The 904719-nt window shown below is 60.1% G+C and carries 886 protein-coding genes, 8 tRNA genes, 6 pseudogenes and 2 riboswitches (2 of these 902 running past the window's edge); of the genes and pseudogenes, 569 read left to right on the top strand and 331 right to left on the bottom strand.

Features of this window, described 5'->3' with window-relative positions; translation table 11 throughout:
* The 3 genes and pseudogenes from LVY71_RS19125 to LVY71_RS19115 form a co-directional block, all read right to left on the bottom strand.
* Positions 1-272 carry the beginning of a site-specific DNA-methyltransferase gene (locus tag LVY71_RS19125; protein ID WP_235101419.1) on the bottom strand. The gene continues 1057 nt to the left of window position 1, outside the view, so 272 of the gene's 1329 nt are visible here — the first part of the coding sequence; the start codon lies at positions 270-272; its stop codon lies beyond the left edge, outside the window.
* 106 nt (positions 273-378) lie between these two features.
* Entirely contained in the window at positions 379-1158 is a 780-nt protein-coding gene (locus LVY71_RS19120; RefSeq protein ID WP_235101418.1) for a hypothetical protein, read from the bottom strand.
* Between the two features lie 76 nt (positions 1159-1234).
* A pseudogene (locus tag LVY71_RS19115) lies at positions 1235-2629 on the bottom strand (ISNCY family transposase).
* A 305-nt stretch (positions 2630-2934) separates the two neighbouring features.
* On the opposite strand from LVY71_RS19115, the gene fdxA (LVY71_RS19110) reads away from it, so the two are divergent.
* From fdxA (LVY71_RS19110) to LVY71_RS19075, 8 genes are all read left to right on the top strand, one after another.
* On the top strand, positions 2935-3273 hold the full coding sequence (fdxA, locus tag LVY71_RS19110) for a ferredoxin FdxA (RefSeq protein ID WP_235101417.1): 339 nt from the start codon (positions 2935-2937) through the stop codon (positions 3271-3273).
* An 11-nt stretch (positions 3274-3284) separates the two neighbouring features.
* A complete protein-coding gene (locus LVY71_RS19105; protein WP_235101416.1) occupies positions 3285-4061 on the top strand; it encodes a ferredoxin--NADP reductase in 777 nt (258 codons plus the stop codon).
* A gap of 170 nt (positions 4062-4231) precedes the next feature.
* On the top strand, positions 4232-5548 hold the full coding sequence (locus LVY71_RS19100) for a (Fe-S)-binding protein (protein WP_235101415.1): 1317 nt from the start codon (positions 4232-4234) through the stop codon (positions 5546-5548).
* 83 nt (positions 5549-5631) lie between these two features.
* Entirely contained in the window at positions 5632-6879 is a 1248-nt protein-coding gene (locus LVY71_RS19095) for a branched-chain amino acid ABC transporter substrate-binding protein (protein WP_235101414.1), read from the top strand.
* 41 nt (positions 6880-6920) lie between these two features.
* Entirely contained in the window at positions 6921-7868 is a 948-nt protein-coding gene (locus LVY71_RS19090) for a branched-chain amino acid ABC transporter permease (RefSeq protein WP_235101413.1), read from the top strand.
* 56 nt (positions 7869-7924) lie between these two features.
* Entirely contained in the window at positions 7925-9154 is a 1230-nt protein-coding gene (locus LVY71_RS19085; RefSeq protein WP_235101412.1) for a branched-chain amino acid ABC transporter permease, read from the top strand.
* Entirely contained in the window at positions 9151-9900 is a 750-nt protein-coding gene (locus LVY71_RS19080; protein WP_235101411.1) for an ABC transporter ATP-binding protein, read from the top strand. The genes LVY71_RS19085 and LVY71_RS19080 overlap by 4 nt, the downstream gene beginning before the upstream one ends.
* A complete protein-coding gene (locus LVY71_RS19075) occupies positions 9900-10595 on the top strand; it encodes an ABC transporter ATP-binding protein (protein WP_235101553.1) in 696 nt (231 codons plus the stop codon). Before LVY71_RS19080 ends, LVY71_RS19075 begins: the two co-directional genes overlap by 1 nt.
* 14 nt (positions 10596-10609) lie before the next feature.
* Here LVY71_RS19075 and LVY71_RS19070 read toward each other — a convergent pair whose 3' ends face one another.
* A complete protein-coding gene (locus tag LVY71_RS19070; protein ID WP_235101410.1) occupies positions 10610-11533 on the bottom strand; it encodes a LysR family transcriptional regulator in 924 nt (307 codons plus the stop codon).
* Between the two features lie 28 nt (positions 11534-11561).
* Positions 11562-12539 carry an NADPH:quinone oxidoreductase family protein gene (locus LVY71_RS19065; protein ID WP_235101409.1) on the bottom strand — a complete coding sequence of 326 codons (978 nt, stop codon included), beginning with the start codon at positions 12537-12539 and terminating at the stop codon, positions 11562-11564.
* A gap of 97 nt (positions 12540-12636) precedes the next feature.
* On the opposite strand from LVY71_RS19065, the gene LVY71_RS19060 reads away from it, so the two are divergent.
* From LVY71_RS19060 to fahA, 6 genes are all read left to right on the top strand, one after another.
* Entirely contained in the window at positions 12637-13437 is an 801-nt protein-coding gene (locus LVY71_RS19060; protein ID WP_235101408.1) for an IclR family transcriptional regulator, read from the top strand.
* Positions 13438-13534: 97 nt separating this feature from the next.
* Complete coding sequence (locus LVY71_RS19055; protein ID WP_235101407.1) at positions 13535-13930, top strand: RidA family protein; 396 nt, start codon at positions 13535-13537, stop codon at positions 13928-13930.
* A gap of 6 nt (positions 13931-13936) precedes the next feature.
* Positions 13937-14956 carry a 3-hydroxyacyl-CoA dehydrogenase family protein gene (locus tag LVY71_RS19050; protein WP_235101406.1) on the top strand — a complete coding sequence of 340 codons (1020 nt, stop codon included), beginning with the start codon at positions 13937-13939 and terminating at the stop codon, positions 14954-14956.
* Positions 14957-14964: 8 nt separating this feature from the next.
* Positions 14965-16848 carry a CoA-binding protein gene (locus tag LVY71_RS19045; protein ID WP_235101405.1) on the top strand — a complete coding sequence of 628 codons (1884 nt, stop codon included), beginning with the start codon at positions 14965-14967 and terminating at the stop codon, positions 16846-16848.
* A 42-nt stretch (positions 16849-16890) separates the two neighbouring features.
* On the top strand, positions 16891-17280 hold the full coding sequence (locus tag LVY71_RS19040; protein ID WP_235101404.1) for a RidA family protein: 390 nt from the start codon (positions 16891-16893) through the stop codon (positions 17278-17280).
* A 34-nt stretch (positions 17281-17314) separates the two neighbouring features.
* Positions 17315-18604, top strand: a complete 1290-nt coding sequence (gene fahA, locus LVY71_RS19035; protein ID WP_235101403.1) for a fumarylacetoacetase — start codon at positions 17315-17317, stop codon at positions 18602-18604.
* A gap of 135 nt (positions 18605-18739) precedes the next feature.
* Here fahA and LVY71_RS19030 read toward each other — a convergent pair whose 3' ends face one another.
* The 3 genes from LVY71_RS19030 to LVY71_RS22980 all read right to left on the bottom strand — a co-directional run bounded on the left by LVY71_RS19030 (position 18740) and on the right by LVY71_RS22980 (position 19565).
* Positions 18740-18964, bottom strand: a complete 225-nt coding sequence (locus tag LVY71_RS19030) for a hypothetical protein (RefSeq protein ID WP_235101402.1) — start codon at positions 18962-18964, stop codon at positions 18740-18742.
* A 107-nt stretch (positions 18965-19071) separates the two neighbouring features.
* Complete coding sequence (locus LVY71_RS19025) at positions 19072-19182, bottom strand: pirin-like C-terminal cupin domain-containing protein (protein ID WP_349629912.1); 111 nt, start codon at positions 19180-19182, stop codon at positions 19072-19074.
* Entirely contained in the window at positions 19143-19565 is a 423-nt protein-coding gene (locus LVY71_RS22980; RefSeq protein ID WP_502797595.1) for a DUF2924 domain-containing protein, read from the bottom strand. Before LVY71_RS22980 ends, LVY71_RS19025 begins: the two co-directional genes overlap by 40 nt.
* 52 nt (positions 19566-19617) lie before the next feature.
* Here LVY71_RS22980 and LVY71_RS19015 point away from each other — a divergent pair, with 52 nt between their 5' ends.
* Positions 19618-19893 carry a DUF2249 domain-containing protein gene (locus LVY71_RS19015; protein ID WP_235101401.1) on the top strand — a complete coding sequence of 92 codons (276 nt, stop codon included), beginning with the start codon at positions 19618-19620 and terminating at the stop codon, positions 19891-19893.
* Positions 19894-19973: 80 nt separating this feature from the next.
* Complete coding sequence (gene fdxA / locus LVY71_RS19010) at positions 19974-20357, top strand: ferredoxin FdxA (RefSeq protein ID WP_235101400.1); 384 nt, start codon at positions 19974-19976, stop codon at positions 20355-20357.
* Between the two features lie 145 nt (positions 20358-20502).
* Here the strand turns inward: fdxA (LVY71_RS19010) and LVY71_RS19005 are convergent, their stop codons facing one another.
* A complete protein-coding gene (locus LVY71_RS19005) occupies positions 20503-21393 on the bottom strand; it encodes a hypothetical protein (protein WP_235101399.1) in 891 nt (296 codons plus the stop codon).
* Between the two features lie 118 nt (positions 21394-21511).
* On the opposite strand from LVY71_RS19005, the gene LVY71_RS19000 reads away from it, so the two are divergent.
* The 19 genes from LVY71_RS19000 (at position 21512) to LVY71_RS18910 (ending at position 43018) form a co-directional block, all read left to right on the top strand.
* Complete coding sequence (locus LVY71_RS19000; RefSeq protein WP_502797594.1) at positions 21512-23815, top strand: 4Fe-4S binding protein; 2304 nt, start codon at positions 21512-21514, stop codon at positions 23813-23815.
* A 17-nt stretch (positions 23816-23832) separates the two neighbouring features.
* A complete protein-coding gene (gene nosZ / locus LVY71_RS18995) occupies positions 23833-25788 on the top strand; it encodes a TAT-dependent nitrous-oxide reductase (RefSeq protein WP_235101398.1) in 1956 nt (651 codons plus the stop codon).
* 13 nt (positions 25789-25801) lie between these two features.
* Positions 25802-27163 carry a nitrous oxide reductase family maturation protein NosD gene (locus LVY71_RS18990; RefSeq protein WP_235101397.1) on the top strand — a complete coding sequence of 454 codons (1362 nt, stop codon included), beginning with the start codon at positions 25802-25804 and terminating at the stop codon, positions 27161-27163.
* Positions 27160-28059, top strand: a complete 900-nt coding sequence (locus LVY71_RS18985; RefSeq protein WP_235101396.1) for an ABC transporter ATP-binding protein — start codon at positions 27160-27162, stop codon at positions 28057-28059. Before LVY71_RS18990 ends, LVY71_RS18985 begins: the two co-directional genes overlap by 4 nt.
* Positions 28056-28883 carry a DUF2705 family protein gene (locus LVY71_RS18980; RefSeq protein ID WP_235101395.1) on the top strand — a complete coding sequence of 276 codons (828 nt, stop codon included), beginning with the start codon at positions 28056-28058 and terminating at the stop codon, positions 28881-28883. Before LVY71_RS18985 ends, LVY71_RS18980 begins: the two co-directional genes overlap by 4 nt.
* The gene (locus tag LVY71_RS18975) at positions 28880-29428 is read left to right on the top strand and encodes a nitrous oxide reductase accessory protein NosL (protein WP_235101394.1); all 549 of its coding nucleotides are present in this window, start codon (positions 28880-28882) and stop codon (positions 29426-29428) included. Before LVY71_RS18980 ends, LVY71_RS18975 begins: the two co-directional genes overlap by 4 nt.
* 13 nt (positions 29429-29441) lie before the next feature.
* The gene (locus LVY71_RS18970; protein WP_235101393.1) at positions 29442-30440 is read left to right on the top strand and encodes an FAD:protein FMN transferase; all 999 of its coding nucleotides are present in this window, start codon (positions 29442-29444) and stop codon (positions 30438-30440) included.
* Between the two features lie 93 nt (positions 30441-30533).
* The gene (locus LVY71_RS18965) at positions 30534-30917 is read left to right on the top strand and encodes a c-type cytochrome (RefSeq protein WP_235101392.1); all 384 of its coding nucleotides are present in this window, start codon (positions 30534-30536) and stop codon (positions 30915-30917) included.
* 391 nt (positions 30918-31308) lie between these two features.
* On the top strand, positions 31309-31620 hold the full coding sequence (locus tag LVY71_RS18960; protein WP_349629907.1) for an aromatic-ring hydroxylase C-terminal domain-containing protein: 312 nt from the start codon (positions 31309-31311) through the stop codon (positions 31618-31620).
* Positions 31621-32108: 488 nt separating this feature from the next.
* A complete protein-coding gene (locus tag LVY71_RS18955; RefSeq protein ID WP_235101390.1) occupies positions 32109-32768 on the top strand; it encodes a TetR/AcrR family transcriptional regulator in 660 nt (219 codons plus the stop codon).
* A 76-nt stretch (positions 32769-32844) separates the two neighbouring features.
* The gene (locus LVY71_RS18950) at positions 32845-34059 is read left to right on the top strand and encodes an ABC transporter substrate-binding protein (protein ID WP_235101389.1); all 1215 of its coding nucleotides are present in this window, start codon (positions 32845-32847) and stop codon (positions 34057-34059) included.
* Positions 34060-34208: 149 nt separating this feature from the next.
* On the top strand, positions 34209-35225 hold the full coding sequence (locus tag LVY71_RS18945; RefSeq protein ID WP_235101388.1) for an NADP-dependent oxidoreductase: 1017 nt from the start codon (positions 34209-34211) through the stop codon (positions 35223-35225).
* 501 nt (positions 35226-35726) lie between these two features.
* On the top strand, positions 35727-36527 hold the full coding sequence (locus tag LVY71_RS18940) for an enoyl-CoA hydratase-related protein (protein WP_235101387.1): 801 nt from the start codon (positions 35727-35729) through the stop codon (positions 36525-36527).
* Between the two features lie 15 nt (positions 36528-36542).
* Positions 36543-37433 carry an MBL fold metallo-hydrolase gene (locus LVY71_RS18935; protein ID WP_235101386.1) on the top strand — a complete coding sequence of 297 codons (891 nt, stop codon included), beginning with the start codon at positions 36543-36545 and terminating at the stop codon, positions 37431-37433.
* A gap of 14 nt (positions 37434-37447) precedes the next feature.
* Positions 37448-38953: a class I adenylate-forming enzyme family protein gene (locus tag LVY71_RS18930; RefSeq protein ID WP_235101385.1), complete on the top strand. Its 1506-nt coding sequence runs from the start codon at positions 37448-37450 to the stop codon at positions 38951-38953.
* Entirely contained in the window at positions 38947-40083 is a 1137-nt protein-coding gene (locus LVY71_RS18925; protein ID WP_235101384.1) for an acyl-CoA dehydrogenase family protein, read from the top strand. Before LVY71_RS18930 ends, LVY71_RS18925 begins: the two co-directional genes overlap by 7 nt.
* 10 nt (positions 40084-40093) lie before the next feature.
* The gene (locus tag LVY71_RS18920; RefSeq protein ID WP_349629906.1) at positions 40094-40885 is read left to right on the top strand and encodes an SDR family NAD(P)-dependent oxidoreductase; all 792 of its coding nucleotides are present in this window, start codon (positions 40094-40096) and stop codon (positions 40883-40885) included.
* 90 nt (positions 40886-40975) lie between these two features.
* Positions 40976-42082, top strand: a complete 1107-nt coding sequence (locus tag LVY71_RS18915; protein ID WP_283842557.1) for a CaiB/BaiF CoA transferase family protein — start codon at positions 40976-40978, stop codon at positions 42080-42082.
* 165 nt (positions 42083-42247) lie between these two features.
* Positions 42248-43018, top strand: a complete 771-nt coding sequence (locus LVY71_RS18910; RefSeq protein ID WP_235101381.1) for a crotonase/enoyl-CoA hydratase family protein — start codon at positions 42248-42250, stop codon at positions 43016-43018.
* A 33-nt stretch (positions 43019-43051) separates the two neighbouring features.
* Here the strand turns inward: LVY71_RS18910 and LVY71_RS18905 are convergent, their stop codons facing one another.
* Positions 43052-43327, bottom strand: coding sequence for a hypothetical protein (locus tag LVY71_RS18905; RefSeq protein WP_235101380.1), 276 nt, complete (start codon positions 43325-43327; stop codon positions 43052-43054).
* An 11-nt stretch (positions 43328-43338) separates the two neighbouring features.
* On the opposite strand from LVY71_RS18905, the gene LVY71_RS18900 reads away from it, so the two are divergent.
* The 8 genes from LVY71_RS18900 to LVY71_RS18865 all read left to right on the top strand — a co-directional run bounded on the left by LVY71_RS18900 (position 43339) and on the right by LVY71_RS18865 (position 49500).
* The gene (locus LVY71_RS18900) at positions 43339-43785 is read left to right on the top strand and encodes an FAS1-like dehydratase domain-containing protein (RefSeq protein ID WP_235101379.1); all 447 of its coding nucleotides are present in this window, start codon (positions 43339-43341) and stop codon (positions 43783-43785) included.
* Positions 43733-44218, top strand: coding sequence for a MaoC family dehydratase (locus LVY71_RS18895; RefSeq protein ID WP_349629904.1), 486 nt, complete (start codon positions 43733-43735; stop codon positions 44216-44218). The genes LVY71_RS18900 and LVY71_RS18895 overlap by 53 nt, the downstream gene beginning before the upstream one ends.
* 106 nt (positions 44219-44324) lie before the next feature.
* On the top strand, positions 44325-45080 hold the full coding sequence (locus tag LVY71_RS18890; protein WP_235101377.1) for an ABC transporter ATP-binding protein: 756 nt from the start codon (positions 44325-44327) through the stop codon (positions 45078-45080).
* On the top strand, positions 45073-45819 hold the full coding sequence (locus LVY71_RS18885; protein ID WP_502797593.1) for an ABC transporter ATP-binding protein: 747 nt from the start codon (positions 45073-45075) through the stop codon (positions 45817-45819). The genes LVY71_RS18890 and LVY71_RS18885 overlap by 8 nt, the downstream gene beginning before the upstream one ends.
* Before the next feature lie 66 nt (positions 45820-45885).
* Positions 45886-46749 (top strand): branched-chain amino acid ABC transporter permease, encoded by an 864-nt coding sequence (locus tag LVY71_RS18880; RefSeq protein ID WP_235101376.1) that lies wholly within the window; start codon positions 45886-45888, stop codon positions 46747-46749.
* A 1-nt stretch (position 46750) separates the two neighbouring features.
* Complete coding sequence (locus LVY71_RS18875; protein ID WP_235101375.1) at positions 46751-47716, top strand: branched-chain amino acid ABC transporter permease; 966 nt, start codon at positions 46751-46753, stop codon at positions 47714-47716.
* Positions 47717-47744: 28 nt separating this feature from the next.
* Positions 47745-48173 (top strand): nuclear transport factor 2 family protein, encoded by a 429-nt coding sequence (locus LVY71_RS18870; RefSeq protein WP_235101374.1) that lies wholly within the window; start codon positions 47745-47747, stop codon positions 48171-48173.
* Positions 48174-48483: 310 nt separating this feature from the next.
* Positions 48484-49500 (top strand): NAD(P)H-dependent flavin oxidoreductase, encoded by a 1017-nt coding sequence (locus tag LVY71_RS18865; RefSeq protein WP_235101373.1) that lies wholly within the window; start codon positions 48484-48486, stop codon positions 49498-49500.
* Between the two features lie 532 nt (positions 49501-50032).
* Here LVY71_RS18865 and LVY71_RS18860 read toward each other — a convergent pair.
* Both LVY71_RS18860 and LVY71_RS18855 read right to left on the bottom strand, forming a co-directional pair.
* On the bottom strand, positions 50033-50227 hold the full coding sequence (locus LVY71_RS18860; RefSeq protein ID WP_235101562.1) for a hypothetical protein: 195 nt from the start codon (positions 50225-50227) through the stop codon (positions 50033-50035).
* Positions 50228-50343: 116 nt separating this feature from the next.
* Positions 50344-50925: a TetR/AcrR family transcriptional regulator gene (locus tag LVY71_RS18855; protein WP_235101372.1), complete on the bottom strand. Its 582-nt coding sequence runs from the start codon at positions 50923-50925 to the stop codon at positions 50344-50346.
* A 220-nt stretch (positions 50926-51145) separates the two neighbouring features.
* On the opposite strand from LVY71_RS18855, the gene LVY71_RS18850 reads away from it, so the two are divergent.
* The 6 genes from LVY71_RS18850 (at position 51146) to LVY71_RS18825 (ending at position 57885) form a co-directional block, all read left to right on the top strand.
* Positions 51146-53029 carry an AMP-binding protein gene (locus tag LVY71_RS18850; protein ID WP_502797592.1) on the top strand — a complete coding sequence of 628 codons (1884 nt, stop codon included), beginning with the start codon at positions 51146-51148 and terminating at the stop codon, positions 53027-53029.
* A 35-nt stretch (positions 53030-53064) separates the two neighbouring features.
* Positions 53065-53856, top strand: coding sequence for a crotonase/enoyl-CoA hydratase family protein (locus LVY71_RS18845; RefSeq protein ID WP_235101370.1), 792 nt, complete (start codon positions 53065-53067; stop codon positions 53854-53856).
* 5 nt (positions 53857-53861) lie between these two features.
* Positions 53862-55667, top strand: coding sequence for an acyl-CoA dehydrogenase C-terminal domain-containing protein (locus LVY71_RS18840; RefSeq protein ID WP_235101369.1), 1806 nt, complete (start codon positions 53862-53864; stop codon positions 55665-55667).
* A 29-nt stretch (positions 55668-55696) separates the two neighbouring features.
* Complete coding sequence (locus LVY71_RS18835; RefSeq protein WP_235101368.1) at positions 55697-56476, top strand: SDR family oxidoreductase; 780 nt, start codon at positions 55697-55699, stop codon at positions 56474-56476.
* Positions 56477-56772: 296 nt separating this feature from the next.
* Positions 56773-57573 carry an SDR family NAD(P)-dependent oxidoreductase gene (locus LVY71_RS18830; protein ID WP_235101367.1) on the top strand — a complete coding sequence of 267 codons (801 nt, stop codon included), beginning with the start codon at positions 56773-56775 and terminating at the stop codon, positions 57571-57573.
* 12 nt (positions 57574-57585) lie between these two features.
* On the top strand, positions 57586-57885 hold the full coding sequence (locus tag LVY71_RS18825) for a putative quinol monooxygenase (RefSeq protein WP_235101366.1): 300 nt from the start codon (positions 57586-57588) through the stop codon (positions 57883-57885).
* A 292-nt stretch (positions 57886-58177) separates the two neighbouring features.
* Here the strand turns inward: LVY71_RS18825 and LVY71_RS18820 are convergent, their stop codons facing one another.
* Positions 58178-59185, bottom strand: coding sequence for an AraC family transcriptional regulator (locus tag LVY71_RS18820; protein WP_235101365.1), 1008 nt, complete (start codon positions 59183-59185; stop codon positions 58178-58180).
* An 87-nt stretch (positions 59186-59272) separates the two neighbouring features.
* Here LVY71_RS18820 and LVY71_RS18815 point away from each other — a divergent pair, with 87 nt between their 5' ends.
* From LVY71_RS18815 to LVY71_RS18755, 13 genes are all read left to right on the top strand, one after another.
* A complete protein-coding gene (locus LVY71_RS18815; RefSeq protein ID WP_235101364.1) occupies positions 59273-60067 on the top strand; it encodes an enoyl-CoA hydratase/isomerase family protein in 795 nt (264 codons plus the stop codon).
* Positions 60068-60070: 3 nt separating this feature from the next.
* Positions 60071-61354, top strand: coding sequence for a CaiB/BaiF CoA transferase family protein (locus tag LVY71_RS18810; protein ID WP_235101363.1), 1284 nt, complete (start codon positions 60071-60073; stop codon positions 61352-61354).
* Positions 61355-61699: 345 nt separating this feature from the next.
* Complete coding sequence (locus LVY71_RS18805) at positions 61700-63730, top strand: acetoacetate--CoA ligase (RefSeq protein WP_235101362.1); 2031 nt, start codon at positions 61700-61702, stop codon at positions 63728-63730.
* Positions 63731-63943: 213 nt separating this feature from the next.
* Positions 63944-64900 (top strand): AraC family transcriptional regulator, encoded by a 957-nt coding sequence (locus tag LVY71_RS18800; protein WP_235101361.1) that lies wholly within the window; start codon positions 63944-63946, stop codon positions 64898-64900.
* 196 nt (positions 64901-65096) lie between these two features.
* On the top strand, positions 65097-66308 hold the full coding sequence (locus LVY71_RS18795) for an ABC transporter substrate-binding protein (RefSeq protein ID WP_235101360.1): 1212 nt from the start codon (positions 65097-65099) through the stop codon (positions 66306-66308).
* Positions 66309-66364: 56 nt separating this feature from the next.
* Complete coding sequence (locus LVY71_RS18790) at positions 66365-67243, top strand: branched-chain amino acid ABC transporter permease (protein ID WP_235101359.1); 879 nt, start codon at positions 66365-66367, stop codon at positions 67241-67243.
* Entirely contained in the window at positions 67240-68244 is a 1005-nt protein-coding gene (locus LVY71_RS18785; protein ID WP_235101358.1) for a branched-chain amino acid ABC transporter permease, read from the top strand. Before LVY71_RS18790 ends, LVY71_RS18785 begins: the two co-directional genes overlap by 4 nt.
* Positions 68241-68987 carry an ABC transporter ATP-binding protein gene (locus LVY71_RS18780; RefSeq protein ID WP_235101357.1) on the top strand — a complete coding sequence of 249 codons (747 nt, stop codon included), beginning with the start codon at positions 68241-68243 and terminating at the stop codon, positions 68985-68987. Before LVY71_RS18785 ends, LVY71_RS18780 begins: the two co-directional genes overlap by 4 nt.
* The gene (locus LVY71_RS18775; protein ID WP_235101356.1) at positions 68980-69681 is read left to right on the top strand and encodes an ABC transporter ATP-binding protein; all 702 of its coding nucleotides are present in this window, start codon (positions 68980-68982) and stop codon (positions 69679-69681) included. The genes LVY71_RS18780 and LVY71_RS18775 overlap by 8 nt, the downstream gene beginning before the upstream one ends.
* Before the next feature lie 52 nt (positions 69682-69733).
* Positions 69734-70933, top strand: coding sequence for a CaiB/BaiF CoA transferase family protein (locus LVY71_RS18770; RefSeq protein WP_235101355.1), 1200 nt, complete (start codon positions 69734-69736; stop codon positions 70931-70933).
* A gap of 35 nt (positions 70934-70968) precedes the next feature.
* Positions 70969-71712: an SDR family NAD(P)-dependent oxidoreductase gene (locus tag LVY71_RS18765; RefSeq protein ID WP_235101354.1), complete on the top strand. Its 744-nt coding sequence runs from the start codon at positions 70969-70971 to the stop codon at positions 71710-71712.
* Between the two features lies 1 nt (position 71713).
* Positions 71714-72361 carry a glutathione S-transferase family protein gene (locus LVY71_RS18760; protein ID WP_235101353.1) on the top strand — a complete coding sequence of 216 codons (648 nt, stop codon included), beginning with the start codon at positions 71714-71716 and terminating at the stop codon, positions 72359-72361.
* A gap of 72 nt (positions 72362-72433) precedes the next feature.
* A complete protein-coding gene (locus LVY71_RS18755) occupies positions 72434-72694 on the top strand; it encodes a hypothetical protein (protein WP_349629903.1) in 261 nt (86 codons plus the stop codon).
* On the opposite strand, the gene LVY71_RS18750 is transcribed toward LVY71_RS18755, so the two are convergent.
* The 12 genes from LVY71_RS18750 to LVY71_RS18695 all read right to left on the bottom strand — a co-directional run bounded on the left by LVY71_RS18750 (position 72684) and on the right by LVY71_RS18695 (position 82811).
* Positions 72684-72995 (bottom strand): YkvA family protein, encoded by a 312-nt coding sequence (locus LVY71_RS18750; protein WP_502797591.1) that lies wholly within the window; start codon positions 72993-72995, stop codon positions 72684-72686. The two genes, LVY71_RS18755 and LVY71_RS18750, sit on opposite strands and share 11 nt — an antisense overlap.
* Before the next feature lie 405 nt (positions 72996-73400).
* Entirely contained in the window at positions 73401-74570 is a 1170-nt protein-coding gene (locus LVY71_RS18745) for a glycosyltransferase family protein (RefSeq protein WP_235101351.1), read from the bottom strand.
* Between the two features lie 20 nt (positions 74571-74590).
* Entirely contained in the window at positions 74591-75343 is a 753-nt protein-coding gene (locus LVY71_RS18740; RefSeq protein WP_235101350.1) for an ABC transporter ATP-binding protein, read from the bottom strand.
* Positions 75340-76137 (bottom strand): ABC transporter permease, encoded by a 798-nt coding sequence (locus LVY71_RS18735; protein WP_235101349.1) that lies wholly within the window; start codon positions 76135-76137, stop codon positions 75340-75342. The genes LVY71_RS18740 and LVY71_RS18735 overlap by 4 nt, the downstream gene beginning before the upstream one ends.
* Entirely contained in the window at positions 76134-76637 is a 504-nt protein-coding gene (locus tag LVY71_RS18730; protein WP_235101348.1) for a GNAT family N-acetyltransferase, read from the bottom strand. Before LVY71_RS18730 ends, LVY71_RS18735 begins: the two co-directional genes overlap by 4 nt.
* Positions 76634-77761, bottom strand: coding sequence for a DegT/DnrJ/EryC1/StrS family aminotransferase (locus LVY71_RS18725; protein ID WP_235101347.1), 1128 nt, complete (start codon positions 77759-77761; stop codon positions 76634-76636). Before LVY71_RS18725 ends, LVY71_RS18730 begins: the two co-directional genes overlap by 4 nt.
* Positions 77762-77775: 14 nt before the next feature.
* Positions 77776-78339: a dTDP-4-dehydrorhamnose 3,5-epimerase gene (gene rfbC, locus LVY71_RS18720; protein ID WP_235101346.1), complete on the bottom strand. Its 564-nt coding sequence runs from the start codon at positions 78337-78339 to the stop codon at positions 77776-77778.
* Positions 78339-79220 carry a glucose-1-phosphate thymidylyltransferase RfbA gene (rfbA, locus tag LVY71_RS18715; RefSeq protein ID WP_235101345.1) on the bottom strand — a complete coding sequence of 294 codons (882 nt, stop codon included), beginning with the start codon at positions 79218-79220 and terminating at the stop codon, positions 78339-78341. The genes rfbC and rfbA overlap by 1 nt, the downstream gene beginning before the upstream one ends.
* Positions 79217-80134 carry a dTDP-4-dehydrorhamnose reductase gene (gene rfbD / locus LVY71_RS18710; RefSeq protein WP_235101344.1) on the bottom strand — a complete coding sequence of 306 codons (918 nt, stop codon included), beginning with the start codon at positions 80132-80134 and terminating at the stop codon, positions 79217-79219. The genes rfbA and rfbD overlap by 4 nt, the downstream gene beginning before the upstream one ends.
* Positions 80131-81228 carry a dTDP-glucose 4,6-dehydratase gene (gene rfbB, locus LVY71_RS18705; protein WP_235101343.1) on the bottom strand — a complete coding sequence of 366 codons (1098 nt, stop codon included), beginning with the start codon at positions 81226-81228 and terminating at the stop codon, positions 80131-80133. The genes rfbD and rfbB overlap by 4 nt, the downstream gene beginning before the upstream one ends.
* Before the next feature lie 177 nt (positions 81229-81405).
* Positions 81406-82620: a glycosyltransferase family 2 protein gene (locus LVY71_RS18700; RefSeq protein ID WP_235101342.1), complete on the bottom strand. Its 1215-nt coding sequence runs from the start codon at positions 82618-82620 to the stop codon at positions 81406-81408.
* A 5-nt stretch (positions 82621-82625) separates the two neighbouring features.
* Positions 82626-82811 (bottom strand): hypothetical protein, encoded by a 186-nt coding sequence (locus tag LVY71_RS18695; RefSeq protein ID WP_235101341.1) that lies wholly within the window; start codon positions 82809-82811, stop codon positions 82626-82628.
* Positions 82812-82974: 163 nt separating this feature from the next.
* Between LVY71_RS18695 and LVY71_RS18690 the strand changes: the two genes are divergently transcribed.
* From LVY71_RS18690 to LVY71_RS18670, 5 genes are all read left to right on the top strand, one after another.
* The gene (locus tag LVY71_RS18690; protein ID WP_235101340.1) at positions 82975-85551 is read left to right on the top strand and encodes a glycosyltransferase family 2 protein; all 2577 of its coding nucleotides are present in this window, start codon (positions 82975-82977) and stop codon (positions 85549-85551) included.
* A gap of 758 nt (positions 85552-86309) precedes the next feature.
* Positions 86310-86570, top strand: coding sequence for a hypothetical protein (locus LVY71_RS18685; protein WP_235101339.1), 261 nt, complete (start codon positions 86310-86312; stop codon positions 86568-86570).
* A 672-nt stretch (positions 86571-87242) separates the two neighbouring features.
* Positions 87243-87917, top strand: a complete 675-nt coding sequence (locus tag LVY71_RS18680; protein ID WP_235101338.1) for a LuxR C-terminal-related transcriptional regulator — start codon at positions 87243-87245, stop codon at positions 87915-87917.
* A gap of 223 nt (positions 87918-88140) precedes the next feature.
* Positions 88141-89583 (top strand): glutamate-1-semialdehyde 2,1-aminomutase, encoded by a 1443-nt coding sequence (locus tag LVY71_RS18675; protein WP_235101337.1) that lies wholly within the window; start codon positions 88141-88143, stop codon positions 89581-89583.
* Positions 89584-89847: 264 nt separating this feature from the next.
* Entirely contained in the window at positions 89848-90096 is a 249-nt protein-coding gene (locus LVY71_RS18670; protein ID WP_235101336.1) for a hypothetical protein, read from the top strand.
* A 5-nt stretch (positions 90097-90101) separates the two neighbouring features.
* On the opposite strand, the gene LVY71_RS18665 is transcribed toward LVY71_RS18670, so the two are convergent.
* Together LVY71_RS18665 and LVY71_RS18660 are read right to left on the bottom strand one after the other, a co-directional pair.
* Entirely contained in the window at positions 90102-90539 is a 438-nt protein-coding gene (locus LVY71_RS18665; protein WP_235101335.1) for a hypothetical protein, read from the bottom strand.
* 182 nt (positions 90540-90721) lie between these two features.
* Positions 90722-92446 carry an Ig-like domain-containing protein gene (locus LVY71_RS18660; RefSeq protein ID WP_235101334.1) on the bottom strand — a complete coding sequence of 575 codons (1725 nt, stop codon included), beginning with the start codon at positions 92444-92446 and terminating at the stop codon, positions 90722-90724.
* 1511 nt (positions 92447-93957) lie between these two features.
* Here LVY71_RS18660 and LVY71_RS18655 point away from each other — a divergent pair.
* The 3 genes from LVY71_RS18655 (at position 93958) to LVY71_RS18645 (ending at position 96999) form a co-directional block, all read left to right on the top strand.
* Positions 93958-94917 carry a class I SAM-dependent methyltransferase gene (locus LVY71_RS18655; RefSeq protein WP_235101333.1) on the top strand — a complete coding sequence of 320 codons (960 nt, stop codon included), beginning with the start codon at positions 93958-93960 and terminating at the stop codon, positions 94915-94917.
* A 262-nt stretch (positions 94918-95179) separates the two neighbouring features.
* The gene (locus LVY71_RS18650; protein ID WP_235101332.1) at positions 95180-95836 is read left to right on the top strand and encodes a class I SAM-dependent methyltransferase; all 657 of its coding nucleotides are present in this window, start codon (positions 95180-95182) and stop codon (positions 95834-95836) included.
* 119 nt (positions 95837-95955) lie between these two features.
* A complete protein-coding gene (locus LVY71_RS18645; protein WP_235101331.1) occupies positions 95956-96999 on the top strand; it encodes a glycosyltransferase family 2 protein in 1044 nt (347 codons plus the stop codon).
* Positions 97000-97193: 194 nt separating this feature from the next.
* Here LVY71_RS18645 and LVY71_RS18640 read toward each other — a convergent pair whose 3' ends face one another.
* Both LVY71_RS18640 and LVY71_RS18635 read right to left on the bottom strand, forming a co-directional pair.
* On the bottom strand, positions 97194-98447 hold the full coding sequence (locus LVY71_RS18640; protein ID WP_235101330.1) for an O-antigen ligase family protein: 1254 nt from the start codon (positions 98445-98447) through the stop codon (positions 97194-97196).
* A 63-nt stretch (positions 98448-98510) separates the two neighbouring features.
* On the bottom strand, positions 98511-99977 hold the full coding sequence (locus LVY71_RS18635) for a GumC domain-containing protein (protein ID WP_235101329.1): 1467 nt from the start codon (positions 99975-99977) through the stop codon (positions 98511-98513).
* Positions 99978-100278: 301 nt separating this feature from the next.
* Here LVY71_RS18635 and rfbF point away from each other — a divergent pair, with 301 nt between their 5' ends.
* The 4 genes from rfbF to LVY71_RS18615 all read left to right on the top strand — a co-directional run bounded on the left by rfbF (position 100279) and on the right by LVY71_RS18615 (position 104423).
* The gene (rfbF, locus tag LVY71_RS18630) at positions 100279-101127 is read left to right on the top strand and encodes a glucose-1-phosphate cytidylyltransferase (RefSeq protein ID WP_235101328.1); all 849 of its coding nucleotides are present in this window, start codon (positions 100279-100281) and stop codon (positions 101125-101127) included.
* Positions 101128-101137: 10 nt separating this feature from the next.
* Positions 101138-102196, top strand: coding sequence for an NAD-dependent epimerase/dehydratase family protein (locus LVY71_RS18625; RefSeq protein WP_235101327.1), 1059 nt, complete (start codon positions 101138-101140; stop codon positions 102194-102196).
* A gap of 153 nt (positions 102197-102349) precedes the next feature.
* Positions 102350-103327 carry a UDP-glucose 4-epimerase GalE gene (gene galE, locus LVY71_RS18620; RefSeq protein ID WP_235101326.1) on the top strand — a complete coding sequence of 326 codons (978 nt, stop codon included), beginning with the start codon at positions 102350-102352 and terminating at the stop codon, positions 103325-103327.
* Positions 103328-103670: 343 nt separating this feature from the next.
* The gene (locus tag LVY71_RS18615; protein WP_235101325.1) at positions 103671-104423 is read left to right on the top strand and encodes a LuxR C-terminal-related transcriptional regulator; all 753 of its coding nucleotides are present in this window, start codon (positions 103671-103673) and stop codon (positions 104421-104423) included.
* Here the strand turns inward: LVY71_RS18615 and LVY71_RS18610 are convergent.
* Positions 104415-105686: a lipopolysaccharide biosynthesis protein gene (locus tag LVY71_RS18610; RefSeq protein ID WP_235101324.1), complete on the bottom strand. Its 1272-nt coding sequence runs from the start codon at positions 105684-105686 to the stop codon at positions 104415-104417. The genes LVY71_RS18615 and LVY71_RS18610 overlap by 9 nt on opposite strands.
* A 542-nt stretch (positions 105687-106228) precedes the next feature.
* On the opposite strand from LVY71_RS18610, the gene LVY71_RS18605 reads away from it, so the two are divergent.
* From LVY71_RS18605 to LVY71_RS18585, 5 genes are all read left to right on the top strand, one after another.
* On the top strand, positions 106229-106882 hold the full coding sequence (locus LVY71_RS18605; RefSeq protein ID WP_235101323.1) for a Crp/Fnr family transcriptional regulator: 654 nt from the start codon (positions 106229-106231) through the stop codon (positions 106880-106882).
* 39 nt (positions 106883-106921) lie between these two features.
* Positions 106922-108391 carry an undecaprenyl-phosphate glucose phosphotransferase gene (locus LVY71_RS18600; protein ID WP_235101322.1) on the top strand — a complete coding sequence of 490 codons (1470 nt, stop codon included), beginning with the start codon at positions 106922-106924 and terminating at the stop codon, positions 108389-108391.
* A gap of 1168 nt (positions 108392-109559) precedes the next feature.
* Entirely contained in the window at positions 109560-110135 is a 576-nt protein-coding gene (locus LVY71_RS18595; RefSeq protein ID WP_235101321.1) for a dTDP-4-dehydrorhamnose 3,5-epimerase family protein, read from the top strand.
* A 206-nt stretch (positions 110136-110341) separates the two neighbouring features.
* Positions 110342-111637, top strand: a complete 1296-nt coding sequence (locus tag LVY71_RS18590) for a class I SAM-dependent methyltransferase (RefSeq protein WP_235101320.1) — start codon at positions 110342-110344, stop codon at positions 111635-111637.
* Positions 111638-111771: 134 nt separating this feature from the next.
* The gene (locus LVY71_RS18585; protein WP_502797605.1) at positions 111772-113037 is read left to right on the top strand and encodes a DUF4910 domain-containing protein; all 1266 of its coding nucleotides are present in this window, start codon (positions 111772-111774) and stop codon (positions 113035-113037) included.
* 129 nt (positions 113038-113166) lie between these two features.
* Here the strand turns inward: LVY71_RS18585 and LVY71_RS18580 are convergent, their stop codons facing one another.
* From LVY71_RS18580 to LVY71_RS18560, 4 genes are all read right to left on the bottom strand, one after another.
* Positions 113167-115188 (bottom strand): HlyD family type I secretion periplasmic adaptor subunit, encoded by a 2022-nt coding sequence (locus tag LVY71_RS18580; protein ID WP_349629902.1) that lies wholly within the window; start codon positions 115186-115188, stop codon positions 113167-113169.
* Between the two features lie 56 nt (positions 115189-115244).
* Positions 115245-117374, bottom strand: a complete 2130-nt coding sequence (locus LVY71_RS18570; protein ID WP_283842543.1) for a type I secretion system permease/ATPase — start codon at positions 117372-117374, stop codon at positions 115245-115247.
* Between the two features lie 437 nt (positions 117375-117811).
* Entirely contained in the window at positions 117812-118945 is a 1134-nt protein-coding gene (locus tag LVY71_RS18565; protein WP_235101317.1) for a radical SAM protein, read from the bottom strand.
* A 1-nt stretch (position 118946) separates the two neighbouring features.
* Positions 118947-120326, bottom strand: coding sequence for a glycosyltransferase family 4 protein (locus LVY71_RS18560; RefSeq protein ID WP_235101316.1), 1380 nt, complete (start codon positions 120324-120326; stop codon positions 118947-118949).
* Positions 120327-120652: 326 nt separating this feature from the next.
* Here LVY71_RS18560 and LVY71_RS18555 point away from each other — a divergent pair, with 326 nt between their 5' ends.
* Complete coding sequence (locus LVY71_RS18555; RefSeq protein WP_235101315.1) at positions 120653-121891, top strand: glycosyltransferase family 4 protein; 1239 nt, start codon at positions 120653-120655, stop codon at positions 121889-121891.
* Positions 121892-123279: 1388 nt separating this feature from the next.
* Here the strand turns inward: LVY71_RS18555 and arsJ are convergent.
* From arsJ to LVY71_RS18540, 3 genes are read right to left on the bottom strand one after another with little or no spacing between them, the layout of a single operon-like run.
* Positions 123280-124515 (bottom strand): organoarsenical effux MFS transporter ArsJ, encoded by a 1236-nt coding sequence (arsJ, locus tag LVY71_RS18550; protein WP_235101314.1) that lies wholly within the window; start codon positions 124513-124515, stop codon positions 123280-123282.
* A complete protein-coding gene (locus tag LVY71_RS18545; RefSeq protein WP_235101313.1) occupies positions 124512-125555 on the bottom strand; it encodes an ArsJ-associated glyceraldehyde-3-phosphate dehydrogenase in 1044 nt (347 codons plus the stop codon). Before LVY71_RS18545 ends, arsJ begins: the two co-directional genes overlap by 4 nt.
* A gap of 11 nt (positions 125556-125566) precedes the next feature.
* Positions 125567-126442, bottom strand: a complete 876-nt coding sequence (locus LVY71_RS18540; RefSeq protein ID WP_235101312.1) for a metalloregulator ArsR/SmtB family transcription factor — start codon at positions 126440-126442, stop codon at positions 125567-125569.
* A 162-nt stretch (positions 126443-126604) separates the two neighbouring features.
* Between LVY71_RS18540 and pstS (LVY71_RS18535) the strand changes: the two genes are divergently transcribed.
* From pstS (LVY71_RS18535) to phoB, 7 genes are all read left to right on the top strand, one after another.
* Positions 126605-127621, top strand: coding sequence for a phosphate ABC transporter substrate-binding protein PstS (pstS, locus tag LVY71_RS18535; protein ID WP_235101311.1), 1017 nt, complete (start codon positions 126605-126607; stop codon positions 127619-127621).
* A gap of 478 nt (positions 127622-128099) precedes the next feature.
* Positions 128100-129110, top strand: a complete 1011-nt coding sequence (gene pstS, locus LVY71_RS18530) for a phosphate ABC transporter substrate-binding protein PstS (RefSeq protein WP_235101310.1) — start codon at positions 128100-128102, stop codon at positions 129108-129110.
* 127 nt (positions 129111-129237) lie between these two features.
* Positions 129238-130227, top strand: coding sequence for a phosphate ABC transporter permease subunit PstC (gene pstC, locus LVY71_RS18525; RefSeq protein WP_235101549.1), 990 nt, complete (start codon positions 129238-129240; stop codon positions 130225-130227).
* Positions 130228-130230: 3 nt separating this feature from the next.
* A complete protein-coding gene (pstA, locus tag LVY71_RS18520; RefSeq protein WP_235101309.1) occupies positions 130231-131076 on the top strand; it encodes a phosphate ABC transporter permease PstA in 846 nt (281 codons plus the stop codon).
* Positions 131073-131903 carry a phosphate ABC transporter ATP-binding protein PstB gene (pstB, locus tag LVY71_RS18515; protein WP_235101308.1) on the top strand — a complete coding sequence of 277 codons (831 nt, stop codon included), beginning with the start codon at positions 131073-131075 and terminating at the stop codon, positions 131901-131903. The genes pstA and pstB overlap by 4 nt, the downstream gene beginning before the upstream one ends.
* Positions 131904-131929: 26 nt before the next feature.
* Entirely contained in the window at positions 131930-132646 is a 717-nt protein-coding gene (gene phoU / locus LVY71_RS18510) for a phosphate signaling complex protein PhoU (RefSeq protein WP_235101307.1), read from the top strand.
* A 29-nt stretch (positions 132647-132675) separates the two neighbouring features.
* Positions 132676-133377 (top strand): phosphate regulon transcriptional regulator PhoB, encoded by a 702-nt coding sequence (gene phoB / locus LVY71_RS18505; RefSeq protein ID WP_235101306.1) that lies wholly within the window; start codon positions 132676-132678, stop codon positions 133375-133377.
* 546 nt (positions 133378-133923) lie between these two features.
* On the opposite strand, the gene arsC is transcribed toward phoB, so the two are convergent.
* Genes arsC through LVY71_RS18490 form a run of 3 tightly spaced genes read right to left on the bottom strand, consistent with a single transcriptional unit; the run spans position 133924 to position 135733 of the window.
* Positions 133924-134328 carry an arsenate reductase (glutaredoxin) gene (gene arsC, locus LVY71_RS18500; RefSeq protein WP_235101305.1) on the bottom strand — a complete coding sequence of 135 codons (405 nt, stop codon included), beginning with the start codon at positions 134326-134328 and terminating at the stop codon, positions 133924-133926.
* Complete coding sequence (gene arsB / locus LVY71_RS18495; protein WP_235101304.1) at positions 134325-135386, bottom strand: ACR3 family arsenite efflux transporter; 1062 nt, start codon at positions 135384-135386, stop codon at positions 134325-134327. Before arsB ends, arsC begins: the two co-directional genes overlap by 4 nt.
* Complete coding sequence (locus tag LVY71_RS18490; RefSeq protein WP_235101303.1) at positions 135383-135733, bottom strand: ArsR/SmtB family transcription factor; 351 nt, start codon at positions 135731-135733, stop codon at positions 135383-135385. Before LVY71_RS18490 ends, arsB begins: the two co-directional genes overlap by 4 nt.
* Before the next feature lie 113 nt (positions 135734-135846).
* Here LVY71_RS18490 and LVY71_RS18485 point away from each other — a divergent pair, with 113 nt between their 5' ends.
* Genes LVY71_RS18485 through LVY71_RS18470 form a run of 4 tightly spaced genes read left to right on the top strand, consistent with a single transcriptional unit; the run spans position 135847 to position 139999 of the window.
* Complete coding sequence (locus LVY71_RS18485; RefSeq protein WP_235101302.1) at positions 135847-136164, top strand: ArsR/SmtB family transcription factor; 318 nt, start codon at positions 135847-135849, stop codon at positions 136162-136164.
* 43 nt (positions 136165-136207) lie between these two features.
* On the top strand, positions 136208-137602 hold the full coding sequence (locus LVY71_RS18480) for an NAD(P)-binding domain-containing protein (protein ID WP_502797590.1): 1395 nt from the start codon (positions 136208-136210) through the stop codon (positions 137600-137602).
* A gap of 49 nt (positions 137603-137651) precedes the next feature.
* Positions 137652-138821 (top strand): MFS transporter, encoded by a 1170-nt coding sequence (locus tag LVY71_RS18475; protein ID WP_235101548.1) that lies wholly within the window; start codon positions 137652-137654, stop codon positions 138819-138821.
* Positions 138818-139999, top strand: coding sequence for an MFS transporter (locus tag LVY71_RS18470; RefSeq protein WP_235101300.1), 1182 nt, complete (start codon positions 138818-138820; stop codon positions 139997-139999). The genes LVY71_RS18475 and LVY71_RS18470 overlap by 4 nt, the downstream gene beginning before the upstream one ends.
* A gap of 370 nt (positions 140000-140369) precedes the next feature.
* Here the strand turns inward: LVY71_RS18470 and LVY71_RS18460 are convergent, their stop codons facing one another.
* On the bottom strand, positions 140370-141188 hold the full coding sequence (locus LVY71_RS18460; RefSeq protein WP_235101298.1) for an alpha/beta fold hydrolase: 819 nt from the start codon (positions 141186-141188) through the stop codon (positions 140370-140372).
* A gap of 104 nt (positions 141189-141292) precedes the next feature.
* Entirely contained in the window at positions 141293-142252 is a 960-nt protein-coding gene (locus LVY71_RS18455) for a GlxA family transcriptional regulator (protein ID WP_235101547.1), read from the bottom strand.
* A gap of 339 nt (positions 142253-142591) precedes the next feature.
* On the opposite strand from LVY71_RS18455, the pseudogene LVY71_RS22975 reads away from it, so the two are divergent.
* The 7 genes and pseudogenes from LVY71_RS22975 to LVY71_RS18420 form a co-directional block, all read left to right on the top strand.
* Positions 142592-142735, top strand: a pseudogene (locus LVY71_RS22975) (hypothetical protein); the annotation flags it as partial.
* Positions 142736-142806: 71 nt separating this feature from the next.
* Entirely contained in the window at positions 142807-143046 is a 240-nt protein-coding gene (locus LVY71_RS18445) for an alpha/beta fold hydrolase (protein WP_235101297.1), read from the top strand.
* Between the two features lie 140 nt (positions 143047-143186).
* Positions 143187-144182: a fumarylacetoacetate hydrolase family protein gene (locus LVY71_RS18440; protein WP_235101296.1), complete on the top strand. Its 996-nt coding sequence runs from the start codon at positions 143187-143189 to the stop codon at positions 144180-144182.
* Positions 144183-144196: 14 nt separating this feature from the next.
* Positions 144197-144991 carry an enoyl-CoA hydratase/isomerase family protein gene (locus tag LVY71_RS18435; protein ID WP_235101295.1) on the top strand — a complete coding sequence of 265 codons (795 nt, stop codon included), beginning with the start codon at positions 144197-144199 and terminating at the stop codon, positions 144989-144991.
* Between the two features lies 1 nt (position 144992).
* A complete protein-coding gene (locus tag LVY71_RS18430) occupies positions 144993-146252 on the top strand; it encodes a CaiB/BaiF CoA transferase family protein (protein ID WP_235101294.1) in 1260 nt (419 codons plus the stop codon).
* A gap of 89 nt (positions 146253-146341) precedes the next feature.
* Entirely contained in the window at positions 146342-147568 is a 1227-nt protein-coding gene (locus LVY71_RS18425; RefSeq protein ID WP_235101293.1) for an ABC transporter substrate-binding protein, read from the top strand.
* A gap of 126 nt (positions 147569-147694) precedes the next feature.
* On the top strand, positions 147695-148264 hold the full coding sequence (locus tag LVY71_RS18420) for a winged helix-turn-helix transcriptional regulator (RefSeq protein WP_235101292.1): 570 nt from the start codon (positions 147695-147697) through the stop codon (positions 148262-148264).
* Positions 148265-148324: 60 nt separating this feature from the next.
* Here LVY71_RS18420 and LVY71_RS18415 read toward each other — a convergent pair whose 3' ends face one another.
* From LVY71_RS18415 to LVY71_RS18400, 4 genes are read right to left on the bottom strand one after another with little or no spacing between them, the layout of a single operon-like run.
* Positions 148325-149182: an FAD binding domain-containing protein gene (locus LVY71_RS18415; RefSeq protein WP_235101291.1), complete on the bottom strand. Its 858-nt coding sequence runs from the start codon at positions 149180-149182 to the stop codon at positions 148325-148327.
* Positions 149179-151551: a xanthine dehydrogenase family protein molybdopterin-binding subunit gene (locus LVY71_RS18410; RefSeq protein ID WP_235101290.1), complete on the bottom strand. Its 2373-nt coding sequence runs from the start codon at positions 151549-151551 to the stop codon at positions 149179-149181. Before LVY71_RS18410 ends, LVY71_RS18415 begins: the two co-directional genes overlap by 4 nt.
* On the bottom strand, positions 151544-152041 hold the full coding sequence (locus LVY71_RS18405) for a (2Fe-2S)-binding protein (protein ID WP_235101289.1): 498 nt from the start codon (positions 152039-152041) through the stop codon (positions 151544-151546). Before LVY71_RS18405 ends, LVY71_RS18410 begins: the two co-directional genes overlap by 8 nt.
* Positions 152042-152098: 57 nt before the next feature.
* Positions 152099-152818, bottom strand: a complete 720-nt coding sequence (locus LVY71_RS18400) for a hypothetical protein (protein ID WP_235101288.1) — start codon at positions 152816-152818, stop codon at positions 152099-152101.
* 109 nt (positions 152819-152927) lie between these two features.
* On the opposite strand from LVY71_RS18400, the gene LVY71_RS18395 reads away from it, so the two are divergent.
* Complete coding sequence (locus tag LVY71_RS18395; protein WP_235101287.1) at positions 152928-153419, top strand: winged helix-turn-helix transcriptional regulator; 492 nt, start codon at positions 152928-152930, stop codon at positions 153417-153419.
* 146 nt (positions 153420-153565) lie between these two features.
* Here LVY71_RS18395 and LVY71_RS18390 read toward each other — a convergent pair whose 3' ends face one another.
* Positions 153566-154042 carry a hypothetical protein gene (locus LVY71_RS18390; RefSeq protein ID WP_235101286.1) on the bottom strand — a complete coding sequence of 159 codons (477 nt, stop codon included), beginning with the start codon at positions 154040-154042 and terminating at the stop codon, positions 153566-153568.
* Between the two features lie 190 nt (positions 154043-154232).
* Between LVY71_RS18390 and LVY71_RS23080 the strand changes: the two are divergent.
* Together LVY71_RS23080 and LVY71_RS18385 are read left to right on the top strand one after the other, a co-directional pair.
* Positions 154233-154358, top strand: a pseudogene (locus LVY71_RS23080) (double zinc ribbon domain-containing protein); the annotation flags it as partial.
* A gap of 54 nt (positions 154359-154412) precedes the next feature.
* The gene (locus tag LVY71_RS18385) at positions 154413-157592 is read left to right on the top strand and encodes an ATP-binding protein (protein WP_235101285.1); all 3180 of its coding nucleotides are present in this window, start codon (positions 154413-154415) and stop codon (positions 157590-157592) included.
* A 48-nt stretch (positions 157593-157640) separates the two neighbouring features.
* Here the strand turns inward: LVY71_RS18385 and LVY71_RS18380 are convergent, their stop codons facing one another.
* Together LVY71_RS18380 and LVY71_RS18375 are read right to left on the bottom strand one after the other, a co-directional pair.
* On the bottom strand, positions 157641-158945 hold the full coding sequence (locus LVY71_RS18380; RefSeq protein ID WP_235101284.1) for a cytochrome P450: 1305 nt from the start codon (positions 158943-158945) through the stop codon (positions 157641-157643).
* Between the two features lie 114 nt (positions 158946-159059).
* A complete protein-coding gene (locus tag LVY71_RS18375) occupies positions 159060-159980 on the bottom strand; it encodes a LysR family transcriptional regulator (protein WP_235101283.1) in 921 nt (306 codons plus the stop codon).
* A gap of 164 nt (positions 159981-160144) precedes the next feature.
* Between LVY71_RS18375 and LVY71_RS18370 the strand changes: the two genes are divergently transcribed.
* From LVY71_RS18370 to LVY71_RS18360, 3 genes are all read left to right on the top strand, one after another.
* Positions 160145-160762, top strand: coding sequence for a UbiX family flavin prenyltransferase (locus LVY71_RS18370; RefSeq protein WP_235101282.1), 618 nt, complete (start codon positions 160145-160147; stop codon positions 160760-160762).
* Positions 160763-160800: 38 nt separating this feature from the next.
* Entirely contained in the window at positions 160801-162216 is a 1416-nt protein-coding gene (locus tag LVY71_RS18365) for a UbiD family decarboxylase (RefSeq protein WP_235101281.1), read from the top strand.
* A gap of 89 nt (positions 162217-162305) precedes the next feature.
* A complete protein-coding gene (locus LVY71_RS18360; RefSeq protein WP_235101280.1) occupies positions 162306-163757 on the top strand; it encodes an aldehyde dehydrogenase family protein in 1452 nt (483 codons plus the stop codon).
* Between the two features lie 152 nt (positions 163758-163909).
* Here the strand turns inward: LVY71_RS18360 and LVY71_RS18355 are convergent, their stop codons facing one another.
* Positions 163910-164854, bottom strand: coding sequence for a LysR family transcriptional regulator (locus tag LVY71_RS18355; RefSeq protein WP_235101279.1), 945 nt, complete (start codon positions 164852-164854; stop codon positions 163910-163912).
* Positions 164855-165081: 227 nt separating this feature from the next.
* Between LVY71_RS18355 and LVY71_RS18350 the strand changes: the two genes are divergently transcribed.
* The 13 genes from LVY71_RS18350 (at position 165082) to LVY71_RS18290 (ending at position 178656) form a co-directional block, all read left to right on the top strand.
* A complete protein-coding gene (locus LVY71_RS18350; RefSeq protein ID WP_235101278.1) occupies positions 165082-166068 on the top strand; it encodes an ABC transporter substrate-binding protein in 987 nt (328 codons plus the stop codon).
* Positions 166069-166084: 16 nt separating this feature from the next.
* Positions 166085-166939, top strand: a complete 855-nt coding sequence (locus LVY71_RS18345; RefSeq protein ID WP_235101277.1) for an ABC transporter permease — start codon at positions 166085-166087, stop codon at positions 166937-166939.
* Positions 166936-167694, top strand: coding sequence for an ABC transporter ATP-binding protein (locus tag LVY71_RS18340; protein WP_235101276.1), 759 nt, complete (start codon positions 166936-166938; stop codon positions 167692-167694). Before LVY71_RS18345 ends, LVY71_RS18340 begins: the two co-directional genes overlap by 4 nt.
* Positions 167695-167741: 47 nt before the next feature.
* On the top strand, positions 167742-168536 hold the full coding sequence (locus LVY71_RS18335) for an enoyl-CoA hydratase/isomerase family protein (protein ID WP_235101275.1): 795 nt from the start codon (positions 167742-167744) through the stop codon (positions 168534-168536).
* Positions 168537-168538: 2 nt separating this feature from the next.
* The gene (locus LVY71_RS18330; protein WP_235101274.1) at positions 168539-169708 is read left to right on the top strand and encodes a thiolase family protein; all 1170 of its coding nucleotides are present in this window, start codon (positions 168539-168541) and stop codon (positions 169706-169708) included.
* A 2-nt stretch (positions 169709-169710) separates the two neighbouring features.
* The gene (locus LVY71_RS18325; protein ID WP_235101273.1) at positions 169711-170127 is read left to right on the top strand and encodes a Zn-ribbon domain-containing OB-fold protein; all 417 of its coding nucleotides are present in this window, start codon (positions 169711-169713) and stop codon (positions 170125-170127) included.
* An 11-nt stretch (positions 170128-170138) separates the two neighbouring features.
* Complete coding sequence (locus tag LVY71_RS18320; protein ID WP_235101272.1) at positions 170139-171734, top strand: class I adenylate-forming enzyme family protein; 1596 nt, start codon at positions 170139-170141, stop codon at positions 171732-171734.
* A 388-nt stretch (positions 171735-172122) separates the two neighbouring features.
* Positions 172123-173232: a methionine ABC transporter ATP-binding protein gene (locus LVY71_RS18315; RefSeq protein WP_235101271.1), complete on the top strand. Its 1110-nt coding sequence runs from the start codon at positions 172123-172125 to the stop codon at positions 173230-173232.
* Positions 173222-173887 carry a methionine ABC transporter permease gene (locus LVY71_RS18310; protein WP_235101270.1) on the top strand — a complete coding sequence of 222 codons (666 nt, stop codon included), beginning with the start codon at positions 173222-173224 and terminating at the stop codon, positions 173885-173887. The genes LVY71_RS18315 and LVY71_RS18310 overlap by 11 nt, the downstream gene beginning before the upstream one ends.
* 24 nt (positions 173888-173911) lie before the next feature.
* Complete coding sequence (locus LVY71_RS18305; protein ID WP_235101269.1) at positions 173912-174688, top strand: MetQ/NlpA family ABC transporter substrate-binding protein; 777 nt, start codon at positions 173912-173914, stop codon at positions 174686-174688.
* A 298-nt stretch (positions 174689-174986) separates the two neighbouring features.
* Positions 174987-176315: an FAD-dependent oxidoreductase gene (locus tag LVY71_RS18300; protein WP_235101268.1), complete on the top strand. Its 1329-nt coding sequence runs from the start codon at positions 174987-174989 to the stop codon at positions 176313-176315.
* 11 nt (positions 176316-176326) lie between these two features.
* Positions 176327-177070: an enoyl-CoA hydratase/isomerase family protein gene (locus LVY71_RS18295; protein ID WP_235101267.1), complete on the top strand. Its 744-nt coding sequence runs from the start codon at positions 176327-176329 to the stop codon at positions 177068-177070.
* On the top strand, positions 177067-178656 hold the full coding sequence (locus LVY71_RS18290; protein ID WP_235101266.1) for an acyl CoA:acetate/3-ketoacid CoA transferase: 1590 nt from the start codon (positions 177067-177069) through the stop codon (positions 178654-178656). Before LVY71_RS18295 ends, LVY71_RS18290 begins: the two co-directional genes overlap by 4 nt.
* Before the next feature lie 30 nt (positions 178657-178686).
* Here the strand turns inward: LVY71_RS18290 and LVY71_RS18285 are convergent, their stop codons facing one another.
* Positions 178687-179367, bottom strand: a complete 681-nt coding sequence (locus LVY71_RS18285; RefSeq protein ID WP_235101265.1) for a GntR family transcriptional regulator — start codon at positions 179365-179367, stop codon at positions 178687-178689.
* A 229-nt stretch (positions 179368-179596) separates the two neighbouring features.
* Here LVY71_RS18285 and LVY71_RS18280 point away from each other — a divergent pair, with 229 nt between their 5' ends.
* The 8 genes from LVY71_RS18280 (at position 179597) to LVY71_RS18245 (ending at position 187026) form a co-directional block, all read left to right on the top strand.
* Complete coding sequence (locus LVY71_RS18280; protein ID WP_235101264.1) at positions 179597-180772, top strand: ABC transporter substrate-binding protein; 1176 nt, start codon at positions 179597-179599, stop codon at positions 180770-180772.
* 108 nt (positions 180773-180880) lie between these two features.
* Positions 180881-181741 (top strand): branched-chain amino acid ABC transporter permease, encoded by an 861-nt coding sequence (locus LVY71_RS18275; RefSeq protein ID WP_235101263.1) that lies wholly within the window; start codon positions 180881-180883, stop codon positions 181739-181741.
* Complete coding sequence (locus LVY71_RS18270; protein ID WP_235101262.1) at positions 181738-182676, top strand: branched-chain amino acid ABC transporter permease; 939 nt, start codon at positions 181738-181740, stop codon at positions 182674-182676. Before LVY71_RS18275 ends, LVY71_RS18270 begins: the two co-directional genes overlap by 4 nt.
* The gene (locus LVY71_RS18265; protein WP_235101261.1) at positions 182666-183439 is read left to right on the top strand and encodes an ABC transporter ATP-binding protein; all 774 of its coding nucleotides are present in this window, start codon (positions 182666-182668) and stop codon (positions 183437-183439) included. Before LVY71_RS18270 ends, LVY71_RS18265 begins: the two co-directional genes overlap by 11 nt.
* A complete protein-coding gene (locus LVY71_RS18260; RefSeq protein ID WP_235101260.1) occupies positions 183432-184136 on the top strand; it encodes an ABC transporter ATP-binding protein in 705 nt (234 codons plus the stop codon). The genes LVY71_RS18265 and LVY71_RS18260 overlap by 8 nt, the downstream gene beginning before the upstream one ends.
* Position 184137: 1 nt before the next feature.
* Positions 184138-184893 carry an enoyl-CoA hydratase/isomerase family protein gene (locus LVY71_RS18255; RefSeq protein ID WP_235101259.1) on the top strand — a complete coding sequence of 252 codons (756 nt, stop codon included), beginning with the start codon at positions 184138-184140 and terminating at the stop codon, positions 184891-184893.
* A gap of 39 nt (positions 184894-184932) precedes the next feature.
* Positions 184933-186075: an acyl-CoA dehydrogenase family protein gene (locus tag LVY71_RS18250; protein ID WP_235101258.1), complete on the top strand. Its 1143-nt coding sequence runs from the start codon at positions 184933-184935 to the stop codon at positions 186073-186075.
* Positions 186076-186372: 297 nt separating this feature from the next.
* Positions 186373-187026, top strand: a complete 654-nt coding sequence (locus LVY71_RS18245; RefSeq protein WP_235101257.1) for a GntR family transcriptional regulator — start codon at positions 186373-186375, stop codon at positions 187024-187026.
* A 10-nt stretch (positions 187027-187036) separates the two neighbouring features.
* On the opposite strand, the gene LVY71_RS18240 is transcribed toward LVY71_RS18245, so the two are convergent.
* The 6 genes from LVY71_RS18240 to LVY71_RS18215 form a co-directional block, all read right to left on the bottom strand.
* Complete coding sequence (locus LVY71_RS18240; protein ID WP_235101256.1) at positions 187037-188146, bottom strand: Zn-dependent alcohol dehydrogenase; 1110 nt, start codon at positions 188144-188146, stop codon at positions 187037-187039.
* A gap of 40 nt (positions 188147-188186) precedes the next feature.
* Entirely contained in the window at positions 188187-188480 is a 294-nt protein-coding gene (locus LVY71_RS18235; protein WP_235101255.1) for a DUF6166 domain-containing protein, read from the bottom strand.
* A gap of 14 nt (positions 188481-188494) precedes the next feature.
* Positions 188495-188692, bottom strand: coding sequence for a hypothetical protein (locus LVY71_RS18230; protein ID WP_235101254.1), 198 nt, complete (start codon positions 188690-188692; stop codon positions 188495-188497).
* A 25-nt stretch (positions 188693-188717) separates the two neighbouring features.
* Positions 188718-189116, bottom strand: a complete 399-nt coding sequence (locus tag LVY71_RS18225) for a hypothetical protein (protein ID WP_235101253.1) — start codon at positions 189114-189116, stop codon at positions 188718-188720.
* A gap of 27 nt (positions 189117-189143) precedes the next feature.
* Entirely contained in the window at positions 189144-189935 is a 792-nt protein-coding gene (locus tag LVY71_RS18220) for a sterol desaturase family protein (RefSeq protein WP_235101252.1), read from the bottom strand.
* A 216-nt stretch (positions 189936-190151) separates the two neighbouring features.
* A complete protein-coding gene (locus tag LVY71_RS18215) occupies positions 190152-190778 on the bottom strand; it encodes a TetR/AcrR family transcriptional regulator (RefSeq protein ID WP_235101546.1) in 627 nt (208 codons plus the stop codon).
* Positions 190779-190978: 200 nt separating this feature from the next.
* Between LVY71_RS18215 and LVY71_RS18210 the strand changes: the two genes are divergently transcribed.
* The 9 genes from LVY71_RS18210 to LVY71_RS18170 are packed head-to-tail and all read left to right on the top strand — an operon-like array spanning position 190979 to position 199841.
* Complete coding sequence (locus LVY71_RS18210) at positions 190979-191839, top strand: FAD binding domain-containing protein (RefSeq protein WP_235101251.1); 861 nt, start codon at positions 190979-190981, stop codon at positions 191837-191839.
* A complete protein-coding gene (locus LVY71_RS18205) occupies positions 191836-192348 on the top strand; it encodes a (2Fe-2S)-binding protein (protein WP_235101250.1) in 513 nt (170 codons plus the stop codon). Before LVY71_RS18210 ends, LVY71_RS18205 begins: the two co-directional genes overlap by 4 nt.
* The gene (locus LVY71_RS18200) at positions 192345-194720 is read left to right on the top strand and encodes a xanthine dehydrogenase family protein molybdopterin-binding subunit (RefSeq protein WP_235101249.1); all 2376 of its coding nucleotides are present in this window, start codon (positions 192345-192347) and stop codon (positions 194718-194720) included. The genes LVY71_RS18205 and LVY71_RS18200 overlap by 4 nt, the downstream gene beginning before the upstream one ends.
* Before the next feature lie 40 nt (positions 194721-194760).
* On the top strand, positions 194761-196011 hold the full coding sequence (locus LVY71_RS18195; protein ID WP_235101248.1) for an ABC transporter substrate-binding protein: 1251 nt from the start codon (positions 194761-194763) through the stop codon (positions 196009-196011).
* Between the two features lie 19 nt (positions 196012-196030).
* On the top strand, positions 196031-196897 hold the full coding sequence (locus LVY71_RS18190; protein WP_235101247.1) for a branched-chain amino acid ABC transporter permease: 867 nt from the start codon (positions 196031-196033) through the stop codon (positions 196895-196897).
* 11 nt (positions 196898-196908) lie between these two features.
* Positions 196909-197901 carry a branched-chain amino acid ABC transporter permease gene (locus LVY71_RS18185; RefSeq protein WP_235101246.1) on the top strand — a complete coding sequence of 331 codons (993 nt, stop codon included), beginning with the start codon at positions 196909-196911 and terminating at the stop codon, positions 197899-197901.
* Positions 197898-198653, top strand: coding sequence for an ABC transporter ATP-binding protein (locus LVY71_RS18180; RefSeq protein ID WP_235101245.1), 756 nt, complete (start codon positions 197898-197900; stop codon positions 198651-198653). Before LVY71_RS18185 ends, LVY71_RS18180 begins: the two co-directional genes overlap by 4 nt.
* Positions 198646-199350 (top strand): ABC transporter ATP-binding protein, encoded by a 705-nt coding sequence (locus tag LVY71_RS18175; RefSeq protein ID WP_235101545.1) that lies wholly within the window; start codon positions 198646-198648, stop codon positions 199348-199350. The genes LVY71_RS18180 and LVY71_RS18175 overlap by 8 nt, the downstream gene beginning before the upstream one ends.
* Before the next feature lie 29 nt (positions 199351-199379).
* Complete coding sequence (locus LVY71_RS18170) at positions 199380-199841, top strand: SRPBCC family protein (protein ID WP_235101244.1); 462 nt, start codon at positions 199380-199382, stop codon at positions 199839-199841.
* A 29-nt stretch (positions 199842-199870) separates the two neighbouring features.
* Here LVY71_RS18170 and LVY71_RS18165 read toward each other — a convergent pair whose 3' ends face one another.
* Entirely contained in the window at positions 199871-200758 is an 888-nt protein-coding gene (locus LVY71_RS18165) for a LysR family transcriptional regulator (protein ID WP_235101243.1), read from the bottom strand.
* A gap of 101 nt (positions 200759-200859) precedes the next feature.
* Here LVY71_RS18165 and LVY71_RS18160 point away from each other — a divergent pair, with 101 nt between their 5' ends.
* The 20 genes from LVY71_RS18160 (at position 200860) to LVY71_RS18065 (ending at position 225195) form a co-directional block, all read left to right on the top strand.
* Positions 200860-202353 carry a CoA-acylating methylmalonate-semialdehyde dehydrogenase gene (locus LVY71_RS18160; RefSeq protein WP_235101242.1) on the top strand — a complete coding sequence of 498 codons (1494 nt, stop codon included), beginning with the start codon at positions 200860-200862 and terminating at the stop codon, positions 202351-202353.
* 220 nt (positions 202354-202573) lie between these two features.
* Positions 202574-203485, top strand: coding sequence for an ABC transporter substrate-binding protein (locus LVY71_RS18155; RefSeq protein WP_235101241.1), 912 nt, complete (start codon positions 202574-202576; stop codon positions 203483-203485).
* Positions 203486-203504: 19 nt separating this feature from the next.
* On the top strand, positions 203505-205109 hold the full coding sequence (locus tag LVY71_RS18150; protein ID WP_235101240.1) for an amino acid ABC transporter permease/ATP-binding protein: 1605 nt from the start codon (positions 203505-203507) through the stop codon (positions 205107-205109).
* Between the two features lie 82 nt (positions 205110-205191).
* On the top strand, positions 205192-206433 hold the full coding sequence (locus LVY71_RS18145) for an acetamidase/formamidase family protein (RefSeq protein ID WP_235101239.1): 1242 nt from the start codon (positions 205192-205194) through the stop codon (positions 206431-206433).
* A 131-nt stretch (positions 206434-206564) separates the two neighbouring features.
* Complete coding sequence (locus LVY71_RS18140) at positions 206565-208919, top strand: acetamidase/formamidase family protein (protein ID WP_235101238.1); 2355 nt, start codon at positions 206565-206567, stop codon at positions 208917-208919.
* Positions 208920-208922: 3 nt separating this feature from the next.
* Entirely contained in the window at positions 208923-209318 is a 396-nt protein-coding gene (locus tag LVY71_RS18135) for a RidA family protein (protein WP_235101237.1), read from the top strand.
* A 112-nt stretch (positions 209319-209430) separates the two neighbouring features.
* Complete coding sequence (locus LVY71_RS18130) at positions 209431-210432, top strand: LacI family DNA-binding transcriptional regulator (protein WP_235101236.1); 1002 nt, start codon at positions 209431-209433, stop codon at positions 210430-210432.
* A gap of 142 nt (positions 210433-210574) precedes the next feature.
* The gene (locus tag LVY71_RS18125) at positions 210575-212056 is read left to right on the top strand and encodes an FAD-binding oxidoreductase (RefSeq protein WP_235101235.1); all 1482 of its coding nucleotides are present in this window, start codon (positions 210575-210577) and stop codon (positions 212054-212056) included.
* Between the two features lie 41 nt (positions 212057-212097).
* Positions 212098-213624 carry a xylulokinase gene (gene xylB / locus LVY71_RS18120; protein ID WP_235101234.1) on the top strand — a complete coding sequence of 509 codons (1527 nt, stop codon included), beginning with the start codon at positions 212098-212100 and terminating at the stop codon, positions 213622-213624.
* A gap of 3 nt (positions 213625-213627) precedes the next feature.
* Entirely contained in the window at positions 213628-214680 is a 1053-nt protein-coding gene (locus tag LVY71_RS18115) for an ABC transporter ATP-binding protein (protein WP_235101233.1), read from the top strand.
* Positions 214681-214737: 57 nt separating this feature from the next.
* Complete coding sequence (locus LVY71_RS18110; protein ID WP_235101232.1) at positions 214738-216060, top strand: ABC transporter substrate-binding protein; 1323 nt, start codon at positions 214738-214740, stop codon at positions 216058-216060.
* A gap of 57 nt (positions 216061-216117) precedes the next feature.
* On the top strand, positions 216118-216984 hold the full coding sequence (locus LVY71_RS18105) for a carbohydrate ABC transporter permease (protein WP_235101231.1): 867 nt from the start codon (positions 216118-216120) through the stop codon (positions 216982-216984).
* Positions 216984-217817, top strand: a complete 834-nt coding sequence (locus LVY71_RS18100) for a carbohydrate ABC transporter permease (protein ID WP_235101230.1) — start codon at positions 216984-216986, stop codon at positions 217815-217817. The genes LVY71_RS18105 and LVY71_RS18100 overlap by 1 nt, the downstream gene beginning before the upstream one ends.
* A gap of 2 nt (positions 217818-217819) precedes the next feature.
* On the top strand, positions 217820-218596 hold the full coding sequence (locus LVY71_RS18095) for an SDR family NAD(P)-dependent oxidoreductase (protein WP_235101229.1): 777 nt from the start codon (positions 217820-217822) through the stop codon (positions 218594-218596).
* Entirely contained in the window at positions 218593-219678 is a 1086-nt protein-coding gene (locus LVY71_RS18090) for a glycerol dehydrogenase (RefSeq protein WP_235101228.1), read from the top strand. Before LVY71_RS18095 ends, LVY71_RS18090 begins: the two co-directional genes overlap by 4 nt.
* 310 nt (positions 219679-219988) lie before the next feature.
* Entirely contained in the window at positions 219989-221086 is a 1098-nt protein-coding gene (locus LVY71_RS18085; protein WP_235101227.1) for an ABC transporter substrate-binding protein, read from the top strand.
* A complete protein-coding gene (locus LVY71_RS18080) occupies positions 221064-222104 on the top strand; it encodes an ABC transporter permease (protein WP_235101226.1) in 1041 nt (346 codons plus the stop codon). The genes LVY71_RS18085 and LVY71_RS18080 overlap by 23 nt, the downstream gene beginning before the upstream one ends.
* On the top strand, positions 222098-222892 hold the full coding sequence (locus LVY71_RS18075) for an ABC transporter ATP-binding protein (RefSeq protein WP_235101544.1): 795 nt from the start codon (positions 222098-222100) through the stop codon (positions 222890-222892). The genes LVY71_RS18080 and LVY71_RS18075 overlap by 7 nt, the downstream gene beginning before the upstream one ends.
* Positions 222893-222916: 24 nt before the next feature.
* Positions 222917-224059 (top strand): acyl-CoA dehydrogenase family protein, encoded by a 1143-nt coding sequence (locus tag LVY71_RS18070; protein WP_235101225.1) that lies wholly within the window; start codon positions 222917-222919, stop codon positions 224057-224059.
* A gap of 35 nt (positions 224060-224094) precedes the next feature.
* Positions 224095-225195, top strand: coding sequence for an LLM class flavin-dependent oxidoreductase (locus tag LVY71_RS18065; RefSeq protein WP_235101224.1), 1101 nt, complete (start codon positions 224095-224097; stop codon positions 225193-225195).
* A gap of 37 nt (positions 225196-225232) precedes the next feature.
* On the opposite strand, the gene LVY71_RS18060 is transcribed toward LVY71_RS18065, so the two are convergent.
* The 3 genes from LVY71_RS18060 to LVY71_RS18050 form a co-directional block, all read right to left on the bottom strand.
* Positions 225233-225808 carry a UbiX family flavin prenyltransferase gene (locus tag LVY71_RS18060; protein WP_235101223.1) on the bottom strand — a complete coding sequence of 192 codons (576 nt, stop codon included), beginning with the start codon at positions 225806-225808 and terminating at the stop codon, positions 225233-225235.
* Positions 225805-227334 carry a UbiD family decarboxylase gene (locus tag LVY71_RS18055; RefSeq protein WP_235101222.1) on the bottom strand — a complete coding sequence of 510 codons (1530 nt, stop codon included), beginning with the start codon at positions 227332-227334 and terminating at the stop codon, positions 225805-225807. Before LVY71_RS18055 ends, LVY71_RS18060 begins: the two co-directional genes overlap by 4 nt.
* 156 nt (positions 227335-227490) lie before the next feature.
* On the bottom strand, positions 227491-227769 hold the full coding sequence (locus LVY71_RS18050; RefSeq protein WP_502797589.1) for a helix-turn-helix domain-containing protein: 279 nt from the start codon (positions 227767-227769) through the stop codon (positions 227491-227493).
* A 209-nt stretch (positions 227770-227978) separates the two neighbouring features.
* Between LVY71_RS18050 and ubiT the strand changes: the two genes are divergently transcribed.
* Genes ubiT through LVY71_RS18030 form a run of 4 tightly spaced genes read left to right on the top strand, consistent with a single transcriptional unit; the run spans position 227979 to position 230938 of the window.
* The gene (ubiT, locus tag LVY71_RS18045; protein WP_235101221.1) at positions 227979-228533 is read left to right on the top strand and encodes a ubiquinone anaerobic biosynthesis accessory factor UbiT; all 555 of its coding nucleotides are present in this window, start codon (positions 227979-227981) and stop codon (positions 228531-228533) included.
* On the top strand, positions 228524-229501 hold the full coding sequence (ubiU, locus tag LVY71_RS18040; RefSeq protein WP_235101220.1) for a ubiquinone anaerobic biosynthesis protein UbiU: 978 nt from the start codon (positions 228524-228526) through the stop codon (positions 229499-229501). The genes ubiT and ubiU overlap by 10 nt, the downstream gene beginning before the upstream one ends.
* A 49-nt stretch (positions 229502-229550) precedes the next feature.
* The gene (ubiV, locus tag LVY71_RS18035; protein WP_235101543.1) at positions 229551-230495 is read left to right on the top strand and encodes a ubiquinone anaerobic biosynthesis protein UbiV; all 945 of its coding nucleotides are present in this window, start codon (positions 229551-229553) and stop codon (positions 230493-230495) included.
* Complete coding sequence (locus LVY71_RS18030) at positions 230492-230938, top strand: hypothetical protein (RefSeq protein WP_235101219.1); 447 nt, start codon at positions 230492-230494, stop codon at positions 230936-230938. Before ubiV ends, LVY71_RS18030 begins: the two co-directional genes overlap by 4 nt.
* 9 nt (positions 230939-230947) lie before the next feature.
* Here LVY71_RS18030 and hemN read toward each other — a convergent pair whose 3' ends face one another.
* The 8 genes from hemN to LVY71_RS17990 all read right to left on the bottom strand — a co-directional run bounded on the left by hemN (position 230948) and on the right by LVY71_RS17990 (position 241104).
* A complete protein-coding gene (hemN, locus tag LVY71_RS18025) occupies positions 230948-232300 on the bottom strand; it encodes an oxygen-independent coproporphyrinogen III oxidase (protein WP_235101542.1) in 1353 nt (450 codons plus the stop codon).
* Between the two features lie 60 nt (positions 232301-232360).
* Entirely contained in the window at positions 232361-233680 is a 1320-nt protein-coding gene (locus LVY71_RS18020; RefSeq protein ID WP_235101218.1) for a molybdopterin molybdotransferase MoeA, read from the bottom strand.
* A 151-nt stretch (positions 233681-233831) separates the two neighbouring features.
* Positions 233832-235049, bottom strand: coding sequence for an NnrS family protein (locus LVY71_RS18015; protein WP_235101217.1), 1218 nt, complete (start codon positions 235047-235049; stop codon positions 233832-233834).
* Positions 235046-235789: an ABC transporter ATP-binding protein gene (locus tag LVY71_RS18010; protein WP_235101216.1), complete on the bottom strand. Its 744-nt coding sequence runs from the start codon at positions 235787-235789 to the stop codon at positions 235046-235048. Before LVY71_RS18010 ends, LVY71_RS18015 begins: the two co-directional genes overlap by 4 nt.
* Positions 235786-236604, bottom strand: a complete 819-nt coding sequence (locus LVY71_RS22905) for an ABC transporter permease (protein WP_235101215.1) — start codon at positions 236602-236604, stop codon at positions 235786-235788. Before LVY71_RS22905 ends, LVY71_RS18010 begins: the two co-directional genes overlap by 4 nt.
* Positions 236605-236614: 10 nt before the next feature.
* Positions 236615-237586: an ABC transporter substrate-binding protein gene (locus LVY71_RS18000; protein ID WP_235101214.1), complete on the bottom strand. Its 972-nt coding sequence runs from the start codon at positions 237584-237586 to the stop codon at positions 236615-236617.
* A 159-nt stretch (positions 237587-237745) separates the two neighbouring features.
* The gene (locus LVY71_RS17995; RefSeq protein WP_235101541.1) at positions 237746-239917 is read right to left on the bottom strand and encodes a TonB-dependent receptor family protein; all 2172 of its coding nucleotides are present in this window, start codon (positions 239915-239917) and stop codon (positions 237746-237748) included.
* Positions 239918-240399: 482 nt separating this feature from the next.
* A complete protein-coding gene (locus LVY71_RS17990) occupies positions 240400-241104 on the bottom strand; it encodes a cyclic nucleotide-binding domain-containing protein (protein ID WP_283842541.1) in 705 nt (234 codons plus the stop codon).
* Between the two features lie 202 nt (positions 241105-241306).
* Between LVY71_RS17990 and LVY71_RS17985 the strand changes: the two genes are divergently transcribed.
* Genes LVY71_RS17985 through LVY71_RS17945 form a run of 9 tightly spaced genes read left to right on the top strand, consistent with a single transcriptional unit; the run spans position 241307 to position 253058 of the window.
* Positions 241307-244051 (top strand): nitrate/nitrite transporter, encoded by a 2745-nt coding sequence (locus LVY71_RS17985; RefSeq protein WP_235101212.1) that lies wholly within the window; start codon positions 241307-241309, stop codon positions 244049-244051.
* 11 nt (positions 244052-244062) lie between these two features.
* Positions 244063-247809, top strand: coding sequence for a nitrate reductase subunit alpha (locus LVY71_RS17980; RefSeq protein ID WP_235101211.1), 3747 nt, complete (start codon positions 244063-244065; stop codon positions 247807-247809).
* A complete protein-coding gene (narH, locus tag LVY71_RS17975) occupies positions 247806-249326 on the top strand; it encodes a nitrate reductase subunit beta (protein WP_235101210.1) in 1521 nt (506 codons plus the stop codon). The genes LVY71_RS17980 and narH overlap by 4 nt, the downstream gene beginning before the upstream one ends.
* Positions 249326-250033 carry a nitrate reductase molybdenum cofactor assembly chaperone gene (gene narJ / locus LVY71_RS17970; protein ID WP_235101209.1) on the top strand — a complete coding sequence of 236 codons (708 nt, stop codon included), beginning with the start codon at positions 249326-249328 and terminating at the stop codon, positions 250031-250033. The genes narH and narJ overlap by 1 nt, the downstream gene beginning before the upstream one ends.
* Before the next feature lie 11 nt (positions 250034-250044).
* Positions 250045-250770: a respiratory nitrate reductase subunit gamma gene (gene narI, locus LVY71_RS17965; RefSeq protein ID WP_235101208.1), complete on the top strand. Its 726-nt coding sequence runs from the start codon at positions 250045-250047 to the stop codon at positions 250768-250770.
* Between the two features lie 4 nt (positions 250771-250774).
* Positions 250775-251599 (top strand): peptidylprolyl isomerase, encoded by an 825-nt coding sequence (locus LVY71_RS17960; protein WP_235101207.1) that lies wholly within the window; start codon positions 250775-250777, stop codon positions 251597-251599.
* Positions 251600-251612: 13 nt separating this feature from the next.
* Positions 251613-251969 carry a hypothetical protein gene (locus tag LVY71_RS17955; RefSeq protein ID WP_235101206.1) on the top strand — a complete coding sequence of 119 codons (357 nt, stop codon included), beginning with the start codon at positions 251613-251615 and terminating at the stop codon, positions 251967-251969.
* Positions 251966-252538, top strand: coding sequence for a molybdopterin adenylyltransferase (gene mog, locus LVY71_RS17950; protein WP_235101205.1), 573 nt, complete (start codon positions 251966-251968; stop codon positions 252536-252538). The genes LVY71_RS17955 and mog overlap by 4 nt, the downstream gene beginning before the upstream one ends.
* The gene (locus LVY71_RS17945; protein ID WP_235101204.1) at positions 252507-253058 is read left to right on the top strand and encodes a DUF2478 domain-containing protein; all 552 of its coding nucleotides are present in this window, start codon (positions 252507-252509) and stop codon (positions 253056-253058) included. Before mog ends, LVY71_RS17945 begins: the two co-directional genes overlap by 32 nt.
* A gap of 57 nt (positions 253059-253115) precedes the next feature.
* On the opposite strand, the gene LVY71_RS17940 is transcribed toward LVY71_RS17945, so the two are convergent.
* Complete coding sequence (locus LVY71_RS17940; RefSeq protein WP_235101203.1) at positions 253116-253538, bottom strand: DUF6455 family protein; 423 nt, start codon at positions 253536-253538, stop codon at positions 253116-253118.
* Positions 253539-253763: 225 nt separating this feature from the next.
* Here LVY71_RS17940 and LVY71_RS17935 point away from each other — a divergent pair, with 225 nt between their 5' ends.
* From LVY71_RS17935 to LVY71_RS17920, 4 genes are all read left to right on the top strand, one after another.
* The gene (locus LVY71_RS17935; RefSeq protein ID WP_349629901.1) at positions 253764-254486 is read left to right on the top strand and encodes a Crp/Fnr family transcriptional regulator; all 723 of its coding nucleotides are present in this window, start codon (positions 253764-253766) and stop codon (positions 254484-254486) included.
* Between the two features lie 359 nt (positions 254487-254845).
* On the top strand, positions 254846-255274 hold the full coding sequence (locus tag LVY71_RS17930) for an Rrf2 family transcriptional regulator (protein WP_235101201.1): 429 nt from the start codon (positions 254846-254848) through the stop codon (positions 255272-255274).
* A gap of 141 nt (positions 255275-255415) precedes the next feature.
* The gene (locus LVY71_RS17925; RefSeq protein ID WP_235101200.1) at positions 255416-255661 is read left to right on the top strand and encodes a DUF2249 domain-containing protein; all 246 of its coding nucleotides are present in this window, start codon (positions 255416-255418) and stop codon (positions 255659-255661) included.
* An 84-nt stretch (positions 255662-255745) separates the two neighbouring features.
* On the top strand, positions 255746-256936 hold the full coding sequence (locus LVY71_RS17920; RefSeq protein WP_235101199.1) for an NnrS family protein: 1191 nt from the start codon (positions 255746-255748) through the stop codon (positions 256934-256936).
* Between the two features lie 52 nt (positions 256937-256988).
* Here LVY71_RS17920 and LVY71_RS17915 read toward each other — a convergent pair whose 3' ends face one another.
* The 12 genes from LVY71_RS17915 to LVY71_RS17860 all read right to left on the bottom strand — a co-directional run bounded on the left by LVY71_RS17915 (position 256989) and on the right by LVY71_RS17860 (position 270187).
* Positions 256989-258182, bottom strand: a complete 1194-nt coding sequence (locus LVY71_RS17915; RefSeq protein WP_235101198.1) for an acetate/propionate family kinase — start codon at positions 258180-258182, stop codon at positions 256989-256991.
* Positions 258179-259582: a bifunctional enoyl-CoA hydratase/phosphate acetyltransferase gene (locus tag LVY71_RS17910; protein WP_235101197.1), complete on the bottom strand. Its 1404-nt coding sequence runs from the start codon at positions 259580-259582 to the stop codon at positions 258179-258181. The genes LVY71_RS17915 and LVY71_RS17910 overlap by 4 nt, the downstream gene beginning before the upstream one ends.
* A gap of 5 nt (positions 259583-259587) precedes the next feature.
* Complete coding sequence (locus tag LVY71_RS17905) at positions 259588-261456, bottom strand: PHA/PHB synthase family protein (RefSeq protein ID WP_283842540.1); 1869 nt, start codon at positions 261454-261456, stop codon at positions 259588-259590.
* Positions 261453-261644 (bottom strand): hypothetical protein, encoded by a 192-nt coding sequence (locus LVY71_RS17900; RefSeq protein ID WP_235101196.1) that lies wholly within the window; start codon positions 261642-261644, stop codon positions 261453-261455. The genes LVY71_RS17905 and LVY71_RS17900 overlap by 4 nt, the downstream gene beginning before the upstream one ends.
* An 82-nt stretch (positions 261645-261726) precedes the next feature.
* On the bottom strand, positions 261727-264297 hold the full coding sequence (locus LVY71_RS17895; protein ID WP_235101195.1) for a cation-translocating P-type ATPase: 2571 nt from the start codon (positions 264295-264297) through the stop codon (positions 261727-261729).
* A 49-nt stretch (positions 264298-264346) separates the two neighbouring features.
* Entirely contained in the window at positions 264347-265192 is an 846-nt protein-coding gene (locus tag LVY71_RS17890) for a universal stress protein (protein ID WP_235101194.1), read from the bottom strand.
* 91 nt (positions 265193-265283) lie between these two features.
* Positions 265284-265988: a helix-turn-helix domain-containing protein gene (locus LVY71_RS17885; RefSeq protein ID WP_235101193.1), complete on the bottom strand. Its 705-nt coding sequence runs from the start codon at positions 265986-265988 to the stop codon at positions 265284-265286.
* Positions 265989-266106: 118 nt separating this feature from the next.
* Positions 266107-266499, bottom strand: coding sequence for a response regulator transcription factor (locus LVY71_RS17880; RefSeq protein WP_235101192.1), 393 nt, complete (start codon positions 266497-266499; stop codon positions 266107-266109).
* A 76-nt stretch (positions 266500-266575) separates the two neighbouring features.
* Positions 266576-267193, bottom strand: a complete 618-nt coding sequence (gene fixJ, locus LVY71_RS17875) for a response regulator FixJ (protein ID WP_235101191.1) — start codon at positions 267191-267193, stop codon at positions 266576-266578.
* On the bottom strand, positions 267183-268718 hold the full coding sequence (gene fixL, locus LVY71_RS17870) for a sensor protein FixL (protein WP_235101190.1): 1536 nt from the start codon (positions 268716-268718) through the stop codon (positions 267183-267185). The genes fixJ and fixL overlap by 11 nt, the downstream gene beginning before the upstream one ends.
* Before the next feature lie 238 nt (positions 268719-268956).
* The gene (locus LVY71_RS17865; protein ID WP_235101189.1) at positions 268957-269319 is read right to left on the bottom strand and encodes a phasin family protein; all 363 of its coding nucleotides are present in this window, start codon (positions 269317-269319) and stop codon (positions 268957-268959) included.
* Between the two features lie 139 nt (positions 269320-269458).
* Complete coding sequence (locus LVY71_RS17860; protein WP_235101188.1) at positions 269459-270187, bottom strand: CBS domain-containing protein; 729 nt, start codon at positions 270185-270187, stop codon at positions 269459-269461.
* Between the two features lie 217 nt (positions 270188-270404).
* Between LVY71_RS17860 and LVY71_RS17855 the strand changes: the two genes are divergently transcribed.
* Positions 270405-271232 carry a universal stress protein gene (locus tag LVY71_RS17855; protein ID WP_235101187.1) on the top strand — a complete coding sequence of 276 codons (828 nt, stop codon included), beginning with the start codon at positions 270405-270407 and terminating at the stop codon, positions 271230-271232.
* Between the two features lie 96 nt (positions 271233-271328).
* Here the strand turns inward: LVY71_RS17855 and LVY71_RS17850 are convergent, their stop codons facing one another.
* On the bottom strand, positions 271329-272189 hold the full coding sequence (locus LVY71_RS17850; RefSeq protein WP_235101539.1) for a CHAD domain-containing protein: 861 nt from the start codon (positions 272187-272189) through the stop codon (positions 271329-271331).
* Positions 272190-272287: 98 nt separating this feature from the next.
* Positions 272288-273859, bottom strand: coding sequence for a bifunctional aminoglycoside phosphotransferase/ATP-binding protein (locus LVY71_RS17845; protein WP_235101186.1), 1572 nt, complete (start codon positions 273857-273859; stop codon positions 272288-272290).
* A 196-nt stretch (positions 273860-274055) separates the two neighbouring features.
* Here LVY71_RS17845 and LVY71_RS17840 point away from each other — a divergent pair, with 196 nt between their 5' ends.
* On the top strand, positions 274056-274481 hold the full coding sequence (locus tag LVY71_RS17840) for a CBS domain-containing protein (protein ID WP_235101185.1): 426 nt from the start codon (positions 274056-274058) through the stop codon (positions 274479-274481).
* A gap of 121 nt (positions 274482-274602) precedes the next feature.
* Here the strand turns inward: LVY71_RS17840 and LVY71_RS17835 are convergent, their stop codons facing one another.
* The 8 genes from LVY71_RS17835 to LVY71_RS17800 form a co-directional block, all read right to left on the bottom strand.
* Positions 274603-275010, bottom strand: a complete 408-nt coding sequence (locus LVY71_RS17835; RefSeq protein WP_235101184.1) for a hypothetical protein — start codon at positions 275008-275010, stop codon at positions 274603-274605.
* Positions 275011-275054: 44 nt separating this feature from the next.
* Positions 275055-275531: a phage holin family protein gene (locus LVY71_RS17830; RefSeq protein WP_235101183.1), complete on the bottom strand. Its 477-nt coding sequence runs from the start codon at positions 275529-275531 to the stop codon at positions 275055-275057.
* Complete coding sequence (locus tag LVY71_RS17825; RefSeq protein ID WP_235101182.1) at positions 275528-275806, bottom strand: hypothetical protein; 279 nt, start codon at positions 275804-275806, stop codon at positions 275528-275530. Before LVY71_RS17825 ends, LVY71_RS17830 begins: the two co-directional genes overlap by 4 nt.
* Positions 275807-275909: 103 nt before the next feature.
* On the bottom strand, positions 275910-276491 hold the full coding sequence (locus tag LVY71_RS17820; RefSeq protein WP_235101181.1) for an NAD(P)H-dependent oxidoreductase: 582 nt from the start codon (positions 276489-276491) through the stop codon (positions 275910-275912).
* Positions 276492-276539: 48 nt separating this feature from the next.
* The gene (locus LVY71_RS17815; RefSeq protein WP_235101180.1) at positions 276540-276854 is read right to left on the bottom strand and encodes a c-type cytochrome; all 315 of its coding nucleotides are present in this window, start codon (positions 276852-276854) and stop codon (positions 276540-276542) included.
* 166 nt (positions 276855-277020) lie between these two features.
* Positions 277021-277473 (bottom strand): hypothetical protein, encoded by a 453-nt coding sequence (locus LVY71_RS17810; RefSeq protein WP_235101179.1) that lies wholly within the window; start codon positions 277471-277473, stop codon positions 277021-277023.
* A gap of 228 nt (positions 277474-277701) precedes the next feature.
* A complete protein-coding gene (locus LVY71_RS17805; RefSeq protein ID WP_235101178.1) occupies positions 277702-279105 on the bottom strand; it encodes a bifunctional serine/threonine-protein kinase/universal stress protein in 1404 nt (467 codons plus the stop codon).
* A gap of 3 nt (positions 279106-279108) precedes the next feature.
* A complete protein-coding gene (locus tag LVY71_RS17800; protein WP_235101177.1) occupies positions 279109-279849 on the bottom strand; it encodes a metallophosphoesterase family protein in 741 nt (246 codons plus the stop codon).
* Positions 279850-280013: 164 nt separating this feature from the next.
* On the opposite strand from LVY71_RS17800, the gene LVY71_RS17795 reads away from it, so the two are divergent.
* The 10 genes from LVY71_RS17795 (at position 280014) to LVY71_RS17750 (ending at position 289928) form a co-directional block, all read left to right on the top strand.
* Positions 280014-280445, top strand: coding sequence for a DUF6455 family protein (locus LVY71_RS17795; RefSeq protein ID WP_235101176.1), 432 nt, complete (start codon positions 280014-280016; stop codon positions 280443-280445).
* 184 nt (positions 280446-280629) lie between these two features.
* Positions 280630-282282 carry a cytochrome-c oxidase, cbb3-type subunit I gene (gene ccoN / locus LVY71_RS17790; RefSeq protein WP_502797588.1) on the top strand — a complete coding sequence of 551 codons (1653 nt, stop codon included), beginning with the start codon at positions 280630-280632 and terminating at the stop codon, positions 282280-282282.
* 18 nt (positions 282283-282300) lie between these two features.
* Positions 282301-283035, top strand: coding sequence for a cytochrome-c oxidase, cbb3-type subunit II (ccoO, locus tag LVY71_RS17785; protein ID WP_235101175.1), 735 nt, complete (start codon positions 282301-282303; stop codon positions 283033-283035).
* A 12-nt stretch (positions 283036-283047) separates the two neighbouring features.
* On the top strand, positions 283048-283212 hold the full coding sequence (locus LVY71_RS17780) for a cbb3-type cytochrome c oxidase subunit 3 (protein ID WP_235101174.1): 165 nt from the start codon (positions 283048-283050) through the stop codon (positions 283210-283212).
* 6 nt (positions 283213-283218) lie between these two features.
* Positions 283219-284091: a cytochrome-c oxidase, cbb3-type subunit III gene (gene ccoP, locus LVY71_RS17775; RefSeq protein ID WP_235101173.1), complete on the top strand. Its 873-nt coding sequence runs from the start codon at positions 283219-283221 to the stop codon at positions 284089-284091.
* A gap of 122 nt (positions 284092-284213) precedes the next feature.
* A complete protein-coding gene (gene ccoG / locus LVY71_RS17770) occupies positions 284214-285668 on the top strand; it encodes a cytochrome c oxidase accessory protein CcoG (RefSeq protein ID WP_235101172.1) in 1455 nt (484 codons plus the stop codon).
* 19 nt (positions 285669-285687) lie between these two features.
* Positions 285688-286188: a FixH family protein gene (locus tag LVY71_RS17765; protein WP_235101171.1), complete on the top strand. Its 501-nt coding sequence runs from the start codon at positions 285688-285690 to the stop codon at positions 286186-286188.
* A gap of 41 nt (positions 286189-286229) precedes the next feature.
* Complete coding sequence (gene ccoS, locus LVY71_RS17760; protein ID WP_235101170.1) at positions 286230-286379, top strand: cbb3-type cytochrome oxidase assembly protein CcoS; 150 nt, start codon at positions 286230-286232, stop codon at positions 286377-286379.
* Between the two features lie 173 nt (positions 286380-286552).
* Complete coding sequence (locus LVY71_RS17755) at positions 286553-288760, top strand: EAL domain-containing protein (RefSeq protein WP_235101169.1); 2208 nt, start codon at positions 286553-286555, stop codon at positions 288758-288760.
* 61 nt (positions 288761-288821) lie between these two features.
* Entirely contained in the window at positions 288822-289928 is a 1107-nt protein-coding gene (locus LVY71_RS17750; RefSeq protein WP_235101168.1) for a DUF2336 domain-containing protein, read from the top strand.
* Here LVY71_RS17750 and LVY71_RS17745 read toward each other — a convergent pair.
* On the bottom strand, positions 289925-290575 hold the full coding sequence (locus LVY71_RS17745) for a Crp/Fnr family transcriptional regulator (RefSeq protein ID WP_235101167.1): 651 nt from the start codon (positions 290573-290575) through the stop codon (positions 289925-289927). The two genes, LVY71_RS17750 and LVY71_RS17745, sit on opposite strands and share 4 nt — an antisense overlap.
* A 417-nt stretch (positions 290576-290992) precedes the next feature.
* Here LVY71_RS17745 and LVY71_RS17740 point away from each other — a divergent pair, with 417 nt between their 5' ends.
* The 3 genes from LVY71_RS17740 to LVY71_RS17730 all read left to right on the top strand — a co-directional run bounded on the left by LVY71_RS17740 (position 290993) and on the right by LVY71_RS17730 (position 296993).
* A complete protein-coding gene (locus LVY71_RS17740) occupies positions 290993-292369 on the top strand; it encodes a globin-coupled sensor protein (protein ID WP_235101166.1) in 1377 nt (458 codons plus the stop codon).
* Positions 292370-292629: 260 nt separating this feature from the next.
* Positions 292630-293817 (top strand): efflux RND transporter periplasmic adaptor subunit, encoded by a 1188-nt coding sequence (locus LVY71_RS17735; RefSeq protein WP_235101165.1) that lies wholly within the window; start codon positions 292630-292632, stop codon positions 293815-293817.
* Complete coding sequence (locus LVY71_RS17730; RefSeq protein ID WP_235101164.1) at positions 293814-296993, top strand: efflux RND transporter permease subunit; 3180 nt, start codon at positions 293814-293816, stop codon at positions 296991-296993. Before LVY71_RS17735 ends, LVY71_RS17730 begins: the two co-directional genes overlap by 4 nt.
* 12 nt (positions 296994-297005) lie before the next feature.
* On the opposite strand, the gene LVY71_RS17725 is transcribed toward LVY71_RS17730, so the two are convergent.
* The 5 genes from LVY71_RS17725 to LVY71_RS17705 form a co-directional block, all read right to left on the bottom strand.
* Complete coding sequence (locus LVY71_RS17725) at positions 297006-297986, bottom strand: ABC transporter ATP-binding protein (protein ID WP_235101163.1); 981 nt, start codon at positions 297984-297986, stop codon at positions 297006-297008.
* Entirely contained in the window at positions 297983-299062 is a 1080-nt protein-coding gene (locus LVY71_RS17720; protein ID WP_235101162.1) for an ABC transporter ATP-binding protein, read from the bottom strand. Before LVY71_RS17720 ends, LVY71_RS17725 begins: the two co-directional genes overlap by 4 nt.
* Before the next feature lie 4 nt (positions 299063-299066).
* Positions 299067-299954, bottom strand: a complete 888-nt coding sequence (locus LVY71_RS17715) for an ABC transporter permease (protein WP_235101161.1) — start codon at positions 299952-299954, stop codon at positions 299067-299069.
* A gap of 3 nt (positions 299955-299957) precedes the next feature.
* Entirely contained in the window at positions 299958-300911 is a 954-nt protein-coding gene (locus LVY71_RS17710; protein WP_235101160.1) for an ABC transporter permease, read from the bottom strand.
* A gap of 116 nt (positions 300912-301027) precedes the next feature.
* Positions 301028-302635, bottom strand: a complete 1608-nt coding sequence (locus tag LVY71_RS17705; protein WP_502797604.1) for an ABC transporter substrate-binding protein — start codon at positions 302633-302635, stop codon at positions 301028-301030.
* A 566-nt stretch (positions 302636-303201) separates the two neighbouring features.
* On the opposite strand from LVY71_RS17705, the gene LVY71_RS17700 reads away from it, so the two are divergent.
* Entirely contained in the window at positions 303202-304800 is a 1599-nt protein-coding gene (locus tag LVY71_RS17700) for an ABC transporter substrate-binding protein (protein WP_235101158.1), read from the top strand.
* 151 nt (positions 304801-304951) lie between these two features.
* Here LVY71_RS17700 and LVY71_RS17695 read toward each other — a convergent pair whose 3' ends face one another.
* The 3 genes from LVY71_RS17695 to LVY71_RS17685 form a co-directional block, all read right to left on the bottom strand.
* Positions 304952-305422, bottom strand: a complete 471-nt coding sequence (locus LVY71_RS17695; RefSeq protein WP_235101157.1) for a MarR family winged helix-turn-helix transcriptional regulator — start codon at positions 305420-305422, stop codon at positions 304952-304954.
* A gap of 110 nt (positions 305423-305532) precedes the next feature.
* Positions 305533-306561 carry a winged helix-turn-helix transcriptional regulator gene (locus LVY71_RS17690; RefSeq protein WP_235101156.1) on the bottom strand — a complete coding sequence of 343 codons (1029 nt, stop codon included), beginning with the start codon at positions 306559-306561 and terminating at the stop codon, positions 305533-305535.
* Between the two features lie 29 nt (positions 306562-306590).
* Positions 306591-307433 (bottom strand): SRPBCC family protein, encoded by an 843-nt coding sequence (locus LVY71_RS17685; protein WP_235101155.1) that lies wholly within the window; start codon positions 307431-307433, stop codon positions 306591-306593.
* A gap of 164 nt (positions 307434-307597) precedes the next feature.
* Between LVY71_RS17685 and LVY71_RS17680 the strand changes: the two genes are divergently transcribed.
* The 4 genes from LVY71_RS17680 to LVY71_RS17665 all read left to right on the top strand — a co-directional run bounded on the left by LVY71_RS17680 (position 307598) and on the right by LVY71_RS17665 (position 312551).
* Positions 307598-308476: an FAD binding domain-containing protein gene (locus LVY71_RS17680; protein ID WP_235101154.1), complete on the top strand. Its 879-nt coding sequence runs from the start codon at positions 307598-307600 to the stop codon at positions 308474-308476.
* Positions 308473-308955 (top strand): (2Fe-2S)-binding protein, encoded by a 483-nt coding sequence (locus tag LVY71_RS17675; protein ID WP_235101153.1) that lies wholly within the window; start codon positions 308473-308475, stop codon positions 308953-308955. Before LVY71_RS17680 ends, LVY71_RS17675 begins: the two co-directional genes overlap by 4 nt.
* 31 nt (positions 308956-308986) lie before the next feature.
* Positions 308987-311377: a xanthine dehydrogenase family protein molybdopterin-binding subunit gene (locus LVY71_RS17670; RefSeq protein ID WP_235101152.1), complete on the top strand. Its 2391-nt coding sequence runs from the start codon at positions 308987-308989 to the stop codon at positions 311375-311377.
* Positions 311378-311585: 208 nt separating this feature from the next.
* A complete protein-coding gene (locus LVY71_RS17665) occupies positions 311586-312551 on the top strand; it encodes a winged helix-turn-helix transcriptional regulator (protein ID WP_235101151.1) in 966 nt (321 codons plus the stop codon).
* Positions 312552-312570: 19 nt separating this feature from the next.
* On the opposite strand, the gene LVY71_RS17660 is transcribed toward LVY71_RS17665, so the two are convergent.
* Positions 312571-313782, bottom strand: coding sequence for an ABC transporter substrate-binding protein (locus LVY71_RS17660; protein WP_235101150.1), 1212 nt, complete (start codon positions 313780-313782; stop codon positions 312571-312573).
* Between the two features lie 148 nt (positions 313783-313930).
* On the opposite strand from LVY71_RS17660, the gene LVY71_RS17655 reads away from it, so the two are divergent.
* The 11 genes from LVY71_RS17655 to gabD all read left to right on the top strand — a co-directional run bounded on the left by LVY71_RS17655 (position 313931) and on the right by gabD (position 324519).
* Positions 313931-314731, top strand: a complete 801-nt coding sequence (locus LVY71_RS17655; RefSeq protein ID WP_235101149.1) for an ABC transporter ATP-binding protein — start codon at positions 313931-313933, stop codon at positions 314729-314731.
* Complete coding sequence (locus LVY71_RS17650) at positions 314728-315450, top strand: ABC transporter ATP-binding protein (protein ID WP_235101148.1); 723 nt, start codon at positions 314728-314730, stop codon at positions 315448-315450. The genes LVY71_RS17655 and LVY71_RS17650 overlap by 4 nt, the downstream gene beginning before the upstream one ends.
* Positions 315451-315458: 8 nt before the next feature.
* A complete protein-coding gene (locus LVY71_RS17645) occupies positions 315459-316337 on the top strand; it encodes a branched-chain amino acid ABC transporter permease (protein ID WP_235101147.1) in 879 nt (292 codons plus the stop codon).
* A gap of 5 nt (positions 316338-316342) precedes the next feature.
* A complete protein-coding gene (locus LVY71_RS17640) occupies positions 316343-317350 on the top strand; it encodes a branched-chain amino acid ABC transporter permease (RefSeq protein ID WP_235101537.1) in 1008 nt (335 codons plus the stop codon).
* Positions 317351-317459: 109 nt separating this feature from the next.
* Positions 317460-318611 carry an iron-containing alcohol dehydrogenase gene (locus LVY71_RS17635; protein ID WP_235101146.1) on the top strand — a complete coding sequence of 384 codons (1152 nt, stop codon included), beginning with the start codon at positions 317460-317462 and terminating at the stop codon, positions 318609-318611.
* A complete protein-coding gene (locus LVY71_RS17630; RefSeq protein ID WP_235101145.1) occupies positions 318608-319054 on the top strand; it encodes an acyl-CoA thioesterase in 447 nt (148 codons plus the stop codon). The genes LVY71_RS17635 and LVY71_RS17630 overlap by 4 nt, the downstream gene beginning before the upstream one ends.
* 47 nt (positions 319055-319101) lie before the next feature.
* On the top strand, positions 319102-319875 hold the full coding sequence (locus LVY71_RS17625) for an enoyl-CoA hydratase-related protein (RefSeq protein ID WP_235101144.1): 774 nt from the start codon (positions 319102-319104) through the stop codon (positions 319873-319875).
* Positions 319876-319884: 9 nt separating this feature from the next.
* Positions 319885-320646, top strand: a complete 762-nt coding sequence (locus tag LVY71_RS17620) for an N-acyl homoserine lactonase family protein (RefSeq protein ID WP_235101143.1) — start codon at positions 319885-319887, stop codon at positions 320644-320646.
* Positions 320647-320701: 55 nt separating this feature from the next.
* Positions 320702-321454 carry an SDR family NAD(P)-dependent oxidoreductase gene (locus LVY71_RS17615; protein ID WP_235101142.1) on the top strand — a complete coding sequence of 251 codons (753 nt, stop codon included), beginning with the start codon at positions 320702-320704 and terminating at the stop codon, positions 321452-321454.
* 25 nt (positions 321455-321479) lie between these two features.
* Positions 321480-323045 carry a class I adenylate-forming enzyme family protein gene (locus tag LVY71_RS17610; protein WP_235101141.1) on the top strand — a complete coding sequence of 522 codons (1566 nt, stop codon included), beginning with the start codon at positions 321480-321482 and terminating at the stop codon, positions 323043-323045.
* A gap of 1 nt (position 323046) precedes the next feature.
* Positions 323047-324519: an NADP-dependent succinate-semialdehyde dehydrogenase gene (gene gabD, locus LVY71_RS17605; RefSeq protein WP_235101140.1), complete on the top strand. Its 1473-nt coding sequence runs from the start codon at positions 323047-323049 to the stop codon at positions 324517-324519.
* Positions 324520-324580: 61 nt separating this feature from the next.
* Here gabD and LVY71_RS17600 read toward each other — a convergent pair whose 3' ends face one another.
* The 11 genes from LVY71_RS17600 to LVY71_RS17550 all read right to left on the bottom strand — a co-directional run bounded on the left by LVY71_RS17600 (position 324581) and on the right by LVY71_RS17550 (position 333387).
* Positions 324581-325636, bottom strand: a complete 1056-nt coding sequence (locus LVY71_RS17600; protein ID WP_235101139.1) for an ABC transporter substrate-binding protein — start codon at positions 325634-325636, stop codon at positions 324581-324583.
* A 2-nt stretch (positions 325637-325638) separates the two neighbouring features.
* On the bottom strand, positions 325639-325971 hold the full coding sequence (locus LVY71_RS17595; RefSeq protein ID WP_235101138.1) for a hypothetical protein: 333 nt from the start codon (positions 325969-325971) through the stop codon (positions 325639-325641).
* Positions 325968-326726 carry an ABC transporter ATP-binding protein gene (locus tag LVY71_RS17590; RefSeq protein ID WP_235101137.1) on the bottom strand — a complete coding sequence of 253 codons (759 nt, stop codon included), beginning with the start codon at positions 326724-326726 and terminating at the stop codon, positions 325968-325970. The genes LVY71_RS17595 and LVY71_RS17590 overlap by 4 nt, the downstream gene beginning before the upstream one ends.
* Positions 326723-327529: an ABC transporter permease gene (locus tag LVY71_RS17585; RefSeq protein WP_235101136.1), complete on the bottom strand. Its 807-nt coding sequence runs from the start codon at positions 327527-327529 to the stop codon at positions 326723-326725. Before LVY71_RS17585 ends, LVY71_RS17590 begins: the two co-directional genes overlap by 4 nt.
* Positions 327526-328272, bottom strand: coding sequence for an ABC transporter permease (locus LVY71_RS17580; protein WP_235101135.1), 747 nt, complete (start codon positions 328270-328272; stop codon positions 327526-327528). Before LVY71_RS17580 ends, LVY71_RS17585 begins: the two co-directional genes overlap by 4 nt.
* A gap of 198 nt (positions 328273-328470) precedes the next feature.
* Positions 328471-329244, bottom strand: a complete 774-nt coding sequence (locus LVY71_RS17575) for an SDR family NAD(P)-dependent oxidoreductase (protein ID WP_235101536.1) — start codon at positions 329242-329244, stop codon at positions 328471-328473.
* A 2-nt stretch (positions 329245-329246) separates the two neighbouring features.
* Positions 329247-329744, bottom strand: coding sequence for a 2,4'-dihydroxyacetophenone dioxygenase family protein (locus LVY71_RS17570; RefSeq protein WP_235101134.1), 498 nt, complete (start codon positions 329742-329744; stop codon positions 329247-329249).
* Entirely contained in the window at positions 329734-330528 is a 795-nt protein-coding gene (locus LVY71_RS17565; protein ID WP_235101133.1) for a FadR/GntR family transcriptional regulator, read from the bottom strand. The genes LVY71_RS17570 and LVY71_RS17565 overlap by 11 nt, the downstream gene beginning before the upstream one ends.
* A 264-nt stretch (positions 330529-330792) precedes the next feature.
* Positions 330793-331497 (bottom strand): DUF1045 domain-containing protein, encoded by a 705-nt coding sequence (locus LVY71_RS17560; protein ID WP_235101132.1) that lies wholly within the window; start codon positions 331495-331497, stop codon positions 330793-330795.
* 23 nt (positions 331498-331520) lie between these two features.
* Entirely contained in the window at positions 331521-332711 is a 1191-nt protein-coding gene (locus LVY71_RS17555; RefSeq protein ID WP_235101535.1) for an alpha-D-ribose 1-methylphosphonate 5-triphosphate diphosphatase, read from the bottom strand.
* Positions 332712-332754: 43 nt separating this feature from the next.
* Entirely contained in the window at positions 332755-333387 is a 633-nt protein-coding gene (locus LVY71_RS17550; protein WP_235101131.1) for an LbetaH domain-containing protein, read from the bottom strand.
* Positions 333388-333618: 231 nt separating this feature from the next.
* On the opposite strand from LVY71_RS17550, the gene phnC reads away from it, so the two are divergent.
* The 4 genes from phnC (at position 333619) to phnE (LVY71_RS17530) (ending at position 337211) form a co-directional block, all read left to right on the top strand.
* Positions 333619-334431 carry a phosphonate ABC transporter ATP-binding protein gene (phnC, locus tag LVY71_RS17545; protein WP_235101130.1) on the top strand — a complete coding sequence of 271 codons (813 nt, stop codon included), beginning with the start codon at positions 333619-333621 and terminating at the stop codon, positions 334429-334431.
* A 43-nt stretch (positions 334432-334474) separates the two neighbouring features.
* Complete coding sequence (gene phnD / locus LVY71_RS17540; RefSeq protein ID WP_235101129.1) at positions 334475-335413, top strand: phosphonate ABC transporter substrate-binding protein; 939 nt, start codon at positions 334475-334477, stop codon at positions 335411-335413.
* A gap of 65 nt (positions 335414-335478) precedes the next feature.
* Positions 335479-336363, top strand: a complete 885-nt coding sequence (gene phnE, locus LVY71_RS17535; protein ID WP_235101128.1) for a phosphonate ABC transporter, permease protein PhnE — start codon at positions 335479-335481, stop codon at positions 336361-336363.
* Positions 336360-337211: a phosphonate ABC transporter, permease protein PhnE gene (phnE, locus tag LVY71_RS17530; RefSeq protein ID WP_235101127.1), complete on the top strand. Its 852-nt coding sequence runs from the start codon at positions 336360-336362 to the stop codon at positions 337209-337211. The genes phnE (LVY71_RS17535) and phnE (LVY71_RS17530) overlap by 4 nt, the downstream gene beginning before the upstream one ends.
* Positions 337212-337217: 6 nt before the next feature.
* Here the strand turns inward: phnE (LVY71_RS17530) and phnF are convergent, their stop codons facing one another.
* Complete coding sequence (phnF, locus tag LVY71_RS17525; RefSeq protein ID WP_235101126.1) at positions 337218-337949, bottom strand: phosphonate metabolism transcriptional regulator PhnF; 732 nt, start codon at positions 337947-337949, stop codon at positions 337218-337220.
* 130 nt (positions 337950-338079) lie between these two features.
* Between phnF and phnG the strand changes: the two genes are divergently transcribed.
* Genes phnG through phnN form a run of 8 tightly spaced genes read left to right on the top strand, consistent with a single transcriptional unit; the run spans position 338080 to position 344390 of the window.
* On the top strand, positions 338080-338541 hold the full coding sequence (gene phnG / locus LVY71_RS17520; protein WP_235101125.1) for a phosphonate C-P lyase system protein PhnG: 462 nt from the start codon (positions 338080-338082) through the stop codon (positions 338539-338541).
* Positions 338542-338543: 2 nt separating this feature from the next.
* The gene (phnH, locus tag LVY71_RS17515; RefSeq protein ID WP_235101124.1) at positions 338544-339158 is read left to right on the top strand and encodes a phosphonate C-P lyase system protein PhnH; all 615 of its coding nucleotides are present in this window, start codon (positions 338544-338546) and stop codon (positions 339156-339158) included.
* A gap of 3 nt (positions 339159-339161) precedes the next feature.
* Positions 339162-340268 (top strand): carbon-phosphorus lyase complex subunit, encoded by a 1107-nt coding sequence (locus LVY71_RS17510; RefSeq protein WP_235101123.1) that lies wholly within the window; start codon positions 339162-339164, stop codon positions 340266-340268.
* A complete protein-coding gene (locus tag LVY71_RS17505; protein WP_235101122.1) occupies positions 340265-341140 on the top strand; it encodes an alpha-D-ribose 1-methylphosphonate 5-phosphate C-P-lyase PhnJ in 876 nt (291 codons plus the stop codon). Before LVY71_RS17510 ends, LVY71_RS17505 begins: the two co-directional genes overlap by 4 nt.
* Positions 341140-341922, top strand: a complete 783-nt coding sequence (phnK, locus tag LVY71_RS17500) for a phosphonate C-P lyase system protein PhnK (RefSeq protein WP_235101121.1) — start codon at positions 341140-341142, stop codon at positions 341920-341922. The genes LVY71_RS17505 and phnK overlap by 1 nt, the downstream gene beginning before the upstream one ends.
* Positions 341923-341929: 7 nt before the next feature.
* Positions 341930-342628 (top strand): phosphonate C-P lyase system protein PhnL, encoded by a 699-nt coding sequence (phnL, locus tag LVY71_RS17495; RefSeq protein ID WP_235101120.1) that lies wholly within the window; start codon positions 341930-341932, stop codon positions 342626-342628.
* Positions 342629-342639: 11 nt separating this feature from the next.
* Positions 342640-343797: an alpha-D-ribose 1-methylphosphonate 5-triphosphate diphosphatase gene (locus tag LVY71_RS17490; RefSeq protein WP_235101119.1), complete on the top strand. Its 1158-nt coding sequence runs from the start codon at positions 342640-342642 to the stop codon at positions 343795-343797.
* Complete coding sequence (gene phnN, locus LVY71_RS17485; protein WP_235101118.1) at positions 343794-344390, top strand: phosphonate metabolism protein/1,5-bisphosphokinase (PRPP-forming) PhnN; 597 nt, start codon at positions 343794-343796, stop codon at positions 344388-344390. The genes LVY71_RS17490 and phnN overlap by 4 nt, the downstream gene beginning before the upstream one ends.
* A 6-nt stretch (positions 344391-344396) precedes the next feature.
* Here the strand turns inward: phnN and LVY71_RS17480 are convergent, their stop codons facing one another.
* The gene (locus LVY71_RS17480; RefSeq protein ID WP_235101117.1) at positions 344397-344669 is read right to left on the bottom strand and encodes a DUF1488 family protein; all 273 of its coding nucleotides are present in this window, start codon (positions 344667-344669) and stop codon (positions 344397-344399) included.
* A 260-nt stretch (positions 344670-344929) separates the two neighbouring features.
* Here LVY71_RS17480 and LVY71_RS17475 point away from each other — a divergent pair, with 260 nt between their 5' ends.
* A complete protein-coding gene (locus LVY71_RS17475) occupies positions 344930-345160 on the top strand; it encodes a hypothetical protein (protein ID WP_235101116.1) in 231 nt (76 codons plus the stop codon).
* 1 nt (position 345161) lies between these two features.
* On the opposite strand, the gene LVY71_RS17470 is transcribed toward LVY71_RS17475, so the two are convergent.
* Both LVY71_RS17470 and LVY71_RS17465 read right to left on the bottom strand, forming a co-directional pair.
* Positions 345162-345938, bottom strand: a complete 777-nt coding sequence (locus LVY71_RS17470; protein ID WP_235101115.1) for an SDR family oxidoreductase — start codon at positions 345936-345938, stop codon at positions 345162-345164.
* A 21-nt stretch (positions 345939-345959) separates the two neighbouring features.
* Complete coding sequence (locus LVY71_RS17465; RefSeq protein WP_235101114.1) at positions 345960-346661, bottom strand: GntR family transcriptional regulator; 702 nt, start codon at positions 346659-346661, stop codon at positions 345960-345962.
* Positions 346662-346838: 177 nt separating this feature from the next.
* On the opposite strand from LVY71_RS17465, the gene LVY71_RS17460 reads away from it, so the two are divergent.
* The 6 genes from LVY71_RS17460 to lipP1 all read left to right on the top strand — a co-directional run bounded on the left by LVY71_RS17460 (position 346839) and on the right by lipP1 (position 354475).
* Complete coding sequence (locus tag LVY71_RS17460; RefSeq protein ID WP_235101113.1) at positions 346839-348095, top strand: ABC transporter substrate-binding protein; 1257 nt, start codon at positions 346839-346841, stop codon at positions 348093-348095.
* 101 nt (positions 348096-348196) lie between these two features.
* Complete coding sequence (locus tag LVY71_RS17455; RefSeq protein WP_235101112.1) at positions 348197-349075, top strand: branched-chain amino acid ABC transporter permease; 879 nt, start codon at positions 348197-348199, stop codon at positions 349073-349075.
* 11 nt (positions 349076-349086) lie between these two features.
* A complete protein-coding gene (locus LVY71_RS17450) occupies positions 349087-351606 on the top strand; it encodes a branched-chain amino acid ABC transporter ATP-binding protein/permease (RefSeq protein WP_235101111.1) in 2520 nt (839 codons plus the stop codon).
* A gap of 18 nt (positions 351607-351624) precedes the next feature.
* Entirely contained in the window at positions 351625-352569 is a 945-nt protein-coding gene (locus LVY71_RS17445) for a 3-hydroxyacyl-CoA dehydrogenase (RefSeq protein WP_235101110.1), read from the top strand.
* Between the two features lie 30 nt (positions 352570-352599).
* Complete coding sequence (gene kce / locus LVY71_RS17440) at positions 352600-353523, top strand: 3,5-dioxohexanoate:acetyl-CoA acetone transferase (RefSeq protein WP_235101109.1); 924 nt, start codon at positions 352600-352602, stop codon at positions 353521-353523.
* A gap of 10 nt (positions 353524-353533) precedes the next feature.
* On the top strand, positions 353534-354475 hold the full coding sequence (gene lipP1, locus LVY71_RS17435; protein ID WP_235101108.1) for a LipP1 family hormone-sensitive lipase: 942 nt from the start codon (positions 353534-353536) through the stop codon (positions 354473-354475).
* Between the two features lie 3 nt (positions 354476-354478).
* Here lipP1 and LVY71_RS17430 read toward each other — a convergent pair whose 3' ends face one another.
* A complete protein-coding gene (locus LVY71_RS17430; RefSeq protein WP_235101107.1) occupies positions 354479-354940 on the bottom strand; it encodes an Lrp/AsnC family transcriptional regulator in 462 nt (153 codons plus the stop codon).
* 136 nt (positions 354941-355076) lie between these two features.
* Here LVY71_RS17430 and LVY71_RS17425 point away from each other — a divergent pair, with 136 nt between their 5' ends.
* From LVY71_RS17425 to LVY71_RS17380, 10 genes are all read left to right on the top strand, one after another.
* Positions 355077-357449, top strand: coding sequence for a thiamine pyrophosphate-binding protein (locus LVY71_RS17425; protein WP_235101534.1), 2373 nt, complete (start codon positions 355077-355079; stop codon positions 357447-357449).
* A gap of 97 nt (positions 357450-357546) precedes the next feature.
* The gene (gene glpD, locus LVY71_RS17420; protein ID WP_235101106.1) at positions 357547-359091 is read left to right on the top strand and encodes a glycerol-3-phosphate dehydrogenase; all 1545 of its coding nucleotides are present in this window, start codon (positions 357547-357549) and stop codon (positions 359089-359091) included.
* Between the two features lie 271 nt (positions 359092-359362).
* Positions 359363-360238 carry a branched-chain amino acid ABC transporter permease gene (locus LVY71_RS17415; protein WP_235101105.1) on the top strand — a complete coding sequence of 292 codons (876 nt, stop codon included), beginning with the start codon at positions 359363-359365 and terminating at the stop codon, positions 360236-360238.
* 7 nt (positions 360239-360245) lie between these two features.
* Positions 360246-361397: a branched-chain amino acid ABC transporter permease gene (locus LVY71_RS17410; protein WP_235101104.1), complete on the top strand. Its 1152-nt coding sequence runs from the start codon at positions 360246-360248 to the stop codon at positions 361395-361397.
* Positions 361394-362152 (top strand): ABC transporter ATP-binding protein, encoded by a 759-nt coding sequence (locus LVY71_RS17405; protein ID WP_235101103.1) that lies wholly within the window; start codon positions 361394-361396, stop codon positions 362150-362152. The genes LVY71_RS17410 and LVY71_RS17405 overlap by 4 nt, the downstream gene beginning before the upstream one ends.
* Before the next feature lie 10 nt (positions 362153-362162).
* Positions 362163-362942 (top strand): ABC transporter ATP-binding protein, encoded by a 780-nt coding sequence (locus LVY71_RS17400; RefSeq protein ID WP_235101102.1) that lies wholly within the window; start codon positions 362163-362165, stop codon positions 362940-362942.
* Between the two features lie 93 nt (positions 362943-363035).
* Complete coding sequence (locus LVY71_RS17395) at positions 363036-364874, top strand: AMP-dependent synthetase/ligase (RefSeq protein ID WP_235101101.1); 1839 nt, start codon at positions 363036-363038, stop codon at positions 364872-364874.
* A 118-nt stretch (positions 364875-364992) separates the two neighbouring features.
* Positions 364993-366192, top strand: a complete 1200-nt coding sequence (locus tag LVY71_RS17390) for an ABC transporter substrate-binding protein (protein WP_235101100.1) — start codon at positions 364993-364995, stop codon at positions 366190-366192.
* A 95-nt stretch (positions 366193-366287) separates the two neighbouring features.
* On the top strand, positions 366288-367283 hold the full coding sequence (locus LVY71_RS17385) for a phosphotransferase family protein (RefSeq protein ID WP_235101099.1): 996 nt from the start codon (positions 366288-366290) through the stop codon (positions 367281-367283).
* Between the two features lies 1 nt (position 367284).
* A complete protein-coding gene (locus tag LVY71_RS17380) occupies positions 367285-367656 on the top strand; it encodes a DUF6285 domain-containing protein (protein ID WP_235101098.1) in 372 nt (123 codons plus the stop codon).
* Positions 367657-367662: 6 nt separating this feature from the next.
* Here LVY71_RS17380 and LVY71_RS17375 read toward each other — a convergent pair whose 3' ends face one another.
* Positions 367663-368442 carry an enoyl-CoA hydratase-related protein gene (locus LVY71_RS17375; RefSeq protein WP_235101097.1) on the bottom strand — a complete coding sequence of 260 codons (780 nt, stop codon included), beginning with the start codon at positions 368440-368442 and terminating at the stop codon, positions 367663-367665.
* Positions 368443-368635: 193 nt separating this feature from the next.
* On the opposite strand from LVY71_RS17375, the gene LVY71_RS17370 reads away from it, so the two are divergent.
* Entirely contained in the window at positions 368636-369451 is an 816-nt protein-coding gene (locus LVY71_RS17370; RefSeq protein ID WP_235101096.1) for a helix-turn-helix domain-containing protein, read from the top strand.
* On the opposite strand, the gene LVY71_RS17365 is transcribed toward LVY71_RS17370, so the two are convergent.
* The 3 genes from LVY71_RS17365 to LVY71_RS17355 are packed head-to-tail and all read right to left on the bottom strand — an operon-like array spanning position 369448 to position 372514.
* Positions 369448-370110: a glutathione S-transferase family protein gene (locus LVY71_RS17365; protein ID WP_235101095.1), complete on the bottom strand. Its 663-nt coding sequence runs from the start codon at positions 370108-370110 to the stop codon at positions 369448-369450. The genes LVY71_RS17370 and LVY71_RS17365 overlap by 4 nt on opposite strands.
* Before the next feature lie 58 nt (positions 370111-370168).
* On the bottom strand, positions 370169-371320 hold the full coding sequence (locus tag LVY71_RS17360; RefSeq protein WP_235101094.1) for an acyl-CoA dehydrogenase family protein: 1152 nt from the start codon (positions 371318-371320) through the stop codon (positions 370169-370171).
* Between the two features lie 27 nt (positions 371321-371347).
* On the bottom strand, positions 371348-372514 hold the full coding sequence (locus LVY71_RS17355; protein ID WP_235101093.1) for an acyl-CoA dehydrogenase family protein: 1167 nt from the start codon (positions 372512-372514) through the stop codon (positions 371348-371350).
* Between the two features lie 162 nt (positions 372515-372676).
* On the opposite strand from LVY71_RS17355, the gene LVY71_RS17350 reads away from it, so the two are divergent.
* From LVY71_RS17350 to LVY71_RS17325, 6 genes are read left to right on the top strand one after another with little or no spacing between them, the layout of a single operon-like run.
* On the top strand, positions 372677-373540 hold the full coding sequence (locus LVY71_RS17350; protein WP_235101092.1) for a beta-keto acid cleavage family enzyme: 864 nt from the start codon (positions 372677-372679) through the stop codon (positions 373538-373540).
* A 49-nt stretch (positions 373541-373589) separates the two neighbouring features.
* Positions 373590-375194 carry an AMP-binding protein gene (locus LVY71_RS17345; protein WP_235101091.1) on the top strand — a complete coding sequence of 535 codons (1605 nt, stop codon included), beginning with the start codon at positions 373590-373592 and terminating at the stop codon, positions 375192-375194.
* Positions 375195-375209: 15 nt separating this feature from the next.
* Positions 375210-376826, top strand: a complete 1617-nt coding sequence (locus LVY71_RS17340) for an acyl-CoA carboxylase subunit beta (protein ID WP_235101090.1) — start codon at positions 375210-375212, stop codon at positions 376824-376826.
* A gap of 5 nt (positions 376827-376831) precedes the next feature.
* Complete coding sequence (locus tag LVY71_RS17335) at positions 376832-378802, top strand: acetyl/propionyl/methylcrotonyl-CoA carboxylase subunit alpha (protein ID WP_502797603.1); 1971 nt, start codon at positions 376832-376834, stop codon at positions 378800-378802.
* An 11-nt stretch (positions 378803-378813) separates the two neighbouring features.
* Positions 378814-379590 carry an enoyl-CoA hydratase/isomerase family protein gene (locus tag LVY71_RS17330; protein WP_235101089.1) on the top strand — a complete coding sequence of 259 codons (777 nt, stop codon included), beginning with the start codon at positions 378814-378816 and terminating at the stop codon, positions 379588-379590.
* A gap of 4 nt (positions 379591-379594) precedes the next feature.
* The gene (locus LVY71_RS17325) at positions 379595-380473 is read left to right on the top strand and encodes a beta-keto acid cleavage family enzyme (protein ID WP_235101088.1); all 879 of its coding nucleotides are present in this window, start codon (positions 379595-379597) and stop codon (positions 380471-380473) included.
* Positions 380474-380623: 150 nt separating this feature from the next.
* On the opposite strand, the gene LVY71_RS17320 is transcribed toward LVY71_RS17325, so the two are convergent.
* The 5 genes from LVY71_RS17320 to LVY71_RS17300 all read right to left on the bottom strand — a co-directional run bounded on the left by LVY71_RS17320 (position 380624) and on the right by LVY71_RS17300 (position 386923).
* On the bottom strand, positions 380624-381415 hold the full coding sequence (locus tag LVY71_RS17320; RefSeq protein ID WP_235101087.1) for an enoyl-CoA hydratase: 792 nt from the start codon (positions 381413-381415) through the stop codon (positions 380624-380626).
* A 77-nt stretch (positions 381416-381492) separates the two neighbouring features.
* The gene (locus LVY71_RS17315) at positions 381493-382677 is read right to left on the bottom strand and encodes a CaiB/BaiF CoA transferase family protein (RefSeq protein WP_235101086.1); all 1185 of its coding nucleotides are present in this window, start codon (positions 382675-382677) and stop codon (positions 381493-381495) included.
* 17 nt (positions 382678-382694) lie between these two features.
* Entirely contained in the window at positions 382695-383126 is a 432-nt protein-coding gene (locus tag LVY71_RS17310; protein WP_235101085.1) for a GlcG/HbpS family heme-binding protein, read from the bottom strand.
* Between the two features lie 24 nt (positions 383127-383150).
* Positions 383151-386135 (bottom strand): FAD-binding and (Fe-S)-binding domain-containing protein, encoded by a 2985-nt coding sequence (locus tag LVY71_RS17305; RefSeq protein ID WP_235101084.1) that lies wholly within the window; start codon positions 386133-386135, stop codon positions 383151-383153.
* A gap of 44 nt (positions 386136-386179) precedes the next feature.
* On the bottom strand, positions 386180-386923 hold the full coding sequence (locus LVY71_RS17300) for a GntR family transcriptional regulator (RefSeq protein ID WP_235101083.1): 744 nt from the start codon (positions 386921-386923) through the stop codon (positions 386180-386182).
* 204 nt (positions 386924-387127) lie between these two features.
* On the opposite strand from LVY71_RS17300, the gene LVY71_RS17295 reads away from it, so the two are divergent.
* The 4 genes from LVY71_RS17295 (at position 387128) to LVY71_RS17280 (ending at position 391596) form a co-directional block, all read left to right on the top strand.
* The gene (locus tag LVY71_RS17295; RefSeq protein ID WP_235101082.1) at positions 387128-388336 is read left to right on the top strand and encodes a pyridoxal-phosphate-dependent aminotransferase family protein; all 1209 of its coding nucleotides are present in this window, start codon (positions 387128-387130) and stop codon (positions 388334-388336) included.
* A 114-nt stretch (positions 388337-388450) separates the two neighbouring features.
* Positions 388451-389434, top strand: a complete 984-nt coding sequence (locus tag LVY71_RS17290; protein ID WP_235101081.1) for a Bug family tripartite tricarboxylate transporter substrate binding protein — start codon at positions 388451-388453, stop codon at positions 389432-389434.
* Positions 389435-389520: 86 nt separating this feature from the next.
* The gene (locus LVY71_RS17285; RefSeq protein ID WP_235101080.1) at positions 389521-390063 is read left to right on the top strand and encodes a tripartite tricarboxylate transporter TctB family protein; all 543 of its coding nucleotides are present in this window, start codon (positions 389521-389523) and stop codon (positions 390061-390063) included.
* A 21-nt stretch (positions 390064-390084) separates the two neighbouring features.
* Positions 390085-391596, top strand: coding sequence for a tripartite tricarboxylate transporter permease (locus LVY71_RS17280; RefSeq protein WP_235101079.1), 1512 nt, complete (start codon positions 390085-390087; stop codon positions 391594-391596).
* Positions 391597-391737: 141 nt separating this feature from the next.
* Here LVY71_RS17280 and LVY71_RS17275 read toward each other — a convergent pair whose 3' ends face one another.
* Complete coding sequence (locus tag LVY71_RS17275) at positions 391738-392100, bottom strand: hypothetical protein (protein ID WP_235101078.1); 363 nt, start codon at positions 392098-392100, stop codon at positions 391738-391740.
* A 156-nt stretch (positions 392101-392256) separates the two neighbouring features.
* On the opposite strand from LVY71_RS17275, the gene LVY71_RS17270 reads away from it, so the two are divergent.
* Positions 392257-393660 (top strand): amidase family protein, encoded by a 1404-nt coding sequence (locus tag LVY71_RS17270; protein WP_235101077.1) that lies wholly within the window; start codon positions 392257-392259, stop codon positions 393658-393660.
* Here LVY71_RS17270 and LVY71_RS17265 read toward each other — a convergent pair.
* Positions 393573-393854: a hypothetical protein gene (locus tag LVY71_RS17265; protein ID WP_235101076.1), complete on the bottom strand. Its 282-nt coding sequence runs from the start codon at positions 393852-393854 to the stop codon at positions 393573-393575. The genes LVY71_RS17270 and LVY71_RS17265 overlap by 88 nt on opposite strands.
* A 295-nt stretch (positions 393855-394149) precedes the next feature.
* Between LVY71_RS17265 and LVY71_RS17260 the strand changes: the two genes are divergently transcribed.
* Positions 394150-395436 (top strand): MFS transporter, encoded by a 1287-nt coding sequence (locus LVY71_RS17260; RefSeq protein ID WP_235101075.1) that lies wholly within the window; start codon positions 394150-394152, stop codon positions 395434-395436.
* Between the two features lie 116 nt (positions 395437-395552).
* Positions 395553-397016: a hypothetical protein gene (locus tag LVY71_RS17255; protein ID WP_235101532.1), complete on the top strand. Its 1464-nt coding sequence runs from the start codon at positions 395553-395555 to the stop codon at positions 397014-397016.
* 51 nt (positions 397017-397067) lie between these two features.
* Here LVY71_RS17255 and LVY71_RS17250 read toward each other — a convergent pair whose 3' ends face one another.
* From LVY71_RS17250 to LVY71_RS17215, 8 genes are all read right to left on the bottom strand, one after another.
* Positions 397068-398273, bottom strand: a complete 1206-nt coding sequence (locus LVY71_RS17250) for a CaiB/BaiF CoA transferase family protein (RefSeq protein WP_235101074.1) — start codon at positions 398271-398273, stop codon at positions 397068-397070.
* A gap of 55 nt (positions 398274-398328) precedes the next feature.
* Entirely contained in the window at positions 398329-399561 is a 1233-nt protein-coding gene (locus LVY71_RS17245; protein ID WP_235101073.1) for a phenylacetate--CoA ligase family protein, read from the bottom strand.
* 199 nt (positions 399562-399760) lie between these two features.
* Complete coding sequence (locus LVY71_RS17240) at positions 399761-400600, bottom strand: ABC transporter ATP-binding protein (RefSeq protein ID WP_235101072.1); 840 nt, start codon at positions 400598-400600, stop codon at positions 399761-399763.
* Between the two features lie 159 nt (positions 400601-400759).
* Positions 400760-402040 carry an ABC transporter substrate-binding protein gene (locus LVY71_RS17235; RefSeq protein ID WP_235101071.1) on the bottom strand — a complete coding sequence of 427 codons (1281 nt, stop codon included), beginning with the start codon at positions 402038-402040 and terminating at the stop codon, positions 400760-400762.
* A gap of 57 nt (positions 402041-402097) precedes the next feature.
* Positions 402098-403171 (bottom strand): branched-chain amino acid ABC transporter permease, encoded by a 1074-nt coding sequence (locus LVY71_RS17230; protein ID WP_235101070.1) that lies wholly within the window; start codon positions 403169-403171, stop codon positions 402098-402100.
* Between the two features lie 2 nt (positions 403172-403173).
* Complete coding sequence (locus LVY71_RS17225) at positions 403174-404067, bottom strand: branched-chain amino acid ABC transporter permease (protein ID WP_235101069.1); 894 nt, start codon at positions 404065-404067, stop codon at positions 403174-403176.
* Positions 404068-404173: 106 nt separating this feature from the next.
* Positions 404174-406102 (bottom strand): long-chain fatty acid--CoA ligase, encoded by a 1929-nt coding sequence (locus LVY71_RS17220; RefSeq protein WP_235101068.1) that lies wholly within the window; start codon positions 406100-406102, stop codon positions 404174-404176.
* Positions 406099-406920: an ABC transporter ATP-binding protein gene (locus tag LVY71_RS17215; RefSeq protein ID WP_235101067.1), complete on the bottom strand. Its 822-nt coding sequence runs from the start codon at positions 406918-406920 to the stop codon at positions 406099-406101. Before LVY71_RS17215 ends, LVY71_RS17220 begins: the two co-directional genes overlap by 4 nt.
* A 271-nt stretch (positions 406921-407191) precedes the next feature.
* Here LVY71_RS17215 and LVY71_RS17210 point away from each other — a divergent pair, with 271 nt between their 5' ends.
* Entirely contained in the window at positions 407192-407866 is a 675-nt protein-coding gene (locus LVY71_RS17210) for a Crp/Fnr family transcriptional regulator (RefSeq protein ID WP_235101066.1), read from the top strand.
* 34 nt (positions 407867-407900) lie between these two features.
* On the opposite strand, the gene LVY71_RS17205 is transcribed toward LVY71_RS17210, so the two are convergent.
* Positions 407901-408740, bottom strand: coding sequence for a helix-turn-helix transcriptional regulator (locus LVY71_RS17205; RefSeq protein WP_235101065.1), 840 nt, complete (start codon positions 408738-408740; stop codon positions 407901-407903).
* Between the two features lie 98 nt (positions 408741-408838).
* Here LVY71_RS17205 and LVY71_RS17200 point away from each other — a divergent pair, with 98 nt between their 5' ends.
* Complete coding sequence (locus tag LVY71_RS17200) at positions 408839-409723, top strand: SDR family oxidoreductase (RefSeq protein ID WP_235101064.1); 885 nt, start codon at positions 408839-408841, stop codon at positions 409721-409723.
* 188 nt (positions 409724-409911) lie between these two features.
* Here LVY71_RS17200 and LVY71_RS17195 read toward each other — a convergent pair whose 3' ends face one another.
* From LVY71_RS17195 to LVY71_RS17175, 5 genes are all read right to left on the bottom strand, one after another.
* Positions 409912-410607, bottom strand: coding sequence for an ABC transporter ATP-binding protein (locus tag LVY71_RS17195; RefSeq protein WP_235101063.1), 696 nt, complete (start codon positions 410605-410607; stop codon positions 409912-409914).
* Positions 410607-411371 (bottom strand): ABC transporter ATP-binding protein, encoded by a 765-nt coding sequence (locus LVY71_RS17190; RefSeq protein ID WP_235101062.1) that lies wholly within the window; start codon positions 411369-411371, stop codon positions 410607-410609. The genes LVY71_RS17195 and LVY71_RS17190 overlap by 1 nt, the downstream gene beginning before the upstream one ends.
* Complete coding sequence (locus LVY71_RS17185; protein ID WP_235101061.1) at positions 411368-412669, bottom strand: branched-chain amino acid ABC transporter permease; 1302 nt, start codon at positions 412667-412669, stop codon at positions 411368-411370. The genes LVY71_RS17190 and LVY71_RS17185 overlap by 4 nt, the downstream gene beginning before the upstream one ends.
* Complete coding sequence (locus tag LVY71_RS17180; RefSeq protein WP_235101060.1) at positions 412666-413613, bottom strand: branched-chain amino acid ABC transporter permease; 948 nt, start codon at positions 413611-413613, stop codon at positions 412666-412668. Before LVY71_RS17180 ends, LVY71_RS17185 begins: the two co-directional genes overlap by 4 nt.
* Positions 413614-413793: 180 nt before the next feature.
* Positions 413794-415026: a branched-chain amino acid ABC transporter substrate-binding protein gene (locus LVY71_RS17175; protein WP_235101059.1), complete on the bottom strand. Its 1233-nt coding sequence runs from the start codon at positions 415024-415026 to the stop codon at positions 413794-413796.
* Between the two features lie 353 nt (positions 415027-415379).
* Here LVY71_RS17175 and fcl point away from each other — a divergent pair, with 353 nt between their 5' ends.
* The 4 genes from fcl to LVY71_RS17155 all read left to right on the top strand — a co-directional run bounded on the left by fcl (position 415380) and on the right by LVY71_RS17155 (position 417732).
* Positions 415380-416321: a GDP-L-fucose synthase gene (fcl, locus tag LVY71_RS17170; protein WP_283842538.1), complete on the top strand. Its 942-nt coding sequence runs from the start codon at positions 415380-415382 to the stop codon at positions 416319-416321.
* Between the two features lie 97 nt (positions 416322-416418).
* Positions 416419-416775 (top strand): PRC-barrel domain-containing protein, encoded by a 357-nt coding sequence (locus LVY71_RS17165; RefSeq protein ID WP_235101058.1) that lies wholly within the window; start codon positions 416419-416421, stop codon positions 416773-416775.
* Positions 416776-416836: 61 nt separating this feature from the next.
* Positions 416837-417256, top strand: a complete 420-nt coding sequence (locus LVY71_RS17160; protein WP_235101057.1) for a DUF1810 domain-containing protein — start codon at positions 416837-416839, stop codon at positions 417254-417256.
* A gap of 14 nt (positions 417257-417270) precedes the next feature.
* A complete protein-coding gene (locus LVY71_RS17155; RefSeq protein ID WP_235101056.1) occupies positions 417271-417732 on the top strand; it encodes a secondary thiamine-phosphate synthase enzyme YjbQ in 462 nt (153 codons plus the stop codon).
* 129 nt (positions 417733-417861) lie between these two features.
* Here the strand turns inward: LVY71_RS17155 and LVY71_RS17150 are convergent, their stop codons facing one another.
* Entirely contained in the window at positions 417862-420327 is a 2466-nt protein-coding gene (locus tag LVY71_RS17150) for a CaiB/BaiF CoA-transferase family protein (protein ID WP_235101055.1), read from the bottom strand.
* A gap of 209 nt (positions 420328-420536) precedes the next feature.
* On the bottom strand, positions 420537-421382 hold the full coding sequence (locus LVY71_RS17145; RefSeq protein ID WP_235101054.1) for a uroporphyrinogen-III synthase: 846 nt from the start codon (positions 421380-421382) through the stop codon (positions 420537-420539).
* A 169-nt stretch (positions 421383-421551) separates the two neighbouring features.
* On the opposite strand from LVY71_RS17145, the gene purU reads away from it, so the two are divergent.
* The 3 genes from purU to LVY71_RS17130 all read left to right on the top strand — a co-directional run bounded on the left by purU (position 421552) and on the right by LVY71_RS17130 (position 424091).
* Positions 421552-422415, top strand: coding sequence for a formyltetrahydrofolate deformylase (gene purU, locus LVY71_RS17140; RefSeq protein ID WP_235101053.1), 864 nt, complete (start codon positions 421552-421554; stop codon positions 422413-422415).
* 19 nt (positions 422416-422434) lie between these two features.
* On the top strand, positions 422435-423550 hold the full coding sequence (locus tag LVY71_RS17135; protein WP_235101530.1) for a cobalamin-independent methionine synthase II family protein: 1116 nt from the start codon (positions 422435-422437) through the stop codon (positions 423548-423550).
* Between the two features lie 97 nt (positions 423551-423647).
* Complete coding sequence (locus tag LVY71_RS17130; protein ID WP_235101052.1) at positions 423648-424091, top strand: GFA family protein; 444 nt, start codon at positions 423648-423650, stop codon at positions 424089-424091.
* A 56-nt stretch (positions 424092-424147) separates the two neighbouring features.
* Here LVY71_RS17130 and LVY71_RS17125 read toward each other — a convergent pair whose 3' ends face one another.
* The 5 genes from LVY71_RS17125 to LVY71_RS17105 all read right to left on the bottom strand — a co-directional run bounded on the left by LVY71_RS17125 (position 424148) and on the right by LVY71_RS17105 (position 428311).
* A complete protein-coding gene (locus tag LVY71_RS17125; protein WP_235101051.1) occupies positions 424148-425380 on the bottom strand; it encodes an HlyD family secretion protein in 1233 nt (410 codons plus the stop codon).
* Positions 425373-425834 (bottom strand): hypothetical protein, encoded by a 462-nt coding sequence (locus tag LVY71_RS17120; RefSeq protein WP_235101050.1) that lies wholly within the window; start codon positions 425832-425834, stop codon positions 425373-425375. The genes LVY71_RS17125 and LVY71_RS17120 overlap by 8 nt, the downstream gene beginning before the upstream one ends.
* 310 nt (positions 425835-426144) lie before the next feature.
* Positions 426145-427047 carry a sigma-70 family RNA polymerase sigma factor gene (locus LVY71_RS17115; protein ID WP_235101049.1) on the bottom strand — a complete coding sequence of 301 codons (903 nt, stop codon included), beginning with the start codon at positions 427045-427047 and terminating at the stop codon, positions 426145-426147.
* Positions 427034-427510: a carboxymuconolactone decarboxylase family protein gene (locus LVY71_RS17110; RefSeq protein WP_235101048.1), complete on the bottom strand. Its 477-nt coding sequence runs from the start codon at positions 427508-427510 to the stop codon at positions 427034-427036. Before LVY71_RS17110 ends, LVY71_RS17115 begins: the two co-directional genes overlap by 14 nt.
* A 42-nt stretch (positions 427511-427552) precedes the next feature.
* Positions 427553-428311 carry an SDR family oxidoreductase gene (locus LVY71_RS17105; RefSeq protein ID WP_235101047.1) on the bottom strand — a complete coding sequence of 253 codons (759 nt, stop codon included), beginning with the start codon at positions 428309-428311 and terminating at the stop codon, positions 427553-427555.
* Positions 428312-428531: 220 nt separating this feature from the next.
* Here LVY71_RS17105 and LVY71_RS17100 point away from each other — a divergent pair, with 220 nt between their 5' ends.
* The gene (locus LVY71_RS17100) at positions 428532-430496 is read left to right on the top strand and encodes an AI-2E family transporter (protein ID WP_235101046.1); all 1965 of its coding nucleotides are present in this window, start codon (positions 428532-428534) and stop codon (positions 430494-430496) included.
* A 31-nt stretch (positions 430497-430527) separates the two neighbouring features.
* On the opposite strand, the gene LVY71_RS17095 is transcribed toward LVY71_RS17100, so the two are convergent.
* Positions 430528-430935: an META domain-containing protein gene (locus LVY71_RS17095; RefSeq protein WP_235101045.1), complete on the bottom strand. Its 408-nt coding sequence runs from the start codon at positions 430933-430935 to the stop codon at positions 430528-430530.
* Between the two features lie 201 nt (positions 430936-431136).
* Between LVY71_RS17095 and LVY71_RS17090 the strand changes: the two genes are divergently transcribed.
* From LVY71_RS17090 to ahcY, 3 genes are all read left to right on the top strand, one after another.
* The gene (locus tag LVY71_RS17090; protein ID WP_235101044.1) at positions 431137-432480 is read left to right on the top strand and encodes a hypothetical protein; all 1344 of its coding nucleotides are present in this window, start codon (positions 431137-431139) and stop codon (positions 432478-432480) included.
* Positions 432481-432618: 138 nt separating this feature from the next.
* Positions 432619-433815, top strand: a complete 1197-nt coding sequence (metK, locus tag LVY71_RS17085; RefSeq protein ID WP_235101043.1) for a methionine adenosyltransferase — start codon at positions 432619-432621, stop codon at positions 433813-433815.
* Between the two features lie 157 nt (positions 433816-433972).
* Positions 433973-435409, top strand: a complete 1437-nt coding sequence (gene ahcY / locus LVY71_RS17080) for an adenosylhomocysteinase (RefSeq protein WP_235101042.1) — start codon at positions 433973-433975, stop codon at positions 435407-435409.
* A 144-nt stretch (positions 435410-435553) separates the two neighbouring features.
* Here the strand turns inward: ahcY and LVY71_RS17075 are convergent, their stop codons facing one another.
* Complete coding sequence (locus LVY71_RS17075) at positions 435554-435706, bottom strand: hypothetical protein (protein ID WP_235101041.1); 153 nt, start codon at positions 435704-435706, stop codon at positions 435554-435556.
* A gap of 144 nt (positions 435707-435850) precedes the next feature.
* Between LVY71_RS17075 and rocF the strand changes: the two genes are divergently transcribed.
* The 9 genes from rocF (at position 435851) to LVY71_RS17030 (ending at position 445009) form a co-directional block, all read left to right on the top strand.
* On the top strand, positions 435851-436816 hold the full coding sequence (rocF, locus tag LVY71_RS17070; protein ID WP_235101040.1) for an arginase: 966 nt from the start codon (positions 435851-435853) through the stop codon (positions 436814-436816).
* 612 nt (positions 436817-437428) lie between these two features.
* Positions 437429-437644: a hypothetical protein gene (locus LVY71_RS17065; protein ID WP_235101039.1), complete on the top strand. Its 216-nt coding sequence runs from the start codon at positions 437429-437431 to the stop codon at positions 437642-437644.
* Positions 437644-438465, top strand: a complete 822-nt coding sequence (locus LVY71_RS17060; protein WP_235101038.1) for a TIR domain-containing protein — start codon at positions 437644-437646, stop codon at positions 438463-438465. Before LVY71_RS17065 ends, LVY71_RS17060 begins: the two co-directional genes overlap by 1 nt.
* Before the next feature lie 1218 nt (positions 438466-439683).
* Positions 439684-439893, top strand: a complete 210-nt coding sequence (locus tag LVY71_RS17055; protein WP_235101037.1) for a cold-shock protein — start codon at positions 439684-439686, stop codon at positions 439891-439893.
* A gap of 282 nt (positions 439894-440175) precedes the next feature.
* Positions 440176-440352: a hypothetical protein gene (locus tag LVY71_RS17050; protein WP_235101036.1), complete on the top strand. Its 177-nt coding sequence runs from the start codon at positions 440176-440178 to the stop codon at positions 440350-440352.
* Between the two features lie 77 nt (positions 440353-440429).
* Complete coding sequence (locus LVY71_RS17045; protein WP_249788537.1) at positions 440430-441968, top strand: flavin-containing monooxygenase; 1539 nt, start codon at positions 440430-440432, stop codon at positions 441966-441968.
* Between the two features lie 31 nt (positions 441969-441999).
* Entirely contained in the window at positions 442000-442425 is a 426-nt protein-coding gene (locus tag LVY71_RS17040; RefSeq protein ID WP_235101035.1) for a cupin domain-containing protein, read from the top strand.
* 132 nt (positions 442426-442557) lie between these two features.
* Complete coding sequence (locus tag LVY71_RS17035; RefSeq protein ID WP_235101034.1) at positions 442558-443853, top strand: amidase; 1296 nt, start codon at positions 442558-442560, stop codon at positions 443851-443853.
* 4 nt (positions 443854-443857) lie between these two features.
* Positions 443858-445009 carry an acyltransferase family protein gene (locus LVY71_RS17030; protein WP_235101033.1) on the top strand — a complete coding sequence of 384 codons (1152 nt, stop codon included), beginning with the start codon at positions 443858-443860 and terminating at the stop codon, positions 445007-445009.
* Here LVY71_RS17030 and LVY71_RS17025 read toward each other — a convergent pair.
* From LVY71_RS17025 to galE (LVY71_RS17015), 3 genes are all read right to left on the bottom strand, one after another.
* Positions 445006-445701 (bottom strand): fumarylacetoacetate hydrolase family protein, encoded by a 696-nt coding sequence (locus LVY71_RS17025; protein WP_235101032.1) that lies wholly within the window; start codon positions 445699-445701, stop codon positions 445006-445008. The two genes, LVY71_RS17030 and LVY71_RS17025, sit on opposite strands and share 4 nt — an antisense overlap.
* Before the next feature lie 51 nt (positions 445702-445752).
* Positions 445753-447555, bottom strand: a complete 1803-nt coding sequence (locus LVY71_RS17020; RefSeq protein ID WP_235101031.1) for an ABC transporter ATP-binding protein — start codon at positions 447553-447555, stop codon at positions 445753-445755.
* A gap of 120 nt (positions 447556-447675) precedes the next feature.
* Positions 447676-448689, bottom strand: coding sequence for a UDP-glucose 4-epimerase GalE (gene galE, locus LVY71_RS17015; RefSeq protein WP_235101030.1), 1014 nt, complete (start codon positions 448687-448689; stop codon positions 447676-447678).
* A 209-nt stretch (positions 448690-448898) separates the two neighbouring features.
* Between galE (LVY71_RS17015) and waaC the strand changes: the two genes are divergently transcribed.
* A complete protein-coding gene (waaC, locus tag LVY71_RS17010; protein ID WP_235101029.1) occupies positions 448899-449849 on the top strand; it encodes a lipopolysaccharide heptosyltransferase I in 951 nt (316 codons plus the stop codon).
* 7 nt (positions 449850-449856) lie between these two features.
* Here waaC and LVY71_RS17005 read toward each other — a convergent pair whose 3' ends face one another.
* The 3 genes from LVY71_RS17005 to waaF form a co-directional block, all read right to left on the bottom strand.
* Entirely contained in the window at positions 449857-450384 is a 528-nt protein-coding gene (locus tag LVY71_RS17005) for an HAD family hydrolase (protein WP_235101028.1), read from the bottom strand.
* Positions 450381-450974, bottom strand: coding sequence for a D-sedoheptulose 7-phosphate isomerase (locus LVY71_RS17000; protein ID WP_235101027.1), 594 nt, complete (start codon positions 450972-450974; stop codon positions 450381-450383). The genes LVY71_RS17005 and LVY71_RS17000 overlap by 4 nt, the downstream gene beginning before the upstream one ends.
* Before the next feature lie 79 nt (positions 450975-451053).
* Positions 451054-452121: a lipopolysaccharide heptosyltransferase II gene (gene waaF, locus LVY71_RS16995; protein WP_235101026.1), complete on the bottom strand. Its 1068-nt coding sequence runs from the start codon at positions 452119-452121 to the stop codon at positions 451054-451056.
* A gap of 364 nt (positions 452122-452485) precedes the next feature.
* On the opposite strand from waaF, the gene rfaD reads away from it, so the two are divergent.
* From rfaD to LVY71_RS16975, 4 genes are all read left to right on the top strand, one after another.
* Positions 452486-453466: an ADP-glyceromanno-heptose 6-epimerase gene (gene rfaD, locus LVY71_RS16990; RefSeq protein ID WP_235101025.1), complete on the top strand. Its 981-nt coding sequence runs from the start codon at positions 452486-452488 to the stop codon at positions 453464-453466.
* Positions 453467-453656: 190 nt separating this feature from the next.
* Positions 453657-455129 (top strand): D-glycero-beta-D-manno-heptose-7-phosphate kinase, encoded by a 1473-nt coding sequence (rfaE1, locus tag LVY71_RS16985; RefSeq protein WP_235101024.1) that lies wholly within the window; start codon positions 453657-453659, stop codon positions 455127-455129.
* Positions 455126-456442, top strand: coding sequence for an O-antigen ligase family protein (locus LVY71_RS16980; RefSeq protein ID WP_235101023.1), 1317 nt, complete (start codon positions 455126-455128; stop codon positions 456440-456442). The genes rfaE1 and LVY71_RS16980 overlap by 4 nt, the downstream gene beginning before the upstream one ends.
* Positions 456443-456444: 2 nt before the next feature.
* Positions 456445-458370 carry an SDR family NAD(P)-dependent oxidoreductase gene (locus tag LVY71_RS16975; protein ID WP_235101022.1) on the top strand — a complete coding sequence of 642 codons (1926 nt, stop codon included), beginning with the start codon at positions 456445-456447 and terminating at the stop codon, positions 458368-458370.
* A gap of 1 nt (position 458371) precedes the next feature.
* Here LVY71_RS16975 and LVY71_RS16970 read toward each other — a convergent pair whose 3' ends face one another.
* Positions 458372-459385, bottom strand: coding sequence for an MraY family glycosyltransferase (locus LVY71_RS16970; RefSeq protein WP_235101021.1), 1014 nt, complete (start codon positions 459383-459385; stop codon positions 458372-458374).
* 18 nt (positions 459386-459403) lie between these two features.
* Positions 459404-460333: a class I SAM-dependent methyltransferase gene (locus LVY71_RS16965; RefSeq protein ID WP_235101020.1), complete on the bottom strand. Its 930-nt coding sequence runs from the start codon at positions 460331-460333 to the stop codon at positions 459404-459406.
* A 196-nt stretch (positions 460334-460529) separates the two neighbouring features.
* Between LVY71_RS16965 and LVY71_RS16960 the strand changes: the two genes are divergently transcribed.
* Positions 460530-460871, top strand: a complete 342-nt coding sequence (locus LVY71_RS16960) for a hypothetical protein (protein ID WP_235101019.1) — start codon at positions 460530-460532, stop codon at positions 460869-460871.
* Positions 460872-460908: 37 nt separating this feature from the next.
* Here the strand turns inward: LVY71_RS16960 and LVY71_RS16955 are convergent, their stop codons facing one another.
* The gene (locus LVY71_RS16955) at positions 460909-462036 is read right to left on the bottom strand and encodes a glycosyltransferase family 4 protein (protein WP_235101018.1); all 1128 of its coding nucleotides are present in this window, start codon (positions 462034-462036) and stop codon (positions 460909-460911) included.
* Between the two features lie 350 nt (positions 462037-462386).
* On the bottom strand, positions 462387-463298 hold the full coding sequence (locus tag LVY71_RS16950; RefSeq protein WP_235101017.1) for an NAD-dependent epimerase/dehydratase family protein: 912 nt from the start codon (positions 463296-463298) through the stop codon (positions 462387-462389).
* A 141-nt stretch (positions 463299-463439) separates the two neighbouring features.
* Between LVY71_RS16950 and LVY71_RS16945 the strand changes: the two genes are divergently transcribed.
* On the top strand, positions 463440-463784 hold the full coding sequence (locus tag LVY71_RS16945; protein ID WP_235101016.1) for a helix-turn-helix domain-containing protein: 345 nt from the start codon (positions 463440-463442) through the stop codon (positions 463782-463784).
* Between the two features lie 106 nt (positions 463785-463890).
* On the opposite strand, the gene LVY71_RS16940 is transcribed toward LVY71_RS16945, so the two are convergent.
* Together LVY71_RS16940 and LVY71_RS16935 are read right to left on the bottom strand one after the other, a co-directional pair.
* Entirely contained in the window at positions 463891-465162 is a 1272-nt protein-coding gene (locus tag LVY71_RS16940) for an ERF family protein (protein WP_235101015.1), read from the bottom strand.
* The gene (locus LVY71_RS16935) at positions 465149-465901 is read right to left on the bottom strand and encodes a YqaJ viral recombinase family protein (protein ID WP_502797602.1); all 753 of its coding nucleotides are present in this window, start codon (positions 465899-465901) and stop codon (positions 465149-465151) included. The genes LVY71_RS16940 and LVY71_RS16935 overlap by 14 nt, the downstream gene beginning before the upstream one ends.
* A gap of 140 nt (positions 465902-466041) precedes the next feature.
* On the opposite strand from LVY71_RS16935, the gene LVY71_RS16930 reads away from it, so the two are divergent.
* From LVY71_RS16930 to LVY71_RS16905, 6 genes are all read left to right on the top strand, one after another.
* The gene (locus LVY71_RS16930; RefSeq protein WP_235101013.1) at positions 466042-466299 is read left to right on the top strand and encodes a helix-turn-helix domain-containing protein; all 258 of its coding nucleotides are present in this window, start codon (positions 466042-466044) and stop codon (positions 466297-466299) included.
* Positions 466300-466540: 241 nt separating this feature from the next.
* Complete coding sequence (locus LVY71_RS16925; protein WP_235101012.1) at positions 466541-466795, top strand: acyltransferase family protein; 255 nt, start codon at positions 466541-466543, stop codon at positions 466793-466795.
* A 240-nt stretch (positions 466796-467035) separates the two neighbouring features.
* Entirely contained in the window at positions 467036-467695 is a 660-nt protein-coding gene (locus LVY71_RS16920; RefSeq protein ID WP_235101011.1) for a winged helix-turn-helix transcriptional regulator, read from the top strand.
* On the top strand, positions 467692-468210 hold the full coding sequence (gene nusG / locus LVY71_RS16915) for a transcription termination/antitermination protein NusG (RefSeq protein ID WP_235101010.1): 519 nt from the start codon (positions 467692-467694) through the stop codon (positions 468208-468210). Before LVY71_RS16920 ends, nusG (LVY71_RS16915) begins: the two co-directional genes overlap by 4 nt.
* A gap of 58 nt (positions 468211-468268) precedes the next feature.
* Positions 468269-470038: an ABC transporter ATP-binding protein gene (locus tag LVY71_RS16910; protein ID WP_235101009.1), complete on the top strand. Its 1770-nt coding sequence runs from the start codon at positions 468269-468271 to the stop codon at positions 470036-470038.
* Between the two features lie 168 nt (positions 470039-470206).
* The gene (locus tag LVY71_RS16905) at positions 470207-471514 is read left to right on the top strand and encodes an FAD-dependent oxidoreductase (protein ID WP_235101008.1); all 1308 of its coding nucleotides are present in this window, start codon (positions 470207-470209) and stop codon (positions 471512-471514) included.
* 24 nt (positions 471515-471538) lie between these two features.
* Here the strand turns inward: LVY71_RS16905 and LVY71_RS16900 are convergent, their stop codons facing one another.
* Positions 471539-472792, bottom strand: a complete 1254-nt coding sequence (locus tag LVY71_RS16900) for a GNAT family N-acetyltransferase (RefSeq protein WP_235101007.1) — start codon at positions 472790-472792, stop codon at positions 471539-471541.
* 217 nt (positions 472793-473009) lie between these two features.
* Here LVY71_RS16900 and LVY71_RS16895 point away from each other — a divergent pair, with 217 nt between their 5' ends.
* Both LVY71_RS16895 and pseI read left to right on the top strand, forming a co-directional pair.
* The gene (locus LVY71_RS16895) at positions 473010-474413 is read left to right on the top strand and encodes a glutamate-1-semialdehyde 2,1-aminomutase (protein ID WP_235101006.1); all 1404 of its coding nucleotides are present in this window, start codon (positions 473010-473012) and stop codon (positions 474411-474413) included.
* A gap of 47 nt (positions 474414-474460) precedes the next feature.
* The gene (gene pseI, locus LVY71_RS16890; protein ID WP_349629898.1) at positions 474461-475510 is read left to right on the top strand and encodes a pseudaminic acid synthase; all 1050 of its coding nucleotides are present in this window, start codon (positions 474461-474463) and stop codon (positions 475508-475510) included.
* On the opposite strand, the gene LVY71_RS16885 is transcribed toward pseI, so the two are convergent.
* Positions 475495-476391, bottom strand: coding sequence for a glycosyltransferase (locus LVY71_RS16885; RefSeq protein WP_235101004.1), 897 nt, complete (start codon positions 476389-476391; stop codon positions 475495-475497). The genes pseI and LVY71_RS16885 overlap by 16 nt on opposite strands.
* A gap of 29 nt (positions 476392-476420) precedes the next feature.
* Between LVY71_RS16885 and LVY71_RS16880 the strand changes: the two genes are divergently transcribed.
* From LVY71_RS16880 to LVY71_RS16790, 19 genes are all read left to right on the top strand, one after another.
* Positions 476421-477110: a class I SAM-dependent methyltransferase gene (locus LVY71_RS16880; RefSeq protein ID WP_235101003.1), complete on the top strand. Its 690-nt coding sequence runs from the start codon at positions 476421-476423 to the stop codon at positions 477108-477110.
* Positions 477111-477127: 17 nt separating this feature from the next.
* A complete protein-coding gene (locus LVY71_RS16875) occupies positions 477128-478327 on the top strand; it encodes an ATP-grasp domain-containing protein (RefSeq protein ID WP_235101002.1) in 1200 nt (399 codons plus the stop codon).
* Positions 478324-479283 carry a hypothetical protein gene (locus tag LVY71_RS16870; protein WP_235101001.1) on the top strand — a complete coding sequence of 320 codons (960 nt, stop codon included), beginning with the start codon at positions 478324-478326 and terminating at the stop codon, positions 479281-479283. The genes LVY71_RS16875 and LVY71_RS16870 overlap by 4 nt, the downstream gene beginning before the upstream one ends.
* Position 479284: 1 nt before the next feature.
* Positions 479285-480388, top strand: coding sequence for a DegT/DnrJ/EryC1/StrS family aminotransferase (locus tag LVY71_RS16865; protein WP_235101000.1), 1104 nt, complete (start codon positions 479285-479287; stop codon positions 480386-480388).
* A 5-nt stretch (positions 480389-480393) separates the two neighbouring features.
* Positions 480394-481458 carry a hydroxymethylglutaryl-CoA lyase-like TIM-barrel protein gene (locus LVY71_RS16860; protein WP_235101528.1) on the top strand — a complete coding sequence of 355 codons (1065 nt, stop codon included), beginning with the start codon at positions 480394-480396 and terminating at the stop codon, positions 481456-481458.
* A gap of 95 nt (positions 481459-481553) precedes the next feature.
* A complete protein-coding gene (pseB, locus tag LVY71_RS16855) occupies positions 481554-482600 on the top strand; it encodes a UDP-N-acetylglucosamine 4,6-dehydratase (inverting) (protein ID WP_235100999.1) in 1047 nt (348 codons plus the stop codon).
* A gap of 23 nt (positions 482601-482623) precedes the next feature.
* Positions 482624-483829: a UDP-4-amino-4,6-dideoxy-N-acetyl-beta-L-altrosamine transaminase gene (gene pseC / locus LVY71_RS16850; RefSeq protein ID WP_235100998.1), complete on the top strand. Its 1206-nt coding sequence runs from the start codon at positions 482624-482626 to the stop codon at positions 483827-483829.
* A gap of 28 nt (positions 483830-483857) precedes the next feature.
* Positions 483858-484562: a class I SAM-dependent methyltransferase gene (locus tag LVY71_RS16845; protein ID WP_235100997.1), complete on the top strand. Its 705-nt coding sequence runs from the start codon at positions 483858-483860 to the stop codon at positions 484560-484562.
* Positions 484559-485503 (top strand): aldo/keto reductase, encoded by a 945-nt coding sequence (locus LVY71_RS16840; protein ID WP_235100996.1) that lies wholly within the window; start codon positions 484559-484561, stop codon positions 485501-485503. Before LVY71_RS16845 ends, LVY71_RS16840 begins: the two co-directional genes overlap by 4 nt.
* Entirely contained in the window at positions 485503-486189 is a 687-nt protein-coding gene (pseF, locus tag LVY71_RS16835; RefSeq protein ID WP_235100995.1) for a pseudaminic acid cytidylyltransferase, read from the top strand. The genes LVY71_RS16840 and pseF overlap by 1 nt, the downstream gene beginning before the upstream one ends.
* A 6-nt stretch (positions 486190-486195) precedes the next feature.
* Positions 486196-487386, top strand: coding sequence for a polysaccharide pyruvyl transferase family protein (locus LVY71_RS16830; RefSeq protein WP_235100994.1), 1191 nt, complete (start codon positions 486196-486198; stop codon positions 487384-487386).
* A gap of 27 nt (positions 487387-487413) precedes the next feature.
* On the top strand, positions 487414-488901 hold the full coding sequence (locus LVY71_RS16825; RefSeq protein WP_235100993.1) for a hypothetical protein: 1488 nt from the start codon (positions 487414-487416) through the stop codon (positions 488899-488901).
* Positions 488898-490037 carry a non-hydrolyzing UDP-N-acetylglucosamine 2-epimerase gene (gene wecB / locus LVY71_RS16820; RefSeq protein ID WP_235100992.1) on the top strand — a complete coding sequence of 380 codons (1140 nt, stop codon included), beginning with the start codon at positions 488898-488900 and terminating at the stop codon, positions 490035-490037. Before LVY71_RS16825 ends, wecB begins: the two co-directional genes overlap by 4 nt.
* Positions 490034-491269, top strand: coding sequence for a glycosyltransferase family protein (locus LVY71_RS16815; protein WP_235100991.1), 1236 nt, complete (start codon positions 490034-490036; stop codon positions 491267-491269). The genes wecB and LVY71_RS16815 overlap by 4 nt, the downstream gene beginning before the upstream one ends.
* A 38-nt stretch (positions 491270-491307) precedes the next feature.
* Positions 491308-492168, top strand: a complete 861-nt coding sequence (locus LVY71_RS16810) for a class I SAM-dependent methyltransferase (RefSeq protein WP_235100990.1) — start codon at positions 491308-491310, stop codon at positions 492166-492168.
* A 40-nt stretch (positions 492169-492208) separates the two neighbouring features.
* A complete protein-coding gene (gene asnB, locus LVY71_RS16805; RefSeq protein ID WP_235100989.1) occupies positions 492209-494143 on the top strand; it encodes an asparagine synthase (glutamine-hydrolyzing) in 1935 nt (644 codons plus the stop codon).
* A gap of 46 nt (positions 494144-494189) precedes the next feature.
* Entirely contained in the window at positions 494190-495356 is a 1167-nt protein-coding gene (locus LVY71_RS16800) for a glycosyltransferase (protein ID WP_235100988.1), read from the top strand.
* Positions 495357-495449: 93 nt separating this feature from the next.
* Complete coding sequence (locus tag LVY71_RS16795; RefSeq protein ID WP_235100987.1) at positions 495450-496901, top strand: glycosyltransferase; 1452 nt, start codon at positions 495450-495452, stop codon at positions 496899-496901.
* A gap of 45 nt (positions 496902-496946) precedes the next feature.
* Positions 496947-497675 (top strand): class I SAM-dependent methyltransferase, encoded by a 729-nt coding sequence (locus LVY71_RS16790; RefSeq protein ID WP_235100986.1) that lies wholly within the window; start codon positions 496947-496949, stop codon positions 497673-497675.
* Here LVY71_RS16790 and LVY71_RS16785 read toward each other — a convergent pair.
* Both LVY71_RS16785 and LVY71_RS16780 read right to left on the bottom strand, forming a co-directional pair.
* Positions 497672-499111: an ArnT family glycosyltransferase gene (locus LVY71_RS16785; protein WP_235100985.1), complete on the bottom strand. Its 1440-nt coding sequence runs from the start codon at positions 499109-499111 to the stop codon at positions 497672-497674. The two genes, LVY71_RS16790 and LVY71_RS16785, sit on opposite strands and share 4 nt — an antisense overlap.
* Positions 499089-500048 (bottom strand): lysylphosphatidylglycerol synthase transmembrane domain-containing protein, encoded by a 960-nt coding sequence (locus LVY71_RS16780; RefSeq protein WP_235100984.1) that lies wholly within the window; start codon positions 500046-500048, stop codon positions 499089-499091. Before LVY71_RS16780 ends, LVY71_RS16785 begins: the two co-directional genes overlap by 23 nt.
* A gap of 217 nt (positions 500049-500265) precedes the next feature.
* Between LVY71_RS16780 and LVY71_RS16775 the strand changes: the two genes are divergently transcribed.
* From LVY71_RS16775 to LVY71_RS16730, 10 genes are all read left to right on the top strand, one after another.
* A complete protein-coding gene (locus tag LVY71_RS16775) occupies positions 500266-501549 on the top strand; it encodes a nucleotide sugar dehydrogenase (protein WP_235100983.1) in 1284 nt (427 codons plus the stop codon).
* Between the two features lie 19 nt (positions 501550-501568).
* Positions 501569-502585 (top strand): NAD-dependent epimerase, encoded by a 1017-nt coding sequence (locus tag LVY71_RS16770; RefSeq protein ID WP_235100982.1) that lies wholly within the window; start codon positions 501569-501571, stop codon positions 502583-502585.
* A gap of 24 nt (positions 502586-502609) precedes the next feature.
* Positions 502610-504022, top strand: coding sequence for a mannose-1-phosphate guanylyltransferase/mannose-6-phosphate isomerase (locus LVY71_RS16765; protein WP_235100981.1), 1413 nt, complete (start codon positions 502610-502612; stop codon positions 504020-504022).
* Between the two features lie 184 nt (positions 504023-504206).
* A complete protein-coding gene (locus LVY71_RS16760; RefSeq protein ID WP_235100980.1) occupies positions 504207-504827 on the top strand; it encodes a hypothetical protein in 621 nt (206 codons plus the stop codon).
* A gap of 160 nt (positions 504828-504987) precedes the next feature.
* Positions 504988-505269: a hypothetical protein gene (locus LVY71_RS16755; protein ID WP_235100979.1), complete on the top strand. Its 282-nt coding sequence runs from the start codon at positions 504988-504990 to the stop codon at positions 505267-505269.
* Positions 505270-505563: 294 nt separating this feature from the next.
* Positions 505564-506577 (top strand): Gfo/Idh/MocA family protein, encoded by a 1014-nt coding sequence (locus tag LVY71_RS16750; protein ID WP_235100978.1) that lies wholly within the window; start codon positions 505564-505566, stop codon positions 506575-506577.
* A 37-nt stretch (positions 506578-506614) separates the two neighbouring features.
* Positions 506615-507760, top strand: coding sequence for a DegT/DnrJ/EryC1/StrS family aminotransferase (locus tag LVY71_RS16745; RefSeq protein WP_235100977.1), 1146 nt, complete (start codon positions 506615-506617; stop codon positions 507758-507760).
* 46 nt (positions 507761-507806) lie between these two features.
* On the top strand, positions 507807-509336 hold the full coding sequence (murJ, locus tag LVY71_RS16740; RefSeq protein ID WP_235100976.1) for a murein biosynthesis integral membrane protein MurJ: 1530 nt from the start codon (positions 507807-507809) through the stop codon (positions 509334-509336).
* A 96-nt stretch (positions 509337-509432) separates the two neighbouring features.
* The gene (locus LVY71_RS16735) at positions 509433-511739 is read left to right on the top strand and encodes a xanthine dehydrogenase family protein molybdopterin-binding subunit (protein ID WP_235100975.1); all 2307 of its coding nucleotides are present in this window, start codon (positions 509433-509435) and stop codon (positions 511737-511739) included.
* 106 nt (positions 511740-511845) lie between these two features.
* On the top strand, positions 511846-512295 hold the full coding sequence (locus tag LVY71_RS16730) for a cytochrome c (protein WP_235100974.1): 450 nt from the start codon (positions 511846-511848) through the stop codon (positions 512293-512295).
* Between the two features lie 125 nt (positions 512296-512420).
* Here the strand turns inward: LVY71_RS16730 and LVY71_RS16725 are convergent, their stop codons facing one another.
* Entirely contained in the window at positions 512421-512849 is a 429-nt protein-coding gene (locus tag LVY71_RS16725; RefSeq protein ID WP_235100973.1) for a CHRD domain-containing protein, read from the bottom strand.
* Between the two features lie 90 nt (positions 512850-512939).
* Here LVY71_RS16725 and LVY71_RS16720 point away from each other — a divergent pair, with 90 nt between their 5' ends.
* Positions 512940-513854, top strand: coding sequence for a c-type cytochrome (locus tag LVY71_RS16720; RefSeq protein ID WP_235100972.1), 915 nt, complete (start codon positions 512940-512942; stop codon positions 513852-513854).
* A gap of 190 nt (positions 513855-514044) precedes the next feature.
* Positions 514045-515022 carry a DMT family transporter gene (locus LVY71_RS16715; RefSeq protein ID WP_235100971.1) on the top strand — a complete coding sequence of 326 codons (978 nt, stop codon included), beginning with the start codon at positions 514045-514047 and terminating at the stop codon, positions 515020-515022.
* Between the two features lie 169 nt (positions 515023-515191).
* Here LVY71_RS16715 and LVY71_RS16710 read toward each other — a convergent pair whose 3' ends face one another.
* The gene (locus LVY71_RS16710) at positions 515192-515434 is read right to left on the bottom strand and encodes an Lrp/AsnC ligand binding domain-containing protein (RefSeq protein WP_235100970.1); all 243 of its coding nucleotides are present in this window, start codon (positions 515432-515434) and stop codon (positions 515192-515194) included.
* Positions 515435-515588: 154 nt separating this feature from the next.
* On the opposite strand from LVY71_RS16710, the gene thiD reads away from it, so the two are divergent.
* From thiD to LVY71_RS16685, 5 genes are all read left to right on the top strand, one after another.
* Complete coding sequence (thiD, locus tag LVY71_RS16705) at positions 515589-516404, top strand: bifunctional hydroxymethylpyrimidine kinase/phosphomethylpyrimidine kinase (RefSeq protein WP_235100969.1); 816 nt, start codon at positions 515589-515591, stop codon at positions 516402-516404.
* A 259-nt stretch (positions 516405-516663) separates the two neighbouring features.
* On the top strand, positions 516664-517323 hold the full coding sequence (locus LVY71_RS16700; RefSeq protein ID WP_235100968.1) for a class I SAM-dependent methyltransferase: 660 nt from the start codon (positions 516664-516666) through the stop codon (positions 517321-517323).
* A gap of 42 nt (positions 517324-517365) precedes the next feature.
* Positions 517366-518178, top strand: a complete 813-nt coding sequence (locus tag LVY71_RS16695) for a UDP-2,3-diacylglucosamine diphosphatase (protein ID WP_235100967.1) — start codon at positions 517366-517368, stop codon at positions 518176-518178.
* Entirely contained in the window at positions 518178-519251 is a 1074-nt protein-coding gene (locus LVY71_RS16690) for a glycosyltransferase family 4 protein (RefSeq protein WP_235100966.1), read from the top strand. Before LVY71_RS16695 ends, LVY71_RS16690 begins: the two co-directional genes overlap by 1 nt.
* A gap of 61 nt (positions 519252-519312) precedes the next feature.
* Positions 519313-520293, top strand: coding sequence for a threonine/serine dehydratase family protein (locus tag LVY71_RS16685; RefSeq protein ID WP_235100965.1), 981 nt, complete (start codon positions 519313-519315; stop codon positions 520291-520293).
* Between the two features lie 117 nt (positions 520294-520410).
* Here the strand turns inward: LVY71_RS16685 and LVY71_RS16680 are convergent, their stop codons facing one another.
* A complete protein-coding gene (locus LVY71_RS16680) occupies positions 520411-521442 on the bottom strand; it encodes a hypothetical protein (protein ID WP_235100964.1) in 1032 nt (343 codons plus the stop codon).
* A 116-nt stretch (positions 521443-521558) separates the two neighbouring features.
* Between LVY71_RS16680 and LVY71_RS16675 the strand changes: the two genes are divergently transcribed.
* Entirely contained in the window at positions 521559-522746 is a 1188-nt protein-coding gene (locus LVY71_RS16675; protein WP_249788534.1) for an MFS transporter, read from the top strand.
* Positions 522747-522755: 9 nt separating this feature from the next.
* Here the strand turns inward: LVY71_RS16675 and dgcA are convergent, their stop codons facing one another.
* Positions 522756-523745, bottom strand: coding sequence for an N-acetyl-D-Glu racemase DgcA (gene dgcA / locus LVY71_RS16670; RefSeq protein WP_235100962.1), 990 nt, complete (start codon positions 523743-523745; stop codon positions 522756-522758).
* Positions 523746-523893: 148 nt separating this feature from the next.
* Here dgcA and LVY71_RS16665 point away from each other — a divergent pair, with 148 nt between their 5' ends.
* From LVY71_RS16665 to LVY71_RS16655, 3 genes are read left to right on the top strand one after another with little or no spacing between them, the layout of a single operon-like run.
* Positions 523894-525027 (top strand): ABC transporter permease, encoded by a 1134-nt coding sequence (locus tag LVY71_RS16665; protein WP_235100961.1) that lies wholly within the window; start codon positions 523894-523896, stop codon positions 525025-525027.
* A gap of 7 nt (positions 525028-525034) precedes the next feature.
* Positions 525035-525805, top strand: a complete 771-nt coding sequence (locus LVY71_RS16660) for an ABC transporter ATP-binding protein (protein WP_235100960.1) — start codon at positions 525035-525037, stop codon at positions 525803-525805.
* A 30-nt stretch (positions 525806-525835) separates the two neighbouring features.
* Complete coding sequence (locus LVY71_RS16655; protein ID WP_235100959.1) at positions 525836-526648, top strand: MlaD family protein; 813 nt, start codon at positions 525836-525838, stop codon at positions 526646-526648.
* A gap of 953 nt (positions 526649-527601) precedes the next feature.
* Here LVY71_RS16655 and LVY71_RS16650 read toward each other — a convergent pair.
* On the bottom strand, positions 527602-532506 hold the full coding sequence (locus LVY71_RS16650) for an apolipoprotein A-IV repeat region-like domain-containing protein (protein WP_235100958.1): 4905 nt from the start codon (positions 532504-532506) through the stop codon (positions 527602-527604).
* A gap of 401 nt (positions 532507-532907) precedes the next feature.
* Between LVY71_RS16650 and LVY71_RS16645 the strand changes: the two genes are divergently transcribed.
* Both LVY71_RS16645 and LVY71_RS16640 read left to right on the top strand, forming a co-directional pair.
* Positions 532908-533285 carry an Hpt domain-containing protein gene (locus tag LVY71_RS16645; RefSeq protein WP_235100957.1) on the top strand — a complete coding sequence of 126 codons (378 nt, stop codon included), beginning with the start codon at positions 532908-532910 and terminating at the stop codon, positions 533283-533285.
* A gap of 105 nt (positions 533286-533390) precedes the next feature.
* Positions 533391-533711, top strand: coding sequence for a 2Fe-2S iron-sulfur cluster-binding protein (locus tag LVY71_RS16640; RefSeq protein WP_235100956.1), 321 nt, complete (start codon positions 533391-533393; stop codon positions 533709-533711).
* Positions 533712-533995: 284 nt separating this feature from the next.
* Here the strand turns inward: LVY71_RS16640 and LVY71_RS16635 are convergent, their stop codons facing one another.
* Together LVY71_RS16635 and LVY71_RS16630 are read right to left on the bottom strand one after the other, a co-directional pair.
* Positions 533996-534961, bottom strand: a complete 966-nt coding sequence (locus LVY71_RS16635; RefSeq protein WP_235100955.1) for an AraC family transcriptional regulator — start codon at positions 534959-534961, stop codon at positions 533996-533998.
* An 83-nt stretch (positions 534962-535044) separates the two neighbouring features.
* The gene (locus LVY71_RS16630; protein WP_235100954.1) at positions 535045-535488 is read right to left on the bottom strand and encodes an acyl-CoA thioesterase; all 444 of its coding nucleotides are present in this window, start codon (positions 535486-535488) and stop codon (positions 535045-535047) included.
* 189 nt (positions 535489-535677) lie between these two features.
* Here LVY71_RS16630 and LVY71_RS16625 point away from each other — a divergent pair, with 189 nt between their 5' ends.
* Together LVY71_RS16625 and LVY71_RS16620 are read left to right on the top strand one after the other, a co-directional pair.
* Positions 535678-536706: an NAD(P)/FAD-dependent oxidoreductase gene (locus LVY71_RS16625; RefSeq protein ID WP_235100953.1), complete on the top strand. Its 1029-nt coding sequence runs from the start codon at positions 535678-535680 to the stop codon at positions 536704-536706.
* 83 nt (positions 536707-536789) lie between these two features.
* Positions 536790-537416 carry a class I SAM-dependent methyltransferase gene (locus tag LVY71_RS16620; RefSeq protein ID WP_235100952.1) on the top strand — a complete coding sequence of 209 codons (627 nt, stop codon included), beginning with the start codon at positions 536790-536792 and terminating at the stop codon, positions 537414-537416.
* Here LVY71_RS16620 and LVY71_RS16615 read toward each other — a convergent pair whose 3' ends face one another.
* From LVY71_RS16615 to LVY71_RS16605, 3 genes are all read right to left on the bottom strand, one after another.
* A complete protein-coding gene (locus LVY71_RS16615) occupies positions 537417-539426 on the bottom strand; it encodes an SGNH/GDSL hydrolase family protein (protein WP_235100951.1) in 2010 nt (669 codons plus the stop codon).
* 97 nt (positions 539427-539523) lie between these two features.
* Positions 539524-540585, bottom strand: coding sequence for a lysylphosphatidylglycerol synthase transmembrane domain-containing protein (locus LVY71_RS16610; RefSeq protein ID WP_235100950.1), 1062 nt, complete (start codon positions 540583-540585; stop codon positions 539524-539526).
* Between the two features lie 438 nt (positions 540586-541023).
* Positions 541024-541458 (bottom strand): hypothetical protein, encoded by a 435-nt coding sequence (locus LVY71_RS16605; RefSeq protein ID WP_235100949.1) that lies wholly within the window; start codon positions 541456-541458, stop codon positions 541024-541026.
* A 105-nt stretch (positions 541459-541563) separates the two neighbouring features.
* On the opposite strand from LVY71_RS16605, the gene LVY71_RS16600 reads away from it, so the two are divergent.
* The gene (locus LVY71_RS16600; RefSeq protein ID WP_235100948.1) at positions 541564-542187 is read left to right on the top strand and encodes a hypothetical protein; all 624 of its coding nucleotides are present in this window, start codon (positions 541564-541566) and stop codon (positions 542185-542187) included.
* A gap of 196 nt (positions 542188-542383) precedes the next feature.
* On the opposite strand, the gene LVY71_RS16595 is transcribed toward LVY71_RS16600, so the two are convergent.
* Together LVY71_RS16595 and LVY71_RS16590 are read right to left on the bottom strand one after the other, a co-directional pair.
* A complete protein-coding gene (locus LVY71_RS16595; RefSeq protein WP_235100947.1) occupies positions 542384-542809 on the bottom strand; it encodes a universal stress protein in 426 nt (141 codons plus the stop codon).
* A gap of 157 nt (positions 542810-542966) precedes the next feature.
* Positions 542967-543500: a SixA phosphatase family protein gene (locus tag LVY71_RS16590; protein WP_235100946.1), complete on the bottom strand. Its 534-nt coding sequence runs from the start codon at positions 543498-543500 to the stop codon at positions 542967-542969.
* 312 nt (positions 543501-543812) lie between these two features.
* Between LVY71_RS16590 and LVY71_RS16585 the strand changes: the two genes are divergently transcribed.
* From LVY71_RS16585 to LVY71_RS16565, 5 genes are all read left to right on the top strand, one after another.
* Positions 543813-545216, top strand: coding sequence for an NAD(P)/FAD-dependent oxidoreductase (locus LVY71_RS16585; RefSeq protein ID WP_235100945.1), 1404 nt, complete (start codon positions 543813-543815; stop codon positions 545214-545216).
* A gap of 170 nt (positions 545217-545386) precedes the next feature.
* Positions 545387-545905, top strand: a complete 519-nt coding sequence (msrB, locus tag LVY71_RS16580; protein ID WP_235101527.1) for a peptide-methionine (R)-S-oxide reductase MsrB — start codon at positions 545387-545389, stop codon at positions 545903-545905.
* 181 nt (positions 545906-546086) lie between these two features.
* A complete protein-coding gene (locus LVY71_RS16575) occupies positions 546087-547907 on the top strand; it encodes a flagellar hook-basal body complex protein (protein ID WP_235100944.1) in 1821 nt (606 codons plus the stop codon).
* Between the two features lie 40 nt (positions 547908-547947).
* On the top strand, positions 547948-549843 hold the full coding sequence (gene flgK / locus LVY71_RS16570) for a flagellar hook-associated protein FlgK (RefSeq protein ID WP_235100943.1): 1896 nt from the start codon (positions 547948-547950) through the stop codon (positions 549841-549843).
* Positions 549844-549850: 7 nt separating this feature from the next.
* Positions 549851-551371, top strand: a complete 1521-nt coding sequence (locus tag LVY71_RS16565; RefSeq protein ID WP_235100942.1) for a flagellar biosynthesis protein FlgL — start codon at positions 549851-549853, stop codon at positions 551369-551371.
* A 78-nt stretch (positions 551372-551449) separates the two neighbouring features.
* On the opposite strand, the gene flbT (LVY71_RS16560) is transcribed toward LVY71_RS16565, so the two are convergent.
* Positions 551450-551884, bottom strand: coding sequence for a flagellar biosynthesis repressor FlbT (gene flbT / locus LVY71_RS16560; protein WP_235101526.1), 435 nt, complete (start codon positions 551882-551884; stop codon positions 551450-551452).
* 296 nt (positions 551885-552180) lie between these two features.
* Here flbT (LVY71_RS16560) and LVY71_RS16555 point away from each other — a divergent pair, with 296 nt between their 5' ends.
* The 5 genes from LVY71_RS16555 (at position 552181) to LVY71_RS16535 (ending at position 558589) form a co-directional block, all read left to right on the top strand.
* The gene (locus LVY71_RS16555) at positions 552181-554595 is read left to right on the top strand and encodes a flagellin N-terminal helical domain-containing protein (RefSeq protein WP_235100941.1); all 2415 of its coding nucleotides are present in this window, start codon (positions 552181-552183) and stop codon (positions 554593-554595) included.
* 258 nt (positions 554596-554853) lie between these two features.
* Positions 554854-557295 carry a flagellin N-terminal helical domain-containing protein gene (locus LVY71_RS16550; protein WP_235100940.1) on the top strand — a complete coding sequence of 814 codons (2442 nt, stop codon included), beginning with the start codon at positions 554854-554856 and terminating at the stop codon, positions 557293-557295.
* A 158-nt stretch (positions 557296-557453) separates the two neighbouring features.
* A complete protein-coding gene (gene flbT / locus LVY71_RS16545) occupies positions 557454-557834 on the top strand; it encodes a flagellar biosynthesis repressor FlbT (RefSeq protein ID WP_235100939.1) in 381 nt (126 codons plus the stop codon).
* Between the two features lie 3 nt (positions 557835-557837).
* Positions 557838-558203 (top strand): flagellar biosynthesis regulator FlaF, encoded by a 366-nt coding sequence (flaF, locus tag LVY71_RS16540; RefSeq protein ID WP_235100938.1) that lies wholly within the window; start codon positions 557838-557840, stop codon positions 558201-558203.
* Between the two features lie 20 nt (positions 558204-558223).
* The gene (locus tag LVY71_RS16535; protein WP_235100937.1) at positions 558224-558589 is read left to right on the top strand and encodes a hypothetical protein; all 366 of its coding nucleotides are present in this window, start codon (positions 558224-558226) and stop codon (positions 558587-558589) included.
* Between the two features lie 32 nt (positions 558590-558621).
* Here the strand turns inward: LVY71_RS16535 and LVY71_RS16530 are convergent, their stop codons facing one another.
* The 4 genes from LVY71_RS16530 to LVY71_RS16515 form a co-directional block, all read right to left on the bottom strand.
* Positions 558622-558984, bottom strand: a complete 363-nt coding sequence (locus LVY71_RS16530; protein WP_235101525.1) for a hypothetical protein — start codon at positions 558982-558984, stop codon at positions 558622-558624.
* A gap of 201 nt (positions 558985-559185) precedes the next feature.
* Positions 559186-559677, bottom strand: coding sequence for a hypothetical protein (locus LVY71_RS16525; RefSeq protein WP_235100936.1), 492 nt, complete (start codon positions 559675-559677; stop codon positions 559186-559188).
* Positions 559678-559698: 21 nt separating this feature from the next.
* Positions 559699-560040 (bottom strand): flagellar assembly peptidoglycan hydrolase FlgJ, encoded by a 342-nt coding sequence (gene flgJ / locus LVY71_RS16520; RefSeq protein WP_235100935.1) that lies wholly within the window; start codon positions 560038-560040, stop codon positions 559699-559701.
* Positions 560040-561161, bottom strand: a complete 1122-nt coding sequence (locus LVY71_RS16515) for a flagellar basal body P-ring protein FlgI (protein WP_235100934.1) — start codon at positions 561159-561161, stop codon at positions 560040-560042. The genes flgJ and LVY71_RS16515 overlap by 1 nt, the downstream gene beginning before the upstream one ends.
* Positions 561162-561468: 307 nt before the next feature.
* Between LVY71_RS16515 and LVY71_RS16510 the strand changes: the two genes are divergently transcribed.
* The 3 genes from LVY71_RS16510 (at position 561469) to LVY71_RS16500 (ending at position 562867) form a co-directional block, all read left to right on the top strand.
* Positions 561469-561876, top strand: a complete 408-nt coding sequence (locus tag LVY71_RS16510) for a flagellar assembly protein FliX (protein ID WP_235100933.1) — start codon at positions 561469-561471, stop codon at positions 561874-561876.
* 278 nt (positions 561877-562154) lie between these two features.
* The gene (gene dksA / locus LVY71_RS16505) at positions 562155-562520 is read left to right on the top strand and encodes an RNA polymerase-binding protein DksA (RefSeq protein WP_006021432.1); all 366 of its coding nucleotides are present in this window, start codon (positions 562155-562157) and stop codon (positions 562518-562520) included.
* A 143-nt stretch (positions 562521-562663) separates the two neighbouring features.
* Complete coding sequence (locus LVY71_RS16500; protein ID WP_235100932.1) at positions 562664-562867, top strand: DUF3551 domain-containing protein; 204 nt, start codon at positions 562664-562666, stop codon at positions 562865-562867.
* A gap of 71 nt (positions 562868-562938) precedes the next feature.
* On the opposite strand, the gene LVY71_RS16495 is transcribed toward LVY71_RS16500, so the two are convergent.
* The 6 genes from LVY71_RS16495 to flgF form a co-directional block, all read right to left on the bottom strand.
* The gene (locus LVY71_RS16495) at positions 562939-563166 is read right to left on the bottom strand and encodes a hypothetical protein (RefSeq protein WP_235100931.1); all 228 of its coding nucleotides are present in this window, start codon (positions 563164-563166) and stop codon (positions 562939-562941) included.
* A 136-nt stretch (positions 563167-563302) separates the two neighbouring features.
* Complete coding sequence (locus LVY71_RS16490; protein WP_235100930.1) at positions 563303-564451, bottom strand: GGDEF domain-containing protein; 1149 nt, start codon at positions 564449-564451, stop codon at positions 563303-563305.
* Between the two features lie 273 nt (positions 564452-564724).
* The gene (gene flgH / locus LVY71_RS16485; protein ID WP_235100929.1) at positions 564725-565483 is read right to left on the bottom strand and encodes a flagellar basal body L-ring protein FlgH; all 759 of its coding nucleotides are present in this window, start codon (positions 565481-565483) and stop codon (positions 564725-564727) included.
* 5 nt (positions 565484-565488) lie between these two features.
* Complete coding sequence (flgA, locus tag LVY71_RS16480; RefSeq protein WP_235100928.1) at positions 565489-566520, bottom strand: flagellar basal body P-ring formation chaperone FlgA; 1032 nt, start codon at positions 566518-566520, stop codon at positions 565489-565491.
* Between the two features lie 11 nt (positions 566521-566531).
* Positions 566532-567320, bottom strand: a complete 789-nt coding sequence (gene flgG, locus LVY71_RS16475) for a flagellar basal-body rod protein FlgG (protein ID WP_235100927.1) — start codon at positions 567318-567320, stop codon at positions 566532-566534.
* Between the two features lie 12 nt (positions 567321-567332).
* On the bottom strand, positions 567333-568100 hold the full coding sequence (gene flgF, locus LVY71_RS16470) for a flagellar basal-body rod protein FlgF (RefSeq protein WP_235100926.1): 768 nt from the start codon (positions 568098-568100) through the stop codon (positions 567333-567335).
* A 366-nt stretch (positions 568101-568466) separates the two neighbouring features.
* Here flgF and fliL point away from each other — a divergent pair, with 366 nt between their 5' ends.
* The 5 genes from fliL to LVY71_RS16445 all read left to right on the top strand — a co-directional run bounded on the left by fliL (position 568467) and on the right by LVY71_RS16445 (position 575242).
* On the top strand, positions 568467-568955 hold the full coding sequence (gene fliL / locus LVY71_RS16465; RefSeq protein ID WP_235100925.1) for a flagellar basal body-associated protein FliL: 489 nt from the start codon (positions 568467-568469) through the stop codon (positions 568953-568955).
* A gap of 18 nt (positions 568956-568973) precedes the next feature.
* On the top strand, positions 568974-570179 hold the full coding sequence (gene fliM / locus LVY71_RS16460) for a flagellar motor switch protein FliM (RefSeq protein WP_235100924.1): 1206 nt from the start codon (positions 568974-568976) through the stop codon (positions 570177-570179).
* Complete coding sequence (locus LVY71_RS16455; RefSeq protein WP_235100923.1) at positions 570176-570664, top strand: DUF6468 domain-containing protein; 489 nt, start codon at positions 570176-570178, stop codon at positions 570662-570664. Before fliM ends, LVY71_RS16455 begins: the two co-directional genes overlap by 4 nt.
* On the top strand, positions 570661-571422 hold the full coding sequence (locus LVY71_RS16450; RefSeq protein ID WP_235100922.1) for a MotE family protein: 762 nt from the start codon (positions 570661-570663) through the stop codon (positions 571420-571422). Before LVY71_RS16455 ends, LVY71_RS16450 begins: the two co-directional genes overlap by 4 nt.
* Before the next feature lie 214 nt (positions 571423-571636).
* Positions 571637-575242, top strand: coding sequence for a tetratricopeptide repeat protein (locus LVY71_RS16445; protein ID WP_235100921.1), 3606 nt, complete (start codon positions 571637-571639; stop codon positions 575240-575242).
* Positions 575243-575247: 5 nt separating this feature from the next.
* On the opposite strand, the gene fliP is transcribed toward LVY71_RS16445, so the two are convergent.
* Positions 575248-576006 (bottom strand): flagellar type III secretion system pore protein FliP, encoded by a 759-nt coding sequence (gene fliP, locus LVY71_RS16440; RefSeq protein WP_235100920.1) that lies wholly within the window; start codon positions 576004-576006, stop codon positions 575248-575250.
* Positions 576003-576965 (bottom strand): flagellar biosynthetic protein FliO, encoded by a 963-nt coding sequence (locus tag LVY71_RS16435; protein WP_235100919.1) that lies wholly within the window; start codon positions 576963-576965, stop codon positions 576003-576005. The genes fliP and LVY71_RS16435 overlap by 4 nt, the downstream gene beginning before the upstream one ends.
* A 327-nt stretch (positions 576966-577292) precedes the next feature.
* On the opposite strand from LVY71_RS16435, the gene flgB reads away from it, so the two are divergent.
* From flgB to LVY71_RS16370, 13 genes are all read left to right on the top strand, one after another.
* Positions 577293-577703 carry a flagellar basal body rod protein FlgB gene (flgB, locus tag LVY71_RS16430; protein ID WP_235100918.1) on the top strand — a complete coding sequence of 137 codons (411 nt, stop codon included), beginning with the start codon at positions 577293-577295 and terminating at the stop codon, positions 577701-577703.
* A 30-nt stretch (positions 577704-577733) separates the two neighbouring features.
* Positions 577734-578156 (top strand): flagellar basal body rod protein FlgC, encoded by a 423-nt coding sequence (gene flgC, locus LVY71_RS16425; RefSeq protein WP_235100917.1) that lies wholly within the window; start codon positions 577734-577736, stop codon positions 578154-578156.
* A 16-nt stretch (positions 578157-578172) separates the two neighbouring features.
* A complete protein-coding gene (gene fliE / locus LVY71_RS16420) occupies positions 578173-578493 on the top strand; it encodes a flagellar hook-basal body complex protein FliE (protein ID WP_235100916.1) in 321 nt (106 codons plus the stop codon).
* 41 nt (positions 578494-578534) lie between these two features.
* Positions 578535-578798: a flagellar biosynthesis protein FliQ gene (gene fliQ / locus LVY71_RS16415; protein ID WP_235100915.1), complete on the top strand. Its 264-nt coding sequence runs from the start codon at positions 578535-578537 to the stop codon at positions 578796-578798.
* Positions 578799-578857: 59 nt separating this feature from the next.
* On the top strand, positions 578858-579628 hold the full coding sequence (gene fliR / locus LVY71_RS16410) for a flagellar biosynthetic protein FliR (RefSeq protein WP_235100914.1): 771 nt from the start codon (positions 578858-578860) through the stop codon (positions 579626-579628).
* A gap of 9 nt (positions 579629-579637) precedes the next feature.
* Complete coding sequence (gene flhB / locus LVY71_RS16405; protein ID WP_235100913.1) at positions 579638-580711, top strand: flagellar biosynthesis protein FlhB; 1074 nt, start codon at positions 579638-579640, stop codon at positions 580709-580711.
* Between the two features lie 114 nt (positions 580712-580825).
* Positions 580826-583387 carry a cell cycle histidine kinase CckA gene (gene cckA / locus LVY71_RS16400; RefSeq protein WP_235100912.1) on the top strand — a complete coding sequence of 854 codons (2562 nt, stop codon included), beginning with the start codon at positions 580826-580828 and terminating at the stop codon, positions 583385-583387.
* A 178-nt stretch (positions 583388-583565) separates the two neighbouring features.
* Positions 583566-584546 carry a Tim44 domain-containing protein gene (locus tag LVY71_RS16395; protein ID WP_235100911.1) on the top strand — a complete coding sequence of 327 codons (981 nt, stop codon included), beginning with the start codon at positions 583566-583568 and terminating at the stop codon, positions 584544-584546.
* Between the two features lie 163 nt (positions 584547-584709).
* Positions 584710-585369, top strand: coding sequence for a lectin (locus LVY71_RS16390; protein WP_235100910.1), 660 nt, complete (start codon positions 584710-584712; stop codon positions 585367-585369).
* A 67-nt stretch (positions 585370-585436) separates the two neighbouring features.
* Entirely contained in the window at positions 585437-586144 is a 708-nt protein-coding gene (locus LVY71_RS16385) for a glutathione S-transferase (protein ID WP_235100909.1), read from the top strand.
* A 119-nt stretch (positions 586145-586263) separates the two neighbouring features.
* Positions 586264-586560 (top strand): hypothetical protein, encoded by a 297-nt coding sequence (locus LVY71_RS16380; RefSeq protein WP_235100908.1) that lies wholly within the window; start codon positions 586264-586266, stop codon positions 586558-586560.
* Positions 586561-586641: 81 nt separating this feature from the next.
* The gene (locus LVY71_RS16375) at positions 586642-587052 is read left to right on the top strand and encodes a (R)-mandelonitrile lyase (protein WP_235100907.1); all 411 of its coding nucleotides are present in this window, start codon (positions 586642-586644) and stop codon (positions 587050-587052) included.
* A gap of 124 nt (positions 587053-587176) precedes the next feature.
* Positions 587177-587524, top strand: coding sequence for a hypothetical protein (locus LVY71_RS16370; RefSeq protein WP_235100906.1), 348 nt, complete (start codon positions 587177-587179; stop codon positions 587522-587524).
* A gap of 137 nt (positions 587525-587661) precedes the next feature.
* On the opposite strand, the gene LVY71_RS16365 is transcribed toward LVY71_RS16370, so the two are convergent.
* The 5 genes from LVY71_RS16365 to LVY71_RS16345 form a co-directional block, all read right to left on the bottom strand.
* Positions 587662-587838, bottom strand: coding sequence for a hypothetical protein (locus LVY71_RS16365; RefSeq protein WP_235100905.1), 177 nt, complete (start codon positions 587836-587838; stop codon positions 587662-587664).
* Between the two features lie 734 nt (positions 587839-588572).
* Positions 588573-588881: a HigA family addiction module antitoxin gene (locus tag LVY71_RS16360; RefSeq protein WP_235100904.1), complete on the bottom strand. Its 309-nt coding sequence runs from the start codon at positions 588879-588881 to the stop codon at positions 588573-588575.
* 14 nt (positions 588882-588895) lie between these two features.
* Positions 588896-589573: a pYEATS domain-containing protein gene (locus LVY71_RS16355; protein ID WP_235100903.1), complete on the bottom strand. Its 678-nt coding sequence runs from the start codon at positions 589571-589573 to the stop codon at positions 588896-588898.
* A 23-nt stretch (positions 589574-589596) separates the two neighbouring features.
* Positions 589597-590079 carry a hypothetical protein gene (locus LVY71_RS16350; protein ID WP_235100902.1) on the bottom strand — a complete coding sequence of 161 codons (483 nt, stop codon included), beginning with the start codon at positions 590077-590079 and terminating at the stop codon, positions 589597-589599.
* A gap of 110 nt (positions 590080-590189) precedes the next feature.
* Positions 590190-590720: a hypothetical protein gene (locus LVY71_RS16345; protein ID WP_235100901.1), complete on the bottom strand. Its 531-nt coding sequence runs from the start codon at positions 590718-590720 to the stop codon at positions 590190-590192.
* A gap of 210 nt (positions 590721-590930) precedes the next feature.
* On the opposite strand from LVY71_RS16345, the gene LVY71_RS16340 reads away from it, so the two are divergent.
* Entirely contained in the window at positions 590931-592583 is a 1653-nt protein-coding gene (locus LVY71_RS16340) for a fumarate hydratase (RefSeq protein WP_235100900.1), read from the top strand.
* 197 nt (positions 592584-592780) lie between these two features.
* On the opposite strand, the gene LVY71_RS16335 is transcribed toward LVY71_RS16340, so the two are convergent.
* Positions 592781-593605, bottom strand: coding sequence for a MetQ/NlpA family ABC transporter substrate-binding protein (locus LVY71_RS16335; RefSeq protein ID WP_235100899.1), 825 nt, complete (start codon positions 593603-593605; stop codon positions 592781-592783).
* Between the two features lie 254 nt (positions 593606-593859).
* The gene (locus LVY71_RS16330) at positions 593860-594441 is read right to left on the bottom strand and encodes a TetR/AcrR family transcriptional regulator (RefSeq protein ID WP_235100898.1); all 582 of its coding nucleotides are present in this window, start codon (positions 594439-594441) and stop codon (positions 593860-593862) included.
* 90 nt (positions 594442-594531) lie between these two features.
* Here LVY71_RS16330 and LVY71_RS16325 point away from each other — a divergent pair, with 90 nt between their 5' ends.
* Entirely contained in the window at positions 594532-595869 is a 1338-nt protein-coding gene (locus LVY71_RS16325) for a carotenoid oxygenase family protein (protein WP_235100897.1), read from the top strand.
* Positions 595870-596058: 189 nt separating this feature from the next.
* Here the strand turns inward: LVY71_RS16325 and LVY71_RS16320 are convergent, their stop codons facing one another.
* Positions 596059-596355: a hypothetical protein gene (locus LVY71_RS16320; RefSeq protein ID WP_235100896.1), complete on the bottom strand. Its 297-nt coding sequence runs from the start codon at positions 596353-596355 to the stop codon at positions 596059-596061.
* Between the two features lie 188 nt (positions 596356-596543).
* On the opposite strand from LVY71_RS16320, the gene LVY71_RS16315 reads away from it, so the two are divergent.
* Together LVY71_RS16315 and LVY71_RS16310 are read left to right on the top strand one after the other, a co-directional pair.
* On the top strand, positions 596544-597146 hold the full coding sequence (locus LVY71_RS16315; protein ID WP_235100895.1) for a cysteine hydrolase family protein: 603 nt from the start codon (positions 596544-596546) through the stop codon (positions 597144-597146).
* 111 nt (positions 597147-597257) lie between these two features.
* Positions 597258-597563 (top strand): PilZ domain-containing protein, encoded by a 306-nt coding sequence (locus tag LVY71_RS16310; RefSeq protein ID WP_235100894.1) that lies wholly within the window; start codon positions 597258-597260, stop codon positions 597561-597563.
* Positions 597564-597717: 154 nt separating this feature from the next.
* Here LVY71_RS16310 and LVY71_RS16305 read toward each other — a convergent pair whose 3' ends face one another.
* Genes LVY71_RS16305 through LVY71_RS16295 form a run of 3 tightly spaced genes read right to left on the bottom strand, consistent with a single transcriptional unit; the run spans position 597718 to position 599273 of the window.
* Positions 597718-598272, bottom strand: coding sequence for an inner membrane-spanning protein YciB (locus tag LVY71_RS16305; RefSeq protein WP_235100893.1), 555 nt, complete (start codon positions 598270-598272; stop codon positions 597718-597720).
* A 10-nt stretch (positions 598273-598282) separates the two neighbouring features.
* On the bottom strand, positions 598283-598660 hold the full coding sequence (locus LVY71_RS16300) for a hypothetical protein (protein ID WP_235100892.1): 378 nt from the start codon (positions 598658-598660) through the stop codon (positions 598283-598285).
* Positions 598661-598703: 43 nt separating this feature from the next.
* Positions 598704-599273, bottom strand: coding sequence for a hypothetical protein (locus LVY71_RS16295; RefSeq protein ID WP_235100891.1), 570 nt, complete (start codon positions 599271-599273; stop codon positions 598704-598706).
* 112 nt (positions 599274-599385) lie between these two features.
* Between LVY71_RS16295 and LVY71_RS16290 the strand changes: the two genes are divergently transcribed.
* On the top strand, positions 599386-600135 hold the full coding sequence (locus tag LVY71_RS16290) for a TetR/AcrR family transcriptional regulator (RefSeq protein WP_235100890.1): 750 nt from the start codon (positions 599386-599388) through the stop codon (positions 600133-600135).
* Positions 600136-600141: 6 nt separating this feature from the next.
* Here LVY71_RS16290 and LVY71_RS16285 read toward each other — a convergent pair whose 3' ends face one another.
* Positions 600142-600771 (bottom strand): hypothetical protein, encoded by a 630-nt coding sequence (locus tag LVY71_RS16285; protein WP_235100889.1) that lies wholly within the window; start codon positions 600769-600771, stop codon positions 600142-600144.
* Between the two features lie 171 nt (positions 600772-600942).
* Between LVY71_RS16285 and LVY71_RS16280 the strand changes: the two genes are divergently transcribed.
* On the top strand, positions 600943-601656 hold the full coding sequence (locus tag LVY71_RS16280) for an SET domain-containing protein (RefSeq protein ID WP_235100888.1): 714 nt from the start codon (positions 600943-600945) through the stop codon (positions 601654-601656).
* A 174-nt stretch (positions 601657-601830) separates the two neighbouring features.
* Here LVY71_RS16280 and LVY71_RS16275 read toward each other — a convergent pair whose 3' ends face one another.
* Positions 601831-602007, bottom strand: coding sequence for a hypothetical protein (locus tag LVY71_RS16275; protein ID WP_235100887.1), 177 nt, complete (start codon positions 602005-602007; stop codon positions 601831-601833).
* A 145-nt stretch (positions 602008-602152) separates the two neighbouring features.
* Positions 602153-602554, bottom strand: a complete 402-nt coding sequence (locus tag LVY71_RS16270; RefSeq protein ID WP_235100886.1) for a hypothetical protein — start codon at positions 602552-602554, stop codon at positions 602153-602155.
* Between the two features lie 127 nt (positions 602555-602681).
* Between LVY71_RS16270 and LVY71_RS16265 the strand changes: the two genes are divergently transcribed.
* Entirely contained in the window at positions 602682-603533 is an 852-nt protein-coding gene (locus tag LVY71_RS16265; RefSeq protein WP_235100885.1) for a helix-turn-helix domain-containing protein, read from the top strand.
* A 61-nt stretch (positions 603534-603594) separates the two neighbouring features.
* Positions 603595-604251 (top strand): DsbA family oxidoreductase, encoded by a 657-nt coding sequence (locus LVY71_RS16260; RefSeq protein ID WP_235100884.1) that lies wholly within the window; start codon positions 603595-603597, stop codon positions 604249-604251.
* Positions 604252-604396: 145 nt separating this feature from the next.
* On the opposite strand, the gene LVY71_RS16255 is transcribed toward LVY71_RS16260, so the two are convergent.
* Entirely contained in the window at positions 604397-605656 is a 1260-nt protein-coding gene (locus tag LVY71_RS16255; RefSeq protein WP_235100883.1) for an MFS transporter, read from the bottom strand.
* A gap of 286 nt (positions 605657-605942) precedes the next feature.
* Here LVY71_RS16255 and LVY71_RS16250 point away from each other — a divergent pair, with 286 nt between their 5' ends.
* Positions 605943-606740 carry an AraC family transcriptional regulator gene (locus LVY71_RS16250; protein ID WP_235100882.1) on the top strand — a complete coding sequence of 266 codons (798 nt, stop codon included), beginning with the start codon at positions 605943-605945 and terminating at the stop codon, positions 606738-606740.
* A gap of 12 nt (positions 606741-606752) precedes the next feature.
* Here LVY71_RS16250 and LVY71_RS16245 read toward each other — a convergent pair whose 3' ends face one another.
* Positions 606753-607697 (bottom strand): JmjC domain-containing protein, encoded by a 945-nt coding sequence (locus tag LVY71_RS16245; RefSeq protein WP_235100881.1) that lies wholly within the window; start codon positions 607695-607697, stop codon positions 606753-606755.
* Positions 607694-608926, bottom strand: a complete 1233-nt coding sequence (locus tag LVY71_RS16240) for a GNAT family N-acetyltransferase (RefSeq protein ID WP_235100880.1) — start codon at positions 608924-608926, stop codon at positions 607694-607696. Before LVY71_RS16240 ends, LVY71_RS16245 begins: the two co-directional genes overlap by 4 nt.
* 371 nt (positions 608927-609297) lie before the next feature.
* On the opposite strand from LVY71_RS16240, the gene LVY71_RS16235 reads away from it, so the two are divergent.
* From LVY71_RS16235 to LVY71_RS16225, 3 genes are all read left to right on the top strand, one after another.
* On the top strand, positions 609298-609627 hold the full coding sequence (locus tag LVY71_RS16235) for a PilZ domain-containing protein (protein WP_235100879.1): 330 nt from the start codon (positions 609298-609300) through the stop codon (positions 609625-609627).
* 40 nt (positions 609628-609667) lie between these two features.
* Positions 609668-609916, top strand: a complete 249-nt coding sequence (locus tag LVY71_RS16230; RefSeq protein WP_235100878.1) for a PilZ domain-containing protein — start codon at positions 609668-609670, stop codon at positions 609914-609916.
* A gap of 205 nt (positions 609917-610121) precedes the next feature.
* Complete coding sequence (locus tag LVY71_RS16225) at positions 610122-610430, top strand: hypothetical protein (protein WP_235100877.1); 309 nt, start codon at positions 610122-610124, stop codon at positions 610428-610430.
* A gap of 123 nt (positions 610431-610553) precedes the next feature.
* Here the strand turns inward: LVY71_RS16225 and LVY71_RS16220 are convergent, their stop codons facing one another.
* Together LVY71_RS16220 and LVY71_RS16215 are read right to left on the bottom strand one after the other, a co-directional pair.
* Positions 610554-610706 (bottom strand): hypothetical protein, encoded by a 153-nt coding sequence (locus LVY71_RS16220; protein ID WP_235100876.1) that lies wholly within the window; start codon positions 610704-610706, stop codon positions 610554-610556.
* A gap of 149 nt (positions 610707-610855) precedes the next feature.
* Positions 610856-610999, bottom strand: coding sequence for a hypothetical protein (locus LVY71_RS16215; protein ID WP_235100875.1), 144 nt, complete (start codon positions 610997-610999; stop codon positions 610856-610858).
* 161 nt (positions 611000-611160) lie between these two features.
* Here LVY71_RS16215 and LVY71_RS16210 point away from each other — a divergent pair, with 161 nt between their 5' ends.
* From LVY71_RS16210 to LVY71_RS16200, 3 genes are all read left to right on the top strand, one after another.
* A complete protein-coding gene (locus tag LVY71_RS16210) occupies positions 611161-611370 on the top strand; it encodes a DUF2798 domain-containing protein (RefSeq protein ID WP_235100874.1) in 210 nt (69 codons plus the stop codon).
* A gap of 55 nt (positions 611371-611425) precedes the next feature.
* Entirely contained in the window at positions 611426-611779 is a 354-nt protein-coding gene (locus LVY71_RS16205) for a DUF3147 family protein (RefSeq protein WP_235100873.1), read from the top strand.
* A 372-nt stretch (positions 611780-612151) separates the two neighbouring features.
* Positions 612152-612898, top strand: a complete 747-nt coding sequence (locus LVY71_RS16200) for a hypothetical protein (protein ID WP_235100872.1) — start codon at positions 612152-612154, stop codon at positions 612896-612898.
* A 75-nt stretch (positions 612899-612973) separates the two neighbouring features.
* On the opposite strand, the gene LVY71_RS16195 is transcribed toward LVY71_RS16200, so the two are convergent.
* Entirely contained in the window at positions 612974-613189 is a 216-nt protein-coding gene (locus LVY71_RS16195; RefSeq protein ID WP_235100871.1) for a hypothetical protein, read from the bottom strand.
* Positions 613190-613396: 207 nt separating this feature from the next.
* Between LVY71_RS16195 and recA the strand changes: the two genes are divergently transcribed.
* Positions 613397-614485 (top strand): recombinase RecA, encoded by a 1089-nt coding sequence (gene recA, locus LVY71_RS16190; RefSeq protein WP_235100870.1) that lies wholly within the window; start codon positions 613397-613399, stop codon positions 614483-614485.
* Between the two features lie 419 nt (positions 614486-614904).
* On the opposite strand, the gene gcvP is transcribed toward recA, so the two are convergent.
* Genes gcvP through gcvT form a run of 3 tightly spaced genes read right to left on the bottom strand, consistent with a single transcriptional unit; the run spans position 614905 to position 619332 of the window.
* Positions 614905-617772 (bottom strand): aminomethyl-transferring glycine dehydrogenase, encoded by a 2868-nt coding sequence (gene gcvP / locus LVY71_RS16185; RefSeq protein WP_235100869.1) that lies wholly within the window; start codon positions 617770-617772, stop codon positions 614905-614907.
* A 10-nt stretch (positions 617773-617782) separates the two neighbouring features.
* Positions 617783-618148 (bottom strand): glycine cleavage system protein GcvH, encoded by a 366-nt coding sequence (gene gcvH, locus LVY71_RS16180; protein WP_235100868.1) that lies wholly within the window; start codon positions 618146-618148, stop codon positions 617783-617785.
* Between the two features lie 20 nt (positions 618149-618168).
* The gene (gcvT, locus tag LVY71_RS16175) at positions 618169-619332 is read right to left on the bottom strand and encodes a glycine cleavage system aminomethyltransferase GcvT (protein WP_235100867.1); all 1164 of its coding nucleotides are present in this window, start codon (positions 619330-619332) and stop codon (positions 618169-618171) included.
* A 135-nt stretch (positions 619333-619467) separates the two neighbouring features.
* Positions 619468-619574: riboswitch (glycine riboswitch) on the bottom strand.
* Positions 619575-619871: 297 nt separating this feature from the next.
* On the opposite strand from gcvT, the gene alaS reads away from it, so the two are divergent.
* Positions 619872-622535 (top strand): alanine--tRNA ligase, encoded by a 2664-nt coding sequence (gene alaS / locus LVY71_RS16170; RefSeq protein WP_235100866.1) that lies wholly within the window; start codon positions 619872-619874, stop codon positions 622533-622535.
* Positions 622536-622541: 6 nt separating this feature from the next.
* On the opposite strand, the gene LVY71_RS16165 is transcribed toward alaS, so the two are convergent.
* Entirely contained in the window at positions 622542-623045 is a 504-nt protein-coding gene (locus LVY71_RS16165; RefSeq protein WP_235100865.1) for a DUF3455 domain-containing protein, read from the bottom strand.
* Between the two features lie 162 nt (positions 623046-623207).
* On the opposite strand from LVY71_RS16165, the gene ybaL reads away from it, so the two are divergent.
* Positions 623208-624887, top strand: a complete 1680-nt coding sequence (gene ybaL, locus LVY71_RS16160) for a YbaL family putative K(+) efflux transporter (protein WP_235100864.1) — start codon at positions 623208-623210, stop codon at positions 624885-624887.
* 50 nt (positions 624888-624937) lie between these two features.
* Here the strand turns inward: ybaL and LVY71_RS16155 are convergent, their stop codons facing one another.
* The 3 genes from LVY71_RS16155 to LVY71_RS16145 all read right to left on the bottom strand — a co-directional run bounded on the left by LVY71_RS16155 (position 624938) and on the right by LVY71_RS16145 (position 629446).
* Complete coding sequence (locus LVY71_RS16155) at positions 624938-626152, bottom strand: NADP-dependent isocitrate dehydrogenase (RefSeq protein WP_235100863.1); 1215 nt, start codon at positions 626150-626152, stop codon at positions 624938-624940.
* A gap of 584 nt (positions 626153-626736) precedes the next feature.
* On the bottom strand, positions 626737-628320 hold the full coding sequence (locus LVY71_RS16150) for an MFS transporter (protein ID WP_235100862.1): 1584 nt from the start codon (positions 628318-628320) through the stop codon (positions 626737-626739).
* Positions 628307-629446 carry an HlyD family secretion protein gene (locus LVY71_RS16145; RefSeq protein ID WP_235100861.1) on the bottom strand — a complete coding sequence of 380 codons (1140 nt, stop codon included), beginning with the start codon at positions 629444-629446 and terminating at the stop codon, positions 628307-628309. Before LVY71_RS16145 ends, LVY71_RS16150 begins: the two co-directional genes overlap by 14 nt.
* A 208-nt stretch (positions 629447-629654) precedes the next feature.
* On the opposite strand from LVY71_RS16145, the gene LVY71_RS16140 reads away from it, so the two are divergent.
* From LVY71_RS16140 to LVY71_RS16130, 3 genes are all read left to right on the top strand, one after another.
* On the top strand, positions 629655-630851 hold the full coding sequence (locus LVY71_RS16140) for a TrmJ/YjtD family RNA methyltransferase (RefSeq protein WP_235100860.1): 1197 nt from the start codon (positions 629655-629657) through the stop codon (positions 630849-630851).
* A 118-nt stretch (positions 630852-630969) separates the two neighbouring features.
* Positions 630970-632463 (top strand): hypothetical protein, encoded by a 1494-nt coding sequence (locus LVY71_RS16135; protein ID WP_235100859.1) that lies wholly within the window; start codon positions 630970-630972, stop codon positions 632461-632463.
* Between the two features lie 211 nt (positions 632464-632674).
* A complete protein-coding gene (locus LVY71_RS16130) occupies positions 632675-633166 on the top strand; it encodes a GlcG/HbpS family heme-binding protein (protein ID WP_235100858.1) in 492 nt (163 codons plus the stop codon).
* A gap of 67 nt (positions 633167-633233) precedes the next feature.
* Here the strand turns inward: LVY71_RS16130 and LVY71_RS16125 are convergent, their stop codons facing one another.
* Positions 633234-633548 (bottom strand): DUF1476 domain-containing protein, encoded by a 315-nt coding sequence (locus LVY71_RS16125; protein WP_235100857.1) that lies wholly within the window; start codon positions 633546-633548, stop codon positions 633234-633236.
* A 293-nt stretch (positions 633549-633841) separates the two neighbouring features.
* Between LVY71_RS16125 and purC the strand changes: the two genes are divergently transcribed.
* The 3 genes from purC to purQ are packed head-to-tail and all read left to right on the top strand — an operon-like array spanning position 633842 to position 635584.
* A complete protein-coding gene (gene purC, locus LVY71_RS16120; protein ID WP_235100856.1) occupies positions 633842-634609 on the top strand; it encodes a phosphoribosylaminoimidazolesuccinocarboxamide synthase in 768 nt (255 codons plus the stop codon).
* Between the two features lie 5 nt (positions 634610-634614).
* Positions 634615-634857, top strand: coding sequence for a phosphoribosylformylglycinamidine synthase subunit PurS (gene purS, locus LVY71_RS16115; protein WP_235100855.1), 243 nt, complete (start codon positions 634615-634617; stop codon positions 634855-634857).
* 25 nt (positions 634858-634882) lie between these two features.
* Positions 634883-635584 (top strand): phosphoribosylformylglycinamidine synthase subunit PurQ, encoded by a 702-nt coding sequence (gene purQ, locus LVY71_RS16110; protein ID WP_235100854.1) that lies wholly within the window; start codon positions 634883-634885, stop codon positions 635582-635584.
* A 39-nt stretch (positions 635585-635623) separates the two neighbouring features.
* Here purQ and LVY71_RS23075 read toward each other — a convergent pair whose 3' ends face one another.
* The 3 genes and pseudogenes from LVY71_RS23075 to LVY71_RS16100 form a co-directional block, all read right to left on the bottom strand.
* Positions 635624-636259 carry a methyl-accepting chemotaxis protein gene (locus LVY71_RS23075; RefSeq protein WP_502797601.1) on the bottom strand — a complete coding sequence of 212 codons (636 nt, stop codon included), beginning with the start codon at positions 636257-636259 and terminating at the stop codon, positions 635624-635626.
* Between the two features lie 231 nt (positions 636260-636490).
* Positions 636491-636973, bottom strand: a pseudogene (locus LVY71_RS23070) (protoglobin domain-containing protein); the annotation flags it as partial.
* A gap of 217 nt (positions 636974-637190) precedes the next feature.
* Positions 637191-637652 (bottom strand): PaaI family thioesterase, encoded by a 462-nt coding sequence (locus LVY71_RS16100; RefSeq protein WP_235100852.1) that lies wholly within the window; start codon positions 637650-637652, stop codon positions 637191-637193.
* A 235-nt stretch (positions 637653-637887) separates the two neighbouring features.
* On the opposite strand from LVY71_RS16100, the gene purL reads away from it, so the two are divergent.
* Positions 637888-640101, top strand: coding sequence for a phosphoribosylformylglycinamidine synthase subunit PurL (purL, locus tag LVY71_RS16095; RefSeq protein WP_235100851.1), 2214 nt, complete (start codon positions 637888-637890; stop codon positions 640099-640101).
* 57 nt (positions 640102-640158) lie between these two features.
* Here the strand turns inward: purL and LVY71_RS16090 are convergent, their stop codons facing one another.
* Positions 640159-640476 carry a hypothetical protein gene (locus LVY71_RS16090; protein ID WP_235100850.1) on the bottom strand — a complete coding sequence of 106 codons (318 nt, stop codon included), beginning with the start codon at positions 640474-640476 and terminating at the stop codon, positions 640159-640161.
* A gap of 126 nt (positions 640477-640602) precedes the next feature.
* Positions 640603-640959, bottom strand: coding sequence for a DUF427 domain-containing protein (locus LVY71_RS16085; protein ID WP_235101524.1), 357 nt, complete (start codon positions 640957-640959; stop codon positions 640603-640605).
* Positions 640960-641104: 145 nt separating this feature from the next.
* Here LVY71_RS16085 and LVY71_RS16080 point away from each other — a divergent pair, with 145 nt between their 5' ends.
* The 3 genes and pseudogenes from LVY71_RS16080 to LVY71_RS23060 all read left to right on the top strand — a co-directional run bounded on the left by LVY71_RS16080 (position 641105) and on the right by LVY71_RS23060 (position 642536).
* Positions 641105-641341, top strand: coding sequence for a BolA family protein (locus LVY71_RS16080; RefSeq protein ID WP_235100849.1), 237 nt, complete (start codon positions 641105-641107; stop codon positions 641339-641341).
* Positions 641342-641362: 21 nt separating this feature from the next.
* Positions 641363-641851: pseudogene (locus LVY71_RS23065) on the top strand (low temperature requirement protein A); the annotation flags it as partial.
* Positions 641852-641963: 112 nt separating this feature from the next.
* On the top strand, positions 641964-642536 hold the full coding sequence (locus tag LVY71_RS23060) for a low temperature requirement protein A (protein WP_502797587.1): 573 nt from the start codon (positions 641964-641966) through the stop codon (positions 642534-642536).
* Between the two features lies 1 nt (position 642537).
* Here LVY71_RS23060 and egtD read toward each other — a convergent pair whose 3' ends face one another.
* Positions 642538-643506: an L-histidine N(alpha)-methyltransferase gene (gene egtD / locus LVY71_RS16070; protein ID WP_235100848.1), complete on the bottom strand. Its 969-nt coding sequence runs from the start codon at positions 643504-643506 to the stop codon at positions 642538-642540.
* Positions 643507-643528: 22 nt separating this feature from the next.
* Positions 643529-644800, bottom strand: a complete 1272-nt coding sequence (gene egtB, locus LVY71_RS16065; protein WP_235100847.1) for an ergothioneine biosynthesis protein EgtB — start codon at positions 644798-644800, stop codon at positions 643529-643531.
* 308 nt (positions 644801-645108) lie between these two features.
* On the opposite strand from egtB, the gene grxD reads away from it, so the two are divergent.
* The 3 genes from grxD to LVY71_RS16050 all read left to right on the top strand — a co-directional run bounded on the left by grxD (position 645109) and on the right by LVY71_RS16050 (position 648296).
* Positions 645109-645444 carry a Grx4 family monothiol glutaredoxin gene (grxD, locus tag LVY71_RS16060; protein WP_235101523.1) on the top strand — a complete coding sequence of 112 codons (336 nt, stop codon included), beginning with the start codon at positions 645109-645111 and terminating at the stop codon, positions 645442-645444.
* A 151-nt stretch (positions 645445-645595) separates the two neighbouring features.
* Complete coding sequence (locus tag LVY71_RS16055; RefSeq protein WP_235100846.1) at positions 645596-646879, top strand: serine hydrolase domain-containing protein; 1284 nt, start codon at positions 645596-645598, stop codon at positions 646877-646879.
* Between the two features lie 124 nt (positions 646880-647003).
* A complete protein-coding gene (locus tag LVY71_RS16050) occupies positions 647004-648296 on the top strand; it encodes a serine hydrolase domain-containing protein (protein WP_235100845.1) in 1293 nt (430 codons plus the stop codon).
* A 76-nt stretch (positions 648297-648372) separates the two neighbouring features.
* Here the strand turns inward: LVY71_RS16050 and rpsD are convergent, their stop codons facing one another.
* The 6 genes from rpsD to rpe form a co-directional block, all read right to left on the bottom strand.
* A complete protein-coding gene (gene rpsD, locus LVY71_RS16045) occupies positions 648373-648990 on the bottom strand; it encodes a 30S ribosomal protein S4 (protein ID WP_235100844.1) in 618 nt (205 codons plus the stop codon).
* 193 nt (positions 648991-649183) lie between these two features.
* Positions 649184-649585 carry a cupin domain-containing protein gene (locus tag LVY71_RS16040; protein WP_235100843.1) on the bottom strand — a complete coding sequence of 134 codons (402 nt, stop codon included), beginning with the start codon at positions 649583-649585 and terminating at the stop codon, positions 649184-649186.
* An 84-nt stretch (positions 649586-649669) separates the two neighbouring features.
* Positions 649670-650461, bottom strand: a complete 792-nt coding sequence (gene murI, locus LVY71_RS16035; RefSeq protein ID WP_235100842.1) for a glutamate racemase — start codon at positions 650459-650461, stop codon at positions 649670-649672.
* A 51-nt stretch (positions 650462-650512) separates the two neighbouring features.
* The gene (locus LVY71_RS16030) at positions 650513-651052 is read right to left on the bottom strand and encodes an MOSC domain-containing protein (protein WP_235100841.1); all 540 of its coding nucleotides are present in this window, start codon (positions 651050-651052) and stop codon (positions 650513-650515) included.
* Positions 651053-651056: 4 nt separating this feature from the next.
* Complete coding sequence (purB, locus tag LVY71_RS16025; protein WP_235100840.1) at positions 651057-652364, bottom strand: adenylosuccinate lyase; 1308 nt, start codon at positions 652362-652364, stop codon at positions 651057-651059.
* Between the two features lie 102 nt (positions 652365-652466).
* Positions 652467-653168, bottom strand: a complete 702-nt coding sequence (gene rpe / locus LVY71_RS16020) for a ribulose-phosphate 3-epimerase (protein WP_235100839.1) — start codon at positions 653166-653168, stop codon at positions 652467-652469.
* Between the two features lie 282 nt (positions 653169-653450).
* Here rpe and LVY71_RS16015 point away from each other — a divergent pair, with 282 nt between their 5' ends.
* Entirely contained in the window at positions 653451-654197 is a 747-nt protein-coding gene (locus LVY71_RS16015; RefSeq protein WP_235100838.1) for an EF-hand domain-containing protein, read from the top strand.
* Positions 654198-654238: 41 nt separating this feature from the next.
* Here the strand turns inward: LVY71_RS16015 and LVY71_RS16010 are convergent, their stop codons facing one another.
* Positions 654239-655240, bottom strand: a complete 1002-nt coding sequence (locus LVY71_RS16010; protein WP_235100837.1) for a P1 family peptidase — start codon at positions 655238-655240, stop codon at positions 654239-654241.
* Between the two features lie 90 nt (positions 655241-655330).
* On the opposite strand from LVY71_RS16010, the gene LVY71_RS16005 reads away from it, so the two are divergent.
* Complete coding sequence (locus LVY71_RS16005; RefSeq protein WP_235100836.1) at positions 655331-656065, top strand: cytochrome c biogenesis CcdA family protein; 735 nt, start codon at positions 655331-655333, stop codon at positions 656063-656065.
* Positions 656066-656193: 128 nt separating this feature from the next.
* Here LVY71_RS16005 and LVY71_RS16000 read toward each other — a convergent pair whose 3' ends face one another.
* The 6 genes from LVY71_RS16000 to LVY71_RS15975 form a co-directional block, all read right to left on the bottom strand.
* Positions 656194-657309, bottom strand: a complete 1116-nt coding sequence (locus LVY71_RS16000) for a branched-chain amino acid ABC transporter substrate-binding protein (protein ID WP_235100835.1) — start codon at positions 657307-657309, stop codon at positions 656194-656196.
* A gap of 115 nt (positions 657310-657424) precedes the next feature.
* Positions 657425-657784, bottom strand: a complete 360-nt coding sequence (locus LVY71_RS15995) for a DUF6867 family protein (RefSeq protein ID WP_235100834.1) — start codon at positions 657782-657784, stop codon at positions 657425-657427.
* Positions 657784-658518, bottom strand: coding sequence for an ABC transporter ATP-binding protein (locus LVY71_RS15990; protein ID WP_235100833.1), 735 nt, complete (start codon positions 658516-658518; stop codon positions 657784-657786). The genes LVY71_RS15995 and LVY71_RS15990 overlap by 1 nt, the downstream gene beginning before the upstream one ends.
* Entirely contained in the window at positions 658515-659354 is an 840-nt protein-coding gene (locus tag LVY71_RS15985; protein WP_235100832.1) for an ABC transporter ATP-binding protein, read from the bottom strand. The genes LVY71_RS15990 and LVY71_RS15985 overlap by 4 nt, the downstream gene beginning before the upstream one ends.
* On the bottom strand, positions 659351-660685 hold the full coding sequence (livM, locus tag LVY71_RS15980; protein WP_349629896.1) for a high-affinity branched-chain amino acid ABC transporter permease LivM: 1335 nt from the start codon (positions 660683-660685) through the stop codon (positions 659351-659353). Before livM ends, LVY71_RS15985 begins: the two co-directional genes overlap by 4 nt.
* 8 nt (positions 660686-660693) lie before the next feature.
* The gene (locus LVY71_RS15975; RefSeq protein WP_235100831.1) at positions 660694-661608 is read right to left on the bottom strand and encodes an ABC transporter permease subunit; all 915 of its coding nucleotides are present in this window, start codon (positions 661606-661608) and stop codon (positions 660694-660696) included.
* A gap of 160 nt (positions 661609-661768) precedes the next feature.
* On the opposite strand from LVY71_RS15975, the gene LVY71_RS15970 reads away from it, so the two are divergent.
* Both LVY71_RS15970 and LVY71_RS15965 read left to right on the top strand, forming a co-directional pair.
* Entirely contained in the window at positions 661769-662014 is a 246-nt protein-coding gene (locus LVY71_RS15970; protein WP_235101561.1) for a hypothetical protein, read from the top strand.
* Between the two features lie 235 nt (positions 662015-662249).
* Entirely contained in the window at positions 662250-662780 is a 531-nt protein-coding gene (locus LVY71_RS15965; protein ID WP_235100830.1) for a hypothetical protein, read from the top strand.
* Here the strand turns inward: LVY71_RS15965 and LVY71_RS15960 are convergent.
* The 3 genes from LVY71_RS15960 to LVY71_RS15950 all read right to left on the bottom strand — a co-directional run bounded on the left by LVY71_RS15960 (position 662753) and on the right by LVY71_RS15950 (position 665428).
* On the bottom strand, positions 662753-663145 hold the full coding sequence (locus tag LVY71_RS15960; RefSeq protein WP_235100829.1) for a carboxymuconolactone decarboxylase family protein: 393 nt from the start codon (positions 663143-663145) through the stop codon (positions 662753-662755). The genes LVY71_RS15965 and LVY71_RS15960 overlap by 28 nt on opposite strands.
* Positions 663146-663154: 9 nt before the next feature.
* On the bottom strand, positions 663155-663937 hold the full coding sequence (gene pcaD / locus LVY71_RS15955; RefSeq protein WP_235100828.1) for a 3-oxoadipate enol-lactonase: 783 nt from the start codon (positions 663935-663937) through the stop codon (positions 663155-663157).
* A 135-nt stretch (positions 663938-664072) separates the two neighbouring features.
* A complete protein-coding gene (locus LVY71_RS15950) occupies positions 664073-665428 on the bottom strand; it encodes a 3-carboxy-cis,cis-muconate cycloisomerase (RefSeq protein ID WP_235100827.1) in 1356 nt (451 codons plus the stop codon).
* 169 nt (positions 665429-665597) lie between these two features.
* Here LVY71_RS15950 and LVY71_RS15945 point away from each other — a divergent pair, with 169 nt between their 5' ends.
* The 14 genes from LVY71_RS15945 (at position 665598) to LVY71_RS15880 (ending at position 676787) form a co-directional block, all read left to right on the top strand.
* Entirely contained in the window at positions 665598-666047 is a 450-nt protein-coding gene (locus LVY71_RS15945; protein ID WP_235100826.1) for an SRPBCC family protein, read from the top strand.
* Between the two features lie 196 nt (positions 666048-666243).
* Positions 666244-666729 (top strand): (2Fe-2S)-binding protein, encoded by a 486-nt coding sequence (locus LVY71_RS15940; RefSeq protein ID WP_235100825.1) that lies wholly within the window; start codon positions 666244-666246, stop codon positions 666727-666729.
* Between the two features lie 24 nt (positions 666730-666753).
* Positions 666754-667560 (top strand): FAD binding domain-containing protein, encoded by an 807-nt coding sequence (locus tag LVY71_RS15935; RefSeq protein ID WP_235100824.1) that lies wholly within the window; start codon positions 666754-666756, stop codon positions 667558-667560.
* Positions 667561-667579: 19 nt separating this feature from the next.
* A complete protein-coding gene (locus LVY71_RS15930; RefSeq protein WP_235100823.1) occupies positions 667580-668488 on the top strand; it encodes an AAA family ATPase in 909 nt (302 codons plus the stop codon).
* A 34-nt stretch (positions 668489-668522) separates the two neighbouring features.
* Positions 668523-669719 carry a vWA domain-containing protein gene (locus LVY71_RS15925; RefSeq protein ID WP_235101521.1) on the top strand — a complete coding sequence of 399 codons (1197 nt, stop codon included), beginning with the start codon at positions 668523-668525 and terminating at the stop codon, positions 669717-669719.
* 10 nt (positions 669720-669729) lie between these two features.
* A complete protein-coding gene (locus LVY71_RS15920) occupies positions 669730-670059 on the top strand; it encodes an XdhC family protein (protein WP_235100822.1) in 330 nt (109 codons plus the stop codon).
* Complete coding sequence (locus LVY71_RS15915) at positions 670056-670766, top strand: XdhC family protein (RefSeq protein ID WP_235100821.1); 711 nt, start codon at positions 670056-670058, stop codon at positions 670764-670766. Before LVY71_RS15920 ends, LVY71_RS15915 begins: the two co-directional genes overlap by 4 nt.
* A complete protein-coding gene (locus LVY71_RS15910; protein WP_235100820.1) occupies positions 670763-672394 on the top strand; it encodes an NTP transferase domain-containing protein in 1632 nt (543 codons plus the stop codon). The genes LVY71_RS15915 and LVY71_RS15910 overlap by 4 nt, the downstream gene beginning before the upstream one ends.
* Positions 672395-672523: 129 nt before the next feature.
* A complete protein-coding gene (locus LVY71_RS15905; RefSeq protein ID WP_235101520.1) occupies positions 672524-672877 on the top strand; it encodes a DUF4189 domain-containing protein in 354 nt (117 codons plus the stop codon).
* A 128-nt stretch (positions 672878-673005) separates the two neighbouring features.
* Positions 673006-673716, top strand: coding sequence for a TetR/AcrR family transcriptional regulator (locus LVY71_RS15900; protein WP_235100819.1), 711 nt, complete (start codon positions 673006-673008; stop codon positions 673714-673716).
* A complete protein-coding gene (locus LVY71_RS15895) occupies positions 673713-674486 on the top strand; it encodes an HlyD family secretion protein (protein WP_235100818.1) in 774 nt (257 codons plus the stop codon). The genes LVY71_RS15900 and LVY71_RS15895 overlap by 4 nt, the downstream gene beginning before the upstream one ends.
* On the top strand, positions 674483-675424 hold the full coding sequence (locus LVY71_RS15890) for an ABC transporter ATP-binding protein (RefSeq protein WP_235100817.1): 942 nt from the start codon (positions 674483-674485) through the stop codon (positions 675422-675424). Before LVY71_RS15895 ends, LVY71_RS15890 begins: the two co-directional genes overlap by 4 nt.
* Positions 675425-675480: 56 nt before the next feature.
* The gene (locus LVY71_RS15885) at positions 675481-676569 is read left to right on the top strand and encodes an ABC transporter permease (RefSeq protein ID WP_235101519.1); all 1089 of its coding nucleotides are present in this window, start codon (positions 675481-675483) and stop codon (positions 676567-676569) included.
* A 65-nt stretch (positions 676570-676634) separates the two neighbouring features.
* Positions 676635-676787, top strand: coding sequence for a hypothetical protein (locus tag LVY71_RS15880; protein ID WP_235100816.1), 153 nt, complete (start codon positions 676635-676637; stop codon positions 676785-676787).
* A 118-nt stretch (positions 676788-676905) separates the two neighbouring features.
* Here LVY71_RS15880 and bcsS read toward each other — a convergent pair whose 3' ends face one another.
* The 3 genes from bcsS to LVY71_RS15865 form a co-directional block, all read right to left on the bottom strand.
* Positions 676906-677676 carry a cellulose biosynthesis protein BcsS gene (bcsS, locus tag LVY71_RS15875; RefSeq protein WP_235100815.1) on the bottom strand — a complete coding sequence of 257 codons (771 nt, stop codon included), beginning with the start codon at positions 677674-677676 and terminating at the stop codon, positions 676906-676908.
* 136 nt (positions 677677-677812) lie between these two features.
* Positions 677813-678274 carry a DUF488 domain-containing protein gene (locus tag LVY71_RS15870; protein ID WP_235100814.1) on the bottom strand — a complete coding sequence of 154 codons (462 nt, stop codon included), beginning with the start codon at positions 678272-678274 and terminating at the stop codon, positions 677813-677815.
* A 40-nt stretch (positions 678275-678314) separates the two neighbouring features.
* Positions 678315-679118 (bottom strand): DUF72 domain-containing protein, encoded by an 804-nt coding sequence (locus LVY71_RS15865; RefSeq protein WP_235100813.1) that lies wholly within the window; start codon positions 679116-679118, stop codon positions 678315-678317.
* A 287-nt stretch (positions 679119-679405) separates the two neighbouring features.
* On the opposite strand from LVY71_RS15865, the gene LVY71_RS15860 reads away from it, so the two are divergent.
* The 4 genes from LVY71_RS15860 (at position 679406) to LVY71_RS15845 (ending at position 682897) form a co-directional block, all read left to right on the top strand.
* Positions 679406-680518, top strand: coding sequence for a glycosyltransferase (locus LVY71_RS15860; RefSeq protein ID WP_235100812.1), 1113 nt, complete (start codon positions 679406-679408; stop codon positions 680516-680518).
* Positions 680515-682020 (top strand): glycosyltransferase family 39 protein, encoded by a 1506-nt coding sequence (locus LVY71_RS15855; protein ID WP_235100811.1) that lies wholly within the window; start codon positions 680515-680517, stop codon positions 682018-682020. The genes LVY71_RS15860 and LVY71_RS15855 overlap by 4 nt, the downstream gene beginning before the upstream one ends.
* A 120-nt stretch (positions 682021-682140) precedes the next feature.
* A complete protein-coding gene (locus LVY71_RS15850; protein ID WP_502797586.1) occupies positions 682141-682470 on the top strand; it encodes a hypothetical protein in 330 nt (109 codons plus the stop codon).
* Between the two features lie 172 nt (positions 682471-682642).
* Positions 682643-682897 (top strand): hypothetical protein, encoded by a 255-nt coding sequence (locus tag LVY71_RS15845; protein WP_235100810.1) that lies wholly within the window; start codon positions 682643-682645, stop codon positions 682895-682897.
* A 60-nt stretch (positions 682898-682957) separates the two neighbouring features.
* Here LVY71_RS15845 and LVY71_RS15840 read toward each other — a convergent pair whose 3' ends face one another.
* On the bottom strand, positions 682958-683710 hold the full coding sequence (locus tag LVY71_RS15840) for an SDR family NAD(P)-dependent oxidoreductase (RefSeq protein WP_235100809.1): 753 nt from the start codon (positions 683708-683710) through the stop codon (positions 682958-682960).
* 94 nt (positions 683711-683804) lie between these two features.
* On the opposite strand from LVY71_RS15840, the gene LVY71_RS15835 reads away from it, so the two are divergent.
* From LVY71_RS15835 to LVY71_RS15810, 6 genes are all read left to right on the top strand, one after another.
* Positions 683805-684119, top strand: coding sequence for an ArsR/SmtB family transcription factor (locus tag LVY71_RS15835; RefSeq protein WP_235100808.1), 315 nt, complete (start codon positions 683805-683807; stop codon positions 684117-684119).
* 155 nt (positions 684120-684274) lie between these two features.
* On the top strand, positions 684275-684544 hold the full coding sequence (locus tag LVY71_RS15830; protein WP_235100807.1) for a hypothetical protein: 270 nt from the start codon (positions 684275-684277) through the stop codon (positions 684542-684544).
* Positions 684537-684833 (top strand): hypothetical protein, encoded by a 297-nt coding sequence (locus LVY71_RS15825; protein ID WP_235100806.1) that lies wholly within the window; start codon positions 684537-684539, stop codon positions 684831-684833. The genes LVY71_RS15830 and LVY71_RS15825 overlap by 8 nt, the downstream gene beginning before the upstream one ends.
* 88 nt (positions 684834-684921) lie before the next feature.
* Positions 684922-685125 carry a hypothetical protein gene (locus LVY71_RS15820; RefSeq protein ID WP_235100805.1) on the top strand — a complete coding sequence of 68 codons (204 nt, stop codon included), beginning with the start codon at positions 684922-684924 and terminating at the stop codon, positions 685123-685125.
* A gap of 27 nt (positions 685126-685152) precedes the next feature.
* On the top strand, positions 685153-685881 hold the full coding sequence (locus LVY71_RS15815) for a sensor histidine kinase (protein WP_235100804.1): 729 nt from the start codon (positions 685153-685155) through the stop codon (positions 685879-685881).
* 70 nt (positions 685882-685951) lie between these two features.
* Positions 685952-686758: a transglutaminase-like domain-containing protein gene (locus tag LVY71_RS15810; protein WP_235101517.1), complete on the top strand. Its 807-nt coding sequence runs from the start codon at positions 685952-685954 to the stop codon at positions 686756-686758.
* Between the two features lie 855 nt (positions 686759-687613).
* Here the strand turns inward: LVY71_RS15810 and LVY71_RS15805 are convergent.
* Positions 687614-688342: a hypothetical protein gene (locus LVY71_RS15805; RefSeq protein WP_235100803.1), complete on the bottom strand. Its 729-nt coding sequence runs from the start codon at positions 688340-688342 to the stop codon at positions 687614-687616.
* 20 nt (positions 688343-688362) lie between these two features.
* Between LVY71_RS15805 and LVY71_RS15800 the strand changes: the two genes are divergently transcribed.
* Positions 688363-688590, top strand: coding sequence for a hypothetical protein (locus LVY71_RS15800; RefSeq protein ID WP_235100802.1), 228 nt, complete (start codon positions 688363-688365; stop codon positions 688588-688590).
* 30 nt (positions 688591-688620) lie between these two features.
* Here LVY71_RS15800 and LVY71_RS15795 read toward each other — a convergent pair whose 3' ends face one another.
* From LVY71_RS15795 to LVY71_RS15775, 5 genes are all read right to left on the bottom strand, one after another.
* Positions 688621-688959: a hypothetical protein gene (locus LVY71_RS15795; RefSeq protein WP_235100801.1), complete on the bottom strand. Its 339-nt coding sequence runs from the start codon at positions 688957-688959 to the stop codon at positions 688621-688623.
* A 358-nt stretch (positions 688960-689317) separates the two neighbouring features.
* Positions 689318-689578: a ParE family toxin-like protein gene (locus LVY71_RS15790; protein ID WP_235100800.1), complete on the bottom strand. Its 261-nt coding sequence runs from the start codon at positions 689576-689578 to the stop codon at positions 689318-689320.
* On the bottom strand, positions 689575-689775 hold the full coding sequence (locus tag LVY71_RS15785; protein ID WP_235100799.1) for a hypothetical protein: 201 nt from the start codon (positions 689773-689775) through the stop codon (positions 689575-689577). The genes LVY71_RS15790 and LVY71_RS15785 overlap by 4 nt, the downstream gene beginning before the upstream one ends.
* A gap of 200 nt (positions 689776-689975) precedes the next feature.
* Complete coding sequence (gene map, locus LVY71_RS15780) at positions 689976-690734, bottom strand: type I methionyl aminopeptidase (protein ID WP_235100798.1); 759 nt, start codon at positions 690732-690734, stop codon at positions 689976-689978.
* Complete coding sequence (locus tag LVY71_RS15775; RefSeq protein WP_235100797.1) at positions 690731-690943, bottom strand: ParD-like family protein; 213 nt, start codon at positions 690941-690943, stop codon at positions 690731-690733. The genes map and LVY71_RS15775 overlap by 4 nt, the downstream gene beginning before the upstream one ends.
* 401 nt (positions 690944-691344) lie before the next feature.
* Between LVY71_RS15775 and LVY71_RS15770 the strand changes: the two genes are divergently transcribed.
* On the top strand, positions 691345-692349 hold the full coding sequence (locus LVY71_RS15770) for a c-type cytochrome (protein WP_235100796.1): 1005 nt from the start codon (positions 691345-691347) through the stop codon (positions 692347-692349).
* Between the two features lie 230 nt (positions 692350-692579).
* Here LVY71_RS15770 and LVY71_RS22900 read toward each other — a convergent pair whose 3' ends face one another.
* A complete protein-coding gene (locus tag LVY71_RS22900) occupies positions 692580-692711 on the bottom strand; it encodes a hypothetical protein (protein WP_283842537.1) in 132 nt (43 codons plus the stop codon).
* A 68-nt stretch (positions 692712-692779) separates the two neighbouring features.
* On the opposite strand from LVY71_RS22900, the gene LVY71_RS15765 reads away from it, so the two are divergent.
* The 3 genes from LVY71_RS15765 to LVY71_RS15755 are packed head-to-tail and all read left to right on the top strand — an operon-like array spanning position 692780 to position 694039.
* A complete protein-coding gene (locus tag LVY71_RS15765; RefSeq protein ID WP_235100795.1) occupies positions 692780-693403 on the top strand; it encodes a hypothetical protein in 624 nt (207 codons plus the stop codon).
* Positions 693400-693861 carry a hypothetical protein gene (locus LVY71_RS15760; protein ID WP_235100794.1) on the top strand — a complete coding sequence of 154 codons (462 nt, stop codon included), beginning with the start codon at positions 693400-693402 and terminating at the stop codon, positions 693859-693861. The genes LVY71_RS15765 and LVY71_RS15760 overlap by 4 nt, the downstream gene beginning before the upstream one ends.
* A gap of 19 nt (positions 693862-693880) precedes the next feature.
* Positions 693881-694039: a hypothetical protein gene (locus LVY71_RS15755; protein ID WP_235100793.1), complete on the top strand. Its 159-nt coding sequence runs from the start codon at positions 693881-693883 to the stop codon at positions 694037-694039.
* A gap of 22 nt (positions 694040-694061) precedes the next feature.
* On the opposite strand, the gene groL is transcribed toward LVY71_RS15755, so the two are convergent.
* The 3 genes from groL to LVY71_RS15740 all read right to left on the bottom strand — a co-directional run bounded on the left by groL (position 694062) and on the right by LVY71_RS15740 (position 696758).
* Positions 694062-695705 carry a chaperonin GroEL gene (gene groL / locus LVY71_RS15750; RefSeq protein ID WP_235100792.1) on the bottom strand — a complete coding sequence of 548 codons (1644 nt, stop codon included), beginning with the start codon at positions 695703-695705 and terminating at the stop codon, positions 694062-694064.
* A gap of 56 nt (positions 695706-695761) precedes the next feature.
* Complete coding sequence (locus LVY71_RS15745) at positions 695762-696076, bottom strand: co-chaperone GroES (protein WP_235100791.1); 315 nt, start codon at positions 696074-696076, stop codon at positions 695762-695764.
* A gap of 172 nt (positions 696077-696248) precedes the next feature.
* Entirely contained in the window at positions 696249-696758 is a 510-nt protein-coding gene (locus LVY71_RS15740) for a DUF1353 domain-containing protein (protein WP_235100790.1), read from the bottom strand.
* A 401-nt stretch (positions 696759-697159) separates the two neighbouring features.
* On the opposite strand from LVY71_RS15740, the gene LVY71_RS15735 reads away from it, so the two are divergent.
* Together LVY71_RS15735 and LVY71_RS15730 are read left to right on the top strand one after the other, a co-directional pair.
* Complete coding sequence (locus LVY71_RS15735) at positions 697160-697474, top strand: usg protein (RefSeq protein ID WP_235100789.1); 315 nt, start codon at positions 697160-697162, stop codon at positions 697472-697474.
* A gap of 86 nt (positions 697475-697560) precedes the next feature.
* On the top strand, positions 697561-699498 hold the full coding sequence (locus tag LVY71_RS15730; RefSeq protein ID WP_235100788.1) for an acyltransferase family protein: 1938 nt from the start codon (positions 697561-697563) through the stop codon (positions 699496-699498).
* Positions 699499-699504: 6 nt separating this feature from the next.
* On the opposite strand, the gene LVY71_RS15725 is transcribed toward LVY71_RS15730, so the two are convergent.
* From LVY71_RS15725 to LVY71_RS15705, 5 genes are all read right to left on the bottom strand, one after another.
* On the bottom strand, positions 699505-700248 hold the full coding sequence (locus LVY71_RS15725; RefSeq protein WP_235100787.1) for an SDR family oxidoreductase: 744 nt from the start codon (positions 700246-700248) through the stop codon (positions 699505-699507).
* Between the two features lie 70 nt (positions 700249-700318).
* Positions 700319-701065 carry a proteasome-type protease gene (locus tag LVY71_RS15720; protein ID WP_235100786.1) on the bottom strand — a complete coding sequence of 249 codons (747 nt, stop codon included), beginning with the start codon at positions 701063-701065 and terminating at the stop codon, positions 700319-700321.
* 242 nt (positions 701066-701307) lie between these two features.
* On the bottom strand, positions 701308-702126 hold the full coding sequence (locus LVY71_RS15715; protein ID WP_235100785.1) for a transglutaminase family protein: 819 nt from the start codon (positions 702124-702126) through the stop codon (positions 701308-701310).
* A gap of 169 nt (positions 702127-702295) precedes the next feature.
* Complete coding sequence (locus LVY71_RS15710; protein ID WP_235100784.1) at positions 702296-703240, bottom strand: alpha-E domain-containing protein; 945 nt, start codon at positions 703238-703240, stop codon at positions 702296-702298.
* A gap of 174 nt (positions 703241-703414) precedes the next feature.
* Entirely contained in the window at positions 703415-704830 is a 1416-nt protein-coding gene (locus LVY71_RS15705; protein ID WP_235100783.1) for a circularly permuted type 2 ATP-grasp protein, read from the bottom strand.
* A 224-nt stretch (positions 704831-705054) separates the two neighbouring features.
* Here LVY71_RS15705 and LVY71_RS15700 point away from each other — a divergent pair, with 224 nt between their 5' ends.
* Both LVY71_RS15700 and gpt read left to right on the top strand, forming a co-directional pair.
* Positions 705055-705789, top strand: a complete 735-nt coding sequence (locus LVY71_RS15700) for a competence/damage-inducible protein A (RefSeq protein ID WP_235100782.1) — start codon at positions 705055-705057, stop codon at positions 705787-705789.
* A 27-nt stretch (positions 705790-705816) separates the two neighbouring features.
* Complete coding sequence (gene gpt, locus LVY71_RS15695; RefSeq protein WP_235100781.1) at positions 705817-706323, top strand: xanthine phosphoribosyltransferase; 507 nt, start codon at positions 705817-705819, stop codon at positions 706321-706323.
* Positions 706324-706475: 152 nt separating this feature from the next.
* On the opposite strand, the gene LVY71_RS15690 is transcribed toward gpt, so the two are convergent.
* The gene (locus tag LVY71_RS15690) at positions 706476-707498 is read right to left on the bottom strand and encodes a methionine synthase (RefSeq protein ID WP_235100780.1); all 1023 of its coding nucleotides are present in this window, start codon (positions 707496-707498) and stop codon (positions 706476-706478) included.
* 156 nt (positions 707499-707654) lie between these two features.
* Between LVY71_RS15690 and LVY71_RS15685 the strand changes: the two genes are divergently transcribed.
* From LVY71_RS15685 to LVY71_RS15670, 4 genes are all read left to right on the top strand, one after another.
* Complete coding sequence (locus tag LVY71_RS15685; protein WP_235100779.1) at positions 707655-708350, top strand: glutathione binding-like protein; 696 nt, start codon at positions 707655-707657, stop codon at positions 708348-708350.
* A gap of 127 nt (positions 708351-708477) precedes the next feature.
* Complete coding sequence (locus LVY71_RS15680) at positions 708478-709095, top strand: 2-hydroxychromene-2-carboxylate isomerase (protein ID WP_235100778.1); 618 nt, start codon at positions 708478-708480, stop codon at positions 709093-709095.
* A 162-nt stretch (positions 709096-709257) separates the two neighbouring features.
* Complete coding sequence (locus tag LVY71_RS15675) at positions 709258-710232, top strand: NADPH:quinone oxidoreductase family protein (RefSeq protein WP_235100777.1); 975 nt, start codon at positions 709258-709260, stop codon at positions 710230-710232.
* A gap of 121 nt (positions 710233-710353) precedes the next feature.
* The gene (locus LVY71_RS15670) at positions 710354-712375 is read left to right on the top strand and encodes a methyl-accepting chemotaxis protein (protein ID WP_235100776.1); all 2022 of its coding nucleotides are present in this window, start codon (positions 710354-710356) and stop codon (positions 712373-712375) included.
* A gap of 6 nt (positions 712376-712381) precedes the next feature.
* On the opposite strand, the gene LVY71_RS15665 is transcribed toward LVY71_RS15670, so the two are convergent.
* Complete coding sequence (locus tag LVY71_RS15665) at positions 712382-713278, bottom strand: crotonase/enoyl-CoA hydratase family protein (RefSeq protein WP_235100775.1); 897 nt, start codon at positions 713276-713278, stop codon at positions 712382-712384.
* 156 nt (positions 713279-713434) lie between these two features.
* On the opposite strand from LVY71_RS15665, the gene LVY71_RS15660 reads away from it, so the two are divergent.
* Positions 713435-713932 (top strand): cyclic nucleotide-binding domain-containing protein, encoded by a 498-nt coding sequence (locus LVY71_RS15660; RefSeq protein ID WP_235100774.1) that lies wholly within the window; start codon positions 713435-713437, stop codon positions 713930-713932.
* On the opposite strand, the gene LVY71_RS15655 is transcribed toward LVY71_RS15660, so the two are convergent.
* Positions 713859-714698 (bottom strand): metallophosphoesterase family protein, encoded by an 840-nt coding sequence (locus tag LVY71_RS15655; RefSeq protein ID WP_235100773.1) that lies wholly within the window; start codon positions 714696-714698, stop codon positions 713859-713861. The two genes, LVY71_RS15660 and LVY71_RS15655, sit on opposite strands and share 74 nt — an antisense overlap.
* Before the next feature lie 309 nt (positions 714699-715007).
* On the opposite strand from LVY71_RS15655, the gene LVY71_RS15650 reads away from it, so the two are divergent.
* Positions 715008-715094: transfer RNA gene (locus LVY71_RS15650), tRNA-Leu, on the top strand.
* A 132-nt stretch (positions 715095-715226) separates the two neighbouring features.
* Here LVY71_RS15650 and LVY71_RS15645 read toward each other — a convergent pair.
* Positions 715227-717332: a lysylphosphatidylglycerol synthase domain-containing protein gene (locus LVY71_RS15645; RefSeq protein WP_235100772.1), complete on the bottom strand. Its 2106-nt coding sequence runs from the start codon at positions 717330-717332 to the stop codon at positions 715227-715229.
* A gap of 324 nt (positions 717333-717656) precedes the next feature.
* Here LVY71_RS15645 and LVY71_RS15640 point away from each other — a divergent pair, with 324 nt between their 5' ends.
* A complete protein-coding gene (locus LVY71_RS15640; RefSeq protein ID WP_235100771.1) occupies positions 717657-717863 on the top strand; it encodes a hypothetical protein in 207 nt (68 codons plus the stop codon).
* A 78-nt stretch (positions 717864-717941) separates the two neighbouring features.
* The gene (locus tag LVY71_RS15635; RefSeq protein ID WP_235100770.1) at positions 717942-718361 is read left to right on the top strand and encodes a hypothetical protein; all 420 of its coding nucleotides are present in this window, start codon (positions 717942-717944) and stop codon (positions 718359-718361) included.
* 126 nt (positions 718362-718487) lie between these two features.
* Here the strand turns inward: LVY71_RS15635 and LVY71_RS15630 are convergent, their stop codons facing one another.
* The gene (locus tag LVY71_RS15630) at positions 718488-719678 is read right to left on the bottom strand and encodes an FAD-dependent monooxygenase (RefSeq protein WP_235100769.1); all 1191 of its coding nucleotides are present in this window, start codon (positions 719676-719678) and stop codon (positions 718488-718490) included.
* A gap of 7 nt (positions 719679-719685) precedes the next feature.
* Positions 719686-719931 carry a zinc-finger domain-containing protein gene (locus LVY71_RS15625; RefSeq protein ID WP_235100768.1) on the bottom strand — a complete coding sequence of 82 codons (246 nt, stop codon included), beginning with the start codon at positions 719929-719931 and terminating at the stop codon, positions 719686-719688.
* 294 nt (positions 719932-720225) lie between these two features.
* Here LVY71_RS15625 and LVY71_RS15620 point away from each other — a divergent pair, with 294 nt between their 5' ends.
* The 4 genes from LVY71_RS15620 to LVY71_RS15605 all read left to right on the top strand — a co-directional run bounded on the left by LVY71_RS15620 (position 720226) and on the right by LVY71_RS15605 (position 723481).
* Positions 720226-721359 carry a hypothetical protein gene (locus tag LVY71_RS15620; protein ID WP_235100767.1) on the top strand — a complete coding sequence of 378 codons (1134 nt, stop codon included), beginning with the start codon at positions 720226-720228 and terminating at the stop codon, positions 721357-721359.
* 95 nt (positions 721360-721454) lie between these two features.
* A complete protein-coding gene (locus LVY71_RS15615; protein ID WP_235100766.1) occupies positions 721455-722207 on the top strand; it encodes an alpha/beta fold hydrolase in 753 nt (250 codons plus the stop codon).
* Positions 722208-722341: 134 nt separating this feature from the next.
* Positions 722342-723166: a serine O-acetyltransferase gene (gene cysE / locus LVY71_RS15610; RefSeq protein WP_235100765.1), complete on the top strand. Its 825-nt coding sequence runs from the start codon at positions 722342-722344 to the stop codon at positions 723164-723166.
* Positions 723167-723262: 96 nt separating this feature from the next.
* Positions 723263-723481 carry a DUF3126 family protein gene (locus LVY71_RS15605; RefSeq protein WP_006021247.1) on the top strand — a complete coding sequence of 73 codons (219 nt, stop codon included), beginning with the start codon at positions 723263-723265 and terminating at the stop codon, positions 723479-723481.
* 91 nt (positions 723482-723572) lie between these two features.
* Here the strand turns inward: LVY71_RS15605 and LVY71_RS15600 are convergent, their stop codons facing one another.
* A complete protein-coding gene (locus LVY71_RS15600) occupies positions 723573-724283 on the bottom strand; it encodes a hypothetical protein (RefSeq protein WP_235100764.1) in 711 nt (236 codons plus the stop codon).
* A gap of 276 nt (positions 724284-724559) precedes the next feature.
* Here LVY71_RS15600 and LVY71_RS15595 point away from each other — a divergent pair, with 276 nt between their 5' ends.
* Together LVY71_RS15595 and LVY71_RS15590 are read left to right on the top strand one after the other, a co-directional pair.
* Positions 724560-724889 carry a DUF6949 family protein gene (locus tag LVY71_RS15595; RefSeq protein WP_235101516.1) on the top strand — a complete coding sequence of 110 codons (330 nt, stop codon included), beginning with the start codon at positions 724560-724562 and terminating at the stop codon, positions 724887-724889.
* Between the two features lie 107 nt (positions 724890-724996).
* Positions 724997-725527: a gamma carbonic anhydrase family protein gene (locus LVY71_RS15590; protein WP_235100763.1), complete on the top strand. Its 531-nt coding sequence runs from the start codon at positions 724997-724999 to the stop codon at positions 725525-725527.
* Positions 725528-725544: 17 nt separating this feature from the next.
* On the opposite strand, the gene LVY71_RS15585 is transcribed toward LVY71_RS15590, so the two are convergent.
* Positions 725545-725886: a hypothetical protein gene (locus LVY71_RS15585; protein WP_235100762.1), complete on the bottom strand. Its 342-nt coding sequence runs from the start codon at positions 725884-725886 to the stop codon at positions 725545-725547.
* A gap of 189 nt (positions 725887-726075) precedes the next feature.
* Between LVY71_RS15585 and LVY71_RS15580 the strand changes: the two genes are divergently transcribed.
* Complete coding sequence (locus LVY71_RS15580; protein ID WP_235100761.1) at positions 726076-726468, top strand: DoxX family protein; 393 nt, start codon at positions 726076-726078, stop codon at positions 726466-726468.
* A gap of 203 nt (positions 726469-726671) precedes the next feature.
* On the opposite strand, the gene LVY71_RS15575 is transcribed toward LVY71_RS15580, so the two are convergent.
* From LVY71_RS15575 to LVY71_RS15565, 3 genes are all read right to left on the bottom strand, one after another.
* Positions 726672-727292, bottom strand: a complete 621-nt coding sequence (locus tag LVY71_RS15575; RefSeq protein ID WP_235100760.1) for a transglutaminase-like cysteine peptidase — start codon at positions 727290-727292, stop codon at positions 726672-726674.
* Between the two features lie 329 nt (positions 727293-727621).
* Entirely contained in the window at positions 727622-728236 is a 615-nt protein-coding gene (locus tag LVY71_RS15570; protein ID WP_235100759.1) for a PilZ domain-containing protein, read from the bottom strand.
* 71 nt (positions 728237-728307) lie between these two features.
* On the bottom strand, positions 728308-728874 hold the full coding sequence (locus LVY71_RS15565) for a PAS domain-containing protein (RefSeq protein WP_235100758.1): 567 nt from the start codon (positions 728872-728874) through the stop codon (positions 728308-728310).
* Between the two features lie 499 nt (positions 728875-729373).
* Here LVY71_RS15565 and LVY71_RS15560 point away from each other — a divergent pair, with 499 nt between their 5' ends.
* The gene (locus LVY71_RS15560; protein WP_235100757.1) at positions 729374-730153 is read left to right on the top strand and encodes a rhomboid family intramembrane serine protease; all 780 of its coding nucleotides are present in this window, start codon (positions 729374-729376) and stop codon (positions 730151-730153) included.
* Between the two features lie 186 nt (positions 730154-730339).
* Positions 730340-730768 carry a CBS domain-containing protein gene (locus tag LVY71_RS15555; RefSeq protein ID WP_235100756.1) on the top strand — a complete coding sequence of 143 codons (429 nt, stop codon included), beginning with the start codon at positions 730340-730342 and terminating at the stop codon, positions 730766-730768.
* Positions 730769-730901: 133 nt separating this feature from the next.
* On the opposite strand, the gene LVY71_RS15550 is transcribed toward LVY71_RS15555, so the two are convergent.
* Positions 730902-731942 carry a patatin-like phospholipase family protein gene (locus LVY71_RS15550; RefSeq protein WP_235100755.1) on the bottom strand — a complete coding sequence of 347 codons (1041 nt, stop codon included), beginning with the start codon at positions 731940-731942 and terminating at the stop codon, positions 730902-730904.
* 329 nt (positions 731943-732271) lie between these two features.
* Between LVY71_RS15550 and LVY71_RS15545 the strand changes: the two genes are divergently transcribed.
* Together LVY71_RS15545 and LVY71_RS15540 are read left to right on the top strand one after the other, a co-directional pair.
* The gene (locus tag LVY71_RS15545) at positions 732272-733279 is read left to right on the top strand and encodes an RgsD C-terminal domain-containing protein (protein WP_235100754.1); all 1008 of its coding nucleotides are present in this window, start codon (positions 732272-732274) and stop codon (positions 733277-733279) included.
* Positions 733280-733471: 192 nt separating this feature from the next.
* Complete coding sequence (locus LVY71_RS15540; RefSeq protein ID WP_235100753.1) at positions 733472-735943, top strand: putative bifunctional diguanylate cyclase/phosphodiesterase; 2472 nt, start codon at positions 733472-733474, stop codon at positions 735941-735943.
* Here the strand turns inward: LVY71_RS15540 and LVY71_RS15535 are convergent, their stop codons facing one another.
* On the bottom strand, positions 735944-736507 hold the full coding sequence (locus LVY71_RS15535) for a nitroreductase family protein (RefSeq protein ID WP_235100752.1): 564 nt from the start codon (positions 736505-736507) through the stop codon (positions 735944-735946). It abuts the gene before it with no gap.
* 118 nt (positions 736508-736625) lie between these two features.
* Positions 736626-738662, bottom strand: a complete 2037-nt coding sequence (gene thrS, locus LVY71_RS15530) for a threonine--tRNA ligase (RefSeq protein WP_235100751.1) — start codon at positions 738660-738662, stop codon at positions 736626-736628.
* A gap of 192 nt (positions 738663-738854) precedes the next feature.
* On the opposite strand from thrS, the gene LVY71_RS15525 reads away from it, so the two are divergent.
* A complete protein-coding gene (locus LVY71_RS15525) occupies positions 738855-739964 on the top strand; it encodes an MFS transporter (protein ID WP_235101515.1) in 1110 nt (369 codons plus the stop codon).
* Here the strand turns inward: LVY71_RS15525 and yidD are convergent.
* Positions 739961-740302, bottom strand: coding sequence for a membrane protein insertion efficiency factor YidD (yidD, locus tag LVY71_RS15520; protein ID WP_235100750.1), 342 nt, complete (start codon positions 740300-740302; stop codon positions 739961-739963). The genes LVY71_RS15525 and yidD overlap by 4 nt on opposite strands.
* Before the next feature lie 270 nt (positions 740303-740572).
* On the opposite strand from yidD, the gene LVY71_RS15515 reads away from it, so the two are divergent.
* Positions 740573-741484, top strand: coding sequence for a COG3904 family protein (locus tag LVY71_RS15515; protein WP_235100749.1), 912 nt, complete (start codon positions 740573-740575; stop codon positions 741482-741484).
* A gap of 6 nt (positions 741485-741490) precedes the next feature.
* Here LVY71_RS15515 and LVY71_RS15510 read toward each other — a convergent pair whose 3' ends face one another.
* A complete protein-coding gene (locus LVY71_RS15510) occupies positions 741491-741946 on the bottom strand; it encodes an iron-sulfur cluster assembly scaffold protein (protein ID WP_235100748.1) in 456 nt (151 codons plus the stop codon).
* A 252-nt stretch (positions 741947-742198) separates the two neighbouring features.
* Between LVY71_RS15510 and folE the strand changes: the two genes are divergently transcribed.
* The 5 genes from folE (at position 742199) to LVY71_RS15485 (ending at position 747021) form a co-directional block, all read left to right on the top strand.
* On the top strand, positions 742199-742867 hold the full coding sequence (folE, locus tag LVY71_RS15505; protein ID WP_235100747.1) for a GTP cyclohydrolase I FolE: 669 nt from the start codon (positions 742199-742201) through the stop codon (positions 742865-742867).
* Positions 742868-742901: 34 nt separating this feature from the next.
* Entirely contained in the window at positions 742902-743342 is a 441-nt protein-coding gene (gene hisI, locus LVY71_RS15500; RefSeq protein WP_235100746.1) for a phosphoribosyl-AMP cyclohydrolase, read from the top strand.
* Positions 743343-743615: 273 nt separating this feature from the next.
* The gene (locus LVY71_RS15495; RefSeq protein WP_235100745.1) at positions 743616-744602 is read left to right on the top strand and encodes a lysozyme family protein; all 987 of its coding nucleotides are present in this window, start codon (positions 743616-743618) and stop codon (positions 744600-744602) included.
* A 93-nt stretch (positions 744603-744695) separates the two neighbouring features.
* Positions 744696-745421, top strand: a complete 726-nt coding sequence (locus LVY71_RS15490) for a sulfite exporter TauE/SafE family protein (RefSeq protein WP_235100744.1) — start codon at positions 744696-744698, stop codon at positions 745419-745421.
* 244 nt (positions 745422-745665) lie between these two features.
* The gene (locus LVY71_RS15485) at positions 745666-747021 is read left to right on the top strand and encodes a DUF2336 domain-containing protein (RefSeq protein WP_235100743.1); all 1356 of its coding nucleotides are present in this window, start codon (positions 745666-745668) and stop codon (positions 747019-747021) included.
* A gap of 218 nt (positions 747022-747239) precedes the next feature.
* Here LVY71_RS15485 and LVY71_RS15480 read toward each other — a convergent pair whose 3' ends face one another.
* From LVY71_RS15480 to LVY71_RS15465, 4 genes are all read right to left on the bottom strand, one after another.
* Positions 747240-747818, bottom strand: a complete 579-nt coding sequence (locus tag LVY71_RS15480) for an Hpt domain-containing protein (protein WP_235100742.1) — start codon at positions 747816-747818, stop codon at positions 747240-747242.
* A gap of 7 nt (positions 747819-747825) precedes the next feature.
* Complete coding sequence (locus LVY71_RS15475) at positions 747826-748371, bottom strand: response regulator (RefSeq protein WP_235100741.1); 546 nt, start codon at positions 748369-748371, stop codon at positions 747826-747828.
* A gap of 101 nt (positions 748372-748472) precedes the next feature.
* Positions 748473-749252 carry an NAD kinase gene (locus LVY71_RS15470; RefSeq protein ID WP_235100740.1) on the bottom strand — a complete coding sequence of 260 codons (780 nt, stop codon included), beginning with the start codon at positions 749250-749252 and terminating at the stop codon, positions 748473-748475.
* 218 nt (positions 749253-749470) lie between these two features.
* Entirely contained in the window at positions 749471-750034 is a 564-nt protein-coding gene (locus tag LVY71_RS15465) for a tetratricopeptide repeat protein (protein WP_235100739.1), read from the bottom strand.
* A 256-nt stretch (positions 750035-750290) separates the two neighbouring features.
* On the opposite strand from LVY71_RS15465, the gene LVY71_RS15460 reads away from it, so the two are divergent.
* Complete coding sequence (locus LVY71_RS15460) at positions 750291-750542, top strand: His-rich protein BRANT (RefSeq protein WP_235100738.1); 252 nt, start codon at positions 750291-750293, stop codon at positions 750540-750542.
* A gap of 148 nt (positions 750543-750690) precedes the next feature.
* Here the strand turns inward: LVY71_RS15460 and LVY71_RS15455 are convergent, their stop codons facing one another.
* A complete protein-coding gene (locus LVY71_RS15455; protein ID WP_235100737.1) occupies positions 750691-752781 on the bottom strand; it encodes a TonB-dependent receptor in 2091 nt (696 codons plus the stop codon).
* Between the two features lie 191 nt (positions 752782-752972).
* Positions 752973-753187, bottom strand: a riboswitch (cobalamin riboswitch).
* Between the two features lie 94 nt (positions 753188-753281).
* Between LVY71_RS15455 and LVY71_RS15450 the strand changes: the two genes are divergently transcribed.
* Positions 753282-753698, top strand: coding sequence for a hypothetical protein (locus LVY71_RS15450; protein WP_502797585.1), 417 nt, complete (start codon positions 753282-753284; stop codon positions 753696-753698).
* Positions 753699-753737: 39 nt separating this feature from the next.
* Positions 753738-754214: a TspO/MBR family protein gene (locus LVY71_RS15445; RefSeq protein ID WP_235100735.1), complete on the top strand. Its 477-nt coding sequence runs from the start codon at positions 753738-753740 to the stop codon at positions 754212-754214.
* A gap of 9 nt (positions 754215-754223) precedes the next feature.
* Here the strand turns inward: LVY71_RS15445 and LVY71_RS15440 are convergent, their stop codons facing one another.
* From LVY71_RS15440 to LVY71_RS15425, 5 genes are all read right to left on the bottom strand, one after another.
* A complete protein-coding gene (locus tag LVY71_RS15440; protein ID WP_235100734.1) occupies positions 754224-755438 on the bottom strand; it encodes a serine hydrolase domain-containing protein in 1215 nt (404 codons plus the stop codon).
* A gap of 414 nt (positions 755439-755852) precedes the next feature.
* The gene (locus LVY71_RS15435) at positions 755853-756401 is read right to left on the bottom strand and encodes a PRC-barrel domain-containing protein (RefSeq protein ID WP_235100733.1); all 549 of its coding nucleotides are present in this window, start codon (positions 756399-756401) and stop codon (positions 755853-755855) included.
* A gap of 85 nt (positions 756402-756486) precedes the next feature.
* Positions 756487-756696, bottom strand: a complete 210-nt coding sequence (locus LVY71_RS15430) for a hypothetical protein (RefSeq protein ID WP_235100732.1) — start codon at positions 756694-756696, stop codon at positions 756487-756489.
* Positions 756697-756852: 156 nt separating this feature from the next.
* Entirely contained in the window at positions 756853-756987 is a 135-nt protein-coding gene (locus LVY71_RS22895) for a hypothetical protein (RefSeq protein WP_283842536.1), read from the bottom strand.
* Between the two features lie 498 nt (positions 756988-757485).
* Positions 757486-757560: transfer RNA gene (locus LVY71_RS15425), tRNA-Thr, on the bottom strand.
* 224 nt (positions 757561-757784) lie between these two features.
* On the opposite strand from LVY71_RS15425, the gene LVY71_RS15420 reads away from it, so the two are divergent.
* Positions 757785-758255: a hypothetical protein gene (locus LVY71_RS15420; protein ID WP_235100731.1), complete on the top strand. Its 471-nt coding sequence runs from the start codon at positions 757785-757787 to the stop codon at positions 758253-758255.
* Between the two features lie 40 nt (positions 758256-758295).
* Positions 758296-758823 (top strand): hypothetical protein, encoded by a 528-nt coding sequence (locus tag LVY71_RS15415; RefSeq protein ID WP_235100730.1) that lies wholly within the window; start codon positions 758296-758298, stop codon positions 758821-758823.
* A 67-nt stretch (positions 758824-758890) separates the two neighbouring features.
* On the opposite strand, the gene rlmB is transcribed toward LVY71_RS15415, so the two are convergent.
* The gene (rlmB, locus tag LVY71_RS15410; RefSeq protein WP_235100729.1) at positions 758891-759787 is read right to left on the bottom strand and encodes a 23S rRNA (guanosine(2251)-2'-O)-methyltransferase RlmB; all 897 of its coding nucleotides are present in this window, start codon (positions 759785-759787) and stop codon (positions 758891-758893) included.
* A 219-nt stretch (positions 759788-760006) separates the two neighbouring features.
* Between rlmB and LVY71_RS15405 the strand changes: the two genes are divergently transcribed.
* From LVY71_RS15405 to LVY71_RS15395, 3 genes are all read left to right on the top strand, one after another.
* Positions 760007-760092: transfer RNA gene (locus LVY71_RS15405), tRNA-Tyr, on the top strand.
* 129 nt (positions 760093-760221) lie between these two features.
* A complete protein-coding gene (locus LVY71_RS15400; protein WP_235100728.1) occupies positions 760222-760563 on the top strand; it encodes a hypothetical protein in 342 nt (113 codons plus the stop codon).
* Entirely contained in the window at positions 760560-760781 is a 222-nt protein-coding gene (locus tag LVY71_RS15395; protein WP_235100727.1) for a hypothetical protein, read from the top strand. The genes LVY71_RS15400 and LVY71_RS15395 overlap by 4 nt, the downstream gene beginning before the upstream one ends.
* 61 nt (positions 760782-760842) lie before the next feature.
* On the opposite strand, the gene LVY71_RS15390 is transcribed toward LVY71_RS15395, so the two are convergent.
* Entirely contained in the window at positions 760843-761109 is a 267-nt protein-coding gene (locus tag LVY71_RS15390; protein WP_235100726.1) for a DUF3551 domain-containing protein, read from the bottom strand.
* Positions 761110-761236: 127 nt separating this feature from the next.
* Between LVY71_RS15390 and LVY71_RS15385 the strand changes: the two genes are divergently transcribed.
* Positions 761237-761310 (top strand) — tRNA-Gly (locus LVY71_RS15385).
* 227 nt (positions 761311-761537) lie between these two features.
* Positions 761538-761759, top strand: a complete 222-nt coding sequence (locus LVY71_RS15380) for a DUF4364 family protein (protein WP_235100725.1) — start codon at positions 761538-761540, stop codon at positions 761757-761759.
* A gap of 40 nt (positions 761760-761799) precedes the next feature.
* Here LVY71_RS15380 and LVY71_RS15375 read toward each other — a convergent pair whose 3' ends face one another.
* Positions 761800-763611, bottom strand: coding sequence for a carbamoyltransferase family protein (locus LVY71_RS15375; protein ID WP_235100724.1), 1812 nt, complete (start codon positions 763609-763611; stop codon positions 761800-761802).
* Between the two features lie 384 nt (positions 763612-763995).
* Between LVY71_RS15375 and LVY71_RS15370 the strand changes: the two genes are divergently transcribed.
* The gene (locus LVY71_RS15370; RefSeq protein ID WP_235100723.1) at positions 763996-764277 is read left to right on the top strand and encodes a hypothetical protein; all 282 of its coding nucleotides are present in this window, start codon (positions 763996-763998) and stop codon (positions 764275-764277) included.
* Between the two features lie 126 nt (positions 764278-764403).
* Here the strand turns inward: LVY71_RS15370 and LVY71_RS15365 are convergent, their stop codons facing one another.
* Positions 764404-765078 (bottom strand): TetR/AcrR family transcriptional regulator, encoded by a 675-nt coding sequence (locus LVY71_RS15365; RefSeq protein WP_235100722.1) that lies wholly within the window; start codon positions 765076-765078, stop codon positions 764404-764406.
* A 270-nt stretch (positions 765079-765348) separates the two neighbouring features.
* Here LVY71_RS15365 and LVY71_RS15360 point away from each other — a divergent pair, with 270 nt between their 5' ends.
* The 5 genes from LVY71_RS15360 to LVY71_RS15340 all read left to right on the top strand — a co-directional run bounded on the left by LVY71_RS15360 (position 765349) and on the right by LVY71_RS15340 (position 770125).
* Positions 765349-766575 carry an acyl-CoA dehydrogenase family protein gene (locus LVY71_RS15360; RefSeq protein WP_235100721.1) on the top strand — a complete coding sequence of 409 codons (1227 nt, stop codon included), beginning with the start codon at positions 765349-765351 and terminating at the stop codon, positions 766573-766575.
* Between the two features lie 26 nt (positions 766576-766601).
* Positions 766602-767663 carry a phosphotransferase family protein gene (locus tag LVY71_RS15355; RefSeq protein ID WP_235100720.1) on the top strand — a complete coding sequence of 354 codons (1062 nt, stop codon included), beginning with the start codon at positions 766602-766604 and terminating at the stop codon, positions 767661-767663.
* A 70-nt stretch (positions 767664-767733) separates the two neighbouring features.
* Positions 767734-768519, top strand: a complete 786-nt coding sequence (locus tag LVY71_RS15350) for an SDR family NAD(P)-dependent oxidoreductase (protein ID WP_235100719.1) — start codon at positions 767734-767736, stop codon at positions 768517-768519.
* A 4-nt stretch (positions 768520-768523) separates the two neighbouring features.
* A complete protein-coding gene (locus tag LVY71_RS15345; protein ID WP_235100718.1) occupies positions 768524-769261 on the top strand; it encodes a histidine phosphatase family protein in 738 nt (245 codons plus the stop codon).
* Between the two features lie 96 nt (positions 769262-769357).
* Positions 769358-770125: an SDR family NAD(P)-dependent oxidoreductase gene (locus tag LVY71_RS15340; RefSeq protein WP_235100717.1), complete on the top strand. Its 768-nt coding sequence runs from the start codon at positions 769358-769360 to the stop codon at positions 770123-770125.
* Between the two features lie 141 nt (positions 770126-770266).
* Here the strand turns inward: LVY71_RS15340 and LVY71_RS15335 are convergent, their stop codons facing one another.
* From LVY71_RS15335 to LVY71_RS15325, 3 genes are all read right to left on the bottom strand, one after another.
* Entirely contained in the window at positions 770267-771484 is a 1218-nt protein-coding gene (locus LVY71_RS15335; protein WP_235100716.1) for a serine hydrolase domain-containing protein, read from the bottom strand.
* Between the two features lie 210 nt (positions 771485-771694).
* Positions 771695-773656, bottom strand: coding sequence for a methyl-accepting chemotaxis protein (locus tag LVY71_RS15330; protein WP_235100715.1), 1962 nt, complete (start codon positions 773654-773656; stop codon positions 771695-771697).
* Positions 773657-773795: 139 nt separating this feature from the next.
* Positions 773796-775466 carry a sensor histidine kinase gene (locus LVY71_RS15325; RefSeq protein WP_235100714.1) on the bottom strand — a complete coding sequence of 557 codons (1671 nt, stop codon included), beginning with the start codon at positions 775464-775466 and terminating at the stop codon, positions 773796-773798.
* Between the two features lie 233 nt (positions 775467-775699).
* Between LVY71_RS15325 and LVY71_RS15320 the strand changes: the two genes are divergently transcribed.
* The 5 genes from LVY71_RS15320 (at position 775700) to rplA (ending at position 778051) form a co-directional block, all read left to right on the top strand.
* Positions 775700-775775, top strand: a tRNA-Trp gene (locus tag LVY71_RS15320).
* A 273-nt stretch (positions 775776-776048) separates the two neighbouring features.
* On the top strand, positions 776049-776243 hold the full coding sequence (gene secE / locus LVY71_RS15315; protein ID WP_235100713.1) for a preprotein translocase subunit SecE: 195 nt from the start codon (positions 776049-776051) through the stop codon (positions 776241-776243).
* Positions 776244-776259: 16 nt separating this feature from the next.
* Positions 776260-776790 carry a transcription termination/antitermination protein NusG gene (gene nusG, locus LVY71_RS15310; RefSeq protein ID WP_235100712.1) on the top strand — a complete coding sequence of 177 codons (531 nt, stop codon included), beginning with the start codon at positions 776260-776262 and terminating at the stop codon, positions 776788-776790.
* A gap of 134 nt (positions 776791-776924) precedes the next feature.
* The gene (gene rplK, locus LVY71_RS15305) at positions 776925-777353 is read left to right on the top strand and encodes a 50S ribosomal protein L11 (protein WP_235100711.1); all 429 of its coding nucleotides are present in this window, start codon (positions 776925-776927) and stop codon (positions 777351-777353) included.
* 5 nt (positions 777354-777358) lie between these two features.
* Positions 777359-778051, top strand: a complete 693-nt coding sequence (rplA, locus tag LVY71_RS15300; RefSeq protein ID WP_235100710.1) for a 50S ribosomal protein L1 — start codon at positions 777359-777361, stop codon at positions 778049-778051.
* 68 nt (positions 778052-778119) lie between these two features.
* Here the strand turns inward: rplA and LVY71_RS15295 are convergent, their stop codons facing one another.
* Together LVY71_RS15295 and LVY71_RS15290 are read right to left on the bottom strand one after the other, a co-directional pair.
* A complete protein-coding gene (locus LVY71_RS15295) occupies positions 778120-779385 on the bottom strand; it encodes a YeeE/YedE family protein (protein ID WP_235100709.1) in 1266 nt (421 codons plus the stop codon).
* The gene (locus tag LVY71_RS15290; protein ID WP_235100708.1) at positions 779382-780305 is read right to left on the bottom strand and encodes a sulfurtransferase; all 924 of its coding nucleotides are present in this window, start codon (positions 780303-780305) and stop codon (positions 779382-779384) included. The genes LVY71_RS15295 and LVY71_RS15290 overlap by 4 nt, the downstream gene beginning before the upstream one ends.
* Positions 780306-780593: 288 nt before the next feature.
* Here LVY71_RS15290 and LVY71_RS15285 point away from each other — a divergent pair, with 288 nt between their 5' ends.
* From LVY71_RS15285 to LVY71_RS15230, 12 genes are all read left to right on the top strand, one after another.
* Entirely contained in the window at positions 780594-781541 is a 948-nt protein-coding gene (locus LVY71_RS15285) for a 2-hydroxyacid dehydrogenase (RefSeq protein ID WP_235100707.1), read from the top strand.
* A gap of 196 nt (positions 781542-781737) precedes the next feature.
* A complete protein-coding gene (locus tag LVY71_RS15280) occupies positions 781738-782202 on the top strand; it encodes a (2Fe-2S)-binding protein (RefSeq protein ID WP_235100706.1) in 465 nt (154 codons plus the stop codon).
* A 3-nt stretch (positions 782203-782205) separates the two neighbouring features.
* Positions 782206-784395, top strand: a complete 2190-nt coding sequence (locus LVY71_RS15275) for a xanthine dehydrogenase family protein molybdopterin-binding subunit (protein ID WP_235100705.1) — start codon at positions 782206-782208, stop codon at positions 784393-784395.
* Positions 784392-785063: an Isoquinoline 1-oxidoreductase subunit gene (locus LVY71_RS15270; protein ID WP_235100704.1), complete on the top strand. Its 672-nt coding sequence runs from the start codon at positions 784392-784394 to the stop codon at positions 785061-785063. Before LVY71_RS15275 ends, LVY71_RS15270 begins: the two co-directional genes overlap by 4 nt.
* A gap of 616 nt (positions 785064-785679) precedes the next feature.
* Positions 785680-786198, top strand: coding sequence for a 50S ribosomal protein L10 (gene rplJ / locus LVY71_RS15265; RefSeq protein ID WP_235100703.1), 519 nt, complete (start codon positions 785680-785682; stop codon positions 786196-786198).
* 51 nt (positions 786199-786249) lie between these two features.
* A complete protein-coding gene (gene rplL, locus LVY71_RS15260; RefSeq protein ID WP_235100702.1) occupies positions 786250-786630 on the top strand; it encodes a 50S ribosomal protein L7/L12 in 381 nt (126 codons plus the stop codon).
* A 536-nt stretch (positions 786631-787166) separates the two neighbouring features.
* Positions 787167-791297 (top strand): DNA-directed RNA polymerase subunit beta, encoded by a 4131-nt coding sequence (rpoB, locus tag LVY71_RS15255; RefSeq protein ID WP_235100701.1) that lies wholly within the window; start codon positions 787167-787169, stop codon positions 791295-791297.
* A 125-nt stretch (positions 791298-791422) separates the two neighbouring features.
* Complete coding sequence (gene rpoC / locus LVY71_RS15250; RefSeq protein WP_235100700.1) at positions 791423-795628, top strand: DNA-directed RNA polymerase subunit beta'; 4206 nt, start codon at positions 791423-791425, stop codon at positions 795626-795628.
* 453 nt (positions 795629-796081) lie between these two features.
* On the top strand, positions 796082-797197 hold the full coding sequence (locus LVY71_RS15245; RefSeq protein WP_235100699.1) for a helix-turn-helix transcriptional regulator: 1116 nt from the start codon (positions 796082-796084) through the stop codon (positions 797195-797197).
* Positions 797198-797364: 167 nt separating this feature from the next.
* Positions 797365-799419: an FAD-dependent oxidoreductase gene (locus LVY71_RS15240; RefSeq protein ID WP_235100698.1), complete on the top strand. Its 2055-nt coding sequence runs from the start codon at positions 797365-797367 to the stop codon at positions 799417-799419.
* Between the two features lie 44 nt (positions 799420-799463).
* Entirely contained in the window at positions 799464-801431 is a 1968-nt protein-coding gene (locus LVY71_RS15235; protein ID WP_235100697.1) for an ABC transporter ATP-binding protein, read from the top strand.
* Positions 801432-801454: 23 nt separating this feature from the next.
* Complete coding sequence (locus LVY71_RS15230) at positions 801455-801904, top strand: GFA family protein (RefSeq protein ID WP_235100696.1); 450 nt, start codon at positions 801455-801457, stop codon at positions 801902-801904.
* An 11-nt stretch (positions 801905-801915) separates the two neighbouring features.
* Here LVY71_RS15230 and LVY71_RS15225 read toward each other — a convergent pair whose 3' ends face one another.
* From LVY71_RS15225 to LVY71_RS15215, 3 genes are all read right to left on the bottom strand, one after another.
* Positions 801916-803178 carry a carboxylate--amine ligase gene (locus LVY71_RS15225; RefSeq protein ID WP_235100695.1) on the bottom strand — a complete coding sequence of 421 codons (1263 nt, stop codon included), beginning with the start codon at positions 803176-803178 and terminating at the stop codon, positions 801916-801918.
* Positions 803175-804182, bottom strand: a complete 1008-nt coding sequence (locus LVY71_RS15220) for an FkbM family methyltransferase (protein ID WP_235100694.1) — start codon at positions 804180-804182, stop codon at positions 803175-803177. Before LVY71_RS15220 ends, LVY71_RS15225 begins: the two co-directional genes overlap by 4 nt.
* 78 nt (positions 804183-804260) lie before the next feature.
* Positions 804261-804632, bottom strand: coding sequence for a hypothetical protein (locus LVY71_RS15215; protein WP_235100693.1), 372 nt, complete (start codon positions 804630-804632; stop codon positions 804261-804263).
* Positions 804633-804989: 357 nt separating this feature from the next.
* Between LVY71_RS15215 and rpsL the strand changes: the two genes are divergently transcribed.
* The 34 genes from rpsL to LVY71_RS15045 all read left to right on the top strand — a co-directional run bounded on the left by rpsL (position 804990) and on the right by LVY71_RS15045 (position 827705).
* Positions 804990-805361: a 30S ribosomal protein S12 gene (gene rpsL, locus LVY71_RS15210; RefSeq protein ID WP_002712306.1), complete on the top strand. Its 372-nt coding sequence runs from the start codon at positions 804990-804992 to the stop codon at positions 805359-805361.
* A 15-nt stretch (positions 805362-805376) separates the two neighbouring features.
* The gene (rpsG, locus tag LVY71_RS15205) at positions 805377-805847 is read left to right on the top strand and encodes a 30S ribosomal protein S7 (RefSeq protein ID WP_235100692.1); all 471 of its coding nucleotides are present in this window, start codon (positions 805377-805379) and stop codon (positions 805845-805847) included.
* Positions 805848-805880: 33 nt separating this feature from the next.
* The gene (gene fusA / locus LVY71_RS15200) at positions 805881-807953 is read left to right on the top strand and encodes an elongation factor G (RefSeq protein ID WP_235100691.1); all 2073 of its coding nucleotides are present in this window, start codon (positions 805881-805883) and stop codon (positions 807951-807953) included.
* A gap of 37 nt (positions 807954-807990) precedes the next feature.
* Entirely contained in the window at positions 807991-809181 is a 1191-nt protein-coding gene (gene tuf, locus LVY71_RS15195) for an elongation factor Tu (RefSeq protein WP_235100690.1), read from the top strand.
* Between the two features lie 81 nt (positions 809182-809262).
* Positions 809263-809571: a 30S ribosomal protein S10 gene (gene rpsJ, locus LVY71_RS15190; RefSeq protein ID WP_002712302.1), complete on the top strand. Its 309-nt coding sequence runs from the start codon at positions 809263-809265 to the stop codon at positions 809569-809571.
* Positions 809572-809669: 98 nt separating this feature from the next.
* Positions 809670-810392 carry a 50S ribosomal protein L3 gene (gene rplC, locus LVY71_RS15185; protein WP_235100689.1) on the top strand — a complete coding sequence of 241 codons (723 nt, stop codon included), beginning with the start codon at positions 809670-809672 and terminating at the stop codon, positions 810390-810392.
* Positions 810392-811012 carry a 50S ribosomal protein L4 gene (rplD, locus tag LVY71_RS15180; protein ID WP_235100688.1) on the top strand — a complete coding sequence of 207 codons (621 nt, stop codon included), beginning with the start codon at positions 810392-810394 and terminating at the stop codon, positions 811010-811012. Before rplC ends, rplD begins: the two co-directional genes overlap by 1 nt.
* On the top strand, positions 811009-811308 hold the full coding sequence (locus LVY71_RS15175; RefSeq protein ID WP_235100687.1) for a 50S ribosomal protein L23: 300 nt from the start codon (positions 811009-811011) through the stop codon (positions 811306-811308). Before rplD ends, LVY71_RS15175 begins: the two co-directional genes overlap by 4 nt.
* 11 nt (positions 811309-811319) lie before the next feature.
* On the top strand, positions 811320-812153 hold the full coding sequence (rplB, locus tag LVY71_RS15170) for a 50S ribosomal protein L2 (RefSeq protein ID WP_235100686.1): 834 nt from the start codon (positions 811320-811322) through the stop codon (positions 812151-812153).
* Between the two features lie 12 nt (positions 812154-812165).
* Positions 812166-812441 (top strand): 30S ribosomal protein S19, encoded by a 276-nt coding sequence (rpsS, locus tag LVY71_RS15165; protein WP_002712297.1) that lies wholly within the window; start codon positions 812166-812168, stop codon positions 812439-812441.
* An 18-nt stretch (positions 812442-812459) separates the two neighbouring features.
* A complete protein-coding gene (rplV, locus tag LVY71_RS15160) occupies positions 812460-812846 on the top strand; it encodes a 50S ribosomal protein L22 (RefSeq protein ID WP_046826831.1) in 387 nt (128 codons plus the stop codon).
* Positions 812847-812863: 17 nt separating this feature from the next.
* The gene (gene rpsC, locus LVY71_RS15155) at positions 812864-813562 is read left to right on the top strand and encodes a 30S ribosomal protein S3 (protein WP_235100685.1); all 699 of its coding nucleotides are present in this window, start codon (positions 812864-812866) and stop codon (positions 813560-813562) included.
* Positions 813563-813595: 33 nt separating this feature from the next.
* A complete protein-coding gene (rplP, locus tag LVY71_RS15150; RefSeq protein WP_235100684.1) occupies positions 813596-814009 on the top strand; it encodes a 50S ribosomal protein L16 in 414 nt (137 codons plus the stop codon).
* 10 nt (positions 814010-814019) lie between these two features.
* Positions 814020-814235 carry a 50S ribosomal protein L29 gene (rpmC, locus tag LVY71_RS15145; RefSeq protein WP_235100683.1) on the top strand — a complete coding sequence of 72 codons (216 nt, stop codon included), beginning with the start codon at positions 814020-814022 and terminating at the stop codon, positions 814233-814235.
* 10 nt (positions 814236-814245) lie between these two features.
* Positions 814246-814491: a 30S ribosomal protein S17 gene (gene rpsQ, locus LVY71_RS15140; RefSeq protein ID WP_235100682.1), complete on the top strand. Its 246-nt coding sequence runs from the start codon at positions 814246-814248 to the stop codon at positions 814489-814491.
* 39 nt (positions 814492-814530) lie between these two features.
* Positions 814531-814899: a 50S ribosomal protein L14 gene (rplN, locus tag LVY71_RS15135; RefSeq protein WP_006611848.1), complete on the top strand. Its 369-nt coding sequence runs from the start codon at positions 814531-814533 to the stop codon at positions 814897-814899.
* Positions 814899-815213: a 50S ribosomal protein L24 gene (gene rplX / locus LVY71_RS15130; RefSeq protein ID WP_235100681.1), complete on the top strand. Its 315-nt coding sequence runs from the start codon at positions 814899-814901 to the stop codon at positions 815211-815213. The genes rplN and rplX overlap by 1 nt, the downstream gene beginning before the upstream one ends.
* A complete protein-coding gene (gene rplE, locus LVY71_RS15125; protein ID WP_235100680.1) occupies positions 815206-815763 on the top strand; it encodes a 50S ribosomal protein L5 in 558 nt (185 codons plus the stop codon). Before rplX ends, rplE begins: the two co-directional genes overlap by 8 nt.
* A gap of 47 nt (positions 815764-815810) precedes the next feature.
* Positions 815811-816116, top strand: coding sequence for a 30S ribosomal protein S14 (gene rpsN / locus LVY71_RS15120; protein ID WP_235100679.1), 306 nt, complete (start codon positions 815811-815813; stop codon positions 816114-816116).
* A gap of 11 nt (positions 816117-816127) precedes the next feature.
* Entirely contained in the window at positions 816128-816526 is a 399-nt protein-coding gene (gene rpsH, locus LVY71_RS15115) for a 30S ribosomal protein S8 (protein WP_235100678.1), read from the top strand.
* 14 nt (positions 816527-816540) lie between these two features.
* Positions 816541-817074 carry a 50S ribosomal protein L6 gene (gene rplF, locus LVY71_RS15110; RefSeq protein ID WP_235100677.1) on the top strand — a complete coding sequence of 178 codons (534 nt, stop codon included), beginning with the start codon at positions 816541-816543 and terminating at the stop codon, positions 817072-817074.
* Between the two features lie 11 nt (positions 817075-817085).
* On the top strand, positions 817086-817448 hold the full coding sequence (gene rplR / locus LVY71_RS15105; RefSeq protein WP_235100676.1) for a 50S ribosomal protein L18: 363 nt from the start codon (positions 817086-817088) through the stop codon (positions 817446-817448).
* Between the two features lie 50 nt (positions 817449-817498).
* A complete protein-coding gene (rpsE, locus tag LVY71_RS15100) occupies positions 817499-818068 on the top strand; it encodes a 30S ribosomal protein S5 (protein ID WP_235100675.1) in 570 nt (189 codons plus the stop codon).
* A 27-nt stretch (positions 818069-818095) separates the two neighbouring features.
* Positions 818096-818293, top strand: coding sequence for a 50S ribosomal protein L30 (gene rpmD / locus LVY71_RS15095; protein WP_235100674.1), 198 nt, complete (start codon positions 818096-818098; stop codon positions 818291-818293).
* Between the two features lie 115 nt (positions 818294-818408).
* Positions 818409-818927, top strand: a complete 519-nt coding sequence (rplO, locus tag LVY71_RS15090) for a 50S ribosomal protein L15 (protein ID WP_235100673.1) — start codon at positions 818409-818411, stop codon at positions 818925-818927.
* A gap of 129 nt (positions 818928-819056) precedes the next feature.
* Positions 819057-820388, top strand: a complete 1332-nt coding sequence (secY, locus tag LVY71_RS15085) for a preprotein translocase subunit SecY (protein ID WP_235100672.1) — start codon at positions 819057-819059, stop codon at positions 820386-820388.
* Positions 820385-821299, top strand: coding sequence for an adenylate kinase (locus LVY71_RS15080; protein ID WP_235100671.1), 915 nt, complete (start codon positions 820385-820387; stop codon positions 821297-821299). Before secY ends, LVY71_RS15080 begins: the two co-directional genes overlap by 4 nt.
* 160 nt (positions 821300-821459) lie before the next feature.
* A complete protein-coding gene (rpsM, locus tag LVY71_RS15075) occupies positions 821460-821828 on the top strand; it encodes a 30S ribosomal protein S13 (RefSeq protein WP_235100670.1) in 369 nt (122 codons plus the stop codon).
* 108 nt (positions 821829-821936) lie between these two features.
* The gene (gene rpsK / locus LVY71_RS15070) at positions 821937-822326 is read left to right on the top strand and encodes a 30S ribosomal protein S11 (RefSeq protein WP_006021048.1); all 390 of its coding nucleotides are present in this window, start codon (positions 821937-821939) and stop codon (positions 822324-822326) included.
* 116 nt (positions 822327-822442) lie between these two features.
* The gene (locus tag LVY71_RS15065; protein ID WP_235100669.1) at positions 822443-823474 is read left to right on the top strand and encodes a DNA-directed RNA polymerase subunit alpha; all 1032 of its coding nucleotides are present in this window, start codon (positions 822443-822445) and stop codon (positions 823472-823474) included.
* Between the two features lie 203 nt (positions 823475-823677).
* The gene (rplQ, locus tag LVY71_RS15060; RefSeq protein ID WP_235100668.1) at positions 823678-824094 is read left to right on the top strand and encodes a 50S ribosomal protein L17; all 417 of its coding nucleotides are present in this window, start codon (positions 823678-823680) and stop codon (positions 824092-824094) included.
* Positions 824095-824309: 215 nt separating this feature from the next.
* Positions 824310-825392 carry a methyl-accepting chemotaxis protein gene (locus LVY71_RS15055; protein WP_235100667.1) on the top strand — a complete coding sequence of 361 codons (1083 nt, stop codon included), beginning with the start codon at positions 824310-824312 and terminating at the stop codon, positions 825390-825392.
* An 80-nt stretch (positions 825393-825472) separates the two neighbouring features.
* Positions 825473-826267, top strand: coding sequence for an SDR family NAD(P)-dependent oxidoreductase (locus LVY71_RS15050; RefSeq protein ID WP_235100666.1), 795 nt, complete (start codon positions 825473-825475; stop codon positions 826265-826267).
* A gap of 334 nt (positions 826268-826601) precedes the next feature.
* On the top strand, positions 826602-827705 hold the full coding sequence (locus tag LVY71_RS15045) for an alpha/beta hydrolase family protein (RefSeq protein WP_235100665.1): 1104 nt from the start codon (positions 826602-826604) through the stop codon (positions 827703-827705).
* A gap of 3 nt (positions 827706-827708) precedes the next feature.
* Here LVY71_RS15045 and LVY71_RS15040 read toward each other — a convergent pair whose 3' ends face one another.
* On the bottom strand, positions 827709-828251 hold the full coding sequence (locus LVY71_RS15040; RefSeq protein ID WP_235100664.1) for a MarR family transcriptional regulator: 543 nt from the start codon (positions 828249-828251) through the stop codon (positions 827709-827711).
* Between the two features lie 323 nt (positions 828252-828574).
* On the opposite strand from LVY71_RS15040, the gene LVY71_RS15035 reads away from it, so the two are divergent.
* Entirely contained in the window at positions 828575-830038 is a 1464-nt protein-coding gene (locus tag LVY71_RS15035) for a porin (protein WP_235100663.1), read from the top strand.
* Between the two features lie 309 nt (positions 830039-830347).
* On the opposite strand, the gene LVY71_RS15030 is transcribed toward LVY71_RS15035, so the two are convergent.
* Positions 830348-831361, bottom strand: a complete 1014-nt coding sequence (locus LVY71_RS15030) for a zinc-binding alcohol dehydrogenase family protein (RefSeq protein ID WP_235100662.1) — start codon at positions 831359-831361, stop codon at positions 830348-830350.
* Positions 831362-831483: 122 nt separating this feature from the next.
* Here LVY71_RS15030 and LVY71_RS15025 point away from each other — a divergent pair, with 122 nt between their 5' ends.
* The 8 genes from LVY71_RS15025 (at position 831484) to LVY71_RS14990 (ending at position 839373) form a co-directional block, all read left to right on the top strand.
* Complete coding sequence (locus tag LVY71_RS15025) at positions 831484-831906, top strand: winged helix-turn-helix transcriptional regulator (RefSeq protein WP_235100661.1); 423 nt, start codon at positions 831484-831486, stop codon at positions 831904-831906.
* 63 nt (positions 831907-831969) lie between these two features.
* Complete coding sequence (locus LVY71_RS15020) at positions 831970-833364, top strand: DegQ family serine endoprotease (RefSeq protein ID WP_235100660.1); 1395 nt, start codon at positions 831970-831972, stop codon at positions 833362-833364.
* Positions 833361-834692 carry a replication-associated recombination protein A gene (locus LVY71_RS15015; RefSeq protein ID WP_235100659.1) on the top strand — a complete coding sequence of 444 codons (1332 nt, stop codon included), beginning with the start codon at positions 833361-833363 and terminating at the stop codon, positions 834690-834692. The genes LVY71_RS15020 and LVY71_RS15015 overlap by 4 nt, the downstream gene beginning before the upstream one ends.
* Entirely contained in the window at positions 834689-835945 is a 1257-nt protein-coding gene (locus tag LVY71_RS15010) for an RluA family pseudouridine synthase (protein ID WP_235100658.1), read from the top strand. The genes LVY71_RS15015 and LVY71_RS15010 overlap by 4 nt, the downstream gene beginning before the upstream one ends.
* A gap of 31 nt (positions 835946-835976) precedes the next feature.
* Positions 835977-836351 carry a hypothetical protein gene (locus LVY71_RS15005; protein ID WP_235100657.1) on the top strand — a complete coding sequence of 125 codons (375 nt, stop codon included), beginning with the start codon at positions 835977-835979 and terminating at the stop codon, positions 836349-836351.
* 73 nt (positions 836352-836424) lie between these two features.
* On the top strand, positions 836425-837198 hold the full coding sequence (locus LVY71_RS15000; protein ID WP_235101514.1) for an ATP12 family chaperone protein: 774 nt from the start codon (positions 836425-836427) through the stop codon (positions 837196-837198).
* A 313-nt stretch (positions 837199-837511) separates the two neighbouring features.
* Positions 837512-839110: a flagellar hook-length control protein FliK gene (gene fliK, locus LVY71_RS14995; protein ID WP_235100656.1), complete on the top strand. Its 1599-nt coding sequence runs from the start codon at positions 837512-837514 to the stop codon at positions 839108-839110.
* On the top strand, positions 839107-839373 hold the full coding sequence (locus LVY71_RS14990) for an EscU/YscU/HrcU family type III secretion system export apparatus switch protein (RefSeq protein ID WP_235100655.1): 267 nt from the start codon (positions 839107-839109) through the stop codon (positions 839371-839373). Before fliK ends, LVY71_RS14990 begins: the two co-directional genes overlap by 4 nt.
* Here LVY71_RS14990 and LVY71_RS14985 read toward each other — a convergent pair.
* Positions 839370-839741 (bottom strand): nuclear transport factor 2 family protein, encoded by a 372-nt coding sequence (locus LVY71_RS14985; RefSeq protein ID WP_235100654.1) that lies wholly within the window; start codon positions 839739-839741, stop codon positions 839370-839372. The two genes, LVY71_RS14990 and LVY71_RS14985, sit on opposite strands and share 4 nt — an antisense overlap.
* Positions 839742-839863: 122 nt before the next feature.
* Here LVY71_RS14985 and LVY71_RS14980 point away from each other — a divergent pair, with 122 nt between their 5' ends.
* On the top strand, positions 839864-840697 hold the full coding sequence (locus LVY71_RS14980) for a penicillin-binding transpeptidase domain-containing protein (protein WP_235100653.1): 834 nt from the start codon (positions 839864-839866) through the stop codon (positions 840695-840697).
* 120 nt (positions 840698-840817) lie between these two features.
* Positions 840818-841189, top strand: coding sequence for a nuclear transport factor 2 family protein (locus LVY71_RS14975; protein WP_235100652.1), 372 nt, complete (start codon positions 840818-840820; stop codon positions 841187-841189).
* A gap of 108 nt (positions 841190-841297) precedes the next feature.
* Here the strand turns inward: LVY71_RS14975 and LVY71_RS14970 are convergent, their stop codons facing one another.
* Entirely contained in the window at positions 841298-841711 is a 414-nt protein-coding gene (locus tag LVY71_RS14970; protein WP_235100651.1) for a DUF4260 domain-containing protein, read from the bottom strand.
* A 168-nt stretch (positions 841712-841879) separates the two neighbouring features.
* Here LVY71_RS14970 and LVY71_RS14965 point away from each other — a divergent pair, with 168 nt between their 5' ends.
* From LVY71_RS14965 to LVY71_RS14955, 3 genes are read left to right on the top strand one after another with little or no spacing between them, the layout of a single operon-like run.
* The gene (locus tag LVY71_RS14965) at positions 841880-843412 is read left to right on the top strand and encodes an acyl-CoA carboxylase subunit beta (RefSeq protein WP_235100650.1); all 1533 of its coding nucleotides are present in this window, start codon (positions 841880-841882) and stop codon (positions 843410-843412) included.
* A gap of 18 nt (positions 843413-843430) precedes the next feature.
* Positions 843431-844243, top strand: a complete 813-nt coding sequence (locus LVY71_RS14960; RefSeq protein ID WP_235100649.1) for a hypothetical protein — start codon at positions 843431-843433, stop codon at positions 844241-844243.
* An 8-nt stretch (positions 844244-844251) separates the two neighbouring features.
* Positions 844252-844563 (top strand): hypothetical protein, encoded by a 312-nt coding sequence (locus tag LVY71_RS14955; RefSeq protein ID WP_235100648.1) that lies wholly within the window; start codon positions 844252-844254, stop codon positions 844561-844563.
* Positions 844564-844700: 137 nt separating this feature from the next.
* Here the strand turns inward: LVY71_RS14955 and LVY71_RS14950 are convergent, their stop codons facing one another.
* Complete coding sequence (locus tag LVY71_RS14950; RefSeq protein WP_235100647.1) at positions 844701-845108, bottom strand: hypothetical protein; 408 nt, start codon at positions 845106-845108, stop codon at positions 844701-844703.
* A gap of 200 nt (positions 845109-845308) precedes the next feature.
* On the opposite strand from LVY71_RS14950, the gene LVY71_RS14945 reads away from it, so the two are divergent.
* A complete protein-coding gene (locus tag LVY71_RS14945) occupies positions 845309-845944 on the top strand; it encodes a trimeric intracellular cation channel family protein (RefSeq protein ID WP_235101513.1) in 636 nt (211 codons plus the stop codon).
* Between the two features lie 761 nt (positions 845945-846705).
* On the opposite strand, the gene LVY71_RS14940 is transcribed toward LVY71_RS14945, so the two are convergent.
* Positions 846706-846957, bottom strand: a complete 252-nt coding sequence (locus tag LVY71_RS14940) for a GCG_CRPN prefix-to-repeats domain-containing protein (protein ID WP_235100646.1) — start codon at positions 846955-846957, stop codon at positions 846706-846708.
* Between the two features lie 346 nt (positions 846958-847303).
* Between LVY71_RS14940 and LVY71_RS14935 the strand changes: the two genes are divergently transcribed.
* Entirely contained in the window at positions 847304-847570 is a 267-nt protein-coding gene (locus LVY71_RS14935; RefSeq protein WP_235100645.1) for a twin-arginine translocation (Tat), read from the top strand.
* Between the two features lie 70 nt (positions 847571-847640).
* Here the strand turns inward: LVY71_RS14935 and LVY71_RS14930 are convergent, their stop codons facing one another.
* The 3 genes from LVY71_RS14930 to LVY71_RS14920 all read right to left on the bottom strand — a co-directional run bounded on the left by LVY71_RS14930 (position 847641) and on the right by LVY71_RS14920 (position 849961).
* Positions 847641-847904, bottom strand: coding sequence for a GCG_CRPN prefix-to-repeats domain-containing protein (locus tag LVY71_RS14930; RefSeq protein ID WP_235100644.1), 264 nt, complete (start codon positions 847902-847904; stop codon positions 847641-847643).
* Between the two features lie 34 nt (positions 847905-847938).
* The gene (locus LVY71_RS14925; RefSeq protein ID WP_283842535.1) at positions 847939-848973 is read right to left on the bottom strand and encodes an alpha/beta fold hydrolase; all 1035 of its coding nucleotides are present in this window, start codon (positions 848971-848973) and stop codon (positions 847939-847941) included.
* Between the two features lie 121 nt (positions 848974-849094).
* Complete coding sequence (locus LVY71_RS14920; RefSeq protein WP_235100643.1) at positions 849095-849961, bottom strand: hypothetical protein; 867 nt, start codon at positions 849959-849961, stop codon at positions 849095-849097.
* A gap of 289 nt (positions 849962-850250) precedes the next feature.
* Here LVY71_RS14920 and LVY71_RS14915 point away from each other — a divergent pair, with 289 nt between their 5' ends.
* The gene (locus LVY71_RS14915; RefSeq protein WP_235100642.1) at positions 850251-851072 is read left to right on the top strand and encodes an isocitrate lyase/PEP mutase family protein; all 822 of its coding nucleotides are present in this window, start codon (positions 850251-850253) and stop codon (positions 851070-851072) included.
* A gap of 55 nt (positions 851073-851127) precedes the next feature.
* Here the strand turns inward: LVY71_RS14915 and LVY71_RS14910 are convergent, their stop codons facing one another.
* Both LVY71_RS14910 and LVY71_RS14905 read right to left on the bottom strand, forming a co-directional pair.
* Positions 851128-851547: a hypothetical protein gene (locus tag LVY71_RS14910; protein WP_235100641.1), complete on the bottom strand. Its 420-nt coding sequence runs from the start codon at positions 851545-851547 to the stop codon at positions 851128-851130.
* A gap of 113 nt (positions 851548-851660) precedes the next feature.
* On the bottom strand, positions 851661-851888 hold the full coding sequence (locus LVY71_RS14905) for a hypothetical protein (RefSeq protein WP_235100640.1): 228 nt from the start codon (positions 851886-851888) through the stop codon (positions 851661-851663).
* Positions 851889-852272: 384 nt separating this feature from the next.
* On the opposite strand from LVY71_RS14905, the gene LVY71_RS14900 reads away from it, so the two are divergent.
* The 8 genes from LVY71_RS14900 (at position 852273) to LVY71_RS14865 (ending at position 862025) form a co-directional block, all read left to right on the top strand.
* Positions 852273-855764: an indolepyruvate ferredoxin oxidoreductase family protein gene (locus tag LVY71_RS14900; protein WP_235100639.1), complete on the top strand. Its 3492-nt coding sequence runs from the start codon at positions 852273-852275 to the stop codon at positions 855762-855764.
* A gap of 169 nt (positions 855765-855933) precedes the next feature.
* A complete protein-coding gene (locus LVY71_RS14895) occupies positions 855934-857085 on the top strand; it encodes a thiolase family protein (protein ID WP_235100638.1) in 1152 nt (383 codons plus the stop codon).
* A complete protein-coding gene (locus LVY71_RS14890) occupies positions 857085-857480 on the top strand; it encodes a Zn-ribbon domain-containing OB-fold protein (RefSeq protein WP_235100637.1) in 396 nt (131 codons plus the stop codon). Before LVY71_RS14895 ends, LVY71_RS14890 begins: the two co-directional genes overlap by 1 nt.
* A gap of 139 nt (positions 857481-857619) precedes the next feature.
* Positions 857620-858480, top strand: coding sequence for a MaoC family dehydratase (locus tag LVY71_RS14885; protein ID WP_235100636.1), 861 nt, complete (start codon positions 857620-857622; stop codon positions 858478-858480).
* A gap of 105 nt (positions 858481-858585) precedes the next feature.
* Positions 858586-859518, top strand: coding sequence for a dihydrodipicolinate synthase family protein (locus tag LVY71_RS14880; RefSeq protein WP_235100635.1), 933 nt, complete (start codon positions 858586-858588; stop codon positions 859516-859518).
* Entirely contained in the window at positions 859515-860324 is an 810-nt protein-coding gene (locus LVY71_RS14875; RefSeq protein WP_235100634.1) for an NUDIX hydrolase, read from the top strand. The genes LVY71_RS14880 and LVY71_RS14875 overlap by 4 nt, the downstream gene beginning before the upstream one ends.
* A 101-nt stretch (positions 860325-860425) precedes the next feature.
* Positions 860426-861166: a DUF3750 domain-containing protein gene (locus LVY71_RS14870; protein ID WP_235100633.1), complete on the top strand. Its 741-nt coding sequence runs from the start codon at positions 860426-860428 to the stop codon at positions 861164-861166.
* A 46-nt stretch (positions 861167-861212) separates the two neighbouring features.
* Complete coding sequence (locus tag LVY71_RS14865; protein ID WP_235100632.1) at positions 861213-862025, top strand: cobalamin-binding protein; 813 nt, start codon at positions 861213-861215, stop codon at positions 862023-862025.
* Positions 862026-862060: 35 nt separating this feature from the next.
* Here LVY71_RS14865 and katG read toward each other — a convergent pair whose 3' ends face one another.
* Positions 862061-864277: a catalase/peroxidase HPI gene (katG, locus tag LVY71_RS14860; protein ID WP_235100631.1), complete on the bottom strand. Its 2217-nt coding sequence runs from the start codon at positions 864275-864277 to the stop codon at positions 862061-862063.
* 274 nt (positions 864278-864551) lie between these two features.
* On the opposite strand from katG, the gene LVY71_RS14855 reads away from it, so the two are divergent.
* Complete coding sequence (locus LVY71_RS14855) at positions 864552-865451, top strand: hydrogen peroxide-inducible genes activator (RefSeq protein ID WP_235100630.1); 900 nt, start codon at positions 864552-864554, stop codon at positions 865449-865451.
* Positions 865452-865556: 105 nt separating this feature from the next.
* Positions 865557-865633 (top strand) — tRNA-Arg (locus LVY71_RS14850).
* Between the two features lie 32 nt (positions 865634-865665).
* Here the strand turns inward: LVY71_RS14850 and LVY71_RS14845 are convergent.
* A complete protein-coding gene (locus LVY71_RS14845; protein ID WP_235100629.1) occupies positions 865666-867390 on the bottom strand; it encodes a cache domain-containing protein in 1725 nt (574 codons plus the stop codon).
* A gap of 33 nt (positions 867391-867423) precedes the next feature.
* The gene (locus tag LVY71_RS14840) at positions 867424-868398 is read right to left on the bottom strand and encodes an ABC transporter substrate-binding protein (RefSeq protein WP_235101511.1); all 975 of its coding nucleotides are present in this window, start codon (positions 868396-868398) and stop codon (positions 867424-867426) included.
* Between the two features lie 308 nt (positions 868399-868706).
* Between LVY71_RS14840 and LVY71_RS14835 the strand changes: the two genes are divergently transcribed.
* The 4 genes and pseudogenes from LVY71_RS14835 to LVY71_RS14820 all read left to right on the top strand — a co-directional run bounded on the left by LVY71_RS14835 (position 868707) and on the right by LVY71_RS14820 (position 872214).
* Positions 868707-870884: a PQQ-dependent dehydrogenase, methanol/ethanol family gene (locus LVY71_RS14835; RefSeq protein ID WP_235100628.1), complete on the top strand. Its 2178-nt coding sequence runs from the start codon at positions 868707-868709 to the stop codon at positions 870882-870884.
* Between the two features lie 392 nt (positions 870885-871276).
* Positions 871277-871353: transfer RNA gene (locus LVY71_RS14830), tRNA-Arg, on the top strand.
* A 9-nt stretch (positions 871354-871362) separates the two neighbouring features.
* A pseudogene (locus LVY71_RS23055) lies at positions 871363-871512 on the top strand (hypothetical protein); the annotation flags it as partial.
* A gap of 177 nt (positions 871513-871689) precedes the next feature.
* Complete coding sequence (locus tag LVY71_RS14820) at positions 871690-872214, top strand: tetratricopeptide repeat protein (protein WP_235100626.1); 525 nt, start codon at positions 871690-871692, stop codon at positions 872212-872214.
* A 6-nt stretch (positions 872215-872220) separates the two neighbouring features.
* Here LVY71_RS14820 and LVY71_RS14815 read toward each other — a convergent pair whose 3' ends face one another.
* On the bottom strand, positions 872221-872934 hold the full coding sequence (locus tag LVY71_RS14815) for a hypothetical protein (RefSeq protein ID WP_235100625.1): 714 nt from the start codon (positions 872932-872934) through the stop codon (positions 872221-872223).
* 268 nt (positions 872935-873202) lie between these two features.
* Here LVY71_RS14815 and LVY71_RS14810 point away from each other — a divergent pair, with 268 nt between their 5' ends.
* Entirely contained in the window at positions 873203-873646 is a 444-nt protein-coding gene (locus tag LVY71_RS14810) for a hypothetical protein (RefSeq protein WP_235100624.1), read from the top strand.
* A 913-nt stretch (positions 873647-874559) separates the two neighbouring features.
* Here the strand turns inward: LVY71_RS14810 and LVY71_RS14805 are convergent.
* The 3 genes from LVY71_RS14805 to LVY71_RS14795 form a co-directional block, all read right to left on the bottom strand.
* Positions 874560-874838, bottom strand: a complete 279-nt coding sequence (locus LVY71_RS14805) for a hypothetical protein (RefSeq protein WP_235100623.1) — start codon at positions 874836-874838, stop codon at positions 874560-874562.
* Between the two features lie 138 nt (positions 874839-874976).
* Positions 874977-875819, bottom strand: a complete 843-nt coding sequence (locus tag LVY71_RS14800; protein ID WP_235100622.1) for a toxin-activating lysine-acyltransferase — start codon at positions 875817-875819, stop codon at positions 874977-874979.
* Between the two features lie 333 nt (positions 875820-876152).
* Positions 876153-877280, bottom strand: a complete 1128-nt coding sequence (locus LVY71_RS14795) for an S-(hydroxymethyl)glutathione dehydrogenase/class III alcohol dehydrogenase (RefSeq protein ID WP_235100621.1) — start codon at positions 877278-877280, stop codon at positions 876153-876155.
* Positions 877281-877390: 110 nt separating this feature from the next.
* Between LVY71_RS14795 and LVY71_RS14790 the strand changes: the two genes are divergently transcribed.
* Complete coding sequence (locus LVY71_RS14790; RefSeq protein WP_235100620.1) at positions 877391-878296, top strand: DMT family transporter; 906 nt, start codon at positions 877391-877393, stop codon at positions 878294-878296.
* On the opposite strand, the gene LVY71_RS14785 is transcribed toward LVY71_RS14790, so the two are convergent.
* Positions 878293-879759, bottom strand: coding sequence for a cryptochrome/photolyase family protein (locus LVY71_RS14785; RefSeq protein ID WP_235100619.1), 1467 nt, complete (start codon positions 879757-879759; stop codon positions 878293-878295). The two genes, LVY71_RS14790 and LVY71_RS14785, sit on opposite strands and share 4 nt — an antisense overlap.
* A gap of 96 nt (positions 879760-879855) precedes the next feature.
* Between LVY71_RS14785 and LVY71_RS14780 the strand changes: the two genes are divergently transcribed.
* Positions 879856-880257 (top strand): DUF2177 family protein, encoded by a 402-nt coding sequence (locus LVY71_RS14780; protein WP_235100618.1) that lies wholly within the window; start codon positions 879856-879858, stop codon positions 880255-880257.
* A 77-nt stretch (positions 880258-880334) separates the two neighbouring features.
* Here LVY71_RS14780 and LVY71_RS14775 read toward each other — a convergent pair whose 3' ends face one another.
* A complete protein-coding gene (locus LVY71_RS14775; RefSeq protein WP_235100617.1) occupies positions 880335-880994 on the bottom strand; it encodes a peroxiredoxin in 660 nt (219 codons plus the stop codon).
* 394 nt (positions 880995-881388) lie between these two features.
* Between LVY71_RS14775 and LVY71_RS14770 the strand changes: the two genes are divergently transcribed.
* Positions 881389-881985 (top strand): hypothetical protein, encoded by a 597-nt coding sequence (locus tag LVY71_RS14770; RefSeq protein WP_235100616.1) that lies wholly within the window; start codon positions 881389-881391, stop codon positions 881983-881985.
* Between the two features lie 18 nt (positions 881986-882003).
* Here the strand turns inward: LVY71_RS14770 and LVY71_RS14765 are convergent, their stop codons facing one another.
* A complete protein-coding gene (locus LVY71_RS14765) occupies positions 882004-883878 on the bottom strand; it encodes an alkaline phosphatase family protein (protein WP_235100615.1) in 1875 nt (624 codons plus the stop codon).
* Positions 883879-884043: 165 nt separating this feature from the next.
* Between LVY71_RS14765 and LVY71_RS14760 the strand changes: the two genes are divergently transcribed.
* The 3 genes from LVY71_RS14760 to LVY71_RS14750 are packed head-to-tail and all read left to right on the top strand — an operon-like array spanning position 884044 to position 887251.
* On the top strand, positions 884044-886059 hold the full coding sequence (locus tag LVY71_RS14760; RefSeq protein WP_235100614.1) for an acetyl-CoA carboxylase biotin carboxylase subunit: 2016 nt from the start codon (positions 884044-884046) through the stop codon (positions 886057-886059).
* A gap of 7 nt (positions 886060-886066) precedes the next feature.
* Positions 886067-886930 (top strand): isocitrate lyase/PEP mutase family protein, encoded by an 864-nt coding sequence (locus LVY71_RS14755; RefSeq protein WP_235100613.1) that lies wholly within the window; start codon positions 886067-886069, stop codon positions 886928-886930.
* Between the two features lie 21 nt (positions 886931-886951).
* Positions 886952-887251 (top strand): acylphosphatase, encoded by a 300-nt coding sequence (locus tag LVY71_RS14750; RefSeq protein ID WP_235100612.1) that lies wholly within the window; start codon positions 886952-886954, stop codon positions 887249-887251.
* An 8-nt stretch (positions 887252-887259) separates the two neighbouring features.
* Here the strand turns inward: LVY71_RS14750 and lipB are convergent, their stop codons facing one another.
* Positions 887260-887997 carry a lipoyl(octanoyl) transferase LipB gene (gene lipB / locus LVY71_RS14745; protein WP_235100611.1) on the bottom strand — a complete coding sequence of 246 codons (738 nt, stop codon included), beginning with the start codon at positions 887995-887997 and terminating at the stop codon, positions 887260-887262.
* Between the two features lie 59 nt (positions 887998-888056).
* Between lipB and LVY71_RS14740 the strand changes: the two genes are divergently transcribed.
* Positions 888057-888299, top strand: a complete 243-nt coding sequence (locus tag LVY71_RS14740) for a FliM/FliN family flagellar motor switch protein (protein WP_235100610.1) — start codon at positions 888057-888059, stop codon at positions 888297-888299.
* 111 nt (positions 888300-888410) lie between these two features.
* A tRNA-Leu gene (locus LVY71_RS14735) sits at positions 888411-888495 on the top strand.
* A gap of 114 nt (positions 888496-888609) precedes the next feature.
* On the opposite strand, the gene fabI is transcribed toward LVY71_RS14735, so the two are convergent.
* From fabI to LVY71_RS14710, 5 genes are all read right to left on the bottom strand, one after another.
* Complete coding sequence (fabI, locus tag LVY71_RS14730) at positions 888610-889383, bottom strand: enoyl-ACP reductase FabI (RefSeq protein WP_235100609.1); 774 nt, start codon at positions 889381-889383, stop codon at positions 888610-888612.
* Between the two features lie 84 nt (positions 889384-889467).
* Entirely contained in the window at positions 889468-891093 is a 1626-nt protein-coding gene (locus LVY71_RS14725; RefSeq protein ID WP_235100608.1) for a PEP/pyruvate-binding domain-containing protein, read from the bottom strand.
* Between the two features lie 20 nt (positions 891094-891113).
* Entirely contained in the window at positions 891114-893042 is a 1929-nt protein-coding gene (locus tag LVY71_RS14720; RefSeq protein ID WP_235100607.1) for a hypothetical protein, read from the bottom strand.
* Between the two features lie 141 nt (positions 893043-893183).
* Entirely contained in the window at positions 893184-894365 is a 1182-nt protein-coding gene (locus LVY71_RS14715) for a polysaccharide deacetylase family protein (RefSeq protein ID WP_502797584.1), read from the bottom strand.
* A gap of 76 nt (positions 894366-894441) precedes the next feature.
* The gene (locus LVY71_RS14710; RefSeq protein ID WP_235100606.1) at positions 894442-895224 is read right to left on the bottom strand and encodes a polysaccharide deacetylase family protein; all 783 of its coding nucleotides are present in this window, start codon (positions 895222-895224) and stop codon (positions 894442-894444) included.
* Positions 895225-895349: 125 nt separating this feature from the next.
* On the opposite strand from LVY71_RS14710, the gene mgtE reads away from it, so the two are divergent.
* From mgtE to LVY71_RS14685, 5 genes are all read left to right on the top strand, one after another.
* Positions 895350-896780, top strand: coding sequence for a magnesium transporter (gene mgtE / locus LVY71_RS14705; RefSeq protein WP_235100605.1), 1431 nt, complete (start codon positions 895350-895352; stop codon positions 896778-896780).
* Between the two features lie 206 nt (positions 896781-896986).
* Entirely contained in the window at positions 896987-897571 is a 585-nt protein-coding gene (locus tag LVY71_RS14700; RefSeq protein WP_235100604.1) for a hypothetical protein, read from the top strand.
* Positions 897572-897673: 102 nt separating this feature from the next.
* On the top strand, positions 897674-897988 hold the full coding sequence (locus LVY71_RS14695; RefSeq protein WP_235100603.1) for a helix-turn-helix domain-containing protein: 315 nt from the start codon (positions 897674-897676) through the stop codon (positions 897986-897988).
* A 109-nt stretch (positions 897989-898097) separates the two neighbouring features.
* The gene (locus tag LVY71_RS14690) at positions 898098-898916 is read left to right on the top strand and encodes an aldo/keto reductase (protein WP_235100602.1); all 819 of its coding nucleotides are present in this window, start codon (positions 898098-898100) and stop codon (positions 898914-898916) included.
* Positions 898917-899108: 192 nt separating this feature from the next.
* Positions 899109-899915, top strand: a complete 807-nt coding sequence (locus LVY71_RS14685; RefSeq protein ID WP_235100601.1) for a YdcF family protein — start codon at positions 899109-899111, stop codon at positions 899913-899915.
* 53 nt (positions 899916-899968) lie between these two features.
* On the opposite strand, the gene LVY71_RS14680 is transcribed toward LVY71_RS14685, so the two are convergent.
* Both LVY71_RS14680 and LVY71_RS14675 read right to left on the bottom strand, forming a co-directional pair.
* Positions 899969-900244 (bottom strand): DUF3253 domain-containing protein, encoded by a 276-nt coding sequence (locus LVY71_RS14680; protein WP_502797583.1) that lies wholly within the window; start codon positions 900242-900244, stop codon positions 899969-899971.
* Between the two features lie 46 nt (positions 900245-900290).
* Positions 900291-900971, bottom strand: a complete 681-nt coding sequence (locus LVY71_RS14675) for a DUF599 domain-containing protein (RefSeq protein WP_235100599.1) — start codon at positions 900969-900971, stop codon at positions 900291-900293.
* 140 nt (positions 900972-901111) lie between these two features.
* Between LVY71_RS14675 and LVY71_RS14670 the strand changes: the two genes are divergently transcribed.
* From LVY71_RS14670 to LVY71_RS14650, 5 genes are all read left to right on the top strand, one after another.
* A complete protein-coding gene (locus LVY71_RS14670) occupies positions 901112-901768 on the top strand; it encodes a glutathione S-transferase family protein (protein ID WP_235100598.1) in 657 nt (218 codons plus the stop codon).
* 105 nt (positions 901769-901873) lie between these two features.
* The gene (locus LVY71_RS14665; RefSeq protein WP_235100597.1) at positions 901874-902239 is read left to right on the top strand and encodes a YidB family protein; all 366 of its coding nucleotides are present in this window, start codon (positions 901874-901876) and stop codon (positions 902237-902239) included.
* A 283-nt stretch (positions 902240-902522) separates the two neighbouring features.
* Positions 902523-902714 (top strand): hypothetical protein, encoded by a 192-nt coding sequence (locus tag LVY71_RS14660; RefSeq protein ID WP_002712198.1) that lies wholly within the window; start codon positions 902523-902525, stop codon positions 902712-902714.
* Positions 902715-902786: 72 nt separating this feature from the next.
* Entirely contained in the window at positions 902787-903764 is a 978-nt protein-coding gene (locus tag LVY71_RS14655) for a hypothetical protein (RefSeq protein ID WP_235100596.1), read from the top strand.
* Positions 903765-903819: 55 nt separating this feature from the next.
* Complete coding sequence (locus LVY71_RS14650; RefSeq protein ID WP_235100595.1) at positions 903820-904257, top strand: DUF1489 family protein; 438 nt, start codon at positions 903820-903822, stop codon at positions 904255-904257.
* 1 nt (position 904258) lies between these two features.
* Here LVY71_RS14650 and panC read toward each other — a convergent pair whose 3' ends face one another.
* A protein-coding gene (panC, locus tag LVY71_RS14645; protein ID WP_235100594.1) for a pantoate--beta-alanine ligase crosses the window boundary here: on the bottom strand, positions 904259-904719 show its 3' portion. The gene runs 391 nt beyond the window's last position; only the last 461 of its 852 coding nucleotides appear in the window; the start codon falls outside the window, past its right edge; its stop codon occupies positions 904259-904261.

Below are 904719 nucleotides of genomic sequence, written 5' to 3'. Positions count from 1 at the left end.
TCTGCCAGCGCAAGGGCGCGCTTTTGGGATTCGGTCAGCCCGGTGCAATAGATGACAGGGACTGCTTTGAGTTTGAGCTCCAAAGCGGCTGCCATTCGTCCATGGCCGGCGATTACATTCCCATTGTCATCCGCCAATATGGGCTGGGTCCAGCCGAAGGTGCGAATACTATCGGCGATCTGTAAGATTTGTTTTTTTGAGTGGGTACGCGCATTGCGGGTACTTCGCCTAAGCGATGAGAGTAATGCGGTTTCAACCGTAGGCGTTCGCATCGGAGCTCCATCCCAAATTGAATGAAGCTATAAATATTCACATCTCCGGGGCGTCGTCACCAGCCCGGATCCAACTGGAAATGTGGCTAAAAAAGGGACCGTAAATTTACGATTTTGGTCTGCGTTTTGGCTTCCAGAAGCCTACCGAAGCTAGCGTGTTGGAAATTTTCTGTTCGGAGGGAGATTTTTCTAAGGGAAAAAGTTGTTCAAATTTCCCTTTGATATTCAGGAGCAGGAGGACCGGCTTTTCAACCTGAGCCAACTTACTGAAGTCGATGAATTTAAAGCCGTCAATGAATTCACCGAACTCAATCAACTCGTCCCCCACGACCATTCTTCGCTTCGCATCTTCCTCAGGTAATCCTTGACGGAAAGACCGATAGACAGCGCTTTCAATCTTCGCGACCGAAATGGCGGCATGGATGATTTTTTCATCCATTGGGGTAAATTTATATGGAAGGCGACCTCGTACGACTTCCACCGCGCGTAACGTGGTGCCATCTTGGAGCGTGACAACCGCATCATGCGACACCCAACCACCGTCTAATAGCTCAATAGGATACTCGCGGCGCTGGCCGGTTAAGTCTTCAATCGCACGAAACGTATTGCCTGATTGCAGGGGAATGAAAGTGCTTTCGTTGGACGGTGATGGCTTATAATCGAGCACGACGAGGTGAAGATGCTTGCCCGCGTTCAGATTCATCCGCCCAACATGCATCACGATGTTTGCGCCCTGTGAAAGAACGTGCTTTTTCTCGACAGTATGAATCGCCTCGGCGATGGTGGTCGGTATCCGTAGCGGATCTTTTGGAGGCATGGAGGATACTTTCGAATGATCGATGCAGCCGAAGTATAGGATATTCGAAGTGCTTTTGGCTGCCTTCAATTCTGAGCGAGCGCCTGTTGCAGCCGAGTTGAGATGTCACGATCTGCGCAAAGTAGAAATGTCACAAGGCAGCCGGTCAGGGGACGAAAGACGGCGCCGCGCAGACCATCATATCGGAGCGGCGTCGCCGTTTGCGGGAAGGTTTCGAGACTGATTTTGAGGCTTTGATCCGCTCGGCCCGAACCTTCATAAACCCAGCCTTCTGATCCGAGCGGCGTGGCTCTTCAGGGAGGCGGCTGTACCAGGGCTGATTATCCTGCTGTTCCTTGATCCAGGCCAACACCTCGCCAAGCCGCTTGTTCTCCACGATCGCGGCGTGGCTGACCCGCTGAAGCTTGTCGAAGGCCACGTAAGGCAACGATCTGCCTTTCCAGCGAACCTCCAGTCGCCCATCGGGATAGTCGTAGATCTCGACCGTCTTGCCGCGCAGACGAGTCGCCAGGCCCTCGGCCTTGAGCGTTAGCTTCATCTGGTTGTAGTTCAAGACAAGCTGATGCGAGACCGTTCGCTACTCCCGCCAACAGAGAATCTGATCGAGATCTTGGCGGGGATCGATCACGCGATGCAGATCCTTGTCGCGGGCGGGCGGCTTACCAAATCGGCCGTTATAGTGAGCGATAAAGCCGGGCAGGAAGGCATTAGCCTCGTCTAACGTGCTGATGCCGGCGAGCCGCAACTCCTTCACCAGGCGATCCTGCAGTGTCGAATGTGCGCGCTCGACTCGGCCCTTTGCCTGGCTGGTATTGGCGCAGAGAATCTCGATGTTGAGCTCCGATAAGGCCTGTCCGAACTGAGCCATTCCATTGCCGCTAACCGCGTCCTCGTTCGACACCCGGAAGATCGAATGCTTGTCGGAGTAGAAAGCAACCGGCTTGCCGTGGCGACCGAGATAAGCCTTCACCGCCGCGAAGTACGCAAATGTGCTCTCCGAGGCGACAAAACGCAGCTCCATCAGTCGGCTTGTTGCATCATCGACGAATACCAGCAGCGTACAGGGAGCCCCGCGATCCTCAAGCCAGCGATGCTCGGAGCCGTCGATCTGAACCAACTCGCCAACATGCTCGCGGCGATACCGAGGCTGCTGGATGCGCTTGCGCTCGGCCCGCGATACCCAGATTCCGGCCCGCCGCATCCAGTTGCGCACCGTCTCCCGTGAGATCTTGAGATCATGACGCTCCGCCAGCTTCTCGGCCGCCAATGTCGGTCCGAAGTCGTGGTTGAATTGGCGGACCAGAGCGATCGCGTGATCCCGCACCTCGTCGGACAACCGGTTGTTCGAGGGGCGGCCACGGCGCTGGTTGGCGATCGCTGAAGCACCGCCTTCGCGATATCTGCTCAACAGCCGATACGTCTGCCGCGGCGTAATGTTCATCAAGCCAGCCGCAGCGAGCACGGTCAGTCTATCGCTATCCAGCCGTGCCAGAACATCAAGACGGTTCAGCTCGCGCTTGCTCATCAACACTATGCCCATCGTAATGACAGCCTCCAAAGTCCCCAACGGGACCAGAAACTGACATTTGAACTTTGCTCAGTGCTGACATTTTAGCTTTGCTGCTACATCACCACAGCCAGTCGCAGAACTCATGGTCTCGGCAATCGGCCTCCGTGGGATTCACCCAAGCGAGACCTTGAATAGCCTTACATTTAATCGGTTGCTTGCAAGGAAGCCGTTCGCTCCGCGTAACAATCGGGGGCGAAGCGTAATTGTTATGCCGAAACACGCCCCCTACTGTGCGCGGAAATTGTCCTTAGCGTGCTGTTTTGGAGATTCGCCACGTGCCTCACGTTGTTACGGACGGCTGCATAAGATGCATGTACACCGACTGTGTCGAAGTCTGTCCAGTCGACTGCTTCCATATCGGCGAGCACATGCTGGTTATCAGCCAGGATGATTGTATCGACTGCGGCGTCTGTGTTCCCGAATGTCCCGAACAAGCTATCAAGGCCGACTCCCAACGGGACGCTGGCGCGTGGATCGATTTCAACGCCAAGTATGCGAGGCTTTGGCCCACGATTGAGGAGAGGCAAGAACCGCCAGCCGATGCGGCCGAGTGGGCGGGGAAGGACAAGAAATTTGTGCGGTTCTTCGGCACGAACAATCCGGCCGATGCGTAAGGTGCAATAGAATGGCAAAATATAATGAAGAAATGATCACTTCCGTTACGCACTGGAGTGATCGGCTGTTTAGCTTTCGAACGACGCGCAGCAAGACCTTGCGTTTCGAGAGCGGTCACTTCGTCATGATCGGGCTGCGGTTGGAGAACAGGCCTCTCTTGCGCGCATACAGCATCGCCAGCAGCAAGTACGAAGACCATCTGGAGTTCCTGAGCATAAAGATTCCCGGTGGACCTTTCACCGAACGTCTTCAGAACGTAAAGGTGGGAGATCAGATCCTGGTGAGTGACAAGCCGGTCGGAACTCTGCTCGTTGACGATCTTCTTCCAGGAAAGAACGCGTATCTGTTCGCAACCGGAACTGGACTGGCTCCTTTTCTCAGCATCATCCAGGATCCGCAAACCTATGAACGTTTCGAGAAAGTCGTGCTGGTTCATTCGGTGAGAGAACGTAACGAGTTAGCTTTCTCCGAGCGCATCTCCGGCGATCTGCCGAAATGCGAGCTGATGGGAGAATTCATTCGCAATCAGCTTATCTATGTCCCCACCGTGACAAGGGAGCCATTTCATACCACAGGGAGAATAACGACCCTGATCGAAGATGGCACTCTGGCGCAGATTACCAAGTTACCGCAGCTGCAAGCTGAAACAGATCGCGTGATGCTGTGCGGAAGTCCCGAAATGCTCCGCGATATACAGGGATTACTGGACCAAAGCGGCTTCCAATCCTCCGAAGGAACGGGCGCTGCGGGGCACTATGTATTCGAGCGCGCGTTCGCTGAACGATAGGGATCGTTCCGGGAAAGGAAACGATCCTCGGCTGAGCGAAATAAAACGATTCTAGAAAACCCATCCATTGACCATCACTATCGAACCGAACCTGGGCTGACGCGGCACTGTCGGGAATCACCGACTGATCACGCAACGGATGTGGCAACGAGCCGAGGCTGGAGAAACGCATGAATCAGGCTCTGTCTTCCGACCTTACGCTCGAAGAATACACCCAAAAGACTTGGGACGAGATTCTCGACGCGTGCACGCGTTGCGGTAAATGCGTCGAGGCTTGCCCAGTGGTGCCTTTCGCTCCGGGCCTTTCTATTGCGGATCCTTCCGGCGTGGTCAAAGGTTTGTTGGACTACATGTCCAGTTCAACCCCGCTGCCCCAAGCATCAGCCACATGGCTGAACCAGTGCAATGGTTGTGGGGATTGCATCCCGGCCTGTCCGGAAGGCATCAATCCGCGCCGCATGGTTATGCTTGCGTGCTCAAAAGTCTCGCAGACGGATAATCCCACGCCGCACGCCTTCCGGAAAATGGCTCGCGCCATCCGGATCATGGTGTCCATGCAATTGATTCCGGATGACGTTGCGCGTCTCCTGAGGCCGCCACAGGCGCGGGAAGCCGATGTCATTTTCTACACAGGATGCAATCCGATCAGAACACCGCACGTGTTGTTCAACGTGATGACGGTTCTGGATGAACTGAATATCGACTATGAGGTCATGGGAGGGCCATCCTCGTGCTGTGGCATCGTGCACAGCAAATGGGAGGGCGAAGTCTCGAAGGGCGGTCGCGTCACCGATCAAACGCTGACCAAGTTTGGAGGTTTCTCTCCCGACAAGGTGCTGAGCTGGTGCCCATCGTGCCAATTGCATCTCGGTGAAACGATCAAAGGATACAGGCAGGTCAAATTCGATCTGGATCACATCACGAAATTCCTGATCGAGCAGGAAGAGGAGTTGAAGAAGCGCTTTGTCACGCCGATCAACAAGCGTGTCGTCGTCCATACGCATGCCGGCATGGAGTACATCGGAAACAATGTTATCCGGCTCCTGAGATGCATCCCTGGACTCACGATTGTCGAGGTTGCCCAGGAGCCTGGGTATACATGCGGTGCTTCAGGTTCGAATCGATCTCCGGAGTTGAAAGCTCATGTGCGCGCGGAGACCATCAAACTAAGCCAACGTGACGATGTCGATGCGCTGGTGTCGCTGTTCCATCCCTGCCATCTGCAACTCGCAACTGATGGAAAGAAGCATGGTTTCGATGTCATCAATTTCACCGAGCTTCTGGTGCAGGCGATGGGCGCTGAACCCTGCCGTGACACAGTCGAGCCTTTCCGCTTGATCGATGACTGGGCCCAGATCGCACGGGAGGCTGCGCCCATGCTGAAGGCGAATGGAATCGATATTGATCTGGATGAGCTTGCAGCAGTCCTTCCGGAAGTCTTCACGTCGGCTGAATTCAGAGGTGGTCTGTGTAGCTTCGCTCGCTGACCTGATCATGGCATGCGATTTGCTAAGATGATCGCAGCTGAAATGAAAGCTCGCAAATCGAGCAACTGTGAGGGGATCATTATATGTCTATTAAGTTCGTCTTTGCGCTTTGCGCTCTGCTTGTCGGCGGAGGTCGGGTATGTGCGCAAGAAGCTGTTCGGCTCGCTTATGTCGATGCTCTCTCGGGCGGTGGCGCCAGTGTCGGAGTTGCGCGTCTTAAGGCATTCCAGTTCATTGCGGAGCAGATGAATGCGAAAGGCGGCATTCAGGGCCGAAAGCTTGAGATTGTGCCGTTCGACAACAAGACAAACGCACAGGAGTCAGTTCTTCAGACACAAAAGGCAATCGATTCGGGCATTCGCTTCATCACGCAGGGCAACGGCTCGGCATTCGGCGTTGCGATCTCCGAGTTCATTGCAAAATACAACGATCGAAATCCCGGTAAAGAAGTCCTGTACTTCAACTACTCCGCCATCGATCCGGTTCTCGTCAATGAGAAGTGCAATTTCTGGCACTTCGCGTGGGATGCAAATTCCGACGTCAAGATGGAAGCGATCGGGAATTACATAAAGAAGAACGCCGCTATCAAGAAGGTCTACCTGATCAATCAGGATTATTCCTATGGAAAGTCAGTGAGGGCCGCGGCGCGCGAGATCATTCAGTCGAAGCGTTCTGATATCGAGATTGTCGGCGACGAACTGCATCCATTCTTCAAGGTCACGGATTTCTCTCCATATATCGCGAAGATTCAGGCTTCCGGCGCTGACAGTGTCATCACAGGAAACTGGGGCCAGGATTTGGCTCTCTTGCTGAAGGCTGCGGGCACGCTCGGCCTCAACGTGGATTGGTACACGTATTACGGCGTGGCGACGGCCGGCATTCCAATTACGCTTAAGCAGGTGAATCTCGATCACAAAGTGTTTGGCGTCGTTGAAGGACTCGCCAATGTGGACCACGCATCGTCTCGTGCGTTTGAAGCCGCGTGGCGTGAGAAATATGGAAAGGATTTTGTCTTGTATGCGCCGCGCCAGGCCAACGAGATCATAATGTTTGCGAAGGCGGTGGAGGAGGCCAAGTCATTCGAGCCAAAGGACGTTGCGTTCGCTCTCGAAGACATGAAGTTCGACGTGTTCAACGGCGGACAGGGCTTCATGAGAAAGGACGATCATCAGTTCTTCCAGCCGATCTATGTGGCCTCCACGGGTGCGCTGTCCAAAGACGAGCCATTCGACGAGGAGAACACGGGTTGGGGGAATCGCGTACGGGCGGTGATTCCGGCCGATCAAACGCTCACCAAGACGACCTGTCAGATGAAGCGACCTGCGCGCTGAAGTAATCACGGCGTCACTGTTGATTGGGGAACTATAGAGTAATGACCGAGCTGCTAATTATTTCGACCCTCAACGGTCTCTTGTACGGAATGCTTCTCTTCCTGATTGCGAGCGGTCTGACGGTCGTTTACAGCATGCTCGGCGTGCTCAACTTCGCGCATGCGGGCTTCTACATGCTCGGCGCTTTTGTCGCCTATCAGATTAGCCGCTGGACGGATTTCTGGATCGCGCTTTTTGTCGCTCCGATCGTGGTCGGTGCTTTCGGTGCCGCCGTCGAGCATTTCGGGCTTCGAAGAGTTCATAGGAACGGCCATTTGGCCGAACTTCTGTTTACGTTTGGACTGGCCTTTGTCATCGAAGAAGTCGTGCAGATGATCTGGGGCAAGGATCCCGTCGACTATCGCGGGCCATCGGCTTTGGATTTTCCGGCCTTCTATGTGAATTCGCTGACTTACCCCGCTTACAAGGTGTTCATGTTTGCAATCGCAATCGCAATTTTCGTTGCGCTGCTGCTCGTGATAAAGAAGACGCGGATCGGATTGATCGTTCAGGCGTCCCTGACGCATCCCTTGATGGTCAGCCAGCTCGGGCATAACGTCGATCGAATCTTCATGGTCGTTTTTGGCGTGGGTACGGGACTTGCTGCATTGGCCGGCGTCATCGCAGGACCGATTCTCCAGACTCAATCAACAATGGCCGGCTCACTCATTGCTATGCTGTTCGTGATCGTCGTGGTCGGTGGATTGGGATCTCTGCCCGGTGCATTCATCGCGTCGCTGGGGATTGGCCTCATCCAGACGTTTGCCGTATCGGTCAATAGCTCATTAGCGTCTGCTTTCGGTCCGCTCGCAAGATCTCATGGCGGATCGATATTGGCCGATGTGTGGAACGTCTCTGTCGCGCAGGTCGCGCCCATTATTCCCTACGCGCTGCTCATACTGGTCCTGATGTTCAGACCCATGGGCCTGATGGGAAGGCGTGACGTATGACGGACATACTCCTAAGCGGGCGCACGAATTCAATAGCGGTTGCGACACGTCGGTGGATGATCTGGCTGATCGCCGCGGCGGTGGTAGCCGGCTTGCCGCTGGTATTCTCGTCGGCCGGTGCGATCAGTACACTGAATCTCGTTTGCATAAGCATCGTCTTTGCCCTCTCGTATAATATGCTGCTTGGGCAAACGGGAATGCTGTCATTCGGCCACGCCGTCTACTACGGCTTGGGCGCGTTCTTCGCGATTCATGCGATGAATGCCATTCCTCGACTTGGCTTGCCGGTTCCTCTCATAGTGGTGCCGATAGTGGGCGGGGTCGCAGGCCTCGTCTTCGCTGCCGCCATCGGATGGGTAGCTACAAAGCGCAGCGGGACGGTGTTCTCCATGATTTCGCTCGGCGTCAGTGAGCTGGCGGTATCGGCGGCCCTGATTCTCGTCAGCTTCTTCGGCGGCGACGATGGCGTCAGCACGGATAGAACAAAATTGCCGCCGTTCTTTGGTGCCACCTTTTCCACTCAACTTGAGGTGTATTACCTTGTCGCGGCGTGGTCGCTTCTCGCCGTACTGATGATGTTTGCTATTACGCGAACTCCATTCGGGCGCATGTGCAATGCCGTACGGGACAATGCAGAACGCACTCAGTTCGTCGGATACGATCCCCATGTCATCAGGTACATGGCGTTCTGCTTTGCTGGCCTCTTTGCAGGGATTGCGGGAGCGCTCGCGTCACTCAGCTTTGAAAGTGCTAACTTCACCGACCTGGGCTGGACGAAGTCGGCATCGGTAATCTTCTCATCGTTCATCGGTGGAACAGGAACGTTTTTCGGTCCCGTCATCGGTGCGATTGTCGTGACCTACCTATCTCTCTCCCTCAGCGATTACACGTCAGTCTGGCAGCTGTATTTCGGCCTTCTGTTCATCTCGGTGGTTGTTTATGCGCCGGGCGGAATTGGAGGGATCATCCTTTATCATTTGCGGCTCTCAAGGGCCGGTGCGTTGGCCGGCATGATGCGAGCATACCTGTGGGTGCTGATTCCAGTCGCGAGTGTTTTGGCTGGAGCGATACTGGCGCTTGAGTTTGTAGTCCATCGTTTGCTGGGTGAGACCGCTTCGATCTCAGTCCTCGGATTGAAGCTCGCAATTTCGAGCCCTTCAATTCCCGTGGTTTCGATCATATTGATCGGAATCGGTGCTGTTATCTTAAAGAAAATCTGGAAATTCTTGGAGGAGGCGCGGTCAACGGCCGAACATCTTGCTCAAGAGCGCGGAGTTCTACTATGACCGATGCAATCACGTTGCAATCCGTCTGTAAGAGCTTCGGAGCAGCGAGAATTCTGGACGATCTCAGTCTGTCGGTTGCCCAGGGCGAGCGGCATGCCTTGATCGGACCGAACGGTGCGGGGAAGTCGACAACATTCAACATCATCAGCGGGCATATTCGGCCGACGTCGGGAGAAGTGAAAATCTTCGGGCAATCCGTTGTTGGGTGGCGACCCTATGCCATCAACAGAAATGGCCTGTCCCGAAGTTTTCAGGTCACGAACGTTTTTCCAAATCTAAGTGTTTGGGAGAACGTTCGGTGCGCTCTCTTGTGGCCGCTTGGCTATCGATATGCCTTCTGGAAGAACATCGACGGTCTTTCCGATGTTCATGATCGTGCGTGGCAGATACTGGAAAGTCTCAACCTCACGGCACGGCGGGATGTCTCGGCGGGGCTGCTGACTTACGCGGAACAACGCGCGCTTGAGATCGGAATCACCATTGCCGGCGGTGCGGATGTCATATTGCTGGATGAGCCGACGGCCGGAATGAGCCATGCAGAAACGGCTCAGATCGTGCACCTCATTCGCCGTCTGACCGAGAATAAAACGCTGCTTATTGTCGAGCACGACATGAGCGTCGTTTTCGGCCTCGCTGACAGAATATCGGTGCTTGTGTATGGTAAAGTCATCGCGAGTGGGACCCCGAACGAGATCCGGAACGACCCTCGCGTGAAGGAAGCCTATCTCGGAGAGGAGGCGGCATGATTCTCAAAGTCGATGGGCTGCATGCCTATTATGGAAAGAGCCACATTCTCCAGGGAGTTGATTTGACGATTGGCTCAGGCGAAGTTGTCAGTCTGCTTGGCCGGAATGGCGTAGGGCGATCGACCTTTGTAAAGTCTGTTATTGGACAAGTCGCGCCGAAGGGATCCATCAGGTTTAAAGGCAACGAAATCGCCGGTCTTCCTAGCTATCGGATTGCGAACCTTGGTCTCGGATATGTGCCGGAGAACCGGGATATTTTCCCAACATTAACGGTTCGGGAGAACCTCGTTCTCGGTCAGAAATCCGGGAAGAAATCCGTGCGCTGGAATCTGGAAGAGATGCTCGGCATGTTCCCAAATTTGCAGCAACGCGCGGATACGGCTGCCGGGGTCTTATCCGGCGGCGAGAAGCAAATGCTGACCATGTGCCGGACCCTGCTCGGCGATCCTGACCTGATCATGATTGATGAACCGACCGAGGGACTCGCTCCCCTTATAGTTCAGCAGATCGGAGAACTCATCGCCGACGTCGCGCGCCGTGGTGTGTCTATCTTGCTGGTCGAGCAAAAGCTGTCGATCGCGATGAAAATATCCCACCGGCTTTATGTAATGGGCCACGGGAAGATCGTTTTCGAAGGCACTCCGGATGATCTTCGGCGGGATAAAAGCATCTCTCGGGAGTGGCTCGAGGTATAGGCCGAAATTCCCGGTCAAATCGGCAGTTGCGTTCGACGAATATAGCCGCGGACAACGGCACAAAGTGCCAGCAGGTTCGGATCTCGCTCACGAGATGCCAGGAAAGACACGCCCATCGTCTGGAAAACCTGCTGGCTCTTCACAAGAGGAATGAAGTCGACGAGATGTTCGTACATCTTGCAAATTCGCCCTGGAGCCAGCGCGCAGGCGACACCGCTGGCGATAAGATTCATTAGGGTGAAAATGTCGACGACTTCCATCGCATAGGTTGGACGGAACTGCGGAAACTTTTCCGTCAGATTTGCGACGGTGAACAGGCCGTCCTTGAGAGTTACAACCCGCTCACCCGAGCATTCGCTAAGATCGATCTCCGGGAGGTTCGAGTATCTGGAATTCTGTGGAGCCGCAAAATAGACCCTGTCGTCGAAGATGGGAATCGAGAGGAGGTCCGGAGCGTCAGTGACTTCGCAGAACACCGCATCCAGTCCTCCATCCCTGAGCTTGGGCAGCAGGTCCAGTTTCGAGCGGCCTAGAACGAGTTCGCACTGAAGGTTCGGTTTTCTCGATGCAACCGACTTGATGATCTCCGGCATCATGTGGCTCGTCAGCGAGTAGAGCGAGCCAATTCGCAGTTTGTTGGATGCGTAGCCGGCGGCCTCCCGGGCGGCATCAATGCCGCTTTCCATTCGATCGAGAACTTCCGTCGCCACACGCGCAAACACGAATGCCGCCTCGGTCGGAACCAGTTCACGCCCTTTATGAATGAAAAGGTTGCACCGAACTCCTTCCTGAAGCGAGTGAATTGCCCGGTGAACGCTTACCGGACTAATTCCAAGCTGCCCCGATGCCGCCGAGAAGTTTCCGGCTTTCATGTAAGCCAGGAAGATTTCCAGCTTGCGGAAGGAGATTTCTTCACCAATGCGAATGCGTTCTTGCATTTGTGAACTGGCCTACTGATTGATGCGACTAGCGCGGGACTAACACAACTTTACCCATGACACGGCGCTCCATGACGTCGCGCAGCGCGAGATGAGCCTCCTCCAGAGAGTATACCTTGGTGATCGATGGCTTGATCTTTCCCGTGGTGTACATCTCCATGAGATGGCGCATATGCTCCTTCACAACAGATGGTCCTCGCCTGAGGAATGATCCAAGAAACACGCCGACCACGGATGCGCTTTTCAACAAAGGCAAGTTGAGGGGCAGCTTAGGCACTTCGCCCGACGCAAATCCGACGATGAGATGGCGGCCCCCCCAGGCAATCGTGCGAAAGGCCGTCTCTGAATAACTGCCTCCGATCGGATCATAAATGACATCAGGCCCCACGCCGTCGGTCAGCACTTTGAGGCGGTCGCGGAGGTCCTCGGTGCTGTAGTTGATGGTGGCATCTGCGCCATGCTGGCGACAGAACTCCAGTTTATCTTCGCTCGATGCCGCGGCGATGACCCGCGCGCCCATTGCTTTCCCGATCTCGATTGCGGCAATTCCGACGCCTCCTGCCGCGCCCAACACGAGAAGCGTTTCGCCGGCAACGAGATGCGCCCTGTCTTTTAGCCCATGAAGGCTTGTCCCGTGCGCGAGAACGAACGCGGAGGCGGCTGTAAAATCCATCTCATCGGGAATCGGGACCAGTCGCTCCGCCTTGATCATGGCTTGCTCTGCGAACCCGCCCCAGGTCGAACTGCCGATCACTCGGTCACCGATCTTCCAGTCGCGGACATTTGGCCCAATGGCGCGAATAACCCCAGCCACTTCGCCGCCCGGGGAAAACGGGAGGTCCGGCTGAAACTGGTATTTGCGCTGGATGATCAGGGCGTCCGGAAAATTGACGCCGGCGGCATGGACTTCAACAACGACCTCGCCGTCGCCCGGTTGCAGATCTGCAACGGCTTGAACTGTCAGGGTTTCGGGAAGTCCCCAGTCGGTACACAGAACAGCTTTCATAATCACCTTGCGGAATGAACCGTTAGAATGCCTACAGCATTGGGTTGTGACAGGACACAGAATAGCTTATTCCGCATAGCGGGACAAGGAGATTTGAATGAGCAGGATCGGCAGGCCGGCCAAGAGGAACCGAGCAGCTTATGAGGAGGACCGGCGTTTCGTCTCGGCGCTGGCGCGGGGACTCGACGTCCTCCGATGCTTCTCGGCGAGCCGGGAATGGTTACCGAACAAGGAAATCGCGCGACTGACGGGATTACCCAAAACCACGATCTCGCGACTGACATTCACGCTGACCGCGCTGGGTTACCTTCGATATTCGTCCGAGCGGGAGCTCTACGCTCTTGATCTGCCTGTGCTTGGTCTCGGCCACCGCGCGCTGGCTCATTTTGAGGTGGGCCGCATTGCGAGGCCTTTCATGCAGGAACTGGCTGATAGCGCCATGGCCGCGGTTTCGCTGGGCGTGCGCCATGGCGACGTCGTTATCTACGTTGCTCACTGCAGATCATCGGCTCCGCTCACTGTAGGGCTTGACATCGGCGCAAGGCTTCCGCTGGCAAAGTCGATTATCGGGCGGGCAATTCTGTGCGGAATGACGGAAGAAGCACGCCAGGCGGCTCTCGCGGCTTCGGACGCCGAACGCAAGCATGATCTCGGTCAGATCAAAATCGCTCGTGCGGAGTTCTCCCAGCACGGTTTCGTCATGTCCGATGAGAAGGACGATGTTGGCGTTGTAGCCGTGCCTTTGCAGATCGACGGCAGCCGGGATCTGCTCGGCCTGAATTGCGGTGGTCCGGCCGCTTCCCTCACGCGCGATCGCTTGCTTCGGGAAATTGGCCCTCAACTGGGCGATACGGCAGAGAGGATAAAAGCTGCCGTTCGCTCGCGGCTGGACATTTGATTGCGAGGGCATGAAGGCTGCGATTGCGGGATTCGATTTACAGCGAAGGCGACCTGAGCTATAATATATTCCGCTATGCGGTACAAAGGAGCCTTCCATGAATACGCCGATTAATCCGCCCGGAATGTCGAGCCCGAAAGGTTTTGCCCACGTCGTCAAATCGACGCACCGCACGGCGGTCTATGTATCGGGCCAAGTCTCCTACGATGCGGACGGTAAGGTGGTCGGCGTCGGAGATCTCGCGGCTCAGACCCGGCAGGTCTACGAGAACATTCAGAAGGCTCTGACTGCGGCGGGCGCGTCGATGTCAGACGTAGTCAAGACCGTGCTCTTTGTGCGCGATCTGTCGCCCGAGAAAGCTGTCATCATTCGCGAGGTCCGGCAGAAGTTTTTCGGTCCCGGTGAAACGCCGGCGAGCACGATGGTCGGAGTGGGTTCATTGGCGCGGCCCGAGCTTCTTCTTGAAGTCGAAGCCATCGCGATGCGGGACTAAGCGATCGTGGTCAGCCATGACAGTTCAGAGGGACGGGTCAACCTGACCCTTGCGGGGCGAGCGTTCGCGCCCAGTAAATCCCGAATCGTCCTCATCGGCGGCGGCGTGATGGGTCCCGGGATCGCTCTTAGTTTTGCAGATGCGGGATTTGAAGTCGACCTTTGCGACACAAGCCCTTCCGCGCTTGAAGCGGGAATGCAGGCCCTGCGCGATGCGCAGCAATTGAAGATCGATCTGGGTTTGAGTCCGGAAGGCTCGCTGGAGGCTGTCTGCAGCCGCGTTTCGGCACACACGTTTGTTGATCAGATTCTTGCAGATACGGCGCTCGTGATCGAAGCCGTATCCGAGAACAGGGCCGTCAAGGCGGCGGTCTTTGAGAAGATCGGTGCTTTTGCTCCGCGCGATGCCGTGATCTGGAGCAACACATCCACATTGAACGTTTTCGAGTTGGCGGGGCCATCCGTCATCGAGCGATTGTTGGTGGCTCACTGGTTTGCGCCGCCTCACATTATGCCTCTTGTGGAAGTTGTCGCTTCCGAGCAGACAAGAATCGGCTTGCAGGACGAAGCCATCGCGATTCTGTCCGCGCTGGGAAAAGTCCCTGTTGCGCTGAACAAGTTCATTCCCGGATTTATCATCAATCGACTGTTGCGCGCGCTCGGCCGCGAAGCGTTTCATATGATCGAAACCGGCGTGATCACGCCAGCGGCGTTGGACATTGCAGTACGGACAAGTCTTGCGCCGCGCATGCAGTTGCTCGGCGTCATGCAGCGTTACGATTACACCGGATTGAATTTGAGCCTCCGAAATCTGCGCGACCCGGATATCCTCGATGCGCCTGTCGATCGCGAACCAGCCTCCATCACAAAACTCGTTGCCGAGGGCCACCATGGCGTAACGACCGGCCGCGGCTTCTACGATTACGGCGAGCGATCCAATTTGCAGTTGCTGAGAGAGCGCGACGCCCGGCTTTGGCGCATCGTTCAATCTCTCGGGGACCTGGTCGCAAATCCTGAACCCATCTGAGGTATCCAATGAATATCATGCAGCGAGAACAGGATTCAGCCGAGCGTCTCAGGCCGCTGATTGATCCCTCATCCATCGCGATATACGGAGCGTCCGCCAATCTGATGCGATTGGGTGGCGTTCCGATTGCGCTGCTCAAGATGCATGGATTCGCCGGCCCGATACTTCCCATTAATCCCAAATACAGCGAAATTGACGGCCTTAAATGCTTCCCGAGCATTGAGAGTCTTCCGCATCCGGTCGATTTGATCGTCGTCGCTGTCGGCGCGGAGGAGGTGGTTCCGGTCCTTCGTGAGGCTGCTCGCAAGGGCATTCGCGCTGCGGTTATCTACGCGGCCGGCTTTGCAGAGGCGGGTGATGATGAAGGCATCAGCCTGCAGAACGAGCTTGTAGGATGTGCGAATGAACTTGGCCTGGTTGTCGCCGGCCCGAACTGCATGGGTTTTGGTAATCTCGACAATCACTCATACAGCACATTCACGGCCATATTCCGAAATACCGAGCCGCCAAAGGCGCCGCGTACTGTCGGGCTGGTGACGCAAAGCGGCAGCATGTGCTCAGCCATTTACGCAGCGGGCCGCGAGCTCGATGTAAAATTTAACGTCGTGATCAATACGGGAAACGAAGCCTGCGTCGAATTCTCGGAATACCTTCAATACCTCTCAGATCGCCCGGAGACGCGCGCGATCGTCGGCTATGTCGAAGGCATTCGGGACGGCCGGCGATTCCGCAAGGTGGCGGAAGCAATGCAGGCCCGGGGCCAGTTGCTCGCTCTCCTCAAAGTCGGAGACACGCCGAGCGGCGCTTCCGCAGCTAAAGCTCATACAGGCGCTGTCGCTGGCGACCCCGCAATATATCAGGCCGGCTTCGAGCGCCTGGGCGTCATTCAAGGCCGAGACATCCTGCATCTCGGCGATATTGCCTATCTCGCCCAATTCCTTCGGCGCAGATCCATTGGCCCAAGCGCGGCGGTGATGACGATCTCCGGCGCTGTTGGCGCAGTCTTGTCGGACCTCTTCGTGAGGTGCGGAGTGAGAATGGCTGCGCTCAGCGGCGAGGCGCAGAAAACGCTCCAGACGGGAATTCCCCGTTACGGATCGGTGCAAAATCCAATCGATTTCACGGGCAGCATCGTGAACTCGGGAGCCTTTGTCGGCGAGGCCGTGCGAGCCGCCCTCCAGTCTCCTGATGTCGGATTCGCGACGTTCTATGCACCGGGTTTCATGATCGATCGATTTTGCGAGAGCCTCAAACAGGCTGCTAGCGAAACAACAAAGCTGGTTTCGATCGTTGCGACCGGCGAAGTCGCCAGAAGGCTGGAACTGGAAGAGGCGGGCATTCCCGTTTTCATGGATCTGACGCGGGCGGCGCAGGCTCTTTCGAGTGTGGCGACATGGACCGAATCAAAGAAGCGACTGGAGCTGGCTGAATCAGAACTACGCCTGCATCGCGATCAGGCGCTTGCGTTAGATCGGTTGCAGCTGGTTCAGGAGGGGAGTGAGTTCACCGGCGAACGCGCGGTTCATCTGCTGGAAAAGCTGGGCGTGCTCGATGGTAATGCCCGCCTTGGACAGACGGGTGGAAAGCCCTTCGCGGTCGTCCTTCACAATGATCCAGTCTTTGGACTCGTGGCAACGGTTCAATTCCGATCGGGCTGGGGCACTGAAACCGCGCACGTTGTGTTGCCGGCAACAAAGGCGATGGCGGAATGTTCGCTGGCCAGCGCAGCGACAGATGCTTCAAAGGCCGATTGCGAATTGGTCGCATCAGTGGTCGAGGCGCTGTCAGCGTGCTTCGTTCCGCTTGAGCGGCATGTTGGCATGGTCCAGCTCGATTGTACCGTCATCGACTCGATGTGGGTCGTGCATGACGCAGTTCTGAAGTTCGTCTGATTGTTATCGAAAGCGCGATGTGAAATCTGGGGAGTCCAATAAATGTCAAAAGAACCTTTGGTCCTGAATAAGGGTTATGAAAAGAAAGTCCCATTTTCGCTGGGCGTCGTTGCGTCGGGGCGCATGCTTTATACGGCAGGCATAACATCCAGAAACGCGGACGGCGATGTTGTCGGTGAAGGCGACATTCGCGCGCAGGTGGCGCAGTGCTTCGCCAATTTGGCCGATGTGCTGGCCGCCGCCGGCGCTACGTTCAGTCAGATCATTAAGTATACAATTTTTGTGACCGATATCGATGTCTTCAACAATGAGACGCGCGACGTCCGGTTTCCTTTCTTTGTGGATCGTCCTGCAGCGACTCTTGTCGAAGTCAGAAGGTTGATCGACCCGAGAATGATGGTTGAAGTCGAAGCGGTTGCTTGTCTGGACTGACTGCCTGTTTGTTGCAATGAAATCTGAGGCAGGTATGTTGTCTGAATTCCATCCAAACGATCCTGCGCTGCGATCGTTTATAGAAGCAGGGTCTACGTCTCATTTTCCAATTCAGAATCTTCCGTATGGCGTGTTCTCAACGCCTCGCAAGTCCACGCCACGCGTGGGAGTTGCGATCGGGGACCAGATACTCGACTTATCGGTGATCGAAAAAGCTGGTTTGTTCGAATTTGAATGCTTTGATTCGACGCTCGCGAAATCGTCTCTCAATGCCTTCATGGCGCTGGGACCATCCACCTGGTCCCGCACCCGGCGTCGAATCTCCAAGCTGCTTCAGCATGACAATCCCGAGTTGCGTGATAACGAGCAACTGCGGGTGGAGGCTTTTGACAGGATCGAATCAGCTACTTTGCACCTGCCGATAGTCGTGGCGGGATATACGGACTTTTATTCATCGAAAGAACACGCCACCAATGTCGGCGTGATGTTTCGTGGCGCGTCAAATGCACTTCAGGCGAACTGGCTGCATATTCCGATCGGATATAACGGTCGTGGATCCACCGTGGTTGTGAGCGGCACTCCGATTCACAGACCCAAGGGACAACTGAAGTCGGCTTCGGAAGATGCGCCTCGATTTGGTCCTACCACACGGCTCGACTTCGAACTCGAGTTGGCGGCGATTGTGGGCCAAGGTTCAGAAATGGGAAGCATGTTGACGGAGCAGCGGGCTGAAGAAATGATCTTCGGGTTCGCCCTTCTCAATGACTGGAGCGCCCGCGATATTCAGCAGTGGGAGTACGTTCCTCTCGGTCCGTTTCAGGGCAAGGCATTCGGGACTTCGCTCAGCCCCTGGATTGTCACGCGTGAGGCTCTTGAACCGTTTCGGGTGCCCGGACCGGGGCAGGCACCGGCTCCATTGCCTTATCTTCAACAGACGGGGCAGAACAATTACGACATTCAGCTTGTTGTCGATCTTGTCCCAGCAGAGCTACAAACCGCGCGCCGGATCGCGCAGACAAATTTTAGCTACATGTATTGGTCGCCTGTGCAGCAACTAATGCACCACGCCTCCAGCGGTTGCTCGATGCAGATTGGGGACGTTCTTGGTTCAGGTACCATCAGCGGACCGGAACGCTCTCAGTGCGGAAGCATGCTTGAGCTCTCCTGGAATGGAGCGGAGCCTTTGGGCCTTGGCAACGGAATGACGCGTTCATTTCTGGAAGACGGCGACCGCGTTTGCCTCTCCGGCTGGTGCCAGGGAGATGGATACCGAATTGGTTTTGGCGAGGTCGAAGGTACGATCCTTCCACCACGTGATGTCTAAACGTCGGCAAGTTATCGATTTATGAAAGCTCGAAATATCACTCCATGCGTTCGGATGCCCGATTAATACTGCCAAGTCGTTGTAACTGGCACGATTTTGGCGGACTTTGGCGATCAAGATTCTGAAATCAGGTTTTCAATAATTCATGGGTAATAGGCTTTTGGAGAATCGATCGCGCGAACTAGGGAGACGAGTAGGTGGATTTTGCTCCATTGTATGATTGCGCAAGGTTGTCATCGGCATGTCGGCTGCAGTTTGAAACAAGCCACTCTGATAATCGATCAGGAGCATTGCTGCGTCATCGGGATCGATGACAGGGCGCTGGCCATTGAAGTTGGCGATACTCGCAAATGCGGTCATGGTTCACTCCTCCTCTTCGGGTTTAATTGGCCAAGGTGCCCTGCGAATGTTCACGTTCCGACGTGAACACAGTCGGAAGACGAAAGTGACCGGCTTCCGAAATATGCTCAGGCGGGAATCTGTCCGAACTTCCCGCTCTGAAAATCGACCATGGCTTGTTTGATTTCGCCGACAGTGTTCATGACGAACGGGCCGTGCATGACAACCGGCTCCTCAATGGGTTTGCCACTGACGAGTAGAACCGAGGCATCGCTTTCTGCGTCGAGCGTGAACGCGCGGCAATCAGCGAGGCGATCTCGGACAGACCGGCATAGGTCTTGCCGTCATAGGCAAATCCGTCAGGGCGAAACACGACGCTGTAGGTCTTGCCCTTCCATGTCCGGACCAGCTCCGAACCGGGCTTGATCCGGCGCGGAAGCTCCAGCCGCCCGTTGGGCTTGGCGGCCATAGCTTTCGCGAGCTGATCGAGCAGGCGCTTGATCGACCCGGATAGCCCGCCATAGGCTTTTTCCTGAATCCACTGGGCAATACTCCGGCGCAGCAACGGTAGTTGGCATCTTGCCGAACTTCGGGACGAGCATGCGAGTGATTCTAGAATCATTCGATGTTGCAGCCGCGAATAAACCTGATAAGATGCATTCTTAATACATCTAATGGTAACGGTACGTCACAGGCTCCTGTTTTTGCACGTCGTCGATGTGAGGGACATTGCTCCCCAACACCGTCATTCGATCATCTTCCAGCTATTCGATCATCTGGAAGTGGGAGATAGCATTCAACTAGTAGCCGACCACGATCCGCGGCCGCTGCGCTATCAGTTAGAGGTAGGTTTCGACAGCCAGTGCAAGTGGACCTATTTGGAACAGGGACCGGATGTCTTACGGGTTCTGCTCAAGCGGGAAGCGGGTTCGGACGAATCTGTCGGTTAACAGCTTTATGATCGACGGCTGTCGTTCGGCGCGCCTTGAGCACATGGGCAACGCCGGAGGAAGGCGGTCGGGAGCTTCAAATGACGCATGTCGTTCTCGAGAACTGCATTAAATGCAAGTACATGGATTGCGTCGAAGTATGTCCGGTGGACTGCTTTTACGAAGGCAAGAACATGCTTGTGATTCATCCAGACGAATGCATCGATTGTGGAGTGTGTGTGCCTGAGTGTCCTGCGGAGGCTATTGTCCCGGATTCCGATCCTGGGGCTGAATCCCAATGGTTGAATCTTAACCGCAGGTTCGCATCCTCTTGGCCGAACATTACGCAGAAGAAGCGTCCACCGGACGATGCGGATACATGGAACGGAGTTCCCCAAAAGCTGGCAAACCATTTCAGCGATCAGCCCGGCAGGGACATCGGCGAGACGGGTCTGGATCGCGAATCCGAGGAAAAGGCGAAATGACCGGCCGCGGTGACACCACACGTCCTAAGAACCCCGGCGTTATAAGAGGTAACTTGGCCGATGCAGCGAGCGCCTCGTGATATCGCCCGGCGCTTCGGATGCGTACGGGGAAACCACCACGGCTTCTAAGGGTTGCCGGGATGGATCAGGCAGAGCTTTGGTCGGCGGAGGCGATGTCGCGCAGGCCGGCCAGACGCATGATGGAACGTGCCGCAAGTTTTTGGGCCAGTTCCATACTATCTTGGTCGGGGGCATTGTCCGCGTCATCAAGATAAATGTTCGAGAGCTGTTCCGCGCGCTGGAGGGCCCGACGCCTGATCGGCTCAATTTCGATAGTATCAGTTCGATTCCCGCTGCTGTCGGCGAGACCAATTTGCGGGGGGGGAAACGGATTGAGCGCCAGAAGACGCGCGCGCTGTGCGGATGGCAATTTCTCCGACCACGTAATGATGTCCTTGTAGAGCAGGCTTTCGAGGAGCGCTGCGGAAACAGGCTCCCATTCACTTTTGCTCGAATGGGCGGCGCTCATGTTGACCTCTCGCCAAGCCAGCCGACGTTCCCGCCGCAACAGATTACCATCTCGCAATGCCTCCTGCGCCAGTTCTTCTGCCTTCTTTCGGACCTCTGGATCATCTGCAAGAGCGATCACATACGTCCAGAACACAAAGGCTCGCTGGCGATGCCTGACCGCGAGCGTCCACGCGGTATAGGTCGTCGACAGGCCCGAATTTCGGAGATCCGCCAATTCGTCCGCAGGAACCAGATCAATTGGAATCCAGCGAAGATCGGACGCGCTCGGCGGTCCGCCGCAGGCCCCCGTACATGCCGCAATCAAGCTTCGTTCGCGATCGCGCTCGCGGGTCGTCAGCACCTCAAACACGCAGCGCACCGGCCAAAAATTTTCGTCGTTTCTTGCCGCGAGCTCCCCATAGCGCTGGTAGGCCCGCTCCGCCATTTCGGATGCGATCGCGTAGAGTTCCCGAAGATTTTGAACCGGAGCCGGGGGCCCCGCGGCCAGGAGCTGATCTTTGCGCATGTCGGGCCTCGCAGAAAGGTTGACCTATTCTATCGGAAAGTAGAACATTCACCACATAGCTGGACAACGATGTTCGCGCAGACCCGACCAACGCCCCTGCGATCGGGAGTGTCCACCTTTGAAACATGTAATCGTTGTTAAGCTCCAGAAGATTGTGGCCGTATGTGTTGCGGCTTTGATCCTTGTTGCCGCGATTTTTTGTGCTGCGGAAGCACGAGCTGCAGGCCGGCTCACTGAATACCTGAGCAAGGCGGAGCCGTCGGAACTCATTTCGGGCGCCAATCGCTTCGGGCCGCCGCAGGGCGATCCCGCAATCGTGGCGGCTTACAAAGACGATCAAATTGTCGGTTTCGTCTACCTGAATTCTGATTTTGCCAACGCAACGGGTTATTCCGGCAAGCCGATCCAGCTTCTGGTCGGCATTACGCCGAGGGGTATGATCACCGGTCTCAAGCTCGTCGAGCACAAGGAGCCCATCGTTCTTTTGGGCATCCCGGAAAAGCGTGTCATGGAGGCCGTCAATAAGCTGATCGGTGCCGACATGGGAAGTGTGGCGCAGGGAAATGCGCGCGCGCCGCAAGTCGATATCGTCAGCGGCGCGACTGTTACTGTGCTCGTGATGGGTGACAGTATCGTTCGCTCAGCAACGAAACTGATCAAAGGCGGACGGCTTGGCGCTCAGAGCAGCGCCGTTGCTCCGGTGGTGCCGCTGGCGGCGAAGACGGTGGATACCGGCAAGAACGAGATTCGCGATTGGCAGAGCCTCGTCGGCGACGGTTCAGTGCGTCGATTGATTCTTTCCGTCGGCGAGGTGAACACGGCATTTGAAAAGTCCGGCAATGCGGGGGCCGCAGCACGTCCAGAAGAGGGCGATCCTGATGACACCTTCATCGACCTCTACGTCGCCAATGTTGCGGTTCCTACCATCGGCCGCAGCTTGCTCGGCGATGATGGATTTAACCGTCTCGCTGGCCGGCTCAAGCCAGGTCAACAAGCCTTGGTCGTCGCGGGATCGGGCAGGTATTCGTTCAAGGGGAATGCTTACGTTCGCGGCGGCATATTCGACCGCATCGAATTGATTCAAGATACCAACAGCATCCGTTTCCGCGACCGCGATCATACCAGACTGGGGGACCTTGCCGCCGAAGGTGCTCCCGACTTTCCGGAGGTTGCTCTGTTCACGGTACCGCCAGAATTCGCATTCGATCCGACCGAGCCATGGGTGCTGCAGCTGTTGGTTCAGCGGGTCGTCGGCACCCGGGACAAGGCGTGGCTCACCTTCGATCTCGGGTACACGCTGCCGGAGAGTTACATGAAGCGCGAGCCGGCCGCGCCCGTCCGGCAGCCGGCTACACCGGCGGCGTCGGCGCCACCTGCCGCCGCATCGGCTGGCGCGGCAACTTTTCCTGTGGGTGAAGACGAGCCGCTGTGGATGAAAATCTGGCGGGATAACATCGTCAAGATCAGCACGACCATTGTCGCGCTGGGCGCGCTAACACTGATTTTCTTCTTTCAGAATGCCTTGGTACGACGTCCAAAGATTTATGCGTGGGTCCGTCGCGGCTACCTGCTTTTCATTCTGGTTTGGCTCGGTTGGTACGCGAATGCACAGCTCTCGGTGGTCAACGTTTTGACGTTTGCCAATTCTCTGCTGACTGGCTTCAGCTGGGAATACTTCCTGTCGGCTCCGCTGATCTTTCTGCTTTGGGCTTCGATCGCCGCGGGACTGCTGTTCTGGGGGCGCGGGCCATTCTGTGGCTGGCTTTGCCCGTTTGGCGCACTGCAGGAACTGCTTAACAACGTCGCCCAGGCAGTGAAGATTCCGCAATACCGATTGCCGTGGGGCCTTCACGAGCGGCTGTGGCCAATCAAGTATATCATTTTTCTCGGCCTGTTCGGTATGTCCCTGTACTCGACCGCTTTCGCAGAGCAACTCGCTGAAGTGGAGCCCTTCAAGACCACGATCGTCCTGAAGTTCGCACGCGAATGGCCCTACGTCGTCTACGCCCTGACCACGCTTTCCGCCGGCTTGTTCGTCGAGCGATTCTTCTGCCGCTACATGTGCCCGCTTGGTGCTGCACTGGCGATTCCGGGGCGCGTCCGGATGTTCGAGTGGCTGCGCCGGTGGCCCGAATGTGGTTCGCCCTGCCAGCGCTGCGCCAATGAATGTCCGGTGCAGGCAATTCATCCGGAGGGTCACATCAACGTCAACGAGTGTATCTACTGCATGCATTGCCAGGAGCTCTATTTCGACGATCACCGTTGCCCGCATATGATTCAGGTGCGGCTGAAACGCGAGAAGCGCGAAGCGCTGTCTTCGCCCGCGATGCGCAGCGGCGGCAAGGGCCCCAACACAATCATCACCGCCGGCAGCAAGCCGATCAACTTGCCGGCCGACGCCATCACTCCACCTGCCACTTGAAAGCCTAGGAGGCTATTATGAGCGATAACGAGAACGGAACCCACGTCAGCCGACGCACTCTACTTGGAACAACCGCGGCGGCTGCCGGCGTGGGTCTCGCCGGCGGTGTTGCCCTTGGCACTGACGGCAAGGGGTTCGTCACGGTTGCGGACGCGCAAACTAAGACGGCGGCACCGAAGGCTCCCGCCGCGCGACCCGCAGTGCTTCAGAAGGCAGAAGTGGCTCCCGGCGAGCTTGATGAATATTACACGTTCTTCTCCAGCGGCCAGTCCGGTGAAATGCGCATCGTCGGTCTCCCATCGATGCGCGAGTTGATGCGCGTTCCCGTGTTCAACCGTTGCAGCGCCACTGGCTGGGGGCAGACGAACGAAAGCTTGAAGGTGCTGACTGAAGGGCTGCTGCCCGAGACTCGCGAATTCCTCAAGAACCGTGGCGGCACGTACCTGAATGGCGACCTGCATCATCCTCATATTTCGTTTACCGACGGCACTTATGACGGCCGCTATGCCTTCATGAACGATAAGGCCAATACCCGTGTCGCTCGTGTTCGTCTCGATGTCATGAAATGCGACAAGATCATTCAGTTACCGAATCAGCATACGGTTCACGGCCTGCGCGTGCAGAAATATCCGCGGACCGGATACGTATTCGCCAACGGCGAAGATGGCGTCCCGCTGCCTAACGACGGCAAAATCCTGGACGATCCGAAGCAATATCGTTCGATCCTCAGCGCAATCGACGGCGATACCATGAAGGTGGCGTGGCAGATTATCGTCAGCGGCAATCTCGATAACGTCGATGCCGACTACCAGGGCAAGTATGCCTTCGCCACGTGCTACAATTCGGAAGAGGGCGTTACGCTTGCCGAGATGACTGCGAGTGAGCAGGACTGGGTCACCATCTTCAATATCAAGCGCATCGAAGAAGCCGTGAAGAAGGGTGACTTCAAGGAAATGAACGGCGTGCCCGTGATCGATGGCCGAAAGGGCTCACCCTATACGCGCTATGTCCCGGTCTCAAACAGTCCGCACGGCATGAACACTGCGCCGGACGGTATTCATATTGTTGCCGCTGGCAAACTCTCGCCGACTGTCACTGTAATGGATGTTCGGTTGTTTGATCAGTTGTTCGATGACAAGATCAAGCCGCGCGACGTCGTAGTCGCGGAGCCTGAACTCGGTCTTGGACCATTGCACACCGCGTATGACGGGAAAGGCAATGCCTATACGACCCTGTTCCTGGACAGCCAGGTCTGCAAATGGAACATCGATCTCGCCAAGCGTGCCTTCAAAGGCGAAAAGGTTGACCCGATCCTGCAGAAGCTCGACGTGCATTATCAGCCCGGCCACAATCACACCTCAATGGGACAGACCAAAGAGGCGGATGGAAAATGGCTGATCTCGCTCAACAAGTTCTCAAAGGACCGCTTCCTCAATGTCGGGCCGCTGAAGCCTGAGAACGATCAGTTGATCGATATCTCGGGAGACCAGATGAAGCTGGTGCATGACGGTCCGAGCTTTGCTGAACCGCATGATGCCACCATTGTTCACCGTTCCAAGATCAATCCGATCTCGATTTGGGATCGCGCCGATCCGTTCTTTGCCGATGCGGTCAAGCAGGCCAAGGCTGACAAGATCGACCTTGAGGCCGACTCCAAGGTCATACGGGACGGTAACAAGGTTCGCGTCTACATGACCTCCACCGCGCCGGCGTTTGGTCTGGAGCAGTTCCAGGTGAAGCAGGGTGATGAGGTCACCGTCTACGTCACCAACATTGACGCTGTGGAAGATCTGACGCACGGATTCTGTATCGTGAACTACGGCATCAACATGGAGGTTGCGCCGATGGCGACGGCTTCGGTGTCGTTCACGGCGGATAAAGCGGGCGTGTATTGGTACTATTGTTCATGGTTTTGTCACGCCATGCACATGGAAATGAAGGGCCGCATGTTTGTCGAGCCCAAGTCGGTTTGAGTAGGAACCACAAGTGCATCGTTCCCTTCGCATCCTTCCGGCGGCGATATTCGCCGCCGGCATCTATGATTCCGCCGGGGCGGCGACGCTCAAGGTTGCACCGGAGCAGGCGTTGCAGACGGTGCTGGACGGGGCGCAGGATGAAGATGTCATCGAACTTGCTCCTGGCCATTACAAGGGTGGGATCAGGATTGACCGGCGCGTCGTGTTGAAGGGACGGCCCGGCGCGGTGCTGGATGGCGGCGGCACGGGTAGCGTCGTCGCTATAACGGCGCCCGACGTCACTATTCGCGGCGTGACAATCCGGGGGTCGGGACACGATATGCAGGCCATGGATTCCGGTGTGTTCCTGCAAAAGACCGCCGAACGGGCGCTGATCGAAAACAACCGCTTCGAAGGCAACCTGTTCGGCATTTATGTTCATGGCGCAGCGGGATCTCGCGTCTTGCACAATGTCGTCGAAGGCGTGCGCGGCGGACGGCTCAATGAGGCCGGCAACGGCGTGTCGCTATGGAACGCGCCCGATGTTACCATCGCCGATAATATCTTTCGCTACGGACGTGACGGCATCTTCACTATCGCCAGCCGCAAGGATCGCTTTATCAACAACCGCTTCGAACAGGTGCGGTTCGCAGTGCACTACATGTACACCAACGATAGTGAAGTGAGCGGTAACGTTTCCGTCGGAAATCATGTCGGCTACGCCATCATGTATTCGAACCGGCTGATCATTCGCAACAATATCAGTGATCGCGACCGTGACTACGGCATGCTGTTCAACTACGCCAATTACGCTGAGATCGATGGCAACTGGGTAGCTGGCGGCTCGCGCGACCATATCGCAAGCAGTCGGGACCCAGGCTCGGACGAAGAGCGGGATATGGTTCCAGAGATAAAGCCTACACCGGGCCTTCGCTTCGGACCGGAAAAATGCGTCTTTATCTACAACACCAACCACAACAAGTTTCGCAACAACTGGTTTGAGCGCTGTGGCATCGGGGTCCATTTCACCGCGGGATCGGAAGGCAACGAGATCGCCGGCAACGCCTTCGTTGGCAACCGCAATCAGGTGAAATATGTAGGCACGCGCGACCTCGACTGGTCGAAGGGTGGCCGTGGCAATTACTGGAGCGACAATCCAGCCTTCGATCTCAACGGCGATGGTATTGCGGATACTGCTTATCGTCCCAATGATCTGGTCGACCGCGTATTGTGGACTGCACCATCGGCGAAGGTGTTGATCAATAGCCCAGCGGTGCAGGTGCTGCGCTGGGCCCAGGCGCAATTTCCGGCGCTTTATCCTGGAGGGGTGGTCGATACCCGTCCATTGATCGCGCCACCGCCGAAACCATCGATCAGCCGGAGCCTGCGATGAGCAGTATCGTCTCCGTCGATGGCGTGGAGAAGAGCTACGGTGCCGTCAAGGCGCTGCGCAACGTCTCGTTCGATCTTGGTCCGGGACAATTGAGCGCGCTGGTCGGCCACAATGGTGCCGGCAAGACGACGCTGATCAAACTGATGCTAGGCCTCATTCACGCCGACTGCGGCGCGATCCACGTTTTGGGTGAGGATCCGGCGGCTGGCGAATTCTCCGCGCGCCGGCAACTCGGTTACTTGCCGGAGAATGTTGCATTCAACGCGGCGCTGACCGGACGCGAAACGCTGGCATTCTATGCGCGGCTGAAGCGGATCCGGCAGGCCTCGGCGTGGCCGGTGCTCGACCGCGTCGGTTTGATGGATGCGGCTGACCGCAGGGTCGGAACCTACTCCAAGGGCATGCGGCAGCGTCTGGGTCTGGCCCAGGCTTTGCTCGGCCGGCCGCGTGTACTGCTGCTGGATGAACCGACGACAGGGCTCGATCCCGCGCTGCGCCAGACCTTCTATGAAATCCTCGGCGAATTGCGGGACGACGGCGCCACTGTTTTGATCTCCTCGCACGCGCTCACTGAGCTTGAGGATCGCGCCGAGCACGTGCTGATCATGAACCGCGGGCTTTTGGTTGCGCGGGGTACCCTGGCTGAACTGCGTTCGATCTCGCGCCTCCCGATCCGGGTCTCGCTCGATCTTGCACCTGGCGCCAGCGGCCCACCGTGGATGAACGGCGCGAGTATCGCAACACCGCGAGGTCGCGTCATGCTGGTATCCGATGAGATCAGCAAGATGGAGTTGCTGCGCGTCGCGGCCAGCGACCCCAGTGTCACCAATATCGAGATCGCATCGCCGACCCTCGATGATCTCTACGCTCATTTTCTTCGGGAGAATGCCGCGTGAGGAATATTGTCATTATCGCCAGCAAGGAGATCAAGGAGGGAATGCGCAATCGCTGGGTTCTTGCCACAACATTGCTGCTGGCGGCCCTGTCGCTGTCCCTGACATTTCTCGGCAGTGCGCCGACCGGCAATGTCGGCGCCGGCGCGCTCGACGTAGTGGTCGTTAGCTTGTCCAGTCTCACGATCTTTCTGCTGCCGCTGATTGCGCTTCTGATCTCGCATGACGCGGTGGTCGGCGAAATGGAACGCGGCACAATGATTTTGCTGCTTAGCTATCCGGTCGGCCGCTATCAGGTTCTGCTCGGAAAGTTCTGCGGCCATGTCCTGATTCTCGCGTTCGCTACTGTGATCGGCTATGGCGCGGCGGCGGTCGCTCTCACGATCACCGGCGCATCGGTACTGGCGGCAAGCTGGTATGCTTTCGCCTTTATGCTCGGGACCTCGATTTTGCTTGGTGCGGTCTTTGTCGCGATCGGATATCTGATCAGCAGCCTGGTTCGCGACCGCGGTACGGCTGCGGGTGCTTCGGTCGGCATCTGGTTGTTGATGGTGCTGGTGTTTGACATGGGGCTGCTCGGCATTTTGGTGGTCGATCAGGGGCGCTTCATTTCAGCTTCCGTCCTCGAAGCTCTGCTCTTTCTCAATCCGACCGATCTTTACCGGCTGACCAATTTGACCGGCTTCAATGTCAGCCAGTTTTCGGGGATGGCCGGACTGGCTGGGTCGACTGGGGCCGGAATTGGCGCGCTATTGCTGGGCCTGCTGATCTGGATTGCCGCACCGCTCGGGCTTGCGACGGCATTCTTTGCACGGAGGGAGTTATGATCCTGCGGATGCTATTCGCCTTCGCCGCCACCATTTTGCTGGCCGGATGCAATCAGGATCCAGCCAGTTCGGTCGCGCCGCCGCCGGTCGCACTCAACAGCGATGCGATGGGAGTGTTCTGTGGCATGAATCTGCTCGAGCACCCCGGCCCGAAAGGCCAGATTATTACGGCGAGCCGGATCGACCCGTTCTGGTTTACCTCGGTGAGGGACACCGTGGCTTTTACCCTGATGCCCGACCAGCCACGCGACATCCGTGCGATCTATGTTTCAGATATGGGGCAAGCGAAGAGTTGGGAAAATCCGGGTGAGACCAACTGGATCGACGCGCGCAAGGCGCTGTTTGTGATCGAGAGTCGAATCCAGGGCGGGATGGGAGCGGCCGAAGCTGTTCCGTTCGGAAGTCGCGAGGCTGCTGACGCGTTTGTCGCGGCCAACGGCGGCCGGGTGGTGACGTTCACCCAAATTCCTGCGACCTATGTGCTCGGCAGCGACGTCCCCCATGACCAGAGCAAGCATGATCGTCCGGACGTGCGGCTCAACTGACGAGGATTAGCCGATGCTCGAGCAAGGTCTTACCCGCAGGCGCCTCATCGTCATTGCCGCTACGGCAGCCGGATCTTCGCTGCTGACCGGTGAGCAAGCCGTCGCGTCCGGCGATGCGGTGCAGTGGCGCGGATCGGCCCTTGGTGCGCAAGTGTCGATCGAGATCTATCATTCTGATCGGGCGGAGGCCGGCCGACTGGTCGAGCGCTGTGTTCTCGATGTGCGACGGCTCGAGCAGCAGTTCAGTCTGTACCGGGCAGATTCGGCGATCTCGACGCTCAATCGAACTGGGTTTCTTGTTTCTCCCGCTCCCGACATGGTAGCGCTGCTGCAAGCCGCGCTGCATTTTTCCGATCTCACCGGCGGCGCATTCGACCCAACGGTGCAGCCGCTGTGGCGGCTCTATGCTGATCATTTCTCTGCGGAGATGCCCGATAGCGAAGGGCCTGCTCCGCACAGGATCACTGAAGCGCTGGCGAAAGTTGGCCACAAGGGTGTATTCGTGAACGAGGATCGTGTTGCGCTGGTCAGGCGCGGTGCCGCCATTACGCTGAACGGTATCGCGCAGGGTTTCGCCACAGACCGCGTTGTCGAACGGTTGCGCAGCGCGGGATTGTCGACAACCCTCGTCAATATGGGAGAAATTCGGGCGATCGGGGCGCGACCCGATGGCGCCCCATGGCGTGTTGGTCTCGCCGATTGCGACCGGGCCGGCGCAATCACCGAAACCATCGACCTTGTGGATCGTGCTGTCGCGACGTCGGCGGGCGCCGGCTTTCAGTTCGATTCAAAAGGCCGCTTTACACATCTGTTTGACCCTGCGACCGGACGAAGCCCGTCGCGCTATGCGAGCCTAAGCGTTATTGCGCCGACGGCCACCGAAGCGGACGCACTTTCGACTGCGTTTAGCCTGATGCCGGTGTCGCGCATTCAGGATATCGTAGCCATTCGACCTGATGTGCAGGCCCGTATCATTGACGCAAGCGGAACTTTGTTGGTTTTCGGTGCTTGAGACATTCCATCGACGTATCCGAAAGCGCATCAATGGCGGGCTAAACGGCCGAAGAATCCCGACCCCACGGGGCCACTACAACAGGAGCACAAAATGCGAGAATTGGTTTTCGTTGCAATATTGGCTGTCGCGGGTGCGGGTCAGGCCAGTGCTCAGGACGCAGCTGCGGGCGAGAAGGTGTTTGCGGTGTGTAAGGCCTGCCACCAGATCGGCGAGAGCGCGAAGAACGGCGTTGGACCTATGCTCAACGGCATCATCGGCCGTAAGGCGGGCAGCGTTGCGGGCTATTCTTATTCGGCAGCCAACAAAGATTCCGGGATCACTTGGGACGAGGCGACCTTCCGCGAATACATCAAGGACCCCAAGGCGAAAGTTCCGGGCACCAAGATGATCTATGCCGGACTCAAGGACGAGCAAAAGACCATCGACCTCGTCGCGTTTCTCAAGCAATTCGATGCCGATGGGAAGAGAAAGTAAATGCTTGGCACGAAACAAGCTCGCTAGTCTTGGATGATCGTCGTGTCGGCAGCCAGTCGGACTGAATGCCGAAGTTCACGGTGTTTAGCCTAAACAACTCAGCATTAGGCGAAAAGCAATGTCTTCGTTAAGTAGCGAGCGTCCCGGGCTGGCACAGGCAACCGTAAGTGTGATTCCTGATCACGGTTACTGTAGTCCCTGTTCAGAACCCAGTTTTCCCTGTTTCTAGGTAATTTTTTCCTGTAACTATTTTAGGGAAATTCTCATACAAGCGCTGCGCGGCAGCGGTTTCTTGCGTCGATGACCTGACGGATATTTTGGACCAGCGCGATAGAGACTACTGCATAGCAATGGCTCGGCGCGCGATGCCCGGTTTCACGCCGGCAAACGGGTGCCCGATGCGAGGTTGACCGACGCCGCTGAACAACCTCGTCGGCTGTACGATGTGCTTACCGGCCCGCACTGGACCTTGCTTATGTCGGCGCACGACTACCGCCCGGTCGTGGCTGCACGTGAGGGGTTGCGAGTGGTCACCGGCGGCGAACGGGCGGAACTGCGGGATCCGTCGAACGAAGTCGGCCTGGCCGAGGGCGGCTTCCTGCTCATTCGGCCGGACGGATATGTGGGTGCCACCTTCGACTCGACCGGCCGCCATCCTGTCAGCGACTACCTGGCGAGGGTGCTTCCCTCTGCCAACGCCTGAGCGGCAATACCGATGGCGAACGCGCAATCTTGGGCTGCGGCCAGGTTGCCTGTCGCAGTAGCGTTTAGTGTCGACTGGCGGACGTGATCTCACCAAAGGGGTGCCAGAGCACATTCGATCAGACTCCGACGCGAAGATGACGGCCGAGATCTACGCAAATGTCTCGCGAAGCTGGGGTGAGAAGGGGGTCTACATTGCGCCCGGCACTCGATTGGAACACGCTAATGCGAGCCTTTAACGGTAAACCGCGCGGCGCCTGAACGTTAAATCTTTCACAGCCTGACGGAGACCACTGTCGCTGTCGAAATGGCGCGCGCACTTCAATCCGACTTGATCGCACTCATCTATGAGCTGCCGGCCGTCTGCAACGCAGACGGGGTCGCAATGCTCCTTGTGGATCGGAGCGCAGCAATGCAGTAGTCTCTGTCCTGCTGGCTGAAATATACGTCAGGTCAGATTGGCTTAATGCCTAAGAAAGAGAAGTAGATATGTCCCGCTCTCCGGCACCGACGCCTACACCTTTAAAGCGACTTACCAAGCCTATGACTCGAGCCGAGAAGAGCATCGATACTCGCAGAAAGCTTATTTCTGCGACGGCCGAATTAGTTGGTAGAATCGGCTATGCAGAAGCGAATATCGCGCGGATCGCGGAGGCGGCGAACGTAGCTCAAGGCACGATCTACAATTACTTCAGCAATAGGCAGGATATTTTCGACATTTTGCTCCCCTCTTACGCAGCTGAGCTACTCGACTTCATGCGTGCAGAAGTGGACCCGCACAGCGCAGGCGTGGATCGGGATGTGGAACGCCTACGCGTATTTCTGGAGTTTGTTCGCGAAAAACCCTGGTTTGTTCGTTTGGTCGTCGAGTCACAGGCCCTCGCGCCGGTTGCCTACAAAAATTATGCTAAGCTTATGACGGACGGATACGTTCGCGCGCTCAAGCGTAGCGTGGCGAGGCGTGAAATCGTTGGTTATGAACCGGGCGAAATCAAAGCGATTGCGACTGCGCTTCTTGCAGTGAGAACGTATTACGCAGAGGAATATGTTGTTCAAGCGGATCGAACGAAGCCCGTTCCCAAGAAGGTTTTTGATGCCTATCGAAAACTGGTGAAACGAGCCTTGTTTAGTCCCGTAAATGAGAAATGAGGCAATCCTCATTTTTGTTGACGTGGGCTGAAGGTTGAGGCAGTCTGCTCCCAATATAAAAATGGGAGGGGATGTCATGCGATCGCTGTTTCTCGGGGTAATTTGCTTTTTCTATCTGGCATCTTCTGCCATTGCCCAAATATCAGACGATGTCGTGCGGATTGGAGTGATCAACGATCAAAGCGGGCAATTTGCGTATGGCACCGGGCAAGCTTCAGTCTTGGCTGCAAAAATGGCAGTTGACGATTTTGGAGGGTTGGTTCTCGGAAAGCCGATCGAGGTGTTGTCGGCGGATCACCAGCATAAGCCTGATATCGGCTCTTCCATTGCGCGCAGATGGGCCGATACCGAGAAAGTCGATGCATTCGCAGATGGCGCAAGCTCAAGCGTGGCGCTCGCGGTTCAGCAGGTTGCGCGCGAAAAGAACAAAACGTTTCTAATCGCGAGCGCGGCCACATCTGAGCTCACAGGCAAATCGTGCAACGAAACGTCGACGCAATGGACATACGATACATACGCGTTGTCGAATGTCCTTGCTCGAGCAATTGTTCGCGGCGGTGGGAAAGAGTGGTTCTTCGTCACGGCCGACTTTGCGTTCGGTCATGCCATGCAACGTGACGCAACGAAATTCATAACAGATGCTGGAGGGACGGTGCTGGGTAGCGTTAAAACGCCTCTCAACTCGCCTGACTTCTCATCATTTCTTCTGCAAGCTGCGGCGAAGCCCTTTACCGTTCTTGCACTCGCCACCGCGGGTGGTGACACAATCAACCTCATCAAGCAGGTGAAAGAATTTAGAATCTTGAAGCCGGGCCAGAGCTTGGCGAGCATGCTGTTCTATATAAACGACATTGATAGCCTTGGATTAGATGTAGCCCAGGGCCTTCGACTCGCCACCTCTTTCTACTGGGACTTGAACGACGAAACGCGGGCCTGGACAAAGCGCTACATGGCTTATTCAGGCGGAAAGCTTCCCAATATGATGCAGGCTGGTCTTTACACGGCAGTTACGCACTATCTGAAGGCTATCCAGGCAGCGGGCACTGATGAGGCGAAGGCGGTAGCCCGCAAGATGCGCGAGATGCGCGTAAATGATTTTTACAATAAGAACGTAGAGATCCGTGCGGATGGCAGTGTTTTGCACAAAATGCTTTTGATGCAAGTCAAGGCTCCCTCCGAGTCGAAGTACCCCAACGATTTCTACAAGTTAATCGGCGAGTTGCCGGGATCTGAAGCTTACCGAGCAATGTCCGATGGAGGGTGTGCTCTAGTTAATCAGGGCGCAAAATAGGCGCGATCCAAAGCTCGACCATCGTCCGACGACTGAAAGTTTGGAGCGCTCGTGCTTGTAAAGCGCCACGATACTCAGGGAGCAAAGCGGCAACCTTGCCGCGATGCACTCGAAGATGATGCGCAGCCGTCTTTCAAAGGAATGATTCTATGCCCACAGCCGTCAATCGGCAGATAATGCTGGTCGAGAAGCCGGCAGGCAAGCTAACTCCGCAGAATTTTAGGATGGCAGAAGCTGCAATCCCTAAACCCAAGGTGGGGGAGGTGCTCGTCCGCGTTCTTTACATTTCGCTCGATGCGGCTAATCGGGCATGGATGCAGGGCGTTACCTATCGCGAAGCTGTCGACCAAAACGCCGTGATGGCCGGCGGCACGATTGCAGAAGTTGTAGAATCGAAGGTGCCGGGCTTCTTTGCCGGCGATCTGGTGTTGGGTGATGCCGGTTGGCAGGATTTTGCCGTCGTGAGCGCGGAGGGCCTCGTTAAACTGCCGCGCACGGAAGCCATAACGCATTATTTGAGCGTCTATGGCATTGCGGGCCTTACCGCTTATTTCGGCTTGCTTTACGTCGGAAAACCGAAGTCCGGAGATACAGTTGTAGTCTCGGCTGCTGCTGGCTCTGTTGGCGCCTTTGCAGGCCAGATTGCAAAATTGAAGGATTGCCGTGTCATCGGGATCGCCGGCAGCAGGGAGAAATGCAAGTGGCTACTTTCGGAATTGGGTTTTGACTCTGCAATCAATTACAAAGAGGAGCCTCTATTCAAGTCCCTGAAGGTCGCCGCTCCAAATGGCATCAACGTCTATTTTGACAACGTCGGCGGAGATATTTTCGAAGCCTGCCTGCCACAAATGAGCAAATATGGCCGCATAGTCTGCTGCGGAGCCGTCTCCGCTTATGATGGCGTGCCTCCAACGACTGGCCCCCGCGGTGTGCCGGGATTGATCGTGATCAAGCGTCTCACGGTGCAGGGCTTTATATTTACTGACTTCATCGCCGAACGTGAGGCAGCGCTGGCGGAGCTGCGCTCGTGGGTAAACGCCGGCAAGCTTCAAGTGCGCGAAGAAATAATTGATGGTCTCGAAAACACGCCAGATGCGCTGATCGGACTGCTAGCGGGAGAGAATCGCGGCAAGCGTCTGATAAGGGTATCGGCGCCCAAAGCTTGACCAAGAGCCACGAAGCCACGTTTCAAGGCTCGACAACAATAGTGCTTTGCAGAGTGATTATCAAAGCAATGCAAAGAGGAGCCGTCCGTGGCTGAGGGTTATTTGTCGCGTGTGCAAAATCTCATACCGCACAGCACGCCACGTCTGCTTCAAAGGGCCTGGTCGCGGATTGATCACTAAACCGCGCAAGTTGCTTGGAACATAGGCGGAAGAAATTGTCGAGTAGACAGCCGACGTAAAGGCATTGGCCTGAAAACTGGCTTTGCAGTGAAGGCGTGAGGCATCACGAATGCTGGATCGGAGTGACCTTCATCGGGAGCTCAGCTCAGTGGAGTTGTTCGTATTCGCCCATCCGCCCGTCGCGAAGTCACGATCCGTAAAAATGAGGAATGAGGCAATCCTCATTTTTGTCTTGTGCATCCTTGGCCAAAGGAGTAATTCTGCAGGAATGGCGGCGCTCTCGCGCTCCAGCGATCAAGTTTAAGCAACGAAAATATAAACATGATGAACTCGAACGACGGATTGATCCGGGTGCGGTACGACGGGCAGGTCGCTCGCCTCGTGATTGATCGCCCTGCGAAACGAAACGCGATGTCTCTTTCTATGTGGCTTTCCGTCCCGGCGATCTTGCGCGAAATACGTGCGCAGCGATCAGTTCAACTGCTTATCGTTGAAGGGCAGGGTGACGACGCCTTTTCTGCGGGAGCAGATATCGAAGAACTTCAGTCCGCTTCAGAATGTAAGCAGGCTGCTGAGAACTATGTGGATGCGATCCGAGCCGCTGAGGCGGCACTTGGTGACTTCGATCTTCCGACACTGGCCTGTATTCGCGGGTTTTGCATGGGCGGCGGCCTCGAACTCGCGATGGCTTGTGACCTCCGTGTAGCGACAAGCGACAGTCGCTTTGCGGCGCCACCTGCCCGGCTCGGGATCACGTACAGCACTAGCTCAACGCGACGGTTAGCGTCGCTGGTGGGTGAAAGTCGTGCCAAGGAGTTACTGTTTAGCGCTCGAGTGATTGATGCGTTTGAAGCGTGTCAGGTCGGACTAATCAATCAAGCATATATGACTGCAAACTTTGAAGAACATTGCGCGGCTTACGTCGGACGGATGCTACGCAACTCGCAGCGATCGATTCGCAATGCCAAGCTGATATTCGATTCAATCCGCCATGGCGCTCAATTCGATTCGTCCGAGGTGCGAGAGCTTCGCGTCCGCGGTTTCAGCGAGGTCGATTTCAGGGAGGGCGTTGACGCCTTTCGTGCCAATCGACCGGCAAACTTCACATGGGGCCGAGGGTAATCGGAGAAACAACTTATGTCAGATACATCTAGGATGCTTGGAGATATTCGCATCGACCGAGTACTGGAAAGCGAGGAGCCAGAGTTTCCGCTTTTCACGTTCTTTCCAGACGCAACGGTTGATGCTTTAGCGCCGCACAGAAGCTGGATGGAACCGCGTTTTCTTGAGCCCGGCACGGACAAGATCATAGCGGCTGTCCAGAGTTACGTTGTGAGAACTAAGCACCATACGATTCTGATCGACACTTGCGTAGGCAATCACAAGCCGCGGCGCTTTTGGCCTGCCTGGAACATGCGCGAGAGTGAACGCTACCTGAAAGGGCTTGCAGATATCGGAGTTTCCGTCGAGCAGATCGATTTTGTGATGTGCACTCATTTGCACACAGATCACGTTGGCTGGAATACGCGGCTGATGAACGGACAATGGGTGCCGACTTTTCCAAATGCCCGCTATATCTTTGCCAAAGACGAGTTTGCCTTCTGGGAGGAGCTGAATAAAAAGGGAGCGAAATATAGCGATGGTTGTATCAACGACAGTGTTTTACCTGTCGTAGATGCTGGACAGGCAGATCTTGTCTCGAGCGACTTCTCATTAGACGACAATTTATGGATCGAACCGACCCCCGGCCATACTCCTGGTCACATCAGCATCCGTCTGTCTTCCTGCGGATGTGATGGCATCCTCACGGGCGACGTCATGCACAGCCCCATTCAATGCACATTTCCCCATTGGGGTGCCGCCGGCGACGGGGATAAGGACCTAGCGCGACAAACTCGAAAGAAGTTCCTTGATCGCTATGCCGAAACCGACACCCGAATTTTAACTGCGCATTTTCCCTCGCCTTCTGCGGGTTTCATCCGGCGGGCGGGAGAGACATTCAAGTTTGTGTTCGAAGGCGAGACCTGAGGGGTTTATCGATCATGAGCCTGACAGACCTATTGACCAAAACAGCGAGGCGGGAAGCTGACAAGCCGTGCGTCATCTTCCGCGGTCAGCAATATAGCTACTCAACGATTGATCTGTACGCGCGCCGCATCGCTGCATCATTGATCAAGCGCGGTGTCAGGCCCGGCGACAGGGTCGTACTTCTGGCATCCAATCAAGCGGAATGGATAGCGGCATTGTTTGGGGTCGTGGGAAGCGGAGCGGTGCTGGTTCCGATCAACACAGCGCTGACGGCCTCAGAAATTTCCTTCATCATCGCAGACAGCGAAGCAGCAGTCATTATCGTCGATAAGGCGCATCTGGATAGAGTTGCCGGGGCGGGTCTTAAGTCTGTGCTTCTGCTTAGGGAGTTCGGAGATTCAAATCTCGAAAGCCCGCTCGCTGACTGGATCGCCCGCGCTGACAGCGATGCCTCGACGATCTTCTATACGTCAGGAACCACGGGCCGTCCCAAGGGAGCAATCCTCAGTCATGCTGCCAATGTAGCAACCGTTGTTCGGGTTCGAGACGTCTTCCAATTTAAGGAGGACGACAGGATCCTTATCGCGGGATCATTGTCGTTCATTTACAACTCAGTCATCAACGCATGCAGCGCCATTTCGGTTGGCGCAACAATCGTTCTGCAAGAAAGGTTTCATCCTGGAGAAGCTCTCGACGCTATCGCAAAGGAGAGAATAACCATTCTAATGAGCGTGCCCACGGCCTACGTAATGATGACCGAGTGGGCAAGCCAGCACGCACTCGACGTGTCGTCCATTCGAATAGCTGTCGCGTCCGGATCGAGTCTCGCACCCACGGTCGTAGCCAGAGCGCGGGAGCGGCTTGGCCTCGAGTTATTTGAAGCTTGGGGAATGACTGAAGGAACGCCGATCACGGGATACGACGCTCGCGAGTTCAAGCGCGGCGTTCCAGAGTCGGCTGGCAAGGCATTGCCAGGCTGTTCTGTTCGAGTAGTAGGAGATGACGGCCTGGATGCGGCCCCCGACGAAGTTGGGGAATTGGTGTTCAGAAGCCAAAGCAACATGACCGGCTATTTCAGGCGCGAGAAAGAGACTGCTGAAACGATCCGCGATGGATGGATCTATAGCGGAGATCTCGCTCGCCGGGATGTGAATGGCTTCATCTTCATCGTTGGCCGCAAGAAAGACATGATCATTCGCGGCGGCGCAAACATTTACCCGGCGGAACTGGAAGAAGTTATTTTGGGGTTTTCCGGAGTCGTGGAATGCGCAGTCATCGGCATCCCCGACGAACGTTATGGCGAAACGGTGAAAGCCGTGATCGTTCTCAATCCTGATCATCAGCTTACTGAAGGTGAGGTTATTGCCTTCTGCGAAGCAAAGCTCGCGAAGTACAAAGTGCCGTCGGTGGTTGAATTTCGAGAGGCGCTTCCAAAGGGACCTACCGGAAAGATTCTGAAGCGGCTCCTCGTCGAAAGCCCTGCACAGGTGCGGGGGAAAGGATACCAAGCATCATGCTGACAGCAGATCAAATCGCCATTCGCGATATGACCAGAAAGTTCGTGCGCTCCGAAATTCTCCCCAACATCATGCAGTGGGAAGAACAGGGAATGGTGCCAGAACATATCTGGCAAAAAATTGGAAATCTCGGACTTCACGGTGTCTGCGTGCCAACGATGTGGGGCGGTTCGGATAGTGGCGTAATCAGCTGGGCCATTATGGTGGAAGAGCTATCGTATGGTGATTGTGCAATCGGCAACCAGATTGGCGGGATATCGTATCCGTTCGCGTCAAAGCTTCTGGAGTTCGGAACCGATCACCAGAAAGAGAAATACCTGCGGCCAGTCGTAGACGGAGCTCATTACATCGCCCTTCTGTTGAGTGAATCTCATGCAGGATCGGATCTCTCCAAGGTTCGGACGACTGCCACCCGAAAAGATGGCCGTTGGGTCGTTAATGGGGAGAAAGCATTCATCTCAGGAGGGAGCACGGCGGGAGTCGCGATCCTTCTTGCCTCGACCGATCAGAGTGCTGGAAAAAATGGACTGACGGCGTTTCTCATCAAACCAAACACACCCGGCTACAACGTTGTTCGGAAGGAGAAAAAGCTTGGCCATCGCATTATGGACATTTGTCAGATCGCTCTCGAAAACTTTGAGGTGGCTGACGATGCAGTGCTGGGATCGGTTGGAAGTGGCTACAAAACCATTCTTGAGGGTCTTGAGACCAACCGTATTGGAGTTGCAGCGCAAGCAGTTGGTGTAGCTCAAGCGGCGTATGATGCAGCCGCGGCCTATGCCCTTGAACGCCACAGTTTTGGAAAACCCATCGCTGATCATCAAGCTGTCGGATTTCGACTTGCTGATATGGCAACACGAATTGAAGCCGCTCGCCAGCTTTACCTGCGTGCTGCTCGGCTGAAGGAGGAGGGTCAGCAGCGCGTAGTGGAGGCCTCGATGGCAAAACTGTTCGCATCCGAGATGGCGGAATGGGTTTGCAGCAGTGCAGTCCAGATCTTCGGAGGAGCTGGCTGCATTCAAGGTTCAATTGTTGAAAAATTGTATCGGGATCAGCGCGTACTGCAGATTTACGAAGGAACAAGCGAGGTCTTGAAGATGATTATTCAGCGGCACGTGACGCGAGCTGCTTAGAGATATCCAAATGCTTCAACGTGGAGAGCCATACATGCGAGGTCTAGCAGGTCGTACCGCAATCATAACCGGTGGCGGTAGCGGTATAGGCGAGGCCATCTGTCGCCGGCTGGCGGAAGCGGGCGTTAATGTCGCCATTTTTGACCGGAACCGAAACGGCGCAGACCGAGTAGCGGAAAGTCTTTCGGAGTTTGGCGTGAGTACCCACGTGGAGCATCTCGATATATCAGACTTGGCCGCGGTTACGCTCGCTGTTGAAAGAACAGAGAGGGTGCTTGGTCCCGTCGATGTGCTGGTTAACAATGCCGGCTGGGACAAGATGACCAGCTTCCTCGCGACGGATGAAGAGCTTCGAGACAAAGTCATCGCGACCAACCTTAAGGGACCAATCAACCTGATTCATGTCGTCGCAACGAATATGGAGCGGCGAAAATTCGGACGAATCGTCTCGATATCATCGGATGCAGGACGCGTCGGTTCATCTGGCCAAGGTGTTTACTCTGCCTGTAAGGCTGGTGTGATTGCCCTGTCCAAGACTCTGGCTCGCGAGCTTGCGCGATCAGGGATTCTTTTGAATGTTGTATGCCCTGGACCGACAAAGACGCCGATGATGAGTGAAGGGATCGCGGAGGAAGGTGAAGCTCGCGCCATACTAGATCGTATGGCTCGCGCCATTCCTTTGCGACGCATGGGCGAGCCGCAGGACATGGCGGGGATCGTTGCGTTTCTTGCGAGCGATGAGGCGAGCTACATCACCGGACAAGTAATTAGTGTTTCTGGCGGCCTCACGATGCACGGTTGATGCGCGCTCGTGAAAGCGTTAGCGCGGCTTACTTCGCATGATTTAAAGTAGAATTGTCGGGAATCCGAAATAGTGTCTGTACAGTCTCAGCTGACGCCATCAGCACCATGTTCTGCGAACGGTCCTCTCAAAGGACTACGCATTGTAGAATTCGAGGCCATCGGTCCGGTGCCGTTCGCGGGGATGCTGCTTTCCGATATGGGGGCTGACATCATTCGAGTGGATAGACCAGGTACCGTTGTCGGTGAAACGGACTTTCTCAGCCGGGGCCGTCTTCGCGTTGAGGCAGATCTCAAGGATCCAGTGAGTGCCGGTGCGGTGGTCGGTCTCTGCGACCTGGCGGACGTGGTGATTGAGGGGTTCCGCCCTGGCGTAATGGAGCGTCTGGGATTTGGCCCCGATATTCTTTGTGATCGTAATCCCAGGTTGGTTTACGGACGTATGACCGGATGGGGGCAGCACGGACCGCTGGCCGCGGCGGCAGGCCACGACATCAATTACATTGCGTTGTCGGGTGCACTTGCTGCGATCGGCGAGTCCAATGGGAGGCCCGTCGCCCCGTTGAACCTCGTTGGCGACTATGGTGGCGGTGCAATGTATCTCGTTATGGGTGTTCTCGCCGCACTGCTTGAGGTCCGTAACTCAGGCAAGGGCCAGGTGGTAGACGCAGCAATGTGCGACGGTGCAACCTCTCTGATGTCGCTTTTCTATTCGCTGCACGCACAGGGCAAGTGGTTGGCGGAACGGGAGGCAAACATCATAGATGGAGCAGCGCCGTTCTACGGTGCATATGAGTGTGCGGACGGAAAGTATGTGGCCGTGGGAGCACTGGAGTCGAAGTTTTATGCTATCCTTTTGAAGGGCCTCCAGTTATCCGGGATCGACGTTGACTCACAGAATGATAAGTCGAACTGGCCCGCACTCAAAATCAAGTTTGCGAAAGTCTTCAAAACAAAATCTCAAGAGGAATGGGTCAAAGTATTTCAAGGGCTCGATGCTTGCGTTGCGCCCATACTAAGTATGCAGGACGCGCCATCCCATCCTCATTTCTCCGCTCGAGAAACATTCGTGAGCGTCGAAGGCGTTGTCCAGCCAGGTCCGGCACCACGTTTCTCGCGAACCGCATCACAGATACAGTTCAATGCATCGACGGTGTGCAACAAGCTTTGCGATATAACCGAAAGGTGGTCTCGGTGAGATGGGCGCCGCGGACAACGTCCATTTCCGAGACGTCGTCCAGGAGCGTGCCGCCGATCGCCGCTGTTGTCACTGGCGGCGCGTCAGGTCTTTGCGCAGCGACGGCATTCGCATGGCGCCTCGCTGAATTGTCTCGACAATAAAATAAAACGGGAGTGGAAACGGATGTCTGAACCCAGTGCGCCTGTTCTGACGGAAGTTCGCGGGACTGTTTTGATTGTTACCCTGAACCGGCCAGAAGCGAAGAACGCGGCTAACCTTGCGCTTGCGCAAGGCGTGGCGGCGGCCATGGATCGCCTCGATTCCGACGATGCGTTGACGGTTGGCATTATCACAGGTGCCGGTGGCACCTTCTGCTCGGGCATGGACCTGAAGGGCTTTCTCAAGGGCGAGCGGCCGACGATCCAGGGACGCGGATTCGCAGGCCTGACCGAAGCGCCGCCGAAGAAGCCGCTGATCGCAGCGGTGGATGGCTTTGCGCTTGCAGGCGGTATGGAAATCGCGCTGGCTTGCGACATGATTGTCGCCAACCGCAATGCCAAGTTCGGAATTCCCGAAGCAAAGCGCGGACTGGCTGCAGCGGGCGGCGGATTGATGCGGATGCCGCGTCAGATGCCGTTCCGGGCCGCGATGGAATTCGCCTTGACCGGTGAGTTCTTCGGCGCGGACCGCGCCTATCAGCTCGGCATCATCAACCGCGTGACCGATGGCCCTGCCATCGAGGCTGCGCTTGAGCTTGCCGCGGCTGTCGGCTCCAACGGCCCGCTCGCCGTGAAAGCATCGAAGCAGGTGATCGTCGAGTCCCGGCTCTGGCCGGACGATCAGATGTGGAAGAAGCAGCAGGAGATCGTCGGCCGTGTCTTCACATCCGAGGATGCGCGCGAAGGTGCGGCGGCTTTTGCCGAAAAGCGCGCCCCGAACTGGAAGGGCAAGTAAGCGTCGGCTGTTTTGGCAGAGCGCCGGTTTTAACTAATCCAGAACCGGGCTCGCCGCCGCAGGCCGGTATCCAAGCCGCTTGAGAACGCTATTGGGTGAACGATGCTCAGCTTTACCGAAGATCAGGTCATTTTCCGCGAGGCCTGCCGAAAATTCAACACCAGCGAGGCCGCGCCTCCATTCTCCCGCGCGGGCGTGAGTCATGTTCGACGCCTTGCATCGACTTACAGTCCGGTCATTCAAAGCCCTCGTATTTGCCGCAGTATCGGCCGCAGCAACAACCTGAATGAAGGCGAGCGTGTCAATCATGAGGATGAGTCTTGGTCGATCAGTCGGACGTAGGTCGTAGTTTCGCGCCAGTAATAGCGTATGCTGAGCCTCGTCGGCTTCGCTATTTCCTGGATGCGCTGAACGAGCAAAATCGAATCTATCGCGAGGAGAGGGCGGCGCACGACAGGTGCTGCTCGGCTATTCCTATACCACCCACTTACTTGTTTTGCCTCCAGATGTTGGACAATGAGTCTCCATACGAGTTCCTTGCCGAACTTCAGATCGAACCTGCCCGCGTGTTGCACGGTGAACAAAGCTTTAGCTATCACGAGCCTGTTGTCGTCGGCGATACACTAACGATTGTCTCGACTGTTGCAGATGTCGCTGTAAAAGCTGCAGGCGCGCTGACCCGTGTTGTGATCGAGAGCAATTTTAGAAACCAACATGACGTGCACGTCGCAGACACGCTTTGTACAATTATGGTGCGGAATGGATAGCTCTGTGAATCCATCAAATGGTGCTGCGTCGATAGGACGGCGTGTCGTGTATAAGAGTTTCCCTCCAATAACCCGGCACCGACTCGCATTGTATTGTGGTGCATCCGGCGATTTCAATCCAATCCATGTCGACATCGACTTCGCAAAGTCAGCTGGCTTTCCCGATGTATTTGCTCATGGGATGCTAGTCATGGCGTACGCCGGCCAGGCTTTGACGGACGTGGTTCCGCCGCACCGTATCCGTCATTTTTCAAGTCGATTTACAGCGGTCGCTGAGGTGGGCTCTCGGCTGACTTGCGAAGGGCATGTGATCGAGTTGTTCGACCAATCTGGTGAAAGCTTAATGAAGCTTGCACTGCGGATGAAAGACCAGCGAGAGGAGATCAAATTGCTCGGGGAGGCGGTTATTTTGATCGATCGTCCCAGTCAATGAGATCCTGCCGACAGAGTCAGACGGCCAATCAATACTGCTTTTCTTGCGGCGCCAGCATTTGGAAGGCTTAATTCGAATGAACTTTCAGCATGTCAGAAGCACTCGCTTGTCTGATGAGTTTATTCTTGAAACCCACGGATTGACGAAAGAATTCGCGGGTTTTGTGGCCGTGAGTGACGTCAATCTGCGGGTGCGGCGGGGGACTATTCACGCTCTGATCGGTCCGAACGGGGCCGGCAAGACCACATGTTTCAACCTGCTGACCAAGTTCCTCAAGCCGACCCGCGGCCAGATTCTGTATAAGGGACTGGATATCACCGCGATGGCGCCGGCCGATGTGGCGCGGCTTGGCCTCGTGCGCTCGTTTCAGATTTCAGCTGTGTTTCCGCATCTCACCGCGCTGGAGAACGTGCGCGTTGCGCTGCAGCGGCAGCACGGCAACTCGTTCGAGTTCTGGCGGTCAAAATCCGTACTGGATCGCTTCAATGACCGTGCGCGGGAATTGCTTGATGACGTCGGACTGAGCGAGTTCGCTTCGACCCCTGCGGTGGAAATGCCTTACGGCCGAAAGCGTGCGCTGGAGATCGCAACAACCTTGGCGCTCGATCCCGAGATGATGCTGCTCGATGAGCCGATGGCCGGGATGGGCCACGAGGACATCGACAAGGTGGCGGCGCTGATCAAGCGCATTTCGCAGAAATACACGATCCTTATGGTCGAGCATAACCTGAACGTGGTCGCCAACCTGTCGGATACCATCACGGTGCTGACCCGCGGCAAGGTGCTGGCGGAAGGCGACTACGCCACGCTCACCAAAGACCCGCGGGTCAAGGAAGCCTATCTTGGAGCCGGCCATGAATAGCCAGGTTATGAACAGTCAGGCCGTGAGTAACGCTGCCGGCTCGCCGGTTCTCACCGTCAAGAACCTCGAGGCGTGGTACGGCGAGTCCCACATCCTGCACGGCATGAACTTCGAGGTTCGTCCCGGCGAGGTGGTCACGCTGCTCGGCCGCAACGGCGCCGGCAAGACCTCGACGCTCAAGTCGGTGATGGGAATTATCGGCAAGCGCACAGGCTCGGTGTCGTTTGAGGGCAATGAGATCATCCGGCTGCCGGCGGAGAAGATCGCGCGGCTCGGCGTGGCGTTCTGCCCGGAAGAACGCGGCATCTTCGCCAGCCTCGATGTGAAGGAGAATTTCCTGCTGCCGCCGGTGATCCGCAGCGGCGGCATGACGCTGGAGCAGATCTTCGAGCTGTTTCCGAACCTGAAGGAGCGTCTCGGCAGCCAGGGCACCAAGCTGTCCGGCGGCGAGCAGCAGATGCTGGCGATCGCGCGCATCCTGCGCACCGGCGCGCGGTTCCTGATGCTGGACGAGCCGACCGAGGGCCTTGCCCCGGTCATCATCCAGCAGATCGGCAAGATGATCGCACGGCTGAAGGCGGAGGGCTTCACCATCCTCTTGGTGGAGCAGAACTTCCGTTTCGCCTCGACCGTCGCCGACCACTTCTACATCGTCGAGCACGGCAAGATCATCGACACATTCGCAAACTCGGAACTCCAGACCAACATGGAGAAATTGCACACTTATCTTGGAGTCTAGGTCACAACGATGAACATCAGCGCGCATAATGTCGCACTATTGAATCACCTTTTTGGATAGTACCATATGCAATCCCTGTACGCCCAGCTTCTGGTCGGATTGATCAACGGCTCGTTCTACGCGCTGCTCAGCCTTGGGTTGGCCGTGATCTTCGGCATGCTCAACATCATCAACTTCGCGCACGGCGCGCTCTACATGATGGGCGCGTTCGTCGCGTACTTCCTGCTGAACCTTGCGGGCATCAACTACTGGTGGGCGCTGATCCTGGCGCCGTTGGTTGTGGGCGGCTTCGGCATCATTCTCGAGCGCACGATGCTGCAATGGCTGACCGGCCTCGATCATCTGTATGGTTTGCTGCTGACGTTCGGCATGGCGCTGATCATTCAGGGCGTGTTCCAGAACTATTTCGGATCGTCCGGGTTGCCTTATGCCATTCCCGACCTTCTCAAGGGCGGCGTCAATCTCGGCTTCATGTACCTGCCGATCTATCGCGGCTGGGTCGTGATCTTCTCGCTGATCGTCTGCATCGCGACCTGGTACATGATCGAGCGGACGCGGCTCGGCGCATATCTGCGCGCCGCGACGGAGAATCCGACGCTGGTGCGCGCCTTCGGCATCAACGTGCCGCGCATGATCACGCTGACTTACGGCCTCGGCGTCGGCCTTGCGGCGCTGGCCGGTGTGCTGTCCGCGCCGATCAACCAGGTGCGCCCGCTGATGGGCGCGGATCTCATCATCGTCGTGTTCGCGGTCGTCGTGATCGGCGGCATGGGATCGATCATGGGCTCGATCATCACCGGCTTCACGCTCGGCGTGATCGAAGGTCTGACCAAGTATTCCTATCCCGAGGCATCCAACACCGTGGTCTTCGTGCTGATGGTGCTGGTGCTGCTTGTGAAGCCAACGGGACTGACGGGACGGGCGAACTGACATGGCAACAAACACCGACAACGCCGTTCCCGCAACGGGCCGCACCGCCGACGAGATGATCGCCTTCGTCATCATGACGGGGTTGCTGGCTGTTGTGCCGCTGACCGGGATTTATCCTTACTTCGTGATGCAGGCGCTGTGCTTTGCTCTGTTCGCCTGCGCCTTCAATCTTCTGATCGGTTACAGCGGCCTGCTGTCGTTCGGTCATGCCATGTTCCTCGGCACCGCGGGCTATGTGACCGCCCATGCGCTGAAGGTCTGGGGCGTGTCGCCCGAGATCGGCATCATTCTGGGTGTCGCCGCCTCATGCGCGCTGAGCGTCATTACCGGGCTGATCGCCATCCGCCGGCAGGGCATCTACTTCGCGATGATCACGCTGGCGTTGTCGCAGTTGCTGTTCTTCATCTACCTGCAGACACCCTTCACCCACGGGGAAGACGGCATCCAGGGCATTCCGCAGGGCATGATGTTCGGCTTCCTCGGCCTGTCGAAGGCGACGACGCTCTATTACGTGGTTCTGGTGATCTTCCTGCTCGGCTTCCTGCTGATCTATCGTGCGATCAACTCGCCATTCGGCGAAGTCCTGAAATCGATCCGCGAGAACGAGCAGCGTGCGATCTCGCTCGGCTACAAGACTGACCAGTACAAGTTCCTGGCTTATGTCCTGTCCGGCAGCCTGGCGGGTCTTGCCGGTGCGGTGAAGGTGTTCGTGGCGCAGAACGCATCGCTGACCGACGTGCACTGGACCATGTCCGGCGAAGTCGTGCTGATGACGCTGGTCGGCGGGCTCGGCACCGTGTTCGGGCCCGTGGTCGGGGCCTTTGTGATCATTGCCATGCAGCAGTATCTGGCCGGGTTCGGGCAGTGGGTCACCGTGATCCAGGGCGCGATCTTCGTGATCTGCGTGCTGACCTTCCGCCGCGGCGTGATCGGCGAAATCGCTCATTTCTTCAAGCGATCGCTCTGAATTGTGAAAATAACTAGGAAAGCAACACATGGTTGAGAAGAGACTCAGTAGCTTCATTGAATCGTCGCTAGCAGTTTGGCATCATTTCATGAGTACAAATGTGGCTGATGATCTGCTCCCGTTACTTGCAGAGGAGATTGTATTTCGATCTCCGGTAGCACATGAACCCTATCCTGGACGGGACGCCGCAATTCTTGTTCTGACGACTGCGAACTCTGTATTTCAGGATTTCCGTTATCACCGCGAGTGCGTAAGCGCTGATGGTCTCAACGTCGTTCTTGAATTTGAAGCGAAAGTGAATGGACGGGAGTTGAAGGGGATCGACTTTATCCGGTTCGATGCGGTGGGTAAAATTACCGAGTTCGAGGTCATGGTAAGGCCACTCAGTGGTTTAAAGGAGCTTGCATCCGCGATGAATGAACGACTCGCGTCTAAGAAGAAGCTGCTGTCTGGTTAGGCTTTGGAGTGAGGAGCTTACGTATACGCCAACGCTCAGACAGTGAGCGACCTCGCCCATAAGCGCATTGAGCTTTAATAGCCGATGAGAAAGCAACTAACCGACGATCAACTAGACGCATTCCCTGTCCGACAATGGTGTAATGGCCAACGGGCTTCCAATATTTGATGTGGAATTTCTGGATAGCTTTTTGACTACGAGGTTGTTGCGTCTCCATGACTGACGTCCGGATTCCTTTGCGTCTTATTCATCCGCAAGCGGCTAAACAAGGTTTGGCCGGTCACCCTGAACGCCGAAAGAAAGTTACCTCATGTCTCTTCCCGAGTTTCTGAAGAATTCACTTGAATTGCCGATCGTCGGCTCGCCGCTTTTTATTGTTTCAGGACCTGAACTCGTGATCGCGCAGTGCCAGGCGGGAATAGTCGGTTCATTTCCCGCTTTGAATGCTCGTCCGGCTCATATGTTGGGTGAATGGCTCACCCGCATTGAGGGTGAACTTGGCGAGTATCGTGCTCAAAATCCGGACAAGAAAGTGGCGCCGTATGCCGTCAACCAGATCTGTCACGCTTCGAATGACCGGCTATTTGCGGACATGGAAACGTGTGTGAAGCACAAGGTGCCGATTATCATCACATCGCTGCGTCCACCGGCTGAGATCGTCAAGGCCGCGCATTCCTATGGGGGCGTCGTGTTCCATGACGTCATCAATGTTAAGCACGCACGTAAGGCCGCTGAGCAAGGCGTCGACGGCTTGATCTTGGTTTGCGCTGGTGCTGGAGGCCATGCCGGTACGTTGTCGCCGTTCGCGCTGGTGCGTGAGGTCCGGCAGTGGTTCAAGGGCACAATTCTCCTGTCAGGTTCGATTTCGGACGGTTGGAGTGTAGCGTCAGCGTTGGCGCTTGGAGCCGATCTCGCCTACATGGGTACGCGCTTTATAGCTACCGCAGAGGCCGGCGCCGCCGATTCCTATAAAGCAGCCTTAGTTGCCGATCACGCGGCTGACGACATCGTTTATACAAATCTGTTTACTGGCATTCATGGTAACTATCTCCGTCCTTCGATCAAGGCCGCCGGGTTGGATCCCGACAATCTTCCTGTGGCAGACAAGTCGGTGATGAACTTTGGCTCTGGGGGGAACATGGGAGCGAAGGCTTGGCGCGATATCTGGGGGGCCGGGCAGGGGATTGGCCAAATCACGGACGCACCTTCGGTGGAAGAATTGGTCAAGCGCCTCAAGGCAGAATTTACCGATGCCTCGGAAAATTTCCTGTCGTCGGCAACCTTCGCCGCTCGCGGTGGAAGCCTTAAAGCCGGGACGCTAGCGTGATATTGACCGAAGATCACGAGGCGCCGCGAACAATCGCCCGGTGCCGCTCGTGCCCGGCGTATCGGTCAACGAAGTGCTCTAAGAATGACGGGACGCCTTCGTGACGACACGGGGTTTCGCGAGCGACGTCTTCGGAAACACCGCTTGACCAAGCTTCATCCGGAAGGGCAGAAAGGGCTCCGTTAATCGGGGCCTTTTCTTTTATTCCAATCAGCATAAGGCGTTTTTGGCACGATAGGGTCGGAACGCAGTGTCCGCCATCTCTGCTCCCGCATCTGAAAATCGAAAGGGAGACCAGATCGCGTCCGCGAAATCCTATACAAGGGTGTGAGAATTCAACTCTTGCCTGTGAACTACCAAACCATTCCCTGATATCGCAGATAAATTCGCTGATCCCACAGTTATTTCGCTGTTATGAAATTTACGGAATTCGGTCAGAAGTGCCCAGTTCATAGGACTTTTCTGAATTGTGCTCTCGAAATAAGCCCGATTTCGCGCAATTTCCCTGTAAAATTCCCTGTTAGCAGGGAATTCACGCGGAGACGGGTGCGAGCAGCACTGTGTCGCCAGCCAGCCAGTCCAGCTTTTGGAGAATATTATTTTTTTGGTGCAGAAAGGCCCGCAAACAGTGTGCTTTTCGAACTAGCAGGGTCTCCAGAGACACGACGTCCACTCCGGTATTGTCTTGAGCGAAACTCGTCACCTCAATTTCGCGGTAGATCGGCACCTTCAGCTCGTTGATCCAGCCGCGAGGATCCGCTCGATATGATTCTGCCGTAATCCGAGACTGTAGGGATGGCGAGGAAAGGCCAACCTGTCAGCTAGGAGCGGTGGCGCGCTCGCTCAACTGCTCTGTTCCTGCTGCCCCAGTTGCAGCATCGCTTTTCGCGCGGCTTGCAGGATTTCATCCGAGTGATTTGCGTCTGTCATCACACGAGACAGAGTGACGGCGCCAACCATCATGCACATCAAGGAAATGGCCAGCTCTCGAGAGCCATTCTCGCCCACGACGTTTTGTATGTTGTCAAAATATCTCGCGAGGTGTTTGCTCATAATCTCGCGGTTCTGATCGTTCGACCGTGCAACGTCACCGGCCAGCGCGGATACAGCACACCCGGAGTTCGGATTGTCACGGTGGATCTTACTCAAATAGCTGTTCGCCAGAGATTTGAGTGTCCGCTTGCCTTTGGCTGAGCCGGATTTAACAGCCGATGCTTCCCCGTCTACCAGCGCCTTGTCGAGGGCGGCTGCAACCAAGTCGTCTCGCGAAGCAAAGTGTCCGTAGAAGCCGCCGTGTGTGAGATCCACGGCCTTCATCAGGTCGCCAATGCTTACCCCCTCGAGGCCGCACTCCCGCAATTGCGCGGCCGCCACCTCTAAGATTCGCTCTCTATTCCGAGCCTTATCCGCCTTCGAATGCCCCACGGCAAAAATCCTCTAAACTTAACACTTGACGTTCTGCATGATAGTCATCATGCTGAAACTGCATGATGGTCGTCATGCACATTGTTGAGGGGCACAGTACGCGTGGTTCCCAGCAATTTCCATTGAATTTTCAGACGAATACCGGGCATGCCGAGTGAAGCCTCGCTCGTCCGAACGCGACCGCATGAGCCGGAAAACGGCCGTTATCGGGGGGAAGTCGTTGAACTCACAGGCCGGGCATGTACCGACGCGCGCGCCCTTTCGACCGGTGTCCTGGATGGCACGGGATATCGAGATCCGGCATGCGGACGGCGGCGTTGTTTATCTGAAGTCGCGCGTGCCGCTGGATGAGTATGAGCGCCATCTGCCGCAGTATCTTCAAAAGTGGTCAGTCGAGCGTGCTGATCAGGTTTGGCTCGCTCAACGCGATGTGCCGGATCGCTGGCAGACTCTGACTTACGGCGCCGGTAAGGCTGCCGTAGACGCGGTGACCGAAGCCCTGCTTGCGATGCCTCATGCCGCACGGGGGCCTCTTGTGATTCTCAGCGGAAACTCGATCGAGCACGCCGTTATTTCCATGGCCGCGATGCAAGCGAGAATTCCCGTTGCGCCCATTTCGACCGCGTATTCTCTGCAGAGCACAAGCCTGAGCAAGCTCAAATACATCTTTGAGCTACTCAAGCCCGGTGCGGTGTTCGTGCAGGACACCGATCAATACGACAGAGCGCTGTCGGCGATTGATCTCGGAGACGTAGACGTCATTTGCTCAAAAGGGGCATCCAGTCGCGCGGCATATAGAGCATATAGATTTGATGATCTGCTCAAGACCGTAGCCACGGATCGGGTCGCAGGATCCATAGCGCAGATCGATCCAGACGCCCCTGCAAAACTGTTGTTCACATCCGGCTCTACGGGCGTGCCAAAGGCGGTGAACATCACACACCGAATGATGTGCGCCAACGCCACAATGCTGATGCAGGCCAGGGATATCGATGCTCCGCCGGAGCAGGCAACGTACCTCGACTGGCTGCCGTGGAATCACGTGATGGGCGGGAACGCGGTTTTCAACCTCGTCCTTTCGAGAGGTGCCAGCCTCTATATCGATGATGGCAAGCCCGTACCTGGTCAGTTTGAGAAGACGCTCCGCAATCTGCGTGAAGTATCGCCGATTACCTACTCCAATGCTCCGGCAGGGTATATCGCGCTTGCCACCGCGCTCGAACAGGATGAACCGCTACGGAATAGCTTTTTCAAGAACCTGCATACGCTTGCTTACGGTGGCGCACGCCTTCCCGATGATATCTTCGATCGATTTCAGAAGCTGGCGGTGCAGACGGTCGGTCAGCGGATCGCTTTTGTTTCAACTTATGGTGCCACAGAGGTGGCCCCCGCCGCGACCACGACGCACTGGTTTACCGAACGCGTTGGATTGATTGGTCTCCCATGCGCTGGAACCGAGCTGAAGCTACTACCGCTCGGCAACGAAAAGTTTGAGATCAGAATCCGGAGCGTTTCCGTCACCCCGGGGTACTTCAATCAACCTGAGCTGACCGCTGCCGCGTTCGATGAAGAGGGTTTCTACAAGATCGGGGATATGGTCGAATTTCTCGATCCGGAGGACGTCGATCAGGGGCTCCTGTTTGCCGGCCGCGTGGTCGAAGATTTCAAATTGCTCTCCGGTACATTCGTTCAGGTCGGAACGTTGAGGGTGGATGCCCTTGTAAGTGCCAGCCCCTTCATTCAGGACGCGATTCTGACGGGCCAGGATCGGGACTACGTCGGGCTTCTAGCGTGGCTGAACACCGAAGCATGTCGCGCGTTTGTTGGCGACGCCTCGGCGTCCGTTCCTGTACTGATCTCGAATCCTGTCATCCGCGAAGCGCTTACCGCAGGTCTCAAGGCGCACAATATCGCGGCCGGGTATGCGGGGAGTCGAACGATCCGCCGGGTGGTGCTGCTTGAGGAGCCGCCATCGGTCGATGCTAACGAGATAACCGACAAGGGCTACATCAATCAGCGCGTCGGTCTCGATCGCCGGGCAGCGGACGTGGAGCGGCTGTACGCCGACGCGCCTGATCCCGGCGTCATCCTTGTCCCTCACTGATTTCCTTTCACATCTGCAGACTCCAGGAGCTTGAAATGGCAGACACTCAAGAAAAAATCGGTTGCGTGTATCACGAGACGCACGGTCATGTGCTCAAGATTGTGATCGACAATGCGGCGAAGAAGAATGCATTCAGCCCGGAGATGATGCTCCAGCTGTCAGACGCTATGACGCTTCTCGACAAGGACGAGAATCTTTGGGTCGGGTTGCTTTGTGCGAATGGCGATGACTTCACCGCGGGCCTGGACATGCCGAAGTTCTTCGGGCCCAAGGCGACCGCCAAGCCCATTCCGGAAGGCAACATCGATCCTTTCGGTCTTAAGAATCGTTGCCGCAAGCCCATCGTTACAGCGGTTCAAGGGATCGTTTTCACGATCGGTATCGAGATTTCGCTGGCGGGTGACATTGTCATCGCCGCTGACACCGCTCGCTTCTGTCAGATGGAGGCCAAGCGCGGCATCGCCCCGCTGGGAGGCGCACACTTCCGCTATATCACGCGTATGGGCTGGGGTGATGCAATGTACCACCTGCTTCTGTGCGATGAGTTCAAAGCAGATCGCGCGCTGAAGATTGGCCTCGTGCAAGAAGTTGTCCCCGCTGGTAAGCAAATCGATCGGGCGATGGAGATCGCGCAGCTGATCGCGAAGAACGCGCCGATCGGAATTCAGATCACGAAGGAAGCGGGACTGAAGTTCATCGAGAGCGGCGAGAAGGCCGCCGTGGATATCATCCCGAAAATCCGTGATCGCGTTTTTAATAGTGACGACATGAAGGAAGGCATTCAGTCGTTCGTTGAGCGCCGCCAGGCCGTGTTCAAGGGGCGGTAATCAGCATGCCGATCTACAAGGCGCCCGTCGAAGACTATCTGTTTGTTCTGCACGATCTGCTGGGAGTGCAAGACATGGATGACTTGCCCGGTTTCTCGGATTTGACCAGCGATCTGACCCGTCCCGTCCTTGAGGGCATTGGCCAGTTCTGTGAGGATATCTGGCAACCTCTCAACCAGAGCGGCGACGAGGAGGGGTGCCGTTTAGAAAACGGCACGGTACGAACGCCGGCCGGATTTGCGGACGCCTACAAGAAATACTGCGAGGCGGGATGGAACAAGCTCTCTTCACCGGAGAAGTTCGGCGGAGCGGGGCTTCCCGGAGTGATTGGGATGGCAGCGGGGGAGATCGCTGTCGGTTCAAACGCGGCACTTGCGCTCTATTCAGGTCTGACGAATGCGGCGTTGTCCACGCTGGAGGTCACCGGTGCGCCGTGGATGTTGCAGCATATCCTTCCGAAGATGGTTGATGGCGCCTGGACGGGCACGATGTGCCTTACCGAGCCGCATTGCGGAACCGATCTTCGCTTGATGAAGACGAAGGCGATCGAGCAACCTGACGGCACCTACAGGATCACCGGCACGAAGATTTTCATTTCCGGCGGTGATCACGATCTGTCCGAGAATATCATCCATCTCGTGCTTGCGAAGTTGCCGAACGCTGAAGGCAAGTTCGTTGATGATCTCTCGACGGTGAATTTCTTTCTTGTATCGAAGCAGAACATTGACCCCGATACGGGCCGGCTCTCCCACCGGAACGGCGTCACCGTGGGGGCGGTCGAAAAGAAGATGGGAATCAAGGGAAACGCGACCTGCGTACTTAATTTTGAAGATGCCGTGGCCTACCGCCTCGGCGGGCAGTCCGAGAACAAGTCTAGTTCTGCTGCCGGCATGAGCGGCATGTTTCTGATGATGAACCGGGCGCGGCTTGGGACAGGCATTTCGGCACTAGCTGTATCGGAGGCCGCATATCAGAATTCGGCGCATTACGCGCGGGAGCGGATTGCCGGAAAGCCCGGCAAAGGCTCCACGGAACCTCATGCGATCGTTTCATACCCGGATGTTCGGCGACTTCTCGTCAAGCAGCGCGCGTTCAACGAGGGTGCGCGGGCGTTCGGAGCTTGGGTTTCTCTACTCATCGAGAAGCAGCGCCATGCGGTCGAGGCCGATGAGCGGAAGCGATCCGGAGAATTGGCCCAGCTGCTGACGCCTGTCATCAAGGCATACTTTAGCGATCGTGCCTTCGATGGCGCGAATGCCACCGTCCAGATTTATGGTGGTCACGGCTATGTTCGAGACAATGGCGTCGAACAGTTTGTACGCGATGCCCGCATCTATCAGATCTATGAAGGTGCTAACGGTGTTCAGGCGCATGACCTGGTTGCACGCAAGTTGGCCGGTGATGATCGCGCGGTTCTGGCTTTTATCGACGAGATCGACCAAGCGATAGAGAAGTGCAACACCGCTTATCTTCGGGATTTGTCTGAGGCCTTGAGTGAAGCGGCCAAGGACCTCAAATCGGCAGCGGATTGGGTCAAGGCGACCAGTGGCTCGGCCCAGGATGTTGCAGCCGCGTCCTACGACATCCTCAACATTTTTGGCACCGTCGCCATTGGCATGATCTGGGCGAAGATGGCCCATGTGGCTCAGGATCTTTTGACGGCCGGACCCGCGGACAAAGAATTCCTAGAGCGCAAGCTTGTGCTCGCCCGTTACTGGATGCAGCGCGAACTTCCGATGACGCGAACGTTTCTCAATCGAGCGACGCTTGGCTCCCGAGGTCTAATGGACCTTGCAACAGCAGCGTTTTGAACACTCTTCGAATTCGAAAGGAAACAACGATGAACTCGACCATGAAGGCATTTGATCTGACTGGAAAGACAGCGCTGGTCACTGGCGCATCGCGCGGTCTAGGCATGCAGATCGCTGAGGCGCTGGCCGATCAAGGAGCGCGTCTGGTGATTTCGTCCCGCAAGGCTGAGGATCTGGAGACGGCCGCGAATCACCTGGTGGATCGTGGTGCGAAAGTAGAATGGATCGCCGCTGACAACTCAAAAGACCAAGACATAACAAGGCTCGCAGACGAAGCGATCGCGAAGCTCGGTAAAGTTGACATCCTTGTGAATAATGCGGGTGCCTCGTGGGGTGCGCCGGCCGAAGATCATCCTGTCGATGCGTGGGACAAGGTGATGAATCTCAACATCCGGTCCCTGTTTCTGCTTTCCCAATTGATCGCAAAAAAATCGATGATCCCGAATAAGTATGGACGGGTCATCAATCTTGCATCGATCGCCGGTTTGCGGGGCAATCGCGGCCCGACCGGAACAATCGCTTACAATACCAGTAAGGGAGCTGTCGTGAATTTCACCCGTGGACTCGCGGGCGAGTGGGGCAAATACGGAATCACGGTCAATGCGCTCGCTCCAGGCTTCTTTCCGTCGAAAATGACCCATGGGACCATTAAGGCGCTCGGCATCGAGAAGCTAACCGAAGGAGTGCCCTTGCGCCGTATTGGTGACGATGAAGATCTGAAGGGCGCAGCCCTGCTTTTTGCGAGCGACGCCGGGAAGCACATCACCGGACAAATCCTTGCGGTGGACGGCGGCCTAACAGCCGTTTGATCCACTGCGGAGTAATCGGGGTGCCGGATGAAAAGTGGGGAGAAGCGGTTCAAGCGATCGTCGTGTGACGCGGCGGTAGCGCCGTGGATGCCAGTACCATCATCGCACACGCGCGGGAACGATTGGCTGGGTACAAACTCCCAAAGTCCGTCGAGTTTATTGACGTGTTTCCGCGCAATCCGACCGGGAAATTGCAGAAGCGCGAGTTGCGCGAGAAGTATTGGCGCGGCCACGAGCGGCGCGTCAATTGGTGAAAACCAGCCGACGAAAACAATGATCTTGCAGGAAAGTTTCATATGAGCGACATCCGACATGCCGCCGTGATAACCGGTGCATCTTCCGGTATCGGCTTGGCTTATGCCCAGCAGTTATCTCAGCGAGGGTACGATCTCATTCTCGTCGCGAGACGGAAGGATCGTCTTGAGCAGTTGGCATTTACCCTCGAAGAACACTCCCGGAGCGCCGTGACGACAATAGTTGCGGATCTTGCGAATGAAGCCGACTTGCGTCGTGTTCAGGGCGTGTTTTCGGAGCGCAAGGACATCTCGGTCCTCGTGAACAATGCTGGCGTAGGTGCTCTCGGACCAACCTCCAAAGTTGATGTCTACAGCCTTGAAAACCTCGTTAAGGTCAACGTGCTCGCGCTAACGACGCTCTCGAAGGCAGCACTTTCAGCATTCAAAGCGCGCGGTCACGGCCTCTTAGTCAATATTGCCTCAGTCATAGCATTCGGACCATCGGCAACAGCCGCAGCCTACGGCGGTTCAAAAGCATACGTTCTGAATTTCTCGCGGTCGGTTGAGCAGGAATATACGGAAGGCGGAATTACCGTTCAAACCATTCTTCCTGGGCCTGTCAAAAGCGAGTTCTTTTCCGCGTCAGGTGTCGCGCCGCCAGGCTTTCCGGAGGAGCATTTCATGTCTGCGGATACGCTGGTTGAAACCGCGCTGCGGGCCTTCGATATGAAAGAGAGGGTGACCTTCCCGACGCTTGCGGACACGGCCTCGTGGGCGGAATTCGAGGGGGCACGAAAAAAATTCTACAAATCGGTTCTGATGACCGGAAAACCCGCAGCGCGCTATGCGCTCGCCAAGTGAGGATATCGAACGATGGTTTATGTGATCGCAACTCTGACGGTGAAACCGGAAATGCGAGCGGAGCTTATTGCCGCTGCGCGTGACGCAATCGCGGCCACGCGACAGGAGGAGGGCTCTATCGCATACGACCTCCACGAAAGTATGAGCGATCCGAACAAGCTTGTTTTCCTGGAAGAGTGGGACTCTGCGGAACGGATGCCTGTGCATGCGAGATCGGAGCATATGCGTGCGTTCGGACGCGTGGCTGTTAAATGCTTCTCGGCCCCTGTGAAAGTTGAGATCATCACGCCGGAGAAGGTCGAGAAACGCTAGTCGATTGAGTCGATTGTCCTCAACGACGCCTGCGGCGCTTATTAACTCGAATGCTTTGAAGATCGCTTCTTCCTGCTGAAAAGTATCCGGCACCTTGATGGTCGCGCATATGCCTGATGGAATTTTCGAGGTTGTAGAAGGGCAATTTGTTTTACTGCAGCTGCTGCCGCGGTTTTTTCTGATTTGCCTAGATCGAGCGTCACCGTTGCCAATCGGGCCTAAGGTCAGGCTGAAGAAGATACCTGTTAGCTTTGTGTCTTCGCGCTGGTTTCGGTTTGCTGAGGGATGCAGATCATTCACAAGCGACCTTTCGCCACGCACTCGGCGTTGCCCCGCGCCAGCTCGTGAACGCCTTTCGAAAATTGGCTTCGTCCCCAAAGCCGCACCTTTCCGCAATTTCGGACACCGTCAGCTGCGTGTTCTCCAGATATTCGCAAGCTAACGAAGCGCGGGTTTGGTTCAGCAGCTCCTGGAATGTGATGCCCTCATCAGTCAATCGCCGAAACAAGGTGCGGCGCGATAGACCCAATGCGGCTGCGGCCTCGTCAGCGGTGCAGCGGCGGCCGCTGTTGCCTATGATGTAGCTACGCAGCTCGCGGAGCAGCGGGCTTTCCCCATCGTCGCCTGCGATCAGCTTTTCGCAAAAGTCACGGCAGATGTCGGCGGTCAGCGAACTGGCGTTTGGGCAAGGCCGCGCGAACACGGCTGCATTGAAATGCCATTCCATTGTCTCGGACTCGAATTCGAGCGGGCACTGGAACAGCTCGGCATACGCGCGCCAGTGGACGGGCCGGGGATAGGCAAAGCGCATCAGGGTGGAGGGGAAGCGATCCCCGAGAATTTCGCCTTTCAGAGTGACCATAGAGGCGCGCCAGAACTCGCTGACGAAGGGCAGCAGGTCGCCCAGCGAATTCGGATTCCAGCTTTGCACCAACCCTTGCTCGCCCTCCTGGCGGAAAGTAATGCGCAACACAGCACCTGCGAGCTGGACGTGCTTGTGTCCAAAAGCAAAGGCGTCGCCAAATGTCGGGCTGGTGGCGAGCGCGAAGCCGTAGACCCCGAAATGATGCACCCTCTGGCGCTTACCCGCCCTAATCGCTAGCAGCGGATCTTGTCCGAGTTCACGCGCGGCCCTGAGCACGGCCAGTAGCTGCGTCCGGGTGAGCGTGCCGCCGAGCGATCGCAGGCCTGCAGCACGACGCAGTCTTTCGGCGTCGATTCCCAACGCTTCCAGCTCTTCAATCAGCGCTCGAAGACCATGGCCGACAGAGAAATCGCGCGGGGCGGGCGGTGGCACCATATCACCCGAATGATGGCACGATAACACCTGTAACATCAAGCGTGGTGGGCGCAGGGATGCCTGTCCTCAGTTCAAAGGGTTCAATTCATGTCTTCGATTCCCAAATCTGATTCATCCTGCGTCAAGGTTACCTACGAGGGGCCGGTTGCTGTCCTTTCGATGGAATTCGCACCGCACAACCTGATTGGCTTTGACCTAATGGGTGGTATCCAGGCAGGGCTTGCCGCTGCCAAAGAAGCTGGTTCGCGCGCTGTCTTGCTTAAGAGCGGCCTCAGGCACTTTTCCGCTGGGGCGGACACTTCTTTATTCCAACAGTCGCAAGGTCCGGAGGGGCGGGTCGGAGCTTCCTCACTTGCCTTCCTCCGGGAGCTGGAAAATTTCCCGCTGCCGATGGTCGCTGCGGTGCAGGGCGTCTGCGTCGGCGGTGGGCTTGAAATGGCGTTGGCCTGCGATTTCATCATCGCCGCGCGTTCGGCCAAGATCGGCTCGGTTGAAGCCACGCTCGGTTTGAACCCGCTGATGGGTGCGATCCAGCGTCAAGTCCAGCGCGCAGGGATCGTTAGGGCCAAGGAAATGTCGATGTTGGGTCGGCGCTACGATGCTGAGACGATGGAGAAGTGGAACATTATCAACCTCGTGGTCGATGACGAGAAGCTTGGCGAGGCGGCGATGGTGATCGCGCTCGAACTTGCCAATGGTCCGACGCTCGCGCACACCAGCACCAAACAGATCGCCAATCTTGCCGCCGCTCGGGGCGTCGAGGCCGCCGACGAGGCAATGGGGGAACTGCAGCGGCCGTTGTGGACTTCCGAGGACCTCAAGATAGGGCTCGAAAGCCTGATGAAGCAGGGCCCCGGTCTTGCCGTCTTCAAGGGGCGCTAAACTATGACCGCTCCTCTCGAAGGCGTGAAGGTCGTCGATTTCGCGCGCGTGTTAGCCGGGCCCCTGTGCGGCCGTACGCTGCAGGACCTCGGCGCGCACGTCACCAAGATCGAGCCGCCGCGTGGGGACGTTTCGCGCTTGGCCGCGCCGATCAATCCCAACGGCGTCACCGGTTATTACGCCCAGCAGAACGCGGGCAAGCGCGCTCTGTCGATCGATCTGAACAAGGCCGAGGCCAAGGAGATCGCCTGGAAGCTGGTGGAAGAGGCCGACATACTGGTCGAGAACTTCCGTCCCGGCACACTCGCCGCCTTCGGATTTGATTATGAGAGCGTTGCCAAGCGTAACCCGCGGCTGATCTATGTCTCAATCTCGGGTTATGGCCAAGGCGGTCCCTGGCGGGGGCGAATGGCCTATGCGCCGACCGTCCAGGCCGAGTCCGGATTCACCCACCACACGCTTCGCCATTTCGGCGACTTGCTGAGCGCGCCGAAGACGGATGCTCTGAGCCATGCCGACGCCTATGTCGGCCTGCAGGGGGTGATTGCTGTTCTCGCCGCGCTTCACCAGCGTGATCGCACCGGCGTCGGCCAACACATCGACGTCGCCATGGCGGCGACGATGTTGGCAGTCAATGAACACGCCCATGTAGACCTCAACGGCCTCGACCCGGGCGATGACCCGGCGATCTTGGGTGCGACCGACGGCTCGTTCTTCACGGGCCCGAACGGCGAGCAGTTCTTCTGCGCCATCAGTCCCGTCAGTGCGATGACCTACAGTTGGTACATCGCGGCGATGCGGCGACCCGACCTTCTGGAGGATCCTCGTTTCGTCACTTCGGCCCAACGCCTGGCCAACCGCGCGCAGTTCGAGGGGATCATCCAGAAGTGGATCTGGACCTTCCCAGACATGGCGACGCTCGACGCCCACCTCGACCAGGCCAAGTTGGCGATCGGCGAGGTCCACACGGTCGAGGAGCTCGCAGCCAGCGAATGGGCTGACTACTGGGGCGCGACGCTGAATGTTCCCGACCGGCAAGGCGGCGAATTCCGCCTGCCCGGTCGCCCGTGGAAGTTCTCAGGCGCCGAATTGCCGACTCCGGGTGCGCCGAGTGAACAGGGCGAGCAAAACGAGGAGATTTGCCGCGAGCTTGGCTATGGCGATGCCGACATCGCCCGAATGCGCGAAAGCGGCGCGCTCGTCGGCAATTTCGTCTCGCAAATGATCGCCATGGTGGGAGCGCAAATGACCGAGCGCGCTGCGCGCCATGCGCGGGGCGGCGAATGATCCGTGCGCTTAATGCCGTGGCCACTCAGACCATATTTGCGGACGCTATATCGCCCTGTGCGTAGCTTGGCATTAACCTAGGAAATCCGGGACTGAACGAAGAACGTTCATCTTCGTCAGAATAAACCATTGTGTCGAGCGCGAGCCGCTCGACACAATGGCCGCGTAGCCCGAATAGCCGCAGCCGACGCGTTGACGTAAGTCTTAATCATCCATGCGAACAGCAGTTGCCTCTGGTTATCCGATGGTGTCGTCGCTTTCGGTTTGGCATGTTACGGCCAACCGCCACTGGGCGACCAATGGCACTCCGCCGACATCGACACCGAGAGTTGAAGAAGTCTTGACATGACGACCTTGCCCGAACCGCAGATCACCCGCTACACGCGTTGGCTCCAGCGAGAGCGCGGGCTGCACTTCGATCCGAGAACCACCGAAGGCTATGAAGCGCTTTGGCGATGGTCGGTGAACGAGCTCGATGCCTTCTGGTCGTCGGTGTGGCACTACTTCGACATTCAGTCGCCGACGCCGTACAGCACTGTCTTGGTGGAAGACAAGATGCCCGGCGCTCGGTGGTTTCCCGGGGCGCAGCTCAACTACGTGCAGCGGGTGTTTAGCCACGCCGACGCGGCGCATGCCGCAGGTCACCCCGCGATCGTGTTTCAGAATGAGCGTATGCACGAACGCGGCGAGATGCAGGAGCTAAGCTGGCCCGAGCTGCGCCGGCAGGTCGCATCGCTCGCAGCGCATCTGGAGACGCTCGGCGTCGAAGCCGGCGACCGGGTTGTCGCCTTCCTGCCGAACACGCCGCAAACGGCAGTGGCCTTTCTCGCGGTGGCGAGTCTCGGCGCGGTGTGGTCGGTGTGTTCTCCCGACATGGGGCCAATCGCGGTGCTTGACCGTTTCCGCCAAATCGCCCCCAAGGTCGTGATCGCTTGCGATGGCTATGTGTACGGCGGCACATCACACGACCGGCTGCCGGTGCTAGAAGGCTTATTGGCCGAACTGCCAAGCGTGCAGCATGTGGTGCTGTGGCGCTATCTGGATGTGAACGCGAAGCACGGCCGTTTGGCCTCGGCGTCCCGGCAGGCGCACGACTTCGACACCCTGACTGCCGATGACGCGTCACTCATGCCCAAGTGGGTCGCCTTCGACCACCCGCTGTGGGTCGTCTATTCCAGCGGCACGACCGGCTTGCCGAAGCCCATCGTGCATGGCCATGGCGGTGTAGTGCTCGAGGCGATCAAGATGCTTGGCCTGCACAACAACCTGGGTCCCACGGTCGAGACCGGCGACCGCTACCATTGGTACAGTGCTACAGGTTGGATCATGTGGAACTCGCAAGTGGCAGGCCTGCTGCTCGGCACGACGATTTGCATCTACGATGGCAGTCCGGCGGGAAAGAGCGGAAATGCCGACTGGTCCACGCTGTGGCGTTTCGTCGACGAAGCCAAGGCGACCTTCTTCGGCGCCGGCAGTGCCTTCTTCGCCAACTGCCTCAAAGCCGAGGTGAAACCAAAGGAAATACTGAAGCTCACGCACCTGCGTGCCCTCGGTGCCACGGGCTCCCCGCTTGCTACAGAGTGCTACCGCTGGGCGTACGACCACGTGCCCAAGGTTGAGGGGAAAGACATCTGGCTGTCGGTGATATCGGGCGGCACCGATTTCGCCGGTGCTTTCATCGCTGGCTTGCCGACGCTGCCGGTGGTGGAAGGCGAGATGCAGTGCCGCTGCCTTGGTGCGGCAATCGAAGCATGGAATGAAAAGGGCGAACCACTGACTAACGAAGTCGGCGAACTCGTTTGCACTAAGCCCATGCCATCGATGCCGCTCTATTTCTGGAACGACCCGGAGAATCAGCGTTACCACGACAGCTATTTCGACATGTACCCAGGCGTTTGGCGTCACGGCGACTGGGTTCGCATCACCCCGAGCGGCGGCGCGATCATCTACGGCCGGAGTGACGCCACGATCAACCGCTACGGTATCCGCATGGGCACCTCCGAGCTCTACCGCGCCGTTGAAGCGCAACCCGAAGTGCTCGACAGTCTCGTGGTCGATCTCGAATATTTGGGCCGCGAAAGCTACATGCCACTCTTCTTAGTGTTGCGAGAGGGCCTGAACCTTGATCCGCCACTCGAAAAGCGCCTTCGCGAGGCCATCAAGACGGCGCTGTCAGCCCGCCATGTGCCCAACGATATCTTTCAGGTGAGTGCCATCCCCCGCACGCTTTCCGGTAAGAAGATGGAGTTGCCGGTGAAGAAACTACTGATGGGAACGCCGCCCGAGCAGGTGTTCAAGCTCGACGCCATGGCGAATCCGGATTGTGTACCTTGGTTCGCGGAGTTCGCGAAGCGGAGGGAGTCTTCCAAAACGTGAAGCCGACAAGTCTAGATAGGCGCCCACATGTTTGCGAGTTTGCAGAGTTTGCGCGCTCGACCTAGGTACCGATAACACAAGCATCGAGTACGGCATTGTCGGTCTTAGCTGTCAGCGTAGCATCGGCCAAGATTAACTCGATATCGGCGGCTGATGTGGATGCTATCGAATCGGGCTCCAGTTTGCATTCGCGCAGGTCTCCTTCGCAAATGAATGCCGCGGCGCAGCAACAAACCGCCTCGCTTCTTCCCTTTATTTAGTGCATTCTGTCTTGGAACTCGCGTTGGAACGAGGTTTGGGATGGGAAGCGTCGGCGAGAACTATGTTCGGCTGGTCGGAGGCGATCTTGTGTCGTCTGTCATTACCGATACGCCAAGCATGCGGATCGAAGTTCTTCGCCGAGAAACGGTTGGGCGAATGCATTGGCATTTTCGACAGCCGGAGCTGTCGCTGTTCTGGTTCGGCAAGGGAGCCGAACGCCTGAGAGCGACAATTGATGGGCGTCCGGTTGAGCGCCGGTTTCCGGGCAAGTCGAAGCTCGCGATATTTCCCGCGGCTATCGAAATCGAAGGCGAGTGGAACGTCGGGCCTACCCTCGACTACACGGTCGTATTCCTGAATCCGTCTTTCGTAGGCGAACGCCTCCAGCATGCGATCACCAATCCGACAGTCGCTTTTGAGCACGACGGATTGACCCGCGGCCTCGCGGAACTTTGCCGGGAGGCAGCCTCGCCGGATAATGTTTTCAACCTCATGGCGGAGGGGTGGTCGATTCAGGCACTGGCGCACATTTCTCGGGTAAGCGAAAGAAGCCAGCAGCCATCCAATGAGTTGCGTGGCGGTTTACCGGGTCGGAGTCTCCGACGCCTTGAGGAATATGTGCGGGAGAACCTCACCCAGCCGATCTGTCTTGGGGAACTTTCGGAGATCGCCGGTCTGAGCAAGCGGCATTTCCTGCGTGCGTTTCAGGAAAGCGTCGGCGCAACGCCGTACAAATACGTTCTTTCGCTTCGGATCGATGAGGCGAAGCGGCGGCTGTCAGAAACGGAGGACAGCATCGTCGATGTGGCCCTTGCGACCGGCTTCAGTCACGCCCAGCATTTCTCGACAAGTTTCAAGAAGGCGACCGGCGTGACTCCATCCTCGTTCCGCCAGCGCTGCCTGTCATAAACCGCCCTCTCTGATGAGCGCCGCCGTCTTGTCCCGGACTAAATGGCGTTTTTCCGCAAGCCTTGGCGCTATCCTGCAAGTCAGGACCAGCCTCCCGATCTAACACTATCCCATAAAAATCCACGCATCTGTGGCCGCATGGCCGTGGCTCAAGCGGGAATTAGGGGCGAAGCAGCCCGGCATTAGGGAGAGCGGGATGACAATTTCTTTCAAGGGATACACGCGCATAGGCTTTGCAGCAGCGATAGGCCTCGCGACATCGGCCAGCATGCCGGCGCATGCACAGGAAAAGTCACCGATCAAGATCGGCCTCATGCTGCCCTACAAAGGGGTCTATGCGCCTCTTGCAGTCAATATTGATCAGGGCTTCCAGATAGCGCTTGAGGAATACGGCAACAAAGCATCCGGACGACCCATCGAGATCATTCGCGCCGACGACGAACTGACGCCCAGCGTGGGCGTGCAGAAGTTCAACAAGTTCGTTCAATCCGACCAGGTCGATCTGGTTGCAGGTGTCGTCGGCTCCAATGTCGGCATCGCGATTTCGGAACTTGCTGACAAGAACAAAATGCCGATGGTTTTTGTCAACGCATTCGCCGATGAGATTACTGGAAAATTCTGCAGCCCCTATATCGCTCGCACGTCGTTTAGCGCCAACGGCTTCGAATACGCCTCCGGCAAGTATTGGGCTTCCAAGGGCGTGAAGACCGCCGTCACCATGGGCCCTGACTATTCGGCTGGCCGCGCATTCATCGGCGGGTTCAAACGTGGTTTTGAGGACAACGGCGGCAAAGTGATCGAGGAAATCTGGACGCCATTCCAGAAGACCAAGGACTACAGCGCTGCTTTGACTCAGGCTGGAAACTCCGGCGCGCAGATTATCTACGCCTTCTACGCGGGTGCGGAAGCAATCCAGGTTGTCAAGCAGCACGCCGATTTCGGATTGCGATCTAAGATCCCCCTGATCGGTGATCACTGGGTCTACGACGAAGCATTATGGCCAGCTTTGGGAGATCTGGCTTTGAATGCCCAGCATGTTGCCACGCATTATCCGGGCATTCCCACCGAAGCGAACCAGAAGTTCGTGAAGGCTTACAACGCGAAGTACAAGCAGGATCCGGATGTCAGCGCCGAGCTTGGCTATGACAACGGCAAGGCGATCATGCTGACTCTTGAGAAACTTGGCGGTCAGATGCCCGAAGATCGCACCAAGTTCATCTCCACGATGCGGGACCTAACGTTCGATGCCCCGCGCGGAAAGATCAAATTCAATGCGCAAAACAGCGCCTTGCTCGAGAAGGTCTACGTGATCGAAATCGTCAAGGGCCCCGATGGGAAAATGCAGCGCAAATCGCTGGATCAGTTTCCGGGTGCCGGCGATCTGCCGGGTTGCACGAAATCATTCTGATCCGGGGCGAGCTTCGCGTCCAGCGAAGCGCGCGCTTTCTCGAATTTGTGTGAAATATGCAGCTCTTTCTGATTCAGCTTCTTAATGGCGTGCAATTGAGCATGCTGGTGTTCCTGCTCGCGGTCGGTCTTACGCTGATCTTCGGGCTGATGAACATTCTCAATCTGGCTCATGGTGCGTTTTTCACGATGGGCGCCTATTTCGGGCTGGTCGTCGCCAACAAGACGGGCTCGTTCTGGCTCGCGCTGCTGATAGGTCCGCTGTTGCCGTTTGTGGCCGGCTTTCTTCTGCAGTTCTTTGTCCTGCAGCCGCTGGCTCAGCGCGGCCGCTCAACGCATCTCGATCTTGCACTGCTCACGTTCGGCCTGCTGTTCGCGACGGCGGGTGCAGTTGAGTATATTTATGGCTCGGCATTTCACAGTATCGCCATGCCTGATTTCCTGAAGGGCCGCGTTGCCTTGCTGGGCATCGAGTACCCACTTTATCGTCTATTCATTATTGCTGTTGGCATTGCCGTTGCCGTCGCGCTCGTCCTGGTGATCGACCGTACGCTGGTTGGCGCCACGCTGCGGGCCGGAGTCGATAACCGGGAGATGGTCACGGCGCTCGGCATCAACATTAATGTTCTGTTTGCGTTGGTCTTCGGGTTCGGCTCCGCGCTCGCCGGCTTTGCGGGAGTCATCTCGGCCCCCGTCATGAGTATCTATTCCAACATGGGCATCGGAATTGTCGTCACCACCTTTGTGGTCGTGGTGGTGGGTGGACTCGGCAATCTCAAAGGATCGTTCTACGCATCGCTCATCGTCGGGATGACCGACACCTTCACACAGGCATTTCTGCCGGAAGCGGAGCTTTTTGCGATCTACGCGCTTTTGATTGCAGTGATGATCTTTCGTCCACACGGCCTTTTTGGCGCAGTAGGGAGGGTTGCATGAGCGCGGATGCCATCCTCACAAAAGGCAAGAGAATCGGTGCGCCGAAGCGTCTACCGCTTCCAACTTCGCGTCGCGTGTACGCCACCTTGTTCGTCATTCTTGCGGCAGTCCTGTGCGCTCTGCCGTCGTTCGTATCCGGCTATGTCATGACACTGGCGGTTGAAGTTATGATCGCGGGCGTATTTGCGTCCGGCATCAATCTTCTGACCGGCTACACGGGTCTTGTATCGCTCGGGCAGGCGATGTTTCTCGGGTTCGGCGGATATGGTATCGCGATCGGAACGGCGTTACTCGGATGGCCGCTATGGGTGTCTGCCCCGGTCACACTTGTGGTGGTTGCGATGATCGCTGCGGCGATCGGTGCAGTTTGCACCCGGACCCGCGGCGTCGAGTTTCTTCTGATCACGCTGGCATTTTCGCAGATGTTCTACGGGACGGCGATCAAGTTGCGCTGGACCAACGGTTCGGACGGCATGACGGGAATTCCGCGCCCAGATCTGTCATGGCTGGAAGTGAGCGCGGACAGCCCCACCATCTTCTACTATTACATTCTGGGCATTTCGGTTCTGGCGCTGCTGATGCTGTGGCGGATTGTAACGTCGCCTTTTGGAAGCATCCTCGTCGGCATTCGTGAAAACGAACGCCGCATGATGTCGATGGGTTATGCGGTGGCGAACTACAAGGTCGGGTCGTTCGCGCTGGCCGCCGTGATTTGTGCAGTCGCAGGCATCTTGCAATCGCAGTACACTTATTTCGTCAATCCGGATGCGATGAGCTGGCAGATGAGCGGCGAGGGCGTGCTGATGGTTATCATCGGCGGAGCCAACGTCATCCTCGGTCCCTTTGTGGGCGCCGCAGTCTTCGTCGTCGTCAAGCAGGCGCTAAGCATGATCACCGAAGAGTACAATTTATTCTTCGGTATCTTCTTCATGCTTGTGGTTGCCTTTTTCCGTGGCGGCGTTCTCGGCGCCGTCAGCACACTGATTGGAAAGCGGAAATGAGTTCGCTCGAAATCAGGAATTTGCGTAAGGCCTTTGGCGGGCTTCAGGTCATCTGTGATCTCGATCTCAAGGTGCCGTCGGGCCAGCGCCACGCGGTGATCGGGCCGAATGGCGCGGGCAAGACCACGCTATTCAACATCATCACGGGATGGCAGCCGCCGACCAGCGGCGAAATTCTCATTCATGGCGTTCCGGTGCAGCAGGGACGGCCGGACCTTGTCACACGAGGCGGTCTGTCGCGCTCGTTCCAGAAGAACATGCTGCTTGAAAGCGTCACCGTTCTTGAGAACCTCCGCGTTGCGTGTCAGGCGTTCGATAGGTCTCGGCACTCCATATTCCGCTCGTGCCGGTCATTTTCTGACATCATTCGCAAGGCCCACCTCGCGGCCGAACAAATGCATCTGGACACCGTGCTTCATCGGAACGTCAACGAACTGTCCTATGGACAGAAGCGCCAGCTCGAAGTGGCGATCGCGCTATGTGCGGAGCCGAAAATCCTGCTGATGGACGAACCGGCGGCCGGAACGTCGCCCGACGAGCGCGCCAGTCTCATCAAGCTGATCAATGGGCTGTCGTCCGAGTTGACCATCGTTCTCGTCGAACACGACATGGATGTCGTATTTGCGATCTGCGATGTCATCACGGTGCTGAGTTACGGCAAGGTGCTCGCGACAGGAACGAAGGACGAGATCCAGTCCAATCCTCAGGTGATAGAGGCGTATCTGGGGCAGCATCATGCTTAAGGTTGAGCATCTTCATACCTATTATGGCGAAAGCCATATCCTGCAAGGCATCGATCTCTCCGTGGCGACAGCGCAGTGCGTGGCGGTGCTCGGCCGGAATGGTGCGGGGAAGACGACGACGCTGCGCTCAATATTGGGCTTGACCCCCGCGCGTCGCGGCCGCGTAGAGTTCAATGGCGACGATATCACACGGCTGCCGACGCATCGGATCGTGAAGTCGGGTATCGCTTTCGTACCGGAGGATCGTGGCATTTTCCCGACAGTCACCGTCGAGGAGCATCTGGCTATTGCCTATGGTGCGTCGAAACACCGGCCTCGGCGCAAGCCCGTGGACTATGTGTTCGAAATATTTCCTCGCCTTGCCGAACGGCGCAGGAGTCTCGGCGGACAACTGTCGGGCGGTGAACAGCAGATGCTGGCGATTGGGCGGGCGCTGGTGGCCGGTCCGGACCTGATGATTCTCGATGAACCCAGCGAAGGTCTGGCGCCGGTGATTATCGAAAAGCTCGAAGCGGTGCTCAAGGATATCAAGGCATCCGGGACGCCCATTCTTCTGGTCGAGCAGAATTATCATCTCGCGACCCAGCTGGCTGACCATGTCTATGTGCTCAGTCAGGGGCAGGTTCAATTCTCCGGCGACACGCAATCGCTGATCGCAAATGACGATGTCAGGCGAACTTATTTGAGCGTCTGATACGCGGCGATGCGGAATCCTAAAATGAAATGTCAACTTGGGAAGTAGAGCAATGCCCGGTCCCCTTCATGGCGTGCGCGTTCTGGATCTGACGGCGGTGGTGTCGGGTCCCTATGCGACGATGTTTCTGGCCGATCAGGGCGCGGATGTGCTGAAGATCGAGCCGACCAGCGGCGATGGCACGCGGCGGAGCCGGACGCTGATCGACGCGGCCGGTGAGTTCTCGGCGCTGTTCGTGTCGTGCAATCGCGGCAAGCGCTCGCTGTCGATCGACATCAAGAGCGATGCGGGCCGCGAGGTGTTGGCCAAGCTGGCGTCGCAGGCAGACGTGCTGGTGCAGAATTTCCGCCCCGGCACCATGGAGCGCCTGGGACTCGGCCAGGAAGAGCTGCGCAAGAAATATCCGCGGCTGATCTATGTCTCGATCTCGGGCGTCGGCGACAGCGGTCCTTACGTCAAGAAGCGGGTCTACGATCCGATCATTCAGGCTCTGTCGGGCTTTGCCGACATCCAGTCACAGCCGGTGACCAACCGCCCGCAGATGATCCGGACCATCGTCTGCGACAAGACAACCTCGGTCTTCACGGCGCAGGCGGTCTCGTCGGCGCTGTATGCCCGCGAGAAAACAGGCAAGGGCGACCACATCCAGGTGGCGATGCTGGACACCATGATCTCGTATCTGTGGCCGGAAGGCATGATGCAATACACCGTTGTCGGCTCCGAAGCGGCCGCGGGAGACCCGAACGACCGGCCTGACCTCGTGTTTCAGACACTGGACGGCTATATCACCGCCGGCACCATTTCGGATTCCGAATGGCAGGGTTTCTGCAAGGCCTCGGGCGATCCGGAGCTTGCGAAAGACGAGCGTTTCGCGACGCCGAGCGCGCGTTTCGTCAACGCCACCGCGCGCATCAACAAGATGCAGGAATACATCAGTCAGCGCACCACCGCCGAATGGCTGGAGCGTCTGGATGCCGCCGATGTGCCGTGTTCTCCGATCCTGCGCCGCAGCGAGATTATCGGCAACGACCAGGTGGTGGCGCGCGGCCTGATCGAGGAATTCGACCAGCCGACGGTGGGGCGGGTGCGGCAGCCGAAGCCTGCCGCGATCTTCGAGGTCAACAAGGCCGCCATCGGCGGCCCGGCGCCGCGGGTCGGTGAGCATTCGCGCACCGTGCTGCGCGATCTCGGCTACAGCGACAGCGCCATCGATGCGATGATTGCTGATAAATCGGTGCGGGTTGCAGGTTGAATGAGACGAACGGTTTCAGTTTCCGGAGAAAAAAAGTGACGGATAAAGTGAAGGTCGCGCTTCTTGTGGGCGCAGGCGATGCGATCGGCGCAGCCGTTGCGCAGAGATTTGCAAAAGGCGGTTACGCTGTCTGCGTTGCCCGGCGTGATGCCGGCAAGTCGCAGGGACTTGTCGATTCGATGAAAGCGGAGGGATACGACGTCCGTGCGTACGGTGTCGATGCGCGCAAGGAGGAGGAGGTTCGGAAATTGTTTGCGGATGTCGAGAAGGAGGTCGGCCCGATCGAGGTTTGTCTCTTCAACGCCGGATCGAACGTAAACAAGCCGCTACTGGAGACGACCGAAAAACTGTTTTTCAAGGCTTGGGAACTTGCGTGTTACGCGGGCTTTCTTGTGGGCCGCGAGGCGGCGAAGCACATGTTGACGCGTGGACGCGGGACGATGCTTTTCACCGGCGCAACCGCCAGCGTTCGGGGCGGAAAGGGCTTTGCGGCATTTTCGGCGGCGAAGTTCGGCTTGCGCGCCGTCGCTCAGGCGATGGCCCGTGAACTTGGACCGAAGAACATTCATGTCGTCCACCTCCTCATCGACGCAGGCGTCGACAGCGAAGCCATTCATCAGCGCATGAAGGCTGCAACTGGAATCAGCGCCACCGAGATTCCACCCGACAGCCTGACCAAGACGGCGTCCATCGCCGAAGCGTACTGGTTTGCTCACCAGCAATCCAGGGACGGCTGGACTCATGAACTCGATCTGCGCCCTTCAGTGGAGGCATGGTAAAATGGCGGACGAACTCATTCTCTGGGGCGCAGGCACATCACGCACGATTCGTGCGCACTGGGCGCTTCATGAACTCGATCTTTCGTACACGTCGCGGCCCATTCTGCCGCGATCAGGGGAGACCAAGACCGCCGAGTATACTGCCCTGAATCCGCGCCAGAAGATTCCGCTTTTGCAGGATGGTGACCTGACTATTGGGGAAAGCGCAGCTATCGTCGCTTATCTCGCCAACAAACACCAAAGATCCGATTGTGCTCTTGTTCCGGACTGTCCAAAGCTTTACGCGAAGTGGCTGGAATGGTGCTTCTTCATCGTGACCGAGTTGGATTCAACCAGTCTCTATGTCATGAGGCGGCATGGCACCAACAAGGGGCTGGCGCATATCTATGGCGAAGCTCCGCAGGTGGTGACAAAGGCGGGCGAGTATTTTCGCGAGCAACTCCGCCACGTTGATGTTGCCCTGTCCGACGGCCGCAAATATCTCATGGGAAGTCAGTTCACCACGGCCGACATATTGCTGGCGACCTGTCTGACATGGGCGATTGACTACGGCGTGGGCATCTGCGACAGCGCCGCTCCATATCTTGAGCGTGTCACGTCGCGTGCGGGATATCGGGCTGGTGAAACAGCAAATTTTGCAGAGATCTAAGGAATGAGCGAGATGCCCGGCCCTTCAAGATCGGGGGCGATGCGCTGTTCGTCAGTAGCCAGTATTTCGTCAGTGACCGATTCCAACCAGGCTCCGAAACTCGATTCTTATGCAGTGTTCAATGCGCACGCGTCATGTCGGATCGACAAGTCGGTGCAGGTATTCGCCCGCGTCGACAATATCTTCGACCGTCGGTATTCGACCTATGGCACTTTCTTCGAGACTGACGCAGTGCCCAATTTCGCCAACGGCGGTGCGGAGTTCGCGGACGCCCGTTCGGTTAGCCCCGCCGGGCCTCGCGCTTTCTATGTCGGCCTCAAGGTCAGGTTCTGATCGGCACGGACCGATCGCGCATCTTCGTCCAGTAGCCATAGCCCAGCCATCCCGCGAGGAACGCGCTCGCCAGCCACAGGATGATGATCGCGGTCATGCCGGCCCGGCTGGTCGGGCGCGCCGCAGCCTCGCGCGCCTTGATGCGATACTCGGTCATTATTTCAGAGGGGACCAGCGCAACCACCAGCCAGATACCCAGAGGCACGATGATCAGGTCGTCGAGATAGCCGAGCACCGGCACAAAGTCCGGAATAAGATCGATCGGCGACAGTGCATAAGCTGCAACCGCAATGCCCAGCATTTTCACAAACCATGGCACCCGCGGATCGCGCGCAGCAAGATAGACGGCATGTACGTCCGTTTTGATGGTACGTGCCCAGAGTGCAATCCGCGAGAGCATGTGCCGAAAAATAGCACAGGTCGGACAGTGGCGTACAAAACGATCCCGGATCGATAGATGAACATCCCTGTTAGATAAAAGTTGGCTGCGGTGCCGCATTTTCCGCGTTACAACGACGGTTCAAGGCTCGGAATCGGATGATTTTCCTGTAAAATCCCCTGTTGGCAGGGAAATTGCGCAGAGACGGGTGCGATCATTACTGCATAGCCAGCCAGTCCGGATTTTGGATTCACGAAGGTCGTGGCAGACGAAAGCGTTCAGGCAAGCCGCAGCGATTAGCTAAGGTCGCGATTTGCTTTGTCCAAGCTATTTGCCGGCAAGCATTATTTTCTTGAAGGTGCGGCGCACGACCAGCGGTGCCCCGCCTTCGTGATAGACAATAGACAAATTGAGTCTTGCTCGGTCGACGCGCCGCCGGAGTTTTCTTGCCCACGAAATTTTCTTGTCGAACGATTGGGTCGACCGCGGAAGTTGTGCGGCAAGGTCCTTAAAAAAAGTGGCCCAAATCGTCGATACTTGCGAGATATCGTAACGCGCCCTTACGTCCTCAAACGCAGCCTGTGCCAATGCTGCCTGTTCTGCAGGGTGAGAAAGTAGATCAGTAATGGCCTGTTGCCATAGCGACGGTGTATTTTCCACCAGTCGACCGGTCTGCGAATCTTTTACCACATCGCTGTACGGAGGTATGTTGGAATAAATGCCGGCGCATCGGCATGCTCCATATTCGCGATACTTGTTGTCGGTCTTTCCGCGGTTCGCCTCGTGATCGATGAGCGGTGCGAGGCCGATCGCCCAGTTGCGCGCTGCCTGAAAGCGAATGTAGCTATTGTAATCCGGAGTGTGGGGAAAAAACAGGACTCTTTCGCTGGGCGCAATGCGATTCGGAAGGACTCCTGCGAATTCGAAAACGGCTTGCGGAAATCTTTCCAGGATCGGCCCAACGATTGGGGAGATGAGTTCGAGGTCGTCAACCCGCGACGGGCTCCCGGAAAATCCAATCCGGATGCGTTCGTCGGACAGCGGCACTACATCTTCGATCAGAGAAAAATCGAAGAATGTCGGAAGGATAGAAATCTGCTTGTTGAATTGCGAAAGAAATCCCGCGAGTTCGCCGGAGTTCGTGAGAACTGCCGTCGCATTCGAGACAGTAAACTCAAGCGATCGCCTGACGATGGGGTGTCGGTAATATTCAGCGAGTGTCGAGTCACCGACGATCCGCCAGAAATTATCATCGATATAAAAAAGATACGGGTAGTTGGCATCGACAAGAGTCTGCGCCCAGGAGTAGGCGCGCGGATCGCCGCATCGGATAAACAAGGGGAGGGCGTTTGGGGTAAAGTCGGAACTTTCCAGCCTGTCCAGAAACTGGACTTTATAGCTGATGCCGTGCGGCGCGCAGGCTCTTAATACCTGCTCAATCAGATGTGTCGTAGCGATCTCGGCTTCGATGATGACGAGGAGGTTGATGTTCGTCATTTGGTCAGCAGTCGAGTCCGTTACGAAGTGGGCTGATTGGTTCGGGTGTAGCAATCGAGAACGTCGTCGGTATTTCCATCCATGCGAATGGAACCCGCTTCCAGCCAGATTGATCTCTTGCAGAACGAACGCAAAAGGTCCGGCGAATGACTGGCAAATACGAGAATCTTGCCTTGTTCCATAAATTCAAACATTCGCCGCTTGGCCTTGTCGGCAAACTTGATGTCGCCAGCGCCCATGACTTCGTCAATCAGGAGTATTTCCGGATTGACGCTGGTAGAAACAGCAAAAGCGAGACGAACGAACATGCCGGTCGAATAGGTCCGTACCGGATAGTCCAGAAATTCGCCCAGTTCGGTGAATTCCGCTATTTCGGGGAGCTTCTGCTCGATCTCGGCGGGCGACATGCCGAGAAGCAGTCCACGAATGCGAATGTTGTCGCGGCCGGACTGGTTCATCTCGAACCCGGTCGCAAACTCGAACATGGGACAGACGTGTCCTTGAATCCTGGCAACGCCCGATGTGGGAGGATAAATTTTTGCCATGACCTTGAGCAGAGTACTCTTGCCCGCGCCGTTGAGCCCGATCAAGCCGACGCGCTCCCCATGACCAATGTGGAGATTGAGGTTTCGAAGCGCATCGACGGCATATTGGCTGTCTTTCAGCTTTGGACCGGTAAAGCGGCTGACAAGCCAATCCTTGATGCCGCCGCCGTCGCGTTGGCCTTCAAACCGGATGCCGACATTGTCGAGGTGAATACCAAGATTGGTCATAGCAGGAAAACCAGCCGGTTATCGAGTTTGCGCGCGACGACAATGGCGATGGCCCAGGCCACTGCAATGTAGAGAAGGGCAAAGGCATAGTTCTCCAGCGGAGGGAAGCTGCCCGTCAAGATGGGATGGCGCACGATGTCGATCAGATAGTAAAGCGGATTGTATCTGTAGACGAAGTCGAGATGCTTTTCCTGCAGCATCTTGATTGGAAACATGATCGGCGTAACGAAAAACATCACCTGAAGGAGCCCGGCGAGGGCATAGGGCCAATCGCGAAAGCGCGTTCCCAGGTACGCGGAGATGACGATATGGGCGAGGGCTGCCGCCAGCAGCAATACCAGGCCGGGAATCGCAATGAACCAGCCGAGCAGGTCAAATCGCCGGAAGACGATCTGCATCGGAATGATGGCGCAGAAGCCAACCAGCAGAATGATGCTGTAGGTCACGAGCGCGCGGAGCAGATAGATCTGCTTTGGATAGGAAAATTGCTTGATGTAGCCTTCGGCTCCTACAAATGCGCTGCCAGCCTCGGTGAACGATGAGAGCAGAAAACCCCAGATGACGAATCCCGTGATCAGAAAAGGCAGAAACTCGCTCATCGGTTGGCCGAACATCACGCCGTAAACGAAGCCGGCGGCGCCGACAAATATCCCGAGATTAAGCAGGATCCAGAGCGGTCCGATAAACGAGCGCCGAAAGCGTGTCTTGATGTCCTGAATGCCTAGAAAGGTCCAGACCCGCCAAAGCCTGCAAGATGTCAGGCTGTCGGCGAGCAATTGTTGCCCAGGAGTCATTGCCGGTGATTCCATCTAAAGCCCATGCGCATCAAACCTTCCGAGCGGCTTTCTTCGGTGAAGCCGCACTGTTTGTAGATTTTGATGGCTTTGTCATTCCGTTCCATGACTTCGAGAAAAAGATATGGCAGACCTAGTATTCTTGTGCCGAACCGAACGAGTTCTGCGCAACTCCGGGTGATGTAGCCGCGTCCCGTCTTGTCCGGAGCTACAAGAAAGCGGCCTATTTCCGCCGATCCGCAGGTGCGGTCAATATCGTAAATGCCGCATTGCCCGACGGGAGTTCCGCCTGCCTCGATCAGAAAGAAAAAGTCGTCGTCCTTGGCAAGGTAGCGCTCGTACCAACGCTTGTGGCTGTCGAGTGACAATTTTCCGGAGGTCTTGAACCACACGCGGGCTTCGTCCCGGTTGCGCCAGTCGAGGATCGTTGTCAGGTCACGCTCTTCGATCAGCCGCAAGGTAACAGTGCCATCCCCGAATGGTGCGACTGGCGGCTTCATTGCGCGTATTTAACAACCAGTTCGGATATCCGGTCCACGTCGGATTTTGTCATGCGAAGATGCATTGGCAGCGAAATAATTTCTTTGCTGGCTCCTGCCGCGTTAGGGCAGGTACCCTGTGCGAAGGCATACATCCGATAATCAGTATTGTCGCGATAATGCACACCCGGGAAGATGTCGTGCTCGTTAAGTGCGATCATCAGGGCATCGCGATTCTGCACGCGAATCTGAAGAAGATGTTGAGCAGATTCGCAGCCCTGCGCCGTCTGCACAACCGCGACATTGTTTCTGTCCTTGAGATTCTGGCCATACCATGTCGCGAGCTGGCGACGGTAAGCGTTGTCGATGTCCAGATACTTTAGCTGGACGAGCGCGATGGCCGCCATGATTGAATTGCCGTGATACTTGTATCCGACTTCCTCAACATCATACATCCACTTATAGGCACTTTGGGAGGCGGTGCGCGCATACGTGTCCTTGTTGATGCCAAGCCATGTCAGCTTGCGAACGCGCTCGTCGTCGTCCGCTTCTTTGAAGCAGATCATTCCGGAGTCTGCAGTTGGCAGATTCTTGACGGCCTGAAAACTGAAGACGGTGACATCGGCGTCGTTGCCGATATGTTTTCCGCCAACACGCGTTCCCGACATGTGTGCCGCGTCGAGGACAAGCTTGATGTTGCGGGCGCGGCAAATTTCCAGGATTTTCTCATACTGTCCAGAATTTCCGCCAATACCCACGAATATGAGGGCCTTCGTTCTTGGGGTAATGCGTTTGATCACGCTGTCTGGGTCAAGGCAGAGATAGTCGTCGACATCCGCAAACACCGGCTTTAGCCCGGCGTACAAAATGGCATGATTGGTTGAGACGAATGTCAGCGGAGTCGTGATGACTTCGTCGTCGTCGTTCCATCCGAATTTTGATTTGAAGAGTTCAAAGGCAAGATGAAGGCCAACTGTATTTGAGTTCAGGAAATGAGCGTGCGGAAGTTGCGTATATTCCTTCCACGCCGTTTCAATTTCGACGGTTTTGAAGCCGAGGCCAGTCCAGCCCTTTTCAAGGCACTCGCGGATTTCTGCGAGGCATTCTTCAACGCGAAAATTGGGCACGAACAATTGGATTGCCATGACTGTCTCGTAAACTAGAGGGGCTCCAGCGCATGAAGCGGGGCACCCTGTCTGTCCTTGTCGGACAGGACAGGGGGAATGGATGATTTTGATTGTGGGGAAAGTGACGGCCATTCGATCGCGACATCCGGATCGTCATACCGGAGGCATCGTTCGTGTTCAGCATACCAATAGTCGGTCACTTTGTATTGAAAGTCGGCGGTATCGGATAGAACCAGAAATCCATGGGCGAAGCCCTCAGGCACCCATAACGCTTTTCCGTTGTTCGCTGACAGATATTCGCCGACCCATTTTCCGAAGGTTGGAGAGTTTCGCCTTATATCAACTGCGACGTCAAAAACCTCGCCTGACGTCACACGAACAAATTTCCCCTGCGGATGGACGACCTGATAGTGCATGCCGCGTACAACGCCCTTCGTCGAACGAGAGAAATTATCCTGTACGAAAGTGACAGCTTTTCCGACGGCTTCGGTGAAAGCGCGCGCATTAAAGCTTTCGAAGAAAAAACCACGGGAATCCGTGAAGACCTTCGCCTCGAACACGATCACTTCCGGGATAGCAAGCGCAGCAGCAATCATCAGAAGATTCCGTGGGTCAGCAAACCGTGCAGATATTTTCCGTAACCGTTGTTTTTCATCGCAGCAGCAAGTTCCTCAAGGTTGGCGTCGCTGATCCATCCATGTCGCCATGCAATCTCTTCCGGGCAAGACACCTTCAATCCCTGTCGTTTCTCGAGCGTCGCGATAAATTGGCTCGCTTCAAGAAGCGTTTCGTGCGTGCCGGTGTCCAGCCATGCGTGGCCGCGCCCAAGTATCTGGACTGACAGCTGCTTCCTGTCGAGGTAAAGTTGGTTGAGATCTGTAATCTCCAATTCCCCGCGGTGCGACGGCTTGAGCGTCTTCGCAAGGGAAACGACCTCGGAGTCGTAGAAATACAGGCCAGTTACAGCATAGTTGGATTTTGGCTGCGTGGGCTTCTCCTCGAGCCGCAAAGCCCTTCCTGATGAATCAAACTCAACGACGCCATAACGCTCCGGATCATGGACGTGATACGCGAACACTGTCGCGCCGCTGCTGCGTTGCGAGGCGCTAGCCAGAAGATGCGAGAAATCATGGCCATAGAAAACGTTGTCGCCTAGCACCAGCGCGCTTGATGCCTGCCGGATGAAATTTTCTCCAATCAGGAAGGCCTGAGCAAGGCCGTCCGGTGACGGCTGCACAGCATACTCGATATTTAGCCCCCATTGTTTTCCGGTGCCCAGCAACTGTTCGAAGCGGGGAACGTCCTGGGGAGTGGAGATAATGAGAATCTCGCGGATGTCCGCCAACATAAGGGTTGAAAGCGGATAATAAATCATCGGCTTGTCGAAGATCGGCAAGAGCTGCTTCGAGATTGACAATGTTGCCGGATGAAGGCGGCTCCCGGAGCCGCCAGCCAAAACGATGCCTTTCCGTTTCATAGCAGTCTCGATCTCGCTACTTCTTCAATGAAGCGTCTGGCATGTAGTTTCCAGTCCGGTAAATAGACGCGAAACCGATCGCGTAGCAGTGAAGTGTCCAGCCTTGAATTCTTTGGACGAATAGCGGCCGCAGCGTAACTTGCGCCTGTTACCGGAAATACGTGATTTGGATTTGCCTTGATCGGCAAACCACGATTGTGGGCTAGCCCCAGAAGAAACTGCGCGAAATCATACCAGCTTGTCTCGCCTGAAGCCGTCAGATGATAAGTTCCGGACAGTTCCTCCGGTTTGTGAAGGCTGTTCAACTGACCGAGCATGGCGGCGGTGATATCCGCAACGAGGTGGGCGCTTGTGGGCGCCCCGAAACTATCGGCCACGACCTCGATCTGATCCCGTTCGATCGCGCGTCGCAAGATTGCCCACGGAAAATTGGATCCGTGCACGGAGTAAAGCCAGCCGCTGCGAACGATGAGATATTTACAACCAACATCACGGATCGCGACTTCGCCGGCCGCTTTACTATGACCGTAAACGTTCAGTGGGCGAGGCCGATCCTCTTCAGTATAGGGACCGGCTTTCTCACCGTCGAAAACATAGTCTGTAGAGTAGTGTACGAGCCATGAGCCGAGGCGGGATGCTTCCTCCGCCAGGATGCGCACGGCCGTTTCATTGATCTGGTATGCTTTCGCTTGTTCGGTTTCAGCTTTGTCGACCGCGGTATAGGCGGCCGTATTGACGATAAACGCCGGCTGATGAAGCCGGATCTGAGAACGAAGTTCGTCTGCATTTTCAAGATTTACAGACTGTCTGTCACAGGCCATCAGTGGGCCAATGGTGCTAAGCGAACGCCGGAGCTCCCAGCCAAGCTGGCTGTCTTTACCGAGAAGCAGGATCTTGGGGGAGGACGATGTCATCGTGCGGAGTAATTCTGGCCCAGCCAATCGCGATAGCTTCCGGCAACGACGTTGTCGGTCCATGCGGAGTTGTCCAGATACCAGCGCACGGTCTTGCGAAGTCCGGATTCAAATGACTCGCGGGGATGCCAGCCGAGCGTCTGGCGTATCTTTGCAGCGTTAATGGCATAGCGCCGATCATGGCCGGGCCGATCAGGCACGAACGTAACCTGTCGTCTGTATGAGCCTTTCCCGGACGGACGCTCCTCGTCAAGGGCATCACAGATCGCGTGTACGACATCCAGATTGCTTTTCTCGCTGTCGCCGCCGATCGCGTAAGTATGGCCAACTTGTCCGTCGCGGAGAACAGCACGAATGGCGGAGCAATGGTCGCTCACATACAGCCAATCGCGAACTTGCAGGCCGTCGCCATAAACCGGAAGGGGCTTGCCGGACAATGCATGGTGGATCATTAGCGGGATGAGCTTTTCGGGAAATTGGTAAGGGCCGTAGTTGTTCGAACAGTTGGTTATGACAACCGGCAGGCCGTAAGTGTGATGCCACGCACGCACGAGATGATCGGATGCGGCTTTGGACGCGGAATAGGGACTGTTGGGCGAATAGGGGCTGCCCTCGTCAAACGGGTTCGCGTCGGACGTCAGTGATCCATACACTTCGTCGGTTGAAACATGAAGGAACCGGAACGTTTCTTTCTCTCGAGGTGCGAGTATAGTCCAGTACTCACGCACTGTTTCGAGAAGCCGAAAGGTTCCGACAATGTTTGTCGTGATGAAATCCTCCGGGCCGAGTATCGACCGATCAACGTGAGACTCGGCTGCGAAGTTGACGATCGCGCGTGGCCTGACTTTGGACAGAAGCGGTCGCACCAACTCCACGTCACCTATATCGCCGTGAACAAACGAGTGCCGTTTGTCCCCTTGTAGCCCGGCGAGATTGTGCAGATTTCCGGCATAAGTCAGCTTGTCGAGCGTAACAACCGGGACATCCTGGCTTGCGCACCAATCGAGAACGAAATTCGCGCCAATAAACCCGGCGCCGCCGGTCACAAGGATGGGAGAATATCCATCTGTTCTGAGAGCAGTAACGACAGTCATCCCAATGGGTTCCGGGTAATTTTAGCCTAGCGTGTGAGCAACCGTGGTCGGCTCCAGCGCGGTTATTAGGTTGACGGCAAATAAAATGCCACTACAGATTGTATTTGACGACTCTCATAAGAGCAACAATTGCGTAAACAAGGAGAGCAGGCGTCATTCCACACTTCTACGCTTTGCTCAGTTGTCGGACAACGGCCTATACGCACTGCGTGTGCTTAGGAAATTTGCTACAATTTCCAGAAGCGGACCTTCGCCTGAAACGATTTCTGCGTCACCGTGATCGTTGACGCGAATGAACGCCATGGTGTCATCCGGTTGATATTTGACATCGGATGTTCTTGCGATGGAAAACTCGCCGAGCGTCTGCCCCCAGGCCATTGCAATGGTGTAGATGCGGCTGCGGCTGCATGCTTCATCGGCAACGAAAGTGACGTGAGCGCTGTCCCGCAGGGCGCTTGCGACCCTGATAATGCTGAGCCATGTGCGATTGCGGCCAATCAGGCCGGAGCCTTGCAGGAGCAGGTTGCGTGTCCCGTCGGATCGGCTGTGTTCCGCGACCCAGTCGACCCTATCGAAATGCGGCGGCGTTGCGGTGCCAAATACGCGCTCCTGGATGAACTTCCCCCATCTGTCGACAAACTTGCGATGGTTGCGGTGAATAATGGCTGCCCGGCGCGGGTTGCTCCAGATCGCTGTCGACGTTGCGCTTTCTTTGTGGATAACCGTGGTACCCGCGCAGCAGTAGGTGAACAGACCCATAGCGCGAAGGCGCAACATTAAATCAACATCTTCGAAATATCCGGGGTCGAACAATGGATCAAATCCGCCTGCAGCCAAAAATGTATCACGGCGCAGCAAAAGGCATGCTGCGGAGCAGTAATCGACGATGTGTAAGCCCGGCTCAGATAGAACGCTCGCGGGTGACCGCGCGAGACCGTGACGGATCGTCCAGCCATCCGGACGAACATAACCGCCGACCTCCTGCAGTTGACCATTTGGATATCGCAATTCGGCTCCCACAGCTCCAGCGCGATGGGCAGTCTCAAGCGCATGAAGGAGCGGGCCGATATAGCCAGGCGTCACCACGACATCGTTGTTCAGAAACAGAATAGCATCGCCGCGCGCAGCCTCGGCGCCGATGTTATTTGCTTCTCCAAAGAAAAGGTTCTGATTAAGTTCAATCAGCCGTGCGTCATGAAGGTGACAGGCATCACGAACCGTCGACTTTTCATCAGGCCTGCTTCCATTGTCGACGACGATGATCTCGTATTCCACGTTCGATGTATGGGCCCGGATGCTCGCAAGGCACTCCTGCGTCATCCTTCCGAGATTCCAGTTCAACACGATGATCGAAAGGGTGAGAGAATGCTCTCTATAAGAGATATCGGCCATAATTGTTATGCATCGCTTTCGCCGCGTGACTTGCGCCATCGCCATTTATCAGCAAGTTTCCTGTATCGATGCACAATTCGCCATCCCGGGGACGCCATCGCATCTTGCAGAAGCGCGGTGACCAGATTCATTCTTGCCTCCAGTTCCGCATTGCGGTTCTTGAGTGCGGCGAGCTCGTCGATTTTCTCCATCCAAATCACTGCCTTTCTGGGATACCAACCTGTTCGGGAGCGGTGAACAATATAGTTCCGCGTCTATACCAGAAACAATGCTTTTGGGCTTTTCCGAAGTGCGTGCGCCAGCCGGCAGTATTGTTGGGACAGAGACAACTGCATCTGCGAAGTGTAGGACAATATGAAGGTCAGAGACTTAGTTCAGAATACAGTTTGGATTCCAGGGTCGGAATATGCGGAGGAGCAGAAGCCGGCAATTTCGGTACTACTGCCGACGTTCCGGCGCGGTGCTAGCGGCTTATTTCGGAAGGCCGTTGAATCGGTTCTTAATCAGACGCTGCGGGACATTGAACTGATCATTGTCGACGACGCGAGCACGGACGGCACCGCCGATCAGATTGCGGAATTCATGCAGCGGGATGGGCGCATCAGTTGCTTGCGGCATCCCCTCAACATCGGCTTGCCCGCTATTTCCGAATTTGAAGCCTTCATGAAGGCACGCGCCGATTACATCGCGTTCGCATTCGATGACGATTTCTTCTATCCGGACGCGCTGGAAAAATTGCTTGAGCACAGCCTCGATAATCCGGGCAGGGTCTGTTTCGGAAGCGTTATGCAGCGGGAAGGGCGCGGAGGCGTTACGCAAAAGGTTCGCCTTGGCGTGCCACTAACTTCGAATAACCTGCGGAGTTGGAATTCAATTCCGAATTGTGCGGTGCTTCTGCATCGCGATGTCATTGAACGGGTCGGGCTTTATGATCCTCACATCTTGATGACTAGGGTATGTGATTGGGATCTCTGGCGCAGAATTGGAGAACACTATCTACTGCATCATGTAGAGGTAGATGTAGGAGAGGTAACCGGTCCTGAGACCGATGATTCGCTGGGAAGGACGCATTTTCTCTCGTTTGACGCGAGCGAGGAGTGGATGCGAGGTAGTTTACGAAATCTGAAGCCTCAAGAGTATCTCGACCTTGATGTTTTTGCGGTCACGCCCGAGCTCTCATCGCGAACACGCATGATGATCTTAGAGCTTAGAGTCAAGTATGAGCAGAGAGGGGAGACTAATCTAAGAGATTTGATAAGTGGTGACGATAATAAAGTCATTTTCGTACTGACACCTAATCACGACGCATCAACAACGCTTTGCTTTGACTACTTGCCGCCAATATTGCGAAGCAAGATTCGTATTATACGTTCGTCAGGTGCCTTTCCACTGGCAGAAATTGCCAACGCTTCTTGCATTATTGTCGTACGATATCTTGCTGCAAACGATGCTTGGGCCGCTGCGGCAAAGCGCTTGAAAATACCGATCTATTATTTTCTCGATGACAATCTTCCCGAATTGGTATCGAAGGAAGGCGTAACATTTGCCGGTTCGGAGATATTCGAAGCGAATCAACTGCGCGTCCGGCTTCGGGATTTCACTGGCATATTGGTAAGTTCGCCGATGCTTGTAGAGTACTTCGAAGCAAATCTCCTTCACCCGAATGTGCAGCTTTTTCCGGTAAGTTATGCTGCGGCGCCTCCAGAGATTCTGGCCTCCCCCAAGAAAGTGGCAAATGAGTTAGTTGTAGCTTCAATGGGCGGACGACACCGTCAGAAGGGCTTGCAAAATTGCGTGCTGCCTGCGCTGAGACAGATCGCAACCAAGAGCCGGCCGATTCATGTCATCATTGGCGGCTGTTGGGCCGAGGACTTTGATAATTTCAGAGCTGCGGATGAGGTCAACGAGAACATTCAAACGACACTTCTCCCTCTTGAAGTCGATTGGACACGTGCTGTATTTCAGATCGCGTCCTTCCGTCCGGATATTCTTGTGCATGCGCCCAGCAAGACGCTCAATAACAAGTACAAAACTTTGAATGTAGCGCTATGTGCCTATGTTCTCGATGCTGTTTTGGTTGCGCCTAATGATCCGCCCTATGATCTCGTGGAGTTTGATGGGGCGGCCGTTCGCGTCGAACCTGCAAATGAACCGCGGGCGTGGCTGAATGCACTGCAAGGCCTTCTTTCTGCCCGTGGAACATGGGAAGGCTACAAGGAGACGAATGCGGCGTTTTGCCGGACGCAATTTTCGGGCGAACAAAACCTCGTTGTAATGAACGAGATTCTTCGAAGGGCGCCGGCAATTACCCCAACTGTCGTGGAGAGCAGACTCAAGGAACTATGTTTCTCTGTTTCTGCCGGGAGCAATGTTGCGAGCTCGGAGTCGCTTCGTGCGAGCTTGCTGCAGCTTTCGCAGATGCGCACCAGATCGCGGCGCAATCAGCGCTATCGGCCGCACCGGCCGCGAGAAGATATCTGGCCGCGGGTTTCGCCGGCGTTCGAGGACATCCGGCAGCATATTATCAAGAACAAGATACGCTCGAATTCGAGTTATCTGGAACTGTCCGACTCGATTCACGATATGGCGTATGCGGAGTATCCGGTTCATCTCAAGCAAGGGCAACTTAAGAGCCTGACTTGTGCATTGTCGTCAGAAGGAATTCACGACGGGATGATCGGCGTTGAATTGATTGCACCAGATGGCACGATGGTGCTTCAATCATCGATGGACCTCGCGCCATTGAATTTGCATCTTCCCGTGACATTCGATCTGCAGAAAACAATCGTTCCGCGGGATGGGACATGGCATATCCGATTTTTCGCCCGTTCGACATGGCCGGTCTACGTTCTTGAGTTTGCGGAATATGCGCGCTTCGGCTGGATCAGGCGTGTGATCGCTCCGTTCATAAAGATCGAGTACAATCGTTAGACTGAGGCAAAGGTGCGTTCCACGATATAGCCGCGTCCTCCGGATTCTTGCCTAAATGGGTACTCGTTGCCCGAGTGGGCTATCCGCACCGGCCCACATTGTCCAATTTACCGTTCAGCGAAGCTATGTCCTGTCCTTCAATTGTGCGAAGCCCGACCATGACGGCTAGCCAGCGGAATCGAGGCGGCAATCACCAAGCCGTCCAACTGGATGAGGAAAACCATCGTAGGTTGGTCTGAGGCCGGCGCTAGTTTCGACGCGCGCTTGAACGTAGCGATTTCCTCTTGTCGTGCGGGCCGAGCAGTGAGTGTTGCGTTCTCAGTGCAAATTGGGACGCCGCCAGCAGTGAGCGCACTCAGATCCAGCCTCAGATTTTGATCAAGTGAGATTCCAGAGGCTTCTGAGATATCCGCGGCTTCGAATGTGAGTATAGATCTGTCGTCAACGTCGAGCGTAAAGATCTCAGCTGACCTGGTCACGTTCATTCACCTCAAAAAATATTCCAAAAGAAGTGCTAATAGAGGGCGTTGGCACTGGTGCGGAACTCACCTATTCGCTTTTGCGTCATTCGAAATTTGCGTGTCTTTGTGGGGCTGCTGATGTCTTCCAATATTGACGGCTGTCAATAAACGGCCGACGCGAGCATGTAATTTCGTCGCTGGTTACCTTCGAATGACTGTGAGCTTCGCTATCGACATTGAGCAACGAACATTCTGGGAGAGTGTTCGTTGACGCGGAAGCACGAAGGGAGAAATGCCTTGCGTTCTGATGCGTATGTCCTGGACAAGATGCGTCGTCGCGTCCTTGCCGGCCTCACGCCCGAAGAGACTTATGAGTTCGAATTATTGGATGCTCAGATTCCGTTTAATGGAAAACCCGTTTGCCATTCGGCCGGGTTGTCTCTTCCTCCAAAAGAGCATCGTTGGTTGGAGCTTTTCAAGAAAATGGAAGCGCACACTGCTTCATTGCCGTCTCACGCACCGGAATATGACCAGTTGAAGTGCAGAGGAGCTCAATGAGGAAGGCTGAGATCAAGCCGGATCCGTAGTGATGATGTTTTCCATGCTCACCAGAACGAGCCGGGAGCAAGACGATGTTGAAGCCCCTTGTTGTAGGGACAGCTTTGCTGTGTGCTCACACAATCGATGCCGAGGCCCGCTCACGCCATAGAGCGTGGTGCGGCATCTACCTGGCAAAATACTTTGGCATCTCGAATCCTCGTCTCGCGGTCGCGCGTGCGTGGGCAAGCATCGGCTCGAACGCCGGTGGGCCGACTATTGGAGCCGTTGTGGTTTGGTCTCATCACGTAGGTGTCATTACGGGCAGGACAGCGGAAGGCGAATGGATCGTCCATAGCGGAAATGATGGTGGAGCGGTTCGGACACGGCCGCGTTCAGTGGCGCGAGCAATTGCATTTAGAAAACTCTGAGATCTCGACAAAAGAAAATACATCAAGGGTGCGTCAACGAACAGGAGCATGCGACGAACGCAAGCAATGCAACAGAAGTCGATCAGAATCTAGGGCCGGTTCGGGATGTTCGTCTCAACACGCTCGGAATAAGCGCTCCGTCAAGGGCGGGGCGAATCCGCAGTCGATCGATGGAACCAAGAGAGTGTCAATAGAATTGCAAATGCCAGGGAGGGCCAGCATTCGGATGATATGTGACGATTACAACATATAGGATTGCAGCGTGTCCATTATTCTGGTTGTCGATGACCACAGCGTCTATCGGGCGGGTCTTCGAGGATTGATAAAGGCCCGGTTCCCATATTCTCGAGTGGCTGAAGCTCCGAAACTCTCAAGTGTTGATTCAAACAGTCATTTTGATTTGATCCTGATTGACTCCGCAAGTCTGAGCTATGAGACCCTCGACCTGCTGGCTGAATTTCACGAGGGGAGGCCGGCGACGCGCGTCGCAGTTATGGTCACCTCAAAGATTCGAACGGACGTGCTGCATTATCTTTCGGCGGGATTTCATGGTGTGGTGCACAAGCTTCAGCCGGAGGAGGAATTGTTTGCTGCGATAAGCGATCTACTTTCCGGACGAATATACGTACCAGGTTGGCTGGCGGATACATCCGATGAGGATCGTCATCGTCCGTCGCCAGCGAGTATCCAACAAGAAACTCTAAAACTCACGCCCCGACAGAACGAAGTTTTGAACTTGCTTGCGCGAGGGATGTCGAACAAGGAAGTCGCGCGAGAGCTGAATATCGCGGAAGGCACAAGTAAAATTCATACGGCTGCACTTCTGCGCGCGCTTGGCGCTAGAAACCGCACAGAAGCCGCATTTATGGCAGCGAAACTGGCTACAGCGCGTGGATCTAAAGCCAAGCCAACTATCAAGAACAAGCCTAGGACCTAGAACATTTGCGTTGAATGAAGGTGAGAAATCTAAGGACGCGCATTTCAGAAGTAATGCGACTCAAGACTTCCGCTTGAAGCGCCTTTCGAGTTCAGTCGTAACATCGGGCGATGCGTCATAGCGGTGGCGGACTTGAGATATCTCAACTTTACCGAGATGCCCCCTACCATAATGGAACTGCATTATTTCTCGGCCTGTTTTTTTAGGTATTGGGACGTAGTTCATGAAACTGGAACAGTTTGACCAATCCGCCATACTCGTCAGCGACGAGAGGCGAGATAGATTTGCTGCGTCCGACGCGTTGCGCCTTCGTGCACATTCGGTGATACCGGGGGGGGCGCATACCTATGCCAAGGGCGACGATCAATACCCGGTCTTGGCACCTGGGTTCATTGCAAGAGGGCTGGGCTGCCACGTTTGGGATGTTGATGGCAACAGGTTCATTGAGTACGGGATGGGGTTGCGCGCCGTCGGGCTTGGACACGCATTTCCGAAAGTAGTTTCCGCTGTCCTCAGGGAGATTTGCCGCGGAAATAATTTCACGCGGCCTTCGCCACTGGAGGTCGACTGCGCTGAGAGCCTGCTCGAGATTGTGCCCGGTGCGGAAATGGCGAAGTTCACGAAAGACGGTTCAACCGCCACCACTGCCGCTGTTCGACTCGCCCGAGCGTACACCGGCCGCAGCCTGGTTGCGCTGTGCGCAGACCACCCTTTCTATTCTTATGACGATTGGGCGATCTCTACGACGCCGATGAACGCCGGCATTCCGCAGGATATCAGCGATCTGACGCTGACTTTTCGGTACAATGATCTCCCTGGGGTGGCGGCGATGTTTTCCGCTCACCCGGGGCGTATTGCAGCTTTAATCCTGGAGGCCGCCAAGGATGCCGAGCCTGCGGACGGATTTCTAGCGGGTCTGCGGGAATTGTGCCATCGTAACGGCGCGCTTCTGATTATCGATGAGATGATTACTGGATTTCGCTGGCCGCAGCACTCGGCCCAACGCCATTACGGCGTTGAGGCCGACCTCTCAACGTTTGGCAAAGCGTTAGGCAACGGCTTCGCGATATCTGCACTGGTGGGCAAGCGCGAGATCATGCGGCTCGGCGGCTTCGATCACAATCGCGATCGTGTATTTCTGTTGTCGACGACTCATGGTGCCGAGACTTCCGCGCTCGCCGCCTCGCTGGCGGTGATGAAGATTTATCGCAGCGAGCCTGTTGTCGAGACGCTGGAGCGGCAAGGTCGGAGACTGCAGGCTGGCATTGAAGATGCGGCGGCTCGCCATAACGTAGCTGAACATTTCCAACTCTTGGGCCGATCTTCCAATCTTGTCTACGCTTGCCGTGACCGCAATGGTGCGTTGTCGCAAAGTTTTCGTACGCTGTTTTTGCAGGAGATCATTCGCCGCGGCGTGCTTGCTCCCTCGCTGGTCGTCAGCTATTCGCATTCGGACGACGACATCGATCGGACGGTGGAAGCCATCGATGGCGCCCTCGGCGTTTATCGTCGGGCGCTCGAGGACGGACCTGAAACTCATTTGGTGGGGCGGCCGGTACAGCCGGTGTTTCGTCGGCGCGCAACGCCGGCTCCGCGGGTGACCCGACCGCGAAAGCAGTCCCGTTCGTCGCCGATCGATCGCGCCCTTCCTGTTGTGTCTCCATGATGGATTCCCCGCGCCAGTGAAAAGGGCTGGCTACTTTGTATCAGGAGGGGCAGAGGCTATCCGGTGTCGCTTTCGCTTCTATCGTGATGCGCGGCCAAATTTACATACCTGCTGCCAGCTGCTGGTCGTCGCGGATGGATATCAATCTCGAGAGTTCCACAGATGCCAACCCCATGGAGGACTGTTTGTCGGTTTGCAGCCTGGGTGTTATTGGCAGCCTTAGCCATAGTGACGATTGGGCCTATCTCGCAACGGCCTCTGACATTGTTACCTGCCAATCTAGAGCGCTTCATTGCGTGGGGTTGCGTGGGGGGCATTTTTGCGGCGGCATATATTGATCGCTTGCTTGTGCTGCCCTTCCTGCTCATCGGCGCGGCGGGTTTGTTCGAACTGGGTCAAATTGAGATTCTTCAGCGCCACGCTCGTTTGGCTGATTTCCTGGTAAAGGCTGCCGGAGGACTGGTGGGCATTGGCTCTATTCGAGCCATTCAGTTCCTTTACTTAGCGAAATAGCGAATTCATCGCTCTTGCGGTTCTTTGACAAAGGCATCGAGTGGCGCTGTCATCTGTCGAATCCGTGCTGCCACGGCTTTCGCCGCGATCTCGCCTTCGGTTATTTCGTAGGAATGTTCGGCAAACAGTGTAGTGGCCTGAACTTGGCCAAGATCGAAAAAGGACTTCACTGCGCTCCAGCCCTGGAGGTCACGAAATGCTGGATTAAGCGTATTGGTCTCTTTGTCCACTTCGTACGACAAACCATCTTCCGCGAAGATGCCTGAGTCGCACGCAAGACCCACAGCGCACGCCGCTGTGTTGCACGGGCGCTGACCCAGCCAAAGAAATCCAGCCCGTCGGTTCTCGGCTTTACCCCAGTTTTGAAGATTAAAGCGGGGGGCATCGTTGCCACGGTACCCCTCCAACAGTACCGCCAGTCGCTCCAGACGTTCACGGTTCATATTGTCTTCCGTGTTTCTTTGAGAATTGGAAACATGATCGAAACGATAATTCTCTCACGTAGATGGCCGCCCGAAATGCATGCAGGCGAGAGAGAGCCTTCCCTGAGATCACATTGATGCCCACTCCCGTCAGCTAACGCGCGCTGAGGGAGCGATGCTTCAATGCTGAGCTTCCAACTCGGCTAATGTGGTTTAGCCAATGTCTGCGCCAAGTTTGCACTCAAGTCGGCCTGACGTAGTGCCCCGGCAAGGCCGGCACCTGAATCAGCAAAACTTGTGGCTGCGTATTGGTTTACTAAATCCATCGACGTTTGGATAACGGCGCTTTGCTGGAGCGCTGGCTGAGCCGCGCGGGCTGTTCCCACAGCGACCAGGCTGACATTGTCGTAGAGTGCGCCCAGCCCGTCAGCCCCCTGGTCAGAGGCCTCCCGGAAGGTGAGGCGGTCCTCTCCGCCGGTGCCGGTAACGGAGAAGCTAAAGGCCTTCCAGTCGCTGCCGGCGGTGCCGGGCACGACGGACGCGACCACCTGGTCGTTCCACAGCACCTCCATTGTGGTCGTCGAGCCGGTGAAACCGGGGCGCGAGCGCGCATCGAAGGTGAGCTCGTAGCTCTGTCCGGCAACAGTTTTCACGGACTGATAGAAGCCGTCACGAGCACCGAGAAAATCGAGCTCGCCAAAGTTTGAACCATCCGTCGCCTTTACGTTGTTGAGGTTGTTCCACAGTTCGATCGTCCCGCCGGTCAACGCAGTCCAGCCGGGAATGGAACTGAAGCCTGCCCAACGGCCCGATGCGACAGGGGACGCCTCGAACGACCCGTTCACCAGCAGGTTCGCACCTGTCACTGGCGGTGACGTTACTGGGGGCGACGTCACCGGCGGCACAGATGCCGCATCCACTCTCAGGCTTAACGCAGATGATGCCGAACTGGTGTTACCAGCGGCATCCGTCGCCCTCGCAGTAAAGTTGTGCGTACCAGTAGGCAATTGGGCCGTCGCAACACTCCAGGCACCGCTCGTTGTCGCCTTGGCCGTGCCGATCTGAGTTGTCCCGTCGAACAATTTGACGGTGCTGCCTGCCTCCGCCGTGCCGGACAATGTCAGGACGCTCGCAGTCGTGATCCTGTCTCCGACGGTGCCCGTATCTGGTGTGAACGCGACAATCTTGGGCGCCGCAGGCGCAGTTGTGTCAGGCGTGCCAGTAACCGGGGGAGTCTGTACTGATCCAAGCAGCGGCGGAGGATTTGCCTGGAATTGCGCTGTGGTTGAAGAATAGAAGCCCAGCGTGGACCATTGGGTCGAGAGCTCTTTCCAATTGTTGGTGCCGACTCCCGGATTATTGCTGAAATCGCTTACAAAAGGGGCGCTCGCATTGCGCCACCAGTCGGCTCCCAGCTGGGCAATCAGGTGCAGATTCGGGTCGGTCACCCGCATGTCCATTTGGACATACACGGCGTCGACAGATCCGGCTGCGAAAGTTCCCCGTGCGGTTGGCCAGATATGGTCCATATACCCGGCCGGAGGCGCACCGATGGCCGTGCTGCCGCCTGAGCCAGTGCTTATCCTCATGTCCCGGGTGGGGCCGGAGAAGTCAGTAACGAACTGCCCCCCGGTGATTCCGCCTGTTGCCTGATTTTGAACCAGGACCCATTCGCCGGTAGCTTTGAGGTGAACATAGGTTCTTGAATTCGCAATTTCGATCGATGCCGATGTATTCGTATACGCCGGAGTTCCGGCTTCCTGATAAATATGCGCCCAACCGGTCACGGCGGTGAAATTGGACGGAGGCGTGGGGTCGTCCACGTTCCGGCCGCTGTAAAAGCCCCAACCCGCCGGTACGCCAACGGGAACTCCGTCGCTGCCGCCAACCGTGTTTTGGGCGATGATGTTCGAGATAGAAATTGCCATTCACTTGTTCCCCTAATGGTTCCGCCCATCCCCAAACCTAACCTTTGCTCACAAGCGCAATCCGCATTGTGAGTCGGTCAGATCAAAATCGAGGGGAACGCTGGCAACAGACTTTGTCGTGAATGTGTTTCGTTTTGGGGCAACCGTTGAAAGGAGGGTAGAACGCTTCAGGACTGCGTTGTGAGCTTCGCCGAAACACTTGAAACCAAACCACTTTGCAACCAGACGCGGCAAAACGTCCCTCCGTCGATAATGTCAGGGGCGGATGGAACTGACATCCAATATCAATTTCTTGCAGGAGGAACTCCAAACTCGTGGGAAGACGCGCCGGAGGCTTGGTCGATCGCGGAGGCCCGCTATCGTGCGTGGCCAGTCTCGCCTGGCAGAGAAGGAACAATAAGCGGGTGGTCGGCCCTGCGATTTGGAAGAGAGCATGGAGAAGCAGTCGCGCGAGGTCTGACATCGCGAGGTGTTGGCGCTGTTTCCGCGAGCGGGGGCGGCGGATTCATCAGAAGCCTGTGTGTACTCCAAGAATAAAAGCGGAGAGTGGACCAATCCGTCGAAAGTTCGACCCAGTTACTCATCCCGGCCCCCGGATTGTTGGCGAAATTCCGCAGAAATGTGGAGCTTGCGTCACGCCACCAATCGGCTCCAACGTTCGCGACGAACTTCATGCTTGCGTCGTTTATTTTCATATCCATTTCGACATACACACCATCGACGCTTCCGGCGGGATAGGTGCCCCGATCTATTATCCAGAAGTGGTTATTGTATCCCACGGGTGGAAAGCCGATGGCCACGCTGCCGTCCGGCTGCGTGCTTAACTTCATCGGAGGAGCGGGCTTCGGTTTGAAGTCCGAGACAAAGTGGTCCCCAGCGATCCCGTGTGCCGACTGGTCCTGTATTAATATCCATTCACAGGTGCCGCTGAGGTGCACGTAGGTTTTTGCATTTGCGACCACGATACCTCCATCCGGATTCGTATACTCAGGCGCTCCCGCTTTTGGATAAACTTGCCCCCATCCTGTGACGGCGGTGAAATCCGAAGGTGGCGAGCTGGCGCCCGGAGGCTTGTGCGAGCCGCGATACCACGCGTAATTCCTCGGCACTCCGAAAGGATATCCCTGGCTTTGGCCGGGAGTGTTCTGATCTATCGCATCCAAAATTGGCGAGATCGTCTTCTTATCAGGCAATACTTCTGCGGGACTAGCCAGAACGAAACTTTCCGACGCCATACAGAACGCCACGGCTAGCCCCGTCAGGTGAAACGCTCTGGCAGGTCCGTTTGTACGGAGACTCAGTTCGCAATATCGCATGAGTGCGAGCGACAATATGAGAACTAGGAACTCGTAAGGATCGAACAGCATGGCGAGATCCCCAAGAGTCCAAAGTATAGGCCGCGCTTATCACCAAGTTGACGATCCTCAATAAGCCCGTAGTGGCCTCGATTACGATCCAGTCGCCAGCTGCGTGCTGCGGACCGCAGTCTGCGGCGTTGTGGAGTATCGGCCATGAATGGAAAGTCGGGAGGGCCCACTACGTTTGAGGAGTGGCGCCAGCACCATTATGAAATTGAAAAGAAATATGCTCGTCAGATACTGGAAACGCCAAAGGGATCGGATCAACGCCGACAGGTGTTCCAGCAAGCTTACAGCGATGTGATTGGTAACATAATCGAGAACTACAACCCCGGCGGGGGCGAAACTAATTACACCGATACGGTGGTCGGTATCGTGAAGTCGCTATTATCACCGTCACGCAAGCATACTGCGACGATCTTCGATCTGGGCTGCGGGAGCGGCAACTTGCTGATGGCGCTGGCGAAGGACGGATACAATGTTTACGGCATCGACGTGTCTCAAGCGTCGATCGCACAGGCGAAGCAGGATCTCAGCCGCTTCGCGATATCAGACCACGTTGAGCACGGCGATTTTCTTGACTACGATCCCCCGGCAAAGTTCGACGTCATCGTCATGGACAATGTGATTGAACACCTGGTGCCGGACGAAACGCCCGACATACTTGCCAAGTGTTATGAGATGCTCGCTCAAGATGGTTATCTGGTGGTTCTGACACCGCATTCGTTCTCCGGACCGCATGATGTCAGCAGGTATTTTTTGCCCTTCGGCTCGAAGGCGGAAGGATTTCATCTGAAAGAGTTTTCTTTCACCGACATGAACGAGTTCCTCTTGGATGCAGGTTTTCAGGAGGTCTGGGGCTTTCCATTCCATCCCAGGCTGCTGGGTAAATATCACCTCACGCCCAAACCGTCTGAATGGGCTGCTCGCAAGAGCATGATGTTGGAAAAGGTCGCGCAACTCGGGCCATTTCCAAAACTCCTCAGGCTTGGTCGGATGTCTGCGCGTATGGTCACGGCTCTCGCGTTCCCCACGGTTGCGGTAGGTGTAAAGCGACTGGGAGAAACGTCGAGCAAAGATGCGGGTCGGCCGTTGCATACAAAGCCGCAATAGCTCCGGGGGCATTCTAAGGGGTCTATTCGAGCCCAATTTAGCAATCGTCCAAGTTGATGATCGTCAAATTTCCCAGCGGCCGGCAGCATTACTCTGCGGCGTCTGGACTCTAAGTGTGTCCGCGGCAGCTGCGACGCGACGTAGGAATGAAGATTGAATAAGGCTCGGTTTCTGAATCTCCATTACAAGACCGGGCCTAGCACGTGTGACGCGGTCGACGGGTCGCCTGCGAGACGTCTTGCATGTATCCGGGGAATGAAAGATGTCAGGTTTATTCACAGTCATATCGCCGTTTATGAAAGCGTTCCGGATATCGCGCGCCCGGCGGATCAAACGATTCTTTCCGGATATCGACAATCGTTCGGTAGCAGACGTCGGGGGTTCGCTTCATTTTTGGGGATTCGTAAAATCGGAAATCAAGCCAAAGCGAATTATGATCTATAATATAGCGCTGGATCGTCAATTTAATCCTGACAACCTGGGGCGAGACTCTGACGACATCCAGGCAACGGTCTACGATGGAAAACACATTCCGGTAAATGACAAGCAGATTGATATACTGATCTGCAATTCAGTTATCGAGCACGTTCCACCACCCGAACGCATCGGACTTGCGCGCGAGATTACCCGAGTAGCGCGAAATTACATTATCCAAACTCCCGCAAAATCGTTTCCGGTTGAGCTTCATTTTTTAATGCCGTTCCTGCATTGGTTGCCGAGGCCCATGGGCCGAGTTGTTGCGAAGTTTTCACCATTCGGACTGGTGGAGCGCAATGCAGCGCTGACGAGACAATTGTTCGATGAAACAAATCTGCTAACCGCCAAGGAGTTTCGACGTCTCTTTCCGGAAGGGCAGTTCGTCATTGAGCGGTTTCTCTTCTTGCCCAAGTCCTATCTGATCATCAAAGCTGCTACATGAGCGCGCCGGTTGTTCAATCAGGATGCAGTCGTCTTGAGCGCGTTGTTAGAGAACTCTCGGCGTAGGATCGCAGATTGATGGCGCCCACGGCAACATCAGTGTCAGGACAGGAGTGGGCGATGTCATCCTCATCGGAATCGGCGGGCCGTCCCCTCATTACCGTTGCAATTCCAACGTTCAACAGAGCCGCATTGCTCAGAAGTTGCGTTCAGTCGGCCTTGTTGCAGACTTATGAGAACATCGAAATACTCGTTTCGGACAACGCATCGGAGGACGATACGGCGGAGGTCTTGCAGGAATTCACCGATAAAAGGCTGCGGGTAATAAGACAGGAAGCAAACATCGGTCTTCTTCCCAATTGGAATATATGCTTGGCGGCTGCCAGGGGCGAATACGTCGTTTTGGTTTGCGACGACGATAGAATACATCCGCGATTAATCGAACGGTGCGTTGATGTCATCGGAAAGCAAACGCAAGTTCCTATCGTTGTCGCATTGAATAACTTCCATATGTCCTCGTCGGGCCACACCAGGCCAGCCCGCGCCAGTAAACGCATTGGCTCGGGACTCCGGGACGGTATGGATGTGCTTATGGAATTCTTGACCGATGAGATTACTGTCGCAAACTGCAGTGTTATGATGCGAACGGAGATCTTGCGTTCGCGCGGGGGATTTCCGCTCGATTATCCTCATACAGCGGACGTCGCAGCTTGGGCGCCCCTTCTCTTTGGAGGTAAAGTCGGTTTCGTCAATGAAGCTTGGTCAACCGTCAATTTTCATGCCGATTCGGAAACGGGCAGATTGAGTGCAGTGCAGATTCTGTCGGACGGCTGGAGGGTTGCGAATCTTATTTCGGAGTTGGCAGAGGAACGCGTCAAGGTTGTATCTGAACGCCGGGAAATTGAGTTGCAAGCGAGGCGCTGTTTTTCTCGGCGAGCCTTGTTGTTTTTGGCGTATTACCGCAGCAGCGGCGCCGGTTTGTCCGAGATTTTAGCGCTGGTATGGCGCTTTCGAAACGACCTCGTTACCGTGAACAAGTTGTCGGTCCTGAAATTTGCAGCGGTCATCCTCTGCCCAAGGCCGATAGCAGAGCGACTTCGGTACCTCAAACAGTCATTCGCGCAAGCTTGGCGACATCGTCAAACGGCCGTCAAACCTGGATGAGATCGCTCCAGGCGAAGCGCAGGCGTCTTCGTCTGAGTTCTCGTGCGCGATCAGCTCGGCTAACATCAGCAGCCTGCGAGGAGAGGTTATGCTGGTACGGCGACGTTGATCCATGCGCATCGGAAGGACCCTTCTGTCGGGTCTCTTGCGAACGAGGCCTGCGCTCCAGGCGTCGGCGGCCGGTAATCGGAAAACTAGGCTTCGTGGGCAAGTTCCGTCGCATCGCCGTTGGACGCGATGTTTCCTGACGCCAATGAAAATCGCCCAGCGTATGTGAAATAAAGCGTCATTGAAGCGAAATGGTCGATCAGATTTTCGGAAAGGAAATAGATCAGTAACACCATGAAAAGTACCCTGGTCAGACCTGCCTTCAGATTGAGCAGTACATGCAGCAGGAAGCAAACGAACACAGCCAGGTTGATCAGTCCGTATTCGACGAGCAAGCGGAGATAGTCGTTGTGCGGACCCAACTTTAAAACGGTTAGATCCGGCGTTTGCGCGATACCGTATCCAAAAAGAATCGTCCCGAAGCCCTTGCTCGAATAGACCTCCCATATATTCGTCCAGTGAATCACGCGGAAAAATCCGGATAAATCTGTCGTTCCCGTGAGTTCAACGAGGCGTCGAAATGACATCCTTGAAACGGTCTCGGGGCCGAGCTGGACCAGGAGGTTCATGCTATCGAATGTCGCAAAAGCCCGATCGAACGCACCGAGCCAAACAGCGGTGACGGCGACGATAATGAAGATCGCCAGCGCGATCACCGATTCCTTTCTGATCGGAATCCCGATCCACAAGCCTATGGCAACCACAGTTGCCACGGCCGCTCCCACCTTGTTCATCAACGCTACATTGACGAATTGCAGAAGAATCGCGCGCCCCCCAAACCGCTCTGCCAAAGCAAATACAAGAGCGGAGAAATACAAGGTGGCTACGTTGGCGTTGGCAAAATAGGAAAATGTATTGCCAATGTTGTCCTGGATAAATTCAGGAATGCGACTATCTCCGAATGCCAAATAGAAGAAAATCGGCAAGGCCGCCAGAAAACAAACATACCGAATTTCAATTTGGCGAAATTTCTCCGCACTGACGTGGCCGGCCGCATAAAATACATAGATGGACAGGTATTTAATTCCGACGATTATCGACGCGTTCGACGCATTAAAGAGAATGCTCAGAATCGTAAATGCGCATGCGGCAGCAATATAGAAGATGTTTGCCGCGCTGTTGTGCTGCGATCGGAATAAAATATATGCGGCATAGGCGATCAGCCCGATGCATACAGCATTGCTGAGAGTATTGAATATTGCGGAATTCAATAAATGATAGAAAAACGTGAGGACATTTATCAGGGCGACCGAGGCAAGAATCGTCACAAAATACTGCGAGGATGCCGATTTGTGGGCGCCTTTGGAAAATCCCAGATCGCTGTCGGTCAGATAAGCCATCAAGGGGTCCTCTGAGGCGCTTGCCGTCGGCTCTGTCCCGGGACGCCACAGGTTGGATGATTATTATTCCGCAGCCTGAATATCCCTAACCTGAATCTCCCTAAGGTGACTGCGCACAGACCGTTTAACGGCTTCGTCGATGGCGTTTCCGAGATCGTCCTCGGTTTCGTCACGCCTGCGAATTCGGGTCAGCTCAAGCATCACTGCAATTCCCGACCCCAGCGCCAAGCCAGCGACCAACGCCAAAATGAAGATATGTGCTGCTCGCGGAAATACGGGAACGGTCGATTGCTCCGCCAGCTGGACCACCCGAACGCTCGATAGTTGCGTCTTCTTGGCAATATCCTGGTTGATTTGCTCCTCGATCACGCGGCTTCCGTAGTGGTCTGCAGCGATTGAAGCTCTTGTGAGGACGCGCTTTAGCCGGTCATACTCTGCTTCCTTTGATGAGAGAGATGCCAGCTCTGCATTGACCTTCTCAAGCTCGGCAGTAAGGTGCTTCTCGAGTCTGAGTGAACCGTTCAGATCGGTGTTAACCTTCAACAGATTAGCCATTGCATCCTGATAGACCTTCACGAGAAGCAACGGCGGCGCTTCCTCATTCTGCACCACTCCGACAGCGTTCTCAGTGTCCTTATGATCGCGTCCGCGAAGATTGTTCACGACGCCGGTAACTGTTCTGGATTGGTATACGGGTCGCAGTATCATGAGTTGATCCAGAATTGCCTGCTTCTGGCCCTTCCGGTCTTCTATCGACCCACGCGTTGAGGCAATCAGGTTCCCAAGGTCATCTGCTCGCTTGAGAAGCAACGTGCGCTGATCCGCGACCGAATAGATCGAGGCTGATATCGAGAAATCCCTAAGATCGGTGCCTGCCTTCTCAGCTTCCTGCTCCAATCGCTTCGTCTGCTGCTGAAAGAAAATTTCGGCGCCAGGAACTTGAATGAGGTCGGCCTGCGTGGCCACCAAAGCGTTCGCCAGCTGGTTCAGGAAATCCGACGCGATGGCCGGATCGCGATAGCGGAAGGATATCCGCAGAAGGTCAGTGCGCCCTTCCGCCTTGGCGGAGATAAGGCTGCGCAGGACAGCAATTTCCGACTGCTGTGTATCCAGGGGTTCCGCACTGTTCTTGGTTTCGCCGAACTGAAAGTATTCTGCAACACGGAAGTGTTCGGCCCATTGACGAATTGCCGGAGTCAAGCCTCCTTCATTTTTCTTAAAGAGACGATCGAAGCCTACCTGCGAAGCTGCCAGTCGAATGACCTGATCAGTAGTCGCAATCCGCGCCAGAGATTCGATGCGGCTCGTAAGATCCGGGCCTTCACCAAAGGGACCACCTGTCGTACGATCCTTAATTCCCTGTCCGACACGCAGCAACGTGTAGGATTCGTAGCGTTCACCGACGGCGCTATAGTAGAGAAATGCTGCGGCTGATGTGAGAATGAGGGCCGCATAAATCACCCGCTGCCGCCGCCACAGGACCGGCAGCATATCAGCAAGCATTTGAACGTAGTTGTTGCTGTGTGGCACGGCCAAGGCTCCGCATTCACAGTTGACCATTGGGCACGGAGAACTGCTTGTCGCGTGCGAGCTCCGACGCGTGCGCCATTACCGAGGAGAACACTGCGCCTCTTGCGCGCCGCCGATTTGACGATTGTCAAGTCTCGCGATCCGCATGCGAACGAGCGCGGAAGCGACACCCCGCGTGAAGTTAAAAAGGAGTTGACAGTTATCAACTTGCCTCCGCCGGCTGCGCCTACGTTTCCTAGGAGCTTTGCCGCGAGCCGGTTGGCGTAATAGCAGAATTGAAAAACAGGCAGGAGAGAAACTGATGAAAGTAGTCATTCTTGCCGGCGGCTATGGTACGCGGCTTAGCGAGCATACTTCTGTGGTCCCGAAGCCGTTGGTTGAGATCGGCGGGCGGCCGATCCTCTGGCATATTATGCGGCTCTATTCGCATCACGGCCTCAACGAGTTCGTGATCTGCTGCGGCTACAAGGGCTCGATCATCAAAGACTATTTTCTTGATTACATGGCCCACCAAGGCGATTTCACGGTCGACCTCCAACGCAACCGGATTGAGACTCATCGAAACGGAAGCGAGCCTTGGAAGGTCACGCTGGTTGATACCGGCGAAAAAACGATGACCGGTGGCCGACTCAAGCGGGTTAGGGAGTATCTTGGGAATTCGACGTTCTGCCTTACCTACGGTGATGGCGTGAGCGATGTTAACATTCGCGAGCTGATCAGTTTTCATCATCAGCAGGGCGCGCTGGCAACCGTCACGGCCGTTCAGCTGCCCGGTCGCTTCGGCGCAATAAACCTGTCTTCCGATCGCCCGCGGGCTGCCCGCTTCCGCGAAAAAGACGCGCGCGACGGGCAGGTGATCAACGGCGGGTTCTTTGTTGTTGAGCCGGAAGCGCTCGATCTCATCGATGACGACAGCACGAGCTGGGAAAACGAGCCGCTTGCACGTTTAAGCGAGCAGGATCAGCTCGCGGTCTATCGGCATCAAGGATACTGGCAGAACATGGATACGCTGCGGGACAAAGCGGTCTTGCAGGAACAGTGGGATACCGGAAAACCACCCTGGTGCGTTTGGAATCGCGAACCTGCGGCATCACTGAAGGAAAGTTCCAAGTCTCCCCAACGTGTCGCGACCGGTCAGGCCCAGATCTGAAGGAAAGCCAATGCGCATTCTGTACACAGGGGCGGACGGCTATATCGGCGCGGTGCTGGGTCCCAAGTTACTGGATGGCGGTCATCAAGCGACTGGTATTGACACCGGGCTGTATCGGCGAGGTTGGCTGTTTGACGACGGCCGTACGCGGCCAATGGTCATTTCCAAGGACGTTCGCCATTTATCGCAATCTGACCTGACGGGACTGGACGCGGTAGTTCATCTGGCTGAGCTTTCAAACGATCCTCTTGGCGAGAACGATCCCGAAATCACGATGGAGATCAATCATCGTGGGTCGGTCGAGTTCGCGAGAAAATGTAAAGCCGCAGGCGTCGCGCGATTTGTGTACGCGTCGTCCTGCAGCATTTATGGAGCGGCGGGTGCTGAACTTAAATCCGAAACATCAATGGTCGATCCGCAGACCGCCTATGCGCGCTGCAAAGTTTTGGTCGAACGCGACCTGACTGCAATGGTCGACTCACGTTTTACCCCGGTGTTCCTCCGGAATGCGACCGCGTTCGGCGCGTCGCCTCGGCAGCGCTTTGACCTCGTCCTCAACAATCTGGCGGGCTTTGCTTTTACGACAGGTAAGGTCCGCGTGATGAGTGACGGGACGCCGTGTCGTCCGTTGGTCCACGTGGACGACATTTGCCAGGCAATCCTGGGTGCGCTTGAAGCGCCGAGAGAGGCCGTATGCGGCGAAGCTTTCAATGTAGGCACTGAAGCACAAAACTATACTGTTCGAGAGATTGCGGAAATCGTCTCTAAGACGTTTCCGGGCTGCGAGGTGACATATGGTCCAAGCGGGCCGGACAATCGGAGTTACCGGGTATCATTCGAAAAAATTAGAGACCGCATTCCAAGCTTCAAATGCCAGTGGAGCGCGGAGAGGGGTGCGATGCAGTTGAGGACAGTGTTTCAACGGATTCAACTCGACGAAACGATGTTCAACTCTCCGCCGTTCACGCGGCTGTCCGAACTGCGCCACCTACGACATACGGAGCAACTCGACCCACGGCTGTTGTGGACTCCGATCGAGGAGATGATTCCAGCTGCGGCGAATTTTTGAGACTTGAAGCTCGAATGCGCGCCAATGGGAACGCACGTCCAGCGCGACGGAAAGTCGTTGTGTTCCCAGCACAGTGAGTGTCCGAGGTTTGTTCAGCCAAATGAATGATGGCTGCGATGCCGGTCTTACTTAACAAGCAATGGAATGCAGCGAATGCCCGTCCTGGTCACTGGTGGAGCCGGCTATATTGGCAGCCAAACAGTCCTGGAGTTGATTGACGCGGGTGAGACGGTCATTGTCTTGGACAACCTTTCAACGGGGTTCAAAGCCGCTGTTTCTCCTGCTGCCAAACTGGTGGTTGGTGATGTGGGAAATTCGACCCTGCTGGCCAGCGTGATAGCCGAACACAAGATCGATGCGATTATTCATTTCGCCGGTTCAGTGGTAGTTCCGGAATCGGTCGCAAACCCGCTGAATTACTATCACAACAATACCTGCCAAACGCGTATTCTAATAGAATCTGCGGTTGAGAGAGGTGTTCCGCATTTCATTTTCTCGTCAACGGCCGCGGTCTACGGAGCTGGCGGCCATGAGCCGGTCAAAGAGAACAGTCCTCTTCGACCTCAGTCGCCTTATGGCCGTTCCAAGCTGATGTCAGAGTGGATGTTGGAGGATATTTCGAAAGCGCATGGCCTCAGACATACGGTCCTGAGATACTTCAATGTTGCAGGCGCAGACCCGCGAGGGAGAACTGGGCAGGCCACCAAAGGTGCTACGCATCTGATAAAAGTTGCGAGCGAAGCGGCTTTGGGCAAGCGCAAGTTCGTGGAGGTTTTCGGTACTGATTATCCTACGGCTGACGGAACATGCATTCGAGACTACATTCATGTGAAAGATCTCGCTGTTGCGCATAAGCTCGCACTAGCTCGTCTCCGGGGAGGCGGAGAAAATTTAACCGCGAATTGCGGTTATAGCCGCGGATACTCGGTGTTTGAGGTTTTGCGCGCCGTTGAGCGGATCAATGGGACAAAACTGGACATCAGGCTTTCGAACCGGCGGCCCGGAGATACCACATCAATCGTTGCAGACTCAAATCTGGCGCGGGGCAAATTTGGATGGATGCCAAAGTTTGACAATCTTGAGGTCATCGTCAGTAGTGCGCTCAATTGGGAGCGAGCCCGGCCTTATTGACTCAGAGGATTGTCCAAGAGCCGAATAGTCGGCGACAACTATGACATGCGGCCGCATTGGGGACATAAGTTCCTCGACTTCTTCGCCCTTTTTCAGGGTCTGAGACGGAATAACGTCAGACTCGGGCTGCTGTCAGAGTTTTGACAAAGTTTATCATTGGAGTATCATTCTAATATTGCCGTAAGGAACCTCCGGCGCGCTTTATGCGTCCGGCGGAGGTGGGAGTTGTTGACCAAGACGCGGCCGGATGCGGCGCTCAGTATTTTTCAGCGTCGCCGGAAAAAAATAGCTTATGCACTAAGGGGGCATCAAGTAGGTACTTTGTACTTAAGGGATTGTAACCGTGTCTGTGATCTTAGTGATCGACGCGCACAGTGTTTACCGGAGCGGTATCCGGGAATTGATCGAGGCGAGAATTCAGCGTGCTCGCGTCGTCGAATCTGCGGAGTTCGATTCGTTCGCGGCAAGCCATTGCTTTGATCTGATCCTGATAGACTCTGACTCTCTCAGCTATGGGTTGCTTTGTCTGTTGAAGGAAGCGCACGAATTGAATCCGATGACGCGCTTCGCCGTCATGTCGACGTCAAATACTCGCGCTGACGTATTGAACTCCCTTTCCGCCGGATTTCACGGCTTCGTGTATAAGCTGCAGTCGGACGAGGAACTGCTCACGGCGATTACAGACCTCCTTTCCGGACGAATATATGTTCCGCGGTGGATTGCCGATGGCGTTGACGACAGGGCGGAGATACCACCTTCAATTAACACTGAAGTAGAAGCTCTGAAGCTCACGCCTCGGCAAAAAGAGGTTCTGCCCATGATCGCCCGAGGTATGTCTAATAAAGAAATTGCGTCTCACTTGAGTATTGCCGAAGGGACAACCAAGATTCACACTGCTGCTCTGTTGCGCGCCCTCGGTGCCCGTAACCGTACGGAAGCAGCGTTCATGGCTGCAAGATTGGTTGGATCGAGTATTCGTCCGGATGTTAGGTTCAAGAATGAGAGATTTAGAATTGCGGGTTTAGGCAAACCTGCAAAGGCGCGGACCGGGTTTTTCCAGGCAGCGCTGCGGCACAGCGCAGATAATTTAAAGTGAGTGACTGGATTGCGGCTCAGCCGATGGATGGCTGAATAGAAGCTTGTGGCGCCAAAGCGTCATCGCTGAAAACGTAAAGAGAATTGCGGCGCCGGCGCCGTACAGTCCTGCAAATGGCAGCAATACTATTTGGGCGAGAGCGAGCACTATCACCGCTGCTAGGTTAGTGACCGTCGTCATGTAATCGCGACGCGCAGTAAAGAGAGCCATTGCCCCGAAGTCGGCAACGTTGCGCATTGCCATTCCAGCAATGATCAGCCAGAACGCAAAAAGGTGATCCGTTACTGACGCCTGTTTTAAGAAAGGGAGCGCTATGTAGAAAGCGCATCCGACAGCTGCACTGAACAGTGCAGTGGCCGATATCGTCGTTTTCATAAAAGTCGAGATGAGTCGCCTGTGAGCTGATGCTCCGCCATCATGATAGGCTTTAATGAGGCGCGGGCGCTGAATCTGCAAGACCGCAATGCTGACGAACGTACTGACGGCGCTTGCAGCAGACCAGTAAAGAAAATAAACGCCGGCAAGCTGCAAACCCAAAAACAAAGTAACTAGATAGCGGTCAATATACAAGCTCCCGACAAAACTGAGATCGCTGACGTAGATGACGAAAGCCTTTCTGATCGTTCTCCTGATCCATGCTGGACTGAAAGGGAGCAAAAAAGCGTTTTTCCATGGCCAGGATCGGCTCTCCCATGCGAACAATAAGAACGCCGATAGACTGCCTCCGAGCCAAAATGCGAATAGGAAAGTATTGGATCTCAAGCTGGGTTCCCAAATGGCGATCGGGACGTAGATCAGAATCCAGGCTGCTCCCCGAAGAAAAGCGTTTACATTTGCCTGCAGAGGTCGTTCGAGGTTCGACATGAGCTGAAAAACGTCGTTTCCCAAATGCTCAAACAGCATGATCGCAACGACCAAAGGCCATAGTTCAGAGGCGCCAAGTGTGATTGTGATCAGAATGGCGAACGCGAGGACCAGGGCATATACTGAAGCGGTAAAACACCAATAGTGCCGTAGGTCGATAGTTACCCGGCGCAAGGACAATGTGACCGCGTCGCGCATGATGAGATGAACCATCCCCATGCCGATCACTACAGGCCCGAGGCTAACGGTCGCGGCGGCTAGACCATAAAGTCCGAGTGATGCCAGATCGATATAATGTCCGATGAAAATTGCGAGCCCGAACTTACAGGCGATAATGCTCGCCCGCATCGCGATGACGGGGATTGAACTAAATAATATTTTGTCGATCAATGTCGGCATAAGATCTTTTTAAGAAGCCGGATAGTTTCGGTTCAAGGTGAAAAAATTCGTTGATTGATAACTCCGTGGCAATTGTTGTGGCGTGCTGCAGATCAACAGCTCGGAAAGTTGATAGCGACATACTTCTGAGCCGCTGCGCGGTGGCATCTATTGAGCGCTGTGGCGTCTCGTGCATTGGCAGTGGCAATGGTGCGCATCGTTTTGGATCCGCAACATAAGCTCAGAAGTCTGTTAGCAATCTACCTCTGCATCTCGAAGAGTCACGTAGAACTCGATAAAGTGTGAATGCAATCGAAGGCTTTGTGCAAGTGAAGATGCGTGTTTCCGTTTGCAAATCGCATCTGCTGTGTCGCGGTAGCGATGTGTTGGAGGTTTGTCACGCAAGTCCTCCGAAGCTCCAATCGCATAGATTCCCGTACCTTTCGGCCTAGGCCGATCAGACTAGAGGGAACCGCGGCATACCTAACACCTTTAGCTGAATTTTCTTAAATCTATCTCCATGCAACCCTCGTGATGTTGGCGTATCAGTGAGGGTTGGGCAGATGGGTATTCCACAGATTGGCACGGGGGGTGCTGCGCCACTGCCCTGGCTATCTCGCCAAGAGCGCGCTGAACAACGTCGCCAATCCACAGTATCGCTTGTTCCACGGGGGCGCGCCCTTTTTTGGGAGGGTGAGCATCAAGCTCAGAAAATAGAAATTGTAGAAGGCGTGATCCGGGCTGTTCGATTACTCGAGAATGGTAACCGGCAGATTTTGGCTTTCTATTGGCCCGGTGACGTCGTCATGCCAACTCAATCGTCATGTCAGCGAATTACGGCTGAAGCCGTAACCAATTGTAGGGTGCAGCGTACAGCTGCTTCCGGTATCTGCCAGCAGAATGAGCCCTGCGGCGCTCACCAGATGCTTGCAGAGACGTTGTCTCTGGTTGTCACCATGAGCCAGAAGAGCAGTGTGGCCCGAATTGCGGGATTTCTATTGCGCATTCGGCATCACTTGCCCGAGGACCCAAAACGTCCACTCGCGTTCACGCTTCTGCTTCCGCGGGCAGATATTGCGGATCATTTGGGTACGTCGCTCGAAACTGTCTGCCGCACTCTCGCCGAGTTTAAATTGAAAGGGCTCATTGATTTGCCCAACCGCAAGACAATTCGTTTTATCAACTTACCGGGACTTCTGCGAGTAGCAGGCGATTAGCTCGAACAGCCTTCCATTCCCGCGGTTAAGAGGTCTCAAATGTCTCTAGCGCGTGATACCAACATAGTGGCCGATCTGGCCCGCTCAAATACTACTCGCGACCAGCCGCCCGTTCCCATTTCTCTTAATGTTATGTCGCCGCTGGTTGCGATGTTTGACCTGATCTGGATCGTACTTTTGGGCGTCGCAGCGGGACTCCTGTACGATGCCATGATCCTGGGCGGGACGGGCACGGCACAAAATTATCTTGGTTCAGCGATCGCTGTCGCCACATTGTACTCCGCCTTCGGCCATGCAGCTAAGCTCTATCGTGCGCCAAATCTGGTGCGACTTAAATGGCAGGTTGGACGCTCCACGCTAATCTGGCTGGTAGTATTTGTATTTCTCGCAACCTTTGCATTTTTGCTAAAGATTGGAGCAGATTTTTCTCGTGGTGAGATGCTGTTGTTCTTTACCAGTGGAATCTTTGCTACCGCAGCGATGCGGATTGCCATGGCGCGCGTCTGTACCGTTGTCATTTCGTCCGGCGTTCTGAAGCCAAACCGGGTCATCGTGGTCGGGCTAGCGGACGAACTTGCCGCCAATGAGACGTTGTCCACCTTGGAAAGATACGGGTATGCCGTAGCGCAGGTCTTTTCGCTGCCACTGGATCAGAGTTGCACCTTCGATGAGGAAGCATTGAGGATTCGCTTGCGCGAAGTTGTCTGCTATGTGCGGGAAAAGAGCATCGATGAAATAATCATAGCCGTCCCGTGGCGGTTAACAGATCTCCTCGGTGGTGTCGAAAACGAACTTCGGGTACTTCCGATTCCAGTCAAGCTTGTACCGGACACGACAACAGGCCGTATACTTGATCGTCCGTTATTTGAACTAGGGCCGACCAAAGCTGTAGAACTCCAGCGCGCTCCGCTAAGTGCCGCACAACGTAGTGTGAAGCAAGGCATGGATCGGATATTAGCCGCAATGTCGTTGGTTGCTCTGATGCCGTTCTTCGCCGTGATCTCTGCCGCGATACGACTGGAGTCGCCGGGACCTGCACTTTTTCTCCAAACGCGAGTCGGCTTCAATGGGCGGCCGTTCAGGATTTTCAAGTTCAGAACAATGTCTACACTGGACGACGGCCCGATCATTGTTCAGGCTACGAAGAACGACAGACGTGTAACGCACCTTGGCCGGCTACTGCGGAAACTCAGCATCGATGAGGTCCCGCAATTGCTCAATGTTCTGCGGGGCGACATGTCATTGGTAGGCCCGCGTCCACACGCTCTCGCGCACGATAATGAGTATGATCGACTGATTGCGACCTACGCTATTCGACATAAAATGAAGCCGGGCATAACCGGATTGGCGCAAGTCAGGGGATTTCGTGGTGAAACTCCGGAAATAGGAATGATGAAATCACGCGTTGAGAGTGACCTTTGGTACATTGAGTACTGGTCACTGTGGCTTGATATCCGGATCATGCTGGTGACCGTCGTTCGTATTTTGAAGCCAGGCAACGCATATTGAGGCGGCGGAAGCGACAGATTAGTGCTGTGGCAAGGCCGGGCAGATAGCCGTGCCGCCAACGCGCAGCAACCTGTTCCTTATGTCTTTTATATTACCCAAGGAAGCTGATGCCGGCGGCAGAAAAGCAGAGAACTTTTGGCGGCCCCAAAAGGTTTGATTGCCCAATCTCCCCGGCTTGACACCAACGCCCAAGTATCCTGAATGCCGTAGCTTACCCCCGAAGTGTCGGGGGGGCAGGCACCCCACAATGCAAAGAAATGTTAACTTAGTCATGTTGGCATTGTCCACGGGCTTGCCAGTATGCCGCGCGTGCATGCCGACTGACGTTATTTTTGTCGTGGAAATGGTCAACTTTTGATGCCGTCTCGGGATTAGTCACATGTTCTGGTTGCAGCACCTTTTTGCGATATGGGTTCTAGCTCATATGCTTTGGGCTGCGGTTCTGCTGGAAAAGGAGTGGCGAAGAATCCGTCACGTCGTGGCCTCTTCGAATCGAGAAGGATTAGAAGGTGTGCCAGGTGCATTGGCTGGCGTCGAAGCTCCGCAAGTCAGGGTCCGACGCTCATAACCGTGGCTAACTAGACCAAGCTTACCAGGGGCACTAAATAATCCGCGGAGCAAGCCCTGCCCTGATTTTACGACCGAAGCAGAGTTCGACCAGCAGATCAAACTGTCTCCGCAATTGGCGCGATCGGGGGCCCGGATTCCCTTCCATTTCAAGTATCGTTATTGAGAATTCTCAGATTGGTACAATCTGCGCCAATTATGCTGCGTGCTCGCCTCTGGTTGGGAGCGCGCGAATGTCTCATGCAGATGAACTGGAAACCACGTACCGGCGCCCTGGCGATACCGCGGTTGCAAAGGACATCGGTAGGAGAAGCTTGGATTGGGCCATTCTTGTGGTCACATTCGCCTTTGGCTGTACCCTAGCTTGGATTGTCCTTTTGTTGTGGGCAGTCGCGCACGTGTTTCACTTGTTTATCTCCTGACCGCGGTGCCGTATTCGCAATAGAACGCCGATATTCAAGTGTTCCAACTTGACGAATCTCAACTTGGTTACAGAGCCTTCGTTTAGGGATCGGCTGGGCACATTAAGCGGGCTCAGGCGGCAGTAATGCACCCGCGACGCGATTGCTAGATCGAGGCTCTCGTAAACTCCGGGCTCTCAATGATCTTCTCAGAATCCAAGTTAGCGGGCGCATACACCGTTGACATTGACCGTCGAAATGATGACCGAGGCTACTTTGCCCGCATGTTCTGCGCTGATGAATTTTCTGCGCGAGGATTGAGGTCAATAGTCGCGCAGGCAAGCGTCAGCTTCAATGCAAAACGTGGTACGTTGCGAGGATTTCATTTCCAATATCCTCCTGCGGCTGAAACGAAATATGTGCGCTGCACGAAGGGCGCAGTCTTCGACGTCATCGTGGATCTGCGCCCTGAATCGTCTACCTATCTGGAGCACGTCGCTGTAGTGCTGTCGGCCGAAAGCGGTCGCGGTCTATATATTCCGAAATGTTTCGCGCACGGTTTCATCACGCTCGAGGATGACACCGAACTAACGTACCTCATCAGCGAATCTCATGCGCCGGATGCTGAGGGTGGCTTTCGATATGACGATCCGATGCTTGGGGTGGATTGGCCGCTGCCTGTGCGTGTTATTTCACGGCGCGATAAGGCATGGAGTTTGATTTCCGAGATCGAGGACGATCTCAAACTGCGCATGAATCTCAGAAGCGTTGCATAGAGCGAGATGATCGTCGCGTTTAAAGCTGATCGCGATGAGCTAAATGGTGTGACTATAGTCCACTGCCCCCGCGCATTCGCAGGATCTTTAGTCACGTTGTGCAGATGAGGCCAACTTGACGGTCGTCAAGTGGTTGGGTTCGTTGAAACGTAAGTTCGATTGGTTGGATCGATGAACCGGAGTTGACGCACATCAGGAGCCACGTGATGTTGAATGGCGAATTTCAGGTCAGATCGCTCAATTCCGCGGCGACGGTCGCCGAGCACGGCCAACATAGCGGTTGTCGGTTTTGTGGCTCGCCGCTCAGTCAGATTTTTCTTGATCTGGGTTTGTCGCCTCTGGCCAATACCTACCCGAAGGCCGAAGATCTCCAGCGAGGTGAGCCGCAGTTTCCGCTGCGGGTTTATGTTTGCGGGGTGTGCTTTCTGGTCCAACTCGAAGAATGGGAGAGTCCGGAGAATATTTTTGGAGATTATGCCTACTTCTCTTCCTACAGCGAGTCCTGGCTTCGTCACGCAAAGACATATGCCGCCGCGATGGTCGATCGCTTCGGAGTTAACACGGAGAGCAAGGTCGTCGAAATCGCAAGCAATGATGGCTATCTGCTGCAGTATTTTGTTGATCGTGGGGTTCCGGTTCTCGGAATAGAGCCTGCGCGAAACGTCGCCGAGGTCGCTCGCAGCAGAGGAATTCCCACACGGGTGGATTTCTTCGGTGAGGCAACCGCTAGGACTCTGCGGAGAGAGGGGTTGCGTGCCGATCTCCTGATTGGGAACAACGTTCTCGCTCATGTGCCAGACCTGAACGATTTCGTGAAAGGGTTAAAGATACTGCTGGCCGATCAAGGCATTGTTACAATGGAATTTCCCCACTTGATGCGGCTGTGCGCGGAATGTCAGATCGATACGATCTATCACGAGCACTTTTCGTATTTTTCATTCATAGCGGCGGAGAAGGTGTTTAACGCGCATGGACTGACATTGTTCGACGTCGAGGAGTTGCCGACACACGGAGGATCGCTTCGCATTTTTGCGCAGCACAGGGTTGGAGGTATCCACCCAACGTCAAAGCGTGTCGAGGATCTTCGGAAGCGGGAGATAGATGCTGGATACGCAGGCCTCGGCGGATACCTTGATTTTGAGCAGCGCGCCGTACGGACGAAAGAGAAGCTCGTTGAATTTCTGGTGAATGCCAAACAGGCAGGAAAGCGCGTTGTCGGATATGGTGCTCCCGCCAAGGGAAATACGTTGTTGAACTACTGCGGCATTACTCCTGATCTTATTGAATATACGGTTGATCGCAGTCCGCACAAACAAGGGCGATTTTTACCGGGGACTCATATTCCGATCTATGAGCCGGAGCGGATCAACGTGACCAAACCGGATTACATCCTTATTCTACCATGGAATCTCCAGCACGAGATTATCGGCCAGCTATCGTTCACCCGGAGCTGGGGCGCGCAGTTCGTGGTGCCGATCCCTGAACCGCAGATTGTTCAATGACGGGCTTACGGCGAATCTGGGTGGATTGACGGCGAGGTAGAGCGATGCATGGCGCGGTCCAAAGCCTGAAGTTTGGCGACCTCGACGAGCTTCCGGATCCCATAGATCTGTCCGCTGATGATGACGGCCGGTCGATGTACCGCTTTGTTTCAGAACTTTACCCGATCTGCCGAAGTATCACTGGCGAGGGGGTTCGAAGAACTCTCAATCAAATAATGGAGCATATCCCGCTTACCATCTGCGAGGTGCCCTCTGGCTTACAGGTTTTCGATTGGACTGTTCCGCTTGAATGGAACATTCGAGATGCATACGTCAAAGACAGTGCCGGCGAACGCGTTATCGACTTTCGCACCTCCAATCTGCATGTTCTTGGTTATAGTATCCCCGTTCATAGACGTATCGGTCTTTCTGAACTCAGGGAGCATCTGTTCTCGGATCCTCAGCAGCCGGACTGGATTCCATATCGGACATCTTACTACAAACAGGCGTGGGGTTTTTGCCTGTCGCATCGGCAATTGCTTGAGTTGCCGGATGACGAGTATGAGGTGTGCATCGATTCTTCCCTCGAAGCCGGGCATTTGACTTTTGGCGAACTCCTCGTGCGTGGCCGATCCTCGGATGAGGTACTCATATCTTGTCATGTGTGCCACCCGTCCCTTTGCAATGACAATCTGTCTGGCATTGCCGTAGCTTGTGCGCTGGCAAAGCGCCTCGGCAGTATGGATCTGCGATACTCGTATCGCTTCTTGTTTATTCCCGGCACCATCGGTTCGATTACCTGGGCCGCAATTCGTCGGCCTCACTTGAGCAAGATTAAGCACGGGTTCGTATTGACCTGCGTGGGGGATCGCGGCTCGCCAACTTACAAAGCAAGCAGACGCGGCGATGCTGAAATCGATCGTGCATGGACGTATGTTTTAAAGCAGAGTGGGAGCGCTTTCGATATCTTGCCGTTTTCACCCTTCGGGTATGACGAGCGGCAATACTGTTCTCCAGGGCTCAATCTTCCGGTTGGATGCTTCATGCGTACTCCCCACGGGCAATTTCCGGAATATCATACGTCCGCTGACGACCTGAGCTTCGTTTCCGCGCCATCGTTAAGCGACTCGGCCGCGAAGGCGTTCACGACGATCGATGTCATTGAGAAAAATCACAAATATCTCAACCTCAAGCCTCTCTGCGAACCCAAGCTGGGCGACTATGGTCTGTACAGCACAATCGGAGGGCACTCGGCGGGCGACTTGCAAATGGCTATTCTTTGGCTCTTGAACATGTCGGACGGCACCAATTCGCTGCTTGACATTGCGGCGCGCTGCAATCTGCCCTGGGGGATAATGAAGGAAGCTGTGCGGGCTTTGAGCGAGGCTGGTTTGCTGAAGCAGGTCGAGGAGCCCGACTAGGCTCGCACAGAGGCGTTGGCTCTCAGTGCGGCATTGTATGGCAGCGGCTTAATTGGCCCCTGCCACACCCAATGCGGTGGGCAACGATATCCTCTTAGACGGCTTGACCGCACTGGTGTCTGATCACGCTCATCTCTCACGCATACTCTCCTGCTTGTAGCGAAGGAGCGGGGACAAAAGGTAGCTGATGATACTGCGCGAGCCGTTTTTAATTTCGACGGTTACGGCCATGCCGGGGGAAAGATTGACGCGCTTATTCTCGATATCCATTTGACTGCGATCGAGCGAGATGCGCGCAGCATAGACCAGCTCCTGGCCTTTCGGCTCACTGCTGGTTGTTTCCGCGCCTGGGGCTGCCTCGTTCCCTCTATCCTGGGGCTTGTTGCGGGTAATAGCGTCTTGCGAGATGCTGATAACCTTGCCTTGCAGGAGGCCATACCGGGTGAAATTGAATGTATCGATCTTGATCGCCGCATCCTGGCCGGGTTCAACGAACCCGATGTCTCGGTTCGAGACCATGGCCTCAATCTCAAGCCGGCTTTCGGTTGGAACGATGAGCATGAGCATCTGCGCTGGCGTCACGACGCCGCCGATGGTGTGCACGGCGAGTTGCTGGACCATGCCGTCAATCGGAGCTGTCAGTTTTTGCAGGCTGGTGCGTTGTTCGGCTTTGATGACGTCCTGTGTAAGTCCTGCCGCCTTCTCTTCGGCCTTGGCCAAGCCTTCGAACAAGCCGCGCTCGTACTCGGCCACAGCCTTCGCCCGCGTCTCCATCAGGACAGCGATAGCGGCATCGGCTTCGCTGGACCGGCTCTGCTGGACAAGGATCTCCTGCTGTTGTGCGACATAGTCCTGGAACTCGGTCAGATATGTAATTTTGGATCCTAGTTCCTTTTGAAAAAGCTGTTGTCGGATTTCGACGCGCTGCTGCAGCGGCACAAGGGTGGCCCTCAGCTTTTCGGTCGAGGCTGCGAACGTGGCGCGTTCAGCTTCCTTTTGCTTCACCTGCTGATCTATTGCGGCGAGCTTAGCATTCTGCTCCGCGGTCTGGGTGATCAGAAACCGTCGGTGCATTTCGATTTGGGAGGGAGTTGCGTCCGCAGGAGGTATGAACGCCGCCAGAGGGTCGTCTTTGCTGGTCAACGCCGCCTTCGTCCGGGCGATGTCGAGTTGAGCGGCCAACAGGTCGCCCTTCAAATGCCCGAGCTCGGCCACGGTTATTGTTGTATCAAGTTCGATCAGCGCGTCGCCGTTTTTTACAACTTGTCCATCGTGAACCTTGATCGAGCGTACGACGCCGGTCTCGAATGGCTGGATAGTCTTGGTACGCCCGCTCGGGATGAGCTTTCCGGGGGCTATGGCGACCACGTCGACCGTTCCGAAACATGCCCATACCAATGCTACAGTGAAGACGGCAATAATGCTGAACGCGGTCGCGCGCCCAAGCGGCGAGGGTGGCGTCTCAACGATCTCGAGTGCGGCCGGCAGAAAAGCGAGTTCGTCGAAGCGCCGTCGTTCCTCGTCCGGCTTGATACGAGCGACTGCCCGCCCGAGTTTGCGGGCATGATCGGCAAAAACGATAATCCTGGTACCGCCTCCATTTGTACCTGAGGGCGTTTCCATTTGAACGGTCGTCTTGGTAATCTTTGGAAGACCTTCGCTTAGGCGACGGGAGATGTGGTTCGCGTGCGTGATCGAGGCTTTCCAGAACTGCCGCAACCGCGCGATCGCGGTCTTGCTGAACCGTTCGAACTGAAGAGCAAGACCACTGCGTCTTTTCATTGAAACAAGTCGGCCATCCCACACAGCGTCGAATTCGACTCGCGTCATCAGCGTAGGCCGCTGAGCCCATGGCTCAAGAACGATAGCCGTATCGCCAGTTACCTTGCCGAGCAGCAAGAAGCTTCCGTTACGAAGGGCGGCGATTGCCGGTAAGGGAGCGCTTGCTAGCCGATTCCAGGAGGATTTCGAGCAACGGGCGGCCAGACCTTTTCTCTTGGCATAGCTAACCATTTCCTCGACGCTTATAGCAGAATAGCCGACCTCTCGACTGAGCTGTTCAGCTTCGACGTCCATGCCGAGGAGACGAAGCAATATTTCCAGGACAAAAAATCCAGGATCATCGCGCTGGGCCTTAGCATTTGTTCCCATTGCTCTTAGCCTTCATGCATCGGGTGCGAACGTAGTCGTGGTCGGCTTTGTGGCTGTTACGAATACTGCTCGTGCAGCCCTGCCTGGAGGCGATACAGCTTTGCGTATCGCCCGCCGGCCCTGATCAGTTCCTGATGAGAGCCGTCCTCGATCAGACGGCCGCGTTCGATGGTGATGACGCGATCTGCAAGTCGCAGGGCAGAGAGCCGATGCGCGATGATAAGTACCGTTCGTCCTTGAGACATCTGCACCATATTTTTTTGCACGATGCTTTCACTTTCGTAGTCGAGCGCACTCGTCGCTTCATCGAAAATGAGTATCCGGGGATCGGAGATAAGCGCGCGAGCAATAGCGATGCGCTGACGCTGCCCGCCCGATAGGCTGCTGCCCCGTTCGCCGACAACGGTGTCATACCCTTCCGGGAGTTGGAGGATGAAATCGTGAGCTCCAGCCAATGTTGCGGCCGCGATGACATTTTCTGCCGGCACCGCTGGATCAACCAGCGCGATGTTGTCTCGGATCGAGCAATTGAACAGCATGCTGTCCTGAAGAACGACACCGATCTGACGGCGTAACTGAGCCGGATCGACCTGCGCGACATCGACGCCATCGATCAGCACGCGCCCGATTTCCGGGAGATAGAGGCGCTGCACCAGTTTAGCGAGAGTACTCTTGCCCGATCCGGAAGTGCCGACGATTCCGATCACTTGGCCGGCCGGCACGTCTAGGTTGATGTCGTGCAGGACTTTCTGGCCGTCGATCCGATAGCGGAAACTGACGTTTTCGAAGCTGATGTGGCCGCGGATCGCAGCGAGTCCCATTTTGCCGGGATTGTAGATAGGTTCAGGCGCTGTGTTGAGGATATCCCCGAGGCGGTTAACCGAGAGGCGCGCCTGATGAAAATCCTGCCAAACTTGCGCTAGTCGCAGCACGGGAGCACTGACCCGGCCCGCCAGCAGATTGAAAGCGATAAGCTCGCCGACCGACAGGTCGCCGCTGATGACGAGCTTTGCCCCGAAATACAGGATTGCCGCGCTGACCAGTTTACTTACGAACTGAACGATTTGGCTTGCAACATTACCCAAACTGGTCACCCGAAAGCTCGCAGTGACATAACCGGCCAGTTGTTCCTCCCACCGCCGCTGCATCTGCGGCTCAATTGCCATCGCTTTGAGCGTTTCGATCCCGGTTACGCTTTCGACCAGAAAAGCCTGGTTCTCTGCGCCGCGTTTGAACTTCTCGTCCAAACGCTTTTGGAATAGCGGCGTCGCGGCGGCGGATATCCCCACGTAGAATGGAAATGACGCGAGCACGATCCAGGTCAGAAGCGGTGAATAAAAGAACAACACAGCGATAAACACGCTCGTAAAGAACAGGTCGATGACAAGGGTAAGTCCGGAACTGGTCAGAAAATTGCGGATATTTTCGAGTTCGCGTACTCGAGCGACTGAATCGCCAACACGTCTCGCCTGGAAATATCCAATTGGCAGTGCCAGCAGGTGCCGAAACAGCCGCGCACCGAGTTCGACATCAATACGATTGGTCGTATGGGAAAACAGATAGGTACGAAGGATGCCAAGGATTGTTTCGAACAAGGCAATCGCGATCAAGCCGACTGCAAGCACCTCCAAGGTACTCAAGCTGCGATGCACAAGCACCTTGTCAACAACCACCTGGAAAAACAGCGGTGAGACCAGGGCGAACAGCTGAAGAAAGAATGACGCAATAAGAACTTCACTCAGAAGTCGTCGATATTTATGGACCGCACCAAGAAACCAGGTAATGTCAAACTGGCGAGACAAGTCAGCGAGTCCAGCCCGCTTCGTCATCAGCAGGACCCGACCGTCCCACACGGCTTCCAGTTCGGCCCGCGCCATCACCACGGGTGCCGGGCGCCCAGGTTCAAGCACGATGACCTTGTCCTCGCCCGCCTTGCCAAGCAGCAGAAAGCCTCCGTCCCGCAGCGCGGCTAGCGCAGGCATTGGCGTAGTGGCCAGCCGAGACCAGTTGGTCGCGGAGACTCTGGCTTTCAAGCCAAATGCCTTCGCGCACCGGAGCATCTCGGGTAAGCCGATCATGGCGCTGCCAAACTGATGACGAATCTGTTCGGGATTGACGCCCAGTCCCTGGAACCGAAGCATCATCACCAGTGCGACTAAGCCTGGGTCAGATTCAGATGGTGACAAGTTCGTACGCGGTGCTCATGCACTGCCTCTTCCCCGATTAAATTTAAATGCTTGCCGCCAAAATCCAGCCCTGTTGGAATTCGCCAAAGGGGAGCATCACATGGACGCCGAACGACGATGGACTCTGCCGATTTCTGAGCGCGTGACTGAATGAGTGCACGCCGATGCTCGTCAGTCAGACTTGCACGGTGATGCTCAAGTCTGAAGAGGACTCACCATTTCGTTCGAACAAGGCCAGACTTTGGCAAGTTTCGTCCTGCCAGACCAATATTAGTATGGAACCAATGCTCCGGCTGCATATGCTCTTCGGCGTTTGCAATCCCGAATTCGTGGAGAACACTGATAACTGGGCACGGATCAATTACTTCGGCGTTTGACAACCGCGGCGGCACAACGCGACATCCAAAAACTCGACTGTTGCCGCTAAGCGGCCAGCTTTAGTTATTCACGAAGGTCTTTAACGGATAATGCTCGTCCGGTGTTTGGCGCCCCTTGATCAGCCGCCCTTTAGCATTCTGATTCAGGAAGGACTCGCGTCTCACAACAGGCGAGGGCCTCACGTCCGAATAATTGATGTAACTGTCGAAGCAGATCTTCTTGCCAGCCGATACCTTCAGCTTGTTCTTCAGGACCCACAAAAGCGGTCCGACCTTGGGCATCTGGGGTACTACGTTCGAGCGCATCGCAGTGCGAGCGGTCGTAACCATCCAGCAATTCTGGTCACAGGCTGCGACCTTGTGGCGAGTCTGTTGCGATGCCTCACTATTAATAATCTCATCCCACGATTGTCGAGCGAGATTGCCCATGGGCAGGTCGGACCGTACGTTGCAAGCCCAGACGTCTGACCACGGATCGATAAAGGCGAAGTCCTTCCCGGCGCTGCATGGGATCAGACGGTCGTGGCCAAGTATCTTTTCGATAAGACCCAGGTTCAGGTAGGCGCGGAACCAGTTCTTCGGTTTGGAACTCCGCAGCATCGCTTCGATAAGTCCCTCCACCTTCCGGGCAACGACCTTCCGTTCGTAGAAGTAGTTGTCGTTCTTGTAAAATTGCCAAGCGTTGTGAAGCGCGGATGTTGCAAGCTCGTAGCCTTCTTTTCGCGCAAATTCGTAAACACCGACAAGCTGGTCGACATTCTCATCCTGGATAACCATTGCGAAGCCGAGGTCAGTACCACCGGCCTCCCTTAGCATGCGGAGCCCGGCGACTTTGGTGGCATAGCCGCCTTTCTCGCCCCGGATTGCGTCGTTTGTTACCTGGTCGCCCTCCAGCGAGAAACGCACTTTTATATTAGGATACTTCTTGATAATCGGAATCAACCGTTCTGGATGGAGTCCGTTGGACGATATCTCCATGACCCGGGCTTTTGGATGGAGGAGATCGGCGATTTCGCCGAGGTCCTTGCGAAGGGTTGGTTCACCGCCGGACACGTTGAGATTATCAAAGCCGGCCGGCAGCTTCGACAGGGTCTCAAGGGAAACTTCTTCCTTCGGTTCGGTCGGGTTTTTCCAGATGTAGCACATTTGGCATTTCGAATTGCATCTGAAAGTCGAGATGACTGTGAGATCCATTTTACGATCCAACCTTGTTGATTGATTTGCTACTTGAGGTCAGACGTTGATAAAGTGAAAGAAGCGCTGCTCCATGTTTTTCGAGCGAATATTCCGTTTCTGCAATTCTTCGAGCACGTTGGCCAAATTTTTTTCGCAGATCGTAATCGCCTAACAGGGTCCTGACGCAATTCGACAGCTGTTGCGCGTTGTTTGGTTCGAAAAGAAAACCGGTTTCGCCATCCCTAACCAGTTCTGGTACTCCGCCCATACGTGACGCTACGATAGGCTTCGCATGCGCCATCGCTTCGAGTATCGAGAGCGGGCAGTTCTCGCGCGCCTTGGAAGGCATCACGACGACAGACGCGCCTCTCAGTCTGGTCTCGAGAGCCTTTCCCGTCAGGTAGCCCGTGAATTCTGCTAATGGAAAACGTGACTGCAGATCCTCCAGCAGCGGACCCGATCCGGCGATGACCAGCCGCCATGCGGCGTTGTCTGCCGCATGCGCCCGCAGCAGGGTCTCAACCCCTTTTTCGGGTGAAAGACGACCGAGATAGAGAACAAAGCCTTCGTCGTGATCTGACACCTCGATCCGGGAGGCGTCGATGCCGTTCGGGATGTGTATTACCTTATCCTTGCCGAGGCGACGGACGACGGCGTCGCGCATGAATCGGCTAGGGGCGATGAACATGTTTACCCGCTCATAGCTGCGAGCCGCGGCGTGATAACGCGCTTCAGCCCAAAGCAGCGCGCTTCGGCCGATCGAACCATCGGCGCAACGTTGCGTGAGCAACGCCTCGTACCGGCCTTCGGAACACTTTGTGCACAATTCACCGTTCCAAAGCTGGCTGTAAACCGGACAGATCGGCTTGAAGTCGTGAAGCGTCAGAACTACTGGAATTTTTTGTCGGGAGGCTGCGTTGATAATCGACGGGGTCAGCTGGTGGTAGATGTTATGGCAATGCAGTAGGTCCGGTTTTTCATCCTGGATGAGATGCGTAACGCGATTTACGGCTTCACGCGAATGAATGAACGATAGGGCCGATCTGACCTGTCCACTTCGCGACGCTGATCGGTAGTCCTTTTGCGAGACGAAATAGGATTCGTATTTCGATGGGAAATTCCGAGGATCGCGCATGGAAAACTCGACGACATCGAGTTCATATTTTCTCATCAGCTCCATCTCGTCGAACATGACAACCTCAGAGCCGCCATTCAAAAAGAAGAATTTATTCGCAAACAGAATTTTCAGGGCCGCGCGTTGCTGTGAGCGGACTTGTTTTGTCGTATCCCGCTCAGTTGGGTCTAGCTTCCCCACGCCCCACGTCGGCATCGGCCTGACATAACGGCTGCGCAATTCAGCCAATACGTCGATTCCACGATCAATCGACGGCTCGCTCATCGTTCCGATCCAATCGTCGACCCGAGGTTATTTTCGATTTCGGATAGGCGACGGACAGAGTAGTCGGCTGCCTTGCTACGTAGCACCCGCATCGTCTCCCTCTGAGTTCTCACGAAGATAAACGCCGATATCCGGAAGCGTATCGTGGCTTGACCTGACGATATTGACGGTCGTCAAGTTGGCTTTTGAGCCGTCGTGCGAGAAATTGCGCACTTGCTGCGCTGGATGACGATTGACAAGCAACAAGAGGTATCCGCGCTCACCATCTCGATCAGATTTCCCGCCTGCCACCCTTATCGGCAGATAGTTTTTGCGGAGTACGCGCAATGGGCAAAGGCGAAATCTATATTTTCGGGTTTCGAGGGTTTCCCGATGTCCAAGGTGGCGTTGAAACGCACGTCGAAAACCTCGCTCCGCAACTCGTCCGTCGAGGCTACCGTGTGACTGCTTGTGTGCGCTCGCCGTATGTCGATAACAAAGCCTCTATGGAATGGAAGGGAGTTCGGCTGCTTCGGCTCTGGACCGCGCGTAGTATCTATTTCGAGGCGCTCCTACACTCGCTGATCTGTGCTGTGGTCGCAGGAATTCGCAGGCCGCAAGTCGTGCACATCCAGGGCATTGGTCCCGCTCTCGTCACGCCCATCCTTCGAATCTTCGGGTTGCGGATCATCGTCACCCACCATGGCGAAGACTACAATCGCGAGAAGTGGGGTTGGGCAGCTCGCACCGTGTTGCGCCTCGGCGAAGCACTAGGGATGCGCTTCTCGCACAAGCGGATTGCCATCAGCCAAAGCATTCAAAAATTGGTCGCGGACAGATATGGCAAGTCCTGTGATGTCATTCCCAACGGGGTCGTGTTTTCAGATCCGCCAACTCGAACAGACAAAGTGGTCGAACTTGGTTTGGAACCGGGACGCTATGTTTTGACTGTAGGGCGACTAGTTCCCGAGAAGCGACAGATGGATCTTTTGCGCGCCTTCGCTGACGCGCGACTAAGCGGCTGGAAACTCGCAATAGTTGGCCGGATCGATCACAAGAACAAGTACGCCGACCTTCTGGCGTCGGAAGCGGCCCTTGCAGACAACGTCGTGATGGCTGGCTTTCAGAGCGGCGAGTCTTTACGTCAACTCTACGCTCACGCTGGGTTGTTTGTTTTGCCGTCTTCGCACGAGGGACTGCCCATCGTGCTCTTGGAGGCGCTCAGCTATGGGTTGCCCGTGCTGGTCAGCGATATTCCGTCAAATTTGGAAGTCATCGGTGATGCAGCGCGCGTTTTTAGAATGGGCAATATTGCGGATTTGAGCGGAAAGATCCGTGTCTTGACTGCTATGAAATTGGGCGCGGCGGAGCGCGAGGCGCTCAGGCGAGATTGTGCCCGTCGCTATGATTGGACCGAGATCGCCCAAAGAACCTCGGCGGCATACGACGAACTGGCCGATTCCAGGATCTTCTCACTCCCGCGCCGGGCCTTGATGCCATGGCAAGACAGGCAATCGAGTACGATAGGGGATGAGCTTCGGCGCTCACTTCGTCCTGCTCCCCAGCGCCCGCACCGACTGCCGTAAACATGCCACGCGCGGCCTTTCCCGGCACAGAGAAGGAAAACGTCTGGAATCATCCGCATTTGCAGGCGTCGGCCGCCATGCCCGCCTTGAATAGTAAGGCGGCTTGAATATCGAGAATTGGTTCAGCCGGAATACCTGGAGAACCGGGTTAAGAAAGTATCTTTGATGAATTGGAAATGAGAAATATTCTCGTCAAGGCGCGCAAGGCGCTCACGCGCATTCCGTATTTGTGCGTCAAACAAGTTGAGATGTTGCGTATCTAGATCCTCGCGCGTCAGATAGTCGTCTGTTCCATTGCCTTGTGCAACCGCGGCTCGCGCGAGTGTGTCGTCAAGGCGAAGACGAAGACCATCTCTTTCTTTCTCAGCTGCTGTCAACGCTGCATTGATCGCTATTGCGATCGACCTGATGCTCGCCGCGTCCGTCCGAAGATCGCGCTCGGCCGATCGAGCTCTAAACCCAAGCCCCGTTTTCGACATTGTGAATGGAACACGCACTCCGGACCTCGCGGTGTTTTCGGTAATCGTTGGGTAGGGTGCAGTCCTATTTCCTGTTTTTGTTTTTTGTTTGTAAAAATCTGGGGCAAAACGTCAAAGCTCACGGATTTCAACCACTTTGTATGACGATACGCCTCACTGAGTGAACAAAGTTGACGGTTCTCAAAACTGCGATGTCGCGTGGCAACCTGTGATGAACCGCGCGGTTGGAACCAGCTCAACGATGTGCTGGAACCTGGGAATGCTGGTGCTGAAGTTGCGATCGACCCGAACGCGCGCGCAAATCGGTTATGTGCGCGAGCAACAATTCAATAGAAAGCCTGATGTCCGACCTCATTCAGGACCGATGCGACGGCGATTTGCCGCTCCGGAGTTATTGGCAATAGTCAAATTTGAAGTGACGCGCGCTCCTATGACGCTGCAACCCGTTTCCCGGAGCAGGCCATGGGCTGGGCGGCACATACAAATTCATGGACACTCGAGACGGGCACTTCGATCTGGCTGGTCGCGGATACCCGCTCTTCGTGTCCACCAAACGGTGTCGACTTGCCAATACTTCTGGTGGATGGGGCGATTATCAACGGCCGGATACTTAGCTCATCGCCCTCAGAAATTGTCATTGAGCTATTTGGCTACTGCAGGCGGATGACTCCCGCCGTCCTTCGCTCACATGGTATGACGAATGAATTTCCCGGTACGGAATGGATATTGCGAGAGCTTGTGAAGAGATAGGTGAGGGCTCGCCAGTTTGTCCGAAACAGCGCGGCGATGTGTAAACTGCCGGCGTAGATATTTATTCCTCGTAAAGACGGTCGGGAACTGCGCTCGCTGATTGCTGTCAACCGCTCCAGCGGGCATGATCTGGCATGCTTTCGTTGCGCCCGATAAGTCCTAGGTTGCCGGTCTTGCGTTGATCGGGAGTGTGGAGGTGGGCAAGGCGAAGGTTAGTAGCCAGCACAGCACCAGCATGATAGCCGAGCCGATAAGGCATCCCGTCATTCCAGCGATCTGGTAGAGTAAACCAGATAATGTGATGCCGAGCAGTCGGCCCGCAGCGTTGGCTGCATAATAGAAGCCGACATCCTCGGCAGATTTCTCGGATCCTGCATATGCGAGGATGAGGTACGAATGCAGCGAGGAATTCACGGCGAAGGGAAGGCCGAACAGAGCCAACCCCGCGACCACCATGAGATCGGGCCGTCCAACGTTGACCGTGTGCATGATGACCGCCAGCAAAATCGGAATGGCTGCAAGGACGAGTGCCCACATCCGCGCCGCTGGAACCTCCCGGCTTAATCCATCCGCGCTTCGCCTAACCAACGAGGGCGCAATCGCCTGGATGCCGCCGTAGGCTATCGTCCATGCAGCGAGAAAGCCGCCGACCTCAAGAAAGCGCCAGCCGTTTGCATACAGGAAGACGGGCAAACCGACGACAAACCAGACATCGCGTGCGCCAAACATGAAAATGCGTGCCCCTGCCAAGAGGTTGACGCCCCTCGTTTTGCCGAAAAGCTCTTTTATCGTCTTGGACGATTTGGCTTTGCCAAGCTGGCGCGGCAGGAGGAACAAGCCTGCCAGAAAGATGACGCCGAGCAGGGCGGCCATCGCCCAAAGAGCGGGTCTGAAGCCGAGGACGTCGAGGAGCAGTCCGCCCACGAAGAAGCCGACACCCTTCATTGCATTCTTCGATCCCGTGAACCAAGCAACCCACCGGAAAAGTTGGCCGCTTCCTTCGGATGAAGTTGCTTTGATCGCAGATTTAGAGGCGGTCTTGGTCAGATCCTTAGCGACACCGGCCACCCCCTGCGCTGCGACGACCCACGCAACGGAAAATGCGGCGCTCCACTGCGGATCGAGGAACGACAGCATGATCAATCCGGCGATCTGCAGAACTTGCCCGGCCGCAAGCATGCGGGGAATTCCGTACTTGGAAGCAAAATAGCCACCGGCAAGGTTTGCCGCGATGCCAGCCGCTTCGTAAAGCAGGAACAGAAAAGCCAACGTGAAGGGCGTGTATCCGAGGCGAAAGAAGTGAAACAGAACCAGCATACGCAACGCGCCGTCAACAAGAGTGAACCCCCAATACGACGCGGTTACGATGAGATAGTTTCTTGCGGTCGCTGTCATGTGCCAGCCCTCGCGACGATATTCGCCAAATCTACCATGCGGCAGACATACCCAATCTCGTTGTCGTACCAAGCATAGACCTTGAGGAGCGTTTCGTCGGTCACCATGGTACTAAGCGCGTCTACGATGGAACTGCGCGGGTCGTTATTGTAGTCAGCCGAAACAAGCGCGCGGCTCTCCACGCCGAGAATGCCTGCCAGGACGCTTTGGGACGCTGATCTAAATAGAGCGTTGACTTCCTCAACAGTCGTCGAACGTTTCAATTCAAATACACAATCCGTCAGACTGGCGTTGAGAACCGGCACTCGCACGGCGTGGCCATTCAATTTGCCCTTAAGCTCGGGATAGATCAGCGATATGGCGGTGGCGCTTCCGGTCGTTGTAGGCTGCATTGACGCCATTGCAGATCGCGCTCGCCGCAAGTCCTTATGGGGCGCATCGACTACGACGTTCGTATTCGTGGGGTTGTGGATGGTGGTAATTTGTCCATGCCGAATGCCGATCGCTTCTTGGATAACCTTTACGACCGGTGCCAGGCAATTGGTTGTGCAGGACGCAGCAGTGAGCAAACGATGTTTTGCAGGATCATAGAGTTGGTCATTCACGCCCACCACAATATTGAGCGCCGCCTCATCCTTAACGGGCGCTGCCACGATGACTCTTTTCACACCCCGATCAAAGTAGGCTTTGAGCTGGTCTGGCTTTAAAAACTTGCCGGTGCACTCCAGCACGACATCGCAGCCGAGATCGCCCCAAGCCACTTCACCCGGACTTCCAAGCTCACTGAATCCGATTCGCGTTCGACCAACAGTGATCGATTTTTCATTTTCAACTTCGATGGGGATGTTCCACCGCCCATGGATGCTATCGAATTCGAGCAGATGAGCGGTTGCCTCAATTCCACCTTTGACTTCATTGATGTGAACGATGTCGAGCCGGTTTTGCGATCGAGGATCGCTGTCCGGACGGTGAATTCCGCCAAATGCCGCGCGCAGCACCAGCCGCCCCATGCGGCCCATGCCGTTGATACCAACTTTCATATGAACTCCTATTAGGGTGATACGCGCGTGGTGTCGCCGATTTCGTCCAACCTTGCCTTTAGCGCCATGCGGTCGAGCGCGGCGAACGGCAGGCTGACGAAGATTTCGATGCGGCGCCGGATCATTGCGTAGAGTTCGTTCAACAGCGTGGTTCGTTCCGACTTGGATCCGGTGAACTGCGCGGGGTCCGGGAGAGGCCAGGCACCGGTGACGAACTTTTTTCCGAGATCGGGACAGAACTGGCCTTGCGGCGTGTCGCAAAGTGCAATGACAAAATCCATCCGAGGCGCTTCCGATCCAGAGAACTCATCCCACGATTTGCATCGCAGATGGGTGATGTCGTGGCCCAAGTGGCTCAATCGATCGAGTACCTCCTGCATCGGGGCTTTCGCCGGATCTGATCCCGCGGAATAGACGTTGAAACGTCCCCTGCCGATCTTGGTCAGAAGCGCCTCGGCCATGATCGACCGTGCGGAGTTGTGCGTGCAGAGGAACAGCACGTTGAAGGCGGGCGCTATGACGTCTGGCTGGGTCTCGTTCTTCTCGATCGAGGTCACGCTCGCATCTGGAAGAATGCCGCATAGTTCCGGCTTCCCGTTGCAGCAATCACGCGCCAGAAAATCGATTAGTCCGCGAAAGCCGTTGACGTCGGCCCGGTAGTTCACCGTCCGCCCATCTTTCTCTGCGGCAATCAGGCCGGCGCGCGTGAGAATCGCAAGATGGTTCGACATTGTATTGTGAGGGACCTCACATCGCCGGGCGATCTCTCCCGCAGCGACGCCTTCAGGATGAGCCGCAAGCAAAAGCCGCAGCGCCTGGAGCCTGGTTGGCTGCGCGAGTGATCCAAAACCTTCGATTGCGGTTTCAATGACGCTTGCCTGATCCATCGTCAGCCCTCGCGATATCCTTCTTTTATGTCGATACTAATCGACAAGTTAAGTGACCCACTGATGACGGGCCAAGGTTTTTGTGTCGGTTTTGCTGTCATTTCCCCATCACATGTAGTCTGTATGTCGAGACTGATAGACATATAGCAAAAGGGGAGCCAAATGCACAAGCTTTGTCAGGCACTCGTTCTGGCCACTGCAATCAGTTTTCCAGTGGCCGCTGCAGGCGCAGCCGAAACTGCCGGGGCGGGATCGACGTTCGTTTTTCCGATTCTTTCGAAGTGGGCAGCTGACTACCAAACGAAGACAGGCGACAAGATCAACTACCAGTCGATCGGATCTGGCGCCGGCTTGCAGCAGATACGCTCATCTATCGTGGACTTCTGTGCTTCCGACATGCCACTGAAGCCGGATGAATTGGCAAAGGACGGGTTAAGGCAGTTTCCTCTGGTGATTGGGGGCGTTGTTCCAGTCGTAAATATCGAGGGCGTCCGTGCAGGCGACCTGCATTTTACGGGAACTGTTTTGGCCGACATATTCCTCGGTAAGATCAAATCGTGGGATGATCCAGCGATCCGCTCGCTGAACCCAACCATCAATCTTCCTGCAGCGGCTATCTCCGTCGTTCACCGCTCCGACGGATCGGGGACGACTTTTAATTGGGCCAACTATCTTGCCAAGATGAGCCCCGAATGGAAGCAGAAGGTTGGTGAAGGAACGACGGTTGAATGGCCGGTAGGTGCAGGCGGCAAAGGCAACGATGGGGTCGCGGCTTTTGTCGCGCTGGCTAAAAATTCGATTGGCTACGTTGAATACACCTACGCCGTGCAAAACAAGCTAGCATACGGACTTGTGCAGAACAGAGCCGGCCGGTTCGTTCAGCCAAGCGCCGAGACGTTTCAGGCCGCCGCGGCTGGGGCTGACTGGGGCGCATCAAAGGACTTCTTTTTGATCATGACCGACGCGCCTGGTGAGAACGCGTTTCCAATCACCGCCACGGCATTCGTCATCATGCATAAACAACCAAAGAACATGTCGCGCTCGAAGGTCGCTATGGATTTCTTCAAATGGGCGCTGGAAAGCGGACAAGCACAGGCAGAATCGCTGCACTATGTGCCGCTGCCTAAATCCCTCGTGCGGCAGGTCGAAAATCATCTGAAGTCAGAATTTGGACAGTGACTGACAATGAGCCGCCGCCGAGCCCATGTTCGGCGGCGAGCTAGTTCTCTATGCAATCGCATTGTCTAGCTTAAAGTGCGAACGCCGCTGCGAAAGGGCGGAATCTCACGATATCACCGTAGTCTGCATCGCCCACATTCGGCCAGGTCGATTGTGGCCAACGCGGTCGTGGCGATCACAAGCATTGTAAGTTCTCAGTCCATATCATCTCGGTATGTGATTACGGGCGACTGAATCGAACCCTTCCAAGACCATAACCTTGCATATTTTTCTTCGTATTCTGCGTACTAACTTTTGCGAGACTCTGGGGCTGTGGAATTTCCTTTTATAATTCAAGTATTTGACTAAGAAGCATGACGCGCCGCGATGTCATACGACTGTCATGCAGCTTACATAAAAAGTGCAGGCTCAGTCTCCTAAAGAGGCGGCCTTGAGGCGATCCCACGATGGTGCCTCGCTCACAATATGGAGAGACCCAGTGAATTTCATCAAAACAATCGTCGCTGCCGGCCTTGTTGCCGCGTCGACGTCGGCCTTTGCCGCTGACATCACCGGAGCGGGCGCGACGTTCCCGTTCCCCGTCTATTCGAAATGGGCCGATGCCTACAAGAAGGAGACCGGCAACGGCCTGAACTATCAGTCGATCGGTTCCGGCGCTGGCATCAAGCAGATCCAGGCCAAGACCGTGACTTTCGGCGCGACCGACGCGCCGCTTAAGGCCGAACAGCTCGAGAAGGACGGTCTCATTCAGTGGCCGATGGTGATGGGCGCGATCGTGCCCGTCGTGAACCTCGAAGGCATCAAGCCGGGCGAACTGGTGCTGTCCGGCGAACTGCTCGGTGACATCTATCTGGGCAAGGTCACCAAGTGGAACGACCCCGCGATCGTTAAGCTGAACCCGAAACTCGCGCTGCCGTCGGACGCCATCACTGTGGTGCGCCGTTCGGACGGTTCGGGAACGACCTTCAACTTCACCGACTACCTGTCGAAGGCCAGCACCGAGTGGAAGGCCAAGGTTGGTCAAGGAACCGCTGTTGAGTGGCCCACCGGCGTCGGCGCCAAGGGTAACGAAGGTGTCGCCGGCAACGTCGGCCAGACCAAGAACTCGATCGGTTATGTCGAGTACGCCTACGCCAAGCAGAATAAGCTGACGTACGCCGCGATGATCAACAAGGCCGGCAAGACCGTCCAGCCGACTGTTGCCGCGTTCCAGGCTGCTGCGTCCAATGCCGATTGGGCCAAGGCGCCCGGCTATTATGTGATCCTGACCGACCAGCCGGGCGAAGCTTCGTGGCCAATCACTGCTGCGACCTTCATCCTGATGCACAAGGTTCCAGTCGACAAGGCTGCGTCTGCGGAAGCGATCAAGTTCTTCAAGTGGTCGTTCGAAAAGGGCGACAAGATGGCTGAAGAACTCGACTACATCCCGATGCCTGAGCCCGTGGTCAAGCTGATCGAAAAGACATGGTCGGCTGACATCAAGAGCTAAGCAAGTTTTCCGGAGGAGAGGCCTGCCTCTCCTCCGTCTTTCTCGGTGACAAAGTTCGGTGCCCGCATGATGTGCGCAGCATCCAGACTCAACTAGAATAATTCGACAGGGGACTAGCGTGGCAGAGATGGCCGTTCAGAGCACCTCAATGGAAGCAGCCGGGCCTTACGATCGTGCAAAAGCTCTGAGCGCATTCAAGTTCGGCGACAAGGCTTTCTATTGGACCACCCGAGCCTGCGCACTTGCCGTTCTTCTCATTCTCGGTGGCATCATTCTCTCCCTGATTGCGGGTGCATGGCCTGCGATGAAGGAGTACGGTTTCGCGTTTCTCTGGACGCAGCGCTGGGCGCCATCGGCTGATCCTCCGGTGCTCGGTGCGCTCGGTCCGATCTACGGCACGCTGGTGACGTCGATCATCGCGATGATCATCGCCATCCCGGTCGGGATCGGCATCGCAATTTTCCTGACCGAGCTTTGTCCGCAATGGCTGCGCCGCCCCATCGGGATGGCGGTCGAATTGCTAGCCGGCGTTCCTTCGATCATCTACGGCATGTGGGGTTTTTTCGTGCTGGGCCCGTTCCTGGCGAATACGTTCCAGCCTTTCATGATCCGGCTGTTTGATGGCGTTCCCGTCCTCGGCTCCATCTTCGCCGGCCCGCCGTCCTATCTCAGCCTGTTCAACGCAGCGCTGATTCTTGCGATCATGGTGCTGCCCTTCATCACCTCGATTTCAGTCGACGTGTTCAAGACGGTGCCGCCGGTGTTGAAGGAAGCGGCCTACGGCGTCGGCTGCACCACATGGGAAGTCGTCCGCAACGTCGTGATCCCCTATACAAAGGTTGGCGTGATCGGCGGCATCATGCTTGCGCTCGGCCGTGCGCTCGGCGAGACGATGGCCGTCACGTTCATCATCGGCAATTCGTTCCGGATATCCTCATCGGTCTTTGCCCCGGGCACGACGATTTCAGCCGCCATCGCCAGCGAGTTCGCCGAGAGCGACGGCCTCCATCAGTCGGGTCTCATTCTGCTCGGCTTGTTGCTGTTTGTTCTCACATTCTTCGTGCTGGCTGCTGCGCGGCTCATGCTGATGCGTCTTGAGAAGAAGGCGGGAAACTAAATTATGAACCCGATTTATACTTCCCGCCGCCGCTGGGACATCGTGATCCGCTTCCTGTGCCTCGGCGCGGCCGTGTTTGGCGTCACTTGGCTGGCGCTGATCCTGTTCACGCTGTTCTACAACGGCCTTGCGGGCCTGAATCTTCAGGTCTTCACGCAAAATACGCCGCCGCCCGGCTCAACCGAAGGTGGATTGCTCAACGCCATCGTTGGTTCGATCATCATGACGGTGCTCGGTGTCGGCATCGGCGCGCCGATCGGACTGTTTGCCGGCACCTATCTTGCTGAATACGGCAAGCACGACCGGCTGACCTCAGTGATCCGCTTTATCAACGATATTCTGCTGAGCGCGCCGTCGATCATCATTGGCCTGTTCGTCTACGGCGCAATCGTGGTGCCGATGGGCGGCTTCTCGGCATTGGCTGGCACGCTGGCCTTGGCTGTCATCGTCATCCCGGTCGTGGTGCGTACCACCGAGGATATGCTCGGACTGGTTCCCAATCCACTGCGGGAAGCTGCGTCAGCTCTTGGTTTGCCCCGCTCACTCGTCATCAAGCGCATCGCCTATCGTGCTGCGCGTGCCGGCCTTATCACCGGCGTGCTGCTGGCGACGGCACGTGTCGCCGGCGAGACGGCGCCCCTGTTGTTCACCGCGCTCAGCAACCAGTTCTTCAGCCTCGATCTTACCAAGACGATGGCTAACCTGCCGGTGACGATCAACAACTTCGTCCAGAGTCCCTACGAGTACTGGAAACAACTTGCCTGGACCGGGGCTTTGCTGATCACCTTGACCGTACTTGCCCTTAACATTGGCGCACGCATTCTCGGCGCCGAGAGGACGATGAAATGAACGAGCAGCTTTCTGTTAGCGTAGACACATCTCGTGGCGCGCCCGTACCGGGTGCAGCCATTCATCAGGACGCACGAGCCAAGGTGACCGCGCGCGACCTCAATTTTTACTACGGCGAAAACCATGCGCTGAAGAACATCAACCTGGTTCTCGGCGAGAACCGTGTGACCGCGTTCATCGGCCCGTCGGGCTGTGGCAAGTCGACCCTGCTGCGGATTTTCAACCGCATGTACGACCTCTACCCGGGGCAGCGCGCCGTAGGCCAGCTCATGTTGGACAACACCAACATCCTCGATCCGAAGCTGGATCTCAATCTGTTGCGGGCGCGTATTGGTATGGTGTTCCAGAAGCCGACGCCGTTCCCGATGACCATCTATGAAAACATCGCATTCGGCATTCGGCTTTATGAGAAGATCTCGAAGTCGGAAATGGACGGCCGCGTCGAGGCTGCGCTGAAGGGCGGCGCACTCTGGAACGAGGTCAAGGACAAGCTGAATGCCAGTGGCCTCAGCCTGTCGGGCGGCCAGCAGCAGCGCCTTTGCATCGCGCGCACGGTCGCCGTTCGGCCGGAAGTCATCCTGTTCGACGAGCCTTGCTCAGCGCTTGATCCGATCTCGACGGCCAAGGTCGAGGAATTGATCCAGGAGCTGAAGGAAGATTACACGATCGCCATCGTGACGCATAATATGCAGCAGGCGGCCCGTGTATCGGACAAGACCGCGTTCATGTACCTTGGCGAGCTAGTCGAGTTCGACGATACCAACAAAATATTCACGTCGCCGACCGATCGGCGCACGCAGGATTACATCACCGGCCGCTTCGGCTGACGCGCATTTTGCGGGAGAGACATATCATGGGTTCAGATCATACCGCCAAGGCGTTCGACGAAGACCTTCAGGAACTCAACCGGCTTGTCGCCGAAATGGGGGGCTTGGCCGAACGGCAGATCGTCGATTCTGTCGATGCGCTGATCCGGCGCGACGTGACGCTGGGCAATCGTGTCGTGACCTCCGATCTCGACATCGACAGGCTGCAGCACCTGATTGAAGAGCGCGCCGTGCTGACCATCGCGCGCAGGCAGCCGATGGCTGTGGACCTGCGCGAGATAGTCGGCGCCATGCGTGTCGCCATCGACCTTGAGCGGATCGGTGATCTCGCCAAGAATATCGCGAAGCGTGTCGCCGCGCTCGACAGCGATTTCCATCCGCTGAAGCTGATCCGTGGCCTGGAGCATATGACCGATCTCGTGCAGTCGCAGGTGAAGTCGGTGCTGGATGCCTATGCCGCTCACGATCTTCCTGCCGCGATGACGGTGTGGAAGGGTGATGAGGAAGTGGACGCGATCTGCACCTCGCTGTTCCGCGAATTGCTGACCTATATGATGGAAGACCCGCGCAATATCGGTTTCTGTATTCACCTGATGTTCTGTGCAAAGAACATCGAACGGATCGGCGACCACGCGACCAACATCGCCGAGACGGTTTTCTACATGATTGAAGGCCAGCAGATGCTCGATCAGCGCCCCAAGGGCGACATGACGACTTTTGCAACGGCCGCGTCAGGCAACTAACTGAAGGATAATGAATTGAAGGATCGGACATGAGCGCCCGTATTCTTGTGGTCGAGGACGAAGAAGCGTTGACGACGCTGCTTCGCTATAATCTGGATGCCGAAGGTTACGATGTCGAAACCGTCGCCCGCGGCGATGATGCCGACACCCGGCTCAAGGAACACATCCCCGACCTCATTGTGTTGGACTGGATGCTCCCGGGTCTGTCCGGAATTGAGCTTTGCCGCCGCTTGCGCGCACGGCAGGAGACCAAGCAAATTCCGATCATCATGCTGACCGCGCGCGGCGAGGAAAGCGAACGGGTGAGGGGGCTTGCCACCGGCGCGGACGACTACATCGTTAAGCCGTTCTCCGTGCCCGAGCTCTTGGCCCGCGTGAAAGGCCTTTTGCGGCGCGCCAGTCCCGAGCGTCTCGCCACGGTTCTTGCCTTCGGCGACATCGAGTTGGACCGGGACCGGCGACGTGTCGCCCGCTCGGGCCGCCCGATCGATCTTGGGCCTACGGAATATCGTCTGCTCGAGTTCTTCCTTGAGCATCCGGGTCGTGTGTTCAGCCGCGAACAGCTCCTGGACGGTGTATGGGGCCGCGACATCTATATCGATGAGCGAACGGTAGACGTGCACATCGGCCGGCTTAGGAAGCTCCTTAATCTCGGCCGTGAGACGGATCCAATCCGCACTGTTCGCGGCGCCGGCTACGCTCTCGATGACCGCTTCGCGAAGGCCGAATAACACCCCCTCTTTTCTAATATTGAAAGATTGGCAAACTTTGTAGAGAAGTTTCCCGATCTGTAGTGCCGCAGAGTTTTTGCGGGATCGTCACGAAGGGGCGGCCCCCTGCAACTATCATTGCGACAGTTCTGCTATTTGCCGTGTTCATGCAGTGCGGCGGAGAACCACTGTCAAGAAATGCCCTTAAGGAATTTACTCGGAGGCGGATTCACCGGTGGGTATGAATGCCGCAAACGATGAGAATATACCGCTACGGTGAGCTATAGCGGACCGGAAAGGGAATCGGTGCATTCGATGAATGTGGAGGTAGGAGACTACTAGATCCAAATGGCCAAAGAAATCCCGATACCGAAGTCGGGTGCCGGATAGTTTCAGAAGCGGTTGCTGGGTCGGACGTCGAAACGTTTAAGTAGCTTCGATAAGTCTTGAACGGAGCCACGCCGATAGTGATCAAGCGAATACTGCCCTGACGATCAATATGAGCGTGCTATGCTGCAGGATCAAACCGGCAAGGCATTTGGACGGATGTTAGATAAGTCAATAAACTTAGGCTGTATTGATAATCTCGCCATCTTCCTTGACGAACTTTCCGATATGCGGGTTCGGCAGAATATCGAGGATGGCTTCGGATGGACGGCAGAGCTTGACGCCTTTCGGTGTAACCACGATCGGCCGATTGATAAGGATAGGCTGTGTCAGCATTATATCGACCAGTTCGTCGTCAGTCCATTTCGCATCGTCGAGCCCAAGATCAGCATAGGGTGTGCCTCTCTGGCGAAGCAGTGCGCGCACAGACATTCCCATCGCTGCAATCAGCTCCAGCAATCTGGTTCGGGTTGGCGGAGTTTTTAGGTACTCAATGATCTCTGGCTCGACACCGCTCTGGCGGATCATGGCGAGCGCGTTGCGGGACGTCCCGCAGTCGGGGTTGTGATAGATCGTTATGCTCACGACCGTCCCTCTACCTTTGAGGCTGCTGCAGGTGACGACGAGCCGGCGTCATACCATTCGCGCGTTGCTTTCACGATTTTGACGACAGATAGCATCACCGGGACTTCCACAAGAACGCCGACAACGGTCGCAAGCGCTGCGCCGGAATTGAGGCCGAATAGGCTAATGGCAGCGGCAACCGCCAACTCGAAGAAATTGCTGGCTCCGATAAGGGCGGCCGGCGCGGCCACACACCACGCGACTCCGAAACGCCGACTGAGCCAATACGCGAGGCCTGCATTCAGGTAGACCTGAATCAGAATTGGTACGGCCAGGATAAGGATGACCAAGGGTTGAGCCAGGATTTGCTCGCCCTGAAATGCGAATAGCAACACCAGGGTCGCGAGTAACGCAACCAGAGACACCGGTTGCAACCGGTGCATGACCAGGTTGAAAGCTGGAGTTCCTTCGACCAAAAGCCAGCGGCGCCATAGCTGAGCGATGACGACTGGAACAACGATGTAGAGCAGAACCGAAAGGAGCAAGGTGGCCCAAGGTACCGAGATCGAGGCAACGCCGAGCAACAAGCCAACGAGCGGTGCAAACAAGAAAATCATCAGCACGTCGTTGAGGGCGACCTGACTCAATGTGAAATGCGGTTCACCTTCACACAGGTTCGACCAGACGAACACCATCGCCGTGCATGGCGCAGCAGCCAAAAGAATGAGGCCGGCGATATAGGACGAGATCTGTCCAGCGGGGAGCATGGGGGCGAATACATGCCCGATAAAAAATGTCCCTAGCAGAGCCATCGAAAACGGCTTCACTGCCCAGTTGATGAACAATGTCACGCCGACGCCGCGCCAATGTTCTTTGACTTGCCCGAGCGCGCCAAAATCGATCTTCAGCAGCATCGGGATGATCATCAGCCAGATCAATAACGCCACCGGCAGGTTGACCCTTGCCACTTCCGCGCCAGCAATTGTCGCAAACACCCCAGGCATGACATGCCCCAGTGCAATGCCCGCCACGATGCACAGCGCGACCCAAACGGATAGATAACGCTCGAAAATGCTCATCGTTTTCCTTTTGGCGAGCAACGGGGTTGGAGGCTGGCAATCAGCGATTCACACAAATCAGCGCGCCCCCCGCAGCAGTCCCGAATCATGAACAAGGTGAGTTCCTGAAGCGCCGAGATCTTTGCGCGATAAAGGATGGTGCGGCTCTCGCGTTCGCCTTCGATCAGACCTGCTCGCGCCAAAATGGCCAAGTGAGCCGACATTGTGTTTTGTGGAACACCAACCCGGCGAGCCAATTCCCCCGCTGGAACGCCTTCTGGCTCGTGCTTCACAAGCAGCCGAAATGTGTCTAGTCGCGTTACTTGGGCGAGCGCAGCCAATGCGTCGATAGCCTCAGTTTTTTTCATATATCCAGATTAATGGATTTGTTTGCTGCTGTCAATCCACGCTCCTGCGATCGATTGTTCGAAAATTCTAGAAATATGGTTGACCTGTGCTCATCGTAGTGGGATGTTGCGGCATGAAGATCGATGACGCAGCAGCTCGCCTTGAGGCGCTCGGAAGTCCCACCCGGTTGAAGATATATCGCACTTTGGTTCGTGCCGGACGTGCGGGGATGCCCGTTGGCCGTCTCGGCGAGAAGCTCAAGGTCGCCAGTTCGACGATGTCCTATCATCTCAAGGCGCTCATGGCGGTGGGTTTGGTTTTTCAGAAGCGGGATGGGGTGACGCTCATCTGTCACGCGGAATACGACACGATGCGCGGGCTGGTCGATTTCCTGGCGGCGGAATGTTGCGTGGATGAAGCGGAGTGCTCGGACGCAAAATCAATTGCGTGAATTTTACGGCCATATAATTCTAAGATTCTGGAAATATGGGATAATGAAGATGATGAAGAAAGTAGCTATCATAGGAGCAGGTCCCGTTGGCCTTGCCGCAGCTGCTCATGTCATGGAGCGCGGCATGGAGCCAATCGTGCTTGAGGCCGGACCAACGGCCGGACATGCTGTCAGGCAGTGGAAACACGTCCAGTTGTTCTCGCCCTGGGAATACAATGTGGACAAGGCGGCCGCGAGATTGCTCTTTGCAACGGGCTGGAATTCTCCGGATCCTCATGTCTATCCGACCGGCGCCGACTTGATCGAGCGATATGTGAATCCCCTTGCCACGAAGACACGGCTTAAGGATCACATCCTGACCACCAGCGAGGTCACCGGCATAAGCCGCCAAGGCTTCGACCGACTAAAAACTAAGGGTCGTGAACAGGCGCAATTCGAAATCCTATATCGAAATACCCACTTTCCGGAGGGTTTGGGGGAAAAGGTTGTGCGCGCGGACGTGGTCATTGACGCTTCCGGCACCTGGTCAACTCCGAACCCGGCGGGTGCCAACGGATTGTGTGCAATCGGAGAGAAGGAATCAGCCAGCAAGATCGCCTATGCGATGCCCGATGTGCTAGGAGCAGACCGGGCTCGGTATGCTGGAAAGACTGTGGCTGTTCTGGGGGCGGGTCACTCTGCAATCGGGACGCTGACCGATCTGGCCGAGTTGAAGACCCAAGTGCCAGGAACCGAAGTCATTTGGCTGCTGCGCGGTGACAATCCTGCAAAAGCTTTCGGCGGAGGTGCGAGCGATAAGCTCGCCGCTCGTGGGGAGCTTGGATATTCCTTCGCGGCGTTGGTCGCAGCGGGTAGAATTAAAGTGGAACCCGCTTTTGGGACTACTCACGTCACTATCGAGGACGAACGGTTAAGAATCGCGGCGGGCTCAGCTTGTTGCGGTCGCCATGTCATTGCCGACGAACTCATCGTTGCTACGGGATTTCGGCCTAATTTCGACTTCCTGCGTGAGCTTCGCATCCAGCTCGATCCTGCAATCGAATGCCCGATAGCGCTGGCCCCCTTGATTGACCCCAACGAGCATAGCTGCGGAACGGTCCGACCGCATGGTGCCCGTGAGCTCGCGCAGGATGAACCTGGGTTTTATTTCGCGGGCATGAAAAGCTATGGCCGGGCGCCGACTTTCCTCATGATGACGGGATACGAACAGGTCCGCTCGATCGCGGCGGACATCGCGGGCGACAAGGAAGCAGCCGAGCGCGTTGAGCTCGAGCTTCCAGAAACGGGCGTCTGCACATGCGGCGGCGTGGAGGGCGACTCAGCGTCAGCGGGATGTTGCGGCGATCCAGCTCCCGTCGGCGAGAACCCCTGCTGCGTGGAGGACGTTATGGCAAAGGAGAGGGGTAAGGCCGGATGCGGTTGTGGAGATAAGGCTTAGGCGTCGAGTGAAAACCTTAAGACTGGAAGGTCGATCCGTCATCGCGGGGATGTGTGTGGGCCAACTCGGCAGCTTGCTCCCCCATGTCGTCGTCCCGTCTATACTTGCGGCGTTTCTTATTCCCGAGTGGCATCTTAGTGGTGCAGAGGCTGGCCTGTTGGCCGGCTCTGGCGCTGCGGGCTACATGCTGACCGTGCCACTATTGGCTGCACTGACCGATAGAATTGATGCGCGCAAGATTCTAATTGCGGGTTCGGCACTAAACGCGCTCGGCACCTTGTTATTCGGGGTGTTTGCTTCTGGTCTTTGGTCCGGCGTATTCTTCAATGCGATTGTCGGGATTGGCTTTGCAGGCGCCTATATGCCGGGTCTCAAAGCACTAACCGACCGTTTGGAGCCGGGCGACTCATCCCGAGCCGTCACATTGTACACCTCCAGCTTTTCACTAGGCGTCGGCTTATCCTTTCTGGTTTCCCAACTTGTTGCGGAAAGTTGGGGGTGGCGATCTGCTTTTCTTGTGACGGCTGTCGGTCCAGTCTTGATGCTTCTGGTTTGTATCCTGTTGCCGCCGGTCGAACCAAAGCCCACGAAAGGACGGTTGTTTGATTTTGCACCCGTGTTCCAGAATAAAACTTCTATGGGGTTCATTCTCGGCTATGGCGCGCATTGTTTTGAGCTCTACGGGATTAGAACCTGGCTGGTAGCTTTTTGGACGTTCGTTGTGTCGCGGCATGGAGAAGCGTCTATCCTCGCGCCAATTATCGTCAGTGTTGTTTTCTCCCTGCTCGCGATGCCCGCAAGTATTGTTGGCAATGAACTGGCGTTGAAGTTCGGGCGACATCGCGCGATTACCGTCGTTATGCTTAGTTCTGCTGTCGTCGCACTTCTGATCGGGTTCTTTGCCGATAATTCTCCACGGCTTTTGCTGGCCTTGTTGCTGCTTTATGCTCTAACAGTTCCGGCCGATTCCGGTGCTCTAACTTCTGGCATGACGATGTCTGCTGATCCGCGTTATCGCGGTGCAACGATGGCAATGCATTCGACCGTGGGCTTCAGTCTGTCCGCTCTTGGTGCTTGGGGAATTGGGGTCGCTTTGGATCTTGCTGGAGGCCCCTCGAATCCGAGCGCGTGGATGGCAGCGTTCTCGGTCTTGGCTCTGGGTATCATGTTGGGGCCATTGGCACTGTACTGGTCGAGAGCAAAGGCTCCACAGGTATGAGTCAGCGGCAGCTGCCGATTATCGTTGCGCTGGGCACAACGCAAACACTCGCTTGGGCGTCGAGCTATTATCTGCCGGCGATCCTTGCGGATGCGATCGCGCGCGATCTCGGCATTTCAAGCAACTGGTTCTTCGCTGCGTTTTCGGCGTCGCTGGTAATTTCGGGGCTGCTCGGACCTCGCGTGGGGCGTCGAATCGACCGCGTCGGTGGACGGCAGGTGCTCTCGGCCTCGAACGTCATCCTTGCCTGCGGTCTCGCGCTATTGGGGGCGTCGACCACGATATGGATGCTAAGCGCGGCCTGGCTCCTGCTAGGTATAGGCATGGGATTAGGCTTATACGATGCTGCTTTCGGCACTCTTGGACGAATCTACGGCGACAAGGCCCGACAAGCAATCACCGGGATTACATTGATCGCAGGCTTTGCGAGCACTGTGGGCTGGCCGCTGAGCTCTCTCGGATTGGAAACGATCGGGTGGCGAGCTACCTGCTATGCTTGGGCTAGCGCGCACATTCTGATCGGTCTTCCGCTCAATTACTTTTTCCTACCGCAGACCGACCGCACGCAACCGGTCGAAGGGCCCGTCTTCAAACCGTACATTCCGATCGACCGTACGATGCTTCTGTTGTCATTCGCCTTCGCTGCAGCCTGGACCGTGACGTCGGCGATGGCGGCTCATCTGCCGCGCATCGTCGAGACATTCGGTGCCACGCCGGCACAAGCTGTGTTTGCTGGCATGATGATAGGGCCAGCGCAGGTGGTCGCTCGCGTTCTGGAGGCAAGCACTCTGAGCAGGTTCCATCCGTTGTTCTCGATGCGACTCGCCTGCATCACGCATCCGATCGGAGCTCTCGTCATTGGGGTTTTGGGAGGGGGGGCTTCAGCGGGTTTCGCGCTGTTACACGGTGCCGGTAATGGCATTCTTACAATTGCGCGGGGCACTTTGCCATTGGCGATCTTTGGTCCCAATAATTATGCTTATCGGCTCGGTATCATCGGAGCTCCATCACGCATCGCTCAAGCGCTGGCACCCGTCGGATTTGGGTTACTGATTGAACCGATGGGCAGGGGGGTGGTTGTGGTTTCATCACTTCTGAGTCTGGCTGCTCTCGTGGCGCTATTTTTTTTAGCACGGACAGATCGCCTCGCTCCTCAAGCCACTTCGGAGTCGGAGTAGCGGATTTCCGCGCAAGGAATGTGGAGACATCGACCGGGTTTGAGCGGAGCATTCAAGCGGAAGCGCTCGGGCAGATCGGAATTGGGGATATACGGGCGGCCAGATGAAATCGTGTCGGCCATTCTGTTCCGAACAGCTTCGGATGCAGTTTCGCGTGTGTAGCTTCCGTTGAGAATGAGCGGCACCTTGTAAATCGGGCGAAGGATTGGCCGCAAAGTAGCTGTCGTTCCTGACCGGACCCGCGGGCGCATTCAAGTCGAGCAGCCTTTTATACAGCGGAACGGCGGTATGCTCAGGCTGCGTTGACCTGGAGCATCACGGGGCGAGGCACACTGCGGTGGCTGCCCACAAGCTCCGTCATGACCCGTGTCTATGCGAGGAAACGGTCGATCTCGGCGACAAAGTCATCGATCACCTGAAACAGGAAGGCGTGACCCGCATCGGGATAAAGGACGAGCTTGGCGTTGGGCGCCTGCTGTGACAGCACGTAGGATCGATAAGCGGGCAGCATCACGTCATGTGCGCCATTGGCAACGAGGATCGGCAGTTTGAGCTCCTTGGCGCGGCCCAGCACGCCCTGCCAAGTTGAGATTGCTTTGATCTGGCCCATGAATCCGGCAGCGGACACTCCCGGTCCTTTGTTCGGCTGGGATTCAATGCGTTTCAGCGAGGCGCGGCCCTCGGCTACGGCGGTCTCCGTTTCCGGATAGAAAAGAAAGAGAAAATCTCTCTCGTCATTGTCTGTCGCCTTGGTCATGACCTGCAGCACGCGCGGATCCTGCTGCGGACCGTCCGCAATCGGGCCCGGGCTCGAGCCTGCGACGATCAGGCAGCGCACCAGGTTAGGGAAGTCGAGTGCGAACTGCTGGCCGATGATGCCGCCCAGTGACCAGCCCAGGATATCCACCTGGTTGAAGCCGAGCTTTTGGACGACCTCGGCCGCGACGGCTGCGATCCCCCCGACGCTGTCGGGCACCGTTCCTTCCGACCGGCCGATGCCGGCGCTATCGAAGCGGATGACACGATGCTTCGCAGACAGCGCATGAATAAATGTGGGATCCCAATCATCCATCGTGCCGCGGAAGCGCTGGAAGAGAACAAGCGGTGCCCCGCCTTCGGGACCGTCGGCGCGCCAAGCCAGCCGGCCATAGGATGTTTCAAGCGAGTTGATCCGAGATTCCGCTGTCATTTTGTCTCTCCTCCAGTGGCCCCAGGGCCCATTCGGCGGAGACACTAGTTGCAATGCCTGCCGTCACGAATGACGGATACGCGTGAATCCCGGACATGATGGTATTAGGCGTATTGCGGGTCGCTCCCCTTGGCCGGCTGATTGATGCTGCGCCGGAGGCTCTGAGGAGCCTGGCCGATGGATCGTATGAAAGCCCTGCGCATCCGGTCACGATCATGAAAACCTGTGTCGCGGGCGACAATGTCCATGGAGTGTCGGCCTTCTTGCAGCAGCGCCTTGGCGGCCTCGATCCGCAACTGTTCGACGGCTTTTGCCGGTGACTGACCTGTCTCTGCCCGGAAGAGCCTGCTGAATTGGCGCGGACTGATATGGGCGCGTTCCGCCAGCTCTTCGACGGTCAAAGCGTTGCGCAGATTCTCCTTCGCATAGACGAGCGCCTTGCGGACGCGATCCGAGCGCGGTTCAAGGTCGAGTAGCGCGGAGAACTGAGATTGGCCCCCATGCCTGCGATGGTAAACGACCAGTCGACGCGCGATGGAACGTGCGATCTTTGAGCCGTGATCCGCCTCGACCAGCGCCAACGTCAGATCGATCCCCGCGCTCATCCCTGCCGAGGTCCAGATGTTGCCGTCGGAGATGAAGATGCGATCTTCGTCGACCCGCGTGAGCGGAAACTGCTCTTGCAGGGCTTTCGCATAATACCAGTGAGTTGTCGCGCTGCGGCCATCGAGAAGCCCGGCCTGCGCCAGCGCGAAGGCTCCCGTGCAAATACCTGCCACGCGACGATTCTCTCGCCCTGCTTTCGCAAGATAGCTCCGCACCGCAGGAGAGAAGGATTGAGGGGCAAGACCTCCAATGACGATAACCGTGTGTGGGAATTCGGCAAGCGGCTGTGCTTCTATCGCCACTCCGAGTGAAGATTGAATCGAGCCGCCTTTCTCGGACTTGACGGCAAAGCGATAGGCTTGTCCTCCAAGCTCAAGGTTCGCAAATTCGAAAGCCGTCAAGGCGGCTAAACCCATCATTTGAAATCCATCCTGGATGATCAATCCCACTTGGCGCATGACGAGAACCTTCTGCGGTTTGAGGAAGCGCTCATTGCCTATGATGGCTTTGCTGCATCGCTGCTTGTTGCCGGCCGATGTCTGGCTTTGTCTGCAGTTCGTTCGAATGGCGCCACGCATGGCGTTGCCCGCAGCCAGTTCGCGGCTCGCGAATTTAAGCATGAGCGCGAAGTGTTTCTTCGCTCGTTTCAAACAAGAACAAGGTGTGCATGTATTGCAGCCATGCGCGGTCACGAGCCGGTCTGTCGTGGCGCGATGCGCAATAGTGCCTTAATGTTACTACAATAATTGTAGTTACTCAATTGGAAAGGAGATGGCCGACCTCTCAGTTCAGCACAAATTTTCTTATGCAAACGATCTTCGGATCCACTATGTCGAGGCTGGCTCCGGTCCGCTGGTGCTCTTTGCCGTGGATGGCCCGAATCCTGGTATTCTTGGCGTCATCAGATCCCGGCAATAGCAGCGGCGGGATTTCGCGTTATCGCGCCTGATTTACGAGGTTATGGCGATACCGAAGCGCGCCTGCTTCAATCGAAGACTATGACATTCTCCACTTGGCGAGCGATCTCGTCGGACTGGTGCAGGCTGTCGGCGAGGAGAGGGCTATCCTTGTGGGACATGACTGGGGCTCTCTGGTGGTCGGTCCGACCGGAGTCCTGCGTCCCGACGTCTTTCATGCGGTCGCCTTGCTGAGCGTTCCGTTTATTCTGCGACGGCCTGTCCGGCCAGCAATAAGATTCTATGAGATCACGCGCGAGAAGCATTTCTATCAGGCGTACTTCCGGGTTCCTTAAGTTCTTGATCTCCGACGATAAAGAACGCCGCAGCGGCGCGCATGGCAGCCATTTTTTGCTCGCACCAGAATCTAACTTGCAAAATGCAAGTTAATAGATCACGCTCAACGAAACGATAAAAACGTACCGGGGAGCGACGGGTGAAATTAGCCACAATCCGATCAAGCGGGCATGAGCGTGTTGCGCTTGTGCACGACAATGATAGCAGAGGTTTCCTTATCGGCTCGGCTGCCGAACGATCCGGCGAAGCCGATGATACTTTTCGTTCGATGCTTGCGCTGATCGATGGCGGCGACCGCGCGCTCGACCGGGCGCGGCGACTGTTCGACAAGTACGGCAAAGACCCTGAACTGTCGGTGATTCTCTCAACAGTCGATATTCTCGCGCCCGTGCCGGAGCCCCGGCAAATGCGCGACGGTATGTCGTTCCCGATCCATATCGTACAGTCGCCGCGCGGATCGCTCAAATTGAAGGCGCGTATGAGCGGCGACACCAAGGAACTGGAGCGGCTCAACGCTGAACCGTTGCCGGAGCTTCCTGATATCTACCGTCAGCAGCCGATCTACTACATTACCAACCGCTTCAGCGTGCAGGGCACCAACACCACAGTGAAGTGGCCGCGCTACAGCAAGGTGATGGATTATGAGCTTGAATTTGGCGTCATCACCAAAGGCAAGGGTGCCAACATCTCGGCTGCGAAGGCACACGATCATATCTTCGGCTTCACCATCTTCAACGACTTCTCCGCTCGCGATGCGCAGCGCGTCGAGATGGAAGGCCGTCTCGGCCCCGCAAAGGGCAAGAGCTTCGACGGCGGTAACGTTCTTGGTCCCTGGATCGTGACCCCAGACGAGATCGGCGATCCCTACAAGCTCAACATGGAAGTCCGCGTCAACGGTCAGGTAAGATCCAAAGGCGTCAGCGACGGCATGCTGTTCTCGTTCGAGGAGATCATCGCCCACGTCACGCAGGACGAGACGTTGATGCCGGGTGAGTTTATCGGGTCGGGAACGGTCGGAAACGGCTGCGGTCTCGAACTCGGCTGGTTTCTCGAACACGGCGACGCCATCGAGCTTGAAGTCGAAAAAATCGGTGTTCTGAAAAACAAGGTCGAGCGCCAGGATATTGGCGCATAAACAGGAGAAACGTCGTGTCTGAGGAACTGGTCACGCGCGAGCAGCGCGGCAATATTTCAATTTTGACGATGGTCTACCGGCCCTACAATCTGCTGGGCCCCAAGCTCATCAACGCTATTGTGGAGAAGGTCGAAGAAGCGCAGAAGAGCGGCAGTCGCGCTATCGTCATCCGCAGCGGGCTGCGGCATTTCTCGGCTGGCGCGGATCTCGATATCTTCGACAAGCGCGTTACGGAGGGAAGCGGCGGCCAGACGAACGAAAATCGCCGCCTGACAGGCGTTGAGTTCCTCCGCTTCATGGAATTGCTGCCGATCCCGCTGATCGCCAGCGTTCACGGCGTCTGCCTTGGCGGCGGACTCGAACTGGCGTTGTCATGCGACTATATCATCGCGGCGTCATCGGCAAAAATCGGTTCGGTGGAAGCCACGCTCGGCTTACATCCGCTGCTCGGCGGCATCCAGCGCCAGGTTCAGCGCATCGGCGCGCAGCGCGCCAAGGAAATGTCCATGCTGGCGCGGCGCTACGATGCTCCGACGCTGGAAAAGTGGGGTCTGATCAATCTCACGGTGCCTGAGGAATCGCTGGAGACAGCGACGCTGTCGGTGGCGGAAGAGTTCGCACAGGGGCCGACGCTGGCTCACGCGGCCACCAAGCAACTCGTGCACGTCGCGGTGAACGAAGGCGTGGATGCCGCCGACGAGGCCATGGCCGTCATTCAGGCACCCATCTGGGCATCCGAGGATCTCAAGATCGGTCTTGCATCGTTCCGCAAGAACGGTCCGGGCCTCGCCAAGTTTGCGGGGCGCTGACATGAGCGGTCCTCTCAGCGGAATCCGCGTCGTCGATTTTTCCCGTGTGCTCGCGGGTCCCTTGTGCGCACGGACATTGCAGGATCTCGGCGCTGAAGTCATCAAGGTCGAGCCGCCAAGCCCCGACGTTTCGCGCTTTGCGTTTCCCTCGACGGATGGCATGTCGGGCTACTACGCGCAACAAAATGCCGGCAAGCGCAACGTCAGCATCAATCTCAATCTGCCAGGTGCTTATGAACTGGCGCTGAAATTGTGCGACACCGCCGACATCGTAGTGGAGAATTTTCGCGCGGGAACGCTCGGTTTCTTCGGCCTCGACTACGAGACATTGTCCAAACGCAATCCGCGTCTGATCTACGCGTCGATCACCGGCTACGGTCAGAGCGGTCCATGGCGCAGCCGCATGGCCTATGCGCCGACGGTGCAGGCCGAAGCGGGTTTCACCCACAACAGTGTGCGCCATTACGGCGAGGCGCTGGTGGAGCCGCGCACCGACAGTCTTTCGCATGCCGACGTCTATACAGGTCTGCAGGCGGTGATCGCGATTCTTGCCGCGCTCAACAGCCGGCAGAAAACCGGTCAGGGCCAGTATATCGACGTCGCCATGGCGGCGACTCTGCTTGCCATAAACGAGCGTGCTCATCTGGACATGTCCGACGACGATATCGGGGCGGAGCCTGCAGTTCTCGGCGCGACCGATTGCTCCTTCTTTACCGGCCCCAACGGTGAACATTTTACCGTTGCGACCAGTATCGTCGGCAGTCGCACCTTCCCGTCATGGCTGCGCGCCATGCGGCGAGTCGATCTGATGGATGACCCAAGGTTCGCGTCGGCGGCGGCGCGGCGGCTTAATTTCGGCGCGCTGCATCAGATCATCCAGTCCTGGATGTTGACGTTTCCGGACATGGCGACGCTTGATGCCCAGTTCGATGAAGCCAAAATAGCGATGGGTGAAATCCGCTCCACCAAGGACCTCATCAAGTCGGAGTGGAGCGAATACTGGGGGGCAGTCCAGCATGTGTCGGATCGGAATGGTGGCGAATACAGTCTGCCCGGACGTCCTTGGCATTTCTCGGGAGAGGAGCTGACGCCGATTGGTATTCCAGCATTCCAGGGCGAACACAACAATGCTGTGTTCAGCGAACTTGGTATCAGTGAAGAAGAATTGAACCGGTTGACGGAGGCGGGGGTGCTGGTCGCGCATCCACGCGCGTCGCAACCGTCGGTTAAAGGACCCGCGGAATCAGGTCAGGCGGCCTGATCGCTCTAAGACAGTTTAAATCCATGTAACCGGCTGCGCATAAGCGCAGCCGGAACGAATAATAGTGCGAAAAATCCGGAGGAAAGCAGATGCGCAAGGTGTTGAGTATTAGCTCCATTGTAACTGCCGCCCTGATCGCAATGAGTGCTAGCGGGGCTGTTCTGGCGGGCGAAAAGAAATACGATGTCGGTGCCACCGACACCGAAATCAAGATCGGCAATACTATGCCTTACAGCGGGCCGGGCTCCGCTTGGGGGTTGCTTGGAAAAGCAGAGGCGGCCTATTTCGAGAAGGTGAATGCGGAAGGCGGCGTCAACGGCCGCAAGATCAAATTCATCAGCTACGACGACGCCTACAGCCCGCCCAAGACGGTAGAGCAGGTCCGCAGGCTTGTAGAGAACGATGAAGTCTTGTTGCTGTTCAGCACCTTCGGTGTTCCGACCAATACCGCGATCCATAAATACGTAAACGCCAGGAAGGTGCCGCACCTGTTTGTCGGCGGTGGCGGCTCCAAATGGAACGATCCGAAAAACTTCCCATGGACCACGGCGTTTCAGCCATCGTTTCTGACCGAGGGCCGGATTTACGGCCAGTACATCGCGGCCAATCATCCCGATGGCAAGATCGCGGTGCTCTATCAGAATGACGACTACGGCAAGGATATCCTAAATGGCTTTAAGCAGGGGCTTGGCACGAAAGCCAAGGCGATTGTCGCGGAAGCAAGCTATGAAGTCTCCGTACCCACTGTGGATTCCCAGGTCGTTCAACTAAAAGCCAGCGGCGCAGATATCTTCATGAACTTCGCCGGTCCGAAATTCGCGGCTCAGGCCATCCGTAAGATTGCGGAACTAGGCTGGAAGCCAGTCCATATTCTCAACATTCCATCTGCCTCGATCGGCAGCGTCATCAAGCCGGCGGGCTTCGATATTTCACAGGGCGTGATAAGCGGCGGCTTTCTTAAGGATGCAACCGATCCAGCCTTGGCGAACGATCCCGCCGTAAAGGCTTATCTTGCTTTCATAGAGAAGTACTATCCTGGGGCGGACGTAACCGCGACGGCCAACACGCAAGGCTATGTCATGGCGCAAACCATGGTGCAGGTCTTGAAGCTGGCTGGCGATGACTTGACCCGTGAGAATATCATGCGCCAAGCCACTAACCTGAAGGGTCTCGAACTCGATATGCTTTTGCCAGGTATCAGAATCAACACGGCCCCGGATGATTTGGCGCCAATTAAATCGATGCAGCTTCGCCGTCTGGTGGGAGAGCGCTGGGAAACGTTTGGAGGTGTTATTGAGGCCGCACCAATGCCTTAAAACCGTGGGCAAACTCCGACGGAACGAGACCAGGAATTCGACCAGGAGGCGAGGTAACGCTGGACAGACATGCGTGGTGCCCCAATATAAGGTCGAGAATCTGGATTCGACGGTTTAGGGATTGCGATGCCTGACGTGAAGCGAAGCCGAATTGCCAACAAAGAGTGTTCGGTGGCTCGGGCCATAGAAATCGTGGGGGATCGCTGGTCGATCCTTCTGCTCCGGGAGGCGTATTACGGCGTCAAGCGGTTCGATGAGTTCGAGTACTACGTCGGAATTGCTCCGAACATTCTGAGTTCGCGTCTCAAGAAACTGGTGGATGCCGGGATCATGGTGCGCATTCCTCTGGCCGAGCACGCAGGGCGATACGAGTACGTGTTGACGGACAAGGGCAAAGATTTCTTCCCGACCTATCTGGCGCTCAAAAAGTGGGGTGACGACTGGCTGGCTGAACCGGCCGGACCGCAGGTCGTTTTCAACGATCGTTCCAGCGGCGAGGAAATCAAGTATCCCAAGCTAGTAACGGCTCGCGGCAAGCCGCTTCAGGTTGAAGATATTGAAATCGTTCCGGGAGCCGGCGCCGTTCCCTTCAACCGCAAGAGATTTGCGGCTGGTGCGAATATGCTCGCGGGATCCTCCGCCCCCGAAAAGAAGGGTGCTAAGGTTCGCAAGTCGGCTCCCCGCAAGACCAGGTAGCGGTTCGGGGGGACGTCGGACCCCTCCTGGACGTGCTGCCACCATGCGTGTCTGCCGAGATCATGGCTTTCCCGACAGCGAGGTCAGCGCGCGCGCGACTTCCGTCTTGGCGAGATGCTTACGATAGTCCGCTGATGCATAGTGATCCGAAAGGCAACCGGCGTGCTCACTCGCCAGTATTGCCGCTCTTTCAATCGTGTCGATCGAAAGAGTTTTCCCGCTTAGAAAGTCGACCGCTGCATCAGGCGTAAATGCCTTTGCCGAGGCTCCCGTGATGCCAAGCGTGGCTTCGGATACCACGCCGCCGTTGAGGTGTACGCCAGCTGCGACGCCTACGACGGCATAGCCACTCGCCGGATGGCGGATCTTGCGATAACGAAAATTCATGCCCGGCTTTGGTCGTGCAATATGGATTGCGGTCAGAACCTCGTCCGCCTGAAGCGCAGTGGTGAAAATATCGACGAAGAAATCCTTCGCCGCTACGCGTCTGCGGCCATTCGGGCCAGCGAGTTCCAGTTCGGCTTTCAGCGCGATGATCACGGCGGGCCAGTCGGCCGATGGGTCGGCGTTGGCCAGCGACCCGCCTATGGTGCCGCGGTTTCGCACCTGCGGATCAGCAATCATATTGGCAGTCTGGTGAAAGATCGGCAGCGCCTCGCGCAGCTTTTCGGAGGCAAGAAGTTCGGCGTGCCGCGTTAGCGCGCCGATCCTGATGTGATCGCCAATGTCTATACCCTGCAGCTCACCGATGCTGCCGAGATCCACCAGGAGGGCAGGCGAAGCCAGCCGAAGCTTCAGCGTCGGGATCAATGTGTGGCCGCCGGCCAGCAGTTTGGTATTGTCAGGATCGTCCTGCAGCAGCCCGATCGCCTGGGAAAGAGAAGTTGCGCGAATGTAGTCGAATGAGGCCGGGATCATTGGCTTGCTCCGCTGCGTGCGTTCTGAACCGCCGACCATATCCGCGGCGGGGTCATCGGCATGTCGAGATGGGAGATTCCAAATGGCGACAACGCGTCGAGCACGGCGTGCACCATACACGGCGGCGCCGCGATCGATCCGCTCTCGCCGACACCTTTCACCCCGATCGGATTGGTTGGGGACGGGGTCTCCTGGAATAATGATTGTATGTTCGGGACGTGTTCCGCGCGCGGGACCGCGTAGTCCAGCAGCGAGCCGGTCATCAGTTGGCCGGTATCCGGATCGTAGCTCACCTCTTCATAGAGAGCTTGAGCGATTCCCTGCACCACACCCCCGTGAATTTGTCCGGCGGCGAGAAGGGGATTTATGATCGTTCCAACATCATCCACTGCGACGTAGTCGAGAATATCGACGATCCCGGTTTCGGGATCGACCTCGACGTAAGCCATGTGAATTCCGGATGGTGAACCCATTCCAGTCGGATCGTAGAACACCGTCTCGTCAAGGCCAGGCTCGAGTCCGTCTGGAAGTTTTGAGCCGACATAGGCCATGCGGGCTACGTCGCGGAAACTCAAGGGCGAGACGTCAGTCCCCGGGATGCTAAACTTGCCGGCACGGTATGACACGTCTTTTTCATCGACTTCCAGCATGCTCGCTGCAATCTTCTTTGCCTTTGCAACGATCCGCTGGGAAGAAACATGGACGCTCGACCCGCCGACCGCCATCGAGCGGGAGTTGAATGTCCCGTGCCCCGCTTGTACCTGCCGGGTGTCACCTTGCACGATGTCAATGTTCTCGATCGGGATTTGAAGAATATCGGCCGCGATTTGTGCAAGCGATGTGTTGTGACCATGTCCCTGGCTCATCGAGCCGGAATAAATTGTGGCCCGGCCGCTTGAGTCGATGCTGACGCGTGCGCTTTCCCAGCCTCCGCGGTTAAAGCCGATCAGCGACAGCCGGCGCGAAGGCGCCATGCCGCACATGTGGGTATAGGCCGCCACGCCAATGCCGCGGTAGCGGCCTTTTGCGCGGAGTGCATCTCTCTCGCGGCTGCGGGCCTCGTATTTGAACGCCTCCATCGCTTTCGCAAGGCAGCCCTCGTAGTCGCCACTATCATAAATCACTGCGGGCCCATTATAGGGCCTGTAAGGGAAATCGGCGCTCTGGATGAAGTTTCTGCGGCGCACGTCCACCTGATCGAGGTTGAGGTGGCGCGCCACGGCGTCTATGGCGCGTTCAGCAATGTATCCGCCTTCGGGCCGACCGTAACCGCGATACGCATCGACAGGAACGGTATTTGTCACAACCACGCGAGAGAACGCTTCGTAGTTCTCAATCTTGTAAGCGCCGGTGCCAAAGTTGACGGTGTTCACCGTGGGACCACCGGTCGCCATGTTCGATAGGTAGGCGCCGACATTGCCGAGGGTTTCCACTTTCAGGCCGAGGATCTTTCCGTCATTGCGGATTGCGATCTCGAGGTTCTCAATGTGCGCGCGACCGTGGTTCGTGGATTGGTGGCTCTCGGACCGCGACTCCCACCATTTTACCGGCACGTCGAGTTGCCGCGCGAGATAGGGGCAGAGCAGTTCTTCCGGGTAAAGGTGCATCTTCGCACCGAATCCGCCGCCAATATCTGGTGCGACGATCCGCAATTTATGCTCGGAAATTCCGACCGCATCGGCAATCCAGCGGCGGTGCATGTGAGGCACCTGGCTCTGTATGTTGAGAGTGAGAGTGCCATCGGCATTCGGTTCGGCGAGGATCGAGCGCGTTTCCAGGCAGGTTGGAATCAGGCGATTGTTGACAATACGTAGATTGATGATCTGGTCGGCCTCGCTTGCCGCTTTCTTGTAGTTCCCGCCGCCGATCTTGTAGAGCGTAGTGACGTTATTGGGGACGTTGTCATGAAGTTGCGGTGCGTCAGGCTTGATCGCGGCCTCCTCGTCGACGACCGCTGGAAGAACTTCATAGTTCACGTCGATTAGCCCGATGGCGTCGTGAGCCGTGGCCTGTGTCTCGGCTACCACTAGAGCGACGCATTCTCCGACAAAACGAACGCGGTCGACCGCGACCACGGGCCGATCTGGCACCTTGGTTCCCGGGATAATCCAGTTTGGAACGATGGAGCTGATCTTGCCCGCAAGGTCGGTGCCGGAAAGAGCCACACGAACGCCCGGCGCGGCCTGCGCTGCGGATAGATCGATATGTTTGATGACGGCGTGCGCGTGAGGCGATCGCAGCACCGCCATGTGCAACATGCCCGGTGCTTTCATGTCATCGGTGTAACGTCCCTTACCAGTGATGAACTTGAAGTCCTCCCTCCGGCGCAACGGCTGACCGACGTATTTGATAGCTGCTGGTTCAGTCATGGTCGGATGCTCCGGTGGCGAGTGACTCAACTGCGCGGATGATGTTGTGGTAGCCGGTGCAACGGCAGATATTGCCGGCGAGGTTGTGGCGTATCTCGCTCTCCGTCGGATTCGGATCCTTCGCGAGCAGCTGGCGAACGCTCATGATCATTCCCGGCGTGCAGAAACCGCATTGCAATGCGTGATGTTCATGAAATGCCGCCTGAATTGGATGCAGGTCACCGGCGGCGGATGCCAGCCCCTCGATCGTCGTGATCGATGAACCGTCGGCCATCACCGCAAGAACGGTGCAAGATTTGACGGCCTGTCCATCAATATCAACAGTGCAGGCGCCACATTGGGAGGTGTCGCAGCCCACATGGGTTCCGGTGAGGTTGAGGTCGTCTCGCAGCAGGTGAACCAAGAGTTTTCGGGACTCGACGGTGATAGCGTGCCGGGTCCCATTGACGTCGAGCGTCACCAGATGACGCTTCTCATCGGTATTGATCATTCTTTCCTCCACTGTGCTGTACGACCTTCGCGGCCGCTTATTGCGTCAGGTGGCTCTTCAAGACAGGCGGATGTCGGCGATGTCGATGGCTACACCGACGGCATCCCGTACTGCTGTTCCGTCCGCACCCCTTCGAAAGGCACGTCGCTTCGTGGCTATTTTTACTCCTCCGAAGTCTTTGTAGTCGGACATGAAGTGCGCAGTCGGAACGCCCCCAACGACTTCCGCGCTATAGTCCATCCTGCTGAGGAGGCCGCTTGGATCGATATGAAAAATCTGCTCGGGACAATGGGTGGCGATGGAGCGAGGAAATGTGACCTTAAGCCTGCGATGCCGCACGCCGTCCTCTTCGCAGGGCTCGATTTCCTCGGTTGCCACTCCAGGAAGCGCAAAAATGAAAGGTGAGCAAAGGTAGTTCCACATTGCGTAACCGCTAAAGTACGCGAGATTCAAAGCATCCCATTTTGTCTCGGGACGATGGTTTTCGAATGCGGATCGGGGATTGTTGCGCTCTTCAAGTACCTGACCGTCGAGCGTCTCGATAAGCGTCTTGTCTGGCCGGCAGACACTACGTTTGTTTGGAGCCGTAAATGGCTGATACCGCGTCAGCTGACTTTTGGTGTCGACCGTAACGTGGACATCTTTTAAGGCGTCCGGCCAGCCTTTTCGTGTCCACAACTGACCGGTAATGGACATGTCGCCATCGACGGCTTTCAATTCGTTCCAGCGTTTGGTGCCCCCATGCGATTCGATGGCCAAAGCGAGAAGTTCACTCATGTGTTTTCCGATCCTCATCATTCGTATGGAGGCGCCACGCTTCATTGACGTGGCACGGCTGGACAATTAGTAACTCTAATGATAAGAGTTATAAGGAGGCAAGTGTTTTATGCGATCGAAAAGTTTTGACGGAATGGCCTGTTCGATAGCCGGGGCGCTGGAGGCCATTGGCGATCGATGGGCCGTGCTGATCTTGCGCGATCTGTCCTTCGGTCTGAGCAAGTATGAGGACTTGCGCCGATCGACCGGCGTGACAAACGCGACACTGTCTGATCGGCTCAAACATCTCGAGGAAAATGGACTCATCGAGCGGCGGCTGTATCAGGACAACCCGGAGCGTTATGAGTACATCCTGACCCGGAAGGGATGGGATACAATCATCGTGACGCAAGCGCTGGCGCAAATTGGCGACAAGTGGGCAGTGTCGGGAGATGCGGGGCCGCCGCTGAAGTTCGTAAATCGGAAGAACGGTCGGGCGGTCAAGCTTGCGCTCGTCGAACGCGAGACGGGAAATCCTGTCAGGACTTCCGATATCTTGCCGGAGGAAGGCCCCGGTGCTGATGATCTGGTGCGGTGGCGCTTAACGCACTTAAAGATCTGAGCAATAGGCTTTGTTGGTCAGGTCACCGCGGTCTGCGGCGACACCCGCGGGGCCGTTGTCCGCATTCCTTCCTGGTTGGAGAAGGAGTACTCCCCGGTACACATCGATGCCCGTTAGGGAGCGCTCAATCGAATGCCGTCGGGTGGTTATTCTTCGTATGTAGCAGCGTCCTCTTGGGGATCTTTTCCCAGCCGCCTGGTGAACAAGGATGAACCCAAAGGCGCGGGGTACCCAAAGACTTCGACTAGGTAAGATTGCTCCGAGGCATTGAATGTCGTTCTGATCCCCGTCGGCGGCGCATCTGTGGCCTTGCCATTCCAGATGAACGTGATCGGAATTGGAACAGGATATCCATTTTCATCCTTGTGAAGCAGCGCGGCACCAATGACTCTCACAAGTTCGACCTGAACATCCGCCGGATAGTATCCGTCGATTTCCTTTTCCCAGAGACGCCTTTCCTTCTCATCAAGGCCGCAATACCATGCTGTCAAATCGCCAAAATGATATCCGCCGGACTCGACGAATTTCTCGTATACTCTTTTTGTACGAGGCAGATATCTTTTTGAAAAAATCTCGTTGATGTCTGCCTTGCCTGGGATCTGTTTGCGAAAAACCAAACCCATCGAAAGCCTCCATTGAGTGAGGACATCTTCAACAGCTACCGACGCTAAGCTCAAAACGGTTTTTCGGCAAGATTGCGTGCACGGTCGCCCGGATTGGGCTACAATCCCAACCTGTGGCTGAGGGCTTGATTTCGACCAAGTAAATTTCCGCTGAAAGAGTTTAGCTACTTTTTCAGGGGCCGGAGGTTCTATGGTCTGCGCGAATTGCGGCGCCAGGAATTCCCCTCAATCCCAGTTCTGCGGGAACTGCGGCGCGTCGCTGGTTGAAGCATGTATGACCTGCGGATCGCCGCTCCCACGGTCTCAAAAGTTCTGTGACCAATGCGGTACGGATCGCGGCAGCGCTCCTCTTTACGCGAAGCAAGCCGGCATGGAGAACATTGCCGCGCCCATCAATCTTCCACGGCATCTGGCGAAACGGTTGCTTGAATCCCGGGCTGCGATCGAAGGCGAGCGAAAGCAGATAACGGTTTTGTTCGCCGACATGAAAGGATCAACCAGCCTCATTCAGGATCTCGATCCCGAACAGGTCGAGCAACGTCTTCGCCCGACGCTGCAACTCATGATCGATGCTGTCCATCGCTATGAGGGCACCATCAACCGCATCGAGGGTGACGGTATCATGGCGTTATTCGGCGCGCCCTTGGCTTATGAGGATAGCGCGGTCAGAGCAGCCTATGCGGCTTTGGATATGCAGAATGCAATGCGAGGCGCATCCGACGCCCAGCCCGCCATTCGCGTCGGCTTGCACGCGGGAGAGGTCCTTGTCCGCGCTGTCAATACGGATCTTTCGGTGGATTACGACGCGATCGGCGCAACGGTTCATCTTGCCGCCCGGATGGAGCAAATGGCTGCGCCTGGAAGCATCTACTGCACGGCGAACGTGGCGCGCCTGGCCGAGGGCCTGATAACGGTCAATTCGCTCGGGCCCCGTGCTGTGAAAGGATTTCGTGAACCGCTCGAGCTTTTTGAGATCGTCGGCCACACGTCCGCGCGGACGCGCTGGGAGGTGACGGCCGCGCGTGGCTTAACCAAGTTCGTCAGTCGCGATGCCGAATTGGGAATTCTTCGAGATGCGATGCACGAGGCCGTCGCAGGACGCGGTAGGCTGATTTGTGTGGTCGGCGAGCCCGGGGCCGGAAAGTCCCGGCTGGTGCATGAAATCCTGCATTCACCGGATGCCGCCGCCTGGACTGTCCTTAAAACAGCGACCGCTTCCTACACGAGGAATACGCCTTATCTCGCATTTTCTAATTTGATCCGAACATGGTTTGAAATTCCGGAACAGGCAACGTCAGATGACGTCAAGCGGCGGATTCAAGCGAAGATCTCCTCATTCGGGGAAGATTTGATATCCGCGATTCCGGCTATCCATTCGCTCCTCGATCTACCGGTGGAAGACGCAGAGTGGCTAGCGCTCGAGCCAATGGCACGGCGGCAAAAAATTCTGGCAGCCGGGAAAAGCCTGATCCTGCGCGGGGCTAGATCGCGCCCACTGCTGCTGTGGTTCGAGGATATGCAATGGACCGATGCCGAAACCCGCACCCTGCTAGAAAGCATCGCGGATGAGATCGAAAGTCATCGGCTATTGATCATTCTGACGTGTCGTCCTGAATACGAACACAAATGGGCCGGCAAGAATTATTATAGCGCGATTCAGGTCGAGGCGCTCAATGGACCCGCGGCGGAGCGCCTCGTACGCACGATGCTTGGAAACGATAACACCAACGAGCAGTTGTGCGATCTGATCGTTCGACGAACAGACGGAATCCCGCTCTTTATCGAGGAAACGATTAGGTCTCTGGTGGAGCGCGGTGTGTTGCGGGGGCGCATGGGATCTTACGATCTTGTTCGGGAGCTCAACGACATCAAGATTCCGGAAAGTGTCCAAGCCGTATTGGCCAGCCGCATCGATCTTTTGGCTCCCGCACAGCGGGATTTGCTGCAGACAGCATCCGCGATCGGTCCCGACGTTCATGCCGCGTTGCTGGAAGAAGTCGCGGAAATCCCGCGCATCGACTTGCAGGCACTGCTTGCCGATCTGCAGGCCGCCGATTTTCTGTATCAGGTTCCCAACACGGCTTCCTTTCAGTTCAGGTTCAAGCACGCCCTTACCCATGAAGTCGCCTATAGCGGTCTGCTGTCGAAGACGCGTCAAGAGCTGCATGGACGGATTCTGAGGGCCATTGAATCCCAATACAGCGGCAACCTCGCGGAAATGGTTGAAAGCTTGAGTCACCATGCCCTGAACGGCGGATTGTGGAAAGAAGCGCTGGTCTATTCGCGCCAGGCCGGAGACAAGGCAGTCGAGTTGTCGGCTTATCGGGAAGCGCACATCTTCTTTGAACAGGCGATTCAGGCTCTTGCCCATTTGCCACAGGATAAGACCCATATTCAGATCGGGATCGATATCCGCTTGGGGCTCAGGGCAATCCTCGGCGCAACCACCGAATATCCAACCCTTGAGAGGTGCTTGCGCGAAGCCGAAGCCATGGCCCATTCGATCGAGGACCGGCCTCGTTTGGCCGCCATCAACGTCGCGCAGACATTCGTTCATAACTGGCAAGGTGATCTCGATGCTGGCGTTGAATGCGGCGAGCGCGGCCTTCGTATTGCAAGAGAGATCAAGAACAACCTTCTGGAACTATCAGCGAGTTCTTTTCTCGGACAGGCCTACATGTGGCGTGGCGATTTCCGGCAGTCCTTGGCGCTGCTTCGAGAAAATCAATCGTGGACCAGCGGGCCGCTGCGACAGGAGCGGATCGGAACCACCGGAACGAGTTCAGTTTTATGGTTGGGAATGCTCGCCGCCTCTCACGCTTACTTAGGCAATTTTCGTCAGGCGTCCGCGGCGGCTCAGCAAGCCTGTGCAATCGCGGACGAGGTACGCCGCCCCTACGACATGGCGCTTGCCTACTGGTACGCCGGTTTCGTCCTCTCTCATCAAGGAGATGCGGCAGGCGCGCTTACATCGCTGGAGCACGGATATCAAATCTGCCGCTCGGCCCAGATCAGCTTTCTGGTTCCTGTTCTATCAACGAGTTTAGGGCACACTTACAGCCTGATCGGTCGCGCCAGTGACGGTGTCGAATTGCTCGCCAGAGCCGTTGGGTTTTCCCAATCCGCAAAATTTCCCTACGGCGTGGCGTGGTCGACCGTGTATCTCGGCTTCGCCAAATTGCTGGCGGGCCGCGCCGATGGCGTCACTGCGGAGGCCGAGGGCGCGTTAGATCTCGCGACGCGCCATCACTATCGCGCCGTCGAAGCCTCGGCCCGCCGGTTGATGGCTGAGGCCTGTCACCGCTCCAAACAGCTGGACGCGGCTGAAACCTCCTATCTTGAAGCTCTCAAAATTGCTTCGGAACTCGGCTTGCGCCCCGAGATGGCTCATTGCCAAAGAGGTCTTGCACAGACCTATTTCCAAATGGGACACTCCACCGAAGGGGATCAACTTCTCTATATAGCAGACGCACTCTACGCCAATCTTGAAATGCCGATTTCACCTGCGAGTTTAAGCTCCAGCGCTCAGGGTGTTGTCGCTCGCGGCTGAAGGGCACCAATTGAATGGTTTCGGCCGCGTTCTGTTGAGCCACGGCGACTACGCGGCAACAATGTTGTATCGCACCGGAACATACGTCGGACCGCCAACAAACACGGACGCGCAGCGTCGTGGCTCGCCGTTCAACTCGATGCGGTCGATCCGGGCAAACATCTCTTCGAAGAAAATGCGCATCTCAAGCCGAGCAAGATGCCGGCCAAGACAAATGTGGGCACCGTGCCCGAACGCGATGGCCGCTTCGGAAGAACGATCCACGCAAAAGCAGTCCGGATTATCGAAGACGGCTTCGTCCCGGCTTCCGGACAAATAGCACAGCATCAGCCAGTCGCCGGCGGCAATGCGTTGGCCATTCAATTCGGTGTCTCTCGCCGCGGTACGCATAAAATGTTGGACCGGTGTCGTCCAGCGTATCGCTTCCTCAGCAAGATTGGGGATCAGATCACGATCCGCGGCAACTTTTCTGAATTCATTCGGGTGCTGACAGAGCGCCCACACTCCGCCTGCGATGGAGGAGGACGTCGTGTGGTGTCCGGCTGTGGCGAGGATCAGCAAATAGCTGATCGCCTCAAAGGAGCGAATGGAGGTCCCGTCGATTTTAGCGTGCGCGATTGCCGTAATGACGTCGTCACGCGGCGCCTTGAGACGGGCCTCGATCAACGGCTTGAAATAGGTTCTAAACTCGGAAAGCACATGAAACAAATGCTTCGCATGCCGCGCCGGGTCTTTGGCTGACGCCTTGTCCGCAATGTCGATCTCGTCCTGACCTTGAAAGAACTTCTCGGTGAGGGCGAGAACCTCCGGCGCGTCGTCCTGCGGAATTCCAAGAATACTCAGCATCACCCGGAGCGGAAACGGTCGTACAACATCGTGGACAAATTCGCATTCGCTTCCCAGTGCGCTCATGCGATCCAGACAATGACGGGCAACACCGCGTATACGATCCTCCAGTGTCGACACGCTTTGCCGGGTAAACCAGGACTGGGTTATCGCGCGATAGGCTGGATGTTCCGGCGCATCCATGTGAACCGGCGTACGAATAAGATGCGGACTGCCGCGCATGAGCGCCCGGACCTTTTCATCAGTGGCGCGAGGCACGAGCGCAGTCGCACGGTCGCCATTGTGGAAAATCTCGTGCTGACGGCTCACGGCGACGATATCAGCACAGCGGGTCACCGCCCAAAATGGATCGAAATCCTCAAGCTCGACCCGGCCGACGGGGTTGCTTTCGCGCAGCCCACGGAAGGCGGACAGCAGCTGCTTTTGGCGCGCATAGGCTTGCGGAGAGGCAATCAGATTGCCGATCTCTTCGGGGATTCGCGACGTTCTGGTCGAAACGCTGCGCATGACCGACAGTTTGTTCGTAAGCCTTGCCCGACGCAAGATCGTTTGTCGCAGAAACTGCAAGTTGAATGGCCGCTGGATGAGGCGGCTCTTATCACGATCCCGTCGTGAGAACGCTTAACGGTTCACCAGGCGGGACGCGGAGGTCGCGGCTGTATGAAGGTCTTCCGCAATGATGTCCATGACCGCCGTCATGGCTGCGGACACTACTCTCCTTGGATGCGTAACCCATGCGATTGTTCTGACGATCCCGGGCTTGCGCAGACGATGGGCTTCGATCTTCCCGGCTGCTAGGTCGGGATAAAGCGCGATCCCGGGCAGGACCGTAACAAGATCGGTGGTAGCGATGACATCGCAAATGGCCGAAAGGGTGTCGATCTCCAGCCGCGGTTTCAGCGCAAAATCGGCCTCGGCAGCGGCGGCGTCGAGGATGCGCCTCAAGCCGTGACGGCGCGATGGCATGACGATGCTGAGGTCTTTCAGACGCCGATAGGGCACAACATTGGGCAATTCAACCTTGTTGCGGGGACCGCGCGCGAGCATCATCTCCTCGTCGAGGATATGTCGCGCCGTTAGTGTCGATTTTCCCGGTGGCAGGTTGACGATAGCAATGTCGAGTTGGCCGGTTGCGACCCAGTCGACCAGCATCTCCGTGTAGCCTTCGCACACGAGGAGCTGAATTTCCGGATAGCGCACCGCGATCTTTGCCGATGAAGTTGCAAGCGTGCTTTGCGCCGCCGATGTGATCATGCCGATGCTGACCCGGCCCGAAATCGTGCCATCCAATCGGGCCATCTCGTCCCGCGCGTGATCGACATTCTGCATGATCGAGTTTGCGAGCCCGGCCAGCGTTTCGCCAGCTGGCGTCAGCGAGACGCCGTGTGCGGAGCGGTAAAAAAGCTGTTTGCCAACCGACTTCTCAAGTTTGGCGATCTGCATGCTTAAGGCGGGCTGCACGATGTTGAGCAGGCGGGCAGCGCGCGTCACGTTGCCCTCCTGCGCAAGACAAAGAAAATACTGGAGTTGCTTGAAATCCATCGGGTTATCCCAAAAGCTGCTCTTCATATTATCAATATAAATGATTGAAAAAATCAAAATCTATTATTTGTGCTGATCAAAGGCCTTGCGTAGCCTGTGGCAAAGGTCCCGCTGTTTCGGCAGATGGGTCGTGCGCAACCGATAGCCTGAAGGGCAGGAAACGAATGATCGAGCCTCCGCAGCGGCGCATTGTCGTGGGAATTTCGGGCGCATCGGGGGTGATTTATGGCGTCCGATTGCTGCAGTTGCTGCGTAATGCCGGCGTCGAAACCCATCTCGTGATGTCGAAGACGGCCGAAGTGACCTTCGCCTATGAAACATCGCTCAAGATCACGGACGTCAAGGAGATGGCCCACACGGTCCATGCCGTGGACGACTTGGCGGCGTCGATCTCGAGCGGTTCGTTTCGCACTGCAGGCATGGTCATTGCTCCGTGTTCCATGCGCTCGATGTCCGAGATCGCGTCGGGCGTCACCACCACCCTGTTGACGCGCGCCGCGGACGTCACTCTGAAGGAGCGCCGGCGGCTGGTGCTGATGGTGCGGGAAACACCCCTTCACACCGGGCATTTGCGGACCATGACTGCGCTGTCGGAAATGGGCGCGATCGTCGCGCCGCCGGTCCCTGCGTTCTACTCCAAGCCCAACAGCCTTGAAGAGATGGTGGATCACACGGTTGGCCGTGTGCTGGACCTGTTCGACATCGACGTCGGCGTGGTGGAGCGGTGGGGTGAGGGCCTCGGCCTGAAGCGCCGTCCTGCGGCGCGCGGCAACGCATCCTGATTTCAACGACAAGACCAATCATTCCGAAGGATATGACCATGGAAGCCAGGAATCTCCAGGCACCCACCAGCCCCAGCGCCGCGCCCGATTTGCGAAGCTGGTTGAGGCAGCTCGCTGCAACGGATCGTCTTGCGGTGACGCGCAGCGGATTGTCGCTGATTGACGAAGTCGCCGCAGTCTCCAAGCGGCTCGAAAATGACAGCGCCGTGCTGTTTCCGTCACCGGATCAGCACACCATTCCGGTGGTAGCGAATATCTTTGCGAACCGCAGCTGGGTGGCGGACTCGCTTGGTATCGTCACCGACGATCTGTTGACGCATTTCCAAAAAGCCGTCCGTGCTCCAATTCCCTGGGTGGAGGTCAAGGACGCTGCTGCGCAGGAGGTGGTTCACCGCGAAGTGGATCTGTTGAGGCAGTTACCTATACCGAAGCACAACGAACACGACAGCGGGCCCTACATTACGGCTGCACTGTTGATCGCGCGAAATCCAAAAACCGGAATTCAAAACGTCTCGATCCATCGCTGCCAGGTCAGCGGTCCCGACCGGATCGGTGTTCTTTTGCTGCCGCGCCATACGCTGCATTACTACAAGATGGCGGAGCAGGCCGGCGAAGGATTGGAGATCGCGCTTGTGATCGGCGTTCATCCGGCTTGCATTCTTGCGTCGCAAGCGATTGCTGCGGTTGACGAAGACGAAATGGAGATTGCCGGCGCGCTGCTGGGGCATCCCATCGAAATGGTGAAATGCCAAACCAATCGGGTTCGGGTGCCGGCTCATGCCGAGATCGTAATCGAAGGACGCATTCTCCCGAAAGTGCGAGAGCCTGAGGGACCATTCGGGGAGTTCCCGCAATATTATGGTCCCCGCGCCAATCGTGAGGTCATTCAGGTCGATGCGATCACCCATCGCAAGAACGCGATCTTTCACACCATCGTTGGTGGCGGTGCGGAGCATCTGGTGCTTGGTGAAATTCCGCGCGAAGCAACCCTGCTTGAACATCTGCAGCGCAGCTTCTCCAGCGTACGCGACGTGCGGCTCACATGGGGCGGCATATGCCGCTATCATCTCGTCGTAAAGATCGACAAAGCCAATAATGGCGAGCCGAAAAATATCATCATGGGCGCTTTTGGCGGCCACTATGATCTGAAGCAGGTCGTCGTCGTGGACATGGATGTCGATATCGACAAGCCGAACGAGATCGAATGGGCCATTGCGACGCGCTTTCAGGCGGACAGAGATCTTTTGGTTGTTTCGGGAGCGCAGGGTTCGAAGCTCGACCCCAGCAGCAATGCCGGCATCAGCGCCAAGATGGGTCTCGACGCAACGAAGCCGATCGAATCGGAGCCGATGACTTTCAAGCGCATTCACGTCAAAGGCGAAGAGGACGTCGACCTGTCCCGCGTGTTGCTTGACGATCCGCAAGCTGCATTTGCGGGCCTTATTCACGGTTAGCCTCCCGGCAGCCGATATCGCCATGAGCGCCTCGTCACTTTCAACGGGGCAATTCACCGTCGAGTTTCATACTTCTAGGATAACGTCAGATGTCGCTTCATGCCCAGAATCTGATCGATGGCCGTTGGCAGCCGGCCCTCTCGGGCCAATCTGCAAACAGTATTGATCCTTCCAATCAACGTGTCATCGGCGTTTATAGCGCAAGCGGCGTCGCCGACGCGCAGGCTGCCGTGGCGGCTGCCCGAACAGCATTCGAACGTCCTGAGTGGGCACAGAATCCACGGCTGCGCCAAACCGTGCTGCTCCGCTGGGCTGATCTGATGGAGCGCCGTGCGGACGAACTGGCTCGACTGTTGACGATGGAGAACGGCAAGCCGCTCCCGCAATCGCGCGGCGAGATTGCGGGTTCTGTCTCTGAGATACGTTATTACGCAGGCCTTGCACGTTACATTCCAGGCCATGTCTTCGAGGTGGAGCCCGGCGCATTTTCCACTTTGCTCAAGGAGCCGGCGGGAGTGGCCGGTCTCATCATCCCCTGGAATTCGCCTGCCGTTCTCCTGATACGTTCATTGACGCCTGCATTGGCAGCGGGATGCACCGTGGTCATCAAGCCGGCGCCGCAGACAGCTTTGATCACGGCCGAGATCATCAAATCTCTCCATGAAGTGGATGGACTGCCGAAAGGCGTCGTCAATCTGGTGAGTGAACAAGGGCACGATGTTGCGGCGTATCTGGTCGCGTCTTCCGATGTGGATGTTATCAGCTTTACCGGTTCGAACGCGACCGGCCAGCGCATCATGGCTGCGGCTGCGCCAACAATGAAGAAACTATCACTGGAACTGGGCGGCAAATCGTCTTGCCTTGTGTTTGAAGATGCGAATGTTGCCGAGATCGCGCCGAAGCTGGCGGCAGCAGCGACGATCATCTCTGGGCAACAATGTACCGCTGCGCGGCGCATACTGGTGCACGCCTCACGATATGACGAGATGAAATCCGCTCTCAAGGCGGCACTGGCGGGCCTTAAAGTTGCGCCGGGCGGGGTCGCGGGAGCCGATATCGGGCCTCTGATTGATGCGCAAGCGTTCGATGCTGTATCCAGCCGAATCGAGGAATCGATGGAAGCCGCGGATGAAGTGGTGTTGCGCGGGGAGCGGCCCGGCGGCGATCTCGCCGATGGCTTCTTTATGGGGCCTACGCTCTTAGCGCATCGCGATACGTCCGCATTCTTCATCCAGGAGGAAATATTCGGCCCTCTCGTGGTGATCGAAAAATTCGAGGACGAAAAGGAGGCGGTCGCGCGCGCCAACCACAGCGAATATGGGCTATCCGCAAGCGTCTGGACCAACGATGGCGCCCGCGCCATGCGGATTGCGCGCGCGCTGCGCAACGGAACGGTTTGGATCAACGATCACAACAAACTGTTTGCGGAAGCGGAGACGGGCGGCTACCGCCGCAGCGGGCTGGGCAGATTGCACGGATACGATGCGCTGATCGATTTCATCGAGATCAAGCACGTCTTTCAGAACTGCGGAACGGTGTAGAGGTGGATACCGCTGCAGCACAGAAGTCGCACGCGATCCGGAGCGCGCAGCCCGCGGATATACTGATGATCGTGATTATGGAAAGAGTTTGATTCACTTCTGACAACATAAGGGGACTGATGGTCCTCAGACAGACACGATATTTGCGCCAATCATGCACCGGATCGACGGATCACAGCCGCTGCGCGTGTCGAGGCTTCGCCTTCGATTTTCAGTTTTTGTTCCATGAAATCGAGAAAGGTGCGCAGGCGCCGCGATTCTTTTCGCTTGCCCGGGAAAGTGGCAGAGACCTCGAGGGCAGGGCTTTCCCAGTCAGTCAACACGCGGGCCAGCCGTTTTGTCCTCACATCGTTCTGGCACATGATGTTCGGCAGGATGCCGAGGCCGACTCCGCCGATCACGAGTTCGCGCGCGATGCCGATATGATTGACGGTCACGCGTCCGGCGACGCTGATGACTTTGGCGCCGAGCTCGCTGCGGAAATTCCAGACGCCTTCGGCGCGCTGGTGTTCGGTCACGATGCAGTCGAACCTGCCAAAGTCATCAATGTTAAGGGGCGTTCCCATACGGTCGAGAAACTGGGGACTGGCGTAGACGCCACGGGTGATACTGGCCAGACGTCGTGTGCCGCCTTGAGTCTTGGGCAGGGGACCGAGTTGCACGGCGACGTCATAAGGTTCCACGGTAACGTCAACCCATCGGCTGTTGGCGTCGATCACCAGATGGATGTCGGGATAGCTGACGGCGAAAGCGGCGATGGCGCGGCTGAGCCAACCGATGCCGAAGTCCACTGGCATGCTCACGCGCAGTGTGCCGCGCAGTTCGGTTTGCATGCGCGCGGTTCCGAGTCCCGCCTCGTCGATCTCGGCCGCAATGCGTTCGCAATGTTCGAACAGCGCCTGACCGATATCTGTCGTGGCGAGCTTGCGGCTTCCCTTCCTGAACAGCACTGCGCCGGTTTGGTCCTCGAGAAACTGGATCTTGCGGCTGATGGTCGATTTCGGAATGCCGAGTTTCTTCGCCGCCGCGCTGATGCTCCCGGCATTGGTGACTTCGAAGAAGAGGAGCAGGGCGTTCAGATCGAGTTTCCGGGTCATCGCAGCGCGTCTCTCCTGCCTCAGCCGATCAGGCTCCTGTACGGCCTTACCGTGCCCAAACGTCTCATATTTGGAACGAACAGGGAGAGAAAATGCGCCACCGTCCCGGCTTTGGCAAGGTTAGAGTAATCGCAACAAAGGAGAGGATCTGCGCTCGCCGTGAGCGGGCGATGGAGTCTCCAAAAAATGCGCGCAATCAGACGCGCGTAAACGGGGGAGGAAACGCGATGACAGGGTTCACACGACGAGGTTTTGTTGCCGCATCGGGAGCCGCATCCCTGATGGCTGCGCCAGGCATCCGGGCGGCGCTTGCCGCGACTGCCACTCCAGTGAGATGGGCCGCGCTGCAGCCCGGGTTCACGGTGCTGCCCGTTCAATACATTCTCGCGAACAAGCTCGGACAGAAGAATAGCCTGAGCTTGCCGGACCCTGCGCCCTATACAGCGGTCTCGACCTACTACAACGATTTCGTTGCCGGTAACTACGACGTTTGCATTGGAAGCTGGGACACGTTTGCTGCGCGTCATCAGGCCGGAGTCCCGATCAAGTATCTTTGCACCATTACCGATGCGAACATGATTGCGCTGCTCGCGCCGAAGAGCGGCGTGAGCGATGTGGCACAGCTCAAGGGAAAAACGATCGCTGCCCTTCAATCTACCGGCACCTATCGCATGGTGCGCGCACTCATCAAGGAAGCGAACGGCCTCGACATTGAGAAGGATGCGACGATTCAGAACGTCGACAATCCTGCTGCCTCCGTAACCCTGGTGATGGCGGACCGAGCCGATGCCGCCTTGTCGTGGGAGCCAAACATCACAACAGGGCTGGTCAAGAAGCCGGATCTACGCGTGATCTTCAAGGCGGGTGACGCCTATCACAAGATCGGCGAGGGCGATCTGCCGTACTTCGGCGTCGGCGTGCGGCAAGAACTGATTGAAAAGAACCCCGGTATCGTCGCCAGAATCAGCAAGGTCTTCGAGGAATGCCTGAGCGGGATCAATGCCGACACGGCAAAAGCCGTTGACCTGTTCGGTGAAAAGACGGGCGTTCCGAATGACATTCTGAAGGAAGCTATGGGATCGAAGCGACTGACATTCCGCTTCCGTCCGATGACGGATCCCGCAGCGCGGACGTCGGTCATCAAAGCCAGCGAGTTTCTTGCGCGCAACGGGCTGCTCACGAAACCCGTCGACGACAAATTCTTCGCTGTTTGAACGGATGCAACACAAGATGTCAGCGAGTGCCAAGGCAGAGAACGCGCCGGGACGGGTGCAACTCGAGCGGCCTATCGTCAAGCCGCTATCGATGATGGCCCGGCCCAGCAAGAATCCGGAAAGCAGACGTGATCTGTTCGCGACCTGCGTCGTGGTTGTCGCACTGTTGATCGCGATGGAAGTAACCAGCCGTTACGTGCCGGATTACATCATGCCGTCGCCCGTCGCGGTCTGGAATGCGGCGCGGGAGCTTTTCTTCACTGATCCCTACCACGTCGCAGTCACGTTGGTTCGGCTGGCGATAGCAGTGGCGATCGCCATGGCCGTGGGCGTGACGCTCGGCCTTGCCATGGGGATGCTGCCTGCCATCAGGCCGTATCTCAAGGCGATCGTAGTGATCGATACCGGCATTCCCGCGCTGTCGTGGATGCTGGTCGCCGTGTTCTGGTTCAAGAATCCGGAGACGCGGATATTCTTCATCCTGCTGGTGATCCTGTTGCCGTTCTATGCCTTGAACATCTACGAAGGCATGCGAGCGCTGCCGAAGGACTTCGTCGACATGATCGAGAGCTTTCGGCCATCGCGCTGGCAGGTGCTGCGCTATCTCATCCTGCCGCATATCGTGCCTTACATCTTCCTGACCACGAAATCCGTGATCGGCTACGCGATCCGCATGGTGATTTTCGCAGAGCTCGTTGCATCGGCTGTCGGTATCGGCGCGCGGATGAATCTCGCGCAGTCGACTTTTCGGATCGATCAGGTGCTGGCATGGACCTTCTTTCTGGTGATCCTCAATCTGGTGCTTCAGGCCGCGGTCAACGGCGTCGAAAAGCTCACGTTGCGGTGGCGTGCGGAGGCAACGGTCCGATGACGAATGATCTGATCGAAGTCACGAACGTCTCCAAAACGTTCGGTTCCTATCTCGCGGTTGATAACCTGTCGCTAAACGTTCAACGCGGCGAAATCGTCGTGTTGCTCGGCCAGACCGGCGCCGGCAAAAGCACCGTGCTTAACCTGATCATGGGCACCACGTCGCCGAACCAGGGTTCGGTTCGTGTGGCGGGTGTCGATCCCTACAACTCGTTCAAGGAGCTGAAGGGCCGGTTGTCCGTCAGCTTCCAGACTGATCGCCTGCTTCCTTGGCGCACGGCTGTCGAAAACGCCGAGCTTGGGCTTCTCATTCTGGGCAAGCCGAAGAGCGAGGCGCGTACGCGTGCACAGGAGTGGCTCCGGCGCGTGCGTCTCGATGGGGCGGACGACAAGTATGTCCACGAGTTGTCCGGCGGAATGCGCCAGCGCGTCTCGCTCGCTCGCGCGCTCGCGATCGATCCGGAGATCGTGTTCCTCGATGAGTCATTCAGTCAGCTCGACCACGTCACATCAGGAACGCTGCGCCGGGATTTCTACCAGATCGCGCGCGAGTTCAAGAAAACCTGTCTGCTGATTACCCATCGCATCGACGATGCGCTGGAAATGGCCGACCGAGCCATCGTCCTCAGTCAACCGGCGAGGATCGCCCTGGAAGTCAGGATCGATGATGAGGCTCGCGCCGACCCCAACAGGATCGCCGAACTCCACCGGCAGATAGCGGCGGCCATGGGCGACAGCGCCGACACCGAGCACTGAAAACTCAAAACACCCAACATCAAGAGCAAGACCGGAGACCGAGTTCCATGGACTATCAAGACGTCATTCTAAAACGTGAGAAGGGGTGGATCGAAATCACGATCAACCGCCCTGAGAAACTGAACTCGCTGCGCGAGCAGACCGCCGAGGAAATTCTTGGGATTCTGAACGAGGTCGAGCATGACCGCGATGTCCGCGCCGTCATTCTTCTCGGAAGCGATAAGGCCTTCTGCACCGGTATCGACACCAGCGAATTCCAGATCAAGGAAAACGGCTATTTCGATTTCTATCGGTTTCGCAAGCGGAACCGAAAGGTGAATCGCCTGTTCCGGGAAATCGGCTCGTTCACTAAGCCGCTGATCGCTGCGATCGAAGGGTTTGCCCTGGGCGGTGGTCTCGAACTCGCGCTTGTGGGCGATATCATCGTCGCGGGCGCGAATGCGAAGTTCGGTCTTCCAGAAATCAAGCTCGGCATGATGCCCGGCGGAGGCGGAACGCAGACACTGCCGCGTCTGATCGGCAAGCCGCTTGCCAAGGAACTGATGTGGACCGGACGGCGCATTACGGCCGCGGAAGCTGAACGCTACCGGATCGTCAATCATGTCACCGAGCAGGGCAAGGCGCTCGACAAGGCCCGGGAGATTGCCCAGAGCATCAGCGAGAATGCGCCGATCTCAGTAATGATGACGAAATCCGTCATCGACCGCGGTATCGATATGTCGTTGCCGGACGGGTTCGAAGCTGAGGGCGACGCCTCCTTCCTGCTTTATTTCACAAAGGACCGCGACGAAGGCCTCAAGGCTTTTCGCGAAAAACGGTCACCGGCATTCCGCGGAGAATAATCATGACAAAAAAACGCGACATTGTGATCGCCGGCTATTCGGAAACGGCGATCAACTTCAAGTCTGGCCGCAGCGCCTATGATCTGGGCGGCGAAGCTTTGGCGAAACTGCTGGAAGCCACGGGCATCGAGAAGGACGTTATTGACGGCTTGGCAGTGACCTGTCCGCTCAGTGAGGCGCCCAACCCCTTCTTCGCGGTGTATATGACCGAAGCCCTCGGGCTTACGCCGAACTGGCTGAATTACGGTGGCACCGGAGGCTGTTCGGCGACCGGCGGTGTTGCCCGTGCGGCCTCGGCAATCCGCGACGGATTGTGCGAAGTCGTGGTCGTGCTCTCGGCGGATGCTCCAAGCACCTCGTGGCGTGCCAATTACGGCGCGTATCGCTCGGAATTTCAGGACCCGCCGGGCGTGCAGGGACCGCCCGCGACGTTCGGCCTGCTGATGAGCCGCTATCAGCATCAATATGGCATTAAGCCGGAAGCGCTCGGCAAGATCGCCATTACGCAGCGCGAACATGCTCTCCACAACGATAACGCCTATAGCAAGTTCAAAACGCCGATCACGATGGACGATTACAACAAGTCCCGCGTCATCGCCGATCCGCTACGTTTGCTCGATTGCGTGATGTTCTGCGATGGTGCGAACGCGTTCCTCGTGATGAGCGAGGCGAAGGCCAAGAGCCTTGGCATCAAGAAGATGGTTTATCCGACGGCCTATGCCGAGATCACCAACGTCAACGGCAATCAGTCCTGTCCGGACATCACCGAGACCGGGTTCTCGAAGATTGCGCCGAAAGTTTATAAGCAGTCCGGATTGACCGCGAAAGACATTCGCATGTTTCAGCCGTATGACGACTTCACCATCGCCGTGATGATGAAGTTCGAGGACTTTGGCTTCTGCAAGCGCGGGCATGGCAGCGACTACACGCTCGACACCGATCTTTCGATCAAGGGCACGCTGCCGCTCAACACTGGCGGCGGACAGATCTCCGCCGGTCAACCGGGCCTCGCAAGCGGCGGGCTCAACCTCGCCGAAGCCGTGCGGCAGATGTTCGGCGAAGGCGGTGGCCGTCAGGTGAGTAATCCGAAGAACGCGCTGATTACGGGCATCGGCGTCATCCCCTATGCGCGGAACTGGGGTACCAGCGCCGCAATGATTCTGGAGGCCTGACAATGGCAGAAGAAAAGGCGGGACGTCCGGTCCCAAAACCGTCGGTCTATGTCGATACCCAAGCGTTCTGGGACGGTGCGAAGCGAGGCAAGCTGGTTTTGCAGTACTGCAAGGACACCGGAAAGTTTCAACACTATCCGCGTCCGGTCAGCATCTACACCGGCAGCCGCAACCTTGAATGGCGCGAAGTCTCGGGCAAGGGTACGATCTACGCCTGCACCGTGATCCGTGTTCCCGGGCCGGGTCTCGACGGCCGGCTTCCGCTGTCCGTTGCGACGGTCGAACTCGACGAGGGCGTGCGAATTCTCGGCAACGTGCTCGGCACCGATCCGGACAAGGTGGCGATCGGGCAGCGCGTTGAGGTGACCTGGGATCATCTCGCCGATGACGTGAACTATCCCGCGTTCAAACTGGCTTAGGATCAAGCGATATGAGGATGGAAACCGTCCTGCGCGCGCAGGCCGTCCGTTATCCCGACAAGACCGCGCTCGTCTGTGAGGACGAGCGCATCGCCTACCGCGATCTTGAGCGGCGGATTGCCCGCGTCGCTAGCGGACTGAAGGAGCAGGGGCTCGGCGCGGGCGACCGCATCGTGCTCTTCCTCAACAACGGCGTAGAGATTGTTGAACTGTTTTATGCGGCGTTCGCGCTTGGCGTCATCGTCGTTCCCGTGACAACGCGTCTGACATCGCACGAACTTGAGCACATCTGCTCCGACAGTCAGCCATCGGCAATCGCGTTTGAAGGTCCGGGCGATCCCATCAAAAATGTTCTTGAAGCGAATCCCGACGCTATACGGATTTCAGTCGGAAAGGTTGCAGAAGGCGCCATTGCCTATGACAGTCTGCGGAAGTGCAGTATTGTGCCGCTGCCGCCGCTGTCCGTGAACTCTGACGATGCCGTCATCATGTACACGTCGGGAACGACCGGAAAGCCGAAAGGCGCGATTATCACCCACGCCAATATCATCACCCAGCATTGTTTCATCAATGCGGTGGAATGGGGCATCTCGCGTGACGATCACTACCTCGTCACGACGCCACTGGCACATCGAACAGGCTTTGCGCGGCTCTCGAACTCCATGACGCTCGGGGGCACCCTCGTGGTGATGAAGAAATTTGATCCGCGTCAGACTGTTGAGACGATCGCACGCGAGAAGATCACGGTGGTCGGCATGGTGCCGACGGTGTGCCGCATGATGTTGCCGGAGATCGAGGCAGATCCATCGAAGTGCGCATCGCTGCGGCGAATCGTCGTGACCGGAGAGGCCTTTCCGGTCGAACTCAAGCGTAAATTCCTCGCACTTCTGCCGGATGTGCGGCTGGTGTCGTTCTTTGCTATGACCGAAGTCGGTGGCGTGACGTCCCTGTCTCATGAGGAGCAGTTCGATCATGCCGCTTCCATCGGCCGGCCGACGCCGGGTGTGGAAGTGCGGATCGTGGACGATGCCGGCAACACCGTGAAAACAGGCGAGGCCGGCGAGCTTCTGGTTCGTGTCGGCGAGCCCGGCCGCTACTCGGTAATGCGCGGCTACTACAACCGGCCGGAAGAGACCGCCCAAGCTATCGTCGATGGCTGGATACGCACCGGCGACGTGGCAAAGGCGGACGACGATGGCTATCTCTATATCGTGGACCGCAAGAAGGACATGGTCCTCAGCGGCGGCTTCAATATCTACACCAAGGAAGTCGAGCAGGCCCTGATCGTGAATCCAGATGTAGCCGATGCTGCGGTGGTCGGAGTACCGGATGCGATCTACGGTGAGGCCGTTGCCGCTTTCATCGAACCCGCGCCTGGGCGCAAACCCACGCCGGAATCGATTGTTGATCAGGTGCGCGGTCTCGTGGCGGGTTACAAAAAGCCGAAGTACGTCTTTATCATGGACGAGCTTCCGCGCAATTCTCTCGGAAAAGTTCTTAAGCGAGATCTCCGTGAAAAAGCGAATAGCCTTGTCGAGGCTGGAGGGGCTGTCGATATAGACAGCAAGGAGCCCAAGTCTGCTTCTTTCTCTATTCGGCGCGCTTGAGCCAGTCGGGTGGATATGACGATCCTCCCTGATCTTCGTCACTAACTCAAAAGTTCACTAATTCATTGAAAGTGATTCGCCGCTATTCCACCGCGTCGGACGAGGGCGACATTCTGCGTCGAGAATTCAATAACGACTTGGCTGGACGTCGGGATGTCACGGTCTGTTGTCTCTACGCGCCAGACCTTTTTGCGAGGCTGCGATGCAATATTGGGTAGAACAGAGCGACTGCGCGGCCTCGCCAATTCGAAAAAATCTTTCAGTGTTCGCGCGTACGTAACCGACGTATTGCTTTGTCGCATAGGTGCATTGCAGCGCATCAATTTTCTGATAGTCAAAGGAGGCCGCCTTTGCGCGGCTTTGTCACATCACGGAACCGACTCATCAGATGAACGCGCCCTGGCCACAGCGAAGTGGAACGCCATTGCATGCGGGTCTTTCGCTACCATCGTCGTCGGGGATTGTCCTCGAGGATATTCGAAAGGTCTATCCGGCGCGAAAGGGCTCCGGCGAGGTCGTCGCGCTCGACGGCATCAATCTGCAAGTGCCGGAAGGGGCCATCCTCGGCGTCATCGGCCGCAGCGGCGCCGGCAAGTCTTCGCTGATCCGTCTTATCAACGGTCTCGAACGCCCGACGCTAGGCTCCGTTCGCGTCAGCGGCACTGAGATCACGGCGCTCGATGAGCCCGCGCTGCGACAGGAGCGGCGCTCCATAGGGATGATCTTCCAGCATTTCAATCTGCTGTCATCCCGGACGGCCTTTCAGAACATTGCGCTGCCTCTCGAAATTGCCGATGTCGCGAAAAGCGAAATCGTCAAAAGGGTCGAGCCCCTACTCGACATGGTGGGGCTGGTCGACAAGCGCGACCGCTATCCCGCTGAATTGTCCGGTGGCCAGAAGCAGCGAGTCGGTATTGCCCGCGCGCTCGCGACCAATCCTAGCGTCCTGCTGTCTGACGAGGCGACGTCCGCGCTCGATCCGGAGACGACCGATCAAATTCTCGCGCTATTGAAGCGGATCAACAGCGAACTTCGCCTCACCATCCTTTTCATCACCCACGAAATGGCGGTGGTGAAAGCCCTTGCCGATCGCGTCGCCGTGCTGGAACACGGCAGGATTGTCGAGGAGGGAACGACACTCGATATTTTTGCGTCGCCGCAGCACGAGGTCACGAAGCGTTTCGTTGGTTCAGTGACCGGCAGTCGGACGCCGGAATGGCTGCTGGCCCGGCTCAAGGCGGTACAGCAGCTGGGCGATCAGGCGGTGTTTCAGGTGTCATTCAAGGGCGTCGATGCGAGCGGGCCGCTGGTGTCGCATATCTCGCGGACATTCGATGTCGATGTGAACATCCTCTATGGACAGGTCGAGTCCATCGCGGGCCATCCGTTCGGCACGCTCATCGTTTCCGTGCCGTCGTCGCCTGATCTCGTGGGCAAGATCATTGAACATCTCAAATCCGGCGGTAATGCCGTGGAGCACCTTGGCTATGTCTCCTGAACTTCTGCAAATGATCGTCTGGTCGACCCTCGATACGCTGACGATGGTAGCGCTGGCTGGCCTGTTCGGAACGCTGATCGGCCTCCCGCTTGGGATTTTCCTTGCGACCAGCCGGGCCAACGAGCTGTTTCCGGCCCCGGCCGTCAATCGCATCGTGGGACTCATCGTTAATGCGACGCGCTCGACGCCGTTCATCATCCTGGTTGTCGCCATTGTGCCGCTGACCCGCCTGATCGCCGGAACGTCGATCGGTACCGCCGCGGCCACTGTGCCGCTGACGATTGCGGCGACGCCGTTCATCGCCCGCGTCATCGAGGCGGCGATCCGCGAGGTCGATCAGGGATTGATCGAGGCCGCGCGTGCTTTCGGGGCTAGCCCGTTGCAGATCGTGCGCAAAGTTCTGCTGCCGGAGGCGATGCCGGGGGTCACGCTCGCATTGACACTTACCGCGGTCAGCCTGATCGGCTATTCGGCCATGGTCGGCGCGGTCGGCGGCGGGGGTCTCGGCGATCTCGGAATTCGCTACGGCTACCAGCGCTTCATGCCCGAGGTGATGCTGACCGTCGTGCTGGTGTTGATTGCGCTGGTCCAGAGCGTCCAGACCATCGGTGACACCATTGCCCGGCGTCTCGACAAACGTTCGCGGCATTCCTGAATCATCAATAAGGAGTTGTTTTCCATGCGTACGCTGACAGCGTCCATCATTGCTCTTGCCACATTGATCGGTGCCGCCCGGGCAGAAACGATCAGGGTCGGCGTCACAGCCGGGCCGCACGCCGAGGTGCTTGACGTCGTGCGCAAGGTTGCTGCTGAACGCGGCCTCGACATCAAGGTGATCGAGTTCACGGATTATGTGGTGCCGAACCAGGCTTTGGCGCAGAAGGATCTGGAGGCTAATTCGTTCCAGCACGAACCCTATCTCAAGAACCAGATATCGAAGACCAACTGGAAGATCGTCAAGGTTGCGAACACCATCGCGTCGCCGCAGGGCGTCTATTCGATCAAGTACAAGAAACTGGCGGATCTGCCCGAGGGTGCGCGCGTGGCGATCGCCAACGATCCGTCCAATGGTGCGCGGGGGTTGCTGATCCTTTCTGAGCAAGGGCTGATCAAGCTGAAGCCGGGCGTCGGCGTGACGGCAACGATCGCCGACATCGCGGAAAATCCGAAGAAGCTGAAATTCGTCGAACTCGACGCCGCGCAACTTCCACGCTCCTTGCAGGATGTCGATCTGGTTTCGATCAACAACAACTATGCCGTTCAGGCGGGTCTCAATCCGGCGAAGGATGCCATCGCGCGCGAAAGCCTCGAAGGGCCGTGGATCAACATTCTCGCGGTGCGCGAGGAGGACAAGGACAAGTCGTGGGTCAAGGACCTGATCGCCGCTTACCGCTCAGAGCCGGTCAAGAAGTTCCTCGATACCCGCTTCAAGGGCACTTACATCGCAACGTGGTGAACATGACCGTGTTCCCGGTCTGCTGAAGTCCCGGGTTGCTACGTATTACCAAGGAAAAGGCCGGCAGATGATGCCGGCCTTTCGATTCCGGGCCGCCGCGTGGCTTTACTATGCCGCCAGGATAGTGCCGTTGAATCTCTCTCAGAGAACTCCCGGACCGTGGGGGAACGACAGATTTCGTCAAACCGCGCTGGCCTCTCACGCCGTTGCACTGCCGCATTCTGAGGCGGTTGCAAGGCTGCTCGTTTTGCATTATGAGATACCAATAGTGCATCACTAAGATATCAGAGGTCGAGCCTTGGATTTTCGCGACGCCAGCCGGGTTGATACAGATGTTGTGGTTGTCGGAGGCGGCGCGGCCGGTGTGGCGGCCGCGATTTCAGCCGCACGGCAGGGGCTGAAGGTTACCCTGATCGAGCGATATGGGTTCTGCGGCGGCGGTGCGGTTGCCGGCCTGTCCGGAACCGTTTGCGGTCTCTATGAGGCGACGGAAAATCTCACCGCAGGCCCGAAGCAGGTGGTTTTCGGCTTTGCGGATGAATTCTGTCGTCGTCTCGAGTCGATGGGAGGTCTCGCGGATCCCGTTCTCTACGGGAAGACGTGGGCGAGGGTGCACGATCCTCATGTCTGGCGAGAAGCCGCGGACGCCATGCTCCGGGAGGCGGGCGTGGACATCGTGTTTCACGCGGTTGCAACTGGCGTTCATATGGATGGTGATCGCATCGCGGGCCTGAAGGTCTGGACCAAGCAGGGGCCGCTCGATGCGCGCGCCAAGATTGTGATCGACGCCAGCGGCGACGCGGATGTGGTGGCCATGGCGGGTCTGCCCAATTTCGTCGGCGACCAGGGTCGGGTGCAGAATCCTACGATGATCTTCCGCATGCTCGGTGTCGATATCGATCGCTTCATCGCGGAGTACGGTGCGGACACCATCATGCCGGAGAAAATCTCGGCGATGATCCGGGCCAAGCATAACGCCGGCGACTATGTGCTGCCCCGCGCGAAAATCTGGCTATTCGCGACCACGCGGCCGAACGAGTTGCTCTGCAACTGCACGCGCGTGATCGGTCCCGATGGACGTGAGTTGAACACGCTATTCGCTCGCGATTTCACCGATGCCGAAATCGAGGGGCGGCTTCAGGCGCGGGAGTATGCGCGGTTCTTTCACGACAATCTTGTGGGCTGCGAGAACGCCTTTCTCAACGACACCGGCGTTCAAGTGGGGGTCCGCCAAACGCGTCAGGTTTCCGGCGTCAAGCGTCTTATGAATTCCGACGTGGTGCAAGGAACGAAGTTCGCCGACGGCATTGCGGTTTCGCCATGGCCGATCGAGCTTCATTCGGGCGAGAAGCCGAAAGTCGAATGGTTGCTTAACGACTATTACGAAGTTCCTTACGGCTGTTTCGTTCCGGAGCGGGGCGAAGGATTGCTGGTGGCGGGCCGCTGCTTGTCAGCTGAGCATGAAGCGGTCGCGTCGGCGCGCGTGACGGCGCAATGCTTTGCTTATGGGCACGCCATCGGTCACGCCGCGGTCATGGCGGTCCGGAACGATCTATCACCCCGTGAAATCCGCGGACAGGATGTCCGCGCAGCTGTGAATGCTGACGGCGCACGTATAGGCCAATAGGATACCTTGAGATGATAAAGTCCCAGTTACAGGGAGCGGTTGCGGTCGTGACCATCGACCGGCCGCAGCGCCGCAACGCGTTGGGTTCGGATCTGATGGCGCAACTGGGCGCGGCGCTGGCTGAAGCCGAGCACAACAAGGATGTGCGATCGATCGTGTTAACGGGTGCGCCCCCGGCATTCTGTGCGGGCAGCGACCTGAAGGAACTGGCGGGTCTGTCGATCGCCGAAATGTGTCACCACGAAGCGGTGACGGCAGCTTTTGCGCGTGCGATCGGGTACCGAGCCAAGCCGGTGATCGCTGCGGTGGAAGGCTACGCCCTCGGTGGCGGATTTATTCTTGCAGCGTCGTGCGACATTGTCGTGAGCGCATCCAACGCGCGCTGGCATTTACCGGAAGCGCCGAACGGCTGGTTGCCACCGTGGGGGCTGACGGCGCTGATCGCGCGGGTCGGGCCGGTGCGGGCGCGGCGGCTGACATGGGGCGCGAAACCCATCGATGCGGTCGAGGCGGAGCGCATTGGCCTCGTCGATGATCTGGCGGAGCCTGGCGCAGCGTTGTCCCATGCAATGGATGTTGCGAACCACCTCACGACAGTTCCGCCGGAAGCTATTGCATCCACCAAGCGATTCTTTGAACCCTTCATCATGGCTGACGCGGAGCGCCTAGATGAAGTGGCATCGCGCGAATTCGCGCTGAACTGCGAGTCGCCAAGTTCCAAGAAAACCTTCGAGCGTTTCACGGTGAAGTCATGAGCAAGATTGTTGATGCTGCCGCGGCGGTGGCATCCATTCCGGATGGTTCGTCGGTCGGTTGTGTCGGTGTGATCGGATGGGTGACACCCGATACGTTGCTCAAGGCACTGGGCGATCGCTTCCGCGAGGAAGCGGCGCCGCGGAATCTGACGTTCTATTTTCCGGTAGGCACCGGTGATGCCCAAGGGATCAAGGGCATGGATCACGTCGCCCAAGAAGGGCTGATGAAGCGCATCGTCGGCGGTTCCTACATCAATCCGGTCGATCCCGTGACCGGCAAGCGGCCCGAGCTGATGCGTCTGATCCGCGAAAACAAGATCGAAGCTTATTCGTGGCCAATCGGAGCCACCATGCACTGGCTGCGCGAGGTGGCCCGCCGAAGTCCGGGTTATATGACCCGCGTTGGCCTCGACACGTACATCGATCCAAAGCACGGCGGCGGTCGCTTCACCGAGCGCGCAAGGGACGATCTCGTCAAGCGCATCGAGTTCGACGGCAGTCCCTATCTGTTTTATCCGGCCTGGAAGCTTGACACCGTCTTTATCTGCGCATCGTCTTCGGATGAATATGGTAATCTCTCATTCGAGAATGACGCGCTTGTCTCTTCGAATATTGCGCTGGCGCTGGCCGCAAAAGGAAGCGGAGGGCGCGTGATTGCGCAGGTCCGCCGTCAGGTTGCGCACGCCGAGAGGCCCGCCTCCGATGTCCGGATTCCCGGCATGTACGTGGATGCGGTGGTCGTCGACCCGAACATGATGATGACTACGGATGTAAAGTTCGACGCCGCCTTTTTCGGTGGTTCGCGCAAGCCGCTGTCACAGCTTCCGCCTATCCCGATGTCAGCGGACAAGGTCGTCGCGATGCGCGCGGCTCAGGAAGTTCGCAAGCGCGAACTTTCGATCTTCGGTTTTGGCGCGGCTGCGGACGTTCCCCTCGTCATGGCCGAACAGGGGAAGTTCGCCAACGGGGGACTGCAAGACTACTGGTTCACGACCGAGCACGGTTCATACGGCGGTATCGTCATGTCCGGCTGGCAGTTTTCGGCGAATCTCAATCCGGATGCCATCCTCGATGGCGTCTATCAATTCGACGCGATCGACGGCGGTCTTTGTCAGTTCGCAGCGCTGGCCTTCGCTCAGTTCGATGAGAAGGGCACGGTCAATGTCTCGAAGTTCGGTGTGGCGAATCCCGGAGCAGGGGGGTTCATCGATATTGCCGAGAACGCGAGGCGGCTCGTGTTCACAGGAACTTTTACGACGGGCGGGCTCGAAGTCGATTTCGACGGCGGCAAGCTGCGCATCGTGAAGGAAGGCAAGGTGCGCAAGTTCGTCCCCAGCGTCGAGCACATTACATACTCGGTCGCATCAGGCGTCGCGCGCGGTCAGAGCGCGCAGGTCATCACCGAGCGCGCTGTGTTCGATGTCACGCCAAAGGGGTTGATTCTTACCGAGGTTGCGCCCGGTATCGACGTGCGTCGCGACGTGCTCGAGCAGATGGAATTTGCGCCGCTGAAGATGGCCGATCAGCTCAAGGAGATGGACGCGGCATTCTTCGCGTCATCCTTGCACGATCGGAAGGCGGGTTGAGGCCTGTTTCTGTAATTTTGGCGTCGGCATCTACAACGCGCCGACGCTGAGATTGAATATTCGACGGGTATAGCTTTCGATCTGATCCATGAGCGCGTTGGCTTTCTCGACGGCCAGTTTTTCATCCTGCTGAACGACGGCCCGTGCGCGCTCGGCGTGAAGCGAGCCCATCGCGCCGAGATTCTGGAGATCTCTCTCATAGCGGTAGTAGAACCGCCGGGACATGGCATGGAGCGGAGAAATCGATTTGGCCGCGAAGGGATTTCCCGACGCCGTCGCGATCAGGTGGTTCGCGTTGAAGACCTCGCGCAGATACTTTTGCAGATTGCCCTTGGCGCCGGCGTTGTCGATCTCCCGCGCAGCCACGGTCAGCAATTCTTTCTCGGATGCGGAAATGCGGAGCGCGGCACGCCTTGAAATGAAGGCTTCGAGTTCGCGCCGGAATTCGATCACGAGCAACTGCTCATGAACGTTGATTTCCGTGATCATCAAACCATGCCGCGGCAAGATACTGACGAGGTAATCCCCCTGGAGACGTTTCACCGCCTCGCGGACCGGCGTTCGTCCAATGCCGATCTGATCGGCCAGACCCTCTTCGGACCAGTGGCTGCCTGGAGGGAGCTGCAACGTGACAATCATTTCCTCCAGCCGGCGGTGGGCCATGTCGGCCTGGGACTCGGTCGGGGGCGCAATTCCGGTTTTCCTAGCCATGTGATGATGAAAACCTCAAAACAGATCTGCCGGGCACGACTCGCTTCGCGATACTACGTTACCGGGTTCAAATAGCGCAGGCGCACAAACAAGGACAGTGCGCTGCACACAATCACCAATGATCTTCACAAGCAGCCGTCCTCGTGCGGAAAGCGTTGACCGTCAGTTTGTAATATATTACTAGTACGTCACTTGAATAATACAACACCGTTCGGGGAGGAACAGTGGAATGTTCGAAATAAAGAAAACTTGCGTCGCCGCCATTGCAATGGCGGCCGTGTCGTTCAGCCCAATGGCTGTCGCCCAGGAAACGGTAAAGCTGGGGCAGATCGAGGCCCTGACCGGCGCGACTGCGACATACGGATGGATGTCCGCGCAGGGCACCAAGGTCGCTGTTGAAGAGATCAACGCCAAGGGCGGCTTCAAGGTCGGCGACAAGACCTACAAGATTCAGTTGCTGCAGATGGATACGCGCGGCGAGCCGCGCGAGGCGACCGTGCAATTCCGCAAGATGATGGAAGAGAACGTTCAGTTCGTCTTCGGACCGTTCCTGACCAACGTGTTCAATGCGATCGAGCCGATTGCCAACCAGAACAACGGCAAGTTCTTGCTGTTTGCCGGCGCAACGTCCGCGCACCACGCATTGGGCAAGCCGGATCACGACTATCTGCTGCGCACCTGGAATTGGGATGCTGGGCAGTCGGGCTTCGGCAAGCTGATGGTCGACTACCTGAAAAAGCTGAATACCAAAAAGGTGGCGATGCTTTTCCAGAACGATGCCTTCGGCAAGACTGCCGTCGACATCTATACCGGCTTGTTCAAGGATGCCGGCATTGAGCTGCAGGTCGAACTCTTCGAGCCGGGCACCAAGGACTTCAGCGCAGCGCTCGCCAAGCTCGCGTCTGGCAAGCCGGACATTCTCTTTCCGGGCTACTCGGATGCGGTGCTGTACGACATCGTGCGCCAGTCCACGGAATCGGGCTTCGGCAACCGCTTCTTCCTGGTGCGTGGCTCGATCGGCCCGGCGCTCAAGAACAAGGACACGATTGCCGACTACATCGCCTACGTTCCGAAGTACTTCGAGGAAGCCGAGAAGACCGAGCCGAAGACCAAGGCTTTCGTCGAGAGCTACAAGAAGATTCACAAGCGTGACTTCCCGTACGATCAGGCACCGCTTTGCTCGTCCTCCTGCTATGACCACGTCTACATGCTTGTCGAAGCCATGCAGAAAGCGGGTACGGTCAGCGACGTCGCCAAGATCCGCAAGGTGCTGTCGGAAATGACCTACGACGGCTTGTGGAAGATCAAGTACGACCAGACCGGCGAAGCAGTCTTCGGATTTGACGTCGTGCATGTCCGCAAGGGTGGCACGATCGAGGTCGTCAAGTTCGACCCGACCAAATAGCGAGAGGAGAGGCGGCGCCCTCGCCTATCCAGGGCGCCGCTTCCCGATCGTTCAACTGCACATGTTGGTGTTTTTCGCGGAGCCAATCCGCAACGGGTACTCTTATCCATGACACAGCTCATTCTCGGTCAGCTGCTCAACGGCATTATTGTCGGTTCGCTCTACGGCATCATTGCGCTTGGTGTGACGCTGACGTTCGGGCTCACCGGCATCGTGAATTTTGCGCTCGGAGCGTTTATGATGCTCGGCGCCTACAGCACGTGGTATCTCTACGATGTGAATCACCTTCCTTATCCGGTGGCGGTGATCGGCGCCGTTCTCATTGTCAGCATCATCGGCTATCTGTCCGACCTGATGCTGTTCCGCTTCACGCGCGGCAATCTCGTGAACGGTCTTCTGGTTTCGATCGGGCTAATCTCGGTATTCGAGGCGCTTATCCTTGCGGCGTTTACGACGACGCCGAAAGATCTGACCTATGTTCTGCCGGGCGCGTTTCAGGTTGCGGGCATGTTCCTGCCGAAAATCAAGGTCGTCGTCTGCCTTGTCTTCCTCGCGATCATCTTCGGCACTTATCTGGCGCTGACGCGGACATGGCTCGGCCGCGCCGCGTTTGCCTATGCGCAGAATCCGGAAGCCGCGGCGCTGATGGGAATTCGCACTGAGCGCCTCCAAACCATCGTCGTTGTCTACTCCACCGCGCTCGCCGGGCTCGGAGGCGGACTTTATGCAAGCATGTACTCGCTCGAGCCGACCATCGGCGCAGCCTACATTTTGAAGGCGGTTGAGGCCGCGATCCTTGCCGGTGTCGGCAGCGTGATCGGCGCGCTCGGCGGCGGCATTATTCTGGGCGTGAGTGAAAACATCGGGTCGGTGTTCTTTCCGTCTGCCTTCCGCGATGCGTATGGGCTCGTTTTCCTCATCGCCATCCTTCTTGTTCGCCCGAGCGGGCTGTTCGGAGATAAGTCATGAGATTTGCTATCCTAGGCGGTCTGCTCGTTGCGCTGGTGGCGCCATGGTTCGTCAAAAGCGATTCCACGCTGGCGATCGCCATTTATGGCTTCATGGCGGCGTCGCTTGCCGTCAGCTTCAATCTGATCTTCGGCTTCACTGGCCAGTTGTCGATGTTCCATGCCGCTTCGTTTGGCGTATCGGCCTACGTGGTGACGATCCTTGTTACGAGCTTCGGCTGGAATTTCTGGCTTGCCATTCCCTGCGCTCTCGCACTGGTAATGGCACTGTCCATTCTCGTCGGCACGATCTGCTTCCGCTTCAAGCTGAAAGAGTTCTACTTCGCCGTCGTCACCATGGCGTTTTCGGAAGTGCTGCGGCTGATCACGCTCAACTGGAACAGTGTCACCAACGGCTCGCTCGGCATTACGGTGGTCGAGAAGCCGTCGCTGTGGACACCATGGGGTTCGCTCACATTCTCGAGCGGGTTTTCCTGGTACTACGTGACGCTGGCTCTGCTGGTTGTCATCTACATTATCTGCCAGCGCGTGCTCGGCTCGTGGATCGGCCAATGCCTTGCCGCCATCCGCCTGAACGACCAATTGGGTGAAACGCTCGGTATCGATGTCTTCAAGTACAAGCTGCTCAGCTTTGCCATCGGCAGTGCGCTCGCCGGTCTCGTCGGCGCGTTCTACGGCTTCTACGCCGGGTTCGTCGAGCCGCACTACCTGTCGATCACGCTCGGCCTCGATATCGTGGCGATGGTCCTGCTTGGCGGCATCAACTCGCTGATCGGCCCTGTGATCGGCGCGCTTTTGCTGACCGCGCTGCCTCACATGATCGAGCTTAGCGCCGAACTTCGCATCGCGCTTTACGGCGCCATCCTCATCTTCGTGATCCTGGTCATGCCGAAGGGCATCATGGGTCTTTTGTCGAGCAGAAAAAATGCTGCTTAATATCAAGAACCTCACAAAGCGCTTTGGCGGCCTGACCGCCGTTTCCAATGTCACGTTAGGTATCGAACGCGGCGAGATCATCGGCATCTTCGGACCGAACGGTTCGGGCAAGACGACGACGCTCAGTCTCATTGCCGGCATCCTGAAGCCGACAAGCGGCGAGATCATCTGGAAGGGTGAGAACATCAATGCGCTTACGCCGTTCCAGGTCGCACAGCAGGGATTGGTCAAGACCTTCCAGAACCCGCAGCTCTTTCCGGAACTGACCGTCGCGGAGCACATGCGCATCGCATGTCATCTTCACGTCAAGCGCGCGCTTGGCGCGGGACGCCTGCGAACGCTGTTTGGTAAGGGTGCGACGGCAGATCTTGAAAAGACACTAAGCAAAAAGATCGATCAGATGCTCGAGTTGTGCCGACTCTATAAACATCGCAACGACGAGGCAGGCTCGCTGTCCTACGGCGGCGAGAAGATGCTCGGCGTGGCTATGGGGATGGTTTGCGATCCGGAGCTGCTGCTGCTGGACGAGCCGGCTTCGGGGCTCGGCCACGACGAGATCACCAATCTCGACGCCGTGCTTCGCGATCTGAAAACCCATGGCGTGACGCTCTGCATCATCGATCACAAGGTGGGCTTTCTCGGACGTCTGGCCGACCGATCTATCGCCCTGCATCACGGGGCCGTTATCGCTTCCGGAACGACCGCCGACGTTCTCGCCAACGACGCCGTCGTGACCGCCTATCTGGGCAAGAAACATGCTTGATCTGAAAAATCTTAACGTCAGCTACGGCAAGCAAAAGGTTCTGCGTGATGTGAGCCTCTCGCTTCAGGAGCGGGAAGTCGTCGCTCTCATCGGTTCGAACGCAGCCGGAAAATCCACGACGCTGAGGACGATTGCGGGTCTCAAAAAGGCCGACTCCGGAACGATCGGCTTTGACAGTAAGGACATTTCAGCGCTGCCCACCGTGGAGCGCGTCCAATCGGGGCTGGTTCTGGTGCCGGAAGGACGCCAGATCTTTCCGCGTCTCACCGTCCACGAGAACCTGCTGATGGGCGCCTATCACCGTGCCGACCGCAACGATCTCGGTGGTGATCTCGAACGCATCTTCACAATGTTTCCTCGACTCCGGGAACGTCGCATTCAGCGCGCGGGCTCAATGTCGGGCGGTGAGCAGCAGATGCTGGCCATCGGCCGCGGCCTGATGTCACGCCCCAAGGTTATGCTGCTCGACGAGCCGACGCTCGGCCTTGCGCCGATCATCATTGAGGAGCTTGGAGCGATCGTCAGGAATCTCGCGCGGGAGGGTCTGGCGATTCTTCTGGCCGAGCAGAACGCCATGATGGCGCTGGGTTGCGCCGACCGCGCCTATATCCTGCAATCGGGCAGCATCGTCATGAATGGCGACGCCAGGCAGCTCTCGGAGACTCCCGAGGTCAAGCAAATGTATCTCGGCACATGATATGAGTATTGAAGAGAAAGTCGTTGGTATCGAGATGCGTGGTGGGGTGGCGATGGTGACGCTGCTGCGTTCCGCTCGCCGCAATGCCATGGACCAGGCGCTGGTCGATGGCGTGAAGGACGCGCTTCTTAAACTTGACCGCGACAAGGATGTTGGTGCGATCGTCTTGGTTGGCGCGGCGCCGGGGTTCTCCGCTGGCAGCGATCTCAAGTTCATCGGTAATCTTGATCTTGAGGCCATGGGCCGCTTCGAGCAGGAGTGCGGCGATCTCGGGCGGTTGATGGGTTTCCTCGAAACGCCCATCGTCGCTGCCGTCGAGATGTTCGCAGTTGGAGGCGGTTTCACCCTGGCAACGAGTTGCGACATCGTGGTCGCAGGACGCGGATCGCAGTGGAGCTTGCCCGAGGTGCCGCATGGCTGGCTGACCCCTTGGGGCATCAAGTCGCTGGTGTCACGTGTCGGCTTGGTCAAGGCGCGGCAACTTTGTTTTTGCCTCGAGGTGCTCGACGGCGAAGCCGCGCGCGCGATCGGCGTGGTTGATTATTGTTGCGACGATGGCAAGGCACTTGAGACGGCTCTGAGCATCGCCCAGAAAATCGCGAACCTGCCGCGGCCCGCAGTGCGTGCGACCAAGCGCTTCTTTTCCAATTACATGATGGAAGATGCCGAGGCGATGGACTTCGAGGCGAACCGCCTCTTTCTCGACAATTGCCGCGAGACAGCCGCGCAGCAAACTCTCGCCAAGTACCGGCGCTGACGCACGACCAAAGACAGTATAACGAGCAGGACAGGCACGATGCTACTCGATCTGAACGAAGACGAAACCATGCTGCGCAACGGTTTGCAGCAGTTTGCGGAAGGTTCGTTGCGCCCCAAGATCAAGGCGTTTGCCGATGAACACAAATTCCCGATCGAGCTGATGAAGGAATTTCTCGCGCTCGGTTTCATGGGCACGGCTTACGACCCCAATTTCGGTGGGGGCGGCCTTGGTACCCGTGGCGCTGCAATCGTTGCCGAGCAGCTCGCTCGGATCGAACCGGGTTTTGCTGCGATCTATCTTTGCAACAGCGCGCCAATGACGACCATTGCCCGTTACGGTTCGGATAAGATCAAGAAGGAGTGGCTTGAGCCGCTGTGCCGGGGCGACATGGTCGCATCGTTCGGCGTCACGGAGCCGAGCGGCGGCTCCGACGTCGCCAGCGTCAAGATGCGCGCAGTGGAGGACGGCGATTCGTTCGTGCTCTCCGGCTCGAAGGTGTTCTCAACCAACGCCGGCACGCCGCTGCACGGCGTCACCACCTTCGTCGCGGTAACAGACCCAGATCTCGGCCCACGTGGCCTTTCGACCTTCGTGGTGCCAGTCGGTACACCCGGCTTCACGGTCGGCAAACCCGGTCGCAAGATCGGCTGGCGCATCGCGGATTCCGTTGAACTGTTCCTCGATGAATGCCGCATTCCCAAGGCCAATATCATTGGCAATCGCGGCGACGGCCTGAAGCAGATTCTCACCACGCTGAGCATCGGACGTATTCTTGTTGCCGCGACTGCGCTGGGTCTTGCCCGCAAGGCAGTCGATCTCGCGAAGTCCTATGGCAACAATCGCAAGGTCGGCGGCGTTCCGGTGTTCAACCATCAGGGCCTGACATTTCCGCTTGCGGATGCGCTGACAAATATTCATGCCGCTGAACTCATGATCCGAAACGCGTCATGTCTCGCAGACGCGGACCGGCCGTTCCGCCTCGAAACCTCAATGACAAAACTGTTTGCCACTGAGATGGCCGGCGAGGCCGCCGACATCGCCCTTCAAGTCCATGGCGGATACGGCGCGTTCGAGGAATACGATGTATCGAGCCTGCCGGGCGAGGCGCGGGTGCTCCGGATTCTGGAAGGAACCAGCGAGATCCAGCGTCTGGTGATTGCCCGCGAATTGTCCGCCTAGGTCACCTGCGCAGCGGTGATCCTGATTGCCTGCCGCGGCCGCGCTGACTTACTCGGAGCCCCGCTGCGCGGCGCTTGGGCGCAGCGTGTTCAACGATTCTTGTGCGGGGAAGCGAAAAAGCGTTGAGCCCGAGCGCTTTAGACGCATAATGCGCGTGTTCGCATCCGGCTTTATGACATTCTGCCCTGGCTGCCGATCGATAAACGGAGCATTCAACCGTTGGCAACAGCGAAGGTGCCTAAACGTGCGGGCCGCAGGCAGACAGGCCGCGCAACCGGTTCTCGGCCCCGGCGCGAGATGTCTGTGTCCGAGCTGCCTTCCGAACTGTCGATGACGGACCGGGCCTACGCTGAACTCGAAGAGATGATCGTCACGCTGCGGCTTGAGCCGGGCACAGTGCTCTCGGAGGCAGTGTTGGCTAAACTCTTGAAGATCGGGCGCACGCCGATCCGGGAGGCGCTTCAGCGGCTGTCGCGCGATGGCCTTGTGAATATCCTGCCCCGGCGCGGCATTCTGGTATCCGAGATCAATCTGCACAGTCAGTTGCGGCTGCTTGAAGTGCGGCGGGAACTTGAGCGCCTGATGGCTCGCGCTGCGGCGGAGCGTGCCAACGACGCCGAGCGCAAAAAATTCGCCGTTATCGCCGAGAGCATGAGACGCGCGTCGCTTGAATCCGATGCGATGGCGTTCATGCGGCTCGATCAGGAGTTCAACGCGCTGATTTCCGCGACGGCGCGCAACGAGTTCGCCAGCCGTTCCATGGGCCTGATGCACGGTCTGTCGCGCAGATTCTGGTATCAGCACTATCGAGAGACTGCCGATCTGCCGCTCGCCGCGCGGCTGCATGCGGAAGTCGCCGAAGCCATCGCGGAGCGCGATCCAGATCGCGCGGGTGCTGCTTCCGACCGGCTGGTCGGCTATATCGAAAGTTTCGCGCGATCCACGCTTTGACGGGACGCTGCTAGAAATCGATCACGGTGCGGATGGTTTTCCCGGCGCGAAGAAGATCGAATCCTTCGTTGATCGATTCGAGCTTCATGCGGTGGGTGATCAACTCGTCGAGCTTCAGTCGTCCCTCCAGATAGGCCTTGGCGAGGAGTGGAAAGTCGCGCCGTGGCCGTGCGCCGCCATAGCTTGAGCGCCGCAGGCGTTTTTCGCCCATCAGCGAGCCCCAGCGGAAGCTCACATCCTTGGTCACGTCGATTTTGCCGAGCCAGATTACCTGGCCGCCGAGGCGCACGGCCTCGGTGGTTTGCCGGAAGGCGGTCGGATGGCCGGCGGATTCGAGCACGACATCCACGCCGCGACCGCCGGTCGCCGCGCGCGCTGCTTCCAGCGGGTCTTCCTTGGTGGCGTTGACGCATTTATCCGCTCCGACACGGGCGGCGATCTGCAGTTTAGCGTCATCAAGATCGACCGCGATGATGGTCCCCGCGCCGGCGAGCCTTGCACCCTGAACGGCGGCCAGTCCTACAGCGCCGCAACCGAACACCATCACTGTGTCGCCCTGGCGGATGTCCGCGACATTCAGCGCGCCGCCGACGCCGGTCATGACGCCGCATCCGATCAGGCAGGAGCGGTCGAACGGTATCTCCTTCGGCACCACAACCGCCTGCTGGGCTGGGATCACGCAGTATTCGGCGAAGGTGCCAAGATACATCAGATGGGCGAGAGGCGTTCCCGAAGCGAGGGCCGCTTTCGACATGCCGTCGAAATGCATCCCTCGCGGGCCGGCCTCGATATAGGTGTCGCACAGGATCGGCTGGTCGCGGTCGCACTGGAAACAGTGACCGCAATGTGGATTCCACGACAGCACCACATGATCGCCGACCTTGAGATGGGTCACGTTGCGGCCGATTTCCTCGATTACGCCGGAGGCTTCATGGCCGAGTACCATCGGCAACGGATTGCGAAGGGAGCCGTCGATGACCTCGAGGTCAGTATGGCAAAGACTGGTGGCGCGAATCCGCACCCTGACGTCATCCGGCTCGACGGCTGCGGCAGAAATCTTCTCGATTGCCAGCGGCGTGCCGACCTTGTGCAGCACGGCGGCGCGGAAATCTGAACTCATCAATCTGTTCCGGTGAGCGGGGCGAGAAGGGTTCGCGGCTTCAAGCGAGAGCCTTGATCGACTCGTCGATGTCCTCGGAGGTGAGCTCCCAGACATTGTCGAAGTTCGCCACGATGTTCTTCATGAACTGTTCGTGCAGGGCCTTGGCCCTGTTGGCATCGTGCAGGTGATCGTACAGCAGGGCGAAGGCGAGCTGCGCAGGCTCCGGACCCTCGTAGCTCCATTCGAAGCCGCGATCGGTGAGTGCAAACTGGTCGTAATAGGGCGACAGTGGTTTGCCGTTAGCGAACACTGCGATGCCGTCAATCGTTCTGTCGCCGATGTAGTGAGTCATGTTCTTGCCCCTCGTTACGACCGGATGCGCCGGTCGTCATCACCCTTCTTCATCACCTCAGGAAACACCCACATGGCGATGGTGGCGAACACGCCAAGGAACGCGACGGCGTAGCTCGGGCCGATTTTACCCGCTTGCGCCATGTAAAAGTAAGCCACCGCAGCTGCTAAAAGACAGCCCACGGACAGAAGGAACTTGATGCGATGCGGCATGTACCCGTCTCCGGAATGGCGATTATCAGGTGATGGATTTCAGAAAGGACGTGATGGGATTTGACGTGAACGCGCCGAGAGCGGTCAACGCCGCAGCGAGAACAAGTCCCGTGACGACCAGCCCTGTCGAACTGTTTCGCCACCGTTCCGGGATCGCCTGAAACGGCTCAGGCATAAATAGAAACAGCAAGCCTGCGACGACAACGATGCTGCTCCAGCGCAACTCGGCGACCGCATAGGCAAATGCGCCGATCAGCAGGACAACCCAAAGCACGGTGCTCACGATCACCAGCGGAACGGGAATCCTCGCGGCCCGGGACTCCAGCGGATACATGCCGGCGAGTTGAAGAAAGCCGAGACAGCACACGCTCCAGAGAGCCGTGAACCAGACAAGTTGTATGATATTCGGTTCAAGCTGATTCATTGCTCATCTCGGTTTGTCACGCTCGAATCAGGCTTTGGTTTGCTGAAGTGTGGTGGTGGCCACTCGCGGTGTCCGTGCGGTCTTGCGCATGTTTGTTTTCACATAGCGGGTGCTGTAGCCGTTGAAGATGTGACCCAGTAGACCGCGATCGAGATCTGAGGTGCCGAATACATAATCCATGACCGGGAAGGTCAGATTCATGTTGCGCTCCATCATGATCGACTGGTTGTGATGCGCGGTGTGGTGCCGGCGGATCGTGTTGACGAACGGCATGTTGCGCACGAACCAGTTCTCTTCGACATGGCAGCAGAAGTGCATGAACTCATAGATCAGGTACATCGATGTGGTGGTCGTAATCAGCAGCCAGCCGACATTTGGCGAAATGGCGTAGCCTGCCACGATTCCTGCAGGAATCGACATGAAGGTGAAAACGACGAGCGCATAAGGCGGGAAGAACGTCACGCGCCAGTCGTGATGATCGGCGAAACGCATCTCTTCTTCGGTGAAGAACTGGTGATGCATCAGGGTGTGGCGGCTGTAGACAGCGCGCAGCACCGGAATATTGGATGGCCGATGCATCACATAGCGGTGCACGGCCCACTCGAAGAAGTTTGCGATCAGGAAGACGGCGGGAATGGTCAGCAATTCCCAGGCGCGCACGTCGCGCATGTTGGCGATGTACACGTAAAGCGCTGTGAACCCGATCGTGTAAATCAGCAGGATATGAAGCCAGCCGTTGTACCAGCCGGCGACACGCTCCCGATAGGTCGCCCGATATTTCCGCTGTCGGTCCGTCATGACGGTCTGAACGAGTTCCATCGCCGCTCTCTCCGAATTTATCCCAACTGACATATCAGTAACATATCAATACGGAGGTGCCAACTGCAGAACTGCATTTTTCTACGGGATTTTTCCGTACTGATGGCTGTTCAGGAACCGGGGGAAGGATCGCGGATACGACGACCCGTGCGCGACGGCCGCCGCCGGCGGGTTTCCTGTGCGGAGAGGTTCACTTCAAAGCGTGCTGAACGAGGGTTACGGCTTCTGTGGTGGCACAAGCTCTGGCATCAAGCCCTTTGCGCCATCGAGAAATGTCCGAACAGCATCGACGACGATGGTGTCCAATTGCTTCGGCGTCGGGGTGTCATACACGAAGCGGCGGATCGCCATATAAAAGATGCGCCCGTGTAATCCCCAGAACATTTCCACTTCACGTTCCGAGAGCGGTGCTACGTCGCGCGCGGGCAGTTTGAGTTCGTGGCGTAGTTCGCTGCAGGCCGGCTCGATGATTTCCTTCCGGACGATCTCAAGGTAGCGCTTGGTGATGTCGAAGGATTTCATGCCCGAGAAGACGAAGATCCTCACCCAGTTGTACTCGAAGACCTGCTCGACATACTCGAGATAGAAGCGAACCAGCCGCATCTGCAAGGGAATACTTCGATCCCGGATCAGGTCGCTCCATGATGGCGACCAGCGGCTGAGATAAATCTCTTCATAGACGCGCTCGATCAGCGCCTCCTTGCTCGGGAAGTGCCGGTAGATTGCGGAATGGGTGATGCCCATTCGCTTGGCAAGCTCGCGCGTTTGTCCGCCGAAACCGTGCTCCGCAAAAAAGCGGACCGCCTGGTCGACAATGAAGCGTTCGCGATCCGCCGCCCGCATGTTGCGGCGCGGTGTTTTCTTGGCTGGTTTAATTGCTTTTTTTGCCATCTGGGTTCGGTGCGTTGCGGGATACCGAGATACCTTATTCGCAAAAAGTGACCAAATGGTCTTTTGTGATTGACGGAGCTTCCGCGGCGTGATCTAGATTTAAGACCAGATGGTCACAATTCTGGACGCATAAAACGAACCGGGGGGCGTTTTTGAAGGCCCGAGCATTTCGCTATGTGCGGCCCGTCACGGTCGCAGAGGCGCTTGAGACATTCGCAAATTTTGGCGAGGACGCGAGCTATATCGCGGGCGGTCAGAGTCTTGTGCCTGCGCTCGCGTTGCGATTGCAGGCTCCCGAAGTCCTGATCGACATTGCACATGTTGAATCGCTGCGCGGCATCGAACTGCAAGGTGAGTGGTTGCGGATCGGAGCGCTGACACGGCATTGCGAGGTCATGACCGATCCTCTCATCGCCAAACATGCTCCGCTGTTTCGGGAAGCTGCGCCTCACGTCGCGCATCCTGCCATTCGCAACAAGGGCACTCTCGGGGGGAGTATCTCCCATGCGGACCCGGCCTCGGAATTTCCCGCAATGGCGCTGGCGATGTGTGCCGAACTGGAAATCACAAGCCGCGAAGGAACGCGCCGCGTTCCCGCCGATGATTTTTTCCTCGATCTGTTTCAGACCGCGATCAAGCCTGGCGAACTGCTCGTTGCGATCCATGTGCCGGTGGTCCGCCCCTCGCATCGCTGGGCCTTCGATGAACTGGCGCGCCGCCGTGGCGACTTCGCGTTGGTCGGCCTCGGAATTCTCGCCGAGTTCACGGATGGCGTGATTGCGCAGGTGCGCATCGTATTCTTTGGCGTCGGCAATACGCCCGTGCGTTCCCGGCGGGCCGAGGAAGCCCTCACTGGCCGTAGCCTGAACCAAGAGGCTATCGTTGCGGCGCAGGCTGTTGTCGGCGACGATCTTGAACCGCCGGAGGATGAACAGGTGCCACCGGAGATGCGGCTGCATCTTGCCCGCGTTCTGCTCGGCCGGCTGCTTGGCCGGATCATGGAGCCGGAATGACCGAGACCGTCGCCATCAAGCTGACTGTAAACGGCATCGCTGTCTCGAGCAGTGTCGCGCCGCGCGACACACTCGCCGATTTCCTGCGTCAGACGCTTGAACTGACCGGTACGCACACCGGATGCGAGATGGGTGTCTGTGGCGCGTGTCTCGTTTTGCTGGATGATCGCGTAGTGCACTCCTGCCTGACGTTTGCGGTGCAGGCAGACGGCTCGACGATCGAGACCATCGAAGGGCTCAGCGAACGCGCCGTCATTGCCGACATCCAGGATGCGTTTCATCAGCGCAATGCTTTGCAGTGCGGATTCTGCACCCCCGGGGTACTGATGACCGCTCACAGTTTATTGTCCCAGCCGGGCGTGCCTTCGCGTGAGGATATTCGCGATGCGCTGTCGGGCAACTATTGCCGTTGCACCGGCTACGAGGCGATCGTTGATGCAATCGAGCGCGTTGCACAAAGTCGCGCCGGTGCGCCAACCGCGCAAGAACACGGGGAGGTCAGGGCATGAACGGGCCGCTGACCTCGCTCGATCGTCCGAATTCCTATATCGGCCGCTCGGTTCCGCGCCCCAATGCAAAACGGCTTCTTGCCGGACGCGGACGTTACGTATCGGACATCGTGCTCCCGCGCATGGTGCATGCCGCATTCGTGCGCAGTCCACATGCCCATGCGCGTATCGTATCCATCGATGCGGAAGCCGCACGCAAGATGCCAGGCGTCCGGCTGGTGGCGAAAGGGGAGGACCTTGCGCGTCTCTGCGCGCCGTGGGTCGGCACGCTTGATCATTTCAAGGGCATGAAATCGCCGCCCCAACTGCCGCTGCCGATCGAGAAGGTGGTTTGGTCGGGACAGGCTGTGGTTGCTGTCGTCGCGGACACGCGCGCAATGGCCGAAGATGCGGCCGAGGCAGTCTATGTCGAATTTGAGGAGCTTCCGGCGGTCGTCGATATAGATGAAGCGCGAGAGCCCGGCTCGCCGGTGATTTCGCCCGAACTCGGCGACAACGTCTGTTATCGCGGAAAAATCGACACCGGCGGCGTGGACGAGATTTTTGCAGACGCTGCGCATGTTGTGGAAGGCGAATTCCACTTTGGCCGTCATACTGCGGTAACGATGGAGCCGCGTGCGATTGTCGCCGATTACGATCCGAACGAACCGCGGCTGACGGTGCATCACGCAACGCAGACACCTTACCAGTTCCAGGACATCTACGCCCGGCACTACAGCATCCCCGAAGCCTGCGTGCGTGTGATCGCGCCCGACATTGGTGGGTCGTTCGGCATGAAGCTGCACATGTATCATGAGGAGATGGCGGTGGTGGGCCTGAGCATGATGCTGGGCCGCCCTGTTAAATACGTGGCAGATCGGATCGAGTCGTTCGTGTCCGATATTCACGCGCGCGACCATCGGGTCCGAGCGCGCATGGCGACCGATGCCGACGGCACCATCCTCGCCATGGATGTGGAAGACGTAACCGGTATCGGTGCGTTTTCTGCGTATCCGCGCACCAGCGTCGTTGAGGGCAATCAGGTTTACCGGCTGATGGGCGCGCCCTACGGCTTCCAGAATTACCGGGCCGACCTGCAAGTCGTATTTCAGAACAAGGTGCAGATGAGCCAATACAGGGCCGTCGGGCATCCGATTGCCTGCACCGTCACCGAGCGGCTGGTGGATATGGTCGCGGCGAAGACCAGTCTCGATGTCTTCGATGTCCGCACACGCAACCTGATCCCGGACGATGCCTACCCGTGCGCATCGCCGACCGGCTACAGGTTCGAAGCGCTGTCCCATCATGCCTGTCTCGCCAGACTGCGGGCGATGATGAACTATGATCGCCTTCGCGCCGAACAATCGGAATTCAGAAAGCGCGGTATTCATCGTGGCATCGGCATCGCCGCGTTCGTTGAAATCACGAACCCGGGACCGGCGTTCTATGGTGTCGGCGGCGCGCGCATTTCCGCGCAGGATGGCGCGATTATCAAGATTACGCCGTCCGGCGATATCCATTGCCTCATCTCGGTCACCGAACTGGGGCAGGGCACCGAAACCATTATTGGCCAGATCGTCGCCGATCGTCTGGGCGTCCATCGCGCGCGGGTGAAGGTCATCACCGGCGACACGGAAGTGACGCCGCATGGTGGCGCGACCTGGGCCTGCCGCGGAGCGGGCATCGGCGGCGAGACCGCGCTTCAGGCAGCGAACAAACTCAAGAGCAATGTACTTTCGGTCGCAAGCGCTATTTTGCAGGAGCAACCGGACAGGCTCGATATTCAGAACGGCTGGATCGTCGACGCGGCCACGGCACAACAGCGCATCGAGCTCGCCGAAATTGCTAGGATTGCCTATTTCCGGTCTGATACATTGCCCCCCGGCACGCAGGCGCAGCTCTCGGTCGTTCATCATTACGCCCCGCAGGGTTATCCCTTCGCATTCACGAACGGGTTGCAGGGTTGTCACGTCGAGCTAGATGTTGAGACCGGCTTCGCCAAAATCCTGAAACACTGGGTTGTCGAGGATTGCGGCCGTGTCATCAATCCGATGCTGGTAGACGAGCAGATACGCGGCGGAGTGGTGCAGGGGCTTGGCGCCGCGTTCTTTGAGGAGTGCATCTATAGCGAGAGCGGACAGCTCACCAACGGTTCACTCGCAGACTATCTCGTACCCATGGCGGTCGAAATGCCGGACATCGAGATTGCCCACGTCGAGACGCTCACGATGGATACACAGCTAGGCGCCAAGGGAGTCGGAGAGGCCGGCACTGCGGCGGCCTCGGCTGCTGCGCTTAATGCGATCAATGATGCGATGGCGCCGTTCGGGGCTTCCATCGCTCAGGTGCCGATGACGCCGGGCAGAATCCTGAAGGCATTGGGAAGGTTCTAACGAAGCCAACAATCGATAAACTAATATGGAGGAGGAAACTATGACGGACGTAATCCGAAATATTGCTCAACGAAAAATTTCCCGCCGTAGCGCGCTGACGGCCCTCGGCGCAGGCGCAAGCTATCTGGCCATGCCGTGGGTCGCGCGTGCGGCAGATGACACCATTCGCATCGGCTTTCCGACGCCGCTGACCGGCCCCTTTGCCGCGGAAGCCAAGGATCAGGTCAAGAGCGCCGAACTCGCCGTCAAGCAGTTCAACGACAAGAGCGGCATCGGCGGCCGCAAGGTCGAACTGCTGGTGCGGGATGATAAGCTGAACGGCGGCGAAGCCGCGACGCGCACGCTGGAGCTGATTGAGAAGGACAAGGTACATGCGATCGTCGGATCGCTTTCGAGCGCTGTGCAGCTTGCAGTTAACGAGGTGACTCGGGCGCGCGGCGTCCTTTATGTGTCGATCAGCCAGTCCGACACCATCAACGAGGTCAAGGACTTCAGCAAGTACACTTTCCACGAGGCCCTCAACCCGACGATGACAGCCGGCGCTGTGGCGCGTCATACCTTCAAGAAGGGCTCGAAGGTCGCCTATCTTTCGGCCGACTATGCCTACGGGCACGAGATGCTGCGCGGCTTCAAACGGGCACAGGCTGCTATCGGTGCGGAAAGCGTGGGCGAGATACTGCATCCGTTCGGCGCGGCCGATTACTCGACCTTCATGCCGCGCCTGCGGTCCATGCGTCCCGACATCCTGTGCATCAGCAATTTCGGCCGCGATCAGGCCAATTCGATCAAGCAGGCGGTCGATTTCGGCATGAAGCAGCAAATGAAGATTGTGGTTCCGGTGCTGCTGCACAATCAACGGCTCGCTGTCGGTCCTGAGGTTTTCGAAGGCGTTGTCGGCGGCGCTAACTACTATTGGGGCCTCGAAAGCCAGATTCCGTCCGCAAAGGCCTTCAATGATGCCTATCGCGCCGCCAACGGTGGTGCGATTCCGACCGACTATGGCGCCTACGGCTACACCGGCGTCTACTCATTGCTGCTCGCGATGCAGGCGGCCGGCGGCACTGACACCGACAAGGTCATCTCCGCGCTGGAGGGTCTCAAGTACGACGTCGCGAAGGGTCCGCAGCGCTACCGCAAGTGCGACCATCAGTCGGTGCAGTCGGTGCTGGTTCTCGAATCCAAGAAGAAAGCCGAGATGAAGAACGAGATGGATCTGTTCCAGGTCGTCGCGAATGAAGCGGCTTCCGAAGACGTTCTGCGGAGTTGCACCGAACTCGGCTTCCCCGCCTAACAGGAAAGCCAAGCCTCCAATGGATGCAGAACTCATATTGATGCAGCTCTTCTCCGGAGTTGCCCTTGGCGCGATCCTTGTCATCGCCGCGCTCGGCCTGTCGATTATTTTCGGCATGCTGGGTGTGGTGAACTTCGCACACGGCGCGCTATTCATGGTGGGCGCTTATGCTGGACTATGGGTGGCGTCCCTCACGGGCAGCTTCTGGTGGGGGCTGCTGGTCGCGCCGATCATGATTGGCATGTTCGGCATGATCATCGAGTTCGTTCTGGTGCGTCCCTTGTATGGCCGCTCGATCGACGATCCGCTCTTGCTCACCTTCGGATTGAGCTACGTGCTGGTGGAGGCCGTGCGCATGATCTTCGGCAGCGACGGGATTCCGTTCCCGACGCCGCCGCAACTCACGGGCGTTGTCGATCTCGGCGTCGGATTCTTCCCGATCTACCGTCTGTTCGTGATCGGGGTCATCATCGCCGTGCTGCTGCTGCTGTGGCTTGGTCTTGAAAAGACGAAGTTCGGTCTGATCGTGCGGGCTGGTGCGCGTGACCCGACCATCATGCGGGTGCTCGGTGTCGATATCGGCAAGGTCTGGTTGCTGGTATTCGGTCTTGGCGTGGGACTAGCGGCGCTTGGCGGCGTGCTTGCCGGGCCGATGCGTAGCGTCAATCCGGAAATGGGATCACTGGTACTTGCAGAAGCGTTTGTCGTCACCGTGATCGGTGGTCTCGGTTCACTGCTTGGATCAATCATCGCCGGGCTGCTGGTCGGGATTGCAATCAGCATGACCGCGCTGTTTGCGCCGGAAATGGCGACCATCGTGATGTTTGCGCTGATGGCGGTCGTCCTCCTGATCCGGCCGCAAGGCCTGTTCGGCAAACTCGCGTAACGGAGCGGAACATGACATCTCCCGCCCTTGCCGCACCTGCCTTGTCCACCGAGCGCAAGCCGTCCGGGCTTACCACGACGGTGACGACGTATCGGGTGCCGCTATCGATCGCGGCGCTCTGCCTGCTGCCATGGGTGCTGCCGTCTCAGGCTCTGGCCGTAAACGTTCTCGTCTACGGCGTCCTCGCAGTCGGCTACAACTTGCTGTTTGGCTACACCGGCATGCTGTCGTTTGGGCACGCGGCCTTCTTCGGTGCCGGCGCTTACATCGCTGGCATCGCAATCGGGAAATTCGGCATCCCTTGGTATATTGCGGTACCGCTCGGTGTTCTCGGCGGCGGCCTGCTGGCATTCATCATTGGCGCGTTGTCGACGCGGACGCGCGGCATCTACTTCTCGATGGTGACGCTCGCTCTGGCGCAACTCGTTTATTATGTCGCGCTGCAGGCGTCATCGTGGACGGGAGGCGAGAACGGCCTCCGCGGGTTGACTGTGAACAGGATCAATCTGTTCGGCTGGAGCATCAATTTCCTCGATCCGGTCAACAAGTACTACATACTGATGATCTTCGCGGCGCTCGCGTTGTGGGTCGTATCACGCATTCTGAATTCATCGTTCGGAGCTGCGATCGAAGCCATTCGGGAGAATGAGCGGCGCGCGCGTACCTGCGGGTTCAATGTCGAGCGCACCAAGCTGCTGTCGTTCACGCTTTCGGGCCTGATCTGCGCGCTGGCCGGAACGATGTCGGCGCTTCATCTTGCCTTCGTGCCGCTGGATGTGCTGCATTATCACACCTCCGGCATGATCGTGATGATGACCCTGCTCGGCGGCGCACGGAGTTTCTTCGGTCCGTTCATCGGGGCATTGGTTTTCCTTTTGATGGAGGACGTGTTCTCGCTATGGACATCGCATTGGCAGATCATCGTCGGCTCCATCTTCATTCTTTTCGTTCTGTTCCTGCCCAAGGGAATTTGGGGCACCTTTCTGTCGAAGGTCATGCGATGAGCGCGCCGCTTCTTGCCGTTGAAAATATCGGACGAAGGTTCGGCGGATTTGTTGCGCTGGAGGGAGTGACTGCCGCTTTCCAGCCGGGCAAGGTGACGTCGATCATCGGGCCGAATGGCGCAGGCAAAAGCACATTCTTTAATGTGCTTTCCGGTGTGCTGACGCCGTCAAGCGGATCGATCAGTTTTAAGGGCAAGGATCTGAAGGGCACCCGGCAGCACGAGTTCGTGCATCTCGGCATTGCGCGATCCTATCAGATTACAAACATCTTCCCGGATCTCAGCGTGCATGAGAACGTGCGCGTCGCGGCGCAGGCGAGTCAGTCGCGTTATAACATCTGGACCAATCGCGACAGATTTCCAGAGTTGAGCGCAAAGGCCGACACGGCACTTGAAGCCGTCGGTCTGACCGGAAAACGCGACGAAACCGCGAAATTTCTGGCGCATGGTCAGCAGCGTGCGCTCGAGATCGCAATTGCGCTGATCTCAGACCCCGAGGTGCTGCTGCTCGATGAGCCGACGGCAGGGATGGGGCCTGAAGAAACCAAGGAAATGGTGGCGCTGCTGGAAAAGCTCGCCACGCAGCGGACGATTCTCCTTGTGGAACATAAGATGAAAATGATCCTCGGTCTCAGCGACCGTATTCTCGTCTTGCATCATGGCCGCCTGATCGCTGACGGCACGCCGCGTGACATTCAGACGGACCGGGAGGTCCGTCGCGTCTATCTGGGACAGAACGATGGCTATGCTTGAAACCAAGGATCTCCACGCCTGGTATGGCGCAAGCCACACGCTGCATGGTGTGTCGATTTCGGTTGGGCAGGGCGAAGTCGTCGCTCTTGTCGGCCGGAACGGTGCCGGAAAAACCACCACGATTCGCTCCATCATGGGGCTGATGTCAAAGACCACGGGCAGCGTGACCTTCGACGGCACCGATCTTATGCCTCTGCGCGCGCATCAGCGGTTCAAGCTCGGCCTTGCATATGTTCCGGAGGAGCGCCGGATCGTTCCCGGTCTGACCGTGCGCGAAAACCTCCAGCTCGGTCTGGTCGCCAGCGCCGCCGGTATCAACGAGCGCGTCGCGATTGATGAAATCGCGGAGAGCTTTCCTCGCCTGAAGGAGCGGCTCGATCAGGAAGCGGTCACGATGTCCGGTGGCGAACAGCAGATGCTGGCCATTGCCCGCGCGACCATCGCTAAGCCGAAAATGATCCTGCTTGATGAGCCTTCCGAAGGCATCATGCCGGTGCTGGTGGAAGAGATGGGCGTGCTGTTCCGCCGCCTGCGAGATCAAGGTGTCACGCTCCTGCTGGTCGAGCAGAATGTGGAATGGGCATTGCGTCTCGCCGACCGGGCAATTGTTATCGATCAGGGCGAGGTGGTTTACGAAAGCAGCGCGGCGGCTCTGCTGGCCGATAAATCCATCCAGGAGCGCTACTGCGCAGTCTGAATTGTTTTCCTTTTGATCCGGGTGCTCCCATGCAAATGAATGACAGCCAGCGTATTCCAGCTTCGCGGGAAAAGGTTTGGATGGCCCTCAACAATCCAGAGGTTCTGAAGCAATGCATTCCGGGTTGCCAGGAACTCGACATGACGTCGCCGACCGAGATGACGGCGAAAGTAGTGATCAAGGTCGGGCCGGTGAAGGCGACGTTCGGCGGCAAGGTGACCCTGAGCGATCTCGATCCGCCGAACGGTTACAAGATTACCGGAGAAGGCTCTGGCGGGGTTGCGGGCTTCGCCAAGGGTGGTGCCGCGATCAGGTTGGAAGCCATCGGGGACAATGAAACGATCCTGCATTACGAGGTCGACTCGCAAATCGGCGGTAAACTGGCTCAGCTGGGCGGCCGGTTGATCGATTCTACCGCAAAGAAGCTTGCTGGCGAGTTCTTCGCCAAGTTTGGCGCGATCGTTTCGGAAAGCGCGAACAGCGCAGCTTAGCTTATCGGCGTCGACAGAAGTCGGCACCGTTAGGCCACGATGAACTGGCTCCGCGCTTCGCGGACCTTGGCGACGATATAGCGGCGGACTTCCCGGACCTTGCGGGTTTCGTGCGTATCGGGATGAGAAACGAGCCAATAGCTTCTGGTGAAGCGGATGCCGGGCAGAATTCGCTTCAATTCCGGATAACGTTCGGCGGCGTAGTCATGAAGGATGCCGACGCCATGTCCAGCGCGAACGGCCTCGACCTGTCCGACCACGCTGCCGCATTCGTAACGGCGGGTCACCAGTTCGCCGAGCGTCGAAGCATAGTCTAACGCGCGGCTGTAGATGATGTCATGAATGTAGGTGATGAGCAGATGATCGGCCAGGTCGTTCGGCTTCTGAATGGTGGCAGCCCGCTTCAGGTAATCGTCTGACGCATAGACGCTCAATGTATAGTCGGTGAGTTTCGTGGAAATTAGCCGGCCTTCAGTGGGACGTTCGAGCGTGACGACGATATCCGCTTCGCGTTTGGCCAGTGAAAACGTTCGCGGCAGGGCGACCAGCTGCACGACAAGCGCGGGATTTGCCGCCGCAAATGCGCCGAGCTGATTGGCCAGAAAATAGTTTCCAAGACCGTCGGGAGCACCGATTCTCACCGTTCCGGAAACCTTCTCAGCCACGGACGTGAGTTGCGACCCCACGCGCAGGAGTTCGGATTCCGCGCGTTCCGCGGCGGCCAGCAGCGCGACGCCTGATGGTGTCAGCGACGATCCCGTCGTTTGGCGGTTTACCAGCCTTGTTTTGAGGTCCTTTTCCAGCGCGGTCAGCTTGCGCGCCACCGTCGCATGATTGAGTTTGAGGCGCTTGGCCGCACCAAGGATTTGGCCGGTGCGCGCGACCTCGAGAAAAATCCGAACTTTGTCCCAATCCATTGGATGACTCTATTTGCTGCACATCGAAGCCGCAATACTTCACGTTGTCCGCCGCCGAAGAGACGCGCAAAGACCGTCGAAATATCAGAGGGAGAGTTTCTATGGCTTCGGAAATCAAGCACTATATTGGTGGCCAACTTGTCGCTGGCCGTAGCGGTCGGACATCGCCGGTCTTTAATCCTGCGACGGGCGAGCAGACCGCGGTGGTCGGCCTCGCCAGCACGGCCGAGGTCAATGCGGCGGTGGCTGCCGCGCGCGCGGCAGCGGAAGGCTGGGGCGATACGCCGTCATTGCGTCGCGCCCGGATTCTCAACCGCTTTCTGCGGATCGCCGAAGATCGAATCGATGACCTCGCCGCAGTGATTACCTCCGAGCACGGCAAGACGTTGTCGGATGCCAAGGGCGAAATTCAGCGCGGGCTGGAAGTCGTCGAGTTTGCGGTCGGTGCCCCTCAGCTTCTGAAGGGAGAAGTCAGCGAGAATGTCGGCACGCGCGTTGACAGCTTTGGCGTGCGCCAGCCGCTCGGCGTTGTCGCGGGCATCACTCCGTTCAATTTCCCGGCCATGGTGCCCATGTGGATGTTTCCGGTAGCGCTGGCCTGCGGCAATACCTTTATCCTCAAGCCGTCCGAGCGCGATCCGTCCGCAGCGCTGATCATTGCGCAGTGGCTGGCCGAAGCAGGTCTTCCCGCCGGCGTGTTTAATGTCGTGCATGGCGACAAGGAAGCGGTCGATGCGCTGCTTCTGAACCCGGATGTCGAGGCCATCAGCTTTGTGGGATCGACGCCGATCGCACGCTACATCTACTCCACCGCAACAAGCACAGGTAAGCGCTGTCAGGCGTTGGGCGGCGCCAAGAACCACATGGTCGTGATGCCGGATGCGGATCTCGATCAGGCGGCTGATGCGCTGATGGGTGCAGCTTACGGTTCTGCTGGTGAGCGCTGTATGGCGATTTCGGTTGCGGTTCCGATCGGCGAGAAGACGGCGGATGCTTTGATCGCGAAGCTGGAGCCGAAAATCCGGTCCTTGAAGGTCGGTTCCGGATTCAATGCGGAATCCGAAATGGGGCCTTTGGTAACCCGGCAGCATCTCGACAAGGTTCGGGGTTACATCGATTCCGGCGTTGCGGAAGGCGCGAAGCTGGTTGTCGATGGCCGCGATTTCCGTTCCAACGAGGGCGGCTACTTCATCGGTGGCACGTTGTTCGATCACGTGACCACGGACATGAAGATCTACAAGGAAGAGATTTTCGGCCCGGTGCTCGGTGTAGTGCGTTCGCCCGACTACGCGGCGGCGGCGAAAATGATCAATGACAACGAGTACGGGAACGGCACTGCGATCTTCACGCAGAATGGAGACGTGGCCCGCGAGTTCGCGCACCGCATCCGTGTCGGCATGGTCGGCATCAATGTGCCGATTCCGGTACCGGTGGCATTCCATTCGTTCGGTGGATGGAAGGCGTCGCTGTTCGGCGATCATTCCATGCACGGCCCGGAGGGAATTCGGTTCTATACGCGGCTCAAGACCGTCACCAGCCGCTGGCCGACAAGCATCGGTCAGGGGCCTGAGTTTGTCATGCCAACGATGAAGTAGATGAATCCCTAAGCTTGCGGCCAGCCTGACTTGTTCAGGTTGGCCGCAGGTCTCGAAAGTGGTGGGTGGCTAAATTTTTTGCAGCTTTTGCCTATTTCGTGACGCGGGGCGATCCAACTTTTAGTGCGCTCTGGGACAAGCCGTCCCTGACATCTGACACTACGCTTCCTTCGAGCTTGGAACATGGCGCAGCCATGACAACGTCGAAGGAGAAAACCAGATGCAGACGCGTTTTTTCACGAGAGTGCCGCTGCGGCGGCTTTATGCTGCGGGATTGCGTAGCGCTGTTCTTGGCACAGTTCTTATCACGAGCCTTGGTGTCCCCACGAAGGCGGAGGCGGCCACACCGGCTGCCTGTGCTGCCTTGCAGGAAAAATACCCCGACTGGAAGGGCAAAACGCTTGTCAATGCCATCAATCCGCATACCCCTGGCTATGAATCGATCGATCCCAAGGATCCCAGCAAGTATGTCGGATTCGACATCGATCTCGGCGAAGCGATCGGCGAATGCCTCGGCTTCAAGCTGACCTACAAGGCTGTGACTTTTGCGGCGCTGCTGACGACGCTTGCCGCCGGCCAGGCCGACATCGTGATCTCGGACATCTACGCGACAGAAGAGCGGGCCAAGGCTGCTGACTTCATCACCTATTCCAAGGTCTTCGACGGCGTGCTGGTCGCCAAGGGAAATCCAAAGAAAATCGACGGCATCAATCTATCGATGTGCGGTGCGGCGGCAGCCGAAAACACTGGCTATGTCGAAGTGCCGCTGATTCAGGCCCTGGCGCCGCAGTGCAAGGCGGCAGGCAAGCCGGAGCCGACCATCCAGCTCTATGACAACAATGCCAACTGTATTCAGGCGATCCTTGCCGGGCGTGCCGACACCTATGTCAACGACGTCAACACGGTCGACAATGCAGTGAAGGCCTATCCCGACAAACTCGAGAAGGCGATCGCGGTGACGATTCCCTATTCGGTCGGTATCGCCGTTCCGAAGAACAAGCCGAAATTCCGCGACGCGGTGAAGGATGCGCTCACCGAAATCTACAAGTCGGGAGATCAGCTTGCGCTGCTCAAGAAGTGGAATCTCGATCCGAACAATCTCATGGAGCCGGGCCTCCTGGTGGTGAAGTAAGGCGGCCGGTTCTTCAGTAATGGAACTGTTTCTCCACTATCTCAGCATGCCGTATCTGCTTCAGGGCATTGAGGTCACCCTTCAGGTGACTGCCCTGGGGCTGATCGGCGGGCTGATCATGGGAACGATCCTCGCCGCCATGCAGCTCAGCCGCTTCCCGCTGCTGGCTGCATTGGCGCGGGGATACAGCGTGATCTTTCGCGGCACGCCGCTCATCCTGCAAATGGTGTTCGCCTACGACGCCTTGCCGCACATCGGCATCAAGCTCCCCGCGATCCTTGCCGCCGGTCTGGCGCTTGCCGCCAACGAGGCTCCTTTCATTTCGGAAATCCTGCGCGCCGGCGTGCTCGGCGTCGATCGCGGGCAATTGCTGTCAGGTCAGGCGCTCGGCATGACGCCGTCGGTGCTGATGCGCCGGATCATCGCGCCGCAGGCGATCCGCTCCATGATCCCGGCATTTGGCAGCGAAACCGTCAGCGCGCTGAAGAATTCGTCGCTGGCGTCGGTGATCGCAGTCCAGGAGCTGACGCTGCGCTCGACCCAACTCGCGTCATCGACATTCGATTTCTTCTCGATCTTCTTCGCGTCCGGTCTCATCTATCTGTGTCTGACCGGAGCGATTGCCGCGATCCAGCTCATCATTGAGAATTGGCTCGATCTCGATCGCAAGAGTACGTCAAACCGGCTGATGCGGCTGTTGCCGTGGTATCGCTTCCAGCCGCTCGATGAACCGCTGGGAACTGACGCGCCCGGCGAAAAAGTGACCGATCTCGGCGTCGCCGAATTGCCGCCGGCGAAGCCGAAGCTGGAGCTTGTCGATCGCGCGAAACGCGCCGAGATGCTCAGCCGCAACGCCGTGGCCGTCGAAGTCGCAGGACTGCACAAGCGCTACGACAAGCAGATCGTTCTCGATCGTGTGGACCTCAATGTGCGGGTCGGCGAGGTGGTGGCTTTGCTCGGCCCGTCCGGCTCGGGCAAAAGCACGCTGCTCCGCTGTATCAATCATCTCGAATCATGGGATGCCGGTACGATTGTGGTCGGCGGTCGCCGCATCGGCTTCGGGCTGCAAGGCAATGCTCTTGCCCCGCGTGCGCTGGCCAATGAACGCGCCGAGCTTGGCATCGGCATGTTGTTTCAGCAGTTCAATCTTTTCAGCCATCTCACTGCGAAGGAAAATGTCGCAGGACCGCTCCGCTGGGTGCACGGCATTTCCCGCGTCGATGCCGACAAGCGTGCGAGCGAACTGCTGGATCGCGTCGGCCTCAGTCATCGCGCCGATGCCTTGCCTCGCCACCTGTCGGGCGGACAGCAGCAACGTGTCGCGATCGCGCGCGCACTGGCGCCCAATCCCAGCGTGCTTCTGCTTGATGAACCGACGTCTGCGCTTGATCCCGAACTGGTCAATGAAGTGCTGGAGGTGATCCGCCGCCTCGCCATTGAGGACGGGCTGACGATGATCATCTCGACGCATCAGTTGCGTTTTGCCGACGAGGTGGCGGACCGCGTCGTGCTGCTGTCCGGCGGCTCGATCATCGAGGAAGGACCGGCTCATGAGGTTCTGACCAACCCACGCAACCCTGTCACGCAGCGTTTCCTCAGCGTGATGGAGGGTGAGAAAGCATGACTATTCCCGCCGCCGTCGCAGGGGTTGGCTCTCCTGCAATCCAAAATCCGCTGTTCGTTCATTGTTGCCTGAGGTTGTCAGCATGAAGCATCATCTTCTTCCGGTATCTCCCAAGACGGTCCATTGGGGCTATTTCAGCAAGAAGGTCGCGCCCGCGCTGACGCTGAAATCCGGCGACCGCGCGACCATCGAAACGCTGACCCATCACGCCAACGATGACTACGAGCGCATGATCGCCGACGATCCCGGCGCCGAAAGCGTGTTTCGCTGGACACGCGAGCACAAGGCAGTGGCTCGCCGTGGTTCAGGTCCGGCCGAAGGACCGTTCATCCGCGGCTCAGGCGAAGGCGTCGGCGTTCACCTGTTGACGGGCCCGGTGGCGATTGAAAATGCGGAACCTGGCGATGTGCTGGAGGTCCGCATCCTCGATGTGCGGCCGCGGCCTGCCTGCAAGGCGTGTTATGCCGGGAAGTGTTTCGGTTCGAATGTCGCGGCCAATTGGGGCTTTCATTATCACGATCTGATCGAGGAGCCGAAGCCGCGCGAGGTGGTCACGATTTTCGAACTCGACACCACGGGCGAACCCTTCGCCAAGGCTGTCTATAATTACGTCTGGACGCCGCAGACCGATCCGGACGGGATCGTGCATCCCACCATCGACTATCCCGGCGTGCGCGTCGATCACACCACGATCCGCAAGCGAGAGAACATTCTCACCAGCGTCAAGGTGCCGGCACGGCTCCACTTCGGCACCATGGGGCTGGCGCCGTCGGAGCAGGATTATGTCAGTTCGATTCCGCCGAGCTACACCGGCGGCAATATCGACGACTGGCGCGTCGGGAAGGGGGCGCGGATGTATTATCCGGTCGCGGTGCCGGGCGCATTCTTCTCGGTCGGTGATCCGCACGCCGCGCAGGGTGACAGCGAACTGGGCGGCACAGCGATCGAGACGTCGCTGACCGGCGATTTCGAGTTCATCCTGCACAAGCATCGCGATCTAGGTGGCACGCCGCTCGAAGGACTGACCCATCCGATGTTGGAGACCGAGCAGGCCTGGTCGGTTTACGGCTTCACCTATGCCAACTACCTGGCGGAACTCGGTGCCGACGCGCAGGCTGAAATCGTCAACCACTCCAGCCTCGACCGCGCCATGCGCGACGCGTTCCGCAAGCTGCGCCGGTTTCTCATGACCGTGCACAAGCTGAGCGAGGATGAGGCGATCTCTCTGATGTCGGTGGGCGCGGATTTCGGAGTCACACAGGTGGTGGACGCCAATTGGGGCGTCCACGGCACCATCCGCAAGAGTGTATTCCGTTGCGATTAAACATCTGATCTCAAATGAGTTTCGGACATGGCGAAGGAGTCGTCTGGGCGCATTCGACGCAGCAGATCGGGCAATCCGTGCCGGGCCTCTGGCATGGAGGTTGCTTGATTCGGCCTATTGGGGGCCGTTTGATGAGTTTTCGCCCGTTCACGAGTGAGTCCTATTCCGAAGACGCCCGGCCAGAGGCGTGGCGCGACGTTCTCGCCGCGGTCGGCCTCCAGCCCTCAGCTGCCACGAGCGTCCACCGCGGCTATGCGACGGCATCGCGGCGGAGTTCCGAAGGCGTCGTGATGGCGAAGCTGTCGGCGGGCGCGCAGGCCATCTCCCCGCTGCATCATCTTGCTGACGATTTGCCACTGGTGCTGATGCCGATCGAGGAGGGCGTCGCGTTGAAAACCGGCAGCGGCCACCAGATCGTATCGGCCGCGCATCTGCTGCTGTTGCCGCGTCGTGGCGATTGGAGCGTTGCCTTCCAGCGCGACATGCGGGCTATCGTTTTGTCCGTCACGTCTGACGCATTTCATGGCCGCAAACTGTGCGGCCCGGCCTTCGGTGAAGTCAAAGTGCTACCGCCCGGCGGGTTCACCGATATTTTCACCCGAATGCTCGGGGCGACAGCGCAGTCGCTCGAGATGTTGTCCAACCCTGAATGGTCCGCTGTCTCGCAAAGCCTTGCTGATCTGCTCCCGACTTTCATGCGTAATGCCCTGCCGACGTCTGATTCCAGTGGCAGCGTGACACAGGCCGCGATTCTGTATCGGGTCTATCAAACGATCGAACGTAAACTCGGCGATCCAGATCTTGCCCCGGCCAAGGTTGCGGATGCCGAGGGCATCTCCGAACGCTACCTTCAGAAGTTGTTCGAAGGCACCGGCAATAGCTTCACCCATTATATACGCGAACGCCGCCTTCAGCGAACCTGGGCCGATCTGTCGAACCCTGCCGAGGCGCATCATTCAATTTCGGAGATCGCCTATCGCAGCGGTTTCAACGACTCGGCGTATTTTAGCCGTGCGTTCCGTAACCGGTTCGGACTGTCGCCGCGCGAGTTTCGTCAGCATGAAATCGAGCGCGCCTCGGCATCATCGCCCGTCGCCGGGCAGCGCGGCTGGCCTCAGGCCGCGCTAACGCAATTGCGCAACCATCACGTGGCACCCCCGGGTCGCCGAATTAGTGCCGACAGCGATTGTCTCCCGTCGAACGCTGAATGTGGTCACAACCATCATCATTTGTCCGTCGAAGCCGAGCGGGTACATTGGGGCTACTTCAGCCGCTCCTTGCAGCCACAGATTGAGGTCAATTCCGGCGATACGATCACAATCGAGACGCTGACCCAGCATGCGTCGGATGACCCGGAACGCATGATCGCTGGGGATGCCGGAGCCGAGAGTGTGTTTCACTGGACCCGCGATCGGAAGAACGTCGACCGTCGCGGCGCGGGACCAATCGATGCGTCTGTTTACGGCCGCGGTGCTGGCGAAGGCTTCGGTGTTCACATCTGCACGGGCCCGGTTGCAGTGAAGGACGCTCAACCCGGTGACGTCCTTGAGGTCCGCATACTCGACATTGTTCCAAGGCCGAGCCGCAATCGCGACTTCGCGGGGCAAGTTTTTGGCAGCAGCGTCGCGGCATGGTGGGGTTATCACTATAACGAATTTCTCGACGACTCGAAGCCGCGAGAAGTCGTGACGATTTACGAGATATTCGATCATGACGGTGCGCCGCATGCGCGCGCTCTGTATTCCTACCGGTGGGAGCCGCAGACTGATCCGTTCGGCGTTGTTCACAGAACCTATGATTATCCGGGCGTTCCGGTCGCACCCGGCACGGTCAAGCGGCGGCATGATGTCCTCGACGGTATCAGCATTCCGCTGCGTCCCCATTTCGGTGTCATTGCTGTTGCGCCGCGCGAAGCCGATTTTGTTGACTCGGTGCCGCCTTCCTATTTCGGCGGAAATCTTGACAATTGGCGGCTCGGTAAGGGATCGACGGTCTATCTGCCGGTCTCGGTACCGGGCGCGCTGCTGTCGGTCGGCGATCCTCACGCGACACAGGGCGATGGCGAATTGGGGGGCACCGCCATCGAATGTTCGATGACAGGTACCTTTCAACTGATTCTGCACAAGAAGGCGGACCTTGCGGGTCAGGCATTCGCCGACCTGACCTATCCGCTGATCGAGACCGAAACCGACTGGGTACTGACTGGTTTCAGCCATCCAAACTATCTCGCCGAATTCGGGGCCAAGGGACAAAGCGAAGTCTATGCGACATCATCGCTGGATCTCGCGATGAAGGATGCCTTCCGAAAGATGCGCCGCTTTCTGATGAACATCAAAGGACTGAGCGAGGACGAAGCGATCGCGCTGATGTCGGCCGGTGTCGATTTCGGCGTGACCCAGGTCGTCGATGGCAACTGGGGCGTCCATGCGATTCTCAGCAAGCGACTCTTCGATACCGCTTATCGCAGGCCACAAACCAGGGATTGACCATTGCAATTTCACATGATCGCAAGCGGGCCGAAGCCTGTGGCGCCATTTAGCCATGCTGTCGAGACCGATGGTTTCGTGTTCGTCACCGGCCAGATGCCGGATACGCCTGAAGCGCCGGGCCGGTTGCCGGAAGGCATCGTGGCGCAGACGAGCGCCGTCATGGAGAATTTGAGGCGAGTGCTGACCGGCCTTGATCTTGCCTTTGAACATGTCGTCATGGCGCGGATCTATCTCACGCGCTTCAAGCAAGACTATGCGGCGATGAACGAGACGTATCGAAGTTATTTCGCCGAAGGCCGGCTGCCGGCGCGTACATGCGTCGGCGTCACCGGTCTGGCTTACGATGCCCTGATCGAGATCGATCTTGTATGCAGACGGCCAATACAAATCGCATAGACAGCTCCGGGCATCAGCCGTTCCGACAGATTCTCAGAGCGCGATTGCTTGTTTTATATAGTCTTCAAGACTAGGCTCGCTGCTTGGATGCAACTGGGACTTCTTGCAATCAATGAGGCCGAGATTAGCCGACGTCGCGCGTATGGCGGGGGTGGATATTTCCACCGCGTCACGGGTGTTGCGCGGCGAAGAAAGTCAGCGTATCCGGGCGGAGACGCGCGAGCGTATTTTGGCGAGCGCACGCAGCCTTGATTATTCGCCGAATACGCTTGCACAGGGTTTGCGGACGTCGCGCAGCCGAACACTCGGCCTGATCGTTCCGCAACTCGACAACCCGGTGTTCTCGTCTGCCATTCGTGGCGCGGAAAAATCCGCCGCAAGACATGGTTACTCTTTATTGATAGCGCATCGTGAGTCGGGTGCGACAGACGCCGTGTATCATCGCTTGTCCCACGGCAACCGTGCCGATGGACTGCTGGTCGCCAGTCTCGATGATGATGGCCTGCTGCGCGAGGAACTGGAGTCCACGCATACGCCGTTCGTGCTGCTCAACCGGCGATTGCCGGGCAGTCCGTATTGTGTCGTGCTGGACAGCCGCGCGGCCGCGGCTATCGCGGTCGATCATCTGGCGCAGATGGGCCACAGGCGTATCGCGCATCTTTCGGGTCGGCCCGGCGGATTCAATGCGGGCGAGCGTCTCGCCGGATATCGCGATGGGCTCGAGCGTCACGGCATTCCGTTCGATTCAAAACTGGTCGCTGTCGCCGGATATACGGCCGAAGGCGGCGCCGATGCCATGCGTAGCCTTCTTGCACTGAAGCCGACAGCGGTTCTCGGCGCAACCCTCGTCACTGCGGCCGGTGCCATGGCTGTCTTGCATGAGGCAGGTCTGCAAATTCCCCGCGATGTCTCGGTGATGGGCCTGCATGACGCGCCTGTTGCAACCATGCTCTATCCACAGCTCACGTCCGTGAAGATGCCCACCGAACGGATGGGTGAGATTGCATCCGATCTTCTGATTGATCTTCTCGGCGGCGGTACGCCGCAACCTGTCGCGCCATTACCGCCGGACGGTCTTGTCATCCGCGCCTCCACAGGCCCAGCTCTGCGCTAAATTTTAACTTGACCAAAAGGGGAGATTATACGACTTTTGAACAAACGATTGCGCAAACCGTTTGTTCAATCGCCAGAAAATGAAGCGATCAGGGAGTACGTCGAGTGAGCGTGGCGAATTTGGCCTCTGGACAGAGGCTGTCATGACTGCAACCACCATCGCCTCCGTTCGCGACACTGATCATGTTGACGAAGGTCTTGCGTCCGCATTCGCTGCCATTGTCGGCAAGGCCAATGTTCTGGCGGAGTTCGATCAGCGTCTCGGCTATGCCCGCGACCGTTTACCGTTCGCGGTCTTTCGCGAGCGTGCAGGACAGTTGGCCGGTGTTGTGCCGCGCCTTGTTGTGCGCCCCGCCAATCAGGATGAGATCGTCCGGATTCTTCAGCTTGCGAACCAGCGCAAGATTCCGGTCATTCCTTACGGCAACGGTTCCGGCGTTCTCGGCGGCGCCATTCCGCTCGGCGGCGAGATCATGCTGGATACCCGCCGGCTCGACAAGATTGTTTCCATCAACCCGACCGATGCGGTCGCTACCGTGCAGGCGGGCATGAACGGCGCGGAGTTCGAGCGCGAGCTTAATGAAGCAGGCTTTACGTGCGGTCACCTGCCGCAATCGATCGAGATTTCGACGGTCGGCGGCTGGCTCGCATGCCGTGGTGGCGGACAGGCCAGCAGCCGCTATGGAAAGATCGAGGACATCGTCGTCGGCCTGAAGGCCGTGTTGCCGGACGGTACGCCGCTTGACGTGCGGCCCGTTGCGCGTCGCGCGGTTGGGCCGTCAATCCGCGACCTGATGATCGGCAGCGAAGGTGCCTTCGGCGTTATCACCGAGGCGACGCTGCGAATCTGGAAGAAGCCGGAGATCGAACGCGGCGTCGTGCTGGCATTCCCGACGCAGCAGGCAGCCTGGGACTGCGCGCGCCTCATCATGCAGGCGGAGCTGCGTCCGGCCATCGTGCGGCTCTACGATCGCGTCGAAAGTGACGAGCGCACCAAGGACATCGCACTGTTCAAGGCCAAGCCTTATCTCGCGATGCTGATGTTCAGCGGCAGCGAGCCGCTGGTTTCAGTCGAGCAGGACATGGCGCTGGCTATTGCCCGGAAGCTCGGCGGCGAAGTCGGCCCCGATGGGCCTTTCTTTCACTGGAAAGAAAATCGCTACGTCGCCTATTCGCAAAAGTGGCACGATGCCGGTTATTTCAACGACACCATCGAGGTCACGGGAAACTGGTCGGCAATTCCGGCGATGTACGAAGCCATCGGCAATGCCGTGCGCAAGATTCATCCGGGCATTCACTTCGGCGCGCATTGGTCGCACGTCTATCCTGAGGGAGCGTGCCAGTACATGACCGTTCGTTTGCCGCCGATGGCGGACGAGGTTGCGCTGCCGATCCATGCCAGGCTTTGGGATGCGGTGCAGGAATTGACGCTGGATCACGGCGGCTCGATTGCTCACCATCACGGCGCGGGTCTCTTCAGAAATCCATGGATGAAGCGCGAACTGGGCGCTGGCCTTGATGTGTTGCAGACAATCAAGGATGCGCTCGATCCCGGCAACCTGCTGAATCCCGGCAAGCTGGGGCTGCGCGCCGGCCCGAATGCAAAAGACATTCGCCGTGATTGATATGGCGCACATCCGTGCTGTTGTCGGGGAGGGCGCGCACTATGGCTGTGTCTGATCCTCTTCTGGTCGGCATAGATCTCGGCGCTGGCTCGCTCAAGATCAGCATCATCAAGGCTGATGGCTCGCTGGTCAGCGAGGCGTCCGCGCCGGTTGCGACATCGTCGCCGCATCCGGGCTGGAGCGAGCAGGATCCGGACAGCTGGTGGTTTGCCGCATGCGATGCGTTGCGCCGCGGCCTGAAGGCGTCCGGCCGTCCAGCGTCCGACATTGCTGCGATTTCGTTTTCAGCCGGCGCGCATACCCAAGTACTCGAGGATGCCGATGGTCATGTGATCCGTCCGGCCATTCTCTGGAACGATCAGCGCAGCCGGGCTGAAACCCAGTACCTGCGCGACAAGGCCGACGCGCGAATCCTTGAGATCGGAGCCAATCGCGCCAACCCGACCTGGACGCTGCCGCAGATGCTGTGGCTGCGCAACAACGAGCCGGAAACATTCGCACGTGTGAAGCGGCTGTACGTCGCCAAGGACTGGCTTCGCGCGCAGTTCACCGACACATGGGAAACCGACACGATCGATGCGCTCGGCACCCTGATGATCGACGCAAAGACGGCCCAGTGGTCGAAAGAGCTTTGCGACATGATCGGCTGGCCGATGGCGGCATTGCCACCGATCGTGAAGCCGAGCGCCGTCGTCGGCAAGGTGACGGCAAGGGCCGCTCAGGCGACGGGGCTGGCTGAAGGCACGCCGGTGGTGTGCGGCACGTCGGACACCGCGGCTGAAACGTTCGGTGCGGGCATGGTCCGTGAAGGCATGGGCGTCGTGAAACTCGCGACAGCGGCGACGGTCAATGTGTTGTCGCCCAAGGCGCGGCCCGATTTCTCGCTTATCAACTATTATCATGTTGTGCCGGATCATTGGTACGTCATTGCGGCCACAAACTCCTGCGCTTCGGCGCACAAGTGGCTGCGCGATACGTTCTTCCGCCGCGAAGGCGAGGACGGCAGCGGCGTATTTGATTCCATGGATGCGGGCGCGGCTCTCGTCCCTCCCGGCGCTGAGGGGCTTTTCTTTCATCCATATCTCAATGGCGAACGCAGTCCTTACTGGGACCCGCTGCTCCGTGCCGATTTCGTCGGGGCGGGCTTCAATCACGGCGGCGGCCACTTTGTCCGCGCGCTCTATGAAGGCGTGGCCTATTCGCTGCGGGATTGTCTTGAGGTGATGAAGGCCAAGGGGCTTGGCTTCACGACGGCGCGCCTGACCGGTGGCGGCGCGCGCAGCGCGTTGTGGCGGCAGATCGTTGCCGACGTGCTGAACATCACCGTCGAACTTCCCGCCGTCGCGGATGCTTCGTTCGGGGCAGCTCTTCTGGCGGGTGTCGGTATCGGCGTGTTCAAGGACGAGCGCGCAGCCGCCGATGTCGTCCACATCGTATCGCGAGCGGAGCCAAACCCGGCGCATGTTGCCGTCTACGATCAGGGCTTTCCAATCTACCGCGATATTCAGGCGGCGCTCGCGCCGATCAATCATCGCATCCACGATTTCGTGGCCGGTCAGAGCAAGTGATGCATGTCAGAGATTAGGCTCGAAAAAGTTCGCAAGGCTTACGGTCCGGTGGTCGCCGTTCATGGCGTCGATCTGACGATTCGGGATGGCGAATTCGTGGTCTTCCTCGGGCCGTCGGGTTGCGGAAAATCGACCACGTTGCGGATGATGGCTGGTCTTGAGGAAATTACCTCGGGAAAAATCTTCATTGGAGATCGCGACGTCACGCGGCTTGAGCCGAAGGATCGCAATATCGCGATGGTGTTCCAGAACTACGCGCTCTATCCGCACAAGACGATCTACGAAAATCTCGCTTTCGGCCTGCGGATGCGGAAGATGGACCCGGCGCAGATCGACATGCGGGTCCAGCGGGCGGCGAAGATGCTTGGGCTCGATGAATTCCTGAAACGCAAGCCGAAGCAGCTGTCCGGCGGCCAGATGCAGCGCGTTGCGCTCGGCCGCGCTCTGGTGCGGGAACCCGAGGTGTTTCTGCTCGATGAGCCGCTGTCCAATCTCGATGCCAAGTTGCGCGTGCGGATGCGTGAGGAAATCGCACGGCTGCATCAGGAAGTCGGCACCAGCATGGTGTACGTCACCCACGATCAGGTCGAGGCGATGACGCTCGCCAACCGCATCGTGATCATGCGGGACGGGTATGTGCAGCAGGTAGGGGCCCCGCTCGAAGTTTACGATCGTCCGGTCAATCTGTTCGTCGCCGGATTTATCGGCTCGCCCGAAATGAACCTGATCGAAGGGCGCGCATCGAACGGGGTGTTTGAGAGTGGCGCGCTGCGGATAACACTGCCTGCACAATATCAGACAATCAATGAAGACGTCGTGCTCGGTATCCGTCCGGAGCATGTTGCGCCTGGCGAGGGACCGGACGCACTCGCATTTGAAGTCGGCGTCATTGAGCAACTCGGCGCGCAGACGCTTGGCATCGGCGAGGTGAGTGGCGCGCGCCTGCGCATTCTTACCGATCGTGTCGATAACTGGACATTCGGTCAGCGAATTCCCATCCGACTTCAGGCCGGACGGCTCCATCTTTTTTCGAAATCAACGGGAAAGCGATTTTAGACGGCCAAAAAAACAACGAACATTCACAGGGAGTAAATTGCCATGGGAGACAAGGAAATGGCTAAAAACGGAAAATCGAACATCGATCGCCGCGCGCTTATCAAGGGTGCCGGTGCCGTGGGTGCAGGGCTCGCCGCTGGCACGCTCGGCGCGCCGGCGGTGTGGGGGCAGGGCAAGAAAACGTTGCGCTTCCTGAATACGGAAACCTCGATCGACAGCATTCGCGCACTGAAGGTTGCGTGCGCCGAGTACGAGCGCGCCACCGGAACTCAGGTCATCGTCGACTCCGTGCCGCTCGACGACGCTTTCACCAAGGTGACGACGTCGCTCCGCGGCGGTCAGCCGTATGACATCGCGACATTCGCTTTCGTCGGTCACGTCCTGTTGTTGCAGGCTGAGGGGCATCTGATGCCTCTGACTGAACTGACCGGCAAACATAAGTGGGGTCCCAAGATTCTCTTCCCGATCAAGGGCGAGACCTACTGGTATCCCTACGACTACAATCTCGCGTGGATCTATTACCGCAAGGATCTCTACGAGAAGAAGGGGCTCAGCGTTCCCAAGACCTGGGCCGAGATGCTCAAGAATTCACAGGCGCTCAACGAGGACGGCCGTTCGGGCTCGCTGTTCCCGATCGGCAGCAACGGCGCGACCAACTGGCTGTCGCCGGGCTTCATGTGGGCCGAAGGCGTCAAGCTGTTTGACGACAAGTGGAATGTCGCCATCGACAACCCCGCCAATGCACCGAAGGTCGCGGCCTATCTCGATTTCTTTGCCGACCTCTACAAGACCATGCCGTCCGGCACGAGCCAGGCGAGTTTCGGTGAAGTGCTCTCCAACTTCTCCTCGGACAAGGTGGGACACACGGCCTATGCCGGCCGCATTATTGAGGCACTTGAACGTACGTCGCCGGCTCTCGCGACCAAGTACGGAATCATGCCGTACATGGACAGCGCAGGAAAGGCGAAGGCGGTCAATCACGGTTACGACGGCTGGGTTGTGCTGAAGACGCCGAACTCCAGCGAGTCGATGAAGTTCATGAAGTGGTTCACCGAGAACCAATACATCAACTTCCTGCACACCGCGCCACTGCACTTCCAGCCGCCGCGCCTCGATGTCTACGAAGATGCGCGCTGGCGGGCTCACCCGCTGATCGAGAAGCACAAGGACGCCGTCGAGACGATGAGGAATTTCATCGTCGACAAGTCGGTGATCCTGACCTCGGTCGATACCGAAGGTCCGGCGCCGGATCTGCGTCCGGGCAAGGTGTTCGAAGGCTTTGTGATTCCTGAGATGTTGCAGAACCGCATCCTGAAGAACATGCCGGCTGCCGATTGCGTCAAGGCGGCAGGCGACAAGATGCGCAAGCTCACGGCATAAGAAACGCGTGTGCCAACTCCCCGGCCGGATGCTCCCGGCCGGGTTTTCCCCGGAAAGATGATTTTGAGTTCAAAGGCGACGATATACACCTTCCTGGTGATCGGACTTCTCGTGACGCTCGTCCTGATCGTCGCGCCGGTGACCTATGCGATCAGCCTGAGTTTTTACAAGCTCGACTCATTTGTCGGTGAGGCCAAGTGGGTCGGTCTCGATAATTACATCGCCATTCTGAAGTTGCCTGAATTCTGGCATGCGCTGTGGAATGGCGTCGTCTATTCTCTCGGCTCGATCGTGCTTCAGGTGGTGCTCGGTATCGGCTTTGCGCTGATCCTGAACGAGGTATTCCCGGGCCGTAACTTCGTGCGCGGGCTCTCCATTCTCCCTTATTTGCTGCCGACTGTGGTCGTCATCCTGACATTCAAGTGGATGGTGGACGGCAGTATCGGCATTTTGACCAAGGCTATCGCCGCGATGGGCCTGCCGCCGGTGAACTGGTTCGAAAGCTCCGGTGCTGCGATGGCGTCGGTCATCCTTGTCAGCGTGTGGATGTGGACGCCGTTTGTGACGACCTGTTTCCTTGCGGCGCTGCAAACCGTTCCAACGTCGCTATATGAGGCCGCGCGGGTTGACGGCACCACAGCGGTCCAGCGCTTCTTCCACATCACGCTGCCAATGCTGAAGCCGATCCTGACCGTGGTCGTTCTGCTGCGCGCGATCTGGATGTTCAACAAATTCGATGTGATCTGGCTGCTGACGCGCGGCGGGCCGGTGGGCTCCACGGAGCATTTGGCAATCCTGTCTTATCGCCATGCATTCAGCCTGTTCGACATCGGCGGCGGCGCGGCGATCGCGACGATTTCCTTCGCGATCCTGTCGGTGGCCGTGTTCTTCTACTTCCGCATCTTCCCGCTGGAGGACGATTAATGGCCGCCGTCAAGTCGCTTCCTGCCCGGCTCAGCCTCTATGGCGCCGCGATTGTGATCGCGGTCTATTCGGCGTTTCCGATCTACTGGATGGTGATTTCCAGCCTGCGCGAGCCGACCAGTCTGCTCAGCACAATTTCGCTGGTACCGGGCCCGTTCACGCTTGAATACTATCGCAACCTGCTTGAACTGACCGATTATCCAACACATTTCCTGAACAGCGTGATCGTCGCGGTGGTGACGGTGGTTGTGACGATGGTTTTTTCGATCATGATCGCCTATGCGGTGACGCGTCAGCGCATTCGCGGCAAGAAGCTGATCGTCGGCGCGATGCTCTATGCCTATATGTTCCCACCGCTGCTGATCGCGATTCCCATGTTCACGATCTTTGCGCGGCTCGGCCTCAGCGACACGCTGGTCGGCCTGATCGCGTCGCATCTCACGCTGACATTGCCGCTCGGGGTCTGGTTTCTCTGGGGTTTCTTCAAAGGCATGCCGTTCGAACTGGAAGAAGCTGCGATGGTCGATGGCTGCACGCGGCTCGGTGCATTTCTGCGGGTTGTTCTTCCCCTGTCTCTGCCTGGATTGATCACGGTTGCGATCTTCTCGTTCCTGCTGTCATGGACCGACTACACCTTCGCGCTGATAATGATCGGCAGCGATGCAAACAAGACGCTGCCCGTAGGGCTTGCGTCGATGGTCGGATCGTTCGATCTGCGCTGGGGTGAGATTATGGCGGGATCTACGCTCATTGCGCTGCCGCTGTTCGGAGCATTCGCGCTGCTCACGCAGTATTTCATTCAAGGTCTCGGCGCCGGCGCCGTGAAGGGCTAAGTATGGATTTCGGATTGAAGGGAAAGGCTGCGCTCGTCACGGGAGCGGCGCGAGGCATCGGCAAGGCTGAGGCGCTCGCGCTTGCGGCAGAAGGCTGTTCGATTGCCATCAACGACATTGATCGCGAAGCCGCCGCTGCCACAGTCGCGGAGTTGCGCGCGAGCGGAATCCAGGCGGTATCCTGCATCGGCGATGTATCGGAGGAAGCGGGTGCGGAAGCCGTCGTCCGCCTGGCCCGCGAGGGTCTCGGCCATCTCGATATTCTGGTGAACAACGCCGGTGCGGGTGGTCGTCATCTCGGCAGCCTGGCCGAGAACATGTCGCTCGATGACTGGGACATTATCGTCCGTACACATCTGCGCAGCACCTTTCTGTGCAGCAAGTATGCGTTGCCGCTGATGCGGGAGCGCGGCTTCGGACGGATCGTCAATACGTCGTCTATGAACGTCACCGGCGGCGGACGGCCGGGTGTGACGAACTATTCAGCGGCGAAAGCGGGTGTTGTCGGCTTTACGCGCACGCTGGCGAAAGAGGTCGGTAGCGCAGGGATCACAGTTAACGCTATTGCGCCAGGCTATGTCGAGACCGCGCTGATCGCGGGATTCTCGCCCGAAAAGCGTGCCATCATCGCTGGCCAGAACCCGCTTGGACGCTTTTGCCAGCCCGAGGAAGTAGGATCGCTGATTGCGTTCCTTTGCTCCACTCAGGCGGCCTTCATCAATGGCGCGCTAATCTGTATGGACGGCGGCAAGCGTGACTTCTTTTGGGGGGATCAATGACCATTCGCGCATTCGGCGGACCGCATCGCTACGTTCAGGGGCCGGGTGCCCTGGGGGAGCTTGCGACGCTTGTGCCGATGTATGGCCGACGTCCATTTATTCTGGCGGATATCGCCGTTCTCGGCTTTCTGCGCGCGCAGCTTGAGACGCTGCTCCAGCCTCGCGTTGACGCCGTAGAGTTTTCCGAATTTTCCGGGGAATGCTCGGCGGCTCAGATCGATGCGATGGCTGCCAAGGCCAATGCGGCAAAGAGCGATGTTGTGGTCGCCATCGGCGGCGGCAAGGCGATCGATACCGCCAAGGGTGTCCGTATCCTGCGGGGGGGAGGAATCATCGTTGTACCTACGGTGGCCTCGAACGACGCGCCCACCAGCCGGCTGGCTATTGTTTACTCCGACGATCACGTGCTGAAGGAAGTCAGGCTGATGCCGACGAATCCGGACGCCGTCGTCGTCGACACTTCAATTATCGCGCGCGCACCGCGAAGATTCTTCGTTGCCGGAATTGGCGATGCGCTCACAAAGAAATTTGAAGCGGAGCAGTGCTATAATTCCGGTGGTCTGAATTTCTACAAGGCGCGCCCGGCCGCCCTCGCGGTCTCGATCGCCGCCCAGTGCTATCAGGTGATCCGGCGGGATGCGATCGCCGCCTTGGCGGCCGTCGACCGGAAGGAACCGGACGAGGCTTTCGAGAATGTGGTTGAAGCGACAATCCTTCTCAGCGGTCTTGGATTCGAGAGCGGCGGATTGTCGATTGCGCACTCGCTGACCCGCGGCTTCTCTGCCTTGCCTTCGCTCAATGCATCGCTTCACGGCGAGCAGGTAGCGTTCGGGCTTCTGGCGCAGCTCTGTCTCGAGCAGCGGTCGACTGACTTTCTGGCAGACATAGTCACATTCTATCGCGCTGTCGGATTGCCGGTGAGCCTGAAGGATCTGGGCTTCTCAGGAGAAGTGCAGGACGGCATCCGTATCATCGCCCAGCGTTCGCTGGCCGAGGCGCCGTATCTCAAGCAGTTCGTGGGTCAGGTCCATGAGCAAAATCTTGTCGCCGCGCTCGAGAAAGCGGATCGTTTAGCGGGCTGAGCGAAGCGAAGTGCGGGAACACTGCCGAACAAAATATTCTCTTACTCGCATCCCGCATAACATACTCCTTCTTCGCTGAAATGGGTGGTCTCTCGACAAGCCGTCTGAGGGACTAAATCCTGTTGTCATGGCCCACATTCGAAATTCCATTTCATTGACGCAGCGCGGTGCCTGGCCGCATCTTTCCGGCATCAGCACGCGAATAAGCGCGCGAGCATGAGTGATTTTCAGGGGTAGAGACCTCGCAGGATGCGCGGCGCAAGAGCGCGCGTCGATGACTATTGCTGCCCTTTTTCAGATGGAGAACAGGATGCCGACGAACGAGCGAAAATCAAAATTCATTCTGGATCGCCGGTCCCTTCTGCAGGGTGGCGCCGCCGCGGCTTTCGCTGCACCGCTGGGTGTATTGGGTGCGAAGGCGCTTCCCGCGCGGCCTCCCAGCGCCATCGATTTCTCCGAGTTTCCGATCTGCAAGACAGCATCAGATGCGCCGGTGCTGACCGGCGCGCCGCGCAAGCTGAAGTTTTCCTGGAACGCCAATGCCGTCTGCCTCGCGCCGCTGCCCGTGGCGATCGACTATGGCTTCTTTCAGAAGCAGAATCTCGACGTCGAACTGATCAACTACAGCGGATCGACGGATCAGTTGCTCGAAGCCATTGCCACCGGAAAGAGCGATGCCGGCGTCGGCATGGCGCTGCGCTGGCTGAAGCCGCTGGAGCAAGGCTTCGACGTCAAGATCGCTGCTGGTACTCATGGCGGCTGCCTGCGCGCTCTGGCACCGGCCAAGTCGGACATCAAGAGTGTGGCAGATCTCAAAGGCAAGGTCGTCGCGGTCGGCGATCTCGCGGGGCCGGACAAGAACTTCTTTTCAATCCAGCTCGCGAAGGCCGGCATCGATCCCAACAAGGATGTCGATTGGCGGCCGTATCCCGGCAATCTTCTGCGGCTGGCTGCGGAGAAGGGCGAGGTGCAGGCCATTCTTGCGTCCGATCCGATCGCTTATCTTTGGCTCAAGGACGGCGAGTTCAAGGAAATCGGCTCCAATCTCGATGGTCCTTATAAAGATGTGAGCTGCTGCATCGTTGGTCTTCGCGGCAGTCTCATTCGCGAGGAGCCGCTGGTGGCGCGCGCCATCACCCAGGCGCTGCTGGATGCGGCAATGTTCGCTTCGCAGAATCCGGAGAAAACCGCGAAATCGTTCCTGCCTTATGCGCCCAAGACGGCGACCGAGGAGGATCTGCAAGCCATGATCCGTTATCACACCCATCATCACCACCCGGTAGGCGATGCGCTGAAGCGCGAGCTGAAGGTTTACGCGGACGATCTCAAACTCGTCTCGGTCTTCAAGCCAAACACTGATACGGCAAAGCTTGCGGAGCGGATCTATGCCAACGTCTTCGGCGTCTAAGGCGGTTGCCATTCCGCAATCGGTCGAGGAGGGCGCGGCGTTCAGTGGCCGCGCGTTCGTGTCTTTTCCATCTATTCTGGCGAGCCGGACCGGCCTCGCGGCGAGCATCGCGTGGTTTGCGTTCGGCGCGTCGGTTTTGGCGTGGTCCGACGTCGGCGATTGGTCTCAGACGCAGAACGTTGCCTATGGGGCGTTTGTCATTGGGGCGGTCATTGCCGCTCTTTCCCTCGGCGGCTCTTTCTTTGGCCAGCTTGGAACGGGCGTCAACTGCCGTGCGGCATGGCTGCTTGCGCTGGGTGCTTTTCTGACGCTGTGGGAGGTGGCGACCGCGAAGTTTGCCTGGCTGCCGCTGCCGTTCTTTCCGCCGCCGCAGGCGATCGTTGAAGTCTATACCGATGATCTGCCAAAGCTGTGGGCCAGCGTCTTTGCATCGGTGAAGTTGCAACTCGGCGGCTACGCCATCGGCGCGCTCATCGGATTCATCACCGGGGTCTCCATCGGCTGGTCGCGAGCCGTCGGCTATTGGGTTCATCCGGTGCTGCGCTTCATCGGCCCGTTGCCGGCGACGGCCTGGCTGCCGATCGCGTTCTTCACGTTTCCGTCGAGCTGGAGCGCGAGCACATTCCTCATCGCGCTGGCCACCGGGTTTCCGGTGACGGTGCTGACGTGGTCGGGCGTAGCGAGCGTCAGTAATGCCTACTATGACGTGGCGCGGACGCTGGGCGCAAAGCCGTCGTTCCTTGTGCTCAAAGTGGCAATCCCCGCCGCGCTGCCGCACGTTTTCGTCGGTCTCTTCATGGGCCTTGGATCGTCCTTCGCCGTTCTCGTCGTCGCCGAGATGATCGGCGTGAAGGCCGGGCTCGGCTGGTATCTGCAGTGGGCGCAGGGCTGGGCGGCCTACGCGAACATGTACGCGGCTCTGATTGTGATGTCGCTGTTATGCTCCGGTGCGATCACGCTTTTGTTTCGGGTGCGGGATTGGCTGTTGATCTGGCAGAAGGGCGTCGTGAAATGGTAGCGCTCGCTTACAAGCCGCAGGAGGTGCAGGCGGCGGGCGCCGCGCTGGACATTGATGACGTCAGTCATCACTTCGACATCGATGGCGCTGTCCTCCCCGTCCTTAACCAGGTCAGCTTCCGGGCCAACCCCGGTGAATTTGTCGCGTTGCTGGGGCCGTCCGGTTGCGGAAAGTCCACCTTGCTGCGGCTGGTCGCGGGGCTGGAAGCGCCACGGTCGGGAAATCTGCGGGAGGATGGCCATCCAATCACCGGACCGCACCCGTCGCGCGTGGTGGTGTTTCAAGATCCGACGTTGTTCCCTTGGCGCACGGTGTGGAAGAACGTCGCCCTCGGGCTCGAGGCGCAGGGCATCATCAAGAGCGAGCGGCACCGCGTCGATGCGGCTATCCAACTGGTGGGCCTCTCCCAATTCGCCAATGCCTATCCGCATCAACTGTCGGGCGGCATGGCGCAGCGTGTCTCACTGGCACGCGCACTGGTTAACGATCCGAAGATCCTGATCCTCGATGAACCGTTGGGCAAGCTGGATTCGCTCACACGCATCAGCATGCAGACTGAAATCGTGTCGTTATGGCAGCGCAACGGCTTCACCACGCTGCTGGTGACGCACGATGTCGAGGAGGCGCTGTTCCTTGCCAACCGCGTGCTGGTGTTCAGCGACCGGCCCGCGAGCCTCAAAGCCGACATCACCGTTGACAGGGCGTATCCGCGGCATCGCGGCGATCCCTATCTCGCGGATCTGCGGCGCCAGATCCTTGGATTGCTCGGCCTCGATGCAACCTGGTGATCGCGACAGCAACGGAATACGGACATGGATGCCACGCCGACGCTGCTTGAGAAGATCGGCCTGATCGCCGCGGATCTCGCTGCGGACAGCGCCGAGAACGATCGCACGGGGCGGATCGCTCCGCGAGTTTTCAGTGAGCTCGCAAAAACCGGATTGCTGGGGCTGACGGTCTCAAAGGCGCACGGCGGCGCGGGTGCCGGCATGCGCGAGACGGCGGACGTCCTGCGTGTCCTTGGCAAGGCCGATCCTTCGGTTGCGCTGATCCTAGCGATGCACTTCATCCAGCACCTGATCATCGCGAGAACCGAGAACTGGCCGCGTCATCTGGCGCAGAAACTGGTTCGTGACGCGACCGGGGGGGTCGGCCTCATCAACGCGTTGCGCGTCGAGCCGGAACAGGGGTCGCCCGCGCGGGGCGGGCTTCCGGCTACGGTGGCGCGGCGAACGGCCGAGGGATGGCGGCTCACTGGTCGCAAGATCTATTCGACTGGCGCCCCAGTGCTGCGTTGGTATCTGGTCTGGGCCAGGACCGACGAGCCGGATGTTCGGCTCGGCATCTTTCTGGTGCCTGCGGGTCTGCCCGGGACGCGGATCGTCGAGACCTGGGATCATCTCGGTCTGCGCGCCAGCGGCAGTCATGACGTCATCTTCGATGACGTACTGTTTCCACTCGACCACGAAATCGATGTCCGCAAGTCAGAGCAATGGCTGAAGCCGGATGTGATTCCGCTGATAATTCATCCTGTGCTGACCGCGGCGGTCTATGACGGCGTCGCGCAAGCTGCCCGGGACTGGCTGCTTCAGTTCCTGAAAACTCGTGCACCTTCCAGCCTCGGTGCGCCGCTCGCAACGCTGCCGCGCGCGCAGGATATCGCAGGCGGCATCGATGCAAAGCTCGCGGTCAATGCCCGGCTGATCCGGACCTTCGTCCGGGATTTCGATGACGGCATAACGGTTACGCCAAACGAGGCAGCCATCGTGAAACTGATGGTGACGAACAACGCGGTGAGCGTTGTTGAAGACGCGCTGTCGTTGAGCAGCAATCATGGGCTGAGCCGGACCAATCCGCTTGAGCGTCATTATCGCGACGTGCTGTGCGGCCGGGTACATACGCCGCAGGATGACAGCACCCGGATCACGGCGGGCCGCGCCGCGCTGGGCATCTGACTTGTAGCTTTCACATCTTTGACAGGAGGGACACGATGAGCATCGAATTCATTGGCTTCGTCACCAACAACAATTCGTCGGAGACGATTCCGCGCAGTGGACCGGTCGTGAACCGCGACCATATCGAAACCGTCGCCAAGGCTCATGAGAATGCCGGCTTCGACCGGGTTTTGCTTGCGTTCAATGCCACAAGCCCCGACAGCTTGCAGGTCGGTCAGCATGTTCTCGGCGTCACTGAGCGTCTGAATATCCTGATCGCGCAGCGGCCGGGCTTCACCGCACCGACCTTGCTGGCGCGGCAACTGGCGACAATAGACCAACTCTGGCGTGGCCGTGTCGCGCTTCACGTCATTACCGGTGGAAACGCCGAGGAACTGAAGCAGGACGGCAATCTCGTGCACGATAAGGACGAGCGTTACGCCCGCACCGGGGAATTTCTCGACATCGTCAAGGCTGAGTGGAGCAGCGACAAGCCATTCAGCTACAGCGGAAAATATTATCAGGTTCAGAACGGGTTTTCTCAGGTCAAGCCCTATCGCCCTGACGGCATTCCGATCTTTGTCGGAGGAGGATCGGACGCGGCCATTGAGGTTGCAGGCAAGCACGCGGATACATTCGCGCTGTGGGGTGAATCCTATGCGCAGGTCCGCGATGTGACGTCGCGCGTTCGCGCGGCTGCTGCGAAGCACGGGCGTCCTACCCCGCGCTTCAGCCTGTCGGTGCGTCCAATCCTCGCCGAGACTGAAGAGAAAGCGTGGGCCAAGGCCCATGCCATTCTCGAACGGGCGACTGCATTGCAGGACGTGACCGGGTACCGTAAGCCCGCCGATGGTCATGCCACGGCTGGTGCACGCCGGCTGCTGGCGCTGGCCGAGCAGGGATCGCGGATCGACAAACGTCTATGGACCGAAATCGCCAAGCTGACCGGGGCCAACAGCAATACGACGGCGCTTGTCGGCACACCCGAGCAGGTTGCCGAGGTGTTCCGTGACTATTACGAACTCGGCGTCAGCCATTTCCTCATTCGCGGCTTCGACCCTTTGATCGATGCCATCGAGTATGGCCGAGAACTGATCCCGGTGACGCGCCGCCTGATTGCCGAGATTCAGAGCCGCAGGGGCGTTGCGGCGGAATGAAAGCCACGTCTTGCGCCGCGATTGCCGCTGAGTGGCGTCAGCCTTCCCATTCGTGCAGCGGAATGCGGAGATCGAGGTTGAGCAGATCGATCGCACGGCGCGCGATATGGTCGATCATCTCGGACATCGAATTCGGCTGGTGATAGAATGCCGGAACCGGCGGGGCAATGATCGCGCCGATTTCCGTTGCTGTGGTCATCGCTCGCAGATGGCCGAGGTGCAGCGGCGTTTCCCTTACCAGCAGCAGCAGCTTGCGCCGTTCCTTGAGATGGACGTCCGCCGCCCGGACCAGAAGATTGTCCGCTGCACTATTGGCGATAGCGGACAAGGTTCGGATCGAGCAGGGCACCACGATCATGCCCGAAGTGCGAAAGGAGCCGCTGGCGATACTCGCGCCGATGTCTTCGCTCGGATGATGGCGCGTAGCCAAGGCTGCGATCGCCGAAAGGGCATTTGGTCCGATCTCGTGCGTCAGCGTCCGCTCAGCGTTGCGCGTGACCACCAAATGGACGTCGCATTGGCCGGATTCCGCCAGCAATTCGACGACCCGCACGCCGAGCGCCGCGCCCGAGGCGCCGCTGATGCCGACCACGACTCGCGGGCGGTCGCTCATGTCCCGCGATCTCCAGATGCCCCGGACGGCGGAAGGCCGAGCTTCTGCCAGAGTTCATCCACGCGCTCGACCACGGCACTATCCATGGTGAGGAGCCGTCCCCATTCTCGATCGGTTTCGGGGGGCAGTTTCGTGGTTGCGTCGATGCCGAGCTTGCCGCCGAGGCCCGGCTTGGGCGAGGCAAAATCGAGATAATCGATCGGCGTGTCGTTCAACATGACGAGGTCGCGTGAGGGATCGGAGCGGGTCGCGACGGCCCACATCACGTCGGACCAGTTGCGCACATCGATGTCCGGATCGACGAGAACGAGGAATTTCGTGTAGGTGAGCTGCGGCAACATCGACCACAGTGCAAGCATGACGCGGCGTGCCTGTCCCGGATAGCGTTTTGCGATGGATGCGACTGCGATCCGGTACGAACAGGCTTCGGGAGGGAGCCACAGGTCCACGATCTCCGGAAGCCGCTTCTTCATCAGCGGCACAAGGAGTTCATTGAAGGCTTCGCCGATGCGCGAAGGCTCGTCGGGCGGGCGTCCCGTGAAGGTAGAAAGGTAGATCGGCTGTCGCCGCATCGTGATTGCAGTGACGCGCATGACAGGGAAATTCTCGACGGCATTGTAGTAGCCGGTGTGATCGCCGAATGGTCCTTCGGGGGCGGTCTCGTGAGCAGAGACGGTGCCTTCGATAACGATTTCCGCTTCGGCAGGCACCATCAACGGCACGCTGACGCAGCGTGCGAGCGGCAGGCGTGCGCCGCGCAAGAGGCCGGCAAAGCGGAATTCCGAAAGCGTCTCCGGCAGGGGAAGTACCGCGGCGAGAATGGCGGCGGGATCGGCGCCGATTGCGATCGCGATCGGCATGTCGAGGCCGCGTGCCTTCCATTGGTGGTGATGGCGGGCGCCCCCGCGATGAGCGAGCCAGCGCAGGATCGCACGGTCTCGGCCGATCACCTGCATTCTGTAGACGCCAACATTGGCGTTGTTGCCGGTCTCGTCATCGGGTGGGCTGGTGATGACCATCGGCCAGGTGATGAGCGGTGCTGGCTCATCGGGCCAGCAGACCTGCACCGGCAGCTGGGTGAGATCGATCGAATCCCCGCGCCATACGATGTCCTGTACGGGCGGCGTGTCGACATGCTTTGGGCGCATCGCCATGATCCCGCGAGCCAGCGGCAGTTTCGCCATCGCGTCCGCGAAATTGTGCGGTGGACGCGGCTCGCTTAATTCCGCGAGCGCTTCGCCAAGGTCTGGCAGCCGCTCGGGATTGACGCCGAGCCCCCAGGCAACGCGTTCCCGGGTGCCGAACAGGTTCACGAGGACAGGCATATCGGCCGCGATACCGTCGGCCTTTATTGGTGCCTCAAACAGCAGCGCCGGGCCGTTGGTCTGAAGAACGCGCCGGTGAATTTCAGTCATCTCGTGGACGACCGATACCGGCTCACGGATTCTGAGAAGCTGGCCTTTGTCTTCGAGACAGGTCAGGAAGCTGCGCAGATTGGTGAAAGTGGGCTTATCACGGCGCAGCACAGGTATGTTCTCCGGAAACCTGGAATCTGTAAAAACTCCTCTTCGCCGTTGCTGGAGGATTGAAGCACGGCATGTCGCTGATGTTTGCGGCCAGTGCTCATGGGCTGCGAAGCCGTGGCCGGTTCACCGCGGTCCGTGTCTATACGAACTGAGCTTTCAGCTCGCCGGAGCGTGGAGCGGGACAGCTTCGACCCATCGATGAACCGGCTTGCCGGCTGGAATGAGCTCGGTCAGCGGTATAGCCATCGCGTTCGAGACCCGGCGCAGCAACACAATGGAGATATTGCCCCTGCCGCCCTCAAGCAGCGCAATATAGCGCTCCGAAATGCCGGATGCCTGCGCCAATGTTTTGCGGGAAAGGCCGCGGAGGCTGCGTGCGGTCAGAACGCGCTGACCGAGTTCCTCAAGAAAGACCGTGTCTGAGTGCTGGATCATGTGAGACCGTCATGGTGGATGGAAGGGATCCGCCACCCCCCAAAACACGCCTTGAAAATGCGCAATTCCGGAAATGACGGCAGGGATTACGGCACTGCCTAGTCCTTACGTTGTGTCTAAGATCAGCATGAATTCTCCGCAAATTCATTGTTCTCGAACAAAGAGTCCGTTTCGGCCGGATGATATGAAGACTTAAAAGGGGAAGTCTCATGCCGGTATCCGATCCGTCTATATCGAGGGTGCCGCTTGTGTTTGCCCTAGCGGGGCGAGTCCTTCCGCTTTTCCCGTTGCAGCCGATGCTCGCCGCCTCGCTCTATGGGATACAGAAGCGGCATCCACAAATTTTCGATCGTCTCGGTGCCCATGCCGCCAAACTGTATGGGCTGGATCCGACGGACCTGCCGTTCGCCTTTGTGCTTGAGCCCAGCCGGGTGAACCCAAGGGTCACCGCAACAAGGATTCTGCCGCGACGGATTGACGTGCGGATTACGGGACCTCTTGCGGCGCTCATCGGACTCGTGGACGGGGCCTGCGACGGGGACGCGCTCTTCTTCTCGCGGGATATTCAGATCGAGGGCGATATGGAAGCGGCCGTCGCGCTGCGTAATGCGATCGATGACGCCGGGATCGACATCGTCGCCGAATCCGTGGCCTGGACGGGGCCACTGTCGCCTATCGTCGAGCGGCTCGCGCGGGGCGTCATCGGTGATCCCCCCGGACAGCAACGGAGCGATCTGGCGTCCGAGGGTGGATCATGGAACTGATCTGTCCTGCCGGAACGCCAGCCGCGCTCAAGGCCGCCGTCGAAGCAGGAGCGGATGCGGTCTATTGCGGTTTCCGCGACGAGACCAATGCGCGCAATTTTCCCGGACTTAATTTCAGTTGCGATGAACTGCGAGCCGGGATCGCTCACGCCCATAAATATGGCGTCAAGGTTCTCGTGGCCATCAACACATTCGCACGCGCGGGAGCGCTCGGCGTGTGGAAACGTGCAGTCGACGATGCTGTCGAGGCGGGTGCAGATGCTTTGATTGTCGCCGATGTCGGCGTTCTCGACTATGCGGCGCAACGTCATCCGGACCAGCGGCTTCATGTTTCGGTTCAGGCCGCCGCCGCCAATCCGGATGCAATAAATTTTTATGTAAAGGCGTTCGGAGCTCGCCGGGTCGTTTTGCCTCGCGTGCTGAGCGTGGCGGAAATCGCAGCGATTGCAAGAGAGGTCAGTTGCGAGACCGAGATCTTCGTCTTCGGTGGCCTTTGCGTCATGGAGGAGGGGCGCTGTTCGCTCTCCTCCTATGCCACGGGAAAATCCCCGAACATGGACGGTGTCTGCTCGCCCGCAAGCGATGTCCACTATCTCAAGCAGGACGGACAGCTCATCTCGCGCCTCGGCGAGTTCACGATCAACAAGTTCTCAGCGAGAGAGCCGGCGGGATACCCGACGCTGTGCAAGGGGCGTTTTCAGACCGAGTACGGAGCTGGCTACCTCTTCGAGGACCCTGTGAGTCTCGATGCAACCTCCATGCTGCCGGAATTGCAGAAAGCCGGCGTCACAGCGCTGAAAATCGAGGGGCGGCAACGCGGCCGCGCCTATATCGAGCGCGTGGTCCGCAATTTCCGTCAAACGCTTGCGGAACTGGAAGGCGGTGTTCCGGCTCCGGTCGGCGGGCTTGTCGCCTTCACCGAAGGTCAGTCGACCACAGTTGGCTCCTACCGCAAGAGTTGGCGATGATGTTCTTCATGTTCGTCGTTCGCGGCATGTCCGGGATGAGGTCACGCCGATGCAGTTGACCCTTGGGCCTGTGCTCTACAATTGGCAACCCGAGCAATGGCGCGACTTTTATTTCCGCGTTGCCGAGGAAGCACCTGTTGATGTGGTTGTGGTCGGCGAAATCGTTTGTTCGAAACGTTCGCCTTTTTTTACCGAACACATGTCAGTAGTGATCGAGCGGCTCGCGGCTTGCGGCAAGCAGGTGGTTCTCGGTTCTCTCATTCTTGTGTCACTGCAACGGGAGCGCCGGCAGATGGCGGAGCTTGCTGGAAACACAGACTTTTTGGTGGAAGCGAACGACCTGTCCTGCTTTGGGTGGCTCGCGGGGCGCCCTTATGCGATCGGCCCGTTCGTGAATATCTATAATGAGGCGACGGCGGCTTATTTCGCAGGCCGCGGGGCGCGGCGGATCTGCCTGCCCCCGGAATTGCCGATGGACTCGATCCGGACCATCGCCACTGCTTTGCCCGATGTCACGACGGAGGTCTTTGCCTTTGGCCGCGTGCCGCTCGCTATTTCCGCGCGCTGTTATCATGCCCGCCTTCACAAGCTCTCGAAGGACAATTGCCGCTTCGTTTGTGAGAAAGACCCTGACGGGCTGGCTGTGACCACGCTCGACGGCGAGCCATTTCTCGCCATGAACGGAGTGCAGACCATGTCTCATACCTGCGCCAACCTGCTGGGGGAGGTGGAAGACCTCGCCGCAGCCGGCGTGGGTGCGCTTCGTCTGTCGCCGCAGCAATGCGATATGGTCGCGGTTGCCCGGGTTTTCCGCGACGTGCTCGACGGCAATCGGGAGCATGAGGACGCGACTCGCGCGCTATCACAGATTTATCCCGATGTTCCGTTCGCGAATGGCTTCGTGCATGGACAGCCGGGGGCGGCGTTTATCACGAGTACGGGAGAAGTCGGCCGGAAGGCCGGCCAGATACAGGTGCGAGGCGCAGTGCAATGAGGCAGGACAACACGGTGGTGATGCGATCTGGAAAGGAAACGGTTATGGTTGAACAAGGCCGGACCTGTGAAACGCTGGATATGATCGCGCGGCTACAAGTTGTACTGACACGTGCAGATCTTGACTGTAGTTGCCGGGAGCTTCTAAGCGGTGCACTCGAACGGTTCTCGGATTTTGAGGCGCAGCGTCTCTCGAGACGATCGCTGCTTCGTGCACGCGATCACAAGGACCGCATCGCTGCCATTTTGGCGCTTCTCTCCGAACTCAACCAACTGACTGAGAACGAGAAGGACCGCACGGTTTTCGTGGAAATGGCGCTGCTGTTCGACGAGATCGGCCAATCGGCGGTAGCGGGCGCGGCTGCCTTGCGCGACATTGATCCGCCGAAGGTGACCTGTCCGCGCGATGAATTGCCGTGCGCGGTCAGCGTGCTCCGGCGGTAGTTGCCGGCTTCAGACGGCGCGGCTGTAGACCGGGCCAGATGTCCCGATATAGGCATCGAACGCGGAGGCAACGCTGCGCACCAGATGGCGCGCGTCATCCGTCACCGAAAGAACCGGTCCTTCGAGATGAATGACGCCATCGGCAATCAGTGTGTGCAGGCGGGTGGCCGACTGTAGAACGGTATCCGACGTCGTGCCGTGCCTGGTGCAAACCTGCTGCAGGTCGACTCGGAAGTCGCACATGATGCGTTCGATAATGTCGGCACGCAGGCGGTCATCGGCAGTGAGCGCATAGCCCTTCCGGGTTGCCAGATCGCCGCGGTCGATCTGCATGCAATAGGATCGGGTGGCCGCATCATTCTGGACGTAACCCTGCTCAAGCCGCCCAATGGCGCTTGCGCCGAAGCCGATCAGAACGTCGCTGGTGTCTGTGGTATAACCCTGAAAATTCCGGTGGAGGGTTCCGGCCGCCTGTGCTGTCACTAAATCATCACCCGGAAGCGCAAAGTGATCGAGACCGATCTGGCGATAGCCCGCATTGGTCAGGGAGCAGGCGATCATGTTTGCCTGCAGGTGGCGATTGGCTCCGTCGGGCAGCTCGGCTTCGTCGATCTTGCGCTGGTGTTTCTTGAACGAGGGGACGTGGGCATAGCCGAAAACCGAAAAGCGATCGGGGCGAAGCTGAAGGCATTTCCGCACCGTATCGAAACACGACGCTACGGTCTGGTTCGGCAAGCCGTAGATCAGGTCGAAGTTGATGCCGCGCACGCCCGCCGCGCGCAGGCCTTCAGCCGCGGCGGCGGTATCTTCAAAGCTTTGAACACGATTGATGGCGTGTTGCACGGTAGGGTCGAAACTCTGCACGCCGAGGCTGGCTCGCGTGACACCGCTCGCACCAAGTTCAAGAATCATTTCGCGGGTGAGTGTGCGCGGGTCGATCTCGATGGCCACTTCCGCGCCTGGAAGAAGCGTGAATTTGTCCCGCAGAAGTTTCATCAACTCTGAAAACTGTGCGGGCGACATAATCGTCGGCGTTCCCCCGCCGAAATGTACGTGGCTGACGCGGAGCGGCCCTGCGGTATCACCTGCCACCATGTCGATCTCGCGCTGCAGCGCCCCAAGATATTCTGCGACAGGTTCTGCGCGCCTGGCAATCGTCGTGTTGCAACCGCAATACCAGCACATGGATCGGCAGAAGGGAATGTGCAGATACAGCGAAACCGTGCGCTCCTGCGGAATCGATGCAAGCCACTGACGATAGGTCTGCTGCGAGATCGTGGCCGAAAAATGCGGTGCAGTCGGATAGCTCGTATAGCGCGGCAGACGTTCTTCGCCATAGCGAATGTTGAGATCGGAGCGCATGTGCGTGGGCCGATGAATGTTCAACAGAAAATCTCGTCGTGCATGATGAAGCCGGTGCTCCTACAGGGCAAACCATCCGACCAGATCGCCCGGCTTGACGCCTTCGCAATCGGGGCTGAGCACAGCAAAGCCTTCGGCTTTGCTCAGAAGGAAGAGCTTTCCGGAGTTTGGCCTTGGCAGCAAATCCACAAGTGGCGCTCCGTGCGCGTTATATCCCTTAAGGAGGGCGGGCAGGTAGGTCGCTCTTCCGGTTCGGCATGTCCAGGTGAAATCTGCAATCACAGGACGTACAGGTTCTTCCTGCTGTTTCAGACCGGCCCATGCCTGCAACAAACCCTCTACCACAACGCGGAATGTCGTGAACACGGCCCCCGGATTGCCCGGAAGACCGACAAAGGCGGCCTGACCGATTTGGCCGAGCGTCAGCGGCTTCCCGGGCTTGATCGCAACCCGGGTGACTGCAATCGTTCCATCGCATCGGTGAACGACGTCAGCCATATGGTCTTCATCACCCACAGAAACACCGCCTGTGGTGATAACCACGTCGGCTTGCGCGGCGGCTTCAAGCATTCGGGCGCGCAATGCTTTCGGTTCGTCATGACAGGCGCCGAGGTCGATCAACTCGATCCATGGCTTGTCCAGCAGGCCCCGCAAAATGTAGCGGTTTGAATTGTAGATCTCTCCGGGCGCGATGTTCTCCCCGGGCTGGCGCAATTCGGATCCGGTCGAGAACATGGCAACGCGGAGTCTGCGGAACACTTCGACCTGCGCTACCCCCGCCGATGCCGCGACGCCCATCGCCCGCGCGTCCATCAGACTGCCGCGCGCGATGAGTGTGTCGCCGGTCTGGACGTCCTCGCCGCGAAGCCTGATGTTCTCGCCACGTCGTGGAAGGCGGTTGATTGCGACAATGTCGCCTTCGCGTCGCACTTCTTCCTGGGCGATGACGGCATTTGCGCCCGGTGGGATCGGCGCTCCGGTCAGAATCCGCACCGCCGTGCGAGTTTTCAGTGGGATATCTTCCTTCGTGCGGCTTGCTGCGATGTGTCCGATCACTCTCAATTTTACCGGAAAGGCACCGCCCATATCTTCGGCGTCGACGGCATAGCCATCCATCGCACTGTAATCGAAGCGAGGCTGTGGCGAGGATGCGGTGAGGGTCTGCGCGAGAACACGTCCCGATGCGTGCGCAAGATCGACGACTTCCGTCGTGACCGGCAATCTCAGCGTCAGCCCTTTCTCGATCGCGAGATCGACCGGAAGCAGCGTTTCGTGGTCATGATCCGGGCCCGCCGGCTGCAAGAGATCTTGCAGATGGCCGCCGCGCCGCCGTTGCGTCACGGGCGGCGATATCTCCGGCAACTTGCGAGGATGACCCATATTGCGCTCCATTTCCCCTGCAAGGGAACGATGCCCAACTCTGCGAGGGATCATCGCAGCGCAACCTCTAGCAAGTCCTCAGGGCTGCACTTTGCGCTAACTCAATGCCATGCGGTCATTTTTGTGCGGGTATGCATGCCTTTCGCGGCAGCTATTCGCAGCCGTTTGCCTCATTTATGGGGCTCATCAGGAGCGGCAAAAACCCGGCGAGCCAGATGCCGTACGCAGCCGACCATAATACGGCGCTCAGCCCGTAATGGAGGCCGGTGAGCGACGGACCGATACCCAGTTCGGGCAAGATACGCACGATACTGGCGCATATCATTAGCGCCACAGCCGCATGGGCCTGCCAGGGCAGGACCAGCGGGCGGCCGGTATGGCGCAAGCCGGCGATGATGAAAACAGCCAGCACCGCGAGACCGAGGCTGCCGACCGACAGCATGTGCAATCCCGTCGCCACCGCGACCGGTGCTCCAAGGCCGGAGAGGCCGATCAGCAGAAAACCTCCTCCGGCAAAGGCGTTGGCGGCCGCGAGCGCGACCACCTGCGTTCGCAGAACGGCCGTGCCGATGAACCATTCAGCCAGCCGGTCGAAGAAGGTCGCGGCAGCAGCGAGGGCGAGGTAGGCGGGTGCGGTGGAGTACGGAAACGCCAGCGCTGCGACGGCATAGATCGACACCATGCCGGCGGCGAGGTTCTGGCGGCCCGGATGCGGGCGATAGGGCGTCGTCTCGCCGCTCGGATCGAGCGCGAGATTGATCACGACGACGTTAATGCGGGCGACAGCCAGCGCGAAGAACACCAGAAATACGATCAGCGCGGTCTGGAGAAGCTGCCCCGCCAGATCGATCATTCCGGTCAGCCATGCCATGCGTATGCTCAGCTCGGCGAGCGCGAACAATCCGACCCAGACGGCGAAGGATGCATGCCGGGTGCTGCGCCGATCCAGCAAGGGTTTCATCACGTACCAGAACAGCAGCAACAGGAAGGCGACGTCCGTGACGCAGGCGGGAAAAACAAATGCCTCGATGCCGAGAAGTCCGACGATTCGCCCCGGCAGCCAGAGCATCAGCAGCCACAAGAGCGCCCAGTCCCGGCGAGGTTTCGTGTCCGTCCATTCGGGAACGGCTGAGGTCAGGAAACCGGCGAGTGCCGCGCCGTAGGTGCCGAAGATCATCTCGTGCGCATGCCATTGATGGGGCGGAATGGCATGGGTGTAGGGGAGCGAAAATCCGAACAGCGTCACCCAGATCAGCGGCGACAGCATCGCGTGGAGTGCCGCGACCGGAAAGAACAGCAGCAGTCCTTCGACCAGCAGCGGATGGCGGCGAATGCATGTCTGCGTCTCTTCGAATAGTGCAGTTGTCACGGTAGCTCTTTTCTTTCGCCATTGAACAATTCTGAAAATGCCGGATCACGCGACCACGTTTCCACCAGATCGAAAACGGCACGGTCGCTGCGTTCGCCGGGCCGGCCGTCGATGCGGCGTTCGGTGACGAATCCCGTGCCGCCTTCCGACAGCACGACCAGACGGTTGGCGACGCGAACCGCCTCCGAGAGGTCGTGGGTGACGAACAGCGCGGAAAAATGCTCCCGCGCGGCGACCGCAATCACGAGATCCTGAAGTACGCGCTTGAGGCCGACATCGACCGCTGTGAACGGCTCATCGAAGAAGATCACATCGGGATCGACCGCCAGAGCCCGCGCCACGGCGGCGCGCTGACGCATACCGCCGGACAGTTCGACGGGATACTTGTCGAGGTCGCTGGGATGAAGTCCGACTTCGCGCGCGCGCCGTTCCGTGATCTCGCGGTGGGAGGTTTTTCTGCCCTCCGTTGTGCGCAGTCCGTAGGAAATATTGTCGCGGGCTGTCATCCACGGCAGCAGCCGCGCGTCCTGAAAGACGACCGCATGACGTCGATAGGATCTGCGGATTCGTCCCCGCAGCGGATCGACAAGACCCGCCGCGATTTGCAGCAGCGTGGTCTTTCCGGAACCGGAAGGACCGAGCAGGGCGACGACCTCGCCAGGCGCCAGCGAGAAATCAAGTTTCTCGAATACTGCCCGGCCGAGGAAGGCATGGCCGATTCCTTCCAGCACCAGCTTCATCGCTTGATCCCCCATGGCAGACCGGCTTCGCGCCAGTTCTCCAGACGGTCGCGGATCGGGTTCAGCAGCATGTATTCAGTGAACAGAGCAAAGGCGACGGTCACCGCGATCAGCGCCATTACGCGTGGGATATCGAACAGCGCGCGGGCGGTGGCGAGTTCGCCGCCGATGCCGCCCGAATTCGACAGCAGTTCCGCCATCACGGTGACCTTCCATGCGGTGCCAGCCGTCGTGGTCCATGCCGGAAAGAGATATGAGACAAGATGAGGCGTGGTGATGGTGCGAAAGCGCATCCAGGCACCGGCCCCGAAGGAGCGGGCCATCATGTCCAGCGCTCGGTCGCGGGTGGCGACGCCTTGCTGGCCGCCGGCGAATGAAATCGGCAGCGCCGCGACGATCACCGTCAGAACGGCCGACCCGCCGTTCGATCCGAACCAGATCAGCGCAAGCACGATCCAGGCGATCGGAGGCACGCCGAGGATCACGGTGACGATTGGTCTTGTCAGCCGCATCGCCGCAAACGAAAAACCGGCAAGGATCCCAGCGGCGCTGCCGAATGTGACCGCGAGCGCAAAGCCTGCCAGCGAGCGGCTCGCGGTTTCGCTTGCTGCTTTCGCAAAACCGGACTCCCGACTGATACTACCAACTGCGTAAAGCGTTTCCAGCGGCGAGGGCAGGACGAACGAGCCATAGATTTCATGTCCTGCCTGCCATACGGCGGCCAGACAGAACAGGCCAGCGGCACCGGCCCATCCCGACCATAGATAGCGGGCGGCCCACGCAGCGAAGGCGAGGCTATGCGTGGCTATTTTCACTGTATTTGCCTCATAAGGCGTAGAACTTGTCGTCGGGATTCTTTCCGCCGATGATGCGCGGGTCTTCCTTGGCAAGCACGTCGAACAGCGTCGTGAGATCGGTGCGGGCTGTCGTGGCGCGCTCTACGACAAGATTGCTGAACTCGATGGAACGTTCGATGACTGTCGCGGGAAGTCCGAATTCCGGGGCCGCGATGCTTGCGGCTGCGGAGGGGTTGTCGATCACGGCGCGCACAGCGGTCTCGAGTGCCTGTTGAAGTGCGACGATGCCATCGGCTCCGATCTGCGCGGTGAGTTTATCGGTCACCGCAAGTCCTGCTTGCGGCATCGTCGCGCTGCCTGTCATCGCTGCCCAAAGTTTTTGGCAATCTATGGCGCGCTCGAGGTTTTTCCATGCCGTCCACTTCGCGCGCAGGATAGAGCCGCTGCATGCCGGCTCGGAAAGCAGCGCTGCGTCCACGCGACCGGCCACCAGCAACTGCACGGCTTCCGGTGGAGTGCCTGAATATTCGATGGTGAAGTCCGACAGTTGTAGATTTTCTGCGGCCAGCAGGCGGCGGAAAATGAAATCAGGCATATCGTTGCGGAACGGCACAGCTACGCGCTTGCCCTTCAGGCTGGCAAGATCCGTCACCGTTCCGGATGGCGCCACGACATAGAGCAAGCCGCGTGTCATGACATTAGCAAGCCGCACTCCTAGACCCCGATTGTAAAGATTTGCGGCGACATAGGTCGGAACCAACGCCGCTGTCATGTTGCCGGAGCTAAGGCCGGCCCGCATTTCATCGGGCGTCTTCCAGGTCTTGAACGACGCGCCGGGCGCGACGTCCTTGAGAAGCCCATCCGCGATGGCCTGCGCGAGAATGATCGACGGAGCAGCGGGTGGCCCCCACAGTGTCAGCGGCTCGGTGGCTCGCCCAATGCGGGGAGATGTCAGGATCGCCGTCGAGAGGGCGGTGACGAATGTGCGGCGATTCAACATGGCAGGCCTCCTGGATTTTGCAGGCGATGCCTGCATCGAAAACGGCAGTGACGGTCCCGGCGCTGCATGTCAGCGTCGCGACCGGCATCAGCACGATCTGTTCAGAACCCGATGCAGCCTTTGGCTTTTGATGGATCGCGATTCATCTTTCGGGATGCGCTAGAATGCGGCTTTGATGCCTCCGTAGTAGCCCCGGCCGTCTGCAGGCAGGAACGTGGCTTGGTCAGGCCGCGACGCTCGGTCGACGACCAGCGTCGATCCGGCGTAGGTCTCGTTGAAGAGGTTGGTGACTTCCGCGAACAGTGTGAAGTGGCGGTCGATCTTGTATTCCGTCCGCAGGTCGACGACCACGTAAGGATCGGCGAACAGCGTGTTGGCGTTATCGACCGGCGTCTTGTCAGGGCTCCAGCGCACCGCGCTCTGCAGCTTCCACGCATCGGTGGCCTGATATTGCAGGATCGTATTGATGAGGTGCCGCGGTGCACCCGCAAGGCGGTTGTTGTTGAACGACACATCGTCGCGGAAGCGGAAATCCTGGTAAGTATAGGCGACGCGGGCGCTCAACTGCTGAGTCAGATTGGCTCCGACACCGAGTTCGATGCCGAAATGCGAGGTCCGGTCCGCGTTGACTGCGCCAAGTGGAGCACCTGTCGCGTCGCGCAGACTGAGCAGTTCGTTCTGGATCCATGAATAATAGGTCACCGCATCCCACGAGACGTTGGAGAAACGGCCGCGCCAGCCGCCTTCAACCGTTGTCGCAGTCTGGGCGTTCAGGTCCGGAGTGCTAAAAGCCTGTATCTGTAACGGCGCCGTCGGATTGCGACTGGGGCTTGAGTTGGGCGTGCCGTTGATTGTCGCGATCAGGTCGTCATGGGTCGGCGGTTCGAAGCTGTGGCTCACCGCTGCAAATACTGTGTGGTTGTTGTCGGGCCGGTAGCTCAAGGCCAGGCTCGGGTTCCAACCCGAGTAAGTTCGGCTGTAGGATGTATTGGTTGCCGGATTGGCCCCGGATATCAACGTCGCACCGTTGTACTGGATCCACGGCCGCGTCGCGAGATTGTAGAGGTCTTTGTTGTCGCGCGTTGCATGGGAATAGGAGATCGACGGCGAGGCGTAGATCGCTTGCCACACAGGCACGTTCAGGCCCGAATAGAGCGAGAACGTCGAGGCGTCGAGGTCATTGGCGCCGAACATTGCACCGGTCTGGCCACCCTGATTGAGATAATAACCGCGGCTGGCGGATCCCACGGTGTATTGGGCCGTACTTTCAAACAGCGGCAGCAGCGCCGCCTCGTTCGGTTTGTAGGCGTAACGCACGAGGCCGGTGAAGTCGCCGCCCTTGGTGGTACGCACGCCCGAAGAGATCGGGAACCGGAACATGTCGTCGGTATAGGTATAGCCGAGTGCGACGTCGAAGATGTGTGCGCCGAACGTTGCGGTGGTGCGGGATCCCAGCAGCAACTGGTCTGCTTCCCGCCGTGGCTTGTCACGGACGACGTTTGGGCCGGGATTGATGCCGCCCACGCCGGGTCCTGTGCCGACCTGCCGCGGATTGGTTTCCATCTGCAGCTTGGATAGCGGGCCCGCGACGTCGAAACCGAGATCGGTGTATCCGGCAAAGAAGCGTGTGGTCACGTTCTCCGACAATTCGATACCGACATTGCCGTTGACGCTGACCCGCTGCGACTCGTTGTAGTCGCGAAAACCGTCACGCCGGCTGATGTCGGCCTGAATCAAGGCGTCGACATTGTCTTTCTTGCCGCCGGCCTGTGCTCCAAAGCCGAACTGCCCGAAGCTGCCTCCGCTGATAGTGGCCTTGGTGCCGGGTGATTTGGATCCTGTCGGCGAGGCAAAATTGATGGCGCCCCCGAGCACAGTCGCGCCAAGCCGGTTGGCCATGTAGCCGCGATAGATCTCGATCGATTCAGCCTGCTGCGGATTGGCGAAGCCGACGATGTAGGAGCCGTCAGCGCGATTGATGGGAAGGCCATTCTGAAGAACCAGGATGCCGCGTTCCACCGGGTTCTGCTGAAGGCCTGAGCCGCGAATCTGCACGCGCGGCTGATCGCTGCCGCCGAAGAAATCCTGGACGACAACGCCCGGAACGCTGCTGAGGGCTCTGGACAAGGTGAGATTGGCCGTGTCGGGCATGTCGCTGGCGGTGATCAGCGCCACGCCACCCGGAAGAGCATTCAATCGTTCGCGTAAGGAAGATGATGACGCAGATGCGCTCTGGGAGCTTTCGACATTGATAGGCTCAAGTGTCATCGTCGCGCCGGGCGCCGCCGATTGGGCAAAGCAAACCTGACTGGCGGTGGTGCACATCAACATCGCGATCGTCAGAGGCGTGATGACCTTCGATCGTGCGGTTGGCAAATGCGTCTCAGTCGCAATCGTATGCCGTAAAAATTTCTGCTTCATTCCGGTTGCCCCGTTCACCCCGCACCGCGTGCAAAGATAAGTTTTTAGATTTGCTCTAAAAGATGCATCGTAAATACATCTTTTAGAATGAAGTTCACGCGACACTGCATTTGTCAATATCGCGCGGTGACGCTATCGCCCGACATGAATTGCCGGGAAGTGATCTGGATGGCGGGTGGGCTGTCTGGATCAGATGTTAGTTACGGGATTTTCATGCGCCGTTGTTTGCGTTGAAACAAATAACGGGGGCTCGATGCTTACATTTGATCGATTTTAAATCAGCGGACGCTTGGCGGGATTTTGACGCGGACAGTTCGCGACCGCTTTGACAATGCTCTGCCAGAGCGAAGAATTTTCCAGGTTATTGTACGAACCGACGATGGCTTGTTGATTTACGAGGTTGGATCATCGATCAGACGCTGTGGACGCGCGAAGAGAGCGAGTTGATCCTTATCGTCGATGACGATCTCGCGCCCTCGAATCCGGACACCGTGCTCAGTCAGATATGCGAGATTTCGCGACAGGTTTTCCCGGGTGGTGCCGATATGTGAGGCCAGTGTACCCCGGTCGAACGGAATGACGACGTTTCCGTGATGAATGTCCTTCCGGGCTTCGGCCAAGATCCAGTTGGCAAGCCGTTCGACGCTGGATCTGGCCATGTATCCTTTGAGCTTCTTGACCGCGCCCCGGTAAGCGAACGCAAGTTCTTTTGCGACCATGCGGGCAAACGCCACATCCTGATCGAAAATCTCGCGCACCCGCATGGCCGGAATAAGCAGAACGCGTGATTCCACCAGAGTTCTCGCCGAATTCAAATAGGGCTGGTCGCTGACGATGGCTGCCAGAATGAATGTGGAAACCGGACTGACCAGCGAGATGCCCCATTCCCCGCCGTCCTGCTCCGTATAGATCTCTGCGAGGCCGTCGATCAGCACATGCAGAAAGTCGGCTTGAGCCCCCTCGTGAATCAGGACGACACCAGCAGGAAACTGCTGGAGCAGTGCGGCATCCAGCAAACGCTCCAGACTTTCTGGGCTCATTTCGGAGAACAGTGGCAATTCCTGCAACTGTTGGAGCTCATGGGGACGCAATGGCATCGCTCCGTTTCAGGACAGCCAGAACATTGTGATATTTATCAATTGTGAATGCAACAAACATCATTTTGCAGTGCGCATAAAATCAAGTCGCGATGCCAATTTTTATATAAGTCACAGCTGACTATCCCCCGCTTGATCCAGCGCAAATCAATTCCGGTCTTAAGAAGCGATCTCCAATCCATACGGGTTTTGGAGATGCACGATGAACGGGTCAAGTCCAGTCAGCACCGCTTCAGGTCGGGCGCTTTGGCTTTCGACTATTGCTTTTACAATCTGCTTTGCAGTTTGGACAATTTTCTCGATCATCGGCATCCGCATCAAGCAGGAGCTGGGTCTTAACGAAACCCAGTTCGGGCTTCTGGTCGGCACGCCCATTCTGAGCGGATCGCTCATCCGGCTGGTTCTCGGTGTGTGGACCGATCAGTACGGCGGTAGACGCATTTACACGGTCGTCATGCTGGCGGCGGCAGTCGCCACTTACATGCTGACGTGGGCACATACCTACCCGCAGTTTCTGATCGCCGCACTTTTCGTGGGCATCGCCGGTGGCTCGTTTGCGGTCGGTGTTGCCTACGTGTCGCGTTTCTATCCGGCTGGCAAGCAGGGGACGGCGCTTGGTATCTTCGGCGCGGGCAACGTCGGAGCTGCGGTCACCAAGTTCGTGGCGCCGTTCGTGCTGGTTGCTTACGGCTGGCAGACAGTCGCGCAAGTCTGGGCGCTAGCGATCGGCGCGATGGGTATCATCTTCTGGCTGTTCTCGCAGGAGGACCCGGTTGTCCTCGAGCGTCGCAGAAATCATGAGAAGCCGAAGAGTGCCTGGCTGGAGCTTGAGTCGCTCAAGAATATCCAGGTCTGGCGTTTCTCGCTTTATTACTTCTTTGTGTTCGGTGCGTTCGTCGCCCTTTCGCTGTGGCTGCCGCAGTATCTGATCAACGTCTACGGCGTGAATATCAAAACGGCGGGCATGGTCGCGGCGATGTTCTCGTTTCCCGCCAGCGTATTCCGTGCCTATGGCGGACATCTTTCAGATCGTTACGGCGCGCGCCGGGTGATGTACTGGACATTCCTTGTGGGAGTGGTTTGTACGTTCATTTTGTCTTATCCGCCGGCCGACTACGTCGTGCGGACGACAACAGGCCCGGTGAGCTTCCATATGGAAATGGGCCTGGTGCCCTTCACTGTTCTTGTTTTCGTGCTGGGCTTCTTCATGGCGCTGGGCAAGGCGGCCGTCTTCAAGCACATCCCTGTCTATTATCCAAAGCACGTCGGCGCCGTCGGCGGACTCGTCGGTATGATCGGCGGACTCGGTGGCTTCGTGCTTCCGATTGTGTTCGGCGCGTTGAACGATCTTACTGGGCTGTGGACGAGCTGTTTCATGCTGCTGTTCGTTCTGGTGGCCGCTTCACTTGCCTGGATGCATCTTGCGATCCGGCAGATGGAACGTGGTGCTTCCAGCGAAGCGCTGAAAAAGCTGCCCGAATTTCCGGAAATGGAAGAAATCCACAAGCCGGAACATGTCGGTGCGCTGTCGGGCGCGGTGCTGACCGACTGGCGTCCCGAGGACAAGACGTTCTGGGATACGACTGGGCGCGCGATCGCGCGGCGCAACCTGTGGATCTCGATCCCTTCGCTGCTGCTGTCGTTCGCGATCTGGCAGGTATGGTCGGTGGTCGTGGCAAAATTGCCAGCGGTTGGCTTCAAGTTCACCACGGCGGAGTTGTTCTGGCTGGCCGCTTTGCCGGGTATTTCCGGCGCGGTGCTGCGCATCTTCTACTCGTTCATGGTGCCGATCTTCGGGGGACGGTTGTGGACCACGCTGGCGACCTGGTCGTTAATGATCCCGGCCATCGGCATCGGCTATGCCGTGCAGAATCCGTCGACGCCTTACGCGCTGTTCCTCGTGCTTGCGCTGCTGTGCGGACTGGGCGGAGGAAACTTTGCGTCGTCGATGGCGAACATTTCGTTCTTCTTCCCACGTTCCGAAAAGGGCAATGCGCTCGCGCTCAACGCCGGACTGGGCAATCTCGGGGTCAGTACCGTACAGTTCGTGGTGCCGATTGTGATTACGGCTGGTGTATTTGGCTGGTTCGGCGGCGATCCGGCTATGGTGACGAGCGGAACGCAGCAGGCGCCGCTGTGGCTGCAGAATGCCGGCTTCATCTGGGTGCCGTTCATTGCCGCGAGCGCTTTCGCTGCATGGTTCGGGATGAACGACATCGCCTCGGCGAAGGCGTCCTTCGCTGACCAGGCTGTTATTTTCCAGCGCAAGCACAACTGGATTATGTGCTGGCTCTATACCGGTACTTTCGGTTCGTTCATCGGCTACTCTGCAGGCTTCCCGCTGCTGGCGAAAACACAATTCCCGGCCGTTGATGCATTGCCGTTCGTCTTCCTCGGACCGCTGGTTGGTGCGCTGTCGCGCTCCGCGACCGGCTGGGTCGCTGACCGGTGGGGCGGTGGGCGCGTCACCTTGTGGGTGTTCTTCGCGATGATGCTTGGTGTTGGCGGAATTCTCTACTTCATCGGCATCAAGGATCAGCCGGGAGCGTTCTGGGGTTTCTTCGCCATGTTCTTGTTCCTGTTCTTTGCGACGGGCGTTGGCAACGCGTCGACCTTCCAGATGATCCCGAACATCATGCGCAAGGAGATCGACCGCTTGATGCCTGGCGCCGATGTCACGACGCGCATGCGCCAGGCGGAAAAGGAATCGGCCGCGATTACCGGCTTTACCTCAGCTATCGCCGCATTCGGTGCATTCTTCATTCCGAAATCTTACGGAACGTCGATCGATCTCACCGGCGGCGTTCAGGCGGCGCTATGGGGTTTCTTTATCTTCTACGTGACGTGCGTCCTGATTACCTGGGTCGTCTACACCCGCAAGGGCGGCCTGCTTTATGACATCGAACGGCGTGGCGTAGCGACGTCCGTCACACAGCCAGCTCAGTAAGGAGAGAAACGATGAGCCATTTTCTTGACCGGCTTACGTTCTTTACACGCGCAAAAGCCGAGTTCGCTGACGGCCACGGCATCACGACGACTGAAGACAGATCGTGGGAAGACGGTTACCGGAAGCGTTGGCAACACGACAAGATCGTTCGCTCCACCCACGGGGTCAACTGCACCGGCTCCTGTTCATGGAAGGTCTACGTCAAGGGCGGTATTGTCACTTGGGAAACCCAGCAGACCGACTATCCGCGGACGCGGCCAGATCTACCGAACCACGAGCCACGCGGATGCGCACGTGGCGCCAGCTACAGCTGGTATCTCTATTCTGGAAACCGCGTGAAGTATCCGCTGGTGCGGTCCCGCCTGCTGAAATTGTGGCGCGACGCGCGGGTGATGATGACGCCGGTCGCGGCGTGGAAATCGATTGTTGAAAATCCAAACAAGCGCGCGTCCTACACCAAGAAGCGTGGTCTCGGCGGTTTCGTGCGCGCAAGCTGGGACGAGGTGAACGAGATCGTCGCCGCGGCGAATGCCTATACCGTGAAGAGTTACGGGCCGGATCGCATTTTCGGTTTCTCGCCGATTCCGGCGATGTCGATGGTAAGCTATGCCGCCGGTGCGCGCTATCTCTCGCTGCTCGGTGGCGTGTGCATGTCGTTCTACGACTGGTATTGTGACCTGCCGCCTGCTTCGCCGCAGACCTGGGGTGAGCAGACCGACGTGCCGGAAAGCGCCGACTGGTACAATTCGGGCTTTCTCATTCTGTGGGGCTCCAACGTTCCGCAGACGCGTACACCGGATGCTCATTTCTATACCGAGGTTCGCTATAAAGGCGCCAAGAGCGTTGTGATCTGTCCGGATTATTCCGAAGCGTCGAAATTCGCCGATCTTTGGGTTTCACCGAAGCAGGGCACCGACGCTGCCCTCGCCATGGCAATGGGTCACGTCATCCTGCGCGAATTCCACATCGACCGGCAGGCGAAGTACTTCAACGATTACGCGCGAAAGTACACCGACATGCCGATGCTGGTGCGTCTGGTGAAGCAGGGTGAATACTACGTGCCGGAGCGCTTCGTCCGTGCATCTGACTTCGACAAGAAACTGGGTGAGAGCAATAACCCGGAATGGAAGACCGTCGCCTACGACGAAAATTCCGGTGAGATTGTTGCGCCGAATGGAACGATCGGATTCCGCTGGGGCGAGAAAGGCAACTGGAATCTCGAGGAGAGAACGGCTGACGGCCGAGAGACGAAACTCCGGCTGTCGCTGATGGACATTCAGGACGACGTTGCTTCAGTCGGCTTTCCGTATTTCGGTAACCGCGAGCACGATCACTTCCTTGGTACCGATCATCCCGATGTTCTGACGCGCAACGTGCCGGTGAAGACACTTCAGCTCCCGGACGGCGAAACGGTCGTCGCATCGGTGTTCGATCTGTTCGTTGCCAACTACGGCGTCGATCGGGGCCTGGGCGGCACCCATATCGCTGCGAACTACGACGATGTGGAGCCTTACACGCCGGCCTGGGCGGAAAAGATCAGCGGCGTGCCGCGTGATCAGATCATCACGGTGGCGCGAGAGTTCGCGTTGAATGCCGAGAAGACGGGCGGTCGCTCGATGGTGATCGTCGGCGCCGGTCTGAACCACTGGTACCACATGGATATGAACTACCGCGGCATCATCAACATGCTGGTGATGTGCGGATGCGTGGGCCAATCCGGTGGTGGCTGGTCGCACTATGTTGGACAGGAAAAGCTGCGTCCGCAAAGCGGGTGGCTGCCGCTGGCCTTCGGCCTCGACTGGAGCCGTCCACCGCGCCAAATGAATTCAACTTCCGCGTTCTACGCTCACACCGATCAGTGGCGCTATGAGACACTCGACGCAAAGGAAGTTCTGTCGCCGACGGCGCCGGCAGGTCCGTGGGATGGCGCATTGATCGATTATAATGTGCGCGCAGAACGCATGGGCTGGCTGCCGTCCGCACCGCAGCTTCAGGCCAATCCGATCGAGGTGTCGAAGCAGGCCGCCGCATCCGGACTGGAGGCGAAGGACTATATCGCGAAGGCGCTGAAATCAGGCGAACTGAAACTTGCCTGCGAGGATCCGGACAATCCGAAGAACTGGCCGCGCAACATGTTTGTCTGGCGTTCCAATCTTCTCGGAGCATCCGGCAAGGGTCACGAATATTTCCTGAAGCACCTGCTTGGCACCAGCCACGGCGTGATGGGCAAGGATCTCGGGGAGGACGGCAAGAAAAAGCCGACCGAAGTCGTTTGGCACGAGGACGCGCCGGAAGGAAAACTCGATCTTCTGGTCACGCTCGATTTTCGCATGTCCACGACCTGCATGTACTCGGACATCGTGTTGCCGACCGCGACGTGGTATGAGAAAAACGATCTCAACACGTCTGACATGCATCCCTTCATTCATCCCCTGACGGCGGCGATCGATCCGGTGTGGGAATCGCGTAGCGACTGGGACATTTACAAGGGCATCGCCAAATCATTCTCCAAGGTTGCATCTGAGGTGCTCGGCATTGAAAAGGACATCGTCCTTACGCCGATCATGCATGACACGGCGGGAGAAATCGCACAGCCTTTCGATGTAAAGGACTGGAAGAAGGGCGAGATCGATCCGATTCCCGGCAAGACTATGCCGGCGGTAACCGTGGTCGATCGCGATTATCCCAACATCTACAAGCAGTTCACGTCGCTGGGGCCGCTGATGGGCAAGCTCGGCAACGGCGGCAAGGGCATGACCTGGAATACGGAGCATGAGGTCGATCTGCTCAAGCACCTGAATGGCATGGTGACCGAGGAAGGGCCGAGCAAGGGTCTCGCGCGGATCGATACGGACATCGATGCATGTGAAGTCCTGCTGAGCCTCGCGCCGGAAACCAACGGCGAGGTTGCGGTTAAGGCCTGGAATTCGCTCAGCGGCTTCACCGGCCGCGATCATGCCCATCTCGCGATCCCGAAGGAGGATGAAAAGATCCGCTTCCGCGATGTCGTGGCGCAGCCGCGCAAGATCATTTCGTCGCCGATATGGTCCGGACTGGAGTCGGAAAAGGTCTGCTACAATGCCTGCTACACCAATGTCCACGAATTGATCCCTTGGCGGACGCTTACGGGCCGCCAGCAGCTTTATCAGGATCATCTGTGGATGCGGGCATTCGGCGAAGGCTTCTGTGTCTATCGTCCGCCAATTGACACCAAGTCGGTCAACCCCGTGATCGACCGCAAGCCGAATGGCAACAAGACGATGGTGCTGAACTTCCTCACGCCGCACCAGAAGTGGGGCATTCATTCCACCTATACCGACAACCTGTTGATGCTCACGTTGTCGCGCGGCGGACCGATTGTCTGGATCAGCGAAACCGACGCGAAAGGCGCCGGCATCGTCGATAACGACTGGATCGAGGTCTTCAATACCAATGGTGCGCTCGTGGCGCGCGCGGTGGTCTCCCAGCGCGTCAAGCAGGGCATGTGCATGATGTACCATGCCCAGGAGAAGATCGTGAACGTGCCGGGCTCAGAGCAGACTGGCCAGCGCGGCGGCATCCACAACTCCGTGACCCGTGTCGTGCTCAAGCCGACACACATGATCGGCGGATACGCCCAGCAATCCTACGGCTTCAACTACTACGGCACGGTGGGCTCGAACCGCGACGAATTTGTCGTCGTTCGCAAGATGGCAAAGATCGACTGGCTCGACACGCCGCTCGCCGCAACCACACCCGGCCTGGAGGCTGCAGAATGAAAATCCGTGCCCAAATCGCAATGGTGCTGAATCTCGACAAGTGCATCGGGTGTCACACCTGCAGCGTAACCTGCAAGAACGTCTGGACCAGCCGCGAAGGTATGGAATACGCATGGTTCAACAACGTCGAAACCAAACCCGGCATCGGCTATCCCAAGGATTGGGAAAATCAGGCGCGCTGGAAAGGCGGCTGGACGCGCAAGCGCAACGGCTCGATTGCGCCAAAAATCGGCGGCAAGTGGCGCGTTCTGGCGAATATCTTCGCCAACCCGGATCTGCCGCAGATCGATGACTACTACGAGCCATTTACCTTCGATTACGAGCATTTGCAGAAGGCTCCCGAGATGGCGGCGATGCCGACCGCTCGTCCACGCTCGCTCATTTCCGGCGAACGCATGGAGAAGATCGAATGGGGTCCGAACTGGGAGGAAATCCTGGGGGGCGAGTTTGCGAAGCGGTCGCAGGACTACAATTTCGAGGGCGTGCAGAAGGAAATCTACGGCCAGTTCGAAAACACGTTCATGATGTACCTGCCGCGGCTGTGCGAGCACTGCCTGAATCCGGCCTGCGTTGCTGCGTGTCCCTCGGGTGCGATCTACAAGCGCGAAGAGGATGGCATCGTCCTGATTGACCAGGACAAGTGCCGCGGCTGGCGCATGTGCGTGTCGGGATGTCCGTACAAGAAGATCTATTATAACTGGTCTTCCGGAAAGTCGGAGAAGTGCATCTTCTGCTATCCGCGGATCGAGGCCGGCCAGCCGACAGTATGTTCGGAAACTTGCGTCGGCCGTATCCGTTATCTCGGCGTGGTGCTCTACGACGCCGATCGGATTGCCGAAGCAGCCAGCATGCCCGACGAGCGCGACCTATATCAGGCGCAGCTCGACGTCTTCCTGAATCCCAACGATCCGGCGGTGATTGCCGAGGCGGAACGGCAGGGCATTCCCCACGCATGGCTGGAAGCCGCCAAGATATCGCCGATCTGGAAAATGGCGATGGAATGGAAGGTGGCGTTCCCGCTGCATCCTGAATACCGCACATTGCCGATGGTGTGGTACGTGCCGCCGCTGTCGCCCATCACCTCCGCGGCGTCCGCCGGCAAGATCGGCTCTGACGGGGAAATGCCCGACGTCAAGTCTCTGCGTATTCCAATGAAGTATCTCGCGAACCTGCTCACCGCAGGGGACGAGAAGCCGGTGACGCTGGCGCTGGAGCGCATGCTTGCCATGCGTGCCTTCATGCGCGCCAAGACCATCGACGGAGTCGTCGACGAAGCGATCGCGCGGAGGGTTGGACTGAAAGCCGAACAGATCGACGAGATGTACAAGATCATGGCGATCGCAAATTACGAAGACCGGTTTGTCATTCCGACTGCCCATCGCGAAGTCGGTGCCGACGCCTACGACATGCGGGGCTCCTGCGGCTTCACGTTCGGCAACGGATGCTCGGGTGGCGAAACCGAAGTCAATCTGTTCGGTTCGCCGCGCAAGGACAAAACGCCGATGGAGATCATGTGATGAAGACGTTCAAAATCCTTTCGGCGCTTCTCACCTATCCCTCCCGGGATCTGATTATGGCGGCTCCGGAATTCAGAGTCGTGCTGGATTCGGAGAACCTCGTGCCAGCCGCCCAGCGGCGCGCGCTTGATATCCTGATCGAGCAAATCGCGACCGGGGAGCTTTACGATCTTCAGGAGGACTACGGCCTGCTGTTCGACCGCAGCCGTACGCTTGCCCTGCATCTGTTCGAACACGTTCACGGTGAAAGTCGCGACCGGGGCCAGGCCATGGTCGATCTGAAGAAGCTCTATGAGGATGCAGGCTTTTCCATCGCAGCCAACGAACTGCCGGACTTTGTCCCGTTGTTTCTCGAATTCCTGTCGACACAGCCAGTGGCAGCGGCGCGTGATCTGCTCGCTCAGCCGGCACATATTCTGGCCGCAATGGCCGAGCGGCTCGGCCGGCGCAAGTCCAGCTACAGGGCCATCTTCGACACGCTTGTGGCAATCGTTGCTGAAGCGCCGCAACGAGCGATTGTCGATGAGCTCCTGAAAGGTCCCGATCCGGACCCAATGGACTTCGCTGCGCTCGATGCCGCGTGGGAAGAAGAGGAGGTCAGGTTCGGCCCGGGCACGCAAGGTCAAAGTGCGTGCGGGCATGAAAGCCTCGCCGCCCGCCTTCGCCATGCCACGCGCGCGGTCAAACCCGCGCCGTCAGCCCTCTAAGGGAGGCAATAATGATGCAGACGCTCAACTCTATCGTTTTCGGCTGGTATCCCTACCTTTGCGTCACGGTATTTCTGCTCGGGAGTCTCTTTCGGTTCGACCGCGAGCAGTATACGTGGCGCACCGGATCGAGCCAGTTGCTGCGACGTCGCCAGTTGATGTGGGGTTCGAACCTCTTTCACGTCGGCATCCTGGTGATCTTCGGCGGTCATTTCGTCGGCCTGCTGACGCCGATCTGGGTGTTCGACATCATGGGCATCTCCCACGGCTTCAAGCAGGTGCTGGCGATGGTCGCTGGCGGCGTGGCCGGCCTGATGTGCCTCGTTGGCATTGCTCTCCTGACCCATCGCCGATTGTTCGATCCGCGCATTCGCGCCAACTCTTCGTTCGGCGATACCGCGATTCTGCTGATCCTGTTTGCGCAGTTGCTGCTCGGTCTCGCGACCATTCCGCTGTCAGCTGGCCATCTTGATGGTCATGAGATGGTGAAGTTCATGAACTGGGCGCAGGCCATCGTCACGCTGCAGCCGGATGCCGCCCACTATGTTCTCGACGTGCATCCGATCTTCAAGGCCCATCTGACCTTGGGTATGACGATCTTTCTCCTCTTTCCTTTTACGCGGCTCGTCCACGTCTGGAGCGCTCCGGTCTGGTATCTCGGCCGCCGCGGCTATCAGGTTGTGCGCAGCCGTAACGGAGGCCGGGTTGCCCCGCCACCGGTCCAACCCGCGGAGTAAATCCATGGATTGTTCAGTTTCGAATGTCTTGCCGAAGCCGAAGACGATCAGTGTCAACGGGGTGGTGATCCCTCGCGAGGCAATCGCGAGGGAAGTGCAGAACCATCCTGCGGAAAAGCCAATTCTGGCGTGGCAGGCGGCGGCTCGCGCGTTGGTTGTGCGTGAATTGCTGCTCCAGGAAACCGCGCGCCTCGGCATCGAGGCGGTGCCGCTCAGCGATCCCGATGGCCGCACCGAGACCGCGGACGAGGCAGCGATGCGCACGCTGGTCGAGCGTGAAGTCGTCACACCCGAACCGGACGAAGCAGCTTGCCGGCGGTTTTACGAACAGAACCGCCAGCGGTTTCGTTCTGGAGATCTCTATGAGGCAGCTCACATTCTTATCGCCGCCCCGGGGGGCGACATGGCTGCGCGTGCCGAGGCGCGGGCGACTGCCGATACGATCCTTGCGGCCGTGAAATCGGACCGTGCCGCTTTTGCAGATCTTGCCACCAATCACTCTGCCTGCACGACATCGGCGTTGGAGGGCGGGTATCTCGGCCAGATCACCCACGGACAAACCGTTCCGGAATTCGAGACGGCGCTGGAGCGAATGCAGCCAGGGGATATTGCCGTCGTCGAAACCCGATACGGTTTCCACGTTGTGCGTCTGGATCGTCGTGCGGAAGGGCAGATGTTGCCTTTCGAGATCGCACGGGAGCGGATCGCCGACTATCTGGCATCCAGTGTCGAACACCGGGCGCTGGCGCAATACATCTCGATCCTTGCGGGCCGGGCCGAGATCACCGGCGTTTCGCTTACCGCCGCCGATACGCCGCTGGTCCAATAGAGAGGAACGCCTCATGCAGCTCGGTGAAATCATTCGCGGCTTTAACGATGAAGCCTATGCTGCCGAAGCGCTGGTTGCCTGTGGCGATATTGTCTTGCTGGCGCGTGTCGATGCCATGACGATCCGGTTCGGGGAGAGCGTCGGCGAATATGCCTCCGGGGCTGTACGGCGTTTTGCCAATCTTGCGGGCAGCGAAGACTGGCTTGGCCTGATGAATATGCTCGAGCGCGCAACAGACCCGGGCGCTGGTTGCCTGACCTACATGGTCGGATGGTCGCTGAAGCAGGACGAAGCCCCGCCAGCGGCTCACGCCGATACCGGCCATTCGCACGCGGGATGCACGTGCGGAGGAAGCGGAGGCTGTTCATGAGTCTCGGATTCGACAAATCAGAAAATGTCGTTGGATCAAAAACGCTCGCGCGGATCGGTATCCTTGTCGTTTCAGATCGTGCGAGCCGGGGCGTGTACGAGGACAAGAGCGGAAAGGCGGTCAGCGACTTTCTGGAGAGGGTCATTCGCTCGAACTGGATCGTCATTTTCAAGATCATTCCGGATGGCGCGGAAAGCGTGGCCAATGCATTGATCGAATTGTCAGATCGCGAGGGTTGCGATCTCGTCCTGACAACGGGCGGAACCGGCCCGGCTCCACGCGACCTCACCCCGGAGGGGACGCGTATGGTCATTGGCCGCGAACTGGCGGGCTTCGGTGAATTGATGCGGCGGGTGAGTCTGGACCATGTCCCAACGGCAATTTTGTCGCGTCAGACCGCCGGTACGCGCAATCGCTCTTTGATAGTCAATCTGCCCGGCCGGCCTACGGCAATCGATGTTTGTCTGAACGCCATCTTTCCGGCGATCCCGTACTGTCTCGAACTGATCGGGGCACGTCCAATCGAGGTTAATTCCGATGTTTGCATTGCATTCCGCCCCGGCGCCTGATTCCGCGCGGCAGCTTGAATCAAGCCTTGCCGCGATTGTCTATGCGGACGAGGAATATCCGGACGAGATATTCAAATGGATTGTCAAGGAATGCCGTTCCCGCCGGCTGGTGCTTTCGGGAGTTCTGCAGCATCCGGCATGCGAAGGGGCTGACAAACGATGCGATGTGCTGCTCGAGGATCTCGCGAGCGGTCACCGCACCCTGCTTTTTGAAGATCGTGGCGCGGGCGCAAGGGGGTGTCGTCTCGACGTAGCGGCGCTGGTCGACGCTTCAATGAAAGTCGAAAGCAGCCTCGACAGAGATCCTGCGCTTCTTGTGCTGAACAAATTCGGCAAGGTGGAGGCCGACGGCGGTGGGATGTGCGGTCTAATGGCGAAGGCGCTTGAGCGCGGTATTCCCGCCATTATTGGAGTGCCGTCGCGTAACCTGAACGCCTGGAGAGAGTTTGCCGGCGAATTCTCAACCGAACTGGCGGATAATGCCGACCAAGTTGGTAAGTGGCTTGCGAAATTCCGGTAGCCGCCATGTGCTTGTGAACCGATAACTGCATTCTCCGGAGACGAATGTGTGTCCCTGTCACTCGCGACGGCCAACCCTCTCAGCCATAATCTGGTGATTGCGTTTAAGGACTTCCTGCCGGAGATCGTCGAACGTTTGGGCATTCGGGCAATAGGCATGGTAGCGCGTACGAGCCGACCCTGCGTCGAGTTCTCGCCGGCAACGCTTTATTGCCGCGCATTCGGAACAGGCGATGCTGATGTCGCGCGCAAGACCGGGGTTGCTCGATCCGACGGACTTCATATCCAGTCCAAGCAAGGACGTCAGGTAATGCAACTCATTTTCGGTGCGGTTGCCGCGGGCAATCAGGCGGATCACGTTGCTTTCGGGCAGCGCAAGATCGCGAGCCAGTGCTCCTCGCTGATGCTTTTCGAGGGATCTGACGTGATGGATTGCCGCCCAACGGGAGCGCCATGTCTTCAGGATGTCTGGAAAGCCCATAGTCCGACCTCCGACCCTTATTCTAACCTTTCAAAAGTATGCCGGACGGAGAGTTCTGCGGCATTGCTCTAGCGCAAATGACAGGGCTTCCTGAACATTGATTTGCATCAATGGAATGCCGGTAAATCGCATAAATATAAGCGTTTCGTGGACATAACTACCTGGAGGCCGCAAGCGGATTGCGTGAATCAAATGCAGGTCAAACACCCATCCTGGAAGAGCCTGATGCCACAGTTGGTCCTCCCGCGATTGTCCGGCGACTGTCCCCGTCGGTGCCTCAACTGCCGGGCTCGTGCGCTCAGTCTGTGCGCGGTGCTTGATTCGGCCGAACTACATGATCTGGAAAAGCTCGGGCAGGAAACCTGCTTTGCATCGAGGGAGGCCTTGTTCTCGGAAGATGAGAGTGCGAGCAGGGTCTATAGCCTCACGCAGGGCGTCGCGCGGTTATACAAACTGTTGCCCGATGGACGCCGCCATATTATCGGGTTTGCGTTACCGGGAGACTTTCTCGGAACGACACTCTCCGACCGCTACAGCTTCTCCGCCGATGCAATAACGCCGATTGTAGCCTGCCGGTTTTCCAGGGAGGGGTTCGCGCGATTTGTTGAATCCAAACCGAACATGTTGCGCCGAATGAATGAGTTCGAGGTGCGGGAACTTCACATGGCCCGGAATCAGATGCTTTTGCTCGGCAGCCGTTCGGCGGAGCAGAAAGTTGCGCAGTTTCTGATCGGCTGGCGAGACCGGCTCGCGCGACTTGGCGAAGTGCCGAAGACTTTGCCATTGCCGATGAAGCGCCGGGATATCGCAGATTTTCTTGGCCTGACAATCGAGACCGTCAGCCGGACATTCACCCGGCTCGAGCGCGAGAAAGTGATCGTCAACGTTCCGAAGGGAATTCGCTTATTGAATCTGGCCCGCGCGGAAGCGTTGGCTTGGATGGGATGATTGTGGCCGGCGCGTCGGAATGAAAGAAGGATTGATTCTTCTCAAGGACGGTGCATCCCGATTCGATATAATTTTAACAATGGAGAGGAGATTATTCGATGTCCATTGATGCCGAACTTCTGTCAATTGGTATGCTTGCGGTATTCTTTACTCTTGTTAGCGCCTTTATGTGGGGCAGTTTGCAGCATCGGCCTGCACAAAAGACCGACACGCGAAAGCCCAGACGGCGCAGTTTCTGATCCCGCATCAAGGGCCTTTGCCTAACAGGCAATCTGATCTTGCAAAGATACCTCTATCGTGCATCTTTAAGGTGAGAGATTCTTGGGCCGCCTTTTGGCCCATAACGCTCGGACCCTGCGATGCGTTTGACACATTTTTCCGACTATGCGCTTCGTGTACTGATGTACGCGGCTGCACGCGGCGACAACCTGATCACCATCGAAGAAACGGCCGAACTGTACGGAATCTCGCGCGCGCATCTGATGAAGGTCGTAAACCAGCTCACCCGGGCCGGTTATCTGAAAGCGATTCGCGGGCGATCGGGTGGTCTGGCGCTGGCCAAGCGTCCGAACGCGATCAGGCTTGGTGATGTCATTCGTGCGACCGAACCGGACTTTGCTCTGGTTGAATGTTTCACCGCCGATAACAATTGCCTGATCACGCAGCGCTGTCGGCTGCGTGGCGCGCTCAATAAAGCGCTGACCGCATTTATCCAAACGCTGGATGGCTACACACTGGCCGATCTGATCCTTAGTCCTAAGGATTTTGGGATCAAACCTGCAGCCTGAACGCTGTTCGCTCGCTTTATCTCTTATTTCCAGGAGATGGTGCTTGCATAAACGGCCATCTCCTATAAGATATATATAATATATATCTTTAATCCAAGGTCGTCAATTCAGCCGACGGACTTGCCGGGAGAGGAGTGGCCGATGTCCGAAGATCTCGATGCGTCGGAGAGAGTGATCAACGTGCGGGATATTGACCCACGTCATCGTCACACCATCATCTTCCAGCTATTCGAGCAACTTGGGCCGGAGAGCAGTCTTCAACTGGTGGTGGATCATGATCCCAAGCCGCTGCGCTATCAGCTCGAAGCAAAGCATGGCGCGCATTGCCGCTGGACCTATCTTGCGCAAGGTCCCGATGTTTGGCGCGTCCGGCTTCAGCAAGCCTAGAAACTTGGCGATTTGGCGTGCACCGAATGGCACGAGCCGAGAGGTCTGATCCTGTATTGAGGAGCGGTTGACCAAGGTGATGACATGACAGCCCAACATACACCGGTGCCGCGATTGCGGCGCTATCAGGGTCCTGCCGTCTTGTCCTACGGATTCAGGCCATTCTTTCTGCTCGGCGCGGCGTACGCAGGACTTGCCATTCTGGCGTGGTTGCCGATGTTTCTCGGCGAGCTAACGTTGAGAACCGCATTCGTGCCACGCGATTGGCACGTCCATGAAATGCTGTATGGCTACTTGCCAGCCGTCATTACCGGCTTTCTGTTCACGGCGATTCCGAACTGGACCGGGCGGCTACCCATTCAGGGGGCGCCCTTGCTCGCGCTGGTCGTGGTCTGGGTGCTGGGACGTTTCGCAGTAACCTGCTCGGCACAGATCGGCTGGTTCGCGGCCATGCTGATCGATATCAGCTTTTTGACATTGATTGCGGCTGCTGCCGGCCGCGAAATTTTCGCGGGACGCAACTGGGGCAATCTCAAGGTTGTCGCGCTGATCGCGCTCCTGCTCGTCGGGAATATCGCTTTTCATCTCGAAGCTCATTTCGCAGGTGCAGCGGACTACGGCATTCGTGCAGGCATCGCCGTCGTCGTTCTGCTGATCCTGTTGATCGGCGGCCGCATCGTTCCCAGCTTCACCCGTAACTGGCTGGTTCGCGAAAACCCGGGACGCCTGCCATCTCCCTTTGCCAGATTTGACATGGCAATCGTCATCCTGAGCGCCGCGGCATTGCTGGTGTGGGTCGTCCGTCAGGATGGCCTGCTCGTCGGCATTCTGCTTACCCTGATGGCAGTTCTGCACATCATCCGCCTCGGCCGGTGGGCTGGCGATCGTACGTCCCGTGAGCGCCTCGTTCTCATCCTGCATATCGGATACGCGTTTATCCCGGCAGGCTTTTTGCTGGCCGCTGCCGCAGCCCTCGATTTTGTTCCCCCGAGCGCGGGCATCCATGCATGGATGGCGGGGGCCGCTGGTGTCATGACGCTCGCGGTGATGACCCGTGCGAGTCTTGGCCATACCGGCCAGCAACTAGTTGCCTCACCCACAACGCAGGGAATCTATGTGGCGATCGTGATCGCCGCGCTGGCCCGTATCTGCGCGGTCATCGTGCCGGCCTGGAGCGGTCCATTGCTGCATATGGCCGCCTTTGCCTGGGCCGCCGCCTTCCTCGGCTTTGCTGTTTGTTTCGGCCCCGCGCTGATGAGCGAGAAACGTCACTAGACGTTTTCAGGAAATCCTCGCCACGACGTCGCATCCGCAACTGGGCATACAGCTATATAGCTGAAGCTGCTTCATGCAGAACGGAGAAGGCTTCATCCGCGATGACTTGCTCTTCGTTCGTTTGGATCACATAGGCGGCGATCCGGCTCGACGTGGTGCTGATTGTTTCGGTATTCGCATCGTTGCAAACAGGGTCGAGTTCCAGTCCGAGCCAACTCAGCCGTTCACTGACTGCGGCGCGGATAAACGGCTGGTGCTCGCCGATGCCGGCCGTGAAGACGATAGCGTCGAGGCCGCCGAGTGTCGCTGCGATCCGGGCCATTTCGCCGGCGATGCGGAAAGTAAAGAGATCGATCGCTTCTCTCGCTTCCGGTCGGTTGCTCATCAAAAGCTCGCGGCTGTCGGCGCTGATGCCTGACACGCCGAGAAGCCCGCTTTTTTTGTAAAGAATATCTGCCACTTCGGCGATTGAACGACCCAGCGGTCCCAGCAGATGCAGAATTACGCCTGGATCGAGGACGCCGCATCGGGTAGCCATCGGAATGCCGTCAAGGGTGGAGAAGCCCATGCTGCTATCCAGGCTCACGCCTGCCTTAAGCCCGCACAGACTTGCCCCGCTGCCGAGATGGGCGACGATGACTTTTCCTCTTGCTGCTTCGGGATTGCGGCGCGTCAGTTCGCCAGCGATATACTTGTAAGACAGCCCGTGGAAGCCGTAACGCTTGATGCCGTCATCATGCAGCTTCCGCGGAATTGCGAAACGCCGTGCGCTCTCGATATTGGTGCGATGAAAAGCGGTATCGAAGGAGGCGACCTGCGCCACGTCAGGCCGTAGCTTCTGAATGGCGCGGATCAGCCGCAGACATTGAGGTTGATGCAACGGCGCGAGCGTCGTCAGCGCATCGATCGCCTTGATCGTGGACTCGTCGATGCGAACCGGGCCGGCGAATGTATCGCCGCCATGCACGACCCTATGGCCGACCGCGGTGACGCGTTGAATGTTAAAATGCTTCGCGAGCCAACCGAAAGTTTCCGACAGGATCTCGCTCAGATCTTCCGAGGCTTTGGTCCTGAGATCGACGTTGAAGATCGCGGGACCTTCCGTGACGTGAAATTGCAGCGGAGCCTTGCGGAAATCGATCATACCGCTGGCGAGCCGGTGGGTGCTGTATCGATCGATTTCGAACACGCCGATCTTGATCGACGAGGAGCCTGCGTTGAACGTAAGCAACAAGTCCGCGCTCATGACGGCAGGCTTTTCACGGGGCGGGGCGCTGCAACCAGCTTGGCCAGCGCTGCGGATGCGATCCGCGCCTTCAGGGAATCGGATCTGCTGGTTAGAACAATCGGAACGCGCGCGCCGAGCACGAGACCGGCGGCGATCGCTCCGGCGAAGTAGATCAGTTGCTTGGCCAGCATGTTTCCGGCTTCGAGATCCGGCACGAGCAGAATGTCGGCCTGGCCCGCAACCGGCGAGATAATGCCCTTGGTGCGCGCGGCATCCGGGCTGATGGCGTTGTCGAAAGCCAGAGGACCGTCGACCTTTGCTCCCGTAATCTGGCCTCGCGCCGCCATTACGGTCAAGGCTGCTGCGTCGAGTGTCGACGGCATCTTGGAGTTTACGGTCTCGACGGCGGCAAGCACCGCCACCAGCGGTTCTTCCATCCCCAGCCTGTGCAGGAGATCAATGGCGTTCTGGCAGATGTCGCGTTTGTGCTCGAGGGTCGGCCGTATATTGATCGCCGCGTCGGTCACGATGAGCGGCTTTGCATAGGCCGGGATGTCCATCGCATAGATGTGGCTCATGCGCCGCTCTGTCCGGAGACCCGAATCCGAAGCGACCACGGCCTCCAGCAGTTCGTCGGTGTGGAGGCTGCCTTTCACGAGCACGGAAACCTTGCCGGTGGCTGCAAGTTCGATGGCGCGGGCGGCTGCGGCATGGCTATGCGCGACGGATTCAATCCTGAGGCCATCGAGCGAAGCGTGCGCCGCTTCGGCGGCGGCGCGGATCTTCATTTCTGGTCCGATCAGCAATGGCTCTAGCAAGCCCTCGTCCCGGACCTCAATAGCGCCGAGAATTGCTTCAGGAGAACAGGGATGTACGATGGCGGCGCTAATCGCCGGCCGGCTTCGAGCCTCCATTACAAAGGCGTCATAACGGTCGTGCCGACGGATGGATATGTCCGGCAGCTTGGTCCGTGGCCATTCAACGGCTTTGTCCGGAGCCATCACGGTTGCGATGCCGGATAGCACCTTATCGCCTCTCTGATTGGTACAGACGGTATCGAGCAGCACGATCCGCTTGCCTGACCGTTTTTCCCGGACAGTGACTGTGGCAGTAATTGTGTCGCCGGGGGTAACTGGCTTCAGGAATTTAAGGTCCTGTCCCAGATAGACAGTGCCTGGTCCCGGTAGCTTGGTGCCTAGTACCGCGGAGACGAGCGCGCCCGTCCACATGCCATGCGCAACAATGTGACCGAACATGTCGGCGGAGGCATAGTTTACGTCGAGATGTGCGGGGTTCTCATCGCCCGAAACAGCAGCGAACAAGGCAATATCGTCGCGTCCGACAACATGGACCAGCGAGGCTTCGTCTCCGACCTGAATCTCATCGAAGGTTCTGTTCTTGAGCCTCGCCACGTCCATCGTAGTCACCGTTGAAAGACGTAGGTGCCGGGCGCGTCCGCGACCGGCGGGTAGCCTTTCGCGGCGGCACCCACGGCTGGCGGCTGTACGCGCACCTGCGACGAATGACCGGCGAGCCAGTCGTGCCAATCCACCCACCACGATCCGTTTTTCTGCTTGGCGGCGGCGGCCCATTCGTCAGGCCCCAGGGAAATATCGGCGTTGTGCTTCAAGGCGATACGGAAATGATGTTTGGCGTGGCCGGGCTCGCTGACAATACCAGCATTGTGACCGCCACTTGTTAGCACGAATGTGACATCCGTATCGGTCAGTTGATGAATTTTATAGACAGAGCGCCAAGGGGCGACGTGGTCGCGTTCGGTGCCAACGACGAACATCGGAGCACGGATATTCTGGATCGCGGCGGGGCGTCCATCGACCATGAAGCTGCCTGCGGCGAGCTCATTGCGCAGATAAAGCTTCTCCAGATATTCCGCATGCATCTTGTACGGCATGCGGGTCGAGTCCGCATTCCAGGCCATGAGATCGATCATCGGCGTGCGCTCACCCATCAGATAGTCCTGCACGAGATGGGACCAGATGAGATCATTGGAGCGCAGCAGTTGAAAGGCACCCGCCATCTGGTCGGCGGAAAGATAGCCTTTGTTCCACATCACGCTCTCAAGGAAATGCAACTGGCTGTCGTCGATAAAGAGCGCAAGTTCTCCCGGCTCGGTGAAGTCTGTTTGGGCCGCGAGCAGTGTAACGGATGCCAGGCGGTCGCTCTGGGTACGTGCCATGGCCGCCACGGCGATTGAGAGCAACGTTCCCCCAAGGCAATAGCCCGCAGCGTGAACCTTGCGGTCGGGAACGACCGCGTTCACCACATCCAGCGCCGCCATGACGCCCAGCTGCCGGTAGTCGTCCATGGTGAGATCACGGTCGCTGGCTGTCGGATTGAGCCACGAGATGCAGAAGACGGTGTGTCCCTGCCCGACGAGATAACGGATCAGCGAATTCTCCGGCGACAGATCGAGAATATAATATTTCATTATCCAGGCCGGCACGATCAGGACCGGCTCCGCGAAGACAGTCTCTGTCACTGGCGAATACTGGATCAGCTCAATCAGGCGGTTTCGGAAAACGACTTTTCCTGGAGTGGTCGCCACGTTTTTTCCAACGACGAATTTCTCGATGCCGACCGGAGGCTGTTTCGTGACAAGGCGGTTCGCATCTTCCAGCCAGTTCTGGAAGCCGCGAACGAAATTTTGCCCGCCCGTCTTGATCGCTTTATCGACCACCTGGGGATTGGCGAAGGGGATATTCGAGGGTGAAAACATGTCCAGGAACTGGCGCGCGGCAAACGACACCACGTCCTCGTGATGCGGCGTGACGCCGGGTACCTCGTGCGTGACGTTGTGCCACCATTGCTGATTGAGCAGAAATGCCTGCGCCCACAGATTGTATGGGGGCTTGCGCCAGGCATCGGCGGCAAAGCGGTAGTCGCCCGGCAAGGGTTCGATGCATGGGTGTTCGTCCGCGGCGAGGCCGGTGGCAGCCATGTGAGCGCCCAGCCGGCCGGCCTTGCGGGTGGCCTTGAGGGCGAGCTCCATGCACTTGCCCGGGGCAGATGCCAGATGGATAGACCAGTCCATAAAGGCGAGGGCAAGCGATGCAGGGGAAAGTCCGCCGGTTGTCTGCGCGGTCAATGCTTCCCGCATCCGGTCAAGCGCTCGGAATGCCTCGTCGCCGATACTTTCGTCATGCTTCGGTGGCAGATTTTGCTGCGCGCCCGCCGGTGTATTGGCCGACGCGGGTGTCAGCGGGGCAGGGGCACCGAGCCGGGTCTGCGGTGTTTCCGTATTCAGAGGGACAACATTGGGCTGCGTGCTCATTTACTTCCTTTGGTCTTCACCCAAGGCTTCCAGCGCGTAGGCCAAAATGCAGCCAGTACCACGGAGCCTGCGATAAGAAGCGTCGCGACCACCATCTGAACAAATCCAAAGCTGTCGGCATCGCGTGCGACGAACCATGCAGCTATTGGGCCGGCGATAATCAACAATACCCGCACGATCCATGCCATGATCTATAACTCTATCTTGATAGTTTCCGATCACGTCTCTTGTAAGACGAGAATGTTTCTTTCGATTGATTTCAATCAATTCCTACATGACAGTCACATTCTGATGGATCGATCGTTTCGTAAACAACCTGGAATTTGCGACAAGTTTTGCAAGTCCGAACCATCCACCCAGAGCTACGCCGGCCACGCCTGCGATCGCAAGTATCGAAAAAGATGGCGGTGTCATCTGAAACAATTGGCCAGCCTGCGGGACGAATAGCAGGATCGCAACAACGGCCATGGTCGATCCGAAGATGCCCCAGAATATAATCCGGCGCCTGTCAAAGAACGAGGTGCCTACTTCGGCGGTATCGGCAAAAGCCAGGGTGAGATTCCCCACAATCGCCGCGGTAAACGCAGCCGCGCGCGCCTCGGTGGCGGGATATCCGGATTGCAGCATGCCATAGTAGATCGAAAACACACCGGTCAGCAGGATCACACCCTGTGCAACACTGATGAGCAGTTCGCGTCGCCCGAACAGGGCAATTTTTTTGTCTCGTGGTGTTTTTCGCATTGTGTCCGGCGCGGCAGGTTCTGCTTCAAAGACCAATGAACAGACCGGGTCGATCACAAGCTCGAACAGGATGACGTGCATCGGAAAGAAAAGCGGAGGAAGGCCAAACACAATTGGCAGCAGCGCCAGCCCGGCAATCGGAATGTGCGTAGCTGTGATAAATATAAGCGCCTTGCGCAGATTGGTGAAAATCCGCCGGCCTTGCTGAATACCCCCAATGATGGAGAGAAAGCTGTCGTCAAGCAGGACAATATCCGATGCCTCGCGCGCCACGTCGGTGCCGCGATTTCCCATTGCAAGCCCCACCTGAGCCGCTTTCAGCGCCGGAGCGTCGTTGACGCCGTCGCCGGTCATCGCAACGACCTCTCCGCGGGCCTTAAGCGCCTCCACCAGCGCAAGCTTTTGCTCCGGCATGACACGGGCGAAGACACGAACGGTTTTCAGCCGCTCGCGCAGCGTGGCGGGATCCATCTCCGCAATTTCTCCGCCCGTCAGAATGCCGCCTTTGACAGAGATTCCAGCATCGCGCGCAATTGCGAGCGCGGTTGCTGGATAATCGCCGGTAATCATAGCGACGGATATGCCGGCTCGATGCGCGACGGCGAGGGCCTCCGGAACGCCGGCGCGGACGGGGTCCTGGAAACCGATCAGGCCGGCGAAGTTGAATGGGAGATCGGACAGATCCGCGGGCGGCTGGTCGGCATGAACCCGCGACGCGACGCCGAGCACTCGAAACCCTTTGGCTGCCATTGAGGCCACAGCTTCCAGCATTTTCTGCTGTGTATCCGGCGCCATCCTGCAAAGCCTGAAGATGGCCTCGGGGGCGCCTTTCGCGGCGAAAAACAGATCATCATGCCGCTTCCAGACCTGGATAACCGCCAGCAGATCGGGATGAAGCGGGCGCGTCAGAAAAGGGGCTTGGTCGTCGATAAAATAGGCGGACGCGGCATCGGGGACGAGCCCGCGAATGGACAAATCCATCGGATCGACCGGATGGACCGCCGAAGCCAAGGCCGCGATCGACATGACCTGGGCAATTTGCGGAGATTGTATCGGTCGGTCTAACGGGTGCAGTTCTCCGCCGGTCCAGACCGCCGCCACCGACATTCTGTTTTCAGTTAGTGTGCCGGTCTTGTCGACACAGAGGAATGTAATTGCACCCAAGGTCTCGATAGCCGCCGCACGGCGCACCAGCACCTTGTTCTGAGCCAGCCGCCAGGCCCCGATTGCCATGAAGATGGCAAGCACCATCGGAAATTCTTCTGGAACAAGCGCAATTCCCAGTGTGAGGCCGGCCAGCATTCCCTGGATCCAGTCGTGGCGAAGAACGCCGTAAGCGATAATGACCAGACTGCAAATGCCAATTGCGAAGATTCCGAGATAGCCGACCAGTGTCGCCGACGTCCGCTGCAATGGCGTCTGTTCTGCTTGCAGTAGCGAGAGTGAAGAACCGATGTTTCCCAAGCGCGTATGCATGCCGGTGTGAACCGCGCGGAGCGCACCGTCGCCGTGAACGACGAGTGTGCCTGCGAAACCTGTGGACATGTCCCGATCGTCCGGCGCCGCTGGATCGCAGGTTGTCTGTGTTACGGAGGAAGCTGACTTCAGCACCGGGACGGATTCTCCAGTGAGAAGCGACTCGTCGATTGTCAGGACGCCGCTGGAGATAATTCGCCCGTCGGCGGGGATACGCTCACCGGCTGTGACCAGCACGGTATCGCCAGGGACCAATTCGCGCGCCGGGATGCGCCGCTCCTGCCCATCGCGGATGACCCGCGCATGCGGTTCAGCCAGCGCTTGCAGCGCTTTCAATGCGCTCTCGCTGCGCGCTTCCTGTAGGATTACCAAGGTGAGGGAAATGAGCGCGCCCGCAGAGACGAACAATCCTTCTCCGAGACTGCCTAGAACAAGATAAAGCCCGGCCGCCACGAGAAGCAGCAGGAACGTTGGCTCGCGCAACGTCTCCTTGATGATATTAAGAATAGTGCGCGTATTTGCGCTGTATATGATGTTGGGTCCGACCTGAGCGAGGAGCTTTTTTGCGTCCTTCTCGCTCAGTCCCTGATGCTCTTCGGCGTCTCTATCGATATCCGTATCCATAACGGGTTCCGGATGATTTTCGTCGTCAGAGAGCCGCTGACGCATTCGATCAATGCGAGAGAAAGACCGGCACCGGAGGCTTCGACAGCATCGATTTTGTCGCACCGCCCAAAACAAACTCGCGAATCCGCGAGTGGCCATAAGCACCCATCACCATCAGGTCGATCTTCTTGGCAGCTATGAACTGCTCCATGACCGTACCGATATTCTTGCCGCCGGCATCGATTTCGTCGATCGATACACTGATCCCATGCCGGGACAGATGGGTTGCCAGTTCATATGTTGCGCGGGACGCATCGAAAACTTTTTCATTTGTCACCGTGAGAATTCGCACGGTTTTCGCTCGCTGAAGGAGCGGTATCGCATCGGCGACAGCACGGGCTGCGGTGCGGCTGTAGTCCCAGGCGACTGCAACGGTATCAAGCTTGAAGGCGGACTGCTGCGAGCCTTCTGGAACGACAAGGATCGGACGCCCTGACTGGAAGACAATCGTTTCGGCATGCCACTGATCGACGTCGTCGGCGTCGGAGAGGGGAATGATGGTCAAATCCTTCAGCCTTGCATACTCGGCCATAAGTCCGGGAATTTCTCCGGCCAGTCCGGTCTCGTGGATCGTCTCGTAGGCGACCCCTTGTTTTTCCGCTTCGGAGTTAAACGCAGCCAGCAGGGAGAGAGTATTATCCTTGCTCTTACGGGTTTCCGCCGCGATCATGCCCGAGATGTTCAGCATCGAGTTTCCGAAGACGCTGCGTGGCACCTCTATTTTCAGATCCGCCGCAAAGGCCGTCATACGGCAACCCATGAAACCTGCGAAGGTCACAGCGTACTGAATTGCAGTGGTTGCCGTCGCCTGGGGGTAAGTCGTCAACACCAGCAGCGCGTCTTTGATACTCATTATCGCATCCATTGAGATTTCAGGAGGTCAACGACATTTCAATTCTCTTGAGAATTGAAATGTCCGCGTGCGTTACGTCGAGATGCGAACGTCAGGCATCCATGTTGCGCAGGCATTGACGGTTGCGGAGCACAATCTGGCGAGCCCCGGAAAATCCCAATACGCCCTGACTCTGAAGCTGCGACAGTGTTCGCGAAACCGTTTCGAGGGTCAACCCCAGATAGTCAGCGATATCCCGGCGGCACATGGGCAGAGCCATCATTTCGGTGATGGAAAGACGGCGATCCATTTCCAGAAGGAACGTGGCAACTCGCTCCATGGCGGTCTTGCGGCCGAGCAACAGCATGTGATCTTCCGCATGCCGAAGATCACCCGAGGTCATAGCCCAGAGATTGCGCGCGACGCGAACATCGGTCTCGGCGGCTTGCTCCAGACCGCGGCGTTTCACCAGCCGAACCGTCGTGTCCACGATGGCTTCCGTTGTCAGGCGATGGCTTGCGCCGGATTCGAGTCCGAACACGTCGCCGGGCAGATGGAATGCGCCGATCTGGCGGCGTCCGTCGGACAGCAGCTTGTAGCTTCGCACAGCTCCGCGGATGACCTGGTAGACGTAATCAGCCGATTCACCTTCGCCGTAGATTTCCTCGTCTTTCTTGTAGGAAAACTCCGTTGCGATAAGGCCCGCATGGGTCGTGACCATACAGAACTGGTCAGTCGCGGCAGGAGGAAAGGAACTCTTGTTGGCGAGATTACCCAGAGTTGCGGGAACGGTTGTGGTGAGCGACTGCGTAAGCATTGGCCATCTCCTGTGCGGCGGATGACCAATGTTTATTGAGGTAGATCAGAGCTGGATATTTCGCTCGTTATCTTAAGGGGATTCACCTAAGTAGTTTACCGGAGGTCATCCGGATACGTTAACCGGCGGCGGGTCTTTCCTGCATGGCTTGCCGGATATGGGCGATAAGGCTTTCTTCCAGATGCGGCTTCAGCAGGACGTGTTTCAGCCCCGCAGCCGCAGCTTTTGCCGGGATATTTTCGTCCGGATAGCCTGTGATCAGAATAATGGGGGTGGTGATGTCCTGGTCCCGTAAGCGATTCGCCAGATCGATGCCGTTCATGTTCGGCATCTTGTAGTCGATTACAAAACAATCGACGTCCCGGGCAGTATCCGAACTGAGCACGGCGGTTCCGTTCCGGAACGTGCGCACCTCGAATCCTTCGGTTTCAAGAAGGAACCGGAGCGAGCCGAGAACGTCCAGATCGTCGTCGATCACATAGATCGTCGACTTCGGAAACGGGGAGGGCATCAGCGAGCCCCTAAAAGATATGGATGGCACATTTTTCAATAACTAGGCAGTTCTTCCCGCGCCGTATTGACTTACCTCAATCCTTGAGAATCCCTCCCCGCATCGCGAGCCGCACCAGTTCGGAGATGCTGCTGGCCTGCATTTTTGTCATCACGTTCGCCCGGTAAACCTCAATGGTCCGGGGACTGATATTGTATTCTCGTGCGATCAGCTTGTTGGAAAGTCCCGCGATGAGGCCTTCCATGACCTGTCGTTCGCGCGGGCTCAGCGCGGCGATTCGGGCCGTGATATCGGCTGTGACGGATTCACCTTTCCGCTCGTGGTCCGCCCTGCTCAGCGCGACAGTGATCGTGTTCAGCAGCCGTTCGTCCTCGAACGGCTTCTCGAGAAAGTCGATCGCTCCCAGCTTCATGGCTTCGACGGCCAGCGGGATGTCGCCATGTCCTGTCATGATGATGACCGGAAGCTGCTTGTTATCGCTCTTCAGCCGCTTGAGAAGGTCGATGCCATCAAGACCCGGCATTCGCACATCGGACACAACGCATCCAAATCCAAGGCTTGGAACAGCGTCAAGAAAGCTCAGGGCAGAATCAAACAGCGTCACCTTGAAGCCCGCGGAGTCCAGCAGGAAGTCCAGGGAGTCCCGCATCGCGGGGTCGTCGTCGATGACATAGACGGTCTTGTTAGGCGACATCTGTCAGCCCTTCGATCGGTGCGGCCGGCAATGTGAAACGGAATGTTGCGCCGCCCGATGAATTGCTTTCGGCCCACATCCGGCCACCATGAGCTTCGACGATGGTTCGGCTTATGGAAAGGCCCACGCCCATACCGGTTTCCTTTGTCGTGAAGAAAGTTTGAAACAGGCTGGCCCGGTGATTGTCTCCGATACCGTGCCCGGTGTCAGATACGGCTATTTCGATCATATCGTCCGCTGTTTTGGTGTTCGTCGCGACCAACTCCCGTTTGGCAGAGTTGGCCATCGCTTCAAGTGCATTGCGGAACAGATTGACCAGAACCTGCTGAATCTGGACGCGATCGACCAGCACAAGATCGCAGTCGGGATCGAGTACGAAATGCAGTGACACACCCTGTTCGCGGGCACCGGTCAGGCCGAGCGCTCCGGCTTCCTCGATCATCTTTGAAAGCCGCTCGACGCGCTTCTCCGATTCCCCGCGCGACACGAAATCGCGAAGCCGCCGGATGATCTGGCCGGCGCGGATCGCCTGTTCTGCGGCGCGATCCATCGCGGTTTCAATTTTCGACAGATTGGGATCTGACATTTCCGCCAGCAGCCGACGCGAGCCCTTCATATAATTGCTGATGGCCGCGAGCGGCTGGTTAAGCTCGTGTGCGAGAGCAGATGCCATCTCGCCCATTGCACTCAGGCGCGACACATGCACCAGCTCAGATTGCAATTCCTGAAGCCGGGCCTGTGTCTGCTGGTATTCGGTCAGGTCGCGCACGAAACCAGTGAAATAAGGTTCGCCGCCCGATTGCATTTCGCCGATCGAAAGATGCATCGGAAAGGTCGTTCCGTCCTTACGCTTGCCGGTGACGATACGTCCAATCCCAATAATATGACGTTCGCCAGTCGACTGATAGCGGGCGAGATAGTCGTCATGACGCGCGCTGTCCGGGATAGGCATCAGAATGCTGACATTTTGGCCGATGGCCTCCCGTTCTGTGTACCCGAACTGTCTCTCGGCCGCGCTGCTGAAAAATTGCATGATGCCCCGCCCGTTGATGACGATCATGGCGTCGGGGATGGTGTCGAGAATCGACCGAATGTGGCTTTCGCGCGTTCTGAGCGCATCCTCGAGCTTTTTATGCTCGTCGATGTCGAGCACGATTCCGCAAAGGTAGCGCGGCGTTCCAGCTTCACTTTTGATGACACCGCCGCGCGCCCTGATCCAGTGGGTTCCGCCGTCTTCTCTGCGGACCCGATACTGGATGTCGAAGCTGCGTCCGCTTGCCGCAGACTGTTTTATGGCGAGTTCGGTACGATCCCGGTCCTCGGGGGCGAGCAGGGAAAGAAATAACGTGTAATCAACGGGCCGTTCGTGGGAAACTCCGAAAAGTGCCCGTGTGGCGCCGGACCAGACCAGTTCGTAAGTTGAGAGGTCGAGATCCCAAGTCCCTATTCCGGATCTCTGGATACCAAGCCGCAGACGTTCATCTCGAAACTGGCCTTCAGGCGTCGATGGGTCTTCGCTGTTCAAGCTCTGCCTTCTTCCGTGGAATACCTATCATCCGGCTCTGCTTTTATATTAAGCAGATTTGGCGGGAGATGATAACCACCTTGGAAAAGGGGCAGGCTCAAGTCCCACCGCCGAAGCAGGGTTCTATGAGGGGCTGATCTCAGGTCGGAAGTGCGCTGGCAGGGCGGAAAACTCGTTATGACGGGCCATCTTGGCGAATCGGTCCCGCCGCTGGCCGATACGGGCTAGCGACGCAAAATCAGGCCTGAACCGTTCCGAGCAATTTGACGGATTTATCGAGAATTTCCCGGCCATGGGCGACAAACCGCTGGCTGTCCTGACGGACGACATCCATCTGATGCTGGCTGCATTCATGCCAAGCTCTGACAATGTCTTTGAAGGAGTGAGCTTCCGCCACTTTCGACGCGAATTCAGCCAAGACGTTCATCTGGGCCTGCGTATGCTCGATCACGCTGCTTCCGGCTTCGATCATTTCATCGAAAATGGCCTTCTGGGCCCCCAACGAAAATTCCAGGCCCCGCTTGTTGGCCTCGGCGATCTGAGCCGTAACCTCGTCCCCCAGTTTTGGCTCGGCTGGTGCCTGCTCATGAAGTTCCGGCATCGTCAGTCTCCCGTGCTGGATTTGAACAATTCAGGATCGCATCGCGACGGAAGCGCCTCCTTGATGTCGATCAATTCTTCATGCCATGAGCGCTCACGGCAAAACGAGCGACCGCCGCTTTCCTTATGTAGGGATCAGGTCAGTTAGCCTTCGCCCATTCTTCATCTTCCGGCGAACTGACATACATCCCGGACATGGGATCGACCCAGCACAGGTGATCGTGAACGGTCCTGACGCCGGGAACGTTCTCCGCAGCCACAATCGAAGCCTGCCGTGAGCGATCGTCGGTAATGACGCCGCTGAGATGCACGATGCCGTCGCGCACGACAACGTTCAGCCCGTAAGGATGCCAGTCGCTCTTCTCGATAGATGCAATAATGCGGTCGCGGATATGATCGTCGTCCGCTGTCGGATCGGGAACGTCGCGGGCGAGGCCGGCGACCGCCTGAAGCAGATTGGACCGGGTTACGATTCCGACGATGGCGTCGCCGCGCATCACGGGAAGACGCTTAACGTTTTTCTTCTCCATGAGCTGAACGATGTCTTCGAGCGGCGTGTCCTCTGTGACTGTGTAAGGTTCCGGTGTCATGACTTCACTGACCTTCCGGCCCTGTTCATGTACAAACTCCGAAGCCGATTTGCCGGGACCAATCAGGAATTTCAGCCATCGGCCGCGCTTGCGTCCGGTCCCGATTTCCGCACGGCGGATAAAGTCGCCCTCCGAAACGATACCGATCAGCTTGCCTGATTTGTCGATCACCGGAAGTCCACTGATATGTTGCTGCAGCATCGTATTCGCGGCTTCGAGCACAGGGGTATCGGGGGTGACCGACAAGACCTGCCGAGTCATGATCTGGTGAGCACGCATGGGTGATCTCCGACGTCAGGATTGATGATTTCAAAACTATCCAGATGTAAGGATTTGCCGCTTGATCGATGTCAAGGGGACTCGTTGATCTATCTCATCTTTCCCGTCAAACTTCGGACTAGGAAGCGTTGATGGCGCTTCACGTTTCTTTGAGTGGCTGCCATTATGGACGTGGGCGGTTCATGTGAAACGCCGATCGTACTCAACGGAGAGACGTATGACATACGCGACTGTGATGGTCAGTTTGGCACTCGACCAATCCAACGAAGCCAGCCTGGCAGTTGCAGGCGATGTCGCCGAGCAGTTTGATGCGTGTGTGATTGGAGTTGCCGCGGCCGAGTTCAGTCCGCCTCTGTATTACACCTCGGGAGACGCCGCCCAGAATTTCATAGATCAGGGCTATGCCTCTATCCAGAAACGCATAACGGAGCTGGAGGCGCAATTTCGCGACGCGCTGCAAAAGCGGGCGAAGGAAATTGATTGGCGTTCCGCCCGGGACATGCCGTCCTCATACGTCGTGAAGCAGTCGCGAGCCGCCGACATTGTGATCACCAGTGGAAGTTCTTCGGCGGTTGCAGATCCTTTCACACGAGCCAATCCAAACGACCTTGTGATGCAGACGGGAAGGCCGCTGCTGCTCGTTCCATCGACAGTCCAGTGGCTGGATTTGAGGAGCGTCGTGATTGCCTGGAAGGACTGCCGGGAGGCCCGGCGTGCGATTGTCGATGCGTTGCCGATGCTTCGTAAAGCCAAGGACATCACGGTTGCGGCCATTGTGGAGGAAGAGGATAGCCGGTCTATGGTTTCGGCGGGGGTGAAGGACGTCGTCGGATGGCTATCCCGCCATGGTATTTTCGCTTCCGAATTGGTCGTCGAGGCAAATGGAAGTGCGACAACGCAACTGGATCGGGTGGCAGCTGACGCGGGGGCTGGGATTGTGATCGCCGGAGCCTACGGTCATTCACGATTTCGCGAATGGGTTTTGGGCGGAATGACGCGGCATCTGATCACAGACTCGACCCGGTGCTCCTTGTTGTCCCGCTAGGACGTCAATCCGCCTAGCACCATGTCGACTTCAACGCAGGTCAGAGCCGGATATTTGTCTCGGCCAGGGAGGAGCGGCGGTCGTCCTCCGCGGTTGCTACGTCCAGAACGGCTTGGTCTGCGCCATTTTATGGTAGGCGGCAGCAGCGGCGTTTATCAGCTGCTTGGTGCGTTTTTCGCTATCCGGAATAGCTGCGCGGTCTTGTTTCGCTCGGGTGCGATTGTGCGACCGATCATGGAAACCGGCAGTTAGAGATCGCGCTCTTTCCGCATCGTTCAGGCTGCCGAGAGTTTCCTGCCCATTGCGCAGGTACTTTTGTATAGCTTTCTGCCTCGCCGGATGTTTGGTTGAAAACAACGGTGCGAAAAACTCTATCGCGTAACGCAGTCTCTTGGTTGCGATGCGCAGCCGGTGGAGTTTTTCTATACTCATGCCTTCAAGACTGCGGCTTTTCTTCAGCAATTTCCTGTGCCATCGCGATAATTTGTGCGCGGCGTAGGTCGCGATTGCTTCAGCGCGGAGCTTGCTTGTCGTTGCGGTCTGACCGCCGCCTTCGACCCAGAGCAAAAGGTTTTGGATCAGCCGCTCATATCGCTGTGATTTCAATGCGCGGGTCACACGCTGATGGCTCTGGGTCCATTTCCGGTTTCGTACCTTGGCCAGGACCGGGGTCTCAAAGTCTTCGTCCGCATTCGCCTTGAGCCGCACCATCAGGACGTCCATATCTCTGGCCGCGCCCAGATAGCCGTTCAGCCACTTTAGCTCCCGTTTCAAACGAACCCATTCCGGACCAGACACCATGGGTGAGAAGAACGACACAAGCGTACGCAGGCGCATCAAGGCAATACGCATTTGATGGAGTGCATCGCCATCGTCCGCGCATGCGGCAGTCTGGTTCGCTGCTACGTCCTGTAGGCAACCATATGCAGCGCTGCGAAATGCAGCTTCGCAAGTCATGGTCGAGGTGATCCGCTTGTTCCGGTGCCGAGCGAGACGCGTTCGATGCTGTTTGTGTCGCACCGCGCTTGGAGGAGGCGGATCTGATGCCTTCGCCATCATTTTGATCCGGAGCCGAGGCGGGCGGAATCGAGCAAGGCAGCTTTGCTTTGCGCCAGCGTTTGTTCCGGAGACCCGGACGCATCGACACTCGTCCAGTTGATCGAGCCGACATCATAGCTGTCCTGAATCCGGGCCAGTTCAGATGTGGCATCGGATGCATCGTTAACCCGTCCCCCGATGCGCTTCATTCGGGTTGCGAGATCTGCCGTCAGAAAAAGTCCAACGAAAGACAGGCTCATGTCGGTTGCGACGCGAGCGATGGCGCCGCGCTCCGCTTCGCGGGCATAGACCGCATCCACGATCACCGAGTGGCCCTGAGAAAGGGCTCGCACGGCGCGTTCGGCGAGAGTCCGGTAAACGCGTTGTGTAACCTCGGATTGATAGGCAGTGTCAGGCAGGCGGTCTGTCTCTGAGACTTGAAACAACTGCTTTCGGATGATGTCCGAACGCAGGATAACGGCGCCGGGCAGTGGTTCTGTCAGGCCGGCAAGAGCGCGGGCCAGCGCGGACTTTCCGGTGCCGGACAATCCACCGACGGCGATGAGCTTCGCTGCTGGAGGTGAGATGGACTGGCGCGCCAGTTCGAAATATATTCGGGCGGCGCTCAGAATCTTGTCCCGGTCCTTCCCTGTCTGGTCCAGGCGAGCGAGCAAGACGTGGGCCCGGATGGCCGCGCGCATCGACAGGAACAGCGGAAGTAACGCCAGTGCATCGAAATTGTCTTCGGGCGTCTTCGCCAGATAGCGGTTGAGAAGGACGCCGGCGGCTTCGGATTGTCCGTAACGGTGAAGATCCATTAGCGGAAAGGCCAGATCGTAAAGAACGTCGATCGATGCGATCGCCGGATCGAACTCGACGGCATCGAACAGCACTGGCTTGCCTTCGATTGACACGATGTTGGCGAGGTGCAGGTCGCCGTGACAGCGGCGGACAAATCCCTGTTGGCCACGCCGCTCCAGTAGGATCCTGGTACGGGCGAACGCCGATCGGCTTGCGTCATCAAGAGACTGGATGTCTTTGACATCGAAACACCCGGCTGACCGGAATGCCTCAGTGTTGCGCGCGATGATTACAGCTATGGAATCGATCCACGGACCGGTTACCGCAATCGGTGCAACGGCGTGCGATGCAGCGATGACATCGGCGACGCTCTCGGCGAAATCAGAACTCAGCGGCCGAGCTTCCGCGAGATGATCCAGGGTGAGATTTTCGTCGAAGCGCGCCATCTCGATCGCCCATTCCACAGCGGGGCCGTCGCCATCGATGGCGAAGCGGTCATCGCCATGCTGCGTAATCGGAACCACGCGGCGATAGATTTGCGGCGCGAAGATGCGGTTGATTTTCAATTCCTCATCGCAAGCGGCTTTCCGCCTGGTCAGTGTTGAATAGTCGAGGAAAGGAAAGCGGACCGCGCGTTTGATTTTCAGCGCGCGAGAGCCCGAGAGAAATACGGAGGCTGCATGGGTATCGATCCGGCGGACCGGACAATCGCCGTGTATTGCCGGGTCCATCAGGGCGGCAAGAATCTGACCCTGGATCGGATGCGCCGGCGCAGTCGAGATGGTCATGATTGCTTGATGCTACTTTTTTAGCGGGTTCGACAAAACGAGAGCTTCCGAATTACCTCATCCTAAAAACCGGAACCAGCCCCTCGCTTGACCTCGATCAAATCACTTTTGGCGATTTGCGGTCAAATACAAGAGAACCGACGCTGAAAGTTGACAGGCGTCGATAGGTCGGAAACCCTAACCACGTTGAATGCTCGTGTACAAATTTCTCGAAGAAGTGGTCTCCGACTATATGACGCGAGCGGTCAAAACCGTAACACGCGACGTGACCATGCGCGAACTCCAGAGCATGTTCAATGAGGATAGGTTCAATACTTATCCAGTTGAAGAAAACTCTCATATTTTGGGAGTGGTGACGATGTTCGATTTTCTGGATTGCTTTGCGTTCACGCCGGCGCGGATGGTTCCGAGATATGACGATCTCATGAATCGCAAGGTTGCGGATGTGATGACCGCCGAGTTTATCTATGTCAGCGGGGAGACCAAGCTTACGCGTGTTTTGCAATTGATGGTCGAGCATCGAATTCGGAGTATTCCCGTGATCGATCAGGACAGGCTAACAGGCATTATTTCGCGTGAAGACGTTATGAGGGCGTTGGAGCGCTGCGCCGACTGCACGTAGATTTCTGTTCGTTAATGATCGTCCCGTAGGGACCATCTAATAATCTAGGCTTGATATCGCGTTAGATCGTTCTCGCGCGTATCTGAGGATCGCTGCTGCCGAATTTTGCCCGGCGTTCGCGTCACAAATGGATCGTCGAAACGACGCGGAAGGTATGCATTTTACCGTCTTCGCTAATTGATACATATTCTCCCGGCACGAAATGCTCGTCCGAAAAATGGTAACCCACGTCGTCAGCGCTGTTGCTGGAAATATCGTACTGGAAAGCCCAGGCCCCGCCTGTCCGATGGACCAGATGGCCAAGGTCGTCGTCCTTGCCGGGGCGGAAGCGGGCAACCCGGCACGCCTCGCGGTGACGCTTCCACAAATCCGGATCGATCCGATTGTCTAGATCGAGCGGCGCGACAATGACATAAGCGATACCGGCATCGCCGACTGGATGTCCAGGCTCGCGCGCAAGCTCAAGCCGGATCTGCCGGAAACTCGCAGGCAGGCTTGAATTCAGGACTCTTGCTCTGGCTTTGGTCATGTCAGTTATCGTTCCCCGCCCCCGGTTGATCTTGCTTCTGCAGTTCATTCGTGTCTGGCTCGCGCCGTATCACCAGTCTTCTTCAGACTTCGAATAATGATTGTAACGAGCGGCGGAATCAGCGCGGGCAGCAGCCCCGCCAGCGGATGCTGGACGAATCCGGAAAACTGGCTTTGTAGCGACTGCGCCTCGATCTGGAGTGCGTCAATCGCCGAATTATGGACTTCTGTCGCCAGATCAAGTTCGCGGCCCGGCCGCCACTTGACCGCGATAATCAAAATGATGGCCGCAATCACGAAGTTGATTGCGCCCAGCGCGGCGGCAGCGGCAATCGCACTCCATACCTGGACCAGTGCGAAGTATCCGGCGAGCTCCAGCATCAGCAGGCCGAATGCCACGATCAGGGCGGCAAAAGCCTTCATGCCAAGACTGACAAGCATGTGCCGCAACCGAATCTCGGCGATAATTCTGTCCGTGCGCCAGAGTATTCTCAGGTTTCTTATGATTGCTTCCGAGGTCACCTGGCTCTCCCCAGCATTGCGCCCACCACGACCCCAAGCGCAAAGGCGGATGCAAGGGTCGCAATCGGTCGTTCCGATATGATGTTTTCGATCCGCTCTTCCTCGTGACCGAGTATGGTCCCGAGCTCGCTCATCGCCGACTTGATCTGAGCCGCAAGCGCATCGGCATTCGCTTTTGAAGTGTCGCGTATTTCATCGCGCTTCGCGCTCAGCGAACGAATGACGTCGTTCTTGAGCGTCTGGAGTTCGTTTTCCAGTTCGTCGAATCGAGGCATCGTTTCTGTCCTCGTTGCAGATGTTCGGTGGCACTGTAGTTGCGCTGTCTTCGGCTCGTTTGATTTGCATCAAAAGCCGATTTCCGAAAGCGGCAAGACCCCTTTAACGGAGCGTGCTGCCCTTGCGGCGCATGGCATCGGTCCATTGGGATATCATATCGTTCGTCGCGCTATGCACCATCCCGAACATCGTGGTGCGGACAGGTGAGAATCCCGTGAACTTGAAGATATTTCGTTGCAATGCCCGAATGCCGTGGCTGAGAAAAAACGTCTGATACAGCCATGCCGGCATGCCCATTGTGACAACGATGTGTGCCGAACGGCCTTCCAGCAGCTTCCTGATGCCGCGCTTCTCATAGACGAACGCCGTTCCCGGCCGCATGACCTGTTCAAGGAAGGCCTTGACGAGTGCCGGCATTGTGCCGAGCCAAAGCGGGAACACGATAACGACGTGATCGGCTGAAAGAATGGCGTCTCGTGACGCTTCAAGAGAGGCGGGCAGCGGGCCCGATTCGAACTCGCTCTGTGTCCGCAGAATCGGAAAATCGATTTCGGCGATTTCGATGCGAGTCACACGGTGGCCGGAAGCCGCTGCACCTTCAGCATAAGCGTCCGCAAGCATGTGGCAGAGATGATGCCCGGTGGGGTCCGGATGTCCCTGAAGAATCGTGACTGCTTTTTGCATCTGGTTCACATAATCGCCTGAAAACTGAGTGCCGAGCCTGTACGGCCGCTATTCCAGGCTTTTCAGATATGAAATCAGGTCGCTGATCTGCCCCGGATCGAGCTGGAATACGGGCATGGTTGGATGTCCTGTATAGATACCCTCGGCGAAGGCCTCGGCTAGCGTATCGACCGGATAACGTTTGTGCAGTGTTCGAAAGGGCGGCGCGATCTTGAGTGGGCTGGGTGTCACGCGGTCAATGGAATGGCATCGTGCACAGTTTGTTTGTGCGAAAGTCCGGCCTCGCTGTTCGGCGGGTGACGCTGCGATTGCTGATGTCATCAGGGCAAGTGTGATCGCCATGTAGCCTAAAAGATATTGCATCGTTCACTTCGGTATTTCGGGGGCGAGAATCGTTCTTCGACAATAGTGAGGCATGCGGGCATAGCGCTGTTGACATGCATCAAGGGGGACTCGGGCATCGGAGGTGTTCCCGGCAGCGGCCGAGACGAGAAATGGCGGCATTTTGCCCGGGCTCGCTATTCCTGCATCAATGCCGTGTCGATCCAGAAATGGGATGCAGCGGATTTGTCAGGGTATCCAAAGGAACCTCGTTGCAATACGAACAGCCGATGCACCGGCCGAACGGCTGATCCAGAGTGATCGATGCGCAGCCAAGCCGGGCCGCCAGATCGTTCGCACTGTTCACGATTGTCTTGTCAACTGCATTGCCTGGCACGCGGGCAACTAACAGATTGGCGAGACAGAGTCGCCTGCAGGCATGCATGTCGATGTCGACACGATAGCAAAAAAGGGCGTGTATCATTCCCCGGAGATCGTGAATCGCGATGACCCCTGTTTCTCCCGAAGGAGACTGGCACTGGTGGCGCACAAACTGCACCCACTCGTCGAGTGAAATGCTCGCATCATGCAGGTAGACCAGCGGATAGGCTGATCGCGCATTGTGCAATGTGATCGGAACGGTCCGGAAAAGATCATTCACGAGCGAACTCCTGAAAGATCGGACAAGACTAGAAATGGCGATTTTACCGCATTGATCTACGTCAACGCTGCAGCGCAGCAGGCTCTGATTGCTCGAGCTGAGAATGCACACTGAATATTCGAAGCCAAACCTGCAGCCGCGTCCATCGTTGAATGGAAAGCGGGTCAGTCCTTATTTGGCCAAGATGTACGCGTTGCGATCAGGTCCGGATCGTATTCATGAATCGCTTCATGCAGTCGATGAACGGGGGCGGACCACCGTCACAGTGCAGGGCGCGCGGGATGCGACAGCTGCCGATACGCTGCCTAGGAATTTCCTCTGGACCGAGTGGGCCCGCGCACCCATCACGATATGATCGACATGGTTCGATCGCGCATAGTCGAGCAGGGCCTCGGCCGGATCGATGGCTTCGAGAACGTGATAGGTCATCTTGTGATCGGGCAGACGTAGCGATTCGGCCCAGTGCTTCAATCCGACCAACCGGTTGACGTGCTTGTTGTGACCGCTTTCGTCGAGGGTTCTGTCGATCGCCAGCCGGCTCTGCTTCAGGATGTTGACGCAGGCAACGCGTGCCTGCGGTGCAGTTGTCAACAGGCGCTCCACATTGACGCGTAGCGCTTGCGAAAGTGCATCGGAGCTTTCTGCAAGGTCGATCGCGATCATGATGATCGGGGCGCCGGCACTCTGGTCCGACATCGCGTTTCGCTGAAGCCGGTCGATGGTGTTTTGGTTGAATTTTCCTTTCACATTCTCCCAGAATGACGGGGAGTTGGTCCGCTCTGCACGCGCCGTCAGTTCGATTTGATCGGGATTCTGTAAATCGAATCCCACCTGCGCCGCTGTCGGGTATCGGGCGGCGGGATCGACTTCCAGGCAGTGAAGGACGATTTCCTGCAACCAGAGGGGATAGTCCGGTCGCAGTTTCCGCGGCGGAACGGGCGCTTTCCAGAGCCGCTTCTTCAATCCCTTAAGCGATTGCGGATCACCGAACGGCCGCACCCCGGTTGACAGGAAATAGATCAGGACGCCCAGCGCGAATATATCGCTTCGCGGATCGCGCCTGGTTCCAAGGATTTGCTCCGGCGCCATGTACGGCGCGGTGCCGTACGGCAATCGGAATTCCTCGTCCATCAGGTCCGGAAGCTGGGTGTGATGAGCCAGACCGAAATCGATCAATACAACTTCACCATTGGGGCGGATGAGAATGTTCGAGGGCTTGATGTCAAGATGAATGACATTCTGACGATGAATGTCGTCGATGGCTGCTGCAACACGCGCACCGATACTTGCCACCTCCTCAAAGCCGAGCGGTAGATCGTTCAGGCGCTTCAGCAGCGTCTGTCCCTGAACGTATTCCATCACGATGTAGGGTTGAACGGTGAAATCGCCGGCGGCGATGAACTGCGGAACGTGCGGTCCGGACAACCGAGGCAGGATCATCTGCTCCATCTCGAAGCTGACAATCGCGCTGGGATCCTCGCCCTCAAACAGCAGGGGAACTTTCATGACCAGCGGCATGGTGAGGTCCGGGCGCGTCACCTTCCAGAGGATCGCCATTCCACCGGTATGGAGATTTTCGCCGATCAGAAAGCCATCGATTGTCGAGCCGGGAATGAGCCGTGGCTTTGCCATCGGTCATCGTCCCTTGAGTAACCGGTCGGCGAGACTGTGGGGCAGGCCCGCGGCACGAATCTTCGCAGCAGCCGTGTCAACATCGTAGGGGACACGGTGGTAGGTGATTTCCGAGGCGTGATCATCGAATATCGCGTAGCTGGCTGCAACGTGGCCGTCGCGGGGTTGACCAACCGCACCCAGCACCGAAATCCATCGTCGTTGTTTCAAGAGCGGAATTGCGATACCCGGCACGGGTTGAAAGGATGTCAGCTTTTCCGTGGTCGAGAGTGCATAGATCGCAGGGACGTGGACATGCCCGCAGAACGTCGTGCGCGCGTGCGTGGCATGCAGGCTATGGCGGGCGGCATCGGAACTCGTGACATAGATGAAGCGGGGAGGCGCTGACGCATCACCGTGAACATAGAGCCGTGAGTTGTCCTCGACCGTCATTGGCAGCCGATCCAGAAACTCCCGTGCTTCAGCGTTCAGCTTTGTCCGGGTCCATTCGATCGCAGCTTCTGCGTCCCGATTCATGGAGATAGATGGATCGGAAATGGCCCGGTCGTGATTCCCGACGACCGCAACTGCGCCCTGTTCAACATGCTGACGGACGGTATCCACAACCCATTCGGGCTCAGCGCCGTATCCGACGTAGTCCCCCAGAAACGCGTACCGATCCGCACGGTGCGCCCGAGCGTGATCGAGACAGGCTTCCAGCGCCTGTCTGTTTCCGTGGATGTCGGCAAAGAGCGCCGTCAACATTGGCTCGTTCCAATCAAAAGCCGGGTGATTAAGCATGCGAGCGGAGGAATATTCTTCCGCTTGCGAGCGATGCTGCCTTCCTCGGCCGGGCCTCTTGATATGGGTCAAAGCCAGTCGGCCGCGTCCGCTTCTACAGTAGCCTTACCCTGATTGAGGAGGCAACGATGCACGTGCGGCTTCCGACACTGGATTTTTCTCCATTTTTCAGAGAGATCGAGCGGCAGATCAAGTCCTTGGGACGATCTGCACAATCCTACCATACCGATCCTCAGGTCATCGGCGAAATTGCGCGCGATATCAATCTGTCGGTATCCGAACTGTACTCGCTTGCGGCGAAGGAGGCAGATCAGCCTGGTGGGCTGTTGGACAAGCGATTGACCAGCATCGGCCTTCGGAGCGAGGAGCTTGCCAGATCTCATCCGGAGGTCTTGCGTGATCTGCAGCGGGTTTGCGGGCGTTGTACGTCGAGCGTGACCTGCGCCAACGATTTTGCTCGGTCGGATGGTTTGTCGGACATTCCCAAATACTGTCCCAATGAGCAAACCCTGCAGGCGATCTTGCAGGAAGAAAGCAATGCGGCGAGCAGCTGCCGTTAATCGCGCGGTTGAGCAATGAGAGCTGTCCGATGTGACAGTTGTATTGCGTTGGCAATCGCGCTGCTCACACTGATCCAAGCAAATAGCCGGGTTTTCCTTCTTTTTGCTGGATTTGATCTTAATCAAACCGCAATGCCAAAAAATCAGGGATGCATGGCGATCAGATTTGGTCAGAAGAGTCGCCATGAAAAACCCCCAAGACAAGAAGCTGATGACGTTCGGTGAGGGCAGTCTGGCGGCGCTATTTGCCGTCATGGTGCTTCTCTGCATTATCGCTGCGGCCAATGCACAGGATGAAGCGTTCAGGTTCCATGCGTGGCTTTCCGCTGCTGCAAGCCTCTGGGCTTCATTTGCGATCTTCAATCGCTTCTTCAATCGCTCCGCCACCTTGCCGCCGGCCGAAATCGATGGTCATCCGAACTACAATTTCGGACCGATCAAGTTTTCCGCGGTCATGGCGGTATTCTGGGGAATTGCGGGATTTGCGGTTGGACTTCTGATTGCCTCGCAACTGGCGTGGCCCGCGCTGAATTTCGATCTGCCGTGGACCAGTTTCGGGCGGCTGCGGCCCTTGCACACATCTGCGGTAATCTTTGCATTCGGCGGCAACGTGCTGATCGCGACATCCTTTTATGTCGTGCAGAAAACGTCTCGTGTGCGGCTCGCAGGCGATCTTGCTCCTTGGTTCGTTGTCATCGGCTACAATTTCTTCATCCTGATTGCGGGAACGGGCTATCTGCTTGGGGTCACTCAGTCGAAGGAGTATGCCGAGCCGGAATGGTACGCCGACCTCTGGCTGACGATCGTATGGGTGGCGTATCTGCTGGTGTTTCTTGCCACCCTTATCAAGCGTAAAGAGCCGCACATCTTCGTCGCAAACTGGTTCTACCTCGCGTTCATCATCACGATCGCGGTGCTGCACCTTGGCAATAATCCCGCATTGCCGGTGTCGGTCTTCGGTTCGAAGTCCTACGTCGCGTGGGGTGGCGTTCAGGACGCGATGTTCCAGTGGTGGTACGGGCACAACGCGGTGGGATTCTTCCTCACCGCCGGCTTCCTCGCCATCATGTACTATTTCATTCCAAAGCGCGCAGAGCGGCCGATCTATTCCTATCGTCTCTCGATCATCCATTTCTGGGCTCTGATCTTTCTCTACATCTGGGCCGGTCCGCATCATCTGCACTACACTGCGCTGCCTGACTGGGCGCAAACTCTCGGCATGACGTTCTCCATCATGCTCTGGATGCCGTCGTGGGGTGGCATGATCAACGGCCTGATGACGCTGTCTGGCGCGTGGGACAAGCTGCGCACTGATCCTGTCCTGCGCATGCTGGTCGTTTCGGTCGCCTTCTACGGAATGTCCACGTTCGAAGGGCCGATGATGTCGATCAAGGTCGTCAACTCCCTCAGCCACTACACTGACTGGACTATCGGCCATGTGCATTCCGGTGCGCTTGGCTGGGTCGGTTTCGTCTCCTTCGGAGCGTTGTATTGCCTGGTGCCGTGGCTGTGGAATCGCAAGCAGCTCTACAGCCTGAAGCTTGTGAGCTGGCACTTCTGGATCGCGACCATCGGCATCGTTCTCTACATCTCGGCGATGTGGGTGTCGGGAATCCTGCAGGGTTTGATGTGGCGGGCATATACCTCGCTCGGCTTCCTCGAATACTCGTTCATCGAATCCGTGGAGGCAATGCACCCCTTCTATGTGATCCGGGCGGCGGGAGGAGCGCTGTTCCTGATCGGCTCGCTGATCATGGCCTACAATCTCTGGATGACGGTCCGTACCGAAGACGCTCCGGAAGCATCTGCACGCGTTTCCCTTCGTCCGGCTGAGTGAGGGGGCAAGAGGTTCACAATGTCATTCTGGAATCGTCATCAGATTTTCGAGAAAAATTCGATCATTCTCATCATCGGAATTCTCGTTGTCATCGCAATCGGCGGCCTCGTTGAAATCACACCGCTGTTCTATCTCAAGAGCACGATCGAGAAAGTAGAGGGGATGAGGCCCTATACGCCGCTCGAACTGGCCGGCCGCAACATCTACGTCCGCGAGGGCTGCTATCTCTGCCATTCGCAGATGGTCCGCCCGTTGCGTGACGAGGTGGAGCGTTATGGCCACTATTCCCTGGCCGCCGAAAGCATGTACGACCATCCATTCCAGTGGGGATCGAAGCGCACCGGCCCTGATCTTGCGCGCGTCGGTGCCAAGTATTCCGATGATTGGCATGTTACGCATTTGACCAACCCGCGTGCAATCGTTCCACAGTCGGTGATGCCGGGATATCCATTCCTGTCGGATACTGAGGTCGATCCGGCCAGCCTTCAGGGACATTTGAAGACCAGCAAAGTGATCGGCGTGCCGTATTCCGATGAGCAGATCACCAATGCCGCTGCCGACCTGAAAGCCCAGGCAGATCCTGACAGTGCGGATTCCGATGCGTTCCAGAAGCGTTATCCGAAAGCCGTCGTCCGCAATTTCGACGGCAGGGCCGGAAACCCAACCGAGATGGACGCGCTGATTGCTTATTTGCAGATGCTCGGAACGCTCGTGGATTTCAAACTCTACAACGAAAAAGCCAACTTGCGCTGAGAAGGCAGGCCCATGAAAGCGATTCTAACAGTTCAGAATTTTGCGTCGGATGTCGTGCTGACGTTCTGGACGCCGATCTTCGTCGGAATCTTTCTCGCGATTGCTGCCTACGCGCTTTGGCCTCGCAACAAGGAAACTTTCGACGCGGCGGCGCGGATGCCCCTGCGAGAGGATTGACGGATCATGACCGAACATAAAGATATCGATGCCGTCTCCGGGACTGCAACTACCGGCCACGCATGGGACGGTATCAAGGAACTGAACACGCCCTTGCCTCGGTGGTGGGTGCTGACGTTCTACGCCACCATTATCTGGGCGATCGGATACTGGGTGGTTTATCCGGCATGGCCGTTGATCAGCGGCTATACGGCTGGCGTTTTCAATTACTCCACCCGCGCAGATGTGGCGGTCGAGCTAGGCAATCTGGAAAAGATCCGGGGTGCAAAGATGGTGTCGCTCGGTGCCGCGCCTTTGGCGGAGATTGAAAAAGATCCTGCGTTGCTGGCATTGGCCAGGGCGCGAGGTAAGGTGGTATTTGGCGACAATTGCGCGCCGTGCCATGGCAGCGGCGGCGCCGGCGCCAAGGGTTATCCGAACTTGAACGACGATGAATGGTTGTGGGGCGGTAGCCTCGATCAGATCATGCAGACAATCGAGTTCGGTGTGCGATCCGGGCACGCCAAGGGCCACGAGGGGAACATGCTTGCATTCGGCAAGGATGGTATCCTCAAGAGGGACGAGATCGCCACCGTTGCCAACTATGTGCGGTCACTGTCCGGGCTGCCGCCGAGAAAAGATGCCGATCTTGCTGCTGGACAGAAGATTTTTGCCGAGAATTGCGCCTCCTGCCACGGTGATCTGGGCAAGGGCAATATCGACATGGGCGCGCCCAATCTGACCGACAAGATCTGGCTCTACGGATCGGACGAAGCGACCGTGATCGAGACCATTACCAATGGACGTGCGGGTGTCATGCCCGCGTGGGGAGGGCGGCTTGATCCGGCGACGATCAAGGCCATTACGGTATATGTGCATTCGCTTGGCGGGGGCCGGTGAGGGTCGGAATGCGCGGAATCTAAACGGAATGCGCCGGTTCCCGATGTCTGATTGAGGTGGATCAATCGGGTGTTTTGTACCGGCGCTACGGTAGGTTAGCGAGCATGAGGCCAGCCCCGCCGATGAATAAGATTGTTGTCCCAACCGTTGACGAAGCGGACCAGGAAGGCCCGCTTTATGAGGCGCATAAAAAGGTCTATCCACAGGCCGTATCCGGCACGTTCCGAAGCATCAAATGGAAGCTGATGGCAATTTGCCTTGGCATCTATTACCTGCTGCCGTTCGTGCGGTGGAACCGGGGTCTGGGGGCGCCAAATCAGGCGGTGTTGGTCGATCTTCCAAACAGCCGCTTCTATTTCTTCTTCATCGAGCTGTGGCCGCAGGAAGTTTACTACTTTACTGGCCTTCTGATCGTCGCCGCCCTCACGCTGTTTCTCATGAACGCCATCGGCGGCCGTATCTGGTGCGGCTATCTCTGTCCGCAAACGGTGTGGACCGATCTCTTTTATGCGGTGGAACGGCTGGTCGAAGGTGACCGGCGAACCCGCATGAAGAAGGATGCCGCTGACATCACGCTGCAACGCTTTTTCGAGATCACGGCGAAGCATTCCATCTGGCTGATGATTGCGTGGTGGACCGGCGGCGCATGGGTGCTCTACTTCAACGATGCCCCAACCCTTGTCGGGCAACTGCTGACGTTCAAGGCGCCCATGATCGCGTATATCTGGATCGCGATCCTCACATGCACGACCTATATCCTCGCGGGTTTCATGCGCGAGCAGGTTTGTGTCTACATGTGCCCTTGGCCGCGCATTCAGGCCGCGCTGACCGACGAATGGGCCCTGAATGTCACTTACAAATATGACCGCGGCGAGAAGCGTACGTCGCTGAAGAAAGCGCGCGATTTGCGTGCATTAGGAGAGCCTGTTGGCGATTGTATCGATTGCTATCAGTGTGTAGCGGTATGTCCGACCGGAATCGATATTCGCGATGGTGCACAGCTCGCATGTATTCAATGCGGCCTGTGTATCGACGCCTGCGATACCGTGATGACCAAGATCGGTATGCCGACCCGGTTGATTGGCTACGATAACGACATCAACATTCAGCGCCGCCAGGTGGGAAAGCCGGAAATTTACCGGCTGATCCGGCCGCGCACGATCGCCTATACCGCTCTGATCGCCGGTGTGGGTGCCGTGATGCTGTATGCGCTTTTGACGCGGACCCTGCTCGACATCAACGTGCTGCACGACCGCAATCCGGTGGCCGTCCGGTTGAGCGACGGTTCAATCCGGAATGGCTATACCTTGAGGCTTCTCAACAAGCGGGGATTCGACCGTACTGTTGCAATCGACGTCGATGGCGTTTCTAATCCTACTCTTCATGTCGTGGGGATCGATTCAATCACCCAGGACAGGCCCGCTATCGTGCTGGGGCGGGATCAGACAACCGAATTGCGCGTGCTCGTGACCGCGGCCGCCGACGAAACCCAGAAGTCGGTTCCACTGAAGTTTCGCATCACGGATATCGGTCTCGGGGAAGTCGCGTCGGCCACGGACAATTTCGTGATGCCATGACGAAAGAGGGAAGAAACGCATGAACCATCCGGCCAAACCTGGAAGACCGATCACTGGACGCATGGTCTTCGTCGCAATGGTTGCTTTCTTCGGCATCGTGATTGGCGTCAACATGCTAATGATGAAGCTCGCGATGGACACCTTGCCGGGTACAGAAGTGGACAGCGCCTATCGCGCCAGTCTTGCCTATGAATCCGAAATCAAGGCGGCTCACGACCAGAATCTCCGAGACTGGAAAGTGAATGTCCATATCGAACGGCAAGCAGATGGCCATGCCACATTGCGCGTGGATGCTCATGACAGAAACGGGGCGCCACTCAGGGGCTTGGTGTTCTCCGGCCGGCTTGAGCGGCCAACGGACAAGCGGGCAGACCGGCTGATTGTTCTGGCGGAAAGCGAGAGCGGCACGTATCGCGGACGCGCCTCCGACGTCACGCCGGGACAGTGGGATCTGGTGCTTGAAAGCGATACGGCAGGAAAACGGATGTTCCTGTCGAAAAATCGCGTGCTGTTGAACTAGCGAGACCGTCGCTTGAAAATCGAGCCGCGCAAGGGACGCTGATGGAAGTTCTTATTTATCTCGTACCCTTGGCGCTGGGGCTTGGCCTTGCAGGGCTCATGGGGTTTTTGTGGTCGCTCAAGAGTGGTCAGTACGACGATCTGGACGGTGCCGCCTGGCGCGCAATCGCCGATGATGACCCAAAGGAATAGACGATCGGCGATCGATCCGATTTCCCTCTATCCGTGAATAAGTTAATGCAGGTTGACAACCTGCATTAACGCGTTCGAACGAAGGCTTAAATTAAAATCTCTATTAACTTGCGGCTGCAAGATTGTACCGGGGCGGGCGGAGACCTGCTTCTGCAATATCGGGGCCGTATCACTTGTCGCCATTCAGCACTTTTCTGGACGCGGCCTCTATCGCTCTTACATGGACCGGCATTCCGCTGGCGATAGTGGCATTGACGGCAACCGTCATTCGGATTGTCGAAACCCGGAAACTCGCCCTCAACGCATCGTCGCTTGCGCGCTCGAACATGTTGCTCGAGACCGTCCTTGAAAACATGCCGCACGGTGTATGCATGTTTAACGCGAGCGGGCAGGTCATCGTCAGCAACAGGCATTACGGCGAGATGTATGGCCTCGCCGCACAGCAGACAAAATCCGGAGCGGCATTGTCTGACATCCTTAATGCTCACGTTGCAGCGGGCTACTGTCCGCAGAACGCCGGAAAGTACATCGAAGACTATTTGGCCGGGGCCGCTTTAAGTGAGCCCAGCTACATCGTCAATGAATTCAGCAATGGCGATGTATTTGCGATCAGCCGGCAGCCCATGCCGAATGGAGGGCTGATCGAAGTCCATCAGGATATCACCGACATCCGAATGACGGAGGCGTGGGCAGACGCCACCCGGCAAGAGTTGATGGAAATGCAGTTTGCTATCGATCAGGCGGTGATCGTCGCAGTCACGGATGTGAAGGGACGTATTACCTACGCGAACGACAATTTCTGTCGGATCAGCGGATACAGCCGTGAAGAACTTCTTGGACAAAATCACCGTCTTCTGAACTCGGGCCATCACTCCGAAGCCGTCTTCCGTGACATGTATCGGGAGATTGGAGCGGGTGGAGTGTGGCGCGGCGAGCTTTGCAACAGGGCAAAGGATGGTTCGCTCTACTGGGTCGATACGGTTATTACGGCGCGACTGGGTATCAATGGAAAGCCAATCGCCTATACGGCGATCCGCGTCGACATTACGGCGCGCAAGATGGCTGAGGCGCGGATTTCCTATGCGGCCCGGCACGACTCCCTGACGGGAATTGCCAACCGCACGCTGTTGCAGGAGACGATGGACGAGGCTTCGGCGCGTCTGCGCCTTAACGGCGAGGTTTTCACAATTTTTCTGCTGGACCTTGACGGGTTCAAGTATGTCAATGATACGCTCGGGCATGCTACGGGCGACCAGTTGCTCGCCGAGCTGGCGCACCGTTTGAAGAACTCCCTGCATGACAACGAAACCATCGCGCGGCTCGGCGGCGATGAATTTGCCATTGTCCAGTGCGGCGAGGCGAACCAGCGCGAAGGCGCGATCTCTCTTGCCGTCAGGTTGCTTGAAATCGTCTCCGGACCTTTTGATCTGGAGGGGCATAATATCACAATCGGGACAAGCATTGGCATTGCGCTGGCCCCGGAAAATGGCGGGGATACCGGCGAACTGCTGAAAAAGGCAGATCTCGCTCTTTATCGGGTCAAATCCGAAGGGCGCAACAACTTCAGCTTCTTCGATGAAGAATTGAGTCGCGATGCTTCGTCACGTCTTCAGCTTATCAGCGACATGCGCGCGGCCTTGTCCAGAAAAGAATTCGAGCTGCATTATCAGCCCGTGTTCGATGCCAAGACATCCCGGCCGTGCGGAGTGGAGGCCCTTGTCCGCTGGCGCCACCCCGTTATGGGCCTCATGTCTCCGGATCGGTTCATCTGGCTTGCCGAAGAGACCGGCCTCATGGAGCCGCTGGGCCAATGGATTCTGGAGCAGGCCTGTCTCGATGCGGTCTCATGGCCCGACAACATCAAAGTCGCGGTCAATCTATCCGTTGCGCAGTTCCGCAGCGGCACCTTGTTCGACGTCATACTGTGCGCGCTTGTAGAATCGGGATTATCGCCGGACAGATTGGAACTTGAAATCACCGAATCGCTGCTGCTTCAGAACAAGGAAAGCCACAGCGTTATCATTCAACAGCTCAAGAATATCGGTGTGACGATCGTGCTGGATGATTTTGGAACCGGCTACGCCTCGCTCAGCTATCTGACGATGTTTCCGTTCGACAAGATCAAGATCGACAAGTCGTTCACGCAAGGTCTCTCAAGCCGCGTCGATTGCGCAGCCGTTGTGGCCTCGGTCCTCTCGCTCGCGCGCGGGCTCGACATTGCAGTGACGGCGGAGGGTGTTGAAACCAGGGAGCAATTCGAGCTGTTGCGCGCGGCGGGGGTCAATCAAGTTCAGGGCTATCTCTTTGGCCGGCCGAGTCCGGTGGGCGAGCTCAACTTCACGGCGCTGGAGCGCATCGGTCAATCGGGAGTTGCTGCATGATCGGGCTGCTTTACAGGTCGTTCATTCCGGCCCGGATCGTCCCGTTCTTGGGAAGACGCGGGTGAGCAAGTATCATAGCCTGATTGACGAACTGGAAGACGTCATCGCGGGCAATGATATTGGCCATCGCGCCAAGATGCTGCGGCGTGTGACAGACTTGTTTGTTGTGACATCAGGGAAGTTGTCCGACGAGCAAATGGATTTGTTCGACGATGTCATGAATCGACTCGTTGACGAGATCGATACCGCGGCCCGCGCCTCCTTCGGAGACGTGCTGGCGGCGATTCCCGATGCGCCACGGAAAATCGTTCATCGGATGGCGATGGATGATGCAATTGGGGTTGCCGGCCCTATCCTCTCGCGTTCCGCTTGCGTTAGCGAGAGAACGCTTGTTGAAAGCGCAGAGACAAAGAGCCAGGCGCATCTCTTTGCCATCTCCCTGCGCAAGACGTTGTCTGAGCCCGTCACCGATATTCTTGTGGGGCGGGGAAACCGGGATGTCGTTCTCAGTACAGCGGGAAATCCCGGCGCGGCGTTCTCCGAACTTGGCTATTCTACATTGGTTGAGCGATCCGCCCGTAACGACGAGCTTGCAGCGCGCATCTGGTTGCGTCCGGAGATTCCGAGGCAACATCTTCTGAAGCTTTTCGCCGAGGCCTCTGATTCCGTGAAACTTGAATTGACACGGAAGGATCCGTCCAAAGCCGCACTCATCGCTGATACCATTATACAGGCATCGAGTAGGATTCAGGCACGGACGCGAGGAGATTCGGCCCGCCATGCAGCGGCGCATGCTCTTATTCGATCATTGCATGAAACAAACGAACTCACTGAAGCCAGGCTAGCGGAATTCGCCCATAACAGGCAGTTTGACGAAGTGGTCATTGCGCTATCGCATATGGGCGATCTGCCCATCAATCTGGTCGAGCGCGCGTTCATGAACGACCGGCCGGAGCAAATCATTGTTCTGGCAAAGGCCAATGACATGTCGTGGGAAACGACAAAGGCAATTCTGATGCTTCAGGACAACACGCACGGCTCAGCGCGCAGGTGCGACAGATATTTGGAGACTTTCATGCGCCTGAAAGCGGAAACCGCAAAGAAAGCTCTCGGATTTTATCGTTTGCGCGAGAGAGCCGCAATGCAGCGATCCGAAGAAGCCGGCTAGTCCAGGGATCCGATGCGCTTTAATTCCGGAAGGTTCAGAACCTGAAGGATGCCGGAAGAAAATTCGACGAGACCCTGATCGCGAAACAGACCGATCACGCGGCTGACATGAACCGATGTGAGCCCGACCGCATCGGCGATGTGCTGTTGGCGCAGAGGCAAACGATAACGCTGGTCCCGAATTACGCTTCTGGCGGCAATCCTCTGCATGAGATGCAGGAATAAATAGGCGATCCGCTCCTCAGCGGATCGTTGGCCAAGTGCGGTCATTAAGCCGTCAGAGCTATAGGTTTCAGCCGCGCAGGATTCGGCGAGCGCCGTGATCATGCGGGGGTCATGGGCGCATCTCGCTTGAACCTCGGAGCGTCTGAAGCCGCTCAGCCGCGCTTCTGTCAATGCCTGGGCGGAAAAATTCGGCCGCTCCTCAAACACCGCAACGGTGGAGAAGAGATCTCCTGGCAGCAGGAAATTCAGTATCTGCCTTCGGCCGTTCGATAGCTGAAAGAAGCGGAATGCCCAGCCATCGCAGAGAACGAATACGTCCTCGGAGGTCTGATTTCGAACCATGATCTGCTCGCCGGGACGGGCGGCCCGGTAGTGCTGCCAATTGGGCTTTTGCTGGCGATGGGTTTCTTCAGTGGAATGCAATAGCGCGCCACAGAATCCAAACTTTCGATTTGGACATGTTACGCACGGCCAGTCCGTTGGCATCAAAGCACTTTCAATTCATAACGTTGTAAAAAACGACTGAAATAAGTAATGCCGATTACAGTAATTTTTCCAACATATTTTTCATAACGGGCGATATACGGCACCGATACGCAGAATAAATATCCTGCAAACGAAGCTATTTTGCCTGCTACCGCAGTTTGTGCTGCTGCGTCTTAATGTAGATCAACAATCTGCATCAAATCGGACCTGTGAGCCGTTAACGCAACTTTGCTAAAAAAACAAACCAGCATTTTAAGACCTATGACGACGGAAATTTCAGTTTGTCATTGCCGCACCTTCGCACCGTCGCCCGTCAGTTGTTGCTTCCCCAGAATACAACTCGAGGACATGAGCATGGCTGCAAGTGCACCTATTGTTACGACGGAGGCGGGATCAATCAATGCCGCCCAGGACCGCGAGATACGGATGCGCTTTATGCGCATCGACGACCGTACAGGAGAATTGCTGCGTGCATTCTGGGTGGTTGTAGAGCCCGCATTGCCGGAGGTGCTGGAAGGATTTTATCAGCACATCACCAGCGTACCTCAGCTTGCACGCTTGGTCGGCAGCGATATACCCCGTCTCAAATCAGCGCAGGGATCGCACTGGAAGCGCCTGTTCAACGGCCGCTTCGATGATGAGTATTTGCAGGGTGTTCGCACCATCGGGCTCATCCATAACAAGATCGGTCTGGAGCCGCGCTGGTATATCGGCGGTTATAATTTCGTTCTCAGCCGCCTCGCCGTTCTTGCGACCGACAAATATCGCTGGAGGCAGAAGCATCTTTCGGAGGTGCTGACGGCGCTGAACTGTGCCGTGATGCTGGATATGGACATTGCCATTTCGGTTTATCAAGAAGCGATGCTGCTGGAGCGTCAAAGACAGCAGGACAAAATCTCTGCCGCGATCCAGCAATTCGATGGTCAGATGAAGATCATTCTCAAGACCGTCAGCGGCGCGGCTGCGAACATGCAGAATGTCGCCAACGCCCTCGCTGCCACTGCTGAGGAATCGACCCAGCAGGCAACGTCGGTTGCGGCTGCATCGGAAGAGGCATCTGAAAATGTGCAGGCTGTTGCTGCCGCGACCGAAGAACTGACGTCTTCGGTTACGGAAATCTGCCGCCAGGTCTCGGAGTCCACCAAGGCTGCTGGCAACGCAGTTGTGCAGGCGAACCGTTCCAGTTCCACAATGCAAAGTCTCTCGGAGGCGGCACAGCGGATTGGCGATGTCGTCAAGTTGATAGCGTCGGTTGCGGAGCAGACCAATTTGCTTGCTCTCAATGCGACCATTGAAGCGGCGCGGGCAGGAGAAGCCGGCAGGGGCTTTGCGGTTGTTGCTCAGGAAGTTAAAGCCCTTGCAGCTCAAACCGCAAAGGCGACAGAGGAAATCAGCCAGCAAATTTCGGCGATCCAGGAAGCGACCAAGGATTCCGTCGGAAGCATTCAGGAGATCGGTGCGACAATCGCCTTGGTCAATGAGTTCGCAGCAGCGACGGCGGCGGCTGTTGAGGAACAAGGAAACGCAACCGCAGAAATCGCCCGCAATATCCAGGAGGCTGCGCGAGGCACCCAGGAGGTCTCACGCAACATCAGCGGGGTCAGCCAGGTTGCAAGCGAGAATGGTCAAACCGCCACCTCGTTGTTGTCGGCGGCAAACGAACTGTCGCGGGAATCGGAGATGCTCCGCAGTCATGTCGAAGGGTTCTTCGCGGCCATCCGGGCAGCGTGAAGCCGATAGCAGCTGAAATCGTATTCCGATCTATGCGCCGGCAGAAGAGTCATGCATCGACCACATGACTTTGAGTGGCTCCGTCCCGGATATGTATCTCTGTGCCCATTTTCCAAGCATGACATGGCAGGATTGCTTTTCCCGCTCCACATAATTGCGGCGTCGTGATGCTGGCGTTCCCCTCAAACGCCCGATAGCTTTGTATTGGATGATTGTCTAAATTTGTTCGAAGGATTTGGATAACGATTGTGGGGGCGACGATGAGCTTGCAGGTCGTTTCTGGCATTTCGCGGTGCTTCAGCCCAATTCAGAACAGGTTGCTTCTGGCCATTTTCTCAGTGTCGGTCGCGTCGGTTTTGAGCAGTTGCGAGAAGCCCTCCCAACCCGCGGCCGCCACCGCGCCCCCCGTTACGGTTGCCCAACCGGCCAAGCGAACGGTGACGGATTGGGACGAATTCACCGGCCGGTTTGACGCCATTGAACAGGTGCAGGTCCGGGCCCGTGTCACCGGCTTTGTCACAAGCGTGGAATTCAAGGACGGCGCAATCGTCAAGACCGGCGACCTCCTGTACGTGATCGACCCCCGTCAATATGAAGCGGTCGCCGAGCAGGCGCGCGGCCAACTTGCCGATGCCAAGGCCCGGGTCGAACTGGCGCAACGTGAGCTTGAGCGCGCGCAGCAATTGATCAAGACGCAGGCGGTCGCGGAAACAATTGTCGACCAGCGCCGTCAGCAGCTTCAATCGGCTGAGGCGGCTGTCCTGCAAGCGGAAGGCGCATTGCAGCGCGCGGATCTTGATGTCGAATTCACCAAGGTAAAGGCGCCGATTGACGGCCGTATCAGCCGTCATCTGGTGTCGGTCGGTAATCTCGTGCAGGGTAGCGAGAGCGGGGCGACGCTCCTCACATCGATTGTCTCGGTCAATCCGATCTATGTCTATTTCGACATGGATGAATCGATCTATCTCAAGAACAGCAGGTTGTGGTTCGAAGGGCGCCGGCCGAGTTCGCGCGACACGGCAAATCCCGTGCACGTGATGCTTTCGGGCGAGACCAAACCTTCGCATGAAGGCGCGATGGATTTTCTCGACAACCGGCTAGACGTCGGGACCGGCACGCTGCGGGGCCGTGCCCTGGTGAACAATCAGGATCAGTCGATCCTTCCCGGGCAGTTTGCGCGCGTGCGCGTTCTCGGCAGCGCGCCTTATGAGGCATTGTTGCTGCCCGATACCGCTATTGCGACGGATCAGTCGCGCAAAATCGTATTTGTCGTAAAGGCGGATGATACAGTCGAGGCGAGGCCGGTGGTCCTCGGATCGTTGGATGGCGGTCTGCGTGTTGTTCGCGAAGGGTTAAAGCCCGACGATCGCGTGGTCGTCGAAGGACTTCAGCGTGTGCGCATCGGGGCCAAGGTCGCGCCACATGCGGCTAGTGGTGGCAAGCCATGAATTTGGGGCGCCTTTCCATAAACCAGCCGATCCTGGCGATGGTCTTGTCGATCGTGCTGCTTATCGTCGGCGCGATTGCCTATACGACTTTGCCGGTGGCGGAATATCCGCAGGTGGCGCCGCCGACGGTGGTCATCACGACGCAGTATCCCGGCGCCTCGGCGCAAACCGTCTCGGACACGGTTGCAACCCCCATCGAGCAGGAGATCAACGGTGTCGAGGACATGCTGTATCTTTACAGCCAGGCGACCTCCAACGGCCAGTTGACCATTACTGTGACGTTCAAGCTGGGCACCGACCTCGATAAGGCTCAGGTACTGGTACAGAACAGGGTGGCAATCGCGCAGCCCCGGCTTCCTGAAGAAGTCCAGCGCAACGGCGTCACGACGCGCAAAAACAGCCCCGACCTGATGATGGTCGTGTTTATGCTGTCGCCCGACGACACCTACGATCAGCTCTATATCTCCAACTATGCGCTACGTCAGGTTCGTGACCAGTTGCTGCGGCTTGACGGCGTCGGCGACATCCAGATCTTTGCCGCGCGTGACTATTCGATGCGGCTGTGGCTGGACCCGGACAAGATCGCAACGCTTGGCATGACGGCGGGTGACGTGCTGGCTGCGATCCGGGCGCAGAATTTGCAGGTCACGGGTGGTCAAATCGCGGAGCCCCCGATCGCCGATCGTGCATTTCAGCCCAATCTCACGTTCACGGGGCGACTGAAGGATCAGGCACAGTTCGAGGACATTGTGCTGAAGGCCGGCGACGACGGCCGCACCGTGCGGCTGCGCGATGTCGCGCGTGTCGAGCTGGGCGCGCTCAGTTCCACCACCAACGGTTTCCTGCTGCGCAAGGAAGCCGTCGCGTTGTTGGTTTTTCAGCGGCCCGGCTCGAATGCGTTGGCAACGGCCAAAAGCATCTCGGATACGATGGTCAAGCTCAAGGCCGAATTCCCGAAGGGCTTGGACTACAATATCGGCTACAACCCGACAGAGTTCATCGCGCAATCGGTCTCTGAATTGATCAAGACCATCTATGAGGCGATGGTGCTGGTCGTCATCGTGGTGCTGGTGTTCCTACAGGGCTGGCGCCCGGCGATCATTCCGATCATAGCCATACCGGTCTCGCTGGTCGGCACCTTTGCAGTGATGGCGGCTCTTGGATTCTCGATCAACAATCTCACGTTGTTTGGGCTCGTCCTGGCCGTGGGCATTGTGGTCGATGACGCCATCGTGGTGGTCGAGAACGTGGAGCGGCATCTCGGCGCGGGTATGAGCCGGCGAGATGCCGCACTGATTACCATGCAGGAGGTCGGCGGGGCGTTGGTGTCGATCGCGCTGGTGCTGTGCGCGGTATTCGTACCCACCGCATTTCTCGGTGGTATCTCCGGTCAATTCTTCCAGCAATTCGCGATCACGATTGCCGTCGCGACTGCAATCTCTTGTTTCTGCTCACTCACGCTGTCGCCGGCGCTGGCTTCGCTGATCCTGGAGCCGCATCACGAAAAGAAGCCGCCGGCCAGTTGGAATTTTATCGCGCGGGGGTGGAACGCTTTCACCGGCGTATTCAACCGAGGTTTCGACCGGCTGTCCCACGGTTACGGCAGCCTTGCCGGTTTCATAATTCGGCACTCGGCATTGATGTTGCTGCTTTATGCTGTGTTGATCGGCTCGGCGGGATGGCTGCTTTACACAACGCCGCAAGGCTTTATCCCGGCACAGGACCGAGGCTATGTCATCGTCGCGGTGCAATTGCCGGGGGCTGCTTCCTTGGCGCGCACCACGGCAGTTGTGAAGGAAATCGAGCGGATTGCACTGGATACGCCCGGCGTGGTCCGTGTGCCAGCGCTGGCGGGTCTGTCCGGTGCGACACGCACCCAGTCCGGGAATGCCGCGGCGCTGTTTCCGGTGTTTGACGAGCCCGAGGCCCGGATAAAGAAAGGCCTGTCCGCCAACGTCATTACTGCGGAGCTGCGCAAGCGGCTGTCGGTCATTGAGGGCGCCTTTATCATTGTTGTGCCGCCGCCCGCGGTGCCGGGTATCGGCACCGGCGGCGGGTTTACGATGCGGATCGAGGATCGTCAGGGCCGGGGGCCAGAGCTACTGGCGGCCGCGACCGACGAGTTGGTGGCTGCGGCGCGCAAGGCGCCGGGCCTCACGGCGGTGTTTTCGCCATTTACAGCCAACACGCCGCAGGTGTTTGTCGAGATCGATCGGCTCAAGGCGCAGATGCTTGGCGTACCGATCCAGAACGTCACCGAGGCGATCGAGACCTACTTTGGCTCAGCCTACGTCAACGACTTCAACATCCTCGGCCGCACCTATCACGTCACCGCCCAGGCCGATCTGCCATTCCGCAAGGAGACGTCCGATCTGGCGCGGTTGCGCACCCGCAACAAGGCTGGCGACATGGTGCTCCTGGGCAGTGTCGTGAATTTCAGCGACACCTCCGGGCCGGACCGTGTAGCGCGTTACAACCTGTATCCGGCGTCGGAGGTGCAGGGCGATACGTTGCCGGGCACTAGTTCCGCGACTGCCCTCAACATCATGCAGAAGATTGCCGACGAAACGTTGCCGAGCGGTTTCGCGTTCGAATGGACCGACCTTTCCTACCAGCAGGCGACCGGGGCCAATGCCGGCCTGTACGTATTTCCGATCTGCGTGCTGTTCGTCTATCTGGTGCTGGCCGCGCAGTATGGCAGCTGGACGCTGCCGTTCGCAGTGATCCTGATCGTGCCGATGTGTCTGCTGGCGGCGACCATCGGCGTGCGTATCATGGGGCAGGATGTCAATATCCTCACCCAAATCGGCTTCGTGGTGCTGGTCGGGCTCGCCGCGAAGAACGCTATCCTGATCGTCGAATTTGCCCGCGATATCGAGCGCGAAGGTCATAACCAGCTTGACGCGGTGATCGAGGCCTGCCGGCTGCGTATCCGGCCGATCCTGATGACGTCCTTCGCGTTCATTCTTGGCGTTCTGCCGCTGGTGATTTCATCCGGCTCGGGGTCGGAGATGAGGCAGGCGGTGGGAGTGGCAGTCTTCTTCGGGATGCTCGGGGTTACGCTGTTCGGGCTGGTCTTTACACCCATCTTCTACATGCTGGTGCGAAGGCTTTTCCCGGGCAGCGTCGAAATTCCATCCAAGAAGGCCGAATTGCCTGATCCCGTCGGAAGCTGAGTGGCAAGGTCGCTACTGGGCCGGTTGCACCATCTGTTCCGCCAGAACACATCGTGCGATGCGGCCCGCTCCGATCTCTATGTTGGGTGGCATCGCTTCGAGACAGCGGGCTTGCGCGAAGTCACAACGAGGCGCGAACGAACAGTTGACCGGCGCTTTGTCGAGCGAGGGCGGTGTGCCGGGGATGGTCTCCAGCCGCGCGCCGCGTTTGGCGCCATGAACGGTGGATGCAAGAAGTCCGCGTGGGTAAGGATGAATTGGCGCCTTTACAATCTGGCTGGTCGTTCCGGTTTCGACGATTTGTCCCGCATACATCACTGCCACGCGATCGCAGATCTCGATGGCGACGCCAATGTCGTGGGTGACGAAGATCACCGACATGCCGAATTCGCGTTGTAACTCGCGCAGTAACAGCAGGATCTGGATCTGTACCGTGGCGTCGAGCGCGGTGGTTGGCTCGTCCGCCAGCAGGATTTTAGGCTTGCAGGCGAGCGCGAGTGCGATCATGGCCCGCTGACGCATGCCGCCGGACATCTCGTGCGGATAGGCATCCAGTCTGCGCTTGGCGGAAGGAATGCGCACAACCTCGAGCATTTCCAGCGCACGCGCCATTGCGTCGGTATGGCTCTTGCCCTCGTGGCGCATCACACTTTCCGCGATCTGATGGCCGATGGTGTAGACAGGATCGAGGGCCAGCGCGGGCTCCTGGAAGATCATCGAGACCGTCCGACCGCGGAAGGCCAAAAGTTCATCGTCGTTCAGCGCCAGGACGTCGCGTCCTGCGACCTGAACGCTGCCGGTTATGGTCGTGCGCTTCTTTGGCAGCAAGCGCATCAGGGCGCGCAGCGTGACGCTCTTGCCGGAGCCGGATTCACCGAGAAGGCCGACAACTTCACCTTCGCCGAGTGACAGGTTGATGCCGTTCACTGCATAGACTGTGCGCTCGCCGGTGAAGCGGACACTGAGATCGCGGATGTCGATGAGATTTGTCATGTCAATTCGGCGCTCCTCACAGATTGCGCGGCCGGAGCGCGGCTATGGCCCGAACCTGGAATGGACATGTAGCAGGCCACCTGATGTCCCATCTCGTCGATGTCCGTCAATTTCGGCCCGGCCTCCGAGCAGAGCGGCTCCGCAAACGGGCAACGGGTGTGAAACCGGCAGCCGGCCGGAGGATCGATGGGATTAGGCGGATCGCCTGTAATAGGTGGCGTTTCGGTGCGCCTGTCGGGATCGGAAGAAGGCATCGCTGCCAGCAATGCGCGGGTATAGGGATGTGCTGGCGCATCCCACACCTCATCAACCGGACCGAGTTCGACCACTTCTCCGAGATACATCACCAGCACGCGATCGGAAATATATCGCACCACATTCAGGTCGTGGCTGATGAAAAGATAAGTTAGTCCAAATTCACGTTTAAGATCGACGAGGAGGTTGAGCACCTGCGCCTCGACGGATTTGTCGAGCGCGGACACCGCCTCGTCGAGGATCACAAGGCGCGGTGAGAGCGCGAGCGCGCGCGCGATATTGACCCGCTGGCGCTGGCCGCCGGATATTTCATGGGGGTAGCGATTGGCGAAGATCTCGGGGCGTAATCCGACTTTTCCCAGCAATTCCTGCGCGAGTGCGCGTGCGGCGCCATCGTCCATCCCGTGGACTTTGGGGCCGAAGGCAATCGATTCCTCGATGGTCAGACGTGGATTGAGCGAGGCGTAGCTGTCCTGGAACACCATCTGCATGGCGCGGCGCAATTCGCGTAGCGACAGGGCGCGCCCCACCAACATGCCATCATAGATAAACTCGCCCGCATCGCGTGGCATCAAGTGCATCAGAAGCCGTGCCGTGGTGGATTTGCCGCAGCCGGATTCGCCGACGATTCCCACCGTCTCGCCCTTGGCGATCGAGAACGTCACGTTGTCGACGGCACGGACTGTCTTGCCCTTGCTGAAAAGGCCGCCGCGAACCGGGAAATGTTTGGTCAGTCCCGTGACCTGCAGCAACGGCTGCGCTTTGCCGCCGCGATCTTCGATCGGATCCAGCATATCGATGGATTGAGATGTGTCTGTCATGGTATCAATTCCGGATGTCCATCGCGCTGCGCATCCCGTCGCTCAGCAGGTTGAAGCAGATCGAGACGGCGAAGATCATGACGCCAGGAAGGGCCGCCACCCACGGGTTGACATAGATCGCAGTGCGCAACGTGTTGAGCATCAGCCCCCATTCCGGCTCGGGCGGCTTGGTTCCGAGGCCGAGGAACGACAGGCCGGCGGCGAGGATCATCGAGACCGAGATGAGACCGGTGGCATAGACGAAGATAGATCCCAGCACATTGCCGAGCATGTGAACCCGCATGATTGTGAATGCGTCGGCGCCGGATGCGCGAGCCGCTTCCACGAAATCCATGTTGCGCACGCCGGTGGTCACGCTCTCGGCGACTCGGGTGATTTGGGGAACGAAGACGATGGTCAGCGAGACGATGGAGTTGACGATGCCTGCTCCCAGCGCTCCGGAGATCGCAATGGCCAGTAGCACTGAAGGAAACGCGTAAAACACGTCGACCGTGCGCATGATCGCGGTGTTGATCTTGCCGCCGACATACCCGGCCACGAGGCCGAGCGATGTCCCGATGATGAAGGCAAAGACGACCGGCACGATGCCTATCAGCAGCGACAGTCGTCCACCGTAGATCAGGCGAGACAGCATATCACGGCCAAGTTCATCGGTGCCGAGGGGATAGCCCGCTGTTCCGATCACGCGGAGGCGGCGTATCATGGATCCCTGATAAGGATCGGCGAGACCGAGCCACGGCGCGGCGATGGCCGACAGGAATATCGCGATGAGAATGAAGGCGCATACCATGCTGACCCTGTCGCGCACGATTCGCCGGCCGACCGTGGCCCAGTAGCCGCGCGCTTTTGTAGCCGGCGCGGCCTGAAGGGCTGTGTCTGTGAGCGTGCTCATCAATCAGCTCCGCTTGATACGCGGATCGATGGACGCCTGTGCGACGTCGACCATGAGGTTGAGGAACACGAAGAACAGCGCGAGCACGAGGATCGTGCCTTGCAGCAGCGGCAGGTCGCGCTGGAAGATCGCGGAATTGAGCAGCAGGCCGGAGCCGGGCCACGAGAACACCGTTTCGATTAGGATCGATCCGCCGAGCATGTAACCCAATTGAAGGCCCATGACCGCCAGGGCGGTCGGAGCGGCGTTTTTGATGACGTGCCGGAAGACGCGCGTTTCGCGCAGGCCTTTGGCCCGTAGCGCTTCGACAAAATCCTGAGACAGAATGTCGCCGGTCAGGGCTCGCACGGTGCGCGTGACGATGCCCATCGGAATCACGGACGTCGTGATCGCCGGCAGAATAAGATAGCGGACATGCTCCCAATCCCAGCTCCAGGCACCCGAGCCGCCTGGTCCGGCGCCGACGGCGGGCAACCAATTGAGTTGAACTGAGAAGATGATGACCAGCACCATACCGAGCCAGTAATGCGGGACGGAGACGCCCGCGATGGCGATTGACGTCGCCACCTTGTCGATCCAGGTATTGCGGAAGTAACCGGCGATCAGACCGAAAAACAATCCGAGGGTGAATCCGATCGCCGCGGCGGCAATGGCAAGGGTCACGGTGTTACCGACGGCGCGCAGCACTTCAGCGAGGACGGGCCGTCCCGTTGCGATCGATGTGCCGAGGTCGCCATTGACAGCCTTCCACAGCCAGAGTCCGAACTGGACGGGCAGGGGACGATCGAAACCGTAGGCGACGCGTAACTGGTTCGCGAGTTCTTGCGATGCGTCGGCAGGGAGGATCGCGACCAGCGGATCGCCCGGAGTGATGTGAACCAGCAAGAAGCAAACCAGCGCGACGCTAATCACGACGGGAATCACATAGACGATACGTCGGGCCACGTAAGCAAACACAATTCACCTTCAATCGTCGGAAAGTTCCGGCATCGCCCCCTGAACGAGCAGAGCGGCGATACCGTCGTTGTGGATGGGTCTGGTACGACGCGAAGAACGCGATCGCGCCGCTGCGGTTACTGCATCGACACCGGAGAGAAATCCACGAACCAGCTTTTAGGTTGTACGAGACCCTTCACCTTAGGACTCAGGGCGCGAGGACCGACGTCGTGCGCGACGTAAAGAAATGCCGCGTCATCGACCGATGCCGCATGCAGTTCCGCGAGCGCAGTGTCCCGTTCCGCGGGATCGAAGGTCTGGCGCGCCTTCTTCACCAGTTCGTCGAATTTCGGATTGTTGATGAAGCCCCAGTTGTTCGATACCGGGGGAGCCATTGAAGATTGCAGGAAACGCACCATCGCGAAGAAAGGGTCCATCGCGGCATAGGTGACGTTGGTTGCGTTGGCGCCGTTGGCGCTGGGATCCTTGGCTCCGCGCCGCCAGTTGGTGAACAGCGTATTCCATTCGATGACATCGAGCTGAACATCGAAGTAGCATTCCGCCAGCGCCTGCTGCAGATACTCGTTCATTGGCAACGGCAGCATCTGGCCGGAACCGGAAGCGGAGGTCTGCGTCTTCACCGTCAGCTTTTTGTTCGGTCCATAGCCGGCTTCCTGCATCAGCTTCTGAGCTGCAGCCTTGTCATACTTGATCTCGAATGTCGGCTTGCCGCGCCACGGATGACCGGGCTCGAACGTGCCGCTCGCGGGGACCATCAGGCCGGCGAGCAGGCCGTCTTTCAGTCCTTCGCGATCGACGCACAGATTGGCGGCCTTGCGCACGCGAATATCATTCCAAGGTGAACCTTCCACGCGCGAGAACTGCCACGGCCAGACGTGGGGCTGCTCGTTCTTGCTGATGGTGAAGCCGCGCTGCGTGAGTTCCTTGACGGCGTCCGGTGCCGGGGCCTCGATCCAGTCCACCTGTCCCGACAACAGTGCTGCGGTGCGCGCATTCGCCTCTGGCATCGGCAGCAGCACCATCTTGTCCGTCTTGGGAACGCGTGCCTTGTCCCAATAGTTGTCGTTCTTCGTCAGTTCAAGCCGTTCGCGCGGCGTGAACTTGGTCATCTTCCAAGGACCGGTGCCCGATGCATCACGCGCAAACGCTGCCCATGCAGCCTGAGACTTCGCCTTTGCATCGGCCCCGTCGGCGGCATCGTAGAATTTCTGCCATTTCATGGGGCTGGCCATGAACAGGTTGGTGAGATTAATCGGCAGGAAGCTGTCCGGCTCCTTCGTGGTCAGTTCCACGGTCATGTCGTCGATCTTGCGCGCTGAAGCCAGTGTCGGCATGCGCGACGCGGTGACGCCGACCTGACTAGCGTCATACTGCGATGCATCGGTTTTCAGAACCTTCTCGACATTCCAGACAACGGCATCGGCGTTGAATGGCGAGCCGTCATGAAATGTCACGCCCGGACGCAGCTTGAATGTCCACTTTGTCTTGTCGTTCGCATCCACCGCCCATTCAGTCGCGAGGCCCGGGATGACGACACTGGCCTTGGTCGCCGATGAAAGATCCCACATCGTCAGCGCATCGTACATCGTAAGGCCCGTGAAACGGTTGCCTTCAAATCCCTGATCGGGTTGTCCGAGCGTTCGGGGAATATCGGCGGCAGTCATGCCGATGCGCAAAACTGTTTCGGCGCTCGCAGAAAGCGGCAGCGCGGCTACCGACGCCATAGAGAGCAGCAATATCGCCGCGGCCGCGCGGCTTTTTGGATGGATGTTGGTACGCATAATGATGAATCCCTTTGGTCGGCGATGGCTAAATCTTATGCAACGCCTATGCCAAGGGGACTTCAGTCCCATGTATGCCTCAGCCGGATAGACGGATGCGGAAAGGTTGACTTCAGGTGCTTGGCTATCAAGGTTGGGCTGAAAAACGCTGACAGAACTGACCATCCGCGATAATCCGCCCCGCATTCACGCAACGTGCGGCGGAACCGTCGCTAGTATCTTGTATACAAGAGAGGCAAATTTCGAGTCCGTTGTTCAGTCATTGCACTCTTTTAAGGCAATCGTACTCTGTCGGCGTCATGCTGTGATGGGGAGGATATGCGCGACCGGGTGTCTTACACGCCGTTGCATGCATTACTTTGTACACAAACGATTGCCGTGAATGCAAAGCCACGGCCGATCGTGGGAGTCTCGTCGCTACGCAGAGCTAAGTCCTGCCTTCTCAGGACGTCTGGCATCAGCCTTGCAAGCTCAACTCCAATTCTTTGCCCTCTTATGGAGTTGCGTTCATGCGGTTTCCGAAATCGATCGTCCTTGCGGCGCTCGCCATGGCCATCGGCATCGCCGTACCCGCGAAAGCGGAAACGGTAGTGCGATATGGCATCTCGATGGCGGACATTCCACTAACGACGGGGCAGCCGGATCGTGGCGCCGGCGCTTATCAGTTCACCGGCTATACGATCTACGATCCGCTCGTCGCATGGGAGATGGATGTCGCCGATCGGCCGGGTAAGCTGGTGCCGGGACTTGCAACCGAATGGAAAGTCGATCCTGCAGACAAGACGAAATGGCGCTTTGCATTGCGTCCGGGCGTCAAGTTTCATGACGGAAGCGATTTCAATGCCGACGCGGTGATCTGGAATCTCGACAAGGTCCTGAACGACAAGGCGCCGCAGTTCGACAAGCGGCAGAGCGCGCAGGTAAAGACCCGCCTTCCATCGGTGGCGAGTTATGCCAAAATCGATGACTCCACCATTGAGATCACGACGAAGGCTGTCGACTCGTTCTTCCCGTATCAGATGCTGTGGTTTCTCGTCTCCAGTCCCGCGCAATATGAAAAGCTCGGGAAGGACTGGGACAAGTTTGCAAGCGCACCATCAGGCACCGGCCCATTCAAGTTGACCAAGCTGGTCCCGCGCGAACTGGCTGAACTGTCGAAGAATGCCGACTACTGGGACAAGAAGCGGATTCCAAAAGTCGACAAGCTCGTTCTCGTGCCGATGCCCGAGGCCCTGACGCGCACCAATGCATTGCTGGCCGGACAGGTCGATCTGATCGAGACGCCGGCACCGGATGCCGTGCCGCAGCTTAAATCAGCCGGCATGAAGATCGTCGACAACGTCACGCCGCATGTCTGGAACTATCATCTCAGTGTGCTGCCGGGTTCGCCCTGGACCGACGTTCGCCTGCGCAAGGCGCTGAATCTCGCCATCGACCGCGATGGTGTGGTTGGCCTGATGAATGGTCTCGCCAAGCCGGCCAAGGGGCAGGTCGATCCGTCGAGCCCGTGGTTCGGCAAGCCGACGTTCGAGCTCAAGTACGATCTCGCCGAAGCCAAGAGACTGGTGAAGGAAGCCGGCTATTCGCCCGAGAAACCCTTGAAAGCAAAGTTCATCATCGCCAACGGCGGAACCGGCCAGATGCTCTCGCTGCCGATGAACGAATTCCTGCAGCAGAGCTTCAAGGAGATCGGCGTCGACGTCGAGTTTAAGGTCGTTGAACTCGAAGTCCTATATACCGCGTGGCGAAAAGGCGCGGCCGATGAAAGCATGGCCGGCATTACTGCCAACAATATTGCCTATGTCACCTCGGACCCGCTCTACGCGATCGTCCGCTTCTTCCATTCCGGACAGATCGCGCCGGTCGGCGTGAACTGGGGCGGCTACAAGAATCCGAAGGTTGATGCGCTGATCGATGAGGCCAAGCAGAGCTTTGACACCGCCAAGCAGGACGAGCTTCTGGCGCAGGCGCATGCAACGATCGTGGATGATGCCGTGCTGGTCTGGGTTGTGCATGACACCAATCCCCATGCGCTGTCGCCGAAGGTCAAGAAATTCGTGCAGGCGCAGCACTGGTTTCAGGATCTAACCACGATCGGTGTGGACTGATCGGAAGCGATCTCTTACTGATGATTCGGGTGCGCATGGTATTGCGCACCCGATTTTTTTTGTCTGTCGCGTCCCGCGCGAAGGGTCTTTCCGTTATGCCCGAATGATCTGATTTTGGCGTTAGGCTGTTCTGAGCCTTCCGTCGGCGTCGCTAAATGTTAGCCAGCGACGTCTTGAGGCGATCGAGCAGCCGATAGAGCGTAATCTGCTCATCATGGCTGAATCGGGCCAGCGACGCATTATAAAAAGCCTCGATCGGCTCCAGCATTCCCGTCCACGCCGTTGTGCCCTTGCGGGTCAAGCGAATGCGACGGCTGCGGCCGTCGTCCTTGTCCTTGTCGCGAGCAATCCAATCGCGTGCTTCAAGCCTGTCGAGAACGGCTGTGAGATTTTGCCGGCTGACGTCGAGAAATTCAATCAGGTCCTTGACGGTCATTCCTTTCTCGCGCACCAGTGGCCGCGCGAGTGCGCCGAGAACGGCCCATTGCTGTGTCGTGGCTCCGAACCCTTCGACATAGCGCGCACCTTGTTTATGCATCAGGTTCGACGCCTGGTAGAGGCGAAAGAACACCCTGTTCGCGACGTCGAACTCGATGTCCGACTTTGCTTGTTTTTCAGCCAATGCCATGTCTTGTCGCCGTATTGCTACGATGTTGTTGCTTGCCCTTGCTACATAATATCAATGCATTGATGGTTCAACGTGGAAGTCTCGAAGCCTCACACGGAGCCGGTTTACTCATCATCGGCGGCAAGGAGCGCCGGCGGATGATCTTTCCGCAGCTTCCCGTAGGTGAGGTGATAGCGCATATGGTGCGGATCTAAAGCCTGGCGGCAGTGGTCGCAGGCGATAATCGGCTCGAAGTCCTTGCCGCAGTCGAGGTGTTTAAGGATGAGCGGCTTTTTGTGGTCGAGCCATTTATCCCCCCAGCGCAACATCTGGATCAGCGGCAGGTATAAGTCCTGTCCCGCTGCGGTTAGCTTGTATTCATAGCGTTCCGGTACGTCCTGATATTTAACCCGTTTCAGAATGTTCTGGCTGACAAGGCGGTTGAGCCGGTCGGTTAGAATATTGGTGGCGATGCCAAGCCGCTCCTGCATGACATCGAAACGCCGTACGCCGAAAAACATCTCGCGCACCACCAGAAAGGTCCAGCGGTCCGCGAGGATTCCCAGCGTACGCGAAACCGATGACGGGCGGCCGCGTTCGAAGGTTTCGACGCCGCCGCTGCGTCGGCGTTGAGGCATGGCGGTTGCGTGGGAGGTGCCTGCGCCCGGGCCATCGCGATAGACGACCCGATGTGCGTTGACCGGCTCGCGGCAGGCCGAGCAGATCGTTTCGGGATGGCATTCGTGTCCACAAGTTGCATGCACGAGTCGAAGCGGAGGCGGTTTGCCGTCCGCCAGCCAATCGTCACCGAAACGCAACATCGCAAGCATAACCAGATAGAGGTCGAAGCCTCGTTCGGTCAGACGATATTCGAAGCGTGCGCTGTCGGCCAGCGGTACGCGGGAAAGAACCTTGGCTTGGACAAGCTGTGCCAGCCGGGCGCTGAGCGTGCTGCGCGGCATGTGCAAGACGGATTGCACCTGATCGAAACGGCGTGCGCCAAGGTAGACCTCTCTCAGGACGAGAAAGGACCAAGCATCCGACAGGATCGTCAGTGTGCGGTCAACGGAGCAGTTGCGCACCAGCGGGCGTCCCGAAGTCTTGGGCTGTCGGAGCGTCGGGGAGAGGGGGGCTTTTGAAAGGGTGCGCGCCATACATTATTCTCGGTCAGCGATTGCCGGCGTTAGTCGCGGCGTTCAGTCCATACGCGCGCAAACTGATCAATTACCTCGCGATCGACATGAACGGTTCCAGTCTGCTGACGGCCAAACAGGTAGCCGAGGGCCGCGACAATGACGAGCAGGACACCGCTCATGAAGTCCGGCGACACATGCGCACTTCCATTTGGTATCAGAGTTGGTAGCGAGCCATCGAGCAAATACCAGCATGCACCAATCGCTGCGAGCAACAGCACAAGGCCGGCGGATTTTATATGTTTGAAAAATCCCGGTGTGACGTCCATTGGCGCCGAAGCAGGACGGAAGCGGTGAGTTGATTCCTGCCGCGAAACGGTTTGCGGTGCCGCACCTGCTGCCGTTGCGCTAGCGGAGTGGACGCCCGGACGAGTCTGCGCGCTTTTGTTGAACTGCGCCTCGATTTCCTCGGCGAAGCGCTTGAAGAAAAGACCGGACATTTGTTTGGCGGTGGCGTCGATCAATCTGCCGCCGAGTTGCGCCAGCTTGCCGCCCACGTCGGCGTTCACGGTGTAGTGCAGGATAGTGTCGTCGCCGTCCTGTTCCAGCCGCACAACGGCGCTCCCCTTCGCGAAGCCCGCTACGCCGCCCTGACCTTCGCCTGTGATGCGATAGCCATTCGGCGGATCGAGGTCTGACAATGTCACGGCACCCTGGAATTTGGCGGTCACGGGGCCGACCTTGATCAGCGCCGTCGCGGTCATTTGCGTGTCGGAAGTCTTAAGCAGTTCCTGGCAGCCGGGAATGCATGTTTGCAGAACCGCCGGATCGTTAAGAGCTTTCCAAACGATTTCGCGGCTTGCGGGAATGCGCTGTTGGCCTGTCATGTCCATGGTGTGTCTCCCAAAACCGCCACGAGTTGTCAGTCGCGCGATTCCATACCCTTAGTTTCGCTTTAGCTTGACATGTCATAACATAGTCTAATAATGCAAGTCACTATGGAAGCCGAAATAATCTTCGCATCGTGGCGTAAATTAGATCGATCGGGAGCCTTCTTATGAAGCCTGCTCCGTTCGATTATGTCCGTGCGGAAAGCACAGAGCACGCGGTGCAGGTCCTCGCCGCTGCGGGCGGCGACGGCAAGGTGATTGCCGGCGGTCAAAGTCTGATGCCGATGATGAACTTCCGTCTGGTGAAGCCGTCGGTGTTGGTGGACATCAATGGCATTCACGGTCTCGATGCTGTGCAGATGCGCAGCGACAGGATCGTACTCGGTGCGCTCGTTCGTCATCGCATGACGGCGATGGATGCCCTGGTCGCAAAGCACATTCCCGTGCTGCATCAGGCGATGAAGCATGTCGCCCATTTGACGGTGCGCAACCGTGGTACGTTCTGTGGCAGCGTCTGCCATGCCGATCCCGCAGCAGAGATGCCGATGATGTCACTGCTGCTCAACGGTGTCGTTCACATCGCGTCTCCACGGGGCCAACGCACGCTCGCCGCTCAGGATTTCTTTGTCGGTTCGCTGGTCACAGCGCTGGAGCCCGACGAACTCGTGACCGAGATCGAGATCGATACGTTGCCTGCCGGCACCGGTTGGGGATTCGAGGAGTTTGCCCGGCGTCACGGAGATTATGCGCTGGCTGCGGTTGCTGTCACGATGCATTGCCGGGACGGTGTGGCGTCAGACGTCCGTATCGGGCTCATGGGCGTCGGCGAAATGCCGATGCGCGCACCGCAAGTTGAGACGATGCTGGAAGGTCGCGAGATCAGCGCCGCGCTGATCGGCGAAGCGATCGAGGTGCTCCGGGCCGGCCTCGAACCGAATTCGGATCTGAATGCGTCGGCGGACTATCGCCGTCATCTGGCGGGTGTTCTCGCACGGCGCGCCATGACGGATGCCTGGGCACGGGCAGACAAAGGCGCGGTGGCATGAGCGAGCGCACCGAGATCACTGTTTCCGTCAACGGCTTGTCCTATACGCGAAGCGTCGAGCCTCGCATGCTGCTCGCGGATTTTCTGCGCCATGAGCTTGGATTGACCGGCACCCATGTTGGCTGCGAACATGGTGTCTGCGGCGCTTGTACCATTCTGCTCGATGGGCGCAGCGCACGCTCCTGCTTGACTTTGGCGGTCCAGGCGAACGGCGCCGATATCGAGACGGTCGAAGGACAGGGGACGGTCGAGTGTCTCGGAAGAATTCAGCAGGCGTTCCGTGATCATCACGGACTTCAGTGCGGTTTCTGTACGCCGGGCTTTATTATGACCATCGCCGACATGCTGCGGCATCATAGCCTCGATAATGACGAGGAAATTCGCGAAGCACTCTCGGGCAATATCTGCCGCTGTACTGGCTATGAGAACATCGTGAATGCAGTGCGCGAACTGGCTAAGGAAAGAACGGCACTCAGATGAGAACCATTTTCCTTCTTATCGCGGGTTCGACATGAGCGCATTCGACTCTTCATCGGTCGAGATGCGGCCCAAGATGGTGGGCCAGCGCATCAAGCGCACAGAGGATCCGCGTTTGCTCGCGGGTGTCGGGCGCTATGTCGATGACATCACACCGCAGGGGGCGCTTCATGTCGCAATCAGGCGCAGCGACCAGCCCCATGCACGCATTCGCGGCATCGACATCGGTGAAGCCTTCTCCGTGCCGGGCGTGGTGGCGATTTTCGATGCAATCGATCTCGAGGGTGATCTCAAGCCTGCCATTCCAACCTCAAAAATGAAGAACTACTACGCGACGCCGATTTGGCCGTTGGCGCGCGGCAAGGTGCGTTACGTCGGTGAGCCCGTCGTCGCTGTCGTGGCCGAGAGCCGCTATGCGGCCGAGGACGCGCTGGAGCACATCTCGATCGACTATGAGCCGTTGCCATTCGCGATCCGCCAGACCGATGCGGTGGCCGACGATGCGCCGCTGCTTCATGAGGAAGCCGGAACCAACGTCATCATCTCGCGCGAATTTGCACGCGGCGATGTCGACAAGGCCATTCAGGATGCGCCGGTGACGGTGAAAGGCGTTTTTCGCATGACGCGGAAAACGGCGGTCGCCATGGAAAACCGCTCCTATCTGGCCGAATGGGATAAACGCCGCCTTGCCCTGACGCTGCATTCATCGACAAATATTCCGGGCGTGATCCGCGACGTTCTTTCCGGTTGCTTCGATCTTCCTGGCAACCGTATGCGCGTGGTTGCGCCCGATGTCGGCGGCAGTTTCGGCGGCAAGGGGTCCCTGTATCACGAAGAAATACTGGTCTGCGCCCTCGCGCGCAAACTTGGCCGGCCCATCAAGTATACAAGCGACCGGCTCGAGGATCTGTCCTCCACCAGTCAGGCTTTCGACGAATTGATGGATGTCGAGCTCGCGGTCGATCGCGATGGCAAGTTGCTTGGCCTGCGCGCAGACGTGATCGGCGACATCGGAGCCTATTCGATTTATCCGTGGACCGGTGCGCTGGAACCTGTGCAGGTGGTGAGCTTTCTGCCGGGCCCGTATCGTCTCGAGCATTATCGCGGTCGTATCCGGGGTGTGCTTACGCCGAAGCCGCCGACGGGCCCTTATCGCGGCGTCGGCCGTCCATCTTCGACCTTCGCAATGGAGCGGCTCATCGATATGGCCGCGCGCAAGATCGGCTTGGACCCGGTCGAGATGCGACGTCGCAATCTGGTAACGGCCGAGGAGTTTCCTTATCGGACCGGCTCCGGCATCATCTGGGACAAATCGGCGTTTCAGGAGTGCCTGCAGGCGGCCTGCGATTATCTGGATTATCCCTCGCTCGTGCGTGAGCGTGACAAGGCGCGCGCTGAGGGACGCTGGGTCGGTATCGGTTTGGCAAGCTACGCCGAACTGACCGGCATCGGCTCCCGCATTTCTGCTGCACCGGGCATGCCGATCAATACGGGCACCGAGACCTCGGCTATCCGTATCGACGCCACCGGCGCGATTACGGCTGCGTTCGGTATCTCGTCGCATGGGCAGGGCCTGGAAACGACATTGGCACAGATTATCGCCGACGAACTCGGCTGCAAGATGGAGGATGTTGAGGTTCAGCACGGCGACAGCGCGCTGGTGCCGATGAGTACCGGAACCTTTGCCAGCCGCTCGGCCGTGATTGGCGGCGGCGCTGCGATCGTGGCGTCACGCACGCTAAAGGTGAAGGTGCTGAGGGCGGCGGCGCATCTGATGAATCAGCCGGTGGAGGACCTGGACGCATCCGGTGGAATCATCCGTTCGCGTGCATCCAACATTTCGATGACGTTCAAGGACGTCGCCAACGCGGTCTATTCGCAAATGGGCAGCATTCCGCGCGAACAGCGCGAGGATCTGGCGGTGTCGGAGACCTATGACCCTTATCTCGGCACGGCCTGCTCCTCCACGCATCTGGCGATGGTGGAGATCGATCCGGAAACCTACGGCGTCACCATCAAGCGCTATGTGGTGGCGGAGGATTGTGGGCGGATCATCAATCCGATGATTGTCGATGGCCAGGTGCAGGGCGCGGTCGTGCAGGGCATTGGAGCCGCACTTCTGGAGGAGATTGTCTATGACGATCAGGGCCAGTTCGTCACGGCCAGCCTCGCGGACTATCTTGTCCCCGTCGCCACCAACGCTTGTCCGATCGGCATCGTGCATATTGAGGCGGATTTGCCGAACAATATCGGCGGATTCCGCGGCATGGGCGAGGGCGGCACCATCGGCGCGCCAGCCGCCATCGCCAACGCCATATCCGACGCGCTGTCTCCGCTTGGCATCGAGATTGATACGCTTCCAGCAACGCCCGACCGTATCTTCCGCATGGTCGAGGCGGCGCGCGCCAGAAACAAGGCTGTATAACGCATCTGGCATGTGGTCTTGACGCGACTGGCATATCCATTCAAGATTCATAGTAAGGATTCAACTGGAAATCCGCGTCATAATCATGCGCTAAAAAGCGATCGGTCTGGGCGAAATGGCACGGCTGGGACTTGCAACAAAAGAAAGACGACCGGCCAAGCCCCTGTATGCAGTTTCTCCAGTCCAGGCAGGCAAGAAGCCGTCCCGATTGACCGAACGTCGCTGCTCTATTGCGAGCACGGTCGGCATTCTCTCCGATGCCTGGGCCTTTCTGGTCATCCGGGAAGCATTCTTTGGCGCAAAACGGTTTGAGGAGTTTCGCTCAGGTCTTGAGGTCTCGCGAGCGACGCTGACCGACCGGCTGCGGCGCCTGACGCGCGAAGGCATCCTGCGCGAGGTGAGCTATTCCGATACATCGAGCCGGGTCGAATACAAGCTGACCAAAGCCGGCATTGACCTCTATCCGGCATTTATGTCGCTGATGCAGTTCGGCGACCGCTGGCTGACCAGCGCGAGCGATGTGCCACTCCAATTGATCCACGAAGGCTGCAACTGCGTCAGCAAGCCGATTGTCGCTTGCTCCTGTTGCGAGCGGCGCATCGTAGCCCGGGACGTCAGCTATCACGACGGACCTGGCGCGGGCAGGATTCGCATCGAGAGTTCCAAACGCAGCCGTCGCACTGCAGATGATTTCATGCGCGGCCGCCCTAGTTCGGTGTCGCGCGCCCTTGAAGTGATCGGCGATCGCTGGAGTTTTCTGGTCATTCGCGAAGCATTCTATGGCGCCAAGAGGTTCGATCAGTTGCAGGCTGAACTGAGCATCGCGTCGAATATTTTGACCGATCGCCTTGCACGTCTCGTCGAGCGCGGGGTTTTCAGAAAGCGAAAGTATCAATCCTCGCCCGAACGTTTCGAATATCTGCTGACGCCGATGGGGGCCGATCTGCACGGCCCGCTGATCATGATGATGGCCTGGGGCGATCGCTGGCGTGCAGACGGTTCGCCGCCAATGCTTCTCAGGCATGAGACCTGCGGTCAATTTTTCACGCCGACCGTGGTCTGCAACAAGTGCGGCGAACCGATCCATGCCTACACGATGAAGTACCGGATGCGGTACAACCCAGCCAAGTTTGGCGGGCCGAAGAGCGGCCGGGCAGTGCCCGGCCGCGTTTGATGCTCGACGTTTCGTCGCGCTATTTCTTGACGAGCGGACACTTGCTTTCCGACAGCGGCCGGAAGGCCTCGTCGCCGGGAATGACGGCACGGAGCTTGTAATAGTCCCAAGCGTACTTGGATTCCGAAGGCTTCTTCACCTCATACACATACATGTCGTGAATGAAGCGGCCATCCTCGCGGACGCGGCCATTCTTGGCGAAGAAATCGTTTACCGGCATTTCGCGCATCTTTGCCATCACGGTCTTGGCGTCGTCAGTGCCCGCAGCCTTGATCGCATTGAGATAGTGAATCGTCGAGGAATAGTCGCCGGCATCGCCCATGTGCGGCATGCGCTTCATCTTCGCGAAAAACTTCTTCGAAAAGGCCCGCGTTTCCTCGTCACGATCCCAGTAGAAACCGTTGGTCAGAACGAGTCCTTGAGCTGCGGTCAAACCCATCGAGTCGATATCTGTGATCCAGACCAGCAGGCCAGCGATGGTCTGCTTGCCGCCGTCAGTCAGGCCGAAGTCCTTCGCGGACTTGACGGCATTGATAAAGGTCGTGCCGGAGCCTGCAATGGCGACGACCTTTGCTTTCGAGGCCTGGGCCTGCAATAGGAAGGAAGAATGATCGGCAGTATCGATAGGATAGCGGATCGCCCCAACAACGGAGCCTCCGTTTGCCTTTACCACGCCGGCGGTATCGGCTTCGAGAGCGTGGCCGAACGCGTAGTCGGCTGTAAGGAAGTACCAGGAATTCAGGCCTTCCTTGATCAGCGCTTTACCGGTGCCCTGTCCGAGAGCGTAAGTGTCATAAGCGTAGTGGATGCTGTTCGGCGTGCACGAATCGCCCGTCAGGCGCGAAGATCCTGATCCATTGACAATCGCGATCCGGTTCTTCTCCTGCGCGACATTGGTGACAGCCAGCGCGATCGATGAGTTGATCAGGTTCGCGATCATGTCGACCTTGCCGACGTCGTACCACTCGCGCGCCTTGGCGATTGCTACTTCGTTGCGGTTCTGGTGATCGGCGACGATCACTTCGATTGGCTTGCCGAGCACTGTGCCGCCGAAATCCTCGATGGCCATTTTGACCGCGGTCACTGAACCGTCCCCCGCCTCGTGGGAGAATTGTCCGGACATGTCGGTCAAGACACCGATCTTCACCACATCGTCCGAGATTTTTGTCTGGGCGTAAGCAGGACTCGCCATAGCGAGCCCTGCGGCAAGCGCCAATGTCATCTTCTTCATTCGCTTCCTCTCCTCTTGATTAAAGTGGTCCGATACCGCGGCCCAACAGATAGGCTTGCATAACTAGACTAATTTGGTATGACGCTGTCAACAGGCGCGATGAACTGCTTGCGTTGCGCCGCACAACCGATCTGGAGGAGACAGCCGGATGGATGCGACGCATGGTCATGCCGTGCCGGACGCCGACGTCGTGTTGCAGGCGCGAGGCTTGCGGAAGGAATTCCGCGGCTTCGTCGCTGTGAGCGGTGTGGACCTCGACATCCGTCGCGGCGCTATTCACGCGCTGATCGGGCCGAATGGCGCGGGCAAGACGACGGTCTTTAACCTTCTGACGAAATTCCTGAGCCCGACATCGGGCCGTATTTTGCTTGAGGGGACAGACGTTACGACGGAGCGCCCCGCGGCGCTTGGGCGGCTTGGACTGGTGCGATCGTTTCAGATTTCGGCGGTGTTTCCGCACCTTACGGTGAACGAGAACGTCGCCGTCGCGCTTCAGCGCAGCTCGGTATCTCCGGTCAAGTTCTGGCAGGGCCGCTCGCGGTTCGGTGATATGCCGGCGCGCATCGAGGCGCTGCTGGATCAGGTCGATCTTGGCGCCTTTGCGCATCAGCGCGCCGGCGATCTTGCCTACGGTCGCAAGCGCGCGCTTGAACTCGCGACGACACTCGCGGCCAATCCAAAAGTCATGTTGCTTGACGAGCCGACCCAGGGCCTTGGCCACGAGGACGTCGACCGCGTAACGGCACTGATCAAGCAGGTGGCAATTGGCCGCACCGTCGTGATGGTGGAGCACAACATGAAAATGGTGGCGCGCATCGCGGACCGGATCAGTGTGCTGCGTCGTGGCCAAATTATCGCCGAGGGCGCATATGACGAGGTGTCACGCGATCCGCAAGTCATTGAGTCCTATCTTGGCTCCCGGTCGCGCGCAGCGGAGCGCAAGCAATGACGACAGCAGCAAGTGACGGGGCAGATGCGCTCCTGGTGCAGGATCTTCATGCCTGGTACGGGGAATCCCATATCTTGCATGGCATGTCGTTCGCACTGCAGCGAGGAGAAGTGGTTGCTCTGCTCGGCCGCAACGGCAGCGGCCGAACGACAACCCTGCGCGCCATCATGGGGCTGATCGATCGGCGTGAGGGAATTATCCGCATCGGCGGCAAGGATGTTCTCGACCTGGCGCCGCATTTGGTTGCGCGCCTCGGTGTCGGATATTGCCCCGAGGAGCGGGGTATTTTCGCATCGTTGTCCTGCGAGGAGAACCTACTGCTGCCCCCGCAGCAATCGGGTGGTGGTATGGCGCTCGACGAGATTTATACCCAGTTGCCCAATCTGGCGGAGAGGCGTCATACGCCGGGGACGCGGCTCTCGGGCGGCGAACAGCAGATGCTGGCGATCGCGCGCATTCTGCGCACCGGCGCGCGGCTGCTGCTGCTGGATGAAATTTCCGAGGGGCTTGCGCCCGTCATTGTTGACCGTTTGTTCGATCTCATCATCGAACTTAAGTCACGCGGCTACACCATTCTGCTGGTCGAGCAAAACAAGTATTTCGCCGAGCCGCTCGCGGACAGGTTTCTCGTGGTCGAGCACGGCGATGTTACGATGCAGTTATCGGCATCCGAGCTCGCGGCGCAGGCTGAACTCGTTGACCGTACGCTGGGCGTTTGAGGACTGAGATGTTCGATATTCCGTTACAGGTTCTGCTCGGGCAAATCACCATCGGTCTGGTGAACGGGTGCTTCTATGCGATCCTGAGTCTTGGCCTTGCGCTCATCTTTGGCCTTCTCAACGTCATTAATTTCGCCCACGGCGCGCTGTATATGCTCGGTGCGTTCGGCGTCTATCTCGCCATGCAGAAGCTCGGCGTGAACTACTGGTGGTCGCTGCTGCTGGTCCCGATTGTCGTCGGGGCCTTCGGAGCAATGATCGAACGACTGCTGTTGCGCCGTCTTGTCGGTCTCGATCACCTTTATGGCTTGCTGTTCACGTTCGGTCTTGCGTTGGTTCTCGAGGGAATCTTCCGTGACATTTATGGCTCGGCGGGTTTGCCGTATCCGCCGCCGCCGGCACTACGCGGCTTGATCGATCTCGGATTTATGAGGCTGCCGATCTACCGGGTGTGGATTGTCGTGGCATCGCTGCTCGTGTGTTTTGCGACGTGGTTCCTGATCGAGCGGACGCGACTGGGATCCTATCTGCGCGCGGGCACGGAGAATGCGAAGATGGTGCAGGCGCTCGGCATCAACGTTCCGCTGATGGTGACATTCGTCTACGCGCTCGGTGCGGCGCTTGCCGCATTTGCTGGCGTGCTCGCTGCGCCGATCTATCAGGTCCAGCCGCTGATGGGCTCAAATATTCTGATTATAACATTCGCCGTGGTCGTGATTGGCGGCCTCGGCTCCACCGCAGGCGCGATCGCCACCGGATTGGCCCTGGGTGTCATCGAAGGGCTTTCCAAGGTGTTCTATCCCGAGGTGTCCTCCACCATCGTTTTCATTGTCATGGCGATCGTTCTTCTGGTGCGTCCCGCCGGTTTGTTTGGACGTGAGGCATGAGTACCATGAAAACATCCACGGTCCTGCTGATTACGCTTGCCGTCATCGGCGTTATTGCGCCACTGACGGGACTTTATCCGCAGTTCCTGATGAAATGTGTAGCGCTGGCGCTGTTTGCGGTGGCCTTTAATTTCTTCACCGGCAATATCGGACTGCTTTCCATCGGTCACGCCGCATTCTTCGGCATGGGGGCCTATGCGGCCGGCTTCGCCACGAAAGCGTGGAGCTTCACGCCGGAGCTTGCCCTCGTCCTCAGTCTGCTGGTCGGCGTTGCGCTGGGCATCGTCATGGGCGGCATGGCGATTCGCCGTCAGGGAATCTATTTTGCGATGATTACGCTGGCGCTGGCGCAGATGGTTTATTTTGTCTGCGTGCAGGCGCCGTTTACCGGCGCGGAGGACGGCTTGCAGCGCATCCCGCGGCGCTCGCTGTTTGGATTGATCGATCTGTCCAATGATCTTGTGATGTATACCTTTGTTCTCGTCCTTCTGATCGCGGCGGTCTGGGGCTTCCAGCGGATCATGGAATCCCCGTTCGGCCAGGTGCTGCTCGCCATTCGTGACAACGAGCCGCGCGCGATTTCGCTGGGATACGATGTCCAGAAATACAAGCTGTCTGCGTTTACGATGTCGGCGGCGATTGCCGGTCTGGCAGGGGGGGTGAAGGCGCTGACCCTCGGTTTCGCCGGTTTGCCTGATGCGCACTGGACGCAATCCGGCAATGTTATTTTGATGTGTCTGCTCGGCGGTCTGGGTACACCGCTCGGTCCGGTAATCGGCGCCATTCTGGTGGTGGCTCTTGAGAGTCGGCTGTCCGGCCTTGGCGTGGTTCAGATCGGGCCATTTGCACTGGATTTGTCGAGCAAGGTGCCGATCATCATCGGCTTCATCTTCATGGTCTGTGTGCTGCTGTTCCGCCGCGGCATCGTCGGCGAGATCAGCGCAGCCTTTGCATCAGCGAAAGCGCGCCAGTCGCCGGCTGCGGACGCCGAAAAGAAATCCATGGCAAGTTGACATCGTTTGCCTAAATAAGTCTACTTATGCAAGTGACTGGATCGGCGAAGCGGCACGCTGCCGCGCGTCTTTCCAGGCCAGCTGATCTAAAGATTGAACGGAGTTCAGAGTGCAGGGTTTCGTCTTTCAATCCACCAAATCCATATTGGTTGAGCCCGGCAGTTCGTCACGCATCGGCGAATTGGTGAAGTCGCTCGGCTGCACCTCGGTTCTGTTGGTCAGCGATCCCGGCGTGAAGAGCGCGGGGCTGTTGCAGGCCGGGTTGCAGGGACTGGAGCAGCAAGGCGTCGGAGTTACGTTATTCACCGATGTTCAGGCCGATCCGCCGGTTCATGTCATTGAGGCAGCGGTCAAGCTGGCCGTCGATGCAAAGGTCGATGGCGTCGTCTCGATCGGCGGTGGCAGTTCGATGGATGTGGCCAAACTCGTGGCGCTGCTCGCGGTGGGACAGGAAAAGCTCGACGACATCTACGGTGTCGGCATGGTCAAGGGACGCCGGCTGCCGCTCGTGCTGACGCCGACCACGGCAGGGACCGGCTCGGAGGTCACGCCGATTTCAATCGTCACGACCGGCGAGGGCGAGAAGAAGGGCGTGGTTTCGCCCGTGCTGCTGCCGGACTGGGCTGTGCTGGACGCGGAGTTGACGCTTGGATTGCCGCCCGCGGTGACTGCGGCTACCGGCATCGACGCGATGGTTCATGCCATCGAGGCCTATACCAGCAAGCGCCTGAAGAATCCGCTGTCAGACACGCTCGCGCGCGACGCGTTGCGGCTGCTCGGCGGCAACATCCATGAAGCCTGCCGCAACGGCACCAACCGCGAAGCTCGCCACAACATGCTGCTGGGCTCCATGCTCGCCGGCATGGCATTTGCGAATGCGCCGGTCGCGGCCGTGCATGCGCTGGCTTATCCGGTCGGCGCGCGTTTTCATGTTCCGCACGGATTGTCCAACTCGCTGGTGTTGCCGCAGGTCATCCGCTTCAACGCAAGTTCCGCCGAACAGCATTACGGTGAGCTCGCCACGATCCTGACGCCGAACGCCAAGGGAAATTCGGCCGATCGCACCAAGGCCTTGGTCGAAATGCTCTCCGCGCTCCCCGTCGATCTCGGGTTGCCCACGCGGCTGCGTGACGTCGGCATCGGGCACAATGATCTCGGCATGCTGGCCGATGATGCGATGAAGCAGACGCGGCTTCTCATCAATAACCCGCGCGAGGTCGTGCACGCCGATGCGCTGGCGATCTACGAGGCGTCGCTATGACAGGGCGGCCGAAGCCGGATCATCGAAGTGCCTATGTGTACTTCCAGACCATGACGACGCGCTGGATGGACAACGATTCCTATCGGCATATGAATAACACGATGTATTATTCGTTCTTCGATACGATCGTGAACCAGTATCTGATCGAAAATGGTGCCCTCGACATCGAGAAAAGCCCGGTGATAGGCCTGGTAGCGGAAACCACTTGCCGCTACTTCAGCTCGATCGGCTTTCCATCGAAGATCAATGTCGCGCTCCGGGTCGGTCATCTCGGCAACAGCAGCATCCGCTACGAGATCGCCCTGTTCAAGGACGATGACGACGTCGCGTCCGCACAGGGGCATTTCATTCACGTTTATGTCGACCGCGAGAGCGGGCGGCCGACGCCGCTCCCGGAAAAGCTGAAATCGGTAATTGCGCCACTTCAGCGCGCCGCGACCTGACAATCTCGGAGGGGCGCCGTTCAGGCGCTCTCGCAGGAGTAGAGAATTTGGCCGATATTGATGTTGCCATTCAGGACAAGGTCGCAGTGGTGACGCTCAACCGGCCAGTGTTGCGCAATGCCATGACGCTTGCCATGTGGCAAGGTATCGCCGAGATTTTCACGCGACTGGGTCACGATACCGACGTGCGTGCGATCATCCTGACCGGAGCCGGCGGAAATTTCAGCGTCGGTGCCGATGTCTCGGAGTTTGCAAAAGTTCGCTCCAATGTCCCAGAGAGCAAAGCTTACGAGGTGGCCGTAGATGCATCATCAGATGCCATCGCGAATGCGCCGAAGCCGGTTATCGCAGTTCTGGAAGGATACTGCCTGGGCGGTGGTTGCCATCTGTCGATGGCTTGCGACTTTCGTTATGCGCACACCGACACGGCGATCGGTATTCCCGCCGCGAAGTTGTCGATCGTATACGGCGTCCGCAGCACGCAACGCCTGCTGGGGCTGGTCGGCTTGACTAATGCCAAGCGCATTCTCTATTCGGCGGATCGTTTCAGCGCAGTGGATGCCAAGAATATGGGACTTGTCGATCGGGTGTCGAACGATCCTATGGCTGACGCGAAGGCTTTCGCCACCGACATCGCCAAACTTGCGCCGCTGTCGGTTGAGGGTGCCAAACGCATTCTAACTGGCTTGTCGATGGGGCCGGGAGCGCTGGATGTGGAGGCCGCTGATGCTTTCATCGATCGCGTATCGGCCAGCGAGGATTACGAAGAAGGCCGCCGGGCATTTGCCGAGAAGCGGCCGCCAATGTTTCGCGGGAGGTAAGTCAGCGTCATGAAAATGCATGTTCTGTCGGGTGGTCGGCTTCGCATGAAGAAGAGCATCTATTTTCCGGATGCCGATCGCCGCGAGATGATTGAGCTCCCGGTGTCGTGCATGCTGATGCGGCATGCCCAGGGCAATGTGCTGTTCGACACCGGCTGTCATCCTACGATTGCGGAGAATCCCGAAGGCCGGTGGGGCGGTCTTGCGAAATACATGGCGCCGATCATGCCGCCGGGCGAAAACGTCCTGACCGGGCTCAAGGCGGTTGGTCTCGGGCCGGACGACATTGACGTTGTTGTCTGCTCGCATCTTCACACTGATCATTGCGGCTGTAACGAGTTCTTCAGGAAATCGACCATCGTTGTGCACGCGCGCGAGCTGGAAGCGGCGAAAGCGCCGGATGCCTTGAATAGCGGCTATTTCTCCGCCGACTGGGATCATCCGATCCCGATGAAGGTGATCGAGCAGCAGACTGATCTGTTCGGTGACGGCAAGATCACGCTCATTCCGCTGCCCGGCCATACGCCCGGCACCCTCGGTGCGCTGGTGAAGCTCGATCGCAGCGGCGAGTTCTTGCTGGCGTCCGACGCTCTCAGCGTTCGCGCCAATCTCGATCAGGAGATCGTACCGAAGAATACCAAGAACATCGACCAATTCCTGCAATCGTTTGCTGAAATCCGGCGTATCGAAAAGGCAGGCGGGACGATTATTTGCAGCCACGACAGCGCGCAGTGGGATTCCCTGCGCAAGGGCATGGAGGCCTACGACTAACGGCCGTAGCTCGGACTGAAATCGCACACAAAAACAACCGTTGAGGACAATAAAAATGGATATGCATCTGAAGGGCAAGGTTGCTCTCGTCACTGGCGCCGGCCGCGATGTCGGCCGTGAAATTGCACTCAGCCTTGCGGCGGAGGGCGCAGCCGTTGCCGTCAATTATAATGGCTCGCGCGAACGCGCCGCAGCCGTGGTGGCCGAGATCGAGAAGGCCGGCGGCAAGGCTATCGCTTACAAGGCCGACGTCGCCAACTTTGAAGAAGTACAAGCGATGGTCGCCAAAGTCGTATCCGACCTCGGCGGACTGAATATTGTCGTGAACAACGCCGGCGTCGCGCTGCGCAACCGGTTTGTGGAGACTACGCCGGACGAGTGGAAGAAGCAGATCGATATCTGCCTCTATGGCGCGATTCATATTTCCAAGGCGGCGGCGCCGCATCTTGAGAAGGCGGGGGACGGCCGGATCATCGCACTGGTGGGCGATTCCTCGCGCGTCGGGGAATCGGGTCTGGCGATCGTGGCGGCGGCACGCGGCGGCGTCATCGCGCTGATGAAATCGCTGGCGCGCGAGATGGGCCGCTTCGGGGTCACCGCGAACACGATCTCGCTGGGTCTGGTGGAGACGCCGCATGATCTCGACTGGGTCAACGCCAACCGCGACAAGCTGACAAAACTCTACCCGCTGCGCCGCCTCGGATTTCCGTCCGACATCGCGCCGATGGTGACCCTGCTGTCCTCCAAACATGGCGGATGGATCACGGGGCAGACCATCAGCATCAGCGGCGGGTTCAGCATGGTCTGATGGAAAGCAAGGAAGGGAGGAGACTATGCTCCAGACAAACCTGATCGCTTCGATCCCGGCGTTGCTCCGCCGCCACGCGGATGCGCGCGGATCGAAACCGGCCTATCGCGACGCATCGACCACGGTGACGTACGGCGAGCTTGCTGCACGTACGGCCAATGTCGCGGGACATCTGGCTGACAACGGCGTTCAGCCGGGCGACAAGATTGCCATCTTCCTTCCAAACTCGGTGGCCTGGATCGAAAGCTGTTTCGCAATCAACCGTGCCGGTGCCATCGGTGTGCCCATCAGTTATGAGGCTACCGAATCCGAGGTACTATATCGGCTTCAGGATGCGGGCTGCACGGCGATCATCGCGACCGACGAACGCGCATCGTTGATCACGAAGTTGAAGCAGGACGCGCCGGACCTCAAGCTGACGATCCTGACCGGGCAAGGGCCAACGTCTGCCGGTACGCTGCGGTATGAACAACTCGCGACAACCGCGCCGAAGTCCTCACCGCGCGATCCATCGGATATTTTCAAGCCAGCCTTTATCATCTACACGTCAGGCACCACCGGCCGCGCCAAGGGCGTGCTGCTCTCGGTTCACAGCATGTTGTGGGTTACGGCCGCGTGCTGGGCGCCGATTGCCGGATTGTCCGAGAGCGACGTTGTTCTCTCGCCGCTGCCGCTGTTTCATTCGTATGCGCTCAATCTCTCGGTGCTGAGCATTCTGGCGGTCGGCGCAACCGAATATATCATGGAGAAATACTCCACGACCGATGCCGTGCGCCTGCTGAGTAGCGGCGAGTTTACGGTGTTTCCAGGCGTGCCGACCATGTTCCACTACTTCCTTGAGGCAACAAAGGCCGAGCCCGGCTTGAAACTGCCGAACCTGCGGCTGAGCATGTCGGCCGGCGCGATCATGCCCGCGACGCTGAACCGCGAATTCGAATCCCGTTTCGGCATCAAGCTGCTCGACGGTTACGGAATTACCGAGACATCGACCATGGTCACGATGAACTGGCCGGTCGGAGAGCGTGTGATGGGATCCTGCGGATTGCCGCTGCCTGGACTTGCCGTCCGTATCGTATCGCCGGCGAACGGTGAGGATGCTGCCATCGGCGAGGAAGGCGAGTTGATTGTCCGCGGGCCCAACCTCATGAGCGGGTATCACAACAAGCCCGAGGAAACCGCGTCAGCGCTGCGCAAGGGCTGGTACCACACTGGCGATCTGGCCCGGAGCGACGCCAACGGTTTTCTGACCATCACGGGCCGGCTGAAGGAACTCATTATTCGCGGCGGCCAGAACATTGCTCCGGCCGAGATCGAGGAAGTCGTGAACGTCATTGAAGACATTATCGATAGCGCGGTGGTGGGCATCCCCCATGAGCACCTGGGCGAAGTTCCGGCTTTGTTCGTTGTCGCCCGCGAGGGAACCGGAATCGAAACAAAAGACATTCTGGAACACTGCCGGGGGCATCTGTCTTCCTATAAGGTGCCGTTCTCGGTGCACTTCGTGACCGAAATTCCGCGCACCGGGTCGGGAAAGATCATTCGCTTCAAACTGCGCGAAACCCTGGTCGCGCCAATCAACAAGGCTTCTTAACATGCTGGACAAGGTCGCTAAGCTTACCCTGAAAGACCCGTCGCTGCTCCGCGACGCCTGTTATGTCAACGGCGAATGGGTTGCCGCTGACGGCGGCGGCATGATCAAGGTCGATAATCCGGCGAATGGCGCAATCGTCGGCAGCGTGCCGAACATGGGCGTGGCCGAGACGAAGCGCGCCATCGAGCAGGCCAACGCGGCGCTGCCGGCCTGGCGCGCGAAGACCGCAAAGGAGCGTGCGACGATCCTGCGCAAGTGGTTCGACCTGATGATGGTCAATCAGGAAGACCTTGCCATGATCATGACGGCGGAGCAGGGCAAGCCGATGGCGGAGAGCCGCGGCGAGATCGCTTATGCCGCGAGCTTTATCGAGTGGTTCGCCGAGGAAGGCAAGCGCATCTATGGCGACACCATTCCGCCGTTTAGCGCGGATCGACGCATCGTGGTGCTGAAGCAGCCGATCGGTGTCTGCGCGGCGATCACGCCGTGGAATTTTCCGGCGGCGATGATCACGCGCAAAGCGGGTCCGGCGCTGGCCGCCGGCTGCACCATGGTAGTGAAGCCTGCGAGCCAGACGCCGCTGTCGGCGCTGGCGCTGGCGGTGCTGGCCGAGCGGGCCGGTGTGCCGAAAGGTGTTTTCTCCGTGATCACCGGATCGGCGGCAGCCATCGGCGGCGAAATGACCTCGAATCCCATTATCCGCAAAGTGACGTTCACCGGCTCCACCGAAATCGGCAAGAAATTGATGGAGCAGAGTGCCTCTACAGTGAAGCGCACCTCGATGGAGCTGGGCGGCAACGCACCGTTCATCGTGTTCGATGACGCAGACATCGATGCGGCTGTTAAGGGTGCCATGGCCTCGAAGTACCGCAATGCCGGCCAGACCTGCGTCTGCGTCAACCGCATCTTCGCGCAGGACAAGATCTACGACAAATTTGTCGAGGCACTTTCGAAGGCAGTGCGCGATCTGAAAGTCGGCGATGGCTTCGGCGAGGGCGTCACCATCGGGCCGTTGATCAACATGGCTGCGGTCGAGAAGGTCGAGGAGCATATCAACGACGCAACCTCAAAGGGCGCGAAGTTGGCGGTGGGCGGCCATCGCCATGCGCTGGGTCGCACCTTCTATGAGCCGACGGTGCTGACCGGCACCACACCGGACATGCTGATCTTCCGCGAGGAAACCTTCGGCCCCGTCGCGCCGGTGTTCCGCTTCAAGACCGAAGAAGAAGCTATCCAGCTGGCCAATGATACCGAGTTCGGTCTTGCGGCGTATTTCTACGGACGCGACATTGGACGGGTCTGGCGCGTTGCCGAGGCGCTGGAATACGGGATGGTCGGCATCAACGAAGGCATCATCTCAACAGAGATTGCGCCGTTCGGCGGTGTGAAGGAAAGCGGCAACGGCCGCGAAGGCTCTAAGTACGGCATCGAGGATTACCTCGAGATCAAGTATCTCTGCATGGGCGGGATCTGATCAAACAAATAGAACCGGCGGGCGAACCCAGGTCGCCCGCCGCTTTTTAAGTTCCTAAATCTCAAGGCTTGAACGTGTAGTCCGGCCCGATCGCGACATTCGCCGGAATCGGCGGTAGATCGACGAACAATTCCGGCTTGTCTTTCATCACCTTCAGGATGTGCTTCGGCTCGATGTGCTTGTTGACGTCGAACGTCGACTTAAGGATGCCCAGCCGTGCCAGACGATCCTCCGCACTCCAGAGCGCGCGGTAGTTATTCGCCGACAGGCGACGGTCCGCCTGCTGGATATTGAACTGCATCGCGGCTTCGGCGACTTCCGGCTTGAGGCCGGGAATCCAGCGGGTTGCGATGCCGGCAGCCAACTTCGGATTCTTGCGCATCCACTGATCCGCTTCGGATACTGCGGCGAGGAATTTCTCGATGGTCTCGCCGTTCTTCTCGACCCACGGACGCAGGGCGACATTGAAGCCGAGATAGGAAATCACGTCGCCACCGCGGATGACCTCGATCGAGCCCGGAATATCCTTGCCGGCGACGATCGGCCATGGATCCCACGCCGAGAATGCGTCGATGCCCTTGGCGAGCAGCGCGACCGTCATATCCGGTGGCGGCGTGTTTACCAGCGTCACGTCGTCAGGCTTCAGGCCGGCCTTCTCGAGGATCGCCAGAATATAGAGATGATTGATAGTGCCAAACGAGGCCGCGATCTTTTTGCCCTTCAGGCTGGCGAGGTCGCCCTTGACGATGCCGGCTCCCTCGCGGGCGATGACGGCCATGGTGGCATCGGAACCGGCCTTGGTCGCGTTGCCGCTGTAGTTGCCGAGTGCAACCAGGTCCATGCCGCGCAGGACGGCGCCGATCATCGGCACGCCGACCTGAACGATTTCGCTTTCCCCGGCCTGAAGCGCATTCAGCGCATCGACGCCGGTGGCGTAGGGCCGGGCAATGGTGACGTCGAGTCCGTTCTTTTCGAAGAAACCTCGTTCCAGCGCGATCGGCAATCCGATCTGGTCGATGCCGGTGACCATGCCGGCCTTCACTTTTACCATCGTCTGCGCTTGCGCCGGCATACATGCCAGCATCAGCGTAGCTCCTATCATCAATAGTCGTTTCATTATTATCCTCCCTCTTTTATCGGCCCCACGCTCGTCACCCAGTAAGGCCGGGCAACCGCGTTGAGATCCGTTCGTTTGACGCCACGGAGTGCTATCGAATGGTCGTCTGCACCGGCGACCCTTCCATATTGCTGGAATGACTGAACGTGAAAGCGCTCAGGCGTGAAAGGCAGTTCGATCTGGATGTTGACCTTCTCGGAGGTGCCCGCGAGTTGGGGCGAAATCTTCGCCGGTGCAGCCAGCGTCAGCCACAGCTGAAATCCAAGCCACGCGGCCACCACGCCGAGAACAACCCGGCCTTTGGTCGAACGCAGGGCTTCGGATGCGAGGCTCATGCGGAGCGCACCATATGCAGAACCTGCGCGGATAGCTTCTTGAAGGTATCGTTTTCGATCAGGTCATCCCAAACGCGTGGGCGCGGCAGGTCGATCTTGACTTGGTCGAGCACACGCCCCTTCGAGAGTACGACGACGCGATTCGCCAGAAATACCGCTTCGGCAACGTCATGGGTGATGAAGATTACCGTCGGACGGCGCTCCTGCCAGATGCGCGTGAGTTCTTCCTGCAATGTCATGCGAGTCTGTGCGTCGACCGCGGCGAAAGGCTCGTCCATCAAGAGAACGGCAGGATTGTTGGCAAGTGCGCGCACGACACCGACGCGCTGCTGCATGCCGCCGGACAATTCGTTGGGATAACGATTGGCAGCATGGGTCAAGCCCGCGAGCGCCAAGTATTCATGTGCGATCTTGTCGCGCTCGGCTTTCGGAATTCCGCGCATCTTTGGACCGAAGCCGACATTGTCGAGTACGGTCTTCCACGGAAATAGCGCGAAGGATTGGAACACGACGCCACGATCCGGGCCGGGTCCGTCGATCGCTTTGCCGTTCAGGAGAATTTCTCCGCCGGAATGAGGAATGAAGCCAGCGATCATGTTGAGGATCGTGGTTTTTCCGCAGCCGGATGGGCCGACAACGGAGACGAATTCACCCCGTTCGACGTCGAGCGAGACATCGTGGACGGCGTTAACATGCGCGCCGGCGTAAGGGTCGAAGTAGGTCTTTGCGAGATTGCGGATCGACAGCGTGTTCATGATGTTACCAGTCCCCAGCGTTTGCCGGTCGCGCGCTCGATCGGTGCGAGAATCCAGGCATCCACGATGTACCAAAGCAGTCCGAGAATGATCATGCCGAGAATGATCTCTACGGTGGAGCCGGCGCGGCGCGCATCGAACATCATGAAGCCGATGCCGCTGGTGCCGACGATGATTTCCACGGCGATCAGGGCGCGCCAGCCGTAGCCCAGACCATTGCGTAGGCCCGTGATAATGTTGGGCAGGGCTCCCGGCAATGTCACTTCCCAGAGAACGCGCGCAGGGGATGCTCCGAGGCTGCGTGCGGCGCGCCCGAGATCGCGCGGAACGGACTCAACGCCGAGCACGGTGTTAAGCACCACTGGAAACAGCACGGTGTAGACGATGACGAAGGTCATGGTAGTGAGGCCGAAGCCGAACCAGATCAGCAGGATCGGTAGCCACGCAATGTCGCCGATAGCTTGAAAGAACAGCAGCACCGGCCAGCAGATGCGATGAGCCCAGCGGCTGGTGCCGATCAGGATGCCCAGTGGGATGCCGAGTGCCATACCGACAGAAGCGCCGGTGATCAGACGGATCAGGCTGTCCTGAAGATAGTCTGGCAGGATGCCTTTATATGTGAGCGAAAGAAACGAGCGCACGACGTCGCCAGGGCCGGGAAAGAAAGCGCGGGGAAATACGCTGGCTTCCGAGACTATGGTCCACAGCAGCACCACCGGAATGAACGGAATGATGGCGGCGACCCCCGGCCAGCGAACGGTCATCCGCGTGTAAGCGCTCCAGCCTTTCAGGATCAGGTTCATGCGCGCCTCACCATGCCCCAACGTTCGATGGTCGAGCGTTCAAGCGGAACCAGCAGCAGGCGGTCAATCAGCAGCCAGAGTACGCCGATAACGATCATGCCAAGCACGATCACCTCGGTGCGGTAGAAATCGCGGGCGACGAACAGCATGTAGCCGAGGCCGACATTGGTCGCGATCATCTCCGCGGCGATCAACCCGCGCCATGCGAATCCGAGTCCGGTGCGGATACCGGTAACGATGTTCGGCAACGCGCCAGGTAACAGCACCTGTGTCAGCAGCGCCCAGCGGCCTGCGCCCAGGGAGGCGGCCGCGTTGCGCAGTGCATACGGGATAGTCGAGACGCCGAGCAGCGTGTTGTAGGCGACTACGAAGAATACGGCATTGAAGATCACGAAGATGATAGCGCCGAAGCCGTAGCCGAACCACAGCGTCGCAATGGGAATCCATGCGATACCGGCCAGTACCGAGAAGAAGCGGAACAACGGCGTCAGGAAGGTAGAGACGGCCGGGCTGACGCCCATGGCGATGCCGAGCGGCACGGCGGTGATGATACCGATCAGCGTCCCAAGGCCTACCCGTAACAGACTTGCGCCGACGTGGTTGATCAGCGTGCCGTCGCGGATCGACTCCATTGCGGCCGCACCGACTGCGCCCACAGATGGAAAGACCCGCGGGTTGATCTGGAACAGCGGAACAACGATGGCCCAGACGAGCACGAGAACGAGCAGGGGCGTGACGAACATTGCTGCGCCCGCGATGGAGTTAATCCCTCGCGTCAGCCATCTCGGTTGAACTTTCTGACTGGGCCTGACCAGCACATGACCTCCCTGCGACCGGTGTTTCCGATCACTCTTGTTCTTTCTTGCAGGCGCTTTGTTTTCCAGCACCTTGAGATTAGCTACCAACAAACGTGCTGCCGCGCGTCACGTCGCCACATATCGTCACGCGATGGCATATCCTCCATCGATAACGAGCACGGTCCCGGTGACGAAAGAAGCCGTGGGCGAACACAAATAAAGGACTCCGCCCAGCAGATCGGCGGGCTTGCCCCAGCGGCCCAGTGGAGTGCGGTCAAGAATGACCTGGCTCCGTACCGGGTCAGCTTGCAGCGCCGTGGTGAGAGGCGTGGCGATCCAGCCCGGAGCAATCGCGTTGACGCGGATGCCATCCACGGCATAGGCGATGGCGAGCGATTTGGTCAGTTGCGCGATGCCGCCCTTGCTCGCGGCATATCCGGGAACAAAGCCGCCGCCAAAGAACGACAGCATGGAGGCGAGATTGACAATCGCGCCGTTGGAGCGTGCCAGCAGCGGGCGCGCAGCCGCACATACGCGCATGGTGCCATTGAGATTGATGTCGACCACCGATTGAAAAACCTCTGGATCGAGTTCCTCGCCGCGGCGGATGATACCGGCGCAATTGACGACCACATCGAGGTCGTCGAGCGAGCCGATCAGGGCTTTGACCGCCTCGCCGTCGCGCACGTCGAGACGATGCGCGCGTGCTTTACTCAACACTGGATCGGAAGCCGCCGCCGCAATCTCGGCGTCACCGACACCTGCGACGGTGACGTCTGCGCCGGCCTCGATGAAACCGCGCGCGATCCCGGCGCCGATGCCCGACGTGCCGCCGGTCACGAGTACGCGCTTGCCGGCATACCAGATCGACGCCCAGGCTGCGGACGTGATCTCGGGAGATATGGTCGCGGCGTCCATCATCAGCGCACGAACTGGTCGACGTAGTTGCGGCCGAGACCGCTCGCTTCGTAGTGAGCGCGGCACATATCGATCTTGGTGAACACGTCCTCATAGCCGACGTTCTTGTTCTGCTCGTCGAGATAGACCATCGATCCCTGAATGTTGAAGAAGGTAATCATTTCAGGCGTGTCTTCCGGCACTACCAGCGTATGTATTTCGCCCGGCGGCTCAAACACATAGGAGCCTTCGGTGGCGATCCACTCGTGCTCGCGATAGAACCATTTTCCCTTAAGGACGAAGCCATGAACGGGGTTCGGATGCAGATGCCGCGACAGTACACCGGAGCGGCGGACGCGCAGTAGGTTGCACCACTGGCCCTGCCGTGTGTTGAGCATCAGCGGCCTGAACCAGACGTCGGGCGCCTGCGGGACCCAGACGCGCTCGTCCTGCGGGATCGCCACTACCGCGATCTCCGGCGATGCGAGCACATGGGTCGAGCCCTTCATGTCACGATACATCTTGTTTCCTCTTGATTTTCGGCTTGGCCGCGCGCGGGCCTGATGAGACTCGGCTACTGGCCGGCTTTTTCTTCGACAGCTTGGATCGGGTGAAGCCAAGCACCTGATCCATCGCGATCCGCGCCTTGCGGGAACTGCCTTCATCGATGGCGCGCGCCACGGCAGCGTGATTAGGCAGATTGTCATCGAACCAGCCCGAACTGCCGACAGCAACCAGAAATACCGTGCTCAGGATCGTATCGATTGCGCCTCTGAAGCCTTGAAATACCCGGTTGTGGGTGGCGTCGAGGATCGCGAGATGGAAGGCCTTGTCCGCGGCGATCGCGCTGATCTGGTCGTGGGAGGTTTCCATCGCAGTCAGTGCGGCATTGATGCGCTCGCGGTCTGATTTCGTGGCCCGATCGGCCGCGAGAGCCGCTGCTGCCGGCTCGATGATCGAACGCACTTCCTGGATTTCCAGCAGCAGTTCGCGATCCGGAGCGCCTTTCCCAACCAGCCAGTTCAGGACGTCGCGATCCAGCAGGCTCCAGTCGTGGCGCGGCAACACGCGCGTGCCATGGCGAGGACCGACGCTCACGAGACCCTTGGCGGCCAATGTCTTGATCGCCTCGCGAACAACACCGCGACCTACGCCGAAACGTGCTTCGAGTTCGGGTTCCGGCGGCAGCGCGGCTCCGGTGGGAATCAGATCGCGTGCGATCTCGCTGCCCAGCGTGGACAGCACCGCATGAATGCGGCCGGGCTTTGCGCGTTTGACGATGAACTTGGCAGCGGCCTTGGCCAACGTTTCAGTCTCCCGGTCGCCGTCTTCGAGCGGCGTGCAAAACGCTAGCACGGGGTAATCAGGCCTTGCAATCATCCGATGTTAAACATCGGATGATTACGAATTTTATTGCATTGCGAGCGGGGCGTCATGGGCGCTAACCGTCGGAACAACGGTATTCAGGTCATTGAATAAGTCGGAGTGGGGCTTGTGCCCAAGGCGACTGTCACCCGGCAACCGTGCGGTGCGTCATAACGATATTACAACGGTAAAAAGCAGTGAGCTTTAGACGGTTGCGCGCAACGGCCAAAGCGAAATGAGGGTGAAGCCGGAACTTGCGTCGTTCTGGCGCAGCAATGCCAGCCGGTCGATCGATATCGATTTTAGTTCGAGCGCGCCAAAGCGCTGCTGAAGAAGATCCAGCACCGGCGCTCGCCGTTCCGCGGGAAGAGATCCGGCCAGCGTCATGTGAAAGCGGAATTCCTCTAGCACGTAAGGATAGCCCCAGCGATCCAGATAGGCGACCTGCCGTTTGTTGAGCGCCGACACGTTGCGGCGCTCGCGATCCGCTGTTGTCAGCGGCGCACGGAACTGGTCGAAGGCAATGACGCAATCGTCGGCCAGCTTCTGCAACTCGGCGCAGAAATCATTCGGCGTAATAGCGACGAAGCTGCTAATGCCGCGAACGGTTGGCGCAATTACCGGGATAGCTCGCGGCGTCTGCGCGAAATCGCTCATCGCTGCCACGAGTTCGTCTTCGGTCTTGCCGGGGGCGAGAGAGATGGGGGCTTTCAACGTGGCATGAAAACCATATTTTCGCGGATCGGCGGTGAACTGTTTCCAGCCGTCAATCTCGCTTTCAATGCCTTCGGAGAAAGGAAGGGGTTGCCCCGAATAGGCATCGTACCCGATCAGACCCGCGCCGAACCGATAGAGAGTGCTATCGGCTGACGGGACGAAATAGACGGCGTAGCGGGGGTATTGCGACATGCGAACCCTGAGTAGCTGTCCGCTCAGGCGGGTTCAACCCTGCGTTCGGCGGCAGAGGTCGATAAAATGCGCTGCGGCTCCGTGAGATGGACCATGCGTCCGCCGGCGATCACGGCGACGACACGGGGTCTCAGTGGTTCGCCTGCGTCGACCAATAAAATGTCCGCGCGTTTTCCGGCTGCAATCTGGCCGCGATCGTGCAGTTCGGTCGCCGCAGCTGGTGCGCGCGATACCAGAGCCCAAGCCTGCGGCAGCGGCAGGATATCGTCGGCAGCAAGCCTAAACGCTGCGAGCAGAGGCGCTGGATAGTAGTAGTCCGAGGCCAAAATCGAGCACAGGCCCTTGCTCACCATCTCCGCGGCGCTGATCCATCCGGTGTGGCTGCCGCCGCGCACGACGTTTGGCGCGCCGAACACCGTGAAGTCGCCGCCTTCGACCGCCGCGCGTGCAGTCGCCTCATTGATCGGAAATTCCGCGACGGCGATACCGAGCGACCGGAAGTGGGTGCGCTGATCCGGCGATTCATCGTCGTGGGACAGCAGCGGCACGCCGTTGTCGCGGCCGATGGAGGCAAGCCGCGCGATGGATGCAGGAACCTTGTCCGCACCGGTCATCACCCGTTCGACCAGCAGATCGAACTCAGTTTCGCCAAGACCGGAGCGCTCCACCATGCGGGCGCGCTTCTTGGGATTATTCATCGACGCGGCCGTCATATGCATGTGATCGTTGAAGGCGAGCAAATCGACGCGGCCCGCGGTCAGCCACTCGGCGATGGTCGGCTCGGCGTCGAGGTTGAAAGTCTCCTGCCGGAGATGAAAGCGCGTGTCGGCGGCCAGTTGGGGCCGCATACCTTCGATGGCATCGAGCAGGCGATGCGCATTCTCGGTACCGCGCAGGCCGGGCTCCCATGACCATGTTGTGGCGTGAAAGACCGTCGTGATGCCGTTGGCGATGGCCTGGCGATCGCTGTCGACAAGAGCGACATCGACCGGGAAGTCGACGCCGGGGCGCGGCATCATCTGGCGCTCGAAGGCATCGCCGTGCATGTCGACGATGCCGGGCAGGGCGATCAGGCCATGGCTGTCGAGGCGCAATGAGGCCGCGCTGCCTCGCGAAGACACTTCGGTAATTGTCCCATGCGCGATGTGAATGGACGCATCCTCAAGTGCGTCTCCAATCAATGTCCGGCCGCCTTCGATCAAAATGTCTGGCATGAGTCTCATGTCTTTGCTTCGATGTCCTTCGCTGGAACGCAGGTTAGCTGGCCAGGGTGCTGTTATATTTCTCGACAAAGGCTTCGACCGGCAGATTCCGGAAATCCGCCAGCGCGGTGCGGAGCCGGTCATGGCTCCAGTCCCACCACGCCAGCGCGATCAACTGCTCGGAGACATGTTCCGGAAACCGCCGCCGGATCGGCCGCGCCGGGTTTCCGCCAACAACGGTGTAGTCCGGCACGTCCTTGGTGACGACCGCACCGGCCGCGACCACGGCACCGGTGCCGATATTCCGGCCGGACAGCACGATAGCGCCGTGACCGATCCAGACGTCATGGCCGAACGTCACATGATGACTGCGTCGCCAGGCGAAGAAGTCCGTATCGTCGGCTTCACCTGGAAAATAGGCGCTGGTGCGATAGGAAAAATGCGCCTGCGCGGCGCGATGCATCGGGTGATTGCCGGGATTGATCCGGGTCATTGCCGCAATGGAGCAAAATTTTCCGATGGTGGCGTAGGCAATCTGGCTGTCGTTCACAACGTAAGAGTAATCCCCCATCGTGACTTCGTGCAGAACGGTTCGCGCGCCAATCTCGCAATAGGCTCCCGCGTGGCTGTCATGCAGCCTTGCGGTTGGATCGATGAGTGGTTGAATGGATAGGGCTTTACCGGCCATGAGTAGGGGAATCTCGCAAACGGATTGGCTTGTCCAAGGCGGGGGTCGATGAGACGGCGAACAGTCTCTTCAGGACATTGCATGACGGCATCATGAAGACTGGATGACAATGAGCGTTTTGCCACAGCACTTGCGAATTGAGGGGAGATGTACCGCTGCAACTGACGCTGTCACACAACTGTAGGAAACCGGCGTTAGCGGTGGCTGCAGATATTCTGACGGAGTCGGCGCATGCTTGTGGTGGACGGACTGACGTGCCGGTTCGGGGCGAAGACGGCTGTCGACAATGCGTCCTTCTCGGTTGAGCCCGGACGTTTCGTCGGCGTGATCGGCCGCTCGGGCGCCGGAAAATCCACACTGCTACGCATGATCAACCGGCTGGAAAGCCCGACCGGCGGGCGCGTCCTGTTCGAGGGCGTCGACGTCACTGCGCTGCAAGGCCACGATTTGCGCCGATGGCGTGCCCGGTCGGCGATGATCTTCCAGCAGTTCAATCTGGTCGGGCGCCTCGATGTGCTGACCAACGTCCTGATGGGGCGTCTGGCCGGCGTGCCGCTGTGGCGCTCGCTGCTGCAACTCTGGCCGCATGACGACAAGGCCATCGCTATCTCCGCGTTGGAACAGTTCGACATGATGCCCATGGCGGCGCAGCGCGCGGATCAGCTCTCGGGCGGACAGCAGCAGCGCGTGGCGATCGCCCGCGCGCTGGTCCAGCAGCCCGACATCATATTGGCCGACGAGCCGATCGCGTCGCTCGACCCTCGCAACACCCGGATCGTGATGGATGCGCTGCTGCGTATCAACAAGCATTTCGGCATCACCGTGATCTGCAATCTGCATTCGCTCGATCTGGCGCGGACCTATTGCGATCGCCTGATCGGCATGTCGGCGGGCCGCATCGTGTTCGACGGCGCGCCGGCCTCGCTGACCGACAGCATCGCGCGTGAGCTTTACGATCTCGAAGCCGGCGAGGTGATGGACGAGACACCGGACTTCGTACCTGGCGAACTGGCACCCGTGCTCGGAAATGCTGCCGTCGCATAGTTCTGTTTCCATAAAGACACGACCACTCACCCGAGAGGACATCATGATCAATCGTCGCACCGTCATTGCCGGCGTCGCCGCACTTGCCTTCAGCGCCACCGCCGCCTCGGCTCAGGACTGGATAGCAAAATATCCAGAGCTCACCTTCGCGGTGGTTCCTGCCGAGAACGCCTCGGGCGTGACCGAGCGTTGGGCGCCGTTCATCGCCTATCTGAGCAAGGAACTCGGCGTGAAGGTTAACCTGCGCATCGCCAACGACTACGCCGCTGTGATCGAAGGCCAACGCTCCGGTACAATTCATATTGCAAGCTACGGCTCGGCATCGTTTGCCCGCGCCCGTATGACCGGCGTTAACACTGAGGCGTTCGCCAACGATCGCAATATCGACGGCAGCACCGGCTATTATTCGATGTTCTTCGTGCTGGCGAAAAGCCCCTACAAGACGATCGATGATCTGAAGAGCAAAAACCTCGGCCTCGTTGATCCGAACTCGACCTCCGGCAACAACGTGCCGCGCTTCGAGCTGAACAAAATGCAGATTTCGGACGCCGAATCCTATTTCCGCAAGGTGGTGTTTACTGGCAGCCACGAGAACGCGATGCTGGCGCTCTCCCAGGGCACCGTCGATGTCGCGGCCAATCAGTGGACCGCCGAGAATGACTCGACGCTGGCACAGATGCTGACCAAGGGCATGCTGAAGAACGCCGATGGCTCGCCGATGAAAAAGGAAGACTTCCGTATCGTTCACAAGTCTGCACCGATCCTGAACGGACCCTATGCCGTTCTTGGGGACATGCCGGCCGATCTTAAGACGGCGATTGAAAAGGCATTCTTTGAGACCCCCACCAAGGAGAAGGCCGCCTTCGACAAACTGTCGGACGGACAGAAGAAGGACTTCAATCCGGCGACCACCAAGGACTGGGACGGCATGATCGATCTGATCAAGTTCGTCGATCATCTTCGCAAGAAGAAGGCCTCCTGATTGCAGCACGGGCTGGACGATTTCCGTCCAGCCCTTTCTCTTTCGGCTCATAGAGCATCCTTTCCTTGACGATCAGCCTTTCCAGCTACCCGCCCCAGCAGATCGCAGCACTCGAAGCTGCGTATGATGCAACCGTCGCCCGCAAGCGGTTGCGGTTCATCGCGGGGCTCATCGTCTTTGTGGGGCTGCTGATCGTCGCGGGACTCGGTGCGGAGGTAGCGCCGAAAACCTTCGTCGAGAAGATCGGCAACTTTGTCGGCTATTTCGACCGCATTCTCAATCTCGATACCGGCAAGCGGGTTTGGACCGATCCCGCCGAATGGTTCTGGGGCTGGCAGAAATGGCTGAAGCTGCTGGCGGAAACGCTGCTGCTCAGCTACGTGGGTACCGGCATCGGCGCGGTTGGCGCGTTCTGCCTGAATTTCTTCGCCGCCGCCAATGTGTCGCCGCATCCGGTGGCGCGGTTTGTCGTGCGCCGGTTTCTGGAATTCTGCCGCACCGTTCCCGGTATCGTGTTTGCCTTGATCTTTGTGATCGCCTTCGGGCTGGGACCGATGGCGGGCGTTCTTGCCATCGCGATCCATTCGGTCGGCGCGCTCGGAAAGCTCTATTCGGAGCAAGTCGAGAACATCGATATGAAGCCGCTGGAAGGCGTCCGCTCCACCGGTGCAAGCTGGATGTCGAGCATGCGCTTCGCGGTACTTCCGCAGGTGATGCCGGGATTCGCGAGTTATTCGCTGCTGCGGTTCGAGATCAATGTGCGCGAGGCTTCGGTGATGGGCTTCGTCGGCGCTGGCGGTATCGGGCAAGAACTCGTGGTCGCGGTGCGCAAGTTCTTTTATTCCGACGTTAGCGCCATCCTGCTGATGATCATCATAACGATCTTCCTCATTGACGTCTGCACCGGCTGGCTGCGCGGGCGGCTGTTCGGACCAGGGAGGCGCTCGTGACCCCGGCGGTTCAGAATGCCTCAGTCATTGTTGCGAAGTATCCGGAGCTTTTTCACGGCTCGCGCTCGGCGCGACGAAAGGCTTTCGCAGCCGCCTCTGTAGCGCTTGCGCTGTTCGTGTTCGGTTGCTGGTATCTGGACTTCTCGCTCGAGCGCCTGATCGTCGGCACACGGCAACTCGGCTGGTTCATTCTGCTAATGATCCCGCCGGACCCAGGCTCGTCACTGCCGACATATCTTCACGCCATGGGGGAGACGCTCTCGATCGCGTTTCTCGGCACGTTGCTCGGCGCGTTGCTGGCGCTGCCGTTCAGTCTGCTGGCGGCGAAAAACATCATTCCCTCGATCTTCCTGCGCTTTCCGGTGCGGCGGTTCCTCGATTCGATCCGCGGGATCGATACGCTGATCTGGGCGCTGGTCTGGATCAATGTGGTGGGCCTCGGACCCTTCGCGGGTGTGCTGGCCATCGCCACATCGGATTTCGGTGCATTCGGCAAGTTGTTTTCGGAAGCGATCGAGGGCGGCGACCACAAGCAGGTTGAGGGCATCCGTGCGGCGGGCGGCAGCAAGCTGCACGAGATCCGCTTCGGCCTGATGCCGCAGGTGCTGCCGGTGCTGGCGGGACAGATACTATACTACATCGAATCCAATACCCGTTCGGCCACCATCATCGGCATCGTCGGGGCCGGTGGCATCGGCCTGCAACTGGCCGAGCAGATCCGTGTACTGGAATGGCAGAAGGTCTCAACGTTGGTACTGATGATCCTGATCGCGGTCGCGGTCATTGATTTCATTTCGAGCCGGCTGCGTTTTGCCATCATCGGTCGCGCCGGCGAAGCGCGGCACTGATTTCAGCTATTGGTTTTCGATTACGAACTGCACCCGTTCCGCAGCGAAGCGTGCGCGGGTGGTGAGCAGCGGCTTGCCGTCCGGCTCCGTATCAAGGCTGTCGACCACCAGCACCGGACGACCGAGAGCGAGATCGAGCCGGGCTGCATCGGCGGCATCCACGATGGCTGCGGTAACGTTGGTCCATTCTCGGCGGTAGTCGCGCACACCGAAGTGCGTCAGCAGTTTGGTTGTCGAGCGCTTCCTTTCATAGACGTGTCCACCATCAGGGAAGCGGGCTGCTTCCATCCATGTGGTGCCAACGCAAATCGGAATCCTGTCCGCCATGCGCAGTGCGTCGATCCGCAGCAGCGATGCCCCGGTCTTGACACCTAGCCGCTTCGCCAGATCCTGCGACGCGGGTTCGATCGACGAATGCAGCAACTTGCCGTCTGCTTCCTGGCCGCCGGCGCCGACGATTTCGGAAAAGCGCGTGCGCGAGCGAAGGGGGTAGGAGATTCGCGGCGCTTCCACATAGGTGCCGCTGCCGCGTTCGGCGCGTACCAGTCCGCGCTCGGCCAGCGCCGCCAGCGCGCGGCGCACCGTATGGCGGTTGACGCGGTGAATCTCCGCGATCTCCATTTCGCCGGGAAGGCGCGTGTCGTGCGGATAGGTTCCGTTGGCAATGGACTGCTCGATGGAATCCGCCACGCGCCGCCACAGGGCGACGCCGGAGCCGCTGTCTTCAGACAGACTCATGCTCGCGCCCGCACACGGCGGCACCCGATGCCCGGTTCTATGAAAATCATCCCGATGTCACCAGATTGTCATGGCGATGCCTTACGAAGTTGTCTAATAACATAGACAACTTAGATTCGGCAAGGTGCAGATGATCCAACCGCAGATAGGCCCCGAGCAGAGTCTGCGCCGCGACGCCATGTCAGTGCTTGCGCACACTCCGACGGAACGGATCGCGGCCTGTCTCGACGCACTTGAGATTCCTGCACATCAGGTGGTTCGCCAGCCGGAGAGGGGCCTCGTTATGGTGCGCGGCCGGATCGGCGGTGATGGCGCGCCGTTCAATCTTGGTGAAGCCAGTGTTTCGCGCGCGGCAGTGCGGCTGGTCTCAGGCGAGGTCGGCTTCGGCTATGTGCTGGGACGCGACGGCGAGAAGGCAAGGCTGATCGCACTGTGCGATGCGCTGATCCAGAGCGAGAGCTTCAAGAGCGAGATCGAACAGGCTGTTGTTGCCCCACTGCGTAGGGAACGAGACGCGGCGCTCGCCGAACAGGCAGCGGAAACCGCCGCGACACGGGTCGATTTCTACACCTTGGTAAGAGGCGAGAACTAACCATGGCGCTTCATGCAAAGCTGGACGCAGGAACGGGATTCGCCAGGCCGGTATCATCGTCTCAAGCGGTGTTTCGTTGCGTGATGGATGCGCTGGCGCGTCCCGGTTCGGTGCAGACAATCACCGATGGTGTGAACGCGCCGCCGCTATTGGTGCCTGCTACGGCCGCTATCGCGCTGACCCTGTTCGACCACGATACGCCAGTCTGGCTCGGCCAGCGGTTGGAAGCTGAAACCGACATCGCATCATGGCTGCGCTTCCAGACTGGTGCGCCGCTGACAGATGACGCCTCAATTGCTGCCTTTGCTTTAATTCACAATGGTGCAGCGTTGCCCGACTTCGAATCCTTCGCGCTTGGAACGCCGGAATATCCGGATCGCTCGGCGACGCTGGTGGTCCAGGTCGATACCTTCTCCGAAGGGCCGGAACTGATCCTCAGCGGTCCGGGCATTCGCGGCACATCGTCGTTGCACGCGGGGGGGCTGCCGTCCGATTTTGTCGAACGCATGAAGGCCAATCGCGCGCTGTTTCCGCGCGGGGTCGATTTGTTGATGGTCTGCGGCCACGACGTCGTGGCGTTGCCGCGCAGCACGCAGGTTTCCGCAGGGAAGGTCTGAGCCATGTATGTTGCGGTCAAGGGCGGCGAACGCGCCATCGAAAATGCTCATCAACTTCTGGCGCATGAACGCCGTGGCGATCCGACAATCCCCGATCTTACGCTCAAGCAAATCTCCGGACAGCTTACGCTGGCGGTCGATCGCGTCATGATCGAAGGTTCGCTCTATGACCGCGACTTGGCCGCGCTGGCGATCAAGCAGGCAAGGGGTGATCTGATCGAGGCGATCTTTCTGCTGCGCGCATTCCGCGCCACATTGCCAAGATTTGGTGCGACCGAACCGCTCGACACCGGCAGCATGCAGATCCGCCGCCGCATCTCGTCCACCTTCAAGGACGTGCCGGGCGGGCAGATCCTCGGACCGACATTCGACTACACTCACCGCCTGCTCGATCCATCGCTGACGGAAGACGCAGCGATCCCTGCGCCGACGCAAGGTATCGCCGGGGATGCGTCGATGCCGCGCGTCACCGATATTCTCGGCGCGGACGGTCTGATCGAGCCGTCGCCCGAGGCAAATCCGGATCAGCCGGTTGGCGACCTGACTCGCGAGCCGCTGAGCTTTCCGGCGGATCGCGACCTGCGGCTGCAAAGCCTTGCGCGCGGTGACGAGGGATTTCTGTTGGCGCTGGGCTACTCGACCCAGCGTGGTTTCGGCCGGACTCATCCATTCGCCGGTGAAATCCGTTTCGGCGAAGTGGAGGTCGAGTTCTTCGCGGAAGACGCTGGGTTTGCTGTTCCGCTGGGTTCGATCACGCTGACGGAATGTCAGATGGTCAATCAGTTTAAGGGCTCGGCCACCGAAGCGCCGTGCTTTACGCGCGGCTATGGCCTGGCGTTCGGCCAGAGCGAGCGTAAGACTATGTCGATGGCGCTGGTGGATCGCTCGCTGCGCGCGCGCGAACTCGGCGAGGAAGCGGGTTCGCCGGCACAGGACGAGGAATTCGTGATGTCGCATTCCGACAATGTGCAGGCCACGGGCTTCGTCGAGCACCTGAAGCTGCCGCACTATGTCGACTTCCAGTCCGAACTCGGACTACTGCGGAAGCTGCGCAAGGAATTCGAGGCCGCGAAGGACAGCGACGCAACGCTGGCGGAGGCCGCCGAATGAACGCGCCGGTTTACAATTTCGCCTATCTCGACGAGCAGACCAAGCGGATGATCCGCCGTGCCATCTTGAAGGCCATCGCTATTCCCGGCTATCAGGTGCCGTTTGCGAGCCGCGAGATGCCGATGCCTTATGGCTGGGGTACTGGGGGCGTGCAGGTGACGGCGGCGATCCTCGGTCAGGACGACACGCTGAAGGTGATCGACCAGGGTTCCGACGACACCACCAACGCGATCTCGATCCGCAAGTTCTTCGAGAAGACCGCTGGCGTGAAAACCACCACGGTGACGTCCGACGCCACCGTGATTCAAACACGGCATCGCATTCCAGAGACTGCGCTGAACGACAATCAGGTGCTGGTCTATCAGGTACCGATTCCGGAACCGCTGCGGTTCCTCGAGCCGCGCGAGACCGAGACCCGGCGCATGCATGCGCTTGGTGAATACGGGCTAATGCATGTCAAGCTGTACGAGGACATTGCGCGCCACGGGCACATCGCGACGACCTATGCTTATCCGGTGAAGGTCAATGAGCGCTATGTAATGGACCCATCGCCGACGCCAAAATTCGACAACCCGAAGATGGACGATTGCGCGGCGCTGCAGCTGTTTGGTGCGGGGCGTGAGAAGCGCATCTATGCGATCCCGCCCTATACAAAAGTGACGTCGCTCGATTTCGAGGATCATCCGTTCGAGATCTATCGCTTCGATGCACCTTGCGCATTGTGCGGATCGGATACGTCCTATCTCGATGAGGTCGTGGTCGACGACAAGGGCGGGCGAATGTTCGTGTGTTCCGACACGGATTACTGCGAGACCCGCCGTGCGGACGGCCATCAGGGCGCCGGCTTCGGCGCCGACCATCAGGTGACATGATGCGCGACGACGATCAGCCACTGCTTGTCTGCGAAGGCCTGAGCAAGTCCTATGGGCGGCAACTCGCCTGCGACAAGGTGTCGTTCGAACTCTATCCGGGCGAGGTGCTTGCCATCGTCGGCGAATCCGGCTCGGGCAAGTCGACGCTGTTGCAAATGCTTTCGACGCAATTGCAGCCGAGCAGGGGGCGCGTTTCGTATCGGATGCGCGATGGCGTCACCCGCGATCTCGCTGCGCTCGGCGAAGCAGAGCGGCGTTTTCTGTTCCGCACGGACTGGGGCTATGTGCATCAGGATCCGGCGATGGGGCTGCGGATGGCTGTGTCCGCCGGGGCCAATGTCGGCGAGCGGCTGATGGCAGTGGGCTGGAACCATTACGGCAAGATTCGCGAAACCTCATCCTCATGGCTGGAGCGCGTCGAGATTTCACCTGATCGGATCGACGACGCGCCGAAAATCTATTCCGGGGGCATGCGGCAGCGATTGCAGATCGCGCGCAACCTGGTCACCGAGCCGCGCCTTGTCTTCATGGATGAGCCGACGGGCGGCCTTGATGTTTCCGTACAGGCGCGGCTGCTCGATCTGGTGCGCGGGCTGGTCAACGAACTCGGACTCGCGGTCATCATCGTCACCCACGATCTCGCGGTGGCGCGGCTGCTGTCGCATCGAGTGATGGTGATGAAGGGCGGCAAGGTGATCGAAACGGGGCTTACCGATCAGGTGCTCGACGACCCGCACCAGCCTTATACTCAACTCCTCGTTTCCTCGATTTTGCCCGCGTGAGGACAGTATGTCTCCAATGATCGACATTTCCAGTGCTGCAAAAACCTTCACCATGCACTTGCAGAACGGGGTGCGGCTGCCGGTCGTGTCCGGCGTCACCATGCAGGTGAATGCAGGCGAGTGCGTTGTGCTGTCCGGCCCGTCCGGCGCGGGGAAATCATCGATTCTGAAAATGCTCTTCGGGAACTACCGCTGTGACGCCGGACGCATCACTGTGCGTCACAATGGCGGAGTGATGGACATCGCCAGCGCCGCGCCGCGTGATATTCTCCGCGTTCGTCGCCAAACCATTGGTTATGTGAGCCAGTTTCTACGCGCCGTGCCGCGCGTTGCGACGATCGACGTCGTTGCCGAACCGCTAATCGCTAATGGCATTGCGCGGGACGAGGCGCGCGAGCGCGCACGGGCGCTGCTGCGCCGTCTCAATATCGCGGAGCGGCTATGGACCCTGCCGCCGTCGACGTTTTCCGGCGGCGAGCAGCAGCGCGTTAACATCGCGCGCGGATTCATCTCGGATAAGCCGATCCTGCTGCTGGATGAACCGACCGCATCGCTCGATGGCATTAACCGCAAAATCGTGGTTGATCTGATTGCCGAGAAGAAACAGCGCCATGTGGCGATGATTGCCATCGTTCATGATGACGACGTGCGCCAACTGATTGCCGATCGCACAATTGATGTGACCTCGTTCGCGGCCGCGGCGTGAAAAGGGACGATATGACTTCTGAACGAAACGACGCTGTTTTCAGCAATGCGCAGGTGGTGCTGAAGGACCGCGTGATCGAGCGCGGCTGGGTCGCGGTTGTGGATGGCAGGATCGCGGATGTGGGTGAGGGGGATGCGCCGGAGCGCGGCGAGGATTTGCGCGGCGACCTGCTGATGCCGGGACTGATCGAACTGCATACCGATCACCTCGAAGCCCATTATGTGCCGCGGCCAAAAGTGCTCTGGGACCCGGTGGCTGCGGTGGTGTCCTATGACGGACAGCTTGCGACCAGCGGTATCACCACCGTACTGGATTCGTTGCGCGTCTGGCGCGAAGAAGGTGCCGACGATGTCGACGGACAGGCCGGGATTCTTGCGGGGGCGATCTCCACGGCACGCGATGGCGGGCTGCTCCGCGCCGAGCATTTCCTGCATCTACGCTGCGAAATTCCGATGCCCAGCGTTGTCGAGGAGGCCAAGGAGCTTGTAGGTCGGCCCGATATTCGCCTGATGTCGCTGATGGATCACACGCCGGGCCAGCGCCAGTTTCGCGACGAGGGCAAGCTGCGCGATTACTATCGCGGCAAGAGCGGCGGTCTCACCGACGCGCAACTTGATGTCATGTTCGAGCGGCGCTTTTTCTATCAAAAGACCTATGGCGAAGCCAACATGCGCGAGATCGTCGCGTTGGCTCACAGCTACGATATTCCGCTCGCCAGTCATGACGACACCACCGAGGAGAATGTGGCGGATGCGATCCGCGATCGCGTATCGGTGGCCGAATTTCCGACCACGATGGAGGCGGCGCGCGGATTGCATCAGGCAGGGATTCACGTGCTGATGGGCGCACCGAACGTCGTGCGCGGCGGCTCGCATTCCGGAAACATCGCTGCGGTGGATATGGCCCGCGAAGGTCTGCTGGACATCATGTCGTCTGATTACATTCCGTCCAGCCTGCTGATGGCCGCGCTGCAATTGCCGAAGCATGTGCCGGCGATTGATCTGGCAGCTGCGGTGCGGACCGTGACCAAGACGGCGGCGGAAGCCGTTGGTTTGTCGGACAGAGGAGAGATTGCTGCCGGCAAGCGCGCCGATCTGATCCGCGTACACCTCGCCCGGGATCTGCCTGTCGTGCGCAGCGTGTGGCGCGAAGGGCACCGCGTCGCATGACCGACATTGCAACTCAGTCGGCCCATCGCACGGACCTGATCGGGCCGGGTCGGCTGATTCTCATCGTGGGTCCTAGCGGCGCGGGAAAGGACACGCTGATCGGACTGGTGCAGGCGGCCTGCAAAGGCGACAGCAATGTTGTCTTCCCGCAACGCGTGGTGACGCGGGAAGCGTCGTCTCACGAGAACAATGATGCGGTCAGCCAGATCCAGTTCGGCCAGATGTTGGCGCACGGTGATTTCGCCTTCCAGTGGGAGGCGCATGGTCTGCGTTACGGTCTATTGAATTCCATCGCCGATGATATTCGCGCGGGTCATGTCGTGGTTGTGAACGTGTCGCGCACGATCGTCGAATCTGCCCGGCGGTCATATGTCAATGTCACGGTGGTTTTGGTGACAGCTCCGGAGGAGGTCCTTGCGGAGAGACTTGCTGCGCGGGCGCGTCCGAGCGATGGCCGGCTTGATGACAGGCTGCGCCGAGCGGTCGTGACCGCTGCGCCTGATATCGTCATCAATAATATCGGGCCTGCGGAAGATCACGCCACCGACTTGTTGAGAGCAGTTCAGTGCGTTGGAGAGCGCGGCGTCGCCTGACCAATCTCAAAAATCAATGCTTCTCAGAACGATTCCCGGGGGATTGCCTTCAAATTCGGTGGCAAGAAGTTTTGCCTCGGCGCGGGCATCGATCCTGGCGCGTAGCCTGAAGTACTGCGCTTCCCGGTGCTCAGGCTTGATCGATTTTGTACCTTCAATGTGGTCCATAGCGGCCGTGCTGATTGCACAAGACACTTCCATCTGCTCATTCATCATTGAGAAGAGCACAACCATCCGGTTGAAGTCGTAGGATCGGAACGAGCCTTGCGAAATAGTCATTTCCGTCTTTCCCGGTCGTCCACAAGCGGACATTATCTTTCGAATTGCCGTTGAATTCGAAGTCGCAGACGTCCATGCATTGTTGTAAGGATACTGGCCGAACAATGCGCTCTTCCGGGTGAAATAGCCACCGGCTTATTCATGCATGTCGCTGCAGGGCCGAAAAAGCGATAGCCGCGTTGTATTTGAGCAATTCGTGCCCATGTTAAACAACAGATAGCGGATTCAACCCCGAACACCCCGGCAGAAAGAGCCATTCCTTGAAAAAACCCGTACTCACGACCGTCGAAGAAGCGCCACCGAGCAAGCCGTCGCGCGCGGACCTTCCGCCGACCGAGGGTTTCATTCTTGTCGTCGATGGACACTTCAAGACATGGTTCGCCTCGCTCGAGGCTGCTGAAGAGGCGGCCCGGAAGCTGAAAGCAAAGTTCCAGATGCTGAAAGTGCAAACCTACGACGCCGCGACGAAGAATTGGTCGGCGCCGTTCTGAGTTAGCCCAGCATCTGCGTGTCGCCGCAGATCGAGATGGCTTGGCCGGAAATGGTTTTGCCGCGCGGGCTGCACATGAAGACGATCTGGTCCGCGAGCTGCTGCGGCGTCACATAGTCCTTGATCGATGTATAGGAAAATGCCGTTCGCTCCATCTCGGCAAACGAGATGCCGCGCTGTTGGGCCTTGGCCTCCAGCACGCGGCGCTGCCTGTCGCCTGCGACGAGGCCCGGCAGGATTGCGTTGACGCGGATATTGTCCGGTCCGAGTTCGATGGCCAGAGATTTCGTGAATCCGATCACGCCCCATTTGGCGGCGGCGTAAGGCGTTCGCATCGCGAAACCGAGACGTCCGGCCGCCGACGAGATATTGACGATCGAGGCGTTCTTGCTTTCGCGCAGCAAGGGCACTGCCAGCCGCGTACAGTTGAATTGTCCGGTGAGGCAAATATCGAGGCAGCGATCCCAATCCTCGGGATTCATCTCCTCGACCTTCGCCGTCGGCCCGGCAATGCCGGCATTGTTGATCAGCACATCGAGTCCGCTGAGCACGGTGGCCGCTTCCGTAAACAATGCTTTCACTGCGGCGCGATCGGAGACGTCGCAGACCGTTTGCGTCAGCATTGGATCGCTGGTCTTCAGCGCTGCAAGCGCGGACGTATCCACATCGCAAACATGAACTTTTGCGCCTTCGCCGGCAAAGGCTCGCGCGATGGCGAGTCCAATTCCGTTGGCGCCCGCCGTCACCAGCACCCGCAGTCCCTTGATATCGAGGTTCATGCCGTCTCCTGACGATGATTGTTATTGTTCGGCAAGACCGCCGCGCGACAGGATGACCTCCGCCGCGCTGCTGATGTCGGCTGCAATTCCCTCGCGCGCGCCCGCCTCGTCACCCGCCGTAATGGCGGCCAGCACGTTGGCGTGGAAACGCACGGCGTCGCCCTTTGCCAGCCGCTCCGGGTTGGCGCGCAGGTCGAGATTGATGACCGGGCCCGCCTTGAGCCACAACGCGCGGATGATTTCCCCCAGCGTTGCCGAATGCGACGCCTCATAGACCGCGAAATGAAATGATTTGTTGAGCTCGACAGCGCGGGGCAGATTGGGTTTGGCCGCGCGGCTTTCGGCGCGCATTGCGGTTTCCGCCCGCGCGATCGATTTGAGATCGGCATCATTGCGATTCTTGGCTGCGAGGGCTGCGACGTGGCCTTCGATGACGATGCGTGCCTGCGTCAGATCACGAAACTGCGCCGCGGTCATCAAACGCACGCGCACCGCCCGATTGGGTGTGACCTCGAGCGCACCATCGGCGACGAGTCGCGAGACGGCTTCACGCACCGGCATGATCGAAACACCGAGCACTTCTGCGGCCTGGCGCAGCGATATCTTCTCGCCCGGCGCCATCCGGCCGGAAATCAGGAGATCAGAGAGTTGCGCATAGGCGCGACCGCCCAATGTCTGCCGGTCGAGCGGCTCAACCAGATCAAGGGCGGCGGGGCGGTTCATGACCGTTGATCCTGCGGGCGTGCAAATAACGCAACAAGGGACTCGACAAGGCGATGTTCGTTTGTCAGTCTAAGTGTGATCACAGATCACGGCAAGCGATATAAGCGCCCAACAATCGCGCAGCGCCCGGCCGGAAATAAGCGCCGCAAAACGCGGCCGTCACAGGGAGGATGGCTTATGTCGATCAAGGATAAACTCACGCGACGTCGTTTGCTGAAGACCGCCGGCGGCCTCGCGCTGGTGTCGGGACTATCCGCACCGTCGATCCTGCGCGCTCAGTCGGCCGACGTCATTCGTTTCGGTCACCTCACGCCGCGTACCGGCTTTCTCGGGCCACTCGGCGAATACGGCGTGATGGCTGCGGATCTTGCGGTGGAAGAAATCAACGCCGCAGGCGGCGTGATGGGCCGCAAGGTGGAACTGCTGAAGGAAGACTCGGTCAATCCGCAGACCGCGTCGACCAAGGCGGAACGCATGATCGAGCGCGACAAGGTCGCGTGCATCATCGGCGAAATCTCGTCGGCATCGTGCCTTACCATCGCGCAGGTCGCATCGCGCAACAAGACACTGTTCATCAATACCGGCGGCAACTCCGACGCGCTGCGTGGCAAGGATTGCCAGCGCTATATGTTCCATGTCGAATCGCAGAACTCGATGTATGTGAAGACCGTCGGGCGCTCGTTCCTTCAGGAAGGCTTGGTCAAGGGCAAGAAGTGGTACTCGCTGACGGCGGACTATGCGTTCGGTCACGATCTGCTGCGCGTCGCCAAGCGGTTCATGGAAGGCAACGGCGGGCAGTTTGCCGGCGACGATCTGGTGCCAACCGACGCAACGGACTTCTCGGCCTATCTGCTCAAGATCCGGGACTCCAAGCCCGATCTCGTGGTGATCAACCTCGCCGGAAACCAGATCACTAATTTCCTCAAGCAGTATGCCGAATTCGGTCTGACCTATCCGGTCGGCGGCTTCGGCTTCGATACGGCGCTGGCCTGGGCGGCAGGCAAGGGTAACTTCGTCGGTACATGGCCGGTGGTCTGGCATCATCTGCTCGATACACCTGGCTCCAAGGCCTTCGTCGCGGCCTTCACCAAGAAATACAACAAGCCGCCGGAGAACCAGGCGTGGGGCGACTATATCGCCACCAAGATCGTGGCGCAGTCGATCAACGAACTGAAGTCGGCGGAATCGCCGAAGATCATCGAGCACTTCGAGAAGGGCGCGAAGTTCGATCTTCTGAAGACGCGGCCAGGCTATTTCCGCGCCTCTGATCATCAGTTGATGCACGAGATGTACGCCGTGAAGGCGCTGCCTGCGGCGCAGATCAAGAACCAGTGGGACATCTTTTCGTCGAGTGCTCCCGTGCCCGGTCCAAGCGAAGACCTCGAAGTCATCGCAGCTACCAAAGAAGAGAACAGTTGTACGTTCCCGTCGTAACGCTGACTTGATGCGATCCTCCGGGCATTCGGAGGATCGCACCCTTCCTTTCTGGTTTTGGCGCATATGGCGCGTGGCTCATTGACCGCGGGGCGACGACGATGTCCGGCATATTGCTCGCGCAGCAGGTTCTGAACGGACTGCTCGACGGCGTTTACTATCTGTTGATTGCGCTTGGTCTCTCGCTGATCTTCTCGCTCGGCGGCATCGTCAATCTTGCACATGGCGCGTTCTTCGCGATTGGCGCCTATCTGACGCTGGTCATCTCGCCCTATCTTGGCTTCAGCGGCGCATTCGTGCTGTCGCCGGTTGTCGTGGCGCTGCTCGGTGTCGTCATTGAGCGCGTGTTGTTCACCCGCTTTTACCGCGCTGATCCCATTCTCTCGCTGCTGCTGACTTTCGGGCTGGCGATGGTCGCAGAGCAGGCGTTGCGCATGATTTTTGGAGCGCCGCCGTTGTCCTATTCGATTCCGCAGGACCTGCGCGGGCAGGTGGCCATTGGTTCCTTCATCTATTCGTTCTATCGCGTTGTACTGCTGGGCATCGCCATCGCCTGCGTCGCCGGACTCTGGTTCCTGCTGCGGATGACCGCATTCGGTCGGGTGGTGCGCGCGGGCGTGCAAAATCCCGACATGGTCGGCGCGCTCGGTATATCCCTCCAGCCTTATATGTCTGCAGTCGCGGCGCTCGGTATCGGACTTGCGGGTCTGGCCGGAGTTTTGCTCGCGCCGATCTATGCGATCCATCCGGCGATGGGTAACGAGATCATCACGCCAGCCTTCGTCGTGGTGGTGATCGGCGGACTTGGCTCGTTCTGGGGCGTGGTGGTTGCTGCGCTGCTGGTCGGGCTTGTGAAAGGGGTTATGGTCGGCATCGGCTATTCGGCAGCGTCCACCGCCGCGATCTACTTCCTTATGCTTCTGGTGCTTGTGTTCAGGCCGCGCGGCCTGTTCGGCGAGCGCATCACCCGCTTCGAGTGAGGCCGTCCGCCATGCTCAAGCGCATTCCCGTTCAACTGGCCATTGCCGCCATCGGCCTGCTCATCCTGCCGCCGGTGCTGGTCGCGCTCGGCCTGACGGTGACATCGGCGACCGAGGTCGTCGTGTTCGGCATCGCCTGCATGGCGCTGAATATTCTCGTCGGTCACACCGGGCTGGTGTCGTTCGGTCACGGTGCCTGGTTCGGGCTGGCGGCTTATGCCGCTGCATTGCTTCAGCGCAACCTGATGCCGGGATCGTTTTTCGGTCCGGCGATCGGGGCAATCCTCATTATTATGCTGGTCGCGGTGCCGTTCGGTTTTCTCATCCTGCGTCGGCGCGGGGTGTATTTCTCGCTGCTGACGCTGGCACTGGCGGCGATGCTTTACACCGTGTCGTTCCGGTGGACCGATGTGACCGGCGGCGAGAATGGCATCGGTGGCATCGTCCGTCCGGCGATTTTCGGCTTCGATCTCGACTCCCAGACGACCTATTACTGGTTCGTCGCGAGCATAGCGTTCGCCGTTCTGCTTCTGTTGTGGCGATTCCACAATTCCACCGTCGGCACCGTGCTGGTGGCGATCCGCGAGAACGAACAACGCGCACGATTTCTCGGCTATCCGACCAATCGTTACAAGCTGGCGGCCTTCGTGTTGTCCGCTGCGCTGACTGGGCTCGCCGGCATCCTGTTGCTTTACAAAAATCGAATGACCTCGGCCGATCCGATTTCGGTGGCGTTTTCCGGCGAACTGCTCGCGATGGTCGTGATCGGCGGCATGCGCAGTTTCCTCGGTCCGGCGCTTGGCGCGCTGTTCTTCATCCTGTTTCGCGAATTTTTGGGCATCTACACGGAGAACTGGCTTCTCTGGCTCGGCCTGGTGTTCGTCGGCTTCATCGTGTTCTCGCCTACGGGCCTGATCGGCGTTGGCGAGCGGCTTCTCGCGCCGTTCCGCAAGAAGGTGACCGAAGATGCCGCGATGTCGGCGCGCAAGATCGAGGCGCTGCCGCTGCCGGAATTCCTACGGCCGAAAGCCAAGATCGAAGGGCCGGTGCTCGCCGCGCGCGACATGGTCAAGAGCTTTGGCGGCATCAAGGCGGTACAGGGCATCAACATCTCCATCGCTGATTGCACTCTGCATGCGCTGATTGGCCCCAATGGCGCGGGCAAGACCACGGCGTTCAATCTTCTCTCCGGCATGTTTCCGCCGGACGAGGGCGAGGCCTCGCTGATGGGCAAACCCATTGCGGGACACTCCCCGGAACAGATCGCGGAGGCGGGCATCGGCCGCTCGTTCCAGATCACCAACCTGTTTCCCGAACTTAGCGTCGGTGAAAACATCCGTCTCGCTGTGCAGGCGCGTCATCCGCGGCGGTTCGATCCTTTCACCAATGCGCTGTCGATCGAGGCGATCAACCGCGAGACCGGCGACGTCATCCGCTATCTCGGCCTTGCGGGGATCGAGACCGCGCAGGCGGGAGCGCTGTCCTATGGCGGTCAGCGGCTGCTCGACATGGGCGTCGCGTTGGCTACCGCACCGCGCGTGCTGCTGCTCGATGAACCGCTTGCCGGATTGGCGGCTGCCGAGCGCGAACGCATCGGCGCGATCATCAAGCGCATTTCGTCCGACCTGCCGGTGCTGCTGGTGGAGCACGACATCGACCGGGTGTTCGCACTGGCCGACCATGTGACGGTGATGAACGAAGGCCGCGTGCTGCTCGACGGTACGGTGGAAGACGCGCGCAGCAGCCAAAAGGTGCAGGAAATCTACATCGGCTCCGGGGCCGCCGCGGTTGCAGCAAAGCCGCGGGAGACTTCGGCGAAAAGCAGCGCTCTATTGACGGTGAATGGCGTCGATACGTTCTACGGCAAGAGCCACATCCTCAACGGCGTCAATTTCACGCTGCATAACAACGAAATCATTGCTCTGCTCGGCCGCAACGGGGCGGGAAAATCGACACTGCTGAAAACGCTGGTCGGCATCGCGCCGGCCTCGAACGGCTCGATCAAGCTTACCGACGCTGAACTGGTCGGACGCGCGTCCGCCGAATGCGCGCGTCTCGGCATCGGTTATGTGCCGCAGGGACGCGGTCTCTTTGCGGGCATGAGTGTCGAGCATAATCTCGAACTTGGCGGGCTGAAGCGGCAGACCGGCAACGGCGTGCATTGGACCCGCGAGCGCGTCTACGAATACTTCCCGCGCATTCGCGAGCGGCTCGACAGCCCGGCGGACTACCTTTCCGGCGGCGAACAGCAGATGGTGGCGGTGGCGCGGGCGCTGTCCGGCGACGTGCGGGTGCTTCTACTCGACGAGCCGTTCGAGGGACTCGCGCCGGCGGTCGTGGAGCAACTGTTCGAAACATTCGACCGTCTGCGCAACGAAGTCGCTATCATCATTGTCGATCATCATCTTGATCTTGCGCTGGCGCTGTCCGATACGACAGTGGCGCTGGAGCGCGGGCGCATCATCCATGAAGGGTCGTCGAAGGCGCTGCGCGACGATCTTGATCTGCGGCGCAAGGTGTTGTGGTTGTAAGGGCGAAAGACAACAGACATGTCCCCCAAAAAAAATGTCGCCATTGTCGGTGTTGGTTTGATCGGACGGGCCTGGGCGGCGATCTTCGCACGCGCCGGCTGGAGTGTTCGGCTGACGGACGCGCATGCCCCCACGCTGAGCGCCGCCAAAAGCCTGATCCACGACGAGTTGCTCGCGCTGAACCGTCATGGGCTCGCCGACGATCCTGATGGCGCGGTGGCGCGGATTTCGGTGGCATCGAGCCTGGCCGACGCCGTGAAGGATGTCGAATTCGTTCAGGAAAACGGCCCTGAAAAGGTCGAAGACAAGATCGCGCTGTTCGCCGAACTCGATCGCCTTGCGGCGCCGGACACGCTGCTGGTGTCGTCGACGTCGGCCATCGTCGCCTCGCGGTTCACGGAAAACCTGAAAGGCCGGGCCCGCTGCCTGGTCGGCCATCCGGTCAATCCGCCGCATCTGGTGCCGCTGGTCGAGCTCTGCGGCGCGCCGTGGACTTTGCCCGAGGCGATTTCTCGTGCTCGAGAGATCTATCGCGCCATCGGGCAGGTGCCGGTAACGGTCAACAAGGAGATCAACGGCTTCGTACTCAACCGGCTGCAGGGCGCGTTGCTGGCGGAAGCCTTCCGGCTGGTGGGCGAGGGCTACATGTCGGCGGAGGATGTGGACCACACCGTCAAGGACGGTCTCGGATTGCGATGGTCATTCCTCGGGCCGTTCGAAACCATCGAACTGAATGCGCCGGGCGGTATTCCGGATTATTGCGCGCGCTACACGGGCTTCTATAAAGAACTTGCCGCAGCGTCTGCCGGTCCCGAAGTCTATGAGAGTCCGAATGTCGATCGCGTCATTGCGGCATGGCCGCATCAGCCGACCCCGGAGCGGATCGCGGCATTGACGACGCGCCGCAACGAGCGCCTCGCGGCACTGGTCGCGCACAAGGCCAAGCAGACTACCAGGTCATAGTTCAACCGACTGGCAAGAAGAGAGACAAAAATGAGCCGCAAAGTCATCATCACCTGCGCCGTGACCGGCGCGATCCATACACCTTCGATGTCCAAGGCTTTGCCGGTGACACCACAGGAAATCGCCGATGCGGCGATTGGCGCGGCGGAAGCCGGCGCGGCCATTGTCCATCTTCACGCGCGCAACCCGAAGACCGGTCAGCCCGACCAGAGCCCGGAAGCGTTCGAGCCATTTCTCAAGATCATCAAGCAGCGCTCCAACGCCGTTGTGAACCTCACCACTGGCGGCGCGCCGACCATGAAGGTGGACGAGCGCGTTCGCCCGGCGGCGGTCTACAAGCCGGAGGTCGCGTCGCTGAACATGGGATCGATGAACTTCGCGTTCTTCGGCATGCTCAACCGCTTCAAGTCTTTCGAGCATGAGTGGGAGCGTAAGCACCTCGAGAACAAGGACATCGTATTCCGCAACACCTTTGCGGATATCGAATATGTCCTGACCACGCTGTCGGGTAGCGGCACGCGCTTCGAGTTTGAATGTTACGATACCGCGCATCTCTATAATCTCAAATACTTCCTCGATCAGGGGCTGGTGAAGGCTCCGTTGTTCGTGCAGACGGTGTTCGGATTGCAGGGTGGCACCGGCGCGCATCCGGAAGACGTGCTGCACATGAAGCGCACGGCGGACCGGCTGTTTGGCGACCAGTACGTCTGGTCGGTGCTGGGCGCGGGGCGCAACCAGTTGCCGATCGCGGCGATGGCGACGGCGATGGGCGGCAACATCCGCGTTGGCCTGGAGGATTCGCTGTGGGCCGCGCCGGGCCGCATGGCGGAGTCCAACGCCGAGCAGGTCCGTCTCGCGCGTAAGATCATCGAAGGTTTGGGTCTTGAGGTTGCTTCGCCCGACGACGCTCGCGAGATTCTCCACCTCAAGGGCGGCGATACATTGCAGGTTTAAGAACGAAACAATGCCCGTCAAGCTCGATCCCGATGCGGCTGCAGTCCTGAACGCCTTCCGTGAGGCAGGGCGTCCGCCGTATGAAACGCTTACGCCGGTGGAGGCACGCGAGATGTATCTCGCGGCCCGTCCCGTGTCGCAGCCAGAGCCGCCGAAGCTCGCCTCGGTGGAATCACTGACCATCCCCGGATCGGGCGACGGCATACCTGCGCGCGTCTACAAGCCGCTGACACTGAGGCAGGCGGATGGATTGTCGCCGTGTCTCGTCTTCTTTCATGGCGGCGGATGGGTGATCGGCAATCTGGATTCGCATGACGTGGTGTGCCGCACGCTGGCCGATGAAGGTCAGTTGATCGTGATTTCGGTCGATTATCGTCTGGCGCCAGAGCACAGATTCCCTGCGGCGGTCGACGATGCCATCGCTGCAACGGAATGGATTTCAGGCAATGCCCGCCAGTTGGGGATAGATGAATCACGCCTGATCGTGGGCGGCGACAGTGCCGGCGGAAATCTCGCTTCCGTGGTGGCGATCCACGCCCGGGAGGCTGGGCTGAAGCTCACAGGGCAGGTGCTGATTTATCCCGCCACCGATTTTGCGATGACACATCCGTCGCACAGCGAACCCGAAACAAGTGCCTTGCTGACCCACACCGTGATCCGCTGGTTCCGCGATCATTATCTTGGCACGTCGGATGGCGAGCACTGGAAGGCATCGCCTGCGCGCGCGGAGAAACTATCGGGCCTGCCTCCGGCGTTCGTTCTGACGGCAGGTGCCGATCCTTTGCGTGATGAAGGCGACGAATATGCCGCGCGCCTCGGCGAAGCCGGCGTGCCGGTGACGCATCGGACCTATCCCGGCCAGTTTCACGGCTTCATCACAATGGGAAAGCTACTGCCGAAAGCCGGCGCCGCGATGCGCGAGATTGGCGACTGGCTGAGGGCGTTGAAGTAACGCCTACACCGGCAGCGCGATGCTGTACTTCACCTGGCTCAATGCGAAGCTCGACTCGATGGAGGCGATGCCCTCGAGCCGCGTCAGCTTGGTCTTGATGAAGGTCTCATAGGACGGCAGGTCGGCGGTCACGACCCGCAGCAGGTAATCCCGGTTGCCGGTCATGAGATAGCATTCCAGCACCTCCTTCCACTTCGAGATCGCCTTGGCGAATCGATCGAGATCTTCTTCCTTCTGCCGCTCCAACTTGATCGAAATGAATACACTGACTGGCAGCCCGACCGATTTCTGATCGACCATCGCGATGTAGCGCGTGATCACGCCGCGCTCCTCCAGCAATTTCACCCGGCGATGGCATGGCGACACCGACAGACCGACCTGATCGGCCAGTTCCTGCATGGTCACGCGGCTGTCGGCTTGCAGGATGGTGAGGATCTTGCGGTCGATGGCGTCCAAGGTTTCCATTGGTATAAATTATCACCATTTAGCTATTTATTGGGATGATATCCCATTATTTTGGGTCGCGTCGATATGATTTGAGATTTTTCAAAGGCAGCTCAGGATTAGCATGAGCACTGCATCAGCCTCCGCGGTGAGTCCCATGCCTGCCAACAAGCCCATCGAACCGTCTCGTCTCGAAGTTCTGAACGCGCTGGCCCGCAAGGTCTTGTGGCTGTCCTCGTGGACCATCCATCACGCCAACCATATCCGGCCGGATTCCGACGGCCTTAAGGTCGGCGGACATCAGGCTTCAAGCGCGTCGCTGGCGACGATCATGTCAGCGCTGTATTTCGGCGTGCTGAAGCCCGAGGATCGCGTGGCGGTGAAGCCCCATGCCAGTCCGGTGTTCCATGCGATCCAGTATCTGCTCGGGCAACAGAACCGCGATAAGCTGGAACACTTCCGCGGTTTCAAGGGTGCGCAGTCCTATCCCTCGCGCACAAAGGACATCGACGACGTGGATTTCTCCACCGGCTCGGTGGGTCTCGGAGTGGCGCAGACGCTGTTTTCGTCGCTGGTTCAGGATTATGTGAAGGCGCACGGCTGGATGAAGGACAGACCGGAAGGCCGTATGATCGCGCTGGTGGGTGACGCCGAACTCGACGAAGGCAATATCTTCGAGGCGTTGCTGGAAGGCTGGAAGCAGGGCCTGCGCAACACATGGTGGGTGATCGATTACAACCGCCAGAGCCTCGACGCCGTGATCCGCGAAGGCTTGTGGGAAAAGCTCGAGACCATGTTCCGCAATTTCGGCTGGGATGTGGTGATTGTGAAATACGGCAAGCTGATGCAGGCGGCGTTTGCGGAGCCCGGCGGCGAGGCGCTGCGCAAGTGGATCGATAGCTGCCCGAACCAGATGTATGCCGCCCTGTGTTTCCAAGGCGGTGCGGCGTTCCGCAGGCATCTGCTCGACGACATCGGCGATCAGGGCGCGGTGACGAAGCTGATCGAAAAGCGCAGCGACGATGAACTGCTGGCGCTGATGTCGAATCTCGGCGGTCACGATATGGCCAGTATGCTGGAGGTGTTCGAGGCAATCGATCATGACCGTCCGGTGTGCTTCATCGCCTATACGATCAAAGGCGTCGGTCTGCCGTTCCAGGGCCACAAGGACAATCACGCCGGCTTGATGACCGTGGCGCAGATGGAAACCTTCCGCACCGCGCAAGACATCCGTCCCGGTCATGAATGGGACCGGCTGGAGGGATTGCCGCTGGACCATGCGCGGATCGAGGCGTTTTTGAAGAACGTAGCTTTCGCGCGCGACGGCGCGCGGCGGCTGGACGCGCCGAAGGTCGAGGTGCCTGCGCAGCTTGGCGTGACGCTGACGCCGCGTATGGCGACCCAGCAGGGCTTCGGCCTGATCCTGAATGAACTTGCGCGCGGTGATACGAAACTGGCCGAGCGCATTGTCACCACCTCGCCGGATGTGACGGTTTCGACCAATCTGGGTGCGTGGGTCAATCGGCGCGGCCTGTTCGCATTGGCCGAGAACGCGGATCTGTATCGCAAGGAGAAAATTCCATCGACTTTTGCATGGGATTATTCGCCGAAGGGCCAGCATATGGAACTGGGCATCGCGGAGATGAACCTCTTCCTCATGCTCTCCGCGCTGGGGCTGTCGCATTCCATCAACGGCGAACGGCTGCTGCCGGTGGGGACGCTGTATGATCCCTTCATCGAGCGCGGCCTCGATGCGCTGAACTACGCCTGCTATCAGGACGCGCGCTTCATGGTCGCGGCGACACCGTCGGGCATCACGCTGGCGCCTGAGGGCGGCGCGCATCAATCGATCGCCACGCCGCTGATCGGTATGGCGCAAGATGGGCTGTCGTCGTTTGAGCCGGCTTTTGTCGACGAACTCGCGGTCATCATGCGCTGGGGGTTCGAGCAGATGCAGCGCGACGAGGATGGCGGCTCGGTTTATTTGCGTCTCTCGACGCGGACGCTCGACCAACCGCAGCGTGTGATGACGCCCGGGCTTGCGGGCGACATTGCAGCGGGAGCGTATTGGCTGCGTAAGCCGGGGCCCAATGCGGAACTGGTGATCGCCTATACCGGCGCGGTTGCGCCGGAAGCGATCGAGGCGACGGGACTGCTCGGCGAGTCGCGCCGCGACATCGGCTTGCTTGCCATTACTTCCGCAGACCGGCTGCATGCCGGCTGGACTGCGTCGCGTAAACTTCGGCGCAACGGTGGTCCGCGTGAATCGAGCCATATCGAACGGCTTCTATCGCCGATGCCGCGCGATTGCGGACTCATTACCGTGATCGACGGCCATCCAGCGACGCTGGCGTGGCTCGGCAGCGTACAGGGTCACCGCGTTGAAGCGCTCGGCGTCGAGAAGTTCGGGCAGACCGGCACCGTGGGTGATCTCTATGCCCACTACGGTCTCGACACCAACACCATTATCGATGCTGCAGCGAGCCTGACATTCGGTGCGCCGATCCGGCACCGCAAGACGGCGGTTTGACCAAAGATAGTGGCCGAGCGGTGGCTTTTAACGGCTGAGTTGACCTCACGCCCGAACACCAGCACCATCGGATTCGATAGCTTATTTCTGGTGCTGAATGACTGACCTCTCCAATGACCTGCCCCATGGCGATCGGCCGGGCCGGGTCTTCGACCTCGCAATCATTGGTGGTGGGATCAACGGCTGCGGTATCGCTCGCGATGCCGCTGGCCGTGGAAATTCCGTCTTTCTCTGTGAAATGAATGATCTTGCCAGCGGTACGTCGTCGTGGTCGAGCAAGCTTATTCACGGCGGTCTGCGCTATCTGGAATATTATGAATTCCGGCTGGTCCGTGAGGCGCTCATGGAACGCGAAGTGCTATGGCAGATCGCGCCGCATATCATCCGGCCGTTGCGCTTCGTGCTGCCGCATCACGCTGGACTGCGCCCGGCTTGGCTGCTGCGGCTCGGCTTGTTTATGTACGATTATCTCGGCGGCCGCCGCCTCCTGCCTGCCACGCGAACGGTCGATCTCGCCCGCGATCCGGTCGGAAAACCGCTGGTGCCCGGCCGCTTCACGAAGGGCTTTGAGTATTCCGATTGCTTTGTCGATGACGCCCGGCTCGTGGTTCTCAATGCGCGCGATGCGGCGGATCGCGGCGCAGTGATCCGCACGCGGACCCGCGCCGTCGAAGCGCGGCGGCTGGACGATTGCTGGCAGGTGATCCTCGAAGACACGAGCACCGGTGCGCAGAACAGCATCAAGGCGCGCGCGCTGGTCAATGCCGGCGGGCCGTGGGTGGAGGATGTGCTGACCCGCCGCGCCGGAATCAACGCCAAGGCCAAGGTGCGACTGGTGCAGGGCTCGCACATTGTTGTGCCGCGCCTCTACGAGCACGATCATGCATATACGTTCCAGAATGGCGATGGCCGTGTCGTCTTCGTCATTCCGTTCCAGAACGATTTCACTCTGATCGGCACCACCGACCGCGACTACGACGGCGATCCCTCCAAGGTGAAAGCCTCGGCGGAGGAGATTGCCTATCTCTGCCAGTCGGTGAACGACTATCTCGCCAAGCCGGTGAAGCCGGAGGACGTGGCATGGGCCTATGCCGGTGTGCGTCCGCTCTATGATGACGGCGCCAGTGAAGCCAAGGCCGCAACCCGCGATTATGTTTTCGAGTTCGATGCGCCGGGCGGGCTGCCGCTGCTATCGATCTTCGGCGGCAAGATCACCACCTATCGCCGTCTATCCGAGGAAGCGCTGGAGCGGCTGGAGAAATATCTGCCGGGCAAGGCGAAGCCAGCGGGCTGGACCGGAACCACGCCGTTGCCCGGCGGCGATCTCGACGTCTCGGCGGCCCCGGCGCTGGCGGACGAACTGATCCGCGATCATTCGTTCCTGTCGCGGGCCCTCGCGCTTCGCCTCGCGCACGCCTATGGCACACGCGCCCGCAAGGTTCTCGACAATGCGGCATCCGCCGCCGATCTCGGACGGTTGTTCGGTGACACGCTGACCGAACGCGAAGTCCGCTATCTCATCGCCCATGAATTCGCGCGCAGCGCCGAGGACATCGTGTGGCGGCGGTCCAAGCTGGGTCTGCGTCTGTCACCCAGTGAAGTGAAAGCACTTGATGACTGGATCGTCACGCATGGCGGTTGAGGCGTGATCGCCGCGACAGCGCGGCAAGACACCGCACCTTTCTGTTCTGCGCGCCGATAATCCTGAAATGAACCCTTGAACAGTTCTCGTTGCGGCGCACCCATCCGCGGCGTTGTTGACACGCCGTCATTGTTTGAGGTCTGATTGCCCAACAAGAACGCAAAAACGCATAGCTATTCGACACAAGAACTGACCAGGGCGATCGATAGGATCGCGGCGTGACCTAAGGCGATCGACAGAATCGCGGCACGTTGGGGGAGGGATACCCGGAATGCTGGACTTCGTTCAGCAGTTGGTGAGCGGCATTGCGCTCGGCTGTGTCTATGGGCTGATCGCTCTTGGATTCGTCCTTGTCTACAAGGCCACCGAGGTCGTTAATTTCGCGCAGGGCGATCTGATGATGCTGGGCGGGTTTTTCGCCTTCACCTTCATCAGCCTGCTTGGTTTCAACTACTGGCTCGGTTTCATCGCTGCCGTTGGCGCAATGGCGCTGTTCGGCATGCTGGCCGAACGCCTCGTGGTAAGGCCGATCCTCGGCTATCCGCAATTTTCCATCATCATGGCAACCATCGGCCTCGGCTTCTTCCTGCGCTCCGTGGCGGGCATGATATGGGGCACCGACGATCTCAAGATCGAGACGCCGTTCAGTCAGGGCGTGCTGCGGCTCGGCAGCCTCGTGCTGGCCTACGACAAGCTGTCGGTAATCGCGGCGACGATCATTCTGTGTGGAGTGCTGTATCTGTTTTTCAACAAGACCACGCTCGGCACGGCAATGCGCGCAAGCTCCGAGAACATGCTCGCAGCCTATTACATGGGCATTCCGGTCAAGCGCGTGGTATCGATCGTCTGGGCGATCAGCGCTGCGGTCGCGACCTGCGCCGGCGTGCTGCTCGCACCGATCACATTCATTCATTCCAATGTTGGCCTCGTGCTGGGGCTGAAAGCATTCCCGGCGGCCGTGCTTGGCGGGTTCGGATCGATCCCTGGTGCGGTGGTCGGCGGTGTGCTGATCGGGGTTATCGAAAGCATGGCGGGCTTCTATCTGCCGCAGGGATGGAAAGACGTCGCCCCCTATATCGTGCTGCTCGCGGTTCTGCTGCTGAAGCCTGAAGGCATCTTCGGGCTTCACACGCGGAAGAAAGTTTGAGGGCGCGATGCGGTTTCTGTTCAAGACGGATTACAACGACGACATCCGGCTGATCCCGCACAGCGGCTACGTCTGGTCCTATGGCGCTCTATTGGCATTGCTGTTGATCGCGCCGTTCGTGCTCTCAAGCTATCTGATGAGCCAGCTCGTGTTCGTCTGCATCTATGCCACAGTCGGTGTCGGACTGATGATTCTCACCGGCTTCACAGGACAGGCTTCGCTGGGGCACGCGGCATTTCTCGCCATCGGCGCCTATACGACGGCTTATCTACAACAGCTCGGTATGCCGTTTCCGGTCTATTTCCTTGCGGCAGGCATGTTGACCGGCATCATCGGTGCGATGGTCGGATTTCCGGCGTTGCGGTTGCAGGGCATCTATCTCGTGATCGCGACGATCTCGTTCGCGCTGATCGTCGAGGAAGTTCTGGCGCGCTGGGAAAGCGTGACCCACGGCAATGAAGGCATGCGGGTGCGAACCATCCAATTGCTGGGCAACAGCGTGCCGCGTGACAGCCCGACATTCTACTATATGTGCCTGGGACTTTTGATCCTTGTCATTCTCGGCACGCTGAATCTGATGCGGTCGCCCACCGGCCGCGCTTTCGTCGCCATCCGCGATAGCGAGACGGCGGCGAAGAGCATGGGAATCAACGTCTCGCTCTATAAAGTGAAGTCGTTCGCGCTCAGCGCCGCCATCACCGGATTCGCGGGCTGCCTTTTCGCCCACAAGCTGTCGTTCATCAGTCCGGAGATGTTCACGCTGCAGCTCTCCATCGAATTCATCATGGTCATTATTATCGGCGGCGTGATCAGTCTGCACGGCGCGGTGCTGGGTGCGATCTTCATCGTCATGGTCGATCCGTTTTTGACCTTCCTGAAAGACGATATTCCAAGTGTCGCGGCGGGCCTCGCTGCGATGTTCGGCGCTGGCGCGGAGCAGGTGGCCAATATCCAGAAGAACGTCGCCGCAGTGGCTTCCGCCAACGGGCTGAAGGGCGCGATCTACGGCCTGATCATCATGCTGTTTATCCTGTTCGAGCCTTATGGCCTTTATGGCCGCTGGCTCAAGATCAAGCTCTTCTTTCAACTCTTCCCGCTCTACAAGCGCGCGACCTTCAAGCGGCAGAAGATTTACGTCAAATCGGAGCGGAACCGATGAGTTGCTTCCGCGCTGAAAATCTTTCGCTGCATTTCGGTGGCCTCAAGGCGGTGGATTCCGTCAGTTTTGCGGTGGAGAAGGGCGAGATCCTTTCCATCATCGGCCCAAACGGAGCAGGGAAGAGCTCGATCTTCAACCTGATCTCGCGGCTCTACAATCCGACTTCAGGGCGGCTCTACTTCGAGGACCAGGACATCACCGAAGAGCCGGCTTACGGCATCGCCAAACTGGGGATCGCGCGGACCTTCCAGAACATCGAGCTGTTTGAGAACGCAACGGTTTTGAGTAACCTGCTGGTCGGACGGCACCGGCACTGCACAACGAGCTTGTGGGAAGACCTGCTGTTCTTGCCCAATGTGCGCCGCGACGAAAAATCGCATCGCCGCCGTGTCGAGCAGGTCATCGATTTTCTTGACCTTGCCGCCCATCGGGACAAGCTCATCTCCGGATTGCCCTACGGCGTGCGCAAGGTGATCGAACTCGCCCGGGCGCTGTGCACCGAGCCGAAGCTGATCCTGCTGGATGAGCCGTCTTCCGGCCTGAATGTGGAGGAGACCGACGACATGTCGTTCTGGATCCGCGACATGAAGACCGAGCTTGGCATCACCGTGCTAATGGTCGAGCATGACATGACGCTGGTCAATCGTGTCTCGGATCGGGTGATCGCGCTGAACTACGGCCGCGTGCTTGCTATGGGCGCACCCGCGGAAGTGCAGGCGCATCCCGATGTCGTCGCAGCCTATATCGGCGCATGAGGACGATGTCATGAGCAGCTCCGAGATCATCCTGAAGCTTAGCAACATCGAAAGCTATTACGGGCTGATCATGGCCATTCGCGGCATCAGCCTCGAGGTGCCTCGCGGCAAGATCGTCACCCTGCTCGGTGCCAATGGCGCCGGCAAGACGACGGTGCTCAAGACGATCTCCGGCATTCTCGACCCACAGAAGGGATCGATCGAATTCAAGGGCCAGCCGATCCAGCGCATGGAGGCGGACAGGATTGTGCGCTTGGGTCTCAGCCATGTGCCGGAAGGCCGCGAGGTGTTTCCGTTCCTCAGCGTGCGCGAGAACCTGATGATGGGGGCTTATCCGCGTAAGGACCGCGACGCCGTCGCCGGCGATCTGGAGCGGGTCTATGGCTACTTCCCGCGCCTGCGCGAGCGCGTCGATCAGCCAGCGGGTCAACTGTCCGGCGGCGAGCAGCAGATGCTGGCCATCGGCCGCGCGCTGATGAACCGTCCGACATTGCTGCTGCTTGACGAGCCGTCGCTCGGGCTGTCGCCCATTCTGGTCAAGGAAATCTTCACGATCATCAGACGGGTCAACGAGGAGCAGGGCATGTCGATCCTGCTGGTCGAACAGAACGCCAGGGTGGCACTGGAGACGGCGCACTATGGTTATGTGCTGGAGATCGGACGGGTGGTCATGAACGACACCTGCGAACGGCTGATGCAGTCGCAGGATATTCAGGAGTTCTACCTCGGCGCCAAGGAAGACGGCGCGCGGGGCGAGCGCCGCTGGAAGAAGAAAAAGACCTGGAGATAGAAGACTCCAAAAGACGGCGATCAAGCCGCGCGGGAGGAAACGACATCAAAGCCGCGTCGCCATTCACTGGAGACGTGGGACAGGGAGCAAGTCATGGCGAGACCCGCAGTGATGACCGTCGCGGACACGATCGCGAAGAGCTTTCTGCTCGCGGTGGAAAAGCGTGGCGACAAGCCGGCGATCCGCGAAAAAAATCTCGGTGTCTGGCAATCCACAAGCTGGCGCGAATGGCTGCAGAAGGCGAAGGAGATAGCCTACGCGCTGGATGCCGTCGGCTTCCGCCGCGGCGATGTTGCCTCGATCGTCGCCAATGCGACGCCGGAGTGGGTCTATGCCGACATGGGTGTGTTATGCGCGGGTGGCGTCTCGTCGGGCATATATCCGACCGATGCGACCAGTCAGGTCGAATATCTGGTCAACGATTCACGGACCAAAGTGATCTTTGTCGAGGACGACGAGCAACTCGACAAGGTGCTGTCGTGCCGCGCCCGCTGCCCGACACTGGAAACGATTGTCGTGTTCGACATGGAAGGCTTGAGCGGTTTCAGCGACCCCATGGTGATGTCGCTGGACGAGTTCATGGCACTCGGCCGCAATCACACGCAGGGACGTGACGCATTGTGGAGCGAGATGATCGAAAGCCGCGGCCCGAACGATCTCGCCATTCTGGTCTATACATCCGGAACGACTGGGCCGCCCAAAGGGGCGATGCACTCCAACCGCAGCGTGACGCACCAGATGCGCTACGCCGATTACCTTCTGGTGCCGACGGACCACGAAGAGCGACTGGTGTTCCTGCCGCTGTGCCATGTCGCCGAACGCATCGGCGGATATTATCTCTCCGTCGCGGTCGGCTCGGTGATGAACTTTGCCGAAAGCCCCGAGACCGTGCCGGATAATCTGCGCGAGGTGCAGCCGACGGCCTTTCTCGCCGTGCCCCGCATCTGGGAGAAATTCTATTCAGCCATTACGATCGCGCTGAAGGACGCGACTCCGCTTCAGCAATGGATGTATCGCCACGCGATCAACATAGGTCAGCGCCTGACCGACTACAGATTGGAAGGGCGTCCTGCGCCACTATCGCTGCGGCTCGCTGGCCAGGCAGCCTACTGGCTGGTGTTCCGCAATATCCGGCGCATGCTGGGGCTGGATCGCGTGCGCATCGCGTTCACCGGTGCAGCGCCGATCTCGCCCGATCTGATTCGCTGGTATCTCGCGCTTGGTCTCGACATGCGCGAGGTCTACGGCCAGACCGAAAACTGCGGCGTTGCGACACTCATGCCGAACGATCGCATCAAGCTTGGCTCTGTCGGCAAGGCTGCGCCGTGGGGTGAGGTCAAGATCTGCCCGAAAGGCGAAATTCTCGTCAAGGGCGACTACCTCTTCATGGGCTATCTCAACCAGCCTGAGAAGACCGCGGAGACCATCGACCAGCACGGTTGGTTGCACACCGGCGACGTCGGCTCCATCGACAACGAAGGCTTCGTCAAGATCACCGACCGGATGAAGGACATCATCATTACGTCCGGCGGCAAGAACATCACGCCGTCCGAGATCGAGAACCAGCTCAAGTTCTCGCCCTATATTTCTGACGCGGTGGTGATCGGCGACAAGCGTCCGTATCTGACGTGTCTGGTGATGATCGATCACGAGAACGTCGAGAAATTCGCGCAGGACTACGACATTCCTTTTACGAACTACGCCAGTCTGTGCCGTGCACCGGAGATTCAGGATCTCATCAAACGCGAGATCGAGACGGTGAATGCCAACTTCGCTCGGGTGGAGACAATCAAGAAGTTCCATCTCATCGAACGGCAACTGACGCCGGAAGACGAGGAGCTGACCCCGACTATGAAGCTGAAGCGCAGCTTCGTGAACAAATCCTATGCAACCGAAATCGATGCAATGTACCGGGCGGGCGTCATGGCGTAGGCTCGCAGCATATTGCGTCACAAGAAGCGCATTCCGCGGCCCGTAAGGACCGCTCAGCGGCGAAGGACATAAGGCCCCGGCCTTCGCTCGATACGGGCCAACAGGAGAGGAGACTGACATGTCAAGATCGTTCAAGGCGTTTGGCCTTGCGGTGGGCGCCGTCGCGCTGTCCCACTTGCCGGCCCTCGCGCAGACCAAGGTGACCAACGAAGGCATTTCGCCGACCGAGATCGTCATCGGCTCGCATCAGGATCTGTCCGGGCCGATCAAGGTCTGGGGTGTGCCGGTGTCCAACGGCATGAAAATGGCGGTTGACGAAATCAACGCCGCCGGCGGCATCAACGGCCGCAAGTTCAAGCTGATCCTGGAAGACAGCGGCTACGATCCGAAGCGCGCGGTGCTGGCGTCGCAGAAGATGATCGAGAAGGACAAGATCTTCGCCATGGTCGGCCCGATGGGATCGCCGACGGTGCTGGCGGCGCAGGACATTCTGTTCGACGCAGGCGTGTTGCAGCTCTTCCCGCTGACGGCGGCGGAGTTTACCTTCAAGTTCGATCCGGCGAAGCCGCAGGAACGGCTGAAGTTCAACAACATCCTGCCTTACGTCGAAAGCACGCGGGCTGCGATCAAGCACATGGTCGAATGGAAGAAGTTCGCCAAGCCCTGCATCATGCATCAGGACGACGAGTACGGCAAAAGCGTGCTCGACGGCTTCAACCAGCAGACGGCTGCGATGAAGCTGACGCCGGCGTCGGTCACCAGCTACAAGCGCGGTGCTTCCGATTTCAGCGCGCAGGTCGCCAAGATGAAGTCCGATGGCTGCGATATGGTGGTGCTTGGCACTGTCATTCGCGAAACCATCGGCGCGATGGCGGAAGCCAAGAAGCTCGGCTGGGATGTGACGTTCCTCGGCGCGACGCCGACCAACGTGCTTGAGGTGCCAGCGCTCGGCAAGGATGCCGTCGAGGGACTTTATGCTGCGGCAGGCTTCGAGATTCCTTACGAGGACACCGCGAAGGGCAAGGTCAAGGACTGGCTGGTGAACTACAAGAAGGCGTTCGGCACCGACGCCAACACCCAGGCCATTATTGGCTACAATGCCGTGATGACGTTTGCGCACTACGTTAACAAGGCGGGCAAGGACCTGACCGGCCAGAAGGTGCTGGATGCGATGGAGTCCGGAGACGTGTTCCAGGACATCTTCAATTCGCCGCCGACCAAGTTCTCCAAGACCAACCACCTCGCCAGCACTGTGACGCAGGTCCAGCAGGTCAAGGGCGGCCGCTGGGTGCTGGTGAAGGACGGCCTGATGTTTTAGCCTTTGTGGTTGCGGGCGCGGATGGCAGTCTTGGCTGCTCCGCGCCCGCAATTGTCTTTACGATCCGGTGTTCGAAACGATACCCTGCCTGCACAATGACAATTGAAAGTCCGGTCAAAGCCGGCATCGTAAACTGGTTTCCCGGAGCCACGGGGATCGACGGCCTGTCGCAACTGTCCGGCGGCGCAAGCCAGGAAACCTGGTCGTTCGACGTTGTGCATCCATCGGGAAACATCCCGGTGATCCTTCGCCGCGCGCCTGCGGGTTCCGGCGCTGCGCCAGGCCGCGCGGCGGGTCTCGAGGCGGAAGCCGCTCTCATGCAGCAGGCCTGTGACGGGGGAATCCCGTCGCCGCGTGTGCGTTACGTGTTGCGCGCGGAGGATGGCCTCGGCAGCGGCTTCATCATGGAGCGAATCGAAGGCGAAACCATTCCGCGCAAGATCTTGCGCGACGCGCAATTCGCCCGCGCCCGCTCGCTCCTGACCGCTCAACTCGGCAAGGCCATAGCCGGCATTCACGCGCTGGATAAATCGCGTTTGCCGAAGCTGCGGCTGATGACGATTGTTGGCGAGATCGGCGATCTCGCGGCTGAGTACAAGTCGTTCGACTGGCCGCGGCCGGTGTTCGATCTCGCGTTGCGCTGGCTGCGCGACAATGCACCTCCGCCGTCGGACACCGTGACGCTGGTGCATGGCGATTTCCGCAATGGCAATCTGATCATCGGTCCGGAAGGATTGCGCGCGGTGCTCGACTGGGAACTGGCGCATCTTGGCGATCCGATGGAAGACCTCGGCTGGATTTGCGTCAATTCATGGCGCTTCGGCGAAATCGACAAGCCGGTCGGCGGCTTTGGCACGCGCGAGGAGTTTTTCGCGGCGTATGAATCAACATCGGGCAGGGCGGTTGATGTGCCGCGTGTGACATTCTGGGAAGTGCTGGGCACGTTGCGCTGGGGCCTCATGTGCTGCGGCATGATGCAGCGGTTTCGTGCCGGCCCCGATCGTTCGATCGAGCGGGCCATGATCGGCCGCCGCGCTTCGGAAACCGAAATCGATCTATTGCGGCTGTTGGTGCCGCGCCGAGGGAGTTGAGATGCAGGATCGCCCCACGCCCGTCGAACTGATCAACGCGGTCACGGAATTTCTCCGCACCGACATCGCGCCGCGACTGTCCGGACATGGCGCGTTCAAATTGCGCGTTGCCATCAACGCGCTCGATCTGGTCGCGCGACAGATCTCCCATGAAGCGGGCAGCAACGACGCCGAAAGGGCAAGCCTGGCAAAGCTGCTCGGCACATCCGGCTCACTGGAGGACCTGAACCGGCTGCTTTCCATGCGTATCGCCAGCGGCGACATGGGCTTCGAGACGCCGGGCCTGACAGATCATCTCTGGCGGGCCACAATGGACAAACTCGCCGTCGACCAGCCGAACTACGCGTCCTACCGGCGAGAGCGCGATACTTAGAGGATGCTATCGCCCCTTCCACTGTGGCGGGCGCTTTTCCGCAAAAGCCTTCGGACCCTCGATGTAATCCTCGGACGCGGCCAGCGCCTTGACGGCGGGATAATCGAACTGTTCGGCAAGGGCCTGTTCCAGCGACACGCCGAGGCCGCGATGCATGGCCTGCTTGGAGGCGCGGATCGACATCGGGCCGTTTTGTAGAATGAGATTGGCCCAGCGTTCGGCACCGGCCAGCGCTTCGCCCTTCGGAACCACTTCGTTGACGAAACCGAGTTCGAAGCCCTCTCGCGCCGGAACGTGGCGTCCGGTCAAGATCATCCCCATCGCGCGCTTCAGGCCGATCAGGCGGGGCAACCTGTGCAATCCGCCTGCGAGTGCGGCGAGGCCGACGCGCGGCTCGGGCAGGGCGAAGGTCGCGTTTTCCGATGCGATAATCAGATCACAGGCCAGTGCGATCTCGAACCCGCCGCCCATCGCCACGCCATTGACGGCGGCAATGATCGGCTTGTCGCAATCGAAGCGATGGGTCAGTCCGGCAAAGCCGCTGGTGTCCCAACCGCGCTGGCCGCCCTGGGCCTGCCACTTCAGGTCATTGCCGGCGGAAAACGCTCTGTCGCCTGCACCCGTAACAATGGCGATCCATTGCTCCGGATCCTGGCTGAATTCGTTGAACAGGCGATGCAGTTCGAAATGCATCGGCGAATGCACTGCATTCATCACCTCCGGCCGATTGAGCGTGACGATGGTGAGCGGACCTTTGCGTTCGACCTTGGCGAATTCGTAAGCCATGCGCGTTTCCTTCGCTGCGTTGCAGCACCTGCGTGTTGTTATGGCTGGATTAGACAGCAAGAAGCGCACTTCACAAAATTAATTAAGCGCTTGACTAAAGTCGTTGGCCTTATCTTAATTTCGCCCGGCCGCCACACGCGCGCCGTTCATGAAGTGAAAAATCGCTCGTGAATTATGTTTCTGGGAGGAAACGATGCTTGCGCTGAACTCCGGCCGGTCCGACCGCTTCATGCTGATCAGTTCGGAGCGTATATTCTACGCGGGCCTGCACGGTAAGCCGTCGTTACGCACGCTCGGCGCGCTTGCGATTTGCGTGCCGCTGCACGGCATGGCTCGTCTTGAAATCGTGGGCCAACCGCCGCGCACCGCCGAAATTCTCGCCGTTCCAGCCTATATTCCACATAAGATCACATCGGACTCGCGCGAAGTGCTCGGCCTGATGATCGAGCCGGAATCGGTCTGCGACGAGGACCTCGCCGAGATTATCCGCCAGTGCGACGATCCGGTTACGGCCAGCCGGCTCGCGGCGCGATTCCGCGAGATCTATGCGTCGATGGCGCTGAGCGGGACCAACGGTTTTACCTCTGCGGACTTCGACCAGATATTCTTGCAGCGCCGCCTGAGACCGCGCGATCTGGATACCCGCATTTCCACCATCGTGTCGCGATTTCAGGCAAAGCCCTCCAGCAGCATTTCTGGAGAGGACTGTGCCAACGATGTCAGGCTGTCGCTGTCGCGCTTCCTGCATCTGTTCAAGGACGAGACCAGCATGAACTTCAAGACTTTCCGCGCCTGGAAACGCGGACGGAATATCCTCCATCACGTCAATGTCGAGCGGAATCTGGCCCACTTCGCGCTCGATGCGGGCTATCCGGATTCGACCCACTTCAGCCATTCGCTGCGGCGCATTTATGGATTGCAGCCGAGTGCGATCTTCTCCGGCTCGCGCCGCCTGCAAATCATCAACGGCAGAGATGTGTCGAACGAGGCATTGGGAGTGCGGGCTTAAGTTGCCGCCGGAACTCTGGCGGCGACGCCTTGCTCGGCGCCGGCGCGGTCCTGCGCCGCGATGGCCTTGCGAAAACCCTCGCGATTCTTGAGCCGCTCCCAGTACGCGGCCACGGCCGGCGAGAACTGCGCAGACAGGCCGTTGGACTGCGCAAACATCAGCGCGTATCCGACCGAGATGTCGGCGGCCGTGAAGCGTCCGGCGCACACCCAGTCCGATTGCGAGACGGCTGTTTCCAGCGCCCGCAACCGGGCCAGAAACCAGCGCGCATAGTCGGCAGCGGCCTGCGGGTTCTTTTTCTCGTCCGGCTCAAGCTGTGCATAGCGGAAATAGATGGTCTGCGGGAAAGTCAGGGTTGCTTCGCCGAAAAACAGCCAGTTCAGATAGGCGCCATAGGCCGGCTCATCGACGGCGACGTTCAGCGGTGTCGGACCGTACTTGGTCACGAGATAGAGGCAGATCGCGGAGGATTCGGTCATCCGCGTGTCGCCGTCGATCAGCAGCGGGATCGTCCCAAGCGGATTGAGTTCGAGGTATTCGCGTTTCAGGAAGCGCGGCGGGAACGGCAGCATCTTGAGTTCGTAGGGGATGCCGATCTCTTCCAGCGCCCACAGCGGCCGGAACGAGCGCGCGCTGGCGCAATGGAAAAGTGTCAGCATCGGTTGATCCCTGTTGCCGTGTCTGTCGGACTGAATGACCTGATTTCGCCGGTATTGTCTACTGCTCCGGCAGCGTGCCCATGTATTTGCACAGCACGCTCAGCATCACTTCGTCGGCGCCGCCGCCGATCGAGGTCAGCCGCCGGTCGCGATAGGCCCGGCTGACGCGGGTTTCGTTCATGAAGCCCATGCCGCCCCAGTATTGCAGGCAGGCGTCGGGAATTTCCCGGCCGAGGCGGCCGGCCTTGAGCTTGCCCATCGTCGCCAGCGGCGTCACGTCATTGCCGCCGATATATTCTTCGCAGGCGCGATAGAGCAGGGAGCGCAGCAGCTCGATTTCGGTCTTCAATTCGGCGAGCCGGAAGTGGATCACCTGATTGTCGAGCAGCGGCTTGCCGAATGCCTTGCGCTGGCGCGTGTAGTCGATGGTCTCGTCGATGGTCTTTTCGTGGGATTTCAGGCACGCCGCCACCGCCCACAGCCGCTCTTCCTGGAATTGCAGCATCTGGTAGGTGAAGCCCTTGCCTTCGTCGCCGATGCGGTTGCGCTTCGGGATACGCACGTCGGTGAAACGGATTTCCGCCGTGTCCGAGCAATGCATGCCGAGCTTGTCCAGCTTGCGCAGGACTTCCACGCCCTTGGTCTTCATCGGCAGGCAGATCAGCGACTTGTTGCGGTGGACCGGGCCTTCGCCGGTGTTGGCGAGCAGGCACATCCAGTCGGCCTGCGTGCCGTTGGTGATCCACATCTTGCCGCCGTTGATGATGTAATCGTCGCCATCGGAGCGCGCGGTGGTCTTGATCGAGGCCACGTCGGAGCCTGCGCCCGGCTCCGACACGCCGATGCAGGCGACGTAGTCGCCCGCGATGGATGGCGCGAGGAACTCCCGCTTCATCTCGTCGGAGCCGAAACGCGCCAGCGCCGGCGTCGCCATGTCGGTCTGCACGCCGATCGACATGCCGACGCCGCCGGCGTTGATCGCGCCGAGTTCTTCCGCCATCACCATGCCGTAGCTGTAGTCGAGCCCCGCGCCGCCGTATTCGACCGGCTTGCACAGGCCGAGCAGGCCGAGATCGCCCATCTTCTTGAACACCTGATGCGCCGGATAGATTTCGTCGCGCTCCCATTGGTCCACGTAGGGATTGATTTCGTTCTTGATGAACTGCTGCATGGTGCGGCGGATGGCGTCGTGTTCCTGGGTGAACTGCATGGTGCTTCCTGATGTTTCTTGTATCTCTCAAAGACCCATCTGGCGGCTTGCCAGATCCTTCATGATTTCCTCGGTGCCGCCGCCGATGGCGTTGACTTTCACCTCCCGGTAGATGCGCTCGACCTTGGGGCCGCGCATATAGCCCGCGCCGCCGAATATCTGCACGGCCTCGGATGCACAAAACGCCAGTGTCTGCGTTGCCTGGTTCTTGCACATGCAGACCTCGGCAACCGGATTCTGGCCCTGTTCCAGCCGCCAGATCAGTATTTCCAGCATGGCCTGTGTGGCCGCGACGCGCTGCGCCATGTCCACGATCTTGTGGCGGATCACCTGATGATCGGCGAGACGCTTGCCGAAGGTGCGCCGCTCGCGGGCATAGGCGATGGCGTCCTCGATGCAGACGCGCGCCGCCGAGGCGCAGCCCGCGGCCATGGAGAGCCGCTCGCTGTTGAAATTCTTCATGATGAGCTTGAAGCCGGAATTCTCCTGGCCGATCAGGTTTCCGGCGGGCACGCGGCACTCGTCGAAATAGAGCGTCGCGGTGTCAGACGCCCACCAGCCCATCTTTTTCAGCGGCGTACGCGAGAAGCCGGGCGTGTCGCGTTCGATCAGCAGGAGACTGACGCCGCTGGCACCTTCGCCGCCGGTGCGCACTGCGACCGTGTAATAGTTCGCTCGCATACCGGAGGTGATGAAGGTCTTCTCGCCCTTGACGACATAATGATCGCCGTCGCGCCGCGCGGTGGTGCGAAGGTTCGCGACATCGGAGCCGCCGCCGGGTTCGGTGATCGCCAGCGCGGAAATTTTCCGGCCCGCCAGAATTTCTGGCAGCACGCGCGCCTTCAATTCCTCCGAGCCGCCATAGACGATGGGCGGCGCGCCGATGGTGTGGCTTTTCAGGCTGGCGCTGACGCCACCCGAACCGGCGCGCGCCAGTTCCTGCGCAGTGATCATGGCAATGAAGCGGTCGCAGGGCACGCCGCCATATTGCTCCGGAAAGCCAAGCTGAAGCAGGCCGATGGAGGCCGCTTTCAGATAAAGCTCGCGAGGGAATTCGCCGGCCTCGTCCCATTGCGCCGCAAAAGGCTCGATCTCGACGGTCACGAAGCGCCGCAGCATGTCGCGGAACGCCAGATGTTCCGCAGTCAGAAAGGGACTGGCCGGTGCGTCCGCGAATTGTTCCGGGGCATTCATTGCGATTCTCCTGAAGGATTTATCGCCTGTCCGGGCGGCCGCGACTTGCGTTAAGCCGTCACGCCACGGCAGATTTTGGCGGGCCCAGCTAGTTTCCACAAGACGACGCCGGCCGCGGCCCCATACCCTCACGGCCAATTCCTGATCGAACCGAGGGGCTCCATGGATAAAGCCGTCGTCACCTGTGCGCTCAACGGCGTCCTGACCAATCCCAAACAGCATCACGTGCCGGTCACGCCGGAAGAAATGGCGCGAGAGGCGAAGGCCGCCTTCAACGCAGGCGCATCGGTAATGCACATGCATCTGCGCCGGCAGGAGCCGGATCAGGGCCATATGCCATCCTGGGACGTGAATCTGTCGAAGGAGGTCCAGCAGGCGATCCGCGAGGCGTGCCCGGGCGTCATCATCAACCACACCACCGGGGTGGTCGGTCCGAACTATCAGGGCGCGCTCGATTGCGTGCGCGAGACGAAGCCGGAAATGGCAGCCTGCAACGCTGGCTCGCTCAACTACCTGAAGGCGAAGGCCGACGGCACCTGGGCCTGGCCACCCCATGTGTTCGACAATCCACCCGACAAGATCCAGAAATATATCGACGTGATGAAGGTGGCGAAGTCGCTGCCCGAGTTCGAATGTTTTGACGTGGGCATCGTGCGCAGCGTGGCGATGTATCGCGATGTTGGCATGTACGATGGCCCCATCGAATACAATTTCGTCATGGGCGTCGCGTCCGGCATGCCGGCCGATCCGGAATTGCTGCCGATCCTGCTCAAACTCAAATTGAAGGACGCCAACTGGAGCGTCACCGCCATCGGCCGAGAGGAAATCTGGCCGCTGCATCAGCGCTGCGCCGAACTCGGCGGGCACCTGCGCACCGGCCTTGAGGACACGTTCTATCTCGGCGACGGCACCAAGGTGACCTCGAACGGCCAGCTCATCGAAGGCATCGTTGCCTGCGCACGCAAGGCCGGGCGTGAAATCGCCTCGCCCGCCGAGGCGCGAAAAATTCTCAAGCTGATGCAGTAACGACGGTCAAAACGGACGACAGAGCCGTGGCTGGAACAGGGAGGAAATTATGAGTGATCTGACTGCAACGGGCGGCGTGCCCGGCCCCGGACGAATCGGGCGCGTGGCTGTCGGCGACATCCTGCGTCGCGCGGCGAAGCGATTTCCGGACCGTATCGCGCTGACCGACGGTGCGCAGCAGGTGACCTTTACCGAGATCGAACGCGACGCCAATCGCTTTGCCAACTATCTGCTGGCGCGGGGCCTCAAGCCCGGCGACAAAATTTCGACCATCTGCAACAACTCGGTTGAATTCGTCAAAGCGCTGTTCGGCATTCACCGCGCGGGCCTGGTCTGGGTTCCGATCAACACCATGCTCGGACCCGGCGACATGGATTACATCCTCGGCCATGCCGAGGTCCGCTTCGCGCTGATCGACGATAACCTCCATGCGCAACCGGACCGGCGCGCGGCCTTGGAGAAGCGCGGCGTAGATCTCATTGCGATCGACTTGGCCGGCAAGGCGAAGGAGCAGGGGCTCGACAGTTTCAACCATCTGATCGTGGGACATTCCGATATCGAGCCCGACGTGGAGTTCGACGACCGCGACCTCGCGATGATCATTTACACCTCCGGCACCACATCGCGTCCGAAAGGCGCGATGCACGGTCATCTGGCGGTGGTGATGGCGGCGATGAGCAACGCCATCGAAATGCATCTCGACCGCAATGACGGGATCACTGGACAGTTTCCGCTGTTCCATTGCGCTGCTCACGTTCTGCTGCTGACCTATCTTTCGGTGGGCGGCAAGCTCGCGCTGATGCGGGGCTTCGATCCGGTGGCCTGCATGGAGGCGATCCAGCGCGACAAACTGACGGTGTTCATCGGCTTGCCAGCGATGTATCAGGCGATCCTCGATCATCCGCGCCGCAAGGAGTTCGATCTCTCGACCCTGCGCACCTGCGTCTACACCATGGCGCCGATGCCGCGGCCGCTGCTGGAGCGGTGCATCGCCGAACTGTGTCCGACCTTCGTGCAGCCGAGCGGGCAAACGGAAATGTATCCGGCGACGACCATGTCGCAGCCCGACCGGCAGTTGGCGCGCTTCGGCAACTACTGGGGCGAATCGATGATCGTCAACGAGACCGCGATCATGGATGACGCGGGCAACCTGCTGCCGCCGGGACAGATCGGCGAACTGGTTCATCGCGGGCCAAACGTCATGCTGGGCTATTATAAGGACCCGGAAGCGACCGCTGCCGCGCGCAAATTCGGCTGGCATCACACCGGCGATCTCGCGCTGATCGATGAGCATGGCGAAGTGCTGTTCATCGACCGCAAGAAAGACATGATCAAGTCCGGCGGCGAAAACGTCGCCTCGGTCAAGATCGAGGAAACGCTGCTGGCGCATCCGGCGGTGCTGAATGCCGCTGTAGTCGGCTTGCCGCATCCGGAATGGGGCGAGGCGGTGTCCGCTTTCGTCAAGCTGAAGCCTGGCGTGCAGGCAGGCGAGGCCGATATCATCGCCCATTGCCGCAAGTCGCTCGGCGGATTCCAGGTGCCGAAGCTCGTGCAAATTCTCGACGAGATGCCGATGACTGCCACCGGCAAGCTGCGCAAGGTCGAGCTGCGCCAGAAGTTCGTCGATCATTTCAATGCGACATCGGCGGCGTGAGAGTAAAGTTGATCCATGACGGTGATTGAGAATTCGATTTCCCGCGCGAGCGAAACCTATCAGGCCAATCGCGCGGGAATGCTGGCGCAGATCGAGCGGGTTAACACCGTGGTGGGACGCACCAGCGCGGCCTCGGAACTGTCGAAGAAACGGTTCCATGAGCGCGGGCAATTGCTGCCGCGCGAGCGCATCGCGCTGCTGCTCGATCCCGGCGCGCCGTTTCTCGAACTGTCGGCGCTGGCGGGATATTGTTTGGATACGCCGGACCCGGAGAAGAGCATCCCGGGCGGCGGCACCATTGCAGGCATCGGGTTTGTTTCTGGCGTGCGCTGTATGGTGACGGCGAGCGATTCCGGCATCGAGGCAGGATCGTTACAGCCGATGGGTCTCGACAAGCGGCTGCGTTCGCAGGAGATCGCGCTGGAGAACAAGCTGCCGTCGGTGCAGCTTGTGGAAAGCGCGGGCGCACACCTGATGCGCTACCGCGTCGAGGACTTCATCCGCGGCGGCACCACATTTCGTAATCTTGCTCTGCTGTCTGCGGCGGGACTGCCGGTGATCACGGTAACGCACGGCTCGTCCACAGCGGGCGGTGCGTATCAGACCGGCCTGTCCGACTACATCGTCATGGTGCGCGGACGCACGCGTGCGTTTCTCGCCGGGCCGCCGCTGCTGAAAGCCGCGACGGGTGAGATTGCGACCGAGGAAGAGCTTGGCGGCGCGGAGATGCACACCAGCATTTCCGGTCTCGGCGACTATCTCGCCGAAGACGACCGCGAGGCGCTCGGCATCGCCCGGCAGATCGTGGCGGATTTGAACTGGGATCGCGCACAGGCTGACGACACGACGGTCCGCGATCCGTTGTACGACTCCGAGGAACTGCTCGGCATCATGCCGATGGACCACAAGCGGCCTGTCGACATGAAGCAGGTGATCGCGCGCATTCTCGACGGATCGGATTTCCTCGAGTTCGGTGCGAACTATGGCCCCGCGACCGTCTGCGGCCACGGCCGGATCGGCGGCCACGCCATCGGCATCATCACCAACAACGGTCCGCTGGACCCGAGCGGCGCGAACAAGGCGACGCACTTCATCCAGGCGTGCTGCCAGTCGCGCACCCCGATCCTCTATCTTAACAACACGACAGGCTACATGGTCGGAAAGGCCTATGAGGAAGCCGGCATGATCAAGCACGGCTCCAAGATGATCCAGGCGGTGACAAACGCCACCGTGCCGCAGATCACCATCTATTGCGGAGCGTCGTTCGGCGCCGGCAATTACGGCATGTGCGGGCGTGGCTTTCATCCGCGTTTCTGCTTCTCCTGGCCCAATGCGAAAACCGCTGTGATGGGCGGCGAGCAGGCCGCCGAGACCATGGCCATCGTTGCCGAGGCTGCCGCCGCGCGGCGCGGCAAGCCGCTGGAGCCGGACAAGCTGAACGCCATGAAGTCGCAGATCATCGACGTGTTCGACAAGCAGATGGACGTGTTCGCGACCAGCGGTCGGCTACTCGACGACGGCGTGATCGATCCGCGCGACACCCGTGCTGTCCTCATGAATGTGCTGGCGATTTGCCGCGAGGCAGAGCAGCGCAATCCGCAAAAGGTACAGTTCTCGGTGGCACGGCCATGAGCGAGATGACGTTGACGCCGTTCCGCAAGATCCTGATCGCCAATCGCGGCGAGATCGCACTGCGCGTGATGCGCACGGCGAAATGCCTCGGCTATGAGACGGTGGCGGTATATTCGACCGCCGATGCTAACGCGCGTCATGTCCGCGAGGCGGATCAGGCGGTGTGGATCGGCGAGTCGCAGCCGGTGCAATCCTACTTGCGGATCGACGCCATCATTGATGCCGCGAAGGCGAGCGGTGCGGATGCCGTGCATCCGGGCTACGGGTTTCTCGCGGAGAATGCGGAATTTGCGAAGACCTGCCGCGCGGCGGGGCTCGTGTTCATCGGCCCGTCGCCCGAAGCCATCCGCGCCATGGGCAATAAGGCTGGCGCCAAGGACATCATGCAGAAGGCGGGTGTGCCCTGCGTGCCCGGCTATCAGGGTGAGGATCAGAGCGACACGGCGATGCTGACCGCCGCAAAGCGCATCGGCTTTCCGGTGATGATAAAAGCCGTTGCGGGCGGCGGCGGACGCGGCATGCGGCTTGTGCCGGATGACGCGGCGTTTCCGGATGCGCTGCGTGCCGCGCGGTCGGAAGCGCAGAATGCGTTCGGCGATCCGAATGTCATTCTTGAATGCGCCATCGTTCAGCCCCGCCATATCGAAATTCAGGTGTTCGGCGACCGTTACGGCAATGCGATCCATCTCGGTGAGCGCGATTGCTCGGTGCAGCGGCGGCACCAGAAGCTGATCGAGGAGGCGCCATCGCCTGCGGTGTCGCCCGAACTGCGCACGCGAATGGGTGCGACGGCGGTCGCCGCCGTCAAGGCCATCAACTATGAGGGCGCTGGCACGCTGGAATTCCTGCTCGATGCTGCGGGCAACTACTACTTCATGGAAATGAACACGCGGCTGCAAGTCGAGCATCCCGTAACTGAAGCCGTCACCGGCCTCGATCTGGTCGAATTGCAACTGCGTATGGCTGCCGGAGAGATGTTGCCGCTGACGCAGGAGGATGTGACGTTCTCAGGCCATGCTATCGAGGTGCGGCTTTGTGCCGAAGACGCCGCGCATGGTTTCATGCCCCAGTCGGGCCGCATGCTGCGCTGGGACAGGCCGCAGAGCCTGCGCGTCGAGGACGCACTGGAATCCGGCAGCGAGATTCCTCCGTTCTACGATTCGATGATCGCCAAGATCATCAGCTATGGGACTACACGGGGTGCCGCGCGGCGCAGACTGGCAACGGGCCTCGCGCAGATGACGGCGCTCGGCGTCACCACCAACCAGTCGTTTCTGGCGCGTTGCCTCGATCATCCCGTGTTCGCGGCGGGGCAAGCGACCACGGCCTTCATCGATACATATTCCTCCGATCTGCTTGCAGCGAAAGCCGACGGTCTGCACGCGGCGGTGGCGGCGCTGCTGATTCATGTTTCAGCGATCGGCGCGGCACACGTCCGGGAAGGCGGATCACTGGCACATGGCTATGCCATTCCGCTGCGGCTCGATCTCGACGGTCACATCATCGAGCCGGCGGTGCGGCGCGAGCGCGGCGATGTGTTCCGGATTGGGATTGAGGATCGCACCCACGCGCTGACGTTAAGATCGATCGCGGACGGCGCGGTTCATTTCATGCATGACGGTGTTCTCGCATCGGCCGATGTCGTTCGCGATGGAACGAACCTGTTCTTCAAGTTCGGTGGCGTCACCTCGCATGTGCGCGACCTCTCCCATGCTGCCGTCCTGAAAGCGGGCGATGCGGGATCGGACGGCAAACTGCGCGCATCCATGAACGGCCGCGTGGTATCGGTGCTGGCCAAAGCGGGCGATACGGTCGCCGCCGGTGCACCGATCATTGTGTTGGAAGCCATGAAGATGCAGCATGTGCATGCCGCGCCTGTCTCGGGTCGGCTCGCGACGCTGAACGCCGCCGAGGGCGATCAGGTGACGACGGGATTCATCGTTGCTGAAATCGAGGCGTCGAAAGACGCAGCTTGAGGGAGTCGAAGATGTCTGACGCCACGGTTCTGCAGGAGAAGCGCGGGCACGCGCTCTGGATCACCATCAACCGCCCCGACAAGCGCAATGCGTTGAACGCCTCGGTGATCGCCGGGATTGTGGACGGTTATCGCCGCGCCCACGAGGATAATGATGTCCGCGTGATCGTGCTGACCGGGACGGGCGACAAGGCCTTCTGCGCCGGCGCGGACCTGCAGCCGGGGGCGGGCTTTGCGTTCGACCTGTCGCAGCCGAATCTCGCCTATGCCGACATGCTGCGCACGGCGCAGAACGCGACCAAGCCGAGCATTGCTCGCGTCAACGGCGTCTGCATGGCGGGCGGCATCGGCTTGCTGTGCATGACCGACATGGCGGTGGCAGCGGATGATGTGATCTTCGGCCTGCCGGAAGTGAAGGTCGGCGTGTTTCCGATGCAGGTGCTGAGCCTGCTGCAAGCTATCGCGCCGCCGCGCCTGGTACGCGAATGGTGTTTCACCGGCGAACCGTTCAGCGCGGCGGAAGCCAAGGACGCTGGCCTGCTGAATCACGTCGCGCCGCGCGCGGACCTCGACGCCAAGGTGGATTGGCTGGCGTCACGGATCACCGACAAATCGCCGACCGCGATCCGGCGCGGCAAATATGCCATGCGCGCGTTGGCCTCGATGTCGTTCGATCAGGGCATTGCCTATACCGAGTCGCAGATCGCGGTGCTGGCGATGACGCAGGACGCCAAGGAGGGGCTCGCGGCCTTTGCCGAGAAACGCAAGCCGGTCTGGACCGGAAAGTAGCGCGATGAGCAAGGTCTGGATCGAGGCGGCGCTGAACGGGCCATGGACGCGCGAACGGCAGCGCGGCATTCCGATTGCCGTCGAGGAGATCGTCGCGGACGGTATTGCCTGCGCCGAGGCGGGCGCCGCTGTCATCCATGCCCACGCCTACGACGTCGCGACCGGCCGTCAGAAGGACGACTGGGAAATTTACGCGCGCATCATCGAAGGCATTCGCGCGAAAGCCGACGTCATCGTCTATCCCACCATTCCGAGCCCCGCGTTGGGGCAGGAGCAGACCTCCAACCGCTTCGGCCACACTTTGGAGTTGGCAAAGCGCGGATTGATCGAATGGGCGGTTATCGATCCCGGCTCCGTTCATATCTCGCGTTTCGATGATCTTGGTCACGGCGGGGTTTATCAGAATCCGCACGCCGATATTCTGGAGGGCATGCGGATCGCGCGCGCTTATAACGTTCATCCGAGTTATGCGATCTACGAGCCCGGCTTCACACGGCTTGGCGCGGCGCTGGCGGCCATCGTGCCGCCGTCACCGATGCCGATCTATCGCTTCATGTTCTCGGATGAGTTCGCCTGGGGCTTTCCGCCGCGAGACAAATATCTCGACACGCATCTGGAACTGCTCGCGGAAGCCGCGCTTGGCGCGCCATGGATGATCGCGGGTCTCGGCGTCGACATCACGCCATTGATTCCGCACACGGTCGCCCGTGGCGGACATGTGCGTGTAGGTCTTGAGGATGCGTTATGGGGATGCCCCCAGACCAACGAGGCGCTGGTGAAGGACGCTGTGCAGCGTGTTCAGGGGGCGGGCGGCGAACCTGCCACCACAGCCGAGGTCAGGGCCGCGCTGCGCGCAATGGACGCGGCGCGGGGGCGTGCCTAGCAAAATTCTTTCTGTAGGGGCGTCGTCATGAGGTGCGGGCCGCGCTTGCGGCGAGCCTCCAAGAATGCGGCGGGATGGCAATCATGATCCTTCGAGCCTTCCGCTTCGCTTCGGCACCTCAGGCTGACGGTAACCGATAATCTCTACTTCTCAGCGTCCCTTGAACACCGGCTTGCGCTTTTCCATGAAGGCTGAGCGGCCCTCTTCATAGTCCGCGCTCTTGAAGCACGCATCGACAAGTTCCTCGCAGCGCTTCAAGTCGCGCTTGAGTTCGTCCTTGCAGGCTTCGCCGACGATGAACTTGATGGAATCCACAGTGAGCGGCGCGTTGCCCGCGATGGTGGCCGCATAGTTCTTCACATAGAACTCGAGTTCGTGGTTCTCGACGATGCGGTTCACCAGCCCCATTTCGACCGCTTCCATCGCCTCGAAAATCCGTGCCGTGAAGAAAATCTCCTTGGTGAACGACGGTCCGACAATGTCCATCAGCCGCTTCACGCCGGGATAACCGTAGCCGAGGCCGAGCTTGGCGGCGGGAACGGCAAACTTCGCGTCTTCCGAGCAGATGCGCAGGTCGCAGCAACTCGCAAGTCCCATGCCGCCGCCGACACAGAAGCCGCGAATCTGCGCGATGGTGGGCTTGGGGAATTCATGCACGCTGGCATAGGCGGCCTCGACCGCTTCGTTGTACTTCTTCACGGCTTCTTCCGACGAGCGCTCGTCGCCGAATTTCGAGATGTCCGCGCCCGCGACGAAGGCCTTGTCGCCCGCGCCGGTCAGCACCACGACGCGGATGGCCGGATCTTTGGCGTAGTCCGCCATCGCGGCGGTGCAGGCTTCCCACATGTCCAGCGACATCGCATTGCGCCGCTCTGGATTGTTGAAGATCACATAGCCGACGTTGCCGTCCTTGCGTGCAATCACCTTGTCGGTCGAAGCCATACGCGTGTTCCTTTAATAGCGCATATTCCGCAAAAGTGGGCACCGGTTTTGCGATCAGAATACGCGTCGGTTAAATGTCAGACGACCTTGCTCTGCTGAAGCGAGGCAATCTCCTGGTCCGTGAATCCGAATTCCGCAAGCACATCGCGCGTCTGCTCGCCAACCAGCGGTGGGCGGGCGGCGAAGCGGCTGGGTGTGCGCGACAGCGTCACCGGCTGGCCGACGAGACGGTTGCCGCCGTCGGGCAATTGTTGCGCGATGCCGAGATGCTTGACCTGCGGATCGTCGAACACTTCGTTGATGGCGTAGATCGGGCCGCAGGGCACGCCGGCCTCGTTGAGAATGGTCACCCATTCGGCGGTCGGTCGTTTCATCATGTGCCGTTCGATTTCCGCATTGAGCGCGTTGCGGTTCGCGGAGCGCAGCGCGATCGTCGCGTAATCGGGATGTGTCAGCAGTTCCGGTGCATCGATCGCCTGTGCGAAACGCTCCCAGATGCGCCCGCCGGTGGTGGCGATGTTGATGTGGTTGTCTTTCGTCTTGAACACACCGGTCGGAATGCTGGTCGGGTGATTGTTGCCGGCCTGCAGCGGCACGTCGCCGTCCATCAGCCAGCGCGCGGCCTGAAAATCGAGCATGAAGATCTGCGCCTGCAGCAGCGAGGTCTGCACCCACTGGCCTTCGCCGGAGACATCGCGCTCCAGCAGCGCGGTGAGAATGCCGAGCGCACAGAACAAGCCCGCTGTCAGATCGGCAACGGGAATCCCGGCACGCATCGGGCCCTGACCGGGCTGGCCGGTGATCGACATCAGTCCACCCATGCCCTGCGCGATCTGGTCGAAGCCGGGGCGCTTGGCATAGGGCCCATCCTGGCCGAAGCCGGAAATACTGGCATAGACGATGCGCGGATTGATCGCGCGGATGCTGGCGTAATCGATGCCGAGCTTGTCCTTCACGTCCGGACGGAAGTTCTCGACGATCACGTCGGCCTTGGCTGCGAGACGCTTGAACACCTCAAGCCCCTTCGGGTCTTTCAGGTTCAGCGCCATCGCGCGTTTGTTGCGGTGAAGGTTCTGGAAGTCCGGACCTTCGCGCGGACCGCCCGGCTGCTCGCTGTCGGCGAGGTCGGTCGGCGCGTCGATCTTGATGACGTTGGCGCCCCAGTCAGCCAGTTGCCGCACGCAGGTCGGCCCGGAGCGAATCCGGGTCAGATCCAGCACCGTGAAACGGGAGAGGGCGGCCGAAGCGCGCGGAAACGTCATCGTATTCTCCGCGCGGATTATCCGGCGTTCCCGACCAGGCCGGCGGCGGCGATGCCGGCAAGTGCTGCGGTCTCGTCGTTGTCGGAAGTGTCGCCGCTGATGCCGATGGCACCGAGCAGTGTGCCGTTCTTGTCATTGATGAGGACGCCACCCGGGACCGGGATCATCGCGCCGCGCGTCATGGTGCTGATGGCATCGATGAAGTAGGGCTGTTCGTTGGCCCGCTTGAAGATCGCGCGCGATCCCATCCCCAGCGCCAGCGCGCCGTAGGCTTTGCCGTGAGCGACTTCGCTGCGCATCAGGCTTGTGCCGTCTTCCGCCACCACCGTCTTGAGCGCGCCGCGTGCATCGAGGACGACGATGGACATCGGCTTCAGCTTCAGTTCACGGCACTTGGCCAAAGCGGCGTCGGAAATCTTGCGGGCAACGTCGAGGGTCAGGTCGGTCATCAAATCGGTCCTTTTGGGGATAGGTCAGGAAAGTGCAGGGGCTCTCGCCGCGCCGTTGTCCAGACTTATGGCAAGGACGCGGGCGACGTGCAATGCGCCGCGGCCCGAACCATCCTTGATTTGATGGCGGCAGGAGGTACCGTCGGCCACGATCAGCGCGTCATCGGCAGCCTTGCGCACAGCGGGGAGCAGGGATGCTTCCGCCATCTCGATCGACACATCATAAGTGTCCGCGCCATAGCCGAATGCGCCCGCCATGCCGCAGCAGCTTGACTCGATTTTCTCGACCTTGAGGCCGGGCACCAAACGGAGAATTTTCTCGACCGGCGCGAAGGCCCCGAACGATTTCTGGTGGCAATGGCCGTGCACATGCGCGCTCTTGTCGATCGGGCCGAGTGGCAGTTTGAGCTGGCCGGCTTCGGCCTCGCGCACCAGGAATTCCTCGAACAGCAGGGCATGGGCGCTGATCGTCCTGGCTTCGTCATCGGAGCGCAGCGACAGCAGTTCGTCGCGCAGCGTGAGCAGACAACTCGGTTCAAGTCCGACAATGGGCACGCCGCGTTCGGCGAACGGGATCAGTGTTTCGACCACGCGCTTGAGTTCAGCCTTCGCGTTGTCCACCAGTCCCGCCGAGAGAAATGTGCGGCCGCAGCACAGCGGGCGTCCACCGTCGCGCGCGCGAGGCAGGTGCACGCGGTAACCGCCGTCCACAAGGACGCGCAGCGCCGCATCGAGATTCTCGCGCTCATAGGCGCGGTTGAAGGTGTCGGCGAACAGCACCACTTCGCGGCCGGTCTCGGGGCCGTAGGCTACGCCCGCGGGCGCGAAGACATCGCTGCGGAATTCCGGCAGGTCGCGCTTCGCGCTGATGCCCGCGACCTTCTCGAACAGCGCACGGAGAATGCTGCTGCGGTTGCGCAGATTGGCGAGCCACACGAAGCGCGAAGCAAGGCTCGCATAGTGCGGCAGATAGCCCACCAGCCGGTCGCGCAGCGTGAGACCATGCTTGGCAACGCGCGCGGCCAACACCTCGATTTTCATTTTCGCCATGTCGACGCCGGTGGGGCATTCATGGCGGCACGCCTTGCAGGAGACGCAGAGTTTCATCGTCTCCATCATGGCGTCCGACGACAGCGCGTCGGGGCCGAGCTGCCCGGAGATGGCGAGGCGCAGCGTGTTGGCGCGCCCGCGCGTGACGTCCTTCTCGTTGCGCGTGGCGCGGTAGGACGGGCACATCACGCCGCCTTCAAGCTTCCGGCACGCGCCATTGTTGTTGCACATCTCCACCGCGCCCTGGAAACCGCCGGCGGCGCCGGGATAGGCCGACCAGTCCATCACGGTTGTGATGTTCTCGATCTTGTAGCCGGGCGCGTAGCGGAACAGCGAGCGGTCGTCCATCTTCGGTGCATGGACGATCTTGCCGGGATTGAGCGTGCTGTCCGGATCGAAGCGCTCCTTCACCTCCTCGAAGGCGTGGACGATCTTCGGTCCGAACATCTGCTCGTGGAATTCGGAGCGGACGATGCCGTCGCCATGTTCGCCGGAGTGCGAGCCTTTATACTCGCGCACCATGGCGAAGGCTTCCTCGGCGATGGCGCGCATCGCCTTGACGTCCTTGTCGAGCTTGAGGTTCAGCACCGGCCGCACATGCAGGCAGCCTTCGGAGGCGTGGGCATACATGGTTCCGCGAGTGCCGTGCTTCTCGAAAATCTTGTTCAGGCGTGCGGTGTAGTCGGCGAGATGCGGCAGCGGCACCGCGCAATCTTCGACGAAGGAGACCGGCTTGCCTTCCTGCTTCATCGACATCATGACGTTGAGGCCGGAGGTGCGGAAATCCGTGATCGCCGCCTGCATCGCGGGCTCGATCACATCGACCACACCGCCCCATTTGCGCTGCGGCTGGTCCCAGCCGAAACTGAGATCGCCCATCAGATCACCGAGCTGTTTCAGCTTGGCGAGATTGGCGGCCTGATCCGCTTCGGCGAATTCGACGATGAGCAGCGCTTCCGGCTCGCCCTTGACCACGGCCTCGATGGTCGGCCGGAACATCGCGATATCGCGGCCGAGCGCGACCATGGTGCTGTCGACCAGCTCCACGGCGATGGGCTTCAGCGTCACCAGATGCTGCGCGGCGTCCATCGCCTCGTAGAAGCTGCCGAAATGGCAGACGCCGAACACCTTCGCGCCGATCAGCGGCCACAGCTTGAGTTCGACGCGGGTGGTGAAGGCGAGGGTGCCTTCCGATCCCACCAGCAGGTGCGCCATGTTGTTGACCGGCTGCGGCGTCAGCGCATCGAGATTGTAGCCGCCGACCCGGCGCTGCACATGCGGAAAGCGCGCGGCGATCTCGTTCGCTTCGCGCTCGCCGAGCGCCAGCATATCGCGGAACAGGTCGCGGCCCGGCCGTTCGGTGTTCTGCCACGCCATGTCGCGCGGCACCTCACCGAAATGCAACAGCGTGCCATCGGCCAGCGCCGCATCCATCGAAATGGTGTTGTCGCGCATGGTGCCGTAGCGCAACGAGCGCCCGCCGCAGGAGTTGTTGCCCGCCATGCCGCCGATGGTGGCGCGCGACGCGGTGGAGACATCGACCGGAAACCAAAGGCCATGCTTCTTCAGTTGCCGGTTGAGATCGTCGAGCACGATGCCCGGCTCCACCACGCAGGTGCGCTTCTCGACATCCAGCGAAATGATCTTGTTCAGGTGCTTCGAGACATCGACCACGATGCCGTTGTTGATGGTTTGTCCGCATTGCGAGGTGCCGCCGCCGCGCGGGGTGACGATGCGCCCATCGTCACGGGCAATCGCCATCGCGCGCAAGGCGTCGTCGATGGTGCGGGGCACGACCACGCCGAGCGGCTTGAGCTGGTAGAACGACGCATCGGTAGCGTAGCGGCCGGTGCTGAAGGAATCGAACAGCACGTCGCCGCTGACTTCGCGCGACAGACGCGTGGCCAGCGCGCTGTCCTGCGCCGTGGTCTTTCCGGGTGCGGCTTTCTGCTGAGCCATATCGAACCTTGAAAGAGTGAACGTTGCGAGGGGCGAACGCGTTCTCAGGTCGCGCTGTCGCGCAGCGCTGAAACCTCCGCCGCCGGGCACCCTGTCGACTGGTGCTCGCGCAGATATTCGCAGACCGCATCGCATTTCTTGCGCATGTGGTCGAACATCAGCCGGCTCATCTGGTCGCCGTCGCGGCGGCGCAGCGCATCGACGATGGCCTCGTGCTCGCGCATGGCGTCGCTGAGGCGGTCGCGGCGCACAAGGTTGGCCGAATAGCGCAGCCGCTTCACGATGGCGTTGGCGGTGGCGTAGCTCGACGACAGGAACGGATTGGCTGCGGCATCGACGATGGCCTGATGAATCTTCTGGTTGAGGCGGAAATAGTCCGCCACTTCCTGCCGCAGATAGTGCGTGTACATCTCCAGGTGCATCTGTTCGATGGCGGCGATGTCCGCATCGGAGATTTTCTCGCAGGCAGCCTTGCCGGCGACGAAATCGAGCCCGGCCAGCAGTTCGAACAGGTTGCGGATGTCGGCTTCCGAGAATTGCCGCACCCGCGCGCCGCGGTTCGGCAAGAGTTCGATCAGGCCTTCGGAGGCCAGAACCTTGAGCGCCTCGCGCAGCGGCGTGCGCGACACGTCGAAGCGTTCGCACAAATCGCGCTCGGGAATGCGGCTGCCGGGTTCGAGGTGCCCCTCGACAATGAAGTCGCGCACCTGACTGAGAAGATCGCTGTGCAGCGAGGCCGGTGCGGCCTCGACGATTTCCAGCGACTTGGCTCGCAGAAGATTATTCAAAATCTCAGGCCTCCCGACCGTGCCGGATGGTGCGGCTGCGCTGAAAACCGAATTAATCCAACGATGCTCAGCGTGTTCTTTTCAATAACGCTAGGGGTATCGGATTTTCACCTTGTGCAAAAGGAAATTCTGAATACAATCGCTGCCAACAAAATCTCGCAATGCACAAATATTGCATGCAAAAATAGTTCGGGGAGTGCCGCGATGTCCAATGCCTCAGTCCATACTGGCCGGCACTTCCTGCAGATTCCAGGGCCGACCAATGTCCCGGACCGCGTGCTGCGGGCGATGGACATGCCGACCATCGATCATCGCGGGCCTGAGTTCGCCCAGCTTGGCCTTGAGGTGATCGAGGGCAGCAAGAAGATCTTCAAGACCAAAAATCCGGTCATCATCTATCCGTCGTCGGGCACCGGCGCGTGGGAAGCCGCCATCGTCAACACGCTGTCGCCCGGCGACAAGGTGCTGATGGTCGAGACGGGACATTTCGCGACGCTGTGGCGCGCGCTTGCCGAGAAGATGAAGATTGAGGTCGAGTTCGTGCCGGGCGACTGGCGTCACGGCGTCAGCCCGGAAGAGGTCGAGGCGCGGCTCGTCAAGGACAAGCAGCATCTCATCAAGGCCGTGATGGTCGTGCACAACGAGACCTCGACCGGCGTCACCAGCCGGATCCACGAGGTCCGCAAGGCGATAGATCGCGCCAAGCACCCCGCGCTGCTGATGGTCGATTCCATCTCCGGCCTCGGTTCGATCGAATACGATCACGATGGCTGGGGCGTGGACGTGACGGTCTGCTGCTCGCAGAAGGGCCTGATGCTGCCGCCGGGCCTCGGCTTCAACGCGATTTCAGACAAGGCGCTGGCCGCGACCAAGACCAGCACATCGGTTCGCTCCTATTGGGACTGGCACGACATTCTTGCCGCCAACAAGAGCGGCTCGTGGTCCTACACGCCCGCGACCAATCTGCTGTACGGCCTCAAGGAAGCGGTGGCGATGCTGCTGGAGGAGGGGCTCGATAATGTGTTCGCCCGTCACAAGCGCTATTCGGCCGCGACCCGCGCCGCGGTAGAGGTTTGGGGTCTTGAAAATCTCTGCCTCGATCCGCGCGAATATTCGCCGATCCTGACGGCGGTAGTGATGCCGGAAGGGCACGATGCCGACCAGTTCCGCAAGGTCACGCTCGACAATTTCGACATGTCGCTGGGGTCGGGTCTGAGCAAGATCAAGGGCAAGGTGTTCCGCATCGGCCACCTCGGCCATTTCAACGATCTGATGCTGATGGGCACGCTGGCCGGTGTCGAAATGGCGCTCGGTCTCGCCAAGGTCCCGCACAAGAAGGGCGGCGTCATGGCCGCGATGGATGTTCTGACCAATGGCGGCGCGTTATCGAAGCCGAAGTCCGCAGTGGCGTAGCGCCGCGGCGGTGATCGCCGGCCATTGATACCGACTTCAAAATCCGCAGCATAGCGGAGCACTCAACAAGGTCCGGCCAGACCGGATTTAAAAGAGACACAGGGAGAAGACCGCATGAAGACTCTCATCAAGGCCACGAGTGTGCTTGCACTGATGGCAACCAGCGCGCCGGCGCTCGCCTGGGAGCCGGCCAAGCCGGTTGAAATCGTCGTCGCCGCCGGCGCCGGCGGTGCGTCGGACCAGATGGCGCGCATGATGCAGGCTGCGATCCAGAAGAACAATCTGATGAAGCAGCCCGTCATCGTTTCGCTGAAGGGCGGTGCGTCCGGCGCGGAAGCGCTGATGTACATGAAGGCCAGCGACGGCGATCCCAACAAGCTGCTGATCGCCTATTCGCTGATCTACATGCTGCCGCTGTCGGCGAAGATCCCGTTCAACTGGCGCGATCTCTCGCCGGTCTCGGTGATCGCGATGGACCAGTTCGTGCTGTGGGACAACGCTGCGGGTCCGAAGACCGTGAAGGACTTTATCGCGGCAGCCAAGGCGTCCGGTTCGCCGTACAAAATGGGCGGCACCGGCTCCAAGCGCGAGGACCATGTTCTCACCGTCTTCATGGAAAAGAAGACCGGCGCGAAGTTTTCCTACCTGCCCTACAAGTCGGGCGGCGAGGCGGCGACGCAGCTCGTCGGCAACCACATCGAATCCAACGTCAACAACCCGTCGGAGAATCTCGAAGTGTGGCGCGCCGGACAGGTTCGCGCGCTGTGCCTGTTCGACAAGGAACGCATTGCATACAAGACCAAGGTCACCGAGACGCAGTCGTGGAACGACATCCCGACCTGCAAGGAAGAGGGCCTCGACATGCAGTACCTGATGCTGCGCGCCCTGTTCCTGCCCGGCAAGGCAACGCCGGATCAGGTCGCTTTCTACGTCGACCTGTCCAAGAAGATTACCGAGACGCCGGAATACAAGGACTACATGGAGAAGCAGGCTCTGAAACCGGTCTTCATGACCGGAAAAGATATGCTCAAGTTCCTTGAAGAGGACGATGCCCTGAACAAATCGCTCATGACCGAAGCAGGCTTCGTCGCAAACTAACCTCGTCCTGGGGAATCTGGCGCCATCGTCCAAGAGATGGCGTCAGATTTTACTTCCTTCCTGTAATTTCGCCGGCGGATTCCGAGATGGCCAATTCAGATATCGAAATCGTCGTCGAGGATCCGACTGCGCCGGATGAGAACTCGCCTGCCATCACCAATAACCGCACCGTCGAGATGGCGGTCATGGCGCTGCTGTTCGTGCTCGCGGTGGTACTCGGCTGGGACAACTGGCGCACCGGCGCGTCGTGGGATTCCACGGGGCCGCAGGCCGGCTATTTCCCGTTCTATCTGTCGGTGATCCTCGGCGGCGCGGCGCTCTATGGGCTTGCCAGCGTCGCGATCAAGCGCAGCGAAGGACTGGAAACCTTCGTCACCCGCGCGCAGTTGCGCCGCGTCTTGCAGGTGTTCGTGCCCACGCTGCTGTTTTGCCTCGCGATGCAGTGGCTCGGGCTTTATGTTGCGAGCTTCCTGCTGATCGCGGGCTTCATGTCGATCATCGGCAAGATCGCGTGGTGGAAATCGCTGCTCACCGCATTCATTTTCGTTGCGATCATGTTCGTGACGTTCGATGTCGCCTTCGACGTCATCATGCCGAAGGGACCGCTTGAAGCGGTCTTCGGACGCTAGGCCGGGACCGGGGATACGATCATGGAAGCACTCGGTCTGTTGTTTCACGGCTTCGCGGTTCTTTTCACCTGGAAGATCATGGCGCTGATGATGGTCGGGCTGGTGCTCGGCATCTTCGTCGGCGTGCTGCCGGGGCTCGGCGGCCCCAATGGCGTTGCGATCCTGCTGCCGCTGACCTTCACGATGGACCCGACCTCGGCCATCGTCATGCTGTCCTGCATCTACTGGGGCGCGCTGTTCGGCGGCGCGATCACCTCGATCCTGTTCAACATTCCCGGCGAGGCATGGTCGGTCGCCACCACCTTCGACGGCTATCCGATGGCGCAGCAGGGCAAGGCCGCAGAGGCGCTGACCGCCGCATTCACCTCATCCTTCATCGGTTCGCTGGTCGCCGTGATGCTGATCACGTTTCTCGCGCCGAGCATCGCAGGTTTCGCGCTGAAATTCGGGCCGCCGGAATTCTTCTCGGTTTACCTGCTGACGTTCTGTTCGTTCGTCGGCCTTGGCCGCGAGGCCAAGCACAAGACCGTCATCTCGATGGCGCTCGGGCTGCTGCTGGCGGGCGTCGGCCTCGACACCGTCTCGGGCCAGTTGCGCATGACATTCGAGTCGTCCGACCTGATGCGCGGCGTCAATTTCCTCGTCGCGGTGATCGGCCTGTTCGGCATCAGCGAAATCCTGCTGACCATGGAAGAGCGGCTGGCGCTGCGCGGTCATGCGGCGCGCATCAGCCTGCGCACGGTCTGGAACGTCTGGAAGGATCTGCCGAAATACTGGGCGACGCTGGTTCGCTCGTCGGTGATCGGCTGCTGGCTCGGCATTACGCCCGGCGGCGCGATTGCTGCGTCGTTCATGGGCTACAACCTTGCCAAGCGTTTTTCCAAGGACAAGGAATCGTTCGGCAAGGGCCGCATCGAAGGCGTGTTCGCACCGGAGACCGCCGCGCATGCCTCTGGCACCGCGGCGCTGCTGCCGATGCTGGCGCTGGGCATTCCCGGCTCCGGTACCGCCGCGATCCTGCTCGGCGGCCTGATGGTATGGGGACTCAATCCCGGGCCGCTGCTGTTCGTCGAGCACAAGGATTTCGTCTGGGGCCTGATCGCGTCGATGTATCTCGGCAACGTCGTCGGCCTCGTGCTGGTCCTCACCACCGTGCCGATCTTCGCGTCGATCCTGCGGGTGCCGTTTGCGGCGATCGCGCCGATGATCGTGGTGTCCTGCGCCATCGGCGCCTATGCCATCCAGAACGCGATGTTCGACATCTGGCTGATGCTGGTGTTCGGCGTGGTCGGCTATGTCTTCAAGAAGATCGGCATTCCGCTGGCGCCGTTCACGCTGGCGCTGGTGCTCGGAAGTCGCGCCGAGGATGCGTTCCGCCTCGCGATGATCGGCTCGGGGGGTACGGTGAAAGTGTTCTGGTCGAACGGCCTGGTCGGCTCGATCACCACGCTCGCTATCGTGCTGCTGTTCTGGCCGCTGATCGACAGGGTGTTTGAAATGTTCGGACGGAAGCCGAGCCCGGCAAGGGCGTAAGAATTGTTAGCGTGGCGCCGCCGCTCTTCGAGGCCTTCGCTTCGCTACGGCACCTCAGAGTGACGGCGACGCCAAGAACGTCATCCCGAGGTGCGAGCCGTCTCCGGCGAGCCTCGAAGGATGACAGCAAGAAGCGTGTTGCTAACTCTGCGTCGCGCCGCTGACCTTGCACGATCCTTCGGCGGCCTCCTGGTCGATGAACGGAAACTTGGTCTTCTTGAACAGCTTGGAGGTCTTCGCCTTGACCGTAAGAGCCAGCCGCTGGTCGGTCTCGATCTTGCGGCCGCCGGTCTTGGACATGTAATCGCACTTCACGCGGATGTCCTTTACCGCGAAATCATTGTCATTGGTGACGGTGATGTCGGCGGTGCCGATATTGTTGGTACCGGGCTTGCGCCACTTCTCGATGGAGATCTTGACCTTGTCGCCGGGCTCAGCGGCGAGGGCTGTGCCGGTGGCGCCGACAAAGATGGCGGCGATGGCGGATATAACGATCGTCTTCATGGTCGGAATCCTGACGGTTCGAATAAAATCCTGATGGCAGGCGCGGCATGCGCCCGGACTCCGGAAATTGATTTGCAGCCATTGAGCGAGAGCGTTTCGCCGCTACTATAACGGCCGCGGCGATGAAGCGGCAACCGCATTGGGACAGGACTTGCAATGAACGACATCTGGCGTCTCTCGGCTACTGAACTTGCGTCGCACATCCGGTCACGGAAACTGTCGGCGCGGGAAGCCGCGTCCGCCGCGCTCGACCGGTTGAATGCGGTGAACCCCGCGATCAACGCGGTGGTCGATCATCGGCCCGAGGAAACGCTGGCGCAGGCTGATGCCGTCGATGCCGTGCTTGCGAAGGGCGAGGATCCCGGCACGCTCGGGGGCGTGCCGATCACCGTGAAGGTCAACGTCGATCAGGCCGGATTCGCTACCACGAACGGCGTCCGGCTACAGCGTGACCTTGTGGCGCAGTCGAACAGCCCGGTGGTGGACAATCTGCGCAAGGCCGGGGCCGTCATCGTCGGCCGCACCAACACGCCGGCATTTTCCTATCGCTGGTTCACGACGAATTTGTTGCATGGCGATACGAAAAACCCGCGCGATCCTTCGATCACGCCGGGCGGTTCCTCAGGCGGCGCGGCGGCGGCGGTGACCTCGGGCATCGGCCACGTCGCCCACGGCACCGACATCGCCGGTTCGATCCGCTATCCGGCCTATGCCTGCGGCATTCACGGCCTGCGCCCGACCATCGGGCGCATTCCGGCATTCAATGCATCGTCGCCCGAACGGCCGATCGGCCCGCAGATCACGGCGGTCTCCGGTCCGATTGCCCGCACCGTCGCCGATGTGCGGCTGGCGCTACATGCGATGGCGCAGCGCGATGTGCGCGATCCCTGGTGGGTGCCCGCGCCGCTGGAAGGGCCGCCCCGGCCAAAGCGCGCGGCGATCTGCCTGCGTCCGGGCGGCCTCGAGACCGTCAGGGAGGTCAGCGATGCGGTGGCCGATGCCGGCAAGCGGCTGGAGCGGGCAGGGTGGACCGTCGAGGAGATCACCGAAATTCCGCCGTTCGAGGAAGCGGCGGATTTGCAGGTCAAGTTCTGGCTGGCGGACGGCTACGACGCGATGCGCGATGCCGCGGAACGCGAAGGCGATCCCGGCGCGCTGGCCGTGTTGCGCGGCCATGAGACAACCGCGCGTGCGCTCGACTTTGCCGCGTTCTCGAAGATGCTGACCCGCCGCGCGACGCTGGTTCGCGCATGGGAGATGTTCTTCGACACCTATGCGGTGATCGTGATGCCGCCGTGCGGCGAACTGCCGTTTTCATGGCAACTGGATCTGAAGGACGACGCGTCCTTCCGCCGGGTGTGGCGGGCGCAGATGCCGCAGATTGCGCTGCCGTTCATCGGCATGCCGGGACTGACAGTCTCGACGGGAATGGCCGGTCGTTCGCCGGTGGGCGTGCAGATCGTGGCGGGACGTTACAGGGAAGATCTCTGTCTCGCCGCCGGGGAGGCGATCGAGGCGGGCGGCGTGCCGCCAAGCCCGATCGATCCGGTGCTGGCCTGAAGGCGGCGCTTGGCGCGAAAGACGCTTTCGGTATCCGAGAGCAGTTTCTGCGTGCGCCGCACCACGTTCCGCCCGGCCTTGAGATCGCGATTGGCGACATGAAGCAGGCGGTGCCCTTCGACCACGAGTTCGCGGGCGTGCTTGATCTGCTCGTCGAACGAGACAATCGGGGGCGCTGCTTTGGCCGTCGTCATGACCCGGCTCCTGTGTCTGCCTTGATCAAGTCTGCCCTGGTCAAGTCTGGCTTGGTCAGGTCGTCCTTGCAGTCACCAACGCCGATGTTAGCGGATCGTTCACCCGGACGCTGCTCGTCGCGAAACTTTTCCACCGGAGACTGATTCGCGGCTCAACGCCTTGGCGCGCCGGAGAAATTTCCCGCTGAACCCGATCCGCTGCCGCGCTGTCTAACCAAAATGACGCAGCGCCGCCGCGGCTTGCGGGGACGGGGTCGTCGGTTATTCTTGAAGGCAACGCAGGGCTGAGGTGGACATGAGCGAGACAAAGGCGGCGGAGCGGGCCAGGCTTGACGATGTGCCCGCTGCGGGTGGCTCGGCCTCCACCGGCAAGGTCGGCGTCTATCTTGCGCTGCTGCAACTGTTCTTCACGCTGGGCTGGACGGTCTATGTCGTCTACCTGCCGCAGCTCGCCGCCAAGGTCGGCCTTCCGGCCACCGCCGTCATCATCATCCTGCTGGTCGATCAGGCGGTCTTCACCATCACCGATACGCTGATGGGCATCGCCGCCGACCGCATGACGCCGATTGTCGGACGGCTCAGCCGCATCGTCATCTGGCTCACGGTCGTATCCTGTGCGGCTTTCGTGGCGCTGCCGTTTGTCGCGGACCTCGGCCCCAACGCGAAGATCGCGCTGATTGCGCTCACGCTGGTATGGGCCGTGACATCCTCGGCGCTGCGCGCGCCGCCGCTGGCCCTGCTTGGAAAATTTGCGGCGCGGCCGTCGATTCCGATGCTGTCGTGTCTCGTGATGCTGGGTTACGGCATTGCCGGCGCGGTCTCACCCTATCTCGGCGTCGTGCTGCGCAGTCACGATCCGCGGATTCCCTTCGTGGTGTCGACCATAGTGCTGCTGCTCACCGCGCTGTCGATGTCATGGATCGAGCGCCGGTTGCGCGAGGGCAGGCTGAGCGCACCGGAACGCGCGCCGGTCACGGTGCCGAAATCCTACGGCGCGCTGGCGCTGATCTTCATCGTGGCGATGCTCGTGCTTGCGCTCGGCTATCAGCTGCACTTCAGCATCAACAGCGCGCCGCTGTTCCTGCGCTTCGCCAAGCAGCCCGACCTGCAATGGCTGATGCCGGTGTACTGGATCGGCTTCAACATCGCGATGTTTCCGGCGAGTTTCATCACGCGCCGCCTTGGCGGATTGCTGGTGATCGGCTGCGCGGGATTATTGGGAGCGGGGGCGGTGTTCGGCATGGAGAATGCGGGCGGCCTGAACACCATGATCGTTATGCAGTTCATGGCCGGTGCGGCGTGGGGTTGTATCCTGATGAGCGCGGTCGCGGCAGCCATTGCGGTCAGCGGCGGCGCGGAGGGCAAGGTGCTCGGCCTGATGTTCTCGGCGATCGCGTTGGCGACGTTCACGCGCATCGCCACGGTGGCGGGCGGGTTGTCCCGCAATTCCGCCTATGAGGCATTGCTGCAATGGACGCCGGTGCTGTGCTGGGCGCTGGCCGGCGCGGCGCTGCTGTTCATCGCGGTGGCGCGCCTGCGCAAATGGCGGCAGGGCGAGAACCCCGCCAATGTGCCGGTCTAGGGGCCGTTCCAGTTTATTCCGGACACCAGAATTTATTTTCAGGCATCGCGTTCCGCCGCTCTCCATCCTTTGACTTGGCAAACGGTGAGCGGCGTTGGACAAAGTCTGCCATGAGAATGCGTCTTGCTCTGCAAAAGCTGTTGTGCCTGTTGCCATTGCTACTGGTTCTGCCGACCGGAAGCGATGGCGCGGCTCTGGAGCGCGGCACGGCGATCACCGATCCGGAGATACTCCGCGCGCTCGATGCGTCTGGACTGAGTCTCGCCCGTATGCTCGGCGCGGACCCGAACAGTTCAGGCGCAGACCTGTTCGCGCTGCCGTCGATGACCATCGTGCGCGATGCGACGGATCGCGACTTCAACCGCTATGTCGTCGATCGCAAGGATGCATCCGGCAAACCCAATCGGTTCGACCGCGCTGCGCTCAATACGCCGGGAACGCGGTTCGATCTGGCGGGAATCGTCAATCGGATGGATCGCGCTTTTGTCTCGCCCGATACCTGCGGGGAAATCCGGCTGATCTACCGTCCCATCGCCAATCACGACTCCACCAGCAACGACGCGCCGCCGTCGCGGCTGCCGATGACATTCAACCTCGTCATGAAGGCCAAGCCTGTGAACGCCGGCATCAGCTGCGCCGAACTGGCGAAGCGGTGGCTCGATTCTGACGACGCCGGTCCTGCCAACGCGGAGCGCGCGGCCATGCTGATCGGCAAGGGCGGAGCATTGGAATGGATCACGCCCGAGGCCATCGACCGCATCGAGCTCAACATCCAGATCGCGCGCGAAGCTGCCGACGCCAATGATTTCGACGGCCGGGCCGATTACCTGATGAAAGTGTTCCGGCTCAATCCACGGGGGCAACTGTTTGAGGAGTCGCCGCTGGAGAACCAGATCGATGTCGACCGGCTTCTGACCGATGCGACGCTTGCTGCTGATTTCAGGAAATGGCTGCTGACGCCTGCCAATTTCGCAGATCTCGATCGCGGCCCCATCGTGCTGCCGGATCGTTTTCTGGCGCTAAGCGCCATCAATGCAACACCTGCGCACACCGACGCCGAGGTGAGCGCGCGGAAATTGTTTTCCGACGATGACATTGTGGCGGCGCTGGCAAAAGCATCGGCCAGTTCCCAGCTGGAAAATATCCAGTCATTCGCAGGCTTCGCGCGTCGTCTCGACGACATCACATGCAGCGGGTGTCATCAGACCCGCTCTATCGGCGGGTTTCATTTTCCGGGCCGGGAGCAGCCGGGAATGGCTCCGGGCGCCGTCGTCGCGGCGGCCTCGCCGCATTTCTTTGGCGATCAGCACCGCCGCCGCGATATTCTGGCGGCGTTCCGGGACGGCGCGCCGCCGGATTTCTCCCGTGGATTTTCCGCAAGACCGCAACCGCGCCGCGCGGCCGAGCTGGCCGGCACGACCTATTTCAATGGCTGGGGCGCGGTGTGCACGATGCCGGAGGCCCGTGGTCAGCCTGACCGAAGCTTTTCGTCATGGACCTGCGCCGAGGGTCTGTCGTGTCAGACATCGCCCGGCGCGACGAATTCGCGCGCGGGGTTCTGTTTCTTGAAGAGTGATTGAGATGCTGAGTTCTTCACCTCTCCCCGCAGGCGGGGAGAAGGAGCGACTCCGCTACGCCACGATCCCTGCGGCGCGCATCTTGGCGATTTCCGCGTCCGTGAAGCCCGCTGCCGCCAGCACCTCGTCGCTGTGCTGGCCGACATTCGGCGCCATGCGCGGCTGCACCTTCTTCGCGCCTTCGATGAAGATCGGCGTGTTGATGGTGCTCAGGTCGCTGTCCACGAACGGGATGACGGCCTCGGTCTCGCGCATCTGCGGATCGTCCGGAATGTCGGTCGGAATGCCGACCACGCCGAAGATCAGGCCGTTGCCGTCCAGCGTCTTGCGCCAGTGGGCGAGGGGCTTGGTCGCGAACACCTTGTCGAGAATCGCGATCAACTCGGGCGCGTTCTTGTGGCGAACCGGCTTGGTCTCAAAGCGCGGATCGGCGATCAGTTCCTCGCGCCCGATCACCTTCGCGAACACGGGAAACTGCTTTTCTTCGTTGAGCAGCGACAGGATGATCCAGCGCCCGTCGGCACATTTATAGTGACAGGTCAGGCCATTCAGGGCGCGGTCGCGCGGCGGGCGCTTCTGGAACGTCGCGCCGCAGAGAGCGGCCTGTGCATAGATGCCGTTGGACCAGATGCCGTTGGCCATCAGGTTCGACATCACCTGCGTGCCCTTGCCGGTGCGCTCGCGCTGATAGAGCGCGGTGACGATGCCGGCGAACAGCGACATCGCGCACGGGTGATCGCCCATGCCAGGCATTGAGCGCGCCGGCACGGTGTCGTCGGTCTCGCGCACGAGGTCCATCAGGCCGGAGCGCGCCCACCAGGCGTTGCTGTCGAAGCCGGGCTTGTCGGCCTCCGCGCCGGTTTCGCCGTAGCCGGTGAACGATGCATAGATCAGCCGGTCGTTGAGCGGCGCGAGATCCTTGTAGGTGACGCCGAGCTTCTTGCGCACCGGAGGCGGGAAATTGGAAATAAACACGTCGCACTCGGCCGCGAGCTTGCGCAATACGGCCTGGCCTTCCGGCCTGGAGAGGTCGAGCGCGAGGCTCTTCTTGTTGCGGCCTTCCAGCATCCACGCATAGTTGTGGTTGCTGATCGGGTATCCCGGCAGGTTGGGCAGGTTGCGCACCGGATCGCCCGCGCCGGGCGGCTCGATCTTGATGACGTCGGCCCCGAAATCGGACAGCGCGGTGGCGGATGATGGTGCCGCGATGAAGCTCGCGCAGTCGATAACCTTGAGACCTTCGAAAATTCCCTGACCCATTTCGGCGTGTTCCCTTTGTTTCTTGTTTCCGGGCCGCCGATGGGGTCGGCAGCCGTTAATCGTGCTTGCGCTCGTCCGAAATCGCCTTGCCGTCGTTGGGCAGCGACCCCGGGGGCACCAGAGTGACATTGCCCTGCAGCTTTGTCACGGTACGCAGGGTCGATGCAACCGTGTCCCGCAATGCATCGGCAGGGGTTGCGGTTTCCGCCGAAAGCGTCATCACGTCGAGCTCCTTGTCGCGGGTCACGACAAGGCGCAGCCGCCCCAGTTCGGGGTGGCGCTTGGCGATTTCGGCGATCTGCTCGGGGCGCACGAACATGCCCTTGATCTTGGTGGTCTGATCGGCCCGGCCCATCCAGCCCTTGATCCGCATATTGGTGCGGCCGCACGGGCTTGGCGTCGCCATCACGGCGCTGAGGTCGCCCAGCGCCAGACGGACCCACGGAATCTGGCGGTTGAGCGAGGTCACCACGATCTCGCCGACATCGCCGTCGGGGACCGGATCGTCGGTGCCGGGGCGGACGATTTCCATGATCAGGTCTTCGTTGACGATCAAGCCCTCGCGGCTCGCGGTCTCGTAGGCGATGAAGCCGAACTCGGCGGCGGCATAGGTCTGGTAAGCGTCGATACCGCGCGATTTCATTTCTTCCTGCAGCGATTTCGGAAACGCCGCGCCGGACACCAGCGCGCGCTTGATCGAGGAGACGTCGCGTCCGGCGGTGTTGCCGGCGTCGAGCAGGATTTTCAGGAAGTCCGGCGTGCCGGTATAGGCGACCGGGCGATAGGCCTCGATCAGTTCGAACTGCTGCTGGGTGTTGCCGGGGCCCGCGGGAATCACGGCGCAGCCGAGCGCGCGTGCCGCCGAATCGAAAATGAAGCCGCCGGGCGTCAGGTGATAGCTGAAGGTGTTGAGCACCACGTCGCCGGGGCGGAATCCGGCGGCGAACAGGGCGCGCGCGCCGCGCCACGGATCGGCGATGGCGGTTTCCGGCTCGAAGATCGGGCCGGGTGAGGTGAACAGATGCGAGAACGATCCCATCGCCGCCGGGATGAAGCCGCCAAAGGGCGGGTTGTCCTTTTGCAGCATCGGCAGATCGGATTTTCGCAGCACCGGCAGCTTCGCCAGCGCCGCGCGGCTATTGATCGTGGCGGGATCGAGGCCCTTGAAGCGCGCGGCATGACCCGGTGCCGCCATCGCGGCCTGCACCACATCGGGCAGCCGCGCGAACAGGTCGGCGTTGCGTTCAGTCGGTGGGCGCGTTTCGAGGGTGTCGTAGTGGTTGGTCATGGGTCGTCCTGTCGTGCCTTGATCACCTCGCCCCGCTTGCGGGGAGAGGTCGGATTGCCATAAGCGCGTTTACGCGCGTCTGCGACGCGCTATGGCAATCCGGGTGAGGGGGTACTTGGCTTTCAGTCAAGGCGTGAACATCCGCGTTGGCCATTGCCCCTCACCCCGACCCTTTCCCCGCGAGCGGGAGAGGGAGAAATCACAGCCAGCGCTTGCGGCGCTTGAAGCTCTTGAGGTTCTTGAAGCTCTTGCGCTGGTCGCCCGCGCCGCCGAGATAGAATTCCTTGACGTCCTCGTTGTCGCGCAACTCGTCCGCGGTGCCGTCGAGCACGACCTTGCCCTGCTCCATGATGTAGCCGTGGCTCGCCACCGACAGCGCGGCGCGCGCATTCTGTTCGACCAGAAGAATAGTGACGCCGAGGTCGCGGTTGATCTGCTTGATGATGCCGAACACTTCCTTCACTAGCAGCGGCGACAGCCCCATCGACGGCTCGTCCATCAGGATCATCTTCGGGCGCGCCATCATCGCGCGGCCGATCGCCAGCATCTGCTGTTCGCCGCCGGACAGATAACCGGCGAGGCCGGTGCGCTCCTTGAGGCGCGGGAAATAGTTGAACACCATGTCGATGTCGTCATCGATGGCCTTGTCGCTGCGCGTATAGGCGCCGAGCCGCAGGTTCTCCCGCGTGGTCATGTCGGAAATGATGCGGCGGCCTTCCATCACCTGAAAGATGCCGCGCCGCACGATCTTGTCCGGATCGATGCCATCGATGCGCTCGCCGTCGAACACGATCTCACCGCGGGTGACTTCGCCGTCTTCGGTTTTGAGTAGACCGGAGATCGCCTTCAGCGTGGTGGATTTACCTGCGCCGTTGGCGCCGAGCAGCGCCACGATCGCGCCCTTCGGCACGTCCATGCTGAGGCCGCGCAGCACGAGGATGACGTTGTCGTAGACCACCTCGATGTTGCGCACCGCGAGCAGCGGCACAGCGATTGCGGCGGCAGCAGGTCGGGCGGTTTGTTCAGCGGCTGTTTGCACGGCGGTCGTCCTGAGTTTTCCAAACCTCTCCCCGTTTACGGGGAGAGGTCGAAGCCTGAGCGTAGCGAAGGGTTCGGGTGAGGGGCGAAGCGCCGAACGATGACGAGATGCCCCTCACCCCAACCCTCTCCCCGCAAAAGCGGGGAGAGGGAGAAGTATTTACCAGCCGAGCCATTCCGGCTTGCGCGGCAGGTCGACGGTCTTCACCTTCTCGAGCTTGACCGTGCCGTTCTTGACAAGGTCGGCAACCGGAGCGTCGGTCGCGCCGGACACCTTCATGCGATAGATGTCGACCTTGAGCGTCGGGCGATGGTCCTTCTCGGTCCAGGTCGAGGGATTGCAGACGCCGTCCATGCCGGCCGGCACCCAGTCCTTCTTCTGGTAGAAGCCCTTCTTGACGTTCTCGCCGGTCGCGCCGCCGTTCTTGGCGGCCCATTCGACGGCTTCCTTCATGTAGAGCGCGGTGCAAACGCCCGCGACGTAGTGCACCGGGCGATAGGCCGTGCCGGCGGCGTCGGACATCTTGGAAATGTCCTGCATGGTCTTCATGCCGGGTGCGTTGCCGCCCCACGCCACAGCGGTGCGCAGCGGAAACACCACGCCGTCGGCGGCAGCACCCGCCGCCTTCGCCGCGTTCTCGTCCATGCCCCAGACGTTGCCCATGAACTGCACGTCGGTGCCGGCGGCTTTACACGCGTTCAGCACCGAGATGTTGGAGCCCGCGGTGTTGCCGAGATAGGCGTAGTTCGCACCCGAACTCTTCAGCGTCAGGCACTGCGCGCTGTAGTCGCCCGGCGTCAGCGCGAACACGATGGCCGGCAGCACGTCGAAGCCGAGTTCGGCGGCGAGCGCTTCGCCCGCGGCCTTCGGCGCGTTCGGATACGGATGGTTGGCGCCCATGTGGACGTACTTCGGCTTGCCCGGCTTGCCCTTCGACTTCCAGTCATCGGCGGCCCAGGTCAGCATGCCGCGCAGCGCGTCGGAGTAGCTCGGACCGTAGAAGAAGTTGTACGGCGCGGCTTTGCCCTTGCCGCCCGCGCCGGTCGGATCGGACAGCGCCGCCGAATACGAGCCGGAGATGTCGGGGATCTTGTCTTCCGACAGGAAGCCGGTGAGGGCTTCGGTGTCGGCGGTGCCCCATCCGAGGATCGCCGCGACCTTGTCGCCGCCCGACCACTTCTTGTACTGCGCGATCGCGCGCGGCACCTGATAGCCATAGTCGACGGTATCGACGTTGACCGGCTTGCCGTTGATGCCGCCGTTCTTGTTCACGTAGGCGAACGCGTCGGCGACGCCCTGTCCGAACGGCGTTCCGACATCGGACGTCGCGCCCGAATAGTCGGCGAGATGGCCGAGCGAGACCTGCGCCTGAGCTGCGCCGGCGGTGCCGCCGAGCAGCAGGGCGAGTGACGCTGTACTCAATAATTTCGTCATGGTCATAAGCGTAATCCTCCGGTTTCCTCTCGAGGTCTTCTTATTGTCAGTCCCGTTCCGACCTCAATGCGAGAACGGGTAGAGTTTCCAGTAAGCCTTGATCTGCCGCCACCGGTGAGCAAGCCCGTCCGGCTCGAAGATCAGAAAGACGATAATGATGACGCCGATGGCCATCTCGCGCAAGAATGCGATGTTGTTCTTGAGGCCGAGCGCATGGTCGATGGCGCTGCCGCTGAGCGATGCGCTCAGCCATTCCATCGATTCCGGCAGCAGCACCATGAAGGCGGTGCCAAGCAGCGTGCCCATGATCGAGCCGATGCCGCCGATGATGATCATGGCGAGGAAGATGATCGAGCGGTCGATGCCGAAGCCTTCGTTGGAGACGACCTGATTGTAGTGCGCGTAGAGCGCGCCGCCGACGCCGGCGAAGAAAGCCGCGAGGCCGAACGACAGCGTGCGGTACTTGGTGAGGTTGATGCCCATGATCTCGGCGGAGAGATAGTGATCGCGCACTGCCACCAGCGCGCGGCCGTCGCGGCTGCGCATCAGGTTGGTGACCAGCAGGTAACAGACGATCACGTAGGCCAGCACGACGTAGAAATACTGCCGGTCGCCGCGCAACGTCTTGCCGAAGATGGAGAACGCGTCGGCGTGGGCAGGAACGCTGCCGCCGGTGAACCATTCGGCGCGGGAGAAGAAGTCGAGCAGGATGAATTGCGCGGCCAGCGTCGCAATCGCAAGGTAAAGGCCCTTCAGCCGCGCGGCGGGTAGCCCGAACACCAGGCCGACAAGGGCGGTGACGACACCGGAGAGCGGAATGGCGAAGAACACCGGCACGTGCAGCTTGCTCGACACATAGGCCGAGGTGAACGCGCCGAATCCGAAGAACGCGGCATGGCCGATGGAGATTTGGCCGGTGAAGCCGACCACGATGTTGAGGCCGAGCGCGGCGATGCCGAAGATGCCGATCTGGATCAGGAGGCTGAGCGAGTATTCGTTCAGCACATAGGGCGCGAAGCAGATCAGGATGATGCCGAGGATCATCATGTTCCGGCTGGTGGTGGTCGGAAACACGGTGGTGTCGGCCGCATAAGTGGTGCGGTAGTCGCCTGCGGGAAGAAGGGTCTGGCCTGCCATGATCAGATTCGCTCGATGTCTTTGGTGCCGAACAGGCCGTAAGGCTTGATCATGAGAATGATGATGAGGGCGTAGAAAGGCGCGATCTCGAACAGGTTGCCCCAGTGCAGGTATTCGCTGTCGACGAAATGCGCGACGTTTTCGAGCAGGCCGATGATGATGCCGCCGAGCACCGCACCGCCGACGCTGTCGAGGCCGCCGAGGATCGCGGCAGGGAACACCTTGATCCCGTAGGCGGAGAGACCGGCCGAGACTCCGTTGACCACGGCGACGACGACGCCGGCCACCGCGGACACGGTGGCGGAAATCGCCCAGGCCATCGCGAACACGCTCTTCACGGAAATGCCGAGCGATTGCGCGACCTGCTGGTTAAAGGCGGTGGCGCGCATGGCGAGGCCGTACTTCGAGACTTTGAAGAACCATGCCATCCCCCCCATCATCGCCGCAGAGACCGCGAGGCTGAGGATGTAGACGGTCTGCACCTGCAGCCCGAAGATGTTGACGAGCTGCGTGTTGAAGATGCGCGGGAACGGCTGCAGGTTGACGCCGAATATCCATTTCATCAGCGCCGAGAACACGGTGGACAGCGCGATCGTCACCATGATGACGGAAATGATCGGCTCGCCGATCATCGGGCGCAGGATCACGAGCTGGATCGCGATGCCGAACAGGAACATGAAGACCAGCGTGATCGGCATGCCGATCCAGAACGGGACCTGATATTTCGTCAGCAGCCACCAGCACACCCACGCGCCGATCAGCAGCAGTTCGCCCTGCGCGAAGTTGACCACTTGCGTGGCCTTGTAGATCAGCACGAACGACATCGCGACCACGCCGTACAGCGTGCCGACGACCAGTCCGTTGATGAGAAGTTGGATCAGAAGCTGGGTGTTCATGATTTTATCCGCGGTGTCATTGCCGGGCTTGACCCGGCAATCCATCGATCCTTTTTGAGATGGATGCGCGGGTCGAGCCCGCGCATGACAAATTGAGTATGCAGCTTCACTCCGCGGCCTCCATTGCCTTCCGCGCTCCAAGGTCAACCACCGGCAGGGTGCAGCGGATGCGCTGGGTGGTGCCATCCTGGAAGCGGATTACGGTATCGATGTCGATATCGGGCCTGCCGCCGTAAATTGTGTTGATAATGTCGGCGTACTTCTCGTTGATGACGGTGCGGCGGACCTTGCGGGTGCGGGTCAGTTCGCCGTCGTCAGCGTCGAGCTCCTTGTAGAGCAGCAGGAATTTCGAGATGCGCTGCGCCGGCGGCAGCGTGGCGTTGACCGCCTCGACTTCCTTGCGCAGCAGTTCGTAGGTCTCGGGCCGCGAGGAGAGGTCGGTGTAGGTGGTGAAGGACAGCCGGTTCTTCTCCGCCCATTTCGAGACGATCGAGAAGCGGATGCAGAGCATGGCGGCGAGATAATCGCGGCCGTCGCCGAGCACGACGGCTTCGGCGACGTAAGGCGAGAACTTCAGCTTGTTCTCGATATATTGCGGCGAGAAGCGGTCGCCGCGCGCGGTTTGCGCGAGGTCCTTGATGCGGTCGATCACCACAAGCTGCTTGGCGGGATTGAAATAGCCGGCGTCGCCGGAATGCATCCAGCCGTCGCGGATGTCTGCGGCGGTGGCGGCCTCGTTCTTGTAATAGCCGGAGAACATGTTGGGATGGCGCACCACGATCTCGCCGACGCCGTTGACGTCGGGATCGCGGATTTCGATTTCGATATTCTCTGCCATCGAGACGCCGGTGGTGTCGGGATCGACCTCATCCGGCTTGTGCAGGGTGAAGGCGCCGAGCGTTTCGGTCTGGCCGTACAGCGTGCGCAGCGGCACGCCCATGGCGCGGAAGAATTTAAATGTATCCGGGCCCAGCGCCGCGCCGCCGGTGGCCGCCGAGCGCAGCCGGGTGAAGCCGAGCCGGTCACGCAGCGCGCGGAACAGGATCGCATCCGCCACCGCCGAATGCTCGCCCTTGTCGAGCGCCGCAAGGCCGGCCTTCATGCCGACATCGTAAAGCCGCTGCTTCAGCGGCGAGGCGTCCATCACGCGGGCGCGGACATCGGCGGCGATGGCTTCCCAGATGCGCGGCGCGAACAGTACGAAGGTCGGCGCGATCTCGCGGAAGTCGTTCATCATGGTGTCCGGCTCTTCGACGAAGTTGACCTTCATCCGCGAAAGCAGACCTTTTCCGAGCGCGTAGACCTGTTCCATGATCCAGGGCAGCGGCAGTACCGAGACATATTCGTCCTCCGGTCCCTTGGGATCGAAGGCGAGATAGCTCGCGCAATGACGCAGCATCAGGCCCGGCTTGAGCATGGCAAGCTTGGGATTCGATGTGGTGCCCGACGTGGTGCAGAGAATGGCGACGTCGTCGCCCTTGGTGGCGTCCACCATCTGGTCGTAAAGCTGCGGCTCCCGCACGGCGCGGGCGCGTCCCTTTTCCGCCAGCGTCGCCGCGTCGATCAGGCGCGGGTCGTCGTATTTGCGCATGCCGCGCGGATCGGAATAGACGATGTGCTTGAGGTGCGGCGCGCGGTCGCCGAGTTCGAGCAGCTTGTCGACCTGCTCTTCATCCTCGGCGAAAACGATCTTGGTCTCGCCATAGGTCAGCAGGTACAGCACTTCCTCGGGCAACGACTCGCGATACATGCCGAGCGACAGCCCGCCGATGGCATGGGCGGCGATTTCAGCGGCGACCCAGTCCGGCCGATTATCGCCGATGATGCCGATCACGTCGCCGCGCGTGATGCCGAGTTCGACCATGCCGAGGGTGAAGTCGCGCACGCGGGTCTGGTAGTCGTTCCAGGTGAAGACCCGCCACAGCCCGAGATCCTTTTCGCGCAGCGCGATCTCGCTGCCGTGCTCTTTGGCATTCAGACGCAGCATCTTCGGATAGGTGTAAGCCTGCGCAACGCGCCCTGCGTAATCCATCATGCGGCGGTCTCCGCAGCAGGATTGGTGTCGTCGAGGGCATTCAGCACCTCGTCTTCCTCGCCGAGATAGGCCTTGCGCACATGCGGATCGTCCAGCACCTCGGCGGGCAGGCCCTCGGCGATCTTGCGGCCGAAATCCAGCACCGTGACGCGGTGCGAAATATCCATCACCACGCCCATGTCGTGCTCGATCATCATCACCGTCATCCCGTACTCCTCGTTGAGATCGACGATGTAGCGGGCCATGTCTTCCTTCTCCTCGAAGTTCATGCCGGCCATCGGCTCGTCGAGGAGGATTAGTTTGGGTTCGAGTGCCATCGCGCGCGCCAGTTCGACGCGCTTGCGCAGGCCGTAGGAGAGGGTGCCGGCGGTCGCCTTGCGCACCGATTGCAGATCAAGGAAGTCGATGATCTCTTCCACCTTGCGGCGGTGTTCGAGTTCCTCGCGCCGCGCGCCGGTCAGCCAGTACAGCGAGCCGGTGATGAAATTATTTTTCAGCAGGTGATGCCGCCCGACCATGATGTTGTCGAGCACGGTCATGTGGTGGAACAGCGCGAGATTCTGGAAGGTGCGGCCGATGCCGAGCGCCGCGCGGGCATTCGGCTTGAGGCCAGTGATGTCGCGGCCCTGATAGAAAAGCTGTCCCTCGGTCGGGGTATAGCGGCCGGAGACGCAGTTCACGATCGAGGTCTTGCCGGCGCCGTTGGGGCCGATGATCGAAAACAGTTCGCCTTCGTTGACGCCGAAGCTCACGTCGGTCAGGGCGCGCACGCCGCCGAACCGCAATGAGACTCCCCGCACCTCCAATGCGTAAGCCACTCAATTCCTCCCAGATACGGCGCTTCGCGCGCTCTTTATCCATGGTTCGCTGCCAAATCCGATCCTACACCGGCCGGGTTTGGTAAGCCATTCTACTAATGACGTTTTGCGTCATCGGACATATGTGTCGCAGCCGTCATTACGGCAAAGCGTGACATTGAAATGTCTTGCGCCTGACAATTCGTTGGGCAATTTCGATCTGCGCGCGGTATACCAAAGCCCGCTTTGCCGCGTCGCAACATCAGGCGACGCGAGTGCCGGTTAGAGAAGCATGATTACGACGGATTACCTGAGACGCATCGCGGTCTGGTCGCGCGACCTGACCGAGCGGGAGGCCGAAGTCGCCCGCGCAGGAATCGTCGAGCGTTCGTTCAAGGCCAACGAATTCATCTGTATGCGCGGCGATCACTTCGAATACTGGATGGGCGTCGTCACCGGCCTGGTGCGGATCGGAACCGGTTCGCGCGACGGCAAGGCGGTCAGTTTCACCGGCATGACCAATGGCGCATGGTTCGGCGAGGGCACGGTGCTGAAGAACGAAGCGCGGCGCTACGATGCGGTGGCGCTGCGCGATACGCGGCTTGCGCTGATGGACCGCGCGACCTTCATGTGGCTGTTCGAGAACAGCGTCGCGTTCAACCGCTTTCTGGTCGGGCTGCTGAACGAACGTCTCGGCCAGTTCATGGGGCTGGTGGAACATGGCCGGATGCTCGATGCGAAAGCGCGTCTCGCCCGCTCGCTGGCGTCGCTGTTCAACCCGATCCTTTATCCGGATGTCAGCCGCCATCTGGAGATCACCCAGGAGGAGCTCGGCGCGATTTCCGGGATCTCGCGGCAGAACGCCAACCAGTGCCTCAAGACGCTGGAGCAGGAGGGCCTGCTTCGCGTCGAGTACGGCGGCGTGACGGTGGTCGATCTTGAGAAGCTGCGCGGCTACGGGGAGTAAAGCCCGCATTGCGAGAAGCCGCAATGAAGCTGTGTTACCGCGCCGCCTTCCGTTTCGTCTTCAGCAGCGCCCTGATCTTGTCGGCATCCGCCGGCGTCGCCGGATTGTAGATCACCATGCCGAGATCGGGCCGGCCATCGACGGCGAAGGCCGAATATTCCAGCGCGAGCGGCCCGGCGACGGGGTGATGCAGGATTTTCGCGCCGTCACCGTAGGTGCGAACGTCGTTGTCGCGCCACATCGTTTCGAACTCCGGGCTGAGCCTGCAAAGATCCTCGACGAGGGATTGAATTTCGTGCGTGGCCCCGGCGCGCGCAGCGTCCGCACGAAACGCCGCCACCACATAGCGCGCGACATGCTCCCAATTGGATTGCACGGTGCGGACGCGCGAGTCGCGGAAGATGAGGCGCAGGATATTCCGCTGCTCCGGCGCGAGGGTGCTGTAGTCGGTCAGCACCACCGTCGCGGCGCGATTCCAGGCGACGACATCCCATGTCGGGGTTTTTACAAAGGCCGGGCTGACCTCCAGCGAGTCGAGCACGCGCTGCAATCGTGGCGTGACGCCTTCCGGTGCCTGATAGCGGACCTCCGGCGGGCGTCCCAGGCCGAGCAGGAAAATGTGCTCACGCTCCACATCGGTCAGCATCATGGCGCGCGCGATCCGATCGAGCACATCGGGCGACGGCGCGCCGCCGCGTCCTTGTTCTAGCCACGTGTACCAGGTGGCGCTGACATTGGCGCGCTGCGCGACTTCCTCGCGCCGCAGGCCCGGAGTTCGGCGGCGTTTCAACGAAAAGCCGAAAGCGGCAGGATCGAGCTTGGCGCGTCGATCCTTCAGGTAGACGCCCAGCAGGTTGTCCTGAGTGGCAGGCATCCGCGCTCCTGTTAGTCATTATACCTGTATAACGTCACTACTTTACCAGCATATCAAATGCGCTGACTGTTGTCCTCGCTCATTCTGGAGGATTTCTGATGCGTGTTTTTGTGACCGGTGCGACCGGATTTGTCGGGTCTGCTGTAGTTGGCGAGTTGGCTGCGTCCGGACATCAAGTGTTGGGGCTGGCGCGCTCCGATCAGGGGGCCAAGGCGCTCGCCGAGATGGGAGCGCAGGTGCGTCGCGGCAATATGCAGGATCTCGATAGTCTCCGCAGTGGCGCAGCCGAGGCCGACGGCGTGATCCATCTGGCGTTCAACCATGACTTCTCGAAGTTCCTGGAGAATTGCGAAGCGGACAGGCGTGCGATCGAGGCAATCGGCGAAGTCCTTGAAGGATCGGAGCGGCCGCTACTGGTCACGTCCGGGCTGGCGCTGGTTGCGCCCGGCCGTCTTGCGACAGAGGCCGACAGCCCCGCACCCGGTTTCCCGCGCTTATCGGAAGTGGCGGCGGAAACCGTTGCCGCGCGCGGCGTGCGGGCTGCGGTGGTGCGGCTTGCGCCATCGACCCATGGCGCGGGCGATCACGGTTTCGTTCCGCACCTGATCAACCTCGCGCGGGAGAAAGGTGTGTCGGCTTATATCGGCGATGGATCAAATCGCTGGCCGGGTGTGCATCGCTTCGATGCGGCGCGTCTTTACCGGCTGGCATTGGAGCGCGGAGCGGTTGACGGTCCTTATCACGCCGTCGCCGAAGAGGGCGTGCCGTTCAAGGAGATCGCCGGCGTCATCGGCCGGGGGCTGGGCGTGCCGGTGGTCTCCAAGTCTGAAGACGAAGCCGCAGATCATTTCGGCTGGTTCAAGGGCTTCGCAGGCATGGACATTCCTGCATCCAGCGAACGGACGCGCGAGCGGTTGAACTGGCAGCCGACTCATCCGGACCTGCTGACGGATATCGATCAGAAGGCGTATTTCGAGGAGTGAATGGACGCGCACCGTCATTGCGAGGAGCGTAGCTGCTCCCTCGCCCCGCTCTTGCGGGGAGAGGGTTGGGGGGAGGGGCTTCTTTACCGAAGTTGCCCCTCACCCGGAGACTTCGCCTCGCTCAGTCTCCGACCTCTCCCCGTAAACGGGGAGAGGTGAAAGACGAACTGCGGGCTAGCGGATATTGCCTAAACCTCCAGCCATTCCTTGCGGATGGCCTGGTTGGCCTTGAGGTCGGCGGGGGTCCCTTCGAACACGATGCGGCCGTGGCCCATCACGTAGACACGGTGTGAGATGCGCATCGCAATCGACAGCTTCTGTTCGACCAGCAGGATCGCGACGCCGCGCCTGGCGATCTCCGCGATCAGGTCGCCGACCTGATGCACGATCAGCGGCGCAAGACCTTCGGTCGGCTCATCGATCATGATCAGTTCGGGATCACCCATCAGCGTGCGGCAGATGGTGAGCATCTGCTTCTCGCCGCCGGACAGCACGCCGGCCGCGGTGTCGGCGCGCGCCTTCAGGTTCGGAAACATCTCCAGCATGTCTTCGAGCTTCCACCTGCCCGGACGCTTGGTGTCCTTGACGCCGAGCAGCAGGTTCTGCCGCACGGTGAGGCCGGGGAAGATGTCGCGATTTTCCGGCACGTAACCGAGACCGAGATGCGCGATGCGGTAGCTCGGCAGTCCGGCGATGTTCTTGCCCTTGAAGGTGATGACGCCGTGCGGTGGGACTTCGCCCATGATCGCCTTGACCGTGGTCGAGCGGCCGACGCCGTTGCGCCCGAGCAGGCTGACGACCTCGCCGGCGCCGATATGCATATCGACACCCTGAAGGATGTGGCTCTTGCCGTAATAGGCGTGCAGGTCCTGAACTTCCAGCATCACGCCGCTTCCTCGCCGAGATAGGCTTCCTTGACCTTCGGATTGTTGCGGATGTCCTCAGGCGTTCCGGATGCGATGATATTGCCGTAGACCAGCACCGAGATGCGGTCGGCGAGGCCGAACACCACGCTCATGTCGTGCTCGACGATCAGCAGGGTGCGGCCTTCGGTGAGGCGGCGGATCAGCGCCACCGCCCGTTCGGTCTCGGCGTGGCTCATGCCAGCCGTCGGCTCGTCAAGCAGGATCACGTTCGCGCCGCCGGCGATGGTGATGCCGATCTCGAGCGCGCGCTGTTCGGCGTAGGTCAGGAGGCCCGCCGGCACGTCGCGCCGCGAGGTGAGGCTGATATCCTCCAGGATCTGCGCGGTGCGCTCGCGGACTTCCGGCAGCTTGTCGATGCTCTTCCAGAAGGCGTAGCGCTGTCCGGTCGCCCATAGCACGGCGCAGCGCAGGTTTTCCCACACCGTCATGTTGGCGAACACGTTGGTGACCTGGAACGAGCGCGACAGGCCGCGCCGGTTGATCTGGTAGGGCGGCAGGCCGACGATGGACTCGCCGCGCAGCAGCACCTCGCCGCTGGTCGGCATCATGTAGCCGCTGATCAGATTGAACGTGGTGGATTTGCCGGCGCCGTTCGGTCCGATCAGCGCGTGGCGTTCGCCCTGTGCGACGCTCAGGTTGAGGTCGCGGATCACCTTGGTGACGCCGAAACTTTTCTGGACGTCGCGGATTTCGATGGCGTTGGGTTTCACGTCTGTCGTCATGCGGCCAGTCCCTTCGCGCGCGCGGCGGTCAGCGCCTCATCCCACGCATGCGCCACCCGTTTCCAGGTCATGCGCGCGACGAAGAAGCCGCCGACGACCAGCACCAGCGAGATCATCCATGTCACCGGGCTTGCGGCATTGAACGGAATGCCGAACGCCTTGATGTTGGGATCTTCCATCGAATTCATCGTGTAGTGGACGATCGACTCGATGCCGAGCATCAGGCCGATCACCAGCGCCAGCGTCGGAACGAAAGCAATGACATATGACGGCAGGACCTTGCCGAGGGTGCCGCCGCGGATCAGCGGACGGTGCATCATCAGCAGGCCGGTAATGCCGCCGGGGGCGTACATCACGATGGCGATGAACAGCAGGCCGAAATAAAGCTGCCAGACGGTGGTGAGATCGCTGAGGCCGAGCGACAGCAGCGTGACGAAGATGGCGCCGACGATCGGGCCGATGAAGAAGCCGACGCCGCCGATATAGGCCGCGAACAGCACCGTGCCGGACTGCACCGCGCCGAGATAGGCCGAGTTGGCGATCTCGAAGTTGATCGCGGCGAGCGCGCCCGCGATGCCGGCGAAGAAGCCCGAGAAGCAGAACGCGATGTAGCGCACCACATGCGGGTCGTAGCCGACGAACTGCACGCGTTCGGGGTTGTCGCGCACGGCGTTGCACATCCGTCCGAGCGGGGTGCGGGTCAGCGCGTACATCGCGATCATGCAGACCAGCGTCCATGCCGCCACCAGATAGTAGATCTGGATCTGCGGGCCGAAATTCCAGTCGAAGAATTTCAGCAGCTTGGTGCGGTTGGCGGAAATGCCCGCTTCGCCGCCGAAGAAGGTGCGCAGGATCAGCGCCGAGGAGGCGATCAGTTCGGCGACGCCGAGCGAGATCATGGCGAAGGCGGTGCCGGAGCGTTGTGTCGATACCCAGCCGAGCAGGGCGGCGAACACCAGTCCCGTAATGCCGCCGATCAGCGGCACCAGCGGCAGCGGGATCGGCCACTTGTTGCCGCCGATGATGTTGATGGCGTGAATAACGAGGAAGCCGCCGAGGCCGTAATAGACCGCGTGGCCGAACGACAGCATGCCGGTCTGGCCGAGCAGGATGTTGTACGACAGCGCGAAGATGATCGAGATGCCGATCAGGCTGAACGTGGTCAGCGAGCCGCCGGACGAAAAGACCTTGGGCAGCAGCAGCAGCAGGATCGCGGCTGCGGCCCAGAGCCCGTAGAACTTGAGTTTTTCCCTGGCGGTCGGCGGTGGCGGAGCCACGCGTGCGGTAATGTCGGTCATGTTTCACGCGTCCCCAAAAGACCCATCGGGCGGAACGCGAGGATCAGTACGAGCAGCACATACGGCAGCACCGGCGCGACCTGCGCAACCGTGACGTTCCAGATGTCCGACAGCCAGGTGGTTGCATAGGCCGGGCTGAGCGGGCCGAACACTTCCGAGAGCGAGCCGTTCATCGACACCGCGAAGGTCTGGACGAAGCCGATCAGCAGCGATGCGATGAAGGCGCCCGGCAGCGAGCCGAGCCCGCCCACCACCACGACCACGAACAGGATGGGTCCCAGAAGACCGGCCATGTTCGATTGTGTCACCAGCGCGGGGCCGGCGATCACGCCCGCCACGGCGGCGAGCGCTGTGCCGACGCCGAACACCAGCATGAAGATGCGTCCCACGTTATGGCCGAGATGGCCGACCATGTGCGGATGGGTCAGCGCTGCCTGCACGATCATGCCGATCCGGGTGCGCTTCAGGACGAGCAGCAGCGCAATGAAGATGGCGATGGAAGCCAGCAGCATGAACATCTTGTAGGCGGGATAGTTGGTCGAGAAGATCGTGAACGCCGGGAAATCCAGCGCGGGCGGCACGCGGAAATCGACCGGGCTCTTGCCCCAGATGATCTGCACCACTTCCTCGATGGCGAAGGCCAGACCGAAGGTGAACAGCAGTTCGGCGACATGGCCGTTGCGGTGAACCCGGCGCAGGCCATAGCGCTCGACGGCCGCGCCGATCAGTCCGGCGAGCAGCGGCGCGATCACCAGTGCGGGCCAGAACCCGACCCAGCGGCTGATCTGGAATCCGAAGAAGGCGCCGAGCATGTAGAAGCTCGCATGCGCGAAGTTCAGCACGCCGAGCATGCTGAAGATCACCGTCAGGCCGCTGGCCATCAGGAACAGCAGCATGCCGAACAGGATGCTGTTCAATGTGGAGATAACGATCAGTTCAAGCACGGCGCAGCACCTTGCCTCAAACGAGGGACGACTTTGGCTTCACCTCGTCCCGCGTACGGGGAGAGGTCGGATTGCGGAGCAATCCGGGTGAGGGGCTCTATGACGGATCAGATGAAGTTGCCCCTGACCCCAAGCCTCTCCCCGCGAGCGGGGAGAGGGGGATTGCATCGACGATGCCGGTTACGGGCGGGTCATCTTGCAGGTGGTCGGCAGGACGGTCTTGTCGGCGTCGATCTTGGCGACGACCTTCCAGCCCCAGCCGGTCTTCTCTTCGTCGAACGGCTCCTTGTTCTTCATTTCGCCGAACTGGGCGACATACATCGGCTGGAAGAACTGGTGATCGTCCTTGCGCATGAAGCCCTTGCCGCCGGTGAAGACGTTGAAGTCCATGCCTTCGAGGGCCGCTGCGACCTTCACGGGCTCAATCGACTTGGCCTTCTCGGCTGCCAGCGCCAGCATCCGCATTTCGTTGGCCGCGCGCGGGTACCAGAAGGTCTGGCCGTTGTACTTCGCCCGGAACGCCTTCTCGAACTCGACCGATTCCTTGTGGTCGATGTTGGCGACGCCTTCGACGATCGTGTAAACCTGATCGTTGAGGTTGCCCTGCTTGATGGCGGTAGGGCCACCGGCTCCGCCCGCGTAGTAAGTGTACCAGCCCACCTTGAGGCCGGCGTCGGCGGCGGCCTTCAGCAGCAGCGCGAAGTCCTGGCCCCAGTTGCCGGTGATCACGGTGTCGGCGCCCGATGCCTTGATCTTCGCAATGTAGGGCGCGAAGTCGGTGATCTTCAGCAGCGGGTGCTTTTCATCGCCGACGATCTCGATGTCGGGACGCTTTTCCTTCAGCATCGCGCGCGCGGTGGTGCGCACGGATTCGCCGAACGAATAGTCCTGATTGATCAGGTACAGCTTCTTGATGCTTGGGACGCCCTTCATATAGTTGGTGAGGGCTTCCATCTTGATGTCTGAGTTAGCGTCCCAGCGGAAGTGCGCGAAGCTGCACTTGTCGTTGGTGAGGATCGGGTCCACCGCGGCGTAGTTGAAGTAGAGCACTTCCTTGCCGGGGTTGCGTTCGTTGTACTTGGTGACGAAGTCGCTCAGCGCGCCCGCAACCGAGGAGCCGTTGCCCTGGGTGAGGTAGCGCACGCCGGAGTCGATTGCCTTCTGCGCCTGGATCAGGCTTTCCTGCGGATTGGTCTTGTTGTCGAGCGGAACGATTTCGACCTTCTTGCCGAGAATGCCGCCCTTGGCGTTCAGCTCTTCGGCCAGATACTGGAAGGTCTTGAGGCCGATTTCGCCGACACTGGCGCCGCCGCCCGACAGCGGATCGATGTAACCGATTTTCACGGTCTCCTGCGCGAGAGCAGTTCCGCACAGCGGAAACGCAAAAGCCGCAGCCAACACTAATTTTCGCATGATCTTCTCCCTGAATTACCGACGGCTTTTGTGAGCGCTTGAGTATGACCTCAACGCACCCCTGCCATTCATTTGTGGATTGTGGGCCAAGGCCGCGGGACTCGCAAGCCCGGTCTTGAGCCCGCACCGGGAATGCTTAATGTGCGCTCCGTAAAAATGGGCGGGGCCTCCCATCGTTTAACTTGCATTGACACGGCATACCCAGCATATGCCGCTGCGGGATGTTGACTGTTTTTTAGTCGGTGCGGCGAAAGCGATGACGGAAGTGTGTACGGCGGCAAGCGGCGCGTTTTTATGCAGGATTGCAAAGGCGGCGCTTGTGAGCCGGGGGCGTGTAGTGGCCGGTGACCGTCATGCCGTTTGACCTGAAGGGCAAGCGCGTTTTTGTCGCGGGCCATCGCGGCATGGTCGGCAGCGCTTTGGTGCGCCGCCTCGGCCGCGAAGGCGTCGACATTCTCACCGTGCAGCGAAGCGAGGTCGACCTGCTCGATCAGGCCGCGACCAACCGCTGGTTCGCCGCCAATCGTCCGCAGGTCGTGTTTCATGCCGCCGCCAAGGTCGGCGGCATCGTCGCCAACAACGACCTGCGCGCCGAGTTCATCTACCAGAACCTGCTGATCGCCACCAACGTCATCCACGCCGCCCATGTGCACGGCGTTGAGAAGCTGCTGTTTCTCGGCTCCTCCTGCATCTATCCGAAGCTCGCCCCGCAGCCGCTACGCGAGGATTCGCTGCTGACCGGCACGCTGGAGCCGACCAACGAGCCCTATGCGATCGCCAAGATCGCCGGCGTCAAGATGGCGGAAGCCTATCGCAGCCAGTACGGCAGCGACTTCATCAGCATCATGCCGACCAATCTCTACGGCCCCGGCGACAACTATCATCCGCAATACAGCCACGTCGTCGCGGCGCTGATCCGCCGTTTCCATGAGGCGAAGGAGAGCGGCGCGCGCGAGGTGGTGGTGTGGGGCACCGGCACGCCGCGGCGCGAGTTCCTGTATGTCGACGACATGGCCGACGCCTCGATCCATCTGATGAAGAACTATTCCGACGGCAGCCTGATCAATGTCGGCACCGGGGAGGATATTTCGATCGCCGATTTCGCCCGCGTGGTGGCGAAGACCGTGGGCTACACCGGCGCGATCGCGTTCGATCCGACCAAGCCGGATGGCACGCCGCGCAAGCTGCTCGATGTCGAGAAGCTCGCGAAAACCGGATGGCGCGCCTCGACGTCGCTCGAGGACGGCATGAAGCGCGCCTACGCCGCATTCTTGCGCGAGCACGGCAAGCCGTAGGCTGCTGCAGGTTCCGCTCGGGAGTTTTTGCCGCATCGGGGAACGTGCATTCGCCTCCATCGTTGGCTTCACAGGTCACGAAACGATGGAGGCAACAATGGCTCAGGACGCACGTGAAACATCCACCTTGATCGGCAGCGACAAGGTCGACGGAACCGCGGTCTACGGCGCGGACGGCGACAAGATCGGGTCGATCGAGCGCGTGATGATCGAAAAGACCACAGGCAAGGTGTCGTATGCCGTGCTCAGCTTCGGCGGATTCCTCGGCATCGGCGACGATCACTATCCGCTGCCGTGGTCGTCGCTGAAATACAACGTCGAACTCGGCGGCTATCAGACCATGATTCCGGTTGAAAAGCTGAAGGGCGCGCCGAAATACGCCGACGAAAGCGAATGGGACTGGAGCGGCACGCGCACCAAGGGGCTGGGCGACTATTACGGCGTCGCGATGTAGAGTGCCGGGACGTTCATGGGCGCACCGGATGTGCGGTGCGCCCGTCTTTCCGTGCGGAGCCATGACCGACAGCTACAATCTCGAGCGTTTCGTCGCCGCGCAGGAGCAGGTTTATCCGCGCGTGCTGTCCGAACTGCAAGCCGGCCGCAAGCAGAGCCACTGGATGTGGTTCGTCTTTCCGCAGATCGAGGGCCTCGGACACAGCGCGATGGCCCAGCGCTATGCCATCGGCTCGCTTGCCGAGGCCGTGGCCTATCTCGCGCATCCGGTGCTCGGGCCGAGGCTGCGCGAATGCACGCGGCTGGTGAACGCCGTGGCGGGCAATAACATCACTGCGGTTCTTGGCCAGCCGGACGACATGAAGTTCAGATCGTCGATGACGCTGTTTGCGCGGGCGACCGCGGACAACGCGGAGTTCGTCGCAGCGCTGAAAAAATACTTCGGGGGCGAGGAAGATCCGGCGACAGCCGCGCGGCTTTAAGTGATGATGCCGCCATGAAGCAGACGCCGGTTCATGCGACCAGGGTAGAGACCATTGCCACGTCGGTGCTCACCGTGCCGACGAAGGGCGAGGGATTTGTCGACATCACCCGCGAGGTCGCGCGATTCCTGAAAGAGACCGGCGGCCAGAATGGCTGCGTCGGTCTATTCATCCGCCATACCTCGGCATCGCTGACCATTCAGGAAAATGCCGATCCGGATGTGCTGGCTGATCTCATCACATCGTTGCGGCGGTTCGCGCCGGTGGACGGCGGCTGGCGTCACACAGTGGAAGGTCCGGACGACATGCCGGCCCATATCAAGACCATGCTGACCTGCACCAACCTGCAAATACCGGTGATCGGCGGATCGCTCGCGCTCGGCACCTGGCAGGCGGTCTACTTGATCGAGCATCGCGCGCGGCCGCACAGCCGCGAGGTGGTGATGCAGTTCATGGGGAGTTGGGGCAGAGTCTGAATACCAATCGTCATTCCGGGGCGCGAGCTGTTGCGAGCGAACCCCGAATCCAGAAGTTGCTTCCGATACTCTTCGAGATTCCGGGTCGGTGTGCTTCGCAAACCGATCCGGAATGACGGGTTGAAGAAATTAACCCGCCGCGCTGGCGGTCCGGCCCTCGGTCTTTTTCTTTTTCGGCTTCGGCAATGTCGCGGACGTGCCGATCACGTCGTTGCGCGCAAGCTCCGCGATCTCGGCGTCGCTCAACCCGAGCACGCCGCGCAGCACTTCATCGTTGTGCTGGCCGAGCGTCGGCGCGAGATGGACGATCGGGTAGGGCAACTCGCTGTCGCCCTCGCGATAAGCCACCGACGGCAACAGATGCGGACCCATGAACGGCCGGTCGCTCGGCTGCCAGTGGCCGGTCTTCAGCAGATGCGGATCGGAGGCGAGATCCTGCGGCAGCTTGGCGATGCCGGCGGGAATGCCGGCCGCCTGCAATGTCACCATCGCGATGTCGGGACGCACGTCGGCAAGCCATTGCCGGATCGCGACCTCGATGCGGTCCTCATGGGCGCGGCGTCCGTCGATCGACGCCAGCGCAGCGTCATTGGCGAGGTCCGGCCGGCGCATCACGCCGCACAGCGCGCGCCATTCGCCGTCGGTCCGCGCGGCCAGCGTGATCCACTGATCGATGCCGAGCGTCGGGAAGCAGCCGTTCGGCACATAGTGCGGATGACGATTGCCGATGCGCGGACTGGTCTTGCCGGTGGCCGACTGTTCGAGGATCGACGGCGCCACCATCGGCAGCATGCATTCGACCTGGCTGAGATCGATGTGCTGGCCTTCGCCGGTGTGTCTCTGATGCATGAAGCCGAGCAGCAGCGCCGCCGCCGCGTTCAGCCCGCCGACCGGATCGCCGATGGCCGCATGCAGCATGACGGGCGGATCGTCGGGGCCGCCCGTCACCGATGGCAATCCGGACGCCTGCTCGAGCGTCGAGCCATAGGCACGCACGCCGCTCCATTTTCCGGTCATGCCGAACGCCGGCATCGTCACCACCACGAGGCGCGGATTGATTTTTAGAATCTCGTCGACGCCGAGGCCGAGCCGCGGCATCACGTCGGCGGCGTAATTGTCGATCACCGCGTCGGCGTCCTTCATCAGCCGCTTGAGCAGCGTGAGACCGGCTTCGGATGTGAGGTCCAGCGTGATGCCGCGCTTGTTGCGGTTGTTCATCTGGAACCAGTAGGTTTTTTCGTAGGTCCGCTCCTCGTGATAGGGCGGCCGCGTGTCGGTGCCGCGAAACCAGTCGGGATACTGGCAGGACTCCACTTTAATAACGTCGGCGCCGAGATCGCCCATCTGGCGCGTCGCGGTGGGGCCGGCCCAGCCCATGGTGAGATCGATGATGCGCAAGCCCTTCAGCGGCAGCGCATCCTGCGGCGTCGCCGCGCGTGTCGCGTTTCGCTTGTGCGCGGGCAAAGGCGTGTTGTCGTCCGCGCCGGCCAGCGGCGCGCGCCCGTTCGGTTTTGGTTTCGCGCGCGTGAGGTGTTGCGGCAGCACAGGGCCTTCGAACGATGCAGCGCCGATCTCGACAGTGCCGAACGCGCCGCGGCTGCGATGCACCTCCTGTTCGAGCAATTCCTGCATGTCGGGCACGATGGCGAGCGGCAGCCGCAGTTCGATGCCCTTCTCGAACCAGTGTTGCGCGGTCTGCGTCAGCAGCGCCGGGGTGATGATGGTCTTCAACGCATCCGCATGATGGAAGCGTGCAATGGTGGTGTTGTAGTTCGGATCGTCGGCAAGCTCCGGCATGTCGAGCAACGTGCAGAACGCCGTCCATTGCGCCGGAGTCACCACGGTGACGCCGAGCCAGCCGTGTCTGGTCTGAAACGCGCCGCTCGGATAGCCGCGCCCGAAGCGGTTGATCCCGGCGCGCGGGCGGGTAAACCCGGCTTCCAGCGCGAGGCCGGTGTCGAATTCGCTGATATGCAGCAGCGCTTCGAGATTGTTGACCGCGAAGCGCCGCGCGCCGTGGGCATGTCCGTAGAGTCCGGCGAGGCTCGGAATGAACGCGGTCAGCCCGCCCATCACGCCGATCTGGCCGTCGCGCGGCAGCACCGGCGGCCCTTCGACCGGACCGACCAGTTTTACCAGCCCGGCAAGGCTGCGGCAGACGGAATCGGTGGCCTGATAGTTGCGATAGGGGCCGTGTTCGCCGAACCATGAGATCGCGGTGACGGCGAGGCCGGGATCGGCCTTGCGCAGGCGGTCATGCGAAATCAGCGACGCCTTCACCTCGTCGGGATGCCGCGCATCGAGCAGCAGGTCGGCCCCGGCGAGCAGGGTGAGAATCTTGTCCGCGCCTGCCGTCGTTTCGGCATCGGCGGTGACACTTTTCTTGTTGGTGTTGAGCCACGCGAAAGTGAGGCTCTCGCGCTGTCCGCCGCCGGCATCGGCCAGCGGGGCGACACGCCGCGCCGGATCGCCGCCTTGCGGTTCGATCTTGATGACCTCCGCGCCGAAATCCGCGAACAGCTTGCCGCAATAGCCGAGCGTGTCGCCCGATCCAAGTTCGACGACGCGCAGGTGGGAAAGAGGGAGAGACGGCATTTCGACCCTGTGTGTTTTTTCACAAGGTGCACGATCCGGTTCAATCGCGCAATCGTCACCGGGTTGTCCCCGCGAAGGCGGGGACGACATCGCGTGGAAAGCGCAAACAAATTCGAGTCGTCATGGCCGGGCTTGACCCGGCCATCCATCTTTTTAGAGATGCATTTTTTGAAGAGGATGGATCACCGGGTCAAGCCCGGTGATGGCGACTAAATTTGTCGAGCCACCCGCGGCGGATTTTTGTTCAGCGCCACCGCCATCGCGCTGATCAGCGGCTTCATGAAGAACGAGTCGTTGGCGGGATAGATGTCGGTGGTAAGGCCGTTCGCGCTCAGTTCGTCAGAGACCACCGGGCCGACCGAGGCAATCGGCGTCTGCGCCAGTCCCACGCGCAGCTTGTCCTCGCAGCCGTGGGCGCGCGCCACCTCGATCAGACGCCGCACCTGTCCCGAACTTGTCAGCGCGATGGCATCGACGCGGCCCTGCGCCATCTCGTCGATGGCGGCGACGATGTTGGTCTCCGCCGCCTCACCGTCATAGATGTAGGGCAGTACGGTCTCGACGCTCGCGCCGAGTGACGTGATCGCGGCAATCAGTTTGCCGTGATCCTTGTCGGGATAAAGCTGCAATCCGACGCGGTGGCCGTTGAGGTTTTCCTTCGCCAGCATCGCGGCGACGCCCTCCGAGGTCGGCGTCTCGGTCTGGACGTTTGCTTCAAGGCCGATCTCGCGCAGCGCGCGCACCGGCTTCGGACCGCGCGCGTATCGTTTGGCCTTGCCGATGGCGGCGATGAAATCCTGATCGACGCCGATGCGTTGCGCGACTTTCATCATCCGGCGCAGGCCTTCGCCGGTCATCAGCACCAGATCGTCGAAGGGTTTTGCGATGAACAGCCTGATCCACGCCTCGACGGGGGCGGGGTCCGGCGCGTCGTGGATGGTGAACATCGGACATTGCAGCACGTCCGCGCCCTGCTCGGAGAGCAGGCGGGAAAACTGCGCTTCCTCGCGCGTCTCCAGAATTAGAATTCGGTAACCATCAAGTCTGCCAGCCATAGGACCCTTCGGAGTGCCGTTTCAGCGACGAAAGTTGCATGAATACCGGCAGATTATGACCGCTCGCTGGCGAGGACCAGCCTGTTCTGCTCAGGATTGGCGAAAGTTGCGCATGAGTGCTAGAGGAGGGCCACATCCCGCCTCCAGATCCCCCAAGATCCTGCCCCCCATGTCTGCACAGCAATTCGTATTGACCCTGTCCTGTCCAGACCGTCCCGGCATCGTGTCGGCGGTCTCGACCTTCCTGTTCGCCAACGGGCAGAACATTCTCGACGCGCAGCAATACAGCGACATCGAGACCGGAAAATTCTTCATGCGGGTGATGTTCGATTCGCCTGCGACAACGGCGGACCTCGCCACGCTGCAGGCCGGGTTCGGCGTCATCGCCAAGCCGTTCGAGATGGCGTGGCAGTTGCGCGACCGCAGCGCGCATCACCGCGTGCTGCTGATGGTGTCGAAATTCGATCATTGCCTCGCCGACATTCTTTATCGCTGGCGGCGCGGCGAACTGCCGATGATCCCGACCGCGATCGTCTCCAATCATCCGCGCGAGACCTACAGCGGGCTCGATTTCGGCGATATCCCGTTTCACCATCTGCCGGTGACGCGCGCCACCAAGGACGCGCAGGAAGCCGCGGTCTGGAAGATCATTCAGGACACCAGGACGGACCTCGTGGTGCTGGCGCGCTACATGCAGGTGCTGTCGGAAGACTTCGCCGGCAAGCTCAGCGGGCGCTGCATCAACATCCACCACTCGTTCCTGCCGGGCTTCAAGGGCGCCAAACCCTACCATCAGGCGCATGAGCGCGGCGTCAAGCTGATCGGCGCGACCGCGCATTACGTCACCAGCGCGCTGGATGAAGGCCCGATCATCGAGCAGGACATCGAGCGCATCAGCCACCGCGACGCGCCGGACGATCTCGTGCGCAAGGGCGCCGACATCGAGCGCCGCGTGCTCGCGCGGGGCATACGCTATCACCTCGAAGACCGCGTGATCCTCAACGGCCTCAAGACGGTGGTGTTCACGGATTAAAGCCGGTTCGGGCATGACGATGCAGAGATCAAGACCACCTTTCCGCGCCGATCATGTCGGCAGTCTGCTGCGGCCGCAGCGGGTCAAGGAAGCGCGCGCGAAGTTCCAGAAGGGCGCCATTACCGCCGCCGAACTGCTGCGCGTCGAAAATCTCGAAATCGGCAAGATCGTGCAGAAGCAGAAGCAGTCCGGCTTGCGGCTCGCCACCGACGGCGAGATGCGCCGGGTGTGGTGGCATTTCGATTTCCTGAAACATCTGGCGGGGTGCGAACTTCACAAGACCGAGGGCGCGGTGGTCGCGGGCCGGGTCACCAGCGGTGAAAGCATTCGCGTCACCGGCAAAATCGATTTTCCCGACAAGCATCCGATGATCGAGCACTTCAAGCTGCTCAAGGACCGCTGCGATCTCGCCGGCGTCGTGGCGAAGATGACGATCCCGTCGCCGTCGCTGCTGCATTATCGCGGCGGGCGGGCTGCGGTCTCGGAACAGGCCTATCCGAACATCGACGACTTCTTCGTCGATCTGGCGAAGACCTGGCGCAAGGCCGTGCAGGCGTTCTACGACGCGGGATGCCGCTATCTGCAATTCGACGACACGGTATGGGCCTATCTCTGCTCGGAAGACCAGCGGGCCAAGCTGAGGGCACGGGGCGAAGATCCCGACAGCCTGCCGGCGGTCTACGCCCGCGTCATCAACTACGCGATTGCCGAACGGCCCGCCGACATGACCATCACCACGCACGTGTGCCGCGGCAATTTCCGCTCGAACTGGATCGCGTCGGGCGGCTACGAGCCGGTGGCGGAGACGCTTTTGGCGCGCGTCAACTACGACGGCTATTTCCTCGAATACGATTCCGACCGCGCCGGCGGGTTCGAGCCGCTGCGCTTTCTGCCGAAGGGCAACAAGGTGGTGGTGCTCGGCCTCATCACGTCGAAGACCGGCGCGCTGGAGAAGAAGGACGACATCAAGAAGCGATTGATGGAGGCGGCGGCGCTGGTGCCGCTCGATCAGCTCGCGCTGTCGCCGCAATGCGGCTTCGCCTCCACCGAAGAAGGCAACATCCTCACCGAGGACGAGCAATGGGCCAAGCTGCGGCTCACCGCCGAGATCGCGACCGAGGTGTGGGGCAGGTAGCGCGAATCTGCGACCTGCAACATCGGCTCGCAGATTTTTGAACACCGCAACCGCATTTCCAGGGGTAGAAGTCACCCGAACAGGAGACGCAGGCAACATGTTGTGCGACACGAACGTGGCCGCTGGCCGGTGCCATTGCGGCGCAGTGCGTTTCGAGGCGACACTCAGTGACGGCTTCAGTTCGATCCGGCGCTGCACCTGCTCTTACTGCCGGATGCGAGGCGCCGTCGTCGTCATGGCGGAAATGGGCGGGATCAAGATCCTGCAGGGCGAGGATGTGCTGACAACGTACCGCTTCCATACCGGATCGGTGCAGCACTTCTTCTGTTCTCGCTGTGGAATATATACGCATCATCAACGGCGATCTAACCAGAATCTGTATGCCGTCAACGTGGCGTGTCTGGACGGGATAAGCCCGTTCGATTTTCCCGAGGTGCCGGTCATGGACGGCGTCAATCATACGAACGACACCGGCCAGCCGACGCGTCAGGCGGGCACGCTTCGCTTCATCCCGGCTGACGAAGTGTCGCTGCACGACTAACGTTGAAGCAGACCGCCTCGACCTTCGACTCAATCGTTGCCGTCTCGATTCCCAGCCTAGTGCCCGCTCATCACCAGCGTCTTGACTGGAAGCAGCAGCGCCTGAATCCGCAGCAGCATCGCATGCACGATGCCGACGGCATCCACGGCGTGCAGCCAGATGCGTTTCGATGTGCCGGTCTCCTTTGCGGCGATCACGTCGTGGTTGCTGGTGTAGGCGTTGGCGATGCAACTGCTGCCAGGGGTGACGCCCTCGAGCCCGCCCTGATAGATCGGCTCCATGAAGACGAGAATTGAACCCGGCCTCAACGTCTGCTGGGCTTCGAGCAGTTGTTCGCCGCCGCGGAACTGGCCTGCCGCGATGTAGTCCTGCACGCTCGTGATCACCATCGGGATCACGGTCCACGGCTTCGAGATGCAGGTGGCCTCGGCCACCATCCCGACCTTCATGACCTGCGCTTCGATCTGGCCGAACCCGGCAGCCAGCGCGCGCCGGCCTGCGCCTTCCGGAATCAGGACGCCGGCCGATCGCATCATCGGATTGACGACATCGCCCGGCCGCAACGTGAACTGTTCGACACGGCCGGCGACGCCGGCGCGGATCGAGGTCTTGTCCAGATCCACCTGAGCTTCGGCAAGCGCCGCCTGCGCGCTGGCCTTCTCCGCTGGCAGCAGGGAATTGACGCGGGCCATCACCGATTGCTTCGAGGCGGTGACGGCATCGAGCGTGCCCTGTCGTCCGGTCAGGATCACGTCCAGCTTTTCGATGTCGCGCTGCGGGACGATGCCGGGATTGCGCTTTTGCAGGTCGCGCTTGACGTCGAGTTCATCGGAGGCCTGTTGCAGTGAACTTTTGGCTTCCTGAATCTGCGCGTCGGCTTTCAAAACATCCGCCTGCGCCGCCACCAAGGCCGCGTCGATCTCGGCGATCTTGCGCCGTGCGGTTTCGAGTGCAGCTTCCTGCTTTGCGCTGTCCAGCTTGAAGAGGACGTCGCCCTGTTTGACGGGGGCGCTGAAATCCGCGTGAACCTGCGATACGCGTCCAATGGTCTCCGGCACGATCGGAACGGTTCTGTAGTACAGCGTCGCGCTGGTCGTGGACGGGTGGAAATAGAAGATCACGGTGATCAGGGCGACCGTCAGCATCACGCAGGCGGTGATGCCCCATCGCAGTTCATACCAGACCGAGAACAGCGTGATCTCCTTGCCGAACCGCTTTCCCTGCGCATAGCGGCGGTAGAGATAGTCGGGAAACACCGTCAAAAGCGAGCAGAGGATCAGTTCAAGCATGACCCTGCACCTCGGTCTTGCCGACGGGAGTTTTCATTGTGTCGGATACATCGGCGGGAGCGGCGTGCGTCGACGCCTGCACCGGCGGCTCGGATGGATCGGGGGCGGGCGGAATGCCGGCCATCTTCTGCACCGAGCCCGCAATGCTGCGCAGCGGCGTGCTGAAATCGGGCAGGTCGACCATCGCGAGAAACAGCCCGATCACCCAGAACAGATGATTGTGCGTAAACAGCGCGAGCAGACAGAGCACCGCGACGATCTCGAACTGCAGCTTCTGCGACTTGTGCGCCATGCGCTCCGGCAGCGAATGGATCTGAAGATAGATGTTGCCGACGAACAAAATGGCCGCCACGAGAATGACGCCCACGGCCACCATCAGAATGTCGGTGTCACCGGGCGCGGTGATAAAGCCAGGGAGATGATGAGGGGCGGCCGGATGAAGTGACTCGCTCAAAGCAGCCTCCATTCCGAGACAATGGTGCAGTGAACAAATTTTCGGTCAGTCAATCGGCAATGGTTCGATCTTTGCACACGGCGGCAACTTGGCAAGCGCAAGATCGGCTGCGCTGGTCAGAGGACACAGATTGATCTGGAGAGCCGTTTGCCGTCCCACGGCCTGAACTTGTTCATCTGCCGGCAATGGGCATCGGCGATGATGTGCCGGGCGTGGCATCTCGGCTGTGGGCTGCGCGCCGGATTGCCGTCACCATTGCGCCCTTTGCAGCGAAGTCCGTCACCATTTCGCCTTTGCCGGCGAGCCGCCATTAATGACGTGTTCCCGCCGCTCCGGGGATGGTCAGCGCCGCCGCGACATGGCGCAGCTTGTCGGGATTGCGGGTGATATAGATCTCGGTGATCTTGCCGTCCTCGATCGCGAACGCCGTGGTCTGAAATACATTGTCGCGCTCGTAGCTGACATAGCCCGGCAGTCCGTCGATCCGCATCGGCTGGAACAGGTCCGCCGCTGGCCGCATCCGCAGCTTGCGGGTGAGGCCTTGGTACAGACGCAGCGCGCGCTCCAGTCCGATGATCGGATTGCGGAAGGCGATGACCTTGCCGCCGCCGTCGGAGCGGATCACGACATTCTGCGCGAGGATCGCGCGCAAGGCATTGGTGTCGCCGCTGCGCGAGGCGATGAAGAAGGCTTCGGCGATACGGCTGCCTTCGTCGCGCGCGACGGTATAGCGCGGCCGCGCCTCCTGCACATGCTTGCGTGCGCGGGCGGCGAGCTGGCGGACAGCGGCGGGATCGCGCTCGACCGTCACCGCGACTTCATCGAGCGGCACGCCGAACACATCGTGCAGCAGGAAGGCGGCGCGCTCCAGCGGCGACAGCCGTTCCAGCGCAAGCATCAGCGTCAGCGTGAGGTCGTCCTGATCCATCTCGTCCGACTCCTCGATCATCGGCTCCGGCAGCCACGATCCGACATAGGTTTCGCGGCGTGACCGCGCGGACTTCATCACGTCGAGGCACAGTCTGGTGACGATGCGGGAAAGAAAGGCGCTCGGGGAATCGACCCTGGCGAGATCGACCTGTTGCCAGCGCAGCCACGCGTCCTGCACGACGTCCTCGGCTTCGGCCACCGAGCCCAGCATGCGATAGGCGAGACGCACCAGCCGCGGCCGGTGCGTCTCGAATATCCGGGTGCTGTCGTCAGGCAGCGGCATCGGCCTTGTCCTGCGCCTTGTCCACGGGATGGAGCGCGCGGAAGCCGACCTGCAGACGATTCCAGACGTTGATGGCGCCGATCAGCATGGTCAGGTTGACCTGTTCGCTCTCGTTGAATTCGCTCTTCAGCAATGCGTAATCGCTGTCCGGTGCGCCGGTTGCGGCCAGCAGCGTCAGGGCTTCCGTCCAGGCCAGCGCCGCGCGCTCCCGATTGCTGTAGAGCGGAGACTCGCGCCAAGCGTTCAGCATGTAAAGCCTCATTTCGCTTTCACCGCCCTTGCGCGCGTCGGTCGCATGCATGTGGATGCAGAAGGCGCAGCCGTTGATCTGCGAAGCGCGCATTTTGACGAGTTCGATCAGGTTGTGCTCGAGGCCGCTCTTCTTGATGGCAGCTTCGAGCGCCATCATGGCCTTGACCGCGTCGGGGGCCAGCTTGTGCGGGTTTTCCAATCGGGGGATCATCGGTGTCTCCATCTGGGTTGGTGTGTTGAGGTTCGTGATCGATCACGCGGCGGCGGCCGGTTGGCCGCGCAGCCATTCATCGAATGTGATGGTGCCGAGGCGTGCGCCGACGTCCGGCGTCAGCGAGCGGTCATCGAGCCTGATGCCGAAGTAGCGCGCTTCGGGATCGGTGATCACCTCCTTGCGGTCGTTCCGGACGGCGAGATAGGTCCGGATCAACTGATCCATCTGGAACGATTCCGGTCCGGCAATTTCGATCATTCCATTCACGGGCCCCGCGAGAGCGGCATCCACCACCGCGGCGGCGACATCATCGGCCGCCATCGGCTGGATTCGCGCGGACGAGACGCGGACGGTATCTCCCTTGGTTGCTTCCTGTGCGATGCCGCCGACGAATTCGAAGAACTGTGTGGCGCGGACGATGGTGTAGGGCTGGCCGGAATTCTCAATGGCGCGTTCTTGCGCCAGCTTGGCGCCGAAATAGCCGAACTCGAGCAGGCGCTCGGTGCCGACCACCGACAACGCGACGTGATGCTTTACGCCTGCGGCTTTTTCCGCCGCGAAGATGTTGTGTCCCGCCGCCTCAAAGAAGGCCATCGCCGCTGCCGTTTCAAACGACGGCGAGTTCGCCACGTCGATCACGACCTGCGCGCCTGCAAATGCGTCTTTCAGTCCTTCGCCCGTGACGGTGTTGACGCCGGTGGACGGCGAGGCCGCCAGAACCTCATGGCCGCGCTGACGCAACCCGGCAACGACTTTCGATCCGATGAGGCCCGAGCCTCCAATAACGACGATCTTCATGATGGCCTCCATGTTCATGCCGCGTTGCGGCGCTTCCGAATGCAGGCAAGGCGTTCGATGAGGCCCGCCTTGCAAGTTCGCTGTCAAGACGAGGCGGCCGGGGCGGGATGTGACATCGCCCGGAAGTTTTTTTGGACGTCAGGAGACCGGGAGCGGACGGGAACGATGGCGGCCGGTTGACGTTGGATCTCGGGGGAAGACCGTTATCAGGGGCACATTTGTGAAGATCGACCAGACGGCGACCGCAAAGTCCATCCCGTCCGCGCCGGGAACGGGAGCCGCACTCCCTGTGGCCATTATCGCCGCGCTCGTCATTACGGGCCTTTATGTAGGGCGGGAAATCTTCGTCCCCATCGCGCTGGCCATTCTGTTGAGTTTCGTTCTCGCGCCGCCCGTGGACCTTCTTGAGCGGTGGCGGCTGCCCCGCGCGGTTGCCGTGCCGCTGGTGGTGGTCGTGGCGTTTCTGGTCCTGTTCGGCCTCGGCAGCCTCATCGCCACCCAGATCACCCAGCTCGCGGAGAAGCTGCCGACCTATCAGCAAACCATGCGCCAGAAGATTTCGTCGCTGAAAAGCGCGACCACGGCCGGTCCGCTGGAGCGGGCGGCCCAGGTTCTTCAAAGCCTCGGCAAGGAATTGAACAAGCCGGAGAACAACGCGGAGAAGGAGACCGACGTCTCCCTCGCGCCTGCGCCCGAACAGCAGACGCATCCCATCCCCGTCGAGGTCAGGTCGCCGCCGCCCACCGCGCTGGAGAATGTGTCGTCGCTGATCGCGCCACTGCTGCATCCGCTGGCGACAGTGGGCGTGGTCGTCATCTTCGTCGTCTTCATTCTTTTTCAGCGCGAGGATTTGCGCAATCGCCTGATCAAGCTTGCGGGATCGAACGATCTGCAAAAAGCGACGTCGGCCATAGACGACGCCGCGAGCCGCCTGAGCCGCCTGTTCCTGTCGCAACTGGGATTGAACGCGGCTTTCGGCCTGGTGATCGGACTTGGGCTATGGATGATCGGCGTGCCGAGCGCGATCCTGTGGGGCATTCTCGCCGGCATCATGCGCTTTGTGCCTTATATCGGTGCGTTCGTCGCGGCGTTTTTTCCGCTCACGCTTGCAATTGCCGTCGACCCAGGCTGGTCGATGCTGGCATGGACCGCGGCGCTCATTCTGATCACCGAACTCCTGGTCGGTCATGCCATCGAGCCGATGCTGTTCGGTCACAGCAGCGGTCTCTCTCCTTTCGCGGTGGTGGTGTCGGCGACGTTCTGGACCGCGCTCTGGGGGCCGATCGGGCTGGTGGTCGCGACGCCGCTGACCGTGTGTCTCGTCGTGCTCGGCCGTCATGTGGAGCGCTTGAAGTTCTTCGACATCCTGCTGGGCGATCGTCCCGCGCTGTCGCCTCCGGAGATTTTCTATCAGCGCATGCTTGCCGACGATCCCGGCGAAGCTGTCGAGAAGGCCGAGGAATATCTCAAGGAGCGCACGCTCTCCGACTATTATGAAAAGGTCGCGCTCAAGGGCCTGAAGCTTGCGCACGACGACATGAAGCGCGACCGCCTGCCCATCACGCGTCTTGCCGAGATCCGCGACAGCGTTGTCGAATTGATCGACGATCTCGCGGATCAGGATGATGATGCGCGGGATGGCGACAGCAATGACACGGAGACCGAAGCCGCAATCAATGCCAGTATTGTCCCGATGCCCGAACTGCCGTTCCTGATCCGGGAGGGCCTGCCGCCCGAATGGCAGGCGGAGCAGCCGGTGCTGTGCGTGGCCGAACGCAGCGATCTTGACGAGGCGGCGGCACTGATCCTTGCGCAAATTCTCTCCAAGCACGGGTTGGGCGCGCGCGTCGCGAAGAAGGAAGATGTCTCCAGCGCGGGAATCTTTCGTCTGGACGGCGAAGGCGTCGCATTGGTCTGCGTGTCGGCGCTCGACGATGCAAGCCCGGCCTATACCCGCCACGTCGTGCGCAAACTGCGCCGCAAGATCCCGCAGGCGAAAATTCTCGTCTGTCACTGGATGGCGGAAAATGACGCGGTGACGAAAAACGCGGGCAAGGCGGACGCCATTGCGACGAGCCTCAGTGCGGCCGCGCAATATTGCCTGAACCTTGCTCAGCCGGCGCAGCCGAAGGAGGGTGACGGGATATTGCCGCTCCGTGACGCCGCCCTGCGCGTCGTCGGATAGCGGAAGCCGCGCGCGAGCCGCGACCGCTCGCCTATTTCATGCTGGCGAGAACCATCACGTCGAATCCACCCTTGTCGAGCAGCACGAGCTTGCCCTTCTGCGTGTCGACGCGCCACGATCGGATCTTTTCCAGCGTGGCGTGAAATCTGGACTCCTGCCGCATCACGGCGGCCGAGCACGCCATCCGCGTGCTGGCCATCGGCAGAAACTTGATCGCGGTGGCGTCGAAAGTCGCCGATCCCGCGTAGCGGTTGCAGCCGCCCATGCCGGTGACGATACCGTCGTCGCGGATTTCCAGCGTCGTTTGCAGCCGGTCGATCACGCCGCCGCCATCGATGTCTTCCGCCAGCCACTTGCCTGCCGGCGTTACCGGGCCGGCGAGTGCGCCGACCGTCAGCAGCGATATGAGAAGGGCCGAGGTGGCTAATCTGATGCGCATGATGCCTGTGCTTCAAACAGTGGGAAAACCCATCCACGGAGGACACGTATCCCCGTCTCAGTGGGTCGCGATGCGGCCAAATTTATAGCCGGATTCCCCCGCAAGCCCAGTTTCAATCGTGGGCAGATGATGGTAGGGAGTATCTCACAAAATAATTCTGCCCACAAATTTCAGCCCACCCGAACCCTGCCCACCGGTCTGATGAAAAACGACCAGCTCCTGGCCCAGATCTCCGAATACTGCCGCCAGGCCGGTATGGCGGAATCGACGTTCGGCCGCCGCGCGGTCAACGACGGCAAGCTGGTGCACCGGCTGCGCGAGGGCAAGCGCATTACCGTTGATACGCTGGAGCGCATTCGGGCTTTTCTCGGGGATGGCGTTCCGGTCGTCACCGTGCCTGAAGCGCCGATCGAAAAGCGCGATCCCACCGGCAATTTCCGTTTTTTCGAGAACCGGCAGAAATACCTGCTGTTCGTCCATACCTGCTCCGAGAAACGCGTGATCGCCGATCGGGTGGCGCTGGAGTTGGGGAGTATCCATCCGCGTCCGCCCGCATTGCGTGTTTTCGACGCTGGCGTGGGCGATGGCACTGTGCTGGCGCGGGTGATGCGCGCGATGCACAGCCGTTTCCCCAACATGCCGTTCTATATCGCCGGCAAGGAAATCAGCCTCGAGGACGTGCGGCTGACCCTGAACAAGGTGCCGGACCGGCTGTTCGAGCATCCGGCGACCGTGTTCGTCCTCACCAACATGAATTACGCCGAGGCACCGTGGCTGGCGCCGAAATCGCCGACCGCTGCCGCCGGCATGATCTGGCGCGAGGTTGCCCTGCGCGGTTCCTCGTCGGGCGAATTCGAGACCCAGATCGCGGATTTACAGCCGTTTTTAGAGGAAAACTGGCGCGCCGCTGTCAGCGCACGCTCCGGCATGCCGGTCTATGAGCGCCCCATCGCGCTGGTGATCTACCGGGAGGATCACCGGTTCCTGCTCGATGCCATGATTCCAAGAGCCGGGCGGGTCGAGGCCAATTTCGATCTGGTGATCGCCTCCCAGCCGTACCGCGCCAGATCGTCGCTGAATTTCCGCGCCAAGAAGATCGTCGCGCCTCTGGCCCGCGCGCTGCGCGCTGGCGGACGGCTGATCGGGATTCACTCCTACGGCCACGATCCCGGGATGGAGATTGTGCAGTCGGTTTGGCCGGGAGAAAATCCTTTCGCGGTCAGCCGCCATGAGCTACTCCGCGCCGTGAAATACGAGCTGGGATCGGCCGGGCGCGATCTTAACTTTAATGCCTATGCGGATAACCGCTCGATCTTCCGATACGATATGGAAGCTTTACCAAACGAGGTCACGGGGCCGATCGGGACCTCGACGGCCTTTGCAGCGTGGAACGCGGCGGTGTATGTCGCTCAGGTCGAAGACGACCGCCTGGACGAAGTCACGCAAAGCGGCCGGTATCTCGACGCCACCAGGGACGTGCTGCGCAGGCATAACGGTCTCTGGTTCTACGACGAGTCCTACGTCATTTCGCGGCGCCGAGATTGAAATGATTCATAGTGTTTTCGAGCGAAGTGGACACCGGTTCGCATCAAGAAAACACGGCACTAAGACGAACCCTGGTTCTCGGCCGGGGTTGGAAATTCAAAACGGGCCGACCGCGGCCCATCTGGAAGGGATTGGTTGATGCGCGCGTCTTATCTGTTCACGAGTGAATCGGTTTCTGAGGGGCATCCGGACAAGGTTTGCGACCGGATTTCGGACGAGATCGTCGATCTGTTTTTCCGCGAAGGACCCAAGGCGGGAATCGACCCATGGGCGATCCGCGCGGCGTGCGAAACGCTCGCCACCACCAACAAGGTCGTGATCGCGGGCGAGACGCGCGGACCGAAGACCGTCACCAACGATCACATCGAAGCCACCGTGCGCGCCGCGATCAAGGACATCGGCTACGAGCAGGAAGGCTTCCACTGGAAGACCTGCGACATCGAAATCCTGCTGCATCCGCAGTCGGCCGACATCGCGCAGGGCGTTGACGCCTTGCAGCCCGGCACCAACAAGGAAGAGGGTGCGGGCGATCAGGGCATCATGTTCGGTTACGCCACCAACGAGACGCCTGAGCTGATGCCGGCGCCGCTGCACTACGCGCACAAGATCCTGCGGCTGATTTCGGAAGCCCGTCACTCCGGCGTCGAGAAGGTGCTCGGCCCTGACTCCAAGAGCCAGGTCACCGTGCAGTATGAAAACGGCAAGCCGGTCGGTGTGCGCGAGATCGTGGTCTCGCATCAGCATCTGGTCGAGGATCTGTCGTCGAACCAGGTCCGCGACATCGTCGAGCCCTACGTGCGCAAGGCGCTGCCGGAAGGCTGGATCAACGGCAAGACCATCTGGCACATCAACCCGACGGGCAAGTTCTTCATCGGCGGCCCCGATGGCGACGCCGGCCTCACCGGCCGCAAGATCATCGTCGACACCTACGGCGGCGCGGCCCCGCATGGTGGCGGCGCGTTCTCCGGCAAGGACTCCACCAAGGTCGACCGCTCGGCGGCTTACGCGGCGCGCTACGTCGCCAAGAACGTCGTCGCGGCCGGGCTTGCCGACAAGTGCACGTTGCAGCTCGCCTACGCCATCGGCGTGGCGCGTCCGCTGTCGATCTATGTCGATACCCACGGCACCGGCAAGGTCAGCGAAGACAAGCTGGAGAAGGCCATCGCGGACTCGATGGATCTGACGCCGCGCGGCATCCGCAAGCATCTCGACCTCAACAAGCCGATCTACGCGCGTACCTCCGCTTATGGTCACTTCGGCCGCACGCCGGACGCCGAAGGCGGCTTCTCGTGGGAAAAGACCGATCTCGCCGACACGCTGAAGAAGGCGGTGTAAGTAACAACTACGGCGTCATGGCCGGGCTTGTCCCGGCCATCTACGTCTTGGCGAAACATTCAGAAGGCGTGGATGCCCGGCACAAGGCCGGGCATGACGACATCAAAACAGCGGATCGTGCGATTGCATTGGCCCGCCTCGAAGCAAGGATAGCGACATGACCACCGCCACCGCAAAGCCGCCCGCAGGCTTCAAGGACTACATCGTCGCCGACATCGGCCTTGCCGAATTCGGCCGCAAGGAACTCTCGCTGGCCGAAACCGAAATGCCGGGCCTGATGGCCACGCGCGAGGAATACGGTCCGAAGCAGCCGTTGAAGGGCGCGCGCATCGCGGGCTCGCTCCACATGACGATCCAGACCGGCGTGCTGATCGAGACGCTGGCCGCGCTCGGCGCCGACATCCGCTGGGTGTCGTGCAACATCTACTCGACGCAGGACCACGCCGCCGCGGCGATCGCCGCCGCCGGCATTCCGGTGTTCGCCGTGAAGGGCGAGACGCTGAAGGACTACTGGGACTACACCGCCAAGCTGTTCGACTGGCACGGCGGCGGCTATCCAAACATGATCCTCGATGACGGCGGCGACGCCACCATGTACGTCCACCTCGGCCTGCGCGCCGAGAACGGCGACACCGCGTTTCTCGACAAGCCGCAGTCCGAGGAAGAGGAAGTGTTCTTCGCGCTGCTGAAGAAGCAGCTCAAGGAAAAGCCCAAGGGCTACTTCGCCGAGATCGCCAAGAGCATCAAGGGCGTGTCGGAAGAAACCACCACGGGCGTGCATCGCCTGTACGACATGCAGAAAGCCGGCACGCTGCTGTGGCCCGCCATCAACGTCAACGACTCGGTCACCAAGTCGAAGTTCGACAACCTCTACGGCTGCCGTGAATCGCTGGTCGATGGCATCCGCCGCGGCACCGACGTCATGATGTCGGGCAAGGTCGCGTTCGTCGCGGGCTTCGGCGACGTCGGCAAGGGGTCGGCGGCGTCATTGCGCCAGGCCGGCTGCCGCGTGCTGGTGTCGGAAGTCGATCCGATCTGCGCATTGCAGGCGGCGATGGAAGGCTACGAGGTGGTGACCATCGAGGACGCGCTGCCGCGCGCGGACATCTATGTCACCGCCACCGGCAACAAGGACATCATCACGCTCGACCATATGCGCGGGATGAAGGATCGCGCCATCGTCTGCAACATCGGCCATTTCGACAACGAAATTCAGGTCGCGCAGCTGAAGAACTTCAAGTGGACCAACATCAAGCCGCAGGTCGACGAGATTGAACTGGCGTCCGGCAAGCGCATCATCCTGCTGTCGGAAGGCCGCCTCGTGAACCTCGGCAACGCGATGGGCCATCCGAGCTTCGTTATGAGCGCTTCGTTCACCAACCAGACGCTGGCGCAGATCGAACTCTACGCCAACAACAAGGACGGCAAGTACAAGAAGGAAGTCTACGTGCTGCCGAAGTCGCTCGACGAGAAGGTCGCGCGCCTCCACCTGGCCAAGATCGGCGTCAAGCTCACCGAATTGCGCAAGGACCAGGCCGACTATATCGGCGTGAAGCAGGAAGGCCCGTTCAAGAGCGATCACTACCGGTATTGAGAACATAATTGTCATTGCCGGGCTTGACCCGGCAATCCATCTGCTTCGCAAAAGCGTTCTTCAAGATGGATACGCGGGTCAAGCCCGCGTATGACGCCCAGAGGCAAACAAAAGCCCCGGAGCGATCCGGGGCTTTTGCTTTTGTTACTTGCTGGCCGGAGCCGTAATGGTCACGCTGGGCCCGGAGCTTTTGCCCTTCATTCCGCCCTGCAGAAAAAAGAAACCAACGCCAAGAACGATCGCGGCGCCCACGATCACGCCCAGCAAACCAATTCCGCCACTTCCGCCGTCAGCCATCAGAACCTCCTCCTGAAAGAGCGGCAACGGTCACGACGCCGTTAGGTTCCTCGCCATGCGGTCCCGTGTCCGCGTATCGCCATGCGCGAATCCCGATAAGATGGCGGCAGGTTCCTGTTCATCCGCTGACCCATGAGGTTGTTCGTGACCGTTGGCTCAAACTCATATCCGACCACCGTCGCGCTGCTCGGCGTGCCGATCGAGGTCGGCGCATCGCAGAAGGGCGCGCTGATGGGACCGGCGGCGCTGCGCACCGCGGGCCTTTCCGTGCTGCTCGAAGGCCTCGGCTTTACGGTGGAGGATCACGGCGACCTGCTGCGCCGGGACCTCACCTTCATCGACGGCGCGGAGCCCGCGAACACGAAGCACTACCGCGAAATCCAGGGCTGGATTCGCGCTGCGAGCGAACGCGCCTATGCGATGGCGCGCTCCGGTGCGCTGCCGGTGTTTCTCGGCGGCGATCATTCGCTGTCGATGGGCACGGTCAACGGCGTCGCGCGCTACTGGCAGGAGCAGGGGCGCAAGCTGTTCGTGCTGTGGCTCGACGCGCACGCCGACTACAACACGCCGGCGACCACGATCACCGGCAACATGCACGGCATGTCGGGTGCGTTCCTGTGCGGCGAGGACGGCCTCGACGATCTGCTGGCGGGCGATCCGCGCGCCTCGATTCCGTCAGCGCAGTTGAACCTGTTCGGTCTGCGCTCGGTGGACAAGCTGGAGCGCGACCTGCTTGGCCGCCGCGACGTCTGGATCGCGGACATGCGCCGGATCGACGAGTTCGGCGTCGCGGTGCTGATGCGCGAGGTGATCGAGCGGGTGAGGGCGCACAACGGCGTGCTGCATGTCTCGCTCGACGTGGATTTTCTCGATCCGGTGACGGCGCCCGGCGTCGGCACCACGGTGCCGGGCGGCGCGACCTATCGCGAGGCGCATCTGGTGATGGAAATCCTGCACGACTCAGGTTTGGTGCGCTCGCTCGATCTGGTCGAACTCAATCCGTTTCTGGACGATCGCGGTCTCACCGCGCGCACGGTGGTGGAGCTTGTCGGCTCGCTGTTCGGTCAGCAGACCACGGATCGCCCGACGCCGACCAATGCGATGGTGTAGGCTTCACTGGCCTACTGTAAGCGCAGCTTCATTAGTTTTGAAAATTACACAGGGAAAAGTCGGTTCCGCTGACTTGTGAATCAATAAACCTATTGTATTTCATAGGGGGTGAATTGTGTCAGGTGATTCGTACTACCAGCAATAGAGGTAACAAGTGCCCGGAGATAACTCGACCTTAGACACGTGGTTGCCGGTGATAGGCAATTGCCTCGCATTTTTATGCCTTGATAAGTACGCAGAGAAAAACCCAGACAAAGTCGATAACGTGCTGAAGAAGGTTAAATTCCTTCAGGGCTTAGGCGTCCCCGCAAAAGATGCGGCCGGTGCAGCGGGAAGCACTGCCGAGTCGGTTCGCGTGATGAAGGCGCAGGGGGTGAAGCGTGGCTCAAGAAAGTGAGACACCATGGTTGGAGGTTATCGGGAAAGCTCTCGCGTATCTTTGCGTACAACAGGTTGCGCAGAATGACCCAAAGCGCGTGCCTGATGTTATTGCGAAGGTAAAATTCCTCGAGAGCATCGGTTTGCCGACGGCCGAAGCCGCAAAGCTGTTGGGCACTACCGCGAACTCCGTCAAGACCAACGAAAGGCAGCGCGAGAAAAGGGAGAGCGGGAGTGGCAAAAAAGCCAAAAGGTGAAATTGTAGATCCGACGGAAAAGCTCGCGAGAGTAATTGCAATCGGTGTCACCAAGGGCATGGATAAGGAAGAAGCTGCGCGCCGTCTCTTAAGTGTAGGGTTCGATGCGCCCGCCATCGGCGGGATTCTTGGTGTAAATGCGAACTTCGCGAATGTTGCAAAAGGACGTAAGCCCAAGAAAGATAAGGGCTGATGGCTGTTGATACGAAACTTTTGGATGCCCTCGAGCATAAGCTTGGCCTTAGCCGAAGACAGGTAAATCGCAGGATATCCGAGGAGGTAGCGACTAAGCATCTTCCTAGAAAACTTGCTGCGATATCTTTAGCTTCTCAGTGTAGATTGCCGCTTCATCGCTTCGCAACGGACGAAGAATTGGCTCAGCTTCGAGGTGTATCAGCTATCCGACACCACGAAAGCATACCACCCGTAACGATTGTGGATCGCGCACCGTTGAGACCTCTCACCAAGGCGAAAAAAGCGCCCAAGCCTACAAAAGACAATTCAATGTTTGTCGTTCATGGGCGTGATGCGACGCTCAACAGAGATATGTATGCTTTCTTATCGTCCATCGGCATTGTACCGATGGAATGGGATCACGCAATTAAAGCCGCCAAAGGTGGCGCAAATCCCATTGTTGGTGATGTGATTAGTCAAGCGATGGGCCGCGTCCAGGGTGTGATGATCCTATTTTCGCCTGATGAAGAAGCAAAAATTAGAACCAAGTTCGTTAGTGATCGCGACAAACGAAAAGGTCTTCATCTGAAAGGATTTCAACCACGTCCCAATGTTATTTTTGAAGCAGGCTTAGCTTTAGGCGCACATTCCGAAAAAACAATTCTTGTTCAGGTGGGTGATATTCGCGACATAAGCGATATTGCTGGCAAACATATGGTTCACCTCTCTAACTCTTTCGCTGATCGCAAGCGTCTTGCGGATCGACTAGAATCCAAACTCAAGTTTAAGGTCGATATTACCGGCACGACTTGGCAGGAAATCGGTGATTTCGATCGTTGATGCTTCTGTTAAGGGGCATTTTCTCTGCTTTCCGCTTGACAGTTTCATATATAGGCTTATATTCCTATTTATCCCGTCCCACAGAGGGGCGGCTCGCGATCGTCACGGACGCGGGGCGGGATGCGGTGGACGCGGCAGCGTCAGGCGCGAATGAGGCAGGAGGGCTTCGCCTTGTTTTCAAGGGGCGTTGTGACCCGCCGATGAAGCGCTGACGACCACGCTGCCCGGACGGCCCAAGTCGTGTGGTCCTGACGCCCGAGACGCAGGCGTCAAGTCCGGTGGAGAGCCGCTTCCAACCGGAGGCGGAAACCCTCAACAGGGACGACGGTGACAATCAAGCGATCGATCACCGGGGAGAGCACGAAGCAAGCCGTAACCCATCGCGTGCGGAACGCCGGATGTCTCCGGCGTGTTCGTGGTGACTACGCTCGTGTGCTTTTTACCTTTTGCACACGGGGCTGCGGATGCGCATGAGCATCCGGCGTTCCGCGCGCCCTCTCTCGAAGAGGGCGGGACGTTAGTCTGCCGGGAATGGGGCAGGCCCCAGGCCCGGACCACCTCACACCTCGGGCGCATCGCGCCGCGAGATCGCGAAGCTGTATCCGGATCAACGTGGCTGTCTGAAATTTGAATCGGAACGGAGGCACGACGCCTCAGCATCCTCAGGATGTCATCACCGGGCTTGACCCGGTGATCCATCAATCTTCACGAGAAGCATTATTCGAAGGGGATGGATGGCCGGGTCAAGCCCGGCCATGACGATCTGTGAGTTGAGCACGAGCGCGCAACACTCACGGTGTCGTCCCGCGCAGGCGGGGACCCATACTCCCTGAACCATCTATATTGTTGGGATAGTTCGTTACGCTTTCCCTCGCCATCATCACAGCCGGTGGTTATGGGTCCCCGCCTGCGCGGGGACGATGCGGAGAGAGATCGTGTGGGCGACGGAGGAGAGAGCACCGCTTACGGAGAGACATCGTTAACGTCCGTCCATCTGCGGTCCGCGCCTCCACATGAACACAATTGAATCCTTGCTATCGGCCGGCCACCTGCTAAAAGTCCCGCATTCGATTTGCGGCACAGCTTTTGTTAAAGCGCCCTTTGGACTTTTAAGTCCCCTCCGGCTCCTTACCCAAAGACACATCGCTAGATTGGATTTGCTCCGCGCGACGTCGTGCGGAATTGCGCATGTACGCGCGCCTGAAGGAATTGTTTGTTATGACGACTGGTACTGTGAAGTGGTTCAACGGCCAAAAGGGCTTTGGTTTCATTCAGCCGGATGACAGCGGCACCGATGTGTTCGTTCACATCAGCGCTGTCGAGCGTGCTGGCCTGACCGGCCTTGCCGAAGGACAGAAGGTTTCGTTCGAAGCCAAGGTTGACAAGATGCGCGGCAAGACCAGCGCAGAAAACCTGCAGATTCTGTAAGGCTTGACGCCGGCAGCCGGACACCGGTTGCCGCGCCGGCCTTCACTGAGAAAAAAAGCAAGGCGCTGTGTTGCCGCGGATGTACCGGTCATAGCCGCCAGCTTTTCGCTCGTTTCACGGATGTACTGAAACGGACGTCACCAAGCCCCGTCAGAGATGATGGGGCTTTTTGCTGTCTGCCCTTTCTGTTGCGGCGCAGTGTCGAATGCTGCGCCCGCGCAGGGAACAGCCGCCGCCCGCGCCGCATTGATCCGTCAGCTTCCGCAAAGAGGAGTGACGGCAATGCGCAAGACGGACGACCACAAGCCCGATGACACCTGGCTGGATCAGCGGCTGCTCGAATTCGCCGGCGTGGTCGCGGTGGTGGTGCTGATCGCGGCGGGTGTGCACTACATCAATCACGTGCCGAGAACCGACACCGCCTCGTTCATCGTGCCGAGTCAGACCGTCCGCTGGTAGGCCAAGGCATTCCCGCCGCCGCATCGGTATTGCAATTGTGCCCCGTCTGCGCGCAAATTCCGGCAGGGAGATCACCCATGCCGGCGAATGCCGCGATTGCCAACAATGTTTCAAACGAAATTTCCGATGCTGGGGCGGTTGCGGCCCCAAGGATCGAAAGCCACGTCATCGAAAGCCATGTCGATGTGCTGATCGTCGGCGCGGGCCTGTCCGGCATCGGCGCGGCGTATCACCTGCAACGGGATTGCCCCGGCAAGAGCTACGCCATTCTTGAAGGTCGCGACGCCATCGGCGGCACCTGGGATCTGTTTCGCTATCCCGGCATCCGCTCCGACAGCGACATGTACACGCTGGGCTATTCGTTCAAGCCGTGGACCGAGGCCAAGGCCATCGCCGACGGGCCGCGCATTCTCAACTACGTGCGCGAGACCGCCTCCGACAACGGCATCGTCGGCAAGATCAGGTTCAATCACCGCGTCAAAAGCGCGTCGTGGTCGTCGCAGGATGCGCGCTGGACGGTGGAAGCGGAGCGGGGGCCTGACAAGGAAATCGTCCGCTTCACTTGCGGCTTCCTGTTCATGTGCAGCGGCTATTACAGCTACGAGAGCGGCTACGAGCCGGCGTTTCCCGGCGCGGACAGGTTCAAGGGCCGCATCGTCCATCCCCAGAAGTGGACCCAGGACATCGACTACGCCGGCAGGCGCGTGGTGGTGATCGGCTCCGGCGCCACCGCCGTGACGCTGGTGCCGGAAATGGCCAAGACTGCGGCGCATGTCACCATGCTGCAACGCTCGCCGACCTATGTGGTCGCGCGTCCTGCGGAGGATGCGCTCGCCAACAGGCTGCGCGAGAAACTTCCCGCTAAGCTCGCCTATCATCTGATCCGCTGGCGCAACGTGCTGTTTGGCATGTATTTCTTTCAGCTCTGCCGCCGCAAGCCGGAACGCGCCAAGCAATTGATCCTCGGCGGCGTGCGCCGCGCGCTCGGGCCGGATTATGACATCGCCACGCATTTCACGCCGCGCTACAATCCGTGGCAGCAGCGGCTGTGCCTCGTGCCCGACGGCGATCTGTTCAAGTCGATCAAGGAGGGGCGTTCCTCGGTGGTGACCGGCACCATCGACACTTTCACCGAGACTGGCATTCGTCTCGCCGACGGCCGCGAGCTTGAGGCCGATCTCATCGTCACCGCAACGGGCCTCAACCTGCAGGTGCTTGGCGGCATGCAGGTCAGCGTCGACGGCCGCGCGGTCGATTTCGCCAAGGCGATGAATTACAAGGGCATGATGTATTCCGACGTGCCCAATCTGGCGTCGTCGTTCGGCTACACCAACGCCTCGTGGACGCTGAAATGCGATCTCACCTGCGAATATGTCTGCCGTCTCGTCAACTACATGGACCGGCACGGCTACAAGCAGTGTACACCGCGCAATCTCGACCCTGAGGTGAAGCAGGAGAACTGGCTCGATTTCACCTCGGGTTATGTGCAGCGTTCGGTGGCGAAGATGCCCAAGCAGGGCTCGAAGCGGCCGTGGAAACTGTACCAGAATTACGCATTGGACATTGTGACGCTGCGTTACGGCAAGGTCGATGACGGCGTGATAGTGTATAGCTGATCGCACCGTGATTCTGCCGAAGGTTGCTGCGATGAAATCCCTCCCGTTCGTGTTTGGTCTGATGCTGCTTGCATCGCCGCTCCATGCCGACAATCAGGCGACGGCAGCTAAGGTCGTGGTCAAGCCGGTGCTCTCCTCCACCGTGACATCGAGCGGCCAGCCCATCGTGCTGCCGCAGAAGAATGCGCAGGTGCTGGTCTCGACTTACGAGATTCCGCCCGGTGCGGTGCTGCCGACGCACAAGCATCCGTTTCCGCGCTACGCCTACGTGCAGGCGGGTACGATCGCGGTGACCAATATCGACACCGGAAAGACCGAGACCTTCAGGACCGGCGATTTCATCCTCGAGGCGGTCGATCAGTGGCACTACGGCGCCAACACCGGCACCGAGCCGGTCAAGCTGCTGGTCATCGACATGGTCGAGAAGGGTGCGGCCAACGTGGTGTTGCAGAAGTAGGGATTTCGATCCTGTTCCTGCCGCGAGGTTTGCGCCTGGCGGCGGATCGGCGTTCATGCGTATGGAGGCATTGCCTTCCTGCGCCGGAGATTCCATTCTCCCGATCCCGCTTCCTCAAAACAAAAAAGAAACATGACCCAGTCCTCCCGCGACCGTCTCGAGCAAGCTCTCAATCGTATTTCCGATCCCACAGGCGAGGGCGCGCGCGCCTGTCTCACCGTTTATGCTGATGCGGCGCGCAAGGCTGCCGATGCTGCTGACCTGCGGACAAAATCCGGCGGCGCGCTCGGCCCGCTCGACGGCGCGATTGTTACCGTCAAGGATCTGTTTGACATCAAGGGCGAGGTCACTCGCGCCGGTTCGCGCGTGCTGCCTACACGCAGCAAGCCCGCAACGGCGGATGCGGCCATCGTGACGCGACTGCGCGAGGCTGGCGCGGTGATCGTCGCGAAAACCAACATGACTGAGTTCGCCTATTCGGGCCTCGGTGCAAATCCTCACTTTGGAACGCCGGGCAATCCCGCCGACCGCAAGCGCGTGCCGGGCGGCTCATCCTCCGGCGCGGCGGTCACGGCGGCTGACGGCATGTGCGAGATCGCCATCGGTTCCGACACCGGCGGCTCGACCCGCATTCCGGCGGCGTTCTGCGGCGCGGTCGGCTTCAAGCCGACGGTGAGGCGCGTGCCGCGCACCGGCGCGTTCCCGCTGTCGTTCACGCTCGACTCGGTCGGCCCCATCGCGCGGAGCGTCGCCGATTGCGCCAATGCCGATGCCGTCATGGCGGCCGAGACTCCGTCGCAGCTGGCGGCGATTGACCTCAAGAGTGTGCGCGCCGGATTTGCCCAAGGATACGTCATCGAAAATCTGGACGAAACCGTCGGCAAGGCGTTCCCGCAGGCGCTGGCGAAACTCGCGCCGCACTGGAAAGGCTCCGACGTTACGCTTGATGCGCTGGATATCATGCACGCCGCCAACGAGCGCGGCGGCATCGCTCCGCCGGAGGCCTATGCGATCCATCGCGAATTGCTGGCGGAAGCCGGCGACGGCGTCGATCCCAACGTGCGGGCGCGCCTGCTGCGCTCCGCCAATGTCAGCGCCGCCGATTACATTCTCGCCATGCGCGATCGCGAGCGCGGCATCGCTCAGATGGACACCGTGTTCGACAGGGTCGATGTGCTGGTAATGCCGACGGTGCCGATCGTCGCGCCGACCATGGACGAGGTTGCGACGGCGGATGCGTTCACTGCAAAGAACATCATGGCGCTGCGCAATACCGCGATCTGGAACTTCTTCGATGTCTGCGCGATCTCGTTGCCGATGCGTTTCGGCAACGTGCTGCCTTGCGGGCTGATGCTGGTCGGCCGCCACGGTGAGGATCGCAAGCTGCTTGCGATTGCCGCCGCGGTGGAGCGGCAACTGGGGGCATAACGCGATGGCATCTGCCACCGACGTCCCACGGTCAAGGCCCGCTATCGCATCGCTCACAGGCATTCGTGCGCTTGCAGCATTTCTGGTGCTGTTCCTGCATGCAGACCAGAACATTCCGGTCGGTCTTCAAAGCATTGGCGTGGTGGCGCACGGCTATCTTGGCGTCGACCTGTTCTTCCTGCTGTCAGGCTTCATTCTCACCTATGTTTACTTCGAGAGCATGCAACAACCGACCGCACGAGCGTTCGCGATCTTCATGTGGCATCGTTTTATCCGGCTTTATCCCGTACATATCGCGGTTTTGACTGCGCTGGTTGCCGTGGTGTTCAGTGCAGGAAAACTGGGACTGAATCTCCGGTCGCCGGAGGCATTCATGTTCAGCGAACTGCCGTGGCAGCTTCTGCTGGTGCACGCGTGGGGCGTCACGGATCAGGTCAGCTGGAATGTGCCGTCATGGTCGATCAGCGCCGAATGGTTCGCCTATCTGTGTTTCCCGCTGGTGGCGGCGGGTCTCGGCCGCGTGCGCGAGCCGCGAATCTTGTTGCTGATTGCGGCTGTGAGTCTCGGAACTGCAGCGATTATTTTCGCGATGGCGGGATGGGGTCTTTCGGGCGCCTGGATTGCGCCGTCGGCGCTGGTGCGGATTGCCGGTTCGTTCGTCTGCGGTGCGGCGCTCTGCCGTTATGCAACCCTGCGTCAGGCGCTTGAGAGTAAATCTGCGCTGAACGATGCGTTGGCGATAATTGCGCTGCTGGCGTTTCTGGTGGGGTCGTCGTTCGCTGTGCCGGATTTCGCGCTGATCGGACTGCTTGCAATCTTCATCGGTACGCTCGCGATGTCGAGCGGTGTTGCCGCCAGGCTGTTTTCGCTCGCGCCGCTGGTCTGGCTCGGTGAGATTTCATACTCGCTTTATATGGTTCACTTCCCGCTGCTGCGGGCTCTGAATATCGTATTGAAGCCGGAGCGTCTTCAGGCAATGGGGCCGGTGGCGGCAATCGCGGCTTACGGGCTATCGATTGCCGTCTGTGTCGGCTGCGCTGGGTTACTCTACTATCTTGTCGAGCGGCCGTTGCGCGTCAGGCTACGCAACGCAGTCGGCGTGATTCCGCTCGCCGTTGCTGCGCCGGCTTCGACGATCGCAGCTAAATCGGTTTAGCCGATCGCAACCTTCAGTGTGCCGATGCCGTCGACGCCGGCCTCGATCTTGTCGCCGGGCTGCAGCGCCGCGACGCCGGCGGGCGTGCCGGTCATGATGATGTCGCCCGCGCCGAGCGAGACCTGCAGCGAGAGCTTCGCGATGATCTCGGGAACGTTCCAGATCATCTCGGAGAGGTCGCCTTTCTGCTTCTCGGTGCCGTTGACCGACAGCCAGATCTTGCCCTTCACCGGGTGGCCGATTTCGGCGGCGGGGCGCAGCGCGCCGCAAGGTGCCGACTGGTCGAACGACTTGCCGATCTCCCAGGGCTGCTCCTTCTTGCGCGATGCCATCTGCAAATCCCGGCGGGTGAGATCGATGCCGACACCATAGCCGTAGACGCAATCGAGCGCCTTGGCCGCGTCGATATTGGCGCCTCCGCTCTTCAGCGCGACCACCAGTTCCACCTCGTGCTGGAAGTCCTTGGTCAGTGACGGATAGGGAATTGTCGCGCCATCCGCCGCGATCATGTCGGCATGCTTGGCGAAAAAGAACGGCGGCTGCCGCTCGTCATTGCCGAGTTCGCGGATGTGTTCGAGATAGTTGCGGCCTACACACCAGATGCGGCGCACCGGAAACGATTTGGATTCTCCCGCGACAGGGATCGATGGTTGCGTCGGGGTGGCAATGACGAACGGTGCGCTGGCGCTCATGACGGATCCGGTGCCTGGGAGGGAAAAAGAGGGGCTGATGACGAGACGATCTTATGCGCTGGCGGCGATGGGGGCCAGCGGATTGGTTTCACGATGCTGCAAGCGGAAGAACGAGGCATAGCGTCCGCCGCGCCGCAGCAGATCGTCATGACGGCCGGTCTCCACGATGCTGCCGTTCTCGACGACCAGAATCTGGTCGGAGTGCATGATGGTGTGGAGGCGGTGCGCGATCACGATGGTGGTGCGGTTCTGGCAGAGATGCTCGATGGCTTCCTGCACCTGCTTCTCCGACTCCGAGTCCAGTGCCGCAGTGGCTTCGTCCAGCAGAATGATCGGCGCATCCTTCACCAGCGCGCGCGCAATGGCGATGCGCTGGCGCTGGCCGCCGGACAATTGCGTGCCGTGTTCGCCGACCGGCGTGTCATAGCCGAGCGGGAAACTCATGATGAAGTCGTGGGCGCAGGCGGCCCTTGCGGCGTCGACGATCTCCGCCTCCGTCGCCCCGACCTTGCCGAAGGCGATGTTCTCGCGAATGGTGGCGCGGAACAGATAGACGTCTTGTCCGACATAGGCCGTCTGCTGGCGCAGCGAGCGCCGCGACACGTCGGAAATAATCTGTCCGTCGATCACGATGGCGCCGAACTTCGCCTCGTAGAGTCGCAGCAACAGCGCCAGCACGGTAGATTTGCCGCCGCCGGACGGCCCGACCAGCGCCGTGATCTTGCCGGGCTCGGCGACGAAGCTCATGCGGTTGAGAACTGTTTCATTGCCGCGGTAAGCGAACGTCACGTCGCGGAACTCGACCTTCGCCTCTGTCAGTTGTAGCGCCGGCTTGTCGCTGTCGTCAGGTTCGCTGGCGGGGCTGTCGACAATTTCAAGCAGCTTGCGCGCGCCGATCAGGTAACTGTTCAACTCGATGTTGAGCCGCGCGAGCCGCTTGGCCGGTTCATAAGCCAGCAGGAAGGCGGTGATGAACGAGAAGAACTGTCCCGGCGTCGCGCCGGTCGCGATGATGCGATAGCCGCCGTACATCAGGCAGCCTGCGATGGCGAAGCCGCCGAGCGTTTCCATCAGCGGACTCGATCGGCTCTGCACCCGCGCCATCTTGTTGGCGTTGCTTTCAACGAGCCCGATGTTCCTGTCGATCCGCGCCTGCATGGTGTCTTCGAGCGTGAAGGCCTTGACCGTGCGGATGCCTTGCAGGGATTCCTGCATAGTCTCCATAATGTCGGCGGTGCCGGCGAACTGGTCGTGCGCGAGGCGCTTGATCCGCTTCACCAGCTTGCGGATGACGAACAGTGCGGGTGGTGCCACCAGCAGGCCGAACAGCGACATCCACGGATCCTGAATCACCATCACAGCCGCGAGACCGATCAGCGACAGCAAATCGCGGCCGACGGCGTTGATCAAAAGACTCAACACTTGGGTCACGGACTGTGCGCCCGCGGTGAGCCGCGCGAGGAATTCGGAGGAGTGACGTTCGGAATAAAAGCCGACATTCTCGCGCATCAGCTTGGCGAACAGCCGACGCTGGTTGCTGGCGAGAATGGCGTTGCTGATCTTCGACAGGATCACCGTATGGCCGTAGGTCGCGGCACCCTTCAGCGTGAACAGAACGATGATCGCCAGCGACAGCATCACGATGCCGTTGATGCTGCGGTTGACGTAGGTTTGATTGATCACTTCGCCGAGCAGCCAGGCGGATGCTGCCGTGGCCCCGGCGGACAGCGCCATCAGCGTGAACGCGACCGCATAGCGCCGCCAGTGCTGGAGGCCCTGTTCGGTGATCAGGCGGCGGATCAGGGCAGCCGCCCCATAGGGATCGTCTGTGATTTTGCGTGGAAGCTCGGTCATCCGCGTTCCATTGACGGCCGGCGCAACCGGCGCCCCGTCAGGGTTCAAGCGATGACACTGCTTTGCCCGCTATGGGGCGGATTTTCAAGCCGAATCAGGGGCTTTTCACTCGATTTGATGTTACGCGGAGGCCGCCTGCAGGCCATCATTTTGACGCTCGGACAGCAGTTTTTCCTCCCATGCCAGCGCGTGGCGGGCGATGGTGTCGAGATTGTCGTATTGCGGCGTCCAGTCCAGCGTTGCGCGGATGCGGGCTGTGTCCGCGATCATGGTCATGATGTCGCCGGGCCGACGGTCGGCGTACTGGACCGCGAAATTGCGGCCCGATGCGCGGCGCACCGCTTCGATGGTCTCCAGCACCGAATAGCCGCGGCCGTAGCCGCAGTTCAGTGTCGCGGATGGGCCGCCCTGTTCGAGATACAGCAGCGCCGCGCAATGCGCCTGCGCCAGATCGCTGACATGGATGAAATCGCGAATGCAGCTTCCGTCGGCGGTCGGATAGTCCGTCCCGAACACGTCGATCTTGGCGCGCTGGCCGGTTGCGGCCTCGACCGCGATCTTCAGAAGATGTGTTGCGCCGACGGTGGCGAGGCCGATCCGGGCCTGCGGATCGGCGCCGGCGACGTTGAAGTAGCGCAGCACGACGTAATGCATGCCATGAGCGGTCGCGACATCGTGCAGCATGATCTCCGTCATCAGCTTCGACGAGCCGTAAGGCGAGAGCGGCCGAGTCGGCGCTTCTTCGGCGACGGGCATCTGATCCGGGTTGCCATACACGGCTGCGGTCGACGAGAAGATGAAGCGGCTGATATTGCACTTCACGGCGGCATTCAGAAGATTGCGCGTCGTCATGGTGTTGTTGCGGTAGTAGCCCAGCGGATCACGCATCGAATCCGGCACCACCACCGAGCCCGCGAAATGGATGATCGAACCGACGTTGTGCGCGGCGATTACGCCTTCGACGAGATTCTCGTCCGCGGCGTCGCCGATGAACAGAGGTACGCCTTCCGGCAGAAAGTGCGAGAAGCCGGTTGAGAGATTGTCGATCACAACGACATTCGCCCCGGCGTCCACCAGCGCACGAACTGTGTGGCTGCCGATATAACCTGCGCCGCCGGTGACCAGTACTGTCATGATTTCCAAACCTGTTTCCGCGCGACCCATGCGTCGCGCCTGTCCTGCGCAATGTGGGGCGAAGTTGTTTCCGGAAGTTTGCAGAGGAACGATGGAAATGGGGTATAAAGCCGAACTTACCCGGGGAATCCGGTCGCTTTTCCCACCTGAAACCGCTTTATGGTTTCCAAAACGTAACGCCGTTCACGAGTTTCAGCCCGATTACGCCGATGCCCGGTATCCTATTCATCAAGACATCATCGCTCGGCGACGTGGTGCATCACATGCCGGCCGTCACCGACACGCGCGCGCATTTCCCCGATGCGCGGCTGAGTTGGATCGTCGAGGAGGCGTTCGCACCGCTGGCCCGGCTTCATCCGGCCATCGACGAGGTGATCGCTGTTTCGACGCGGCGCTGGCGGTCGCGGCTGCTGCAGCCGGCGACATGGAATGAAATCTCGGCCTTCAAGGCGAAGCTGCGTTCGGTGAATGGCGGCAAAGTTATCGACACGCAGGGCTTGATCCGTTCCGCGCTGATCGCGCGAACTGCCGAGGGCGAACGTCATGGTTATGATGCGTCGAGCATCAAAGAACCGGTGGCGTCATGGTTCTACGACGTGAAGCACAAGGTTGCGCGGAATCAGCATGCGGTCGCGCGCAACCGGGCGCTCACCGGCCTGAGTCTTGGTTATGCACCCGATGCGGCAATCGATTACGGGCTGGTCAGGCCGCCGACGGACCGCGGCGCGCCCTATGCCGTGCTGCTGCATGGTACGTCGCGCGCGGCGAAGGAATGGCGCGAGGTGGATTGGATCGGTACCGGCAAATGGCTGCGCGGGCGTGGCATCGATGTGGTGTTGCCATGGGGCAATGAAGCCGAGCGCCAGCGCTGCCAGCGGCTCGCCGCCGCTATCCCTGGAAGCCGCATTCTGGATCGTCAGCCGCTCGACGCCACGGCGAAAGTGATTGCCAACGCTGCATTGGTTGTCGGTGTCGATACCGGCTTGCTGCATCTGGCGGCGGCCTACAGCGTGCCGCTGATCGCGGTGTTTCTCGCCACCGATCCCGGTCTCACCGGCCCGGCCGGCAACGGATCGATCACGGTGGCTGGCGGGAAGGGACTCTATCCGTCATTCGAGCGGGTGATCGAGGCGGCGCAGAAGCTGCCGCTCGTGGGCTGATGCCGCGTTATCGCTTCGTCAAAATGGTATCCACGAAGCTGGAAATATCCGTACCCGAAAATAGATAACCTGCGATGCCGGCGGCCGAGCCCGCATCGAGATCGCGTTGCTTGTCACCGATCACCAAGCTGCCCTCTCTGTCGATCGGCCAGTGCTTCATCAGATCGAGGATCATGCCCGGCTGCGGCTTGCGCCAGTGGCACTCCCGCGTATAGGCCGGAACGACTCCATCCGGATGGTGCGGGCAATAGCGGAAGTCGTCGATGCGTGCACCCTCGCGAGCCAGTTCATCGCGCATCCAGTTGTGTAACGCGCGGACATCGTCCTCGGAGAAGAAGCCGCGTGCGACGCCGGACTGGTTGGTGAAGACGAAGACGTAATAGCCGGCCTCGTTCAGCGCCCTGATCGCAGAAGCGATCCCCGGCATCCAGCGCAGTCGCTCGCGGGTGCCGACATAGGCGTCGTCGAGATTGATGACGCCGTCGCGGTCGAGGAAAGCCGCGGGCTTTCGCGCGGTCTCGTTGCCGCTCGTCATTTTGCTTTCGTCGCGTCGATCAGCATGTGTTCAACCGCGTCGCAGATCGCATGCATCGCCATCATGTGAATTTGCTGAATCACCGGCGTGTCGTCGCTAGGCGACACAAACAGATGGTCGCAGGATGCGCGCAGGCTTTCGCCTTTCGTGCCGGTGAAGCCGACGGTGGTCACGCCGAGATTTCGCGCGGTTTTCAGCGCCGCAAGGATATTCGGCGAGCGTCCGGACGTGGTCAGGGCGAACAGTACGTCTCCGCGGTGTGCAAGTCCCTGGACCTGTCGTGCGAAGATTTGCTCGAAACCGTAATCATTGGCGATAGCGGTCAACGCGGAGGTGTCGGTGGTCAGCGCGATCGCAGCCCAGCCGAGCCGCTCCTGCTTGTAGCGGCCGACGATTTCGGCGGCGATATGCTGGGCGTCGGCGGCGCTGCCGCCGTTACCGATCAGCAGCAGCTTGTTTCCCGACTTCAGCGCATCCGCGACCGCACCCGCGATGGTGTGCGTCGTCGCAAGCAGCTCATTGCTTTGAACGGCTCTCGTCAGCCCGTCGAGCGAGCTTTGGAAGTGCGCGGCGATCCGGTCCTGGTTCAAATGTCACCGTGTCGTTCGGATTGGCTCTCAGTGGTAGTCACCGCAGCATGGAGGCGCAAGTGCGGCCCTCGCCGGATGTTTAACGAGGCGCCGCTGCCGTCATCACGCCCTGCGCAGCTTCCACGACCTGCGAGGCCGGGATGTCGCGCATGCAGTGATGATCGTTCTGGGTGCAGACAGGCCGATGACAGGGCTGGCAAGGCAGATCGGTAGCGCGCTTGATCGTGGCGGCAAGCCCATTCAGCGGCGCCCAGTGATAGGGACTGGTCGGGCCGAAAATTCCGATGGCGGGCGTGCCGATGGCCGCCGCGATATGCATCAGGCCCGAGTCGTTGGAGATCACCGTTTTCGCCGCCGCCATCGCCATGATGCCGTTGCGCAGGTCGGTTCCGGTCAGGTCGCGGACGCGCGGTCCCGCAAAATTGACGATCTCGGCGGCGATGGCCTTTTCGCCTGGTCCGCCGACCACCCAGACATCGAGGCCCTGTTCGGCGAACATCCGTGCCGCTTCCGCATAATAGGTCCAGCGCTTCGAGGCTCCCACCGATCCCGGCGCCAGCGCGACCGCGGCGCTGTCGCCGAGGCCATTCTTCTGTCGCCACGCGGCGACTTCCGCCGACGGCACCACGAGCTGCGGCACCGGCCATTCCTTCGGCAGCGGCGCGTCGGACGGCAGGGCGAGGGCGGCATTCTTGTCGATGAAGCGAGGCATCTTCCGCTCGCCCCAGCGCCAGTCGTTGATCAGCCCGAACCGGACCTCGCCGACGAAACCTGTCCGCTGGGGAATTCCCGCGAGGGTAGGCGCAATAGCGGATTTCCAGGTCCGGGGCAGCACCAGCGCCGTGCCGTAGCCGACGGCGCGAAGCTGCTGCGCCAGGGCCCATTGCTTGGCGAGGGCCAGCCGCCCACGCGGCAGGTCCCAGACAATGCCGCGCCGGACGCCAGGCATGTAGTCCACAAGGGGAGCACAGAGACTTGTGACTAGAAGATCGACCGGACGATTGGGCCAACGCTCATTTAGGACCCGGACGACGGTATGGCCCCGTACGAAATCGCCGATCCACATATACGGAATGACCAGAATCGGGCTGGTTTCCGAGGGATCAGGCACCACTTGGATGTTGTCTAGAAGTGAATTTATATTCATATATTGAAGGGTTTGGAGGTGGTCACGACAGGGCCAGGAGACTTATGGACAATCAGCCGGTTACCGCGTCGCTTGCATGGCGTCCAGATACGTTTTCATCGGCTCCGGCACTGGCCCCCGGCTTCACCACATCAACGGACGTGAGTTGCCTGCCGGGCGGGACTGAGGCAAAGGTGACGCGTGTGGTGGTTCGCAAGTCCGCATCATTCTGCAGCTCGCGCATCTGCGGACTTGCGAACCAAAACCACACGCGAATCATAGGCTTCTGGTGTCCCTTTGAATCCGAAGTTCGCTTGCGAATGCGCCGCAAGAGAGGGCGAACTTCGGATTCGGGACACCAGGGTCAATTGGGCGGGATTCCTTCATGCTGCTGGTGACCGGCGGAGCCGGTTTTATCGGATCGAACGTCGTCGCCGCCCTCAATGATGCGGGCCGCGCGGACGTGGCCGTATGCGATTTTCTGGGGCATGACGGCAAGTGGCGCAATCTTGCCAAACGGCAACTCGCCGACATCGTTCCGCCCGCCGAACTGACGCAATGGCTGAGCGGCCGCAAGCTCGACGCCATCGTGCATATGGGCGCGATTTCCGAGACTACAGCGACCGACGGCGATCTTGTGATCGAAACCAATTTCCGCCTGTCGATGCGGCTGCTTGACTGGTGCACGGTGAATTCAGTTCCGTTCATCTATGCGTCGTCCGCCGCGACCTACGGTAACGGCGAGCAGGGATTTCGCGACGATGCCTCGCGCGACGCGCTGAAAAAGCTGCGGCCGATGAATCTGTACGGTTGGAGCAAGCATCTGTTCGATATGGCGGTGGCCGAGCGCCTTGCGCAGGGCGAAAAAATGCCGCCGCAGTGGGCCGGCCTCAAGTTCTTCAACGTGTTTGGCCCGAACGAATACCACAAGGGCGCGATGATGAGCGTGCTGGCGCGCCGGTTCGACGACATCCGCTCCGGCCGCGTGGTGCAGTTGTTCAAGTCGCATCGCGACGGCATCGCCGATGGCGACCAGCGGCGCGACTTCATCCATGTGGATGACGTGGTGCGCGTCATCATGTGGCTGCTGGCGACGCGCTCGGTGAATGGCATCTACAATGTCGGCACCGGCAAGGCGCGCAGCTTCCGCGACCTGATCCTCGCGGCCTACGGCGCGCTCGGTGCCAGGCCGAACATCGAATATATCGACATGCCGGAACAAATCCGCGGCAGTTATCAATACTTCACGCAGGCAGAGGTCGATCATCTGCATGGCGCAGGCTACAATGGCGGCTTCACGGCGCTGGAAGATGCCGTAGGCCACTATGTCAGGGATTTTCTCGACCGGCCCGATCGCTACCGCTGATCGTGCAACAGGGATCTAGTGGTCTGGTTCTGGCATTCGCATCCCGTTGCAGCGGTCTCTTTTGCGAATGCCAGAACCAAAGACCACTAGCAATTAATAAATATCTAGTGTCCTTTCGAATCCGACGTTCGCTGCGGAAGGCGCTGCAAAATAAAGCGAACGTCGGGATTCGGGACACTAGAGCGTTCTCATGTTTGACTTTGACGCGCTGTCGCAAGCGATTGTCCGCCAGACCGTGCTATGCGTCGGCGACCTGATGCTGGACGAATTCGTCTACGGTGAGGTCTCGCGCATTTCGCCGGAAGCGCCGGCACCGGTGATCGCCGCGCGGCGCAGCGAGATCAACGTCGGCGGTGCGGGCAACGTCGCGCGCAACATCGCCTCATTGGGCGCGAAGTGCATCTTCGTCGGCCTCGTCGGTGACGACACCGCGGGCGAAACGCTGAAGGCTGAACTCGCGAAAGAAAAACTCATCGAGGCGGTATTGGTCATCGATCCGTCGCGCCCGACCACGCGGAAGGTACGCTTCGTGTCGGAGCATTTCTCGACACATATGCTGCGCGCGGACTGGGAACTGTCGGCTCCGGCTTCGGAGGAGACCGAGCGCAGACTGATCGATGCCGTCATCGCCGCACTGCCACGCGCGGATATTGTTTTGCTGTCGGACTATGCCAAGGGCGTGCTGACCGCGCGGGTGATCCGCAACATCATTGATGCCGCGCGCAAGCTCGGCAAGCGGGTGATCGTCGATCCGAAAAGCGCCAACCTCGCGATCTATCGCGGCGCGACGCTGTTGACGCCCAACCGCAAGGAATTTGCCGAGGCGACGCGGCGGCGCATCCAGTCCGACGCAGACATTGCCGATGCGTCGATTGAGGCGCTGCGCACGGCGGATGCCGAGGCGGTGCTCGTCACCCAGAGCGAAGACGGCATGACGCTGGCGCATCGCGACGGCAGCCTGATCCATATTCCGGCGCAGCCGGCGAAGGTGCGCGACGTCTCCGGAGCGGGCGATACCGTGGTGGCGGTGCTGGCCGTGACGCTGGCTGCGGGAACGGACTGGGACACATCGTTGCGCTGCGCGACGGCTGCCGCCGCCGTGGCCGTCAGCAAGCCCGGCACGGCGACGGTTTCGCTGGCGGAACTGCGACGGAACATTTTGCCCCATGCGTCGCTCGCGGCGGAGGAGAAGATCGCCTCAAGCGCCGCCGATCTCGACGCGCGAGTCGCCGAATGGCGCCGCCAAGGGCTGCGCGTCGGCTTTACCAACGGCTGTTTCGACATTCTGCATCCGGGCCATGTCCGCGTTGTCACCCAGGCGCGCGCCGCGTGCGATCGCCTGATCGTCGGCCTCAACAGCGATATGTCCGTGCGTCGCCTAAAGGGACCGGAGCGGCCGGTGCAGGACGAGCGCGCTCGCGCCGAAGTGCTTGCGGCGCTCGAAGCGGTCGATCTCGTCGTTATCTTCGAACAGGACACGCCGCTCGAACTGATCACACAGATCAGGCCCAGCGTGCTGGTGAAGGGCGGCGACTACACCCGCGAGCAGGTGGTTGGGCACGAGGTTGTCGCGGCCAATGGCGGCGAGGTCGTGCTGGTCGATATTCTGCCGGGCCACAGCACCACGTCTCTGGTCAAGCGTGCGCGCGAGAGCAGGGCATGACTGTGAATGCGTCCGACATTGGCGCTCGGGGTTCGCCTTCGATCTGGCGCAACACGGCGGCATGGATCAAGGCGGCGGACATCGCGGTGGTTCTTCTGGCCATCTCGCTGCCGTGGTCAACCTCGCTTGTGGCAATCTTCGCGGTGGTCTGGCTGCTGTTGCTGATCCCGACCGCTGAACTGCGGGACTTTACCGAAACCCTGAAACGTCCCGCCTGTGTATTGCCCGTTTTGCTTTTTGCGCTGGCTGTCGTCGGTACGTTATGGGCGACGGATATTCCGTGGGCCGCTCGGCTGCAGGGCATCAATCCAGTCGCCAAGCTGCTGGCGATCCCGATCCTGATCCGTCATTTTGAAAAGTCGGGACGCGGGCTGTGGGTCGGTGTCGGATTTCTTGCGTCATGCACGGTGGTCATGCTGGCGTCATGGCTGATGTTCGTCGATCGCCGGTTTGTTTTTGATGCGACACGTTCTCTCGGGGTTCCGGTCAAGAACTACATCGCGCAGAGTCAGGAGTTCGCGCTTTGCGCCTTCGCCGCCTTCGGGACAGCCGTCTATCTGCTGAAAACGGGGAGAAAGCCAACCGCTGCGTTGCTGGCGATCCTCGGCGTCGGCTTTCTCGCCAATATGGTGTTCGTAGCAAGCTCACGAACTGTGTTCGTCTGCATTCCGGTACTGTTCGTTATTTTCGCCGTCATGCATTTCAGCAGCCGCGGAGTCGTGCTCGTGATGGCCGCTGCGATTGTCCTGGGTGCGATTGGCTGGATTTCATCGCCCTATCTGCAAATGCGGACGACCATGATCTTCACCGAGTATCAGATTTATCGCGACACCAACGCCATAACCTCGGTGGGCGAGCGGCTGGAATTCTGGCGCAAGTCGATCAAGTTCGTGGAGGAAGCGCCGCTCGTCGGTCACGGAACGGGATCGACCAAAACCCTGTTCGCGCAGGATGCAGTCGGGCAGACCGGCGCGTCCGCCCAGATCATCGGCAATCCGCATAACCAGACGCTCAACGTGGCGGTGCAGTGGGGCATCATCGGTTGCCTCGTGCTGTATGCGATGTGGTTTTTGCACCTGAAGATGTTTACGGGCTCCGGACTGGCTGCGTGGATCGGACTGGTCGCGGTGGTCGAGAATTTCGTCAGTTCATTGCTCAATTCGCATTTGTTCGATTTCACCGAGGGCTGGATCTACGTGCTGGCTGTCGGTATCGCCGGTGGCATGGTCGCGCGCGCTCGTCCGGTTTCCGCGGTGACTGAGGCCAGTCCGCGAATAACCGCGCCGGCGGTGGCGCCTGCAGGGCGGGCGTAGCCATGGCTGGTATATCCCGGATCAGATTTCCTGGCCTCACATGGCGAAATCTGCTGATCATTATCCATGATGCGCTAGCCACGGTTTTCGCCGTGGTCGCCAGTTTTTATCTTCGGTTCGAGGGCAGCGGCCTGATTGAGCGTCTGCCGTTGCTGCTACGCATTCTGCCGTACTTCGTCATTTTCAGTGTGATCGTCTGCTACGTCTTCAAGCTGACGACCACCAAATGGCGCTTCATCTCGTTGCCGGATTTCTTCAACATCGTGAAGGCATCATCGGTGTTGGCGCTGATGCTGCTGGTGCTGGATTACATTTTCATCGCCCCGAACGTCTACGGCACGTTCTTCTTCGGCAAAACGACAATCATCATCTACTGGTTCCTGCAGAACTTCGCTCTCGGCGGTCTGCGCGTGGCCTATCGCTATTTCCGCTACACCCGCACACTCAATCAGGCGCGCGGTCTTGACGCTGCGCCGACGCTGCTGGTCGGCCGGGCTGCCGATGCAGAGGTGCTGCTGCGCGGCATCGAAAGCGGTGCGGTCAAGCGGACATGGCCGATCGGCGTGTTGTCACCATCTGTATCCGATCGCGGGCAATCGATCCGCGGCATTCCGGTGCTGGGTGGGATCGACGATCTCGCCGACGTGGTCGATGACTTTTCGCGGCGGGAGCGGCCGATCGAGCGGCTTGTCATGATGCCTTCGGCGTTCGAGGCCGATGCATCGCCTGAATCGGTGCTGACGCGGGCCCGAAAGCTCGGACTGACGGTGAGTCGTCTGCCGTCGCTGGAAGGCAGCGGTGAAACCCCGCGGCTGGCTCCGGTGGCAGTCGAAGATCTGCTGCTGCGACCGAGCGTCAAGATCGACTATCAGCGTCTCGAGACGTTTGTGAGAGGCAAGTCCGTCGTCGTCACCGGTGGCGGTGGATCGATCGGGTCCGAGATCTGCGACCGCGTGGTGACGTTCGGTGCATCGCGTCTGCTGATCGTAGAGAATGCCGAACCGGCGCTGCACGCGGTGATGGAAAATCTGACGGCAAAGTTTCCAACGGCGGTGATTGAGGGACGCATCGCCGATATTCGCGACCGCGCGCGCATCATGCACTTGTTGGCGGAGTTCAAGCCGAACATCGTTTTTCATGCCGCCGCGCTGAAGCATGTTCCGATTCTCGAGCGAGACTGGGGCGAGGGGGTCAAGACCAATATCTTCGGCACGGTCAACGTGGCCGATGCCGCCGTAAGCGCCGGCGCGGAAGCGATGGTGATGATCTCCACCGACAAGGCGATCGAGCCGGTGTCGATGCTGGGACTGACAAAGCGTTTTGCAGAAATGTATTGCCAGGCGCTCGACCGGGAGTTGCTGAGCCGGGCGAACGGCAAGCCCCCGATGCGGTTGATCTCCGTTCGTTTCGGTAATGTGCTGGCCTCGAACGGATCGGTGGTGCCGAAGTTCAAGGCGCAGATCGAAGCGGGTGGACCGGTGACCGTGACGCATCCGGATATGGTCCGCTATTTCATGACCATTCGCGAAGCGTGCGATCTCGTGGTGACTGCGGCAACCCACGCGCTCGGTCCCGTCCGCCCCGATGTGTCCGTCTACGTGCTGAACATGGGGCAGCCGGTCAAGATCGTTGATCTTGCCGAGCGCATCATTCGGCTGTCCGGCCTGCAACCGGGCTATGACATCGAGATTGTGTTTACCGGTGTTCGCCCTGGAGAGCGTCTCAACGAAATCCTGTTCGCCCACGAAGAGCCGACCACGGAAATCGGCATCGCGGGCATTGTCGCCGCGCGTCCGAATGAACCGCCGCTCGATACGCTGGAACGATGGCTGTCCACGCTGGACAAGGCCGTCAGCGGCGAACAGCGCAGCGTCATTGTGGGTGTGTTGAAGGACGCCATTCCCGAATTCAAGAGCGGCGCGGCGTAATCTACCGCAGCGGTTCACGCGGCCGGGAAAATCGGCTGAGCACGAGCGCGACGGCGCCGATGCCGACCGCCAGCGTCATTCCTTCAACATACGGTGATTTCAACCAGATCGAGGCCGCGGCGAGCATGGCGAGAAAGACATTCAGAATGAAAACCTCGCCGACGACCTGCATCACGCTGAAGCCATTACCGGTCGCCTGCTGATAGAAATGGGAGCGATGGGCGACCCAGACCGTTTCACCCTTCATCAGGCGGTTCAGAAGCGTGATCGTCGCATCGGCGAGATAGTAGAGCGGCAAAAGCAGCGCCGCGACCAGATGTCCGCTTTCGGCAAGCTGCAGCAAGCACCATCCCAGCAGCACGCCTATCGGGAGGCTGCCGACATCGCCGAGAAACAGTTTTGCCACGGGTCTGTTGAACGGTGCGAAACCTACCATTGCGCCGCAGAGTGCGAGCGCCACCAGCGTCGGGCCCACAGGTAGCTGCCCATAAAAGCCGAACAGCGCCAGCGCCGCCGTTACGGGAACGACTTCCGCGACCGTCATCCAGTCGAGGCCGTCCATGAAGTTGACAAGATTGACAAACCACAGTCCGCCAATCAGGAACAAGGCGCGTTCGATCCACACCGGCAACATCGAAACGAGCCGGAAGTCCTCCGGCAGGGTCGCCACAACGATGCCGACTGCGACCGCTTGCAGCAGAAGACGCGGCAGGACAGGCATCGTGCGCAGGTCGTCATAGGCGCCGACGCCTGCGAGCAGGATCGCTGCGGCAAAGACCGTCAGCAGAGCCGGATCGGACACTGCGCCGAAAAAGTATGCCGATAGAATCACCGACACGATGGTTGCAGCGACCACGGCCACACCGCCGCCCTGCGGCGTCGGCACGCTGTGCGACGAGCGTGCGTTCGGTCGCGCCAGCGCATAGCGCTGGAGAAGAGGACGAAGCAGCACGACAAGAATCGCGCAAATGACGCAAGCGACAAGTGAAGTCGTGATGATGAGCAATGAATTCATAAAGTGAGGATTACCCGCTCAGCGCTTAATGCCGACCGCGCACCAGTAGGGTACGCAATCTGAGAAATGAATGTCCTGAAACTCAGCGGCGGTCAGCATGTCCCGGATTTGCCCGCGCGTGAAGCGCTGTTCGAGGCGGGTGCAAAACCGGTCATAGGCATCCGTTCGCATGACATAAAAGGCGCGATGCTTGTAGGACTCCAGCGGCAGGGCAGCAGCGGAAAATCCCAGCCGTTCGACAAGAGCCGCCAAGCGAGCCAGTGGCCAGTATACGAACACAGCGATGATCTGGCTGATCCACAGGCGCGGCTTTTCCGGGAGCTTCGAGATCACGACGCGGAAAACATTGCTGAACTTCCACAGCGCGCGATACCAGGCTGGTCGGTTATCTAGCGCATAATAGAGATAGATCAGGAATGGCGCGCCCGGCTTAAGCTTGGTTGATATTTCGCGGATTGCGGCCTGCGTATCGGGGACATGATGCAGCACCCCGAGCGAAAACGCGAAATCAAGCGATCCATCTGGCAGGGGAAGTTCCCCAACGCTGGCATGATGAAAGGTCACATTTTGCGTTGCCGCCAGATTCGCGCGCGCGACGTTCAACGCATCGGGGCTGGCGTCAAGCAGATGAAGATGGCCGACGCGGGGCGCCACCATCACCGACCAGCGGCCGCTGCCGCATCCGACATCCATTCCGACGGAGTTAGCCGGCAAACAGTCCCATGGGAAAATATGAAAATAGGACTCGAAAATAGCCCTTCGGTCTTCCGTGGAAAAACTATCCTCTCCCTGACGGAAGGTCGACCATTCGTGACCGAATCCCGCAGCGACCGCAGGATCGATATTGCTGGACGGACGGTCGGACATGAGATTCCACGAGGCTGGGATGAAGAGTTTCAGGGAACACGGTCGTGTAAGGTGTTTAATCAAACCGGTGAGGAGTGACAACGTCCTCGGGCGGCGCGCCCCTTCTCACGATATGTGTTTGGGATATGTTCTTCGGAAATGTCCGCCTGGAATACTCCTGTATGCAGCAGCGCTTTTTCAAGTCCCGGATGCCACTTTTCATGGAAGCTTCAAAGCGATAGTAAGATACTCGGACAGGCGGGAGTGAGCATCATTGGTAGCTGTGCGGTGGCTTCAGTTGCTGCTTGCGACTGTATTGCTTGGGGGGTGCACATTCTTTTTCGATGTGCAGGATTCGGTTCAGCCGGATCCCGAACCCGATTCAAGACAACAGAAAATCATCTTCGAACGGATCCACCAGATCACGCAGTCGATGAAGGACGTCAACCGTTCCGAGGTTTCTGACGTCGGACCGAACGAGGCACAGTCCGGGCCCGAAAAGTGGACGGTGTGCTCGCGCGGAAGCGCCGGCTCTGAGTTGCGCTATTTCACATTCTTCCTGAAAGGTGAAACCGTTGCAAACTGGCGGCCAGCCGTGATTAACGATAAATGCGAAGCCCGCAGGTTCTCGCCCTTCTGACCTGGCCTGAATTCCGTCGGCGACGGACGTTAAGGCGTCAACTCGTCCGCTGAATTTGTTCGTTGTAAAGATCGACGATTGCTGCGCCGATCGCCTGTGCAGACATCTTCTCGACGACGAGCCGCCGGGCCGCCGCGCCGTAGCGCATTCGCAATTCCGGCGAGGTCGCCAGTTTGCCAATCGCATCGGCGAGTGCTTGCGGATTTTCGATCGGCACCAACAGGCCAGTCTGGTCGTGGATCGCGATTTCCCGGCAACCTGGTGCGTCCGTGGCGATAAGGGGCCGGGCACAGGCCGCCGCTTCGAGCAGACTTTTCGGCAGCCCCTCGCGGTGGGAGGGCAGTGCTGCGATATGAGAGTCCCGCCACAGCGAGGTAATGTCGTAAACATGGCCGAGCCACGTGATGCCGGGCTCGTTGTTCCATTGCTTTGCGTCTTCGAAGGAAACGGAATCAGGATTGGCCAGATCGGGATCTCCGGCGATGCGCAGGCGAACGTCCACGCCGAGTGCGCGCAGAATCCGGTGCGCGCCAACTAGGGCGCGAATGCCCTTGCTGGTCAAAAGCCGCCCGGCAAATCCGACTGTTATTGGGCCGGCAGGCTCGGGCATCGGCAGCAGTTTGTCTGTATCGACACCTGAACCGGGAATGCGGACGAGACGATTGGGATCGATCCCAATCGTCTCGAGCGCGGCGCGGTCATCCGGATTCTGAACCAGGAATATGGCGTGATCCCGATTCAGCAGGAATCGCAATGCAACCGCGATCACGATGCGAAGAAGGAGAGCTCTGGCCGTTGTCGATGTAAAAGCATAGCCGAGTCCGGTCATCGCATTGACCTGGGGCGTCGTCATTCCGAGGGATGAGATTCCTCCCAGCACGCAGATCTGCATGCCCACATGATGTACGATGGATGGCGAGAGCGTGCGTTTGATCTTTCGGAGCGCCAGGATGGTCGAAATCGCACTAAGCGGCGACAGGCCGCCACGCCGGAACGGTATTGGATGAATCGTAAATCCTTCGGCGCGGATGGCATCGGCACTCGATCCCACCGAAGTTGCTACATGAACATCGAAGCCCGCATCGCGCGCGGCCCGGGCCATTGGAAGACGATGAGAGACAAAAGCCCAATCCTCCGAAGCCACGTAAATTAGGATGGGTTTCATAAGATAACTTTGTTCACTTGGGATTCTTACTTTTTGCTATCCCATGATCCTTATCAATTGTACCGGAACGTTGAAAAGCGAATTCACCCATTAGCCGGTATCCATATCATCGACACTCAATCGTCCAGTACCGCCTTAGTTGCCCGGCAACGAAATGGAGGGTCCACATTTGCAATGCGTATAAGCTTCGCTATAGGGGAAACCGCTGGTTGCTTAAACAGGGATGACTTAGCTAATGGCGGGCGCGAAGGTGTCTATAGCTAAGTGGAGGTCAATGAGGAATAATATTCATTTCAGAGCAACTGTAATGGAATTCGGTCCTTTAAGCCAAGCAGACTAAGAATGTAGCCCTATGCCGTATTTGGACGTGCAGCAAATTTCGATGGAGCCGGGCTCCAGCCGACCGCCATCAATTTTGCTGGGCTTGCAACGAGTGATTGCCCAATCCGGTCCCAAAGGTCGGCTTTTCCCATAGCGGTAAGAGTCCATGCTAGCCAGAACGGGCGAACAGAAAAGACGTTAGATTGCCGATGGTTGCGTCGCCGGATCTCTTGTACAATCTCCGCAAGGGTCACTGGATTTGGATCCGATACGATAAAGGTCTCACCGACCGCTTGATCGACATTCTTTGCCGTTAAAACAGCTGAGCAAAAATTTTCGATTGATAAAACGGATCGACGGCTTTCGAGTGCACCGACCGGCAGCGGTAACGGCAAGCGCGCAATCTTCTCGACCGTCTCAAAATTTCCTTTTGCACCAGGCCCGTAAACAACTACCGGCCTCAGGATCGTAAAAGGTACGCCGCTATCACGCACTGCGATTTCAGCGAGCAACTTTGAGATACCATAAGCATTCACCGGCGTTGGCACATCTTGTTCGGTCAAAATGCTTGCTGAAATAGGACCAGATTGAGCAGCGATCGATGAAACTTGAATGAAATGCACACCTGTTTTAGCGGCCGTAATTGCTAACGACCTGGTCGCGAGGTGATTTACTGTATTATAGGTTTCGTCTGTGACCAGGGTATGAGCCGCACCGGCCAGATGGACGATGGAATCGATGCCCTCGACCAGTGGTGCCCAGTCCACTTCTGCTCTGGTAAAGTCAACGACTCGGACGCTTTCGACCTGCGGGTCCTGCGGTACAGCGTCCGGAAATCTAGTTGCGGCTCTGACCGCGTAGCCGTTCTGCACAAGGAATGGCACGAGATGCTTTCCCAAGAACCCGCTCGCGCCAGTCACTAGAATTTTCTTGCGAGACAATCTTTGAATGTCCTCTATGAAGGAATGAATCGCGAACCGATTTGATGGACCTGTGTCCTAGACCGTTAGGTACAAAATGGTCTCTATATAACGTACAAAACGTACGTGGACTGTTCAAGTCCTCCGGAACACTTTGTTCCGATGAAGGTGTTTGGGAAAAAGCTTCGGGAAGCTGCCGCTCAGTTGGGATTGAGCAGTGCGGATGTTGCCCATCGAGCCCAACTGAGCGAGCGCCGGTACGGTCATTATGTTCAAGACAATCGAGAACCCGATCTGGCCACACTTATTCGTATCGCAAAGGTCTTGAATACGACGCCGAATGATCTTCTGGGTTTTGGCGAATGCTCAGAGAAGCCATCCCGGCACTCCCTTCTGTTCGATCGACTGCGTGCCGCGGCTCAGGTTTTGAGCGAGGGAGAGTTGGAGACGGTGCTCGTGCTGGTAGATGGCCTGGCCGCACGTCATAAGAAGCGGAAAGCGAAGTAACCAGCGCGGCCCTCTCTTACTGAGTAAGAGTTCCAAAGACGAATACCAAGATCGGCATGATTGGTTTGATGGCGGCTGCGGCTTGTTGGAGGTAACCGATGCGTACTTATTTTAAACCTCTTGTTGAGATCCAAAGCTTTCGCGAAACCTCGATTGGATCGAGGTTAACCCTCTGCCACCAAGCGCGCTCGTCACCGAAGCAATGATTTTCCCGATGATGAGCTCGACACAGGGGCACCGTAAACTCATCGCTGGTCTTGCGAGACATGGCCCGGGGTTGAGCAAACCGTAAATGATGGGCGTCGGAGGGAGATCGTTCACAGATCAAACAAGGCTGCGAGGCGACAAACCGCAAGTGGGCTTTGTCGCGATGTCGTCGAGGCTCGCTGAGTGCAAGCTCGCTCTTGTCGATCTTCGGCTTTTCGGTTGTATCGACGAACGGTTCTGTTGAGATAGTTTCAACAACCACTGGAATGGGAACGAAGCTCTCTCCGCTTCCACTGCGTTTCCTTTTCCCTAGCTTCTTTCTCTTCTCCTTCGGTGGTCCGACCGATCCGGAAGTATACCGAGACGTTGATTGAGTATCGTCGCTCGGCGTGCTGTCCAAGATCGAAGGGAAGGTATTTGTGCCCGGTGCTTGATCTTGAAGCGCAGCCATCTTGTCCGTGAATGCTAGTTCTATCAGCTTGGCATCGCTCGCCACGAGGCGGTTTTTTGCTTTGAGAATATCTGTGGCGCACGCCTGCAGATCTTCGATCGTGGTCAATGTATCGATGTTAGATTGAACTTGAAGCCGCATTGAGCATGAAGCGTCGACATCCAGTGCGTCCCTAGCAACAGCCGCTTGCGTTTTACTCAAAGCCGCGGGCCCCGTAGAGGCGCCAGCATGTTGAGAATTTCCATTCTGATAGTTGGCAGCAGATTCAATTTTCCGATTTACTTCAGAATTTTGGAGATCGGGCGTGTCCAGATCATCTTCTCCCGCGATGCCAACCAGCGTGAACAAGGCATAGCGCCGCGCGTAGGTCAGTGCCGCTCCCATTCGTCGCGGCGCGGCGGCGTCCGACAGCTGGCAGACCGGCCAGTCCGACGAAATCCATTCCCCGGAGGTGTGCATCAGGATTGTAGTCAGATTGACCAAACCATTCGCCTGGTCGATGTCGGTGGTTTGGGCAACGGCAATTTGCTGGCCACCTAAGGTTTTGCGAACAATCTCGAGACCACTCGACAGCGACGCATAACGAAACGTCTGGGGATTATCGCCGCGATTATTGTGATGGATCATGCCAACCATGGATTTTTCCGGGTTGGTGAGTTCGGTCTGGGCCTTGGCCAGAGCGGTCGCGATCGCGGCCACGCTTTCACTAGAGCGATGCATGGGCGCGCTCCATGTCGACCAGATCAAAGGTCACCGCCCCAGATTTGGAGCGTTTGGCGCGGATGCCATGCCCCATGGCTTCCTTGGCGTCCTCCGGCATCAGTACTTTGAGCTCACCCTTGGCCCGCTCGTGGGAGAGATGGGCGTTGCGTGTTTCAAGGTAGAGGGATGCAAACTCGGCCCAGGAGTTGGAGGCGTTCATATCGACCACCCGGACAGCTTCAATCCGCGGCTTGGGTGGCTCGCAGTCGAACAGTGCCGGTGGCTCACCCGTCTTGACCGCGCGCCAGAAGGCCTTTTCTGCGGCGATCAGGACGGTTTGGTAAATCGGATCGGCCTCGATCGCGAGTTCGACCCATTTTCCGCCACCATTGATGATCGACAGCACCGACATCTTGGTCTCGGCGACCAACATGTTGTGCTGAAGCTGGGCCATATGTTTCTCGGCGGCCGCCCCTTCCGAGAACGACCATGGCAGCATGAACTTGGCCTCGAACACCGCGCCGGTTGCATCCACCAGCCCGTCGAGGGTAGCCGCCATCCAGGGAAACGCCCGATGAATGGCGTGGCGCTGGACGGCCACGATGCGATGCCCTGACTGACGCTCAAACCAGCGCCGATTGAGGTCCTCCGTCACCAGCCCCAATTGGACGATCAACTCACCCGAGAGATCCGGGCCAGCGACCTCGCCTCGCTTCTCCTTCCAAAGTTGCAGTAGGGCCTTTTCGTTCTTCCCCATGATGACACGGGCATCCGAGCCGCCTATGAAATTCCGCCGATCTTGTCGTTTTGTTTGTTCTCTTGTAGCCATATTTAGAAACTCCTTCTTAGATCGCACCATCGATATAGCGATACTAAAAGTATCTATTCGGAGCATGTGTGTCAATACTAAAAGTATCAATTAGGCAAATCAAAGCGGCGCGAGCTTTGTTGAGCTGGTCCCAAGAGGATCTCGCGAAGAGAGCTGCAGTGTCCGTTCCAACTGTTAAGCGGCTGGAATCAGAGGATGGTGAATTAGGAGGGCGGGAGGACACTGTTCAAAAATTGCGCGCCGCCTTTGACTCTGCCGGAATTGAGTTTCTTGGAGGAAGCAAAGGGCCGGGGGTGCGTTTGCGAAGTAAACCCGGCTGTGAATGATTGGGCTCATTCAGAGTGGCTCTGACCAACTAGGAGAATTTTTGCGAAGCTCGCCGGTTCCGCTACTTCCGGCAGATGAATCTTCGTGATTCTTGGCCGATCTGCGGGTAGCGGCGTCTTTGCTGCAATATGTAGCTAAAATCGGATCGGCAGCCTGCGACGTGAAAGAAATCTGTGCGATAAATCTCGATCCGCGTAGTGAAGAGACCATCTGAGAATGATCTTTAATGGCAGAGAGTGCGTGAAATCGTTGCCGTCAGATCCTAATGTTAATCGAATTCCTTCGCTCGACGCGTTGCGCGGGATCGCGATATTGATGGTCAACTTAGGGCACTTTATTCCCGCCCGGGTAGCGCTGGGCGATGCATCCTATCACGTGGTATCGCTCGGGCGGGGCGGCGTGGTGCTGTTTTTTCTTTTGAGCGGCTACCTCGTTTTTAGGAACATAGAAAAGCAGGATACCGCTACTTTCATTTCGCGCCGGCCGTCCTGCTGATCGCGGTAGACGGTCGCCTTCGGGAAAAGATGCGAGTCTCTGTAGATGCGCGTCCCCGCGCCGGGGCTGCAATAGCAAGATCTATCTGAACGCGAGCTCCGTTGCGACGCAACCGACGACGTCAAGGTTCGACAAAATTCATAATTTCGCGGTAATATCAATATATTAGTCTTAGTTGTATGGCTATTCTTGACGTTCATCCAATGAACACGGTAAGGAAATCGATGCAGGAGTGAGGTGATGGAGCGAGCGGTTCCCGAAAACGGGCGCGAGGACGACAGCGACCGTATCATTCTCGGTCTTCTGAATTCCGTAGAGCAGGACGGGGCGCGTTCGCAGCGGCATTTCGCGGCCGAACTCGGAATCGCTCTTGGCCTCGTGAATGCGTATCTCAATCGTTGCATCAAGAAGGGGCTGGTGAAAGCTAGTCAGGCGCCAGCGCGCCGTTACGCATATTACCTCACGCCGCAAGGCTTCGCGGAAAAATCCCGCCTGACCGTTGAGTATCTGTCGTCGTCGTTTGGATTTTTCCGAAAAGCGAAGGCGGACTGCATCAAGGCCCTGGAAACGGCGAAAGAGCGGCAACTCAAGCGGCTTGTTCTGTTAGGTGTTTCGGATCTTGCGGAGATCGCCACGATTTGTGCGATAGACACCGGCATTGTCCTCGTTTGCATGGTCGCCCCATCAAATACGCTTGACCGATTTGTCGGCTTGCCTGTTGTCGACGATCTTGACGCAATTGAAGATCAGGTGGATGGCGCGCTGGTGACATCGTTGTTTTCGACGCCTGAAGTTGACGTATTGATCAATAGTGCAAGAAAAAAATTCGGCGCTGATGCCGTCATCATTCCCGAATTGGTCGATTTACGTCCACGCAAGGCGAAGGGGCGTGTGTCATGACTGGCTTTGCGAATTCTGCTTGGTATGTTGCTCAGACACAGACGCAAGCTGAATCAAAGGCTTGCGCAAATTTGGCGCGACAGGGGTTTGAGGTTTATTTGCCGCGTTACCCGCGGACAGTGCGTCACGCGCGGCGAATTAACGTTGTCCGAGCGCCGTTGTTTCCGAGCTATGTCTTCGTCAGAATTGACCTCAAAGCGCAAGGATGGCGCGCCATTAATTCTACGATTGGTATCAAGAGACTCGTTGGGCACGAAGGAACGCCAGCGCAAATTGCGACGGATGTTATCGAGACTCTCAAGCAGCGCGAAAAAGCCGATGGCTTTTCTTCCGTAATCTCGCCGGCATCGCGTTTTAAGACAGGCGATGCCGTCCGTATTTTGAAGGGCGCATTCGATTCGTGTTGCGGGATATTTCAGGCGCGCACGGACAGTGAAAGGGTCGAGATTCTCCTGGATCTGCTAGGCCGGAAAGTGAAGGTTGTGGCAGGCGCAGATATGATCGAGCTAGCGTAATGAGATCGTGTGTTGCGGTCTGCTGCTTTTCCTGTCGGTCCTTTAACCGGGAAGCGCTGTGAACCCAGTATTGTCCGCGATCGTTAAGGATGCTTGGGCGACGCTTCGATGGAAGCTGCCGACGTTAGCTTTGCTTACATTCGTAAATGCCGTTCTCGAAGGTGCGACAATTGCATCATTGCTGCCACTGTTAGGCAGTCTTGGTGGAGAAGGTTTGGTTGCGAATGATAGGGTTAGTCGGATAACAGCGGAGGGCCTGAGGCTACTCAATGTTTCGCCGAGCCCCGGAGCGGTTGCTGGCCTGATAATTGTATTAATTGCAGCAAGTGCCATTACCTTTATTGCCTATTCTCATCTCGCCTCTCGCCTTCAAGCATTTTATGTCGCTTCCTGGCAGCAACGAATATTCGCTGGATTCCTGGCGGCAGACTTTCGTTTCTTTGTTTCTCACAGGACTGGTGACCTAGTTGCGGCGATAACGAATGAGCCAAGCCGGATCGGCCTCGTCTTTTCGCAGGTCAATCTTATAATCGCGGCCGCGCTTTTTATCTTTGTTCAGATCGTTGTTGCGTTGTTTATCGCCCCGTGGGTTGTAGCGCTTCTCGTCGGATTCGGCGTATTGCTGTTTGCATTAACGCGATGGTGGAGTGTGCGCGCTGCGCGATTCGGGGCTGAACTAACAAAAGTAAATGCTGATCTGATGGTTGATGCTAACGAGATCATTGGTGGGGCAAAATTCGTCAAGGCGACAGCCACGGAAGATCGCGCCTTGAGCCGATTTGTCCGGGCGGTAGGCCGGTTAGAAACATTGAGCTTCGGAAACTCATTCGACGGTCAGGTCGTCAGGGCCATTTTCGAGTATAGCGGCGGTCTTCTTATCGTTGGGCTTATCGTCTTGGGGCCGAAGTTGCTGTCTGTCGATGTCAGTGCAGTACTGGTGATTGTTGCTATTTTCGTAAGACTCTTTCCCAAGATCACCGCATTGCGCCAGAATCTGCAGATCGTCGATTTTCACGCACCAGCTTTCGATGTGCTGTCAGGTCTGTTGCGGGAAGCCTCATTGCGCCATGAAGCATCAGGTAACGATACGCCGCCTGGATGGCCGGGCTCTGCGCCGGCCTCCATAGCCCTGGAAAATGTGTCAGTCCTGCTCGGTTCGCGGGAGCTGCTCACCGACGTGAATATCGACATACCTGCCGGGGCATTTGTGGTGTTTACAGGTCATACTGGCTCGGGAAAGACGACCTTGTTGGATTGCATTCTTGGCTTGCGACGTCCCAGCTCGGGCGTCGTGAAGATCGACAAATATGCGATCGATCAGTTGCCAAGTTTCGCATGGAGGAGGGGCATTGGTTATCTGGGACAAGATCCGGTCCTGTTCAATGCGAGCATTGGTGAAAATCTCCGCTGGATAAACCCGCAGACCACAGACGAGGAAATCGGCACGGCGCTCGAGGCCGCGGCGGCCAATTTCGTCGGTCGGCTGCCTGAAGGCCTCGATACCGTTGTAGGCAATCATGGTAGTCGGATGTCTGGAGGTGAACGCCAGCGCATTGCGCTTGCGCGAGCATTGCTGGGTTCGCCGCGTCTTTTGGTTCTGGATGAAGCGACGAGTTCACTGGATATCGAAACTGAGGAACTTGTCACCGAGGCACTGGTAAGATTGAAGGGTCGGATAACTATTGTGGCGATATCGCATCGCCCCGCTCTTATCCGTAATGCCGAGATCGTCTTCCATCTTAGCAATGGTAAAGTTGAGCGAGTCGAAAAACCGGATTCTCAGGTGGCGGGCGAGGTGCAATCCGCGCCTGTCGCGCGTTGTCACTAGAGACTTTACCTTGCGTCGTTGCGAGGGGATTGCCGTTTCGTGGGGGATCTGCCCTGATTAGTGCTTCACCGGGTTGCGCCTAGTGGGTGCAAAAAGTCTGTATTGTTACAAAGAAATGCGAATGCGTTTAAGCGATGTGTTCGGATATTTGATGATCGAGGTTCGATGATGGCTACCAAATTTGATGCAATTGTTATTGGTGGCGGCATTTCGGGGCTGATTACCACGCTAATTCTGAGTGGTAATGGATATCGTGTTCTACTGGTGGAGAAAGAGCAGCGTCTTGGCGGAACCAACAATTCATTTCGTAATCGCCGAGGCGATACCTTTGATTTCGGGTACCACACTCTCGATTGCGATCGTTCGCCCTTTGCTACCCGCTTTTTTTCCGAGGTTTTGCATAACCAGTTTCATACGTTTGCCTTGAAAAGGGGGATCGCGATCAAGGGGCATACAATGCCCTACAACGCGCCGATTTCCGAATGGCCGGAGGCGATCAGATGTTCGGTCGAAAAGACGGAGTTTGTCGATACGATCGATTGTTCTCCAACTCAGGCAGATCTGGCGAGTGTCTATGGCGAATATTTGGCCCGTCTTGCGTTCGATGAAATACTTCCTTCGTACCCAACGCTATCTTGGCAACTCAAGAACGGTAAGCCTGAACCCGATCTGATGGATCAGGTGTATCCGTGGTTCTTCCCGCGGAGCATCAAACAATCTGTCGGTAAGCATGAATGGAATCGATTTCACCAAAAGGTTCGCGATCAGGGCGAGCACTTGGTTATGTATCCGTCAAATGGTGGCTTTGGTGGCTTTATCGACGCGGTCGTTAAAAAGATAGATCCGCAGAAATCCACGATTATCCAGGGGTTTTCGAAATTGGACGTGTCAATCGACCCAGATAGTCAGAGAATCCAGTCTGTCGATGTCGATGGTGTATTGTACGAAGCTGATCGGTACTTCTGGTGCGCGCCTCTCGCCATAGTCGGAAGACTGCTTGGTGTGCCGTTTCCGTCGGCTCATCCGCAGATGCTTTGTCTCGGAAGCTTTATTTTCGAACAAGAGCTTCCGTTTTTCTATCATGAAATTCTGGTTGGTGAGAGAGGGGTTCCGATCAACCGCATTTCATTTCCTGGCAAGATTGCCGGCGGCGAGAACGACAAGGTTCAGGTTGAGTTCGCTTACCCTTTGGGGGAGATGGTCATTGTGGAGAAAACCTGGGCTGTAGCTTGCCGTTCATATCTTGAGAAGCTGGGCTTGCTTCAACATGACAACCCGCTGATTGAGTATCATTTTTTTGGCGCGAACAAGGGCTTTGTTTCGACGCATGATCCGTTGAAGATGCTTGCCGACTTTCGTGCTAGCCTCCGCCCTTCAACCAATATTGTTTATCCATATATTGGACTGGAGGTTGATAGCATCAGCCGGATCATTCCATCTGTGTTCCGGGAAGTTTATCGGGCTATAACGACCTGAAGAACGCATTGAACTGAGCGCGGATCAAATGGGTCCATACGTTTTCTCGAGACGATAAGTAATGGCCGTGCGCAGACCCGCTTCTGTCAGATGAAATTCGCTGACGTGAAGAGGAACGGTGGTGCCGCCAAAGCCACGCTTAAACTTCGATATGTTCATATGTTTCGCGCTGGGGTTGTCATACCACTGTCTGGAAAATTGCTGAACGCCGATATCGTAGAACCAGACGTCATGTTGCTTTAGCCATTGTATGAGCTGCCATTGCGCAACATGAAAAACAGGTAGCTTTATGTCGTCAGGATCCCGGCAGCCTGATGCGTAGAACGCTCCCTTTCCGTAAACGATGAGCAGGATGAACCCGACCGATTTGTCGCCATTCATAACTTGCACTAACGCGCCTTCGCCGCGATAAATCCACTCACGCATCATGAGAAATGTTTCTTCTGATCGCGTGACGCGTCCAGCATCTTTCGCGTGTAAAGCGCGATACTCCTCGAAAATCGACGACGGCAGCTCGTTTCCGTGCCAAATCTTGACCGTGAGGTAGCGCTCGCCTCGACGAATGTCATACTGGTGGCCGTGCCTGACTGCGGTCCAGAGCTTAGAGGTGTCATTTCTGAGGTCGATAATCTGCGTGGCGCGCGAGATATCGAGCGCTCCATATCGAGCGTATGGATTTGCGAGAGGCAGGGATGACCCAAGAAATCCAGGGGCCAGAGCGGGTGAGATAAGCTGAAATGTTTCCACGCAGTGATTTGCTGCGAGGTGCTTCAGGTGTCCGATGACAAATTCGAGGACCTCCCACCGGCCCTGAGCAGTCAAATCGCCGACTAAGGCGGGCGCTGGCAATGGGACGCCTGCGTAAGTCAACCGGGGACGATCTGTGCCGTCAACGTCATCGTGATATAGCGATAGAACCGCGGGGCCGACTTCTAGAAAACATGGAACAATGGCAAGTCTCGCGCCGCCTCGCGTGACCCAGAAGGACAAATTGCGCTGAAAGCTTTTGCCCGCATAGGCGCGGGTGTAGCTCATCCAATGGCTGGTGTGCCAAAACCAAGCGTCGGGGGATCGTTCGGCAAACTCGTCCCACTTGGCAAGGTTTTGGTCGTCCAGCGGTTCAACTTTCATAAACGTGGCGTCCCAGTTTTGCGCAGCCGCTGTTTGGCGCGAGTGTTGGTCAGTGGTGCTGCCGGCCATGTGCCTGGTCTTTGGCGATGCCGCGTATTCGTGTTCTATACCGGCTTCCACGCTTTCGGTGCCTTGATTGACGTTCATAGCATGAACATGCTATAGGGCGTCCATGGATTTTTGGCTATTGACGCCGATAAATGCCAGAAAACATGGGGTTGGGCGACCCATGGTCTTCCGGAAACCGATTGGATCGGCTTTCGGCAGGATTAGTTTGATGCCTTTCGGCTGACCGGGAGTCGGGTGATTTTCACCTCGACTGCGGTAGCAATTTTCCAAGCAAATATCGTCCATCGGATGCCCAATGACCAATTTGCCCCTTCGTACAGTGACAAACTTTGCGCGGTCGGATCGCTATAGGGCGGTCGTGCATAAAGTCATCGTGGGAGGGGCTCACACCTATTCCAAAGGCGACGACCAATTTCCTGTTTTAGCGCCGGCGGCTATTGCGAGAGGCAGGCACGGGCGTGTGTGGGATATCGACAATAACGAGTATGTCGACTGTGCTCTCGGGCTCGGCGCGGTAAGCTTGGGGCATGCTTACGAGCCGGTCGTCGCGGCCGTTCGCGAGCAACTGGAAAGAGGGGCGGCATTTCAGCGGCCAGCATCGATCGAGCTGGAAGTTGCGGAAGCTTTTCTTGCGCTCACGCCGGGGATGGACAGGATCAAGTTCGCAAAGAACGGGTCCAACGTCACGACTGCTGCGGTGAAACTAGCGCGTGCCTTCACCCAGCGGGAATTGGTGGCATTTCCTGGCAATCATCCGTTCTACAGCTTCGATGACTGGTTTATCGGCGCGACATCTGTCCGCGCTGGCATACCCGACGGCGTCCGGCGTTTCTCGGTGACGTACGATTCTGGAAATCCGGAGACCCTTCGTCAACTGTTCGAAGAATACCCCGGTAAAATAGCGTGCGTTATAACTGAGCCTGAAGAAGCGGTGCCGTCGTCGCCAGAAGCAATCAGAAGCATCGAGCAAATTACCAAATCGAACGGCGCCATTTTCATCGTGGATGAGATGGTCACCGGCTTTCGCGCCGGCCTGCCTGGTTCCTATACGGAGATTGGCCTCAAGCCTGATCTCGCGACATGGGGGAAGGCGATAGGCAACGGCTTTTCCTTTTGCGCGTTGACCGGCCGCGCGGATATTATGGAGCTTGGTGGTATCAAGCAGACCGAAAGGCCGAGAGTCTTTCTGTTGTCTTCGACGCATGGCGGCGAGGCGCATACACTTGCTGCTGCTCGCGCCGTTATTGCCGAATACTCGCAGCGCGACGTTATCGGTCGACACCGTGAACTGATTGCTCAAGTTGCAGCCGGAATGCGCGAAATTATCGCCCGTCATTCGCTGTCAGGTGCGATTACTGTTCTTGCGTCGCCGTGGCGTGTGTCGCTTGCATGCAAAGACGCGACTGGAACCGTTTCACCCTCGCTTCGCATGTTGCTTATGCAGGAAATGATCGGCCGCGGAGTATTGTTTCAGGGCTTCTATGTTGCCTGCTTTACGCACACCGAAGAAGATGTTGCCAGGATACTGGAAGCCTTTGACGAGGCCTGCTTCGTTTATGGCTATGCGCTACAGTACGGAGTGAATGAGCTTCTCGTCGGTGGGGCCGCTCGCCCGGTATTTCGAAAGTATGTCGGCTGTACCGGCGTGTGCCCCAGCACCACATGCCCGCACGAGGCCGGCTGTCGCGGTCATCTCTGAATATGGCTTCTCGTGACAATCGCAGCTCGTATATCATGGAAAATCCAGTGATTGAAATTGCCGGACGCAAGATAGGTCCCGATTTCCCACCTTATGTGATTGCTGAAATTTCGGCGAACCATAAGCTGGATATCGAGCGTTGCTTGATGTTGATCGACGCCGCCGCGGATACCGGCGCTGATGCTGTCAAGATTCAATCTTACACGCCGGATACAATCACGATTGATTCCGATAGACCGGAATTTCTCATTCGTGGCGGGTTGTGGGACGGATATCGGCTCTACGATTTGTACAAGGAAGCCTATACACCGTTTGAATGGCACCCAGAGTTGTTCGAGCGGGCGCGCAAACGGAACCTCACACTCTTTTCGACGCCCTTTGATCAGACCGCAGTAGATCTTCTCGCATCACTTGATGCACCGGCGTACAAGATCGCTTCATTCGAAGCCAACGATCTTCCGCTGATCCGTTACGTTGCTCAACGCGGCAAGCCCATGATTATCTCCACGGGCATGGCCAATCTCGGTGAGATTGGGGAAGCGGTGTCAGCGGCGCGAGAAGCAGGTGCAACTCAGATCGCTCTTCTGCACTGCGTTAGTGCTTATCCTGCCGGAATTGAAGATGCGAATGTCGCGACGGTGCCTCACTTGGCTTCGGCGTTCGATTGCGTCGCGGGCTTGTCGGACCACACGCCTGGTATTGGTGCATCGGTTGCATCGGTTGTTCTGGGTGGCTGCATCATAGAGAAGCATTTCACCGTCAGCCGCGCTGACGGTGGGCATGATGCTGAATTTTCGCTGGACCAAGACGAATTCCGCAACCTCGTTAATGAGTGCAAGGCAGCATGGGCGGCTGTCGGAAAGGTGAACTACGATCTTCTTGGGAGCGAGAAGGGAAGCATTATGCATCGGCGATCACTTTACGCCGTCAAACCGGTCGCAAAAGGTGAGATGTTTTCAGCGGAGAACGTGCGATCCATCAGACCGGGCAATGGATTAGCTCCAAAATATCTGCCAAAAATTCTGGGACGACAGGCCTCCCGGGACATAGCTTTCGGTGAGCCTCTTGGCTGGGATATGGTTCAAGCTTCAGGATGAAAGTGCTTTTGTCCAAGAAGCTGCTGTCCCAGTTTTACAATTCTTTCGCTTCCGCGGGTGTCGACAGCTTTTCGGGCACGACGCCCTGTCGATACGATTTCGTCCTCGGTGGGCACGCGCAGTCCGTGCGAGCCAACCCCCAGCAGCAGACCGGCCGCGCCGAGCGGTCTTGCAAAGCGTTCTTCTTCAGATGTTTGCGGAATTACATAGACGGCTTTCCCCAAACTCATTGCTTCAACCATGGTCGTGCCGCCGTTACTAACGACCCACGAACTTCTGGCAAGCAATCCGGAAAAGTCGGGGGGGCTCTCGACGATCGTGAAGTCCGCAGCGGCCTCGCCGATGTCTTGGGAGAGTGGTCCGCGCACGAGAACCGTCTTGAGTCCCAAGGTGCTTAAGGTCGTCGCGGCTGTGAAACCATGATTTCCGACGTCCGCGCCGCCAATGCTCACCAGTGCGTAAACTCCCCTCGAAGGTGTCGCGTCGCGAACGGACTTTCGGATAATCGCATACTCCAGTCCGAAAAAAAGCCGGCCGCAGGGAATTGGGGTGAGAGGTTGGTTCATGCGGACAAGGCAGTCCGGGCTGCCTTGTCCAAGGTAGTCCAATCCGATCACCTTGTTGCCTCTTCGTCGCGCTAAATTGAGCCAAGTATCGTCCGGATAGGGCAGATCGATAATCACTAGTCCCGGTTTGCCATGGTCGATAAGGGTTGCTGAGGGACGTTCGAGCAGGTTGATGAATTCAACTTCGAAACCACTTTCAGAAAATGCATCAGCCACCTCGCGACTGCGACTGATGTGACCGTATCCATGCGTCGCGCTGCCGTCCGCAATAAGCTGCACAAAGGAAGCACGCTGTTGATCGTTGATACTCTGCATTACGACGATGCTTCGTTCGAGATAGTTAGATGAGTGACAAGTCGGCCGCCTGGAATACAAAAAACCTAGGTATTCCAGATGAATTTAGCAAGTTTGTTCGGCATCATCCCAGCGAACTGATGCTTCGGTCACTGTTCTCTTCGACTTATTCAACGAATCCGCCAAAGATCACCAGCGATACACGAGTTCTGGATATTGGGGCGATGTATATGAACAATTTGGTCCCATTCCATGATCGGGGTGCCCGGTGCTTTGGAGTTGAGATCAATGAAGACATGGTCAGCATTGCAAGGCGGTGTGCGGAGCAGCAGAGCATCGCTGCGGATATTCGTGTCGGCAGCAACCGCAGTCTTGGTCATGAGAACGATAGTTTTGATATCGTGCTGTCTATCAATGTCGTTCACTACGAGAACGATCAGGCTGGCTTGCGAGCGGCAATCGAAGAGTATCATCGCGTTCTCGATAAAGATGGGCGACTTTTCGTCGTCAGCGCAGGGTCCGAACATTATATTCGGCTGAATGCAAAGCACCTTGGTCCAAATCGCTTCGAGATTACCGCGGATGATTTTCGTCGTGGGCAGGTGATGGCTTATTTTGAGGACGAAGCGCAACTTGGGGAGCTTCTGAGCGAGAAATTCCGCTTGGTTGAAACTGGTCGGGTTATCGAGAAGCACGCTCGCGCCAATGTCGACTTCCTATACGCTGTTGCTGTGAAGTGATTGGTTTGAAAGTGTCTGTGCAGAAGACCATCATGTTCATCGGGGCAGGTCAGCACCAACTTCCGGGAATCCAATATGCAAAAACGCGAGGTCATCGGATTATCGCGCTTGATGGCGATGCGAACGCGCCAGGTTTTTCCTGCGCCGATGAATCGCACGTTGTAAATATCAAGGATGTCGATGCGTGTTTTGGAATTGCTCAAAAGTGCACTTTCGACGGTGTCCTTGCTCTCGCGACTGAAGCCGGCGTGCGCAGTGCATCATTCATTGCGGAGAAATTCGGACTTTCAGGATTGCCGTTTTTAGCTGCATGCAACGCGACAGATAAGCTTGCAATGCGGAAAAATTTCAGTGACGCCGGTATTCCGTCTACCCTGTTTCGCTCTTGCCGCTCCATCGATGAGGCCAACGAAGCTTATCGAAAATTGGGGCCAAGGGTCGTAGTGAAGCCGGCAAATAGCGCCGGATCCAGAGGAGTTTCCTTTGTGCAGGCGCTGGAAGACGTTTCGGACGCGTTTTCAGTGGCCAACGTGGTGGCTGACGGTGGAGACATTCTGGTTGAAGCGTTTCTCGAAGGACCAGAGGTCGCTGTCGACGGCTTTATGATCGGTGACCATTTCCATCTCTTCTGCGTCAGCGATAAAATTCGGACAACGCCACCGGCGCTTCTCGATACGTCTGTCATATTTCCGGCAGAGCGCTCTGCGTCTGAATGCGATGCAATTGTCGAAGTCGCAACAAGAGCTGCTCAGGTGCTTGGCATTCGTAATGCACCGATCCACGCGGAGCTTATTGTGACGCGAGAGGGGCCGAAGATGGTGGAGATCGCGGCGCGCGGTGCAGGTTTTCATGTCTTTACCGAGATCATGCCGTGGGTTAGTGGGGTCGACACCGTCAAGGCGCAGATTGCTCTCTGCCTTGGTGATCACCCGGATGTTCAAGCCGGTCCACTTAAAGCTGCTGTTCTCGAGTTTCCATTGGCTCCTGCAGGGCGCGTACAAGCCATTGAGGGCATGGAATCGCTCGCCTCCGATCCGGGGCTGATCTTCTCTGAGGTATTCTGCAAGGTCGGAGACTTAATTGGACCGTTGCGCTCAGGAGCGGACCGTGTTGCAGCGTTGTGCGCTAAGGGTGAGACCTTGATCGAGGCTCGCAGCGCACTATTGCGCGCACGTTCCAAATTGAACATCTCCATTGAGTCTAGGGTAAAGCAGTGACAAAGCCTCTGTCGATCGCTCTAACCTTTGATCTGGATCCAGATGTTTTCGATGCATCAATCGACCCAGAGAGCCACCGCAGCCGTTTGACGTGGCTCTGTATAACTCTTGGTATCAGTCGAATTCAGGAAGCGCTCACAAGTGTCTCGGCATTTCGTGGCGTTGCTCCACCATGTACCTGGTTTGTCCGTGTCGACAACCAGATTGCCGATATCTACGGCCGTCCGGCTTATTTGCTTAAAGAGCATGATGAGATCTTCAGGGCTGCCCAGAAGAGGGGAGATGAAATCTCATGGCATCCGCATCTCTACCGCCGTGTTGGTGGTAACTGGATGCAAGAGACCGATGATACCGCTCTGGCTGAAGCCCTGAAGTCATCGGTCGCAGATATGCGCCAAATGGGCTACCAGGTGGAATGTTCTCGTATCGGCGAAGCATACGGCTCGTCGGGGATCATGCGATCCTTGTCAGAACTAGGAATCAAGTATGACGCGACAGCAATGGCTGGCCGCCGCAGAGTGGACGATCAGAGACTGATAGACTGGCTTCCAACGCCGTCGGATGGCTACCGCCCGTCGCGGGCTGATCATCGCGTACCAGGAAAGCCAGATTTCCCAATAATTGAAGTTCCTATGTCGATGCTCCAGGTGAAGGCCGAATACGATGAGCGGCCGATCCTGCGTTATCTGGATCTGTCGTTTCACCCGGCATCGCTTGCGACGGGGTTGTCTGATCTGGTGAAAGATGCGCCACACTTGGTGGCGGTTACGCATCCGAGTGCAATTCTTGCGGAGTGCCGGCCGTCCAAGGCCCATGGACTGCTGTCTTATGCGATCGAGGGGCTGGTCGAGAATGTTCTCGCTATTATTGCTTGCGCCGAGGCGGCCGGCAGGAGTGTTCAGTTTGTGACCATGAGCAACCTTGGCCGCCAGATCGAGAAGCGCATCGATGCTTAGCGTGGTTCATCTCGAGAACAGGCTCGCGACTCTGATCGGTCGTAAGCATTGTATTGCAGTCGGGCGAGGAGCTACGGCTCTCTGGCTTGCTTTTCGCGCCATAAGAGATGCACAGAGAAATGTTCTAGTCTTGCCGGCAACATTATGTCTCAGCCCAGCATTTGTCGCTCAACTCGCAGGATTTCAGCTCGAGTTCTGCGATGTCGAACCTTCGACAGGAAACCTTTCGCCGGAGAAGCTTGAACGGTTGCTTGCGTCAAACTCTAGCGTGAGAGCGGTGTTGCTTGCCCATCTCTATGGTCAGCCGGCGAAGATCAAAAAGATAAAGGCCATCTGCTCGGCGTTTGATGTGTTGCTTATCGAGGATGTGGCGCAGGCGCTGGGTGCATCTACCGAAGGTCGAATGTTGGGTGCTTTCGGAGATGTCACCATTCTGAGTTTTGGCCATACAAAAATCCTTGATGCTGGCGGGGGAGGTGCACTTCTTCTGGACGATGATGCGCTTGCAGATGAATTGCGATCTGCTTCGCGCGATCTTCCAAATCGGCATCCGGAAAGCTCCATATGGGCCGAAGATTATCGAAAGGCTTATTACGCACTGGCTCCATTGACCGAGCAGCAGCCGAGACTTCGCTCGCTAATTGGCGCGTTAGGGGCTGCATTCCCGAAAATGTACGTCTATCGGTTCGAGCATACCCTAGTCGATCCTATTGACCACCAGCTTGATCAGATCGACCGTGAAATCGATCACAGGCGTGCCATGGCCAGCGGGTACGCCGAACGACTGCGCGGACTTCCGTTATCGTTTATGGAAACAGATTCGGAAAGTGTGCCGTGGCGATTTAACATCAAGCTGGAGGAAAAGTGGCGAAACGCTGCACTGACAGCTTTGCGAAATGAAAATTTTGACGCCAGTTCATGGTATCCGGCGCTTCCTCCGTTCTTCCGGTTCGATGGTGAATGGGAAGCGCAATACCCCGGCGCGTCGGACATCGAGGCGGGTATTGTCAACCTTTGGGTTGATCGTTCCGTGACACGTTCGCGCGTTATGTCTTGTTGCGAAAGTCTGGCGCGTTCATTCGACCGTATCGGTGAGAAAGCTTGATATTGATGACTCTAGGTTCAAGAAAAGTTTCACTGGTGGACTGCACACTCAGGGATGGCAGCTATCAAGTTGGCTTCGGTTTTACTGCGGCGCATACTGGGGCCCTCGTTTCCCGTTTGGAAAAAACGGGTATCGAATGGATCGAAGTCGGGCATGGTCTCGGACTTGGCGCGCCAGCATCCGGGCGAGTCAGGTCCGCAGCTAGCGACAAAGATTACATTGTCGCAGCGCGAGACGCCCGTAAGAGTGCAAAGATCGGTGTATTCGCAATGCAAGCTTTCGCGAATACTGACGACATCAGCCGGGCTGTGGACCTCGGAATCGATTTCATTCGCGTTGGTGTAGACGCTGGGCGCTTTGACGAAGGTGAAAATTTCATTCGTCATGCCGCGCGACTGAATGTTCACGTTACTACGTTCTTGATGAAGACCTATACCCTTGGCCTGACTCGACTAAGCGAAAATGCCCGTCGTTTTGCAGACTGGGGAAGCGACGCCGTTTCGATCGTGGATAGCGCTGGCGGGATGACACCGCCAATGGTTCGCGACTACGTTGCTGTCGTGAAAGACAGGACAAATCTTCCGGTAAATTTTCACGGACACAACAACCTTCAGCTTGCGGTCGGAAATGCAATCGCTGCTATCGATGCCGGCGCCACGAGTCTGGATGCGTCGTTGCGCGGCCTGGGGCGATCGGCCGGGAACGCGCAGATAGAAGCTCTTGCGATTGCGCTGGATCGTTGCGGATTTGACACCGCATGTGATGCTTTGTCTCTGGCTAGGCTGGCGCGGGATTTTTATCCTGCGATCATCGGCGCGGAGGCCTCCGCGCCCCTATTTCGCAGCGAAGATTTGGTAGTAGGTATCGATTTTCCAGACCTCATCCAAGGAAAATCATTCGTTCATTCGGCCCTCCAGCCGATGATTGATGAGATATCAGAGGCTGCCAACGTAGATCCTGCTGATCTTGCCATCGAGGTTGGAAAGATTTCCGGTGGCCTCGATCTCGGCCGGGAAGCCGTAAAATCCGTTGCTGAAAAATTGGCGGGTCAAGGTCAATCAGGAGATTGACCGCTGAACATGACCATTTTTTAGCTAGAGAGGCGCCGGACGGACACGCGAGGGCGCGTCTCTCCCTTGCCGTCGAGGCACAGTAAGAGGTTTAAATGAACTCTGTAGATAGCCTGCAAGACACGAGCGCGAGCGAAGCTTGGCGCCATTTCGACGGAAAGTCGATTTTGGTAACCGGCGGCACCGGATCGTTTGGAAAACACTTCATTCGCCGATTGCTCAAGTCTGCGAACCCACGCCGGCTGGTGATCTTTTCGCGCGACGAGATGAAACAGTTCGATATGCAAAACGAATTGAATCCGCTCGACACCAACGGCGTCCTGAGATTTTTTATCGGCGATGTTCGCGACCGCTCCAGATTGGAAATGGCGTTCCGCGGGATAGACATCGTGATTCACGCGGCCGCGCTGAAGCAGGTCCCTACTGCCGAGTACAATCCGTTTGAGTGCATTAACACCAATGTCCTCGGCGCCGAATATATTGTCCACGCATCTCTCCGGTGTGATGTCAGTCAGGTTATCGCGCTTTCAACCGACAAGGCGGCAAGTCCGATCAATCTCTACGGTGCGAGCAAGTTGGCATCCGATAAGATATTCTTGGCTGCAAATAACCTTAGTGGTTCGGGCGGAGCACGATTCTCCGTGGTTCGTTATGGGAACGTGATGGCGTCTCGCGGAAGCGTGATCCCGTTCTTTCAACGGCTTGTTGCGGAGGGGGCGAAATCTCTGCCCATAACCGATCCGCGCATGACGAGGTTTTGGATTACGCTGCCGGTGGCGGCGGATTTTGTTGCTGCTAGTGTCGAGCGGATGTCCGGAGGTGAGATATTCGTCCCGAAGATTCCGAGCATGAAGATCACGAGTCTGGCGGATGCGATTGCGCCGGGAATGCCGCACGAACTGGTGGGCATCCGGCCAGGGGAGAAGTTGCATGAAGTTATGATTACGGAGGATGACGCTCGAAACACGATCGAGTTGTCGGATCATTACGTTATTCAGCCAAGTTTCGGATATTGGTCGCGCCCAGCTTATCTGGAGGCAGCAAAGCGGGTTGCGGAAAACTTCCGTTATGCCAGCGACAGCAATACGCAGTGGCTCGATGCCGACACGCTTCGTAAGCTGATCGGGCATATGGCCAGCTGATTCCATTGAGTAGAGACGTATTAATGACTGGTAGTTTTCTCCCATATGGCCGGCACGTTGTTGACGATGATGACATCTCGGCTGTTGCCGAGGTGCTGAGAGGGGATTGGCTTACCACCGGTCCAACAGTGGAGAAGTTTGAAGCATCGTTGGCGGAGCGCGTAGGTGCCAGGTTTGCCGTCGCCTGCTCAAGCGGAACCGCAGGGCTGCATATGGCTACTGCTGTCGCCGGCCTGTCCCCAGGCGATCGGGCGGTTGTTCCGCCTATGACGTTTCTCGCGACGGCAAATGCGGTTCGTTATCAGGGGGGTGATGTTGTATTTTCCGACGTCGATCCGCAAACCGGTCTTCTGAATATTGATGGGGTGCAGGACATAGTTGACCGGGCCCGGAATGGAATCCGGGCTGTGCTGCCGGTGCATCTTGCCGGCCAGACAGTGGATATGCCGTCTCTCGCACGACTCGCCAAGAAGGCCGGGTTCGTGGTCATTGAAGATGCATGCCATGCGTTGGGTACGGAGTATTTGGACGGAAATGAAGTCGTTAGCGTCGGATCGTGCAGACACAGCACGATGGCGGTTTTCTCGTTCCATCCAGTTAAAACGATAGCCATGGGCGAGGGCGGTGCCGTTACGACCAACGATCCGGATGTTTATCGGAAGCTCTTGGAGTTCCGCAATCACGGCATGACGCGCGAGGCAAATCAATTCCAAAACAGGGATATGGCGCTTGATTCTGATGCCGAGCCGAATCCCTGGTACTATGAAATGCCAAGCATTGGGTTCAATTATCGTGCCAGTGACATTCACTGCGCCCTGGCTCACAGTCAGCTCAAGAAGTTGAATTCCTTCATCGCCAGGCGCCGCGAGCTTGCCGCCCGTTACGACGAGCAATTGCAGTATCTGTCGCCGATTTTGTTACCCCCACTTCGTATTGAAGGCTGCAATCCTGCATGGCATCTTTATGCCGTTCGCATTGATTTCAAAGCAAGCGGCATGACGCGCAAGCAAGTCATGGTTCGCCTGCGAGAGGCGGGAATCGGATCGCAAGTACATTATATTCCGGTTCACCTGCAGCCATATTATCGGCGCTTGTATGGTGAATCCAGCCTGCCCGGTGCCACCGCGTACTATGCGGCGACGCTATCGTTGCCATTGTTTCCGTCGATGTCCGATGGCGATGTTGGCAGGGTCGTTGATACACTGGCGCATTGTCTCGGGATGAACTGAGAGATCTCAGGCGATGGAGGCTGGGCAGATGAACACGGTACGCAGCTGGTATGATTCGGCTTATGCATCCTTGGGCTTTGCTGCGCAGCGGCGCTATCCTAACGAAGAATTGCTGCGGTTTATGGGGCGTCATTTCTTCGGGATAGATCGAGTTCAACGGTCGTCGAAAAAGGTTCTTGAGTTGGGCTGCGGTTCCGGAGCGAATCTCTGGATGATCGCAAGGGAGGGATTTGAGACCTTCGGTCTTGATCTTTCTCCAGAAGCATTGCGCTTGTGCGGCATTATGCTTGAGAATTGGGGGGAAACAGCTTCGCTGCAAGCAGGCAGCATTCTGAACCTGCCTTATTCGTCTGACATGTTTGATGCTGTTGTGGATGTCTTCTCTACATACTGTGTCAATGAGATTGAGTTTGGTCGGTGTCTCGACGAAGTTGCACGCGTTACAAAATCGGGCGGACTATATTTTTCTTATTCGCCATCAAAAAATTCGGATGCGTTCGGGATGCATCATCCGGCGGCCAAGATCGATGATAGCACTCTCGACGGGATCGCGCGTTCGACGTCGCCTTACTACGGCAATACCTATCCTTTCAGATTCATTTCTCAGGAAGAATATGCCGATCTGCTGCGCAATCGCGGATTCAATGTCATTTCGAGCGAGCGAATTGGGCGGACTTACAGGGATGGTGCGGAGTATTTCGAATTTGTAAGTCTGACAGCTCAAAAGGCATGACAGATTTGAGGGTTATATCTGATCGGCAGCGGAAAGTTGCAGAGCGGCTGATACTTGGCACCGTCCAGTTCGGCATACCATACGGCGTGACAAACGCACGCGGTAAGGTTTCGCCGGAAAGGGCTTCCGAAACGCTTCTCGCGGCGCAGCGATCGGGTATCAGATTGGTTGATACAGCCGTCGATTATGGGGCCAGTGAGGAGGTGTTAGGTCGATACCTGCCTCCGGATATTGGCGTAGTCACCAAGATTCCTGCCGTCAGGGCCGATATCGTTTCCGATGCAGATATAGAGGTCGTAAGAAACGCGATATCACGGTCGCTTGAACGACTGCGTCGCACGAAACTCGATGCGGTTTTGGTCCATCAATGTACGGATTTGTTCAAGCCGGGTGGAGAGCGGTTGGCGCGATTTCTGGAGCAGCTTAAGGCCGGTGGTAGCGTCTCAACGATCGGTATCTCTGTTTATGATGGCGATGAGATCGATCGTGCACTGGAGCTGTTCCAGCCCGATATCGTACAGGTTCCTTTGAATTTATTCGACCAACGGCTCAAGCTGAGCGGCCACATCGACAGGATGCGTGATTTGGGAATCCAGATTCATGCGCGTTCTGCTTTTCTGCAAGGAGTGTTGTTGGCCGAGCCATCGAGCCTGCCGACTTACTTCAGGCAGTTTGATGATCAATTTGCGCGCTACAGAGAGTTTATTAGTTTGAGTGGAATTTCCCGCATTGCCGCATGTCTTGGGTTCATGATCGAGAAAAGCGGATGTGACTTTGTAATTGTGGGAGTGACCGACCGGACTGAGCTGGAGGAAATTCTTTCCTCGCTTCCGGGAGCGGGGGCTTTGCCGTCCATGGACGTGCTTGCTACCGATGAGGTAGCGCTGATCGATCCCCGCAAATGGAAACTTTCCGAACCCGTAGGCGAGGCGTCCCAGTAATGAGAATCGCGATTGTGCCCGCGCGCGGCGGTAGCAAGCGAATCCCTGAGAAGAACATTGTCGATTTTCTCGGCGCGCCTTTGATGAGCTACTCTCTCAAGGCGGCGAAGAAATCGGGGCTCTTTGATATTATCCATGTATCGACGGATAGTCGGCGGATCGCAGACGTTGCCGCAGAATGCGGCCATCCTGTCGATTTTATGCGAGCACCAGAACTTGCGGATGATCACACGCCGTTGTTGCCGGTGTTGCAGTGGACGCTCAAGCAGTATGGCTTGCGTGGTCGGCACTTTGATTCTGTTTGTCTTCTGATGCCAACAGCTCCGCTGATCGATGCTGGCGATCTTCGTCAGGGCGCCGAGCTGTTTGCAAAGAAGGGATCTAAGCAAACGGTGATTGCCGTATCGCGATTTATCGCGCCAGTTCAATGGGCATATTACCTCGATGCGGACGGCCAGTTGGAAGCCTTGCAGCCGGGAATGGCGGACGTGCGGTCTCAAGATCTTCCTCAGGCTTATTTTGATTCTGGAACGTTCGTTTTCATTCCAGCGTCTGAGGTTCAGGCGGGTCGAATTGATGGCAAGATGATTGCCCATGAGATTCCTCGATACAAGGCGATTGATATCGACGACATGGATGATCTCCGGTTTGCGGAGATTGTTGCCCGCGGTCTTTCAAAGTCGTAACCGCGTATGGATAAACAACCAGCTGATCGCTTTTTTCTATACGGCTACTACGGGCAGGGCAATTTAGGCGACGATCTACTTATGCTGTCAGTCATAATGGGTATCTGCGAGATATGCCCGGGCGCAAGGTTTACCGTTCGGAATGCAGGTCCGATCAGGCGGATCGATCAAGTCGGCGCGCCCGTGAAATTAACAAACATTGATAGTATTCTCGCCGATCAATCGAAGGGAAAAGTCAGGCGCACCCTTGAAACGCTTCTTGTATATCGCCTTCATTTCCGTAGCTGCGCTTGGTTCGTATTCGGAGGGGGGACGCTTTTTCATGAGAGAAAGTCGGTCGCGCCGCTAATTTTGTTGGCACTGATTTGTTTGCTTGCCCGGCTAATGGGCTTGAGGATCGCGGCGTTGGGTGTCGGGGTCGCCGAACTGAAATCCCGGCTGGGCCGGCTCGCTTTGCGGATTATTGTTTCGACGTCTGAGCTTTTCGCCGTTCGCGACGATCTCGCTTATGCCGAGTGCAAGAAGGCCGGTTGTGGTTCAAAGGCGACGCTAACTGGCGATCTTGTGTTTGGTCTCACGCCATGGCTGCGGCCGGCTATAAAAAATAGGACCCGTCAGCCGGAACCATCCACGCGGCACGTTGGGCTGTCGATAAATTCCTGGTTGCTTAACGAAACCGGGAATGCCCGGAAGGAACTGGCCGTCTTATCGAAGGCGATATCTATACTCACAGCGCGGGGATGGTCGGTCTCATTGCTCTCGTTCCATGGTAACGCAAATGAGGCTTCGGATCACGGCGTGTTGGATTTGATCGCTGGAAGTATTCCGCACGATCACAGGCCGCTTGTCCGGGAGCGTTCCCTCTCGGCGGACGCAGATACGTTGGCGGACGTTTTCTCTAGCATCGATGTTCATTGCGGTATGCGTTTCCATGGTCATGTTCTCGCGGCAATATATGAGAAGCCATTTGTGGGAATCTCGGCTGATAACAAGATCGATGCCATCTGCGGATTGTTTGGAATGCCGGTTCTTCCCCTTGGCAGGTTGTTTGCCGAAGATCTGGTTGAAGCCATTGACAGTGCACTGGGAACAAAAATTGATGCAAAGGTGAGAGATATGTCAATTTTGAATGCGCAGCGGAACTTTGCTGAATTTTCCAATCTCGTAACTCCGAGTTACGGACGTGCTGACGCATAGTCAGTACAGCCTGATGTGATGCAGCGTATGAAACAGCCAATTCGGTTCTTGGTCCATGGCTATGGAACGTACGCCATCATCTATCGCCATATAATTGAGCTGGCTAAGACCTTCGCGCCGGAGGTCGAATGGTCGATGATCCTTCCGTCCTCTCACCATATCGAACCCGTCAGCGAGGTACTTGCGGCCGAAAACCTGCTTTGCTTGGAGCATGCTCAAAGTCGCCACGTCTCCAACGTCTCGGATTTTTCAACGCTTCAGAATTATCCCGGCAGCATTTACGCCGACATTGAGGTCGAGAAGAAGATTTTCAAGCACCGTCCTGCGGATCAGCAGGTCGCGCGAGCTTTGGAAGTTTATCAGATCTACAAAGGTTTCGTGTTGCGCATCAAGCCGACGCATATCTTGATGGCGCACGTAGAGACATTCGAGGGAAAAGCCCTGGTTGCGATTGCGCGAGAACTTGGAATTCCGGTCATCATCCCGTCAGACCTTAGAAATTTGGGCGGAGTTTCCTTTACAAGCGATGTGCTAGAAACGCTCCCTGCCTATCGGGAAGCTAACTGCGAGACCATTGCGCGGGCTCGTCAGTTTCTGAGCGAATTTCGGCAAAATGCGATGCCTGCTTTTCGGCCTTCCGGTTTTGCTGTAGCAGGCGAGGAGCCGCTGCCGCACTATCAGAAAAGCGCGCCTCAACGGCTCGTCAGGTTTCTAAAGCGAACGATAGATAACCCGGGATTGTTTGAGCCTGCCCTGCTCGCGACGAGCATTAAGTATGCTTTCCCGAGATATCTCGAGGCGATCCGAAAGTTTCGCAGTTATCGCAACGGTCGCATTTATGATATTGCTGCGCTGAACGAGCTTCCGGAGAAATTCATCTATTATCCGCTGCAAACGTCTCCGGAGTCCTCAATCAATACGCCTGCGCCTTACTTTATTGACCAGATGCGCGCGATTGATGCCATTCGATTTGCGATGGATAGTGACTGCACTCTTATTGTGAAAGAACATTGGGCTTCAGTGGGAATTCGGCCGCCATCGTTTTACGCGGAATTGAGACGAAGGGCTGGAGTTCGAATTGCGAACTTCGGTCTTCCGTCGTTGGAGCTCATAAAGCGCGCTCAGCTCACAATTTCTGTCACTGGAACGGCAGTTTTCGAAGCGTTTCTGCTGGGACAGCCCTCATTAGCTCTCGGCGGGTGTTTTATCGCCGAGTACCTCGGCGGGGTTTGTAACATCGATCAATTGTCAAAACGGATTCGGCACGCGATCGATAATCCCTTTGATGACGAATATATCGTTCAGGCATTGGCCGAGATTTACAGCGCGCGTTATGAATGTGTTTTCAGGCCTGCAGATGAGCCTGGATTTCACGGCAATAGGCCGGAAAATATCAAGCGGCTCTTGCGTTCTATCCTTCAACACGTGGAACGAATGGAACGTTTTGAAGAAAAGAGGGCTGAGATGGAAGATGGCTTGCTCGCTACGGAGCGCCTGTCGCGGGGGGGACGTTGAAAGTATTCTTTGCACTGGGAACTCGTCCAGAAGCTATCAAGCTTGCGCCGCTTATTCGTTACTGCCGTGCAACGCCCCAATTTGACGTCATTGTTTGCAATACCGGCCAGCACAAGTCGCTTGCGCGCGAGATGCTTCTGGCATTCGGCATCGAATCCGATATCGAGCTGGATATCATGCGGCGCGGTCAGACTTTGACAGAGATCACAACTAGCATTCTAAACTCGATCGAATCTCCGTTGAGGGATTGGTGTCCCGATTGGGTCGTGGTTCAGGGGGATACTACCACGAGCTTTGCGGTCGCGCTGGCAGCCTTCTATCAAAAGCTCCCGGTTGCTCATGTAGAGGCCGGATTGCGGACACATGATCGCTATTCGCCTTGGCCGGAAGAAATCAATCGGCGGCTCAATTCTGTTCTGGCAACAGCGCATTTTGCACCTACTAATCAGAGTCGGGAGAATCTGATCTCCGAGGGCGTAGCTGCGAGTCAGATTTCCGTAACTGGAAATACTGGCGTCGATTCACTTTTCTTTGTGAGCGACAAGCTGGACAAGGACGCTGCCTTCAGCAATCAGGTTCGAAGTGCCTTGATCGATCGAGGTTTGCCGTTTCTTTCGTCGCCGCGGGCGACGGAGAAATCAATTGTTGTGACGGCCCATCGCCGGGAAAATTTTGGAGCTGGTATTGAAGCCATCTGCAGGGCGATTGTGAGTCTTGCAAAGGTGCGTACCGATCTCCCGTTTATTTTTCCGGTGCATCCTAATCCGGAAGTTACAGGACCAGTGGATCGGATCATTCGTGACGAACGCTGCCCCAATATATTTCTTGTTGCGCCTCTCGATTATTTTTCCTTCACGTACCTTTTGAAGTATGCGCGTCTGATCATTAGTGACTCTGGCGGCATTCAAGAGGAGGCGGTTTCGCTCGGAAAAAAACTCGTTATCCTGCGAGAAACCACTGAGCGTACAGAGCTTGTGGGGCAAGGCGGCGTATGGATAGTCGGAACAGAAGAGCGCGCCATTGTTGATGCTGTTACGCAGGCATTGGCGGATAAATCTGCGGGATACCGTAGTCGTATATTTGGTGATGGAAACGCGTCGGCGCGCATAGCGCAAGGGCTTCTCAATCTGCGATGAAGATTCTTGCAATTTCATATTGCCTTCCGCCAATGGCTTACCCGCAGGCGGTTCAGATCGGCCGGCTGCTCTCATATAGCAAGATGCAAGTTTGTGCAGTGTCCGGCGGTAATAATGTAGATGTGTCGGGTTTCGGTGCGCATGTCGAACATCATGTGGTGCCGCTCAATGAGAAGCGGGGATTTCTGGAAAGGATTGCGACGAGAGCTGTGCCATTCTACGGAACGGTCCCTGACGTTTATCGTGGGTGGGTTGATGCGGCCTATAAGCAGGTTGAAGCATTGATTGCGAATTCGGGGAAGCCGGATTTGGTCGCGACGTTCGGTGAACCGATGAGCGATCATCTCTTAGGTCTCCGCTTGAAGAAGACCTTCAATATGCCATGGCTGGCGCATTTCAGTGATCCATGGTCAGACAATCCATTTCGCAGACTGCAGGTGCTGTCTAAACCCGTGAATTGCGCCTTGGAAAGCCGCGTGCTTAAGCAGGCAGATGTCGTCGTCTTCACGTCGTCCGAAACCGTCGATCTCGTTTTCAAAAAGTATGATGCCGCGCTGCGCAGGAAGGCGTTCTTACTGTCGCATGCTTATGATCCGACGACGTACGGCGTCCAGCCGAACGGATCACCTTCGGGGCCGATCATGATGCGTTATATCGGAAATTTTTACGGTCATCGGACCCCGAAACCGCTAATCGCGGCGCTTGCAGAATTGCAGCGCAACGAGCCGCATACCTTACACGATGTGCGGGTTGAGTTGGTTGGCGGCATTCCCCCGCGCATGATGTTATCACCCGAATGGAAGTTGCTGCCTCCAGGTTTGCTGGTTGCGCGCGGCAGTGTGTCCTATGTCGAATCGCTGTGTTTGATGAAGACCTCGGATATCTTGCTCACCATAGATGCACCAGCAGATCTCAGTGTATTTTTTCCCAGCAAGCTTGCCGATTACATCGGTGCTCGGCGGCGGCTTGTCGGAATTGTTCCACCGGGCACGGCAGCCCGCATCATCCGTGAATGTGGCGGGCGCTGGATCTCTCCCGGTGCACCCACTCGGGATATAGCTTGCCTTATTAGAGACGAGATTGCAGCTGCGCGCGCACAGCGCGCCGATGTCCATGTGCCTGCCCAGCCGGAACGCGAAGATAATCGATACGCCATTGCGAACGTCGCCCCGGTGTTTGACGATCTGTGCCGAAAGACAATCGAGATCTCTCAGGCGTGGAGGGTGTCTTGACTACGTGTCTGGTCTGTAAATCGTCTGAGGCATGGGCGATGCAATGGATTGTCGATCCTGCTACGCACGAGTGGCGTATCGCTCACGGAGATAACCGTAGTTATGGATGGTCGCTCTGCAAGCACTGCGGGAACGGCTATCCGAGCTTTCAGCCGTCGCCTGAACTTCTGGCTTTTTTTTGGAATCGAGACAGGCAAGACAAGCTTCATGCGAATCTTTTGACGGACGATGTCTGGGATACTAGGCGCGCGGCGGCGCGCAGAAATGCAGAACGAACGTTCGATGTTTTTACCGCGCTGCATGATAGAAAGCCCGGTCGTTTTCTGGACATTGCGTGCGGTCTGGGTGAGGCCGTAAAATACTTCTCGGATCGCGGCTGGGACGCGCAGGGCGTCGATGTCGATCCCGCGCTGAAGAGACACCATGATGAGATCGGCATTCGTTCAGCCATAGGCCCGATCGAGACGGCAACTATCGACGGGACGTTCGATATCATTCATGTCTCGCACGCGATCTACTTTATCACGAACCCCGATGCCCTTCTGAAACGGCTGCGCCAGTCACTGAAGCCTGGTGGCCTGCTGTGTGTGGTGATTTCGAACTTCCTCGCCAATGAAGACACCAGCCTGCCGGGATACGCTCATAGTTTCTGGCCGACAGGTGCGTCACTCGAATATGCGCTGGCCCTGGCCGGCTACAAAACGGTGCTCAATCACAGAAAGTCCGGCAGCATCTATGTTGCCGCCCGTGAAGGAGAGGCGGACCTGCTGTACGCCTATCCTTCCCTGACCCACCTTGCATATCAGACCAAAACGTTGCGCTACACATTAATTGGTCGTCCCAAGCTTCTGATGCATCGCGTCGCGAAGAAGATCCTTTCCATCGCGGGTTACTGTTGAAACATCGCATGCGAACGCACGCTACAAGCGAATATCCATTATGTGCGGCATAGCCGGTTTCGTAGATGGCCGCCTCGTGGGCGATGTGGTTGGACTCACGCACCGTACCCAGGCGATGGGCGATGCCATTGCCAATCGCGGTCCCGACGCCAGCGGTATCTGGATTGATGGGGCTATCGGCGTGGCGCTGTCGCACCGGCGTCTTGCCATCGTCGATTTGTCCGAGGCCGGCGCGCAGCCCATGGTGTCCGCCGATGGGCGCTGGGTGATCTGCTACAATGGCGAAATTTACAACAGCGACGATATGCGCGAAAGCGAGGCGCTGCGATCGGTTGCCTGGCGCGGGCATTCCGACACCGAGACCATCGTGGAATCCGTTGCGCACCGTGGCTTGAACCCCACGCTGGACGATCTGAACGGCATGTTTGCCATCGCGTTGTGGGATCGAAAGGAACGCGTTCTTCACCTCATTCGAGATCGGCTCGGAATCAAGCCGATCTTCGTCGCGCGGCGAGGGGATCGGGTCTTCTTCGCCTCCGAGCTGAAAAGCCTTCACGCGGCTCAGACGTTCGCTTTCGAGATTGACCCATCGTCGGTCGCGAGTTTCCTTCGCTTCGGTTATGTACCAGCGCCTCACAGCATTTACCGTGGCGTCGAAAAGCTGATGCCCGGCGAACATTTGACGATATCGATGGGCGGCCGGCACGCCAGCCGCCGTTATTGGTCCGCTGCGGATGTGGCCCAGCGCGGCGTCGCGTCGCCATTTGATGGCCCGGACGAGGAGGCCATCGCTCAGCTTTCGGCGTTGCTTGCAGATGCGGTCTCCCGGCAGATGCTCGCCGACGTCCCGCTTGGGGCTTTTCTGTCTGGGGGCATTGATTCCTCTGTGGTGGCGGGCTTGATGGTCGCCGCCGAGCGCGGCCCTGTTCGCACCTTCTCGATCGGATTTCCCGAGTTCGGCTTCGACGAATCAAAGGATGCTGCCGCAGTCGCTCGCCACCTCGGCACATCGCATACTGAACTAGTGGTGACCGCGTCGGATGCGCTTGGCGTCGTTCCGCAACTCGCCCAGATGTACGATGAGCCATTCGCGGACTCGTCGCAGATACCAACCCATCTGGTGTCGAAGCTGACACGCCAGCATGTCACTGTCGCGTTGTCTGGCGATGGCGGTGACGAGCTGTTCGGCGGATACAATCGCTACCGGCTGGCTGAAGGCATGTCCCAAAATCTTTCGCGGCTTCCGCTCGAGTTGCGGCGGGGAGCCGCGAACGTGCTACAGGCTATACCGATGGCGTGGGTCGATGGCCTTGCGTCTCTCGCGCCGCGCGGATTGCGGCCGTCACAGGCCGCCGACAAGCTGCGGAAGTTTGCTGGCGTGATGACGCTCGATCCTGAGGGAATTTACCGCAGGCTGGTCAGCCAATGCGAAGATCCGGCGGCGCTCGCGCCGTCGGCGAACGAGCATCCCCTGACATCCTGGTCCACGGGAGCGATCGCGGCGATGCCGACGTTCCTCGACCGTATGCAGTTGCTCGATACCATGACCTATCTGCCTGACGACATTCTTCAGAAGGTTGATCGCGCTTCGATGGCCGTTGCGCTGGAGGCGCGGCCGCCGCTGCTCGATCATCGCGTGGTCGAATTCGCCTGGCGTTTGCCGCGGCGGTTCAAGATCCGTGACGGTGAAACCAAATGGCTGCTCCGGCGGGTGGCCGAACGCATTGTGCCGAAGCAGTTGCTGGATCGGCCGAAGATGGGCTTCGGCGTTCCGCTGGCTGATTGGCTTCGCGGACCGCTGAGAGACTGGGCCGAGGATATGCTTGATCCGCAGCGTCTGGGCGGAGGCTTTATCGACGTGACCGCGGCACGACGCTTGTGGGCAGATCATCTCACGGGTCGCAGAAACTGGGCCTATGCGCTTTGGACCATTTTGATGTTCGAGGCGTGGCGCAGACGCTGGGCGAGTGCCTAAAGTTACTATGCAGAGCGCTAGATCTACGCCGCGGCGCATTCTCGTGGTGACCAAGAAGATGGTCACGGGGGGAGCGGAGCGTCATCTCACGCAGCTTCTGCCCGCCCTCAAGGCGCGTGGTTTTGATATCGAGTTGTTTGTTCTCGAACGCGACGGAGAACTCGAAACAGAACTGACACGCGCCGACGTAACGGTTTCCGGTCCGGTGCGCCGCTGCGGACGGATCATGCATGTGCTTGTCGCCGCGGTAGCATTGTATCGCCGCATTCGGGATACCCGTCCCGACATTTTGCATTTTTTTCTGCCCGAGCCGTATCTGGTCGGCGCGGTCGTAGCGATGGCTGCTCGGCACCGAACCTGCATCATGAGCCGGCGCTCGCTGGCGCACTACCAGCGCAATCATCCATGGCTTGGTCGCACGGAACGAATGCTCCATCGGCGCATGACGGCTTTGTTGGGAAATTCGCAAGCCGTTGTCGAAGAACTCGTTGCCGAAGCGGGGGACCGTAAGAGGATCGGTCTGATCCACAATGGCGTGACCGTTTCGCCTGTCGGGAGTGACGACATTCGCCGGGAGCAGCGTTTGGCCTTCGGCATCCCGTCAAACGCCTTCGTCATGACCATCGTCGCCAACCTGTTTTACTACAAAGGGCATTCCGATTTGCTGGATGCGCTGGGCTCCGTGGCGCAGCTTTTGCCGCAGCCGTGGCGACTTGTTGTCATCGGACGTGACGAAGGTGAGGGGCCGCGGCTCCGTTCGCAAGCCGAACGTCTGGGCATCGCGGATCGAATTCTTTGGCTCGGCGAGCGGCGAGACGTCGATTTGATCCTGTCTGTTGCGGATATGGGCCTGCTGGTGTCGCATCAGGAGGGCTTCTCGAACGCACTGATCGAAGCGATGGGGCAGGGCCTGCCGATGATCGCAACCGCCGTTGGCGGCAATTTTGATGCGATTGTCGATGGCCAGTCCGGGCGGTTGGTTCCGCCCAGCGATCCTGCTTCGCTGGGGGCGGCGATTCTCGAACTCGCGGCCAACCGGTCAAAACGCAGGGCGATGGGACTTGCGGGGCGCGAGCGGGCAGTGACGATGTTTTCTCAAGATGCGTGCGTCAGCCGTTATGATCGCCTCTATAGCGGCATTGGAGCGCCAGCCGGGGGGGCGGTCCAGAGCATTATCGATGGCAGCGACTTGAGTCTGAAGAATTCGGATTAGAGCGAGACAGAACGCTTTTCACTCTTGGTGGCGGGGCATTTGCGTGCCAGAAGGGCTCGCCTGAATGCGACCGCCAGAAATGATATAGTTGTCATGTCAGTATCTTCTCCGATGCCCATATCCACGCCTCGCAAAGCGCAGATTCTGTCTCATTCCGAGAGGTTCGCAGCGTCCCGCGCCGAGTGGCGGAAAAAAGCCGCATTCTTTCATCGTGAAGACGAGAACTATCTACGCTTCCTGATTCCAAAGAATGCGCGTGTCCTTGAACTAGGCTGCGGCATCGGCGACACGCTGGCCGCGCTCGAGCCCGCGCATGGCGTGGGCGTCGATTTCAGTCCGGCTCTGATCAACATTGCGCGAACACGACATCCCGGTCTCACCTTTATTGTCGGGGATGCCGAAGATCCAGTGACGATCGCATCGCTGGAAGGGCCATTCGATTACATCCTCGTGCTGGACGCGGTCGGGTCGCTGGACGATTGCCAGAAGTTTCTCGCGCAGCTTCATCCGCTTTGCACGCGCGAGACGCGCGTTGTGATCGGTTACTTCTCACATCTGTGGCAGCCGGTTCTGAAATTCGCCGAGTGGATCGGCCAGAGGATGCCGCTGCCGCCGCAGAATGCACTCGCGCCCGCGGACATTGCGGCGATCGCCCAACTTGCAGACTTCGAGCCGGTTAAGGCGGAGCAACGAATGCTCATGCCGGTCTCGCTGTTCGGGCTTGGGCATCTGGTCAACCGCTTCATCAGCATTCTGCCGGGCTTCCGTTTCTTTGCCTTGCGGCATTATTCGGTTTGCCGTTCATGGCTCGCAGCAAAGGAAGACCTCAAATCGGCAACGGTGGTCATTCCCGCCCGCAACGAGCGTGGCAATATCGAGCCTGCGGTTCAGCGCCTGCCGCAGTTCTGCGACGATATCGAAATCATCTTCATTGAAGGCCACAGCAAGGACGGCACCTTCGAAGAGATGGAGCGCGTCAAGGCGGCCTATCCGAACAAGGACATCAAGCTGATGCGTCAGCCCGGCAAGGGCAAGGCCGATGCCGTCTTCACAGCCTATGACGTGGCGCGCGGCGATGTCCTGATGATCCTCGATGCGGATCTCACCATGCCGCCCGAGCAATTGCCGAAATTCTGGGATGCAATCAAATCTGGGAAAGGCGAATTCATCAACGGCTCGCGTCTTGTCTATCCGCTTGAGGATGATGCTATGCGCTTCCTCAACTTGATCGCCAATAAGATTTTCTCCTATCTGTTTTCGTGGCTGCTGAACCAGCGCTATACGGATACTCTGTGTGGCACCAAAGTGATGCGGCGGTCCGACTATTATCGTCTTCGCGATGGCAAGGCCTATTTCGGGGATTTCGATCCTTTTGGAGATTTCGATCTGATTTTCGGCGCGTCCAAGCTCAATCTCAAGACGATCGATCTCCCGATCCGATACGCGGCACGGTCCTATGGTGAAACGCAGATTTCGCGTTTCCGGCATGGGGTGATGCTGTTGAGGATGGTGGTTTTCGCTTTCTTCAAGATCAAGGCGATCTGATCTCGATGCTTGAACACGCCCGGCACCGAAAACGGTTGATGCGCAATGCCCAGTGTTCTTGACCGCTACCGTTCAGTCTGGGAACAGAAGCCGGTCCTGCGCACGGTGTACAACGATATTTTTGAGCGAATAGCACACCGTACCGTTCCGGGAACGACGCTTGAGATCGGCGGCGGTGTGGGCAATCTGAAAGAGCGGATTGCTGATCTTATTTCGTCGGACATCCAGTTCGCGCCGTGGCTCGATCTCATCGCCGATGCGCAGAAACTTCCGTTTGCGGACGGTGCGTTATCCAACATCGTGATGCTCGACGTGCTTCACCATATCGAGTTTCCGGCGCTGCTGTTTCGCGAAGCCTCCCGAGTGTTGCGTCCTGGCGGGCGGATCATCATGGCGGAGCCGGGAATTACGTTCGGCAGCAGACTGTTCTATCGCCTGCTGCATCATGAACCGGTGCAGATGGACGCGGACCCGCTGCTGGAAGGATTACCCGACCGAGGCCGCGATCCCTACGATTCCAATCAGGCGATTCCGACGTTGCTGGCGACGACTCATCGCGACAAGTTCCACGCCAAATTCCCGGACCTTGTGATCCGTGAAACCCAATGGTTTTCGTTTGTGGCTTATCCGTTCAGTGGCGGATTCAGGCCGTGGTCGTTGATGAATGAGCCGACTGCACGGGCCATGCTCTGGTTTGAAAAGCATGCCGAAGCTACTCTGGGTCGCTATTTCGGCTTTCGTCTGCTGACCGTGATCGAAAAGCGAGGCGGCTAGGCTGACGCGTGCCCGCCGGCATTCTCGGCATCAGGTTTCAGGCGCCGGTCACGAAGAGCGATCAGTCCTGCGCCGGCCACCACGTTGAACAACGGCTCCAGCGGCAACCGGTATTTCGGCGAAGCCACCGGCCCATTGACCAGCAGAATATATCCGCACCACGATGCCGCCAGGAAGAGCGCGGGCCAGTTCAAAGTCCGTCTCGCCAGGGATACGAAACCGAGCAACTGCAGTAGGCGCATGAGTGCCAACCCGGCGCTTCCGATCAGCAACGCCCAAGTGTAGGCCGGTTGACCTGAATGGAAGGCATAGTTGACGGCCTTGTCGAAGAACGAATTGCCGGGCGTGTTATAGAAACCGGGGCGGGGCAGGTGCGAGACGGGCGGCGAGAGCAGCACGGCAGGTGAAACCAGATTGATGGTCATGCCGGACAACCAGGATTTTGCAATCGCGCTGAACGGAATTTCCTTGAGCGCTTCCTTCGCGATGATCGTGTATTGCCGGGATTGCTCGAACGGGTTTGCAGGATGCGGGCCAAATCTCTCGATCGTCCGCTTTTCCAGTTCGGCATAGCTGGTCATGTAGGGCGTTCTGTCGTGCATTTCCCTGGCAAGCGGAACGACCCAAAGCGCGAGATGAATACCTCCCTGTGGTGTCAAGCCAGCGGTTCCGAATACCGCAATATTCTTTGCGACAATGACACCGATACATGCAGACAGGGTGATGAAAGCCGCGGCGATCGTCGCAACCGTTCGTGGGGCGGCCTTTCTCCAAAACATGTAGCCGGCAAGCAGAGCCAGCGCAAAAAACGCCCACGGCACTATGAGTGCCCGAATAAGAGCTGCGCAGCCGAGAGCAACGCCGAGCAGAATGGCGTTTCGCCACGAGGGAATCTCGACCCATCGCAGCATCACCCAGAACGCCATGGCGACGAAGAAGACAAACGATGTGTCGGTGTAGAACAATCCACTCAGGACGATCTGGGTCGGATTAAGGATCGCAACCAGGGCGGCGGCCATGGCGACGCGAGAGGAAAATCGCGATGCGATGCGATGCACGGCAACGCATGTGCCGGCGTCGAACATGCCCTGCATCAGGATGTAGCCGAGAGTTCCGTGGGCATTTCCGAAAGCCAGAAACGGGATTGCCGCGAGCCAATGATAAAGTGGCATTGTATAGACATGCTGGCCGAACCACTGCGCCCCATGAACCGTGCCGGCTTTGAGGGCTTCGGCAAAATCGCTGCCGCCGCTGGCATACGTGAATGAGTCGACGCCTTTTAGTCCGTCGTCGCCCATGACGGCATACATGGCGAGGGCGTAAGCCCAGCGGACAAGCAAGGCCGCCAAAAAAATCGTCGGGAGAAGATAGCGGCCTGAGCGCTCCAATGGCACGCCGGTTTGTGCAGAAAGACTATTCGCCTTCGGGAGCGACATGAGAGATCTCGGATGTTTTCTCGGCGCTCAGAATCCAGACCAGCCCGCCGATTGCCCCCACGATGAACGACGACGCCCCGAACAGCAGCGAGACCACCGTGCCGTCGGTCTGTGCGAGGCCGGCGTAACCGAATGCGACCATCATCGTCGCTTCGCGCACGCCCCAGCCGGCAATCGAAATGGGCAGCATGGTGATCAGCATGATCGGCGGGATCAGCATGAACAGTTGTTCGAAGGCCGCAGGCGCCGCGATGGAGCGGACCGCGCACCAGGCGATCACAACCGCCATCACATGGATGAGCAACGATAGCACCGCGATCTTCGGTCCGCTGCGGCGGTTGAAAATGACCTGATTGGCGATCACCGAACAGGCGTGGATGTGACGCAGCGGCCAGAGTGTTTTAAGCCACGACCAGGGCAGCCAGCCATACGCAAGAAAACCGAGGCCCGCCGATATGGCGGCGATATCGATAAGCAGAAGAGCAAGCCGCCCGTGGGCATTGCCGATCAGGTCATAGCTCCAGGGCAGGCTTGCGACGACGATGAGGGCAAGTGCAATCAGGCCGATAGCGCGGTCGACAAGCACCGAGTAGGTGGCCGCGCGCCAAGTGGCACCGGTCTGGCGTACCAGCCACAGCCGCATGGCGTCGCCGCCGATCGTCGAAGGCAGCGTCTGGTTGAAAAACGCGCCGATCATGTTGTAACGGAACGCCTGTCCGGTTCCGAGCGGGGCCGCGCATTGAACGCTGATTTCACGCCAGCGCAGCGCGCCGAGGAAAATCTGGAAGATTGTCGCCAGCACCGCCAGCAGAACCCATAGAGGGCTGATCTGGCTCAGGCGGGACTGGATCGCCGCGAAATTGATGCCGCGAAACGCGATGTAAAGCAGCGCGGCCGATACGACTATTCGAAGGGCTAGAAGGAGAAATCCGCGCATTCCGGACCGCGATGGTTAACGTGCTGGACCTGACGGAAGGGCCTGTATATCGGCACCTGACAGCCAATTTCACGGTCTTGGTATGGGTTTAGGGGGGCTGTGGCAATAGGTAAGCTGCGCCTATTGCGGTGGTCACGGCACGGCGGCTAAAGAGAGCAGCTTGGATCCGGGGCATCTGGCGCAGATGTCTCTCAATGAGATTTGAGGACGGAAATTCGTGGCTCACGGGCGTAAAATTGCGGTCATCGGATTGGGTTATGTAGGACTGCCGGTGGCTGCCGCTTTCGCCCGCGCTGGCGTTTCCGTGGTCGGTTTCGACATCGATCGGAAGCGCATCGCGGAATTGCGCGGGTTTCATGACCGTACTCATGAAGTCGAGGCCTCGGACCTGCGATCTCCATCGCTGTCATTTGCGCATGACACGGATGCGCTGAAGGGGTCGGATTTTTATATCGTCACGGTGCCGACACCGGTGGATGAAGCGCGCCGGCCGGATCTTGGCGCGATGTTCGCTGCCTCACGCACTGTCGGATCGGTCCTCAAGAAGGGCGATATCGTCGTCTATGAATCCACGGTCTATCCCGGCGCGGTCGAAGACGATTGCGTGCCGCTGCTGGAGAAGGCGTCCGGGCTCAAGGCGGGAGCGGATTTCAAGGTCGGCTACTCGCCGGAACGGATCAATCCTGGCGACAAGCAGCATCGGTTCGAGACGATCATGAAGGTCGTTTCGGCGCAGGACGCCGCGACGCTCGATATCGTGGCGGACGTTTACGGATCGGTCGTCACCGCCGGTATTCACCGCGCTCCCTCCATCAAGGTCGCCGAAGCCGCCAAGGTCATCGAAAACACACAACGTGATCTCAATATCGCGTTCATGAACGAACTGTCGTTGATCTTCCAGGCGCTGAATATCGATACCGGCGATGTGCTCGCGGCGGCGAGGACCAAGTGGAACTTCATGCCGTTCCAGCCAGGCCTTGTCGGCGGGCACTGCATCGGCGTCGATCCCTACTACCTGACATATCGCGCGGAGAAGGCGGGATACCATCCGGAGGTCATTCTCGCCGGCCGCCGCATCAATGATGGCATGGGTCAGCGCATTGCCCGCGAGTGTATTCGCGGCCTGTTACGGCGGAAAGGCAGCGGCGGCGTTGTCACCGTGCTCGGTCTCACGTTCAAGGAAGACGTTCCCGACACCCGTAATTCGCGCGTGGTCGATGTCATTCGCGAACTGCAATCCTTCGGCCTCACCGTGCAGGTCTGCGATCCGATGGCGGATCCGGCCGATGCAATGCACGAGTACGGTGTGCAGCTGATCGATTTTGCATCCTTGCGGCCTGCCGATGCAGTTATCATGGCGGTGGCCCACAAGACTTATATCGACGCAGGCTGGCCCATGATCCAGAAACTTCTGAACGGCGGGCAAGGTCTCGTTCTCGACGTGAAGATGAAACTTGAGCGCAGCAGGCAGCCCGACGGCATCGAACTCTGGCGTCTCTGATTACCCGTTGGGATAAGCAATGTCGGATCAAGCAATACTTGTGACAGGGGCGGCGGGCTTTATCGGCTTTCACGTCACGCAGAAACTGTTGCAGGCCGGCCATCGTGTCGTCGGGCTGGACAATCTCAACAGCTATTACGATCCGGCGTTGAAGGAAGCGCGTCTCGACGTTCTGAAAAACGATCCCGCTTTCAGTTTCGTCAAACTTGATCTTGTCGAGCGCGGCGGTGTCGCGGACCTGTTCGGCACGCATCGCTTTCCCGTGGTGATTCATCTCGCGGCGCAGGCGGGTGTCCGCTATTCGATTGAGAATCCCAACGCTTACGTGGATGCGAACCTTCAGGGATTCGCGAACATTCTCGAGGGCTGCCGGCACAACGCCTGCCGCCATCTTCTGTATGCGTCGTCGTCTTCGGTTTATGGCGCCAATACCAAGCTGCCGTTTTCCGTGCATGACAATGTCGATCATCCGATCAGTCTCTACGCAGCCTCGAAGAAGGCCAACGAACTGATGGCGCACGCCTACAGCCATCTCTATCGCATTCCCTCGACCGGTCTGCGCTTCTTCACGGTGTACGGGCCGTGGGGCCGTCCGGACATGGCGATGTTCCTGTTCGCGAAGGCGATCATCGACGGGCAGCCGATCAAGCTGTTCAATCACGGCGACATGCGCCGCGACTTCACTTACGTTGACGATGTGACCGAAGCGATCGTGCGTCTGATCGATCATGCGCCGGTGGGACAGGCCACGGCGCCGGACGCGGCTCCCGATCCGGGAACGAGCGCGGCTCCGTGGCGGGTGTTCAATGTCGGCAACAACCGCCCCGAAGAATTGCTCACGGTTGTCGGCCTTCTCGAGAAGGAATTCGGGCGCATGGCCGTCAAGGACATGCTGCCGATGCAGCCCGGAGACGTGCCGGCGACCTACGCCGACGTGGATGATTTGATGCGCGAAGTCGGCTTCCGTCCCTCGACCTCTATTGAAGACGGCATCGCGCGGTTCGCGGCGTGGTTCCGCGACTATCATGGACTATAGGGTTCCCTGACTTTTAGAGGACGCATGACCGAGCGTATTATTCCCCTGATCATGTGCGGCGGCGCGGGCACGCGCCTGTGGCCCGCCTCGCGCGAAGGCCGCCCGAAACAGTTTCTTCGGCTGTTCGGCGCGCGCTCGACGTTTCAGGACACCGTGCGGCGGGTCAGCGACCCGAGCCTCTTCGGTCGTCCGATCGTGATCACCAATGCGGCCTACCGCTTCATGGTGCTCGAACAACTGAACGAGATCGGCCTTGAGGCTGACATCCTGCTGGAGCCGGCGCGCCGGGATTCCGGTCCCGCGATTGCCGGGGGCGCCGCCTTCGCATTGACGCGTGATGCGGATGCGGTCGTGCTGGCGCTGGCCGCAGATCATGTGGTGCGCGATCCTGCCGCTTTCGTCGAAGCTTGCCAGAAAGCTTTGAGTGTCGCGAACGCCGGCCGAATCGTCACGTTCGGCGTTCTCCCCGAGCGCCCGGCCACCGAGTACGGTTACATCAAGCCCGGTGATGTCGTTGCCGGCGATGTGCGGAAGGTTGCGAAGTTCGTCGAGAAGCCGGACCCGGCAACTGCTGCGCGCTACGTCGCGGACGGCTATCTCTGGAACTGCGGTAACTTCATGTTCCGCGCCCAGATGCTGCTCGACGAATATCGCAGCGTCGATCCCGACAGCGTCAGCGCGCTGGTCGAAGCCGTGAACAGCGCCGGGCAGGATCTCGGCTTCATCACTCTTCCACTGGAGTCGTTCGGCAAGGCGAAGCCGATTTCGATCGACTACGCCGTGATGGAGAAAACCACGCAGGCTGCCGTGATCCCGGTCGCATGCGGTTGGTCGGACGTTGGCTCGTGGCACGCGGTCTGGGAGCTTTCGGACAAGGACGAACACGGCAACGTGGCGCAGGGCCTGACGGTGTTCGAGGACTCGCGCAATTGCAACGTCTCCACCGATAAGGCGCTGGTCGCGCTGGAAGGCGTCGACGATCTGGTCGTGGTGGCAACGCAGGATGCCATTCTGGTGTCCCGTCAGAACGATCCGAACGGTCTGAAGCGGCTGGTCGCCAAGCTGAAAGTCGCGGCGCCGCAGGTGACCGAAGACCACATCAAGGTGCACCGGCCCTGGGGATCGTATCAGTCGCTCGACATTGGCGAACGCCATCAGGTCAAGCGCATCGTGGTGAAGGCGGGGGGCCGGCTGTCGTTGCAGAAGCACCATCACCGGTCGGAGCACTGGATCGTGGTGCGGGGAACTGCGCTGGTCACGGTCAACGACCTGCAAAAAATGGTTCACGAAAACGAGTCCATCTACATTCCGATCGGCGCGGTGCATCGCATGGAAAATCCCGGCAAGATTCCGCTGGAACTGATCGAAGTGCAGACCGGAAGCTATCTGGGTGAAGACGACATCATCCGGATCGAGGACGATTACCGACGGTCGTGAGTTATTAACGAGATCGCGAATCGTTGGCACGATGATCGTGGTACAATTTGGATTGCAAGCCATCGCCCACCGCTTTTAGTGAAGCGGTTGTCCGAGAAACCACCCTTTACCCGAGCGAATCATGCAGGATGCTTTCGGCCTATGGGCAGGCCATTTCGTAACCTTAAACGAAAGGAGTTCAGCAATGTCTGAACAGCCCGTAAAATTCGCTCGACAGCCAGCCGAGACGTTTGACGTTCCCCAAGAATTCTACGATCTCTTGGGGTCGCCGACCTTTGCGCCGAGCGACAATTCGGCAAACTACAGCCTGATCGTTAAAAGGATGCTGGAAAGCATCCGCCCAAAGGATTTCATCGAGCGGCTTTTTGTTCGCGATCTCATCGATCTGACGTGGGAGGAATGCCGCCTGCGTCAGATCCGAGAGGCCCTCCTTGCGGAGAGCCGCGGTGCTGCAGTTGAACGCCTCCTCATGCGTAAGAATTTGCGCGAGGTCCCAGAGGGGGCCGAGCGGGTCGCCAGAGGGCAGGCGAAGGATCAGTTCAAGAACTGGGCGAACGACCGTGCAAAGCGGAAAGAGATTGAGGAGGATTTGAACAAAAATAGTCAAGGCGAAGATCAAGCGATCTTGGCGGCGAGCTATAGCGAGATTTATAAGGAGCTTGAGAGCGTCAAGAAATCCATTGCCTTCGCGCAGCAGCGCCGCATGGCATTGCTGCGCGAAATTGAGCACCGCCGCGAATTTGCGCAGCGCGCTCGTAAGGCGTCGGATGAAGCAGTCGCGATGAAGCCGACGAAATCGCAGTAGCGCATCCGTGACGTCGGACCGGAAAATTGCTGCTAACCGAAAGAATGCTCTCCAGAGTTCTGGTCCTCAGACCCTGGAGGGCAAAATGCGTTCAAGCCGAAACGCATACCGCCACGGTCTGGCAGCTAAGACTTCTGCGAGCGAGGATGAGCACCGAAGATTGGACATGCTTTCCCGGCAACTGGCGGGCGGAAGTAACGACTGTTGGGTCGATGAGGCTGCTCGGTACGCTGCCGAGAACTTTCTCTACCTCGAACGCGTGAAAACGAAGAAGGCTGAGGTTCTCGAAAGCCTTCTGACGGCAGCTTCAACTGAGGATTTTCAACAGGGAGCGCGCGAACTCGCCAAGATTGAGTCGTACGAGCGGAAGGCACGCTCGCGCTGGAAGCGCAGCCAGCGCGACCTTGAGGCCCGTAAAGCGACGGCAATTGAGGTTGTTTAACCTCGACGGTCTCGGCCCGATATTTTGGCGGAACGAAGCCATCTAGGGGGTCCATTGAGGAGGGTATTGGCCGAACGAACCCAGTATGGGTTGTGTTGAAGATCTGGGCCCTCGGCGATCGCTTTGTCGTAAACCTTAATGTTTTCAACAGACTATGGAACGAGAACTGTAATCCTTTGCATCAAAACGTGTAATAGGTCCGGGCTGCCGCGTTCGCCTCATATGTGACGGCATGCTAGGACATTGATGGGTGGATGGCGCGCGACTCGCGCCGGGGATTCGAAGGTTCAAAACATGAGTTCGATGGTGTCGGCAAAAAATAATGCAGGCGACGACCGGGTGCTGCGCGTCGGTGTTGTCGGTGCAGGCGTGATGGGGACAAATCACGCGCGTGTGCTGGCGGGTTTGCCCGGCATCCAACTGGTCGGCATTGTTGACCCGTTACCCGCGCATCGCGCGCGTGCGACCCAGATCGTCGGCTGCCCGACCTTTGCGACGCTCGAGGAAATGCTCGATGCCGGTCTCGACGCGGTGACCATTGCCGCGCCGACGCATCTTCATCGGGATGTGTCGCTGGCCTGCATCGCGCGCAAGGTTCATCTTCTCGTCGAGAAGCCGATCGCTCCGTCGGTCGAAGAAGGCAACGAGATCGTCGCCGCCGCGCGGGATGCCGGCGTGACCCTGATGGTCGGCCATGTCGAACGCTTCAATCCGGCAGTCGCTGCCATCAAGCAGGCGATCAAGGACGAGGAAATCCTTTCCATCGCGATCACGCGCGTTGGCCCGTTTCCGCCGCGCATGTCGAACGTCGGCGTGGTGATCGATCTCGCGGTCCATGACATCGATCTGATCCGCTGGTTCACCGAATCCGACATCGTCGATGTTCAGCCACAGCTTGCCAGTGCGGTCGCCGAGCGCGAAGACATTGCGCTGCTCCAGTTCCGCACCGCCTCCGGCGTGCTCGCCCACATCAACACCAACTGGCTGACGCCCTTCAAGGCGCGCAGCGTCACCGTGGCGACGCGCGGCAAGTACATTCAGGGCGATCTGCTGACGCGGCAGGTGACCGAGTGTTTCGGCTTCCAGCGCGACGGCAGCTACTCGATGCGCCATCTGTCGGTCGGCCATGATGAACCGTTGCGCGCCGAACTCGTCGCCTTCCTCGACGCGGTGCGGACCGGCAATGCGCCGGCCGTCACCGGCGACGAAGGCGTCGCAAGCCTCGAGATCGCGATCAAGTGTCTCGAAGCACCGGCTGGCGCCATCGCCGCGCCGCTGCGCAAGGGACCGCGCGCGGTCGCAAGCTGACGGCAACCCATTATTCGCAATCAATTCGGCACGCATCATGAACCAGCATCTGCGCCCAGAGCCCGTGGCCTTCATCGACATCGTTGCGCAACGCCGACGTCTCGGCACCAAGATCGACGAGGCCGTGGCGCGTGTTCTGACCCATTGCCAGTTCATCAACGGTCCCGAAGTCACCCAGCTTGAGGCCGATCTCGCGGCGTTCTGCGGCGCGAAGCATGTCGTGGCATGCGCCAGCGGCACCGACGCGTTGTTGATGGTGCTGATGGCGCAGGGCATCGGGCCGGGCGACGCGGTGATCTGCCCGTCGTTCACCTTTTGCGCGACCGGCGAAGTGGTCGCGCTGACCGGTGCCACGCCGGTGTTCGTCGATGTCGATGACGCGACCTTCAACATGAATATCGCGTCCCTGAAGAAGGGCATCGCGACTGCGCGCAAGCTCGGTCTCAAGGTCAAGGCCGTCATTCCGGTGGACTTGTTCGGACAGCCTGCGGACCATGATGCGATTGCCGAGGTCGCGAAAAGCGAAGGCCTCTTTGTACTGGATGACGCTGCGCAGTCGTTCGGCGCGACCTACAAGGGCAAGCGCCTCGGCACATTCGGGCTTGCAACCGCCACCAGCTTCTTCCCCGCCAAGCCGCTGGGCTGCTTCGGCGACGGCGGCGCGATCTTCACCGACGACGCCGATCTCGCCGAACGGCTGCGCAGCGTGCGCGTCCACGGGCAGGGCACCGAGAAATACGACAACGTCCGCCTTGGTCTTACCGCGCGTCTCGATACCATGCAGGCCGCGATCCTGATCGAGAAGCTGAAGATTTTTCAGGACGAGATCGATGCCCGCAACAAGGTTGCGAGCCGCTATTTCGACGCGCTGCATAACATCGTGACGGCTCCGCGCGTCGCCGACGGCAACACGTCGGTGTGGGCGCAATACACCATCCGGTTGCCGCGCGGCGGGCGCGATGCTTTCGCCGCCGCGCTCAAGGCGCAGGGCATTCCGACCGCGATCTACTATCCGAAGTCGATGCACAAGCAGACAGCCTACAAGCATTATCCGACCGTCGAGGGCGGACTGCCGGTCAGCGAGAAGCTGTCGGACGACGTCATCAGCCTGCCGATGCATGCCTACCTCGATCAGGCGGCGCAGGATCGCGTCATCAAGGCTGTGCGCGACGCTCTTTCATAGTGATTTGAGCGTTTTGCGCGGCTGCGTGATGCTATAGAAGCAGCGGATGCTCGGGCGAATTTTCACCGTCGGCGGCTATACCCTTCTGTCGCGGGTCACGGGGTTCGCGCGCGACATCATGCTTGCGGCGATCCTCGGCGCCGGCCCTGTGGCAGACGCCTTTTTCGTGGCGCTGCGGCTTCCCAACCATTTTCGCGCGATCTTCGCGGAAGGCGCGTTCAACGCGGCCTTCGTGCCGGCTTATGCCCATGTCCAGGGCGAGCACGGCGAGGACGCCGCGAAGCTGTTCAGCAATCGCATCTTCACGCTGTTGTTCGCGTCGCAGATCGTGCTGCTGGTCCTTGCGCTGGCGTTCATGCCGCAGGCAATGTCGATTTTGGCGCCGGGATTTACCGACGATCCGGCGCAGCGCAATCTCGCCATCGAACTCACCCGCATCACGTTCCCGTACCTGCTGCTGATCACGCTGGTCACGCTGTATGGCGGGATGCTCAACGTCATGCACCGCTTCGCAAGTGCTGCGGCGGCCCCGATTTTCCTGAACCTGTCGATGATGGCGACGCTGGCGCTGGCCGCGTTCTTCCCGACCGCGGGGCATGCGGCGGCGTGGGGCGTGCTGATCTCCGGCTTTCTGCAGTACATCCTGCTCGCCGGCGACGCCAAGGTGCACGGCATCCTTCCCAAATTCACGTCGTTGAAACTGGACGAAGACGTGCGCGGCTTCTTCCGCGCGCTCGGGCCCGCGACGCTGGGCTCGATGGGCACGCAGGTCGCGCTGTTCGCGGACACCATCATCGCCACGTTCCTGGCGACAGGCGCGCTGTCGGCGCTCTATTATGCGGACCGGCTGAATCAATTGCCGATCGGCGTCATCGGCATTGCCATCGGCACGGTGCTGTTGCCGGAAATGTCGCGGCAGATCACCGCCAACGATCACGAAGGGGCGCTGGCTTCGCAGCGGCGTGCGTTCGATTTCACCTTGCTGTTCTCGATCCCGTTCGTCGCGGCCTTTCTCACGGTGCCGGATGTCATCATGCGCGCCATGTTCGCGCGCGGCGCGTTCACCAAGGCGGACGCCGCGGAAGCAGGCGCCACGCTCGCGGCCTATGCGATCGGGCTCATTCCCTTCGTGCTGATCCGCAGCGCGGTCGCCACCTTCTATGCCCGCAAGGACACCGCGACGCCGGTGAAGGCCGCGCTGACCGGCGTGGCCATCAACGTCGCCCTGAAAGTCCTGCTGGTCGGATCACTGGCGCAGATCGGGCTTGCGCTCGCGACGGCCGTCGGCGCGTGGGTCAATCTGCTGCTGGTGGTGCTGTTCGCCGTGCGCCAGAAGTTTTTCGTGTTCGATCGCGCCTTCGTCACGTCGCTGGCGAAATTTGCCCTGGCCGGGGTGGTGCTTGCCGCCGCGTTATGGCTCGCGTCGCGCTGGGCCTCCTCCGCGCTGGCAACCCAGGACTCGCTGCGCGATGAGACCGCTCTCGGAATTTTGATCGTGGTGGGTGCCGCCGTATATGGCGGGAGTGTACTGCTGCTGTTCGGAAGGCGATGGCTGGTGGGATTGATCCGGCCCTAGGGTCTTTCGCGGGACGACCGGCGAGAGATTTGCGCTTCCCCACGATCCGCTGCATGATGGACCCTAGAACGGTTCCAGATCGCAGTCGGAGAAAGCATGGCTCCAGTAAAATTCGGCGTCGGGCAGAGTGTCCTGCGCAAGGAAGACGATGCCCTGATTCGCGGCAAGGGCCGCTACACCGACGATTACGCGCCCTCGGCGGCGCTGCATGCGCTGGTGCTGCGGTCGCCTCACGCCCACGCGACATTCAAGATCGATGTGACGCGCGCCCGTAGTCTGCACGGTGTCGCTGCTGTGCTGACCAGCGATGACGTGAAAGACCTCGGCGGTTTGCCGTGTCAGTTCAACCTGCCGGATGAGCCGTTCAAGGCACCGCCCTATGCCATTCTCGCGCGCGATGTCGTGCGTCATGTCGGCGACGCGGTTGCGTTCGTCGTCGCGGAGACTGTCGAGCAGGCGCGCGATGCTATCGAGGCCGTCGAGGTTCAGTGGACGCCGCTGCCGGCGGTCATAGGCCTCGTCAATGCGGTCAAGAAGGGTGCGCCGCAGGTCTGGCCGGATCACGCCGGAAATGTCCTGTTCGACACGTCGATCGGCGACAGGAAGGCGGCGGAAGCGGCCTTCGCGAAGGCGCATGCGGTCGCGGAAATCACCATCGTCAATCCGCGCATCATCACCAACTACATGGAAACCCGCGCGGTGGTTTGCGAATACGACGCAAAGCGCGATCATCTGACATTGACGCTCGGCAGTCAGGGCAGCCATCGGCTTCGCGACATTCTCTGCCAAAACGTTCTGAAGATTCCCGTCGAGAAGATGCGGGTGATCTGCCCCGACGTCGGCGGCGGCTTCGGCACCAAGCTGTTTCCGTATCGCGAATACGCGCTGGCGGCGGTCGCCGCGCGCAAGCTGAAGAAGACGGTGAAATGGACCGCCGAGCGGGCCGATCATTTTGTCGGTGACGCGCAGGGCCGCGACAACGTCACCACGGCGCGCATGGCGCTGGCGGAGGACGGCGAATTCCTCGGCATGGATGTCGATCTGATGGGCGACATGGGCGCGTATCTGTCGACCTTCGGACCGTACATTCCGCATGGCGGAGCCGGCATGTTGCCGGGTCTCTACGATGTGCAGGCGTTTCATTGCCGTGTCCGCACCGTGTTCACCAACACGGTGCCGGTGGATGCCTATCGCGGCGCGGGCCGCCCCGAAGCGGCTTACGTAGTCGAGCGTCTGGTCGATGCTGCGGCACGCAAGCTCGGCATGACGCCCGATGCGATCCGGCGCAGGAATTTCATCCCGCCGCGCGCGATGCCGTACAAGACCGCCACCGGCAAGGTTTACGATTCCGGCGATTTCGCCGCGCACATGAAGCGCGCGATGGACGTTGCCGAGTGGAAGGAATTTCCGAAGCGCGCCAAGGCCGCCAAGAAACAGGGACTGGTGCGCGGCATCGGCATGGGCACCTATGTCGAAGTCTGCGGCACGATGGGCGAGGAAACCGCGCAGGTGCGGCTCGATCCCAACGGCGATGTCACGATCCTGATCGGCACCCAGTCCAGCGGGCAGGGACACCAGACCGCCTATGCGCAGATCGTCGCGGAGCAGTTCGGGATCGCGCCCGAGCGCGTCCACATCCATCAGGGCGATACCGACGAGATTGCGACCGGTCTCGGCACCGGCGGATCGAGTTCGATTCCATCCGGCGGCGTCAGCGTGGAACGGGCGACGCGCACGCTCGGCGCGAACCTCAAAGACATCGCTGCCGATGTGCTGGAAACGGGCGCGGGCGATCTTGAGTTCAGCGACGGTGCGATCCGCGTGGCCGGCACCGACCGCACGGTGTCGTTTGCCGACCTAGCGAAACGGGCCGGGTCCGATCCGTCGAAACTGACCGCCAGCAGCACGTTCAGCAGCGCCGACGGCACCTATCCGAACGGCACCCATATCGCAGAGGTCGAGATCGATCCTGCCACCGGCGTGATCCGTGTAGTGAACTACGTCATCGTGGACGACTTCGGCGTGACGCTGAATCCGTTGCTGCTGGCGGGACAGGTGCACGGTGGCACCATGCAGGGCATCGGTCAGGCATTGATGGAGCAGGCGGTCTACGACAGCGCCGACGGCCAGCTCGTGACCGGCACGTTCATGGACTATGCGCTGCCGCGCGCGGCGGACGGCCCGTCGATCAAGTTCGAAACCCGCAATGTGCCGTGCACCACCAACCCGCTCGGCGTCAAGGGCGCCGGCGAGGCGGGCGCGATCGGCTCGTGTCCAGCGGTAGTGAATGCGATCGTCGATGGCCTGTGGCGCGAGTACAAGATCGACCACATCGATATGCCGGCGACGGCCGAACGTGTCTGGATGGCGATCGAAAAGAGCCGCAGCCAGCATCGAATGTAGAAAATTCCCGGCACCGGAAAAAATATTGAGGCTTGTCAGCCTGCGGCGATGGCTGGTTCGGATAGTTGGTGTTTGAGAACTTGAAACTCAGGGAAGGAAATATCGCATGAAGCGTGCTGTTCTTGTAGCCGTGACGTTGCTGCTCGGTGCCGGCGCTGTTGTTGCCCAGCAGGACATCGCCGTGCAGCAGGATAACTCGATGAAGACGCTGGCGAAGAGCCTGTACGGTGTCGTGGGACGGACCGTGAGAGGCCAGGCTGCCTACGATCAGGCCGCGATCGATGCGGCCCTGGTTCAGCTCGAAGAGGGCGTCGGCAAGATTGCGACCGTTTTCGCGACCAATCCGAAGGAGGACGTGGCCGGCGCGGATTACACGTCGTCGCAGAAAGTCTGGCAGAACAAGCCGGATTTCGATTCGAAAATCCCTCCCGTCGCCAAGGCTATCGCTGACGCCAAGGGCAAGGTCAAAGACGTGGACAGCCTGAAGGCCGCTTACACCGCCATCAACGACCGCTGCAACGATTGCCACGAGACTTACCGGGTCAAGCTCAAGTGACGGGCTGACATCTCGCGCACAAAACTTTGCAATGTTGAACGGGGTGGCCGGCTAACCGGCCACCCCGTTTGTTTGGGTCGCGAAATTGCCGTCGCCATTTCAGGCTCGGACAGGATTCCGAAAGTTTACTTCGTGACCTGTCCGCGAATTTCGCCGCCCTTGTTCGCTTCGGTATGGACGTTGATATACATCCTGCCGGCGAGCAGGTCGGCGGCCTGCGCATCGGTCAGGGTCGCGCTGCCTTCGGCGCCGCTGGCGGCGTCCTTGAAGGGAACGGCCACGGGTGCATTCTTGCCCGCCTCGGCGGGACCGTGGAAATGGGCCATGGTGGCCGGGCCGGTCAGACCGGAGTAGGTGACTTTCCAGGTCAGCACCTTGGTCGCGGTGTCGAATCCGACGTCGGCGGTACCCTTGCCGGGGCTGTTGTTGGGAGGCACTTCGGCAACGCTGGTCAGATTGACCTTCATCGTCATTTTCTCGGCAAACGCCGGCCCGCTGAGTGCGACGGAGGCGCCGATGGCGAATGCTCCAAGCGCAAATGCTTTGCTGTTCATGGTTTTCTCCCCTAGTTTTGCGACTTCCAATATTGATTGAACACTGGCCACGGCCGTTTAGTTCCTGACATTTCATTTTTGGGGGCGATCATGTTTCGGAGGGTTCTCCTGCTGGCGGTCCTCGCCCTTGTCGCCGGCCTCGGGGTTTTCTGGTTCGTGACCATTCCCGCCGTGGTGTCCGCCGAGGCGCTGCCGGCCTATACGCCGAATGTCGCCAACGGAGAGACGGTGTTCAATGCCGGCGGCTGCGCGTCATGCCACGGTGTCGCCGGCGAACCGCGCACCATGCTCGGCGGCGGCCTCGCCATTCCGTCGCCGTTCGGCACCTTCTACGCGCCGAACATTTCGCCGCACAAGCAGAACGGCATCGGCAACTGGACCGAGGCAAATTTTGTCACCGCGATGAAACACGGAACGTCGCCAGGCGGCGAACACTACTATCCCGCATTCCCCTATGGCTCGTATCAGCACGCCACGACGCAGGACATCCGCGACCTGTTCGCCTACATCAAGACCCTGCCGCCGCTGTCGGGCCGCATCCGCCCCCACAATGTGAGCTTCCCGTTCAACATCCGCCGCCTTGTGGGCGGCTGGAAGTTTCTGTTTCTGGACAACAAGCCTTTCACGCCGGACCCGAAACAGTCGGCGGCATGGAATCGCGGCGCCTATCTCGTCAACGGCCTCGGCCATTGCGCCGAGTGCCACAGCCCGCGCAATTTTCTTGGCGGCATCGTCGCGCCGCAGCGGTTTGCGGGCGGGCCAAATCCGGAGGGCGAGGGCTGGGTGCCGAACATCACCCAGAAGGGGCTCAAGGACTGGTCGGAGAAAGACATCGCGTATTTCCTCAAGACCGGTGAATTGCCGAGCGGCGATAGCGCTGGCGGCTCCATGGTGCGCGTGATCAAGAATACGGCGCTTCTGAGCGATGAGGATCGCGCGGCGATGGCGGCCTATCTGAAGTCGCTTCCTGCGGTGGATGGCCCGGCGCGGCCGAAAAAGACGTGAGAGCATCGGACGCGTGAATCTCGCCGGGACGACCCGTTGAAGGTTCTTGCCTGGATCGGGGTGTTTTCCATCAAAAACCAAAACACGTGAGCGCATGGCCCGCCCGGCAGCCATGTCATGCACGGGCTTTTATGGACCGCCGCCGCGTGCTTACTCGGGCCGAAATTGCCTCCGGATCCCCGCTTGTTTCATGCATATCGTCAAAGCCGTCTCGTTCAAGGTCGCCAGCACGCTGATGTTCACGATCATGGGCGCGCAGGTGCGCTATCTTGCCGGCGCCTATCCGGAAGGGCAGGTGGCCTTTTTCCGCTCGGTGTTCGCGCTGATCCCGATCCTGATCGTGTTCGGCTGGCGCGGGCAACTGCGCGGTGCGCTCCGCACCAAGCGCCCGTCGGATCACCTGTTGCGCGGTTTCTTCAGCATCGTCGGAACATTCTGCACGATGGCGGCGCTGGCGCGGATTCCGATTGCCGATTTTACCGCCATCGCCTTCCTTGCGCCGCTGATCACCGTGATCTTCGCCGCGATCTTTCTGAAGGAGCATGTCCACGCCTATCGCTGGTCGGCGGTCGCATTCGGTTTCGGCGGCGTCATCCTGATGCTGACACCCTATGCGCGCGATCATGTGGCGCTGACTTCGGCGATGACCGTCGGCCTCTTTTTCGCGCTGACCAACGCCTTTACGGCGGGCGGCGCCTCGATTCAGATCCGCCGCCTGACGGCGACCGAAACCACCTCGTCCATCGTCATCTTCATGACGCTGCTGGTGCTGCTCGTGTCCCTGTTGACGGCGCCGTTCGGCTGGCGCATGCCGGCGACGTGGCAGGATATTGCGGTGCTGGCCGGAATCGGCGTTGCCGGCGGGCTGGGTCAGATTTTCTTCACCGACAGCTATCGGTTCGCGCCGGCGTCGTTCCTTGCGCCGTTCGACTACACCGCCATGCTGTGGGCGTTCATTCTCGGCTACTGGTTCTTCGGCGAAGTGCCGACGCTGTATGTGGTGATCGGCGCGGTCGTCGTCGCCAGCGCCGGAATTTTCGTCATCCTGCGCGAGCGCTATCTCGGCCTGAAACGGCTGCGTGACACGCCGGTCGCGGCGATCGCGACCATGGCCGATGCCGAGGAAGATCCCGATGCGCCGGTGACGGACGAGGCGAAGGCGGCGTGATGTGCTTCTGGTCGTCCCGGCGTAGGCCGGGACCCATCACCCCTGAACGTTGTGATGGTAGAGGAAAGAGTCGCTTGGCCATCACGCCAGATTTGATGACTCAGGGATTATGGGTCCCGGCCTGCGTCGGGATGACTCCGGATGTGTGGTGCGCCCTAAACCAATTCCCTCAAACCCCGAACGCCTTGAAAGTGATGATGGTGTAGGTGTCCTGGATGCCCGGAAGGACCTGAACCTTCTCGTTGACGAAGTGGCCGATGTCCGTGCCGCTTTCGACATAGAACTTGACCAGCAGATCGTAGTTGCCCGCCGTGGAGTAAATCTCGGAGGCAATTTCCGCCTCCGCGAGGGCATTGGCGACTTCGTAGGACTGGCCCAGCTTGCACTTGATCTGGACAAAGAAAGGAACCATCGCTGTTTCTCCGGCAAGCTGTTTGGTGGGCATTATCCTGGGCGCAATAGAGCTAAATCCGCTCGAACTGGCAACCCGGCTTGCTGGTGTCCGGAGGGCAGGTTAGATCAAGATATGGATCGGCTTCGGCGGGCGAAGCCATCACGAGAATGCCATGAGCATACCGGTTGCGCTGACGATTGCGGGCTCGGATTCGAGCGGGGGCGCGGGCATTCAGGCCGACCTCAAGACGTTCGCAGCCTGCGGCGTCTATGGCGCGTCCGTGATCACGGCGCTGACGGCGCAGAACACCCGCGGCGTCACAGGCATCCATGACGTGCCGCCGGACTTCATCGCCGCGCAGATCGATGCGGTGTTCGGCGATCTCGACGTCAAGGCCGTCAAGATCGGCATGGTGGCGCGGCGCGAAGCGATCGAGTCCATTGTCGCGGGTCTTGATCGCTGGTCGCCGAAGCATGTGGTTGTCGATCCGGTGATGGTTGCGACATCGGGCGACCGGCTGCTGTCGCCCGATGCTATCGATGCCTTGCGGACAAACCTGTTTCCGCGCGCCAGTCTCATCACCCCCAATTTGCCCGAGGCAGCGGCGCTGTTGAACGAGGCCATTGCCGAAAGCGAAGCAGACATTGAGCGTCAGGGCCGGCTGCTGCTGGCGATGGGATGCCCTGCGGTGCTGATCAAGGGCGGTCACGGACATGGTCCCGAGAGCACCGATATCCTGATCGACAGTGATTCCGTCATTCGGCTCGCCGCTCCACGCATTGCGACGACCAACACGCACGGCACCGGCTGTTCGCTGTCGTCGGCCATCGCGGCGGGCCTCGCGAAGGGGCAGGGCCTTGAGGCGGCCGTGCGTGAGGCCAAGGCCTATGTCAGCGCCGCCATCGCCGCGGCGGACCGGCTTCAGATTGGCCACGGTCACGGACCGATCCACCACTTCCACGCCTTCGAAAAAGCGCCGTCACCCTGAGGTGCCGAAGCCAAGCAATGGGCGTTCATAGATCGCCGTTCTTCGAACGGCTATGGGCCTCGAAGGGCGATGGCGCTTTCCATGGCTTGTCATCCTTCGAGGCTCGCGCAGGTGCGCTCGCACCTCAGGATGACGAGCACCCGAAGTAACAGTCCGCGACAACCCGCCGCGCCTGTCGCCTGTTTGTCGTACTCCGCTGGTATTCGCCAATAAGCAAACGATCCGTCTGATTCCGTCAGGCCGCTTATTAGGAGCCAGGATGACGAGCACCGACCTCGACAAGTCAACTGTTCAGACCGCGTATGCCCGCTGGGCGCCAATCTACGACGCGGTGTGCGGCCCGGTGATGGTGAAGGGGCGCCGCGCAGCCGCGGCCGCCGCGCGGGCCACTGGCGGTAAAATCCTCGAAGTCGGCGTCGGCACCGGTCTTTCGTTCGACGATTACGACCGCTCTACCGAGATCACCGGCATCGACATGAGCGCGCCGATGCTGGAGAAGGCACGCATGAAAATGGCGAGCGGAAAGTATCCGTTCGTCAAGGCGGTCCATCAGATGGACGCGCACCACATGACCTTCGCGGACGCGACCTTCGATTGCGTCGTCGCACAATTCGTCATCACGCTGGTGGCCAACCCGGAGCAGGTGCTGTCCGAATGCCACCGCGTGGTGAAGCCGGGCGGGCGCATCATCCTCGTCAATCATCTCTATTCCGAAGTCGGCGTCGCCGCCGCCGTCGAGCGCTGGGCGGCGCAAAAAACCCGCTCGCTCGGCCTTCGCCCGGAATTTCCTTTCGCCCGGCTTCAGGCGTGGGCGCAATCAAACGCAAGCACCACCCTGGTCGAGCGGCGCAAAGTTGCGCCGTTCGGCATCTATACGCTGGTTTGTTTCGAACGAACTCTCAACTCGCAGGCCGCCTGATCCGTCATCGCGCTGTCATGCAATTTTGATAAGCGCTCGCCCATGGAAAGACAGGTTATGAGCGACGGTAGTCAAGAACGACGCTTTCGCACTTTGTTTATCTCCGACGTCCATCTCGGAGCCCGCGGTTCGCAAGCCGACCGCCTTCTCGACTTTCTTCGCTGCCACGACGCCGACACCATCTATCTGGTCGGCGACATCATCGACGGCTGGGCGCTGAAATCCAGCTGGCACTGGCCGCAGTCCCACAACGACTTCGTTCAGAAGATGCTGCGCCGGGTTCGCAAGGGCGCCAAGGTGATTTACATCCCCGGCAATCACGACGAATTCCTGCGCTCCTATTACGGCACGCATTTCGGCGGTGTCGAGGTGGTCGAGCAGGCCATTCACGAAGGCGCGGACGGCAAGCGCTATCTGGTTATCCATGGCGACATCTTCGACCTCGTGGTGCAGAACGCACGCTGGCTCGCCCATCTCGGCGACAAGGCCTACGATTTCGCGATCCAGATGAACCGTCTGGTCAATGCGTTCCGCAAGCTGTTCGGCGTGCCGTACTGGTCGCTGTCGCAATGGGCCAAGCTGAAGGTGAAGAACGCCGTCAACTATATCGGCGCGTTCGAGCAGACCCTGGCCAACGAGGCCAAGCGGCATGGCGCTGACGGCGTGATCTGCGGCCACATTCACTACGCGACGATCCGGGATGAGAACGGCATCCGCTACATGAACTGCGGCGACTGGGTCGAGAGCTGCACCGCGCTGGTCGAACACGACGACGGCCGTTTTGAAATCCTGACCTGGACCGATCCGCTGCGCCGGACGCAGCCTGCACCGCGCGTCACCGCGCAGGCGGCCTGATGCGTATTCTCATCGCAACGGACGCGTGGCACCCGCAGGTCAACGGCGTGGTGCGCACGCTGACCAAGATGGCGGAGGCCGCCGCGCCTCTGGCCGTCGATGTCGAATTCCTCACGCCGCAGTCGTTCCGGACCATTTCTCTTCCGAGTTATGCCGACATCCATCTGGCGCTGCCGCGTCCAGGCAAGATCGCGCGCATGATCGAAGAGGCGCAGCCCGATTACATTCACATCGCGACCGAGGGGCCGATCGGAATTCTGGTGCGGCGCTACTGCCAGAAGAACAAGGTGCCGTTCACCACGAGTTTCCACACCCGCTTTCCCGAATATATCTCGGCGCGTTTCCCGATACCGGAATCCTGGGTCTGGGCGGCGCTGCGCTTTTTCCACGGCACCAGCGATGCGGTGATGGCGGCGACGCCGGCGCTTGCGGATGAATTGCGGGGACGTGGTTTCCGCAATGTGGTGCTGTGGTCGCGCGGGGTCGATGCGCAATTGTTCCGTCCGCGCGATTTCGATCTCGCCTTGCCGCGACCGGTGTTCCTGTCGGTCGGCCGTGTCGCCGTCGAGAAAAATCTCGAAGCGTTTCTGGATCTCGATCTGCCCGGCACCAAGGTCGTGGTCGGCGACGGTCCGGCTCGCGCAGAACTTGAGCGGGCATATCCCGACGCCGTTTTTCTCGGCACCATGCAGGGCGAGAAACTCGCGGAAACGTATTCCGCCGCCGATGTCTTCGTGTTCCCGAGCAAGACCGACACCTTCGGTCTCGTCCTGTTAGAAGCGCTGGCCAGCGGCGTTCCTGTCGCCGCGCTGCCGGTGTCTGGTCCGCTCGATGTGATCGGCGACGCACCGGTCGGTGCATTGAACGACGACCTGCGCGCCGCATGTCTCACTGCGCTCACTATTTCCCGTGAAGCCTGCCGCGATTTTGCGGCGTCGCGAAGTTGGGGCGCCTGCGCGCAGGCCTTCATCGATAACGTGACGCGCGAGCGGCCGCCGCAGGTCAAGCGCCGCTGGCGGCGGCGTCTCGCCCGCAGGCTTCGGCTGACATCGGAGTCGGTGCCTACCGCCTGATCGCATAGCCGCTGTTCCCGGGCGATCTTGCTCTGAGAGGCCGGCGCGCTATACAGGCGCCATGACCGAACTCGTTCTCCCGACCGCCGCCGATGTCGATGCCGCCGCGCGGGTTCTCGCGCCCGTCGCCGTCAGAACCCGTCTCATCACGTCGCCCGCGCTCGATGCGCTGACCGGCGGCCGTATCTTCCTCAAGCCTGAAGTGCTGCAGCGAACAGGTTCTTTCAAGTTTCGCGGCGCTTACAATAAATTATCCTCCATTCCCCAGGCGGCGCGAAAGGCCGGCGTCGTCGCGTTCTCGTCAGGCAATCATGCGCAAGGCGTCGCCGCCGCGGCGCAGCTTCTGAACATGCCGGCGGTCATCGTCATGCCGTCGGATGCGCCGGTCTCCAAGATCGAACGCACGAAAAGTTACGGTGCCGAGGTCGTTCCTTACGACCGCGACAAGGAAGACCGCGATGCCATCGCACGCGATCTGGCGGCCAAGCGTGGCGCGACAGTGGTTCCGCCTTACGATGATCCATGGGTGATCGCCGGGCAGGGCACGGTCGGCCGTGAGCTCGCCGAGGATTTCGCGACACTCGGCACTGCGCCCGATCTCGTGTCCGCGCCGGCCTCCGGCGGCGGCCTGATGGCCGGCATCGCGCTGGCGACCAAGGCAAAGTTTCCCAGTGCTTCGCTGATGACTGTCGAGCCCTACGGCTTCGACGATCACGCGCGATCATTCGCCGCCGGACATCGTGAGCCGCATCGCGCCATCGGCCGCACCATCTGCGATGCGCTGATGGCCTCGATCCCCGGCGAGATCACCTTCGCGATCAATCAGAAACTCGGCGTGAAGGGCGTCACCGCAACCGATGACGAAGTGGCCAAGGCGGTTGCGTTCGCGTTTCGCGAATTGAAGCTGGTGGTGGAGCCGGGCGGGGCGGTTGCGCTCGCGGCACTCCTCGCAGGGCATATCGATGCCCGGGGCAAGACCGTCGCCATCGTGCTGTCCGGCGGCAATGTCGATGCGGATCTCTACGCGAAGCTCATTCAGTAGGCGTCACAATTCAGCCTTTTGGCCGCCTTTTGCGGCGAAGATCGCCGCCATTTCACCTTTAGAGTCTGAGGGCATGATCTTTTCCGAAAACCGGATTCCACCTTTCGGGATCATGCCCTAGCTGAAAAACGCGACTTTCTCCGCCAGCGTCATGCGACGGATCGCCGCCAGCGGGTCGCTGCGTGGCGAGGCTGTCTTCGCGAGAATGCCGTTCGCGATCAGGCTGGCGCCGAGCGTCGATATAGGCGCATCGATGACAGGTCGAGGCGCGATCTCTGCCGCCGGTTCGATATCGGACTGGATATCCGGTTCGTCGCGCACCAGCGTCAGATGCGCAGCTGCAACGGGCTCGGGCGCAACTTCTGCCTCGATCGAGACGGTTGCCAGTTCCGCAGGCTCGTTTTCGTCCACAAGTGCCGGTTCGGGTGACGATATCTCAGCGACGGCCGCAACCTCGAACAGTTCGTCGTCGACCGCCGCGCTTGGCGTCTCTTCCGGAGCCACATCGAGGGCGACGGCATGGATCGCCGCAATCGGCTCGGCTTCCGTTGCAGTGGCGACGGGCATCAGGTCGCCGATCTGCTGCGCGGCCTGATCAAATGCACGCATGACGCTGTCACTGAGGCCACCGGCCACGACCTGATCGCACGCCGCGTTGATTGCATCGACCTGGGAATCCAGCAGCGCGCAGATGCGTCCGTCCGCGCCGGATTCGCGCAGGCCCCAGGCGATTTCACGAATCACCCGCGCGCATTTGCGCGACGGTGCCATCGCTTCCTCGAATGCGGGACCGGCCAATACGGATGCTGCGCTTTCGCGGGCGGCCGCAACGATGGCCCGGACCGCGGTCATCGCTTCCGGCAGCGCGTTCGAAGGCGGTTCGTTTGAGGGTGCTTCAGCCGGTGGCGGTTCGCTGAGCGCCTGCCGTTGCTGCTCTTCCTTCTGAACGGCCAGCGAGTGCTCGATGCGGGCCACCGCCTCCAGCACCATCGCGGTGTCGGTGTTGCGGTTTCGCTTCGCGTATTCGTCCAGAAACCAGCGGCCGCGCGCGGTTTCCACAAATGCGTCCCGGATAGCCTCGAAGTCCGCATCCGTCGGTGACGCGGCGCGGGCTGAGATCGGCGACAGGGCGAAGGCTTCGTGGGCCATAAAAACCTTTGAGAAAACCTTTTAGCGAGAACCATCCGCCGGGAAAAGCGGTGTGCTGATACGCCGAACACGCGCTAGATAAGAGTCACCACGAACCGCAGCGAATCGCAATTCCCTTGCCCACCAGCGAATCACAAAAGCACCCCGCGGGGCAATCCGTTGCTCGCCGATTTGCCGTGCGGATCAGCCTGTTTTACGCCTCGACTTTCGGCATCATCGGCGTCCATCTGCCGTTCTTTCCGGTCTGGCTGAAGGCGATCGGCGTTGATGTCTCCTGGATCGGAATCATCACGGCAGCGCCGTCGCTCTCCCGTTTCACGATCCTGCCGTTCGTGACCGCCTCCGCCGAACGGCATCAGGTCTTGCGCGGGACCATGATTGCGCTCGCGTTCGTCACGGCCGTTGGATTCGCCGTGCTGGGACTGCTGCGCGATCCGCTCACGATCCTGATTGCCTATGCCGTCATCGCCTGCCTCTGGACGCCGCTCAGTCCGCTGACGGACGGCTACGCGCTGAAAGGTGTCACGCGACACGGCCTCGATTATGCGCGGATGCGGTTGTGGGGGTCTGCGTCCTTTGTCGTGTTTGCGATGGTCGCCGGCCTCTTGTTCAAGGTCATCGATCCTCAAAACCTGATCTGGATCATCGTGGCCGTCGCACTACTCAGTGCTTTGGTCGGCCTCGGCATCGTCCCGCTCGACGCGCCTGCGTCCGGACCCGCGCCGCAGGAGCGGGCGAGCGGCCTGCTCCGGATGCCGCTGTTTCTTGCGATCATCGGCGCATCGGCTTTGATCCAGGGCAGTCACGCCGCCTATTACGCGTTCTCCTCGATCACCTGGCAGGACGCAGGATTCGGCGGGTTCACGATCGCCGCCCTGTGGTCGCTCGGAGTTGTCGCCGAGATCGTGGTGTTCGCGATCTCGCCGCGCCTCACCTTGTCGCCAACGGTGATGGTCCTGATCGGCGCGATGAGCGGTGTGCTGCGCTGGACGATCACGGCGCAGGAGCCCCGGATCGAAGTGCTGACGGCGGTGCAGTTGATGCACGGCCTCACCTTCGGGATCACGCAGGTCGGCACCGTCGCGCTGATGGTCCGCAGCGTGCCGCATCACATGCTCGCCAGCGCGCAGGGTTACATGGTGGCATCGCAGGGGGCGGTGACCAGCCTCACCATGATGCTGTCCGGGCTGATCTATGCGCGGGTGGGCGAGGGGGTCTACTACGCCATGGCCATGATGGCGCTGGCGGGCGGCATCGTGATGGCCGTTTCGCGCAGACGGCTCGACGCCCATCACGGGTCGTAACGGGTCAGGTCAACCCCAGAGCGAGGCATCCGGCGGATACACCGTGCTGCCGTCGTAGCGCAGGCCGTTGTCGCGATCCTTCGTCAGCAACAGCGGCCCGTCGAGATCGACCACGCGCGCCCCCTGCGCGATCATCATGGCCGGTGCCATCGCCAGCGACGTCGCCACCATGCAGCCGACCATGATGTCGAAGCCCAGCGCCTGCGCGGCCCCGGCCATGGCCAGCGCCTCGGTGAGGCCGCCGGTCTTGTCGAGCTTGATGTTGATGGCGTCGTAGCGCTCGCGCAGTCCTTCGAGCGAGCCGCGATCGTGCACGCTTTCGTCGGCGCACACCGATACCGGCCGCTTGATCCGTCCCAGCGCCTGATCATGTCCCGCAGGCAGGGGCTGCTCGATCATGGTCACGCCGGCTTCCGCGCAGGCCGCAAGATGCCGCTCCAGATCGGCCTCGATCCAGGCCTCGTTGGCATCCACGATGAGCTCTGCGTCCGGCGCAGCCTTGCGGACGGCGGCGATCCTGGCCTCGTCGCCGTCGCCTCCGAGCTTGATCTTGAGCAGCGGCCGGTGCGCGGCCTTTGCGGTGGCTTCCGCCATGCTCTCGGGCGTGCCCAGCGAGATCGTATAGGCCGTGATCAGCGGGCGCGGCGTGGTCTGTCCAAGCAGGTCCCAGATCCGCTTATTCGCCACCTTGGCCTCCAGGTCCCACAACGCGCAGTCGAGCGCATTGCGGGCCGCACCCGGCCGCATCCGAGTTTGCAGGGCCTGCCGGTCGATACCCCGTTCGAATGCAGCCCCAAGGTCGAGGATCGCCGCCAGTGTTCCCTCGGGTGTCTCGCCGTAACGGCCGTAGGGAACGCATTCGCCGCGCCCCGTAACGTTTTGGCGACTTACCTGTGCCACAATCACAACGGCCTCTGTCTTGGCGCCGCGGCTGATGGTGAAGCCACCGGCGATCGGCCAGCGCTCGATCCGGGCGGCGAGATTGAGAGATAGCGTCATTTCTGGAATCGATTTCGTGAGGACGGGCTTGTTCAGACGCGGCAATTATGGCTCTTAGGAGCATCCCCGTACAGTTTGTTGACATCGTGGTAGGTTGGCTGGTCGACCGGGCGCGGCTTCGACGCAAGAATCGACGCAGGAGTTGGGCTTGAACGGCAATCCGACATTGGAGCAGGTCACCGTCGGCGCGGGTCTCGCGCTGCGCGCCGCTGGCCAATGGACAGTTCATTACGCTCCCGCACTGGAAAAAATCGTCGAAGACACCGAGCGGCGGAACAGCGGCTCCGCCGACATCATCATCGATGTGTCGCAGGTCTCCCGCCTCGATACATTTGGCGCGTGGCTGATCGAACGGCTGCGCCGCAGCCTGACCCACGGCGGCGTCGAGCCCCGGGTCGCCGGCCTGTCCGAGAACTACGCCAGCCTCGTCAACGAGGTCCGGCAGGTCAAAGCCGGTGTGGTCCACCATCGGAAGCGGCAGACGCTGCTTGGGATACTGGACGGCGTTGGCCGCAGTGTGGTCGAGGTCGGCGGCACGCTGGTCGGCCTGATCGGCATGCTGGGCGCAATCCTCAATTCGCTCTGGCGCGTGATCCTGCACCCGACCAGTTTCCGTTTCACCTCGATGATCCACCACCTCGAGCAGGTGTGCTGGCGCGCGGTGCCGATTGTGGTGCTGATCACCTTCCTGATCGGCTGTATCATCGCGCAGCAGGGTATTTTCCACTTCCGCAAGTTCGGCGCCGACGTCTTCGTGGTCGACATGCTCGGCGTGCTGGTGCTGCGCGAACTCGGCGTGCTGCTGGTGGCGATCATGGTCGCGGGCCGGTCGGGCAGCGCCTACACCGCCGAACTCGGCTCGATGCGGATGCGCGAGGAAGTCGACGCGCTGCGCACCATGGGTTTCGACCCGACCGAGGTGCTGATCCTGCCGCGCGTCTGCGCGCTGATCATTGCGATGCCGATTCTCGCCTTTCTCGGCGCCATGGCGGCGCTGTATGGCGGCGGTCTCGTCGCATGGGGTTATGGCGGCGTGCAGCCCGACGCGTTTCTCGCCCGCCTGAAGGAGGCCATTTCGGTCGATCATTTCATCGTGGGCATGGTGAAAGCGCCGGTCATGGCGCTGGTGATCGGTGTCGTCGCCTGCGTGGAAGGCGCCGCCGTCAAGGGCAGCGCCGAGTCGCTCGGCCAGCACACCACGGCCTCGGTGGTGAAATCGATCTTCTTCGTCATCGTCATGGATGGCCTGTTCGCGATCTTCTTCGCGACGATCAATATGTAGGACTGACATGGCGGCTTCTTCAGACGATCCGATCATCCGGGTGCGCGACCTCACGGTTGGATTTGGCGATAACCTGATCCTCAACCATCTCGACCTCGACGTGCGGCGCGGCGAGATCCTCGGCTTCGTCGGTGCGTCCGGCGCGGGCAAGTCGGTGCTGACCCGCACCATTATTGGTTTGATGCCGAAGCTCAGCGGCACCATCGAGGTGTTCGGCGTCGACATGGGCAAGGCCAATGAGGACGAGCGCCGCGCGGTCGAGCGCCGATGGGGCGTGTTGTTCCAGCATGGCGCGCTGTTCTCGTCGCTGAACGTGCGCCAGAACATCCAGTTTCCGGTGCGCGAATTCATGGACGTGTCCGAGCGGCTGCTCGACGAGATCGCCATCGCCAAGCTCGCCATGGTCGGCCTCAAGCCGGAGGTCGCCGACCGGTTTCCATCGGAACTCTCGGGCGGCATGATCAAGCGCGTGGCGCTCGCCCGCGCGCTCGCGCTGGACCCCGAGATCGTGTTTCTCGACGAGCCGACATCGGGTCTCGACCCGATCAGCGCCGGCGACTTCGACCAGTTGGTGATGACGTTGCAGCGGACTTTGGGCCTCACCGTTTTTATGGTAACCCATGACCTCGACAGCCTTAAAACCGCCTGTAACCGCATTGCAGTGTTAGGGGATCGCAAGGTTCTCTTGGTAGGCACGATGGACGACATGCTGGCCTCGCAGCATCCATGGCTGCGGGCCTATTTCCATGGCAAGCGCGCCCGTGCCGTCGTTGCGTAGTTAGTTGCGTATATATTTGGAGTTAAGTTGATGGAAACAAAGGCAAATTACGTCCTGATCGGGACGTTTACGCTGGCGGTGGTGGCCGCGGCCTTTGGCTTCGTGTTCTGGTTTCAGAACCTCGGCGCGGCGGCCCAGCGCACGCCGTTGCGCATCGTGTTCGAGGGCGCGGCCTCCGGCCTGCGCACCGGCGGCAACGTCAACTTCAACGGCATCAAGATCGGCGAAGTCACGTCCATCAAGCTCGACGATCCCAAGCGGGTCGTGGTCATTGCCGCTGTCGACAAGAATGCGCCGATCCGCAAGGACTCGCTGGTCGGCCTGGAATTCGCCGGACTTACCGGCGTGTCGTCGGTCTCGCTCAAGGGCGGTTCGCTCGAAGCGGGCGGCGTGCCGGTTGCCGAAGACGGTGTGCCGACCCTGACCGCCGATCCCAACGCGATCCAGGACATCGGCGAAGCGGTTCGCGGCGTGCTGCAGAACGTCAACAAACTCGTCACCGAAAACCAGGAAGCGCTGAAGAGCAGCATGGCGAATATCGAGGTGTTTTCGAAAAGCCTCGCCAGCAATTCCGCGCGCATCGACAGCATCATGGCGGGTGTGGATGGCCTGATGGGCGAGAAGGGCGAGTTGCAGAGTGCCGCCAAGTCGTTCCGCGAACTGGCCGAGAATCTCGACAAGCGTTCCGCCGGCCTGATTATCGACGGCCGCCGCACGTTGGCCGATATCAGCCGCGCGGTGAACAACTTCGACCGCAATCCGACCCGCGTGCTGTTCGGTGCGGGACAGAAGGACGCTGCACCGGCTCCGAACCCCGCTGACGCCCGCGCGCGGCAGCGGTAGGGCTGAACTCCCGATTCGATTTTCAAACAGCCACGCGCATTCGCTCCCGCGCATCAATCGCGCGAGGTGAGCTTTTAGTCTCGCCCCTCACAGCGCGCGCGAGGCCTGCCTCGTTCGCGCCCCATAAAAGGGAGGGGCATGGAGCGCCGCAAGGCGCAAATGTCTTCGTTTCGCTGCCGGCATCCGCTTGCGAGGCGGATGGTTCTCCGGAAGCGCGTCGCCTCACGGCGCTCCATTGCGGCGATTTTGGGCGTGAGGACCGTACTTCCGGGTCAGGACGGGCGCGGCGCGCCTTGATCCGGCGGGATTTCCCCGCCTTCATCCTGTCCTCGTCCAGCCGCTGACGGCAGAGCCACGTTGTTGGCCCGGACGGTGACCCCAGCCTCCCGGGCGCAACGGGTGCGAACCGTGCGTGCAGGCGCCGCATCCTGCTCCGCTTCAAAGCGCCCTCGAGAAGCGCCCCTCACGAACAGGACGGGTCGAACATACGAGCGGTGCAGAGCGCGGGGATACGTATCCCCATCAAGAAATGTTGCAGGAGTCGTTATGCGCATAGTTTGTCGTCATTCCGGGGCGCGAGCCTCTTTGCGAGCGAACCAGGAATCCACTGCTGCTGACAAAGCCATAACAAAGAGGACTGGATTCCGGGCCTGCGCGTGAAGAACGCGCAGGCCCGGAATGACGAGTGCTTAAACCTGCATCGAACGTGTCCCGGGCGCGATGCAGCGCGCAACGCTGCTTCGCAGAACCGGGACCGTTACAGATCCGATGCGCAACGGCCCCGGCTCAGCAGCGCACCACTGGCGTGATGCGCTGCGTCCGGGGCACGGCATCGCGAATGATGTTTATCCCAATGTACGCTGCGTGGTTCGTAGAGCGCGCGCTCGTCCAAACAAAAAAGCGGAGGCCTGCGCCTCCGCTTTTCCTTATCGTCATCTGATCGGGTTTGCGACTTATCCCAGCCGTCCCGCCGCGTGGGCGAGCAGGGTGTAGACCAGTCCGGTTTCCGATACGAGGTGGCTGCGCAGCGCCGCAGGCCCGCGCTCATCGCGCGAGACTTCGTCGAGCAGCCGCTCGAACTCGTTAATGTAACGGTCCACCGTCTGCTTGAAGTTGCGGTCGGCGCGATATTTCCGCGACACCTCGTCGAAGGCCTTCTGGCCGGCCGGCGTATAGAGCCGCTTGGAGAACGCCTTGCGCTCGCCGCGCTGGTAGCGGTCCCACATCTCGGCGGCGAGTTCGCGGTCCAGCAGCCGGGCGATGTCGAGCGACAGCGCCTCAAGCGGGTTCGCGGCCTGACGAGGGGCTGGGCCACGGCCACGCGGGCCTTCATCGGTGTCCGACCGGCTCAGCAGGTCCGACAGCCAGGCATCGCTGTTGCGGTCGGCGCCGCCAGCGGGGCTGACCGGCGGCGCTTCGGCGCGGCGCGGGGCGGGGCCGAACTCCGGCGCCGGCAGGGTCGCGGCGCTCGCGACGTCGCGCGAACGCGGCGCCTGCCGGGACACGGTTTCCGCGCGGCCACCGGCGGTCGCCAGTTCTTCCTCGCGATAGACGGTGCGGTTGGCCGGGGCAACGTCGAGGCCCTTGCCGTGACGCGCGACAATCCGGTTCAGTTCGGCCAGCGCTTCGATCTGGTCGACGATCACCTTGCGCATCTGCGCCGTGCTCTCGGCGGCTTCCTGCGGCACTTCGAGAACGCCGCGGCGCAGCTCGGCGCGGGTGGCGTCGAGTTCGCTGTGCAGTTCGGACGCCATCTGCTTCATGCCGTGCACGATGGTCGCGAACTTGTCGGCGGCCTGGCGGAACATGCTGTCCGCTTCACGGGTGCCCTGGTCGTACAGTTCGGCCATCGCTTCGGATGTCTGGCGGCGCTCGTCTTCCACCGCCATGCGGACGGCCTCGAACTGGCGGCTGACTTCGGCCGAGCTTGAGCCGGCGGTCTGCGCCACGATCTGCGCGATGTCGCGGGCCCGCATTTCGGCGGCGGCCAGCGAGTCGTCGAGCAGGTTCGTAAAGCGCGAGAGACGCTCATCGAGATCGTGGGTCCGCAGGTCGATATTCGAGACCAGCGATTCCAGCATGGCGTTGCGCTCGGAGATGGAGTCGCCGGCGCGTTCGTTGCTCTTCTCGACCAGCGACGCGGCTTCCGCCAGCGCGCGGCCGTGGCTCTCGAACTGCGCCGAGAGGGCGTTGAGGTTTTCCAGCGCGCCGGATGTCTTGTTGTTGAACAGCGACAGCTGCTGCTCCAGTACGCTGGTGGATTCGCCGTTGCGGGAGGTCACGTCGTTCATGGTCGAGACGAACTCTGCAACCCGCGTGACAAGCGTCCGCTCCAGCGAGTTGAGGTTGTCGTGGGCGCCGGTGAGGACTTCCTGCAGCAGGATGTTGCCTTCGCGCAGCCGCTCGAACAGCGCGAGGGTGTCGGTGCGCAGGATCTTGGAGGTTTCCTGCAACTCGTTGATGGTCGAGGTCGCCACCTGACGCGACTGATCGATCGCCGCGCGCGAGGTCTGGTCGATGTCCTTCAGCGACTTGCTGACGGCGCCGATGGCGATCTCGCTCGCGGTGTTGATCTGGCGCGCCAGATCGGAGGAGTTGTTCATCATCGCGACGGTGAAGGCGCCGCCGTGGTTCTCGATCGACTTCAGCGCGGAATCGGCGGCGCTGCCGATGGTGGCCGAAATCTCGGCGGCCTTGCTGCCGAGCGCTTCCACCAGCGAACTGCGGCGGCTGTCGACCAGTTGCGACAGGTGTTCGGTCTGCTCGCGGACGCCGTCGGTGATCGCTTCGACCTTGCCGTTCAGCGTCGAGCCGAAGCGGTCGGTCGAAAGCGCGATGGTGCGTTCGATTTCGGCGGAGGCCGACTTGACCTGCGCGGTCGCGCCGGTCGACGCCACGGTGAGCGTGTTCTCGGCTTCGCGCGCGGCCATCTGGATGGTGCGTTCGAGTTCGCCGGAGACGGCCTTGAGCTGGCCGCCGACTTCGCCGGAGACAGCCTTGAGCTGGATGCCGACTTCGCCCGACACATCGCGCAGGTCGGCGCCGACTTCGGTGGTAATGCCCTTGAGTTCGGCGGTGACGTCGCTCGAGGCGGCCTTGAGCTGCGACGTGACCTCGCCGGACAGGGTGATCAGCGACTGCTGGGCCGCGCGGGCGCTTTCCTGGATCGTGGTGCTCGCGCTGGTCATCAGGCCGGTGAGGGCGCGTTCGGCTTCGTCGACGCGCGACTTGATCGCGGTGGACATCTCGCTGGCGCGGGAGCCGATCACCTCGGCGGCATGCTGGCCGCTGCCGGTGACTCGGTTGGCGGCAGCCTCGACCCGCGTATCGAGCAGGTTTTCGAACTGCGCGACCCGCGCGCTGATGTCGGAGGCCAGCGCGCTGACGTTGAATTCCAGATTGCTCTGGACGTCCTTGACGCGGGCGGTGACGGCGTTGGCCATCTCGTCGACGCCGGTGGACATCGCATTCATCACCTGCGCCCCGCGCTCTTCCATGGCTTCGGCAATCGAGGCGGCGCGGGTTTCAACGATCGACGCGAAGGCCGCGGCCCGGCTGTCGAACGTCTGCACGACGGATGTGGTGCGGGTATCGACGATGTCCGCGAACGCCGCGGTGCGGGTATCGAACGCATCGGTAATGGCCGCGGTGCGGGCATCGACGACGGTGGCGAAGGCTTCCGCGCCGTTGTTGATCCGCTCGGTCACGGCCGCGGTGCGGGAGTCGATCAGGTCCGCGAAAGCCGTGGTGCGTCCGTCGATGGTGTCGGTGAAGGCGGTCGTGCGTCCGTCGATGGTCTCGGTGAACGCGGCGGTGTGGTTGTTGACCACCTCGGCGATCGCCGAAGCGCCGCTGTCGATCGCGTTCTTGAGGGCAGCCGTATGGTTGGTGATCGTATCGGTGAAGGTGAGGGCACGGCCGTCGATCGCTTCCATGAAGGCGCCGGTGCGGGAATCGATCACGCTGGTGAACGATGCGGCCCGGCCGCTGACCGTTTCGCTGAACGAGGCGGCCCGCGCGTCGAACGATTCCTCGATCGCCTTCATGCGGGCGACAATGGTGCCGTCGAGCGAGTTGATCTTGCCGAGCAGCGAGGTGTCGAGATTCTCGACGCGCGCTTCGATCGCATTCCGGAAGCCGGACAGGCTCTGGTCGAGCTTGGCGTGAAGCTGATCGCCATGCACGGTGACGCGGCTGTCGAAGCTGTCGACATAGGTCTTGAGGCTGTCGGCGACGCCCTGGGTGTGCTGGCCCATGCGCTCGACGATCTCGCCGCCATAGGTCTTCACCGTGCGGTCGAACTCCGCGATGTGACGCGTGATCAACGCGCCCAGCGTGCCGCTGTCGCGGGCGAATTTCTCGGCCAGTTCCGTGCCCTGTTCCTTGACGAGGCCTTCGAACAGGCTGATCTGGCCGCTCAGTGTGTCGTGTGCAGTCTCGGTCTGGCTGACGACCTTTTCCACCAGCGTGTTGATGGTGGCGTCGAGCGCCTCGCCGGCCTTGTCGCCGCTGACCAGAACGCGTTCGGCCAGCCGGTTGCCGGCCTGATCGATCTTGTCGGTCAGGTCCGCGCCGCGCTCGTCGAGTTCCAGAAGCAGGGACTCGCTCGAGTTCTTCATGGTGTCGAAGATCTTCTCGGTGCGGTCGGCGACGCTGGCGACGATCTCCTCGGATCGCGCCGCGATGCCGTCGACAATGGCGGTGGAACGCTCGGAGAATTCGCCGGTCATCTTGTCGAGGCGCTCGTTGAGCACGTCGTGGACGCGGTCGGCGAGGTCCGCGAATTCCTCGTGAACGTGGCCGGTCTTGAAGTTGAGGCTGGCGGTCAGCTTTTCGCTGGCGTCGAGCACGCTGGCGGCAGTCTGTGTGCTGGCTTCCTCGAGGCGGTCGAGCAGGTCGCCGCCGCGTTCGCCGAGCGCGATGATCATGTTGTCGCCGGCGCTGGAGAGGGCGCGGGTGATGTGCTCGCTGCGCTCTTCGAGCGCGCCGGTGATGCTGTTGGCCACTTCGTCGACGCGGGACGCGATCGCGTCGCTGATCAGGGCGATGTCCTGACGCAGATCAATCTGCACGCCGGAAATCGCGTTGCGGACCTGCTCGGCCTGGCCGACCAGATTGTCACGCTGCACGGCGATGTCCTGGAGCAGGGCGCGCATGCGCACTTCGTTGTCGCTATAGGCGCGTTCGAGCGAGGCCACTTCGTTGGCGACCAGCGCCTCGAGTTCGCCGGCCCGCGCGATGGCGCGCTCGACGCCGTCGCCCATCGCCGCGACTTCGCGGCGGATGGCCTGACCCACGCTGACGATTGCGCCGTTGGCGACGTGCTCGGGCTCGGAAAAGCGGACGGCCATCTGCGCCATGGACTGCGCGATCATGCTCATTTCCTGGCTGCGCCAGGCGATGCTCGCCAGCGCATAGAACAGCACGAGCGGCGCGACGATGACGGCGAGCAGGCCGACCAGCGCCAGAATGCCGCCGGTGCCTTGGGCGATCACGGCTTCGAGCGCGGGCAGGAATGCGAATGTCAGGAAGCCGACGCCTGCGATCCACAGGCCGGAGAACAGTGTCGCCACGGTATAGGCGCTGCGGCGCGGGCGGCCCTTCTGGATGGTTTGCAGGATCGCGCCGATGGTTTCGCGGTCGTCATTGGCCGGCTGCTGGCCAAAGTTCGTCATGTCGAGGTCGTCGGCAGGCTGCCGGAGGTCGGAGCCGCGGTTCGCCGCGCGGAGCGACGGCTCATTGCGAGGGGGAATGTCCCGTCCGTTGTCGGACGCGGGCAGTTCTCCGATGTTCAGAGCTTCCTGGATCGCCGTGAGAGCGTCTTCAGTCGGGTCCTTGACCTTCGGATTTTTTGCCATGTGTCCCATACGCCTTTATTTTTACGCATCCGGAAGTCGCCATGCCGACGGCTGGCCGCGCGTCCCCGGATGTTGCCCCGAAATGATCGACCGACACGAAAGTTGGAGTCGCCGAACTCCCGCCGGTTGTCCCGCACTTCCGGAAACATCCTATTGGCTCGGCCGGTCGAATGAAATGGGAGCGGTTAATAGATTTTTAATCATCGTTAACAACGCGAGGGTTAACACTTTAAGAAATCAACAGTTTTAGAAAGCACTTTGGTACTTCGCGGCAGCGGCACGGCAAAAAAGTGGCTAAATCACGGCGGGAACATCGTACGTTTCGTTAACCAATGGTGTGATTGCCTGAGCATCCTACCGGCCGGATTTGATCCGGCGCTGTCAGCAAGTTCGGAACGCTCATGCCGCTTCAGATGGAGCATTTGACCTGGATGCCGTCGCCCCCGCTCGTTCCGGAAGATTCCGCTATCGATGTTCAGCATCTCGGACGCATGACGCTCGGCGAAGCGGCTCTGGAAACCGAAGTTCTTGCGTTGTTTGCGGCTCAAAGCCACGATCTGGTCGGCCGGCTGTCGGAGATTCCAGCGGATGCGGCCGCGCTCGCTCACACGCTGAAAGGCTCCGCGCGCGCCATCGGCGCATTCCGTGTTGCCGACGCAGCCCTCGACCTTGAAACGGCCATCATGAACGACGGCGACGTGCCGCGTGCGATCGCTCTGCTTCGCCACGCCGTGGATGAAGCCAGGATCGCGATTGACCGGATGTTGAACCGGTCCTGACGGCCTGATCCGGCTCGGCTTTTATCCCCAGCGGATCACTAGCGTCCTGCGGATTGACCCGTTATAGGACTGCTCGAACTGAATTATCCGGGCAGCGCGACAATCATGGTCAAGATCAACTTCACCGATCACTCAGGCACAACCCGCACCGTGGATGTCGAGGCGGGCGCGACCGTGATGGAAGCTGCGATCCGCAACGCGATTCCGGGCATCGAAGCCGAGTGCGGCGGCGCGTGCGCCTGCGCGACCTGCCACGTCTATGTCGACGAGGCCTGGCGCGAGAAGGTCGGCTCGCCGACCCCGATGGAAGAGGACATGCTCGACTTCGGTTACGACGTGCGGCCGAACTCGCGGCTGTCGTGCCAAATCAAGGTCACCGACGAACTCGAAGGTCTCGTGGTGTCGACGCCGGAGCGTCAGGCGTAATCGCCGGGCGTCGTGACGGCAAAGCGAAAATTTTTACGTCATGGAAACAGAGGCGTGAAAATATAAATGCGCTAAAGTCTTACGTCATGAAAGCTGATGCAAAGCCTCGCCAATTCGCGGGGCTTTTCGATTCATGAACTTCGCGATGTCCTCCTTGCGGAGGCTTTCACAGCGGAACGTGTGGCAGATCGAGCTGCGGCTGTCTTCTCATTGCGCGCAGACGGGGGCCTCACGGGCTGAAAACCGGACTCTTTTCAGAGATGTGGCGTCGCGACCACAGGCATTCACGCGTTGAGAACGGCTGCCCGCACGTCGCCGGGCGTCATGCCGTAGGCATTGCGAAATGCGCGATAGAAAGTCGCCAGACTGTCGAACCCACAGGCGTAAGCGATATTCGCAACCGGTTCCGCCGGCATGGTCTTTAGCCGCTGCCGTGCTTCCTGAAGCCGCACGGCCAGCAAGGTTCGCGAGAAACTGATCCCGGTCGGCTCAAACAGAAGATGCATCTGCCGCACCGAGATCGCGAATGCGCTGGCGACCGTCACGGGCGACAGGTCGAAGCGATAATAATTACACCGTAGCATGTCGCGAACGGCCTGCAGCAGTCCGAAGCGCAGCGCGGCGCGGCTCTCGGGTGAACCGATCGAAACGCGGTCGCGCGCCAGCAATGCCAACTGGGCCAGATGCTCGACGGCCCGGTCGTAATTGGCATCGGGGTTTCTTGCCGCCTCCGCCACGAGCGCGTTGAATGCAGCCGAAATGGCTCGCTGCAGTCGTGGGTCGTCGCGCAGCAGCGACGGGGGAAGGTCGCGGGCGCGAGGCGCGAATGCGTCACGTCCCGCCAGCGGAATCTTCAGCACGCGCAGGTCGAAGCCGTGCGGGGTCGCCGGCGTGGTGAGGTAAGGCAGGTCCGTATGGCTGACGGCAAGCCCGCCCGCCGGCACAACGAATTCGCCGCCGCTGCTGGCGTCGAACCAGCTCGCGCCGCCGACCTGCTGAAAAATGCACAGGCTGTCGCTCGAGGCGCGGGAGATGTCGGCGGCGCTGCGCGACACCTGGTACGGCGAAGCCTGCATTTCGCTGAGTATCGCGCCGCCAACGGCGCTCGCTGAGAAACGGCCGTGGAAGTGCAGCCGCTCCTCCCGCCTCAAGGAAATCGTGACGCCGAACAGATTGCGGGCGCGCACTTCGCACCAGTGGTCGAAGCGCTCGTGCGGACGGATTTGATCGGTTGAGAAAGTCAACGTCACGGAGGCTGCCACTTTGTCGCGAGGCCTACACGGGATTTAGAGGCGATTGGTTGCGGCGGCAACACCAATCGAGGCCTGCCGTGCTATTCGCGCAGCAGCCAGGGCTGGAACCGCTCAATGATGTCCGCTGTCAGCGGCGTCGGCTTGCGCGTCGCTGCATCGACCAGAACAGTGACCGCTTCCGCCGAGGCCGTACAGACGTTCCCCGCGAACACCGCCTGAGCGAACCGTGCCGAGGTCCGGCCGAGCTTCGAAACGCCGATGCCGAGTTCGAAACTGCCGGGCCAGTGCATCTCGGCGCGGAAGTCGATGGCCAGATGCACCAGCATCCAGCTCAGCCCCTTCGGCATCAGGCCGCGGTCGCCACTGCGCAGTAGCGTGACGCGGCTGGTCTCGAAGTAGGTCGCGTAGACCGCGTTGTTGACGTGCTTGTTGGGGTCGAGATCGCCGTAGCGGACATTGTCGGTCAGGCGGAAGGGATAGTCGTCCAGCCTGAGGCCGGGAATGGGGCGGGTCGGCGCGTTCACGTCTTCGGTCTCCTTGTTGAGACCTGCATACCGGGAAATGTTGTCGTTTCACAAGACGTTATGGCAGGCATAAGGTGCCTGAATTATCCCTTTCCCCCAGGGGCCGTCTTGGCTAGACAAGCTGCGAAAAGCGGCGGTTCCGCCCTTGCTGTCTGAAGCGCCCTCCATCCGAACCCGCAAAGACCACCCATGACCGACATCATCAAAACAGACGTCCTGATTATCGGCGCCGGCCCCTGCGGCCTGTTCGCGGTGTTCGAACTCGGGCTGCTCGATATGAAGGTGCATCTGGTCGATATTCTCGACAAGCTGGGCGGCCAGTGCGCCGAGCTTTATCCGGAGAAGCCGATCTACGACATTCCGGCCGTGCCGATGGTCACCGGGCAGGGCCTCACCGACGCCCTGATGGAGCAGATCAAGCCCTTCAATCCGACCTTCCATCTCAATGAAATGGTCGAGACCATCGAGAAGATCGGCGATCCGCTGTTTCGCGCGACCACCGACGCCGGGCAGGTGTTCGAGGCTAAAGTTATCGTGATCGCGGCCGGCGGAGGCTCGTTCCAGCCGAAGCGTCCGCCGGTGCCGGGCATCGAAGCCTATGAGGGCACCTCGGTATTCTATGCCGTGCGCAAGATGGAGCAGTTCCGCGACAAGAACTTGCTGATCGTCGGCGGCGGCGATTCCGCGCTCGACTGGGTGCTCAACCTTCAACCAATCGCGAAGCGCGTCACGCTGCTGCATCGCCGCGACGATTTCCGCGCCGCGCCGCATAGCGTCGATCAGATGCGTGCGCTCGTTGCCGCCGGAAAGATGGACCTGAAAATCGGTCAGGTCACCGGCCTCGAAGGCGCGGACGGCATGTTGTCCGGCGCGCTGGTGAAGGGCGGCGACAACGCGACCTTCAAGATCGATTGCAACACAATGCTGCCGTTCTTCGGCCTGACCATGAAGCTCGGTCCGGTGGCGAACTGGGGCGTCAAGCTCGAGAACAATCTGGTGCCGGTCGATACCGAAGCGTTCGAGACCGATGTGCCCGGCATCTTCGCCATCGGCGACATCAACACCTATCCCGGCAAGCTGAAGCTCATTCTCTCCGGCTTCCACGAGGGCGCGCTGATGGCGCAGAAGGCGAGCCGCTACGTCTATCCGGACAAGCGCGTGGTGTTCCAGTACACCACCTCGTCATCCAGCCTGCAGAAGAAGCTCGGCGTCAACTGAGCAATCGCGTAATCGTGTCGTACGCCTGAATCTGGACCGTCTAGACTGCAATTCATCCCAGTTGCCACCTTGGGAGTGATTGCATGGGTTTCTACGGTCGTCATATCGGGCCGCGCATCGTGAGCGCACTGTGTTCGCTCGAGGATATCACCGAGCAGCGGCGCATCGTTCTGCCCAAAGCACACGGCGTCGTGCTGGAAGTCGGCATCGGTTCGGGCCTCAATCTGCCGCATTACGATCCTGCGAAGGTTGTCCGCGTGATCGGCGTCGATCCGGGCGAGGGGTTCGTCGCGCTCGGCACCAAGCGCTGGAGCAACTCGCCGGTGCCGTTGCAGTTGATCCAGGCGCCTGCCGAGAAAATTCCCCTCGAAGACAACATCGCCGACACCGCCGTGCTGACTTACACCCTCTGCTCGGTATCGGACCCCGTGGCTGCGTTGCGGGAAATTCGGCGGGTACTCAAACCCGGTGGCATGCTTCTGTTCTGCGAGCACGGCAAGGCCGAAGAGGCATCGGTTGTTCGCTGGCAAGACCGTCTCAATCCGATCTGGAAGGTGATGGCGTGCGGCTGCAACCTCAATCGCGACACCATGGCTCTTCTGACCGGTGCAGGGTTTGAGATCGGCGCGGTCGATCGCTTCTATCTGCCGCATGCGCCGAAGCCGGTGGCGTTTCACTGCCGCGGCGTCGCGGGGGCGCCCGCCGTGTAGCTATTGCGCCCGCGGCGTCACCGGCGCGATCGGCTCGCTGGTGACCTGGGCTTCCGACAGGCCAAGGCCCAGCACCGACGTCGCCGCCGGCAGCGCGGCGTCCGCCATCGCGGCATGGCCTTCGGCAGTTGGATGAATCGCGCCGCCATAGACAGCCGACAGCACGCCCCATGTGGCGTCGTGAATGTCGCCCGGCTGGTTGGTCGGCGCTTTTTGCGCCTGCGGATAGGTCATCGCTGTGAAGTAGCTGTCATTGGCGTCGCGGATCCAGCGCGCGCGGGGCGAATAGGCTCTGAAGTCGCTGGCGCCTGCACCGCAGACAAGCGGATTGTTCGCCGCGTTGACGATGTCGCTGACAAAGCTCTCGCCGGTGGCCGAGAAACATTCGCGGTCGAACGGCGGATCGCTCTCCGCGCGCGCGCAGAAGCCGTGATTGCCAAACTGCGCCTGATGCTGGTCGACGAAGGTCATGCGGTCGCGGCTGTTGTCGCCGCACAACACGCCGCCGCTGCACAGCGCCAGCTTCTTGAGCGCGGGCAGAAACTCGCTCTGCACGAACTCCGTCACCTCGGCGAGCCGCTGCGGATCGGCGTTGAACGCCGGATGAATGTCGAAGCCCGCGCGGCCGCCGGGGCAGGGCGCGCCGTTCAGCAGCGACGGGTTTGCGTAGGACACGTATAGCACGCGCGACAGGTCGCCGCCGACGAACGGCTTCAGCGCCTGACGCAGCTTGCCGAATCCGCGCGGCAGATCGGTCTGTAAAATGGAACGCGCCTCGTCCACGGAACTGATCACCCCGGTGCGCCGCGACAGCGCGCGCTCGGTCTGCCGTTCGACGATGACGTCGGCGACGAGTCCTGAAAAATCCACGTCGTTGGCGCCGACGGAGAGCAGCACGAGGTCGAGCTGCCGGCCCGGCTGGCGTTGCGAAGCGGCGTTGAGCGCTTCGCGCAATTCCGCGACCTGCGCATTCACCGTGCCCTGACAGGTGAACCCGTTGCGGCCGACGACGCATTCGCGGGCGCGCTGCGAGCCGAGCATGCCTTCGGCGATGGTCGCGCCGGTGCAGGCCAGCGGCAGATAGGTTACCGCGATCTGCGGATTCTGCACCGCCAGCGTGATCGCCATGCGGGTCTGGTAGCTGTAGAGCGAGCGATGGCACGCGGGATTGAGCCACTGCGCGCCGGCGCGCTGCCAGTTCTGCAGGCTGGTGCCGTCCGACGTGTCGCAGGCGCGCGCGCCCTTGAAGCCGGCGCGGCCGGGACGGAAATACATACCGGTGGGGCCGCCGAGATAGGAGCGGAAACAGAAGCCCTCATCGCTCAGTGTCACGGCGCGATCCGGATTACCTTCGCCCGATGCAATCGAATCGCCGAGGCCCGCAATGAAGATGTCGCGCACGGCGATCTCGGTGGTGACGCGCTGCGGCGCGTCGGGGCCGCTCGACACATCGACGGTGACAGGGGTGGGGCGGCCGTAGCGGACGCGCAGATTGATCGGTTCGGCGCAATCGACCGTCGATTGCCGCGGCGGGTCGCCGTCACTGAACGTCCAGGCGCAGGTCGCGCCCACCGGCACCGCGCCGGTGAGACGCACCGTCACCGGATGATCGAGCGGGGTGAGATAGCTTTCCTTGACGTTGTCGCGGGTGCAGGGTTCGCTGACGCGCCCTGATGCATCGATACAGAGCCGCCCAACCGTGTTGCGCGCCCAGCCGCGCCCATCGCTCTGGGTTGCCAGCGTCTGTTCGGCTTCAAGGATATTGCGGCCCCGAAGCGATTCCACATGGAGCAGAAAGTCGCGCTCCTCGCGGAACAGGCGGAAGCGGTTGCGGACTTCCCACGAAATCTGCATCCCCACGCCGGGCACCGGTTGCACGGGCTCTGCGGCCGGCGATGCGGAGGGGACCAGCGGAGTTTGCGCCGTGGCGGGAGCAGCCATCGCACCGCCGAGCGCCGCGATCAAGAGGCAAGCCCTGAGCGAAAGGCGAATAACGCGCGAATGGATCATGCTGGTTTTGAAGCCGACGGATGAGGCCAAAATGTGGGGTGCCTTCGAAGCCTAGAGCGCCCCCGCAACCCCTACAAGCCACATCTTTGTGCGGCGACTATTCCGCTGCCTGCTTGGTCTTTACTTGCTGAGGCGACGATTGCGCGACAGCGGGTGCGGGCCGGAGTTTCCGGCTTTGTTGCCACGGCTGGATCACGCTGAGCCACAATTCCCGGACGCCCAGGATCGTAATCGAGGTCGCGAACGGGATCAGGAAGTAGAGAATGCGGAACACCAGCAAGGACGCCAGCAGATCTTCCTTGCCGAGCATCGGCAGCCCGATCAGCATGGCCGCGTCGAACACGCCGAGACTGCCCGGCGCATGGCTGGCGAAGCCGAGCAGCGTCGCGAGAATGAAGACGACGGACAGTGTGACGAAATCAAGATCGGGATGCGAGGGCGCGAGCAGATACATCGCCAGCGCGCAGAAGCCGAGATCGACGACGCCGATCAGGATCTGCAAAAGGGTGAGCGGCGCGGACGGGAGCGCGACTTTCCAGCCGTCTTTGCCGAGTTGCCGGCGGCCCCGGCCTGTCGCGATCCATGTGAGATAGACGGCAATGCCGGCGAGCAGTCCCAAACCGATCAATTGGTTGATGCTCTCCGGCAGCAGATCGATGGAGGCGGCGGCGGCGGGATGCCAGATCATGCCGATGCCGAGCACGAAGGTGTTGCCGAGCCAGAAGGTCAGGCCCGAGATGAAGCAGATCTTCGCGACATCGATCGCGGTCAAGCCCCAGTCCGAGTAGATGCGGAAGCGGATCGCGCCGCCGGTGAAAACCGTCGCGCCGATGTTGTGTCCGACCGTGTAGCTGGTGAAGCTCGAGAGCGCCGCAATGCGGTAGGGCACATGCATCTTGCCGATGGTGCGCAGCGCGAACAGGTCATAGAAGGTGAGGGTGAAGAACGCGCACAGCACGCACAGGGCCGCCATCACGATCTGGCCTTGGGACTTCTCCGCAAGCGCAGTCAAAACCATGGCTGTATCCACACCCTTCAGGGTGCGGAACAGATGCATGATCGCGATGGAAACGATCAAAAGGCTGGCGGCGATTCCGACCTTTTTCCAGCCGATTTTTTCTCTAAAGACACGCCCCAGCGTGCTCAACAAGTGCTGCATTCGTCCTCCCGGCAGGGCGCGAATTCTATAAAAGCCGATTGAGGCGACAGTGAGCAAGCGGCTGCGACGGTACTCATACGCGAAATCCCTGCTTTGGAAAATAGGCCGTTATGCAGCGCGGAGACTTGACGCAGCACAAGAAAATCGCGTGGCGCAGATGTCATATGCGCTTCACACGGGACCGCTGTCCCTCGTGAGCGTCATCATTAATATGGGAAATGAGGACGGTGTTTCAAAGTGCGGGCGGCCGCTCTGTTCCCTCCGTTCAGGGTTTTCTTTCATGAACGAGGAACAAATGAATATGCCTCAAGGCAAGACGGTCATTGGCGTTGATGCGAGTGGATCGCAACGGTCGCGACCGCCGCAAATCTACGGCTGCGGCTCCATGCGGGATAAATGGGGCATAACGCCGCGTCGCTTTAGGCCCGCGGCATTTTTTCAGACGCGGCGCAGCGCAAATTGCGCGCCGCAAAATGACATCACCGCTCCGAGGCACAACGCCACCACGGCGGCCAGAACGCCGGACAGCGTCGGGATCTGGCTGGGTGCAGAGGCTGCCTGTCCGGCGGCCATCAGCATGATGATGCCGACCGTGATCAGGAATTGCCGCAGCCGCAACGGAATCTGCCCGGACACTGCACCGTGCATCAGCGACGCGGCGATGAAGCCCGCCAGAAACGCCACTCCCCCGATCAGCCACCACGCCAGCGCCGCGCGCGCGGGGATCAGGCCCGGCGCGTCCGATTTCCATAAATCGGCAAGATTGAGATCGAAGCGCTGGATAATGATGTGAATGCCAAGCGCGAGCAGCACGCCGAACAGGATCGATCCGGCGAGAACGATATGACGCGAGAAATAGGCCGGCTTTGCCATCGGATATTTCGTCTGAACGCGTTGTGCTGCTATGACTTGTAGAACGCCTGCCATCTGACGCGCAAGCAAGGATGGACAGCTGCTCGCGATCGATCGAGGATTTCCATGCTCTCGCAAATATTCAAGACCGGACTGCGAGGAGAGGCAATCGGCTCAGTGGCCGCTAGCGACGGCACCCAGTATATCTTCAAGCCGTCTCTCGTCGGCGGTGCATCGCAGTTCGATCTCACAGATGATGGCCTGTCGTGGCAGGCAAGGGGAAAGAAGGGCGTTTGGCCACTGGAGAAGATCGCGGCCATTCGCCTGTCGTATCGTCCGGTGTCGATGCAGTCACGGCGATTCCGGACCGATATCGAGGACACGCGCGGCGAGCGCGTCACGCTCTATTCGACGACGTGGCATACGGTGGCGCTGATGTCGCCGCAGGATAACGGTTACCGCGCATTTGTCATGGAGTTGCACCGGCGTCTTGCTGACATAAAAAGCCGGGCCGTGCTGGTCGTCGGGATCAATCCGAACATCTATCTGGCGGCGATGGTGGTCATCGCGATTGTTGCCATCGCCATGCTGGGTTTGCTGATCCGGGCGCTGCTCACGGGTGAATTCGCCGGCGCGCTGTTTCTCGTCGGCTTCGCCGCGCTGTTTATCTGGCAGATCGGCGGCTTCATGCGCCGCAACAGGCCGCGCAGCTATACGTTCGACGCGCTGCCCGAGGACGTTTTGCCGTAACGGATGCTGTCGTGGGCGATGGGTCAGCTCGGCCGGGCTTCGTTGGCCGGCCCGGCCAAACCTTACCGCCCGATGATGGGGATCACCCTCCGGCGGCGCGTCAGCGTATCCCAAGGCGATGTCGGGGAGAAGCCAGCAGGAGGGCCACAACCACTTTGTGATCTTTGTCGCGCGGCGATAGTCGCTAAATCAAATCCTAGTGCCGAACCACCAGGACCGAACATTTCGCATAGCGAACCACGTGGCCCGCGTTGGAGCCGAGAAAATAGCTTTGCATCGAGGGCCGGTGCGAGGTCATCACGATCAGGTCGGCGCCGATGTCGGCGGCTTCCTCCAGGACCTCGTGATAAATGCCGCCCTGCCGCACGGTGATCGAAATGCGCCGGCTCTCGATGCCTGACTCGCGCGCCACGATGGCGAGCGCATCTTCCGACGATTGCCGCTGCTGGATCTCGAAATCCGGCGGGACATATTCCGCCAGCATCACCGGCGTGATCGGCATCACGTTGATCAGCCGCACCGTGCCGCCGGAGGATTTTGAGAGCGACGCAGCAGTCTCGATAGCGGGTTTGGCGAGATCGGTGTCGGCAAGGTCGATGGGCACGAGGATGGACTGAAACATCGGTCTCTCCGCTCAGAAGCTAGTGGTCCAATTCTAACATTCGCATCCGCTGTTGGCTGGGTGGCGAATGTCAAATCCACTCCACTAGGATGACCCACGATGAATTCCCCGATGGCAAGATGCAAGGCGATTGCGCGATGCGTCGGCCGTTCTGCGGCTACTCGCCGCCGGATTCCTCTCTCAGCAGTTTCGGGCTGACGAACCGCTCCAGCCGTCCGCTGCGGAAGCGGACCTCATCCCACTCGTCGGTTGCGAAATCGATCACCGCGACGCCCGCTGTCGGCAGGTTGGAATCCAGCGCCCGCCGGCCTGCCGGATCGCCGCCGGAGATCAGGCCGAGCGCCAGTTCGTGCAGCCCGGGGTTGTGCGCGACGATCAAAAGGCGCTGCGGGTCCGCGCTCGTCGCGCCGTGAATCACGCGCAGCAATTCGGATGTATCGGCTCCGTACAATTCCGCCACATGCTTCGCTCGTGTGGAGGGCAGGGCGGCGCGCAGCAGTTCCCAGGTTTCCTGCGCGCGCACCGCGGACGAGACCAGCGCGAGGTCGGGACGATAGTCATTTAGCGCCAGCCATCGGCCGATGTCCGCGCCGTCCTGCTTGCCGCGTTCGTCGAGGCGGCGGTCCTGATCCTTTCCCGACGGGGCGTCCCGCTCGGTCTTGGCATGGCGCAGCAGGATCAGTCGGCGCATATCGCGATCTCGTTTCAGTGGGCGTTCGAACTTCGCACACTAGTGTCCTGAACCCGAAGTTCGCCTCGATTTGCAGCGCGTTCCGTAGCGAACTTCGGATTCAAAAGGACACTAGAAAATTACGATTCTAATGTGGTTTGGTTGGCAAGTCCGCAGATGATCGTGCCGAGAAAATGTTGCGGACTTGTCAACCGCCACATTAGGGCATGAGCCGAAATAGTGTACAAGCGCATGGGGAATAAAGTGGCAGACCTGAGCGCTGTTACACCCATAAAATGGATGTTTGGGGCAGGCTATTTCCGGGAAGGTGGTATGGACGGTTCTCCGCAGAATTCTTCGACAGACGTGTCCATCCGCGAACGACTGACGTTCGATCTGGATGTGGATATCTGTGTCGTCGGGGGAGGGCTCGCCGGCCTGACAATGGCGCGGGAGGCCGCCCTGATGGGCGCAAGCGTCGCGCTGCTCGAAGGCCGCAACATCGGCTGGAATGCATCGGGCCATAATCTCGGAACCGTCATGCCCGGTTACGGCGTTGCGGTTTCGGATCTGATCGAACGTGTCGGCTTCGACGATGCCCGCGCGCTCTGGTCGCTCGCGCAGGAAGGCGCCGACTACGTTCGCGCGACTGCGAGTGGTACGCCCGGCGCTGTCATGAGCGAGGGGGCGTTGGAAGTCTCCAAAGTCGACGCCGGCGATGAGCTCATCAGCCGGTTGCAAACTCTTGGAGAAGATTTCGGTACCGAAGTGGAAGGCTGGCAGATCGATCGTGTGCGCGAAACGCTGAAAACGGATCGTTATTTCCATGCGATCCATTTTCCGAAAGCCTTTCAGATCGACGGGCGGCGATATGTGCACCGCCTCGCTGAACTGGCGGAAGACGCCGGGGTACGGATTTTCGAAGACACGCCGGTCGTCAGCATCGATCCGGCCGGCATCCGCAAGCGCGTTGCAACGCCGTCGGCGAAGCTGCGCTGCTCCCACATCGTATTCGCGGGCAATGCGCATCTCGGTGCGCCCGGCCGGCGTCTCACGGCGACGCTGCTGCCGACCTGGCGCTACGTTGCCTTGACCGAACCGCTCGGCGAGCGTCTTGCCGGCGCGATCACCTTTCGGGGGGCGGTGGCCGATACCCACGACATCGATCATTTCCGCATTGTCGATGGCGACCGGCTGTTGTGGTCGAGCCACGAGACCACATGGCAGGGCGATCCGCGGCGTTATGCGAAACGTATTCAGAGCCGCATCGCATCGATTTTCCCGAAACTTGGCCCGGTCAAGATCGCCGACGCATGGAGCGGCATGTTCGGGCAGACGGTGCATGGCATGCCGCAGATCGGCGAACTGCAACCCGGTCTCTGGGTTCTCAGCGGTTTCGGACGTCAGGGGCTGAATACGACTGCGATGGGCGGCCAGCTTGTGGCGCGGGCGATTCAGCAAGGCGACGACCGCTGGCGGTTGTTCTCTCCGTTCGAACTGGTCTGGGCCGGTGGCGCGGCAGGGCGCATGGCCGGGCAGGTGTTCGGCGTGTGGTCGCGCGGACATTCCGCAGCGGCGGGAGCCTTGTCGCGTTTTCGCGAGCGCGCCCGAGGACGCGAGCAGGCGCGGGAGCGGGCTCGCGCGGCGCGCATGGCCGAGGCGCAGGCCAGGGCAGTGGGGCGTCGCAGTGCCATGCCGCCTCGCGAAGGCAGCGGCGGTTCGGCTGGCGGTGCTTGAATAACGCGCCGGCGGCGGGGTTATTGGAACATCGGGGGCTGCTATGGCCGGGAAGTTCGTGGCCTCGCGGGAAAGTGAGCCGTGGGCCACAACCTTGCTGTAACGTTTCGCGGACTGGACCGTAGATCGTGATGGACAGCCTGTTTCCCGATCTGCACGGAGCTTTGACCATGATCGATCGCCGCATTCTGCTTGCATCCGCAACGTCCCTCGCCGCATTCTCGGCCTTCCGCTGGCTCGGGATGGGTGGCGGTGCCAATGCCGCCGAGAGATCGGGAGCGGAAAAGTTCGAGATCGAGAAGACGCCGGAGGAGTGGAAGAAACAGCTCTCGCCCGCCCAGTATAATGTGCTGCGCGAAGCGGGCACCGAGCGCCCGTTTTCCAGCCCGCTGAACAAGGAGAAGCGCAAGGGAACCTTCACTTGCGCAGGCTGCGATTTGCCGCTGTTCTCGTCGGATACGAAATTCGAGAGCGGCACCGGCTGGCCGAGTTTCTATCAGGCGCTTCCGAACTCCATTCTCGAGAAGAAGGACACCACTTTTATGATGGTGCGGACCGAGACGCTTTGCCGCCGTTGCGGCGGTCATCTCGGCCATGTGTTCGACGACGGCCCGAAGCCAACGGGGCTGCGCTACTGCATGAACGGGCTCGCCCTCTCGTTCAAACCCGCGGACGGTTCCACGACCTGAACGAGCGGCAATTCTTGCCCGCTAGGCAATTGTGCCCCGGTTATTCCACCGGGGCATTTTTGTTAATGTATTGATTTTGTTAGAATAATTTATTGGCATAGGGCTTGCGATCTCTTCCTTCGAACACGGCCATGACGATGGACACGGGCGGGCCGCCCGGATCGAAGTTGGAGAAAATGTAATGGGTCTCTTTGGCGCTCTCACCACGTCCGTCGCGGGCCTTCGTGCTCAGTCCTACGCGCTGGAAAACATCTCCGGTAACATCGCGAACTCGCAGACGACGGCGTTCAAGCGCATCGACACGAGCTTCCTCGATCTCATTCCCGAGACCGGCAACACGAATCAGCTCGCCGGCAGCGTGGCGACCGCGTCGCGCGAGACCAACACGGTGCAGGGCGACGTCCAGAAGGCGGCCGTTGCCACCTACATGGCCATCAGCGGCGACGGCTTCTTTGTGGTGCAGAAGCCCGGCAGCTTCACCGACAACAATCCGATCTTCAACGGCGTGGACAACTTCACCCGCCGCGGCGACTTCACGCTCGACAAGAACGGCTACCTCGTGAACGGCGCCGGTTACTATCTCGAAGGCCTTCCGATCGATCCCTCGACCGGCAACGTCACCGGCAGCAACCCGCAGGTTCTGAAATTCGGTAGCGACTTCCTGCCGGCCCAGCCGACCACTGTCGTGACCTATCGCGCGAATCTGGCCTCGTATCCGCTGACCTCGAAGCACGACACCTCCGTTCCGGGTTCGGAACTGATCAACGTCGGCGACTTCAGCGTGAACCCCAGCACCGTCGGCACGCCGCCGCTGCCTTACCTCGACAACGCAACCAGTGGCTCGTCGGTCAATAGCGCCCTGACCACGCCGACCAAGATCAATGGCTCGACCACGTTGGTGGGCGGCACCAACGTCAACTCGCTGGCGGCAGGTTTCGTTGTCAACGACACCATCACGGTGAACGGCTTCACCATCACGTTCACCGACGCGACGAGCGTTCCGCCGAACCAGGACGACGCGACTCATATCCCGGTCGGCAGCACCGTCGATCAGCTCCTGGACAAGATCGATGGATTGAGCGGTAACGCCTCGCTGTCCTCGACCGTCAACAACGGATCCGTTGTTCTTCACACAGGTCTCACGAGCAATCTGGCTGTCAGCTCGAGCAATGCGACCGCCTTTGCGGCTCTCGGCTTCTCGGGTCCGGTGGCGGTGAACCGGCTGGGTGGTGGCCTGCCAGGTTCCGGCACGGTGATCGGCTCCGACGCTGCGACATTCATTTCCCAATCGATCGGCGGCGGCGCCACGACCGGTTATGACATTTCCGGTTCGCCGGTGAGCATCCAGTTCCGCTGGGCGAAGATGGACAGTTCGACGCTCGGTCCCGGTCACGTCGACAAATGGAATATGTTCTACCAGGTCGATCCGAATGCGACGGGTACGATGACGGCGTGGCAGAACATCGGCACCGACTTCACCTTCAGCGCGAACGGTCAGCTCACGCCGGCGGTGGCTTCGGTCATTCTCAACAATCCGACGATCAGCGGCATCACGCTGAACAATGTCACCGTGAACTTCGGTGTGAGCGGCTTGACATCGTTTGCCGACGCCAACGGCAACGCGCAGGTCAACGACATTCACCAGGACGGCTTCCCGGCGGGTTCGCTGCAGACGGTTTCTATCGGCGACAACGGCCGCGTGGTCGGCAACTATTCCAACGGTCGCAACATCGATCTCGCGCAGATCGTGCTGGCGACGTTCAACGGCGCGAACTTCCTCAAGCGCATTGACGGCGGCGCGTTCGAGGAGACCGATCAGTCCGGCGCGGCCGTCTACGGCAAGGGCGGTTCCATCACCGGCTCTGCGCTCGAGGGCTCCAACAGCGATATCGCGGACGAGTTCACCAAGCTGATCGTCACGCAGCAGGCCTATTCGGCGAACACCAAGGTCATCACGACTGCAAACCAGATGGCGCAGGATCTGCTTAACGTGCTGCGATAATCGGCGTGTCATCGCGCGATCCTGAGATGGACAGTATGTCATGGGTCTGAGCCAAGCTCTTTCAACCGCGATGTCCGGATTGCGGGCGAACCAGGCGGCGCTGTCGCTGGTGTCGTCCAACGTCGCGAATGCGGAAACGCCGGGCTACATCCGCAAGACCGTCAGTCAGGTCCAGACCGCAGCCGGTGCCGGCGCGGGCGTCGAAACCATCGGCGTCAATCGCGTCCTGGATGCCTATATTCAGAGCCAGTTGCGGACGGAAACCTCCGGCGCGTCTTACGCAAGCGTGCGGGCGAATTTCCTCAACAATCTGCAAAGCATCTACGGCGATCCGAATTCGTCGGCGACGATCGAATCTGCATTCAATTCGCTCACCACCGCGCTGCAGGCTCTCTCCACGAGCCCGGACTCCCAGTCGGCGCGCACCGGTGTACTCAATGCAGCGCAAACGCTGGCGTCGCAACTCAATTATACTTCGCAGGGAATTCAGGGTCTGCGCAACAGCGCCGAAACCGGAATATCGAACGCCGTATCGACGGCCAACAGCGCATTGACCCAGATCGCGAAGATCAACCGGCAATTGCAGAGTTACCCGGGCCAGGATGCGTCGACGGCCGCGTTGCTGGATCAGCGCGATCAGTACATCACGCAACTGTCGCAACTGATGGACGTGCGTGTCGTCACTGGCGATGGCAATCAGCTTTCCGTTTATACGACCTCGGGTGTGCAACTCGTTGGCGGTGCCGATGCCGCCCTGTTGTCCTTCGACACACAGGGCACGGTCACGCCGGATTCGAAATGGAATGCCGATCCGGCGAAAAGCACGCTTGGGACGATCTCCATTTCCTATCCGAACGGTGGAAGCATCGATCTCGTGGCCAGCGGCGCGATCCGCTCCGGAGCTATCGCGGCCTACCTCGAATTGCGCGACAAGACGCTGGTGCAGGCGCAGGAACAGGTTGATCAGCTGGCGTCGGCAATGGCAAGCGCATTGTCTGATACGACGACCGGCGGCGTGCCGTATCCGCCAGCCACGCCGGCGCCGCCGCCCGGCACACCAGCCGGATTCGATCTCGATCTGTCCGGTCTTCAGACCGGCAATGTCGTTCATCTCACCTATACCGACACTGTCACCGGTACCCAGCAGAGCATTTCGATCGTCCGTGTCGATGATCCAAGCGTGCTGCCGCTGAAGGACTCCACGACGGTCGATCCGAACGACAAGGTCATCGGCGTCGACTTCTCGGGCGGCATGTCGTCGGTTGTGTCGCAGCTCAACGCGGCGCTCGGCGGCGCGAGCATTCAGTTCTCGAATCCGTCGGGATCGACCCTGCGCGTGCTGGACGACGGCGCCGGTGGTTTGTCGGATGTCAACGCAGCGTCGGTCACCAAGACAGCATCGTCGCTGACCGGTGGTGGCCCGCAGCTCGCCTTGTTCACCGATGGCGGTAATCTTTATACCGGAGCGATCACGGACGCGGGTTCGCAGCAAACCGGACTGGCGGGGCGCATTAAGGTCAATGCCGGGCTGCTGGCGGACTCGTCGCGTCTGATCGTTTACAGCACGAGCCCCACGACGCCCGCCGGCGACACCACGCGCTCGGATTTCATTCTGTCGCAACTGACGTCGGGCACCTACAGCTATTCGGCCACGACGGGCGTCGGTTCGAACGCGACACCGTACAAGGGAACGCTGCTCGGCTTCACCCAGCAATTCACCAGCTTGCAGGCGAACTCGGCGAGTGCGGCACAGCAGCTTTCGGATGGTCAGGACGTCGTGCTCAACACGTTGCAGAAAAAGATGGACGCGAGCTCGGGCGTGGACATCGACACGGAAATGGCGAGTCTGCTGGCGCTGCAGAATGCCTACGCGGCCAATGCCCGCGTGATGTCCACCATCAATTCGATGTTTCAGTCATTGATGCAGATTATGTGAGGGGTTCATGGCCATCGATGGCGTTAGCGGCCGGACATCATATCTCGGTTCGTCAATTCTCAACATCAAGAGTCAACTCGACTCCCTGACGGAACAGCTCGCTTCGGGAAAGAAGTCGACCACCTATGCCGGCCTTGGTGTCGACTCGGGCACGGCAACCAATCTACGGGCGCAAATTTTCGCCATTGCCGCCAACACCAATACCGGAACGGTCATCAACACGCGGCTCAATGTCGCGAACCTGTCGCTGCAAGGCATCAGCGACGCCGGCAGCCAGGTCAAGGGCGCGGCCGCCGGTGCCACGCTGACGCTCGACAGCGCCGGGAAAACCGCCGGGCAGAAAACCGCGATGGCGTCGTTCACGCAGGTGATCTCGCTTCTGAATACGTCGGTCGGCGGCCGCTATATGTTTTCCGGCCGCGCGACCGACACGCCCGCGACGCAGCCGGCCGATGTCATCCTGAACGGTACCGGCACGCAGGCCGGGCTGAATCAGATCATCGATGAACGCGGCCAGGCCGATGGCACAAGCAGCCTTGGCCGACTGGTGATTACATCGCCCACGCCGACATCGGTCACGATCGGTGAAGACGTCGCTGGATCTCCGTTCGGTTTCAAGCTCAGCGCCATTACCTCGACGCTGACGGGTTCGACCGTGACCGGTCCCGCGCCTCCGGCGGCACCTCCCGGCGCGCCTTCGGAAATGTCCGTCGCCCTTGGCGCGACCAATCCGAACAATGGCGACAAGGTCCGATTCACATTCAGCCTTCCGGACGGAACATCGGAAACCATCGAACTCACGGCAACGACGACAACGCCGCCTCCCGCCGGAAGTTTTCTCATTGGCGCGGATTCAACCGCGACAGCAACGAATCTCAACGCCGCTCTCAACACGGCGGTCGGTACGCTGGCCAATACGGCGCTGGTCGCCGCCTCGGCCGTTACTGCCTCCGACAATTTCTTCAGTTCGTCGCCGCCGCAGCGCGTCGACGGTCCTCCGTTCAACACTGCCACACAACTCGTGAACGGCACCTCGGCCAATACGGTTTCGTGGTACACGGGAGAAGACGGCGCCGATCCTGCCCGCGGAACAGCAGTGGCCGGGGTCGATCAGGCGATCAGCGTGCAATATGGCGCGCGCGCCAACGAGTATGCGTTTGTCGCGCAGTTGAAGAGTATCGCGGTCTATGCCGCGGTCACGACCGACGCCAGCAATCCGAATGCAAACGGGCAGCTCACCGCGCTCAACTCGCGCATCGTCGATAATCTGGCGGTGCATCCGGGGACGCAATCGATTCAGGACATTCAGGCTGATTTCGCGGGTGCCCAGGCTGCGATCGGAACAGCGAAAGACCGGCAGACCCAGACGGGAGCGATCGCACAGTCGATGCTGGATTCGATCGAGGGCATCAACGACAACGAAGTCGCCACCAAGATCATGGCCCTTCAAACCAGTCTGCAGGCGTCGTATCAGACCACGGCATCGCTCTATCAGCTAAGCCTGCTGAAATTCTTGCCGTCGCCCTAGCGTTTCGCAACTCTTTCCCTGAGCGCAAACGAAAAGGCTCCCTTCTGGGAGCCCGTTCGCATTTCAATCTGCGTGGTATCAAGCGGCAGTGCTAAGTCCGGCTTCGCGCGCTCCAGCCTGCTCGCCTCTGGCGCTGTCCAGAAGCTGCTTTTCGTAAGCGATCAGCTTCTTCGATTCCTTCAGCGCTCTATAGTAGTCGCCGCTTAAGATGTGGTTATTGATTTCCTCGATCATGCCGGCGGCGCTGGGCACCGCGGTCAGAAAATCGCGCATCACGTCGAAGTACACCGCATGGTGCTCCTGCGGATCGTGCGAGATGTACATGAGCTGGACCGCCAGATAGATCAGCTTGGCCGGCGTGTCCGCCGTGTCCGGCGTCAGGATGTCTTTCTCTCGCAAGATGGGCAGCCTCTCTCCTTCGATCAGGAACTTCGCGCGCTGATCGGTATTTGTAATGACGCACGAACCGACAATGATCTTCTCGTGCGGCTTGAGTTCAACCTTCAAAGCCATGGCGGTTCTCCCGTGCGGGCCGGTTGCAGTCATACCGGCAACTGACGCGATCCTTTCGCTTTATGGTTAACGCGAGGTAAACGGCCAGGCGACCCTACAGCGATGGGGTTTAAGAAATACCCCTGTCAAATCAACGCCGTCGCGTTTTGCGGGCGGCCCGCACACCGCGGTTTTCCGGACAGTTGAGCAAATCCGGTTCACACCTTTTTAGATTGTTGGTTCCAAGGTGCATCGGCTCGTCGATCGAAATCGGCGGCACGCTTGTACACGTTGCGTCACACCAGAAAGGTAGTTCCATGTCTGACATCGTTCTCTCGTCGTCGGTACGTCAGAACCTGCTGTCGCTCCAGTCGACCGCTGATCTTCTCGCGACCACGCAGACCCGCCTTGCCACCGGCAAGAAGGTCAACACCGCTCTCGACAACCCGACCAACTTCTTCACCGCTTCGTCGCTCGATGCGCGCGCCAGCGACATCAACAACCTCCTCGACGGCATCGGCAACGGCGTGCAGGTTCTGCAGGCTGCCAACACCGGCATCACCTCGCTCCAGAAGCTGGTCGATACCGCGAAGTCGATCGCGAACCAGGCTCTCCAGACCCCCGTCGGTTACACCAAGTCGACGGCGACCAGCGGCGCCAACGCCGGTGTGAGCGCTGCCAACCTGCTCGGCACGACGGCTGCCGTCACCAGCAGCGTTGCCGGTTCGACCCTGACCAACAACGCCACTGCAACCTACGCTGTGACGGCTGGTACGGCTGGTTCGGCACAGAACAACAACCACCTCGGCGCCTATCAGAGCGTTGCGGTCCCGGGTTCAGTGGTGCTGAACGACAACACGACCACCGCCGTCGGTATCACCGGCGCGACCAAGCTGGCCGGCGTCGCGGGTGCCGCTTCGGACAACCTGTCGACCAACTTCACCGCGCTCGATACCCTGACCGTCAACGGCACCACCATCACGTTCAACTCGGGCTCCGGCACGACGGGTTCGGCGACGGCGGGCACGCTGTCGATCGACATCACCACCGGCGACGTGCAGGACGTGGTCGACGCGATCGATGCCATCAGCGGCGGCGCGGCGGCGACGTTCAACGCCGGCGCGATCACGCTGAACACCGGCACCACTGCCGACCTTAACATCACCGGTACGGCTCTGGCCAAGCTCGGCCTCTCCGCCGCGGTCACCCCGCGCACCAACGCGGCTCCGACTCCGGCTGCGATTACTGGCGCAACCAAGCTGTCCGGCACCGCGACTCCGACTTCGGATGCGCTGTCGACCGCGTTCACCACCGCCGACACCATCGTGGTCAACGGCACGACGATCAACTTCACGGCTGCCGGCTCCGGCCTGCAGGATGCCACCCACGTTCGTATCGACGACGACGTAACCGCGCTGCTCGGCAAGATCAACGCGATCTCGGGCGGCACGTCGGCGATCAATGCAACCACCGGCGCCATCACCCTGAGCACCGGTACGGGTGCTGACATCACCACCAGCGGTTCGGGTCTTGCCAAGCTCGGCCTCATCGCCGAGACCATCACCCGCACCTCGACCCCGGCGACTGCTCCGCAGATCTCCGGCGCGACGGTTCTGAGCGGCGCCACCGGCACCGACTCGCTGACCTCGGCCTTCACGACGGCCGATACGATCACCGTGAACGGCACGACGATCAACTTCACGGCTGCCGGCTCCGGCCTGCAGGACGCCACCCACGTCCGGATCGATGACAACATCAATGCCTTGCTTGCCAAGGTTGATGCGATCAGCGGCGGCACGGGTTCGGCGGTTACCGCCGGCAAGGTGACGTTGAATGCCGGCACGGCCGCCGATCTCGTGATCAGCGGTTCGACGGGTGCTCTCGCCAAGCTCGGCCTCGCGGCCGGGACGACCGCGCGCAGCACTCCGGCGAATGCCGGCCTGAGCGGCCAGACCCTGACCATCGGCGCGACCGGCGGCGGCACGGCGACCAGCATCACCTTCGGCACTGGCGCCAACCAGGTCTCGACCCTCGATCAGCTCAATGCTGCCCTGTCTGCGAACAATCTGCAGGCCAGCGTCAGCACCACGGGCCGGATCACCCTGACCACGACCAACGATGCGGCGTCCGCGAACATCGGCGCACTCGGTGGCACGATCACGGATCCCGGCAATATCTTCGCCGGCATCACGGTCCAGACCGCGTCGCAGGATGCGGCTTCGCAGGCCACTCGCGCCAGCCTCGTTTCGCAGTACAACAACGTGATCGACCAGATCCGCACCACCGCGCAGGACTCGTCGTTCAACGGTGTCAACCTGCTCAACGGCGACCAGCTCAAGCTGGTGTTCAATGAAACCGGCACCTCGACCCTGAACATCACCGGCGTTCTGTTCGACCCGGCTGGTCTCGGCCTCGGCGCCCTCAACAAGGGCACGGACTTCATTGACAACGCAGCGACCAACAAGGTGCTGTCGGCCCTCAACGATGCCAGCAGCACGCTGCGGTCGCAGGCTTCGGCTTTGGGTTCGAACCTTTCGGTCGTGCAGGTTCGTCAGGACTTCTCGAAGAACCTGATCAACGTGCTGCAGACCGGCTCGTCCAACCTGACGCTGGCCGACACCAACGAGGAAGCTGCGAACAGCCAGGCTCTGGCGACCCGTCAGTCGATCGCGGTGTCCGCGCTGGCTCTGGCCAACCAGTCGCAGCAGAGCGTGCTTCAGCTCCTGCGCTGATACCGACGATACCGACACAAAATCAGGCGGCGGGGGAAACCCCGCCGTCTTTTTGTTGTCTGTCATAACCTTCTCGGGTCGCCGGGCCGGGCGGGGAGGGCTGTTCCGCCGTCAAGACTTTGTAAAGGATGCCATTTAAAGAGCTGTTAACCATAATTTAAGCCGTACCTCTTAAGAATTGGGGAAAGACGCCGTTCTCCCTGCTGCATATGCCGGTCGGATTGTCGGCATTTCGCATATCTTAGGAAGGTACTTTCCATGTCCGACATCGTTCTTTCAGCGTCAGTTCGCCAGAACCTGCTGTCGCTTCAGGCAACGGCGGATTTGCTGGCCACCACCCAGAACCGGCTGGCAACGGGCAAGAAGGTCAATTCGGCGCTCGACAATCCGACCAACTACTTCACGGCGGCCAACCTCGACAGCCGCGCCAGCGACATCAATAACCTCCTCGACGGCATCGGCAACGGCGTGCAGGTTCTGCAGGCTGCCAACACCGGCATCACCTCGCTCCAGAAGCTCATCGACAGTGCAAAGTCGGTCGCCAATCAGGCGCTTCAGACCAACGTCGGCTACACCAAGTCGACGGCAGTGTCGGCGGCTCTGCCCAACGTTACGGCCGCGAATCTGCTGGCGACGGCCGGCGGATCCGCCAGTACCGTGGCCGGTACCACACAGACCAACAACAATACTATTTCGTACACAGCGGCTGCCGCCGCTCCCGGCACTCCGCTCAACAACAACCACCTCGGCGCCTATCAGAGCGTTGCGGTCCCGGGTTCAGTGGTGCTGAACGACAACACGACCACCGCCGTCGGCATCACCGGCGCGACCAAGCTGGCCGGCGTCGCGGGTGCCGCCTCGGACAACCTGTCGACCAACTTCACCGCGCTCGATACCCTGACCGTCAACGGCACCAGCATTGCGTTCAACTCCGGCTCGGGCACCACGGGTTCGGCGACGGCAGGCACGCTGTCGATCGACATCACCACCGGCGACGTGCAGGATGTGATCGACGCGATCGACGCCATCAGCGGCGGCGCGGCGGCGACGTTCAACGCCGGCGCGATCACGCTGAACACCGGCACGACCTCCGATCTGACGCTCGCTGGTACAGCTCTGGCCAAGCTCGGTCTGTCCGCGGCGACCACCCCGCGCACCAACGCGGCTCCGACCCCGGCTGCGATTACCGCAACGACTCAAATTGCCGGCGTCGCGACCCCAAGCTCGGACGCGCTGCCGACAGCCTTCACCACCGCTGACACCATCGTAGTCAATGGCCAGACCCTTTCATTCCATTCGGGTGGCGGCAATACCGGTACGGCGGGTGCCGGCAACCTCTCGATCGACATCACGTCGGGGACTGTTCAGCAGGTTTTGACCGCCATCAACGCCTATAGCGGGGGCACGTCGGCGATCGATCCGACCACCGGCGCTATCACGCTTAGCACCGGCACCACTGCTGATCTGATCACCAGCGGTTCGGGTCTGGCCAAGCTTGGCCTTATCGCCGGCACTACCCCTCGCACAGCGACTCCCGTGACGGGTGCCCCGATCGACAACACCACCACCCTGACGGGCGGCGTCGGCACCAATTCCCTGACCACGGCTTTCAACACCGGCGATACCATCGTCGTCAACGGCAAGACCATCTCCTTCAACTCCGGCGCCGGCAACACGGGTACGGCGGCGGCCGGCAACCTGTCGATCGACATCACGACCTCAACGGTGGCCGATGTGCTCGGTGCTATCGACGCTTACAGCGGTGGTAGTGGATCGGCCGTCGTCAGCGGCAGGGCCACGCTGGTGGCCAGCACCGCTGCAAACCTCGTCATCAGCGGCTCCGGTCTGGCAAAGATCGGCCTCGTGGCCGGCACCACGCCGGCAAGCACGGCAGCCACGACCGGCCTCAACGGCCTGACATTGACCATCGGCTCGACCGGTGGCGGTACGCCAACCAACATCACCTTCGGTACGGGCGCAAACCAGGTCTCGACTCTCGATCAGCTTAATGCCGCGCTGTCGGCCAACAACCTGCAGGCCAGCGTCAGCACCACGGGCCAGATCAATCTGACCACGACCAACGATGCCGCATCGTCTAACATTGCGGTGATCGGCGGAACGGCCACCGATCCCGGCAACGCCTTTGCGGGCGTGACCGTCGTCGGCACATCGGCCGATGCGACCTCGCAGGCCACGCGCGCGGGCCTGGTGGCGCAGTACAACAACATCATCGACCAGATCCGGACGACATCGCAGGACGCATCGTTCAACGGCGTCAACCTGCTCGCTGGCGATCAGCTCAAGCTGGTATTCAATGAAACCGGCAAGTCCACGCTGAACATCGCTGGCACTGCGCTCGATCCAGCTGGTCTCGGACTCGGCATGCTGGTCAAGGGCACTGACTTTATCGACAACGCCTCGACCAACAAGATCCTGTCCGCACTCAACAGCGCCGGCAGCTTCCTGCGTTCGCAGGCATCGACGCTCGGCTCGAACCTGTCGATCGTGCAGATCCGACAGGATTTCTCGAAGAACCTGATCAACGTGCTGCAGACCGGTTCGGCAAATCTGACGGTCGCCGATACCAACGAGGAAGCGGCGAACAGCCAGGCCCTGGCGACCCGCCAGTCGATCGCGGTGTCCGCGCTGGCTCTGGCCAACCAGTCGCAGCAGAGCGTGCTCCAGCTCCTGCGGCAGTAATCGATTAACCCGATCGCAATACAGCAGCGGGGATAAAACCCCGCTGCTTTTTTTATGGCGAGGATCAGTCCATCCAAGAAGAAATGGATTTATTTTACGAAAATTGAATTGACCGGGAGGTCGTCTGGAGACGCCGACGATTGTTATGGAGACAGAACGTGGCCCTCAGAGTCGAACTCAAGCCTTTTGAACGCATCGTGATTGGCCAGAGCGTCATCACCAATTCGGAAACGCGCGCAACGTTTCTGATCGATGGCGAAACGCCGATCCTGCGTGAAAAGGATATTCTGACGGCGGAGACCGCCAACACGCCGGTCAAGCGAATCTATCTTTGCGTTCAGCAGATGTATCTCGAGAACGACATTCCGAAATATCAGGAGCTGTATCTCGGCTTCGTCAAGGATATGCTCGAAGCGGTGCCGAGCTTTCGTGTGCCTCTGGAAACGGCAAGTAATCTTATTTTAAGCGGTGATCTTTACAAAGCTCTAAGAGAAATCAGGAAACTGATAAGTCGCGAAGACGAACTCCTGTCGAGGTAATGAATGTCGAACGCCGCTCAGGCTTATGCACGTACTGCTCAAACGACGGCGTCTCCCCGGGAGATCGAAGCGCAGGCGCTTCTGAAAGCTGCCAACAAGCTGATGGACGTCATGAACAACCTCGGCCGCACCGACGACGATTTCGCCGCGGCGCTGCTGTTCAATCGCAAGCTCTGGGCAATCCTGCTGAGCGCGGTCACCAGCGACGAGAATCCACAGACCATCGAGGTCCGTCAGAACATCGTCAATATCGGCACCTTCGTTATGACGCAGACGATGGAATTGCAGCTCAATCCGCAGCGCGAGAAGCTGAAGCCACTGATCGACATCAACTGCAATCTTGCGGCGGGGCTGTCCGGCCGCGCCTGATGAATACTTGAGGCCGGACCGTGGCTGATCTTCTGGGCATCATATCGGCGAACTATGTGACGGTCGGATCGAACGTCAATTATTCGAAGGGCCCTTACGTTCCCGTCGATGCCGCTAGCTATGAGGGCAACTGGACCGGCAAGTATGCCAACAACGACTCGTTCAGTATCCAGGTTTCAAACGTCGTCGGATTTCGCGCCAAGGTGCGATACCAGAGCGGCAGCACGACGAAGTACCAGGACGTTCTGATCCGCGACAACGCCTTCAGGATCGGCGATTCGAAATTCACCCTGACCAAGCAGGGCACGGCGCAGATCAAGACCGTGATGACGAACCCCGCCACCGGCGCCCAGTCGCTCGAGACGGCCTACGCAAAGCAAAGCTAGAGTCCGGCCCGCCGCGTATTACGGCGGCTGGCTCAGATGCTCAAATCGGTTTTCTGAAGCGCATTGTCCTGGCGGGCCATGTCGAGCGCGCGCAAATAGGCGCGGGCGCGCAAGCGCGCCTCGTCCGGGTATTGCGTGACGACAATGCTGGTTCTCTTGTCCACCGTGCGATAGACGATTTCGGCCGCGGCGCGATCGATCACGACCTGGCGGGACACTCTGTCGGTTTCTGCTTGCGGATTGAAGCGCGACTGGAGCGACGCGTCCGGCGCCGTTACCGCCTTGTCGGGCGGCAGTTGCGTCGGGACAGCCGTCTTCGCTGCATCGGATGCAGGTTCAATGTAGGTCGCCGCAACCGATGCCCCCACCGGTTTGATGTTGAAATCCGCACTCATGGCAGCCTCCGGCTCCATCTTGAGTCAAATCCAACCCTCCAGAATGAAATATGCTCGGACCGTCTGAATCCCGTCCTTATGACGGGACGATGATTTGAATCGAATTGTATCTGTTGCGCGGCGTATCATGCACGCGTGAAGGCGCGAAGTGGCTGTTAGCCGCTTCGCTTGTGCCTTTCGATTCAGTTTGGACGGATTTCGCTAGAGCGAACGGCTCACGGACAGGGGCGTGACATGGCGCGGCCCCGGCATCGCGCGCTGGCCGCCGGCAGTGTAGCCGTTCGGAAGACTGCGCCGCTGCATCTCGCCATTGACGCCGCGCACGATGCCTTCGGAGACGGCATGGGCGGTCGCAAGCACGGTGAGGTTGATTTGCAGCATCGCGCGGAAAGTGTCGTGATGACGGTGCAGAGCCGTCAGCAGTTCCGGCGTTGACTGCTTGAGATAGTCGCGGCTGCGCGTGAGCTTGCCGACGGCGTCGACATACTGTCGCGAGATCTCGCCTTTCTGGGTTTCGAGCGCCATGGCCTCGCGGACATTTCCGGCGCGGACCAGTTCGGTCTCGCGCTCCACGACGGCGAGCAGCGCGCTCATGATCTGCATCATGCCTTCGGCCAGTTTGCGGGCCTCTGCCGGCGAAGCCGCCGCGGGAGCGGGGGAGGATGTGTTGGCGGTTGGCTGCTGAGGTATCATGCGGCGTCCCTTCCGGTGCGCTTAGCGGGCTGCGTTGGCCTGCTGGAGAATGAGGGTGCGATAGACGTCATTGGAAATTCCAACGCCGCCGGCCTGCGCAAACGATTTCGAATACTGCTCGGTCATCATCGAGCGCCAGATTCCGGTGCTCTTGGTATTGCCGAACGGCCCGTCTTCCTTGATGCCGCTGGTCATCTGCGAAAACATCGAGTTCAGGAACACCGCCTCGAAATCCTGCGCCTGGCTCTTGGCTTTCGCCTGCGCCTGCGGCGAGACTTTCGTCAGTGCCTCCTGCATCAGAAGGTCGGGACGGCCGTTGACGAATGTCGTGGTCGCCTGCGGGGACGATGGAATGGTGCTCATCACATCACCTCGATGTCGGCCTGAATGGCGCCCGAAGCCTTGATGGCTTGCAGGATGCCGATCAGGTCGCGCGGTCCGATGCCGAGGCCGTTGAGGCCGTCGACCAGTTGCTGCAACGAGACGCCGTCCTTGACCACGGCAAGTTTCTTGCCGTCTTCCTGGACGCCGACGCGGGTATTGGGTGTGACAACCGTGCGTCCGTTCGAGAACGGAGCCGGCTGGCTGACCTGCGGGCTTTCGGAGATCGACACGGTGAGGTTGCCTTGCGCCACCGCGACGGTTGCAACCCGCACATCGCGGCCCATCACGATGATGCCGGAGCGTTCGTCGATGATGATCTTGGCGCCCAGATCAGGCTCGACCTGCAATTGCTCGATCTCGGTGAGCAATGCGACGACGTTGCCTTTGAACTCGGCCGGTATGCTGAGCTGCACGGTGGACGGGTCGATCGGCTCGGCGGTCTTGGTGCCGAGGAAATCGTTGACCGCGGCGGCGATGCGCTTGGCGGTGGTGAAGTCGCCGTTGCGCAGGGCGAGGCGGACATTGGGCATCCGGTTCAGCGCGAATTCGATTTCGCGCTCGACCAGCGCGCCATTCGCGATGCGGCCGTTGGTCGGCACACCCTTGGTGACGCTTGCGGCAGCGCCTTCCGCGGAGAAGCCACCGATCGTCAGCGAACCCTGCCCAACCGCATAGACGTTGCCGTCGGCGCCGAGCAGGGGGGTAACCAGAAGAGTGCCACCTTGAAGGCTTTTGGCATCGCCGAGCGCCGACACGGTGATGTCCATGCGGGTGCCCTGGGTAGCGAAGGCGGGCAGGTTGCCCGTCACCATCACAGCGGCGACGTTGCCGGTGCGAATCGTGGAGCCCCGGATATTGACGCCCATGCGTTCAAGCATCGCCTGCAGCGACTGCTTGGTGAAGGGGATGTTGTTCAGCGTATCGCCGGTGCCGTTGAGGCCGACAACAAGGCCGTAGCCGATCAACTGGTTCTGGCGCACGCCCTCGATGTTCGCGAGATCCTTGATCCGCGACGTCGCATGGGCTGGTGCGCCCGAGGCGCCCATGAGGGCGGTCAGCAGGGCGATGGCCGTGCAGGCTGCCTGAAAAATCCGAAACATCCTCTGCTCCCCGCTGAGGTCTCGCGGCCGCGCCCCATGCTCCCCATGAGGCTGGACCATGATCGACTATGCGAGGGCTGTGCCAGAGCCATGAATGGTGTAAATTATTGAATTTGTTTAATTATCTAAAATTGATGCTGACTTGGGGACAGCGGCCGCGGCGGCGAAGTTGCCGTATCCGGCATAAATTGCCGGGTCGTTTACCTTCCGTTAACCATAAATGGCCACTTTGGGTTGTGAGGGCGCTCCGGCGATGGAGAGATGAAGCCAGCGGTTCCTCGACCGGCTGTCTCGCGAGATAGGCACGATGCGAATCTACGGACCCAACGGAACCAGTCTGGCATCGCCGGCGAGCACCACGCGGCGGTCGGGCTCGACCTCTTTTTCCCTGGGCGATGTCGGCACACCGGCCGAGATGCGATCCGCTGCGCCGCCGCGAGCGGCCAGCGGTATCGACGCGTTGCTGACGATGCAGGGTGTCGAGGATTCTACCGAGCGCCGCAAGCGATCCGTCGCCCGGGGCCGGACCGCGCTCGATGTTCTCGACGATCTCAAGATCGGGCTGCTGGCCGGATCGTTCGATTCGACCACCGTCGCCCGCCTGCGCACCGCCGCGGCCGATCTGAAAATGACCTCGGGCGATCCGGGCCTGGACCAGGTGCTGTCCGAAATCGAGCTGCGTGTGGAAGTCGAACTGGCCAAGGCCGGTCAATAAGCCAGCCCCCGATTTATCCCGCCGCCGCACCGGCAATCCGGGCCGGCAGGCCCGAAATGACTGAATTTCCTGTGTAAAGGCCTCGTCCCCCGTCCATTTGGACGGTTCCTCCGGGTCTTCCGGCAGGTGATTTCCGGCCGCTAGGCGATATTGTTTGTCACAAGCCGCCGCTATATAAGCTGCGGCGCGGGCGGCCGTTTCTGTCCCGCCTTGCACGTCAACATGGACCGCACTTGGAAAAGTTGAAGAACTACAGGCCCTCGGAAAAAGAGCCTTTCATGAACGAGCGCCAGCGGGAGTATTTCCGCCGGAAGCTCCTCGACTGGAAGGAAGAGATCCTTCGGGAATCGAAGACCACGCTTCAGCAACTTCAGGAAGAGAACGTCAATCATCCCGATCTCGCCGACCGTGCGTCATCAGAGACCGATCGCGCCATCGAACTTCGTGCGCGCGACCGTCAACGCAAGCTCATTTCCAAGATCGATGCTGCCTTGCAGCGGATCGAGGACAATACCTACGGCTATTGCGAGGAAACCGGCGAGCCGATTTCGCTGAAGCGCCTCGAAGCGCGTCCCATCGCTACGCTGTCGGTCGAGGCGCAGGAGCGCCACGAGAAGCGTGAGAAGGTCTATCGCGACGAGTAGGCCGGACGGCCTAGGCGAAATCCCTTTCGCAATTGTCAATCGAGTGGAGCCCGGGACCGAAAGGTCGCCGGGCTTTTTATTTTCGCTTCGGAACCTGCTCGTTTTTCGCGAATTAGCAAAAACAAAACAGCCGGAGGGAAACCATGAAAAAATTTGTTATTGCAGCGGCCTCTCTTTCGATCGCTCTCATCGCGGCGTCGGGTGGCGCGGAGGCGCGGAGCGGAAAATACTGCCTGAAGAATTCGCCGGGTCCCGGCGATTGCAAATACAGCAGCTATCGGCAGTGCCAGGCTGCAGCATCAGGAACGGTGGCAACTTGCGTCCGCAACTACGGTCCGCGGCGTTAGGCGCCGGTTTCAAATCACATCTGCAAAAAAAACGGCCCCGACAGCGGGGCCGTTTCTCGTATTGATCAGCGCTAGTGATGATGGCCGTGGCCGCGCTTGATCACGATGACTTTCTTGTGGTGTCCGCGGTGCCAGCCGCGATCGCGATGCATGTAGGCGCGCGCGTTGCGATAATCGCTGTGGTGACGGTGCATTCCGCGTTCACCGGACTTGATAACAACTGTCTGCGCGCTCGCTGCCATCGGCGCCGCGAAAGCAAGGGCGGCAACAGCCGCGGCAATAAAACCAAACTTTTTCATCCATTCTCTCCTTTGATAAGCGGGGATAGAACAGAAGCGGGTAACAAACGTTCCGCGCATGATGCGGACATTTTTATGAACGGGTGTTCAGCTTGATCCGCTTGCGCGAAACCACTGGTTTCGCGGGAGCTTTAAGTTAGGCCGCAAGGCTGAAACCGGAGATCTGAACGCGGTTGCGGCCGGACGCTTTCGCTTCATAAAGAGCGGCGTCCGCTCTGTTAAGCAGCGACCGGAGTGTTTCCGGCTCCGCAGAGCGAACGGCGATTCCCGCGCTGACCGTTGCGCGAATAGGTCCGTTCGCCGTCTGCACGATCGTCACCTCGATCTGCGATCTGATGCGATCCGCGACAGCGGCTGCGGATTTCGGGCTCGAGTCCGGCATGATAATGCAGAACTCCTCGCCTCCCATCCGCGCGGCAAGATCGTTCGAGCGAATGTTCGCGCGTATCAGCTCGGCGAAGGCCTTCAATATCTGGTCGCCCGAATCGTGCCCGAAGCGATCGTTGATCTTCTTGAAGTAGTCCAGATCCATCATCACGACCGCCGTGCCCATCGGCGCAATATCCATATCGCTGTCGAACAGGGCGCGCCGGTTGAGAAGACCGGTCAGGGCATCTTTCATCGCGTCCGACTTGTGGCGGTTCGCGATCCGGATCTGATTGAGAGTGAGGGAGAGCGTGCCGATACCGGTCAGCGCGGCGATTACCATGATGGAATTGATTTCCTCGGCCCAGTTTGCCGGGCGCGAGGTCAGAATGATCTGCCCCTGATGAGCAAGCGCGTAGCCGCATGCGATGAAGGACACCGCCGTGAGGGCGAAAAGCGACGCATTCACTGTCATCAGGGTCGGAGATTCGGCGCGCGCGAACCAGTAATAACGCGCGCTGAGAAGGAGAAGAGCCCCAATCGCCAGATTTCCGATCATGGTTCCAATGCCGGAATAACCCAGCGCGAAAGCTCCGGACGTCATGAAAATGCCGATCGCGACGGATGCAGCGGTCAAGGTCCAGTCGGTCCGGCCAGTGCAAAACTTCGCGCAACCCGCATTGACCAGGCCGAAACCTGCGATCAAAAGCAGGAAGGAGGCGAGCAGAAAGCCTGCATCGTAGCGCTCGACGACGGTGCTGAAAAAAGCAACGCCGGCCACCAGAAGCGCAAGTCCGGCTGACCAGTTCAGCAGATGGGTTTCGGATCGACCGACCGACCACATCACGAACAAGGTAATGCCGAGCGAAGCGCCGGAAAATCCGATGGCCACCAGAAAGGATAACTGATCGAAAAGCATGCTGCGGGCACCGGAAGGGTTCGGCGTCTTCATACGTCAACGACGGTTACCTAACCAACGACAGCACCGTCATTCGCTTCCCAGGGTGATCAAATGGTTACTGGGTCGAATTCCGGATGAACAATCTCGAATTTTATCATCCGGGAACGAACACGGCCTCGGTCAGGGGAGCTGACGGAGGCCGTGTCCTTGGAACATCAAGCTGCGCCTAGGTTCGCGGCCCGATGTGGGAGCTGGGAGAAAGACGGTTGGAACCGTCTCTTGCGGGTGTGATCAGAATGGAAGCAGGATGTCGAAAGCCTGCTGACCGTAACGGGCCTGCTGTACGTCGGTGATCTGGCCGCGTCCGCCATAAGCGATACGCGCCTGCGCGATCTTGCTGGAGTCGATGGTGTTGTCGCTCTGGATGTCTTCCGGCCGCACGATGCCCGCGACGATCAGTTCGCGGACTTCGAAGTTGACGCGGACCTCCTGCTTGCCCTCGACCACGAGATTGCCGTTAGGCAGCAATTGCGTGACCACGGCGGCGACGTTGGTTTGCAAGGCTTCCTGCCGGTTGACCGAACCCTTGCCGTCGCTGGACGAGGTGGAATCCGTCGTCAGCAGCTTGCCGGGAGGGATCGCGGCATTGGTGAGCGGCACCTTGGTGATGCCGAAGAAATTGGTGATGCTGGAATCTTCCTTGTTCGCGCGGCTGCGCTGGGTCTCGTTGGCGATGTTGGCTTTGTCGGTGATGTTGACGGTGACCGTGAGAATGTCGCCGATCTGGTGTGCGCGCTGGTCCTTGAAGAAGGCGCGCGAGCCGTTCCGCCACAGCGAGTTCGGATTGAATGAAGCCGGTTGCGGCGCGGGCATCGGCATCGAGACGGGCTTGTAGCCAGCCTGCGTCGTCGGATTGTCGATCGCCGACAGCTTGGGCTTTTCGCCGATAGCCGCGAGGCGATCGAGCGACGAACATCCGCTGGCCAGGCTGCCGAGCGCCAGCAGACTGCCGACGATCACGATGCGATTGAACACGATAGACTTCGACATGACTGTTACTCGGCTTTTCTGGATTCGGGGGCGGCTGGCGTTGCGGCGGGAGCGAGAGCGGCGGTGGTGAGGCGGGAGATCGGGGCCATGATCGATACCTGGCCGGGACCAACGACGATGCCTTGCACGGTGCGTTTCGATTGCAGGTTGACGACGTTGACCACATCGCCCTCGGTGCCGCTGTCGACGGCCTTGCCGCGGCCGGTGAGATAGAGGCCGGGCACCTCGTAGATCAGCGTGACGGCCTGGTCGCGCGACACGAGATCCGGCTTGCCGAGATCGGCGGCCTTCAGCGCCTGCCCGGCGCGCATCTGCTTGCGAACCTGCATGCCGACCGTGCGCTCACGAAGCACCACCTCGTTGCCAACTTCGGCCTTTGGCCGGCGTTCAACGATAACGTCGGATGCTTTCAGGATTTCATTGCGTTCGACGCTGCGGACGAGCACTGCGGCTTCCACCGTTTCCACCGCTGTTCCGGTGAAGCGCAGCTTGGTGGGCGAATAGGTGACGTCGTTGGCGATCTCGAACGTGATGTCGAAGCGGCCGTTGCGCGGATCGTAACGCACGACGGCGGCGCGCATGTCGCCGGTATGGGCGGAGTCGAGTTGCAGTTCACGCAGATCGCGCTCGAATGTGACCGAGATGTTGGCGGCATCGCCCAGACCGTTGCGACGCTCCAGCACGCGGGCGACCTGAAGTTCGATGTCTTTCGACACCAGCAGCCGCGACGAGCGTGTGACGGATACTTCGCGGAGATCGCGAGTGTCGACGCCGATCACCTGGTGCGCGCGCAGCGCGGAGAGCAGTTGAGACACGGGGAGCGAACCCGTCGTGCCGAGATCCGGCGCGCGGAAGACGGCGATCTGCGCGGCGGTGCCTGCATTGTCGATAAGGTCGCCGATCCGCACGACATCGCTGCTGACGGTGACGCTGGCGCGCAGTACGGGGCTGGACAGTTCGTCCTGCGCCGACTGCGCAAACGCCGCGCCATGCATTCCGGCAGCAAGGGTTGCGGCGATGAGGATTGAGCGCACCATTATTCCCTCCCTCAACGGAACATGCCGGTGGTGGATTGCATCATCTGGTCGGCGGCGCTGACGACCTTTGCGTTCATTTCGTAGGCGCGCTGGGCGGCGATCAGGTCGGAAATTTCCGAAACCACTTCGACGTTGGCCTGTTCGAGATTGCGCTGCTGCATGTCGCCGAAGCCGTCGGCGTTGGCGAGACCGTCCTGCGGCGGTCCGGATGCCGGCGTGTCCGTGAACAGGTTGTCGCCGATCGATTGCAGGCCCGACTTGTTGATGAAGCGCGTCAGGCCGATCTGGCCGACAACGGTCGGTGTGGTCGAGCCGGGCAGGGTGACCGACACCTGTCCCTGCGGGTTGACGGTGAGGCCCGACGAATTCTGGGGGATCGTGATGGTCGGCTGCACCGGATTGCCCTGCGCCGTCACCACGCGCCCCGTGCCGTCGGTCGTGAAGGAGCCGTCGCGAGTATAGGTGTAGGTGCCGTCGGTCATCTGAATCTTGAAATAGCCCTCGCCGCGGATGGCGATGTCGAGATCGCCGCCGGTTGGATTGAGCGTGCCCTGCGTCATCAGACGCGGCGTGCCGACGGTCTTGACGCCGCCGCCGATGTCGATGCCGACCGGAAGAACGGTGCCTTGATCCGATGCCTGTGCGCCGACGCGCTGGACGTGTTCGTAAATGAGATCCTGGAACTGCGCGCGCTGCTTCTTGTATCCGGTGGTGCGCAGGTTCGCGATGTTGTTGGATATGACCTGGACGTTGAGCTCCTGAGCCGCCATTCCGGTCGCTGCCGTGTAGAGTGCGCGCATGGATCGGTTTCCTTATGCCGGGACGTCGGAGAGCATTTGAAGTGCAGTTTTGCGAAGGTCGCTCTGCTGCTGCATGAGCGAGGCGACCGACTGGTAGGTGCGCATGACCTCCATCATGCGGGTCATCTCACTGACCGCGCTGACGTTGGATTTCTCGACGAAGCCCTGATTGACCCGTGCGGCGACGTCGGGCTGGGCCGTGACGCCGCCCGGCGCCGCATACAGGTTCGCGCCTTCCTTGGTCAGCCGCTGCGGATCGCCGAACTTTACGAGCTTCAGCTTGCCGCGAATGGAGTCGAACTGGGTGACGATGCCTTCGCGGACGGTGATGGTGCCCTCGGCCGAGATCTTGATCTCGCGGTCGGTGGGCTGAAACGTGATTGGGCCGTTGGTGCCCTGAACGATGTTGCCGCCGTTGGTCACGAGTTGACCCTGGGCATTGATCTGGAACGAACCGTCGCGGGTGTAGCGTTCGCCGTTCGGCGTCTGCACTGCGAAGAAGGCCTTGCCCTCTACCGAAACGTCGAGCGGATTGCCGGTCTTCTCCAGGGGCCCCTGTGAGAAGTCGTGATAGGCGGTGCGGTCCTGGACGAAGCTGACGCGGCGGTCGCTCATCGCGAAATTGTCTTCGCGTGCGCCCGTGTTCAGGTATTCCTCGAACAGCGACTTGTTGGCCTTGAAACCGGTGGTGTTGGTGTTGGCGACGTTGTTGGCAATGACGTCGATCTGCCGCTCAAGCGACATCTGCCGCGATAATGCGACGAGAAGCGTATTCTCCATCGGCCAGTCTCCCCTTGTTGAACCGCGGCCTGCCTCTCCCAAAGCCTGACGCGGATCGTGCGAACCGTGGAAGCTCTCCCAAGCTGCGGCTCGCCCTTCACAATGCGAGGGGCGTGCCAAACAGAAAATTTAAGCAATTTCAAAATGTTGTTGTTTTTTACGCGGCGCGGGAGGGCGGCAATAACCTCTTGTTGACCATGTTGCCCCGGCAAAATTTTCCTAGCCGGAGGCCAAAAGAAAGATTTCGTTAACCATTGCGCACCTACGGTCGGAACAGAGGGCGCTCACGCGCCGGCGGCCTTTGTATCGCGTCATTTAAAGCCAGTTCGGCAGCATCGAGCCCATCCCAGAACGCGGGCGGGGGCTATGGCAGACGAGGATCAGGTCGAGGAGGGCGCGGCGGAAGCGGCGGCCCCGAAAGGCAAGCGTAAACTCGTTATAATCGGCGGCGCGCTTGTGCTGGTTCTCACACTGGGCGGAGGCGGCTGGTTCTTCTTCATGCGCGGTCATGGCGAGGAAAAGCAGGCTGTTGCGCCGCCGCCGAAGCCGCCGGTGTTCCTCGATGTACCCGAGGTGCTGGTCAACCTCGCGAATACGCCCGGCGAGCGGGTCCAGTATCTCAAGGTCAGAATCGTGCTGGAGGTGAAGGATCAGCCGCTGGTGGCGCAGATCCAGCCGACCATGCCGCGCGTGATGGATCTGTTCCAGACCTACATGCGCGAACTGCGTCCCGGCGATCTCAACGGATCGATCGGTCTGTTCCGTCTGAAGGAGGAACTGACGCGCCGCGTCAACGCCGCGATCTCGCCCAATCAGGTGAACGCGGTGCTGTTCAAGGAAATCATCATCCAGTGATGGACGGAAGTTGGAAGCATGTCGCCGGGCGATAATGATGTCGATCAGGATGCGCTAGCCGCCGAATGGGAAGGCGCGCTGGACTCCGAAGATCCTGAAGCCGCCGCGGCAGAAGCGGAAGCCAATACGCTGACCGAAACGATGGCCGAACAGTGGGCCGCGATGGTCGACGACGGCAGCCGTAACATCGACATCAGCAAGGGCGGCGGCGAACGCGTCTTGTCGCAGGAAGAAATCGACAATCTGCTCGGTTTCAGCGACGGCGAACTGAACATCGACGAGAATTCCGGCATCCGCGCCATCATCGATTCGGCGATGGTGTCGTATGAACGTCTGCCGATGCTCGAAATCGTCTTCGATCGCCTGGTGCGGCTGATGACGACAAGCCTACGCAACTTTACCTCGGACAACGTCGAAGTCTCGCTCGATCGGATCACGTCGGTGCGGTTCGGCGACTATCTCAATTCGATCCCGCTGCCTTGCGTGCTGTCGGTGTTCAAAGCGGAGGAGTGGGAGAACTTCGGCCTGTTCACGGTCGATTCGAGCCTGATCTATTCGATCATCGACGTGCTGCTCGGGGGCCGCCGCGGCCAGCCTGCGCTGCGGATCGAAGGCCGGCCCTACACGACCATCGAAACGAATCTGGTGAAACGCCTCGTCGAGGTTGTGCTGGCGGATGCCGAGCAGGCGTTCCGGCCGCTCTCGCCGGTGACGTTCAGCATCGACCGGCTGGAAACCAATCCGCGCTTTGCCGCCATCAGCCGCCCGGCCAACGCCGCCATCCTCGTGCGCCTGCGCATCGATATGGAAGATCGCGGCGGCAATATCGAACTTCTGCTGCCTTACGCCACCATTGAGCCGATCCGCAACGTGCTGTTGCAGATGTTCATGGGTGAAAAGTTCGGCCGCGATCCTATCTGGGAAGGCCATCTGGCAACCGAGATCGCGCAGGCCGAGATCGCCGTCGATGCGGTGCTCTACGAGGCCCATATCCCGCTCAAGCAACTGATGAGCCTGAAGGTCGGCGACACCCTGCCGCTGAATGTGCGTCCCGATGCGCTGGTCACGGTGCGCTGCGGCGACGTTCCCCTGAGCGAGGGACGGATGGGGCGCGTCGGTGACCGTGTCGCCATCCGCGTCACCAAACCGCTGCGCAAGCCGCATACATCTTACGCGATGTTCGAGAAGCAAGATGAGCAAACCAAACTGATGGAGGCACAATGAGTCATCTATTCGGACTTGTGATCGAGAGCCTGGTTGCTGTTCTGCTGCTGCTGACGATCGGATACTGCGCGCTGTTGAACAAGCGCCTGAAGCGGCTCAAGGCCGACGAGCAGTCGATGCGCGGCATCATTGCCGAACTGATCTCGGCCACGGAAATCGCCGAACGCGCCATCGGCGGATTGAAGGTCACGGTGCGGGAGTGCGACGAAAATCTCGGCTCCCAGCTCACCATGGGAGCGGCATTGTCCGCCAAGCTGTCCAAACAGGTGACGGCAGGCGAACAAGTCCTGAATCGGCTGTCGCAGATCGCGCTTGCCGCGCGCCCATCCAATTCTTCGCCTGCGGCCAATCCTGAAGCGGCTCCTGCTGCCGCTGAAGCAGAGCCGCCTGCCGCCGCCGCGGCGCCGAAAACAAGCGCGAAGGCCTTGCTTGCCGCCGCGCAGGCCTTCTCGGAACGGCGAAAGGCCACTGGTCTCGCTGCATGAAAGCCATTCTGCGTGACATTCGGATTGTCCCGATCCTTCTGATTGCGATCTGCTGTCTGGTCGTACTCAAAGTATCGGGGCTGCTTCTTGAGGGGGGATACATCCTCAACGATGGTCCTCCTCCGCCGAAGTCATGGGCGCAGGAGACGTTCAACTTTCCCGCTCCCGGCAAGATGCTCGATACGGACGTCACGGGCTCGGTGGAGGCCAAGAAGGAGCCGGTTGTCGCGGCTCCCGAAGTCGCGCCGATTCCCGACGGAACGGTAGTCTATCCCGATCCCAGCCGTCCCATCACGGCATCGGAACGCGCGGTGCTCGAGCGCCTGCAGTCGCGGCGGCAGGAAATCGAAACCCGCGCGCGCGAAATCGACATCCGCGAAAGCCTGATGAAATCCGCAGAGAAGCGGATCGAGGGCCGGATCGAGGAAATGAAGGCGACGGAGGCGCGCATCTCCGTCGCCAGTCAGCAGAAGAATGAGGTGGAGGCGGCGCGCTTCAAGGGGCTGGTTACGATGTATGAGGCCATGAAGCCGAAGGATGCCGCCAAGGTCTTCGACCGGCTCGAATTGTCGGTGCTGTTCGAGATCGCCTCGCAGATCGCGCCACGCAAGATGTCCGACATCATGGGACAGATGCAGCCGGAAGCCGCTGAACGGTTGACGGTCGAGATGGCGCGTCGCGCCGGCGGCGATAAATCGTCATCCGCGAGCGATCTGCCCAAGATCGAGGGCAGGGCGCAGGCGCCGATCCGTAACTGAGGCATGTGATTAACAGCTCCTTAACAGGCGAATTCTAGATTCGAAATCGCGCATCAGAACCACTTTGGCCGATCCGGAAACGAACCTGCGAAATTCGTCGCAAGCGAGAGACCCGGCAAGAAAGACGCCTTCGAGAAAGACGCTTTCGAGAGAGATTTTGGGAATGTTCTGCAAGGCCTCCCGCATGTTCAAGGCCACCCGGACGTCCGGGTTAATGGCCCGCTCTTTCGCGGGCTGGCTTGGTCATGGTCTGTGGCCGTCGGTGCGCGCGCTTGCGAGTGTCCTGTTCTGTTTTTCCATGGTCGCGGGATCTGCCCATGCCGATCCGGTCAAGGGCGAAGCCACCCTGACGGCGCAATCCGGCTACGCCCGCCTGGTTCTGAGATTCCAGGAAGACGTCCCGACCGAGGTAACGGTCGCTGGAGCTATCCTGGTGATCCAGTTCAAGAAGCCGGTCGATGTACCGACCGACCTGCTGGCGGATTCGGTCCCGGCCTATGTCGGGCCGGTGCGCCGCGACCCCGACGGCACGGCGATCCGCATGGCGCTGGCGCAAAAAGTTCGCGTCAACATGATGACGGCCGGCGAGCGCGTCTTCATCGATCTGCTCCCTGACAAATGGGTCGGGCTTCCTCCGGCATTGCCCGCCGAGGTGGTGAAGGAGCTATCCGAGCGCGCGCTTGCGGCAGAGCGCGCCCTGCGTGTTCAGCGGATGACGGCCGAGGCAGCCAAGCGGCCGCCGGTCCGGGTGCGGGCATTGACGCAGCCCACTTTCGTCCGGTTCGTTTTTGAAATGCCGGATGGCGTGAATGTCTCGTCGTCGCTCAACGGGGAAAAGTTTGCGCTGTCGTTCACCTCGGGGCTGACCTTCGATCTCGCCGACGCGAAGATCGCGATGCCCGCGAACATCCAGTCGATCAACCAGAAGCTGGAGGGCGATACGTCACGTGTCGATATTGCGCTGATCGGCGAAGTGGACGTCCGCGCATTCCGCGAGGAAAAGAACTACATCGTCGACATCGTGTTCGATCAGCCACAGGCGCCGCAAACCGGCAATCCGGCGCCTGCAAAAGCGCCGCAGGCCGGCACAACGCCCGGCGACAAGGCCAGTGAGATCTCGCCGCCGACCTCCGAACAGATCGCGCGGGAGGCCGCGCTGGTGGTCAAGCCCGACATCCAGGCCGACGTGAAGACGCCCGCCACGGTTCCGGACGAGAAAGCCGATGCCGCGAGCGCCAAGCCGGAGGTTGCAGCCGTTGCTGTGCCGGCCCCGAAACCGGCTGCCGTCGCGGGAGTCCCGCCACCTGCAACTCCGGCTCCGCCGCCATCGCCTCCAACACCGACGAAAGCGACGCCACCCAACGCTCCTCCGGCTAGCCCTGCACCGGGGATCGTCGTCGAGGCGAGACTCACCAGCGACGATTTTCGCCTGGCCTTTCCATTCACCGGGCCGACGCCTGCCGCCGTATTTCGGCGCTCCGACTCGATCTGGCTGGTGTTCGACACCGATCAGGCGATTGACGCCGGCGCCATCCGGCGCGAAGGCGGCCGGATCGTCGCCGACACCGTGGCGGTCGATCTGCCGCAGGGCCGCGCGCTTCGCATACGCTTGAACCGTCCGCAACTCGCCACGCTGACCGGCAGCGAGCTTGGGTGGACTCTCGTTCTTGCCGACAAGGCGCTGTCGCCATCGCAGCCGCTGGCCGCCACGCGAGACATGGCCGACCCCGGCCGCGCCAGTGTCAGCGTTACCCTTGTGAAGCCAGGACAACTTCACCGCCTAACCGATCCCGACGCGGGCGATTCTTTGCTGGTGGCGACAGCCGGCGGTCCGGTGCGGGGATTCATCAAGCGGCAGGATTTCGTGGAGTTCTCGCTGCTTGAATCGATCCACGGCGTCGTCATCCAGCCGAAATCGGATGATGTGACCGCCGGTATCGTGTTGGAAACCCTGACAGTCACTCGCCCCGGCGGCCTGACATTGTCCACAGCCATGACCGCGCCGGAGCGCGCTTCCGCTGCGATCCGTCCGATTTTCGATGTCACCGACTGGCGTGGATTCCAGACGTCGGACTTCATGGCCACGCGCAACAAGCTGATGACGGCGGCGGCGCTCGCAACCGGCCTGTCCCGGCAGCCCGCCCATGTGAACCTTGCGCGCTTCTATCTCGCGCGGGGACTGTATCCCGAGGCGAAGGGCATCCTGGACCTCCTTTTCTCGGAGTTGAAGCCGGGCGAGGAGGAATCGTCGTCCCTCATCCTGCATGCAGTCGCCAGCACACTGGCGGGACGTCCGGAAGTTGCCGTCACCGATCTCGCCAACCCTGTCGTCACGGCCAACATCGATTCGCAACTCTGGAAGGCACTGGCCTACGCGCGGCAGCAGAAATGGACGGATGCACGCGAGAAGTTCAAGAACGTCGAATTTGCCATCACTGCCTTGCCGCTCGATTTGCAGCGGATCGTGATTGCGGATGCGTTTCGCGCCTCGCTGGAGGTGAGGGATTATCCGGGCGCGGCGATGCGGAGCAACGACCTCGACATGGTGGGCGTAGGGCCTGACCAGGTGGGGTCGATTGCCTTGCTGCGCGGGCGAATGGCCGAAGCGCTGGGCCGCGAACTGGATGCGCTGGCCGCTTATCGTGCGGCCGCGGCTTCCGAGGATCGTCCTGCGGCTGTCGAAGCGCAGCTTCGCGAGATCGCGTTGCGCCAGAAGCGTGACGAGATCACCGAGGACGACGCCCTGCGCGACCTCGAAACCCTCTCAGTGATGTGGCGGGGCGACGGCATCGAGGTGCGGACGCTGGACATGCTGAGCCGGATTTACGCGGCGAGAGGGCGCTATCAGGAAGCGTTCGCGGCGGCGCGTGTTGCCACCGGCCTGCAGCCGAACTCGGAGGCGTCCCGCAGGATGCAGGACGACGCATCGGCGCTGTTCGAACAGATCTTCAACGGCTCGAAGGGCGACGATCTTCCGCCCGTTGAGGCGCTCGCGATGTTCTACGAGTTTCGCGACCTCACGCCGATCGGCCGCCGCGGCGATGAAATGATCCGGCGTCTGGCGGATCGTCTGGTCGCGGTCGATCTGCTCGATCAGGCGGGCGAGCTGCTACAATACCAGATTGATCACCGGATCGACGGTTCGGCGCGTGCCCAAGTCGCCTCAAGGCTTGCGATGGTCTATCTGATGAACCGCAAACCCGAGCGCGCCATCGCGGCGCTGCGCAGCACCCGCATTGCGGATCTGGCCGGCGAGATTCGCCAGCAGCGTCTGCTGCTCGAAGCGCGGGCGCAGAGCGACATCGGCCGCCACGATCTCGCGCTCGATATCGTATCGAATGTTGCAGGCCGTGAGGCGATCCGGCTGCGCTCGGATATTTACTGGGCGTCGCGGCGCTGGCGCGAATCTGCTGAGCAGCTCGAACTCCTCTACGGCGATCGCTGGCGCGATTTCCAGCCGCTGTCGGCCGCCGAAAAGAGTGATGTCATTCGCGCCGCGATTGGATATGCGCTGGCCGAGGATGCCATCGGCCTTGCGCGTTTCCGGGAGAAATACGATGCGAAGATGGACGGCGGCCCAGACCGTGCCGCCTTTGATCTGGCATCGAAGCCAGCGGCGGCGAACAGCGCCGATCTTGCCATGATCGCGAAGATGGCGGCGACCATCGATACGCTCGACGGCTTCCTGCGTGAAATGAAGACGCGGTTCCCCGATGCGATGGCCCGCGCCAAGTTGCCGCCGGAAATCAAGACCGATCCGAATCCGACGGGCGCATTGCCCGCGATCAAGGGATTGCGGCCGGTGACTGCGAAACGCTAGCGCGGTTATCCGCCGCCGTAGCTTTGCACCAGACTGCCCGCCACCAGCGACCAGCCGTCCACCAGCACGAAAAAGATCAGCTTGAACGGCAGCGAGACCACCACCGGCGGCAGCATCATCATGCCCATCGACATCAGGACTGACGCCACCACGAGGTCGATGATGAGGAATGGCAGAAACAGCAGGAAGCCAATCTCGAATGCGCGCTTCAGTTCCGAGATCATGAAGGCCGGCACCAGGATGCGCAGCGACATCTGTTCGGGCGATGCCGCAGGCGGCTCGCCGGAGAGGTCCATGAACAGCTTCAGATCTTTCTCGCGGACGTTCTTCTGCATGAAGCCGCGCAGCGGCACGACGCCGCGCTCGAAGGCCTGCTCGACTGTGATCTGATTGGCGACCAGCGGCTTGATGCCGTCGTCATAGGCCTTCTGCAGCACCGGCCCCATCACGAAGCCGGTCAGGAACAGCGCCAGTGCGATGATGACCGAGTTCGGCGGCGCGGTGGCGGTGCCGAGCGCTGTGCGCAGCAGCGACAGCACGACGACGATGCGTGTGAACGACGTCATCATGATCAGGATCGACGGTGCGATCGACAGCACCGTGAGCAGTGCGATCAACTGGATCGCGCGCTCGGTGACGCCGCCGTTGCCGGCGCCAAGATTGATGCTGATATCCTGCGCGCTCGCCGGATCGATCAGAAATCCGGCGGCGGCGACAAGGCTGGCAAAAAATAAAACTCTACGCGGGCGTTTTAGCGGGCTCACGCGGGAGGCTTCGGACGGCCGAGCAGGTTGGCCATCTCGTCTTCGAGATTCTCGAACGCGGTGGTCGAGGCGGGCGGCGGCGGAGCCGGCGGGGTTGCGGCCCGCGGCGCTGGCCGCGCCGGCGGTTCGGGAACGACGGGGGGCGCGCCGGGGCGTTCAACGGGGCCGATCGAAGGTGCGCGCGTTTCCGGGGTCTCGCCGGCGGGCCGGCGCAGGGCGGCTTCGAGCCGCTGGGCCATATCCGCGAGGTTTTGATCCGCCGATGACAAGCTGGGTTCGGGCGGACGAGCCGGGGGGCGGGGCGGCAGAGGCGGCGCCTTGGAGGCGATGTCGCTCGGACGGGGCATCCGGGGAGGCGTCGGTTCGGCTCGTTCGCTGCGCGGGATGGCGCGCGGTGGATCGGAACGCAGACCCGCATCAGACCGTGCCGGTGTCTGCGGCCGTATCATCGGCTCCGGCGTAAAACTCGCCATCGAGTCGGCGGCGTGCCGGTCAGGCAGCGGAGGAACGGGACGGCGTCCGTCCTCGGAATAAGGCGCGCGCGCCGGGCGCGGTAGTTCCGGTGCCGGGGGCTCCCGATGCTCAAACGGGTCGATCTGCGGTGTATCGGCGTCGGACCATCCCGCATCCGGTGCCAGCCGTGGCGGCAATTCGGTTCCGGCTGGCGAGCGCTGAAGTTGGTCGCGCTGGGGAACGCTGCGCACGATGTTGGGCTCCACCACCACGTCGGTGGGGCCGCCGATCATCAACAGATGTTCAACATTGTCGCGCCGAACCAGCACCAGCCTGCGACGGCCATCGACCGCCGCGGCATCGATCACGGCGAGCCGGGGCATCCGCCCCCGGCCGGAACTGTTGCCCAGAGCGCTTCCGCCGAACCGGCGGACCAGCCATGTCGCCAGTCCGATCAACGCCAGAACAATTACGAAAGCGATGAAAAACCAAAGCGTTTGCGGCATGTGCTGTCCCCGTCAAACCACACTCTTAGTCTATGCCAGATTCGCTGGCTACCCGCCGCGAAACAAGCAACCCGGGACGATTGGAGCGTGAAGCGCGTGCTATGTGTTAATTCCTGACGGCAATTGCTGCCGCCGGAGGGCTTCCATCTTATTATAAAGTACCGGGGCCAAAAATAGTTCTTGTGCCGGGACTTCAATGACTTGCCCGGTTGAAGGCCATTCGTGGCGAAAATAGGCCGGGCGGTTTCTTAACCACTTATTAACCATACGCACGGCAAATTCTGCCTACCTGAGGCGTCGCTTCGGGTCTCAGGGCGGAGCAGGCCGATGGCGATCACTGATCTTCCTATGTTGTCCGCGCTTCGCACCAAGATGCAGTGGCATCAGGAGCGCCAGCGCGTTCTTGCGGAGAACATTTCGCATTCGGACACTCCGAACTTCAAACCGCGTGATCTGGTGGAACCCAAGTTTGATACCAGCGGGAACCGGCCGGTCACCGGCGCCATGCCGTCTCTCGCAATGATGCGCACCAGCACCGGGCATATCCAGGGGGCCGGCGTCAGCGAAACCTTCAACTCAAGCAATCGTGGCGGCTACGAGACGCGACCAGCGGGCAATGCGGTCAATCTCGAGGATGAGATGCTGAAAGTATCGGCCAACCAGATGGACTACGCGGCGGCGACCTCGCTCTACAGTCGGAGCCTTGGGCTGCTGAAAACCGCGATCGGGAAGCGCTGAGAACGCATGAGCGGAACAAGGAACTAACTCATGAGTGACGGCAACGATTTTCTCCGTTCGATGAGCATCGCAACGTCCGGCCTGCGCGCGCAGGCAGGCCGGATGCGGGTGATTTCGGAAAACATCGCCAACGCGGATTCCACGGCGAAGACCGCGGGCGGAGATCCCTATCGCCGCAAGGTGCCGACGTTTTCCTCGGAACTGGATCGCACCCTCGATGCGCGGGTGGTGAGCCTCGGCAAGATCAAGCCGGACAATTCGGATTTCCGCGTCAAGCACGACCCGGGCAATCCGGTGGCCGACGCCAACGGCAACGTCAAATATCCCAACGTGAATTCGCTGGTCGAAATGACCGACATGCGCGAGGCGCAGCGGTCCTACGAAGCCAACCTCAACATCATTTCCGCCACGCGCCGCATGATCCAGCGCACCCTCGACATTCTCAAGGCCTGACAAGGAGACCTGAACAATGGCTTCGCCGACTGTCGCCGCCAACGCCTATGCAAGCCTTGCGAAAATCATGGAATCCGCGGGAGGTGGAGCCGGACTTGGAAAGCCGGGAGACGCAAATGGACCGTCTTTCGGCGAGGTGCTCAAGGAGACACTGGGCAGCGTGATGGACGCGGGCCGCAAGTCCGACGCGCAGACCGTCGCGATGGCGCAGGGCAAGGCCAACGTCATGGACGTTGTCACTGCCGTGGCCGAGACCGACGTCGCGGTCTCGACGCTGGTGTCGGTGCGCGATCGCGTGATCCAGTCCTACGAAGACATCATGCGGATGCCGATCTGATTTTCCGAATTGTGACGACAGGCCTGCGGGCGGGGGTAAATATGACTGGTGCTGAAGTTCTCGACGTCTCGCGCGATGCGATCTGGACCATCGTCAAGGTGTCGTCGCCGCTGCTCGTGGTCGGCCTGGTGGTCGGCGTCGTGATCTCGCTGATTCAGGCGCTCACGCAGATCCAGGAGCAGACGCTGGTATTCGTGCCGAAAATCCTCGCGATTTTCGTCACGCTGGTGCTTGCGCTGCCTTATATGGCTGATGCGCTGAACAGCCAGATGCTGCGGATCTCGTCGCGAATCATCGGCGGCTAGCGCATGATCGAAGGCTTGATGGTCCGGAGCGGCACAGGTCTTCCAGAGGCAAGTCTTTCATGCGTGTCGATATCTCGCTGCTCCCGGCGCTGGCCGCGACGTTCATGCTGGTATTTGCCCGCATTGGTGCGATGGTGATGCTGCTCCCCGGATTCGGCGAAGCCAATATCCCGGTCCGGGTCCGGCTTGCGATCGCGCTGGCGCTGACGCTCATCATCCTGCCGCTGCACCGCAACGACTATCAGGTCAGCATGACGTCGATTGCGCCGCTGCTGGTTCTGATGATTCACGAGATCATCATAGGCGTGGTGCTCGGCGCCACCGCCCGCGTGACGCTCTCGGCGCTGGCAGTCGCGGGATCGGTGATCGCCCAGCAACTCGGCCTGGGTTTCGTCACAACGATCGACCCCACGCAGGGTCAGCAAGGCGCGCTGATCGGCAACTTTCTGACCATGCTCGGGCTGGCGCTGCTGTTCGCTACCGACATGCATCATCTGGTGATCGCGGCGCTGAACGAGAGTTATAAGGCCTTCTCGCCGGGTGAACTGATGTCGAGTGGCGACGTCGCGGCGCTGGCAACCCGCGCATTCAGCACCGCGTTCAAGATCGGCGTCCAGCTGTCTGCGCCGTTCATCGTGTTCGGTCTGGTGTTCAACCTGGGACTCGGCGTGCTGGCACGGCTGATGCCGCAGATGCAGGTTTATTTCGTTGGCGTGCCGCTCTCGATCCTCGGCGGCTTCCTGATTCTCGCCCTCGTCATCGCCACCATGATGGGCACCTATCTCGACTACTTCGGCGGTGTCATGCACCAGCTCGCACCACGGAGCTGAGGGCGGCGCATGTCCGACGAGGATAAAGAGTCCAAAACACAAGACCCAACGCAAAAACGTCTCGACGACGCGCTGGAGAAGGGCGACGTCGTCAAGAGCCAGGAGGTCAGCACCTGGTTTGTGATCGCGGCTTCAACACTGCTGCTGTCGTCGTTCTCAGGATCGATCAGCGCCGGCATCGAGACGCCGATGCGCAACCTGCTGATGAATATGCATCAGATTCGCGTCGACGGACCGGGCCTGCTGTCGCTGACGGTGCAGCTTGAACTGATGCTGGTCGGGGTTCTCGGCGTTCCGCTGCTGCTGCTGCTGATCGCCGGCGTCGGCAGCAACCTGATCCAGCACCGGCTGGTGTTTTCGACCGAGCCCTTAAGCCCGAAATTCAGCAAGATTTCCCCCGCGGCCGGCTTCGCGCGGCTGTTCGGCAAGCAGGCGGGCGCAAACTTCCTGAAAGGACTGTTCAAGGTGATCGCGCTCGGCACCGTCATGGTGCTGGTGCTGTGGCCCGAACGGCATCGTCTGGATGCGATGATCCGGTTCGATCCGATGTCGCTGCTGGCGGCGACCAAGACGATCTCGGTGCAATTGATGGGGACGGTGGTCGCGATGCTGGCCGTGGTTGCCACGCTCGATTACCTGTTCCAGTACCGGCAGTGGTTCGAGCGGCAGAAGATGTCGCTTCACGAGATCAAGGAGGAATACAAGCAGTCCGAAGGCGATCCACATATCAAGGGCCGCATCCGGCAGATCCGGCACGCGCGCATGAAGAAGCGCATGATGGCGGCGGTTCCCACCGCCTCGGTCATCATCACCAACCCGACTCACTATGCGGTCGCACTGAAATATGAGCGCGGCATGCCCGCGCCGATCTGCGTCGCCAAGGGCGTGGATCTGATGGCGCTCAAGATCAGGGAAATCGCGACCGCGAGTAACGTGCCCATCGTCGAGAATGTTCCGCTGGCCCGCGCCCTGCACGCGAGCGTCGAGATCGACGACGAAATTCCGGTGGAGCACTATCATGCGGTCGCCGAGGTGATCGGTTACGTCATGCGCCTGCGGCGCGGGATTACGGGCCATGGCTGATGTGTCAATTCCGCTCCACTAGCGCAGCTACCGGCGCGGACGTAATGTATCTTGCGTCGGGACGCCCGATTCAGGCACTCAGAGGCTCATGAAGCCGATTTCCAACAGGCTGCGATGATAACCGACACGGACGGCGATCTGCGTTCCACCTTTGCCGCGGCCCATGAGCCGACCCGGCGCAGCGGCAGCATCCTGCTCGTCCTGCTGGTGGCCGGTGCGATCATCGCCGCGGCGGTCGCCTTTATGACGCTGGGCCGCAGTCAGGCCCAGCCCTACATCCTGGTGCTGCTGGCGTTGCTGGCGATGGTGGGCTTGTTCACGCTGTTCGCCTTCGCCGCCGGAATTGTCACGTTCGCTGACCGTCTCGCCGAAGACCCGATCACGCGCCCGATCGCCGATCATGCCTTCGACGGCCTCGCGGTGACCGATTCGCGCGGTCACATCGTCTATGCCAACACGGCCTATCTGGCGCTCACCGGCGCATCCGGTCCCAATGACGTGCGTCCGGTCGAGCGGGTTTTCATCGGCAATCCGGACGTATCCGAGGCGGTGTTTCGCCTGCTCAAGGCTGCGCGCGAGGGCAAGCGACAGCAGGAGGAGGTCCGGGTTGCGGGCGCGGATAACGCCCATGGCCGCTGGCTGCGCATGCGCGTGCGTCCGCTCGGCGCCGAGAAGCGCCAGTCGAAATTCGCGGTGTGGTCGGTCGCGGACATCACCCGCGACCGCGAGCGGCAGGAAGACGTCTTTCAGGAATTGCAGCACGCGATCGAATATCTCGATCACGCGCCATGCGGCTTTTTCTCCGTCAACGCGGCCGGCGAACTGGTCTACGTCAACGCAACACTGGCGAACTGGCTGGACTACGATCTCGCGGAAATCGGCTCCGGTGGGCTGAAAGTCGCGGACATCATGTCGGGCGACGGGGCCGCGCTCCTGACGTCGATCGTGCCCGAGCCGGGCGAGGTCAAGACCGAGGTGTTCGATCTCGACCTGCGGATCCGCAACGGCAAGACCATGCCGGTGCGGCTCTATCACAAGCTGGCATTCGGCGCGGACGGTGCGCCCGGCGCATCGCGAACTCTGGTCATCAATCGCGCCCGCGACGACCACAGCGATCCGCAACGCGCGGCCGAGGTGCGCTTCATGCGCTTCTTCGACCACACGCCGATGGCGATCGCCACCGTCGACAAGTCGGGCAACGTGGTGCGCGCCAATGCCCGTTTCGCGAAACTGACCCAGTCGCTGTCGCCCGCGAGCAGCGCCAGCAAATCGATCTTCGCAGTAGTCAACGAGCGCGAACGCGGCGAACTGGTCGCGGCGATCACCAGGGCTGCGGACGGGCAGGGCGACATTCCGCCGGTCGAGGCGATGCTGGACAGCACCAGGGAGCGCTGGGGCCAGTTCTTCGTCACGTCCGTCGAACAGAATGCGGGCGATGCGGAAGCTGCCATCGTCTATCTGCTCGAAACCACCGAAAAGCGCACGCTGGAGAACAGCTTCGCGCAGTCGCAGAAGATGCAGGCGGTCGGCCAGCTCGCCGGCGGCATTGCCCACGACTTCAACAATGTGCTCTCCGCCATCATGATGGCGAACGATTTCCTGCTGAACGCGCACAAGCCGACCGATCCGTCGTTCCAGGACATCATGCAGATCAAGCAGAACGCCAACCGCGCGGCGGCGCTGGTGCGGCAACTGCTGGCGTTCTCGCGAAAGCAGACGCTGCGGCCGCAGGTGCTCGACATTGGCGACGTGCTCTCCGACGTCAACGTATTGTTGAAGCGGCTGGTCGGCGAAAAGGTGAAGCCCGAGTTCGTCTATGGCCGCGATCTGTGGCCGGTGAAAGCCGACCTGTCCCAGTTCGAACAGGTCATCGTCAATCTTGCGGTCAACGCACGCGACGCGATGCCCGACGGCGGCAAGCTGACGATCCGCACCGCCAACGTTTCTGCGAAGGACGTCGAGCGCGCCGAGTACAAGGGCATGCCTGCGGCCGACTATGTCTCGATCGAAGTCACCGATACCGGCAGTGGCATTCCGGCTGATATCGTCGACAAGATTTTCGAGCCGTTCTTCTCGACCAAGGAAGTCGGCAAGGGAACGGGACTCGGCCTCTCCACGGTCTATGGCATCGTCAAGCAGACCGGCGGCTTCATCTATGTCGATTCCGTGCCGGATCGCGGCACCACATTCCGGATTTTCCTGCCGCGTCACTATCCCGAAGCGGAAGCGGTTCCGGAAGTCACCGCCGCCAGCGAGGCCGCAGCCCCTGCCGCCGCAAAGCCGAAAGCCCCGGACCTCACCGGCCACGGCACCATCCTGCTGGTCGAGGATGAAGACGGATTGCGTTCGCTCAACGCGCGCGGCCTTCGCTCGCGCGGCTATACGGTGATCGAGGCCGGCAACGGAGTCGAAGCTCTTGAGGCGCTGGAGCGCGAAGAGGGCGCGGTCGATCTCGTGGTTTCCGACGTGGTGATGCCCGAAATGGACGGTCCCACGATGCTGACCGAAATGCGCAAGCGCAATCCGGACCTGCGGATCATCTTCGTTTCCGGTTACGCGGAGGACGCCTTCGAGAAGAGCCTGCCGGAGAATCAGCAGTTCAACTTCCTGCCCAAACCCTTCACGCTGAGCCAGCTCGTCGCGGCGGTGAAGGAAACCATGTCGGCGGGATCGTGAAAAATCCGTCATAAACCAGCGGTAACGGGCGCCCAAGCGCACCTGTTGCCGGCCCGCGACCGAGCGCCGCAGCCGGTGCGGCATCTGTGCGCTTCCCTTTCGCCTGCCCGTGCCCATGTTAGAGGCGCATCCCCTGCCGGGGGATCATCGCCCCAATGAGGGCTAAGAGGGAACGAACATGATTTTTCCAAAGCGCCTGAGCGCGATCGTCAAGACGCTGGCCGTCGTCACGGCGGTGGCGATGCCGCTGGCGATTGCTGTCTCGTCATCCGTGGACGCTCGGCCGAGCAGCGGCGGTAGCCGCGGCACGCGCACATTCTCCGCGCCGCCGACCACACGGACCGCGCCGAATGCGGCGCAGCCGATCGAGCGCTCCATGACCCAGCCCGGGACGAAAGCGCCTGCCGCGGCTCCTGCAGGCGGTGGCTTCTTCAACCGTCCCGGCATGGGCATGCTCGGTGGTCTGGCCGCCGGCTTCCTCGGCGCCGGCCTGCTCGGCATGCTGTTCGGCGGAGGTTTGTTCAGCGGTCTTGGCAGCCTGTCGTCGATCTTCGGTCTGATCATCCAGCTCGGCTTGATCTATCTGGTGGTGCGGTTTGCCATGTCGTGGTGGCAGCGCCGCAATGCGTCGGCTAACGCACCGGCCTATGCCAACGCTTCGGCGGTTCCCGGCCCGACGCCTTCACAGGATCAGGGCCCGCTCGCCAATGCGCGCTCGGGCTTTGGCTTCGGTCTGGGTGGTGGCTCGAACGACGCACCGCTCGAAATCAAGCCGGACGACTACGATGCGTTCGAGCGCTTGCTCGGCGAGGTCAACACGGCGTGGTCCAACCAGGACATCGCCAAGCTCCACACGCTGGCGACGCCCGAGATGGTGTCCTACTTCACCGAAGACCTGAACGCGAACAAGGAGCGCGGCGTGGTCAACACCGTATCCGGCGTCAAGTTGTTGCAGGGCGATCTTGCCGAAGCCTGGCGCGAAGGTCCGACCGACTATGCGACAGTGGCGCTGCGTTATGCGCTGGTCGACAAGACGGTCGAGCAGGCCACCGGCAAGATCGTCGAAGGCAGCGACACACCGACCGAGGTCACCGACGTCTGGACATTCACCCGGCGTCCCGGCAGCGGATGGGAACTCTCGGCCATCCAGTACGCCTGAGGCGTTCCGGTTCCGGTCCGACAAGATTGAAGGCGTCGCGCTTGCGCGGCGCCTTTTCGTTTGTCCGGTGGTTCTGCAGGAATAAGTCGCGGCGTTGTGTGTTGAACTGTGATCGCATGATCATGAAGGTCTGACAGTTCAAAAAACTCACAGGGAGAGACGAATGATCCGGGTTTCGATAATTGCCGTATCGCTTTGTTGCCTCGCAGCCGCTCCCGTTGTCGCCCAGCAGGCCAACATGACGTTCTTCATCTCCAGTACGCCGATCGGCAACGGCGGAAATCTGGGCGGTCTGGCCGGCGCCGACAACCAGTGCCAGACGCTGGCGCAAGCCGCGGGCGCAGGGGCGAAGACATGGCGCGCGTATCTTTCGACGCAGGCCGCCGACGGCAAGCCCGCGATCAATGCGCGCGACCGAATCGGCAAGGGGCCTTGGACCAACGCCAAGGGCGTCGTGGTCGCGAAGGACGTCGCCGACCTTCACGGCGCCAACGCGCTGACCAAGCAGTCGGCGCTCAACGAGAAGGGCGAGGTCGTCAATGGCCGCGGCGACCAGCCGAACCGTCATGACATTCTGACCGGCTCGCAGCCGGACGGCACCGCTTTTGCCGCCGGTGACGACAAGACCTGCAGGAACTGGACGAGCAGCACGCAAGGGTCCGCGGTGGTCGGTCACTCCGACCGGCTCGGGCTGCGCGATGACGAGCCGTCGAAATCCTGGAATTCCTCGCATGGTTCGCGCGGGCCGGACGGCGGCTGCTCGCAGGCCGATCTGCGCAGCACCGGCGGCGACGGCCTGCTGTACTGTTTTGCATCGAACTGACGAACGCCAGCCGGGTTAACGTGGCGGCGCGGAGCATCTCCGCGCCGAACCGTTTTGCGAGGTCCCTATGCGCTACGAACTTTATTACTGGCCGACCATTCAGGGCCGGGGCGAATACGTCCGCCTGGCGCTGGAAGATGCGGGGGCGGACTATGCCGATGTCGCCCGGCGCGGCAGCGGCGAGAGCAAGATGATGGCGATGATGGACGCCGCCAAAGGCACGCCGCCCTTCGCACCTCCGTTTCTGAAGGCCGGCAAGCTGGTGATCGGGCAGACCGCGAACATCCTGCTCTATCTCGGGCCGCGCCACGGCCTCGCGCCGAAGGCGGAAGCACAACGGCTGTGGGTGCATCAGCTTCAACTGACTATTGCCGATTTCGTGGTCGAGATTCACGACACCCATCATCCGCTCGGGCCGACGCTCTATTACGAAGACCAGCGCCCCGCCGCGAAGAAGCGCACATCCGAATTCTGGAGCGAGCGCGTGCCGAAATTCCTCGGCTATTTCGAGCGCCTGATCGACGGCAGCAGCGGACCTCATCTCAACGGCCGCAGGATTTGCTACGCCGATCTGTCGCTGTTCCAGATCGTCGAGGGATTGCGCTACGCGTTCCCGAACAACATGAAGCGCTTCGAGCGCAACGTGCCTCGCGTGATCGAATTGCGAGACCGTGTCGCGGCGCGGCCCAACGTCAAGGCGTATCTTGCCAGCGAGCGTCGGATCCCGTTCAACGAGGACGGCATCTTCCGGCACTACAAGGCGCTGGACGCCTAAGGCGTCTTTATACCGCGGCTATATCGCAGGCGGCGCGTCCGTCTCGCATTCCTATCGCCCGGCGATCATCTTCCTGCCGTCACGCCGCATCTGCGCCGCGACGTATTCGGGAGGTGGCCATGGCCGCATTGTTTTCCGGCGAGGATCATCGCAATTTCTACGCCGAGGACGATTATCGCGCTTATCTGATCAGCCGCAATCCGCCGCCGATCGTGTATCATTCCGGCGCCGTCCGCCTGAAACGGCTGCGCGTCCATCTGCGGCGCGCGGTGCAGGGCGTCGATGCTGTCCTGCACCGGCTGATCGCGGCGCTGGAACGGTCCAAGACCCGCCGCATCCAGCGCGAACTGCAACTGCGCGGCATACGCTACGCGCAACGCAACGATGACGCAGCCTCGCAGCGCGCGCCGAAATAACCGCTCCCCCGGCGATGGATTGCGCGTAGACTGGCTGCGTCTTTCCAAGCCGCCAGCGCGGCCCATTCACCGGAGTTTGCCATGAAAATCACGCCGTCCGGCTCGGTGCCGACCAAGCGCGCGCCCGCAAGCTATTTCACCGGCACGGTGTATCAGGACCCGGTGATCGAAGCGCCGGCGCCCGCGCGGATCACTGCGACGCGCGTGACCTTCGAACCCGGCGCGCGCACGGCGTGGCACACCCATCCGCTCGGCCAGACGCTCTATGTGCTGACGGGCTGCGGCCGCGTCCAGACCGAGGGCGGGCCGGTGCGCGAGATCCGCGCCGGCGACGTGGTGTGGATTCCGCCCGGCGAGAAGCACTGGCACGGCGCGGCACCCACGACGATGATGGTTCATCTGGCGATGCAGGAGGCCGAGAACGGCAGCGCCGCGACCTGGCTCGAATACGTCACCGACGCGCAATACGCGGTGCCGGTCAGCGCCGGATAATCGTCTCCGCGTTTTGTGATGCCGCCGTGCGCGTGCGGCGGGTTCCCGAATCGCCCGGCCTGCCGCATTGCTGTCGCATTCGGACTGTCTGGTCCGTCATCACCCACACGCAGCAGGAGGACCGATGCGCATCGTCACCCCCGCGATCTACGCCGCACTGCTTGGCGGCGCCATCTACATCGCCATTGCGCAGAACCCGCTGCCGAACGCGATCGCGTCCGCGCCGCCGGAAGGCGCGAAGATCGCGTATGCCGTGCCCGCCGACGGCAAGTCGCAGCCCGCCACGCGGGTCGGCAAGCGCGAGAGCTGCCGCCAGACCGTTGCGACCAAACACCTCGGCCGCCATCAGGCGCGCGACCAGATGCAGCTGTGCGTGGCGCAGGCGAGGGTGGAATGCCTCAAGCAGGCTATCGACCAGAAGCTGCGCGGCTCGGCGCGCCGGGTTTATGTGAAGAGCTGCGTCGCGGCGTAGCCGCTTGCGTCATCCTGAGGTGCGAGCCGCTCATGCGGCGAGCCTCGAAGGATGCGCCATTTGACTTTAGTTTCCCGTCCTTCTTCGAGGCTCGGGCTTTGCCCCTCGCGCCTCAGGATGACGGAATCTCGCGGTCGTCAGTCGCCCATCTGGGCCGACATCTGCACGCTCAGCCGCGCGGCGCGCTTTTCCCGCGCCAGCCGTTCGGCGAGTTCGACGATCTTCAGCCGTCCCTGCATGTTGGGAATGGCCTTGAACGCGGCGAGCAGGCGCTGCGCTTCCTCGTCCGATGTCACCAGAATATCCCTCAGCATGTCCGCCTCGCGCGACCTGAACGTCTCTTGTTAGAGCCGTCTCTTAGTCGCGGGACGTTACCACTTGGTTCATGCGCGATTGTGACGGTTTTTGCGGCCCGTTCGCATGGTTAAGCGGGTGTGAGCGCGGGGAGGGAACTCTCGGCTGCGTCGCTCCCGATTCAAATTTCAAACAGCCACACGTCATCGCCCCTGTTGTTGTGACGGCGCGGGGGCGCCCGGTCTTCTCATGCGCCTTGCACCCGATGAGGGCGCGCGGAACGCCGGATGCGCGTGCGCATCCGCAGCCCCGTGTGCAAAAGTAAAAAGCACACGAGCATAGTCGCCACGGTCACGCCGGTTGCATCCGGCGTTCCGCACGCAATGGTTGGAACGGCCTGTTTCGCGCTCTCCCCGGTGGACGGGCTCTTTCGCCACCGCTCTGGAAACTACGATCTTTCGCCACCTTCGCGAACGAAGCGACGACTCGCTATTTCCTTTCGACGCCAGCATCGCGGCGCCAGGACCACGCGACTTCAGCCGTCCGCGAGCTGCGCTGTCGTCATCCGGCGCACTTTTCATGTGCCGGATCGGACGCCGCAAGCGGCCACCGCATCCCGCCCCGCGTATCGTGACGATCGCGAACGCCCCTCAATGTGGGGCGGGACATGCCGAACATAAGAGAGGTTTGGAGGGCGGGGATTTGTATCCCTCAAGATTTAATGTTGATGAACAGCGATAGTAGCAGGCACCGGTCAGGCTGCTTCATCTTCTTCGATCACAGGCTTGATCTTTTTGAGTTCCGGTCCGATCTCGCGCGCGGCTACCCGTATGTCACAGCGATTCTGAAGATTCATCCAGAAGTCGGCGGTGGTTTTCAATGCGCGACCCAGCCGCAAGGCCGTATCGGCGGTAATGCCGGTCTGCTCGTTGACGAGCCGCTCGATGCGTGTGCGGGGCAGGCCGCAGGCCTTCGCGAGTTTACCCGCGGACATGCCGAGCGGAATCAGGAATTCCTCACGAAGAACCTCGCCCGGATGCATCGGCGGCAGGTTTTTTGTCATGTCGCAAACTCAAGTTAGAAATCGCTGATATTTTCACTTCGAGTTCTTATTTTTTCTATATCGCTATTGTTGGTTGCAGAACTAAATCGGTAGCCCGTTCCCTCGAAATCTAAGTACCGACTAACATTTGTTTCGCCGCCATCGTGGAAGATAATCCGTGCCTCGCACAATGTAGGACCGTAAGCGTTGGTGCGGACAGCAAAGTTGTTCGTGCCATTCTTTACTATGAATTTCGTCCCGTATTCATTTTTTCTCAGACCAAAATGTTGGCCGAAATAGTAGTGAACTTCCTTTACATCGTTTAGGTGTCCAAAATTTTTGTGAGAAAGAATATAAACGGTAATGTCATAGGTTGGCAGATCGTTGAATGGATGAACTTGGCCGGAAGGTCGTACGCGATGCACTAGAAACAAATTCTTGTTTGCTTGATAGCTCTTATGGCGCTTATCAAGGAATTCTTTGTCAGCGGGCTCCTGAACGTATTCGGTCCCATCTCGTAAATCTAAAGGGTCAATCTGGATTGCTCGAAATTCAAAATCTTTCCATTTCAACGCGGCGCCCGAGGCGAGTTGACGTTGGAATTGAAGATAAAGTGATCTTATCTCGCTACGGAAATAAAAACCGAATGAGAAAATCAGTCCTGGCCAAGCAAATCCGGAAAGAGCCGTCAAAAAATTGTTAAATTCAGTCATATCGAAATCCTAAAGCTCACTCCTCACACACCCTTTTCCCGCGACATCGTGATCCGCACGCCGGTCTTGGCGACCGTGCAGTGGATGTCGAGGCGGCGGTAGCGTGAATCCAGATTGTACCCGCGCACGATGTTGGTGCGCTGGACGCAGCGTTCCGCGCCGCGCTGGGCATCTTTCTTCGGGATGGTGAACACCAGCGCCGCCGCGGTGCCGATGAAGTCGTAAAATTCCGGGGCGGGTTTTCGCTTGTCGGTGGAGGCGAACACGTCGTTGCTGCGGTTGCGGCTCTGGCAGCCGAGCGAGGCCTGCGTCACCGCAGGGTGTTCGAGATAGATCACGCCGGCGACCGTCTTTCCGATCTTGAGGCCCGGGATCTGCGCCGCAAGGTCCTTGGCCAGATCGTCGCAGCGGTCGGCGCGGGCAGGGTTCGCGCCGAGCGCGGCCACGGCCAGCACGAGCGCGGCGGCGAATGCCGGAAATCGGAAAAATGCGATGCGTTTTGTCATGGTTTCCCCCGCGTCCCATTGAAGCGCGCGGGGCTTGTTTGCGCAAGGTGGGGAAGGCGTGCGGGAGGTGCCTTTACCTCCTCCCGCGGGCGGGGAGAGGTGAAGCAAGATCAAAACCCGTAGATCATGACGCCGACGGCGAACCCGACCACCATGACGATGTTGAACAGCGTCGGCACCGCGACCAGCAAGGTGGCGCGGCCGAGATGTTCGTCGTGCGCCGCATATGCAATGGCGCAGGCGGCGATCAGCGGAAAGGCGATGATCCGCGCCGTGGTTTCCACCGCGCCGAACGCGCCCTTGAACTCAAGCCCGTGCGAGACCACCGAGGGCATGTCGTTCAGCCATGCCATGATGATGATCGTGCCGAGCGCGATAATGGCATGGCGCACACGGCCCATCGCCGCAAACACCAGCGCCGCTATGGCCAGGACAGGATGCGCCGCGAGGTGCGCCTTGACGAGGCCGCCGCCGAGGCCGGAGCCGATATGCGACATGTCGCCGAACAGCGTCGGCATGTCGGAAAACCCGATCCACGCCTCGATGGCGGCCAGAATAACGAGCGCGCCGCGCAGGCCGATCAGGCGCGGGGCGGGGGCCGGTGCGGTGGTGTCGGCGGTCGCCGGGGTGGCGGGGATCATGTCCGAAATTCCTGATCGAAATTCATCCTGAAAGGCGGAACGCTAGCGCGGCAGCCGGGCCGCGCACAGCCGCCTTGCAAGGGCGCTGCAAGGCTTTTGGCCATCTTCCCTTTGTCGGAAAAGCGATTAGAACGGTTCAAACACGATGCCGGCCAGCGCCGGACCGTTGAAATTCCGGCGCTTTTCGCCTTCCAACCCGTGAGCTGATCCATGAACGCCCCGATTCCCGTGCCTGCGCCCAAAGCCGTTCCGCCCTACAAGCACACCCCGCTGTTTCCGCTGGGCGCGGACAAGACGCCGTATCGCAAGATCACCACCGATGGCGTGCGGGTCGAGAAGGTCATGGGCAAGGACATGCTGGTGGTGTCGCGGGAGGCGCTGCGCGCGCTGTCGGAAGCCGCCTTCGGCGACATCAATCATTACCTGCGGCCGGGGCATCTGGCGCAGCTCCGCAAAATTCTCGACGACCCCGATGCCAGCGACAACGACAAGTTCGTCGCGTTCGATTTTCTCAAGAACGCCAACATCGCCGCCGGCGGCATCCTGCCGATGTGCCAGGACACCGGCACCGCGATCATCATGGGCAAGAAGGGTTTTCGCGTCATCACCGAAGGCGATGACGAGGCCGCATTGAGCGAGGGCGCGCGCGACGCGTATCTGCGCCGCAACCTGCGTTATTCGCAGGTGGCGCCGCTCTCCATGTTCGAGGAGAAGAACACCGCCAACAACATGCCGGCGCAGTGCGAGATCTATGCCGAAGGCGACGACGCCTACAAGTTCATGTTCATGGCCAAGGGCGGCGGAAGCGCCAACAAGAGCTTCCTGTTTCAGGGCACGCCGTCGCTGCTGACCAAGGATCGTCTCCACGCGTTCCTGAAGGAGAAGGTGCTGACGCTCGGCACCGCCGCATGCCCGCCGTATCATCTGGCCATCGTCATCGGCGGCACCTCCGCCGAACTCTGCATGAAGACGGTGAAGCTCGCCTCGGCGCGCTATCTCGATGAACTGCCGACTCAGGGATCAGCGGACGGCAACGCCTTCCGCGATTTGGAGATGGAGCAGGAAGTCTTGAAGATGACGCAGTCGCTGGGTGTCGGCGCGCAGTTCGGCGGGAAATATTTCTGCCACGACGTGCGCGTGATCCGGCTGCCGCGCCACGGCGCGTCGCTTCCCATCGGTTTGGGCGTGTCGTGCTCGGCGGATCGTCAGGTGCTCGGCAAGATCACCAGGGACGGCGTGTATCTGGAGGAACTGGAGCACAATCCGGCGAAGTATCTGCCGGAGGTGGAAGCCAAGCTCGGCGGCGAGGTGGTGCAGATCGACCTCAACAAGCCGATGAAGGAGATTCTCGCCACGCTCTCGCAGTATCCGACCAAGACGCGGCTGTCGCTCACCGGCACCATGATCGTGGCGCGCGACTCCGCGCATGCGAAGTTGCGCGAGCGGCTGGAGAAGGGCGAGCCGCTGCCGGATTATTTCAAGAACCATCCGGTCTATTACGCAGGGCCAGCCAAGACGCCGGAAGGCTATGCGTCCGGCTCATTCGGCCCGACCACGGCAGGGCGCATGGATAGTTTTGTGGATCAATTTCAGGCGGCCGGCGGCTCGATGGTGATGCTGGCGAAGGGCAACCGCTCGGCGGCGGTGCGCGACGCCTGCAAGAAGTACGGTGGCTTCTATCTCGGCTCGATCGGCGGCTCGGCGGCGAACCTCGCCGAGCACTGCATCAGGAAGGTCGAGGTGGTGGAATATCCCGAGCTCGGCATGGAAGCGATCTGGCGCATCGAGGTCGAGAACTTCCCGGCCTTCATCATCATGGACGACAAGGGCAACGACTTTTTCAAGGAATTGAATCTCGGCTAGGGATCGTCATTGCGAGGAGCGCAGCGACGAAGCAATCCAATCCTTGCTGATAGATGAAGTCAGACTGGATTGCTTCGCTGCGCTCGCAATGACGAGTGCGTTGTCTTTACGCCTGTTCTTGCATCCCGAAAAAGAATAAGGGCCGACCCGGAATCACCGGGGAGGCCCTTTCCTTTGTCATTCGCGTGAGACGATCCTTACCACGCCGCCTGGATCGAGCCCTTGAACTTGTTGTCGATGAAGTCCTTCACCGGCTGCGAGCGGTAGATCGCGATGAACTTCTTGATCCGCGGATCGTCCTTGCGGTCTTCGCGCGCGGCGAACAGCAGCGTGTAGTAAGGCTTCGCCTCGGGGCTGGACGTCTCCGGGATCAACGCCTTGTTCAGATCGAGCCCTGCGAGATAGGCGTAGTTCGAGGACACGAAGGCCGCGGCCACGTCGTCCAGCGAACGCGCAAGCTGCGCGGCGTCGATTTCCACGATCTGCAGTTTCTTCGGATTCTCCGCCACGTCCTGCACGGTCGCCTTGATGCCGACGTCGGGCTTCAGCTTGATCAGGCCCGCCTTCTCGAACAGCAGCAGCGCGCGTCCGGCATTGGTTGGATCGTTCGGGATTGCGATCTTTGCGCCGTTCGGGATGTCCGAAGCCTTGGTGTACTTCTTCGAGTGGATGCCGCCGGGCACCAGAATCGAGTCGTCGAGCGCGACCAGCTTGTAGTTGCGGGCCTTCGACTGGTTGGCGAGATAGAACTTATGCTGGAAATTGTTGAGGTCGATGTCGCCTGCATCCAGCGCGGCGTTCGGCTGGTTCCAGTCGGTGAACTCGATGATCTCCGCCTTGAGGCCCTGCTTCTCCGACAGCTTTGCGGCTTCGCGCAGGATATCGCCGTAAGGACCGGCGGACACGCCGACCTTCAGCGGCTTGTCGGCGGCGGATTGCGCCAGAGCGGCTGTGCCGAGCGAGGCCAGCAGCAGTCCCGAGGCGGCGAGGGACAGGAAACGGAAACGCGAAAGTGCTTTCATGTGATGCTGTATCTTTGTGTTCGGTGGTTGAAGGACGGCATCGAGGGATGCTGAATCCGCCGGACATGCGCGTCGACGGCTGGTGAATGATCGGCCAGTGCGGCAGAGCGCGTCAATGAAATGGAATTACGAATAATCACGCGGGCGTAGGCAACATTGCACGCGAACGAAGCGCATGCAGGGAAATCATTATTTCAGCAGGATGCAGCGCATGTTGCGGCCTCGCGGCGGGGAATTCGTGTGGCGCGGCGCCGCTACTTCGCCGGCGCGATGCCCTTGAACGACAGTCGCAGCGCAGCCGCGACGCGCGGATCGTTCTTCTTCCACATGCCGTCGCTGATGAGCGACGCGATGCCGTGCGCGACGGCCCATGCCAGCGCCAGCGCATCGGGATCGACCGGTTTGGCCGTATCGTCCTGCAGTTCCGCGACCGCGTGGCGCAGTTGCGTGAACGCGGCGGGCACACCGTCTTTTTCCGTGGTGCCGTCCGAGCCGAAGCGGCTGAAGGCGAGACGAAAAAGCCGCGGTTCGGCTGCGGCGAAATCGATATAGGCCATCGCCGATGCGTGCAGGCGGGCCTTGCCCTTCAGTCCCGACGTCGCCTTTAGCGAGCGCTGCGCGAGCAGCGTCAACGCTTCGGCAGCGACCGCCGCCAGCAACTCATCCTTGTCCGCGAAATGCTTGTAGGCCGCGCCCGATGTCACGCCGGCGTCACGCGCGGCCTCGCGCAGGCTGAAGCTCTCCGCACCGCCTTTGCGTACGCGATCGAGAGCTAGTCCGACCAGCGCGCTGCGCAGGTCGCCGTGATGATACGTCTGTTTTTTCGCCGCAGGCATGTAACTGATGTTTACATTGCCGCCGACCCGCCGTAAAGTATGCACCGCTCACTTAAGAAGCAGAAGCAATCATACCGAGGGAGACCAACGATGAGCCAGGTAGAGGCGACGGCCGAGACGCCGTTCTGGGAGCGCGGCAATCTCGCTCCGGTCCATGAGGAAGTCACTGCATTCGACCTGCCGGTGGAGGGCGCGATTCCGCCCGAACTGAACGGGCTCTATGCGCGCAACGGCGCCAATCCGCGCGAGGGCCATTCCGGCCACTGGTTTATCGGCGACGGCATGCTGCACGGCGTCTCGCTGAAGAACGGCCGCGCCGAGTGGTATCGCAACCGCTGGGTGCGCACGCCGCGCTTCAACGGCGCACCGCGGCGGCCGGGCGTGCCTGACATCCGCAGCAGCGTCGCCAATACCAATGTGATCGCCCATGCCGGAAAGATCATGGCGCTGGTGGAAAACGCATTGCCGATGACGATGACCCGTGAACTCGACACCGTCGGCTTCCAAGACTACGGCGGCAAACTCGACACGCCGTTCACGGCGCATCCGAAAATTTGTCCCGACACCGGCGAGCTTCACTTTTTCGGTTATGGCTTCGTGCCGCCGTTCCTGACCTATCACGCGGTGGACGCGAGCGGCGAACTGATGCGCAGCATTCCGGTTCCGACCCGGGCGTCGACCATGATGCATGACTTCGCCATGACATCGGGACACATCGTGTTCATGGATCTGCCGGTGGTGTTCGACATGCCGGCGGCGCAGCGCGGCACTATGCCGTTTGCGTGGAGCGACAGCTATGGCGCGCGGCTCGGCATTCTCAAGCGCGGCGCGGGCATCGAGTCGCTGCGCTGGGTGGAGGTCGAGCCGTGTTACGTCTTCCACGTTGCCAACGCGTTCGAGGAGGCGGACGGCACTATCGTGATCGATGTCGCCTGGTACAAGGAGTTGTGGCGTGGCGGTCCGTCCGCGACCAGTTTCGACAAGGCGCTTCTGAAGCGCTGGCGGATTCCTCCCGGTGCGACGCGCGCGCAGGAGCAGCAGCTCGACGACCGGTCGATCGAGTTTCCGCGCGTCAATGACGACCGCGCCGGACTGCGTCACGACATCGTCTACGCGGTCGATTCCGGTCAGGGTTCCCTTGCCAGCGACCAGGCAAGCTCGCTGCGCAAGTACGATCTGAAAACGGGGAAGAGCGCCGAACACGTTTTCCGGAACGGGGTGTCCAGCGAGTTCGTGCATATCCAGCCGGAAGGCGCGGGCGGCGAGGATGACGGCTGGCTGATCGGCTTTGTCTATGATCGCGCGCGCAACGCCAGCGATCTCTTGATCCTCGATGCGCAGAACATTGAGTCAAAGCCGGTGGCGCGGATCGGTTTGCCGGCGCGCGTGCCCCAGGGCTTTCACGGCAACTGGATGCCGGGGGTGTGATTTGTGCTGCGCCTCACAAACGGGGGACGGGGCACTTCAACATATACGACCGTCATGGCCGGGCTTGACCCGGCCATCCATCTTTCTTCCGTTTCGCAATTGAAGGCGTGGATCACCGGGGCAAGCCCGGTGATGACGACGGAGTGTGTTGATCGATCAGCGGTCTTGATCGCACCACTGAACAGATAGTTACGCCCTTGTTCCCTTGAACGGGAAGCTGCCCATCGGGCCGATGCTGACGTCGCCGGAAATGGAATCGCCGTCGACCTTGCCGGAGAAGGCCAGCGTGAGCGGCATCGGATTGGTGATCGACGCCTTCCAGGCCACGTCGTTGCCGCTGACCGTGCCGTCGACGATGTCTGCTTCGGTGCCGTCGGCTGCCTGCTTGCCGGTCAGCGTGCCGCCGTCCGACTTCAGCGACAGGGTCGCGTCGCGATCGCCAAGCGGCGTGCTCAAGGTGATATTCCAGTTGCCATCGACTGCCATGTGTTCCCTCTCTCCGCGTGTCGCAAAGCCTGAATTGGTTCTGAAGCGACGCGCCGGCGCCGATATAGCGCATTTTGCGTTACCCGGGCTAATTTTGTCGGCTGCCAATTGTCACGTGGCGGAAATATTCTGCGCCGGAACACCCTGGCTCGAAGACTGTTTGCCTCGGATATCGCCGGAGAAACGGAATGGGAGAATTGACGCGAGGGGTGCCGTCGCAGGCCGTCCACCTTTGCATCGACATGCAACGGATATTTTCCCGCGAGGGGCCGTGGCCAACGCCGTGGATGGAGCGGGTGCTTCCCAACGTGGCCGCGCTCGCAGGCTATGCGCCGGCCCAAACCATTTTCACCCGCTTCATTCCGCCGCACCGCGCGTCTGATCTGCCGGGCGCATGGGCGCGCTATTACGAGAAGTGGCGGGAGGTCACGCGCGAGAGGCTCGATCTGCGCCTGCTGGATCTGATGCCGGAGTTGCAGAGTTTCGTTCCGCCCGCCCGCGTGCTCGACAAGATGGTCTATTCGGCCTTCGCGAACGGCCGCCTGCATGCAGATCTGCGCGCGCGGCAATGCGACGCCCTGATCGTCAGCGGATCGGAAACTGATGTTTGCGTACTGTCATCGGTTCTCGCCGCGGTCGATCTCGGATACCGCGTGATCCTCGCCGCCGACGCCGTTTGCAGTTCGTCCGACGAAAGTCACGATGCGCTGATCGGTCTTTATCGGCGGCGCTTCGATATTCAGATCGAGATTGCCGGGACGGAAGCCATTATCGAACGATGGAGAACCTGAGGTTGCATCGCTGTCTCCGGACGGAGATCGTCGAACGCATTTTACGAAATTTTAAGTGTCTGCTTCTTACGGTTGCGCTGCACCCATGCCGCTTCATTCCCCGCCACCGTTATGATCAAAGACAAACGCAGCGCAGCCCGGGTCAATTTCGAGCGCGGAGTGCAGGTCCGCATCTTGGCCATTGACGGAGCCTGGCATCGCGAATGCGAAATGCTGGACGTGTCGGAAAGCGGGGCGCTGTTGCGTGTCGCAGACAGCATCGCCGGACTGGAACTCAAGGAATTCTTTCTGGTCCTGTCGTCGGTGGGGACGGCGCACCGGCGTTGCGCGCTCGCATGGATCGACGGAGACCGTCTCGGCGCGAATTTCATCAGGAATGATGCGAAGCCGAAGAAATCGTCTTTCGTGAAGCGGTGAGGCGGAGCTTGCCATTCTGCTAGCTGCAGTTTGTCACCTGGCTCGAGCACAGCCGCCGCCACCAGCCGCGCAGGAAAAGCAATCAGGACAAAAAGCAAACCGCATCATGCGCGGAGTCATACGGTTCGCCGCCCGGTTCGACAAGCAGCGGCGCTCAGGCGGAGGCCGCGGCGCGCAGCTTCCGGGTGATGGCGACGCGGAAGATGACGTACTGGATCGCGAAGGCGAGAATCTTGGCGCCGATGGCGATCACCGTCACGTAAAACGCCCACAATTTGACGTCGCCTGTCATGGCAAAAGCTATGACGCCGAAGCCGAGCACGAACATCAGCGCCGCCCAGGCGTAACCGGCGGCAGTGACAAGGTGAGGAATGTTGTCGCGCACGATCTCCGGCGAGTAGCGCAGCATCCAGTTCTTGCGCAGCATGATGGCGCCGATGGCAAAATGCGCGATGCAGGGCTTGATGAGAACGAAGCGCGGGTCTTTCGTCAGCAGCGTTGCGCTGCCGAGCACGATGACCAGCGCGAGGCTGGCCCACGTCATCACGTCCAGCGTCTGCCGCTTGATACGGGCGAGGAGGAACTGTCCGATTCCGCCTGCGATGGCGACGCCGGTCGCGATCAGGATGTCGCCGCTCGCGGCGTAGACCGCGAGGAAGAGGATGGTGGAGAAAAAATCGACAAGGAGTTTCTGAAAGACAATTGCCATGCGGCAACTGTCACACGCGGTTCCCGGCGGGGGCAAGAGCCTTCGGTGCTTCGCGGAACGGGACGTGCATGGCGCGCGCACGGTCTGCGGGCTTCAGCGCGCTGCAATGGCAATTCGGTTGCGTCGTGCTGGCCTGCGTGGCGTCGACTGTGGCGGACATGTTTTCACCCTGCAGGCTCAGGCCGGTGAGAGCGATGACAACGGCAAGGCTGGCCCAGATCGACAGGCCGGGATTGACCTTCGCGCTGCGGCTGAGGACGAATTGCGCGACCGCGACAAGGAAGGCGGCGAATGCCGCGATCAGGATGTCGCCGACCAGAAAGAACGCCGCGAAAAACACGGCGGTGGAGAGGAAGCCCAGAAGGGCTTTGGGAAGTGCGCGGGCCATTGGCGGCTCCTTGAGTGTCGGTGTCCGTTGGTCGTAGAGACGGTCAGGCGGCGGCCGTATTGGCGCTTGCCGTGATCGCGGCGCGAACGTGCTTCGGATACCATTGAGTGAAGTAGGTGGCGCTGTTGCGGGCCGCGAAGGCGATGGCGGCGCAGACCCACAGCGGCATGCTCGGGAGGTAGATGGAGACGATGTCGGCGACCAGCATCAGGACGAAGGCGGCGCTCCACACCCAGGTCAGGATGTAGTTGGTCCGGATAAAGCTGGGCTGGCTGTGCAACTCGGCATCCGTCACTTCGCGGGCGTATTGAATGGTGAAAGGCTGGCGGATTGCGATGGAGCCGAGCGCGATAAGCAGCACGCCGGTATCGACGATGAGACGAATGCTGGTCGGGCTGAGTTCATTCTTCGCCAGCAGATGATAACCGCAGAGCGTGGCGAACAGGATCATCGCGCCGGTGGAGAGCATTTTCAGCGAACGGCCCTTGACCAGATCCCAGCCGACCAGCCCAAAACCGATGGCCGCCGCCACCGCGAGGCTCAGCTTGACCGTGGTCAGCATCGTCAGCGTGGCGAAGGCGGCGAATGGCGCCAGGATGAGGAACATGGTCATGCGAGTATCTCGCGGTAAATATCTTGACGTTGTAAAGATGCATTTAGGGGGCCCGGGCCCGGCCGTCAAGCAAAATCTTGACAGCGTCAACATGCATACCTAAATTGCGTTTATGGCCAATCCGGGCGCAACCAAGCCGGCGAACCGCTCCAGAGCCTCTCTGGAGGTGAAGAAACCCGTTGTAACGGGCAAGAAGGGCGTTTCTGCGCCGAAAAAGCCGCCAGCTGCTGTCAAGACCGCACATAAATCTGACCGCGAAACGCCCTATCATCACGGTGATTTGCACGAGGCCTTGCTCAAGGCCGCCAAGCGGGTAGCCGACCGCGAGGGGATTAACGGCCTGACGCTGCGGGCAGTGGCACGGGAGGCGGGCGTGTCCCATGCCGCGCCTGCACATCATTTCGGCGACGTCACTGGCTTGCTCAGCGAACTCGCAGCGATCGGTTTCCAGAAGTTTTCCGCAGCTTTGGGTGAGGCGGCGTGCGCTGCCGGCTCCGAGGAAGCCGCTGTGCAGGGCAGGGCCAACGCGTACATTACCTTTGCCCGTGACAATCCCTGTCTGTTTCAGTTGATGTTCCGCGCCGAGCGGCTCGATCACAACCGGCCGATATTGCATGACGCCGCCAAGACGGCATTCGCCAAACTCGCCGGCATCGTCGCTGCCCAGCGTCACGAAGAAGTCGCGCTGGATCATCTGACGCTGCCGCAGGCCGCCGGCATCGCGCGGATATGGTCGCTGGTGCACGGCTTCGCCATGCTGCATCTCGACGGACGCCTGCAGCACATCCTCGATGCCGCTCCCGGCATTACCGAGGAAATGCTGCTGGCGGCGATGTTGAAGCCCGATAGTCCGGCGAAGTAGAGCCGGTTACGGCCGCGCCAGTTCGGTTGCCCGGCCGCTGTTACCGATCACCTTCACCTTGTCGGTCCCGCACCTGAAATCCCGGGCAATGGTGTCCGCCGCCTCGCGGGCCAGATCGTTGGCGTTGGAATTGGCCTTCACATCGACATAGGCGACGCGGCAGACCGGGCCGGGTGACAACCGCGTGACTACGAGAAGCTGCTTGGCGATGGGCCGGCCGTCCTTGCCTTCGTCCTCGATGTCCGCGAGATGCCAGCGCTGGATCAGCGCATAGGGGGGCTTGTCCTTGCCGGGCAAGCGCCATTCGATGGTCGGCGTGGTCGAATTGAACGGGCCGAATCGTTCCTGCGCGGCGGGTTCGTTTGCGGCAGCCTTGCGATTGCGCCCGACCGACACCGTTTCGCGCAGATCGCCTTCACTCACCACCACCACAAGGCCCGAAGGTCCGCGGCACACCCGCGTGCCGCCGCCGTCATCGGCCGTGCCCGCCTCGACGATCCGGCAATCCTTCTCTGCGGTTGAGGTATAGATGCTGATATTTTGAGCCGTCTGCCCCGACGCGGTGCCGATCACACCCACACCGGCGCAAGCCAACACCAGCGTTGTGCTGAAAATGTTGCTGGGTGTGAGGGGCATAAATTGGAACCGATTTTGCAGGGCTGTGTTGTCAGATCGTTCGCTGTTTGTCGTATCAGGCGTGTGGATCGTTCACCTGCGGACTGCGAAAAGCATGTCATCATACGCGGAATCGCATTAGAAGCAGTGCCAGCAAGCCTTTTGTGCCCTCGTTCAGTCGCCTAGTGAGCCATGCCCGCCATATCGTCCAGCAAGCCCTACCGCATCGGCCGTTCCAAGACCGGCCTCGGTCTCTTCGCCACCCAGAAGATCAAGAAGGGCACGAAGATCATCCGCTATTTCGGGCCGATGCTCGATTCGAAGAACAAGAAGCACGACGATATCGACAACAAGTATCTGTTCGAGATCAACAATCGCTGGACCATCGACGGCTCGGTCCGCAAGAACATCGCCCGCTATATCAATCACGCCTGCCGCCCGAACGCCGAGTCCGACGTTAACTCGCGCAAGCGCAAGGTCGTGATCCGCGCCATCAAGACCATCCAGCCGGGCGAGGAAATCAACTACGATTACGGCACCGACTACTTCAAGATTTTCCTGAAGCCGATCGGCTGCAAGTGCGATCACTGCGAGAAGAAGCGGGCAAAGAAACGCGCGGAGGCGCGCGCTGAAAAGCTGCGGCTGAAACTGAAGGCCGAGAAGAAAGCCGCCAAACAGGCGGAGAAGCAGGCTCCGAAGTCCGGCAAGAAGGCCTCGAAAGCCGTCGTCAAGGCGTCGAAGTCCAAAGCCGCATCAAAGCGCAAGGCCGGGCTTGGCAGCGCCAAGGCTGGTCCGCACGCCCGCGGCACCGGCAAGCCGACCAGGACCAAGGCATCGCGGACGTCGCCATTGTCGCGGCGCCGTGCGGCGAATTCAGCCATTGCGAACCGGGCATCATCGACCTGACATCTTCGCCGGCGACCTGAAGGACGCATTGCGTCAGCGCCGGATCAGCACCACGCCGGCGATCAGGAAACCTGCGCCGATTCCTTCTTGCGTTGGCCTCTCGCATCGACGTCTAACGGATATCGCCGTTCGCGCCGCCTTTGTGCGAAACGACAAAGGCGGCGTGAGAAAGCCCTAGAGTCCCTTGAACAGGTTTCCGGCGAGCAGCAGCAGATAGCTGATGCCGAGCGTGGCGAAGCCGTGGCCGCTGATGTAGGGGATTTTCACACCCGCATAGACCGACAGTGCGGCCAGAATGGCGAGAATGAGGGAAAGCAGGAAAATCGGAAAAGTCGGCGCGCTGAGATGCATGATCGGTCCTTTGTGAATCCATCGGGTTGCCAAGGGATTCAAGCCTGTGCGCGCAACATGTTGCAAGGCCGGCTCAGCCGATCACTGTGGATGAATGCCGGGCGGACATTACGCTCGCCCGGCATTTTGCTTTTCGGGCCCGGCGTCAGTGCGCCGCGGCTTCGCCCGCACTCCTGCGCAGCCCGATGAATTGCAGTTCGGCGAACACGCCCACCGCGATGGCCTGCATCACGATCAAGGCCTGCCCGAACAGATTCGGCGACATCCAGCCGCTGGCGAGCAGCGCAATGCTGTCGATGGCCCAGACCGCGTTGATGGCGATCACGGCCCACACGGCGGCCTTCGCCATTGTGGGGCGTGTGCCGAGATAACCCACCAGCGCGGCATAGATCACCAGCACGAATCCGGTGTTGCGCAGGAACGCCTCGGGAAGATTGGTCAGCGAAGCAAACAGGCTTGCGCCGATCACGAACATCAGTGCGGCGACGCCGCTGAAGATCGCGTCAGCCTGCAGGGCGCGGCGAAGAAACAGGGATGGATGAATCATAGCAGTCTCCTGGTGTGGTGGGCGAGGCATCCTCATTCAGTGATGGCGAAGATGATCCCGCCGCGCGCCCAAATCGATTACCTGCCAGGTAATGGAATGCACGAAATCTGCGTGATAGGTTTTGGTCATGAGCAACGGACAGTCTTCGGCGCGCCGCGCCGTCAAATCATCGGCCAGCGCATCGCCTGCAAAGGCACCGCACTTCGGCGATCAATTGCGCGAATGGCGGCAGCGCCGTCATCTCAGTCAGCTGGATCTTGCGGGCGACGCGCAGATTTCCGCGCGGCATTTGAGCTTCGTGGAGACAGGACGAGCCGCGCCCTCGCGTGACATGGTGCTGCGGCTGGCAGAGCGCCTAGATGTGCCGCTGCGCGAGCGCAACATGCTGCTGGTGGCGGCGGGCTTCGCGCCGGCTTTTCCCAATCGCTCGCTCGACGATCCGGCGCTGGCGGCGGCGCGTCAGGCGATGGAACGAGTGCTGAAAGCCCACGAACCATATCCGGCGCTCGCGGTGGACCGGCACTGGAATCTGGTGTCGGCCAACGCGATGATCGCGCCGTTTCTGGCAGGCGTTGCGCCGTCGCTGCTCGCGCCGCCGATCAATGTGATGCGTCTCGGTTTCCATCCACAGGGCCTCGCGCCGCTGACGGTCAATCTCGCCGAGTGGTGCGGCCATCTGCTCGAGCGCCTGCACCGGCAGTGCGAAGCGACGGCCGATCCGGCGCTGATCGCTCTTTATGAGGAATTGAAAACCTACCCGGTCCCGGCCCGGAAGACGCCGCACAGCGTTGGCGCGGACAGCCTTGCGGTCCCGTTCCGGATGCGGATGGGCGACGACGTGCTCAGCTTCATTTCCACCACGATGGTGTTCGGCACGCCGCTCGACGTCACGCTGTCCGAACTGGCGCTGGAGACGTTCTTTCCGGCGGACGACAGGACCGCCGAAAAGATGCGGGCGCTGGCGAAATCGTTGGCCTGAACGGGTTGCCTTGTTCCCGCTGCGGCTTATCTTCCGGGTTCATTTCCTGTGAGGATACGCCATGGCCCTGAAGCCGCTGCAGATCGATATCGTTTCCGACGTGGTGTGCCCGTGGTGCTATATCGGCAAGAAGCGCATCGAGGATGCGCTGGCGCTCGCGAGCGACGTGCCGGTCGAGGTTCACTGGCGGCCGTTCTTCCTCAATCCGTGGGTGCCGCGCGAAGGGATTTCGCGCGACGAATATCTCACCCAGAAGTTCGGCTCGCCGGAAGCGTACAAGAACATTGCCGGCCGCGTGGTCGCGGCTGCGGCGGACGAGGGGCTCGAATACAATTCGGACCGCGTCAAGCGCCAGCCCAACACCATCGACAGCCATCGCCTGATCCACTGGGCCGAGGCGGAGGGCAAGGCCGCGCCGATGAAGCAGCGGCTGATGGAGCTCTATTTCCGCGACGGCGGCGATCTCACCAGCACCGATGTGCTGGTACAGGCGGCCGCCGATGTTGGCATGGACGCGGACAGCGTGCGCCAGCGCCTCGCCACTGATGAGGATGTCGGCCTGATCTCGGCGCTGGCGCAGGATGCGTCGGAGAAGGGCATCTCCGGGGTGCCGACATTCGTGTTCGCGCAGAAATATGCCGTTTCCGGCGCGCAGCCCGCGGATCAGCTCGCGCGTGCGATCCGGCAGATCTCGGCGGAGATCAATCAGGCGGCGTGAATTTGCGCAGCGTAACTCCGAAGCGTCATTGCCGGGCTTGACCCGGCAATCCATCTTTTTCGCAAATACATTTATCAGGAGCGATGGATACGCGGGTCAAGCCCGCGTATGATGACTCCATTTTGGAGCAGACGACGGGCTCTGACTACGCCGTCGCCGGCGTCGGCAGCCGTGCAGGCAAACACGCCACCGCGATGAAGATGATCGCTGCTGAACTCGCCATCAGTCGGAACAGCGTATCGAAGCCGTAATTGCCGTAGACGAACGAGATCATCGGCAGCGCCAGCGCGAACACCGTGAAGCTGACGACATAGCGCACGCCGTAGATGCGGGCGCGGGCCTCGCCGCTCGCCATTTTTCCGATCATGAAGTCGTTGATCGGAATCTGGCCGAACGCGCCGAGCATGAAGCCGAGTGCCGCCGCCAGCGCCCAGGCATCGCGCAGGCCCGGCATTGCGGCGAAGAACACCACCTGGATGGCGGCGACAATCATGAAGACCTTACGCGGCCCGAGCCTGTCGAGCAGGCTGCCGACCACCAGTTGCGCGATCGACGCTACTGCGAACACGACGAAGGTCAGGGCGCCGAGCATAGTGGCGATATCGCCTTTCGCCGCCGCCACGCCGCTTGCACTCAGCCACTGTGTCATGTCGGTGGCGATGCCTTGCAAGCGCTCGTCGAAGATTTTCGGCAGCGCGAAGGTGGTCGACTGGAACACAAGACTCGACACCGCCGTGGTAAGAAACACGATTGCCGTCACGCGCAGCACCAGCGCCTTCATGTCCGCGGTCTGGGTGGCCTCGACGGCGACGGGTGCGGGCGGCTTCCGGTGCGCGGTGGAGACCTCGCTCCACTGATGGACGGCGTAAAGCACACCGACCATGATGGAGAAGAGGCCCGGCACCACGAAGGCCGTGCGCCAGCCGCCGTGGTCGATGAAGTAGCCGGTGATGAGCGCGGCGCTCGCGACGCCGAGATTGCCCCAGATGCCGTTGGTGGCGAGGCGCATCCCGGTGTTCTTCCAACGCTGCGTGACGATGGCGAGACCCACAGGATGATAGATCGCGGCGAAGATGCCGACGATGAACAGGCCGATGCCGACCTGCAGCGGCGTCTGCGCGAAGGCGGTGGCGATCGACGCAGCACCAATGCCGACGAAGAACACCGCGATCATGCCCTCGCGGCTCCATTTGTCGGCAAGCCATCCGGCGGGCCACGAGAACAGGCCGAAGGCGAAGAAGCCCGGCGTCGCGTATTTCAGAAGTTCGCCGTAGCCCAGCCCCCATTCGCGCGACAGCGCCAGCGCCGCCACCGTCGCGAACACCAGCGTCAGCAGATGATCGAGAAAATGGCCGATGTTCAGAAACAGGAAATGGACGCGGTCGCGGTTGATGTCGGCGGTCATGGGGCCTCGGCGTTTCCTTGCTCGCGATCGCCAGCCGATGCTGCGCGACGCAGCCAGCCGGACGTCGTGATTGCGATTCTTGGGGCCAGACTAGCCTTGGCGGAACGACGCTGTCATGCCAGAAATCATCGAAAATCTGCCGCTTCTCCCTCGCCCCGCCCTTGCGGGGAGAGGGTTGGGGTGAGGGGCTTCTGTGCGAATGCGTGATCTGCCCTCACCCGCTCGCTTCGCTCGCGACCTCTCCCCGTGAGGACGGGGAGAGGTGAACTGCACAACGAGTCGTCCCATGTCGAAATTTTACAACTCCAAGCGCAGCACCGACGCCCGCGACTATCAGTTCGTGCCGCGTCCGTTGGCGGCGATGTCGAAGAGTTTTCCCGACGGCCATGAGATCGTCCCTCATCATCATGCCCGCGATCAGCTTGTCTATGCGGTCAGCGGCGTTATGCGCGTGCGCACCGAAGGCGAGGCGTGGATCGTGCCGCCGGATCGCGCCGTTTATCTGCCGGCGCAGACTGAGCATTCGATCGGCATTCGCGGCCGAGTGGAGATGCGCACGCTTTATATCGCGCGCCGCGCGAGTGACGATCTGCCCGACGCGCCGACGGTGCTGGAGGTCTCGCCGCTGCTGCGCGAACTGGTGCTGGCGTTGATCGACGAGCCGGTGATCTATGACGAGGACGGACGCGGCGGCGCGATGGCGCTTCTCATCCTGAGTGAGATCGCGCGTGCGCAAAGGCTGTCGCTGGTGATTCCGATGCCACGCGATCCGCGGCTCTTGCGGCTGTGCAACGCATTGCTGGCCGATCCGTCGAGCCGCCTTACGCTGGAGCACTGGGTCGAGACCGCGGGTGCGTCATCCCGCACGCTGGCGCGCTTGTTCGAGGCGGAGCTTGGCCTGAGCTTTGCCGCGTGGCGGCAGCGCGTGCGATTTCACAACGCCTTGGAAGCCATCGTCGCCGGCGAGCCGATAGCGCGCGTCGCCGAACGCAACGGCTATCGCAGTTCGAGCGCGTTCTCGGCAGCGTTCCGCAAGGCGATGGGGCACGCGCCGAGTTCGCTGCGGGAGGCGGGAGTGGGGTGAGGGCCTAGGCCCTCACGCCTTCTTCAGATAGTAGTTTGCATTCTTGCCGAGCGCGATGCGGCGGATGATGCGGCGCATGGTCTCCGATGCGCGCAGCGGCTCGACGATGGCCGCGGCGGTGCGGTAGATCGCGAGCTTCACGGTGTCGAGCGTGGGGTTCTTGCCGGGCGCCGCCTGCGGCAGGCCGAGGCTGCGCAGCATCGAATTGAAACGATGCAGATCGTTCATCCGGCGCACTTCCTTGGTCTTCCAGGTGATCGCCATCGAGATCGAATAGGTGCCCGCGGTCTTCACCCAGTGCGGCCACTGGTACGGCACATAGCAGCCGTCGCCGTCGAACAGATGGAATTCAATGCCGCGCGGCTTGAAGCTGTCATTGTAGGGCACGTTGCGGTGCTTGACGGTGGAATATTCCACCTGTGCGTCGTCGGCGATGGCGCCGTCGCGGTTGTCGTAGATCGCAAACGTCTTCTCGCCGTGGATCTGCACGAAGAAATTGTCCTCGGCGTCCATGTGGAATGGCGTGGTCGAATTCGGCGACGACACGAACATGAAGCCTTCGATCTGCTCGAAGCCTGCGTCCTTGACGGTCCTGAAGCCGCGCGCACGCGCCACCGAAGTCAGCGCGTCTTCCAGCAGCTGGCGATACTCCGGCGATTTCTCGACCCGCTTCAGCACCATCCAGGCGCTCGCGGTCTGGATGCGGTTGACGACGTCGACCGGATCGAGATCGACGCTCTTCACCGTGTCCGGGTCCTGGCTGATGTCGGCGTCGCCGGACCAGTATTCGATCAGGTCGCGCGGCAATTCCGAGGCGAGTTGCGCGATGCGCGGCAGCGTCAGCAGCGGATGCCCCGCGAGCTTGTGACGGATCGCGAACGGCTTCAGCGGAAAATCCCGCTTCAGCGATTCATTGTCGGCGGTGATGACGGGCGCAATGCCGGAGGGTGCGTTCATGAGCGTGTCTCCCGGAGTTTCCTGATGAAATGAACTAAGTGGCGCGCGGGCTCGCGGGCGAGTCTGCGCAGGGTGAGGCCGAGCCGGATGGCCGGTATCAGAGGATCGCGGCGGCTGAGCGGAATCAGAACGTCGCCGACGGCAAGCCGTCCGCGCCAGATCGGATCGATCATCGGGTGGCCGGGCATCGCGTTGGAATCGGCCATCGTGATCGCGGGGTCGGCGCAAAGATGGCGCGTCAGGTCGAGCGTCAGCTGCACGCCGGGCGAACATTTGGCGAAGCGTTCGTCGACGCCCATCTTGAAATAGAAGGCGCGATCGAGATGACGCAGCACGATGCCGGATGCCACCGGCGTGTCGCCTGCATACAAAGTGACAATCTCGCAGTTGCCGGCTGCTGCGGCGTCATGCACCGCGCGGCGCACGAAAGCGGCATCACCCTCGTCCTGAACCAGCGCCGTGCCGCGTTTCGCTTTCCAGCCTGAGGCCTCGAGCGCGAGGAAGGTGTCGAGGTCGCGCGCGATCTCGTCCGGCGCGGTCGCGATGGTGAAGATCACCTCGCCATGCTCTGCGAGGCGATTGCGTTGGCGGCGCAACTCTTTCAGCTTCTTCGGCCCAAGCGCGTCGCGCAGCAATTCTTCGGCGTCCCGCGTGGCGTCGAGACAGGCGCGCGCATGGCTCTGCAGGATGCGCGGCGCGAGCCCACTGCGCTCCAGAGCGCGGGTGAACGCCGTCATCACCGGGCCATCGATTGGAATATTGCGCAGGATCAGCGCATGCGCGCCGGCGGCGCGGGCCTGGGCCATCAATTTGGCCGCGGCCTCGTCTGCATGCGCGCGATCGAGCAGCGGCGTTCCGAGTTCGCCGTAAGGATCGGCGCTGACCAGCACCGGCAACGGAAGACGATACGCGCGCCATGCGGAGATCGCGGGCAAGAGGCCGATCAGATGCGGCGCGTCGCGGCCGGCGGTCGTGCCGGCGGCGGTGAGGGCGGAAACGCCGGTGCGTCGCTGCGCGAAGGCATTCACCGCCAGTTCCCACTCCGGCAGATAAAAACCGTTCGGCTCGATAGCGTTGTCGGCGAGAGTCCGCCAGCGTTCGGCGGCAATGGTATCGAGCGGCGGAAGCGTGGCGGCCGTTCCAGCCGGGCGATCGGCCCCGGCCTGCGCGCGGGCAAAACCCGCCTCGCTGCGCGCGGCAGCCTGTGCTGCGTCGGCAATCTCCACCACGTCCTGACCCCGTCCCACGTTTTTTTTAAGCGCGCAGTTTCCTGAGGAGCGTTTGCGCGCGTGTTGTTGTGTGTCCCTGATGCTTCGACGCTAGGAGACAAACATCAAAATCGGATGTGGGATTTGGGTTAAATGCCGCGCGGTTTTTTTACGCGCTGTTAACGATGCTGCGTTGTTCGCGTGGCGTATTGGTGCCGTAGGGTGCCGAAGCGGCCGCAACTTAAGGAAACTTAAGCGGTCACCGCTAGAGTTTGATGATTATTTTATTGTTTCTGCGTCGCGTTTGCGGACTGCGGGACATTTCAACAGATTTTACAAACCGCAGTTTCGAGCATTTTTTCGCAAGCCGACCCACCTCATGAGAGGGTGCAATGGGCAAGGAGCTTCGCAAGAACCCGCGCGTCGGTTTCGAACGCGGTGTTGATGTTCAGATCATGGGTATCGACGGCACATGGCGCCGTTCATGCCGGATGATGGATGTTTCCGAAGGCGGCGCAATGCTTGCGGTCGTGGGCTCGGTGGGCGAGCTGGACCTCAAGGAATTTTTCCTGCTGCTGTCTTCGACTGGTCTCGCCTACCGCCGATGCAAGATGGTGCGCGTCAACGGCGACCGGATCGGCGTGATTTTTCTGAAGCCCGAATGCAAGAAGAAAACGGCATCTCCGTCAGCGAGACGGGAGCGGACGGAAGCCTTGGTCTGACGGCATATCGGGAATGACACTGTGAGAGGTTTGGGGGCTCATGCGTCAGGAACGCCGCTTCATCCGTGTCCGGCCGTCGGGAAATCTCTCGCGGACCGGCAAGATCATCGTCGATTCGAAGTCTCCGGTGATCGAGTGCGGCATCGTGGATTATTCGGCCGGCGGCGCATGTCTGCAGGTCGCGCCCGGCACGTTGCTGCCCAAGCGGTTCGAGCTTCTCTATTCGGGCACGAAAAAGAAATGCCGCGTGGTATGGACCAACGGTATCCGCCTCGGCGTCGCCTTCTAGCGACGGACTCGCTTGCCGTTGATCCGCGCCTGTGGACGCGCTGAGCCGCGCCCGGCGGGATCGGTTGCCGGGCAAGGGGCAGGCCGTTCACATCTGCCTGAAACGCAGTCCTGACGCCCGCCCGGAGCCATTGCCCCGTCTTGGCCATCGTTATGCGCTGGGGTAGACTTTGTTCGCTGGCGCCCTGCCGGCGGACGGCTCAAGAATGAACAGCCTCAATACGATGATCTATCCGGGGAGAGTTTCGATGCGTGTGTTTCGGGTGGCGATGCTGGTCGGGGCGATGACGGTTCCGGTCTCGCTTCCGGCGTTTGCCCAGATGATGCCCGGCTTCAAGCTGAACGAAGGCAAGCAGCTCACCGAGGAAGAGATCGCGCGCAACAAGGCCAACGAGGACGCAGCCAGGGCCGCGCGCGCCAAGATCCCGGATGCCAAGGGGAATTCCGATCCCTGGGCCACGATGCGCACCGAGCCGGCCCCCAAGACGCCGAAAGCCAAGACCAGCGCGAAGTGATTTCGGTGGAGGTAGGCGTGAACCGTCGCCCCATGCAGAGCACGGCACTCGTGCAATAAAAGCCACATCAATCGATGCATCTATGCCCGATCTGCGAATGCGTCGAAGTCGGGATGCTTCGAACTAGCCGTCGGCTTTTTTGGGGGGCGAGACGAAATCCTTGGCCTCTTCGTCGGCCAGTAATTTCCGAATCACTTTGCACTTCGCTTCGTCTGTCGTTTCTTCCAGCATCTTTCGATAATGATGCAAATTCTGGTTGTGAATGAAGCGTTCCATTGGATCACCCGCTCACCGAAGACAGAGGAATTACTTTGTACGTCCGAAAGCTTTCTCGTTCAACCGACGAGATTCGGAAAGCAGGGGATGTCACAGGGCGGTCATGAATGACGGTAAGTTTTGAAGAAAAGGCCGCCAACTGAGGCGCCTTACTCTTTTTCTTTTGGCTTCGGATCTTTCGCCATTTCATCGCGGATCAATCCGAGCAGCGACCTGCGCTTGCCTTCATCGGTCGTCTCCGCAAGCACCTTCCGGAAAAGCTTGAGGTTCTCATTGTGGATGAAGTTGTCCATCGCGGCCTCCTTTGAGGACCAGAGTGCGATGGGAGGACGCTGCGCCTGACCGGAAACAGAGTCCAGACATCAAATGAGGCCGGCTGCGGGAAGGGCCCGCGGCAAAAAAGCCGGCCGCTGAATGGCACGGTGCTTGCCTAGCAAAGCAGGAGGTCAGCACCATGCCGCACATTCCACGTCGATTCAGTCATTTCGTATTTGGCGTGCTTCAGTCAGGACTGACCTGCCTGATTGCGGCAGGAATCGCCAGTTATCCATCGATCACGCACTGGCTCATGTCCTGGCTGATTTCCTGGGGAGCGATGCTCCCGGTGGTCGTGCTGGCGGCTCCCGCCATAAGATCGCTTTCGCTCAGCCTGACGCGGGAATGAGCAGGTGGTGAAATCGCCGGGCGCGAATTAAGCGGCCTTGCTGCTATAAGCGGGTATGTTGTACTTCATCATTAAATGCGCGCTGTCGGGCGTCATCATTGCAGTGGTGTCGGAAGTCGCAAAGCGCAGTCCGGCCTTCGGCGCGCTGATTGTCTCGCTGCCGTTGGTGTCCCTGTTGGGCATCCTCTGGCTCTGGCGGGACACGGGTGATGCCGAGCGGATAGCCGGTCACGCGGAATCCACGTTCTGGTTCGTGCTGCCGTCGCTTCCGATGTTTCTGGTTCTGCCCGCGATGCTTCGTTCCGGGATCGGCTTCTGGCCGAGCTTGGCGGCTTGCTGTGCTTTAACGGTGGTTCTGTACTTCATCACCGCTTGGGCGTTGGCGAAGTTTGGCGGTATCAGCCTCTGAGTGAAGACGACCTTACTTATTTTTGTCGTGCAGAAGGCCTTTCAGGAGGCCTTGAATCTGTGGCGATTTCATTGGGTCTGGCCGGTCGCAGTCGACGCACTGATAGGTGCGCGGGCCTTTCCCGCCCGATGGCAACATCAACTTCACAGGCTTCCCGCACTTCGAACAAATGCGCTGGTTGATAGGCATCGTGATCGCCCTGCCGAGGACATGCCATCCTAGTTCCAGCGCCGCCCGAGAATCGAGTCCAATTTTCGGATGAGGAGGGCTGCGGCCAAAAAAGCCCGCGCCGGGGGAAGCGGGAGGCAAAGCCCGACGCGGGATGGAAGCGTAAATGGCCTATAAAGAGATGTTCTTCGTCAAGTATTTGGATTGAACAGTAAAAATCGTCTGTCGCTTATGGCGACATACCACGCTGGCAGCGCCGATCAGGCTGTTGCCAATGCAAAATCCCTCGAACTTGTCTGGCCAGATTTGGTCTGCCATTCTTACCCCATAAGCGGGGGCGACATGGAAGATGTGACGCGAGAAATCGAAGCGATTGGAAAACGGTACTGGATCAGATGGTACGACGCCGAGGTCACGGACGTTCAGGGCTACAACGCCGGATCCACCAATGTGCGCGTGACCAATAATTTCAATCATTATCACAATTTTGGAAACGACCAGACTGTGTCAGTCCAGTCGAACAGCGACGCGCTAAACCGGGTATTTTTCCGTAACGGGCGCGAGAGCAATTTCTTTGACGTGAACGTGCAAAGCTTTGCTGCCGCCCCAGGACATCACCTTCGTGTGACTTACATAGGGCCAATTAAGAACTCGCAGCATAGCCTTGGATACTTGTCATTCGCGCGGAATGTTACAAATGGTTCCGTGATTGGGTTCGACTTCTGGCACGCGTTCGTGCCTTCGACTCGAGTTGCCAAGTACCTATTCATCGCAGCTTTAGTCATTTTCTGCGTCAGTGTTATTCTGGAAGCCGCTTCAGGGGGCGGCGGCGGCGGTTTGTTATTGACGGGTATAATTGCGGCCGCGGCGCTGACCTTCCTGATAGTGCAAGAATCCAAGCGTTCGTCGGCCATCAAGAAGATATGGGCGTTGGCTTCAGAAAACGCTTAAAGCGGGCTCAAGCGCCAACCCGTTCCGACGGGATTTATCTTATTGCGAGAAAAGAGGCCGCCAACTGAGGCGGCCTTACTCCCATATAGCGCGACCGCTGCCGAAACCGGGATGCCGAGCCTCAAACTCGGCCATAAATGAAAGGCGGGCCTGGTTCATCGTTGCCCGGGCCTCATTCGAATAACCGTACTCTTCGGCCAGAGACCAAAGGTCGTACATCGCGAGCATGAAGTCTTGATAGCGCTCGGCTGGATCAATCAGTGTCCCGTACTTGTCTCGCTCACCCGCCATGTTGGTCTCCGCAAATTAGGCCACTGTTAATTTTAAATTAGGCCACTGCGCTCGGAAACAGGCCAGTACCACCTCAGCAAAAAGAACATATTGCGAACAGGGAACAAATGGGGTACATTGGCTTCATCGGAACTCACCGATTCCGGTCCGCCGACCTTGGGAAGCCGTTTGTCCGGCTGGCGAATCCCTTACATAAGGAGCACCACTATGGCCCCCGCTGCCCTGCGTATCGTTGAAGGATCCTCCATGGACAAGACCAAGGCCCTGTCGGCCGCGCTCTCCCAGATCGAGCGCCAGTTCGGCAAGGGTTCCGTGATGAAGCTCGGCAAGAACGACCGCTCCATGGATGTCGAGACGATTTCGTCGGGCTCGCTCGGGCTGGACATTGCACTCGGTGTCGGCGGCCTGCCGAAGGGCCGCGTGGTCGAGATTTACGGGCCGGAATCCTCCGGCAAGACCACGCTGGCGCTGCATACGGTGGCCGAGGCCCAGAAGAAGGGCGGCATCTGCGCCTTCATCGACGCCGAACATGCGCTCGATCCGGTCTATGCCCGCAAGCTCGGCGTCAATGTGGACGAACTTCTGATCTCGCAGCCCGACCACGGCGAGCAGGCGCTGGAAATCGCCGACACGCTGGTGCGCTCCGGCGCGGTGGACGTTTTGGTGGTGGACTCGGTGGCGGCGCTGGTGCCGCGCGCCGAACTCGAAGGCGAGATGGGCGACAGCCTTCCCGGCCTGCAGGCGCGGCTGATGAGCCAGGCGCTGCGCAAGCTGACTGCCTCGATCAACAAGTCCCACACCATGGTGATCTTCATCAACCAGATCCGCATGAAGATCGGCGTGATGTACGGCTCGCCCGAAACCACCACCGGCGGCAACGCGCTGAAATTCTACGCCTCGGTGCGCCTCGACATCCGCCGCATCGGCCAGATCAAGGAGCGCGACGAAGTCGTCGGCAACCAGACCCGGGTCAAGGTGGTGAAGAACAAGCTGGCTCCGCCGTTCAAGCAGGTCGAATTCGACATCATGTACGGCGAGGGCGTCTCCAAGATGGGCGAGATCCTCGATCTCGGCGTCAAGGCCGGCATCGTCGAGAAGTCCGGCGCGTGGTTCTCCTACGACAGCCAGCGCCTCGGCCAGGGCCGCGAGAATTCAAAGGCCTTCCTCAAGGCCAATCCCGAGATGACGGCCAAGATCGAGGCCTCGATCCGGCAGAATTCGGGCCTGATCGCCGAGCAGATTCTGGCAGGTTCGCCGGAGCGCGATGCCGACGGCGAGGAGCCGCTGGACGACTAAGAAGCGTTTTCAAGCGAAGCGCCCTCGGGCTCGACCCGAGGGTGAGTACCGCTTCGCGCTGGGAAAACGCGTCAGGATAAAATTTTTCCGAGGCCTGAGTTTCACAGGGCTCAGGCTGCGGCGCGATCCCGAAAGACGGGAATCCTTTCGGATCAGATCGCGCTTCGGAAGCAAACGGGCGTTGTGGATGTTGAGTTGCCGACATCCCCAGCGCCCGATTTGTTTTTCAGTCGTCCAATCGACGAATCGTCATCCTGAAGTGCGAGCCGTCCTTACGGCGAGCTTCGAAGGATGACGATGAATCGTGAAACGCCTTTTGCCGTCCTTCGAGGCCGTCGCGGAGTTTATCATCGGGCCGCGCTTTGCGCGGACCCGTTGGCTCCGGCCCCTCAGGATGACGGTCCTGTTATTGGTTCAGATTACTCCGCCGCCTGCGCGTAATCCGAAACCGGCGGGCACGAGCAGACGAGGTTGCGGTCGCCGTAGACGTTGTCGACGCGGCCGACCGGGCACCAGTACTTGTCGTTGCGGGAGGTCCCGGCAGGGAAGCAGCCTTCCGCGCGCGTGTAACTCCGCTCCCACTTGTCCTCGGCGATGTCGTGCACGGTGTGCGGCGCGTGGCGCAGCGGCGAGGCCTCAATTTTGAAACGGCCCGCCTCGACGTCGGCGATCTCGCGCCTGATCGCGATCATGGCGTCGCAGAACCGGTCCAGTTCCGCCTTCGATTCGGATTCTGTCGGCTCGATCATCAGCGTGCCCGGCACCGGGAAGCTCATGGTCGGGGCGTGGAAGCCGTAGTCGATCAGGCGTTTGGCGATGTCATCAACGGTCACACCGGACGTCGTTTTCAGCCCGCGCGGATCGACGATGCACTCGTGCGCGACGCGGCCGTTGTGGTTCTTGTAAAGCACCGGGAAGTGCGGATCGAGGCGTTTCGCAATGTAGTTCGCGTTCAGGATCGCCACCTCGGTGGCGCGGGTCAGGCCTTCGCCGCCCATCATCAGGATGTAGATGTAGGAAATCACGAGAATCGATGCCGAGCCGTAGGGAGCGGCCGACACCGCACCGACAGGTGCCTTGCCGCCATCCGCCGCCGGATGTCCGGGCAGGAACGGGGCAAGATGCGCCCGCACGCCGATCGGCCCCATGCCGGGGCCGCCGCCGCCGTGCGGAATGCAGAAGGTCTTGTGCAGGTTGAGATGGCTCACGTCGGCGCCGTATTCGCCGGGCCGCGCGAGGCCGACCTGGGCGTTGAGATTGGCGCCGTCGAGATAGACCTGTCCGCCGTGGGTATGAACGATATCGCAGATGTCGCGGATGTGTTCTTCGAACACGCCGTGGGTCGATGGATAGGTGATCATCACCGCGGCGAGCCGGTCGGCGTGCTGCGCGGCCTTCTTGCGCATGTCCTCGACATCGACATTGCCGCCGGCATCACAGGCGACCACGACCACGTCCATGCCGGCCATGCTGGCGGACGCTGGATTGGTGCCGTGGGCCGAGGAGGGGATCAGGCACACCGTGCGCTGCGCGTCGCCGCGGGACAGATGATAGGCGCGGATCGCCAAGAGACCTGCATATTCGCCCTGCGCGCCGGAGTTCGGCTGCAGCGACACGGCATCGTAGCCGGTGATGTCCGCCAGCCATTTCTCCAGCGTCGCGAACATGGCGTGATAGCCGGCGGCCTGTTCTTTCGGCGCGAACGGATGCAGGGCACCAAACTCCGGCCAGGTCACCGGGATCATCTCAGTGGTGGCGTTCAGCTTCATGGTGCAGGAGCCGAGCGGGATCATGGCGCGGTCGAGCGCAAGGTCGCGGTCCGACAGCTTGCGCATGTAGCGCAAGAGTTCGGTCTCGGAGCGGTGTTCGTTGAACACCGGATGGGTCATGAACTTGCTTGAGCGATGGAGCGCGGACGGCAGCGCATCGCGCGCCTCTTTCTCGATCTCGGCATAGGACAGAGTGCCGCCGAAGATGCGCCACACGCCTTCGATGACCGCAGGCGTCGTTGTTTCGTCGAGCGCGATGCTGACGGTGGTCTCGTCGAGACGCAGATTGATCTGCTCATGCGCCGCATGGGAGATGATCGCCTGCCGCTGGCCGTTCACCGCCACCGTCACGGTATCAAAATAGCTGTCGCTCAGCGGGGCGAAGCCGAGCTTCTTCAGGCCTGCCGCCAGCACGGCGGTGCGGCGGTGCACGGTGCGCGCGATATGCGTCAGCCCTTCGGGGCCGTGATAGACCGCGTACATCGAGGCGATCACCGCGAGCAGCACCTGCGCGGTGCAGATGTTGGAGGTCGCCTTCTCGCGGCGGATGTGCTGTTCGCGCGTCTGCAGCGCGAGGCGATAGGCGGGTTGACCACGCGAATCCACCGACAGGCCGACGATGCGGCCGGGCATCGCGCGCTTCAGCGCGTCCTTCACCGCCATGTAGGCCGCGTGCGGGCCACCATAGCCCATCGGCACGCCGAAGCGCTGCGCCGATCCGATTGCGATGTCTGCGCCGAGATCGCCAGGCGAGGCGAGCAGCGTCAGCGCCAGCGGATCGGCAGCGACAACGGCGACGCCGCCTTTCGCCTTCAGAGCGGCGATGGCCGCGCGGGGATCGGTCAGACCGCCATGGGTGCCGGGATACTGAAACAGCGCGCCGAACACATCGGCCTTGTCGAGATCGCGTGCCGGATCGCCGACGATCAGCGACCAGCCGAGCGGCTCTGCGCGGGTGCGCAACACGGCCAGCGTCTGCGGATGCACGTCATGATCGACGAAGAACGCTTTGGTCTTCACCGATGACGAGCGCTCGGCCAGCGCCATGGCCTCGGCGGCTGCCGTGCCTTCATCGAGCAGCGATGCGTTCGCGATGTCCAGGCCGGTGAGGTCGCAGATCATGGTCTGGAAATTGAACAGCGCTTCCAGCCGGCCTTGGCTGATCTCTGGCTGATACGGCGTGTAGGCCGTGTACCACGCTGGGTTCTCGAGAATGTTGCGCTGGATAACGGTGGGCATGATCGTGCCGGAATAGCCTTGACCGATCAGCGAGGTGAACACCTGATTGCGCGAGGCGATGCCGCGCATGTGCGCCAGTGCTTCCGTCTCGCTGAGAGGCTTTCCGAGATCGAGCGGTGCTTTCTGGCGGATCGAGGCCGGCAGCGTCTCGCCCATCAGCGCGCTGAGACTCGATGCGCCGACGGTCTGCAACATGGCGTCGATGTCGCGCGGCGCGGGGCCGATATGGCGGCGGACGAAATCGACGGCGGGTTCAGCGGGTTTCTGATGCGCGGTCATCGCAAACTCCTCAGGCGGTATGGGCCTTGTAGGCGGCTTCATCCATCAGGCCGTCGAGATCGCCCTTGTCGGCGATGCGCAGCTTGAAGAACCACGCCGCCTTGCCGGGATCGGAATTGATCAGCGATGGATCGGCGACGATTGCGTCATTGACTTCGACAACTTCGCCGGTGATCGGCGCATAAACGTCGGAGGCCGCCTTGACGCTCTCGACCACGGCGGCGGCTTCGGTCTTCTTTAACGCGCGGCCGACTTTGGGCAGTTCGACGAACACCACGTCGCCGAGCTGGGTTTGCGCGTAGTCGGTGATGCCGACGGTGGCGACATCGCCTTCGATGCGGAGCCATTCGTGATCGGGCGTATAAAGCGTGGTCATGTGTATCCTCAGCGTTGCAATTAGCGTTTGTATCCGTTGGGCACGAACGGCATCTGCGCGACGCGCAGCGGCAGCCGCTGCCCCCGTACATCCGCGAAGACGACAGTGCCGTTGGCGGCAAGGGCGGTCGGCAGATAGCCCATCGCCACCGGTGCATTCAGCGTCGGACCGAAGCCGCCGGATGTGACCGTGCCGATTTTCTCGTTTGAAGTTTCGTCGGCGTAGAGCGCCGCGCTTTCGCGCACCGGCGCGCGGCCTTCGGCGCGCAGGCCGACGCGGCGGCGCAATGCGCCGGTCTCGAATTGCTTCAGGATGATATCCGCGCCGGGAAAACCGCCGGCCCGCGTGCCACCGGTGCGGCGGCTCTTTTGCACTGACCATTCCAGCGCGCCTTCGACCGGCGTGGTCGTGGTATCGATGTCATGGCCATAGAGACACAGCCCGGCTTCGAGGCGCAGGCTGTCGCGCGCGCCAAGGCCGATCGGAAGCACGGCAGGATCGTTCAGCAGCGCGGTTGCGAGACGCTCGGCGTCTTTCGCAGGCACCGAAATCTCGAAACCGTCCTCGCCGGTGTAGCCCGAGCGCGAGACGAAACAGTCGAGGCCGAGCACCTCGTGTGGCCCGGCATCCATGAAGCGCATCGCCGCCACTGTGGGCGCGTGCTTTGCCAATACCTCCGCAGCCTTGGGTCCCTGCAACGCGATCAGCGCGCGATCCGGCAGCGAATCGACGACGCAAATGTCGGAAAGGTGTTTGCGCAGATGCGCCTCGTCTTCAGCCTTGCACGCGGCGTTGACCACCAGGAACAGGTGATCGCCAAAATTCGCCACCATCAGGTCATCGAGAATGCCGCCGCTGTCATTGGTGAACTGGGCATAGCGCTGGCGGCCATGCGGAACCGCGAGAATATCTTGCGGCACCAGCCGTTCCAGCGCGCGGGCGGCGTCCTCGATCTTGCCGGACTTCGCCCTGAGGGTGATCTGGCCCATATGGGATACATCGAACAGGCCGGCGGAAGCGCGGGTATGGAGATGCTCCTTCAGCACGCCGGCGGCGTATTGCACCGGCATCTCGTAGCCGGCGAACGGCACGATCTTGCCCCCGCGCGCCACATGCAGGTCATGCAGTGGAACGCGCTTCAGCGCGGGTTGACCGGTGGAGGAATCGCGTTCGGCGGCAAGCATGGTCAGGCTCCTGACGGATTTCGGGACCAGTTCCCGAAATCTTGTCGAAGCCCCATCTGTCGCTGCGCCTGAGAGTATTATCCCGTCGGCGGATGCCGCGCCGGGCGACCCGGCCGCATCTCTTTCCAGATTTCAGTTCGTCACGCGGTCCGTTTGCCTGAGAGTTTCCGGGGCGGTTGCTCCTTCGGCGCCGGTCAGCTTATTCGGTGAAAAAGCGACCGGTCTCTCCCGACGTGACTTGTCAGTATATTACAAAGCTAACTTAGGCAGGGAAACACGCCTTTCGAGGCCCTGTCAACGCAACTGCGAGATTATCAACGGCTTCGCGGCATTTCCGGGACGGGTAGCAAGTTGCTGATCCACTGCACACTTTCTGGACATGAAGGGTGCGTTCCGTCTAGAAACGGGTCGAGACAAACTGCGCTGCACGCGTCACGACTGCGGGTTGTGCAATTGGGCGTTTTCAAGCTAGGCGAACTGCGGTTCGCGTCACGAAAACGCGGTAGAAAATCATAACTTTCGGGCGCGATTGGACGAGCATGAGCGGCGTTAACGAGATCAGGTCAGCGTATCTGAATTTTTTCGCGAAAAACGGCCACGATATTGTGCCGTCGTCTCCGCTTGTTCCGCGCAACGACCCGACGCTGATGTTCACCAATGCGGGCATGGTGCAGTTCAAGAACGTCTTCACCGGCCTTGAGAAGCGCCCTTATGTGCGCGCCACATCGTCGCAGAAATGCGTTCGCGCCGGCGGCAAGCACAACGACCTCGATAATGTCGGCTACACCGCGCGGCATCACACCTTCTTCGAGATGCTCGGGAATTTCTCGTTCGGCGATTATTTCAAGGAACGCGCCATCGAGCTTGCCTGGAATTTGATCACCAAGGACTACGGCCTCCCGAAAGACCGGCTGCTGGTCACGGTCTATTCCGAGGACGAGGACGCGGCGCAGCTCTGGAAAAAGATCGCGGGCCTGCCCGAATCGAAAATTATCCGGATCGGGACATCGGACAACTTCTGGCAGATGGGCGATACCGGCCCCTGCGGCCCGTGCTCCGAAATCTTCTTCGACCATGGCGACAAGATCTGGGGCGGTCCTCCCGGTTCGACCGAGGAAGACGGCGACCGCTTCATCGAGATCTGGAATCTCGTGTTCATGCAGTTCGACCAGATCGCGCCGGGCAATCGCGTGGCCTTGCCGAAGCCGTCGATCGACACCGGCATGGGACTGGAGCGCATCGCCGCGGTGCTTCAGGGCAAGCATGACAATTACGACATCGATCTGTTCGTGGCGCTGATCCGCGCGATTGCCGAATTGACCGGCGCCGATCCGCAGGGCGAACAGAAGGCGTCGTTGCGCGTCATCGCCGATCATCTGCGCGCCTCGTCCTTCCTGATCGCAGACGGTGTGCTGCCGTCGAACGAAGGCCGCGGCTATGTGCTGCGCCGGATCATGCGCCGCGCGATGCGCCACGGCCAGTTGCTCGGGGCGAAAGACCCGCTGATGTATCGCCTGGTGTGGGCGCTGGTGCGCGAAATGGGTCAGGCCTATCCCGAACTGGTGCGCGCCGAAAACCTCATCGAGGAAACGTTGAAGCTGGAAGAGACCCGCTTCCGCAAGACGCTCGATCGCGGCTTGACCATCCTCGACGAGAAAAGCGCGTCACTGAAGAAGGGCGACATGTTCGACGGCGAGACCGCGTTCACGCTGTACGACACCTATGGTTTTCCGCTGGATCTGACACAGGACGCGCTGCGCAACCGCGGCATCGGCGTCGATATTGCGTCGTTCACCGACGCGATGGACCAGCAGCGCGCCAAGGCGCGCGCGGCGTGGTCAGGCTCCGGCGACACCGCCACGGAGAACGTCTGGTTTCCGCTGCGCGAGAAACTCGGCGCGACCGAGTTTCTCGGCTACGACACCGAGATCGCGGAGGGCGTCGTCACCGCGCTGGTGAAGGACGGCAAGGAGATCGATGGCGCAAAGGCCGGCGACAGCGTCGCCATCGTTATGAACCAGACGCCATTCTACGCTGAATCCGGCGGTCAGGTTGGCGATACCGGCATTCTGAGCGGCGAGGGCGTGCGCGTGCGCGTGACCGACACCCAGAAGAAGGCTGGCGATCTTTACGTGCATCTCGGCACGGTGGAGCAGGGCACATTAAAGCTCGGTATTCCTCTGCAGCTTGAAGTCGATCATGGGCGCCGCTCGGCGATCCGCGCCAATCACTCGGCCACGCATCTGTTGCACGAAGCGCTGCGTCAGGTGCTGGGCGATCACATCGCGCAGCGCGGCTCGCTCGTTGCGCCTGAACGGCTGCGGTTCGATTTCGCTCACAACAAGCCGATCACTCCCGATGAACTGCGCCGCATCGAGGACATTGCCAACGATGTCGTGCTGGAAAACGGCGAGGTGCTGACCCGCTCCATGGCCGTCGATGATGCACGCGCGTCCGGCGCGCGGGCGCTGTTCGGCGAGAAATACGGCGACGAGGTGCGCGTAGTATCGATGGGCGCTGGAAGCGGCAACACGCTCGGCTGGTCGGTCGAACTGTGTGGCGGCACCCATGTGCGGCGCACCGGCGACATCGGTGTGATTGCCGTGACCGGCGAGAGCGCGGTCGCATCCGGCGTGCGCCGTATCGAGGCGCTGACTGGACGCAATGCGCGCCACGCGGCCAACGCGACGATCCAGACCGCCAAGTCAGCAGCGGCGGAACTGAAGACCACGATTGACGATTTGCCATCGCGCATCGCTGCATTGGTTGATGAACGCAAAAAGCTGGAAAGCGCACTGTCGGAAGCGCGCAAGAAACTCGCCATGGGCGGCGGCGCATCTGCAAGTAGTGATGGCAGCGGTTCGGACATTCGCACCGTGGCGGATGTGAAATTCCTCGGCCGCGCCGTTCAGGGAATCGAGATCAAGGATCTCAAGAGTCTCGCCGATCAGGGCAAGAAACAGCTCGGCTCCGGCGTCGTTGCATTTGTCGCGACCAGTGAAGATGGCAAGGCAAGCGTCGTTGTCGGCGTCACGCAGGATCTGACCTCGCGCTTCAGCGCGGTCGATCTGGTGCGCAAGGCGTCGGAAGTGCTCGGCGGCAAGGGCGGAGGCGGCAAGCCCGATATGGCGCAGGCCGGCGGACCCGATGGCGCGAAGGCAGGCGACGCACTGAAGGCCATCGAAGCGGCGATGGGCGGATAATTTCGCTCAGCTCTTCAGAAAGACGTAATCTGCCGAATAGGGCGCGCTGAAAAATGCGCCGGCCTTTTCGCAGGAGCCGGTCAGAACACCGCCATGGGTGTTGATCCGTTGCACGGTCGTGACCGCATCGAAGACGCCAGCGCCCCGGTGCGCAGCCACTACCAGCTTCAGCCACGGAATATCGTAGGCGCTCGTGCCTGGCGCGCTCGCCGTGACTTTTCCGGTCACCACACTGCCGTCGGTGTATTCCCAGTTCGGGCCGACGTAGTGCCGCCCGACGGTCTTTCCATCCTCGAACAATGTCGCGATCGGCTCGCGGAACACCCACCCAAGTTTTCCGGAAGCGTCCGCCTTGCATTCGTAAATCTGTGCGCCTTCGGCGTGCAGCGTCAGGACAACCGTGCCGGCAGCGGCGATAGCGGCCGGCGTCTGCGCGGATGTGGGGGATGTGGGCGCAACGATCACACTTGTGATCAACGCCAATGCGAGCAGATTTGCTTTGATGGTCATTGTGAGGTCCAGATCATCAACTTCGCTGTCGTCAGCGTGCCATCGTCTTCAGCGGATGTGTCGTAACCTTGTCGTGACTACGGACTGGCCGGACGCATTAGTGCGGCGATGAGTAGCGATAGATGCACTGGCATCTATCTCCCTCCTGCAGCAAAATGCGGCATGAATCACAATACGCCATTAATTTCCACGGTTGTCGTCGGTCTCGTATTGGCTTTCGTGCTCGGCGCGCTGGCACAGCGCGTGCGGATTTCTCCTCTTGTCGGTTATCTCGTCGCCGGCGTGCTGATGGGCCCGTTCACGCCGGGTTATGTCGCGGACCAGAACATCGCCAACGAACTCGCCGAGATCGGCATCATTCTGCTGATGTTCGGTGTCGGTCTGCATTTTTCGCTGAAGGATCTGCTCTCGGTGCGCGCCATCGCGGTGCCCGGCGCCGTGGTGCAGATCACGGTGGCGACGCTGCTCGGCATGGGGCTCGGCTGGGGGCTTGGCTGGCCGGTGGGTGGCGGTCTGGTGTTCGGACTTGCGCTGTCGGTGGCAAGTACAGTGGTGCTGCTGCGCGCATTGCAGGAGCGCCGGCTGGTGGACACCGAGCGTGGCCGGATCGCGGTCGGCTGGCTGATCGTCGAAGACCTCGCCATGGTGCTGACGCTGGTGCTGCTGCCTGCATTGGCGGGATTATTGAAAGGCGAGGGCGCCAACGGCCTCAGTTTCTTTGCAATGGCGCAGCCGGTGCTGGTCACGCTTGGCAAGGTCGCAGCGTTTATCATTTTCATGCTGGTGGTGGGCCGCCGCGTGATCCCGTGGATCCTGCACTATGTGGCACATACCGGCTCGCGCGAACTGTTTCGCCTTGCGGTGTTTGCGATCTCGCTCGGCGTCGCGTTCGGCGCGGCGATCCTGTTCGACGTGTCGTTTGCGCTTGGCGCGTTTTTCGCCGGCATGATCCTGAGCGAATCCGAACTCAGTCAGCGTGCGGCGAACGAAACGCTGCCGCTGCGCGACGCATTCGCCGTATTGTTCTTCGTCTCGGTCGGCATGCTGGTCGATCCGGCCATCATCCTGCGCGAGCCGCTGCCCTTGCTGGCAACGGTTTTTATTATCGTTTTCGGCAAGTCCATCGCGGCTTTCGGCATCGTGCGAATGTTCGGCCATCCGAACTCGACCGCGCTGACGATTTCGGCCAGCCTCGCTCAGATCGGCGAATTCTCTTTCATCCTGGTCAGTCTGGGCGTCAGCCTCGCGTTGTTGCCGGAGCGCGGCCGCGATCTGGTCCTGGCCGGCGCCATCATCTCGATCATGCTGAATCCGCTGTGGTTCGCGCTGCTCGACAAGTTTCTGGCGGAGAGAGACGCCAGTGCGAAAAAGGCTTCAGGCGAGGAGAAGCCGGTCCCCCGCGTCGAGTTGCCGGTGTCGCAGCTTTCCAATCATGTGGTGCTGGTGGGTCATGGGCGTGTCGGCAGCGTGGTGAGCAAGGCGCTGCGGGAAGCAAATACGCCGTTTCTGGTGATCGAGGATACCCCCGGGGCCGTCGAGCGGCTGAAGAAAGACGGCGTCGAAGTCATCACCGGCAACGCGGCCGCGGCCGGCATGTTGCAGGCCGCGAATCTCGCGGCGGCACGGGGGCTGCTGGTGGCGATTCCCGATGCGTTCGAGGGCGGCCAGATCGTCGCCAAGGCGCGTGCCATCAGCGCGACACTGCCGATCATCGCGCGCGCGCATTCGGAAGAGGAAATCGCGCATCTCAGGCATCACGGCGCGAATTCCGTGATCATGGGCGAGCAGGAAATCGCCAGGGCGATGATCGCGCAGATCGCAGCAACGGGGCCGGCGGCATAAAAAAGGCGCGGAGATCATCCGCGCCTTTTGCTTGAGTTATTCTACGAAGCTTACGCGGCCATCGCCTTGGTGAGGTTTTCCGCGACCTTGTCGAGGAAGCCGGTGGTGGAGAGCCAGCGCTGGTCTGCACCGACAAGCAGCGCCAGATCCTTGGTCATGTAGCCGGATTCGACCGTATCGACGCAGACCTTCTCCAGCGTCTTGGCGAACTTCGCCAGCTCCGGGTTGTTATCGAGCTTGGCGCGGTGGGCGAGGCCCTGGGTCCAGGCAAAGATCGACGCGATCGAGTTGGTCGAAGTTTCCTTGCCCTTCTGGTGCTCGCGGTAATGGCGCGTGACGGTGCCGTGGGCGGCCTCGGCTTCCACCACCTTGCCGTCCGGCGTCAGCAGTACCGAGGTCATCAGGCCCAGCGAGCCGTAGCCCTGCGCCACGGTGTCGGACTGCACGTCGCCGTCGTAGTTCTTGCAGGCCCAGACGTAGCCGCCGGACCACTTCAGCGCCGAGGCGACCATGTCGTCGATCAGACGATGCTCATAGGTCAGGCCCTTGGCCTCGAAATCCTTCTTGAAGTCGGTGTCGTAGATCTCCTGGAAGATGTCCTTGAAGCGGCCGTCATAGACCTTGAGGATGGTGTTCTTGGTCGACAGGTACACCGGATAGCCGCGCGACAGGCCGTAGTTCAGCGAGGCGCGTGCAAAGTCGCGGATGGAATCGTCCAGGTTGTACATGCCCATGGCGACGCCGGCGGCCGGCGACTTGAACACCTCGCGCTCGATCACGGTGCCGTCCTCGCCGACGAACTTCATCGTCAGGACGCCCTTGCCGGGGAACTTGAAGTCGGTGGCGCGGTACTGGTCGCCGAACGCGTGGCGGCCGATGATGATCGGCTTGGTCCAGCCGGGCACCAAGCGCGGCACGTTCTTGCAGATGATCGGTTCGCGGAAGATGACGCCGCCGAGGATGTTGCGGATGGTGCCGTTCGGCGACTTCCACATCTCCTTGAGGCCGAATTCCTTCACGCGGGCTTCGTCCGGCGTGATGGTGGCGCACTTGACGCCGACGCCGTGCTTCTTGATCGCGTTGGCCGCGTCGATGGTGACCTGATCGTTGGTCTTGTCGCGGTACTCCATCCCGAGGTCGTAGTACTCGAGCTTCACATCCAGGAACGGGTTGATCAGCTTGTCCTTGATGTACTGCCAGATGATCCGGGTCATCTCGTCGCCATCGAGCTCGACGACGGGGTTGGTCACCTTGATTTTTGCCATGAGGGATCGGGCCTTAAAATGGGGGGCGGAAAGGGCGTGAGAACCGCAACAGGTTCCAGCTTGTGGCTATAGCACCCGTCTCGGCGGGCTGGAAGGCAAGGCACCTGAGACTTTCTGGCAGGTCGGGGCGGACTTCGCTCGGGGAGCCTGATTTCGAGTTGTTCCAGATCACGAATTTTGGACAGCCAGGTGCGCGCGAGTGGTTTTGCGAAACCGTGCAGAGGCGAAAGTCCCTGGCACTTCCGCCGGCCGTGTTTTTCATGCACCGGCGACGCGCAAGAGCAACGGGACCGGGCACCTCGCGTTTTGGGCGAGATTCAAACGATCCAGTAACCCCTTTGATTTATAAAGATAATTTCAATCATTGCGATCCGCTCTTGAATCAATCTGTTCGCGTCTTGATTCAATGTCTTCACTGATTGAATCAGAACCTTCACAGCCTGATTCAAGATGCTCGGCGGTTGAATCGGAATCTTCAAGCGTTGATTCAAAATGTTCGGAGGTTGAATCAGCGTCTTCATCGCCAGATTCAAAATACGCAGGTGTTGGACAGACACCCGCGCCGATCCGCGGGCGAACCGGAGCTATCGGGTTTTCGGGCTGAAAGGTCCGGGCGGGGCCTTGGTAATCAGCGCCGCCACGAGCAGCGCGGCAATCGCGAAAATGAAGGTCAGCCAGAAGCCATCGATATAGGCCAGCACATTGGCCTCGCGCTGAACGATGCCGGCCAGTTTGCCCACACTGCGCCCGGTGGCGGTGCCCGTTCCGTAGCTGGCGAAATAGCCGGACAGTTTGGCCAGAAGATCGTGTACCTGGTCCTTGGCGTGGGTGACATGCTGGCCGAGCAGGTTGGAATGCACCTGCTCACGCACCCGCAGCCAAGTGCCCATCAGGGCGATGCCGATTTCCGCGCCGCCGAGCCGCATGATCTGGATATAGGCGGCAAAAGCTGTCGCCCGCGTCGGATCGGAATTGGCCAGTGTGATCAGGATGATCGGAAGAAGTGTGAAGGACTGGCCGACGGACTGCAGCAGCACCATGGGGATGAAATCGGTCAGGGCCCATTCGTGGGTGATCCGGGTTCCGAGCAGAGCCGCCGCCGCGAAGGTGAGCAGGCCGATCACCAGCAGAATTCGCAGGTCTAAACGCCGCGCCAGCCAGATCGAGACCGGAAAGGTGATCGCCATCGGCAGGACGCCGTAAACCAGCAGCAGGCGGCCGGTCTGTTCGGGACGTAGCTGCGCCACCGTGGAGAGGAAATTCGGGACAAGCGATGAATTGGAAAGACTGGTCAGGGTGTAGAGCAGGATCACCACCAGGGCGAAGCCGATATTGCGCGACAGCAACACATTCGCATGGGCCCATGGATCCCGGACCAGCGCCTCGTTGACAAAAAACGCCACCAGCAGAGCCGCGCCGCTCAGCAGCATCGCCACCACCGTCCCGGACCCGAGCCAGTCCAGCCGGTTGCCCTGATCGAGGCCGGCATAGACCATCGCGATCCCGGTTCCCAGCAGCAGCATTCCACCCCAGTCCGCCGTCTCCAGCAGAGCCCGGTTGACGGGCTCGCGCGGCGCGCCGAGGTAAACCAGGATCGCCATAAGCACGGCGATGATCGCGTCCTGCCAATAGAGCCACTGCCAGCCGACGTGATCGACGTAGAAGCCGACCAGCGTGGGACCGAAGTTCAGCGAGAAGCCGACCCGCAGCGCGTAAATCCCGATCGCAACCAGCCACCACTGCATCGGCAGATTGCGGAAAATGATCATCAGCGTGGCCGGCACGAAGGTGCCGAGCAACAGGCCGTGCAGGATTGTGAGGGCCATAAGTGCCTGATAATCGCGAACAAACGGCAGCATGAGCGAGATCGCCGCGAAAACGAGGCTGGGGGCGCCGAGAATGCGGCGCAGGCCGAAGACCGTGGCCATCCACGCGACGGCGGGCGCGATGAAGATTTGCGACGCGGTCGAAGCCGTCGAGAGCCACGCACCTTCATCGAAGGAGAGCGAAAAGGCGCCCTTGAGATCGGGCAGCCCGATCGAAAACATCCGGCTGTCGATGTTTGCCATCGACGCGCCCAGCAGCACCGCGGCGACGGCCAGCAGCGGATAGTGAGCGGGCTGGCCGGTGGAAACCGGCCCGCTGGCGATGATTTTAGTTTCCGCCACCGGTTTTGGCTCCGGTGTTGGATGGCGCGACCGATCCTTCGGTGTTGATCCGCGTTTCCGCCGACATGCCGGGAAGCAGATTGTCGAGCAGTGGTTGCCCCTTGTCGAATTCGATCCGCAGCGGAATGCGCTGCACCACCTTGGTGAAATTCCCGGTGGCGTTATCGGGGGGCAGCAGCGCGAATTGTGACCCGCTGGCCGGTGAGATGCGCGCCACGCGGCCGCGCAAGGTCTGGCGCGGGAAGCTGTCGACCGTGATTTCCACCGGCTGCCCCGGTTTCACGCGGGTCAGCTGCGTCTCCTTGTAATTCGCGATCACGTAGACATTCGGCAGCGGTACGACATTGAACAGATTGCTGCCGATGTTGACGTAATCACCGGGCTGCACCTGCCGCGCGCCGACGATGCCGTCGAACGGCGCGACGATGCGGGTGTAGCCGAGCTTGAGTTTGGCGGCCTTCAAAGCGGCCTGCGCGGCGAGAACGTCCGCGGCGCGCTGCTTCTTGGTTCCGGCCAGCACCTCGAGCTGATGCCTCTGCGCGGCGATGACGGCGCGGCTGGCATGGACATCGGCGTCTGACTTGGCGAGGGCTGCGGTGGCCTGTTCGAGCCGCTGGCGCGTGAAGGCGGGGCTTTGGAGCAGGCCATGCTGACGGTCGTATTCCTGCTGGGCTTCGACCTGAATGGCTTCGGCGGAGGCGCGCTGGGCCTCGGACTGCGCGATGGTGGCGTACTGGAGTTCGACCTGATTGGCGAGGTTATCGAGCGCGGCCTGCGCGCCTGCCACCGCCGCTTCCGCTTGTGCGACCTGCGCCTCGTAATCTGCGGGATCGATTTCGACCAGCAGGTCCCCGGCCTTGACGCGCTGGTAGTCGCTGGCGGCCACGGTCTTGACCTCGCCGGCCACACGGCTGCTCAGTTGCGAAACCTCGGCGCGGACATAGGCATCGTTGGTTGTCTGAATTGTCGCGCTGCTGACCCATTCATCCCAGCGCGCTGTCGCCAGCACCACGAAGATTGCCGCGACGGCGACGCACGCAGCGGGAATGGCCAGCCGCCGCAAGGCCGCACTTGTGGCCGGTTTGTTCGGGCCGGGTGCGGGAGTTGTCGAAGTGCTGGGGGGCATGCGGGTCGTCTCTGTCTGGGTCAAGGGTCACCTCGTGCGCAATTACTACCCCAATCGGCTGCCCGAGTTCAAAACCCGAACGCGTCGGTTCGGGCATTCCTGCCTTGCACGGCATTTGGCCGCTTCCGGGCGATCGAGAAAAGGTCTTGACCTGTCGGGCTTCAACTGCGTTACGGCAGGGGAAAACAGACAGATCAAAGCAGAGACCATGACCGGTTCAGGCACCGACAAGACCAAGCCGCGTACGGAACTGGATGGACCCGTGGTGGTTCTGGTCGAGCCGCAACTCGGCGAGAACATCGGCATGTGCGCGCGGGCGATGGGCAATTTCGGGCTCACCCGCCTGCGGATCGTCAATCCGCGCGACGGCTGGCCGAATATCGCTGCCCAGCGCGCCGCGGCCGGCGCCGATCATATTCTCGATAAGGTCGAACTGTTCGATACGGTCGAGGCGGCCGTGGCCGACTGCTCTTTGCTGTTTGCGACTACGGCGCGGGCGCACGATCAGGCCAAGCCGGTGGTGGGACCGGAGGAGGCCGCCCGCCAGATCATTGGCGAAACCGCGGCCAGCGGCACCGCCGCGATCATGTTCGGGCGCGAGCGCTACGGCCTACAGAACGACGAGGTCGCGCTCGCTAACCGCATTGTGACATTCCCGGTGAATCCGGGCTTCGCCTCGCTGAACCTCGCCCAGGCGGTCCTGCTGATGGGCTATGAATGGTTCAAGCTCGCCACCTCCAACGCGCTGCCGTTCGCGATGCCGGAGCGTTCCGAGCGGGCGTCGAACCACCAGATGCAGGCGTTCTTCGACAATCTGGTCAGCGAACTCGACAAGGTCGAATTCCTGCGGCCGCCGGAGAAGCGCGAGACCATGTTGGTGAACCTGCGCAATATCTTCACCCGGATGGAGCCGACCAAGCAGGACATGCACACACTGCACGGCGTGGTGATGGCCATCGCCGAGGGCCGCAAGGGTCCGGCGAAAGGCGGGGTTCTGAATGGGACGGAAGCGACCCGGCTGCGTGCGCTGCTCGCCGAACATTCGGAAGGCCGCGCGCCGTCCGAAAGCAGCACGGTGAGAGGCCTGGCGCGGCTGCTGCGGCGGAATCCGACCGATGCCGAGCGTATGTTGTGGGATTCGTTGAGGACGGATCGCCGCTTTGCATCCCAGTTCAAGCGGCAGACGCCGGTGGGCCGCCATATTCCGGACTTCGTGTCGTTTACGAAGCGCATCGCCATCGAGATCGTCAATGCAAACGAGAACGAGACCATCGAGCGGGATCGCGCGGTGCGGCGCGAGTGGCTTGAGGCGCGGGGCTATCGCGTGTGTCGCCTCAATGCCATCGACATCGAGGCCGACCTCGATGGGCAGCTGAACAAGCTTGCAACCAGTGTAACAGCTTAGACGGCTGTTCTTTCACACGTGTCCCACCGAAGGGACGCGGCGAGTTGACATGTCTGAAATACAACTTTAAGCTGTATTTTATTATATATACAATCATTTTAGTTATTGGGAGGTTCAAATGCGCTTTGTTTTTCAATGCTTTGTAATCGTCCTCGCAGTTCTCGGCGCCGCGCCGCTAGCCCATAGTGAGCAGATATTTGGGGATTTCGGGCAGCCGGCGTGGAGCCGGATGTTCAAGTATTTTGAATCGCGCTTCGGCGCGATCGCGAAAGACGAGATGGTTCAGGTTTTGCCGATCGCCACCAATGCTGCATGGGACGATCCGATAAGTACGCTTCGACTCGTGGAAATGCATCGCTGGGGCGACTGGGCGCCCTCGAACGCCTGGCAATACGCACCAAACTCGGGACGGCGCATCAGTGAGGGCTATCAGTATTTTCTCAACGCAGCGTGGGTAGCTGCCGTCGACGCCAATGGCACAGCGTCGGCCGAATTGAAGAACGCGTTGAAGCGAGCGTCAGAGGAAGTTCAATTCACCCGCGCGGAATACATTTCCAAACAGGATGAAGCGCTCAGGGCTTACGGCCAATACGTAAACAACACACCGCCATCGAAACGTCGGTCGAAAACGGAATTCTACTCAAATCCCCCCAGAGGGTATGGCTGGGCGGCTGAGATCGACATCAGCGCAAGGCGTTTGGACAAGGCGCTGGAGACCCTTGAGATCGTGACAAAGAATTTGAACGATCCCGACATCGAGTTGCTGAAGCGCGCGCAGATCAAATTCAATAATCCCAAGCAGAAGATCACTCTTCCGCCCATCCGCGAAGTACTGAACGATCCTGAAAGATGGCAGCCCTACTTCATCTCATACGTAGACAAAGACATCTTTGCCTTTCTAAAGGAGAAAAATCGTCAGTCGCAGAAAATCGAGGAAGTTTCGCAGACCTCGACATATTTCGAGCAGAAGTGGAAAGCGAGCGTGAGCGTGAGCTTTCTCGGATTATTTCGCGCGGGGGGTGCCTCTGCGGAGCAAATCCGGAGGGAAACCCACGTCAAAAACCATGCGACACGAATTGAAGTCTCTTTTGCCAACGTCGATACTTTCAACATCGTTCGCGGCGAATGGTTCGACGAAAATCTTGTCAGCAGATTTGCGCCAAAGCTGAAGAGTGATGCTTTCGATGCTGTTTGGGGGCCCAACGGGCAACTGGAACTGATACCGAAAACGCTGATGGTCGGGCGTGGCATGACATTCCGCATCTACGCAGACAGTGACTCGCTCGATTATCTCTACGATCACTTTGAAGGCGGCGCTGATGCCGGCATCTATATTGGATACTGGCGCGTTGGAGGTTCGGGTGAATATTCCAGTACCCGATCGGAAACCAAAGTCTACAAGTTCAAGGATTACATCGAATTCACCGATCTGAGCGGGCGCGGCAAGGTTCTGGCCGTACTTGCGAAGCACTATGCGGCCGGTTTGACCCGACCGAAGTTTACCTTTGCGGCGACAGACGACGCGCATCGCGATGCACGAAAAACGATTGATGCCTTGTGGTCGCCCTCGGTTTCGACCCAGAAGATCCAGGAGATTTTGGGCACGGAGTAGGCGAGGCTTATCGGGTCGCTCGTGCGACGCGGCTTCGCTCCGATGATGAGAGTGGACTGACAGAAGACCTGAACGGGAAACCGGCGCGTGTCGATATCGACTTGCGCCGGCCTTCAGTTGGGCCAGCGAAGCAGGAAATTTATTTCTGGATGGACTAAAGCGCGCTAGGAAGAGTTGTTACAAAAATCAACAAACCCGGGAGGCTTCCATTATGCGTTCACTTGGTCTTGCAGCATTGACGGCTGCAGCAATCGTTGTCGCCGGTCCGGCTCACGCGCAGGCGCCGCAGGTAGAGAAAAACGTGTCGATGGCGATGGCCATGGCCATCATCCAGGGCACCATCGAACAGTGCACCAAGGACGGCTACAAGGTCTCCGTTACCGTCGTGGACAAGGCCGGCATTGTCGCGGCCCAGGTTCGCGGCGACGGCACCAATCCGCACACCATGGAGTTCAGCCGGCTGAAGGCCTACACCTCGCGCACGCGCGGGCAGACCTCGCTGGAATTCATGAAGCTGACCGAGAAGCCTGAAACCGCCTACCTGAGGCAGATCCCCGGTGTTGTTGGGGTCGGCGGGGCGGCTCCGATCAAGGTCGGCAACGAGGTCATCGGGGCGGTCGGCGCATCGGGCGCGCCCGGCGGCGAGAAGGACGAGGTGTGTGTCCTCGCCGGCATCGCGAAGGTTCAGGACGCGCTGAAGTAACCATTTGCACGAAAACAAAACGCCACGCGATCGGATCGCGCGGCGTTTCTGTTTGAGCGCGGAGGAGTTACTGGCCGGCCTTGATCTGGGCAACAGCGACCGCCACCAGTTCGTCCATTTTTACGCGGATTTCCTGCTCGGTGGCCTTGCCGGCGAGATCCTGCACGACCTTGCGCAGCACGTCGGCGTCGCCGGCTTCCTCGAAATCGGCCGAAACCACTTCCTTGGCGTAGGCTGCGGCATCGTCGCCGGTCTTGCCCAGCTTTTCGGCAGCCCAGAGCCCCAGCAACTTGTTCCGGCGGGCCTCCGCCTTGAACTTCTGTTCCTCGTCGAGGGCGAACTTTTTCTCGAAGCCTTCCTCGCGCTTGTCAAAAGTCGACATATATCTGTTCCGTAAGCTGAATTTTGGATTTGCCAGAAGCGGCGGCGCAGGCCCAGCATATAGGGGTTTGGCCGTGGGCAAAGCAACGTCCGAGAGGTCGCAGGAAGGCTAAAAGCAGCCGGTAAAACGTCTTTCCTTACATTGTATCGGCTGGATCAATCGGTTAGGTTGCCGACGAGTCCGGTTCGCGGTTTGTTTCACGATTCCGGGCTTCACGGCAGCTCCGCCGTGGGTCGCGTAAATCACCCGGAGCACCCCACTTCATGGACTTCAACAACACACGGTACATCCCTATGAGCCGTCGGCGTCGCATTTACGAAGGCAAGGGCAAGACCCTTTACGAAGGGCCGGAGCCCGGAACCCTGATCCAGCATTTCAAGGACGACGCCACCGCGTTCAATGCCAAGAAACACCAGATCATCGAGGGCAAGGGTGTCCTCAACAACCGGATCTCGGAGTACATCTTCCAGCATCTGAACGACATCGGCGTGCCGACGCATTTCATCAAGCGGCTCAACATGCGCGAGCAGTTGATTCGCGAGGTCGAGATCGTGCCGCTCGAAGTCGTGGTGCGGAATGTCGCCGCAGGCTCGCTTTCGCAGCGTCTCGGCATCGAGGAAGGCACGCAGCTGCCGCGCTCGATCATCGAATTTTACTACAAGAACGACCAGCTCGGCGACCCGATGGTTTCCGAAGAGCACATCACTGCGTTCGGCTGGGCGACCCCTCAGGAGATCGACGACATGATGGCGCTCGCCATCCGCGTCAATGACTTCCTGACCGGGCTGTTCCTCGGCGTCGGCATCCGCCTCGTGGACTTCAAGATGGAATGCGGGCGGTTGTTCGAGAACGACATGATGCGCATCATCGTCGCTGACGAAATCTCGCCCGACTCCTGCCGGTTGTGGGACATCAAGTCGAACGAGAAGATGGACAAGGATCGCTTCCGCCGCGATCTCGGCGGGCTGCTTGAGGCCTATACCGAAGTCGCAAAGCGTCTCGGCATCCTCATTGAAAATGATCGTCCCGCGGGCTCCGGCCCGGTGCTGGTGAAGAGCTGATTGCAATGAAGGCGCGCGTCACCGTCACACTGAAGAACGGCATCCTCGATCCGCAGGGCAAGGCCATCGAAGGCGCGCTGAAATCGCTCGGCGTCGATGGCATCGCCAGCGTGCGGCAGGGCAAGGTGTTCGACATCGAGGTCGCCGGCGCGGACAGGGCGAAGGCCGAAGCTGCGCTGAAGGCGGCCGCCGACAAGCTGCTCGCCAACACGGTGATCGAGAATTATCGCGTCGAGGTACTCGGCTAGTTTTCTTGGCTAAGGCGCACGACCGATGAAATCCGCAGTTCTCGTCTTCCCCGGCATCAATCGCGAGCGCGACATGGCGCGCGCCCTCAAGCTCGCGTCCGGAAACGAAGCAACCATGGTGTGGCACGCCGAGACGTCGCTGCCGAAGGGCACCGATCTGGTCGTGGTGCCGGGCGGCTTCTCCTATGGCGACTATCTGCGCTGTGGCGCGATTGCTGCGCGTGCGCCGGTGATGGACGCGGTTCGCGCCCATGCCGCCGCGGGCGGCCTTGTGCTCGGCGTTTGCAACGGTTTCCAGATCCTCTGCGAGTCGGGCCTGCTGCCCGGCGTGCTGATGCGCAATGCGCAGCTCAAGTTCATCTGCCGCGACGTACATCTGCGCGTCGAGCGGTCCGATACGCCGTTCACGCGCGGTTATAACGCCGGGCAGGTGATCCGCGTGCCGGTGGCACACGGCGAAGGCAACTATGCTGCCGACGAGGACACGATCCGGCGGCTCGAAGGCGAGGGCCGGGTGCTCTACCGCTACTGTAGCGCTTCGGGCGAGGTCGGAGACACCCACAACATCAATGGCGCCGCAGCGTCTATCGCCGGCATTGTCAGCGACAAGGGCAACGTGCTCGGCATGATGCCGCATCCCGAGAACCATGTCGAAGATATCATGGGCTGCACCGACGGCCGCGGATTGTTCGCAGGCTTGGTGGAGCATCTGAAGGCCGCGGCCTGACGCTCCGGGCACGATCCCGAAGCGTCCCGGATTTCTCTCTTATGCTGTGCGCAGCGTTGCGAGGAATTGATCCACGTCGGTCTGCAATTGCTGGTTCTCGCTGCCGAGAGAATGGGCCGAGGCAAAGACGTTCGCAGCAGCCTGGCCGGTGTCTTCGGCGCCCTTGTTGACGCGGACGATATTCGCCGCAACGTCTGATGCGCCGGTGGCGGCCATCTGGATGTTGCGCGCCACTTCGGTGGTTGCCGCATTCTGCTGATCGACAGCCTCGAAAATGGCGGTGGCGATTTTCGAGATTGAGCCGATGGTGTTGCCGATTTCGGTGATCGCTGCGACGGTTTCGCCGGTCGAGGTCTGCATCTCGCCGATCTGCGTGCTGATCTCTTCCGTTGCCTTGGCGGTCTGCGATGCGAGCGCCTTGACCTCCGATGCGACGACGGCAAACCCTTTGCCCGCTTCGCCGGCGCGGGCGGCCTCAATGGTCGCGTTGAGCGCGAGCAGGTTGGTCTGTTCCGCGATGGCGTTGATGATCTTGATGACGTCGCCGATGCGGCCGGCGGCCTCGGTGAGGCTGGTCATCCGGCCGTTGGCGCTTTCGGCCTGGCGGACGGCGTCGCCCGCCACACGCAGCGATTCCTGAACCTGCCGCGAGATTTCCGAGACCGACGAGCCCATTTCCTCGGCGCCCGCCGCGACCGACTGCACGCTGGCCGACGCTTCCTCGGACGCCGCGGCAACGGACGTCGACAGCAGGCGGGTTTCATCCGCCGTCGACTTTAAGGCGTCCGCTGCGATGTTGAGATCTTTCGTGGTCGTTCCGACCCGATGGACGATCTGGGCGATGGTTTGCTCGAACTGCCCGGCCAGCTTGTCCAGCGCCTCGCGTTTTTCGCGCTTCCCCGCATCCAGATAGACGGAGATGGCAAAATCCATGTCGAGCATCGCCGCGCTGATCACGGCGTCGATGATCACCGCTTTCTTCTCGAACAGCGCACGGCCCGCAAACCGCGCGGTGATGCTGGTCTCGACATGATGAACGAGGCCAGAGATGATCCGCTTGTAGCCGCCGATATACCAGCGGGGCTCAAGACCCAGCCGATGATGGGCTTCCCCGATACGGGTCACCGAGCGGACGTAGCTCTCGTCAAACTTGGCCGACAGGATCATATCCCAATGTTTCAGTTGCGCCGCCTTGGCATGGGCGACCAGTTCTGCCCGCGGAAACATGGGGCTCACTTCGGGAAACTTCGCGATCGTCCGGTAGAATTCATCGAGGATCGGGGGAAGCGCTGCCATCACCACCGGGCGGACGTCGCGGAGTACTGCGCGCGATGCGTCATTGATCCCGTTGAAGGCCAGACGGGAAGCGAGAGTGTCGGTATCGTTCATTGCGGGGGGAACCTGACTTGCAAATGACACGGCAACTCGTTTCCGCTTGCCGTGAGCAGGCAGTCGGCCACGCTGTCCGATGTGAAGGGCTGATCGGCGTGCCGGGCGCGGTCAAGAAGCGCTGGCATAACAATGGTTAGTATTGTTTGGTTAATGCAATCTAAAATGGGTTCCATGCGCCATCGGCAAGGCACGGATTTCTTTGCACAAATTTTAGCTACGCCCGTTTTTTCATCCGTTTGATGGTACCGGAGAAAGTGAACAGCGGCCTGTTGCCGGTCACGAGCGTGCCGCGCAGGAAGATCAGCGAGCCGCCCGCGCGGGTGACACCGCCGATGGCTTCGACGAGTTCGCCTTCCTTGGCGGCGTCGAGAAATTCGCACGCGAACGATACGGTCACCGCAGGGGCTTCAAGTTCGTGAATGGCGAAGGCGAACAGGCAGTAATCCGCGAACGTCATGTAACAGCCGCCGTGGACATTGCGCATGCCATTGAGGTGCTTGCTCTCGACCCGGAAGGCGCAGCGGACGGTGCCGTCGTCCTCGACCTTGTGCCAGAAGGGGCCGTTGTTGGATTCGAAGCTGTCGCGCTTCCAGGTCCGCCATCCGGCGAACTCGCCTTCGGTGGCGATGTACAGGTCCGGACGAGGGCGGCCGATCTGGGGAGGCGAGACGTTCACGGGGGCGATGTCCTGAAGATTTTGGTGCCGAAATCGGCGCGTTTCCGGGAAGTCTTAGAGACGATGGCGCCGTGCGGCAACCGGGGCTTTTTTGGACGGGATTTCTGCCTATCTGATGCTTGCCGCGGCACGGGCCGCCGTGCACAAGGAAGCTCGGAATCACGCATTATTCCGCCCGTCTGGCCCCCGGCCATCCTGGGGAAGCTGCAGCATTTGACCCCGGAGCGACGTCGCCTTGACGATCAGGAACGAACCCCAGATCACCCCCGATCTCGTCGCCAGCCATGGTCTCAAACCTGACGAATACGAGCGTATCCTCAAGCTGATCGGGCGTGTTCCGACCTTCACGGAACTCGGGATCTTCTCGGCGATGTGGAACGAGCATTGCTCGTACAAGTCCTCGCGGCTGCATCTGCGCGGCCTGCCGACCAAGGCGCCGTGGGTGATCCAGGGACCGGGCGAGAATGCCGGCGTCATCGACATCGGCGACGGACTGGCTGTGGTCTTCAAGATGGAGAGCCACAACCATCCGAGCTACATCGAGCCGTACCAGGGCGCGACCACCGGTGTGGGCGGCATCCTGCGTGACGTGTTCACCATGGGGGCACGGCCGATTGCGTGCCTGAATGCGCTCTCGTTCGGCGATCCGAAACATCCGAAGACCCGCCACCTCGTTTCCGGCGTGGTTGCGGGCATCGGCGGCTACGGCAATTCGTTCGGCGTGCCGACGGTGGGCGGCCAGACGCGCTTCCATACCCGGTATGACGGCAACATTCTCGTCAACGCGATGGCGGTGGGTCTCGCGGAAACCGACAAGATTTTCTACGCGGCGGCCTCTGGCGTGAACATGCCGATCGTCTATCTCGGCTCCAAGACCGGCCGCGACGGCATCCACGGCGCGACCATGGCCTCCGCCGAATTCGACGACGACAGCGCCGAGAAGCGCCCGACCGTGCAAGTCGGCGATCCCTTCGCGGAAAAGCTGCTGCTCGAAGCCTGCCTCGAAATCATGGAAGCCGATTGCGTCATCGCGATTCAGGACATGGGTGCTGCGGGCCTCACATGCTCCGCCGTCGAGATGGGCGCGAAGGGCGACCTCGGTGTCGAACTTGATCTCAACAGCGTGCCGACGCGCGAGGAGGGCATGAGCGCCTACGAGATGATGCTCTCGGAATCGCAAGAACGCATGTTGATGGTGCTGAAGCCGGAGAAGGAAAAGCAGGCCGAGGCGATCTTCAAAAAGTGGGGGCTTGATTTCGCGGTGGTCGGCTACACCACGCCGTCACAGCGTTTCGTCGTCAAGCACGGCGGCGACGTGATGGCCGACCTGCCGATCAAGGAACTGGAATCCGAAGCGCCGCTGTACGACCGGCCCCATGTGCCGTCGCCGCAACTTCCGGTGATCCATGCGCGCGAGGTAACGCCGCCGGTGTCTGTTTCTGAGGCGTTGTCGAAGCTGATCGCATCGCCAGACCTGTGCTCCAAGCGCTGGGTATGGGAGCAGTACGATCATGTCATCGGCGGCAACACGCTGCAGCGTCCCGGCGGCGATGCAGCGGTGGTGCGCGTGCTGGACGGCCCGAAAGGCCTCGCGCTGACCTGCGATGTGACGCCGCGCTATTGCGAGGCCGATCCGTTCGAGGGCGGCAAGCAGGCGGTGGCTGAAGCGTGGCGTAACATCACCGCGGTGGGCGGCCGTCCGCTCGCCATCACCGACAATCTCAATTTCGGCAACCCCGAACGCCCCGAGATCATGGGCCAGTTCGTCGGCTGCCTGAAGGGCATCGCCGCGGCTTGTACCGCACTGGATTTCCCGGTCGTGTCCGGCAACGTGTCGCTTTACAACGAGACCAACGGACGCGGCATTCTGCCGACGCCATCGATCGGCGGCGTGGGTCTGCTGGATGATTTCACCAAGTCGGCGACGCTCGCCTTTAAGGCGAAGGACGAAGCCATCCTTTTGATCGGCGACACGCAGGGCTGGCTCGGCCAGTCGGTGTACCTGCGCGAGGTCTGCGGCCGGGAAGAGGGCGCTCCCCCGCCGGTCGATCTCGAAACCGAGAAGCGCAATGGCAACGTCGTCCGCGGAATGATTCATGCGGGCACCGCGTCGGCTGTGCATGACGTTTCCGACGGCGGCTTGCTGGTCGCCCTGACGGAAATGGCGATGGCCAGTGGTATCGGCGCGATCCTCGATGCAGCGCCTGAGGAGTTGGTGCCGCATGCCTGGTGGTTCGGCGAGGATCAGGCCCGCTATGTCGTGACGGTCCCGGAGACGCACCTGCTCACCGTGCTGAGCAAGCTGAAGGCTGTTGACGTGCCTTGCCATGTGATCGGCAAGACCGGCGGCCACGATATCTCCGTCGAGGGCGAGGCGCCGGTGTCGATCACTTCGCTCAAGGCCGGCTTCGAGGGCTGGCTGCCGGCTTATATGGCCGGAAAGAACTGACACAGGAAAGCCGCAGGACGCGCCTGCGGCTTTCTTTGGATGGCCGTGTTGGTCAGGTCACCAACGATTGCCGCCGACACCTATGCCGACGCCGATCCCCGGCGCATAGACGCCCATACCGGGACCTTCATTGTAGTAGCTGCGCTCTCTGTAGCGCCGCCGCGGCGCATAAGCATAAGAATCGTCCTGAACGATGACGCGGCGAGCGCCGCGTGATCGATAGCATCGGCCGTTTTCGTCGCACACCATCCGGACCTGTTCGATATCCGAACCGGCTTTCGCGCCGGAACTGCCATTTATAACGGGCGCTGCGATTGCGCTGCTCGCCAAGACAGCGCCCGCACCCGCCAAAAGTGCCACTGTGAAATGTCTCATCGTATGTCTCCTACCCGGCAAAAGTACCGCTAGGGAGGCAACGGAAGCAGCATACGGTCGTTCCATGCGTTTCGGAGTTTTGCAGGAGCATTTATGCTCCCATACGCATAGGGACGGCGGGCGGCTCTACAGTTCCTCGATTGTGACCTTGTCCGGATAGAACGCCAGATGCCCGGCGATCTGTTTCACAGAATCGTAGGGGCTTTCGTAGGTCCAGATCGCATTCTCCAGCGTTTTGCCGCCGGACACGATGCTGAAGTAGTTCGCATCGCCCTTGTAGGGGCAATAGGTGGAATGTGCCGTCCGCTGCAATTTGGACGGGTTGGCGTCCTCGCGCGGGATATACTGGACAGCGGGATAGCTCGCCTCTTTCAGAGTGAGGGCGCGGCCGGTTTCGGCGATGACCTCGCCGCCGGCGCTCACCCGGACCCGTTTCGGGTTCGGGGCAATGGTGATCGGGTGGTCGGGGCCGGGAATCTTCATCCGAACGTTCATGGGAAACTCTCCTGTTCGGAAGCAATATAGGGTTGATCCGGCGCAATGCTCGCGTGACGCAGCGGGTTGCAGAGGCTAGAATCAGTCATATTTTGGTGCGCTATGGGCGGCGCAGAATCAGGAGACCTCGGGAATGCCAATGGACGCGCGGGACATCGAAACGATGATCAAGGCTGCTTTGCCTGACGCGCAGGTGGACATCCGCGACCTCGCGGGCGACGGCGACCACTATGCGGCCACCGTCATCTCGGAATCGTTTCGCGGCAAGTCCCGGGTGCAGCAGCATCAGATCGTCTACAATTCGCTGAAGGGGCAGATGGGCGGCGTGCTGCACGCGCTGGCGCTCCAGACCGGCGTGCCTGACGCCTGATCGGCGAAAGCGAGGGGCGGGGTGGCGAGAAACGAGAACTTGCTGCGGGCGCGCGCCCCGCATCAGCATCACCGCGTCACCTATGTCGAGTTGTTCTTCGATCTGGTCTTCGTTTTCGCTATCACGCAGATTTCTCACACGCTGCTGGCGCACTTCACGCCGCTCGGCGTCTTGCAGACCACCATCCTGTTCCTGGCGGTGTGGTGGGTCTGGATCTTCACTTCCTGGATCACCAACTGGCTCGACCCGGAGCGCACGCCGGTCCGGGTGATGCTGTTCGTGCTGATGATTTTCGGCCTGCTGCTGTCCACGTCGATTCCCAAAGCATTTGAGACGCGTGGACTGGCATTCGCGCTGGCCTTTGTCGCCATGCAGGTCGGCCGGTCGGCCTTCACGTTCTTTTCGATCCCAAAGTCGCAGCCTGGCTGGCAGATGAATCTGCTGCGCATCACCTGCTGGCTGATGTGCAGCGGCGTGTTCTGGATTGCCGGCGGCTTTGCCGAAGGACAGGCCAGACTGGCGTTGTGGATCGTCGCGGTGGGAATCGAGTATTGCGGACCGGCAATGCGTTTCTGGTTTCGGCGCGACGCCTCTCGACGATTGGGAGGTCGAGGGCGGGCATATGGCCGAGCGCTGCGCGCTGTTCATCATCATCGCGCTTGGCGAGTCCATCGTTGTCACCGGCTCGACCTTCGCGGCAACGGCCTGGACCACGCCGACGATCACGGCGTTTGTGGTCGCCCTGATCGGCAGCATTGCGATGTGGTGGGTGTATTTCCACATCGGCGCGGAGGCGGGCGCCGAACATATTTCGCATTCCGAAGAAACCGGACGGCTGGCCCGGCTGGCCTACACCTATCTCCATTTGCCGATCGTCGCCGGCATTGTGGTGTCGGCCGTGGGGGATGAATTGCTGCTCGCGCATCCCGAAGGCCATTCCGACATGAAGGCTGTTCTCAGCATGATCGGCGGGCCGCTGTTATTCCTCATCGGCACCATCCTGTTCAAGCGCAGCATTCGCGGAATTTTCCAGCTCTCGCACATGGTCGGCATCGGCCTGCTGGTCGCGCTGATGCCGTTCGCGCATTACCTGTCGCCACTCGCGTTGTCGTCGGCGACAACCCTCATCATCCTGGTTGTCGCGGCGTGGGAAGCGATCTCGCTCGGCTCCAGTACGAAGTCGGACGAGATTTGACTCAGTCTTGTGCGACCAGCGCATGAACCGAGAACATCGCATCCGGATCGGTCCATGACGCGTGCGGCGTCCAGCCGGAGCCAAGCGCCAATGCGTTGAAGCGATCGAGACTGTATTTGTAGCTGCTCTCGGTATGGATCGTCTCGCCGGTACGGAACGAGAAGGTTTGACCCAGCAGGCGCACGGTTTGCGCCTTGCGGCTGATGAGATGCATTTCGATGCGGTGACGCTCGCGATTGTAGATCGCACGATGCCTAAAACCAGACAGGTCGAAGTTGCCGCCGAGATCGCGGTTGATCCGCACTAGCACGTTGAGATTGAACCTGGCCGTCACGCCAGCGGCATCGTTGTAGGCGTCGTGCAGCACGCGCTCGCCCTTCTCCAGATCGACGCCGACGATCAGTGTCGCGCCGTCGCCGAGGATGGCGCGTGCGCTGCGCAGGAAGGCACAGGCTTCATGCGGATCGAAATTGCCGATAGTCGAGCCGGGAAAAAAGCCAACTTTCGGCACACTCTTCACTTTCGGCGGAAGTTCGAACGGCGTCGTGAAATCGGCCGTCACCGGATAGACCGCGAGGTCCGGAAAATCCTTGCGTAGCTCGTCAGCCTGTCCGTTGAGAAAGTCGCCGGAAATATCGACCGGCACGTAAGCGCCGAACGCGCACTGTTGCAGCAGCAACCGCACCTTGGTGGTGGCACCGGCACCGAATTCCACCAGTGCGGCATTCTTCGGAATCGTCGCCGCGATCTCCGCGCCGCGGTCGCGCAGAATCCGCAACTCGGTCCGGGTTGGATAGTATTCAGGCAGCAGCGTGATCTGCTCGAACAGTTTCGATCCGGTTTCGTCGTAGAAGTATTTCGGCGGCAGCCGCTTTGGCTGTTGCGACAGTCCGGCGATAACGTCCTTCGCGAATGGACAGTCTTTCGGATCAAGAAGCTCGTGGGCCAGCGCGGTCATATGCACATTCATGACGATCTCGTTGGTTCGGAGGTCAGACGGCGTAGTCGGCGAGGCGAAGCCCCGTGAATTGCCAGCGATGATGCGGATAGAAGAAGTTGCGGTAAGTCACGCGCGAATGGTTGTCCGGTGTCGCCAGCGATGAGCCGCGCAACACGTACTGGTTCACCATGAACTTGCCGTTGTATTCGCCGAGTGCGCCTTCGATGGCGCGGTAGCCCGGGTACGGTGCGTATGAACTGCGGGTCCACTGCCAGACGACGCCATACGCATCGTTGAGATGGGCGGCGCGAGCGGCAACCTCCCATTCCATTTCCGTGGGGAGATGTTTCCCGCTCCAGCGCGCGAAGGCGTCGGCCTCGTAGTAGCTCACATGCGACACCGGCGCCGCAGGATCGACCGGCTGCAATCCGCCGAGGGTCATGATCTTCCACTGGCCATCAACGTTGCGCCAATGACCGGGTGCTTGCCAGTCCTCGCGCTCGACGGTGGCGAAGCCGTCCATCAGCCACAGCGCGGGCTTCGCGTAGCCGCCATCCTTCATGAACGACAACCACTCGCCATTGGTCACGAGGTTGCGCGCCAGCTTCACCGGGCCGACCAGCGCGCGGTGCGCCGGCTTCTCGTTATCGAAGTGAAACGACTCATCCGTGTGACCGATGGTGTGGATGCCTTCCAGCAGCGTGACCCATGCATCGCCAGTGCGGTTTGATGCTGGAAAAGCCCAGTCCAGGTCGTAGGCGGGCGGAATCGGGTTTTGCGCGAAGGCGTGCAGGATGTCGGTGAGCAGCAATTCCTGATGCTGCTGCTCGTGGTTGAGGCCGACCTCGATCAGCGGCTCCAGTTTCGCGAGCGTTGCCTCATCGGCTGTGTTGAAAAATGCCGCGACAGCGGCATCGACATGCTTGCGATAGGCCGTCACTTCATCAGCACCGGGGCGGGTCAGGTGGCCGCGCTGGGCGCGGGCGTGGCGGGGACCAGCGCTGACGTAATAGGAGTTGAACAGGTAGGCGTAGTCCGGGTGGTAGGGCATATAGCCGGGCGAATGCTCGCCGAGCAGGAATTGCTCCCAGAACCAAGTGACATGGGCGCGGTGCCACTTGGTCGGGCTGGCGTCCGGCATCGACTGGATGAGCTGATCCTCGGGTGATAGCGGCGCGGCCCGCCGCTCGGTCTCCTCCCGCACGGAACGATAGGCCTTCAGCAGCCTGGCAGCTCGTACATCGCGGGATTCGTGGCGGGAATTGGCCGGAAACGGGGAAGGGCTGGCAACACGCGCTTCTGGTTGGGAGGCTTGTTTCGTCACGCGAATCTCCGGTTCGGGAGAGAACGATGCTTCCCCGGATCGGTTCCGGAGAATAGATGTTCGTAAATGGGGTGCTTGGCTCGCCGTTAAAAGGCCGGGCCGGAGACAAAGTGAGTACGTCGACGCACTCATTCCGGTTTCAGATGGAGCCCTTCGATGGCAGACAGGGGCCTTGGGAGGCCGGCATGGCACCCCTTCGGCAATTTGATTGGGATGCGGAACGGTTTCAGGCTACATATATGGCCAGAGCGACAGGCAAACGGGCAAGTCCCGGCCGTGCCGTGGGCAAAATCACCAAGGACGCGATTATGAGCATCGAGCAGTTCATTGAAAACGAAGTGAAGTCCAACGACGTCGTGCTGTTCATGAAGGGCACGCCTCAGTTTCCGCAGTGCGGTTTCTCGGGCCAGGTGGTCCAGATTCTCGATCACGTCGGCATCGCCTACAAGGGCCTGAACGTTCTCGAATCCGGCGAACTGCGCGACGGCATCAAGATCTACTCGAACTGGCCGACCATTCCGCAGCTCTACGTCAAGGGCGAGTTCGTCGGCGGTTGCGACATCATCCGCGAGATGTTCCAGGCTGGTGAATTGCAGCAATTGCTGGCCGACAAGGGCGTACCGGTTCAGCAGGCTGCCGGCTAAAGGTTTGCATTTGCGCGACGGCGGCTCTGCGGGCCGCCTCGCTTGTGCGACTCTTTGACTGACCGATACACTTTCTCCCAACCCCGGACGCTCATGATCCGGGGCTTCGTCTGACCAGACTTGAGTCAGATAAAGAACCGGGAGGATTTGTATGTTCGTGTCTCGCCATATCAGGGCGTCCCTGTTTGCTGCCCTCACGCTCGTTGCTGCGAGCAGTGCATTTGCCGAAAGTGTTGTCCGCACCCGTCCCGCCGAGGCGGGGCTTTCACCTGCGGGGCTCGCGCGGATCGGCGCCTATCTCAAGAACGAAATCGCCACCAACAAGATTCCGGGCGCTGTGGCGATGATCCAGCGCCACGGCCAAGTCGCGTATTTTGAAACATTCGGCGTGCGCGATCCCGCCACCAAGGCGCCGATGACGGCGGACACGATCTTCCGCATCTATTCAATGTCGAAGCCGGTCACGACAGTGGCGGCGATGATGCTGGTCGAGGAAGGCAAGCTGCAACTCGACGATCCGGTCGCTAAATTCATCCCAGCCTTCAAGGATGTAAAAGTCGGCGTCGAGAAGAAGGGCGATGACGGACAGATGACGCTCGATCTCGTCATGCCGCGCCGGGCGATGACGGTGCAGGACCTGATGCGGCATACCTCGGGCATCACCTATGGATTCTTCGGCGAGGGCCTCGTCAAGAAAGCCTATGTCGACGCCAAAATATTCTCTGAGGATGTCGACAATGCCGGGTTTGCCGATCGCATCGCGAAATTGCCGCTGGCCTATCAGCCCGGATCGACGTGGGACTACAGCCACTCCACCGACATTCTCGGCCGCGTGGTTGAAGTCGTCTCCGGCAAGTCGCTGTACCAGTTCGAGAAGGAGCGCATCCTCGATCCGCTCGGCATGAAGGACACCAGCTTCTACGTCACGGACCAGGCGAAGCAGTCGCGGATCGCCGAGCCGTTCCCGAACGACCGCAAGATCGGCAACGACGCCGAGATGAACGATCCGCATGTCGTGCGGAAGTGGGAGTCCGGCGGCGGCGGGATGGTGTCCACCATCGGCGACTACGCGCGGTTCGCGAAGATGCTGCTCAACGGCGGCACGCTGGACGGCAAGCGCTATCTCAGCCCGAAGACCATTGCCTATATGGGCTCGAACCACATCGGCCCGGCGTCGGGCGTCGTGAACGGCCCCTACTATCTGCCGGGTCCCGGCTTTGGCTTTGGCCTCGGATTTGCGGTACGGACCGAGCCTGGTGTCAGCGTCATGGAAGGCAGCGTCGGCGAGATGAACTGGTCGGGGGCGGGCGGCACGACGTTCTGGGTCGATCCAAAGGAAGATATGTTCGTGGTCTTCATGTCGCAGACCGTGCAGCACCGCGGACGCCACCGCACCGCGCTGAAGAATATGGTCTACGGGGCTTTTGAGAAGTAACCCATCGAACGACAGGGATCAGCCCGGTGCGGACGCATCGGGCTGATCATTTTTCGTTTCCTTGCGCGCTGTTGGCCAGCCGCTAAAGTCCGGCCTCATTGGACCGGATTTGCGGAGATTGGTGTTGTTTTATTCAGATACCGGCAGGCGTATTGGCTCGGCCTTGCTTTTTGCATTGATGTCCTTCGCAGTCCTCTTGCTGCCAGCGTTGCCAGCCGTGGCAGAAAGTCTGGCGCGGACCAATCCGGACAAGGCGGGATTCTTCCCGCAGCGGCTTGCGCGCATCACTGAATATTTCAGGAACGAAGTCGCGACGGGAAAGATCCCGGGCGCCGTCGTGCTGGTGCAGCGCCGCGGCCAGCCGGCCTATTATGAAGGTTTCGGCGTCCGCAATGTCGCAACCAAGGCGCCGATGACACGCGATACCATTTTCACGCTGTTCTCGATGACCAAGCCGATCACGTCAGTCGCGGCGATGATTCTCGTGGAGCAGGGCAAACTCGCGCTCGACGACGAGGTCGGAAAATACATTCACGGCTTCTACGACATCAAGGTCGGTGAGGAGAAGCAGGGTACCGACGGCAAGCCGGTGCTCGATCTGGTGGCACCGAAGCGTCCGATTCTGATTCACGATCTGCTGCGGCAGTCGGCAGGCATCCCTTACGCATCGCTGGCGTACGGTGTCGTGAAGAAACCTTATGTCGACGCCGATCTGCTGTCCGGAAAATTCACCAATGCGGAGGTTGCGGACAAGATCGCGACACTGCCGCTGATCGAGCAGCCCGGAGAGAAGTGGGTCTATGGCCACAGCACCGACGTGCTCGGCCGGGTGATCGAGGTGGCCTCGGGAAAGTCGCTCTATCAGTTCGAGAAGGACAATCTGCTCGATCCACTCGGCATGACCAACACGAGTTTTTTCGTCACCGATCCCGCGAAGCAGGCTCTGCTGGCCGAACCGCTTCGCAACAAAGACGACAAGATCGAGCGCGATCCGCGGATCGTCACTAAATGGGAGTCCGGCGGCGGCGGAATGGTTTCGTCGATTGCGGACTATGGGCGCTTTTTGCAGATGTTGCTGAACGGCGGCGGGCTTGGCGGCCGGCAGATTCTGGCGCGCAAGACCGTGGACCTGATGATGTCGAACCATATCGGGGGCGACACCGGCATCAAGCCGTGGGTCTATTATTTTCCCGGTGCGGGATATGGCTTCGGCTTGGGCTTTGCCGTGCGCACCGAGGCTGGAGTCAGCCATTGGGCTGGCTCAGTGGGCGAGTACGAATGGAGCGGCGGCAGCGGCACATACTTCCTTGTCGATCCGAAGGAAGACATGTTCGCCATCCTGATGATCCAGTCGCCGTCGCAGCGCGGGCGCATTCAATCGGCGCTCAAAAGCATGATCTACGGCGCGCTGAAGTAGCAGTTCAACCAGGGTTCAAGAAAAAGGCCGCCCGGTGGGCGGCCTTTCGCATTTCCGTGATCCGTCGCTGAAGAAATCAGCGCGAATAGAATTCGATGATGAGGTGCGGTTCCATCTGCACCGGGAACGGCACTTCCGAGAGGCCCGGAATGCGCGTCACCTTGGCGATCTGCTTGCCGTGATCGACTTCGAGGTAGTCGGGCGTGTCACGTTCGCCGAGTTGATTGGCTTCCAGCACGAAGGTGAGCTGCTTGGACGATTCCTTGATCTCGATGACGTCGCCGACCTTGACCTTGTAGCTGGCGATGTTGACGCGCTTGCCGTTCACCTTGATGTGGCCATGGTTGATGAACTGGCGCGCTGCGAACATGGTGGCCACGAACTTCGCGCGATACACCACGGTGTCGAGGCGGCGCTCGAGCAGGCCGATCAGGTTTTCACCCGAGTCGCCCTTGAGGCGGCTGGCTTCCACGTAGATCGCGTGGAACTGACGCTCGGAAATATTGGCGTAATAGCCCTTGAGCTTCTGCTTGGCGCGGAGCTGGGTGCCGAAGTCGGAGAGCTTGCCTTTGCGTCGCTGGCCGTGCTGGCCGGGGCCGTATTCGCGCTTGTTGACGGGGCTCTTCGGGCGGCCCCAGATGTTCTGGCCCATACGGCGATCGATCTTGTACTTCGCCTCACTACGCTTAGTCATCGCGTCCTCTTTCGTAAGTTTGAGTTTTGAGGAAACGCGCCCTCCTGTGCACCGGGAATGGTCCCGGTGCTGACAGGTCCGCCTCATAAGCTTGATGGGGAGGACCACGGGTCGCGAAACGCAACGCGGGCCGAAACCGGCCCGCGAGCAACGTGTTCATAGGTAGAAAAGGCCGATAAGTCAAATAGTTCGGCTATTTCGCCGGAGCCGGCGAGGCCAGTGGCTTCGTCTTGTCCACCACGTAAATTCCAAGCACTTTCATAGGCTTATCGCCGTGTACGGCGGCGTCGTGAATGGCTCCGGCGGGGATTTGATAGGATTCCCCGGGCTTCAGCGTCTTGTCGGGCTGGCCGTCGATGGAGAGCACCAGTTCGCCCTCCAGGACATAGCCTGTCTCGATGCCCGGATGGGTGTGCCGTCCGGCCTTTGTTCCCGGCGCGAGTTCTGCAAGGCCGGTGACCGTGTTGTAGCCCTCCGGGAAGGCGATGGTTTGGAGTGGTGTGCGCTTGATGCCTGCAGGCGGCTGCTGGGCGAGCGCCGCACCGATGCCGGCGAGAGCGAGAATCGAGGTGCAGAGCACTGTCGTCTTGAACATTCTAAATCCTCCCGTTGCTGTTCTCTTTCCGGAACAGACTGGGAGGAGGCTAGCAGTGGGACAGTATCTGCGGAAGGGTGGTTATCAACTCACGAAGCTCGCGCCGAAGAACGGCATCAGCGCTTTGGCCAGAACCGGCGAGGGTGCCTGTTCCGAAGTGAAGATAATCCGCCCTCCGATGGGCTCGCCAAGGCCGTTGGCCGCTCCAAGCAAGTCGCTCACCCTGCGCGCGATCGCGGGCGCGGGATCGATCCAGTCCACCTTCCACGGCGCCAGTGCAACCATCTGGTCGAGCAGCAGGGGGTAGTGCGTGCAGGCCAGCACCACTGTGTCGGTTCGCGCATCCCCATTGAGAAAACACGGCGCGATCTCGGCTGCGATGGCGTCGTTGCTGACGCGCTCGCCGCGCAGCGTCGCCTCGGCAAGGCTCGCGAGATTCTCCGCGCCGACCAAAGTCACATCGCAATCGTGCGCGAAATCGGCGATCAGCTTCTTGGTGTATTCTCGCTTCACGGTGCCTTTGGTGCCCAGCACCGAGACACGTTTGGTTTTCGATGAGGCGCAGGCCGGCTTAATGGCGGGCACGGTGCCGACGAACGGCACGCTGTAGGCCTCGCGCAAATGCGTCATCACCAGTGTGGACGCCGTGTTGCAGGCGATCACCACGAGGTTCGGCCGGTGCTCGGCGATCAGGTCGCCAACCAATGGCACCACGCGTGCGACGATCTCGTCCTCGGTGTGCTGGCCATACGGGAAATAGGCGTCGTCCGCGACGTAAACATAGCGTGCGCCCGGCCGCAGCTTGACGATCTCGCGGAACACGGTGAGACCGCCGAGGCCGGAATCGAACACAAGGATGGTGGGCGTGTGGGACACGAAAGCCATGATAGCAGGATGGCGGTTACCAGTCTGTTGTCGCGGCGGCGCTCACACCGGCTGCAGCGGCCGGTGCGGCCCGTCCGGCAGTTCAACGCGGACGGCGTCGCCGGGACGCACGTCGCCCTCGGCCAGCACCACACTCATGACCCCGGCCTTGCGGATCAGGTTGCCGTCGGCGTCCTTGTCCAGGGTCGCAGCCATCAGGCCCTTCTGAAAGCGGTCGATCTGAATGCAGGGATTGCGCAGGCCGGTGACCTCGACCACGGCGCTGTCGCCGAGATGCAGCCGCGTGCCGGTGGGGAGCGCCAACAGGTCGATGCCGCGCGTGGTAACGTTCTCCCCCATGTCGCCGGGGCGGACGATGAAGTTCTTCGGGCGAAGTTCCTCGAACAGTTCTTCGTGCAGCAGATGGACCTGACGCAGGTTGGGCTGGTTCGGATCCTTCGCCACGCGCGAGCGGTGCTTCACCGTCTCGCCCATATGCGCGTCCCCGTCGACGCCGAGATCCTTGAGCAGCCGGATGCTCATGGCATTGGTCTTGCTGAAGTGATGGCCCTTGCGCAGGCTGACTGCGGTGACGACACCCATCGGTTCAGGACGCTCCGAAGACACGCTTGAAGATCGTATCGACGTGCTTGAAGTGATACGCGAGATCAAATTGTTCCTCGATCTCCTTGTCCGACAGATATTTCTTCACGTCGGCATCCTTCTTCAACAAGGACTGGAAGTCGCCTTCGCCGCGCCAGACCGGCATGGCGTTGCGCTGGACCAGCGTGTAGGCGTCCTCGCGTGATGCGCCTTTTTGCGTGAGCGCAATCAGGACGCGCTGCGAATGCACCAGGCCGCCGAGGCGGTCGAGGTTCTTCTGCATGTTGGCCGGATAGACCAGTAGTTTTTCGACCACGCCGGCGAGGCGATTAAGCGCGAAGTCGAGCGTGACCGTCGCATCGGGGCCCATCATGCGTTCGGCGGAGGAGTGCGAGATGTCGCGCTCGTGCCAGAGCACGACGTTTTCCAGCGCGGGCGTCACGTAGGCACGCACCATCCGCGACAGGCCGGTGAGGTTTTCCGTCAGCACCGGATTGCGCTTGTGCGGCATGGCCGATGAGCCCTTCTGGCCTTCGGAGAAAAACTCCTCGGCTTCCAGAACTTCCGTGCGCTGCATGTGACGGATTTCCACCGCAAGGCGCTCCACCGATGCGGCGACGACGCCGAGCGTTGCGAAGAACATGGCGTGGCGGTCACGCGGGATCACCTGCGTCGAGATCGGCTCGACCGCGAGGCCCATGGCCTTGGCGACATGCGCTTCAACCCGCGGATCGATCTGGGCGAAGGTGCCGACCGCCCCGGAAATGGCGCAGGTGGCAATCTCCTTGCGCGCGGCGACCATGCGCTCGCGGGCGCGGGTGAACTCGGCATAGGCGTAGGCGAGCTTGAGGCCGAACGTCACCGGCTCGGCATGGATGCCGTGGGAACGACCGATGGTCGGCGTCATCTTGTGTTCGAAGGCGCGGGTTTTCAGTGCGGCGAGCACCTTGTCGATGTCGGCGATCAGAATGTCGGCGGCGCGCGAGAGCTGGACGTTGAGGCAGGTGTCGAGCACGTCGGACGATGTCATGCCCTGATGCACGAAACGCGCTTCCGGGCCGACGATCTCCGCCAGATGGGTGAGGAAGGCAATGACGTCGTGCTTGGTCTCGCGCTCGATCCCGTCGATGCGCTCGACGTTGAAGATCGCGTCCTTGGCCTTGGCCCATATGGTTTTGGCGGCGTCCTTCGGAATCACCCCCAGTTCCGCCAGGGCGTCCGCAGCATGCGCCTCGATCTCGAACCAGATCTTGAAGCGTGTTTGCGGGTCCCAAATGGAGACCATTTCGGGGCGGGAATAACGTGGGATCATTCACTAGCTCACAGCTTGGAGATTACGCCGCGCTTTAGCAGATCGCGCCCGGCGAAACCACCCTTGGAGCGCGATCTGCCCGGAAAATCAGGGGCTTTTGGCCTAGATCGCTTCGCCGCGCGCGGAGGCGGCCGCGTTCCGGATCGCGGTGATGTTCGCCTTATAGCTGTCCATCGTGCCGCCCTTGAACACGGCGGAGCCGGCGACCAGAGCGTTGGCGCCGGCCGCGGAGATCTTTGCTGCATTGTCTGCGGTCACGCCGCCATCGACTTCGATGTCGATGGGCCGCCCCGCGCACATGGCGCGAACCTGGGAAATCTTCTCCAGCACGGCAGGGATGAACGACTGCCCACCGAAGCCGGGATTGACCGACATCACCAGCACGAGATCGATCTGGTCGATGACATATTCGATCGCGCTTGCGGGCGTTGCCGGATTGAGCGACACGCCAGCCTTCTTGCCCAGTGCGCGGATCGCCTGCAACGAGCGATGCAGATGCGGGCCGGCCTCGGCGTGGACCGTGATGTGATCGCAGCCGGCCTTGGCGAAGGCCTCGAGATACGGGTCACACGGTGCGATCATCAGATGCGCGTCGAAGATCTTCTTCGAGTGCGGGCGCATCGCCTTGATGACGTCGGGGCCGTAGGAAATGTTCGGCACGAAGTGACCGTCCATCACGTCCAGATGCATCCAGTCGGCGCCTGCCTGATCGACGGCGCGGACTTCCTCACCGAGCTTCGAAAAATCCGACGCCAGGATCGACGGCGCGATGATCAGGGGACGCGGTGCAAACGGCTGGGACATGGCTGCTTCCGGTGCTTTCCTTGCCTTGATGGCCAGCGGTGACGGACGAGTTTCGCCTAACACGCCGCCCGGGCGCGGGCAATGTGAGGTGCAGGACGTACACAGAACTCGCGTTCCGCTCACGGCAATTCCTGCCGAAACGGGCAGAAATTGCCGCGTCAGATCCTGCCGCTCACAATGAGAAGTGCCCATTTCTAAACAGTTTTTGAAGCGGCACGGCAATTGCTGGATAGTTTTCGGGTTGATCTGAGCCGCTTGTCCGCGGCTCCGGGGAGTATCGCGATGTTTTTTGCTGCTGGTGCGATTGGAGCTGCCGCTGCCGCCGCTGGCCCAGCATTGGATCTGCTGTCGTCGCTGACATCCGGCAAATCGGGAGCGGCGACAACCGGCATCAAGCAAGCCGGTTCAATCTTCGGCCTGACCAAACCGACCGAAAATACCCAGACTTTGACGCCTGCGTCCTCGACCGGATCGGCACCGGGCGGAACCCTGTCCCCTGCGACGTTCAACGCGCTGCTTGCGTCCCAGGACACCGCGTCTTCCAGCCCGACGGATGCGTTGAAGCACCTGTTCGCGCAGATCGACGGCAACGGTGACGGCAAGATCACCAAGGTCGAATTCGAGGACAAGCTCGGGGCCGGCGGTACCAATATCGCAGCGGCGGATAATGTTTTCGACAAGATGGACACCGACGGCAACGGCTCCGTCAGCATGAACGAAATGGCGGCGGCGCTGAAAGGCAAGGGCGCTCATCATGCGCATCATTCCGGGGGCGGTGGTGGAGGCGGCGCGGACGCGCTTCTGCAGGCGCTTCAGGGCGCCTCCAGCACCACGACCACCAACAGCGACGGTTCAGTCACCACCACGCTGACCTATGCCGACGGTACCAAGCTGACCATGAGTCAGCCCGCGTCATCGACAGCATCAGGCGCCGCGTCGTCGCAGTACAATCTTGTCGAGAAAATGGTGCAACGTCAGGCGGACGCGCTTGCCAGCGCGGCGAAGCAGTCAGTCTCGGTCAAGGTCTGACGCTATTTGCAGACCGCATCTGTCGCGAGTCACAATCGGGACTATTCTTCAAACCGCATTTTCCACGATGGCAGCGCGCCGGCGAACGGCAGTGCGGTCGCTTCATACACGCCGCGCGCGATCGCACGCGCAATGACGTTCGCCGCGACAGCTCCGAGTTCGGTCAGGCCATACAGGGGGTCGATTTCTTTCTCACAGGTCGCCGCCGCGAACACAGCGTCGCCATCCAGCGGCGCATGGACCGGATAGATCGCGCGCGCAAAGCCGGTCTGCGCAATCATCGCCATGCGTTGGGCCTGCGCCTTGGTGAGGATCGCGTCCGTCACGACCACTGCAATTGTAGTGTTCTCGATGGACGTCGCGGCCGGCGCGCCCTTGAGCCGCATCGCGAGCATGTCCGGCGTGAAGGAGGGCGGCCATCCACGTCCGCCGAATTCGTTGCCGATCTCAAAAGGCGCGGCCCAGAACCAGGGGCCGTCACCGACAGTGACGCTGCCTACCGCGTTGACCGAGGCGATGGCGGCGACGCGAACGCCGCCCGTTGTGATGGCTGACGCCGAGCCGACGCCGCCTTTGAAGTTGACCGTGGTCGCACCATAGCCCGCGCCGATGCTTCCGAGTGCGAACGCACCGTCAGTCGCTGCTTCGGCCGCCGCGTAGCCCAGATCGCGATAGGGCGGGAAGCGGCCCCATTTCTTGTTCCCGCCGTTGAGCATATCGAACTGCACTGCGCCGGGAACAATGGGGATCCGCGCATCGCCCACCGCGAAGCCACGGCCCTGTTCGGCCAGCCATGCCTGCACGCCGCCGCCGGACTCGAGGCCGAAAGCCGAGCCACCTGATAGCGCAATCGCATCGATACGTTCCACCGTATTGACGGGATCGAGCAATGAGACATCCCGCGTGCCCGGCCCGCCGCCGCGCACATCGATTGAGGCCACGGCGGGCCGGTCAAAGACAATAGCTGTCACGCCGGAGGCGAGCGCAGCGTCGTCGGCATGACCGACGCGGACACCGGGAATGTCGGTAAGCAGATTTCTCATGGGCTGCCTTGGGATAAATCTCGATCACAACACGCGGAAGGGCAGGGCGCGGCGCTTGCATAGCATAGTGGCCCCGGTGCAATAAGCGGCATGATTCAGGACGTTTCGATCCCCGCCGCGCTGGCCGCCGGCATCATTAGCTTTCTTTCGCCTTGCGTGCTGCCGTTGGTGCCGCCCTATCTGATCTATCTGACCGGTGCGACCATCGAGCATGTCGCCAGCGACGAGGAACAGTCGGTCTCGAAGCGGGCCGTGATGCTGTCGGCGCTGGTCTTCGTGGCCGGGTTTTCCACCGTGTTCGTGGCGCTCGGCGCCAGCGCCAGTCTGATTGGCAGCCTGATCCGTGCATGGTCCGCGCAACTCTCGATCATCGCGGGCGTCGCAATCATTCTGATGGGCCTGCATTTCCTCGGCCTCACGCGTATCCGCTTCCTGATGCGCGAGGGCCGCCTGCCGATTCCAAAGCCGGTCGGATTGTGGGGGGCCTATGTGATGGGGCTGGCCTTCGCGTTTGGCTGGACACCCTGTATCGGGCCGATCCTGGCGGCGATCCTTTCGGTCGCAGCCTCGGAGGCCACGGTGGCAAAGGGCGCCGGGCTTCTTGCGGTCTATTCCGCCGGCCTCGGCATTCCATTCCTGATCGCCGCATTCATGGTGGAACAGTTTTCGTCGGTGTTCGCGCGGATGAAGAAATATCTTGCCACCATCGAGCATATCATGGGCGTGCTGATGATCCTGGTGGGGATCGGATTTCTCACTGGTGCGGTATCGAACGTCAGCATCTGGCTGCTGGAGACGTTTCCGGCGTTGCAGAATTTCGGGTAGCGCCGCGTCTTTGAAATTGTCATGCCCGGGCTTGTCTAGGCATCCACGCCTTCAAAATGGTATCCAAAGACGTAGATGGCCGGGACAAGCCCGGCCATGACGATCTTGTTAGATGAGGAGCGTACTCCTTACGACCCCTTGCCCAGCTCGGCGTAGTTGCCCTTGGCGTCCCACTTGTAGACGACGTAGTCGAGCAGCTTGATGTCACCCTTGGCGTCGAACGACAGCTTGCCTAGCACGGTATCCCATTCGCCGCCCTTGATGGCTTCGACGACCTTCTTCGGATCCGTGCTCTTGATCTTTGCAACCGCCTGCGACCAGACCTGGAAGGAGGCGTAGGTGTAGAGCGTGTAGCCTTCGGGATCGATGCCCTTTGCCTTGAACTTCTCGACGATGGCTTTCGCGGTCGGCTTGTTGCGCGGATCGGGTCCGAAGGTGAACAGCGTGCCTTCCGCAGCGGCGCCGGTGATTGAGGCGAATTCCTTGTCGTTCATGGCATCGCCAGCCATCAGCACGGTCTTGAGCCCCTGATCGCGCATCTGGCGCAGAATGAGGCCGGCTTCCTGATGATAACCGCCGACATAAACCAGATCGATGTTCTCGCGCTTCAGGCGCGACACGATCGAGTTAAAGTCCTTGTCGCCCTTGTTGTAGGACTCGAACAGCTTCTCCTTGAAGCCCGCGGCGTTCAGCGCCTTCTTGGTCTCGTCCGCCAGACCCTTTCCGTAGGTGGTCTTGTCGTTGAGGATCGCCACGTTCTTGCCGGCGAAGGCTTTCTGGATGTACTGCGCGGCGACGAGGCCCTGCTGGTCATCGCGGCCGCAGACGCGCAGCACGTTCCACAACTTGCGTTCGGTGAACACCGGATTAGTCGAGGCCGGGGTGATCTGCAGCACGTTGCCTTCGGCATAGGCTTCGGATGCGGGGATCGACGACGACGAACAGAAGTGCCCGGCGACGAACTGCACTTTCGAGCTCGCGAGCTTTTCGGCAACCGAGCGCGCCTGCTTCGGATCGCAGGCATCGTCGCCGATCTGCAAGGCGAGTTTCTTGCCATTAACGCCGCCCGCGGTGTTGAGATCGGCGACCGCCATGTCGGCACCGTTCTTCATCTGGCGGCCGAATGCCGACTCGCTGCCCGTCATCGGACCGGCGACAGCGACGGAAATGTCTTGCGCAAACGCAGCAGTCGACATGGCAATCGACGCGCCGAGTGCGAGGCCAAGGATGTGGGTGGGTTTCATGGGGCTGTCCTTATGCAAATCTCGAAGGGCGCGGCCAGTCGGCCCGCCGGGCGAACAAATCGCGGGTATTGTCGGCTGATTTTACCGGCAAGTCATCGGCAATTTTCGGTCGTGCTCACGCCTTGGCTGGCGCATCTTGCCGCAGCCGCCAGCCGAGCGGACCACTCGGTTCGTACAGCCAGTAGTACTGCCGGACCATCTGCCGGGCGCGGGTGCGCTGAAAAGACAGGCAGGCCACCGCGATCAGGATGGCGGTTTCAACCAGATAGGTCTGCGGCTGCAACAGGGTTTCGTTGAACAAGGCGAAATGCACGAAACGTACCGCCAGTCCCAGCGGAATCATTGCGACCGCCGCGACCCAGATGCTTCGCCAGGTGAGCGCGATGGCTCGGCCTGCGAGCAACGCGCAGCCCGCGCCAAGCACCAGGGTGACGAACAGCACCTGGAAGATGGATTCGTTGGAGTAGAGCGACATCAGTGACGCCCTCCCTCGAGATACGCTGCGCGGATTTCGGGCCGCGCCAGCAGTTCCGGGCCGGTGCCGCTGAGCGTGATTTTGCCGTTGACCATAACGTAGCCGCGATGGGCGAGTTTCAAGGCGTGATTGGCGTTCTGTTCGACGATCAGCACGGTGAGGCCGTCCTGCCGGTTCAACGTGCGGACGGCGTCGAAAATCTGCCGCGCGATCAGCGGCGCAAGGCCGAGCGACGGCTCGTCCAGCATCAGCAGACGCGGACGGCTCATCAGCGCGCGGCCGATGGCCAGCATCTGCTGCTCGCCGCCGGAGAGCGTTCCGCCGCGCTGGGCGATGCGTTCCTTCAGGCGCGGGAACAGTGCGAAGACGCGCTCCAAGCTGGTGTTGCGCTCGGCCTCGGTGCTTTCGACGGCGGCATCTGCGCCCATGCGCAGGTTCTCGGCCACCGTCATGCGCGGGAAAATGCGCCGCCCTTCGGGAGACTGCGCGATGCGCAGCCGGGCGACGTGATGGGTCGGCTCAAACGTAATGTCGCGGCCATCGAATTCGATGGTGCCTGCGCGGGCGCGCGGGCGGCCGAACACCGACATCATCAGCGTGGACTTGCCCGCGCCATTGGCACCGATCAAGGCGACGATCTCGCCAGCCTTGATGTCGAGATCGACACCTTTCAGAGCCTCGATATTTCCGTAAGCCGCGACAAGGCCGCGAATAGCGAGCAGGGGCGCGCTCATGTGCCGCCCTCCATCACTTCGATGGCGGTTTGCTCGTCGGCGCCGAGGTAGGCGGCGATGACTTTAGGGTCGTCGCGGATTTGCCGCGGCGTTCCGGCGGCGATCTTGACGCCGTGGTCGAGCACAAAGATGCAGTCGGAGATTTCCATCACCACCGACATGTCATGCTCGATCAAAAGCACGGACGTGCCGTGGTCCTTGCGGATCGCCAGCAGCAACTGGCTCAGTTCGTCGCTTTCGCGGGCGTTCAGGCCGGCGGCGGGTTCGTCGAGGCACAGCAAGGCGGGCTCGGAACACATCGCGCGCGCGATCTCCAGCCGACGCTGGTCGCCGTAGGGCAAATTTCCTGCTGCATCGTCGGCGCGCGAGGTCAGGCCGATGCGGTCGAGCCAGTAACGCGCGAGCTCGATGGCGCTGTGCTCGGCGCGGCGGAAGCCGGGCGCGCCGATCAGGCCGAGAAATGTGTAGCCCGACGCGCGCATCAGCGAATTATGCTGGGCCACCATCAGGTTTTCCAGCGCCGTCATGCCGGCGAACAGCCGGATGTTCTGAAATGTGCGCGCAACCTTCGCGACTTTCGAAATGCGGTAGTCGAACAGACGCTCCAGCAGGAATTCACGGCGGTCCTCGTGGATCAGTCGCATCATGCCGGTGGTCGGTTTGTAAAAGCCGGTGATGCAGTTGAACACGGTGGTCTTGCCGGCACCGTTGGGGCCGATCAGCGCGGTGATGTCGCCGCGCTTCGCGGTGAACGACAGATCGTTCACCGCGACGATGCCGCCGAAGCGCATCGACAGATGATCGACGTCGAGAATGTCGTCGCTTGTGCCGGTCATCCGTGGCCTTCCTTGACCATCGCGGATGAAATTTCGGTGGGCTTTTCGAGAAACACCGACGGCGCACGATGACCGATCAGGCCACGCGGCCGCCAGATCATCAGAAGCACCATCGCGCCGCCGAACACCAGCATACGGAATTGCTCGAGGCCGCGGAACAGCTCGAACCCGCCGATCATGGCGAGCGCGGCTAGCGCAACGCCGAGCTGGGAACCCATGCCGCCTAGCACCACAATGGCCAGCACCAGGGCAGATTCCTGAAACGTGAACGACTCCGGGCTGATGAAGCCCTGACGGGTGGCGAAGAACGCGCCGGCAAAACCGCCGAACATCGCGCCGGTGGCGAACGCGGTCAGCTTCGTCGTGGTGGTGTTGATGCCGAGCGAGCGGCAGGCGACCTCATCTTCGCGCAAGGCTTCCCACGCGCGGCCAATCGGCAGCCGGCGCAGACGGATGGTGACCCAGTTGGTCAGCAGCGCGAGCGCGAAGATCAGGTAGAACAGGAACACCACGCGATGCGTCGCGGAGAACTCGATGCCGAGCATCGCAGCGAGGCCGTCGTCGGTATTGGTCAGCGGAATGCCGAAGAATGTCGGGCGCGGAATGCCGGTGATGCCGTTCGGTCCGCCGGTGACATGCTGCCAGTTGAGCAGGATCAAGCGGATGATCTCACCAAAGGCCAGGGTCACGATGGCCAGATAGTCGCCGCGCAGCCGCAGCACCGGGAAGCCGAGCAGCACGCCCCAGAACGCGGCGAGGATTCCGGCCAGCGGCAGGCAGACCCAGAATGATAGTCCAAAGGTCGTTGCCAGCAGCGCATAGGAATACGCGCCGACCGCGTAGAATGCGACGTAGCCGAGATCGAGCAGACCGGCGAGGCCGACCACGACATTCAATCCCCATCCCAGCATCACGTAGGTGAGAACGAGAATGCCGAGATCGAGAATGTAGCGCTGGTCGTAGAAGATCACCGGCACCAGCAGCGTGAAAACGAGAAGCGCCGGCGCAAGAAAGCGGCGCATCGTCGCGAGCGTGCTATTGGCGGATTCAGGAAGAAGGGAGATGGTCTTCGAGGGACCGATCCATTGCCGCAGCAACTCGACGATGATGCTGCCAAAAAACACTGCAGCCACCAGCACGGCGAGATCGCCGAATCGCGTCCAGTAGATCAACTGGCCTTCCGGACCGGCTTCGGTGCGGACGCCGATCATCAGCGAAAACAAAACCAGCGCCACGAGGGCGCTGATGAGGGATTTCTTCAGGATGAAGGCGATGCCGTGCGGATTTGCGGCAGCTTTGGACGCGTGAGCGGAATGGACAGGGCGCGCCACGCTGCCTCTCAGACTTTTTCGACTTCCGGACGGCCGAGCAGGCCGGTCGGAAGAAAGATCAGGACGACGATCAGGATGGAAAACGCTGCGACGTCCTTGTACTCGGAGGTGAAGTAGGCAGACCAGAAGGTTTCGATCAGGCCGATCAGCAATCCGCCGAGCATCGCGCCGGGCAGCGAGCCGATGCCGCCGAGCACCGCGGCGGTGAACGCCTTGATGCCGGCGATGAAGCCCATGAAGAAATCGACCACGCCGTAATAGAGCAGGTACATCATGCCCGCGACGGCGGCGAGCGCCGCGCCGATCACGAAGGTCATGGAGATGGTGCGGTCGACATCGACGCCGAGTAGGGCGGCCATGGTCTGGTCCTGTTCGCAGGCGCGCATGTCGCGGCCGAGGCGCGTGCGCGCCACCAGCCAGGAAAAGATCGCGAGCAGGATCACGGTGGTGACGACGACGATAATCTGGATGTTCGACAGCCTCACCACAAAGCCGTCGTTCTCGAACAGCGTATAGCCGCCAGTAATGACGGGGGGCACCGGCTTGACGCGCGCGCCCTGCGCCACCTGCGCATAGTTCGTCAGCACGAACGACATGCCGATGGCGGAAAGCATCGGCGCCAGACGGAACGACTGCCGCAGCGGCCGATAGGCGATGCGCTCCACGGTCCAGCCGTAAAGCGCCGTAACTGCCATGGCGACGAGCAGCACCAGAAGCAGGATGACAGGTACGACCGTCAAACCGATCGACACGAGAATGAGAAAAGTGATGAGGGCGATAAAGCCGCCGATCATGAAGATGTCGCCGTGGGCGAAGTTGATCATGCCGACGATGCCGTAGACCATCGTATAGCCGATCGCGATCAACCCGTAGATCGAACCGAGCACCAATCCGTTGATGAGTTGCTGGGCGAAGTAATCCATGGGCTGCCGTGTTCGAGGAACAGATCGACACGTCGAAGGCCCCGGCAGCCGGATCGTCGCGTCGTCCCATTTTCTAACAGTGGGAACAGGGTGCGGCAACTGGCAGGGGTGCGGCGTGGGGTCGTCGTCCACGCGAAGTTTGCGGTGCGATGAAAAGTTCATGGAGGAACACGGTGTTCCATTGCAACCAATGACAACGGCGGCTGTTGGTTCTTCGTTCAACAAAGGAGATGCCATCATGGGCAACCAGAACAATCCGAACCAGAACCCCGGCCAACAGAGCCAGAATCCAAGTCAGAAGCCGGGTCAGCAGCAGGGCGGTGGTCAAAAACCCGGTCAGCAGCAGCAGGATCCGAGCCACAAGCCGGGCCAGCAGGGTCAGCAGAGCCAAAAGGGCGGCCACTGACATCGCCGGCATGATCAGGTCAGAAAACCGTTTCCGCTTTTCTGATCATGTCCTGATCGCGTTCGGAGTGGTTGAGTTGAGAAAATCCCGCCGAAAGGCGGGATTTTTTTGCGCGGATGCGTCCGGCTTTCGGTTGTCCACAGGCCGGCCGCCGTATTAAGGTTAAGAAAGGGTTTAAATTGCCGCTCCCAGTTGAGGGGAGTTAGCTCCGGCTTCACGTTGGAGCAGGCGGCAGATGTACAACGACTGGCGGATCAGCACGTATAATGGCGTGCTTCTGGCGTGTTATTTCATCCCGTCTTGGGTTCTGTCGGCGATGAAGATATGGGTTTCGCCGATCCGCGGCTTCTACGATCGCACCAATATCGCCGCGGCGATGTATGCCAGCGACTTTCTCTCTCTTTCCTCGATCGATACCATCCGCCTCGCGTGGCTGCTGGCGCTGGGGAAAGTCATCGTCGCCGCCTTCTTCCTTGTGTTCCTCTTGCTGGTCATCCGTGCGGCGATCCGGAATAAGGGCGGCGCCGATGAGGCGCTCGCTTTCGCGCTGGGGCTTGCTGCATTCATCAGCATGGCCAGCCTGATTGCCGCATCGAAAGTCGGGGAACTGGCGGCGCTGCGGCTTCATGCCAGCGAGTCGCTGTTGCTGATTGGGGGCGCGATCATCTTGATCGTCGATACCGATCCGCAGGTCATGGCATCCCGTAAAAAACAGACCTCGCCAGAACCGCATCACGGCTATTTGTCGAGCAGCCCCAACTCCTGAATCACGCCAGCCGCTTCCTTGAAGGCATGGTTGGCGGCGGGGACGCCGCAATAAATTGCCTGCTGAAGCAGGATTTCCTTGATGTCGTCCGGCGTGAAGCCGCCTTCGGTGAGCGCCGCCCGGACGTGCAGGCGGAATTCATCCCACTGTCCGAGCGACATCATGGTGCCGATCACCAGCACGCGGCGGGTGCGTTCGTCGAAATGCGGCCGCGTCCAGATCTCGCCCCAGGCATAACGGCTGATGAGATCGAGGAAATCCGCATTGAACGTGGACTTTCCCGCAACGGATTTATCGACCCAGGCATCGCCAAGCACCTTGCGCCGCTGCGCCGTGCCGTCATTGCGGCGTTGGTTGTCATCCATTGATCGGTCTCAGCGCTGGGTCAGGAATCCGACCACGGCCTCGGTGAAGTTATGCGGCTGTTCGATGTTCGAAATGTGAGCTGCGTCGAGCAGGGTCATGCTCGCATTTGGAATCTGGCTGCGGATGAACACGCTGGCTTCGACCGGCGTGGATGTATCGTGACGGCCGGCGATCACCAGCGTGGGCGCCTTGATGCGCGGCAACAGGTCGCGCTGGTCGAGTCGGCTCAGTGCTTCGCAGCACGCGATGTAACCCTGCTGTGGCGTGGCGATCAGCATGGCCTTCAGCTTTGCCGCGATCTGCGGCTCGCGTTCGCGGAAATCCGACGTCAGCCACGCGGCGATCACGGTATCGGCGATCGATGCGAGGCCGTTTTCGCTCACCGCCTTGATGCGATTGTGCCAGTTGGTCGGGTCCGGATAGTAGCAGGAGGTATTGGCGAGGATCAGTTTGCCGATTCGCTCCGGCGCATTTGCTCCCAGCCACTGGCCAACCATGCCGCCCATCGACAATCCGCACCAGTGCACCTTCTCGATATTGAGGTCGTCGAGGATCGCCAGCACATCCTTGCCGAAACGCTCCATCGAATACGGTCCGGGCGGGACGCCGGACTTGCCATGGCCGCGCCGGTCGTAGCGCACGACACGATACAGCTTGGTCAACGCCGACATCTGCGGCTCCCACATCTGCATGGTTGCGCCGAGCGAATTCGACAGCATGACGGTCGGTCCGCCGTCGCGGCCTTCGACCGAGACATTGAGCAGGCAACCGTCGGCATCGATCATGGGCATTAAGCATCTCTCCGCATTTTGATCGTCATGCGCGGGCTTGACCCGCGCATCCATCCTGAAATGAATCTTTCAAGATGATGGACTGCCGGGTCAAGCCCGGCAATGAAGCTTCTGTTCCTTGTGGCGCGCACGATTCTATTCGTCATCAAGCGACGCAAGCAGCCGGTCGATCAGCGACTGCGAGACACCCTGATAGGACATCGGCTCGAACAGGCTCTTGAGTTTATCGGCGCTGAGATGCGCTGTCACGCGCGGGTCTTTACCGAGAATATCGCGAAGGTGCTGTTTGCACTCGATCGCCTTGCGGCTTGCGGCTTCGACAATGCTATGGGCTTCGCTCTTGCCGGTCTTTTCCGCCAGCGCCATCGAGACGGCTTCAGCCATGACAAGACCTTGCGTGGAGTCGAGATTGGCGCGCATCCGTACGGCATCGACCTCCAATCCTTCGGCCAACTCAACGATGGAGCCGAGTGCGCCGGACGTGACCAGCATCAGCATCGGCAGGGTGGGCCATTCGGCGTGCCACGGGCCCGCACTGCGCTCGTGGTCCTGTACCTGCGCCGAAAGAATCGTTGCCGCGAGATTTGGCGCCATTGTTGCTGCGGCAAGCGCGGTTGCTGCCGCGACCGGATTGCGCTTGTGCGGCATGGTCGAGGAGCCGCCGCGGCCTTCGCCTGCAGGCTCGAAGGCTTCCGCGACATCGGTTTGCATCAGTAGCGAAACGTCGCGCGCGATCTTGCCGCAACTGCCTGCGAGGATCGCGAAGGTCGAGGCGACCTCGGCAATGCGGTCGCGATGCGTATGCCATGGAGCATCCGGCAGCCGCAGCGAAAGCTCCTTGGCAAGCTGTTCCGCGACGATCATTCCTTTATCGCCAAGGGCAGCCAGCGTTCCTGCTGCGCCACCGAATTGCAAGACCAATGCCTCGGCGTGCGACCGGGTCAGGCGCACGCGCGAGCGATGCAGCGCCGCAGCATACTCCGCGAGTTTCAGGCCGAACGGCATCGGCAGCGCATGTTGCAGCCAGGTGCGTGCGACGGCGGCGGTCTGGCGATGCTGCTGCGCCTGCTTGGCGAAGCCCGCGACGGCGCGGTCAAGATCTCTCAGCAGCGCATCGATGCCGGCGCGCAACTGCAACACGGTGGCAGTATCGATCACGTCTTGACTGGTCGCACCCCAGTGAACATATCGGGCCGCTTCGGCATCGGTCTTCGCGACAGCGGCGGTCAGCGCCCTGACCAGTGGAATAGCGAGATTGCCGGCTTTCGTCGCTGCGTCCGCGAGGGTTGCTATGTCGAATTGCCCGGCCTGACAGGCTTTTGAAATCGCGTCTGCCGCGCTGGCGGGGATGACGCCGGTGGCAGCTTCCGCGCGCGCAAGCGCACCTTCGAAATCCAGCATATGCTGCAGGAAGGCGGCATCATCGCAGACGGCGCGCATCGTGGCGCTCGACAGCATGGGCGCCAGCAGGGGCGAAAGGGACGTGCTCATGATGCGCGGACCCTAACGAACGGCCGATGGCATGCCAATAGATTCGCTCGGCCGGCGAGGATTTTGCAATGCAACTGCCCGAACGGTCCTCTTTCAATTCTGCTGTCGGTGGCTTACTTGAACTGACATAAGGCCGCGGTATGCGGCCATTGAACTGGGAGGCTTGCTCATGGCGATGACAATGACCGGCGAGGTTCAGCTTCCGGCTTCCCGCGAAGTGGTCTGGGCGAAGCTCAACGACCCGGCTGTCTTGAAGGCCTGCATTCCGGGCTGCGAGGAGTTAAATGTGGCCGGGGAGAACCAGTTCGAAGCGGTCGCCAAGATGAAGGTCGGCCCAGTGTCTGCGCGGTTCAAGGGCAAGGTCACCTTGAGCGATTTCGACCCGCCGAACAGCTACAAGATTTCCGGCGAGGGCGAGGGCGGTGTTGCCGGATTCGCCAAGGGCGGCGCAACCGTGGCGCTGGCTGACAAGGACGGCGGCACGCTGCTGAGTTATAATGTCGACGCCCAGATCGGCGGCAAGCTCGCGCAACTGGGCCAGCGGCTCATCAATGGATCCGCCAAGAAGCTCGCCGATGAATTTTTTGCAAAATTCGCGGACGCAGTGAAAGCGGGCTGAAGGCCGTTTCGGCATATCAGCCCCTCCTGCAAATCAAGCCTTCTTGTCCGCAGCCGGTCCGCGCATGGTTGCTCATTGCGGGAATGGCCCATATTATCAATCTGGAACTATTTTAAATGCGTTTGCGCCGTGCCTGCGGCGTCGCCAAATTTGAGCGCCAGAACCTGGGCGTTCAGCCGAAAACAAGAGAGTGTTGATGGCCAAGATTTCACTGATCGTGAACGGTAATCCTGTGACGGGGAAGGTCGACTCGCGGACGCTGCTGGTCCAGTTCCTGCGCGAAAACCTCCGGCTCACCGGCACCCATGTCGGTTGCGACACCTCGCAATGCGGCGCATGCGTCGTCCATCTCGACGGCAAGGCGGTGAAGTCCTGCACCACGCTGGCGGTGATGGCGGACGGCCACGAGGTCAAGACGATCGAAGGTCTCGCCGCCGACGGCGCTCCGCTGCATCCGATGCAGGAAGCATTCCGCGAGCACCATGGTTTGCAATGCGGCTTCTGTACGCCGGGTATGATCATGACCGCGGTCGACCTGGTGCATCGCAAGGGGCACGACCTGAGTGACCATGTGATCCGCGAAGAACTTGAAGGCAATCTGTGCCGCTGCACGGGCTATCAGAACATCGTGCTGTCGATTGCGGCCGGCGCCAAGGCGATGGCCAAATCCGATCTCGCGTAACGACGCGCTCCCGAAGGACCTCTTATGTACGATTTCAAATATCATCGTCCCGGGACTGTGCGGCAGGCCGCCAATCTTCTCCTCAAGAACGAGGACGCCAAGCTGATCGCCGGCGGCCATACGCTGGTGCCGGTTATGAAGCAGCGGCTCGCTGCACCGCCGCATCTGGTCGATCTCAGCCACATCGAAGGCCTCAATGGCATCGAGATGAAGGGTCGCAATCTGGTGATCGGTGCGACGGCAACCCACGCCGAAGTCGCGAACTCCGCCATCGTCGGGGAAGCCATTCCTGCGCTTGCCGAACTCGCCGGCCTGATCGGCGATCCGGCGGTTCGTCACAAGGGTACCATCGGCGGTTCGCTCGCCAACAACGATCCGACGGCCGACTATCCCGCAGCGGTGCTGGCGCTGGGTGCGACCATCGTTACCAACAAGCGCCGGCTCAAGCCGGAAGAATACTTTCAGGGCCTGTTCACCACGGCGCTTGAGCCCGACGAGATCATTACGCGCGTGATGTTTCCGCTGCCGAAGAAAGCCGCATATCAGAAATTCCGCAATCAGGCGTCGCGTTACGCGCTGGTCGGCGTGTTCGTCGCGCGCCGTCCGTCGGATGTCCGCGTCGCGGTCACCGGCGCGGGTGGTGACGGCGTGTTCCGTGTCACCGAGTTCGAGGAAGCGCTGAAGAAACGGTTTTCGCCGAAGTCGCTCGACGGACTGACGGTGCCGGCCGACGGCCTCAACAGCGACATCCACGGCAGCGCCGAATATCGCGCACATCTGATCGGCGTGCTCGCGCGCCGTGCCGTCGAGGCTGCGACTGCAAAGAGCTGAAATTGGAGTTGGTGTGCGCATGAGCAAGATTCCCGCATCGGTCGATGCAACGCTCGATTTGCTCACCAGCCGTGGCTATCTCGCTGAGCGGTCGCTTGCGACGGTGGTCTATCTCTCGCTCAAGATGGGCCGTCCGCTGTTTCTCGAAGGCGAGGCAGGGGTGGGGAAGACCGAGATCGCAAAGGTTCTTGCCGCAGCCCTCGGACGTAAACTGATCCGCCTGCAATGCTATGAAGGTCTCGACGTCGCCTCCGCTGTTTATGAGTGGAACAGCGCGGCACAGATGATCGCCATTCGTCTGGCGGAGGCCAGCGGCGAAACCGACCGCGAGCAGCTTTCGGCAGACATTTTTGCAGAAAAGTATCTGATCAAGCGCCCGTTGTTGCAGGCACTGGAGCCGGACGTCGTCGGGCCGCCTGTGCTGCTGATCGATGAGCTCGACCGCGCCGACGAAGCGTTCGAGGCCTATCTGCTGGAGATCCTCAGCGACTTCCAAGTGACGATTCCGGAATTCGGCACGGTGAAGGCGCCGCAGCCGCCGATCGTCATCGTCACGTCGAACCGCACTCGCGAAATTCACGATGCGCTGAAGCGCCGCTGTCTCTATCACTGGGTGGATTATCCGTCTGCCGAGCGTGAACTGGCCATCGTCAAGTCGCGGGTGCCGAACATCAGCGCGAAGCTGTCGCAACAGGTGGTTGGATTCGTGCAGGCGCTGCGCGAGCAGGATCTGTTCAAGGTGCCGGGCGTCGCCGAGACCATCGACTGGGCTACGGCCTTGACCGAACTCGACGCGCGTTCGCTGACGCCGCAGGTGGTGGGCGATACGCTCGGCGCGCTGTTGAAGTATCAGGACGACATCGGGCGCATGCAGGGACCGGCACTCGACAAGGTCATCAAGGAAGCCGTCAGCGATCCTGCGGTCTGAATGCAATCCGGGACACGTCATGGCAAGTGACAGGATGGCGAACGACATCGGGGCCCCAACGACCGGATTGATCGCCGATAATGTCATCGGTTTTGCACGCGCTCTGCGTGTGGCCGGACTGCCGATCGGGCCGGGCGCGGTGATCGATGCGCTGAAGGCGATGCGGCTGATCGATATCGGCAACCGCGCCGATCTGTTCACCACGCTGGAATCGATTTTCGTCAAGCGCCGCGAACATGCGCTGGTGTTCGCGCAGGCCTTCGATCTGTTCTTCCGCCGCGCCGAGGGCACGGACCATATGCTGGATTCGGTGCCGCTGCCGCCCGAGGCGCAGAAGCCTCCGCCGCCGGCATCGCGTCGCGTGCAGGAAGCCTTCGCTCAGAGCCGCAATATCGATGCGCCGGAGATCGAGGAAAAGAACGTGCAGCTCTCGGTCTCCGATCGCGAGGTTCTTCAGCGCAAGGACTTTGCGCAGATGAGCGCTGCAGAGATTGCCGAAGTGACGCGCGCCATTGCGCAGATGAAGCTGCCGCAGGCCGAATTGCGCACGCGGCGTTTTGCGCCCGATGCGCGGGGCACCCGGCTCGACCTGCGTCGGACATTGCGCGGCAGCCTCCGCACCGGTGGGGAGATTGTGAAATTCCATCGGCTCGGCCGTATCGACAAGCCGGCCCCGATCGTGGCGCTGCTCGATATTTCCGGCTCCATGGCTGACTACACAAGGCTGTTCCTGCAATTCCTCCACGCCATCACTGATGCCCGCAAGCGCGTCTCGGTGTTCCTGTTCGGCACGCGGCTTACGAACGTGACGCGGGCGCTGCGCGCGCGCGATCCCGACGAGGCGCTGGCAGCATGCTCAAGCAGCGTCGAGGACTGGGCGGGCGGCACGCGGATCGCGACCTCGCTGCATAACTTCAACAACCAGTGGGGCCGGCGCGTGCTCGGGCAGGGTGCCATCGTTCTGTTAATTTCCGACGGGTTGGAGCGCGAGGCCGATTCCCGGCTGGAATTCGAAATGGACCGGCTGCATCGCTCCTGCCGCCGCCTGATCTGGCTCAATCCGTTGCTGCGGTTTGAGGGCTTCGAGGCCAAGGCGCAGGGCATCAAAATGATGTTGCCCCATGTTGATGAATTCCGTCCGGTACATAACTTGAAGTCGATGGAAGGGCTGATCGCCGCGCTGTCATCCGACCCGCGGCCCCGCCGTATCGACGCCCGCTCCGCAGCCTGAGGTAAAAGCCATGCTCAACCGCGACGAAGATATTTTGAAAGCCGCCGAAAACTGGATGAAGTCCGGTCACGGCGTGGCGTTGGCGACGGTGGTCGAGACTTGGGGGTCGGCGCCGCGCCCGGCAGGTTCGAGCCTCGTCATCAACGACGATGGCACGTTTCTGGGGTCTGTCTCCGGCGGCTGCGTCGAAGGCGCTGTGGTCACCGAGGCGCTCGATGTGATCGCCAGCGGCACCCCGAAGATGCTGGAATTCGGCGTTGCGGATGAGACCGCATGGAACGTCGGGCTGTCATGCGGCGGCACCATCCGCGTTTTCGTGGAGAAGGTGGGCAACTCTTGAAACACAACACGCTGACCGAACTGAACGCCGAGCGCGCCGCGCGCCGCGCTGTGATCGTCGTCACCGATGTCGTGAGCGGCGACCAGCGCCTGATCAAGGCTGCCGACATCGCCAGTGATCCTCTGCATGCCGAACTCGACAAGCACCTGCGCATGGGCAAAAGCGGGATGATCGAAGCGGACGGCAAGAAGCTGTTCCTGAATGTCTATGCCCCGACCGCGCGCCTCGTCATCATCGGCGCGGTCCATATCAGCCAGGCGCTGGCGCCGCTGGCGCAGTCGCTGGACTATGACGTGTTCGTGGTCGATCCGCGCACGGCCTTTGCCTCGCCTGAGCGATTTCCCGACGTGCCGCTGTTCGCGGACTGGCCGGACGTGGCGCTGCCGCCGCTTCATGTCGATCGCTATACGGCGTTCGTCGCGTTGACCCACGATCCCAAGATCGACGATCCGGCGCTGCTGCACGCGTTGTCGCGCGATTGCTTCTATATCGGCGCGCTCGGTTCGCGGAAGACCCATGCCAAGCGGCTGGACCGGCTCAAGGCCCAAGGCGCGAGCGAGGCGGCACTGGCCCGCATCCATGCTCCCATCGGTCTGAATATCGGTGCGGTCTCGCCATCGGAGATCGCGGTTGCTATCATGGCTGAGATTACGGCAAGGCTTCGGCTGCCCGCCGATGCCCCGCTCAAGACAAAGTCAGCCGCATGAAATTCGGTCCCGTCACACCTGACGATGCTCTCGGCGGCGTGACCGTGCACGCCATCCGGCAGGGTTTGCTTGTGCTCAAGAAGGGTACCGTCGTGGGGTTTGCCGAGGTGGCGGCGCTGAAGCAGGCGGGCGTCAAGGAAATAGTGGTCGCCCGCCTCGACAAGGACGACGTTTCCGAGGACGAAGCGGCGGCCAGCATCGCCGCGGCGGTGGCAGGCGATGGCGTCCATGTGGAGCGTGCGTTTACCGGGCGCGCCAATCTGTTCGCATCGGAAGCCGGCGTGTTGATGGTGGACCGCGATTCCGTCGATCGGATCAATCGTATCGATGAAGCCGTGACCTTTGCAACCCTGCCGGCCTTCAAGGCGGTGGTTGCGGGCGAGATGGTTGCGACGGTGAAGATCATTCCGTTCGGCGTCGAAGCGAAGCTGCGCGATGCGGCAGTGGCCGCCGTCGGAGCGGCACGAATGCGGGTGGCGCCGTTCAAGATCAAGCGGGTCGGCGTTGTTTCCACGCTGCTGCCCGGTCTTGCACCGAAAGTGATCGAAAAGACCTTGCGTGTGACGGACGAGCGTCTCGCGCCGACCGGCGCGCGGATCATCGCCGAACGGCGTGTGCCCCACGATGAGGCCGCACTTGCGCCAGCGATCGATGAATTGATCGCGCTGGGCGCGGAACTGGTGCTGGTGTTCGGTGCGTCCGCCATCGCCGACCGGCGCGATGTGATCCCGGCCGCCATCGAGCAGATCGGCGGCGCGGTCGAGCATTTCGGTATGCCGGTCGATCCGGGCAATCTCATGCTGATCGGCAAGGTGAATGGCCGGCCTGTGCTGGGCGCACCGGGCTGTGCGCGCTCACCGAAGGAAAACGGCTTCGACTGGATCCTGATGCGCTTGCTCGCAGGCCTCCCGGTAACGCGTGCGGATGTCACAGGCATGGGTGTCGGCGGCCTGCTGATGGAAATCGTGACGCGACCGCAACCGCGTGTGCCCGTCGGCACGGACGGAAACAAGAACGTCGCGGCGGTTATTCTTGCCGCGGGCCGCTCGACGCGAATGGGCGGGCCAAACAAGTTGCTCGCCGAACTCAACGGCAAGAAGCTGGTGCGGATCGTCGCCGAGCAGGTGCTGGCCTCAAAGGCGTCGCCGGTGATCGTCGTGACGGGCCATCAGGCGGGCGAGATTGAAACTGCACTGAAGGGACTCAATGTCGAGTTCGCGCGCAACCCGGATTTTGCTCAGGGGCTCGCGACATCGGTAAAGGCGGGTATCGCAACCGTTCCGGAGAATGCAGATGGCGCGGTGGTCTGCCTTGGCGACATGCCACTGATCGATGCCAAGCTGATCGACCGTCTGGTCGAGGCGTTTGCCCCGGATCGAGGATCGCTGATCGTAGTGCCCGTTGCGGAAGGCCGACGCGGTAATCCGGTATTGTGGTCGCGCCGCTTCTTCCCGGAGCTAATGGTGCTCGATGGCGACGTCGGTGCGCGGCATCTGATCGCGCGGCACATGGAGGCGGTGACGGAAGTGGAAGTCGAAGGCAAAAGCGCCTTTCTCGACATCGACACGCCGGAAATGCTGACCGATGCGCGCAGGGACGGTTTGCGGATCGGCGCCAGCGGCTCCTGACGCCGCCGGTCTGTTCGTGCTGTCTACCTGTTCACCAAGTTGAAACGCCCTGCTGTTTAGGATCATCGCCGGTTAGCCTCTGGGGAGGGGATTTTGCTCGACAGTGCCGTCGTGCGCGTTCGCACGCTTTTGGTCTTTGCTTTCATTTCATCTTTTCCCGTTCATCTTGTCGCCACGCCGGCCATCGCGGCCGGTGCGCTTGCGATCGGCAAATGCGGCGCATACGGACAGGCTTTTGATTATCCCGCCGAGCAGGGCGCGCGCAGCGCCGCCCTCAAGCAGTGCAAGGGGGATTGCAGCGCGGTCACCATGAAGCGCGCCTGTGTGGCGCTCTCGCTCGACATGACCAAGCCGTGTGGCGCGCACGGCTACGCGGTTGCGCCCCGCATTTCCAGCGCGCTGAACGAGGCGATGAAGAAGTGCTACGCGTTCGGTGGCAAGGAATGCGTCATCCGCGCCTGGGCCTGCGACGCAAGGGGCTGAGGCTGGCGCCGACCCTCCTTCGGTTAGGCTACCAGAGATATTCTTCATATAAATCAGTAAGTTTGGTCGATTTTACGCGCTTTGATGTATGTCATTGAAAATGACTGACTGGTCAGTCATAAAGTATCATGCGGAAAATATCGCTGGTCGATAATCGCCCTTCAAACGAGAAGTCCGACCGCGCTTCCAAAGCGCGGGCGCGCACCGGGCGTGGCGCGACCCGGCGTCCATCCAAACGTCTCGCCGGTGCAACCGAGCGGCGCGCCGCGATTATCGCGGCCGGTCTCGATGAATTCACGGCCAAGGGTTTCGCGGCGACGCGTCTCGAAGATGTGGCGAAGCGGGCAGGTGTCGCCAAGGGCACGATCTATCTGCACTTCAAGGACAAGGAAGCGCTGTTTCAGGATCTGGTGCGCACCGCCTTGGGTCCACTCGCAGCGCTGATCGCGAATCCGCCGATCGGGCCGGAAATGGGATCGGCCCGATCGGCGATGGAAGCGCTGATAGCGACGTTCGCGCGGGAGGTCGTCGGAACGAAGCGCGGCGATATTCTGCGTTTGATCATTTCCGAAGGCACGCGTTTTCCATCGCTGGCGGAGTTCTACTATCGCGAGGTGGTGGCGCAAGGCATCGCTGGAATGCGGAAGCTGATCGAATACGGCATCGCGCGCGGCGAAATCCGCAATCCGGGTTTGGCGGAATTTCCACAGTTGCTGTTCTCGCCGCTCGTTGTGGCGGTGATCTGGCATGGCCTGTTCGGCAAGCACGCGCCGCTCGATGCCGCCGCAATGCTGCGTGTTCATCTCGGTCTGGTTTTTGATGAAGGGAAGGCGGCATGATTGCGTCGCGAAACGTGATGCGGGTACTCGCTCTGGCTGCGGTGCTTGCCGCACTTGCCGGATGCGGAAACTCGAAAAATCCCGGTTATCAGGGGTGGATCGAGGCCGATCTGATCTTCGTCAGTCCCGACGAGCAGGGACGCGTCGTCAAGCTCAACGTCCGCGAGGGCGATCATGTCGAGGTGGGCGCGCCGCTTTACGCTGTGGATGACGATCTGCAACAGGCCGATCTGAACCAGAGCAATGCGACGCTGGCGAACGCGCAGCAAGCTTATGATCGCGCCGCATCGCTGAGCAAGACCGGCTCCGGGACGCAGGCCAATTTTGATTCCGCGCTGGCCAATCTCCGGGTCGCCGAAGCGCGGGTGCACACCTCACAGACGAAGCTGGCGCGCCGCCGCATGAACGCGCCCATCGCCGGGACGATCCAGCAGATCTATTTTCGTGAAGGCGAAACCGTTCCCGCACAGCGGCCCGTCATCTCCATTCTGCCGCCCGGAAACATGAAAGTGCGTTTCTTCGTGGCGGAGCCGGAATTGCCGAAGCTCAAGGTGGGCGAGGACGTGCGCGTCACCTGCGACGGCTGCACCAGTGATCTCACGGCAAAAATCTACTTCATAGCCACTATGGCCGAATATACGCCGCCGGTGATTTACAGCCTCGATGAACGATCGAAGCTGGTCTATCTGATCCAGGCGCGGCCGAACAAGCCCAACAGCCTGCGTGTCGGGCAGCCCGTCAGTATCTATACAGGCGGTACGGCACCGTGAGCAGCGCCACCGCCCCATCCGACATCGCCATCGAAGTCCGCGGCCTGTCGAAATCGTTCAACGGCCGGGAAGTGGTGCATGACCTGTCGATGCAGGTGAAGCGCGGCACGATCTACGGCTTTCTCGGACCCAACGGGTCCGGCAAGACCACGACAATCCGCATGTTGTGCGGCCTGTTGACGCCCGACAGCGGCGAGGGCCGGTGCCTCGGCTACGACATCCGGCGCGATGCCGACAAGATCAAGCGTCTGGTCGGCTATATGACCCAGCGCTTCAGTCTCTATCAGGATCTGTCGGTGCGTGAGAATCTGGAATTCGTGGCGCGGCTTTACGGCGTGCGCGATCCGCGTGGCGCTGCGCGCGAGATGATCAAGCGTATCGGTCTTTCCGGACGCGAGGAGCAACTCGCTGGCGAACTGTCCGGCGGCTGGAAGCAGCGCCTTGCGCTGGGCGCCTGCACGCTGCCGAGTCCGCAACTGCTGCTGCTCGACGAGCCGACCGCCGGCGTCGATCCCAAGGCGCGGCGCGAATTCTGGAACGAGATCCATGCGCTCGCTGCCGACGGGCTGACCGTGCTGGTCTCGACGCATTACATGGACGAGGCGGAACGCTGCCACGAGATCGCCTATATCGCTTACGGCAACTTGCTGGCGCACGGCACCGTCGAAGACGTCATCGCCAAATCCGCGCTGACGACCTACACGGTGACCGGCGGGGACCTCAACAAGCTGACAACGGAGCTGACCGACAAGCCCGGCATCGACATGGTCGCGCCGTTCGGCAACAGCCTGCATGTTTCCGGGCGGGACGAAGCCGCGCTCGAAGCAGCAATTGCCCCGTACAGGTCTGCCGACGGTGTGGTCTGGCATAAATCCGAACCGTCGCTCGAAGACGTCTTCATCGAGTTGATGGGCCGCTCAAAGGATAATTTCCAGTGAGCGACGCCACGCCCATAAACGGCGGTTTTTCAGGTTTCTGGCAGCGTACCTATGCGATGCTGGTCAAGGAATTCCTTCAGTTGCGTCGCGATCGGGTATCGTTCGCGATGATCGTGATGCTGCCGATCATGCAGCTTTTGCTGTTCGGCTTTGCCATCAACACCACGCCGCGTCATTTGCCGACGGCCGTGTTGTTGCAGGAGGACAGCGATCTAGGACGCTCGATCCTCAAGGCGCTCCAGAATACGGCATATTTCCGCTTTACCCGCGAAGTTCACACCGTGGCTGAGTTCGACGCCCTGCTGGAGTCGGGCAAGGTTCTGTTCGGTGTCGAAATTCCGCGCGGTTTCGAACGCGGGGTTAGGCGCGGCGAGAAACCCGCGCTGCTGGTAGCGGCGGATGCCACCGATCCGGTCGCCGCGGGGTCGGCCCTGGGCGCGCTTGGTCAGGTGATGCAGACGGCGCTTCAGCATGATTTGTTCGTCGGCGATCCGCCGTCGATGCCGTTCGAGATCCGCGCGCATGCGCGTTACAATCCCGCGGCAGAATCCCGCTTGAATATCGTGCCGGGTCTGGTCGGGACCATTTTGACCATGACGATGCTGATCTTCACCGCGCTGTCGGTCACGCGTGAGATCGAGCGCGGCACGATGGAAAACCTGCTGGCAATGCCGATCACGCCGATCGAAGTCATGCTCGGCAAGATCATCCCTTACATCCTTGTCGGTTTCCTTCAGGCTTCGATCATCATCGGTATCGGGCACTTTCTGTTCAAGGTGCCGATCCTCGGCAATCTTGCGATGCTGGCGCTGCTCTCCACGCTGTTCATCGGGGCCAACCTGTCGATCGGCTATACGTTCTCCACCATCGCGCAGAACCAGCTTCAGGCGATGCAGATGACGATGATGTTTTTTCTGCCGAACATCCTGCTGTCGGGCTTCATGTTTCCCTTCGCCGGGATGCCGGTCTGGGCGCAGTGGATCGGCGAGGCCCTGCCGCTGACCCATTACATCCGCATCGTGCGCGCCATCATGCTGAAAGGAGCCACGCTGCAAAACCTGCAATACGACGCCATCGCGCTCTTCGTGCTGATGCTGGTGGCGATGACGATCGCGATCACGCGATTCCGGCGAACGCTGGATTGAGCACAACGCGCAATCCTGTATCCTGTTCCGCGTGGAATGGCGGATGTTGTGGGGCGGGGCGAGGAATGCGCGGGGCGGAAAGTCAGGTTGAAAAAGAAGATCAGGCATCAGTTTTAGCGGACCTCCGGCGCGCGTTGACGCAGGAGGTGTTGAAGACCGAACTAATTCGCATCAAGGCCTTGATCGTCACCACGTCGATCCTCGCTGTCGTGGTCTGAACGTTTTATATCTTGGCGGCCGAGTAGCCGAACCGGCTGCCGTTCTGCTCGGCAGTGTCGCGATCAGGGGTTACGAACAACCGATGACGGTTTGGCGTCTGGGGTGAGGGTGTTTGCACTATCGGCGGGTGAGGAGGCTGACCCGTCCGTAAATTCCGGAGCGATGGCTGTTGTCCTCAACATAGCCCGCACCCAACGTCCATTCGAAGGCGGCCGTCCGGAATGACGTCAGATGTGCGCCAATCCGATATTGGCGGTAGATCTCGTCGCCTGAGGTTTCGATCTCGGGGCCGGTCCAGAAGCGATCCATGACACGCCATCCGGCGGCGCCGCGCAGGCCGAAAGTCGTGCCGATGGTCGAGCCTGAGATCGACGCTGCCACCATGATTGACGACGTCGGCTCCCACCACAGATCGGCGCCGACCCGCAGACCGGCATGATTGCCGCGCAGGCTGTTGCCGGGATCGTCCGGTGAGGTCCGGTGGTTCTGCAGATCGAGGCCGGCGAATATCTTGGCTTCGAATTTGCCGTGCTTGATCCGCCAGCCCGGCATGATTGAGGCCAGCAGGCCGGTGCCGCGGATGTTGGTCGTGCCCGCAAGGTAGCGATAGGTGCCTTCCGCCAGCAGCAGCTTGAGGGTGAAGCCGTCTTCGTTCAGTCCACGCGGCGCCCATTGCATGCCGCCATAGAATGAGCCGCCGCTACGCCAGAGGTCGAAGCCGCTGAAATAAAGGAATTTTTCTGGAGTGACGCCGCCGCTCAAGCGGCTCTCGGCAGGTGCATCAATAGCAATGCCGCTCACAGCGGGATCGGCAAAAGAGGGGCAGCCGCCGCAAATCACAACAGCGGCGGTAACGCAGAACGCGCGCACCCAACCCACGCAACGCATGGAGCCCCCAAGCCCCAAAGAAATAACTTAAGTAAAATACGCGGGACGATTAGAGCGTCGAGGAGGGAGATCGTCTAGCGAACGGGACGAGAACGTTCGATGACTACGACAAAAGATATTCACTGGCTCCGGCAGGTCAGAACTGCGGAGCGACGAGGTTCTCGATCTTAACTCCTTCGCGATCCTCGATGACCTCAGCGACGAATTTGCGATGACAAGCGTTGTGATCGCGCTCGTAACACAGGATGCAGACCGGCCCGGCTTTCATGACCAATGCGTCCAGTTCGTCCATCTCAGCCTTCGCCTGCGCGGTCTTGAGGTGGGCGTGATAGATTTTCGACAGCGCTTTCATGTCACCGCGGCGCGCGGCCTCGCGGCCGTCCTTCGGCGCGCCGAGCCCGCGAAGATGGACATAACCGATGCCGCGCTCATCCAGACCGGCGGCGAGTTGGGTCTTGGAAAAGCCTGGACGGCGCGATGAAGCGATGGCCCGCACGTCGACCAGGAGCTTCACACCGGCGCGCTGCAATTCGTCGAGTACCGCTTTGGCTGGCGTCTGCTCGTAACCGATGGTGAAAAGCTTCCTGGCTTTGGCCATGCGATCTCCCGGCGTTCGATGGGGCGGGGCGATTATCGCGTCATTTCACCCGTTCGATCAATTCCATCGCGCCTGCTGGCGCGCGGATTTTGCCTTCGTGGATCACATAGGCGAATACGTCGCGCGGCTGTTTCTTTGCAAGCGTCTTGTCGGAGCGGGCGAGGTCGTCCGGCTCGCCGCCCTGCGCCCACAGCATCAGCCGTTTGGCCCATGCATCCAGCTCCTTGGGCGGGTAGGCGGTCTTGACGGTGTCCTTGCCGGTCTGGAGCCGCACATAGACGAAATCGGTGGTGACGTCGGCAATGGCCGGGTACTTCGCGTGGTCGGCATAGACCACGGCCACCTCGAATTTTCGCAGCAGGGCGATAAATGCCGGCGTGCAAAAGCTGTCGTTGCGCACCTCGACCACGTGCCGTAGGGCGAGGCCGTCGAACTTGCGCGGCAGCAGTTCGAGAAAGGCGCCGAAGTCGGCCTCGTCGAATTTCTTGGTTGGTGCGAATTGCCAGAGCACCGGACCCAGCCGGTCGCCCATCTCGGTGACGCCGGAATCATAGAATCGCTGGATGGAATCGCCGGCCTCCGCCAGCACGCGGCGGTTGGTGGCAAAGCGCGGCCCCTTGACCGAGAATACGAAGCCGTCGGGCACTTCGCTGGCCCATTTGCGAAAGCTCTCGGGTTTCTGCGAGCCGTAATAGGTGCCGTTGATCTCGATCGAGGTCAGCTTGGACGCGGCGTAGGACAGTTCCTTCGCCTGCGTCAGCTTCTCGGGGTAGAACACCCCGCGCCACGGCGCGAAGGTCCAGCCGCCGATGCCGATATGGATTTGACCCGATTTCTTCGCCATTTTCGTTTCCCCTAGGGCCCCTTGCGGACCTGTGGTCCCGTACCTATCTAGCTTCTATCGGCGATGTTGCAGCCCCGCTCCGTCGCCGGGACGACCACGAGAAGACACCGTGAGAGGTTATGCGCGCCGGATGTACGCGCTGCCTGATTCTCTCATCGGTTTCCCTCCGTGGTCGTTGGCATTTTGGCCCCCCGAACGTCACCCGGTTTGCCGGCATTATTGTATCGAAATCCCGCTGCGGGAGGGCGTCTTGGCATCCCGCGTTCCCCCGGATATACGCTGGCCCCATGACTGAGGCCATCTCACCCGAGACGGCGCCCGCGCGTCAATTATGCGTAGTGGTGCCGACTTTCAAAGAGCGCGATAACGTCCCCCGGCTTTTTGCGAAGCTGGACGCAGCGCTGTCCGGCATCGCGTGGGAAGTCATCTTTGTCGATGACAATTCTCCGGACGGAACCTGGGAGGTCGCACGGCAACTGGCCCAGAGTGATCCGCGGGTGCGCTGCATTCGCCGCGTCGGACGGCGCGGACTTTCCGGAGCCTGTATCGAGGGGATACTGGCTTCCAGTGCGCCCTACGTCGCGGTGATGGATGCGGACTTGCAGCACGACGAAACGCAACTCCCCAAGATGCTTGCGCTGCTGCAATCCGACCAGGCTGAACTTGTCGTCGGCAGTCGCTACGTCAGCGGTGGCGACACCGGCAGCTTCGGCAGCGCGCGGCTTGGTGGCAGTGTGATTGCCACGAACATCGCAAAGAAGCTGCTGCATATCGAGATCGCCGATCCGATGAGCGGCTTTTTCATGCTTCGCCGCGATCGCTTCGAGCAGCTTGCGCCGTCGCTCTCGGTGCAGGGCTTCAAGATCCTGCTCGACATCGTGGCGACGGCAGGCGGCAAGCTCCGCATCGTCGAGGTGCCGTATTCCTTCGGCGCGCGGCTGCACGGCGAAAGCAAACTGGATTCGCTGGTGGTGCTGGATTTCCTCGGTCTGGTGCTGGCGAAGCTGACCAACGATCTGGTGTCGTTGCGCTTCCTGCTGTTCGCGCTGGTCGGCGGCATTGGCCTCGGCGTGCATCTCGTCACCCTTTATACGGCGCTTGCATTCAAGGTGCCGTTCGCGGAATCGCAAGGTATCGCTGCCTTCGTCGCGATGACCGGAAACTTTCTTCTCAACAACCGTCTGACTTATCGCGACCAGCGCCTGAAGGGCTTTGCGCTCGTGCGCGGCCTCCTGATGTTTTATCTGGTGTGCAGCGTGGGCCTGCTTGCCAATGTTGGCGTTGCGGCGACTGTCTTCGACCAGGAGCCGATTTGGTGGCTGGCCGGTGCGGCTGGCGCGCTGATGGGCGTGGTCTGGAATTACGGCATCTCCAGCCTGTTTGTCTGGCGCGCGAAATGATCTCGGCCGAGGTCAAACTGGCGCGCGGCGCGGCGATCACCGTGGCCGCACTGGTGCTGCTTCGCCTTGTTGCGGCGGCGTTCACGCCGCTGACCTTCGACGAGGCCTATTACTGGACCTGGTCGAAACATCTCACAGGCGGCTACTACGATCATCCGCCGATGGTGGCGGTGGTGATCCGCCTCGGCACCATGATCGCGGGCGACACTGCGTTTGGCGTGCGGCTGGTGTCGATCCTGCTGGCGCTGCCGATGAGCTGGGCGGTCTATCGCGCAGCGCGTATCTTGTTCGACGACACCCGCATCGCGGCAATGTCGGCGATCCTGCTGAACGCGACGCTGATGGCGTCGGTCGGTACAACCATCGTGACACCCGATGCGCCATTGATGGTGGCATCGGCATTTGTTCTCTATTTCCTTGCCAAGGTGATGGAGACGGGTCGGGGCGCATGGTGGCTCGGGGTCGGCGTTGCCGTCGGCTGTGGGTTGCTGTCGAAGTACACCGCGCTGTTTTTCGGCGCTGAGATTCTGCTCTGGCTCCTCCTGGTGAAAGAGCAGCGCCGCTGGCTCGCGTCGCCTTGGCCGTATCTCGGCGGCATCGTTGCGTTCGCGGTGTTCTCGCCGGTGATCCTCTGGAATGCGGATCATCAATGGGTGTCGTTCATCAAGCAACTCGGCCGCGCGCGTGTTGAGGAATTGACGCTGAAGTATCTCGGCGAGATGCTGCCGACGCAGTTCGCCTTCGCCACGCCTTCCGTCTTTATTCTCGGGGTGCTCGGCCTCTACGCGCTGGCGCGGAGGCGGGCCGCGAATGCGACGGCTGCGGCGCTGATCAATATCAGCATCTGGATGCTCTTTCTGTATTTCGTTTGGCATTCGCTGCACAGCCGCGTCGAGGCCAATTGGCTCGGGCCGCTGTATCCTGCCTTCGCTATCGCGGCCGCCTTTGCGGCTTGGGATGCGCACTGGAGCGTTCGCACGCAAAGTCTTGTCACCGCGTCGCGAAACTGGGCCCTGCCAATCAGTGTCCTGCTGTTCGTCGTGCTGATCGTGCAAACCAACACCGGGCTGTTTACCGGCTTCCGCCGCGACGCGACCGTGCGCAGCGTCGGCGTCGGCTGGCCGCAACTCGCGCAGGAGATTGAGGCCATCCGCGTCGCGCAGAACGCAAGCTGCGTGCTTGCTGCCGACTACGGCACGACGTCGTGGCTGATGTTCTATCTGCCCAAGGGCACCTGCGTGGCGCAGTTTCAGCAACGCTACCGCTGGACCTTCATGAACGAACCGCATGCGGACCTGCTCAGGGGCAGGGCACTTCTGATTGGTCCGGAAGGAGCGAGCCCCGCCTATCGTGCCTCCTTCGCGCGCGCCGAGAAGCTCACAGTGCTGGCGCGCAAGCGCAGCGGTGTCCCGTTGGAGAACTATCAGGTCGATGTGCTGGACGGCGCCAAGAGCGAGGTCCTCGATCGCGTGCTGCCCCCGGAATTGGGCGGGCCGCATTAGCGGCGTGCTTTCGCCATCTTTTAAGCATCCCGCATAAATTTTCAGCGCGATGTGAGAAGCGCGGCGGGAACGCATATCCGAGGCTGCGAGTTTCCGTCGGAGCATTCCCGGGAGACGAGCATGATCACAAGGACCATGACCTCAAAAGCGTTGGCCGGCTGGATCGTCGTGATGTCCGTTCAAGCATCGGCGCTGGCGGGGCAGGGCACCGAGCAGCAGCGCGAAGCCTGCACGCCCGACGCGTTTCGGCTGTGCGGGCAGTTCATTCCCGATGCTGACAAGGTCGAAGCCTGCCTGCGAAACGCGGGGCCGAAGCTCAGTCCGCCGTGCCGCGTGGTGTTCAATCCGCCGCCACCGCCCGTCACCCAGACGCCCCCTGTTCGTGAACATGCGCTGCGTGATCGTGCGCCGCCGCCGTCGCCCCCTGAAGGGCATGACGACGACGATTGATCGCTGCCGTTCGAAGCAACGTATTACGCTCAAACAAATTGCTGCGCGCCCGCTTGTCGATCACGGCTCAGCGAGGCGTCACACGCGTTTGATTTGAGCCTGCACACCTTGCAAAATGGCCGCCACATTTGCGGAGCTTCCTGCCGAGCGTAACCTCAAACAGGAGCTCACCATGAGGAAGACCACACTTCTCGCCGCCACCGCAGTCTTGTCGGCGCTGATTGCAACCCCCGTGCTGGCGCAGGATTTTGTCCGGCGCGGCGCGCCCGATCTGACGCCGGCGCCTTATGGCTACGGCCTGTCCTACAATGACGGCCAGGAAGGCGGCTATGTCGGGCGCAACGATTTCATTTCGCGCACCGGCTTCGTTTGCCATCCCGGCAGCATCGTCCGCGATCAGACCGGCGCGCGTATCGTCTGCCAGTAGCATCTGCCGGACCACACAGAAGGGCTCGCGAATGCGGGCCCTTCTGCGTTTGTGCCGTCTTTAGCGGAAACCGCCCGTCACGTGCAGCGTTTCGCCGGTGACATAGGACGAGCCTTCGGAAGCAAGGAAGGCGACGACCGAGGCGATCTCTTCAACCTTTCCGACGCGTCCCATCGGCGTGACGGATTCGATCCAGGTGCGCATATCGCCTTCGGCGAATCCAGCGGCCTTGACGCCCTCGGTCACGATCATGCCGGGATTAACGGCATTGACGCGGATCTTGCGCGGCGCCAGCTCCTTCGACAACACGGCCGTGATCGCGTCGACCGAGGCCTTGGTCGCGGTGTAGACCGCCGAGTTCGGCGGCGTGATGGTCGAGACGCCAGACGAGATGTTGATGATGCTGCCGCCGCTGGCGCTGAAGTTGCGCGCCGCTTCCTGCGAGACCAGTAGCAGGCCGAGCACGTTCAGGTCGAACTGCTTGTGGAAATGCTCCGGCGTGATGCTGTCGAGCGGGGAGAACTCGTAGACGCCGGCATTGTTGACCAGAATGTCGATCGGCCCGAGCGCCTTGACGGTTTCTGCGACGGTGGATGCTACGTCCTTCGGATCGGCCAGGTTGCCGTGAACGGCCACCGCCTTGCCGCCCTTGGCCTTGATGCTGGCGACCACGCTATCCGCGCCCGCCTTGCTCGATGCATAGTTGACGGCGACGCTTGCGCCCTGTGCCGCGAGCTGAAGCGCGATTTCGGCGCCGATGCCCTTGGATGCGCCGGTGACCAGCGCGACTTTACCTTGAAGAGTATTGCTCATGACTGAAGTCCCTGACTTTCGTTGTTCGATATTTCAATAGTTCGGAAATAATGAACTATTGAACGACGTCAAGGGCGGCCCTATATTAATTTTCATGACCCGGTTCGTTCACCCTGCGACAGAGGACATCACGCTTTCCGGCGTGCTTTCGGCGCTGGCCGATCCGAACCGGCTGAAAATCGTCCAGGGACTGATCGGCCAAAAGGAAGTCATGAACTGTGCTGCTGCGGCGCCGTGCCCGGACATGGCCAAATCGACGCTGTCGAACCATTTTCGCGTGCTGCGCGAGGCCGGGCTGATCCGGACCACCAAGAAGGGCGTCGAACACCAGAACACGGTGCGCGAGGCGGATCTCAACGCGCGGTTTCCGGGGCTGCTGAAGACGATCCTCAAGCACGTCGACGGATAGCGGGCAGGGCGAGCATTCCTCGTGGAACTGCCAGAAGAAACGGGTTCCAGAACACGATTTAAGTGTCCGGAAATCGATCTTCGCGACGCAACGAACGTTGGCTATTTCGCCATTAAAGGCGCACAGTGGCGCATGCTTTTTTTCAGCGCGGCCTTATGACGACCCGTTCGCGGCGCGAAACGGTCACGTTTCTGCATCCGGCGCGGATCAAGGGTATTGATCGCCTGCTGGCCGCGGGTTCCTACGAGGTTGTGACCGACGAGGAAATGATCGAGGGCCTCTCGTTTCCCTGCTTCCGGCGGATCGCCACCATGATCACGGTACCCGGCGCGCCTCCGCACCACCATGCGATGGAAATGCTTGCGATCAGCTCGGTGGATCTGGCTGACGCGCAGCAGCGCGATGCGGTGGGGTCAAATGTCTGACGAACCGGTCGAACTCGATACCCGGCGCGGCATGGCTGCGCAAAAGGCGACCGGCTTGCGGCGGATTCTTGCCGAGGCCGAGGCTCATGCCGCCGGTTTGCGCGACCGGCAAAACGAAATCGAGAGGCATCTGCTCGATGAACCCGCGGTATCCTGGCCAGAGGCGGCCGCAAAGGCACGTTACATTCTGAATCTCTATTACGCGACGCTGGGTGCGCAGGACACGCACCACCGCGATCTGGTGGCGTCGGTCCTCAAGGACTTCGCCCGGCTCGACAGCGAGAGCTGAATTTTTTGTCCGACATTCGATTGTTTTCCGCGAACGATTGATACTGAAACTTCATCCGGACGTTCGGCGGGAACGGGAGGATTATCCAATGCTCGATATGACAACCAAGGAACTGTCGTCACGCCACGTCAAGCCGGAGGAATCGCTGCGGCTTGGCGTCGTGTCGGGATGGTACACCACCAAGATGAGCGGGACCTTCGTCACCGGCCCCCACGCCACCCACGAGGAAGCCCTTCTCAAGATCGCCGAACTCAATCCGCCGCCTCCGCCGATCGCAAAGCGTAAATCGTGAAGAGCGGTCGCAATACAGGGATGATTCATGAGGACTGTGCGACATCTCGCGCCGTTACGTGACGTCGAGAGCGAAAACGACCAGCTTCGGCAATTGCTGATTCAGGCAGGAGCCGAAGCTCACGCCCATGATGTGGCTGCGAAGTTGCAGGCCGTTCTGATCGGTGAACTCCATCACCGGGTGAAGAACATGCTGGCGATTGCGTCCGCCATCGCCTCGCAAAGCCTGCGCGGCGCGCCGAGCATCGAAGCAGCCGCGAAGACCATCGCCAGCCGTCTGGCGGCGCTCGGCGTCTCGCACGATCTCCTGATCCGCGAAAGCTGGACGGGGGCGGGGTGCCGCTCGCTGATCGAGAATGCGATCCTGGCGTTCCAGACCGAAGGCCTCAAGCAATTCACCATTACCGGCGACAATATCGCGATTTCGTCCGGTCCGGCGGTGGCGCTGTCGATGGTGATTCATGAGCTGAGCACCAATGCGCTCAAATATGGCGCGCTGTCCGTGCCGGACGGGCGCGTCTCGATCGTCTGGGCGGTTGATGTTGAAGCCGGGCGATTCAAGCTGGAATGGCGCGAAAGCGGCGGGCCGACTGTCGTCGAGCCGAAGGAAAAAAGTTTTGGCAGCCGCTTCATCGAGCAGGCCTTGCCAGGCCAGCTTCAAGGTGAGGCGCGCTTGATGTTTGAGCCGTCCGGCCTCGTCTGCGACGTCAACATTCCGATCAGCTCGCTGCAAGAACCGGCGATCGCACTCAAATAGCTGCATCGATCAAGGCCCGGTATTGCCGCCGGACAATAATCTCACACATGATTGGAAACACGTGACTGGAATCACAATTCGCGTCGGCTACGAGATGATCTACGATTTTCCGCAGGCCACGCCCATGATCATGGTGCTGGGCACGCACTTCACCCGCGCGTCGGACGTCATCACGCCGGATTTCCTGACCACCAGTCCCTCGGTGCCGATTTTTCCCTATCGCGATATCTTCGGCAACTGGTGCAGCCGGATCGTCGCGCCGCCGGGTCGGATGCGCCTTGCCGCCGACGGCATGGTCCGCGACAGCGGCCTGCCGGATGTGGCCGTTCCTTCGGCGATCCAGCACGCGGTAGAGGATCTGCCGGCGGAGACGCTGCTCTATCTGCTCGGCAGCCGGTATTGCGAGACGGACCGCCTGTCGGACATTGCATGGAAGCTGTTCGAGGCTACGCCGCCCGGCTGGGCGCGCGTGCAGGCGATCTGCGATTTCGTCCACAACCACATCAGGTTCGGCTACGAGCATGCGCGGGCGACGATGACGGCCTATGAAGTCTATAAGGAAGGGAAGGGCGTCTGCCGCGACTACGCTCATCTTGCCGTCACGTTCTGCCGCTGCATGAATATTCCGGCGCGATATTGCACCGGCTATCTCAGCGACATCGGCACGCCGAAGCCGTGGGTGGGGGATTTCGCCGGCTGGTTCGAGGCCTATATCGGCGGCCACTGGCACATGTTCGATCCGCGCAACAACGTGCCGCGGATCGGCCGCGTGCTGATCGCGCAGGGCCGCGACGCGTCCGACGTTCCGATCACGCAGACCTTCGGGCCGAACACGCTGGTCAGCTTCAAGGTCTGGACCGACGAGGTCGAGGGCTGATCTTTCTCCGTCGTCTCCGTGATCTCTCCGTGGTCGTCCCCGCGCAGGCGGGGACCCATACTCCCTGAGTCATCGGCCTTGTTGCGATACCGGGACAACTCTTTCCTTTTCTATCACCGCGTTCGGTGATTATGGGTCCCCGCCTGCGCGGGGACGACCATTGAGTGTGTTGCGCGATCACGCTTCACATCTTCCCCCGATTCGATTTTCAAACAGCAACGTCGGTCGCGCACATGCATCATCGCCCCTGTTGTTGTGACGGCGCGGGGGCGCCCGAGACTTTCTCGTCGCTTGCCCTTCACATGAGGGCGCGCGGAACGCCGGATGCGCAAGCGCATCCGCAGCCTCGTGTGCAAAGTGAAAAAGCACACGAGCGTAGTCGCCACGGTCGCGCCGGAGACATCCGGCGTTCCGCACGCAATGGTTGGAACGGCCTGTTTCGCGCTCTCCCCGGTGGACGGGCTCTTTCGCCACCGCTCTGGAAACTACGATCTTCCGCCACCTTCGCGAACGAAGCGACGACTCGCTATTTCCTTTCGACGCCAGCATCGCGGCGCCAGGACCACGCGACTTCAACCGTCCGCGAGCTGCGCTGTCGTCATCCGGCGCACTTTTCATGTGCCGGATCGGACGCCGCAAGCGGCCACCGCATCCCGCCCCGCGTATCGTGACGATCGCGAACGCCCCTCATGACGGGGCGGGACATGCCGAACATAAGAGAGGTTTGGAGGGCGGGGATTGCTATCCCCATCACGAAATATTGCAATTGCCATTGATCTGAATTTCGTAGCGCTCTCTCTTGCGGTACGTTGGACTTGCCGCAAAGCCTCCAAGGATACCTACCGAACTAGATCACTAAATGATTGCTCCTTTTGGGGGTGGAATATTGGGCCACCTTTCTGCGATCGACTGGCAAGCAGCCTTCATGTTCGCAAACATCGTTATGGCGCTGCCCGGTGCAGGGTAAAGACTGCCGGTCACGGCATCTAGCGTAACGCAAATGCTCCTATCAGCTTCAGCCCCATGCTCTGCCAGATATTCCTTCAAAATGCCGAAAGCGGCCGCTGACTGATAGCCGCCGACATCTGCTCCAAGAGGCTTGCCTTTTGCGTATCTCAACATAAACGCCCCTGTTCGCTGTTTATTGGACTTATCCAATCGGCGCAGCAGCAGATTTGGCGAGAACTTCACCCTGACCCCATGCACTTTCAGAGGGGGGAAAGACTTGCCCGGCAAAATCTCCGCATCCGGCAGATTGATGCTAGCGACTACCTCGCTGAACTTCTCTACGTAGTCGGCGTTAGCCTCGTTAGTGAGAGCATCAAAGTCGCCAGTCGCAAGCTTGTTGCGAATGAATTCTGCTTTTTTTAGCAAGGCTTTAGGGTCGGGCGAGCCCGATCGAATAGCGCTCGAAATCGTGATCGCTGCCTCCTTGTGCTGAAGCAACCTTGCAAGGGGCCGATACTTGCATCCTTCAACAATCGAACGCCGCTTTCGCTCGGAGGCAGCCATGTAGTCAGCAAGATAGCGGACGGTGATTTCTGCTTCTGGCACCAAAACGTGAGTTTTTTCGGATTTGTCCATTTGGATCCTCGGAGGGTGTGATGTCGGATTTTTATTTCAGCGCGCAGGTGGATGATGAGACCACGATCTGCATCGCGCCGATCACGGAGCGTCGTGTGGAGTTGTCGGGAGAAGAGATTGAGGACAAGAGCGGCTATTTCCTCTTCGAAACGAAAGGCGGCGCTGAGCCCAGCGAAGTTCACGTTCTTGCGCGCTTGACTTCTGAAGAGGCAGCTTTGCGCTTAAAGTCGATGCTTGCGCTCAAGTGACAAAAAACCCGGCTTACGCCGGGTCTTTTCTCAAGCGGATTGACGGGTCATAGCCGCTTCGCGGCTCCCTGCATGCTTAGCGCCTTTCAGTACCTCGTTCACGCGACCGGGATTGACGTCGAATGTTGCAGCGATTCTGTGCTGGAACTCACCGTTCCAATGACGCAGCCAGATATCCACAGCGTCATCGAATGTCAGTTGATAAGTCGGGGTCTTCATTTCATTGGCCTTTTCAGAAAAGGCCTCGGAGACTCTTGACAGCGAGTCACGACCCCTTACGGTGCCGTTTGTGATGACTTTCTGCAAAAGCCCCAAGGCTAGTTGTGGATCACGGAAGCCGGGGTGTTCGAGACCCCGGTTTTTCCGCAAGTGCGAATCGCACCGCACCAATCATAAGCCTCAGTGATTCTCTTATCAGGAGTCAAGGCAGCCTCGATTTTGTCCCCCTTGAATTGCCGTGAATCCACGCCGCCGCTAGGCGGCGTTTTCTCAGTCGGTTGGCGCGGCTCTGATGCGAGTGGCGAGACGATTAGCGGGAAAAACGGATTAAGGGCTGCAATTCCCGCAGGAAATACTAGGTCAAACAAGCCCCCGGCATCGCCGGGGTTTTGCATGTCGTGATCGCGGAGCGAGATTCCGGGTCTGCGATGCACCGCTCCGCGCTGCATCGCGCCCGGAATGACGGACGTCTTGGAAATCCATCCCGCCCCATGCCGGTTCACGGGAGCTATCCCTGCTTCAACAACGCATCGTAGTCCGCGTGGGAGCCGATCCAGAACCACAGCAGTCCGTCATCGGTTTCGACCGCGAGGGCGCGATAACGCAGGCCGACACGGGCGCTGTAGTAGCGGCCAACCTGTTTGAAGTGCAGGGAAGGGTGTCGCGGATCGCTTTTCAGCAACGCGAAATTCCTGTCGGCCAGAGCGCGGACATGGATGGGGAGGCGTCGATAGGCAGACCAGAATTCAGGACTGGCGAAGTGTTTCACAGCCCGCCAGTGCGGCCGTTGCGATGCGCGGCCAGGGCCTGCGCCGCCAGACCATCGAGCTTGCCGTCGCGCGCATCGCGCTCGATCCGCTCGTCGAAGCGCGCGGCATCGAATGCGTCGAACCACGCGCGGAATTTCGCGAGTTCGCCGGGGGCGAGCTTTTCGATCGCTTTCTCGATGTCTTCGACATTGCTCATATTTGCATTCTAGCATCTTTTGGCGGCAAAAAAACCCGGCGCCGCGCGGGCTATCCCCCAATTCGCGACAAGATTCCGGGTCTGCGGAGCGGCATGACGAATGCCGCGCCGCGCCCGGAATGACGGGATGGAGCCAGCGTAGCCCGGATGGAGCGTCGCGCAATCCGGGGCGAAGCCGGATGCTCTATTCCCGGATTTCGCTACGCTTCGTCCGGACGCAACGTCAACACGCGGACGCCGTCATGAGTGACTGCAACCGTGTGCTCGAACTGTGCGGACAGCTTCCTGTCCACGGTGACAACGGTCCATCCGTCGTCCTCGGTTCGAACCGTCCTGCGTCCCTGGTTCAGCATCGGCTCAATCGTGAAGACCATGCCTTCGCGCAGCGTCAGGCCGGTCCCCGGTTTTCCGAAATGCAGCACCTGCGGTGCTTCGTGCATCTCGCGCCCGATGCCGTGACCGCAGTATTCCCGCACGATCGAATAGCCGTTCCGCTTTGCGTGCCGCTCGATGGCGAAGCCGATGTCGCCCAGCTTGGCGCCCGGGCGCACCGCGCGGATGCCCTTCCACATGGCGTCATAGGCGGTGCGAACCAGCCGCCTCGCGGTGGGCTCCACATTTCCGATGAGGAATGTCTTGCTGGAATCCGCGATATAGCCGTGCTTCTCCAGCGTGATGTCGAAATTGACGATGTCGCCATTCTGCAAAACCTCGTCGCTCGACGGCACGCCGTGGCAGACCACCTCGTTCCTCGAACTGTTCAGCACGAAGCCGTAGCCATACTGGCCTTTGCTGGCAGGCCGCGCGCCAAGCTGTTTGACAATGAATGCCTCGACGAGGTCGTTGACCTGCAGGGTGGTCAACCCGGCGAGCGATTGTCCGTCCAGGTGCGCGAACACCGATGCGAGCAGGCGGCCCGACTCCGCCAGCAGTTCAACCTCCGCCGGCGTCTTCGTCATGCCGCCGTCGCCGCGAAATCGGCGGTGTCGACGCCCGCCGCCTTCAGCTCGCGCGCCACAAGCTCCTGGAAGGTGAGGCCCGGGTTCAACTCGCAGAGCATGCCGATCCTGATCCAGAACGCCGCCTGGGCGTTGATCGATCGATAGGACGCCTTGCTCGCCCTGCGAAGCTGCTCGTGCAGCTCATCCTCGATGTTGACGATACCCACGGGCCACTCCTGAATATACGATTCGTATATGATTTATATATTCAGGCGTGGGGCGCGGCAAGTGGCGCGGGCGGGCGGCTTGCGCGCGAAGCCGGATGCTCTATTCCCGGATTCGCTGCGCTCGTCCGGGCTACGAAATTGAAAGCGACAATGTTCAGACCAAAACCCGGGCATCGCCGGGGTTTTGCATGTCGTGATCGCTGAGCGAGATTCCGGGTCTGCGATGCACCGCTTCGCGCTGCCTCGCGCCCGGAATGACGGGCCGTCTTGGACGTCCGTGCCACCCATGCCGCCGCAGTCGCATCTGCCGTTTCGCCCGTGACACCCGTCATGTGACGCAATTACTCTGTGCCCAACGAATCGAGGCGCAGACGCTGCGCTTTCAATCACGGGGGCGGGGCATGACATCGCATCAGGGTCGGCGGTTTCCACTTGGTGTCGTCCGGCTTGTCGCGCTCGCGGTTGCCGTCGCTGTCTCCCATTCCGCGCTGGCGCAGACGACCGCGCCGAAAGTCTGGACGGTGCCCGAGGTCGGCGCGCTGTCGTCCGATGCCTATGGCCTGCAGGTGCGCCGCGGCCGCGATCTCATCACGGCGACCTACGCCCATATCGGGCCGGAGGTGGCGGACCCCGCCAAGCGGTATGCCGGCAACAATCTCGCCTGCAGCAACTGCCACCTTCAGGCCGGCACGAAGAAGTTCGGGTTGCCGATCTTCGGTCTGTACGAGCTGTTTCCGCAATACAGCGCGCGGCTCGGCGCAACGATCACCATCGAGGACCGCGTGAATTCGTGCATGGCGCGCAGCCTCAATGGCCGCCCGCTGCCGGACGACAGCGCGGAGATGCAGGCCATCGTCGCCTATATCAAGTTTCTGTCGTCGGGCGTGGCACCCGGCGAGACCTTGCCGGGCCTCGGCGCCGGTGCGATGCCTGAACTGAAGCGCGCGGCCGATCCTGTGCGCGGCAAGAAGATTTATGCGAGCGCCTGTCTCTCCTGCCACAACACCGATGGCTCAGGCATTCGCCGCAGCCTGCCGACCACCGATCTCGGCTACATGGTGCCGCCTTTGTGGGGGCCGGACAGTTTCAACGACGGCGCGGGCATGGCGCGGCTGATCACGGCCGCGAACTTCGTGCATTTCAACATGCCGCACGGCGTCGATTACTGGAATCCGCGCCTGTCGGTGGCGCAGGCGTGGGACGTCGCCGCCTACATGGTGTCGCAGCCGCGCCCAAAGAAGGCGGGGCTGGACAAGGACTTTCCGGATCGTCTGAAGAAGCCGGTCGATGCGGCTTACGGCCCTTACGCGGACGGCTTCAGCGAGCGGCAGCACAAATACGGGCCGTTCGCGCCGATCCGCGCCGCGATCGCAAGGCTGCAGCGGGCGAAGGAGAGGGCGAGGTAGGGCGCGGGGCAGAGAATGCGGCGACGTAGCAGGGGTCGTCATTGCGAGCAGCGATAGCGACGAAGCAATCCAGCCGTCAATTGCTGGACCATCGATCGATTGCTTCGCGCAGCCGGTCATCGGGCCGGCGGAGCCGGAGCCGTTGGCTCGCAATGACGACATAACAAAAAGGCCCGGATTGCTCCGGGCCTTTCGTATTTCGTATTCAGCTTGGAAGTCTGATGGACGTCTTAGAAGTCCATGCCGCCCATGCCGCCGCCCGGAGGCATTCCGCCGCCGGCGGCGCCGCCCTTCTTGGGCAGTTCGGCGATCATGGCTTCGGTGGTGATCAGACCGATGCAAAAGAGGTCGCGTTGGATCATAAATATCTTGACTAGGAATAAAATCCTTATTACGATTTCCAAGTATTGCTTAAGCGGGAAGAATTTTGATGGTGAGCTTACAAAGGAAGCTAGTCGAATTGGAGGGCAGAATTTTCGCGTGGAAAGCGGATGATGCGTTCCATCATTTTATGTTGGCATTGAAAGCCGGGTTTAACCAGGATCAGCCGAGGGATGCTCATGGTCGCTGGACAAGCGGAGGCGGGGTTGTCGTCACGACCTCAACCGGCTTCTACACGGGAATTCAAAGCATCGACGAGACGTCGGATGCTTTGAGCGATATTTTGACGGATGTCATCGAGAAGCTTGAATATCTGCCTTCGATGAGTCCGCAGGTCTATGGGATGCTTGTGCATACGGCATTCGGTCTTGAAGTCTGGCTAAAGGGCCTGCAGGGTATAGGCGACATAGAACGCACATTCAGCCTGGAAGATGCCGATCCTTATTATGGATTTGCTGGCAGTGTTCGTACTGACGTTACATTGCGCAATATTCAGGGCGATATTGTTGCGATCTACGATGTGAAGACGGGCAACGCTCGCATGTCTCAAAAGAGGGCTGACGAATTGCGCGAGAAAACCGGCGCGGCATCAGGTACGCCAGTCTTTGAACTGAACGTGACTCGAGGTGTATCTCGCAAATCTTATGATTTGCTCTGGAGATTGGCACGATGAGCATGGAAATATATTTGCTCTCCGATCAGGACGTTCCTTCCACGCAGGCTTGGCAAAAGGCCATCGACGCACTTGGCTTTGATGTCCGTTTTCTCGACGACGAGACATTGCAGACAAAGGAGGTGCGATTACGCACAGAGTATCTGAAGACACCCGTGCTTATGGAGCTAAGCCGAAGCGGTCTTGCTGAATTGCGCGAGATATTTCCCAAAGTCGCGTTTCCTGAGCATGTAGCTCACATCCACACCTTGCGTTGGAGCATGAGTTTCGAAGGCAGTGCCGCAGCCTACCAGGCGGCGGCAGCCTATGTGGGTCTGGTCAAGGGGCTGATGATCGACTCCGAGGAAGGCAACCTCAAAACTCCGGATGGCGCAATCGAACTCGCGCGTAGTGTGGCCGCTGACGTCTCTGTCGCTCACGAGGCTCTCGTCAATCTCTTCGGACAGGCTAAGAAGTAGGTTTGGCTGCGGATTTGAAGTGGCAAACAAAAAAGGTATCGCTGTCGGGTTTTTGTATTTCGTCATCGTCGAGCGAGATTTCGGGTCTGCGGAGCGCATGAAGAATGCCGCGCCGCCCGGAATGATGAAGTGGCGCCAACAAAAAGGGCGCGGTTTGCACCGCGCCCTTCGTATTTGACTACTCGCCTGGGGGGCTGGACTTAGAAATCCATGCCGCCCATGCCGCCGCCCGGAGGCATTCCGCCGCCGGCCGCGCCACCCTTCTTGGGCAGTTCGGCAATCATGGCTTCGGTGGTGATCAGCAGCGCCGCAACCGAAGCTGCGTTCTGGATCGCCGCACGAACGACCTTGGTCGGGTCGATGATGCCCTTGGAGACGAGGTTGCCGTATTCGCCGGTCTGCGAGTCGAAGCCGTACGAATACTGATCCTTCTCCAGCACCTTGCCGACGATGACCGAGCCGTCTTCGCCTGCGTTGATGGCGATCTGGCGGGCCGGAGCGGAGAGCGCCTTGCGGACGATCTCGACGCCGGTCTTCTGGTCGTCGTTCTGGGTCTTGATCTTCTTGAGCTGCTCGGAAGCACGGAGCAGGGCGACGCCGCCGCCCGGCACGATGCCTTCTTCAACAGCCGCGCGGGTCGCATGCATCGCGTCATCAACGCGATCCTTGCGCTCCTTCACTTCAACCTCGGTTGCGCCGCCGACGCGGATCACCGCGACGCCGCCTGCGAGCTTGGCCAGACGCTCCTGAAGCTTCTCGCGGTCGTAGTCCGAAGTGGTCTCTTCGATCTGCGCCTTGATCTGCGACACGCGCGCCTCGATGTCGGCCTTCTTGCCGGCGCCGTTGACGATGGTGGTGTTTTCCTTGTCGATCATCACCTTCTTGGCGCGGCCCAGCATCTGCAGGGTCACGTTCTCAAGCTTGATGCCGAGGTCTTCCGAGATCGCCTGGCCGCCGGTGAGGACCGCGATGTCCTGCAGCATGGCCTTGCGGCGGTCGCCGAAGCCCGGAGCCTTGACGGCTGCAACCTTGAGGCCGCCACGGAGACGGTTGACGACGAGGGTGGCGAGGGCTTCGCCTTCGACGTCTTCAGCGACGATGACAAGCGGCTTGCCGGTCTGCACGACGGCTTCCAGCAATGGCAGCAGTTCGTTCAGCGACGAGAGCTTCTTCTCGTTGATGAGGATGTAGGCGTCGTCGAATTCAACGCGCATCTTGTCGGCGTTGGTGACGAAGTAGGGGGAGATGTAGCCGCGGTCGAACTGCATGCCTTCGACGACGTCCAGTTCGGTCTCGAGCGACTTGGCTTCTTCAACCGTGATGACGCCCTCGTTGCCGACCTTCTTCATGGCGTCGGCGAGGAACTTGCCGATTTCGCTGTCGCCGTTGGCCGAGATGGTGCCGACCTGGGCGATTTCCTCGTTCGAGGTGACCTTCTTGGAGTTCTTAACGAGGTCTGCGACCACGGCTTCCACAGCCAGGTCGATGCCGCGCTTCAGATCCATCGGGTTCATGCCAGCGGCAACCGCCTTGGCGCCTTCCTTGACGATGGCCTGGGCCAGCACGGTCGCGGTGGTGGTGCCGTCGCCGGCAGCGTCGGCCGACTTCGAGGCCACTTCGCGGACCATCTGCGCGCCCATGTTCTCGAACTTGTCTTCAAGCTCGATGTCCTTGGCGACGGTGACGCCGTCCTTGGTGATGCGCGGAGCGCCGAACGACTTGTCGAGAACGACGTTGCGGCCCTTCGGACCGAGCGTGACCTTCACCGCGTTGGCGAGGATGTCGACGCCGCGCAACATCTTGTCGCGGGCTTCGACGCCGAATTTGACTTCTTTAGCTGACATGTTGGGTTTCCTTGAGTGTCAGGAAGATTGAATTTTGGGTGGGAGAGAGGGCGCTCTTAAGCGGCCTTCTTCTTCGCGTTGGTGTCGGTGATGACACCCATGATGTCGCTTTCCTTCATGATCAGGACTTCCTGGCCATCGATCTTGACCTCGGTGCCGGACCACTTGCCGAACAGGACGATGTCGCCGACCTTGAGGTCGATCGGGATCAGCTTGCCGGCTTCGTCACGGCCGCCCGGGCCAACCGAAAGAATCTCGCCCTGCGAGGGCTTCTCTTTGGCGCTGTCCGGAATGATGATGCCGCCAGCAGTCTTCTCTTCGGCGTCGATGCGCTTGACCACGACGCGGTCGTGAAGCGGACGGAATTTCATGCAGTCCTCCTAAAACTTTGATGATGCTTGCGTTTTCGAATTTTGGCAGTCGAGGTTAGCGAGTGCTACCCCCAGACTGCACCGGACATAGGCCCGCGGCGGGTGCCGGGCAAGGGTCTGTAGCAGAAATTTTGGCAGTCGGGCGGCCCGGCTGCCAAATTTTGCCGGATCGTTAACGCGGCGGAGGGGAAGGCTTCTCCGCCCGCCGCTTGCGGACGATGTCCAGTTCGGGCCTCGGCGCGACTTCCTTGGGCATCGGCTTTTCGGTTTTCCAGGCCATGGCGCGGGCCGCCTGCAACGCCAGGAACCCGAACAGCCGCACTGCGGCCCACATGGCCCAGCGGGTCAGCAGACCGACGCCGCACACGGCCATGGCTTCGAGAAAGATCGCGTCGGCGCGCTGCCGGGTCGGTGCTTCGGGGTGCGGCTGGGTGCCTTCGCGCAGCTCATTATAAAGATAGTCGTGAATCACAGCGGCGCGGCTGTAGCGGCCCCATGTGGGAAGGATCGACCAGAACAGGCGGGGGATCGACGCGCCGTCGGTCTCGAATAGCTTGTGCACCTCGATCAGGTGGCCGGAATTCTCGTCGCCGACCTCGTAGACCAGCGGCTGCTCGAGCCGCCATGTGCGGTAGTCCACATCGAGCTGCGTGATGGTGAGTTCGCCCGTGAAACGGCTCATGGCCCCGCTCCGTGTTGACGAGGCGTGAGGCTCGCATGCGCGCCCGGCCTTGTCAGCCACGCATTGTCAGCAGTCCCGGAGTCATGCTGCTACTGCCTTGATAGGCAACACTTTATTTAACATTTAGGCTTGTGATGAACCTTCGTATTGCGTGAGACTTTTCCTTAAGCGCGTTCAGTCGCGAAGTGGATTCGGTCGCGGCTCGCGCGCTCAACTGAGCCTTTTCCGGCGAAGTGGATGTCCGGTTCGCCGCCAGAAAATGCTCCTGAAAGCGGGTGCGAGCGCGTTCGACAAAAACCGGTTAGCCACTGTTTGCCGATCGCCTCCGCCATTTTTCTGGTCGCGTTTTCGACGACGAGTCGTAAGGCCGCCTCGCCGGAAAACGCTCTACGGAGGTTCTGATGGTTTCGAAAGCTACGGTCCCGCAGGTCGCTGTCCGTGACGGCGCTGTCTCCGAGGACTTCAAGAAGCAGCTCGCCGGTTACGGCCTGACGACGGCCGAAATCCTGTATCGCCGGCCCGATCACCACTGGCTGCTGCAATCCTACGTCTGGCAGAACTACGATCTGTTTCCGAACTTTCCGGCGCTGAAGGACTTTCTCGCCTTCTGGCAGGCCAAGCTGGAAGGGCCGCTGGTCGCCGTCACCGTCGCGCATTCGAAGCTGGTGAAGCCCGCCGAGCTGAAAGCGATCGACGGGGTGTTCCGGCTGCATTGAGATCGAGCCGGCCGGCTGTCCGGTTTACTTCGCATGGAAAGCACCGCATAAACGTCGGATATTGATGATTTCCGACGTTTTCATTCATGGCGCATGTTTACCGAGAAGATATTGACTGGCTGCGCGCCGTTGCGGTGCTGTCGGTATTGGCGTTTCATTGGGACATCCCGCCGTTTCGCGGCGGTTATGTCGGCGTCGATATCTTCTTCGTGATCTCCGGATTTCTGATCACCCAGATCATCCAGTCCGAAATGATGGCGGGGGACTTTTCCTTCGCCCGGTTTTACGAGCGCCGGGTACGGCGGCTGCTGCCCGCGCTCTACGTGATGCTCGTGCTGACCGTGCTGCCGTCGTTCTGGCTGCTTCTGCCGTCGGAGCGCCACGAGTTCTTCCGCTCGATCGCGGCGGTGGTCACCTTCACATCGAACATCTTCTTCTGGTGGCAGACCAATTACTTCGCGCAGGCCGCCGACGAAAAGCCACTGCTTCATACATGGTCGCTATCGGTGGAAGAGCAGTTCTATCTGGTGCTGCCGCTGCTGGTCTGGGCGCTGCTGCGGTGGCAGGGGCGGGCGTCGCACCGCAACTGGATAGTGTTCGCCGGACTCGGCGCTGCGGCGCTGGCGTCCTTCGTCTTTAGTTACTGGCTGATGACGAGCGGGCGCATTGCCACCGCGTTCTTCATGAGTCCGCCGCGTGCGTGGGAATTTCTGACTGGAAGCCTTGTCGCCGTGAAGGGCTTTCCGGTTGTTCGCAACATCCATCTGCGGCGGATCGCAGGTGGGATCGGGCTGGCGATGGTTCTCGTTCCCGCCATCGCTTACCGCGACGGCACGGTGTTTCCCGGAGCGGCGGCGCTGCTGCCTTGCGCGGGTGCCGCTCTCTTCATCTGGAGCGGTCTGGAAGGCGGCGCAACTGTCCGCGCCCTCTGGTCGCCGCTGAAAATCGCCGGATTTTTCGGTAAGATTTCCTATTCGCTCTATCTGTGGCACTGGCCGCTTTTCATCTACGCGAAATTCTCAAAACCGGATCTCGCGCCGGATGCGTTCGAGAAAGCCGTCCTGTTCGCGCTTGCCGTCGCACTGTCCTGGGCGTCCTACCGCTTTGTCGAGCAGCCGCTGCGGCGCGGCTCGCTCATTCCGTCACGGCGCTCGGCGTTCGCGATGGCCGGATGCAGCACGGCGGTCCTGCTGGCGACTGCCGCGCTCGGCATGACGAGCGCCCGCACGTCCGACATGGACGGCCGTGCGCGTCAGCTCGAGGCTTACAGCAAGGATCGTTATGATTCATCCTATCGTGCCGGGGTATGTTTCGTTGAGTACTGGCCTTTGTTCGACGATAAGGCATGCCTGTCTATGGTTGTTGGGAAGAAGAATGTTCTTCTTTGGGGCGACAGCCTTGCCGCTCACTACATGGGTGGGCTCCAATCACACATCGATCCCACGCGAGTAAATATTCTTCAGTTGACCGCAGCAGGCTGCTTTCCTGCGCTAACAGTGCTGCGAGGGTTCAATGAATTTTGCCGGCGCTTTACGCATCGAGCGGCAGCCTTTCTCGAGGAAACGAAGCCGGATATCGTCATCATTTCTGCTGATTGGTTAGGATACTCGCGCAGGCGTGACTACGTAACGATCGACGAGATCAATCGGACGCTTCAGAGTCTTAAAAACATGGGCATAGCGGCGGTAATCGTGGGTCCATCGATCCAGTTTAAGGGCAGGTTGCCATCCATGCTCTTGCGGGCGGAGATCAGAAAAATTGACCCGCTTCCCCTTCAAGATCTGGTTGTGCCGGATATTTTTGAACTGGACATGACGATGAAATCGGCAATTCCGGTTCAAGACGGCATAACCTATGTCTCGGTACTCGATGCAGCTTGTATCGAGCACAAGTGTCCCGCCGCGCTGGCGAGCGGCGAGCCATTGTCTTGGGACCACGCTCACCTTACGGCGAAGGGCTCTGTTCTTATCGCAGGCTACATAGCACGGGCAGCTCAGCTTCCCTTGCTGCGGCAAACTGAGTAAGAGCCGTCACCCCCGCCCGACGAACGGCATCTGGGTCGCCATGATGTTGAGGAACAGCGCGTTGGCGTCCAGCGAGCGCGTCGCCATGAAGACGATGGCATCGGCGACGTTCTGCACATCCATCCGCGGCTCGACCATCTTGTCACCGCGCGGCTGAAGCACACCGCCAGCCATGCGCTCGGTCATTTCCGTCGCGGCATTGCCGACGTCAATCTGGCCGCAGGCGATGTTGTAGGCGCGGCCATCGAGCGCGGTGGCGCGGGTGAGGCCGCTGATGCCGTGCTTGGTCGCGGTGTAGGGTGAGGAGAACGGGCGCGGCGCATAAGCCGAGATCGACCCGTTGTTGATGATGCGTCCGCCCTGCGGCGTCTGGTTCTTCATGATGCGGAACGCGTGCTGGGTGCAGAGGAACGGCGCGGTGAGATTGGTGTTCACCGTGGTCTGCCACTGCTCAAGGCTCAGATCTTCGAGCGGCACCGGCGGCGTGCCGACGCCGGCATTGTTGAACAGCACATCAAGGCGGCCGAATACTTCAATGGTCTTGGCGAACAGCGCCGCGATCGACGCCGGATCGGTCATGTCGCTCGGCACCACGAGGCTCTTGCCGAGATCCTTGCCGGCCTTTGCAGTTTCTTCGAGCGCGTCCTTGCGACGCCCGGCCAGCACCAGCGAGAAACCGGCCTTCATCAGCGCCAACGAACAAGCGCGCCCGATTCCAGATCCCGCACCGGTGACGATTGCGACTTTCATTGTGTTCTCCCTTTTTATGTTGATGCCGCTGGTTGATTGGTCGCGGCTTGTCTTCGATCAGTCAGGCGGGTCAGGTCTTGTTGCCGTAGGGGGGGCGCGGAATGCTCTGATGCGCGGCGCGCAGCGCGGCCGACCACCGCGAGCGCAGATCGTGGAAGTAAGGTTCGCCTGCTTCGATGCGGTAGTTCAGGTCGGCGTCGCAGACATCGGGACGCACCAGCAGAATATCGATCGGCATGCCGACGCCGAGGTTCGACCGCATCGTCGAGTCCATCGACACCAGTCCGACCTTGAGCGCGTCGTAGAGATCGACGTCATAGGAGATCGCGCGGTCGAGCACCGGCTTGCCATATTTGTGTTCGCCGATCTGCAGATAGGGCGTGTCGGTGGTGCATTCGATGAAGTTGCCCGCGGTGTAGACCATGAACAGCCGCATCCGCGCGCCCTTGATCTGGCCGCCGAACAGGAACGAAATATCGAAATTGATGTCCTCGGCGCGCAGCGCGCTATCTTCGAGCGCGTGGACGTTACGGATGGCGCGTCCGATCCGCTGCGCCGCCTGGAACATGGTCGGCGCGTTCATCAGCGTTTCGAGTTCGCCGGTCTCGGGATTCTCGAGTCCCTCGTTGAGCGTCGAAATCACCGACTGGGTGAGGGCGAGATTGCCGGCGGTGGCGATCGCCATGATGCGCTCGCCCGGCCGGTTGAACACATGCAGCTTGCGGAAGGTCGAGATGTTGTCGAGACCCGCATTGGTGCGCGTGTCGGCCATCATCACGAGGCCGTCCTTCACCAGAATTCCGCAGCAATAGGTCATTCCAACTCTCTCCAGACGGCGCATTTCTACGCGGCGCAGGGGGATGGGGCAACCGCTTCTCCCTCTCCCTGCTCTCGCGGGGAGAGGGGCGGGGTGAGGGGCTTTATCAGGCTCATAAGGTTGTTAGTGCCGGGCTTGTGGCGATTGCCCCTCACCCGGAAACCTCGCAATGCTCGGTTTCCGACCTCTCCCCGCTGGCAAGGAGAGGTGAAGAGAGGCGCGGTGAAGCGGTCAGGTTAGCTCTAGCTCTGCCGGCCCGCCTGATCGACCCGAACGGCGACTTCGAGGATTTCCTTGCCGCCGCCATAGCGCGTGCCGCGAACCGGCGCGGCGCTCAAATAGTCGAGCCCGACCGCGACCCTCACATGGGCGTCGGTGGTGCAGATCGCGTTGGTGGCGTCGAAGCCGACCCAGCCGAGCTTCTCGACATGGGCTTCAGCCCAGGCGTGGCCGGCATCCTGCGCGACCATGCCGTCTGAGCGCAGCAGATGTCCGGAGACATAGCGCGCGGGAACGCCGGCGTTGCGCGCGCAGGCGATAAAGATGTGCGCATAATCCTGACAGACGCCGCGCTTGAGCGCGAAAGCTTCCGCAGCCGAGGTGCCGCTGCTCGTCGGGTCGGTGTCGAACGTCATGTGATCGTTGATCTGGAGCAGCAGCGCGTGAAGAAAGCCCAGCGTGTCGCCGCCGGCTTCGATGCGCAGGTCGTTGGCGAACTTCGCCATCGCGGCGTTGGCCTCGGTCAGCGGCGTTGCTCGCAGGAACAGGCTGGGCGGAAACCGCTCGTCGGTTCCACGCAGCACGCCGCCGGTATCGTGGGTTTCGATCAGGCCTTCGACATTGATGGTCAGGTCCGTCAGCGGGCCGTGGGTCAGCACGTGGGTGATGTTGCCGAAGGCGTCCTCATGCACGTCGAGGCGGGAATCGGTGGAGATGTCGATCTGCCAGTTGGCGACGTACTGCCCGTCATGGCTGCCCGGCGTCATGCGCAGGATCTGGATCACGCCGGTGGCGGGCGGCTCATAACGATAGGTTGTGGTGTGAGCGATCTTCAGGCGCATGGTAAGAGGTCGTGCGTTCGTGAGAAGGGCGTCAATGACCCAACGTCATTGCGGGCGAAGCGAAGCAATCCGGTCTTGGCTAGTGAAGAACTCGGCCTAGTAAAGACTGGATTGCTTCGTCGCAAGTGCTCCTCGCAATGACGGGATGCAGCCCTGCGTTCAGGGCAACTCAGATCAGGTACTGTTTCGAGATGGTATCGCTTAAGCGCGCGTTGTCCGCAATGAATTCCTGGATGAATTCGTGCATGCCGCGCTGGAATAAATCGTCCATGTTGCTGTGTTCGAGCCGGTTGCGGACGCCACGGGCGTGGCGCTGCGCCGCGCCCTGACGGCCATAGGCGACGCCGATCTGGTCGAGGTTGCGCACCAGGTTGCCGTAGCAGCTCGCCAGCGAGCGCGGCAGCGACTCGTTGAGGATCAAGAGGTCCGCGATCAGCCACGGTTTCAGCGTCTCGCGATAGACCCAGTGATAGGCGGTCAGCGCCGAGACCGACCGCAGGATGGAGGTCCACTGGTAGTAGTCGAGCGGGCCGCCGACATGCTCCTCTTCCGGCAGCAGCACATGATACTTCACGTCGAGAATGCGCGCGGTGTTGTCGGCGCGTTCCAGATGCAGGCCGAGGCGGGAGAACCAGTAGGCGTCGTTGCGCAGCATGGTGCGGTAGGCCGAGCCGTCGAAGCGCAGCGAGGTTTCCTGCACGAAGCGGAGAAACTTGGTCAGATCCTCGCGGGTCTTGGCGCCTTTCGGCCAGCACGCGTGCAACTCGATCCATGCGCTGTTGATGGTGTCCCACATCTCGCTGGTCAGCGCCGTGCGCACCGAGCGCGAATTCAGCCGCGCGTTCTCGATGCAGTTGCGGATCGACGAGGGATTGTCGGGCGAGAACGACAGGAAGTCGACGACGGTGCGCTCGTTGGCCTCGTCGTGAAACTGATAGAACGTGTCCTCGATGCCGGCGGTCAGCAGCGCCGATTCCCACTCGTTGCTCTTGCCAACATAGGCGTCGGGCAGCGCCGTGGCGCGCAGGGTCGCCTCGATGGTGCGCGCGAGATATTCCGCGCGTTCCACATAACGGGCCAGCCAGTAGAGACTTTCTGCGGTGCGCGACAGCATGGCGTCAGTTTCTTCTCCCTCCCCCCTTGCGGGGGAGGGTTGGGGAGGGGGGGCAACACGAGAGACTTGTTTGCATCACACCCCCACCCCCGACCCCTTCCCACAAGGGGGAGGGGAGCAGGGAGAGGTGCGCGCGACGTGCGAACTCGCGCATGTGAAAGGTAAAATCGCCGCTCATTCTAGAATCCACGTGTCTTTGGTGCCGCCGCCTTGGCTGGAATTGACCACGAGCGAGCCTTCCTTGAGTGCGACGCGGGTCAGGCCGCCCGGCACCACGGTGACGTGATCCTTGCCAGTGAGCACGAACGGCCGCAGATCGACATGGCGCGGCGCGAGCCCCGACGCCGTGCAGGTCGGGCAGGTCGAGAGCGCCAGCGTGGGCTGGGCGATGAAGCCCTCCGGCTCCTTCACCAGCTTGGCGCGGAAGGATTCGATGGCTTCCTTGGTGGCGGCGGGGCCGATCAGCATGCCGTAGCCGCCGGAGCCATGAACCTCCTTGACCACGAGGTCTTTCAGATTGTCGAGTACGTAGGCCAGATCCTTCGGCTCGCGGCAGCGCCAGGTCGGCACGTTCTTCAGGATCGGCTCTTCGCCGAGATAGAATTTCACGATGTCCGGCATGTAGCTGTACACCGCCTTGTCGTCGGCGATGCCGGTGCCGACCGCATTGGCCAGCGTGACGTTGCCGGCCATGTAGGCCGACATCAGGCCGGGGACGCCGAGCACCGAGTCCGGGCGGAAGGTGAGGGGATCGAGGAAGTCGTCATCGACGCGGCGATAGATGACGTCGACGCGCTTCAGGCCCTCGGTGGTGCGCATGAACACTTCGTCGTTCTTGACGATCAGGTCGCGGCCCTCGACCAGTTCGACGCCGAGCTTGTCGGCGAGGAACGAATGCTCGTAATAGGCCGAGTTGTAGATGCCGGGGGTCAGCAGCGCCACAGTGGGCTCCGCCTTCGAGGTCAGCGGCGCCACCGAGCGCAGCGCGGCCAGCAGTTCGTCCGGATAATTCTCCACCGGCGCCACGCGATGCCGCGCGAACAGGTCCGGAAACAGCCGCATCATGATCTCGCGGTTTTCCAGCATGTAGGACACGCCCGACGGCGTGCGCGCGTTGTCCTCCAGCACATAGAAGTTCTCGGCGTCGACGCGGACGATGTCGATACCGGCGATATGGACATAGACGTCGTGCGGTACGTCCTGGCCGTTCATTTCCGGCCGGAAGACCGGGTTCTGGAAAATCAGGTCGTCGGGGATGATCTTGGCGCGGAGGATGTCGCGGCCGTGATAAATGTCGCTCAGGAACATGTTGAGCGCCTTGACGCGCTGCTTCAGTCCTTTCTCCAGCGTCGTCCATTCCTTGCCGGACAGGATGCGCGGAATCACGTCGAACGGGATCAGGCGCTCGGTCGATTCGGCCTCACCATAGACGGCGAAGGTGATGCCGATCCGCCGAAACAGCAGTTCGGCCTCCTGCCGGCGGTATTCCAGCGCGTCCGGAGGGGTCTCCTTCAGCCAGAGGGAGAGTTCCTGATAGGCTGGGCGAAGATCACCGCCGGGCCCATTCATTTCATCGAAGGCAACTGCCATAAACCGGGACGCTTCTTTCAGGCGGCGGGGACATCGATCCGCTGCTCAAACTGATGGTAGCAAGGCTTGGGCCAGCGCGATATGCATTGCCTGCGGGCAATTGGTAGCAGCGAGGGCCGGTCTGCCTGAAAAACGAGCGGGCGAGTGCTTAACGATGCGGCAAAAGCCGCGACATTCAATGTATCGGGTGCGCCAAAGTTCCCGGACGCATCAGGGAGATAATGATGACTGAAATCGTGACCGCCGGAATCCTCGTGATCGGCGACGAAATCCTGTCCGGGCGTACCAAGGACAAGAACATCGGTTTCATCGCCGAGTACCTGACCAATATCGGCATCGACCTGAAGGAAGTGCGGGTGGTGTCCGACGACGAGACGGCGATCATCGAGGCGCTGGACGCGTTGCGGGAGCGTTACACCTATGTCTTCACCACTGGCGGCATCGGGCCGACCCACGACGACATCACCGCCGACAGCGTGGCCAAGGCGTTCGGGGTCCGGATCGATCTTCATCCCGAGGTGGTGGCACGGTTCGAGGAGCGTTTCGGCGCCGACCTGAACGAAGCCCGCTTGCGGATGGCGCGGATTCCGGACGGCGCGGAATTGATCTCGAGCGCGACCATCCTCGCGCCCGGCTTCAAGATCGGCAATGTCATCGTGATGGCCGGGGTGCCGTCGATCATGCAGGCGATGATGGACATCGTTTCGCCGAAACTGAAGTCCGGCGTGCGGATGCTGTCGGAATCGGTGCGGGCCAACGCGCGCGAAGGCGACATCGGCACGCCGCTGCGCGCCATTCAGGAAGCCAACCCGGACACCAGCATCGGCAGCTATCCGTTCCTGGACGAGAACGGCAAGCCGAATACCAATGTCGTGGTGCGGTCGCGCGATGCCGAGAAGCTGAAGGCGGCGATGACCGAGGTCGAGGCGATGCTGGCGGACCTCAAGATTACGCGGTGAGCCGTCGATGGCATCCGGAGCATGACGATGAGCGACGAAACAGCGCCCAAACCCTTTCCGGTATCGTGGGATCAGTTTCATCGCGATGCGCGGGCGCTGGCATGGCGGCTGAACGGCGCAGGGCCGTTCGAGGCAATGGTCGCCGTGACGCGCGGCGGCCTCGTGCCGGCGGCGATCGTTGCGCGCGAGATCGGCATCCGCGTCATCGATACGCTGTGCGTGTCGAGCTACAGCCACACCTCGCAGGTCGGCGAGCCGACGGTGCTGAAAGGCATTTCGGATGCTGTGGCGCGGCTTGGAGGCGGCACCGGGAAAGGGCTGCTAGTGGTCGAGGACCTCGTGGACACCGGCAAGACCGCGCGCATCGTGCGCGATCTGATGCCTCAGGCGCATATCGCGGCCGTCTATGCCAAGCCGATGGGCAAGCCGATGGTCGATACCTTCATCACCGAAGTATCGCAGGACACCTGGATATTCTTTCCATGGGACACCGGGCTATCGTATCTGCCGCCGATCCGGGATGGGGCGGCGTAGCGGACCAGCAGAGGTGAGATGCGTCTCCATATCCGAGTGTCATCACCGGGCTTGACCCGGTGATCCATCTTCTTTGGAAAATGTGACTCGGAACCGATGGATGGCCGGGTCAAGCCCGGTCATGACGATCTCATGGTCTGACCGTTCGGGCCTTACCCCAATTTCTCCCGTGCCAGCTTCGCGCCGGCGCCGAGGGCGCGGAGCTTGGCCTCTGCAATGTCACGCCGCATCGGGGCCATGCCGCAATTGGTCGTCGCCATGATGTTTTCCTTCGGCACGAACTTCATTACGGCCTCGATGGTCTTCACCACATCGTCCGGCGTCTCAATGACATCGCTGGCGACGTCGATCACGCCGGCCTGCACGATCTTGCCCTTGAGCAGCGCCAGCAGTTCCAGCGGCACATGGGAGTTGCGGCACTCGATGGCGACCTGTTGGATCGGACTCTTGTCGATCACCGGGAAAATCTTCTCGTACTGCCGCCACTCCGCGCCGAGGGATTCCTTCCAGTCGGTGTTGGCCTTGATGCCGTAGCCGTAGCAGATGTGAACCGCGGTCTTGCAGGTAAGGCCTTCGGCAGCGCGGGTCAGCGCCTCGATGCCCCACTCGTTGACCTCATCGAGGAACACATTGAAGGCGGGTTCGTCGAACTGGATCATGTCGACGCCGTCGGCCTGCAGCGCCTTGGCTTCGGCGTTGAGAAGTTCGGCGAAGGCGAACGCCATCTTCACGCGGTCGCCGTAATAACTATCAGCAAGGGTGTCGATGATGGTCATCGGACCGGGCAGGGTGAACTTCAGCTTGCGCGTGGTATGGGCGCGGGCGGCGCGCGCCTCGTCGGCATGGACGCGGCCTTTCAGTTTCAGCGGCGCCACCACCTGCGGGACCATCGCCTTGTAGCGGTCTTTCCGGATTCCCATTTCGACCTTGTGGGCGAAATCGATTCCCTCGACGCGCTCAAGAAAGCCGTGGACGAAATGCTGCCGCGCCTGCTCGCCCTCGGTGATCAGATCGATGCCGGCATCTTCCTGGATTTTCACCCAAAGCAGCGTCGCGTCGCGCTTGGCGTGGTCGAGTTCCTCGCCTTTCAGCTTCCAGGGCGCCCACAGCTTGTTGGGCTCGGCTAGCCATTCGGGTTTCGGCAGCGAACCGGCGATCGTGGTCTGAAACAGCATGGGGCGTATCCCGTTCTATTATTGTTGCACGCTTATCTGCCATGCCGAGGGGTTGGCATACAAGCCGTTCGCGGTTGCGGGATGGAATGTGATCGGGACCGCAGCTAGGATTGTGGACGGCCCGTCCGGGCCAGTCATCTTCCTGCGGATCATTGCATGATTGACCTCTATTACGCGCCGACACCCAACGGGTGGAAAATCTCGATCATGCTGGAAGAACTGGGGCTGCCTTACACGGTGTTCCCGGTGAACATTCGCACCGGCGAGCAGTTCGAGCCGGAATTTTTGAAGATCAGCCCGAACAACCGCATTCCCGCGATCGTCGACCGTGCGCCCGCCGACGGCGGCGAACCGATCCCGATGTTCGAGACCGGCGCGATTCTCGTTTATCTCGCGGAGAAGACCGGTCGCTTCCTGCCGACTGACGTGCGCGGCCGTTTCAGCGTGATGCAATGGCTGATGTGGCAAATGGGCGGGCTAGGGCCGATGCTCGGCCAGCACGGCCACTTCGCGCTCTATGCGGCCGAGAAAATTCCCTATGCCATCCAGCGCTATCGCGACGAGGCCTCAAGACTTTACGCTGTGCTCAACCGGCAGCTCGGCAAGACCGGCGCCTATGTCGCTGGCGATGACTACAGCATTGCCGACATCGCTTGTTTCCCGTGGACCATGACGCACAAGGCGCAGGGCTTCACGCTGGACGACTTTCCGCACATCAAGCGCTGGTATGCCGAGGTGCGTGCGCGCCCGAATGTGCAGAAGGGCCTCGCTGTCGGCAAGTTCGAGAAGAAGCCGTTCACCGAAGAGGAACGCGCGAACATGTTCGGCAAGACCGCGCAGCAGGCGCAATAGAAATGTTTCGTCAGTGCGAGCGAAGCGAAGCAATCCACTTTCAGAAAGAGCGAGAACAGGATTGCTTCGTCGCAAATGCTCCTCGCAATGACGGAAGCGATGAAACGAATAACAAGGAAACGTCATCATGATCGAGTTCTTCTTCGACTGCTCCAGCCCGTGGACCTATCTCGCGTTCACCAATATCCAGCCGCTCGCCAAGGAGCTTGGCGCGGAGATCACCTGGCGGCCGTTCCTGGTCGGCGGCGTCTTCAACACCGTCAACAAGACCATGTACGAAACCCGCGCCAATCCCGTGCCGGCGAAGCAGGCCTACACGGCGAAGGACATGGCGGACTGGACGCGTCTGGCTGGCATCAGGATCAAGATGCCGCCGAGCGTGTTTCCGGTGAACGCGGTGAAGTCGATGCGCGGTTGCATCTGGGTGCAGCAGCAGCACCCGGACAAGCTGGTGCCGTTCGCGACGGCGGTGTTCGAAGCCTATTGGGGCGACGATCAGGATATCTCGAAGGATGAGGTGCTTGCGAAAATCTGCGAACGCGCCGGCATCGATCCCGCAAAATTCTTTGCCGGGATCGGCGAACAGGAGATCAAGGACCAGCTCAAGACCAACACCGACGAAGCGATCGCGCGCGGCGCGTTCGGCTCGCCGACGATCTATCTCGACAAGACCGATATGTATTTCGGCAACGACCGGCTGCCGCTGATCCGCGACAAGCTGATGCGGAAGAAGTCGGCGGCTTGAATTTCTTCACCTTTCCCCGTTTGCGGGGAGAGTTCGACGCGTAGCGTCGGGTGAGGGGCAAAGGTTCGGCAAGAAGGAATTTTGCCCCTCACCCCTAGCCCTCTCCCCGCAAGCGGGGAGAGGGCGCGAATCTCGCCTGCTATCAAGGAACAGGATCATTAAATGCCCCGCGCCGTCGTCTGCTGCGAACTGGGGCCGCCGGAGAACCTGCGGCTTGAAGCGGTCGAGCGCGTCGCGCTGGCGCCCGGGCAGGTGCGCGTCGCGATCCATGCGGCGGGCATCAACTTTCCCGATATCCTGATGGCGGCGGGGCAATATCAGTTGAAGCCGCCGCTGCCGTTCACGCCCGGCGTCGAGGCGGCGGGCGAGGTGACCGAGCTGTCCGGCGTCGATGACGTGAAGGTCGGCGACAGGGTCATCGTGAAGGCGCGGTTCGGCTGCTATGCCGACGAGATCCTGGTGACGCCCGGTCAGATTACGCCGCTGCCGTCGGCTTTCGACTACGCGCAGGGCGCGACGTTTCTCGCAGGTCACGGCACGGCGTATCATGCACTGAAGGATCGCGCGCAGATCAAGCCCGGCGAAATCCTGCTGGTGCATGGCGCGGGCGGCGGCGTCGGACTTGCCGCCGTGGAACTCGGAAAGATATTTGGTGCGACCGTGATCGCCGCGGCCTCCAGCGAGGAGAAACTCGCGACCGCGCAACGGCGCGGCGCGGATCATGGGGTGTTGTATGGCCGCGAGCCGTTCAGGGATGCGGTGAAACGCATTACCGATGGTCGCGGCGCCGACGTGGTGTTCGATCCGGTGGGCGGCGCGATCTTCGAGGAGAGCCTGCGCTGTATCGCCTGGGGCGCGCGGCTGCTGGTGGTCGGCTTCACCGGCGGCATCGGTGTGGCGAAAACCAACCTCGTTCTCATCAAGGGCGCGAGCGTGCTCGGCGTGCGGGCGGGCGAAGCCACGCGGCAAAATCCGGCGCTCGGCGCGGCGCGCCTTGCCGCGCTCACGCATCTGGCCGAGGAGCGAAAGATCAGCCCCAACATCTCGCATCATTTGCCGCTTGAAGACTACGCGGTCGCAATGCGATTGCTGATCGACCGCCGCGCCATCGGTCGCGTGGTGCTCACGACGCGATAGAACAAGAAAAATATTGCAGACGTTGCACTGATAAAGTTTTTTGGTGAACGCGCACGCACCGCATCAATCATTTACGATTTGCGCGCAGATTGCGATCACACCTCAAGCCCGAGATACCGTGATGTTCGCAAATCTGAAAATCCGTCAGCGCCTCGTTTTTGCCGTGGCGCTTCCGATGTTGTTGCTCGTTGGCCTCGCCTGTTACGATGTTGCCGAGAAGTGGAATACGCGCGCGGAGATGGCGATGCTCACGCCGCTGGCGCGGGGTGTCGCCGACATCAGTCGTCTGGTTCATGAATTGCAGCGTGAGCGCGGAAGTGCGACGGTGTTCATCACCAGCCGCGGGGCGGAGATGGGCAAGGAGTTGCCCGACGCGCGCAGGCGGACGGACGCGCAGCGCGCCGCGGCGGTGGCCGCGCTGACGTCGTTGCAGTCGACCACGCGCGGCGATGTCAAGGTTGCGGCGGGCAAGGCGCTCGGTTCGATCGCGGCGCTCGATGCGCGGCGCAGGGATGTCGATGCGATGGACGCCGGCGCGCCGGCCTATTTCACGGACACCATCACGCGGCTGATCGCGGTCGCCAACGTAATGGCGACGCTGAGCGCCGATGGCGCCGTCGGTACGGCGGTCTCGTCCTATGTCAATCTGATGGAAGGCAAGGAGCAGGCCGGGCAGGAGCGCGCGCGGGTGGCGAGCCTGTTTGCGACCGGGCGTTCCGATCTGCCGTCGCTCGGCAAGGTGTTTGAACTGATAGCGGTGCAGGATGTGTTTTTCAGGCTGGCGCTGACGTCGGCGACCAGCGATCAGCGCGCGTTCTACGATCGCACGCTGTCCGGCCCCATGGCCGACCAGGTGAGCCGGATGCGGCAGACCATCACAGACGGCAAGGTCTCCGGCGACAGCAAGGAATGGTTCAGCGCGGCGAGCGCGCGGATCGACGCGCTCAAGTCGGTCGAGGATCGGCTTGGCGCCGATCTGGTCGCGCTGGCGTCGGAGAAGGGCAGCAAGGCGGGACGGACGCTGATGATGCTCGCGATGCTGATGGCGCTGGCGGTCGTTGCCTCGGGCGTTGTCGTCGTTGCGATGGCGCGCAGCATCACCATGCCGATCGGGGGCCTTGTGACCGCGATGACCACTCTTGCCGGAGGCGACCTCACCGCCGACATCGAAAACACCGGCCGGCAGGACGAGATCGGCGCGATGGCGCGCGCGGTGGCGTTCTTCAAGGACAACATGATCAGGACGCGCGAACTCGCCGCCAAGGAAGCGGAATCGCTGAACCGGCGCGCGGCGCGGGCGACGCAGGTTCAGGAACTGACCATGCGCTTCGACACCGACATGTCCGACGTCCTCAAGTCGGTCGCCGCGGCCTCCACCGAACTGGAGGCCACCGCAGCCTCAATGACCGAGACCGCCGAGGAGACGGGGCGGCAGGCCAGCGCCGTCGCCGCCGCGACCGAGCAGGCCTCCGCCAACGTCCAGACTGTGGCCGCCGCGACCGAGGAACTGTCCGGCTCCGTCGCGGAGATCGGCCGTCAGGTGACGCAGTCCGCCACCATTGCCAACAAGGCCGTGGGCGAGGCCGAGCGGACCAACGCCATCGTGCGCACCCTGTCGGATGCGGCGGAGCGGATCGGCGCCGTCGTCAAGCTCATCAGCGATATCGCCGGCCAGACCAACCTGCTCGCGCTGAACGCGACCATCGAGGCGGCGCGGGCCGGCGAGGCGGGCCGGGGATTTGCCGTGGTCGCGTCGGAGGTCAAGGCGCTTGCGGAGCAGACCGCCAAGGCGACCGACGAGATCCGGCTGCAAATCGCCGCTATCCAGACCACGTCGGGCAACGCCGTCAGTGCCATCGAAGGCATTACCGGCACCATCACCGAGATCAACGAGATTGCTTCGTCGATCGCGAGCGCCGTCGAACAGCAGTCGGCTGCGACGCGGGAGATTGCGCAGAACGTCCAGCACGCTGCGATCGGCACGCGGGAGATTTCCACCAACATTTCCGGCGTGACCGACGCCGTGGCCGACACTGGGGCTGCGGCTCAGGAGGTGCTGGGCGCGTCGAACGAACTGAGCCGGCAGGCGGAAACCATGCGCAGCCAGGTCGAACGCTTCCTCGGCGACATCCGCGCGGCGTAAGCGCCGCTATTTGTAGGGCCGCTCGGTCCACCACGGGAAATAGGACGGCATGTCTTTCGACACCGTCTGCGTGAACTTCGCCGGGCGCTTTTCAAGAAACGACATCACGCCTTCGCGCACGTCGGCGGACTGGCCGCGCGAGTAGATGCCGCGGCTGTCGATCTTGTGCGCCTCCATTGGATCGTCCGCGCCGAGCATCCGCCACATCATCTGGCGAATCAGCGCGATCGACACCGGCGCGGTGTTCTCGGCAATCTCGCGCGCCATCGCCCGCGCCGCCGGCAGCAGTTCGTCGGCGGGCAGAACCTTGCTGACAAGACGGCCGGCGAGGGCCTCCTGCGCCGGAAACACCCGGCCCGAGTAACACCATTCCAGCGCCTGCGAGATGCCGACGATGCGCGGCAGGAACCAGCTCGATGCCGCCTCCGGCACGATGCCGCGCCGCGCGAACACGAAACCAAAGCGTGCGTCTTCCGACGCGAGGCGGACGTCCATCGCCAGTTGCATGGTGACGCCGATACCGACGGCAGCGCCGTTGATCGCGCCGATCACCGGCTTCAACGATTTGAAGATGCGCAGCGTCACGCGCCCGCCGCCGTCGCGCACCGCTTCGTCGCTCCATTCGACTTCGCCGTTCGGGCGCAGCGGGGCGGTCTTGCGGTCCGGCCGCGCTGCGCGGTCGAATGTCGCGCCGCCTTCGGAGAGATCGGCGCCGGCGCAGAACGCGCGTCCCGCGCCGGTGACGATGATGGCGCGGACATTATCGTCGGCGTCGGCGGCATCGAACGCCGCGATCAGTTCATCCATCATGACATGGGTGAACGCATTCATCTTGTCGGGACGGTTCAACGTGATGGTGAGGATGTTGTCCTGGATCTCGTACTTGATCTGCTCGTAGGCCATCGACGCGTCTCTCCCGTGATTTCTTTGTTCGTATCGTTTGAAGCGACATCCTACCGCGCCCGCAGTTGTGCTGGCAATTTGCGCAGGCGGGACGCAACTATGCGATGGACGTTTTAAACGCCGAGGCATAGCTTTAATCGATCAGCGGAGATCGATATGCGCGCCGTTCTCGAACATTGTTCAGGCCAGAAGGAAACGTATCTTCCTGCTCAAACCGTGTTTATCCGGGAAGGCGAAACCACTGGCGACCTGTATATTCTGGTGGAGGGCGAGCTTGAGGTTCTCAAGGGCGATACAGTGGTCGCCGTCGTGACCGAGCCGGGCGCCATTCTGGGCGAGATGTCGGTTCTGCTGCATCAACCGCATACCGCGACGGTGCGCGCCTCCACCGGCTCGACGGTCCATCAGATCGACGATGGCGCGGAATTTCTGCGCGCCAGGCCCGCCGCCGCGCTGCTGGTCGCCACGCTGCTGGCGCAGCGGCTCAATGCGGCGACGACGTATCTCGCAGATATCAAGCGGCAATACGCCGGACACGGCAATCACCTCGAAATGGTCGGCGACGTGCTGGAGAGTCTGGTCAACCTGTCTGCGACGAAAGCGTCGCCGGGCTCTGACCGGCAGCCGGAGCGGCTGCCCGATTCACGGCTGTAAGCCAGTCCGGAAGCGCGGCGAGATTCTCCGCAGGACGTTGCAGCGGCCCGCCGAGATCGATCGATTGTTCGCCCGCCGCCGAAAACCAGTAGGCCCTGTTGCTTTCCAGATCGAGCATGATGTGCGCGGGCGGGCGGCCGAACTGCTGGCCGACATTGAAGACCCATGTCTCGCCGAGCCGGTCGAACCATGACCCGTCCTTGATGAAGGGCGACTGGTGCACGTGACCGGAGAGAACCATGTCGGGCTTGTGGCTTTCGATCCATTGCACCAGTTCGGCGTCGCCGAAATGGCGCGCGCCGCCCCAACTGGTCGGCGAATTCGCCGCGGGCGCGTGATGGATCCAGATCCAGCGGCCGCGATGCGCGGCGGCGGCTTCCTGAAGCTGCCTGCCGATCTGTTCCTTGACGCGCGGCCCGTCCCACCAGGGACAGATCGTGAAGAGGGTATCGCCGATGGTCAGACTGTCGCCGTCATGGGCGATGCCGAGATTGCCGACGTCGCCGATCCAGCGCGAGATCTTCTCGCCGGTCTCGTCGCGCTCGTCGAGATCGTGATTGCCCGAACACAGAATCACGCGCGTGAGTTCCGACAGCCGGGCGAGATATTTCCGCACCACGACGATCTGCGCGCGGAAATCGACGAACGACCCGATGTCGAGCGCATCGCCGGCGATGATGACCACGTCGAAATGCGGCGCGGCGCTGAGCACCCAGTCGAACTGCGGCAGCGAATAATGCAGGTCGGCGACCACAAGGCAGCGCATGGCGAATCAAACCTTCGATCGGCAATCGGGAAAAATTTAAATATACGCGCGATGACCCGGCGTTTTTCTTGTACCGCCAATTCCACGCGCTGCCTATCGACGGCGACGGAATCCGGGCAGTCTTTTCGCCGCAGGATTCAAGTTTGCCCTGCGGTGCCTATGTTTTTTGCGTTCGGCGTCGGGAGACGTGCGGCGATTCCTTCGCCCTGGAAGGCGGATTTGGACGCCGTACTGTCACCTGTCTGTGGGATATTCCGCGCCGGACCGGGCTTTCGGCCTTGCCCCGCCCGATGCTACAACCCGCACCGCGCGGACGTGGCGGAATTGGTAGACGCAAGGGACTTAAAATCCCTCGATGGCAACGTCGTGCGGGTTCGATTCCCGCCGTCCGCACCAAGACAAAATCGCGCGCCATAGCGCGCTCGCTTTACCTCCTCTGCCGCCGTGGATTGAAATTTAATGCTCGGACCATCTCGTTCAATGCTGCGGCAGCTTTTTCGAAATCAGTTTTAGTCGCTATCCGCTCCATCAAATCATTTTCTTTGGAGGTTCTGTTGAAACCTTTGGCTTTTTGACCACGATCAGAGTGGCTCCAAGCAAAAACCACAGGACACGCTGGTAGAGGAGTTCGTGGAAAAGGCTCATAGCTCCGAAGCCTGCAATCATAAGGATCAGTAAGTAGCCTGCGGCGTCGTTATTTCGGAAGCGCGCAAATTCCTGCGCTGCGATCCGAATGACTGGTGAAATGAAAGCAATAGCACCTACGATGCCGAACTCCGCGAGGATCCACACCGCGCTGTTGTGGATGATCAGTGGGTAAGCGCCCGTCCACTGCGCGATGAATCTGCCGAGACCTGCGCCCCATACCATGTTGGCGAGGAACATCTGAAGACCGTCCTTCACGGTGGTCCAATGTTCCGCGTCCGAGCTGGGCCTGACGAAGGTCATGGTCTCGACAATGCTTTTTCCTCCGAGAGTGAGCGTTCCTCCAAGGGTGAGCGAGTAGATGCTCAATGCGGCCAAGGTGAAGGACATAATTACGTCGCGCCAGATGCCGGGAATGAGAAAAGACGCGGTAACCAGAACCACGAGGGCAGCACCCATTCCGGCCCTCGATCCAGAAAGAACAATGGCGATCAGCGCCAAGGTGGTCACCGTCAGCATGTATCGTTTCATCGTAAGGCCGACAGCGAGCATCATCAGGCACAGAAAGGCAAAGGCGTTGCTGTTTTGCGCGAAGCCGTTGAAGAAATGGGCGTTCACGACTCCGAACCTCCCAAGAAGCATGTCTGCAATTGCGAAGACTACGACCGCGCAGCCGGTTGCAGCGAAGGTCAAGAGGGTCTTCTCAAGGTCGACCCGCGCAGCCATGGCACCGGCTGCGCCGTAGGCGAGCAGCACGAACCATCCCAGATACTTGTTGACGACTGCCCATGTAGTAAAGCCGATCTCGGCGGCGCCAATGAACAGACCGATGGTCATGATCGCGGTGCAAGCGAGAATGTGCAGTTCAAGACCGCTGATGCGCCATTTCGGTGCCCCGGCTCGCCACGCTTGCAGCAGGAATAAAACGCCGCAGATAATGGTGAAAGGATCCGCGACGTTAAAATTGATTGCGGTGGTATTGGTCGGTACATGGATCTGGAAGAACACCAGACACGCCACCAGAATCGGCAGCGTGGCGCTGAGAACTGCATCATGACGGGCGCCTATTTCGGGAGTGCCTCGCTTCGGAACGTCGATCGGCTTTTTTGAGCGCGTGAATGATACCGCAGCGAGAAGTGTCGCGCAGATGATCGACAGCGCGCCGATCGTGACAGCAACGGTCAGAGCCGCGGGCGCGGACATACCGATGGTGCCGAGCGCACCGACAGCGCTCATTTCGCGAACGCCCCATCCTGCAAAGCTGATCGGGATGCTGGCTGCAAACATCACCAGAGTGGCAGCAGCGGCGAGGTCGGTTAGTTCACACGCCGGGGCCAGCGCCTTTGCCGCGGTGACGTAGGCAGTCAGCATCGTAACCTGAACCGCGGTCGAGAATGCAATAGCCCGAAAAACGCCTACGGTGTCGGCCCAAGTGATACTGGATGCGGCTTTCACCACGTGTTCCCGCCAAACGACTGTAAGGATAACGATGGCGAACGTCAGACCGATCACGATGCGGATTAAATCAAGACCACCTGCGGTGAGGTCGAACGAGAGTTGGTGAAATAGATAGAGCGCGCCAACGACCGCGAGACTGAGCGATACCAGCGCTGCGGCAATGCGCTCTTGCCCCGTGATAATGACCGTGCCTGCGAATGGCACGTTACGGCGGGTGAGATACGAACCGCGAGCCATGAGCTGGCCGAAGATTTGAAAGAACAGCGCGCCGCCCAACTGACCGAGGCTCACAACGGCGATCGAGTCACGGAAGGTCAGCGGGTAGCCAATGGATCGTGCTATCGACCGCACCCGCAGCGCCGCGAACAGTGAACTGACCATGATCGCGATTGTTGGCGCCAAGAAAAAGGCCGGGCTGAGTTGCCGAATAGTCTGCGATATATGAGACGTATCAATATCCCGGGCCGCGAAGTAAAATGCTACCGCCAATAAGGCTAGTGACGAACCAAATTTGACGATTTTATTGCGCACAGGCCGTCCCACAACCGCTCGTTGTGAAGCGCTATCCGCTCAGCGAACAACCGTCAATAGAGGCGATGTGACTAATTTCTAAGCTTTGAAGAATTCCGATGGGTTGAAGCCGTCGAAGAACAACTTCTCACCGGCCCGCTTTAGCGCCCAGCGCACGACAAGCCGGTCTTGAACGTTGGGCGAACGAATGCCAAGCCTTTCCGGCTATCGTGAATGCCGACGCCCGCCAGATTCGTGTCATTGAATCGTTTGGGTATGAAGCAGGAAAAATGGTGGTTCGGCGTTGAGGGCCCGCAACCGGCTGAGCCGACCGAAGGAGAGGACATGGACAAGAAGGCGATGCGGGAAGAGACGGAGCGGCTGGTTCGCGAAGCCATGGAGCGCAAGTCTCTTGTGATCAAGCAGGGCAACACACGCATCGAGGCGAAGTGCGGCAAGTGCGGCGCGGCGAATCGCGTCTCGGCGGAAAAGGGCGTGACCCGCGTCACGTTCGTCTGCAAGGAATGCGGCCAGAAGCAGGAGACGCTCTGAACCGTCAGCGGCCTCGCGGCCGCGCACCACAAATTCAACACGAAGACCCGCAACACGACGTTTATGGATGACGAGTGGATGATTGATCGCCGGGATCGCAGCCTGAGCAGGCCGGGCATCGCGCTGCGCGCTATCGCATCGCGACTTGCTGTCGTGGTTCTGGCGACGAGTCTTGGCGCATGCGCGTCAGGGCCGTCATCGAGCATGTTCGTCGACCCCGCTACATACGAACTTTACAACTGCCAGCAACTCGCCACGGCTCGCACGAACTCCAACAACCGGGTGATTGAACTTGAACGGCTGATGGCAAAGGCGGAGACCGGCGCGGGCGGATCGCTGGTGTCGGGACTGGCCTATCAAACCGATTATCTGTCCGAGCGCGCGCGCCGCGACCAGATCGACGAAAAGATCACCAGCAACAATTGCAGCAGGGCCGATCTCGCGCCGCCCGCCGCGCTGGCGGCGCCGACGGCGCCACCCGTCAAGCGGCGGCGCTAGTCAGGATTGCTTGCTGTCATTGCGACGAAGCCAGTTTTGCTTTGTCAAAGCGTGGATTGCTTCGCTCGCAATGACCGGCAGGTCAATCCGGATACATCTCTGTTTCGGTTTTGAAGCCGGTCGGGATTATGCACGCCAGTCGTAGATCCAGTCCTGCCGCGATAGCAGCCGCGACCCGCCCAGCATTCTGATGACCTGATCGCGCGCGAAGCCGACCGGGCCGCCGAGATGATAGGTCTGGCCGTTCTTGCGCGCCGTTCGCGTCACGCGCGTCACGCGCGGAGCGCGCAGGCCGGCATATTGCGCGAACGCCGCCGTCGAATTGGTTGGCGAATCTTCGAGGCATTTCGCGATCACGGCGGCATCCTCGATCGCCATGCCAGCGCCCTGGGCGGCGAACGGCAGCATCGCGTGCGAGGCATCGCCGAGCAGCGCGATGGGACCCTTATTCCACGCGCCGCCGTCGCGCATCGCGAACAGCGCCCATTTGCGCCAGCCATCGACTGCGCCGATCATCATGCGCGCGGCGATCGGCCATTGCGGCGCTGAAAAATGATTGGCGATCTCGACAACGTCGCCGGGCTCGCTCCAGCCCGGCCTGTTCCATTTGCCCGAGACGACCGCGACGATGTTGATGCGCTTTCCGCCTGCCATCGGATAGGCGACGAGATGCGCATTGGTGCCCATCCAGAGCTGGACACGCTGCGCGTTGAATCCGCGCGGCAGTTGCGTGGCGTCGACGGTCCCGCGCCAGGCGATGCTGCCGGTGAATTGCGGCTGCGCATCGGGGAAAATCTGGTGGCGCACGCTCGACCAGACGCCGTCGGCACCGATCAGCGCCAGCACCGGCTCCTGCTGCCGCAATGTCTGACGGCGTTGAACCACGGTGACGCCTTTGGGGTAGACCGCGACGTCCTCGAATTGCGCGCCGAGCCGCAGGTCGATGTCGGGATGGTTCTTTACCTTCGCCGCCAGCGCGTTCTGCAGGTCGGCGCGGCGCACGATCCAGTAGGGCGCGCCATAACGCAGGGTGGCCGCTTCGCCGAGCGGGATACGGCCGATCTCGTTGCCGGTGCGCGCTGTCATGATGCTGATCGATTCCGGCGCGATCACATGGGGCGCAAGCAGCGGCTGAAGGCCGAGGTCGATCAGGATGCGGCTGGCATTGGGGGACAATTGCAGTCCCGCGCCGACTTCCTCCAGCCGCTCGGAGCGCTCCAGAACGATGACGCGGAAGCCGCGCGCGGCGAGCGCAAGCGAGGTGGTCAGTCCCCCGATGCCCGCACCAGCGACGACGATGGTGCGCGAATCCGCCACAGCTTTTTTAGGCGACCTTGTCCTTCAGCACGCATTCCGGCGGCCGAGCCTGACCCGGTGCAAGGTCGGCGGCGTAGCGGTACAGCGTCGAGCAATAGGGGCAGATAATCTCGTTGTCGTCGCCGAGGTCGAGAAACACATGCGGATGATCGAACGGCGGGTTGGCGCCCACGCACATGAATTCGCGCGATCCGATTTCGATGATGGCCACGCCCGCATCGTTATGAAAGTGAGGGACGACGTGATCCGCCATAGCAATCCTACCCCAATCCTGGTCTTCTGCGTCCTTGAACCCATGCCCCAGCACGCAGCGACGACGCAGCCGCTGCTCTGCAGCATACCGAGCGATACCACTTATTCCTAGATCGCGGCGCCGGTTTAGTCCAATTCGCCGCAGCGGTTAGCGTGTGAATTCGACACAATCTCGCCGTCTTGGGAAAGCCCTTCTTTCGTTGGGGAGGTTGTGTCCGAAAAACGGCACACCATGTCATCGGCCAGTCACGGGCCGTATCGAACCGGCAGGCGATCAAGGGGTTATCGAAAGGCGATGAAAGCATCCTGGCGCATTGGTCTGGCCCTCGCGGCTGCTGCGGCTTCGGCGGGGGCTTTCGCCGTGCTGTGGCCCCATGCACGCGATGCGGGGACCCTGCTGCTGGCTCAGGATGATCCAGCGCAGTTGTCCGATATCCAGGTCGGTTCAGCGCTGCGAAATAACCAGGCCGTGATCGCGCAGGGCGTGTCTCAGGCGCTCGATTCGCACGACGCCGATCTCGCAAAGAGCTTCACCGATCTTGCGAAGGACCGGAATATTGCTGTGCAGTCCGATGTGACCGCGCGGGTCGATGCCGCCGTCGCTGAGGAGAATTCCACCGCCAGCACGGTCAAACGTTTTGCCACCGGTCTCGTGACCGGCGAGGCGGATGACGTGGCCAGCCTGTCCGGCACGGTTGCCGGCGACCTGTTCGTGTTCGGCGACATTCGCGACGTGGTGCGCGAGGGCAAGCGGCTCGCCATGGGCGAGAATGCCGACCGGCTGGTGCTCGGATTGGCAAGCGTTGGTCTGGCTGTGACGGCGGCCACTTATGTGTCTGTTGGAGGTGCCGTCCCGGTCCGGGCCGGACTTTCCATGGTGAAGGACGCCCGCAAGGTCGGCCGGCTCGGCGCAGGTCTCACCGAATGGGCCGGTCGTTCGGCACGCGGCGTGGTTGACGCTCCGATGTTGCAGCAGGCGGTGGCGACGGCCTCATTGGCACGTCCGGGGCAGACCATCAGTGCGATGAAGGCGGCGTTCAAGGCGGAGAAGGCGGGCGCGCTGGTGCGACTCGCCAAGGATGTCGGCCGCGTCGGCGAGAAGGCAGGCACCAAAGGCGCGCTCGATGTGCTGCGCATCGCCGATGGTCCGAAAGACGTGGCGCGCGCGGCGCGGCTCGCTGAATCCAAAGGCAGCCAGACCCGCGCCATCATGAAGATTCTCGGCCGCGGCGCACTGCTGCTCACCACCGGCGCATTCAATCTGGCATGGTGGGTGTTCGCCGCATTGCTGTCGCTGTTCGGATTTATCGCTTCGATCAAGGCGACCACGGAGCGGCTCACCCTGTCCTGGATTCAACGCAGCAAACTCAGGCGTGCCAAGCGCGATCTCGCCGCGGCGCAAGCTCGACTGTCCGCGCAGGCGACCTGACCTGCTGGTCAGGCGCGTTGCGTGCGGATAAACTACAACCCCTCAGATCACGACCGCTCCGGTCACATTATTTTCTCCCAATCATGGATCTTTCGATGCCGAGTTTTCACAACGGCTCCGTTGAAATTGCTTATCTCGACGAAGGCGAGGGCGATCCGATCGTGTTGGTGCACGGCTTCGCGTCGACCAAGAATGTGAACTGGGTCTATCCGTCGTGGACGTCGGTATTGACCAAGGCCGGGCGGCGCGTCATCGCGCTCGACAATCGCGGTCACGGTGACTCGTCGAAGCTGTACGATCAGGAAGAATATCACATCGGCACCATGGCGGGCGACGTGCGCGCGCTGATGGATCACCTCAACATCGCGCGCGCCGATATCATGGGCTATTCGATGGGCGGACGGATCACGGCGTATCTCGGACAGCGCGATCCGCAGCGGCTGCGGTCGGCGATTATCGCGGGTGTCGGCATGGGCCTGATCGAAGGCGGCGGCCCCGGAGAGAACGTGGCTTCGGCGCTGGAAGCTGCGTCGCTCGACGACGTCACCGATCCCGTGGGGCGCACGTTTCGGGCCTTTGCAGATCAGACCCGCTCGGATCGCAGGGCGTTGGCGGCATGTTTGCGCGGCTCCCGCCGGCTCATGACCCGCGAGGAAGCAGCGGCTATTTCGGTTCCGGTGCTCATTGCGGTGGGAACGACCGACGAGATTGCCGGCTCTGCCCACCGGCTTCAGGAGATCATCCCCGGGTCGCAAGTGCTTGATATTCCAAACCGCGATCACATGCGGGCGGTGGGCGACCGCGTCTATAAGGACGGCGTGCTGGATTTTCTCAGCCGGCGGCCTTGAACAGGCGCGTAGATAATTATTCTACTGCTGCGGGAGATAATTATTCCAACGTCAACCTTCACAGACGTTGCAGCCTTCCTTCCCCCCATTATGTGGTAAGATCTCCTCAACGCAGTCAGCCGGACCCACATCACATGGCCAAGCACCATCTCGATCCGAAGGCGGCCCTCTCGACCGTCGATCCTGTCTGGACCCGCATTCGGGATGAGGCTGAAGAAATCGTGCAGCGCGAGCCGGAACTCGCGACCTTCATCTATTCCACGGTGCTGCACCACACCCGCCTTGAGGACGCCGTTGTGCACCGCATCGCGGAGCGGCTCGATCACTCCGCATTGTCCGGCGACCTGATCCGTCAGGCTTACCTTGAAGCGATCCGCCTCGATCCCGATTTTGGCAACGCGTTCCGCGCCGATCTTGTCGCCGTGTTCGACCGCGATCCGGCGACCTCGCGCTTCATCGATCCGCTGCTGTACTTCAAGGGCTTCCATGCCATTCAGGCGCATCGTCTGGCGCACTGGCTCATCAATAACGGCCGCAAGGATTTCGCCTATTACATCCAGAGCCGCGCCTCGGCGGAATTCCAGACCGACATCAATCCTAATGCGAAAATCGGCCGCGGCATTTTCCTCGATCACGCCACCGGCCTCGTGGTTGGCGAGACCGCGGTGATCGAAGACAACGTTTCGATTCTTCACGGTGTGACGCTCGGCGGCACCGGCAAGGAGAACGAGGACCGTCATCCGAAAATCCGTTACGGCGTAATGATCGGCGCCGGCGCGAAGATTCTCGGCAATATCGAAGTCGGGCATTGCGCGCGCATCGCCGCCGGTTCGGTGGTGGTAAAACCGGTGCCGAACAATGTCACGGTTGCGGGCGTGCCGGCAAAGATCGTGGGCGAGGCCGGCTGCGCCGAGCCATCGCGCACAATGAACCAGATGCTCAACGCCATCGGCATTTGATGCGATCTGTTTGCGATTTATCGCGATGCAGGCTCTAGCGGTGCGCGCTGGATCGCATTAAAGCTGTCGCAAATATCATTCAATTGGAGAACGCCCGTGGACGTTACGGAAGTCAGGAAACTCGACGCCTATCTCAAGCGGCTGTTCGGCAATCAGAAGATTCGCGTCGTGCCGCGTCCGAAGAAGGACGACTCGGCCGAGGTCTATATCGGCGAGGAATTCATCGGCGTGCTGTTCGTCGATGACGAGGATGATGACCGGTCCTACCAGTTCCAGATGGCGATCCTCGAGACGGACATCGAGGAAGAGGTTTGAGATTTACGTCATTGCGAGCGTAGCGAAGCAATCCAGAGCTTCAGGTATGAGGCTGGATGCTTCGTCGCTCCGCTCCTCGCAATGACGAGCGCTATCCCCTTGGCGTGCGCATCCGGCGGATGATCTGATCCATCGCGCCCGCCACATCGCGCCACTTGTCGAGCCACGCGCGCGGAAAACGGAACGTCAGATCTGCGCCTTCGATCCGCCGCTCGCTCAGACACATCCCCGGTGTTTTGCCGTCACGCGTGCAGCGCGCGATGATCTGCGGCGACGAGGCATACACCAGATCCTCGCTCGCGTAGGGCGTGTTGTCGCGGAACGGACGAATGCTCAAGCCGTCTTGCAGGCTTCCTGACGTCTGGTCGAGATAGCGCGGATAGATCGTCCGCGTCCGCTCGTCCGGCGACAGCGCGTCATGGTGGGCCGCGATCGACAGGAAGATGCGGTCGATGTCCGGAAGGTTTTCTTCCACCGTCTCCAGGGTGACATGACGCGGCGCGTCGGGGGCCTCCAGCGATGGATAGACGAAGTTGAGATCGACCCGCTCCTGCGGGCCGGTCCGCTTCTGCACCTTCACCCGGATCGCCTTGGTCGGCACATTGAACAGCGTATTGCCGATGCTGACCGGCAGCCGCGAGGGATCGTCAACTTTTTCGACGCCCCAAGTCGGCCACAGCAGATAGGCGACGATGCCGACAGCGCATGCGCCGATGATGCCCATCGCCAGAAGCGGCACAAGATGGCTATGCCGTGTGCCGCGGGCATTGCTTCGCGGTGAGGTCGAGGACGTCAGAGCCATGTGCGGGCGTCGGGGTTTCCGGAGCGGGAAGGCCTCATGGCCCGGTCGAATCGGCTGCGATTATGCCATGTCCCGCCGATTTCCCCGAAGTTCCGCGCGGCGAGAGCGGGCCTGAGCCATGCACACGGTACCGGGCAACGCCGCCGTGTTAACCTTTCCTTAAGGATAAGGTGGCGGGCGCGGCGGCATTTTGCGAAGGGGTAGGGGCGAACCATGGACCGCTTGCGGCTTGGCTCGCAGTCGATGCGTTCTCGTGTGTGGTGGAAGTCCTGTCCGATGTCGCCTGAAGCGTTGAATTCGTTCTTTGCCATTCTGATCGGATTTGCGCTGGCTGGCGCACTGACCAGCGGCTTTCAGGCCTTCGTGCAGCGCCCGCCGGGATTTGGATTGCTGACGCAGGACGCCGCACCGAAGGCCTTCGCCGCCGTGCCGTTTCTGGTGTTCGCTGCACCCTTCATCATCATGCGCAACACCGTGCGCGGCCGGACCATCGAGGGACGGCGGGTCGAGTTCGTGGCGCTGGCCACGATCATCGCCGGTTTCTGGAGCATGATGTCGGGAACATTCGTTCTCATGCTCCTCGAGACCACCGGCCTGATCGCCTGAGCGCCGAGCGTTTGCAGCTTCCATACCCTCGCCAGACCATGTTCGTTCATGGCATTGTCGCGCCGAATTTCCGCGCTGGGTCTGAAGCGCGTTAACCGGAGACAGGAATGGCGATCTACGAACTCGACGGCAAATCACCCCAGCTTCCCGCGGACGGAAACTATTTCATCGCTGAAACCGCGACGGTGATCGGCAATGTGCGGCTGAAGACCGACGCAAGCGTCTGGTTCGGCTCGGTGCTGCGCGGCGACAACGAATTGATCGAGATCGGCGAAGGCTCGAACGTGCAGGACAATTGCACCTTCCATACCGATCCCGGCTTTCCGCTCACCATCGGCAAGAACTGCACCATCGGTCACAACGTCATCCTGCACGGCTGCACCATCGAAGACGGGGCGCTGATCGGCATGGGCGCGATCGTCATGAACGGCGCGATCATTCGCAAGGGCTGCGTTGTCGGCGCAGGCGCGGTCATCACCGAAGGCAAGCAGTTCGAGGAACGCTCGCTGGTGGTCGGTGCGCCGGCGCGGGTGATCCGCACGCTGACCGATGAGCAGGTCAAGGCCATGACCTACGGCGCGGCCCATTACGTCCACAATGGCAAGCGCTTCAAGGCGGGCCTGAAGAAGATCGGGTGAGGCGCGGGGATCCGCGCCTAATATCCGACAGCCAGGTTGAAATCCTCGTCAAACTCCTCGTCACGGGGTCTGGGAACCGCAGCGGATGCGCCGCCGCGCGGCGGATCGTCGTCATCGTCGAGGCGGCGAAGCGCGGACAATATCTCCGCAAGCGGGATGGGATCTTTGTGTCCTGCGATCTGGCGAAGCCAGGGCTTCCCCTCCACGGCGAATGCATCGGACGCCCACGCGGCGAGAATGCATCTTTTCTTGACCGAGGTGAGAGAAGGGTTCGCCAGAACGTCCGACGGATGGGTGAATGAACTGGCGAGAAATGAATGGGCGTGAATGTCGATTGCGTTGCGCTCAACCGATAGCATGGCCTCCTCCTGTGCTCCTTTCGTTGGGATGGCGGAAAGCTATTTAGAAAAACGGCTTTTGGTTTCAAGACCCGCCGGCCGGATTTTCGGTTGCGAAATAGGGAGCAATTTCGGGTTGACGCCGGAACCTGGGGCGGCCATGACCTGCGCCCGGAACCATTCCCTGAAAACTGCGATCAAGGAGATAGCATGGTGCAGAAGACCGCAGCCAACTGGATTGGCTATGCCATGAGCGGCATTGTGGTGCTGGCGCTGCTCGCCGATGCAGGCACGCAATTGTTCCTGCCGCATCTGCTGAAGGCCGAGATGGACGCCACCGGTTTTGCGCAGAGTCTGGCAACACCGCTCGGCATCATCATGCTGGTGTGCGCTGGTCTCTATGCGATACCCCGGACCGCAGTGCTTGGCGCAATCCTGATCACGGGTTTTCTCGGCGGCGCGATCTGCACCCACTTTCGTCTCGGGGAATTCGCTTCTCCGCCGCAGTTCATCTGCCTGCTGCTCGGCGTTCTGGCGTGGGGCGGCCTTTATCTGCGCGACGCGCGGCTGCGCGCGTTGTTGCCGCTCACCTCCGCGCCATAGCGTTCGGAACTACAGCCGGCGGATTGGGGAGAGTCGTGGCGGCCGTTCAATCGTCGCGCTTTCGATCCGCAGATTTCTCACCCGAGGCATCCGCAAAAAGTTGCGGCCAGCCCTGGGGGAGAGCTGGCCGCGCACGAACCGGTCTGGGACGGGGAGGGGTGGGGATACGACCGGGCCGTGGGTCTCCGTGTTGAAGTTCTGGTTTAGCGTGAGCTTGCCGTCGCAACTGCCGGACGGGAATCGCCAAGTGAAACCCACGCGTTCGGATCGGTCTGCGACTGCCGCTTGACGAAGCGGTAACCGGTGTCGGTCCAGGCCACGACTTCCTCGTTCTGATTGTCGAGGATGAACTCGCCCTTGTCGGACTTCACGGTCAGGACCGCGTGGCCTTCGCCCTTCTTGTCGCGCACCACCGTGATCAGCAGCGCCTCGCGCGGCCATCCGGCGTCCATCAGCATCTTGCGCTTCAAGAGGACATAGTCCTCGCAGTCGCCATAACCGTCACTTGGATATGACCAGCGTTCGACGACGCCCCAATGATCCACATCGGTCATCGGCTTGATGGTGTCGTTGACCCAGCGGTTGACCCGCAGCAGATCTTTCCACGCCGTCTGCGTCATCACGATGTCGCGGGCCTGCGTTGCGCCGCCGCGGCAATCGCCCGGATTGTCGGAGCAGAATTCGACCCAGCCGATCGGCGAACGCGTGGTGTCGCCCAGGCTGGCATACAGCGATCGCTCGCCCGCGGCCTGCGCCGCAACCGACATGCACATCAGGCCGGCGGCAACCGCCAGACCAACTCCCCGTCCACGAATTGAAAACATTGTGGCCCCCGTTTCTTGTTGGGACCACTTTTCACACAAAGGATTTGCACGGCGGCTAAGTCGTCGAAGTACAATTAAAGCAAACGCTAGTAAAAACTGGCGCTACTTCAATTTATACTTGAGTAAAATACGCATAAAATTTGAAATACCTGGATTTGTTTCAAACTTTAGCTATATCCGTGCAAGTCGTTGAAATGACTGAAGTTTGTGAGGCGTGGAGCCTTGCGTATCGCGCGCCGCGGAGCCGCCACAACACCTCAAGGCGATACCCAGGACACAGGTATCGCCTTGAGCGGTTTGAAAAATCAGGAATTGCTAACCGCGGCTTTTTACCGGGCGCTTACGTTGTCCTCGACAGTCTCGGCGAGCTGCGCATGGACGAACTCGATTGCGAAGCCTTCTTCGAGGTGGCGAACGACACGGGCCTGCACGCGGCCCAGCATGACGGCTTCGCCGACCATCGGTTTGGTTTCCGCGGCAAGGGCGGCGCCCGACAGCGACAGGTCGATGATGCGGCACGGCATGGCGCGGCCGTCTTCGTATTTCAGGATGGCGACCGGGTTGCGCGGCACGATGCGGTCGTGGCGGCGATCCTCCGGCAGATTGAGGATCTGGCGATTGGCGAGCCAGGTGAGCTGGGCCGCGAGTTTGTCGCGCTTGCGCGGCGTTGCGCTGACCGTCATCGCAAAGCCATTGTCGAGCAGGCGGGTGATCTTGCCTTCGACTCGGCCGATATGGTCGAGATAGGCCACCACGCGCTCGCCCACATTGCCGATACCGGGCGCCAGCATCGCCAGACCGCCGGGCGACATGTTGATCACCTGGCACGGGAATTCGCGCCGGTCCGCCAGCATGTAGCGTCCGAGCAGATGGACTTTCACACGCTGAAAGCGTCGTCGCTCCTGAGCGGATGGACGAATCGATTGTCTTTGCGCCAACGCCATTTTCACACCGGTCGGTATGCATGGACCTTACGGCGATCAGGGTTAACGATGCGTTGCCTTGATGGCGGGGATCAGCGCAGCCCCTCGTAGACGGTGAAGCCGCGGATCATCGACCATTTCCGCAAGGCGCGCGGTCCGCGCTTCTCCTGCCCCAGATGGCGCCAGGAGGTAAGGCTGAAGTCTTTCAGGCTGTCGTAGGCATGCAGTCCCTGGGCGGGGTTGAGCGGGGCGAGCAATCCCGTCAGGCTGACCGGCGTGTGCAAGCGGGCGCTAAAGGGCAGCAGCAGCAGTTCCAGATGAATCCGCGTCCCGTCCGGTGCCTGCGTCGTGATGCCGGCGACGGTGGGGAGCGTTTCCTCGGCCACGATCCCCAGAAGGTCCTCGATTTCCTCGCGGTCGCCGTCGTGGAATAGGCGGGTGAAACTTTGCCCCTTCAGGTCGCGGCCGAGCAGGGCGCACATCCGGGTTCCGGCGACCCGGAACGGGTAACCGGCGGCGGGATCGCAGGACAGGACGAAAATGTCGCCGAGCAGATGACGGACGTGCTCGGGGTCGAGGTCGCTGCGCTCTGGCGCAGCGGCGTCGGACCGCTTCCCATCCCAATAGGAGTAAAACTCCCGGTTCGCTGGATGCTTCATCGTGTTGTCCCGCCCCGCGTATGACGACGGCGAGACAGATTTGTCCCGCTTTCAGGCACCGCGAGGCCCCTTTGTGTTGTGCGGGACTGGAGGTGCAGCGTCCATGCCGGAGCGGCGATTTGCGGGCCGAAGACCCAACTTTGCGCTGTTAACGTTAAGTTAACTATGAGCTTCGTGAATACGCCGGTCGTGGCTAATGTCCGTGCATTCCAAATCGCCGGTCTTTTCCGTGATCGGCGGTGGCATCAAGAACTTTTAAGTTGAACGACAGGCGGCGGAAAACGATCCGATCATTGTGCGGGGAGGGGTGGGGATACCCCGAGCGTGAAGCAGCGCTCTTGCTCGAAAAGCCCGCGCGAAAGACCGGCAAGACCACGGGGAGGGCCTTCAGGCCCTCCCTTTATCTTTTGTGCGATCTTGGCCTTCCGCTTGCACCGCACCGTGAAACCCGCCTATCTCAAAGAAACTGCCCTTTCGCCGTTCCGGACACTGTGCACCCTTGGACTCTCCTGAATCTCCTCGCGAACCGATCCTGACCATTCCCGTCGGAATGACGGCGCTTCTCATCATCATGGTCGGCATACACGGCGTGCGGTCCCTGCTGCCGCTGGCCACCGATCAGGAAGTGATCTGGACATTCGGTTTCGTGCCCGCGCGTTATGACGCGTCGGTCCTCGCAGGGCAGTTTCCCGGCGGCGTCGGGGCAGAGATCTGGACGTTCCTGACCTACGCCTTCCTGCATGCGGACATCGCCCACATCGTCTTCAACATGTTGTGGATGCTTCCATTCGGCAGTGCGGTGGCGCGCCGGTTCGGAACGGCGAGATTTTTCGCATTCTTTGCCGTCACCGCCATCGCAGGCGCGTTCGCTCATCTGGTGACGCATCAGCACGAGGTTGCGCCGATGATCGGCGCCTCGGCGGCGGTCTCGGGCATGATGGCGGCCGCGATCCGCTTCGCCTTCCAGCACGGCAGCTTTCTGTCGTTCGGGCGCGGCGATGCAGAGGAGGCGGCGCGCGTCCCCGCACTCTCGCTGGCACGGTCGCTGCAGAATTCGCGCGTGCTTGGATTTCTCGCGGTCTGGTTCGGCCTCAATGTTATCACTGGCCTTGGCGCGGTCGCGATCGGCGCGTCGGCGCAGAGTATCGCATGGCAGGCGCATATCGGCGGCTTTGTTGCGGGACTGCTGCTGTTTTCGCTGTTCGATCCGGTGCCGCGCGCGATCGTGCAGGACAACAAGGCCGGTGTGCTGCCGCCGGACGGCTCCGATATTCGCTGAGCAGACCTGCATGATGATGCATGTTGCAGGCGGACCAAATCTTCGACATCATCAGGCTGTATCGTTGGGCTGTGCCAAACTGCCGCAAGTAGGTGGGATGAAGTGCAACCAAGTTGACGCTGCGTTGTTTGACTCAAGAGCATACGTGCCGCCGGCAGCCGGTGGGCCCTGTCTGGGGAGACGACAATGACGGTTCGATCAGTTCTGGATACCAAAGGCCACCAGGTCATCAGTGTGTCGCCTGATGCCAAGCTCTCGGCGGCGATCAAGATACTCTCCGAGCGCCGCATCGGTGCGGTGATGGTCATGAGCGGCCAAAAAATCGACGGCATTCTCTCCGAGCGCGACGTGGTGCGCGTGCTGGGCGAACGCGGTGCGGGCGTGCTCGATGAGCCGGTCCGCAGCGTGATGACGTCGAAGGTCATTACCTGCCGCGAGACGGATACCGTCAGCGCGATCATGGAAGTCATGACCACCGGAAAATTCCGGCACCTGCCCGTGGTCGAGAGCGACCGCATCGTCGGTCTGATCTCGATCGGAGATGTGGTGAAATGGCGCGTTGCCGAATACGAGCGCGAGCAGGAAGCGCTGCACGATTATATCAAGACGGCTTGACTCATCGCAGGTCGCGTCATCCTGAGGTGCGAGCCGCGTTGGCGGCGAGCCTCGGAGGATGCGCGGCCGTCCTCCTTCGAGGCTCGGGCTTTGCCCTCGCACCTCAGGATGACGGCGGCGGCGCTTGCGGAGATTACGGTTGCGTCGGCTGTGCCGTGCCGGGCGTCTGACTTGCGGTCGGGGTGAGCAAGCTGATTGCTTCCTGAATCGACTCGATATTTCGCTCGGCTGCGCGGACGCCGTGGGCGATGGTTTCCTCGGCGCGATGGAAGTCGAACCAGCCGATTTTTCCGACGCGCGGCGAGATCAGCACGTCCGGTGGATCGCCTGCGAGGCGAGAACGCGTGATGCGGTCCTGCATGATGTTGAAGGCTTCGACCATAACGGTGGAAATCCCCGGCCGTCCGGCGGTGCCGAAGAATTCCCGCTTCACCGTTTTTTCCGCGGAGAAGAATTTTCCGAAGCCGCGCTTCGCCACGATTTCCGGTTCGGCCGGCGGTTCGGGTTCCACCGGAGGCTTGCCGTGCGCGGAGATAATGGTGCCGTGCCCGAACACGTCGGTGGAGACATTGCAGGCTATGACGATTTCCGCGCCGAGCGCACGCGCTGCCGACACCGGCACCGGATTGACGAGCGCGCCGTCGACCAGCCATCGGTCGCCGATCAGCACCGGCTCGAAAATGCCGGGCAGGGCGTAGGACGCCCGCACCGCCTCGACGAGTTTTCCGTCGGTGATCCAGATCTCATGGCCGGTGTTGACCTCGGTGGAGACCGCCGCGAATTTCAGCGGAAGCTCGTCAATCAGGATTCCGCCGAACGACGCCTCAAGCTGGGCCGCCAGCTTGCCGCCGCCGATCAGGCCGGAGCCGTTGAGGCGGATATCGAGGTAACTGAAGATATTGCGCGGCAGCAGCCCCTTGGCCCAGGCTTCCAGCGTATCGAGATGTCCCGAGGCGTAGGATGCACCGACCACGGCGCCGATGGATGTTCCGACCACGATGTCCGGCACGATCCCGTTGGCGAGCAGCGTGCGCAGGATGCCGATATGGGCAAAGCCGCGCGCGGCGCCGCCGCCCAGCGCCAGTCCGATCGTCGGCTTCTTGTTCGCAGGCCCTCCGACCCCGATTTTGCTGCGGGCGCCCGTCTGGCGAAATCCGATCAAACTTTCCAGCAACGCATGTCTCCTGACGATCCATAAGCTCGAATCAGCCGTCTTTGACCGGATTCACTGACCCGAACGCGAATTGAGTGTGATTGTGCCTCGGACACGCGTTTCGCGTAATCAGGAAATGTGACTGTAGCGCGACCTGCGCCGCGGCAGAAGGCGTTATTCGGCGGATGAGGCCGTGTTGAGGGCGGTCAAGCATGTTGTAAGGCTTGAATTTGCCTCGTTTTCGGTGAAAAACCACCGCCATGACAGCCCTCGGACTCAGCCGCAGGACAGCCGTGTGCAATGCGCGGGCCGATGACCTTCATGCTTTGCGCTGTCGCGCGGGAGTGTGGGTGCTTGCGCTGGCCTTGCTGTTCGCGGCGCTGGTCGCACATCCAGCCGCTGCCCAGTTCGTAGGCGACGCGCCGCCTCCCGTCCCGCCGGCCAACGTGCCGATCCAGGCGACGCCGTCCGGCCCGGCCATCAGCCTCGCTCCGCCATCCGGTCCAGCGGCGACGCCCGGACTGCCCGCGACTCTGACCCAGCCTCCTGTCACGCTGGCCACGCCACCGACGCCTGCGCCTTTGCCCGCACCGTCGCCGGCGCAAGGTGTGCTCGCTCTGACAGCGCGGTTCGGCAAGGATCTCCCGCCGGTGAACGGCGGCGTGGTGTGGCGGGTTTATTCCGACAAGCCCGACGCCAGCGGCGCATTCCAGCTGGTTCGTGAAGATCGCACCGCGACGCCGAACATCGTACTCGCCCCCGGCGGCTATGTGGTTCACGCCGCGCTCGGTCTTGTGAGTGCGGTTCGTCCGGTCACCGTTCGCAACGAGACGCTGCGCGAATCCTTCGATCTTCCTGCCGGCGGCCTGCGCATCGAAGGCCGCGTCGGCACCAGCAAGATCCCGCAGGGACAGATCACCTTCGCGATCTACAAAGGCAGCCAGTTCGAAGTCGGGGAGCGCGCGCCGCTCGCGCAGAACGTCCCTGCGGGCGATGTCATGCTGGTGCCCGAGGGTACCTACTACATCATCTCGACCTACGGCGACGCCAACTCGGTGGTGCGGTCGGACATTCGCGTGCAGGCTGGCAAGCTGACCGATGTCACCGTGACGCATCGCGCGGCGGTCATCACACTCAAGCTGGTCAGCGACAAGGGCGGCGAAGCGTTGGCCAACACTGCATGGTCGGTCATCACGCCAGCCGGTGACGTCATCAAGGAATATAACGGAGCATTTCCGAAGGTGACCCTGTCGGAAGGCGAATACCGCGTGATCGCCAAGAACGAAGGCAAGGTGTTCGAGCGGCCGTTCAACGTCAGCAACGGCGTCGACGGCGAGATCGAAGTCATCGCGCGCTGATGTTGCGCTGTCACGCGCTTGTAGCAAAACCGTCACGGTTTCTAAAACGCGCTAACCATCAGACGACTTAGAAGTTTCACAAATCCCGCATTGTTCCAAACGGCCCGCGGCGTTTACGCCGCCTTAAGCGTGCGCGCATTGGATGCCGCCACTGACACGACAGAATGCCGTGTCGATGGTGTGGGGTGCGTTGTGGTAGCCGTCGCGAGATTGAAGAAGTCGTCCGATCCGGAATTGTTCAGCGACGTTTCGGTGTTGAAGCGAAAATGGCAGGCAGCTCTCAAGCCCGGCAAGGAATTACCCTTCTTTGAAGACGTCATGCTGGGCAGTCTCGGCCGCCTGGCCGATCATGTCATGCTCATCAAGGAAAAGGGTGCGCAACTCGAGATTTCCCGCGCGGGCCGCTATGTCGAGCAATGGCTCGAGACCAGGGTGTGGGATACGCCACTCGATGGATGTCCGCCAGACTGCGGACTGATCCTCGGCGAGGCGGTCGCGAGCGCGCGGCGCACGAGCAAGCCGCATCTCGCGACGGCGCATTGCGTGCGCGACGGTCTTGTTCAAGTGTACGACGTTCTCGCGCTGCCGGTCGCTTCACGCTGGGGCGGCGTCATGATCAGCGCCTACGTGAACAAGCGCGGTGTCCAGTATAATCTGCTCGACGCGATCTTCTGCGCCACCGACGACGGAATTCTGTCCCTGGCGACAATCCGGGACGCCACAGGCCGGCCGGTGGATTTCCAGATTGTCCATCTCAATCAGGGCACCGCGCGTTTGCTTCGGCAGCCCGTGGATGAACTGCGCTGGCGCCGGCTGAGCGCGGGGACTCATGCCTTGTGTTCACCGCTGGTTCTCGACTGGCTGTTCGCCATTGTGGGCGGTGGGGTGGCTGACCAGTTCGAGGTGAGTGACGACACCAGCACGCTGAAGATCAATGCGTCGCCGGTCGGAGACCTGATCGCGCTGTCGCTGACTGACGTGACGAACATGAAGCGCCGCGAACAGTCGTTCCGGCTGCTGTTCGAGAGCAATCCGATGCCGATGTGGGTGTTCGATGTCGAGACAAGAAATTTTCTCGGCGTCAACGACGCCGCGGTGAGCCACTATGGCTACGACAGGGCCACCTTCCTGAAGATGAAATTGCAGGACATCTGGCCGGAAGACGAATGGGAAGAACACACTCACGCGCTCGGCCGGGTAGGCGACGTCTATCAGTCGGGCCGCAACTGGCGGCATCTGAAAGCTGACGGCAGCGAAATCGAGGTGCTGACATTCGGCCGCCGCGTGATCTTCGAGGGACGCGACAGCTTTCTGGTGTCCGCCGTCGACATCACCGAGCGCCGCAAGGCGGAAGCTCGAGTCGCCTACATGGCGCACCACGACGCGCTGACCGATCTTGCGAACCGCGTGATGTTCCAGGACCGGTTGCGGCAGGATCTCGAACGCAGCCGTCTCGCCCGCACCAGTGTCGCGGTGCTGTGCATCGATCTCGACCTGTTCAAGAACGTCAACGACTCCTTCGGTCATCCCATGGGTGATAGGTTGCTGAGACTGGTGGCGGATCGCCTCACGGGCGATCTGCATCCCGGCAATCTGGTGGCGCGGCTGGGCGGCGACGAGTTTGCGATGATTCTCGCCACCGATGCTTCGCCGAACGACGTCAGCGATCAGGCGTTGCAGATGATCGAGACGCTGAGCGCGCCATATCACATTGACGGCCTTGAGATCGTCATCGGCGCCAGCGTCGGTATCGCGATGTCTCCGGGTGACGGCGAGAGCGGCGAAGAACTGCTGCGCAATGCCGACATGGCGCTGTATCGCGCCAAGTCGGAGGGCGGCGGTGTGCATCATTTCTTTGAGAAGGAAATGGATCGCCACGCGCAAAGGCGCCGCGATATGGAAATCGATCTGCGCCGCGCGCTGGCGAACGGTGAATTCGAACTACATTATCAGCCGCTGGTCGATCTGGCGCAGGACCGCATCGTGGCCTTCGAGGCGCTGCTGCGCTGGCAACACCCTATCAAGGGCATGATCTCGCCCGCCGAGTTCATTCCTGTGGCCGAGGATATCGGCCTGATCGTGCCGCTTGGCGAATGGGTGTTGCGCGAGGCCTGTATGCAGGCGGCGAAATGGCCGTCGGACATCAAGGTCGCGGTCAACCTGTCGCCATCGCAGTTCCGTAGCCGCAACCTGACCCAGGTCGTGTTCTCGGCACTGGCGCAATCGGGCCTGTCGCCGCTGCGGCTCGAACTGGAAATCACCGAATCCATTTTCCTTGCGGACAGCGAGGCCAATCTCGCGATCCTGCATCAGTTGCGGGAGTTCGGCGTGCGCATTTCGATGGATGATTTCGGCACCGGCTATTCAAGCCTGAGCTACCTGCGCAGCTTTCCCTTCGACAAGATCAAGATCGACCGGTCGTTCGTGCGCGACATCGCGGAGCGGCCCGACAGCGTGGCCATCGTGCGGGCGATTTCGGGGCTTGGCCGCAGCCTGAATATCTCGACCACCGCCGAGGGCGTCGAAACGGTGGACCAACTCGACTGGCTGCGCGCCGAGGGCTGCACCGAAGTGCAGGGCTTTCTGTTCAGCGCCGCCCGTCCGGCCTCGGAAATCGACGCGCTGTTGCGCAAGTTCGGTGACCGCGCATCACAGGCGGCGTAATCAGAATCGCGTCACGATCTCGCTGAGCGCGGGACGCGGACGGTCTTCGGCGGGCCGCTCGGCCTTGCCGATGTAGATGAAGCCGGCGATCTTCTCGTCCGCCGTCAGGCCCAGCGCATCGAGCACATCGCGGTCGAACGCCATCCATCCCGTCAGCCAGTTCGCCACATAACCCAGCGCATGCGCGGCATGGACGATGTTCATGGCACTGGCGCCCGCCGACAGTTCCTGCTCCCAAGACGGCACCTTGGGATGCTTCGCCGTTCTGCTGACCACGGCGATGACGAGGGGGGCGTGGGTAAAGCGCTTCTTCTCGGCCTCGATCTGGTCCGGCGTCGCCGTGACATTCTTGGCGCGGAATACCTTGCCAAATATCTCGCCGGCCTTGGCGCGTGCGTCGCCCTCGAACACGATAAAGCGCCACGGCACCATCTTGCCGTGATCGGGCACGCGCGCGCCGATGGTCAGGATGGTCTCAAGTTCGGCGGGCGAGGGGCCCGGACCGGTCATGTCGAGCGGCTTCAGCGAGCGGCGCGTTTTCAGAAGGTCGAGGGCGTCGGGCATTGTCTATCCGGATTGTTGGGACACCGCAGCTATGCGCGACGCTGATATCGGAGGTTCAAACCGCGATAACAAGGCATGCAGTTTATGAGGTCTCTAAAGAAGAGGCCTCATATCTAACTCAGGCGTTGGCCCGCTTCAGGTCCGGCGGCATCGCTTCGTAGGTCAGCGTCTTGAGCGCCTCGTCGAGCGACAGCACGGTCTGGCCCTCGCTGCCGAGACGGCGGATCGAGACCGCGCGGTTTTCGGCTTCCTTCTTGCCGACCACGAGCAGCGCCGGCACCTTCGCCAGCGAGTGCTCGCGCACCTTGTAGTTGATCTTCTCGTTGCGAAGATCGATCTCGGCACGCAGCCCGGCCTTGCGGCAGGCGGCGAGCACTTCGCGCGCGTAATCGTCGCCGTCGGAGGTGATGGTGGTCACCACGGCCTGAGTGGGTGCGAGCCAGAGCGGGAAGTGGCCCGCGAAATGCTCGATCAGGATGCCGGTGAAGCGCTCCAGCGAGCCGCAGATGGCGCGATGGACCATCACCGGCGTCACCTTGTTGGAGTGATCGTCGATATAGAACGCGCCGAAACGGCCGGGCAGGTTGAAGTCCACCTGCGTGGTGCCGCACTGCCATTCGCGGCCGATGGCGTCGCGCAGCACGTATTCGAACTTCGGCCCGTAGAAGGCGCCTTCGCCCGGATTGATCGAGGTCTTGATGCGGTTGTGGCCTTGCGCCGCGATCTGTTCGAGCACCTTGGCCATGACGCCTTCGGCGTGATCCCAGTTGGCGTCGGTGCCGACGCGCTTCTCCGGCCGCGTCGAGAGCTTCACCGTCAGTTCGCCGACAAAACCGAAATCCTCATAGGTCGACAGGATCAGGTCGTTGATCTTGAGGCATTCGGCGGCGAGCTGATCCTCGGTACAGAAAACATGGGCGTCGTCCTGCGTGAAGCCGCGCACGCGCATCAGCCCGTGCATCGCGCCCGACGGCTCGTAGCGATGCACGATGCCGAACTCGGCAAGCCGGATCGGCAGTTCGCGATAGCTCTTCAGGCCGTGCTTGAAGATCAGCACATGGCCCGGACAGTTCATCGGCTTGATCGCGAACCAGCGCTTGTCTTCCGCCTCGTCACCGGCCGACTGCGCCGCGAACATGTTCTCGCGGTACCACTCCCAGTGGCCTGAAGTCTCCCAAAGCGACTTGTCGAGCATCTGCGGCGCGTTGACTTCGTCGTAGTCGCCGGCGAGGCGGCGGCGCATGTAGGCGATGATCGCCTGAAACAGCGTCCAGCCCTTGGCGTGCCAGAACACGACGCCGGGGCCCTCTTCCTGAAAATGGAACAGGTCCATCTCGCGTCCCAGGCGGCGATGGTCGCGCTTCTCGGCTTCCTCAAGCTGCTTGAGGTAAGCGTCGAGTTCTTCCTGCTTGGCGAACGCCGTGCCGTAGATGCGCGTCAGCATCGGGTTGTTGCTGTCGCCACGCCAGTAGGCGCCGGCGACCTTCATCAGCTTGAAGGCGTTTCCGACCTTGCCGGTGGAGGTCATGTGTGGGCCGCGGCAGAGATCGAACCAGTCGCCCTGTTTGTAGATCTTGATTTGCTGGTCGGCAGGAATCGCGTCGAGCAGTTCGACCTTGAACATCTCGCCATTGTCGCTGAAGACCTGCTTGGTCTGGTCGCGCGTCCACACTTCCTTGGTGAAGGGCTTATCCTTCGCGATGATCTCGCGCATCTTCTTTTCGATGGCGGCGAAATCTTCCGGCGTGAATGGCTCGTTGCGGAAGAAGTCGTAATAGAAACCGTTGTCGATTACCGGGCCGATGGTAACTTGGGTGCCGGGCCACAGCGCCTGCACGGCTTCCGCCAGCACATGCGCGGCGTCATGCCGGATCAATTCCAGCGCGCGCGGATCTTCGCGGTTGATGAACTCGATTTTCGCGTCATGCGCGATCGGATCGGCAAGGTCGCTGACGACGCCGTCCAGCGCCATCGCAACGGTGCGCTTGGCCAGCGAGGGCGAGATGCCCTTGGCGATGTCGAGGCCGGTTGTGTTTTTCGGGAATTCGCGCTGCGCGCCGTCCGGGAAGGTGACGGTCACCTTGTTGGTTTCGACGGGCTTGAGATTGGCGAGGCTGTACTTCAATCCGGGCGCGGGGGGATTTTGATCGGGCATGTCATTCTCCTGTGGCTCACTCCTGCGAACGGGCGCAGGTAAGCGGTAGGAGCGTTGTATAGCAGCGGATTCGGGCGGTGCAATCGGCAGTTCCTGCCCGGTGCAGCCGTCTCGACATGGCTTTCATGCAGTTGCATTAAACCGGCTGTCTGCTAACAACGCAGCGTGAAACGCTTCGCCCCCACATCCCTGATGCTCGGCAATTTCGTCACCGGCGCGAGCATCCTCGCCCCGGCGGGCATGCTGCCGGAATTGTCGCGTGAATTCGGCGTTTCGATTCACGAAACGGGTCTGCTCATCACCTTCGGTGCGATCGTGCTGTGTATCGGCTCGCCGGTGTCGGCGTGGCTGACCAGCCGGTTCGACCGGCGAATCCTGTTGTCGGCGACGGTGGCGATCATGGCCGCCGCGCAGTTCGCATCCATGCTCGCGCCAAGCTACGCGACGCTGATGGCGGTCCGGCTTGTCATGCTTGCGGTCGCGGCGCTGTTCACGCCGCAGGCAGCCGGCACGGCCGCGATGATGGTGCCGCCGGAGCGGCGCGGCAGCACGATGTCATATGTGTTTCTCGGCTGGTCGCTGGCGCTGGCGGTGGGTCTGCCGTTGATTGCTTATGTCGCGCATCACATCGGCTGGCGCGTGGCCTATGGCGGCATCGGCGTCATCGCGCTGCTGAATCTCGCGCTGCTGATCTGGCGCATTCCGGCCGGGCTGGAGGGCGCACCTGTCCATTTGAGGACATGGGGCGAACTCGCGCGCAATCCGCTGATCATGCTGCTGCTGCTGATCACTGTGTTGCAGACCTCGGGACAGTTCGCGGTATTCACCTATCTCGGGCCGCTGTTCGGCAAGCTCGGCGGCAGCTCCGAACTGGCGGTGATCGCATTCGGCATTTACGGCGTCATGGGATTTGTCGGCAACGTCATCGCCAGCCGCGTGGTCGATACATGGGGCGCCTATCGCACATCGCTGACCATGATGTCGCTGCTGCTGCTCGGCATCACCATGTGGACGCTGGGGGCGGGCTATGTCCCGGCGATGCTGGCCTCGATGTTCGTGTGGGGATTTTCCTTTGCGTCCACCAACTCGATGCAGCAGGTCCGCCTCGCGGGAGCGGCGCCGATGTTTGCCAGCGCGACCGTCTCTCTGAATACATCCGGGCTTTACATCGGTCAGGCGATCGGCTCGGGGATCGGCGGCGTGTTCTTCGCCCACGAGTTGTATTACGCGATCGGTTATGTCGGCATCGTCTTCCTCGCGCTCGCGCTCGGCTCGGTTATTCTCACGCGTCGCGCGCTTTAGTTTTCTGAACTATCGTTCACGCCGCGCCAGCGCGCGTAACGCCATGGCAGATACCAGCGCGCGTTCGCAGAGATTGTATTCGGCACGTTGTCTATGCCCGACGTGCCCCACGGCTGACAGCGCAGCAGGCGCGCCAGCGTCATCCAGCCGCCGGCCCACAGCCCGTACCGCGCGATCGCCTCGTCGCCATAGACGGAGCAGGTCGGCAGGTGGCGGCAGTTGAAGCCGACCAGCGGCGACAGCGTGTGACGGTAGATCCAGATCATGCCGCGGCCGGCATTGCGCGGCAGGTTCTGAACCGTGCCGGCGCAATCAGGGCATCGGGCCGAATGTTTCATATCGCTGCCTTGGCGAATCTCATGCCGGATTTGTCGGCGCTTGCTGGGATTGGCGGCGGTCTTCTGATGAGTTCCTGCGCTGGGAACCGTGCCGTGTTGTCTTTCGCGCCACACTGCGCGACTTATCGCACGATTTTGACTGCGTCGCAGCAAAAGTCGCATGGACGCGGATTCCCGCCGCCGTTACGCTTTCCATAACAACCATGTGACAGATTCGTCTCGTGGTTTGGGGCCGATGCCGTTGTCGATTGTGGCGGGGAAGGAACCAGATTGTCTGTCGTGAGGTCGCTATCTTTGCGCGGCTGGGCGGGACTTTGCGCCGCCGCTGCCATTTGTCTGGTCCTGCCGGGCTCCGCCATGCTCGGCGGTACGGTGCGGGCCGCGACCACTCTCGAAGAACGCAAACTCCCGATGACTTTCAAATGGCACGAGGCCGATGCCGCATGTGCGCAGGACTGCACCGGCTGGATCGGAGCGGTCGGCGTCATCACCGCTGAAACGCCGGCGAAGTTCGAGGAATTCTCGGCAGGCCGTAACCTCAAGGGCGCCACCGTCGTTCTCGATTCCAGCGGCGGGTCGGTGCTGGACGCGATCACGCTCGGGCGGCGGTGGCGCGGTCTCGGGCTGCGCACCACCGTCGGCATCGTGATCGAAAGACAAGGTCCTAGCGGCCTCGCGCGAGACGTCACACCGGACGCCTATTGCGAATCGATGTGCGTGTTCCTGCTGCTATCGGGCAACACGCGCATTGTACCCGACGGCGCACGGGTGCGCGTGCATCAGATCTGGATGGGCGACCGCGCCGACGATGCCAAGGCCGCGAATTATTCGGCAGACGACATGATGATCGTGGAGCGCGACATCGGGCGGCTGGCGAAATACACCTTCGATATGGGCGGTACCGGGGACCTGCTGTCGCTGGCTCTGAGCGTGCCGCCGTGGGAGCCGCTGCATCAACTGTCGGTCGAGGAATTGCGCCTGACCAATCTTGTCACGCTGGACGCTGTTGCGGATATGAGGAAGCCCTCGGACACCGCGGTCGGAACCGCAGCGCCGAAAGCGGTGCAGGATCGCGTTCCGAGCGTGATCGTGTCGGAGAAGAACTCGTTGCCCCCGGTTACAAAGACGGCCGAGGCGACGGCCCCGACCGGTAGCGCGGCTGCGCTATCTGACCGGAAGTAACTCGTCTTAGCTCTGCGCAGGGGCGAGAGCGCCTGCCTTGGCCTCGATCTGGCCCACGGCATCCACCACCGCATCGAAGGTCAGCATGGTGGAAGCGTGGCGCGCCTTGTAGTCACGCACCGGTTCCAGCATCGCAACATCCGCCCATTTGCCGTCGGGCGGCGCGCCGTTTTCCTTGAGCATCTTGCGCACGGTTTCGCGCAACTCGCGAAGCTCAGCGGCGTTCGCGCCGATCACATGGCGGGCCATGATAGAGGAGGAGGCCTGTCCCAGTGCGCAGGCCTTGACGTCGTGGGCGAAATCGCTGACCACGCCGTCCTTCATCTTGACGTCGACCTTGACGGTCGAGCCGCACAGCTTGGAATGGGCTGTGGCCGAGGCGTCCGGGTCGGGAAGCCGCCCGAGACGGGGTATATTGCCGGCCAGTTCGATGATTTTCTTGTTGTAGATGTCGTTCAGCATGGCGGGCGAAATCGCTCCTGCATAAGACCGTTACCGGTCTGCCGCTCTTGGCGGTCGTGTTCTGGAACCTATATAATGACCCGGATGCAGGAATAAACCGCCTGCATTTCAGCAATGCGGGAAATATAGACGGTTTTTTCCCGGATTTGCTGCAATCATGCAGGAAGGCGTCCGGCGGCGACAGGCCGCTGCGGCTGACCGGTGACACTCCGGCCCTGATACCGACGACGGGGCCGGTCGAACGGAGACGACATGGACGCGATCATCAAGCCGATCCGAACCGGCAAGCCGGCGGAAAAATCCGAAATTCCTGCTTCCGACTATATGGCGTCGGCCCTCAATCCCGATCTGGTCCGCCCGTCGCGCGACGAGGCCGAGGCGGCGGTGAAAACGCTGCTGGCCTACATCGGCGAGAACGTCGAGCGCGAAGGCCTGCTCGATACGCCGCGCCGCATGGTGGAGGCTTATGACGAACTGTTCCAGGGCTACGCCCAGTGCCCCGCCGAGATCCTCGACCGCACCTTCGGCGAGACGGCGGGCTATGACGATTTCGTGCTGATCCGCGACATCAACTTCCATTCGCATTGCGAGCATCACGTCATGCCGTTCTACGGCAAGGCGCATATCGCTTACGCCCCGGTGGACCGCGTGGTCGGCCTGTCGAAGCTGGCGCGGCTGGTCGATGCCTACGCCCACCGCCTGCAAACGCAGGAACATCTGACCGCGCAGGTGGCCGGTGCGATCAACGCCATCCTCAAGCCGCGCGGTGTTGCGGTGGTGATGGAAGCCGAGCACACCTGCATGTCGGTGCGCGGCATCGCCAAGGAAGGCGCCAAGACGCTGACGACGCGTTTCACCGGCGTGTTTCATGATAATCCTGACGAACAGGCCCGTTTCCTCAACATGGTTCGCGGGGTCTAGCGCTTCCTTCAGGGGCGCGGCCTCCGCCCTCTGAATGAAAGCCGAATCCGTGACTTCACACTCGCATTCCCACGACATCGAGGAAGGGCTGGCTTTTCGGCCCAAGTTCGACGCATCCGGACTCGTGACCTGCGTGGCCACCGACGCCGCCAGCGGCGACGTGCTGATGGTTGCGCACATGAACGAAGAGGCATTGCGCAAGACCATCGAGACCGGGGAGGGCTGGTACTACAGCCGCTCGCGCAAATCGCTCTGGAAGAAGGGGGAGAGCTCGGGACATGTCCAGCGCGTCCTCGAGATGCGGATGGACTGCGACCAGGACGCAGTATGGATTCGCGTCGAGCAGACGGGCGCTGCCTGCCACACCGGGCGGCGCTCATGTTTCTATCGCGCGGTAAAGAACGAAGATGGTGGCGCGAAGCTGACCTTCGTCGATGCTGACAAGGTGTTCGATCCGGCGAAGGTGTATCGGTAAGCAGCCGTTACCTGACGGATGTTCGCTGAACGTAAGGCGTCGTCCCGGCGAAGGCCGGGACCCATAACCACCAAGTTCTCGGGTATGAATGGATCGCGGGCTTCCAGCATAACAACGACGACAGGGATGATGGGTCCCGGCCTCCGCCGGGACGACCAGTTGCTAAAGCCATCGGCTCAATGAGAGTCTGTAAGCTCGGTGGTCCCGCATTAACCCTTCGTTAACCATAATTGCGGCACGGTATATGAGGTTCCTGGGGAGCGGGCACCACACATGGCGGTCGATACTTCAACCATAACCACCGGGCTGGACTCTGCGCGCGCGCAAATCGCGGGCACGATCAAGAATGCCGCCAATGCCACCGGCGCGAGTTTCGAGTATCTGATCTCGGCGGCGAAGATCGAATCCAATCTCAATCCGAAGGCGCAAGCCTCCACGTCGTCGGCGCGGGGCCTCTATCAGTTTATCGAGCAGACCTGGCTCGGCACCGTGAAAGAGGCGGGCGCGACGTTCGGATTCGGCAAATATGCCGACGCCATCTCGAAATCCTCGTCAGGCAGCTATTCGGTCGGCGATCCGTCCACGCGGGACGAGATCCTCAAGCTGCGCGACGATCCAGCCGCCAATGCTGCGATGGCGGGCGTGTTGACGCAATCCAACAGCTTCAAGCTGACCGGCGCGATCGGCCGGCGTCCGACCGACGGCGAACTCTACATCGCGCATTTCATGGGCGTCGGCGGTGCATCGAAACTGATTTCGAAGGCCGAAGACAGTCCGAACGCGTCCGGCCCGGCGCTGTTTCCGAGCGCCGCAGCGGCGAACCGTTCCATCTTCTACAATCGCGACGGCAGCGCCCGAAGCGTGTCGCAGGTCTATTCGGTGCTGACGTCGCGTTACGACGCTGCTGCGAATTCCCAGACGGCGCGCACCGCGATGGCGGCAGCCGGCGTCACGCCGGGACAATCGCGCATGGCGGTGGCATCGGTCGACAATGCGGCCTATCTCTCGCGCTTTCCGCAGGCCCAAGCACCGGTCGCTGCGCCGATGCAGGTCGCCTCCGCGCAAACCCCGAACGAGCCGGTGTTCCGCTCGCTGTTCCAGACCGGCGACCGCGCCCAGCCTGTCTCTGCCACCGTGCAGGAACTCTGGGGCAACAGCGGTTCGCTGACGCGGCCGGTAGCACCGGGCGGTCCTGCCAGAATGGATACTCCGCAGGGACTCGGCCTGTTCAGCGATTCCACGGGCGTGTTCAGCGGGTAAGACGCAGCTCTTCTCCTGAACAATTGGCCTGATCCTGTCGAATCCGGCAGTATTTCCCGTCTCATTGCGATCATTGCCCCGGGATAGGCATCCTTGATCTACGTCTTCGTTCTCACCGTCGGCCTCATCGCCGGCGTCCTTAGCGGCATCGTCGGCACCGGTTCATCGATCATGCTGCTGCCGGTGCTGGCCTATTCCTTCGGACCGAAGCAGGCGGTTCCGATCATGGCCATTGCCGCCATCATGGCGAACCTGTCCCGCATCATGGTGTGGTGGCGCGAGGTCGACTGGCGGGCCGTCGCCGCGTATTCGATTCCCGGGGTGCCTGCCGCCGTGCTCGGCGCGCGGACGCTGCTGGCGCTGCCGTCGCACACGGTGGACATCGCCATCGGCGTGTTTCTGATTGCGATGATTCCGCTGCGGCGGTGGCTTGCGGCGCGCAACTTCACACTGCCGCTGTGGTCGATGGCGGTAGTGGGCGCCGCCGCCGGTTATCTCACCGGCATCGTCGCTTCGACCGGGCCGATGACGGTGCCGATCTTCATGTCCTATGGCCTCGTGAAAGGCGCGCTGCTCGGCACCGAAGCCGCCAGTTCATTGGCGATCTATATCAGCAAGGCGCTGACGTTCCGGCGCTTCGATGCGTTGCCGTTCGACATCCTGCTCAAGGGGCTCATCGCCGGATCGTCGCTGTTCGCAGGCGCATTCGTCGCCAAGCGTTTCGTGCTGCGGCTCGATCCCGAGTCATTCCGTCTGCTGATGGATGGTCTGATGCTGGTCGCCGGCTTGTCGATGCTCTGGAGCGCATTTCAAGGCTGAGGTTTTGATTCAGCTTTGAGTCGGATGTCCTTGTTGGGACTCATCTTGACGTTGAATCTTTTGCGTGAAGTTCCGGGGATTCAGCGCGCGCGTCAGCCCCGCGCTGGCGCCGTCGCCGAGGTTAACAAAACCTCAATGAACGCAGACGGTTATGGTGAACGTTTTCTTAAGTGTCATGGTTTACGTTTTCTGACAGTGGCGTCGCGTCGCGGTGCCTTGGCATGTTGCGTAAGCCGGAACACCCATGATCGTTCGGCAGTTCATTACCTGGGTTCGCACTGCTCCCGCGGGGGAGCGCGCAGAAGCGACGCGGTGTCTGGCTCGCGCCTGGCTCGTTTCCGATCTGTCGGAGGATGATCGCGCCGCCGCTGAAGGTGCGCTGTTGATGCTTCTCGACGATGCCTCCCCGCTGGTCCGGCAAGCGATGGCCGAGGTCTTCGCCCATGCCGTCGATGCGCCGCCCGCGATTATCGCCGCGCTGGCTGTCGATCAGGCTTCGGTGGCCATGCCGATCCTTGAGCACTCGCCGCTGCTGCTCGACGCCGATCTTGTGGACATGGTTGCGACCGGAAATTCCGAAACACAATGCGCCATTGCGCGCCGCTCCGATCTGCCTGCCTCGGTCTGTGCGGCGATCGCCGAAGTCGGGTGCGCCGCGGCGACACTCGAGCTGATCGAAAATCCGATTGCCGAACTGGTGCCATTTTCACTGACCCGCATCGCCGACCGGCACGGGCATCTTGCCGCGATCCGCGAGTCGCTGCTGATGCTGAACGATCTGCCGGCCGCGATCCGGCTGATGCTTGCGGAAAAACTGTCCAATACGCTCACGCAGTTCGTCGCAGGGCGCGCGTGGCTGAACCCGGATCGCGCGCTGCGCGTTGCGGTCGAAGCGATGGAGCGTGCCACGGTCAACATCGCGGCGCAGACGCGCGGCGAGGAGATGACCGCGCTGATCCGGCATTTGCGCTCGGTCGGCCAACTCAATACCGGTTTGATCCTGCGCGCGCTGTTATCCGGCAATACCGACTTGTTCGAGGAATCGCTGGTGGAGCTGTCCGGCCTGCCGCGCAGCCGGGTCGCGGCGATCGTGCACGATCGCGGCGGCATCAGTCTGAAAGCGCTGCTTGCGAAAGCGGGTCTTCCGGAATCGACGCATTCGGCCTTTCGCGCCGCGCTCGAAGCCAGCCACGAGATCGGATTTGTCGGCTCGGTGGGCGGTGCGACGCGGCTGCGCCGGCGGATGGTCGAGCGCGTGCTGACCCATTGCGAAACCGCGGAGACAGTGGCCGAGCCGCTGCTCATCCTGCTGCGACGCTTTGCGACGGAATCCGCGCGCGAGGAAGCGCGACTGTATTGTGATGAACTCGCCGCCGATGATTTTATCGATACGCTGAACGCTCACGTCGCTTTCGAGCAGATCGACTACGAGGACGCGTATCAGGACGACACCGGCGCCGATGACTACGTAGCGACCGATGAATACGCGCAGGCCGATGAGTATGCAGAGGTTGACGATTACGCAGAGGCGACTGGGTACGTCGAACGCGGCTACCGTGAAAACGACTACGGTTATGACGACCGGCTGATCGCGGCGTAGTGTTTCAATAACCGACGCATTTATCCAAAAATTATGAATCGTCATCCTGAGATGCGAGCCGCGTTTGCGGCGAGCCTCGAAGGATGACTGATCAGAATAACGCCGTCGCCCTTCGAGGCCCAGCCGTTCGAAGAACGGCGTTCTTTCGAACGCCTATTGCTTCGCTACGGTACCTCAGGGTGACGGCGAGTTAGGATCGGGACGACATCGCGGGTGTGTCAGTTTTCCGGCACGATGCTTGGCGCAAGCACCGCTTCGAGATGCTCGGGCCGGTCGCGGTTGGCGTGGATGAGAAATTCATCCGCCACGCCGCGCAGGCGCTTGCTCAGTTCGTCCGCCATGCCGAGGGCATCGATCCGGGATTGCTCGCGGAAGATGGCAAGGATGGCGTTGACGTGATGCAGCACCAGTTCGCCTGGCACCTTCGCCAGATCCGGCGCGTGTTCGATGATCCGGCACAGGCTTTCCGCGGCGGCGGCGGCCGTGGGATAGCCGAAGGTCGCCGCGCCACCCTTGATGTCATGGGCCGCGCGGAACAGTTCTTCGTGATTCTGGCCGTTCAGTCCGTCACGCTGGATCGCTGCGTAGGCTGCGCTCAGCCGTTCGCACTCCACCTGCATCCAGTTGTTGAACTCGCCGGCAAGACCGGCAAGAGCCTGCTCGGCGCGCGCGACGGGATCGTCGATCTCGTTTTCTTCGGCATATCGCACCATCTTTCGTAGCGGATTCGGCTGCGAGATGACCTGATGGTCCGCGAAGGTATCGACCTTGACGTCGGTGGGCGGCTTGCGGGCCATGATTGTCCTAACTTCCGGAACGGGCTTTTTCGAGCAGCGACGGCTGCTGCATGATTTCGACTTTTCCGCCCACACGGCGTTCGACGCCGATGTAGGTATTATTGGTGTTGCGGCGGCGATCCGGCCCGAAATAGTTCTTGGTCTTGATGAAGGGGCGGGGGTTGGCCACGACGTTGAGGATGCGCTGATAAAGCCCTTTGGCGGAGATCGGCTTGGCGAGAAATTCGGTGACGCCGGCGTCGCGCGCCACCATGACGCGGCGCTTCTCGGAATGGCCGGTCAGCATGATGATCGGGGCGTAAGGATTGCCTGCGGCTTCCGGTTGGCGGATCATTTGCGCAAGCTCCAGCCCGTCGAAGATCGGCATCGACCAGTCGGTGATGACGATGTCCGGGACATAGTGGGAGAACATTTCCAGCGCGGTGGCGCCATCCTCAGCCTCGTAGACTTCGCGCGCGCCGAACGAATGCAGCAGCGTACGCAGGATGCGTCGCATATGCGCATTGTCGTCACAGACGAGAAACCGCAGCTTGTTGAAATCGATAATGAACATGCGCAGCCCGAGGTGGCGCACCTGACGCCAGGTACACCGCGCGTTAACTATATGCAGCCGCCGTTAATGAATGGTTATCCAAGCCGGACCGGGGCCCTGGATCAGAACCCGAACTGCTCGCTCAGGATGCGCTCTTCCAGGCTGTGGCCGGGGTCGAACAGCATGCGGATCGAAATGGTCTTGTCCGCTATGATTTCGACGCGCTTGACGTCGCGCGCCTCGTCGTGGTCGGCGACGGCCGCGACCGGCCGCTTGTCGCTTTCGAGCACCTCGAACACAACGAACGCGGTATTGGGCAGCAGCGCGCCGCGCCAGCGGCGAGGGCGGAACGGGCTGATCGGCGTCAGCGCGAACAGCGCGGCGTTGATCGGCAGGATCGGACCCTGCGCCGAGAGATTGTAGGCCGTGGACCCCGCGGGGGTCGCCACCATGATTCCGTCGGCGATCAGTTCGGCCATCCGCTCGTGCTCGTCGACCAGAATCCGCAGGCGAGCGGCCTGATGGCTCTGCCGGAACAGCGAGACCTCGTTGATGGCGTGGTGGATATGCACCTTGCCGTGAATGTCGGTGGCGCGCATCAGCAGCGGATTGATCACGGTCAGCCGCGCATCTTCCAGCCGTTCGATCAGCGAGTGCTGGCTGAACTCGTTCATGAGAAAGCCGACGGTGCCGCGATGCATCCCGTAGATCGGGATGCCGGAACGCATGTGCTGGTGCAGGGTTTGCAGCATCAGGCCGTCGCCGCCAAGCGCCACGACCACGTCGGCATCCTCCGCCGGCCGGTTGCCGTGCACGGCGACGAGCTGGGCGAGGGCCTGCTGGGCCTCCGTGCTTGGACCCGCCACGAAGGCGATCCGCTGATATTTCCTCGGCGTCGTCATGGCGATCGGTCAGCCCCGGTAGGCAGCATCAAGAGTGATCCTGCGCGGGCTTCGTCTATACGAGGTTTTCGAGGCTTGTCGAGGCGCGAAGAGGCCAGGCAAAACAGCCCCGCGCGGCCGGTATCCGGTCCGCGGGGCCTATTCTGTCAGTTAACCACAAAAGTGCGGTTGACGCTGTGTCAGTCAAGAACCGGCACTGGGCATCCGCAGGATGGCGGTCAGTACGATGTCCGACCGTTCGCCAGCGCGGAGGCCAGCGACTGGTATTCGACGCTATTGCGGCCGGCGAGGGCTTCGATTTTGCCGAGGTGAACCTTCGCCTGCTCGCGATTGCCCTGTTCGACCTGCCACAGGCCGTAATACTGCCAGGTGCGGACATGGTTCGGGTCGGCCTTCAGCGCGCGCTCGTACCAGACGCTGGCCAGTTCGTAGTTTCCGAGCTTGCGATAGGAGTAGCCGATCAGGTTGGCGACGTCGGCCCGGTCGTCCTCGCCCAGCGCCTTGAGCTGCGGAATGGCGGCGGCGTAGTCGTTGTTTTCATAGATCGTGGCATAGGCCGCGCGATAGCCCTTGAGAAACGCCGGATCATCGAGTGACGATTTCTTGTCACTTTTCTTCTCACTTTTCTTGCTCTTGGACGGAGGCGAAGATTTGGTTTCCGATGCGGGCGGGGGCGACGGTGTATCCGAGCCTGCCGCTAACGCTGAATCCAACACCGGTGCCCCGACGAATGCCGAAACAAGAAGCACCAAGGGTATCTGCCTGATCGCGAAGATGCGCATGTTGACTCTCCCGTTGATCGACTGGGCCGATCCTATACCGCCTCTACGTCCCAAACACCGGGCGGTTTCAAACATTCCCGTGATGCGCGTCATATTTCCGGCTGCCTTGGATCGCTCCGGACATGGCCAAACTTTCATCCAGATGAACGAAAGCCGCAGTCGCGCTTCAGATTGAGTTCAGCGCGCCGGACCTAGGGTTGTTTCCGACGATCGCTGCCCCGGCCACACCGGCGGTCGCATGAAACAGGAGAAACCCATGCTGAAGATCTTTTCCGCCGCGCTGATTGCGACCTCGGTCCTTGCTGCGCCTGCGATGGCAGCCACCGTCATCAAGACCGAACGCGGCCCGGTCACCAAGACCATCGTCGTCAAGCCGTCGGTCGCGAAGGCTCACGCCCAGGTCGTTGTAGTGAAGAAGCATCGCCATCATCGCCGCCCGGTGGTCCATACCCACCGTCATGGCCACGGCCACAAGGTCGTGATCGTGAAGAAGCATCGTCACTTCTGATTGCGACCGATCGCTCCTGATATTTCCCTGGGCCGCTATTGCATAGCCCCCGCATCGAAGCGGTTCATGGAAAGAAGAACGGCCCGCGGTCATCGTGAGATGAGTGCGGGCCGGGCTGTTTGGCGTACCTTGAAGATTCAAGTTTCTATCAGAATGTCACGCCCGCCTTGAGCATGTAGACACGGCCGGGCAGCGGATAAGCGCTGTAGTTGCCGCTCGTGAACTGGCTGGCGATGGCGTAATCGTAGTAAAGCGTATCGAAGACGTTGATGACCGAAGCCGACCAGAAGAACCGGTCGTACTGACCGCTCAGTTTCAGGTCCAGCGTCGCATTGGCCGGAATGAGCGCCTGATTGTTGCGCTGGTCGTTGTCCATGCGCCGTGCCCCCCAGAAGCGCACGTTTGCGTCGATCACTGCATATTTTTGCCAGACATCCCAGGTTGCGCCGAGATTGCCGCTGACGCGCGACACCAGCGGAACGTCGTTCCCGGTGAACTGGCCTTCCTCGAACACCGCGCGTGTGTAGGCGACACCGCCGCGCAAGCGTACCGTGTCCGTGACGGCGAGAGAAAAGCTGGTTTCGCTCCCGTAGCGATGGGTCGGGTCGAGATTGAGATTGTATCCAAGGAACGGGTTGAAATGGATCTCGTTCTTCAGGTGCATGTCGTAGATGCTGGACTGAAGCTCGAACCGTCCAGCGCGCACACGGATGCCGCCCTCGACGTCGTATGATGTCTGCGTCTTCAAGGCGAAGTTGCTGGGTATCGGATTGAAGAATGGATCGAGATGCGGTCCGGCTGCCACCCGCTCGTCCACGTTGGGCGTACGAAAAGCTCGAGCAGCGCGGCCGAAAACAGCAAAGCTGTCGGTGAAGCGATGTTCAAGGCCGATGTGCAAGGCATGCTGGGTTTCGCTGGAGTTCAGCGGAGCATCCTGCGCGCTGGCATAGAACGGTTGTGTCGGTGCGGTGGGATCGTAGCGATCCGTTGCGCTGATGCTGACGTTCTGAATGCGGGCGCCATAGGATAAATCGGTGGTCGGGAGAACGCCGATGGTTTGTTGCCAGTAGCCTGCAACAGTGCGTTGTGACAGATCGTAAGCGTGGATCGGGGCAAGGCCCTTCGCCTTGCTGCGATCGGAGTCGTAAGTTGCGTCGTAATAATCGATGCCGGTCAAAATGTTCGATCGCAGGCCGAAGATGTCATTCTTGATGTTCAGGCGCGGCGTGATCGACCAGGTCGTCAGGGTGCTGTCGACATAGTTGTCGGCGAAGGTCCCGAAAAACGATCCCTGCTGCAATTTGTGGCGGACGCCGCCGTCGACGATTAGTTCGGCCCCATTCCAGAGCGTCTTGGTGAACCCGGCTGTTGCGTTGGCGCCTTGCTTGTCGCCGAAGTCGAACGGTGTCGCGGCACCGCGCCTGTTGGTGGCAAGTTCGTTGATGAGGGGGGTGACCAGTCTGCCACCAGGGAGGCCGATATGCTGGTCGTCGCCCGACAGGTTCAGGAATGCGCTGAAATCCGGCGTGGTGTAGCGGACCTCGCCGACGGCGTTGCGCTGATCGGTAGCATTGTTGACGCGATAACCGTCCGACTTGAAGGCATTGGCGAATGCTGCCGACGACCACGGGCCGTGATTGGTGGTGAGGGAGACGTTGCCTTGGCTCGAATTGAACGAGCCCACACCGCCTTCGACCCGCATCTGGATCGGCTTGCCGACGCTCGCCCCGGTTTTTGTGATGACGTTGATAACGCCGCCGACGGCGTTATCGCCGTAAAGCACCGCGCCGCTGTTGCCTTTCGTCACTTCGATGCGTTCGATCGACTGGAGAGGGATTGTCGAGAGATCGACGCCCGCAAGGTCGAGATCGTTGATGCGACGACCGTTGATAAGAATGAGCGTATTCGCCGTTGCGAACGCGCCGAATCCTCGGACATCGACAGTGGTGCCTGCGCCATTCACACCGCCGAACAGACTTTGCAGTTGAATGCCAGGCACGGTCGCCAGCACGTCCTGAACGGTCTGGCCTGGCGAACGCGCGATGTCCTCCGCGGTGATGACCGATGTCGATGCGCCGACAATGCCGCCAGAAATGCGGCTCGCATCGACGTTGACGGGCGGCAACGATGTTGCCTCCTGCGCGAGGGCGGGTGTTATCAGCGCTGTGCCCGCAAGGCACGCCGCCGCGAATGAAAGGCGTAGTTTCGCCGTTGGAGAATATCTAGAAAACAGAATCATGTTGTTGTCCCGCCGATGCATGTGATCGCGGAGACGCGGTGAGAACACGCGCAGGCATGACGGTGCACGGCGAGCGAATGCCGCCGGGCCTGACATCATGACTGAGGAAACGGGCCATCGGCCGAACCTCCGCAACAGTTACGTCACGTCACCGCTGCGGAATGCCGCCCCTTCGCACGCCCCGTGCGACGGAAGGATGACCGGTACAGGCAGGTCTCCTGGCTCGCGGATCGTCGCCGTTGCCCGCCTTCCCATGCTTGGCTGGTCAGCCTTCGCTCAGTGGCATATTGGACAACGGCTCACCGCTGACAGTTGCGGGGGCAGCTTCGGAATAGCCGTGTAAACACGGCGGCACCGAATTCCCTATTGGCCAGCTTACGCTGGCACCTGTGCCGTTGTTCCAATCAAGCGGCGGAGGCTTGCCTTGTCAATGCCGCAATGTCTAAGAAACCAGTGGCACACCCATGGTCACGGACTTCATCCGGATGCGTTGCAAATTGGTGACATATATACGGAGCGCCGCGGTCCTGCTCGCGCTGGGCGTCGGCGGATGCGCCTGGACTGGTGGCAACGACAATCTGTCCTACACCGCGGATCGCGGCATCGATGATCAGAAATATCCTGCGAATTACCGCCCGGAACTGCTAGCCTTCCTGCGCACATATCTGAACGATCCGCGCGGCGTGCGCGAGGCCGTCATCGCCGAGCCTGCGCAGAAGAAAGTCGGCGGGCGCCTGCGTTATGTGGTTTGCCTGCGCTTCAACGCGCGAGGCAGCGGCGGCGCTTATGCCGGCGTGAAGGAGCGTGCCGCGATGTATATCGACGGACGATTCGACCGGATGATTGAAGATGCCGGAGAGTTATGCGAGGGCGCGACTTACGCTGCATTTCCGGAGATGGAAAAGCTGATGCGCTGAATGGCGGCCTGACTGCGAGTGCAGGCTGAGGGAAATGACATGACCTTGAAATCGGCGGGACGCCTTATCCTGTGTCTGCTGCTGTGTGTCGGTATCGGCATTCTCGGATCGATCGTGACGCGACCGGAAATTCCGGTGTGGTATGCCGGGCTGGCCAAGCCATGGTGGACGCCGCCACCGGCGGTCTTTCCGGTCGCCTGGACCATTCTCTATATCTTGATAGCAGTGAGCCTGTGGCGGCTGTGGGATCGCGCAGCGCCGTCCCCTGCGCGTGCATCTGCGATCACATGGTTCATGATTCAGCTTGCGCTGAACGCGGCATGGTCGCCGGTGTTCTTCGGCTGGCACGGCACGCGAACCGCGCTGGTCACTATCATTGCGCTCTTGATCGCCATCGTCATGACAATGATTGCGGCGTCGCGGGCGGACAAACCCGCCGCATGGCTGCTCACGCCATATCTGGCATGGATCGCCTATGCGACCACGCTCAATGCAGGCGTGGTCGCGATGAACTGAACGTTACCCTTACGAGAAGTGTTGCACGATGGCCTCGAAGCCGCGTCGCCATGCGCGATAATTCTCGACTTCGAGCGGAATTGGCTCGGCCGCAACCCGGACGATGACCAGTTCGCTGACCGGATCGATGTAGATCCACTGGCCGTGGATGCCGATGCAGCACAGCGTGCGCCGCTTGCGGTCGATCTGGTAGAACTTGCTGCGATAGGCAGCATCCGGAAACATCTCGGCGAATTCCCCGCGCGCCCATGCCGCCGGATCGCCGTTGTCATTGATGTCGTCGATCCACCAGCCCGGCACCACCTGTCTGCCGTTCGCCACGCCGCGCTGCCGGATCATTTCACCAAAGCGGGCAAGATCGCGCGGCGCGGCGCAGATGCCGCCCGCGGCGCGCATCGCGCCCTCCGCATCGAGCGTGATGTAGGCGTCGGTTTCCGCGCCGAGCGGTGTCCAGAGATAGTCGCTCAGCAGATCGGAGAGGGCCCGGCCTGCGGCGCGTTCGTAAACCCAGCCGAGGAGGTCGGTATTGGTCGAGACGTAATGGAATGCGTGGCCGTGCTCCTTGCCGTCCGGTTTTTGCGTGGCCAGAAACTCGCGCAACTGCATCGCGCTCTGGCCGGGCTTGATGACGTCCCAGCCCACCGCGCGGCGATAGCGCGCGACGTCGCCATCAGGATCGACATAGTCCTCAGTGAACGCGATACCGACCGACATATCGAGCAGGTGACGCACTGAGCAGCCGCCATAGACCGAAGACAAAACCTCGGGGATATAGTCGCTCACCGGACGGTTGGGATTCAGAAGGCCCTTGTCCGCCAGAATTCCGCCGAGCGCGCCGCAGATCGATTTGCTGACCGAGAACACGATGTGCGGGGTCCGCGCATCCATACCGCCGGCGTACCATTCGGCAGCAATGCGCCCGCGCCGGAGCACCACGAAGCCTTGCGTATGGGTGTTGCGAAGCGCGTCACGCAGCGTTGTTGCGCCGCCGCCGATGCCGTTGAAGGCAATGTTGCTGATTTCCGCAGGCGCATTCTCCAGAGGGGCGGGATGTTTCGATGCTGCGATGTTCGCGGTCGGCATCAAACGGCGGACGTTGTGAAAGCTCCAGTCGCTTGAAGGCTGGGTGCGCCAGTTGGCGAGCGTCACCAGCTTGTCCCGCGCGGGCGGGAATTCGGTCATCAGACTTTTTGCAGGACTCTTGGCGGTCGATTTGATTGTCATGGTGATCTCTGACTGAGGAGGGGGCGGCATTGTGCGTTTTAATCGGCGGAAAACAACACTGCGCCGCACAACCGGTCGGGACGGAGGGGGTAGGGAGAGAGAATCGGACTCGAAAAGAGAAAACAGGCAAGGGGATCGGCAAAAAACAATGCGCGAGACTCTTCGGCAGGTCAGCGTTCAAATCATTCCATGAGCAAGATGATTCTCAGACTGGCTCCCACAGAGTACTTCGCCGTCGACACGCTGTTGGTCGTGACGCTGGCGGTCGCTGCTGTGGTGAATGCCTGGTGCCTCAGCGCCTATCTCTGAAGCCTGCAGCTTGGGGCTGTTGCTTTGAGGGTGCAGACGCGCGAACGGCCGAATCGGTAAAAACCGATCCGGCCTTATGCGATTCAAGCCATCGGGCCTGCGTGGTTAGTTGTAATCCGAGTACTTGAACGCAGGCAGCGCCTTCAACTGGTCCTTGGTGCCGCTCATGACGGCGTGGTCGGGATACCAGTTGTCCTTCGTCGCGCTCGCCGAACCGCTACCTGCTGCGCCCGTCGTGGTCGTGGAGGGGGTCGCCGTCGAAGACGGCGACATTCCCGGCGCGGCCGGTGCGCGGTCAGCAGAAGCCGAGCGGATCGGTTCGTTCACCCACTTCAACTTGTCGAAGGACACGGCGATGTCATGCTGGCCGACGCCGAGGAAGCCGCCGACACCGATCACCACGGCATTGATCTTGCCGCTGTTGTCGACAAGAATTTCGCTGATGTCGCCAAGCTTCTCGTTGGACTCGTTATAAACAGCGAGGCCCACGAGTTTCGATGCGCGCCAGTTGCCCTTCAGATTTTGCTGAACGCCCGTCGATGCCGATGCAGCCGGCGGCGACGAAGCCGGTGGTGTGGTGGTGGTCTGCGCAAATGCCGCGCCGCTGACCAGCGCGGTTCCGAGCAAGGCGGTTGCCATGTATTTCGCAATCATTGGATTCTCCTTTCAACAAATCGATTGAAACGGGAGAACCCAAACCGCTTGCTTATGTTCCGGGAACTGACGCTAAACCGCCGCGTCAATTCAGCAAATGAGGCGGCACTGTCGCGGCAGGCAATGGAACCATTCCTGTCTCGATCGCGACCTGCAGGTGATGCAGTTCCGCTTCAAGATATTCGTTCGCCGCAAGAAGCGCCATCAAGGCACCCCGCGTGTCGCCACCGCACTTTGCGATGACATCATCCAGTGCGTTTTCGTAGCGGTCGTCATGGTCCTTGAAATCAGTCATGATCGTCCTCGTCCCCGATGGGCCTGAATCGCCGGTCAACCTGCGTTGGAAACGGTGACGGGACCGTGACCGTTCCGCGACGCAGCAACTTGTCCACGCAATTCACAGGGCTTGTGGGGAGCATTCAATGATCGGCCCGCGCCTTTTCGCGCAGCGCTATTTCGCGACCCGATCCACGGACCAGACGTCGAAGATTCCGAGGTTGTAAAGGAAGGCGAGCACCGCGATCACGCCGATCGCGGCGATCATATATTTGTGGTGCGCACGAAAGCCGCCCGGATATTCGCTCATCGAAAGCTACTCACGCGGAGTTTCGCTACTTTCAAGGGAGCGGGTTTTGTTCGTGAAATCTGCCACGGTCTCGCAAACGGCAGCGAGTGACGGGCCGGGCCGTCGTCTACGGATTTTGTGTCGAGCGTGGTAGCCAGAACGAACATGTTTCCGCAGGAGGTGCAGAAAAAATGATGATCGACCAGATTGGGAGCTCCCGGTTGCATTTCGGATCGGTACCACTTCATCTTGAGATCACACTGTACACATACAGGGGGCTCAAGTTTTTTCAGGGATTTTCTCAGCCGATCTACCATCGCAGGCTCGTCACAACCGTCTCGTGATTCATCAGTTTGACATGCCCAGCGTTTTGCGGCCAACGCGCACGATGAGTAAACAGCACGAACGGAGAGAGAACAAGTGGTCCTGATGTCGACGACGGCAAGACCGCTGCCTCAAGCGGCGTTGACGCCGTTTTCCGGCATCAGACATGGTGGATCGGCCTGAGTATGAGGATTTTGGTGCCGGTTGAGAGGATTGAACTCCCGACCTTCGGTTTACAAAACCGCTGCTCTACCGCTGAGCTAAACCGGCATGGGGCAACAGCTATCAGCGCCGCCGCGCCGCGACAAGACCGGTGAATCCACCAAAATCCGACCACTCATTAACCTTCGGCTTTCCAGAATCTTATTGATATTCCTCGCAATTGAACGAGGGCTGATGTTTACGCGTTAGGCTTACCTGACGATTGGACCGGCCCTTTAACTCCTGCACAGGGACGCTGGATTAGGGTGGGGCCTCATTTGTAGGCGACTCCCATGCGCGTGGCACTGGCATTGGCATTTTCGGTTGCGGCAACGGCGACGGCACTGGCCGACACCGGCCCGCTGATCGTCATTCCCGGAAAGCCCGGCGTTCCCGTCATTATCAACGGCCGCGATGCATCCTATGCGGTCGTCGAAGGCGAATGGGGGCTCGCCAGAAATTTCAAGAATGCCGACCGGGTTTACGGCGGCTGGGACCGCTACACCGTGCCGGAAGTCGGCCATTATTATCCAACCGCCGGACGCACACCGGGCTATGGCCGCCTCGAGATCCAGCCGCCAGCCAATCGCGCGCTGCCGCAGCCGGCGGAGAGCTATCACCAATCCTGGTCGGCTCAATCCGCGCCGCCTGCGCCGCAGCCGCAATACGACATTCCCATGTACCCGACGGTTATCGAAGGCGACCGGCCCCGTCAGCGTCCCCCCAGTTACCGCCCGAACGGCTTTCGTCCGGATCTGAAATAGACACATCACCAAACAAAAAAGCGTCCAACAGGAGAGAGTAATGCGTAAGACGATTGCAGGATTGATTGCAGGAGCGGCCTTCGCCGCCACGATGGCGACGGCGCCCGCACAGGCATGTGTGGTGACGGACCCGTGCGGTGGCTACGGTTACGGCTATCATCATCACTACGGGTACGGTGTCCGTGAACGGCTGCCCGACCCGGCCGGTCCGCAATATTACTGGGTCAATCAGGGCCCGACGTTTACCGGCCCCGGCAATTTCGCTCCGGTGCCCACCTATCAGGAGCGCGCCGTTGTCGGCTCACGCTACTATGGCCGGCCCTATCGCTACGGTTACGACGGCGGACCTTACGGCAACGCCACCAGTCACTATTACGACGGTGCGCCGGGCGTGCAGGGACCGGCGGTCTATAGCTATCGTTTCAGCCGCCGCCACCATCACCACCACCGCATGCATCGCCCGCATCGCAGCGCCCCGAAGTACTACTACACGCAGCGCAGCCACGGGCACTCGATGGCGCATGGGCCGCGCATGAATCGCGCAAAGCCGCATCGTCACATGCACTGATCGTTTGTATGATCTGAATGCACCGCCCGCCTGCATGATGCAGGCGGGCGTTTTGTTTTGTGCCGCGTCAGCCCATGAGCCCAAGGCGGCTTGTGCCGATATAGAGCGCGAGCGCAGCGGCATTCGACACGTTGAGGCTCTTGATCTTGCCGGGCATGTCCATCCGCGCCACGACGCTGCAGGTTTCGCGCGTCAACTGCCGCAGGCCTTTGCCTTCCGCACCGAGCACCAGCGCCAGCGGCGCGTGCAATGGAACGGCGCTGAGATCGTTTTGCCCTTCGCTGTCGAGACCAACCGTAAGGAAGCCCGCTTCGTTCATCTCACCCAGCGCGCGGTGCAGGTTCGCGACTTCGACGATCGGCACGAGTTCAAGCGCGCCGGACGCGGATTTCGCCAGCACGCCCGTTGCTTCCGGACTGTGCCGCGCTGTGGTGACGATCGCCCTGACGCCGAACGCCGCCGCCGAACGCAGGATCGCGCCGACATTGTGCGGATCGGTGATCTGGTCGAGCACAAGCACGATGCCATCCTGCGGCAGTTCATCGAGATGCAGGCCGGGCAGGGGATCGGCTTCGGCGAGCAGGCCCTGATGCACCGCATCTGGCCCGAGCCGGCGGTCGATATCGCCGGGATGCACCAGCTCCGGCGGGACGCGGGTGTCGATCTTCTCGTCCACGAGCCGCCGGGCGACATTCTCGGTCACGAACAACTTGCGGAACCGGCGTTGCGGATTGGCCAGGGCCATCGTGACGCTGTGCCAGCCATACAGGATGACCGGGCCATCGCCCTTTCCATGCCCCTTGCCGCCTCCCCTGGCCTCGCGATCGCGCCAGGCGGGGCGGCCACCCTGCGGTTTTCCTGGGTGCTTCCCCGGCTGCTCCCCGTGGCGCTCCCGGTCCCGGTCGCCGCCGCGTCCACCCGTTTTGGGGCCTTTGAAACGTGATTTCCGGTCTCGATCGCTCATGCGGCCTTGTCCCACGGGGCTGGAATAATGGCAATTTTCGGCTTCGGACCGGACAGCAAGGTCCTGTCATATTCGTCAGCGCCTTGGTTGACTTTACCCCGCTGCTTCGCCCATAAACGCGCCGACCGGGCGCCCGTCTACGGGCACGCTTTTTACCGTCATCCATGGCCGTTCAGCCACCCCTGCTTGGGTGGATGAGGGTGTCCGATGACGTCGAGCGGGGGAGTGTCCCGAGTGGCAAAGGGAGCTGACTGTAAATCAGCCGCCGTATGGCTTCGAAGGTTCGAGTCCTTCTTCCCCCACCAATCTGAAAACGCCCGGGAAACTCCGGTTTCCCGGGCGTTTTTCATGCCCGTCGGCTTGTGCCGGGTATTTTATTTCATATATGCGATATATGCGATTTCCCGAGCGCTTTGCGCTGGTGTGAGGTGCCGATGCCCCGACCCGAGCTTTACCCCATCAAGAAAGTGATCGGTTTCAATCAGAACATGATTGATGCCGTCGATAAGTGGCGCGCAAAGCAGAAGCCCATACCGACGGTGTCGGATGCGATCCGGCGTCTCCTGGAGCTGGGGCTTGCAGGGGCGAAGGTCCCGCGTCCTCGTCCACAGCCAACGTCCTCGAGCGCGTCCGAGCTCGCGGGCAGGCAACTCGACAAACTTTCGGACAAGTCGGTGCCGGCGGAAGAGCAGGCAAACCGCAAGCGCCGGTTGCTGAAGGGGCCCGAAGAATTCCGCGAACATCGCATCGACCGCAAGAAGGCAAAACCATTATGACGGACCGATTGGAGACGCTTCAAAAGGCTCGCGCCCGGATGATCGAAGATCGCGATGGCTACGCAAAGGTTCTTGCCGCGCCGTTCGATCGTGACAAGGCCGAGCGCTCCCGGATCCGATTCGTCGAAACTCAATCGCTCATCGATGCGTTGGATCGTGCCATTGCAGGCGAGAAAACCGGCGAGAGCGGCCCGCCAGTCGCCGCAGCGGGCTTCTAATGCTTGGCGTAACAAGCGCCACTCACTGGAAATGTGAGCGGCGCTGAATTGCGGAAGCTAGTTAATGGTACCGATGGTGGCGGCGAACCTTGCGGGGCCTGACCACAGGCTGGTTGCCGGCGAAGGCATAGAACGGATTGAGTTGGCAATAGGCGCGGCGGCCGGATGCGCTCGCCGTGCACTGGGCATAGGTGCTGTAGTAGCAGGTGCCGGGGCCGGCCTCGAAGGCTTCGACCAGGCAGTAACGATAGGGGGCGGCTTCCGCCGACCCGGTGCCGAGGACGGCCATCCCAGTCATAGCCAGTACCGCCAAAAGTACGTTGCGCATGAAATCCTCCCGGTTGGACAATGTTTACAGCGAAAACCTGTTCTCTGGAATATGGTTCCGGCTGGCGCCACCACCAAATCAATCGTGGTTGAGGCCGCTGGATGGCCATGCTAGTGCTCGCCGCGCCGCGGGTGTAGCTCAATGGTAGAGCAGCAGCCTTCCAAGCTGAATACGAGGGTTCGATTCCCTTCACCCGCTCCAAGCCCCTCATAAAAGCCGCCAGATGGTCCGCGATTGCGGGCCGCTAGCGATTCGGCATGGCACCGGTCTTCGCCAGCCCGGTTAGTCGGCGCTGGGGCGGTGCGTGCGATCCTGGGATGCGGCAGGCCAAAGCAAGCCGATGCCATTCCCAAAATGTCTGCAATTTTACCCATTGGGAACGGAACCGCCCGCCCGGCGCTTGTCCTATTTCCGTAAGGGAGAGATGCATGCCGGGCACGGACCTCGCCGATGGTGATATTTCTCTTCTTTGTGACATAGCAGGCGGTCTCAGCGGGCCGCTGGAGTCGTCGAAGCTCGACCGCGTCATTGTCCTGATCGCAACCGGCCTTATTCGCCGCGAGTCCACCGGGGACGGCAGCAGGCTGAGGTTGACCGAGAAGGGACAGGAATTGCTTGCTGAACGCGGCGTCGGCATCCACGAAGCCTGAGCGAGAAATGATGTCTGGGCAGCAGGACATCGGCGCCGCGTTACGCCGTCTTCATGTTCGACACCACCATCGTGGCGACATCGGTGTAGGTATTCACGAGCGGTCCCACGATGGCGTGCATGGCGTTCTTCGAGACAAGCGTGTCGTGCAGGATCAGATGATCGACGCCGGTGGTAAGAAAGCAGATCACAGCGTGGCGCGGCGTTTCGACGATCGGCTCGCCCTTCACATTGAATGACGTGTTGATGAGCACCGGCACGCCGGTGATGGCGTCGAATTCCCTGAGCAGCCGGTAAAGCATCGGATTGGTATCTTCCCGCACGGTCTGTACGCGCGCCGTGCCATCGACGTGAACGATGGCGGGAATCTTGTCGCGCCATTCCGGACGGACATTCTTGGCGATCAGCATGAAGGGCGAGTCTTCCTCACCTTCGAACACGTCCTTCGCGCGCTCGTAAAGAACGATCGGGGCGAACGGGCGGAACGGCTGGCGATGTTTCACCCGGCTGTTGAGGATGTCCTTCATCTCGGGCTTGCGCGGATCTGCGATCAGGCTGCGGTTGCCGAGCGCGCGCGGTCCGAATTCGGAGCGGTCCTGAAACCAGCCGATCACCTTCTGGTCGGCCAGAAGTTTCGCGGTCTCCTTGGCGATGTCGCTGCTTTTCGTCTGCGTGGTCTGGATGCGAACCAGGGATTTGCCGAGCGCTTTGGCAATATCCACGTCGGAATAGCGGCGGCCGATATAGGAGTGCATCATCTCGAAGGAGCGGGGCTGTTTCAGAATTTCATGCCAGCCATAGTAGGCGCAGCCGATGGCGATGCCGTCGTCGCCGGCGGCCGGTTGAATCCAGACGTTCGGAAAGCTGCCCTCGCGCGCAATGCGTCCGTTGGCGACGCAGTTCAGCGCGACGCCTCCGGCGATGCAGAGATTCTTTGCGCCTGTGGTTTCCCGCAGCCATGCAGTCCGCGCCAGCAGCACCTTCTCGGTGTCGTCCTGAACGCGCCACGCCACATCCTCCCAGTGTTTCATGGAAGGGCTGCTTTCCCATTTCTGATCTGGGTCCGCCACGTAAGGCTTGTTGAGTTCGGCGGTCCAGCGCGGAACGGTGAGTTTGTTGTTCTCGATCCGCATCAACGGCTTGACGTTGCCGTGCCGTCCGTAAGGCGCAAGCCCCATCAACTCGCCGCACTTGTTCCAGTCGCCGAAGACGTAGGTCGAGGCGCGGCTGTAGAGCGCCCCAAGACCCGGCATGTTGTAGAACTCGTCGCTCAGGAAGCCGCGATCGGGCTCCATCCAGACTTTCTTCAGGCATTCGAGTTTTGTGCCGGAAAACTTGTAATAGCTCTCCGATTCGCGCGCCAGCGGTGTCGCTGCGTCCGACTCGGGAAAGGGTTCGTTGACATCGGACCGATAGCTGCCGACGCCATCGACGATCATGATGACGCCGTCCTCATAGGGGGAAACGGCGAACGCGCTGTAAGCATGCGCAAGGTGGTGGGAGATCGTCACGACCTTGTCGGAATTCGACCGAAACCAGGGATGCGCCTTTGCGTCCGCCCGCTCATAGTCTGGCAGGAAGCCCGGCAGGTCCTGATACATCAGCCGCTCTTCCATTTCCGGAACGGGCAGGATGTAGCAATTGCGAACCACCAGATCGACATCGTCCAGCGCGATGCCTTCGGCATCCAGACAATAGTCGATGACTTCCTTGTAAAAGCCGCTGGCATGCTTGTCGCGGGTGATGCGTTCTTTTGCGATCGCGTAGGCGATCTCGCCATCCCGCAAGAGGCACGCACTTACGTCGTGGTCATAGGTGTTGAGGCCGAGGACGTAAGTATGTTTTTTAGGCATTGACCGACTTTCGAGAGCGAGCACGTTACGCATTTAGTGATGAAAATCGCCTGAAAGGTTCATGAACATCTCGCAGATGCGAACGCATGCAGGGTTCATTTGGCATTCATCATTCGGCCAGCATAGTGTGCAGCAGTATGAACACACAATGATGGGCGTTTTCGGGAACTCAAGGGACCCGCTATCATTGTGCTTCCTCCGGCGGTTGCTTGACCGGTGAGGGGACTTGCCCCTAGTCTGGAATTGGATGACTCGCGTGATATTCCGTTCTTTGGATTATCGATTTGAGAAAGAGCCTGAACGGGACGCAGGCCTGACACGACAAATGCAAAGAGGTGCTAAGGCGCTTCTCTGAACTGGAGGTTCTTTCATATGGCCCATAACATGACACGTTCGAACTTCTTCAAGCGCGGCCTGGCGGCATTGGCTTTGGTGCTGATCTATTCGGTCAGTCTCATCGGTTCGTCCCTGCTGGTATCGGCAGCGACGTCGACGACGGCGGAAGCCCGTGGCCGGGGTCGGGGTGGAGGACGTGGCGGCGGACGTGGCCGGGGGCGCGGACGCGGCTATGGTCGCGGTCGGGGTTACGGCTATGGCTTTGTCGCCCCGGTTGTGCGTGGCTGTTACTGGAGCCCGCGCTGGGGCCGGACGATCTGCCCGTATTGATCGGCTGATGGCTCGCGCATAAGGCGAGTACATAAAATAATAAAAAGAGGCGCGGCGGTTTCCGTCGCGCCTCTTGCTTTTTTTTGAAGGCGATCAGCGCATCGCGTATGCGGCGCAGGAGATATCTCAGGATTTCCGGGAGCCTGCTGCACGCACGCCGATGGGTGTGGCCGCGCTGGCGCCCCCCGTCAGAGCGTCTTTGGCGACAGCCACGATGCGCCGGATGATGTCATCGGTGTTGTTGAGATCGCACAATCCTCCAGACAGTTTCTTCAGCCGCTCGCTATCGGTGATGGTTTGCCGGATCATCGCCAGCGCGAAATGCAGGCCCCAATAGATATCTACTTCATCGCGATGGGGCATGGCCAAGCGCAGCGCAGTCGCAAACCGCTGGAGATGGCGGAATTCACGATCAACGATCTTCTTGATCGGTGGCACCGTTTCAACCGATGCCCGCGTCATGAAGCGGGCAGCCGCCGAGCGTTGAAGATCGGGGCTGAGACACCAGCGCAGCGGGGGGCCCACCAGGGCGAGCAGGATCGCGTCGACGCTCGGCCGTCCGCCGCCTTCCAACTCCGCGGCCTTCAGTTCGGCAAATCGCTCACGGTTGAGCACCGTGGTGCGGCTGATGAACAGGTCCGCCAGCAATTCGTCCTTCGAGCCGAAATGGTAGTTCACCGCCGCGAGATTGACACCGGCGGCGGCAACGATATCGCGCATTGTGACTTCGCCGAAGCTGCGCTCCGCCCACAGCACCTCGGCGGCGGTGAGGATGGCGGTTTTTGTCTGATCGCTCGACATCGAAGCCATGCAAAAAGTGAGAGGGGCCTGTAAAGGCGGGATTTATTCCACGCTGCGAAACAAAATCATACATTTGTTTGAGCGGCAGTCCGATGGCGTCTTGCCATTCAAACAAATGTATGAAATCAACCTAGCAGCAAGATTGCCGCGCGGCAAGGCGCTCACCGCTGACGAGACAATGTCAACAATGCTGACGTTGATTGTCGGGTGGACAGCTGGTTGCGAGTGTTGCAAGACGATTTTCAATTAACAACAAGAGAGGACAGTCCCATGGATTTCACGATGTCTCAGCGCCAGACCGAATGGCGTAACCGCGTTATCTCGTTCATGGACAAGCATGTCCGCCCGGCCGCTCCGATCTACAAGGAGCAGGACGCCAAGGGAGATCGCTGGAAAGTCATTCCGATTCTTGAAGATTTGAAGAAGAAGGCGCGGGCCGAGGGTCTCTGGAACATGTTCATGCCGCCGAACGAGCATGAAGACGATGAGTTCCGTGGCGCCGGTCTGAGCAATCTTGAATATGCGCTGCTCGCCGAACAGATGGGTCACTTCTATTGGGCCTCCGAGGTGTTCAACTGCTCAGCACCCGATACGGGCAACATGGAAGTGTTCATGCGGTACGGCACCAAGGAGCAGAAGCGCCAGTGGCTGAAGCCGCTGATGAACGGTGAAATCCGCTCCGCGTTCCTGATGACCGAACCGGCAGTGGCGTCGTCCGACGCGACCAACATCGAAACCAGCATCAAGCGTGATGGTGATCATTATGTCATCAACGGCCGCAAGTGGTGGTCGTCCGGTGCCGGCGATCCGCGCTGCAAGATTACTATTCTGATGGGCAAGACCGATCCGACCGCCGCCCGCCATCAGCAGCAGTCGCAGATCCTGGTGCCGCTCGACACGCCCGGTGTCAAGATCGAGAAGATGCTGCCGGTGTTTGGCTTCGACGACGCGCCGCACGGCCATGCGCAAATCCTGCTTGAGAACGTCCGCGTGCCTGCGAGCAACATCCTGCTCGGCGAAGGTCGCGGATTCGAGATCGCGCAGGGCCGCCTTGGTCCCGGCCGCATCCATCACTGCATGCGTACTATCGGCGCAGCCGAGGAGGCGCTCGAAAAGATGGTGAAGCGGCTGTCGTCGCGCACGGCATTCGGCAAGAAAATCATCGAGCAATCGGTGTGGGAACAGCGCATCGGCGAAGCGCGCACCAACATCGAGATGACCCGTCTGCTCTGCCTGAAAGCGGCGGATATGATGGACAAGGTCGGCAACAAGGCCGCGCAAACCGAAATTGCCATGATCAAGGTCGCCGCTCCGAACATTGCGCTCAAAATCATCGACGACGCGATCCAGGCCTTCGGTGCCGCGGGCGTATCCGACGAGGCCGGTCTCGCGAAGTCCTATGCGGGCATCCGCACGCTGCGTCTGGCGGACGGACCTGACGAGGTTCACAACCGGGCCATTGCACGGCTTGAGCTTCGGAAGTATTCCAATCAATAACTGAAATAATAAGATTGGGAGACAATATGGGTCTCGGTGTGAGGGACGACGCTGACTTCTCCGGCACCATGCCGGTGGAGGAGCGCCATCGTGTCGATGAAGCGAAGCTGGCCGACTGGATGGCTTCGCATGTCGAAGACTATGCGGGGCCATTGAAGGTCACGCAGTTCAAGGGCGGTCAGTCGAACCCGACATACCGCCTCGACACGCCCAAGACCTCCTACGTGATGCGGCGTAAGCCGTTCGGCAAACTTCTGCCGTCGGCTCACGCCGTGGATCGCGAGTTCAAGGTGATCGCGGCCCTGCATGCGCAGGGTTTTCCGGTGGCGCGCGCCTATGCGCTCTGCATGGACGATGCCGTGATCGGCGCGGCCTTCTACATCATGTCGATGGAAGAGGGGCGCGTGTTCTGGAATCCGACGCTGCCGAATCTCGCACCTGCGGAGCGGCACGCGGTCTTTACTTCCAAGATCGAAACGCTGGCGAAGCTGCACAGCTACAATCCGGAAAAAATCGGCCTTGGCGATTTCGGCAAGCCGGGAAATTATTTCGCGCGCCAGGTCGATCGCTGGACCAAGCAGTACGTTGCTTCCGAAACCGATCCGATTCCGGAAATGAACAAGCTGATGGAGTGGCTGCCGAAGACGGTTCCGCAGCAGCAGCGCGTGTCTGTCGTGCACGGCGACTATCGTCTCGATAACATGATTTTCTATGCCGACAAGCCGCAGGTAAAGGCGGTGCTCGACTGGGAATTGTCGACGCTGGGCGATCCGATGGCCGACTTCACCTATCTCCTGATGCAATGGGTGATGCCGGGTCTCGACGGCGCCGACTTCAAGGCGCTCAACATCCCGACCATGGAAGAAGCCGAGCAGATCTACTGCAAGGCTTCGGGAATTTCGTCGATTCCCGATCTCAACTGGTACTTCTCCTACAACCTGTTCCGGCTCGCCGGCATCGTGCAGGGCATCGCCAAGCGCATCGTCGATGGCACCGCCGCCAACGCCAAGGCGGCAGAATCCGCGGCGCGCCGCATTCCGCTGGCGCAGGCGTCATGGCACTACGCGCAGAAGGCGGGTGCGAGCTAAACATCAATAGTCAAACGATGTGACGGTGCGCTCCGCGCCCGTCGCTTCATCAGAAACGCTGGAGAACGTCATGGGTCGCCTTGAGGGCAAGTCCGTCATCATCACGGGTGCGGGCAGCGGCATCGGCCGCGCCGCATCGCTGCTGTTCACCAAGGAAGGCGCCAGGCTGATCGCGGTCGACAAGACCGACGGGGTCGAGGAAACCGTCGATCAGGTCCGCAAGGCCGGCGGCACCGCCGAAGCCGTGATCGCGGATGCCGGTTCGGAAAGTGATGTGAAGTCGTATATCGCGAAGGCGATCTCGGCCTACGGCAAGCTCGATGCAATCTGGGCCAACGCCGGTATCGGCGGCGGTTTGATTCCGATTGCCGAACAGACGCCCGAGCACTGGCACGAAGTCCTGCGCGTCAACCTGATCGGACCGTTCCTCGCAGTGAAGCATTCGATTCCGCATATGGTGAAGCAAGGCCATGGCGCGATCGTCTGCACCGCGTCGGTCGCGGGTCTCAAGGCCAATGCCAGCGGCCATCCTTATGCAGCGAGCAAGGCGGGTGTCATCAGCCTGGTGCAGACCACAGCGTATTCTCTTTCGGGTACCAATGTTCGCATCAATGCCGTTTGCCCCGGGTTGATCGAGACCGGCATGACCAAGCCGATTTTCGACAACGCGAAAGAGCGCGGCACCGAAGGAAAGATCGGCCAGCTCAATCCGCTGAAGCGGCCGGGCCAGCCGCACGAACTCGCGGCGATGGGCCTGTTCCTCGCCAGCGACGAAGCATCCTATGTCAATGGGCAGGCATTCCCGGTCGACGGCGGTCTCACCGCGTCGATGCCATACGCCGGCAAGCCGATCTGACATCATGTCGAACGCGCCCGCCAAACCATTTGTCGCACAGCACGCCGTTCCGGCGGGTGTGACATCGACGCGATGGTGGTGGGTGCGGCACGCACCGGTGCGGGAGGACGGTGGCAATATCTACGGCCAGTATGACATCGGCTGCGACACCAGCGATACCGTTGTCTTTAAAGGCGTCGCGAAATTCCTGCCCAGAGATGCGGTTTGGTTTTCGAGCAACCTCAAACGCACGCATCAGACCGCCGCCGCGATCTGGGCGGCGGGTCTGCCGAAGCCGGACCGGATGCATCAAGACAAGGCCTTCGCGGAGCAGGATCTCGGCGAGTGGCAGGGCATGAACCGAGCGGCGTTCTTTGCGGCGCGCCCAGCGTCGATTGCGAGCTACTGGTTCGCGCCTGCGCATGAACGCGCGCCGGGCGGTGAGAGCTTCAACGACCTGTTCGACCGCACTGTGGCAGGTATCCAGCGTATCAATGCTGCGCATGCGGGCAAAGACATCGTCTGCGTGTCGCATGGCGGGCCGATCAAGGCTGCGATCGCGCACGCGCTGGGGCTTGAAGCCGGTGCGGGATTCGCCTTCACCATCGATAATTGCTCCGTGACGCGGCTTGATCATCTTGCGAGCGACAGCCATAGCGGCTGGCGCGTACCGATGATCAACCAGCAGCCATGGATCGCGAGCCACAGCCACGACGCCATGCATCAACCGGCCGGGCCGGAAATCACCAACAAGCTCGGATAGGGCATGACCCCGAAAAGTGGGTACCGGTTTTCGGAATAGGTCATGCCCAATTAGTAACGCAAGCGGCGATGCCGCAGACCTCAGGGAGAGAAGCGCATGACCTTGTTCGACATGACCGGAAAATCGGCCGTCATCACCGGCTCGACCAAAGGCATCGGCCGCGCCATCGCCGAGCGCATGGTGGAGCATGGCGCGAAAGTCGTGATTTCGTCGCGCAAGCAGGATCAGTGCGATCAGGTGGCAAAAGAGATCAACGACAAGTTCGGTAAGGGCAAGGCCATCGCCGTCGCCGCGAATATTTCCAGCAAGGAAAACCTGCAGAACCTTATCGACGAGGCCAACAAGGCTTTCGGCAAGATCGACGTGCTGGTCTGCAACGCGGCATCGAACCCGTATTACGGGCCCCTCGCAGGAATCTCGGACGACCAGTTCACGAAGATCCTGGGCAACAACATCGTCTCGAACAATTGGCTCATCAGCATGGTGGTGCCGCAGATGATCGAGCGCAAGGACGGCTCGATCATTATCGTGTCGTCGATCGGCGGCCTGAAAGGATCGACCATTCTCGGTGCGTATGCGATTTCGAAGGCGGCCGACATGCAGCTTGCGCGTAATCTTGCCTGCGAATATGGCCCGCACAATGTGCGCGTGAACTGCATCGCACCGGGCCTGATCAAGACCGATTTCGCCAAGGCATTGTGGGACAATCCCGAGAATCTCAAGGCGTCCACCGCGCGTTCGCCGCTGCTGCGTATCGGCATTCCGGACGAAATCGCGGGTGCCGCGGTGTTTATGGGCTCGGCCGCAGGCAACTTCATGACCGGGCAGACGGTCGTGATCGACGGTGGCGCGACGATTAGCTGAGGAGTTCGTCATCCTGAGGTGCGAGCCGCGCTTTTGCGGCTAGCTTCGAGGGATGACTAGTTTGCTGCAAGACGGTTTCGCCATCGTCCTTCGAGGCTGAGGGCTATGCCCTTCGCACCTCAGGATGACGGCGAGCAGTTCTTATTCCACCGCCGCATACACAAGGCTGCGCACCAGCGTGCGGAAGTATTCACGCTGGCCCGGTCCCTGCGACAGGAAGATCGCGAACAGGTCTTCCTTCGGATCGATCCAGAAGAACGTCCCCGCCACGCCGCTCCAGAAGAACTGGCCGACTGAACCCGCATACGGCGCGAGACCTTCGTCGGTGCGGACGGCAAAACCGAGGCCGAAGCCGTGGCCCGGCGGCAGCAGGTGCGATTCAACCTTCACATGCGGCGCGAGATGGTTCGACGCTATGAATGTCAGCGTAGTGCGGCCGATGATGCGCGTGCCGTCGAGTGCGCCGCCGCCGAGCAGCATCTGGCAGAAGCGCGCGTAATCCATCGCGCTCGAAACCAGTCCGCCGCCACCGGATTCCATTTTCGGAATTTCCAGCGGATTGAACAGCGAAACCTTGTCGCCGGTCCACGGATCGGTCGGGAAGGGCTGGGCAATGCGCGACGCGTTGCCTTGCGCCGTGTGGAAGCCCGTCTCATTCATCTGCAAGGGAGCAAGAATGCGCTCGCCTAGGAACGCACTGAGCGTCTTGCCGGAGACGACCTCGATGACGCGGCCGAGAATATCGGTGGAACGGCTGTAGTTCCACTCCGCGCCCGGCTGGCACATCAGCGGCATGCTGGCGATCAGCTTGGCATGTTCCTCGTTGGTGATGTCGCGGCTGAAGGTCTTGGCCTTCGCATACATCCGCTGCACCATGCCATTGCCGGTGATCTCGTAAGAGATACCCGATGTGTGGCGAAGCAGATCCTGAATCGTGATCGGCCGCACCGGCAGCGCGAATTCAAGCTGGCCGTTGCGCTCAATGCCGACTTTCTGGTTGGCAAATTCGGGAATGTATTTGGAGAGTGGGTCGTTCAGCAGAAGGTGGCCGTCCTCGACCAGCATCATAATGCCGAGCGAGACGATAGGCTTGGTCATCGAGAAAATGCGGAAGAGGCTGTTCGTCGCCATCGGCGCGCCGTCAGCCGGGTTTTGGCTTCCCTGTGCCTCGAACCAGCCGACCTGGCCCCGCCGCGCTACCATCGACACCACGCCCGGCGTCGTGCCCTTGTCGATCTCGCGCTGATAGGCGTCGCGCATCCGCTGCAATCGAAGCGCCGACAGGCCGATCGCTTCTGGCTTGGCGGTGGGAAGGGAAGGTGTCGCCTTGGCGGCGGATGGCGTGGCGTGGACGTTCATGGGGCCTCCGGAGTTTCTTGATGTTGTTGCCGGAACGGCCGCGCCGCCGCCGACATTGCGGGCGCAGAGTGGCGCAGAATGGCAGGCTTGAACAGGGGATTTCGGGCAATGCTGTCAGCGTTCTGCTTGCGTATAAGCGCCTTGCCCTCATGAAAAAAGCCGCTCTACCAAGGTGGAGCGGCTTCACATCATCGCGAGGAATAACCCGGCTCAGGCGGCGCGCACCTCGCGGAGGAAGGCTTCAACCTGGGTCTTCAGCGTTTCGCCGTTTTTCGAAAGTTCGGCGGCGGAGGCAACGACCTGATCGGCAGCCATGCCGGTTTCCCGGGCGGCGTCGCGGACACCGACGATGTTGGCGGAAACTTCGCCGGTGCCTTTGGCGGCCTGCGAGACATTATGTGCGATCTCGCGGGTCGCCGCGCCTTGCTCTTCCACGGCGGATGCGATCGCACTTGCGATCTCGTTGACCTTGCCGATGGTGCGGGTGATTCCGTCGATGGCATCGACCGAGGTCCGCGTCGCCGACTGGATCGCGCCGACTTGCGCCGAAATCTCGTCGGTGGCCTTCGAGGTCTGGCTTGCCAGCGCCTTCACTTCGGAGGCTACGACCGCAAACCCGCGTCCGGCTTCGCCGGCGCGGGCCGCTTCGATGGTCGCATTGAGCGCGAGCAGGTTAGTTTGCTCGGCGATCTCGCTGATCAATTTCACCACGTCGCCGATTTTCTGCGCCGCCATCGCAAGACCCTGAACTTCCGCATTGGTCTCGTTGGCTTGCTGGGCGGCCTGACCCGCGACCTGCGCGGATTCATTGACCTGCTGGGCGATCTCGTTGATCGAGGCATTGAGTTCTTCGATAGCGGCGGCCACGGCTTGCGCGTTTTGCGAAGCCTCTTCCGAGGCATCAGCGACGGTTGTCGTCTGCTGCGTCGCTTCCTCGGCAGTCCGTGCCATGGTTTCTGCGGTGCTGCGCAACTCGGTCGATGCCGAGCCTACGGCGTTCACGACGCTGCCGACGCCGGTCTCGAATCGCGCCGCCAAAGCCAGCACGGTGCTGCGGCGTTCATTCTCCGCAGCGACACGCTGTTCCTCTTGCGCCGCGCGCAGCCGGTCGGTTTCGACAAGGCCGTCCTTGAACACTTCCACGGCGCGCGCCATCGAGCCGATCTCATCGCGGCGGGTTGCGCCAGGCACCACGACATCGTGCTTGCCGGACGTGATCGCGCGCATCGCGCCTTCAAGCAGGAGAATTGGCTTGGCCATGCTGCGGCCGAGCCACGCCGCGATCAGACCCGCGATCAGCACGGCGGCAATCGCGCCGGCTGCGAGCCACTTGGCGGAGTTGTACGCAAGCTCCTGATATGCCTTGGTGTTGCGCACGATCTCGACCACCGCGACGGGTTGGCCGGAAAAATTCTTGATCGGACCAAAGGTGACGGCGGTCGGCTGGCCGTCGGTCGAATTCGTCAGCACGATCGATTCGCCTGCCAGCGCGCGTTTGAGAATAGCGGGGGACGCAGTCGCGCCCTTGATGGTCGACGCCAGGGTCTGGATCTTGTCGTCGTTGATCTGGTGGATCGCGACATCGACGCCGAAGCGGGATTTCATCGAATTGACGAAGGTTTCACCGAACGGCGCGCCAACGTCGACGGTGCCGAGCACGGTGTCGCCGTCGAGGATCGGGGTTGCGCCGAAGATGTTGAGAACGTCGCGACCGGCTTCGACTCCGCCGATTGGCTTCTTCGTTGCGAACGACTGCACGATCATCTTGCGCCGAGCCGTGACGTCGTCGCCGAAGGCTTTCGGATTGTGGACGCGGAAGAGGGCAATGCCTGGCGGTATCTGGATGGTGATTAACTCGATTCCGAGCGGCTTGATGTCATTCAGCGTCTTTCCGAGCAGCGAGTTGATTCCGGCCCGGTCCTGCGCGCGGATCAGAGGCTTGAGCTCGGGCATGGTCGCCACCGCATTCGCCACCGCCTGCACGGCGCGCGTATCGGAATCCATGGCGCCGATCATGTTTGCGTAGTCGGATTGCAGTTCGCGATGGAGGGCCAGATCTACCGCCGTTTGCTGCTGCCACAGGCCGAACGCAGCGAGGCCGGCGCAGGACGCCGCGGCCACCAGCGAGATAGCGATCATGATCCGGACGGAAATAGATTGTAGCTTGCGCATTCTGCCCCCAAAAATTCTGAACTGCTGTCCAGCAAAAAAGGGGTAGGCGATTTGGATCAACATGCCGTTAAGAAACCGGCTTTTGGGCCATCGGCATGGCGCAAGTTCGCCCAGCGAATCTGTGGAAATACCCGGCCGGTTAGCTGTCCCGCGGCTCGTCGAGCGGCGAGACAATGTTAAGGTGGCAGACAAGGCCCGAAGGGGGATAGCGGAAATTGCATTGGCCGCCCAGCTGACGGCTAAGATTTGCGATCAACCTTGTCCCGAACCCTTCTTCCGCCGGTGGCTGAATGCTGGGGCCGCCGCTTTCGCTCCAGATCAGGCTGATTTTGGTGCTGGTTAGATCCGGCTTCGCTGTCCAGTTGATGCTGACGCGGCCGTTTTCGTTCGACAGCGCGCCATATTTCAGCGCGTTGGTGCACAGCTCGTGCAGGATCATCGCCATCGGCACCGCTGTCGTTGGGGGTAGGCTCACCGGTGGTCCTGAAATCGTGAAGCGGTGCCCGCGTTCTTCTTTCAGGGGGGCCATCGCGGCCTCGGCGACCTCCGACAGATCGGCGTGCTGCCAATTTTTCCGCGTCAGCAGATCGTGGCTTCTGACCAGAGCCTGCAGGCGCTCGTGAAACTGGCGCAGGGCTTCCGGCCCCTGACTGTTGCGAAAGCTCAGGGATGCAATCGACTGAACGGTGGCCAGCGTGTTCTTGACGCGATGCGCAAGTTCGTGAACGAGAATCTCGCGGCGCTCTTCGGCAGTGGCGCGCAACTCCTCGCGCATCGCGTTCTCGTCCATCAGCCGGTCGAAGGTCTGACCGAGAATGCCAATCTCGTCGCTGCGGCCGACAATGCCGGTGCGCGCTGCATCGTGACCGCGCCGCCAAGCCTCCGCGGTTGCCACCATGCGCATCAGCGGCCTGCGGATGATGCTCTCGCCGACCAGCCACGCCAGCAGGAATGCGACCGCGCTTCCCAGCGCGAACAGCGCGAAGCTGTTGCGGACGGCGCGATCGATAGGTCCGAATGCTTCGCTGTGCGAGATGCCGCTGCTGACATAGAGTCCGAACGGGGTGAGGGCGGCTGGAATATATCCGATAATGCGGGGAACGCCGTCGACGCCGACGATGTCCTCGCTTCCCGGCGCGGATTTTCCGATCCGGCCGAGGCTGTCGGGTAATTTGTTGCCGACATACTTTTCCGGAAACGGTTCGCGGGACACGACCGTGCCGCTGCGGTCTGCAATGAGGACTGCGCCGCCGCGCTGGACGCCGCGCTGCTTCAATCGGTGTCCCAGCCATTCGAGGTTGAGTCCGGCAACCACCACGCCTTCGACCCTGTCGTTCCGCACGATCGGAACGGCCATCGGAATGACGTTGCGGTTCGAGAGCTTGCTCGCGATGAATGGTCCGATCGTGAATTTTCGTTGCTCGATGGCCTCGCGGAAATAGTCGCGATTGGCAAGATTGGGAGAGCCAAGGCTCGGCTCGCTAAGACAGCGGATGTTGCCGTCCAGTCCCACGATCAGAATGCCCGTCAGCGGCTCGATACTCGGCCGAACCCGCGCGATGTAGTCAGTGCAGGCGGTGTTGTCGGGCCGGCTGACCTCGTCGGCTTCGGCCACGGCGCGAAGCGCTCCCTGAATGCCGTCGAATATCTGGCCGATTTCGGAGACGACGACCTGTGCGTTGCGTTGGGCTTCAGCTCGCACTTCGGCGTAGCGCGTGTTGCGAAGGTCGAACGAGCCATATCCGACCGCCGCAAGGCCAGGCAGGGACGCAACGAGGGTAAGCGCCAGCAGCCGGTGGGTGAGCGACATGCGGCGTATGGCATTGCGAAGCGGCAAACCGTTTCTTCCCCACCCGGTTGAGCGTGGCCGCAATCTACGCGCCGTGCCGGACCGCGGCAATTACCGGAAACCGGGTTCCATCAGAGGTTTAATTGCGTGGAGATGGTGGGGGAATTCGTCAGGAAATCGCAAAGAAATCGGCGAGAAAACGCGAAGACGGGGCGTGACGGAGCGAAAATGGTTCGCTATAGAGGCGGGCCTGTAGGAGCGTAGCTCAGTTGGTAGAGCATCGGTCTCCAAAACCGAGGGTCGCAGGTTCGAGCCCTGCCGCTCCTGCCATTTTGGCTGGAAATACCGCCGATCCCGGCCTCCCGGCGCGGGTCCCGTACCTTGACCTCAGCCCCGTCCCACAGTAGATAACGGCACCTGCTGTCGGCCCGCCTTGGCGGATATCCGGCGCGGCATTGAAATCCCCGGACAATCGAGCCCGCTTGGCGGCTCATCCTTCAAAAGAGGGTTGGGCACACGAGAGGGCTGTCCGGATTCCTGAAATACCTGAAATCACGCCAGGATAAGATGTTTTCCCGGCACTATGGATGCGGACAACCGGCGATGGCTTTCAGCCCGTTCAAATTCTTGCAGGAAGTGCGCTCGGAGACCGCGAAGGTCACCTGGCCGACCCGTCGCGAGACCATGATCACTACTATCATGGTGTTCATTATGGTCGCGGTGTCCTCGATTTTCTTCTTCGTCGCGGACCAGATCATTCGCGTCCTGATTACTTATCTTCTCGGCATTCAGGCCTGAGCGCGGAACCGAAACAATGAGCATGCGCTGGTACATCGTTCACGCCTATTCCAACTTCGAAAAGAAGGTTGCCGAATCCATTCGCGAGCAGGCCAAGCAGCGCGGGCTTGAAGAACTGTTCGAACAGATTCTGGTGCCGACCGAGAAAGTCACGGAAGTGCGCCGCGGTCGCAAGATCGACGCCGAGCGCAAGTTCTTTCCGGGCTACGTGCTGGTGAAGATGAACCTGACCGACGAGGCGTTTCATCTGATCAAGAACACCCCGAAGGTGACGGGCTTCCTCGGCGCGGAAAACAAGCCGCAGCCGATCACGGAAGCCGAAGCCATGCGCATCCTGCATCAGGTGCAGGAGGGTGTGGAGCGGCCGAAGGCGTCCGTATCGTTCGAGATCGGCGAGAACGTGCGGGTCGCCGATGGTCCGTTCGCGTCGTTCTCCGGCGTGGTCGAGGAAATCGACGAGGCCCGTTCGCGCGTGAAGGTCGCGGTGTCGATCTTCGGACGTGCAACGCCGGTCGAACTGGAATTCGGTCAGGTCGAAAAGGTCTGATCGTTTTCGCCATCATGCTGTGATGGCGATGAGAATGCCGTGGGAGGAGACAGCCGGTCGCCAGCCGCCTGTCGAACCGCACCACGGTCCTTAGGAAGGTCCGGAATGGTCCGGGCCGTTTGAAGGAGTAAAGCATGGCAAAGAAAGTGACCGGATACCTGAAGCTTCAGGTGCCGGCCGGTGCGGCGAACCCGTCGCCACCGATCGGTCCCGCGCTTGGTCAGCGCGGCCTCAACATCATGGAATTCTGCAAGGCGTTCAACGCGCAGACGCAGAAGGAAGAAAAGAACACCCCGATCCCGGTGGTCATCACCATTTATGCGGACCGGTCGTTCACCTTCGAGATGAAGACCCCGCCGATGTCCTACTTCCTCAAGCAGGCAGCGAAGATTCAGTCCGGCTCCAAGTTGCCGGGCCGCGATTCCGCCGGCAAGGTGACCAAAGCGCAGGTGCGCGAGATCGCCGAGAAGAAGATGAAGGATCTCAACTGCGACACCGTCGAAGCAGCCATGAAAATGGTTGAGGGCTCTGCCCGTTCGATGGGTCTTCAGGTAGCGGGGTAACGATCATGGCTGTTGGCAAGAAACTGGTCAAAGCCCGTGAGGGTATCGACCGCGAGAAGCTCTATCCGATCACCGATGCAATCAAGATGGTCAAGGAACGCGCTTCGGCGAAGTTCGACGAGACCATCGAGATTGCGATGAACCTCGGTGTCGATCCGCGTCACGCCGACCAGATGGTCCGTGGCGTTGTCACCCTGCCGAACGGCACGGGCCGCACGCTACGCGTCGGCGTGTTCGCGCGTGGCGCCAAGGCTGAGGAAGCCAAGGCCGCTGGCGCGGATGTTGTCGGCGCTGAAGACCTCGTTGAGAAGGTGCAGGGCGGTGCGATCGACTTCGATCGTTGTATCGCAACTCCCGACATGATGCCGCTGGTCGGTCGTCTCGGTAAGGTGCTCGGCCCGCGCGGCATGATGCCGAACCCGAAGATCGGCACCGTCACCATGGACATCGCCAACGCCGTCAAGGGCGCCAAGGGTGGTTCGGTCGAATTCCGCGTCGAGAAGGCGGGGATCATTCAGGCCGGTATCGGCAAGGCCTCGTTCTCGGAAGAAAAGCTGGTCGAGAACATCAAGGCGCTTGCCGACGCGGTGGTGAAGGCGAAGCCTGCGGGCTCCAAGGGCACCTACGTTCAGCGCGTCGCGGTTTCGTCTACGATGGGTCCGGGCGTTAAGGTCGAGCCGGGCAGCCTCAACTCCTGAGTGCAATCTGATCTGAAAAAAGGCGGAGCGATGATCATCGCTCCGCCTTTCTTTATTTGTGCTGGCGCTCAGGGCCGGGGAAGAAGGCCTGTGTGCCGTCCCGCGGAAAGCTTCACTGCGATTCCGATAAATACGGCAGCTGCGAAGACCCAGCCCGACAGCGCGCCCGCCATGATGCCGGATAGCAGCGTTCCGACGGTGCAACCAAGACCTGTCATCGCGCCCCATCCGAGAAGTATGCCGCCAGCAAAGCCGCGCACGATCTGAGCGGGACGCGGCCATGCAGGTGCAAACTGTCCCGCAGCGAGAGCGGCTGCAAACGACGCAACCACAAGTGCCAGGATGAAAGCGCCGTTACGCGAGAACAGGGCGTCTCCCGCCACGCTGATACATCCGCGCAATGTATCGAGGCCTTCGAGACGCGGCGGTGCAACGCCAAGGCCGGAGGCCACCTGCCGCGCGCGACTGCCGATTTCGGCGGTAACGCCCAGCGGAGCAATGCGGAAATAGGCGACCGTGCCCAGCGCGCCGATGATCGCGCCGCCGATCCACGCCGGCCAGCGTGTCACGAGCAAAGCGACCGGAAAGTTCGACGCGGGGGACGATGAAAGCGCCACGGTGCGCGACGTGCGCGACAGCGCCCATGCGATCACTGCCAGTACAACCAATGTGGCGATCAGCGCGCCTGCATAGCCGAGTGTTTGCGGCAGCCACAACACCGGTGCATCTGCGACTGCGGCGAGATAGATGTTATTCCATGTGGCAAAGCCGAGAATAAAACCCGCAACCGTCCCAAGCAGTGCGAAGGGCGCGGTCGGAGAACCTTCGCCGAGTCGATAGAGATGCGCGCTGACGCAGGAGCCGGATATTGCCATCCCCGCTCCGAACGCAAAGCCGGCCGCAACAAGCGCGACGCTGACCGGGCCGATAAATGCGTCCGGCGGCAGCCGTCCCGTGGCGGCGTCCGGCAGCCAGGCGCCGAAGATCAGCGTATAGCCGGCGATGCCGGTAGCGAGCGCAACCAGCAAACCGAACAGGCCGCGCGGGTCGTCTTTGTCGTACCAGTCGCGAAACATGCAGAAGAAGCAGAAGCGCGACCGCTGCAGGACCACACCGAAGATCGCGCCGAACACGATCGACAACGCAAGCGCAGGATGTCCCTGAATGTGGAGGATGTAAGCGACCGCAGCCAGCGCGGCGAGAAGGGCAGCGGCAATCGCCGCCGTTGGACGCGACCAGCCAAACGCCGAAGACGCCGGACGATGGTCCGGCGTCTTCAGTCGATTTCCCGGGGACGCTGTTCGCGTCTCCGGAATACCATCACCTTGCGTCACTTCACACCCCAGACCGTTCCTGCGGTGTTGACGACCGGCACCCCGACCGTGTTGCCGTATTCGGTCCATGAGCCATCGTAATTCTTCACGTCATAGCCGAGAATCTTGGTGAGCAGGAACCAGGTGTGACTGGAACGCTCGCCGATCCGGCAGTAGGTGATGATCGGCTTAGAGCCATCAATGCCTGCGTCGGCATAAAGCTTCTTGAGGTCTTCCTTCGACTTGAAGGTGCCGTCTTCGGCAACCGCCTTGCCCCACGGCACATTGATTGCGCCGGGGACGTGGCCTGCGCGGACACTCAGTTCCTGCGAGCCGGGAGGAGCGAAGATCTTGCCGCTAAATTCGTCCGGCGAGCGGATGTCGACGATCACGGCGTTCTTCGACCTGGAGGCATCGACCACATCGGCCAACCGCGCGCGCAGCTTGGTGTTGCGCTCGGTGATTTTGATGTTGCCCGGCTCCAGCGAGACGGCGCGGGTGTCGAATGGCCGCTTGTCAGCCTCCCATTTCTTGCGGCCGCCATCGAGCAGTTTGACGTTCTTCACGCCATACACGTCGAACACCCACGCGCCCCATGCGGCAAACCAGTTGTTGTTGTCACCGTAGAGCACCACGGTCGAATCGGAGTTGATGCCGAGTTTTTTCACCAGCGCCTGGAAAGTTTCCGGCTTGGCAATGTCGCGTTCGAGCTTATCGACCAAGTCGGTGGTCCAGACCACATTCTGGGCGCCGGGAATGTGGCCGCGCTCGTAGAGGCCGGGCTCGACGCTGACTTCGAGAATGCGGAGCTTGGGATCGTTGAGGTTCTTCTCGAGCCACTCAGTGGTAACGAGTGGGGATTTGGCATCCTGCGCGGTCGCCGGAGCCGCCGCGACGCCGAGCGCGACCAGCGCCGATGCCACGATGGATTTAAGCCTCATATTCCGTTCCTTCCATGGTCAATGAAACAGTCTGCGATCTGCGAAGCAGGGCGCTCCGGACGCATGCGCTTATGCAACGCAGCCCCTTTGGCGCGGGTCAACGTGCTGTTTTGACGCAAAAATGAAAAATTCTCGCGAGATCGCGAGACGTCGAATAACCATCTGCATTTGCATTGCTGTCGCGAAATCCATTCTTTCGCGTGACAACTGGTCACAGGGCAATGTACCTGCATCGTAACGACGGCGCAGCGCAAAGCGCGGTTCGCGTGGTCGGGGTAAAGGGCATCCATGAAGCAGCAAGTCTTGATCTACTCACGATTTCCCAAGGCGCAGATGGTGCGCATTGGCGAGCACTACGATCTGCTCGACGGCGCGGGCAAACTGCCGATCGAGACGTTCAGCGCTGGTCAGCTCAAAGCGATCCGCGTGATGATTACTGCGGGCGGGCAGGTGATCCCGCCCGAGGTGCTCGACACGCTGCCATCGCTCGGCGCGATCATTTGTTACGGCACGGGATATGACGGTGTGGATTTCGCCGAGACGAAAAAGCGCGGGATTGTGGTCGGCAATTCACCGGCGGCGAACGCGGCGTCGGTCGCCGATCTCGCCATGACCCTGATGCTGGCAACGACTCGGCGTCTTCTGCCCGCGGACGATTACGTCCGCAGCGGAGGATGGTCGGGCGCGAAGCCGTCCCCGTCGATGCGGCCAGGCCCCGGCATGACCGGACGCAAGATCGGCATCTATGGCATGGGTGAAATCGGACGCAAGATCGCGGCGCGTTGCGCGGCATTCGAAACCGAGGTCGCTTACTTCAGCCGTAGCAAACACGATGTGCCTTACGCCTATCACGCGTCGCTCGCCGCGCTGGCGGAGTGGTCCGATATTCTGATGGTAGCTGTGCGCGCCGGGGCGGATACCGAGCATGCAGTCGATGCCGGGATTTTGAAGAAGCTCGGTCCGCAGGGGACCATCGTCAACATCTCGCGCGGTTCGGTGATCGATCAGAAGGCACTGGTGGCCGCGCTTGAAAATAACGTGATCGCGGGCGCAGGGCTTGATGTTTACGAAAAAGAGCCGCATGCGCCGGACGCGCTGACTAAATTCTCCAATGTGGTGCTGACGCCGCACATCGGTGGGCACACGATCGAATCGCATGTCGCCATGCAGGATTGCGTGCTCGCAAACCTCCATGCCTTTTTTTCAGGCAAGCCACTGCGATATCCAGTGACGTGACTCACGAAAAATATAAATGTCATCAATCGTGCGGATGGTGCGAACTTATATGGGAGGCTGCAACGCGAGTTGCGAGATTTTGTTCCTCTTAAACTCAAAAAATATTCAGCATCGCAGTGCACATTAGTTTGATTGCCGATTAGAACGAGTCGAATGTAGAAGCGTTCCTTCTGTCGTAATCAGAAGGAATGCGGCCATGGCGGCCTACACACTGAAGATCAACGGCGGCGAACATCGTGTGGATGTCGACCCGCAAACTCCTCTCCTCTGGGCCATTCGCGATGGTGCGGGCCTGACCGGCACAAAATACGGATGCGGTGTCGCGCAATGCGGCGCATGCACCGTGCATGTCGATGGTCAGCCGATGCGCTCCTGCGCGCTGCCGGTCTCGGCGGTCGGCACCAGCGAAATCACCACCATTGAAGGTATCAAGAGCCGCGAAGCGCAGGCCGTTCAGAAGGCCTGGGTGGCGCTGGACGTGCCGCAATGCGGTTACTGCCAGTCCGGCCAGATCATGAGCGCGGCATCGCTGCTCGAGCTCAATCCGAAGCCGACTGACAACGATATCGACCTCGCGATGAACGGCAATATTTGCCGCTGCGCCACGTATGTTCGCATACGCGCCGCGATCCACGATGCTGCCAAGTCGCTGGAGGGCTGAGCCATGAACATTCACATCAAAGAATCCATCACACGTTCGTCGGCTCTTTCGCGGCGCTCGCTCCTCAAGGGTGGCGCGGGTCTTGTGATCGGCGCTTATCTTGCGCGCGGCGGCAAGGCGTTTGCGCAGGGCGCGCCTGCGGCAACGAGTGTCAACATCACGCCGAACACGTTTCTCGTCATCGCGCCGGACAACACAGTGACGGTGCTGTGCAAGCACATCGAGTTCGGGCAGGGACCTTTCACCGGCATGGCGACCCTCGTCGCCGAAGAACTTGATGCCGACTGGTCGCAGATGCGTGCGGATCACGCGCCATCCAATCCTGTCCTCTACAAGAATCTCCTGTTCGGCGTGCAGGGCACCGGCGGATCGAGTGCCATCGCCAATTCCTACGAGCAGATGCGCAAGGTCGGTGCGGCGGCGCGCGAAATGTTGGTAGCTGCCGCCGCCAGCGAATGGAATGTGCCCGCCTCCGAGATCACGGTCGAGAACGGGGTCATCAAACATCCGTCCGGCAAGCAGAGCGGTTTCGGCGCGTTCGTTGAAAAAGCCAATCAGTTGCCGGTCCCGGCCGATCCGAAGTTGAAGGATCCATCGCAGTTCAAACTGATCGGCAAGGAAGGCGTGGTCAAACGGCTCGACAGCGCCGCGAAGTCGAACGGCAGCGCCGAGTATACGCTCGACATTCACGAACCCGACATGCTGACGGTGGTGGTCGCGCGTTCTCCGAGGTTCGGCGGGACCGTGGCGTCGTTTGATGCGACGGCGGCGAAGGCCGTTCCCGGCGTGGTCGACATCAAGCAGGTACCGACCGGCGTCGCGGTTTACGCCAGGGGCTTCTGGCCGGCGAAGACCGCGCGCGATCTCTTGAAGATCACATGGGATGACAGCAAGGCGGAAAAGCGCGGCACCGCGCAACTGCTGACCGAATTCCGCGATCTGGCAAAAACGCCCGGCAAGACGGTGAAGCAGGAAGGCGACTTTGAAGCCGCGATGGCCAGGGGCGGTCGCGTCGTCGAAGCGGAGTTCGTGTTTCCCTATCTGGCGCATGCGGCGATGGAGCCGCTCAACGGCTTCATCAAGTGGGACGGCGAAACGGCGTCCGCGCGCTACGGCAGTCAATTTCCGACGCCTGACCACGCCACCATCGCAAAGATTCTCGATCTTCCGATGGAGAAGGTCTCGCTCAAGACTATTCTCGCCGGCGGCAGCTTCGGACGCCGCGCGCAGCAGACGGTGCATGTCGCAGCCGAACTTGCGGAGGTGGCGAAGGCCATCGGTCCGGGGAAGTCGGTGAAGCTGGTATGGACCCGCGAGGACGACATGCGCGGCGGTTACTACCGTCCGTTCAGCGTGCATCGGATGCGCGGTGTGGTGCGCGATGGCAAAATCGAGGCCTGGAGCGACACTATCGTCGGTCAGTCGATCATGAAGGGATCTCCGTTCGAGGCGATGACGTTCAAGGACGGCATGGATTCGACTGCCTACGAAGGCTCGAATGAAATTCCCTATGATGTCGCCAACTTCAAATGCGATCTGCATCAGGTCGATGTCGGCGTGCCGGTGCTGTGGTGGCGTTCGGTAGGGCACACCCATACAGGCTACGCGGTCGAAGCGTTTGTCGACGAACTGCTGGAGGCCGCGGGGAAAGATCCCGTCGAAGGGCGTCTCGAACTGATGGGCAAGAAGCCGCGCCATGCCGGTGTGCTTCGCGCCGTCGCCGAACTGTCGGACTGGAAGAACGCGAAACTCGATCCCGGCCGTGCGCGGGGCGTCGCGGTGGTGGAGAGCTTCAATACCTTCGTCGCGCAGGTTGTCGAACTGTCGATGACCGAGGAGGGGCCGAAAGTTCACAAGGTGTGGTGCGCGGTGGACTGCGGCATCGCCGTCAATCCGGACATCATCCGCGCGCAGATGGAAGGCGGCATCGGTTTCGGCCTCGGCCACATTCTCTATGCGGATGTCACGATGGAGGACGGCCGGGTCACCACGGGTAATTTCGACAACTACCGCTCGTTGCGCATCAACGAGATGCCCGAGATCCATGTGACCGTCGTGCAGTCGAGCGAGAAGCCGACCGGTGTCGGCGAGCCGGGCGTGCCGCCGATCGGTCCTGCGGTCGCCAATGCGATGGCGAAGCTCGGACAGACTCGTCCGCGTCAACTGCCGATCGTGCCGGGAGCTTCAGCATGAGCTTGCTCAGACAAGGTGTGATGGCGCTCGGAGCGGGTGCCATTGCCGCGACGGTGCTCGCATTCGCGGCGCCGACACTCCGCGACGAGGCCGACGCGGCAGTCGAGCCGATCAAAAACCCGGCCGTGCTCAAGCCGGTGTCCAGCTTCGACAAGATCAAGGACAAGAATAAGCGGGCGGTCGCGCTGTTTGAGGAGGCTGGCAAGGTCATTCAGTCGCCGCGCTGCATGAATTGCCATCCGGCGACCGAGCGTCCGACGCAAACCGACAGGATGCGTCCGCATATGCCGCTGGTGGTGCGGGGCGACGGGGGCGTCGGTGCCGCGAGCGGATTGGCGTGCAACACCTGCCATCACGATGCGAACTTCGATGCCGCGGGCGTGCCCGGCAATCCGAAGTGGGCCTTGGCACCTGCCGAGATGGCCTGGCAGGGCAAGTCGCTCGGCCAGATCTGCGTTCAGATCAAGGACAGAGAGCGCAACGGCGGCAAGGACATGGCTGCGCTGGTGAAGCACATGGCTGAGGACGAACTGGTCGGCTGGGGCTGGAATCCGGGCGGCAACCGCACACCGGCTCCGGGTACCCAGAAGCAGTTTGGCGAACTCATCAAGGCGTGGGCGGCGGCGGGCGCGGCCTGTCCGAAAATTACTGCAGATACAAAGGGTTGAGCTGAAGACCTGTGCCGGCTATGCAATAGGAGGTCTCCACGCCGACGGGGCCGGGCCGCTTCTGGCCCGGAAAATGCTTCAAGGGACCAGAATCCCCTTGGCAACGCGTTCCCGAACCGTTAAACAATCCCTTCCGGGCGTGCTGGCTGTCGCTGGCGCGTCCGTGTTCGTTTTCCGAAAATCAGACCAATAGGAGCCTATTCCTCGTCGATCATTCCGCATGGATTGCTCACAAGGAAGGGAAAGCCGCTGTTTTGACGAAGGAAAATGAGCGGGGGCGTTCTTCGGCGTGAAGCCGGGGAAAATCCCATCCTGTCCAAGACTGCAGGTGCCTGGCCGAATCCCTTGTGGAAGCGGCTTCGCTTAATTCCCTGCACAGACGGGTGAAAACCGGATTTCGTGACCCGCCGCCAATTGGTGGCGGCTGCGGATTTGGTTCGAACCTCGACACCTCGTTCAGGCGGGCCGCAAGGCAGCCGGAGCGGGAGGGCAGGCTTCCGAAATGTCGTCGTGCCCGACGTGTTGAGAGATGAATGTCTCGAGGCCAGCGGGCAGGACGATCGGTGCAACCCGGCGGTTCTGTCTCAAGCGGACCGCCAACCGGAAAGAGCTTGCTGTGGAACGAGCGGCAAAAAAAGAGGCGGTCGAAACGCTGAACGAGGTCTTCAAGACCACGGGCGTTGCGGTCGTTGCTCATTATTCCGGCCTGACCGTTGCCCAGATGCAGACTCTGCGGACGCAGATGAAGCAGGCTGGCGCCTCGGTGAAGGTCTCGAAGAACCGTCTCGCCAAAATTGCTCTTGAAGGCACGGATGTTGTTTCCATCGGCTCCCTGTTGAAGGGGCCGACCGTGATCGCGACTTCTAACGATCCGGTAGCAGCACCCAAGGTTGCCATCGAGTTCGCCAAGACGAACGAAAAGTTCGTCATCCTGGGCGGCGCGATGGGAACCACTGTCCTGAATCCCGACGCTGTGAAGGCGCTTGCCTCGCTGCCGTCGCTTGATGAACTGCGCGCGAAGATCGTCGGCCTCCTTGTGGCGCCTGCGACCAAGATCGCTCAGCTCTCCACCGCGCCTGCTGCGAAGCTGGCTCGCGTGGTTCAGGCCTATGCCTCGAAGAGTGAAGCGGCGTGACGCCATTCTCCATCTCAACTGGTTCGAACTGATACGCTAAGGAAACATAAAATGGCTGATTTGCAGAAGATTGTGGACGACCTCTCGAGCCTCACGGTTCTCGAGGCTGCCGAACTCGCGAAGCTTCTCGAAGAGAAGTGGGGCGTTTCGGCTGCTGCCGCCGTTGCGGTGGCTGCTGCTCCGGGCGCCGGCGGTGGCGGTGCTGCCGCCGCTGAAGAAAAGACCGAGTTCTCGGTCGTTCTCGCTTCGGCTGGCGACAAGAAGATCGAAGTCATCAAGGAAGTCCGCGCCATCACCGGCCTGGGCCTCAAGGAAGCCAAGGACCTCGTCGAAGGCGCACCGAAGCCCGTTAAGGACGGTGTTGCCAAGGACGAAGCCGAGAAGATCAAGGCTCAGCTCGAGAAGGCTGGCGCCAAGGTTGAGCTTAAGTAACCGACGGTTATTTAAGCGAAATCTCCGGGCGGGCGGTGAAGCCGAGCGATCCGGGGATCTCGATAAACAAAGGCGTCGATGGCCGGGCCAAGGCCCGGCCGTGACGCTGGAAGACCGGGAGCTGCCGCGAGGCCGCAGTCGGACACATTAAAGTGTGACGGTTCGATGATTGACCCCCTCGAATCGCCGCGATTGCCGCCCATATAGGCGGAGGCACGAAAGGACGGATCGCCCTTTGAAACCCGGAACGAGTTCAAGGCGGGACGTCGGGAGACGAGAGATTTCGGGCTTTAACAGGCCGTAGGTTTTGTTTGACGGGCAGGGCGCCACCAGCGCCCCGCGCGTCATTTTGCGTCTTGAGATTCGGTTCGGTGTGTCCCTGCCGATTGAAGCTCGGATGCCGCGATACTTGGCAGTTTGTTTGAAGCGTTTTGCTTCGGCGGTTGCCTCGGCGATTTGAAATTCAACCCGGGGGCGGTGCCCATCGCACTCCGGAAGATGCCGCCAGTCAAGGGCGGCGAAAATGAGAGGCCACGATGGCGCAGTCGCAGCAAACGTTCACCGGTCGCAAACGCGTTCGCAAGTTCTTCGGACACATCAAGGAAGTCGCGGAGATGCCGAACCTCATCGAGGTTCAGAAGGCGTCTTACGACCAGTTCCTGATGGTCGACGAACCAGCCGGCGGGCGGCTGGATGAAGGCCTGCAGGCGGTTTTCCGCTCGGTGTTTCCGATCAACGATTTCTCCGGAACGTCGCAGCTCGAATTCGTCCGCTACGAATTCGAACAGCCGAAGTATGACGTCGACGAGTGCCGTCAGCGCGGCATGACCTTCGCTGCGCCGCTGAAGGTGACGCTGCGCCTGATCGTGTTCGATATCGACGAAGAAACCGGCGCCAAGTCCGTGAAGGACATCAAGGAGCAGGACGTCTACATGGGCGACATTCCGCTCATGACGATGAACGGCACCTTCGTGGTCAACGGCACCGAGCGCGTTATCGTCTCGCAGATGCATCGTTCGCCGGGCGTGTTCTTCGATCACGACAAGGGCAAGACCCATTCGTCGGGCAAGTTGCTGTTCGCCGCGCGCGTGATTCCGTATCGCGGTTCCTGGCTCGACATCGAGTTCGACGCCAAGGACATCGTGTTTGCGCGTATCGACCGCCGCCGCAAGATTCCGGTGACGTCGCTGATGTTCGCGCTGGGTCTCGACGGCGAAGAAATCCTGTCGACCTTCTACAAGAAGATTCAGTACAAGCGCACCAAGGAAGGCTGGCGCGTGCCGTTCGCGGCTGACCGTTTCCGCGGCTACTCGACGATCAACGACCTGATCGACGCCGACTCGGGCAAGGTTGTGCTCGAAGCCGGCAAGAAGCTGACCGTGCGCGCTGCGCGGCAGTTGCAGGAAAAGGGCCTCAAGGCGCTTCGGATGTCCGACGAGGAACTCGTCGGCAATTATCTCGCGGAAGATCTCGTCAACCCGAAGACCGGCGAAATCCACGCCGAGGCCGGCGAGGAGATCACCGAGAAGCTGCTGAAGTCGCTGAACGAGCAGGGCTACAAGGAACTGCCGATTCTCGACATCGACCACGTCAACATCGGTCCCTACATTCGCAACACGCTGTCTGCCGACAAGAACATGACGCGTGAAGATGCGCTGTTCGACATCTATCGCGTGATGCGTCCGGGCGAGCCGCCGACCATCGACTCGGCGCAGGCCATGTTCCAGTCGCTGTTCTTCGACTCCGAGCGCTACGATCTGTCGGCCGTCGGCCGCGTGAAGATGAACATGCGCCTCGAACTCGATGCGCCGGACACCATGCGCACGCTGCGCAAGGAAGACATTCTGGCTGTCATCAAGACGCTGGTCGATCTGCGCGACGGCAAGGGCGAGATCGACGACATCGATCACCTCGGCAACCGCCGCGTGCGCTCGGTCGGTGAGTTGATGGAGAACCAGTACCGCATCGGTTTGCTGCGCATGGAGCGCGCGATCAAGGAGCGCATGTCGTCGGTCGATATCGACACCGTCATGCCGCAGGACCTGATCAACGCGAAGCCAGCCGCCGCGGCCGTGCGCGAGTTCTTCGGCTCGTCGCAGCTTTCGCAGTTCATGGACCAGACCAACCCGCTGTCGGAAATCACCCACAAGCGCCGTCTCTCGGCGCTTGGACCGGGCGGTCTGACACGCGAGCGGGCGGGCTTCGAAGTCCGCGACGTGCATCCGACGCACTACGGCCGTATCTGCCCGATCGAGACGCCGGAAGGCCCGAACATCGGTCTGATCAACTCGCTCGCCACCTTCGCGCGCGTGAACAAGTACGGCTTCGTTGAAACGCCTTACCGCAAGGTCAAGGACGGCCGCGTCACCGACGAGGTAGTCTATCTCTCGGCGATGGAAGAGGGCCGTTACCGCGTCGCGCAGGCAAACGTGCCGCTCGACAACAAGGGCCGCTTCACCGACGACCTGGTGATCTGCCGCCACGCCGGCGAAGTTCTTCAGATCACGCCGGACAAGGTCGACTACATGGACGTATCGCCGAAGCAGCTCGTTTCGGTCGCCGCGGCGCTGATCCCGTTCCTCGAGAACGACGACGCCAACCGCGCGCTGATGGGCTCTAACATGCAGCGTCAGGCCGTGCCTCTGGTGCGCGCCGAAGCGCCGTTCGTCGGCACCGGCATGGAAGGCGTCGTGGCCCGGGACTCGGGTGCTGCGATCGCGGCCCGCCGCACCGGCGTAATCGACCAGATCGACGCGACGCGTATCGTTATCCGCGCCACGGAAGATCTCGATCCGACCAAGTCGGGCGTCGATATCTATCGTCTGATGAAGTACCAGCGCTCGAACCAGTCGACCTGCATCAACCAGCGTCCGCTGGTGAAGGTGGGCGATCAGGTGCGCAAGGGCGACATCATCGCCGATGGTCCGTCGACCGACCTCGGCGAACTCGCGCTCGGCCGCAACGTGCTCGTCGCGTTCATGCCGTGGAATGGCTACAACTTCGAAGACTCGATCCTGCTCTCCGAGCGGATCGTGAAGGACGACGTGTTCACCTCGATCCACATCGAGGAATTCGAAGTCATGGCCCGCGACACCAAGCTGGGGCCTGAGGAAATCACGCGCGACATTCCGAACGTGTCGGAAGAAGCGCTGAAGAACCTCGACGAAGCCGGCATCGTTTACATCGGCGCGGAAGTCCGCGCCGGCGACATCCTGTGCGGCAAGATCACCCCGAAGGGCGAAAGCCCGATGACGCCGGAAGAAAAGCTCCTGCGCGCCATCTTCGGCGAAAAGGCTTCCGACGTCCGCGACACCTCGCTGCGCGTGCCTCCGGGCGTGCAGGGCACGATCGTGGAAGTTCGCGTGTTCAACCGGCATGGCGTCGACAAGGACGAGCGCGCCCTGGCGATCGAGCGGGAAGAGATCGAGCGTCTTGCCAAGGACCGCGACGACGAACAGGCGATTCTGGACCGCAACGTCTACGGACGTCTGTCGGAACTGCTGGAAAACCGCCAGGGTATTGCCGGTCCTAAGGGCTTCAAGAAGGATACCAAGATCACCCGCGCGGTGCTCGAGGAGTATCCGAAGTCGCAGTGGTGGCAGTTCGCGTCGCCGAACGACAAGCTGATGGCTGAAATCGAAGCCATGCGGAAGCAGTACGACGAATCGAAGAAGGGCCTTGAACAGCGCTTCCTCGACAAGGTCGAGAAGCTGCAGCGTGGCGATGAATTGCCGCCCGGCGTGATGAAGATGGTCAAGGTCTTCGTCGCGGTGAAGCGCAAGATTCAGCCAGGTGACAAGATGGCCGGACGTCACGGCAACAAGGGCGTGGTGTCGAAGATCGTGCCGATCGAAGACATGCCGTTCCTCGAAGACGGAACGCATGCGGACATCGTGCTCAATCCGCTCGGCGTGCCGTCGCGCATGAACGTCGGCCAGATTCTCGAAACGCATCTTGGCTGGGCCTGTGCGGGTCTCGGCAAGCGGATCGGGCAGGCGGTCGATGCCTACTACGGTCACGGCAAGTCGGACATCAAGCCGCTCAAGGAGACCTTGAAGAAGGTCTATGGCGACGACGAGGTCATCAAGACGCTGAACGACACGGAGTTGATGGAGCTTGGCAAGAATCTGCGCGCCGGTGTTCCGATCGCGACGCCGGTGTTCGATGGCGCCAAGGAGAAGGACATCGAGGACATGCTCGATCTCGCCGGACTCAACAAGTCCGGTCAGTCGACGGTCTACGACGGACGGACCGGCGACCAATTCGATCGCAATGTGACGGTGGGCTATATCTACATGCTCAAGCTGCACCATCTCGTGGACGACAAGATCCACGCGCGTTCGATCGGCCCTTACTCGCTCGTTACCCAGCAGCCGCTGGGCGGCAAGGCGCAGTTCGGCGGACAGCGTTTCGGCGAAATGGAAGTGTGGGCGCTCGAGGCTTACGGCGCGGCGTACACGCTCCAGGAAATGCTGACCGTGAAGTCGGACGACGTGGCCGGCCGTACCAAGGTGTACGAGGCCATCGTGCGCGGCGACGATACGTTCGAAGCGGGTATCCCGGAATCGTTCAACGTGTTGGTCAAGGAAATGCGCTCGCTCGGCCTCAACGTCGACCTGCACAATTCCAAGCTCAGCCCGACGACGACCTCCGAGGCCGCCGAGTAATCAAGATTTCATGCCCGGCTTGAGTGCCGGGCATTCGTGCCTTGCTTGAACGTCGGGCAGGGCGCGAGACGACCGACGAGTTTCGAATTTGCTGCCGATGACGGTCGGCACGCGAGGAGAATACGATGAACCAAGAAATTATGAATCTCTTCAATCCGACGACGCCGGCTCAGGTCTTCGACCAGATCCGGATTTCGATCGCTTCGCCTGAGAAGATTCTGTCGTGGTCCTACGGCGAGATCAAGAAGCCGGAAACCATCAATTACCGCACGTTCAAACCGGAGCGTGACGGCCTGTTCTGCGCGCGCATCTTCGGGCCGATCAAGGACTACGAATGTCTTTGCGGCAAGTACAAGCGCATGAAGTACAAGGGCATCATCTGCGAGAAGTGCTCGGTCGAAGTGACCCTGTCGCGCGTCCGGCGCGAGCGCATGGGTCACATCGAACTGGCCGCGCCTGTTGCGCACATCTGGTTTCTGAAGTCGCTGCCTTCGCGCATTGGCCAGCTGCTCGATATGACGCTGAAAGACCTCGAGCGGATTCTTTACTTCGAGTACTACGTCGTTCTGGAGCCGGGTCTAACCGCGCTCAAGGACCGTCAGCTGCTGTCGGAAGAAGAGTATCTGCGCGCGCAGGACGAGTACGGTCAGGACAGCTTCACCGCCATGATCGGCGCGGAAGCGATCCGCGAATTGCTGAAGGGCCTTGAGCTCGAGAAGCTCGATGGTCAGCTTCGCGCTGAGATGGCCGAGACCGAGTCCGACATCAAGCACAAGAAGCTCGCCAAGCGCCTGAAGATCGTCGAAGCGTTCCGCGTGTCCGGCAACAAGCCGGAATGGATGATCATGACCGTGGTGCCGGTAATTCCGCCGGACCTGCGTCCGCTGGTGCCGCTGGACGGCGGCCGCTTTGCGACCTCCGACCTGAACGATCTCTATCGGCGCGTCATCAACCGCAACAACCGTTTGAAGCGGCTGATGGAGCTTCGTGCGCCGGACATCATCATCCGCAACGAAAAGCGCATGCTGCAGGAAGCCGTCGATGCGCTGTTCGACAACGGCCGCCGCGGCCGCGTCATCACCGGCGCCAACAAGCGCCCGCTGAAGTCGCTCGCCGATATGCTCAAGGGCAAGCAGGGCCGCTTCCGTCAGAACCTGCTCGGCAAGCGCGTCGACTATTCCGGCCGCTCCGTGATCGTGGTCGGTCCCGAACTGCGCCTGCATCAGTGCGGTCTCCCGAAGAAGATGGCGCTCGAACTGTTCAAGCCGTTCATCTATTCGCGGCTCGACGCCAAGGGTCTGTCCACCACCGTGAAGCAGGCGAAAAAGCTCGTTGAAAAAGAGCGTCCCGAGGTCTGGGATATTCTCGACGAGGTTATTCGCGAGCATCCGGTGCTGCTGAACCGCGCGCCGACGCTGCACCGTCTCGGCATTCAGGCGTTCGAGCCGGTGCTGATCGAGGGTAAGGCGATCCAGCTTCATCCGCTGGTCTGCGCCGCGTTCAACGCAGACTTCGACGGCGACCAGATGGCCGTGCACGTTCCGCTGTCGCTTGAAGCGCAGCTGGAAGCGCGCGTCCTGATGATGTCGACCAACAACATCCTGCATCCCGCGAACGGTCAGCCGATCATCGTGCCGTCGCAGGACATCGTGCTGGGTCTGTACTATCTGTCGATCCTGCGCGAAGGCCTGCAGGGCCAGGGCAAGGTCTACCGCGACATGGCGGAGATCGAGCACGCGCTGTTCTCGAAGGTCATCCACCTGCACACCAAGATCAAGTACCGGTGGACCGGGATCGACGAGGAAGGCAAGACGATCTCGAAGATCTACGACACCACCGCCGGTCGAGTCATGCTCGGGCAGGTGCTGCCGAAGCACGGCAAGGTGCCTTTCGACACCATCAACAAGCTGATGACGAAGCGTGAAATCTCAGGCGTGATCGATCAGGTATACCGTCACTGCGGTCAGAAGGAGACGGTGATCTTCTGCGACCGCATCATGGCGCTCGGCTTCTACAACGCCTTCAAGGCGGGCATTTCGTTCGGCAAGGACGACATGGTCGTGCCGCACGGCAAGTGGAAGATCGTCGACGACACCCGCTCGATGGCGAAGGAATTCGAGCAGCAGTACAACGACGGCCTGATCACTCAGGGCGAGAAGTACAACAAGGTGGTCGACGCCTGGTCCAAGGCCACGGAAAAAATCGCCGAAGAGATGATGAAGGAAATTTCCTCCGTCAAAAAGAACTCGAAGGGCGAAGATTCCCAGATCAACTCGATCTACATGATGGCTCATTCCGGTGCGCGCGGTTCGCCGGCGCAGATGCGTCAGCTCGCCGGTATGCGCGGCCTGATGGCCAAGCCGGACGGCTCCATCATCGAAACGCCGATCGTTTCGAACTTCAAGGAAGGCCTGACCGTGATGGAGTACTTCAACTCCACCCACGGCGCCCGTAAGGGTCTGGCCGACACCGCCTTGAAAACCGCGAACTCGGGCTATCTCACCCGCCGTCTGGTGGACGTGGCGCAGGACTGCATCATCACTGCAGACGACTGCGGCACCAAGCTCGGCATCAAGATGCGCGCGATCATCGACGCGGGCACGGTCGTGGCTTCGCTGGCGTCGCGTATTCTCGGCCGCACCGCGGGCGAGGATCTGCGCGATCCGGCGACCAACAAGGTTGTCGTCAAGCGTGGCACGCTGATGGAGGAGACTCACGTCGACGCCATCCAGCAGGCTGGCATCCAGGAAGTGAAGATCCGCTCGGCGCTGACCTGCGAACTGGTCAACGGCATCTGCGGCAAGTGCTACGGGCGCGATCTTGCCCGCGGTACGCCGGTCAACCACGGCGAGGCTGTCGGCGTTATCGCCGCGCAGTCCATCGGCGAGCCCGGCACGCAGCTCACCATGCGCACGTTCCACATCGGCGGCGCGGCGCAGATCAACGAGCAGTCGTTCATCGAGTCGAACTTCGACGGCAAGATCGTCATCAAGAATAAGGCGATCGCGACCAACAGCGAAGGTTTCAACGCTGCGATGGTTCGCAACATGGTCGTCGCGGTTGTCGATCCGGATGGCACCGAACGTGCGACGCATCGTATTCAGTACGGCGCGCGCATGCGCGTCGATGACGGCGATATGATCAAGCGTGGCCAGCGCATTGCGGAGTGGGATCCATACTCACGCCCGATTCTGACCGAAGTCGAAGGCACCATCGGGTTCGAGGATCTGGTTGAAGGCCAGTCGATCTCGGAAACGCTCGACGAATCCACGGGTATCGCAAAGCGCGTGGTTATCGATTGGCGCACGACCGGCCGCGGTGCCGATCTGCGTCCGGCGATCGTCATCAAGGGCAAGGATGGCAAGGTGCTGAAGCTGGCACGCGGCGGCGACGCCCGTTACATGCTCTCGGTCGATGCCATTCTGTCGGTGGACGTCGGCGCCAAGGTCAAGGCCGGCGACATCCTCGCGCGTGTTTCGACGGAAAGCGCCAAGACCCGCGACATCACCGGCGGTCTGCCGCGCGTCGCGGAACTGTTCGAAGCCCGCAAGCCGAAGGATGCCGCGATCATCGCGGAAATCGCCGGCACGATCCGCTTCGGCCGCGACTACAAGAACAAGCGCCGCATTTCGATCGAGCCTGTCGACAAGAACGAGGAGACTCGCGAGTACCTCATTCCGAAGGGCAAGCACATCCATCTGCAGGACGGCGATATCGTCGAAAAGGGCGATTTCATTGTCGAAGGCAATCCGGCGCCGCACGACATCCTGGCGATCAAGGGCATCGAGGAACTCGCTGCCTATCTGGTCAATGAAATCCAGGAAGTTTACCGGCTCCAGGGCGTGCTCATCAACGACAAGCACATCGAAGTGATTGTCCGTCAGATGCTGCAGAAGGTCGAGATCACCGATCAGGGCGAGACCGACATGATCTCGGGCGAGCAGATCGACAAGATCGAGTTCGACCAGCTCAACGCCAAGGCGAAGGACGAAGGGAAGAAGATTGCAACCGGCACGCCGGTGCTGCTCGGCATCACCAAGGCGAGCTTGCAGACGCGGTCGTTCTTCTCGGCGGCGTCGTTCCAGGAGACCACGCGCGTGCTCACCGAAGCTGCCGTCAACGGCAAGGTGGACCCGCTCGAAGGCCTCAAGGAAAACGTCATTGTCGGCCGCCTGATCCCGGCCGGTACCGGTGCTTCGATGGCGAAGATCCGCGAAGTCGCAACCAAGCGCGACAAGCTGATCCTCGACGAGCGCGAGAAGCAGGCGGCGGCTGCCATCGTGCCGTCGGCTCCGGAAGCCGAACCTCTGGCGTTGCCGCCAGCGGAGTAATCCGCTGCTCAGCACCGATGCTCACAATCGAAAAGGCCGCCCTGCTGGGCGGCCTTTTTCTTGCGCGGTGGCCGGATTGTGGGCAAGAAGCCACACCGGAGCGAAAACCTTAATCGATCTAGCTACTTAACCAATTTGGGGGATGCCGATACCGACGATGGCTTTATTGTGACGGTGTTCTGTGACCATCGATATAATGAAATACCAATTGGGCAGGGGATTTAAAGAAAACGAGGATATTGGGCAGCTATAGGACACGATCGCCTTGCGGTGATTATTTTGGTGTCCGTGGCTCGGTATATGCGCATCAGTCTTCAAGGCCAGCGGAAGCTGGCCTTTTTTATGCCGAACGATCCGACTGGCCGCTATGCAGCTGGTTGGGCCGGGAGCGGTGGCGCAACTCCTGCGTGCGGGTTAGACTTGTTCAGTCAATTTCGCCTTTGGGGCAGTCATTTGGTCGATTTATTCGACGAGACGCTGACGGACCGCATCTACGAAGCGGCGGTGATTCCGGAGAAATGGCCAGACGTCCTGGGCGAGATGTCTCGCGCGGTCGACGGCGCGGGCGGCCTGCTGTTCACCGCTAATGCCGATCATACCGGCGGGATCACCTCGGCCGACATTAAAACGACGTTCGAGGAATTCATCCGCGATGGCTGGGCGGCAATGAACATCCGCCCGGCGCGGCTGGGGGCGGCGAACTATGCCGGGTTTGTACGCGACAATGACTTTTTCACCGACGAGGAACTGGACAACGATCCGGTATACCGGGACTTCTACCGCAAGCGCGGCCTCGGCTGGGCGACTGGTACGATGCTGGACACGCCGTCGGGTGACTCGATCATTTTTTCCTTTGAGCGGGCCTATGCCAAAGGTCCGGTCCCGGTCGAAGTCGTCCAGCAATTCGACAAACTGCGTCCGCACCTTGCACGCAGCGCGCTGCTGTCCTCGCGGCTCGGTCTTGAACGGGCGATGGCGATGGCCGAAGCGCTGCAGGCGTTGGGCTTGCCGGGCGCCGTGTTGCGCGGGGGTGGCAGGGTTCTCGCCGTCAACAGCGCGCTGGAACGTTTGATGCCGTCGCTGGTGCAGGACCGCCGCGAACGGTTGTATGTGTCCGACGAAGCCGCCGACGTCCTGCTTGCAGATGCACTGCGGCGCAGGCCGGTTGCGGGCGGTCCGGCGATGGTGAACTCGATTCCCGTGGCGGCGACCGATGAACACCCGCCGATGATCTTGCATCTGCTGCCGATCCATGGCGCGGCGCATGATCTGTTCTCGCGGGCGACCTCGCTGCTCGTGATTACGCCGGTCGACCGTGCGGTGGTGCCGACGGCCCAGGTGCTGCAAGGCCTGTTCGACCTCACACCGGCGGAGGCACGGGTGGCGCGGGGCATCAGCGAGGCGCAGACCGTGGAGGGCCTGGCCTTGTCCGCCGGGGTTTCAGTGGAGACCGTGCGCAGCCAGCTCAAGGCCGTGCTGTCGAAAACCGGGCTGTCCCGCCAGCAGGAACTGATCCATCTGCTCGCCGGAACGATGTTGCCGGCGTCGAAAACGCCTCCCACGCCCTGAGCGGCGGGCCGAAACGGTCAAAATCCCCCTGCATTGCGCCAAATCAGCTTTTTTCGCGCCAAATCGTGCTTTGTTCATCTTCCCTTCAGATGAAAAACGCATTTGTTTAGGATGAGTTAGACCGGCTCTAAACCCGAATGGGACGCCGGCAGGGGGCGAAGGACGTCATGCTCGATCTGGCAGTTGTCGGCGGTGGCCCGGGCGGGCTGATGAGCGCCTGGTACCTCAGGAAAAAACTTGGGGCGCTTTGCCGCGTCACCATCTACGAGGCATCCGACCGCCTCGGCGGCAAGATACTGACGAAAAAGTTCGATACCGCGCCCGCGATGTACGAGGCGGGCGTCGCCGAGATCTACGACTACTCCATGACGGGTCCGGACCCGCTGCGTGAACTGGTCCAGCATTTCGGATTGCAGACGATTCCGATGGATGCCGAGCAGGTTCAGCTCGATGGCGTGTTGCTCGACGACGTGCCCGGCATGCGCCGCAAGTATGGCCCGCCGACCGCAAAGGCGATCGAGGATTTCCGCAAGCTCTGTGCCAAGATGGTGTCGCCGACCGAATACTATGAAGGCGTCGGCGCGCACGATAACGAGCATCCTTGGGCCTATCTGAGCGCCGAGGAACTGCTGGACCGCGAAGTCGCCGACCCGGTCGCCAAGCGCTTCCTGAAAGTCATGGCGCGCTCCGACATCGCGACCGAGCCGCATAACACCAACGGCCTCAATGCCCTGAAGAACTTCGTGATGGATATCGACGGCTATATCGGCCTGTACTCGATCCAGAACGGCAACGAACAGCTCATTCATAGCCTGCAAAGCGAGATCGACGCTGAGATCCTGTTGAACCATCGGGTTCTCAAGGTCGGCAAGGCGGATTCCGGCCGCTATGCCATCAACATGATGAACGGCAAGGGGCCGGTCACCAAGGAGCACGATCTGGTCGTGATGTGCCTGCCGCATTCGTGGCTCGCCACGATGCGCTGGGATGGCGAACTGCTGCGCCACTCGATGGTCAAGCACATCGCCTATTTCGACCGTCCGGCGCACTACCTGCGCGTCTCGGTTTTGTTCGACGAGCCGTTCTGGGGCGACAAGGTGCCAGGTGCGTGGTGGATGTCGGAAGCCTTCGGCGGCTGCTGCATTTACGTCGAAGGTGCGCGGCACGATGTCGGCCGCCACGGCGTGCTGAACTGGCTGATCCCGGGCTCCGACGCGCTGGCCTTCGCCAATCTCAGCGACAAGGAGCTGATCGATGCGGCGATCAAGTCGCTGCCGAAGGCATTCGGCGATGCCCGTTCGCATTTTCTGGAAGGCAAGATCCATCGCTGGCTGTCGTCGGTGAACGCCATTCCGGGCGGCTTGCCCGCGCGCGACGTCATGACCAATCACCATCCGGAGCCGCACGAGCATCCGGGTCTGGTCGTGGTCGGCGACTATCTGTTCGATTCGACGCTGAACGGTTTGCTGGACTCGTCGGATGCGGCCACCGACATTATCCTCACCCAGATGATCAAGTTGCGCTACGAGCGCGGCGAGGCCGGCAACCTTCCGTCCGACAAGATCGACCGCGCCTATTTCGACAATTACCGCAACGTCGGTCCCTACGGCGAGGTCTGGAACCAGTTCACCGATCCGGACTATCTCACCAATCTCATCAAGATCGTCTGGAATCGCGCGAAGGGTTACAAGTTGCTGGTGGCTGGTTCGGCGAGCGGCGAACTGGTCGGTGCGCTGCGCGAACGCGGCATCGATGCCTGGGGCGTCGAGAACAACCGCTATATCCATGGCAAGACGCCCAAGGCGCTGCGTAAGTACAACAAACTCGGCTCGCTGACCAAACTGCCGTTCAAGACTGGCGAGTTCGACTTCGTTTTTGAAACCAGCCTGTGCCATGTGTCGGACAGGCAGGTGACGCGCGCCGTCCGCGAGCTGAACCGGGTGGTGAAAACCGGCTTCGTGTTCGGCTCGATCACCAGTGACATGGCGCCGGCTCTGATCGACCGCTACGACCTGCTGCGCGGTGTCAAAAAACTAGGCACCTGGTGGGAGTGGTCCGAACTGTTCTTCGGCAACGGTTTCGATCTCTCGATGCACCGCCGCGATTGCACGGATGCGGTGTGGGACGCGACGCTGGCAGCGAACAAGGGGCCCGGCGACTGGTACGCGGACGCCGACAGCCTGCGCTATTCGTTCTTTGACAAGGTTGCCGCCGACGACTAATCGCTTGGGGCAGGGTGGCCAATCCGGCCGCTGCGGACCACTAGATGCCGACCAGGTCGCCCACTTCGGATACCGACAAATCAGCATCGGGCAAGCCGCTCGATGACGAGGCCGCGCGTCTTGCGGCTGCGCAGGCTGACATCCCTGTGCCCCCGGAACTGGACGACATCGACGACGATGACGACGACGAGGATCTCGTCGCCTATACGGCCAGCGAGGCCGCGGGCGCCTTCGCCACCATCTGGCGGTTCACCTGGCCGCATCTGCGGCAATACAAGACCTGGGTCGCGTTCGTGGCGATCGGTCTTTTCATCGAGACGTTGTTCAACGTCATCATGCCGCTCAGCCTGAAATACCTGATCGACGACGCGCTCGGCGAAGAGGATTTTCAGGCGCTCACCGCCATCCTGACCGTGCTGGCGGTCGCCGGCATTATCACGTCCATTGTCGCAGTCTGGTACGAGCGCTGGGACGCGCGGCTTGCGGCATCCGTCATCTCCGATGTTCGCGCGCGGCTGTTCGAGCATGTCCAGAACCTGCCGGCATCCTTCTTCGGCCGCACCAAGCGCGGCGAGATCCTGTCGCGGTTTTCCGTGGACATGGCCGGCTACGAATCCTCGGTCAAGCATTTTGCCAACAGCGCGATGCTGCCGTTCCTCGAACTGATCGCGGGCATCGCCCTGATGATCTGGCTGAACTGGCAGCTTGCCGCCGTGGCGCTGCTGGTGTTCCCGATCACGCTGATCGGTCCGCGTATCCTGACTCCGAAGGCCGTGCAGGCCAACTACGAGCAGAAAGTCAACGAATCCGCCATCCTCGGCGTGGTGCAGGAGAACGTCGCGGCGCAGATGGTGGTGAAAGCCTTCGGCTTGCAGCGCAAGGCGTTCGGCTGGTTCTCGTTCCGCAACAACGCCGCACGCCGTTCGATGGCCGATGCGACGTTCCTCTCGACGATGGTGGAGCGGACCGTCACCATTTCGGTCCTGTTGCTTCATCTGATCGTGCTGGCGATCGGCGCGTATCTCGCCACCATCGGCAAGATCTCGGTCGGCACCTTCGTCACGTTCGAAAGCGCGTTCTGGGAAATTTCCTACAACATCGCCCATCTGATGCACTTCATTCCGGTGGCGATCACGGCGTCCGCCGCGGTGCGCCACATGGAAGAATTGCTCGATGAGCCGACGCGCGGTGCGGACCGGCCCGGCGCACCGGACCTGCCGCGCATTACCGACAACATCACCTTCGACCGCGTGGTCTTCAAATACGAAGGTAGCGACGCAACGGTGCTCGACGGCCTTTCCCTCAAGATCGGCGTTGGCAAGAATATCGCCATCGTGGGGCCCAGCGGCTCCGGCAAGAGCACGCTGCTCAATCTCATCCTGCGCCTCTACGTGCCGAACGAGGGCAGGCTGACCATCGACGGCGTCGACATCCGCAAGGTGACCCGCGACTCGCTGCGCAAGAGCATGGCGGTGGTGTTTCAGGAAAACATGCTGTTCAACATGTCGATCCGCGAGAACATCCGCCTCGGCAAGGATGGCGCGACCGATGCCGAGGTCGAGGATGCTGCGAAGAAGGCCGAGATCCATCGCTACATCATGACGCTGCCGCAGAAGTACGACACGGTGGTCGGCGAGCGCGGTGATACGCTGTCGGGCGGCCAGCGCCAGCGCATTGCGATCGCGCGCGCCATCGTCCGCAACCCGTCGGTGCTGCTCTTGGACGAGGCGACATCGGCGCTCGATCAGACCACAGAGGCTGCGATCAACCGCACGCTGCTCAAGGTCGCCAAGGGCCGCACCATGATCTTCTCGACCCACCGGCTGACCTCGGTGGTGGATATGGATGAAATCATCGTCATCAGCAACGGCAAGGCGATCGAGCGCGGGCCGCACGCCGAACTGCTTGCCGCCAACGGAATGTACCGGAAGCTCTGGGACGATCAGCTTCACAAGTCGCATCATCCTGCCGAGGACGATGATGACGATGACGATGACGAGGATGACGAATAATTCTGCCACGGGCCCATACGCCAATGACAGGTTCAAAGACATCAGGCTCCCGCACGTTGGCCGGAAAGTGTCTGTGTGGCGCGGTCCAGTATGCGGTGGTTGATGAATTCCTTTATTCGATGAATTGCCATTGTTCGAACTGCCGTCGCGCAACCGGCTCGGCGTTCAAGCCTATCGCTGGCATCGAACGCAGCAAGCTCCGGCTCACCGGGGGCGACGACAATCTTCTGATCTTCGGGGATGACGCCAGCCACGACGCGCACTGCAAAACCTGCGGGTCGTTGCTTTATTCGCTGGTTCGCGACGGTGCCTATGTCCACGTTGCAATGGGAACGTTGGTCGATGATCCCGGCATTCGTCCCACCGCGCATATTTTCGTTGGCTCCAAGGCGCCGTGGTTCACGATCACCGACGATCTGCCTCAGTACACGGAGCACGTCCTGCCGGCCGGGGCCGTCGATAGCGACCAATAAGGCGTACGCGTTCAGAGCAGTTTCGTCTCGATCTTCCGGCTCGTCACCCAACGGCGGACGGTTTTCCCGTTCGCCGCGAATGTGCGCTTCAAAACGCGCAGGATGGTGGTCGGAAGTTCCAGCAGCGCCGGGCGCATGTCGTCCGCGGCGAACACCGCGAATGTCAGCTTCTGGCGATAGCTTTGGAGCCACGCGCCGATGCTCAACCTGCTGAGCAACAAAAGATGGATTGACGCCACGATGTCGCGCGGAACGTGGACCCACGCATGGCCGACGCTCGCTTGCAGCACCGGCGCAACGCCAAGGTTCAGGATCAGTTCGGGAAAATCGAGTCCGCCGGCTTCGCAAAGCGAAAGCCACGACCATGAACGCGGATTGACGTCGAGGATCTTGTAGGCGCCAACGCGCGCGTCGTGTTTGAATTCAACCTCGACAAGTCCCTCGAAGCCGACGGACGACAGCAGTTTCCTGCTGATCGCCTTGACCTCGTCGTTGTCGACGATCTCGACGAACGTGCTCGTGTATCCGAATTCAACGGGATATTGCCGGGCACGACGCGCGGCCAGTTCGGCGACGGGCGAATTGTTGCTCCACAATGCGGCGTAGGAAAATTGCGCCTCTCCGCCGCCGGGGATGTACTCCTGAACGACGACACCGTCCTGACCCTGCAGCGCCGCGGCCTTTCGATAGAGGTCGATGAGTTCGTCGCGCGTCTCGGCGCGCCACGCCTTGGCCGAGGTCAGGGCGTTACGCCTCATGCGCATCGCGGGTTTCAGGATAACGGGGAATGTGACGTCGATGCGCGCGGCGTCTTCGACCGATTCCACCGGATAGCTTTTCGGAACCGCAATTCCGGCTTTTTCCGCGACCTGAACCAGCAGTTGTTTGTTGCAGAGATGCTGCAGGCTCTGCCACGGCGTTCCCATGATCTGAAAGCGCGTGCGGAGCTGATCCTGATTTTCGGCGACCAGCCTGACTTCATTGTCGGCGCAGGGCAGCAGCAGCCAGTTCTTGAGATCCTGCTCGGCCGCGAGCGCCACCAGCCACGCCGCCGCTCCCGCCGACGTCGCGCCTGGCCAGTCGAAGGTGCGCCCGACATAGCGGGAGAAGGTCGGCAGCGGATGATCGTTGGTCACCAGCGCGACCGGAATACCCTTTCGCCCGAAACTGCGCGCCAGCGCCAGCGCATTATGGGCGCCGCCAAGAATGACGACGCCCGGAAGCGCGGATCGGTCAGGTGTCGGGGCGGCCGACGCTGCGCCGGGAATGGTCATGCAAGCCGTCGTCCGCTGGAATCGACAACTGCCTCCGGATCAATGGCGCGAATGCGCTGTTCCCAGAATGGGCTGCGGGTGGCGAGGATGTTGTAACCCCAGTTCGTCGCCTTCTTGATGCGGTCGAGGGGGGACACATCCTCAAGATGCACGAAGCGGCTCGCGGCGGGATCGTAGCAAAACAGCTTCAACGGGGTGTTGGCGAGGATATATCGCGAAATGGTGTGGTTGCGGTCGTTGCCGTGCTCTTCACAAATGACAACGCAGTCGGTTTCGAGCAGCTTTGCGCCGCCCCGCAGCGCCTCAGTTTCTACGCCTTCGACATCGAGCTTGATGACATGTCGGCGCTTCGGATCGAGCTTCGCGCCGAGCAGGCTGTCCAGCGGAATCACCTCGACCGTTTCGCCGTTGTCCTGCGTTCCGCCGGCAATCGTCATCGCCTCGTGCTTGCTGCCGGAGAGGTTTGCTGTTCCGGCCTCCGCGCCGATGGCGCGCTGAAGCGTATGGAACCGGTCACCGTTCAGTCGGGCGTTGTTCGACAGGATCGCGAAGTTCCGGGAGGAGGGTTCAATCGCCACCGAAGGGTGCGCGCCATAGGGGCGGCTGGTGACGAGGGTGGACCAGTAGCCGAAATTCGCGCCACAATCGACCAGGGTGTAGTCGGCGTCCGCGATGCTGCGGAAGAACAGATTGATGTCGCGCTCATAGCCATAGAGCGGGTCGAGCAGCAGGCTCCAGTAGCCGTCGCCGAACGGAAACGAGAACAGCGCATCGTCATTGAGGCGGACCTCGATCATGCGATCCGGGGCCACGGTCTGCAGTACCCGGCAACCCGCGGCGAACCCCCGGTACGACCAGGCGGAACTAACCCGTGCTCCCGCCCGCAGGGCGTGGACCAGCAGCGCTTCGCGCATGGTCGATCCCGCCAGCAAGCCCGTCGGTCTGTCGAAGGTCAGGGCTGTCGGCGGACACAACTGTGCCGTTTCAGGAAAATAGGGTCGCATTCTATTGCTCTCGATCAACTATCTGAGAATTAGCAAGACCGGTGCCAAGCCGGGGCGCTCATCATCGATGGCTCCCGCTTAAGATGACACCATAGAGGTCGGGAAATGCCGCTCCACCGGCAGTTTCGTCGCGATTCTAGTTAACTGCTGATAAACAAAGAGATTTTTTTGATGAACCCTGTTCGTCAGGCGTTCATGAGGTATCCGGCGGGCGCGTGCCGCATCGGTGTGGGCGATGGGACGCTGATCGGAGCGCGGGATTCGGCCGGTCGCAAACGATTCTCTTGCAAAGCCGCAAATGCCTTGTCCAACGGACAAGGCGAGCGCAAGAAACGGCTGCAACAAGGGCACTTTTGCCATGTCGTTTAGTCTTGACTTGGCAAGGCATGGCTTATAAAACCCGGCCACTTCACGACAGGCGGTGAGCTTCCCTGCGTCGGAACGGATCACCTTTTCAGCCCGCGTTCTCAACCGGGATGGATCGGCACCAACCTCGACGGATGTCGCTCAAACGCTGTCGGCACTAGCCAGGCAATGCCAGGACGATCTTGGTCTCTCGGGCGGATGCTCTTGAGATTGGTTTCGGATGCATGACCTCGGTCCGCCCTCTAGGCGAGCTGCGGTCCTCTGTGGCGGTCAAGCGCTTTCCATTCAGCGATGAATGGATGGCGCGATTTCGTTTTGCGCGATGAAACGCGCGGTGCGGGATCGGTGTTCCGGGACTGGTTGCTGACGTGAAGCGGGTGGGGCGGAAGCCCCGAACGAATTTGCGGGACCGACAAGGTTTCGCGCGAACAAGGGTGAACGATGCCGACGATCAACCAACTGATCGCGAATCCACGCGAAGCGCAGAAGTCGCGCAAGAAGGTGCCGGCGCTGCAACAGTCGCCGCAGAAGCGCGGCGTTTGCACGCGCGTCTATACGACGACTCCGAAGAAGCCGAACTCGGCGCTTCGTAAGGTCGCCAAGGTGCGCCTGACCAACGGCTTCGAGGTCATCGGCTACATTCCGGGTGAAGGCCACAACCTTCAGGAGCACTCGGTGGTCATGATCCGCGGCGGCCGCGTCAAGGATTTGCCCGGCGTGCGCTACCACATTCTCCGCGGCGTCCTCGATACGCAGGGCGTCAAGAACCGCAAGCAGCGCCGTTCGAAGTACGGCGCGAAGCGTCCGAAGTAATCGGGGATCTGATCGATGTCGCGTCGCCATTCTGCTGAAAAACGTGAAGTGAACCCGGATCCGAAGTTCGGGAACATCATCATCACGAAGTTTATGAATTCGATCATGTACGACGGCAAGAAATCTGCCGCCGAGAGCATCGTCTATGGCGCGCTCGAAATGATCGAGCAGAAGACCAAGCAGGGCCCGCTGCCGGTGTTCGAGCAGGCGCTGGAAAACGTCATGCCGACCATCGAAGTGCGCTCGCGCCGCGTTGGTGGCGCCACGTACCAGGTGCCGGTTGAGGTTCGCTCCGTGCGCCGTCAGGCGCTGGGCATTCGCTGGATCATTACGGCCGCCCGCGGCCGCAACGAGAAGACCATGACCGAACGGCTCTCTGCGGAGCTGCTCGATGCGTCGAATAACCGGGGGAACGCGGTCAAGAAGCGCGAAGACGTGCACAAGATGGCGGAAGCCAACCGTGCCTTCTCGCACTATCGCTGGTAACGGCGAACTGAACGGACATAAGGAACGAACCCCATGGCGCGCCAACACCCCATCGCTGATTACCGTAACTTCGGTATCATGGCGCATATTGACGCCGGCAAGACCACGACGACCGAGCGCATCCTTTATTATACCGGCAAGAGCCACAAGATCGGCGAAGTGCACGAAGGTGCCGCGACGATGGACTGGATGGAGCAGGAGCAGGAGCGCGGCATCACCATTACGTCCGCTGCGACCACAGCGTACTGGAACGGCAAGCGTCTGAACATCATCGACACCCCCGGCCACGTCGACTTCACCATTGAAGTCGAGCGTTCGCTGCGCGTGCTCGACGGCGCCGTGTGCGTTCTCGACTCCAATCAGGGCGTTGAGCCGCAAACCGAGACCGTCTGGCGCCAGGGCGACAAGTACAAAGTGCCGCGCATCGTCTTCGCCAACAAAATGGATAAGACCGGCGCCGACTTCTACAAGTGCCTGCAGGATATCATCGATCGCCTCGGCGCGAAGCCGGTTGCGATTCAGCTGCCGATCGGCTCCGAAAGCAATTTCGTGGGCATGGTCGATCTCGTGGCCATGAAGGCTTACATCTGGAACAACGAGGCGCTCGGCGCGAAGTTCGACGTGGTCGAGATTCCCGCGGACCTCCAGGACAAGGCGAAGGAATACCGCGAGAAGCTCGTCGAAGCCGCCGTCGAACTCGACGATGATGCGCTCGCCGCGTTCCTCGATGGCAATGAACCGGACGAAGCGACGCTGAAGCGGCTTATCCGCAAGGCAGTGCTGACCGGCGCATTCTATCCCGTGCTGTGCGGTTCGGCCTTCAAGAACAAGGGCGTGCAGCCGCTGCTCGATGCGGTGGTGGACTATCTTCCGTCGCCGCTCGACGTTCCCGCGATCAAGGGCGTCGACGAGGACGGCAATGAGGTTCTTCGCAAGCCGGACGACAAGGAGCCGCTGGCTCTGCTCGCGTTCAAGATCATGGACGATCCGTTTGTCGGCACCATCACCTTCTGCCGTATCTACTCGGGCGTCCTGTCGAGCGGCACCGGCGTCGTCAACTCGACCCGCGAGAAGAAAGAACGTATCGGCCGCATGCTGCTGATGCATGCGAACAACCGCGAAGACATCAAGGAAGCCTATGCCGGCGACATCGTCGCGCTGGCCGGTCTCAAGGAGGCTCGCACCGGCGACACGCTGTGCGATCCCGACCATCCGGTCATCCTTGAAAAGATGGAATTCCCGGAGCCGGTCATCGAAATCGCGATCGAGCCGAAGTCGAAGGCCGATCAGGAAAAGCTGGGCGTTGCGCTTGCGAAGCTCGCCGCGGAAGATCCGTCTTTCCGCGTGTCGACCGATCACGAGTCCGGCCAGACCATCCTCAAGGGCATGGGCGAACTGCATCTCGACATCAAGGTCGACATTCTCCGCCGTACCTACAAGGTCGACGCCAACATCGGCGCGCCGCAGGTGGCCTTCCGTGAGAAGATCACCAAGCGCGCGGAAGTCGATTACACGCACAAGAAGCAGACCGGCGGTACCGGCCAGTTCGCGCGCGTGAAGTTCATCGTCGAGCCGGGCGAGCCGGGTTCGGGTTTCGTGTTCGAATCGAAGGTTGTCGGCGGTTCGGTGCCGAAGGAATACATCCCCGGCGTCGAAAAGGGCCTCAACAGCGTGCTGACGTCAGGCGTTGTCGCGGGCTTCCCGGTGGTCGACGTGCATGTCCAGCTCGTGGACGGCGCGTACCACGACGTCGACTCGTCGGCGCTCGCATTCGAAATCGCATCGCGTGCGGCATTCCGTGACGCGCTGCAAAAGGGCAAGTCTGTGCTGCTCGAGCCGATTATGAAGGTCGAGTGCGTGACCCCTGAAGATTACACCGGCTCGGTCATCGGCGACTTGAACTCCCGCCGCGGCCAGATCCAGGGTCAGGACATGCGCGGCAACGCCAACGTCATCAACGCGATGGTGCCGCTCATGAACATGTTTGGTTACGTGAACAACCTGCGCTCGATGAGCCAGGGCCGCGCGACCTTCACGATGCAATTCGATCACTACGCTGAAGCGCCGGCCAACGTGTCGGCAGAGGTCCAGAAGAAGTTTGCTTGATTTCTTTGACGCGAGTCAAAGTTGAACGGAGAACGTCATGGCTAAAGCTAAATTTGAACGTAACAAACCGCACTGTAACATCGGCACCATCGGTCACGTCGACCATGGCAAGACATCGCTGACCGCAGCGATTACCAAGATTCTGGCTGAAACGGGCGGTGCAACGTTCACGGCGTACGACCAGATCGACAAGGCGCCGGAAGAGAAGGCGCGCGGCATCACCATCTCGACCGCTCACGTTGAGTACGAGACCGCGAACCGTCACTACGCTCACGTCGATTGCCCCGGCCACGCCGACTACGTGAAGAACATGATCACCGGTGCAGCCCAGATGGACGGCGCGATCCTGGTTGTGTCCGCCGCTGACGGCCCGATGCCGCAGACCCGCGAGCACATCCTGCTCGCCCGTCAGGTCGGCGTTCCCGCGATCGTCGTGTTCCTGAACAAGTGCGACATGGTCGACGATCCGGAACTGCTCGAACTGGTCGAAATGGAAGTTCGCGAGCTGCTCTCGAAGTACAACTTCCCGGGCGACGACATTCCGATCATCCGCGGCTCGGCGCTCGCAGCGCTTGAGAACAAGGATCCGAAGCTGGGCCACGACGCCGTTCTGGCGCTCATGAAGGCCGTTGACGAAAACATTCCGCAGCCGGCGCGTCCGATCGACCAGCCGTTCCTGATGCCGGTCGAAGACGTGTTCTCGATCTCGGGTCGCGGCACCGTCGTTACCGGCCGCGTCGAGCGCGGCATCATCAAGGTCGGCGAGGAAATCGAAATCGTCGGTCTGAAGGACACCCAGAAGACCATCGTTACCGGCGTCGAAATGTTCCGCAAGCTGCTCGATCAGGGCCAGGCCGGCGACAACATCGGTGCGCTGCTTCGCGGCACCAAGCGCGAGGAAGTCGAGCGCGGCCAGATTCTCTGCAAGCCGGGTTCGGTCAAGCCGCACACCAAGTTCAAGGCTGAGGCTTACATCCTCACCAAGGAAGAGGGTGGCCGTCACACGCCGTTCTTCACCAACTACCGTCCGCAGTTCTACTTCCGCACGACCGACGTGACGGGCGTGGTTCATCTGCCGGAAGGCACCGAGATGGTGATGCCGGGCGACAACATCGCGATGGAAGTGCACCTGATCGTGCCGATCGCGATGGAAGAGAAGCTCCGCTTCGCGATCCGTGAAGGCGGCCGCACCGTTGGTTCGGGCGTCGTCTCCAGCATCATCGAATAAAGACGCGAATAGAGAGTAGCGAGTGGATGTCCACTCGCTGCTCGCCACTCACTACTCGCTCTTAAAGAAAGACAAACGGCAATGAACGGCCAGAATATTCGCATTCGTCTCAAGGCGTTCGACCATCGGATTCTCGATACGTCGACCCGCGAGATCGTGAACACGGCAAAACGTACCGGTGCACAGGTGCGCGGACCCATTCCGCTGCCGACCCGCATCGAGAAGTTCACCGTCAACCGTTCGCCGCACGTCGACAAGAAGAGCCGCGAGCAGTTCGAGATGCGCACGCACAAGCGCCTTCTCGATATCGTCGATCCGACCCCGCAGACCGTGGACGCGCTGATGAAGCTCGACCTAGCCGCCGGTGTCGACGTCGAGATCAAGCTCTGAGCAAGACCCCGTAAAGTGGGCACCGGTTTTCGGATCGGGTCTTGCTCACAAAGTAAATTGGTTAGTCCTTCGGGACAGAAAGAACAGGAAGCACGCCGATGCGCTCCGGAGTGATCGCACAAAAGGTCGGGATGACGCGGGTCTTTACGGAGACCGGTGAACATATCCCTGTGACCGTGCTCAAGTTGGGCAATTGCCAGGTTGTTGGCCATCGCACCACCGAGAAGAACGGCTATGTCGCGTTGCAGCTCGGTTCGGGCTCGCGCAAGACCGTCTATCTGCCCAAAGCCGAGCGCGGCCAGTTCGCCGTCGCCAAGGTTGAGCCGAAGCGGAAGGTCGCGGAATTCCGCGTCTCGGAAGATGCGCTGATCCCGGTCGGCGCTGAAATCCAGGCGGATCATTTTGTGGTCGGCCAGTTCGTCGACGTGACGGGCACCTCGGTCGGTAAGGGGTTCGCGGGCGGCATGAAGCGCTGGAATTTCGGCGGTTTGCGCGCCACCCACGGCGTCTCGGTCTCGCACCGTTCGATCGGTTCGACCGGTGGACGTCAGGATCCCGGCAAGACCTTCAAGAACAAGAAGATGCCTGGCCACATGGGCGTTGATCGCATCACCACGCTGAACCTGCGCGTCGTCCAGACGGACGTGGCGCGAGGTCTGCTGCTCATCGAAGGCGCCGTTCCCGGCTCCAAGGGCGGCTGGATCACCGTGCGCGATGCCGTGAAGAAAGCATTGCCGAAGGATGCGCCGAAGCCCGGCAAGTTCAAGCTGGCTGGCGACAATGCTGCGCCTGAAGCAGCACCGGCAGAGGAGGGCGCGTGATGGAATTGAAGGTCACAACCCTCGAAGGTAAAGCCGCAGGTTCGGTTCAGCTCTCGGACGAAATTTTCGGTCTGGAGCCGCGCAAGGATCTGATCCAGCGCGTCGTGAACTGGCAACTCGCCAAGCGTCAGGCCGGCACCCACAAGGCCAAGGGCCGCGCCGAAATCTGGCGCACCGGCAAGAAGATGTACAAGCAGAAGGGCACCGGTGGTGCGCGTCACGGTTCGGCTCGCGTTCCGCAGTTCCGCGGCGGTGGCCGTGCATTCGGTCCGGTCGTGCGCAGCCATGCCCATGATCTGCCGAAGAAGGTTCGTGCGCTCGGTCTGAAGCATGCCCTGTCGGCGAAGGCCAGGGACGGCGGTCTCATCGTGATCGAGAACGCCGACCTGAAGGACGCCAAGACCAAGGCTCTGATCGGCCACTTCTCGGGTCTCGAAATCACCAACGCGCTGATCATCGACGGTGCCGAGGTCAACACCGGGTTCGCAACCGCGGCCCGCAACATTCCGCACATCGACGTGCTGCCGATCCAGGGCATCAACGTCTATGACATTCTGCGCCGTCAGAAGCTGGTTCTGACCAAGGCGGCAGTGGATGCGTTGGAGGCGCGCTTCAAATGAGCACTCAGGACTCGCGCCACTACGACATCATCGTCGCTCCGGTCGTGACCGAAAAGGCGACCATCGCCTCCGAGCACAACAAGGTTGTGTTCAAGGTTGCGGCCAAGGCGACCAAGCCGCAGATCAAGGACGCGATTGAGAAGTTGTTCGACGTCAAGGTTAAGAACGTCAACACGCTGGTCCGCAAGGGCAAGACGAAAGTCTTCCGCGGCCAGTTCGGTTCTCAGTCGGACACCAAGCGCGCTGTCGTGACCCTCGAAGAAGGTCACCGCATCGACGTGACCACCGGGCTGTAAGGCGAACGACGATGGCATTGAAAACATTCAACCCCACGACTCCAGGCCAGCGCCAGCTGGTCTTGGTTGATCGTTCGGCGCTCTACAAGGGCAAGCCGGTCAAGGCGCTCACCGAGGGCAAGCACTCGAAGGGCGGTCGTGGCAACACGGGCCGTATCACCGTGCGCTTCCGCGGCGGCGGCCACAAGAAGGCCTACCGCATCGTCGACTTCAAGCGCACCAAGGTCGACGTTCCGGCCAAGGTCGAGCGGCTGGAATACGATCCGAACCGCAGCGCGTTTATCGCCCTGATCAAGTATGCCGATGGCGAGCAGGCCTATATCCTGGCGCCGCAGCGTCTGGCCGTGGGCGACACCGTTGTCGCCGGCAGCTACGTCGACGTGAAGCCGGGCAATGTCATGCCGCTCGGCAACATGCCGGTCGGCACCATCGTGCACAATGTTGAGCTCAAGATCGGGAAGGGCGGCCAGATCGCCCGTTCCGCCGGCACCTACGCCCAGATCGTCGGTCGCGACCATGACTTCGTCATCGTCCGTCTGAATTCGGGCGAACAGCGCCTGGTTCACGGCCGCTGCGTCGGCACCATCGGTGCGGTGTCGAACCCGGATCACATGAACACCTCGATCGGCAAGGCCGGTCGTACCCGCTGGATGGGCTGGCGTCCGCATAACCGCGGCGTCGTCATGAACCCGGTGGACCATCCGCACGGCGGCGGCGAAGGCCGCACCTCGGGCGGTCGTCACCCGGTTACGCCGTGGGGCAAGCCGACCAAGGGCAAGAAGACGCGGTCGAACAAGTCGACCAACAAGTTCATTCTCATCAGCCGCCACAAGCGGAAGAAGTAAGGATCGCCGGACATGGTTCGTTCAGTCTGGAAAGGCCCGTTCGTTGAAGGCTCTCTGCTCAAGAAGGCAGATGCCGCGCGTTCGTCCGGCCGTCACGACGTTATCAAGATCTGGAGCCGCCGCTCGACGATCCTCCCGCAGTTCGTGGGGCTCACCTTCGGCGTCTACAACGGTCAGAAGCATGTTCCGGTCGCGGTGAACGAGGAAATGGTCGGTCACAAGTTCGGCGAGTTCTCGCCGACGCGGACCTTCCACGGCCATTCGGGCGACAAGAAAGCCAAGAAGTAAGGGCTTGAGGACTTAGTCATGAGCAAACCAAAGCGCGAACGGGTTCTCCCGGAAAACGAAGCCAAGGCGGTAGCCCGCATGCTTCGCGTCAGCCCGCAGAAGCTGAACCTTGTTGCGCAGTTGATCCGCGGCAAGAAGGCATCGTCTGCGCTCGCCGACCTGCAGTTCTCGCGCAAGCGGATCGCCGGCGATGTGAAGAAGTGCTTGGAGTCCGCGATTGCGAACGCCGAGAACAACCATGACCTCGATGTCGACGCGCTTGTCGTCGCCGAGGCGCATGTCGGCAACGGCATCGTGATGAAGCGTTTCGCACCGCGCGGCCGTGGCCGTTCGGGTCGTGTTTTCAAACCGTTCTCGCAGCTGACGATCGTCGTTCGTCAGGTCGAGGCGGAGGCGAGCGCTTAACAGCGCAGGAGAGAACGATGGGTCAGAAGATCAATCCAATCGGGCTGCGTCTGGGCATTAACCGGACTTGGGATTCCCGTTGGTTCGCCGGCAAGAACGAGTATGCGAAGCTCCTCCACGAGGACATTCGCATCCGCGCCATGCTGATGAAGGAACTGAAGCAGGCGGCGGTCGCCCGCATCGTGATTGAGCGCCCGCACAAGAAGTGCCGCGTGTCGATCCACTCCGCCCGTCCGGGCGTCGTGATCGGCAAGAAGGGCGCCGACATCGACAAGCTGCGCAAGCAGGTTGCCGCGATCACCGACTCCGACGTCGTGATCAACATCATCGAAATCCGCAAGCCGGAGCTCGATGCGACCCTGGTCGCGGAATCGATCGCGCAGCAGCTTGAGCGCCGCGTCGCTTTCCGCCGCGCCATGAAGCGCGCCGTTCAGTCGGCGATGCGTCTCGGCGCCGAAGGCATCCGCATCAACTGCTCGGGTCGTCTGGGCGGCGCGGAAATCGCGCGCATGGAATGGTATCGTGAAGGCCGCGTGCCGCTACACACGCTGCGCGCCGACGTCGATTACGGTGTCGCCACGGCGTTCACGACGTTCGGCACCTGCGGCGTCAAGGTCTGGATCTTCAAGGGCGAAATCCTTGAGCACGATCCGATGGCCCAGGACAAGCGCATGGCCGAAGGCGACACGGGCCGTCCGCGTCGCGATGCAGCCTGATTGAAATTTGAAGAAGGTTTGAGGGCGTAAGCCATGATGCAACCAAAGAAGACAAAGTTCCGCAAGGCGCACAAGGGCCGTATCCACGGCGTCGCCTCGTCGGGCGCGACGTTGTCTTTCGGCCAGTTCGGCCTGAAGGCGATGGCGCCGGAGCGCATCACCGCGCGCCAGATTGAAGCCGCCCGCCGCGCGCTGACCCGCCACATGAAGCGTGCCGGCCGCGTCTGGATCCGCGTATTCCCGGACCTGCCGGTGTCGAAGAAGCCCGCCGAAGTGCGAATGGGCTCGGGCAAGGGCACGCCGGAATTGTGGGTTGCCCGCGTCAAGCCCGGCCGTCTCATTTTCGAGATCGACGGCGTGACCCAGCAGACCGCGAAGGAAGCGCTGACGCTCGCCGCCGCCAAACTTCCGATCAAGACGCGCTTCGTTGCGCGCATTGCGGAGTAAGGAAACGACCATGGCCGATTTGAAAGTCGAAGACATTCGCGCGATGAGCCCCGATCAGATGGAGGACACGATCCTCAATCTGAAGAAGGAGCGGTTCAACCTGCGCTTCCAGCGCGCCACCGGGCAGCTCGAGAACACCTCGCGCCTGCGTGAGGCTCGCCGCGATATCGCACGCATCAAGACTGTCGCTGCGCAGAAGCGCGCTGCCGACTCCAAGAAGAAGTAAGGGTAGACAGATGCCGAAGCGTACTCTCCAGGGCGTCGTCGTCAGCGACAAGCAGGACAAGACCGTTGTCGTGCGTGTCGACCGCCGCTTCACCCATCCGATCTACAAGAAGACGATCCGACGTTCGAAGAACTACCATGCGCACGACGAGAACAACCAGTTCAAGGCGGGCGACACGGTTCGAATTGAGGAAAGCAAACCACTCTCGAAGTTGAAGCGCTGGACGGTTGTTCAGGCCGAGACGAAAACAGCTTAAGCGCAACTTCGCGCATCAGAAAGAGGACGAGGTGCATCAATGATTCAGATGCAGACCAACCTCGACGTGGCCGATAATTCCGGCGCGCGCCGTGTCATGTGCATCAAGGTTCTTGGAGGTTCCAAGCGCCGCTATGCAACGGTGGGCGACATCATCGTCGTCTCGATCAAGGAAGCCATTCCGCGTGGAAAGGTGAAGAAGGGCGACGTCATGAAGGCCGTCGTCGTGCGCGTGCGGAAGGATATCCGCCGGGCCGACGGTTCCGTCATCCGTTTCGACCGTAACGCGGCTGTGTTGATCAACAACCAGTCCGAGCCGGTCGGCACCCGTATCTTCGGGCCGGTGCCGCGCGAGCTTCGCGCCAAGAACCACATGAAGATTATCTCGCTTGCGCCGGAGGTGCTGTAATGGCTGCCAAGATCCGCAAGGGTGACAAGGTCATCGTTCTGAACGGCCGCGACAAGGGCCGGACCGGCGAAGTGTTCGAGGTGCGTCCCACCGAGAGCAAGGCGCTGGTGCGTGGTGTCAATCTGGTTAAGCGTCACCAGAAGCAGACCCAGGCGCAAGAGGGCGGCATCATCTCGAAAGAGGCGCCGATCCACCTGTCGAACATCGCGATCGTCGGCAAGGACGGCAAGCCGACCCGCGTCGGCTTCAAGATTCAGAAAGATGGCACCAAGGTGCGCATTGCGAAGCGCTCGGGAGCAGAGATCGATGGCTGAGACCGCATACGTTCCGCGCCTGCGCGCGCAATTCGACAAAGAAATTCGCGGCAAGCTGGTTGAGCAGTTCGGTTACACGAACGCGATGCAGGTGCCGGCGCTCGACAAGGTCGTGCTCAACATGGGCATCGGCGAGGCCGTCAACGACCGCAAGAAGGTCGAACTGGCTGCCGCCGATCTCGCGCTGATCGCCGGCCAGAAGCCGATCGTTACGCATTCGCGCAAGGCGATCGCGACTTTCAAGCTGCGTGAAGGCCAGGCCATCGGCGCCAAGGTGACGCTGCGCAAGTCCAAGATGTACGACTTTGTCGACCGTCTTGTGAACATCGCGCTGCCTCGCGTTCGCGACTTCCGCGGCCTCAATCCGAAAAGCTTCGATGGCAAGGGCAACTACTCCCTCGGCCTCAAGGAGCATCTGGTGTTCCCGGAAATCGACTACGACAAGTCGGGCGAGACCTGGGGCATGGACATTACGATCTGCACCACTGCGGCCACCGATGACGAGGCGCGCGCGTTGCTGACCGCATTCAATTTTCCGTTCCGGCAGTGAGACACTGATTTAGCGTCTCAAACGCGGAAAGGTATGGAGACTACTCTATGGCGAAGAAGAGTTCTGTCGAAAAGAATAACCGGCGTCAGCGGATGACGAAGAACGCGGCTGCCAAGCGCGCTAAATTGAAGGCGATCATCGCCGACAAGAAAAAGCCGATGGAAGAGCGTTTCGCGGCGACGATCAAGCTCGCCGAGATGCCGCGCAATTCGTCGGCGACCCGCATCCGCAACCGCTGCGAGATCAGTGGCCGGTCGCGCTCGGTCTACCGCAAGCAGAAGATGAGCCGCATCGCGATCCGCGATTACGGTTCGAAGGGCCTGATTCCCGGCCTCGTCAAGTCAAGCTGGTAAGGGAGGTCGTCATGTCAACGCACGATCCGATCAGCGATCTCATCACCCGCATCCGCAACGCGCAGATGCGCAACAAGTCCAAGGTTTCGACCCCGGGCTCGAAGATGCGCGCCAACGTTCTCGAAGTGCTCAAGGCCGAGGGTTACATCCGCGGCTATGCGGCGGTCGAGCATGCCGGCGGCCACAACGAGCTTGAGATCGAGCTGAAGTATTTCGATGGCGAGCCGGTTATCCGCGAGATCGAGCGGGTGTCGAAGCCAGGGCGTCGCGTGTACGCCTCGGTGAAGAACCTGCCGCGCGTCAGGAACGGTCTCGGCATTTCGGTGCTGTCGACGCCGAAGGGAATCATGGCTGACCACGACGCGCGCGACGCGAACGTGGGCGGCGAAATTCTCTTCACGGTGTTCTGAGGAAGGGAAGAATTATGTCACGCGTAGGCAAAAAGCCCGTTCCGATCGTTTCCGGCGTCACCGCCAACATCGAAGGGCAGACCGTCAAGATGAAGGGGCCGAAAGGCGCGCTTCAGTTTGTCGTGCACGACGACGTTTCGGTTGAGCTGAAGGACGGCGCGATCCGCGTTGCGCCGCGTTTCGAGACCAAGCGCGCGCAGTCGCTCTATGGCACGGCGCGCGCCCAGATCGCGAACCTGGTCGAAGGCGTCACCAAGGGTTTCGAGAAGAAGCTCGAGATCACCGGCGTCGGCTATCGCGCCGCGCTGCAGGGCAAGAACCTGCAGCTCGCGCTCGGCTACAGCCACGACGTTCTCTATCCGATCCCGGAAGGCATCACGATCACGGTGCCGAAGCCGACGGAAATCACCATTGTCGGCAACGACAGCCAGCGCGTCGGCCAGGTTGCCGCCGAGATCCGCAGCTATCGTCCGCCGGAGCCTTACAAGGGCAAGGGCGTGAAGTACGCCGATGAATTTATCTTCCGCAAGGAAGGCAAGAAGAAGTAACGGAGCCGGTCATGTCGAAACTCAAGGTCACGAATGCCCGGCGCAAGCAGCGCGTACGTCTCGCGCTGCGCCGGACCGCGAACGGGCGTCCGCGCCTGTCGGTGTTCCGCTCGTCGAAGCACATCTACGCTCAGGTCATCGACGACCTGAAGGGCGAGACGCTCGCGTCCGCCTCATCGCTGGAGAAGGCGATGCGCGATACCGGCAAGACGGGCGCCGACATCGATGCGGCGAAGGCGGTCGGCAAGCTGCTCGCGGAGCGCGCTGTGAAGAACGGCGTCAAGGAAGTGGTTTTCGACCGTGGTGGCTATCTCTACCACGGCCGCGTCAAGGCGCTCGGCGAAGCCGCGCGTGAGAGCGGATTGAGCTTCTAAGTTTAACGAACACGAAGGTAGAGGCAGGCGCCTCTTGAGGATTGGATATCATGGCAGGTGAACGCGAACGCGGTGGCCAGCGGCGAGATCGGGAAGAGCGCGACAGCGAGTTTGTCGACAAGCTCGTCCACATCAACCGCGTGGCGAAGGTCGTCAAGGGCGGCAAGCGCTTCGGCTTTGCGGCTCTCGTCGTCATCGGCGATCAGAAGGGCCGGGTCGGTTTCGGCCACGGCAAGGCGCGCGAAGTGCCCGAGGCGATCCGCAAGGCGACCGAGTCGGCGAAGCGCAATCTGACGCGCGTTGCGCTCCGCGACGGCCGCACGCTGCATCACGACATCGCCGGCCGTCATGGCGCCGGACGCGTCTATCTGCGCGCAGCACCGGCCGGTACCGGCATCATCGCCGGCGGCCCGATGCGCGCCGTGTTCGAGACGCTCGGCATCCAGGACGTGGTGGCGAAGTCGATCGGTTCGTCGAATCCCTACAACATGGTTCGCGCAACCTTCGACGCGCTGAAGCATCAGGATTCGCCGCGTTCGGTTGCGGCTCGCCGCAACATCAAGGTGTCCACGTTGCAGTCCCGCCGCGTCGGCGGCGACGCGGAAGCTGTCGCGGAATAATTCACGCGCCGTTTTGGAGTTAAGACAATGGCCAAGGCCGCAACGAAAACCATCAAGGTCGAGCAGACCGGCAGCCCGATCCGCCGTCACAGCTCGCAGCGCGAGACCCTGATCGGTCTGCGTCTCAACAAGATCGGCCGTGTGTCCGAATTGCAGGATTCGCCCGCGGTTCGCGGCATGATCGCCAAGGTTCAGCACCTCGTCCGCGTCGTCGACGAGAAGTAAGTTCACGTCATCCTGAGGTGGCCGTCTTCGGCCCTCGAAGGATGACAACGCCGCCCTTCGAGGCTCGGGCTTTGCCCTCGCACCTCAGGACGACGAAGAAAGAGGGAAGAGAGACATGAAGCTCACCGAGATCGCCGACAATCCCGGCTCGCGCAAGAAGCGCATGCGGGTTGGCCGTGGCATTGGCTCCGGCAAGGGCAAGCAGGCAGGCCGCGGCGGCAAGGGCCAGACCGCGCGTTCCGGCGTGCGCATCAAGGGCTTTGAAGGCGGCCAGATGCCGCTGCATCGCCGTTTGCCGAAGCGCGGCTTCAACAACATTTTCCGGCTCGACCTGACGGAGGTCAATCTCGACCGTCTTCAGGAAGCCATCGACGCCAAGAAGCTCGACGCCAAGGCGACCGTGACCGCGGAAGTGCTGGTGAAGTCCGGCCTGCTGCGCCGCTCGAAGGACGGCGTGCGTCTGCTCGGCCGTGGCGAGATCAAGGCGAAGATCAACGTCGAAGTTCACGGCGCGACCAAGTCGGCAATCGAAGCGGTCGAAAAGGCCGGCGGTACGGTGAAGATCCTGGCACCGGCGAAGGATGCAGCCGCTCAGAAGGCTGCCGCCAAGAAGCCGAACAAGAAGGCCTCGTAAGGTTCGGCCGTTCCCGGTCTTGTGACGGGCATCCGCGATCCGGCTTCCTATATGGTCATGCGAAGTCGTAAAATCGTGGACGGCCGGGGTCTCCCCGGCCATGACGAGTAGAAGGATCGGGACCTGATTATGGCGTCTGCAGCAGAACAACTCGCCGCAAACCTCAACTTCTCGGCATTCGCGAAGGCTGACGAACTCAAGAAGCGCATCTGGTTCACACTGGGTGCGCTGCTTGTTTATCGGCTGGGCACCTACATCCCGCTGCCGGGCATCGACCCGAATATCTGGGAGCAGGTCTTCAAGTCGCAGGCCGGCGGTATCCTGGGCATGTTCAACATGTTCGCCGGCGGCGGCATTCACCGCATGGCGATCTTCGCGCTGAACATCATGCCGTACATCTCGGCATCGATCATCCTGCAGTTGCTGACCACGGTGTCGCCGCAGCTCGAAGCCCTCAAGAAAGAGGGCGAGTCGGGCCGCAAGATCATCAATCAGTACACGCGCTATCTGACCGTGGTGCTGGCGACATTCCAGGCCTACGGCATTGCCGTCGGTCTTGAAGGCGCGGGCAACGTCGTCTCCGATCCCGGCATGTTCTTCCGCATCTCGACGGTGATCACGCTGACCGGCGGCACCATGTTCCTGATGTGGATCGGCGAGCAGATCACCTCGCGCGGCATCGGCAACGGCATCTCGCTGATCATCATGGCGGGCATCGTCGCCGAACTGCCGTCGGCTATCGCCGGCACGCTCGAACTGGGCCGTCAGGGCGCGCTGTCTACGTTCCTGATTCTCGCCATCATCATCATGGCGGTCGCGGTCATCATGCTGATCGTGTTCGTCGAGCGCGCGCAGCGCCGTCTGCTGATCCAGTATCCAAAGCGCCAAGTCGGCAACAAGATGTTCGAGGGCCAGTCTTCGCATCTGCCGCTCAAGCTCAACACCGCGGGCGTCATTCCGCCGATCTTTGCCTCGTCGCTGTTGCTGCTGCCGACCACCATCGCGCAGTTCAACGCCGGCAAGGGACCGGAGTGGTTTCAGTGGCTGACCACGCAGCTCAGCCACGGTCGTCCGCTGTTTCTCGTGCTTTATCTCGGCATGATCGTGTTCTTCGCGTTCTTCTATACCGCGATCGTGTTCAACCCGACCGAGACCGCCGACAATCTCAAGAAGCATGGCGGTTTTATTCCCGGCATCCGTCCGGGCGAGCGGACCGCCGAATACATCGATTATGTGCTCTCGCGCATTACGGTGATCGGCGCGATCTATCTCGCGGTGGTTTGTCTTATCCCAGAGATTCTGATCTCCTACGCGTCGGTGCCATTCTATCTTGGCGGCACGTCGCTGCTGATCGTCGTCAGTGTGACGATGGATACGGTCGCCCAGGTGCAGGGCTATCTACTGGCGCACCAGTACGAAGGGTTGATCCGGAAATCCAAATTGAGGGGCCGCCGTAAATGAGGTTGATTCTTCTCGGGCCGCCGGGGGCGGGCAAGGGAACGCAGGCGCAACGACTGGTTCATAAGCACGGTATCGTTCAGCTCTCCACCGGAGATATGCTGCGCGCCGCGGTGGCCGCCGGAACGCCCATCGGCCTCAAAGCGAAGGACATCATGGCCAGCGGCGCATTGGTGCCGGATGAAGTGGTGGTCGGAATCATCGCCGATCGCATTGAAGAGCCCGACGCGAAGAAGGGTTTCATTCTCGACGGCTTTCCGCGCACGGTGCCGCAGGCCGAAGCGCTCGACGAACTGCTCAGGAAGAAGCACCTCAAGCTCGACGCGGTTGTCGAACTTCGCGTGAACGAGAGCGCCTTGCTGGAGCGGGTGGAGACCCGGGTCGCGCAGATGCGCGAGCGCGGCGAAGAGGTCCGGATCGACGATACGCCGGAGGTGCTGTCGAAGCGCCTGGCCAGCTACCGCGCCCAGACCGAGCCGCTGGTTCACTACTATTCGGAGAAGCGCAAGCTCATCACCATCGATGGCATGATGACCATCGAGCAGGTGACCTCGGCCATCAACCGGGTACTGGCGGCTCTGATCGAGCCCGAATCGTCCGCCAGGGCGGCGGCGCCGTCCGGCATGAAGACGGCGAAGCGGGCGGCCAAGAAGGCCAAACCGGCCGCGAAAACCGGGGCCAAAAAGGCCGCCAAAGCCGCAAAGAAGTCTGCCAAGGCGGGTTCCGCGACGACCAAAAAGGCCCCGAAGTCAGCCGGAAAGGCTGCCAGGGGGGCTAAAAAGGCAGCCAAGAAGGCCAAAAGCCGGACGGTTGCAGCCAAGGCCGCCAAGACCCGAAACAAGACCCGGAAAGTGGCCAAAAAGGCTGCGAAAAGGCCCGCCAAGGCCGCCAAGCGGTTGACGAAACGCCGCTAAATACATTAATAAGCCCGCATCCAGTCGGATAGTTCAGACGATGCCGGGCCCCGAAAGAAAAATGGGGAGGGCGTCGTGTTTGCGTATGTGAACACCCGCCCGACGCCAAAGACCTAACAAGACAAGCTGTCCACGATGGACGGCGACAGGAGCGAAGACCGTGGCCCGTATTGCAGGCGTCAACATTCCGACCAACAAGCGCGTTCTGATTGCGCTTCAGTACATTCATGGCATCGGCCAGAAGAATGCCGCGACCATCGTTGAGCAGCTCAAGATTCCGGCCGACCGCCGCGTCTCGCAGCTTACCGACGCGGAAGTTCTGCAGATCCGTGAAATGATCGACCGCGACTATCTCGTCGAGGGCGACCTTCGCCGTGAAGTGGGCATGAACATCAAGCGCCTGATGGACCTCGGCTGCTATCGCGGCCTGCGCCATCGCCGCGGCCTTCCGGTGCGCGGTCAGCGGACCCACACCAACGCGCGCACCCGCAAGGGTCCGGCCAAGGCCATCGCCGGCAAGAAGAAGTAACTTTCGTTTTTCATCGACCGATCCGGCTGTCGTCTGGCGGCCGGATGATCACCTGAATTTCCCCAGCGTCTGGAATCACGGACGCGCTTGAAGGAAGAGAAGAGACCAATGGGTAAAGAAGCCACACGCGTCCGCCGCCGTGAACGCAAGAACATCGCCTCCGGCATCGCGCACGTGAATTCGTCGTTCAACAACACCACCATCACCATCACCGACGCGCAGGGCAATACCATTGCCTGGTCGTCGGCCGGAACGATGGGCTTCAAGGGATCGCGCAAGTCGACTCCGTATGCGGCGCAGGTTGCCGCCGAAGACGTGTCGAAGAAGGCGCAGGAACACGGCATGCGCACGCTGGAAGTCGAAGTCGCCGGTCCGGGTTCGGGCCGTGAGTCGGCGCTGCGCGCTCTGCAGGCCGCGGGCTTCACCGTCACCTCGATCCGCGACGTGACCACGATCCCGCACAACGGTTGCCGTCCGCGCAAGCGCCGGCGCGTCTGATTGTTTGACTGCCGCGGGCAGGGTGCCCGCGTTGTTTCAAGTTGCGATGACGCGGACCATTGTTTGAAAAACGATGCCGCGCCGCCAGAACCTCCAACGCCAGTGATTTTGATGGCATGGGTGAACAAGTGACGATCCAGAAAAATTGGCAAGAACTCATTCGTCCGAACAAGCTCAACGTGACGCCCGGTTCGGATCCGACCCGTTTCGCAACCGTCATTGCTGAACCGCTCGAGCGCGGCTTCGGCCAGACGCTCGGCAACGCGCTGCGCCGCGTTCTGCTGTCGTCGCTGCAGGGCGCTGCCGTGCAGTCGGTCCACATCGACGGCGTGCTGCACGAGTTCTCCTCGATCGCCGGCGTGCGCGAGGATGTGACCGACATCGTGCTCAACATCAAGGATATCTCGATCAAGATGCAGGGCGAAGGCCCGAAGCGCATGGTCGTGAAGAAGTCGGGCCCGGGCGTCGTCACCGCAGGCGACATTCAGACCGTCGGCGATGTCGTCGTGCTGAACCCCGACCTTCAGATCTGCACCCTCGACGAGGGCGCTGAAATCCGCATGGAGTTCACCGTGAACTCCGGCAAGGGCTACGTCGCCGCCGAGCGCAACCGTCCGGAAGACGCGCCGATCGGCCTCATTCCGGTCGACAGCCTGTTCTCGCCGGTGCGCAAGGTGTCGTACAAGGTCGAGAATACCCGCGAGGGCCAGATCCTCGACTACGACAAGCTGACGCTGACCATCGAGACCAACGGCGCGATCTCGCCGGACGACGCGCTCGCTTACTCGGCGCGCATCCTGCAAGACCAGCTCAACGTGTTCGTGAACTTCGAGGAGCCCCGCAAGGAGGTTGCCGCCGAGATCATTCCGGATCTCGCCTTCAACCCTGCCTTCCTCAAGAAGGTGGACGAACTCGAACTGTCGGTTCGTTCGGCCAACTGCCTGAAGAACGACAACATCGTCTACATCGGCGACCTCGTGCAGAAGTCGGAAGCGGAAATGCTCCGCACCCCGAACTTCGGCCGCAAGTCGCTGAACGAAATCAAGGAAGTGCTGGCCCAGATGGGTCTGCACCTCGGCATGGAAGTGCCCGGCTGGCCGCCGGAGAATATCGACGAACTGGCCAAGCGCTTCGAGGATCACTACTGAGACTAAGCCGCCATCCTTCGAGGCCGTCGCAAGAGCGACGGCACCTCAGGATGACGGCTTAGAGCGATGTTTCCGTCATCCTGAGGTGCGAGGGCGAAGCCCGAGCCTCGAAGGATGACAGGAATAAAAAGGGCGAACGCAGGCAGCCCACCTGAACAGCATGTCCGACGAACGGTCGCGGCAAAGAGATTGAGGATTACCAAATGCGTCACGGAAAAGTTCACCGCAAACTCAACCGCACCGCCGAGCATCGCCGGGCGATGTTCGCCAACATGTGCGCCGCGCTGATCAAGCACGAGCAGATCGTCACCACCTTGCCGAAGGCGAAGGAGCTTCGCCCGATCGTTGAGAAGCTGGTGACGCTCGGCAAGAAGGGCGGCCTCGCGCTGCGCCGTCAGGCGATTGGCGAGATGCGCGACAAGGATCAGGTCAAGAAACTGTTCGACGTTCTGGCGCCGCGTTACAAGGATCGTCAGGGCGGCTACACCCGCATCATCAAGGCTGGTTTCCGCTACGGCGATAACGCGCCGATGGCGGTGATCGAGTTCGTCGATCGTGACGTCGACGCCAAGGGATTGGATTCGGGTCCGGTGCAGGAGCAGGCGTCGGAAGCCGCTTGATCCCGGACTTACGGAATTCAGAAAAGCGGCGCCTCGTGCGCCGCTTTTTTGTTTGGCGCAACGTCACGCGAACAACGACGGCCGATTTCGTGCTGATATTTTGAGCAATGGAGCTATTTGCCCGCCGCCATGGCACGAATTAATTTCTCCGTAACCACACTGTGGTGTGCTGGTTCCATTACGGACATCCCGGCAATTTTGACAGTCATCCATTCATGTTACGGGCCGATCACGCAGCGACAGCGGATACCGAGGATGTATCCGATATTTCGGCGCTCACCGCGCGCCTGACGGCTGAAGTCAATCAGATCGCCTGCGACAAGACCAAGAACATCCAGCAGATCACCGGCCAGATGAAGATGCTGGCGCTGAACGCGCTGATCGAAAGCGCGCGCGCCGGCGAACAGGGCCGCGGCTTCGCCGTGGTGGCGCAGGAAGTGCGCGATGTCGGCCAGCGCATCGAGACGATCGCGCGGCAACTTGAATCCGAACTGGTCAAGCGGACCGGCGACCTGATGCAGTCGATCGCACAGATGACCGGCCGCGCGCTGGGCGAGCGCATGGTCGACCTTTCGCTCAATGCCATCGAACTGATCGACCGCAATCTCTATGAGCGGACCTGCGATGTGCGCTGGTGGGCCACCGATTCGGCCGTGGTCGAATGCGCAACGGTGCCGGATGCCACTACGGCGGCCCATGCCTCCCAGCGACTCGGCGTAATCCTCGGCGCCTACACGGTCTATCTGGATATCTGGCTGTGCAGTCTTGATGGGATCGTTCTGGCGAACGGCAGAGCCGACAAGTTCGATGTGAAGGGGCGCAGCGTCGCCGACGCGCCGTGGTTTCGCGAAGCGCAGGCCCTGAAATCGGGCGACGACTATGTCGCCGCCGATGTCGAGCGTCAGCCGATGCTGGGCGATGCGCAGGTCGCGACCTATTGCGCCAGCGTGCGAGCCGGCGGCCAGTCGCACGGACGGCCGCTCGGAATTCTCGCCATTCATTTCGACTGGGAAGCGCAGGCCCGCGCCATCGTGCAGGGCATTCGCGTGGAGGATGATCTGACCCGCGTGCTGCTGGTCGACGCCAACTTCCGCGTCATCGCATCGTCGGACGGCAAGGGCCTGCTGACGGAGCGCCTGCCGCTCGCCGTGGACAGACGCAGCAGCGGTTACTACCAGGACGCATCGGGCGCGCTGGTGGCGTTTCACGCCACGCCTGGCTACGAGACCTATAAAGGCCTCGGCTGGTACGGCGTGATCGTCCGCGCCGCCGACACCAAGGTCAAAGCCGCAGCCTGACCGTCCGGCTTTATTCCCCGTTGCGCTGGTATCCGCTGCATCAGCAGCCATATGGACTCTCGCAGCAAGGGAGCATTTCCATGAAGATCGATCTTTCGGGCACCACGGCCATCGTCACCGGCTCGACCGGCGGTATCGGACTTGCCATCGCCAGAGGTCTCGCAGGGGCGGGCGCAAGCGTCGTGGTCAATGGGCGGACGCAGGCCAAGGCTGATGCCACGGCTGCGGCCATCGTGAAGGCCATCCCGGGAGCCAAGGTGCGGGGTGTCGGCGCGGACGTGTCCACGGCGGGAGGATGTGCCAGTCTCGTCAAGGCCGTGCCCGACGCCGATATTCTGATCAACAATGCGGGCATCTTCGAGCCGAAAAGCTTCTTCGATATTCCCGACGAGGACTGGGGCCGGTTCTTCGAAGTCAACGTGATGTCGGGCGTGCGCCTGTCGCGCGCCTACATGCCGGGAATGCTCAAGCGCAACTGGGGCCGCATCGTTTTCATCTCGTCGGAATCGGCCATCAACGTTCCGACGGAGATGATCCATTACGGCATGACCAAGACTGCCCAACTCGCGATTTCGCGCGGCCTCGCGGAGATGACGAAGGGCACCGCCGTCACCGTCAATTCGGTTCTGCCAGGACCGACCATGTCGGAAGGGGTCGAGGCCTTCGTGAAGGATCTGGCCAGGCAAAACGGCCAGTCGGTCGACGAAGCGGCCTCGCAGTTCGTCAAGCAGCATCGCGGAACATCGCTGATCCAGCGCTTCGCGACCGTCGATGAGATCGCCAACATGGTGGTCTACGTCTCGTCGCGCGAGGCGGCGGTCACCAACGGGGCGGCGCTGCGGGCCGAAGGCGGCATCCTCCAGACGATTGCCTGACCGCTGCCGACGTCGGCAGGGAATTGCCGGATGCGCCGCTTTTTGATCCATGTCCCGTGCTCATCGGGATGATCGTGACGTCGTGTCGCACGCCTAAACCCGGCGAACAGGCGCGTTGTCATATCTCTGTAATGCGTCTGTCGCATCTATGCGATGCCATCAGCATGGCTGCGATGCAACATAGCCGCTCACCTTGTCCGCGACATCCGCAGCTTCATATCAGTGTGGCCAGGTTGCAGCTTCCCGATGATCGGCTGATTAATTCGTGTGTACGACCCTTTTGGATAGCTCTTCGATCACCGTCGCGCCTCCGCGTTTTGAGGCGGGCGGCTGGATGCATTGGCCCGACAATGAGGACTACAGCCTTCAGTTCATGAGGGTGCTGGGCGCGGCGCAGGAGGGCAGCAGCACGATTTCGGAATGCTTCCTGACCGCGTCCCGTATCGTGCCGGGCGATGACGAGAGCTGGTATCGCGAATGGAATGCCATCGCCGACGCCAACAAGGCGCGCGGCGACCTTGCGCGTGCAGCGGACAATCTCACTTCGGCACGCAGCAACTGGTTGCGCGCGTCCAACTACTACCGGACCTCGGAGATTTTCTTGAAACTCGACGACCGCCGGCGCACGGCCGTGCTGGAAAAAATGCGCGCCTGTTCGGATCTTGTTGTCATGCACCAGCCATTGGGCGGTGAGCGGGTCCGGATTCCGTGTTTCGAGGGTGGCTTCGTTGAAGCCTATTTCCTGCGTGCGCCGGGAAGTGACGGGCCTGCGCCTGTCGTCGTCTGTGTCGGCGGGCAGGGCCATTTCAAGGATGCGCACCTGCACACACTGCTGCGGCAGGCTCATGCGCGCGGACTGTCACTGCTGCTGGTCGATCTGCCGGGGCAGGGGGCTTCGCCGCGAAACAAGGCGAGTGTGCGCTATGAGGTCGAGACCGCCATCAGTTGCTGCGTCGACTATCTGATTGCGCGTGGCGATGTCGATGAGCGGCGGATCGCCATTTTCGGCGACGGTCTGGGCGCGGCCTTTGCATCGCGAGCCGCCAATCTGGACGACCGGTTTGCCGTGTCTGTGTCTGATGCCGGCATCTGGGATATGCACGAACGCGTGTCCAGGATGACGTGGATGTCCGGCAAGGACGGCAAGGACGCCATCGCAGCGGAAATCCGGAGAATGGGGCGTCATGGCGGATTGGGGCAGGTCAGGTGCCCGACGCTTGTCACGTTCGGCGAGCGCGATTGGCTGGACATTGTTCACGCCATCGAGATGTGCAGGGTTTTGCGGGAAACGGGCGCGGATGTGACCCTGAAGGTGTTCTCCACCGACGAAACCGCGGCGTCGCATGCGCAGGCCGACAACCCGACGATCGGCAACGAGTTTGTTTTTGACTGGATTGCAACCCGCCTCGGTGTGTCTCAATCCGCTGGGGCGTCGTGACGGTCAAATCTCGACGGCGATCACCTGCGCCGCTTTCGACAGCCGCTCTTTGATGGTCGAGAGCTTGTTGTTCAGATCCCGCATCGACTGATCGGAGAAGTCCGAGAAAACCAGATTGTCGGCGACGACCTGATGCGAATACAGGTTGGCGATCTGCTTGTGCGCCTTCTCGGTGAGCGACATCAGCACCACGCGTGCATCTTCTTTGGAGGCGACGCGGCGCATGAAGCCATGCTTCTCCAGATTCTTGGTTTGTGTGGTGACGAAGGAGGGGTCGACATGAAGTTTTGTCGACACCTCCCTGACCGAAATTCCCTTGCCCTGATCGAGATCGTTGACCGCCATCAGAATCAGCCACTGCGGGCAGGTGATGTCGAGAACGCGCGCCCAGATGGATCGGATTTCCTCAAGGTGAGTGTTCACCGAAATGATGTCCCAGATGAACTCGCGCACCAGCGCGTCGTCCGGGCCTAATCCGCCTGCACCGCGTATGATTGTTTTGTGACGGCCGGATGAATTTTTCTTCGCGGCGGCTTTTCCGGCCATTTTTATTTCAACCTTGTGAAGCGCGCGGGAAATTTAATGCAGTCATGACACTAATGCAATCGTGGCATGCGGCACTTGGGCGCGTTGCAGGGAAAGCACACGCGCACATTCAAATAAATACATGACTAAATCAATTATTGAACTCATCCGAATAGTGGAGGCATTGTGGCCTGACTCCCGGGATCACCCGGGTGTCCCGTTCGATGGTTTGCGCAGAGTCGCTTTTCATCCGACGGTGAGCGGGGTTAAGGGGCTGAGACTTGGGTGTGGCTTGCGTCACAGGGGACCGGACCTTTCCTCAATTGGAAAATTTTGGAGGTGTTATGAGCAAGATTAAGAGCCTTATTCTGGGATCGGCAGCAGGTTTGGCTGCGATCGCAGGAGCACAGGCGGCTGATCTTCCCGTCAAGGCGAAAGCGGTCCAGTACGTGAAGATCTGTTCGCTGTATGGAGCAGGTTTCTACTACATTCCCGGCACCGAGACCTGCATCAAGCTGGGCGGCTATGCTCAGTTTGACGCGACCATCAACGGCACCGCCCACGGCCAGCCGGCCTGGAGCGGCACCATCGGTCAGCAGAACCGCGGTTCGGATTACTTCGTCACCCGCTCGCGTGTGAACTTGAACATCGATACCCGCACCGCGAGCGAATACGGTATCGTTCGCACCTACTGGTCGAGCAACTTCCAGCACACCTCCGGCGACGGTCCGTCGTCCGGCGTTCTCACCACGGACCTTGCGTTCGTCCAGTTCGCCGGCTTCACCTTCGGTAAGGCGATCTCTGCGTTCCAGACTCCCTGGGGCGGCGGTCCGGTTGGCGTGAACACGTCCAACCTGCTCGGCGGATACGACAACTCCACCGGCATCACTCAGGTTGCTTACACTTGGCAGTTCGGCAACGGCGTGTCGGCCCAGATCGGTGTGGAAGATAACCGCATTATCAACCGTGCTCCGATCTTCAACGGCACGGGCGTTGGTTCAATCTCCGCGGCCAACTTCTTCTCGGGCGCCTACACCAACTCGTCCGGTGGCAACGTTTCGCCTGACTTCGTCGGCAACATCCGCGTCGATCAGGCTGCCTTCACCGCGCAACTCTCGGGCGGCCTCCATAACATCCACGCTTCCTACTATGGAGCCAGCGAACCAACCGGTCACCCGACCGACGAGTGGGGCTTCGCCGTCCAGGGCGGCATCCAGTTGAAGAACCTGCCAACGGGACCCGGCGACAAGCTGTCGATCAGCGCGATCTACTCTGAGGGCGCGCCGAAGTACGTGATCGGCGGCACCACCGGCAACAGCTTCAGCGCATTCGGCGGTGGTGCGGATCCGGCGTTCTACCAGGACTTCGCTTCCGCAGCGTTGCTTGACGGCGTCTACAACCCTGGCGGCTCGATCCAAAAGACCAAGGTCTGGGCGGTTCAGGGTGGCTACGAGCACAACTGGTCGCCGAACTGGCAGACCAGCGTGTTCGGCGCTTACGTGAATGTCGACTATAACGACACCGCGACGGCAATCCTTCGTGGCTCTCTGCCGGCTGGTTTCCTTGTGGCCGGTAGCAACTACAATCCGGACTTCAATATCTGGCAGGTCGGTACGCGCACAGCGTGGACCCCCGTCCAGAACCTGACGTTCTCGGGCGAACTGCTGTACACCACGCTTGAAACTTCCAGCACCGGTGGCGTTGTCGCTGCTGCCGGCAATGCCGGTGCCTTCAAGCCGGCTGGTAACTATCAGTTCAAGGACCAGGGAATGTTCTCCGGTCAGCTCCGCGTCCGCCGCACCTGGTAATCGCCTGACGGCGATTACAATTTGAGCAAACGAACCCCGGCAGCCGAGCTGCCGGGGTTTTTCTTTCGCCGAGTTGCTCCAGTCGGTCTGCGCTGCACGCAATCGTGAAATGCGGAGCCCGGCAATTAGTTGACTAAATAAGGTAATGGCGGCATGGTTCAGAACGAAGCGGCAGCAATGCCGCCGTTTTCGAGCGAGGAGTTTCGCAGCACGTTTTCAGCCTGAAATCTCCAAAACCTCCGGCAATGCCCTGCCGGAGGTTTTTTATTGACCGGATCGCGCGCCGGTGATTCCGTTCCGGGCGGCTTCCTACCAGCCTTCCAGCACCAGCTTGCCGGTGGAACGGCCGCTTTCCAATTGCGCGTGGGCCTGCTTGAGATTCGCGGCGTTGATCTTGCCGAGCACCTTGTCCAGCGTCGTGCGCAGCACGCCGGTATCGATCAGGCTGGCGACATCCTCGAGCAGGTTGTGCTGCGCAATCATGTCGGCGGTCTGGAACGACGAGCGCGTGAACATCGATTCCCAGTGCAGCGACGCGGCCTTGCCCTTCAGCAAATTGACATTGAGCGAGGCGGGGTCGTCGATCAGCCCGAGCTTGCCTTGGGGAGCGATGATGTCCGCGAGCGCCGGGAAATGCGTTTCGGTATTGGTGAGGGCGGCGATCAGCGCAACCGGCGGAATAGCCAGCGCGGCGATCTGCTCTTTCATCGGTTTGGAATGATCGATGACATGATGCGCCCCGAGATCGATGCACCATTTGCTGGATTCCGGACGCGACGCCGTCGCAACCACGGTGAGGCCGGTGAGTCGCCGCGCCAGTTGGATCAGGATCGAGCCGACACCGCCGGCGCCGCCGATAATCAGCAGCGTGCGCGGATCGACGCTTTTGCCCGGCGCAACGCCGAGCCGATCGAACAGCAATTCCCATGCGGTGATCGAGGTGAGGGGCAGGGCGGCTGCCTGCGCGAATGACACCGTCTTCGGCTTGTGGCCGACGATGCGTTCGTCGACGAGATGAAATTCTGAATTGGTGCCCTGGCGCAGGATCGAGCCGGCGTACCAGACCTCGTCGCCGGGCTTGAACAGCGACACGTCGGGACCGACGGCATCGACCACGCCGGCCGCGTCGAAGCCGAGAATCTTGAATTCACCGGCAGGAGGTTCGGCGCGCTTGCGGACCTTGTAATCCACCGGATTGGCGGAGATCGCCTTCACCGCGACGCGGATATCGCGCCCAACCGGGTCCGGCCTGGCAGTTTCAAAGTCGATCAGGGCGTCCGGCGCGTCGATCGGCAGCGATTTCTTGTAACCCACGGCTTTCATCGTTCTTGCTCCATTCACGACCGTTCCGGCCGGCGCATTTACGTGTCCCGATCGCTGCGCATTTGCAAGTACTGTCATTTTAGGGATATAGTGACCGTTCGGATACCAATGGATTTTCCTCAATGAAACGGCAGAATTTCGGCTGCGCCCCCGGCTGCTCCGTGGAGGTGACGCTCGATCTGATCGACGGCAAGTGGAAGGGGGTCATCCTCTACCACCTGCAGGAGGGGCGGCTCCGCTTCGGGGAGCTGCGCAGACGACTTCCCAACATCACGCAGCGGATGCTGACCAAGCAACTCCGGGCGTTGGAGGAGGATGACCTCATCATCCGCAAGGTGTATGCGGAGGTTCCGCCGCGGGTGGACTATGAGCTGTCCGAGACGGGGCAGCGGCTGCGGCCGGTGATCGATGCGCTGAAGGCGTGGGGCGACGACAATCGCGCCCGGCTTGATGCGGCGTCGCGGAGCAAAGCCGCGGGGGCAAAGAAGGCCAGGCTGCAACCGGACGCCGCGCCGCGTCCCGCGCGGCAGCCCCAGCCGGTTTAATCGTCACGTCTTTCGCCGTCTTGGCACGACTTTATCTTTGGCATCAGGTTCAGGATTGTTTTTATGATCGTTGTCCGTGCGCTTTCCGCGCTTCTCGCCTCAATCGTCCTTGCCGCGCCTGCGCTGGCGCAGGATCGCGTTGTGCCGGCGTCGCCGGGGCAGTTGCGCATGTCCTATGCTCCCATCGTGCAGCGCGTGCAGCCTGCGGTGGTCAATGTCTACGCCGCGAAGATCGTTCAGAACCGCAACCCGCTGCTGGATGATCCGGTGTTCCGCCGCTTCTTCGGCGTGCCGGGCAATCAGCCTGAACAGATGCAGCGCTCGCTCGGCTCGGGCGTGATGGTCGATTCCTCCGGCCTCGTCGTCACCAACAACCATGTCATCGAGGGCGCAGATCAGGTGAAGGTCTCGCTGGCCGACAAACGCGAGTTCGAAGCCGAGATCGTGCTGAAGGACAGCCGCACCGATCTCGCCGTGTTGCGGATCAAGGACGCGAAAGAAAAGTTTCCGGTTCTCGAGTTCTCGAATTCGGACGATGCGCTGGTCGGCGACGTCGTGATCGCCATCGGCAATCCGTTCGGCGTCGGCCAGACCGTGACCCACGGCATTATCTCGGCGCTGGCGCGGACGCAGGTCGGCATCACCGACTATCAGTTCTTCATCCAGACCGATGCCGCGATCAATCCCGGCAATTCCGGCGGCGCGCTGGTGGACATGACCGGCAAGCTGCTCGGCGTGAACACCGCGATCTTCTCGCGCTCCGGCGGTTCGCAGGGCATCGGCTTTGCCATTCCGGCCAACATGGTGCGCGTCGTGGTGGCATCGGCAAAAAGCGGCGGCAATGCTGTGAAGCGTCCGTGGCTCGGCGCGCGCCTGCAGGCGGTGACGCCGGAAATCGCCGAGACGCTCGGATTGAAGCGGCCGAGCGGCGCGCTGGTGGCCAATGTGGCGAACGGCAGTCCCGCCGCGAAGGCAGGACTCAAGCTGTCCGATCTGATCGTGGCGATCGACGGTCAGGCCATCGACGATCCGAACGCTTTTGATTATCGCTTCGCGACCCGGCCGCTCGGCGGCACCGCGCAGATCGACGTGATGCGAGGCGGCAAGCCGGTCAGACTCACGATTACGCTGGAGACCGCGCCGGACACCGGCCGCGACGAGATGGTCATCAAGTCGCGTTCTCCGTTCCAGGGCGCGAAGGTCGCCAACATCTCGCCGGCGCTGGCGGATGAACTCAAGCTGGACTCCAGCGTCGAGGGCGTCGTCGTTACCGATCTGGCCGACAATGCACCGGCCGCCGGTGTCGGATTCCGGAAAGGCGATATCATTCTGGAAGTGAACGGCCAGAAGATCGCCAGGACCGGCGACCTTGAGAAGGCGACGCGCGAGACCTCGCGGCTCTGGCGCATCACGGTGATCCGCGGGGGGCAGCAATTGTCCGTTGTGTTGGGCGGATGAATTCGAAGCGACCACAGCCATCAGCGAATCTCTTCGCCGCCGCAGGCCTGGAGCAGGACGCGCCGCGTCCGCTGCCGGACAAGCTGCGGCCGCGCACGCTCGCCGATGTTGTGGGGCAGGACCATATTCTCGGGCCCGACGGCGCGCTGACGCGCATGCTGGAGACGCGCACGCTGGGTTCGCTGGTGTTCTGGGGCCCGCCGGGCACCGGCAAGACCACGGTGGCGCGGTTATTGGCCGATGCCACCGATTTGCATTTTGAACAGATCTCGGCGGTGTTTTCCGGCGTCGCGGACCTGAAGAAAGTGTTCGACGCCGCCCGCGCACGCCGCGAGATGGGCAAGGGCACGCTGCTGTTCGTGGACGAGGTGCATCGCTTCAACCGCGCGCAGCAGGATTCGTTTCTGCCGGTGATGGAAGACGGCACCGTGGTGCTGGTCGGCGCCACTACCGAGAACCCATCGTTCGAACTCAATGCGGCGCTTCTGTCGCGCGCGCGGGTTCTGGTGTTTCACTCGCTTGATGCGGAAGCGGTTGAAAAGCTCTATGCCCGCGCCGAAGAGGTCGAGGGCAAGAAGCTGCCGCTCGATGCGGAGGCCCGCGCGGTGCTGGTGCGGATGGCGGACGGCGACGGCCGCGCCGCGCTGACGCTGGCGGAAGAAGTCTGGCGTGCCGCGCGGAAGGACGAAATTTTCAACGCCGCGCAGTTGCAGGACATTCTCCAGCGCCGCGCGCCGATCTACGACAAGTCCGCCGATGGCCACTACAACCTGATCTCCGCGCTGCATAAGGCGGTGCGCGGCTCCGATCCGGACGCCTCGCTGTATTATCTCGCGCGCATGCTGGATGCCGGCGAAGACCCGTTGTTTCTGGCGCGGCGCGTGGTGCGGATGGCGGTGGAGGACATCGGTCTTGCCGATCCGCAGGCGCTGGTGATCGCCAACGCCGCCAAGGATGCTTACGATTTTCTCGGAAGCCCCGAAGGCGAACTCGCCATCGCGCAGGCGGTGATCTACGTCGCCACTGCGCCGAAATCCAATGCGGCCTACAAAGCGTTCGGCGCGGCCAAGCGCGCGGCGAAGGAGGGCGGCTCGCTGCTGCCGCCGAAACATATTCTCAATTCTCCGACCAAGCTGATGCAGGCCGAAGGCTACGGCGAGGGCTATCAATACGACCACGATACGCCGGAAGGCTTTTCCGGGCAGGACTATTTCCCGGAGGCGCTCGGCCGCCAGACGTTCTACAATCCGCCGGACCGCGGCTTCGAGCGTGAGATTCGCAAGCGGCTCGACTACTGGGCCAAGCTGAGAAAAGACAGATCATCATGAGCCGCCGTGTCAGAAAGCCTCTTGCCAAAAAGTCTGTTCGTGACGCCGGAAAGCGCGCCGGTCCCAAGCGCGCGTCAGACAAGCGTGGCTCCGACAAGCCGGCGTTCGACAAACGCGACGGCGAGCGAGGCCCGGTCAGATCGACCGCCGGCAAGTTTCCGCCGCGCCGGCCGGCCCCGGAGTTTTCGCGCTCGGCAAAGCCATTTCGGGAAGCGCGCCCTGAACCCGTGAGGGACGAGAAGCCCGCGCCGCCGCCGTTGCCGACGAAAGTGCAGACCGTCGTCGTCACCGCCGACGAGAACAACATGCGCGTTGATCGCTTCCTCGAACATCGCTTTCCCGGCCTGTCATTCTCGCACATCCAACGCATCGTCCGCAAAGGCGAGCTGCGTATCAACGGCAAGCGCGCCGACAGCAAGGACCGCCTCGAAGAGGGCCAGAGCGTCCGCATTCCGCCGCTGAAACTCGACGCGCCGAAGGCCGGCGGTGAACTGTCCGAAGCCGCGACCAAGACGCTCGACGAACTGCGCAAAATGATCCTGTTCGAGGATGCCGACGTGATGGTGCTGAACAAGCCCGCCGGTCTGGCGGTGCAGGGCGGTTCCGGCATGACCAAGCATGTCGACCAGATGCTGGAAGCGATGCGCGACGCCAAGGGCCAGAAGCCGCGCCTCGTGCACCGTCTCGACCGCGAAACCTCCGGCTGTCTGCTGATCGCGAAAACACGTTTTGCCGCCACCGCGCTGACGGGGTCGTTCCGCCATCGTTCGGCGCGGAAAATTTACTGGGCGCTGGTGGCGGGCGTGCCGAAGCCGAAGCAGGGGCGCATCTCGACGTATCTCGCCAAAGACGAGAGCGAGGAAGATTCCATCATGCGTGTCGCGGCGCATGGCGACGAGGGCGCGGCCCATGCGGTGACTTATTATGCGGTGGTGGAAGCCTCAGCGCAAAAGCTGGCCTGGGTGTCGCTGAAGCCGGTGACGGGCCGCACCCATCAGCTCCGCGCCCACATGGCGCATATCGATCACGCGATCGTGGGTGATCCGAAATACTTCAACAAGGAAAACTGGGATCTGCCCGGCGGCATGCAGAAGCGCCTGCATCTGCTGGCTCGCCGGATTGTGATCCCGCATCCGCGCGGCGGCTTTATCGATGTGACCGCGCCATTGCCGCCGCATATGCTGCAATCGTGGAACTTGCTGGGGCTTGAGGCCGACCGTTTCGATCCGATCGAGAACGCACCGGAGGAGTGAGGCTCTTGCCGTCGCGCCTTGGGATGACGATATGCCGGTAATGAAAAAAGCCGTCCTTGCAGTTCTGATCGCATTGTTCGTGCCGGGCATCGCATCCGCGCAACTCTATCCGCCGGGTGGTGTCGGCGCGCAGCCCGTGATTCCGTTTCCGACCGCACCGGCTGCGCCTCCACCGCCGCCGATCACGGTGCCGACCGTGCCGCAGATGAATTCACCGCCGCCCTTTGCCTTGCAGAACACGACGCCGGGCTACGTGACGCAGGACACGCCGCCAAAGCAGGTGCTCAAACGTCAGCGCCAGCCGTCGTTCAGCGACCGCGTTGCGCGCTGTCTTGATGAAGGCGCGGCATGGGGGCTGAACCCCAACCAGCGCGCGGCCTATTCGCGTTCCTGCGCCAACCAGTAGGGCGTGACCCCGAAAAGTGGACACCGGTTTTCGGAAAAGGTCATGCCCGGAAAATATGAAGGCTGACGATACGATGCGTGAACTGTTCGATGAAGTCGCCGGCAAGTCTCCGCTCGATCCCCGCGAGGCGTCGCGCAAATCGTCGCGCACGCCGCTCCGCAAGCGCTTCTACACCAGCGCGGGAGTGGTCGAAGCGCCGGATGGCTTCGCGGTGACGCTCGACGGCAAGCCCGTCCGCACCCCGGGCAGGAATCCGCTGGCCGCGCCGACACGCGAACTCGCCGAGGCGATGGCAGCCGAATGGCAAGCACAGCCGGAGATGATCGATCCGATGGCGATGCCGCTGACGCGGCTTGCCAACAGCGTAATCGACGGCGTCGCCGGAAACGTGCAGGCGGTCGCCGACGATGCGGCGAAGTATTTCGAAACCGATCTGCTGTTCTATCGGGCGGGCTTTCCCGAAGAACTGATCGCGAAGCAGGCGGAGCACTGGGACCCGGTGCTGCGCTGGGCCGCCGACGATCTCGGCGCGCACTTTATTCTGACCGAGGGTGTGATCCATGTGCAGCAGCCGGAGACCGCGGTCGCCGCCGTGCGCGCGGCGCTGCCGGCGGATGCCTGGCCGGTCGGTGCATTTCATGTCGTCACCACCATCACCGGCTCGGCGCTGCTCGCGCTGGCGCTGAAGCATCGCACGCTGGATGAAGCCCAGGTCTGGGCCGCCGCCCATGTGGACGAGGACTGGAACCGGGAAAAGTGGGGCATCGACGACGAGGTCGAGGCCCGCCGCGTGCAGCGGCAGAAGGATTTCGAAGCGGCGGCGCTGGTGCTGAAGGCGCTGGGTTGAGGGCATGAATATTATTTGGCGCGATGTGCCGTCACCCTGAGGTGCCGAAGCGAAGCGGAGGCCTCGAAGGGCGACGGCTTGACTAAATGTCATCCTTCGAGGCTCGCAAGAGCTCGCACCTCAGGATGACGGGTAGAACTCGTGTCGTCCGGCCTTCGCCGGGACGACATTGTAAATTCCACATCTCCTACCGGGACCATTCAGTTAACAGAAGGTTTACGACGCTGGGCTAGCTTCCCCGCGAGCTTGATGCCGAAACGTGTGTAGCGGTTTTCGGACAACATCATGGTCCGGACTTATGGAAGCGCCCCGAATGTCGATCGCGATCAATCCCGTCTTTCCGGTCGTTGCCGCCCAGGGCGTGGCGGCGGGCGCGGTCCTGCAGCCGGGCACGATGATCGAGGCGACGGTGCTGAAACAGCTCGACGCCAATCTGGTCCGTATCGCCATCGCCAACCTGACCATCGAAGTGCTGTCCGAAGTGCCGTTGCGGTCCGGTCAGGTATTGCAGCTTGCGGTGTCGCAGACACCGCAAGGCGTAAGGCTTCAGATCGTGCCGGGCGAGGGCGCGCCGACGCAGGCGGCGGCTGCCGGAGACGGTGCTGTGATCGATGCCCTCAGCGTTCCGAAATCCGATGCGCCGGTGCAGGCCGCCGCGTCCGGCCGGGTGCTGACCAATCTCGAAGCGCTGGCGGTCTCGGCCGCCGTGCAGACCGCCGCGGCCCGGCAGGGCAGCCTGTCACCGCTGTTCGCAAATCTGAATGTCGCTGCGTCGTCGCAGGCATTGCCGCAGACGCTTCAGCAGGCTGCCGCGCAGTTGCTGGCGCAGCGCACACCGCTCAGCGAGAACCTGAGCGGCGAAGCGTTGAAAACGGCGTTTCAGAAGTCGGGACTCTTTCTCGAACAAAATCTCGCCAATGGATCGAACACGCCGGACCTGAAGACGGCGCTGATCGTGTTCCGTCAGACCGTGGCATCGTGGCTCGGCAACACGCCGGCCGCTGCAAGCGCCGCACCGCAGCCACAGGCCATGCCGTCCTTGTCAGCGCCGCCGCTGTCACCGGAGATCGAAGCCGGCGACATCCTGCTGCCGCAGGGGCCGCTGCATGTTGCCGATGAGGCTGCCGAACCGGCCGGCAAGGTCCAGATCTACGCGCCGAATGAACCGCTGCCGACGGCGGCGAACCGCGCCGCCGCGGCGGGCGCTGGACTGACCGAGTTGCAGGAGATCTTGCAGGGATTGCCGAAGGGCGTCAGCGATGCGGTCGCGCATGTGCTCGATGCCGAAGGACGCGAGATGCCGCGCGCGGCAGGCGAGGGCGAACCGGCATTCGCACGCAGTAATATCCCGGCGCCGCCGTTTCGCGGATCGGACACCACCGCGCAATCCGTCGCGCTGCCGTCGCTTGCGCCGGACGACGCACCCGCAACGGTGGCGCATCGCCTGATCGAGGACACAGACGCCGCGCTGGCGCGGCAGACGCTGTTGCAGGCAGCGTCGTTGCCCGTCGATGTTCCCGGTGTACGCAATGATCCTGCCGTGCCGCGCTGGAATTTCGAAATCCCGTTTGCCACCCCGCAAGGCACGGCGATCGCGCAATTCGAGATTTCGCGCGACGGCGGAGGCAACGGTGAGGCCGAAGCCGCGCGTGTCTGGCGGGCGCGGTTTTCGCTGGATGTCGAGCCGAACGGGCCGGTGCATGCGCTGGTGTCGCTCAGCGGCGGACGCACGTCGGTGCGGATGTGGGCGGAGCGGCCCGCGACTGCGGCGCAATTGCGGATCAACGCGCCGCAACTGTCGCATGCTTTGCGCGAAGCAGCCCTTGAGCCGGGCGACATCGTGATCGGCGACGGCGCGCCGCCGAAGCCTGCGCCGCCGCCGGCCGGGCATTTTCTGGATCGCGCGCTATGATTTCGGAGACCAGAAACACGCTGGCAGTTGCGCTGCATTACGACAAGAAAGGCGCGCCGCGCGTCGTCGCCAAGGGCAAGGGCACGCTCGGCGACAAGATCATCGAGATTGCCAAGGAAAACAACATTCCCATCGAGGAGAATGAAGTGCTGGCGGGCGCGCTCTCCAATGTCGAACTCGGCGACGAAATTCCCGCCGAGCTCTACAAGGGTGTCGCGGAAGTCCTGATCTTCGTGATGCGGCTGTCGGGCCGGCTGCGCTAGCGCGCGGGCGGTGGGCCGAAGAAGCCGATGATCTTGGTCAGGCGGCCGTCGGGGCCGGTTTCGCCGATATCGATCGATATGTCGCCAGCGGTTCCGTCGGCCCGCACCAGCCGCCAGAGGAAGCGGAGCACATTGTGATGTGCGTCTGTGCCGCTCATGAATTCGAGATAGGCGCCCGGACGACCGCCCTGAACCTCCTTGATCCGCCGGGACAGCGCCTCCCGTCCGGTCACTTCGACATTGGGATCGACATAGACGCCGTTATCGGCCCAGCACTGCGTCAGCAGCGCGTTGCGCCTGGTATCGTCGGTCTCGTTCCAGGCCGCGATATACTGTTCGGCGATCCCTGCCGCCTTGCCGCTGTCCATGAATGTTTCTCCCTGATTTTTTGCGACGGTAGCGGATTCATCCATGCAGGTCCAAGCGCGGCCATGCTTTCAACATGAAACGCGGCAATTTGTCTGGCCCTCATTGCTCCGGAGCGTATCCCGTGATTCACCGCCGCCACGCCATCGGCCTCCTTGCCGCCGCCGCTGTCATTCCATCGCGCGTTCTTGCCGATACGGCGCCCGAATCGGAAGTTCGGAAAAGCCTGCTGAAGCATTTCACCGACGAGGGCACTGCCGGTACGTTTGCGGCGTTCAAGACTGACGACAAGAAATTGATCGTCAGCGACGGAACGCGCACCCGAAGCGCAATCCTGCCGGCCTCCACCTTCAAGATTCCGAATTCCATCATTGCGCTGGACACCGGCGTCGTCGCCGATCCGGACAAGGACGTATTCAAGTGGGACGGCGTGACGCGCAGCATTCCCGAATGGAACAAGGACCACACCCTGCGCACCGCCATCGCGGTCTCCGCCGTGCCGGTCTATCAGGAGATCGCGCGGCGGATCGGCGCCGAGCGGATGCAGAAATATGTCGATGCCTTCGACTACGGCAACCGCAACATCGGCGGCGGCATCGACCGGTTCTGGCTGACGGGAGATCTGCGGATCAATCCGATGCAGCAGATCGCATTTGTCGACAAGCTGCGGCGCGGCGTGCTGCCGGCCTTGAAGCGCGCGCAGGAATTGACCCGCGATATTCTCACCGTCACCAAAGCGGGCGACAGCATCATCCGCGCCAAGACCGGACTGATCGGCGTCGATGACCGGACCGCGATCGATGGGGTCAAGGCAAGCCTCGGCTGGCTGGTGGGCTGGGCGGAGAAGGGCGGCGCGCAGACCGTGTTCGCGCTCAACCTCGACATTCGCGAACCGAAGCATACCGCCAGCCGCATGACCATCGCGCAGCAGTGCCTGCGCGACATCGGCGCGATCTGATCCGGCAGGCCGCTGGCCTGTCGGCCATTGCATGACGGGCCTGCGGCCGGGTCGGCCAGTGGATTCCTGTCGCAAAGTCGCTAGTCTGGCGCCAACCAGAAAAGCAGGGAGAGACCACGCATGTCAGCATCGGCCTGGAAAAACATTGCCACACGTTACAACGCGGCGTGGAACGCGCACGACGTTGCGGCGATCATGGCGATGCATGCCGACGACACCAGCTATCAGCGCCACGGCAGCCCGAAAGTGTACAAGGGCAAGGAAGCCGTCGCCGAGCAGTTCGGCAAGGATTTCTCCGGCCTGCCGGGCCTGCGCTTCGAGGGTGTCGCGCTCTATGGCAGCGACGATCATTTCGTCTCGGAATCGATTCTCACCGCGACCAAGCCCGACGGCACACCTGTGACGATGGAGTTGGTCGACGTCATCACCCTGCGCGACGGCAAGGTGGTCAGCAAGTCGAGTTACTTCGTCGCCAGCCGGCCGGCGAAGTAGATTCCCTCATGGTGAGGAGCGCGTCTTCGCGCGTCTCGAACCATGAGGTCAATAACATTCCTCATCCTTCGAGACGCGGCCAAAGGGGCCGCTCCTCAGGATGAGGGCTTACTTACCCGCCGCATTCTTCCCGATCCGCCCCAGATGCGTGAAGCCAAATCCCGCGTCGTATTTCAGGCCGTAGCCGAGCGCGCGGTCGATGCCGATATGCGCGCTCCAGATCAGCGCGAGGTGCATCGCCAGCGCGGACGGCATCACCATGCCGACGATGCCGAGCAGCATCGGCAGGATGGCGGCGTGGGCGATGTTGTAGGTGGCGGCGCCCGCGCGCGGGCCGCCGAGATAGCCGAGAAAGCTCAGGTCCGGCGCCAGCAGCAGCAACGCGAACATCCCCCACGAGCCTTCGAAATAGCTGTAGAACACCATGCTGGCGATGGCGAGGGCGGCGCCTTCCAGCCGCAGCAGGGTGCGGACCCCGCCGGTTGCAGCCCCGGCCGGCATTGTCGCTGGTATATCGCTCATGGCCGCGAATCCCCTGTAAAATCGCAGTTTATCACGCCGCGCGGGGCAGCCGTGCGCCGATAGTCCGCTCTGGCTGGGGCATTTTCCCTTGCCCAAACAGCGTGCTAGAAAGCGGGCCACACATTCCGGAGCAGGGCGGCGCGTGCCGCCGCAGGTGGGGCCAGATCCATGAAGCACATCCTCGAAGCACTCGATGAACGCCGCGCCGGAGCCAAGAAGGGCGGCGGTGACAAGCGCATCGAGGCGCAGCACGCGCGCGGCAAGCTGACTGCCCGCGAGCGCATCGAACTGCTGCTGGACAAGGGCTCGTTCGAGGAATTCGACATGTTCGTCGAGCACCGCTCGGTCGAGTTCGGCATGGACAAGACCAAGATTCCGGGCGACGGCGTGGTCACCGGCTGGGGCACGGTCAACGGCCGCACCATCTTCGTATTCGCGAAGGACTTCACCGTGTTCGGCGGCTCGCTGTCTGAGACCCACGCGCTCAAGATCACCAAGCTGCAGGACATGGCGCTGAAGGCGCGGGCGCCGATCATCGGGCTGTACGACGCCGGCGGCGCGCGCATCCAGGAGGGCGTCGCGGCGCTGGCGGGCTATTCCTATGTGTTCCGCCGCAACGTCATCGCCTCGGGCGTGATTCCGCAGATCAGCGTCATCATGGGGCCGTGCGCCGGCGGCGACGTCTACTCGCCGGCGATGACCGACTTCATCTTCATGGTGAAGAACACCAGCTACATGTTCGTCACCGGCCCGGACGTGGTGAAGACCGTGACCAATGAAGTGGTCACCGCGGAGGAACTCGGCGGCGCCAGCGTGCACGCCACCAAGTCCTCCATTGCCGACGGCGCATTCAAGGACGACGTCGAGACGCTGTTGCAGATGCGCCGGCTGATCGACTTCCTGCCCGGCAACAATACCGACGGCGTGCCGGAATGGCCGAGCTTCGACGACATCGAGCGCGTGGACATGTCGCTCGACACGCTGGTGCCGGAGAATCCGAACCAGCCTTACGACATCAAGGAACTGATCCTGAAGGTGGTGGACGAGGGCGACTTCTTCGAACTCGCCGATACCTTCGCCAAGAACGTCGTCACCGGCTTCGGCCGCATCGCGGGCAAGACGGTGGGCTTCGTCGCCAACCAGCCGATGGTGCTGGCGGGTGTGCTCGACAGCGACGCCTCACGCAAGGCCGCGCGCTTCGTGCGCTTCTGCGACGCCTTCAACATTCCGATCGTCACCTTCGTGGACGTGCCGGGCTTCCTGCCGGGCACCGCGCAGGAATATGGCGGGCTGATCAAGCACGGCGCGAAACTGCTGTTCGCCTACAGCCAGTGCACGGTGCCGCTGGTCACCGTCATCACGCGCAAGGCTTACGGCGGCGCGTTCGACGTGATGGCCTCGAAGGAGATCGGCGCGGACATGAACTACGCCTGGCCGACGGCGCAGATCGCGGTGATGGGCGCGAAGGGCGCGGTGGAGATCATCTTCCGGCAGGACATCGGCGATGCCGAGAAGATCGCCGCGCGCACCAGGGAATACGAGGACCGCTTCCTGTCGCCGTTCGTCGCCGCCGAGCGCGGCTATATCGACGACGTGATCATGCCGCACTCGACCCGCAAGCGCATCGCGCGTGCGCTGGCGATGCTCAAGGACAAGCACGTCGACGTGCCGATGAAGAAGCACGACAACATTCCGCTGTGATGACGAACGAGATATTTTATGTCGAAATTGTCGTTAGCCAAAAGTCTGAAGAATTTTTTTGATCGATTGCCGTCTGGCTCTGGGGGCTCTCGTAATGTTCGGAAAGCGATAAGTGAGGCGTTCTCCATCGAGGAGAATAGCGCGGAGATGCAGCTGCTATTGTACACGCAGATGGATAACTTCGAGCGCCTACTAGTTCAAGTTAGGCTATCTTCAATCGAAAATGACGCGAAGCGGCGATACCTAAAGGATATTGGAACGCTATCCGCTATCGTCCATTATCCAAGATTATTTCAGAGTTTTGAAACGGCGCGAAGCGAACTCATTGACCGGCATGCCCATACTTTGACGTATCTAAACGATGCTCTAAAGGTTGGCGACGATCTGCATGAATCCATTGATCGGGACATCGACGAATTGTCGAGGCAGTTACAAGATGTTTTAGAGGAGTTGTCTTCGTCTGATCTTCCTTTGAAAGTCAGGGGCATACTATTTTCTCAGATTTCGCAGCTCTTATTCCTTTTGAAGAACTTTCAATCTGTTGGTGTTGATAAAGTCTGGGAAGTGGCGTCAGCCACCTATGTAACCATCCAAAAAGAGGCCGCGACTATAGCGACTTCAACTAAGAGTGGCTTTCTCAAGCGCGCCGCCGTTGGGATTTCCGCATTGGTTGGAGCGCTCGCTATTGTCGAGGCTGGAACAAGTCATGTAATTGGTACTGCGAAGAATTTGGAGAAGGGGATTGAACTTATCGAAAAGTGGAGGGGCGAAGTTCCGCAGATCGAGTACAAGCCATCTTCAACAACTGAAGGTGGAGTTGTCGCTACGTAGTGTTGATCATGCCCCACATCCTCGTTGTCCGCGCCACTGTCCCCGATGAATCGCAACGCGCTGCGTTCGATGCGTGGTATTCGCGCGAGCATCTTCCCGACGCCGTGAAGTCGTTCGGCTCTAAGCGCGCGTGGCGCTACTGGCTCGCCAACGATCCCGCCGTGCATCTGGCGATGTATGAATTCCCGGACCGTGCGTCGCTCGATGCCGCCGCGGGCGGCGAGGAGATGAAGCGGCTGATCCGCGATTTCGACCGCGACTGGCCGGGCATCAAACGCACGCGCGATATTCTGGTGCAGGCCGAGGCCTACGCGGGGTAGGCCTATCGTCCGGATGCAGCGAAGCAAAATCCGGTCTTTTGCGGTGTTCTGCATTAGGTGTCGCGCCGCCCGCTTCGCGCAAGCGATCGCCACGTATCGGCACATCATCGGGGTAGCTGCTGATTTCTCGCGCGCCTTCAGGCCCGCCAGATCCGCGCGCTTGCGCCGGCGGCGATCTGCAGCAGCGCGCCGAACAGCCAGCAGGCCCCGAGAAAGAGACTCCACGTCAATGCCGGTGCTGCGTCGAACACGATACTGAAAACCGACAGCAGCGCGGCCAGCGCCGCGAGGAATGTCCCTGCGGAGCTGAGCAGTTCGACCGGATCGGTGGGCAGGGCGCTGTCGCCGCTCGGCAGGAGGGTGGCCCTGCCGGTGCGGTGAGGCGGAATGTCGATCCCGAGATAGAAGCCGATGGCGCCGAGCATCATCAGGAACAGCACCAGCGCCACCGAGCCGAAGGCTTCGACGCGGGTGCTGGCGATATGGGTTGCGACGAACAGGCCGCATGATGCGCCCGCCATGGCGAGCCCGAGGCGCTCGATCACATGGGCGCACCGGCTGCGCGCGAGCTAGTGGCGTGGCGGGTGATCAGGCTCTCTGCCATCATCTACCAACCCCGGAACCGCAAAAGGTTGCATCCTCCTGCAAATATTTTTGGCCGGCATGGCCGCGCGGGGCGCGCGGCTGGCTCTGTTGCGGCTGCCTCCCGCGCTGCAGCAGCGGCGGAATGTGCTACGTCTTCGCCATGGAGCCCGCCGAATCGGTTCTTTTCTTTTTCGGATTGTTCGCCATGGTCGCCGAGGCCATGACGGCGGCACTTGCCGCCGGGCGGCGCAAGATGGACTGGTTCGGCGTCGCGATGCTGGGATGCGTGACCGCGCTCGGCGGCGGCTCGCTGCGCGATGTGCTGCTCGGGCATTATCCACTGCTCTGGGTGAAATATCCGATGCTGCTGCTGCTGACCGGCGGCGCGGCGCTGCTCACCATCGCGCTGGCGCGCGTGGTGCATCGCTTTCACACTCTTTTTCTCGTGCTCGACGCGATCGGCCTCGTGGTCTTCACCATCATCGGCTGCAGCGTCGCCATGAAGATGGGGCAGCCGCTCACCATCGTGGTGGTGGCCGGCATGATCACCGGCTGCGCCGGGGGCGTGCTGCGCGATATTCTTTGCACCGAGGTGCCGCTGCTGTTCCGCAGCGAGCTTTACGCCAGCGTCTCATTGGTGACCGGCGCGATCTATGTCGCGGGCACGCATTTCGGCACCGAGCATGTGGCGGTGGTGGTCGGTTCGGTGGCGTTCGGCCTGACGTTCCGCCTGCTGGCGATCCGCTACAAGTGGGAAATGCCGAAGTTCATCTATGAGCGCGAAGGCCCGCACTGAGCCTTCGATGCTTGGCCGCCGGCTTGACTTTTGCCGTATCGGAATATAATCCTATTTCGCTTTTGCCCGCCGCGCTCATGACGCGGAGGGGCAGGAGCCGCAGCGGCCACCCCGGACGCGGGGCGTGTGGCTGGTGGAGCGCCGGGAGGCGCTGCGTTCGGACGGAAGGCCTCGCAAACCTTTCCGTTGCAGAACGCGCGCGCCTCGCGAGACGGATTCGCAACCCGTTCTCGTCAGGCTCGCGGACGGACCCCTCGCCAGGGTGCGTCACAAGGGTGCCTCGCAAGCACTCTGGCGCCTCCCGGCGCTCCATTTCTTCTTGAGAAGAAATGAAAACGGGACAGGGTCATCCGCGCCCTCGATCGCAGCGGATGATCTCGCACGTCTGCGCTTGCGTCGTTTGCGCGCACACCTGTTGCGAAACAAATAGGCAAGGTGCGCGTTATGTTTTCATGCGCAAGAAAAAACCATCGCCCATGCGGACGCAGCCTCTCGACGATGGCCGCGACAGGCCGCAGCCGATGACATCGCGGGTGAGGGTGGTCGGGCCGAAGCAGCCTGAGCGCAATGACAGGGCGCAGTGCGAACGGGTGCGCACGAAGGCGCTGCGAAAGCAGCGCGATGCATTGCGGACGTAAAGTTCGCGTCGCACTGGCAATGGTTGCATCGGACATATCACACACAGATCCGTGATCGCAGGAATGACCGCAAAGAAAAACCCCGCCGAAGCGGGGTTTGCATTTTGTGCGCGGATGCGCTGCTCACCACCAGGTGCGGCAGACGCGGCGGCCCGGACCCCAGTAACGGCACTTGCGCACAACCGGCGGGCGAACGACCACGACACGGTTGGCGCGGCAGCGGCCATAGGGACCGCGATGGAATCCCGGACCGCAGCCCTGCGCAACATGAATGACATCGCTGGCGGTCGATGCGGGCGCTACAGGCATTGCATTGGCCGCGCCGAGGCCCGCGGCGGAGACGGCAAGGAATGCGGCTGCGTAAAGGGCTTTCATGGGATGTGTCCTTCCTGAGATGGTTTTGCAGTGCGTTCGACATTGGCCAGGGGATGGCCGGCAAAACTGAATTGAGTCGCCGGCCTGCTGGCCGGCGCGCGCACATTAGTCGCGGGAAGATTGACACAAGATGAACCAAATGTGGTCCGCTTGCGACGAATCCCGAGGTCTTGGGCCTGAGGCAAGGAGGCCGGTTTTCATGCGATCATCAGAACTCGTAAGAGCTGCGACACAGCTTCACGGTAATTAACCGCATCTGACGGAACCAATCGGGTTCACACCGTGTTCATCACGAATGCGAAACACTCGTATCGTTGAAACTGCTCTTACACGGAGGACTATCCTGATGGAACGTCGTGAATTCCTGAGATTTGCGTTTGGCGTCGCCGCCGGCGCGGGCGCCATCGCCGCCGCTGCGTCGGCCGCCACCGCTGCTCCGATGCTTGCTCCGCAAAACGATCTGACGCCGCGCAAGGAGCCGGACATCGCCGCGAAGCCTGCGGTTGCGGATCAGGACGATCTCGCCCGTGCCACGCCGGAGAATGTGCATTGGCGCCGCCGGCACTACCGCCGCCGCCGTTACTGGCACCGCCGCCGTCACCACCGCTGGTAAGCAGCGCGCATAGAATCAAAAAGCCCCGGTTTCGAGTATCGAAGCCGGGGCTTTGTTTTGCAGATCGGTTTTAGTCCCTGACGCATTTGCCGAGCAGATTGCGGCGATAGCCAAGCTGACATTTGCGCGCGAACATTCGCATCAGCTTCGGGCCCTTCGGCTCCGGGCGACACACGCCGCTGGACAGACGATGAAATCCGACGCCGCATCCGTCCTTGATTCTGACGATTGCATTGGGCGGATCGACGGCGAGGCGCGGGTGCGGCGCGGCTTCCGCGCCATTGCCTGCCAGCAGCGCGGCGCCGAGAACAACGGTTGCGAGAAGCGCCTTCATCTCAATCCTTCATACCGAACGTGGCGTTCATGATCTATTTTGAAACGAGGAATCCAAGCATCAACTCGTTGAACTTCGGCTCCGCTTCGAGAAACACCAGGTGGCCGACGTTCGGAATCACCTCTGCTTTGGCGTTAGGCATCCTGGCCGCCAACGCCTTGGCGAGATCGGCATTCTGCCCCATCTTCGGCCGCAGCGCTTCCGGCGCGTTCGGCTTGCCCGGCGCGTTATGGTCGTCCGCCCCCATGATGAACAGTGTCGGCCGGTCGATCAGCGGAATCTCGTGCGCCACCGGTTCGCGGTAGATCATCTGCGCCGAACTGACGAAGGCGCGCAGCCAGCGCGGATATTCGGGCGAGCCCTTGATGTTGAAGCGCGCGTCGATGAACGGCGTGATCTGGTCCGGTGGCAGCTTCAGCGAATAGTTGGTGACGAGCTGCTTGCGATAGCCGTCGGCGGTGAGCTTGTCCTCGTTCTCGATGATCTTCTCGGTCGGCGTCGGCGGCACATAGAGCCGGTAGTCTTCAAGCCCGATGGGGGCCGCGAGCAGCAGATGCGAGACGCGGTCGGGATAGGCGCGGGCGATGCGCACGCCGAGCATGCCGCCGAGCGAATGCGCCACGACATCCACTTGTGGTAATTGCAGATGATCGAGCAGGGCGACGGTGTTGCGCGCCAGGATATCGAAATGCAGATCGAACGCCGGCTTGGAGGATTTTCCGAATCCGATCTGGTCCGGCACCACGACGCGGTAGCCGGCGTCGGTCAGCGTCTTGATCACCGGGGCCCAGTAGCTCGACGGAAAGTTGCGGCCATGCAGCAGCAGGACGGCGCGGCCGTTCGGCGCCGCGGGCGCGACATCCATATAGGCCATGCGAACCTGCTCGCCCTCGTTGGTCAGCGGCAGCATGTGGACCGGGTAGGGATAGGCGAAGCCTTCGAGGCCGATGCCGTACGGCTCCTTCGCGGCGGCCGGCTGCTGCGCGTGGGCGGTGACAAGCGGGAGCACGGTCAGCAGCGCCGAGCCGAGCAGCGATGAAGCAAACAGAAGCGCCAAACGTCGCGTCATGAATCTCTCCCGGATTTCTGCGGCACTCTTAGCGCCGTGGGCCCCGAAATCAAAGATCAGCCAAAGATGGCGTCATGACAAAGTGGTGACGTCAACACTTCGTGTGGTTACGTGAACGCTCTCAGAGCTTCGGCGCGTTGCCGAGCGGCGTCTTGTTGAGCGCTTCGTTCTTCTCGGCCGCGAAGGCGTCGGCGTCGATCTTGGTTGCGCTGGCGATCTGTTTGAAATCGATCAGAGTGAATTCAGCCTTGCTGACGCGATCCGGCGTGATGCCCGGGAAGATCTCGACCGACACAAGGCCGTCACAGTTCGCGGCCTTGGCTTCGGTGACGAGCTTGTCGAGGGTTTTCTCCAGCGCCTGCACGCGTTTCAATTCGGCGACACAGCTACCGCGTCCGTTGGCGTCGTTGAGCGCCACGGCGATCTTGGGATTGATGGGGGCGTTGAGCGCTTCCAGCGCGGTGGCGGGGGTGTATTTCTGCTTCACCGACATGATCTTGCCCGCCTTGTAGAAGTAATACAGGCGTCCATCGCCGATTGCGGTCGGCGCGCCGTATTTCGCCGTCACGCGCTCGATCATCTCGGACTTCAGAGGCTGCTTGTTGGTGGCGAAGCCCAGCATGCGTGCAATGTAATAGGCGCGGTTGGCGCTCGCCGGCGACGAGAAGACCGCAATCATCGACTCGCCGGGGTGGGTGCTGGTCGGCAACAGGGTGAATTTCATCGCCGTGACATAGGTCACGTTGGTGCCGCCGAATTTCTGTTGCGCGGTCTCCGGCTTCACGCCGGGAAGATCCTTCAGATAGGACTCGAAAATCGGCGCGGCCTTGCTGCCCTCGGTATTGCTCGACAGGCCGACGATGTCCGGCTGGAGCTTTCCGGAAAAGGCACTCTCGGGCACCTTCGGCTTGATATCGTAGGCCCAGCCGGCCGCGGGAACCGCGATCGGAGATAGCGCAAGAAATGCCACGAGGCCATAGCGAAACATGAAGCACCTGCTTGGAAAATCGAGAAAACAAAGCGCATAAGCGCGCCGAATTACGCCAATTTTTGCGCTGTGCTGTCAACAGCGGATTGTTGCACGAATCGGTCTTCGCGGTGAGCCGGGCCGTGAATTGCGCCACGCCGTTCGCTGAAAAACCCACGCTATGATTGCCTTTTCCGCGTCTGGCCCTTGTTAACGATAGATGCAACCGGACGTCGCGCCGGCCGATTGATTTCGCCGCTCGCGACCGGCATCGTGACTGCACAACGAAAAGACTGGCCGGAGGAAACAGATGCCGATTTCGACACAGCAAAAATGCGCGGACTTCCGGACATTGCACGCGAGCGGATGTTTCGTGCTGCCAAATCCCTGGGACGCGGGCAGCGCGAAGCTGTTGGAGGGCATGGGATTCAAGGCGCTGGCCTCGACCAGTTCGGGCTTCGCCTGGTCCACCGGCCGTTGCGACAACAATGTCGGTTGCGATGATGTTCTCGCCCATCTGAAGGTGCTGTGCGCGGCCACGGACCTGCCGGTCAATGCGGATTTCGAGGCCGGCTTCGCGCATGATCCCGCAGGCGTTGCCGCGAACGTCGCGCGTTGTGTCGAGACGGGCGTGGCGGGACTGTCGATCGAGGATTCGACCGGCGACGCGTCGGCGCCGTTGTACGAGATGACACTTGCGGTGGAGCGCATGCGTGCGGCGCGCGCGGCCATCGACGCGAAGGGCGGTGACTTGATGCTGGTGGGGCGGTGCGAGAGCTTTCTGATCGGCCAGCCCGATCTCAAGGCGACCGTTGCGCGCCTGATCGCCTACGCGGAAGCCGGAGCGGATTGTCTCTATGCGCCGGCCATCCGGACCAGGGAGCAGATTGCGACGGTTGTGAAAGAACTCGCGCCGAAGCCGGTCAATGTTTTGTGGAGCGGCCCGGGCTTTACCGTGGCGGAATTGGCTGACCTCGGCGTGCGGCGGATCAGTGTCGGAGGCGCGCTGGCGCGGACGGCGTGGGGCGCATTCCTGAAAGCCGCCCGTGAGATCGCCGAGGCTGGGTCGTTCGCCGGAATGGCGCAGGCTATTCCGAACGCCGAGATGAATGGTCTGTTCGCCAAAACATGAGCGCAAAAAACGGGCAGCGATGTCGCTGCCCGCTGACTTGATCTCCTGACCGCCGTTAGTTGCTGGACGGTGCGCCCGTTGCGGGAGCGGTGTTCTGGGGCGCCGCCGGAGCCGGGATGTTAGCCGCAGGCGGCGGTGTTGGCTGAGCCGGCGTCATTGACGAGCCAGTGGTCTGACCTGCCGGAGCACGCGGGGTCATCGCCGTTCCGCTTGCCGGTGGAGAGGCCGGCGTGGTCTGCGCCGCAGGTGTCGGACCGGGCGATGTCGTGGGTGAGTTCAGCCCGTAAAATATCACGCCGAGAATGGCGACCAGTGCAATGGCGAACAGGGCAATGCGCCCGCCACTCGCCGGTCCTTCTGCCAATTCAGGATCGGCTTGCAACTCAGCATCGATCTGATCCGCGCGGCGGCGCGCCAGTTCGGCATCGGTGGGATCGGCGCGGTAGGGATCGTTCGGGTTACGCTCGAGTGCCATAAGTCATTCCTCCAGTTGTTTCACTTGGGAAGACAATCACCAACCGGCGGGTGTGTTCCCTGTTTCCACGTTGCAATCAGGCCGGTTCTGGAACTTTGCAGGTGTCAGGGTATTCATCGGGCACCTGTGGCCTGTCCGGTTGTTATGGAGTTTTCCGGGACATCGTGAGGCGCGGGGTGCATCTGAGACAGCACCAGCGCGAGAACAACAAGAAGGCCGATTCCGATGACGGTCTTCGCCGGCTTGCCCTGCTGACGCGAATCGAAGTCGGATTGTGAGAGCGACGAGTTTGCGTCGCGCCGTTCGCTGTCGGGCATCCAGCTTTCAGATATCTGGCTCATAGGTGCAAATCCTCCGCTTTGCGCGACCCATTGCGACCGGGTTCGCTATCTGTGGAGGTCAACGGCCCGACTCCGGCACCGTTCCGGCCCAGCATTGCATCGGAGAAGGAGCAGCCCTGCGACAGGGCTGCCGCATCGCAGCGATACCGCCGCCGTTGGCACCAAAAACGGCGTCCGCAATGTCCTTTCGGGGACGGGCGTCACAGCGACATAACAAAACGGGCTGGGCTGCGAAGGGCGTTTAAAATTGCGTATGAAAACAAAGGTCGGATGATTGTGATTTGTGATGTGCGGCATACAAAAAGCGACATAGACTGATCAATAGAGTGGTTCTAATTAGATTTATCGAAACGCAACAAGAGCCCGGCAAAGAGGCAATCGACTATGGGAATCAACCAAGGGCCTATCAGTCTCGACCAGAAATACACGCAGGCGTCGGGACATGTGTTCCTGACCGGCATTCAGGCCCTGGTCCGGCTGCCGATGGCGCAGGTGCGGCGCGACCGGGCCGCAGGCCTCAATACCGCAGGCTTTGTGACCGGCTATCGCGGCTCGCCGCTTGGCGGCTACGACCAGCAGCTTCACGCCGCGCGTAAGCATCTCGCCCAGTACGACGTGAAATTCCAGCCGGGGGTCAATGAAGACCTCGCGGCCACTGCGATCTGGGGCTCGCAGCAGCTCAATCTGTCGCCCGGCGCGAAGTTCGATGGCATTACCGGCATCTGGTACGGCAAGGGCCCCGGCGTCGATCGCTGCGGCGACGTCTTCCGCCATGGCAATGCGGCGGGTTCGGCCAAGAACGGCGGTGTGCTGTGTCTGGCCGGCGACGACCACGGCGCGAAATCCTCCACCGTGCCGCATCAGTCGGACCACGCTTTCATCTCGGCGCTGATGCCGTATCTCTATCCGTCGAGCATCCATGAGATGATCGAAATGGGCCTGCTCGGCATCGCCATGTCGCGCTACTCCGGCTGCTGGGTCGGCATGAAGGTCATCACCGAGACGGTGGAGACCACGGCCGAAATCGATCTCACTGACGAGATGAAGCCTTTCATTATCCCGGCCGACTTCGAGATGCCGCCGGGCGGCCTCAACCTGCGCTGGCCGGATGATCGCTATGCTCAGGACAAGCGGTTGCAGGACTACAAGGGCTTCGCCGCGATCGCCTTCGCGCGCGCCAACAAGATCAACCGCATCACGATGGATTCGCCGAATGCGCGGTTCGGCATCATGGCATCGGGCAAAAGCTACGAAGACATCCGTCAGGCGCTGCGCGAACTCGGCATCACGCCGGAAGTTGCCGCAAAGATCGGCCTGCGGCTTTACAAGATCGGCATGCCGTGGCCGCTCGAGCCGGAAGGTGTGCGCGAATTCGCCGTCGGCCTCGAGGAAATCCTGATCGTCGAAGAACGCCGTGAGATCGTCGAGAACCAGGTCAAGCAGGAACTGTTCAACTGGCGTGACGATGTGCGACCGCGCATCATCGGCAAGATGGACAACCACGACAAGCGCTTCCTGCCGTTCGCGGAAGAGCTGAGTGTCGCGTCGCTGGCAAGTTCGCTGACCGAGCGGCTTCTGCAGCTCGATCTCAATCCCGAAATCGTGGCTATGCTGCGGTCCAAGGCTGACTGGTTCAACGGCCGGCAGGCGACGCAGGTGCAGGCCGTCGCGCCGGTGACGCGCACGCCGTATTTCTGCTCGGGCTGTCCGCACAATTCATCGACCAAGGTGCCGCAAGGCAGCCGCGCCATGGCCGGCATCGGCTGTCATTTTATGGCGCTGTGGATGGACCGCAACACCGAGACCTTCACGCATATGGGCGGCGAGGGCGTGCCATGGGTCGGTATCGCACCGTTCACCAACGAGAAGCACGTCTTCGTCAATCTCGGCGACGGAACATATTTCCATTCAGGCAGCCTCGCCATTCGGCAGGCTGTCGCCTCCAAGGCCAACATCACTTACAAGATACTCTATAATGACGCGACGGCGATGACCGGCGGTCAGCACGTCGACGGCGAACTCTCGCCGCAGCAGGTCACGTTCCAGCTTCACAGTGAAGGCATTCGCGACATCTATCTGGTGTCGGAGAATCCCGAAGCGTATCCGGCGTCCGATATCGCGCCGGGCACCAAGGTTGCGCATCGCGACCAGCTTGATGAAGTTCAGCGCACGCTGCGTGAAGTGCCGGGTTGTTCGGCGATCGTGTTCGTGCAGACCTGCGCCGCCGAAAAGCGGCGCCGCCGCAAGCGCGGACTGATGGAAGACCCGGCAAAGCGCATCTTCATCAATGCGGCGGTGTGCGAAGGCTGCGGCGATTGCTCGGTGCAGTCGAATTGCATCTCGGTGGAGCCGCTGGAAACCGAACTGGGGCGCAAGCGCGCCATCAACCAGTCGAGCTGCAACAAGGATTACTCCTGTGTGAAGGGCTTCTGCCCGTCCTTCGTCACGGTGGAGGGCGGTGCACCGCGCAAGCGCGCGGCAGTAGACCTTGGCGATCTCGGTGAACTGCCTCCGCCGCCGTCAATGCCGTCACTCGACAAGCCTTACAACATCGCTGTCGGCGGCGTTGGCGGCACCGGCGTGCTGACCATCGGTGCGTTGCTTGGCATGGCAGCGCATATCGAGGGCAAGGCGAGCATGATCCTCGACATGTCCGGCCTTGCGCAGAAGGGCGGCGCTGTGCTGAGCCATGTGCGGCTGTCGAAGAACACGGCCGACGTGACCTGCTCGCGCATCGTCACCGGCACGGCGGATCTATTGATCGCGGCCGACGAGGTGGTGGCCGTCGCCAAGGAAACGATCTCGCTCGCCGAGTCGTCGCGCACCCATGGCGTCATCAACACGCATCTCATTCCGATCGCGGATTTCATCATGAACCGCGATTTCGATTTCAAGCGCGGCAAAGTCAACCTCGTTCTGGAAAACGCGTTGCGCAAGGACTCGTCCTTCCTCGACTTCACCAAACCGGCGGAGACCTTGCTGGGCGACTCCATCGCCACCAATATGATGATGATGGGCTTCGCCTATCAGAAGGGTCTGCTGCCGGTCGGCGCCGAAGCCATCGAGCAGGCGATCGAGCTGAACGGCGTGTCGATCAAGATGAATACGCAAGCCTTCCGGCTCGGCCGGCTCGCGGCGGCCGATCCTGCCAAGCTGGCGGCGATGATGAAAGGCGACGAGCCCGAGGCGCCAAAGACCCTCGGCGAGATGTCCCTCGATGAGGTGATCGCGCATCGCACCAAACTTCTGACCGACTATCAAAACGCTGCTTACGCCAGGCGCTATCGCCATCTGGTCGATCAGGTGCGCAAGGTCGCGTTCGACGGCGGTTACGGCGAGGCGCTGCCGCGCGCGGTGGCGATCAATTACGCCAAGCTGCTTGCCTACAAGGACGAGTACGAGGTTGCGCGTCTTTATACGGACGGCACGTTCGCGGAGAATCTGGCCAAGCAGTTCGAGGGCGATTTCAAGATCAGCTTCAACCTCGCGCCGCCGATCCTGCAAAGCGGGGTCGATGCGCAGGGTCGTCCGAAGAAGCGCGTGTTCGGCGCCTGGATGCTGCCGGTATTCCGGACGCTGGCCAAATTCCGCTTCCTGCGCGGTACGCTGTTCGATCCCTTCAGCTACAGCGAGGACCGCAAGCTCGAGCGCAATCTGATCGAGGGCTACGAGCAGGACGTGGTCACGGCGGTCAAGCTGCTGTCGCCGAAGACGCACGACATCGCCGTCGAGTTGCTATCGTTGCCGGACCAGATTCGCGGCTACGGTCCGGTGAAGGATGCGTCCGTCGCCAAAGCGAAGACGCGATACGAACAGCTTGCCCGGGACCTCGTCGATCCGCCGCCGCTGGTCGCGCCGCAGATCGCCGCCGAATAGATTCTGACAGGACATGACTGCGGCGCTTTCCTCGCCGCAGTCAATTCATCGGCCGCGCGATGCTGGTATTCGCAGATCGCCTTCGTTCGCCCTGCGAAACTCAAGATGCTTGCCAAGCCGGCGCAGGCGCGCGAGATATTCCGCGGGAGACTTCCAGCGGAGACATCTTTTGACAATCAAGAACAAGGCCTACATCGCCGGGATTTACGAGCATCCGACCCGGCACGCACCCGACAAATCGACAGCCCAGCTTCACGCAGAGGTCGCCAAGGGCGCGCTTGACGACGCCGGCCTGACCAGGGCCGATATTGACGGCTATTTCTGCGCCGGCGATGCGCCGGGCGGCATCTGGCAGATGTCCGATTATCTCGGCCTCAACAAGCTGCGCCATCTGGACTCCACCGAAACCGGCGGCTGTTCCTACATCATCGCGCTGGGCCATGCCGCGGAAGCCATTGCCGCCGGCAAATGTTCCGTCGCGCTGATCACGCTGGCCGGCAAGCCGCGCACCGGTCCGATGCCGCCGCGCGCCTATGGCCCCGAGATGGATTTCGAACTCGCCTATGGGCCGACCACCCACAACGCTTACGGCATGTGCGCGATGCGCCACATGCACGACTTCGGCACCACCAGCGAACAGCTTGCGTGGGTCAAGGTCGCGGCGTCCCATCACGCGCAATACAACCCGCATGCGATGCTGCGCGATGTCGTCACGGTGGAGGACGTTGTCAATTCGCCGATGATTTCCGACCCGCTGCATCGGCTGGATTGCTGCGTTGTGTCCGATGGCGGCGGTGCGGTGATCGTCACCACGCCTGAGATTGCGAAGTCGCTGAAGCGTCCGCTGGTGCGTCTCACCGGGCACGGTGAATCGAACAAGGGGCCGAACGGCGGCCGCAACCTCGATCTGACATACTCCGCCGGTGTCTGGAGTGGCCCGACCGCGTTTGCCGAGGCGGGCGTCACGCCGAAGGACATCAAGTACGCGTCGATCTATGACAGCTTCACCATCACGGTGGTGATCCAGCTTGAAGACCTCGGTTTCTGCAAGAAGGGCGACGGCGGCAAGTTCGTTGCCGACGGCAACCTGATTTCCGGCGTCGGAAAATTGCCGTGGAACACCGACGGCGGCGGACTGTGCAACAACCATCCGATCAATCGCGGTGGCATCACCAAGATCATCGAGGCGGTGCGGCAGTTGCGCGGCGAGGCGCATCCGAAGGTTCAGGTTCCGAATTGCGATCTGGCGTTGGTGCACGGCACCGGCGGATTGCTGGGTGTGCGGCATGCGGCATCGACCGCTATTCTGGAGCGTGTGTGATGACTGACAAGCCGAAATATCCAGCGCCCGTGGGCAATCCTGAGACGGCGCATTTCTGGGAAGCCGCGAAGCAGGGCAAGTTTCTCATCAAGCGCTGCCTTGCCTGCAAGGAGCCGCATTACTTTCCGCGCTCGATTTGTCCGTTCTGTTTCTCGGACAAGACGGAATGGGAAGAGAGCAAGGGCGAGGGCGCGATCTACAGCTACAGCCTGATGCGAAAATCACCGACCGGGCCGTATGCGGTGGGTTACGTCACGCTGGATGAAGGCCCGTCGCTGCTGACGAATTTCGTCGATTGCGATCTGACGGCCTTGAAAATCGGCCAGCGCGTGAAAGTGGTGTTCAAGCCGACCGACGGCGCGCCGCTGCCGTTCTTTACACTCGCGTCATCCTGAGGTGCGAGCCGCTCTTCGCGGCGAGCCTCGAAGGAAGGCTTGACACGCAATATCTCCGTCGCCCTCGAGGCTCGGCGCTACGCGCCTCACACCTCAGGGTGACGGCCCACGCTATAAAAAGAATGCGGGAGGAGGCAAGATGCCGATCAAGTACGATGAGGTGATGGCGCTCAAGAATGTCGGCCAGAAGTATTCGTGGACCGACCGCGAAGTGATGCTCTACGCCTACGGTATCGGCATGGGCGCCGATCCGATGGATCAGAAGGAATTGTCCTTCGTCAATGAGGGCTACTACACGCCGCGCGAACTGAAGGTGGTGCCGACCTATGCCTCGGTCGCCGCGTGGGGCGCGACCGCGGGTCCGATCGACGTTAACCGCGTCATGGTGGTGGATGGCGAGCGTGACATCACGTTCCACAGGCCGCTGCCGGTGCAGGCGAACATCACCGCGGATTCGACCATCCTCGGCGTGTTCGACAAGGGCAAGGACAAGGGCGCGGTGATCCTGCGCAAGACCGTGCTGAAGAACGACAAGGGCGAGGATCTGGCGACACTGGTAGCCTCGCAGTTCGCGCGTGGCGATGGCGGTTTCGGCGGCCCATCTGAGGGTCAGCCCGAGCCGCATCCGATTCCGAAACGCGCCCCGGACCTGAGTGTCGATATTTCAACGCGGCCGGATCAGGCTCTGATCTACCGGCTGTGCGGCGACCGTAATCCGCTGCACAGCGATCCTGAATTTGCGAAGAAGGCCGGATTCGATCGTCCGATCCTGCATGGCATGTGCACTTATGGTTTGAGCTGTCGCGCGGTGTTGCAGACTTACGCTGATTACGACCCGGTCGCGTTCAGGCAACATGCGGTGCGCTTCTCCGCGCCGGTGTTTCCGGGGGAGACGGTGTCGTTCGATCTGTGGAAGGACGGCAACGTGATCTCGCTCGAGGGTCGCGTGAAAAGCCGCAATGTCACCGTGATCAGGAACGGCAAGACGGTCCTCGCCTGACCGTGAAGGCCGAAGCGAGATTTTTGTCCGGAAGCCAGTTATTTTGTCCGGAAGCCAGTTATAAAGGCAGTCCGCAGATTCCAGCCGACGAAAGAAACCTGACATATGAAGCTGACCCATGAGGCGAGCGGCACTTTTGCCATCGCGCCGACCCCGTTCTTCGACGACGGCCGTATCGACTACGATTCCATCGATCGTCTGACGGACTTCTACGCCGAGGTCGGCTGCAATGGCGTCACCGTGCTCGGCATTCTCGGCGAAGCGCCGAAGATGGAAGCCGATGAATCGCTTCAGGTCGCAACCCGTTTCATCAAGCGCGCCAAGGACAAGCAGATCATCGTCGGCGTGTCCGCGCCGGGCTTTGCCCAGATGCGCACGCTGGCGCGCGCATCGATGGATGCGGGCGCCGCCGCCGTGATGATCGCGCCGCCGCCGCACTTGCGCACGGACGAACAGATTCTCGGCTATTTCCGTCAGGCCACCGAGGCCGTCGGCTCCGATGTGCCGTGGGTGCTGCAGGATTATCCGCTGACGCTGACCGTGGTCATGACGCCGTCGGTGATCCGCAAGATCGTCATGGACAGTCCGTCCTGCGTGATGCTCAAGCATGAGGACTGGCCGGGACTGGAAAAGATCTCGACGCTGCGCGGATTCCAGAAGGATGGCTCGCTCAAACCCTTGTCGATCCTCGTCGGCAATGGCGGCCTGTTTCTCGACTTCGAAATGGAGCGCGGGGTGGACGGCGCGATGACCGGCTACGCGTTTCCCGATCTGCTGGTGGATGTCGTCAATCTCTCCAAGGCCGGCAAGCGCGATGCCGCGCACGATCTGTTCGATGCGCATCTGCCGCTGATCCGTTACGAGCAGCAGCCCGGTGTCGGTCTTGCCGTGCGCAAGTACGTCCTGAAGAAGCGCGGCAAGATTGCCTCCGATGCGCAGCGCAAGCCGGGCTCCAGCATGAGCACGCTGGCGCGCAGCGAAGTGGACTATCTGTTGTCGCGCGTCGCGCGCGTCGACAAGCGGGCCAATCTGTCATGAGCGGAAGCACCACATCGGATCCGTCGAAGGCGCTGCGCACCGCGGCCACCGTGCTGCTGCTGCGTGAGAGCGGCCCCGGCATGGAAATCTTCATGGTGCAGCGGAATCGCCAGATCGAGTTCAGTTCCGGCGCGCTGGTGTTTCCAGGCGGCGCCATGGACCCCGGCGATCGCGAGATCGCTGCCGATGCAGCGCTGGTGTCGGATCGGGGCGGGCTGGATGCCGATGCGGCGGCGATCCGTATCGGCGGCATTCGCGAGACATTCGAGGAGAGCGGCATCATGCTTGCGCGTCAGCGCGGCTCTTCCGCGCTGATCCCCGGAGCTGAGCTTGCGGTGCTTGACCGGCAGCGCACGGCGCTGGACGAAGGCAAGGTCAGCTTCGCGGATATACTGCACCAGCATGCGCTGTTGCCCGCAATCGATCTGCTGGTGCCGTTCGCGCACTGGATCACGCCAGTGAATCTGCCGAAGCGGTTCGACACGCATTTCCTGCTGGCGCTCGCGCCCGCCGATCAGATCGGCAAGCACGACGGCAAGGAATCTGTGGACTCGGTCTGGCTGTCGCCGAAAGAGGCGCTCGACAGCGCCGCGTCGGGCCGCTTCAATCTGCCGTTCCCGACCATCCGCAACCTGATCAAGCTCGACAAGCTTGGAACCGCGCAGGCGGCGATGGACTTTGCGCGGACGACGCCGGTGGTGACGGTGGTTCCGGAGATGAGCCGGAACGAGGATGGAACCACGCGCCTGCGCATTCCTATCGAAGCCGGCTATGACGGGGACGTCTTCAACGTCGCCGGGGCCTGACCGGCCCGGCGGCCATTGAATCCATCGGTTGCCGTTACCATTCTCTAGGCACGCAACAGGCAGAGTATGCCGGCGAGCGGTGCGCGATGAGATTGTGGAAGATGGTTCTGACGGCTTTTCTGTTCCTGTTGTTCGCGCCCATCGGCGTCTCCGCCGCCTCCTATTTTCTGAGCGATCGCGCCTCCGCGAACTGGTATGCGGCGGATCGGTCCAGCGCGGGCGTGCTGCCGCAGGCGTCGGCGCATCCGGATGCGCTGGTGCGGATCTATGCCGCGCGAACGGTGCGCTGGCGCGGCATCGTCGCGGTCCATTCCTGGATCGTGTTCAAGGACAAAGGCGCATCGCGATACAATCGCTACGATTACACGGCGTGGGGCGAGCCGATCCGCGTCAACGGCTTCGTCGCGGACGGGCGCTGGTTCGGGCAGGCCCCCGAAGAAGTTTTCCGCGCCGACGGCGAGAGAGCCGCGGTCCTCATTCCGAAAATCCGAGCCGCCATCGACAGCTACAAGTACCGCAACCTCGGCGACTACCGCGCGTGGCCCGGGCCGAACTCGAACACCTTCGTCGCCGCGATTATCGATGCCGTTCCCGAGATGCAGGCGGTGCTGCCGCCGACCGCCATCGGCAAGGACTATCCCTATGACGGCGCGTGGTTCGGCTGGACGCCGTCGGGCACCGGCCTTCGCGCGACGCTTGGCGGCTATCTCGGCGTCACCGTCGGCTGGCTGGAAGGTGTCGAGTTGAACGTCCTCGGCGCGGTCCTCGGTGTCGACGTGCGCCGGCCGGCGATCAAGATTCCCGGCATCGGCCGCATTGGCATGAGCGCGGTCCCGGCGTAGTCAGAGCCTGACGCGCGATCGTGCGCCGATTGCCGAGACCCCCAGCATGCCTTTTCCTCCGCGCAGGATCGTGTGTCTCACCGAAGAAACCGTAGAGACGCTGTATCTGCTGGGCGAGCAGGATCGCATCATCGGCGTGTCGGGCTACGCCGTACGGCCGCCGCAAGTGCGGCGTGAGAAGTCGCGCGTCTCGGCATTCATCTCCGCGGACATTCCCAAGGTGCTCGCGCTGGAGCCCGATCTCGTGCTGGCGTTTTCCGATTTGCAGGCGGACATCGTCGCCGATCTGGTGCGGGCAGGGGTGGCGGTGCATGTCTTCAACCAGCGCGACGTTGCCGGAATTCTCGCGATGATCCGCACGCTGGGCGGGCTGATCGGTGAGGCAGGGAAGGCGGATGAACTCGCGTCGCAATTCGAGCGACGGCTTGCCGATGTCGCCGAAGCCGCGCGCGCGCGACCGTCGCGGCCGAAAGTCTATTTCGAGGAGTGGGACGATCCGCTTATCAGTGGGATCGGTTGGGTGTCCGAGCTGATTTCAGTCGCCGGCGGCGAGGATGTTTTTCCGCAGCTTGCCAAAGAGAAGGCCGCGAAGGATCGTATTGTCGCGCCGGAGGTTGTGATCACGGCAAACCCGGATGTCATTCTTGCCTCATGGTGCGGAAAGAAAGTTGTGCCCGACAAAATCCGTCAGCGCCCGGGATGGGACGCTATCACTGCCGTGCGTAACAACCGGATCGTCGAGATCAAATCGCCGCTGATTCTGCAGCCGGGGCCTGCGGCTTTGACCGACGGGTTGGACGCGATCATTTCAGCGCTGTGGGATGAGGCTCTCTTGAAAAAAAACTCCGGCGCCGCGTGAGCCGCGCCGGAGTGTGTCGCTTTGCCTGCGCAAAATCAGGCGAGATCGAAGCGGTCGGCGTTCATCACCTTGGTCCACGCCTTCACGAAGTCGTTCACGAACTTCTCCTTGGAATCCGAACTGGCGTAGACTTCGGCCAGGGCGCGCAGCACCGAATTCGAGCCGAACACGAGATCGACGCGCGTGCCGGTCCATTTCACTGCGCCGCTTTTGCGATCGACGCCCTCGAAAATGTCCTTGGCCTCGGAGACCGCTTTCCACTGCGTTCCCATATCCAGGAGGTTGACGAAGAAGTCGTTCGTTAGCGCGCCGGGTCGATCAGTCAGGATGCCGTGGGCGGAGCCATCGGCATTGATGTTAATCGCGCGCAGACCGCCGATCAGCACCGTCAACTCTGGCGCGGTGAGCGTCAGAAGCTGGGCCTTGTCGATCAGCAGCGCTTCGGCAGGTACCGCGTATCGGGCCTTCTGGTAGTTACGGAAACCGTCATAGATCGGTTCGAGCACCTCGAAGGCTTCCACATCGGTCTGCGTCTGCGAAGCGTCGGTACGGCCCGGCGCGAACGGCACCGTCACATTGTGACCGGCTGCCTTCGCAGCCTGCTCGACCCCGGTATTGCCTGCGAGCACGATCAGGTCTGCAAGCGAGACTTTCTTGCCGGCGCTCTGACCCTGATTGAACTCGAACTGGATACGCTCCAGAACCTTGAGCACCTTCGCAAGCTGCTCCGGCTGGTTTACCGCCCAGTCCTTTTGAGGGGCGAGGCGGATGCGCGCGCCGTTGGCGCCGCCGCGCTTGTCACCGCCGCGGAAGGTGGAAGCCGAGGCCCAAGCGGTGCCGACCAGTTCTGACACGCTGAGACCTGAGGCCAGCACCTTGACTTTGAGCGCGGCAGTATCAGCGTCATCGATCAGGGGATGATCGACGGCAGGCACCGGATCCTGCCAGATCAGTTCTTCCCTCGGCACCTCCGGACCCAGATAGCGCGAGCGCGGGCCGAGGTCGCGATGCGTCAGCTTGAACCAGGCCCGTGCGAACGCCTCGGCAAAAGCCTGCGGGTTCTGCAGGAAGCGCCGCGAGATCTTCTCGTAGGCCGGGTCGAAGCGCAGCGACAGGTCGGTCGTCAGCATCTTCGGCTTCTGCTTCTTCGACGAATCATGCGCGAGGGGGATGACATCCTCGGCATCCTTGGCCACCCACTGGTTCGCACCGGCCGGAGACTTCTCCAGCACCCATTCGAATTTGAACAGGTTCTCGAAGAAGTGGTTGCTCCATTGCGCCGGCGTCTGCGTCCAGGTGACCTCCAGGCCGCTGCCGATGGCGTCGGCGCCGTGGCCGGTGCCAAAGCTGCTGGTCCAGCCGAAACCCTGTGCTTCAAGGTCTCCGGCTTCAGGGTCCGCTCCCTTGTAGGATTCAGCCGCCGCGCCGTGCGTCTTGCCGAAGGTATGACCCCCGGCGATGAGAGCGACGGTTTCCTCATCGTTCATGGCCATGCGCTTGAAGGTTTCCCGGATATCTTTTGCAGCCGCGAGTGGATCAGGGTTTCCGTCCGGACCTTCCGGGTTGACGTAAATCAGGCCCATCTGAACGGCTGCGAGCGGGTTTTCGAGTTCGCGTTCACCGGAATAACGGCTGTGTTTGTTGTTGGGATCGTTGCTGGCGATGAGCCAAGTGGTCTCCCGGCCCCAGTAGACGTCCTGGTCCGGCTCCCAAACGTCTTCGCGGCCGCCGGCGAAACCGAAGGTACGAAAGCCCATCGTCTCGAGCGCGACATTGCCGGTAAGGATAAAAAGATCGGCCCAGGAAATCTGTTGCCCATATTTCTGCTTGATCGGCCACAGCAGGCGACGCGACTTGTCGATGTTGACGTTGTCGGGCCAGCTATTGAGCGGAGCGAAGCGCTGCTGGCCGCGACCGCCGCCGCCGCGGCCATCGCCCATGCGGTATGTCCCCGCGCTATGCCAAGCCATGCGGATGAATTGTGGACCATAGTTGCCGAAGTCGGCCGGCCACCAGTCCTGCGAGTCGGTCATCAACTTGCGCAGGTCGTTCTTCAGCGCCTCGTAATCGAGCTTCTTGAATTCCTCACGGTAATTGAACGTCTGATCCAGCGGATCGGATTTGGATGAATGCTGGTTTAGCAGGTCGACGCGCAACTGGTTCGGCCACCAGTCCCTGTTGGATGTGCCGGCGCCGGCCCCATGAACAACTGGGCATTTGCCCGCGCCTTTATCGTCAGTCTTTGCGTCCATCTTGCTCTCCGATTCCGGTCTGTAATTTTGTTTGGGTTGTTCTTTACGATGATTTCCTGAAGGCGTTGCGACGATGTCCCGGCGGCCCTTCTCAGCGCAGGAACGATGCCTCGCTGTTTCCATAGTCGCCGGCGGCTGGGACAGGCGCCGCGCGGTCAAGGCGCGCGGCTGCCAAGTCTTGGGAACACCTCCCGAAGGCAGTTCCGTAAGGTAAGGGCACTTTTCAATCAGGTCTAATCGTATTAATAATCGTTCTGGATAAGAAAAACTGATCATGGTTTCATTGAAACAACTCAAGTATTTCGACGCCGTGGCCCGGTCGGGCCATTTTGGCAAGGCGGCCGCCCATTGCGCCATCAGCCAGCCAGCGCTGTCGATGCAGGTTCAGGAGCTTGAGCGGTCCCTCGGGGTCCAACTGCTGGAGCGGGGCCGCAATGGCGTCATCCTGACGGAAGGCGGCCGGGAAATCGCGCAGCGCGCCGCGCGGGTGCTTGCGGACGTGCGCGACATTGTCGACGCCGCGCGGCGGCAGGGCGACGTGCTGTCCGGCCCGCTGGCCCTCGGCGTCATTCCGTCGCTGGCGCCCTACATCCTGCCGCGGCTGCTGCCGAAAATCAGGGACGGTTTTCCCGATCTCGATCTTCATATTCGGGAGACGCAGACCCAGTCGCTGGTCGGCGAACTGGTCGATGGTGAACTCGATCTTCTGTTGCTGGCACTGCCGGTCGAGCATCCCGACGTCGAGACGGTGCGCCTGTTCGATGATCGCTTCCTGCTGGCCATGGCGACGGCGCATCGCATGTCGGACGATGTCCGCGCCACGCCGGATCTGCTCGAGGGTGACAAACTTCTGCTCCTGGAGGAGGGGCACTGCATGCGGGATCAGGCGCTGGCCTTCTGCAACCTGCAGCGGGTCGAGAACATCAACACGTTCGGCGCGTCCAGTCTCTCGACGCTGGTGCAGATGGTGGCGAACGGCCTCGGCATGACTCTGCTGCCTGAAATCGCGGTGCCGCTCGAAACCCGGCATGGCGATATTCACCTGATGCGATTCGCCGATCCGGAACCGCAGCGGGTCATCGGCCTTGCATGGCGGAAAAGCTCGCCGCGCAAGCGCCACTTCGTCGAACTCGGCCAGATGATTACAGACGCGGCCAGTACTGCTGCCCGGTGAGACTGTCCATCGAAGAGGCGGGCCACCGGTGGATTTCGGAAAAGCGGCTTTCCGCACCATTTCGGGGTGGATTTCATGCCATCCTTGGCTATGGTGCGGCCCTCAGCGCTCCTAGCTCAGCTGGATAGAGCATCGGATTTCGATTCCGAGGGTCGGGAGTTCGAATCTCTCGGAGCGCGCCAAACTTCGCTGGACGGAAGTCTGCGCACTTCCTTCAAATGACGGCGGAAAATACCGGAACGGGCTCGTCGAAGCCTTTCAGCGTCCGCGCATCCAGTTCAACCAGAGGTATGCTCGATCTCACCGCCTGAGCTGTGACGCGATCGATCAGGATTTGAGAGTCGTCCGCGCTCGAACACAATCGCGATGCCAGATTCACGACGCTGCCAATCGCGCTGTAGTCAAGGCGCCCTTCGGATCCGATCCTCCCGACTGTGGCCGGTCCCATCGCCAGCCCGACGCCGAAGCCAAGCTGGTGATCCAGCGCGCGCCAGTGCGCCAGAAGTTTCTGTACGCTCCTTTGCATGTCGCCCGCCATGTTGACGGCGCGCAACGCCGGATCCGACACGGCAACCGGCGCGTTGACGAGTACCATCGCTCCGTCACCGGAGAAGTTTATCAGCGTTGCTTCATGGGCGCTCACGACCCTTTCGAGCGCATCATAGTATTCGCGCAGCACGGCCATGATGGTTTCAGGTTCGGCGCGAACCGAAAATGCGGTGAAGCCCCGCAGATCGCAGAACACCACGACCACCTCGACGCGCCGCCCGTCGAGAACGCTGTCGTCACCGGTGCGGTCAATCAGTTCTGCAATTTGTGGCGCAAGGAAGCGCTTGAGCCGGCTTATGCGTTCGGAGCGTTCCTGCGAAACCGCCAACTCGCTTGCCATCTCGTTGAACCGGGTTGCAAGACGCTCGAATTCGTCACTCGTTGCAAGGTTGATGCGGTGGTCGAATTGCCCTGCGCCTATTCGGGCGACTCCTTCCTCCAGCAACTGTATGGGTCCCACCATGCGTTGGGTCAGCCAGTAGGCCAGCATTGCCGCGAGCGCGGCGCCGGCAATGAGCAAAGCTCCTGTACGCCAAAGGGCGGCGTAGATCGGCCCGAATGCCTCGGCGATCGGTTGCTTGACGATGACGCTCCAGTTGACGCCCGGAATCTGCACCATCGCCGCCAATACTGTCGTTCCGGAAATATCCTGACCGGCCGCGGCCTGACCGGGCCGTGCGAGAATGGCTGCCCGCAAGGTCTGAAGCGGTCGCTGGGCGATTTCGTCGGCTCGCAAGACAAGGCTGATGTCCGGATGAGCAACGAGGCGTCCCGGCCGGTCGAGCACGAATGCTTCGCCGGTGCGTCCCACCCGAATCCCCGAGATCACTTCCCAGATGAACTTGAGGTTGACCTCGGCGACAGCCACCCCATCGGCCGAGCGGTTACCCGCGATGGCCACGGTCATGAAGGGCTCCGAGCCATCATGAAATGTGACCGGCCCATACCAGATCCGGTCTGAACGGGCTCCTATCACAGCGGGCTTCTCGGAATGGTCATCACCACTCTCGATCCTGTTCAGGCCGATGCGTGACACGAACAGGCGTTCTCTCCCGGTGGCATCGACAAGGCTGAGGTTTTCCACGGCCTGTGCCTGGCGGAGCAGGCGCAGGGCGTCGAGCCGGCGCCTTTCGCCCGTATCGTCGGACCATGGCAGTTGCACGGTCCAGACAAGCTGGTCCCGAATTCCCTCAATGAAATCCTGGATGTTTACGGCCGCAAATCGGGCTTCAGCGTTCAGGAGATCGTTCAGTCTGGCGCGCTGGTCGTGATAGCCGAACCACGCCTCACTTCCGCCCGCGATCAGAAGCGGCACAACGGCGGCTGCAAAGAGCGCGCGAAAATATTTCCTGAACAATGAAGAGTGCGGCGCGATCAGCGGATCGGCCATGGCATCAGCCCGCGCGGTGGCCAGCGGGCCGGATCATTCGATCACTCCGTCAGCGCTGCTCAGTATCGAGGGCGGCAGGGAGATACCGAGGGCATTGGCCGACTTCAGATTAATGAACAGCTCGACTTTGGTGACCCGCTGCACCGGCAGATCGGCAGGCTTCTCTCCCTTCAGGATACGGCCGGCGTAGATACCGGTGTGACGGTGCGACTGAGCGAAATCACCGCCATAGCTCATCAGGCCGCCAGCGAGTGGGAAGTCGCGGGACTGTGTCATCGCAGGCACGGCGTGACGGACCGCGAGCGCGGCAAGTTGCTGGCTACGGTAGGCGAAATAGGGATCGGAGCTGAAAACAAGTCCACCCGCATGCGTCTCGTGCACCGTTGTGAACATGTTGTCGAACTCTTGTTCGTTGCTGGCTTTCAGGACAACCAGCTCCACCCCCAGACTGTCGGCCGCGGCACGGAGGTTCTTCAGTTGGGAGTGTGAGGTGGGACTGGTGGGATTGATGGCGACCGCGAACACGTTGGTGCCCGGGCGCACCTCGCGCATGAACTCCAGGCGCTTGCGCGAAACCTCCACACTCAGGCTCGACACACCGGTGAGATTGCCTCCCGGCCGGGAGAGGCTGTCGACCACGCCGAGTGCAATCGGGTCGCCACCCATCTCGAAAACAATAGGAATCGTCGCGGTTGCCGATTTTGCCGCAAGCGCCACCTCAGCACCGCCCGCAGCGACAAGGACATTTATCTGGCGGCTGGCCAGATCCGTTGCGAGTGCCGGCAACCGGCTGTACTGACCTTCCGCCCATCGAAACTCGATCGCGACATTGCGCCCTTCGGCATAACCGGCTTCTGCGAGGCCGCTGCGAAAGGCATTGAGGCGGCTGCTGTAGCGTTCGGGGGTTTCGGACCCAAGATATCCTATGACCGGCATGGTTTGCGCGCCGGCCGGGGTCATCCATGCCATCGCACTGCCAACAAGTGCAATGAAATCGCGCCGCCTCATCTGATCTGCGGTGTCGGTGAAGGCGCGCGGCACGAAACGCATGGTTGTCCTTCCTTTCAACCAACGTCGCCCAATCGTTCGGTCCCAGCATAGCCGCGCGCCGATGGTTACGGAACCGGATATTGTCCGCCTGACTGCGCCCTGATGACGTGTGAGGGGAGGGAAATAGAGATCGGAGGGGCGCCGTTCGGGTGTGCGCTGCGAGATTCGATGACGCTTCGTTGCAATGCGCAACACGGTTTCGTTGACGGCTTTTGGATTGCGTCTAACATTCTCGCAGGCCCGTTAGAGGCCATCGGGAGGAATGCATGATACGTCTTGCCAGCACAAATGCCCGCCGACAATTTTCTACGAATGCCCAAACCCAGCGCCCGCCGCTGGGTTTTTTGACGGTCGCGTCCGTCGTCGCGACACTTGCCATCGTCTCGCAGGTCTCCGCGCAATCGCCGCCGAAGGGGTCGCCCGATCATATCAAGGCGGTGACGTCCGCGGTCGATCAGAATTCCATCAAGGCCAACGCTGCGACGTCGAACGACTGGCCGACCATCGGTCTTGATTACGGAGAGACGCGATTTAGCAAGCTGAATCAGATCAACACCGAGAACGTCAAGAATCTCGGTCTGATGTGGACCTACAATCTTGAATCGTCGCGTGGCGTCGAGGCGACGCCGCTGGTCGTCGACGGCATCATGTACGTCACCGCATCATGGAGCGTGGTGCACGCGATCGACGTGCGCACCGGCAAGAAGATCTGGACCTTCGATCCGCAAGTCTCTCGCTCGATCGGCTTCAAGGGGTGCTGCGACGTCGTCAATCGCGGTGTTGCGCTTTACAAGGGCAAGGTCTTTGTCGGCTCCTATGATGGACGGCTCGTGGCGCTCGACGCCGTGACCGGCAAGAAGGTCTGGGAAAAAGACACGCTCATCGACAAGGAGCACTCCTACACGATCACCGGCGCGCCGCGCGTTGTTAACGGCAAGGTGGTGATCGGTAATGGCGGCGCGGAATACGGCGCGCGCGGTTACGTCACCGCGTATGACGCGGAAACCGGCGATCAGGCGTGGCGCTGGTTCACTGTGCCCGGCGATCCGTCAAAGCCTTTCGAAGATGAATCGATGGAGAAGGCCGCCAAGACCTGGGATCCGGCGGGCAAGTACTGGATCAACGGCGGCGGCGGGACGGCATGGGACACCATCACGTTCGATCCCGACCTGAACCTCGTTTACATCGGCACCGGCAATGGATCGCCGTGGAATCGTCATCTGCGCAGTCCCGCGGGCGGCGACAATCTCTATCTGGCATCGATTGTCGCGCTGAACGCCGACACCGGAAAATACGTCTGGCACTATCAGGAAACCCCCGGCGACCACTGGGACTACACCTCGACCCAGCCGATGATCCTGGCCGACATCGCGATCGACGGTGCGCCGAGGAAGGTGATCCTTCACGCGCCGAAGAACGGCTTCTTCTTCGTCATCGATCGCACCAACGGCAAGTTCATCTCGGCCAAGAATTTCGTCGATGTGAATTGGGCGACCGGCTATGATTCAAGCGGACGTCCGGTCGAGGTTGCGGAAGCGCGCGATCTCGAAAAGGGCATGGACAGTATTCCGGGTCCGTTTGGCGCGCACAACTGGCACCCGATGTCGTTCAATCCGATGACGGGTCTGGTCTATCTGCCGGCGCAGGGCGTGCCGCTGAATCTCACTCCGTTGAAGGACTGGAAGCACAATGCCAACAAGCCCGGCGAATTCGGCGGCAACACCGGCTGGAACACCGGCTTTGCGCTGAACGCGACGCCGCCGAAAAATCTGCCATTCGGCCGGCTGATCGCGTGGGATCCGGTGAAGCAGAAGGAGGCGTGGAAACAGGAATATGTCGCGCCGTGGAATGGCGGGACATTGACCACTGCCGGCAATCTCGTGTTTCAGGGAACGGCCGATGGCCGCTTCATCGCCTACAACGCAACGACCGGCGAGAAGCTCTGGGAATCGCCGACGGGCACCGGCGTCGTCGCGGCAGCGTCGACCTACATGCTTGATGGCGTGCAATATGTGTCGGTCGCGGTCGGGTGGGGTGGTGTGTTCGGCATCACGCAACGCGCGACCGAAGCCGACAATCCCGGCACGGTCTATACGTTCGCGATTGGCGGAAAGGCGCCGCTGCCGCCGATCACGAAGTACCAGATGGAAAACCTGGTTGCCGGTGTGAAATACGATCCGGCGGACGTTGGGCCCGGGACGCTGCTGTACGTCAGCAGTTGCGCCACGTGTCATGGCGTGCCGGGCGTGGACAAGGGCGGCAATGTGAGAAATCTCGGCTACGTCAGCGCCGAGACGATCGCCAATCTCAAGAACTTCGTGTTCAAGGGACCGCATGTCGAGAAGGGGATGCCGGACTTCAGCGGCAAGCTGAGCGAGGATGACGTTGTGAAGATTACCGCTTTCATTCAGGGCACTGCGGACGCTGTACGCCCGAAGAAGTGAGTCGGCCGCCTGGTCCGGCGCGTGGCGTGAGTCGTTTCGACTTTCGCTGCGCTCGCCTTGGCTGCGCTTGTTTCACCGTCATTCCGGGTCTGCGCCGGGACGCAGCCCGGAGTGACGCGGCGGCAGGATGATTGAAAAGTCAGTAACAAATCCAGAAAATAAGTGCGTCTGGGGCATTTGGCCGGACAGATTATGCTCAACCGCCACTCACCGAAGTCCGAATGCAGCGGGCATCGAAACGCGTGGCATGGCGCAAAAGCCTGCTGCGCAAGCAGTAACACGCGGCTTCGGTGGTTTCCTGGATACGTCCTTAAGCCCGTACCATCGGGTGACCACCGAGACTGTGCAAGTGGGTTGCGCGGTGATCCGGTCTAACCTATTGAAGCCGTCACGCGCTCTGGGCTCGGCCGGATAAGGCATCGGATTGCGATTCCGAGGGGCGGGAATTCGAATTTCTCGTAGCGCGCCAGCGATCCTTATGAAACCGATGTCAAAAAGCTCTTTCCCGGAACGAAACAGGCCGCCCCCGCCAGCGCTCGCAAAGGCGTTGCTGGCATTGCAGATGCAGCAACTTGAGGACGCAGAGCAACTCGCGTCGCAAGTCCTGAAATCCGACCGCGGCAATACGTTTGCCGCAGAAATCCTTGGCCGCGCCCTTCTGGCGCAAAATCGTCTCGACGAGGCCATCGTGCACCTGGCCAAATTTGCGCGCAGGACCGATGAGCCGTCGATCGAAACTTTGCTTGCGGGCATGCTCGCCGCTGTCGGCCGCAGGGACGAAGCGCTGGATCATTTGCGACGCGCCGTGGCCCGACGACCGCACTACATTCCGGCGTTTGTCGAACTCGCGCTCCAGTTGCGCAAGGCCGGACAATTTGACGAGGCGATGGCCGTCACCGAGAGCGGGCTGACATTCGCGCCGCAATCGGCCGATCTGCAACTTGCCTTGGGACATGCTCTGGCGGAACGCAACGAGCGTATCCGGGCGCGGGAGGTGTTTGCGAAAGTTCACGCCGCGGAGCCGACGCATCATGATGCCTTGCTGGCTCTTGCGATGGCGGTGATATGGGATGGCGATTACGGACGGGCCGCGGACCTCTATCGCCGCGCGCTGGCCATCAAGCCGCTGGACGATACGCGGCTCCGTCTGGCGAAATGCTTGCTGGAACTCCGGCAGCATGAGGAAGCGGAAGCGCTCTTGCGCACGGCCACCCACGGGGTGAGCCACTTGGCTGCTCATGCAGTCATGGCGATGGTATCCACATCGCATGGGCGAATCTTCCTGCAGCCAAGTTCGACGCTGAATTTTTTACGCGTCCGAAACGATTGACTGTTATCAGGCCCGAAATTGACGCCGGTAAACGCCGGCCTCGCGGGACATCAGGCCTATGAGATCGTGCGTGCGCTGCGTGTCCTCTTCCGTGAAAACCGCGGTTCGCAAACTCCATGTTTCCCGCTTTATCGGAAAGCATTGAGCGACCGGCGTTCCTTTCGGCAGTACGCCGCTGAAATTCGTGTCGCGCCAACGCGCCGGAAAATGAATCCAGCCATCGCGATAGTTGTCGCAATCGACCCATCCCGTCAGCGTCGTAAACGGCAAATCAAACCTGTTGACGGGATGCGTGATCAGCAGGGAATAGCCCGCCGGTGCTTCGATGGTCCAGAGGTTGTGAAACTTGATCACGAAACGGTCGGGTTCGAACAACGGCGAGCCGGTAAGCTGGGTACTGTCGTGCAGCCCCAGCGGAGAGCGAGGGAAATCGACCGTACCACATGGCGGCAAATCGTTATCCCAGGTAAACTCACCGTCCTCGAACTTTATATCGCAGATGAGCGGGATCAGAAAACCCGACGTCATCGCGTCTACGAAGGGCGGGCAACGCTTCACGGTATCGTTCTGCCCGCCCATAATAGCGCTCGAAACCTCTTGCGGCATGGTTTTCAGCCAATCCGGCAAGCCCTGCGCCGCGGGGATCGGCGGCGGCAACAGACCTTCGAGTTCTTTTGGGCAGCGAAACGTCAGCAATTGCGAGGTGTCAGGCGAGGGCATAACAGCAATAATCTCAAAACGATAAGGGGCGAATGTAATCCGGCTTGGTATTTGACGTTATCACCTGCGTTGCTCGCTCGCTACTCTTATGCCGACGCAATTCAGACCGGCCATGACGCATCGTTTCAATTTACAATGCGTTCGAACGAAATTCGAACGGCGCCATCCTTGCGCCACTCATCACCCTTAACGAAATTCCAACACAACAAAGCCAAAGTTGGGCGTCATCCGTTCCGTTCCGTCCCGTCGATGCTAGGCCATTTCCGACATGCGATTTTGGGTTCCAGCTACGATTTTGATCGCGTTGAGCGGCCCGGCGCATGCGGACCTGCGCATCACCCGCGACCACGGCGGCTATGTCGAGGAATACAAGGCGAAGTACCAGCGCATCCGGGCGCGGGGCGAGCGCGTCATCATTGACGGCATCTGCAACTCGGCCTGCACGCTGGTGTTCGGCATCGTGCCGATGAACAAGATCTGCGTGACGCCACGCGCCAGTCTCGGCTTTCATCAGGCCTATTACGACAAGGCCTTCACCTTCGGCATCAAGGTGACAAGCAACGAGGGGACGTCGGACCTGATGTCCTATTACCCTCAGCCCGTGAAGGCCTGGATCAGCCGCAACGGCGGCCTCACCACCGAGATGAAGAAGATCAAGAACGGCACGGATCTCTGGCAGATCGTCGATCCATGCCCGGAAGAGTTTTTCTGAGGTTCCTGTCGGTCTTCCTGCTGGCTCGCGGTGTGAGTTTTGCGCGTTGAAATTCCGCACGATCTCTCATCCGATCGCCACGGAGACGACGATTGAGGATGATGCGACAGCGTGTATCACGTCAGCTTCCCGATTCAATTTTCAGACAGCCACTTCCATTCGCGCACGCGCCATCGTTCTCGCGCATCGCGCGAGTTGCGCTTGTAGTTTCCCCTCCCAACAATGAGGGGCATGGAGCGCCGCGAGGCGCACCTTGTCTTGTTTCGCTGCCGGCATCCGCTTGCGAGGCGAATGGTTCTCCGGAAGCGCATCGCCTCACGGCGCTCCATTGCGGCGATTTTGGGCGAGAGGACCGTACTTCCGGGACAGGACGAGCGCGGCGCGTCTCTGATCCAGCGGGATTTCCCCGCCTTCATCCTGTCCTCGTCCAGCCGCTGACGGCAGAGCCACGTAGTTGGCCCGGACGGTGACCCCAGCCTCCCGGGCGTGGTGTTTGCGAAACACACGCGCAGGCGCCGCATCCTGCTCCGCTTGACGAACGCCCTCGAGAAGCGCCCCTCACGAACAGGACGATACGGACTATATTCCTAGATCAGGGCATGTCAAGAGGGGGATCGTCATTCCGGGGGCGCGAGCGCAGCAAGCGAGCCCGGAATGACGAAGCGGGAAATCACTTTGGAGCGAAGCGAAATCGGGGATCAATACGACTGAGCATGCCCCGGATTGCGCTGCGCTTCATCCGGGCTACGCTTGCTGCAAGAACTTGCGTGCCATCGTTGAGGGGTCCTAAGCCCGCATATGTCTGCCCGGTCGGCGTATTGACAACTACCGCAGCGTGCCCAGGTGAAAAATTTGGACTGAAGCCAAGATAGGAGATGGCAATGGTTAGGGAGTAATCTGCCATGTCTTCCCCTTATTCTTTGGATGCGACTGCGGTAATTATGAATTTTGCCAAAGCGGCGAACGGATAGACGGCCAAGCAAACTACCGACAAAACAAAAAAAAGCGCCATATATCCAAGGGGATCATGCTTGCCGCCGCATGCTTCAGGAACATGATGAATAAGGCTAGCTTGATAAAACATTTGAATGAATAGCGCGGCGTAGAGAGCCAGAAAGCAGAAGGAAAATATCCTATTACGGATGATGAACATCACGATAGCAGGGCCCAGAAACGCCCAAATGTCTTGCATACGATAGTATCCAAAGCATTCGTGCACAATGTAGGCTCCCACTGCGATTACAGTGAAAGCTACAACGAGCGCGCAGAGATTCGCGATTAGCGTTGGACGCGATCCTGACAAACTCATCAACTCAACCTCGAAGAGTCATCATATCACCGGCCGTACTGCCGCAACCTGCTCCAGCATCTCCCCTTCGCCACCGAACGGCGCGACCAGTTCGATGATGCGGAGATGCGGACCGCTCTTCCATTCCACCGCAGTCAGCCGCCGGTCGTTGGCATCAATGCGCTTGGCCACGAAATCGTCGGCCAGCGCCCATAGCGCGACACCGACCGGCTGCTCACCATTGTAGAACATGCGAAACTGCTTGAGCAGGATGGCGGGCATCACCAGCCATTCAAGATCGCCCAGCGGGATTGATTTGTGACGCGGGCTTTGCGTCATCAGCCAGGTGATTTCGCCGAGCACCTGCGCAACCGTTTTTGGCGGCGGGATCGCCTGTCCCTGCGCTCCGCCAGCGTGATGTTTAGCTTGCGATGAACCGCCCGGCGCAGCGCCAAACGTGCCTGATGTATTCGGTGCCCCCCGGAACTCGGCAAAAGCCGCATTCAGCGCCGCTTCGCCAAACACCGGCGCCGCTTTCCCATGGTCCTCGTGTGATGGTTTCGAACTTTCCGGCGAAGGACTCTGCTGTCCGGTCACCTTGTCCAAAGGCTCACCGGCGTGCCTGGCTGCGGACCCGCTCTTGGTCATTCGCTTTCCCCCCTGCGTCGTCTTCTTCTTGTCCGGCATGTGCTGCGCCTTTGGCGGAAACACCTGCATTACAGTAGGACAAACCTCTCCCGCATGCACACCACCACAACTCTGCGGCGAAGCGCACTGCCTTCCTTTTATTTGGGCTGAACTTGAGACTCGGGCGTAGAAAACTTGCCCTGTAGAATTAGCGGAAGTCGCAAATATCGAATGGTCCACGCTCGGAAGCGACGACATTCACCGCGATGCATAGCATCGCGTGATGGCAGCGCCTCAAAACGCTTCACCAAGTGAGGATTACAAACGCCTCGCCCCTAGGTTGAAAAGTAAGACACTCAAATACCGATCCGCAACTGAAAAGTGGGCGCGCATGTTCGGGAGCCCGGAATCCACGGCCACTAACCGGTTTTCGCAATCATGGATTCCGGGTCTGCGCCAAGAGGCGCCCCCCGGAATGACGAGCAATGACTGAGTGCATCGGGCGGCGCCGTAGCGCGTCGAAGACACGCGTAAACGTTTTAGCGCCGACCCGTTGGCTCGCAATGACGAAGGCGTTCAGCGATGACGAACCTAGAACGTCACTACGCCCCGGATTGACTCGCCGCGTTTCATCAAATCGAACGCCTTGTTGATGTCGTTCAGCGGCATCACATGGGTGATCATCGGATCGATCTGGATTTTCCCCTGCATATACCAGTCGACGATCTTCGGCACGTCGGTGCGGCCGCGAGCGCCGCCGAACGCCGTGCCTTTCCAGACGCGGCCGGTGACGAGCTGGAACGGGCGGGTTGAAATCTCGGCGCCGGAGGGCGCGACGCCGATCACGATCGACTGTCCCCAGCCACGATGGCACGCTTCCAGCGCCTGACGCATCACCGTGACGTTACCGGTACAGTCGAAGGTGTAGTCGGCGCCGCCGATCTGGTCTTCCTTGGTCTTGGTCATGTCGACGAGATAGGGGACGAGATCCTTGCCGACCTCTTTGGGGTTGACGAAATGCGTCATGCCAAAGCGTTCGCCCCACGCCTTGCGGTCGTTGTTGATGTCGACGCCGATGATCATGTCCGCGCCGGCAAGCCGAAGGCCTTGCAGCACGTTCAGGCCGATGCCGCCGAGGCCGAACACAATGGCTTTCGCGCCTTGCTCGACCTTCGCGGTATTGATGACCGCGCCGATGCCGGTGGTCACGCCGCAGCCGATGTAGCAGACCTTGTCGAACGGCGCGTCCTCGCGGATTTTCGCCACCGCGATTTCCGGCAGCACGGTGTAATTCGCGAAGGTCGAGGTGCCCATGTAGTGATGGATCGGCTTGCCGCCGAGCGAGAAGCGGGAGGTGCCGTCCGGCATCAGGCCCTGGCCCTGCGTGGCGCGGATCGCGGTGCAGAGATTGGTCTTGCGCGACAGGCACGAGGGGCACTGGCGGCATTCCGGCGTGTAGAGCGGAATGACGTGATCGCCTTTCTTCACGCTGGTGACGCCGCGGCCCACATCGACAACGACGCCTGCGCCTTCATGGCCGAGGATCGCGGGAAACAGGCCTTCCGGGTCCGCGCCCGACAGGGTGAATTCATCGGTATGACATACGCCCGTCGCTTTGATCTCGACCATGACTTCACCCTCGCGGGGGCCTTCAAGCTGAACGGTCGTGATCTCGAGCGGTTTGCCGGCAGCGGTGGCGACGGCGGCGCGAACATCCATGGCGAATCCTTATTGCGGCTGAAGGCGAGTTTGATCTGCATTTCTGAGCTTATAGCCCGGCGCATTTGATGATTGCCTCATCACACGCGATCAGGCAAGCAGTTGCGCAAATGAGCCCTCCATCGTCTCAGCCCACACTGGAATCGATTGCCGCGCGCGCTGCGCCTGCGATCTTCGTTCTGCTGTGGAGCACCGGTTTTATCGGCACGAAATATGTGCTGGCCGGCGCCGAACCGCTGACTTATCTCGCGATCCGCATGGCCCTTGCGGTCTTGCTGATGGGGCTGATCGCCGCGATCTATCGTCCGGATTGGCCGGACCGGATCGGTGTCCTGCACAGCGCGATGGCCGGGTTTCTGGTTCATGGATTCTATCTCGGCGGTACGTCCGTCGCGATCTACCATTCGGTGCCGGCGGGGCTGTCGGCGCTGATCCCTGGTCTGCAGCCCATCCTGATGTCCACGCTGGCGAACCGCTGGCTCGGCGAGCGTGTCACGCCGCTGCAATGGACCGGCTTGCTGATGGGCCTCGCGGGAACGGTGATTGTCCTGCATGGCCGCACCATTTCGGGCGATGCCGGCTGGGGCTGGCTCGCCACCTGTGTGGCGCTCGTCAGCATCACGCTCGGCACGCTTTACCAGAAGCGGTATTGCAGCCAGATCGACTGGCGCGCCGGAAATCTCATTCAGTTTGCCGCGGCGGGCGTGCTGTTCGCAGTCGGTGCGTGGCTGTTCGAGACGCGCGTGATCGTCTGGAATCGGGAATTCGTGTTCGGCCTCGCGTGGCTGGTCATCGTTCTGTCGATCGGGTCGATCGGGCTGCTGTACTGGCTGATCCGTCATTCGGCGGCGACGAAGGTCGCAAGCCTGTTCTATCTCGTGCCCGGCACTACCGCGCTCATGGCGTATCTGCTGTTCGATGAGCGGCTCGATTTTCTTTCGATTGCGGGCATGGCGATCTGCGCTGCGGCCGTGCTGCTGGTCAACAAAAACACCGCTCCGGCGCGCGTGTCTTAACCCGCGCGCGTTTTGGCATAGGCGGCGAGCGCACGCTCGCGTGCCGCCTTGTGATCCACGATGGGATGCGGGTAGGTCTTGCCCAGCGTGACCTCGGCGGCAGCCAATTCCATCGGTGTGGCTTCCCACGGCTGATGGATGAGTTTTGCCGGAAGCTGCGCCAGCTCCGGCACCCATTTCGCGACATAGGCGCCATCGGGATCAAATTTCTCGCCTTGCAGGATCGGATTGAACACGCGGAAGTAGGGCGCTGCATCCGCGCCGGAGCCGGCGACCCATTGCCAGCTTGCCGGGTTGCTGCCGGGATCGGCGTCGACCAGCGTGTCCCAGAACCATGTCTCGCCGTCGCGCCAGTCGATCAGCAAATGTTTGACGAGGAACGATGCGACCACCATGCGGACGCGGTTGTGCATGATGCCGGTGCGCCAGAGTTCGCGCATGCCCGCGTCGACGATCGGATAGCCGGTCTGTCCGCGTTGCCACGCACGCAGCGCCTTGGCGTCACGCCGCCACGGAAACGCGTCGAACGAAGGCTGAAGATTTTGTTCGGCGAGGCGTGGGTGATCGAACAGCAGATGCCGCGAGAATTCGCGCCAGCCGAGTTCGCTCATGAATTTTCCGACATCGCTGGCGATGGCGGGTTTCCGGGCCGCCGCGAAATTCGCTGCGTGCCAGACTTGCCTCGGGCTGATTTCGCCGAACCGCAGATGCGGTGACAGCTTCGACGTGGCGTCGCGGTCGGGGCGGTCCCGTTGTGTAGAATAACCCGCGATGCCGCCCTCGAGAAAATCCGTAAGCCGGGCTTGCGCCGCAGCTTCGCCGGGCGTCCATGTCGCGCGCAATCCCGCTGCCCAGTCGGGATGCGTTGGCTCCAGGTTCCATGACGCGAGATCGTCGCCGGCGATCTTCGGTCCGGCGGCGATCGCTTTCGGCGCGGGCAGCGGCCGTGGCGGATCGCCAAGGTTCAGAATCCGCCTCCAGAACGGTGTGAACACCCGGAGGCCACGGCCTTCCTTGTTGCGTAGGCTTGCAGGCCTCACCAGCAGATCGCTCGGGAAACCGCGCGCTGCAACGCCGATATTTTCCAGCGCTGCCGTGACATCGCGCTCGACAGCAGCGGAGCCAGGTATGTCGCTTTCGATCCAGTGGACGGCGGCCGCGCCGGTCTCCTGAGCGAGAGCTGCGATGACATGCGCGGCTGAACCGCGGCGCAGCACGAGCGATTGGCCGTATACCTTGAAGCTGGCGTTCAGGCGGCGCAGCGACTGCGCGAGCCACCATCGCGATGCACTGCCCAACGGCCGGCCGTGGGGCGGCCTCAGGGGCGCGCTCTCTTCATCCAGCACATAAAGGCAGATGAGCGGCGCGCCACTTTGTGCGGCGGCGTGCAGGGCTGGATGATCGGATAGCCGCAGATCGTCGCGGAACCAGACGATGACAGGGAATGGCGAGTAATTCGGCATTGCCGGACACAATCAATGAATTCATCTGCCTCTGCAACCTGATCGGAAATTGTGCGTATCTGGCACAGCTACACAGTTTGAGGATCGGAGGTCCGCTTGAAACGAAACGCCATACTTTATCTGGCGACATTGCTCGTCATGGTTCCGCTTGATTTCCTGTTTCTCGGGCTGGTCGCCAAGGGCTTCTTCATGTCTCAGGTCGGCGACATGCTGGGAACGATCCGTCTCGCCCCTGCGATCCTGTTTTATCTGCTCTATGTGGTCGGCGTTCTGATCTTCGTCAGCGCGGGGCCGGGGACGACGTGGCAATCGACGTTGATTTACGGCGCGCTGTTCGGGTTCTTTTGCTATGCGACTTTTGAGCTGACCTCGCTGTCGCTGCTGAAACACTGGACCTGGACCGTGGCGGTTGTGGATATTGCGTGGGGCGCGTTCGTGACCGCGATAGCGTCGACGCTTGGGCTTCTCATCGCGAACTGGCTGGCGCCTCGCGTTTGACGGGAACTGGCCCGGATAAATGGCCGCAATAAAAAAGGGACGCGAAGCGTCCCTTTTTGTTTTCCTGGTTGCGGTCGTTACTTCGGTTGCGGGACGATCCGGATATAAGGCTTCGGCGATTTCCAGCCGCCTGGGTAAATGGTCTTGGCTTCATCGTCCGAGACTGAGCCGGCGATGATGACGTCTTCGCCCTGTTTCCAGTCGGCCGGCGTCGCGACGCGATGCTTGGCGGTGAGTTGCAGCGAGTCGATCACGCGCAGGATTTCGTCGAAGTTGCGGCCGGTGGTCATCGGATAGACCAGCACCAGCTTGATCTTCTTGTCCGGGCCGATGATGAACACGGTGCGCACCGTGGCATTGTCGGCGGCAGTACGGCCGTCAGCGCCGCCCGAGGTGTCCGCGGGGAGCATGTTGTAGAGCTTCGCCACCTTGAGGTCGGTGTCGCCGATCAGCGGATAGTTCGGCGCGTAGCCTTGCGTCTCCTTGATGTCCGCACCCCACTTCTCGTGCTTGTCGACGGGGTCGACGCTCAGCCCGATCAGCTTGACGCCGCGCTTGTCGAATTCGGGTTTTAGCCGCGCCAGCGTTCCGAGTTCGGTGGTGCAAACCGGAGTGAAGTCCTTCGGGTGCGAGAACAACAGGGCCCAGCTATCGCCGATCCAGTTATGGAAATGGATGTGTCCCTCGGTGGTGTCTGCCTCGAAATCCGGGGCTACCGCGCCAATCTGAAGTGTCATGGATCCGCCTCATGCCATTAGAGCAACAGAGAAATTCGTCGTCGCAGCGTTATAGCGACCGCGACGCTATCACGGAACCATGTCGCCAAAAGGACAAGATTTTTCTCGCGTCAGAGGGCTTTCCAGAAATCCTTGCTGTCTTGCGTGCTCTTTCTGAAACATCACGCCTGTCGCAGATTAACCGTTGCGGCGCTCACTTTTCCGCGATGCCCCGAATTTGACTTTGATGCGCCGCACCGCCGCCGGTTCCCGCTGTCATCTCATCGAACCCCGCGGACGGTCAGTGCGACCAATCCGCAACCATAACGGAAAGAAGCGATCTCCGAATCGCTTTATTAACGCTTCGTTTACGCCCGCATGGAAATGCTGCGAGACACAAAAAGAGAAAAGTAACATGACGTCCGCCTCGATCATCTCGAACGCACCGCTCTCCGAATTGATTCGGAAAATCGAAACCAGTTCCACCGCGGACCGCGATGTCTCCGCTTACGCGCTCGCCTTTGTGCGCGACGGCGTGATCACGGGCGAGGGGCCAACGACTGCCGGCCGTGTTCATTTCTCCCGGATGCTGGATGCGCATGACGCGGAATGGTGCGCGCGCATTCTCACCGCCGCGGCGAATGCCAACGAGCCCGTCAGCCGCGCCGAGGCCGAAACCCTTTTCCAGATCAACGATGCCGCGTCCGAACGCAGCGACGATGGCCGCTTCGACGACCTGTTCGCCAAGGCGATCGTGCATCACGCCGCGGCCGCTTCCGGCCTGCCGGTGCCCCCGCGTTCCGTCGCTTTGTCGCCGGATACGGCAATCGAAAGCTGGGCGCCCACCAAGGCCGTCGGCGTCAATACCGAAGTGCTGGAGTGGATTGCGAGCCAGATGCGGGGCAAGCGCCGTAGCAACCTCGCGCTAAAGGCGCTGGTTGCCACCCTGATCGGTGCGGCGACCCTGCCGCTCGCGCAGACGCTGCCGAACTTCCTCGACCTTGGAATGTAAGACGAGGAGCGGCGGGCGCTATTTTGCGCCTGCCGTCTTCACCGTGTCTGGAAGGCCGACCGTGCGTCCCGGAAATCCCGCCACATCGAAATAACGCTGATTCAGCACGCGCTGAAATTGCAGCACTGTGCGCAGGCCGTTCGGTGCAGGCTTGCCCGCAACCGTGCCGGTAAAGCCTTTCGGCGTGACGCCGTTCGGCATGGCTTCCGTCATGACCCGGCCGATCAGCACGCCCTTGGCCTTGCGGTTGAGACCGAGCAGTTGAGCCGCAGTGATGCCGACGTCGGCATTGCTCACCGGCAGATCGCTAATGAATCCTGCTTTGAAATCCGGACCGATCGCCGCCATGAAATTCATGGTGTCGCCGCGGCTGAAACTGCCATGCATGCCCTGGCCCTGCCGAAGTACGGTGTCGGCCACTTCGACCGAACACAACGTCGGCTCTTCGCAGCCGGTAGAATAGGAACGGAAGTTCACGACAATGGCCGGATGTGGCGTTACCGCCTTGCCCTTCAGGCTGAGCAGCGAAAGCGGCAGCGTGCCGGGAAAGCGCCCCAGTCCGTCGTCCACGAAGATCCCGCTGACGTAGTCCTGCTCCAGCAATGCTTTCACGGCGCGGCCCGCCAGCTTGCGGTCGCCGTTCGGCAAGTAAATGAGATCGGAGCCGCCGTTGGTGGCGACGACGAGGTCGGGTTTCAGCGGATTCTTTCCGAGCAGGCCGTTGCCTGCCTTGGGATAGGCGTTGGCGCCGACGGCAGCGTTCTTGTCGTTGGGATCGAACAGCGGCATGTCCAGCGCCTTGGACAGATCAAGCGCGAGGAAACCGAGCGGCAGGAAGCCTGCGGGCGTGTCGGGGTAGGTGTTCTTCACCGTCGAACTGGTCTTGCTTTCCTTCGAGATCGTCGAGAAGCCGTGATCCGCCGAAACGATGATGTTGGTCGAAGCGGCGAGGCCAAGATCGTCGAGCGCCTTGCGCAGTTGCGCGAGATTGTTGTCGGCATTCTTGATCGCTGCCAGTGAAGTAGGGCCGTTGATGCCCGGCGTCACGCTGTTGAGGCTGTCGCCCTGATTGTGCTGGCTGCCGTCCGGATCGCGTGACCAGAACACCAGCACGAACGGCTTGTTGCGCGCCTTGAACATTGGCAGGACGACCTTGCTGGCGACGTCGGCGAGATATTCCTGCTGCTTGATGTTGGCGACTGTCGTGCCGGGGGTCTTGGCATCGCCAGCCTTGCTGTTGTCGCCGCGTCCCGGCGTGGCGACCGGAAGGTTTGCCGCTGTCAGCGCGGCCTTCATCTCGTCGGAAAGCGGAATGCCGATCAGCTTGCCGTCTTTTTCGAGCGCGCCGGTCTGGTCGTCGATGGTGATGGTCTTGGTGCCGGTCCGCTCGGTGTGGTCGAACAAAAATGTCGGGCCGACCTTGCCGATAGCCGCCGTGCTGAATCCCGCGTCGCGCGCGGCCTTCAGCAGGGTTTCTTCGTTGAGGTAGTCGCCGTTGAACTCCTTGTCGACTTCGCCCAGAATCTGGTCATGCTCGATGAACGGCACGACCGTGCCCATCTGGCTCGGCACCGTCTTCACCGGACGGCCGGTGTAGATCGAGTTGCTGAACGTTCCCGTGTCGCCGAGGTAGTGACCCGTCGACATGCCGGACGCATTGGCCATAGTGAAGGTCGGGAACAGGGAATGGGGGTTCTTGAAGTTCACCCCCTTGTCGCGCAGGGCGGCCATCGCAGGTGCGGTTTCGGGGGTCACCTTGAGGGCCCGGAGCCCGTCAGGAACGAACAGAATCAGGTTGCGGGGCTGGTTGTTTTGAGCGAAAGCCAAGGTCGGCAAACCGGACGATGACAACGCCAGAAAACCAATGCAAAACAGAGGAATGGTGCGGCGCATGGGAGACTCGCTGTGCGGATTTGCCGGACAATGCGGCTGTGCCGGGCGGTAGCTTGGTGTAGTAAATGCTCGCGACAGAATTGTTACAACCAGTCTTGCATGCCAGATTGCGGTGAAGGCTATTCAGCCCGAATCCCGCCTTTCCCTTAAGGTTCAGATCGCTTCATGTTCAAAAAGATCCTGATCGCCAATCGCGGCGAAATCGCTTGCCGGGTCATCAAGACCGCGCGCCGCATGGGTATTAAGACGGTGGCCGTCTATTCGGAGGCCGACCGCGACGCGCTTCATGTCGAGATGGCCGACGAGGCCGTCTTCATCGGTCCACCGCAGGCCGCCGAGAGCTATCTCGTGATGGAGAAGATCATCGAGGCCTGCCGTCAGACCGGCGCGGAGGCCGTGCATCCGGGTTACGGGTTTCTGTCGGAGCGTGAGGCATTTCCGCGCGCGCTCGAAGCGGCGGGCATCGTGTTCATCGGTCCCAATCCCGGCGCCATTGCCGCGATGGGCGACAAGATCGAATCCAAGAAGGCCGCGGCCAAGGCGAAGGTTTCCACCGTTCCCGGCCACCTCGGGGTGATCGAGGACGATGCTCATGCCGTGAAGATCGCCGACGAGATCGGTTATCCGGTGATGATCAAGGCTTCGGCCGGCGGCGGCGGCAAGGGTATGCGCATCGCGCATTCGAAGTCGGAAGTCGCGGAGGGCTTCGGCCTCGCCAAGGCGGAAGCGAAGTCGTCATTCGGCGACGACCGCGTGTTCATCGAGAAATTCATCGTCGATCCGCGTCACATCGAAATTCAGGTGCTCGGCGACAAGCACGGCAACGTCATCTATCTTGGCGAGCGCGAATGTTCGATCCAGCGCCGCAACCAGAAGGTGATCGAGGAAGCGCCGTCGCCGCTGCTGGACGAGGCCACGCGCCGCAAGATGGGCGAGCAGGCGGTCGCACTGGCGAAGGCCGTGAACTACGACTCCGCCGGGACGGTCGAATTCGTCGCCGGTCAGGACAAAAGCTTTTTCTTCCTCGAGATGAATACGCGGCTCCAGGTCGAGCATCCGGTGACCGAGTTGATCACCGGCATCGATCTGGTGGAGCAGATGATCCGCAGCGCCGCCGGCGAAAAGCTCGCGCTTGCGCAGAAGGACGTCACGCTCACCGGCTGGGCAGTCGAGTCGCGCGTCTACGCCGAGGATCCGTTCCGTAATTTCCTGCCGTCGATCGGCCGGCTCGTGAAGTACCGTCCTCCGGCGGAGAGCAAGGTGGATGAAATCACCGTGCGCAACGATACCGGCGTGCAAGAGGGCGGCGAGATTTCGATCTACTACGATCCGATGATCGCCAAGCTCGTGACCCACGCGCCGTCGCGCGCGGCCGCCATCGAGGCGCAGTCGAATGCGCTCGATGCGTTCTACATCGACGGCATCCGCCACAACATTCCGTTCCTGTCGGCGCTGATGAATCACCCGCGCTGGCGCGAGGGCAACCTCTCGACCGGCTTCATCGCCGAAGAGTTTCCGAAAGGTTTCGGTCCGCGCACGCCGGAAGGCGAGACCGCGCACCGGATTGCAGCGGTCGGAGCCGCGGTCGATCATATCCTGGGCGAACGCAAGCGGCAGATTTCCGGCCAGTTGAATGGCCGTACCGTGTCGCGCGAACGCCGCCGCGCGGTCTGGCTCGATCGCAACGAGGTGCCGCTGGAAGTCACTCGCAACGGCGACGGGATCGTCGTTCGCCTGGTTGGACCCGATGGAAACGTCGGCCAGCCTGTCACGCTGCTTTCGCACTGGAAGCCCGGCGATCCGGTCTGGCAGGGCAGCATCGCGGGCCATCCGGTGGCTGTGCAGGTCAGGCCGATGCCGAACGGCTTCCGGCTGATCTATCAGGGTTACGAACTGCCGGTGCAGGTGTTCACAGAAACCGAAGCGGCTGCTGCGCGCCTGATGCCGGTCACGTCTACCGCCGACACAGGCAAGAAGGTGCTGTGCCCGATGCCGGGTCTCGTGGTGTCCGTCGCCGTGACAGAAGGGCAGGAGGTCAAGGCAGGCGAGACGCTTGCGGTGATCGAGGCGATGAAGATGCAGAACGTCCTGCGCGCCGAGCGCGATGGCACGATCAAGAAGATCGCCGCCACACCCGGTGCAACGCTCGCCGTCGATGCGCTGATCCTCGAATTTGCCTGAGGTTGCGATGCTGCCGCAAGAAAAGCGCGAAGCATTCCGGGCTATCCTGTCGGGTCGCGATGTCATTCGTCCTGGCTCGGTTTACGATCCGATCTCAGCGCGCATTGCTGAAGACGTCGGTTTCGAACTCGGATTGCTCGGCGGCTCCGCCGCGTCGCTGACCATTCTCGGCGACCCGGATCTGCTGCTCATCACGCTGTCTGAACTGGCCGAGCAGGTGCGGCGCATCTGCCGGGCCGGAAACATCCCGGTGCTGGTCGACGCCGATCATGGCTACGGCAACGCGCTGAATGTCCGCCGCACCGTGCAGGAAATCGAGGCCGCGGGCGCCGCGGGCCTCACCATCGAGGATACGTTGCTGCCGCAGGGATACGGGCAGGCCAAGCCGCAGGTGATCAGTATCGAGGAGGGGGTCGGCAAGATGAAGGCGGCGCTCGATGGCCGCTCCGATCTCTCGCTGGTGATCGTTGGCCGCACCGGGGCTGCGTCGATCACGAATATCGACGACGCCGTGGCGCGCGCCAAAGCCTACGAGGCAGCCGGAGTCGATGCGCTGTTCTTCACCGGACTGAAGACGCGCGCGGAGTTGCAGGCCATCGCAGCCGTGACGAAATTGCCGATCATTATGGGCAGCGCTGACGGCGAACTCGCGGATATGGCGTTTCTCGCCAGCCAGCGCGTGCGGGTTGCCAATCAGGGCCATCAGCCGATCGCTGCGGCGATGCAGGCGGTCTATGAAACGCAGAAGGCGCTGCGCGAGGGTGCTGCACCGAAGGATCTGAAAGGATTGCCGACCTCGGATCTGACCGATCGCGTTATGCGCGACGCGACCATGAAAGCACGCACTACGGATTTTCTGGGTTTGAAGTAATATCGTCATCGGAGTTGTTCGATGAGCGACGTCATCCGCCACATTATCGTTCGGGGCAAGGTTCAAGGCGTTGGTTACCGCGCCTGGATCACCGGCGAAGCGGAGGCGCGCGGCCTCGCTGGATGGGCGCGTAATCGGAAGGACGGCACCGTGGAGGCCGTGCTGTCGGGGCCGGAAGATGCTGTCGCGGCGTTGATCGCAAAATGCCAGTACGGTCCCGGCATGGCCCGTGTCACGCGCGTCGATGACCAACGGGCAGGCGACCACATGCTGACACAGCGCGCGCCCGGCGAGCGATTTTCGGTTCTCCCGACGATCTAAGGTTGGGATCAGACGGCCAGCTTGTCCGCAGCGGCCTTCGCCGGTCCGAAAATATCCGCGAAGGCCTGCTTCAACGCTATGTCCACATCGTCCATCGTGACCGGCAGGCCGAGGTCGACGAGGCTGGTGACGCCATAGCGCGGATCTGCGACGCCGCAGGGCACGATGCCCGAGAAGTGCGTGAGGTCGGGTTCGACGTTGATCGAGATACCGTGCAGCGACACCCAGCGCTTCAGCCGCACGCCGATCGCGCCAATCTTGTCTTCGCAGGCGGGGCCTTTCTCGGGACGGGCCACCCAGACGCCGACGCGATTCTCGCGCCGTTCGCCGCGCACGTTGAAGGCGGCGAGGGTGCGAATGGTGAATTCCTCAAGGCTGGCCACGTAAGCCCGCACATCGGGCCGGCGGCGCTTGAGGTCGAGCATCAGATAGACCACCCGCTGTCCGGGGCCGTGATAGGTGAACTGTCCGCCGCGTCCGGTCGCGAAAACCGGGAACCGGGCGTCGATCAGGTCAACGGTCTTGGCGCTGGTGCCCGAGGTATAGAGCGGGGGGTGTTCCAGCAGCCAGACCAACTCCGATTCGTGGCCGGCGGCGATCTCGGCGGCCCGCTTTTCCATGGTTTCGACGGCCTGCTCATAGGCCACCGGCGAATCCGCTACCCGCCACTCCGCAGGCGGCCCGGAGCGGAGGAAAAACGACGTCAAAGCAAGGTCTTCGCGGCGATCCGGGAATGTATTAACCATTGGGTAACCATAATCGTGGTGATCTGTCGCCATCAGTCATGTGTGGGTTTCAGATCAAAGTGGCAACTCTCGATAACGTCTCGGTCGATCTCATGGTGGTCCTCGGAACCACGTCGATGCCCGTCCACCAGGTGATGCGGCTCAGCCGCGGCGCCATCATCGAACTCGACGCGACCGAGCAGGACGAGGTCAAGGTTCTGGCCAACAACCTGCCGATCGCCAGCGGCGTTGTGGTCGTCAACCGCAACCGCATTGCGGTCGAAGTCAAGCAAATGTTGCCCCGGAAGCCGGGCCACAGATAGTCGGGAAAGCCTTTGCCCACGCGGTGCCAAGGCCTTGTCCCCCCATCCTCGATTTGTTACATGGGCGCCGTTGATCCCGCCTTGGGTTGCGAATCCGGGGCCGTTTCTTCAGCGCTCGTGGCGGAATTGGTAGACGCGCTGCCTTGAGGTGGCAGTGAGTAAAATCGTGGGGGTTCGAGTCCCTCCGAGCGCACCATATCCACCCCAATCACTTGAAATCAGGGCATTTTCTTTCGGCATTATGATGCCTGATTGTTACCCTGTTCTCGTCCGATTGGGGTCATCGACAGCGATCAGGGCGCTTTCCCGATCAGGCCACGATGTGAAAACCCTGATCGGCATAGGTGACGGAGCCTGTCAGCGGCCCACCTGCTTCGCTGGCAAGAAAGGCGGCCACCGCGCCGATCTGATCGATCGTTACGAGCTGGTTGGCCGGGGTGCGCTCGCGCACCCGGTCGAGCAGTTCGTCGAACCGGTCGATGCCGGAGGCCGCACGTGTCTTGACGGGACCCGCCGACAATGCGTGCACGCGAATGCCGCGCGGGGCGAGATCGGCAGCGAGGGTGCGGACGGTGGATTCCAGTGCCGCCTTCACCGGTCCCATCAGGTTGTAGTTCTCCACGACCCGGTCTGCCCCGTAGAAACTCACGGTTTGCAGGCTGCCACCCTTGGTCATCAGAGGCAGCGCCAGACGCGCCATGCGGATGAAGGAATGGCACGAGACATCCATCGCCATGGCGAAGCCTTCCGCCGAGCAGTTGACGAGGCCGGTGTGCAGATCTTCTCGCGGGGCAAAAGCGATCGAGTGGAAAAGAAAATCGAGGCGCCCCCAATCCGTCGCGATACGTTCGAACACCGCTTCCAGTTCGCCGGCAATGCGCACATCGCACGGGACAACGATGGACGCCTTGAGCGCGTCCGCGAGTGGTCGGACATAAGGCTCGGCCTTGGCGTTGAGATAGGTAACGGCGAGGTCGGCGCCCGCGGCGCGGAATGCGCGTGCGCAGCCATAAGCGATGCTGTTCTCGTTGGCGATGCCGACAACGACACCGCGTTTGCCGGCCAGATCGACGATCGGCGTCATTGATGAGTCTCTTTAATGAGAGCGCAGCCTGCGAGGGCGCTCAAACGATCATGCCCTAACTGAGGGTTCATGCCAGTCTCGTTCTTACGTCGTGCTATGGGCCGCTTTTGATTTCCTGTGGTGGCCGTGGCCATGATCCTCAGCGCGCCATTTATCGATTTCGGCAAGTTCGGTGTCGGGTCGTGTCACGCGGATCTCGCGTTGCCCTTGATAGATGCTGCCACTTTCGCCGTCGATGGAGATCCAGTCGCCTCCGGTAATTGTCGTCCCCGCAAACCGGGCACAATCGGCTGCCACGTCGATCGCCATGCTGCTGCACCCAACGATGCAGGGCTTCCCCATCTGGCGCGCAACCAGCGCGGCATGAGCGGTGCGCGCGCCGATCGCGGTCACGATCCCCGCAGCGACCGCAAAGCCCGCGACATCCGCCGTGCTTGTGTCCGGGCGCATCAGGATCACCGGCTCTCCTGAGGCAGCCAGGCGCTGGGCGCTCTCGGAGTCGAATGCGGCGCGTCCAACCGCGATGCCGCCCGATGCGCCGATCCCGGTCGTCAGCGGGTCTCCGCTGGCGGCCAGTTCGGTCTCGGTGAGGGCACCGAGGTCGATTCCATCGATCCGCTGTAGCGCTTCACGGGGGGTGATGAGTTTTTCGTGCACGAGGTCGATGGCGATCCGCAGCGCCGCGCGCGGCGTCCGCTTCGCAGACCGCGTCTGGAGAATCCAGAGTTTTCCGTCTTCGATGGTGAATTCTATATCCTGCACGTCGCCGAATTCCTGCTCGAGCCGCTTGAGAACGTCACCGAGTTCGGTCGCGATGGCGGGCAGCGAGCGGGCAATTGTCTCCTCAGTATCGGGCGTGCGCCGGCCGGAGACGACATCCTCGCCTTGGGCATCGAGCACGAGGTCGATCATCGGCCGCGCCAGCCCGGTGGATGGATCGCGCGAGAATGCGACGCCGGCTCCGGACGTCAGTCCGCCATTGCCGAACACCATGGCCTGAACCGTGACCGCGGTGCCGCGCAGATCGTCCAGATTCTGGAGACGGCGATAGGTCTGCGCCCGGTCGCTTGTCCATGACCGATAGACGGCCCTTGCTGCGCTGTCGAGTTGAGCCACCGCATCCTCGAGCCAGCCGTCATCGAGTTCTTCGATCAACGTCTGCTCGTCGTTGGCAAGACGTTCAAGCGCCTCGCTGTCCAGTTCGCGTAGGCCGTCGGCGGTTTCGCCGGCGGTCAGTTCTGCGAGGCGCGCCGCGAACGGCGCAGGATCGAAACCCAGCACCGTCTCTGTATAACTCTCAAGAAAGCGCCGTCGGCAGTCCCACGCCAGCCGCGGCCGGCCGGTGGTCCGGATCAGGCCATGGACGGCGTCGGACGTGCATCCGACGTCGAGTACCGTATCGAGCATCCCGGGCATCGATCGTGCCGCTCCCGACCGGACCGACACCAGCAGGGGCTGACGGCGATCGCCGAAGCGTTTTCCGGTGGCCTGCTCCAGGAACGCGATGCCTTCCTTGAGTCCGTTACGCAGGTGGCGTTCCGCATGAGCATCGTTGTCGATGATTGCGGAGCAAAGTTTGACCGGAAGCACGAAGGCTGGTGGCACGGGCAAGCCGAGGGCTGCCATCCGCGTCAGATTGGCAGCTTTGGCGCCGATCGCTTCGGCCGAATGTCGCTCGGTCGATCCATCGCCGATAAGCACGATATGCATGGGTTGGTCTTTCCAAAATATCAGGCGGACAGGTCGGTCATGACGTGCCGCCGCAGCAGATGGCCGAATCCAGCCAGCCGGTCGGTGGCGCGTTCGATGGCGCGGGCGAGTTCAAGAACCGAGAGTGATGTCGCGATGTCGAAGCTACCGGCGAACACCTGCGCGGTGACGTTGCGTTCGCACGCATCCGCGGCATGCTCGGCATCGATGAGACGAGCGACGGCAGCTAGCGCGTCGTCGGCGTCGGCGCGGCGTCCCTCCGGAACGTCGGCGGCAGCAGCCAGACCCGAGGCTATCGCTTCGGTTCCGGAAATGGCGATCTTGCACAACTCGGCAAGCGCCTGCAGCAATGCCGGATCGATTCCAGCCGGCGCCAGCGAGGCGATGAAAGCGGCCTGTTCCAGTTCGTCGATGGCTTCCTCGACGCGGTCCATCAGACTCTCAATGATCGGGCGGGCGTTGAGGCGGGTCACTTCCTTGCGGGCCTCAATCGCGATTCGATCGGCTTTTTGTTCGATGCGGCCGGCACGGGCTGCAAGGAGCTTGCCGTCGGCAGGACGGCCTGTCTGGAGGGCAGCGATATGGTGTGCGAGAGCGGCGGCGATGTCATGAGCCAATCCCGCCTGACGCACGACGATCGCAAGCAGCGTGCTATCGACGCTTTCCAGACGCCTGACCAGATCGGCTTCGATGTGATCGCGGACCAGCCGAACGGATCGCCCGGCACTTAACGCCTCTGTCGACGCGCGCAGCGTGGCCTTGAGAAAATCTACTGCGCCGTCGCGTCCGAGCACCTGATCCAGCCGCTCGCCGAAACCTATTCGGGTGGGCGCGGCATTCCGCACGGCGGCGCCGATCAGTTCGTCACCACCGAGTTCCAGGAAGGCCCTGTGCCCGATGCGGTGCCGCGCGCCCCAGGCGAGAATGCCGGCCGCGTCGTTCTTTGCGACCCAGTTGCGCAGCAATTTGCGCGCCTTGTTCCAGTCGATCAAAAACACCAACGCGGAGCCAATGGCGGCGAGGAACGCATCCCGTTCCTTGGCCGTCTCCGCCAGATATTGCCCCGTCACCAGATAGAAGTTTCCATCGTCGCCGAGGCCATCCGCCGCGTGACGATCGAGACCGCTCCATTTGGCCGGAAAGTCCTCGAACAGACCGACAAAGAACTTGGTACGCGCGCGGTGCACGTCGGTGTACGTGACGGTGACCGTATTGTCCTGAACAGCAATTACCAGAACATGCGCATCGGTGGTTCCGATATCGTTCTGAATCAGCAGCCGGTCGCCCGATCGCGTCGCCATGGTATCGAGACCCGGATGGTCGAACTTCAACGCTCGGGTTTGCTCGAGTCCCCGCATGAAGCTTTCCACGGGACGATGATCGTCGGGGTGCAAGCCGAATACGCGAGCTCCCGCCACGGTCTCTTCAGCACAGTCTGCTGCCAGCCGGTTGAGGGCCTTGTGAAGGTCCATCACCAGGCGATGCAAACTGTCGCCGTCGTTGTCCGTCACTCCGGTGAGCCTGGCGATCCGGGATGTTTCGATCTCGCTTGACGATTCCAGCGCGCCGGTGGCCTGGATGGCCGACAGACGCGCCGACATCGCTTCCCCGGCGGGAGGAGTGCCAGCTTTTACGGCGCGGATCATCACCGTCACATCGTCAAGCACGTCATTCATCAATCTGCCGAGATTGGGCGCAGCTATTCGTCCTTCGCCGACGACATGCGCCCCGGCAATCAACGCCGCGATGGCCGCCGGCGCAATTCCGGCCGCGCGGCATTCGGCCTGCAAGTCCGAAGCGGGATGGTCTGGCTGCCGGGCGTGATGGACGGCTGCCTGAAGTGCGCTCATCCGCACCTTGATGCAGTCGTTGGCAGCGAGTGCATTGGCCACGAGAGCCGGTAGCAGAATGTCCGTTTGACCGAGATGTTCGACAATTCGAGACTTCATGGCTCACCGATCAGAGTTCGATGATGCCTATATGCCTCGCGTTCGCGACACCTTTATTGCGCCAGATCATTCATGAAAATGTCACACGGCATGGCGAAACGATTTATCGGTAACGCCAATGCCGTGCGATCTTTATTTGCATCAGCGGATCTTCAGTCCGACAGGCGCATCGGTGCGGCTGCCGGTCCTGATCGGTGTGCCGAGAGGGCGGAAGGCTCCGTCGTTCGGCCGGATCGACCAGCTTCCGGACAGTCTCGCCAGACTGCGCTCTCTGCTCGCAGCAGAAATATCCGCACGCATTGCTTTTCCCTCGATATGGAAATTGGCGGGCCAGGGCTGCAGCACCGCCACTGTGGTACGCAGAACCAAAGGTCGCTGCCGCGCCAGCCACACCGAACGTTCTGAGCGCGGGGCATTATGGGCAGGGCGTTCCGCCGTTCCGAATGCGAAGCCCGGTTGGGCCTTCGCGGCGACCTCCGCGCCATGAATCCAGTGCGGAATCCATTGCGCCCGATCGGTTGCGGTTTTTGGCCGCTCGGCCGTCGCGGGCACCACGTGGACGATGCGATAACCACGCGCCTTCAACTCCCGAAGGATCACTGGCAAGGCGGCCTGCGTCCGAGCCTGGATATCATGCAGCAGCAGCACGCCTTTGCCCTTTGCTTCAAGCCGCGAGAGAGCGAAATGCACGACCTGCGCCGACGAAATGTGCCGCCAGTCATCCGCGGGGAAGTCGGCGCTCCAGGTCATGAGATCGCGTTTGCCGAGTTCGGCCTCGAGCATGTCGCCGCGCCGAAGCCCCGGAATGCGGAAGAACGGAGCAAGTTGCGACGGATCGCCAAGCGCGGCGCTGACATGAGCGATACCGTCATCAATTTCGGCCGCCATGCGCTCCGGGGCCAATTTGCCGAAGAACGTGGGGTGGTTCTCGCTATGCGTGCCGATGGTGTGTCCGGCGTCGTGAACGCGGCGCACGTCCTGCGGGAATTCCTTGGCCATGCGGCCGACCATGAAGAACGTCGCCTTCACACATTGAGCGGCGAGGATGTCGAGAACGGCGTTGGTGTGGGCAGGCAACGGACCATCATCGAAAGTTAGAACAACTTCATGATCCTCAAGCGGCAAGGTCTCGCCATACTGCATGGTGCCGATACGCGGATGTTCCTTTGGATCCACGACGATGGTGCGGGATGTGCCGAGCGCGTCAAGATTGCCGGGGCAATCGGCAGCATGCGCGGCTATTGCGCTGAGCATTGCAGTCGCGCAGGCAAGGCCAAATGCCGTCAAGACTACGGTAGAGCGTCGAGCGATGGTGCTGTCCATGAAAAATTCCACGCAAAATCCCATGATCGTGCTTAGCGCCACGGTCGTGAATGGCGGCTTAATCCGGCGCCGACGCCTATCGGTCATGGGATGAGCTTTTGATCTGTTGTGATGCGGCGAGATGTACGACCTTGTAACCGTTGCGCTTCAGGTATTGCAGGAACGCCGGCAGCATTTTCGCAGTCTGAGCCTTGGTGTCGTGCAGCAGGATGACGCCCTTGCCTTCCTCGTCGAGGCGTGCGGTCAAAAGCTGTAATTGTTGATCCGGGGTCATCGGATTCCAGTCGCTGGCCCAGAGGTCGGCTCCGAACACGGCGATCCCGCGGGATTGCAGGTGGGCGAGAAGGGCAGGTGTCGATGCGAATCCGGGAAAGCGAAAGAACGGCGTCGACGGAAGGCGGGTGGCTGTCCCATTGAGCGCCATTTCATCCGCGGCGATGCCGCGGTCGATCTCCTCCAGCGCCTGCGGCTGGCCGATCTTGTCGAGTGGACGGTGCGACCAGGTATGATGCCCAATGCTGTGGCCGCTCGCGGCGATCTTCCGGACAATGGCAGGATTCGCTTCTGCATTCCGGCCGATCAGGAAAAATGTCGCCTGCACGCATTCGCTGGCCAGTGCAGCCAGGACTTTCGTCGTGGTCGCGGGGAAGGGGCCGTCATCGAAGGTCAGCACGACTTCCTTGTCCGCCAACGGCAGGGTTTGCGGGAAACTCTTGAGGCCGACGCGCGGGAACGCCTGCGGGTTTACCGTCATGACGCGGGCTGTGCCGAGCGTGTCTTTACGGGGGCAATCGGTGGCGCGGGCCGCGGTCGCCGTCGTGGTGACAAGCGCCACCAGCGCGGCTCTCAGTACAATCATGATGGACTTTCGGGAACAGTGTGAGGCTTGCGCACATTTAGCATTGCGTTCCGCCGTGTCGATTGGGTAATGCCTGAAACGCACACGCAAATCAGCAGACCTCCATTGAACCCGCGAGGCACGGCATGGCCGACCATCAAGACCTTGCCGAGGCGGCCGCCGCTCACGATTCCGTGCTCGACCGCCATCCGATGCGAGATGCTGAGGACCATCTTCGGCCTGATTTTGTCGCCCTGATTTCCGCAGCGGTTCAACGGGGCGATTCCTCCTTCCTGTGCGAGATCGTCGGAGAACTCCATGAGGCCGATCTCGGCGATCTGATCGAGGCACTGGAGCCTGACCTGCGGCCCCGGCTGGTCGAACTGACCGGCGCAGCCTTCGACTTCTCCGCGCTGAACGAGGTCGATGACGCGGTTCGCGAAGAAATTCTTGAGGAGCTGGAGCCGGAAACCGTCGCGGAGGGTGTCCGCGAACTGGATTCCGACGACGCCGTCGAGCTGCTCCAAAACCTTGACGAAGAAGACAAGGAAGAGATTCTTGAAAAGTTGCCGCAATCCGAGCGCGTCGCGCTGGAGCGCAGCTTCGATTATCCGGAAGATTCCGCCGGCCGCCGTATGCAGACCGAGTGCATCTCGGTGCCGGACGACTGGACCGCGCTGCAAGCGATCGAATACATGCGTGACACGCCGGGCCTGCCGGACCGGTTCTACGAAATTTACGTCGTGGACGAGGACAAGCGCCTGAAAGGCGCAGTGCCGCTCGATGCGTTGCTGCGGGCGCGGCGTCCGGGCCCGATCATGGATCTGGTCGACGAGGACCGCCGCCGGGTCTCCGACCACGAAGACATCGCGGAAGTGGCGCGGATGTTCGGCAAGTACAATCTGGTCGCTGCGCCGGTCACGGATAGCGACGATCATCTCGTCGGCGTTATCACAATCGACGACGTGGTCGACGTGATCGAGGAGGAGGCCGAAGAAGACATCAAGGCGCTCGGTGGTGTCGCGCGCGACGAAGAATTATCGGACTCGGTGTGGACCATCGCCAAAGGGCGTTTCAATTGGCTTCTGGTCAACCTTGCCACGGCCTTTCTTGCATCTTCGGTTCTTGGACTGTTCGAAGGTGAGTTGCAGAAGATGGTCGCACTCGCGGTGCTGGCCCCCATCGTCGCCAGTCAGGGCGGTAACGCAGCCACCCAGACCATGACCGTTGCGGTCCGCGCGCTTGCAACCCGCGAACTCAGTTCCAGTAACGCCATGCGCGTCGTGATGCGCGAAGGGCTCGTCGGTTTGGTGAACGGCCTCGCGTTTGCCGTCATCACCGGCGTTGCGGCGGCGGCGTGGTTCAAGCTCCCGGGCCTCGGCGTCGTTATCGGGCTTGCGATGATGTGCAATCTTGTCGCCGGAGCGCTGGGCGGCATCCTGATTCCGATGGCGCTTCAACGGTTGCGTGCCGATCCCGCTGTTGCGTCCGGTACGTTTGTGACGACTGTGACGGACATCGTTGGATTCTTTGCATTCCTCACCATCGCAACGCTCTGGTTCGGACTGCAAAGTTAAAGCTACCCATTTTGGCATGGGTTGGCTGCACTGCTATGCAGTCCTGGCCACTGGGCGCCTCATTGTTGCCACCTGACGCGATGAAACCGCATCATCGCTGCCGCTGAACCATCGGGTTCCGACGGCCTTTGTACAGCTTTGTCGACTGAGACGCTGTCGCTCGCGGCCCGTCTGTTACGTCAAACAAATAATCCGGAGCTAAAAACTTGATTCGAACAATTACCGCCGTGGCGGCGCTTTGTGCGCTGTCATCGCTGGCCGAAGCGCGCGTGCGCACGCCGGCCATTTCGCCCGAATGCAACGTCACGATGCCTTGCATCGGCGTCGACAATCCCGTTCATGCGCGTCAACGCAGGCAGCGGGAACCGATGCAGTCCTTTGCGGCAGTCGAACAGCATCGTGTAGAGCGTGCGCGCGGCGTTGTTGAGCCTGGCTATGCATCGGAAGGATATTCGTCGGGTCTGGTCGGTCCGTTGCAGGCCAAGCTCGCGTCGATTCAGGCGGCGTGTCCCGGCACCCATGCGATCTCCGGCATCCGTCATACCCGGATAGCGGGCACGCGGCGAATGTCGCTTCATGCTCAAGGCAAGGCGGTGGATGTACGCGGTCCCTACGGCTGCATCTATGCGCAGCTCAAGGGCTGGAGCGGCGGCTATTCGACCGACTCGGGCCGGGTGCAGCACATCCATATTTCCTACGACCATGCAGGCGGTCGCGAGATGGGGCTGCGGTTCGCACATGGCGGTGGCCGCCGTCATGCATGGCGGAATTCTTACGCACAAATGCGATAACGCGATGCGACACCGTCCGGACGATTTCCGGGCGGAGAGCGTCTTCGTTAACCTGTGATTAACCATGTCGTCCCACCCTCACGATATCAGAGGGAGCGGCACATGCAGCGGCTACGGCTCAAGGCTGATGGACGGATCGTCGAGGTGCTGGACGGGCGGGAAATACCGCTGGTCCCGCAGATGCCCGGGGTCGATACACCTTCGCCCAAGACGACGGCTGCGCCGGTGGTACGCAATCTGCGGCTTCGCGCGAAACTCACTCAAGCCGAGTTCGCCTCGCGTCTCGGCGTTCCTCTCGAGACAATCAGGAACTGGGAGCAGGGCAAGCGGTCGCCGCGCGGACCGGCGCGGGCATTGCTGACCGTCATTGCCCATGAGCCTGACATGGTGTTCGCGGCACTTGCACGCCGGGCCTGACGGCAGTCGGCCGAATGTGCAATTCCGGGTTCGCCGTTCTTGGCAACGACAGCCGCGCGGATCATGATGGTCATGTGATCGTCCGGATCGCGAAACGCTGAGGGATGGCATGCTCATCATCAAGGCCAATGGCGCGAACATTCCCGCGATAGGTCTGGGAACATGGGAACTGCGCGGACGTGCCTGCGCGCGCATCGTGGAGCAGGCGCTCCGGCTCGGTTATCGCCACATCGACACCGCGCAGGTCTATGAAAATGAGCGTGAGGTCGGCGATGGCGTGCGCGCCTCCGGCCTCAAGCGCGGCGAGATGTTCGTCACGACCAAGGTCTGGACCAACCATTTCGCGCCCAACGATCTGGTGCGGTCCACCAAGGAAAGTCTGGTGCGGCTGCGCATGACCGAGGTTGATCTGCTGCTGCTGCACTGGCCCAACCCGCAGGTCCCGCTGGAGGAAACGCTCGGCGGGCTGGTGCATGCCCAGGAGCTTGGCTTGACGCGGCATATCGGAGTGTCGAATTTCACGGTGGCACTGATCGAGGAGGCGGTTGCAAAAAGCGCCGCGCCGCTGGTCTGCAATCAGGTCGAGTATCATCCCTACCTCGACCAGACCAAGGTGCTGGCGGCGTGCCGTGAGAATGGCCTCGCGATGGTGGCCTACAGTCCTGTCGCCAAGGGCCGCGTCAAGAAGGCCGAGGCGCTGAACCGGATCGGCGCGCGTTACGGCAAGACGGCGGCGCAAGTCTGTCTGCGCTGGTTGGTGCAGCAGAACGTTGCAGCGATTCCGCGCACATCGAAAGTCGAACGGTTGTCAGAGAATATCGAGATCTTCGACTTCGCGCTGGACGAAGCGGAAATGGACGAGATTTTCGCCATGGGAACGCGCGGCGGGCGGATTACCGATTTCGGTTTCGCCCCCAAATGGGATTGATCTTGCCACTGCGATCGCCCATTCAGGGCCAGTGTCCTGAATCCGAAGTTCGCGTCATCTTGCAGCGCGCTCCGAGCGAACTTCGGATTCAAAAGGACACTGGAAATTATAGCTCTAGTGTGGTTTTGGTTCGCAAGTCCGCAAGAGAAGGTGCGGTAGCAATGATGCGGACTTGCGAACCACCACACTAGCATGTTTTTCAGCCTGTCCAAGATCCTCGGTTTCTTCACCGTCCCGTCGAACGTGGTGGCGACGCTGTGCGCGCTCGGCGTGCTGTTGCTCGCGACGCGATTCCGCAAAGCAGGATCACGCATCCTGATCCTCAATGTCGTGCTGTTGCTGGTCATTGGATTTTCGCCGCTTGGCCATCTGTTGCTGTTGCCGCTGAGCGAGCGCTTTCCGGCCTGGAGTGCGGCAGGGCGGCCCCCCGACGGCATCATCGTGCTGGGCGGCGCCATCGATCCCGAGAGCAGCCAGGCGCGCGGGTCGCTCGAAATGGATGCTTCGGCGGAGCGCATCGTTACGATGCTGCAACTGGCGCGGCGGTATCCTGCGGCGCGCATCGTGTTCAGCGGCGGCAGCGCCAATCTCATCGAGACGCCCGTGCCGGAAGCGCCGATCGCCGGCGACCTGCTGGAAGACTTCGGCACGGCGCGCTCGCGCATCGTGCTTGAGAGCGACTCCCGCACGACAGCGGAAAACGCGACCTTCACGCGCAAGCTGATTTCCCCGAAACCGGGTGAGCGGTGGCTGCTGGTTACATCGGCATTCCACATGCCGCGATCCATCGGCGCATTCCGGAGGGCTGGCTTCGATGTCGAGGCCTATCCGGTGGATTGGCGCTCGCGAGGCTGGAGGGACGGACTGACGCCATTCACGACGCTCAGCGCGGGACTCGCCCGCACCGACGTGGCGGTTCACGAATGGGTTGGGCTGATTGCCTATTGGGCGACCGGCCGCAGCAGCGAGTTGTTTCCCGCTCCGCGCAAGGCCAACTAGGCATCATCCCAAAAAGCGGGCGCAGGTTTTCGGACTAGATCATGCCCCATAGGTCAGTCATGCCGGGGCAGGCCGAGGCGATAGACGCCGCGAAAGTCGTTCGGGTCGGCGGGCTTGCCCTTGCGATAAATCACGAGGCGGCCCGCTTGCGCCAGCGCTACAGCCGACCGGCGGATCGGCACCAGCAGTCCATGCCAGTCGTTGTCCGCGGCGATGGCGTGCGCGATCTCTGGCGCGCTGAGGGTCTTGGCGTCGGCGCGCGCCAACACCGCGAGGATCGCTTCATCCAGCGGGTCGGTATCCGCGGCTTTCGAATCGGAATTGTTCATGCCCATGCCATGACGCATCGCGGCCGGTGCGGCAAGCGCAGACGGCCTAATTCGTCATGGCGCGATAGGCGTCGGAATCGAATTGCCGCCGCCATATCACCACGAGGATGGCCAGTGTCGTTGCGATCAACACCCAAGGGCTGATGAACCAGCCAAGATAGCCCAGCGCGAACAGGAATGCGCGCTGGCCGCGGTTGAAGTGCCGGCCAGCGGACTGAAACAGCTTTGTGGTTCGCATCACATGCGATTGGGCTTCAGGCGTATCGCGTTTTTCGGCGAACGGCATCGCGCCGAGCAGGATGGCGACGTAATTGAACAGGCGATAGGCCCAAGAGAACTTGAAGAACGCATAGACGAAGATCACGATCAGCCCGACGCATTTGATCTCCCACAAGGCGGGGGAACTGCGTATGCCGAGCGGCAGGGTGGCGAGCACCGACATCGCTTCTTCGGTCGAGCGCAAAAGCGTCAATCCGCCGCCGATCGCCAGCAACGTCGTGGACGCAAAGAAAGCGGTGCCATTTTGCAGCGACGCCATGATCTGCATGTCGACCATCCGCGCTTCGCGGTCGAGGATGCGCCGCACCCAGACCTCGCGATAGATGCTCATGCGGGCGTTCAGACTGTTGCGGCCATGGGCGGTCCGTTCCAGCGTGATCGCGTAGACAGCCCATGCGAAAATGAAAAATGCGATCGCCACGATGTCGGCCGTTGCAAACAGGTTCACGATGGAATGCCCTTCGATTGATGGCCGCCACGATAGAACAGGCTCCGGACGAGTGCGAAGCGGTTTTGGCATATCGTCGGGACCGATTGCCTGTCGCGCGCCGGCCGTGGCAAAGGTGTTCCACACGGAGATTCCCAGCAATGGCTTTGATGCTCGCGATCGGCAACAAGAACTATTCCTCGTGGTCAATGCGGCCCTGGATGGCGTTGAAGGCCGCGGGGATCGCGTTCGAGGAGGTCGAAATTCCACTCTACACCGGTCCCGCCGACAAGCAGCGCATTCTCGATTTTACGCGCTCGGGCAAGGTACCGGTGCTGATCGATGGCGACATAACCGTCTGGGATTCGCTGGCAATCATCGAATACATTGCGGAGCGGTTCCCCGACGCGCGGCTGTGGCCGCAGGATGTCGCCAGCCGTGCCCATGCCCGGTCGGTTTCCGCCGAGATGCATTCGGGCTTCATGGCGCTGCGCAACGAATGCGGCATGAACATCCATCGGCCGATCGGCTCCAAGCCGCTCTCGGACGATGCCAAGGCCAACATCGCCCGTGTCCAGCAGATCTGGACCGAATGCCGTGCGCGGTATGGCGGGCAGGGGCCTTATCTGTTTGGCGCATTCAGCGGTGCCGATGCGATGTTCGCGCCGGTGATCCATCGCTTCCGGACCTACGCCATCGAAGTGACTCCGCCGGTTCGTGGCTACATGGACGCGATGCTGGCAAATGCCGTCTTTCAGGAGTGGACCAGGGCCGCACTGGCCGAGACACTGGTCATCGAGAAGTTCGAGATCGATTGATACGGAGTGCCGCTCGCGAGAATGTGCCTGCGCGTTGCCTTGACGCCCGGGGGCGAACCACCCTTGGTTACCACTCACATTGATTTTCAATTTGAGGATTAAATCATGGGCATTCTGGACATGCTGACCAGCGTGATGGCTTCGAGAGCCGCCAGCGAACTGGAAACTGCCGTCATCCCGGTCGTCCTGAGCGAAGTGCTGGGCAACGGCAGCGAAGGCGGCTTATCCGCGATCGTCGCCAGGTTGCAGCAGGCCGGCTTTGGCGATCAGGTGAAGTCATGGATCGGAACCGGACAGAATCTCCCGATCAGCGCGCAGCAGCTTCAGGAGGTGCTGGGAAACGACGTGGTCAGGCAACTTGCTACGCGGTTCGGTATTCCCGTCGATCAGCTTTCCACTGTGCTGGCTCAGGTTTTACCTCCGGCTGTCGATCGGGCGAGCCCGAACGGGGCGCTTCCCCACACGGCATGAGGCGCTTTGGCTAACATGCTGATCTTGCCCACAATTCGCGACCTATTCTCTTCAAGGCGGAATTGCGGTGTTGCATCTTGCTGGACCCTGCGTTGAGGCATATGCAGGGCCAAAAAATCTACTTATATTATTGATATATATCAATAATTACGGTGTCGCCCCTGTATCGGTTTGTCTGGCCAAATGAAGGTCCGGCATGCTATACGGTCGGCGGGCGTTAAACTGGCTTTTGCCGGCAACGGCAGGCCACCAAAATGCGCGTATCGCGTGATGGAGCAAGGTGTTGAAGCACAAGTTCATCGTCGGAGAGACTGTCTATTTTACGGCAAGCAACGTGGCGCGGCCAGCTGCGAGCGGAACCTACGAGGTGATCCGCCTGCTTCCGACCGATGGAGATGACTGCCAGTATCGAATCAAGAGTTCGACTGAAGCCTTTGAGCGTGTCGCCAAGGAAAGCCAACTCGCCGTAGCGTAACAGGTTTTCGGCCTGACGGAATTTTGCCGCGGTTGCGGCGCTTGGTCTGGTTCGTCTTAAAGGGGACCGTGTATGAACCGGGCGTGGGCAACGTCGATCGAAGATTTATGGCACTCGCAGAATTTGCCGATGTGGCTGACTATTGCAGCCGCGGGCTTTTTTGCCGTCGTCCTGCTGGTTACGCTGTTTCGTGCTGAGCGGTCCGTCGCCAATGGCGCGTTGACCGTCATCACGCTTCTTGCCATCGGCATCGCCGTGACCAGCATGATGCGCGAGTCAGGTATCGCGGGCGGCGGTTCGTCCAGCGATCTCAAATCATCCGGGCAGGCTGCAGCGTCCCTGCCGGCGCTGGCGTGTCTCGATGGGCTGGCAGGCGAAAGCGTCGAGGCGGCCTGCGAAAAGGCCCTGTTCGCGTCGGCCGATTCCGTTGCGGCTGGCGTCTCCTATACCGCAGCTCAGGTCACACGGCTTGCGGCCTTCGGCAACGCGGCTGCCGCGAACAAGGTGATGACGCCGGAGCTGAACGCGCTGCGCCGGACGATCGAGCGCGACCGTTACGGGCTGGTCGCGCAGGTCCTGACAACCCGCGAGGGCTGCACGCTCTCCTCGCCATGCCCCTTCTTTCAGTCGCTCACCAATTCCGCGCAGATTTCGTCCAACATGAGCGAAAAACTGTATGACGGGTTCGTCAGCCGCTATGCGTCGTCGTGGAATACGCCGTCTGCGGTCGCCAGCACCGGCGCTGCTTCTCCAGCCCCCATTGCAGCGCTTGGCACTGTGCCGCCGCCGGGTAGACCGGTCTCTGGCGATTTCCCGAGCGCGGCATCAATCCCCCCGATCAACATCATGACGCCTGAGTCGGCGGCGCAGGGCGCGCAGGCGGGGCAGCGAACGGCGGAACCAGGTGCTTCACCGCCCCCGCGCAGCGCGCCTGCTGCTGTGATCAATCCTCAGCCGGCCCCGACAGCGGCGAAAAAAGCCGCGCCGCAGAAATCGCGTGCACAAGCTCCGGTGCAGCTTGCGCCTCCCAAGGAGAGCGATGATAACTGATCGCTCTCTTTCATATGACGCGTGACGCTCACGTCGCGCCTCGGCGATTCCGAATATGCCACTTCACCTCATCAAACTCAGCGTCGGCGCGACGTCCGTCAAGGATCTCAAAGGTTGGATCGCTGAGCGCGTGAAGCAGGCCAAAGCAAAGGGTTTGCCGCCGCGCCACGTTCACGTCACGCGCATGGCTCCCAAGCGCGTCGATGAACTTCTCGATGGCGGATCGATCTACTGGGTCATCAAGGGCGAGATCGCCGCGCGCGAGAAAATTCTCGCCATCGAACCTTTCCGCGACAAGGATGGCATCGGCCGGTGCCGTCTGGTGATGGAGCCGAAGCTGATAGTCGTATCGCCGCGTCCGATGCGCCCGTTCCAGGGCTGGCGTTATCTCGATCCCAAGAGCGCGCCGCCCGATCTCGGCAAGGCCGCGGCCAGCGTCGCCGCGATGCCTGAGCCGATGCGGCGCGAACTGCGCGAGCTTGGGCTTTTGTAAATTACGCCTTGAAGTTGTCGATCAGGCGCGTCGTTCCGATCTTGCCCGCCACCAACAGCCGCACCGGTCCGTCGTTGAACGATGAAATCGGCGCCAGCGTCTCGGCGTGTCTGGCTTCGAGATAATCGAGCGCAAAGCCGGCCTTGCTGATGATGTCGGCGCCGTCCGACAGCGCCGCCTTGAAATCGTCGCCATCGCGCATCCGCTTGGATGTCGCCTTCAGCGTGCGAAACAGCACAGGCGCTGTCCGGCGCTCGTCGGGCGACAGGTAGACGTTGCGCGATGACATCGCGAGGCCATCGCGCTCGCGGACAATCGCGCCGCCGATCACCTTTACGCCGAGATCGAGATCGCGCGCCATCCGCGTGACCACCTTGAGTTGCTGGTAGTCCTTCTCTCCGAACATCGCCATATCGGGACGCACCTGGGTGAACAGTTTGGCGACCACAGTGGCGACCCCGC

It is taken from the genome of Bradyrhizobium sp. G127, assembly GCF_021502575.1.
Taxonomy (GTDB): domain Bacteria; phylum Pseudomonadota; class Alphaproteobacteria; order Rhizobiales; family Xanthobacteraceae; genus Afipia.
Note: the sequence above shows the minus strand (reverse complement) of the source record. Positions and strands in the feature narration are given on the sequence as shown.

What these genes read in the sequence shown, in the direction of transcription:
- LVY71_RS17800 (WP_235101177.1), bottom strand. Translation starts at nt 279,849, where the DNA reads ATGTTGACGGCGCTCTTTGCCGACATCCACGGAAACAGACAGGCGCTG.
- LVY71_RS17250 (WP_235101074.1), bottom strand. Translation starts at nt 398,273, where the DNA reads ATGGGTCAGGGAATTTTCGAAGGTCTCAAGGTTATCGACTGCGCGAGC.
- phnN (WP_235101118.1), top strand. Translation starts at nt 343,794, where the DNA reads ATGACCGACATTGCAACTCAGTCGGCCCATCGCACGGACCTGATCGGG.
- LVY71_RS17090 (WP_235101044.1), top strand. Translation starts at nt 431,137, where the DNA reads ATGAAAAACGACCAGCTCCTGGCCCAGATCTCCGAATACTGCCGCCAG.
- rpsC (WP_235100685.1), top strand. Translation starts at nt 812,864, where the DNA reads ATGGGTCAGAAGATCAATCCAATCGGGCTGCGTCTGGGCATTAACCGG.
- LVY71_RS17380 (WP_235101098.1), top strand. Translation starts at nt 367,285, where the DNA reads ATGCAGGATCGCCCCACGCCCGTCGAACTGATCAACGCGGTCACGGAA.
- LVY71_RS16750 (WP_235100978.1), top strand. Translation starts at nt 505,564, where the DNA reads ATGAGTTCGATGGTGTCGGCAAAAAATAATGCAGGCGACGACCGGGTG.
- LVY71_RS15925 (WP_235101521.1), top strand. Translation starts at nt 668,523, where the DNA reads ATGGCGAACGACATCGGGGCCCCAACGACCGGATTGATCGCCGATAAT.
- LVY71_RS18150 (WP_235101240.1), top strand. Translation starts at nt 203,505, where the DNA reads ATGGAACTGTTTCTCCACTATCTCAGCATGCCGTATCTGCTTCAGGGC.
- LVY71_RS14765 (WP_235100615.1), bottom strand. Translation starts at nt 883,878, where the DNA reads ATGCGCCGCACCATTCCTCTGTTTTGCATTGGTTTTCTGGCGTTGTCA.
- LVY71_RS16795 (WP_235100987.1), top strand. Translation starts at nt 495,450, where the DNA reads ATGTCAGTATCTTCTCCGATGCCCATATCCACGCCTCGCAAAGCGCAG.
- LVY71_RS16920 (WP_235101011.1), top strand. Translation starts at nt 467,036, where the DNA reads ATGGAGCGAGCGGTTCCCGAAAACGGGCGCGAGGACGACAGCGACCGT.
- fahA (WP_235101403.1), top strand. Translation starts at nt 17,315, where the DNA reads ATGTTGTCTGAATTCCATCCAAACGATCCTGCGCTGCGATCGTTTATA.
- galE (WP_235101030.1), bottom strand. Translation starts at nt 448,689, where the DNA reads ATGACAGTACTGGTCACCGGCGGCGCAGGTTATATCGGCAGCCACACA.
- LVY71_RS16615 (WP_235100951.1), bottom strand. Translation starts at nt 539,426, where the DNA reads ATGATCCATTCGCGCGTTATTCGCCTTTCGCTCAGGGCTTGCCTCTTG.
- LVY71_RS18660 (WP_235101334.1), bottom strand. Translation starts at nt 92,446, where the DNA reads ATGGCAATTTCTATCTCGAACATCATCGCCCAAAACACGGTTGGCGGC.
- LVY71_RS19030 (WP_235101402.1), bottom strand. Translation starts at nt 18,964, where the DNA reads ATGACCGCATTTGCGAGTATCGCCAACTTCAATGGCCAGCGCCCTGTC.
- LVY71_RS18190 (WP_235101247.1), top strand. Translation starts at nt 196,031, where the DNA reads ATGGATGCAGAACTCATATTGATGCAGCTCTTCTCCGGAGTTGCCCTT.
- flgJ (WP_235100935.1), bottom strand. Translation starts at nt 560,040, where the DNA reads ATGAGCACCATTCCATCGTCCCCGCAGGCGACCACGACATTCGTCAAC.
- LVY71_RS16510 (WP_235100933.1), top strand. Translation starts at nt 561,469, where the DNA reads ATGCGAATCTACGGACCCAACGGAACCAGTCTGGCATCGCCGGCGAGC.
- LVY71_RS14855 (WP_235100630.1), top strand. Translation starts at nt 864,552, where the DNA reads ATGGTTTCATTGAAACAACTCAAGTATTTCGACGCCGTGGCCCGGTCG.
- rplL (WP_235100702.1), top strand. Translation starts at nt 786,250, where the DNA reads ATGGCTGATTTGCAGAAGATTGTGGACGACCTCTCGAGCCTCACGGTT.
- LVY71_RS18750 (WP_502797591.1), bottom strand. Translation starts at nt 72,995, where the DNA reads ATGCTGGGCATTGCGGTTGCAGCTTATGCACTGTCGCCGATCGATCTT.
- LVY71_RS18095 (WP_235101229.1), top strand. Translation starts at nt 217,820, where the DNA reads ATGGATTTCGGATTGAAGGGAAAGGCTGCGCTCGTCACGGGAGCGGCG.
- LVY71_RS16145 (WP_235100861.1), bottom strand. Translation starts at nt 629,446, where the DNA reads ATGCCCCCCAGCACTTCGACAACTCCCGCACCCGGCCCGAACAAACCG.
- LVY71_RS17490 (WP_235101119.1), top strand. Translation starts at nt 342,640, where the DNA reads ATGACTTCTGAACGAAACGACGCTGTTTTCAGCAATGCGCAGGTGGTG.
- LVY71_RS14800 (WP_235100622.1), bottom strand. Translation starts at nt 875,819, where the DNA reads ATGTCGTCGCTTCCGAGCGTGGACCATTCGATATTTGCGACTTCCGCT.
- dksA (WP_006021432.1), top strand. Translation starts at nt 562,155, where the DNA reads ATGAACGAGCGCCAGCGGGAGTATTTCCGCCGGAAGCTCCTCGACTGG.
- LVY71_RS15625 (WP_235100768.1), bottom strand. Translation starts at nt 719,931, where the DNA reads ATGGCGGATCACGTCGTCCCTCACTTTCATAACGATGCGGGCGTGGCC.
- LVY71_RS18585 (WP_502797605.1), top strand. Translation starts at nt 111,772, where the DNA reads ATGTACCGCTTTGTTTCAGAACTTTACCCGATCTGCCGAAGTATCACT.
- rlmB (WP_235100729.1), bottom strand. Translation starts at nt 759,787, where the DNA reads ATGAGCGATCGAGACCGGAAATCACGTTTCAAAGGCCCCAAAACGGGT.
- arsB (WP_235101304.1), bottom strand. Translation starts at nt 135,386, where the DNA reads ATGAGCATTTTCGAGCGTTATCTATCCGTTTGGGTCGCGCTGTGCATC.
- LVY71_RS15615 (WP_235100766.1), top strand. Translation starts at nt 721,455, where the DNA reads ATGCCGAGTTTTCACAACGGCTCCGTTGAAATTGCTTATCTCGACGAA.
- LVY71_RS16325 (WP_235100897.1), top strand. Translation starts at nt 594,532, where the DNA reads ATGAGCCAGGTAGAGGCGACGGCCGAGACGCCGTTCTGGGAGCGCGGC.
- LVY71_RS17175 (WP_235101059.1), bottom strand. Translation starts at nt 415,026, where the DNA reads ATGCGAAAATTAGTGTTGGCTGCGGCTTTTGCGTTTCCGCTGTGCGGA.
- rplR (WP_235100676.1), top strand. Translation starts at nt 817,086, where the DNA reads ATGTCGAAACTCAAGGTCACGAATGCCCGGCGCAAGCAGCGCGTACGT.
- LVY71_RS15685 (WP_235100779.1), top strand. Translation starts at nt 707,655, where the DNA reads ATGATTGACCTCTATTACGCGCCGACACCCAACGGGTGGAAAATCTCG.
- LVY71_RS18405 (WP_235101289.1), bottom strand. Translation starts at nt 152,041, where the DNA reads ATGATCAATACCGATGAGAAGCGTCATCTGGTGACGCTCGACGTCAAT.
- LVY71_RS16945 (WP_235101016.1), top strand. Translation starts at nt 463,440, where the DNA reads ATGAAGGTGTTTGGGAAAAAGCTTCGGGAAGCTGCCGCTCAGTTGGGA.
- LVY71_RS14880 (WP_235100635.1), top strand. Translation starts at nt 858,586, where the DNA reads ATGAAGCTGACCCATGAGGCGAGCGGCACTTTTGCCATCGCGCCGACC.
- LVY71_RS17340 (WP_235101090.1), top strand. Translation starts at nt 375,210, where the DNA reads ATGACGGTGATTGAGAATTCGATTTCCCGCGCGAGCGAAACCTATCAG.
- LVY71_RS18080 (WP_235101226.1), top strand. Translation starts at nt 221,064, where the DNA reads ATGCCAACGTCTTCGGCGTCTAAGGCGGTTGCCATTCCGCAATCGGTC.
- LVY71_RS22980 (WP_502797595.1), bottom strand. Translation starts at nt 19,565, where the DNA reads ATGATTCTAGAATCACTCGCATGCTCGTCCCGAAGTTCGGCAAGATGC.
- rfbC (WP_235101346.1), bottom strand. Translation starts at nt 78,339, where the DNA reads ATGATTGCTGCTGCGCTTGCTATCCCGGAAGTGATCGTGTTCGAGGCG.
- LVY71_RS17365 (WP_235101095.1), bottom strand. Translation starts at nt 370,110, where the DNA reads ATGCTGACACTTTTCCATTGCGCCAGCGCGCGCTCGTTCCGGCCGCTG.
- LVY71_RS18180 (WP_235101245.1), top strand. Translation starts at nt 197,898, where the DNA reads ATGAGCGCGCCGCTTCTTGCCGTTGAAAATATCGGACGAAGGTTCGGC.
- LVY71_RS17820 (WP_235101181.1), bottom strand. Translation starts at nt 276,491, where the DNA reads ATGCAAAAAGCAGTCACGATTCTTCAGGGACATCCGGACCCCACCGGG.
- LVY71_RS15565 (WP_235100758.1), bottom strand. Translation starts at nt 728,874, where the DNA reads ATGAAGCATCCAGCGAACCGGGAGTTTTACTCCTATTGGGATGGGAAG.
- LVY71_RS16815 (WP_235100991.1), top strand. Translation starts at nt 490,034, where the DNA reads ATGAAGATTCTTGCAATTTCATATTGCCTTCCGCCAATGGCTTACCCG.
- ccoG (WP_235101172.1), top strand. Translation starts at nt 284,214, where the DNA reads ATGAATAAGATTGTTGTCCCAACCGTTGACGAAGCGGACCAGGAAGGC.
- LVY71_RS17660 (WP_235101150.1), bottom strand. Translation starts at nt 313,782, where the DNA reads ATGAAGAAGATGACATTGGCGCTTGCCGCAGGGCTCGCTATGGCGAGT.
- LVY71_RS17865 (WP_235101189.1), bottom strand. Translation starts at nt 269,319, where the DNA reads ATGCCGGAACTTCATGAGCAGGCACCAGCCGAGCCAAAACTGGGGGAC.
- LVY71_RS17900 (WP_235101196.1), bottom strand. Translation starts at nt 261,644, where the DNA reads ATGGCATGGATCGTGCGGGTATTGTTGATTATCGCCGGCCCAATAGCT.
- LVY71_RS15055 (WP_235100667.1), top strand. Translation starts at nt 824,310, where the DNA reads ATGTTACGGGCCGATCACGCAGCGACAGCGGATACCGAGGATGTATCC.
- LVY71_RS17295 (WP_235101082.1), top strand. Translation starts at nt 387,128, where the DNA reads ATGTCCAATGCCTCAGTCCATACTGGCCGGCACTTCCTGCAGATTCCA.
- LVY71_RS18740 (WP_235101350.1), bottom strand. Translation starts at nt 75,343, where the DNA reads ATGACCAATCTTGGTATTCACCTCGACAATGTCGGCATCCGGTTTGAA.
- LVY71_RS16220 (WP_235100876.1), bottom strand. Translation starts at nt 610,706, where the DNA reads ATGGAACGCTTCATTCACAACCAGAATTTGCATCATTATCGAAAGATG.
- LVY71_RS18345 (WP_235101277.1), top strand. Translation starts at nt 166,085, where the DNA reads ATGTCAGCGAGTGCCAAGGCAGAGAACGCGCCGGGACGGGTGCAACTC.
- LVY71_RS16250 (WP_235100882.1), top strand. Translation starts at nt 605,943, where the DNA reads ATGTCGAAATTTTACAACTCCAAGCGCAGCACCGACGCCCGCGACTAT.
- yidD (WP_235100750.1), bottom strand. Translation starts at nt 740,302, where the DNA reads ATGAAACATTCGGCCCGATGCCCTGATTGCGCCGGCACGGTTCAGAAC.
- LVY71_RS18545 (WP_235101313.1), bottom strand. Translation starts at nt 125,555, where the DNA reads ATGAAAGTTGGTATCAACGGCATGGGCCGCATGGGGCGGCTGGTGCTG.
- LVY71_RS17445 (WP_235101110.1), top strand. Translation starts at nt 351,625, where the DNA reads ATGTCCCCCAAAAAAAATGTCGCCATTGTCGGTGTTGGTTTGATCGGA.
- flhB (WP_235100913.1), top strand. Translation starts at nt 579,638, where the DNA reads ATGTCCGACGAGGATAAAGAGTCCAAAACACAAGACCCAACGCAAAAA.
- LVY71_RS18625 (WP_235101327.1), top strand. Translation starts at nt 101,138, where the DNA reads ATGCGCATTCTGTACACAGGGGCGGACGGCTATATCGGCGCGGTGCTG.
- LVY71_RS18220 (WP_235101252.1), bottom strand. Translation starts at nt 189,935, where the DNA reads ATGGAACTCGTTCAGACCGTCATGACGGACCGACAGCGGAAATATCGG.
- LVY71_RS16970 (WP_235101021.1), bottom strand. Translation starts at nt 459,385, where the DNA reads ATGAATTCATTGCTCATCATCACGACTTCACTTGTCGCTTGCGTCATT.
- ubiT (WP_235101221.1), top strand. Translation starts at nt 227,979, where the DNA reads ATGCCGGTATCCGATCCGTCTATATCGAGGGTGCCGCTTGTGTTTGCC.
- LVY71_RS15965 (WP_235100830.1), top strand. Translation starts at nt 662,250, where the DNA reads ATGTACAACGACTGGCGGATCAGCACGTATAATGGCGTGCTTCTGGCG.
- LVY71_RS18290 (WP_235101266.1), top strand. Translation starts at nt 177,067, where the DNA reads ATGAGCAAGATTGTTGATGCTGCCGCGGCGGTGGCATCCATTCCGGAT.
- LVY71_RS15700 (WP_235100782.1), top strand. Translation starts at nt 705,055, where the DNA reads ATGACTGAAATCGTGACCGCCGGAATCCTCGTGATCGGCGACGAAATC.
- LVY71_RS17155 (WP_235101056.1), top strand. Translation starts at nt 417,271, where the DNA reads ATGAAGCAGACGCCGGTTCATGCGACCAGGGTAGAGACCATTGCCACG.
- LVY71_RS18200 (WP_235101249.1), top strand. Translation starts at nt 192,345, where the DNA reads ATGAACGGGCCGCTGACCTCGCTCGATCGTCCGAATTCCTATATCGGC.
- LVY71_RS18870 (WP_235101374.1), top strand. Translation starts at nt 47,745, where the DNA reads ATGGTTGAGAAGAGACTCAGTAGCTTCATTGAATCGTCGCTAGCAGTT.
- LVY71_RS15420 (WP_235100731.1), top strand. Translation starts at nt 757,785, where the DNA reads ATGCGCGTGGCACTGGCATTGGCATTTTCGGTTGCGGCAACGGCGACG.
- LVY71_RS17005 (WP_235101028.1), bottom strand. Translation starts at nt 450,384, where the DNA reads ATGACGAGCGGCAACGAGACCGCGCGAAAGCCCGCGGCTTTCCTCGAC.
- dgcA (WP_235100962.1), bottom strand. Translation starts at nt 523,745, where the DNA reads ATGACGCTATCTCTCAATCTCGCCGCCCGGATCGAGCGCTGGCCGATC.
- LVY71_RS18060 (WP_235101223.1), bottom strand. Translation starts at nt 225,808, where the DNA reads ATGAGCGACCGCCCGCGAGTCGTGGTCGGCATCAGCGGCGCCTCGGGC.
- LVY71_RS17050 (WP_235101036.1), top strand. Translation starts at nt 440,176, where the DNA reads ATGCGCAAGACGGACGACCACAAGCCCGATGACACCTGGCTGGATCAG.
- LVY71_RS16140 (WP_235100860.1), top strand. Translation starts at nt 629,655, where the DNA reads ATGACCGGTTCAGGCACCGACAAGACCAAGCCGCGTACGGAACTGGAT.
- LVY71_RS15835 (WP_235100808.1), top strand. Translation starts at nt 683,805, where the DNA reads ATGACCCGGTTCGTTCACCCTGCGACAGAGGACATCACGCTTTCCGGC.
- LVY71_RS18880 (WP_235101376.1), top strand. Translation starts at nt 45,886, where the DNA reads ATGCAATCCCTGTACGCCCAGCTTCTGGTCGGATTGATCAACGGCTCG.
- LVY71_RS19080 (WP_235101411.1), top strand. Translation starts at nt 9,151, where the DNA reads ATGACCGATGCAATCACGTTGCAATCCGTCTGTAAGAGCTTCGGAGCA.
- LVY71_RS15720 (WP_235100786.1), bottom strand. Translation starts at nt 701,065, where the DNA reads ATGACCTATTGCTGCGGAATTCTGGTGAAGGACGGCCTCGTGATGATG.
- LVY71_RS17805 (WP_235101178.1), bottom strand. Translation starts at nt 279,105, where the DNA reads ATGGCAAAGCCACGGCTCATTCCCGGCTCGACAATCGATGGCTTTCTG.
- LVY71_RS15715 (WP_235100785.1), bottom strand. Translation starts at nt 702,126, where the DNA reads ATGCGCCTGAAGATCGCTCACACCACAACCTATCGTTATGAGCCGCCC.
- LVY71_RS19015 (WP_235101401.1), top strand. Translation starts at nt 19,618, where the DNA reads ATGGTAACGGTACGTCACAGGCTCCTGTTTTTGCACGTCGTCGATGTG.
- LVY71_RS16030 (WP_235100841.1), bottom strand. Translation starts at nt 651,052, where the DNA reads ATGGGTGTCGTCACCGCAGTCAGCCTGCGCAAGGGCCATCACTTCAGC.
- LVY71_RS18655 (WP_235101333.1), top strand. Translation starts at nt 93,958, where the DNA reads ATGAATGGAAAGTCGGGAGGGCCCACTACGTTTGAGGAGTGGCGCCAG.
- rplO (WP_235100673.1), top strand. Translation starts at nt 818,409, where the DNA reads ATGAAGCTCACCGAGATCGCCGACAATCCCGGCTCGCGCAAGAAGCGC.
- LVY71_RS17455 (WP_235101112.1), top strand. Translation starts at nt 348,197, where the DNA reads ATGTCCGGCATATTGCTCGCGCAGCAGGTTCTGAACGGACTGCTCGAC.
- LVY71_RS15080 (WP_235100671.1), top strand. Translation starts at nt 820,385, where the DNA reads ATGAGGTTGATTCTTCTCGGGCCGCCGGGGGCGGGCAAGGGAACGCAG.
- LVY71_RS15020 (WP_235100660.1), top strand. Translation starts at nt 831,970, where the DNA reads ATGATCGTTGTCCGTGCGCTTTCCGCGCTTCTCGCCTCAATCGTCCTT.
- rpsH (WP_235100678.1), top strand. Translation starts at nt 816,128, where the DNA reads ATGTCAACGCACGATCCGATCAGCGATCTCATCACCCGCATCCGCAAC.
- LVY71_RS16980 (WP_235101023.1), top strand. Translation starts at nt 455,126, where the DNA reads ATGACTGTGAATGCGTCCGACATTGGCGCTCGGGGTTCGCCTTCGATC.
- LVY71_RS18350 (WP_235101278.1), top strand. Translation starts at nt 165,082, where the DNA reads ATGACAGGGTTCACACGACGAGGTTTTGTTGCCGCATCGGGAGCCGCA.
- LVY71_RS16195 (WP_235100871.1), bottom strand. Translation starts at nt 613,189, where the DNA reads ATGGCGGGTGAGCGAGACAAGTACGGGACACTGATTGATCCAGCCGAG.
- LVY71_RS17650 (WP_235101148.1), top strand. Translation starts at nt 314,728, where the DNA reads ATGACGACAGCAGCAAGTGACGGGGCAGATGCGCTCCTGGTGCAGGAT.
- narI (WP_235101208.1), top strand. Translation starts at nt 250,045, where the DNA reads ATGATGCAGACGCTCAACTCTATCGTTTTCGGCTGGTATCCCTACCTT.
- LVY71_RS15900 (WP_235100819.1), top strand. Translation starts at nt 673,006, where the DNA reads ATGCGGAAAATATCGCTGGTCGATAATCGCCCTTCAAACGAGAAGTCC.
- LVY71_RS15595 (WP_235101516.1), top strand. Translation starts at nt 724,560, where the DNA reads ATGTCGCCTGAAGCGTTGAATTCGTTCTTTGCCATTCTGATCGGATTT.
- LVY71_RS17135 (WP_235101530.1), top strand. Translation starts at nt 422,435, where the DNA reads ATGCAGAGATCAAGACCACCTTTCCGCGCCGATCATGTCGGCAGTCTG.
- arsJ (WP_235101314.1), bottom strand. Translation starts at nt 124,515, where the DNA reads ATGACAGCGACCGCAAGAAACTATCTCATCGTAACCGCGTCGTATTGG.
- LVY71_RS17350 (WP_235101092.1), top strand. Translation starts at nt 372,677, where the DNA reads ATGGATAAAGCCGTCGTCACCTGTGCGCTCAACGGCGTCCTGACCAAT.
- LVY71_RS16260 (WP_235100884.1), top strand. Translation starts at nt 603,595, where the DNA reads ATGGCCCTGAAGCCGCTGCAGATCGATATCGTTTCCGACGTGGTGTGC.
- LVY71_RS18560 (WP_235101316.1), bottom strand. Translation starts at nt 120,326, where the DNA reads ATGAGCGAGCCGTCGATTGATCGTGGAATCGACGTATTGGCTGAATTG.
- LVY71_RS17675 (WP_235101153.1), top strand. Translation starts at nt 308,473, where the DNA reads ATGAGCGAGCGCACCGAGATCACTGTTTCCGTCAACGGCTTGTCCTAT.
- LVY71_RS18360 (WP_235101280.1), top strand. Translation starts at nt 162,306, where the DNA reads ATGTCGCTTCATGCCCAGAATCTGATCGATGGCCGTTGGCAGCCGGCC.
- LVY71_RS14690 (WP_235100602.1), top strand. Translation starts at nt 898,098, where the DNA reads ATGCTCATCATCAAGGCCAATGGCGCGAACATTCCCGCGATAGGTCTG.
- LVY71_RS18950 (WP_235101389.1), top strand. Translation starts at nt 32,845, where the DNA reads ATGCGATCGCTGTTTCTCGGGGTAATTTGCTTTTTCTATCTGGCATCT.
- LVY71_RS16725 (WP_235100973.1), bottom strand. Translation starts at nt 512,849, where the DNA reads ATGAACAGCAAAGCATTTGCGCTTGGAGCATTCGCCATCGGCGCCTCC.
- LVY71_RS18390 (WP_235101286.1), bottom strand. Translation starts at nt 154,042, where the DNA reads ATGGGTTTGGTTTTTCGCAAACAGATCCCAGGCAAGGCAGACATCAAC.
- fliK (WP_235100656.1), top strand. Translation starts at nt 837,512, where the DNA reads ATGTCGATCGCGATCAATCCCGTCTTTCCGGTCGTTGCCGCCCAGGGC.
- LVY71_RS16350 (WP_235100902.1), bottom strand. Translation starts at nt 590,079, where the DNA reads ATGACAAAACGCATCGCATTTTTCCGATTTCCGGCATTCGCCGCCGCG.
- LVY71_RS18250 (WP_235101258.1), top strand. Translation starts at nt 184,933, where the DNA reads ATGCTACTCGATCTGAACGAAGACGAAACCATGCTGCGCAACGGTTTG.
- cckA (WP_235100912.1), top strand. Translation starts at nt 580,826, where the DNA reads ATGATAACCGACACGGACGGCGATCTGCGTTCCACCTTTGCCGCGGCC.
- ybaL (WP_235100864.1), top strand. Translation starts at nt 623,208, where the DNA reads ATGAATCACAATACGCCATTAATTTCCACGGTTGTCGTCGGTCTCGTA.
- LVY71_RS17985 (WP_235101212.1), top strand. Translation starts at nt 241,307, where the DNA reads ATGAACGGGTCAAGTCCAGTCAGCACCGCTTCAGGTCGGGCGCTTTGG.
- LVY71_RS18805 (WP_235101362.1), top strand. Translation starts at nt 61,700, where the DNA reads ATGACGACCTTGCCCGAACCGCAGATCACCCGCTACACGCGTTGGCTC.
- LVY71_RS14655 (WP_235100596.1), top strand. Translation starts at nt 902,787, where the DNA reads ATGAACCGGGCGTGGGCAACGTCGATCGAAGATTTATGGCACTCGCAG.
- LVY71_RS18115 (WP_235101233.1), top strand. Translation starts at nt 213,628, where the DNA reads ATGTCAGAGATTAGGCTCGAAAAAGTTCGCAAGGCTTACGGTCCGGTG.
- LVY71_RS17395 (WP_235101101.1), top strand. Translation starts at nt 363,036, where the DNA reads ATGGCGAGACCCGCAGTGATGACCGTCGCGGACACGATCGCGAAGAGC.
- rplD (WP_235100688.1), top strand. Translation starts at nt 810,392, where the DNA reads ATGGAATTGAAGGTCACAACCCTCGAAGGTAAAGCCGCAGGTTCGGTT.
- LVY71_RS18455 (WP_235101547.1), bottom strand. Translation starts at nt 142,252, where the DNA reads ATGCGCCAAGTGGGATTGATCATCCAGGATGGATTTCAAATGATGGGT.
- LVY71_RS18195 (WP_235101248.1), top strand. Translation starts at nt 194,761, where the DNA reads ATGACGGACGTAATCCGAAATATTGCTCAACGAAAAATTTCCCGCCGT.
- flgH (WP_235100929.1), bottom strand. Translation starts at nt 565,483, where the DNA reads ATGTCGAAGTCTATCGTGTTCAATCGCATCGTGATCGTCGGCAGTCTG.
- LVY71_RS18470 (WP_235101300.1), top strand. Translation starts at nt 138,818, where the DNA reads ATGAGTCAGCGGCAGCTGCCGATTATCGTTGCGCTGGGCACAACGCAA.
- LVY71_RS17030 (WP_235101033.1), top strand. Translation starts at nt 443,858, where the DNA reads ATGGCATCTGCCACCGACGTCCCACGGTCAAGGCCCGCTATCGCATCG.
- LVY71_RS17640 (WP_235101537.1), top strand. Translation starts at nt 316,343, where the DNA reads ATGAAAACATCCACGGTCCTGCTGATTACGCTTGCCGTCATCGGCGTT.
- LVY71_RS14925 (WP_283842535.1), bottom strand. Translation starts at nt 848,973, where the DNA reads ATGACGCGACGTTTGGCGCTTCTGTTTGCTTCATCGCTGCTCGGCTCG.
- LVY71_RS17355 (WP_235101093.1), bottom strand. Translation starts at nt 372,514, where the DNA reads ATGAATGCCCCGGAACAATTCGCGGACGCACCGGCCAGTCCCTTTCTG.
- LVY71_RS16210 (WP_235100874.1), top strand. Translation starts at nt 611,161, where the DNA reads ATGCCGCACATTCCACGTCGATTCAGTCATTTCGTATTTGGCGTGCTT.
- LVY71_RS17325 (WP_235101088.1), top strand. Translation starts at nt 379,595, where the DNA reads ATGAGCAAGGTCTGGATCGAGGCGGCGCTGAACGGGCCATGGACGCGC.
- LVY71_RS16690 (WP_235100966.1), top strand. Translation starts at nt 518,178, where the DNA reads ATGCGTATTCTCATCGCAACGGACGCGTGGCACCCGCAGGTCAACGGC.
- LVY71_RS18745 (WP_235101351.1), bottom strand. Translation starts at nt 74,570, where the DNA reads ATGACGAACATCAACCTCCTCGTCATCATCGAAGCCGAGATCGCTACG.
- LVY71_RS15765 (WP_235100795.1), top strand. Translation starts at nt 692,780, where the DNA reads ATGGTGAGCTTACAAAGGAAGCTAGTCGAATTGGAGGGCAGAATTTTC.
- LVY71_RS17055 (WP_235101037.1), top strand. Translation starts at nt 439,684, where the DNA reads ATGACGACTGGTACTGTGAAGTGGTTCAACGGCCAAAAGGGCTTTGGT.
- LVY71_RS18920 (WP_349629906.1), top strand. Translation starts at nt 40,094, where the DNA reads ATGCTTCAACGTGGAGAGCCATACATGCGAGGTCTAGCAGGTCGTACC.
- LVY71_RS14940 (WP_235100646.1), bottom strand. Translation starts at nt 846,957, where the DNA reads ATGAAAGCCCTTTACGCAGCCGCATTCCTTGCCGTCTCCGCCGCGGGC.
- LVY71_RS17815 (WP_235101180.1), bottom strand. Translation starts at nt 276,854, where the DNA reads ATGCAATATCTTTTAGGCTACATGGCGATCACACTTGCCCTGATGACA.
- LVY71_RS16845 (WP_235100997.1), top strand. Translation starts at nt 483,858, where the DNA reads ATGAACACGGTACGCAGCTGGTATGATTCGGCTTATGCATCCTTGGGC.
- LVY71_RS18580 (WP_349629902.1), bottom strand. Translation starts at nt 115,188, where the DNA reads ATGGGAACAAATGCTAAGGCCCAGCGCGATGATCCTGGATTTTTTGTC.
- LVY71_RS17225 (WP_235101069.1), bottom strand. Translation starts at nt 404,067, where the DNA reads ATGAACACCCAGCTTCTGATCCAACTTCTCATCAACGGACTGGTCGTC.
- rpsS (WP_002712297.1), top strand. Translation starts at nt 812,166, where the DNA reads ATGGTTCGTTCAGTCTGGAAAGGCCCGTTCGTTGAAGGCTCTCTGCTC.
- lipP1 (WP_235101108.1), top strand. Translation starts at nt 353,534, where the DNA reads ATGCCCGTCAAGCTCGATCCCGATGCGGCTGCAGTCCTGAACGCCTTC.
- LVY71_RS14965 (WP_235100650.1), top strand. Translation starts at nt 841,880, where the DNA reads ATGAAGCACATCCTCGAAGCACTCGATGAACGCCGCGCCGGAGCCAAG.
- LVY71_RS18420 (WP_235101292.1), top strand. Translation starts at nt 147,695, where the DNA reads ATGCCTGACGTGAAGCGAAGCCGAATTGCCAACAAAGAGTGTTCGGTG.
- LVY71_RS14840 (WP_235101511.1), bottom strand. Translation starts at nt 868,398, where the DNA reads ATGAGGCGGCGCGATTTCATTGCACTTGTTGGCAGTGCGATGGCATGG.
- LVY71_RS17590 (WP_235101137.1), bottom strand. Translation starts at nt 326,726, where the DNA reads ATGAACACGCTGTCGATCCGCAATCTCGCAAAGACCTACTTCGACCCT.
- LVY71_RS17270 (WP_235101077.1), top strand. Translation starts at nt 392,257, where the DNA reads ATGAACGACATCTGGCGTCTCTCGGCTACTGAACTTGCGTCGCACATC.
- LVY71_RS18875 (WP_235101375.1), top strand. Translation starts at nt 46,751, where the DNA reads ATGGCAACAAACACCGACAACGCCGTTCCCGCAACGGGCCGCACCGCC.
- LVY71_RS15525 (WP_235101515.1), top strand. Translation starts at nt 738,855, where the DNA reads ATGCTCGGCAATTTCGTCACCGGCGCGAGCATCCTCGCCCCGGCGGGC.
- LVY71_RS15820 (WP_235100805.1), top strand. Translation starts at nt 684,922, where the DNA reads ATGCTCGATATGACAACCAAGGAACTGTCGTCACGCCACGTCAAGCCG.
- LVY71_RS17680 (WP_235101154.1), top strand. Translation starts at nt 307,598, where the DNA reads ATGAAGCCTGCTCCGTTCGATTATGTCCGTGCGGAAAGCACAGAGCAC.
- phnH (WP_235101124.1), top strand. Translation starts at nt 338,544, where the DNA reads ATGGCGCTTCATGCAAAGCTGGACGCAGGAACGGGATTCGCCAGGCCG.
- ccoO (WP_235101175.1), top strand. Translation starts at nt 282,301, where the DNA reads ATGTCATTCTGGAATCGTCATCAGATTTTCGAGAAAAATTCGATCATT.
- LVY71_RS18935 (WP_235101386.1), top strand. Translation starts at nt 36,543, where the DNA reads ATGTCAGATACATCTAGGATGCTTGGAGATATTCGCATCGACCGAGTA.
- LVY71_RS16550 (WP_235100940.1), top strand. Translation starts at nt 554,854, where the DNA reads ATGTCCGACATCGTTCTTTCAGCGTCAGTTCGCCAGAACCTGCTGTCG.
- LVY71_RS18155 (WP_235101241.1), top strand. Translation starts at nt 202,574, where the DNA reads ATGCAGACGCGTTTTTTCACGAGAGTGCCGCTGCGGCGGCTTTATGCT.
- LVY71_RS16295 (WP_235100891.1), bottom strand. Translation starts at nt 599,273, where the DNA reads ATGACCATGTTCCTCATCCTGGCGCCATTCGCCGCCTTCGCCACGCTG.
- LVY71_RS16525 (WP_235100936.1), bottom strand. Translation starts at nt 559,677, where the DNA reads ATGATACCTCAGCAGCCAACCGCCAACACATCCTCCCCCGCTCCCGCG.
- rplK (WP_235100711.1), top strand. Translation starts at nt 776,925, where the DNA reads ATGGCAAAGAAAGTGACCGGATACCTGAAGCTTCAGGTGCCGGCCGGT.
- LVY71_RS16620 (WP_235100952.1), top strand. Translation starts at nt 536,790, where the DNA reads ATGGGTTTCTACGGTCGTCATATCGGGCCGCGCATCGTGAGCGCACTG.
- LVY71_RS17260 (WP_235101075.1), top strand. Translation starts at nt 394,150, where the DNA reads ATGAGCGAGACAAAGGCGGCGGAGCGGGCCAGGCTTGACGATGTGCCC.
- phnK (WP_235101121.1), top strand. Translation starts at nt 341,140, where the DNA reads ATGCGCGACGACGATCAGCCACTGCTTGTCTGCGAAGGCCTGAGCAAG.
- LVY71_RS15910 (WP_235100820.1), top strand. Translation starts at nt 670,763, where the DNA reads ATGAAATTCGGTCCCGTCACACCTGACGATGCTCTCGGCGGCGTGACC.
- LVY71_RS16335 (WP_235100899.1), bottom strand. Translation starts at nt 593,605, where the DNA reads ATGAAAGCACTTTCGCGTTTCCGTTTCCTGTCCCTCGCCGCCTCGGGA.
- LVY71_RS18020 (WP_235101218.1), bottom strand. Translation starts at nt 233,680, where the DNA reads ATGGGTCATCCTCGCAAGTTGCCGGAGATATCGCCGCCCGTGACGCAA.
- LVY71_RS18690 (WP_235101340.1), top strand. Translation starts at nt 82,975, where the DNA reads ATGAAGGTCAGAGACTTAGTTCAGAATACAGTTTGGATTCCAGGGTCG.
- kce (WP_235101109.1), top strand. Translation starts at nt 352,600, where the DNA reads ATGAGCCGCAAAGTCATCATCACCTGCGCCGTGACCGGCGCGATCCAT.
- LVY71_RS18370 (WP_235101282.1), top strand. Translation starts at nt 160,145, where the DNA reads ATGATCGAGCCTCCGCAGCGGCGCATTGTCGTGGGAATTTCGGGCGCA.
- LVY71_RS18490 (WP_235101303.1), bottom strand. Translation starts at nt 135,733, where the DNA reads ATGAAAAAAACTGAGGCTATCGACGCATTGGCTGCGCTCGCCCAAGTA.
- LVY71_RS14945 (WP_235101513.1), top strand. Translation starts at nt 845,309, where the DNA reads ATGGAGCCCGCCGAATCGGTTCTTTTCTTTTTCGGATTGTTCGCCATG.
- LVY71_RS18225 (WP_235101253.1), bottom strand. Translation starts at nt 189,116, where the DNA reads ATGAATCAGCTTGAACCGAATATCATACAACTTGTCTGGTTCACGGCT.
- LVY71_RS15475 (WP_235100741.1), bottom strand. Translation starts at nt 748,371, where the DNA reads ATGTTCATTATCGATTTCAACAAGCTGCGGTTTCTCGTCTGTGACGAC.
- LVY71_RS18785 (WP_235101358.1), top strand. Translation starts at nt 67,240, where the DNA reads ATGAGCGCGGATGCCATCCTCACAAAAGGCAAGAGAATCGGTGCGCCG.
- LVY71_RS16320 (WP_235100896.1), bottom strand. Translation starts at nt 596,355, where the DNA reads ATGGCAGTCGATGGCAACTGGAATATCACCTTGAGCACGCCGCTTGGC.
- LVY71_RS15235 (WP_235100697.1), top strand. Translation starts at nt 799,464, where the DNA reads ATGCCGACCAGGTCGCCCACTTCGGATACCGACAAATCAGCATCGGGC.
- galE (WP_235101326.1), top strand. Translation starts at nt 102,350, where the DNA reads ATGCCCGTCCTGGTCACTGGTGGAGCCGGCTATATTGGCAGCCAAACA.
- LVY71_RS18790 (WP_235101359.1), top strand. Translation starts at nt 66,365, where the DNA reads ATGCAGCTCTTTCTGATTCAGCTTCTTAATGGCGTGCAATTGAGCATG.
- LVY71_RS18965 (WP_235101392.1), top strand. Translation starts at nt 30,534, where the DNA reads ATGCGAGAATTGGTTTTCGTTGCAATATTGGCTGTCGCGGGTGCGGGT.
- LVY71_RS18910 (WP_235101381.1), top strand. Translation starts at nt 42,248, where the DNA reads ATGTCTGAACCCAGTGCGCCTGTTCTGACGGAAGTTCGCGGGACTGTT.
- LVY71_RS15350 (WP_235100719.1), top strand. Translation starts at nt 767,734, where the DNA reads ATGGGTCGCCTTGAGGGCAAGTCCGTCATCATCACGGGTGCGGGCAGC.
- LVY71_RS19070 (WP_235101410.1), bottom strand. Translation starts at nt 11,533, where the DNA reads ATGCAAGAACGCATTCGCATTGGTGAAGAAATCTCCTTCCGCAAGCTG.
- LVY71_RS14715 (WP_502797584.1), bottom strand. Translation starts at nt 894,365, where the DNA reads ATGGACAGCACCATCGCTCGACGCTCTACCGTAGTCTTGACGGCATTT.
- LVY71_RS18090 (WP_235101228.1), top strand. Translation starts at nt 218,593, where the DNA reads ATGACCATTCGCGCATTCGGCGGACCGCATCGCTACGTTCAGGGGCCG.
- LVY71_RS18255 (WP_235101259.1), top strand. Translation starts at nt 184,138, where the DNA reads ATGAGTATTGAAGAGAAAGTCGTTGGTATCGAGATGCGTGGTGGGGTG.
- LVY71_RS16610 (WP_235100950.1), bottom strand. Translation starts at nt 540,585, where the DNA reads ATGCAGCACTTGTTGAGCACGCTGGGGCGTGTCTTTAGAGAAAAAATC.
- LVY71_RS18240 (WP_235101256.1), bottom strand. Translation starts at nt 188,146, where the DNA reads ATGAGTTCAGATTTCCGCGCCGCCGTGCTGCACAAGGTCGGCACGCCG.
- LVY71_RS17095 (WP_235101045.1), bottom strand. Translation starts at nt 430,935, where the DNA reads ATGCGCATCAGATTAGCCACCTCGGCCCTTCTCATATCGCTGCTGACG.
- LVY71_RS18010 (WP_235101216.1), bottom strand. Translation starts at nt 235,789, where the DNA reads ATGAAGCTGGTGCTGGAAGGAATCGGCCATGCCTTCCTCGGCCGGGCA.
- LVY71_RS14680 (WP_502797583.1), bottom strand. Translation starts at nt 900,244, where the DNA reads ATGAACAATTCCGATTCGAAAGCCGCGGATACCGACCCGCTGGATGAA.
- LVY71_RS16760 (WP_235100980.1), top strand. Translation starts at nt 504,207, where the DNA reads ATGTCTGAACAGCCCGTAAAATTCGCTCGACAGCCAGCCGAGACGTTT.
- ubiV (WP_235101543.1), top strand. Translation starts at nt 229,551, where the DNA reads ATGCAGTTGACCCTTGGGCCTGTGCTCTACAATTGGCAACCCGAGCAA.
- LVY71_RS18235 (WP_235101255.1), bottom strand. Translation starts at nt 188,480, where the DNA reads ATGACTCACTACATCGGCGACAGAACGATTGACGGCATCGCAGTGTTC.
- LVY71_RS16825 (WP_235100993.1), top strand. Translation starts at nt 487,414, where the DNA reads ATGAAACAGCCAATTCGGTTCTTGGTCCATGGCTATGGAACGTACGCC.
- LVY71_RS17320 (WP_235101087.1), bottom strand. Translation starts at nt 381,415, where the DNA reads ATGGCTTCGACCGACAAGGTGATTGCACGCAAGGACGGCAACGTCGGC.
- purQ (WP_235100854.1), top strand. Translation starts at nt 634,883, where the DNA reads ATGAAATCCGCAGTTCTCGTCTTCCCCGGCATCAATCGCGAGCGCGAC.
- LVY71_RS16435 (WP_235100919.1), bottom strand. Translation starts at nt 576,965, where the DNA reads ATGCCGCAAACGCTTTGGTTTTTCATCGCTTTCGTAATTGTTCTGGCG.
- rpsQ (WP_235100682.1), top strand. Translation starts at nt 814,246, where the DNA reads ATGCCGAAGCGTACTCTCCAGGGCGTCGTCGTCAGCGACAAGCAGGAC.
- rpsJ (WP_002712302.1), top strand. Translation starts at nt 809,263, where the DNA reads ATGAACGGCCAGAATATTCGCATTCGTCTCAAGGCGTTCGACCATCGG.
- purU (WP_235101053.1), top strand. Translation starts at nt 421,552, where the DNA reads ATGTCTGCACAGCAATTCGTATTGACCCTGTCCTGTCCAGACCGTCCC.
- LVY71_RS16555 (WP_235100941.1), top strand. Translation starts at nt 552,181, where the DNA reads ATGTCTGACATCGTTCTCTCGTCGTCGGTACGTCAGAACCTGCTGTCG.
- LVY71_RS18030 (WP_235101219.1), top strand. Translation starts at nt 230,492, where the DNA reads ATGAGGCAGGACAACACGGTGGTGATGCGATCTGGAAAGGAAACGGTT.
- LVY71_RS14775 (WP_235100617.1), bottom strand. Translation starts at nt 880,994, where the DNA reads ATGACACTTCAGATTGGCGCGGTAGCCCCGGATTTCGAGGCAGACACC.
- LVY71_RS16245 (WP_235100881.1), bottom strand. Translation starts at nt 607,697, where the DNA reads ATGAACGCACCCTCCGGCATTGCGCCCGTCATCACCGCCGACAATGAA.
- LVY71_RS14890 (WP_235100637.1), top strand. Translation starts at nt 857,085, where the DNA reads ATGACTGACAAGCCGAAATATCCAGCGCCCGTGGGCAATCCTGAGACG.
- LVY71_RS15065 (WP_235100669.1), top strand. Translation starts at nt 822,443, where the DNA reads ATGGGTGAACAAGTGACGATCCAGAAAAATTGGCAAGAACTCATTCGT.
- LVY71_RS17290 (WP_235101081.1), top strand. Translation starts at nt 388,451, where the DNA reads ATGAAGACTCTCATCAAGGCCACGAGTGTGCTTGCACTGATGGCAACC.
- LVY71_RS18895 (WP_349629904.1), top strand. Translation starts at nt 43,733, where the DNA reads ATGACGTGCACGTCGCAGACACGCTTTGTACAATTATGGTGCGGAATG.
- LVY71_RS15175 (WP_235100687.1), top strand. Translation starts at nt 811,009, where the DNA reads ATGAGCACTCAGGACTCGCGCCACTACGACATCATCGTCGCTCCGGTC.
- LVY71_RS16380 (WP_235100908.1), top strand. Translation starts at nt 586,264, where the DNA reads ATGGCCGCATTGTTTTCCGGCGAGGATCATCGCAATTTCTACGCCGAG.
- LVY71_RS18865 (WP_235101373.1), top strand. Translation starts at nt 48,484, where the DNA reads ATGTCTCTTCCCGAGTTTCTGAAGAATTCACTTGAATTGCCGATCGTC.
- rpe (WP_235100839.1), bottom strand. Translation starts at nt 653,168, where the DNA reads ATGTCCCAGCCGTTTGCACCGCGTCCCCTGATCATCGCGCCGTCGATC.
- LVY71_RS16745 (WP_235100977.1), top strand. Translation starts at nt 506,615, where the DNA reads ATGAACCAGCATCTGCGCCCAGAGCCCGTGGCCTTCATCGACATCGTT.
- LVY71_RS19055 (WP_235101407.1), top strand. Translation starts at nt 13,535, where the DNA reads ATGAATACGCCGATTAATCCGCCCGGAATGTCGAGCCCGAAAGGTTTT.
- phnD (WP_235101129.1), top strand. Translation starts at nt 334,475, where the DNA reads ATGATCAATCGTCGCACCGTCATTGCCGGCGTCGCCGCACTTGCCTTC.
- LVY71_RS19085 (WP_235101412.1), top strand. Translation starts at nt 7,925, where the DNA reads ATGATCTGGCTGATCGCCGCGGCGGTGGTAGCCGGCTTGCCGCTGGTA.
- LVY71_RS17185 (WP_235101061.1), bottom strand. Translation starts at nt 412,669, where the DNA reads ATGACCGACATTACCGCACGCGTGGCTCCGCCACCGCCGACCGCCAGG.
- LVY71_RS18565 (WP_235101317.1), bottom strand. Translation starts at nt 118,945, where the DNA reads ATGGATCTCACAGTCATCTCGACTTTCAGATGCAATTCGAAATGCCAA.
- LVY71_RS16645 (WP_235100957.1), top strand. Translation starts at nt 532,908, where the DNA reads ATGCCGCTTCAGATGGAGCATTTGACCTGGATGCCGTCGCCCCCGCTC.
- LVY71_RS17045 (WP_249788537.1), top strand. Translation starts at nt 440,430, where the DNA reads ATGCCGGCGAATGCCGCGATTGCCAACAATGTTTCAAACGAAATTTCC.
- LVY71_RS15000 (WP_235101514.1), top strand. Translation starts at nt 836,425, where the DNA reads ATGCGTGAACTGTTCGATGAAGTCGCCGGCAAGTCTCCGCTCGATCCC.
- LVY71_RS16585 (WP_235100945.1), top strand. Translation starts at nt 543,813, where the DNA reads ATGGACGGTTCTCCGCAGAATTCTTCGACAGACGTGTCCATCCGCGAA.
- LVY71_RS16300 (WP_235100892.1), bottom strand. Translation starts at nt 598,660, where the DNA reads ATGGCCCGCGCACTTCCCAAAGCCCTTCTGGGCTTCCTCTCCACCGCC.
- LVY71_RS14750 (WP_235100612.1), top strand. Translation starts at nt 886,952, where the DNA reads ATGAGCGACGTCATCCGCCACATTATCGTTCGGGGCAAGGTTCAAGGC.
- LVY71_RS16575 (WP_235100944.1), top strand. Translation starts at nt 546,087, where the DNA reads ATGGGTCTCTTTGGCGCTCTCACCACGTCCGTCGCGGGCCTTCGTGCT.
- LVY71_RS19045 (WP_235101405.1), top strand. Translation starts at nt 14,965, where the DNA reads ATGAATATCATGCAGCGAGAACAGGATTCAGCCGAGCGTCTCAGGCCG.
- LVY71_RS16515 (WP_235100934.1), bottom strand. Translation starts at nt 561,161, where the DNA reads ATGTTTCGGATTTTTCAGGCAGCCTGCACGGCCATCGCCCTGCTGACC.
- LVY71_RS17595 (WP_235101138.1), bottom strand. Translation starts at nt 325,971, where the DNA reads ATGAGCCTCGCATCCGAAGCCCTGCGTTCGACCAAAGGCCGGGTTGTT.
- LVY71_RS14725 (WP_235100608.1), bottom strand. Translation starts at nt 891,093, where the DNA reads ATGCATATCGTGCTTATCGGCGATGGATCGACCGAGCGACATTCGGCC.
- LVY71_RS17570 (WP_235101134.1), bottom strand. Translation starts at nt 329,744, where the DNA reads ATGTATCGTGACATGAAGGGCTCGACCCATGTGCTCGCATCGCCGGAG.
- LVY71_RS18800 (WP_235101361.1), top strand. Translation starts at nt 63,944, where the DNA reads ATGCCGCGGCGCAGCAACAAACCGCCTCGCTTCTTCCCTTTATTTAGT.
- LVY71_RS18940 (WP_235101387.1), top strand. Translation starts at nt 35,727, where the DNA reads ATGATGAACTCGAACGACGGATTGATCCGGGTGCGGTACGACGGGCAG.
- LVY71_RS16055 (WP_235100846.1), top strand. Translation starts at nt 645,596, where the DNA reads ATGTTCGTGTCTCGCCATATCAGGGCGTCCCTGTTTGCTGCCCTCACG.
- LVY71_RS14885 (WP_235100636.1), top strand. Translation starts at nt 857,620, where the DNA reads ATGCCGATCAAGTACGATGAGGTGATGGCGCTCAAGAATGTCGGCCAG.
- rpsD (WP_235100844.1), bottom strand. Translation starts at nt 648,990, where the DNA reads ATGACTAAGCGTAGTGAGGCGAAGTACAAGATCGATCGCCGTATGGGC.
- LVY71_RS15930 (WP_235100823.1), top strand. Translation starts at nt 667,580, where the DNA reads ATGAGCAAGATTCCCGCATCGGTCGATGCAACGCTCGATTTGCTCACC.
- LVY71_RS16090 (WP_235100850.1), bottom strand. Translation starts at nt 640,476, where the DNA reads ATGAGACATTTCACAGTGGCACTTTTGGCGGGTGCGGGCGCTGTCTTG.
- alaS (WP_235100866.1), top strand. Translation starts at nt 619,872, where the DNA reads ATGAGCGGCGTTAACGAGATCAGGTCAGCGTATCTGAATTTTTTCGCG.
- rpsG (WP_235100692.1), top strand. Translation starts at nt 805,377, where the DNA reads ATGTCGCGTCGCCATTCTGCTGAAAAACGTGAAGTGAACCCGGATCCG.
- LVY71_RS17125 (WP_235101051.1), bottom strand. Translation starts at nt 425,380, where the DNA reads ATGCTTGAACTGATCCTCTGCTCGCTTTTGACGGTGTTTCCCGACTAT.
- LVY71_RS14810 (WP_235100624.1), top strand. Translation starts at nt 873,203, where the DNA reads ATGCGATTTTGGGTTCCAGCTACGATTTTGATCGCGTTGAGCGGCCCG.
- LVY71_RS18820 (WP_235101365.1), bottom strand. Translation starts at nt 59,185, where the DNA reads ATGGTGCCACCGCCCGCCCCGCGCGATTTCTCTGTCGGCCATGGTCTT.
- LVY71_RS17620 (WP_235101143.1), top strand. Translation starts at nt 319,885, where the DNA reads ATGAAAATGCATGTTCTGTCGGGTGGTCGGCTTCGCATGAAGAAGAGC.
- LVY71_RS14805 (WP_235100623.1), bottom strand. Translation starts at nt 874,838, where the DNA reads ATGCAAGACATTTGGGCGTTTCTGGGCCCTGCTATCGTGATGTTCATC.
- LVY71_RS15850 (WP_502797586.1), top strand. Translation starts at nt 682,141, where the DNA reads ATGATCACAAGGACCATGACCTCAAAAGCGTTGGCCGGCTGGATCGTC.
- LVY71_RS18140 (WP_235101238.1), top strand. Translation starts at nt 206,565, where the DNA reads ATGAGTTTTCGCCCGTTCACGAGTGAGTCCTATTCCGAAGACGCCCGG.
- LVY71_RS16625 (WP_235100953.1), top strand. Translation starts at nt 535,678, where the DNA reads ATGACCGACATCATCAAAACAGACGTCCTGATTATCGGCGCCGGCCCC.
- LVY71_RS17780 (WP_235101174.1), top strand. Translation starts at nt 283,048, where the DNA reads ATGAAAGCGATTCTAACAGTTCAGAATTTTGCGTCGGATGTCGTGCTG.
- rfbF (WP_235101328.1), top strand. Translation starts at nt 100,279, where the DNA reads ATGAAAGTAGTCATTCTTGCCGGCGGCTATGGTACGCGGCTTAGCGAG.
- LVY71_RS17510 (WP_235101123.1), top strand. Translation starts at nt 339,162, where the DNA reads ATGTATGTTGCGGTCAAGGGCGGCGAACGCGCCATCGAAAATGCTCAT.
- LVY71_RS17925 (WP_235101200.1), top strand. Translation starts at nt 255,416, where the DNA reads ATGTCCGAAGATCTCGATGCGTCGGAGAGAGTGATCAACGTGCGGGAT.
- LVY71_RS17130 (WP_235101052.1), top strand. Translation starts at nt 423,648, where the DNA reads ATGTTGTGCGACACGAACGTGGCCGCTGGCCGGTGCCATTGCGGCGCA.
- LVY71_RS19065 (WP_235101409.1), bottom strand. Translation starts at nt 12,539, where the DNA reads ATGAAAGCTGTTCTGTGTACCGACTGGGGACTTCCCGAAACCCTGACA.
- LVY71_RS16215 (WP_235100875.1), bottom strand. Translation starts at nt 610,999, where the DNA reads ATGGACAACTTCATCCACAATGAGAACCTCAAGCTTTTCCGGAAGGTG.
- LVY71_RS15555 (WP_235100756.1), top strand. Translation starts at nt 730,340, where the DNA reads ATGACGGTTCGATCAGTTCTGGATACCAAAGGCCACCAGGTCATCAGT.
- LVY71_RS17765 (WP_235101171.1), top strand. Translation starts at nt 285,688, where the DNA reads ATGAACCATCCGGCCAAACCTGGAAGACCGATCACTGGACGCATGGTC.
- LVY71_RS17415 (WP_235101105.1), top strand. Translation starts at nt 359,363, where the DNA reads ATGCTGGACTTCGTTCAGCAGTTGGTGAGCGGCATTGCGCTCGGCTGT.
- LVY71_RS17585 (WP_235101136.1), bottom strand. Translation starts at nt 327,529, where the DNA reads ATGAACCTGATCCTGAAAGGCTGGAGCGCTTACACGCGGATGACCGTT.
- LVY71_RS17310 (WP_235101085.1), bottom strand. Translation starts at nt 383,126, where the DNA reads ATGACCGACCTGACCCTCGACGTTGCCCGCAAGATTTCCGACGCCGCT.
- LVY71_RS14985 (WP_235100654.1), bottom strand. Translation starts at nt 839,741, where the DNA reads ATGGACAGCGGCAAGGCGGCAGGGATCGCCGAACAGTATATCGCGGCC.
- flgC (WP_235100917.1), top strand. Translation starts at nt 577,734, where the DNA reads ATGAGTGACGGCAACGATTTTCTCCGTTCGATGAGCATCGCAACGTCC.
- LVY71_RS17190 (WP_235101062.1), bottom strand. Translation starts at nt 411,371, where the DNA reads ATGACGACAGACGTGAAACCCAACGCCATCGAAATCCGCGACGTCCAG.
- rpsN (WP_235100679.1), top strand. Translation starts at nt 815,811, where the DNA reads ATGGCGAAGAAGAGTTCTGTCGAAAAGAATAACCGGCGTCAGCGGATG.
- pseC (WP_235100998.1), top strand. Translation starts at nt 482,624, where the DNA reads ATGACTGGTAGTTTTCTCCCATATGGCCGGCACGTTGTTGACGATGAT.
- LVY71_RS23075 (WP_502797601.1), bottom strand. Translation starts at nt 636,259, where the DNA reads ATGGGCTCGTCGGTCTCGGAAATCTCGCGGCAGGTTCAGGAATCGCTG.
- LVY71_RS15035 (WP_235100663.1), top strand. Translation starts at nt 828,575, where the DNA reads ATGAGCAAGATTAAGAGCCTTATTCTGGGATCGGCAGCAGGTTTGGCT.
- LVY71_RS15690 (WP_235100780.1), bottom strand. Translation starts at nt 707,498, where the DNA reads ATGCTGTTTCAGACCACGATCGCCGGTTCGCTGCCGAAACCCGAATGG.
- flgB (WP_235100918.1), top strand. Translation starts at nt 577,293, where the DNA reads ATGGCGATCACTGATCTTCCTATGTTGTCCGCGCTTCGCACCAAGATG.
- LVY71_RS18395 (WP_235101287.1), top strand. Translation starts at nt 152,928, where the DNA reads ATGCGATCGAAAAGTTTTGACGGAATGGCCTGTTCGATAGCCGGGGCG.
- LVY71_RS16265 (WP_235100885.1), top strand. Translation starts at nt 602,682, where the DNA reads ATGAGCAACGGACAGTCTTCGGCGCGCCGCGCCGTCAAATCATCGGCC.
- LVY71_RS19095 (WP_235101414.1), top strand. Translation starts at nt 5,632, where the DNA reads ATGTCTATTAAGTTCGTCTTTGCGCTTTGCGCTCTGCTTGTCGGCGGA.
- LVY71_RS16680 (WP_235100964.1), bottom strand. Translation starts at nt 521,442, where the DNA reads ATGGCCCACGAAGCCTTCGCCCTGTCGCCGATCTCAGCCCGCGCCGCG.
- LVY71_RS22900 (WP_283842537.1), bottom strand. Translation starts at nt 692,711, where the DNA reads ATGATCCAACGCGACCTCTTTTGCATCGGTCTGATCACCACCGAAGCC.
- LVY71_RS15015 (WP_235100659.1), top strand. Translation starts at nt 833,361, where the DNA reads ATGAATTCGAAGCGACCACAGCCATCAGCGAATCTCTTCGCCGCCGCA.
- waaC (WP_235101029.1), top strand. Translation starts at nt 448,899, where the DNA reads ATGCCCGGTATCCTATTCATCAAGACATCATCGCTCGGCGACGTGGTG.
- LVY71_RS17245 (WP_235101073.1), bottom strand. Translation starts at nt 399,561, where the DNA reads ATGACCAACCACTACGACACCCTCGAAACGCGCCCACCGACTGAACGC.
- LVY71_RS15655 (WP_235100773.1), bottom strand. Translation starts at nt 714,698, where the DNA reads ATGCGCTGCCTTGTGGTCGCCGACCTGCATTATTCGCTGCCGCAGTTC.
- LVY71_RS15680 (WP_235100778.1), top strand. Translation starts at nt 708,478, where the DNA reads ATGATCGAGTTCTTCTTCGACTGCTCCAGCCCGTGGACCTATCTCGCG.
- LVY71_RS15950 (WP_235100827.1), bottom strand. Translation starts at nt 665,428, where the DNA reads ATGAGCACGTCCCTTTCGCCCCTGCTGGCGCCCATGCTGTCGAGCGCC.
- LVY71_RS15430 (WP_235100732.1), bottom strand. Translation starts at nt 756,696, where the DNA reads ATGACTGATTTCAAGGACCATGACGACCGCTACGAAAACGCACTGGAT.
- LVY71_RS15995 (WP_235100834.1), bottom strand. Translation starts at nt 657,784, where the DNA reads ATGTCGCTCTACTCCAACGAATCCATCTTCCAGGTGCTGTTCGTCACC.
- LVY71_RS17935 (WP_349629901.1), top strand. Translation starts at nt 253,764, where the DNA reads ATGCCACAGTTGGTCCTCCCGCGATTGTCCGGCGACTGTCCCCGTCGG.
- LVY71_RS16370 (WP_235100906.1), top strand. Translation starts at nt 587,177, where the DNA reads ATGCGCATCGTCACCCCCGCGATCTACGCCGCACTGCTTGGCGGCGCC.
- LVY71_RS15465 (WP_235100739.1), bottom strand. Translation starts at nt 750,034, where the DNA reads ATGCGCATCTTCGCGATCAGGCAGATACCCTTGGTGCTTCTTGTTTCG.
- LVY71_RS15815 (WP_235100804.1), top strand. Translation starts at nt 685,153, where the DNA reads ATGAGGACTGTGCGACATCTCGCGCCGTTACGTGACGTCGAGAGCGAA.
- pstA (WP_235101309.1), top strand. Translation starts at nt 130,231, where the DNA reads ATGAACCCGATTTATACTTCCCGCCGCCGCTGGGACATCGTGATCCGC.
- LVY71_RS15580 (WP_235100761.1), top strand. Translation starts at nt 726,076, where the DNA reads ATGGTGCAGAAGACCGCAGCCAACTGGATTGGCTATGCCATGAGCGGC.
- LVY71_RS17990 (WP_283842541.1), bottom strand. Translation starts at nt 241,104, where the DNA reads ATGCCATTGCGTCCCCATGAGCTCCAACAGTTGCAGGAATTGCCACTG.
- LVY71_RS18695 (WP_235101341.1), bottom strand. Translation starts at nt 82,811, where the DNA reads ATGGAGAAAATCGACGAGCTCGCCGCACTCAAGAACCGCAATGCGGAA.
- LVY71_RS15825 (WP_235100806.1), top strand. Translation starts at nt 684,537, where the DNA reads ATGTCTGACGAACCGGTCGAACTCGATACCCGGCGCGGCATGGCTGCG.
- LVY71_RS18555 (WP_235101315.1), top strand. Translation starts at nt 120,653, where the DNA reads ATGGGCAAAGGCGAAATCTATATTTTCGGGTTTCGAGGGTTTCCCGAT.
- LVY71_RS18100 (WP_235101230.1), top strand. Translation starts at nt 216,984, where the DNA reads ATGGCCGCCGTCAAGTCGCTTCCTGCCCGGCTCAGCCTCTATGGCGCC.
- LVY71_RS15325 (WP_235100714.1), bottom strand. Translation starts at nt 775,466, where the DNA reads ATGTCGCTCACCCACCGGCTGCTGGCGCTTACCCTCGTTGCGTCCCTG.
- map (WP_235100798.1), bottom strand. Translation starts at nt 690,734, where the DNA reads ATGACGAAGACGCCGGCGGAGGTTGAACTGCTGGCGGAGTCGGGCCGC.
- LVY71_RS17705 (WP_502797604.1), bottom strand. Translation starts at nt 302,635, where the DNA reads ATGGCGTCGGTAGCCGCGCTGCCGCTTTCTGCGAGCGCCGAAACAGTT.
- LVY71_RS15535 (WP_235100752.1), bottom strand. Translation starts at nt 736,507, where the DNA reads ATGCCCGACGCCCTCGACCTTCTGAAAACGCGCCGCTCGCTGAAGCCG.
- secE (WP_235100713.1), top strand. Translation starts at nt 776,049, where the DNA reads ATGGCTTTCAGCCCGTTCAAATTCTTGCAGGAAGTGCGCTCGGAGACC.
- tuf (WP_235100690.1), top strand. Translation starts at nt 807,991, where the DNA reads ATGGCTAAAGCTAAATTTGAACGTAACAAACCGCACTGTAACATCGGC.
- LVY71_RS17980 (WP_235101211.1), top strand. Translation starts at nt 244,063, where the DNA reads ATGAGCCATTTTCTTGACCGGCTTACGTTCTTTACACGCGCAAAAGCC.
- LVY71_RS16155 (WP_235100863.1), bottom strand. Translation starts at nt 626,152, where the DNA reads ATGGCAAAAATCAAGGTGACCAACCCCGTCGTCGAGCTCGATGGCGAC.
- purS (WP_235100855.1), top strand. Translation starts at nt 634,615, where the DNA reads ATGAAGGCGCGCGTCACCGTCACACTGAAGAACGGCATCCTCGATCCG.
- LVY71_RS17905 (WP_283842540.1), bottom strand. Translation starts at nt 261,456, where the DNA reads ATGAGCACGCAGCCCAATGTTGTCCCTCTGAATACGGAAACACCGCAG.
- LVY71_RS15585 (WP_235100762.1), bottom strand. Translation starts at nt 725,886, where the DNA reads ATGCTATCGGTTGAGCGCAACGCAATCGACATTCACGCCCATTCATTT.
- LVY71_RS16975 (WP_235101022.1), top strand. Translation starts at nt 456,445, where the DNA reads ATGGCTGGTATATCCCGGATCAGATTTCCTGGCCTCACATGGCGAAAT.
- LVY71_RS18425 (WP_235101293.1), top strand. Translation starts at nt 146,342, where the DNA reads ATGCGCAAGGTGTTGAGTATTAGCTCCATTGTAACTGCCGCCCTGATC.
- LVY71_RS14770 (WP_235100616.1), top strand. Translation starts at nt 881,389, where the DNA reads ATGACGTCCGCCTCGATCATCTCGAACGCACCGCTCTCCGAATTGATT.
- LVY71_RS17560 (WP_235101132.1), bottom strand. Translation starts at nt 331,497, where the DNA reads ATGTCGCAATACCCCCGCTACGCCGTCTATTTCGTCCCGTCAGCCGAT.
- LVY71_RS23060 (WP_502797587.1), top strand. Translation starts at nt 641,964, where the DNA reads ATGGCCGAGCGCTGCGCGCTGTTCATCATCATCGCGCTTGGCGAGTCC.
- LVY71_RS17920 (WP_235101199.1), top strand. Translation starts at nt 255,746, where the DNA reads ATGACAGCCCAACATACACCGGTGCCGCGATTGCGGCGCTATCAGGGT.
- LVY71_RS14760 (WP_235100614.1), top strand. Translation starts at nt 884,044, where the DNA reads ATGTTCAAAAAGATCCTGATCGCCAATCGCGGCGAAATCGCTTGCCGG.
- LVY71_RS18000 (WP_235101214.1), bottom strand. Translation starts at nt 237,586, where the DNA reads ATGTTGAATCGCCGCACATTCGTCACCGCCCTCTCGACGGCGATCCTG.
- LVY71_RS15730 (WP_235100788.1), top strand. Translation starts at nt 697,561, where the DNA reads ATGGCGCATGTTTACCGAGAAGATATTGACTGGCTGCGCGCCGTTGCG.
- LVY71_RS14990 (WP_235100655.1), top strand. Translation starts at nt 839,107, where the DNA reads ATGATTTCGGAGACCAGAAACACGCTGGCAGTTGCGCTGCATTACGAC.
- LVY71_RS17600 (WP_235101139.1), bottom strand. Translation starts at nt 325,636, where the DNA reads ATGAAACGACTATTGATGATAGGAGCTACGCTGATGCTGGCATGTATG.
- LVY71_RS18840 (WP_235101369.1), top strand. Translation starts at nt 53,862, where the DNA reads ATGCCGATCTACAAGGCGCCCGTCGAAGACTATCTGTTTGTTCTGCAC.
- rplP (WP_235100684.1), top strand. Translation starts at nt 813,596, where the DNA reads ATGATGCAACCAAAGAAGACAAAGTTCCGCAAGGCGCACAAGGGCCGT.
- LVY71_RS17670 (WP_235101152.1), top strand. Translation starts at nt 308,987, where the DNA reads ATGAGCGCATTCGACTCTTCATCGGTCGAGATGCGGCCCAAGATGGTG.
- LVY71_RS15675 (WP_235100777.1), top strand. Translation starts at nt 709,258, where the DNA reads ATGCCCCGCGCCGTCGTCTGCTGCGAACTGGGGCCGCCGGAGAACCTG.
- LVY71_RS17995 (WP_235101541.1), bottom strand. Translation starts at nt 239,917, where the DNA reads ATGTTGATGTGCACCACCGCCAGTCAGGTTTGCTTTGCCCAATCGGCG.
- LVY71_RS16395 (WP_235100911.1), top strand. Translation starts at nt 583,566, where the DNA reads ATGATTTTTCCAAAGCGCCTGAGCGCGATCGTCAAGACGCTGGCCGTC.
- phnG (WP_235101125.1), top strand. Translation starts at nt 338,080, where the DNA reads ATGATCCAACCGCAGATAGGCCCCGAGCAGAGTCTGCGCCGCGACGCC.
- LVY71_RS17845 (WP_235101186.1), bottom strand. Translation starts at nt 273,859, where the DNA reads ATGACCATCTCGACTGCGCCGGCGCATCCGATCCAGGGTCAGATTCTT.
- LVY71_RS14975 (WP_235100652.1), top strand. Translation starts at nt 840,818, where the DNA reads ATGTCAGCATCGGCCTGGAAAAACATTGCCACACGTTACAACGCGGCG.
- rplN (WP_006611848.1), top strand. Translation starts at nt 814,531, where the DNA reads ATGATTCAGATGCAGACCAACCTCGACGTGGCCGATAATTCCGGCGCG.
- LVY71_RS16445 (WP_235100921.1), top strand. Translation starts at nt 571,637, where the DNA reads ATGGCCCGCTCTTTCGCGGGCTGGCTTGGTCATGGTCTGTGGCCGTCG.
- LVY71_RS18075 (WP_235101544.1), top strand. Translation starts at nt 222,098, where the DNA reads ATGGTAGCGCTCGCTTACAAGCCGCAGGAGGTGCAGGCGGCGGGCGCC.
- grxD (WP_235101523.1), top strand. Translation starts at nt 645,109, where the DNA reads ATGAGCATCGAGCAGTTCATTGAAAACGAAGTGAAGTCCAACGACGTC.
- LVY71_RS18410 (WP_235101290.1), bottom strand. Translation starts at nt 151,551, where the DNA reads ATGACTGAACCAGCAGCTATCAAATACGTCGGTCAGCCGTTGCGCCGG.
- LVY71_RS17280 (WP_235101079.1), top strand. Translation starts at nt 390,085, where the DNA reads ATGGAAGCACTCGGTCTGTTGTTTCACGGCTTCGCGGTTCTTTTCACC.
- LVY71_RS15400 (WP_235100728.1), top strand. Translation starts at nt 760,222, where the DNA reads ATGCCCCGACCCGAGCTTTACCCCATCAAGAAAGTGATCGGTTTCAAT.
- LVY71_RS16700 (WP_235100968.1), top strand. Translation starts at nt 516,664, where the DNA reads ATGACGAGCACCGACCTCGACAAGTCAACTGTTCAGACCGCGTATGCC.
- LVY71_RS18985 (WP_235101396.1), top strand. Translation starts at nt 27,160, where the DNA reads ATGAGCAGTATCGTCTCCGTCGATGGCGTGGAGAAGAGCTACGGTGCC.
- LVY71_RS17930 (WP_235101201.1), top strand. Translation starts at nt 254,846, where the DNA reads ATGCGTTTGACACATTTTTCCGACTATGCGCTTCGTGTACTGATGTAC.
- LVY71_RS18385 (WP_235101285.1), top strand. Translation starts at nt 154,413, where the DNA reads ATGGAGAACATTGCCGCGCCCATCAATCTTCCACGGCATCTGGCGAAA.
- LVY71_RS18605 (WP_235101323.1), top strand. Translation starts at nt 106,229, where the DNA reads ATGGGTATTCCACAGATTGGCACGGGGGGTGCTGCGCCACTGCCCTGG.
- ccoN (WP_502797588.1), top strand. Translation starts at nt 280,630, where the DNA reads ATGAAAAACCCCCAAGACAAGAAGCTGATGACGTTCGGTGAGGGCAGT.
- glpD (WP_235101106.1), top strand. Translation starts at nt 357,547, where the DNA reads ATGACTGACCTCTCCAATGACCTGCCCCATGGCGATCGGCCGGGCCGG.
- LVY71_RS14870 (WP_235100633.1), top strand. Translation starts at nt 860,426, where the DNA reads ATGGTTCTGACGGCTTTTCTGTTCCTGTTGTTCGCGCCCATCGGCGTC.
- rplC (WP_235100689.1), top strand. Translation starts at nt 809,670, where the DNA reads ATGCGCTCCGGAGTGATCGCACAAAAGGTCGGGATGACGCGGGTCTTT.
- LVY71_RS17275 (WP_235101078.1), bottom strand. Translation starts at nt 392,100, where the DNA reads ATGAAGACGATCGTTATATCCGCCATCGCCGCCATCTTTGTCGGCGCC.
- LVY71_RS15710 (WP_235100784.1), bottom strand. Translation starts at nt 703,240, where the DNA reads ATGCTGTCGCGCACCGCAGAAAGTCTCTACTGGCTGGCCCGTTATGTG.
- LVY71_RS17115 (WP_235101049.1), bottom strand. Translation starts at nt 427,047, where the DNA reads ATGCCGCTGCCTGACGACAGCACCCGGATATTCGAGACGCACCGGCCG.
- LVY71_RS16135 (WP_235100859.1), top strand. Translation starts at nt 630,970, where the DNA reads ATGCGCTTTGTTTTTCAATGCTTTGTAATCGTCCTCGCAGTTCTCGGC.
- LVY71_RS17035 (WP_235101034.1), top strand. Translation starts at nt 442,558, where the DNA reads ATGACCCAGTCCTCCCGCGACCGTCTCGAGCAAGCTCTCAATCGTATT.
- egtD (WP_235100848.1), bottom strand. Translation starts at nt 643,506, where the DNA reads ATGAATGTGCATATGACCGCGCTGGCCCACGAGCTTCTTGATCCGAAA.
- LVY71_RS18845 (WP_235101370.1), top strand. Translation starts at nt 53,065, where the DNA reads ATGGCAGACACTCAAGAAAAAATCGGTTGCGTGTATCACGAGACGCAC.
- LVY71_RS15030 (WP_235100662.1), bottom strand. Translation starts at nt 831,361, where the DNA reads ATGAAAGCCGTGGGTTACAAGAAATCGCTGCCGATCGACGCGCCGGAC.
- LVY71_RS18675 (WP_235101337.1), top strand. Translation starts at nt 88,141, where the DNA reads ATGAAACTGGAACAGTTTGACCAATCCGCCATACTCGTCAGCGACGAG.
- LVY71_RS18610 (WP_235101324.1), bottom strand. Translation starts at nt 105,686, where the DNA reads ATGCCGACATTGATCGACAAAATATTATTTAGTTCAATCCCCGTCATC.
- pseF (WP_235100995.1), top strand. Translation starts at nt 485,503, where the DNA reads ATGAGAATCGCGATTGTGCCCGCGCGCGGCGGTAGCAAGCGAATCCCT.
- LVY71_RS15845 (WP_235100810.1), top strand. Translation starts at nt 682,643, where the DNA reads ATGAGGAAGACCACACTTCTCGCCGCCACCGCAGTCTTGTCGGCGCTG.
- LVY71_RS16255 (WP_235100883.1), bottom strand. Translation starts at nt 605,656, where the DNA reads ATGACCGCCGACATCAACCGCGACCGCGTCCATTTCCTGTTTCTGAAC.
- secY (WP_235100672.1), top strand. Translation starts at nt 819,057, where the DNA reads ATGGCGTCTGCAGCAGAACAACTCGCCGCAAACCTCAACTTCTCGGCA.
- groL (WP_235100792.1), bottom strand. Translation starts at nt 695,705, where the DNA reads ATGTCAGCTAAAGAAGTCAAATTCGGCGTCGAAGCCCGCGACAAGATG.
- ahcY (WP_235101042.1), top strand. Translation starts at nt 433,973, where the DNA reads ATGACCACCGCCACCGCAAAGCCGCCCGCAGGCTTCAAGGACTACATC.
- LVY71_RS15575 (WP_235100760.1), bottom strand. Translation starts at nt 727,292, where the DNA reads ATGTTTTCAATTCGTGGACGGGGAGTTGGTCTGGCGGTTGCCGCCGGC.
- LVY71_RS18485 (WP_235101302.1), top strand. Translation starts at nt 135,847, where the DNA reads ATGAAGATCGATGACGCAGCAGCTCGCCTTGAGGCGCTCGGAAGTCCC.
- LVY71_RS16935 (WP_502797602.1), bottom strand. Translation starts at nt 465,901, where the DNA reads ATGGGGAAGAACGAAAAGGCCCTACTGCAACTTTGGAAGGAGAAGCGA.
- LVY71_RS15800 (WP_235100802.1), top strand. Translation starts at nt 688,363, where the DNA reads ATGTCGGATTTTTATTTCAGCGCGCAGGTGGATGATGAGACCACGATC.
- LVY71_RS16830 (WP_235100994.1), top strand. Translation starts at nt 486,196, where the DNA reads ATGGATAAACAACCAGCTGATCGCTTTTTTCTATACGGCTACTACGGG.
- LVY71_RS14920 (WP_235100643.1), bottom strand. Translation starts at nt 849,961, where the DNA reads ATGTTTCGCTATGGCCTCGTGGCATTTCTTGCGCTATCTCCGATCGCG.
- pstC (WP_235101549.1), top strand. Translation starts at nt 129,238, where the DNA reads ATGGCCGTTCAGAGCACCTCAATGGAAGCAGCCGGGCCTTACGATCGT.
- LVY71_RS16790 (WP_235100986.1), top strand. Translation starts at nt 496,947, where the DNA reads ATGCCCAGTGTTCTTGACCGCTACCGTTCAGTCTGGGAACAGAAGCCG.
- LVY71_RS16305 (WP_235100893.1), bottom strand. Translation starts at nt 598,272, where the DNA reads ATGGCAATTGTCTTTCAGAAACTCCTTGTCGATTTTTTCTCCACCATC.
- LVY71_RS15380 (WP_235100725.1), top strand. Translation starts at nt 761,538, where the DNA reads ATGCCGGGCACGGACCTCGCCGATGGTGATATTTCTCTTCTTTGTGAC.
- LVY71_RS15220 (WP_235100694.1), bottom strand. Translation starts at nt 804,182, where the DNA reads ATGCGACCCTATTTTCCTGAAACGGCACAGTTGTGTCCGCCGACAGCC.
- LVY71_RS16165 (WP_235100865.1), bottom strand. Translation starts at nt 623,045, where the DNA reads ATGACCATCAAAGCAAATCTGCTCGCATTGGCGTTGATCACAAGTGTG.
- flaF (WP_235100938.1), top strand. Translation starts at nt 557,838, where the DNA reads ATGTCGAACGCCGCTCAGGCTTATGCACGTACTGCTCAAACGACGGCG.
- rfbB (WP_235101343.1), bottom strand. Translation starts at nt 81,228, where the DNA reads ATGACTGTCGTTACTGCTCTCAGAACAGATGGATATTCTCCCATCCTT.
- LVY71_RS17890 (WP_235101194.1), bottom strand. Translation starts at nt 265,192, where the DNA reads ATGAGTATCAAAGACGCGCTGCTGGTGTTGACGACTTACCCCCAGGCG.
- phnC (WP_235101130.1), top strand. Translation starts at nt 333,619, where the DNA reads ATGCTTGTGGTGGACGGACTGACGTGCCGGTTCGGGGCGAAGACGGCT.
- LVY71_RS18760 (WP_235101353.1), top strand. Translation starts at nt 71,714, where the DNA reads ATGGCGGACGAACTCATTCTCTGGGGCGCAGGCACATCACGCACGATT.
- LVY71_RS16125 (WP_235100857.1), bottom strand. Translation starts at nt 633,548, where the DNA reads ATGTCGACTTTTGACAAGCGCGAGGAAGGCTTCGAGAAAAAGTTCGCC.
- LVY71_RS18105 (WP_235101231.1), top strand. Translation starts at nt 216,118, where the DNA reads ATGATTTTGAGTTCAAAGGCGACGATATACACCTTCCTGGTGATCGGA.
- LVY71_RS18315 (WP_235101271.1), top strand. Translation starts at nt 172,123, where the DNA reads ATGAACGCGCCCTGGCCACAGCGAAGTGGAACGCCATTGCATGCGGGT.
- LVY71_RS16285 (WP_235100889.1), bottom strand. Translation starts at nt 600,771, where the DNA reads ATGCCCCTCACACCCAGCAACATTTTCAGCACAACGCTGGTGTTGGCT.
- LVY71_RS18945 (WP_235101388.1), top strand. Translation starts at nt 34,209, where the DNA reads ATGCCCACAGCCGTCAATCGGCAGATAATGCTGGTCGAGAAGCCGGCA.
- LVY71_RS16780 (WP_235100984.1), bottom strand. Translation starts at nt 500,048, where the DNA reads ATGCGCGGATTTCTCCTTCTAGCCCTTCGAATAGTCGTATCGGCCGCG.
- LVY71_RS15415 (WP_235100730.1), top strand. Translation starts at nt 758,296, where the DNA reads ATGCGTAAGACGATTGCAGGATTGATTGCAGGAGCGGCCTTCGCCGCC.
- LVY71_RS15865 (WP_235100813.1), bottom strand. Translation starts at nt 679,118, where the DNA reads ATGGCGAAGAAATCGGGTCAAATCCATATCGGCATCGGCGGCTGGACC.
- LVY71_RS15510 (WP_235100748.1), bottom strand. Translation starts at nt 741,946, where the DNA reads ATGCTGAACGACATCTACAACAAGAAAATCATCGAACTGGCCGGCAAT.
- flgA (WP_235100928.1), bottom strand. Translation starts at nt 566,520, where the DNA reads ATGGTGCGCTCAATCCTCATCGCCGCAACCCTTGCTGCCGGAATGCAT.
- LVY71_RS18125 (WP_235101235.1), top strand. Translation starts at nt 210,575, where the DNA reads ATGACTGCAACCACCATCGCCTCCGTTCGCGACACTGATCATGTTGAC.
- LVY71_RS15660 (WP_235100774.1), top strand. Translation starts at nt 713,435, where the DNA reads ATGCGCGCCGTTCTCGAACATTGTTCAGGCCAGAAGGAAACGTATCTT.
- LVY71_RS17360 (WP_235101094.1), bottom strand. Translation starts at nt 371,320, where the DNA reads ATGCAGTTCACCCAGGAACACGACGCCATCCGCCGCACCATGCAGCAG.
- LVY71_RS15230 (WP_235100696.1), top strand. Translation starts at nt 801,455, where the DNA reads ATGACAGGTTCAAAGACATCAGGCTCCCGCACGTTGGCCGGAAAGTGT.
- LVY71_RS19040 (WP_235101404.1), top strand. Translation starts at nt 16,891, where the DNA reads ATGTCAAAAGAACCTTTGGTCCTGAATAAGGGTTATGAAAAGAAAGTC.
- LVY71_RS17910 (WP_235101197.1), bottom strand. Translation starts at nt 259,582, where the DNA reads ATGGACGTGGCGAGGCTCAAGAACAGAACCTTCGATGAGATTCAGGTC.
- LVY71_RS17735 (WP_235101165.1), top strand. Translation starts at nt 292,630, where the DNA reads ATGAGCTTGCAGGTCGTTTCTGGCATTTCGCGGTGCTTCAGCCCAATT.
- LVY71_RS18905 (WP_235101380.1), bottom strand. Translation starts at nt 43,327, where the DNA reads ATGATTGACACGCTCGCCTTCATTCAGGTTGTTGCTGCGGCCGATACT.
- nusG (WP_235100712.1), top strand. Translation starts at nt 776,260, where the DNA reads ATGAGCATGCGCTGGTACATCGTTCACGCCTATTCCAACTTCGAAAAG.
- LVY71_RS16495 (WP_235100931.1), bottom strand. Translation starts at nt 563,166, where the DNA reads ATGAAAAAGTTTGGTTTTATTGCCGCGGCTGTTGCCGCCCTTGCTTTC.
- LVY71_RS15990 (WP_235100833.1), bottom strand. Translation starts at nt 658,518, where the DNA reads ATGAGCGCGCCCCTGCTCGCTATTCGCGGCCTTGTCGCGGCTTACGGA.
- ccoS (WP_235101170.1), top strand. Translation starts at nt 286,230, where the DNA reads ATGGAAGTTCTTATTTATCTCGTACCCTTGGCGCTGGGGCTTGGCCTT.
- LVY71_RS17400 (WP_235101102.1), top strand. Translation starts at nt 362,163, where the DNA reads ATGAGCAGCTCCGAGATCATCCTGAAGCTTAGCAACATCGAAAGCTAT.
- LVY71_RS18310 (WP_235101270.1), top strand. Translation starts at nt 173,222, where the DNA reads ATGTCTCCTGAACTTCTGCAAATGATCGTCTGGTCGACCCTCGATACG.
- thrS (WP_235100751.1), bottom strand. Translation starts at nt 738,662, where the DNA reads ATGCCCGATCAAAATCCCCCCGCGCCCGGATTGAAGTACAGCCTCGCC.
- LVY71_RS17315 (WP_235101086.1), bottom strand. Translation starts at nt 382,677, where the DNA reads ATGACGTTTCCGCGCGCTTCGGCCGCCCTCTCCCGTTTCACGGTGCTG.
- LVY71_RS16375 (WP_235100907.1), top strand. Translation starts at nt 586,642, where the DNA reads ATGAAAATCACGCCGTCCGGCTCGGTGCCGACCAAGCGCGCGCCCGCA.
- LVY71_RS18365 (WP_235101281.1), top strand. Translation starts at nt 160,801, where the DNA reads ATGGAAGCCAGGAATCTCCAGGCACCCACCAGCCCCAGCGCCGCGCCC.
- LVY71_RS16650 (WP_235100958.1), bottom strand. Translation starts at nt 532,506, where the DNA reads ATGGCAAAAAATCCGAAGGTCAAGGACCCGACTGAAGACGCTCTCACG.
- cysE (WP_235100765.1), top strand. Translation starts at nt 722,342, where the DNA reads ATGGCCAAGCACCATCTCGATCCGAAGGCGGCCCTCTCGACCGTCGAT.
- LVY71_RS16715 (WP_235100971.1), top strand. Translation starts at nt 514,045, where the DNA reads ATGCATATCGTCAAAGCCGTCTCGTTCAAGGTCGCCAGCACGCTGATG.
- LVY71_RS17575 (WP_235101536.1), bottom strand. Translation starts at nt 329,244, where the DNA reads ATGGACGCCGCGACCATATCTCCCGAGATCACGTCCGCAGCCTGGGCG.
- rplX (WP_235100681.1), top strand. Translation starts at nt 814,899, where the DNA reads ATGGCTGCCAAGATCCGCAAGGGTGACAAGGTCATCGTTCTGAACGGC.
- msrB (WP_235101527.1), top strand. Translation starts at nt 545,387, where the DNA reads ATGATCGATCGCCGCATTCTGCTTGCATCCGCAACGTCCCTCGCCGCA.
- murJ (WP_235100976.1), top strand. Translation starts at nt 507,807, where the DNA reads ATGCTCGGGCGAATTTTCACCGTCGGCGGCTATACCCTTCTGTCGCGG.
- LVY71_RS17885 (WP_235101193.1), bottom strand. Translation starts at nt 265,988, where the DNA reads ATGCTTACGCAGTCGCTCACCACAACCGTTCCCGCAACTCTGGGTAAT.
- flgG (WP_235100927.1), bottom strand. Translation starts at nt 567,320, where the DNA reads ATGCGCGCACTCTACACGGCAGCGACCGGAATGGCGGCTCAGGAGCTC.
- LVY71_RS16595 (WP_235100947.1), bottom strand. Translation starts at nt 542,809, where the DNA reads ATGTTTCAGTCCATCCTCGTGCCCATCGACCTTGCCGACACCGATCTC.
- LVY71_RS16390 (WP_235100910.1), top strand. Translation starts at nt 584,710, where the DNA reads ATGATCCGGGTTTCGATAATTGCCGTATCGCTTTGTTGCCTCGCAGCC.
- rpoB (WP_235100701.1), top strand. Translation starts at nt 787,167, where the DNA reads ATGGCGCAGTCGCAGCAAACGTTCACCGGTCGCAAACGCGTTCGCAAG.
- LVY71_RS15860 (WP_235100812.1), top strand. Translation starts at nt 679,406, where the DNA reads ATGACTGAGGCCATCTCACCCGAGACGGCGCCCGCGCGTCAATTATGC.
- rplV (WP_046826831.1), top strand. Translation starts at nt 812,460, where the DNA reads ATGAGCAAACCAAAGCGCGAACGGGTTCTCCCGGAAAACGAAGCCAAG.
- LVY71_RS17580 (WP_235101135.1), bottom strand. Translation starts at nt 328,272, where the DNA reads ATGTTCGTCACGCCCCTGCTCGTTCTCGTGCTCGTCTGGGCCATCGTT.
- LVY71_RS16290 (WP_235100890.1), top strand. Translation starts at nt 599,386, where the DNA reads ATGGCCAATCCGGGCGCAACCAAGCCGGCGAACCGCTCCAGAGCCTCT.
- LVY71_RS16455 (WP_235100923.1), top strand. Translation starts at nt 570,176, where the DNA reads ATGAGTCATCTATTCGGACTTGTGATCGAGAGCCTGGTTGCTGTTCTG.
- LVY71_RS17610 (WP_235101141.1), top strand. Translation starts at nt 321,480, where the DNA reads ATGCTCCAGACAAACCTGATCGCTTCGATCCCGGCGTTGCTCCGCCGC.
- LVY71_RS17425 (WP_235101534.1), top strand. Translation starts at nt 355,077, where the DNA reads ATGCCTGCCAACAAGCCCATCGAACCGTCTCGTCTCGAAGTTCTGAAC.
- LVY71_RS15920 (WP_235100822.1), top strand. Translation starts at nt 669,730, where the DNA reads ATGCTCAACCGCGACGAAGATATTTTGAAAGCCGCCGAAAACTGGATG.
- LVY71_RS15855 (WP_235100811.1), top strand. Translation starts at nt 680,515, where the DNA reads ATGATCTCGGCCGAGGTCAAACTGGCGCGCGGCGCGGCGATCACCGTG.
- LVY71_RS15445 (WP_235100735.1), top strand. Translation starts at nt 753,738, where the DNA reads ATGACCTTGAAATCGGCGGGACGCCTTATCCTGTGTCTGCTGCTGTGT.
- LVY71_RS17375 (WP_235101097.1), bottom strand. Translation starts at nt 368,442, where the DNA reads ATGGCTTACGAATTCGCCAAGGTCGAACGCAAAGGTCCGCTCACCATC.
- gcvT (WP_235100867.1), bottom strand. Translation starts at nt 619,332, where the DNA reads ATGCTTGCCGCCGAACGCGATTCCTCCACCGGTCAACCCGCGCTGAAG.
- LVY71_RS17700 (WP_235101158.1), top strand. Translation starts at nt 303,202, where the DNA reads ATGCGGTTTCCGAAATCGATCGTCCTTGCGGCGCTCGCCATGGCCATC.
- LVY71_RS16660 (WP_235100960.1), top strand. Translation starts at nt 525,035, where the DNA reads ATGGCGGCTTCTTCAGACGATCCGATCATCCGGGTGCGCGACCTCACG.
- LVY71_RS15340 (WP_235100717.1), top strand. Translation starts at nt 769,358, where the DNA reads ATGACCTTGTTCGACATGACCGGAAAATCGGCCGTCATCACCGGCTCG.
- LVY71_RS18265 (WP_235101261.1), top strand. Translation starts at nt 182,666, where the DNA reads ATGCTGCTTAATATCAAGAACCTCACAAAGCGCTTTGGCGGCCTGACC.
- LVY71_RS18380 (WP_235101284.1), bottom strand. Translation starts at nt 158,945, where the DNA reads ATGCGCAGCGTTTCGACCAGAACGTCGCGAATCCCCGAAGAGATCGGC.
- LVY71_RS19100 (WP_235101415.1), top strand. Translation starts at nt 4,232, where the DNA reads ATGAATCAGGCTCTGTCTTCCGACCTTACGCTCGAAGAATACACCCAA.
- LVY71_RS14960 (WP_235100649.1), top strand. Translation starts at nt 843,431, where the DNA reads ATGTCGAAATTGTCGTTAGCCAAAAGTCTGAAGAATTTTTTTGATCGA.
- LVY71_RS16010 (WP_235100837.1), bottom strand. Translation starts at nt 655,240, where the DNA reads ATGAGAAATCTGCTTACCGACATTCCCGGTGTCCGCGTCGGTCATGCC.
- LVY71_RS15635 (WP_235100770.1), top strand. Translation starts at nt 717,942, where the DNA reads ATGATTGATCGCCGGGATCGCAGCCTGAGCAGGCCGGGCATCGCGCTG.
- LVY71_RS17685 (WP_235101155.1), bottom strand. Translation starts at nt 307,433, where the DNA reads ATGGACATGACAGGCCAACAGCGCATTCCCGCAAGCCGCGAAATCGTT.
- LVY71_RS18205 (WP_235101250.1), top strand. Translation starts at nt 191,836, where the DNA reads ATGACCGAGACCGTCGCCATCAAGCTGACTGTAAACGGCATCGCTGTC.
- gcvP (WP_235100869.1), bottom strand. Translation starts at nt 617,772, where the DNA reads ATGACCGCGCATCAGAAACCCGCTGAACCCGCCGTCGATTTCGTCCGC.
- flgF (WP_235100926.1), bottom strand. Translation starts at nt 568,100, where the DNA reads ATGGAGAATACGCTTCTCGTCGCATTATCGCGGCAGATGTCGCTTGAG.
- LVY71_RS18730 (WP_235101348.1), bottom strand. Translation starts at nt 76,637, where the DNA reads ATGAAGCCGCCAGTCGCACCATTCGGGGATGGCACTGTTACCTTGCGG.
- LVY71_RS15760 (WP_235100794.1), top strand. Translation starts at nt 693,400, where the DNA reads ATGAGCATGGAAATATATTTGCTCTCCGATCAGGACGTTCCTTCCACG.
- LVY71_RS18955 (WP_235101390.1), top strand. Translation starts at nt 32,109, where the DNA reads ATGTCCCGCTCTCCGGCACCGACGCCTACACCTTTAAAGCGACTTACC.
- gcvH (WP_235100868.1), bottom strand. Translation starts at nt 618,148, where the DNA reads ATGACCACGCTTTATACGCCCGATCACGAATGGCTCCGCATCGAAGGC.
- LVY71_RS14785 (WP_235100619.1), bottom strand. Translation starts at nt 879,759, where the DNA reads ATGCCGAATTACTCGCCATTCCCTGTCATCGTCTGGTTCCGCGACGAT.
- LVY71_RS17720 (WP_235101162.1), bottom strand. Translation starts at nt 299,062, where the DNA reads ATGACAGACACATCTCAATCCATCGATATGCTGGATCCGATCGAAGAT.
- LVY71_RS16685 (WP_235100965.1), top strand. Translation starts at nt 519,313, where the DNA reads ATGACCGAACTCGTTCTCCCGACCGCCGCCGATGTCGATGCCGCCGCG.
- LVY71_RS15590 (WP_235100763.1), top strand. Translation starts at nt 724,997, where the DNA reads ATGGCGATCTACGAACTCGACGGCAAATCACCCCAGCTTCCCGCGGAC.
- LVY71_RS15735 (WP_235100789.1), top strand. Translation starts at nt 697,160, where the DNA reads ATGGTTTCGAAAGCTACGGTCCCGCAGGTCGCTGTCCGTGACGGCGCT.
- rfaD (WP_235101025.1), top strand. Translation starts at nt 452,486, where the DNA reads ATGCTGCTGGTGACCGGCGGAGCCGGTTTTATCGGATCGAACGTCGTC.
- LVY71_RS18810 (WP_235101363.1), top strand. Translation starts at nt 60,071, where the DNA reads ATGACCGCTCCTCTCGAAGGCGTGAAGGTCGTCGATTTCGCGCGCGTG.
- LVY71_RS17345 (WP_235101091.1), top strand. Translation starts at nt 373,590, where the DNA reads ATGAGTGATCTGACTGCAACGGGCGGCGTGCCCGGCCCCGGACGAATC.
- LVY71_RS16205 (WP_235100873.1), top strand. Translation starts at nt 611,426, where the DNA reads ATGTTGTACTTCATCATTAAATGCGCGCTGTCGGGCGTCATCATTGCA.
- LVY71_RS16085 (WP_235101524.1), bottom strand. Translation starts at nt 640,959, where the DNA reads ATGAAGATTCCCGGCCCCGACCACCCGATCACCATTGCCCCGAACCCG.
- rpmC (WP_235100683.1), top strand. Translation starts at nt 814,020, where the DNA reads ATGGCCGATTTGAAAGTCGAAGACATTCGCGCGATGAGCCCCGATCAG.
- LVY71_RS14905 (WP_235100640.1), bottom strand. Translation starts at nt 851,888, where the DNA reads ATGAGCCAGATATCTGAAAGCTGGATGCCCGACAGCGAACGGCGCGAC.
- LVY71_RS16640 (WP_235100956.1), top strand. Translation starts at nt 533,391, where the DNA reads ATGGTCAAGATCAACTTCACCGATCACTCAGGCACAACCCGCACCGTG.
- LVY71_RS15600 (WP_235100764.1), bottom strand. Translation starts at nt 724,283, where the DNA reads ATGGCTCTGACGTCCTCGACCTCACCGCGAAGCAATGCCCGCGGCACA.
- LVY71_RS15270 (WP_235100704.1), top strand. Translation starts at nt 784,392, where the DNA reads ATGAGCTTGCTCAGACAAGGTGTGATGGCGCTCGGAGCGGGTGCCATT.
- LVY71_RS15225 (WP_235100695.1), bottom strand. Translation starts at nt 803,178, where the DNA reads ATGACCATTCCCGGCGCAGCGTCGGCCGCCCCGACACCTGACCGATCC.
- LVY71_RS15395 (WP_235100727.1), top strand. Translation starts at nt 760,560, where the DNA reads ATGACGGACCGATTGGAGACGCTTCAAAAGGCTCGCGCCCGGATGATC.
- LVY71_RS16840 (WP_235100996.1), top strand. Translation starts at nt 484,559, where the DNA reads ATGACAGATTTGAGGGTTATATCTGATCGGCAGCGGAAAGTTGCAGAG.
- LVY71_RS14795 (WP_235100621.1), bottom strand. Translation starts at nt 877,280, where the DNA reads ATGGATGTTCGCGCCGCCGTCGCCACCGCTGCCGGCAAACCGCTCGAG.
- LVY71_RS15975 (WP_235100831.1), bottom strand. Translation starts at nt 661,608, where the DNA reads ATGGATTACTTCGCCCAGCAACTCATCAACGGATTGGTGCTCGGTTCG.
- LVY71_RS15745 (WP_235100791.1), bottom strand. Translation starts at nt 696,076, where the DNA reads ATGAAATTCCGTCCGCTTCACGACCGCGTCGTGGTCAAGCGCATCGAC.
- LVY71_RS16695 (WP_235100967.1), top strand. Translation starts at nt 517,366, where the DNA reads ATGGAAAGACAGGTTATGAGCGACGGTAGTCAAGAACGACGCTTTCGC.
- hisI (WP_235100746.1), top strand. Translation starts at nt 742,902, where the DNA reads ATGAAAGCCGAATCCGTGACTTCACACTCGCATTCCCACGACATCGAG.
- LVY71_RS18325 (WP_235101273.1), top strand. Translation starts at nt 169,711, where the DNA reads ATGGCAGAAGAAAAGGCGGGACGTCCGGTCCCAAAACCGTCGGTCTAT.
- LVY71_RS17405 (WP_235101103.1), top strand. Translation starts at nt 361,394, where the DNA reads ATGAGTTGCTTCCGCGCTGAAAATCTTTCGCTGCATTTCGGTGGCCTC.
- LVY71_RS19060 (WP_235101408.1), top strand. Translation starts at nt 12,637, where the DNA reads ATGAGCAGGATCGGCAGGCCGGCCAAGAGGAACCGAGCAGCTTATGAG.
- LVY71_RS14875 (WP_235100634.1), top strand. Translation starts at nt 859,515, where the DNA reads ATGAGCGGAAGCACCACATCGGATCCGTCGAAGGCGCTGCGCACCGCG.
- LVY71_RS17460 (WP_235101113.1), top strand. Translation starts at nt 346,839, where the DNA reads ATGTCGATCAAGGATAAACTCACGCGACGTCGTTTGCTGAAGACCGCC.
- LVY71_RS17305 (WP_235101084.1), bottom strand. Translation starts at nt 386,135, where the DNA reads ATGGCTCAGCAGAAAGCCGCACCCGGAAAGACCACGGCGCAGGACAGC.
- LVY71_RS15805 (WP_235100803.1), bottom strand. Translation starts at nt 688,342, where the DNA reads ATGGACAAATCCGAAAAAACTCACGTTTTGGTGCCAGAAGCAGAAATC.
- LVY71_RS16280 (WP_235100888.1), top strand. Translation starts at nt 600,943, where the DNA reads ATGCCCGCCATATCGTCCAGCAAGCCCTACCGCATCGGCCGTTCCAAG.
- LVY71_RS14665 (WP_235100597.1), top strand. Translation starts at nt 901,874, where the DNA reads ATGGGCATTCTGGACATGCTGACCAGCGTGATGGCTTCGAGAGCCGCC.
- LVY71_RS17960 (WP_235101207.1), top strand. Translation starts at nt 250,775, where the DNA reads ATGGATTGTTCAGTTTCGAATGTCTTGCCGAAGCCGAAGACGATCAGT.
- LVY71_RS15285 (WP_235100707.1), top strand. Translation starts at nt 780,594, where the DNA reads ATGAAGCAGCAAGTCTTGATCTACTCACGATTTCCCAAGGCGCAGATG.
- LVY71_RS15370 (WP_235100723.1), top strand. Translation starts at nt 763,996, where the DNA reads ATGACACGTTCGAACTTCTTCAAGCGCGGCCTGGCGGCATTGGCTTTG.
- LVY71_RS18595 (WP_235101321.1), top strand. Translation starts at nt 109,560, where the DNA reads ATGATCTTCTCAGAATCCAAGTTAGCGGGCGCATACACCGTTGACATT.
- LVY71_RS14930 (WP_235100644.1), bottom strand. Translation starts at nt 847,904, where the DNA reads ATGAAGGCGCTTCTCGCAACCGTTGTTCTCGGCGCCGCGCTGCTGGCA.
- LVY71_RS16720 (WP_235100972.1), top strand. Translation starts at nt 512,940, where the DNA reads ATGTTTCGGAGGGTTCTCCTGCTGGCGGTCCTCGCCCTTGTCGCCGGC.
- LVY71_RS15460 (WP_235100738.1), top strand. Translation starts at nt 750,291, where the DNA reads ATGCTGAAGATCTTTTCCGCCGCGCTGATTGCGACCTCGGTCCTTGCT.
- mog (WP_235101205.1), top strand. Translation starts at nt 251,966, where the DNA reads ATGAGTCTCGGATTCGACAAATCAGAAAATGTCGTTGGATCAAAAACG.
- LVY71_RS18665 (WP_235101335.1), bottom strand. Translation starts at nt 90,539, where the DNA reads ATGAACCGTGAACGTCTGGAGCGACTGGCGGTACTGTTGGAGGGGTAC.
- LVY71_RS16895 (WP_235101006.1), top strand. Translation starts at nt 473,010, where the DNA reads ATGACCAATTTGCCCCTTCGTACAGTGACAAACTTTGCGCGGTCGGAT.
- LVY71_RS17835 (WP_235101184.1), bottom strand. Translation starts at nt 275,010, where the DNA reads ATGACCAAAGCCAGAGCAAGAGTCCTGAATTCAAGCCTGCCTGCGAGT.
- fliE (WP_235100916.1), top strand. Translation starts at nt 578,173, where the DNA reads ATGGCTTCGCCGACTGTCGCCGCCAACGCCTATGCAAGCCTTGCGAAA.
- rfaE1 (WP_235101024.1), top strand. Translation starts at nt 453,657, where the DNA reads ATGTTTGACTTTGACGCGCTGTCGCAAGCGATTGTCCGCCAGACCGTG.
- rfbA (WP_235101345.1), bottom strand. Translation starts at nt 79,220, where the DNA reads ATGAAACGGAAAGGCATCGTTTTGGCTGGCGGCTCCGGGAGCCGCCTT.
- LVY71_RS15390 (WP_235100726.1), bottom strand. Translation starts at nt 761,109, where the DNA reads ATGCGCAACGTACTTTTGGCGGTACTGGCTATGACTGGGATGGCCGTC.
- LVY71_RS18475 (WP_235101548.1), top strand. Translation starts at nt 137,652, where the DNA reads ATGTGTGTGGGCCAACTCGGCAGCTTGCTCCCCCATGTCGTCGTCCCG.
- LVY71_RS14685 (WP_235100601.1), top strand. Translation starts at nt 899,109, where the DNA reads ATGTTTTTCAGCCTGTCCAAGATCCTCGGTTTCTTCACCGTCCCGTCG.
- LVY71_RS16905 (WP_235101008.1), top strand. Translation starts at nt 470,207, where the DNA reads ATGGCTACCAAATTTGATGCAATTGTTATTGGTGGCGGCATTTCGGGG.
- thiD (WP_235100969.1), top strand. Translation starts at nt 515,589, where the DNA reads ATGAGCATACCGGTTGCGCTGACGATTGCGGGCTCGGATTCGAGCGGG.
- LVY71_RS15480 (WP_235100742.1), bottom strand. Translation starts at nt 747,818, where the DNA reads ATGGCCCGCAAGCCGCCCACCGACGTCAAGGTCGATACCTTCGCGGAC.
- LVY71_RS16365 (WP_235100905.1), bottom strand. Translation starts at nt 587,838, where the DNA reads ATGCTGAGGGATATTCTGGTGACATCGGACGAGGAAGCGCAGCGCCTG.
- LVY71_RS18930 (WP_235101385.1), top strand. Translation starts at nt 37,448, where the DNA reads ATGAGCCTGACAGACCTATTGACCAAAACAGCGAGGCGGGAAGCTGAC.
- LVY71_RS17385 (WP_235101099.1), top strand. Translation starts at nt 366,288, where the DNA reads ATGACAATTGAAAGTCCGGTCAAAGCCGGCATCGTAAACTGGTTTCCC.
- LVY71_RS14755 (WP_235100613.1), top strand. Translation starts at nt 886,067, where the DNA reads ATGCTGCCGCAAGAAAAGCGCGAAGCATTCCGGGCTATCCTGTCGGGT.
- LVY71_RS18085 (WP_235101227.1), top strand. Translation starts at nt 219,989, where the DNA reads ATGCCGACGAACGAGCGAAAATCAAAATTCATTCTGGATCGCCGGTCC.
- metK (WP_235101043.1), top strand. Translation starts at nt 432,619, where the DNA reads ATGCGCGCGTCTTATCTGTTCACGAGTGAATCGGTTTCTGAGGGGCAT.
- LVY71_RS16900 (WP_235101007.1), bottom strand. Translation starts at nt 472,792, where the DNA reads ATGAACGTCAATCAAGGCACCGAAAGCGTGGAAGCCGGTATAGAACAC.
- LVY71_RS15470 (WP_235100740.1), bottom strand. Translation starts at nt 749,252, where the DNA reads ATGACGACGCCGAGGAAATATCAGCGGATCGCCTTCGTGGCGGGTCCA.
- LVY71_RS15940 (WP_235100825.1), top strand. Translation starts at nt 666,244, where the DNA reads ATGGCCAAGATTTCACTGATCGTGAACGGTAATCCTGTGACGGGGAAG.
- LVY71_RS16785 (WP_235100985.1), bottom strand. Translation starts at nt 499,111, where the DNA reads ATGTCGCTCCCGAAGGCGAATAGTCTTTCTGCACAAACCGGCGTGCCA.
- LVY71_RS15365 (WP_235100722.1), bottom strand. Translation starts at nt 765,078, where the DNA reads ATGTCGAGCGATCAGACAAAAACCGCCATCCTCACCGCCGCCGAGGTG.
- LVY71_RS15275 (WP_235100705.1), top strand. Translation starts at nt 782,206, where the DNA reads ATGAACATTCACATCAAAGAATCCATCACACGTTCGTCGGCTCTTTCG.
- LVY71_RS15040 (WP_235100664.1), bottom strand. Translation starts at nt 828,251, where the DNA reads ATGGCCGGAAAAGCCGCCGCGAAGAAAAATTCATCCGGCCGTCACAAA.
- LVY71_RS18230 (WP_235101254.1), bottom strand. Translation starts at nt 188,692, where the DNA reads ATGCCGCATCGCATCAAGTTCCTTCTGTCCGTGGGCTGTCTTTTAGCA.
- LVY71_RS17165 (WP_235101058.1), top strand. Translation starts at nt 416,419, where the DNA reads ATGGCTCAGGACGCACGTGAAACATCCACCTTGATCGGCAGCGACAAG.
- LVY71_RS18650 (WP_235101332.1), top strand. Translation starts at nt 95,180, where the DNA reads ATGTCAGGTTTATTCACAGTCATATCGCCGTTTATGAAAGCGTTCCGG.
- LVY71_RS17410 (WP_235101104.1), top strand. Translation starts at nt 360,246, where the DNA reads ATGCGGTTTCTGTTCAAGACGGATTACAACGACGACATCCGGCTGATC.
- rpsK (WP_006021048.1), top strand. Translation starts at nt 821,937, where the DNA reads ATGGGTAAAGAAGCCACACGCGTCCGCCGCCGTGAACGCAAGAACATC.
- LVY71_RS18170 (WP_235101244.1), top strand. Translation starts at nt 199,380, where the DNA reads ATGCAAATGAATGACAGCCAGCGTATTCCAGCTTCGCGGGAAAAGGTT.
- LVY71_RS14695 (WP_235100603.1), top strand. Translation starts at nt 897,674, where the DNA reads ATGCAGCGGCTACGGCTCAAGGCTGATGGACGGATCGTCGAGGTGCTG.
- fusA (WP_235100691.1), top strand. Translation starts at nt 805,881, where the DNA reads ATGGCGCGCCAACACCCCATCGCTGATTACCGTAACTTCGGTATCATG.
- LVY71_RS18145 (WP_235101239.1), top strand. Translation starts at nt 205,192, where the DNA reads ATGAAGCATCATCTTCTTCCGGTATCTCCCAAGACGGTCCATTGGGGC.
- LVY71_RS17555 (WP_235101535.1), bottom strand. Translation starts at nt 332,711, where the DNA reads ATGCCAGACATTTTGATCGAAGGCGGCCGGACATTGATTGGAGACGCA.
- LVY71_RS18970 (WP_235101393.1), top strand. Translation starts at nt 29,442, where the DNA reads ATGCTCGAGCAAGGTCTTACCCGCAGGCGCCTCATCGTCATTGCCGCT.
- LVY71_RS17105 (WP_235101047.1), bottom strand. Translation starts at nt 428,311, where the DNA reads ATGAAGATCGTCGTTATTGGAGGCTCGGGCCTCATCGGATCGAAAGTC.
- LVY71_RS18415 (WP_235101291.1), bottom strand. Translation starts at nt 149,182, where the DNA reads ATGATCCCGGCCTCATTCGACTACATTCGCGCAACTTCTCTTTCCCAG.
- LVY71_RS17450 (WP_235101111.1), top strand. Translation starts at nt 349,087, where the DNA reads ATGCTCAAGCGCATTCCCGTTCAACTGGCCATTGCCGCCATCGGCCTG.
- gpt (WP_235100781.1), top strand. Translation starts at nt 705,817, where the DNA reads ATGAGCGACGAAACAGCGCCCAAACCCTTTCCGGTATCGTGGGATCAG.
- LVY71_RS17390 (WP_235101100.1), top strand. Translation starts at nt 364,993, where the DNA reads ATGTCAAGATCGTTCAAGGCGTTTGGCCTTGCGGTGGGCGCCGTCGCG.
- flgK (WP_235100943.1), top strand. Translation starts at nt 547,948, where the DNA reads ATGGGTCTGAGCCAAGCTCTTTCAACCGCGATGTCCGGATTGCGGGCG.
- LVY71_RS18770 (WP_235101355.1), top strand. Translation starts at nt 69,734, where the DNA reads ATGCCCGGTCCCCTTCATGGCGTGCGCGTTCTGGATCTGACGGCGGTG.
- LVY71_RS14935 (WP_235100645.1), top strand. Translation starts at nt 847,304, where the DNA reads ATGGAACGTCGTGAATTCCTGAGATTTGCGTTTGGCGTCGCCGCCGGC.
- LVY71_RS14915 (WP_235100642.1), top strand. Translation starts at nt 850,251, where the DNA reads ATGCCGATTTCGACACAGCAAAAATGCGCGGACTTCCGGACATTGCAC.
- LVY71_RS16270 (WP_235100886.1), bottom strand. Translation starts at nt 602,554, where the DNA reads ATGATTCATCCATCCCTGTTTCTTCGCCGCGCCCTGCAGGCTGACGCG.
- LVY71_RS16565 (WP_235100942.1), top strand. Translation starts at nt 549,851, where the DNA reads ATGGCCATCGATGGCGTTAGCGGCCGGACATCATATCTCGGTTCGTCA.
- LVY71_RS17060 (WP_235101038.1), top strand. Translation starts at nt 437,644, where the DNA reads ATGGCTGTTGATACGAAACTTTTGGATGCCCTCGAGCATAAGCTTGGC.
- LVY71_RS17150 (WP_235101055.1), bottom strand. Translation starts at nt 420,327, where the DNA reads ATGCCGTCTCTCCCTCTTTCCCACCTGCGCGTCGTCGAACTTGGATCG.
- rplQ (WP_235100668.1), top strand. Translation starts at nt 823,678, where the DNA reads ATGCGTCACGGAAAAGTTCACCGCAAACTCAACCGCACCGCCGAGCAT.
- LVY71_RS18275 (WP_235101263.1), top strand. Translation starts at nt 180,881, where the DNA reads ATGACACAGCTCATTCTCGGTCAGCTGCTCAACGGCATTATTGTCGGT.
- LVY71_RS17160 (WP_235101057.1), top strand. Translation starts at nt 416,837, where the DNA reads ATGACCGACAGCTACAATCTCGAGCGTTTCGTCGCCGCGCAGGAGCAG.
- pstS (WP_235101311.1), top strand. Translation starts at nt 126,605, where the DNA reads ATGCACAAGCTTTGTCAGGCACTCGTTCTGGCCACTGCAATCAGTTTT.
- LVY71_RS14710 (WP_235100606.1), bottom strand. Translation starts at nt 895,224, where the DNA reads ATGATTGTACTGAGAGCCGCGCTGGTGGCGCTTGTCACCACGACGGCG.
- LVY71_RS15010 (WP_235100658.1), top strand. Translation starts at nt 834,689, where the DNA reads ATGAGCCGCCGTGTCAGAAAGCCTCTTGCCAAAAAGTCTGTTCGTGAC.
- LVY71_RS17895 (WP_235101195.1), bottom strand. Translation starts at nt 264,297, where the DNA reads ATGGATACGGATATCGATAGAGACGCCGAAGAGCATCAGGGACTGAGC.
- pcaD (WP_235100828.1), bottom strand. Translation starts at nt 663,937, where the DNA reads ATGCCCATGATCGATGCCGACGGTTGCCTGCTCAATGTCTCGGTCGAA.
- narJ (WP_235101209.1), top strand. Translation starts at nt 249,326, where the DNA reads ATGAAGACGTTCAAAATCCTTTCGGCGCTTCTCACCTATCCCTCCCGG.
- LVY71_RS18430 (WP_235101294.1), top strand. Translation starts at nt 144,993, where the DNA reads ATGAGCGGTCCTCTCAGCGGAATCCGCGTCGTCGATTTTTCCCGTGTG.
- LVY71_RS17110 (WP_235101048.1), bottom strand. Translation starts at nt 427,510, where the DNA reads ATGATCCCCCGATTGGAAAACCCGCACAAGCTGGCCCCCGACGCGGTC.
- LVY71_RS18165 (WP_235101243.1), bottom strand. Translation starts at nt 200,758, where the DNA reads ATGGATTGGGACAAAGTTCGGATTTTTCTCGAGGTCGCGCGCACCGGC.
- LVY71_RS15280 (WP_235100706.1), top strand. Translation starts at nt 781,738, where the DNA reads ATGGCGGCCTACACACTGAAGATCAACGGCGGCGAACATCGTGTGGAT.
- LVY71_RS16860 (WP_235101528.1), top strand. Translation starts at nt 480,394, where the DNA reads ATGACTCTAGGTTCAAGAAAAGTTTCACTGGTGGACTGCACACTCAGG.
- LVY71_RS15360 (WP_235100721.1), top strand. Translation starts at nt 765,349, where the DNA reads ATGGATTTCACGATGTCTCAGCGCCAGACCGAATGGCGTAACCGCGTT.
- LVY71_RS15885 (WP_235101519.1), top strand. Translation starts at nt 675,481, where the DNA reads ATGCTGGTCAAGGAATTCCTTCAGTTGCGTCGCGATCGGGTATCGTTC.
- LVY71_RS18110 (WP_235101232.1), top strand. Translation starts at nt 214,738, where the DNA reads ATGGCTAAAAACGGAAAATCGAACATCGATCGCCGCGCGCTTATCAAG.
- LVY71_RS18070 (WP_235101225.1), top strand. Translation starts at nt 222,917, where the DNA reads ATGGATGCCACGCCGACGCTGCTTGAGAAGATCGGCCTGATCGCCGCG.
- LVY71_RS17265 (WP_235101076.1), bottom strand. Translation starts at nt 393,854, where the DNA reads ATGACGACGGCCAAAGCAGCGCCCCCGATTGTCTCGTTCGACGAGCAG.
- LVY71_RS16080 (WP_235100849.1), top strand. Translation starts at nt 641,105, where the DNA reads ATGCCAATGGACGCGCGGGACATCGAAACGATGATCAAGGCTGCTTTG.
- LVY71_RS18270 (WP_235101262.1), top strand. Translation starts at nt 181,738, where the DNA reads ATGAGATTTGCTATCCTAGGCGGTCTGCTCGTTGCGCTGGTGGCGCCA.
- LVY71_RS14865 (WP_235100632.1), top strand. Translation starts at nt 861,213, where the DNA reads ATGCCTTTTCCTCCGCGCAGGATCGTGTGTCTCACCGAAGAAACCGTA.
- LVY71_RS14910 (WP_235100641.1), bottom strand. Translation starts at nt 851,547, where the DNA reads ATGGCACTCGAGCGTAACCCGAACGATCCCTACCGCGCCGATCCCACC.
- LVY71_RS16770 (WP_235100982.1), top strand. Translation starts at nt 501,569, where the DNA reads ATGTCGGATCAAGCAATACTTGTGACAGGGGCGGCGGGCTTTATCGGC.
- katG (WP_235100631.1), bottom strand. Translation starts at nt 864,277, where the DNA reads ATGGACGCAAAGACTGACGATAAAGGCGCGGGCAAATGCCCAGTTGTT.
- LVY71_RS17220 (WP_235101068.1), bottom strand. Translation starts at nt 406,102, where the DNA reads ATGATGGATTACGCAGGGCGCGTTGCGCAGGCTTACACCTATCCGAAG.
- LVY71_RS15725 (WP_235100787.1), bottom strand. Translation starts at nt 700,248, where the DNA reads ATGAAAGTCGCAATCGTCACCGGTGCGGGATCTGGAATCGGGCGCGCT.
- LVY71_RS18215 (WP_235101546.1), bottom strand. Translation starts at nt 190,778, where the DNA reads ATGCGGGCGGCGGATCGCGAACGCTTCATTGTCGACCAGGCGGTCCGC.
- fliQ (WP_235100915.1), top strand. Translation starts at nt 578,535, where the DNA reads ATGACTGGTGCTGAAGTTCTCGACGTCTCGCGCGATGCGATCTGGACC.
- LVY71_RS18050 (WP_502797589.1), bottom strand. Translation starts at nt 227,769, where the DNA reads ATGATCCAGCACTCAGACACGGTCTTTCTTGAGGAACTCGGTCAGCGC.
- LVY71_RS15840 (WP_235100809.1), bottom strand. Translation starts at nt 683,710, where the DNA reads ATGAGCAATACTCTTCAAGGTAAAGTCGCGCTGGTCACCGGCGCATCC.
- rplE (WP_235100680.1), top strand. Translation starts at nt 815,206, where the DNA reads ATGGCTGAGACCGCATACGTTCCGCGCCTGCGCGCGCAATTCGACAAA.
- LVY71_RS17255 (WP_235101532.1), top strand. Translation starts at nt 395,553, where the DNA reads ATGCGTCTTGCTCTGCAAAAGCTGTTGTGCCTGTTGCCATTGCTACTG.
- LVY71_RS14835 (WP_235100628.1), top strand. Translation starts at nt 868,707, where the DNA reads ATGATACGTCTTGCCAGCACAAATGCCCGCCGACAATTTTCTACGAAT.
- phoU (WP_235101307.1), top strand. Translation starts at nt 131,930, where the DNA reads ATGGGTTCAGATCATACCGCCAAGGCGTTCGACGAAGACCTTCAGGAA.
- LVY71_RS16225 (WP_235100877.1), top strand. Translation starts at nt 610,122, where the DNA reads ATGAACAGCCTCAATACGATGATCTATCCGGGGAGAGTTTCGATGCGT.
- LVY71_RS17235 (WP_235101071.1), bottom strand. Translation starts at nt 402,040, where the DNA reads ATGACCATGACGAAATTATTGAGTACAGCGTCACTCGCCCTGCTGCTC.
- LVY71_RS16340 (WP_235100900.1), top strand. Translation starts at nt 590,931, where the DNA reads ATGAACGCCCCGATTCCCGTGCCTGCGCCCAAAGCCGTTCCGCCCTAC.
- LVY71_RS15960 (WP_235100829.1), bottom strand. Translation starts at nt 663,145, where the DNA reads ATGGATGACAACCAACGCCGCAATGACGGCACGGCGCAGCGGCGCAAG.
- narH (WP_235101210.1), top strand. Translation starts at nt 247,806, where the DNA reads ATGAAAATCCGTGCCCAAATCGCAATGGTGCTGAATCTCGACAAGTGC.
- LVY71_RS15025 (WP_235100661.1), top strand. Translation starts at nt 831,484, where the DNA reads ATGAAACGGCAGAATTTCGGCTGCGCCCCCGGCTGCTCCGTGGAGGTG.
- LVY71_RS18815 (WP_235101364.1), top strand. Translation starts at nt 59,273, where the DNA reads ATGTCTTCGATTCCCAAATCTGATTCATCCTGCGTCAAGGTTACCTAC.
- fabI (WP_235100609.1), bottom strand. Translation starts at nt 889,383, where the DNA reads ATGACGCCGATCGTCGATCTGGCCGGCAAACGCGGTGTCGTTGTCGGC.
- LVY71_RS16235 (WP_235100879.1), top strand. Translation starts at nt 609,298, where the DNA reads ATGGGCAAGGAGCTTCGCAAGAACCCGCGCGTCGGTTTCGAACGCGGT.
- LVY71_RS14650 (WP_235100595.1), top strand. Translation starts at nt 903,820, where the DNA reads ATGCCACTTCACCTCATCAAACTCAGCGTCGGCGCGACGTCCGTCAAG.
- LVY71_RS18645 (WP_235101331.1), top strand. Translation starts at nt 95,956, where the DNA reads ATGTCATCCTCATCGGAATCGGCGGGCCGTCCCCTCATTACCGTTGCA.
- LVY71_RS15005 (WP_235100657.1), top strand. Translation starts at nt 835,977, where the DNA reads ATGCCGGTAATGAAAAAAGCCGTCCTTGCAGTTCTGATCGCATTGTTC.
- LVY71_RS16310 (WP_235100894.1), top strand. Translation starts at nt 597,258, where the DNA reads ATGATCAAAGACAAACGCAGCGCAGCCCGGGTCAATTTCGAGCGCGGA.
- rpsE (WP_235100675.1), top strand. Translation starts at nt 817,499, where the DNA reads ATGGCAGGTGAACGCGAACGCGGTGGCCAGCGGCGAGATCGGGAAGAG.
- LVY71_RS16360 (WP_235100904.1), bottom strand. Translation starts at nt 588,881, where the DNA reads ATGACAAAAAACCTGCCGCCGATGCATCCGGGCGAGGTTCTTCGTGAG.
- flbT (WP_235101526.1), bottom strand. Translation starts at nt 551,884, where the DNA reads ATGGCTTTGAAGGTTGAACTCAAGCCGCACGAGAAGATCATTGTCGGT.
- LVY71_RS18885 (WP_502797593.1), top strand. Translation starts at nt 45,073, where the DNA reads ATGAATAGCCAGGTTATGAACAGTCAGGCCGTGAGTAACGCTGCCGGC.
- LVY71_RS17740 (WP_235101166.1), top strand. Translation starts at nt 290,993, where the DNA reads ATGGCTGCAAGTGCACCTATTGTTACGACGGAGGCGGGATCAATCAAT.
- LVY71_RS18320 (WP_235101272.1), top strand. Translation starts at nt 170,139, where the DNA reads ATGAGGATGGAAACCGTCCTGCGCGCGCAGGCCGTCCGTTATCCCGAC.
- LVY71_RS17145 (WP_235101054.1), bottom strand. Translation starts at nt 421,382, where the DNA reads ATGGCTGGCAGACTTGATGGTTACCGAATTCTAATTCTGGAGACGCGC.
- pseB (WP_235100999.1), top strand. Translation starts at nt 481,554, where the DNA reads ATGAACTCTGTAGATAGCCTGCAAGACACGAGCGCGAGCGAAGCTTGG.
- LVY71_RS15435 (WP_235100733.1), bottom strand. Translation starts at nt 756,401, where the DNA reads ATGATTGCGAAATACATGGCAACCGCCTTGCTCGGAACCGCGCTGGTC.
- LVY71_RS15375 (WP_235100724.1), bottom strand. Translation starts at nt 763,611, where the DNA reads ATGCCTAAAAAACATACTTACGTCCTCGGCCTCAACACCTATGACCAC.
- fdxA (WP_235101400.1), top strand. Translation starts at nt 19,974, where the DNA reads ATGACGCATGTCGTTCTCGAGAACTGCATTAAATGCAAGTACATGGAT.
- LVY71_RS17915 (WP_235101198.1), bottom strand. Translation starts at nt 258,182, where the DNA reads ATGAGCGCGGACTTGTTGCTTACGTTCAACGCAGGCTCCTCGTCGATC.
- LVY71_RS15870 (WP_235100814.1), bottom strand. Translation starts at nt 678,274, where the DNA reads ATGGCCAAAGCCAGGAAGCTTTTCACCATCGGTTACGAGCAGACGCCA.
- LVY71_RS15985 (WP_235100832.1), bottom strand. Translation starts at nt 659,354, where the DNA reads ATGACCGGCACAAGCGACGACATTCTCGACGTCGATCATCTGTCGATG.
- fixJ (WP_235101191.1), bottom strand. Translation starts at nt 267,193, where the DNA reads ATGTCGCCTAACAAGACCGTCTATGTCATCGACGACGACCCCGCGATG.
- LVY71_RS18130 (WP_235101236.1), top strand. Translation starts at nt 209,431, where the DNA reads ATGAGGCCGAGATTAGCCGACGTCGCGCGTATGGCGGGGGTGGATATT.
- asnB (WP_235100989.1), top strand. Translation starts at nt 492,209, where the DNA reads ATGTGCGGCATAGCCGGTTTCGTAGATGGCCGCCTCGTGGGCGATGTG.
- LVY71_RS15970 (WP_235101561.1), top strand. Translation starts at nt 661,769, where the DNA reads ATGGAGGAACACGGTGTTCCATTGCAACCAATGACAACGGCGGCTGTT.
- LVY71_RS15945 (WP_235100826.1), top strand. Translation starts at nt 665,598, where the DNA reads ATGGCGATGACAATGACCGGCGAGGTTCAGCTTCCGGCTTCCCGCGAA.
- LVY71_RS17725 (WP_235101163.1), bottom strand. Translation starts at nt 297,986, where the DNA reads ATGACAAATCTCATCGACATCCGCGATCTCAGTGTCCGCTTCACCGGC.
- LVY71_RS16015 (WP_235100838.1), top strand. Translation starts at nt 653,451, where the DNA reads ATGTTTTTTGCTGCTGGTGCGATTGGAGCTGCCGCTGCCGCCGCTGGC.
- LVY71_RS18775 (WP_235101356.1), top strand. Translation starts at nt 68,980, where the DNA reads ATGCTTAAGGTTGAGCATCTTCATACCTATTATGGCGAAAGCCATATC.
- LVY71_RS18160 (WP_235101242.1), top strand. Translation starts at nt 200,860, where the DNA reads ATGGCTTCGGAAATCAAGCACTATATTGGTGGCCAACTTGTCGCTGGC.
- LVY71_RS18280 (WP_235101264.1), top strand. Translation starts at nt 179,597, where the DNA reads ATGTTCGAAATAAAGAAAACTTGCGTCGCCGCCATTGCAATGGCGGCC.
- LVY71_RS17370 (WP_235101096.1), top strand. Translation starts at nt 368,636, where the DNA reads ATGCTTGCGCTGAACTCCGGCCGGTCCGACCGCTTCATGCTGATCAGT.
- fliL (WP_235100925.1), top strand. Translation starts at nt 568,467, where the DNA reads ATGGCAGACGAGGATCAGGTCGAGGAGGGCGCGGCGGAAGCGGCGGCC.
- LVY71_RS15665 (WP_235100775.1), bottom strand. Translation starts at nt 713,278, where the DNA reads ATGGCCTACGAGCAGATCAAGTACGAGATCCAGGACAACATCCTCACC.
- rplA (WP_235100710.1), top strand. Translation starts at nt 777,359, where the DNA reads ATGGCTGTTGGCAAGAAACTGGTCAAAGCCCGTGAGGGTATCGACCGC.
- LVY71_RS15455 (WP_235100737.1), bottom strand. Translation starts at nt 752,781, where the DNA reads ATGATTCTGTTTTCTAGATATTCTCCAACGGCGAAACTACGCCTTTCA.
- LVY71_RS16710 (WP_235100970.1), bottom strand. Translation starts at nt 515,434, where the DNA reads ATGGTTCCTTTCTTTGTCCAGATCAAGTGCAAGCTGGGCCAGTCCTAC.
- LVY71_RS19005 (WP_235101399.1), bottom strand. Translation starts at nt 21,393, where the DNA reads ATGCGCAAAGATCAGCTCCTGGCCGCGGGGCCCCCGGCTCCGGTTCAA.
- LVY71_RS14900 (WP_235100639.1), top strand. Translation starts at nt 852,273, where the DNA reads ATGGGAATCAACCAAGGGCCTATCAGTCTCGACCAGAAATACACGCAG.
- LVY71_RS17210 (WP_235101066.1), top strand. Translation starts at nt 407,192, where the DNA reads ATGATTACGACGGATTACCTGAGACGCATCGCGGTCTGGTCGCGCGAC.
- LVY71_RS16130 (WP_235100858.1), top strand. Translation starts at nt 632,675, where the DNA reads ATGCGTTCACTTGGTCTTGCAGCATTGACGGCTGCAGCAATCGTTGTC.
- rpsL (WP_002712306.1), top strand. Translation starts at nt 804,990, where the DNA reads ATGCCGACGATCAACCAACTGATCGCGAATCCACGCGAAGCGCAGAAG.
- LVY71_RS17550 (WP_235101131.1), bottom strand. Translation starts at nt 333,387, where the DNA reads ATGGCCGGTAAAGCCCTATCCATTCAACCACTCATCGATCCAACCGCA.
- nosZ (WP_235101398.1), top strand. Translation starts at nt 23,833, where the DNA reads ATGAGCGATAACGAGAACGGAACCCACGTCAGCCGACGCACTCTACTT.
- LVY71_RS17855 (WP_235101187.1), top strand. Translation starts at nt 270,405, where the DNA reads ATGACATACGCGACTGTGATGGTCAGTTTGGCACTCGACCAATCCAAC.
- LVY71_RS18925 (WP_235101384.1), top strand. Translation starts at nt 38,947, where the DNA reads ATGCTGACAGCAGATCAAATCGCCATTCGCGATATGACCAGAAAGTTC.
- rpoC (WP_235100700.1), top strand. Translation starts at nt 791,423, where the DNA reads ATGAACCAAGAAATTATGAATCTCTTCAATCCGACGACGCCGGCTCAG.
- LVY71_RS16490 (WP_235100930.1), bottom strand. Translation starts at nt 564,451, where the DNA reads ATGCTTTTCGATCAGTTATCCTTTCTGGTGGCCATCGGATTTTCCGGC.
- LVY71_RS16275 (WP_235100887.1), bottom strand. Translation starts at nt 602,007, where the DNA reads ATGCATCTCAGCGCGCCGACTTTTCCGATTTTCCTGCTTTCCCTCATT.
- LVY71_RS15935 (WP_235100824.1), top strand. Translation starts at nt 666,754, where the DNA reads ATGTACGATTTCAAATATCATCGTCCCGGGACTGTGCGGCAGGCCGCC.
- LVY71_RS17795 (WP_235101176.1), top strand. Translation starts at nt 280,014, where the DNA reads ATGCACGTGCGGCTTCCGACACTGGATTTTTCTCCATTTTTCAGAGAG.
- LVY71_RS18375 (WP_235101283.1), bottom strand. Translation starts at nt 159,980, where the DNA reads ATGGATTTCAAGCAACTCCAGTATTTTCTTTGTCTTGCGCAGGAGGGC.
- LVY71_RS22895 (WP_283842536.1), bottom strand. Translation starts at nt 756,987, where the DNA reads ATGAGCGAATATCCGGGCGGCTTTCGTGCGCACCACAAATATATGATC.
- LVY71_RS18185 (WP_235101246.1), top strand. Translation starts at nt 196,909, where the DNA reads ATGACATCTCCCGCCCTTGCCGCACCTGCCTTGTCCACCGAGCGCAAG.
- LVY71_RS16940 (WP_235101015.1), bottom strand. Translation starts at nt 465,162, where the DNA reads ATGCATCGCTCTAGTGAAAGCGTGGCCGCGATCGCGACCGCTCTGGCC.
- LVY71_RS16450 (WP_235100922.1), top strand. Translation starts at nt 570,661, where the DNA reads ATGAAAGCCATTCTGCGTGACATTCGGATTGTCCCGATCCTTCTGATT.
- LVY71_RS17040 (WP_235101035.1), top strand. Translation starts at nt 442,000, where the DNA reads ATGAAATCCCTCCCGTTCGTGTTTGGTCTGATGCTGCTTGCATCGCCG.
- LVY71_RS17655 (WP_235101149.1), top strand. Translation starts at nt 313,931, where the DNA reads ATGGATGCGACGCATGGTCATGCCGTGCCGGACGCCGACGTCGTGTTG.
- LVY71_RS17330 (WP_235101089.1), top strand. Translation starts at nt 378,814, where the DNA reads ATGTCTGACGCCACGGTTCTGCAGGAGAAGCGCGGGCACGCGCTCTGG.
- LVY71_RS16000 (WP_235100835.1), bottom strand. Translation starts at nt 657,309, where the DNA reads ATGAAACCCACCCACATCCTTGGCCTCGCACTCGGCGCGTCGATTGCC.
- LVY71_RS17615 (WP_235101142.1), top strand. Translation starts at nt 320,702, where the DNA reads ATGGATATGCATCTGAAGGGCAAGGTTGCTCTCGTCACTGGCGCCGGC.
- LVY71_RS15240 (WP_235100698.1), top strand. Translation starts at nt 797,365, where the DNA reads ATGCTCGATCTGGCAGTTGTCGGCGGTGGCCCGGGCGGGCTGATGAGC.
- LVY71_RS16590 (WP_235100946.1), bottom strand. Translation starts at nt 543,500, where the DNA reads ATGCGCCGACTGATCCTGCTGCGCCATGCCAAGACCGAGCGGGACGCC.
- LVY71_RS16735 (WP_235100975.1), top strand. Translation starts at nt 509,433, where the DNA reads ATGGCTCCAGTAAAATTCGGCGTCGGGCAGAGTGTCCTGCGCAAGGAA.
- mgtE (WP_235100605.1), top strand. Translation starts at nt 895,350, where the DNA reads ATGGCCGACCATCAAGACCTTGCCGAGGCGGCCGCCGCTCACGATTCC.
- xylB (WP_235101234.1), top strand. Translation starts at nt 212,098, where the DNA reads ATGGCTGTGTCTGATCCTCTTCTGGTCGGCATAGATCTCGGCGCTGGC.
- phoB (WP_235101306.1), top strand. Translation starts at nt 132,676, where the DNA reads ATGAGCGCCCGTATTCTTGTGGTCGAGGACGAAGAAGCGTTGACGACG.
- LVY71_RS16500 (WP_235100932.1), top strand. Translation starts at nt 562,664, where the DNA reads ATGAAAAAATTTGTTATTGCAGCGGCCTCTCTTTCGATCGCTCTCATC.
- LVY71_RS18065 (WP_235101224.1), top strand. Translation starts at nt 224,095, where the DNA reads ATGAGCATCGAATTCATTGGCTTCGTCACCAACAACAATTCGTCGGAG.
- LVY71_RS16600 (WP_235100948.1), top strand. Translation starts at nt 541,564, where the DNA reads ATGCTCTCGCAAATATTCAAGACCGGACTGCGAGGAGAGGCAATCGGC.
- rfbD (WP_235101344.1), bottom strand. Translation starts at nt 80,134, where the DNA reads ATGACATCGTCCTCCCCCAAGATCCTGCTTCTCGGTAAAGACAGCCAG.
- LVY71_RS18335 (WP_235101275.1), top strand. Translation starts at nt 167,742, where the DNA reads ATGGACTATCAAGACGTCATTCTAAAACGTGAGAAGGGGTGGATCGAA.
- LVY71_RS17880 (WP_235101192.1), bottom strand. Translation starts at nt 266,499, where the DNA reads ATGCCCTCCCCGTTTCCGAAGTCGACGATCTATGTGATCGACGACGAT.
- LVY71_RS17505 (WP_235101122.1), top strand. Translation starts at nt 340,265, where the DNA reads ATGAACGCGCCGGTTTACAATTTCGCCTATCTCGACGAGCAGACCAAG.
- LVY71_RS17730 (WP_235101164.1), top strand. Translation starts at nt 293,814, where the DNA reads ATGAATTTGGGGCGCCTTTCCATAAACCAGCCGATCCTGGCGATGGTC.
- rplB (WP_235100686.1), top strand. Translation starts at nt 811,320, where the DNA reads ATGGCATTGAAAACATTCAACCCCACGACTCCAGGCCAGCGCCAGCTG.
- LVY71_RS15620 (WP_235100767.1), top strand. Translation starts at nt 720,226, where the DNA reads ATGAAAGCATCCTGGCGCATTGGTCTGGCCCTCGCGGCTGCTGCGGCT.
- LVY71_RS15740 (WP_235100790.1), bottom strand. Translation starts at nt 696,758, where the DNA reads ATGAGCCGTTTCACGGGCGAACTCACCATCACGCAGCTCGATGTGGAC.
- LVY71_RS15880 (WP_235100816.1), top strand. Translation starts at nt 676,635, where the DNA reads ATGCGCGGGGCGGAAAGTCAGGTTGAAAAAGAAGATCAGGCATCAGTT.
- LVY71_RS16730 (WP_235100974.1), top strand. Translation starts at nt 511,846, where the DNA reads ATGAAGCGTGCTGTTCTTGTAGCCGTGACGTTGCTGCTCGGTGCCGGC.
- LVY71_RS17335 (WP_502797603.1), top strand. Translation starts at nt 376,832, where the DNA reads ATGACGTTGACGCCGTTCCGCAAGATCCTGATCGCCAATCGCGGCGAG.
- LVY71_RS14970 (WP_235100651.1), bottom strand. Translation starts at nt 841,711, where the DNA reads ATGAGCGATATACCAGCGACAATGCCGGCCGGGGCTGCAACCGGCGGG.
- LVY71_RS14790 (WP_235100620.1), top strand. Translation starts at nt 877,391, where the DNA reads ATGAGCCCTCCATCGTCTCAGCCCACACTGGAATCGATTGCCGCGCGC.
- LVY71_RS16345 (WP_235100901.1), bottom strand. Translation starts at nt 590,720, where the DNA reads ATGATCCCCGCCACCCCGGCGACCGCCGACACCACCGCACCGGCCCCC.
- LVY71_RS18835 (WP_235101368.1), top strand. Translation starts at nt 55,697, where the DNA reads ATGAACTCGACCATGAAGGCATTTGATCTGACTGGAAAGACAGCGCTG.
- LVY71_RS15705 (WP_235100783.1), bottom strand. Translation starts at nt 704,830, where the DNA reads ATGGCAGTTGCCTTCGATGAAATGAATGGGCCCGGCGGTGATCTTCGC.
- purB (WP_235100840.1), bottom strand. Translation starts at nt 652,364, where the DNA reads ATGATCCCACGTTATTCCCGCCCCGAAATGGTCTCCATTTGGGACCCG.
- LVY71_RS16330 (WP_235100898.1), bottom strand. Translation starts at nt 594,441, where the DNA reads ATGCCTGCGGCGAAAAAACAGACGTATCATCACGGCGACCTGCGCAGC.
- LVY71_RS15830 (WP_235100807.1), top strand. Translation starts at nt 684,275, where the DNA reads ATGACGACCCGTTCGCGGCGCGAAACGGTCACGTTTCTGCATCCGGCG.
- folE (WP_235100747.1), top strand. Translation starts at nt 742,199, where the DNA reads ATGGACGCGATCATCAAGCCGATCCGAACCGGCAAGCCGGCGGAAAAA.
- LVY71_RS17690 (WP_235101156.1), bottom strand. Translation starts at nt 306,561, where the DNA reads ATGGCGCGCACCCTTTCAAAAGCCCCCCTCTCCCCGACGCTCCGACAG.
- lipB (WP_235100611.1), bottom strand. Translation starts at nt 887,997, where the DNA reads ATGGTTAATACATTCCCGGATCGCCGCGAAGACCTTGCTTTGACGTCG.
- LVY71_RS18400 (WP_235101288.1), bottom strand. Translation starts at nt 152,818, where the DNA reads ATGAGTGAACTTCTCGCTTTGGCCATCGAATCGCATGGGGGCACCAAA.
- LVY71_RS14955 (WP_235100648.1), top strand. Translation starts at nt 844,252, where the DNA reads ATGCCCCACATCCTCGTTGTCCGCGCCACTGTCCCCGATGAATCGCAA.
- LVY71_RS17465 (WP_235101114.1), bottom strand. Translation starts at nt 346,661, where the DNA reads ATGAACCGCCCCGCCGCCCTTGATCTGGTTGAGCCGCTCGACCGGCAG.
- LVY71_RS17825 (WP_235101182.1), bottom strand. Translation starts at nt 275,806, where the DNA reads ATGCCTCGATTCGACGAACTGGAAAACGAACTCCAGACGCTCAAGAAC.
- rplF (WP_235100677.1), top strand. Translation starts at nt 816,541, where the DNA reads ATGTCACGCGTAGGCAAAAAGCCCGTTCCGATCGTTTCCGGCGTCACC.
- LVY71_RS18700 (WP_235101342.1), bottom strand. Translation starts at nt 82,620, where the DNA reads ATGGCCGATATCTCTTATAGAGAGCATTCTCTCACCCTTTCGATCATC.
- LVY71_RS17850 (WP_235101539.1), bottom strand. Translation starts at nt 272,189, where the DNA reads ATGACTTGCGAAGCTGCATTTCGCAGCGCTGCATATGGTTGCCTACAG.
- LVY71_RS18830 (WP_235101367.1), top strand. Translation starts at nt 56,773, where the DNA reads ATGAGCGACATCCGACATGCCGCCGTGATAACCGGTGCATCTTCCGGT.
- LVY71_RS18590 (WP_235101320.1), top strand. Translation starts at nt 110,342, where the DNA reads ATGTTGAATGGCGAATTTCAGGTCAGATCGCTCAATTCCGCGGCGACG.
- LVY71_RS18825 (WP_235101366.1), top strand. Translation starts at nt 57,586, where the DNA reads ATGGTTTATGTGATCGCAACTCTGACGGTGAAACCGGAAATGCGAGCG.
- LVY71_RS17955 (WP_235101206.1), top strand. Translation starts at nt 251,613, where the DNA reads ATGCAGCTCGGTGAAATCATTCGCGGCTTTAACGATGAAGCCTATGCT.
- LVY71_RS16880 (WP_235101003.1), top strand. Translation starts at nt 476,421, where the DNA reads ATGAGTGACAAGTCGGCCGCCTGGAATACAAAAAACCTAGGTATTCCA.
- nusG (WP_235101010.1), top strand. Translation starts at nt 467,692, where the DNA reads ATGACTGGCTTTGCGAATTCTGCTTGGTATGTTGCTCAGACACAGACG.
- gabD (WP_235101140.1), top strand. Translation starts at nt 323,047, where the DNA reads ATGCTGGACAAGGTCGCTAAGCTTACCCTGAAAGACCCGTCGCTGCTC.
- LVY71_RS15335 (WP_235100716.1), bottom strand. Translation starts at nt 771,484, where the DNA reads ATGAACGTCCACGCCACGCCATCCGCCGCCAAGGCGACACCTTCCCTT.
- waaF (WP_235101026.1), bottom strand. Translation starts at nt 452,121, where the DNA reads ATGAATATAAATTCACTTCTAGACAACATCCAAGTGGTGCCTGATCCC.
- LVY71_RS14670 (WP_235100598.1), top strand. Translation starts at nt 901,112, where the DNA reads ATGGCTTTGATGCTCGCGATCGGCAACAAGAACTATTCCTCGTGGTCA.
- LVY71_RS18460 (WP_235101298.1), bottom strand. Translation starts at nt 141,188, where the DNA reads ATGACAGCGGAATCTCGGATCAACTCGCTTGAAACATCCTATGGCCGG.
- LVY71_RS16355 (WP_235100903.1), bottom strand. Translation starts at nt 589,573, where the DNA reads ATGACTGAATTTAACAATTTTTTGACGGCTCTTTCCGGATTTGCTTGG.
- LVY71_RS16765 (WP_235100981.1), top strand. Translation starts at nt 502,610, where the DNA reads ATGACCGAGCGTATTATTCCCCTGATCATGTGCGGCGGCGCGGGCACG.
- LVY71_RS16530 (WP_235101525.1), bottom strand. Translation starts at nt 558,984, where the DNA reads ATGAGTGCGGATTTCAACATCAAACCGGTGGGGGCATCGGTTGCGGCG.
- LVY71_RS18340 (WP_235101276.1), top strand. Translation starts at nt 166,936, where the DNA reads ATGACGAATGATCTGATCGAAGTCACGAACGTCTCCAAAACGTTCGGT.
- LVY71_RS15785 (WP_235100799.1), bottom strand. Translation starts at nt 689,775, where the DNA reads ATGAGCAATGTCGAAGACATCGAGAAAGCGATCGAAAAGCTCGCCCCC.
- LVY71_RS17480 (WP_235101117.1), bottom strand. Translation starts at nt 344,669, where the DNA reads ATGACTATTTCGCAAGGCTCGTTCCGATCCTACGACTTCAACCGGATG.
- LVY71_RS16810 (WP_235100990.1), top strand. Translation starts at nt 491,308, where the DNA reads ATGCAATGGATTGTCGATCCTGCTACGCACGAGTGGCGTATCGCTCAC.
- pstB (WP_235101308.1), top strand. Translation starts at nt 131,073, where the DNA reads ATGAACGAGCAGCTTTCTGTTAGCGTAGACACATCTCGTGGCGCGCCC.
- LVY71_RS15330 (WP_235100715.1), bottom strand. Translation starts at nt 773,656, where the DNA reads ATGCGCAAGCTACAATCTATTTCCGTCCGGATCATGATCGCTATCTCG.
- LVY71_RS16040 (WP_235100843.1), bottom strand. Translation starts at nt 649,585, where the DNA reads ATGTTCAAGACGACAGTGCTCTGCACCTCGATTCTCGCTCTCGCCGGC.
- LVY71_RS18480 (WP_502797590.1), top strand. Translation starts at nt 136,208, where the DNA reads ATGAAGATGATGAAGAAAGTAGCTATCATAGGAGCAGGTCCCGTTGGC.
- LVY71_RS16655 (WP_235100959.1), top strand. Translation starts at nt 525,836, where the DNA reads ATGGAAACAAAGGCAAATTACGTCCTGATCGGGACGTTTACGCTGGCG.
- LVY71_RS17470 (WP_235101115.1), bottom strand. Translation starts at nt 345,938, where the DNA reads ATGAACCTCGATATCAAGGGACTGCGGGTGCTGGTGACGGCGGGCGCC.
- LVY71_RS18735 (WP_235101349.1), bottom strand. Translation starts at nt 76,137, where the DNA reads ATGACTCCTGGGCAACAATTGCTCGCCGACAGCCTGACATCTTGCAGG.
- hemN (WP_235101542.1), bottom strand. Translation starts at nt 232,300, where the DNA reads ATGCGCTCCGATCTCAACATTCGCTATGGCGAAGAACGTCTGCCGCGC.
- LVY71_RS17860 (WP_235101188.1), bottom strand. Translation starts at nt 270,187, where the DNA reads ATGCGTGCTCACCAGATCATGACTCGGCAGGTCTTGTCGGTCACCCCC.
- LVY71_RS16005 (WP_235100836.1), top strand. Translation starts at nt 655,331, where the DNA reads ATGATTCAGGACGTTTCGATCCCCGCCGCGCTGGCCGCCGGCATCATT.
- LVY71_RS17205 (WP_235101065.1), bottom strand. Translation starts at nt 408,740, where the DNA reads ATGCCTGCCACTCAGGACAACCTGCTGGGCGTCTACCTGAAGGATCGA.
- LVY71_RS18795 (WP_235101360.1), top strand. Translation starts at nt 65,097, where the DNA reads ATGACAATTTCTTTCAAGGGATACACGCGCATAGGCTTTGCAGCAGCG.
- LVY71_RS17645 (WP_235101147.1), top strand. Translation starts at nt 315,459, where the DNA reads ATGTTCGATATTCCGTTACAGGTTCTGCTCGGGCAAATCACCATCGGT.
- recA (WP_235100870.1), top strand. Translation starts at nt 613,397, where the DNA reads ATGGCCCCCGCTGCCCTGCGTATCGTTGAAGGATCCTCCATGGACAAG.
- LVY71_RS18975 (WP_235101394.1), top strand. Translation starts at nt 28,880, where the DNA reads ATGATCCTGCGGATGCTATTCGCCTTCGCCGCCACCATTTTGCTGGCC.
- LVY71_RS18540 (WP_235101312.1), bottom strand. Translation starts at nt 126,442, where the DNA reads ATGGATCAGGCAAGCGTCATTGAAACCGCAATCGAAGGTTTTGGATCA.
- LVY71_RS17020 (WP_235101031.1), bottom strand. Translation starts at nt 447,555, where the DNA reads ATGACCGAGCTTCCACGCAAAATCACAGACGATCCCTATGGGGCGGCT.
- LVY71_RS17430 (WP_235101107.1), bottom strand. Translation starts at nt 354,940, where the DNA reads ATGGAAACCTTGGACGCCATCGACCGCAAGATCCTCACCATCCTGCAA.
- bcsS (WP_235100815.1), bottom strand. Translation starts at nt 677,676, where the DNA reads ATGCGTTGCGTGGGTTGGGTGCGCGCGTTCTGCGTTACCGCCGCTGTT.
- LVY71_RS19105 (WP_235101416.1), top strand. Translation starts at nt 3,285, where the DNA reads ATGGCAAAATATAATGAAGAAATGATCACTTCCGTTACGCACTGGAGT.
- LVY71_RS15895 (WP_235100818.1), top strand. Translation starts at nt 673,713, where the DNA reads ATGATTGCGTCGCGAAACGTGATGCGGGTACTCGCTCTGGCTGCGGTG.
- ubiU (WP_235101220.1), top strand. Translation starts at nt 228,524, where the DNA reads ATGGAACTGATCTGTCCTGCCGGAACGCCAGCCGCGCTCAAGGCCGCC.
- LVY71_RS17285 (WP_235101080.1), top strand. Translation starts at nt 389,521, where the DNA reads ATGGCCAATTCAGATATCGAAATCGTCGTCGAGGATCCGACTGCGCCG.
- purC (WP_235100856.1), top strand. Translation starts at nt 633,842, where the DNA reads ATGAGCCGTCGGCGTCGCATTTACGAAGGCAAGGGCAAGACCCTTTAC.
- LVY71_RS15050 (WP_235100666.1), top strand. Translation starts at nt 825,473, where the DNA reads ATGAAGATCGATCTTTCGGGCACCACGGCCATCGTCACCGGCTCGACC.
- LVY71_RS17200 (WP_235101064.1), top strand. Translation starts at nt 408,839, where the DNA reads ATGCGTGTTTTTGTGACCGGTGCGACCGGATTTGTCGGGTCTGCTGTA.
- LVY71_RS17195 (WP_235101063.1), bottom strand. Translation starts at nt 410,607, where the DNA reads ATGCTGGAAGTTCAGGACCTGCACGCCTATTACGGCAAGAGCCACATC.
- rpmD (WP_235100674.1), top strand. Translation starts at nt 818,096, where the DNA reads ATGGCCAAGGCCGCAACGAAAACCATCAAGGTCGAGCAGACCGGCAGC.
- LVY71_RS15670 (WP_235100776.1), top strand. Translation starts at nt 710,354, where the DNA reads ATGTTCGCAAATCTGAAAATCCGTCAGCGCCTCGTTTTTGCCGTGGCG.
- fliM (WP_235100924.1), top strand. Translation starts at nt 568,974, where the DNA reads ATGTCGCCGGGCGATAATGATGTCGATCAGGATGCGCTAGCCGCCGAA.
- LVY71_RS17025 (WP_235101032.1), bottom strand. Translation starts at nt 445,701, where the DNA reads ATGAGCGCCAGCGCACCGTTCGTCATTGCCACCCCGACGCAACCATCG.
- LVY71_RS18245 (WP_235101257.1), top strand. Translation starts at nt 186,373, where the DNA reads ATGTCTGTGTCCGAGCTGCCTTCCGAACTGTCGATGACGGACCGGGCC.
- LVY71_RS18640 (WP_235101330.1), bottom strand. Translation starts at nt 98,447, where the DNA reads ATGGCTTATCTGACCGACAGCGATCTGGGATTTTCCAAAGGCGCCCAC.
- LVY71_RS15570 (WP_235100759.1), bottom strand. Translation starts at nt 728,236, where the DNA reads ATGGCGTTGGCGCAAAGACAATCGATTCGTCCATCCGCTCAGGAGCGA.
- LVY71_RS15485 (WP_235100743.1), top strand. Translation starts at nt 745,666, where the DNA reads ATGATCGTTCGGCAGTTCATTACCTGGGTTCGCACTGCTCCCGCGGGG.
- LVY71_RS19090 (WP_235101413.1), top strand. Translation starts at nt 6,921, where the DNA reads ATGACCGAGCTGCTAATTATTTCGACCCTCAACGGTCTCTTGTACGGA.
- LVY71_RS18285 (WP_235101265.1), bottom strand. Translation starts at nt 179,367, where the DNA reads ATGGCTAGGAAAACCGGAATTGCGCCCCCGACCGAGTCCCAGGCCGAC.
- LVY71_RS15045 (WP_235100665.1), top strand. Translation starts at nt 826,602, where the DNA reads ATGCATTGGCCCGACAATGAGGACTACAGCCTTCAGTTCATGAGGGTG.
- LVY71_RS15495 (WP_235100745.1), top strand. Translation starts at nt 743,616, where the DNA reads ATGGCGGTCGATACTTCAACCATAACCACCGGGCTGGACTCTGCGCGC.
- LVY71_RS18600 (WP_235101322.1), top strand. Translation starts at nt 106,922, where the DNA reads ATGTCTCTAGCGCGTGATACCAACATAGTGGCCGATCTGGCCCGCTCA.
- LVY71_RS14845 (WP_235100629.1), bottom strand. Translation starts at nt 867,390, where the DNA reads ATGGCCGATCCGCTGATCGCGCCGCACTCTTCATTGTTCAGGAAATAT.
- LVY71_RS15440 (WP_235100734.1), bottom strand. Translation starts at nt 755,438, where the DNA reads ATGACAATCAAATCGACCGCCAAGAGTCCTGCAAAAAGTCTGATGACC.
- LVY71_RS18780 (WP_235101357.1), top strand. Translation starts at nt 68,241, where the DNA reads ATGAGTTCGCTCGAAATCAGGAATTTGCGTAAGGCCTTTGGCGGGCTT.
- LVY71_RS14815 (WP_235100625.1), bottom strand. Translation starts at nt 872,934, where the DNA reads ATGCCCTCGCCTGACACCTCGCAATTGCTGACGTTTCGCTGCCCAAAA.
- LVY71_RS15770 (WP_235100796.1), top strand. Translation starts at nt 691,345, where the DNA reads ATGACATCGCATCAGGGTCGGCGGTTTCCACTTGGTGTCGTCCGGCTT.
- phnF (WP_235101126.1), bottom strand. Translation starts at nt 337,949, where the DNA reads ATGAGTCTGTCTGAAGACAGCGGCTCCGGCGTCGCCCTGTGGCGGCGC.
- LVY71_RS18355 (WP_235101279.1), bottom strand. Translation starts at nt 164,854, where the DNA reads ATGACCCGGAAACTCGATCTGAACGCCCTGCTCCTCTTCTTCGAAGTC.
- fcl (WP_283842538.1), top strand. Translation starts at nt 415,380, where the DNA reads ATGCCGTTTGACCTGAAGGGCAAGCGCGTTTTTGTCGCGGGCCATCGC.
- LVY71_RS17945 (WP_235101204.1), top strand. Translation starts at nt 252,507, where the DNA reads ATGTTTGCATTGCATTCCGCCCCGGCGCCTGATTCCGCGCGGCAGCTT.
- LVY71_RS17715 (WP_235101161.1), bottom strand. Translation starts at nt 299,954, where the DNA reads ATGAGCACGCTCACAGACACAGCCCTTCAGGCCGCGCCGGCTACAAAA.
- fliR (WP_235100914.1), top strand. Translation starts at nt 578,858, where the DNA reads ATGCGTGTCGATATCTCGCTGCTCCCGGCGCTGGCCGCGACGTTCATG.
- LVY71_RS16605 (WP_235100949.1), bottom strand. Translation starts at nt 541,458, where the DNA reads ATGGCAAAGCCGGCCTATTTCTCGCGTCATATCGTTCTCGCCGGATCG.
- LVY71_RS14720 (WP_235100607.1), bottom strand. Translation starts at nt 893,042, where the DNA reads ATGAAGTCTCGAATTGTCGAACATCTCGGTCAAACGGACATTCTGCTA.
- LVY71_RS17230 (WP_235101070.1), bottom strand. Translation starts at nt 403,171, where the DNA reads ATGGCAGGCCAGACCCTTCTTCCCGCAGGCGACTACCGCACCACTTAT.
- LVY71_RS16955 (WP_235101018.1), bottom strand. Translation starts at nt 462,036, where the DNA reads ATGAAACCCATCCTAATTTACGTGGCTTCGGAGGATTGGGCTTTTGTC.
- LVY71_RS15355 (WP_235100720.1), top strand. Translation starts at nt 766,602, where the DNA reads ATGGGTCTCGGTGTGAGGGACGACGCTGACTTCTCCGGCACCATGCCG.
- LVY71_RS16230 (WP_235100878.1), top strand. Translation starts at nt 609,668, where the DNA reads ATGCGTCAGGAACGCCGCTTCATCCGTGTCCGGCCGTCGGGAAATCTC.
- LVY71_RS15345 (WP_235100718.1), top strand. Translation starts at nt 768,524, where the DNA reads ATGTCGAACGCGCCCGCCAAACCATTTGTCGCACAGCACGCCGTTCCG.
- LVY71_RS16885 (WP_235101004.1), bottom strand. Translation starts at nt 476,391, where the DNA reads ATGCAGAGTATCAACGATCAACAGCGTGCTTCCTTTGTGCAGCTTATT.
- LVY71_RS18330 (WP_235101274.1), top strand. Translation starts at nt 168,539, where the DNA reads ATGACAAAAAAACGCGACATTGTGATCGCCGGCTATTCGGAAACGGCG.
- ccoP (WP_235101173.1), top strand. Translation starts at nt 283,219, where the DNA reads ATGACCGAACATAAAGATATCGATGCCGTCTCCGGGACTGCAACTACC.
- LVY71_RS17630 (WP_235101145.1), top strand. Translation starts at nt 318,608, where the DNA reads ATGACAGGGCGGCCGAAGCCGGATCATCGAAGTGCCTATGTGTACTTC.
- LVY71_RS18305 (WP_235101269.1), top strand. Translation starts at nt 173,912, where the DNA reads ATGCGTACGCTGACAGCGTCCATCATTGCTCTTGCCACATTGATCGGT.
- LVY71_RS17940 (WP_235101203.1), bottom strand. Translation starts at nt 253,538, where the DNA reads ATGGGCTTTCCAGACATCCTGAAGACATGGCGCTCCCGTTGGGCGGCA.
- phnL (WP_235101120.1), top strand. Translation starts at nt 341,930, where the DNA reads ATGTCTCCAATGATCGACATTTCCAGTGCTGCAAAAACCTTCACCATG.
- LVY71_RS15290 (WP_235100708.1), bottom strand. Translation starts at nt 780,305, where the DNA reads ATGAGGCTTAAATCCATCGTGGCATCGGCGCTGGTCGCGCTCGGCGTC.
- LVY71_RS18260 (WP_235101260.1), top strand. Translation starts at nt 183,432, where the DNA reads ATGCTTGATCTGAAAAATCTTAACGTCAGCTACGGCAAGCAAAAGGTT.
- LVY71_RS16315 (WP_235100895.1), top strand. Translation starts at nt 596,544, where the DNA reads ATGGGAGAATTGACGCGAGGGGTGCCGTCGCAGGCCGTCCACCTTTGC.
- LVY71_RS18175 (WP_235101545.1), top strand. Translation starts at nt 198,646, where the DNA reads ATGCTTGAAACCAAGGATCTCCACGCCTGGTATGGCGCAAGCCACACG.
- LVY71_RS18725 (WP_235101347.1), bottom strand. Translation starts at nt 77,761, where the DNA reads ATGGCAATCCAATTGTTCGTGCCCAATTTTCGCGTTGAAGAATGCCTC.
- LVY71_RS18295 (WP_235101267.1), top strand. Translation starts at nt 176,327, where the DNA reads ATGATAAAGTCCCAGTTACAGGGAGCGGTTGCGGTCGTGACCATCGAC.
- LVY71_RS17075 (WP_235101041.1), bottom strand. Translation starts at nt 435,706, where the DNA reads ATGGCTGACGGCGGAAGTGGCGGAATTGGTTTGCTGGGCGTGATCGTG.
- LVY71_RS15640 (WP_235100771.1), top strand. Translation starts at nt 717,657, where the DNA reads ATGGACAAGAAGGCGATGCGGGAAGAGACGGAGCGGCTGGTTCGCGAA.
- LVY71_RS16385 (WP_235100909.1), top strand. Translation starts at nt 585,437, where the DNA reads ATGCGCTACGAACTTTATTACTGGCCGACCATTCAGGGCCGGGGCGAA.